Consider the following 664,592-nt stretch of genomic DNA (forward strand, 5'->3'; position numbering starts at 1 on the left):
CACGGTCACCACCGCGGTCATCGCGACGGTCACCACCACGGAAGCCGTCACGGTCGTCACGACGGAAGCCACCCGACGGGCGGTCGTCGCGGCGGAAACCACCGGAGCGGTTGTCATCACGACGGTCGTCACGGCGGAAGCCGCCACGGTCACCACCGCGGTCATCGCGACGGTCACCACCACGGAAGCCGTCACGGTCGTCACGACGGAAGCCACCCGACGGGCGGTCGTCGCGGCGGAAACCACCGGAGCGGTTGTCATCACGACGGTCATCGCGGCGGAAGCCGCCACGGTCACCACCGCGGTCGCCGCCACGGTCGCCACGGCGGTCGAAGTTGCCCCGGTCGTCGCGGCGCTCGTGGGCCGGAGCGGCCTGCGCCGGGACGGACGCGGCAGCGGTCTCCGCGGCCTCGGCGGCGACGGCCTCGGCCTGGGCCTGCTCGGCGGCGGCCGCGACGGCGGCCTCCGGGTCCTCACCGCGCTCGCGGGCGGCGCGCGCCAGCAGGCGGTCGGCCTCCTCGCGGAGCTCGGTGGCGCGGCGCTGCGCGCGCTCCAGCTGGCGGGTCAGGTCGGCGAGGTCGCGCTCGGCCTGCTTGGCGGCGTTGGCCGCGGAGTCGGCCTGGACCTCGGTGAGGGAGCGGGCGCCGGTGATCTTGGCGACCTCCTCGTCGAAGGCGCCGGAGCCGCCGACGATGTGGCGCGAGGCGTCGACGCCCGCGTCCTCCATCAGACGGAAGATCTGCTTGCGCTGGTGCGGCAGGGCCAGGGAGACGACCGTGCCGGACTGGCCGGCGCGGGCCGTACGGCCGGAGCGGTGCAGGTAGTCCTTGTGGTCACCGGCGGGGTCGACGTTGAGGACCAGGTCGATGCCGTCGACGTGGATGCCGCGGGCGGCGACGTCGGTGGCGACCAGGCAGTTCACGTAGCCGGCCTTGAAGTCCTCCAGGACGCGGCTGCGGGCGCCCTGGGTCATGCCGCCGTGCAGGGCGTCGGCGCGGACGCCGGCGTCCAGCAGCTGCTCGGCGACGCGGTCGGCGCCCAGCTGGGTGCGGACGAAGATGATGGTGCGGCCCTTGCGGGCGGCGATGGCGGCGGTGACCGGCGCCTTGTCCTTCGGCTTCACGACGAGGACGTGGTGGGTCATGGTGGTGACCGCACCGGCGGAGGGGTCGACCTCGTGCGTGATCGGGTTGACCAGGTAGCGCTTGACGAGGGTGTCGATCTCGTTCTCCAGCGTGGCGGAGAACAGCAGGCGCTGGCCGCCGGCCGGCACCAGGTCGAGGATCTCGGTGACCTCGGGCAGGAAGCCCATGTCGGCCATCTGGTCGGCCTCGTCGAGGACGGCGACCTGGACCTTGTCGAGCGAGGCGGCGCCGCGGTTGATGATGTCGCGCAGGCGGCCCGGGGTGGCGACGAGGATGTCGACGCCGCGCTCCAGGGCGTAGATCTGGTTGCCCATGGACGTACCGCCGCAGACGACCTTCATCTTGAGGCCGAGCACGTCGCCGTACGGCTGGAGGGCGTCCGCGACCTGCATCGCGAGCTCACGGGTCGGGGTGAGGATCAGGCCGCGGGGGCGCTTCTTCTCGGTGGAGCCGCCGGCCAGGGTGGACAGCAGCGGCAGGCCGAAGGAGAGGGTCTTGCCGGAGCCGGTGCGGCCGCGGCCGAGGATGTCCTTGCCGGCCAGGGCGTCCGGGATGGTCGCGGCCTGGATCGGGAAGGGGGTGGTCACGCCGTTCTGCGCGAGCTTGCGGACGATGCCCGCGTCCAGACCGAGGTCACCGAAGGTGATCGTCGGCTCGGCGGGCTCGGCGGCGGCCTCGGCGGCGTCGGCCGCGGTGTCGTCGGCGGGGGTGGTGAGGTCCGCGGTGGTCTCCGCGGTGGCGTCAGCCTCGGCAACGATCTCGACGATCTCGTCGCTTACGGGCATGACGGTCTGCTCAGTGGAAATGGACATGCGAAATGCGAAACCTTCCGGAGTTTCGGCACGCGCCCAAGCTCCGTGTCGGCTTCACAAATGACCGCCTCGATGCGGTCAGCCACGGCAAGGTAAGGAACGCGCCACACGGCGCGCTTCTGTTAGGCGCCGGGCAAATGGGATCAAACGATCTACCACCATACGCACTCGCACCCCCCGGACGCAACCCGCCGCCCCCGCCCGGCGGCATGGCCTGCGCCACAGGACCCCGGTGCGACCTACGCCACGGGGCCCGCGGCCTGCGGCCCGGGCTGCGGCGAAGGAGGCGCCGAGGACGCGGGCGGCTGCGTGGGCGGCGGTGGAGCGGGGGTGCTCGGCTGGGGGGCCGGCTGGCTGGACGCGGGCGGGTGGGGCGTGGGGGCCGTGCCGCCGCCGGACGACGGCTTCGCCTTCTTGCCCGGCTTGCCGGGGCGGGCGTCCGGCGAGGCCTCGGCGGGGCTGCCGGAGGGCGTCGCCGAGGAGGACGGGCCGGCCGTGCTCCTGGCCGACGGGCTGCCGCTCGCGCCCCGCGCGGAGCGCGCGTCCGCCGGCCCGGGCCGCCCGCCCGGCATCCGCACGCCGCCGTCCGGCTCCGGTCCCGCGTCGCGCTGCTTGCCCGCACCCGGCGACGGAGCGGGCCGCTCCGGGTCGCTCACGCTCATGCACCCCCCGAGGGCCAGGGCCACGGCTGCGACGGCCGCGATCCGGGTGACGGCTGCGCGGGGTGAGGTGGGAGGCATCGGGGACCGCCTTCGGGACTTCCGGGACTGACGCGCGGGACTGAACGCATGGGACAGGCCCCCTGCCCAACTGAGACCGCCCCGCCCAGGACACGCGCGGCACGCGTTCACCTGACCGGCTCTTTACCGGCCGGCCCGTCCGTCAGCCATTACTGATCTCCCTCCGCTCCCGACCGTCAGCCGTCACGGATCCCCTCCGCTCCCGACCGTCAGCCGCAACCGGTCACCCGTAGCCGAGTGCGTGCAGCCGCTCGTCGTCGATACCGAAGTGGTGGGCCACCTCGTGAACGACCGTCACTTCGGTCTCCTCCACCACCTCTTCCCGCGAGGTGCACAGGCGCAGCGTCGGCCCGCGGTAGATCGTGATCCGGTCGGGCAGGACGCCCGCGTACCACTCGCCGCGCTCGGTCAGCGGCGTCCCCTCGTAGAGGCCGAGCAGCTCCGGGTCCTCCGCCGGGGGCTCGTCCTCGACGAACACCGCGACGTTGTCCATCAGCCGCGTCAGCTCCGGCGGGATCCGGTCCAGGGCCTCGGCGACCAGTTCCTCGAACTCCTCGCGCGTCATCTCCAGCACGCTCGCCATTGTCCGGCACGCACCCCCGCGGGGCCCCTGCGCCGCCCCCGGCCGCTCCGTCGCGCCGCCCCCCGGGAAACCGTTTTGGCGTTCCCCCTCTCCATCCCATATGCTTCTCACGTCCCCGAGGCGCTGCGAAGCGCCCAGGTGGGCCATCAGCCCTCATCGTCTAGTGGCCCAGGACGCCGCCCTTTCAAGGCGGTAGCACGGGTTCGAATCCCGTTGGGGGCACGCTTTACCGTGTGCGAGACTAGTGCTCGCACATAGCAAGGTCCTGTGGAGCAGTTTGGAGTGCTCGCCACCCTGTCAAGGTGGAGGCCGCGGGTTCAAATCCCGTCAGGACCGCTGCAGACATCTCTGGTGTCTGCGTGGCTGGGTAGCTCAGTTGGTACGAGCGTCCGCCTGAAAAGCGGAAGGTCGCCGGTTCGACCCCGGCCCCAGCCACAGTGAGCCCCTCATCTTCGGATGGGGGGCTCAGTGCATTCCCGGAAAATGGGTTCGCCGCTTCGCGGCGGCTGGTGCGATCCTGGACTCCGTATGTCTACGCAGCCTGCCGCCCCCGCCACCTTCGCCGACCTCGCCGCCCGCCTCCCCGAGCTGACGCTGCGCGACGCGCAGCGCCTGGGGCGGCGGCTCGAGGGCGCGCGCCGCATCCGCAAGCCCGAGGCCCGTACGGCCGTCCTGGCCGAGATCACGGCAGAGGTCGGCGCGGCCGAGCTGCGCGTCGCGAGCCGCCGGGCCGCCGCGCCGGCCGTCACCTACCCCGAGCAGCTCCCGGTCAGCCAGAAGAAGGACGAGATCCTGGCGGCGATCCGCGACCACCAGGTCGTGATCGTCGCGGGCGAGACCGGCTCCGGGAAGACCACGCAGATCCCCAAGATCTGCATGGAGCTCGGCCGCGGCGTCCGGGGCCTGATCGGGCACACCCAGCCGCGCCGGATCGCCGCCCGCACGGTCGCGGAGCGCGTCGCGGAGGAGCTGCGCACGCCGCTGGGCGAGGCGGTCGGCTGGAAGGTCCGCTTCACCGATCAGGTGAGCGACAGCACGCTGGTCAAGCTGATGACGGACGGCATCCTGCTGGCCGAGATCCAGACGGACCGCGAGCTGCGCCAGTACGACACGATCATCATCGACGAGGCGCACGAGCGCAGCCTCAACATCGACTTCATCCTCGGCTATCTGGCGCAGCTGCTGCCGCGCCGCCCCGACCTCAAGGTCGTCATCACCTCGGCCACGATCGACCCGGAGCGCTTCTCGCGCCATTTCGGGGAGGCGCCGATCATCGAGGTGAGCGGGCGGACGTATCCGGTGGAGGTGCGGTACCGGCCTCTACTGGAAGAGGATTCCGGCGACGCGGACCGCGATCAGATCACGGCGATCTGCGATGCGGTGGATGAGCTCCAGCGCGAGGGCGACGGCGACATATTGGTCTTCCTCTCCGGTGAGCGGGAGATCCGTGACACCGCGGATGCGCTGGAGAAGAAGAAGCTCAGGTTCACCGAGATCCTGCCGCTGTACGCCCGGCTCTCGCACGCCGAGCAGCACCGGGTCTTCCAGCGTCATACGGGCCGCCGGATCGTGCTCGCGACGAACGTCGCCGAGACGTCCCTGACGGTTCCGGGCATTCGCTATGTGATCGACCCCGGTTTCGCGCGGATCTCGCGCTACAGCCACCGCACCAAGGTGCAGCGGCTGCCGATCGAGGCGGTCTCGCAGGCCAGTGCGAACCAGCGCAAGGGCCGCTGCGGCCGTACGTCGGACGGCATCTGCATCCGGCTGTATTCGGAGGACGATTTCCTCGCCCGTCCGGAGTTCACGGACGCGGAGATCCTCCGTACGAATCTGGCGTCGGTCATCCTCCAGATGACGGCGGCCGGCCTGGGCGACATCGAGAAGTTCCCGTTCATCGATCCGCCGGACCGGCGCAACATCAAGGACGGCGTCGACCTGCTGGTCGAGCTGGGCGCGCTGGACCCTCAGCAGAAGGACCCGAAGAAGCGGCTCACGCAGTCGGGGCGGAAGCTCGCGCAGCTGCCGGTGGACCCGCGGCTGGCCCGCATGGTCCTGGAGGCCGACCGCAACGGCTGTGTCCGCGAGGTCATGGTGATCGCGGCCGCGCTGTCGATCCAGGATCCGCGCGAGCGGCCCTCGGAGAAGCAGGCGCAGGCCGATCAGCAGCACGCCCGCTTCAAGGACGAGACGAGCGATTTCCTCGCGTTCCTGAACCTGTGGCGCTATGTGCGCGAGCAGCAGAAGGCGCTGTCGTCGTCGGCGTTCCGGCGCATGTGCAAGTCGGAGTTCCTGAACTACCTGCGCATACGGGAATGGCAGGACATCTACTCGCAGCTGCGGACGGTCGCCAAGCAGATGGGCGTCCACATGGCGGAGGAGGACGCGGCCCCGGAGCGCATTCACCAGTCGCTGCTCGCGGGTCTGCTGTCTCACATCGGTCTGAAGGACACGGAGAAGAACGAGTACCTGGGTGCCCGCAGCGCGAAGTTCGCGGTGTTCCCGGGCTCGGCGCTGTTCCGCAAGCAGCCGCGCTGGGTGATGTCGGCCGAGCTGGTGGAGACGTCGCGGCTGTGGGCGCGGGTCAATGCCAAGGTCGAACCCGAGTGGATCGAGCCGCTCGCCGAGCACCTGGTGAAGCGCAATTACAGCGAGCCGCACTGGGAGCAGAAGCAGGCGGCCGTCATGGCGTACGAGCGGGTGACGCTCTACGGCGTGCCGATCGTCGCGCAGCGGAAGGTCAATTTCGGCCGGATCGATCCGGAGACGAGCCGCGAGCTGTTCATCCGCCACGCCCTGGTCGAGGGCGACTGGCGTACGCACCACCAGTTCTTCCACGACAACCGCAAGCTGCTGGGCGAGGTCGAGGAGCTGGAGCACCGCGCCCGCCGCCGGGACATCCTGGTGGACGACGAGACGCTCTTCGACTTCTACGACCAGCGGCTGCCCGAACACGTGGTGTCGGGCGCGCATTTCGACTCGTGGTGGAAGCACAAGCGGCGCGACGAGCCCGAGTTGCTGAACTTCGAGCAGTCGATGCTCATCAACGAGAACGCCGGGGCGGTCACCAAGGACGACTACCCGGATTCCTGGCGGCAGGGCCGGCTGAAGTTCAAGGTGACCTATCAGTTCGAGCCGGGTGCGGACGCGGACGGCGTGACCGTCCACATTCCGCTGCACGTGCTGAACCAGGTCTCGGCCGAGGGCTTCGACTGGCAGATCCCGGGGCTGCGCGAGGACCTGGTGACGGAGCTGATCCGGTCGCTGCCCAAGCCGATCCGCAGGAACTACGTGCCGGCGCCGAACTTCGCCAAGGCGTTCCTGGACCGTGCCGTCCCGCTCCAGGAGTCGCTGACGGTCACGCTGGCGCGCGAGCTGCACCGGATGACGGCCGTCCGGCTGGATCCGGAGGACTTCGACCCGGGCAAGGTGCCCGACCACCTGAAGATCACCTTCCGGGTCATTGACGAGCGCCGTCGCAAGATCGCCGAGGACAAGGACCTGGAGGCGCTGCGGCTGCGGCTCAAGCCGAAGACGCAGGCGGCGATCTCCAAGGCCTTCGAGCAGGCCGCGGAGGCCGCCAAGGCCGACGGCACCGGCGGCGGCGCCCCGGAGCAGCGCTCGGGGCTCACGTCCTGGACGGTGGGCACCCTGCCGCGCACCTTCGAGACGCGCCGGGCCGGCCAGCCGGTCAAGGCGTATCCCGCGCTGGTGGACGAGGGCTCCTCGGTCGCCGTGCGGCTCTTCGACACCGAGCCGGAGCAGCGCGAGGCGATGTGGCGGGGCACCCGCCGGCTGATCCTGCTGAACCTGCCCTCCAACCCGGCGAAGTTCGCCCAGGACAAGCTCGGCAACCAGCAGAAGCTCGCCCTGTCGCGCAATCCGCACGGCTCCGTCCAGGCGCTCTTCGAGGACTGCGTCTCGGGCGCGGCCGACAAGCTGATCGCGGCGCACGGCGGCCCCGTCTGGGACGAAGAATCCTTCCGCAAGCTCTTCGACGCGGTACGGGCGGACATCGTGGACGCCACGATGGACGCGATCCGCAAGGTGCAGGAGGTGCTGGCCGCCTGGCAGGCGTGCGAGCGCCGGCTGAAGGCCACCACGAGCCTGTCGCTGATGTCCTCCCTCTCGGACGTCAAGGAGCAGCTGGCGTGGCTGATCAAGCCGGGCTTCGTCACCGAGCACGGCGTCCGGCGCCTGCCCGACCTGCTGCGCTATCTGGTGGCGGTCGACCGGCGGCTCACCCAGCTGCCCGCCAACGCCGACCGGGACCGGACCCGGATGGCGAAGGTGAAGGAGATGCAGGACGAGTACGCGTGGCTGCTGGAGCAGTTCCCGAAGGGGCGCCCGGTGCCCCGGGAAGCGCTCGACGTCCGCTGGATGATCGAGGAGCTGCGGGTGAGCTACTTCGCCCACGCGCTCGGGACGGCGCACCCGGTCTCGGACAAGCGGATCGTGAAGACCATCGACCAGCTGGTGCCCTAGGGACGGGTGGTGCGGCCGGGCCTCGGCACGGCGCGGGGACCCGATCGGGGGCCCTCCCGTGATCGGGTTCGACCGCACCCCCTGACCTGCTGTAGAGTCTGTCTCGCAGCCCGCCGGAGCGGGAAGCACAGCAAGGTCCTGTGGAGCAGTTTGGAGTGCTCGCCACCCTGTCAAGGTGGAGGCCGCGGGTTCAAATCCCGTCAGGACCGCATCACAGCAAGGCCCGAGCTCTACACTGAGCGCGGGCCTTGCTTCTGTTTTCGGACCGGACGGCTCTGCCCGGAGGCCGCGCCCTCGACGGCAGCCGCCGCCGAGACGGCAAATCCCGTCAGCACCGCATCGGTTGAAGGCCCGGGTCCCCTTTCAGGGATCCGGGCCTTCTCGCGTTCGACCTTGACTGGGACACGTGCCAGGGGTACCCAGACAGTGGAGGTGCTGCGCTCCATGACGACGACCACCACCCCGGCAGAGGCGAAACGGCCCGGCACGCCCGGGACCGCGAAGCTCAGGGCCGAGAGCATCAGGCACGAGACGCGGGCGCTGCTGCGCGCCCACCTGTCCGCCGCGTCCGGCGCTTCCGGGTACCGCCACCTGACCCGGCGCTGCGCTGTGTGCCACCGGCTGCTGCGCCTCGCCCAGGAGGCGGCTGCAGGCCCTGCGGGGCCGGTGTCCGGCCCGGAGAGCGCCGAGGGGGCGCGGACCGGCTCCGGGTGACCAACGGCGCCTGTACGGGCGGCAGTCGGCCGCGGCTCCGCACCCATCCGGAGCGCGCCGGGGCTCTTTACCGCAGCGGCACAATGAGTGACAAGCCCGTCGCGCTGTGATGGGAGTCACCGAAAGAGTTTCCCGGACGAGGGAACTTACCCCTGGCCTACAACGGGTCAATTTAATATGTGCAATTGCACTCCACCCGAAAGGGTGGGCCAGGCGGGTCCGTACGGGTGCGCTCCGCCGGCCTGCGCCGCCCGGAGCCGGGCAGGGGCGCCGCGGGCCGCCCAGGGCGTCATAGGTGCTCAGCGGCGCTCAGTCGTGCTTGAAGGCGACGCCTGGCAGCCCTTGACCGCGCTTGACGGCGTTCGGGCATAAAAAAGATCGCGCTGGACCCGGCGGAGTCCAGCGCGATCGACGACTCGCCCAAGTCGGTGGGCTGCGGCGGTCCTGTTGGGGCAGGAGCCGGTCGTATGGAGCCAGATGGTGCTTCAGGGTGCTTCAGATGGAACTGGAGCAGGGCGCGAGCCGGGTTGGGGGCCCCGGAAAACGCCCGGTCATGCGGTTGTTCAGGCCTCGCTGCGCTGCTGCGGAATGCCCGCCAGCAGGGCGCGGACCTCCGCTTCGCGGTAACGGCGGTGTCCTCCGAGCGTACGGATGGACGTGAGCTTGCCAGCCTTGGCCCAACGGGTGACCGTCTTCGGGTCCACGCGGAACATCGTGGCAACCTCAGCCGGGGTCAGCAGCGGCTCGGCATCAGGGGTGCGAGCGGTCATGAGCGGCCTCCTCGGGAGAACCTGACGTGGAGTCGGTTCTTTCCTCTAAATTCTGCACCTTGACCCGCGTTGCCCGAAATGGCGGACGCGGGCCGAGTCGGTTATAGGACGAACGGCTTGTCCTCGGCACTACAACTACACCATCTGTCCAGCCACGTCGGCCAAACCGATGGAATTGCCCTCTCAGGTGTTCAACCTCGACGGAAGCCGATGGACCATGCCATAGCGGACAGTCACGCCACCGTGACGATCAGTCACAGCGGGATCAGGGGTCACCAGACCCGCCAAGGAGTGCAATACCGATCAATCCGCCCTTAGTTGGACGGAAGGAGCCCTTCCCGGACTCCTTGTCCTATTTTGCCACGCGGATGGGCGATGAGCGCAAGACCTGACGAAAGTGCGTTAGGTCACGGTTGCCGCAATGGCCCGGATCGGGACCTAGGTCCCGGCGCTCCTCGGATCAGGACATCAATTGGCGTACTGACGGTTGCGTACGGCACTCCAGCGCTCCGTCAACCGCTCGTACGCCCGCCCCGCGCGCACCCCGTCCCCCGCACGCAACGCCGCGAGCCCCTCCGCCGTGTCCCCGGCGGAATGGTCCTCGGCGAGCTGCGCCTCGGGCACCATATGCACCAGACCGCCGTAATCCAGCTCCACCAGGGAGCGCGGGTGGAATTCCTCCAGCCATCGCCCCACGTCCACCAGCCCGTCGATCAGCGGACCCTCGTCGATCGCATCCTTGAGCGTGCGCAGCCCCCGGGCCACCCGCCGCCTCGCCTGCACCATCTGCGTGCGGTAGCGGAGCACGAGCCCGTCCCGGCCCGGCTCCCCCTCGCCCGCACACTCCCCCGGCTTGCCGTACTCGCGCTCCTCGTCGGAGAAGAGGACGAACCAGCGCAGGGGCACCTGCCAGGTCGCGGTGCGGATCCACGGCCGGGCGTCGGGGTTGCGCTCCTGCCAGCGCTCGTAGTCGGCCTCCGCCTGCCGGCGCACGACCGGCGGCAGCGCCGCGTCCAGCACCGGCGCGGGCAGGCTCTCGGACAGCTCCTCCAGCGCCAGCCAGCCGCGCAGCCGCGTCCGCCACGGGCAGACGCACAGGACGCCGTCCTGGAAGGTCACGAAGGCGTCGCCGCTCTCGTGCACCGGGACCGGCACCGGCGGGGTGGGCAGCAGGTCGGCGAGCGAGCGCCGGAGCTCGTCCTGGGCGCAGGGCAGGGCGGCGCGCCGGGCGTAGCGCTCCCAGTGCGTGCGCTCCGGCTCCGGGAATGCGCCGAGCGGCTCGTAGACCCGCAGGTACGCCGCGTACGGGACGGTCACCGATGACGCCGAGCCCACACGTGCTCCCCTCAAGACGCCGGACACCCCGGGGAGTTGCCGAACCCTCCCCGTACCGCGCAAATCGTCCCATGGCGCCGCTCCCCGGAGGAGTGATCCTCCGCACGGGACCGGCCCGCCGGGCCGACAGGTCTTACCCTCTTGCCAACCGGCCCTCCACCACCCCCGGAGGGCAACCTCCGCGACATATGGAGTCACCACAGTGACTGACGTACGTCCCACCAATGACGCTGACGGCGTGCTGCACACATTGTTCCGGTCGGACCAGGGCGGCCACGAGCAGGTCGTCCTGTGCCAGGACCGCGAGAGCGGCCTCAAGGCCGTGATCGCCATCCACTCCACCGCCCTGGGCGACGCCCTCGGCGGCACGCGCTTCTACCCGTACGCCTCGGAGGAGGCGGCGGTGCAGGACGCCCTCAACCTCTCCCGCGGCATGTCCTACAAGAACGCGCTGGCGGGTCTGGATCACGGCGGCGGAAAGGCCGTGATCATCGGCGATCCCTCCCTGATCAAGACCGAGCAACTCTTGCTGGCATACGGTCGCTTTGTGGCCTCCCTCGGCGGGCGCTACGTCACCGCCTGCGACGTCGGCACCTACGTCCAGGACATGGACGTCGTCGCCCGCGAGTGCCGCTGGACCACCGGCCGCTCCCCCGAGAACGGCGGCGCCGGCGACTCCTCCGTCCTCACCGCCTTCGGCGTCTTCCAGGGCATGCGCGCCGCCGCGCAGACCCGCTGGGGCGAGCCCACCCTGCGCGGCCGCCGGGTCGGCATCGCCGGTGTCGGCAAGGTCGGCCACCACCTCGTCGAGCACCTGGTCGAGGACGGCGCGGAAGTCGTGATCACCGACGTCCGGACGGAGGCCGTGGAGCGGATCCTGGCCCGCCACCCGCAGGTCACCGCCGTGACGGACGCCGAGGTGCTGGTGCGTACGCCGCTCGACGTCTACGCCCCCTGCGCGCTCGGCGGCGCGCTGGACGACGCGACCGTGGCCGCCCTGACCGCGAGCGTGGTCTGCGGCGCGGCCAACAACCAGCTCGCCCACCCGGGCGTCGAGAAGGACCTCGCGGACCGCGACATCCTCTACGCCCCGGACTACGTGGTGAACGCCGGCGGAGTGATTCAGGTCGCCGACGAACTGCACGGTTTTGATTTCGACCGCGCGAAGGCCAAGGCGAACCAGATTTTCGACACGACGTTGGCCATATTTGATCGGGCCAAGGCCGACGGCATCCCGCCCGCCGCTGCCGCCGACCGGCTGGCCGAGCAGCGCATGGCCGAGGCGCGGGCGCGCGCGACGGGTGCGGTCGGCACGCCCGCGGCCGCGGCGAGTGCGACCGCGGTGGCTACCGCGCGGTAGAACCGTCCGGTAAGCCTGATAAGGGCGCCTTGCGCACCGTCCATGTCCCGGTGGCGGGCGCAGCGCGCCCGGGCCGGCGGTCCCGGGCCCGCCCGGAGCCGCCCCCTAGCGGTCCCTACAGGCCCGTCCGATGAGGTGGTGAGCGAGACATCTCTCACCACCCATCGGCGGGTCGGGGCACAAGACACGTTAAAATCGCAGCTGACCAGCGGGGACGGGGCTCCCCTAGGGTTGTGCTGCGTGGCACGTCATGCGGGCGACGTACCGTATGGCCGCGGAAGCAGGTACCGTTGAAGCCCTACAGGCCGGATCCCTCCACGGGGGTCCGCTCTGACTCATGAACGTGAACGCGTGTCAAGACTCTGGGGCCGTCGAGCCCCGTCATTGAGGGGGTCGAGCCATGGGGCGCGGCCGGGCCAAGGCCAAGCAGACAAAGGTCGCCCGCCAGCTGAAGTACAACAGCGGCGGGACCGACCTCTCACGTCTGGCCAATGAGCTGGGCGCATCGCCGACGAAGCAGCCGCCGAACAGCGAGCCGCTCGAAAAGGACGATGAGCTGGATGACGACCCGTACGCTCAGTACGCGAGTCGTTACAACGACGATGAGGACGAGGACGAGCAGGCCCCGTCCGACTCTCCTTACCGTCGCCGCGCTTGACGCTGTAACTCCCACTGACCCGGTTCGAGGCACGACCTCGGACCGGGTTCTGTGCTGCCCGGACGCCGTTCTTCTGTGCTGTCCGGACGCCGTGCCGGCACATCACTGAGGCCGCCGCCCCACGGGCCGCTTGCGGGCACCCGGGCCGCCGCAGCGGCACGGGTGGGCACAAGCGGCCGTTCACGTCAGCTCGCGTAGTCACCGGTCAGGGCCACGGCCTCGGCGTGATCACCGCGGTCGGTGACGCCGCCGGCGACCCACGCGTCCACTCCGCGGTCGGCGAGGGCCGTGAGGGCCACGTCCACGGACTCCTGCGGTACGACTGCGACCATGCCGACGCCCATGTTCAGCGTCTTCTCCAGCTCCAGCCGCTCGACGCCGCCGAGCCGGCCCACGGTGTCGAAGACCGCTCCCGGCGTCCACGTGGACCTGTCGACCGTCGCGTGGAGGTGGTCCGGGATCACCCGGGCCAGGTTGTTCGCCAGGCCGCCGCCCGTGACGTGCGAGAAGGCGTGCACCTCGGCCGTACGGGTGAGGGCCAGGCAGTCCAGCGAGTAGATGCGGGTGGGCTCCAGCAGCTCCTCGCCGAGGGTGCGGCCGAACTCCGGCACCTCCCGGTCCAGCTCCCAGCCGGCCCGGTCGAAGAGCACATGGCGGACCAGCGAGTACCCGTTCGAGTGAAGTCCGGACGAGGCCATCGCGATGACGACGTCACCCGTACGGATGCGATCGGCTCCCAGCACGCGGTCGGCCTCGACCACGCCGGTGCCCGCGCCGGCCACGTCGAACTCGTCCGCGCCGAGCAGGCCCGGGTGCTCGGCGGTCTCGCCGCCGACCAGCGCGCAGCCCGCGAGGACACAGCCCTCGGCGATGCCCTTCACGATCGCGGCGACCCGCTCGGGGTGGACCTTGCCGACGCAGATGTAGTCGGTCATGAACAGCGGCTCGGCGCCGCAGACGACCAGGTCGTCCACGACCATGCCGACGAGGTCGTGGCCGATGGTGTCGTAGACGCCCATGCGGCGGGCGATGTCGACCTTCGTGCCGACGCCGTCCGTGGCGGAGGCGAGGAGGGGCCGCTCGTACCGCTTGAGCGCGCTCGCGTCGAAGAGCCCGGCGAAGCCGCCGAGGCCGCCGACGACCTCGGGGCGGGTGGCCTTCTTCACCCACTTCTTCATCAGCTCGACGGCGTGATCGCCCGCCTCGATGTCGACGCCCGCGCTTGCGTAGCTGGCACCAGTGGTCTCAGACATTGCTGGGAACTTTCGTGTCGTTCGGTACTACGAGGGCGTTTTACGGACGACGGAGCGCGTCGGCGGCGTCCGCGCCACCGGCCAGCTCGGTCTCCAGGAGCTGCTTGCCGAGCAGCTCGGGGTCGGGGAGCGCCATGGGGTACTCACCGTCGAAGCAGGCGCGGCACAGGTTCGGCTTGGCGATGGTGGTCGCCTCGATCATGGCGTCGAGGGAGATGTACGCGAGCGAGTCCGCGCCCAGCGACCGGCCGATCTCCTCGACGCTCATGCCATTGGCGATGAGCTCGGCCCGGGTGGCGAAATCGATGCCGAAGAAGCACGGCCATTTCACCGGCGGGGAGGAAATCCGCACGTGCACCTCGGCGGCGCCGGCCTCGCGGAGCATCCGCACGAGCGCGCGCTGGGTGTTGCCGCGGACGATGGAATCGTCGACGACGACCAGGCGCTTGCCCTTGATGACTTCCTTGAGCGGATTCAGCTTGAGCCGGATGCCGAGCTGGCGGATGGTCTGGCTCGGCTGGATGAACGTCCGGCCGACATAGGAATTCTTGACCAGGCCGGTGCCGTACGGAATGCCGCTGGCCTCCGCATATCCGACGGCCGCCGGAGTGCCGGATTCCGGTGTCGGTATCACCAGATCGGCGTCGACCGGGGCCTCGGCGGCGAGCTTGCGGCCCATTTCCACCCGGGACAGGTAGACGTTCCGGCCCGCGATATCGGTGTCGGGACGGGCCAGGTACACGTACTCGAAGACGCAGCCCTTGGGGCGGGCCTCGGCGAAGCGGCTGGTGCGCACGCCGTGCTCATCGATGGCGATGAGCTCGCCCGGCTCGATCTCGCGGACGAACGTGGCACCGCAGATGTCCAGGGCGGCGGTCTCGGAGGCCACCACCCAGCCGCGCTCCAGGCGGCCGAGGACCAGCGGGCGGATGCCCTGCGGGTCGCGGGCGGCGTAGAGCGTGTGCTCGTTCATGAAGACGAGGCAGAAGGCGCCCTTGACGTCGGGAAGGACCTTGGCGGCCGCCTCCTCGATGGTCAGCGGCTTGCCGTCGGCGTCGGTCTGGCCCGCGAGGAGGGCCGTGACCAGGTCGGTGTCGTTGGTCGCCGCGACCTGGGTGGCCCGGCCGTTCTCCTTGGGGAGAGCGGCGACCATCTCGGCCAGCTCGGCCGTATTGACCAGGTTGCCGTTGTGACCCAGCGCGATCGAGCCGTGCGCGGTCGCCCGGAAGGTCGGCTGAGCGTTCTCCCACACCGAGGCTCCGGTGGTGGAGTAGCGGGCGTGACCGACCGCGATGTGGCCCTGAAGAGAGCCGAGGGAAGTTTCGTCGAAGACCTGGGAAACCAGTCCCATGTCCTTGAAGACGAGGATCTGGGAGCCGTTGCTCACTGCGATGCCCGCGGACTCCTGTCCACGGTGCTGCAGCGCATACAGCCCGAAATAGGTGAGTTTGGCGACCTCTTCACCCGGAGCCCAGACACCGAAGACGCCACATGCGTCCTGGGGGCCCTTCTCACCGGGGAGCAGGTCGTGGCTGAGTCGTCCGTCACCACGAGGCACACCTTGAGTCTATGGCAGGGAGGAGGTTCATCCGAACCGGGGACGACCGGTGATACCTCACACCACGCACAGCCACTCGGCGCGCACGGCGAATCACCTTTCGGGGAAAGCGAATCGCCGCTCGACGATCTTTTGTACATTCCGCCAAAGGGAGTTCGGGCGGGGGCCGCTCCGGAGACCCGATAGCCGGAGGTCACATAGAGAGCGGGAGGTATGCGGAGAGGTCCGCCCGTTCGCCGCTCGCACTGATCGCGGCGGCGTCCAGGGCAGTGGCCCAGTCCGTACGGCCGGTCGCCAGGCGGAGCCAGGTGAGCGGGTCGGTCTCGACCACGTTGGGCGGGGTGCCCCGGGTGTGCCGGGGGCCGGCCACGCACTGGACGACCGCGAACGGCGGGATGCGGACCTCCACGGAGCCGCCCGGGGCCCCGGCGGCGAGCGCGTCGGCCAGCAGACGGGTGGCATGGGCCAAGACCTGCCGGTCGTAACGGATCCCGGTGCCGAGCGCCGCCGCGAGGTCGTCGGTGCGGGCGGCCAGCTCCACGCACCGCGTGACCAGGAAGTCGTCCAGCCGCATGGCGCCCGCGGGAGTGGCGAGGAGGCGGTCCGGCGGGGTGGTGGCGGCGACGGCGGCGAAACGGTCCGCCACGGCATCCAGGAAGGCGGCGGGGGCGGTCTCCGGGGCACCGCTGCCGGCGAGCTCGGTGATCCCGGCGGTCCCCGCGGGAGCGGTCCTGGCCGGCCACTCCACGGCCGTGATCTCCCGCGCGGGCGGGGCCGGTTCCCCGATCAGGCGGGCCACGAGGTCCACGTCCAGGGCGATGCGTACGAGCAGATCGCGGACGGTCCGCTCCCCGCCCCGGGTGGGCAGCGCGAGCTGCGCCTCGTCCAGGCCCGCGGCGGCGTCCCGTACGTGGGCGAGCTGCGCGGTGACGGCTGCGCGCAGCTTGGCGGGGTCGTAGCTGCGGGGACGGGGCTTGCGCGGGGCGGGAGGCATGGCTCCGACCCTATTCGGCACCGGTCCCGGTGGCGGGTGCCGATCCGGTGGCGGCGGGTGCCCTTCCCGTGCCGGCGGGTTCCGATCCCGTGCCGGCGGATGCCGCTCCCGTGCCGGCCGGGAGCGTGGCGAAGTCCCCGAGACCGTGCTCGACCAGGTCGAAGGCGCGCTCGGCGAGGGCGACGGCGCCTGGAAGGACGGCTTCCGCCGACTCCCCCGCGACCAGACGCCGGTGGTTGTACTCGTGCACGGCGTAGCGGACGCTCATCAGCTGCGCGGCGACCACGGGGGCGAGGTCGGCGTCGGGCCCCTCCGCGGCCGCGGCCAGCTCCTCGGCCAGGAGCATCTGGGCGCGGCGGACGTATTCGTGGGCGCGGACGAGGAGGGCCGGGGTCTCCTGGATCAGCCGGCGCATCCGCAGCACGTGCGGGTCGTCGCTCATGCCGACGGACGGGTCGTACGCGTGGAGCGCGGCCAGGAACTCCCTGCGGAAGGCGGCGACGGCGGACTCGCCGGGATGCCGGTCACGCACGGAGCGGGCGGCGTCGCCGATGTGCTCGTGCATGGGGCCGAGGACCAGATCCTCCTTGGAGGACATGTAGTTGAAGACCGTCATCTTCGAGACCTCGGCGGCCAGGGCGACCTCGGCGACCGACACCTGGTCGTAGCCGCGCTCCAGGAACAGCTTCGCGGCGGTCTTCCACAGGGTGCGCCGGGTCTGGATCTTCTTGCGCTCGCGCAGGCTCAGGCCTTCGGTCATGGTCCGACTGTACCAGGATGAAGTTTTGACCGGGGCGACAAACTTACCCGATAGAAGAATTGACTCGGTACACGTTCGCGGGGCATGGTGAGGGCGCGCCGCTTCCACCGGCGTTCCACAGCCGACCCGGAGGGGGAAGAAGGGTGCGTTCATCCACAGCAGCGGGGCAGTTGGCTCCTGAGCGGGGGCCTTCGAGAGGGACTGCCGGCGCGCCGGGCACGGGTTCGGCGGCGGGCTCGGCCCCGGCCGGTCAGCCGGCCGGGGCCGGTATGACCGAGGGGCAGCGCAAGATCGCCTTCGTGGTCTGCCTGACCACGATGCTCCTGGCCGTCCTCGACCAGAACATCGTCTCGGCCGTCACCGTCCCGGTCGTCCAGGACCTCGACCCCGCGCACGGCATCGACCGCGTGCCCTGGCTGATCAGCGCCTTCGCCCTCGCCTCGACCGCCGTCCTGCCGCTCTACGGCAAGCTGTGCGACACGCTCGGCGCGCGCAGAGTGTTCCTGAGCGCCGTCGCGGCCTTCCTCGTGGGGTCGGCGCTGTGCGGGGCGGCGCAGTCCATGGAGCAGCTCATCGCGTTCCGTGCGGTCCAGGGCATCGGCGGCGGCGGGCTGATGAGCGTCACCATGGTCGTCATCGCCCAGCTCAAGGCGGGAGCGCCCGCGGACGGAAGCGACGGCGCCGGCAAGGGCGGCCGCGGAGACGGCGGCAAGGGCCGCGGCGGTAACGGCGGCGCCGGCATAGGCGGCCTCGTGGCGGGCGCGGGCATGGCGCTCGGGCCCCTGCTGGGCGGCGTCCTCGCCGATCACGCCGACTGGCGCTGGGTGTTCTACGTGAACCTGCCCATCGGCCTCGCCGTGCTCGCCGCCGCGGCCGCCGTCCTCAAGCTCCCCCGGCACCACGGCACGCGCCACCGCATCGACTTCCTCGGCGCCGGCCTCGCAGCGGCCTTCTCCACGTCCGTGCTGCTCGTCACCGAGTGGGGCGGCAAGGAGTACGCGTGGGGCTCGCCCACCGTCCTCGGGCTGATCACGGCGAGCGCGCTGCTGCTCGGCCTGTTCGTGTGGCGGCAGGCCACGGCGGCCGAGCCCGTCCTGCCCCTGTCGCTGTTCAGGATCCCCGTGCTGCGCATCTCGTTCGCACTGCAAGCGCTGATCGGGACGGCCCTGATGGGCTCGATGATCTACGTGATCATCTATCTGCAACTCGTACGCGGCATCGCCGCCACGCACGCCAGCCTGTTCCTGCTTCCTATGGCCGCGGGGATCTCCGTCATCGGCGTCGTCACCGGCAAGCTGACGGCACGCGGCTGGCCGCAGAAGACCTTTATCGTCGCCGGCACGGCGGTCAGCGCGGCGGCCATGGGGATCCTCGCCACCCTCGGCACGGACACGAGCCTGTGGATCGTCGGCACGGCGCTGCTGCTGCTCGGCCTCGGGTTCGGCCAGTTGCTCGGCCAGCTGATCCAGCTCACGCAGGAGTCGGCGCCGCCCCGCCAACTGGGCGTGGCCACCACGGGGATCCGCTTCTTCCAGTCCCTGGGCGGCGCGCTGGGCGCCTCCCTCTTCGGCACGGTGCTGGCCCGGGTGTACGAGGCGAAGGGCCCCGGCGGATCGGCGAGCCGCATCGCCGCGCTCAGCGGGGAGGCGCACACCCAGGCGATAGGGGCGTTCGTCACCTCCGTCGACACGGTGTTCGCGTGTGCTGCCGGAGCGATGGTGGTGGCGCTGCTGCTGGCGATACGCCTGCGGGTGCCGCGCCCCTGACCGGAGTCCGGAGTCCGGCGGAGATCTCCGCCGTCGCGGTGGCGGGGCGGGCCCGGGAAGGAGCCCGCCCCGCCACCGGCGACGTCAGACGGTGCCTACGCGAGCAGCGCCGGAATCGTGGCCTCGTGGGCCTCGCGCAGCTCGGCCAGCGGGATGCTGAACTGACCCTGGACGTCGATCGCTTCGCCGTCGACGACACCGATCCGGGTCGCGGGCAGGCCCCGCGCTCCGCACATGTCGGTGAACCGCAGCTCCTCGCTCCGCGGGACCGCGACGACAGCACGGCCGGCGGACTCGGAGAAGAGGAAGACGAAGGGGTCAATGCCATCGGGCACGACGATCCGCGCGCCCTTGCCGCCGCGCAGGCACGACTCGGCGAGGGCCTGGATCAGACCGCCGTCGGAGAGGTCGTGCGCGGCGTCGATCATGCCGTCGCGCGAGGCGGAGATCAGGATCTCGCCGAGCAGCTTCTCGCGGTCCAGGTCCACGGCCGGCGGCAGGCCGCCGAGGTGGTCGTGGACGACCTGGGACCAGGCCGAGCCGCCCAGCTCCTCCTTGGTGTCACCCAGCAGGTAGAGCAGCTGGCCCTCTTCGGAGAAGGCGATCGGCGTGCGGCGGTTGACGTCGTCGATGACGCCGAGCACCGCGACCACGGGGGTCGGGTGGATGGCGGTCTCGCCGGTCTGGTTGTAGAGCGAGACGTTGCCGCCGGTGACCGGGGTGCCCAGCGTCAGGCAGCCGTCGGCCAGGCCGCGCGTGGCCTCCGCGAACTGCCACATGACGGCGGGGTCCTCGGGGGAGCCGAAGTTCAGGCAGTTCGAGATGGCCAGCGGGCGGGCGCCGGAGGCGGCCACGTTGCGGTAGGACTCGGCGAGCGCGAGCTGTGCGCCCGCGTACGGGTCGAGCTTGGCGTAGCGCCCGTTGCCGTCCGTGGCGACGGCGACACCGAGGTTGGTGTCCTCGTCGATGCGGACCATGCCGGAGTCCTCCGGCTGCGCGAGGACGGTGTTGCCCTGCACGAACCGGTCGTACTGGTCGGTGATCCAGGACTTGGACGCCTGGTTCGGCGAGGAGATCACCTTCAGGACCTGCTCGCGCAGCTCCTCGGCGCTCGCCGGCCGGGCCAGCTTGTTCGCGTCGTCGGCCTGGAGGGCGTCCTGCCAGTCCGGGCGGGCGTACGGGCGCTCGTAGACCGGGCCCTCGTGGGCGACGGTGCGCGGCGGCACGTCCACGATCTGCTCGCCGTGCCAGAAGATCTCCAGCCGCTCGCCGTCGGTGACCTCACCGATGACGGTGGCGATGACGTCCCACTTCTCGCAGATCTCCAGGAAGCGGTCGACCTTGCCGGGCTCGACGATCGCGCACATGCGCTCCTGCGACTCGCTCATGAGGATCTCCTCGGGCGAGAGCGTCGCGTCGCGCAGCGGCACGCGGTCCAGCTCGACGCGCATGCCGCCGGAGCCGGCGCTGGCCAGCTCGCTGGTGGCGCAGGACAGGCCGGCGCCGCCGAGGTCCTGGATGCCGTCGACCAGGTCCTCGCGGAAGATCTCCAGGGTGCACTCGATGAGGAGCTTCTCCTGGAAGGGGTCGCCGACCTGGACGGCGGGGCGCTTGGTGGGCTTCGAGTCGTCGAAGGTCTCGGACGCGAGGACCGAGACGCCGCCGATGCCGTCGCCGCCGGTGCGGGCGCCGTAGAGGATGACCTTGTTGCCGGCGCCGGAGGCCTTGGCGAGGTGGATGTCCTCGTGCTTCATCACGCCGATGCACAGGGCGTTGACCAGCGGGTTGCCCTGGTAGCAGGCGTCGAAGACGACCTCGCCGCCGATGTTGGGCAGGCCCAGGCAGTTGCCGTAGCCGCCGATGCCCGCGACGACGCCCGGCAGGACGCGCTTGGTGTCGGGGTGGTCGGCGGCGCCGAAGCGCAGCGGGTCCATGACGGCGACCGGGCGGGCGCCCATCGCGAGGATGTCGCGGACGATGCCGCCGACACCGGTGGCCGCGCCCTGGTAGGGCTCGATGTACGAGGGGTGGTTGTGCGACTCGACCTTGAAGGTGACCGCGTAGCCCTGGCCGACGTCGACGACGCCGGCGTTCTCGCCGATGCCGACGAGGAGGGCGTCGTTCTCCGGGGCCTTCTCGCCGAACTGGCGGAGGTGGACCTTGCTGCTCTTGTAGGAGCAGTGCTCGGACCACATGACGGAGTACATCGCGAGCTCGGCGCCGGTGGGACGGCGGCCGAGGATGGTGCGGATGCGCTCGTACTCGTCCTGCTTCAGGCCCAGTTCGGCCCAGGGCTGGTCGACGTCGGGGGTCTCGTCGGCGTGCTTGACGGTGTCGAGGCTCATGAGACGGCACCCCTTTCATTCGCTTCTCCGCCCGCGCGGCGCAGAGGTGCGGCTTTCATGTTCGTCTGCGGCTGAGCGGCCGCGCGTGCGTCGCTCATGCGGAGACCAGCTTCTTGAGGATCGAAGTGAAGAACCCGAGCCCGTCCGTGCGGCCGGTGCCGACCAGGGGCTCGACGGCGTGCTCGGGGTGCGGCATCAGGCCGACGACGTTGCCGGCGGCGTTGGTGATGCCGGCGATGTCGCGGAGCGAGCCGTTCGGGTTGTAGTCGACGTAGCGGAAGACGACGCGGCCCTCCGCCTCCAGCTCGTCGAGGGTGTGCTCGTCGGCCACGTAACGGCCGTCGATGTTCTTCAGCGGGACGGAGATCTCCTGGCCCGCTTCGTAGTCGGACGTCCAGGCGGTGTCCGCGTTCTCCACGCGGAGCTTCTGGTCGCGGCAGATGAAGTGCAGGTGGTTGTTGCGCAGCATCGCGCCGGGCAGCAGGTGGGTCTCGGTGAGCACCTGGAAGCCGTTGCAGATACCGAGGACGGGCATGCCGCCCTTGGCCTGCTCGATGACGGTCTCCATGACCGGCGAGAAGCGGGAGATGGCACCCGCCCGCAGATAGTCGCCGTAGGAGAAACCGCCGGGCAGGACCACGGCGTCCACCTGCTTGAGGTCCTTGTCGCGGTGCCAGAGCGGCACGGGCTCGAGCCCGGCGATCCGGACGGCGCGCTGGGTGTCGCGGTCGTCCAGGGTGCCGGGGAAGGTGACGACTCCTACGCGAATGTTGCTGCGGCCCGAAGGGCTTCCTTGACGGGTGGCGGTGGGTGACGGGTGGGCGGTCACGAGTCGACCCGCACGGTGAAGTTCTCAATCACGGTGTTGGCGAGAAACGTTTCCGCCATCTCGTGGATTCGAGCGAGGGCGGCCTCGTCGACCGGTCCCTCCACCTCGAGTTCAAAGCGCTTGCCCTGACGGACGTCGGCGATCCCCTCAAAACCCAGGCGAGGCAGCGCGCGCTGCACCGCCTGGCCCTGCGGGTCGAGGATCTCCGGCTTGAGCATGACGTCGACTACGACGCGTGCCACTGGCACTCCCGGTGTGTGGTGCGTGAGCTGAAGCGGTACCGCCAGCGTACAGTCCCGAAAAATCTACGCGCATAGATATGCTGGGCCTCCTGTCACGTTTACGCATCGACGCCCAGGACGCCCTGGAAAAATCCCGGGAAAAACGTACGGTCCTGATTGCGAAGGGGCACCCGGACAGAATTAACTGGGCTTCACTTTGAATGTCCCTCGTTGTACAAATGAATAACCATTGACCAGGAACGGATCCGGAACATCCGGAACCAGTGCATCTGCGCAGTTCACCGCGGGGATGCCCGCCGAAAGGACCGATATTCGTGGCACAGCGCGTAGTGGTCACACTCTCCGACGACATCGACGGCGGGGAAGCCGCGGAGACGGTTACCTTCGGCCTCGACGGCAAGTCGTACGAGATCGACCTGAACACTGCCAATGCGAAGAAACTGCGGGCGGCCCTCACGCCTTACCTGGAGGCGGGCCGCAAGCAGTCCCGCTCCGGCAAGGCCTACCGCCGCACCTCCGTCGCCCCCGACCCCGCGGCGGTCCGCGCCTGGGCGCGCTCGCACGGCATGGACGTGCCGCCGCGCGGCCGCATCCCCAAGCGCGTGTACGAGGCCTTCAACTCCGCCGAGTAGGCCGCGCGCCGAGCTGCTTCCGAGTCGCTTGCGAGCCGCCCGCAGGGGCCCCGGCGGGCCGTCGCCGGACCGCCCCCGGGGCCGGCCGCCGGGCCGATTTGCCAAGCACCCCGGATGATCAGCTAGAGTCTGGATCACGCCGAGGGGCGAGGCCGGGAAACCGGGCGAAACCCCAGGTCACGCGGGTGTAGCTCAGTAGTAGAGCGCCCCCTTTCCAAGGGGGAGGCGCAGTGTGCGATTCCTGTCACCCGCTCTGAACGTCCTCTGGTCACACCTGTGACCGGTCGGGACGGATCATGCGGGTGTAGCTCAGTAGTAGAGCGCCCTCTTTCCAAGAGGGAGGCGCAGTGTGCGATTCCTGTCACCCGCTCTGATCGCTTGATGGTTCACTTCTGTGGGCCGGACCGGCGATCCTCGCGGGTGTAGCTCAGTAGTAGAGCGCCCCCTTTCCAAGGGGGAGGCGCAGTGTGCGATTCCTGTCACCCGCTCTCATCACGGTTACCGGCCACGGAAGTGGATCAGGTAGAGTGATGCACGCGCCGCTCGGTGAAAGCCGGTCGGATGCATGCGGACGTAGCTCAGTTGGTAGAGCACCACCTTGCCAAGGTGGATGTCGCGAGTTCGAGTCTCGTCGTCCGCTCCAGTACGAAGGCCCCGGTCATCACGACCGGGGCCTTCGGCGTTCCCGGGACCTTCGGTCTCCTGGGCTCCGGCGCTTCCCGGGCTCCGGCGCCGGCGTTTCCCGGGCCTCGGGCGCTGATGACATTCGTCATCCGAACCCATGACAGGTCGCACTGACCTCCGCCCGGATCCGGCGGGAGGCTTGGGGCATGGACATCGGGGACAGTGTGATCGACGTCTCGGGGCTGCGCCGCCGCTACGGCCCGGCCGGGGACAAGGGATTCGAAGCGGTGCGGGACGTCTCCTTCACCGTGGCGCGCGGCGAGTTGTTCGCCCTGCTCGGCACGAACGGCGCGGGCAAGACCTCCACGGTCGAGCTGCTGGAGGGGCTCGCGAAGCCGACCGCGGGCGAGGTGCGGGTGCTCGGGCACGATCCGTATGCGGAGCGGAGCGCCGTGCGGCCCCGGATCGGGGTGATGCTCCAGGAGGGCGGCTTCCCCGCGGACCTGACCGTCACGGAGACGGTCCGGATGTGGGCCGGCTGCACCACCGGGGCCCGGCCGGTGACGGAGGCCCTGGAGCTGGTCGATCTCCTCGGCCGCAAGAACGTCCGCATCAAGCAGCTCTCCGGCGGCGAGCGCCGCCGCCTCGATCTCGCGCTCGCCCTCCTGGGCCGCCCCGAGGTCCTCTTCCTCGACGAGCCGACGACCGGCCTCGACCCCGAGGCCCGGCACAACACCTGGGATCTGGTGCGCAGGCTGCGCGCCGAGGGCACCACGGTGCTACTCACCACGCACTATCTGGAAGAGGCGGAGTCCCTCGCCGACCACCTGGCGATCATGCGCGAGGGGCGGATCGTCACGTCCGGTACGCCGGAGACCGTCATCGGCAGCTATCCCGCGCGGATCCGCTTCGCGATGCCGGTGGGCTGGTTCGTGGGCGATCTCCCGCCCCTCGCCGAACTGGGCGTCGTGCGGCACGAGGAGGACCGCGGGCGCATAGAGCTCCAGACGCACGAGTTGCAGCGGACGCTGACCGGGCTGCTGCTCTGGGCCCGGGACAAGGACGTCGAGCTGGAGGGCCTCGACGCCCGGACCGCCTCGCTGGAGGAGGCGTTCCTGGCCATAGCGGGCGCGAACCCGGCCGGAGGGCCCGCGGAGTCGGGGGCGGGTCTCGCCGGTGCCGGCCTTGGTATGGATTCTGTCGCGGGAAGGAACGCGTGATGGCGATGGCCGTGTCGATGTCGGTGCCGCGGATGATGGCGCTGGGCCGGGCGGAGTTCACCCTCCTCGGGCGGAACAAGATGGCGCTCTACGTGGCACTGCTGATGCCCGTGATGATGGTGTGGGCCATGCGGCGCGCCATCGGTGAGATCGACCTCAGCAAGGCCGGCATATCGGCCAACGAGGTCGCGCTGACCGGCGCCTTCGGCTACATCCTGCTCTTCGCCGTCTACCAGCACCTGGTCAGCGCCTATGTGGCGCGCCGTGAGGAGCTGGTCCTCAAGCGGCTCCGGACCGGCGAGACCAGCGACGCCGAGATCCTGACCGGCACGGCGCTGCCGGCGGTGGCCGTGGCCCTGGCGCAATGCGCCCTGCTGGTCGTGGCGGGCGTGCTCTGGCTGGATCTGCGGGCGGTCGCCCGGCCCGATCTGATGGCGATCGGGCTCCTGCTCGGGCTGGCCATGTCCATAGCCCTGGCCGCGGTGACCACGAGCTGGGCGAAGACGGTGCAGGGCTCCCAGCTGGTGACCTCGCCGCTGATGCTGATATCCGTGGCGGGCTCGGGACTCATGGTGCCGCTGGAGGCCATGCCGGGCCCCATGGCGGACGTCTGCTCGGTGCTGCCGCTGACGCCGGTGATCCAGCTGGTGCGCGGCGGCTGGCTGGGCGGGATGAGCGCCCATGAGGCCGGGGGCGCGATCATCACCGGCATTGCCTGGACAATAGTGGCGTCATACGGCGCCCGGCGCTGGTTCCGGTGGGAGCCGCGGCGGTAGCCGTGGGGCCAAGGCGCCGTAGAGCGGCGGCCGCAGAGCAGAAACGAGCGCGTACAGGGGGCGGAGGCCATGGGCCTGTGGAAACGGGTGCGGGAGTGGCGGGGCCGCAGCAGGGTCGCCAAGCTCGACAGCTACATACGCTGGACCCTCTACGCACTGCCCGTCCTGCTCCCCGCGCTCAGCACGTCCGGCGTGGTCGCTGAATCCGGTCTCACGCGGCCGTGGATCCTGGCGCTGGGCGGGATCTCGACCCTCCAGGGCGTCCTGGGAATCTCCGTGTTCCGCCGCTCCCTCGACCACTATCTGTGGAAGAAGCCCGCCCCCTGGTGGCTGCTGGCCGTGCAAGTGGTGCTGTTCGTCGCGGTGATCGTCTGCATGACGATCTCGTTCGGCGCCTACGGCGACGAGCACAGCTCCACGATAGGCATGTACCTGTGGAACGGCGTCCTGTCGGTCTTCGGCCCGGTCACGCTGCTGGTCCGCAAGATCCGCAGGTTCGTGATCACGTGCGGCACCGTAGCGCTGCTGCTGGGCATCGGCGTGCTGGCGATCGGCGGCGGCTGGATGGCCGCCGTCTCCCTGACGGGGTCGCTGCTGGGCCTCACGCTGTGCTGCGTGTACGTCGTGCGGACGTCGGGCTGGATGCTGCTCGTCATGTGGGAGCTGGAAGAGGCGCGGGAGACGCAGGCGCGGCTGGCGGTCGCGGAGGAGCGGCTGCGGTTCGGCCGGGATCTGCACGACGTCCTCGGCCGGAACCTCGCGGTGATCGCGCTCAAGAGCGAGCTCGCCGTCCAGCTGGCCCGGCGGGGCTCGCCCGCCGCGGTGGACCAGATGACCGAGGTCCAGCGCATGGCGCAGGACTCGCAGCGCGAGGTCCGGGAGGTCGTCCGCGGCTACCGCGAGGCGGACCTGCACACCGAGCTGGTGGGGGCGCGGGGCGTGCTGTCCGCCGCGGACATCGAGTGCCGCATCGACGACACGGTGGGCAAGGCCCTGCCGCCCGCGGTGCAGTCGGTCCTGGCGTGGGTCGTCCGGGAGGGCACCACCAATGTGCTGCGGCACGCGGACGCCGAGCGGTGCGCCGTACGGCTGAGGGTCGCGGCGGAGGCGAAGGCCGTTCTGGTCATGGAGAACAACGGCGTGCGGGAGCCGGACCGGGATCCGGGGTCCGGGAGCGGCTCCGGGCTGGCGGGCCTGCGGGAGCGGCTCACGGTGCTGGGCGGCACGCTGACGTACGAGCACCGCGCGAACGCGACGTTCCGGCTGACGGCGGAGGTGCCGTTGGAGGGGGTGCTGCCGGCGGACGCGCCCGGTGGTGCGGCCCCGGTGGGCGGGGCGCCGCGCATGAAGGGCGGGGTTCCGGTGACGGGGGGAGCAATATGAGCGACAGCGTCAACATCACGCCGATCCGGGTCATGCTCGCGGATGACGAGCATTTGATCCGGGGCGCGCTGGCCGCGCTGCTGGGCCTGGAGGATGATCTTCAGGTGGTCGCCGAGGCGGCGTCGGGCCCGGAGGCGCTTGCGATGGCCCGGACGCACCGGCCGGACGTCGCGGTGCTGGATCTTCAAATGCCAGGGGCCGATGGTGTGATGGTGGCCACATCCCTGCGGGCCGAACTGCCGGCGTGCCGGACCATGATCGTGACGGGGCACGGCCGCCCCGGACACCTGAAGCGGGCGCTGGAAGCGGGGGTGCGGGGGTTCGTGCCGAAGACCGTCTCGGCACAGAAGCTCGCCGAGATCATCCGGACCGTGCACCGCGGAAGCCGTTACGTGGACCCGGAGTTGGCGGCCGACGCGATCAGCGCGGGCGACTCCCCGCTGAGCGCGCGCGAGGCCGAGCTGCTCGAACTGGCGGAGGGCGGGGCGCCCGTCGCGGAGATCGCGGAGCGGGCCTCACTGACGCCCGGGACGGTCCGCAATTACCTCTCCTCGGCCGCCACGAAGCTGGGCGCGGACAACCGGCATGCCGCCGCGCGCATTGCACGCTCTCAAGGTTGGCTATAGTTGTCCTCGCACCGCACGGAAACGCGCGGGGCATGCGGACGTAGCTCAGTTGGTAGAGCACCACCTTGCCAAGGTGGATGTCGCGAGTTCGAGTCTCGTCGTCCGCTCCAGTGCGAAGGCCCCGGTCATCACGACCGGGGCCTTCGGCGTTCCCGGGACCTTCGGTTTCCCGGGCTCCGGGTTTCCCGGGGCTTCTGTCACGGGGCCGGGAAGCGGAGGCGGAAGAGGGCGCCGCCCGTGGGTGCCTGTTCCGCGGTCAGCTCGGCGCCGTGGGCGCGGGCGATCTGGCGGGCCATGGCGAGGCCCAGGCCGGAGCCGGGAAGGGCCCGGGCCTGGCGGGAGCGGTAGAAGCGGTCGAAGACGTAGGGCAGGTCCTCGGCGGAGATGCCGGGGCCGTGGTCGCGGACGGTCAGGTCGAGCCGCCCGCCGCCCGTGCGGGCCAGGCGCAGCTCGACGGCGCCGCCGGGCGGGCTGAACTTGGCGGCGTTGTCGAGCAGGTTGGACAGCAGCCGGGCGAGGCGGGCCGGGACGGCCGGGACGGTGACGCCCTCCGGGCCGGCCAGGTCCGCCGTGAAGACCGTGCCGGGCCAGTGGCCGCGCGCGTCGGCGACGCAGCGCTCCGCCAGCCGGTCGAGGCGCACGTCCTCCAGGAACTGCTGCGGCTCCTCGTCGCGGGCCAGCTCGATGAGGTCGTTGACCAGACCGGTGACCTCGCGGAGCTGGCGGCCGAGCGCGCCGGCGGCCCGCTCGCGCTGGGCCGGGGTGAGGCGTTCGGCGCGGGCGAGGAGCTCGGCGTTGGTGCGCAGCGCGGTCAGCGGGGTGCGCAGCTCGTGCGAGGCGTCGGCGACGAGGCGGCGCTGAGCGGCGACGGCCTCCTCCAGTTCGCCGAGCATGGTGTTGAAGCTGGCGGCGAGGCTGGTGATCTCGTCGTCGCGGCGGGCCTCGTAGGGGGCGAGCTCGATGCGGTGGGCGGGGTCGCGGGTGGCGGCGATGTGTTCGGCGGTGGCCGTGAGCCGGGTCACGGGGCGCAGGGACGTACGGGACGCGAAGTAGCCGAGGCCGGCGGCGAGGAGCACGCCCGCGCCGCCGACCGCGCCGAGCAGCAGGCCCGCCTGGCGCACGCCCTTGTCGACGGTGTCGGAGCGGACGGCGACCTGGAGGGCGCGGTGGCCCTTGACCGGGGTGGTCAGCATCCGCATGGCGTGGCCGTCGACGGTGATGTCGCTGTAGTGCTCGCCGAGCGTCCCGGCCGCGACGCGGCGGGTGGCGCCGGTCACGGGCAGCACGAGGCCGTTCTGGTGCGGGGCGGCCGGGTCGGCCCGGACGGTCTGCGCGCAGGCCGGGGCGGCGAGCCAGGTGCACTCGCCGTAGAGGGGGCCCGCCGGTTCGCTGCGGCTCTGCTGCGAGATGAGGGTGGCCTGCTGCTTGAGCTGGAGGTCGAGCTGGCGGCCGAGTTCGTAGCGGATGACGACGTAGGCGGCGGCCAGGACGCCCAGGGCGACGAGGGCCACGGCCACGGACGTCACGAGGGCGAGCCTCGCGCGGAGCGGCCTCCGGCCCAGGAGCCTTCTGCGCAGGGCCGTCGTTCTCGCGGCGCCGCCTGTGTCGCGCGCGCTGCCTGCGCCGCCTGCTGCGTTGCCTGCGTTCCGCTCGGTCACTGCTCCGCCAAGCGGTAGCCGACGCCGTGCACGGTATGGACCAGGCGGGGCGCGCCGCCGGCCTCCAGCTTGCGGCGCAGGTAACCGACGTAGACGGCGAGGGAGTTGGAGTCCGGGCCGAAGTCGGTGCCCCACACGCGCTCCTGGATGACCTCGCGGGGCAGCACCTGGCCCGGGTGGCGCATCAGGACGTCCAGCAGGGCGAATTCAGTGCGCGTGAATTCGAGGGGCGTGCCGCCGCGGTCGCCGGTGCGGGTGGCCGGGTCGACGGTGAGGTCCGCGAAGGACAGGGTGCCGGTGTCCTGCCCGGCGGCCGGTTCCGCGGGGGCGGCGCGGCGCAGGAGGGCCCTGAGGCGGGCCAGGAGCTCGTCCAGGGCGAACGGCTTGACCAGGTAGTCGTCGGCTCCCGCGTCCAGGCCCGCGACGCGGTCGGCTACGGCGTCGCGGGCGGTGAGGACGAGCACGGGCGTACGGTCGCCCAGGGCGCGCAGCCGCCGGCAGACGGCGAGGCCGTCGAGGACAGGCATGGCCAGGTCGAGGACGACGGCGGCGGGCGGTGCGGCAGCGACGGCGGAGAGGGCCTCCAGGCCGTCGGCCGCGGCGCGGACCGCGTAGCCCTCGATGGTGAGGGCGTCGACCACGGCCGCCCGGACGTCGGGGTCGTCGTCGACGACGAGAACGGGCGTCTCGACCATGTCGCCTCCGGCGGGGTTCTGCGGCGTTCGGGGTGCCCTTCCGCTGCGCGGTGCCCACAGCGGGTCGGGGTGCCCCCCAGCTTGTCAGGGCTCTCTTAGAGAGCTCTTAGTTCGGCACCGCCGGATGCGTGGCGTGTGGCTGGGGGCCGTTGCGGCGGAGGAATGTGCCGGGCCCCGCGCGGCCGGGCACCGGCTGCCCGAGGCCGCGTGGCACCGCCGGGAGCGTTTGCCGGTGGCTGGGCGCCGTTGCGGCGGGAGGGGTGGCCCGGCTCCCGCCCCCGGTCTCAGGACCAGCTCAGGCCCGTCAGGCGTTCGTACGCCTCGACGTACTTCGCGCGGGTGCGGGTCACGATCTCCTCCGGCAGGGCCGGCGGCGGCTGGTGGCCGTGGCGGTCCCAGCCCGAGGCCGGGGAGGTCAGCCAGTCGCGGACGAACTGCTTGTCGTAGGACGGCTGCGCCCGCCCCGGCTGCCACTCCTCCGCCGGCCAGAAGCGGGACGAGTCGGGGGTGAGCACCTCGTCCGCGAGGACGAGCTCGCCGCCGGCGAAGCCGAACTCGAACTTGGTGTCGGCGAGGATGATGCCCCGGTCGCGGGCGACGTCGCGGGCCCGCCCGTAGACGGCGAGGGTGGTCTGCCGCAGCAGGGCCGCCGTCTCGGCGCCGGTCTGCCGCGCCACCTCCTCGTAGCTGACGTTCTCGTCGTGCTCGCCGACCTCCGCCTTCGTGGCGGGCGTGAAGATCGGGGAGGGCAGCTCGGAGCCGTCGGTGAGGCCCTCGGGGAGGGCGAGCCCGCACACCGTGCGCGTCTGCCGGTACTCGGCGAGCCCGGAGCCGGTCAGATAGCCGCGGGCCACGCACTCCACCGGCACCATGTCGAGCGCGCGGCAGATGAGCGTGCGGCCCTCCCAGTCGGCGGGGGCGCCGGCGGGCAGGTCCGTGGAGAGGACGTGGTTGGGGGCGAGGTCGGTGAGCTGGTCGAACCACCACAGGGACAGCTGGGTGAGGACCCGGCCCTTGTCGGGGATCTCGGTGGGCAGCACCCAGTCGTAGGCGGACAGGCGGTCGGAGGCGACCATGACCAGATTGCCGTCCGGGTCGCGGTAGAGGTCGCGGACCTTGCCGGTGTGCAGATGCACAAGGCCCGGCACCTCGATCGGCTCGGGCTTCTCTACGAATCCGGACACGCGTCCTCCTGGTGGTTTGTCCAAGCACCACGATTCTGCCGTACGGGACCGGACCTACGCGGAGGAGGGTCGGGCGAGGGTCAGCAGCGCTTGCAGATGCGGTCCAGGAGGTTGGCCGTGGCCCGCTGGATCCGGGTGTCGGTGTGGCCCGGCCGGTCCAGGGCGGGTGACCAGGCGAAGGTGCCCGCGGCGAAGACCAGGGCGCCGCTCGGGGCGCGGTAGAGGGACGTCTCCTGGTGGCGCTTGTTGCCCTCGCTGTCCAGGTACGGCGAGTGGGCCAGCAGGATGCGGCGCGTGTGCTCGGGCAGGGCCGTGCGGGGGTAGTAGCGGTCGGCCTCGCCGGCGACGAGGCCGGGGAGCTCGTCGCCCTCGCCGGCGCCGGTGGCGTCCCACAGCCAGTGGTCGGCGTTGCGCACGACCATGGGGGCGGGCTCGGGGACGCGCCCCGCGTACTGGATGCCCAGGAGCTGCTGCTCGGCGGGCGAGACGTCCCGCCAGAGCGCGGAGCGGCCGGGGCCGCGGTGCTTCCGGCAGGTCATGAGGTGGTCGGGGCCGGCCGGCGAGGGGGCGAGCTCGACCTGCCAGTACATGGTGTTGGCGGAGAGGAAGACCAGCGACGTGCCGGAGTCGCGGGCGAGCTCGGCGGCCCGGCGCATGGCCGGCGACCAGTACTCGTCGTGGCCGGGGAAGACCAGGCCGCGGTAGCGGGAGGGGTCGACGCGACCCGCGTGGAGGTCGCGGGTGTCGGCGTAGGCGAGGTCGTAGCCGTAGCGCTCGGCCCAGCGGATGAAGTCGTACGCGTGGCCCACGTGCAGCGGCAGGCCCGCGCCCGCGAAGGGGCGGTCGAAGGAGACGGTGGTGGCCGCGCCCTCCTCGCCGAGCAACCGGCCGTGCTCGTCCCAGGCGTGGTAGAGGCTCGCGCCCGTGCGGCCGTCCTCGGGGTAGAGGTTGTAGGCCTGCCAGGTGATGTCGGGCAGGACGAGCAGCAGGTCCGCCGGGTGGGTGTCGCGGACGAGGAAGGGGATGTGGCTGCGGTAGCCGTCGGCGGTGGTCAGGACGGCCACGTAGGCGCCGAGGCTCCAGTAGCTGGGGATCTGGAGGCGCCAGGAGAGCCACCAGTGGTGGCAGGAGACCGTGCGGTCGACGGTGAGCGGCGCGGGCTGGACGATGCCGGACAGCCGTGGACTGGTGGTGATCTTCGAGGCGCCGTCGCCCGCGTAGTGGCCGATGCGGTAGACGTCCACGCCGAACTGCTGCGGCGGATCCACGGTGATGCGGAAATCTATGGCCTCGCCGGGGGCGACGGAGCTGTTGGACGCGAAGCCCTTGATCTGGAGGTGGACGTCGTCGGCGGTGCGCGGGCCGCCGCCGCGGGGGGCGGGGACACGGCCCGTGCCGCGCCCGCCGCCGGATCTGCCGGTGCCTGCTCCCGGCCTTCCGCCGCCCCGGTCCGGGACGGGGTTCACGTACCAGGGGATGATCTGGCCCGTGTCGTCGAAATAGTGCTCGCTGCCGCGCAGCCAGGGCAGCGGGCCCTGACCGAAGGGATCGGACACGGCGTGCGCGAGCGCCCCCGACTCCCAGCGGCGGATCTGGTCCATCCCCATGCGTGCTCCCTCCCCTACGTCCCCCGACGCCTGCCGATTTCCCTGGCCGGATCCCGGTGCCCGGGCGTGGCTCACTGCAGTCACTGGCGCACAGCAGCCCCCAGCACATCACATACTGCGCCCGTCTCGTCACCGCTCGTCGCGAAATTCCCCGGTAAGTGACAGGGCGAAGGATCACCGAGTGTCACGGGGCTCACCGGGCGTCACACCAGGCGGACGGGCTTCTCGGGGCGGACCCCCACCTCGCCGAGCCAGGTGCGCAGCGGTGCGTCGTCGCCGTCCTCGATCAGGCTGAGGACCGTGGGGGCGAGGCCCTGGCGGCGGGCGCCGCCGACCAGCAGGGCCGGGCCGTCGAGCCAGTCCAGGCCCGGGGCGGCGCCGGCGGTGTCCACGGCGGCGCAGCAGACCATGGCCGTCACGTGGTCGGCGAGGAGCTCGCGGCCGCTGCGGGGCGGCTGGAGCGGGAAGAGGGGCGCGAGGCCGTCCACCCAGGGCTCGGCCGTGGCCGCGGCGCCGAAGGCCCGCTGCCGGGCCGTGAGCGCCTCCTGGGCGGCCTCCCGGGCCACCTCGGCGCCGAGCCGGGCGCCCAGCTCCTCCGCGATCCCGTCGGTGGACGGGCCCGTCAGCCGCTCCAGGACCCGGGCGACGGTGGGAGCCGCGGCCATGCCGGCCGGGGCCGCGGGGACGGGGGTGAGGGCCGGCAGGGCATCTACGACGTCGAGGACGCGGTGCAGGCGGGCGGCCTCCAGCCGCCATTTCCGGTCCACGACCTCCTCCGGATACTGGCTCCACGCCACCGGCAGCCAGCCCGGGCCCGTGTCCGGCGGGCCGCCGTGGAAGAGCCGGGCCGCCAGCAGGGACGCGGCCTCGTCGATCGCGCCGGGCTCCTCCAGCAGATCGCAGGCCGGGCGCTCGCCCAGCCGGGAGGCGAAGCCCTCCGCGAGGCGGTCGCGGCGGGAGAGCTCGGTGAGGGCGGAGACGACGCCCGCGTCGAGGCGGGAGGGCCAGCGGCCCATGCGCCAGGCGGGCAACGCGACCCGGTTGAGCAGCCGGTCCCAGCCGGCGTAGGCCAGGCCCACCTGCTCCTGGGCGACGATCCGCAAGCCGTAGTCCACGCTCTGGGCGCGCTCGGAAGCGGCCGCCGCGACGCCCCGCTCCATCTCGGCCGCGTGGCCCCGGCAGGAGTGCAGCAGCAGCCGGGCCGGACCGCCGACGAACGCCAGGGCGGGCCGGCCCGCCGCGACCGCCACGGCGGCGTCCAGCCCGCGGACGAAACGGCGGGCGGCGGCTATGTCGGGGTGGGCCGAGGGGCCCGTGCCCGCGACGACCGGCGCCAGCAGGGCGCGCAGCTCGGCGACGCGCATCCACCACAGGAACGGCGACCCGATCACCAGCACCGGCGCGGCCGTGGAACGGCGGCGCGGGCGCCGGGCGCGCGGGGGGCCGTTCGCCGCGCCGTGCGGCGAGGCGTGGGCCGGGTGGGTGCGGTCCTCCAGCCAGCTGTCGCAGTCGGGAGTGAGGGCCATCGCCGACGGGGCCGGGACCTCCAGCCGCTCCGCGAGGTCGCGGACCAGACGGTAGAGGTCGGGCGCCTTCTCCTCCGGGATGGGGACCGTGGGGCTCAGGGCCGGTCTCGCCCGGATGACCACGGCGGCCACGGTGGCCGCGACGGTCAGGGCGAGGACCGCGGCACCGGCGAACACCCAGCGGGCGGCGGACCAGGCGCCGCCGTCCGGGATGCGGCCCATGGCGATGCCCGCCGCCAGCACGGCGGCGGCTGCCGCGGGCAGCAGGGCGACGGCCAGCGCGGCGCTGCGGATGCGCAGCACCGCGAGGGCTTGGGCGCGTGCGACCAGCACGCCTGCTTCCGGACCTGCCACGAGACCGATCACCCCCTGTTGCCAGTTTGTGCTCCGTCGGAACGCGGACCGAGGAGTGCGACAGCGGACGCAACGCCGGGGGGCGTTGCCTTTCCCCCCACTGTGGCACCGGCCTCTGACATCGCAATGCCGGTGGGCCAGTTGCCTGATGCCGGCACCACGGCACCGGTCTCTGCCCGGCACCGTGCTTGCGCCGCACCCTAGTTGGGGGTGGGGCGCGCGTCAGCTAGTTAGCCATCCGGTCACCCGATGGAATGGCTTTGGTCAAAGCCGGGGCCCTGGCCGGGCGGGCTCGACGTATAGGGGGCGGCGCGGCGGGGCCTCCGGCGGGGGGCGGCGCCACGGGTGAGGCCGTTCGGCACCGCCGGACAGGTTGTGGGGGCTCAGCGCCGCCGCGGCGGCGATTTCTTGCCTGCGGCAAGAGGATGGCCGAAAGGGGGAGCACCGCGGTGCTCCCCCTTTCGACGAGCCCTACGCCTCTTCCGAAGCCCGCGCAGCGATGTCCGTGCGGTGGTGGGAGCCGGGCAGGCGGAGGTGGGAGAGCGACTCGTACGCACGCGCGCGGGCGGCCCGCAGGGACTCGCCCGTGGCCGTCACGGACAGGACGCGGCCGCCGGCGCTGACCACGTGCCCGTCGGCGTCCCGGGCCGTACCCGCGTGGAGGACGTACGCGCCGTCGGTTCGCGCGGCCTCTTCCAGGCCCTCGATGACGTCGCCCGTGCGCGGCGTCCCGGGGTAGTTGTGCGAGGCGACGACGACCGTGACGGCGGCGCCGTCGCTCCACCGCAGCGGCGGCAGGGACGCGAGCGTCCCCGTGGCCGCGGCGTGCAGCAGCCCGGCCAGGGGCGTCTTCAGGCGCGCGAGGACGACCTGCGTCTCGGGGTCGCCGAAGCGGGCGTTGAACTCGATCACGCGGACGCCGCGCGAGGTGATCGCGAGGCCGGCGTAGAGCAGGCCGGAGAAGAGCGTGCCGCGGCGGCGCAGCTCGTCCACGGTGGGCTGGAGGACCGTCTGGAGGACCTCGTCGACGAGCTTGGGGTCGGCCCAGGGCAGCGGGGAGTACGCGCCCATGCCGCCCGTGTTCGGCCCCTCGTCGCCGTCGAGGGCGCGCTTGAAGTCCTGGGCGGGCTGGAGGGGGACGACGGTCTCGCCGTCGGTGACGGCGAAGAGGGAGACCTCGGGGCCGTCCAGGAACTCCTCGATCACGACGCGGCCGCAGGCCAGCGCGTGCTCGCGGGCGAGGCCGAGGTCGCTGGTGACGACGACGCCCTTGCCGGCGGCCAGGCCGTCGTCCTTGACGACGTACGGCGCGCCGAAGGCGTCGAGCGCGGCGTCGATCTCCGCGGGCGTGGTGCACACGTAGGCGCGGGCCGTGGGCACGCCGGCCGCCGCCATGACGTCCTTGGCGAACGCCTTGGAGCCCTCCAGCTCCGCGGCCTGCCCCGAGGGGCCGAAGACGGCGAAACCCCGCTCGCGCAGGACGTCGGAGACGCCCGCGACCAGCGGGGCTTCGGGGCCGACGACCACCAGGTCCGCGCTCAGGGACGCGGCGAGGCCGGCGACGGCCGCGCCGTCGAGGGCGTCCACCTGGTGCACCTCGGCAACCTCGGCGATCCCGGCATTGCCGGGGGCGCAGTGCAGCGCGGTGACGTCGGGATCGAGGGAGAGTGAGCGGCACAGGGCGTGTTCGCGGGCGCCGCCGCCGATGACGAGGACCTTCACACCCGTCACCCTATTGCCTCGTCGACTGATCGCTTTCCCGGGTCCGTACGACGGTCCGTACGACAAGACGCGAGCGCGGCACAGAAACGTCACTGCACCGGCCCCGCACGGCCGGGCGGCAACCGGACGACAACGGCGTGACCATACCCCCGACCCCGCGACCCACTCTTTCGGGTGATGTCGATCCGCGGCTTATACCGGATTCCTCAGCGCTTACGGGCGGAAAAGCAGCGATCTTGTCCCCAAGACCGACCGTTCGGCGGTAGGAAGGTGGCTCGCGATCCGCATGCGGCAGAGGGAGTGCACGGGTGAGCCAGCCGGAGATGCAGCCCGAGGGGCTCCCCCGCGAGCAGAGTGGGAGGCACCGTGGCGACCTGCGCGGCCGCACGTTCCCGCTCGGCGACTGGGGGGAGCCCGCGGAGCGTCTCGATGAGCTGTACCGCTGGGTGGAGAACGGCGCCCTCTACCTGGTCGACTGGTATCTGGCGGACCGCGCCTGGAAACGCCGGTGGGCGCGCGCGCTGCGCATCGGCGCCGCGGCCTGCGCGGTGGTGGGCTCGGCCCTGCCGCTGCTCCAGCTGACGAACGTCGTCCGCACCGGCTGCGCCTGGGGCTTCCTGGTGCTGCTCGGGTCGGTCGCCTGCGTCGCCTGCGACCGCTACTTCGGCCTGACGTCCGGCTGGATGCGGGCCGTCGCCACGGCACAGGCCGTGCAGCGGCGGCTGGAGGCCCTCCAGTTCGACTGGGCGTCGGAGTGCGTCCGCGAGGTGCTCGGCCCGACGGAGGGCACGGCCAGCGAGGCGGCCGAGCGCTGCCTGAGCGTCCTGCGCCGCTTCTCCGAGGACGTCTCCGAGCTCGTGCGGGCGGAGACGGCCGACTGGATGGTGGAGTTCCGCGCGGGGCCGACGCCGCTGCTCACGCAGTCGCTGGTGTCCTGGGGCCCCCGGGGAGAGGGCGGCGGCCCGCTGCCCCGCTTCCCGCTGCCCCCCGGCACCCGGCCGAACATGCCGCGGCAGCGGCCCCCGGAGTCCCCGCGCTGACGCCCCGGACGCACCGGCGAGCGGCCTCAACCGGGCCGGCAAGCAGCCTCGGCCGGACCGGCGAGCGGCCTCAGCTGAAGACGATCATCGACCCCTGGCCCAGACTGCGCGTCGCCGCGGCGTGCAGCCCCAGCCAGACGTGCCGCTCCCGCGCGAACGGGCTGTCGTCCTCCGGCCCGGGCGCCGCCCGCTCCTCCAGCCCCGTGGGCCGCTCCGGAGCGGCGGGCGCGGCAGGGGGGTTGTCCGGGTCGATGCCCAGCACCGGTGCCACCGCGTGCAGTTCGCGCAGCAGCCCCTGACTGGACCCCAAGGGGCCGCCGCCCTCCAGGAGTTCGTCATTGGTCAGCGGGTGCGCGAAGTCCACCGGGACGTACGCGCCGGCGTGGTCGTAGTGCCACACCAGATGGGACTGCTGCGCCGTGGCCTCGAACATCTCCAGCAACTGCTCATAGTCCCCGCCCAGTTCGTCCACGGGGGTGACGGCGAGGCCGCACAGGTTGAGCATGTGGGCGCGGCGCAGGAAGTGCAGCGCGTCGTAGTCGAAGCCCGCGACGGGCGCCACGTCCCCGGAGAGCCCCGGCATGTAGCCGAAGACGGGCACGGGCGGCAGCCCGGCCTCGCCGAGCGCCTTGTCGTACGCGGCGATCTCCTCGGCGAAGGGGTTGTCGGGGCTGTGGCACAGCACGTCGACGAGGGGGACCAGCCAGAGGTCACAGGCCACGTGAACTCACTCTCGTTCGCGACGACTCAAGACGGCTGAAGACGGTTCACGTCGACTCGGCGGACGACTCGACGTGATGCGATGGTCGAGCCAGAGTAGTGCGGCCGGGCCGGTTGTCATACCGGGCGGGAGGCCTCGATCAGTGCCAGGGAGTGCTGGTTGTACGCGGTGATGATCCGCTCCACCTCCACGGCGTTCTGCCGGGCCACGGCCTCGACGAGTTCGCTGTGGCCGCTCCACAGGCGGCCCCGGAGGGTGGGCATCCGGCGCAGCAGCGGGACGGTGAAGACCCAGCCCTGCACCCGGACCGTATTGAGGAAGCCGGATATGTACGGGTTGCCGACGATTGCGGCGAGTTCGCGCCAGAAGCGGAGGTCGTAGCCGATGAGGATGTCCAGGTCGCCCGCGGCGGCGGCCCGCGAGGCCTCCTCGGCCCGGCGCCGCACGGAGGCCAGCGCGGACGGGGTGACGGCGCCCAGCGCGCGGTCCGGGGAGCGGCGGAAGATGCCCTCGACGATCAGCGAACGGGCCTCGACCATGTCCCGGAAATCGGCATACGTGAATTCGCGCACGCGGTAGCCCTTGTGCATTTCCACGCCGAGCAGCCCCTGCGCGCACAGGTCGAGCAGCGCCTCGCGCACGGGTGTGGCCGAGACGCCGTACTGCTCGGCGATCTCCTTGACCGTGAACTGGCGGCCCGCGGGGAGCCGCCCCGCTATGACCTCGTCGCGCAAGGCATCGGCGATCTGCTCGCGCAGCGTCGTGCGTCTGACAGCCTCGCTGCCGGGCATCGGTCTCCGTCTCCCCTTCCCCGGCCGCGCGCCATGGTGCGAGCGGCCCTCGCAAACGATATGCGAGGGCCGTCTTGGACAATATGGCCGTGCGCACAGGAACGGGGCACGGTACCCCATGCGGGGTTGCGCCCTTACGAGTGGGCTCGGGTGGTTCGGCGCCGCCGGTCACCTTTTGCGACGGTTGCGCACCGCCGGGGCGGGAGCGCCCGGGACCTCAGGCCGTGTACGCGTCCGCCACCGTGAGCGCCTCGTCCAGGGCCGCCAGGCCCTGCTTCGCCTCCTCCTCCGTGATCGTGCACGGGGGCACCACGTGGGTGCGGTTCATGTTCACGAACGGCCACAGGCCGTTCTTCTTGCAGGCGGCGGTGAACGCCGTCATCGCCTCGCCCGCCGCCGCGTACGGCACCAGCGGCTCGCGGGTGGCCCGGTCCCGGACCAGCTCCACGGCCCAGAAGGCGCCCAGGCCGCGCACCTCGCCGACGCTCGGGTGGCGGCCGGCGAGCTCGCGCAGGCCGGGGCCGAGGACCTGCTCGCCGATCCGGGCGGCGTTCTCCACGATGCCCTCCTCGGCCATGGCGTTGATCGTCGCCACGGCGGAGGCACAGGCCAGGGGGTGCCCGGAGTAGGTGAGCCCGCCGGGGTAGGGGCGCTCGTCGAAGGTGGCGGCGATCTCCGCGGAGATCGCGACGCCGCCGAGCGGCACGTAGCCGGAGTTGACGCCCTTGGCGAAGGTCAGCAGGTCGGGCACGACGTCGAAGTGGTCGGCGGCGAACCAGCGGCCCGTACGGCCGAAGCCCGCCATGACCTCGTCGAGGACGAACACGATGCCGTAACGGTCGCAGATCTCCCGCACTCCGGGCAGGTAGCCGGGCGGCGGGACCATGATCCCGGCCGTGCCCGGGATCGTCTCCAGGACGATCGCGGCGATCGTGGCCGGGCCCTCGAAGGCGATCGTGTCCTCAAGGTGTTGGAGCGCGCGCTCGCACTCCTGCCGCTCGCTGTCCGCGTGGAAGGGCGAGCGGTAGAGGAAGGGCGCCCAGAAGTGCACGACGCCCGCCGAGGCGGTGTCGGAAGGCCAGCGGCGCGGGTCGCCGGTGAGGTTGATGGCCGCGGCGGTCGCGCCGTGGTACGAGCGGTAGGCGCTCAGCACCTTGGGCCGGCCGGTGTGCAGGCGGGCCATCCGCACGGCGTTCTCGACCGCCTCCGCACCGCCGTTGGTGAAGAAGATCTTGTCGAGGTCGCCGGGGGTGCGCTCGGCGATCAGCCGCGCGGCCTCGGAGCGCACGTCCACCGCGAAGCCCGGCGCGATCGTGCACAGCCGCGCCGCCTGCTCCTGGATCGCGGCGACCACCTTGGGGTGCTGGTGGCCGATGTTGGTGTTGACCAGCTGGGAGGAGAAGTCGAGGTAGCGGTTGCCGTCGTAGTCCCAGAACCAGGAGCCCTCGGCGCCCGCGACGGCCAGCGGGTCGATGAGGCCCTGCGCGGACCAGGAGTGGAAGACGTGTGCTCGGTCGGCGGCCTTGACGGCGGCGCCGGCGGCGGGGTCGGCTGCGGGGTGCGGGGTGCTCACGGTCGGCTCCCTGGTGCTCTGGCCGGGCTGGGGCTTGGGACGGGCAACAGCCAGCGTAGGCAGGCCCGGACCGGCCCGACACCGGCACTGTGTATGGCTCTTGCCGCGCCCGCCGACACACTGCCGGGCCGCGCGGCACGCCGCGTCGGCCGGGGAAATTCGCAAATTCCGCGAATGGGACGAGCCGCATGCTACGGTCATTTTCCGTTGCAGTTATGGACCCGGTCATATGCGCGCCTGAAGGTCTGCGACCTTCAGGCGCTGTTGCGTTCGGCTGCGCTTTTTAGGTGCCCGGAATTCAGGCACCGCCGCCATCGAGGAGATCATCTTGGCTACCGGCATCGTGAAGTGGTTCAACTCGGAAAAGGGATTCGGCTTCATCGCCCAGGACGGCGGCGGTGCCGACGTCTTCGCCCACTACTCGAACATCGCTACCCAGGGGTTCCGGGAGCTTCAGGAGGGCCAGAAGGTCACCTTCGACGTCACCCAGGGCCAGAAGGGCCCTCAGGCGGAGAACATCATTCCGGCCTGACCCCGCTCCCCGGCCCGCGCCGGGGTCCCCAGCGGTCCGGACCGGGGCCCCGTACTTTCCGAGTGCGGGGTCCCGGTTCTTTCCTGTCCCGCTATTCTCCGCAAAGAAACACGGGGGACACGGAGGACCTGACCATGGACGGCCTGAGGCCAGACGATCCACGCACACTCGGCGCGTACCGGCTGCTCGGGCGGCTCGGAGCGGGCGGCATGGGCCGCGTCTACCTGGCCCGCTCCGACCGGGGCCGCACGGTGGCCGTCAAGCTCGTCCACCGCGAGCTGGCCGGCCAGGAGGAGTTCCGGCGGCGCTTCCGCCAGGAGGTGCGCAGCGCCCGCCAGGTCGGCGGCGAGTGGACCGCGCCCGTGCTCGACGCGGACACCGAGGCCGAAGTCCCCTGGGTCGCCACCGGTTACATCGCCGGACCGTCCCTGCGGCAGGTCGTCGACCGGGACTTCGGGCCGCTGCCCGAGCGCTCCGTGCGCATCCTGGGCGCCGGTCTCGCGCGCGCCCTCCAGGCCGTGCACGCCGCGGGCATCGTCCACCGCGACCTCAAGCCGTCCAACGTGCTCGTCACCCTCGACGGCCCGCGCGTCATCGACTTCGGCATCGCCCGCGCCCTGGAGACCGTCGCCGACGGCGACGGCCTCACCCGTACCGGCGCGGCAGTCGGCTCCCCCGGCTTCATGTCGCCCGAGCAGGTGCGCGGCGGCGCGGTCACGCCCGCCAGCGACGTCTTCTGCCTCGGCTCGGTGCTGGCCTACGCGGCCACCGGCCGGATGCCGTTCGGCACGGCCGACAGCGGCGTGCACGCCCTCATGTACCGGATCGCGGAGGAGCAGCCGGACCTGACCGAGGTCCCGGCCGGACTGCGCCCGCTCATCACGTCGTTCCTCGCCAAGGACCCGCAGGAGCGGCCGACGCCCGCGCAGGTCCTGGAGGTCACCGGCGTCGAGGAGGTGCTCGGCGACCTGCGCTCCGCGGAGCCCTGGCTGCCGGGCGGCCTCGTCGCCCAGCTCGGGCGGCACGCCGTGCAGTTGCTGAACGTGGAGGAGCCCGTACGGGGCCCGGAGCCGGCGGGCGACGGGCACGCGCCGACGGCGATATCCCCGGCGGCGGCGATATCCCCGGCAGCACCGGCCCCGCAGCCGCTGCCGCCCGCGCGGCAGGATCCGCCGACCATCACCGCGGGGAACACGCCTCCCCCGGCGGGGCACCCGTCGCATCCCGTGCCGCCGCCCGCGCCCGCCACGGTCCCTTACGGATATCCGCAGCCGGGCCCGTACGGCCCCGGCCATGCGCACGGCCACGCCCCCGGCCCGCACGACTCGGGCAGCACGTACGTCACCGGGTACGTCCCCTACGGGCCTCCCGCGCCGCGCCGTTCGCGGGTGCCGGTCATCCTCGCCGCCGTGGTGGCCGGCGGGCTGATCGCGGGAGCAGGAACGGTCTTCCTGCTCAAGCACAACGGCGGGAAGGACGAGGTTTCCGGAGCGGCGAGCTCCTCCTCGCGGGCCGCCTCCCCCGGCACCACGTCCCCATCGGCCGCCCCCGGGTCCACGCCCGCGCCCGCCACGAGCCCCGGCACGGACAGCAGCACCGGCGGGCCCCAGGCGTTCGCCGGCACCTGGCAGTCCGGTTTCGGCAACGGCGCGCGCACCAACAGCCGGGCCATCACCATCACGCGGGGCGCGGACACCGTCGTCACGATCGAGGGGAGCGGCGTCCTCGACGACGGCACGCCGTACACCTGCCAGTGGCAGACCACGGCGACCGGCGGCGGTACCGCCGGGACCCCGCTGCACCTCGGCCCCTCCCGGGTCACCCGGGCGAACCCCGCCTCCGCCTGCCAGCCCGGCTCCGCCTCGGACCTCGTCCTGCTCCCGGACGGCCGGATGCGGCGCGACTTCGTCGACTCCGGCACGAAAGACGCCTCACTGGTCTACCGGAAAACCGGCTGATACCCGAAGATCGCCTGAACGCGACGGCGCCCCGGTGGCCGAAAGCCACCGGGGCGCCGTGCGTCCGTACAGGGTGCCTACGAAAGGAACGAGTTGATCTCGATCGTCTCGTCGCGGCCCGGGCCCACGCCGATCGCGGAGATCGGCGCGCCCGACATCTCCTCCAGCGCCTTCACGTACGCCTGCGCGTTCTTCGGCAGGTCCGAGAAGGTCTTCGCCTTGGAGATGTCCTCGCTCCAGCCCGGCAGCATCTCGTAGATCGGCTTCGCGTGGTGGAAGTCGCTCTGGCTGTAGGGCAGCTCCTCGACCCGCTTGCCGTCGATCTCGTACGCGACGCAGACCGGGATCTGCTCCCAGCCGGTGAGCACGTCGAGCTTGGTGAGGAAGAAGTCCGTCAGGCCGTTGACGCGGGTGGCGTAGCGGGCGATGACCGCGTCGAACCAGCCGCAGCGGCGGTCACGGCCGGTGGTCACACCGCGCTCGCCGCCGATGGTGCGCAGCGCCTCGCCGTCCTTGTCGAACAGCTCGGTCGGGAACGGACCGGCGCCGACGCGCGTGGTGTAGGCCTTGAGGATGCCGATCACGCGGTTGATCTTCGTCGGGCCCACGCCCGTACCCGTGCAGGCGCCGCCCGCGGTCGGGTTGGAGGAGGTGACGAAGGGGTACGTGCCGTGGTCGACGTCGAGCAGCGTGCCCTGACCGCCCTCGAAGAGGACGACCTTGCCCTCGTCGATGGCGTTGTTCAGGATCAGCGTGGTGTCCGCGACGAACGGCTTGATCTGCTCGGCGTAGCCCAGCATCTCGTCGACGATCTGGGCGACGTCGATCGCGCGGCGGTTGTAGAGCTTCGCCAGGATCTGGTTCTTGAAGTCGAGGGCAGCCTCGACCTTCTGCGTCAGGATCGACTCGTCGTAGAGGTCCTGAACGCGGATGCCCACGCGGTTGATCTTGTCCGCGTAGGTCGGGCCGATGCCGCGGCCGGTGGTGCCGATCTTCCGCTTGCCGAGGAAGCGTTCCGTCACCTTGTCGACCGTCGTGTGGTACGGCGTGATCAGGTGAGCGTTACCGCTGAGCAGCAGCTTGGACGTGTCGACGCCGCGCTCGTTCAGCCCGCTCAGCTCGGAGAGCAGGACCGCCGGGTCGACGACCACACCGTTGCCGATGACCGGGGTGCACCCCGGCGAGAGGATCCCGGAAGGGAGGAGGTGCAGCGCGTATTTCTGGTCGCCGACGACCACCGTGTGGCCGGCGTTGTTGCCACCTTGGTAGCGCACCACATAGTCCACAGATCCACCGAGGAGATCGGTGGCCTTTCCCTTGCCCTCGTCACCCCACTGAGCACCGAGCAGCACAAGTGCGGGCACAGGCGTACACCCCTTCCGGGCGGGGCATGTCCAACGTGCGTGGTGGTGTCACCCCGCTTGCTCAGGGCGTACACCACCGCTAGAGCCGTCGAACCGGTGCCCCGGATAGACGAAGCCCCTGGCGCAACAGCGACAGGGGCTCTTGCACCGAGAGATTACCGAATATTTCGCTCGGGGGACGAACAGAAAGACCCAGGGCCCCGGGTCGCGACCGGGGGTCCGGGGGTCGTGCCCCGGGAAAAACAGCACCTGAGGAAGGACCGAGGTGTCGGCTCCAGACCCTGGCGAGCAGGCTCTGCTCGTGGTCATCGACCCGGTCGCCCGCCGCGTGGACGGCGAGTCCGTACGGATCGCGAGGGACGTGCTCCGCGGCGGCGCGGCGACCAAGATCTGTCTGCCGGAAGGGCCGGAGGAGGTCGAGCGCGCCCTGGCCCGGCGCGGCCGGCGGCGGCCGGTCGTCATCGGCGACGACCGCGCCCTGCTGCACGTGGTGACCGTCCTGCACCGCCGCCGCGAGCTGGCGGACGTCCCGGTGTCCGTCGTGCCTGTGGGGCCCCTGCCGGCCGTCTCCGTGGCTCGCAGGCTCGGGGTGCCCCTGGGGCCCGTCGCCGCCGCCCGGGCCGTCCTGGACGGCCTGGAGCGGCCTCTGGACGTGCTCGTGGACGACAGCGGCGGTGTGATCCTCGGCGGGCTGTGGATCCCGGGCGGCGGCGACGGGCCGGACGCGGCTGCGGGGTCGCCGGTGCCGGCTGGGCCGAACGGGTCTGCGGAGGCTGCTGAGGGCGGTGCGGAGGCTGTGGATCCGGCGGCCGCGGGCTCCGGCCCGGGTTGCGCCGGCGCGGAGGGCGTGCCCGGCGGAAGTGGCGAAGGTCACCAGCCGTGGTGGTCCCCGGCCGCGCGCACGGCCCGCTCCGCGCTCACCCTGCTGACCGGTCCGGCGGCCGCCGGCCGCGTCCCCGTGCCCGGCTGCACCCGGCTGCGGATCGAGGCCGACGGAGTGCTGATCACCGACCTCGACCGGCCCGTCACCCGCGTCTCCCTGGACACCGCCGACGACGGCCTCGCGGAGCTCGCCGTCCACACCCACGACGCCGACGCCCCCCTGCGCTCGCGCGCCCGCCGCGTCACCGTCTCCGGGCCCGCGTTCCGCTACCGCGCGGACAACGTCCTGGCGGGGCCGGTGCGGCGGCGCACGTGGACGGCGGCACCGGGGGGATGGCGGCTCACGCTGCCTCGCGTGTAGCCGTCCGGCGGGCCGCCACCGTAGCGGCCCGCCGCCGTGGTGGCCCGTCGTTGCGGGCGGCTCTCAGCCGCCCGGGGTCACCAAGCCCGCCTCGTACGCGAAGACCGCCGCCTGCGTCCGGTCGCGCAGGCCCAGCTTCACCAGGATGCGGCTGACGTGCGTCTTGACCGTGGACTCGGCGACCACGAGGTGCGCGGCGATCTCCGAGTTGGAGCGGCCCTGTGCGACCAGCACCAGCACCTCCGTCTCCCGCTCGGTCAGCTCGCCGACGCGCTCCTGCGTGGGCGGCTTGGGCGTGCCCAGCCGGGAGAACTCCTGGATGAGGCGCTTGGTGACCGTCGGCGCCAGCAGCGCCTCGCCGTCGGCGACCACGCGCACGCCGTCCGCGAGCTGCCGGGCGGAGGCGTCCTTGAGCAGGAAGCCGCTCGCCCCGGCCCGCAGCGCCTGGTAGACGTACTCGTCCAGGTCGAAGGTCGTCAGGACCAGCACCTTCGCGTCCGCGTCGGCGGCGACGATCTCCCGGGTGGCCTCCAGGCCGTTGAGCACGGGCATCCGGATGTCCATCAGGACGACGTCGGGGCGCAGAGTGGCGACCTTTTCCACAGCCTCCCTGCCGTCGACGGCCTCGCCCACGACCTCGATGTCGGGCATGGCGTTCAGCAGGACGGAGAAGCCCTCGCGGACCATCATCTGATCGTCAACGATCATCACGCGGATGGTCATGCGGCGGCCTCGCCCGGCTCCACGGGGAGGAACGCCGCGACCTCGTAGCCGCCGTCCTCCGTCGCCTCGGCCGTCATCGCGCCGCCGAGCATCGCCACGCGCTCGCGCATGCCGAGGACGCCGTGGCCGGCGCCGGGCGAGGGCTTCGCCAGCCGGTTCGGCGGGCCGTTGACGACCCGCAGGCCGAGCCCGCCCAGGACGTAGCTGACCTCGACGCGGGCCTCGGCGCCCGGCGCGTGCCGCAGGACGTTGCTGAGCGCCTCCTGGACGATCCGGTACGCCGACAGCTCCACGCCCTGCGGCAGCGGCCGCACGGCGCCCGTCGTGACGTGCTCGACGGCCAGTCCGGCCGAGCGGATGTTGCCGAACAGCGAGGGCAGCGCTTCGAGGGTGGGCTGCGGGGCCTCCGGGTCGGCGAACGCCTCGGGGTTCTCCGACCGCACGACGCCGAGGATCCGGCGCAGCTCGGTCAGCGCCGCCACGGCGTTCTCCCGGATCGTCTGGAACGCGGCCGCGAGCTCGGGCGGGGTGTCCTGGACGCGGTACGGGGCGGCCTCCGCCTGGATGGCGACGACCGACATGTGGTGCGCGACGACGTCGTGCAGCTCACGGGCGATGGTGGTCCGCTCCTCCAGCACGGTGCGGCGGGAGCGCTCGACCTCGGTCACGGCGGTCTGCTCGGCGACCTGCTGCTTGGACTCGCGCAGCCCGCGCATGGAGAGCACGGCGATCATCACGACCGTGAACAGGGCGAACATCTCGAAGAGATCGGAACCCGGGTAGCCGCCGTACGGGCGGAAGGCCTGGAGGAAGAACGTCAGGAAGATGCCGGCCGCGGCGGTGAGCACCAGCATCTCGACCGCGACGCGGGGCCGCGTCCGCAGGGCCACGAACAGCACGACGATCAGGTACGTGACGAAGTTGACCGACGAGTCGCCCATTCTGTAGCCGCTGAGGAAGACGCCCGAGAACAGCATCCCCGCCAGGGAGAGCCACCAGGCGCCGACCGGCCGGAGCATCGTCATGATCAGCGGTGCGCCGACGAACAGCCCCGCGTAGCCGAGCCCGGACACGCCGCCTATGCGGTCGGCGGTCGCGAGCGTGACGAAGCACGCGAAGAGGGTGAGGGCGCTGTGCGGGAACCAGCGTGCGTACCGCCGGGCGCGCACCGGCAGCCGGCGCACCCACCCGCGCTCGGTGGGGAGCGGCAGCAGCGGGCGGAACGCGAAGGCGTCGGTGAAGAGGTCCTCGCGCAGCCTGTGGAGGGCAGTCTTCGCCATGCGCAGCTCGTTGCCCGGGTGGGTGTCATGGGTGTCGGTCACACCATCAACGGTAGGCAAACCGATGTCGTAGGGCGTCCCCATGAATGGGGATCTCCGGGGGTCCTCCTTAAGTCGGACGGGCCTCCCCCCGGGAGGGAGAGAGCAGCGCGGTCAGCAGGTCTCCGTAGGCCGCCGTGCCCGGCGTGACCGCGGCGTAGTGGCCGGTGCCCGGGAGGGTGTGCAGGGTGACGTCCGCGCCCGCCGCCGTGGCGGACGTCACGTAGGACCGGGACAGCTCCAGCGGTACGTCCGGGTCGTCGGTTCCGTGCAGGACGGTGACGGGGACGCGCGCGGGCGGGCGCAGGACGGGGTCGGCGTCCGCGGGCCGCTCGCCGCCCAGGAACTCCTCCACCGCTCCCCCGCTCAGCCCCAGCTCGCGCGCCCGGGCGAGGTCGGCGACCGGGGCGATGGCGACGACGTCTGTGACAGCGTCCGCGACCGTGGCGTCGCTCGCCGCGCACAGGGCGAGGTGGCCGCCGGCGGAGTGGCCTACCAGGACGTGTCTTCGCCGAGGCGGCCGGCTGCGGATCGCCGCGGCGCGGACGACGTCCTCGTACGTCCGCGGCCAGCCTCCGCCGCCGCCCGGCCCGACGCGGCGGTACTCCGCGAGGGCCACCTCCACGCCCTGCGCGGCCAGGGCCGCCGCGAGGGGCGCGAGGTGGCGGCGGTCGTAGGCCTCGCGCCAGAACCCGCCGTGCAGCAGGGTCACGCGGACGCCGGCCGCCGGCCCGGCCGGCAGGTGGAGGTCGACGACCTGGCTGGGGTGCGGGCCGTAGGGCACGGTCGCGTCGGGCGGCACGTAGGGCAGGCCGAACAGGGCGTCCTCCTCGGCCGTCACCGCCGGGCCTCCGCCACCACCTCGCCGAGCACGCGCGCGGCCCGTTCCGCATCCGCGAAGCGCGTGTACAGCGGCGTGAAACCGAACCGGAGGACGTCCGGGCGCCGGAAGTCGCCGACGACACCGCGGCGGATGAGCTCCGCCATGACCTCGCCGGCTCCGGGCCCGTACCGCAGCGACACCTGGCTGCCCCGCTCGCCGTGCGCCCGCGGCGTCACGGACTCGACGCCGCCTTGCGGGACGTACGCCTCGACGCAGCGCAGGAAGAAGTCCGTGAGGGCGAGGCTCTTGGCGCGGACGGCCGCGAGGTCCACGCCGTCCCAGACGTCGAGCGCGGCGTCGAGGGCGAGGAGGGAGAGGATCTCCGGGGTGCCGACGCGGCCGCGGACGGCGCCGCCGGCGGGCGCGTAGGCGGGGTCCATGGCGAAGGGGTCGGCGTGGGAGTTCCAGCCGGGGAGCGGTGAGTCGAACCGGTCTTGCAGGGCGCGGCGCACGTAGAGGAAGGCGGGCGCGCCGGGGCCGCCGTTGAGGTACTTGTACGTGCAGCCGACCGCGAAGTCCGCCCCGTCGGCGTCGAGACGGACGGGCAGGGCGCCCGCGCTGTGGCACAGGTCCCACACGGTGCGCGCGCCGGCGGCGCGGAGGGCGGCCGTGGTGCCGGGCAGGTCGTGGAGGCGGCCCGTGCGGTAGTCGACGTGGTTGACGAGGGCGACGGCCGTGCGGGGGCCGGCCTCGCGGGCCATGTCCGCCGCGTCGACGGCGCGGATCCGGCAGCCGGTCATGCGGGCGGCGGAGCTGGCGATGTAGCCGTCGGTGGGGAAGGTGGCGGCGTCCACGAGCACTTCGTCCCGCAGGGGGGCCTCCCCCTCCCCTCCCCCCTCCCCCGCCCCCCGTGTCATGCGGATGGCCGCGACCACGGCCTTGAAGACGTTGACGCTCGTGGAGTCGCCGGCGACGACCTGGCCCGGGGCGGCGCCGACCAGCCGGCCGAGGCGGTCGCCGACGCGCTCCGGGGCCGTCCACCAGCCGGACTCCTCCCAGGAGCGGATGCCCAGCCGCCCCCACTCGCGCCCGACCACGTCGGCGAGGCGGCCGGCGACGCCGCGCGGCGGGGCGCCGAGCGAATTCCCGTCGAGGTAGACGACGGCGTCGTCAAGGTCGAACTCGGCGCGCTTCGCGGCCAGTCCGTCGGCGGCGTCGAGCGCGGCGGCTTCCCCGGCCCGGACCGCCTCAGACACGGCTGCGCGCCGTCCACAACTCGGGGAACACGTGCTTCGTCGCCCGCTTCTCCAGCCAGGCGACGCCCGGCGAGCCGCCCGTGCCCACCTTCGCGCCCATGGCCCGGCGCGTGGCCACCAAGTGATCGTTGCGCCAGCGCCAGACGAGCTCCGCGACCTCCGTCAGCGCCTCCCCCAGCCGGCACTCCTCACTGCCCTGGTCCCCGGCGTATATCCGCTCCCAGACCGCCTCGACCGCCGGATCCGCCGCATACCGCTCGGAGACGTCACGGCCGAGGACGGTCACGGGTATCTCATGGCCGCGGCGCGCGAGATGGCGCAGCACCTCGTCGTACAGGCTGGGTGCGTACAGCGCCTTCTCCAGCTCTGCGTGGATCTGCGGCGCGCCCTGGTGCGGCACGAGCATGGCCGCGGACTTGTCGCCGAGGAGGAACTCCAGCCGCCGGTGCATCGCCGACTGGAAGCCGGACGCGTCCCCGAGGGCGGAGCGGAAGGCGTTGAACTGCGCCGGGGTCAGGTGCGCCAGCGGCTCCCAACTGGCGTTGAGGGACTGCAACTCGTACGTGGAGCGCTTCAGGGCGGCCATCGCCACCGGCAGGTCGTCCTCGCGCAGGGCGCGCGCGGCGGTCTCCCATTCGTGCACGATGACTCTGAACCAGAGCTCCATCACCTGCGTGGTAACGAGGAAAGCCATCTCCCCGGGGTCCTCGGAGAGCGGCTCCTGAAGGCTGCTGAGCTCGGACGCCCGCACATAGTCCTCGTACGGGGTGGTGCCGGTGAAGTGAAGGTTGGCTGCCGTGTCCTGCGGATCGGAAGAAGTCACGTCGTCTCCCCTGCCGTTGCTCCCGGGTTCGCCGGGCCACTGACGCGATCATGCGGGCGGGGAGCCGGTCACGGCAAGGGCTGTGGATAACCCGGGGATAGCCCGGCGGACAGCCGGAACAGACAGCGGAAGGGACACCGGACGGACAGCCGGACGGACACCGGACGGGCAGTCGGGGCAGACAGCCGGAACGCCCCGCACGAGGCAGGGCGTTCCGGCCGTGCGTCACAGGTCAGCCCAGGGTGTTGGCCGCCGTGGGCGAGCTGTCGCGCAGGAAGGTGGAGCAGCGCTCGTACTCCTCCTGCTCGCCGATGGCCTGCGCGGCGCGCGCGAGGGCGTGCAGGGCGCGCAGGAAGCCGCGGTTCGGCTCGTGCTCGAAGGGCACGGGGCCGTGGCCCTTCCAGCCGCTGCGGCGCAGTGCGTCGAGGCCGCGGTGGTAGCCGGTGCGGGCGTAGGCGTAGGACTCGACGACCCGGCCGCCCTCGAACGCCTCGTCGGCGAGCTGGGCCCAGGCCAGCGACGACGCGGGGTACTTCGCGGCGACCTCGGAGGGGGCCGCTCCGGAGGCGAGCAGCTCGCGCGGCTCCGGGTCGTCGGGCAGGTGGGTCGGGGGCGGTCCCCCGAGCAGGTTCTCGTGAATGGACATGAGCTCCAGTTTGCCCTGTCGCCCCGCCGCCTGGGCAGGTGCCGGAGCCACCGGCCGCCGATTGCGGTCAGCGCGCCGGGCCGCGTACGGGCGCTGCATCCCGTACGGCTGTGCCACGTACGGGCTCTGCACCCCGCACGACTGCGCCGCGTACGGCCGCCGCATACGGCCGCTCAGGCGTCGCCCGGGTCCAGCGGCGGGGACGCCGCCCCGCAGTGGTACGTGCTCTCCGGGTGGCTGGGCTCCTCGCCGGTGGGCTTGCGGGCGCGCAGGCACGCCGCCCCGACCGTGAACCAGGCCAGGGCCGAGCCCAGCGCCAGGGAGCCTGCGCACCAGTACATCGCGCTGCGGAAGGCGCGCGCGAACACCGCGGGCTCGCGGTAGGCGTCCGGGCCCATGCCGACCAGCAGCGGCAGCGCGGCCACGGCGACCAGGCCGGCGGCGCGGGCGGCCGCGTTGTTGATGCCGCTGGCCAGGCCGGCGCGGGCGACGTCCACGGAGGCGAGGACGGTCGCGGTGAGCGGGGCGACGAGGGCCGTCATGCCCAGGCCCAGGACCACGAGCGCGGGCAGCACGTCCGCCCAGTACGAGGCGCCGTGGCCGACGCGGGCCATCAGCAGCATGCCCGCGGCGCACAGCAGCGGCCCGATGGTGAGGGGCCAGCGCGGGCCGATGCGCTGGGCGATCTCCCCGGAGCGGGCCGACAGCAGCAGCATCAGCACCGTCGTGGGCAGCAGGGCCGTGCCGGCCTGGAGCGCCGACCAGCCCAGCACGACCTGCAATTGCAGCACCGACAGGAAGAAGAAGCCGCTGAAGGCCGCGTAGACGCACACCGTCACCGCGTTGATCGAGGAGAACAGGCGGTTGGAGAAGATGTGCAGCGGCAGCATGGGGTCGCGCCTGCGGGCCTCCACCCGGCAGAAGGCGATGCCCAGCAGGACGCCCGCGACGGCGGGGCCGATCACCCACGGCGAGGCGCCCTTGTCGGGGGCGGCGATCAGCGCGTACGTCACAGCGCCCAGGGCGAGCGCGCCCAGGGCCGCGCCGAGGGCGTCGAAGCGCCCGCCCGCGCCGGGGTCGCGCGTCTCCGGGACGTACTTCAGGGCCACCGGGACGCACACCGCCGCCAGCGGCAGGTTGATCAGGAACACCCAGCGCCAGCCGGGCCCGTCCACCAGCCAGCCGCCCACGAACGGGCCGACCGCCGTGGCCACCCCGCCCAGGCCGGACCACGCGCCGACGGCCGCGGCCCGGTCCTGCTGGCGGAAGACGGCCTGGATGAGGGCGAGCGAGCCGGGCGTGAGCAGGGCCCCGCCGATGCCCTGGAGGGCCCGCGCGCCGACGAGCACGCCGGCGCTGGGGGCGATCCCGCACAGCAGCGAGGCGAGCGCGAACCACACCACGCCGATCACGAAGACCCGCCGCCGCCCGTAGCGGTCGCCGAGGGCGCCGCCCAGCAGGATCAGGCCCGCGAGGGTGAGCATGTACGCGTTGACGGTCCACTGGAGGACCGGCAGGTCGGCGTCGAGGTCCCGGCCGATGTGCGGCAGGGCGACGTTGACGACGGTGCTGTCGAGCATCGCCATGCCCGAGCCCAGCACGGCGGTCAGCAGCACCGCGCGCCCCGTGGCGGTGCCCATGCGCACCGCGGGCCCTCCGACGGGCGCCTGCTGCCCCGCCTCCGTGGCCCGCGCCGGCGGGGGCGGCTCGGGGCCGGGCCCGGGCGCGGGTTCCGGTGCGGAGTCGCTCATGGCGCGATCATCCCCCGGACGGGCGCGCGCGGCCATACGGAAGGGGCCCGGTGCCGCTCGCGCGCGGCACCGGGCCCCTTCCCCGGCCGTAGGGCCGTTGCTTCGGCTACTTCAGCTTCGTGCCCGTGGCGCGCAGGTCCGCGCACGCCTTGGTGACGCGCTCGGCCATGCTCGCCTCGGCCAGCTTGCCCCAGGTGCGCGGGTCGTAGGTCTTCTTGTCGCCGACCTCGCCGTCGACCTTCAGGACGCCGTCGTAGTTCTTGAACATGTGGGCCGCCACCGGACGGGTGAAGGCGTACTGGGTGTCGGTGTCGAGGTTCATCTTCACGACGCCGTTCTCCAGCGCGGTGCGGATCTCCTCCTCCGTGGAGCCGGAGCCGCCGTGGAAGACGAAGTCGAACGGGTCGGCCTTGCCGTGCTTGGCGGCGATGCCGTCCTGGAGGTCGCGCAGGAGCTCCGGGCGCAGCACGACGTTGCCCGGCTTGTAGACGCCGTGGACGTTGCCGAAGGAGGCGGCCAGCAGGTAGCGGCCCTTCTCGCCCAGGCCCAGCGCCTCGGCGGTGCGCTCGACGTCCGCGACGGTGGTGTAGAGGTCGTCGTTGATCTCGTGGGAGACGCCGTCCTCCTCGCCGCCGGTCGGGGTGATCTCGACCTCGAGGATGATCTTCGCCTTCACGGCCTCGGCGAGGAGCTCCTTCGCGATGGCGAGGTTCTCGTCGAGCTTCTCGGCGGAGCCGTCCCACATGTGGGACTGGAAGAGGGGGTTGCGGCCGGCGGCGACGCGCTCCTGGGAGATCGCGAGCAGCGGGCGGACGTAGCCGTCCAGCTTGTCCTTGGGGCAGTGGTCGGTGTGCAGCGCGATGTTCACCGGGTACTTCTCGGCGACGACGTGCGCGAACTCGGCGAGCGCGACCGCACCCGAGACCATGTCCTTGCTGTACTGACCGCCCAGGAACTCCGCACCGCCGGTGGAGATCTGGATGATGCCGTCGCTCTCCGCCTCGGCGAAGCCGCGCAGCGCGGCGTGGAGGGTCTGCGTCGAGGTGACGTTGATGGCCGGGTAGGCGAACTTGCCTGCCTTCGCCCGGTCGAGCATCTCGTTGTAGACCTCGGGGGTTGCGATGGGCATCTGTCCGCTCCTTGTGATGTGCGGGTACGGGCGTAGTGGTACGGGGCCCTGACCTAGGGGGCGACGGTCATCGTCGCCCCCATCTTCCCAGACTCCCCTGATTACTCCACATGAGGCCCGGCGTGCTCATATGAGCCGAGGTGTGCGCAAGGGGCGTGGTTTCACGTGAAACCACGCCCCTTGCGGCGCCGCACTCATGGAAAGGGCAGGTCAGGACAGGCCCAGGTCCCCCAGCGAGTAGCCCGTGACATAGCGCAGGCCCGCGCCCTCGATCGCGGAGGCGGCACCGCGGTCGACGATCGTCGCGACCGCGACGACCTCCGCGCCGGCCTCGCGCGCCGCCTCGACGGCGGTCAGCGGGGAGCCGCCGGTGGTCGAGGTGTCCTCGACCACCAGGACGCGGCGGCCCTTGATGTCCGGGCCCTCGATGCGGCGCTGCATGCCGTGGGTCTTCTGCGCCTTGCGGACGACGAACGCGTCCAGCTTGCGGCCGCGCGCGGCGGCGGCGTGCAGCATCGACGTGGCGACGGGGTCGGCGCCGAGGGTCAGGCCGCCCACGGCGTCGAAGTCCAGGTCCGCGGTGGCGTCCAGCATCACCTGGCCGACCAGCGGCGCGGCCTCGGCGTCCAGGGTGATCCGGCGCAGGTCGATGTAGTAGTCGGCCTCCTTGCCGGAGGAGAGGGTCACCTTGCCGTGGACCACGGCCTTGTCCTTGATCTGCTCTAGCAGGGCGTCACGCGTGCTCATGCCCATGAGCTTAGGCCAGCGCCCGCCGGGCCGGGCCCGTCCGGCGAGCGCGCGCCGAGCGAGCGCCGGGCGGTCGTCCGTCAGTCGAGCGAGCGCTGGGCGGTCGTCCGTCAGCCCAGCGTCCGCCAGGTCCACGTCGTGGAGATCTCCAGCGGGTCGATCGGCGTGACGAGGCGGGGCAGGGTGTTCAGGCCGTTGGGCGGGCCGGACTGCGGCTCGACGCAGACGGCCGCCTCCTGCTCGTCGTAGACCACGACCCATTCGGCGCGGCTGGCCACCTTCAGCTCCAGGGCACCGGGCCAGGTCAGGGTCACGTCGACGCCGTCGGGCATGCCGAAGCAGTCGTCCCAGGGGCCGGGGAGGGGGTCGATGCGGCGGCCGGTGGGGATGTGGTCGGCGCCGCGCTCCTCCTGCCAGCCGGGGGTGAAGTCGAGCCGTACGTCCTCGCCGGTGCCGAGGTTCCGCAGGAACCAGGGGTGCCAGCCGGCCTGCGCCGGGAACGAGTCGCTCGCCGCCTCCACGCCCATGGTGAGGGTGAGGGCGTCCGGGGCCAGTTCGACCAGCTGGGTGACGCGGCCGGGGTACGGCCACGGGTCGGCGAGGTCATAGGTGAACGCGGCGGAGGAGCCGTCCACCCGGACCGTGTGCCACGCCGTGTCCCGGCCGGTGCCGTGAATGGCGTGCGGCGGATGGTTGACGGGCATCTGGTGCCGCTCGCCGCCGTTGCGGAACTGCCCGAGCTCGATGCGGCCGCACCAGGGCACCATGGGGAAGCAGCCGTACTTGTCGCCCTGGCGCAGGAGTTCGGTCCCGCCGATGCGGAGGCCGGTCAGCCGGCAGCCGTGCCCGGGGTCGACGGTGAGCTCGGCGTCCCCGGCCTTGAGGTGCACGAGCCGGCCCGGCCGTGCGGGCTGCCCGGGGTCAACGGGCCCGCCGCTTGCGTCATCTGTGCGTACGTCATTCGTCACGGTTACGACCCTATGGGCATCCGGCCGCCGCCGCGGGCATCCCTCAGCGGCGGCGGCGCAGCACGCGTCCCACGACGACCGCCGAGGCGATCGCGACGGCCGCGGCGGGTGCCGCCCAGCGCAGGGCGGTCGCCGTCGCCGAGCCGGCTTCGGGGGCCGGTACGGGGGCGTAGCGGCCGCGGGGAGGGGCGTGGTCGACCTCCTCCGCGCTGCGGCCGATCATCGTGCGGCGGGCGTGCGCGGCCTCGGCCGGCGGCTCGTCGTCCACGTCGTCCTCGTCGAGGTCGTCGTCGGCCAGGTCGTCCGCGAGGTCGTCGTCGGCCGACGGGTCGAGGGCGGAGGGCGGGACGGCCGTGTCGAAGACGCTGCCGCCCTCCAGGCGGGGGCCGTCCCCGGCCTCCTCCTCGGCGTCCTCGTGCAACTCCTCCACCAGTGCGGCGGCGAAACGGTCCAGCAGGCGGCGGGCGGTGGCCTCCGTGGTCTTCTCGTCGAACTCCGCCAGCCGGCCGCCGGTGGCCACCGTCCCGGCGCAGGTCAGCCGCGCGCCGCCGGGCGCCTCCGTCAGCAGCCCGCGCAGCGACAGCGTCACCGTGCCGGTGCCCCGCACCTCGGTGCCCTCGCCGGAGAGCTCGTACGCGCCGTCCCGCTCGGTCAGGCGCAGCTCGCCGCGGTAGGTGATGGTCGAGCCGCCTATGCGCAGCCGCAGCCGCCCGGCGACGGTCTCTCCCGAGGCGTCGGCGCTGTCCTGTTGCAGGCCGGGGACGCACCGGGCCACCCGCGCCGGGTCGGCGAGGACCCGGCGCACGGCCTCGACGGGAAACGGGACGAACACCTCATGCTCCATAGTCAGCGAGCCTACCCACCGGGCCCCTCACCAGGGCCTCTCCGGACGGATTTTCGTGGCTCCCGGCCCCGTACGCGGGGCCGGGAGGGCGTCGGCCGGGCGAGCGATCGAGCGCCCGGCCGGACTTCAGCCGCGCGCCGGCCGGAGTTCAGCCGCGCGCCGATCGGACTTCGGCCGCGCGCCGACCGGGTCTCAGTCGCCGACCGTGAAGCGCTCGCCGATGTGGTTGGCCTCCTCGATCTCGTCGACGAGGGCCACCGCGTAGTCCTCGGCGGAGATCCGCGACTTGCCGCTGCCGTCCACGACGAGGTCCTCCAGGGCCGTGCGGTACGTGCCCGTGCGCTCGCCCGGCTCGATGAGGCCGGCGGGGCTGAGGTTGGTCCAGCGCACGTCGGTGACCGTGCGGTAGTAGTCGAGGGCGTCGCCGTGCGCGTGCATGATCTGGAGCAGGAACTCGGGGAGCCCCTCCGCGTCCCAGACCTGCTTGCCGTCCGGCGTGCGCAGCGAGCCCGCACCGCCGACCGTGATCAGCCGCGGCGCCTTCTCGCCGAGCGCCCGCACCCCGGCCACCAGCGACTTCGCGGCGGGCTCGATGGTCGCGACGTGCCCGGGGCCGTCGCCGCCGCCGACCGCGCTGACCACGACGTCCTGGCCCGCGGCGACGGCCTCGACGGACTTCGGGTCGAGGACGTCACCGGTGACGACGGTCAGGTTCTCGTGGGTCTCGGTGAGCTTCTTGGGGTCGCGGACGACGGCCGTGACCTGGTGGCCGCGGTCCAGGGCCTCGCGCAGGACGCGGCTGCCGATGGTGCCGTTGGCGCCGAAGAGGGCGATCTTCGCCATGGGGTTCTTCTCCTCAGAAATGTGGTGCAAAGCCTGCTGAAGTGGGGTGATCAGGAGGAAGTGGGGTGACCACTGAAGTGGTCAGTGCTGGTCGAGGGCGCGGGTGAGCCCGCGTGCGCTGGTCGTCGGGCCGCCGAGCCGCCGCAGCCCGCCGGGCGTGTGCAGCAGCAGGGTCGGGAAGGCGTCGACGCCCAGCCGCCGGACCTCCCGGAACTCCGCCTCCGCCGCGCGCCGCGTGGCCGGGTCGGCGAAGGCGGCGACGGCCGCGCCGGCGTCCACGCCGCCGAGCCCGGCCGCGACCGTCCGCACCGTCTCCGGGGCGGACAGGCTCCGCCCGTCCACGTACCAGGCGCGTTGCAGTGCACCCGCGAACTCCAGTGTCCGCTCGGGGGCCTGTGCGCGCAGCGCGGCGAGGGCCGTCGCGGCGGCGGCCGAGTCCAGGACGGCGGTGCCGTCGGCGAACGCCCTCGCGTAGCCCGGGCCGAAGACCGCGCCGGTCAGCTCGCCGATACGGGCATCCGCCTGGGGGATGTAGGGGTAGGCGGACACAGGCTGGGCCCGCGGGCCGGTGAACAGTCCGCCGCTGAGCACCGTGAGTTCGATGCGGTCGGCATTCGCCTCCGCGAATTCCCGGATGGTGGGGCCGAAGCCGTAGCACCAGCCGCAGTAAGCGTCGAAGGCGTACGTGAGTTTGTGCCGCGCGGCGCCTGCGGTGCTTGCGGTGTCTGCGGTGTCTGCGGTGTCTTTCTGCCGTGCCATGTCCGTCCCCGTATCTCCCTGCATTCCCGCATTTCCCTTGCCCGCACTGTCTTGTGCGTTACGACCACGCTAAAGGCGTTTTTCACCCATAAACAGGTAAGCTCGCGTCTCACCATGGTGAAAAAGCGACACGACGCGACCGGCCCCGGCGGCGGCATCATCGATCTCGCCTACCGGGCCCCGGCCGGCACGCCCGCCGGCGTCGAGGTGATGCCGGTGGCCGAGCTGCGCGCCCGCGCCCCCGAGGGCCTGCTGGTCAGCCCGCAGCGGCTGGACTTCCACCAGATCGTCGCGGTCCGCTCCGGTTCCTCCGCCCACACCGTCGACTTCACCGGCCACTGGCTGGAGGAGGGCTCGGTGCTGTGGGTGCGCCCGGGTCAGGTGCAGCAGTTCGGCGACCCGGAGGCGATCGAGGGCACGGTCGTCCTCGTCCAGCCGGGTTTCCTGCCGTCCGGCAGCCCCGTCGCCGCCGTGGCGGACGACCCCTTCCGGCCGGTGGTGTGGCAGCCGGCCGGCCAGGACCGGGAGGCCGTGTTCTGCGCGGTGGGCCATCTGGAGGCGGACTTCCGTACGGGCGCGGGCCTGCCGGCCGACGTGCACGCCGACGTCCTGCGCCACCTGCTGTCGGTCCTCGTGCTGCGGCTCGCGCACCTCACCGCCCCCGTCGGCAGCAGGGTGCCCGCACCGGGCGGCGCCTTCCTGCGCTTCCGGGCCGCGGTCGAGCGGGAGTTCGGCACGAGCCACCGGGTCGCCGACTACGCCCGCTCGCTCGGCTACTCCTCGCGGACGCTGTCGCGCGCGACCACCGCCGCGGCCGGGGTGGGCGCCAAGGAGTTCATCGACCGGCGGGTGATGCTGGAGGCCAAGCGGCTGCTCGCGCACAGCGGGCTGTCCGCGGCCCGGATCGCGGGCCGGGTCGGCTTCGACGACGCGGCGAACTTCTCCAAGTTCTTCCAGCACCGGGAGGGTTGCTCACCGGGCGCCTTCCGCGCGCGGATGCATCAAGGGCACTAGGGGCGACAAGGACACCAGGGGCACCAAAACGCCATGGCCACGCCGTGAAGAGAAACGGTCATTCGGCATAGCGCGGATGCATCAGCGTCGACGGCAGCAGCCCCGGCTCCCGGCTGTGCTCGGCCTCCCGCCCGGCCGCCGCGAGCCGGCCGCCGGTGAGGGACAGCAGGCAGGGCCGCGCCCGGGGCAGCTCCAGCGGCAGCCGTTCCCGCGAGACGAGCAGGAAGCTCCAGTCCTCGCCGTGGCCGCTGTGCACCGGAACCCGGTCCGGGCCGCCGGAGAAGCCGCTGCCGTCCACGCGGTACGGCGTGGAGTAGAGGCCGAGCGAGCGGACGGTGGCGTCGACCGTCCAGAACACGTGCGGGCGAGCGCCGAGCGTGCCCGCGTGGACGGCCAGCCGCCCGCCGGGGGCCAGCCGCCGCTCGACCAGCCCGTAGAACTCCTGCGAATAGAACTTGGTGCTCGTGGTGATGCCGGGGTCGGGGAGGTCGGAGATGACCACGTCGAACGGGCCCTCGGCGGCGGAGCGGGAGCGCAGCCACTCGAAGGGGTCGGCCGCCACCAGCCGCACGCGCGGATCGCGGAAGGCCCCGTGGTTGAGGGCGGCCAGATCGGGATCCGTGCTGGCCAGGCGCAGGACGGCCGCGTCGACGTCGACGACGGTCACCGAGGAGAGGTCGCCGTAGCGCAGCAGTTCGCGGACGGCGAGGCCGTCGCCGCCGCCGAGGACGAGGGCCCTGCGGTGCGGGCCGTCCATCGCGGGGTGGACCAGGGCTTCGTGGAACCGGTACTCGTCGTCGCCGTTGACGCGGAGCCGGCCGTCGAGGAAGAGGGAGAGCGGCTTGCCGCTGCCGCCGCCGCCCGTGAGGACGACCTCCTGGACGTCGGACTGGACGGCCACGCGGACGTCGTCGCCGTAGACGGCGTGGCGGGCGGCCTTCTCGAAGGGCCCGCTGAGGGCGGAGCAGGTGGCGAGGAGGGCGAGGACGAGACCGTTGGCGGCTATGAGGAGCCGGCGCGTGCGGACCGAGAGGTCGCCGCGGAAGAGCCACAGGACGAGCGCGCCGCCGGCGACGGCGTTGACCGCGCCGGTCAGCAGGGCGCCCGTCAGCTGGCCGAGCACGGGCAGGAGGAGGAAGGGGAAGGCGAGGCCGCCGACCAGGGCGCCCACGTAGTCGGCGGCGAAGAGGTCGGCGACGGCGCCGCCCGCGTCCTGGCGGCGGATGCGCTGGATGAGCGTCATCAGCAGGGGCACTTCGGCGCCGATCAGCACGCCGATGGCGAGGGAGAAGCCGACCAGAGCCGGCCGCGCCTGGCCGAACCAGGCGAAGCAGGCGTAGAGCGCTATGGCCGACAAGCCGCCTATGAGTGCCAGTAAGGCCTCGACCGCGGCGAACCCCAGGGCGGCGCGCCTGCGCAGCCGCTTGGCGAGCAGCGAGCCGATGCCCATCGCGAAGACCATGACGGACAGCACGACGGAGGCCTGGGTGACGGAGTCGCCGATCAGATACGAGGCCAGGGCGACCAGCTCCAGCTCGTACACCAGCCCGCAGGCGGCGCAGATGAAGACGGTGGTCAGCACCACGAGGCGACCGAGCCCGGCCGGTACGGGCAGCCGCGCCGATACCGGGCGGTAGATCATGTTGGGAACGCTACGTTACGAAACGGCAACCCTTTGTCACCCACAAGGGTTTATTACGAGAGAGCCGCCGCCGTCCGTGCCCCCACTCTCGTGCGGGTGGCGACCAGCCGTCCCTCCTGGGGATAGGCGTGCCAGGTGCGCCAGCTGATCCGGCCGTCGCACCGCTGGGCGAGCAGTGCGGTGAAGGCGTGCGGGCTGCCCGGGAAGGTGCCCGCCAGGCCGTAGGGGTGTTCGGCGACCAGGGCGAGGAGCTCCTGCGCGCGGCCCGCGAACGAGCCGTGCGAGAGCGTTTCTATCCGGGCCGCGAACTCGTACTCCCAGGCGCCGATGCGCTTGGCGACGCCCAGCGGCAGCGGGGTGGCGCTGCCGGGCAGGCAGGCGACCGTCTCCGAGCAGACGCCGTCGCCCTCCTCCAGCAGCACCTGGTGGGAGGCGCCGAGGAGGCGCAGCTGGACCTGGGAGCCGGCGAGCTGGAGGTCGAGGACGGCCAGCGCCGGCAGCGGGTCCTTGCCCAGGCACCAGGCGAGGTCGGCGGCGCGGGTGTCGGTGTAGGTGGTCTTGAGGGTGGTGAGCATGGGTCGGCTCCGCAAGCACGCAGTGGAGGGTGGGCCGGCCCGCCGGGGAGGACCAGAGTCTTCGGGTGAGGACCAGAGGTCTTCGAGTGCGCCGGCTCATGCCCACATATGAGCTGTTTCCGTGGGTCCGAGGACGTCCGAGGACAGTGATTACGGGATTCCCCGGAGCCTTAATGAGAGGGAATCATGAATGAGCAGCGCCCACAGCGTTTTTACCCATCTCATCGTGCTTTCCATCCACGCGAGGGCCGGACAGTTCAACTGTTCAGAATCTTTGCGGACCGGCGGCCGGTCCGGCGGGCGGCCGAATGTGCGGCCGGCGGGCCGGGGGAACCCGCCGGATGCATATGCGATCAAGCACGGGACCGCCGCAAATCCCCGTCAGGCAGCGTTCACCAGCTTCTCCACAGCCGAAATCACGGACTCTTCACGCTTGCAGAACGAGAAACGCACGAAATAGGGCGGCGCATCGGGGCGCAGATTGAAGGCGGCCGTCGGAATGGCCACCACCCCGGCGCGCGAGGGGAGTTCACGGCAGAATCGCACGCCGTCCGAGTACCCCCACGCGCGGATGTCCGCCTGGAGGAAATACCCCGCCTCCGCGCGGTAGGGGCGCAGACCGGCGCTCGCGAGCCCCCGGCTCAGCAGGTCGCGATTGCGCTGCAACGTGCTCCGCAGCTCCGCCGCCCACTCCTCCACGCCGTCCAGCATCCGCGCGAGCGCCTCCTGGTACGGCGCGCCCGAGGCGTAGGTGAGGAACTGCTTCGCGGCCCCGACCGCCCGCACGAGCTCGGCGGGCCCGCACACCCAGCCGACCTTCCAGCCGGTCACGTTGAACGTCTTGCCTGCCGACGAGATGGTCAGCGTACGCTCGCGCATCCCCTCCAGTGCCGCGATCGTCGCGTGCCGCCCGCCGTCGTAGACGAGGTGCTCGTACACCTCGTCCGTCACCACCGTCAGGCCGTGCTCCCGGCACAGCGCGGCGATCTCGGCGAGCTCCTGCGCCGTGAAGACCTTGCCCGTCGGGTTGTGCGGGGTGTTGAGCATGAGCACCCGGGTGCGCGGGGTGACCGCCGCCCGCAGCGCGGCCGCGTCCAGCACGAAGACGTCGCCGTCCTCCGCGAGCGGCACGCCCACCACGCGCGCACCGGCGAAGCGGGCGCCCGCCGGGTAGGCGTCGTAGCAGGGGTCAAAGGCCAGCACCTCGTCGCCCGGGTCGCACAGCGCGAGCAGCGCCGCGGCGAGGGCCTCGGTCGCGCCCGTCGTCACCAGCACCTCGTCCTGCGGGTCGTACTCCAGTCCGTAGCGCCGGGACTGGTGAGCGGCGACCGCCTCGCGCAGCGCGGGGAAGCCCGCGGCGGGCGGGTACTGGTTGCTGCCCGCGAGGACCGCCGCCGAGACGTCCTTCAGCAGCACGGGCGGAGCGTCCAGTTCCGGCACGCCCTGGCCGAGGTTGACCGCGCCCGTGCGGCGGGCGAGCTCCGTCATCTCCGTGAAGACCGAGGTGCCGAGGCCCTGCACGCGGGCGGCGGGGCTCCAGTCCTTGTTCATGCGAACCCACTTCTGTCGGTGTTCCGAGGCTGCCTCGTCTGTCGGTTTCTGAGGCTGCCTCACCCTAGGCACGCGGCTGCGCGCGGGCACAGCACACCGTCCGCCGCGCACCGCGCAGACACTCCGCGGTGCCCGCCGAGCGGGTGGAAGGCGCACCGCTTACGGGCGCTCCCGCTCGCGCGCGCGTGAGCTGCGCCGCAAGGTCGAAGGTGCAGTGGAGGCGCCCGCACCGGCGCCGAACAGGCCCAGAGGCCGAGGCCGAGAGGCCGAGGATGCCGGAGGTCCCCCCGTGTCAGCCGACACCGCCGTGCCCGTCCGGGCGCCGGAGCCGCGCCCCGCGTCCGGCAACGCCCGCGTCCGCCGCGTCGAGCGCGCGCGGGACGCCCTGCGCCGGGCGGCCCCCGCCCTCGCGTTCTACGCGGCGGCCCGGCTGACCGGCATGGCGATGATGGCCGCCTGGGCGTGGTGGATCGGCCGCCACCCGCGCACGCTGCTCGGCCACTCCTGGGACGGCATCTGGTACGCGGGGATCGCCCGGCACGGCTACGGGCTGGTGCTGCCCTCGCCGACCACGCGCGGCGTCGTCTTCAACGACCTGGCGTTCTTCCCGCTCTTCCCCGGCCTCGTGCACGCCGTCTCCACCGTCACGCCGCTGACCGTCGTCAGCTCCGGCCTGGTCGTCGCCTGGCTGTCCGCCGGCGCCGCCGCATGGGGCATCTACGCGCTCGGGGAGCGGCTGTACGGGCAGCTGTACGGGCGCAGGGCCGCGACGCTGCTCGTGGTGCTGTGGGGGCTGCTGCCGCACGCGATCGTGCAGTCCATGGCGTACACCGAGCCGCTGATGACCGCCCTCGCGGTGTGGGCCCTGTACGCGCTGGTCACCGGCCGCCCGGTGTGGGCCGGGGCGCTCTCCCTGCTCGCCGGCGTCTCCCGGCCGAACGCGGTCGCCGTCGCCGCGGCCGTCGTCTGCTCCTGCGCGCTCCTGCTCCTGCGCGACCGGGACGCCCGTACGAACTGGCGCGTGTGGGCGGGCGCCGCGCTCGCCCCGCTGGGCTGGACCGGCTACGTCGTCTGGGCCGGATTCCGCTCCGGCGGCGGCCTGTTCGGCTACTTCGAGGTGCAGCGGCTGTGGGGCTCGCGGTTCGACTTCGGGAAGGACGCGCTGCGGTTCGTACGGCACCTGATCGTCGGGCGGGACGCGATGGCGTACTACGTGACGGTCGCGATCATCGCCGTCGCGCTCGTGTCGCTGGTCCTGCTGGCCCTGGAACGGCCGCGGCCGCCGCTGCCGGTGCTCGTGTACGCGGTCGTGCTCGTCGTCATCGCGGTCGGCGGGTCGAGCTACTTCGCCTCGAAGCCGCGGTTTCTGCTGCCGGCGTTCCCGCTGCTGGTGCCGGCGGCGCTGGCGCTGGCCCGCGCGCGGCCGGGCACGGCCCTGACGGCTGTCACGGCACTGGCCGGGATGTCGTTCTTCTACGGAACGTATCTGCTGACCGTGGCGCGTATGCCGATGTAGTACGGCACTGCCCGGATACCCCGGTGGGGGTTGAGCGCCGTGGCAGCGCTCAACCCCCACCGCGGGTGCCCGGCCGGCCCGGGCCGACCGGGCACCCCGAAGCGCCGCGCCGGAGGCGTTACGCGTCCTCGTCCGGCTTGCCCTCGTCCGACTCCGCGTCCGCCTCGAGGCCCAGCTGCTCGACGAGCCACTTGTCGAACTCGATGGACGCCCGCACCCAGCTGACCGTGCTGGAGACGAAGTGCTCCAGGGACACGCCGACGCCGATCAGCATCTGCGCCTCGCCGATCAGGCGGACCGTGCCGTCGTCGTTCGTGTGGGTGTAGACCTTCGGCCACAGGGTGCGGCGGTTCCAGTCGTCGATGGCCTCCAGGAGGCGGGCCTTCTCGTCGATCGCGTGCGGGCGGTCGTAGAACGTCCGCACCGAGAAGACCTGCTGCTCCTCCTCGCCGCGGAACATGAAGTACGTGCGGAACTGCTCCCACGGCGCGGCGAGGTCTCCCTCGTCGTCCACGACGTACTTCAGCTCCATCTGGTCGAGGAGCTGCTTGACCAGGTCCTGGTCGGGGATGACGGGGCCGGTCGGGCCCGCCTCAGGCTGCGGTTCGGGCTGTCCCCCGAAATTCGGGATCGAGGACGGGTCGATGCTCACCGTTTAATTCCCTTCGTACGGTCTCCCGCCATCCTCCCTCACACCCGCCCCCGTGCCGCAACCCCTACCCCCCGGCACCCGCGGCGGAAGCGGGTCAGGCCGCCGCCACGGGCTCGCCCCTCGTCACCGACAGGCCCGCGCCGTGGCCGGGTGCGCGGTCCACGCGGATGGTGTCGCCGTCGCGGATCTCGCCGCCGATGATCGCCTTGGCGAGCTGGTCGCCGATGGCGGTCTGGACCAGGCGGCGCAGCGGGCGGGCGCCGTAGGCGAGGTCGGGGGCCGCGGGGGCGGTGCCGTCCACGGTTTCCGCCGGTTCCTGGCCGAGTGCGGCCAGCCAGTGGAGCGCCTCCGGGGAGACGTCGAGGGTGAGGCGGCGGTCGGCGAGGCGTCGCTGCAAGTGACCGAGCTGGATGCGGGCGATCTCTTCCAGCTGCTCCGTGCCGAGGGGGTGGAAGACGACGATGTCGTCGAGGCGGTTGAGGAACTCGGGACGGAAGGAGGCCCGCACCGTCTCCAGGACCTTCTCCTTCTTCTGCTCCTCCTTGAGGAGGGGGTCCACCAGATAGGTGGATCCCAGGTTGGAGGTGAGGATGAGGATGGTGTTGCGGAAGTCGACGGTGCGGCCCTGGCCGTCGGTGAGGCGGCCGTCGTCGAGGACCTGGAGCAGGATGTCGAAGGCCTCGTGGTGGGCCTTCTCGACCTCGTCCAGCAGGACGACGCTGTACGGGCGCCGGCGCACGGCTTCCGTCAGCTGGCCGCCCTCCTCGTAGCCGACGTAGCCGGGGGGCGCGCCGACGAGGCGGGCCACGGCGTGCTTCTCGCTGTACTCGCTCATGTCGATGCGGACCATGGCCCGCTCGTCGTCGAAGAGGAAGTCGGCGAGGGCCTTGGCCAGCTCGGTCTTGCCGACGCCGGTCGGGCCGAGGAAGAGGAACGAGCCGGTCGGCCGGTCGGGGTCGGCGATGCCGGCCCGTGAGCGGCGCACGGCGTCGGAGACGGCGCGGACGGCCTCGCTCTGGCCGATCAGCCGCTTGCCGATCTCGTCCTCCATGCGCAGCAGCTTGCGGGTCTCGCCCTCCAGCAGGCGGCCGGCGGGGATGCCGGTCCAGGAGGCGACGACGTCGGCGATGTCGTCCGGGCCGACCTCCTCCTTGACCATGAGGTCCTTCGCTTCGGCCTCCTGCTCGGCCTCCGCCTCGGCCTCGGCGGCCGCCTCCAGCTCGCGCTCCAGGCCGGGGATCTCGCCGTAGAGGAGCTTGGAGGCGGTGTCGAAGTCGCCGTCGCGCTGGGCGCGCTCGGCCTGCCCGCGCAGCTCGTCCAGGCGCTCCTTGAGCTCGCCCACCCGGTTGAGGGACTGCTTCTCGCGCTCCCAGCGGGCGGTCAGGCCGCGCAGCTCCTCCTCCTTGTCGGCGAGGTCGCGGCGCAGCTTCTCCAGGCGCTGCTTGCTCGCCTCGTCCGACTCCTTGGAGAGGGCGAGCTCCTCCATCTTCAGCCGGTCGACGGCGCGCTGGAGCTCGTCGATCTCGACGGGCGAGGAGTCGATCTCCATGCGCAGCCGGGACGCGGACTCGTCGACGAGGTCGATGGCCTTGTCGGGGAGGAAGCGGGAGGTGATGTAGCGGTCGGAGAGGGTGGCGGCGGCGACGAGGGCGCTGTCGGCGATCTGGACCTTGTGGTGGGCCTCGTAGCGGCCCTTGAGGCCGCGCAGGATCGCGATCGTGTCCTCGACGGACGGCTCGGCGACCAGGACCTGCTGGAAGCGGCGCTCCAGGGCGGGGTCCTTCTCGATCCGCTCGCGGTACTCGTCGAGGGTGGTGGCGCCGACCATGCGGAGCTCGCCGCGGGCGAGCATGGGCTTGAGCATGTTGCCGGCGTCCATGGCGGAGTCGCCGCCGGCGCCCGCGCCCACGACGGTGTGCAGCTCGTCGATGAAGGTGATGATCTGGCCCTCGCTGGCCTTGATCTCGGCCAGGACGGTCTTGAGCCGCTCCTCGAACTCGCCGCGGTACTTCGCGCCGGCGACCATCGCGCCCAGGTCGAGGGCGACCAGGCGCTTGTTGCGCAGCGACTCGGGGACGTCGCCCTTCACTATCCGCTGCGCGAGCCCCTCCACGACGGCGGTCTTGCCGACGCCCGGCTCGCCGATGAGGACGGGGTTGTTCTTCGTACGGCGGGAGAGGACCTGGACGACGCGGCGGATCTCGGTGTCCCGTCCGATGACGGGGTCGAGCCGGCCCTCGCGGGCGGCGGCGGTCAGGTCCGCGCCGAACTTCTCCAGGGCCTTGTAGGTGCCCTCCGGATCGGCAGTGGTCACTCGCTGCCCGCCCCTCGCGGTCTCGAACGCATCCAGCAGGCGCTTCGCGGAAGCGCCCTGCTGCTGCAACAGCTCACCCGTGCGGCCGCCCTTGGCGGCGAGGCCGATCAGCAGGTGTTCGGTGGAAATGTAGGTGTCGCCCAGCTCGCGGGCCCGCTGCGACGCGTCGGCGATCACGGCGAGCAGCTCGCGGCTGGGCTGCGGCGGCGCGACCGTCGATCCCTGCACGCTGGGCTCGGCCGCCAGCTGCCGCTCGGCGCCGTTCCGCAGCGCGGCGGCGTCGGCCTCCACGGCGGCCAGCAGATCCATGACGTTCTCGTTGTCCTGCCCGGCGAGCAGCGCCAGCAGCAGGTGCGCGGGCGTCATATCGGCATGCCCGGCCGACACGGCCCGCTCACTGGCCCCGCTCAGCGCCTCCCGGCTCCTGTTGGTCAGCTCGGCATCCACGACGGCGTTCTCCTCCTTCTTCCCGCGGGATCCTTGGTCTCGATGGACCCATCATGCCTAGGGCAACGTGCGATAAGTTGAGCCTATTCCACTCAACCTTGGGTTGGCCACCCCGCACCACCGAGATGATCATCTGCGCCATCGGCGGGGTACGAGTCCATCGTCCGGCTTCCGGGGGTGCGCCGCCTCCGCGACGGGGCGGCGGCCGACGCCGCACGCATCGCACTGACGCACAACGCACGCCCTTACGCGTGAACGGCTCTTGTCCGCCGGCCGCCGTCGCGGCCGGCGGACAAGACTCACGGCCGTGGAGAACGCCATCCTGCTGGAGCTCTTCCTGGAACTCGACGCGAGCACGCCGGAAGGTCTCAGGTCCGAGCTCATCGACGGCGAGATCGTCGTGTCACCACCCCCCGAGGGCTACCACGCGCACTGCCTCAGCGAGATCTGGCGCCAGGTCACGCTGCTGTCGGCCACGCGCATGTCCCTCTCGGGCCACAAAGGGCTGGCCGTGCCGCGCGAAGGGGGCCGCCCGCCGGACCACGTCATCCCTGACGCCACGATCGCTCCCAGGGAAGGGAGACCCTTCCGCGGTGCTCCAGCGTGGATGCCGTGCGACGACGTAGCCATGGTCGTCGAGGTGACCAGCAGCAGGGCGGACATCGACCGCATCACCAAGCGGCACTGCTACGCCCGGGCGGGTGTTCCCCTCTACCTCCTCGTAGACCGCGAGCACGAAACAGTCACGCTGTTCAGCGAACCCGCGGACGAAGACTACGGCGATGCCCACACGACCGCCTTCGGCAAAACCCTTCCCCTTCCCGAGCCCTTCGCCTTCGTTCTGGAGACGTCCGAACTCGGCTGAGGACGTCACGGTTACCCTTCCCGCATGGCTCACGATCTGCGCGACCTTGACCCCGCCTACGTCGCATTCTGGCGGGAGCGGCACATCTGCACCCTCACCACCACCCGGCCCGACGGCAGCCCGCACCTCGTGCCCGTGGGGGTGACCTTCGATGCCGAGGCCGGGGTCGCGCGCGTCATCACCAACAAGAACAGCCGCAAGATCGCCAACATCCTGGCCGCCGGCCCGGACGGCGCGCGCGTCGCCGTCTGCCAGATCGGCGAGCGGAAGTGGGCCACGCTGGAGGGCCGCGCAGTCGTGCGCACGGAGGCCGAGGCCATCGCCGACGCGGTCAACCGCTACGCCGAGCGGTACGGGCGGATGCCCGCGCCCAACCCCGACCGCGTCCTGGTCGAGATCACGGTCACGAAGGCCCTCGGGCTGGTCTGAACCTCCGGCATCCCCTCCCGGCCATTACGGCAACTGCCCACGCCGTCCGCAGAACAGGCATACCGTGTCAACATGCCTCAGTTCACCGTGCAGTTGAACGTCAACGGCCCCGCGTCCGCCGTCTGGGCACTGCTCACGGACGACGCCTTCCTCGAAGACCTGTACCGGAACCGGCTCCAGTACGTGCAGTGGTCCGTCACCGCACGCCGCACCGCCCCCGAGGGGGACCTCATACGCGAGGTCGCCCTGATCCCGCCCATGAACGCGCCCGCGCCCGTGCGCAAGCTCCTCGGCTCCGGCTTCCGGGAGACCGAGGAGAGCCGGTTCGACCCGCAGCAGCTGACGTGGACCTGGCGCAGGATCCCGTCGACCATGGCGGACAAGATCACGGAGGAGGGGCGGGTGCGGGTCGAGGAGGCGGCGGACGGCAGCAGCCGGCTCATCGCCGAGACCACCATCGAGTGCAAGGTCTTCGGCGTCGGAGGTCTCATGGAGTCCACGGCGGAGAAGCACAGCCGGCACGACTGGGAGACCCTCGGCGAAGCCCTCGGTCAGCGGCTGGCCGAGGGCACGTCCTGACCGCCGCCGCCGGCTACGGGCGCCGCACCTCGAACTGGAAGCAGCCGTACTCCAGAGCCCGTACGTGCACCAGCGCCGCCTCCGGCCCGGCGAACGCCTCCCCCAGGGCCCGGGCGAACCCGGCCTCCCTGTCCTCCGGGACCTCGAAGAGACGCCCTCCGACGATGCGCCCCCGGGCGTCATAGCGACGCAGGACGCGCAACGCCCCCGGCCGCGCGAGCCGGAAGCCCTGCGCCTCCTCCCGCGGCCCTCCGCACTCCTCGGCGTGGATGAACACCGGCCCCGCCTCGTCGTACGCGCCGGGCTCGGCCCCCGACGCCGCGGCCCAGCGGCGCAGCGGCGCGTACGACACGAGCGCGACGCGCTCACCCGGCTCGGCCGCGCGCAGACAGCAACGCAGCGGGCTGCCCACGGAGTCGTACGGAATGCCGTCCTCACGGGCGGTGTACGGCTGCATGGGCCGCCCGGAGTCATCCGTGCGACGGAGCTCCGCGAGAGCGGCGGGAGGGATCGGGAGGGCTGTGTACGTGGATACGGATGTGGCTGTGGATGCGGTCATGCCTCCAGCGTCCGCCTCCGCCCCCTCCGCCCGCCGGCGGAAATCAGCCGCGGAGCTCCGCGAGGGTGTGCGCGACGAGGGCGTTGGCGTGCCCGTGCCCCATCCCGTGCCCGGCCTTCAGCCACCCGACCAGCTCCATGTGCTTCGTCAGCGACGACGCACGGATCAGGTCCTTCCACTCGGCTATCGGCCGGCCGTACTTCTTCTCGATCGACGGGAAGTAACTGGCGGGCCCCTTCACGGTTTCAGTCATGCGCGCAGTCTGGCAGCCACCACTGACAACGCCACGGAATCTCCGGCATAGGCTCCCCCTGGAAGGAGTCTTCATGACCGACGAGGTCCCCCGCACGATCCGCGCCGTCAGCACGGAGCAGCTGCTGCTCCTGGAGGAGGAGGCCGCCGCGCTCGGCTTCAGCCGCCGGCTCTCCGTCGGCTGGGTCCGCGAACACGCCGCGGCGTCCGCGACGCACTACCTGCTCCCGCTGTTCGCCCACGACCTCCGGCACCGGCCCGAGGTCTCGCCCCAGTGGCGGTGTTACACGCTCCTCACGGTCGTGACCGGCGAGGAGGTCCGGAGCCTGCTCGACGTCCGCCCGGACACGTTCCGGGCCCTGCCGGAGTCCCTGACGCCGGCGGACAAGACCGGGATCCACAGACGCATGGAGCGCGCCCGCTCTCAGGTCGGCTACGACGGCGCGGAGTAGCTCGGGTGGGGCCCGCCGCCCCGCCTTACCGCGTCGCGATGCGCGACACCAGGGCCCACACCCCCGTCGACGGGTTCGTCACGTGTTCGCGGCCCTCCGTTGCCAGGCGGCGGGCTCGGCGGCCCGCTTCCCCCCAGCCGTGTTCGAAGTCGCGGAAGTCCAGGCGGGCCTTCTCGTACGCGGGGACGTGGCGTTTCAGGTACGGGAGCAGCTCGCGGTACGTGCGGACCGGGGCCGTGTGGCCGCTGAAGTGGAGGATGAGCCAGAGTTCGAAGCACGGGTTCGAGACCGCGACCCGGATGCCCTCGCGGCGGGCGCGGTCGATCGCGCAGGCCACCTCGAAGTGGTCGACGTCGAAGACGCACCACACCTGGTCGAAGTCGTCGCCGATGCGGTCGCGCTCTCCTGCCGCGTAGGTGATCAGCTGGGCGGGGGAGCAGGACTTCGTCCTGATGCGGACGGTGACGGCGGGGTTGGCGACGTGGTCGACGAGCCCCAGGAGATAGTCCTTCTCGGTGGCCTTGGCGCCGCAGACGACCAGCAGGCGGTCCCGGGCGCGGCGGCCGCCGGGTATGCGGAGGACGTTCGACTCGAAGGAGGGGCCGGGCGCGCAGCGTCCGTTACTTCTCGCCTTCGGCGTCCTCGCCATCCGCCGCTGCCTTCCCCCTGGCGGCCAGGGCCGCCTCGAACCGCTCGTCACTGAGGACCGGGACCGCACCATAGCTGCCGCCGAGGTAGCGCCGCTCGCGGTTCTCGCCGTCCCGCGGTTCGAAGTCGGAGAGGGGGTAGAGTGCGCTCTCCCCGTGCCGGTCCTTCTCCACGAACCAGATCTGGTCGCGTCGCAGGATCTCCTCGCCGCCGCAGCGGCCCAGCAGGCTCACGTCATGGGTGGTGAGGAGGAGCTGGGCCCCGTGCGGGTTCGTCGCCGGCTCCTGGAAGAGCCGGATCAGGTGCGCTGTCAGGCGCGGGTGCAGGCTCGCGTCGACCTCGTCGACGATGAGCACGCCGCCCTGCTCCAGGGTGTCGAGGACGGGGCCCGCGTAGTCGAAGAACATGCGGGTGCCCTGGGACTGGTCCTCCAGGCCGAGGCGGATGCTGCCTCCGCGGCCCTTCTGCCGGACCCAGACCCGGGCGGTCGTGGTCGTGAACAGGCAGGTGGAGAGCTCGGTGCGGCGCAGCTCGCGCAGGAGCCGGTCGGCGAAGCCGCGCGCGGAGAGCCGTTCGCCCGCCTCGGCCGCGTCGAAGTCCTCGATGCCCATGTCCTCGATGCCGAGGTCGGCGGCGCGCAGCAGCGCGACGACGGACGCGGCCCGCCGCGGGTCCTGGAGCCGCAGCAGGCTTCCCGGATCGGGTGAACCGTGCGCCCCGCCCGCCCGGAAGCGGACGTTCATGAACCATGCGTAGACGGGCTGGACCCCGGCCTGCCGGGAGCGCGCCGCGACCGTCAGGAACAGGGCGTTCGGCTCGGTGATGCTCCGGACGAGATCCAGCTCGGGCCGGGGCGCCGCGTCACCGGAGCGGTTGCCGTCGCCATCACCATCGCCATCGCCGAAGCGGATGTCGTCGCCTGTGCGTTGGAAGACGGTCTGCCGGTCGCCGTCCGGATAGCGGTACAGCCATTCGTCGCGGATCCGCTCGTCGTCGAGGCCGAAGCCGTACGTGTGGCGCACGCCGTCGAGGACGAGGTCCACCACGTACCAGGACGGGGCCGCGGCGCTCTCCTCGTCCAGCAGGAACGGGCACCGCACGAGGCCCGCGCCCGGCTCGGCGTCCCGGTGGGACGTGCGCACCAGGCCCGCCATGAAGTGCAGGGCGTCCACGACGTTCGACTTGCCGGCCGCGTTCGCGCCGAAGAGGGCGGCGACGCGGACGGCCTCGGCGCCGGTGCCGAACGCGGAAGCGTCGCCCGCAGCGCCCGCGTCGCCCACCCGGGCCAGGAGCAACTGCTGCTCCTCCCTGATCGAGCGGTGATTCGAGACCCGGAAGCTCAGCAGCACCCCTCCACCGTACGGCCCGTGGGCGGGCGGCGACAGGTACGCCACCCGAGTGGGTGGCGGTCGCGGGCGCCCCGCTCAGCCGCACGCCGCGATGATCTCCTCCACGTCCTCCACCGCTGCCCGGACGCCCTCGGTGAGCATGACCCCCGCCGGGTTCAGCATGACCTCGTCGACGCCGCTCGCGCGATACTCGGCCAGGCGCTCGGCGATCTCGTGCGGGGTGCCGGTGACGACCACGGAGTGGTCCAGGAGGGCCGTGGCGGTGGCCGTCGACGACGGGTCGTGGGCGTCGGCCGGGACGCCCGCGCGGCGGAGCATGTCGGCGTAGTGCGGCCCCTTGAGGTGTTCGCCCGCCCCGGCGAGGGCGGTCCGGCGCAGGTCGCGGCCGGGGCGCGCGACCGCGACGTGCACGGCCGTGGCGACGCGCGGGCGCGCCGGGCGGCCCGCGGCCCGCGCGCCCTCCTCCAGGGCGGGCACGAGGACGTCGCGGACGTACGCGGGCGGCGTCATCCACGTGATCGCGACGTCGGCGACCTCCCCGGCCGTACGTGCCATGCCCGGCCGGAGCACGCCGGCCCCGACCTCCACCGGCGCGTGGTCCAGGGGCAATAGCCGCGCGTCGAGGTGGTGGTACGGGCCTGCGTGGTCGACGGCCTTGCCGTCCAGGAGGTCCCGTACGGAGGTGAGGTAGTCGCGGACGGCCGTGCGGGGGCTCTTGTACGGCTCACCCGTCAGCGCGGCCACGAAGTCGGGCGTGCCGATGCCGTAACCGGCCACGACCGGCTGCCCGGTCAGCAGCGCCAGGGAACGGGCTTGCAGGGCCGCCTCGTACGGGTGGCGCAGCGGCATGACGCTGACGCTCGTTCCGACGGGCACGTCGTAGCCGGCGCCGGAGAGGTGGGCCAGGACCTGGTGCGGCTCGGCCTTGAAGGACTGGCACAGCCACAGGCGGCGGGCGCCGGAGCGCTGCACGAGCCCGGCGAAGGGAGCCACCAGCTCCGGGTGGTCCGGCTGGAGGGGGTAGAGGACCGCCGGGGTGGTGGTCGCGGGCGTGCTCACTGCGTTCTTCCTTCCTCGGCGCCGGCGTCCGCGCCGTCGGCCGTTGCCAGCAGGGTCTTCTCCGGCCGCAGGAACTCGCGGCACGCCGCCGTCACTTCGGCGTGCGTGACGCCCCCCACGGCCTCCGCGTACGCCGGGAGCCAGTCCACGTCCACGCCGCGCGCCGCGAAGCCGGCGAGGGCGCTCGCCTCCTCCGCGCGCGTGGCGAGCGCGAAGCGCGTGAACCCGGCGGCGTAGCGGCGGGCGCGCTCGGCTTCCTGGGGCGTGGGGCCGTCCTCGGCGAGTTCGCGCAGGACGTCCGCGGCCTCGGCGGCCAGGCGGCCCGCCGTGCCGGGGGCACCGGCGCACTCGATCTCCAGCCAGGTGCCCGCGGCGTTCTCGCGGAGGGCGGCGGAGACCGCGTAGGCGAGGGCGTGCCGCTCCCGCAGCCGCCGGGTGAGCCGGGAGGAGGCCTGGCCGCCGAGGACCAGCTGGGCGAGGTGGAGCGCGGCGTGGCCGGGGTCGGTGGACGGGACGGCCGGGCCCGCCGTCAGGAGGAGGGCCTGGTCCGCGCCGGGGTGCCGCAGCGCCAGGCGGCCCGGCGCGGGGGCCGTCCGCCCGAAGGGCGGCAGGGTCAGGCCGGAGGGGCCGCCGCTCCACGGGCCGAGGTGCTCGGCGACGAGCCGCAGGACGCGGGCCGGCTCCGCACCCGTCATCACCAGGAGCACCGAACCGGCCGGGACGACGGCCCGGCGGTGGAAGGCGTACAGGTCGTCCGGCGTCACGGGGCCGGGCGCCGGCTCGGCGGCGGGCGGACGCGCCAGGGGGTGCAGGCCGAAGGCGTGGGCGAGGACGGCGCGGCGCAGGGCGGTGCGGGGCCCGGCCGGGCGCGCGGGCGGGGGCGGGGAGGTGGGGAGGTCGCGGTAGGCCGGGCGGCTCAGCAGGTCACCCAGGAGCTCCAGCGTCCCCTCCAGGCCCTCGGACAGCACGCTCACCGACAGCAGCAACTGCTCCACCGTGACGACCGTGGACAGCTCCGCGCCGAGGTCCGCGGTCCGGTCGGCGACGGCCCGGCGGTCGCGGGTCGTGCTGCCGGTGCCGAGCCGGGCGGCGAGCAGCTCGCGCGTGGCGGCCTCGCGGGGCTCCGTCAGGGCGTACGGGACGACCAGCCGGAGCTCGGCCAGGGGCGCGCCGGGGGCCTCTACGACGACGACCTGGAGGCCGTTGCCGAGCGTGCGGCGGACCCAGGGGCGCTTCATGAGGGGTGCCTCCCTTACGAGTTCACGGGTTCACGAGTTCACGAGTTCGGTCACGCCGTACGGTGCGGCGAGGAGCCTGCCGGCGGCGGCCGACACGTCCGCCGGTGTGACCCGGGCCAGCTGCCCGGCGAGCGCTCCGGGGCCGTTGTCGCCGGGAAGGCGGCCGGGGAAGAGCAGGGCCGCGCGCCCGTGGGCGACCGCCCGGGCGGCGAGGGAGTCCGCCTGGCGGTGGCAGTTCACCAGGAGGGCGTTGAGGGCGCGGCGGTGTTCCGCGTCCGGGGGCGGGGCGGCCGCCGCGTCGCGCAGGACGTCCTCCCAGGCCGCGACCGCCTCGCCCGTGCCCACGCCCTCGGGCCGCCCCAGCAGCACCAGCGCGAGGTCGGGCGCCGCCGACGCGAGCCACTGCCCGTAGTACCCGCAGATGACGCTCGCCGACGCGAGCCGGGCGTCCGTGCGGACGGCGCGGGGCAGCCGGGCCCGCCCCAGCAGTTCCGCGAGGACCACGTGCGCGAGGTAGGCGTGCCGCTCGCCCGCCGCGTCCGGGAGGGGGTGGGCGAGGGCGGTGCCGGAGGCGCCGTACGGGATGCTGCCCGCGGGCCCCGGCGCGGGTGCGACGGCCGGTCCGGCCGTACGCGCGGGCCCCGCGGCCACCGCTCCGAAGAGCTCTTCCGCCCGCTCCGCGACCCACGCGGGGTCAACGTCCCCCACGACCGTCAGGGCCGTCGCCCCGGCCGTGTAGTGCGCGCGCTGGAAGGCGAGCGCCTCGGCGGCCGTGGCGCGGCGGAGTTCGGCGACCGTGCCGTAGCTGTCGCGGCTGCCGGGGTGGAGCGAGGCGTACGCCGTGTCCCACAGCCGGCCGCCGCCGACCGCGCCCCGGATCTCCGCGCCGATGACCTCCGTCTCCGTACGGACGGCCGCGTCGTCCGGCGCGAAGCCGAGCAGGCGGCGCGCCTCCCACTCCAGGATCCCGGGGAGGGCGTCCGCGGGGGCGACCGTGTGGAAGACGGTGTGGTCGCGGTGGGTCTCGGCGTTGCACGTGCCGCCCGCGCCCTCGACGCGGCCGACGTGCCCGTCCGGATCGGCGGCCGTCCCCCGGGGGAACATCAGGTGCTCCACGAGGTGCGCCATGCCGTGCCGGCCCGCGGGGTCGTGGGCGCCGCCCGCGGCCACGGTGAGCGCGACGGCGACGAGCCCGCGGCCGGGCGCGGGCGCGGGCTCGACGGTCAGCCGGAGGCCGTTCCCGAGCCGGTCGGTCAGAACGCTCACAGCGGGCGGTAGACGGAGACGACCATCTTCCGGCTGTCGCCGCCGTCGAACGGCTGCTTCTGCCAGCCCGTGTACCGCTCGGCGAGCTCCAGCCGGGCGAGCCCCGCCAGCAGGTCGAGCTCGCTGGGCCACAGGTAACGCATCACCGTCGTCGCGGACTTGGGCGCCTCGCCGTCCAGGAAGAGGGTGTTCTGCATCATCATGTTCTGCGAGGCGGGCAGCACGCCCACGGACTCGATCATGGCGCCGCGGGTGCCGATCGGGTACGTGTTGACCTCGTTCTTCTTCTGCACGTGGTAGTCGCTGGGGTCGAACGTCTCGATCACCACGTGCCCGTCCGGCGCCGTGTGGCGGGCGACGGCGTGGATGAGGGCGATCTGCTCGGCCGGGGTGACGGCGCAGCACAGGGCGTTGAACGGGGCGAGCACGACGTCGAAGGTGCGGCCGAGGTCGAGGGTCGCGAAGTCGCCGAGGACGGGCGTGACGCGCCCCTCGGGGTCCTTCTCGGCGAGGCGCGCGAGCATGCCCTCGGAGGCGTCGACGCCGTGGACCCGGAACCCCTTGTCGGCGAGGGGGAGCGCCACGCGGCCCGTGCCGACGCCGAGTTCGAGGACGCTCGCGCCGGGGCGGGTGAGGGTGAGGAGGAAGTCGGCGATGTCCTCCAGGTCGGGGGTGCCGGGGTAGATGTCGTCGTAGACCTCGGCGAGGGCGTCGCTGTAGGCGGCGGTGATGGAGACGGCGAAGCCGCTCATTCCGGGCTCGGCGGCGGCTTCGCCGGACACGGCCTCGTCGGTCACGGCGGCGACGGTCTCAGTGGCGGTGGTGGTCATGGGGCTCAACTCCCGGAAGCGGTCGGGTCGGTGGGCGGAGTCAGGTTGCGGTCGGGCCGCCACGGGTCGATGCCGGCCTCGCGGAAGCACCGCACGACGTGCTCCTCGCGCGTCCCGGACCCCTCCGGGGCGAGGGCGTGGTCGATCAGGGCGGTGGCCAGGGCGAACGCGCGGTGCTGGCCGAAGCTCATGCCGTCCTGGCCGGGGCGCGGGTCCTCGGGGTCCCAGGAGGCGGCGATGCCCGGCGCGAGGCGCTCGGTGAAGACGGAGGTCTCCGCGCCCTTCCCGGGGAGCGGCGCCACCGCCCGTACGACGGCTTCTTCGCCCGGTACGTAGTCGCCGTGCAGGTAGACGACGATGCCGTCGCGGCGCGGGAAGTCCTGCGGGTCGGAGAGGACCTTGGCGTGGTAGCGGGCCTCCGCGCGCTCCAGGGCGGCGAGGGTGGCGCCCCACAGGGTAACGGCGCTGTCCGCGTCGGCCGCGTGCACGAAGATCCGGCGGACGGAGCCCGTGGGGCGGGGCAGCGCGCGCGAGCCCATGACGTAGAAGAAGCCGGGGGAGAGCGCGGGCCGGGCGGCCTCCAGGGAGAGCTCGACGAGCTCGCCGGGAGCGGGGGTTCCCGGCCCGATCAGCCGGTCGGCGGGGACGCGGGCGGTGACCTCGGGGAGGCGGACGATCAGCTGGTCGCCGCCGGGCCGCCGCAGGATCTCGATCAGCCGGCCGCGTACGGGCGTGCGGTCGTGCGGGACGGCGGCGGCCAGGCGGCGCTCCAGCTCCGGGTCGCGCAGGCTGCGCCGCGGCGGGGTGCCGGTGTCGCGTGCGGCGCCGTCGCGGCCCGCGTGCAGCTCCTCGTAGAGGGCGTTGGTGAGTCGTCCTCGCAAGTCACGGGGGCTGTCGGCGGAGAGGGAGCGCCCGGCGACGGTGGCCTGGCAGCCGTCGCCCCGGACCGAGACGGTCGCGAGGGCGGCGGCGAGCCCGGGGGTGAGGCCCCGCGCCGGGACATCTGCGGGAGAGAGGGTGGCAGTCATCGGGGGCTCCCGGAGGGCTGGGCCGGCCGGGCCGGCTGGGCGAGACCGATCGTGGCGACGGAGCCCGACGGGTTGAGGAGCAGCGTCCGGCCGATGCCGGCGGCCGCGCGGGCGACCGGGTTGAGGGTCGCGTGCAGCTCGGCCGTGGCGAGGAGCCGGTCGAACATGTGCCATCCCGCGAAGCCCGCGGCCCGCTCGGCGAGCCCGGGGTCGGGCGCGTGCCCCGCGAGGGAGAGCTGGTCGAGGTAGCCCTGCCAGAAGGCGGTGATCCGGGGGGTGTGGCGGCGCAGGCTGGCCGCGCCGCGCTCGACGATCTCGGCGTGGTCGAGGCCGAAGCCGGCGGCGGGCTCCTCCTCCCGGCCGGCTCCGGGCGCGAACACCGCGTACGTGGCGTGGAAGAGCCACTCGCCGGCGAAGGCGCCGACGTCGCGGGCCGGGTCGGCCAGCCGGAACTCCTCCCAGTCGCAGAGGTAGAGCTTTCCGTCGTGCCGCAGGAACTGGTCGAAGCGCAGGTCGCAGTGGACGGGCGTGTGCGGCGCGGCGCGCTCGGCGGCGCGCAGGGCGTGCAGCGCGGCGATGACGTGCTCGTCGTCCTGGACCAGCCGCCAGGCGGCGATCTGGCCCATGCTGCGCTCCTGCACGGTGCTCCACGGGAGCGCCTCCAGCCACGGCATGGGCGGCAGCGGGGCCTCCTCCGTGTCGAGGGCCGGGCCCTCCTCCGCATCCCGGACAGGAAGAGAGTGGAGCGCCCCGACGGCACGCCCCGCCTCGCGGCAGAGGTCGTCGTCGAACTCCTCGTCCAGGGCGAGTTCGGATCCGGAGCGGGCGCCGGGCAGCAGCTCGTAGACGCCGACGGCGGCCGTACGGTCCGAGCCGAGGTGCGCGGGCGTGCGCAGCGGGGAGCCGGCCGGGCGCAGGGCGGCGAGGTGCTCGAAAGCGAGGGCGCGGTCCAGCTGGGGGCTGCCGTCCTCGGCGGTGCGGGCCACGGTCTTCACGAACACCTGCCGGCCGCCGCTCGTGCGGCCGGCCCAGTTGTCGTTGCGGCCGCCGAAGGAGGCGAGGCCCTCCTGGCCGAGCCGGCCGAGGCCGAGCCGCTCCAGCAGGGCGTTGACCTCGGGGGCCGCGTCCAGGTCGGTGGGCTGGAACCGTTGCAGCGTGGGCTGTTCGGCGGTGGCGGTGGTGATGGTGGTCATGGCGTTCCTCCGGGGCCGGGGAGCGCCCGGCGGCCCTCCTCGTCGATCAGCTCGGCAGTGAAGGCGATGTAGTCGTGCAGTTCTTCGGTCCAGTCGCAGTACGCGGCGAAGTCCTGCATGTGGGTGACGACCCGCAGGACGGCGGCCCGGCCGAGGCCGGCGAGGTCGCGGCCGGCCGGATCGAGGCCGGCCGCGTCGAGACCCCGGCTCCCGTAGGCGGTGAGCAGGACGTGGCGCAGGTCGGGGCCTTCCGCGGACTCCGGTCCGCCGTTCCGCCGCTCCGACCAGGCGAGTTCGGCGAGGTCGCCGAGCAGCCAGCCGAGGTCGAGCGCGGGGCTGCCCGCGGCGAGGTCCTCCCCGGTGAGCAGCGCGGTCCGGCCCCGGTGCAGGGGTGGTACGAGCGCTCCGAGCGAGGCCCCGCCGTGGATCAGGGACGGTGCGGCCGGTGCGACGGCCGCCTCCCACCACGTACGGACCCGGTCCAGCCGGTCCGTTCCCCACACGGCGAGGGTCTCCTCGCGCAGGCGCGCCGCGCCGGGCAGGAGCCCGTCCCGGCCGTCCGCCCACGCGCGCATCCGGCGCAGCGCGGCGGGCGGGCCCGCGGGGAGGCCGGGCGGCAGAGGGGTGTCGTGCAGGGCGCGCAGGGCGCGCCCCGCCGCGGCGAGGGCGTGCGCGGCCAGCCGCCGGGCCCCCGGGCGGGGGTCGGCGAGCCAGGTGACCACGGAGACGGCGCCCGGCGCGCGGTGGAGCAGGCCGCCGCCCGCGGGGACGGGGGTGACGAGCAGGGCGGCTCCGGGCACGCCGGACAGGTCGGGGACGGCCGCGGCGGCGGGCGCGGTGAGCGGGCCGGGGTGCAGGGCGCCGGGCCGGTGCCACCACAGGAAGCCGCCGGAGGCGCCGGAGCCGTCGGAGGCGTCGCGTGCCGAGCGGTGCACGCGGGTGTGCTGGAGGCCGGTGACGTACTCGGCGACGAGCTCGCCCGCGTCGTCGGGAAGCGTCACGTCCCCTCCTGTTGCAGCTGTTTGTACGTGGCGCACAGCGCGAACAGCTCCGGCATGGGCGCCGCGCCGCCGTCCTCCCGCTCGCCCGTGGAGGCGCTCTCCGCGGGCACGGTCGGGGCGACGACGACGCCGGGGCGGGCGCGCAGCGCCGCCAAGTGCCCCTGGACCACCGGGCTGTGCTGAGCGGCCGGCGGGAGCGCGGGGGCGACCCCCACCACGGCCCGGGTGGTCTGGAGGGCCAGCAGCACGGGGGTGTCGGCGAGGCCGAGTGCGTACCGGCTCAGGAAGTGCACCGTGGCGGGGTGCACGAGGACGAGGTCGGGCCAGGCGGCGAGTTCGACGTGGGGCGCGGTGCCGGGCGGGGCGCCGTCCCAGTCGTCGGTGAAGACGTCGTGGGGTGAGCGGGCGAGCGCGGCGACGGCGTCGGGCGAGACGAAGCGGCGGGCGGAACGGGTCAGCGCGACCCGCTTCTCCAGCGCCGGAAAGGAATCGTGCAGCCAGTTCATCCAGAACGGCAGGAAGGACACGCTGAGCGCTCCCGTGCCCACCACGAGCACGCGCCGGAATCCGGCGCCGGGGATATCCATGACAGCTGCTTCCTTTGCTTCCTTCTGCTTCCTTCTCACCGGATTCCGGGGCTCACCGGACTCCTGCGGGGCTCACCGGATTCCTACGGGGCCGGGGGCCGGCCGGTGCGGTGTGCACGCGACCGGCCGGCCCCCGCGGCTCACCGGATGATCAGCACTTGCTCTCGATCGTGCGGGCGGTGAAGGAACCGATCGCCGCGGCGCACTGCTGCGAGGAGCGGGCGGTGATGAGGGTGGCGCGGATCGCCCACGGGATGGTGGGGCTGAAGGCCGGGGCGGCGTCCTTGCCGTCGTACAGGCCCAGCTCCTCGGCGGAGGTGTAGGCGGTGTAGCCGTCGAACAGGTCCTTCTCGGTGACGTTCTGCATGATGAATGTTCTCCACATTCTCAATCGGGTTTCCGGAGGCGGTAGTCGGCCCCGCCGTCCGGTGTCCGCTGCGGACAGACAGATATTCACCCGGCCCGGCGGAACTCCGCTATTGCCACTACCGTCCATGCCTCAATGGGCATTGCCCCGCCGGGCATTGCCGCCCCCGGCATTGCCGCAACCGCCAATTTCGCGCGCCCGCGTAAGAGAGCTAGAACTACGAGGGTGAAATCACCTGACTCGGACACGCACGACACCACACCCGCCCCGCGGCCGCCGCTGCGGGCCCTGCTCGCGTACGCGCGCCCGCACCGCCGCGTCCTCGCGCTGGTGCTGCTGCTGACACTGGGGGGCAGCGCCGCCGGACTCGCCCAGCCCATGGTCATCGAGTCGGCGATGACGGCGCTCATGACCGGCGGCAGCCTGCGCAACACCCTGCTCCTGCTGCTCGGCCTGCTCGTCGTCTCGCTCGGGTTCACCTGGGCCCAGTCCTGGCTGAGCGAGCGGACGGCGGAGCGGGTGGTCCTGCACGTGCGGCGCGGCCTGATCACCCGTCTGATCCGGCTGCGCACCGCCGAGCTGGACCGCGTCGAGCCCGGCGGCCTGACGACCCGCGTCACCTCCGACAGCACGCTCGTGCAGCACGCCGCCACCAACGGCGTGATCCAGCTCGTGGACGGCGGCGTCCACCTGCTCGCCACGATCGTGCTGATGGGCATCACCAGCCTGCCGCTGCTCGGCATCACCTCGGCCGTCCTGGTCCTCGCCGGCATCGCCGTCGGCGTCGTCATGCCGCGCATCCGCCGCGTCACCACCCGCTCGCAGGAGTCGGTCGGCGACATCGGCGCCGCCCTCGACCGCGCGCTCGGCGCCGCCCGCACCGTCAAGGCCAACGGCGGTGAGGCGACGGAGACCGCGCGGGCCGTGGCCGCCGCCGAGGACGCCTACCGCGCCGGGCTCGTCGGCGCCCGCTACCAGGCCGCCATCGCCGTGATCACCGGCATGGTCGTGCAGGCGTCCTTCCTGGCCGTGATCGGCTTCGGCGGCGCCCTCGTCGCCACCGGGACGCTCGACCTGGCCGCCCTGATCGCCTTCCTGCTCTACCTCTTCAACCTCGGCGGGCCGATCCTCTCCCTCGTCGGCGGCACCACCTCGCTTCAGCAGGGCCTCGGCGCCCTCGCCCGGATCGAGGAGGTCGACCGCATGGAGACCGAGGACGACGTCGACACCGTCCCGCCGCGGCCCACCGGCCCGCCGCCGCGCGTCGTCCTGGACGACGTCACCTTCGCCTACCGGGACCGGGCCCCGGTCCTGGAGGGCGCGTCCTTCACCGCGCCGGCCGGCAAGGTCACCGCCGTCATAGGCCCCTCAGGCACCGGCAAGACCACCGTCTTCTCCCTCCTCCAGCGCTTCTACGACGTCGACGGCGGCCGCATCCTCCTCGGCGACACCGACATCTCCGAGCTCAGCCGCGCCGAGGTGCGCCGCCGCATCGCCTACGTCGAGCAGGACTCCCCCATGCTCGCCGGCACGATCCGCGAGAACCTGCTGTACGCGGCGCCCGGCGCCACCGACGAGGAGATCGCGGACGTCCTGCGGCAGACCCTGCTCGACACATACGTCGACGGCCTGCCCGACGGCCTGGACACCAACGTCGGCGCCCGCGGCCTCGCCCTCTCCGGCGGGCAGCGGCAGCGGCTGGCCATCGCCCGCGCCCTGCTGCGGCGCCCGCAGGTGCTGCTGCTCGACGAGGTCACCGCGCACCTCGACGGCCTCAGCGAGACCGCGCTGCGGCAGACCGTCGAGCGGGCGGCCGAGCACTGCACGGTCCTGCTCATCGCGCACCGGCTCTCGACCGTGACCTCGGCGGACCGGCTCATCCTTTTGGAGGGCGGCCGCGTCCGTGACCATGGGAAGCACGAAGAACTGCTGGACCGGGACGAGCTGTACCGGGACCTGGCGGCGACGCAGCTCGCCGTCTCACACTGATCGTCAGACCGTCAGTACTGACCACACTGAAGGAAGCCCCGCATGACGCACGTGACGCTCGACAAAGACTCCGGCAACCAGGCCGACGCCGCCGCCGAGACGGAGACGGAGGAGGAAGCCCCCACCGGCCCCGTCCAGGACGACCGCTTCGGCGACATCACCGTCCTCCTGAACGACGAGGAGGGCTGGGTCGAAGTCCTCGGCGACGCGATACCCCCGGCCGCCGTGGACCGCGCCCCCGAGGCCGAGACCGAGAGCCACATCCCCATCGGCACCCGCAACGGCGACCACCTGAGCATGACGGTGGACGGCGAGCCCGTCGCCCTCGCCCCCGCCAAGGGCAAGCTGTCGCGCCGCTCGTACGCCGTGGACGTCACCCGCGACGGCGTCGCCTACCGCCTCGTGCCCGACTCCATCGCCGGCAGCCGGCTGCTGAAGGACGGCAAGCACCTCGGGGACTTCTCCTCCGACGGCGACGGCCGGGTCCTCGCCGAGTGGAAGGAGGGGGCGGAGGTCTCCCCCGCGGACGCCTCCGTCGGCTACGCGCTCGCCGCGGCCTTCGGCACCGGCGGGCAGCCGATGTGGATGGTGGCGATCGAGGCCGCCGCCGAACTGCTCCCGGGGTGAGCGGCGCGCCCCGCCGCCCGCCCGCGCCATCGTGAAAGGCCCCGCCGGAACGCTCCGACGGGGCCTGATGAACGGTGTGGATGAACGGTGTGTGCGCTACACGGCTACGCAGCCACGCGGCCGGCCGTCCGGCGCCGACGCCCTGATGGCGTCCGCGTACACGTGCGAGACGATCGCCGCCTCGAACCGCGACCGCAGGTCGAGCTTGCGCACGATGTTCGCGGTGTGGGCCCGTACGGTGCGCTCCGCGATGCCCAGCCGCCGCGCGAGCCGTCTGTTCTGTTCTCCCGAGGCCAGCAGGAGCAGGACTTCCACCTCACGCTCGGTGAGCGTGGTGAAGTCGTGCCGGGCCTCGGCCGTCGTCGTACTCATCCGGATTCCCCTCGTAGGTCCAAGCCTTTCCGGCACGGCCCAGACTGCCAAGGCCCCCCGGGCCGGGACCCGTTCTCCGGAGGCAGCTTCCTGCAACCGCCGCTACAGCTTGCTGCGTCGTCGCGGAAGGAACGCCATGGCCAGCCCCTTTACCTCTGCATTACTCTTTGGGTGATGTACCGGCGGTACGCAGGGCGCGCTCGTCACTGACCAGTCGAGCCGAGCCGCCGGCCGATCGCACACGGGGGAAGCCATGAGCAAGTCAGGCATGGGGACAGGAATGGGCCTTCTGGGGCTCAGTACGGCAGAAGAGGATATTTACCGGCACTTTCTGCGCAATCCCGAGACGTCCGCCGACGACATCCACCTGAGGATCCACAGCGCGAAGGACAAGGACACCGTCCGCGCCGCCCTGGCCCGGCTGTACGGGCTCGGCCTGCTGCGCCGCAGCGACACCGGGGACGTCGTCCCGGCCGATCCGGAGACCGCCGTGGACCGCCTCACCGACCTGCGGCTGCGCGAGCTCCACGACGAGCTCCAGCAAGTCACCCAGTCCCGCCGGCTGGTCGCGGAACTGCGCGCCGAGCAGGGGCAGCGCACCCCCGCCCCCAAGGGCGTGGAGCGCATGGAGGACCTGGCCCAGATCCGGGACCGCATCGACGACCTGGCCTTCTTCGCCCGCGAGGAGATCCTCTCCGTAGAGCCGTACACGGCCCTCACGCAGGAGAACATCGACCACGCGCGGCCGCTGGACGCCCGCTGCCTGCGCCGCGGCGTGACGATCCGCAACGTCGTCCTCAAGGCGGCGCTCGACCACCCGCCCACCGTCGCCTACCTGCGCGAACTCACCGCCCAGGGCGCCCGGATACGCGTCGCCCCCGACATATCCGAGCGGATCCTCGTCTACGACCGGCACACCGCGCTGGTGCCCGCCGACCCCGACGACACCTCGCGCGGCGCCCTGGTCGCCCGGGAGGCCGGCCTGGTGGCCAACATCCTGGCCCTCTTCGAGAAGATCTGGGACCAGGCCACCGACCTCGCCGCGCTGATCGAGGAGCCGGCCGAGGGGGCGGCCGGGCTCTCCGCCGTGGAACAGCGCGTCCTGGAGTCGATGTGCCGCGTCGGCAAGGACGAGACCGGCGCCCGCGACCTGGGCGTCTCGGTGCGTACGTACCGCCGCCACGTCGCCGATCTGCTGCGCGTCCTGAACGCGTCCAGCCGTGCGCACGCCGCGCTGCTGGCGCGGGAGCGCGGCTGGATCTAGCGGCCGGGGCCGGTCGCCGGGCCGGCGGCCGGGGCTAGCGGCCCCGCCGCCACCCGCGCAGCACGCCGCCGTCCACGAGCACTCCGGCCAGCCACTCGTGCACGGCGGCGAGACCAGCAGGACCGGCGGGCTCCACTCGGAGCCGGATCCGGTCCTCCTCCAGCCGCCAGGTGCAGTCCCAGCCCTCGGGCAGCGCCGACACCAGCCTGACCACGGCCGTCTCGGGAGGAGCGGCGGTGGGCGCAGCGCGCTCCACCACCGCTTCCGTGAACTCTGTCCTCGCCACGCCTTCTCCTCCGGTTCCTGTCGGGTGTCGGGGGCATACGGCAAAGCCCCGGCCTGCCGCATCGCAGGCCGGGGCTCCAGAGCCGACGTCGTTGTCACTGCCACCCGTTGACACGATGACAGACGGGCAGCCGGTCGACGAGCTTGACCGGTATGCCGCACAGGCCGTGCACGGCGCTCACGGCGTGCACGTCCGCCGCAACAGGCGCGGCGGGAGCGGCCATCGCCGTGCCCGGCAGCGCGAAGGCTCCCAGGAACGCTCCCGGTACGAGCACTGCGGCGGCCTTCTTGGCGAACTTCCCGGTCATCGCGTTTCCCCCAACGTCGTTCGTTCCGTGGGGAAAACTCTGCCAGCGGGGCCGGGCCCCGCCGCCGGGAAAGCCTGTCAGGTTGTTGCAGTGGGAACACAGCTTCATGCCAGCGGGGCCGGGCGAGCGGAATGCTCACCCGGCCCCGCCGGATCGGTGCTTACTGGTCGCGCCGCGGGCGCCACACCACCAGTGCGCTCGTCTGCTGGACCTCCTGGTACGGGACCAGGTCGCGGCGGTACGAGGCGTGGACCGCCGCTTCCGCCTGCTGGCGGGCCGCGGCGGCGCCCTCGACGAGGCCCTGCAGTTCGGCGACGCGCGCCTTGAGCGCGGCCACCTGGTTCTCCAGCTCGATGATGCGCTTGATGCCGGCGAGGTTGATGCCCTCGTCCTGGCTGAGCTGCTGCACCTGCCGGAGCTGTTCGATGTCCCGCGCGGAGTAGCGCCGGCCGCGCCCGGCGGCGCGGTCGGGTGAGACCAGGCCGAGCCGGTCGTACTGCCGGAGGGTCTGCGGATGCAGGCCCGACAGCTGCGCGGCGACCGAGATGACATAGACCGGCGACTCGTCGGTCAGCTCGTACGGATTGCGCCGTCGGCCGGTCCCCTCCATGGGGTCACGCTCCCTTCGCGGCCTGGAACAGCTCTGCACGCGGGTCGTGGTCCGCGGTGGCCTCACGGTAGGTCTGCAGGGCTTCCCGGGCCTTGTCGCCGAGATCCTTGGGCACGGTCACCTCCACCGTGACGAGCAGGTCGCCGCGGGTGCCGTCCTTGCGCACCGCGCCCTTGCCGCGGGCGCGCATCGTGCGGCCGTTGGGCGTGCCGGGCGGCAGCTTGAGGGTGACCGGGGGGCCGCCGAGGGTCGGCACCTTGATCTCGCCGCCGAGGACCGCCTCCGGGAAGGAGACGGGCACGGTGACGGTGAGGTTGTCGTCCTTGCGGCCGAAGACCGGGTGGGTGCCGACGTGCACGACGACGTAGAGGTCGCCGTTGGGGCCGCCGCGCTCGCCCGGGGCGCCCTTGCCGCGCAGGCGGATCCGCTGGCCGTCGGAGACGCCGGCGGGGATGCGGACCTGCATCGTCCGGGAGGACTTGGCGCGGCCGCTGCCGTGGCAGACGTCGCAGGGGTTCTCCGGGATGAGGCCGCGGCCCTTGCAGTCGGGGCAGGGGTCGGTCATGGAGAATCCGCCGCCGGAGCCGTGCGACACCTGGCCGGTGCCGACACAGGTGGGGCAGACGCGAGGAGTACCGTTTTTGTCGCCGGTGCCGGAGCAGGCCTTGCAGGCCGCCGAGGAGGACATCCGCAGGGGCACGGTGGCCCCGTCGACCGCCTCGGTGAAGTTCAGCGAGACCTCGGACTCGATGTCCTGGCCGCGGCGCGGCTGGGTGCGCGTGGCGCCGCGGTTGAACAGGCCGCCGAAGACGTCGCCGAGCCCGCCGCCGAAGCCGCCGGTGCCGCCTCCGCCCCCGCCCTGGGCGCCCCCGAAGAGGTCGCCCAGGTCGAAGTTGAAGGAGCCGCCGCCCGCGCCGCCCGCCCCCGGGCGGAAGCCGCCGTTGGCGAAGAGGGCGCGGGCGTCGTCGTACTCCTTGCGCCGCTTGGGGTCGGCCAGGACGTCATTGGCCTCGGAGATCTCCTTGAAGCGCTCCTCGGCCTTGGCGTCGCCCTTGTTGGCGTCCGGGTGGTTCTCGCGGGCGAGCTTCCGGTACGCCTTCTTGATCTCGGCCTCGGTGGCGTCCTTGGGGACGCCGAGGACCTTGTAGTAGTCCTTCTCCAGGAAGTCCTTCGTGCTCATCCCCGGCGTCCCTCCTTCCGTTCCCTGCGGTGATTCATCGGGTCAGCGTCAGCCCTTGTCCGGGCCACCGCTCTCCTCTTCGGAACCGGCGTCCTCGCCCTCGCCCTTGGCGCCCTGGGCGCCCGGCTGGGGCTCGGCGACGGCGACCCGCGCGGGGCGGATCGTCCGCTCGCCGATCCGATACCCCGGCTGCAGAATCTGCACGCACGTGGTCTCGGTGACGTCCGGCGCGTACGAGTGCATCAGCGCCTCGTGCACCAGCGGGTCGAAGGGCTCGCCCTCCTTGCCGAACTGCTGGAGCCCCATCTTGGCGACGATCGTCTCCAGGGACTCGGCGACGGACTTGAAGCCGCCGACGAGCTCGCCGTGGTCACGGGCGCGGCCGATGTCGTCGAGCGTGGGCAGGAGCTCGGACAGGAGGTTCGCGACGGCGACCTCCTTGACCGTGACCCGGTCCCGCTCTACGCGGCGGCGGTAGTTCTGGTACTCGGCCTGGAGACGCTGGAGGTCCGCGGTGCGCTCGGTGAGCGCGGCCTGGGACTGGTCCAGCTGAGCCTGGAGACCTGCTTCCACCAGCTCCTCGCCGGAGGGGGCAGCGCCCGGAGCCGCCTTGTCGGCGGCCCCGGCGCCCTGCGCCGCTTCTTCGGAGCCGGCGGCGTCGGAGGGGCCTTCAGGCTTCTTGTCGTCAAAGCCCGGGGTCTCCTCCGTCACGCCGCACCGCCCTTGGCGTCCTTGGGCTTCTCGTCGTCGACGATCTCGGCGTCGACGACGTCGTCCTCGGCCTTGGTCGGACCGCCGGTCGCGCCGGCGTCACCGGCGGCGCCCTGCGCGGCCTGGGCGTCGGCGTACATGGCCTGGCCCAGCTTCTGGCTGACCGCGGCGACCTTCTCGGTCGCGGTGCGGATCTCGGCCGTGTCCTCGCCCTTGAGCTTCTCCTTCAGCTCGGTGAGCGCGGTCTCGACCTCGGTCTTCACCTCGGCCGGAACCTTGTCCTCGTTGTCCTTGAGGAACTTCTCCGTCTGGTAGACGAGCTGCTCGCCCTGGTTGCGGGACTCGGCGGCCTCACGGCGCGCGTGGTCCTCCTCGGCGTACTTCTCGGCCTCTTCGCGCATCCGGTTGACCTCGTCCTTCGGCAGCGAGGAGCCACCGGTGACGGTCATCTTCTGCTCCTTGCCCGTGCCGAGGTCCTTCGCGGTCACGTGCATGATGCCGTTGGCGTCGATGTCGAAGGCGACCTCGATCTGCGGGACGCCGCGCGGGGCCGGCGGCAGACCGGTCAGCTCGAACATGCCGAGCTTCTTGTTGTACGCCGCGATCTCGCGCTCGCCCTGGTAGACCTGGATCTGCACGGACGGCTGATTGTCCTCGGCCGTCGTGAAGATCTCGGACCGCTTGGTCGGGATCGTGGTGTTGCGCTCGATGAGCTTGGTCATGATGCCGCCCTTGGTCTCGATGCCGAGGGACAGCGGGGTGACGTCGAGGAGCAGGACGTCCTTGACCTCGCCCTTGAGGACACCGGCCTGGAGGGCGGCGCCGATGGCGACGACCTCGTCCGGGTTGACGCCCTTGTTGGCCTCGTTGCCGCCGGTCAGCTCCTTGACGAGCTCGGCGACGGCGGGCATACGGGTGGAGCCGCCGACCAGGACCACGTGGTCGATCTCGGAGAGGGCGATGCCCGCGTCCTTGATGACGTTGTGGAACGGGGTCTTGCAGCGCTCCAGCAGGTCCGCGGTGAGCTGCTGGAACTGGGCGCGCGTGAGCTTCTCGTCCAGGTGCAGCGGGCCCTCGGCGGAGGCCGTGATGTAGGGCAGGTTGATCGTGGTCTCGGTGGACGAGGACAGCTCGATCTTCGCCTTCTCCGCGGCCTCGCGGAGACGCTGGAGCGCCATCTTGTCCTTGGACAGGTCCACGCCGTGACCGTTGGCGAACTGCTTGACCAGGTAGTCGACGACGCGCTGGTCCCAGTCGTCACCACCGAGGTGGTTGTCACCGTTGGTGGCCTTGACCTCGACCACGCCGTCGCCGATCTCGAGGAGCGAGACGTCGAAGGTGCCGCCACCGAGGTCGAAGACCAGAATGGTCTGGTCGTCCTTGTCGAGACCGTAGGCCAGGGCGGCCGCGGTGGGCTCGTTGACGATGCGCAGGACGTTGAGGCCCGCGATCTCACCGGCCTCCTTGGTCGCCTGACGCTCGGAGTCGTTGAAGTACGCCGGGACGGTGATGACCGCGTCCGTGACCTTCTCGCCCAGGTACGCCTCGGCGTCCCGCTTCAGCTTCTGCAGGATGAAGGCGCTCATCTGCTGCGGGTTGAAGTCCTTGCCGTCCAGGTTGATCTTCCAGTCAGTGCCCATGTGGCGCTTGACGGAGCGGATCGTCCGGTCGACGTTGGTGACAGCCTGGCGCTTGGCGACCTCGCCGACGAGCACCTCGCCGTTCTTCGCGAAGGCGACGACGGACGGCGTGGTCCTGGCGCCCTCGGCGTTGGTGATGACGGTGGGCTCACCGCCCTCGAGAACACTGACGACGGAGTTCGTCGTACCCAGGTCGATGCCGACCGCACGTGCCATGTCGATTCCTCCAGCTGACTTGAGTGGAACAGACTCAAGGGTGCAATGCGGATTCCAACCTGTCAACCGAGCTGAGTCGAGGGGACTCAAGTCTTATGCTGGCCTTATGCGCAGCCGGAAGGCGGACGCCCGGTAACCACGGGCTTGGGCGGCGCGGGTGAGGGTGGCCTGAGCGACACAGATCACCGGCGGTGCGCCTATATCGCGCGCGGGAGAGTGAGTAGTCTCGTACGGACTGGATAAGTTACTAGGCAGTAATCCCGCAATCCCCGCTCTCGCAGGTTCGAGGAGCCGTTCCCATGCAACTCGCCGCGATCATCGTGTCGCTGGTCCTAATCGCGGTCGGCGTAGCGCTGTTCGGCCGTGCCCTCGTCCAGATCTACCGCTTCATGCGACTGGGTCAGCCCGTGCCCGCCGGCACCCGGACCGGCGACCCCGCGCAGCGCACCGTCACCGTGGCCAAGGAGTTCCTGGGCCACACCCGGATGAACCGCTGGGGCATCGTCGGTGTGGCGCACTGGTTCGTGGCGGTGGGCTTCTTCTCGCTGCTGCTGACGATCGTCAACGCCATCGGGCAGCTCTTCAAGGCCGACTGGCTCCTGCCGGTCATCGGCGACTGGGCCCCGTACAACGTCTTCGTCGAGTTCCTCGGCACGATGACCGCGCTCGGCATCCTGACGCTCATCGTCATCCGGCAGCTGAACCGGCCGGGCGACCCGGGCCGCAAGTCCCGCTTCGCCGGCTCCAACACCGGCCAGGCGTACTTCGTCGAGGCCGTCATCCTCATCGTCGGCGTCTGCATCTTCATGCTGCACGCCCTCGAAGGCGCCCAGCACCACGTCGACGGCTACGAGGCCTCGTTCTTCGTCTCGTACCCGGTCGTCTCGTGGCTGGAGGGGATGGACGTCTCGACGCTCCAGAACCTCACCTACTTCTTCGCGGGCCTGAAGATCGCGACGTCCTTCATCTGGATGATCACGGTCGCCCTGAAGACCGACATGGGCGTGGCCTGGCACCGCTTCCTCGCCTTCCCGAACATCTGGTTCAAGCGCGAGGCGTCCGGCGACGTGGCGCTCGGCGCGCTGCTGCCCATGACGAGCGCCGGCAAGCCGATCGACTTCGAGGACCCGGGCGAGGACGACACGTTCGGCGTCTCGAAGGTCGAGGAGTTCTCCTGGAAGGGCCTGCTCGACTTCTCCACCTGCACCGAGTGCGGCCGCTGCCAGTCGCAGTGCCCCGCCTGGAACACCGGTAAGCCCCTCTCCCCCAAGCTCCTGATCATGGCGCTGCGCGACCACGCGCACGCCAAGGCGCCGTATCTGCTCGCGGGCGGCGGCAAGGACGCCGAGGGCGAGGAGAAGGGCACCGAGGAGCAGCTGAAGGACGTCCCGGCGGCGGCGCTGGCCGAGGCCGAGCGCCCGCTGATCGGCACCCTCGAGGAGAACGGCGTCATCGACCCCGACGTGCTGTGGTCCTGCACCACGTGCGGCGCGTGCGTCGAGCAGTGCCCGGTCGACATCGAGCACGTCGACCACATCGTCGACATGCGCCGCTACCAGGTGATGATCGAGAGCTCCTTCCCGTCCGAGGCGGGCACGATGCTCAAGAACCTGGAGAAGAAGGGCAACCCCTGGGGCCTGGCGAAGAAGCAGCGCCTGGCGTGGACCAAGGAGGTCGACTTCGAGGTCCCGGTCGTCGGCAAGGACGTCGAGGACCTCACCGAGGTCGACTACCTCTACTGGGTCGGCTGCGCCGGCGCCCTGGAGGACCGCGCCAAGAAGACCACGAAGGCCTTCGCGGAGCTGCTGCACATGGCGGGCGTGAAGTTCGCGATCATGGGCGGCGAGGAGAACTGCACGGGCGACTCGGCCCGCCGCCTGGGCAACGAGTTCCTGTTCCAGCAGCTCGGCCAGCAGAACGTCGAGATGCTGAACATGGCGTTCGGCGAGGACGCGGACGAGGGCGTCAAGGTCGAGAAGGCCAAGAAGAAGATCGTCGCGACCTGCCCGCACTGCTTCAACACGATCGCGAACGAGTACCCGCAGCTCGGCGGCGAGTACGAGGTCATCCACCACACGCAGCTGCTCCAGCACCTGATCGACGAGGGCAAGCTCGTCCCGGTCACCCCGGTCGAGGGCCTGATCACGTACCACGACCCGTGCTACCTGGGCCGCCACAACAAGGTCTACACGCCGCCGCGCGAGATCATCGCCAAGGTGCCGGGCCTGCGCAACGAGGAGATGCACCGCCACAAGGAGCGGGGCTTCTGCTGCGGTGCGGGCGGTGCGCGCATGTGGATGGAGGAGCGGATCGGCAAGCGCATCAACAACGAGCGCGTCGACGAGGCCCTGTCCCTCAACCCGGACATCGTCTCCACCGCCTGCCCCTTCTGCCTCGTCATGCTGACCGACTCGGTCAACGGCAAGAAGAACGATGGCAAGGCCAAGGAGTCCATCCAGGTCGTCGACGTCGCCCAGCTCCTGCTGGAGTCGGTGAAGACCCCGGTGACCCCGGAGGACGGCGGCGAGGACGGCGGCGACGGCGGCGACGGGGAGCCCGCGGACACCCCGAAGCCGGACCCGGCTCCGGCCCCGGAGCCGGTGAAGTAACCGCTTCCGAAGCGCACGCACGGCCGGGCCCCGCGATTGATCGCGGGGCCCGGCCGTTGTCATGGGTGCGTGGGACGATGAACGCGTTCGCGCTTGCAGCCCGTATTCAGCAGGAGCCACGTCATGGATTACGCCCGGATGCGCGCCATCGCCGAGGAACTGATGGAGCACGCTCCCGAACCGGTCAGGGGCTTCGAGATCAACGGCGAAGGAATCTTCATGATGATGTCGCCGTCCAGGTTCCACGACTTCAACGCTATGCGCCTCAGCCGTCAACTGGACCGCCAGCTGCCCGACGGGGTCGTGGCCTTCCCGGGCGGCGACATCGAAGACGCAACGCTCGGCAAGCTCCGCCGCCCGGACCTGATCGTCGTGTCGGACGAGGTCTTCGGCGAAGAGAACGAACCGTTCAACCCACGCGACCTCTCCCTGGTCGCCGAGATCGTCTCCCCCTCCAACCACAGCAACGACTACACGGACAAGATGGACGAGTACCCGGCCATGGGCATCCCGCTGTATCTCCTGATCGATCCCCGCAAGGGGTCGGTAGCGGTAATGTCCGACCCCGGGCCTGGTCCGGACGGGCGCCCCTGCTACCGGACACGCCACGACGGCGTCTTCGGCGACAAAGTCTCCGTCGGCCCCTGGACCGTCGACACCTCCGAGTTCCGCACGTACCCCTCCTGACGCGGGGCCTCCGCAGCCCCAACCCCCGGTATTTCCCTTAGGGGATGTCACAGCTCGGCCGCAATGGCGGGCCCGTTCTCACCGCGCCGACTCGGCATCGTCACGGAGCGGGTACGTTCGAACCGTGGCTGGATTCAGGATGGGACGCGGACAGGGCTCGAACGACCCCGGGCCCGCGCAGCAAGGACAGCGCCCGGGGCAGTACCAGGCCCCGTACGGCGGCCAGGGCGGCCAGGGGGGCCACGGTGGTCAGTGGCAGCAGCAGCCCCCGCCGTACGGCGAGCCGGAGTACTTCGGCGGGAGCGGGCAGCCGCAGCAGGGTTACGGCGGGCAGCAGCCGTACGGGCAGGGACAGGGCCCGGGCCAGGACCCGTACTACGGCCACGGACAGCCCGGGCACGGACAGCCCGGTCCCGGCGGCGGTCACCCCGGTCAGACCCAGCAGTTCAGCCTCGGCGAGGCCCCGGACGCGTACGGCGGGGATCCGTACGGCCAGGGCGACCCGTACGGCGGCCAGGACCCGTACAACAACGCGCCCGCGCCGCCCCCGGGCCCGCGCCTGCCGTGGAAGCAGTTGCTGACCGGCATAGTCATGCGCCCTTCCGCGACCTTCTGGCAGATGCGTGACCACGCCGTGTGGGCGCCGGCTCTGATCGTCACGTTCGTCTACGGCCTGCTCGCCGTCTTCGGCTTCGACAAGGCCCGCGAGGACGTGCTGAACGCCTCGCTCTCCAACAGCCTGCCGTCGGTGCTGATCACCGGCGTGGTCATGGTGCTCGCCGGGCTCCTCCTGGGCGCGGTCACGCACACGCTCGCCCGGCAGCTCGGCGGCGACGGCCTCTGGCAGCCGACGGTCGGCCTGTCGATGCTGATCATGGCGATCACGGACGCGCCCCGGCTGCTGTTCGCCATGTTCCTCGGCGGCGACAACGTCGTGGTCCAGGTGCTGGGCTGGGCGACGTGGCTCCTGGCGGGCTACCTGTTCACGTCCATGGTCAGCAAATCGCACGACATCCCGTGGCCGAGGGCGCTGGGCGCCTCCGCGATCCAGCTGATCGCCCTGCTGTCGATCGTCAAGCTGGGCACGCTGTAGCGGCGGCCGGCAGACATGCGTGAGGGCCCCCGCCTTGATGAACACGGCGGGGGCCCTCACGCATGTCTGCGGCCTGCGCGGTTACGCGTCGAGGACCTGGCCCTCGCGGCGCACGACCGGCGGCTCGACCGACCACGGGAAGTTGATCCAGTCCTCGGTGCGCTTCCACACGTACTCGCACTTCACGAGGCTCTGGGACTTCTCGTAGATCACCGCGGAGCGGACCTCGGCCACGTGGTCCTTGCAGAAGTCGTGCACGAGCTTGAGGGTCTTGCCGGTGTCCGCCACGTCGTCGGCGATCAGGACCTTCTTGTTCGTGAAGTCGATCTGGTCCGGGACGGGGGCCAGCATGACCGGCATCTCCATCGTCTCGCCGACGCCCGAGTAGAACTCCACGTTCACGAGGTGGATGTTCTTGCAGTCCAGCGCGTACGCCAGCCCGCCGGCGACGAAGACGCCGCCGCGCGCGATGGACAGGATGATGTCCGGCTCGTAGCCGTCGTCCGCGATGGTCTGTGCCAGCTCACGGATGGCCTCCCCGAAGATCGGGTAGGTCAGGTTCTCGCGGATCTCACTCACTGTTGCTCTTCGCCTTTTGCTCTGCTCAGACCTGGGTGCGATGGAAATTCTGGAAGGAGCGCGAGGGCGTGGGCCCACGCTGCCCCTGGTAGCGGGAGCCGTGCTTCGCGGACCCGTACGGATGCTCGACGGGCGAGGTCAGGCGGAACATGCACAGCTGCCCGATCTTCATCCCCGGCCACAGCTTGATCGGCAGCGTGGCCATGTTCGACAGCTCCAGCGTCACGTGCCCGGAGAAACCGGGGTCGATGAAGCCGGCGGTCGAGTGCGTCAGCAGGCCGAGGCGGCCGAGGCTGGACTTGCCCTCCAGGCGGGAGGCCACATCGTCGGGAAGCGTGATGACCTCGTACGTCGAGGCGAGCACGAACTCACCGGGGTGCAGGATGAACGCCTCGTCGCCCTCCGGCACCACCTCACGCGTGAGGTCCGCCTGCTCGACCGCGGGGTCGATGTGCGGGTACCGGTGGTTCTCGAACACCCGGAAGTAGCGGTCGAGGCGCACATCGATGCTCGACGGCTGCACCATGGATTCGTCGAACGGGTCGATACGCACCCGGCCGGCGTCGATCTCGGTCCGGATGTCCTTGTCTGAGAGAAGCACGGGTCGAGGATACGCGGAGAAGACGGACAACGCGGGCCCGGTCCGAGCGGACGGGCCCGCGCCGCTTGATCAGTACCGCCTCAGCGCTCGCTCAGCGCCCGCTCGGCGCTTGATCAGCGCTTCTGCCCGACCGGTACGGAATGCCGCAGCCGGGCGCAGCGCGGGCAGCGCAGGAGCCGTCCGGGGCCGATCCGGTCGGGACCGAGGTGCTGCATCGGGAACGAAGCGGTGCTGAAGACGTGCCCCTCGGCACAACGAACGACGGTGCGCTCCATAGAGCTGCCCCTTTCCCCATTCACGTGAAAGACAAAAGCCACATTAGGGGATGTATAGGACTCGCTCCTAAGCGGCACTCCCGGCAGTCCCCCGGGAGCCCGTCACCGGCATCCGGCGTCCCAACCGTACGCCCCAACTCCCGGACCCCGCGGCCGCATCCTCACCTGCCCCACACTCTCCACACACGACAGGAAGGCCCGTACGGTGAGTGCACCGGGGGCCTTCGATGGGGTAGAGTGTGCGACGATGAGGCGCTCCCAAAACGGGCGCTCTCGCGGGTGTAGTTTAATGGTAGAACATGAGCTTCCCAAGCTCAGAGCGCGAGTTCGATTCTCGTCACCCGCTCCATAGTGAACCCCCAGGTCAACGACCTGGGGGTTGTTTGTTGTCCAGACCTGCCGCGAGGCGCCGCGCCCTCCGCATGTCCTAACTCCGCCCGAGCCGGCCCCACATGGCGCCGCCGCACCGCTTGCGCGCAGCACGGCGGCACGAGCTCCTCCATATCTATGCCCGCGGTCTAAGAATTTCAGGGACCCCGCGAGGAGACTTTTTGCCACCGCACATAGGGTAGAAATATTTAGCGCACACAAGCCACCGCGGCATGCTACTGTCGATCTCGGTTGCAGTTTTGGTACCCAAAATCTTCAAGCGTCTCCAGTCGCCCTCCGCGTCACTGAGGGGCGCTTTACGTTTCCCGGCCACCTTCCGGGCGGGGCATCATCGCGGCGACACGGTGTCCGCACGGTGCGGATTCCGGTGTACTGCCCCAAGGAGATACGACATGGCTACTGGCACCGTGAAGTGGTTCAATGCGGCAAAGGGCTTCGGCTTCATCGAGCAGGACGGTGGCGGCGCCGACGTGTTCGCCCACTTCTCGAACATCGCCGCCGAAGGCTTCCGTGAGCTGCTCGAAGGCCAGAAGGTGACCTTCGACATCGTGCAGGGCCAGAAGGGCCCGACGGCCGAGAACATCGTTCCCGCCTGACACTGACGCGCATGGTGCAGCTGGGGCCCACATCCCTCGGGGCGCGGACCTCAGTTGCACGCATTTCCCCGCAGTGATTTCTCCTGCGGGACGCAGGATTTCAGCTCGCACCCTCCCCGCAGTCGCACCCATCGACCGCGGTCCTGGATTTTACATTCACCGGGCGCCGCCTATTTCAGCGCCTGGGCCTGTACGGATTCCCCGTAGACCAGATGCGCTTTCGCATTCCATTCGGCCCGGTCTCGAAATTCCCGGCGCTGCTTTTCTGCTACGCGAGTTCCTTGATGCGTGCCGTATCAAGGAGGTTCATCGAGGAAGATTCTGAATGAACCCCGAACGCAGGAACGAGCGCTCCTCGACCAGGAACTCGACCAGGAAACTGACCCACCTCTTCGGGAGGCACGTTGTGACGTTGATCCAGACGCAGGACCGCTCGGCACATGGCAACGCCGTGCGGCGAATGGTGGCCGAAGGCATGGAGCCGGACGTCCCGCGAGTCTGTGACGACATGACTGTCGAAGTGGCCTTGTCTGTCATGGCCGCCGCCCGCACGGGCCACCTGCTCGTCTGCGACGAGGACGACCTGTGCACCGGGGTGGTCACCCGGGCCCGGCTCGCCGCCGTCCATGAGGGCGACACGTACACGGACCGGCTCCGGCTGCGCGATGTCCTCGGCGAACGCGAGCCGTTCGCCTCGCCCCTCACCACGACGGTCGAGGCCGAGCACGTGATGCGCCCTCGCCGGCCGGAGTCGGCCCTGCCCGTTGCCGGCGAACAAGGCTGCCCTTCGGTCATCCCCGCCCTCGCACGCTGAACCGCCTCACGACCGCAGTTCCGACGTGACCGTCCCCTTCCTCCTGTGAGGCATCATGCGCTGTGTCATCGCCCGTTTCCCGTTCGACCTGACCAAGAGCGGTGTCCTGGAATCGATGAAGGGCGTCAAGCCCGAGCAGGTCACCGGCGAGTCCGTGACCATCGGCCGCCGCACCTACCCCGCCAAGCAGGTCGGCCAGATCATCACCCGCCAGGACCGGCGCGACTTCAGCGCCGGCGAAGTTCTCCGAGCCATGGCGAAGCTCGGCTTCACCTGCCGCGTCCTGCCCGGGGCCACCGTGCCGACGCGCCCCCTCACCCCGCTCCAGCAGGCGTCCGCGATGCTCGGCGTGCCGGCGACCGCCTGACCGCCTGAGCGAGGGGCACGGCACCGGCTGCCGCCCGAGCAGCGAGGAGGGCCCGACCGGCACATGCCGGTCGGGCCCTCCTGCGCGTCCCGATGGGACCTTCTGCACGCCGCCGGATCAGTGGTCGGAGTAGCTGAAGTCGCCCACCGTCCAGGCGCTTACATCGGCGATCGAGACGCGATACATCCCACCCGTCTCCGGGATCCCCACCTGTCCCTGAAGGATGCGGGCCATGTGAAAGTGCAGATGTGTGGGCGGACCCTCCCGGCGCGTTGTGGTGGTGAAGATGGCGGCGAACTCACCCAAGCGGGCGGAGTCCGTCAGGACCTCTGACACCCGCTGCCTCCACACGGCTTCGGGAGCCAGCCGGCCGGTGATGACAGCACCGCCGGTGACCACGGTCAGGGACATCTGATTGCTCTGCCCGGACTCCACCAGGGTGGCGACGTCAGCGAGCAGCTCGTCAGGCTTCGGCATGAGAGCCGATTCTATTCGCCGGCCGTCCCACCCCCCGCCCGCGTTCGGCTGTCCCCCGCCCGCGTTCGGCTGCCGCCCGCCCGTGGGCCTGACCAGCAGCGATGGTCGTCCTGCATACCTAGGCCCGCCATGGGCGGCTAGCTCAGCCCGAGACATATGAAAATCTATGATCGCCGCAGTAGACATTAGGCAGTGGCGTGGTTATGATTTCTCTCGTAGCCCAGAGAGACCGAAGGGCTCGGCAGAGACGAACTGCCGGGCAGCAGTACATGCAGTTGCAGTTCGCAGGGCGGTGCGGTGGCGGAGTTCCGAAGCCAGGGTTGTTGCAGGACGGCGACGGGACTGGCGGCCGGACCGGGTGGCCCGCAGTCATCAGGGGCCGCCAAGAGCAGTACCGCAGTTCACGCAGTGGCAGTACCCGCAGTTCGCAGTAGAGCAGCACCAGCAGTACAGAGTTCCCCGCTTCACCAGTAGTTGATCAATGAGGAAGAACGGAGGAGCCAGGCGCCATCAGGATCGCCCGGGCCGAAGGCTGAGCCCGGGTACCGCAGGACATCGATAGTGAGGTGGTCTCCGGTCAAGCAACCGCGATCCCCGCACTCCCGGCAGCAACTCGGCCGGGGCGGCGGAAACAGGAGGTCGGCGCAGTATCAGGGCCGACAGATGGTGTAGTAGTTCCTTCGGGGCCCTGGTGCCGTACGGCACCAGGGCCCCTCCATGCGTTCCATGAGAGAGGTGCAATGACAGCAGACGACTCGTTCGGCCGCCTTGACGACGACGACTACCCCGCCTACACGATGGGCCGTGCCGCCGCCATGCTCGGCACCACCCAGGGCTTCCTGCGCGCCATCGGCGAGGCGCGCCTGATCACTCCGCTGCGCTCCGAGGGCGGACATCGTCGCTACTCCCGCTACCAACTGCGCATCGCGGCACGCGCCCGGGAACTCGTCGACCAGGGCACCCCCATCGAGGCCGCCTGCCGCATCATCATCCTTGAGGACCAGCTCGAAGAAGCCCAGCGCATCAACGCCGAATACCGCCGCGCCGCCGAGTCGTCGTCCCCGCCGCCGGCCTCGGACTGAGGTGACCTCGCCGCCCGGCTGGAGCACTGCCCGGTTCCTTCCGCGCCCCGGGCCCCGACGCCCTGGACGACCCGGCCCATCGGCCCCTCGATGGGCGCCGATTACGCCGTAGACCCGCCCTCGCCTGGGAGCGTCCTCAAAGCCGGGAGCCCGTCGTCCTCACCCGGTGGGCCCTGGCGCCCACCCCCGCTCTTCAGCTCTTCACGAAGGCCCAGGTCGCAGACCTGGGCCTTCGTCGTTACCCCGGGGCGGCTCCGGGGGGCCGCGGCCCTCACAGCGCCTGCCTCTACTCTGGGGGCCGCGCAAGGGCGAACGACGAACGACGAACGACGAACGAACAGTGCCAGGACGGACGGAGCATGCGGTGACAGCGGGGGAAGCGAACGGCGACGAGCTGATAGGCAAACTCCTCGGGGGCCGTTACCGGGTCACCGCGACGATCGGACGCGGCGGCATGGGCGTGGTCGCCCGGGCCGTGGACGAGCTCCTGAACCGCGAGGTCGCCGTCAAGGTGCTGCGGGCCTTCACCGACGCCTCCGCCGCCGAACTGGCCGACCTGCGGATCCGGATGCAGCGGGAGGCGCAGGCCGCCGCCCGCATCCGGCACGGCGGCGTGGTCACCGTGCACGACGTGACCGAGGAGCAGGGCCTGCCGGTCATCGTCATGGAACTCGTCGACGGGCCCTCGCTCGACGACGTCTTGGAGGAGCGCGGCGCCCTGGAGCCGCACGAGGCCGCGGCGATCGGCGCCGAGCTGATGGACGCGCTCGACGCCGCGCACCGGGCCGGCGTGCTGCACCGCGACGTCAAGCCGGCGAACGTGCTGCTGGAGCGCGGTGGGCGAAGTGAGACGGGGGTCCCCCAGGCCGGAGGCTGGGGGAGGGTCGTACTCACCGACTTCGGCATCGCCAGCATGGAGGCCGCCGGCGACGACGCCATGGCCAAGCTGACCCAGAGCGGCCAGATCATCGGCTCCCTCGACTACCTGCCGCCGGAGCGCGCGCAGGGCAAGGAGCCGGGCCCGGCGTCGGACATCTGGTCGCTCGGCATGACGCTGTACGCGGCGGTGGAGGGCACGTCGCCGTTCCGCCGGACGTCGGTGTGGTCCACGCTGTCGGCGATCGTCAGCGAGCCGCTGCCGGCGCCCCGGCAGGCGGGGCCGCTCGCTCCGGTGCTGCAAGCGCTGATGGCGAAGGAGCCGGAGCACCGGCCGGCGGCGGACGAGGCGCGCGAGATGCTGGAGCGGGTGGCCGCGGGCGGGACGGCGGCGCACTACGCACCGGGGCCGGTGGCTCCGGGGCCCGGCGCATCGCCTGTGCCGGCACCTCCGCACACGCCCATGCCGACGCAGGTCGTAGCCCCGGTGCCGCCGCCCGGGTTCGGCGCGGCACCGCCGCTGTTCCAGCAGCCGCCGCTGTTCCAGCAGCCGCCGCTGTCCCCGCAGCCCCCGCACGCCGGCTACCCTCAGCCCGGCCCGCCGCACCTCGGAGTACCGGCCGCGGCGCCTGCCCCCGCCCCCGCTCCCGCTCCTGCCCCCGGCCGCAAGCGGCGCCGCAGCCGTAGCGTCATCGCGGCAGCGGCCGCAGCCGTCGTGCTGGCCGGAGGCGGCGTCACCTACGCCCTGACAGGCAATCACAGCGACAGCACGAAGGGCGACGAGGCGTTGTCGGCGCAGCCCGCGGTCAGCTCCCCGGCGGGCGGCGAGCAGCCGGGCGGAGGCGAAGCGACCGCCGGAACGAACTCCCCGGGCCCCTCCTCCGGAGGCTCCGCGAAGCCGTCCGGCGCGGCCACGCCGTCGTCCTCCGCGCCGGCCAAGCCCGGCGCGACGCCGAGCACGTCCCCTTCCCCGTCGACCAAGCTGAACGTGCCGACCACGTGCAGCGGCTGGAGCCACCAGGACCCGAAGCCGGGCACGTACGGCTACGTCTCCGGCGACCGCCACGTGCTGAACGGCCCGTACCAGGTCTGCGGCTCCGTGGCCCCGGCCAAGTCCGGCACGAAGGTCTGGTTCCACTGCGCCGTCGAGAACGCTTACGGCCACAAGTGGCTCTACGTCCGCATCGAGGGAACGAAGAGCGCCGGCTGGCTGTCCGCCGACACCATCATCCGCCAAACCGGCCAGCCGACCCGCTGCTGAGCCGCCCGGAACGCTGCTGACGGCACTTCAGGGGTTTTGCCCGACCGTGCCCGTCCGGCCCGTCTGCCCTACCTGAAATTCCGATAAGTTGCCGTGCCAAACGATCTACGTCACCGGTACGGAGTACGACATGAGCACTTATCCGGGCGGCAGCGCCGCACCGGCCGGCTGGGCGGCATCGGGAGCCACGGGCCCCAACGGCTCCTACCGGAACCAGACCCTGAAGTACCAGCAGATCGAGCTGGGCTTCGACGAGACGGTCCCGCTCAGGACGGTCATCGGCCTCTGGGCGTCCGCGGCCCTCATCTCGGTCCTGGTGTTCGTGACCTGCGTGCTGTTCGCCCTGCTGACGAACGGCTGGGACTTCGACTCGCTCGACACCAGCTTGACCGTGGGCGGAATCCTGGGCTTCATCGTCTTCTGGCTGGCCCTGCTCGCCTCCCTCACCGAGCCCGTCTCGGAATGGCGGACCCTGCTGGAGGACAAGGCGGAGGCGTCCTCCTCCGCCTATGCCGCGATCTACGGAGCGCTGTCCCAGCGCCGCATCCCGGTGACGGCCGTGCCGTCCCGGATCCGCAGCGACGTCTTTCAGCCGGAGGTGGTCGACAACCGTCTCGTCATCACCAGCGGCCGGTACGTGGTCTACATATCCGTCTTCGAGTACGGCACCAGCCTCTACCTCGGCTGGACGATGTGGCGCAGCCGCTCCGGCCTGGTGCTCATCGGCACGTACTTCAAGGACGTCATCGGCGGGTTCCTGCACCGCACCGGTGACGTCAACCAGATGCTCCGCACCGAGCGGCCGCGGGCCATGCGGGAGGCCGTGCACTCGGCGGTCCGGGAAGGCGTGGAGATCGCGGTCCAGGGCATCGAGGTGCCCATCGCCTCGACCTTCGGGCAGGACCTGCCCATCATGAACGCGCCCGGACAGGGCCCGGCCGGCCCGCCGGCGCCGCCCGCGCCGCCCGTCATGCCCGCCACGCCGCCGGCCCAGCCCGCACCGCAGGCCGCTCCGCCGGTTCCGCCCATGCCGGGCGGGCCCGCAGGACCGCCCGCGCCCCCTGCCGCGCCCGGCGGCCACAACCCCGCCGCCCCGTGGACCAGCTGAGCGACATGGACCAGCAGACCGACAGGACGCCCCCGCCGGGCGTCCTGACCGTCGGTGACGGCACGTCGGTGTGGGCCTGGGCGGCCGTCCGCATCGAGGCCGCCGCCGACCTCACCGAGACCAGGGAGTACGCCGAGCTCCCCGAGGAAGAGCGCCGGATCAAGGCGGTCGCGGCGGAGGCCGCCTGGCTGGCGGGCCAGTGGGACATCCGCCACGACACCCGCATCGAGCTGCGCTACCTCACGGACCCAGCCGAGCGGCGGATCTCGTGCGCCTTGCTGGTCCGGGTGCGCAGTGACGGCGCGGCCGGCACGCCCGGCCCGGCCTCGGCGGAGGAATCCGCCGTGGCCGAGGTGCTCGCGCTCCGCGACCGGCTGGGGCAGCTCCCCCACCACGTGCACAGCGCGCCGGTCGAGGACGCGGCCGAAGTGGCCCGGTGGCTCACGCCGTTCACGCCCGACCCGGCCGGCCTGGCCGAGATCCGCAAGCGCTACCGGACGGGCCTGCCGAACCGGCCCGACGCGGGCGTGCAGTACTACCTCTCCCCGCAGCCGTTCACCGCCGCGGCGCCGCCGTGGGACGCGCTGTGGCAGGCGTTCGCGGCACACCCGTACCCGCTCATGCTGACGGTCGGCCTCGAGCCGTACCGCGTGCCCGACGACCTCGGCCCGATACTCCACCAGATCGCGACCCACTACGGGCGGCTGGGGACGCCGGGGCAGCTTCCGGAGGGCCTGTGGGGCCCGGCGTCGCAGCTCGCCCCGGACGCCTTCGCCGTGGACGCCGCGAAGGTGTACGCGGACGCCGCGCGCCGCTACACCGACCGCGCCTTCCGCATCCGCATCGCTCTCGCCTCCCCGAACCCGCTCCCCGAGTCCCTCGCCGAGCTGGTCGGCGCCACGGTCTCCCCGCAGGAACGGCCCGGCCAGGGCGGCGTGCTGACCGAGACCTTCTCCGGACCGGCCCACGTCACCGTACGGCCGGCGCCGCCGGAGCTGGCGGCGGCCTGGACCGGGATCACGACGCTGGAGCACGCCCGCTGGGGCGGCGATCAGCGCTGGCAGCTGCCCGAGCCGCTGTCGCCGGCGCTGCGCCTGCTGCCCGAGCTGGTCGACGCGCGGGAGGCGGGCGCCGCGCTGCGGCTTCCCCTCGCCGTGCACGGGCACATGCCGGGCTTCCCCGTACGCAGGCCCGACATGGCTCTGGAGACCGACTACCGGCCGAACGGGCCCGCCATCGAACTCGGCCGGCAGCTGGTGCACGGCGCGCCGGCCGGGCCGCTCGGCGTGGAGCTGGGGTCCCTCTCCCGGCACGCGCTGTTCGTCGGAACGACCGGTTCGGGCAAGACCAACACGACCCTGGCCTTCTGCCAGCAGCTCTGGCGGGACCACAAGGTGCCGTTCCTCGTGCTGGAGCCGGTCAACTCCGAGCTCGACGACTACCGCTGGCTCGCCACCCGCCCCGGCTTCGAGGACCTCCTCGTCCTCACCGTCGGCGACGAGACCACGGCGCCGTTCCGGCTCAACCCCTTCGAGGTGCCGCACGGGGTCCGGATCAGCACCCACACCGCCGGTCTGCTCGCCTGCTTCGACGCGGCGTTCGGCCTCTGGGACCCCCTCCCGGCCATCTACAACAAGGCCCTGCGCAACACGTACGCGCGGAAGGGCATCGTCCCCACCGACGTCGCCACGCCCGCCCACGCCGGGTCGTGGCCCACCCTGCGCGACTTCATCGCCGAGATGCGCAGGGAGTGCGACCAGCTCGGGTACTCGGGCGAGGTCAAGGACAACATCATCGCCGCGTCCCGGCTGCGGGCCGAGTCGCTGGCGGAGGGCGCCTGCGGCAGCACGCTGGACTGCGCGCGCTCCTACCCCGTCGAGGAGCTCCTCAGCCGCCCCGTCGTCATCGAACTGGCCGGCGTCGGCGACAACGAGAAGGAACAGTCCCTCGTCACCGCGCTGATCCTGCAAACCATGACCGAGCACTACAAGGCGACCCGGCGGGGAGACGGCCTCTCCCACATCACCGTCATCGAGGAGGCCCACCGGCTGCTCGGACGCCCCGCCGGCTCCGGCGGGGACGCCAAGGAGGGCAACGCGCAGGCCCGCGCGGCCCAGGCCTTCGCCAACACGCTCGCCGAGAACCGTAAGTACGGGGAAGGCCTGGTGATCGTCGAGCAGGTGCCGGAGAAGCTCGTCGAGGACGCGTACAAGAACACGAACCTCAAGATCATGCACCGGCTGCCGTCCGCCACGGACCGGGAGCTGATCGGCGGCACGATGCGGTTCGCCCCCGACCAGGAGCGCTACGCGTCGTCCCTGGAACCCTTCCAGGCCTTCGCCCACCACGACGGCATCGACCGGCCGGCCCTCATCCGGGTGCCGAACGTACGGGCCGAGGCGGCCGCGGAGACCGGGGTCGCCCGGGCGCCGCTCGCCGGCAACGCGGAACTGGCCGACCGCTTCCGCGCCTTCGCCGCGGCGACCCCGGAGGTCGACGCGGCCCTCGCCCCCTTCGCCGACTGCGAGGGCTGCCGGCACCGCTGCACGTTCCGCTCGCGGGCGGCGACGGCGGTGTGGCCGGAGCACGGCACCGAGCTGAAGAAGCGCGTCGCCGACTATCCCAAGACGTCGGCCGCCCAGGCCGAATGGTGGTCCCGCACGGCGGAGTGGGTTGCCGACATCGCCGACGCCGTCGCCCCTCCGGGGGCGGACGCGGAAGCGGTCGAGGACTACCGCGCCTGCGTCTTCATCCACCTTGCGCAGGCGGCGTGGAAGCGGAAGACGCTGCCGTGGGTGCGGCTGTACCGCAGGAACGCCGCATCCGATGCCGGGCTTGATTCATGAGCGACCGCTCCAGCGAGGAAGGACCGCCTCCCGAGCAACCGCCCCCAGCGGAATCCGGAGCGGACGAGGCCCCGGAACCTACGGAAGCGGAGGACGCACAGGAGGCTCAGGAGGCGCCCGAGCCGACGGAGGCGGAGGAAGCACCGGAGCCGGCGGAGGCCGAGGACGCCGAGAAGACAGAGGACGCACCCGAGCCGGCGGAAGCAGAGGACGCCTCCGACCGCCCGGAAGCCTCCGCTGACTCCGAGGACGGGGGCGAGTCTTCCGACGAAGGCGAGTCCTCCGACGAGGGCGAGCATCCCGACGGGGATGAGACGTCCGACGCTGCGCCGGAACCGGCGGAAACCGAGGAGCCGGAGGAAGCGGAAGAACCGGCGGAAGCCGAGGAGGCTGAAGAAACCGAAGAAGCCGAGGGCACGGAGGAGCCGGAGGAGGCCGAGGGGCCCGAAGAAGCGGAAGAGCCGGGGGAAGCCGAGGGCACGGAGGAGCCCGAGGAGGCGGAAGAGCCGGAGGACGCCGAGGACGCCGAGGACGCCGAGGACGCCGAGGACGCCGAGGACGCCGAGGACGCCGAGCGTACGGGAGGGAGCGAGGGCGCCGACAAGTCCTCGGAAGACGCCGCCCCGGAGTCTCCGGACGCGCTCGACACGGACGAGGCGCCCGAGCCTGCTGAACCAGCTGACCCGGCTGAATCAGCCGACCTCACTGAACCGGCTGAACCGGCTGAACCAGTCACGTCATCGGAAGGCTCGCGGAACACCCACGAGTCCTCGGAAGACGCCCCGGAACCGGCCGACGCCACGGAGGCCCACCCCGCGGCCGACGACGCACCGGAGCCGGCGGCAGAAGCGGCGGAAACGCCCTCGCGCGCTGAGACCGCGGACCACCCGGAGGAAGCCCCCGAACCTGCCGAGGCTCAGGACGCCGACGCGAGGCGGGCACCAGAACCCCGGCAGGAGACGGCCCCCGAGGCGCCCCAGGACTCGAAGCCCGAGGCGCCCTCACCGGCCGAACCTCAGGACGATCCGAAGACCGGGCCTGATCCGGACGATGAGTCAGAGAACCCGGAGGACGGACACTCCTCCGGCGGCCGCCGCTCGGGTGATGCGCCGGATGATCAGGAGCAGACAGACCCGGTGCACGACGCCTACGGCGAGTCCGGGTTCGATTCGGATTCCGAGGCCGACGACACATGGATCAGGCTGCGCTCCGGGAACGTCCGGCGGAACGGCGTGGCCTTGAACGGAGGCGGCGCCGGCGCGGATGGTGACAGGTAACCGTGGGGCCCGGGTCGGCGACCCGGGCCCCACCGCCTCACGAAGCGCGCGTCACTTCCGGCCGGCGGCCGCGGCCTCCTTCGGCTCCGTCGCCGAAGGAGCCGTGTCCGTGCCCGTCCCCGTCTCCGGCCGGCGGTCCCTGGGGATGAGGGCCAGGACCAGGCCCACCGCCAGCAGGGTGCCGCTCACCAGGAAGACCGTCTGCATCGCGTCGGCCATGCCCTCCAGGAACGGGTGGGCGAGGCGGGCGTCGGCGTGGGTCAGGAAGGAGCTGTCGTCCAGGGAGACAGCGCCGTTCCGGCCGGCGAGGAGCGTCTGGTTGGCCGGCTGGGAGGTGACGGCCGGGTCGGCGAGGGCGGCCTTGAAGCCCGGGTCGTTCGCGGCGTCGGCGTAGGCGTCGGCGATCCGGCCGCCGACCGTGCCGAAGAAGAGCGAGAAGAAGACGCTGATGCCGACGGTGCCGCCGATGGAGCGGAAGAAGGCGAAGGATCCGATGCCGGCGCCCATGTACCGCGGCTCCAGGCCCCGCTGGATGGCGACCAGCATGACCTGCCAGCACATTCCGATGCCGCTGCCCATGACGCCGGCGGCGACCCCGGCCTGCCACAGCTCCGTGTCCGCGCCGAACGACCCGAACCAGAACGTGCCCGCCATCATCAGCACGATGCCGGCCAGCATGGAGCCCTTGAACTTGCCGGTACGCGTCACGTACGCGCTGCACATCCGGCCGGCGACGATGATCCCGAGCGTCTGCGGCAGCAGCATCAGGCCCGCCTCGGTCGGCGACAGCCCCTTGACGATCTGGAGGTAGAGCGGCAGGACGGCGAGCGAACCGAAGACGGCGGCGCCGACGATCGTGTTGACGCCGTTGTAGAGCGAGAAGACGGGGTTGCGGAACATCGGGGTGGGGAGCAGCGCGGCGCCGCCCGCCCGCCGCTGCGCCATCAGGAAGAGCACGAGCCCCACGGCCCCCACGGCGAACAGCCCCAGCGTGCCGGCCGAGCCCCAGCCCCACTTCGGTCCTTCCTCGACGGCGAAGAGGACGGGCACCAGAAAGAGGACGAGGGTGATGACGCCGGCGATGTCGGGCTTGTCCGTCGAGCGGTTCGCCTGGACCCGTACCTGGCTGAGGATCAGCAGCACGGCGGCGATGCCGACCGGCACGTTGATGAAGAAGGCCCAGCGCCAGCCGTCCGCCCCGGCGAAGGCGTCCAGCCCGGCGAAGAACCCGCCGACGACCGGCCCGACCACGGCCGCGACCCCGAAGACCGCCCCGAACCAGGCCTGGTAGCGGCTGCGCTCGGTGGGCGGCAGCAGATCGGCCAGGATGGCGAACGCGAGGCTCATCAGGCCGCCCGCGCCGAGCCCCTGGACGCCCCGGAAGACCGACAGCATCACCATGGACGAGGCGAGCCCGCACAGCACCGAACCGGCGACGAAGAGGGCCACGGCGATGACGTAGAGCGGCCGGCGTCCGTAGATGTCGGAGAGCTTGCCGTAGAGGGCCGTGGTGACCACCGAGGTGATCATGTACGAGGTGTTGGCCCAGGCCTGCTGCGAGAGGCCGTTGAGGTCGTCGGCGATGGTGCGGAGCGCCGCGGAGATGATGGTCTGGTCGAGCGCCGACATGAACAGGCCGAGCATCAGCCCGGCCATGACGAGTCTCATGCGGCGCCGGTCGATCACCGGCACCGGTGTGTCCGCGGGGGAAGCTGTGTCCGTCATCGTCGTTCCGTCCATCTCTTGACCGAGGCCTGCTGAGGCGATGGATCAAGCATGAAATCTCAAGCGGACTTGAGGTCAAGACGTAAAGCGCAAGACGGAAGACGGAAGATCAATCCTCTTCGTCCTCGTACGGGGTCTCCTCCATCAGCCGCTCCGCGATGTCGTCGACCCAGGCCTCGGCCCAGCGCAGGAGCTCGGTGCGGTCGGTCTCGTCGAGCCCGCAGGCGGCGAACTCGGAGTCGGCGATCCACTCGGCGCCGGCGAGCCGGGCCTGGAGGTCGGTGAGGTCGAGCCCGCTTTCGCCGGCGTGCCGGCGGCCGAGCTCCTCCAGCTCGACGTGCGACCAGGCGCCGGACGCGGCCCGTACGTCGACGAGGTCGCGGGCGAGGCCGAGGTCCGCGAGGTCGCGCACGGCCATGCCGACCACGTCCTCGACGGCGGGCACGGGCCCGTACGGACCGAGCTCCGGCGGCCGCCGCAGGGTCTCCGTGCGGATGCCGACGGTGCAGTGCTCGCCGGTCGCGGCGTCGGTGACGACGAGCCGGGCTTCGAGCGGTTCGGCTTCCCAGCCGCGCTCCTCCAGGCCGTCGCGGAGGGCGGACACGACGTCGGCCACGGGGTCCGGGGCCTCGGTGACCAGCTCCAGGCCGGCGTCCCGGCGGGCGGCGCCGGGGGCGAGGAGGCCGTGCGCCTCCAGTGCGTACGAACCGCTGAGGAGGAGCGGATACGCCGAGCCGGCCGCCATCACGTCCGGCAGCAGCCGGTGCAGGCCGCGCGGCCCGCTTTCGTACGGAACCGGGACCCCTTCGTACGCGCTCCCGTCGTACGGGGTGGCCTCGTACGGGCCGGGTGGCGGCGTGGACGGCGACATGCCCGTGATTATTCCGGAAGCACGCCCTCGACCAGGTCGGATACGCGCTGCAGCTCCGGCTGGATCTCGTCCGCCTCGGCCCGGTCGACGGCCGCGAGCCGCCACCACACGGCGCGGGCGTTGCGCAGCACGCGCCGGGTCTCGTCGACGGGCGCCTGCGCGTTGTGCCGCCGCTCGGCGGTCCGCAGGTGCAGCCTCATGATCGCGGCCCAGTCCTCCTGCAACAGCAGCGCCAGCCAGGCCCGCGTCCCGAGCACGCCGACGGTGTGCGGATGCAACGCCCCGTACTCCCGGTCGAGCGCCCCCTCCATCTCCCGCGCGGCAAGCGCGGCCCCGACGAGGTCCCCGCGCAGCTCAGCGGCCACGATCCGCCCGAAACGGTCGGCGTGGTGCGGGGGGAGGGGGGTGTGCCAGTCGGGAGAGGTCTGTACGGGGGCGGGGGGTGCCTGTACAGGGGCGGGCGCGGGCGCGGGTGCGGGTGCAGGAATGGGCGCGGGCGCGACGGGGGCGGGCGGCATCGGCGCCGGTGCCGGCACCGGCTGCGGAGCCACGGGCACCACGGGAGCCACAGGCGCGGGCGCCACAAACGCCGGCGGCGGCGTCGGATGCGGCCCCGGCATCGGCGTCACGGCCCCGTCGTGGTCGACGATCAGCGGCCATGCCGACCCGTCGGGCTCCTTGGCGATGATGCGTATGGGGTGGCCGCGCCGGGCGGCCCGCACCCGTATGTCCGCGAGCGCGGACGTCCGCCCGTCCTGCCCGGGCAGCGGCTCTACGGGTTCCCCCTCGATCGTCGCTTCACCCGCTGCGCTGATCACGATGGTGTAGACGGGAGTCAGGGGGACCGAGTCGAGGTCCGTCACAACAGGCATGGTCAATCCTTACGTACCGCCGCCGCCAGCAGGCCAACGGGGCCACGGCAACGCATATGCCGCGGCCCCGGGCTAATGATGACCCGAATCACCCGCCATTCGGGTAGTAGGGGGGCGACCAGCCCAGATACTCCGCGCCCCACTTGGACTCGATGTCCGTGGCGGGGACGATCGATATCTCGCCGGGGGTCACGATGTCGTTGGACGCGACCTTGCCGTCACCGACGTAAATGGCGACGTGACCGGCCCGGTGGTGGGTGTCCCAGAACATCAGGGCGCCCGGCGGAGGGTTGCGGTCCTTGTCGTGACGCATGTTCTGCGGCATCACGTCCGTGTAGTGGTCAATGGCGTAGTTGGTGCCTGAAGACCCCCGGCCGTAGGCGATGGCCGTAAAGGCCAGGCACCGCTGGTACCACTCGCTGTTGTGGCTTTCGGCCTGCTTCTTGGCGTAGGCGATCGCCCCCGCGGTGTCGCGGGGGTTCTTCACGATGTCCGGCCAGTTGGCCTGGCTGTCGTGGAAGGGCTCACCGGGCGTACCGGGGTTGTTGGTGCCCGACGTGTTGCAGCGATCCGCCTTCTTCTTGTCGGGATTGTTGTCGGGCTTGTCGTCGGGCTTCTTGCTGGACTTGTCGCCGTCCTTCTTTCCCGGCTTGTCGGGGTGGTTCTCGCCCGTCCGCTCCAGGTCGATACCGGCTTCCTTGGCGATGCTCCGCGCCTGGGCCTCCTTGGGCGCGTAGGCGTCGGGAAAGCCGGAGCGCTGCACCTTCTGGGCGGCGTCGTTGAGCGACATGCTTTCCCAGGCGACGTCTTCGAGCCCCGGCGGGTCTCCGCTGTCCCCGCCGAAGAGGAACATGTGGGCCGCGTACTTGGGGTCCAGGATCTGCTCCTTGGTGCCCCATCCCGAGGACGGGCGCTGCTGGAAGATGCCGAGGGAATCGCGGTCGCCGTAGCTGATGTTCGACAGCTGCGACTCGGCGAGCCCCGTCATCAGGGCGATGAGCGTGGCCCTGCCGGGCAGCTTTCCGTCCTTGGCGACCTGGTCGATGATCTTCGCGTTCGCAACCTGCTCGTCGCGGAGCTTCTTGCTCGCGCCGCCCGTGGTGTCACCGGTCTGCCCGTTTCCGGAAGGCCCGTCGTTCCCGGGCGAGCCGGGCTGGGAGCAGCCGGCGGCGACGGCCGAGGGGCCGCCGCCGATCCCGGCCAGCATGCCCACGATCAGCAGGAGCCCCATGAGGAGGCCGATCCCGGGTATGCCGAGCTTGAACGCGAGCCCCTTGCGCAGCCCGCCCGAGGCCAGGGCGAGGGCCTGACGTGAAACCACTCGCTCAGACCCCCAGGACCCGGCCCACGCGCCAGCCGTCGGAGGTCAGCATGATCTCCGTCAGGTAGACCCTCGTCTCGGTGTACGTCCGGTAGCCCTTGACCGTGATGTCGACGCTGGTCTTGCGCCAGACCCGTGCCTCGGTGTCCGCCTGCTTCCGCACGCGGTCGTCGTCGGCGGGGCCGACCGTCACCTTGTCCACCTTGGAGACGCCGCCGTTGGAGACGAGCTCGGCCCACGCCTTGTCGTCGAACTGCTTCAGGTTCACCACCAGTGCGTCGGTCATCCACGGCGCGGCCCGGTCGACGGACGCGGTGTGCGTCTTGTCCACCGGGGGGTTGCGCGTGAGGTAGGCGCGGGCCCAGCCCTCGGCCGATTTCTCCGGCTTGCTGCGGTCGGCCTTCGCGGACGGGGAGGGCTGGGGCGGCTTGGGGGCGGGGGGTGTGGACGGCTGTTCGCCGTCCTGCCCGCCCCCGGTCTGCACACGGGTGGTGTCCCCCGCGTGCCCCACTGTCGACGGGGCCCCGGTGCGGTCCGGCCACCAGTGCGTGGCGGCGGCGCCGATGGCGAGGACGACGACCATGACCAGGATCGCCCCGCCCGCCGTGATCGGCTCACGGCGGCGCTCGTCCGCCAGGCGGCGCTTGTACTCCTCGCGCTGCTCCTGCCGGTAGGCCTTGCGGGCCTTCCGGCGGACGCGGCGCTTGCCGGCCTTCTCGATCTCCTCGGGGTAGTCGTAGTCCGCCTTGAGCAGTTCCCGCCACTCGGAGGACGGGCGCTGGTTCTTGTCCTTGCTCACCTGTCCTCTTCCTTACCGACGGCCACGGGGCGCGGGAGGCCGCACGGATGTGCGCCTCTTCGGCCGGGAGGTGCCTTGGCCGGCCGCGGAGGCCCCACTGCGGGCCGCTGCCTTGCGGGCCTCCGCCACGCGACGCTGGGCTCCACCGCTGCCCGGCTTCGGGGCGTTCCGGAACCCGCCGTCGCCGCCTCCGGCCTGACGTGCGGCCGAGGTTGCGGCGCGTGCCGCCCGGGCGGGGGCACCTCTCTTGTCTTCGGGCCGGGGTTCGTCCCGGCCCAGTCGGGCCTGGGCCGCTGCCGAAACGCTCTGCAACTCGCCCACACGGAGCGAGCGGCTGTTCAACTGGCCCGGGCGGCCGGAGTTGCTGACCCGAAGGGGCCCGGAGCTGCCTGTCTTCGCCGCGCGACCGGCGGCACTCACCTGAGCGGACGTGCTGGGCGAATCCATACCGCCACCACTGACGTATTGCGCCCGCATCGGGGAGCCCTTGGCCACGCCGGCGGCGTCCATGTCCGCGTTCCTGTCGCTGAGCTGCTTGACGGCTTGCGCCGCTCGGAAGGGCCGCTGGATGAGGCGTTCGTCAGCAGCGTCAAGGGCCTTCTTGCCCGCACGGCCGGCGCTCGCCGTGGTCTTCTTCGCGCCCGCCCAAGCGCCCTTCCCACCGAACTTGCCGGCTGCCAGGGCGGCACCCCCGGCCTTCCGGGCCATGAGGGAACCGGCTCCCTGCGCGAGCCTCATCGCACCGGCGTTGAAGGATGAGTTGGTCGCGCCGGTCACGCCGACGATGCTCTCCATGATCCCGCGGAACTTGAACGCGACGATCGCGGCGGTGATGCTCACACCCGCCGAGGCGAACCAGCCGTAGGAACCGACCAGGGACACGCTCGCCGTGTTCAGCACGAGCACGCATCCCAGCACCATCGTGCTGACGAAGGACTGCAGGGTGAACCCGAGGAGGGTGTCGAACCAGCGGACGCCCCACTGACGCGGCCTGCCGGGGATGACCCACAGACAGGCGAAGACGACGCCGGCCAGCAGCAGCATGAGCGCGCCGATCAGCGAGGCGAGGGAGGCGAAGGCCAGGGCCACCGCAAGGATGGCGAACAGTCCCGCGCAGACAGCCGAGGCCATGGTGACCATGACACGCGCGTGGCCCACGTGGCCCTGGCGGTACTTGACCGCCTCCTTGCCCACGGTGTCGTCGCTGACGTTCGGCTTCAGCCAGTCCTCACGCTTGCCGGTGTCAGAGCCCTGGTCCAGCAGATCCTTGCCGTGCTCCTTGCACGTGTTCAGGTTTCCGAACTCGGCGACGCACCAGGGCGTGACGACGTAGGACCGCCAGATCGCGTCCGCGGACTTGCGCAGCATGTTGTCTTGCTGGTTTTTGCTGTATTGGGGCTGCTCGCCGGTGTCGAAGGGTTCCTTCGTCTCGTTCCCCATGCCGGCCGACGCGGCCTCCATGGCCGTGTTGCTGCCGATGGTCCGGATCGAGTCGATGCCGTCGATCCACACCTTCGGAGTGGTCAGCAAGGATATGGAAAGGATCGCTGTTGCCGCCACCCACCCCAATTGGCTGATGGACGAGCCGTTTCTTCGATGGTTCGCGTAGGCGATCACCGCGCCGATGGCCATCGCCGACGGAAGCAAGGTCGTCGACACCGTGCTCGCCGCACCGGAGATGGCGTGCGTGATGGAGTCCTCGAGCTTGTCGATGGACGTGAACTTGAACGTCCACTGCACGACGACGATGGCGGCCAGGGCCAGTACGACGGTCAGTCCCATGAAGATCTGGGAGACGAACTGAAGCGCCCAGTCACCGAACTCGTCCCAGCCCAGCTGGACGTCCAGGTTGTAGAGCATGGGGTCGCCGTACTGCTCGTACAGCGTGCCCGGACCGGAGTACGAGGTGTGCGGGGCCGGGAGGAGGCTGCCGATTCCGGCCGGCTTGTACTTCGCGAACTTGTCGTCCGCCGCGGCCGCGGACGCGGTCACCATCAAGGTGGTGAAAGCGCCCATGAGCGGGACGGCGAGATTGCGGAGCCGTGGGATCCTCAATGCGACCTCATCAGGGCACTGAACGCCGGGCTCGAATTCTTCATCTCCGAGTCGTAGACGTCTTCGTCCTGGTCCACCAGCCAGGTCCCCTTGACCTTCACCATGCGCAGGGCGGTCCGGTGGTAGCTGGTGTGCCCGTCGGGCTTGGACTCCTCGGTCACCATGACACCGGTGCCCGCCGGATGGTCGCCCACCGCAGGCACCGCGACCGGCTCCCCCGTGACGCTGAACGAAGCCGCTTCCGCCACGGCGCGAACCTCCGCGTCCAGCGGCTTGAGGAACTTCACGCACGACTCGAACGAGGAGTCCTTGCCGGGCCTGCCCTCGTCCGTCATCAGACGGCAGGACGCCTCACCGTCGTGAAGGGCGGTCGCCTTGCCGTAGGCGAGCGCGACCTCAAGCATCTTCGCCCGGTCCTTCTTCGCCGCCTCCCGGTATTCCCGGGCCTGCCGGTCCGCCGCCGACTCCGTCTTCTTCGCGCCGGGCTTGTCGCCGTCCTTGCCCCCGCCCGAGGACGACGAGCACCCCGCAACCACCAGCACCGCCGTAGCCGTCGCCGCGGTCACCGCCGCGATCCGCCTCTTCACGCGTTCGCCTCCTCGTAAGCCGGCTTGCTCATGGACACCGGGCCCTCGCCCGCACCGCCCCCGCTGTCCGTCTTCGGCGTCGTGTTCAGCAGCCGCAGCATCTCCACCGACGGCACGTCGAACTGGACCGTGGCGCTGCTGAAGCGGCGGTCGCGCATGATGCAGTGGCCGTGCCGGATCTCCTGCGTCACGTCGACGCCGATGGCCTGGATCAGCTGGCGCGTGTGGGCGCTCTTCGGCAGGTCGAGCAGGGCCGCCATCGCGTCCTGCTGTTCGCTCGTCGTCAGCTGGAAGCCGAAGACCGTCGTCATCTGCTCCACGAGGCCCGTCAGGCTCGCCAGCGACTCCGGGTCCTGCGTGTCCACGACGAGCGCGGTGTGCAGGGCGCGGCCGACTCGGGCGATGTACTGGAGGAACGAGCTGCCCTCGCGCGTGGCCGTGAGGACGTGCACCTCCGGCACCGCCACGACCTTGCGCAGGCCGCGCAGGTCCTTCCGGCCGGCCATGCTGATGCCGTACGCGAGCAGCGAGTGGACCAGCGCCACGGAGAGCCGCTGGTGGACGGACCAGTCGTCGCGGGAGTCGTCGGGCGCCGGCAGCGTGATGCCCGGGACCTGAACGACCCAGATGCCCGGCGTCGGCGTGATCAGGGCCGTGCCGGACGGCTTGCCCATGAACGGCGCGCCCAGGCCCGTCAGGGACAGCTCGTACAGCGCGTCGCCCGTCTCGCGCGTCAGCTCGTCCGGCGAGCGCCGCAGCCGCTCGATGACCTTCCACGTCGCCGGGTCGCCCTCGGCGATGGTCTCGTTGACCGCGCTCTGGATCGGGGTCTCCGCACCGCGCATCCGCAGGTGCTGCGGCAGCGCGATGCCCAGCTGCGCCGGCACCTCGGTCTGGGCGCGCTCGGCGCTCTCGCCGCTGAGCAGGGTGAAGAGGTCGGCGACGCCCGCGAACTGCGAGCCCGTCTCGATCAGGTGGGCGTTCAGCCCGTAGCGCTGGCCGGCCGAGACCAGGCCGCCCATGTCGCCCTTGAAGTCCAGGGCGAGCACGAACGAGCCGCGGAAGCCGGAGTCCAGCAGGGACAGCATCATCGCGGTCGTCTTGCCGCGGCCGCTTCGGCCGATGAAGGCCGTGGTCGTGGCGTCACCGCGCTCGGAGCCGCCGGTGAGGTCGTTGCGGACGACGCCGGGGGTCGAGCCGGTCAGGTAGCCGATGACCGGGCCGGTGTCGTCACCGACCGAGGCCCCGCCCCAGAACCACGAGCCGGCGAAGGCGCCGACCGTACGGGTGTGGACCAGGTCCGGCACGCGCAGCATGTCGCCGGGCTGGGCCTCCAGCCACAGCTCCCGCTGTTCTTCGGCGGCGACGCTGACCTCGATGCCGATGCCGCCGTAGAAGCCGATGACGGCGTCGCAGCGGCTGCGCAGGTCGTCCAGAGAGATGTCGCTGCTGACGATCAGGCGCGGGTGGTCCTCCAGCAGCGTGACGTCCTCGCGCTTCATGTCGCGCGAGAGGGACGTCATCGTCTCCTCGGTCTCCTCGATCTCCTGGGCGGTCTCACCGGCGGAGTGCTTGGCCGCGCTCTGCCGCTGTTCCTTCGCCAGGCGCCGGACCTCGTCGATCTGCTTGAGGGCGTCGCGCTTGTGGAGGACCTTGAAGCGGACGGACGGCTCGGGGTTGACCGGCAGGGCCGTGATGTCGCCGGCGTCGTAGTCGTCCGTGAGCTCGGGGACGTACGTGATCTCCGCGACGGATCGCAGCCATTCGCCCGGCCCCGGCGACTCCATCTCCTCCGGGAAGCCGTCCATCGTGAGGATCGCGCTCCAGCCGACCGTTTCGCCGCGCTGGTCGAGGACCCGGACGTGGTCGGGATAGGGCAGCACGCGCCCCCGCGTGAGCTGGGCCAGCTTGGCGCCGGTGATCATTCCCTGGTCGTCCGGGGAGGGCAGCGGGGTGCTGCGGCGCTGCTCGCGCGCGATCATCCAGGCCAGCAGCTCCACGGTGGCCGTCTGCGCCTTCCACGGCGTGGTCTCCAGCTGGCGGCCGAGGCGCCGTGCGAGGGCGTCGAGGCGGGCGATCTCCTTCTGCGACACCGAGGTCGAGCCGATGCCCAGGGCGTCCTGGACGCCCCGGCTGCCGCGCGCCTTCGCCTGGTTGGCGCGCTCGGATATCCGCACGCCGAGCAGGAGCATCCGGGTGGGGAGCTCCAGCTCCTCCAGCCGCCCGACGCGCAGGTCGGCCCATGCGGCGTAGTCGCCCGCCGAGAACAGGGTCTCCGCCTCGGTCCGGTAGTCCTCGGCGTTCAGCGGCGACCAGAGAATCTTGAGGTGGCAGTCGTAGCCGGCGAGGGTACGGGCCAGGGCACTGCTCGCCTGGTCCTGCTCGGCGTCCCGGGCCGCCTCCGACATCAGGTCGGTGTTGGAGCTCCCCAGCAGGTACCACGCCTCGGCGTGGGTCTCGGTGATGACCAGCCCGTCCGCCAGGCCCACGTAGCGGGGCGGCGGGGCGGAGCGGTCGCCGTCGACGCCGAGGAAGCGGGCGATGCCCTTCATGATCTTCATTGCGTACCTTTACGTACCTTTCCGGCCTTTGCGGCCGCCGCCCGGCACCTTCGGCGCTGTCTGCGCCTGCTGTTTCTGCTGCGCCTTCTGCGACGAGTGGTTGCGCGACCTCGCCCGGTAGACGTGGTCCGGCCCGTACAGCCGGGGGCGGGCCTCGAGCGTGATGGCCCGGCCGGACGTACGCTGCGGCTCCTCTGCGCCCAGGAACCCCTCGAAGGCGCCCATGCCGGGAAGGGCCAGGACGTCCTCGGACTTCTCCCCGAGGCGCGCCCGCAGCGGGAGCCACTCGGAGCGGGCCGCCGCCCGGCGGCCGCCGTTGATGACCGGCCGGTGGCCCACCGTCAGGTAGCGGACGGTGAGGGCCCACTGGGTGAGGTTCCAGCGCCGCTCATTGCGCCGGGACCGCTGGGATCCGTAGAAGGTGATGAGGGCCGGCGGCGCGAAGTAGAGGGTGAAGAACATCTGTGAGGGCCACCCGAAGATCAGGAAGAGCGCGCCCATCCACACCGCGTAGACGACCGCGCCCGTGGTGAGGACCCGTCGTGACGGGCCCTCGCCGAGGTCCATGCCCAGCAGCTCGTGCTGCCGGGTCTCCAGGTCGAAATGGCGGGTGAAGGTGTGCCCTACCCTCATGAGCCCGCCACTTTGTTCCAGATCGCGGTGAGCATGCCCTTGGCGCTGTCCGACGCGTAGACGAAACCGGCCACGACGACGCCCGCTATGAAGTGGGCGAGCAGCTCGCCCCATTCGCGCTTGGCGTAGTGGCCGATCGCCCGGACGGCCAGGACGATCAGGAAGATGTTGCCGGCGACGGCAATAACCCAGGTCTTGAGCTCGTCACCGTTGGACAGCGCGATTTCCATCGTTTTCCCTTTACTTGAGATAAGAAGAGCGGGCAGATCCGGAATGCGGCACCGGGTCGGCCGGGTCAGGAGGACATGCCGCCGTGGACTTCCGAGACCTGCCAGCGTTCGGCCTTGGCCGAGGCGACCCGGGTCAGCTTGACCCGGTACGTCTGCTCGAGTTCGGCTCCGCCCATCAGCCACGTGACGGTCGCGACACCGGTGCGGTCGCTCCCGCTGCCTTCGTCGACCGACCAATTGCGGAGCGAGCCGAAGGCCACGCCGGGCGGCAAGGCCGCGATGGAGGCTCCGGGCGCGGCCACGGACTCGGCCTCGCCCGTGGCGTACTTGCCGAAGAACTCCTCGACGACGCCACGGGACTTGTCACTGAAGTCGTTGTCCGCGGTCTTCGTGGTGAGCGCGGGGGCGGCCGGGGCGTTCTGCGGCACGCCCACCAGGCCGGGCTGGCCCGTGACGACGATCCGGCCGGACGTGTAGACGACCGGAATCTCCAGGCCGATCCACCGGGGGCCGGTGACCTGCCGGGAGTCGTCGGCCTTGGACGCGTCGTCCTTCTTCGCTTCGTCCTTCTTGTCCTTGGACTTGTCGTCCTTGGACTTATCGTCCTTAGGCTTGTCGGACGACTTGTTCTTGTCGTCGGAAGCGGGGCCCTTCACCAGGACGTCGACCCGCACGCGGGCCCGCTTGTCCTTCTCTTCGGCGACGGGACCGGGCTGGGCCACGAGGACCTCCTGGTGGCCGCGCGTGTTCCAACCCGCGGCCGTGTCCATCCCCTTGGCCATGTCGCGGGCCAGGGCCTCTGCACGCGGCTTGGGGTCGTTCTCGTCCCAGGCCAGGTAGGCGCGCGCGAAGCGGGCGGCGACGGCCTGGGCCTCCTGTACGGGGTAGGTCGGCCCGTTGTTGACCTGAACCGGATCGGACTTCGGCGGCGCCGGCGCCCAGAACCAGGAGCGGATACCGGTGATCGCGGCCAGCGCGACGACGCCCCAGAGCGCACCGCGGCCGACCTTGACCAGGAACTTGGTGCCGCTGTTCTCGTCCTCGAGCTGCCAGGGGACGTCGCGACCCTTGCCCTGGCCCGGGCTCGGGGCGCCCTGGCCGGTGGCAGCGGACTGCGGCGCACCCGGAGCCTGCGCTTGCAGGCGGGCAGCCGCATCGGTCCACTGCTGAAGCCCGGCGGCGGCCGGCGGGGCCTGAGCGGGCACGGGGGACGGCGCCGGGGCGGAGTGCTGCGGAAGGGGTGCGACTGCGGGCTGCCCGGCCGGATCACCCGCCGGCCCATTCGCCGCGTTCTTGTCCCCCTGCGGCTCCGGCAGATTCAGAATCCGCCGCATGACCGTCTTGAACGTGCTCAACCCTGGTGACCCTTCCCCCGTGCTAGGCCTGAGTGGCAGGACAGTACGTCGACCGTTACTGATCGTCAAATTACTTCGGACGAACAGTTTCTGTTCTGATGTGAACGATCTTGATCGAGCTGACGTCCTTATTTTCCCGACAAGACGGACGCATCCAGCTGACGCCTCAACGATTTCGTGGCACCGGTCACGTCAACGACAGGTCACAGCCGTGCGACTGCGCCGACAGCGGCTCGACGCGCATCGCAGAGCCATCTGTCAGGGCTGCCGCTAGCCACGTCTTGTAGCGAACTTGTTGCCCAACCTTCTGTTTCCTGGACCCCCTTTATGAGGCCGCCCAAACGACCGCGGACTGCTGACGACCAGCCCTGTCAGCCCGTCGGGGTGCAACCGGGCGGCTCATGCAAGGCCCATCACTTCAGTGAAGGCCCACGCCCACGAGCCTGAGTCGGCACAGGAGCCATGGACAGCGCTTCCGGGTCTTGGCGGCGTTCCTGAGAAGCCGGCTTCGTGGCCAGCCTGTTCTTCAAGTCCGGTGACTCCGCTTGGAGCGGATCGTCCATGGCCAGCCCGACCGACTTCGCCTCCGCCTCGCCGCGGGCGCGTTCAGCAGCCTCTGCGGCGTGCGTCGCCTTAAGGTCTGCCTCCATCTGGCGGACTTCGGCAACGATTTCCGGAGAGACCTGCGGATTGAGGGTCGCCCGTACCTTCACTTTTCCGAGCTCATCGACGCCTTCGGGGGTCCTTACGTTCGCGTACCGTTCGTTCTGCAGCAGGTCCGACGCCTGGTAATAAGCAGTCGCACGGTTCGGCTCCTTTTCGGTGCTCTTCTCGTCAAAGGAACCGCCGCGGGCAAGTTCGTAAAGCTCGTGATTCTCGCTCTTCGCTGCAAAGCTCTCCGGCGTGTGGAACTGGAGCTCAAACCGCTCCTCGCGCTCCTTGTGCTGCCAGGTGGTGTTCAAGCCCTTGTAGACGGGGTCCTGCCACGTATTCTGCTCGGATAGCGGTTCGTACCCCTGCTCACGCAGTCGCTCGTACGTCTCCTTCGTGCCCTGGACGTAGTTGTCCGTCTCGAAGGTGAGGGTGTAGCGATTGAGGTCGTCGATGCCTGCGCACACGTCCTCAGCGCGGTCACCACGTTTGCCCACAGGAACGGCTACCTTGCGGCGGAGAGAGTCCAGGCCTTTGAGGGAGTACCCCAGGCCCTCGAGCCTTCCGCCACGAGCAGCTGACTGCTCCTCCAAGCCCTTCATCGTACTGTCGAGCTCGCCACGCGCCGCGGCCGCCCGCTCCCAGAACTGCGTGACCGTCCGGTTGTCCTCAGCACTCAGCTTGAGGTGTTGTTCGGATTTGGCCTCGTCGCCCTGCCAGCCCCCGTCTGCCAGATCGGTCACAGCTCAGTGGCTCCCGTCACCCCGCGGAGCTCCTGAAGGAGCTGCTCTGCTTCGTCGGGGCTGATCTCGATCAAGTGCGGAGGGTTGCTCGCCCGCGCATCGAAGAATTCGAAGACAGCCGAGTCACGTTCCCATACATCATTTCGCATGAAGGTCTCATCGAGCAGATCTTCAGGGCTGCGTCGGCGACGCACGACGGTCGTCGGTCCATTTCCGGCACGCCACGTGCGCTCGTTCGTGTGATAGGCCCAGTAACGCACCCACCCCTGGCGGTCGCCCACCAGCTCTGCGGCCCGCTCCGCGGTAACCGGGTGGAGCGCCTCCCTTGCGGGGGCGTACTTGACGTTGGTGTCCTTCACATTGTGCCAGGACCAGTCGATGAGAGACAGGTACTCCCATTGCTCACCCGCGCTCCGCCACATGCTCGACGGACGCTCGACTGTGTACTGGTCGTCGACTGTCGGAGCCGCTTCCACAAAGTATTCGTAGTTTTCGCTCATCACTTGCTCTCCTTCGCAGGAATCTCGCTGTACCGCTGATGCTGGATGATTTTCGCAGCGTCCTCGTGGGATTCGGCCATCGTGTCCGTCTCGTCGCCAAGCAGGCGGAGGTGGTTCGAGCGGTACAGATCGTAGAGAAGCTGATTCTCCGTTTTGGCCCAATGGCTGTCCGCCGTGTGGAAGACGATCTCGAATCGCACAGGGCCGTCCGGCTGCTGCCACACCGCGCGGAAGGCCTTGTGGACCGGGTCTTCCCAGGTGTTCTGTTCCGAGCCGGGGACGATGGCGTAGCCGCGTTCGTGGAGGAGGGCGTAGGTGTGGCGGACGCCTTCGGTGTAGGTGTTGGGGGCGAAGGTCAGGGTGTAGCGGTTCAGGTCGCGGACCGTGCGGAGGATCTTTTCCAGCGGGACGCGGTCCTCCAGTTGCAGGGCGACCTTGCGGCGGAAGGCCTTGAGGCCCATCAGACGGTGCGGTTTGCCCTCCAGCTTCGCGCCGTGCGTGTCGCGCAGCGCCTGCTCGACGGCTTCCACCGCGGCGTCCAGGCCCTTGTGGGCCGTTCGTGCCGCTTCCCAGCGGTCCGTCACCGCCCGGTTCTGGTCCGCTGTCAGTTCTACGCGGCGGCCCGGGCCCGAAGCGTCGTCTTTCCAGGCCGTGACCGGCTTCTTCTCCGTCACAGTTCCGTCGCCCCCGTCGCGCCGTGGAGTTCGGTCAGCAGTCGCTCCGCCTCCGCCGCGTCGATCTCCACCAGGTGCGGCGGGTTCGACGGGCGGGCGTCGAAGAAGTCGTAGACGGCCTGCGTCGGGCCCCACTCGTTCCAGGTCTTGAACGCCTCGTCGTAGATGCGCTCGGGGCTGCGGCGCCGGCGGACCACCGACACCGGTCGCTCCCCTGCCCGCCAGTCCTCTTCGTCCACGTACCGGGCCCAGTAGCGGAGCCAGCCCTGGCGGTCCGCCCGGAGTTCCTCGGCCCGGTCGGCCGTCACCTCATGCAGGGCCGCACGCGCGGGCGGCAGCTCCACGTTCGTGTCCGCCGCCCGGTGCCACTGCCAGTCCAGCAGCGACCAGTACTCCCACTCCTCGTCGCGCCCGGCCGCGCAGCGCCACAGGCTCGACGGGCGCTCTGCCGGGTAGCCGTTCGGCGAAGTCTTGACGAAATAGTCGTACTTGGCGTGCTCCAGGCGGCGCCGCTCGGCCTCCGCCTCCGCCATGCGCTTGTGCAGCGCCGCCGCGTCCGTCGGGCGGCCCGGGCGGTCGGGCGAGTGGTCGTCCTCGCACTCGCTGAACATGTAGTGCCGGCGGATGCGCTCGATCGTCGGCCACAGCCACATCTGGTGCCAGTACGCGAGGTCGCTGCCCTCGCGCGACGGGTCCGCGTCCGCTTCCGTGGCCGCCCGCCAGGAGGCGTGCAGGGCGGCCAGCTCTTCGGTGACTCCGCCGTGCAGCGGCCAGCACGGCCAGATGCGCAGGTGCAGTTGCGGGGCGTAGTGCTTGCCCAGCCAGTCCAGCCAGTCGGACAGCTTCCGCCAGTCGTCCTCCGTGGCGCGGAGGGACCACGGCTGGTGCTCGCTTCCGAAAGCGGCGGAAGCGGCTGAAGCGGCGGCCGCCGCTGACGTCGCCGTCGCCGCCTCCACCGCGTGCAACCGGTCGATGACCTCCGTCACGACCTCCGTGACCTCGGCCTGGTTCGCCTTGGTCCCCGACGCGAAGTTCTTGACCGCCGCCTCGAACTGGGTGCGCCACTCCCGGAGGGTTTCGATCTCCTCGCGGAGGGCCTTCAGTTCTTCCAGCAGTTGTTTGTCTTCCATGGCTTCCCGCCCCTCCTTACTTACGCGACCGGGTTCTCCACCGGCGGCGGCCCGATCCGCGACGCCCGCGTCGCGTGCTCGGCCGCCCGCAGCGCCGCCCCGTCCCGCCGCTGGTCCCACGGCAGCAGCTCGGCGATGACGCCCGGCGCGCCGCGGAAGAGGAGGAGTGCCCGGCCGTGCGGCAGCTGGCGGATCTCCTCGGGGCGCAGGATGCGGCGTTCGCGCTCGACCTCGTTGGTGCCGTAGCCGAAGAGGCGCTGGCTGTCGCGGGAGGTCGAGATCTCCGTGATCTCGGCCTCGCCGACGAGTTCGGAGAAGCGGCGCAGCGCCTCGACGTCCTTCAGGCCGCCCATGACGAGCGTCGCCGCCGCGTTGTCGAGCAGCGTGTCGGCCTCGTGCTGGCCCCACCGGAGCACGGCCTGGGCCAGGGACTGGAGCGCGTAGACGATGTGGATGCCGTAGCCGCGCGCGTCGGAGGCGAGCGACGGCAGCTTCGGCAGCGGGGCGACGTTCGCGACCTCATCGAGGACGAGGCGCAGGAACGGGTCCAGCCGGCCGGACGGCAGGCGCGGGGCGCGCCGCTTCGCCGCGTCGACGACCTCGCCGAGCAGCATCGTCGTCAGCGGCGAGACGTTCGTCGACGCGTTGGAGTCACTGATGAGGACGAGGGTGTCGCGGGAGGCGACGAACGCGTCCGGGCTGAAGGTGGGCACGCCTTCCTGCGGGGTGACGCAGCGCAGCACCTTGCGCAGGGCGAGGGGCTCGATCTGGGCGGCGAGGGTCTGGCGGGTCGAGGCGACGGTCTCGTCGGCGCCGGTCGACACGGAGCGCAGCAGGACGTCCCAGCCGGGCTCGGCGTTGGGGTGGTCGGTGAGGATGGCCCGCGGTTCGCTGGCCTTCTCCAGGTTGGTGGCCCAGCGCATGACGTGCTCGATGGTCTTGCCCTCCAGCGCCGCGGCGTGCAGGAGCCGCGTCAGCGCGGAGGACGCCGTCTGCTGGAAGAAGCTGCCGTTGCTGGAGGAGCTGTCGTCCGCGCCCATGCCGACGGAGAACGACAGGGCGCGCGACGTCGCCGTCTCGCCCTCCTGGCAGCCGGCCACCGGGTCCCACACCATCTTGTGCGGCCAGCCCACGGTGTCGAGCGGGTCGAAGACCCACACCCGGCCGAGCCGCGAGCGCGGTTCGGCGATGACGTCGAGGACGTCGGCGCGGGTGGAGGTGACGACGAGCGGGCCGGGGGCGTCGAGGCAGGCGGGGATGACGACGTTGCGGGACTTGCCGCCGCCGGACGGGGCGATGACCGCGACCGAGTCCTCCGGCGTGGCCACCAGCGGCTGCCCGCTGCCGACCTGCGTGCCGAGCATCCAGCCGACCTCGCGGAGCTCCGCGCGGGCGGCGGCCTTGGCGTCGTAGCGGCCGTCCTTGTCGGTGAACGACGTCGCGCGCGTCATCTTGGCGGCGGAGCGGGCGCGCTTCTCGCCGAGCATGTGGCGGGCCTCGGTCGCGGAGGCGAGGCCCTCGCCGCCCGCGCCGCGGGTACGGCGGTGCCGGGCCCGTACCGCCAGCACGACCAGGACGACCGGACCGAGCAGGATGCCGAGCCAGGCGGCGACGGTGACGGGGGCGGAGGCCGGTTCGATGCCGTCGCCGAGTCCCGCGAGGGGCTTGTGCGCGGCGAGGGCGCCGGCCGTGGCCAGGACGTTCGAGAGGGCCATGTGGTCGGCCGTGGCCCACACCGCCAGGTGCCAGCTGACGACCACGGCGATGAGCACGCCTGCGCCCTTGGCCAGGGCGATCTCGCCCTTGGGTCCGCCGCTCTCGTGCTTGCGTCCCACTTCGCGCGCGCCTGCCACGCCGTGGACCCCCGTCCCTTGCTTGATGTGATCCCTTCAGATCGCTGCGACGTTAACACCTCCGTGCGACAGCTCGGGTGTTCGAGGCGCGGGGTGGGGACGTGTGCAGCGAAGGTGTTACGGAACGGGGAGGGCGCTACGGGGCCGGGGTACGGAGTGAGGGGGCGGGCCGCGTGGTTACGCGGCGGCTGCTCGGACGGCGCGGGTTACGCGGCGGCTGCGCGGGCGGCGCGCCAGGTCGGGCTGTCGACGTAGTGGTTGTCGAAGCGCTCCGACGACTCCTTGATCTCCTCGACGCTCGCCTCGCCCCGGGCCACGCGGTCCAGCAGGCGGTAGTAGTCGAAGCGGGCCATGCCCGGCGTGAAGACGACCAGGGCTTCGGCGGAGTGGCCGGCCGCGGGGGCGAACGCGTGCGGCGTGCCCGGCGGTACGGCGAGGAAGTCGTTCTTGTGCAGGGTCAGGATGTCCTCCCCGACCAGCACCTCCAGCGCGCCGTCGAGGACGAGGAAGAACTCCGTGGCCCGGGTGTGGAAGTGGGCCGGGGCGCCGGCGGTGCCCTCGGCGAGCGTGGCGCGGTTGGTCGTGAACGCCCCGCCGGTGGTGTCCGAGTCGGCGAGGAGGGTGATCAGCGAGCCGGGGGCGTCGCTGAGGACGGTGGCCTCGGTGGAGCGGACGAGGAGGGGGGCGGCGGGCTTCTGCGTGCTGTTCATGTTGATCACTCTAGGCGGGGCAGTGTCCGGCCGTCTGGTCCATTTTTCGGCTGTGATCGTGGGCCACTTGAGGGTGCAGGCAGGGGCGGGCCGGGGCTGCTGCCCGGGTTTCCTTCTTTTTGTTTCGCCTCACCTGACGGAGTGAGAAAACCCCGCTTCACCTGCCATCCAGTTTTGCTGAAAATTGTTCACGGACGTGCCATGAACTCCCGGGTATGGAGGTTTACAGATGGAAGGAAAAGTCGCTCTCGTCACCGGGGCGGCAGGCGGGATAGGGGAATCGGTCGTCCGGACGCTCGCCGAAAGGGGGGTCACCGTCGCAGCGGTCGACAAGGACGCGGTCCGGCTGCGGGCCTGCGTCGAGAAATTCACCGCGGACGGTCTGCCCGTGGCCGCGTTTCCCGGTGACGTCACCTCCAGTCCGGACGTGGAGTCCTTCGTCGACGCGGTCGAGCGGACGCTCGGTCCGCTGGACTACCTGGTCAACGCGGCCGGCGTGCTACGGCTCTCCGAAGCGCGGCGGCTGACCGACGAGGACTGGAAGTTCACCTTCGCCGTCAACACCAGCGGCGTCTTCTTCGTCTCCCGCGCCGTCGTCAACCGCATGGTGCCGCGGGGCAGCGGGGCCGTGGTGACGGTCGCCTCCAACGCGGCCGGTACGGCACGGGTGGAGATGGCCGCCTATTCGGCGTCGAAGGCCGCCGCCACGATGTTCACCAAGTGCCTCGGCTTGGAGGTCGCCAAATACGGGATCCGGTGCAATCTGGTGGCGCCGGGCTCCACGGAAACGCCGATGCTCAGTGATATGTGGAAGGACGAGGCCGCGGCACGAAAGGCTTCGATCGAAGGGGTCGCCAGTTCCTTCCGGGTGGGAATTCCGCTACGGAAGCTGGCCCGTCCGGAGAACGTCGCCCAGGCGGTGGTGTTCCTCCTCTCGGACGCGGCGTCCCACATCACGATGCACGACCTGACGGTGGACGGGGGTGCGGCGCTGGGTGTCTGACCGTACGCCGGCTGAGCCGAGCGCCGTCGCGGGGCAGTTCCTGCCGCGACGGCGCGCTCGTTTTTGTGCGGGGATCCAGAGTCCACCGTTGCCCCGCAACAACCCCCGCCGCAACGGCGGGCCACCACAACGGCGCAGACCGGCGGTGCCGTACGAGCCGAGGCCCGGGACGGCACCGCCGGATACCGCCGCGGTGGCTGAGCACCGCTGCGACGGAAAGAAGGGGGCGAGCCCCCTTCAGAAGAAACGGCCTACGCCTCCGTGCCCCCCGTTCGGGCCGTTGCCCTTGCCGGGGCCGGAGTCGGGGCCGTCGCACCGCCCCGCCGCAAAGAGGCCCCCGTGCGCCGCCGCAGTGCCAGCGCCGAGACCACCGCGCTCGCCGCGAAGGCCGCCGCCGCCAGGAGGAGGGCGAAGGCGTAGCCGGCGGACGTGGACGCCGCGGCCGTCTCGCCCGCCGACCGGAGGTCATTCGCGTGGGCCGTCGCCAAAGAGACGAGGATGGCGAGGCCGACCGTCGGGCCGACCTCCATCGCCGTGTTGACGACACCGCCCGCCAGCCCCGCCCGCGAGTCCTCAACGCCCTCCAGGGCGACAACCGTCGACCCGGAGAACACGCACGCGATCCCGACCGGGAAGACGATCAGCCCGGCCAGCATGGCCCCCGCGTAAGGACTGGACGCGCCCAGCATCCCGATGAGCACCAGCCCGCCCGCCGCGACCACCAGCCCGCCCACCATGACCGTGCGCCCGCCGAACCGCCCGATCAGCCGCCCCGCCAGCATCCCCGTCACGACCTGGGCCGCACTGAACGGCAGGAACGCCGCCGACGTGAGCAGCGGGGACGCGTCCCGCACCTCTTGGAAGTACAGGGACAGCAGGAAGAAGATCGTGGACATGCCGGCGGAGCCGATGAAGACGGCCCACAGCGCCGTCGCCCGGTGCCGCCGCGCCAGGAACCCCAGCGGCACCAGCGGATCCGCCACCCTCAGCTCCACCACCACGAACGCGGCCAGCAGCAGCACCCCGGCCACCACCGGCCCCCACACCACACCCGCGCCCCAGGGCCGTTCGCCCGCCTGCACGAGCCCGTAGCTCATGACGGTCAGCCCGGCGGTGACCAGCACCGCACCAGGGACATCCAGCTTCACCCGGACCGGATCCGGCCCGGAGGGCAGCACGCGCCGCGCCGCGGCGACCGCGACCAGCGACACCACCACCGGCACCACGAACGCCCACCGCCACGACACCCACGTCGAGACCGTCCCGGACAGCAGCATCCCCGCCGTCGCCCCGAACCCGGCCAGCCCGCCCCACACCGCGAGCGCCCGCGCGTGCCGCGCGTCGTCGGGGTAGAGGGAGCGGACGAGGGACATCGCCGCGGGCGCCGCCAGCGCCGCCCCGACGCCCTGCACGAAGCGGCCCCCGAGCAGGAACGCGAACCCCGGCCCCAGACCCGCCGCGGCCGACGCCAGGCCGAAGACCGCGGCCCCGGCCACCAGCGCCCGCCGCCGCCCGAGCAGGTCCCCCAGCCGCCCGCCCAGCATCAGCAGGCCGCTGAACGACAGCCCGTACGCCGCGCTGACCAGCGTCAGCTGCGCGCCGGACAGCCCGAGGTCGCTCTGGATCGCCGGCAGTGCCGGCGACAGCATCGTGATGGCCAGGATCAGGACGACCTGTACGGCGCCCAGCAGGGCGAACCCGCGTCCGGTACGCGCGCCCACAGCGGATGACGCGGACGGACCGGAAGGACCGGTCGGCATCGCGACGGATGGCATGATTCCTTCTTCCCCACGCTTCCTCGGAATTCCTAATTCCTTAGGCCCGCATTCCTCAGGCCCCGGATTCCTCAAGCCCCGCCCGGCAGCCGCACCGACTGCGCATGCCGGAACACGTCCCTCGGGTCCCACCGCGCCTTCGCCGCCTGCAACCTGCGGTAATTCCCCTTGAAATACAGCTCGTTCCACGGCACCCCGGACCCGTTCCACCGCGCCTCGTTCAGATCCGCGTCCGCGTAATTGACGAAGCACCCGTCCGTGACGTCACCCGGCCTCGGCACGCCCCCGGACGCCGCGTAGACGTCCTGGTAGAACTCGCGGATCCACGCCAGATGCCGTGCGTCGTCGGCCGCTTCCTGCCAGAAGGTCACGTAGTGCAGCTTCATGACGGAGTCCCGCTGCGGCACAGCGGTGTCCCCCGCGCCCACCGCATTCACCCGCCCCCCGTACGCGCTGATCATCACCAGCGACATCGGACCGGCGTAGTCGCCCCGGCTCAGGTGCCGGTAGAAGGCCTTGAGCTGGTCCTCGGGAAAGCCCTTCCGCATGTACGCGGACTTGGCCTTGAACCGCATCGTGGTGTCGGGCGCGGTGAAGCCCGGCCAGGACGTGGTGGCGTGCAGCCAGGGGATCGTCCGCCGGTCGTCCACGCGGTACGCGATCCCCGCGCCCCGCCCGACCTCCGCCAGGAACGCGTCCAGCAGCCCGGCCGCACCCGGCACCGACGCGTCGATCTGCGTCGTCATCGAGAACGCCCCGGCCGACCGGTGCGCCGGCTTCAGCTGGCTGAACAGGCTCGCGTACGGGGATCCGGGCGCGCTGTTGCGCTCGCACCACCGCCCGTAGTTCCGCAGGATCGTGCAGAACGCCGCCTCCGTCATGCCCTCCCACGGCCACGAGACCGTGGAGACGAGCAGCTCGGAGGGCGGCTGCGGCAGCAGCCCCGCCGGATCGGCCCCGCCCGCGCCCCCGCCTGCACCAGCACCAGCACCCGGCGAGCGCATCCAGTACCGCGTCACGACCCCGAGCGATCCGCCGCCCGCACCCGTGTGCGCCCACAGCAGCTCGCGCAGCGGGTCGTTCTCCTCCCGCGTGGCGAACACTTTCCTGGCGGTCCCGTTCGCGTCGACGACGACGGCCTCGATCCCGTACAGGTGGTCCACGACGAGCCCGTGCAGCCGGGACAGCGCGCCGTAGCCGCCGCCCACGATGTGCCCGCCCGCACCCACCGTGGGGCACGTCCCGCCGGGCACCGTGACGCCCCAGCCCTTGTACAGGGCGCGGTACGCGTCCCCCAGCCGGGCGCCCGGCTCGATGTAGAAGGCGCGCCGGGCCGGGTCGTAGCCGACCCCGTCCAGGAAGCTGGTGTCGATGACGAGCCGTACGTCGTCCGAGGTCACGAAGTCCTCGTAGCAGTGCCCTCCGCTGCGCACGGCCGGCTTGCGGCCCGTGTCGACCGCCTCTTGGACGGCCGCGAGCACCTGGTCGGCCGAGCCCACCAGGCGTACGGCGTCGGGCGTGCCGGTCCAGCGGCGGTTGGCGCCGCGGGCGAGGTCGGCGTAGCGCCGGTCGGAGGGACGGACGGTGAGCGGGCCGAAGACACCCGGCGCGCCCGCACCCGTACCTGTACCCGCGCCCGTACCCGTGCCCCCGTCGGCCACCGCACGCCCCACCGGCCCCGCCGGCACCGCCCCGGCGCCCACGGCCGCCGCACCCGCGACGACCTGCCGCCGCGTGAACCGCCGCCCGACCCCGCCTGCCCCCGTTGCCTTGCTCTCCCCCGTTGCCCTGCTCTCACGCATCGCTGGCAACTCCAGCAACTTCGGTAACTTCGACAACTCCGGCATCGCCGAGCCCCTGGAGCGCGTGCTGCCGCAGCACCGTCGTCATGGCGTCGAGGGTCGCGGCGAAGTCCGCGTCGAGCTCGTGGAGGTAGACGTTCTCGCGGAGCACGGCCGACGACGGGGCATCGGTGAGGGTGATGCTGAGGGTGAGCGTGAGGCTGCCGTGCTCGTCCTCGCCCATCTGGTTGGTGATGACGGCGATGTCGGAGGAGTCCGCGTGCCGGAAGGTGATGCGGCCGGCCGCCTCGTCCGGAGTGACGCGCTGGACGAGCAGCCGCGAACCGCGCCGGGCCTCGCGCAGAAAACCGTCCTCGTAGCGCTCCAGGATCCGGCAGTCGCTGATCGCCGGCACATAGCCGACGGGATGTTCCGCCTTGTGCAGCAGTACGCGCCACAGCCGCTCGCGCGTGGTGCACGGTGCGTCGGATGCGTCATCGACTTTACGGGTCCACGAGAGCGTAATCATGCAGGGAAGTCTTCGCCGCATTCCCCGGCCCGGTCGAAGCTCTTTCCCTTACTACGTCAGGTACTCCGCCAGGTGCCGCACCACCTGACGTAGTCAAACGCATATGCAGCCACCACGCCGCGATTCCCCTGATGCTGAAGGAAGTTGAGACGCCAGTCGGCACAGGTCGGATCAGGCCGGAACAGGGGAGACGCGATGTCCAAGCGATTCGCAGGCAAGGTTGTCCTGGTCACCGGGGGTGGCGAGGGCATCGGCCGGGCCGCCGCCTTCGCCTTCGCACGCGAGGGGGCCGACGTCGTGGTCGCCGGCCGGCACCCGGAAATGCTGCACGACACCGTTGAAGAGATCAAGGCCTTGGGCGGCAGCGCCAGTTGCGGAATTGCCGACGTGACCCGGCACGGCGAAAACGGTGAGGCGTCCGACGCCGAAGCCGTCGTGGCCGCGGTCGTCGAACGGCACGGCCGCATCGACGTCGCTTTCAACAATGTCACCGAACTCGGCCCCAACCAGCCGGTGGCGGAGATCTGCGAGAGCGTGTGGGGCGAGACCCTGGCCGCCAATCTGACCGGGGTCTGGCTTTCCATGAAGCACGAGATCGCCCACATGGAGCGCAACGGCGGCGGCGTGATCGTGAATACGGCCAGCAACATCGGCAGCCAGGGCATGCTGCCGGGCCTCGGCGCGTACGCGGCGTCGAAGGCGGCGGTGAGCACGCTCACGCAGACCGCCGCCCGCGAATACATCGACAAGGGCATCCGCATCAACGCGATCAGCCCCTGCCCGCTGGGCCGCGGCGCGAAGGTCGAGGAGATCGCCGACACCGTGCTGTGGCTGGCCTCCGACGAGGCGTCCTACGTCGTCGGCCACGACCTGGTCCTGGACCGCAAGACCGCCGTCTGAGCTGACCGCCGTCTGAGGCCTGAGCCACTACTGCGGCCCACGCCCCCACCCCAAGTCCGACCGCCGCCTGACCGTTCGATCACCCCTTTCCCCCGCCCGAGAGGACTGCGAGAGACGACATGGCCAACATCCTTATCGCCGGGGGCGGGATCGGCGGTCTCGCGGCCGCCCTGTCCGTCGCCCGGCAGGGTCACCGGGCGACCGTGCTGGAGCGCAGCGACGTCTTCGGCGAGGTCGGGGCCGGCATCCAGCTCGGCCCGAACGCCTTCCACGCCCTCGACGGCCTGGGCGTCGGCGACGCGGTCCGCGCGCGGGCCGTGCTGATCGACGAACTGCAATTCATGGACGGCACGACGGGCGAGCGGATCGCCCGCATGCCGCTGACCGGCGCCTACCGCGAGCGCTTCGGCAATCCGTACGCCGTCGTGCACCGCGGCGACCTCTACCAGGCGCTCCTCGACGCCTGCCGCGCTCACCCCGCCGTCACCCTCCTCGGCGGCCATTTCGTCGTGCGCTACGAGCAGGACGCGACGGGCGTCACCGCCGTCACCTGCACCGGGCGTTCCTTCCGCGGCGACGTGCTGATCGGTGCGGACGGGATCCGCTCGGCCGTACGCCGCCAGCTCGTCGGCGACGGCGACCCTCGTGTGTCGGGCCACACCATCTACCGCTCGGTGATCCCCATGGATCAGGTGCCGCGGGAGCTGCGCTGGAACAGCGTGACGCTGTGGGCCGGGCCCAAGTGGCACTTCGTGCACTACCCCATAGCCGGCGGCAAGTGCCTGAACCTGGCGGCGACCCGCGACGACGCCGCCTCGGAGGCGGTGGCGGGGCTGCCGGTGCCCGCCGAGGCGGTCGTCTCGGAGTTCCCGGAGCTGGGGCACGCCGCGCGGCGGCTGCTGGAGCTCGGCAAGGGCTGGCGGGCGTGGGTGCTGTGCGACCGCGACCCGGTGCCGGGCTGGACGGACGGCCGGGTGACGCTGCTGGGCGACGCCGCGCACCCGATGCTCCAGTACGCGGCGCAGGGCGCGTGCATGGCGCTGGAGGACGCGGTGCTGCTCGGCGAGCTGCTACGGGGCGCGGAGCCGGACGAACCGGCCCTGGAGCGGCGGCTGGAGAAGTACAACGCGGCGCGCGGCGAGCGCACGGCGCGGACGCAGCTGGTGGCGCGCGAGATGGGCAAGCAGCTGTACCACCCGGAGGGGGAGGCGGCCTTGGCCCGCAACCGGATGCTGTGTTCCCTGACGGCGGACGAGCTGTACGACAAGGTGGCGTGGCTGCACGCGGGAGCGCGCTGAGAACACAGCCGCATACGAGACCACAGCCGCATACGCGCACGGAATACGCACCCGCAATACGCACACGAACGCCCCCGGGATTGCCGGGGGCGTTCGTGGTGTGGGGGCGGGCTGCCGTCAGTGGCCGTGCCCGTGGTGCCAGCCGCCGTGATCGTCGTCATCGTCGTGGCCGCCGCGGTGGTCGTCACCGCGGTGGTGGCCGAAGCCGCCGTGGTGGTGGCGACCGCCCTCGTGGTCCTCGTGGTTCCAGGAACCGTTGCCCGAGATGATCGGGATCTCGTCCAGGATGTGCGACAGCGGGTCGTCCCCGTCGCTGATCGTGGAGTTCTCGGTGCAGGACTGCTGCTGCTGCGAGGACAGGATCGGGATGTCCTGGAGGCCGACGTTGATCGCGGAGAGCAGCGACTGGGCGCCGAGCTTGCCGATGCCGATGCACGGCTTGTTCAGCGAGCCGTTGATCAGGCCCATCTGCGGGCTCATGTAGCCGCCCGTCCAGGTGTTTCCGTACATCTGGCCCGCGCCGTTGGCGTTCGCAACGTCGTGGCCGTTGCCGACGGCCATCGCGGGGGTCGCCGACACGCCGGCCGCGGAAGCCACGAGTGCGGTCGTGGCCACTACTTTCTTGATCACGCTTGGTTCCTCGTTCTGGCTCGACGATTACGGGATCTCTGAGCTCTCTGCCTAACTCGGGAAATTCCGAGAGGTTATTACCGGATACGGCCCTTCACTCATTCGGCCCTGGACCCGGACCCGGCCACCCGGTACCGGACGCCGGGAAAATGAATGGGAAATCCCCCTGCCGCGGGGCCCGCACACCCGCCGCAGGGGGAATTTCCGTCCGACTACCGCGATGCTCAGTGCCCGCCGAAGCCCGAGTGGCCGCCGAAGCCGTGGTGGCCGTGACCGCCCTCGCTCTTGTTGCCGGAGCCGTTGCCCGAGATGATCGGGATCTCCGAGAGGATGTGCGACAGCTGGTCGTCGCCGTCGCTGATCGTGGAGTTGTCGGTGCACTGCTGCTGCTGCTGCGACGTGAGGATCGGCACGTCCTGGACGCCGATGTTGGCGAGGAGCGCCAGCACGGACTGGACACCGATCTTCCCGATGCCCAGGCACGGCTTGTTCAGCGTGCCCTGGATCAGGCTCATCTGCGGGCTTTCCTTGCCGCCGGTGTGCGTGTTGCCGTAACCGGTCACCGCGGCGTTGCCGTTCGCGACGTCCTGGTCGTTACCGATGGCCATCGCCGGGCCGGCCATGGTGCCGACCGCGGACGCCGTCATGGCTGCCGTGGCAATTACCTTGTTGAGCACGTCCTAAGCCTTTCGATCGTGTAGCGCCCCCACTGGGAAAGCGTTCTGAATAACTCCGCCCCTATACGGAAGTTCCGGCCTTTCACTCATTCGAGCCAGTGGGATCGCGGCACGTAGGACTGGCCGACAAATGTAAATAGGCGGGGAAGTGATATGGAAATAAGCGGGCGCGGTCAGGGCGTGGCGTTGCCGGTTATCCGGGCAGCGGACGACGCCCGTGCCATCGCCTCGTACAAAGCGCCCTCGGTCTGTACGCCCAGCAGGACGGGGCCGTCGGCGATCCGGAAGAGGGGGGCGCCCGTGACGCCGTGGTGCCGCAGCCGGTGCAACGCGCCGCGGAGTTCCTCCGCTTCGGGCGAGGTCCGTGCCAGCACGCCGGGTCCGTACGGGGTGAGGTCCACGCCGCACTCCTCGGCCAGGTCCCGCAGCACCTCTTCGGCGGCGATGTGCTCGCCCTCGGCGAAGTGCGCGCGGAACAGCCGCTCGACCACGGCCTCGGCGCGGCCCTGCTCGGCGGCGCGGGCGATCAGCAGGTGGGCGCGGAAGGTGCCGGTGGCGACGGCCCGGTCGTAGCGCAGCTCCAGCCCGTCGCGGGCGGCCTGCCAGGTGAACAGCTCGGTCTGCTGTGCGGCGTACGGGCCGAGCGCGCGTTCCAGCAGGGGCATCAGGGGCTGGGGGCTGTCGGAGGCGGCCGGGGCGATCTCGTACGGGCGGAAGGTGATCGCGACGGGGGTGCCGCGGGCGCGGAGGCGGTCCGCGGCGCGGACGAGGCGGGTGTAGCCGATGTAGGAGTGGACGCAGATGACGTCCAGCACCATGTCCGCCTTGACCATCCGGATCCCCCCTCCGTACCGCCGCCCGCCGGCTCGCTTGCTTGCTCACTTGCTCGCTTGCCGGGCGGCTGGCCAGCCAGGACGGAACGTAAGACATGGCTTGTGGGGCGTCAAGCAGGAATGTCAAGGATTGGGTGGCGATGCACGCCTCATGAGGTGACGGGTTTGCTGCGGTTCCGCGCCCCATGTCGGCCGCCTCTATGGCCACTTGGCCACCACGCGACCATTCTGACCACGACAATGTATGTATTGCGTGTCGGTGATGTCGCGGTCGGCCGCTGCGAGCCCGCCGGGGGTCTTTTCTGCGGCATGATCTCCACTCCCCCTGGCATGTGCGGCGGCGGCCCGGCACGTCCACTTGCTTGCAGGCGCGGCCAGTTGGGAGCGGCGGGAAGGCGGGCTGCCAGCTGACCAGGCGTCAAGCAGGAGTGCCTGGGGGGCGACAGGTTCACGACAACGGCAGGAGAGACCCATGGGCAGCACCCCTCAGGCGCGCAGGAGCGACACCCGGGAGCGCATCCAGAAAACGGCCCTGGACCTCTTCGTCTCGCGTGGTTACGAGAAGACGTCGCTACGGGAGATCGCCGAGGAGCTCGGCGTTACGAAGGCGGCGCTGTACTACCACTTCAAGACGAAGGAGGACATCCTCAGCGCGCTCTCCAAGGACCTGGGGAGGCCGGTCGACGAACTCATCGCGTGGGCGGAGGAACAACCGCCCACGATGGAGACGAAGCGGGAGCTGTTGCGGCGGTACAGCGCCGCGCTCGCCTCGGCGATGCCGATCTACCACATCCTCCAGGAGAACCAGGCGACGCTGCGCGACCTCGCGGTCGGGCGGGAGCTCAGCGACCGGGTGACCGCGATCTCGCGGCTCATGCACGCGGGTGAGCTGGAGTTCGGCTGTCGCATGCGGGTGGCGAGCGCGGTGCTCACGGTCCACTTCGGCGCGTTCGTGCCGGACGCGGGCGCGTCCGGCACGGCGGAGCAGCGCCGCGAGGCGCTCCTGGACGTGGCCCTGGACGTCCTCTCAGGCGCAGCAGCCCCCACGGTCTGACCCCGGCGGTGCGGCGGAAGGGAGCCGCCCGAGCCCCGGACCCCTCGCCGGGCGCGGCCCCTCACCCTGCCGAACCGGCAGACCACCTCCCGGCGGTGCCGAACCGCCCCCAGGCCGCACGGCACCGCCGGACACCACCGTCGTGGCACTTCACCGCCGCGGCGGAAGAAAGACGCCCGGCCCTCGGGGGCGGCCGGCGCCGGAGCCCTGCCGGGCAGCACCGCTCACCCCACCGAAACAGCCCCCACGTTCCGCCGAACCGGCAGAACATCTCCCGCCGCCACGGCGCGCAACCACCACCCACGCCCCCGGCGGTGCCCAACCGCCCCCAGGCCGCACGGCACCGCCGAACACCACCATCGTGGCACTTCACCGCCGCGGCGGAAGGGAGCGCCCGAGCCCCGAACCCCTCGCCGGGCGCGGCCCCTCACCCGGACGGCCCCGCCGCAGGGCCGCCCCGCGGCCATCGGCGCACCCCCCGCCGGAGGCGCCGCGCGCCGCGCTCTACGCCGCCCCCACCGGCTCCAGCGTCGCCAGCGCGAGCGCCCTCGCTCCGCGCCCCGGGGCCATGTCCAGGCGGGCCAGGACCGCGGGGACGGCGATGGACGGCATGAGGTGCTCGTAGAGCACGATCGCCCGCCGTTCGAGGTCGGCCCGGTCGGAGACCGACTGCGACAGCGCGTTGATCCCCCCGAACGCCCCCACGAGTAGCTCCGCGACTTCCACCGGCACGACGTCCGGTAACACTTCCCCCCGTTCCTTGCCCTCCGCCAGCAGCCGCGTGTGGAGCTCGATCCACCCGGTGAACGGCCCGCTCCGGTGCAGGAGCGCCGCCGACCCGTGTTCCATCGTCAGCCGCACGCTCCCCCGCAGCACGGGATCGACCAGCAGCTGGTGCGCGAAGACCATGCCGAGGTCGACGAGCCGCTGCATCCGGCACCCCCCGGGCAGGTCCAGGAGCGCGGACGTCGCCTCGGCCTGCGCGTCGATGACGGCGAGTGCGAGGTCCTCTTTCGAGGGGAAATGGAAGTACAGCGCACCTTTGGTGACCTCCGCCCGCGCGAGGATCTCGTTGATCGTGGCGGCGTCGTAGCCCCGTTCGTCGAACACCACCGCGGCCGCCTCCAGGATGGTCTGTCGAGTCCTGATCGCACGGTCCTGCTTGGCCACGGCACGCCTCCGAATCGATGGGCCCGCTCACCGCCTTCGCGGCGGTGGGGGGCTGGGCATCCAGCGGCCGCAGCCGGTACCGGGCGCGCCCGCGGCGTCGAGCGTATGCAGCACACCCGCGTCAAGGGAGGAGAGCGAACCAGCCAACGTGTATCTATGGGATATCTATGGGAGCGATGAGTCTCACCGGAACCGCGTTCTTCGCCGCGCTGGCCGCGGCGACGGTGTGTGCCGTGCTGGCCACCCTCCTCCTCTGGTCGAGGATCCCCGGCCCGGCCCCCGCCCGCTGGCTCGCGCGCGTGCTGCTGATCGGGCTGTGCCAGGTGACGGCCATCTGCGTGGTGGCCGCGTGGATCAACACGAGTTACGGGCTGTACGCCTCGTGGGACGATCTGCTGGGCCGCGCCGGCGGCAGCGGCCCGGTGGCGATGCCGGGCCCGCCGCCCGACCGCGCCCGCTTCCTGCGCGGGGACGCGGGGATACAGCAGACGTACGTACGGGGCCCCCGTTCGGCCCTGTCCGGTCAGGTGATGGTGTGGACGCCGCCGCAGTACGACGAGCCGCGCTACCGCCGCACGCCGTTCCCCGTGGTGATCCTGCTGCACGGCATCCCCGGTTCGCCGCAGTCCTGGCTGGACCAGGGCCACATGCCGGCGGCCTTCAAGAAGCTGCTGCGGGCGGGGGCGACCCACCCGTTCATCCTGGCCGTGCCGGTGATCAACCCCGGCGGCCTGGACACGGACTGCGCCGACATCCCCGGCCACAAGATCGCCACCTGGCTCTCGGCGGACGTCCCGGAGGTGATCCGGCAGCACTTCCGTACGGGGAAGGGCCCGCGCTCGTGGGGCCTGCTGGGCATCTCGACCGGCGGCTACTGCGCGGCGAAGCTGCCCTTGCAGTACCCGCGGGTCTTCGGCGCGGGCGCGGCCCTCGACCCCGACCCGCTCAACGGCGAGCAGGGCGCCCTGACCGACCCCGTCCTGCGGGAGCACAACAGCCCCACATGGCTGGTGTCGCACACGAAGCCGCCGGCCGCGCCCGGCGTCGGGCTGTTCCTGGCGACGTCGCGGCAGGACCGCTCCAGCCCGCCGTCCCTCATCGAACATTTTGAGGAGGCCGCGGCCGGCAGCGGCGTCCGGCTGCGGACGATGCTGGCTCCGGCGGGCGGCCACAACTACCACACGTGGATCTCGATGTACCCGGCCGCGTTCGCCTGGCTGAGCGAGGAGCTGGAGGGGCCGGGAGGACAGGTTCCGAATCCGAGCGGGCGGGTCCCGGGCGGTCAGGTCCCGGGGACCACGGCGGATGCTGAAGCCCCCCAGCCCGAGGAGCAGACCGAAGAACAGCCGGAGCAGCCCGAGCCGTAACAGCCCGAGCCATAGCGCAGCAGCCCTAATTGTTGACGTCCTGCGGGAACGTCATCTGCTTCCCCATCCACTCCAGCGTCGGCCCGACCTCCCGCCGCCACGTCGTGAAGTTATGGCTCCCCGACGGAAGAATGATCTTCGCCGCCGTCATCGGCTCCTTGACGGCCTTGAGGAATTTCTCCGTCTCCTTGTAGTTCTTCTCGCCTTCCTTGCTGCTCGTCACGAGAACCGAGACGCGCGGCGCGGGCAAATTCGCCAGCCGCCAGAGCAGATCGTGCTCACGCTTGTTCTTCTCGCCCGCCTCTCCGTCGCCGAAGAGATTTCCCGTGGTCAGATCATTCTTGATCTTGTAGTCGGCGGAGAGGGCGCCCGCCACCGGATACGTACCGGGCTGCCGCATCGCGAGTTCGAGCGCGCACGTGCCGCCCGAGGAGTAGCCCATGACGCCCCAGGCGCTGGCCTCGTGGCCGACGCGGTAGGCGCTCTTGATCGCCTCGGGCAGGTCCTTGGTGAAGTACGTCTCCGACTGCGGTCCCCCGGGCACGTCCACGCACTCCGTGTCGCGGGGCGGGGCTATGGTCGGCCGCACCATCACGATCACGGTCGGCTGCATCTTGCGCTCGCCGATCAGGTCGCTCGCCGTCTTCGGCACCTTCAGGAAGTGGGCGAGGTTGGTGATCCCGCCGGGGTAGCCGCTGATGGCGACGATGACGGGGAAGCGCTGGCGCTTGTACTGCTCTTGGTAGTACTGCGGCGGGAGGTAGACGAACGCGGGCTCCATGACCCCGGCCCGGCGGGCGACCAGGCGCACCGACTCCAGCGTGCCGACCTTGTCCTTCGGCCCCTGCGGGATGTCGCTCTTGTCGATGCCCTCCGTGCCCGTGTTCCGTACGAGCCCGCCCTTGCCCGCGTCCACCGGCGCGGCGTTCGCGCCGCCGTTCTCGGTGATCTGGGTGACCTCGCCCGGCGACCGGTCGTACTTGCCGATCAGCTCGCCCCACGAGCCGTAGAAACTATTGGCGGAATTCACCGCGAGCAGCACCGAGGACATGATCGTCAGCTGGGTGACGACGATCGCGCCGAGCCGGCCGAGCACGGGCAGCACGCCGCGCCCGGAAAGCCGCGGCCAGAGCCAGAGAGTGAGACCCACACACACCACGGCGACGAACACCACCGTGTAGAAGAGTGACCTGCTGGTCAGGCCCATGCGCCCCTCAACTCCCTGCCCCCGCGGTGGGTACTCATGTTCGGTAAAGCGATACTCACCGATGAAGAGGCCGGAATGGGTGGACAGGGTTGCCCTGGACCCATTTCTTACCCCGCTCTTGTCCTGCGCGTGTCCTGTCGGCCGCCTGCCGTTATCGCGCCGGAAACCGGGCCCGGCGGCGGGTGGGTGGGGGTTCCGCTGGGCAAGAAGGGCGCATGGGTGACGTCTTCCTTCGCAGGCTGAGCCGCTGGCAGGCCGACCAGTACCGCGACCAGCTCGCGGACCTGCACGCCGCGGCGTACGGCGCTACGGCACGCGGTGCTACGGAGCGTGGTGCTACCGAGCGCGGCGCCGCGGCGCCCGCGGAACCGCACGGCCACGGGGAACCGTACGTCGAGCCCTTCCACAGCCGCAGCCGTTTCCGGGAACGCCTCGCGGAACACTCGGCGCGGCCGGGCTTCGACCTGGTCGTCGCGGACTCCGGCGGGCGCCCGGTCGGCTGCGCGTACGGCTATCCCCTGCCGCGCGACAGCGCCCGGTGGGAGGGCTTCGCCGGGCCCGTGCCGGGGCAGCTGGAGGAGCTGACCGCGGCGGGCCGGGTGTTCGCGGTCGCCGAGCTGGTGGTCGCGCCGGGCGAGCGCCGCCAGGGCATCGGGCGGCGGCTGCACGACCGGCTGCTGTCCGGCAGCGGCGCGGCGCTCGCGGCACTGCTCCTCTCCCCCGCCGACGCGCACACCGCGGCGGCGGAGGCGGCCCGCCGGTCCTGGGGCTGGCAGCAGGCCGGCCGGCTGCGGCTGCCGGCCGCGGGGGACGTCGGGGACGCCCTGGAGGTGTTCGTACGGCCGTTGCGCCGCTGAATCCGCCGGCCGACGCTCCGGAGCGGCTGCGAAGCGGGCTGCGAAGCGGGTTACGAAGCGGGCTACGACGAGAGCTGCGATGTGGCGGGAAATCGCCGCCCGCCACGCCCCGGTCTGACGGAGTGTGAACTTCCGTGGCCCCAAGTGGGCGTAGCGGCCGTCCCCCGTGCGTGGGGCGGCCGGGAGTGCCTCGCGAGGGTCTGAGCATGCGGGGAATAGGGGGGCGGCTAGCCTTACGTCACCGTCCCCCAGGGGGATGTATACCCGCAACACGGACATTTCATAGCTCCCGAGACACGTGAAGGACTACTCCACATGGGCATTCGGAGTCTGCTGCGGAACGCGTTCGGCCGGTCCAGGACAGCGACGGCCGAACGAGACGAAGCGAGCCCGCGCCAGAGCGCGCCGCCGTCCGTGCCCGCGCCCGCCCAGGAGCCGGACCCGGAGCCGCGCGCCGAACCGCGCACCGAGCCGCGGAGCGATTCCGGTACCGGTACCGGCCCGCTGAGCGCATCCGGCAGCGCGCCGCGCACTGAGTCACGTACTGAGCCGCGTACGGAGCCGCTCGTGGCCCGGCCGCGCACCTCTACGGAAGAGACCGCCGCCGAGCCGGCCCCCGCGCCCGAGCCCGTCCGCGCCCCGGTGCCGCCGCAGCAGGGCGGCGGGAGCACCGCGCGGCTGGCCGAGCCGCTCGACGCCCCCCTCGACGAGCCGGACGGCGACCGCATCCCCGACCCCGGCCCGCTGGAGCCGACGCCGCAGCCGGGGCCCACCCCCGGTCCGCGCCCCGGCCCCGGGCCCGTGCCGCCGGAGCCGAGCCCCGAGCCCGAGCCGCAGCCGACGCCCGTCCCGACGCCCACGCCCGTTCCGCAGCCGGAGCCCGTGCCGCCGGTCGACCCCGAGCCGGTGCCCGAGCCCGCCCCCGGCCCGGACCCGGTCCGCAAGCCGGAGCCCGCGCCGGGCCCCCCGATGCCGGAGCCGTCCCCGGCGATGCCGCCGCGCGAGGAAGCGCCTGTACAAGAGGCAGCACCTGTACAGGAGGCAGCACCTGTGCAGGAAGAAGCGCCTGCGCAGTCCGCCGCGCAGACCGCCGCACCCGCCGCCGTCAGCCCTGCGCAGTCCCCCGCCATCAGCCTCCAGAAGCTGGAAACGCGCGCCCCCGGCCTGATCAGCCTCTACAAGGAGGCCGGTGCCTCCCTGGAGAAGCAGGGCCTGACGGGGCAGCGCGCGGCGGTCTACCTCGTCCTCGACCGTTCCGGCTCCATGCGCGAGTTCTACAAGAACGGCACGGTCCAGCACCTCGCCGAGCAGGCCCTCGGCCTGTCCGCCCATCTGGACGACGACGGCACGGTGCCGGTCGTCTTCTTCTCGACGGACGTCGACGGCGTCGCCGAGGTCGACCTCGGCAACTACGAGGGCCGCATCGAGGAACTCCACTCCTCCATGGGCCACATGGGCCGCACCAACTACCACTGGGCGATGGAAGCGGTGATCGGCCACTACAAGAAGTCCGGCTCGACCGCCCCCGCGTTCGTCATCTTCCAGACGGACGGCGGCCCGTACAGCAAGCCGGCCGCGGAGCGGGCCCTCTGCGAGAGCTCGAACCTGCCGATCTTCTGGCAGTTCGTCGCCTTCGGCGACCCGGAGGGCAAGGGCTTCGACTTCCTGCGGAAGCTGGACGACCTGCCGGTCCCGGAGAAGCGCGTCGTGGACAACGCAGGCTTCTTCCACGCGGGCCGCGACCCGAAGTCGCTCACGGACGCGCAGCTCTACGCGGAGCTGATGGTGGAGTTCCCGGACTGGCTGAAGGAGGCCAGGGCGGCGGGCATCGTCGAAGGCTGAGCCCGGAAGCCGGCGCCGGGGCGGGCGTCATTCCCGCCCCGGCGCCGGAATCTCCACCGTCACCCGCAGCCCGCCGCCCCGGTTCGGCGCGGCGCTCGCCCGCCCCCCGTGGGCCCGTGCGATCGACTGGACGATGGACAGGCCCAGGCCCGTGCCGCCGCAGAGCCGTTCCTTGCCCTGCCCCCGCCGGAACGGCTCGAACAGGGCCGGGATGTCGGCCGCCGCCACCACCGGCCCGGAGTTGCGGACCACCAGCCGGCCCGGCTCGACGATCACGTCGACTTCGCCGCCCCGGTGGTTGTACTCGACCGCGTTGCGCAGCAGGTTCCCGGCGAGCTGCCCGAGCAGGACGCGGTTGCCCCGCAGCGGCGCCCGTTCGCTGCGGACGGAGACCCGTACCCCCGCCCGCTCCGCGCGCCCCGCGATGGCCGCGGTCTCCTCGGAGACGACGTCGGCGAGGTCGAGGGAGTCGCGCCGCTCCAGGCCGCGGTCGCTGCGGGCGAGCAGGAGCAGGCCGTCGATGAGGCGCTCGGAGCGGCGGTTGGCCTCCAGGAGCGTGGTCCGTACGTGCGCGAGCTCCTCCGGGGACGGGTCCCCGTCCAGCCCGACCTGGATGGCCGTGCGCTGCACGGCGAGCGGCGTCCGCAGCTCGTGCGAGGCGTTGGAGATGAAGCGCCGCTGGCTCTCGAACGCGCCCTGGACGGGGCGCAGGCAGCGGCCCGCCGTCCACCAGCCCACCCCGACGGCCAGCAGCGCCGTCACGAACAGCGCCACCGCCGACCACATGATCATCTGCTGGGAGGCGGCGGCGCTGACGTCGCCCGAGATCCGGTACGCCGTCCACGCGCTCACCCTCTCCCCCGGCCGCACGAGCTCGACGGGCACCGCGTTCCGCGCGATCGTCGTCGCCCGCTCCTGCGTACCGGCGCGCGAGAGCAGGTTCACGGTGAGCAGGAGAGCCGTGCCGAGCACGAGAAAGATCCCGCCGAAGGCCACGGCGATACGGGTACGGGCCGTGAGGAACGGCCGCCTGACGGGTTTCACAGCGCGTATCCCACGCCCTGCACCGTACGGATCAGCGCCGGCTCCCCGAGCTTGCCGCGCAGCTTGCTCATCGCCACCCGCACCGCGCCGGTGAACGGGTCGGCATGCGCGTCCCAGGCCCGCTCCAGGAGCTCCTCCGCGCTGACGACCGCCCCGTCCGCCTCCAGCAGCAGTTGCAGGATGGCGAACTCCTTGGGCGAGAGGTCCAGGGCCCGCCCCTCCCGGTCGGCGGTCCGGCGCACCGTGTCCAGCCGCAGGCCCGCCCGCTCCAGCAGCGGCGGGGCCGGGCGCGCGCTGCGCCGCCGCAGGGCGCGCACCCGCGAGATCAGCTCGGGGAACTCGAACGGCTTCGGGAGGTAGTCGTCCGCGCCCAGGTCCAGTCCGGCCACCCGGTCCTCCATCGACCCGGCGGCGGTGAGCATCAGGATGCGGGTGCGGGAGCCGCCCGCGACCAGGTGCCGGGCGACGTCGTCGCCGTGCACGCGCGGCAGGTCGCGGTCGAGGACGACGACGTCGTAGTCGTGCAGGGAGAGATAGGCGATGGCCGCGTCGCCGCTGTAGACGGTGTCCACCGCGAACCCGGCCCTGCGCAGGCCCGTCGCGACCAGCTCGGCCAGTATCTCTTCGTCCTCGGCGACCAGTACCCGCATGGCTTCACCCGTCTCCTCTGGAGGCCGTCTCCTCCGGCAGCAATACGTCTCCCCTCCCAGGATGCGGTGTACAGCAGGACATGTTTCGCAAACCTCTCCAACGCGCTGCCCGCGCCCCCGGGGAGCCTCCGCGCGCCCCGTGCACGCGGTTACGGAGAGCCGATCGAACAACTACTGTTGGTAATCACAGAGTCACTCTGCGGATACAGTCGGATCCATCGGATCCATTCGGATGCACCGGATACAGGAGCTCTCTCATGGCCGTTCCCGGCGAGGTCGTCCCCAGCGAGGAGGGCGAAGCGCGGACGTCGTCCCACGCAGGCACGTTCGCCTCCCTCCAGGACGCCGTCGACTTCGTCACCCAGCCCCCGGGACAGGGCAGCGGAGAAGCCGGCTTCTCCTACCGGGCGGACGGCCAGGTCGACGTCGTGTACTTCCACTGAGGCGCCGTCCGGAGCATCCACCGAGACTTCCTCCGGAGCGTCCGCCGAGGTTTCCTCCGGTGCTCCTGTGAGAGGGAGGGGGAACCGGGTGGCGGGAGGGGCAGCCCCCGCCACCCGGTCACAATGCGGGCCGGGACGACTCCGGCTTCCATCTTCCATGAGCGGGCCGGGACGGCTTCCATCAGCGGGCCGGAGCTACGGCGCGGGCGGGAGCTCCCCCAGGGCGGCCCCGGCCCGTTCCTGCCGGGCGGCGAGCTCGGCCTTGACCGCGGCGAGCTCCTTCGCGTTCCGGTCGATCTCCTGCCGCTGATAGGCCGCGTCGACCGCGAACCACACGCCCACCACGTTGTGCGCCTTCTTGCACTGCGCATCGGCCGTCGCCGCCTCCCGCTCCTTCACGGACGGCTGCTCCGTACGCCATGCGGGGTCGCCGCTCGCCTGGAGCGGATCGGCGTACGAGGGGAAGCCGCGCTGCTTCATGCAGGCCGCCCACTCGGCAAGGACGCCGGTCACGCGGGGATCGCGCTGCGCCTTCTCGAAACTCTCGGCGTTGATCCGGTCGGCGACGGCCGCGTCGCCACCGGCCTCGGCCCCGTCCGTACGCAGCGCCGCACGCGCCTCGCCCAGGCAGCCGCCGGCGGGCACGGTGCGCCCGCCCACCCGCTGCCCGCCCTTCGCGGCGCCGCTGCCCGGCTTGGCCTTGGGATCGTCCGTGCCGGTCAGCACGATGCCCGCCTCGGCGGAGAGGGACGGCGGCGGCGCGGGCGGCGGCACGGTCGTCCGCGGGCTGCCGGGCGGCGCGAAGCCGTAGCGGGCGGCCTCGGCGGGATCGGTGACGCCGTAGCGGTACTGCGTACGGGTCGCGGGGCGGAAGGGGGTGGCGGGGTCGGGCGGCCGGTAGGTGACGCCGAAGCGGTTCATGCAGCGTTCGACGAGGGTGCGCTGGGCGGCGTCGAGACGGTCGGCTTGGGCGTTGGTGAGGAGGTAGGGGTCGATGGGGAGGGGGTGGGAGGCGGCGGACTCCATCGAAGGAAAGGCGGAAGCCTGCGGGACGTCGGCGCGGGCGTCGGCCCCGGAACCGGAAGACGAGCCGGAACACCCGCCAACCGCCAGCAGAACGCCCACGACCGCGGCAGCAAAGGCGCCCCGCCCGTGTCGACAGGCGGGGCACGTGGTGCGCGGAGGCAGCTCGGTCACCCGAACTTGCCGGACGCGTTGTTGTTCCGCAGCGCGGGAATGAGGTTCGCCGCGCCGCCGGCCGCGATGCGCTGGTGCACGCCCGTGTAGTTCGGGCTGTAGTAGATCGTGATCGCGTTGCTGAAGTCCCAGTTGTCGACCGACGCCGCGTTGTTCCGGACGACCAGGCCGGAGCCGGAGTCGCCGCGCGTGGAACTGCTCGTCACGAAGTGGTTGTTCCCGTAGTTCGCGTCGTTGTTGTACTGCTTGTAGATCGCACCCGTGTAGTTCTGGTGGTAGAACAGGCACGCGTAGCCGCTTGAGCAGCTCTCCGTGAACTGGTCCGTCGACGCGGATGCCGGCGTGGTGGCGGCCAGAAGGCCCGAACCCGCGGCCGCAATGGCGATCGCTCCGGCCACGGCCAGACGCTTGAATCGCATACGAAAACCCTCCTGTTCGGCTCTTTCGGCTGTTCCAGCTCTTTCGGCTCTTTGCAGGAAGCGTTCCGTTTTCAGGCGCCATCCTGTCGAGTCGGCGGGGAGAAGAACAGCGCCTTCGAATCTCGTCGAAACGCGCAGCTCACTCACCCACTCGCATCACTCACAGCTCGAATGCACGAGCGCGGAACCGGTGCGGGTGCGCACGTGCAGCGCGGTGGTGCCGTGCGGCACGGTCCTGAGCAGGCCCGCGTCCCGCAGAGCGGAGAGGTGGTGGCTCACCGTGGGCGCGGAGACGCCGACGCGGCGGGCCAGTTCGCCGGCGGTGCAGGCAGTCCCGGCGGCGATGAGGATTCCGGCGCGGGTGGCGCCCATGAGGCGGGCGAGGACCTTGTCCCCGGCGGGATCGGACTGCGGCTGGGCGGCCGGGTGCACGAGGACGGGCGGCTCGTCCGGATCCTCGGGCAGATGCCCGGTGCCGTGGCAGAAGTAGGACGGCTGGAGCAGCAGCCCGCGCCCGCGGAGATCACAGTCGCGGTTCACGGCGCTGCGGACGTGGAGCGTCGGCGGCAGCCACCGCATGGTGGGCGCGTAGCTGCGGAGCAGCCCGTTCACCCCGCCGTCCAGCAGCGCGCGGATCCGCAGGGCGCGGTCGCCGTCGACGCTCGTACGGATGTCCTCCCAGTACGGGTCGACGGCCACTTCGCGGTAGGCGTCCGGCGGGCCCGGGTGCGCGGCGGGTGCCGGGTGCGGCATCCTCGCGACGACGTCACGCCGCCAGGCCATATAGCGCGGCGGCACGACCCGTCTTCGTAAGTGCCGCAGGCTCAGCACAAGTTCCCACCGGAGGTCGGGGGCGGTCGCCACGCGGGTGTTGAGCAGATCCGTGTCCGTGAAGTGAATTCGCAGCACCGCGGAAGAGTGTCAAGGACGGTACGGGGGCACCAGTCGAAATGCGGCTGATGTGGACTATGGCTGGTTCGGGGCCGGGCCCGTGCCGGGTCCAGCGGTGCGGGGGTTGGTGCGGGCGATGGTGCGGAGGCGGGAGACGCGGGCGCGCACCTCGGCCTTCGCCGCGTCGGACAGGTCCGTGGACGGTTCGACGCCGCGGCAGGCGCGGCAGAGGCCGTCGGGCAGGGCTTCAGCCGGGCCGGGAATGCCGCAGACGGTGCACTCCATCATCCAGAGGGGCGCTGCCTGCGCGGCGGGCGAGAGCTGAGGAGGTAGGTGGAGAGGTAGCTGGGGAGGCACCCTGTCGACGAGCCTCCTGCGGGTGAAAGCACCCGGACACTGGATGACGTCGGGGAGGTCGTGCGTGAGGATCCGCGCGAAGTCCAAGGGCGTGATGCCCCGCGCGAACCACTCGGCGGCGAGGCCTTCGAGGGCCGCACAATCTGCCGCGGACAGCGTCAGCCGGGAGTCCGAGCAGCCGAGGGTGGCGAGGGCGATGTAGGCCTGGGAGCAGGTGGATTGCGGCTGGTCTCGGGGCTGGGGCTGCTCCCGGGGCGTGGCTGCCGAGGGAACGGGCGGCCCCTCGCCGTCTGCCAGGAACGCGTTCCACCAGGCGTTGTCGCGAGGCGTCCGGGAGAAGAACCAGCGCGAGACCCACTGCGTACGGCCCTCGCCGACCACGCGCCGGACGCGGCGCAGGTGACCGGCGTCGTTGAGGGCCTTGAGCGCGGTGGCGACGGCCTGCTGCCCGTAGGCGGGAAGCTCCTTGGCCAGGGTCTTGATGTCGACGGCGGCACCGTCGGGAAGCCGGTCGATGTGGGCCGCGATGTACGCCTCGCGGGTGGGCAGATGCGCGAAGTCGTCGCGGCGGCGGGGTGCTTGGTCGGGCGCGGAACGCTTGCCGTAGCCGGGCGCGGCCATGGGGGGAGCGGTAAGGTTGGCGACAGCCATGAGATCAAAGTTCCTTGATCTTGTTGGTCAGACCCTGGCCTGGTGCTCTAACACCGAGCCAGGGTCGCTTTGTTGTGGCGCACGCTACACGGCGACAGCGAGGCGTGGCGACTCGCTTGCGGAAAGTCATACGGGTGTGCTTACGCGCGTGCTTGCGTGCGTGCTTACGCGTGTCCGCGCGAGGCTCGGGTGGGAGGGTGGGGAGAGTCCTCCCACCCATTCCGTGTATGGATCGCTCGGGTCCCGGCCCCCGAATCCCGAAGCTCAGCGGGCGGAGAGGCGACGGGCGACGCAGGCCGTAATGGCGGGTGCAACCGTGACCATCTCCGGGCGCCAGCCGGGGACGGCGTTCACCTCGCAGACGGTGAAGGTGCCCTCGGAGGCGAACAGCAGGTCCACCCCCGCGATGTCCAGGCCCAGGGCGCGGGCCGCGCGGGCGGCGAGCTCTTCCGCCTCGGGATAGCGGCCCGCACACAGGGTCGCGGTGCCGCCCTGGGCGATGTTGGCGGCGAGGGCGCCGTTGCCGGAGGTGTGCAGGACGGCGTCCACCGGTTCGCCGTCGATCACGACCACGCGGAGCGTACGGCCGTGCGAGTGGGCGACGTGCTCCTGGAAGAGGAACGGCGTGTCCTGCGTGAGGCTGCCGGCCACCTCTTGCAGCAGGCCCGGGTCCCGGGCGAGGAAGACCCGCCCGCCCTTGGCGCCGTTCACGGACTTCACCACGCAGGGCGTGTCCAGGTGCGGGCTCCGGACGACGCCCTCCAAGGGGGCAGTGGCGTAGGAGAGCGTGTCGGGCACCGGCAGCCCGGCCAGGGCGAGCTCCTGCAACTGAAGGATCTTGTTACGGGCCTTGAGCTGGGCGTCCACCGTGTTGATGAGGGTGCTGCCCATGCGTTCCAGGTGCCGCAGCAACGTGACCTCGCGGTCGCTGCGCATGGGGCCGGGCATCTGCCGTACGCACACGACGGCGGGGGCGGGCAGGTCCGCGCCGCCGCCGAGGGTGCGCAGCACCAGCTTGCCGCCCTGCACGCCGAAGAGCAGCTCATCGGTATGCCAGACCGCGAAGCGGGGGCCGTACGCGTCGGCGAGCGCCGCGGCCAGCTCGCGGGTGGCCCGGTGCAGCGTGGCGGGGTGCTCGCGCACCAGCATCCACACATCGGCAAGCGCGGGGTCGTCTTTGACCATGCCGCCGAGTCTCGCAGCTCGGCGAATGTGGTGTCACGGGGCGCGGGGCGGGGTGCCCGCGGGGCGGGGCGCGCCCGCGGGGCTCCGGGGCGGGGTGCGTTTACGCTGCGGCGATGTATGCGATGAACCCCGCCCAGGCGGGGGCCTCTACGGCGAGCTGCGGCCCGCACTTTCTCTTGGAGTCACGTATACGTATCGCATCCGGTCCGGCGGATATCTCGACGCACTCGCTGCCCTGGGCGTCGCTGTAGCTGGATTTGAACCACGTCTGCTCATTGCTCATAGCTCGTCCGCCATTCGTTCGAGGAAACGCCTGGTTTCCTCCGATGGGAGGGCCTGCGCGCGGATTACGCCATAGCGCTGCGACAGAGTGCCGACTTCCTCGGAGGAAAAGTGACTCAGCTCCTGACCTTCCGCCAGGACATAACGATGGCCATGCTGGGTCTCCAGCAGCACCATAGGACCGTTCAGGGCATCAGGCACGACCCTGTCGAACGGAAGCACCTGCAAGCAGACGTGCCGCAGACGCGAAACCTCCAGCAATCGCATGAGCTGTCGCTTATGCGCCTCGGGACCACCCATCGGCGTCCGCAGCGCGGCTTCGTGGACGACGAAACTGAAATCCACCAGGCGGTCACGAGAGAGCAACTGCTGTCGTTCGAGTCGGGCCACGACCCGCTCTTCCACGGTCTTCTCGTCCAGCAGCGGACGTCCGCCACTGAGCAGCGCCCGCGCGTACTCCTCAGTCTGTAGGAGCCCGGGGATCAGCATGGTCTGGTACGACCACAGCACGACGGCTTCTGCTTCGAGCGCGAAGAACTCCTTGGACCGCTCGGGGAACTTCTCCCTCGTGAGATACGAGAGCCCCGCCTTCAACTTCCCTCGCGCTCCGAAAAGCTCATCAGCAATCTCTGCCATTCTCGGCGGGCACGCGCGGCGCCCCTGTTCCACAGATCGGACCATTTCCGCGGAATAGCCGACTGCCTCAGCCACCTCCTCCCGTGACATCTCCGCTTCCTGCCGCCACATCATGAACTGGTTCCCGAGATACCGATGGTTGCCCGGCAGAAATACCTCGCCCATGGTCGAACACCCTCCCCTGTTACAGATGGCATACCCTCTGGCCAAAGATTCCGCACATCACCGACCGTATCCATCTCGTGACCGATCAGGCTAGCCATCCGTGGGCATCAATATGGCGTGAGCAGAGAAAATCCCCCTCCCCTTCCTCTCAGCTACGCCGTGGACACCCGTACCAACCGCCTCGGGCAGGTCATGGACCTCGACCTCCCCGCCGGTCGCGTACACCTGCGCCCGCCCCAGGGCGGCCTGCCGTGGCACTGTCCGCCCGAGCACGCCCGCCCCGCGTCCGAAGCGGAAGCGCTCCGCGCGCGCGTGGCGCGGCTCAATGCCGTGAGCAGGTGGGGTGTGTGAGGTGATCACCCGGCCCTCGCGGGCCTGGATGGCCGAAAGAAACGCCGCGCGGGCGTACCCGGTCGCTCGGATACGCTAAAGGTCTCCATATACGCCCGCGACCAGGGAGCAGCCGGAAATGGCTCGACACCTCATCACCAGCGCCCTTCCGTACATCAACGGGATCAAGCACCTGGGCAACATGGTGGGGTCCATGCTCCCGGCGGACGTGTACGCCAGGTACCTCCGCCAGACCGGTCGCGAGACGCTGTACATCTGTGCCACCGACGAGCACGGCACCCCGGCTGAGCTGGGCGCCAAGGAGCTCGGGCTGCCCGTGGCCGAGTTCTGCGCGAAGCAGCACGACGCGCAGAAGGCGATCTACGACGGCTTCGCCCTGTCCTTCGACTACTTCGGCCGCAGCTCGTCGCCGGAGAACCGGGAGATCACGCAGCACTTCGCGCGGCAGCTCCAGAAGAACGGGTTCATCGAGGAGCGCTCGATCCGGCAGGTGTACTCGCTGGCCGACGGCCGCTTCCTGCCCGACCGCTACATCGTCGGCACGTGCCCGCACTGCGGTTACGACAAGGCCCGCGGCGACCAGTGCGAGAACTGCACGCGCGTCCTGGACCCGACGGACCTGATCGACGCCCGTTCGGCGATCAGCGGCAGCAGCGAGCTGGAGGTGCGGGAGACCAAGCACCTGTTCCTGCTCCAGTCGAAGCTTCAGGGCGAGGTCGAGGCGTGGATCGACGAGCACGGCAAGGACTGGCCGGTCCTGGCGTCCTCGATCGCCCGCAAGTGGCTGACCGAGGGGCTGAACGACCGGGCGATCACGCGTGACCTGGACTGGGGCGTGCCGGTCCCGGCCGACACGTGGCCGGAGCTGGCGGCGGAGGGCAAGGTCTTCTACGTCTGGTTCGACGCTCCGATCGAGTACATCGGCGCGACGAAGGAGTGGGCGGCCCAGGACCCGGAGAACCGGGACTGGAAGTCCTGGTGGTACGAGGCGTCGGACGTGCGCTACACGCAGTTCATGGGCAAGGACAACGTCCCGTTCCACACGGTGATGTTCCCGGCGACGCAGCTCGGCGTCCGCGAGCCGTGGAAGAAGGTCGACTACGTCAAGGCCTTCAACTGGCTGAACTACTACGGCGGCAAGTTCTCCACGTCGCAGAAGCGCGGCGTGTTCACGCATGACGCGCTGGAGCTGCTGCCCGCCGACTACTGGCGCTACTTCATGATGGCGAACGCCCCCGAGTCGGACGACACGTCGTTCACGTGGGAGCTGTTCTCGGCCACCGTGAACAAGGACCTCGCCGACGTCCTGGGCAACTTCGTGAACCGCGTGCTGTCCTTCTCGAAGAAGCGCTTCGGCGACACGGTCCCGGCCGGCGCCGAGGCGGGCGAGGCGGAGACCGCGCTGGGCCGCGAGATCGCCCAGCTGCTCCAGGAGTACGAGGAGCACATGGAGGCCATGCAGTTCCGCAAGGCCGCCCAGGCGCTGCGCGCACTGTGGAGCGCGGGCAACTCGTACCTGGAGACGAAGGCCCCCTGGCTGGAGATCAAGACCGACCCGGAGGCCGCGGCGCTGACGCTGCGCACGGCGATGAACCTGATCCACCTGTACTCGGTGATCTCGGAGCCGTTCATTCCGCAGTCGGCGTCGGCGATGCGCCTCGCGTTCGGCCTGGCGGACGACACGAAGACGTGGGTCACGGCGGACGAGGCCCGGTCGCTGTCGTTCGTCCCGGCCGGTACGTCCTTCGAGGTCCCGCCGGTGCTCTTCGCGAAGATCACCGAGGATGACCTGGCGGCCTACCGCGAGCGCTTCGGCGGCGGCGAGGAGCCGGCGGCCTAGCCTCCCCGCACAGCAGCCGCAGAGGGCCCGGAACCGCATGGTTCCGGGCCCTCCGTCCTGCCCGTTGATGGAACGGTAATCGTCCGTTGAGGCCGTCCGGCCAGTCTGGGACCACACCGCACGGGGGAAGCCGGGAAGACGAGGAAGAGCTGTGTTCAAGAAGCCGATCACCATCAGCGTGCACGCCACCGACGAGCTGGCGCGGGCCCGGTTCGCCCGCGAGGTGCGGGCGGTGCTGCCGGAGGTGAAGGTGGTCCGGCGGGACGAGGAGGGGGACGTCGACTTCGTCCTCATGGGCGCCGACGACCACGCCGCGGCGGCCACCGTGCGGCGGCTGACCCGCGCGGGTGAGGCGCCCGTGGTGCTGGTCGCGGACGAGCTCGGGGAGAGCGAGCTGATGGCCGTCTCGGAGTACGGCGTGGAGTCCGTGCTGTGGCGCCCCGCGATCACGCGCCGCCGGCTCTCGCAGGCCGTCCACAGCGCCGCGGGATGCTGCCCAAAGGCCCCCATGCTGACAGCCCTCGTTTGAATCCTCTCCTCCCTTCAGGGGAGGAGATTCCTGGCTCACGCTGCCTGACGGACCGGCGGTCCCTCAAGTCTTACGCGATCAGCACCAGCCGGGTCGAGACCAGCCCGGACGAGCATCACGCGCGCGGAGTTCTTGTCCCTGGAGGACACGGCTCCGCACACAGTGCAGGTGTAGGTACGTTCCGACAGCGGTAGCGCGTGCTTGGTTCTCGCTCCGCAGCATCCGCAGTCCATCGTGGTGTACGCGGGATGCACCAGATGGATCGTGCGCTGGTGCTTGCGCGCCATGTTGACCAGTTCGTACTTGGTAGCCGAGATAGCCGCGTCGGCCGCCTTTCGGGCCATGGTCGACTGGGCGAGAAACTTCGGCCTGAAGTCCTCCACGGCGATGCTGTCGAAGTCGGCTACCACGCGTTTGGCCCATTTGCGAGCAGTGTCCTGACGTTGGCGAACGATCTTCTTGTGCACCTTCGCGACCTGACGCCGTGCCTGCCGGTAGCCCTTGGACATCACGTGCCCGCGCTTCGGCTTCCTGCGGGCCATCATCCGCTGATAGCAGGCCAGTCGGCCAGAAGCCTTCTCCCCATGTCCGGGGTGGGGCAGGTCATGGGTGTCGCTGGTGGTGGTTGCGGTCTCTTTCACGCCCCAGTCGATGCCGATGCAGCGGCCTGTCCGGGAAAGGGGCTGCGCCCCGGTGGAAACGACGAAGGAGGCGTACCAGTGCCCCATGCTGTCGCGATAGATACGAACGCTGGACGGCTCGGCAGGAAGATCCCGGGACCACACCACCGTCACGACGATTCCTCCCGCGAGGTGAAGGCGGCCGTCTTTGAGACGGAAGCCGCGCCGGGTGTAGTTGAGCGTTGGCCCTGACCGGTCTTTCTTCTTGAAGCGGGGCATCCCTGCCCGTTGCTTGAGCGGCAGCCGGTTCTTAATGTCCTTGAGCGCCTTGGCGCGGGACCTGGAGAAATCCCGGATGGCCTGCTGCTGCGGCACCGAACTACCGGTACGCAGCCACTCATGACCGGCACGCCAGCCGGTCAGCATCTTGTCGAGGCGGGCCGGGCCGCACTCCTCCCTGACCGCGTGTGCCGTCCTGGACTGGGCAACGCATTGGTTCCACACCCAGCGGCACCGATCCCACTCCGAGATCAGAGCCGGCCCAGCGGTGGACGACACGCGTAAGCGGTAGGCGTACCGGGCGTACCCGGCACCGCCGTTCACTTGCGATGTCGCCATGGTGTCACCGTAGCGTCTAGCGCCTACTCTGAGGGCATGAATCAGGAAGTACGCACCACCATTCGGCTCCCCGCCGACCTTCATGCCCACTGGGCCGCCCACGCTCGGCGCGAACGGCGATCGCTCAACGCCGATCTCATCTACCTGCTGGAAGGCATCTTCGGCTCAGTGGAATCACATACTGACCTGCCCAGCAGCCAATCCGCTTCTCCAGCCCCGCTGCACGGGAAGCCGGGAGCCCCTCCGGCCTGAAGGCCGGGACATCGTCCAGCTTGCCGGGTAAGACTGTGAACATGGTGACGACAGAGCGTGCCATCCCACCCCTGACGGCCGATGAGCGCACCACACTGGAGAGTTGGCTGGACTTCCAGCGCGCCACCCTCGCGCGCAAAGTCGCCGGCCTGACCGACGAACAGGCACGGGAGGCGGCAGCGCCCCCGTCCACGCTGAGCCTGCTGGGACTCGTGCAGCACATGGGCGAGGTGGAGCGGCAGTGGTTCCGCCGGGTGTTGCGGCGGGAGGCCGCGCCGCCGCTGTTCGGGCCGGGCGCGGGCGGCGAGCCGAGATCCGCCGAGGCGCTCGACCCGTCCGACGCGGGCCTCGACGTCGCCGCGGGCGCGCGGCTCGTGGACGCCGTGGCCGTGTGGCAGGAGGAGGTCACGCGGGCCCGTGCCACGTGCGCGCCCCTGTCGCTGGACGCGATGGGCAGCGTGAAGGGCCAGGAGGTGTCCCTGCGGTGGATCTTCCTCCACATGATCGAGGAGTACGCGCGGCACAACGGGCACGCGGACCTGCTGCGCGAGCGGACGGACGGCGAGACGGGCTACTGACGGCGCCCCCGGAACCCGGGTCCCGGGTCCCGGCCGATCTTGACCTCAAGTCAGCTTGATCTTTTAGCGTCTTCGGCATGACGACGGAACGCGCAAGCATCGCCCCCGCCCCTCCCACAGACGCCCCGCTCGACTCCGCCGCCCTGGCGGCCCAGCCCGTCGGCTACTGGACCTGGGCCGCCTCGCAGGCGCTGCTCGCCCACATCCGCGGCTCGATGGCCCGCGAGGACGTCAACCAGCCGCAGTGGTGGACGCTCAACCACGTCGACGCCGCGGAGAACGGCCTCACGCGCGCAGAGGTCTCCGCCCGGCTGGACGCGTTCCGCAACGACGAGAGCGCCGGAACGATGGACCACGCCGTCGACAGCCTCCTCCACCGCGGCTGGCTCGTGGCCGACGGAGCCGGCCGGCTGACCCTCACCGACGCCGGGCGGGAGGCCAAGGCCAGGATCAAGGCTCTGGTCACGCGGGTGCGCGCGGAGATGCACGAGGGCGTCTCGGACGAGGAGTACGCGGCCGCGCTCACCGTCCTCCAGCGCATGATCCGCAACGTCGGCGGCGACGCCACCCCGCGCACGGGACCGGGCACCGGGCGCCGGCAGCCCTGACAGCACGGCAGCCCTGACAGCACGCGTGAGCCCCCGCGCCGAAAACGGCGCGGGGGCTCAGCACGTACAGGTGCGTACTACTTGACGACCGGCTTGCGGATCGACAGGTGGAGCTCCTTCAGGCGGGACTCGTCGACCTCGCTCGGGGCGCCCATCAGCAGGTCCTGGGCGTTGCCGTTGAGCGGGAAGGCGATCGTCTCGCGGATGTTCGGCTCGTCGGCCAGCAGCATCACGATGCGGTCGACGCCCGGGGCGATGCCGCCGTGCGGCGGGGCGCCGAACTTGAAGGCGCGCAGCATGCCGCCGAACTCGCGCTCCACGTCCTCGTTGGAGTAGCCCGCGATCTCGAACGCGCGGTACATGACCTCGGGCTCGTGGTTACGGATGGCGCCGGAGGACAGCTCGATGCCGTTGCAGACGATGTCGTACTGCCAGGCCAGGATGTCCAGCGGGTCCATCGTGTTCAGCGCCTCCAGGCCGCCCTGCGGCATGGAGAACGGGTTGTGCGAGAACTCGATCCGGCCGGTGTCCTCGTTCTTCTCGAACATCGGGAAGTCGACGATCCAGCAGAAGCGGAAGACGTCCTCCACGAACTGGCCGGCGCGCTTGGCGGCCTCGACGCGCACGGCGCCCATGATCTTGGAGACCTCGTCGAACTCGCCCGCGCCGAAGAAGATCGCGTGGCCGGGCTCCAGGCCCAGACGCTCCACGAGCGCCTTGACGTTCTCCTCGGTGAGGAACTTGGCGATCGGGCCGGTCAGCGCGTTCTCCTCGCCGACGCGGACCCAGGCCAGGCCCTTCGCGCCCTGCTCGACGGCGTAGTCGCCGAGGCCGTCGAAGAACTTGCGCGGCTGGTCACCGGTGGCCGGGACGGCCAGCGCGCGGACGTGCTTGCCGGCGAAGGCCTTGAACTCCGAGCCCTCGAAGACGTCGGAGACGTCGGTGAGCTCCAGCTCGGCGCGCAGGTCCGGCTTGTCGGAGCCGTACTTGAGCATGGCCTCGCGGAAGGGGATCCGCAGGAACGGCGAGGTGACGTGGCGGCCGTTGCCGAACTCCTCGAAGAGGTCGGTCATGACCTTCTCGATGACCTGGAAGACGTCCTCCTGCTCGACGAAGGACATCTCCACGTCGAGCTGGTAGAACTCGCCCGGCGAGCGGTCGGCGCGGGCGTCCTCGTCGCGGAAGCAGGGCGCGATCTGGAAGTAGCGGTCGAAGCCCGCGATCATCAGCAGCTGCTTGAACTGCTGCGGCGCCTGCGGCAGGGCGTAGAACTTGCCGGCGTGCAGACGGGACGGCACCAGGAAGTCGCGCGCGCCCTCGGGGGAGGTGGCGGACAGGATCGGGGTGGCCATCTCGTTGAAGCCGAGGTTCGTCATCTTCTCGCGCATGGAGGCGATGACAGCGGAGCGCAGCATGATGTTGCTGTGCATGCGCTCGCGGCGCAGGTCGAGGAAGCGGTACTCCAGGCGGCGCTCCTCGTTCACCCCGTCCTCGGTGTTGATGGTGAAGGGCAGCGGCTCGGCGGCGCCCAGCACCTCGACGGCGTTGACCTCGACCTCGATCTCGCCGGTGGGGAGCTCGGGGTTGATGTTGTCGGCACCACGGCTGACGACCTTGCCGTCGATGCGGACGACGGTCTCCTTGGTGAGGTGGCTCAGGGCCTCGTTGGCGGGGGTGCCGGGACGGGCCACGAGCTGCACCAGGCCGTGGTGGTCGCGGAGGTCGATGAAGAGGATGCCGCCCAGGTCACGCCGATTGTGCAGCCAGCCGCTCAGTCGCACGTCGGTGTCGACGTCAGCCGCACGGAGCTCGCCGCAGGTGTGGGACCGGTACCGATGCATCGTTCATCCAAGTCGTGATCGAGGGCGTGGGCTAGCGTGCCGGCAAGCACAGGGCTCGTGCGTGCGACACAGGGCTAGCGTGCATACAACACGGGAGCAAGCGTACTGCGCGCTTGTGAAGATCCGCCCACCGTACCTTCGGTGGTACCCGCCGCGCGGACCTGCATAAAGTAGGGCAATGCGCACCGAGGACGTACTGGCCGCCACCGCGACCGGCCTGTGGCACTGGGACAACGCCACGCGCATCGCCACCTTCGACGCCGAGGCCGCCCGGCTGCTGGGCCTCCCCGCCACCCGTACGGAGCTGACCGAGTCCGCCACGAGGGCGCGCTTCCACGCCGTGGACTGGGTGGAGGTCTCGGGCGTGATCAGCCTGGCCGTGGCCGAGGGCACGCTCACCGAGGCGCGGCTGCGGGTGGTCGACGACAAGGGCCGGGTGCTGCGGACGGTGCGCAGCCGGATGCGGCCGCAGCTGCGGGCCGCGGCCGGGGGCCGGGTGGACTTCGTGCTCGTCGGCACGGTGCAGGAGGTGCCGGAGCCGCAGCCGGGCACGACCGCGGCCCGTAAGCCAATGGTCACGGGCGACTGGCGGCGCAACAGAGAAGCGTTTCTGCTGGATGCGGGGCGGGCGCTCGCGGAGGCCCGCTCGACGGCCGAGGTGCTGCGGGTGGCGGCGGGGCTGTCGATGCCCGGCTTCGAGCCGTCGGGGCTCGCGGTCTTCAGCTCCGAGGGCGGCCGGGTGCGGGTGATCGGGCACCACGGGTACACGCCGGGAAGCGCGGACCCGTTCCTCGACCTGCCCATGGAAGCGGCCTACCCGGCGGCCGAGGTCATCCGCACGGGCCGGGCCGTCTACCTGCCGTCGCCCGAGGAGTACCAGCGCCGATTCCCCGTCGCCTGGCAGGACGTCGCGCACTTCGGGCGGCAGTCGTGGGCGTTCCTGCCGCTGATCAACGCGGGGCAGGTCATCGGGGCGTGGATGGCCGGCTTCGGCGTGCCGGTGTCGTTCACACCCGACGAGCGGTCCGTGCTCACGACGGTGGCCCGCATGCTCGCCCAGGCGCTGGGCCGGGCCAGCGTGCACGAGTCCGAGCGGGAGCTGACCGTCGGCTTGCAGCGCTCCATGATGCCGACGCTGCAACAGGACATCCCCGGCATGGCCGTCGCCGCGCGGTACGTGCCGACCGGCGGCGGACTGGAGGTCGGCGGCGACTGGTACGACATGATCCCGCTGCCCCTCGGCAGGATCGCGCTCGTCATCGGCGACGTGCAGGGCCACGACGTGCGGGCCGCGGGGCTCATGGGCCAGCTGCGGATCGCCCTGCGCGCGTACGCCGCCGAGGGGCACCACCCCGACGCCGTCCTCTCCCGCGCCTCCCACTTCCTCGCCGGGATCAACGCCTCCGAGACCGAGGGCGAGGAGGGCGAACCGCGCTTCGCGACGTGCCTGTACATCGAGGTCGACCCGGCGAACGGGCGGCTCGTCATCGCCCGGGCCGGCCACCCGAACCCGGCGATCCGGCTGAGCGACGGCACGATGCTCGTCCGCAACACGGCGGGCGGGCTGCCGCTCGGCATCGACCCCGACACGGACTACCCCACCACGCGGCTCGTCCTCGAACCCGGCGAGACGATGCTCGTCTGCACGGACGGGCTGATCGAGACGGGCGGGCACGACCTGGACAGCGGCTGGAACCGGCTGCGCGAGGTGGTCGAGGGCACGCCGCTGGACCTGACGGGGGTCGGCGGGTCCGACGGCGACCTGGAGGCGCTCGCCGACGCGCTCGTCAAGGCCGTCCACGGGCCGTCCTCCCACTACACGACCGGGCCGCTGCTGGACCGGCGCGAGGACGACATCGCCGTCCTGCTCCTCGCCCGCCGCGACGGCGCGGCGGGCGCCGAGCCCACGACCGTGCCGGGGCCGGTGCGGCGCACGGTCCTCAGCATCGCCCAGGCCGAGCCGGAGCGGATCGCCGAGGCGCGGCAGCAAGTGCGCTATCTGATGCACGACTGGCCCGACGGGGACCAGGTCGACTCCGCCGTCCTGATGGTCTCCGAGATGGTCACCAACGTCCTCGTCCACACGGACGGGGACGCGGTGCTCATCGCCCGCATCAGCGGCGAGCGGGGAGAACGGTGCGTCCGCGTCGACGTCTCGGACAGCAGCGACGAACTGCCTCACCGGCGGCACCCGGGAGAAATGGCCTCTTCAGGCCGCGGCCTGGTGCTGATGGAAATCCTCGCGGGGGCGTGGGGAGTGGACCCGCGGGGAGAAGGCAAGAACATCTGGTTCGAGCTGTACGAGAAGGATGCGGCGGAGGCCGACGACTGAGCCCGGGCAGGGCCCCACTCTTGCCGGGCCGGCAACCCACTCCCGCCGCGATGGCGAGCAACCACCGACGAGGTGTCCGGCGGTGCCGAACCGGCCTGAGGCGCGTACGGCACCGCCGAAATCCGCCGCGGGGGCTGAGCGCCGCCGCGGCGGATTCATGGGTGCGCGGCACCCATGAGCCCGGGCGGGCGACCGGTGCGTACGGCACCGCCGGAAACCCGGGCTCGCCCCCCGCAGGGGTCACGTCGGGATGACTCCCAGCCGTCCCGCCTGGTAGTCGTCGAAGGCCTGGGCCAGTTCGGCGTGGGTGTTCATGACGAACGGGCCGTAGTGCTGCATCGGCTCGCGGATCGGGCGGCCGCCCAGCAGGACGACCTCGAACCGCTCGCTCCGCGAGTCCTGCTTCTCCGCGGCGCGGATCGTCACGGAGTCGCCGTCGCCGAAGACGACCGTCTGCCCCGCCCCGAAGGGACGCCCCTCCGTGCCGGCCGCGCCGTACCCGGCGAGCCCGTACGCGAGGGCGTTGAAGTCGGAGCGCCACGGCAGCGTGACCTCCGCCCCGGGCGTCACGGAGGCGTGGATCATCGTGATCGGGGTGTGCGTCGCACCGGGGCCCGCGTGGCCCGCGACGTCGCCCGCGATGACCCGCAGCAGCGCGCCGCCGTCCTCCGACGCCAGCAGCTTCACGCTGCCGCCGCGGATGTCCTGGTACTTCGGCGCGATCATCTTGTCCTCGGCCGGCAGGTTCACCCACAGCTGGAGGCCGTGGAAGAGGCCGCCGCTCATGACGAGCTCCTCCGGCGGCGTCTCGATGTGCAGCAGGCCGGAGCCGGCCGTCATCCACTGCGTGTCGCCGTCGGTGATGACGCCACCGCCGCCGTGCGAGTCGCGGTGCACGAACGTGCCGTCGATGATGTACGTGACCGTCTCGAACCCGCGGTGCGGGTGCCAGGGCGTGCCCTTCGGCTCGCCGGCCGCGTAGTCCACCTCGCCCATCTGGTCCATCATGATGAACGGGTCCAGGTACTTGTAATTGATCCCCGCGAAGGCCCTGCGCACGGGGAATCCCTCGCCCTCGAACCCCGACGGTGCCGTGCCGACGTACAGCACCGGCCGCTGCGGGGCGCCCGCCGGTGCGGTGACGCGCGGCAGGGTCAGCGGGTTCTCGACGGTCACTGCTGGCATGACGACCTCCTCGGTTCGTTCAACGCCTAATTTAGTTGAAGGGTTAACAACCCGCAAGGGCCGCGCATTCCCCGGGCGGGACCGCCCGCCCGGCAGGAGCACCGGATCATGGACACTGGATCAATGCGCCAGAACGCCGGCGGGCCGCGCCCGGCCGCCCTCACAGCCCTCGTCGCCGCCGTCCTGGCGCTGGCCGCGGCCGGGCTGATCGTGGCGAACCGGGGCCTGGCGACGGACTCCCCCGTGGCCGACGGCGACGCCTCGGGGCACTACGCCCAGCCGGCGGCGCAGGGCGACGAGACGGCGGACGCGATGCGCGACGCCGTCCGCAGCGAGAACGGCACGGCGCCCCTCAAGCCCGCGGCCGACAGCAAAACGGACCCCCTCCCCACCTCCGACCCGCTGCGCGCCGCCGCGTCCGCGCCCTCACCGGCCGTCGGGCCGCTGTTCTACACGGGCCAGGGCACGCCGGGGCACGGTTGCAGCGCGAGCGTCGTGCACAGCCCGAAGGGCGATCTGATCGTCACCGCGGCGCACTGCGTGTACCAGGACGGCTTCCGCACGGACATCGCATTCGTCCCCGGTTACCGCGACGGCGTCGCCCCGTACGGGGTGTGGGTGCCGGCGTCGATAGACATCGACCCGGAGTGGGCGGCCGACCGCGACCCGGACCACGACGTGGCGTTCCTGCGGGTGCGCCGGCCGGGCGCGGACACGAGGGCGATAGAGCAGGTCACCGGCGCGGAGCGGATCCGCTTCCGCCCGCAGACCGGGCGGCAGGCGCGGGTGACGGGCTACCCGGTGACCGAGGAGCGCCCGGTCTCCTGCCAGAACGCCGCGCAGTCCTTCAGCCCCACCCAGCTCCGGTTCGACTGCGCGGACCTGCCCAACGGCACGAGCGGCGGCCCCTTCCTGACGGACGTCGACCCCGCGACCGGCCTGGGCACGGTCATCGGGGTCGTGGGCGGCCATGACGAGGGCGGCGACGAGCAGACGTCGTACAGCTCGTACTTCGGCGAGGAGACCGAGACGCTCTACCGCCGCGCGACGACGGCGGCGGCGTAAAACGGCCCTCGGCCGTAACGACCCTCAGCCGTAAAGCCTCCGCATAGTGAAGTCCACCATCTGCTCGACCGCCTTGGCGTCGAACACCATCCGGTGGTCCCCCTCGATGTCGAGCACGAAGCCGTAGCCCGTCGGCAGGAGGTCGATCACCTCCGCGCCCGTGATGACGAAGTACTTCGACTCCTTCCCCGCGTACCGCCGCAGCTCCTTCAGCGACGTGAACATGGGGATCACCGGCTGCTGGGTGTTGTGCAGCGCGAGGAAGCCGGGGTTGTCGCCGCGGGGGCAGTAGACCTTCGACGTGGAGAAGACCGTCTGAAAGTCCTCCGCGGACATCGAGCCCGTGGTGAAGGCCCGCACCGCGTCCGCAAGCGATGGAGGAGACGGCTCCGGATAGAGCGGCTGTTCGCCGTAGACACCGGGACCGCCGTGCTGCTGAGGCGGCGGTGGCGGCGGCGCGTAACCCTGCGTGCCCGCGTTCTGGTCGTAGCCGTACATGCGCCAAAGCGTAAAGGGTCACAGTAGGCCGAACAGGGGTTGCGTCTTATTACCGGTGGGTAGCATCATGCAGATTACTGCCCGGTACGTATTTGAGGGTTCATCCTCCCAGTCCTACGGAGCCGTTGTCATGGGCCACTACAAGTCGAATCTCCGCGACATCGAGTTCAACCTCTTCGAGGTCCTCGGCCGCGACAAGCTGTACGGCACCGGCCCGTTCGCGGAGATGGACGTCGAGACCGCCAAGGACATCCTGTCGGAGATCACGCGCCTCTCGGAGAACGAGCTGGCCGATTCCTTCGCCGACACGGACCGCAACCCCCCGGTCTTCGACCCGGACACCAACACCGCCCCGGTTCCGGACACCTTCAAGAAGAGCTACCAGGCGTACATGGACGCCGAGTGGTGGCGCCTCGGCATCCCGGAGGAGATCGGCGGCACCACCGCGCCGCGCTCCCTGATCTGGGCCTACGCCGAGTCGATCCTGGGCGCCAACCCGGCCATCTGGATGTACTCCTCGGGCCCGGCCTTCGCCGGCATCCTCTTCGACGAGGGCACCGAGCAGCAGAAGCACATCGCGAAGATCGCGGTGGAGAAGCAGTGGGGCTCCACCATGGTGCTGACCGAGCCGGACGCCGGCTCGGACGTGGGCGCCGGCCGCACCAAGGCCGTCCAGCAGGAGGACGGCTCCTGGCACATCGAGGGCGTGAAGCGCTTCATCACCTCGGGTGAGCACGACATGGCCGAGAACATCCTCCACTACGTCCTCGCCCGCCCCGAGGGCGCCGGCCCCGGCACCAAGGGCCTCTCCCTCTTCCTCGTCCCGAAGTACGAGTTCGACTTCGAGACCGGCGAGCTGGGCGAGCGCAACGGCGTCTACGCGACCAACGTCGAGCACAAGATGGGCCTCAAGGCCTCCAACACGTGCGAGATGACCTTCGGCGACAAGCACCCCGCCAAGGGCTGGCTCATCGGCGAGAAGCACGACGGCATCCGCCAGATGTTCATGATCATCGAGTTCGCCCGGATGATGGTCGGCACGAAGGCCATCGCCACCCTCTCCACCGGCTACCTCAACGCGCTGGAGTACGCCAAGGAGCGTGTGCAGGGCCCGGACCTGGCCAACTTCATGGACAAGACCGCGCCCAAGGTCACCATCACGCACCACCCCGACGTGCGCCGCTCGCTGATGACGCAGAAGGCGTACGCCGAGGGCATGCGCGCCCTGGTCCTCTACACCGCCTCCGTCCAGGACGAGATCATGGTCAAGGAGGCCGCGGGCGAGGACGCCAAGGCGCTGCACGGCCTCAACGACCTGCTCCTGCCGATCGTCAAGGGCTACGGCTCCGAGAAGTCCTACGAGCAGCTCGCCCAGTCCCTCCAGACCTTCGGCGGCTCCGGGTACCTCCAGGAGTACCCGATCGAGCAGTACATCCGGGACTCGAAGATCGACACCCTCTACGAGGGCACCACGGCGATCCAGGGCCAGGACTTCTTCTTCCGGAAGATCGTCCGCGACCAGGGCCAGGCCCTGAACACCCTGTCCGAGGAGATCAAGAAGTTCCTGGCCTCCGAGGCCGGCGGCGAGGACCTGTCCGCCGCGCGCGGCGCGCTGGCCAAGGCCGCGGTGGACCTGGAGGCGATCGTCGGCAAGATGATCACCGACCTCACCGCGACCGGCGAGGATGTCAAGAACATCTACAAGGTCGGCCTGAACACGACCCGCCTGCTGCTCGCCTCCGGCGACGTCGTCATCTCCTACCTGCTCCTCAAGGGCGCGGCCGTGGCCGCCGAGAAGCTGGAGGGCGCCGCGGCCAAGGACAAGGCGTTCTACACGGGCAAGATCGCGGCGGCGAAGTTCTTCGCCTCCACGGTCCTGCCGGCCGTCTCCGTCGAGCGCGCGCTCGCCGAGGCCGTCGACAACTCCCTCATGGAGCTGGACGAGGCCGCCTTCTAAGGCTGTTGAGGCTCAAGTGACAAATGGGGCAAGAGCCCGGGCGGAAACCACCGCCCGGCTCTTGCCCTGATCCTTATCCTGAGGCCATGAGCTCTGCGCACCGCTTCGACCGCGGCCACACCGACGACCTGATGACGTTCCTCGCCGCCAGCCCCTCCCCCTACCACGCGGTGGCCAACACCGCCGAGCGGCTGGAGAAGGCGGGCTTCCGCCAGGTCGCGGAGACCGACGCGTGGGACGCCACGACCGGCGGCAAGTACGTGACGCGCGGCGGCGCGATCATCGCCTGGTACGTGCCGGAGGGCGCGACGCCCGCCAGCCCCTTCCGGATCGTCGGTGCGCACACCGACTCCCCCAACCTGCGCGTGAAGCCCCTGCCGGACACCGGCTCCGCGGGCTGGCGCCAGGTGGCCGTGGAGCTCTACGGCGGCACCCTGCTGAACACGTGGCTGGACCGCGACCTGGGCCTGTCCGGCCGGGTCACCCTGCGGGACGGCAGCCACCGCCTGGTGAACGTGGACCGCCCGCTGCTGCGGGTGCCGCAGCTGGCCATCCACCTGGACCGCGGGGTGAACCAGGACGGCCTCAAGCTGGACAAGCAGAAGCACATGACGCCGATCTGGGGCCTGGGCGAACCGCGAGAGGGCGACCTGATCAGGTTCGTGGCGCAGGAAATCAGCGTCCCGGCCGAGGAGATCACGGGCTGGGACCTGATGGTCCACAGCGTAGAACCCCCGGCCTACCTGGGCCGCGACCAGGAACTCCTGGCGGGCCCCCGCATGGACAACCTCCTGTCCGTCCACGCGGGCACGGCGGCCCTGACGGCGGCGGTGGCCTCCGAGGGCCTGCCGTCCATCCCGGTGCTGGCGGCGTTCGACCACGAGGAGAACGGCAGCCAGTCCGACACGGGCGCGGAGGGCCCCCTCCTGGGCAACGTGCTGGAACGATCCGTCTTCGCCCGCGGCGGCACGTACGAGGACAAGGCCCGCGCCTTCGCCGGCACGATCTGCCTGTCCTCGGACACGGGCCACGCGGTCCACCCCAACTACGCGGAGCGCCACGAGCCGGGCCACCACCCCGTGCCGAACGGCGGCCCGATCCTCAAGGTGAACGTCAACCAGCGCTACGCGACGGACGGCAGCGGCCGGGCGGTGTTCGCGGCGGCATGTGAGCGCGCGGGCGTGCCGTGGCAGCACTTCGTGTCCAACAACGCCATGCCCTGCGGCACGACGATCGGCCCGATCACGGCGGCGCGGCACGGCATCGCGACGGTGGACATCGGCGTGGCGTGCCTGTCGATGCACTCGGCGCGGGAGCTGTGCGGGGCGGACGACCCGCACCTGCTGGCGTCGGCGCTGACGGCGTTCCTGGAAGGCTGAGCGTTGAAGCACCACCACATCGCGGCGGCGTTGGCGCTGACAGCAGCCTTCGCACTGACGGCATGCGGAAGCGACACGGAAAAGCCAAAGCAGACCGCATCCCCCTCCACCGAAGCGACGGACCCGAACGAGGAGCCGGAGGACAACAAACCCCAGGCCAAGGGCGACGCCTGCGCCCCGTCCGACATGAAGGTCGAGGCCAGGTCCCAGGCGGGCAAGCTCCTGCTGGTGGCGACGAACACCGCCAGGCAGCCGTGCACGGCCTACGGGTTCCCGTACGTGCGCTTCGACCAGGACCAGGCGACGACGGGCGTGGGCGAGGAATCGAAGCCCAAGGAACCGACGAAGGTGGCGCCGGGCAAGTCGGCCTACGCGGCGATCACACCGACCGCGGCGGACGGCTCGGGCGGACCGGGCCGGGACGCGAAGAAGATCTCCGTGACGTTCCAGACCCCCACCGGCGACCCCATGCAACGCACGCCGGCGACACCCGCCCTCCCCGGCAACACCCTCCACGTCGACGACCAGGCACGCGCCACGTACTGGCTGCCCGATGAGGGCGCGGCACTCAAGGGCTGACGGGTTCCCTCCGATTGGCGGTTCCGGTCCGGGGTACGCGATGCGTGCCGGCACCGGAACAGCCAATCGGATACGGAGGCTTCAGCCATGGGCATGGGATGGTGCATCGGACTGATCGCGATCGGCGCGATCCTCACCTTTGCGGTGGACTGGCGCGTGGACGGCATGAACGTCCCGCTGGTGGGCCTGATCCTGATGGCGGTGGGCATCATCGGCACGACCGCGTACGTGAGCATCTACAAACGCCGCCGGACCCAGCCCCCGCCGCCGGCAGCGCCGGTAGTAGAAGAGGACCACCGGTTCATCCGCTGAGGGGTGAATTCATCCGCTGAAGGGCAAACGACGCGGACCCGCAGGCGGAAACGCGCAGGAGGGCCGGGGGCGCAGGGGCAGGGTCCCTGGACGCTGACGTGTATTTGTGGCGCCAAGTGCGGGGCAGGAAAGCGCAGGGGCGAGGGGCGCCGTAAATATACGGTCCAGGGACCCTGCCCCGGAGGCCCCGGCCCGGCCTCCGCACCCCGCGCCGCCCCGCAACGACGGTCAGCCGTCCAGCCCCGCAAGCACGAGCGGCAACCGACCAGCACCACCGGCCACAACCCGCACCGGCACCCCCCAGTCGTTCTGATGCATATGACACGCCGGGTACTCGTTAGCCGGATCGTCGTCGCACGAAGCCGCCATCGCCGAGACGTGCAGCGTCCCCTCCGTCACACCTTCCGCCAGCACCACGTCGCGCCCCAGGTCCGTGCCCGTCCCCGCGCCCTCCGCCAGGAGCTCCGGCGGTGTGGAGCTGATGATCAGCCGCGTGGACGGCCCGTACCGCGTGTCCAGCTTCTGCCCGGCCGGCGCCGAGAAGACGACGTCCACCCGCAGCCGCCCGGGCGCCACCTCCGTAGCCGCCCGCTGCGTACGGTGCGCCACGGCCTCGACCCGTACCGCCGACTCGGGCAGCCGCAGCCGCGTCAGCCGGTGCCGAGCGGACTCGACAACAACAACATCGTCCCCGACGAGGACCGCGTCGGACGGCTCCCGAAGATCCGTAGCGAGGGTCGTCACCTCACCACTAGCAGGGTCGTACCGCCGCAACGCGTGGTTGTACGTGTCGGCAATGGCGACGGACCCGTCCGGCAGAGCGGTGACCCCGAGAGGATGCTGGAGGAGCGCCTGCGCGGCGTCCCCGTCCCGGTGCCCGAAGTCGAACAGCCCCGTGCCCACGGCGGTGTGCACGTACCCGTCCAGGTCGACCCACCGCAGGGCCGACGCTTCGGAGTCGGCGACCCACAGCCGCGAGCCGTCGGCCGAAACAGCAAGCCCGGAAGGCTGGGAGAACCAAGCCTCTCGCGCCGGCCCGTCGACGATGCCTTCGTTGGTCGTACCGGCGGCGGCTTCGACCGTCCCGGTCTCCGGGTCGTACGTCCACAGCTGGTGGACGCCGGCCATGGCGATCCACAGCCGCCCGCCGAACCAGGCGACGTCCCAGGGCGATGACAGCGAGACCTCAAGCGCGGCCCCGGACGTGGGCTGCCCCTGCATCCACTGCCGTCCGGTACCGGCAATCGTGACCACGGCACCGGTCTCGGGGTCGTAAGTCCGCAGCGCGTGATTGACGGTGTCGGCGACGACGACCAGCCCGTCCGGCAGCAGAGCAAGCCCCTGCGGCTCGCTGAAAGACCCCTCGCTGAAAGACCCCGCCGCGAACCCCCGCTCACCACTGCCGATCCGCCGCACGACGGTCTCCCCGTCCGCGGCGAGCTCCACGAGCTGGTGCCGGGTGGAGTCGGAGACGAGGAACCCGCCACCGGGCAGCAAAAGAGCCTTCCCGGGGAACCTCAGATCCGTGGCCACGGGCTCAGGAGCGACGTACGGCCCGTCCCCCCGCCGCAGCGTCCCCTTCGCGCCGTGCTCGGCCTCCAGCTCGGCGACGAGGGCCTCCAGGGCATGGGCGTGCCCCTCACCCGCGTGCTGGGCGACGACGTACCCCTCGGGGTCGATGACGACGAGCGTGGGCCAGGCGCGCACGGCGTACTGCTTCCACGTGGCGAGCTCGGGGTCGTCGAGGACGGGGTGCTCGACGCCGTACCGCTCGACGGCGTCGACGACGGCCTGATGCTCGGCTTCGTGGGCGAACTTCGGCGAGTGGACACCGATGATCACCACGGTGTCGCGGTGCTTCTCCTCCAGCTCGCGCAGCTCGTCGAGAACGTGCAGGCAGTTCACACAGCAGAAGGTCCAGAAGTCGAGAATGACAATGCGTCCTCGCAGGTCAGCGAGGGAGAGGTCGACATTGCCGGTGTTGAGCCAGCCGCCCTTGCCGATGAGTTCGGGAGCGCGGACACGTACGCGAGGAGCCATACACGCATCCAACAACACGGGAGGCGGGACTCATTCCCCAGGCCAGGAAACGCGCACAACTGTCACAAACCGTTAATAACGGGAATCCCGGGAACCCCGAGAACCCGGTCCTTGAGCGCGGGAAACTCGTCACGAACGCGGGCGACGCGCGCCAGGTCGAGATCGACGGCGAGCACTTCCTCGCCCGCCCCCGCCTCCCCGACCACGTCCCCCCAGGGATCGACCACGACGCTGTGCCCGGCCTGCTCCACCCCCGCGTGCGTGCCGGCCGTGCCGCAGGCCAGCACGTACGCCTGGTTCTCGACCGCCCGCGCGCGGGCGAGCAGCGACCAGTGCGCGCGGCGCCGCTCGGGCCAGCCGGCCGGTACGACGAACATCTGGGCGCCGGCATCAACAAGGGCACGGAACAACTCGGGGAACCGGAGGTCGTAGCAAGTAGCGAGGCCCGCCACGGCACCCGGCAGCGCCACCGTCACCGGCTCCGTCCCCGCAGCCATCAGCACGGCCTCGCCCTTGTCGAAGCCGAAGCGGTGGATCTTCCGATAGGTACGCACGAGTTCGCCGCCGGGCGAGAACACCAGAGAGGTGTTGAACAGGTCGCCCCCGGCGCCCCGCTCAACGATCGACCCGGCATGCAACCAGACCCCGGCATCAAGCGCGGCAGAAGACATCACCCGAGCCGTAGGCCCGTCCAGCGGTTCCGCCTCAACGGCGAACGATTCAAAGGCAAAAGCCCCCACGTGCCACAGCTCAGGCAGGACAACCAGATCGCTGCCCGCCTGCTCGCGCACCAGCGCCGCCGCGCGGTCACGCCGCTCGGCGACCGGCTCCGCCGGATCGACGTTTATCTGAATCAGGGAAGCACGCACAGTACCCACCACTCTCAGCACACGAAACCTCTGCCGGGTCGCCCGCGCGCAGCGTAACTTAACTAACGCACCCGACAACGCACTCCGCACCAGCCTGCCGCACCAGCCCGCCGCACCACCATCAGGAACGCCCACGCCCACGCACCCGCCGCACCGCCCGAGGGATCACGTGACCGTCCACCCGAATCTTCAGCCGGCCATCGACGCCTGGACCCACTCCATCGAAGCGATCAACGACTTGGTGAAACCGCTCGCAGAGAGCGACTGGAACCGGGCCACCGAGTGCCCCGGTTGGTCGGTGCGCGACGTCGTCTCGCACGTCATCGGCGTGGAGACGGAGATGATGGGTGAGCCACGGCCGATCCACTCGCTGCCGCGCGACCTCTACCACGTCACCGACGAGTTCTCCCGGTACAACGAGGTGCAGGTGGACGTGCGGCGCTGTCACACCGCGCTGGAGATGACCTCGGAGCTGGAGCTCGTGATCATCCGCCGCTCGCGCCAGCTGCGCAACGAGACCCGCGGCCCGCAGACGGCGATCCGCTGGCCGCTCGGCTCGGGCAACGAGCAGCCGCTCGAACGCGCTTTGACGGTACGGGCCTTCGACGTGTGGACGCACGAGCAGGACCTGCGCCGCGCGCTCGGCATGCCGGGCAACCTGGACTCGCCGGCCGCGGCGATCTGCCGGGACTTCCTGCTCGGGGCGCTGCCGAAGGTGGTGGCCAAGGACGCGGGCGCGCCGCCGGGATCGGCGGTCGTCTTCGACGTGCACGGCCCGCTGGAGTTCCTGCGGACCGTGCGCGTCGACGCGCAGGGGCGGGGGTCGATCGACAGCAGCGTGTCGCTGGGGCCGACGGTCACGCTCGGGATGGACTGGGAGACGTACGCGCGGCTGGCGTGCGGGCGGGTGCAGCCGGAGGCGGCGCTGGGGCGGATCAAGGTGGAGGGGGAGCCGGAGCTGGCGGACGCGGTGCTCCGCGAGTTCGCGATCACGCCGTAGAACGACCCGCAGAACGACCCGCACCCGCGATCAGGCCGTAAACCAACCCGCACCGGCAATCAGGCCGTGGACCCCGGCGAAACCGCCGGCACATGCACCGTCTCCACCCGGGAGGCCACCACCCGCTCCTGCTCCCGCCGCTGCGCCCGCGTCCGCAGCCGCAGGATCTGGGAGAGGCCCAGCGCCTCCAGGACGAAGACGGAGCAGAAGGCGAGCCGGTAGTCGTCGCCGGTGGCGTCGAGCAGGAGGCCCACGGCGAGCAGCGTGGTGATGGAGGCGATGAAGCCGCCCATGTTGACGATGCCGGAGGCGGTGCCCTGGCGCTCGGGCGGGTTCGCGGGGCGGGCGAAGTCGAAGCCGATCATCGAGGCGGGGCCGCACGCGCCGAGCACGACGCATTCGGTGACCAGCAGCCACATGGGCGCGTGCGCGCCGGGCCAGCCGGCCACGGCCGCCCACAGGAGCGCGGTCGCGCCGACCGTGCCGAGCGCGAGGGGCAGCCGGGCCGCGTGGTGGCGGGCGATGATCTGCCCGTAGACGAGCCCGACGGCCATGTTGGAGAGCACGACGACGGTCAGCAGGAGGCCCGCGGTCTCCTGCGGGAGGCCCTCCGCCTCGACGAGGAACGGCATGCCCCACAGCAGCAGGAAGACCATCGCTGGGAACTGCGTCGTGAAGTGCACCCACATGCCGAGCCGGGTGCCGGGCTCGCGCCACGCGCGGGCGACCTGGCGCCGGACGAAGCCCTTGCCGCCGGCGGCGTGCGCGGTGGGCGGCGGCTCGTGGCCCTCGGGGTGGTCCTTCAGGAACAGCAGCGTCAGGAGGAGGACGAGCACGCCCGCCGCCGCGCTGCCGCCGAACGTGGCGGTCCAGCCGGCGCCGTGCAGCAGCCGGGCGAGGACCATCGTGGAGACGAGGTTGCCCGCCATCCCGAAGAGCGCCGCGACCTGCGCGATCATCGGTCCGCGGCGGGCGGGGAACCAGCGGGCGCCGAGCCGCAGCACGCTGATGAACGTCATCGCGTCGCCGCAGCCGAGCAGGGCGCGGCTGGCGAGGGCCGTGCCGTACGCGTGGGAGAGCGCGAAGGCGAGCTGGCCGGCGGTGAACAGGACGGCGCCGAGCGCCAGCACCTTCTTCGTGCCCAGCCGGTCGATCATCAGGCCGACGGGTATCTGCATGCCGGCGTAGACGAGCAGTTGGAGTATGGAGAACGTCGACAGCGCGGACGCGTTGATGTGGAAGCGCTCGGCGGCGTCGATGCCGGCGACGCCGAGGCTCGTACGGAAGATGATGGCGACGAAGTAGACCCCGACGCCCAGCCCCCAGACGGCGACCGCGCGCCGCCCGCCGGGTGGGTCGCCGGGCAGCGCTGCGGCCCCCTGGCTCATCGGTGTTCCCCCCACTCGTTCATCGGGTCCCGCCCTGCGCGTTCATCGGATCTCGCCCTGCGCGAGGTTGCGCACCCAGCTCACGTGCTGGTCGATGACGGCGACGGCGGCCTCGGCGTCGCCGGCGCGCAGCGCTTCGAGGATCTCGGTGTGCTCGCTGTGGTTCTTGGCGATGCGGTCGGGGTGGGCGTGCATCACAGCCACTCCCATCCGCAGCTGGCGGTCGCGCAGCTGGTCGTAGAGCCGGGAGAGGATCTCGTTGCCCGCGCTGCGGACGATCTCGGCGTGGAAGGCGCGGTCGCTGTCGGAGACCGCGGCGAGGTCGCCTTCGGCGGCCCGGCGTCTCATGTCGTCGAGCAGCTCTTCCAGGCGGGCGATGAGCAGCGGGGAGGCGGGGACGGCCTTGGCCGCCGCGTACTTCTCGACGAGCAGCCGGGTCTCGACGACGTCGGCGATCTCCTGTGCGGAGACGGGCAGGACGAGAGCGCCTTTCTTCGGGTAGAGCTTGATCAGCCCTTCGGCCTCCAGCCGGAGCAGGGCTTCGCGCACGGGGGTGCGGGACACCCCGACGGCCTCGGCCAGATCCCCCTCGGTGAGCAGCGTGCCGCCTTCGTAGCGGCGGTGCAGGACGGCTTCCTTGATGTGCGTGTAGACGCGCTCGGCGGCCGGCGGCTGCTTGAGCGACTTGACCTGCTTGATCGCGACGGGGGGAGCGGTTGGCATGCGCACAGCTTAGATACAACATACATACGCAGAAAGAGGGAGTCCGAGGTCCGGACAGGAAGCGTCTCGCGCTACGGCGCCGTCCAGCCGTCCACGGGCGTGATGAAGACGAACCTCAGGTCAGGGCGCTGTATGGGCAGCAGCACATGGCTCGTCACCCGTATCTCCCGTCCGCCGTGGAACGGCAGGCGCAGCCGGAACACGTCGCCGTCGCGGTGCTCGACCACGTCGTGCTCCTCGGCCCAGATGCGCCGGCAGTCGGCGTCCGCGTCGAGGATGTCGCGGACGAGCGTGCGCAGTTCGGCGTTGGCCGGGTCGCTGTTGGCGGCGACGCGCAGCATGGCGAGGTACGTGCGGGCGCAGGCGTTCTCCCAGTCGAGCATCTGCTCGCGGGCCTCGGGGTCGAGCAGCGCCCAGCGCATCAGATTGGCGCCGGGCCGCAGCACCCAGGGAAACCACTCGCTCATGAGGGAATTCGCCGCGACGATATTCCAGGCCACGTCGGAGAGATAGGCGGGATAGGACGTCTGCTGTTCCAGCAGGGCTTTGACGCCGTGCGGGAGATCGCCGCGTCCGGCGCCGGCTTCCCGGGAGAGTTCACCGGGCGGGCGGCGGCCGCTCACGGCGAGAAAGAGGGTGAGCGTCTCGGCGTCGCTCAGGCGCAGCGCGCGGGCGACGCGGAGGAGGAATTGCTCGGAGAAGTCCTGCCGGCGGCCGGCTTCCAGCGCGCGGTACCAGCCCTCGCTCACCTCGGTCATCCGGGCCACGTGGGCCTGGGAGAGGCGGCGTCCGGGGCGGGGGAAGACGCCGCGCAGCTCGGGGACGGTGCGCGCGTCCACGCGGGCCCGCCAGGCGCGGAGAAGACGGCTGATGGATTCACCGTCCACGTGGTCGGCGCCGTCCACGCGTCCTCCAATTCCGACAGTGCAAGTGTCGGTCAATCTTAAGTAAATTGCCCCGCACGGGCTATTCAGCCGCTGACCTGGCGGGATTCCCGAGGCCGCTCCGCATCACGACGAGGGCCCGGACGCAACGCTCTCTCCTCGCTGGAGGGGGGTGAGGAGAGAAGCGTCCGGGCCTTTCGTCGTTTATGTCGTTCTGAATTCAACCAATCATTACGGGATCAGCCCCTCCGACGATCGCCCCGGGCCGTCAAACAGCCCGGGCCGTCATCCCCGGATCGTCATCCCCAGGTGATCAGCCGCTGGGGATTCTCCAGCACGGCCGCCGTGTCGGCGAGCACCTTCGAGCCCAGCTCGCCGTCGACCAGGCGGTGGTCGAAGGACAGCGCCAGCGTCGTCACCTGCCGCGGCTTGACCTTGCCCTTGTGGACCCAGGGCTGGAGCTTGATCGCGCCGACGGCCAGGATCGCGGACTCGCCCGGGTTGAGGATGGGCGTGCCGGTGTCGACGCCGAAGACGCCCACGTTGGTGATGGTCACGGTGCCGCCGGACATGTCCGCCGGGCTGGTCCTGCCGTCGCGGGCGGTCGCCACCAGCTCGGACAGCGCCGTGGACAGCTCGGGGAGCGTCTTGGCGCCGGCGTCCTTGATGTTCGGCACGAGCAGCCCGCGCGGCGTGGCCGCCGCGATGCCCAGGTTCACATAGCCCTTGCGGACGATCTCCTGGTTCTCCTCGTCCCACGACGCGTTGACGTCCGGGTTCCGCTTGATCGCGACGAGGAACGCCTTCGCGACGAGCAGGAGCGGGTTGACGCGCAGGCCGGCCATGTCGGGGTCGGCCTTGAGCTTCTGGACGAGCTTCATCGTGCGGGAGACGTCGACGGTGACGAACTCCGTGACGTGCGGCGCGGTGAAGGCGCTCGCGACCATCGCCTGGGCGGTCGCCTTGCGGACGCCCTTGACCGGGATCCGCGTCTCGCGCGCGGCGAAGTCCGTCACCGCACCGGCCGCGGGAGCGCCCGCGACGGCCACCGGCTCCTCCGCGACCGGGGCAGTCGCGGCCGAGGCGGCGGCGTGGACGTCCTCGCGCGTCACGATGCCGTCGGCACCGGACGGGACGACGGAGGCGAGATCGACCCCGAGATCCTTGGCGAGCTTGCGCACGGGGGGTTTGGCGAGCGGGCGGCCGCTAATAGATGCCTGACCCGTTCCGGGTACCGGCGAAATCTTCTCGGCCGCGGTTCCGGGCGCTATGGGCGCCGCCTCTGCGGCCGCAGGGACTCCGGCCACCCCCGGAGCCGTGTGCCCGTTGAGCTCGCCCTGGACGGCGGCGGCGACAGAGGACGCCTGCTGTGCGGGCTGCTTGCGCGCGCGCCGCTTCGTCGAAGACGGCGCCGCCCCGTAACCCACGAGCACGGCCTGCCGCCCCTGCGGCTCCTCGGGCTCCTCCGGAGCCGCGGCCTGCTCCGGCGCAGCCGGCCCCGCACCCGGCTGCGTATCCACCGAGATGATCACCTGGCCGACGTCGACCGTCGTCCCCTCGGGGAACCGCAGCTCGTGCACGACCCCGTCGAAGGGGATCGGCAGTTCGACGGCCGCCTTGGCCGTCTCGACCTCGCACACCACCTGCCCGTCGGCGACGGTGTCGCCGGCGGCCACGTACCACTTGAGGATCTCCGCCTCGGTGAGTCCCTCGCCCACGTCGGGCATCTTGAACTCGCGGAAGCGCTGGTCGTTCGCGGTCCTTGCAGTCATGGTCACGACTCTCCTCAAACCCCTCAGTACGCCAGCGCGCGGTCGACGGCGTCGAGCACCCGGTCCAGTCCCGGAAGGTACTCGTCCTCCAGCCGGGACGGCGGGTAGGGCGCGTGATATCCGCCGACCCGCAGGACCGGGGCCTCCAGGTGGTAGAAGCACCGCTCGGTGATCCGGGCGGCGATCTCCGCACCGGTGCCCAGGAAGACCGGGGCCTCGTGGACGACGACCAGCCGGCGGGTGCGCTCGACGGACGCCTGGATGCCGTCGAAGTCGATGGGCGACATCGAGCGGAGGTCGAGGACCTCCAGGGACTTGCCCTCCTCCTCGGCCGCCGCGGCGGCCTCCAGACAGGTCTTCACCATCGGCCCGTACGCGGCGAGGGTGAGGTCCGTGCCCGGGCGGGCGACGCGCGCGGCGTGCAGCGGGCCGGGGATGGCCTCCGTGTCGAGCTCGGACTTGTCGTGGTAGCGGCGCTTGGGCTCGAAGTAGATGACCGGGTCGTCGCTCTGGATGGCCTGCTGGAGCATCCAGTAGGCGTCCGAGGCGTTCGACGGGGAGACCACCTTCAGGCCCGCGACGTGCGCGAACAGCGTCTCGGGCGACTCGCTGTGGTGCTCGACGGCGCCGATGGCACCGCCGTAGGGGATGCGGATGACGACCGGCAGCTTGATCTTGCCGAGCGCGCGGGCGTGCATCTTGGCGAGCTGGGTGACGATCTGGTCGTACGCGGGGAAGACGAAGCCGTCGAACTGGATCTCGACGACGGGGCGGTAGCCGCGCAGGGCCAGGCCGATCGCCGTGCCGACGATGCCGGACTCGGCGAGCGGGGTGTCGATGACCCGGTCCTCGCCGAAGTCCTTCTGGAGGCCGTCGGTGACGCGGAAGACGCCGCCGAGCTTGCCGACGTCCTCGCCCATGACGAGGACCTTGGGGTCGTTCTCCAGGGCGGTGCGCAGCGAGGCGTTGATCGCCTTGACCACGGAGAGCTTCTGGGCGGTCATCAGTGGCTCTCCTCGGCGAACGAAGCCTGGTAGGCGGCGAACTGGGCGCGCTCCTCGTCGACGAGGGCGTGGCCGTCGGCGTAGATGTTGTCGAAGATCGCCATGTCCTCGGGATCCGGCATGGTGCGGACGCGGTCGCGCACGTGCTTGGCGAGCTCGTCGGCCTCGGTCTCCAGGGCGGCGAAGAACGCCTCGTCGGCGTGGCCCTCGCGCTCCAGGAGGGTGCGCAGACGCGCGATCGGGTCCTTGGCCTCCCACAGCTCGCGCTCCTCGTCGCGGCGGTAGCGCGTCGGGTCGTCGGAGGTGGTGTGGGCGCCCATGCGGTACGTGAAGGCCTCGATCAGCATCGGGCCTTCGCCGGTGCGGGCCCGGTCGAGGGCGGCCTTGGTGACGGCGAGGCAGGCGAGGACGTCATTGCCGTCGACGCGGACGCCGGGGAAGCCGTAGCCCTGCGCGCGCTGGTAGAGCGGGACGCGGGTCTGCTTCTCGGTGGGCTCGGAGATGGCCCACTGGTTGTTCTGGCAGAAGAACACGACCGGGGCGTTGTAGACGGCCGCGAAGGTGAACGCCTCGGCCACGTCGCCCTGGCTGGAGGCGCCGTCGCCGAAGTAGGCGATGACGGCGGAGTCGGCGCCGTCCTTGGTGATCCCCATGGCGTAGCCGGTCGCGTGCAGCGCCTGCGAGCCGATGACGATGGTGTAGAGGTGGAAGTTGTTCTCGTTGGGGTCCCAGCCGCCGTGGTTCACGCCGCGGAACATGCCGAGCAGGTTGGTGGGGTCGACCCCGCGGCACCAGGCCACGCCGTGCTCGCGGTAGGTCGGGAAGACGTAGTCGTCCGGGCGGGTGGCCCGGCCGGAGCCGATCTGAGCGGCCTCCTGGCCCAGCAGGGAGGCCCACAGGCCCAGTTCGCCCTGGCGCTGCAGGGTGGTCGCCTCCGCGTCGAACCGGCGGGTCAGCACCATGTCCCGGTACAGGCCACGCAGTTCTTCGGAAGACAGGTCGATGGAGTAGTCGGGGTGCTCGACCCGCTCGCCCTCCGGCGTCAGCAGCTGTACGAGCTCGGGTGCGCCCGCCGCCTTGGCGGTCCTGGCGCCGGCGCGCTTGCTGCCGCCGCGGCGCGGCTTGCGCGCGGCAGTGCTGTCCACAGTCACGTGTGCTCCTCCGTCAGTCCGGCCCCCGGGGTCGCCGGCGGCCAGAGGGGGTTCCCCCGCCGTGAGGCAGGAGAATGCTCGCTCGATCCCCGACGGCACACGGGGTGGGTGTGCCGAGGCCGGAACCGGGCGTGACAGGCGCCCCGGCGAAAGGCCTGCAATAAGCACGTTACCCAGAAGGCCGCATTCCTGCGAAACCCCGCCTGACCTGCAATTTTGCTTGGATTTCCAAGTAAATCGAGAAAGCGGGGCGACGCTCCTGGTCACGACCTTGTGAGCACAGCCCGTGCGGGCTGCCGGAACGACGGCACGTTATCCCGGAGGACAAGAGCAGGGGAAGACTCGGTGTGTGAGACTGGCACTGTGCCCGAACAAGGAAAAATCACGGTATTTCTGCTCGACGACCACGAGGTCGTCCGGCGCGGGGTGCACGAGATGCTGGCCGGGGAGGCCGACATCGAGGTCGTCGGCGAGGCCGGCACCGCCGCGGACGCCCTGGTGCGCATTCCGGCCACGCGGCCTGACGTGGCAGTTCTGGACGTTCGCCTTCCGGATGGCAGCGGCGTAGAAGTCTGCCGGGAAATCCGTTCACAGGACGAGCAGATCAAATGCCTGATGCTCACCTCCTTCGCCGATGACGAGGCGCTCTTCGACGCGATCATGGCCGGTGCCTCCGGTTACGTACTGAAGGCAATTCGTGGCAATGAGCTGCTCGCCGCCGTACGGGACGTGGCGGCCGGGAAATCCCTGCTCGACCCCGTGGCGACGGCCCGGGTGCTGGAGCGGCTGCGCGACGACAAGGCACCCAAGGGCGACGACCGGCTGGCGAGCCTGACCGACCAGGAGCGCCGGATCCTGGACCTGATCGGCGAGGGCCTGACCAACCGCGTGATCGGCGAACGGCTGCATCTGGCCGAAAAGACGATCAAGAACTACGTCTCCAGCCTGCTCTCCAAGCTGGGCATGGAGCGGCGCTCCCAGGCGGCGGCGTACGTGGCACGGCTACAGGCCGAGAAGCGGTGAATCTACGGTAAACCGGTGATTCGGGACCAATGGCCCGCGCCAAAGGGGCGGGTGCCCCTATAGACGCGTGGGGCGGGCGTGCACAGTGGTGCCATGCTCTCCGCGCATCCCGACCGACACCGAGCCCTCGACCTGCTCGACCGCACCCCCTACGGCCGCCTCTCGGTCAGCATGCGCGCACTCCCCTTCGTCACCGTCGCCCGCCACATCGTCTCCGGCCATAGCGTCCTGCTCCGCCTGCACGGCGACTTCGGGTACGCACAGGCCTGCGACGGCAACGTCGTCGCGTACGGAGCGGACAACCTCGGCGACCGGCGCGAGGGCGACGAGGACGTGTGGACCGTCCAATTCGTCGGCACGGCACGCCTCTTCATCCCCTCCGGGGATGACCTGGAGCGCTTCGGGCGGCCGCCCCGCACGGCGGACGCGACACCCTTCCGCCCCGAATACCTGTGCATCGAACCGCAGTTCACCACCGTGCATCACCTCGAAGGGGTTCCCGCACGACAGGCCGCCCACTCAGCGTGATCTAACATTTGGGACGTGCCACGCTCACTTGTCACCGATGCCCAGCCCGACACCGGACCTGACATCGGACCTGACACCGGCCCTGGCATCGCACCTGACACCGGCCCTGACGCGGGACCTGACACCGGCCCCGGCACCGGCACCCTGCACACACTGCTGCGCCGCTACGACCGGGCCGGCGAGCCCGTCTCCTGCATCCCCCTGACCCAGGGCCTGCTCAACCGCGGCTACCGCCTCACCACCACCCGCGGCGACTTCTTCCTCAAACACCACCTCGACGGCGACCAGGCCGCCATCGCCCGCCAGCACAGCGTCACCCTGCGCCTGGCCGCCCTCGGCCTGCCCGTCGCCCCGCCCGTCGCCCGGACCGACGGCACGACCGTCACCGTCCTCGGCGGCCGCTGCTACGCCCTGCACCCCTGGGTCGACGGCCGCCACCGCGACGGCGGAGAGCTGACCCTCGTCCAGTCCCGCAAGCTCGGCGCGCTGCTCGGCCACGTCCACACGTGCCTGGCGAAGGTCTGCCGGGAGGAGACCCCCGACGGGCCGCTCACCCCCGCAGAAGGCCCTGAGGGGCCCTCTGAGGGCCCCGGAGGCTCCGGGCGGCCCGCAGACGTCTCGGCGGACCCCCAGGACACGTACGCCCTCATCGAGGAGCTTCTCGGGCTCGTCCGCCGGGGCGGGGGCAGCCGCCCGCGCGACTCCTTCGACGAGCTCGCCGAGCACCGGCTGATCGAACGCCGCGCCCTGCTGGAGCGGCACGCCCACCGCCGCCCCGCCGACGGCACCGCGCCCGGCTGGGTGCACGGCGACTTCCACCCGCTCAACCTGCTCTACCGCGGCGGCGAACCGGCCGCGATCGTCGACTGGGACCGGCTCGGCGTGCAGCCCCGCGCCGAGGAGGCCGTCCGCGCCGCCGTCATCTTCTTCCTCCGGCCCGACGGCACGCTCGACCTCGCGAAGATACGCCCCTACGCGCGCGCGTACCGGCGTGCGAGCGGCGCCGACCCCGCCGAACTGGGCGCCGCCGTCCACCGCGTGTGGTGGGAGCGGCTGAACGACTTCTGGATGCTGCGCTGGCGCTACCAGCGGGGCGACCACCGGGCGGACCCCGGCTTCCCGGCGTCGGCGGCGCTGACGGTGTGGTGGACGCGGTCGTACGAGGCGGTACGGGACGCGTTCACGGACTGAGGGTCCACGCAACGGCTGAAGCGACCAAACGACTGAACGACCAAGGGCACCCAATGCGTCATCGGGTGCCCTCATGTATGTGTCGGTGCCGGCAAGTACTTGCCGACAAGTACTTGCCGACCGGATCAGCCGCCCGGGGTGGTGCCCGCCGGACCGCCCTGGCCCGCCGTGTTCCCCACGGTGCCGCTCTGGCCGGTCGTGGTGCCGGTGCTGCCGGACTGGCCGGTCGTGGTGCCGGCACTCGTGCCCGGCTTATCGTCGCCGCCGCTCGACGGCTTGGAGGACGGGTCGGGCTGGGTCGACGCGCCGGAGGAGGGCGTCGAACCGCCGCTCGGCGGGGGCGACGGCTGGCGCGACTGGCGGTGCCGGCCGGTGTCCTCGCCCGTGTCCGTGGTGTCGTCCTGGCTGTCCGAGTCGCGCTGGCGGCCCGTGTCGCCCGTGGTGCCGTTGTGGCCGGAAGACGGCGACTTCTGGGAATCCGGGCTCTCGGAGCCGGAGGGGCCGGGGGTGGACGGGCCGGTGGAGACCTTGTCCTTCGCCGGCTTCCCGCCCTGGCCGCCGCTCGTCTGGAACGACTTCACCGCGTAGACGACGCCGGCCACCAGCACGATCGCCACCACGGCGGCGACGAGCAGCATCTTGCCCTTGCCTCCGCCGCCGCCCCGGCCGCGGCCGCCGTTGCCGCCGTAGCCGTCGAACCCGCCGTCGTCGCCGTGGCGCGGCGGCAGGATCGGCTGCTGGGAGGTGTTGCCGTGCTGCGCGTGCGGCATGGCGGTGGTGTGCTGGCCGCCCACGGCGCCGAGCACCTGCGTGGCGCCGCCGGCGTGGCCGATGGGGCCGGTGTCCCAGGCGCCGGTGTGGGCGCCCGCGTCGTGCAGCATCTGGAGCGCGTACTGCACCAGCCCGCGCATCTCCTCGGCGCTCTGGAACCGGTCGTCCGGGTCCTTGGCGAGGGAGCGCATGACGAGCCCGTCGAGCTCCGGCGGCACGCTGCCGAGGACCTGCGACGGCGCCACCGGCATGTCCTGGACGTGCTGGTAGACGACCGAGAGCGGGGTCTCGCCGGTGAACGGCGGACGCAGCGCCAGCAGTTCGTAGAGGAGGCAGCCGGTGGCGTACAGGTCCGAGCGGGCGTCGACGGTCTTGCCGAGCGCCTGCTCCGGGGAGAGGTACTGCGGGGTGCCCATGACCATGCCGGTCTGGGTCATGGTGGAGGCCGCGCCGTGCAGGGCGCGGGCGATGCCGAAGTCCATGACCTTCACCGCGCCGCTGTTGGTGATGATCACGTTGGCGGGCTTGATGTCACGGTGGACGATGCCGTGCTGGTGGCTGTAGGCCAGCGCTTCCAGCACGCCCGAGACGATGATGAGCGCCTGCTCGGGCGGCGGGGCCTCGGCGTTGAGCAACAGGTCGCGAATGGTGCGGCCTTCAACCAACTCCATGACGATGTACGGCACGACGTTGCGGCCGACGGTGTCCTCGCCGGAGTCGTAAACGGCGACGACGGCGTGGTGGTTGAGGCCGGCGACCGACTGCGCCTCGCGGGTGAAGCGGGCCTTGGAGACGGGGTCCTCGGCGAGGTCGGCGCGGAGCAGCTTCACCGCGACCGTACGGCCGAGGCGCACGTCCTCGGCGGCGAAGACCTCGGCCATGCCGCCGCGGCCCAGCCTGTGCGTGAGGCGGTAACGGCCGTCGCCTACCAGCCCGCCATTACCCCACATTTCCGGCACATCGGGCATTCCGCCCTCGTTGGCGTCAGGGTCGGACGGACCCTGGGCGCTCTGCGTCTGTGCCATCAGTCCTCGCCGTCGTGTCTGGCCGCGTCGCGCGGAAGGCGCTGCGGTGGGAAAACGGTCTTCCGCTAAGGCACGCTACAGGTTCCACGGCGCGCGCCGGTCCGCGATGGACGCGCTATCAAACCCGCACGGCCCTGGGCAAGGCAAATCTCGTGACGTCTTGTCGCGCATCCCGTCACGGAACGGGCACGCGGCTTGACGTGCCCGCGGCCTGGGGCAGACTTGGCCGAGATATATCGACAGAGCAGAAACGTGTGCCACTGCCATCGCAGCGGCACCGCGTAGCCGGCTCGCAGCCAGGCAGTGCGCCCAAGGGGGAAGTACAACGATGAGCCAGGACGGCGCTCAGGGCCGCTACGCGGGCCGGTCTGTCGGTGGCGGCCGCTACCAGCTCCGCGATCTGCTGGGCGAGGGCGGGATGGCCTCCGTCCACCTGGCCTACGACTCCGTCCTGGACCGTCAGGTCGCAATCAAGACACTTCACACGGAGCTCGGCCGCGAGGCGTCCTTCCGCGAGCGGTTCCGGCGCGAGGCCCAGGCCGTCGCCAAGCTCACACACACCAACATCGTCTCGGTATTCGATACGGGCGAGGACGACCTGGACGGGTCGACCATGCCGTACATCGTCATGGAGTACATCGAGGGGCAGCCGCTGCGCTCCGTCCTCGACGCGGACGTGGCGCAGTACGGCGCGATGCCGGCCGAGAAGGCGCTGAAGATCACCGCCGACGTGCTGGCCGCGCTCGAGGTCAGCCACGAGATGGGCCTGGTCCACCGCGACATCAAGCCCGGCAACGTGATGATGACCAAGCGCGGCGTGGTCAAGGTGATGGACTTCGGCATCGCGCGCGCCATGCAGTCCGGCGTCACGTCGATGACGCAGACCGGCATGGTCGTCGGCACGCCGCAGTACCTCTCCCCCGAGCAGGCGCTCGGGCGCGGCGTGGACGCCCGCTCCGACCTGTATTCGGTCGGCATCATGCTCTTCGAGCTGCTGACCGGGCGGCTGCCGTTCGACGCGGACTCGCCGCTGGCCATCGCCTACGCGCACGTCCAGGAGGAGCCGGTCGCTCCCTCCACGATTAACCGCTCGATCCCGCCCGCGGTCGACGCGCTCGTCGCCCGGGCACTGAAGAAGAACCCGAACGAGCGCTTCCCCAGCGCCGAGTCCATGCGCGACGAGTGCGCCCGGGTCGCGGGCACGGCGCAGGCCGCGCCCTCGCCGATCATCATCGCGGGCGGCCCGCCGGCGCGCAGCGGCGCCGGCGTCAGCTCGGCGGTCTTCCCGCCCGTCGACCAGCAGACCCCTGCGCCGGGCCCTGGAGGCGTTCAGACGCCCTACCAGCCCCCGGCGGCCCCCGGGCCGTACAGCGGCGGCTACGGGCCCTCCTCGGGCGCTCAGCAGACCGCTCCGGGCGGTCCCGGGTACCCGACGCCGGTGCAGCCCTTCCAGGCCGGTCCCGGCGGCCCCAGCACGCCCCCGCCGTACTCGGCGGGCCCCTCCACCTCGGTCGGCTCGTCCTCGGGCGGCGGCAAGAGCAACAAGGGCGTCGTCATCGGCTCGGCGGTCGTCGCGGGCCTCGCGGTCATCGGCGTGATCGCCGCGATCGCGCTGAGCGGTGGCGGCGGCGGCGACAAGGGCGACGAGGCCGGCGGCAGCGGCGGCACCACCGGCGGGCAGAGCCAGGCCCCGGCTCCCGGCGGCGGCGGCACGACCGGCGGCACCACCACGACGAGCGGTGGCACGACGTCCGGCGGCAGCACCGGCGGCACGCAGAGCAAGCACAAAGAGGGCGACAAGTCGAAGACCATCGACCCGGCGAAGTGCACCAAGGCCTACGAGTACTACAGCGACAAGTCGAAGAAGTCGGCCCCCGACTTCCGCTACATGTACATCGACTCCGTGAAGTCGTGCCTCCAGGCCGCCGGCTGGAAGTACCGGATCGACGTGTCGTCGGAGAACACGTGGGGCAAGGGCACGGTGCTCAACCAGGTGCCGGCCGCGGGTGACCCGTTCGACCCGAAGTCGCCGTCGGACCAGTTCGTGCTGACGGTGTCGACGGGCGACCCGGCTTCGTAGCTCCGAGAGCTGTTTTTGTGCGTGTGCCCGGTACGTCCTGAGAGGACGTACCGGGCACACGCACAAGCGGGCTGACGCTTGCTCAGGGCTTTCCGGGAGGCGCTTGAAGACCGGGCCGGCCGGCTGGAGGACCGGGCGGCCGGACGCCGGACGGCTAGAGGTACGGGCCGGAGCGCGCGCCGCCGTGCTGGTGGTCGTCGCCCTCGTCGTCCCCCAGGACGCCGGCAGGCAGCGCCCTGCGCATCTGCTCCAGCTGGGCGCGGGCCGCCATCTGCTGGGCGAACAGCGTCGTCTGGATGCCGTGGAACAGGCCCTCCAGCCAGCCGACCAACTGGGCCTGCGCAATGCGCAGTTCCGCCTCGCTGGGCACGCTGTCGTCCATGAAGGGCAGCGACAGGCGCTCCAGCTCCTCGACCAGCTCGGGGGCCAGGCCGTCCTCCAGCTCCTTGACGGAGCTGTGGTGGATCTCCTTGAGCCGGACCCTGCTCGCCTCGTCGAGAGGAGCGGCCCGCACTTCCTCCAGCAGTTGCTTGATCATGCTGCCGATGCGCATGACCTTCGCAGGCTGTTCGACCATTTCCGTCACCGGGACCTCGCGCGACTCGTCGTCGCCCTCCCCGCCGCCGGGGCTGGCGCTGCCGAGAGCCATGCCGTCCGGGCCTACGACCAGGACTTTGGGGCTCTCCTCCTGCGACCGTTCATTCCTCGGCATATCCATGCCGCCATTCTCTCGCACATGTGATTTCCCCCTGTTGATGCCCCCGTACACGCCTGATCCACCGTGCCACGCGCCCTTCCGCGCGCCCCTCTTCTGCTTCGCGCGCCCTGTTTTTCACTCCATGCGCCGTATCGCTCCTTATTTCGCCGTGCGCGGCGGCTGCTCGGCCCTGCGGCAGCTATTTCGCTCTGCGCAGCCGCAGGGCGAAGAACCCGAGCCCGAGGCCGGTGAGGGCGAGGCCGGTGCCCAGGGGCAGGACGCGCAGCACGCGGTCGCCGTAGGCCGCGGTCCTGGTGTTGCGGGCGGCGGGCGAGCGCGTGGACACGGGGTCGGGGGTCACCGGTCCGGCGGGCTCCTGCGGCTGTTCGGGGACGCCGCCGGCCTCGTCCACGGCGGCCGGAGGCGCGGTGTCGGGGGCGTCCTCCCCGGGCGCGTCCTCGGCCGGTCCGGGCGTGTCCTCACCCGCCTCCGTACCGGTGTCTTCGGAGGGGTCCGCGGAGGGCGACGCGGAGGGCGACCCGGACGGCTCGTCCGACTCGTCGGAGGGGAGTGAGCCGGATATCGCGGGCGGGGCGGTGGGCCGGTGTGTCCGGCCGGGTTCGCGGCCGGGGTGGAGGCGTCCCTCGCCGGCGGACGTCCCGGCGAGCCTGCCCTCGCCGGGGGCCGGCGGGGCCGAGGCGTGACGGGTGGGGCCGGGCACCGGTTCGGGCGCGGCGGAGGCCGCGCGCGGGGGCGGGCGCCCGGGGGACGGCTCGGGGAGCGCCGGGAGCACCGGGTGCGGCGCGGCGGCGACGACCAGGGCGGAGGCAGCCAGGAGCGGCCCGGCTATCAGCCGTGTGCGCAGGCCCGCCCGCGGACGGCCCGGCAGCCTGCCGCCGTCGATGCCCACGTCGCCGCCCTCCGCTCTCCGCCCGAGCCGCTCACGCCCACCCTCACACGGGGTGGGCGGGGCGGCACGGCGGGTGGTTCAAGCGGGTGGTGCAGCGGGTGGTCCACTGCCCGGGGCTTGCTCAGGGCTCGTTCAGGGCTCGCTCAGGCAGTGGCTCGCTCAGGCCGTGAGGAGGATCTTCCCCACGTGCGCGCTCTGCTCCATGACGCGGTGCGCCTCGGCGGCCTCCGCCATCGGCATCGTGCGGTCGACGACCGGCCGCACCCGTCCGCCGGCGACGAGCGGCCACACGTGCTCCCGTACGGCCGCGATGATCGTCGCCTTCTCGGCGAGCGGGCGGCCGCGCAGGGAGGTGCCCATCACGGCGGCGCGCTTGGTCAGCAGCGTGCCGAGGTCGAGCTCCGCCTTGCGCCCGCCCTGCAAACCGATGATGACCAGGCGGCCGTTGACGGCGAGGGCGTCCACGTTCCGGGCGAGGTACTTCGCGCCGACGATGTCGAGGACGACGTCGGCGCCGACGCCGCCGGTGACCTTGTGCAGCTCCTCGACGAAGTCCTGTTCGCGGTAGTCGATGAGGATGTCCGCACCCAGCTCGCGGCAGGCCTCCAGCTTGTCCGCGCTGCCCGCGGTGACGGCGACGCGCGCCCCGACGGCCTTCGCCAGCTGGACGGCCATGGTGCCGATGCCGCTGCCGCCGCCGTGCACGAGGAACGTCTCGCCGGGGCTCAGGTGGGCGACCATGAACACGTTGGACCAGACGGTCGCGGTCACCTCGGGCAGGCAGGCCGCCGTGACGAGGTCCATGCCGTCGGGCACGGGCAGCAGCTGGCCCGCGGGGACGCACACCTTCTGCGCGTAGCCGCCGCCCGCCAGCAGCGCGCACACCTCGTCGCCGACCGCCCAGCCGCTCACCCCGGGGCCGAGCGCGGCGATCCGGCCGGAGCACTCCAGGCCGGGGTAGGGGGAGGCGCCGGGCGGCGGGTCGTAGAAGCCCTGCCGCTGGACGACGTCAGCGCGGTTGACGGCGCTGGCCACGACATCGATCAGGACCTCGCCCTCGCCGGGTACGGGATCGGGGACCTCTGACCAGACCAGGGCCTCGGGCCCGCCCGGTTCGCTAATGGTGATCGCATACATGGTCGCGAGGCTACCGCCGGGGTACGGGGGCGATCACGGAATATGGGGGCCATGGTGACGCGCAAGATGACCCGACTGTCGCTGTTCCGCACCCTGTGGAACCGCACCCGAGGAGAGGCCGGCGAGGACGCCGAGGCGGGCCGTTCGATCGTCATGCCCGCCCGACGCGTCGCGCCGCCGCTGCGGCAGGTGCTCCAGCGGCTGATCATGTCGCTGGTGGTGCTGGGAGTCACCACGCTGATCGTCTACGCGGACAGCAGCGGCTACCACGACAACGCCGGCGGCGAAGTGGGCTTCCTCGACTCCGCGTACTACGCGACCGTGACCCTGTCGACCACGGGCTACGGCGACATCACGCCCGTCGGCGACGCGGCCCGGCTGACGAATATCTTCGTGATCACGCCGCTGCGCGTGCTGTTCCTGATCATTTTGGTGGGAACGACCCTGGAAGTGTTGACCGATCGGACGCGCCAGCAGGTGCGCGTCCACCGTTGGAGGTCCCGGATGCGAGAGCACACCGTCGTCGTCGGCTACGGCACGAAGGGCCGGCACGCCGTCGAGACGCTGCTCGGACAGGGCAAGCCCAAGGACAAGATCGTCGTGGTCGACCCGCAGAAGAAGGTGGTCGACGCGGCGGCGACCGAGGGCCTCGTGGGCGTCCTGGGCGACGCCACGCGCTCCGAGACACTGCTGCGCGCGGAGCTCGCGCGCGCCTCCCAGATCGTCATCACCACGCAGCGGGACGACACGGCGGCGCTGGTCACCCTGACGGCGCGGCAGCTGAACAAGTCGGCCACGATCGTCGTCGCCGTCCGGGAGGACGAGAACGTGCCGCTGCTGCGGCAGAGCGGCGCGAACACGGTCGTGACGAGCTCCAGCTCGGCGGGCCGCCTGCTCGGCATGTCGATGATGAGCCCGAACGTCGGCACGGTGCTGGAGGACCTGCTGACGTACGGCAACGGGCTGGACGTCGCGGAACGCCCGGTGACGAAGCGGGAAGCGGGCCACTCGCCGCGGGACTGCGAGGACTTGGTGGTGGCGGTGGTACGGGGCCACCGCCTGCTGCACTTCACGGACCCGGAGGCGGCGACGCTGCAACTGGCGGACCGCCTGATCACCATCAGGGAGGCGGCGGGGGCGGCCGAGCACCGCGAGTGAGGCCCACTTTTTACAGGCCCGTTTTAGAGGCCCGCTTCTTAAGCGCCTCCGCCGTTTGAGGAGCGGGGTCCGGGGCGGAGCCCCGGGCTACGGCAGGCCCAGCACCTGCACCTCCGCGGCGCGCCCCGCCCCACCCGCCGGCACGACCGCCATGCCGTCGGCCGCGGCCAGCCCTCGCAGCATCGCGGGCCCATGAAACCGCAGAGGCCGCACGCGGCCGGCGCCGTCGTACGAGACCGGCACCAGCCGCGTGTCCGCCGGGTGCCCGGACACGGACTCCGCCAGGACGGCCCGCACGGGCTCACCCGGCACCCGCCCGGTCAGCCCGCGCAGCAACGGCTCGGCGAGCGTCAGCAGACCGGCCACCGCGGCCAGCGGGTTCCCGGGCAGCCCGACGACATGCCGCCCCGGCCCCAGCCGGGCGAGCAGCATCGGGTGACCGGGCCGCACCGCGACCCCGTCGACCAGCAGCTCGGCGCCCAGCCGCCGCAGCGTGGGGTGAACGTGGTCCACAGGGCCGGAGGCCGTACCGCCGGTGGTGACGACAACGTCCGCCGTGGACGCGGCGAGCGCCTCGTACAGGGCGTCCTCGTCGTCCCCGAGGCACAAAGCCTCACCCGGCTCCGCACCGAGCGCCCGCAGCCACGGGCCGAGCATCGGGCCGAGCGCGTCCCGGATCAGCCCGCCCTCCGGCAGGCCCTCGCGGAGCAGCTCGTCGCCGAGGACGAGCACCTCGACGCGGGGGCGCCGCACGACGGTCAGGTCGTCGTAGCCGGCGGCGGCCGCGAGCCCGAGCAGGGCGGGCGTGACGAGCGTTCCCGCGGGCACGAGTTCGTCGCCCTGCCGGCACTCGCCGCCCCGCGGCCGGATGTCCTGGCCGTGGCTGACGTGCCGGGCGGCCAGCAGCTCGCCCTTCACGGTCACTTCGCCGTGCTCGCTGCGCAGCACGGCGGTCGCCCCGGGCGGGACCGGTGCTCCGGTGGCGATCCGCACGGCGCTCCCGTCGCGCAGCGGCCGCGCGCCCGGGCGGCCCGCGAGGACGTCCTGCGCGCCGGGCGGCGGGAGCTTCCACGGGCCGGGCCCGGAGACGGCCCAGCCGTCCATGGCGGAGGTGTCGAAGGAGGGCAGGTCGGTGAGGGCGACGAGCGACTCGGCAAGTACTTGCCCGAGGGCGTCGCCGAGAGCCCGGTCCTCCGCCGGGAGGGCGTCGGCGGCCTCGGCGGCGACGGCGCGGGCCGCGGGCCAGGGGGTGGCTCCGTGAGAGGCGTGAGGGGCGTGGGGGGTGTCGTCGGCCGTCATGTCGCGGGCCCGCTTCCGGTCTTTGCCGTTCTGGACGACGCCGGTGTCGTCGGTGTCGTCAATGCCGGTGTCGTCGATGCCGGTGAACGGAAAGTCATCGTAGGCGGGGGCGGGCGCGGGAGCGGGGACGGAAGGCCCCCGCGTGGCCTGCGCGGCCCGTGCGGTGCCCATTGCGCGGCCGCCGTCGACCACGCCGCCCCCGACGGGCATCTCGTCGAACGGGAAGTACGCGAGGGGCGCTTGCCCGTCGTGCGCGGGCCCGGCACGCCGCGGCTCGGCGCCTCCGGCCCCGGAGCGGCCGGGCGCGTGCTCGCCCTCGTCCGGAAACCAGTCCTCAGCACCGGCGCGGGAGCGCGTACCGCGTCGCTGGTCCGCGAAGAGCGCCAGCGCCTCTTCCGTCGCCCGGTCGAGCGCGGAGTCCCCGTCCGCTTCCTTCATCGCGGGCTGTCGGCCTTCCCCGCGGCGCCGTCGACGCCGTCAACGCCGTCGACGCCGGGCTTGCCCGCCGCGTGGTCCTCGGCGGCGGCGGCCTCCGCGGCCCACCGCTGGGCCAGGGCGACGGCCTTGCGGGTCGCCTCGGCCACGGCTTCGGGGCCGCCTCCCAGGCGCCCCGCGGCGTAGCCGACGAGGAAGGTGGTCAGGGGCGCGGCGGGCCGGGCCACGCCGTGCGCGGCGTCGCGCGCGAGGTCCAGGAGGGCGGTGGTGTCGACGTCGAGGTCGATGCCCAGCTCGGTCTTGGCCGCGGAGATCCATTCATCCAGCACGCTCCCATCGTCCCTGATGCGCGCGCGGGCGGTGGCGACGTCCTCCCAGGTGTCACAGTCGAAGGAGGCCGTCGGGTGCGGGAACCGGCCGAGGGTCAGCTCGTCGGTGAGCAGCCGCAGCGGCAGTCCCACGAGGCTGCCGTGCTCGGTGGCGAGCAGCGCCAGCTCGCGGCGCAGCGGCTCGGTGCGGTACGCGGCGACCAGCGGCTGGTCACGGCCGTCCAGGTCGGTGAGCAGCACCCCTTCCACGTACGGGCCGCCGGTGGCGGACGCGGCGAGCAGGGCCCGTACGGTTTCGGCGCGCAGGAACGGCAGGTCGGCGGAGAGCACGAGCGTGGTGGCGGCGGCCGTGTGCCGCAGGCCCGCGGCGAGCCCGGCGAGGGGGCCGCCGCCGGGCGGCTCCTCCCGCGCCCACCGCACGGGCCGCGCGGTGGGGCGCCGGGGGCCCACGACGACGGTCTCCTCGGCGTCCGCGCACGCCTCCAGCACCCGGTCCAGCAGTGTGCGCCCGCCCACGCGCAGGGTGGGCTTGTCGGTGCCGCCCAGTCTGCGGGCGGCACCACCGGCGAGCACTACGGCGTCGTAACCAGTCACCCGTCGAGTATGGCCGTTCGCCTTGCGGCGAAGGCTCAGAGGGAGCGCAACAGGACGGCCGGCTGCTCGACGCAGTCGGCGACGTAGCGCAGGAAGCCGCCGGCCGTGCCGCCGTCGCAGACCCGGTGGTCGAAGGTGAACGACAGCTGCACCACGTGCCGTACGGCCAACTCGCCCTCGTGCACCCAGGGCTTGGGGGCTATCCGGCCGACGCCGAGCATGGCCGTCTCGGGGTGGTTGATGATCGGCGTGGAGCCGTCGACGCCGAACACTCCGTAATTGTTCAGCGTGAACGTGCCCCCCGTGAGGTCAGCGGGCGTCAGGGTGCCCGTGCGCGCGGCCTCGGTCAGCCGGGCCATCTCCGCCGAGAGGCCGGCGGCGTTGCGCAGGTGGGCGTCCCGGACGACGGGGACGACCAGCCCGCGGTCCGTCTGCGCGGCGAACCCGAGGTGGACGCCGGGCAGCCGGACGATCTCCCGGGCCTCGGTGTCGACGGTGGAGTTGAGGTCGGGATAGCGCGTGAGGGCGGCCGTGCAGATGCGGGCGAGCAGGGCCAGGAGGGATATCTTCGCGCCCCCGGCGGCGTTCATGGCCCTGCGGGCCGCCAGCAGCTCGGTCGCATCGGCGTCCACCCAGCAGGTGGCGTCGGGAATCTCCCGCCGGCTCCTGCCGAGCTTCTCGGCAACGGCGCCGCGCAGCCCCCGCAGGGGGATGCGCTCGGCACCGGGGACCCCGGCGGCCGGGGCGGGGGCCGCGACCGGAGCCGCCGCCCTGTCCGCGGCCGCCTGCACGGCGCGCTCGACATCGGCCCGCAGGATCAGCCCGTCCCGCCCGGACCCGGTCAACGCCCGCAGATCAACACCATGTTCACGCGCCATCTTCCGCACGAGGGGCGAGACGACGGCAACGGGCCCGGCCGGGGCGGAAGGCCGTGGCCCGGCCACGGCTCCGCGCCCGCCCGCACGCCGTTCCCCGGGCACGGCCCGGGACCCCCCTCGGCCGGCAAGATCACTGGGAGCCCCGGCCATCCCCTCCGCCGCAGCGGCGCCCGGCCCGTACGAACCTGCCCGGCGGCGCCCGCCCGCCTCAAGACCGTCCGTGGACACACTCCCGGACGCCCTGGCAGCCACGGGCTCGGCCCGGGAAGGCCCGGGGTCTGCCGGTCCCCCGGCGGCCTCGGCCACATCGTCCGCCGCCACGGCGCTCAGCCCATGCGGACGTGACCGGCGGTGCCCGCCTGCCTCCGGGCGGCCCGGATCCGCCGGGCCACCCGCCGAGCCGGCACCGGCGGCGCTCCCGGACGCCCCGGAAGGACCGGCCTGCGGCCGGACACGGCGGCGCCGCGCCGCGGGCGCCCCCGTGCCGTAGCCCACGAGCACGTTGCCGGATGTCTCCGCCGCGGGGCCGGGCTCGGTCTCCGCGGCCGCGCCGACGGCGACCGTCAGGAGCGGCGCCCCCACCGGCAGCTCCATGCCCTCCTCGCCGAAGCGGGCGGTCACCACTCCCCCGTAGGGGCAGGGGACTTCGACCATCGCCTTGGCCGTCTCGACCTCCACGACGGGCTGGTCGATGGCCACGACCTCGCCGACCTCCACCAGCCACCGCACGATCTCCGCCTCGGTGAGGCCCTCACCGAGATCCGGCAGCCGGAATTCCTTGACCTCGGGCATCAGCTCTCCGCCTCCCACTGCAACCGCGCGACCGCATCGAGCACCCGGTCGACCCCGGGCAGGTGGTGCCGCTCCAGCATCGGCGGCGGGTACGGGATGTCGAATCCGGCGACGCGCAGCACCGGCGCCTCCAGGTGGTGGAAGCAGCGCTCGGTGACGCGGGCCGCGATCTCCCCGCCGGGGCCGCCGAACCCGGTGGACTCGTGGACGACGACGGCGCGACCGGTGCGCCGGACGGAGGCGCAGACCGTCTCCTCGTCAAAGGGCACGAGCGAGCGCAGGTCGACCACTTCGAGGTCCCAGCCCTCGTCGGTGGCCGCCTCGGCCGCTTCCATGCAGACGGGCAGGGACGGCCCGTAGGTGATGAGCGTGGCGGAGGTGCCCCGGCGGCGGACGGCGGCGCGCCCTATGCCGGGGACGGCCTCGGGCGTCTCGGGGTCCCACTCGGCCTTGGACCAGTAGAGCCGCTTGGGCTCCAGGAAGACGACGGGGTCGTCGGAGGCGATCGCCTCGCGCAGCAGCCCGTAGGCGTCGGCGACGGTGGCGGGCGTGACCACGTGGAGGCCGGGCGTCGCCATGTAGTACGCCTCGGAGGAGTCGCTGTGGTGCTCGACGCCGCCGATGCCGCCGCCGTACGGCACGCGGATGGTGAGGGGCATGGGCAGCGCACCGCGCGTGCGGTTGCGCATGCGGGCGACGTGGCTGATGAGCTGCTCGAAGGAGGGGTAGGCGAAGGCGTCGAACTGCATCTCGACGACGGGCCGCAGCCCGTACATGGCCATGCCGACCGCCGTGCCGAGGATGCCGGCCTCGGCGAGCGGGGTGTCGGTGCAGCGGTCCTCGCCGAACTCCTTCACCAGGCCGTCGGTGACGCGGAAGACGCCGCCCAGCGCACCGACGTCCTCTCCGAGGACGTGGACGGACGGGTCCTCGGCCATGGCGTCGCGCAGGGCCCGGTTGAGGGCTTGGGCCATGGAAGCGGGCCGGGCTCCGGCCCGGACGGCGGCGGTGGTCATCGCTGCGCCCCTTCCCGGGCCGCCGGGGCGGCCTCGTCCGCCGCGTCGAGCTCGGCGCGCAGCATCCCGGCCTGCTCCCGCAGTTGGGCGGTCTGCCGGGCGTAGACGTGGGTGAAGAGGTCCATGGGATCGAGCAGGGGATCCTCGTTCATGCGGTCGCGCAGGTCGGCGGCCATGCGCTCGGCGGCTTCGCGCTCGGCGGCGACGACGGACGGGTCCAGCAGCTTGCGCTCGGTCAGCTCCTGCTCCAGCAGGGCGATGGGGTCGTGGCCACGCCAGGTGTCGACTTCGGCGTCGCTGCGGTAGCGCGTGGCGTCGTCGGCGTTGGTGTGGGCGTCCATGCGGTAGGTGACCGCTTCGACCAGGGTGGGGCCGCCGCCTTCGCGGGCATGCCGTACGGCGTCGGTGAGCACCTCGTGGACGGCGGCGACGTCGTTGCCGTCGACGAGCCGGCCGGGCATGCCGTAGCCGACGGCCTTGTGGGCCAGCGAGGGGGCCGCGGTCTGCTTGGCGAGCGGCACGGAGATGGCGAAGCCGTTGTTCTGCACGAAGAAGACGACGGGGGCCCGCCACACGGCGGCGAAGTTCAGCGCCTCGTGGAAGTCGCCCTCGCTGGTGCCGCCGTCACCGACCATGGCGAGCGCGACCACGTCGTCGCCCTTGAGGCGGGCCGCGTGCGCGAGGCCCACCGCATGCGGCAGTTGGGTGGCCAAAGGGGTGCACAGCGGTGCGATCCTGTGCTCGTGGGGGTCGTATCCGGTGTGCCAGTCGCCGCGCAGGAGCGTGAGCGCCTGGACGGGGTCGAGGCCGCGGGCGACCGCGGCGAGGGTGTCGCGGTAGCTCGGGAAGAGCCAGTCCTGCTCCTGGAGGGCGAGCGCGGCGGCGACCTCGCACGCCTCCTGCCCGGCGGAGGAGGGATAGACGGCCAGCCGGCCCTGCCGGGTCAGCGCCGTGGCCTGGCCGTTGTACCGCCGGCCGCGGACGAGGTGCCCGTACAGCCGCAGCAGCAGCCCGGCGTCGAGCCCGCCCGCCGCCTCGGTGCCCAGCACGCGGTACGGCTCCGCGTCGGGGAGCAGGGGGGCCGGGTCGGTGCGGGGCCGCCAGGCGGGCGGTGGGGTGGGCCGGTACGAGCCGGGCTGCTCCAGAACCGTCATGACGAGCACCTCCTTTGTGGGGACGGGCTTGACCGGACGTGCGGCTCGATGCGCCGGACGCCCTCCCTACCGATTGTTCGGTCGTCGGCACATTTTGGCTACAGGCGGCCCGAGCCTGTGGACAAACGGTTCTCCACAGCCTGAGATATGGCCAGGACGTCCAAGAGGGGGAGGCGGGACGCCATGCCGGACGAACAGATGGCCCTCACCGGGAGCAGGGCCCCCGCGCGGCCGCTGGACGACATAGACCGCGCCATCCTGCGCATGCTGCAAGCGGACGGGCGCGCGTCGATACGGTCCGTGGCCGAGCGGGTGCACGTCTCGCGCGCCAACGCCTACGCGCGGATCAACCGGCTGATCGACGACGGGGTCATCCGGGGCTTCAGCGCCCGGGTCGACCAGGAGCGGGCCGGGCAGAGCGCGTCCGCGTACATCACGCTGAAGATCGTGCAGAACTCCTGGCGCGCGGTCCGCGACAAGCTCCTGGAGCTGCCGGGGGCCGCGCACATCGCCCTGGTGAGCGGGGACTTCGACGTGCTCCTGCTGGTGCACACCAAAGACAACCGCGCGCTGCGCGAGCTGGTGCTGACCCGCATCCAGGCCATGGACGAGGTGCTCAGCACCCGCACGCTGCTGATCTTCGAGGAGACGGACCTCGACGAGGGAGGCCGCTAGCCCGTAGCCCGGGAAAGGCTCCGAGCCGGAAAGCCTCCGGCGGAAAGGAGGTCCTTAGCGGTCGGTCCGGAGCCCGTCGAACGCGGTGCGCACGACCGCTTCGGCGACTTCTTCGCTGGTCACCGCCCCGCCGCGGTCGGGGCGGTACCACTCCACCACGGAGTTGATCATCCCGAAAAGCAGCCGGGTGGCCAGCCGTGCGTCCACGTCCGCCCGCAGGTCGCCGTCGGCCGCCGCCTGCTTGAGCAGCTCGGCGACGCGGTGGTCGAACTCGCGGCGGCGCTCCATCGCCCAGCGCTCGGTGGCGGTGTTGCCGCGCACGCGCAGCAGCAGCGTCACGTAGGGCAGCTCGGCCATGAGCACCTCGACGGTGCGGCGGGTCACGTACTGGAGCCGGTCGACGGCCGGGCCGCCGGTCGCGCCGGGCTCGTCCAGCACGGCGAAGAGCTCGTCCAGGGCGCGGCTTATCGCGAGCCGGAGCAGCTCTTCCTTGCCCTTCACGTGGTGGTAGATGGAGGACTTGGAGATGCCGGCCGCCTTGGAGAGGTGCTCCATGGACGTGCCGTCGTAGCCCCGCTCGTTGAACACCCCGACGGCGACCGCGAGCAGCGATTCGGGCGTGTAGGTGTCGCGCTTGGCCATGGTCATGATTACAGCAGGCTCTCTTCGACGGCCGCACGGCGGCGTAGGGACAGGGAGGGGTCGTAGCGGCCGCCCGGGTAGTCCTGGGCGAGGCCCCGCAGCATGCCGCGCACGCGGTCCAGGCCGATCTCGCGGCCCCACTCCAGCGGGCCGCGCGGGTAGTTCACGCCCAGCCGCATGGCGGTGTCGATGTCCTCGCGGCTCGCCACGCCGCGCCCGGCGGCGTCCTCGGCGAAGTCGACGAGCATGGCGACCGTACGGGCGACGATCAGGCCGGGGACGTCGGCGATGACGCTGACGCTCTTGCCGAGCGCCTGGAACAGGCCCACGGCGGCCCGCACGTCCCGTGCCGAGGCCTTCTCGGAGGGGGCGAGGGCGATCCGGGTGCAGGTGCGGTAGTCGAGGGCCAGGTCGAAGTAGATGTGCGGCCCGCCGTTCGCGGGGGTGGCCGCCTCTCCCCCGGTCAGGGTGAGCACCGCGCCGTCGGGGAGGGTCATGTACCAGTCGGCCTCATGGGGCGCGCGGTCGCGCACGACCTTGACCCCGGCTTCCTCGGTCATCTCGCGCAGGGGGGCGCAGACGCGCGGGGCCTCGGCGTGCCAGCCGATCTCCGCGGGCGGCTCGCACGGCGCCGCGGTGGCCGGCTCGGGCCGCTCCGCGCCCTCCGCGTACGAGAACCATCCGCGGCCGGTCTTCCGGCCGAGCAGCCCGGCCTCCACGAGCCGCTGCTGGGCGAGGGAGGGCGTGAACCGGGGGTCATGGAAGAACGCCTCGTAGACCGAACGGGTGACGGCGTTGTTCACATCCTGGCCGATGAGGTCGGTGAGCTCGAAGGGGCCCATGCGGAAGCCGCCGCACTCCCGCAGCACGGCGTCGATGGTGGCCGGGTCGGCGCCGCCCTCCTCGTGGACGCGGAAGGCCTCCGCGTAGAAGGGCCGGGCGAGCCGGTTGACGAGGAAGCCGGGCGTGTCGGCGCAGGCCACCGGGGTCTTGCCCCACGCGGCCACGGTGGCCCGGGCGCGATCGGCCGCTTCCGGGTCCGTGGCGAAGCCCCGGACCACCTCGACCAGCGGCAGCAGCGGGGCGGGGTTGAAGAAGTGCAGGCCGACGAAGCGGCCGGGCAGCCGCAGGGCGCCGGCGACGGCGGTCACCGACAGGGACGAGGTGTTGGTGGCCAGCAGGCAGTCGTCGGGGACGACCGATTCCAGCTCGGTGAACAGCTTCTGTTTGGCGTCCAGTTGCTCGACAATCGCCTCGATGACGAGGGCGGAGTCGGCGAGTTCGGCGAGCCGCGCGGCGGGCAGCAGACGGGTGAGGGACGCGTCCCGGCCCGCCGCGTCGAGCCTGCCCTTGTCCACCAGGCGGCCGAGCCGGGCGGCGATCGCCCGCGCCGCCTCCTCCGCACGGCCGGACGCGGCGTCGTACAGCCGCACGGCGTGGCCCGCCGCCAGGGCGACCTGGGCGATGCCCTGGCCCATGGTGCCGGCGCCGACGACGGCGACGGTCCCGGCGGGGTCGATTGGGGTCATGGCAGTGATCCTCCCCGAAGAGTTGTCCACAGGTTCGCCGGGCCCCCTTGTCCCGACCGATCGTTCGGTTACTGTATCCACCGGGGGTGCGTCTGGTCCCCCGTATCGGAGCCCCGCTCGACAAGGAGTTGGTCAGCCGTGACCGCCGGACTCACCACCGCTCAGTTGGCCGAGAAGCACCGCCCCACCCTCGATCAGGCGCTGGAAGCCATCCGCACGCGCGCCTATTGGTCCCCGTTCCCCGAGCACCCCAAGGCGTACGGCGCGGAGGGATCCGTGCCCGGCAGCCTGAGCGCCGCCGAGGGTCAGGCCGCCTTCGAGGCGCTCCGGGGCAAGCGCTTCGAGCTGGACCAGCCGGGCACCGACGGCTGGGCGGGCGCCGAGGTGTCGCCGTTCGGCATCGAGCTCGGCATCGAATATCCGCACCCGGCCACCGGCGAGCTGCTGCCGGCACTGCGCGCGGCGATGCCGCAGTGGCGCGAGGCGGGTCCGGAGGCGCGGGCCGCGGTCTGCCTGGAGATCCTCGCCCGGATCAACGCCCGCTCGCACGAGTTCGCGCACGCCGTCATGCACACCAGCGGCCAGGCCTTCATGATGGCCTTCCAGGCCGGCGGCCCGCACGCCCAGGACCGTGGCCTGGAGGCCGTGGCCTACGCGTATGCGGAGCAGGTCCGCACCCCCGGCTCGGCCGACTGGTCCAAGCCGCAGGGCAAGCGCGATCCGCTGGAGCTGCGCAAGGAGTTCACGGCCGTGCCGCGGGGCGTCTCCCTGCTCATCGGCTGCAACACCTTCCCCACGTGGAACGGCTTCCCCGGCCTCTTCGCCTCCCTCGCCACGGGCAACGCCGTCCTGGTCAAGCCGCACCCGCGCGCGGTGCTGCCGCTGGCCCTGACGGTGCGGATCGCGCGCGAAGTGCTGCGCGAGACGGGCTTCTCGCCCGACCTGGTGGCCCTGGCCGCCGAGCGGGACGGCGAGGGCATCGCCAAGGTCCTGGCCGTGCGCCCCGAGATCCGCATCATCGACTACACCGGCTCCACCGCCTTCGGCGACTGGCTGGAGACCAACGCCCGCCAGGCGCAGGTCTTCACGGAGAAGGCCGGCGTCAACACGGTCGTCATCGACTCCACGGACGACTACAAGGGCCTCCTCGGCAACCTGGCCTTCTCGCTGTCCCTCTACAGCGGCCAGATGTGCACCACCCCGCAGAACTTCCTGATCCCCCGCGGCGGCATCACCACCGACGCCGGGCCCAAGTCCTACGACGAGGTGGTGGCGGATCTGGCCGCCGCGGTCCAGGGCCTGCTGGGCGACGACGCCCGGGCGAACGGCCTGCTCGGCGCCATCGTCAACGACCAGGTCAAGGAGCGGATCGACGCCGCGGGCCGGCTCGGCGAGATCGCCCTGGCCTCCCGCGCGGTGGAGAATCCCGACTTCCCCGGCGCCACGGTCCGCACCCCGGTGATCGTGAAGCTGGACGGCGCCAAGCCCGACGCCGAAGCGGCCTATTTCTCGGAGTGCTTCGGGCCGGTGTCCTTCGCCGTCGCCGTCGACTCCGCGGCGGACGCCGTGGAGCTGCTGAGCCGCACGGTGCGCGAGAAGGGCGCGATGACCGTCGGGGCGTACACGACGTCGCCCGAGGTCGAGCGGCTGGTGGAGGAGGCGTGCCTGGAGGAGTGCGCCCAGCTCTCCCTCAACCTGACGGGCGGGGTCTTCGTGAACCAGACGGCCGCGTTCTCCGACTTCCACGGCTCCGGCGGCAACCCCGCCGCGAACGCGGCCCTGTGCGACGGCGCGTTCGTCGCGAACCGCTTCCGCACGGTCGAGGTGCGCCGCCCGGCCTAGTCCAGGCCCGGGCCCGGGCCTCCCCAGTGGAACAGCGCCATGGCCACGCTCGTGGCGAGGTTGTAGCTGGAGACCTGGGGGCGCATGGGGAGGGCGACCAGCCGGGTCGCCCTCTCGCGCAGCTCGGGCGAGATGCCGTGGCGCTCGGAGCCGAAGGCGATCAGCGCGTCGTCGGGCAGGGTGAGGGAGCGGATGTCGTCGCCCTCGGGGTCCAGGGCGTAGAGCGGCCCGGGCGGGAGCTCGGGCAGGGGCAGCCGCTCGACGGCGGTGGCGTAGTGCAGGCCCGCCCCGGCCCGTACGGCGTTGGGGTGCCAGGGGTCCACGTCCCCGGTGGTGACGACGCCCGTGGCGCCGAAGCCGGCGGCCAGCCGGATCACGGCGCCCACGTTGCCGAGGTTGCGCGGGTTGTCGAGGACGACGACGGGAGCCTTGCGGGGCGCCCGCGAGAGCACGTCGAGGTTCGCCCTGCGCCCGCGCCGCACGGCGAGGGCGGCCACGCCCGTGGGGTGGATCCTGGGCACCAGCTCACGCAGGGCCTCGGCGGGGATCTCGACCAGGCGCTCGGCGAGCGTCCCGGTGAGGTCATCTGCCAGGGCTTCGGCGAGCGCCAGTGCCGCCGCCTTGTCGCTGGTGACCGCGAGCGGCACGTCCGCGCCGAAGCGCAGCGCGTGCTTCAGGGCGTGGAAGCCGTCGAGCAGTACGGCGTCGGGGGCGCGCTCGCCCCACTGCCGGAGTGCGGCAGCGGCTTCGTCCTCGGTCATGCCCTCAGCCTACGAGAGTCCTGGTGGCCGCCTCGTCGCTCTCGCGCTGCACCGGGAGCTGCTGCGCCCGGGCCGGGAGCAGCCGGTCGCGGGCGCGGCCGACGGCGGCGCCCAGGCGGCGCAGGAAGGAGGTGGGCAGGAAGACCGCGTCGGCCACGATCATCGCCAGGGAGAAGAACGGCAGCCCGAGCAGGAGGGCGATGCCGAGGTGCTCCAGCATCATCACGGCGAGCAGGACGTTCTTCACCCGCCGGTTCAGCAGGGTGAAGGGGAAGGCGACCTGCACGGCCACGGTGCCGTAGCTGAGCAGCAGGACGAGCAGCCCGCTGCCGGCGAGGGCGTGCGAGAGCTCGGGCCAGGGCGAGAAGTAGTCGAGGTGCAGCGGGTAGTAGAGCGCGGTGCCGTCCTGCCAGCGGGAACCCTGGATCTTGTACCAGCCGGCCGTGGCGTAGATCAGGCAGACCTCCGCCATGATCACCAGCAGTCCGGCGTTGTGCAGCAGGTTGGCCAGCACGTCGAGGACGGCGCGGGGCTCGCCCGGGCCGTACCGCTTCGCGAGCCACCACAGGCCCTGGACCAGCCAGAGGGCCCACAGGGCGGTGGCCCAGCCGATGCCGGGGAGCGGGCCGTGCTCGGTCCACGACATCCGGGTGTCGCCGAGGACCATCGCCGCGGCCAGGGCCGCCCCGCAGCAGGCCCACAGCACGATGCCCGTGAGGTCGGGACCGGCGGGCTGCCCGGCCCGCTTCGCCGCGCGGCGGGCGTCGAGGGACCAGACGCGGCCGCAGCGCATGAGGATCAGGTAGAGCGCCATCAGGTGGATGACGTTGTCGCCGCCGTCGCCGAGGAAGACGCTGCGGTTCTGGAGCGACAGCACGCCGACCATGGAGAGCACGGTCATGGTCCGGGTGCGCCACCCGAGGGCGAGCAGGGCGGCGGTGACGACGGCGAAGGCGTAGACGGCCTCGAACCACAGGCCGCCGTCGGACCAGAGCAGGGCGGTGAAGGCGTGGTTGTCGGCCGTCAGCCGACGGGCCATCTCCCAGCTCCACGGCCCGTCGGGGCCGTACATCTCGTGCCGGTTCGGCCACTCGCGCAGCAGGAAGACCAGCCACGTGAAGGACAGGCCTATCCGGATCACGGCCGTCTGGTGGGCGCCGAGCGCCGCGCCGGTGACGCGGTCGATCCCGCGCGAGAGGCGGGCGCCCAGCGGAAGGGACGTGCTCATCGGTTCTTCGCCTCCGTACGGTCGGCGGCGGTGACCGGCCACCAGCCCAGCACCCGGTAGGCGGGCTTGGGCTCGTTCTTCTCGTCGCTCCAGGACGGCGGCGCGACCAGGGTGGTCACGGCGCGCACCTGGACGCGCTGGACGGTGCGCCCGTCCTGCCCGCCGCCGAGCCGGCCGACGACGATGCGCCGGATGTACTGCTCGGAGAGGGCCCCGCGCAGCCCGTTGGGGACTTCCTTGACGTCGTGGGAGTTGGTGTAGAAGTCCCAGGCGCGGCGCAGCTCGTTCTGCTGCGTGTGGCTGGGGATGAGGTTGTGGCGGATCTCGGCGCCGTCCTGTGCGGTGAAGTCGGTCCAGCCGGTGACGGTGGTCCGGCCGTCGGGGCCGCGGAGCTCGGCGCGGGCCTGGACGGCGACGTTCTGCTGGAGCGGGTTGGGAGCGAAGAACTTCCAGTTCTGCTCGTACTCCGGGTAGATGTAGTCGTCTATCGCCGCGGCGTTCTGCTTGGTGACCGTGTTCGACGGCGCCACGTGCAGGAACACCATCCCCAGGTGGACGGCGGCCGTCACCGCGATCACCGCTGCGCCCGCCGCGACGACGAGGCGCGCGGGCAGGGACAGCCCCGCGAGAGCGCCGGCCCGCTCGTGCCCGTCATCCGACTCCATACCCGCCCCGTTCCTGCGTCCGCCCTGTGCTGTGCACCCGAACGGTACCGATGTCGCCTCACGGGGCACAGCGCCCGGGGGTTATCCACAGGCTTGACACCCCCCGGCGACCGCACCACCATTGAACCGAACGATCGGTCGGTCGGGCCGGTCGCGCAGCGGGCGGAGAGGCAGGGGGCAATGCCATGACGACGATGGCGGCGGACGCAGGAGCCCAGGACACCACGGCCCACGAGGCGGATTTCGACGCCGCCGTGGCCGCGGACGAGCGCATCGAGCCGCGGGACTGGATGCCCGACGCCTACCGCGCCACGCTCGTCCGGCAGATAGCGCAGCACGCCCACTCCGAGATCATCGGCATGCAGCCCGAGGCCAACTGGATCACGCGCGCGCCCTCGCTGCGGCGCAAGGCGATCCTCATGGCCAAGGTGCAGGACGAGGCCGGCCACGGCCTCTACCTCTACAGCGCCGCCGAGACCCTGGGCACCGGGCGCGACGAGCTGCTCGACAAGCTCCACTCGGGCCGCCAGAAGTACTCCTCGATCTTCAACTACCCCACCCTGACCTGGGCCGATGTCGGCGCCATCGGCTGGCTGGTGGACGGCGCCGCGATCACCAACCAGGTCCCGCTGTGCCGCTGCTCCTACGGGCCCTACGCCCGCGCCATGGTCCGCATCTGCAAGGAGGAGTCCTTCCACCAGCGCCAGGGCTACGAGCTCCTGCTGGCCCTCAGCCGCGGCACGGAGGCCCAGCACGCGATGGCGCAGGACGCCGTGGACCGCTGGTGGTGGCCCTCCCTGATGATGTTCGGCCCGCCGGACGCGGAGTCGGCCCACTCGGCCCAGTCCATGGCCTGGAAGATCAAGCGGCACTCCAACGACGAGCTGCGCCAGCGCTTCGTGGACATCTGCGTCCCCCAGGCCGCCTCCCTCGGCCTGACCCTCCCCGACCCCGGCCTGCGGTGGAACGAGGAGCGCGGCCGGCACGACTTCGGCGCGATCGACTGGACGGAGTTCCAGGAAGTGCTCCGCGGCAACGGCCCCTGCAACGACCAGCGGATCGGTCAGCGCCGGCGCGCCCATGAAGAGGGCGCGTGGGTGCGCGAAGCGGCCGCCGCGTATGCGGCCAAGCACGGAAAGGCGACGGCATGACGAACGCTGACTGGCCGCTGTGGGAGGTCTTCGTGCGCAGCAGGCGCGGCCTCTCCCACACCCACGCGGGCAGCCTCCACGCCCCGGATGCGGAGATGGCCCTGCGCAATGCGCGCGACCTCTACACCCGCCGTTCCGAGGGAGTCTCGATCTGGGTGGTGCCCTCCGCCGCGGTCACCGCTTCCTCGCCCGACGAGAAGGACCCCTTCTTCGAGCCGGCCGCCGACAAGCCCTACCGCCACCCGACCTTCTACGAGATCCCGGAAGGGGTGCGGCACCTATGAACGGCGCATCTGTGACCGTCGGGGAAGCCCCCCTGGCCACGGCCGCCCTGGCGCTCGGCGACGACGCCCTGGTGCTCTCGCACCGGCTGGGGGAGTGGGCCGGGCACGCGCCCGTCCTGGAGGAGGAGGTCGCTCTCGCCAACATCGCGCTCGACCTGCTCGGCCAGGCCCGCACCCTGCTCTCCCTCGCCGGTGACGAGGACGAGTTGGCCTATCTGCGGGAGGAGCGCTCCTTCCGCAACGCCCAGCTCGTCGAGCAGCCCAACGGCGACTTCGCCCGCACGATCGCCCGCCAGCTGTTCTTCTCCGTCCACCAGCACCTGCTGTACGGGCAGCTGGCCGCGGGCGACGGCCCGTTCGCGCCCCTGGCCGGCAAGGCCGTCAAGGAGGTCGCCTACCACCGCGACCACGCCGAGCAATGGACGCTGCGGCTCGGCGACGGCACGGAGGAGAGCCACGCCCGCATGCAGAGCGCCCTGGACGGCCTCTGGCGGTATACGGGCGAGCTGTTCGAGCCCGTCGAGGGCCTGGCCGTCGACCGGGCCGCCCTGCGCGAGGGCTGGCTGGCCGCGGTGACCGAGGTCGTCGAGCGCGCCACGCTGCGGATGCCGGACGGCCCGCAGACCGGGGCGTGGACGGCCGGCGCGGGCCGCCAGGGGATCCACACCGAGTCGTTCGGACGGATGCTCGCCGAGATGCAGCACCTGCACCGCAGCCACCCGGGGGCGTCATGGTGACCACCTCCGCCCGCCGCGAATCCGCCCGCCCCGGAGCCACCCGCCTCGAAGAGGAGCTCCGTGCGCTGGCCGGGGCCGTCCCCGACCCCGAGCTGCCCGTGCTCACCCTGGCCGAGCTGGGCGTGCTGCGCGGCCTGCACGTCACCGGCCCCGGCCGGGTCGAGGTGGAGCTGACCCCCACGTACACCGGTTGTCCCGCGGTCGAGGCGATGTCCGCGGACATCGAGCGCGTGCTGCACGAGCACGGACAGGCCGAGGTGTCCGTCCGCACGGTCCTCTCCCCCGCCTGGTCCACCGACGACATCACGGCCGAAGGGCGCCGCAAGCTGGAGGAGTTCGGCATAGCGCCGCCCCGGCCCACGGGGCCGGCCGGGCCCGTCATGGTCGGCCTGGCCATTCGCTGCCCCCACTGCGGATCCACCGAGACGACGCTGCTCAGCCGCTTCTCGTCCACGGCCTGCAAGGCCCTGCGCCGCTGCGAGGCGTGCCGCGAACCCTTCGACCACTTCAAGGAGTTGTAGATGGCCGCGGCCCGCCACGGCGCCTTCCACCCCCTGCGGGTGGCGGCAGTCGACCGCCTCACCGACGACTCGGTCGCCGTGACCTTCGCCGTACCGCCCGAGCTGCGCGAGGCCTACCGCTGGACGCCGGGCCAGCACATCGCCGTCCGCCGCACCGCCCACGACGGCACCGAGATCCGCCGTACGTACTCGGTGTGCGTCCCCGCACCCGCCCCGGAGGCGCCCGGGCCCGCCGAGCTGAGGGTGGGGGTCCGGCTGGTGGACGGCGGCGAGTTCTCGACGTACGCCCTCAAGGAGCTGGCCGCCGGGGACACGGTGGAGGTGATGGCGCCGATCGGGCGGTTCGTCCTGGAGCCGCGGGCCGGGCACTTCGCGGCCATCGTGGGCGGCAGCGGCATCACCCCCGTGCTGTCCATCGCCTCGACGCTGCTGGCGCGGGAGCCCGGGGCCCGGTTCTGCCTCATACGCAGCGACCGGACCACGGCCTCCACGATGTTCCTGGAGGAGGTCGCCGACCTCAAAGACCGCTTCCCCGACCGCTTCCAGCTGGTGCAGACCCTCTCCCGCGAGGAGCAGCAGGCCGGGCTGCCGTCCGGGCGGCTGGACGAGGAGCGGCTGACCCGGCTGCTGCCCGCCCTGGTGCCGGTGGAGGAGATAGGCGGCTGGTTCCTGTGCGGGCCCTACGGGCTGGTGCGGGGCGCGGAGCGGGCGCTGCGCGCCCTGGGGATCGGGCGGGACCGCATCCACCAGGAGATCTTCCACGTGGAGGACTCCGGTGCGGAGGCCCGCCGGCCGGCCCCCGCCGGTGCCCCCGCGCGCAGCACGGTGACGGCGAAGCTCGACGGGCGCGGCGGCAGCTGGCCGGTGCGGGAGGGGGAGACGCTGCTGGAGGCGGTCCTGCGGAACCGGCCCGATGCGCCCTACGCCTGCAAGGGCGGGGTGTGCGGGACGTGCCGGGCGTTCCTGGTCAGGGGCGAGGTGCGGATGGACCGGAACTTCGCCCTGGAGCCGGAGGAGATCGAGAGCGGCCATGTGCTGGCGTGCCAGTCGCACCCGGTGACGGCGGAGGTGGAGCTCGACTTCGATCGCTGAGCATTCCCAAATGCCCCCGACCCGCCTACATTGACGGACCGTCAGATAGTGAGTGGAGTTGGCGGACGGGCAGCGGGGCGGGAAGGCGGCGGCAGTGGACTTCACCTTCAGCGAAGAGCAGCAGGCGGCCGCCGAGGCGGCGCGGGCCGTGTTCTCCGGGGTTTCCCCCGACGGCGTGCCCAGCCCCGTGCTGTCCCGGGGCCCGGTCGCGGAGGACTTCGACCGCGCGCTGTGGCGCAGGCTGGCCGCGGCGGATCTGCTGAGCCTGACCGCCGGCACCCGGCACGGCGGGGCGGGGCTCGGCCCGGTCGCCCTGTGCCTGGTGCTGCGCGAGGCCGGGCAGGTCCTCGCGCGGGTGCCCCTGCTGGAGGCCGGGGCCACGGCGCTCGCGCTGACCACGCACGGCGGTGCGGCAGGGGCCCGGATCCTGCCGGCGCTCGGGCGCGGGGAGCTGGTCGTCACGGTCGCCTCCAACGGGCGGACCGGGCACGACGCGGCGGAACTCTCGGTCGCCGCCCGGCCCGCGGCCGGGGAGGGCGGCGGCCGCGTGCTCGACGGCGTGCAGACGGCCGTGCCGTGGGCGCCCAGTGCCGACCTGATCGTTGTCCCCGCGTGCGACGCGGACGGCCGCACCGTGCTCGGGCTCGTCCCCCGCGATCACCCCGGCGTCGCCCTGGAACGGCAGGTGTCCACCAACGGCGAGCGGTACGCGGAGGTGCGGCTCGACGCCGTACGGCTCGACGGCACGCGGATCGTCGACGCCGAAGGAGTCTGGCCGCGGCTGCGCGCGCTGCTCACGGCCGGGACGTGCGCGCTCGCGCTCGGGGTGGGAACGGCCGTGTGCCGCATGACCAGCGCGTACACGAGCAAGCGGGAGCAGTTCGGCTTCCCGCTGGCCACGTTCCAGGCGGTGGCCGTCCAGGCCGCGGACCGCTATGTCGACCTGCGGGCCATGGAGGCCACGCTCTGGCAGGCCGCGTGGCGGCTGGAGACCGGCGCGGGCGGGGCCCTCCCGGCCGACGCGGACCTCGCCGTCGCGAAGGTGTGGGCCTCGGAAGGGGTGCGGCGCGCGGTGCAGACCGCGCAGCACCTCCACGGCGGATTCGGCGCCGACACCGGCTACGCCCTGCACCGGTACCACGCCTGGGCCAAGCAGCTGGAGCTGTCGCTGGGCCCAGCCGCGGCGCACGAGGAGGCGCTGGGCGACCTGCTGGCCGCCCACGCGCCCGAGGGCTACTAGACCGGGGCTGCTGGGACCGGAACCGCTAGATCACGGTCCCGGGGGCGCCGTTGCCGTCCACGACAGGGCGGCCGGCGGCCTCCCAGACCTGCATGCCGCCCTCGACGTTCACCGCGTCCATGCCCTGCTGCACCAGATAGGCGGTGACCTGCGCGGAACGGCCGCCCGAGCGGCAGATGACGTTGATCCGGCCGCCGTCCGGCGCCTTCTCCGTCAACTCGCCGAAGCGGGCCACGAAGTCGCTCATCGGGATGTGCAGAGCGCCCTCGGCGTGGCCGGCCGCCCACTCGTCGGCCTCGCGCACATCCAGCAGAAAGTCGTCGGACGAGACGGCGTCGACGCCGACCGTGGGAATTCCGGAACCAAAGCTCATGCCCACGACGCTACCCGACCAGTTCCCGCAGCTGTGCCTCGCGCTCGGAGACCTGGGCGCGCAGCCCCTCGGCGATCTCCTCCAGCAGGCCGTCCGGGTCCTCCGGCGCCATCCGCAGCATCGCGCCGATCGCCGACCCCTCCAGCTCGGCGGCCAGCCCCGACAGCATCTCCTTGCGCTGCGCCAGCCACTCCAGGCGGGCGTAGAGCTCCTCCGCGCGGTCCAGGGGCCGCGGCTCCGGCGCCGGGCCCGCGGCCCACTCCGCGGCCAGGGCGCCCAGGAGGTCCTCGTCACCGTCCGCGTACGCGGCGTTGACGCGCACGATGAACTCCTCGCGCCGCAGCCGCTCGGCCTCGTCCCGCGCCAGGTCCGGGTGGGCCTTGCGGACCAGCTCCCGGAAGGCCCGGCGGGCCTCGTCGCTCGCACGGACCCGGCGGGGCGGGCGGACCTGCTTCTCCGTGAGCATCGCCATGCCCTCCGGGGACAGCCCGTCCGAGTCCAGCCAGCCGCCGAACAGCTCCTCCACGCCGGGCAGCGGCTGCACCAGCGCGCGGGCCTCGCGGGCCTTGCGCTGGTCCTCCGGATCGCCGCTGCGGGCCGCGACGGCCTCGGCGATCTGTGCGTCCAGCTCTTCAAGGCGGGCGTAGACCGGGCCGAGGCGCTGGTGGTGCAGGCGGGAGAAGTTCTCCACCTCCACGCGGAACGTCTCCACGGCGATCTCGAACTCGATCAGCGCGGTCTCGGCCGTGCGGACGGCTTGCTCCAGGCGGGAAGTGTCTGCTTCCGGATTCATCACCCGCCCAGCGTAGTTCCCTCCCGGAGGGTTCCCCGGGGCACGTCGGTGCGCCCCACGATCCTCCGCCGAGACAGCGGCCGGCGGCGCCGGACGGCCTGAAGCCGGCCGGGCACCGCCGGACTGCGCCGTCGTGGCTTTTCGCCGTCGCGGCGGATTTTTCTTGCCTGCGGCAAGGGGGCTGAAGACAGGCGCCGCCCCCTAGACGCCCGTCTCCGCCGCTACCCGGCCCGCTCTGATCGCGCGGGTCAGGGAGTCGTGGTCGGCTTCTGTGCGGTTCGCGTAGGTCCGGGCGAACGTGGCCACCGCCTCGTCCAGGGCGTCGGACTTGCCGCAGTAGGCCGCTATCAGGCGCGGGTCCGTCGTGTGGGAGTGGGCGCGGGCGAGGAGCGCGCCGGTGAGGCGGGCGTAGTCGTCCAGTTCGGCGGGGGCGAGGGCCGCCGGGTCGACGCTGCCCTTGCGGTTGCGGAACTGCCGCACCTGGTACGGACGCCCCTCGACCGTGGCCCAGCCGAGCAGCACGTCGCTCACGACCTGCATCCGCTTCTGGCCGAGCACGACCCGCCGCCCCTCGTGCCCGTCCGGCGGCAGCGCGAAGCCGGCCTTCTCCGCGTACGGCAGCAGGACCGAGGGCCGGGCCTCCTTCACCTGGAGGACCAGCGGCTCCCCGCGGTGGTCCAGGAGCAGCACCACGTACGAGCGCAGCCCCACGCTCCCGGTGCCGACGATGCGGAACGCCACGTCCTGCACCTCGTACCGGGCGAGCAGCGGCAGCAGGTCCTCCGGGAGGGTGCCGAGGTAGCCGCCCAGCGCCGAGGCGACCGCGCCCGCCTCGGCGTCCGGCAGGCGCCGCAGCACCGGCGGGGCGTCCACGAAACGCCGCCCGCCGCCCGCCTTCTCCGTGGCCTTGGCGGCGAAGCGGGCGCTCGTGTTCCGCCGGGCCTTCTCGGAGACGCGCTCCAGCGTGCCGGTCAGGTCGCGGGCGTCCGCGTGGGAGACGAGCCGCTCGTCGGCGATGGCGTTCCAGGCGTCCGCGACGGGCATGCCGGCGAGCAGCCGCACCGTGTGCCGGTAGGAGCCGGCCGCGTCCCGCGCCGCGTCCCGGCAGGTGGCCTCGTCCGCGCCCGCCTCCCGCCCGGCCAGCACCAGCGAGGCGGCGAGCCGCTTCACGTCCCACTCCCAGGGCCCGTGCAGGGTCTCGTCGAAGTCGTTGAGGTCGATGACGAGTCCGCCGCGCGCGTCGCCGTAGAGCCCGAAGTTGGCGGCGTGGGCGTCCCCGCAGATCTGGGCGCCGGCCCCGGTCACGGCGGTGTCCACCAGGTCGTACGCCATGAGCCCGGCGGACCCGCGCAGGAAGGCGAACGGGGAGGCGGCCATCCGGCCGACCCGTATCGGCGTGAGCTCGGGCAGCCGGCCCGCGTTCGAGGCCTCGACGGCGGCGACCGCGTCCGGCCGGTCCGGACTCGCGTCCCAGCGCGCGTGCGCGGACCGCGGCACCCGCTCCCGCAGCGCCTTGCCCTCCGCCTTCGGCGACCCGGCCGCCCCCTTGGGCCCGGCGGGCCGGGCGAACCCCGGCACGTACGGCAGTCGCGACATCGCGCCCACCTCCCCCTTCGTCCTTGCTCTTACGGCTCTTACGTCGCGCATCCGGCGCACCGGACGCCGCGCACCGCACGCCGCGCGTCGATCGGATGGCGAGAACCTACCGGCGGAGCTCCGGCGTGAGACAGGGGGGACTCGGGCGGACTCGGGGGCGCGAACCGCTCAGGCGCACAGGGGCGTGACGGACCCCGCAGCGCGCCGCCGCCGCGCCGGGAACCCGCGCGCCCCCGCCCGCGCGGCGACGAGGTGGGCGACCGAGGCCAGCGTGATGTGGCGGTGCCAGCCCTGGAACGAGCGGCCCGCGAAGTCCCGGACGCCGGTCTGCTCGGAGATCTCCGCGAAGTCGCGCTCGACGACGTCCGTGAGCCGGGTCAGCCGCAGCAGGGTGGTCAGCGGCAGCCGCCGGGAGTCGGTGAGCCACAGCCGCGACGGCCACCGGTCGGAGGAGCGCCAGTCGCCCATGAGCAGCATCGGCCGGTGGTGGACGGCGCCGGAGCCGCCGCCGGGCACCCGGCACGCCAGCAGCACGGGAATGGCGCTCACCACGCCGAGGTGCAGGCGGCCCCCCACCGCGTCCGACCACTCCACCTGGCGGCGCATCCGCTTCATCGAGGAGATCAGGTTCAGGGCGGGCACCTCCTTGTCGCTGTACCCCTGGAGCAGGGAGCCGTCGACCCGCAGCGGCGTCGCGCCGTCGATGCGCAGGATCAGGGAGGCGCCCGCGCGGGCGAAGCGCCCCGCGGTCGCGCCCGCGTCGAGCCCCTCCACGTCCACGACGACGGGGCGCCGGCGCAGGCCCCAGGCCTCGGCCGCCTCCAGGGCGACGGATCCGGCGTGCTCCTCCAGGGAGGCGACGCGACTGGCGGCGGGTATGTTGGCGCGGCTGCGCCGGGCCGGGTCCTCCAGCCAGCTCCTGGAGAGCACCAGGCTCCAGTTGAAGGGCACACTGATCCGCTCCGAGGCGCTCCACGCGCCGAACGCCCGCTGCCCGTTGACGGTCTGGCCCAGGTGGGGGAGGAACTGCTGGTCGACGCCGACCGAGTGGATGCCCGCCTTGGGGATGACCGTGGAGTTGACCACCCACGCCTGGGGGCGCACCGCCTCGTCCGCGAGCCGCGCCAGCGCGCTCCGGACGGGCGCCCAGTTCCAGGACGACGCGGTGATGAAGTGGTGGACGCTCTGCTGGAGCGCCTTCCCGCCGATCTGTTCCGCGACGTTGCGCAGGGTCTTGCGGCCCTCCGCCGCCAGCAGGCCGCGTACGTACTGCTCGGCCATCCGGCGCTGGTCGTGCCGCGCGAGGGAGGCGAACAGCTCCGGCTCCACGTCCCAGCCGTCGGCAAGGGACGCCGTCCCGCCGGGCCCGCGCCCGGCCGCCGTGCGGCCGGGCACACGACCGGCCGCCGTCCCGCCGGGAGCACGGCCGGATTGCGCGGATCTGACTGCCATCGGATCTCCCCACGAGGTGGCTACCGGTGGTGGCTACCGGACTGGCGCCCGACCGTACCAAACCGACCGCGTGGTTTCTATTGATGCTTGAACCTTGTAACACCTAAGGCATCCCGGCCGCCCGGCTACGAAGAGTGGCGTGAACCTTGGCCGAATTCGACCGATTGCCTCATCACGCCTGGTCACAGATTGATCAAAAAGTGAACTCGCCCCCGTTGCGGCAATCTTTAGCCGGATGCGGGCTTTTAGTTAGCCCTAAAGGTGGCATCCTCTTAGGGGAAGGCGCCTAAGGGCGCCGTGAGTTCTTGGTTCCAGGGGGTAACGATGACGTGGCGCGACAGACGTGATCATGGATCGACGGCCGACGAGGCCGGAGGCCGGCTGGCACGCCACGCGACGGCATCCCTTGCGGGCCTCCTCGCCGAACGCGGCATGACGCGCAAGGACTTGGCGGAGAGCATGGGCGTCTCCCCGGGCAGGGTGAGCCAAATCCTCTCCGGTGACGAGAATCTGACCATGCGTTCGCTGGCCGCCGTGGCCGATGCGCTCGACGTGAAGATGGAGATCTCGTTCTCCGAGCCCGCCGCCGCAGGCTGCCAGGAATCGCCCGCACACAGAGCGTTGGCCAAGACGTACCGCTGAGCTGACGGCCTGTGACCTGGCTGTCCGTAAGCCGGAAGCCCGTAAGCCGGTCTCCCGAACCGGCGGCCCAGGACCCACCGCTCACCGCATCACCGCCCCGGCGGCTCCGCGGCGGCCGCGTACAAAGGCTGCCGCCGCAGTTCGAGGATCTTCCGGTCGTCGCTGCGCTTGCCGTGCGCGTGCGCCAGCTCCAGCAGGCGCGCGCACAGGTGCTCGGCCTCACCGAAGGCCCGCAGCGTCCGGCCGATCTCCTCGCGCGTCCGCCGGCGCTGCTCGACCGAACAGGCCTTCTCGATCTCGGCCTCCAGCGTGTCCGCCTTCTGCACCGCGGCCCGCACCTCTTCGTACCGCGCCTCGATCGAGACGGCAGGGCTGCTCTTGCCCCTGGCCGGGCGCCCGGGCACCTCGACCCGCGACTTCAGGTGCCGCGTGACCCGGTCCGCGAAGACGTCGAGCTCCCAGTGGTTGTCGAAGCCGTCGGCCAGGCGGGCGCACCAGTCGGCCCGGTCCGTCTGCAAGCGGTCCATCAGACTGTTGATCAGCAGGGAATGGCCGAGTGTGAGAATCGCCATCACCGGATGCTCGGCCTGCTCGGTCCGCCGCTTGGGCACCAGCCCCGCTCCCGCGACGATCCCGACCGCCGCCGGCGGCACGGCGGAGGCGTGCGGTAACAGCAGGCCGCTGGCGAGCGCCGCCATCGCGGACGTCCACAGCACGACGGCCAGCGCCGAGGCGGCCGAGCGCACCGTCCCCAGCAGCCGCCCCTGCCCCCGGAAGCGGTGCACGAGACACACCCAGGTCACGGGCGCGCAGACGGCAGCGGGCAATATCCACACCGAAAAAACGGACGTCTGGTCACCAGCCACCCCGCGTCCCCCATTCCGGATCACACAGCGCCCCGGTACGACTACGGAATGATGTTCCCACTCCAGCCACTACGGCGCGCCACGTTCCGGCCAAGCTCTTGAGGCCGCAAGGGCCACAAGGGCCCCTCGACGCCAAGGACATGGAAGGACGGATGAAAGGCGGACGAAAGGGCGAACAAGAGGACGGACAAAGGGCGGACAGAACACCAAAACGAGACAGACCCCCCGGAGTGACCGAAGTCACTTCGAGAGGTCTGTCCTCACTGTGCGCGAGGGGGGAGTTGAACCCCCACGCCCTTTCGGGCACTGGAACCTGAATCCAGCGCGTCTGCCTATTCCGCCACCCGCGCATGGGTGTCGTCCTCGGGCTTCCGGGCTTCTTCCGGCGGGGCCTTGGCCCTTCCGGTGTCTGCGCCGTGCGCCTTCCGACATCGAGAACATTAGCACGCCCTGGCGGGTGCCTTCACACTCGTTCTTCCCTGACCGGCGCAGGCGGGGGCCGTGGAGGCCCGCCCGGGCCGCCGGGACCGGTGGGGACCCCGCCGGTTGCGGGACACTGGCTCCCGGCCGCCTCTACGATCCCTATGTAGGGGTCCCGGTGAAGGGATCCCCGTGAAGGGGACAGGGAGGGTCGCGCCGGAGGGCCGGGGCGACACTCGTCACTCCTGGCCCCGAAGGGGAACCGGCCGTTTCCCCAACGCGTGGATACGATCAGTAAGCAGTATCAGGAACGACACCGAGCATCAGGAACGTCACTGAGGGAAGGAGGTGCCCCGTGGGAGTACTGAAGCGCTTCGAGCAGCGTCTCGAGGGTCTCGTGAACGGCACCTTCGCCAAGGTGTTCAAGTCCGAGGTGCAGCCGGTCGAGATCGCCGGTGCGCTCCAGCGCGAGTGCGACAACAACGCCACCATCTGGAACCGTGACCGCACCGTCGTCCCGAACGACTTCATCGTGGAGCTGAGCACCCCGGACTTCGAGCGGCTCAGCCCGTACTCCGGCCAGCTCGGCGACGAGCTGTCCGGCATGGTCCGCGACTACGCCAAGCAGCAGCGGTACACCTTCATGGGGACCATCAAGGTCCACCTGGAGAAGGCGGACGACCTCGACACCGGCCTGTACCGGGTGCGCAGCCGCACCCTCGCCTCCAGCGAGTCGCAGGACCACCAAGGCGGGCCGGGCCAGCGTCCCGGCGGCAGCCCGCGCCCGGGCAGCCCCGTCACGCACGGTGCGGGCTATCCGGCACCCCCGTCGGGGCTGCCGCCCATGCCCGCGTCCCCGCCGCCCTCCGCACCCCCCGGGCGGCCCGCGCCGCGCGCGGGCGGCAGCGGCTCCGCGGCGGGCGCGCCCGGCGCCCAGACCCGGCGCTGGATCGAGATCAACGGCACCCGCCACCAGATCTCCCGGCCCACCCTCGTGCTGGGCCGCAGCACCGAGGCGGACGTACGGATCGACGACCCCGGCGTCTCCCGCCGGCACTGCGAAATCCGGGTCGGCACCCCCGCCACCATCCAGGACCTGGGGTCGACCAACGGCATCGTGGTGGACGGACAGCACACCACTCGCGCTACGCTCCGCGACGGCTCACGGATCGTCGTGGGCAGCACCACCATCGTTTATCGGCAAGCCGAAGGGTGAAGCGGGGGCAATGTCAGAGCTGACCCTCACGGTCATGCGGTTGGGTTTCCTCGCCGTACTGTGGCTGTTCGTGATCGTGGCCGTTCAGGTCATCCGCAGTGACCTCTTCGGCACCCGGGTCACCCAGCGTGGCTCCCGCCGCGGCGGTGGCGAGAACCGGCCGCAGCGCGCGCAGGCCCAGGCCGCGCCTCCGCAGCAGCGCCAGCAGCAGCAGACGGGCGGCCGCAGGGCCGACCGGCGCGCGGACCGGGGCCGCCGCGGCGCCCCCACCAAGCTCGTGGTCTCCGAGGGCTCCCTCGCGGGCACCACGGTGGCACTGCAAGGCCAGACCATCTCGCTGGGCCGCGCCCACGACTCCACGATCGTGCTGGACGACGACTACGCCTCCAGCCGGCATGCCAGGATCTACCCGGACCGCGACGGCCAGTGGATCGTCGAGGACCTCGGCTCGACCAACGGCACGTATCTCGACCGCACCCGGCTGACCACCCCGACCCCGATCCCGCTCGGCGCGCCGATCCGCATCGGCAAGACCGTCATCGAGCTGCGGAAGTAGTAGGACCATGACGACCGGAGGGTGGGCAGCGTGGCTGGGAAGGGGCTGTACCCGGAGCCGACGGGCGAGGTGCGCATGAGTCTGTCTCTGCGCTTCGCCGCCGGATCGCACAAGGGCATGATCCGGGAGGGCAACGAGGACTCCGGTTACGCCGGCCCGCGCCTGCTCGCCATCGCCGACGGCATGGGCGGCCAGGCCGCGGGCGAGGTCGCCAGCTCCGAGGTGATCTCCACCCTCGTCCAGCTCGACGACGACGTCCCCGGCTCGGACCTCCTGACCTCGCTGGGCACCGCCGTGCAGCGCGCCAACGACCAGTTGCGCGTCATGGTCGAGGAGGACCCCCAGCTGGAGGGCATGGGCACGACCCTGACCGCCCTGCTGTGGACCGGCCAGCGCCTCGGCCTCGTGCACGTCGGCGACTCCCGCGCGTACCTGCTGCGCGACGGCGTCCTCACCCAGATCACCCAGGACCACACCTGGGTGCAGCGGCTGGTGGACGAGGGCCGGATCACCGAGGAGGAGGCCACCACCCACCCGCAGCGCTCCCTGCTGATGCGCGCGCTGGGCAGCGGCGACCACGTCGAGCCGGACCTGTCCATCCGCGAGGTCCGCGCCGGCGACCGCTATCTGATCTGCTCCGACGGCCTCTCCGGCGTCGTCAGCCACCAGACGATGGAGGAGACGCTCGCCAGCTACCAGGGCCCGCACGAGACGGTCCAGGAGCTGATCCAGCTCGCCCTGCGCGGCGGCGGCCCCGACAACATCACCTGCATCGTCGCCGACGTCCTCGACGTCGACGGCGGCGACACCCTCGCCCAGCAGCTCAACGACACGCCGGTGATCGTCGGCGCGGTCGCCGAGAACCAGCTCCAGCTGGGCGTCGACGGCGCCATGCAGACCCCGGCCGGCCGTGCCGCCGAGCACGCCCGCGCCAACCGGCCGGTGCCCCCGCAGGCTCCCGGCGGCGGCTTCGGCCCGCCCGGCAGCGGAGACGACGGCACCCCGGACGGCTCGTTCGGCGCCTTCATGGACGAGGACTTCGTCAAGGAGCCCCGGCGCGGCCGGTGGCTCAAGCGGACGCTCATCCTCGCCGTCGCCCTCGGCGTCGTCGCGGGCGGCCTCTACGGCGGCTACAGCTGGACCCAGACGCAGTACTACGTGGGCGCCAAGGACAACAACCACGTGGCGGTCTACCAGGGCATCAACCAGGACCTGGCGTGGGTGAGCCTCAGCAAGCTCTACCAGGACCACCCCGAGATCGAACTCAAGTACCTGCCCGTCGACCAGCGCAGCCGCGTCGAGGACACCATCGCGCTCGACAGCCGCGAGAAGGCGGAGCAGAAGGCCAAGGACCTCGGCCTGCTCGCCGGCGCCTGCAAGAAGGAAGACGAGCGGCGCAAGGCCGAGCAGGCGCAGCGGGACAAGGAGAAGCAGAACGGCGACCGGGTCGGCTCCGTCGGCGAACTGCCCAAGGACCCGAAGGACCCGAAGGACCCCAAGGCGGGCGACGCCAAGCCGGGGGCCGCCGGCCTCTCCGCCCAAGCCACCCCGGTGCCCAGCCCGGGCCCCACCCTCACCGAGGAAGAGCAGAAGTTGGTCCCGCAGTGCAGCGCTCAGCAGTAAAGCCGTAGGGGGCCATCAACTCATGTCAGCCATGCCATCCATGCCATCCAGCGCGGGCAGCAACACGACCGCGACGACCACGATCAGCACCGTGGGCCCGCCCAGCCGGCGCAACACCGAGCTGGCGCTGCTCGCGTTCGCGGTGATCCTGCCCTGCTTCGCGTACGCCAACGTCGGCCTCGCGCTCAACGGCGAGATGCCGTCGGGCATGCTCGGCTACGGGCTCGGCCTCGGCCTGCTCGGCGGCGTCGGGCACCTGGTGGTGCGCAAGTTCGCGAAGTACGCCGACCCGCTGCTGCTGCCGCTGGCCACCCTGCTCAACGGCCTCGGGCTCGTGATGATCTGGCGGCTCGACCAGTCGGAGCGGCTGGCGCGCCTGGCCAAGGCGCAGGGCTTCACGTTCCAGGCGTCGGCGCCCAACCAGCTGCTGTTCTCGGCGCTCGGCATCGCGCTCTTCGTGGCCGTGGTGATCTTCCTCAAGGACCACCGCATCCTCCAGCGCTACACCTACATCTCCATGGTGGTCGCGCTGATCCTGCTGGTCGCCCCGGTGTTCTTCCCCGGCAAGTTCGGCGCCAAGATCTGGATCACCGTCCCGGGCCTCGGTTCCATCCAGCCCGGTGAGTTCGCGAAGATCATCCTGGCGATCTTCTTCGCCGGCTACCTGATGGTGAAGCGCGACGCCCTGGCCCTGGCCAGCCGCCGCTTCATGGGGCTGTACCTGCCGCGCGGCCGCGACCTCGGCCCGATCCTCGCCGTCTGGGCGCTGAGCCTCGTCATCCTCGTCTTCGAGACCGACCTGGGCTCGTCGCTGCTGTTCTTCGGCATGTTCGTCGTCATGCTGTACGTCGCCACCGAGCGCACCAGCTGGATCGTCTTCGGTCTGCTGATGTCGGCGGGCGGCGCGGCCGTCGTCGGCTCCGTCGAGCCGCACGTCAAGGTCCGTGTGATGGCCTGGCTGCACCCCTTCGCGGTCTACGACAACCCGCGCCCGTCCTGGGCCACCACCGAGCAGATCGCCCAGGCCCTGTTCGCCTTCGGCTCCGGCGGCGTCTTCGGCACCGGCTGGGGCCAGGGCGCCTCCGACCTGATCCAGTTCGCCGCCAACTCCGACTTCATCTTCGCCTCCTACGGCGAGGAGCTCGGCCTGGCCGGCGCCATGGCGATCCTGCTGATCTACGGGCTGATCGTGGAGCGCGGCGTGCGGACGGCGCTCGCCGCCCGCGACCCCTTCGGCAAGCTCCTCGCCACCGGCCTCGCCGCGGCCTTCGGCATCCAGGTCTTCGTCGTGGCGGGCGGCGTCATGGGCCTCATTCCACTGACCGGCATGACCATGCCGTTCCTCGCCCAGGGCGGCTCGTCCGTGATCGCCAACTGGGCGCTGATCGCCATCCTGATAAAGATCAGCGACACGGCACGGCGCCCGGCTCCGGCCCCCGCTCCGTCCCCAGACGCCGAGATGACCCAGGTGGTCCGCCCGTGAACAAGCCCGTACGCAGGATCGCGATCTTCTGCGGCCTCCTCGTCCTGGCCCTGCTCCTGCGGGACAACTGGCTCCAGTTCGTCCAGGCCGACGAGCTGAAGACGCACAAGAACAACCGCCGCGTCGACATCGCCCGCTACAGCCAGCCCCGCGGCAACATCATCGTGGACGGCCAGGCCATCACGGGCTCCGTCGAGACCGGCGGCGTGGACTTCAAGTACAAGCGGACGTACACGGACGGCCCCATGTGGGCGCCGGTCACCGGCCGCTCCTCGCAGGTCTACGGCGCCACCCAGCTGGAGAACCTCTACGACCGCGTCCTCATCGGCGACGACGACCGCCTGTTCTTCAACCGCACCGTCGACATGATCACGGGCAAGGGGAAGAAGGGCGGTGACGTGATCACCACCCTGAACGGCAAGGCCCAGAAGGCCGCCTTCGAGGGCCTGGGCGACAAGAAGGGCGCGGTCGCGGCCATCGACCCGCGCACCGGCAAGATCCTCGCCCTGGCGTCCACCCCGTCGTACGACCCGTCCAAGATCGCGGGTGCCAACGACGGCAAGGAGTGGACGTCGCTGGACAAGGACAAGAACAAGCCCATGCTCAACCGGGCGCTGCGCGAGACCTACCCGCCGGGTTCGACGTTCAAGGTCGTGACGGCGGCCGCGGCCCTGGAGAACGGGCTGTACAAGGACGTCGACTCCAAGACCGACTCGCCGCTGCCGTGGACGCTGCCGGACACGGTCACCCCGCTGAAGAACGAGGGCGACATCCCCTGCAAGGACGCCTCGCTGCGGGTGGCCCTGCAGTGGTCCTGCAACACCGTCTTCGGCAAGGTCAGCGCCGACCTCGGCAACAAGAAGATGATGGACGAGGCGCAGAAGTTCGGCTTCAACAACGACAAGCTCGACACGCCCGTGCGCGCCGCCCAGAGCATCTACCCCAAGGACAACCGTCCGCAGAACGCCATGGACGGCATCGGCCAGGCCTCCAACCGCGCCACGCCGCTCCAGATGGCCATGGTGGCCGCCGCGGTCGCCAATGACGGCAAGCTCATGGAGCCGTACATGGTCGACAAGGTGCGCGCCCCCAACCTGAACGTGATCGAGACGCACCAGCCGAAGGAAATGTCCCAGCCGATGTCGCGGGACAACGCCCGGAAGATCCAGTCGATGATGGAGACCGTCGTCAACGAGGGCACCGGCAAGAACGGCCGCATCTCCGGCGTCACGGTCGGCGGCAAGACCGGAACCGCCCAGCACGGCGTGGCCAACAGCGAGAACCCCTACGCGTGGTTCATCTCCTACGCCAAGGGCTCCAACGGCTCGCCCGTCGCCGTCGCCGTGGTGATCGAGGGCTCGGACACGATGCGCGACGACATCGCCGGTGGCGCTCTCGCCGCGCCGATCGCCAAGAAGGTCATGGAGGCGGTGCTCAGCACGGCGAAGTGACGCCGCTCACCTCCGCCGTCCGGCGCCGCGCGCGACGGTACCGGTCGTGTATCAGGTGGCCGTCGCGGCCGGAAGGGGCGTGAGGTGCCGGGTACCGTATGCCGGACAGCACACCGCCGGACGTAGTGAAGGTGCGGTCAGGAAAACGGAAGGGCTGGAGCTATGGAAGAGCCGCGTCGCCTCGGCGGCCGGTACGAACTGGGCTCGGTGCTCGGCCGCGGTGGCATGGCCGAGGTCTACCTCGCCCACGACACCCGGCTCGGCCGCACCGTCGCCGTGAAGACGCTGCGGGTGGATCTTGCCCGCGACCCGTCCTTCCAGGCCCGGTTCCGCCGTGAGGCCCAGTCGGCCGCCTCGCTCAACCACCCGTCGATCGTCGCCGTGTACGACACGGGCGAGGACTACGTCGACGGCGTGTCGATCCCGTACATCGTCATGGAGTACGTGGACGGGTCGACCCTGCGCGAGCTGCTGCACTCCGGCCGCAAGCTGCTGCCCGAGCGGTCGCTGGAGATGACCATCGGCGTCCTCCAGGCGCTGGAGTACTCCCACCGGGCCGGCATCGTCCACCGCGACATCAAGCCGGCCAACGTCATGCTGACGCGCACCGGCCAGGTCAAGGTCATGGACTTCGGCATCGCCCGCGCGATGGGCGACTCCGGCATGACGATGACGCAGACCGCGGCCGTGATCGGCACCGCCCAGTACCTCTCCCCGGAGCAGGCCAAGGGCGAGCAGGTCGACGCGCGCTCGGACCTCTATTCGACCGGCTGCCTGCTGTACGAGCTGCTGGCCGTGCGCCCGCCGTTCGTGGGCGACTCGCCGGTGGCGGTCGCCTACCAGCACGTGCGGGAGGAGCCGAACCCGCCGAGCGTCCACGACCCCGAGATCACGCCCGAGATGGACGCCATCGTCCTCAAGGCGCTGGCCAAGGACCCGGACTACCGCTACCAGTCGGCCGACGAGATGCGCGCCGACATCGAGGCGGCCCTGGAGGGCCAGCCCGTCGCCGCCACGGCCACCATGGGCGCCGTCGGCTACGGCGCGGACGCCCCGACGGCCATGCTCCGCCCCCAGGCCCCCGCAGGCCAGGGGCAGACGTCCATGCTCCCGCCCGTACGGGACGACGACGGCGGGTACGGCGGCTACGACGACGGCCACGGCCGGCGGCGCGGCGGGGGCGGCGGCCGCAAGAGCAACCTGTCGACGATCCTGCTGATCCTCGCGGGCGTCCTGGTGCTGGTCGGTGCGATCTTCATCGGGAAGTCGCTCTTCAACGGCAGCGACAACGCCTCCAAGGTGTCCGTGCCGAACCTCGTCGGGCAGACGCTGAAGGACGCTCAGCAGCAGGGCGTCAACGGCGATTTCAAGGTCGTGCAGAACGGCACCGAGACCTGCGAGCAGGACAAGGGCAAGATCTGCAGCCAGGACCCGACGGGCGGCGGCAAGATCGACCGCGGCGGCGAGGTCAAGGTCAAGGTGTCCGCGGGCGCGGCCAAGGTCAGCGTCCCCGACGTCACCGAGAAGCAACTGGAGAACGCCCGGCGGATCCTGGAGAAGGCGGGCTTCCAGGTCAACACCAAGGGCAAGCAGGTCGACGGCGTCGCGGCCGACACGGTTCTTGAGCAGAACCCCAAGGGCGACACGCAGGCCGAGAAGGGCTCCGAGGTCACCCTCACCGTCGCCACGGCCAAGCCGACCAAGACGGTGCCGTCCGTGGTGGGCCAGAACGTGGACGCCGCGAAGAAGCAGCTGACCGACAACGGCTTCCAGGTGTCGGTGACGGAGGAGGACTCCACGCAGCCTCCGGGCACCGTCACCAAGCAGAGCCCCGACGGCAACACCCAGGCCGCCCAGGGCTCCATGGTCACCCTGACCGTGGCCAAGGGCGCGCAGAACGTCGTCGTGCCTCCCGTCCTGACGCACAAGCTCAAGGACGCCAAGAAGGACATCGAGGCCGCGGGCCTGAAGGTCGGCAACGTCATCGGCCCGCAGGACGACAACGCGGTCGTGCAGACCACGAACCCGCTCCCGGGCAACCAGGTCGCCAAGGGTTCCGCGGTCGACGTGACGACCACGGCGGGCCTTCCCGGCTCCGACACGGGCAACCCCGGCACCCCGGGCGGCGACCAGGGCGCCACGGGCAACACGGGCTTCATCGGAGGCGGCTTCATAGGGGGCCGTCGCCACTGACGCCGTAAGAACGGTGAACGCCGGGTGGGCTTCTTGAAACCCACCCGGCGTTCGGCGTTCCGAGCCGGCTTCCGGGGCTAGCGCAGTTCCTTCGGGGGCGTACGGTCCGCGTCGACCTTCTCCGTGCGCTCCAGCTCCGCCCAGACGATGTAGCGGTAGTCCGAGGTGTAGACCGGCGTGCAGGTCGTCAGGGTCAGGTAGCGGCCCGGCTTCGTCTTCCCCGATTCCTTCGGGACGGGGTCGATGACGGCGACGTTGTACTTCGAGGTCTGCTTCAGCTCGGCGTAGACCTTGTAGACGTACCAGACGTCGCGCGTCTCGAAGACGACCCGGTCGCCGGTCTTCACCTTGTCGATGTTGTGGAACTTCGCGCCGTGCCCGTCGCGGTGGGCCGCCAGGGTGAAGTTGCCCTGCTGCTCCCACGGCATCGCGGCCTTGGCCGGGGAGGTGTAGAAGCCGGCCACGCCCTCGTTGAGGACGTCGGTCCCCGTACCGCGCTTGACCAGGACCTCGCCGTTCTTCATGGCGGGCACGTGCAGGAAGCCGATGCCGTCCTTGGTGTCGAGCGCGCCGGGGCCCGACGGGCCCTGCGCCCAGCGGTCGCGCACGTGGTTGCCCTGCCGCTTCGCCTCGCGATCGGCGAGGACGTTCGTCCACCACAGGGAGTAGACGACGAAGAGGGCCAGGATCACGCCCGCTGTGATCAGCAGTTCGCCGATGACGCCCACGGCGGCGGCGAGGCGCCCCCGTCCCCGGTCAGTACGTGCCACTGACGTTCGTACCCCGCTCACTGTTCCCCGCGTGTCTCAGTTGACGAGCGCGTCCGGCTTTCCCTTGCTCCGGGGCCGCTCGTCGACCATCTTGCCCCACACGATCAGGCGGTAGGTACTGGTGAACTCGGGGGTGCAGGTGGTGAGGGTGATGTAGCGGCCGGGGCCACGGAAGCCCGAACCGGCCGGCACGGGGGCGATGACCGTGACATTCGCCGGTGACGTCTGGTCCAGACGGCTCGTCATCTCATACGTGTAGAAGGCGCTCCGCGTCTCCACGACGATCTTGTCGCCGGGCTTCAGGCGGTTGACGTAGCGGAACGGTTCGCCATGGGTGTTGCGGTGGCCGGCGAGGGCGAAGTTGCCTTGCTTGTCCCACGGCATCGCGGTCTTGAGGCCGGCATCCCCGTAATGGCCCACCATGCCGCGGTCGAGGACCTTCTGCTTGCCGACGCCCTCGGCGATGGGCGCCTTCACATCCAGCGACGGGATGTAGAGGATCGCGAAGCCCTCGCCCGGCGAGAACGCGCCCGCGTCCCGGTCGGCGGCGCCCTGGCCGTCCTCGTCCCAGCGGCTCTGCAAGTGATGGGCGGCCCCGCCGGCCTGCTGGAGGGCGCGGATGTTCGTCCACCACAGCTGGTAGGCGACGAAGAGCAGCATCACGAGGCCGGCCGTGATGAACAGCTCGCCCGTCAGCCGGCACAGCAGCACGCCCAGGCTGCCCCTGCGCGCCCGCCGGGCCGCGTGCCTCCGCGCAGCACGCCCCCCGGTCCGTACGGGCCTGTGCGCCGCCTGAGCCGGCACCTCCACCCTGCGCAGCTCCATCGTCGCCCGGTCCTCGGGCGGCAGCGGCTGCGATACGACCCGCGGGGGCGTGGTCACGCCCCGGCCGCCCCGGTCTTGCCCACCACCGGGGCCAGTCCCGCCGACCGCTCCACCGCCGTGGCGTCGCCGCAGGCGACCAGCCAGTTGGCGAGCATCCGGTGGCCCCACTCGGTGAGCACGGACTCGGGGTGGAACTGCACGCCCTCGACCGGCAGGTCGCGGTGGCGCAGGCCCATCGCGATGCCCGACTCCGTCCAGGCGGTGATCTCCAGCTCGTCCGGCCAGTTCTCCCGCTCGACGGCCAGCGAGTGGTAGCGGGTGGCCGTGAAGGGCGACGGGAGGCCCTGGAAGACGCCCGCGCCCTCGTGCGTCACCAGCGACGTCTTGCCGTGCAGCAACTCGGGCGCCCGCCCGACCACGCCGCCGTACGCGACGGCCATCGACTGCATGCCCAGGCAGACGCCGAAGACGGGGATGCCGTGCTGCGCACAGTGCCGCACCATGTCGATGCACACACCGGCCTGCTCGGGCGCCCCCGGCCCGGGCGAGAGCAGGACCCCGTCGAAGCCGTCCTGCGCGTGGGCGAGCTCGACCTCGTCGTTGCGCCGTACCTCGCACTCGGCGCCGAGCTGGTAGAGGTACTGGACGAGGTTGAAGACGAAGCTGTCGTAGTTGTCCACGACGAGGATGCGCGCACTCACTGGTTGACCGCCATTCCGTTGTCGACCGTCACGTCGTTGAACGGCAGCAGCGGTTCCGCCCAGGGGAAGACGTACTGGAAGAGCACGTAGACGACCGCCAGTACGAGCAGCAGCGAGATCAGTGCCCGCACCCATGCGTTGCCCGGCAGACGCCGCCAGATCCAGCCGTACATGCTGTCCCCACTTGCCGATGACGTAGTCGAAATTGCAGCACCAGACTAAGGGTCGGGCGCCCGCCGAGGGGGTCAGGCGGACAAAGCCCCGGGCCGGCCCCGCGAGACGGGCGAAGTGGCGTCCAGGTGCGCCCACACGATCAGCCGGTGGCTGTGGCCCCACTCCGGCTCGCAGGTGGTGAGGGTCAGGTAGCGGCCCGGGGTGCGGTAGCCGGACGCGGCGGGCACGGGGTCGATGACGCCCGTGTCGTCGGGGCGCGTGCGGTACGGGCGGCCGTCCACGCGGTACGTGAACCAGGTCGTGCCGTCGCTGATCACCACCGCGTCGCCCGCGCGCAGCTCGTCGAGGTCCTTGAAGGGGTCGCCGTAGGTGCGGCGGTGGCCGGCGACCGCGAAGTTGCCCTGCGCGCCGGGGCGGGCGGTCCGCTCGTAGTGGCCGAGGCCCCGCTTGAGGAGGTCGGTGCCGGTTCCTTCGAGGACGGGCTTGGCCCAGCCGGCGCCGAAGCGGGGGATGTACATGACGGCGAAGGCTCGGCCGGCCCGCGGCGCCGTGCCCGCGGGGGGCGCCTGGCCGGCGGTGCCCGCGCGGGGCGGGGTGCGGGAGGGTGCGTCGGGGCGTGCCGGACCGGACGGGTCTCCCGGCCGGGCTCCCGGCTGGTCCCCTGATCCGCCCCCTGATTGGCCGTCTGATCGGCCTCCCGATGGGGCGGACGGATCGTCAGGCAGGCCGCCGGCCTCGGGCTGCGCGCCCTCCGGCTGCTGCTGCCCCGCCTGCTCCCCTGCCTGCTCCCCCGGCGCGGCCGCCGCACCCACGGCCCCGCTCGACCAGCGGTCCTGGAGCCGGCCGAGCTCCTCGTCCATGGCGCTGTCGGCGCGCACGCCCGTCCAGTAGAGGACGTAGACGACGAAGAGGACGAGCAGAGTGCCGATGGTGACGCACAGTTCGCTGAAGGTGCGGACGACGGTCCTCGACCTCACCGCGGGCCTCCTCCCGCTCGTGCTCCCCGCTCACGTCCTCACGTCACGGGCTCACGTCACGGCTCATGTCACGGGCTCGGCGTAGTGGAGGTCCACTGTGCCCGAGTAGCCCGGAAGAGTCACCGCCTCGTGCTGGTCGACTTTCCAGCCGAGCCCGTACGCGTTGACGTACTGGAGGTAGTTCTGGATCGACGGGGAGGCGTCGATCGCCTTGCGGAGCGCGCCGCGGTCGCCGACGGCCGTCACCTTGTACGGCGGGGAGTAGACGCGGCCCTGGAGGATCAGGGTGTTGCCGACGCAGCGGACCGCGCTGGTGGAGATCAGCCGCTGGTCCATGACCTGGATGCCCTTGGCGCCGCCCTGCCAGAGGGCGTTGACGACGGCTTGCAGGTCCTGCTGATGGATGACCAGGTCGTTGGGCTGCGGCTGCGGGACGCCGGGGATCTTGGCCGTGGCGTTCGGCGGGGCGTCGGTGAGGGTGACGGTCAGGCCCGGGCCGCTGAGCTTCTCGGTGCCCGCGGCCGCCGCGAGGTCGGCCAGCTTCTTGTTCTGGGCGGCGGTGTTGCCGTCGCCGCGCCGGGCGAGGGCGTCGACCTGGGAACGGACGGCCGCGGCGCTCTCGTCCAGGCCGGCGTTCTTGCGGCTGCGCTCCTGGATGAGGTCGGAGAGCCGGAGCATGGAGTCGTCGGTGCGGATGTTGGTGCCGTGCGCGGTGTTGAAGCTCGTCCAGAAGATGAGGCCGGCCAGCGCGAACACGCCCCCGGTGAGCAGCCGGACGGGCTTGAAGCGCCGGGAGGGCCTGCTGGTGGAGTCCGCAGAATTACTCAACGTACCCTTATCCTCTCCGGCGCCACGGAAGCACTACGCTAACGGACGCCCGGGGCAAGGTGGCGTTCCCGCCGCCCACCGCCCCGGGGCCGGCCCTTTGTCCCGCCCCATGCAGCCCCAGCGCGGTCACGCAGCGCATCGACAGGAGAGTTCCTCGTGCCGAAGTCACGGATCCGCAAGAAGGACGACTTCACGCCGCCGCCGGCGAAGCAGCAGACCATCAAGCTGAGCTCCGGACGGGGCTGGGTGGCGCCGCTGATGCTGGCGATGTTCCTGATCGGGCTGGCCTGGATCGTCATGTTCTACGTGACCAGTGGCGACATGCCCGTCGAGTCGCTCCACAACTGGAACATCGTGGTCGGTTTCGGCTTCATCGCGGCGGGGTTCGTAGTCTCCACACAGTGGAAGTAGCAAGCCCTCCGGGGAGCCTTCCGGGGAGTTATCCACACCCTCGTCCACAGTGGGGAAAAACTCAGAAGATCTGTGGATAACTTCCTCACCGTTGACGCCGGTGTGACTGATCACAAGCGCGGTGGGCCGCTTGGCGGCCCCGCCCACCAGCGGAAACGTAGCTCTGTACGAGCACGGACACGCGTTCCCCACAGCGTGCACAAGATTCTGTACGCGCTGTGGACAAACGCACGGGTCAGCCGGGGCCGGGTGCCCCGGCCGGCCTGAGACCCTGAGCCCACAGCGCCCGGGTCTCAGCGTCCGGATCAGCCGGAGAAGCCGACGAGCTCCGGCAGCGTCGCCGTCCGTACGATCACCGCCGCGACGATCACCGCCAGCGTCACGCCGCAGGTGAGCCCCTGGACGAGCGCCCGCTTCTCCCGGGGCGCGTGCACCATCCCGTACGCGACGACCGCGCCCACGACCAGCCCGCCGATGTGGGCCTCCCAGGCGATGTTGTGCCACGTGAACGTGAAGATCAGGTTGAGCACCAGCAGCGCCGCGACGGGCCGCATGTCGTAGTTGAGGCGGCGCATGATCACCGCCGTGGCGCCCAGCAGGCCGAAGATCGCGCCGGACGCGCCGAGCGAGGGCTGGCGCGGGTCCGCGACGACGAAGGTGAGCGCGGAGCCGCCGAGGCCGGCCAGCAGGTACAGCGTGAGGTAGCGGGCGCGGCCCAGGGCCGCCTCCAGCGGCGGGCCGATCCACCACAGCGACAGCATGTTGAAGGCGATGTGCATCGGCGCCTGGTGCAGGAACATCGAGGTCAGCAGGCGGTACCACTGGCCCTCGGCGACGCCCTGCGGCTCGCCGCCGAGCACGGCGCGGCCGAACAGCTCCAGCTCGTCGAGCAGGCCGTCGCCGGTGGCCATCACCGCGACCCACAGGGCCACGTTGACCGCGAGCAGGATCTTGGTCACCAGCCGGGGGTCGGCGGCCTGCGTGCCGCCCGCGATGGTGCGCGGCGCGGTGGCCTGCGGCCGGTGTCCCGTACCGGAGTCGCCGGCGACGCAAGCCGGGCACTGGAACCCGACGGATGCGCTCACCATGCACTCCGGGCAGATCGGCCGCTCGCAGCGGGTGCAGCGGATGCCGGTCTCCCGCTCGGGATGCCGGTAGCAGCCGACGGCCTGGTCGTTCATGCGTTCCCCTTGCGCCGGGTGGTGGGCGGGCCTGTCCGGGACGCGCGGCCCCGCCCGTCATACGGACGAGCGGGGCGCCGGGTTCCCTCGGGCGGGCGAGGGCGGGTGAGGGAGGAGGAGGGCGGGGAAGGCGGCCTCCCGCCGTCAGCGGGTCTCGACGACGACCGACTCGATGACCACGTCGTTGACCGGGCGGTCGGTGCGCGGGTTGGTCTGGGCGGTGGCGATGGCGTCGACGACCTTCTTGGAGGCGTCGCTCGTGACCTCGCCGAAGATGGTGTGCTTGCGGGTCAGCCACGTGGTGGGCGAGACGGTGATGAAGAACTGCGAGCCGTTGGTGCCCGGGCCGGCGTTGGCCATGGCCAGCAGGTAGGGCTTGGTGAAGGCCAGGTCCGGGTGGAACTCGTCCGCGAACTTGTAGCCCGGGCCGCCGGTGCCGTTGCCCAGCGGGTCGCCGCCCTGGATCATGAAGCCCTCGATGACGCGGTGGAAGACCGTGCCGTCGTACAGCTTGTCCGTGGTCTTCTGGCCCGTCTCCGGGTTGATCCACGCGCGCTCGCCCTTCGCGAGCTCCACGAAGTTCTTGACGGTCTTCGGGGCGTGGTCCGGGAAGAGCCGGATCTCGATGTCGCCCTGGTTGGTCTTCAGGGTGGCGTAAAGCTGCTCGGCCACGGTCTGCCTTCCCTCGTCTGCACTGTCGGCTAACGATCCTCGCACGTACGGGTTGGCGGCGAGTAGCGGACAAACACCCGCGCGCCGCGCGAAACCGTGGCATGGTCGAGCGGGGCTCACCGCCCCTTCACCTCACGCTCACTTCCCCGATGACCCGGATGCACGCTCGCACATGCCGGACCGCCCGTCCCCAGGCATGATTTTTCACTGGGTGGAAAGGCGACAAAACACACGCCACCGAGGAGGAGGATCTCGTGACCCGCAAGGACAGCGTGCGCGCCGCGACCAGCACGGCGAAGGACAGTGTCCGGCACGCCGCGGAAGTGGTGGCGCCGTACGCCGGCACGGCCAAGGACGCGGCCGTGCACTACGCGCATGAGGCCCGGACACGGCTGGCGCCCAAGGTCGCGGAGGCCGCGCACCAGGCCGCGCACCAGGCCCGCTCCCAGTACGACGCACATCTCCATCCCCGGATCGAGCACGCCCGCGGCGCCCTGCCCCCGAAGATCGACCAGGCCGCCGTGCGCGCCCGCACGGCCGTCGAGCCGGTCCGGGACGAGGCCGTCGCCCGGAGCGCCGCCGCCCTCGCGGCACTGCGCGGGCAGGTGACCCCGAAAGAGATCGAGAAGCTGGTCGCCCGGCGCGACCGGCGGTGCCGGGCGGGACGGGCGCTCCGCCGCTTCGCGGTGATCGGCCTGCTCGCCGGCGGGGCGTACGCGGCCTGGAAGTGGTGGGACAAGCAGGCCAATCCGGACTGGCTCGTCGAGCCGCCCGAGGCCACGGAGGTCCGGGACCGGCCCCCGCTGACGTCGGTCGACGGCACGGGCCCGGAGAGCGCGTCCTCGCCGCTCGACCCGGAGGTCCAGGCCAAGCAGGCCGAGGCGGAGTCCTCCCCGGAGAACAACGACGGCCCGGGCGAGCGCCCGTACTGACCGCCCGCACCGTCCGCACCATCCGTACAGACCGCCTGTACTGACCATCCGTACCGACCCTTCGTAACCCCGCTCCGAACGTCCGCGCCGAGGCCTCCGGGCCCCGGCGCGGACGTATTTGTTTCCGGAAGCGGAATCCATCACTCAAATAACGGCATCGGTTACCCGCGGGATATCGCCATTCCTTTTCGGAAAAACCGACGGTAGAGTCTGTGAGGGGCGATTGACGGGGTCATGCCCCGCCCTCACCTTCGTTTCCACGGGCGGCCGCCCGCCCCTGGCCCGCTGCCCCAGGGCCTGAGATCCGGCTGCCCAGGGCGTGCGGCGCCCGACAACAAAGAAATACGAACTTTAAATCAATGTGAAATCCCCCCGGTTATGCGGCGGCGAATCAGGCACCCCCCACCAAGCCGACGACGGAGAAGAAAATGGATAAAACCGCTACGGAGGTGCCGCAGCTGTCGCCTCTCAGCGACCTCCATGTGCTGCTCTACCGCATGGCGCTCGAGCAGGGCAGGCTCCGGCCGAAGGCGGCCGCCCACCGCTTGGACGTGCCGCGCGCCGTCGTCCGCGCCGCCGTGGACGACCTCTCCCGGCTGCACCTGCTGCGCCCCGCCGAGGAGGCGCCCGACGCCGCCCGGCCCACCGGGGAGCTCGCCGGCGGTGCCGGCCGCGACACCGAGTACGCCGCCCGCAACCCCGACGTCGCCGTCACCCACGTGACCGGCCCCATCGAGGCGCGGATCCAGCAGCTGCACCGCGAATCCGAGCGGATGAGCAGTCATGTGCTGGCCATGAAGCCGGTGTTCGAGGAGTCCTGGCACGGCCACTTCACCCGGACCCCCATCGAGTACCTGACCCTCCCGGACGCCATCCGCTCCGCCCTCGAACGCCTCTCCGCCACCGCCCGTACGGAGGTCGCCGCCGCCCACCCCGACGTGCCGGACCCCGCGGCCCTGGAGGAGGGGCTGCAACGCACCACCGAGCTGACCGCCCGCGGCGTGCTCGTGCGGACCCTCTACCCCCACTCCGTCCTCACCCACGCCCACGTGCAGCAGCACCTGGGCCGGATGGCGGAGCTCGGCGCCCGGGTCCGCACCACCGCCCACGTGCCCGACCGGGTCCTCATCTTCGACGCCGGCACCGCCGTCCTCGCCGACCACGGCAGCTCCCCCGGCGACGGCAAGGGCGCCCTCGCCGTCCGCGACCCCTCGCTCGTGCGCTTCCTCTACCGGTCCTGGGAGAGCGCCTGGGAGTCCGCGCGGCCCTTCACCGGATCCGGCGACGACGGATCGGCCAAGGACGAACTGCGCCGGTCGATCCTCGAACTCCTGGAGTCCGGCATGAAGGACGGCATGGCGGCCCGCCGGCTCGCCATGTCCGTCACCACCTACCGGCGCCACGTCACCGAACTGCTCGCCGAGCTCGGCGCCCAAAGCCGTTTCCAGGCGGGAAGCTACGCCCGCCGCGCGGGCTTACTGGACGACTGACGCGCACGGCCCCACGGGCCGCACGAGCACGCCACCACACCACGAAAAATCCCCTCCGCCTTGCGTTTCCGCAGGTCAAAGGGGATTTCTTGTGGAGCCTAGGGGAGTCGAACCCCTGACATCTGCCATGCAAAGACAGCGCTCTACCAACTGAGCTAAGGCCCCGTCGCCGACCAGACTACCCGGTGCCCGCGGTGTTTTCCGACCGGGTATCGCCGGGGCCCAGCACTCTCCGTAGGATGCACCGCAAGATTCGCTGAAGCGAAGCGAAGGGGAGAGCGAGATGGACGCAGCACAGCAGGAAGCCACCGCCCGCGCGCGGGAGCTGCAGCGTAGCTGGTACGGAGAGCCGCTGGGGGCGCTCTTCCGGCGGCTCATCGACGACCTCGGCCTCAACCAGGCCCGGCTCGCCTCCGTGCTCGGCCTGTCGGCGCCCATGCTCTCCCAGCTGATGAGCGGCCAGCGCGCGAAGATCGGCAACCCCGCGGTCGTCCAACGAGTCCAGGCGCTTCAGGAGCTCTCCCGCCAGGTCGCCGACGGCACCGTGAGCGCCGCCGAGGCGGCCGACCGGATGGAGGAGGTCAAGAAGAGCTCGGGCGGCTCCGTCCTCAACTCCACGCAGACGACGGCCAGCAGTGGTGCGCCGACCGTGCGCCGGGTGGTCCGCGAGATCCAGTCGCTGCTGCGCTCCGTCGCCGGCGCGGGCGACATCATCGAGGCCGCGCAGAGCCTGGCTCCCACGCATCCCGAACTCGCCGAGTTCCTGCGGGTGTACGGCGCGGGGCGGACCGCCGAGGCGGTCGCGCACTACGAGGCCCACCAGAGCTGACCGCGCGCACGCGATGGGTGAGCTCTTCGCCGGGCGCTACGAGCTGGTGGACCCGATCGGCCGGGGCGGGGTGGGGGCCGTCTGGCGTGCCTGGGACCGGCGCCGGCGCCGCTACGTGGCGGCCAAGGTCCTCCAGCAGAGCGACGCCCACACCCTGCTGAGGTTCGTCCGCGAGCAGGGCTTACGGATCGACCACCCGCACGTGGTCGCGCCGATGAGCTGGGCCGCCGACGACGACAAGGTGCTGTTCACCATGGACGTGGTGAGCGGCGGCTCCCTCGCCCATCTCATCGGCGACTACGGGCCCTTGCCGCCGTCCTACGTGTGCGTCCTGCTGGACCAGCTGCTGTCCGGCCTCGCGGCGGTGCACGCCGAAGGCGTGGTCCACCGGGACATCAAGCCCGCGAACGTCCTCCTGGAAGCGACCGGCACCGGCCGGCCCCACGTCCGCCTCTCCGACTTCGGCATCGCCATGCGGAAGGGGGAGCCCCGCCTCACGGACGCCAACTACGTCATGGGCACCCCCGGTTATTTCGCGCCGGAGCAAATGCTGGGCGACGAGCCCGATTTCCCCGCCGACCTCTACGCCGTCGGCCTCACCGCGCTGTATCTCCTCACCGGCCGCAAACCCGACGCCGAGGCGCTCGTGGAGCGCTTCACCGAGCACGGCACGCCCGGAGCTCCGGAAGAGGTCCCCGAGCCCCTCTGGCACGTGATTGCGGGCCTCCTGCAACCCGATCCGGGGCTGCGCTTCCGTACGGCCACGGGCGCGCGCAAGGCCCTTGCGGCGGCCGTGGAGATGCTGGGCGCCCCCGCCGCGGACGAGGAGCCCATCGAGGTCTTCGACCAGCTCGGGCCGCTGCCCGCGGGGTTCGGCCCGGACGGCCCGCAGCACCCTGCCGCGCCGGTACCGCCGCCCCTGCCGGCCTATCCGCCGCACCCGGCGCCGCAAGCCCCGCACCCGGGGCCGCAAGCCCCGCAAATCCTGCAAGCCCCGCAACCGCCCGCCCCACCGGCTCCTCCGGCCTATCCGGCTCCCCCGGCCCATCCGTTCACGCGCGTCTACACGGCCCCCCAGCCCGTACGGAACCCCGCTCCTGAACGGCAGCCCGGCCCGCCCGCCAAGGTGGCCGTCCCCGTGCTGATCGTCGCGCTGATCTGCCTGGGAATCGGCTTCTGGGCGCTCACCTCCGCCTAGCCTGCCACCCAGGTTGCTCCCGCAAATAAATCATTTGCGTATGAAAACAGCAGGGCCCCGGCCGTGTCGGCCGGGGCCCTGCTCAGGACTCGTTTGTCTCACACACCCGAACCTGCGGGCACGGAGTCGGTCGCCTCCGTCCACAGGTCCTGCTCGGCGCGATCCGCCTGGATCTGGCGGTACACGAGGAGCCCGCCGATGGCGGCCAGTGCGACCAGGAGGAGCTTCTTCACCGCGCGACCTCGTCTTTCCTTGACGTAAGGGGACCTCTGGTGGCCGATGATACACACCGGCCGATACCGATCGGTGACCTGTGCGGCGCCCGCTTCCGCCGGGCGGCCGCGGACCCAACTCCCCACCTGGGGAAAACAGATCGGCCCGGGCGGAGAAAATCTCCGTCCGGGCCGATCGTGCGGTGGGGCTAACAGGACTTGAACCTGTGGCCTCTTCCTTATCAGGGAAGCGCTCTAACCGTCTGAGCTATAGCCCCGCGCGACACCGAAAGATTAGCGCACTTGGGGCCCAGTCCCAAAATCCGGTCCGCCGGGCCCCTGCGCACGGCTATTCGTCCTCGGCGAGGGTCAGCTCCACGCCGCCCACGAAGCCCGCCGAGAGGTTGTAGACGAAGGCCCCCAGGGTGGCCAGCGCGGTCGCCAGGACCACGTTGATCACCGCGATGACCGAGGTGAAGAGCAGCACCCGGGGAAGCGACAGGAACGACTGGAGGTCGAAGCCGCCGCCGTCGCTGGAGGTCGTGGCGTCGCTGATCGTCCCGCCGACGGTCGAGAAGACGCCCATGGCGTCCATGACCGTCCACAGCACGGCCGCCGCGACGATCGTGCAGATGCCCAGCGCGATCGACAGCAGGAAGCTGACCTTCATCACCGACCACGGGTCGGCCTTGGCCACCCGCAGCCGTGCGGTGCGCGTACGGGGCGCGGGGCGCCCTGCCGGGCGGGGCGCGGCAGCGGAGGCCCCGCCGTCCTGCACGGGCTCCTGGCGGGCCGCGGGGCGCGGCACGGCAGCGCCCGCCCCGGCGGCCTTCTGAGGCTCCTGGCGGGGCGCCTGGGCGCCACCGGAGCCCTTGCCCGCGGCACCCTTCTTGAGGGCACCCGCGGCGGCCTTGGGGCCGTCCTGGCCGGGGATGCGGGGCGGCGCCTTGACGGCGTTCCGCGGATCGGCCGAGGAGGCCTTCGCCGAACCCTTCGCCGGGCCGCTCGCAACGGGCTTGCCCCCGTTGCTCCCGGCGCTGCCGCTCCCGCTGCCGTTCCCCGTCTCGTCAGCCACGCTTGCAGCCTTCCCCGCCCCGGCCGCCTTCACCTCGGCGGAAGGCTCAGTCTTGGAGGTCGCGGCCTTCGCCGCCTTGCCGGACTTCCCGGCGCCGGCGGTGCTCCCGGCCTCGGCCTCGCCCTTGCCGGACGTCTCCGCCGGCTCGGAGCCGGCCGAACCGGCCGAACCGGCCGCGCCCGCCGAACCCGCCGGAGGCTCGTACGCCTGCGGCGGGTGGTAGGGCTCCGGCTTGGGCTCCGGCTTCCGGGAGTCCGTCAACGTCCCCCCTCGGGAGCCCGCGTCCGCGGCGGAGCCACGGGCGCCCGCCTCATCGGTAGCAGGTGCGGCGGAAGTACTGCGCTCGGCACCTGCACCGCTTGCCGCGGCGCCCGTGGCTCGACTCACGACTTACTCCTCGGTGTTTCCTGCCGGGGCGGATGCGCCCTCGGCACCCTGGGCCCCGTCGCCCTCGGCTGCATCGGCCAACTCCTCGACCTCTTCAGCCTCGCGACCGGCCTCGGCGTTCCGTGCGATGCCCACAACGGCATCGCGCTTGCCCAAGTTGATCAGCTGGACGCCCATGGTGTCACGGCCCGTCTCCCTGACCTCGCTGACCCGTGTGCGGATCACGCCGCCGCCGAGCGTAATGGCAAGGATCTCGTCGGTCTCCTCGACCACCAGCGCACCGACCAGCGAGCCACGATCCTCCACGATCTTGGCCGCCTTGATACCGAGGCCGCCGCGGCCCTGAACGCGGTACTCGTCCACGTTCGACCGCTTCGCGTAGCCGCCGTCGGTCGCCGTGAAGACGAACGTCCCCGGGCGCACGACGCTCATGGAGAGCAGCTCGTCGCCCTCGCGGAAGCTCATGCCCTTGACGCCGGAGGTGGCCCGGCCCATCGGGCGGAGGGCTTCATCCGTAGCGGTGAACCGGATGGACTGCGCCTTCTTGCTGATCAGCAGCAGGTCGTCCGCGGCGGAGACCAGCTCGGCACCGATCAGCTCGTCCTCGGCACCGCTCTCGGTCTCGCGCAGGTTGATGGCGATGACGCCGCCGGAGCGCGGGGAGTCGTAGTCCTTGAGCGAGGTCTTCTTCACCAGACCGGACTTGGTGGCGAGCACCAGGTACGGCGCGACGTCGTAGTCGCGGACGGCGAGGATCTGGGCGATCTTCTCGTCCGGCTGGAAGGCCAGCAGGTTGGCCACGTGCTGGCCGCGGGCGTCGCGCCCGGCGTCCGGCAGCTCGTAGGCCTTGGCGCGGTAGACGCGGCCCTTGTTCGTGAAGAACAGCAGCCAGTGGTGGGTGGTGGAGACGAAGAAGTGGTCGACGATGTCGTCTTCCTTGAGCTTCGTGCCCCGCACGCCCTTGCCGCCGCGCTTCTGCGAGCGGTAGTCGTCGGTCTTCGTGCGCTTGACGTAGCCGCCACGGGTGATCGTGACGACGATGTCCTCCTCGGCGATCAGGTCCTCGATGGACATGTCGCCGTCGAAGGGCACCAGCGCCGAGCGCCGGTCCTCGCCGAACTTCTCGACGATCGCCGTGAGTTCCTCGCTGATGATCTGACGCTGGCGCTCGGGCGAGGCGAGGATCGCGTTGTACTCGTTGATCTTCGCCTGGAGCTCGTCGTGCTCCGCCACGATCTTCTGGCGCTCCAGGGCGGCCAGCCGGCGCAGCTGCATCTCCAGGATCGCGTTGGCCTGGATCTCGTCGATCTGGAGCAGACCCATCAGGCCCTCGCGGGCCACGTCGACGGTGTCGCTGCGCCGGATGAGCGCGATGACCTCGTCGATGGCGTCCAGGGCCTTGAGCAGACCGCGCAGGATGTGGGCGCGCTCCTCGGCCTTGCGCAGCCGGAAGCGGGTGCGCCGGACGATGACCTCGATCTGGTGCGTCACCCAGTTGCGGATGAAGGCGTCCAGGGAGAGGGTGCGCGGCACGCCGTCGACCAGGGCCAGCATGTTGGCGCCGAAGTTGGTCTGGAGGTCGGTGTGCTTGTAGAGGTTGTTGAGGACGACCTTGGCGACCGCGTCCCGCTTGAGGACGATCACCAGGCGCTGGCCCGTACGGGACGAGGTCTCGTCGCGTACGTCGGCGATGCCGCCGATCCTGCCGTCCTTCACCAGGTCGGCGATCTTCTGCGCGAGGTTGTCCGGGTTGGTCTGGTACGGGAGCTCGGTGACCACCAGGCACTGGCGGTTCTGGATCTCCTCGACCTCGACCACGGCGCGCATGGTGATCGAGCCGCGGCCCGTGCGGTAGGCCTCCTCGATGCCCTTGCGGCCCACCACGAGGGCGCCGGTCGGGAAGTCGGGGCCCTTGATGCGCTCGATGAGCGCGTCGAGCAGCTCCTCGGAGCTCGCCTCCGGGTTCGCCAGGAACCACTGGGCGCCCTCGGCGACCTCGCGGAGGTTGTGCGGCGGGATGTTGGTGGCCATGCCGACCGCGATGCCGGCGGAGCCGTTGACCAGCAGGTTGGGGATGCGCGACGGCAGGACCGTCGGCTCCTGGTTGCGGCCGTCGTAGTTGTCCTGGAAGTCGACGGTCTCCTCGTCGATGTCCCGGACCATCTCCATGGACAGCGGCGCCATCTTGCACTCGGTGTACCGCATGGCGGCGGCCGGGTCGTTGCCCGGGGAACCGAAGTTGCCGTTGGAGTCCACCAGCGGCATCCGCATGGCCCAGGGCTGGGCGAGGCGGACCAGGGCGTCGTAGATGGAGGCGTCACCGTGCGGGTGGTACGTACCCATCACGTCACCGACGACGCGGGCGCACTTGTAGAAGCCCTTCTCGGGCCGGTAGCCGCCGTCGTACATCGCGTAGAGCACGCGGCGGTGCACCGGCTTGAGGCCGTCGCGCACGTCGGGCAGCGCACGCGAGACGATCACGCTCATCGCGTAGTCGAGGTAGGAGCGCTGCATCTCCGTCTCGAGCCCGACGGGCTCGACGCGCATGCCCACGCCCTCCAGCGGGGCGGGCGCGCCCTCGGGGGTCACCTCGGGCACGGGGGCGGTGGGGGTCTCAGGGGTTTCGTCGGCCATGGGTGTTCAAAGTCCTTTCGCGCTGCGGCTGTCTCGGGGTGGGCCGACAGGCTCAGATATCGAGGAAGCGGACGTCCTTGGCGTTGCGCTGGATGAAGGAGCGCCGGGCCTCGACGTCCTCGCCCATGAGCACCGAGAACAGGTCGTCCGCCTGCGCGGCGTCGTCCAGGGTGACCTGGCCCAGGACGCGGTGGTCGACGTCCATGGTGGTCACGCGCAGCTCCTCGGCGTTCATCTCACCGAGACCCTTGAAGCGCTGGACCGAGTCGTCCTTGATCCGCTTGCCGTTTTCGCGGCCGAGCTGGATCAGGGCGTCGCGCTCGCGGTCGGAGTACGCGTACTCGAAGTCGTCCCGGCCCCACTTGATCTTGTAGAGCGGGGGACGGGAGAGGTAGACGTGACCGGCCTCGACCAGGGGGCGCATAAAGCGGAAGAGGAAGGTGAGCAGCAGGGTGTTGATGTGCTGACCGTCGACGTCGGCGTCCGCCATCAGGATGATCTTGTGATAGCGGAGCTTCGCGATGTCGAAGTCCTCGTGCACGCCGGTGCCGAAGGCGGAGATCAGCGCCTGGATCTCCTGGTTCTGGAGGATCTTGTCGATCCGGGCCTTCTCGACGTTGAGGATCTTGCCGCGGATCGGGAGGATCGCCTGGTACTGCGGGTTGCGGCCGGACTTGGCCGAGCCGCCGGCGGAGTCACCCTCGACGATGAAGATCTCGCACTTGGCCGGCTCGTTCGACTGGCAGTCCGAGAGCTTGCCCGGCAGCGACGCCGTCTCCAGCAGGCCCTTGCGGCGCGTGAGGTCACGGGCCTTGCGGGCCGCGACGCGCGCGGTGGCGGCCTGGATGGACTTGCGGATGATGTCCGCGGCCTCGTTGGGGTTGCGGTCCAGCCAGTCCGTCAGCTGCTCGTGGACGACCTTCTGCACGAAGGTCTTGGCCTCGGTGTTGCCCAGCTTGGTCTTGGTCTGGCCCTCGAACTGCGGCTCGCCCAGCTTGACGGAGATGATCGCCGTCAGACCCTCGCGGATGTCGTCGCCCGTGAGGTTGTCGTCCTTCTCGCGGAGCAGCTTCTTGTCGCGCGCATAGCGGTTGATCAGACCGGTGAGCGCCGCGCGGAAGCCTTCCTCGTGCGTACCGCCCTCGTGGGTGTGGATGGTGTTCGCGAAGCTGTAGACACCCTCGGTGTACTGGGTGTTCCACTGCATCGCGACCTCGAGGGAGAGCATCCGCTCCTTGTCCTCGGCCTCGAAGTCGATCACCGTGGGGTGAATGACCTCGCCCTTGCGCGAGTTGAGGTAGCGGACGAAGTCGGAGATGCCGCCCTCGTAGTGGTAGCGGACGGTGAGGGGCTTGCCCTCCTCGTCCACGTGGGCCGGGCGCTCGTCCGTCAGCGAGATGGTGAGGCCCTTGTTGAGGAACGCCATCTCCTGGAAGCGCCGCGAGAGCGTCTCGAAGGAGTACTCGGTGGTCTCGAAGATGTCGCCGTCGGCCCAGAAGGTGACCGAGGTGCCGTGCTCGTCGGTCGCCTCGTTCTGCTGGAGCGGGGCGGTCGGGACGCCGAGCTTGTAGTCCTGGGTCCAGCGGAAGCCGTCGGTCTTCACCTCGACCGCGACGCGCGTCGACAGCGCGTTGACGACCGAGACGCCGACGCCGTGCAGACCGCCGGAGACGGCGTAGCCGCCGCCGCCGAACTTGCCGCCCGCGTGCAGGACGGTCAGGACGACCTCGACCGCGGGCTTGCCCTCGGAGGGCACGATGCCGACCGGGATGCCACGGCCGTTGTCCACGACGCGCACGCCGCCGTCGGAGAGGATCGTGACGTCGATGGTGTCCGCGTGGCCCGCGAGGGCCTCGTCGACGGAGTTGTCCACGACCTCGTAGACGAGGTGGTGCAGGCCGCGCTCACCGGTCGAGCCGATGTACATGCCGGGCCGCTTGCGGACGGCGTCCAGACCCTCCAGGACGGTGATCGCGCTGGCGTCGTAGGACACCGCTTCGGGCGCGCCCGCGGGTGCGGCCTCGGCCGTCTCGTTGGAAGGGGTGGTGTTCTCGTTGGGGTTGCCGGAATCGGCCACGAAGCGCCCTTTCTGGCACAGCACAGGCCATCCCCGACTGCGGCGGGGAGACCCCACCCGAGGCAGGCAGGAGCGGCTGCGTCGTTCTGCGTTGGTCGACGAGTCCCGCGAGCCGGCGGGATTGCCACCAGTCTACCGGTAGCGCTGACATGAATGGGGGTTTGGCGGTGCCTGAGCCTGCACGTGCCGCCCTGAACCGGCATCAGCCGACTCCCTATATGCGCCCCCGGGCTCCGAGAGGCTCACAGCGGCACTCAGCGCTTCGGGCTGTCAACCGCCCGCTACCGTGAGCGGGGTCTCAGCGCCGGCTCACGCGCCACGCCGGTCAACCCGTGGCATCACCGGCCTCCGTGGCCGCTTTCGCTTCCGCCGTCGGCCCCGCTGCCAGCCGTCTCTTCCGTGTCAGCCTTCTCAGCCGTACGTGTCGCCCGGGCCCGTGCTGCCGGGGGCGCGCAGCGAGCCGTAGCGGCGGGCGGGGCCGCCCGGGCCCAGCACCTTGATCGTCCGTACGGTGCCCTGCCCGAGGTCGTCGTTGAGCCGGGCCACCAGCTGCGGCGCCAGCAGGCGCAGCTGCGTCGCCCACGCCGTCGAGTCGCACTGCACCGTCAGGACGTGCGAGTCCTCGTCGAAGGTCTGCGGGGTGCAGTGCAGGGCCAGCGCGTCGCCCACGATCTGCGGCCAGCGGCCCATCACCCCGCCCACCGCCGCGGGCTTCTCCCAGCCCCGCTCGGTGATCAGCCGGTTGATGGCGGCGCCCAGCGGCAGCGGGTCGCGGCCGTCGGCGCGCGCCCCGGAGCGCAGCCCACCGCCGCGGCGCACCTGCTTCTTCTGCTGGGCCGCAGCGCCCCGCGCCCGCGCCTGCTCCTTGGCCGCGCGCAGCGCGACCCGCGCCAGGTCCACGCCGGAGGACTCGGGCGGCTTCGGGTGCTCGGAGGACGAGCCGGGGTGCGTGCTCATACGCGCTCGACCTTGCCGTCCGAGACCGCGTACCGGGCGCCGGTGAGGACCTCCGGCACGTCGTCGTCGACCGCGGCGGTGACCAGCACCTGCTCGCCGTGGGCCACCAGCTCCGCCAGCCGCTCCCGGCGCCGGGCGTCCAGCTCGGCGAAGACGTCGTCCAGGACGAGCACCGGCTCGTTGCCCTCGGAGCGCAGCAGCTCGTACGAGGCCAGGCGCAGCGCCAGCGCGTACGACCAGGACTCGCCGTGGCTCGCGTACCCCTTGGCCGGCAGCTGGCCGAGCCGCAGGAGGAGGTCGTCGCGGTGCGGGCCGACCAGCGTCACGCCCCGCTCGATCTCCTGCTTGCGGGCCTCGGCGAGCGCCGCGAGCAGCGCCTCGTACAGCTCCTCACGGGTGTGGGCGCCCTCGATGCCGGCCGGGCCGCGGTAGTCGAAGGCGACCGGGCCGCCGCCGGGCGCCAGCTGCTCGTAGGCCTTGTCGGCGAGCGGGCGCAGGGTCGCGATCAGGTCGAGCCGCTGGGCCAGCAGCTCGGCGCCGGCGCGGGCCAGGTGCTGGTCCCAGATGTCGAGCGTGGACAGATCCAGGCCGCGACCGCCGTGGCGGCGCGCCATGGCCGCGCTCTTGAGGAGGGTGTTGCGCTGCTTGAGGACCCGCTCGTAGTCGGAGCGGACGCCCGCCATGCGCGGGGTGCGCGCGGTGATCAGCTCGTCCAGGAAGCGGCGGCGCTCGCCGGGGTCGCCCTTGACCAGGGCGAGGTCCTCGGGGGCGAACAGCACGGTGCGCACGATGCCGAGCACGTCGCGCGGTCTGACCTGGGACGATCTATTGATCCGGGCCCGGTTGGCGCGGCCCGGGTTGAGCTCCAGCTCGATCAGCTGCTGCCGCTCGTCCTGGACCACCGCGGCCCGTATGACGGCGCGCTCGGCGCCCATCCGGACCAGCGGGGCGTCGGAGGAGACCCGGTGGCTGCCGAGGGTGGCCAGATAGCCGACCGCCTCGACGAGATTGGTCTTGCCCTGGCCGTTCGGGCCCACGAACGCCGTGACGCCCGGGTCGAGGGAGACCTCGGCCCGGGCGTACGAGCGGAAGTCGGCCAGCGACAGATGCGTGACATGCATGGTGCGCCGACCTCTTCCGCTGTGTACTACTCGTCCTGCTGGTGATGCAGTTACTGCTGTGGTGCCTGTTACTACTTGCTCTCGACGGCGTGGCCGCCGAACTGGTTGCGCAGCGCGGCGATCATCTTCATCTGCGGCGAGTCGTCCTGACGGGAGGCGAAGCGCGCGAAGAGCGACGCGGTGATCGCGGGCAGCGGCACGGCGTTGTCGATCGCGGCCTCGACCGTCCAGCGGCCCTCGCCGGAGTCGGCGGCGTAACCGCGCAGCTTGTCGAGGTGCTCGTCGTCGTCCAGGGCGTTGACGGCCAGGTCGAGCAGCCAGGAGCGGATGACCGTGCCCTCCTGCCAGGAGCGGAAGACCTCGCGCACGTCGGTGACGGAGTCGACCTTCTCCAGCAGCTCCCAGCCCTCGGCGAAGGCCTGCATCATGGCGTACTCGATGCCGTTGTGGACCATCTTGGCGAAGTGGCCGGCACCGACCTTGCCCGCGTGCACCGCGCCGAAGTCACCCTCGGGCTTGAGCGCGTCGAAGATCGGCTGCACGCGCGCGACGTTCGCCGCGTCGCCGCCGTACATCAGGGCGTAGCCGTTCTCCAGGCCCCAGACGCCGCCTGAGACGCCGCAGTCCACGAAGCCGATGCCCTTGTGGCCCAGCTCCTCGGCGTGCTTCTCGTCATCGGTCCAGCGGGAGTTGCCGCCGTCGACGACGATGTCGCCCGGGGAGAGCAGCTCGCCGAGCTCGTCGATGGTGGACTGGGTGGCGGCACCGGCCGGAACCATGACCCACACGACGCGCGGGCCCTGGAGGGAGCCGACCAGGTCCTTGAGGCTGCTGACATCCGCGAGGTCAGGGTTGCGGTCGTATCCGATGACGGTGTGACCTGCGCGGCGGATGCGCTCGCGCATGTTGCCGCCCATCTTGCCGAGACCGACGAGACCGAGCTCCATGGGTGATCCTCTATGCCTTGAGTGGGTTCGTACCTGGGTCCGAGCCTACGCCGGGCAGGCGCTGCACACCTGTGGGGCGGGGGCGCTCAAAAGGCTGTGTGCCCCCGCCGCGGCCGATCCCGTCAGCTGCGTCAGCCGGACAGGCGAACCGGCATGATCAGGTACTTGTACGCGTCGTCCGCCTCGGCGTCGACGGCGGGCTTGCCGCTCAGCAGCGCCGGCTTCGTCGACGTCGTGAAGGACAGCTGCGCGACCGGGGAGTCGATCGCCGACAGGCCCTCCAGCAGGAAGCCGGGGTTGAACGCGATCGAGATGTCGTCGCCGTCGAGCTGGGCGTCGACGCGCTCCACAGCCTGTGCATCGTCGCTGGAGCCGGCCTCCAGGATCAGCACGCCCTGCTCGAAGCTCAGCCGCACCGGGGTGTTCCGCTCGGCAACCAGCGCCACGCGCTTGACGGCCTCGACGAACGGCGCGGTCTCGATGACGGCGACCGAGTTGAACTCGGTGGGGAAGAGCGTGCGGTACTTCGGCAGGTCGCCCTCGAGCAGCCGCGTGGTGGTGCGGCGGCCGGCGCCCTCGAAGCCGATCAGGCCCTCGCCCGCACCGGAGCCGGACAGGGCGATCGAGACGGAGTCGCCGCCGCTGAGGGACTTGGCGGTGTCCAGCAGGGTCTTGGCGGGGACCAGGGCGACCGCGGAGATGTCCGGGGTCTCGGGCTTCCACATGAACTCGCGGACCGCGAAGCGGTAGCGGTCGGTGGAGGCCAGGGTGACGGTGTCGCCCTCGATCTCGATGCGGACACCGGTGAGCACCGGCAGCGTGTCGTCACGGCCGGCGGCGATGGCGACCTGCGCGGCGGCGGCGGCGAAGACCTCGGCGGGGACGGTGCCCGTGGCGGTGGGCATCTGCGGCAGCGCCGGGTACTCCTCCACAGGCAGGGTGTGGAGTGTGAATCGCGAAGAGCCGCAGACCACGGTGACGCGCACACCATCGGTGGAGATTTCCACAGGCCTGTTGGGAAGTGCGCGGCAGATGTCGGCGAGGAGGCGGCCGGAGACGAGGACGGTGCCGTCCTCCTCCACATCGGCGTCGACCGAGACGCGGGCGGAGACCTCGTAGTCGAAGCCGGACAGGCTCAGGGAGCCGTCCTCGGCCTTCAGCAGCAGGCCCGCGAGGACGGGCACCGGCGGACGGGCCGGGAGGCTGCGGGCCGCCCAGGCCACTGCCTCCGCGAGTACATCGCGCTCCACCCGGATCTTCACCGGAACCGCCTCCTGCTTGTTGCTGGCTCGCCCTGCTGGCTTCTTCGTCGGCTGCTTGCCGGAGACCAGTCTGACGTACGCCGCTGACAGCTGGTGCGTCTCGGGGTCAAGTCGGGTCGGAGGGCGTGGCGAGGCCCGCGGCCGAGTTGTGCACAGGACCCACTTCGAAACGAGTTCCCCGCTAGATCTCTGTGGTCGTAGTAGTAGGGCCTGTGGAAACGGTGGAAAACCCTCTTTGCCCAGGTCAACGCCGCTTTTTTGTCCACCGGGCCTGTGGGCGGGGGCAGTGGATAAGCGGGGTGCGCTGTGGACCGCGGAAAGTTCTGCACAACCGGTGCACAGGCGGGGCGCACTTCTCCCCAGGGCTGTCCCCAGTTTTACCCAGGTTCCCCACAGCCCAATCCGGCACCTTGGTGTGACGCCTTTCACTCGGTGCGGTGAGGTCGGGCGTTTCGTTGCCGAACAGTGGACAGAGGTGTGGAAAGACTGTGTACAACATCCACTCTCCTGTGGGCGGCCGGTGGACAACGCCGAGGGGTCCTTGTGGGTGATTAATCTGTCCACAGGCTGTGGAAGACCGTCAGCCACAAATCCACACGCCCTTGACCTCGCCTGATGGGCTATCAACAGCCTGCGCTGTGGACGGCGTATGGACAACTTCGCAGCCCACAGGGTGTGGACAGCCGGTCGGCAAGGAAACTGTGGAGAACCCCGGGTCCGGCGCACGTATTCGAACAGAGCTGTGCGCGGCTGTGGACACCGGAGGCCCTCGGGACGCCCGGTTGATGGCCCGCCGATGCCTCCGCGGCGCCTTCCGGCGCCTCTGTGAGGCGCCTTGAGACGTCCCTGTGAGGTGCCTGCGACGTCCCCAAGACCGCGAAAAGGGCGCTCCGGGAAGCCTCCCGGAGCGCCCTCGGACGTCCTGTGCGGTGTCCTCAGCCGTTCTTGATGCGGTTGGTCAGCTCGGTCACCTGGTTGTAGATGGAGCGCCGTTCGGCCATCAGCGCGCGGATCTTCCGGTCCGCGTGCATGACGGTCGTGTGGTCCCGCCCGCCGAACTGCGCACCGATCTTCGGCAGCGACAGGTCCGTGAGCTCGCGGCACAGGTACATGGCGATCTGCCGGGCCGTCACCAGCACGCGGCTGCGCGAGGCCCCGCACAGGTCCTCGACGGTGTGCCCGAAGTAGTCGGCGGTCGCGGCCATGATGGCCGGCGCCGTGATCTCCGGCGAGGCGTCCTCGCCGCCCGGGATCAGGTCCTTGAGGACGATCTCGGTCAGGCCCAGGTCGACGGGCTGCCGGTTCAGGCTCGCGAAGGCCGTCACCCGGATCAGCGCGCCCTCCAGCTCGCGGATGTTGCGCGAGATGCGGGAGGCGATGAACTCCAGGACCTCCGGCGGGGCGTTCAGCTGCTCCTGCACGGCCTTCTTGCGCAGGATCGCGATGCGGGTCTCCAGCTCGGGCGGCTGGACGTCCGTGATGAGGCCCCACTCGAAGCGGTTGCGCAGCCGGTCCTCCAGCGTCACCAGCTGCTTGGGCGGCCGGTCCGAGGACAGCACGATCTGCTTGTTCGCGTTGTGGAGGGTGTTGAAGGTGTGGAAGAACTCCTCCTGCGTCGACTCCTTGCTCGCCAGGAACTGGATGTCGTCGACCAGGAGGATGTCCATGTCGCGGTAGCGCTTGCGGAACGCGTCCGCCTTGCCGTCGCGGATGGAGTTGATGAACTCGTTGGTGAACTCCTCGGAGCTCACGTAGCGCACGCGGGTGCCCGGGTAGAGGCTGCGCGCGTAGTGCCCGATGGCGTGCAGCAGGTGGGTCTTCCCCAGGCCCGACTCGCCGTAGATGAAGAGGGGGTTGTACGCCTTCGCCGGCGCCTCGGCCACCGCGACGGCGGCGGCGTGCGCGAAGCGGTTGGACGCGCCGATCACGAACGTGTCGAAGAGGTACTTCGGGTTCAGGCGGGCGGTCGGCTCGCCGGGGCCGGGGGCCGGGGACGGCTTCGCCGCGAGCGGGCCGGGGGCGCCGCCGGAGACGGGACGGTCGGACCGGTCGCCGCCGCGCGGGCCGCTCTCCGGCCGGTCCCGGCCGGGGATCTCGCGGCCCTGCATGTCACGGCCGGGCATGTCGTGGCGCTGCTGCTCGTACGGCATGCGCTCGGACGGCTGCGTCCGGTAGTCGGAACCCTGCGGTTCGTAGCCGCCGCCGGAGTGCTGCGAGGCGTACGGATCGCGTTCGCCCTCGGCGAAGCCGCCGAGTCGCTGCTGCTGCCAGCCGTAGTCGTTCCTGTCGCCCCTGTCACCGGGGGGCGGCACCGAGGGGGCCGAGTGGCGCGGCCAGGCGCCGGGCTCGGGGCGCTGCTGCTGGTAGTCCGGGTAGGCGGGGCGCACGGACGGCAGGTCGTCGGCCGGGGCCTGGCGGCCGTAGCTCTCGCGGCCCTCGTAGGCGCCGTTGTCGAAGCTCTCATAGCCGTCCCGGGACTCGTAGGCGTCGCGGCCCCGGCCGTCGCCGCCGCGGCCCGCGGGCTCCTCGTAGCGGGACTGCTGCGGGGCCTGGGGGCGCTCGGCGGGCTCGCCCGCGGAGTCGTCCACGGTGATCGCGATCCGGATGGGGCGGCCGCACTCGCGGCTGAGCGCCTCGCTGACGAGCGGCGCGAGCCGGCCCTCGAGCACGCCCTTGGCGAATTCGTTGGGCACGGCCAGCAGGGCGGTGTCCGCGACGAGGGCCAGCGGCTGGCACCGCTTGATCCAGTGCTCGTCCTTGGTCTCGACGCCCTGGCCGCGCTTGTCCCGGCCCTCGCCCAGGAGCTGGTCGAGCACGCGCGGCCACACTGCGGCAAGATCGGCAGGCAGGTCAGCCACAGGGCACGCTCTCTCAGTCACTGGGGGCGCCCCGTCAGTCCCACGAATGTGTGGTTCTCGGGACGGGCGGGAAGGATTCGGAGTTCAGCCACGGTAGTCAGCCCGCGGTGCGTGGTTCAAGTCGTTGTCCACAGGGTGTGTACAAATGTGCCATGACGCGAGCCGTGTCGTCCCACCGGGCCACGGCGGGCTACGGTGTATCCCTGGTGCGCTGCCGGTTTGACCGAATGGCGTAGCCGCGCGTACCGTGACCAGGTCGAGTTGTCGATGGCTGCTGCCGCCTGCCTCCGATGGGCAAAGATCGCGTCGAATCTGTGCGTGGTTATGAAGCGGTGCACTCGGGCGTTGCGAGCTTCTCGTGGGCGCACGGTGACAGCCAGGCGATGTCCCGCCACCACCGAATCATTTCTGGAGCCCCCGAGTGAGCAAGCGCACCTTCCAGCCGAACAACCGCCGTCGCGCGAAGACCCACGGCTTCCGCCTGCGCATGCGCACCCGTGCCGGCCGCGCGATTCTCGCGTCCCGCCGTGGCAAGGGTCGCGCCCGCCTGTCGGCCTGAGCAGCCTGACGACCAATAGGTCCATGCCGTGCTGCCTACCGACAATCGTCTGAGGCGGCGCGAGGACTTTGCGACCGCGGTGCGCCGGGGACGCAGGGCAGGCCGCCCGCTCCTCGTCGTCCACCTCCGTAGCGGTACAACGGACCCGCACACACCTGGGGAGAACGTTCCCCCGGTGCGTGCGGGTTTCGTCGTCAGCAAGGCCGTCGGCGTCGCCGTTGTCCGCAATCTGGTGAAGCGCAGGCTTCGCCACCTGATGCGTGACCGGCTCGATCAGCTGCCCGCCGGTAGCCTGGTGGTGGTACGGGCCCTGCCCGGCTCGGGCGAGGCGGACCACGATGAGCTGGCCCGTGATCTTGACACCGCACTGCAGCGGCTGTTGGGAGGGGCGCCGCGCCGTTCCGATTCCCCCAGGGAGACCCCCGGGGACCTTGGCCGAAGCCAGGGAGGGAGCGCACGGTGAAGTATCCGCTGCTGTGGTTGATCAAGCTCTATCAGTGGACCATCAGCCCGCTCCTGGGCCCGGTCTGCAAGTACTACCCGTCGTGCTCGCACTACGGCTACACAGCCATTGACGTGCACGGTGCGGTCAAAGGAACGGCGCTGACGGCCTGGCGCGTCCTGCGCTGCAATCCGTGGTCGCTCGGTGGCGTCGACCACGTTCCTCCCCGGAAGCGTCCGGTCTGGCACCAGCGGCTGAGGAGCCGACTGGGTGGGCACCCCGCCTCGGGGCCTGCCGCACAGCCCGAGACTCAGCCCAACGCCCAAGGAGCCTGATTCGTGGACACGATCCTCGGTCCCCTCTATTACGCAGTTTCCTGGATCATCGTCCAGTTTCATTCGCTGTACAGCCTTGTCTTCGACAAGAACAGCGGCTGGGCGTGGGGGCTGTCCATCGTCTCCCTCGTGGTCCTGATCCGCATCTGCCTGATCCCGCTCTTCGTGAAGCAGATCAAGGCGACGCGGAACATGCAGGCGCTCCAGCCGAAGATGAAGGCGATCCAGGAGCGCTACAAGAGCGACAAGCAGCGCCAATCCGAAGAGATGATGAAGCTCTACAAGGAGACGGGCACCAACCCTCTCTCGAGCTGTCTCCCGATCCTGGCCCAGTCGCCCTTCTTCATCTCGCTGTACCAGGTCCTGAACCACATCGCCCAGGGCAAGACCGTCGGCTTCATCGACAAGGAGCTGCTGGACAGCGCCCGCCAGGCGCACATCTTCGGCGCCCCGCTGTCGGTGAAGTTCCTCGACTCCGCCTCCAAGGTGGAGAGCCTCGGCGCCACGCTGACCGACGTCCGCGTCGTCACGATCATCATGATCGTCCTGATGTCGCTGTCGCAGTTCTACACCCAGCGCCAGCTGATGACGAAGAACGTCGACCTCTCGGTGAAGACGCCGTTCATGCAGCAGCAGAAGATGCTGATGTACGTCTTCCCCGTGATCTTCGCGGTCATCGGCATCAACGTCCCCGCGGGTGTGCTCCTGTACTGGCTGACCACCAACGTGTGGACCATGGGCCAGCAGATGTTTGTCATCCGCCGCAACCCCACCCCGGGCAGCCTCGCCTTCAAGCAGCGCCAGGACCGCCTGCGGGCCAAGGGCAAGCTCAAGGAGGACCCGGCCGAGGTCGAGGCGCGCAAGGCCGTCGAGGCCGCCCGTGCCAAGCGTCAGCAGCCCAAGCGCCAGACCAAGGCCAAGCGCCAGGTCGCGGGCACGACCCCGGCCGCTTCCGACGCCGCCTCCACCGATTCCACCACCTCCGCCGCGGACGAGCAGAAGCCGTCGCTGGAGAAGAAGCAGGGTGAGTCCGGGACGGACGCCAAGGCCGCCGGCGGCGCCAAGGACGCCAAGGCGGGCGGCAAGCCCGGGCAGCGCAAGAGCGGCCCGCAGCGGCCCAAGCACCCCTCCAAGAAGTGATGAAGGAGTCCACTGTGACGGACACGCAGCGCCAGACCAGCGGTGTCGCCGCTGAGGGCACCGACACCCTGTCCCGCCTCGAGCAGGAGGGCGAGATCGCGGCCGACTACCTCGAGGGTCTGCTCGACATCGCCGACCTCGACGGCGACATCGACATGGACGTCGAGGCCGACCGCGCCGCGGTGTCGATCATCAGCGACTCGACCAGCCGTGACCTCCAGAAGCTCGTCGGCCGTGACGGCGAGGTGCTGGAGGCGCTCCAGGAGCTCACCCGGCTGGCCGTGAACCGGGAGACCGGCGACCGCAGCCGGCTCATGCTGGACATCGCCGGCTTCCGCGCCCGCAAGCGCGAGGAGCTGGCGAAGGTCGGCGCCCAGGCGGCTGCCGAGGCCCGCAGCACCGGCGGCCCGGTCAAGCTGGACCCGATGACGCCCTTCGAGCGCAAGGTCGTCCACGACGCCGTGGCCGCCGCGGGCCTGCGCAGCGAGTCCGAGGGCGAGGAGCCGCAGCGCTTCGTCGTCGTCCTCCCGGCCTGACCGTCCCGGGCGGATCCCCGCCCGGTTCCCCCCGGCTTTCCCGATCCCACTTCTAGGTGTGTCCGGCCCCGTCTGCTCGCAGGCGGGGCCGATCCTTGTCAGCCTGATATGCAGACTCTGAATCCCAGTGATGCTCAGAGAGACGTCGTACGGAAGGACGGTTTCCCGTGGATGAGGCAGCGGAGCTCCCCCCGGCGCCCCCCGAGGCCCGGGAGGTTTTCGGTGACCGCCTGCCGGAAGCCGTTCGGTACGCCGAAGTGCTCGCGGACGCGGGCGTACGGCGTGGTCTCATCGGTCCCCGTGAGGTTCCGCGGCTGTGGGAGCGGCACCTGCTGAACTGCGCGGTGCTCTCCGAGGCCGTCCCGGACGGCGTCTCCGTGTGCGACGTGGGCTCCGGCGCCGGGCTGCCCGGCATCCCGCTGGCCCTGGTCCGGCCGGACCTCCAGATCACCCTCCTGGAGCCCCTGCTGCGCCGTACGACGTTCCTCCAGGAGGTCGTGGAGCTGCTGGGCCTGGATCACGTCACGGTCGTGCGCGGCCGCGCCGAGGAGATGCTCGGCAAGGTGCAGCCGGTGCACGTCGTCACCGCGCGGGCCGTGGCTCCGCTGGACCGGCTCGCGGGCTGGGGCGTGCCCCTGCTGCGGCCGTACGGCGAGATGCTCGCCCTCAAGGGCGACACCGCGGAGGAGGAGCTGAAGGGCGCTCGTGCGGCGCTCAGCAAGCTCGGCGTGGTCCGGACCTCGATCCTCCAGGTCGGCCAGGGCGTCGTGGACCCGCCGTCCACGGTGGTCCGGGTCGAGGTGGGGGAGAGCCCGGGCGGTGTGCGCTTCGCCGCCAAGCGGGCCAAGGCCGCGGGACGCTCGCGCCGCCGTCGCTGAGATCACCCTTCCGGGTCACCCCGGTGGAGCAGGGCAATGCTCCATACAACCTGCCAAACCTATCCATAGCGGAGTGTCGTCGCCGCGGCGCAGAGCGTGCGCTGCATCGTGTTTCACGTGAAACGACGCTCCTTGCTACAGGGAATCATCGACCGGGGCCGCGCGGCCGTGCCGCGCGGCCAGCGGACGGCCGAGCGCGCCGGTGGCACCGGCGACGCTGGTGTATCCACAGGAATGCTGGATTCATCCACAGGAGAACGGGCCTCGCTGGTTCACAACCCCGAAAGCATGGCAGGCTCTGTCCATTGCGAGCCTGATGTCGAGGAGAGTGAATCCTTGCGGTCCGACGCCAATATCGCGGGGCCGATGGCCGATCCGGTCCCCGGTCCCCGCCCCGCCGACTCCGCGCCGTCGGCTGATCCCGGGGTACTGCCCGTGGCTGATGCCGGGGTGCTGCCCGTGAATGAGCTCGTCGGCTCGGTTTCACGTGAAACACCGCCGCCGATGCCCCGGCCGGAGCAGACCCGGGTCATGGTGGTCGCCAACCAGAAGGGCGGCGTGGGCAAGACCACCACGACCGTGAACCTGGCGGCCTCACTGGCCCTGCACGGCAACCGTGTCCTGGTCATCGACCTCGACCCCCAGGGCAATGCCTCCACCGCGCTGGGCATCGACCACCACGCAGAGGTTCCGTCGATCTACGACGTCCTGGTGGACAGCAAGAAGCTCGCCGACGTGGTGCAGCCGGTCGTCGATGTGGAGGGCCTCTTCTGCGCGCCCGCCACGATCGACCTGGCGGGCGCCGAGATCGAGCTGGTCTCCCTCGTCGCCCGTGAGAGCCGGCTCGACCGTGCGATCAAGGCCTATGAGCAGCCGCTGGACTACATCCTCATCGACTGCCCGCCCTCGCTCGGCCTGCTGACGGTCAACGCCCTGGTCGCCGGCGCCGAGGTGCTGATCCCCATCCAGTGCGAGTACTACGCCCTGGAGGGCCTCGGCCAGCTGCTGCGCAATGTGGAGCTGGTGCGGGGGCACCTCAACCCCAAGCTCCACGTCTCGACGATCCTCCTGACGATGTACGACGGCCGGACCCGGCTGGCCTCCCAGGTGGCCGATGAGGTGCGCACCCACTTCGGCCATGAGGTGCTGCGGACCAGCATTCCCCGGTCCGTCCGCATCTCCGAGGCGCCCAGCTACGGGCAGACGGTCTTGACGTACGACCCGGGTTCCACTGGAGCGCTTTCCTACCTGGAGGCAGCCCGGGAGATCGCGCTGCGGGGCGTGGGCGTACGTTACGACGGCAGTAGGGCTCACCTGGTGGGCCGTCAACAACAGCAAGACCAGCACAGCATGTCGGAGGGGCTGCAGTGAGCGATCGACGTAGAGGACTGGGCCGTGGGCTCGGTGCCCTGATTCCAGCGGCGCCGAAGGCATCGGAGAGCGCCGGCTCGGCCGTGGGGCCGGGCGCGACGTCCCCCGCCGCGGTGCCGGTTCTCACGCCGGAGCGGGGGGTGGCGACGGCCAAGGTGACCCCGCTGCCGGTGATGGACGTCGCCGTTTCACGTGAAACGGATGCGGAGGAGGCCCAGGGAACGGGAGCGCAGTTCGCAGAGCTGCCGCTGGACGCCATCACGCCCAATCCGCGGCAGCCGAGGGAGGTCTTCGACGAGGACGCCCTTGCCGAGCTGGTCCACTCCATCCGCGAGGTCGGGCTGCTCCAGCCGGTGGTCGTACGCCGGACCGCCCCGGAGCGCTATGAACTGATCATGGGTGAGCGCCGCTGGCGGGCCTGCCGGGAGGCCGGCCTGGACAGCATCCCGGCCATCATCCGCGCGACGGAGGACGACAAGCTCCTCCTCGACGCCCTCCTGGAGAACCTGCACCGGGCGCAGCTGAACCCGCTGGAAGAGGCTGCCGCCTACGACCAGCTGCTCAAGGACTTCAACTGCACCCATGACGAGCTGGCGGACCGGATCGGACGGTCGCGTCCCCAGGTCTCCAACACGCTGCGGCTGCTCAAGCTCTCCCCGGAGGTGCAGAGGAAGGTCGCGGCCGGCGTGCTCCTGGCCGGACACGCCCGTGCCCTGCTCTCGATCGACGACACCGAGGAGCAGATCCGGCTCGCGGGGCGCATCGTGGCCGAGGGGCTGTCGGTGCGTTCCGTGGAAGAGATCGTGACCCTGCTGAAGCGGGAGACGAAGGGCTTGGTCAAGCCCAAGGGCCCCCGCGCGGGCACCCGGGTCTCCCCGGCGCTCACCGATCTGGCCACCCGGCTGTCGGACCGCTTCGAGACCCGGGTGAAGGTCGACCTGGGCCAGAAGAAGGGCAAGATCGTCGTCGAGTTCGCCTCGATGGAGGACCTGGAGCGCATCCTGGGCACGCTCGCCCCGGGCGAGGGCCGGGTCATGGAGCAGAAGCTCTCCGCCGACGACGAGGACTAGGACGAGGGCTGAGCCCGAAGGCAAAGGGCGGGTGGTGTTTCACGTGAAACACCACCCGCCCTTTGCCTTGCCGCGCTGTTCGCTCAACCCCTCCCCGGATACGATGCGTTGGGGTATGGCGCAACCACGTTGACACAGTTCGCGGAGGGGCGGGGCCATGCGATGGGTGGGCCGGACCGGACTGGTGGCAACAGGCTTCGGCCTGGGAGCAGTCGGCGGATTCGTCGGCAGCCTTCTCTGGGAACGGAGCGTGCTGAGCGCCGCCCGGGGTATGGCACGCGACGGAAGTGAGGAATTGGCTCCATGGGGCGTCGGCTCGTACCGCTCACGCTGGACAATCTCCCGGACCTCCCCCAGCGCTGTCGCTCCTGCGTCTTCTGGGAACTCGACCCTGTCAGCGGCGAAGCCGCGCTGAAGGCGGGCCGGCCCGAGCTGGAGAAGGAGGCCTGGATCTCCGGCGTCCTGCTGGAGTGGGGATCCTGCGGCCGTGTGGTGTACGTCGACGAGGTGCCGGTGGGCTTTGTGCTCTACGCACCGCCCGCCTATGTTCCCCGGTCGGCCACCTTTTCCACGAGCCCCGTCGCCGCGGACGCGGTTCAGCTGATCACGGCGTGGCTGTCACCCGGCTTCCAGGGGCAGGGCCTCGGCCGGGTCATGGTGCAGACCGCTGCCAAGGACGTCCTGCGGCGGGGGTTCAAGGCCATCGAGGCCTTCGCCGACGCGCGCTGGAAGGAGCCGGCCTGTGTGCTGCCGGCCGACCACCTCCTGGCCGTCGGCTTCAAGACCGTGCGACCGCATCCGCGGTATCCGCGGCTGAGGCTGGAGCTCAGGACGGCGCTCTCCTGGAAGGAGGACGTCGAGCTTGCGCTGGACCGTCTGCTGGGGGCGGTCCAGAAGGAGCCCGCGTTGCGGCCGCTGTAGCGACTGCCTTCTGCACAAACGCCGGACGGCCGGGTGCGGTTTCACGTGAAACCGCACCCGGCCGTCCGGGCGAGTGATGCTTACGCGTGGATGAAGGTGCTCAGCTCGCGCTCCAGAGCGGCCTTCGGCTTGGCACCGACGATCGTCTGGACGACCTCGCCACCCTTGTAGACGTTCAGGGTCGGAATCGACATCACGCCGTACTTCGCGGCGGTGCCGGGGTTCTGGTCGATGTTGAGCTTGACGATCTCGATCTTGTCGCCGTACTCGGCCGCGATCGCCTCCAGGGAGGGGGCGATCTGACGGCACGGGCCGCACCAGTCGGCCCAGAAGTCCACCAGAACGGGCTTGTCGCTCTTGAGGACGTCCTCGTCGAAGGTCTTGTCGGTCACAGCCTTGAGAGCCACGGAGGTCTCCTTAAATTCTTTGCGTGGGGAGGGTTGGCGGGGGGTGGGGTCAGGCGGTCTTCTCGGGCTCGCGGACGTGCTCGCTGTCCGAGAGGTGGGCGAGGAAGCGCTCGGCGTCCAGCGCCGCGGAGCAGCCCGTACCGGCGGCGGTGATCGCCTGGCGGTAGGTGTGGTCCACGACGTCACCGGCGGCGAAGACACCGGTCAGGTTGGTGCGGGTCGAGGGGGCGTCCACCTTGAGGTAGCCCTCGTCGTCCAGCTCCAGCTGGCCCTTGAAGAGCTCCGTGCGCGGGTCGTGGCCGATCGCGATGAACAGACCGGTCACCGGCAGCTCGGAGGTCTCGCCGGTCTTGACGTTGCGCAGGGTCAGGCCCGACAGCTTGCCCTCCCCGTGGATCTCCGCGATCTCGCTGTCCCACACGAAGGAGATCTTCGGGTCGGCGAAGGCGCGCTCCTGCATGGCCTTGCTGGCGCGCAGGGTGTCACGGCGGTGGACGACGGTGACGGACTTGGCGAAGCGCGAGAGGAAGGTGGCCTCCTCCATCGCGGTGTCGCCACCACCGATGACGGCGATGTCCTGGTCCTTGAAGAAGAAGCCGTCGCAGGTGGCGCACCACGAGACACCGCGGCCCGACAGCTCGTCCTCGCGGGGCAGACCGAGCTTGCGGTGCTGCGAGCCGGTCGTGACGATCACGGCCTTGGCGCGGTGGACGGTGCCGGCGGAGTCCGTGACGGTCTTGATCTCCTCGCTGAGGTCGACCGCGACGACGTCGTCCGGGATCAGCTCGGCGCCGAAGCGCTCGGCCTGCGCGCGCATGTTGTCCATGAGGTCCGGCCCCATGATCCCGTCACGGAAGCCGGGGAAGTTCTCGACATCGGTGGTGTTCATCAGGGCACCACCGGCGGTCACGGCGCCCTCGAAGACCAGCGGCTTCAGCGAGGCGCGGGCGGTGTAGAGCGCGGCCGTGTAGCCCGCGGGCCCGGAGCCGATGATGATCACGTTGCGGACGTCGCTCACGGGAGTCTTCCTTGTCTGCCGACTGCTGTCTCGGGTCCTTGAGGGGGTTCACCCCACCCAACGGATCCTACGGGTCGGGCATTCCCGTGGGCGCCTGCTGCGGCCGGTACGGCTCAGGACCGTGGCAGCGTCTCGTTCAGCAGCACCTTGCCCGGAGCGGTGCCGCCGGCGTCGACGCAGGTGGCGGAGACCACAAAGGCGTCGACGAGCGTGCCGTCCCCGGGGTGCGGCAGGACGATGAGATAGGCGTCCTCACCCTGATAGGTCTCCGGCTCGGAGATCAGCTCCTGCTCCGAGCGCCCGATGCCCTGCCGCACGCAGAGCGGAGCCGTGCCGCCCGGGGCGTTGAGCGTCTTGCTGGGCGGGCTCTCCGGGCTCTCGGCGGTCTTCCCATGGGACTCGGTGGCGCTGAACGGCGACGGCCTCAAAAGCTCCTGCACCCGTGCCGTGAGATCGCCGGAGGCGAGGGCATGCGCTGCCGCATGGCTCTCACCGCTCTTGGCGGGCGTCCGGGTGGGGGCATCCGTCCCACCGGACTGCCAGAAGATTCCGCCCACGCTGATCGCGGCGGCGACGCAGGCACTCCCGAGCAGCACTGCGGGCCAGCGCCGCCGGGCGCGCCTGCCCCCGGGCTTGCCGGGCGGCGGCCCCTGGCGGCCGGGGCCGGTGGCGGGACGAGGCCGGGCGGTTTCGCGCGCTGGAGTCTTCCGGGGGGCGGCCCCTGTTTCACGTGAAACGGCGCCGTGGGCGGAGGGCTCTGTTTCACGTGAAACGGCACCGTGGGGCAGGGGCTCTGTTTCCCGCGTCCCTGTTTCCCGCGCCCCCGTCTCGCGCGTTCCTGTTTCACGCGTTCCCGTTTCACGTGAAACAAGGAAAGGCACACGCACACCCGACGGCGGCGTGGTCGAGTCCAGCAATGCCTCGGCGGCGAGAGCGGCGTCGATCCGGCCGGCGATGTCCGCCGGCATCCGCGGCGGACCGGGGAGCGTGCCGAGCGCGCCGCGGATCTCGTCCAGGGAGCTGCGGACGTCCTCGCAGAGCTCGCAGCCCGCCAGGTGCTCCCGGACGTCCGCGGTACGCGACGGCGAGAGCACCCCCTCGGTGAGCGCGGAGATCTCCCCGACCTCCGGGTGCCCATCCGTGCCGGTCATCGAAGTCACGCTCGCCCACCTCCACCCTTCACTGGATCTGCGTCGCTCTGTCCTGCCGGTGGTGGGACGGACGCCCCTTGCGTCCGGTTCCTTCCCCCGTCGGACGGTGGGCTACCCCCGCCACCGGGGCGCAGATGGGTGAGGATCGGCAGCAGCCGGGCCCTTCCCCGTGCGCAACGGCTCTTCACCGTGCCCACGGGAACGTCGAGCACCTCTGCGGCTTCGGCCACGGGATACCCCTGCATGTCGACCAGGACGAGGGCCGCGCGCTGATCGGGAGGCAGCGTGGACAGCGCCTGGAGCAGTTCCCGGTGCAGATCCCCGCGCTCCGCGGGTGCGGCAGCAGACTCGTGGGGCTCGATGAGCTGTTCAAGCCGTTCGGTTTCGGCGAGAGGAGCCGTACGCCGGGACGCGGCCTTGCGGGCGCGGTCCAGGCAGGCGTTGACGGTGATGCGGTGCAGCCATGTGGTGACGGCGGACTGCCCGCGAAAGGTGTGCGCGGCGCGGTAGGCGGAGACCAGGGCGTCCTGCACGGCGTCCGCGGCCTCTTCCCGGTCGCCGAGCGTCCGCAGGGCGACGGCCCAGAGGCGGTCACGGTGCCGGCGCACGATCTCGCCGAAGGCGTCGGGGTCGCCGGCGACGTGCCGGGCGAGGAGATCGGCGTCGCTCAGGCCGTCACGCATGACGTCGTCCACCGTCGAGCCCTCCCCCTGAGGTCCGTCCTGCGCGTCAGCCGGTGAACTTCACGTTGTTGATGCCCTGCTTGTAGCCGGCTCCGGCGAAGGTCTGTCCGTCAGCGCCAGAGTAAGGCGCCGCGGTGATCCAGAGGAGGACGTACTGGGTCTCGCGGGGCTTCTTGAGGGAGAGGCTTATCGAATCGGTCGACGTCTTCTTGGTCGCCAGCTTCTTCATCGACTTGAGCGACTCGGTGCCGTCGAGGGACTTCGCCGCGTAGAGCGACACCTCGGTGTATTCGCCGCCGTAGAGCAGCTTGATGTCCGCGGAGCTGAGCTGCTGCTTGCCGCCGAGGTCGTAGATGATCCCGACGCCGCCCTTGTACTGCTTCAGGGAGGGGCCTTCGTTGTAGGTGCGCGAGCGCCAGACTTCCTTGGGATCGTCGTTCTTGGTGTAGGTGTTCTTCACCCGGTCCGCGCCCTGCGGAGATCCGTCCGGGGCGTACTCCTGGGCGTCGACGATCTTTATCGGGTCGCCGGTCGGCTTCTGGTCGCCGTCGCCCGTCGACTCGGAGATCTGCGGGCGGTCCTCCTGCCCGTCCTTGAGGAGGGTGTCCGCGAGCTGCCAGCTGGCCAGGCCCAGGGCGGCGATCAGCAGGGCGGCGACGCTCCACTTGAGCGCCCGGCCCGTGCGGCCTTGCAGCGGAGGCGGCGGGGGCACCGGCATGGGGCCCGTGGCGCTGCCGCCGTGCGGCGGCAGCTGGCCGTAGGCGTGCGGGCGCGGGTAGCCGCCCGGCGGCGGGGTGAAGGACGGCTCCGGGGGCCGGATGCGCGGCATGGCGGCGACGGCCTTGGACAGCTCCTCCGGCGTCGTGCACGGCTTCTCCTGCCGTGACGCGGTGGAGCCGTCGTTGACGAGCGCGCGCATGGCGAGCTCGGACAGGCCGCGGTGGACGCCGGCGCGGACCTGGTCGGGGGCGATCAGGCCGACCCCCTTGGGCAGGCCCGGCAGGCCGTGGGCGCTGTCCTCGTACGGCCAGCGCTGGGTGAGCGCGGCGTAGAGGAGCGCGCCGATGGCCTCGGTGTCGGTCTGCTGGGGGTGGTCGGACGTGATGCCCCGGAGGGCGGCCATGACCGCGAGGCCGCGGATGCGGTACTGCCCGGTGCCCGTGCGCAGCACGGAACCGGGGTGGAGGCGCAGGTGCGCGAGGCCCTCGCGGTGGGCGGCGGCCATGGCCTGGGACACCTGGCTCACGAGCTGGTAGGCGTCGTGCGGCTCCATGGGGCCGGAGGCGAGGACGTTGGTGAGCTCGGTGGCGTCGGGCAGCCACTCGTGGACGACGTAGACCAGGTCGTTCTCCTCGACGGCGTCGAGGACCTGGACGAAGCGCGGGTCGCCGAGGAGGGCGGCGGAGCGGGCGGCGGCGAGGACGGGGCGGGCGCGCGGGTGGTCGGCGGGCAGCAGGTGGACGCCCACGGCGCGGCGGAGCTTCTCGTCCACGGCACGCCAGCTGCTGAATCCCTCCAGACGGGTGACGCACTCCTCCAGGCGGTACCTTCTGGCGAGCTTGTGGCCGCTGTGCAGCTCGGGGGCCCGGTCCTCGCGCGCGGGCTTCCCGGCGTCCGTCTTCTTGCCGTCCGCGCGCCCGGTGTCCTTCTGGGTGCCGGCCTTGATCGCGGCCTCCGCCCCGTCGGCCGTGGCCTTGCCCGCCTTGGCGGTCAGCGGCTCACCGCCGCTGTTGCCTGCCACGTCGACGGCAGCTGTGCTCCGTTCTGCCACCGTCGTTCCTGCCTCCCCATCCGTTGCACGCTGTCCACAGCCATGACAATTGTGCCCACAGTCCGGCGCTATGCACGACACACGGCGGCGGGCGAAGGTTGTGCTCCCGTCAGCGTCCGAGACGCCCGCGGACCATACCGACCATGGCCGTCAGCTCCTCGATCCGCATCCGCTTCGCGGCGACGTAGAAGACGGCGATCAGGATGAGACCACCACCGGTCAGAGAGGCGAGCGAACCGAGCACGCCCTTGCCGAGAACCTCGCTGATTCCGTAGGACACGGCTCCGCCGATCAGCGCTGCGGGCACGCACGCGCCGGCCAGGCGGGCATACGTCCGGATGACGCGCGAGCCGTCCAGGTCGCCGCCGAGCCGCGTACGCAGCCTGCGCCACGCCACACCGACGCCGACGGCGTAGCCGAGGCCGTAGGAGAAGGCCATGCCGGCGACGGCCCAGCGGGCGGGGAGAAGGACGTAGCTCAAGAAGGCGGAGGCCGCGAAAGCCGCCGAGACGATCAGCGTGTTGTAGAAGGGCGTACGGGTGTCCTCGTAGGCGTAGAAGCCACGGAGGATGACGTACTGCGCGGAGTACGGGATCAGACCGAGACCGAAGGCCATGAGGATGAAGCCGATGTTGGTGGCGCCCTCGGTGCCCGAGCCGCCCGAGAACATCAGCGTGGCCATGGGGACGCCCAGCGCCAGGAAGGCGAAGGCGCACGGCACGATGGCGACGGCCGAGGTGCGCAGACCGTGGGAGAGGTCGTCGCGGACGGCGGAGGCGTCGCCGTCGTGGGCGGCGCGGGAGATCCGGGGGAGCACCGCGGTCATCACCGAGACGGTGATGATGGCCTGCGGCATCTGCCAGAGCTGTAGGGCGAAGTTGTAAGCGGTGATGCCTGTACCGGTGTGTCCGCCCTTCTCCGCCAGCGCGCCCGCCTTGGTGGCGAGCTGCGTGACCACGACCATGCTGAGCTGGTTCGCGAGGACGAAGAAGAAGGTCCACTTGGCGAGACCCGCGGCCTTGCCCAGGCCCTGGCCGCGCCAGTCGAAGCGGGGCCGGAGGCGGAATCCCGCTTCGCGCAGGTAGGGGAGCATGGCCAGCGCCTGGACGACGAGGCCCAGCAGTGTGCCGATGCCGATCAGCCGTACGCCCTCGGCCGGGATGCTGGCCGCGTTGACGTTGCTGTCCGTGAAGGGACCGAAGGCCCAGATGAAGGAGCCGAAGGTGGCGATGATGATGATGTTGTTGAGGACCGGGGTCCACATCATCGCGCCGAACTTTCCGCGCGCGTTGAGGATCTGGCCGAGCACCACGTGCACACCCATGAAGAACATCGTGGGCAGGCAGTAGCGGGCGAACGCGACGGCCACGTCCATCCGGTGCGGGTCGGCGGCGATGGTGGGTGACATCGCCTGGATGAAGAGCGGCGCCCCCAGGACACAGACGGTGGTGACACCCGCCAGCAGCACGATCACGAGGGTGAGCAGGCGGTTGGCGTAGGCCTCGCCGCCGTCCTCGTCGTTCTTCATCGCCCGCACGAGCTGGGGGATGAAGACGGCGTTCAGCGCGCCGCCGCCCACCAGGATGTAGATCATCGTCGGCAGGACGTTGGCGACCTGGTAGTCGTCGTTGAGCGTGCCGACGCCGATCGCCGCCGCCATGACGAGGTTGCGGCCGAAGCCCAGGAGGCGGGAGACCATCGTGCCCGCCGCCATCAGGGCGCTCGACTTCAGCAGGCTCGCCGCCTTGCCGCCCTTGGCTTGCGGAGCGGGCTCCGGCTCCTCGGCGGGCTCGGGGGCAGGGATCTTCGGCGGGGGCACGGGGGAGCCGTACTGCCCCGGCGCCGGGATCTGCTGCCCCGGCGTCCGCGGCGGCTCGTAGGGCTGCTGCTGGTCGCGGTAGAGGTGGGCGAACGCGTCCCGCTGGGGGCCGTCCTCCCCCGGCGGGTCGGCGAAGCCGTCCACGGCCGCGAACTGCTTCGTGGCGTCGTCGTCACCCGGGGCCGGGGGCCACGGGTGGGAGCCGGTGCCGGGGCCCTGCTGCGATCCGGGGCCCTGCTGCAACGGGTAGGTGTTGCGGTACGTGCCGGGCGGCGCCGGGGGCGTGGCGCGGTCGTACAGCGCGTCGCTCACCGGGTCCTGGGCGGCCGGGTCGTGCCCGGGGTACGGCTCGGAGGCGTAGGCGTCCCGCAGGTACGGGTCCCGGGCGTACGGGCCCTGGCGGGGCGTGCCGGGGGCAGGCGGTGGCGGCGGGTACTGGCCCCGCTGGTCACCACCCGCGCCCTGCCCGCGGTCACCGTCGTACGGCGCGTTCATCGCTACCCCACCTCATCGTCCGCGGCCGGCCGGCCCCACTACGCGTCAACGTTCCACTTTCTCACCCGAGCCGGACGGCTCCGTGTCATGCGATCCGGTGTCCGGGGCCGGGTCACCCGGCCGCCGCCCCGGCCGGTCGTCGTCCGGGCCACCGTTGCCGGGCCCGTCGCCGTCCGCGCCGGGCCCGCCACCGTCGGCCGCACGGGCGGCGGACCGCTTCCGCTTGATGTAGATGCGGAGCCCCGCGAGGACCAGGAGGAGCACCCCTCCGGCGATGACGAGGAGAACCATAGGGGTGATGGACGTGACATGCACAGTAAAGGTGACCGGGTCGCCGTAGGGCTGGCCCTCGTCCGTGTACAGCCGGGCCGTCACCCGCACCGGGCCGTTGGCATTGGCCCGCGTCTCGAACTTCACCGACTGGTTCTGGCCACCGTTGATCTTCACCGGCTGGGACCGGTCGATCTGGAGGCGGTTCGTCTGGCTGGACTCCAGCACCAGGTGGAGCCCCTCGATCCCCTGCAACAGACCGTTGTGGACCGTCATGGGGATCGTCGCGCTGCGCCCGGACAGGGTCACGTCCGACTTCTTGATCAGCTCCACCCGGCGGGTGAGCCCGTACAGGTACGACTGCACGGCGTCGCGGAACTCGGCGGCCCCCTTGGGGTTGCCGCGCCAGGACGTCGACATCTCCCGCATGATCGCGCTGCCGAAGGGGGTCACCACGCGGTCCTGCGAGGTCAGGATGACCTTGAAGCCGTCCAGGGTCGCCTGGGTCTTCTGGATCTCCTGGAAGGCCTTGGTGGAGAGCTCCTGCTCGCGCAGCCCCTCGGGGTACGAGCCGGAGCCGGGCACCTGCTGGTTCGCGTCCGGGTCCGGCTTGGCGGCGGCAGCGTCGCCCAGGTTCCGCGGCTGCGTCCAGCGGCCGTCCGAGAGGCCCGCGATCGCCGCGGCCATCGCCTGGGCCTGGCTCGCCGTCGGCATGCGCTGCGGCGCCACGACGATGCTGCGCTCGTTGTCCGGCGCCTGCCGGTTCACCAGCAGGCTCTGGGCGGCGAACCGCTGCACGGCGAGCGAGTACTCGCCGGCGCGGACCAGGTCGCCCTCGAAGCCGGTGGACATCCGGGCGTCCGCCACGACGGCCGTGTTGCCGCTGCCGATCTGGCGGGCCGCGGTGGGCGTGTAGGACGTGTGGTCGCGGAAGCTGTCGCTGCGGGCGATCACGTTGTGGGCACCGGCCGAGGTGGCGACGTCGATGACCGACGAGTCGACGGCGCCGTCGACGGGCCACGCGAAGTCCGTGCGCGGCTTCACGCCGAGGATCGTGTCGACGGTCGTCGAGGCGAGCTCCGTGGCCGACTGGAGGTGGCTCAGGGAGCCCGAGACGTCCTTGCCGTGGTGGGCCAGCGACGCGATGTCGGGGTCGCCGAACGGCAGCGCCACCACCTGGTCGCCCGCGACGGCGTTCTGGAGCTGGCTGAGCCACTGCTTGGCGACCGCCTGGCCCCGGCCCGCGGTGGTCTTCCCGTCCGGCGCGTCCACCCGGTACGCCTTCGTCATGGCCTCGACCGTGGCCAGCAGATCGGGGTCGATCACCCAGGTGATGTGCAGGCCCTTGCCCAGGGCGACCAGTTGCTGGAGCCGCCCGCCCGGCGCCAGCTCCGCGGCCAGGTGGTCATTGGGGAAGATCGGCGTCTGCTGCTGGTCGGACTCGGTGCGGGCCGTCAGGTGGGTCGCGGAGATCAGCGGCCACAGGAAGGTGAGCTGCGTCTTCTTGCCCTCGATCGAGGAGGGCTGCCAGGGCAGCAGGGTCCGGCCGATGCCCAGCACCCGCTCGGACCCCTGGTCCGCGGTGTGCCCGGACAGGGAGACGCCCAGCTGGTACACCCCGTCCTTGCCGAGGTCCAGGTCCTTCGCCGGCAGCGAGATGCTGAACTCGCGGCTGCCCCCCGGAGGGAGCTTGTCGATCTTCTGGGTGTGCTTGCCGATCTCGGAGCCGTCGCTGCCGGGCGAGAAGGCGGCACGGCTGCCGGTCTCGTCGGCGTCGACCCGGCTGTTGAGCTGGCCGCCCACCCGCAGGCCGACGTGCGCGTCGGAGACGGTCGAGCCGCCGTTGTTGGTGACGGTGCCCGAGACGGTGAGCGTGTCGTCCTGCTTCGGCGCGACGGGGGTCAGCGTGTTGATCGAGACGCCGACCGCGCGGGAGCCGGGGGACTCGGCGCGGGCCGGCTGCGCGCCCGGCAGCTGCACCAGGCCGAGCAGCAGCGCCGCGCCCATCAGCAGCGTCGTGAGGAGCCGGGACCACCGGCAGGCAGAAGCGGAGGGGGTCTCCTGGGTCTCTGCCGCCTCGGCCACGCGCTCGCCCGTCCCTCGTCGTCGTCAGTGGTCGTCGGTTGTGCGTCCACGAATGGTAACGAGGCCCGCTGTGACGAAGTGCTGCGGACCGCTCCGCAAGATCGCGCAGCCGGCCCGATGTCCCGGCTGCGCCCGCTTTGTGCGGCCTGCGCCATGCGTCCGTAACCGGGAGGCCCCGGGGCGCGCAGCCACGTACCCTCTTCTGTTGTGCCGAATGCCAACAATGACAGCCTGACCCAGTCGCCGACCAACGAGCTCAGCCAGGTGCAGCGCCGTGCCGTGAGCGAGCTCCTGAGGGTCTCCCCCGTGGCCGACGACCTCGCCCGCCGATTCCGGGAGGCCGGGTTCACGCTTGCCCTGGTCGGCGGATCGGTACGGGACGCGCTGCTCGGCCGGCTCGGCAACGACCTGGACTTCACGACGGACGCTCGCCCGGAAGACGTCCTGAAGATCGTCCGTCCCTGGGCGGACGCCGTCTGGGAGGTCGGCATCGCCTTCGGCACCGTGGGCTGCCGCAAAGCCGACTTCGACATCGAGGTCACGACATATCGGTCGGAAGCCTACGACCGGACCTCCCGCAAGCCGGAGGTCTCCTACGGCGACTCCATCGAGCAAGACCTCGTCCGCCGCGACTTCACGGTCAACGCCATGGCCGTCGCGCTGCCGGAGAAGGAGTTCATCGACCCGCACAACGGCCTGGAGGACCTCGCCGCGCGCGTCCTGCGCACTCCCGGCACCCCGGAGGAGTCCTTCTCCGACGACCCGCTGCGCATGATGCGGGCCGCCCGCTTCGCCGCACAGCTCGACTTCGAGGTCGCCCCCGAGGTCGTCACCGCGATGACCGAGATGTGCGGCCGGCTGGAGATCGTCTCCGCCGAGCGGATCCGGGACGAGCTCAACAAGCTCATCCTCTCCGACCACCCGCGCAAGGGCCTGAAGCTGCTCGTCGACACCGGGCTCGCCGCCCTGGTCCTGCCCGAGCTCCCCGCCCTGCGCCTGGAGCGCGACGAGCACCACCGCCACAAGGACGTCTACGAGCACACGCTCACCGTCCTGGAGCAGGCCGTCGCCCTGGAGGCCCCGCGCGACCAGCCCGGCGGTGGCCCCGACCTGGTGCTGCGCCTCGCGGCCCTGCTGCACGACATCGGCAAGCCGCGGACGCGCCGCTTCGAGAAGGACGGCCGCGTCTCCTTCCACCACCACGAGGTGGTGGGCGCCAAGATGACCAAGGCGCGCATGACCAAGCTCAAGTACTCCAACGAGCTGGTGAAGGACGTCTCCAAGCTGGTGGAGCTGCACCTGCGCTTCCACGGCTACGGCACCGGCGAGTGGACCGACTCCGCCGTGCGCCGGTACGTACGGGACGCGGGCCCCATGCTGGAGCGGCTCCACAAGCTGACCCGTTCCGACTGCACGACGCGCAACAAGCGCAAGGCCAATGCGCTCTCGCGGGCGTACGACGGCCTGGAGGAGCGCATCGCCCGCCTCCAGGAGCAGGAGGAGCTGGACGCGATCCGGCCGGATCTCGACGGCAACCAGATCATGGAGATCCTGGGCGTGGGCCCCGGCCCGCAGGTCGGCAAGGCGTACAAGCAGATGCTGGAGCTGCGGCTGGAGAACGGCCCGATGTCCCACGACGAGGCCGTCGCCGCGCTCAAGGAGTGGTGGGCGGCCCAGAGCTGACCCGGCCCGGCCGGCGCCCTCGTTGTTTCACGTGAAACAACGAGGGCGCCGCTGTTTGACGAGGGCGTCGCTGTTTCACGTGAAACAGCGCTTATGCGTGCTCGCGCCGCCGGAAGGCCGCCAGGGCGACGGCGACCACCGCATAGAGCACGGCGACGGCGGACACCAGCAGGCCCGAGCGGCCGTCGGGCGGCAGCATCAGGGCCGCCACCCCCGCCGCCCCCACGAAGGCGACGTTGAAGAGGACGTCGTAGATGGAGAACACCCGGCCCCGGAAGGGGTCGGCCACCGCGGCCTGGACGACCGTGTCCGTGGCGATCTTCGCGCCCTGGGTGACGAGGCCGAGGACGAAGGCGGCGATCAGCATGGGCACGCGCTCGAAGGGCAGCCCGAGCGCGGGCTCCAGCACCGCCGCGGCGGACGCGCAGGCGAGCATCCAGCCGAGGGGGCCCAGCCGGGACACCGCCCAGGGAGTGATGAGGGCCGCCACGAAGAATCCCGCTCCCGAGACCGCGACGGCGAGCCCCAGCAGGGCCAGACCGGCGGACTCGTCGCCGGCCCACGCGTAGCGGCAGAGCATCAGCACGGTGACGGTGAGGGCGCCGTAGCAGAAGCGCATCAGCGTCATGGCACCGAGCGCGTAGGCGGCCGTGCGGCGCTCGGCGAGGTGACGCAGGCCCGCGGCCAGACCGCGGGCGGTGCCGGCCAGGGCCGTGCCCAGCCGGCGAGCGACCGGCGTGTCCGGGCCGAGCAGGCCGATGGGCATCAGCAGCGAGGACATGGCGGCGCACAGGTAGAGGGCCGCGCCGAGCAGGACGACCAGGGCATCGGCCCCCGTGCCCCCGGGGACGGCCATGCGCACGGCGAAGGCGAGGCCGCCACCCGCCGTGGCCGCCAGCGTCCCGGCGGTGGGGGAGAGCGCGTTGGCCATGACCAGGCGTTCGCGCGAGTCCACCACGCGCGGCAGGGAGGCGGAGAGCCCGGCGAGCACGAAGCGGTTGACCGCGGTGACCGACAGGGCGGAGACGTAGAAGAGCCAGTCGGGGACGCGCGCGACGATGAACACGGCGGTGACGGTGGCCAGGGCCGTGCGCAGCAGGTTGCCGTGGAGCAGCACCTGGCGGCGGCGCCGGCGGTCCAGGAGCACTCCGGCGAAGGGGCCCAGCAGCGAGTACGGCAGGAGGAGCACGGCCATGGCCGAGGCGATGGCCGTGGGGGAAGCCTGCTTCTCCGGGGAGAAGACCACGTAGGTGGCGAGCGCGACCTGATAGATCCCGTCGGCCGTCTGGGAGAGGAGCCGGACGGCCAGCAGACGGCGGAAATCGCGTAGGCGGAGCAGGACGCGAAGATCACGCACAACGGGCATGGTCACAGCCTCACACAACGCACAGGTCCCCGGGCGGACAACCCGGGGACCTGTGCGAGGGAACGGCAGGGAGCGGAACGCTTAGCGCTCGACCTCGCCCTTGATGAACTTCTCGACGTTCTCCCGCGCCTCGTCGTCGAAGTACTGCACCGGCGGCGACTTCATGAAGTAGGAGGAGGCGGAGAGGATCGGGCCGCCGATACCGCGGTCCTTGGCGATCTTCGCGGCGCGCACGGCGTCGATGATGACACCGGCGGAGTTCGGGGAGTCCCAGACCTCGAGCTTGTACTCCAGGTTCAGCGGGACGTCGCCGAACGCGCGGCCCTCGAGGCGGACGTACGCCCACTTGCGGTCGTCGAGCCACGCCACGTAGTCCGACGGGCCGATGTGGACGTTGTCCTCGCCCAGCTCGCGGTCGCGGATCTGGGAGGTGACGGCCTGCGTCTTGGAGATCTTCTTGGACTCCAGGCGCTCGCGCTCGAGCATGTTCTTGAAGTCCATGTTGCCGCCGACGTTCAGCTGCATCGTGCGGTCCAGGATGACGCCCCGGTCCTCGAACAGCTTGGCCATCACGCGGTGCGTGATGGTGGCGCCGACCTGCGACTTGATGTCGTCACCGACGATCGGCACACCGGCCTCGGTGAACTTGTCGGCCCACTCCTTGGTGCCGGCGATGAAGACCGGGAGGGCGTTGACGAACGCGACCTTGGCGTCGATGGCGCACTGCGCGTAGAACTTGGCGGCGTCCTCGGAGCCCACGGGGAGGTAGCAGACGAGCACGTCGACCTGCTTGTCCTTGAGGACCTGGACGATGTCGACGGGGGCCTCGGAGGACTCCTCGATGGTCTGGCGGTAGTACTTGCCCAGGCCGTCGTGGGTGTGGCCGCGCTGCACGGTGACGCCGGTCGACGGCACGTCGCAGATCTTGATGGTGTTGTTCTCGCTGGCGCCGATGGCGTCGGCGAGGTCGAGGCCGACCTTCTTCGCGTCGACGTCGAACGCGGCCACGAACTCCACATCACGCACGTGGTAGTCGCCGAACTGCACGTGCATCAGACCCGGCACGCGACCGTTCGGGTCGGCGTCCTTGTAGTACTCGACGCCCTGCACCAGCGAGGCGGCGCAGTTGCCCACGCCGACGATGGCTACGCGAACCGAACCCATTCCGGTTGCTCCCTGTTAGTACTCGACGAAGCCCTGCGGAGTGCAGGGCTCACTGGTCCGGACCGGGGCGCTTGTCACGCCCGGCCCGCTCGCTCTCGATCAGCTCGTTCAGCCAGCGGACCTCGCGCTCCACGGACTCCATGCCGTGCCGCTGAAGCTCGAGGGTGTAGTCGTCCAGCCGTTCCCGGGTGCGGGCCAGGGAGGCTCGCATCTTCTCCAGGCGCTCCTCCAGACGGCTGCGGCGGCCTTCCAGCACGCGCATCCGTACGTCCCGGGAGGTCTGTCCGAAGAACGCGAAGCGGGCGGCGAAGTGCTCGTCCTCCCACGTGTCCGGACCGGTGTGGGCGAGGAGCTCCTCGAAGTGCTCCTTGCCCTCTGCCGTCAGGCGGTAGACGATCTTCGCTCGTCGTCCGGCCAGGGACGCCGCTCGGGCGTCCTCCGGAGCGCTCCCGGGCTCCTCGACCAGCCAGCCGTTCGCCACGAGGGCCTTCAGGCAGGGGTAGAGGGTGCCGTAGCTGAACGCACGGAACACCCCGAGCGAGGTGTTCAAGCGTTTCCGCAGCTCGTAGCCGTGCATCGGGGACTCGCGGAGCAGGCCGAGGACGGCGAACTCGAGGATGCCGGAGCGTCTGCTCATGTTTCGCCTCCTTGTCGCACACAGCCTAGTCCTTGTGATCCCTAGTCCCTTTTTGGTCCCTTATGCCGGTCCGAGCCGACGTTTATGCCGAGCTGATGTATCGACTCGATACATCCAGACGATAGAACGACCCCTTCCATGCGACAAGAGGGGGCACGGTGAACGAGGTCACATCACCGATTCGTGGGACACAACCTGCCTGAATTGGAGTGAACATCCGCAGTAGACGCGTTTTGGCCGTGCGTAGTCTGTGCGCCATGCAGACCAGCGGGAACCGAGTGACGACGACAGGCGTCCTCGTCCCGTATGCAATGCGCCCGGTTGCCTCAGGCAGCCGTCCGGCGCATCGGGGGGAACGCAAGCCACCTGCCGCTTCCAGGCGTTAGCGCCTGCCCGAGGAGTAGTCGTTCGATGAGCGAGCACCGCCGCAAGCCGCCGCCGCAGCCTCAGGGCGGCGGACGAGCCGCGGCCAGGCGCGCGGCACAGCAGCCGGGTCCCGGCCGCCGTTCCGCGCCGACCAGCAGTTCCGCCGCGCGGTCCGGCCGCGGCGAGTCAGACCGGCACGGCAGCCGGGCCGAGTCCCGCCGCGCGAGCCAGCGCGGCCCGGCGGCCGGCGGCCGCAGACGCGGCGCCGATCCGGGCCCGGGCGGCCGCGGCCGCCCGGCGAAGAAGCGCTTCATCGACTATCCGCGAGCGGGGAAACAGGGCGTCAAGCGCTGGCTGCCCTCCTGGCGGCTGGTCCTGGGCGCCGCCTTCACCTTCCTCGTGCTGATCCTCGGCACCGTCGGCATCGCCCTGGCCGTGGTGCAGGTGCCGTCGGCGCAGAAGACCGCCCAGGTGCAGAAGAACGTCTATTACTGGGCCGACGGCAAGCAGATGGTCGTCGCCGGCGGTGGTGCGCTCAACCGCCAGATCGTGCCGATCTCCAAGATCCCGCTGTCGATGCAGCGGGCCGTGATCTCGGCCGAGAACGCGAGCTTCTACAAGGACTGGGGCGTCGACCCCATGGGCATCCTGCGCGCCGTCGTCAAGATGGCGCAGGGCGGTGAGACCCAGAGCGGTTCGACCATCACGCAGCAGTTCGTGAAGAACACCTACCTGAGCCAGGAGCAGACGCTCAAGCGCAAGGCCACCGAGCTGCTGATCTCCATAAAGGTGGGCGCCACCAAGGACAAGGACGACATCCTCGCCGGCTACCTCAACACCGCCTACTACGGGCGGGGCGCCTACGGGATCCAGGCCGCGGCACGGGCCTACTTCGACAAGGACGCCAAGGACCTCACGCCGAGCGAGGGCGCCTTCCTCGCGGCCACGCTCAACGGCCCGAACCTCTACGACCCGTACGGCGGCCAGGGCCCGGCGGCGACCCCGGAGAAGAACACCAAGCGCGCCACCGACCGCTGGAAGTGGACCCTGGACCGCGAGGTCGAGACGGGCAACATGCAGGCGGCCGAGCGCGACAAGTGGGTCGGCAAGGGCTTCCCCACCCCCCAGAAGCCCAAGCCCGCGACGAACCGCGCCGGCCAGATCGGCTACCTCACCGACCTCGCCGACAACTACGTCGTCGCCCACTCCGGCATCAGCAAGACCCAGCTGGACCGCGGCGGCTACCAGATCTACACGACCTTCGACCGGGAGCGGGTCGAGGCCCTCTCCAAGTCGGTCGAGGAGGTCCGCAAGGCGAACATCAAGCCGGACGTGCGCGAGCGCGACAAGTTCGTGCAGTTCGGCGGGGCGTCGGTCGACCCCAAGACGGGCAAGATCGTCGCCATCTACGGCGGCGAGAACGCCCTGGAGCACTACACCAACAACGCCGACTACACCGGTGTGCAGGTGGGCTCGACGTTCAAGCCCTTCGTGCTCGCGGCGGCCATGGCGCACGGCAAGCGCAACCCGGCCCTCGGCGAGACGCAGAGCGACAGCCAGCGCACCCTGGTCTCCCCCGAGAGCATCTACAACGGCGACAACAAGGTGACGCTCCGGAAGTACAACGGCCAGGTCTGGCACGACAACGACGGCAGCGAGTGGCACCAGAAGAACGACGGTGAAGAGGACAAGGGCCCCGTCACCCTGCGCACCGCCATGCAGTTCTCGGTGAACACCCCCTTCATCCAGCTCGGCATGGACGTGGGCACGGACCTGGTCAAGGAGGCCGCCCTGCGGGCCGGCCTGGACAAGGACCAGCTCGCCGCGGCCACGCCCACCTTCTCGCTCGGCACATCGGCGCCCAGCGCGATCCGGCTGGCGGGGGCCTACGCGACCTTCGCCGCCAGCGGCAAGCAGATCGACCCGTACTCCGTCGAGAAGGTGGAGCGGGACGGCAAGCCCGCCTTCATGCACGAGATCAAGTCCGACCAGGCCTTCTCCCCGAACGTGGCGAACAACGTCACCGACGTGCTCAAGACCGTCGTCGAGGCGGGCACGGGCACGTCCGCGAAGCTGGCGGGCGGCCGCCCGGCCGCGGGCAAGACCGGTACGACGGACGAGAACCGCTCCGCCTGGTTCGCCGGCTACACCCCGCAGCTGTCCACGGCGATCGGCATGTACCGGGTCGACCCCAACGCCAAGAAGCAGGAGTTCCTCTCCATGCGCGGCGTGGGCGGCAAGGAGAGCATCCACGGTGCCTCGTTCCCGGCGGAGATCTGGGCCGACTACATGAACGCCGCGCTCAAGGGCCAGCCGATCGAGCAGTTCGAGCCGGCGCAGCCGCTCGGCGAGAAGATCTACGGGGACGGCGCCAGCCCCTCCCCCAGCGCGGTGCCCTCCGCACCCCCGTCGGCGATGCCGTCCGCCAGCCCGTCCGGCACCCCGTCGAAGTCCGCCTCGCCGAGCCCGTCGGCGAGCCGCTCGTGCTCGATCTTCGACTTCAAGTGCAAGCACGGCGGCGGCAACGGCAATGGCAACGGGGGCCCCGGAGGCGGCCCGGGCGGCGGCAACGGCGGACCGGGCGGCGACCCGGGCACGTCTCCCTCGCCCGATCCCAGCCGGCGCCCCGGCGGCGGTGGTCTCTTCGGCGGCATGAACGGCTGACCAGCGCCGATCCGCCCGGAGCCGACTGCTTCCGGCAAACGTTTCGAGGGCCGTCCCGCGTTCGCGTGAGACGGCCCTCGGCGTTATCCACAGGCTCCGGCGGCTGACAGGCTCGTACGGCAGGATGGCCCCCATGAGGAGCGCGCGGGACGACGACCGACAGGTACGGCCCACCGACGAGGATGAGGTGGCCGCCGCAGGAAGCGAGCTCATCGGGGGGCCGGCGGGCAAGCGGGCCCTGCCCGGTGCGGGATGGTGGACGCCGGTCCGCGTGATCGTGCTGGTGGCGATCGGGATGTTCGCCCTGGGCATGGTCCAGAAGCTGCCCTGCTACGAGTACGGGTGGTTCTTCGGCGCCACCACGCAGTACACCCACGCCTGCTATTCGGACATCCCGCACCTCTACAGCGGCCGCGGCTTCGACGCGGGCCTCGTCCCGTACTTCGACCGCATCCCGCAGACCCTCTCCGGCGGCATGGACTACCTGGAATATCCGGTCCTCACCGGCCTGTTCATGCAGATCGCCGCCTGGCTCACCCCCGGCGGCGGCACCATCCAGCACCGCGAGCAGATCAACTGGCTGGTCAACGCCGGAATGCTGATGGCCTGCACGGCCGTCATCGCCGTCTGCTCGGCCCGTACGCACCGGCGCCGGCCCTGGGACGCCCTGCTGATCGCGCTGGCTCCCGCCTTCGCCCTCACCGCCACCGTCAACTGGGACCTGTTCGCCGTCGCCCTCACCGCCGCCGCGATGCTGATGTGGTCGCGCGGCAGGCCGGCCCTCGCGGGCGTCCTCATCGGCCTGGCCGCCGCCGCGAAGCTCTATCCGCTGCTGCTCCTCGGGCCGCTGTTCGTGCTGTGCCTGCGGGCCGGGCGCATGCGGGCCTTCGCCGTGAGCACCGCCTCCGCCGTCGCCGCCTGGCTGGTGGTGAACCTGCCGGTGATGCTCACGCACGACGCCACGGGATTCCACATCCGGGAGGGCTGGGCGAAGTTCTACACGTTCAGCCAGGAGCGCCCGATCGACTTCGGCTCGATCTGGCTGCTGATCTCCCAGCGCACGGGCAATCCCCTGGAGGGCGCCAACACGTACGTCAGCCTGCTGATGATCCTGGGCTGCCTGGCCCTCGTGGCCCTCGGCCTCTACGCACCGCGGCGCCCGCGCTTCGCCCAGCTGGCCTTCCTGGTGGTGGCGCTCTTCATCCTCACCAACAAGGTCTACTCACCGCAGTACGTCCTGTGGCTCATCCCGCTCGCGGTCCTGGCGCGGCCCAAGTGGCGCGACTTCCTCATCTGGCAGGCCTGCGAGGTGCTCTACTTCCTGGGCATCTGGTCGTACCTCGCCTACACCGGCAGCGGCGACAAGCACCAGGGCCTGCCCACGGAGGGCTATCAGCTGGCCATCGCCCTGCACCTGCTGGGCACGCTCTACCTCTGCGCGGTCGTCGTGCGCGACATCCTCATGCCCGAGCGGGACGTTGTCCGCCGCGACGGCTCCGACGACCCCTCGGGCGGCGTCCTCGACGGCGCCCCGGACGTGATCGCCCTCGGCTCCGCGCACCGGCCGCGGTACGCGGAGCGCTCCGCCGTCACGAGCGTCCGGTGGGGCACCGGGAGCCGCTCGTGACACCGCCCTTGAGTCGCGGAGGGGGCTGCGAAGGGGACTGCCCGGGCCGGTTACTTGTCGACGATCCGGTCGAACGTGGTGGTGGTGTGCCGCAGCTGGGCCTTCAGCTCGTCGCCGACCTGAGGGGTCCTCGCGTCGTCCGGCACGAAGAGGATCGACACCTGCATGTGCGGCGGCTCCGCGAACCAGAGCTGCTTGTTGTCCCAGTAGAACGGCGACTGGTTGCGGTTCATGGTCGCGAGGCCCGCACGGGCGACGCCCTTGGCGCGCGGCATCATGCCGTGCAGCGCCTTCGGCGCCTCCAGGCCCACGCCGTGCGAGGTGCCGCCCGCGACGACGACGAGGTGGCCGTCACCGCCGACCTTCTGCTGGCGGTAGCCGAAGCGGTCGCCCTTGGACACGGGCGTCACGTCCAGGACCGCGCCCGTGTAGTGGGTCGCGCCGTGGTCGCCCAGCCACAGCCGGGTGCCGATGCGCGCCCGGAAGCGGGTGTGCGGGAACTGCTGCTGGAGCCGCGCGAGCTCCTCGGACTTCAGGTGGCTGACGAACATGGTGCGCAGCGGCAGGCCGGCGTTGCGCAGCCGGTTCATCCAGTCGGCCACCTCCTGGACGGCGTCGGAGCCGTCCGTGCGGTCCAGCGGCAGGTGGATCGCGAAGCCCTCCAGGCGCACGTCCTCGATGGCCGCGGACAGCTTGGAGAGGTCCTCCTCGCTGATGCCGTGCCGCTTCATCGAGCTCATGACCTCGATGACGACGCGGGCGCCGACCAGGCCGCGCACGCCCTCCACCGAGGAGACGGACCGGATCGCGCGGTCCGGCAGCGGCACGGGCTCCTCACCCAGCCGGAAGGGGGTGAGCACCAGCAGGTCACCGCTGAAGAAGTCCTTGATCCGGGCCGCTTCGTAGGTGGTGCCGACGGCCAGGATGTCCGAGCCGAAGCGGGCGGCCTCGTCGGCCAGCCGCTCGTGGCCGAAGCCGTAGCCATTGCCCTTGCACACCGGGACGATGCCCGGGAACTGCTGGACGACGGTCTGCTGGTGCGCCCGCCAGCGCGCGGTTTCGACGTGGAGCGTGAGCGCCATGGCCGGTCCGGAACCTTTCCCTGTGCCTGCTGGATGCTGTTGCGTGCCGGATGCCCGGGGCCGTGCGGCCCCGGAGGGACATCAGCGACGCGACATGTACATGTCGAGGGCCTTGTGGAGCAGCTTGTTGAGCGGGAAGTCCCACTCGCCCAGGTACTCCGCGGCCTGGCCGCCCGTGCCGACCTTGAACTGGATGAGGCCGAAGAGGTGGTCGCTCTCGTCCAGGGAGTCGCCGATGCCGCGCAGGTCGTAGACGCTGGCGCCCAGGGCGTAGGCGTCGCGCAGCATCCGCCACTGCATGGCGTTGGAGGGCCGGACCTCGCGCTTGTGGTTGGCCGAGGCGCCGTAGGAGTACCAGACGTGGCCGCCCACGATCAGCATCGTGGCCGCGGCGACGGCCTCGCCCTCGTGCACCGCGAAGTACAGCCGCATGCGGTTGGGGTCCTCGGTGTTGAGGGCCGTCCACATGCGCTGGAAGTAGCTCAGCGGGCGCGGGCGGAACTTGTCCCGCTCGGCGGTGATCTCGTACAGGTGCTGCCAGGTGGGCAGGTCCTCGTAGCCGCCCTGGACGACCTCGACGCCGGCCTTCTCGGCCTTCTTGATGTTGCGGCGCCACAGCTGGTTGAAGTTCTTGTGGACGTCCTCCAGCGAGCGGTTCGCCAGGGGCACCTGGAAGACGTACCGCGGCTGGACGTCGCCGAAGCCGGCGCCGCCGTCCTCGCCCTGCTGCCAGCCCATCCGGCGCAGCTGGTCGGCGACCTCGAAGGCGCGCGGCTCGATGAAGGTGGCCTCGACGTCGCGCAGCCGCTTGACGTCCGGGTCGGAGATGCCGCCCTTGATCGCGTTCGCGTCCCAGCGGCGGATGACGACCGGCGGGCCCATCTTCACCGAGAAGGCGCCCTGCTGCTTGAGGTGCGCGAGCATCGGGTCGAGCCAGTCCTTGAGGTTCGGCGCGAACCAGTTGATGACCGGGCCCTCGGGCAGGTAGGCGAGGTAGCGCTTGATCTTGGGCAGCTGGCGGTAGAGCACCAGGCCCGCGCCCACGATCTGCCCGGTCTTGTCGAACCAGCCCAGGCTCTCCGAGCGCCACTCCGCCTTGACATCGGCCCACGCCGGCACCTGCATGTGACTGGCCGCGGGCAGGCTCTGGATATAAGCCAGATGCTGCTCTCGGCTGATTGTCCTCAGGGTCAGGCTCATGCGGGGCGCTCCTCGGCAGGTGTGTCCCCAGGGTCGGGGCTCCGGCTCTCGCGGCGAAGCCTACTGCGACAGGGACGCACACCGTTGGGGCGCCCGTTCGGGTGTACGGCCGGGCAGGCCCCGCGCTAGCCGATGACACCCCCGAAGAGGCCCCCGTGGGCCATGCCGAGGAAGAAGCCGAAGGCGGCCGCGCCCAGCCCGATGATCAGCAGGAAGCGCTCGCCCGTCGTGACCGAGATGTACTGGCCGTAGGCACCCGAGAAGATGCCGGCCAGTCCGCTCCACGAGCTCAGCAGATGCAGGTTGTTGAAGGCCGAGGAAACGAAGGCCAGCAGTCCGAGCACCACCGTCACGGCGACGAAGGTGTTCTCGAGGGGATGGGGCTTTCCGTCGCTGTTGAGTACCGCACCGATGAGCGTGCGGGGACGGCGTACTGCCTGTGTCATGGGGGCTACCTCCTCCTGAAGGCGACCGGCGCATTGTTGCGCCGGTCACACCCGGTCCGTCCAGATTGCGGGCCCGGACGGCTGGATTTCAACCGGAAGCCGGAGTGCGGGTACTCTGTACGGTCTGCACCGGTGTCTGCCCTGAACCAGCTTCGGTCCTCGGGGGCAACCCAGGGACTTTCCGCTGATTGTCAGTGTCGGCCGATACCGTTGTTAACGCATCACGACCCTCCTGCCACGGAACGACCGTGGCCGCTGAGTCCAAAGGAGGTGGGTTCCACATGCGTCACTACGAGGTGATGGTCATCCTCGACCCCGATCTCGAGGAGCGCGCTGTCTCCCCGCTGATCGAGAACTTCCTCTCCGTCGTCCGTGAGGGCAACGGAAAGGTTGAGAAGGTCGACACCTGGGGCCGTCGTCGTCTCGCGTACGAGATCAAGAAGAAGCCCGAGGGCATCTACTCGGTCATCGACCTGCAGGCCACGCCTGCGGTCGTCAAGGAGCTCGACCGCCAGATGAACCTGAACGAGTCGGTCCTCCGGACCAAGGTCCTCCGTCCCGAGACCCACTGAACCCCAGCGGTTCAGAGGTAATCGGGCTGTAGCTCAACGAGCAGCAAGCAGCCAGCAGCACACCCGCCGAGAGGTTCACCCATGGCAGGCGAGACCGTCATCACGGTCGTCGGCAATCTCGTCGACGACCCCGAGCTGCGCTTCACCCCGTCCGGTGCGGCGGTCGCGAAGTTCCGCGTCGCGTCCACTCCCCGCACCTTCGACCGCCAGACCAACGAGTGGAAGGACGGCGAGAGCCTCTTCCTCACGTGCTCGGTCTGGCGGCAGGCGGCGGAGAACGTCGCCGAGTCGCTTCAGCGCGGCATGCGCGTCATCGTGCAGGGCCGTCTGAAGCAGCGGTCCTACGAGGACCGCGAGGGCGTCAAGCGCACGGTCTACGAGCTCGACGTCGAAGAGGTCGGCGCCAGCCTGAAGAACGCCACGGCGAAGGTCACCAAGACCGCGGGTCGCGGTGGCCAGGGTGGCTACGGCGGTGGCCAGCAGCAGGGCGGCTGGGGCGGTGGCTCCGGCGGTCAGCAGCAGCAGGGCGGCGGCGGTGCTCCCGCCGACGACCCCTGGGCCACCAGCGCGCCGTCCGGCGGCCAGCAGGGCGGCGGCGGAGGCGGCTGGGGCGGCGGCCCCGGCAACTCCGGCGGCTACTCGGACGAGCCGCCCTTCTAAGGGCGAGCAGCACACAAACTTCTTGATCACACAGGAGAGAAACGATGGCGAAGCCCCCGCCGCGCAAGCCTAAGAAGAAGGTCTGCGCTTTCTGCAAGGACAAGACCGCTTACGTGGACTACAAGGACACGAACATGCTGCGGAAGTTCATTTCCGACCGCGGCAAGATCCGTGCCCGTCGCGTGACCGGCAACTGCACCCAGCACCAGCGTGACGTCGCCACGGCCGTGAAGAACAGCCGTGAGATGGCGCTGCTGCCCTACACCTCGTCCGCGCGATAAGGGAAGGGTGACCAACTAATGAAGATCATCCTCACCCACGAGGTCTCCGGCCTCGGCACTGCCGGTGACGTCGTTGACGTCAAGGACGGCTACGCCCGCAACTACCTGGTCCCGCGCGGTTTCGCGATCCGCTGGACCAAGGGTGGCGAGCAGGACGTCGCTCAGATCCGCCGCGCTCGCAAGATCCGCGAGATCGCCACGATCGAGCAGGCCAACGAGGTCAAGGGTCAGCTGGAGGGCCTCAAGGTCCGCCTGGCCACCCGCTCCGGCGAGGCCGGCCGCCTGTTCGGCTCCGTCACCCAGGCCGACGTCGCTGCGGCGATCAAGGCTGCCGGTGGCCCGGACGTCGACAAGCGCCGCGTCGAGGTGGGCTCGCCCATCAAGACCCTGGGCGCCCACCAGGTCTCCGTGCGTCTGCACGCCGACGTCGTTGCCAAGCTCGGCATCGAGGTCGTCGCTGCCTGATCACCTGACGGTGATCGGTAGAGCCTGAAGGAGGGCCGTACCCCTGCGGGGGTGCGGCCCTTCTGCTTGTTTCCGCTGTGACCGGCGTTCGCCGATACGTTTCTTCAGCGCGTCGCCCCGGTGACTATCCAGCGCCCCGACCGCGCCCGGAGCCACACGGTCACCATCCGGACGGTCATCATCAGCGTCATCGCCCACCACAGGGCCGTCACGCCGCCGCCGAGCGCGGGGACCAGCAGGGCGGCGGGGGCGAAGGCGGCGAGCACCAGGACCATCGCCCAGGCCAGGTAGGTGCCGTCACCGGCGCCCATCAGGACCCCGTCCAGGACGAAGACCACCCCGGCGACCGGCTGGGACAGGGCGACCACCAGCAGGGCCGGCAGCAGGGCGTCCCGGACGGTGCCGTCGGCGGTGAAGAGCGGGATGAACAGCGGCCGCGCGGCCACCACCAGCGCCCCCAGCACCACGCCGGAGGCGATGCCCCACTGCACCATGCGCCGGCAGGCCGCCCGGGCCCCGTCCGCGTCGCCGGCGCCCAGGTAGCGCCCGATGATCGCCTGGCCGGCGATGGCTATGGCGTCGAGGGCGAAGGCCAGCAGGCTCCACAGGCTGAGCACGATCTGGTGCGCGGCGATCTGGGTGTCGCCGAGCCGGGCCGCGACGGCCGTGGCGATCACGAGGACCGCGCGCAGCGAGAGCGTGCGGACGAGCAGCGGGACGCCGGCCCGGGCGCAGGCCCGGATGCCGGCGGCGTCGGGCCGCAGGGAGGCGTCGTGGCGGCGGGCGCCCCGGAGGACCACGGCGAGGTAGACGGCGGTCATGGCCCACTGGGCGATGACCGTGCCCCAGGCGGAGCCGGCGATGCCGAGGCCCGTGCCGTAGACGAGGGCGGCGTTGAGGGCGCCGTTGAGGGCGAAGCCGCCCACGGCCACGTAGAGCGGCGTACGGGTGTCCTGAAGGCCGCGCAGGACGCCGGTGGCGGCGAGGAGGATGAGCATGGCCGGCATGCCGAGCGCGCTGATCCGCAGGTACGTCGTGGCGTGCGGGGCGGCGGTCGGGGAGGCGCCGAGGAGCTCGACGACCGCGGGGGCGGCGGGCAGGACGGCTGCCACGAGGGCCGCGCCGAGGAGCGCGGCGAGCCATATGCCGTCCATGCCCTGGCGTATCGCGCCCTTGAGGTCGCCCGCGCCCACGCGCCGGGAGACGGCCGCGGTGGTGGCGTAGGCGAGGAAGACGAAGACGCCGGCGGCGGTGGTGAGCAGGGCGGCGGCGATGCCGAGCCCGGCGAGCTCGGGCGTGCCGAGGTGGCCGACGATGGCGCTGTCGGCCATGACGAAGAGGGGCTCCGCGACGAGGGCGCCGAAGGCGGGCACGGCCAGTGAGAGGATCTCGCGGTCGTGCCGGCGGGCGGTGCGCGGTGCGCGCGCGGGAGCCAGGGTCATGCCTCCAACCTAATCTTCCACAGGTAATCGGTGCAACTGCATTGGACCCCTTACATTGCGTTGCTCGGTCCGATCTTCTCTGCGCCGTTTGTCGTGATCTCCGGCTGAGGGTGAAAGTTTTTCTCCTCAACAGCCGGTGGATGGTGAAACCGCAGGTCAGAGGCGTAAGGCGGGAAGGGGTGTGGGTTTGTCCACAGCGGTTTCCCCCGCCCCGTACACAGGATCCACGGAGTTCTCCACAGGATGGGGCCCGTCATCCACACGGCCTGTGGATAACCAGATTGGCTGACGGTGCCCGCGGGCCTACCGTGGACCGGCGGCCGCCGCCTGTTCCGGAGCCCGAAGGGCCCGGCGGACCTGAACGGGGCCGCCCTGAACTCGACGCGCCGGAACCGGAGTCGGGCGGCCTGTTTGTCAGAGCCGTGCCGTAAGAAAGAACAGCACGGCAAGGTCCGCTTCGCGGACGGGAGGAGGTGGCGGGATGAGCATCCCCGAGCCCATGGACGACCCCTGGGCGGATGCGGGTCCCAGCGACCGACTCCCCGTCTCCCGCCCCCGCCGGGGCGACGGCCCGGGGCGCGGTGAGCGCCACGACCGCGGCCCGGAGGACGGCTCCTGGTCCCGGGGCGACGGCGGCCAGGGCCGGCCGGAGTCCGCGGGCTTCGAGCGCGTCCCGCCGCAGGACCTGGACGCCGAGCAGTCCGTCCTCGGCGGCATGCTGCTGTCCAAGGACGCCATCGCCGACGTCGTCGAGGTCCTCAAGGGCCACGACTTCTACCGCCCGGCGCACGAGACGATCTACCAGGCCATCCTCGACCTCTACGCCAAGGGCGAGCCGGCCGACCCGATCACCGTCGCCGCCGAGCTCACCAAGCGCGGCGAGATCACCCGCGTCGGCGGTGCGCCGTACCTGCACTCCCTGGTGCAGACGGTCCCCACCGCGGCCAACGCCGAGTACTACGCCGAGATCGTCCACGAGCGCGCCGTCCTGCGCCGCCTGGTCGAGGCCGGCACCCGCATCACCCAGATGGGATACGCGGCCGACGGCGACGTGGACGACATCGTCAACAAGGCCCAGGCCGAGGTCTACGCCGTCACCGAGCAGCGCACCAGCGAGGACTACCTCCCCCTGGGCGACATCATGGAGGGCGCGCTCGACGAGATCGAGGCGATCGGCTCGCGCAGCGGCGAGATGACCGGCGTCCCGACCGGCTTCACCGACCTCGACGCCCTGACGAACGGCCTGCACCCCGGCCAGATGATCGTCATCGCGGCCCGTCCCGCCATGGGTAAGTCCACCCTGGCCCTGGACTTCGCGCGGGCCTGCTCGATCAAGCACAACATGGCCAGCGTGATCTTCTCGCTCGAAATGGGGCGCAACGAGATCGCGATGCGCCTGCTGTCGGCCGAGGCCCGCGTGGCCCTGCACCACATGCGCTCGGGCTCCATGACGGACGAGGACTGGACGCGCCTCGCGCGCCGCATGCCGGATGTCTCCCAGGCCCCGCTGTTCATCGACGACTCGCCGAACCTGTCGATGATGGAGATCCGCGCCAAGTGCCGCCGCCTGAAGCAGCGCAGCGACATTAAGCTCGTCATCATCGACTACCTCCAGCTGATGCAGGCCGGCGGCTCCAAGCGCGCCGAGAGCCGCCAGCAGGAGGTCTCGGACATGTCCCGAAACCTCAAGCTGCTGGCCAAGGAGCTGGAGCTGCCGGTCATCGCGCTGTCGCAGCTGAACCGTGGCCCGGAGCAGCGCACGGACAAGAAGCCGATGGTCTCCGACCTGCGTGAATCCGGCTCCATCGAGCAGGACGCGGACATGGTCATCCTGCTCCACCGCGAGGACGCCTACGAGAAGGAGTCGCCCCGCGCGGGCGAGGCGGACATCATCGTCGGCAAGCACCGTAACGGCCCGACGGCCACGATCACGGTCGCCTTCCAGGGCCACTACTCACGCTTCGTGGACATGGCCCAGACCTGACCGGTCGGAGCGGAAAGTCCGATCGGCCGACCTGATCGGCCGACCTGATCGGTCGGCCGGATCGGCGGGCCGGCGGGGGCTCAGACCAGTTCCGGCTGTGGTTCCGGTTGCTGTGCCGGTGCGGCCTTCGGTTCCCACATTCTGGTGGTTCGTACGTAGCCGAGGATCACCGAGACCATCGCCAGAATGAGAAGCGGTCCGAACACCCAGGGGGTTTCGGCCATTTCCGTCGGCAGGAAGCGGTAGGAGACCAGGAGCGCGGTGAAGACCGTCGCGCCGTAAGCGACCAGCTGGATTCCCGACCGGTCCCAGCCGCGTACCTGCGCGCGCAGAGCCGCCTCGATCGTGAGGGTGAACACCACGCCGGCGATGATGTCCGCGCCGTAGTGGTAGCCGAAGCCCAGCGTCGCGCCGAGGGTGGCGATCAGCCAGAACGCGCCCGCGAATTGCAGAATGCGGGGCCCCTTGCGGGAGTGAATGAAGATTGCCGTGGCCCACGCTGTGTGCAGGCTGGGCATGCAGTTGCGCGGGGTGATGTCGTTGAACGGCATGTGGTGCGGCGCATCGAGCGGCGGCGGCGTGTTCGGCCACAGGTCGGCCACGGCCCAGTGCCCGCCGTCGGCGCCGTAGGCGAAGATCGGCCCGACCACCGGGAAGATCATGTAGATGCCCGGCCCGAGGAGGCCGATCACCAGGAACGTGCGCACCAGGTGATGGCGCGGGAAGCGGCGCTCGGCCGCCACGTTGCGCAGCTGGTAGAGCGCGACGATGACCGCGGCCACAGCGAGCTGAATGTAGACGTAATCGAGAATGTGGTCGCCGACCGGACCGGTGGCTTTCACGAGCCGGCCCACGAGCCATGACGGGTTGCCCAGCGCGTGATCGGCGGTGGCCACGTATTGATCGAGCACCGTCGGGCGGGTCTTTGACGTGATGAGCAGCCAGGTATCGCCGGTTTTACGGCCGGCCACCAGCAGCAGGCCCAGCCCGATGCCCTTCAGCAGCAGGGCGCGTTCCTTGCCGGTGCGGCGCGTGACGGCGATGACCGCATAGCCGATGATCACCCACAGCGCGCCGTTGCCGAACATCATCTTGGCGTCGACGGCCCAGCGCACCAGAAAGAAGACGATGTCGATGCCGACCGCGACGCCGGCCGCGATGAATCGCTCCCGCCAGGTGAGCACCACCATCATCAACGCCATGCTGGCGTAGAGCAGCGGCCCCGATTTGGGAGCGAAAATCACCTCCCGGGCCTGATTGGTCATCGGCCCCGGCAGGCCGTAGCGGCGTGCAGCGATCTCCAGCGCGATGAGGAATCCGAGGGCCACGACACCCACCGTGGCCCACAGTATCGCCCGTGGCTGACGCCACGCGGAGAACTTAATTCTGCTATTTATTCGCGAAAACACCCGCAGCGCTGTGGATATCAATTGTTCGGCCGATTTGCTAGGTTTTGGCTAAATTGGTCACTCATCGTGCTGGATAGCATGGTCGAACATGCTATCGGAGCGGTGCGGGTGGGTTTCGCTGGTCGTGGGGGGTACGAGGGTTCTGGCTGGTCAGCGGCTCTTTTTTTAGTTCAGGGCCGGTTCGGGGCCGGTTCAGGATCAGTTCAGGGCGTCGCCGAGATCACGGAGCAGGCGGACCTTGGAGCGGGCACCGACGAGGGTCGTCACGCGCTCGCCCGCGCGGAAGAGGATGAGGGTCGGCATGGACAGGACCCCGTAGGCGGCCTGCGTCCGCGGGTTGGCGTCCACGTCCAGCCGGACGATCTTGAGGCGTCCCGCCTCCTCCGCCGCCAGTTCGGCGAGTACGGGCTCGATCATGCGGCAGGGCGGGCACCAGGAGGCGGTGAAGTCGACGAGGACGGGCAGCCGCTCGTCGAGGACCTCGGCGGCGAAGGTGGCGTCGGTGACGGTCACGACAGACGTGGCCGAGGCGTTCGCGGCCGAGGCGTTCGTGGCGGTGGTCGTGGCGGTGGTCATGGCGGTGGTCATGGCGGTGGTCATGGCGTTCCGGGTTCCCTTTCGTGTTCGAACGGTGGGGCGAAAGCGCACAGCGGCGGCGGGCCGCCGGGGACGTCGGCCGCCGCTTCCAGTTCGGCGCGGGCGAGCTGGGTGCCCACTTCAGCCCGGATCCGCTGCAAGTCCGCGATGCAGTCGTCCAGCTCCGCGAGCTTGCGGCGGTAGACGTCGAGGGAGGCGGGGCAGGCGTCGCCGGCCGGGTGCCCTGCGCGCAGGCAGTCCACGAACGGGCGGGTCTCCTCCAGGCCGAAGCCGAAGTCCTGGAGCGTGCGGATCTGCTGGAGCAGCCGCAGGTCGCCGTCGTCGTAGGTGCGGTATCCGTTGCCCGTGCGGCGCGCGGGCAGGAGCCCGAGTTCCTCGTAGTGCCGCAGCGTGCGGGTGGTGGTGCCCGCCTGCCGGGCCAGTTCCCCGATGCGCATGGCCATGACCGTAAACCTTCACGCTGACGTCAACGCCAGAGGCGGAAGGCCGGCGAGAACACCAGAGGCGGAAGCCGGCGACGGCGCGGACACGGCTGGTTAGGGTGCGGACATGATCGACGCTCCGTACGAAGACGCCGAGCTGCTGCCGGCCACCCGCCGCGCGCTCCTTCACCGCCTCGCCACCGGCCAGTCCGAGGGGCGCGCGCCGTCGATGACGGGGGCGGTGATGCGGGACGGGCACCTGGTGTGGAGCTCGGCCCGCGGTGAACTCCCCGGAGGGGCACAGGCCGAGGACGTCCAGTACCGCATCGGTTCGATCACCAAGACCTTCGTCGCAGTGCTGGTGATGCGGCTGCGTGACGAGGGACTGCTGAAGCTGGAGGACCGGATCGGTGCGTACCTCGACACCCCGGCGGGTGGCGACGCGACCGTCGCCCAGCTCCTCTCGCACACCTCGGGGCTCGCGGCGGAGGCGCGCGGGCCGTGGTGGGAGCGCACGGACGGCGCGCTGCGCCCCGGGCTCGCCGACCTCTTCGGCGACCACCCCCAGCTCCACACTCCCGGGCGGTTGCACCACTACTCCAACCCCGGTTACGCGCTGCTCGGCGCCCTGGTCGAGCGGATCCGAGGGGAGAGCTGGTACGACGTGCTGCGCCGCGAGGTCCTCGAACCGCTCGGCATGGACCGGACGACCCTCACCCCCGGCGCGCCCCATGCGGACGGCTGGGCCGTGCACCCCTGGGCCGACGTCCTCCTTCCCGAGCCCGCGGTGGACACCGGGCGGATGGCGCCCGCCGGGCAGCTCTGGTCCACGACCGCCGACCTGTGCCGCTTCGCGGCCTTCCTGATGGGTGGTTCGTACGGGACGGGCAGGGGCGATTCGTACGGGACGGGCAGGGGCGGGCAGGTGCTGTCCGCGGCGACGCTCGCCGAGATGCGGACACCGGAGGGCGGCTCGCGTGCGCCGGGGCAGTCCGGCTACGGGCTGGGCCTCCAGGTGATGCAGAACGACGGCCGGACGCTCGTGGGCCACATCGGCACCATGCCGGGCTTCGTGGCGGCGCTGCTGGTGAGCCCGCGGGACGGGATCGCGGGCGTCGCCCTGGCCAACCGCACCTCCTGCTTCGAGGCCGTGGGCGTCGCGGCGGACCTGCTGGCGACGGTCGCCGACCTCGAACCGCGGATCCCCGCGCCCTGGCGCCCCCTCTCCGAGGTGAAGGACGAGCACCTGGAGCTGACCGGCTCCTGGTACTGGGGTGCGGCCCCGTTCACGCTGCGGCTGTGCGCAGGCGGGGCCCTGGAGCTGGCGCCGTCGGGCTCGGGCGGACGCGGTTCGCGCTTCCGCCCGGAGGAGGACGGCACGTGGACGGGGCTTGACGAGTACTACGCGGGGGAGACGCTGACCGCGGTGCGGACGGCGGAGGGCGCGGTGAGCCACCTCGACCTCGGCACGTTCGTCTTCACCCGCGAGCCGTACGGGGCGGGGGACGCGGTGCCGGGCGGCGTGGACGCGGCCGGCTGGCGCGCGGCGGAGGGAGTCCGGCAGCAGGTGTCCGAGGGCAGTGATCAGAGGTGATCGGAGGCAGGCAGGAGTAATCGGATTGTCCGTCCGGTCCTGTGGACGACGGTCGGCGCGGAACCGGGTGCGGACGTAGGGTCATGGGGAGATTGGCGGGCGCCGGACACCCGGCGCGACACCCGGAAGGCACTGGCACCGTGACTGCGAACATCGCACCGGACGCACCGGACCTGCTCGACCTCGCGCCCCTGGGCGCCGGTCACTTCGCGCGCATCGAGGACAAGATCGCGTCGCTGATGCGCACGCGCGAGACGGTCGTCACGATGCAGGGAGAGGCGCTGCTGCCGCTGGAGGCCGCGATTCGCTCGGCCGTCCGGCCCGGCAGCACCGCGCTCAACATCATCACCGGTCCGTACGGCGAGACGTTCGGCGGCTGGCTGCGCTCCTGCGGCGCCGAGGTGATCACCATCTCGGCGCCGTTCAGCGGTGCGGTCGGCGCCGAGCAGGTCGCGGAGGCGCTGCGCGCGCACCCCGAGATCGACTTCGTCAGCCTGGTGCACGCCGAGGCGGCGACGGGCAACACCAACCCCGTGGCAGCGATCGGCGAGGCCGTGCGCGCGCACGGCGCGCTGCTGATGCTGGACGCGGTCGCGTCCGTCGGCGCCGAGCCGCTCCTCACCGACGAGTGGGGCGTCGACCTGTGCGTCATCGGCGGCCAGAAGGCCATGGCGGGCCCGGCCGGCGTGTCCGTCGTCTCGGTCAGCGCCCGTGCTTGGGAGCGCATCGCCGCCAACGAGCAGGCGCCGCGCCGCTCGTACCTCTCCCTGCTGGACTGGAAGGAGCGCTGGATCGACGGCGGCCGCACGGCCCTGCCGCACGCGCCCGCACAGCTGGAGATGCTGGCCCTGGAGCAGGCCGCCGACCGCATCGAGGCGGACGGCCTGGAGGCCGTCATGGCCCGTCACCGCGCCGCTGCCGCCGCCATGCGCGCCGGCGTCCGGGCCCTGGGCGGCCTGTCCCCGTACGTCGTCCGGGACGAGGACGCCGCCCCCGTCGCCACGACCCTGCGCGCCCCTGACGGCAAGGACGCCCGCGATGTGGTGGCCGCCGCCCTGGCGGCCGATGCCTCGGTGCCCGTCCAGGCGGCGGCCGGGCCGCTGGCCAAGGAGATGATCCGCGTCAACCACTACGGCCTCGACGCGGACCGCGAGGTCGTCCTGGCCTCGCTGGCGGCGCTCGGCGAGGGGTTGCGCGCGCTGGGCGTGCCGGTCGCGGATGCCGCGGCGGCGTCGGCCGCGGCGGGGGAGGCATGGGATGCGGTGATCCCGGGCTGACCCCCGGTTCTCCGGCGTGCCAAGGGCCGCCGTCGGTGCTGCGTGCACCGGCGGCGGCCCTTTTTTGAGTTCTCTCTCCTGCTCGTCTTTTCCCACTTCTTTTGATTTGCCCCGGTATGGCGTGTCGGGACCCTCGTTCATACGCCCGGATAAAATCGGAACCAGCAACCCGTTTCGTTTCCCGGCCTCCGGAGGCGTACTCGCATGGCAGAGCGCAGCCACTCACTGCTGCCTTCTCAGGCCTCCGCATCCCTGCGCGCGGACGCCCGGCGCAACCGTGCGCTGGTCCTCCAAGCGGCCCGATCGGCCTTCGAGGAAGGCGGGTTGGGGGTGCCGCTCGGGGAGATCGCGCGCCGCGCAGGCGTCGGTACGGGCACCGTCTACCGTCATTTCCCTTCCAAGGAAGCCCTGTTCAGGGCGGCGGTGAGCGACAGGATCGTGCTTTTCACGGACACGGCACGGGAGTTGGCGCATACCGAAGACGCCGGGACGGTCTTCTACCGCTACCTTTCGGCGGTCATACGGCTGACCGTGCGGAACAAGGCACTGTGCGACGCTCTGGAGGGGCGTTTCGAGCCCTCTCCCGGTGTCGAGGAGGCGTTCCGGGAAGCCCTCGGCGTCCTGCTGCGGCGTGCCCAACAGGCCGATGCCGTACGGAAGGACGTGACCATCGACGACCTGATGGCCCTGCTCATGGGCTGTCTGTCGATGGAGCAGCGGCGCGCTCCGGGCGTGCCGCAAGGGCGGATGACGGCGCTGGCGTGCGACAGCCTCCGTCCGGGCCGTCGCGTAACGAAACTGCCCGCCATTCCGTCCGCCCGACGTAACGAAACGCAATGCGAGGTGTGCGGAGGCCCGGTGGCCCCGGCGCGTACGGGCCGGCCGGCCCGCTACTGCGGCGCGGCCTGCCGGCAGAAGGCGCACCGGGAGCGGGCCAGGGCCCGCTCGTAGACCCGAGGCCGGGCGCTGTTACGTAGCGGGCGCGAGGGATCCCATCAGCTACGGAGCGGGCGCGAGGTATTCCGCAGCTACGAGGGTTCCTCAGCTATGAGGCGGGCGCGAGGGACTTCACGGCCGTGACCAGCGGGGCCAGCTCCTCGCGCTTAGACGCCTCGTCGAGGGCCTCGCGCAGCGCCGTGTCGTTCGTCGGCCGGGCCTGGTCGAGGAGGGCGAGGCCCGCCTCCGTGACGTCGGTGTAGATGCCCCGGCGGTCGGTGAGGCAGAGGTAGCGGGTCAGCAGTCCGCGGTCCTCCAGGCGGTTGACCAGGCGCGTCGTCGCGCTCTGGCTGAGCACGACCGCCTCGGCGACCTCGTTCATGCGCAGGTGGCCGCCCTCGCCGCTGTGCTGCCTGCTGAGCACGTCGAGCACGGAGAACTCGCGCACGCTCAGGCCGTGCGCGGCCTGAAGCGCCCGCTCGATGTGCGCTTCGATCCGGCCGTGCAGGGCGGACAGTGCGCACCAGCCCTGTGCCAGGCCGAGCAGAGCGGGATCCGGGGTGCGGGACATGGGTGGCCCTCCTTCTGACACCGCACACGCGTGTCGTCACCGACCAGGATATCTCCCATCCGCAATAGCCCGCGCTTGCAAGTATCGGCGCAGGCAATTATTGTCTACGCCGGTAAGGGTCGATCGCAACGAGATCGCCCACGGGATTCCCGCCATCCGTCCGCCCCTCCATCCCTCCGCCGGACCGGACCGCGGGCCGGATCCCCCCTCCCCCTCCCCGAAGGACCCCTGTCATGCCCCTCGCACTGCTGGCGCTCGCCATCGGCGCCTTCGGTATCGGCACCACCGAATTCGTCACCTCGGGCCTGCTCCCGGAGATCGCGGACGACTTCGGCGTCTCCATCCCGACCGCCGGCTACCTGACGACCGGCTACGCGCTCGGCGTCCTGATCGGGGCCCCGATCCTCGCGATCCTCGGCAGCCGGGTGCCGCGCAAGGCGATGCTGATGGGCCTGATGGGCCTGTTCGTCGCCGGCAACGCGATCTCCGCCGCCGCCCCCGTCTTCTCGGTGATGCTGGCCGGGCGCGTGGTCGCCTCGTTCGCGCACGGCGCGTTCTTCGGCATCGGCGCGATCGTCGCCGCCGGGCTCGTCGCCCCGGAGAAGAAGGCGGCCGCGCTCTCGATGCTGTTCTCGGGGCTGACGGTGGCCAACGTGGTGGGTGTGCCGATGGGCACGATGGTCGGCCAGAGCGCCGGCTGGCGGATCACGTTCTTCCTCATCGCCGGACTGGGCGTGCTCGCCGTCCTCGGCATCGCCGCGCTCGTCCCGCGCCAGCCCCGCCCCGAACGGGCCCGGATCGGCGGCGAACTGGCCGCCTTCCGCAACCCCCAGGTCCTGCTCGCGATGGCGATGACCGTCCTCGGCTTCGGCGGCGTCTTCACCATGACCACCTACTTCACGCCGACGATGACCGAGGCCGCGGGCTTCGCCGCCTCCTCCGTCACCTGGCTCCTCGTCCTCTTCGGCCTGGGCATGGTGGCCGGCAACCTCATCGGCGGCCGGTACGCCGACCGCGCGCTGATGCCCATGCTGCTCACGGCCCTCGCCGGCCTCGCGATCGTCCTCGCGCTGCTGCCGCTCGCGACCCACAGCAAGATCGCCACGGTGATCGCCGTCCCGCTGATCGGGGCGATGGGCTTCGCGACGGTCCCGCCGTTGCAGAAGCGCGTCCTGGACCAGGCGGCGGAAGCCCCCACCCTCGCCTCCGCCGCCAACATCGGCGCCTTCAACCTGGGCAACGCGATCGCCGCCTGGCTCGGCGGCCTCGTGATCTCCGCCGGCTTCGGCTACACGGCGCCCAACTGGGTCGGCGCGGCCATGGCCGGCTCCGCGCTCCTCCTGGCCCTCCTCTCCATGGCGCTGGAGCGCCGCACGGGAGCCCGGGACGGGATGCGGGGCGGGCGCATCGTGGCGCGGCAGGAGCCCGCGCCGGAACGGCAGTACTCGTAACTCCGCAGGGGCCGCACCGGCACCTCTCCCCGTACCTCATCCCCCCGTGCCTCTTCACCGCAACACCAAGCACGACAGCACCAAGCACGACAGCACCACGCACCACTAGGAGAACTCCGTGACCACGTCCGCCACTGCCACCCCCGTCCTCCCCCTCACCACGGACGACGGCGATGCGCTCGTCGCCGCCGCCCGCCGGGCCGCGGACGAGCAGGGCGTACGGATCGCCGTGACCGTCCTCGACGCCGGCGGTCACCTGCTGGCCTTCCGCCGGGACGACCGCGCCGTGCTGATCGCGGGGGAGACCAGCACGCGCAAGGCCTTCACCGCGCTCCAGCTGGACGCGCCGACGCGTGACCTCGTCGACGCCGTCCGCCCCGACGGGCTCTTCCACACCCTGCCCACGGCCCTGGACCGCCCGCTGCTGTTCATCGCCGGGGGAGTGCCGCTGCACCGTGACGGCCGGCTCGTCGGCGCGATCGGCGTGGGCGGCGGGGCGCCCGACCAGGACCACGGCATCGCCCTGACCGCGATCGAGGCCGTACTGGGCGGCTGACGCCCCGCATCGCCCTGCATCGTCTTGTACCGCCCCGCACCGGCCGGTGCACCGTAAGCGCAGGCCGGCGCACCGGCCCGGCACCGGCCGCGCACTATTCGCGTGTCCTCCGGTGCCGGGCCGCTTACGCTCGGGGACCGTGAGCAGACTGCATTTGTTCGACATGGACGGGACCCTCATGCACGGGTCCGCGGCGGCGATCGAGATATCCCGGCAGCTCGGGGTCGAGCCGGAGATCGCCGAACTGGAGCGGGCCTTCGCGGCCCGCGAGCTCGACCCGCCGCGCTTCGCCGAACTCGCCTGCGAGCTGTGGCGGGAACTCACCGAGGAACACATCACCGCGGCCTTCGACGGGGCTCCCTGGATGGCCGGGATCCGCGACGTATGGGCGGAGATCCGGGCCCGCGGCGAGCGGTGCGCCGTGATTTCACTGTCCCCCGGCTTCTTCGTGGAGCGCCTGCTGACCTGGGGCGCCGACGCGGCCCACGGCTCGCTCTGGCCGACGGTGCCGTTCCGGGATCCGGTGGACCCGGCGGGGATCCTCGACGCGGGGGCGAAGGTGAGGATCGCGGACGAGCTCTGTGCGGAATTCGGCCTGACCCGCGCCGACTGCGTGGCCTACGGGGACTCGATGTCGGATTCTCAGCTGTTCTCCGCGGTCCCGGTCTCCGTGGCGGTGAACGCGGACCACCACGTACGGGACATCGCGGTCCACGCGTATACGGGCCGGGACCTCAGAGAGGCGTACGAACTCGTCGGCGCCGCCTCGTAGCCCGCCCCTGAGGTCGGTCTCCGTGGGCAGGGGAGTGGTCGATGGGCAGGAGAGTCGTCGATCCTAGCCCCAACACCGCCTGCATCACTCGTACTTCCCGCGATTCGCGCGAAGCCCGCACAGAAGATGGCAAGCTGCGCAGCCTGAACAGCGACCCATGAGCAGAGCGGGGAATCGCGCGCGCTTTCCGGCTAGGACGGAAGCGCGAGGACGGACCGAGAGATGTTCGAGGCGAGACGATGATGGACGCTCCCACCAGGTCGGCCGACGGCGGCCCGCACGGCAGAGGAAGCGACCGGGGCTGGTTCACCCCCACGCAGCCGCCGGACGGAACCGGGGCCCATGCCCCGGCCGTTCCCCCGGCTCTTCCCCCCGCCCCCGCCCCTCCCCCTCCTCCCCCGCACGACCGGCAGCGGGCGCACGAACAGCAACAGGCGCACGAACACCGACAGGCGCACGTACAGAAACGGGCGCAGGTACAGCGACAGGCGCACGAACACCAGCGCCCGGCCGAGCCGCCGCCCGACCAGGGGTTCCGCCCCGCTCCGGACCCCGTCCCCGCGACCGGAGCGGCGCCGTCCCCCGACGCGTACGCCCTCCGCCGCACCCTGGCGGAGCTGGAACCCGTGGCTGACAAGGCCACTTCGTACTTCTACGCGCTGCTGTTCATACAGAACCCCGATCTTCGCGCCCTCTTCCCCGTGGCCATGGACGCCCAGCGCGACCGCCTCTTCAAGGCGTTGCTGACCGCCGCCCGGCACGCGGACGACCCCGCCACCCTCACCGCCTACCTCTCCCGGCTCGGCCGCGGGCACAGGAAGTACGGCACCCGGCCCGAGCACTACCCCGCCGTCGGCGAGTGCCTGCTCGCCGCCTTAAGCCGCTACGCCCCGGATACCTGGAACGAGGCCACCGAAGCCGCCTGGGTGCGCACCTACACGGCGATCTCCCAGATCATGATCGACGCGGCCGCCGAGGACGAGGAGCAGTCCCCCGCCTGGTGGCAGGGCGAGATCGTCCGCCATGAGTTACGCACGCCGGACATCGCCGTCGTGACCGTACGGCCCGACCAGCCGTACCCCTTCCTCGCGGGTCAGTACACGACCCTAGAAACCCCCTGGTGGCCGCGCGTGTGGCGGCACTACTCCTTCTCCGCCGCGCCCCGTCCGGACGGGCTGCTCTCCTTCCACGTCAAGGCCGTGCCCGCCGGCTGGGTGTCCGGCGCCCTCGTCCACCGCGCCCGCCCGGGCGATGTCCTGCGGCTCGGTCCCCCCGCCGGTTCCATGATTGTGGACCACAGCACTGACAACGGCCTGCTGTGCCTGGGCGGCGGCACCGGCATCGCCCCGATCAAGGCGCTGGTGGAGGACGTCGCCGAGCACGGCCGCTGCCGCCCCGTCGAGGTCTTCTACGGTGCGCGCCACGCCGGCGACCTCTACGACATCGACACCATGCTGCGGTTGCAGCGGGCGCACAACTGGCTGTCGGTGCGGCCGGTCGTCTCCGACGGCCCCACCCGCGGCCTGTGCGGCGAACTCCCCGCCATCGTGCGCCAGTACGGGCCCTGGCCCGCCTACGACGCCTACCTCTCCGGCCCGCCCGGGATGATCCGCAGCGGTGTGGACACGCTGGTGGGCATCGGCATCCCCTCCCACCGCATCCGCCACGACGAGATCGGCGGCCTCATGGCGGCGGCACCGCGCTGAGAGGGCTGTGAAGGAAGAGGGACCAGTTGTGAAGGAAGAGGACTTAGGGACTTAGACGCCGTTTCTGATGGCCAGTAGGGCAGGTCAAGGTACAGGCTCGGCCCAGTGAGCGCCTGTTGGGAACTGTGGTGCCAGCCCGGGGCGTTGGCCGGTCATGGTGATGATGGCGGGTCTGCTGTTCATGACTGTGCTGGTGATCGTGCCGTTCATGTTCGCCTCGGTCCGGTACGTGCTCCTGCGATCGGGGCGTCCGTCCTGGCTGTGCCGCCGGCTGGCTGCGCGCGCTCCGCACGGCGGTGTCGGCCTGGGGGCCACGGTGACCGAGGAGCTGCACGCGTTCATGAATGCCAACAAGCGGGTGCAGATCGAGCAGCGGCAGGTGGAGCTGGTGCTGAGGGATGACGTGCACGGTGGCGCGCCGCCGCGCACGGGTGTCGACCTGGACGCGGGGACTGCTGTGATCCGGCGACGCGGGTAGCTCCCGGCTTCACGAGGTGAGCCGGCGGTAGCCGATGAGGGCTGCCGCTATGCCGACGAAGGCCAGGAAGTGCTCCGGTTTGCGCTCGTAGCGGCGGTGCAGACGTCGGCAGCCCGCCAGCCACGACACGGTTCTCTCCACGACCCACCGGTGCCGGCCCAGCCGGTGAGAGGGTTCAATGCCCTTGCGTGCGATGCGGTGCGTGATGCCGCGCGAGCGGAGCCATCTGCGCAGGTGGCGGTAGTCGTATCCCTTGTCGGCATAGAGTTTGCCGGGCCGGCGCCGTCGTGGGCCGCGCCGGGAGCGGATCGGCGGGATACCGCGAACGAGCGGCATGAGCGCCTGGCTGTCGTGCAGATTAGCGGCTGAGATTCCGAGCGATAGAGGTAGCCCCTTCCGGTCCGTGAGCAGGTGGACCTTCGATCCGTTCTTGCCGCGATCGGTCGGATTCGGTCCGGTCAGCGGCCCCCTTTTGCGGCCCGGATACTCACCGAGTCGATCGCACAGCGAGACCAATCCAGCTCACCGCGGGCGCCCAGCTCATCGAGGATGACGCGATGGAGCCGGGCCCATACCCGCTCCCGGCTCCACTGGGCGAAGCGCCGGTAGACCGTGGGCCAGCACGGGCCGAACACCGGCGGCAGCTGCCGCCAGGTGCAGCCCGAAGTTGCAACAAAGATGATCGCCGTCAGCACCTCACGGTCCTCGGCCCGCCGTTTACCCCCGCCCTGCGGGCGGATCACCTCCGTCGGCGGCACCACCCGCCGGAACAGCTCCCACAACTCGTCCGGCACCAGCCGCTCGGCAAGGCTCACCACGCATGAACCAACGAGCGCGAACAGCCATCAGAAACGGTGTCTTAGGGGCTACCCCAGGTCGTCCGCCAGCAGCGCCCGTACGCCCTCGATGTTCGCGTCGAGGTAGGCGCGCAGCGACGGGGGCACCAGCTCCACCGACGCGATTCCGGCCCGCGTGAAGGGGATCCGCACCACCTCGTACGTCCCGCGAGGCTCGTCCACTTCGGGGCCGTGGCGCATCGAGAGGTCCATGGAGGCCAGCCGGCAGACGAAGAAGTGCTGCACTTTGACGCCGTGGGCGGCGTGGTGCAGCGAGTGCGTGACGGTGTCGACGAAGGCGGGGACGACGTCGACGACCTTGGCGCCGAGCTCCTCGTCGACCTCGCGGTGGAGCGCGGCGACGACCGTGGTGTCCTCCGGCTCCATGCCGCCGCCGGGCGTGATCCAGTACGGCGCCTGTCCGGGCTTGGTGCGCTTGATCAGGATCATCTCCAGGGCGGCGTGGGGCCCGGGATCGCCGCCGCTGTCGAGGAGGATGGCGCGGGCGGTGCGCTTGACCACTGGACGTTCGGTCATAGGGGACATCTGCCGCGTAGGGCGGTCGGTGAAACCCCTGGCGGCAACCCTTTCTCACCAGGAAACGGCAGCGCGCAGCAGCCACTCGTGTGCCCGGGCGAGGTGCGGGTGGGCCAGTGTGCCGGTCCGTACGACGAGGAAATAGGTGCGCAGCGGGGGGACGGGCGGGTCGAGGAGGGCGACGAGCTCGCCGGTGTCGAGGGCGTCCGCGCACAGGTAGCGGGGCAGCACGCCGATCCCGGCGCCCGCGGCGACGCAGGAGAGGACGGCCCGCAGGTCGGGGACGACGACGCTGCCCGAGGCGACGGGTTCGGTGTCGAAGACGGCGGCCCAGTAGCGGGTGACGAGCGGCAGGGTCTCGTGGACCTCGACCACGGGCAGGTGCTCCAGGGCCCGTACGCCCTTGTCGCGCACGACGGCCGGCCCGCCCAGCCGCGCCGCCCAGCGCGGCGCCGCGACGAGGACGTGCTCCTCGTCGCAGAGCGGGGTGGCGGTCAGCAGCCGCCCGCGCGGGCGCGCGGTGGTGATCGCGAGGTCGTGGTGGCCGGCGGACAGGCTCTCGAAGAGCTCGTCGGAGGTGCCGTGGGCGGCGCGCACGGTCAGGCCCTGCGCGATGAGGGGGGTGAGCGCGGGGAGGGCGCGCAGGCCGGTGAACTCGGGAGGGCCGGCGAGGTGGAGCGTCCGGTTCGGCGTCCCCTCCACCTCGTCGATGCCCGCCTCGGTGATCTCCAGGAGTGCGTCGACGTGCGGCGCGATCTTGTGGGCCAGTTCCTCGCCGGTGGTGGTGGGGCGCACGCCGCGGGCCAGACGGAGGAAGAGGGGGCGGCCCAACTGCGTCTCCAGCGTGCGGATCTGGCCGGTGACGGCGGGCTGGGAGAGACCGAGGAGGGCCGCGGCGCGGGTGAAGGACCCGGCCCGGTGCACCGTGACGAACGTGCGCAGCAGGGCCAGATCCATGCCGTCTCCCCTGACTCGGTGCTTGCCGGCCGTAGGGGAACTATAAATAAGTCGATAGGGCTGTGTCGCCGGTGTGATTGGACACTGACGCAGAGTCAACTAGCCTTGACCGGGTGGTCATTCGTGCGGGGGGTCGCACGTCCGGCCACGACGGCTCGAGTCAAGAGGGGGGAGACTCGAGCCGTCCTTACGGGGACGGGCCGTTCCGTCTGCGGGTCGCTTCGCCTTACGGACGGGCCGCTTCATCCAGCGCCGCGAGCACGTCCGCGACGAGGTCCGCCGTGTCCTCGACGCCCACCGAGAAGCGGATGAACCCCTCCGGCACGGCGTCGCCGCCCCACCGCCCGCGCCGCTCCGCCGTCGACCGCACGCCGCCGAAGCTTGTCGCTTCGTCGACGAGCCGCAGGGCGGTCAGGAAGCGCTCGGCGTGCACCCGGCCGGGCAGGACGAACGAAACCACGCAGCCGAAGCGCCCGCCGCGCATCTGCCGCAGGGCGAGCGCGTGGGCGGGGTCGGTGGGCAGCCCGGGGTGGCGCAGGCCGGTCACTTCGGGCCGGTTGCGCAGGGCTTCGGCGAGGGCGAGCGCGGTGGCCGCCTGCCGGTCCACGCGCAGGTGCAGTGTCGCCAGGGAGCGGTGCGCCAGCCAGGCCTCCATCGGGCCGGGGATCGCGCCGGCGACCTTGCGCCAGTCCCGTACGGCCGCGGTGAGCCGTGGGTCGCGTGCGGCGACGTAGCCCAGGAGGAGATCGCCGTGGCCGGTGAGGGCCTTGGTGCCGCTGGCTACGGAGAAGTCGGCGCCCAGTTCGAGGGGCCGCTGGCCGAGCGGGGTGGGGAGGGTGTTGTCGACGGCGACGAGCGCGCCGTGGCGGTGGGCGGCGTCGGCGAGGCGGCGGATGTCGCACACGTCGAGGCCGGGGTTGGAGGGCGATTCGAGCCACAGCAGCCGCGCCCCGTCCAGCGCGGCGAGCTGTGCGTCCCCGGCGGTCGGGGCGGTGCGCACGGCGACGCCGAACGCCTCCAGGCGGTCGCGCAGCGCGGGCAGCAGCTGATAGCCGTCCGAGGGGAGGACCGCCGTGTCGCCGGGCCGCAGCTGGGAGAAGAGCACGGCGGAGATCGCGGCCATCCCGGAGGGGAAGGCGACCGCCTCCGCCGCCGGGCCGGGGCCGTCCGGGGTCTCCAGCGCGGCGATGGCCCTCTCCAGGGCGGCCCAGGTGGGGTTGGCCTCCCGGCCGTACGTGTACGGGCCGGAGACCTCGCCCGGGAGGTGGTAGTGGGCGGCGAAGGCCGGGCCGGGGAGCGCGGGCTCGTTCGCCCGCGGTTCCGGCAGGCCCGCTCGTACGGCCCGGGTGCCGTCGCCTGTCATCGGCTGCTCCTTCTTCGTCCTCGTCCGTTCGTTCCGGTCGTAACGGTTGTTCCGTTCGTTCGGTCCGTCGTCCGCCGCGTCGTCTGTCGCGCTGTCCGCTGCGTCGTCGGCCGAGACGTCCGCCGAGTCGTCCGTCGCCGGGTCAGTCCTTCTCGTCCGGCAGGATCACGTGCATCGCCCACGCCACGATCGAGATGATCACGCCGCCGATCAGGGCGTTCCAGAACCCGTCGACATGGAAGGCGAGCCCCAGCTCCTTGGCGATCCACGAGGTCAGCAACAGCATCAGCGCGTTGATCACGAGCGTGATGAGGCCGAGGGTAAGGATGAACAGCGGGAAGGACAGCAGCTTCACCACGGGCTTGACGATGAAGTTGACCACGCCGAAGACGAGCGCGACGAGGATCAGCGTGAGCACCTTGCGCGCGGTGTTCTCACCGGAGAGCGTGATGCCCTTGAGCAGCCAGATGGCGACCGCCAGGGCCGCCGCGTTGGCGATCGTCTTGACTACGAAATTCTTCATGGTGAGATCGTTGCAGACGCGCCCGGTCCGGCGCGGATCAGCACAGTCGGCGGCCGGCGCACGGACCGGTCACGGACGAGGAGCGGCAAGAGGTGGACGGTAGATGAAGGCCTTCCGGCTGGATGAACTGGAGGGTGAGCGCCTCGCGAACGACGGTGCGTACCTCCAGTTCCTGCGCGAGCGGAACATGTCGGTCGGGCTCTACGCGCTCGACGCGGGGCAGATGGACCCGCAGACCCCGCACGCCCAGGACGAGGTGTACGTGGTGATGAGCGGCCGGGCGTCGATCACCGTGGGGGAGGAGACGACGCAGGTGGGGCGGGGGAGCGTGGTGTACGTACCGGCCGGGGAGACGCACCGCTTCCACCACGTCAGCGAGCCTCTGAGGGTTCTGGTGGTCTTCTCTCCCCCCGAGAGCTGAGGGTCCGCCCCGGGAACCCGTAGGGGGACGTTCAGGGGTCGGCAGGGGCTGCGGGGCCCCGTCCGGGCCCCTGCCCGTCCTAGCATCGAATCAAGGCCGGAGCAGTCGGGCTCCGGAACCACGAAGCGGAAAGCAGGGGACGAACGACATGGCCGAGAAGGGGATTTTCGCAGGACTGCCCTGGTGGGTGAAGTGGATCGCCGTGCCGGCGCTCGTCCTCGTGGTGTTCGGCAGCCTGATCATGAGCGTGCTGGGCTTCGTCATAGCGCTGGTCTTCAAGGCGCTGCTGCTGGTCGCGCTCGTCGGCGGGCTGATCTTCGTCGTCAAGAAGTTCACGTCGTCGTCCTCGTCGAAGAGCGACTGGTAGCCGGTCAGCGCCCGGCCCTCCGAGAGCCGTCCTTCCGGTCGCCGCCCGGACCGGTGTTGACGGCTCTGGCAATTTCTCTGCCCTGAATCCCGTGGAACGACTCCGCCCCGTAGTCGAGTCGCTACGCTCCAGAGTCATAGAGCTCGTAAGCTCAGTCTCGATCTCTATCGGTAGCTGAAGACTCACTCCTCGTGATCTGTGGATGCCGTCGAGCGATGGCGTTCAGGGATGCGAGGAGCCAATCCCGGCCAAAACGACGAATACGGGGCATTGGGCGATGCGTGAAACGGTGCAGGCAGAAGTGATCATGACCTTCCTCGTCTCCGAGGAGCTGTCCTTCCGGATCCCGGTGGGACTGGACTACGACAGCAGTGATCCCTACGCGGTGAAGTTCACCTTCCACCTTCCCGGCGACGCGCCCGTGACCTGGGCATTCGCACGGGAGCTGTTGCTTGACGGGCTCAGTCAGCCGTCCGGCGAGGGCGATGTGCACATCGCCCCCGCCTCCGCCGAGCACCTCTCGGACGTCTTCATCCGGCTGCAAGTGGGCTCCGAAGGGGCCCTGTTCCGGGCCGGCGCGGCGCCCCTCGTGGCGTTCCTCGACCGGACCGACCGCATCGCCCCGCTCGGCGAGGAGCGGTCGGTCGCCGACTTCGACTACGACCTCGCCGCGGCGCTCGACAACATCCTCGCCGGCAACACCGAGGGGCAGAACGCCGGTTAGCGGCCCGGCATGCCTCCGCCGGCACCGCCCTCGTCCCGGACCGGCACCCGCTCAGCGCGCGGGGGTGCGCCCTTCGGCGCCGTCCCGGCCCCCAGCGCCCCTGAGCTGCCGTTTTCCCCCGGGCCGCCGTTCCCGCCGGCCTGTCCGGCACCGGGCACACCGAGGCCGTTCCCCCCGGGCGCGCCCGATCCGTCCGCCGCGCCCGCCGCTCCTGCCGTGCCCATGGAGCCGAGCAGCTGCCGCGCCAGGCCCAGCCCCGTACCGCCCATCGTCAGAGCCTTCGCGAACATCTCCGACATCCCGTCGGCCCCGTTGAGCAGCACCATGTGGTCAACGTTTCCGAAGGCTTCAGCCCCCGCACGTACGATCTCGGGCCACTTTTCGGCCAGTTGTTGCGCGACCACCGCCTCCTGGTTCTCCGCCAGGGCCGCCGCCCGTGCCTTGATCGCATCCGCCTCCGCCAGGCCGCGCGCCTTGGCGGCCTCGGCCGTCGCCAGACCCTTCGCCCGCGCGGCCGCCGCCTCGGCCTCACCCGTCGCCCGGGTCGCATCCGCCGCCGCGGCACCGCGCGCCTTGGTGGCCTCGGCCTCGGCGCCGGCGGCCGCCTTCACGCGCGTCGCCTCGGCGGCCGCGGCCAGCTCCGTCTCCCGGGCCTTCGCCTGGGCCGCGGAGATACGGGCATCGCGCTCCGCCTCCGCCAGGGTGCGCTTCTCGTAGGCCGCCGCGTCCGCGGGCTTGCGCACGTCCGCCTGGAGCTGCTGCTCCCGCCGGTGCGCCGCCAGCTCGGCGACCCGCGTCTCCTGGACCACGACCTCCTGCTGGGCCGCGGCGTCCGCCAGCGGCCCGGCCTGCCGCGCCTTCGCCGCCGCGCTGTCCCGCTCGGCCTGATAGCCGGCCTGGAGGATCTCGGAGTCGCGCTGGGCCTGCGCCATCCGGGCCGCGGCCTGCTGCTCCGCCTCCGTGGCCAGCCGGTCGGCCTCGGCCTGGGCGATCCGGGCGTCCCGCTGCACGGCCGCGGCGTGCGGCGCGGACAGGTTCTTGATGTAGCCCGTGGGGTCCTGGATCTCGTGGATCTGCAACGAGTCGATGATCAGCCCGAGCTTCTCCATCTCCGTGCCCGAGGCCGCGCGGGTCTCGCCCGTCAGCCGCTCCCGGTCGCGGATCATGTCCTCCACGGTCAGGCCGCCGACGATCGAGCGCAGATGGCCCGCGAAGACGTTGTGCACCCGCTCGCCCATGAACTTCTGCTGGTCGAGGAAGCGCCGGGCGGCGTTGGCGATCGAGACGAAGTCGTCGCCCACCTTGAATATGACCACACCGTGGACCTTGAGGGGGATGCCCTGCTTGGTCACGCAATCCACGTGGAGATCGGCCTCGTTGAGGTCGAGCGACAGCTTCCGGACCACCTGGACCCCGGGCAGCACGAGGGTCCCCCGCCCCGTGACGATCCGGAACCCCATCCCCTCCTCCAGCCCCTCGGTGCGGTGCTTAGAACCGGAGATGACGAGCGCCTCATTGGGCTCGGCAACCCGCCACATCAGTTTGAACAGCCCGACCACGATGGCCACAGCGACGAGGACAACCCCCGCCACGACGCCGATGAGCATGCGTCCAGCCCCCCTTATGGGCCCCGCGACGGGGCCCGAGCTCGAAAGTGTGCTCCCGCGCGAGCCGGTGGTGAAGACCCGGACACGGCTTGGCACGGTCCTGATACGAGAGGTGTGCACGGGCGTGACACGGCACCGTTATGGGGCCGGCGCAACGCCCCTCATGCCCCTTCTGCCCCGGCTGCCCCACCCGTAAGCAGGCTCCCCGTCATCACCCGTAGACGGACGCCACATAGACCGTGCGCGGCGGCTGGTACTCCATGATCACCACCACCGTGCCGCGCTCGATCCGCTCCCCCGGCTCCGCCGCGTAGGCCAGGAAGGCCTCGGCCCCGCCGCGCACCCGCACCATCACCTCGCCGACCAGCCCCGGCCCGACCGTGCCGGTCACCCTGCCCTGTTCCCCGATCACCTGCGGCTCCCCCCTCGTGCGATGCGCCCCGCCCGGCGCCGCGCGGTCACTTGGCGCGGCGGCGCCTGCCCCCCTTCGACCTGCCGCGCCCGCCCGCCCGCGCGCCGGTACCCGTGCCGGTGCCCGTGCGGGCACCTGTCCCCGTACTCGCATTGTGCCGGTCGGCACTGACAACGAGGGCTGCCAGCAAGGTCGTCACCGGCACCGAGGCGACCAACCCGATGCTGCCGACGAGCGTCCGCACGATCTCCTCGGACACGATCTCGCTGGTCGCGACCGTTCCGACCCCGCTGTCGGCGATCGAGAACAGCAGCAGGAGCGGCAGCGAGGCGCCCGCGTACGCCAGCACGAGCGTGTTCACGACCGACGCGATGTGGTCCCGGCCGATGCGCATGGCCGCCCCGTAGAGCTTGCGCCAACTCGCGCTCGGGTCGGCGTCCTTCAGCTCCCACACCGCGGAGGTCTGCGTCACCGTCACGTCGTCGAGCACGCCGAGCGAGCCGATGATGATCCCTGCGAGCAGCAGGCCGCGGATCTCGATCTCCGGGTAGAGGCCGTGCACGAGCCCGGTCTGGTCGTCGGTGTTGCCCGTCAGATGGGCCCAGCTGGTGAAGAGCGAGCCCAGCAGGCCGATGAGCATCAGCGAGGTGAGCGTCCCGAGCACGGCCACGGACGTCCGGGCGGTCAGGCCGTGGCACATGTAGAGCGCGATCAGCATGATCGCGCTGCCGCCGATGACGGCGACCACCAGCGGATCCGACCCCTGGAGGATCGCCGGGAGGATGAACAGCGTGAGCACCCCGAAGCTGATCACCAGCGCGATCAGTGCGAAGACCCCGCGCAGCCGGCCCACGACCACGACGGCCAGGGCGAACACCGCGGCGAGTATCGCCATGGGCAGCGTCCGGTTCACGTCGGTGACCGAGTACTGGAGGTTCTTCGGCGCCTTGGGGGCGTACGCGAGGATGACTTCCTGGCCGACCGTGTAGTGCCGGGAGGCGCTGGGCTGGACGAGCTCGGTGAACGTCCGGCCCTTGTCGGGGCCCGAGGTGACCTCGATCTCCGATTTCTCGCACGGCCCCTTCGCCTGCGGCGGTCCCCCCGGGCCGCCCTGCGCACCCGGCGGCGGCTGCTGCGGCTGCGCGCCCGCCTTCGCGCAGTCGAGCTCCTCGATCTTCACGACACGGCCCGACTCCGTCTTCTGGTCGAGGCCGAGCCCGGAGTGCTCGTGCGGAGGCGCGCCGCCGGGCCACAGCACGAACAGGCCGGTGAGCACCGCGGCGGCGAAGGGGATGAGGATCGCGCCGATCACCTTGCGCAGGTGGGCGGAGACGGGGGAGGCGGGGCCGTGACCGTGGCTGTGGCCATGGCCATGGCCATGGCCATGGCTGTGTGCGTGAGCGTGGCCGTGGCCGTGCGCCGGGGAGGGCGGGTGCTCGTGCGCGGCCTGGGGGCCGGGCTCGTGGGGATGCGCGGGGGAATGCTGGTCCGTGGGGGTCACGCCCGCATCATCGCAAGCCCCCCTGGCCCTCCGGACGGGAGAGGCGCTAGCGTGGTGGCACCTTTGCAATCGCGGGAGCTCGGAGCACCGGGCTGAGAGGGCGCTGACCTCCGTACGGAGAGCCGTACGGAAGACCGCTGCGTCGACCGCCGAACCTGTTACCGGGTAATGCCGGCGTAGGGAGTTCTGGTCTCATGACCTCGCAGGATGCACGCACGTCCGAATCCGGCCGGGAGATCGGCTGGCACAAGGACTACGTGACCGGCTCGCGTCCGGACCTTCGGGTTCCGGTTCGGCGGGTCCACCTCACCAACGGGCAGGACGTGCAGCTGTACGACACCTCCGGCCCATACACCGACCCGGCGATCGAGACGGACGTCCGGCGCGGCCTCCAGCCGCTCCGGGAGAACTGGATCATCGGCCGTGGTGACACCGAGGAGTACGCCGGGCGCCCGATGCGCCCGGAGGACGACGGCATCAAGCACACGTCGCCGCGCGGGGGTCTGAAGAACCTCGACGCGGTCTTCCCGGGCCGCCCGCGCCAGCCCCGCCGGGGGCGCGGCGGACAGGCCGTCACCCAGCTCGCGTACGCCCGCCGCGGTGAGATCACCGAGGAGATGGAGTACGTGGCCCTCCGGGAGAACGTTTCTCCCGAGACCGTCCGCGAGGAGATCGCGGCCGGCCGGGCGGTCCTCCCGGCCAATGTGAACCACCCGGAGATCGAGCCGATGATCATCGGCAAGAAGTTCCTGGTGAAGGTCAACGCCAACATCGGCAACTCCGCGGTCACCTCCTCCATCGAGGAGGAGGTGGAGAAGATGACGTGGGCCACCCGCTGGGGCGCCGACACCGTCATGGACCTCTCCACCGGCCGTAACATCCACACCACGCGCGAGTGGGTGCTGCGCAACTCCCCCGTGCCGATCGGCACCGTGCCGCTCTACCAGGCCCTGGAGAAGGTCGACGGCAAGGCCGAGGAGCTCACCTGGGAGATCTACAAGGACACGGTCATCGAACAGGCCGAACAGGGCGTCGACTACATGACCGTGCACGCCGGCGTGCTGCTGCGGTACGTCCCGCTCACCGCCCGCCGCAAGACCGGCATCGTCTCCCGCGGCGGTTCGATCATGGCCGCGTGGTGCCTGGCCCACCACAAGGAATCGTTCCTCTACGAGAACTTCGAGGAGCTCTGCGAGATCCTCGCGGCCTACGACGTGACGTACTCGCTCGGCGACGGCCTGCGCCCCGGCTCCATCGCGGACGCCAACGACGAGGCGCAGTTCGCCGAGCTGAAGACGCTCGGCGAGCTCAACACCATCGCCAAGCGGCACAACGTCCAGACGATGATCGAGGGCCCGGGCCACGTCCCGATGCACAAGATCAAGGAGAACATCGACCTCCAGCAGGAGATCTGCGAGGAGGCGCCGTTCTACACGCTCGGCCCGCTGACGACGGACGTCGCACCCGCGTACGACCACATCACCTCCGGCATCGGCGCCGCGATGATCGCGTGGTGGGGCACGGCGATGCTCTGCTACGTCACGCCCAAGGAGCACCTGGGGCTGCCGGACCGGGACGACGTCAAGACCGGTGTGATCACCTACAAGATCGCCGCGCACGCCGCGGACCTCGCCAAGGGGCACCCGGGCGCGCAGGAGTGGGACGACGCGCTGTCGGACGCCCGCTTCGAATTCCGCTGGGAGGACCAGTTCAACCTGGCCCTCGACCCGGAGACGGCGCGGGCCTTCCACGACGAGACGCTGCCCGCCGAGCCGGCGAAGACCGCGCATTTCTGTTCGATGTGCGGGCCGAAATTCTGTTCGATGAAGATCTCTCAGGACATCCGGCGCGAGCACGGCGGCGACCTGGCCCTCGACCCCGAGGCGGGCATGGCGGAGAAGTCGAAGGAGTTCGCGGCGGCGGGCAACCGCGTTTATCTGCCGATCGCTGACTGACCGCGACCGCTATCTGACCGCGGTCGTTATCCGACCGCGGGGTCCCCGGAGCTCCCGGACCACCGCCCGGACCCTCACTCCGGGCGGTGGTCCGGGCCGCCGTAGTCGGGGCTGGTGAAATCAGGGCTCGTGAAGCCGGCACGGCTGCCCGGGGACGAATCGCCGTCGGGGCTGGTGAAGCCGGGCCGGGAGTACCCCAGCTGCGGCGTACGGCCATTGCCCTCCCGGCGCCCGGGGACGAAGGAGGCGGACGGATCCTTTCCGCCGCCCGGCCCCGGGCGCGAGCCCGGGATCACGGGAGCATTGGCCAGGGCATCGCGCACAAAGGGCAGCAGGCCGCGGTGGATCAGGGCCTGCCGCCAGGCCTCTCTGGCGCGATCGGCGTCCTCCTGGACGTGCACCCCTCGCGCATCACTCCCCTCGGAGGAGCCGTTGCGCACCGCCGTGAGGACGATGCCGACCATGGCGATGAACACGCCGGCGGCCGTGAGCCCGGCGAACCACCAGCCCACGCTGATCATCGGATCCGCGATGGTGGTCTCCGACCCGATGGACCGCAGGACGTAGCCGATCGCCAGGAAGATCAGCGCGGCGATCCCGGCGAGAACCGGCGCCAGCACGGCGAGCACCGCTCCGGCACCCGCGCCCGAGGATTCCTCCGGCTCGTCGTCCGGTGCGGCGGGGGCGGCCGCACCGGAGGGAGCGCTTTCCTCGTCCGGCGCGCCCCCGGCGCCTACGGTCTGAGGGCGTGCCGTGGCGGAGAGCGCGCGCAGTTCATCGCGCGCCCTTACGTAGTTCTGGTATTCGACCGCCGCGCACGCCGTGATGGCGGACATGGAGCCGAGCGCCATCTCGCGCAGCTGTTCTGTATTGAGCCGCTGTCCTATCGCTGCGGCAAGTTCCGGGTCATGGTTCGCGGTACGCAGCGCCTGGTCGAGAACCCGCTCGAATTCCGGGTGGTCCTCGGCCAGCAGATGCGGAGCGCTGTTCATGTGCATCCCCCGATGCTCCGTAGGGCCGTGTAGCCGGCTTACACCGGGCAGTGGGCGGAAACGGAGGAGAGCCTGCTACGGATAAGCCGATGGTAGAGCCGTACCGGCGCGGGGTGACAGCGTGTTTCGCGAATTACCCCCGCGGCGGTGGAACTCCCTACCTGCCCGTCCGTCTACCCGCTGAACCCTCAGTCAGCCAGCGGAAGTTGCACGACCAGCAGTTTTCCGGCCATCGTGACCCCGCCGTCCATGGCGAGCGCGAGCCCGTCCGCGTACAGGTGCGGGCCGTCCACCAGCGGCGCTCCGTCGTCCTCGGCGTCCGCTTCCTCCGTGCCGACCTCACCCAGGAGGTACGGGATGGGGCTGTGACCGTGCACGATCCGGCCACCGCCGTAGGTGCCCAGCAGCTCCCGCACGGCCAGGGGGCCGGCGTCCTCGTCGCGGAAGGCGAAGCGCTTGGTGAACTTCCGGAAGAGGTCCCAGACCTCGTCCGGGTCGTTGCGTTGCAGGGCCTCGGTGATCGCGTCGTTGACGTCCTCGATGGAGTCGCCGAAGTCCAGGTAGGCGGTGGTGTCGGAGTGCACCAGCAGGTGCCCGTCCTCCTCCGCCATGGCGTCGAGCCGGGACATCCACTGCAAGTGGTGGTCCTCCAGGCGCTCCATGTCGGAGCGCTGGCCGCCGTTGAGCAGCCAGGCCGCCTGGAAGGAGGCCGTGCCGGCGCCGGAGTTGACCGGCGTGTCGGCGAACCGCTTCGCGCCGATGATCAGCAGCTCGTGGTTGCCCATGAGGGCCTTGCAGTAGCCGCCGGCGGCCGCGGCCTCGGCCGACAGCCGCATGACGAGGTCGATCACGCCGACGCCGTCCGGGCCGCGGTCGGTGAAGTCACCGAGGAACCACAGGCGGGCGTTGCCGGCCGCCCAGTGCCCGGTCTTGTCGATCAGCCCCTCGGCCTGGAGGGCCTCGTAGAGCTCGTCCAGATAGCCGTGGACGTCGCCCACGACGTAGAGCGGGCCCAGGGCGGGGTGCTGCGGGGCCGGCGCGTGCGGCTCGGTGAGCGGGGTCAGCTCGACCGTCGGGACGTCCTGGGGGACCGCCTGGCGGGCGCCACGGCCGATCACCGGCAGGTCGCGCGCGGTGGGGGTGTAGCCGTCGGGAGCGTCCATGGGCGGCTGCACGGGGGGCGCGGACTGGGCGTACGGCGCCACGGGGCCAGGGGCCGCGGGAGGCGCGGCGTAGCCGGGGAAGGGCGGGATGCCCGCCGTGTGCCGTGCCGCGGGTCCTTGACCGGCCCCCTGAGTCATCGACCCCTCCACCATCGCGCCGCCGTGCACCTTGTGGACCTTGCCTGGTCGACGGCGGTCCGTGGTGTCGTGCGCCCATCATAGGAATGACCGTCGCGGCTTGTGACGCACCAGGGGCCGCGAATCGGGGCAGGAGAGTGCGCACGGCAGGTTTTTCTCCCCAATTGAGCTATTCGCCCGGGGGCTGTGCGCCCCCCGAGCGCCCTCCCGGCTGCCGGGTGAAGGCGGTGGAGGCGGCGAACGGCGCGTTGACCGCCCGGGAGCGGGCACGCTCGTCCGCCGGCGGCCCCGCCGTGTCGCGCCCCGCCGCCGCGGCACCGGAATCTCCGGTCCCGGGCGTGCCGGGACCGGACGGCGGGGCCGCGGCGGCGGGCTCGGACGGTGAGGTCGCCGACGGGGTCGGACGGTGAGGCTCAGACGGCCGGGCCGCGCGGCGGGCTGACCGTGGTGCGCGGCGGGCGGCGCTGCGAGGAGGTCCGGACGATCAGTTCGGTCGGTATCACCTGCTCGACCGGCCGGCCGCTGTCCAGCCCCTCGATGGCGTCGATGAGCAGCTGGACGACCGCGGTGCCGATGCGCCGCGGCTTGAGGGAGAGCGTGGTGATGGGCGGCTCGGTCGTGGCGTAGACCGTGGACTCGCTGCAGCACACGAGCAGCAGGTCGTCCGGGACGCGCAGCCCGTAGCGCCGGGCGGCGGCCAGCAGGTCGGTGCCGTTGGGGTCGAAGAGGCCGTAGACGGCGTCGGGACGGTCGGGGCGGGCGAGCAGCCGGTCGGCGGCCACGGCGCCGGCGCAGGGGTCGTGGGCGGGGTACTTCTCGTAGACCGGGTCCTGGCCGACCCGCTCGCACCAGTGCAGGTAGGCGTGGGTGGACAGGCGGGTGTACGTGTCGGTGCTGGTCCCGGTCAGCAGGCCGATCCGGCGGGCGCCGGCGGCGGCGAGGTGGTCGAGGATGCCGAGGACGGCGGCCTCGTGGTCGTTGTCCACCCAGGCGGTGACGGGCAGCGTGCCGGCGGGGCGGCCGTCGGAGACGACGGGGATGCCCTGGCGGACGAGGTCGGAGACCACGGGGTCGTGGTCGGAGGGGTCGATGACGACGGTGCCGTCGAGCGCCACGTTGGACCACACGTCGTGGCGGGAGGTGGCGGGGAGGATGACCAGGGCGTAGCCGCGGGCCAGTGCGGCGGAGGTGGCGGCCCGCGCCATTTCGGCGAAGTAGGCGAACTCGGTGAAGGTGAAAGGTTCATCCCCGTACGTGGTCACGGTCAGGCCGATGAGCCCCGACTTGCCCGTACGGAGGGTGCGGGCCGCGGCGGACGGGCGATAGCCCAGCCGGTCGGCGACCTCGCGGACATGGCGGCGGGTCGCGTCCGGTAGCCGGCCCTTGCCGTTGAGCGCGTCGGAGACGGTCGTGATCGAAACCCCGGCGGCGGCGGCCACGTCGCGGATGCCCGCGCGTCCATGCCGGCTGCCCCTGCGGGATGGTTCCGCCCGGCTCACCTGATGCTTCCCTGCTGCTGTCATGGCGAGCCGATAGTAGGGCTCGGGTGGTCCGTTGGCAGGGCGGCACATTTGACTGTTGACAGAGACGTTTCTGCAAGTGGAATTTCCTTCAATGACCATGGAAACGCAGTCAGTTGTGGGTGCTGACGGTAGGCCGTTGGCCTGTGGCATATCCGCACCTGGTGAATGGTCCAGGTCTCGAAGAGGTCTCAACTCACCTTCACGGGGGATGCGCGCCACGGCGCCCGCCACCAGCGCGCGGCATTTATGCAAGCGCCCCCACCGGGTGGCCGGGCTCACTCCCGGCTCTGGACGCGGGCCCGGTGAATCCTCTTAAGGTGTGCAGTATTCATGTCCGCTATTCGTGGAGGACCTGCGGTGACCGAGAACACCCCGAAGCTGCGCGCCGCGCTGGACGACGTGCCCACCTACAAGCCGGGCAAGCCCGCCGCCGCCGACGGCCCGGTCGCGTACAAGCTGTCCTCCAACGAGAACCCGTATCCGCCGCTGCCGGGCGTGCTGGAGCGGGCCGTCACCGCGGCGGGCGTGCTCAACCGCTACCCCGACATGGCGTGCGCCGGGCTGATGGCCGAGCTGGCCGAGCGCTTCTCCGTGCCCCTGGCGCACCTGGCCACCGGCACCGGCTCGGTGGGCGTGGCCCAGCAGCTGGTGCAGGCCACGGCCGGCCCCGGCGACGAGGTGATCTACGCCTGGCGGTCCTTCGAGGCGTACCCGATCATCACCCAGGTCTCCGGCGCCACCCCGGTGCAGATCCCGCTGACCGGCGACGAGGTCCACGACCTGGAGGCGATGCTGGCGGCGATCACCGACCGGACCCGGCTGATCTTCGTCTGCAACCCCAACAACCCCACGGGCACCGTGGTGCACCGGGCGGAGCTGGAGTCCTTCCTGGACCGCGTGCCCTCCGACATCCTGGTGGTGCTCGACGAGGCGTACATCGAGTTCGTCCGCGACGCCGAGTTCCCCAACGGGCTCGAGCTCTACCGCGACCGGCCCAACGTCTGCGTGCTGCGCACGTTCTCCAAGGCGTACGGCCTGGCGGGGCTCCGGGTGGGCTTCGCCGTGGCGCACGAGCCGGTGGCCGCGGCGCTGCGCAAGACGGCCGTGCCGTTCGGTGTGAGCCACATCGCGCAGGAGGCGGCGATCGCGTCGCTGCGCAGCGAGGACGCCCTGCGCGAGCGGGTCGACGCGCTGGTGGAGGAGCGGGCGCGGATCGTGGCGGAGCTGGCGGGCCAGGGCTGGACGCCGGCGGCGACCCAGGCGAACTTCGTGTGGCTGCGGCTGGGCGACCGGACGCTCGACTTCGCGGGGGCGTGCGAGCGGGCCGGGGTGATCGTGCGGCCGTTCGCGGGCGAGGGCGTGCGGGTGACGATCGGCGAGACCGAGGCGAACGACATCTTCCTGCGGGTGGCGGAGGAGTTCCGCAAGGAGCTCTGACCGGCCGGCCGGCCGACTGAAACGCCGCGCACCCCGCCCGGGGTGCGCGGCGTTCGTGCGTCAGGGCACGGGCCCGAGGGGCCGGGGCCGCACTAGGGCCGAAGGGGGTACCCCCCTGAGTTGTCCGAAAAGCTGGTGCGCCATAATGCTTGTGAATGTGAACGCGTTCACAAGCGCGCCCTATTGTCCTGCTTCACCTGGGGCATACAGGTGCATAACGCCGGGGACCCGTGTTGCCGGCGATGCGACAGGCAAGGAGAGACCGAGTGAATCTGGCTTTGGCTCCTGAGACGCTGGCCCGCTGGCAGTTCGGCATCACGACCGTCTACCACTTCCTCTTCGTCCCGCTCACGATCAGCCTTGCCGCGATCACTGCCGGACTGGAGACCGCCTGGGTCCGCACGGGCAAGGACAAGTACTTCCACGCGACGAAGTTCTGGGGAAAGCTCTTCCTGATCAACATCGCGATGGGCGTGGTCACCGGCATCGTGCAGGAGTTCCAGTTCGGCATGAACTGGTCGGACTACTCACGCTTCGTCGGTGACGTCTTCGGCGCCCCGCTCGCGATGGAGGCCCTGCTCGCCTTCTTCTTCGAGTCGACCTTCATCGGCCTGTGGATCTTCGGCTGGGACAAGCTGCCGAAGAAGATCCACTGCGCGTGCATCTGGATCGTCGCCGTCGGCACGCTGCTGTCCTCGTACTTCATCCTGGCCGCGAACTCCTGGATGCAGCACCCCATCGGCTACGCCGTCGACAAGGCGACCGGCAAGGCGCAGCTCACCGACATCTGGGCCGTGCTCACCCAGAACACCACGCTCGTCGTCGCCTTCCACACCCTGACCGCCGCCTTCCTCACCGGCGGCGCCTTCATCGTCGGCATTGCCTCCTTCCACCTGTGGCGCGCCAAGCGCAAGCAACTGCGCGGCGAGGAGCTCGGCGAGAAGCAGCGCAGCCAGGTCGGCGCGATGCGGACCTCGCTGCGCACCGGCCTCGTCGTCGCGGTGATCGCCGGTCTGGGCACCGCGGTCAGCGGCGACGAACTCGGCAAGGTGATGTTCGAGCAGCAGCCGATGAAGATGGCCGCGGCCGAGGCGCTGTGGGAGACCAAGGCGCCGGCGCCGTTCTCGGTCTTCGCGGTCGGCGACGTCTCCAAGGGCCACAACAGCGTCGAGATAGAGATCCCGGGCCTGCTCTCCTTCCTCGCCCACAACAACTTCACCGAGGCCGTCCCCGGCATCAACGACATCGCCGCCCGCGAGGCCGCCCGGTTCGGCGGCAAGCCGGAGGACTACATCCCCAGCATCTTCATGACCTTCTGGGGCTTCCGGCTCATGATCGGCTTCGGGATGACCTCCTTCGTCGCCGCGCTGATCGGCCTGTGGACGACCCGCAAGAAGTTCTGGCTCGCGCCCGAGTACCGCACGGGCGAGAACGAGGTCCCGCGGCTGATGCTGACGAAGTCCCGCGAGATGAGCCCGTTCTTCACCACCTGGTCGTGGCGGATCGGCATCCTGACCATGGGCTTCCCGCTGATCGCCAACTCCTTCGGCTGGATCTTCACCGAGATGGGCCGCCAGCCCTGGGGCGTCTACGGCCTGATGAAGACCGCCGACGCGGTGTCGCCCGGCGTCAGCCAGGGCGAGGTGCTCACCTCCATGGGCGTCTTCACCCTGCTGTACGGGGTGCTGGCCGTGGTCGAGGTCAAGCTGCTCGTGAAGTACGGCAAGGCCGGCCCGGACACCGACGAGAAGCCGCCCGCGAAGGACCCCCGGCTGCGGCTGCCCTCCGGCGGCGCGGCCGAGCGCCCCGAGGACGCCGACAAGCCGATGACCTTCGCCTACTGAAGCGCCGACCGGCCTACTGAGCGCCGCCCCGGATTACTGACGCGCCGACCGACGATTTCGTCCGACGCCCTCGTCGGACGACGCGGCGGAACGGAACGGAGAACCGACCATGCACCTCCACGACTTCTGGTTCCTGCTGATCGCCGTCCTGTGGACCGGCTACTTCTTCCTCGAAGGGTTCGACTTCGGCATAGGCGTCCTGACCAAGCTGCTGGCCCGGGACCGCACCGAGCGCCGGGTGCTGATCAACACGATCGGCCCCGTCTGGGACGGCAACGAGGTCTGGCTCATCACGGCGGCCGGCGCGACCTTCGCGGCGTTCCCCGACTGGTACGCGACCCTGTTCAGCGGCTTCTACCTGCCCTTCCTGGCCATCCTGGTCTGCCTGATCGTGCGCGGCGTCGCCTTCGAGTACCGCCACAAGCGCAGCGGTGAGCGCTGGCAGCGCAACTGGGAACACGCGATCTTCTGGTGCTCGCTGCTGCCCGCCTTCCTGTGGGGCGTCGTCTTCGCGGACATCGTGCGCGGCGTGCCGATCGGCCCGGACAAGAACTTCACCGGCACCCTCGCCGACCTCTTCGGCCCGTACGCGCTCCTGGGCGGCCTCCTGACGCTCGTGCTGTTCACCTTCCACGGCGCGGTCTTCGCGGCGCTGAAGACGGTGGGCGACATCCGCGACCGGGCGCGCTCCCGCGCCACTGTGCTGGGGATGACCTCGGGCGTGCTCGCCGTGGCCTTCCTCGGCTGGACGCAGGTCGCCTCCGGCAACGGACGCAGCCTGCCCGCCCTGATCGTCTCCGTGGCGGCGCTGGCCGCCGCGCTGGTCATGAACCACTACGGGCGCGAGGGCTGGGCCTTCGCGTGCTCCGGCGTGGCGGTCGCCGCGGCCTTCGCGCTGGTCTTCCTCGCGCTCTTCCCGGACGTCATGCCCTCCTCGTCGAACCCGGCCTGGAGCCTGACCGCCGCCGGCGCCGCCTCCAGCCCGTACACGCTCAAGATCATGACCTGGGTGGCGGTGCCCATGACGCCCCTGATCATCGGCTACCAGGCCTGGACGTACTGGGTCTTCCGCAAGCGCATCGGCACGCAGCACATCCCGGCACCCGCCGCCCACTAGGGCGCACGGACCACCAGCGACGACGGACGGAGGACAGGTCGCCATGAAGCCCGTCGACCCCCGACTGCTCAGGTACGCCACGGCGACGCGCTTCTTCCTGGCCGCCTCCGTCGCGCTGGGGCTGGCGGGCGCCGGCCTCGTCATCGCCCAGGCGATGCTCGTCGCGGAGATCGTCACCGGCGCTTTCCAGCACGGACGGAGCGCGGGCGACCTGGGCACGGCGCTGGCGTTGCTGGCCGCCGTGGCCGCCGGACGCGCCGCCGTGTCCTGGCTCACCGAGCTCGCCGCGCACCGCGCGAGCGCGGCGGTCAAGTCCGAGCTGCGCGACCGCCTGCTGACCCGCGCGACCCGGCTCGGCCCCGGCTGGCTGGACGCGCGCCGGACCGGTGAGCTCACCACGCTCGCCACCCGCGGCGTCGACGCGCTCGACGACTACTTCGCCCGCTACCTGCCCCAGCTGGGCCTCGCGGTCGTCGTCCCCGTCGCCGTCCTCGCCCGTATCGTCTCCGCGGACTGGGTCTCCGCGCTGATCATCGTCCTCACGCTGCCGCTCATCCCCCTCTTCATGATCCTCATCGGCTGGGCCACCCAGTCGCGGATGGACCGCCAATGGCGGCTGCTGTCACGGCTGTCCGGGCACTTCCTCGACGTCGTCTCCGGACTGCCCACCCTCAAGGTCTTCGGCCGGGCCAAGGCGCAGGCCGAGTCGATCCGCGCGATCACCGCCGACTACCGGCGGGCCACCCTGCGGACCCTGCGCATCGCCTTCCTCTCCTCCTTCGCCCTCGAACTCCTCGCGACGGTGTCGGTGGCGCTCGTCGCCGTCGGCATCGGCATGCGGCTCGTGCACGGTGAACTCGACTTGTACACCGGGCTGATGGTGCTGGTGCTCGCGCCCGAGGCCTACCTGCCGCTGCGGCAGGTGGGCGCGCAGTACCACGCGGCGGCCGAAGGCCTGGCGGCCGCCGACGAGGTCTTCGCCGTCCTGGAGACCGAGCCGGCCCCGGCGGGCACGGCCCCGGCCCCCGACGCCCGGCGGGCGGACCTGACCGTCGACCGGCTGGTGGTGCGCCACGCGGGGCGGGCCGAACCCTCCCTGCCCGAGACGTCGTTCGAGGTTCGGGCCGGGGAGACGGTCGCGCTCGTGGGCCCCAGCGGCTCCGGGAAGACCACCCTGCTGAACGTGCTGCTCGGCTTCGCCCGCCCGGACGCCGGCCGGGTGCTCGTGGGCGGTACGGATCTGGCATCGCTCTCCCCCGAAAGCTGGCGGGACCAAGTGGCCTGGGTCCCGCAACGACCCCGTCTCTTCGCCGGGACGGTCGCCGAGAACGTACGGCTGGCACGGCCCGGCGCCACGGACGCACAGGTGCGGGAAGCACTGCGTGCGGCCGGTGCGCTCGACTTCGTGTCCATGCTGCACCACGGCACTGACACTCGCCTCGGCGAGAACGGAGCCGGGCTCTCCGCCGGGCAGCGCCAACGCCTCGCGCTGGCACGGGCGTTCCTCGCCGACCGGCCGGTCCTGCTGCTGGACGAGCCGACGGCGAACCTGGACGGGGAGACCGAGGCCTCGATCGTCGAGGCGATCGGGCGGCTGGCCGCCGGACGCACCGTGATCATGGTCGTGCACCGGCCGGCGCTGCTCGCCGTGGCCGACCGGACGGTACGGCTGGGCGGCCCGGCCGCCGGGTCGGGCGGGGCGGGTCTCGGACCGGACGTGGCGGGCCGAGGGCCCGAAGAGGCGGGCCGCGGGCCGCTGCCCGGCCAGCGGTCGGGTGATCTGGAAGTCCAGGCCCCGGCGCCGCTTGACCTGGAAGTCCAGGTCCCGGAGCCGCTGGATCCGGACCTGCGGAGCCCGGCGCCCGAGGGCCTGCCGCCCGGCGGATCCGCTGCCGATCCGGCAGGAGCCCCGCGCGACGCACGCACTCCGTACGCCTCGGACGCCACGCGCACCGCACACGCCCCGCGGACTCCCCGCGTCCTCAGGCGCGTGCGCGCCGCGGCGCGCCCCCTGCGGGCGCGGTTCGCCCTCGCCCTGCTGCTGGGCGCCCTCGCCCTCGGCAGCGCCGTGGGGCTGATGGCCGTGTCCGGCTGGCTCATCTCGCGCGCCTCGCAGCAGCCGCCCGTGCTCTACCTGATGGTCGCCGTCACCGCGACCCGCGCGTTCGGCATCGGGCGCGCCGTCTTCCGCTACGCCGAGCGCCTGGTCTCCCACGACGCCGTCCTGCGGGCCCTGGCCGGGCTGCGCGTCGGGGTGTACCGGCGGCTGGAGCGCCTGGCGCCCGCCGGGCTGCGCGACACCCACCGCGGCGACCTGCTGTCCCGCCTCGTGGCGGACGTGGACGCCCTCCAGGACTACTTCCTGCGCTGGCTGCTGCCGCTCGGCTCAGCCGTCCTCGTGGGCGGCGCGGCAGTCGGCTTCACCGCCTGGCTGCTCCCGGAGGCCGGGCTCGTGCTCGCCCTCGGGCTGCTGGTCGCGGGCGTTGCCGTGCCGCTGCTGTCCGGGGCGGTCGCCCGGCGCGCGGAGCGGCAGTCCGCGCCCGCACGGGGCGAGCTGTCCGTCCGGGTGGTCGATGTCCTCGCCGGTACGGACGAGTTGACCGTCGCCGGTGCCCTGCCGGAGCGGCTGGCCGGACTGCGGGCGGCCGACGGCCGGCTCACCCGTCTCGCCCGGCGCGCCGCGGCGGCCACGGCGCTCGGTTCGGGCCTCTCCGCCCTCGCGTGCGGCCTGACGGTGGCTGCTGCTGCCTGGACGGGAGTGACGGCCGTACACACAGGCCGCCTGGGCGGCCTGTGGCTGGCCGTGGTGGTGCTGACCCCGCTGGCCGCGTTCGAGGCGGTGGCCGGCCTGCCGCTCGCCGTGCAGTACCGGCAGCGCGTGCGACGCTCCGCGGAGCGTGTGTACGAGGTGCTGGACGCGCCTGCGCCCGTACGGGAAGGGACGGCCGACGCGCCCGGAACGCCCTTCCCGCTGCGGCTGACCGGCCTGACGGTGCGCTACCCGGGGCAGCCGGCCCCCGCTCTGGCGGACTTCTCCCTGGAGCTCGGAGCGGGCCGCAGGGTGGCTGTGGTGGGCCGGTCCGGAGCCGGCAAGACGACGCTCGCGCAGGTGCTGCTGCGCTTCCTGGACGCGGAATCCGGCGCGTACACTCTGGCGGGCGGGGACACGGCTCCCATGGCGGGTGACGCGGTGCGCCGGCTGGTGGGGCTGTGCGCGCAGGACGCGCACATCTTCGACAGCTCTCTGCGCGAAAACCTGCGCCTTGCCCGGCCGGACGCGAGTGAGGCCGATCTGTGCGAAGCCCTGCGGTCGGCGCGTCTCCTGGACTGGGTCGGCGGCCTCCCGCAGGGGCTGGACACGCTGGTCGGGGAGCACGGGGCACGTCTGTCCGGCGGGCAGAGGCAGCGGCTCGCGCTCGCCCGCGCGCTGCTCGCGGACTTCCCCGTGCTGGTGCTCGACGAGCCGGCCGAGCACCTCGACCTGCCGACCGCGGACGCGCTGACCGCCGATCTGCTGGCGGCCACGGAAGGCCGCACGACCGTACTCATCACGCACCGGCTGACGGGCCTGGAGGCGGTCGACGAGGTGATCGTGCTGGACGGGGGGCGGACGGTCCAGCGGGGCCCGTACGAGGCGCTGGCGGGCGTGGACGGGCCGTTCCGCCGGATGCTGGAGCGCGAGGCCATGGCGGAGGCCGGGGCCGATGCCGGTGCGGATGCCGGTGCAGACACCCGCCCGGAATCGCTTTCCCTGACAAATGGGGCTTACTAGGCTCTTGGGTATGGCAGCCACGGCAGACGACCCCCGCCCGCGGGACGCCGCCGGCCCCCGACGGGCCGGCGCTCCTCAGAGCGGGCCGGGCCCGATGGACCCCCTGGCCATCGCCACGGAGGCCACCCGCAGCCTCCAGGGCATGTCCACGGAGCTCACCGCGCGCATCCCGCAGCTGCTGGAGGCCATGCGCTCGGTCGGCACGGGTCTGGGGCTGCACACCACCCTCGACCGCATCACACGGACCGCGGCCGAGCTCGCCGACGCCCGCTACGCCGCCATCGGCGTCATCGACTCCAGCGGCGAGGGCCTGGCCGACTTCATCACGTACGGCGTGACCAAGGAGCAGCACGAGCGCATCGGCGCGCTTCCCGACGGTCACCACGGGCTGCTCGGGGCGCTCATCCACCAGCCCGCGCCCGTGATGCTCACCGACCTCTCCTCGGACCCGCGCTCGGCCGGCTTCCCGCCGGGTCACCCGCCGATGCGCACCTTCCTGGGCGTCCCGATCCGCGTCGGAGCCGAGATCTTCGGCAACCTCTACCTCACCGAGAAGCGGGACGGCCGCGAGTTCAGCCTCGCCGACCTGAACATGGTGAAGATCCTGGCGACGGAGGCCGGCATCGCGATCGGCAACGCGCGCGTGCACGACGAGGAGCGCCAGCGCAGGCGCTGGATCGACGGTTCGGTCGCCGTCACGACGGCCCTGCTGTCGCGCGGTGACGCCGAGGACGCCCTGTCGGTCGTCGCCGAGCAGGCGCGCCGCCTCGCGGACTCGGCCGCGGGCATCGTGCTGCTGCCGGACGGCGACGGCGGCCTGGAGATAGTGGCCGTCTCCGCCGACGACCCGTCCGGCCTGCTGGGGACGGTGATACCGCCCCACAGCCCGGTCGTCTCGCACCTGCTCGCCGGCGAACCGGTCTTCATCGACGACTCCGCCACCGACCCCCGCATGATCACGGAGGTGGCGCCCCGCTTCGGCCCGAGCATGCTGCTGCCGCTCAAGAGCGGCGACCGGGTGCTGGGGACGCTCGCGACGCCGCGGGCGCGCGGCGCCCGCAGGTTCACGCCCGCCGAGCGCACGCTGGCCGCCCAGTTCGCCGCCCAGGCCGCCCTCGCGCTCGTCATGGCCGAGGCGCAGCGCGACCGCGAGCGGCTGGCCGTCTACGAGGACCGCGACCGGATCGCCCGCGACCTGCACGACCTGGTCATCCAGCGGCTGTTCGCCACCGGGCTGATGCTGGAGAGCGCCCAGCGCAACGCCGTCGTCCCCGATGTGAAGGTGAAGGTCGGGCAGGCCGTCGACGAGCTGGACGTGACCATCCAGGAGATCCGTACGGCCATCTTCGCCCTCCAGCAAGGGCCCACCGAGGCGCCCGCGGGGCTCCGTACGCGCGTCCTGCGCGAGCTGGGAACGGCGGCGGTGCCGCTGGGCTTCCAGCCCTCCGCGAGCTTCGTCGGCCCTGTCGACGCGAAGGTCGGGGAGCTCACCGGCAAGAACCTCATCGCGGCGCTGCGCGAGGCCCTCTCCAACGCGTTCCGGCACGCCCGCGCGTCCCGGATGGAGGTGGTCGTCGACGCCACGGTCTCCCTTCCGGACGGCAGGCCGGCGGTTCGGCTGACCGTTGCGGACGACGGAGTCGGCATCCCGGAGGGCGGGCGGCGCAGCGGGCTGAGGAACCTCGCCAAGCGCGCCGAGTCGCTGGGCGGCTCCAGCTCGTACGGACCGGGGCTCGGGGAGGACGGGGGCGGCACCCGGGTGGTGTGGGAAGCGCCCCTGTAGCGCCCGTGCAGGGGCCCCGGTCGCCCGTCCGGCCGCAGCAGGTCCACCGAACGGACCTCAGCGAGCGCGCACGCCCGGGACACGCGACAAGATCGCGTCCATGCGACGTCTGCGCCTACCGATACGCGGGCCACGCCTGCTGCCGAAGGCCGGCGCCGTGGTCTTCTCCGTCCTGTGCGTGCTGTGCAGCGTGTGCGCCCTCGGATTTCCGTCACTCCGCTCCGCACCGCCGGAAGCCGTGCGCACGCCGGACCGCGCGAGCCGGATCACCTCCGAGGTGCTCCGGCTGACCGATGAGGTCGAGGAGACGCGCCACCAGTACGAGCAGGCGCAGCATGCTGCCACGGCGCACAAGGCGCGGGCCCAGGAGATAGGGCGCCGGTTGCAGGGCCGCAGGGCCGTCTCGGACACGCTGCGCGAGGACCTGGGGTCGGCCGCCCGGGCGCAGTACCGCACGGGAGGCTTCACCACCGTCCCTGACGACTATTCGGAGGCCGACGACCCCTTCGACCTGATGGCTCTGCAACTGCCCGACGCGCGCCGTCGCGCCCGGCTGGCGCGGATGCTCGACGAGGACGACCGCAAGAGCCGGAGCCTGTTCGCGGAGGAGCAGGCGCTGGCCGCCGAACAGGCCGGTGCCGACAGGGACAGGGAGGAGTTGCAGGCGCGCGTACGGGTCTCCGAGGCCCGTCTCACGGCGGCCCGGGAGGACCTCGACGCCATGGCGCAGGGGGCGCTCGACAGCGGCCGCTGCTCTCCGCTCCGGCTCGACCGCGCGGCCGCCGGCGGAGGGACGGCCAAGGACCAGGCCGTGGCGCAGGCGAACGGGCGCTGGACGCGCCCGGTGACCTCGTACCAGCTGACCGCGGGCTTCGGCGGCGTGGGCGCCAACTGGGCGAGCACGCACAGCGGTCAGGACTTCGCCGTGCCGTCCGGAACCCCTGTCCGGGCGATCGGCGCGGGGACGGTGGTCGCGACCGGCTGCGGAGGGGCGTTCGGCATCAGCCTGGTCGTGCAGCACGACGACGGCTGGTACTCGCAGTACGCGCACCTGGCGGCGATGTTCGTGACTCCCGGGCAGCAGGTGCGCGCCGGCCAGTGGATCGGGCTGTCGGGGACGACCGGCAACTCCACGGGGCCGCATCTGCACTTCGAGATCCGCACCTCGCCCGAGTTCGGGTCGGCGGTCGATCCGGTGCCGTGGCTGAACGCGCGCGGGGTGCGGCTGTAGGCCGTCGCCGGAGGCCGGCCCGGAGTGCCCGTGCTAGGCGAGCTCTCCTGCGGAGCGGGCCTCCAGGATCTGCTCGATGACGGCGGCGACGCCGTCCTCGGTGTTGGCCGCGGTGCGGTGCGCGGTGAGCGCCAGCACGTCGGGGTGTGCGTTCGCCATGGCGAACGCGGTGCCTGCCCAGTCGAGCATTTCCAGGTCGTTGGGCATGTCCCCGAACGCCACGACCTCCTCCGGGGAGATGCCGCGCTCCGCGCAGCACCGCGCCAGGGTGCTGGCCTTGCTGACGCCCGGGCCGCTGATCTCCAGCAGGGCGGTCGGGCTGGACCGGGTGAACGAGCCGTGCTCCCCCGCCGCGGTGCGGGCGATCTTGAGGAACTCGTCCGGGGCGAGGTCGGGGTGGTGGGCCAGCAGCTTGATGATCGGCTCGGTGTAGCCGCTGTCCTCGGCCAGGAGCTTCTCCGCGGGCGCGATGACGGCGTCCGGGTCGAGGAAGAACGGCGGGTACGCGGGCTCGTAGTGGAAGCCCGCGGTGCGCTCCACTGCGAACGAGGAGCCCGGAGCGGCGTCGCGTACGGCGTGCACCACAGCGAGGGCGTCCGTGCGCTCCAGGGGGCGGATGTCGACGAAGCGGGCGCCGTCGCGCAGGTCGACGACCGCGGCGCCGTTGGCGCATATCGCCAGGCCGTGACCGTGGACGTGGTCGCTGACCACGCCCATCCAGCGCGCCGGGCGGCCGGTGACGAAGAAGACCTCGATGCCCGCCGCCTCGGCGGCGGCGAGGGCCGCCACCGTGCGCTCGGAGACCGTCTTGTCGTCCCGCAGCAGGGTGCCGTCCAGGTCGGTGGCGATCAGGCGGGGCACAGCGGCGGGCCGCCACGCGGCGGAGGTCTCGGGCTGCTCGATAGCTGAAGTCACGGATTCCATTGTGGGCCACGGGCATATGCGGTGCACAGGTGTGCACGACGCCACACATGTGTTCAAGCCGGGTGTGTGTCCGTTGTCACGGAGGGCCCGCAGGTCCCACGGCCTAGGCTCGGTGTCATGCGACTGAGCACCGTGATCCTTCCCGACCGCCGCTGGTCCGAGGGCGGCCGGGCCGCCTGGCAGCGTGCGGAGGAACTGGGCTTCCACACCGCCTACACCTACGACCACCTGTCCTGGCGGACCTTCCGGGACGGGCCGTGGTTCGGCGCGATCCCCACGCTGACGGCGGCCGCGGCGGCCACCTCCCGGATGCGCCTGGGCACGCTCGTGACCTCTCCCAACTTCCGGCATCCCGTCACTCTGGCCAAGGAGCTCATCTCCCTGGACGACATCTCGGGCGGCCGCATCACGCTCGGCATAGGGGCCGGCGGCTCCGGTTTCGACGCGACCGCGCTGCTGAAGGACGGCCAGGAGCCGTGGACGCCGCGGGAGCGCGCCGACCGGTTCGGCGAGTTCGTGCCGCTGCTGGACCGCCTGCTCACCGAGGACGTCGTCACGCACGAGGGCGAGCACTACTCCGCTTTCGAGGTGCGCAACATCCCCGGCTGCGTGCAGCGCCCCCGGCTGCCCTTCGCCGTGGCGGCCACGGGCCCGCGCGGCATGAAGATCGCCGCCCGGTACGGGCAGGCGTGGGTGACCACGGGCGACCCGAAGCTGTTCGAGACCGGCACCCCGGAGCAGTCCCGGGCAGCCGTGGCGGGCCAGATCCAGCGGCTGGGCGCGGCCTGTGAGGAGCTGGGCAGGGACGTCTCGGAGCTGGGGAAGACGATGCTGACGGGCTTCAGCCCGGACCGCCCGCTGGACTCCGTGGACGCCTTCGTCGACTTCGCCGGTTCGCACGCGGAGCTCGGCATCGACGAGATCGTGGTGCACTGGCCCATCGCCGACTCGGTCTTCGCCGCGGACGTCCCGGTCTTCGAGAAGATCGCCACGGACGGGCTCGCCCAGCTCTCCGCCTGAGCGGTGCGGTGATCGCGCGGGGATCCCCGGCCCGCGGGGACTCCCTCGCGACCGACGATTCCCCGCGCGATCGGTGAAGAGGGAGAATCGGGGCATAGGCATCCACCAAGGCGCGTTCCCAGGAGAGCCGCCCGGGAGGTTTCCCATGCACTCCTCGAAGAGCACCCGATTCGCCCCGGACCGCGGGCTGACCACCCGCATGGTGAGCACGATGTTCTTCATCGGCCTGCTCTACGTGGTCTTCGTGGGGGTGCTCCTGGCGCTGCTGCGCGGCGCCTGGCCCCTCATCCTGCTCTTCGCAGGAGGCATGTTCATCGCGCAGTTCTGGTTCAGCGACAGGATCGCCGCCTTCAGCATGGGGGCGCGGGAAGTCACCCCCGAGCAGGCGCCCGAGCTGCACGGCGCCGTCGACCGCCTGTGCGCGCTCGCTGACATGCCCAAGCCGCGCGTGGCGATCGCCGACAGCGACGTGCCGAACGCCTTCGCCACCGGGCGCAACCGGAAGAACGCCCTGGTGTGCGCGACCACGGGACTGCTGCGCAGGCTGGAGCCCGAGGAACTGGAGGGCGTGCTCGCCCACGAGCTCTCGCACGTGGCCCACCGCGACGTCGCCGTCATGACCATCGCCTCCTTCCTGGGCGTGCTGGCCGGGATCATCACGCGCGTCGGCCTGTGGGGCGGCCTCCGCCGCGTGGGCGGGCGCGACAGCAACACCGCCGTCCTGGTCGTCCTGATCCCGCTGATCAGCGCCGTCGTCTACGCCATCAGCTTCCTGCTCACCCGCCTGCTCTCCCGCTACCGGGAACTGTCCGCCGATCGTGCGGGAGCCCTGCTCACCGGTCGGCCGTCCGCACTGGCGGCCGCCCTGACCAAGGTCACCGGTGAGATGGCCCGGATCCCCACCCGCGACCTCCGGCAGGCCGAGCCGTTCAACGCCTTCTACTTCGCGCCCGCGTTCTCCAAGGAGAGCTTCAGCCGCCTGCTGTCCTCCCACCCGCCGCTGGAACAGCGGCTGGAGCAGCTCGGCCGGATCTCGGCCCAGCTGGGCCGTCCCTGACGGCTCTCCGCCGGTCTCCCGATCGTCTCCCGATCGCCCTCACCGCCCGGAAGGAGCGCGTGCCCGTGGGCTTCCTGGACGTCATCCTCGGCCGCAGCAAGCCGGTCCGCCCGGACCTCGATCAGCTCTTCGCCCTGCCGTCCGCCGCGATCACCCTCCAGGCGGGCGCCGGCCTCACCCCGACCGGGCTGGGCTCGGTCTGCTTCGCCAGCGTGGAGGGCGGCGCCTTCGCACAGCTCCAGCAGGACGTACGGGCCCTGCTGGACGCGGACACGGAGCGCGGCGGCGAGCCCGTCGCCTTCAGCCAGGACGCGTACGGCTATACGTGGCTGCTCGCACGGCAGCCGCCCGAGGACACGGCCGCGCTGGTCAACGACCTGCACGCGGTCAACACCCTGCTCCAGGACGGTGGTTTCGGGCCGCAGCTGCTCTGCTCCCTGATGGGCTTCCGCGGCGCGGACGGGCGCTCCCTGGCGCTGGTCTACCTCTACAAGCGCGGCACCTTCTACCCCTTCGCGCCCGTGGCGGGCGCGGGGGAGAAGCGGGACAACGGCCTGGAACTACAGGCGCGGGCGCTGCTGGCGGACGACCTGCGGATCGAGGAGGACCTGGCGCGCTGGTTCCCGGTGTGGGGCGCGCCCGGCCTGTGAGCGGCGCGGGGCGCGTCCGTACCCCGTACCGGCCGGTGCCGGGCCGGTCGCCGCGAAGGGCCCGGCCCGGGAGCCGGCTCAGCCGGGGAGCCGCAGGAACTCGGCCGGAACGCGCTCCACCAGCCACACCCCGTTCTCGCTCACGCGGAAGACGTGGCCCGCCTGGTGCATCCCGTACGCGTCCACGGTCAGCACCACCGGCTTGCCACGGCGGGCGCCCACGCGCATCGCCGTCTCGCGGTCGGCCGACAGGTGGACGGCGTGCCGGGTCATGGGGCGCAGGCCCTCGGCCCGGATGGCGGCGACGGAGCGTGCCACCGTGCCGTGGAAGACCACGGCGGGCGGCTCGGCGGCCGGAAGGGCGAGGTCGACCGGCACGGAATGGCCCTGGTTGGCCCGGATGAGCTCGCCGTCGAGGGTGTAGCGCTGCTTGTCGTTCGAGGCGACGACCTCCTCCAGCTCGGCCCGGCTGAAGGGGAGACCGTGCGCGGCGCTCGCCTCCAGCAGGGCGGCGACGGACGTCCAGCCCTGGGCGTCCAGGGCGATGCCGATCCGGCCGGGGTCGTGCCGCAGGTGCCTGGCCAGGTGCTTCGAGATGCGGGTCGCGCGCTGGACGTCCATCACCGGCGCGTCCTGCCGAGCTCCTCGACGGCCCAGCGGGCCCATTCCTCGCGCATGGCCATGAAGCGCAGCCCGTACTCCAGGGCCAGCCGGCCGTTCACGGACAGCGGGTCGTCGCCCCAGTCCACGTTCCGCTCCACTTCCTCCAGCGCCTGGTGCTGGCCCGCGGCGCGCTCGGCCTCGCCCATGAGGTAGGCCGTGGCCTCCACGGGCGTGAGGTGGTTGAGGAAGAAGACCCGCAGCAGCACGTCGCTGCGGCGCACCGGGTCGGGCGCGGCCTCGGTGAGCCAGCGGCGCAGCTCTTCGCGGCCCTCGTCGGTGATCGCGTACTCCTTGCGGCCGCGCGGGCCCTCCGCCGCGACCTCCAGCAGGCCGGCCTTGGTGAGCTTGCCCAGCTCGCCGTAGACCTGGCTCTGCGTCGCCGGCCAGACATTGCTGAGCGAGGTCTCGAACCGCTTCATCAGGTCGTACCCGCTGGCCGGCCGGTCGGCCAGCAGGCCCAGCATCGCGTGTCTCAGGCTCATGCCGTCCACCCTACCTTCCACTGTTGACATGTCGGGTGGCGACCTTCTACTTTTGACATGTCAGAGTTGGAATGTCGGCGGGAAGGCCGGCACCCCGCCCGAGGAGACCTTCGATGAACTACGTGCGCGGCTTCATTCCCTGGATCGCCTTCGCGGTCGTCTCCTCCGCCGGCTGGCAGTGGGGCGCCCTGGCCGGGCTCGTCACCGGCGTCGCTCTGCTGGTCAAGGAGTGCAAGGCCGGGGTCGCGGCGGAGTCGCTGATCCTGGAGGGCAGCACGGTCTGCTACTTCGTCGTGCTCACGGCTGTGGCCTTCGCCCTTCCGCACAGCGAGCTGCGGCACTACGGCGGGACCATGTCCCTGGGCTGGCTCGCGCTCACCGCCTGGGCCACGCTGGCCGTCGGCCGTCCGTTCACGACCGGCATCGCCAAGCGGCAGGCGCCTGCCGCCGTGTGGGGAACCCCGCTCTTCCGCCGCATCAACGTCGTGATCACTTCCGTCTGGGCCGTCTCCTTCACCGTGACCGCCGCGGTGCTGGCCCTGGTGACCGCCGAAGGCCTCGGCAACGAGGTGTCGGTTCCGGTCCAGGTCGCGGGCTTCGTCCTGCCCGCCCTCTTCACCGCCCGCTACCCCGAGCGCGCCCGCGCCCGCTTCCTTCAGGCAGCTCCGTAAGAGCCCCGCCGCCCGGCGAATTCCACGGGCCTTCACGGCAGCCACCGCAGCAACCGCAGTCATCGCAGCCGCCCGCAGCCACCGCAGAGGAGATACCGCGCTATGACGACGGCCCCGCCCGCCCATCTCGCCGGCAACTACGCGCCCGTGACGGAGGAGCTCACCGCGTACGACCTCCCGGTCACCGGAGCGATCCCGCCGGAGCTCACCGGCTGGTATCTGCGCAACGGCCCCAACCCGCAGGACGCCGCCTCCAGCCACTGGTTCTTCGGGGACGGCATGATCCACGGAGTGCGCCTCGAAGGCGGCCGGGCCACCTCCTACCGCAACCGCTGGGTGCGCACCTCCACCTTCACCGACGGCGCCCGCGTCTACGACGAGCGCGGCAGGCGCGACCTGACCGCCGGAGCCGCGAACACCCACGTCGTGCGGCACGCGGGCCGCACCCTCGCCCTGGTCGAGTCCTCCTACCCGTACGAGCTGGACGCCCGGCCCGGGCGCGAGCTGGAGACCGTCGGCCCGTACGACTTCGGCGGCCGGCTCAGCACACCGATGACCGCCCATCCCAAGACCTGCCCGGAGACCGGAGAGCTGCACTTCTTCGGCTACGGAGGGCTCTCCGCGCCCTACCTGACCTACCACCGGGCCGATGCGGGCGGCGAGTTGACGGTCAGCCGGCCCGTCGAGGTGCCCGCGCACACGATGATGCACGACTTCCACCTCACCCGCTCCCACGTCGTCTTCATGGACCTGCCCGTCGTCTTCGACCTCGACCGCGCCCGAGCCGCCGGCGGCGGCATGCCGTACGCGTGGGACCCCGGCTACGGCGCCCGGCTGGGCGTGCTGCGGCGCGACGACCCCCACGGCGAGGTGCGCTGGTTCACCATCGGCCCCTGCTACGTCTTCCACGCCCTCAACGCCCACGACGAGCAGCACGCCGACGGCGAGCGCATCGTCCTGTACGTGGCGCGCTATCCGCACTACGGCAGCGAGGACGGCCGGAGCCGCGCCCACGCCACCCTCTGGCGCTGGACCCTCGACCTGACGGCCGGGACGGTGACCGAAGACCAGCTGGACGACCGGCCTTGTGAGTTCCCCCGGGTGGACGACCGGCTCGCCGGGCTCGCGGCCCGGTACGGCCACGTCACCTCCACCTCACTGCCCGGCAGACCCCTCGACCGCGGCTCCCTGCTCCGTTACGGCCTGTGGTCGGGGTCCGTCGCCCGCCACGACTTCGGGCCCGGGAGGACCCCGGCCGAGGCGGCGTTCGCCCCCGCCGACGACCGGCCCGGCGGTCCCGGATGGCTGCTGACCTACGTCCACGACGCCGCCACCGACCGCAGTGACCTCGTCATACTCGACGCCGACGACCTCGCCGCGGAGCCGGTCGCCACCGTCCACCTGCCGCAGCGCGTGCCCTACGGTTTCCACGGCAACTGGCTCGCGGACCGCTGAGCCGGCGGAGCTATCGGGCCTCGGGCTCGATGACCAGCGCGTCCATCGTGCGGGCCTGCACCTCGCGCTCCACCGCGGCGGCGACGAAGGCGGCGACGTTCTCCTGCCCGACCAGCGCTTCCACGGCCCGGAAGGTCCGGTCGGGAAGCCGGACGGTTCCGGGGAGGGGGAGGGAGCCGGAGGAAGCGGCCGGCGGACCGGTCTCCTCCGCGGCCGGGGCTACGGCGCCGGAGACCTCGGCGTCCTCGGCAGCCTCGGAGGTCTCGGCCTCCAGGTGCCGGCGGAGGTGGCGCGTGGCCATCGCACGCATGGCGCGGGCGAGTTCGACGTCGATGGTCTGCTGGGCCAGCGGCCGCAGCCGGCGCACCAGCGAGGCGGCCTCGGCGGCCTCCTCCTCGGTGGGCGGGTGATCGAGGTACTGCCGGAAGACGTATTCGGTGGTGAAGTCCAGGAACCGGCCCGCTATGTGCTCGACCCTCGTGCGCAGTTCGCGCAGGTGGCCGGTGATGGCGAGCAGCGGCACCCCGGCGGCGTGGAGCTCCACGGCGACGGTCAGTTCCTGCGGGCTCGGCACGAGGAACTCCTCGGGCGCGTCCGGCACGCGCACGAGGACGCCGAGTTTCACCGCATCCTCGACGGCGTCGTCGTCCTGGGCGCCGCCGAAGCGCTCGCCGAGCTCCGCCCGGGTGATCCGGCCCGCCTCCTCGTCCGACCACGGCCCGGCCACCTCGGCGACCAGCCCGAGGACCCCGCCCAGGCCGCGGCCGGTGTCCCAGGCGTCCAGGAGCTCCTTGATGCTCGCCAGGGTGTAGCCGCGGTCGAGGAGCCCGGCGATCTGGTGCAGGCGCTCCAGATGGGTGTCCCGGTAGACGTTGGCGCGCCCGCGCCGCTCCGGCTTGGGGAGCAGCCCCCGGTCCTGGTAGGCGCGGATCGTGCGGACCGTGGCGCCGCTGTGGTGGGCGAGGGCCTCGATGCGGTATTCGCGGTCGCGGCCGGGCCGGCCGGTCTCGCCGTGCCGGCCGGGGAGACCGGGACGACCGGGCTGCTCGGACAAGAGTGTCGCTCCTTACGAAAGGGCCGCGCGGCCTATCGCGCCCGCCGCGGTCCGTGCCGCGGGTGAGGTCGCCAGATAGTCGACGGCTCTGCGCAGCGACCCCTCCTTCGAGGGATGGTACGACCGCCGGAGGTAGCGCGGGACGGCCGAGCCCAGCTCGCGCCAGCTCGGCAGCAGGCCCATGGCCACGGCCCGGTTGTGCTCGCGTAGCGAGTAGCGCATCCGCTTCGCGAGCCGCGGGTCGTTGCGGATCAGGAAGCGCGTCCCCCGGTTCCAGAGGTGGAAGAGCACGGGCGCCGTCACGGCCATGCCGAGGACACGGCGGGCATAGCGGCCGGGGTCCTCGCCGCCGCAGTGCTCGTACATGTCGAAGGCGACGGAGCGGTGCTCGACCTCCTCGGCGCCGTGCCAGCGCAGCAGGTCCAGCATCACCGGGTCCGGGGCGGCCCGGTCCAGGCCCTCCGCCTCCAGCACCCAGTTGCCCAGGACGGCCGTGAACTGCTCGATGGCGGCGATCAGCGAGAGGCGGAAGCGCAGCCACTCCCGCGCCGTCACCGGCATGCCGAACGGCGGCTTCTCGCCCAGCAGGACGTCGAAGAGGTAGTCGACGTGGCGGGTGTACGGGGTGGTGTCCAGGTCCTGCGCGGCGAGGTGGCCGAGCACGTACGCGTGCTGGACGCTGTGCGTGGCCTCCTGGCCCATGAACCCCTTGACGTCCTTGAGCAGCACGGGGTCCTGCACCAGCGGCAGGGCCTCCTTGAACACCTTGACGAACCACCGCTCCCCGGCCGGCAGCAGCAGGTGCAGGACGTTGATGACGTGGGTGGCGGTGGGCTCTTCCGGTATCCAGTGCAGGGGTGTCGCGTCCCAGTCGAAGGAGACGCGGCGGGGGGCTATCGCGTAAGCGCCCCGGTGTCCGTCGGTCATTTCTGCTTCTCCTCCGCCGTCCGCTAGAGCGGCGGCTCGATCCTGGCGAGGGCGCGCTGCGCCCACGGTGTGAAGCGGGACATGAAGCGGAGGCCGTGGGCCTCGGGGGTGACGGGCACGACCGCCTGGTTGCGCACCACGGCCCGCAGGACCGCCTCGGCGACCTTCTCCGGCGGGTAGTTCCGCCGGCCGTAGGCCCGGCTCGCCTTGGTGCGCCGCCGCCGCTGCTCCTCCTCGGAGACCCCGGCGAAGTGCGTGGCCCCGGTGATGGGGGTGTTGACGATGCCGGGGCAGATCGCGGAGACGCCGATCCCCCGCCCGGCCAGCTCCGCGCGCAGGCACTCGCTGAGCATCAGCACCGCCGCCTTGGACGTGCTGTAGGCGGGGAGGCCCCTGGAGGGCTGGAAGGCGGCGGCGGAGGCGGTGTTGACGATGTGGCCGCCCTGGCCGCGCTCCGCCATCTGCTTGCCGAAGAGGCGGCAGCCGTGGATCACGCCCCACAGATTGACGTCGAGGGTCTTGCGCCAGTCCTCCGCGGTGGTGTCCATGAAGGACCCGGCGACGCCGATGCCGGCGTTGTTGACCAGCACGTCCACCACGCCGTACTCGGCGGCGACCTTGGCGGCCAGCTTCTCCATCGCCTGCTCGTCCGAGACGTCCGTGCACTCGCCCCAGGCCTCGGGAGCGCCGATCAGCCGGGCCATGTCGGCTGTACGGGCCGCGCCCTCGGGGTCGCGGTCCACGGCGACGACCCGGGCGCCCGCCTCCGCGAAGGCGAACGCCGTGGCCCGGCCGATGCCGCTGGCCGCGCCCGTCACCAGCACCAGCCGGCCGGCGAACCAGCGCGCGTACGGGTTGGCGGGCGCCGTCTCGCGCGGCCTCGCCCCCTCCTGATGGGAGGCCGCGAACTCGGCGATCCACGCGGCGACTTGATCGGGCCGGGTGCGCGGCACCCAGTGCTTGGCGGCGAGGTTGCGCCGCACCAGGCCGGGGGCCCACTGCTCCACGTCGTCGTACAGCCGCTCGGAGAGAAAGGCGTCGCCGGTCGGCGTGATGAGCTGGACGGGCACGTGTGCGTACGCGTCGGTGCGCGGCCGGCGCAGCCGGGCGAGGACGTTGTCGCGGTAGAGCCAGGCGCCGTGCGCGGCGTCGTCCGGCAGCGACGCCGTCGGATAGCCGGAGACCGGAAGCTTCTCCGCCCGCGCGAGCATCTTGGGCCATTGCTTGCCCAGCGGGCCGCGCCAGGCCGCCTCCGGCAGCCCGGGGGTGTGCAGCAGGTACACGTACCAGGACCGGGCGCTCTGGCCCAGCAGCTGGGCCATCCGCCGCGGGGTGGGGCGGGCGGCCCGCTTGCGGAGCCACAGCGCGAGATGGTCGAGGGACGGGCCGGAGATCGACGTGAAGGAGGCGATGCGCCCCTCGGTGCGCGCGACGGTGGCGAACTCCCACGCCTGCACCGACCCCCAGTCGTGACCGACCAGGTGCACCGGAGCGTCCGGGCTCACCGCATCGGCGACGGCCAGGAAGTCGTCGGTGAGTTTCTCCAGGGTGAAGCCTCCCCGCAGCGGCTTGGGCGCCGTGGACCGGCCGCAGCCGCGCACGTCGTACAGCACCACGTGGAAGCGGTCGCTCAGCCGCTCCGCGACCTCCGACCAGACCTCCTTGCTGTCCGGGTAGCCGTGCACCAGCACCACGGTGGGCAGGGCGGCGTCACCCAGCTCGGCCACGCACAACTCGATCCCGCCCGTACGGATCCGGCGCTCGCGCGCGCCCTCCGGACCGGCGCCGTTCCCGGCGTGCTCGCTCATGCAGCCCTCTCCTCCTGCCTGCGCCGCACGTGCGGCAGATCGTCGTCCAGCCAGAACGCGCTCTCCTCGGGGTCCCGGGAGTCGGTGACCACGAGGAGCTCCTCGAACTTCGCGCCCGTGCCCCGGAAGCCGAGGTGGGGCTCGACCGCCCACAGGCCCGGCCGGGGCGGGTGGTCGGAGAACCGGTACGGGCTCCACAGCGGCGACCAGCCCTCGCGGTGCCCGCGGACGGCGTCGGACGCGAGCCCCTTGAGCGCCTGGGTGCCGAACCCGAAGACGTTCGGTGACCAGCGGCGCTCGCGGATCCGGCCCACCTTGTGCGCGATCACGCCGAACGGATAGGCGCGGTGCCGGTTCGCGTAGCCCTGGCGGACCATGAGCCGGTCCACGTCCTCGTAGATCTCGCGCAGGGAGCGGCGCTCGCGGACCTCGCGCAGCACCAGCTCCCGGTGCTCGCCGAGATCGGCGAGCAGGCGGTCGTGCAGCGGGTTCGGGCCGAGGCAGCCGGAGTAGCCGATGTCGGCCGTGAAGCCGCGGTGGACCGGCGCCATGTCGAGGATGAAGGGCATCCCCGGCTCCAGCCGCCGGCCGGTGGGGAAGAACTGCGAGGGCACCCGGAAGCCCGCGAAGGCCGTGCGGTCCCCGAACCAGGCGAACGGCAGGTGGAACCAGTCCCGCACGCCGCGGTCGCGCAGCCACTCCCGCTGCATCCGGGCCGCCTCGCGCTCGGTGACGCCGGGTCTGAGCTGGGCGGCGACGGCCTCCGCGCAGTCGTACGCCAGGCGCTGGACCTCCCTGAAGCCCCGCAACTCGCTGTCCGGTCCCCGGGGCGTCGATCCCCGCGGCACTGCTGAGGTCATGGCCATTCGTCCGTCCCGTGAGCCGGCTCCGGTACGCGTCCGTAACTTGACACTGATGAATGTGACAATGCCCGGCGGCTGCGTCAAGGGTCGTGCACCGCCTGTGGAAAACCTTCTTCTCCTTGCGCACCCATTCCCGGCCGCCCCGCCCGTCTCCTTCCTGCGGGCCGGTTCCCCTACGGGAACGTCAGACCTGAGGAGTACACGGAATCAGTCATCCGGTCTGACGCCCGCTGTGGCACGCACCACTACCGTCGAAGGTGTGACTGTGATCGCTACCGAAAGCCTCAGCAAGCGGTTCCCCCGGGTGACCGCTCTTGACCGGCTGTCCGTCGACATCACGCCGGGCGTGACCGGCCTGGTGGGCGCCAATGGAGCCGGCAAGTCCACGCTGATCAAGATTCTTCTCGGGCTGTCCCCCGCCACCGAGGGCCGCGCCACCGTGCTCGGCCTCGACGTGGCGACCGAGGGCGCCGCCATCCGCGAGCGCGTCGGCTACATGCCCGAGCACGACTGCCTGCCGCCCGACGTGTCGGCCACCGAGTTCGTCGTCCACATGGCGCGGATGTCCGGCCTGCCCGTCACCGCCGCCCGCGAGCGCACCGCCGACACGCTGCGGCACGTCGGCCTCTACGAAGAGCGCTACCGCCCCATGGGCGGCTACTCCACGGGCATGAAGCAGCGGGTCAAGCTCGCCCAGGCCCTCGTCCACGACCCCCGGCTGGTCCTGCTGGACGAGCCCACCAACGGCCTCGACCCCGTCGGCCGCGACGAGATGCTCGGCCTGATCCGCCGCATCCACACCGACTTCGGCATCTCGGTGCTGGTCACGTCACACCTGCTCGGCGAGCTGGAGCGCACCTGCGACCACGTCGTCGTCATCGACGGCGGCAAGCTGCTGCGCTCCTCCTCCACCAGCGACTTCACGCAGGCCACGGCCTCCCTCGCGGTCGAGGTCACCGACTCCGACGACCACCCGGACGGTGCCGCGGCCCTCGCCACCGCGCTCACCGCGGCCGGCCTCACCGTCCAGCCCGCCGGCCGGACCGCCGAGTTCGCGGCGGCGGGCTCGGGCCACGTCCTCCTCGTCGACGTCACCGGCGACGACACCTACGACACCGTGCGCGACGCGGTCGCCGGCCTCGGCCTCGGCCTCGTCCGCATGGAGCAGCGCCGCCACCGCATCGCGGAGGTCTTCCAGAGCGCACACGAAAGGGGCAGCGCCCATGCCGCCTGAGACCACCTCCGCGCCCGCGCAGGACGTCATCCACAACATCGGCTACCGCAACTACTCCGGCGCCCGCCTCGGCCGCTCCTACGCCCGCCGCTCGCTCTTCTCGCAGAGCCTGCGCGGCGCGTACGGCCTCGGCCGGTCGGCGAAGTCCAAGGTGCTGCCGATGATCCTGTTCGGCGTGATGTGCCTGCCCGCCGCCATCATGGTGGCCGTCACGGTCGCCACCAAGCTCAACAAGCTGCCGGTGGAGTACACGCGTTACGCGATCATCATGCAGGTCGTCATCGGCCTCTTCCTCGCGGCACAGGCCCCGCAGTCCGTCTCGCGCGACCTGCGCTTCAGGACCGTGCCCCTGTACTTCTCGCGCCCCATCGAGCGCGTCGACTACGTGACGGCGAAGTTCGCCGCCATGGTCTCCGCCCTGTTCCTCCTCACCGCAACGCCCCTGCTGATCCTGTACGTCGGCGCCCTGCTCGCGAAGCTCGACTTCGCGGACCAGACGAAGGGGTTCGCACAAGGACTGGTCTCCGTGGCACTGCTGTCCCTGCTCTTCGCCGGCATCGGCCTGGTGGTCGCCGCGCTCACCCCGCGCCGCGGTTTCGGCGTCGCCGCCGTCATCGGCGTGCTGACCATCTCCTACGGCGTCGTGACCACCATCCAGAGCATCGCCTTCCAGCGCGACAGCTTCGACGCGATCGGCTGGATGGGCCTCTTCTCGCCCATCACCCTCATCGACGGCGTCCAGACGGCGTTCCTCTCCGCGAGCACCGCGTTCCCCGAAGGCCACGGCCCCAGCACCGCGGCGGGATACGTCTACCTGCTCGTGCTCCTCGCCCTGATCGCCGGCTCCTACGGGCTGCTGATGCGCCGCTACCGAAAGGTCGGGCTGTGACCTCAATCCGCATCGACAACGTCTCCCGCTGGTTCGGCAACGTCGTCGCCGTGAACGACGTCTCCATGACCGTCGGACCGGGCGTCACCGGCCTCCTCGGCCCCAACGGCGCGGGCAAGTCCACCCTCATCAACATGATGGGCGGCTTCCTCGCCCCCTCGACCGGCACCGTCACCCTCGACGGCGCCGCCATCTGGCGCAACGAGCAGATCTACCGCCACATCGGCATCGTCCCCGAGCGGGAGGCGATGTACGACTTCCTCACCGGACTGGAGTTCGTCCGCGCCAACGCCGAACTGCACGGCCTGGGCGCGGCCGAGGCGCAGCGGGCGCTCGCCACCGTCGAGATGGAGTACGCCCAGGACCGCGCGATCAGCACGTACAGCAAGGGCATGCGGCAGCGCGTGAAGATGGCCTCCGCGCTCGTCCACGAGCCCTCCGTGCTCCTCCTCGACGAGCCCTTCAACGGCATGGATCCGCGCCAGCGCATGCAGCTGATGGACCTGCTCCGCAGGATGGGCGCCGAGGGCCGCACCGTGCTCTTCTCCTCGCACATCCTGGAGGAGGTCGAGCAGCTCGCCACCCACATCGAGGTCGTCGTCGCCGGCCGGCACGCCGCCTCCGGCGACTTCCGCAAGATCCGCCGGCTGATGACGGACCGCCCGCACCGCTACCTGGTCCGCTCCAGCGACGACCGCGCCCTGGCCGCCGCCCTGATCGCCGACCCGTCGACGGCGGGCATCGAAGTGGACGTCCAGGAAGGCGCCCTGCGCGTCCAGGCCGTCGACTTCGGCCGCTTCACCGCACTGCTGCCCCGGGTCGCCCGGGAGCACGGCATCCGGCTCTTCACGGTCTCGCCCTCGGACGAGTCCCTGGAATCGGTCTTCTCCTACCTCGTCGCGGCCTGAAAGGAGCCCAGCGCCATGTACAACGCCACCGTCGCACGGCTCACCTACCGGGGCCTCCTGGGCCGCCGCCGTGCCTTCATCCTCTTCGGGCTGCCCGCCCTGCTGCTCACCGTCTCGGCCGTCGTCCGCGTGCTCGTCGGCGCGGACGACGGCACCGCGAGCAGCGTCCTGGGCGGTCTCGCACTGGCCACCATGGTCCCGCTGATCGGCGTCGTCGCCGGCACGGGTGCGATCGGCCCGGAGATCGATGACGGCTCGGTCGTCTACCTGCTCTCCAAGCCGGTCAAACGGCCCACGATCATCTTCACCAAGCTGATCGTGGCGATCGGCGTCACCGTCGTCTTCTCGGCCGTTCCCACGCTCATCGCGGGCTTCATCCTCAACGGCAACAGCCAGCAGATCGCGGTGGCCTACGCCGCCGCGGCGGCCGCCGCCTCCGTCGCGTACAGCGCGGTGTTCCTGCTGCTGGGCACGGTCACCCGGCACGCCGTCGTGGCCGGCCTGGTCTACGCCCTGGTGTGGGAGTCGCTCTTCGGCAGCCTCGTCCCCGGCGCGCGCACCCTGAGCGTTCAGCAGTGGGCGCTCGCCCTCGCCCAGCGCATCGGCGCGGACGGCGCCATCTCGTCGGACGTGGGTCTGCCGCTGGCCCTCGTCCTGCTGGCCGGTGTGACGGCGGGCGCGACGTGGTTCGCGGGCCGGAAGCTGCGCTCCCTCACGCTCGCAGGGGAAGAGTGAGCCTCATCCCGTAGGACTCATTCGTGAGGCTCACTCCGTAGGGCTCACTCTGCGGGATTCACTCCGTGGGCCTCATCCCCGAATGACACGCCGCCGCAGCGCCCGGGCAATCTCCACCTGCTCGGGCGCTAGCGCGTCCTCGCCGTCCTCGACGTCCCACAGGGCGTTCTGAAGCACCCTGCCCAGCGTCCAGCGGGCCGCCCGCTGCCGGTCCAGGCCCAGCACTTCGGTCATCAGGTCGAAGCGCCGCAGCACGGCCCGTTCCACGTCCCCGGTCGCGGTGATGTCGTCCCACCGGTCGTGCAGCGCGGGCAGCAGCTCGAAACCGGCGTCGCCCACCAGCGGCTTGGGGTCGATGGCGAGCCACGGCTCGCGTGCGGAGCCCGGCACGGGAGCGAGGACGTTGTCGTAGTGAAGGTCCCAGTGCAGCAGTTGGTGACCGGGCTCGCCGATGACCTCCCGTACGGCCGCGGCGCACGTCTCCACGAGCCTGCGCTCCGAGGCGTCCCGCAGCTCCGGCAGGGCCGCGGGCACGTCCTTGAGCATGGCCCCCGCGACGTCCGCGAGGGGCCGCAGCCCCGCGGGCACGGGGGCCGTCAGCAGCCGGGCCAGCAGCTCGGAGAGCGTCCGCAGCGATGCTTCGGCATCGCGTATGGACAAGAGTGAACGGTTTGCGTCCAACCGCTCCAGCAGCATCGTGCCGGTCGCCTCGTCGTGGTCGAGGAGCGCGACCGCACCGTCGCCGTCCCAGGCCCGCAGCGCCGCCGGCTCACCGACGCTCTCGTCGGTGACGGGCTGGAGCTTAAGCGCCGCCGGGGTGCCGTCCTCGCGCAGCACGGGCAGGACGAGGGCCACCATCCCGTGCGAGGCCGGCCCGTCGAGCCGCAGGCCCCAGCGGTCGAGGAACCGGGAGGCCAGCTCCGGCAGCGCGGCGATCCAGGAGCGGCCCTCCTCCCCGTCGAAATCCTCGTGGAAGCCGACGAGTTCGGCCGGGACGGTGATGCGGTGAGCGGCGTGCATGGGCAGCGGTCTCCTCACGACGGGTGGGGAGGCCCCGGAGGGCCCCCTGCCCACCCAACGTCTCAGATCTTCCGATCGCGCCCGGCGCCCATCGCGAGCAGCAGCAGCGCCGCACAGGCGACGAGCAGCAGGGCGATCGGAAGCGTCCAGCTGTCCGTCGCCTGGTGGACCGCACCGATCGCGAACGGGCCGACGGAGGCGAGCAGATAGCCCCACGTCTGCGCCATGCCCGACAGCCGGGACGCCGTGTGGGCGTCCCGCGTGCGCAGCACCATCAGTGTCAGGGCGAGCCCCAGCAGACCGCCCTGCGCCACGCCCATCAGCGTCGCCCAGACCCATGCGCCCTCCACGGGCGCGGTGAGCAGACCGGTCACACCGGCCGCCATGAGGACGACGACGCCGGCGCCGATCGCCCGCTGGTCGCGCATCCGCCCGGCCACCATCGGCACCACGAACGAACCGGCCATCTGCACCAGCGTGTAGAAGGCGTAGACCATGCCGGCCTCGCTCTTGCTCATGCCGTGGTCGGTGAACACGGTCGGCATCCAGGCGATGCACACGTACGCGACCAGCGACTGGGTGCCCATCATCAGCGTGACCTGCCAGGCGATGGGCGACCGGGTCAGCTTCGGCCCGTCCTGCGCCGACCGTACGGGGGCGGCGGCCGCCTGGCCGTGCCGGGTGCCGCGGCGCGCGATGACGGCCTGCGGGATCCAGGCGACGGCCGCCACGGCGGCGAGCAGCGCCCAGGAGGCCAGGGAGCCCCGCCAGCCGCCCAGGGCGTTCTCCAGGGGCACGGACAGGGCGGCCGAGCCGGTGGCGCCGAGGATCAGCGTGGTCGAGTACAGCGCGGTCATGCTCGCGGCGCGGTCCGGGAAGTCCCGCTTCACGAGGCCGGGCATCAGGACGTTGAGCAGGGCGATGGCCGTGCCGACGAGCGCGCAGCCGGCGAACAGGGCCACGACCGGGGGCGCGACGCGCAGCAGGATGCCGCCGCACAGCAGCAGCAGGGCGCCGCACAGGACGGCCTCCGTGCCCCAGCGGCGGGCGAGCTTCGGCGCGACGATCGAGCCCAGGCCCATGAAGAGCAGCGGGATGGTGGTGACGAGGCTGCTCGCCGCCGCGGCCAGGTGGAAGTGGTCGCTGATCTCGCCCATCAGGGGCGAGACCCCGGCGAGGGCGGCCCGCATGTTGAGCGAGGCGAGGACGATGCCCGCCATGACGAGCGCCGGGTGGGCGCGCAGGGTGCGGCGCGCGGCGGCAACGGCGGGCGCGGGGGCGAGGTCTGCTTCCGCGTCTATCAGGGGGTCGCGTGTGTCCGGCCTCGTTTCCGACATGGGGTGCCTTTCCAAGGGGTGGTGCAGATGTGAGGGGGGTGGGGTGGGGGAGCGGAAGCCCGGGCGCTGTGCGCGTCAGCTCTCGCCGAGCAAGGTCTCCACGGCCTGCTTGGGGCGCTCGAGGAGGGCCCTGGCGGCCCGCGCGGCGGCCTCCGGGTCGCCGGAGGCGATGGCGTCCATGAGGGCGTGGTGGTCGCCGTGGATGATGCGCGGCATGTCGTGGTCGCCGAGCGCGGTGACCAGCGCCTCGCGGACGGAGCTGCTGAACCAGGCGTACGTGGCCGTCAGGGCGCTGTTGTGCGCGGCCTCCACGACGGCGCGGTGGAACTCCACGTCGTGGTCGGCGTAGAGCTCCAGGTTGCCGGAGTCCGGCTGGCCCTCGGGGTCCTCGAAGGCCGTCTGGGCGTCCAGCGCGGCCCGCATCCGCTCCAGGTCGGCGGGCTCGTGCCGGAGCGCCGCGAGCCGGGCGGCCTCGGCCTCCAGCGCGATGCGGAGCTCCAGGACGTCGCGCACGCCCGCGCGTTGCAGGCCGCGCATGATCTCGCCCGGGTCGGCGGTGGAGACGACGAAGGTGCCCTCCCCCTGCCGCGAGCGCAGCATCCCGGCGTGGACCAGGACGCGGATGGCCTCGCGCACCGTGTTGCGGCCGACCTCCATCTGCTCGGCGAGCGCGTGCTCGGTCGGGATGCGGGCGCCGACCGGCCACTCTCCGGCCGCGACCTGTGTGCGCAACTGATCCACGACGGTGTCCACGAGGGACTGCCGTCCCGCCGCCCGCAGTGCCATACGTCCTCCGGTTCCGAGTGCCTGAGCCGCTGTGTCCGCTGCTGCCGCCGAGCGTGATTCACCCGGTTGCCCAGTCATCCTACAACTCCTTTCGAGGGCGCCCCCGGAAAGGAGCGGCTACCGTCGAAGGGTGCGTGGACGGGACGAGCGCCGCGGCTCCGGTGCGCACGGCCGGTGGCCGGCCGTCGCCGCCCGGGCCGCTTCCCTGGCGCGGTCCGCAGTGCGCTCCTGGATCGCCTCCTCGCCCGGGACGCACATCTGGCTGCTCGTCATCGGCATCACCAGCCTCGTGATCGCCGCGGCCAGCCAGGACCTGGAGATGTTCCTGCTGCACCGCAACAGCAGCAACATCCACCAGCTCACCAAGCACCCGCTACGGGCGCTGCTGATCAGCGGGTTCTGGATCGAGAACCCCTCGTCGTTCCTGCTCTACGCGGCCCTCTTCGAGCTCCTGCACGCGAACGTCGAGCGCTGGACCGGCACCGCCCGCTGGCTGTTCACCGTGGGCTTCGCGCACATCGCCGCCACTCTCGTCAGCCAGGAGGTCGTGCTGCTCTCCATAGAGGACCACTCACTGCCGCGGTCGATGAAGAGAGTGGTCGACATAGGCGTCTCGTACGGGCTCGCGGCGGCCGCCGGGATCCTCACGTACCGGATGCCGCGGCCCTGGCGGTGGGTCTACCTCGCCGGTCTGGTGCTGTTCTTCGCCGTCCCGCTGGCCACGGGAGGCACCTTCACCGACGTGGGGCACGCGGTGGCCGCGGCGATCGGGCTGGGCTGCCGGCAGTTCACACAGGGCCGCCCGCCGTGGGACTTCGGGTGCGTTCCCGGAGTCCTGCGGCGGGCGGTGGGCGCCGTCCGGCAGGGCATCCCCGGCCTGGACGGCCGGTCCGGCCGGTCCGGGCAGGACGACCGGAGCGGCCTCAGCCGTACAGACGCTCCAGGACCGTAGCGATCCCGTCGTCCTCGTTCGACCCGGTGACCTCGTCGGCGACGGCCCGCAGCTCCGTGTGGGCGTTGGCCATGGCCACGCCGTGGGCGGCCCAGCCGAACATCGGTATGTCGTTGGGCATGTCGCCGAAGGCGATGGTCCCGGCGGCCTTCATCCCGAGCCGGCGCGCGGCCAGGGACAGCCCGGTGGCCTTGCTCAGGCCCAGCGGCAGCAGCTCCACTATGCCCTCGCCCGCCATCGTCACCCCGACCAGGTCGCCCGCGACCGTGCGGGCGACGTGGGCCAGGGCGTCGTCGTCGAGCTCAGGGTGCTGGAGGTAGAGCTTGTTGAGCGGCTCGGCCAGGAGCTCGTCCCGGTCGTGGGCCACGACGGCCGGGAGCGGGCCCTCCTGGACGCGGTAGCCCGGGGTGACCAGCACCTCGCCGTCGAGGCCGTCGCGGCCCGCGGCGAGGTGCAGCGGGCCGGCCTCGGCCTCGATCTTGGCGACGGCCTGCCCGGCGAGGCGCCGGTCCAGCGTCACCGACGTCAGCAGCCGGTGCTCACCGGCGTGGTAGACCTGCGCGCCCTGGCCGCACACCGCCAGGCCCTGGTAGTCCAGCTCCTGCAAGATGTGCCGCGTCCACGGGACGGCCCGCCCGGTCACGACGATGTGCGCGGCACCCGCCTCCGTGGCCAGCTTGAGGGCGGCCCGGGTGCGCTCCGAGACGCTTTCGTCGGAGCGCAGCAGGGTGCCGTCCAGGTCGGTCGCGACAAGGCGATACTGCGGTCCGGCCGCGGCGGGGCTCACTTGGCGACCGGCTCCAGCACCTCGCGCCCGCCCAGGTACGGACGGAGCACCTCGGGCACGCGCACCGAGCCGTCGGCCTGCTGGTGGTTCTCCAGCAGCGCCACGATCGTGCGCGGCACCGCGCACAGCGTGCCGTTGAGCGTCGCCAGCGGGCGGACGTTCTTGCCGTCGCGCATGCGGACGGACAGGCGGCGGGCCTGGAACTCGTTGCAGTTGGACGTGGACGTCAGCTCGCGGTACTTGCCCTGGGTGGGGATCCACGCCTCGCAGTCGAACTTGCGCGAGGCCGAGGAGCCGAGGTCACCCGTGGCGGTGTCGATGACCTGGAAGGGCAGCTCCAGGCTCGTCAGCCACTGCTTCTCCCACTCCAGCAGGCGCGCGTGCTCCGCCTCGGCGTCCTCCGGCGCGATGTAGGAGAACATCTCGACCTTGTCGAACTGGTGGACGCGGAAGATGCCGCGGGTGTCCTTGCCGTACGTGCCGGCCTCGCGGCGGAAGCACGGCGAGAAGCCGGCGTAGCGCAGCGGCAGCTGGTCGGCGTCGATGATCTCGTCCATGTGGTACGCCGCGAGCGGCACCTCGGACGTGCCCACCAGGTAGAAGTCGTCCTTCTCCAGGTGGTAGACGTCCTGGGCGGCCTGGCCGAGGAAGCCCGTGCCCTCCATGGCGCGCGGCTTGACCAGCGCGGGCGTCAGCATCGGGGTGAAGCCGGCGGCCGTGGCCTGGGCGATGGCGGCGTTGACGAGCGCGAGCTCCAGCAGCGCGCCGACACCCGTCAGGTAATAGAAGCGCGAGCCGGAGACCTTGGCGCCGCGCTCGACGTCGATCGCGCCGAGCAGCTGGCCGAGCTCCAGGTGGTCCTTGGGCTCGAAGCCCTCGGCGGCGAAGTCGCGCGGGGAGCCGGCGGTCTCCAGGACGACGAAGTCGTCCTCGCCGCCGAGCGGCACGTCGGGGTGGACCAGATTGCCGATCCGGAGCAGCAGGTGCTGCGCCTCGGCGGCGGCCTCGTCCTGCTCGGCGTCGGCGGCCTTCACGGCGGCGGACAGCTCGCCGGCCTTCTTCAGCAGCGCGGCCTTCTCGTCGCCGGCGGCCTTGGGGATGAGCTTGCCGAGCGCCTTCTGCTCGGAGCGGAGTTCATCGAAGCGGACGCTGGACGACCTGCGCCGTTCGTCGGCGGAGAGAAGTGCGTCGACGACGTCGACGTCCTCTCCACGGGCGCGCTGGGAGGCGCGCACACGGTCGGGGTCCTCACGAAGCAGGCGAAGGTCAATCACCCCTCCAGGCTACCGTTGCCCACGCGATCACTCGACGGCATATTCCTCTTGGTGGTGGTTTGCCCTATTTTGGGTGATCGGAAAAGGCTGTGCATAATCAGCAGCCCGGGCGATCGCGAAGCGCCGGAAAGCCTTCCGGTGGAGTGGCGGCGGGAATGGGTGCGCTTTTGCTGAAAAACGGGCATAGCGGCGCCGCCGGCCGCTGATCCGCTTGCGGGCGGCCGGAGTTGGCGGACTTCTTGTCCACAGGAGGAGATTCCTCCGCTTTCTTTGTCCACAGGCTGTGCGTGAAATCTGTGGACGCCGGAATCGAACGTTCCGTCCGCTTCTGTCCCGCGCCCTGTATTCCTTGGTCAAACCTCGCGCGGCCACTCATTCGGGTGGTATTGCCTCGCTCCAAAGGGTTATTCGCAGACATTCCGCTGACGAATGGCGAGGACGCAGCCCGATCGGGTGGACCTAGGTGCTGTGGATGACGACCCTGTGGCTAGAGCGATTTGTCGACCTTGACCGATTCGGGGAGCCGGTGCCCCGCCTCGATCTGTCGACTTATCCCCAGCCTGGGAATCCCCTGTGGATAACTCTGGGGATGCCGGCGCCGGCCGCTACCGTCGACGCGTGGACAACAAAGCCCCGACCGCTTCAGGCGCGGCCGTCCTGGCAGCGCGCCAGCCAGTCCGCCGCCGTCACGAACTCCTCGTCCGACGTGCCGTAGCGCGTGGGACCCACCTCCGCCGGAGTCACGTCCGCCCGGGGATACGAGCCGAGGAACCGCACCTGCGGGCAGATCCGGTTCAGGCCCATCAGCGCCTCGCCGACGCGCCGGTCGGCGATGTGCCCCTCCGCGTCGATCGCGAAGCAGTAGTTGCCGATGCCCTCGCCCGTCGGCCGCGACTGGATGAGCATCAGGTTCACCCCCCGCGTCGCGAACTCCTGAAGCAGCTCCAGCAGGGCGCCCGGATGGTCCTCGCGCAGCCACACCACGACCGACGTCTTGTCCGCGCCCGTCCGCGCCGCGGGCCGGGCCGGGCGGCCCACCAGCACGAAGCGGGTCTGCGCGTTCCGCGCGTCGTGGATGTCGGTGACCAGCGGCTCCAGACCGTACGTCGCCGCCGCGAACTCCCCCGCGAAGGCGGCGTCGAAGCGCCCCTCCTGCACCAGGCGCGCGCCGTCCGCGTTGGAGGCCGCCGACTCCCACAGCGCGTCCGGCAGGTGCGCCGCGAGCCACTTGCGCACCTGCGGCTGCGCCACGGGGTGCCCGGTCACCGTCTTGATGTCCGACAGCCGCGTCCCCGGCCGCACGAGCAGCGCGAACGTGATCTGGAGCAGCACCTCGCGATAGATCATCAGCGGGGAGCCCGTCGTGAGCTGGTCGAGGGTGGCGGTCACACCGCCCTCCACCGAATTCTCGATCGGCACGAGGGCGGCCGCCGCCTCGCCGCTGCGCACGGCGTCCAGCGCCGCGGGCACGGACACCATCGGCACCAGCTCCCGCGTCGCCGCCTCCGGCAGCGTCCGCAGGGCGGCCTCGGTGAACGTGCCCTCGGGGCCGAGATAGGTGTAGCGGCTGGCCGACATCACGCTGGCTCCTCGATCGTCCGGTGTCTCGCCACGATACCGAGCGCCCGAGGGCGGGCCGTCAGCCCTCCAGCAGCCGCTGCCCCACGTACTCGCCCGGCTTGCAGCCGCCCGGCACCGCGAAGAGGCCGCTCGCCTCGTGCCGCAGGAAGCGGGAGAGGCCGTCCCCGCGGTCCAGCTTCCGCTGCACCGGCACGAACCCCTTCAGCGGGTCCGCCTGCCAGGCGACGAACAGCAGACCCGCGTCCGGAGCCCCGTCGTCGAGGAAGCCGTCATGGTAGGAGAACGCCCGCCGCAGCATCGACGCACCACGGTTCGACGCCGGCGACGCCACGCGGATGTGCGCGTCACCGGCGATCGCCAGCGCCCCGTCCGAGTTGACCTTGTTGAGGTCCGGCCGGGTCGTCTCCGTGCCGCCGGACAGCGGCGCCCCGTCCGACTTGCGGCGCCCGATCACCTTCTCCTGGCGCTCCAGGGAGAGGTGCTCCCAGGTGTCGAGCAGCATGCGGATGCGCCGGACCACGGCGTACGAGCCGCCCGCCATCCACTCGTCCGTGCCGCTGCGGTCCTCCGGCACGTAGATCTTGGCCGGGAAGCCCGGGTCCGACGTCTTGGGGTTGTTCGTGCCGTCGATCTGGCCCATCAGGTTCCGGCCGGTCATCGGCTGGGCGGTGGCGCCGGGCGTCCGGTTGAAGCCGCTCATCTGCCAGCGCAGCCGCGCGGTGTTCCCGGCCTGCTGCTGGATCAGCCGCAGCGCGTGGAAGGCGACGAGCGCGTCATCGGAGCCGATCTGCACCCACAGGTCGCCGTTGCTGCGCTTGGAGTCGAGCGCGTCGGCGCTGAAGTCGGGCAGCGGCTCCAGCGCGTCGGGCCGCTTGGACGTGAGGTCCGTCCGGTCGAAGAACGTCCGGCCGAAGCCGAAGGTGACGGTCAGCGAGGAGGGGCCCGCGTCGAGCGCCACCCCGGTCTCGTCCCCCTTGGGCGTCTTCCCGGCCATGAGATCGGCAGCGGTGTTCGACCACCTGCGCATCAGCGCGGCGGCGGCCTTGCGGCCGGCGTCGGGCGCGAGGTCGAAGGCGAGGAAGTGCCCGCAAGTCTGCGCGGGATCGGCGATCCCCGCCTGGTGCACGCCGTAGAAGGGTCTGCTCGCGGCGCCGACGCCGGTCAGCGGCGCCGGGTCCTTGCGGACGGTCTCGGTGGCGAAGGCCCCGGCCGCGCCGCCCGCGACGAGCCCGGCCGCGCCCGCGGCGCCGGCCGTGCCGAGCAGCCGGCGGCGGCTGACGCCGCCCGCCTTCCGGGGCTGCTCCGCGTCCTGCTGTGTGTCCTGGGAATCCTGGGATCGTTCAGCCATCAGTTGATCTTCACGTTCCTGATCTCCGTGATCTGGTCGATGTCGGAGGTCCGTACGGTCAGGGTGAGCTGCCACGTGCCGGCCATGGGCAGCTGGAAGCCGGTGGCCTGCCAGCGGCCGGCGGATGTGCGCTTGAGGGCCGTGCGCAGCGGGCCGATGTTCTTCTGCTTCTCGGTGAAGGACACCTCCAGCTCCGGTACGTCCACGGCCTTGCCGGTCGGGTCGGTCACGGAGACGTCGAGGGAGTTGTTGCCCGTGCGGGCCGGGTCGATACGTACGAGGGCCGTGCCTCGCCCGTTCGTGCCACCCGTGTCGTACGGGATACGGGTCTCGGCCGGGCCCGAAGCGGCCGGTGCCGTGGTGCGGGCTCCGCCGGATGCCGCCGATTGGCGCTGTTCGGTCTCGGCCCGGCCCGGCTGGGTGCCGGTGAGCAGGGTGGTGACGGCGAGCAGGACGACGGCGACCCCGGCCTCGGCCAGAACGGCGCGGCGCAGTCCGCTGCGGGGTTCGTCGGCGTCGCGCTGCCGCCGTCCGGCGGCCTTCTCCAGGGCCTCGCGCTGGCGCGCGAGCTGGGCGGCCCGCTCGGGGGAGGCGTCCTTCTCCTTCCGGGAGGGGCCCGCCGCCTTGGCCGCTCCCTTGACCGCCCCCGTGGCCGCACGGACGGTCCTGACCGCCGAGGCCGCCTTCTTCGACGCCGGGCGGCCGTCGGTGAGACGGCCCGTCCAGCGCCGGGAGAAGGAAGCCAGGGCGACCATGCCCGCCACGAGCGCGACCTTGAGGAGGAGCCAGCGGCCGTACTCCGTGCCGGTGAGCGCGCCCCACGAGCCGACCTGCCGCCAGGACTGGTAGAGGCCGGTCGCCACCAGCACGCACACCGAGGTGAAGGCGAGCCGGGAGAAGCGCTGCACCTCCGCGCGGCGTACGGGCTCTCCCGACCACAGCGCGGCGAGCAGCGCGGCGAGGCCGCCGAGCCACACCGCGACGCCCAGCAGGTGCAGGACGTCGACCGGCATGGCGAGCCACGGCTGGAGGCCCGCCGAGGCGTGCTCGGCCATCGCCCAGGTCGCCGCGAGCCCGACGGCGACGACGGTGCCGCCGATCGCGAGCCCGTAGGCGACGTCGCGGCGCTCCATGCGGGTGCGGTCGCCGTCCTCGCGGGCGTACGAGCCGAACAGCACGGCCAGGAACACCGCCGCGGCGCTCAGCAGCAGCAGGCGCGACAGCAGTGCCGCGCCCGGTTTGGTGGCCAGCACGTCACCGAGGAGGCTGAGATCGAAGGACGAACCGAAGCCCTTGCCACTGGTGTAGGGGCCGCGCAGCAGCAGGAGCACCGACGTCGCGGCGAAGAGGGCGATCCAGCCGCCGACGGCGATCCGCTGCACGGGCCGCGAGGAGCGGCACACGCCGGCGAACACACAGCCGCCGACGAGCAGGAGGTAGCCGGCGTAGGCCGCGTACCGCCCGGTGGTGTAGAGCGCGTCGACGACCGGGTCTATCTCGGCCGCCGACACTTTGGCGGCCGTCTTCGACGGCGCGCCTATCGAGAAGGTGAAGGCCCCGGCCACCGGGTGGCTGTCGGCGGAGACGGCCTGCCAGGCGACCGTATAGGTGCCGTCGGCGAGCCCTCCGGCGAGCCCGACGGCGGCCGTGTCGGACTTGCCGTCGACGTGGGCGGGCTTGCCCTCGTCGACGCGCTTGCCCTGCGGATCGAGGACCCGCACCGAGTCCGCGCTCAGCAGGACGCCTTCGGAGAAGGTGAGCTTCACCTGCCGGGGTGCGGTCGGCACCACGGAGCCGGAGGCCGGGTCGGTCGAGGTCAGCGCGGCGTGTGCCGAGGCGCTGCCCGCGCCGGGCCCGAGCGCGCACAGCAGCGCGGCGAGCAGCGTGCCGAGGACCGGCAGCAGCCGCCCGGCGGTCAGGGTCTTCATCGCACGTCAGTCCTTCGTCAGTCCTTGGGACGGAACGTCGTGGACTCCACGGGCACCTGGACCTTGACCGGCCCGGCGGTGGCGAAGTGCAGCGTGAACTCGATCTTCTCGCCGACGGCCGGCTTGTGGTCGAGCTTGCCGAGCATCAGGTGCGTGCCACCGCGGGTGAGCTTCAGCTCGCCCTCGGCCGGCACGTCGAGCGAGGTCGCGTGCTTCATCTGCGAGCCCTCGGTGGTGTGCATGGTGATGTCGCCGGAGAGCGGGCTGGTGACCTTGGTGAGCCGGTCGGCCTTGCCGCCGTCGTTGGTGACGGTGAGGTAGGCCGCGGCCATGTCGGTCATCGCGGGCTGCGGCAGGTAGGCGCCGCTGACCGACAGCTCGGGCTTGCCGGAGGACAGGGCGTCCTTCTCGGACTGGCAGCCGGTGAGCAGCAGGAGCCCTCCGGCGAGGACGAGCGGCAGGGCGGCGGCGGTGGCGGCGGTGGTCTTGCGCATTACGGGTTCTCCCCCTTGATGATCTTCGGGAGATCCTTGGAGTACTGGTCCTTGGTGGTTTCGGTCGTGTATATCCAGTGGCCGCCGTCGTCCTTCGGCGAGAAGCCGACGACCTCGGCCCCGTGGCTGACGGTGATGGAGCCGTCCTTCTCCTTCTTCGGCTTCTCCACGAAGATGCCGATGCCCTTCGCCGCCGCCTGGATGGTGGCGAAGTCGCCGGTGAGCCCGACTATGTCCTGGCCGCCCTGGGCGTCCAGCCACTCGCGCATCCGCTTGGGCGTGTCGCGCTCCGGGTCGGTGGTGACGAAGACGACCTGGAGCTTCTCCTGGTCCTCCTTCGGCAGGGTCTTCTCGGCCGCGGCGACGTCGGAGATGACGGTGGAGCAGACGTCGGGGCAGTAGGTGTAGCCGAAGTAGAGCAGGAGCGGCTTGCCCTTGGTCTCCTTGACCAGCTCGTACTTCTTGTCGTTCGTGTCCGTGAGGACCAGGTCCGGCTTGGCCTTCGGGCTGTCCAGGGTGATCGCGGCCTTCTTGGGCGTGGCCGAGACGTCGGCGACGGGCTTGTCGCCGCCGTCGTCCGAGCCGCCGCCGCAGGCGGTCAGCGTGAGCGCGGCGGCCGTGGCCAGGGCCGCGCCCAGGATCTTGGTGCGCATGGAGCTCTTCTCCAGGGATGGGTCAGTGGTGCGGGGCGGGGTGCGGGCCTCGCCCGATGGCGGGCCCGCACCCGGCCGGTCCGTGCGTGAGCCGCTCGTGCGCCGGGGGTCCGTGCGCGAGCCGGCTGTGCGCCGGGCGGCTCTGTGTCAGCCGGCTCTCTGCCTGACGGCTCTGTGTCAGGCGGCCGAGCGGCGGCGCCCGGCGATCAGGCCGAAGGCGACGCCCGCCGCGCCGACGACGATGCCGACGACGCCGAGCACGCGGGCGGTGGTGTCGCTGCCGCCGTCCTTGTCGTCCGACGTCCCGGACGCGCTCTCGGTCTTGCCGTCCGCGCCCTTGCCGTTCGTCTTGTCGTCGTGGTCGTCACCCTTGCCGGCGGCGGCGCCCTTGGCGACGAGCTTCAGCGTGGGAGCCGGGTGCTCGGCCTCGGCGCCGCCCGGCTTGGACGGGTCGATCCAGCGGACGACGTCGTCGTCGGAGTACGTCTGGAGCGCCTTGAAGACCAGCTCGTCGGCGTCCGTCGGCAGCTGGCCGACGGACAGCGGGAACTGCTGGAACTGGCCCGGGTCGATCTTTCCGCCGGTCCAGGTGATCTTGCTGACGGCCTCGTCGATGGTCTTGCCGTGCATCTGGAGCGGCTTGTCCAGCTTGGCCTTCTCGACCTTCACCTCCCAGCCGGGGACCGGCTGCGGCATCACCGAGGCGAGCGGGTGCTTGGGGTCGAGGGTGACTTCCAGCTTCACCGTCGAGGCGTTGTCCTTCTCGTTCGGCACCTTGAAGGCGATGGTGCTGTAGCCGCCCTTCTCGGCGGTGCCGGGCTGCACGCTGACGTGCGCGGAGGCGGGGCCGGCGAGCAGCAGGACGGCGCTGGCGGCGACGGCGCCGATGACGGGGAGGCGGCGCAGGCGAGCGGACTTGGCGTTCATGGGGACACTCCAGGGGCAGGAGGGGATCACGGGGAGGGGTGGGGGTGGCACGCGTGCGGTGGTGACGACGACGGTGCGCCCGCCCTCCTGCCCGGGCCGCCTCCCCCGCCCCGGCCCGCCGGAATGCGGGCAGGCACGGCCGTGCGCGAGCGCGCGCAGGGAGCGGGGCGCTCAAGGCTCGGGAAAGGAACTCAGGGAAGGGAATGCCGGGGACGCCGGAGATTCGGCGGTGGAACGTCGTCAGGCCGCGAGGGCGAGGACCGGCGGACCCCGCCTGATCACGGAGTGCTGGAGCGCCGGTTCCGCCGCGGGGCGCTCCTCGGCCGCTTCCGTACGCGGAAGGGCGGCCACCGGCTTCCCGGCGGACAGCTCCTGGAAGGCGCCGACGAGCGCGAAGGCCGTGCGCAGGGCCTGGACGAGCGTGGTCTCCGCGGCCTCGCGCGCCGACTGCTCCGAGAGCGCGACCACTCGCCACAGCGCCACTTCGCCGCGGCGCAGCAGCCAGCCCGCGGCCAGCGCCGCGAGGAGGTGGCCGAGGAGCATCGGCAGCGAGAGGGGGAGCGCGTCGAGCAGCGAGCCGGAGGACGTGCCGCCGTGCATCCCCATGGCCGGGCCGGCGGCCGGGGCCGCGGCACCCGGCTGAAGGGGGTGGACGGCCGGGTCGAGCCCCGCGTCGGTGATGACCCGGCGGGCGGCGGAGGCCGACATCATCTGCGGCTGGTTGCAGACCAGCTTCGCGGCGAAGTCGATCAGCCGGCCTTCGGTGGTCGTCTGCCGCGGCGCCATGCCGGCGTTCTGCTGGCCGACGGCGAAGAGCGTGTGCAGCGCGAGCTGACCGGCCGCCAGGCCGGCCGCGATCGACGGCAGCGAGCGCTCCCGCCCCGCCAGCGGCACGGCCGCGGCGAGAACAGCGAGGAAACCGGCCGCGAGGGTCCACAGCGGCACCCGCGCGCAGGAGGCCAGCACATGCCCGCCCGCGGACAGCAGAACGCAGACCGCGGTGAACACCGCGGCCCGGATCAGTCGCAGATCGGCGCCGACACGCCCGACGGGGTGAGACATGGCTGCGCCATCATCCCACCGGGCTTACTCCTCCCCTACGGCAGGGGGCGCTCGATCTCCACCCGGAGGGGGCGCACCGGCGCACTCCCGTACGCCGCCATACACCGATGCATCCACCGGGCGCGTCGTCCGAATGAGCGGTCTCACACACTCGGGAGGCTTACGGGGCGTCAGTGCTGGCTATACGTATCGGTATGTCGAGCCGCGGCCAGGAGGCTGAGCATGAGCATTTGGTGGTCACTCCATCTGCGGCGGGAGGCCGCGAGCGTTCCGCTCGCGCGGCGGTTGCTGGTAGGCGCCATGGAGACGGCCGGGGTCGACCCGGATATTTCGTATGATCTTTCGCTCGCCCTGAGCGAGGCGTGTGCGAACGCCGTCGAGCACGGCGGCGATTCCTCGACCGGTTACCTCGTCACGGCGTTCATCGACGGCGACACCTGCCGGATCGAGGTCACCGACTCGGGCCCCGGCTTCCCGGAGCAGCCCCGCCCGCACGGACGCCGCAGCCGGCTCCCGCAGCCGCCCCGGCCCCCCGCCCCCGCCGAGGACGAGCACGGCAGGGGCCTCTTCCTCATCGAGTCGCTCACCGACCACGTCCGCGTCCGGAACCGCCCGGGCCGGCAGGGAGCCGTCGTCACGTTCGACAAGATCCTCAAGTGGAGAGAGGACGCGGCACTGCTCCGGGCGTCGTGAGCTCCACGGGCCCCGCGGCCGTATTCGAGGTCGGCATGCGGGTCAGGTGACCGTCAGCGACACTTCGTGGACCTCCGTGACCGGATGGCCGGCCTGGGAGTGGACCCGCTTGACCGCGTCCGCCGACGGCGCGTCGGACAGGCAGTAGACCGTGCCCGACTTCGGGTCCGCCCACGCCTGCTCGAAGTGCACGCCCTCCTCGGCCTGGATGGCCAGGTCCCGGCTGTGCGCTTCCTTGAGCTGATCGGCCGTGATGCCCTGCATGCCGTGATGGACGTCCATGAACTTGCCCATGGCTCCTCACACCTCCTGGGGTCCCCCCGGGTGCGCCTTCCTGTGGCCATGATGCGCTCACGGGTCCCCGGCCCACCACCGCAGAAACACGGTGAGCCGCAGCCCCGCGGGAAGCAGGGGCTACGGCTCACACACGCACCGTAACGGCATCGGGCGTCAGCTCTTCAGGGACGCCATCCACGCCTCGACGTCCGACGCCGCCCGCGGCAGCGCGGCGGACAGGTTCCGGTTGCCGTCCTCGGTGACCAGGATGTCGTCCTCGATGCGGACGCCGATGCCGCGGTACTCCGCGGGTACGGTCGTGTCGTCCGCCTGGAAGTACAGCCCGGGCTCCACGGTGAGCACCATGCCCGGCTCCAGGACGCCGTCCACGTACGTCTCGGTGCGGGCGACCGCGCAGTCGTGGACGTCCAGGCCGAGCATGTGGCCGGTGCCGTGCAGGGTCCAGCGGCGCTGGAGACCGAGCTCCAGGACGCGCTCCGCCGGGCCCTCCACCAGGCCCCACTCGACGAGCTTCCCGGCGAGGACCCGCTGGGCGGCGTCGTGGAAGTCGCGGTACTTGGCGCCCGGCTTCACCGCCGCGATGCCGGCCTCCTGGGCCTCGTGCACCGCGTCGTAGATCTTGCGCTGGAGCTCGGTGTACGTGCCGTTGATCGGCAGCGTGCGGGTGACGTCGGCCGTGTAGAGGCTGTTCGTCTCGACGCCCGCGTCCAGCAGGAGCAGGTCGCCGGAGCGGACCGCACCGTCGTTGCGCACCCAGTGCAGGGTCGTGGCGTGCGGGCCGGCGGCGCAGATCGAGCCGTAGCCGACGTCGTTGCCCTCGACGCGGGCGCGCAGGAAGAACGTGCCCTCGATGTAGCGCTCGGAGGTCGCCTCGGCCTTGTCGAGGACCTTCACGACGTCCTCGAAGCCGCGCACCGTGGAGTCGACGGCCTTCTGGAGCTCGCCGACCTCGAAGGCGTCCTTCACGAGCCGCTGCGCGCTGATGAAGACGCGCAGCTCCTCGTCGCGCTCGGCGGTGACCTTGTCGGTCAGGGCCTCCTCGACGCCGGCGTCGTGGCCGCGGACCACGCGCACCGGGCCGCTCGCCGCGCCCAGCGCGTCCGCGAGCTCGCGGACGTCCGCGGCGGGCAGGCCCAGCAGCTGCTCGGCCTCGGAGAGGCTGTGGCGGCGGCCGACCCACAGCTCGCCCTGGCCGTCGAGCCAGAACTCGCCGTTCTCGCGGTTGGAGCGGGGCAGGAGGTGGATCGTCGCCCGGTGGCCCTCGGCGCCGGTGGGCTCCAGGACGAGGACGCCGTCCTGGCTCTGGTCACCGGTGAGGTACACGTACTCCGTGGAGGCGCGGAAGCCGTACTCGGTGTCGTTCGAGCGGGTCTTCAGGTTTCCGGCGGGGATCACCAGGCGCTCCCCGGGGAAGCGCGCGGAGAGCTCGGCGCGGCGGCGGGCCGTGTGCGGGGCCTGCTCGATGGGCTGCACGTCGTGCAGCTCGGTGTCGGCCCAGCCGCTCTTCATGTTGGCCGCCAGCTCGTCGGAGACGGCCGGGTAGAGGCCGTTCTTCCGCTGCTTGATCGGCTCGTCGCCTTCGGGGTTCTCGGGCGCGGGCTGCTGCTCGGTCACTGCTTTCCTCCTCGGACGGTGCGCTTTCCATCGTAGGTGCGACCGAAATGCGAGGAAACTGTGGGGAAAATCAGAGGAAGGGGAGAAACCCGGGGCGAGGCCTTAAGGCGGAAGATCATTCGAAGTGGGCCGCGAGCAGGACGACGTCCTCGCTTCCCTCCCACTCGCCGTGGTCCTCCTGCGGCAGCTGCGGCAGTACGGTGCGCAGCACGTGCTCCACGACGGCCTCCGGATCCCTGCGCGCCGCCTTCGGCACGCCGGCGGCGGCCGTGCGCAGCCGCGCGAAGGCGCGGTCCATCGGCTTGCCCGTCCGGTGCAGCAGTCCGTCGCTGTAGAAGAGGAGCGTTTCTCCGGGCGCCGGTTCGATCTCCACGCTGGGCGCTTCCCAGCAGGCCAGCATCCCGAGCGGCGCGGACAGCGAGGTCTCGACGAACTCGGCGCGGTGGTCACCGATGATCAGCGGCGGGCAGTGGCCCGCGCCCGCCAGGACGACCTTGCGCTCGGCCGGCTCGCAGTACGCGAAGATCGCCGTCGCGGCGCGGGACGGCTCGGTGAGCCGCAGCAGGAGTTCGAGGTCGGAGAGGACCGCGACCGGATCTTCCCCTTCCATGACGGCGTACGCGCGGAGGGAGGCCCGCAGCCGCCCCATGGCGGCCACGGCACCCGGACCGGAACCGCTCACTCCGCCCACGGCCAGGCCGAGCGCACCCTCGGGCAGCGGCAGCGCGTCGTACCAGTCGCCGCCGCCGAGCGGACCGGTGCGGTGCCGGACGGCCAGCCGGACGCCCGGCGTCCGCGGCAGGCGGCTCGGCAGCAGCTCCTCGCGGAGGGTCGCCACGGTCCGCCGGGCCTCGGCCAGTTCGAGCTGGCGGGCGAGGTGCTCGGTGGCGTGGTCGCGGTAGAGGCCGACGAGGTGGCGCTGCCGCTCGGTGGGCTCGGCCGGCTCGTCGTAGAGCCAGACGGCGGCCCCGATCCGGCCCGCGTGCTCGGTCTCCAGCGGTACGGCGTAGCTCGCGCCGTAGCCGAGGCGGGCGGCGACCTCGCGGTGGCGGGGGTCGAGCTCCTCGTCGGCGGCGATGTCGGGGTGGGCGGTGCCGCTGCGGGAGCCGGCCGGGGGGAGGTCGTCGAACAGCCGGCCGTAGGCGGTCTGCGGACGGGCGCCTTCCAGGACGGTGTCCTCCGGGACGGCGGAGTCCGGGATGGTTTCGGAGCCGGCCGAGGGGACAGCCGCAGGGATGGTCTCGGGGATGGTTTCGATGTGGCCGAGGTCCGCGTGGTCCAGGCCGAACCCGATGGTGACGGGGTGCTCGCGGCCGGGGCCCGTGGCCGGGTGCAGGGTGACCAGGCCGCGGCGGGCGCCGACGAGCGACGCGCCCGCCCGCAGCGCTTCGTGCAGGGCGGCGTCGAGGCCGGCGGTACGGGTCAGCCGCTCGGTGAGGTCCTGGAGCGTGGTCAGGTCGGAGATCCAGCCCGCCAGGCGGTCCTGGACGACGGCGTTGGGGGCGGGGAGGGACGGCCCGGGCAGGGCGGTGGTGCCGGAGGAGGCGGTTGCGTCGGACGGGTCGGCAGGGTCACCGGTGCCGGCCGGTGCGCCTGAACCGTACGGACCCTCCGGCCCTCCTGGTCCTCTTGGGCCTTCCGGGCCCTCCGGTCCTTCTGCTCCGGGCGCGCCGGGAGCGGCAGGGGAGAGGGGATCTGCGCATGAGGCTGCGGATGTGGGGGCCGGAGTCTGCGCGGGGGACGGGACCGGAGGATTGATTCCGGCCACTTTCGGCAGGTGGGGCGTGGTCATGGTCGGCTACCCGGACCGGCCGGTGGCGCGGTGTTCGGGGCGCCCGTGCGCACCAGGGCCCGCGGCACTTCGCCGCTCCCTCTTGACCACCGTCTTGACCTGTGTTTTCTCATGAATAGCATCGCAAACCCCCTGTCGCGTTGCGCGCTATCGGTGCTCCACATGTACACGCCCGGGCAAGGAGATGTCCAGCATTGAACCGGTGGGATTGGTGGTGTCTATGGGGTTTCAAACTTGGCCGGAAAATGGTCCCGAGGCCATGGATTTGCGGTCGACTGACGTTGCTCGACAGCGCGTCATATCCACCCCGGTGGGTACGTACACGGAGAAGGGCAGGGGCAGTTGGGGCCGCCCCGGAACCCGGCGGCGGGCCCGAGCGTCTTAACCGGCGACGGCCGCGCCCGCACCCGAGGGCGATGGGGAGACCCGTGCCGCCGGCGAGGGGCGACAGGCTCAGCACGAAGCGCCATACGCGCGCCACCCCCCGCCATGTTTCACGCTCGGCCCGTGGCGTGATGCGCTGCGTTGTACAAGCAGTGACTTGTGATCGACCACGTGGTGTGCCGGCTTGGTGAGAGCCACGGCGTGTTGAGCGGCGCGCCATGTCGGGCCGTAGTGCCATGGAGTCCGGACGCGGCCCGGAAGCAGTTCAGGTGCAGTTCCAGCAGGCAGTCCCGGGACCGCCGCACAGCCCTGCGCACGGCACCAGCAGTTCGGTCGGTACGGCCTCCGCTCCATCGCACAGCTCGCACAGCACGGCCCGCTCCATCCGCACTACCCGTACGGCTCACTCCGTACGCAGCTCGGATCACCATCAGCGCGATACGGCCCTTGCCACCGGCAGGGGTCCCCGACACTTCGGCGTTCACGGAAAGGAACGAGCGCTCATGCGCGAGATCCTCGGAAGGCGACGCAAGCTCTCGCTCAGGCGAGGCGACCGGTCCGCGGTCCTCTCCGCGGCCTTGGCCTATGCCACCGAATGGCAGTGGCCCGTACTGCCCGGCGTGGGCCTGAGGGCCGACGGCGGGCGCGTGCGCCGGTGCAACTGCCCGCAGCCCGACTGCGCGGCCCCCGGCGCCCACCCCTTCGACCCGGGGCTGCTGGCGGCCACCACGGACGCCAAGATGGTCCGCTGGTGGTGGACCAACCGGCCCGACGCGCCGGTGGTGCTCGCCACGGGCGGCCGCGCGCCGTGCGCCGTGAGCCTGCCCGCGGTGGCCGGCGCCCGCGCCCTCGCCGCGTTCGACCGCGCGGGCATCCGCCTCGGGCCCGTGGTCGCCACCCCCACCCGGTGGGCCCTGCTCGTGGCCCCGTACTCCCTGGAGGTCCTCGGCGAGCTGCTCCACCGCCAGGACTGGGTGCCCGGATCGCTGCTCTTCCACGGGGAGGGCGGCTTCGTGGCGCTTCCCCCGTCGCCCACGGGGGCGGGCCGGGTGCGCTGGGAGCGCGCTCCGCAGCCGGCCGGCACCGACGGAAGCCCCGGCGGTGCCGCCGAATCTGTCAAGGGCGCCTTCGGTGGCGGAATCCGTACGCTCCGCGCTGATCGCGCGGGGCGCGGGGAGCGTAAGGAACGTACGGCCGGTGTCGCGCAGCCCTGGCTGCCGGACGTGTCTTCTCTGGTCGACGTCCTCGTCGAGGAGAGCGCCGGCACGGGGACGCCGGGCGGCGGCAGCAGGCTCGCGTTCTGACCTCGGCCTCGGCCACTGCCCTCACGGGGAACCCCGCGCGCAGGCGCGGGAGACGGGCACCACGGCGAGCGCGGGCGCGACGGCGGGCGCGGCGCCGAGCATGACAAGTACGAACGAGCACATGGAGAGCGCGTACGGACGGGAGACGCACGCGCTCTCACTCGTACGGGTGTAAGCCCGTCCGAGTTCTGCGGGATTCCACCGCGCGGCCCCGAGGACAGCCCTGTTCTGACCGCTATGTTCGGGTGAGGACCTGGACCGGGTTGGTGCCGGCCGGGTCCCGTCGATCAGGCCGGGGCGTTCCGCGGGGCGGGGTGGTCCGAGCCGTCCCAGCCGTCCCCGCGATGCGTATCAGCGTCCGCGCGGCGAGTCTCAGGTGGTCCCCATGGAGCGAGCGTCTGCATCCGGTGTGCCCGGAACACCCGGCGGGTCGAGGGTGCCCGCGGAGTCCGGCGATGCGCGGGGGGCCAACCTCCGTATGGTCGCGCTCGCGAGTGCGGTGGCGCTGGCCGTCGTGCTGCCGCTGGCGGCCGCCACGGCCGGGCCCGTGGGTCTGTCCGGCCCTGAGGCCGCCCGGGGTGAGAGCTCCGGGAAACGGTCGGGCGCCGACAGCGGACTACGCCTGGGTCCGGGTAAAGACTCGGGCAAGAACGCCGATACGGGCTTGGGCAGGGAGGCCGGCAGGGACGCCGGTACGGAGCTCGGCCGGGACCTGGGCAAGGACCTCGGCAAGGGCCTGGGCAAGATCCCGGGCGGTGGCGCGGACGGCTCGGCCCCCGGCTGGCCGGCGGCATCACCGCCGCTGGCGGGGTCCGCGGCGGGCCCGTCCGGCCCGGCGTCCGCGCGGTGCGGTCCCGAACTCACGTCGCCGGAGGGCGTGGAGGCCCAGACGTGCGTCCTGGAGCAGGGGAACGAGACCTGGGCCCGTACGTACTTCCGCAACGCGACAGGCGCCCCTCTGCGGGCCGTTCTGACCCTCATGGGCCCCGACGGCCGGACCGTACAGGTGCACTGCCGCACGACCGCCTCGGACGACCCCGACGGGTGCGAGACGCCCCGCGCGCGGACGGTCCGGGGCGCGGAGGCGGCGCGGGCGGGGGCGCGCGGGGAGGACCCGTACACGGCCGTTGCGGAGATCGCCTCGGACGACGCCTCGGAAGGTGCTTCGGGCGGCGCTTCAAACGGCGCTTCAAGCGGCTCTTCGGGGGACGCTTCGGAGGGCGGGAAGCTGCTGCTGCGCTCGGGGAGCAACTCGGCGGAGGAACCGGGCTGATGGCGGAGCCGGTCGCCGCGTGAGTCTTCCGGAGCGGCGGCCGCCTCGGGCCTGCCGTCTCCGGGCATGGAAACGCCCGGTCGCTGGCGACGGGGGATGCACCAGCGACCGGGCTCCTAGAACGGTAACAAGAGATTGGCCGTTCGCAAATTCGATCGTGGATTTCCGGACGCGTATTTCCGGGCTGACAGCGGGAGTTGTGACAGGAGTCACGTGAATGGCGCCTGATTAGCCCCCGGAATCAACTACTCCGCCGCCTGGAAGGCGGCGGTTCGCGCCCGGTCGCGGCGTCCGCCGGAGCCCGCTCCGGCGGACCGGCGTCAGTTCAGGGTGATCTGACGGCTGGTGAGCCCGCTGCGCGCCCGGCGCTCGTCGCCCGAGAGCGGAGAGGTGTCGGCGAGGGCCGTGGCCAGCCGCTCCGCGAACGCGGCGGCCGGCTTCTCGATGTCCTCCGCGCTCATCGTGCTCGGCAGGTCCCACACGGGCACGGTCAGCCCGTGCGCCCGGAACGAGCCGACCAGACGGGTGTCTTCCCCGAGCGAGGAGGTGCCCGCGGCGTGCAGCCGGGCCAGAGCGTCCAGAAGCTGCTCCTCGGGGTGGGTCATCACCCAGCGGAGGTGATTCTTCTCCGGGGTCTCGCACCAGTACGCGGCGTCGACGCCCGAGAGGCGGACCGTCGGGATGGCGGCGGCGTTGGCCCGGTCCAGGGAGGCGGCGACCTCGCCGGTGGCGTTCTCGGCGTTCTCGACCCAGAACTCGAAGCCCGAGTGCACGTTCGGCTCGAAGGGGCCCTCGGGGTCCAGCAGATCCTGGAGGCGCGGCCCGTCGCCGGCGGCGCGGCCGGCGGTCACCGGGCTGCCCGGAGCGGCGGTCAGGGCGCGCTGGAGGGTGTCCGCGAGGTCGCGGCTGAGGTCACCGGAGGCGGTGTCGTTCTGGAGGCCCAGGAGGACGGCGCCGTTGTCGCGGCGCAGGGCGGGCCAGGCCATCGGCAGCACGGTGGCCAGCGTCACCGACGGGACGCCCTCCGGCAGCCCGCCCTTGAGGGTGAGCTCGACCGTCGCGGCGGGCACGAGCTCGCGCAGCGCGACCCAGTCGGCCTCGCCGGGCAGGCCCTCGAAGGGCCGGTGGACGAGCTCGGTGGCGGCGTGCGCGGCGGCACGGCCGTGGCAGGCCTTGTAGCGCCGGCCCGAACCGCACGGGCAGGACTCACGGGCGCCGACGACGGGGATCGGACCGTCGACGGCCTGCGGCGTTGCGGCCTTGGTCTGGGGGCGGCGCTTCTTGGCCATGGCGTGCGTGTCTCCCGATCGGTGCAACAGGTGCGTACGGCTCGGCGCGTACGGCTCGGTGCCGTACGGCATGCGTACGGCTCGTCCGGGCAATGGCTCGTACAAGCTCGTACGGGCGCGAGCCTAGCGCTCGCCACGGCGGCCGGAACGGGCACGCGCGCGGGGCGTCGGGAGGTCGGTCGCACGGCCGGCCGGTGGTGGGGTGCCGCTCGCCCGCGGAGACACGGCTCCGCGGCAGGGGGCCCACCGGCCGAGGTCAGGGCGGTACGCGGGCGCGGTCCCGTCTTGCGTGGGATCTACGCGCGTCACGCCGCCGTTATGTCAGCTCGTCCGTCATGTCAGCTTGTCGATGTCGGCGAATGCCAGCCTGGGGCCCGCACCCGATTTCGCGCCCGTCGGCGCGCTTGTCGTGGCGCCTGTCGTAGCGCCTGCTGTCCCGCCCGGGTGTGCGTCCGGCTCCGCCTCAACGCGCGTAGCGAAGCTGTCGTGAGCCGAGAGCGCGGCCCATACCGTCACCTCGCCGGACGCGTCACGGACGCCCCAGTCCTGGGAGAGGGCGCTGATGATGTTGAGCCCGCGGCCTCCGCGGGCGGTTACCGAAGGCGTGGCCGGAACCGGGCGGGTCGGGCCCCCGCCGTCCGTCACCTCGACCGTGAGCCGGCCGTGGGCGTCCACCCTCCACGCGGCACGTATTCCCCCGTCGCTCTCCCCCTCGTCCTCGTCTCTGCGGATGCCTCCCGCGGCGCTCAGCGGGCGTCCGTGCCGGTACGCATTGCTGAGCAGCTCCGAGAGGATCAGAACGGCGTCGTCGATGACCGAATCCGGTACCCCGATGATGCGCAGATCCTTGCGCATCCGGTGTCTTGCCTGGCCCACACCGGTTGGACCATGGGGTACGGCCATGATCGACGACGTGGGCACCTCCTGTGCCACCACCAACGCCACCCCCGAGACCTCCTTTGCCCCACGTCAGGGGATGGATGCCCCAATGGACTGGACCGGAAACCGGCCATCCCGCACCCGCCGGGGGCACTCGGACGACTCGAACACGCACCGAACGCGCCGGTGCACTCCATGTAATGGGGCGGGGGGTGAGATTCGGCTACGGCATTTGGCTACGGCGTTCGGCTGCGGCTTGCAGTCACGGCTTTCGGCTATGACATCCGGCTATGGCATCCGGCTGCGGCATTCCGCTACGGGCGGCCGAGCTGGGTGAGCACGCGCTTGGGCCGGTTCGTGATCAGGGCGTCGACGCCGAGGCGGGCGCAGAGTTCGACGTCCTCGGGCTCGTTCACCGTCCAGACGTGCACTTCGTTGCCCGCCTCGTGCAGCCGGGCGACGTAACCGGGGTCCTTGCGGATGATGCGGATGCTCGGGCCGGCGATGCGGACGCCCGCGGGCAGGCGCCCGTCCCGGTGGCGCGGCGACACGAACTGCATCAGATAGACGGTCGGGAGAGCCGGGGCGGCGAGCTGGACGCGGTGCAGGGAGCGGGCGGAGAAGCTCATGACCCGTACGGGCGAGGGGGCGCCGGCCGGGGGATCGGCGAGGCCGAAGCGGCCCAGCAGCTCCAGCAGCTTCTCCTCCACCTGACCGGCCCAGCGGGTCGGGTGCTTGGTCTCGATGGCGAGCTCGACGCGGCGCCCCGCGTCGGCGACGAGCTCCAGCAGGCGCTCCAGGGTGAGCACCGACGTCGCGTCGAGGTCCGGGGCCTCCGTGGCCGAGACGTCGGCCTTCCAGGAGCCGAAGTCGAGGGTGGCGAGGTCGGCGAGCTCCAGGGCGGAGACGGCGCCGCGGCCGTTGGAGGTGCGGTTGACGCGGCGGTCGTGCACGCAGACGAGGTGACCGTCGGCAGTGAGCCGTACGTCGCACTCCAGCGCGTCGGCGCCGTCCTCGATCGCCTTCCGGTAGGCGGCCAGGGTGTGCTCCGGAGCGTCCTCGGAGGCCCCGCGGTGGGCGACGACGGAGAGCGAGTGGCGCTCGGGGCCGAGGTCCCGGGCCTGGTGCGCATAGGTCACCGCGTTATCGTGCCATCGCCCGGCACCCTCACGCATGCGGTCCTTTTTGGCGGGGAGTGCCCGGAGTAAAGGTCTGCTGCCGTGGGGCACAGGGTCCGCTTACGGTGGTCTGACGCGTGTTGGGAAAAGCTGGTCGTGGGGCGACGCGGACTCCACCACACCGAACTGATGTGCACCTGATGAGGAGAGAGCTGTGAGCACCGAGAACGAGGGCGCAGCGGGCGCGCCTGCGGAGGGCGTTCCGGATGTTCCGGGCGGCTCGTCGGGAGGTCCGTCGGACGGTTCGTCCGGCATCTCTATGGAGAAGGGTGGCCGGGCGGCGGCGCCGGAGGCCGGTGAGCAGCGGCCCGTCGGCGAGGACGCGCAGGCTGCGCCGCCCGCCGCGGCTGCCCCTGCGGCTCCTGCGGCTCCGGCCGCTCCTGCCGTACCTCCTGCGGCACCTCCGGCTCCGGCGCACGCTCCGGAGCAGCCGGTGGCTCCGTCCCAGCCTCAGCCGGCTCAGCCGGAGTACGCCCATGCGGGTGCACCGCAGGCGGGCGTGCAGGGTCAGGCCGGAGTGCAGGGTCAGCAGCCGGGCATGCAGGGTCAGCCGGGCGTGCAGGGTCACCCCGGCGGCGGCTGGTACGACGGCCAGGCCCAGCAGCACCCGGCGCCGCCCGCGCCCCCGCCCGGACAGCCGCAGCCGTACCCGTACGGCGCACCGGCAGGCGGCGGCCCGGTGGGCCCGGTCGGTCCGACCGGCGTGTGGGCCGGCGGCCCGGACGCGTACCCGCCGGCCCGTAAGCGCGCCGGTGGCCTCGTGGCGATGGCGCTGGCGGCGACGCTCGTCGCGGGCGGCATCGGCGGCGGGATCGGCTACTGGGCGGCCAGCCGGGACGACAGCGGCAATTCCACGACGGTCTCCTCCTCCGGCGACCCGAAGACGGAGAGCCGCACCCCCGGTTCCGTGGCCGACATCGCCGGCAAGGCGCTGCCGAGCGTCGTCACCATCGAGGCGCAGAGCGGCGGCGGGGAAGGCGGCACGGGCACCGGCTTCGTCTACGACAAGCAGGGCCACATCCTCACCAACAACCACGTCGTCGCGTCGGCCGCGCAGGGCGGCGGCAAGCTGATGGCCACGTTCTCGGACGGCAAGCAGTACGACGCCGAGGTCGTGGGCCGGGCGCAGGGCTACGACGTCGCGGTCATAAAGCTGAAGAACCCCTCGGGCGCGAAGCTCAACCCGATCCCCCTCGGGGACTCGGACAAGGCGGCGGTGGGCGACGCGACGATCGCCATCGGCGCGCCGTTCGGCCTGTCGGGCACGGTCACCACGGGCATCGTCAGCGCCAAGAAGCGGCCGGTGGCTTCCAGCGACGGCGGCGGCATGGGCAAGGCCTCGTACATGAGCGCCCTCCAGACGGACGCGTCCATCAACCCGGGCAACTCCGGCGGGCCGCTCCTCAACGCCCAGGGCGCGGTCATCGGCATCAACTCGGCCATCCAGTCGGCGAACAACGGCGGCGGCTTCGGCGGCGCCCAGCAGCAGGCCGGCAGCATCGGCCTCGGCTTCGCCATCCCGATCAACCAGGCCAAGAACGTCGCCGACCAGCTCATCAGGACCGGCCAGCCGGTCTACCCGGTCATCTCCGCGTCGGTGAACATGAAGGACGCCGGCAGCGGCGCCCGGATCGCCCCCAACGGCGACAACAACAGCCCGGCCGTGACCCCGGGCGGCCCGGCCGACAAGGCCGGCCTCAAGCCCGGCGACGTCATCACCAAGCTCGACGACACCACCGTCGACAGCGGGCCCACCCTCATCAGCGAGATCTGGACCCACAAGCCGGGCGACAAGGTCACCGTGACCTACACCCGCGACGGCAAGCAGTCCACGGCGGAGATCACCTTGGGCGAACGCAAGGGCGACAGCTGACGCGTCCGGAAGACCGGAAACCGGAAGGGGCGCCCCCGAGTTGGGGGCGCCCCTTCCGTATGTCGGTTCCCCCGGCCCGGACAGCGGGGGCAGCAGCCTGGTCAGGCGGCCGGCACGACCTCCTTCTCCGGGGCGGCGGCCTCCTCGGCCGGGGCCCCGTCCTTGCCGCCGCGCATGACCACCACGGCGAGCAGTGCGGCGGCCAGGACGCCGATCGCGCTGACGGTGAGAGTGGTGGACATCGAGGCGATGAAGGCGTCCTTGGCGGCCCGGACCAGGCCCGCGTCGCCCTGGGCGACGGCCAGCGCGCCGCTGATCGACTGCTTGGCCTGCTCGGGGGCGCCGGCCGGCATCTCCGCGGAGAAGGTGCTGGTGAGCAGTGAGCCGAGGATGGCGATGCCGAGGGCGGTGCCGGCCTGCTGGATGGTGTCGTTCAGAGCGGAGCCGACGCCCGCCTTGTCGGCCGGGATGGTTCCCATCAGGGCGCCCACCGCGGCCGGCATGGCCGTACCGGCGCCGAGGCCGAGCAGGACGAGGGCGACCGCCGGGACGGCGAAGCCGCTGCCGGCGCTGACGGTGGTCAGCAGGCCGAAGGAGGCCGCCATCAGGAGCATGCCGGCCAGGATCAGCCGGCGGTGGCCGGCCTTGGCGGCGAGCTTGGCGCCGACGCCGTTGCCGATCAGCGCGGCGACGGCCAGCGGGGTGAACGCCAGGCCCGCCTTGACCGGGGAGTAGCCGAGGACCGACTGGAGGTACTGGGTGAGGACCAGGAGCAGACCGCCGTTGCCGATCTGGACCAGAGCCAGCGAGATCGAACCGCCCGTGAAGTTGCGGTGCTTGAAGAGGACCAGCGGGACCATCGGCGAGGCGGTGGTGTTCTCCCAGATCACGAAGCCGGCCAGGGAGGCAATGGCGACGGCGAGGGTGATCAGCCCGCGGCCCTCGAAGGCGCCGTGCTGCGGGATCTCGACGATCCACCAGACCAGGGCGGTCATGCCGACGGCGGAGAGGACGGCGCCCAGCGGGTCGGGCTTCTGCCAGGGGCCCTTGGACTCGGGCATCAGCAGCAGACCGGCCACCACGGCCAGGACGACGACCGGGACGTTGATGAAGAAGATCGAGTGCCAGGAGAAGCGGTCGATCAGGACACCGCCGAGGACCGGACTGCCGACCAGGCCGAGCATCGACACCGAGCCCCAGGCCGCCATCGCCTTCGGGCGCTCCTCCTCGTCGAAGACCGTGATCAGGATCGACAGCGTGGACGGCATGATCAGCGCGCCGCCGACGCCCATGGCCGTGCGGACGGCTATGACCTCACCCGGGGTGGTGCAGAACACCGCGGCCAGCGACGCCGCTCCGAAGAGGAGCAGGCCGATGATCATCACCTTCCGGCGGCCGAACCGGTCTCCGAGGCTTCCCGAGGTCAGCAGCAGACCGGCGAAGACCAGCACGTAGGAGTCGAGGATCCACTGGATCTGCTGGGGGCTCGCCCCGGTGTCCTCGGTCATGGCCGGCACGGCGACGGTCAGCGCCATGCTGTCGACCACCAGGACCAGCGTGCTGAGGCACAGCACGATGAGGATCCACCAGCGACGCGGACTGCGGGTCTCGGTACGGGCCCCTGCGACTGCGGCTGTCATCGGGCTCTCCTTTCGGGCTTGCGCACGGCGTTCCGGCGATGCGCACACTGTTCCTGGTGTGGCGAACAATGTACGCGTCTGCGCACGCTGTGCGCAACCCCTTAAGCCTGTACGCTGAATGCGCACAACGTACGCAAAGGAGCGAGCCGATGGCCGCCGACAAGACGCCGCAGCCCATTCCCTCCGTCTGGACCCGCCGGTCGCGCGACGCGGAACAGCGCGGGCTGTCCCAGGACGCGATCGTCCGGGAAGCGATCGTGATGCTGGACGCCGAGGGCATCGAAGCCCTCAGCATGCGGAAGCTGGCCGCTCGGCTGAACGCCGGAGCGACCTCCCTGTACCGCCACGTCGCCACCAAGGACGAGCTCATGGAGCTCGCCGTGGATCAGGTCTTCGGAGAGATGGCCGTACCGGCCGCCGACTCCGCGGACTGGCGGACGACGGCCTCTCAGGCCGCCGCGTCCTTCCGCGCGACGGCCCTGCGCCACCCCTGGCTGTCCTCGGTGCTGGGCCAGGCCGGCCTGGCCTACCTCGGCCCCAACCTGATGTCCTTCTCCGACCGGCTGGGGGCCCTGTTCATCAAGGCGGGCTTCCCCGATCCCACCCGCGCGATCGACTCCCTCATCGCGTACGTGATGGGCATGAGCAGCGCCGAGGCGGCCTGGCTGACCACGGTGGCCCGGACCGGCGAGACGGAGGCCGACTTCGTCGCCCGCCTCATGCCCGCCGCCCAGCAAGCCGCCGCGGGTCACGAGAACCTGACCGAGGCTTACGCCGCCGCCGCGACCGACGCCCTCGACCCGGCCGAAGCGCGTGAGGCCAAGTTCGCCTACGGCCTGGAGGCCATGCTCGACGGCCTGGCCCTACGCCTCCCGCCCGGCCCGCCGCCCGCGGAGTAACCACCCTCCGGGAATCCGTGGCCCATGCGTGGCCCGGCACCCCCGTCCGTTCGGCCCAGACGGTAGGCTGTCCCCGCGTCGTTGCTGGTAAGCACGGCGCGGGGAGAGTTGCCCGAGCGGCCTAAGGGAACGGTCTTGAAAACCGTCGTGGCAGCGATGTCACCGTGGGTTCAAATCCCACACTCTCCGCCAGCCCTGCGTCCGCGCAGGTCACAAGGGGTGCCCCTGGGTAGGGGTACCCCTTCTTTGTGGGCCGCTTTTTTGCGGGCGCCGTCAGCCCGTCTTTCCCACCGGTAGCTCCCCGGCCGACAGGATCGCGCGGATTCCGTCCTTCTCCACCCTCACGTCCCGCAGTTGCAGGTCGCGCGCCTGCTTGGGGAGGGCGAACGAGAAGGAGAGGCGGTCCGTGAGTTCCGGGGGGCGGACGTGGGTGAGGGCGGTGATCAGGTGGGGGTCGATGCCGAGCTTTTCCAGGAGCCAGGGGTGGTCGACGACGGCGTCGATCAGGTTGAGGCGGGTGAGCTTCTCCACGAAGCGGGGTGCGCCCGTCAGCTGGTGCAGTTTCTCCTCGCTCCGCAGCGCCGCCGCGACGTCGGCGGGGGAGACGCCCAGCCGCTCCGCCAGGGCCGGCACCGAGAGCAGGGCCTTTGCGCGGGCCGCGTCGCGGCTGATGCGTTCGGCGGTCTCGTGGTGGAGGGTGAGGCCCTTGCCCTTGCCGGGGCGGTAGGTGGCGATGCCGGGCAGGTCCAGGCTCATGTCGTCGATGTTCGTCGACAGACTCCGGTCCCCCGAGAGCTGGAGGCGGGCCTGGGCCCGTAGGCGCACTTCCTGGCCCGCGATCGTCAGTTTTCCGTCGGCGTCGACCGCGTGGTCGTCGTGACGGCTGAAGCGGACCTGGGAGGCGGCGAGTTCCCGGTTCATGTCGTCGAAGGAGAGCCGGACCTCGCCGTCGAGGTTCTCCACGACGGCTCCGCGGATGGCGTTCGGGAGGCTGCCGGTGAGCCGGATGTCGTGCGCGCTCGCCCGGACCTCCGCGAGGGACACGCGGTCGGCGGCCACGTGCGGAACGGTGACGTCCACGCGTTGCAGCCGCTTCTCCAGGACCTGGGTGAGGAACGGGAAGCCGTGGATGTCCACCTGGGGAGCGGCCGCCAGGTGGAGCTCCTGCTGGAGCTTCTGCTGTGCCTTCTTCTCCGCGTACATTTGAGCGCAGCGGTCCGCCAGGACCAGGATTCCGCCGCAGAGGGCCAGTGCGACCAGCAGCTTCAGCGTGCGGGGCACGGCCGCGAACGGGCTGCGGCGACGGCGGTGGCCGCGCTTGCCGCGGCGGTGGTTCGGCGGCGACCAGGCGTCGTCGTCCGATTCCGCATCAGATTCCGCTTCCGGGTACGTGAGGCGGAGGGGAATGAGCGGGAGCGGCTCGGCGTGGGGGTCCGGGTCGGCCAGCTCTGCCAGTTCTTCGTACGGGTTGTGGGGGCGGGAGGGTATGCGTATGGGGGGTCGCATCGCCATATCCCACCACGCGCGCGCCCCTCGAACGCAAGGGCTACCGGCAGTACGTCCGAAAACGGCACCGGTATTGACGTCCGTTCCGTTTTGTCGTGGACCTGCTCAACCGGGCGGTGATCATGTACTGTTGCTCCCGGCCAGCTGGCAGAAAACCGTCCCAGGAGGTGAGACCCATTACCGCAGTGGCAGTCCGGGTGCTCTCATCCTACGGTTGTACGGTCGCCTCTTTCCTGTAGCCGACCCGCGAGAGCGCCCTTCGGTGATCCGGAAGGCTCTCTCATGGTTGATTCGCTTTCGCTCCCCTCGCTTTTCCCTTCTTCTTCCTCCCTCTTTCCCCGCGTCGTTTCCGCGCTCCGGGCCGCCGGCTGCGTCTTCGCCGAGGACGAGGCCCGGCTCATCCTCTCCGCGGCGCGTACGGCCGGCGAGGCCGGGGACATGGTCGCGCGGCGCGCCGCCGGACTCCCGCTCGAACACGTCGTCGGCTGGGCCGAGTTCTGCGGACTGCGCATAGCCGTCGACGCGGGTGTCTTCGTACCGCGGCGGCGTACGGAATTCCTCGTCGGACAGGCGGCAGCGCTCGCCCTCGCCCTCCCCTCCCCCCGCGCCGTCGTCGTCGACCTGTGCTGCGGCTCCGGGGCGGTGGGCGCCGCACTGGCCGCGGTGCTCGGCGACGCCGAGTTGCACGCGGCCGACATCGACCCCGCCGCGGTGCGCTGCGCCCGGCGGAACATCGGCGCGGACGGCGCCGTGTACGAAGGGGACCTCTACGAGCCGCTGCCCCGGGAACTCCAGGGGCGCATAGACATACTCGTGGCCAATGCGCCCTACGTGCCCACCGAAGCGATTGCCCTTCTGCCCGGCGAGGCCCGCGACCACGAGGCGCGGGTGGCCCTGGACGGCGGGTCGGACGGGCTCGACGTGCAGCGCAGGGTCGCCGCGGCGGCAGCGGACTGGCTCGCGCCCGGCGGGCACCTGCTGGTCGAGACGAGCGAGCGCCAGGCGGCGCGCACGGTCGGCACGTTCCTGGCGGCCGGGCTGAGCGCGCAGGTCGTCGAGTGCGATGAGCTGGATGCGACCGTGGTGGTGGGGACTGCGCCGGGCGTAGGGACGGCTCCGGGCGTGGGGACGGCTCAGCGTGTGGGGGCGACCCCGGGCGTCGGAGCGGCCCCAGGAGCCGGGACTGCGCCGTCCGTGGACGAGGCTTCATCCGTTCCCGCCCCCGCTTCAGCCTGTGCCGCAGGGCCCCGGTCCCGCCGCGCCTGAACGTTTATGCCCGCTCCTGCCGCCCCGTTCTCGGCCACGTTTACGGAATTGGCCGAAATTTCGCCGGAACGGTTCTGCCCTTGTGGCCCTTGGTCTTCAAGGGCTCTCTGGGGGCCACGGGTCGGCGGTCCGGCGAAGTGACGGGGTTTATTCCGGAGTGGTCATGCTTGCGAGGGAATGGCGAGCGACGGGTGGTTCGCCGGGGATTCGGCGGGCAATCTTGAGGTGCGACGTCGAAACCGCGCCGGGTGGTCGGCCAACTCCCCGGCTCTGCCGAGTAGTTATCTCTATTGGGCAGTAGTTCCGCTCAGCGTTCCGGAGGAATTGAAATGGCAAGCACCCGCACTGCTCGCGTCCTCACCACCGCCGCCGCCGTCCCCGTAGCCGCCGTTCTCCTCTCAGGCGTCGCCCACGCCTCCGACGACGGCAATGGCAACCAGGTGGCCAACCGCGGGTCGAACGCCGCTGCGGCGGCCGTCGTCGGGAGCGGCGTCGGGGGAAGCAACCACGGGAACTCCACCACGACGCAGCAGCAGGCGACCGGCAACGGCGCGCACAACGCGGCCAACACGGCGAGTGTCAACGGCCCGGGCCACACGGCCATCCGTCAGGACAACGTCACGATCATCTTCACCGACGACCGCTGGTAGGCCGGGGCGGCCGGGGCCGGATCCGGGGGTGGCACGGCCGGGGGTGGCCTATGTGACCAGGTGACTGGGACAGAGGGTCTGGTGATGGTGCGCGGCGGCACTCCGGTGCCGCCGCGCAGCCGTATCCGGCGGCGTGCGGTCCTTGACCGCTCTCCTGAATCTGACGGATAGTCAGATTCATAGAGAGAGGGGGTCCCCGTGCGTCCGCCCAGCGACGTCCACCGCCTGCTCGACGTCCACCACCTGCTCAAGGCCTTCGAGGGCCGGCCCGCCGCCGTCTCCGCGCCCGCTCCCGACCCCGTCAACCTCCCCATGATCAGGCACTGGTGCGAGGTCATGGGTGACGCCGGCCCCGCCTACACCGGCGACGACGCGATCGCCCCGCCCACCATGCTCCAGGCCTGGACGATGCCCGGGCTCTCCGGCGCCTCCTCCGCCCGCACCCCGGCCTACGACGAGCTCTTCGCCCTGCTCGACGGCGCCGGGTACGCCGCGGTCGTCGCGACCGACTGCGAACAGGAGTACGTGCGCCCGCTCCGCCCCGGCGACCGGCTCACCTTCGACACGGTCATCGAGACCGTCTCGCCCCGCAAGACCACCAAGCTCGGGGCCGGCTACTTCATCACCACGATGATGCGCGTGCGGGCCGCCGGCGAGCTCGTCGGCACCCACCGCTTCCGCATCCTCAAATACGCACCTGCTCCCGTGCAGCCCCAAGCCCCCGTGCAGCCCCCGGCCCCCGTGCAGCCCCCGGAGCCCGACCGCCCCACGCACCCCACCCGCCCCCGCCCCGTAATCAACCGCGACAACGCCCCCTTCTGGGAAGGCGTCGCCGCGCACAAGCTGCTCATCCAGCGCTGCACGGCCTGCGGCACCCTCCGCTTCCCATGGCTGCCGGGCTGCGGCCGCTGCGGCTCGCCCGCGTGGGGGACCGTCGAGGCCTGCGGCTCCGGCACCGTCCACTCGTACGTCGTCATGCATCACCCGCCCTTCCCGGCCTTCGACCCGCCGTACGCCGTCGCGCTCGTCGAACTCGCCGAAGGCGTACGGATGATCAGCAACATCACCGGCGTTCCGTACGACGGCGTGCGCATCGGAATGTCCGTCGAGCTGGAATTCATACGAGTGGACGGCGAGTGGGAACTCCCGGTGTTCCGCGCCCAGTCGGCCGGGCCGGAAGGGGCAGCCGAATGAAGCCCGGCGAAGAACTCCCGTCCCTCACCGTCCCCATCACCCGTACGCTCATCATCGCGGGCGCCATCGCCTCCCGTGACTACCAGGACGTGCACCACGACGCCGAGGCCGCCCGCGCAAAAGGCACTCCTGACATCTTCATGAACATCCTCACCACCAATGGTCTGGTCGGCCGTTACGTCACTGACTATGTGAACGGTCGGCTCGGCAGGAACGCCATCCTCCGCAGGGTTTCCATCCGGCTCGGAGTGCCCAGCTATCCAGGCGACGTTCTGGTGCTGACCGGAAGGATCCTTTCCGTGGACGAGCGCGCCATCGAGAACGAATGCGTCATCGAGATCTCCGTCGCCGGTACGAACCGCCTCGGCCGCCACGTCACGGCTACGGTCGCGGTCGCCTCACCCGCTCCTCCCGCTCCTCCCGCCTCCCGGACCGCCCCGTGATCGCCGGCACCGCGGCCGTCGCCGGCATCGGCGCCACCGCCTTCACCAAGGACTCCGGCCGCAGCGAGCTCGCCCTGGCCGCCGAGGCCGTCCGCGCGGCCCTCGACGACGCCGGGCTCGGCCCCCGCGACGTCGACGGCATGGTCACCTTCACCATGGACACCAGCCCCGAGATCACCGTCGCCCAGGCGGCCGGCATCGGCGAGCTGACCTTCTTCTCCCGCGTCCACTACGGCGGCGGCGCGGCCTGCGCCACCGTCCAGCAGGCCGCCCTCGCCGTCGCGGCCGGCCTCGCCGAGGTGGTGGTCTGCTACCGGGCCTTCAACGAGCGCTCCGGCCGCCGCTTCGGCGCCGGGGTGCAATCGCGCGAACCCTCGGCGGAGGGCGCGGCGCTCGGCTGGGGACTCCCGTACGGGCTGCTCACGCCGGCGTCCTGGGTCGCCATGGCCGCCCGCCGCTACCTGCACACGTACGGCCTGGAGCCCGGGGTCTTCGGGCACGTCGCCGTCACCGACCGCCGCCACGCCGCGACGAACCCGGCCGCGTACTTCCACGGCCGCCCGATCACCCTCGCCGACCACGCCGCCTCCCGGTGGATCGCCGAGCCGCTGCGGCTGCTCGACTGCTGCCAGGAGACGGACGGCGGGCAGGCCCTGGTCGTCACGTCCGTCGAGCGGGCCCGCACGCTCGCCCGCCCGCCCGCGGTGATCATCGCGGCGGCGCAGGGCGCCGGCCGCGCGCAGGAGCAGATGACCAGTTACTACCGGGACGGCATCGACGGTCTCCCCGAGATGGGCGTCGTCGCACGGCAGTTGTGGGGCAGCAGCGGCCTGGGCCCCGCGGACGTCGATGTGGCGGTCCTCTACGACCACTTCACGCCGTACGTGTTGATGCAGCTGGAGGAGTTCGGCTTCTGCGGGCCCGGCGAAGGGGGCGCGTTCGTGGAGTCGGACGTCCTGCCGCTGAACACGCACGGGGGCCAGCTGGGGGAGGCGTACCTCCACGGCATGAACGGCATCGCGGAGGCGGTGCGGCAGGTGCGCGGCACCGCCGTGAACCAGGTGCCGGGCGCCGCCCGGGCGCTTGTCACCGCCGGGACCGGAGTTCCCACGTCCGGGCTGCTTCTCGGAGCAGACGGATGAACGGAGGGCGTGTCACGGAACGGCGCCGGGCTCCAGCGCCTTTGACTCCGGTTATGGACCGACGAAGGAAGATCATCGGATATCTCCTCGCCCTTATGGCGGTGGTCACCCAGTTGATCTTCGCCGAGCCCGCGGGCGCCGGCGACCGGGGAGACCCGCGGAGCGAGGGGGCGTCCGTCTTCAAGGGCTGGGGCATCGACACCTGCCAGGCCCCCGCGCTGACCACGCTGAGCGCGTGGAAGTCGTCGGACTACCGCGCCGTCGGTGTCTACTTCGCCGGCCGCGCCCGCGCCTGCCCGCGCCAGACGTATCTGAGCGAGCGCTGGCTGGAGGGCGCCGACGACCTCGGCTGGCGCATCCTGCCGATCTACGTGGGCTCCCAGTCGCCCTGCGTGCGCGCGTCGAACAAGAAGGGCTACCCGATCGGCTCCTACCCCTTCGACCAGGGCCAGAGCGAGGGCGAGGAGGCCGTGTCCAAGGCCTCCGGCCTCGGCATCGACATCCACAGCCCGCTCTACCTCGACATGGAGGCGTACAACGACAAGGACGACGACTGCGCCCGTACGACGCTGTCCTTCATCCGCGGCTGGGCGACGGCCGTGCGCAGCGCCGGCTACCTGCCGGGCTTCTACAGCAGCGCCGAGTCCGGGGTGCGGCACATGGACCGGGCCCGCCGCGCGGGTGCGACGTCGCTGCCCGACGTGCTGTGGTTCGCCCGCTGGCGGGTGGAGCCCACGACGGACGGCGAGCCGTCGATCGGGCACGGCGCGTGGCAGCCGCACCGCCGCATCCACCAGTACAAGGGGAACATCACCGAGTCCCACGGCGGACGGAAGCTGACCGTCGACCGCAACCTGGTGGACGCGCCGGTCGCGATCATCGAATAAGGGACCGGTCGCGATCACCGGCTGAGAGGATCGGGGGGACGGGGCCGGGCCGCTCCTCCTCCCCCCGACCCGTCCCCGATGCCTCTCCCCCTCCGGGAGGTGGGGGTAGCCCCAGCAGTACGACCTGAGGGGGATCGCGCTTCGGCACTTGCGGGCGATCCGCCCGGACAGGTGCGCTCCTAGCGTTGAGGCATGACAGCAACCACGACGCCTGTGTGCACCAGCGCATCCACCGCCGTGTACCCGTCGTTCTCCTCCTACGTACGGGCACGTGGTCCGGTGTTGCAGCGCACCGCGCGCTCCCTGACCTCGAACCCGTGCGACGCGGAGGACCTGCTGCAAACCGCGCTCACCAAGACCTACCTGGCCTGGGAGCGGATCGAGGACCACCGGGCCCTGGACGGCTACGTGCGCCGCGCCCTGGTGAACACCCGCACCTCGCAGTGGCGCAAGCGCAAGGTCGAGGAGTTCCCCTGCGACGAGCTGCCCGAGCCCGACGCGGCCCCCTCGGTGGACCCGGCCGAGCAGCAGGCGCTGCGCGACGCGATGTGGCGGGCCGTGCTGCGGCTGCCGGCGCGGCAGCGGGCCATGGTCGTCCTCAGGTATTACGAGGACCTCACCGAGGTGCAGACGGCCGAGCTGCTCGGCGTCTCCGTCGGCACGGTCAAGAGCGCGGTCTCCCGGGCGCTCGGGAAGCTGCGCGAGGACCCGGAGCTGGCCTGCGCGGCGTAATTTCCCATAAAGCGCTATATCGCACAAAGCATCCGGCGCGGCTGAGTACGGGCCAAGGGCATGGCGCGGGGGTAGCGAAGGGGGCGGCTGAGTACGGGCCAAGGGCATGGCGCAGCATGGCGCGGGGTAGCGAAGGGTGGCGAAGTCCGGCCCGCTTCCCTCGAACGGGTGGTTACTCGCTCGCGCGCCGCTGCTTTTACTGCCACCATGTCGTTCACCCGGCGGGATACTCCATAATTGCGACTTCATATTTGCGCACGGATGCGCCCCCGTTCGAGCCGGACCGGATGCCCGGATCGAACGGAGGCGACGACGATATGATCAATAGGGAGGGCGGCTAGCTGGTGATTGCGCTCAGCAATTGCTTGACCTTCGTTCCGCCGTTCCGCATGGCGGAGCCGGCGGAGTGGATCAGGCAAATGCCGGCGACGATCTCCAGGGTCAGCAGGCCCGCCGCACGGGGTTCCATCCTGGATCCGTGGATCAGCGCGACGAAGATGACGGTGGCGGCGAGCTTCGTCACCGCCTTGTCGAGGCCCTCACCGCTGGGCAGGCGCCTCGGCTCCCGGGTGTGCGCGACGGTGGCACCCGGCCCCCCAGCAGGGGGGCCATCGTTCGTGGTCATGTCAATCTCCTGTGTGAGGGGTCCGGATTCCCCGCGAGTTTTTGAAGAGGCCGCGGGGCGTTCAGGCTATGACCGAAACAGCGGTGGCCCCCCGCCGTACCGAGGCCGCTCCCGGCGTCGTTGACGGGGTTTCCGCAGGGGCTCACGGGCCGTTTTCCGGGCCTGCGTCAGTAGGTTTTCCACTCATCAGCTCATCGAGGAATTCACTCGTTCGTGGGCATGCTTTAAAAGTTCCCGTTGTTGACGCTGGGGGACGTACGAGCAGGAAATACGACTAATTGCTCGGTAGTGAGTTCTGTGCTCACCCGTCTCCCGGATCCGTGCCGGATCCGTGCCGGGGCCTGCTGCGGGCTGTCCCGATCATGCTGTCCGGGTGTCCCGGGGTAGTGACTTACCGCGAGATACCCCAGCACAATCAGCGGACGACACCCGCCGTACCAGGTCTTACGGGAGGACCCCGGTGCAGAGCACGATGCAGGACGTACCGCTCACAGTCACGCGAATCCTCGCCCATGGCGCGCTCGTGCACGGCGGCGCCACGGTGACCACGTGGACCGGGGACGGCGAGCCACTGCGGCGCAGTTTCCGGGAGGTCGCGGAGCGGTCCGTCCAGCTGGCCCACGCGCTGCGCGACGAGCTGGGGGTGACCGGCGACCAGCGGATCGCGACCCTCATGTGGAACAACAGCGACCACCTGGAGGCGTATCTCGCGATCCCCTCCATGGGCGCCGTCCTGCACACGCTGAACCTGCGGCTGCCCGTCGAGCAGCTCGTCTTCATCGTCAACCACGCCGCGGACCGCGTGGTCCTCGTCAACGGCTCGCTGCTGCCGCTGCTCGCGCCGCTCCTGCCGCACCTCCCCACCGTCGAGCACGTGATCGTCTCGGGCCCCGGCGACCGCTCCGCGCTGGAGGGCTGCCGGCCCCGCGTGCACGAGTACGAGGAGCTGATCGCGGGCCGCCCCGTCTCCGGCTTCGACTGGCCGCAGCTCGACGAGCGGCAGGCCGCCGCCCTCTGCTACACCTCCGGCACCACCGGCGAGCCCAAGGGCGTGCTCTACAGCCACCGTTCGGTGTACCTCCACGCGATGGAGGTCAACGCGGCCTCGGCGTTCGGCCTGACGCCCGCCGACACCTGTCTCCCCGTCGTGCCGATGTTCCACGTGAACGCCTGGGGCCTGCCGCACGCCGCCTTCATGGCCGGCACGTCCCTGCTGATGCCCGACCGCTTCCTCCAGCCCGCCCCGCTCGCCGACATGATCGCCACCGAGCGGCCCACGGTCTCCGCCGGCGTCCCCACCATCTGGGCCGGCCTGCTCGCCGAGCTCGACGCCCGGCCGCGGGACCTGTCCTCGCTGCGCACGGTCATCAGCGGCGGCTCGGCCGCGCCGCCCGCGATGATGCGGGGCTTCCACGAGCGCCACGGCGTGCGGATCGTGCAGGCCTGGGGCATGACGGAGACCTCGCCGCTGGGCTCCGTCGCCTACCCGCCGGCCGGTCTGAGCGAGGAGGAGGAGTGGCCCTACCGCGTCACCCAGGGCCGGCTGCCCTCCTCCGTGGAGGCCCGGCTCGCCGGTCCCGGCGGGGAGATCCTGCCCTGGGACGGCACGTCGGCCGGTGAACTGGAGGTGCGCGGGCCGTGGATCGCGGGCGCGTACTACGGCGGCGCGGCCGGCGAACCGGTCCGGCCCGAGGACAAGTTCAGCCCGGACGGCTGGCTGCGCACGGGCGACGTCGGCACGATCACCGCCGACGGCTTCCTCACCCTCACCGACCGCGCCAAGGACGTGATCAAGTCCGGTGGCGAGTGGATCTCCTCCGTCGAGCTGGAGAACCACCTGATGGCCCACCCGGACGTCGCCGAGGCGGCCGTCGTGGCCGTCCCCGACGAGAAGTGGGGCGAGCGCCCCCTCGCCACGGTCGTCCTCAAGGACGGCAAGGACGCGGACTACGCCGCCCTGCGGGCCTTCCTCGGCGAGCGGGTGGCCCGCTGGCAGCTGCCCGAGCGGTGGGCGGTGGTCGTGACCGTGCCGAAGACGTCGGTGGGCAAGTTCGACAAGAAGGTGCTGCGCAAGCAGTACGCGGACGGGGAGCTGGAGGTCACCGTCCTGGCGTAGGGGAGCGGGCGGTTTCCTGAATACGGGCGGTCTCCTGTGTGAGGAGACCGCCCGGTGAGTCAGTTCTTCAGTTGCTCTTCAACGGCTCTTCGACGGCTCCTCAGCGGTTCTTGCGCGCCACCGCCGCGCTGCCCGCCCAGCCGATGGCGATCGCGGCGGCCGCGATGGCGCACACGCCGTTCCAGCCCCAGTGGGCGTACGCGGGGCCCGCGAGCGCCGACGCGCTCGCGCCGCCGATGAACGCCGCGACGACGTAGGCCGTGTTGGCCGCCGCGGGCGTGCCGGTCGAGGCCAGCGCGCGGGTCTGGTTGGCGACCTGGCCTGCCATCAGGCCCGCGTGGATGAACACCGCACCCGCGCACAGCGCCCACAGCTGGTGCCCGCCCAGCCAGAACAGCGGCAGCGAGACGGCCGCGAGGACGTACGCCGTGGTGACGACCCGGGACGCGCCGAAGCGGTCGATGAGCGAGCCCGACACCGGGGCGACGGCCGTCGAGACGAGGCCGAACAGGCCGAAGAGGCCCGCGGACGCGGTGGACAGGTGGAACGGTTCGTCCGCGGTGAGCAGCAGGACGAGCGTCGTCCAGAGGGAGCTCCAGGCGCCGAACAGGCCGCCCTGGCGCAGGCACGCGGCCCGCAGTTCGGCGGACCCGCGCAGCAGGCCCGGCAGCGCGGCGATGGCCTTCAGCGGCCGGGAGGCGCGGCGCGGGCGGGTCTCGGCCGGCAGGATCAGCGCGGTCAGCAGGCCGATGGCGACGGTCAGCGCGGCGGAGCCGAGGAAGACGGCGCGCCAGCCGTACGCCTGACCGGCGAGCGAGCCGAGGACGCGGGCCGCGACGATGCCGGTGAACAGCCCGGCCACGACCGCGGCCACGTGCCGGCCGCGCCGCTCGGCGGGCGCCCGCTCGGCGACGAGCGGCACGAGCAGCTGCGGGACGACCGTCGCGGCGCAGGCCACCAGGACGGCCGCGGCCAGCGCGGGCAGGCCGGGCGCGACCGTCGCCGCGACGAGGGCCGCGCCGGCCACGGCGGACAGCACGGCCACGAGCCGGCGCCGGTCGGCGGTGTCGCCGAGCGGGGCGAAGACCAGCAGGCCGATGGCGTAACCGAGCTGGGCGACGGAGGCGATCCAGCCCGCCCCGGAGGGGGAGACGCCGAAGTCGCGGGCGATGAGGCCGAGGAGCGGGGCCGCGAGGTAGATGTTCGCGGCGGTGACGGCCGTGCAGAGGGAGATGACGGCGAGGAGGACGGCGTTGCTGGTGCGGGCGGGTGCGGCCACGGGGGCCGGTGCTGGTGTGGGCGCTGGTGCGGGGGTGTCTGTGCTTACGGGAGCGTCTATGGGTGCGGGCGTGGACATGAGCGGTGGGTCCCCCTGGGCCGTGCTGGGTCTGGCGTGGCGTGGCGTGGCGTGTGGCTATAACCAACTGGTTGGTTATAAGTTTCACGTGAAACAGAACGTGCTGTCAACCAAATAGTTGGTTACGCTGGGTGCATGGCAGCAGTGAGGGATCCCGAGGCCACCAAGGCGCGCATCTTCGCCGCGGCGACCGCCGAGTTCGCCGCCCACGGCATCGCCGGTGCGCGCGTCGACCGCATCGCCCGCGAGGCGAAGGCGAACAAGCAGCTCATCTACGCGTACTTCGGCGACAAGGCCGAGCTGTTCGCCCAGGTTCTCGAACACGCGCTGCTGGAGCTCGCCTCCGCCGTGCCCGTCGACGCGGACGACCCCGACTGCTACGTCGACCGCCTCATGGCGTACCACCGCGCCAACCCCGAGCTGGTGCGGCTGCTGCTGTGGGAGGGCCTGGAGTACGGGAACGGGGAGATTCCGCACGAGGCGGCCCGGCGCGCCCGCTACGACGCCAAGGCCGAGGCCTTCGCCGCCGCGCAGGAGAAGGGGCGGGTCGACGCGGCCCTGCCGCCGCGGCACCTGCTCTTCATGCTCAGCGCGCTGGCCGGGTGGGCCACGGCCGTGCCCCAGTTCCGCCGGCTGCTCGTGGGCGGGACGGAGGACGACCTGGCCGGGCTGCGCGAGTCCGTACGGACGGCCGCGGGGCGGATCACCCGGCCGGCGGGGGAGCGGGAGTCCGAGCCCGAGCCGGGCGCGGCGGGCTGACCGAGCCCGTCCGGCGGCAGGCGAAGGCCCAGGCTCAAACCCAGACCCAGACCCAGACCCAGGTCAGTCCGTGCCGACCTTCGACAGCAGGTCCACGATCCGGCCCTGCACCTCCGCGCTGGTCGACCGCTCCGCCAGGAACAGCACCGTCTCGCCCGCCGCCAGCCGCGGCAGCTGCGCCGGGTCGATCGCGGCCGAGGTGTAGACGACCAGCGGCGTGCGCTTGAGCAGGCCGTTGCCGCGGAGCCAGTCGACGATGCCCGCGCGGCGGCGGCGCACCTGCATCAGGTCCATCACCACCAGGTTCGGGCGCATCTGCTCGGCGAGCGTCACCGCCTCCGCGTCCGTCGCCGCCCCGGCCACCTGCATGCCGCGGATCTCCAGGGTCGCCGTCAGCGCGCTCGCGATCGGCTCGTGCTCCTCGATCAGCAGCACGCGCGGCGGGTGCATCTCGCTGTCGCGCGGCGCCAGCGCCTTCAGCAGCACCGCCGGGTCCGCCCCGTAGGCCGCGTCCCGCGTCGCCTGCCCCAGGCCGGCCGTCACCAGCACCGGGACCTCGGCCGCGACGGCCGCCTCGCGCAGCGACTGCAGCGCGGTGCGGGTGATCGGGCCGGTCAGCGGGTCCACGAACAGCGCCGCCGGGTAGGCCGCCGTCTGCGCGTCGACCTCCTCGCGCGAGTGCACGAGCACCGGGCGGTAGCCGCGCTCGGTCAGCGCCGCCTCCGTGGACGGGTCCGGGGCCGGCCATACGAGGAGCCGGCGCGGGTTGTCGAGCGGCTCGGGGGGCAGCTCGTCGTCCATCGGCGGCCGCGGCGCGTTCATCACTTCGACCGCGCCGTTGGGGCCGTCGAGGGGCTCCGGCCCCTCCGAGCCCTCGTCCGGTGCTCCTATGGCGAACGCCCGCCCTTCCTGGGCGTCCAGCAGCGGCGGGCGCTGCGGCGCGGCGGTGGCGCGGGGCGCCTGCCCCTGTCCCTGCTCCGGCTCGGGTGCGCGCTCGCGGTCGCCCTCGGCCGGGTTGCCGAGCCGCCGGCGACGGCCCGAACCGCCGCCGGGCACCGGCTCTTGGCCGGGCTGGGCGAACGGCGCGGACTGGCCCAGCGCGCGCACGCTGATCGGCCGCCCGGAAGTGTCCGGACCGCCCTGAGCCGCCGCTGCCGCGCCCGGCTCTTCGGCGAGGGGACGCCGTGCCCGGCGACGCCCCGTCGGAGCGGGGGCGCCGTCAGGCGCGGGGGCGGGCACGGGGCTGTTCGGGCCGCCGGACGCCGGGCTGTTCGGGCTGCCGGGCGCGGGAGCCGCGGGGGTGCCGGCGGCTGCCGGGGCGCCCTGACCGAGGAAGGCGGAGGTGCCGCCGCCGGGACCGGGGTGGCCGTTCTCCGCGCCTACGGGCGCGGGGCCGCCGCCGGGGCCGGGGAAAGGCGCAGGCGTTGCCCCGCGCTGAGGGCTGCCCGTGCCGGGGCCCGGTACGGGGTCGGGCCGGCTGTTGCCCGCATCGGCGGGTGCGGGACCGCTCCGGCCCGGGAAGGGGGCCGGGCCGTGGGGGATTCCGGCGCGCGCGGGGCCGTTGCCCTGGCCGGGGAAGGGCGCGGCTGCACCGGCAGCCGCGGGGGCGTCCTGCCCGAAGAAGGCGGACGTGCCGCCGCCGGGACCGGGGTGGGGGGCTCCAGCGCTCGCGGGTGCGGGGCTGTTGGCCTGGCCGCCCGGGAAGGGCGCGGGACCGTGGGCGATCCCTGCACCCGCGGGGGCGGGGGCGTTGCCCTGGGCGGGGAAGGGGCGCCCTCGGTCGTGGCCCGCGTCGGCGGGTGCCCGGGTGTCCTGTCCGAGGAAGGCGGAGGTGCCGCCGCCCTGGCCGGGGTTTGCGGCTCCGGCGGGCGCGGGGCCGGCGTCCTGGCCGGGGAAGGCCGGAGCGCCGCCCTGACCGCCCTGACCCGGGTGACCTTCGCGCGCGCCTACGGGCGCGGGGCCGTTGGCGTCCTGCGCGAGGAAGGCGGAAGTGCCGCCGCCCTGGGCGGGGTTTCCGGCTCCGGCGGGCGCGGGGCCGCCGCCCTGGCCCGGGAAGGCCGACGCGCTGCTGCCCTGCCCCGGGTGGCTGTTCCCCGTTCGCGCGGGCGCGGGGCCGTTGTCCGGGCCTGCGGGCGCGGGGCCGCTCCCGCCCGGGAAGGGGGCCGGGCCGTGAGGGACTCCTGCGCCTGCGGGCGTTGCCGTGCCGTGCGTGCCCTCCGTCGGCGCGGGGCCGCTCCGGGCCGGGCCCGTTCCCGTCTCCTCGGCGCCCAGGAACGACGCCGTACCGCCGCGGCCGTTCTGGGCCGGGCCCGCGAAGCGGCCCGCTTCGCCCCGCTCGGGGTGGGAGCCTCCGGGGCCGCGGTCGTCGTCCGCGGGCTTGCGGGGGGCGCCGGGCAGGCCGCCGCCCGCGCCCTGCGGGCGGTCCGCTTCGGCCGGCGGCAGGGCGAACGCCGCCCGCGGCGCCGCGGGCTCACCCGTGGACTGGCCCGGGATCGGACGCTCCGGGGACTCGGTGACGGCCCGCCGGGCGCGGCGGCCCGTCGGGGCCGCGGCCGCGGCGGACTCCGGGGTGCGGTCCGCCTCGGCGGGCGGCAGGGCGAACGCCGTCCGCGGCGCCCCCTCCGCCTGCTGCTGTTGCGGCTGCTCACGGCGCGCCCGCCGCCCCGTGGGCCCCTGCGGCGGTACGAGCCCGCTCGCGTCGCCCGACGGCGCGGGCTCCTCGTCCGTGCGCGGCTTGGCGCGCCGCCGCCCCGTGGGCGGAGTGTCGTCGTCCCGCGCGGGCTGCTGGGCGGCCGCAGCGCCGTCGCCCGGCGCGTCGCCGTCCGCCCCGCGGCGCGCCCGCCGCCCGCCGCCCTGCGTCCCGGCATCGGCAGCAGCCGGGGCCGGGGCCGGGGACGGAGCCGGAGCGGGCGACGGAGCCGCGGAAGCCTCCGGCGTCTCCGCCGTGCCGCGCGCCCGCTGGGACGGCACCGGCATGACGGTCGTGGCGTTCATCGTGTCCGTGGCGGAGCGCCGCTCCGTGGCGGCGGGGCTCACCGGCCCGGCCTTCGCGGAGACGGGCACCTCCAGGACGTACGCGCTGCCGCCCGCCGCGCCCGGCACGTCGTGGGTCTGGAGCACCCCGCCGTGCGCCCGCACGATGCCGCGCACGATCGGCCCGTGGACGGGGTCGCCGCCCGCGTAGGGCCCCCGCACCTCGATCCGTACGACCTCGCCGCGCTGCGCCGCCGCCACGACGATCGTGGAGTCGCCGGACGGCGCGCCGCCCGCGGGGGCGTTGCCCGTGGCGTCGACGCCCGCGACGTCCGCGATCAGGTGCGCCAGCGCCTGCGCGAACCGCTCCGCGTCGACCTCGGCCTCGATCGCCGGCGCGTGCACCGCGAACTGCGCCCGCCCGGGCCCGATCAGCTCGATCGCGCCCTCGACGCCCGCGGCGACGACCTCGTCGAGCGCGGCCGTCTCCCGCTCCAGCTTGGTCTCGCCGGCGTCCAGCTGCTGGTAGGCGAGGACGTTGTCGACGAGGGCGGTCATCCGGGCGTACCCGGCGGAGAGGTGGTGCAGGATCTGGTTGGCCTCGGGCCACAGCTGCCCGGCCGGGTCGGCGGCCAGGGTGCCGAGCTCGGCGCGCAGTTGCTCCAGGGGGCCGCGCAGCGATTCGTTCAGGACGGCTTGCAGCTGCGCGTGGCGCGCGGCGAGCGCGTCGTACGGGCGGCGGTCCGTGAAGGTCATCACCGCGCCGACGAGCTGGTCGCCGTCGCGCACGGGCGCCGTCGTGAGGTCGACCGGGACGGCCCGGCCGTCCTTGGCCCACAGCGCCTGCCCGCGCACCCGGTGCTTGCGCCCCGAGCGCAGCGTGTCGGCGACCGGGGACTCCTCGTACGGGAACGGGGTGCCGTCCGGCCGGGAGTGGTGGATCAGCGGGTGCAGCTCCTTGCCGCCGAGGTCGCTGGCGCGGTAGCCGAGGATCTGCGCGGCGGAGGGGTTGAGCAGCACGATCTTGCCGGCGGTGTCGACGCCGACGACGCCCTCCGCGGCGGCGCGCAGGATCATCTCGGTCTGCCGCTGCTGCCGGGCGAGTTCCGCCTCGGTGTCGAGCGTGCCGGTCAGGTCGCGGACGACGAGCATGAGGAGCTCGTCGCCGGTGTAGGGCTGGTGGTCGGCGTACGGGGTGCGGCCGTCCTCCAGGTTCGCGCTCGTCACCTCGACGGGGAACTGGGAGCCGTCCGTGCGCCGGGCGACCATGCGCGTCGGCTTGGTGCGGCCGTCGTCGCTGTCGGGCAGCCGCATCGAGCCGGGGATGCGGCGCGAGTCGAAGTCGGGCAGCAGGGAGAGCAGTCCGCGGCCGACCAGCCCGGTGCCGGGAACCTCGAAGGTCTCCAGCGCTATGTGGTTGGCGTTGACGACCGTGCCGTTGCAGTTGACGAGCAACAGGGCGTCGGGGAGGGCGTCGAGTATGGCTGCGAGGCGAGCAGCGCCTCGGGATGGCCTGCTGCTCACGACGACGCTTCCTCCCTGGTTACCGCACCTTGCAGACCGCGCCGGGCGGGCTGTCCGCCGCGCCGTGGCGTGTCACTGGAGCGCAGTCTACGGGCTGCCGGGGCGGGCGCGGCGGCGGACGAGGCGTGCGGCGAGGCGCGCCGTACGGGCGCCGTGGGGCGTCTGCCGCAGGCCCGACATGTCTTATGTGTCAGACCTTGTGGTTGACATTGCGGTCGGCCGGCAAGGCGCCGGCCGCGTGCGCCGGGCGGCGCTCAGCGGATTCCCGGCCAGCCCTTCTCGGGCGTGCCGAGCAGGCGGGAGAACTTCTCCCAGCGCTCGATCTCGCAGCCGTTCGTCCGCTTGAAGTCCGCCCGCACGGGGCGGCCGGCCCACTGGCCGACGACCCGGGCCCGCTGCGGGCCGCCGTAGATCATCGTGCAGACGGTGCCGTCGGGCACGGGGGCGAACGGGTCCTTGCCCCAGGTGGTCTGGCCGTCGATCTGGTGGCAGGCCTCACGGGCGCGCGGGTGGGTGCCGCCGTCCGGATGGCAGTAGAGGTACGTGGAGGTCTGGCTGCCGTCGAATCTGCCGTTGTCGCTGATGATCACGGTGAGGTGGTCGAGGCCCTCGGGGTTCGCCGGGGGCATGGGGAGCCCGGCCGCCGGGGCGGCGGACGCGGAGGGGACGGCGAGCAGGGCCACCGGGGCGAGAGCGGCGGCGGCGAGGGCGATACGGCGGAGCAGCATGCGGGACTCCCGGGGGCAGGCGAGGCGGACCGGGGGGGGCGTGCGGGGCCCGGCCGGTCCCTTCACCCTTCTAACGCGCCGGGCGGCAACGCGTTGCGCTCCGGAAAACGTCTTTGCCCCGCCCGGTGAAAGCCCGGTACCGTAGGGGTGCGATTGGTGAGCGGCCGCGAGGTTGTGCCATCATCTGCATCGCACCACCCGTGCACGCACGGGTGGGCTGGAGGCGTCGCCTAGTCCGGTCTATGGCGCCGCACTGCTAATGCGGTTTGGGTCTTAAAGCCCATCGAGGGTTCAAATCCCTCCGCCTCCGCACCACCGGCAAGCCCCGGTCGTCCTTGAGACGGCCGGGGCTTCCGCGTTGCCGGGCGGTGTTGCCGGGAGGTCCTTGCCCCGGACCTCTTGTCCCGGATCCCTTCTCCCGGGCCCTCGGAGGGCTTCCCTCCGGGGCTCCACGGGCTTCCCTCCGGAGGCCCTCCGAGCGGCGTTTTCGCAGGTCGGAGGGGATGCGGGGAATGGATTTCGCGTCGCGGCGGAGTTCATGTAATGTTGTCCACGCAACGCCGACCGGCAAGAAAACGCCGGGAAGCCGAGCGCTCGTAGCTTAACGGATAGAGCACTTGACTACGGATCAAGAGGTTGCAGGTTCGAATCCTGCCGAGCGCACAGCCGGAAGTCCTCGGACTTTCGACCGTCGCGGGGTGGAGCAGCTCGGTAGCTCGCTGGGCTCATAACCCAGAGGTCGCAGGTTCAAATCCTGTCCCCGCTACTAATCCGCAGGCCCGGTACCTCAGGTACCGGGCCTGCGGCGTATCTGCGTACCAGTGCGACGGCGTAGTGGTGCACCGACCCTATGCGGAGTCCTCCGTCCCGGTTGAGTGCGTGATTCTCAGGAGAATCACAGAGAGCCGAAAGCTCCCTCTCACGCGCCGCTCGCACCCTCGTCCCCATGACGGCCGACCCCTTCCTCCCTCCAGCCCCTCCCGCCACCGCCCCCGCACCCCTTCTGCGGGAGGACGGCACGCCCGTCCGCGTCCTGGTCGTGGACGACGAGGCGTCGCTGGCCGAGCTCCTCTGCCTCGCCCTGCGCTACGAGGGCTGGGACGTGCGGTCCGCCGCGGACGGCGCCGAGGCCGTACGGGTCGCGCGGGACTTCGGGCCGGACGCCGTCGTGCTGGACGTGATGCTGCCCGACCTGGACGGGCTGACCGTGCTGGGCCGGCTGCGCCGCGAACGCGCCGACGTCCCCGTGCTCTTCCTCACCGCCAAGGACTCCGTCGAGGACCGCATCGCCGGGCTCACCGCCGGCGGCGACGACTACGTGACCAAGCCGTTCAGCCTGGAGGAGGTCGTCGCCCGGCTGCGCGGGCTGCTGCGCCGGGCCCGCGCCGTCGCGCCGCGCCCCGGCTCCGTCCTCACCGTGGGCGACCTGGTCCTGGACGAGGACAGCCACGAGGTCTCGCGCGGCGGCACCGACATCCACCTCACCGCGACCGAGTTCGAGCTGCTGCGCTTCCTCATGCGCAACCCGCGGCGGGTGCTCAGCAAGCCGCAGATCCTCGACCGCGTCTGGTCGTACGACTTCGGCGGGCAGGCCAACGTCGTCGAGCTCTACATCTCGTACCTGCGGCGGAAGATCGACGCCGGGCGCGAGCCGATGATCCACACGCGGCGGGGCGTCGGCTACCTCATCAAGCCGGCCGCTCCGGCGTGAGCCCGGCGCTGCCCGCCCGGCCGCGCCCGCGTTCGCGTCCCCGCACGCTGCGCACGCGGCTCGTGCTGTCGACCGGCATGCTGGTCGCCGTCGTGTGCGCGGTGATCGGCACGGTCACGGCCATCGTGCTGCGCAGCTACCTGTACGGGCAGCTCGACGGGCAACTGGGGGAAGTGGTGCGGCGGGCCGCGGCGCCCCGGCCGCCGGACCTGCGGCGCGGCGGCCCGCTGAGCTTCGTGCAGGGCGGGGGCCAGCCCATCGGCACCGTCGGTGCGCTGACCGGGGACGACGGGCGGGTCACCGACTCCGCCGTCAGCACGTCCCCGCGCACCTGGCACGGCGACGGCGACCCCCTGCGCGAGCCGCTGACCGCCGCCCAGAGCGACGCCCTCGCGCGGCTGCCCCGCGACGGGCGGCCCCACGACGTCGGCCTGCCCGGGCGGGGGGACTACCGCGCCCGGTCCGTCACCGCGCCGGACGGCACGACGTACCTGGTCGGCATCCCGACCACGAGCGTCCAGGAGACCCTCGACACGCTGATCGTGGTGGAGGTGTGCGTCACCGCCGCCGGCCTCGTGGCGGCCGGGATCGCCGCCGCCGCGACCGTACGGCTCGCGCTGGGGCCGCTGCGGCGGGTCGCGGCGACCGCGACCCGGGTCTCCGAACTCCCCCTGCACCAGGGTGAAGTGGCGCTGCACGAGCGCGTACCGGAGGCGGAGGCCGATCCGCGGACCGAGGTGGGGCAGGTCGGCGCGGCGCTCAACCGCATGCTGGGGCACGTGGGTTCGGCGCTGACGGTACGTCAGGAGAGTGAGACGCGGGTGCGACAGTTCGTCGCGGACGCCAGTCACGAGCTGCGGACGCCGCTGGCGTCCATCCTGGGATACGCGGAGCTCACGCGGCGGACGGGGGCGGGTGCGGGGACGGGTTCGGGCGACGGTGGTGAGGCGATCGGGCCGCGTACGCGGCACGCGCTCGGCCGCATCGAGTCCGAGGCGCGCCGCATGACCGGCCTGGTGGAGGACCTGCTGCTGCTCGCCCGCCTGGACACCGGCCGCCGCCCGCAGGCGTTCGCGGACCTCGACCTCTCTCCGCTCGTGGTCGACGCCGTGAGCGACGCGCGGGCGGCCGGGCCGGGGCACGTGTGGCGGATGGACCTGCCGGCCGAGCCGGTGGCCGTACGGGGCGATGCCGCCCGGCTGCACCAGGTGCTCGTCAACCTGCTGGCCAACGCGCGGACGCACACGCCGGCGGGGACGACGGTGACGGCGCGGGCTGCCTCCCGCGAGGGGTGGGCGGTGGTGTCGGTCGAGGACGACGGGCCGGGCATTCCCGCGGAGTTGCTGCCGCATGTGTTCGAGCGGTTCGCGCGGGGGGACGCGTCCCGGTCCAGGGCGGCGGGGGGATCCGGGCTGGGGCTGGCGATCGTGCGGGCGGTTGTGGCGGCGCATGGGGGTGAGGTGGGCGTGCAGAGTGCGGCTGGGCGGACCGTTTTCACGGTCAGGCTGCCGGTTCGGCACCGCCGGGTTGCGCCGCCGGGGCTGAGCGCCGTTGCGGCGGGGGAGATTCCCCTGACCCGCCCCTTCCCGTAACCGGGGGCAAGCCCCCGGACCCCCCAGGGGCGTTGGGGGCCGGGTGGCCGGGGGTCCGTGCCGGCATTCACAGGCGGTGCACAGGGCTTCCACACGTCCGCGACAGCGGGCCCGGCGAGGGTCGGCGGCATGACTGAGGCCACTCGGCAACCACTCCCGGCCCGCGCACCCCTGCCCCCGCAGGGGATCGTGCTCGACGTCGTGATCCCCGTCCACAACGAGGAGGACGACCTGGAGGCGTGCGTGCGCCGGCTGCACGCGCACCTCACGGCGACGTTCCCGTACGGGTTCCGGATCACCGTCGCGGACAACGCGAGCACCGACCGCACCCCCGAGGTCTCCGCCCTGCTGGACGACGCCCTCGACGAGGTGACCGCCGTCCGGCTGGAGGAGAAGGGCCGCGGGCGGGCGCTGCGCACCGTCTGGTCGATGTCCGAGGCGCCCGTGCTCGCCTACATGGACGTCGACCTGTCCACCGACCTCAACGCCTTGCTCCCGCTGGTCGCCCCGCTCATCTCCGGCCACTCCGACCTGGCCATAGGGACGCGGCTCGCGGGCGGTTCGCGCGTCGTGCGCGGGCCGAAGCGGGAGTTCATCTCGCGCGCGTACAACGTCCTGCTGCGGACGGGGCTCGCGGCGCGGTTCTCGGACGCGCAGTGCGGGTTCAAGGCGGTGCGCCAGGACGTCGCCGAGCGGCTGCTGCCGCTGGTCGAGGACTCGGGGTGGTTCTTCGACACGGAGCTGCTGGTGCTGGCCGAGCGGGCGGGGCTGCGGATCCACGAGGTGCCGGTGGACTGGGTCGACGACCCGGACAGCTCCGTGCACATCGTCCGCACGGCGACCGAGGACCTGCGCGGCGTGTGGCGCGTGGGGCGGGCGCTCGCCACGGGGGCGCTGCCGCTGGACCGGCTGCGCCGCCCCTTCGGCGACGACCCGCGCGACCGGGCCGTGGCGGGGGTGCCGCGGGGGCTGGCCCGGCAGGTGCTGGGCTTCTGCGCCGTGGGCGTGCTCAGTACGGGCTTCTACCTCGCGCTGTACTCGCTGCTGCGGGCGGTCACGGGCCCGCAGGAGGCGAACGCGGCCGCGCTGCTGCTGTCCGCCCTCGCCAACACCGCGGCCAACCGGCGCCTGACCTTCGGGGTGCGGGGCCGGGACCGGGCGGTCCGGCAGCAGGCGCAGGGCCTGGTGGTCTTCGCCATCGGCCTGGCCCTCACCAGCGGTTCGCTCGCCGCACTGCACGCGGCGGGCGGCTCCCCCACCCACGGCGCGGAACTCTCCGTTCTCATCACGGCCAACCTGGCGGCGACGGTGCTGCGGTTCCTGCTGCTGCGGGCGTGGGTCTTCCCGGCGGACCGGACGACGGCGCAGGCGCCCTCCGCGACGGCGACACCTTCTGCGGCAGCCCCGGCTCCGGCCCCCGCCCCTGCGACAAGGAACGATCGATGACCATCACCACGACGAAGGCCGCGCGGCTACGGATCGCGGCGCTGCTCGCCGTCACCGGCGCGCTCTACCTCTGGGACCTGGGCGCGTCCGGCTACGCGAACCAGTTCTACGCCGCCGCCGCGCAGGCGGGCGGCGCGAGCTGGAAGGCGTTCTTCTTCGGCGCGTCCGACGCCGCCGGGGCGATCACCGTCGACAAGCCGCCCGCCGCGCTCTGGCCGATGGGCCTGTCCGTACGGCTCTTCGGGCTCGGCTCGTGGGCGGTCCTCGTGCCCGAGGCGCTGATGGGCGTGGCGGCGGTGGGGGTGCTGTACGCGGCGGTGCGACGGCACTTCGGCGAGGCGGCCGGGCTGCTGGCGGGGGCGGCGTTCGCGCTGACACCCGTTGCCGCGCTGATGTTCCGCTTCGACAACCCCGACGCGCTGCTGTGCCTGCTGATGGTGTGCGCCGTGGCGTGCGTCCTGCGCGCGCTGGAGGCGGGCCGGACGGCGTGGCTGCTCCTGGCGGGGCTCTGCTTCGGCCTGGCGTTCCTCACCAAGACGCTGCAAGCGTGGCTGATCCTGCCGCCGCTCGCCGTGCTGTACGCGGTCTGCGCGCCGGGCAGGCCGCTGCGGCGCGTGGGGCAGCTGCTGCTCGCCGGGCTGGTGACCGTCGTCTCCGGCGGCTGGTGGGTCGCCGTGGTCGAGCTGTGGCCGGCGGGCTCGCGCCCGTACATCGGCGGCTCGCAGCACAACAGCTTCCTCGAACTCACCTTCGGCTACAACGGACTCGGCCGCATCAACGGCAACGAGACCGGGAGCGTGGGCGGCGGCGGGCACGGGCCCGGCGGGGGCGGCGGCGGTCGCTGGGGCGACACCGGCATCCTGCGGCTGTTCGGCTCCGACATGGGCGGTCAGATCGCCTGGCTGCTGCCGGCGGCGTTCGCGCTGCTGGTGGCCGGGCTGGTGCTGACCCGGCGCGCGGGCCGTACGGACATCCGCCGGGCGGCGTTCCTGGCGTGGGGCGGGGCGATGCTGATGACCTTCGGGGTCTTCAGCTTCATGTCCGGGATCTTCCACCAGTACTACAACATCGCGCTCGCGCCCTATGTGGCCGCGCTGATCGGCATGGGGGCCGTACTGCTGTGGGAGCGGCGGGCGTTCGCCGTGCTGGCGGCGGTGGTGGCGGGGACGGGCGGCTGGGCGTACGTGCTCCTGGACCGTACGCCGCAGTGGCTGCCGTGGCTGAAGTGGGCGGTGCTGCTGGGCGGGGTCGTGGCGGGGTGCGCGTTGCTGGGGGCAAGGCGGGGTCCTGTTGCGCGTGTTGCTGTTGCGCTGTCCGTGACGAGTGCGCTCGCGGCGCCGCTGGCGTACACGCTGAACACGGTGCGGACGCCGCACGGTGGATCCATCGTGACGGCGGGGCCGGCCGTGAAGGGCGCGGGGCGCTTCGGTGGCGGTGGCGCGCGGATGGCGGGGCGGGACGAGCGGTTCGGCGGGCAGAAGGGGGCGCCCGGGGGGCGTGGTGCGTGGGGCGTGCCCGGGGGGCGTGGGCCCGGCGGGCCTGGTGGGCCTGCGGGACCTGGTGGGCCTGCCGGGCCGATGGGGAAGCAGCCACGGGGTGAGCGTGCTTCCGGCGCTCCGGGCGGTCCCGGCGGCCCCGGTGGAGGCATGGGCGGGCTCCTCGGCGGTTCGCGGGTGAGTGCCGCCGCGGCGGCCGCGGTGAAGAAGGACGCGTCGGAGTACCGGTGGGCGGCGGCCGCGGTCGGCTCGCAGAACGCGGCGAGCTACCAGCTCGCCACCCAGGTGCCGGTGATGGCGGTCGGCGGCTTCAACGGGAGCGATCCGTCGCCGACGCTGCGGCAGTTCGAGGCGTACGTGAAGGCGGGCAAGGTGCACTACTTCATCGCCGCGGGGAGCGGGGAGATGCGCGGCGGCGGGCGCGGAGGGACGGAGTCCGCCTCGGCCGGGATCGCGGCGTGGGCGGCGGCGCACTTCACGAAGGTCACGGTCGGCGGGGCGGTGCTCTACGACCTGACGCGGCCGGTGGAGGGCCCGGCGGGAGGCTCGTAGGAAAACTTGCTTGTACGGCGTAGAGGAGTCCTTGTACGGTGTACGCCGACACCGAGTCGTACACCGTACAAGGGGGATCTCACATGACCGCGCCGACCAAGGAATCACCAAGCGCCGCGGAGGAGGCGCCGCAGCGCAACCCCACGCGCTGGCTGGTGCTCGGCGTGATCTGCCTCGCCCAGCTCACCGTGCTGCTGGACAACACGGTGCTCACCGTCGCCATCCCGTCCCTCACCGAGGAGATGGGTGCCGCGACGTCCGACGTCCAGTGGATGATCAACGCGTACTCGCTGGTCCAGGCCGGGCTGCTGCTCACCGCGGGCAGCGCCGCCGACCGCTACGGGCGCAAGAAGCTGCTCGCCGTCGGGCTCGCGCTCTTCGGGATCGGCTCGCTCGGCGGGGCCCTGTCCGAGACGACCGGGCAGCTGATCGCCGCGCGGGCCGGCATGGGCATCGGCGGTGCGCTGCTGATGACCACGACCCTCGCCGTCATCGTCCAGGTCTTCGACGAGGCCGAGCGGACGAAGGCGATCGGGCTGTGGGGCGCGGTGAGCTCGCTCGGCTTCGCCGCCGGGCCGCTGATCGGCGGGGCGCTCCTCAACCACTTCTGGTGGGGCTCGATCTTCCTGATCAACTTGCCGGTGGCGCTGCTCGGCCTGCTGGCCGTCCTCAAGTGGGTGCCGGAGTCCAAGAACCCGGCCGGTGAGCGGCCCGACCTGCTCGGTGCGCTGCTGTCCACGATCGGCATGACCGGGGTGACCTTCGCGATCATCTCGGGGCCGGGGCACGGCTGGACGTCCGGGCGGGTGCTGGTCTCCGCGGGGGTGGGCGTGGTCGTGCTGGCCGCGTTCGCGGTGTGGGAGCGGCGGGCACCCTACCCGATGCTCGACATGTCGTTCTTCCGCAACCGGCGCTTCGTGGGCGCGGTCTCCGGCTCCATCCTCGTCGCCTTCGGCATGGGCGGGTCCTTCTTCCTGCTCACGCAGCACCTCCAGCTCGTGCTCGGCTACGACCCGCTGGAGACCGGTCTGCGGATGTCGCCGCTCGCGCTCGTCATCGTCGTCCTCAACCTCACCGGGGTCGGGGCGCGGCTCCTGCCGAAGGTCGGCACGCCCGTCTCCATCGCCGGCGGCATGGGGCTGCTCGCGGCGGGGCTCGCGGCGATCGCGGTGCTGGGCGCCGACGGGTACGGCGGGATGCTCTTCGGGCTCGTGCTGATGGGTGTCGGCATCGCGCTGTCCATGCCCGCCATGGCCACGGCGATCATGTCCGCGATCCCGCCGGAGAAGGCGGGCGTCGGCGCCGGCGTCAACGGCACGCTCCAGGAGTGCGGCAACGGGCTGGGCGTCGCGGTGCTGGGCGCCGTCCTCAACTCGCGCTTCGCGGCGCTGGTCCCCGCGGTGGCCGCGGGGGCGGGGTCGCTGCCGGCGGCGCTGGCCTCCGCGCGGACGGACGCGCAGCGGGACGCGATCGCGGACGCGTTCGCCACGGGCGTCCACACCAGCCAGCTGGTCGGCGCCGCGGCGGTCCTCGCGGGCGGCCTCACCGCGGCGCTCCTCCTGCGGCGAGCGGAACGCGCGGAGTAGCCACGCGAGCGCCCCCTCAGCACCGCCGGGCCCTCACGGGGGCGGGCCCGGCGACGCCGATCGTCTCGGCGGCGGGTATCGGGGCCCGGCCCTGGTGTGAGACCGGCACCGCCGGTCAGGGGGTGTGTGGTTGCTCGCCGCTGCGGCGGGAGTGGTTCGGGCGGTCCGCCCGGGAGGGCGTGCCCGGCGGCGCCGGTCGCCTGCCGGCGGGGTATCAGGGCCCGGCCCTGTTGAATCCGCCGCGGCGGTGATCGGCCACTGCGGCGGCGGTCGGCAGTGCCGATCCGCCGGCTGTGGGAGCGGCACCGCCGGTCAGGTTGGGGCGTGGTTGCGCGCCGTGGCGGCGGGAGTGGTTCGGGCGGTCCGCCCGAACAGGGCTGGTCCGGCGGTGCCGGGGTCGCCCCGGGCGGGGGCGCCGTCGGGTAGGCGGGTTCGGCGCAGGGCCTAGCATTCGGGCGTAGGGTCGTGGACAGGGAGGCGCAGGGCGATGGCGGGCGGCGGTAGGCAGACGAGCGGTCCGCGGACCAGTGTGTGGCTGGCCGGGAAGCCGGCATCCGCATCCGCCCCGCGCCGCGGGGACGACCAGGGCAACCTCGACCGCGACAGGATCGTCGCGGCGACCATCCGCCTCCTCGACGCCGAGGGCCTGGAGAAGTTCTCCATGCGGCGCCTCGCCACCGAGCTCGGCGTGACCGCCATGTCGGTCTACTGGTACGTCGACAACAAGGACGACCTCCTCGAGTACGCCCTCGACGAGATCTGCGGCGAGATGGCGCTCCCGGACCTGTCCGACGAGCGCGCCGACTGGCGCGACCAGCTCCGCGGCCTGGCCGAGGCGTACCGCCGGACCCTCGCCGCCCACCCGTGGGCCCCGAGTCTCCTCGGCCGTTTCCTCAACCTCGGCCCCCGCTCGATGGCGTTCTCGAACGCCACGCTGGCGGTGATGCGCCGCAGCGGCGTCCCCCACGACCGGCTCACCGGCGCGCTCGGCGCCGTCTTCCAGTTCGTCTACGGCTTCTGCACGATCGAGAACCTGTACAAGGAGCGCTGCCGGGCCGCGGGCGTCAGCGAGGACGAGTACTTCCGCGAGGTCATCGGCGTCGTCCACGACAGCCCGGAGTGGACGGAGACCTACCCGGAGGCCGCCGAGGTCACCGCGGACTGGGGCGAGCAGGGAAGCGTCGCGGAGATGCGGCACCGCGACTTCGAGTACGCCCTCGACACGGTGATCGCCGGCATCGAGGCCATGCGCGACCGCCCGAACTGAGCATCTGCGTACGGGGACACAACGAAGCCCCGGCGGTGGCGCGCAGGCCGTCCCCTGCCTTTGCGCGCGCCACCACCGGGGCCCGTCCCCGGGACCGTCATGCCGTTCGGGTCCCGGTTTCCGCCTGACCGGGGGCGCGTCTCCGCTCGATTCCGCGCCCCGGCCGACGGGGTCTGTCAGCCGCCCTGCCGGGCGGTCTCCTTCTCTTCGGAGGAGGAGCCGGCCGCGGCGGCCGCTCCCGGCCGCCCCTGAAGCGCGACCTCCTTGATGAAGAGCGTCAGGACGAAGGCCAGCAGCGCGCACGGCGCCGCGTAGAGGAACACGTCGCCCACACCGTGCCCGTAGGCGCTCTCGACGACCGTGCGCAGCGGCGCGGGCATCGCGTCCAGCTTGGGGATGCCGCCGCCGGAGCCGCCGCCCTTGGCCGCGGCGGCCGCGCCCTGCGGGCCGAGCGCGGCGAGGCCGTCCTTGACGTAGTCCGTGACCCGGTTCCCGAGGACCGCGCCGAGCGCCGAGACGCCCACCGCGCCGCCGAGGGAGCGGAAGAAGGTGACGACGGAGCTCGCGGAGCCGAGGTCCTTCGGCGCGACCTGGTTCTGCGTGCAGAGCACCAGGTTCTGCATCATCATGCCCATGCCGAGGCCGACGAGCGCCATGAAGACGGCGAGGTGCCAGTACGGGGTGTCGTAGCGCATCGTGCCGAGCAGGCCGAGGCCCGCCGTGAGCAGCACGCCACCGGTGACCAGCCAGGCCTTCCAGCGGCCGGTCTTGGTGATGATCTGGCCGGAGATCGTCGACGACAGGAACAGGCCGGTGATCATCGGGATGGTCATCACGCCGGACATCGTCGGTGACTTGCCGCGCGCCAGCTGGAAGTACTGCGAGAAGAAGACCGTGCCGCTGAACATCGCGACGCCGACGAAGAGGCTCGCCGCCGACGACAGGGTGATCGTCTTGTTGCGGAACAGCCGCAGCGGAATGATCGGTTCGGAGGCCTTGGACTCGACGAAGACGAAGATCGCGCCGAGCGCGATCGAGCCGCCGACCATGGCGTACGTCTGCCAGGAGATCCAGTCGTAGTTCTTGCCCGCGAGGGTGACCCACACCAGCAGCAGCGTGACCGAGGCGCTGATGAAGAACGCGCCCAGCCAGTCGACCTTCACGTTCCGCTTCACGACGGGGAGCTTCAGCGTCTTCTGGAGCACGATCAGCGCGATCACGGCGAACGGCACGCCGACGTAGAAGCACCAGCGCCAGCCGAGCCAGTCGGTGTCGGTGATGACGCCGCCGAGCAGCGGGCCGCCGACGGTGGCGACGGCGAAGGTCGCGCCGAGGTAGCCGCTGTAACGGCCGCGCTCGCGCGGGGAGATCATCGCCGCCATGATGATCTGGGCCAGGGCGGACAGGCCGCCCACGCCTATGCCCTGCACGGCGCGGCACGCGATGAGCGTGGCGGTGTTCTGCGAGAGGCCGGCCACGACCGAGCCCGCGACGTAGACGATCAGGGCTATCTGGACCAGCAGCTTCTTGCTGAAGAGATCGGAGAGCTTGCCCCAGAGCGGGGTGGACGCGGTCATCGCCAGGAGCGAGGCCGTGACGACCCAGGTGTAGGAGGACTGGCTCCCGTGCAGATCGGAGATGATCTCCGGCAGCGCGTTGGAGACGATCGTCGAGGACAGGATGGCGACGAACATGCCGAGCAGCAGCCCGGACAGCGCCTCCATGATCTGCCGGTGAGTCATGGGGGAGCCGGCGTCCTGGCCGCCGTGCTTGGCGTGGCCGCCCCCCACACCGGCCGGTGTGGTCGTAGCCATGAAGTTCCTTTGCGGTGAGAGTGCGAATTGCGAAGGTGAGTGCGGGTCGTGGTGCGTGTCTCGGTGCGACGCGTGCGGGTGTGTGCGTCCGCGGGGGTCCGTACGGGCCTACGTACGGGGCCGGCAGCCGTCGAAGCTGTCGCGGAACCGGCCGAGCAGCTCGATCAGCCGGCCGACGTCCTCCGCCGGCCAGTCCCGCAGGCAGGTTGCGAGCGCCTGGGTGTAGCGCCCGGAGACCTGCCGGAGCAGGGCTTCGCCGCCGGGGCTGATGCGCAGCAGCCGGGACCGCCGGTCCGCGGGGTCGGGGTGCCGTTCGAGCCAGCCCCGGGCCTCCGCGTACGCGACGTGCCGGCTGGTCACCGACATGTCGATCAGCAGGAGCTCGGCCAGCTTGCCCATGCGCATCTCGCCGTACTGCCGCAGCACCGTCAGCACGAAGGCCGCGGCCGGCGAGCAGTCCGCCGGGAGTACGCGGGCGAGGTCGCGCCGGACGGCGGCGACGGCGCTGAGCTGCCGGGCGAGCTCTTCGTACTGCTCCTGCTCGGCCATGCGCCCCCCACCCACTTCAGTTGCTTAGGGCAACGATGTAACCAGAATTTGGTTGCTATAGGCAAGTGAAAAGTGGTTTCCGTGGGTAAAGGTAGGGCCAAGGATCCCCAGGGGGCTGTAAAGCCGCAGGTCGGGAGCGAAGTGGACGGAGTGCCTCAGTGGGTCGGTGTGCTGGGCGGGGCGCTGCGCACCGCCCGCCCCTCCTTCGCTAGGGTCCTGGCCTATGGCCAACCCCCATCAGCAGAACCCCGAGAGCTACGACCCCGCGGGCAGCACGCAGATGTTCCGCGCCTTCGTCGACGAGGGGCAGGGCGGCCCCGCGAGCCCCGCGGGCAGCAGGCGCGCGGCGCCGGCGCCCACCCGGTCCTCCGGCCCCCGCGCCGGAGTGGTCGTCGGAGTGATCGCGGCCGTCGCCGTCGTCGCGGCGGTGGTCTGGCTCGCGCTGGGCTAGCGCTGGGCCGGCCCCACTGCCCTTACGCGTCCACCTTTACGTCTCACCTTTACGTTCCTACCTCTACGTCTCCACCTTCACGTCGCGCGTCTCGACGTGCATGCCCCACGGCACGCGCCACGCGTCGACGCACACGGCCCACGTCCCCTCGACCGCCGCGCCCGCCTCGATCGGCACCGGGAGCGGCTGCGACGAGGTGAGGGTGGCCCAGTCGATGCCGAACAGGTCGATCACGTGCGTGCCGAAGGTGACGGTGCCCGTGGTGACGGGGCTGCCGCCGGAGTTGGTGAGCGGCACCGTGACCTTCTCGCACCAGCGCCGGGCCTCGTCGTCCGCCGACCGGCGCGGTGTGCCGGCGTCGATCCGGGCCGGCGCGGGCGGCCGGCCGCCGTCGCCGGGCGGTCGCGAAGGCTGAGAGGGCTGCGAAGGCCGTGAAGGCTGTGAGGGCCTTCCGGGAGACGACGGGGTGGTCGCGGGCGCCGAGGGGCGCACGGGGCCGGTGCGTGAGGGGGACGACGGGTCCCGAGCGCCGGTACGGGGATCGGTGCCGTGACCGGAGGACGGTGCACCGCCGTCGTGCGGCCCTGCTGACGAAGGCGGCGAGGGTGGCGCGGCGGGTGAAGAGGGCGCGGACGGCGCGGAGGCCGGGGGCCTGGAGCGGCCCGGGCCGGGAGAGCCCGATGTGCGGCCGGGTGGTGCCGCGGGCAAGGAGTAGAGCTCGACGCCCTGATCGGGCGGAACGGCTCCGCCCACCGGGTGGGAGGACGAGCCGGGGCCTGCCGCCTCGGAGGCGACGTAGGCGTCGCGGTCGGTGCCGCCGCAACCTGCGAGAACGGCTCCCAGGGCGAGTGCGGCCGCCGCGGCTGAGGCGGATGCGGAGACGATCGTCTTCCGTCGCATCGGCCCAGTGTGGCTGACGGTCAGTCAGGAGTACAGGGTCGGGTGGTGCGGAGCGGCGATCCCCCGTGCGGCTCGCCGTGGGGTGGGTAGTGGTCGTGAGCGGGGCAGTGGTCGTTGGCGGTCGGTGGTGAGTGATCCCCCGTGAAGATCCCCCGTGGCAGTGGGCCTAGTCCGCGATGAGTCCTTCGCGGAGCTGCGACAGCGTCCTGGTCAGGAGCCGGGACACGTGCATCTGGGAGATGCCGACCTCCTCGCCGATCTGCGACTGCGTCATATTGGCGAAGAAGCGCAGCATGATGATCTGCCGCTCCCGCGGTGGCAGTTTGGCCAGCAGGGGTTTGAGCGACTCGCGGTACTCGACGCCCTCCAGCGCGCTGTCCTCGTAGCCGAGCCGGTCCGCCAGGGAGCCCTCGCCGCCGTCGTCCTCGGGGGAGGGCGAGTCGAGCGAGCTGGCGGTGTAGGCGTTGCCCACGGCCAGGCCGTCGACGACGTCGTCCTCGGAGACGCCCAGGCACAGGGCCAGTTCGGGGACGGTCGGCGAGCGGTCGAGCTTCTGTGCGAGCTCGTCGCTGGCCTTGGTGAGCGCGAGGCGCAGCTCCTGGAGCCGGCGCGGCACGCGCACCGACCAACTCGTGTCCCGGAAGAACCGCTTGATCTCGCCCACGACCGTCGGCATGGCGAAGGTGGGGAACTCCACCCCCCGTTCGCAGTCGAACCGGTCGATCGCCTTGATCAGGCCGATCGTGCCGACCTGGACGATGTCCTCCATGGGCTCGTTGCGGCTGCGGAAGCGGGCGGCCGCGTAGCGCACGAGGGGGAGGTTGAGCTCGATCAGGGTGTCGCGGACGTAGGCGCGCTCCGCGCTGTCCCGGTCGAGCGTGGCCAGGCGCAAGAAGAGGGAACGGGAGAGGGTGCGGGTGTCGATGGATTCGCAGTCGTCGAGCACGGCGTGCGGTGCGTCGGTGGCGAGCACCTTCGCGCTGCCCAGGTCTACGGACATGCCACCCCCTTGAGGTCGCGGACGGGTCACAGCGGGCCCCTCGCACGAGGGGTTGGCCCCCACCTGAATACCGGAGGCCGAGCTGTGGCAAACGCAGTTCCAGCAGAATGTCACATGTCGGCAACGCGCTGTAGCGTCAAGTCGACATATCTGCCGCCTCGTATGGGGAGGGGGTCACCCATGAGGGTTAGGCTTCGATTCGATTTGCGGACCGCAGCCGCGCGAAGCTCCGCGAGAGCAGCCGGGATACGTGCATCTGCGAGACGCCCAGCTCCGCGCTGATCTGGGACTGCGTCAGATTGCTGTAATAGCGGAGCAGCAGAATGCGCTGCTCGCGCTCCGGCAGCTGTACGAGCAGGTGGCGCACGAGGTCCCGGTGTTCGACCCCGGCGAGGGCGGGGTCCTCGTAGCCGAGCCGGTCCAGCAGGCCGGGCAGCCCGTCGCCCTCCTGCGCGGCCTCCAGCGAGGTGGCGTGGTACGAGCGGCCGGCCTCGATGCAGGCCAGCACCTCGTCCTCGGGGATCCGCAGCCGCTCGGCGATCTCGGCGGTGGTGGGCGTGCGGCCGTGCAGCACCGTCAGGTCCTCGCTGGCGCCGTTGACCTGCACCCACAGCTCGTGCAGCCGGCGCGGCACGTGCACGGTGCGGACGTTGTCGCGGAAGTAGCGCTTGATCTCGCCGACCACGGTCGGCATCGCGAAGGTCGGGAACTGCACCCCGCGGTCCGGGTCGAACCGGTCGATGGCGTTGATCAGGCCGATCGTGCCGACCTGAATCACGTCCTCCATGGGTTCGTTGCGGCTGCGGAAGCGGGCGGCGGCGTAGCGGACGAGGGGGAGGTTGGCCTCGATGAGCGCGGCCCGCACCCGGGCGTGCTCGGGCGTGCCGGGCTCCAGGCCGATGAACTCCTTGAAGAGCACCTGGGTGAGCGCCCTGGCGTCCGCGCCGCGGCTCCTGGGGTGATCGGGGTCGGCGGCCTCGGGGGAGCCGGAGGTGCCGGGAGCGTCGGGGGCATCGGAGGCATCGGGCGCATCGGGGGCGCGGGAAGGGGGCTCAAGAGAGCCGGGTCCGGGGTCCGGGCGCTGAGCAGGGGTTTCCTGGAAGGGGGCTTCGGGGACGGTTCGGGCCGACACGGTTCTGCCACCCTTCATGGTCAACTCATCCGGCAAAAGCGGTCATAGCATCACAAGACATGTGCACTGTGTGCAAGAACCCCATAACATCGTGTTGACCATAAAAACGGCCCCTCGCCAAGGTGGCGAGGGGCCGTGCGCTGCGGGCGCTCAGAAGGGGTAGTCGGCGATCACCCAAGTGGCGAATTCGCGCCACTGCGCGACGCCCGCCTGATGCGCCGGGTGGTCCAGGTAGCGCTGGAGCGCCTCGGCGTCGTCGACGGCCGAGTTGATGGCGAAGTCGTAGGCGATCGGCCGGTCGGAGATGTTCCAGGCGCACTCCCAGAAGCGGAGCTCCGGGATCGCCTTCTCCAGCTCCTCGAACGCCTGTACCCCGGCGACGACGCGCGGGTCGTCGCGCCGGACGCCCTCGTTGAGCTTGAACAGGACGAGATGACGAATCACGGCACTGCCTCCACGCCGGGTCTGTCAGCTGATCAGCTGGGTCATGAACTCGCCGACGCTCTTGGCGGCGTCCGAGATGCCCTCGAACCCTATCTGGACGATCTCGGCCGACCGCTTGGGGGAGTGGATGATGGTGTAGGCCACGAAAATCCCGAGCGCCCAGAGCGTGATCTTCTTCGCCTTCTCCACGGCGCACTCCCTCCCCGGTGATCCCCGTGATCCCCTTCTCCGGTGGCGGAGTCTAACCGTACGTTTGCCCGAATGCCGGGAACGTGCCCGCTTCCTCACATGGCTTTTAAGGACCAAAGGCCCGCCAAGCAGGGCCCTTCGCCGTACGGGAGCGGACGGGGCGGGGCGGAGGATGGGGGGTGCCCGTACCGGATCTGGCAGGAATCCGCCGGGCAGGGACATGGCCTCACTGCGGGGTCCGGGCCGCGCGATTCCCCCCGACTGCGGCCCGTACTTGGAGGCCGTGACCCCGCCGGGGGAAGCGGCTGTCCCCCCGATGCCGCTTCCCCCGACCTGCACTTCTCCCTCTGCTCTCCCCCGTGCCTTCTCCTTCGAGCGCCCGCGCCCGCGTGCGCCCCGTGCGGCGCGCCTGTACGCGAGATGACAGCTTTGCGTCGAAGGTGAGATCCGCCTACTGCGGGGGCACCAGAAAGGTATCCGGCAACCGGCGGATGCACGGTGCCGGAAGTGAGGGGCAGAGGGAGGTCGGTGAGGGGCGACATGGGCGCGCAAGAGCCCGCCTTCGCCATGCGGGAGCGTGTGGCGTGCGGCGCGATCATCATTGAACTGCACGGTGAGCTGGACATCTTGGCGGAGCAGGAGCTCGGGCCGCGCGTGGACGCGCTGACCGAGCGGGGCCGCGCCGATATCGTGATCGACCTCCGCCGGGTGACCTTCCTGGACGCGAGCGGGCTCCGCCTGCTGCTCAGAGCCCGGCACCGCATGCTCTGCCGGGGCGGGCGGCTGCGGGTGGTGCGGGGAGTGCCGCGCGTGTCCCGGGTGATGCGGGTGTCGGGGGTGGACGCGGCCTTCGACATCGTGGACGCCTTCCCGCCGCCCGCTCCGGCCGCCCCGGCGGTCCCGTCCGTACAGCTCGTACAGACGGAGTTCGCGGCGGCGGAGGAGCCCGGCCCGCGGGACGGGAGCGTCGCCTGAGGAGGCACTGAGGGGTCAGGGCCCTGCGGGATCAGGGTGCCGCGAGGTCGGGGCCCCGCGAGGCCAGGGCGCCGCGAGGTCAGAGCCCCGCGATCCCCTTCGCCGCCTCGGCCAGCACCCGGGCCGTGGTCCGGCCGCCCTCCAGGGCGTGCCCGGCGCTGCTCGGGCGGAGGCGGCCGAGTTCCGGGTCGTAGGCGCTCATGATGACCCCGGCGTGGTCCGTCGCCGGTTCCTCCAGCCGTACGGGCAGGCCGTGCGCGCGGAGGGCGGCGGCGAACTCCCTGCTGCTGCGGACGTCCACCTGGTCGTCCTCGGTGCCGTGCACCAGCAGCACCGGCACGGGCGCCGCGTGCGCGAGGTCCTCCAGCGGAGCCGACCCCGTGGTCCGGGCGGGGACGTCGTAACGGCCCGCTATGCCCACCACTGCCGCCGGCGGCAGCCCGCCGAAGAGGTCCGGCCGCAGCGCCGTCCCGACGGCTGCTCCCGCGCCCGCCGACCAGCCCGCCACCACGATCCCGCCGGGGTCCCCGCCGAAGTCCGTCACCCGCTCCCGTACGAACGTCAGGGAGTCCAGGAGGTGCGCAGCCCCGCGGTCGGGCGCGTCGGAGCGCCAGTCCGGGACGACGACCACGACGCCTTGTGCCGCGGCCGCCTCCGCGACGGGCCGCATGATGTCCCGCTCGTCCGGCCCCATGCCGTGCCAGAGCAGGACGGTGGGCATGGGCGCGGTGCCGCCGCCGGGTGGCCCGTATACGTCCACGGCCTTGCCCGCAGGGGTGCGAGTGAGGGTTTTGTTCACTTGTCCGCCGTCCGCATCACATAGTCGTTCACGAGTGCCGCCGCCTCCGCCGCGTCGTCGACCGTGACGACGAAGAACTTCCCGGACGCGAGCTCCAGCCACAGGGCGTCACCGGCACGCAGCGACACCGCGGTCTGTCCCGGCAGCCAGCGGTACCCCCAGCCGCCGAGCTCCTGCGGGCGGGACTGCTTCGCCGACGCCTCCCGTATGCGGGAGTGCGGTATCCGGCGGCGGACGAGCGGGAGCACGACCGAGTGCACGGTCACGCTCCGGTCCGTCACGGTGACCCGCACCGCCCCGCTGATCACCAGGGCCGCCGAGGCCACCAGCAGCCCCAGGAACAGCGCCGGCTGACCGGCCACCAGCACGCTCGCCACAACGAACCCCACGGCGGACACCGCCCCCAGAGCGACCATCCAGCCCGCCACGACCGTACGGCTCCAGACCGCCATGCCGCCCACCCCCTGGATCACATTGTTTGCATCACGCTAGAACAATCGACCGACGGGGACAAGGGTGTGCGGATCACGGGACCCGTTGCAGCACCGTGTACCCCAGCTGTACGTCCGGGTTGTCGGTCAGGACCGCCCCGTGCAGCTCGGTCCACGAGTGGAACGCGTTCGCCGGCGTGGACAGGGCGCGGCCCCGGGCCACCGTCATCCGGGCGGGCAGCCCGAGCGCGCACAGGTACACGGTCAGGGCCAACGACCGCGGCAGGCAGAGCCCGTTGGGCACCATCGCGCGCAGCACCAGCTGGGCGGCGAGGATCTCCCGGCGGGCCAGCCGGACCGCGGTCGCGGGCGGCAGCCCGGACAGCGCCGCCGAGCCCCGCACGGGCCGGACCCGGCACACGTACGGGTGCGCCCCGCGCCAGCCGCGCCGCCGGTAGAGCCACAGCGCCCGGGCCGTGCGCAGCAGGGCGGCGGCCCGCAGCCGGTGCGGGACGGCGGGGACCGGCGCGCCCTCGCCGGGGTCGTCCAGGAAGAACGCCCAGTCCGCGCTCGTGCTCACCGGACCCCCCTCCGGCGGCCCCACCGGCGCGGAGCGGGCGCGCCGCCGCCGTCCTCCGCCAGCAGTGCGTGCTCGCCCAGCCGGGCGGCGAGACCGGCCAGCCCGGCGGCCAGCGTCTCCTCGTCCGTGTCGAAGTCCTCGCGCAGGCGGGCGACGGCCGCCGCCACGGAGTCGCACGCCAGCGCGGTGCACAGCATGCGGGTGGCGGTGGCGTTGAGGGACAGGTAGACGCCGCGGCGGGTGTCGAGGATGACGCCCGCGCCGTCCGTGTCGTCGAAGACGACGTGTCCTGCCAGTCCGATCAGGGGCATGCGGTCCGCCCCCTCAGGCCGCCCGGCGGCGTCCGGCGCGCGTCGCTGCGCAGGAACAGCTCGGTCATGGCGGTGCCGATCAGGCTCTCCGCGTTCAGGCGCAGCCGCGCCGGCTCGGCCAGCACGTGCGCGAGCCGCCGGGGGTCGACGACGCCCAGGCGGACGAGGTGGGCGTCCGGGCCGCCGAGCAGGCCGGCGAACACGTGGGGGTGGCGCAGGACGTAGTCCTTGTGCGGGGAGCCCAGCCACAGCCGGCCGTGGCGGCGCCACACGGTGTCGGGGAACCGCCCGGAGAGCATCAGGCGGAGCACCGGTTTGGTGATCAGCCGGCCCTGGTGCGGCAGGAGGCGGTACGCGTGCGGCAGGCGTGCGGCCAGGCTCCGCAGCCCCTTGCTCCCGAGGGGGTTGCACAGCTGGATGCCGCGGGGGCGCCAGACGGTGAGGTTCGCGCAGTGCTCCTGCGGCGCGTGGCCGGCGTCGAAGGCGTCCGCCGGTGCGCCGGGGAGGGGAGTGAGGAAGTCCGCGGGGCGCACGGCGCCGCCGGCGGGCACGAGGTCGTCGAGCAGGGAGGTGCGGGGCGAGGCGCTGCGCAGGATGCGGGGGAGCTCCCAGCGCGAGGTCAGCAGGCCGCGGCAGAGCGTCGCCTTCTCCCGCGCGGGCAGGTCGCCGGTGAGGACGTCGTGCAGGCCGTAGCGCGCGGGGCCGAAGATCCGGTCGCCCTCGCGGCCCCAGGCCAGGAAGGTGACGCCGTCCGCGGCGACGCGCTCGGCCATCTGCTCCAGCCACCGGTAGGCCAGGTGGTTGTACGGGTGGGGGAACTGCCAGCGCTCGTCCAGGTATCCGGCGCCGTGGTCCGTGGGGACGGGCACGAACGGCACCCCCAGGTGGTCGCAGACGGCCCGGGCGTACGCTGATTCGTCGGCCAGCGGGTCGCGCGTGGCGTAGTGGTAGGCGACCGCGTCCGCGCCGCACTCCACGAGCGCCGCGAGCACGGCCGCGGAGTCCAGGCCGCCGCTGAGCAGGATGCCGGTCCGGCCGCGGCCCGCGTACGGGCGGGCGGCCTCCACCACGAGCTCCCAGGCGGCCTCCGCGAACTCCGTCATCGTCGTGCGCGGGGGCAGGTCCAGCGGCGTCACCGGGTCGTAGGCGGCCGTGGTCGCGCAGTCGCGTTCGAGGGTGACGACCGTGCCGGGCGGGACGCGCGCGATGCCGGGGTAGACGAAGACCATGTCGCCGCGGCAGGCGCGCCACAGCTCCTCGCGGCCGTACTCGCCGGGTCCGTCGAGGAGGTCGGTGGGGTCGGTGGAGAAGCGCAGCAGGTCCCGGGAGCGGCGGTAGTGCAGGGCCTCCTCGCTGGTGGCGCTGCGGAAGAGGAACACCCTGTGGTCGGCGACCAGCGCGCCGGACAGCGCGCCGGGCATGCGGGCCAGGTCGGCGTGGCGGCCCTCCTTGAGGGCCTTGGCGAGGCGGTCCACCCACGCGGGCGTCACCGGGCCCCGGACGACGCCGGTCAGCAGCAGCCTCTCTCGCTCGGAGGGGTACGGGATCCGGGGCGTCCCCGGGACCGCCCACTGGACGAGGTGGCGGCCGGGGTCCGACCAGGCGGGGCGGCGGCCGAAGGGCGCGCTGACGTACGAGATGCGGGGCGCCTGGCCGCCGAACGGGACGCGTCCGTAGCAGCCCAGGTAGTCGCCGACGGGAGAGGCGCCGCCGGGGCGGGCTCCGTCGGGCACGGGCACGGTCTCCATGACTTCCCTTCCGGCATCGCTCGCGCGGGCACCGGGCGCCGGTCGCGGTCCGGTGCCGCCCCGGCGCGGGCCGGGGCGGTGGGCGCGCGCGTCAGACGAGCGCACGCGTGTTCGGCGAGTCGGGTGGGAGGGGGCCGTTGTGGGCAGTGAGCCGTTCGACGGTGCCGAGCTCGTCGATCTGCGGTTCCACGTACGGGCGCTTGAGGGTGCGGGGGTGCTGGACGGTGCGGGAGCGCTGGACGGTCGCTGAGGTGTCGGTCGCCGGCGTGATCGGGTCGTGCGTGCTCTCCATTGCGGTCCCCCTGTTCCGCTGGGCACGGCTGGGCACTACAGGGCACTGAGTCCCGCCCACTCCACGGTCGTGCACTTCCGCCGCTCCCGCACAGAGGGGGACGACGCGCTGGAGCGGCGCCCCGGAGCAGGTGGCGGGGCACGCGGCGCGCGGACGCTCACGTACCGGTGTGCACGCCCGGACGGGCCTCACGCGGTGTCACGCGGCGGCGCTCCCGTCACACCGCGGCGATGAACTCCCGCACCATCTCCGCATACGTCTCCGGATGCGACACCTGCGGCACGTGCCCCGCGCCCTCCAGCCCCCTGAGCTCCGCCTGCCGCACGCTCCGGGAGAGCTCGACCGTCACCGGCGGGAGCCACGGCAGGCTCTCCGTCCCGTACGTCAGCAGCGCCGGCGCGGAGAAGCCGGAGAGCCGGGTGAGGTCGAGGCTCGCCCAGCCGGGGTCGCACTGCTCGTGCACGAAGGCGCGGCTGTTGGCGACGAGGACCGCGCGCACGCGCGCGGGCAGGGCCGCCCAGGAGCCCGGCCCGAGGGCCACCTCCTCCATGAAGCGGCGAACTCCCTCACTCTCCTCCCCGGCGAGGATGAGGGCCACCGCCGTGTCGATGCCCTCCTGCGCGGCCCGCACCAGCACGTGCGCCGGGTCGTCGCCGCGGATCACGCCCAGCAGCGGCGGCTCGTGCGCGATGAGGCTGCGGAACAGGCCGGGCCGGCGGACGGCCAGGCCCAGCGCCGTCGACGCGCCGAAGGAGTTGCCCGCGACGTGTGCCGGGGCGAAGCCCAGCGTCTCCATCAGGGCGGCCAGATCGTCCTCGTGGTCCCTGCGGACGCCGTTGCCGAGGGTGCGCGTGCTGCCGCTGTGGCCGCGCCGGTCGTAGACGAGGACCCGGAAGGACGCGGCGAGGGCCGGGACGACCGCCTGCCACGTGTAGTGGTCGGTCAGCCCGCCGTGGACCAGCACCAGCGGCTCGCCTTCGCCCACGACCTCGTGGAAGAGCTCCGCGCCGCGCACCCGGACTCGCGCCATGCCGGGCCTCCCTCGCTCGGACGTCCATGACAGCCGCGCGCCGCCGCGCCCGCAAGAGCACCGCCCCCGGGTTCACCCGTTCGCACACGGGCCCGCGCGGAGCCGCCCGCGGGTGACACCCGGGCTCCGGCTCCCTCCCGCACGCGCCCCGCGGGGCGATCATCGAGGCATGGACATCACCCTGCACCTCGCACAGCAGCCCGAGGCCGACGCCCTGCTCGGCCGCAGCCCGCTCGCCGCGCTGGTCGGGATGCTGCTGGACCAGCAGATCCCCATGGAGTGGGCGTTCTCCGGCCCGTACGCCATCGCGCAGCGGATGGGCCGCGACGACCTCGACGCGTACGAGATCGCCGCCTACGACCCCGACGCGTTCGCCGGGCTGCTGTCCGAGAAGCCGGCCGTGCACCGCTACCCCGGCTCGATGGCCAAGCGCGTCCAGCAGCTCTGCCAGTACCTCGTGGAGCACTACGGCGGCGAGGCGAGCGCGGTGTGGGACGGCGCCGGGACCGGGGCGGAGCTGCTCGCGCGGCTCAAGGAGCTGCCCGGCTTCGGCGAGCAGAAGGCCCGGATCTTCCTCGCGCTGCTGGGCAAGCAGCTCCAGGTCGCGCCGGAGGGCTGGCGCGAGGCGGCCGGCGCGTACGGGGAGGAGGGCTCCTACCGCTCGGTTGCGGACATCACCGGGCCCGAGTCGCTGGCGAAGGTGCGGGAGCACAAGCAGGAGGTCAAGCGCGCGGCCAAGCAGGCGGCGGCCGCCAAGGCCACGATCCGGCCGGCGAAGCCGGCGAAGAAGAAGTCCTGACGTCCCCAGCCTGTGGATGACGGATTTCCCGCACGGTCCGCCCCGTATTTCCGTACCGGAGACCGCCCCCGCTGCTCCTGGTATGCGGCCGATTGTCGCCTTCGCGCTGCCGTGCCGTGGCTGCGCCGGGAGCCTGTCGCCCGGTAGGCTTTCCGTGTGATCTTCAAGCGCATCGGAAACGGGCGGCCGTACCCCGACCACGGCCGGGAGAGCACCCGGCAGTGGGCGGACGTCGCCCCGCGCCCGGTGCGGCTCGACCAGTTGGTGACCACCAAGCAGCAGCTCGACCTGGAAACCCTGCTGGCCGAGGACTCGACCTTCTACGGCGACCTCTTCGCCCACGTCGTCAAGTGGCACGGCGACCTCTACCTCGAGGACGGCCTGCACCGCGCCGTGCGCGCCGCGCTCCAGCAGCGCCAGGTGCTGCACGCACGCGTGCTCGAACTGGGCTGACCGGAGGCTCTTTCCGGCCGTTGTTCGGCCTTTCGGGTAGGGCCGCGCGAACCCATTGATCATTTAGTAGGCAGCGGCCCCGCCCCGCACTACGCTGCGCCCATGAGCATGCTCACCCCTCCCGGCATGGGCGGCAGATACCGCATTACGGGCAAGCGATTCCCGCACATGCGCCGCCCCAGAAACCGCCGCAGGATCGTGCTCGCCGCAGTCACCTCGTCCGCCGCGCTCGCCCTGGCCGGATGGGGGACCTTCCAGCTCGTCGACGTCTTCACCGGGGGCCCGAGCGAGACACAGGCCCACGGTGCGGGAGCGAAGGGCGGGAAAGGGGCGAGGGACGGCGACTGCAAGGCGGCCGCGGACGAGGAAGCGGAGACGAAGCCGCTGCCCCGCCCGTCCGACATCACCGTCAACGTCTACAACGCGACTCCGCAGGGCGGACTCGCCAAGATCACCGCGGATGAGCTCAAGAGCCGCGGCTTCAGGATCGGCAAGGTGGGCAACGCCCCCGCCCTCTACGACAAGAAGGTCGAGCGGACCGGCCTGCTGATCGGTGCGCCGGAGGCCGCGGAGGGGGCGCTGCGGGTCGTCGGCACGCAGATGGCCGGGGCCGAGATCAAGAACGACCAGCGCGACACCGACGAGGACGTCGATCTGGTCATCGGCAATGAGTTCAAGGAGCTCACGGCGCGGAAGGACGCCGACCGGGCTCTGACCGACATGGGTGTCGAACCGGGAGAGGGCCCGGCGCCCTCGGGGTCCCCGTCCTCGGCACCGCCGTCGAAGGCGGCGTCCCCGGCACCGAAGAGGTGCTGAGGCAGCCCTCGACGGGCTGAGGGGGTAGAAGGGCTGCGGCCCGGCGGAACGTAGGGCCGCCGGGCCGTCGCGTTCGTCGTGAGCCTGGCGGCTAGCCCGCCGTGCCGTACATGCGGTCGCCCGCGTCGCCCAGGCCCGGGACGATGTAGCCGTTCTCGTTGAGGCGCTCGTCGACGGAGGCGGTGACGACGGTCACCGGCGCGCCGGCCAGCTCGCGCTCCATGACCTCGACGCCCTCCGGCGCGGCCAGCAGGCAGATCGCGGTGACGTCGTCCGCGCCGCGCTCGATCAGCTCGTTGATCGCCGCGACCAGCGTGCCGCCGGTGGCCAGCATCGGGTCCAGGACGTAGACCTGGCGGCCCGAGAGGTCGTCGGGCATGCGCGTGGCGTACGTCTCCGCCTTGAGGGTCTCCTCATTGCGGATCATGCCCAGGAAACCCACCTCGGCGGTCGGCAGCAGCCGGACCATGCCGTCCAGCATGCCGAGGCCGGCGCGCAGGATCGGCACGACCAGCGGGCGCGGGTGGGAGAGCTTGACGCCGGTGGTCGCCGTGACCGGGGACTCGATGTCCACCTGCTCCGTGCGCACATCGCGCGTGGCCTCGTAGGCGAGCAGGGTGACCAGCTCGTCGGCGAGACGCCGGAAGGTGGGGGAGTCGGTGCGCTTGTCGCGCAGGGTGGTGAGCTTGTGCGCCACCAGGGGGTGGTCGACGACGTGGATCCGCATGACATCGACATTAACCGAGCTTTCGGCCCCCGGCGGCCGCCGTGCGGCGTTCGACGCCCCGCCGCCGGTCTGCGACGGTCTGTCGCCGCACTGGCATCAAACCACCACTTAGGGGGAAAGTGGGCACGTACGCCCGGTCTGTCGCTCCGGGCGTGGCCGGCGAAGCACTCGGCACGAGGTGGTCCTGCCATGGCTGAAGACGCCCCCGAGAAGCCCCACACCAAGTCCGACACGATGTCCGACATCAAGTCCGGCACGAAGCCCGACACGATGTCCGAACCCGGAACCGCCCCCGAAGCCGGGGACGAGGCGGACCGCCGCCGCAGACGCGCGCAGTTCCTGCGCGAGCTGAACGAGGCGAAGGAGCTCCGCGACCGCGTGCAGCCGCGCCGGGCCCGGGCGGCCCGGATGCGCCAGCAGATGCGGATGCGGACCTTCCGCTGGTGATCCGTACGGCGGCCCCGCGGCGCCACGTGAGGCACATCTCTTCGGACTGCTGCACGACGCAGGGCGGAAGACCTCTCGCAACGGCGAGGTTTCTGCCACGATTCCGAATGGGCGGGGTGGTCCCCGTCCGGCCCGGCACCGCCTATGACCAGTGGGAGAGTCACGGTGTACTTCGCCGCACTGCTCGCGCGCACCGAAGACGGATGGCAAGCGAGCGATACAGAACTCGACAACGTGGAAACCCTGGCCGACCTCGCCGACCTGGCCCGTGAGTCCGCGGTGGACGACGACACGGTCCTGGCGTTCATCGAGCAGGAGGACTCCTGGTTCGGGATCGTCCGCGTGGACGGCGAGGACGACCCGCGCGTCTTCGTCTCGAACGCGGTCGTCGCGGGCCGCAGCTCGTACGGCGCCATGCTCGTGGACGAGCTGATCGGCCGCGACGAGGACGACGGCACCGACGACCTCGACGACCTCGACCTGGACGGGACGGAGGACGGTGAGCCCGACGCCGTGGAGGACGAGGCCGAGGAGGCGGGCGACGCCGCCGAGCCGCGGCCGGCCGGCCCGCTCGGCGACGCCGAGATCCTCTCCGACCTCGGTGTGGGCGCGAAGGAGCTGCTCGCCCTCGAAAGGGAGGCGCTCAGCGAGATCGCCGACGCCCTCGGCTGCACGGACGTCCTGGAGGCCGTCCGCTGACGGCCGCCGGGCCCGGTTCGCTCACACTGGTGCCATGAACGAAGCCGTCCGCGAGCCGACAGACCACGACCCCGTGCGCGCCCCGTGGCTCGCCCCCATGCGGGCCGCCCTGGACGAGGCCGTACGGGCCCCCGCCACCGGCGACGTGCCGGTCGGCGCCGTGGTGCTGGGCCCGGACGGCTCCGTCATCGGCCGCGGCCGCAACGAACGCGAGGCCACCGGCGACCCGACCGGCCACGCCGAGGTCCTCGCCCTGCGCGAGGCGGCGCGGGCCGTCGGCGAGTGGCGCCTCGCGGGCTGCACACTGGTCGTGACGCTGGAGCCGTGCACGATGTGTGCGGGCGCGATCGTCCTCTCCCGGGTCGACCGCGTCGTCTACGGCGCCGTGGACGAGAAGGCGGGGGCGGCCGGCTCCCTCTGGGACGTCCTGCGCGACCGCCGGCTCAACCACCGGCCCGAGGTGATCCAGGGCGTCCTCGCCGGGGAGTGCGCGGCGCTCCTCACCGAGTTCTTCCGCTCCCGGTGAGCTCCCGGTGAGCCCCTGGTGAGCGCCCGGTGAGCGCCTCATGAGGAGCGTCACACCGGTCCGGCCCGGTATCGATTTCAGACCACGGCCCACCGTCCGCTAAGCTCTCTCTCGGTAGCGTGTCCGAGCGGCCTAAGGAGCACGCCTCGAAAGCGTGTGTGGGGGCAACTCCACCGTGGGTTCAAATCCCACCGCTACCGCCAGCGACACCCCTTCGTCCGTGGAAACGCGGACGGAGGGGTGTTCTGCATGTCCGGGGCGAGTGTTCCGCATGTCCGGGGCGACCGGGGGTGTCCTTTGCTCCCGGCATTGCTCTGCCGCTTCCGGCATCGCTCTACGGATTGCTCTACGCATCGCCCTGCGCATTGCTTTACGCATTGCTCTGCGAAAATCATGCGACGCACCGTCAGCTTCCTTGACTCGTAAGGTCTTTCCGCCGAGGATGCCGCGGCGTGCGTCGAGCGGAGGGGCGCTCGCATGGACAGGGCAAGGGGAGTGACGAGGTGTGCGGCGCGGGCATCATCAGCCTGCTGGCGGACCAGGGCGTGTCGCGCTGGCTGGACGGCGCCGAGTGGCAGGAGCCCAATCCGCGGCGGCTGGCCCGGCTCGTCGACGACGGGCTGATCAGCGGGCTGGCCCTCGGGCCCGAGCCCCTCACGCGGTCCCTGCTCCGGCGCGGCCGGCCCGTGCGCGGGACCGGGGGGCCGGTGACGGCCGGGGCCCTGCGCGCCGCGGAGGGGCTGCTCGCGGCCGAGGGGCGGCGCGCGTGCGACGTGCTGCTGCCCGTGCACGAGCGGACCGGCGGCCGGGACGGGCACGTCGCCCTGGAGGCCGGCCCCGTCGCGGACACGGCCACGGCGCGGCGGCTGGCGCGGGCCGTCGACCGCCCCAATGTGCTGGTCGCCCTGCCCGCCGGGCCCGACGGGCTCGCCGCGGCCGCGGACTGCCTCGCCGAGGGCATCGGCGTGGACCTCGGGCCCGTGCTGTCGCCCGCCCACTACGGCAAGGCGGCCGCCGCCTGGCTGGACGGCCTGCGCCGCGCGCACCGCGCGGGGCGCGACCTCTCCGCGATCCGGGCCGTCGTCTCCGTGCCGCTGGCGCCCGTGGACGCCGCCTTCGACGAGCGGCTGCGCTCCTCCTCGTCCGAGGCGGCCCGGATGATGCGCGGCGAGGCGGCCCTCGCCTCCGCGCGGCTCGTCTTCCACAGCCACGAGCGGCTGCTGGCCGGGCCGGACTGGCGCGAGCTCGCCGCGCTCGGGGCGCGGCCGCACCGGGTGCGCTGGACGGACACCGCCGTGCGCGCGCCGGGCGGGCCCGGCACGCGCTACGTGGACGAGCTCGTCGTCCGCGGCGCGATCACCACGCTGGGGCCCGCGACCCTGGAGGCCGTCGCCGAGCGCGGCAATCCGCGCGGTGACGCCGTCACCGGCCGGGGCCGCGCCGCCGCGCGCGTCCTGGACTCCCTGGAAATCCTGGGCGCCCCGTACGCCCCCACGGTCCGCGCCCTGGCCTCCCGGGCGGCGGCGCTGCGCTCCGCGCGCTGGAACGCCTTGCTGGCGGCGGTCAGTGGCGTGCTGGGCGCGGCTGGTGCGGCGGGCGGCCGGATCGGCTGAGCGGCTGGATGGCTGAACGGTTCGTGGTTCGTGGTTCGCGGCTCGACGGCTGAACGGTTCGACGGCCGGAAGGCGTAAATCCGCCCGCGTACCCGTGGCGTAAACATCGGAGTGCGGCGGAACTGGCCGGAATTCATAGCCGGTGAGGCGTCCCTATTTCTGCGGCCCGGCTTTGCAACTCCCCTCTCCGTAGCGGAAGTTGTGCGTCCGATTCATATTCCCACCTGGTCGGATGCCGATCCTCCGGGGGAGGTAATAAGTCATCTTCGCCGTGAAGATGTGACGGCAATCACATTCCCCGCTGTTGTGAACATCTCTTCACCTAGGGTGATCGCGCTGCCTTTGAACGTGCATGTGAACGTGTAAATGGCTCAGGGAGGCTGACGGTGTATCAGGCCGGAAACGACGCGAATTCCTCTTACCCCGCCCCCCGCCCCGAACCACTCGAAGCCCCCTACCCACCCGGCAGTCTGGACCCGGTCCGCGCCGCGGTGGACACCGCCGCGGTGGCGGAACGGCACCCGGCGTACGAGAAGTTCGGCCAGGAGCTCGGCAACACCTCGCTCATCGAGGTGCCGGGCCCCCGCGGCGGCGCCGCCGTGCTGGCCAAGTGCGAGTGGGAGAACCCAGCCGGCTCCGTCAAGGACCGCGTCGCCCACGCCCTGCTCGGCAGCGCCCTCCAGCGGCACGGCGACCGCCCGCTCGACGAGCTCCGCATCCTGGAGTACTCCGGCGGCAGCCTCGCCAACGCCCTCTCCCGCCTCTGCGCCGACCTGGGCATCCGCTCCCGCTTCGTCCTCTCCTCGGCGAGCCCCGGCAGCCTCCTCGGCACCCTCGCCGAGCGCGGCGCCCGCGTCGACCTGGTCGACAAGGAGCGCGGCTTCCTCGAAGTCGTCCGCGAGGCCCTGCGCATCGCCGCCGCCGAACCCGAGTGGACCCTGCTCTACCAGCACCGCAACCCCGCCAACGTGCTGCTCCAGGAGCGCACCACCGGCGCCGAGCTCGTCGCGCAGCTCGGCGGCCGCGTCCCCGACGCCTGGGTGGCCTCGATCGGCACCGGCGGCACGCTGATCGGCGTGCTGCGCGCTCTGCGCGCCCGGTTCCCCGCCGTGCGGGCCGTCGGCGTCACGCCCGCCGAGCTGCCCTACGGCAGCGAGGAGCCGCCCAACGGGCAGCGGAAGTACGCCGGGTCGGGCGGCATGGGCCACGGCATCAGGCAGCCGTTCGTGACGCTGTACGACGACGAGACCGAGCACCGCACCGTCTCGTACCCGCGCGCCTTCGCCGCCATGGGGGAGTTCCGCGACCTCACCGGCCTCCGGATCGGCAGCTCCGCCGCCGCCAACTGGCTGGCAGCCAAGGAGATAGCCGCCGGTCTGCCGGCTTCGGCGACGGTCGTCACCGTCTTCCCCGACGCCGGGACGCCCGAGGAGTGGGAGCAGCTCGGACGATGACGACGACGCCTTCTTCTTCCTCCTCTTCCCCCTCTTCCTCTCCTTCTCCTTCTTCTCCTTCGCACCTGGTGCTGGTGGAGACGACCCCGACCGCCGGATTCAAGATCGTGTCGGAGGCTCTCGCGCTCGGCCACGAAGTGACCTTCGTGGCCCACTCCCTCGATCCGTACCTCGCCGCGGAGGGCGGCGAGGAGGCGCTGCGGACGCCGACCCGGCTGCTGACCGGGGTCCCCACCACGGACCCGGGCGGCCTCCTCGACGTCATCGGCACGCTGCACCGCAAGCATCCTGTGCACGGCCTGCTCGCCCTCAGCGAGGGCCACCTGCCGGCCACGGCCGAGGTCGCCGAGGCGCTCGGCCTGCCCTTCGAGAGCGCGGCGGTGATGCGGCGGCTGCGCGACAAGCACGCCGTGCGCGAACGCCTGGCCGCCGCGGGCGTGCCGCAGCCCGCGTTCCGGCAGGCCCGGACGCCCGAGGAGGCCGTGGCCGCGGCCGCGGAGATCGGCTACCCCGTCGTGGTCAAGCCGGCCGACGGCTTCGGCTCCCTCCACGTCGGCGTCGCGAACGACGCGGCCGAAGTGGCCGAGCTGGCCGGGGCCGTCGCCGGGGCGCGCTCGTACGGGCGCGGGGTCGCCGGCAGCGGCGTGGCCCTGCTGGAGGCGTACGTGCCGGGCCCGGTCGTCAGCTGCGAGATGGTGACCGTCGACGGCACCAGCACCCCGTACGGCTGCGTGGACCGCTTGCTCGCCCCCGCGCCGCACCCGGTCGAACTGGGCGGCTGCTTCCCCGCCGAGCTGGACGACGACGTCCGCGAGGCCGTCGAGCGCGTCGTCGCCGACGCGCTCGACGCCGCCGGCATCCGGCGCGCGCACACCCACACCGAGGTCGTCCTCGGGCCGGACGGCCCGCAGATCATCGAAATCAACGGCCGGCTCATCGGCGGCTACGTCCCCACGATGATCAATTACGTGCTGGGCCGGAACATCTACCACGACGTCATCGAACTCGCCCTGGGCGGCAGCCCGTCGCCCTCCCCGGCGCAGGGCGTCGGCTGCATCCGGGCGATCACCGCCCCGGCGCCCGGCGTGCTCGCCGGCATCGACGCAGAGGCGGCACGGAGCGCCCCCGGGACGGCCGAAGTGATGCTGCACGCGCGCCCCGGGCAGCCGGTGCGCCCTGCGCGCAACAACTTCGACCGGCTCGGCTTCCTCATCACGACGGCTGACACGGCGGCCGAGGCGAGGAAGGCGGCGGAGGACGCGCACGCCCTTGTACGGGTGACGGTTGAGGACGCCGCGGATGCCGCGGATGCCACGGGCGCTGTGGGCTCTGCGGATGCCGCGGGCGTCGCGGATGCCACGGACGCTGCGGAGGGGGCCGCGTGAACCGTTTCCGCACGCTGTGCGTGGCCGGGAGCCCGAGCCGCGGATCCCACACCCGGGCGCTGGTCGCCCACATCGGCGGCCTGCTGGAGCGGCGCGGCTCCGAGACCGTCCTGGCGGACCTCGCCGAGCTCGGCCTGCCGCCCAGCCACCCCGACCACTACTGGAGCCCCGAGCCCCACCCCGTCGCGCGGGCACGCGAGTTCATCGAGGCGGTGCGCGCGAGCGACGCCCTGGTCCTGGGGACGCCCGTCTACCACTCGGGCTACTCCGGACTGCTCAAGAGCGCTGTCGACCTGCTGCCGCGCGACGCCTTCGAGGGCAAGGCCGTAGCCCTGGTCTCGCACGCGAGCGGGCCGCGCGGGTCGGCCGCCGCCTGCGAACAGCTGCGGCAGGTGGTGAAGGCGCTCGGCGGGTGGGCGGTGCCGATGCAGGTCAGCACGGTGACCGCGGATTTCGCGGATGTCGTGGACCTTACGGACTCCACGGGTGGCGGGCGGCGGACGCTGGACGAGGCGGGGCCGGTGCACGCGCGGTGCGCGGAACTGGCCGATCAGCTCGCGGTGTTCACGCGCGCGATGCGGGGAGCGGACGGCCGTACGGACAGCCGTGTGGACGTCCGTGTGGATGGCTGTGCGGACGGCCGTATGGACGACCCGGCAGACGGCACGCGGGCGGGGGTGGCGGCTTGAGAATCACCGGAATCGCCTCCCGTCTGAGCTCCCTGAGCTCCCTGAGCCCTCTGAGCCGCTTGAGCTCCCTGAGCCGCCTGCGCGAGGACCTGAAGGTCGTCGCCGAGCGCGACCCCGCCGTCCGCAGCCGGGCCGAGGCGCTCCTGTCCCCCTTCCTGCCCGCCCTGTGGCTGCACCGGCCCGCGAGCAGGCTGCACGCGCGGGGCCACCGGGTCGCGGCCCGCGTGCTGTCGCTCGCCGGCCGCTTCCTGTCCGGCGGCGTCGACATCCACCCGGGCGCACGCGTGGGGCGGCGGCTGTTCATCGACCACGCCGCGGCCGTCGTCATCGGCGAGGACGCCGTGATCGGCGACGACGTCACCCTCTACCACCAGGTCACCATCGGCGCCGTCGGCTGGTGGCGCGACCGCCACCGGCTGCCCGGCGAGCGGCGGCATCCCACCCTCGGCGACCGCGTCGTGGTGGGCGCGGGCGCCTCCGTCCTCGGCCCGGTGCGCATCGGCGACGACAGCCTCATCGGCGCGCACGCGCTGGTGACGACGGACGTCCCGGCCGGGAGCCGGGTGGGCGCCCCCAAGAGCGAGATCCACCCGAAGGGCAGGCCGGCCCTGGCACGGGCCGGCGGCACCGAAGCGACGAGGAAGAGGAGCGGCCTTTGAACCCTCCCCCGGCTGAAGCAGGGGGATTCCTGGCTCAGGAAGCCCCGCAGGTCAGCGACCCGCAAGGTCTTACTCCCTCAACACCAGCCGGGACGGAACCTGCCCGGTTGTGTACGGCAAAGCCGGGGTTGCGCTTTCTTGGCTCTCGATCAACGCGCGTACGGAGCTTGGTTCTTGCAACGCACAGCGTGCAGCCTACCGGCTCCCTGCCCTGCTCCGCAGGGCTTCGATTCCTCCCCTGCCTGAAGGCAGGGGCATCCTTGAAGGAGACCAGGTGACCACGACGAACCCGGGCATCGACACGGACGGCGGCACCAGTGGTGCCGACCCCTACCGCCGGGTCCTCCGCGACGCCTTCGTCCGGCGCTACGAGGACGGCGCGGACTCCTGGAGCGAGGAACCGGCCATGCGCGAGCTGGTGCCCCTGCTCTGCACGGAGCTGGCGGCGGGCAGCAGCGTCATCGACATCGGCGCGGGCCGCGGCCGCGACATGGAGCTCCTGCTGGCCGCCGGCCACCGCGTCACCGCGGTCGACCTCGTCCGCCTCCCCGACTGGGACGACATAGCCCGCCGCTACGGCGCCGCCGCGTCCTTCGAGGTCGGTGACTTCGCGGACATGGCCGACGCCGCCCACATCTACGACGCGGCTGTCGACAACGGCGTCCTCCACCACCAGGCCCCCGCCGCCTACGCGCAGTACCTCGCGAACGTACGGCGGCGGCTGCGCCCCGGCGGGCTGCTGGCCGTCAGCCTCTTCACCACGGCCGAGGAGCTCGCCGAGGGCGTTCTCAACCGCGCCGATGACGGCCGTCTGTCGCGCTGGTTCAACGAGCGGGAGGCGACGGAGCTGCTGGCCGGCGCCGGGTTCACCGTGACCGCCGTCCGCACCGTCCGCAGGGAGCTGCCGGGCCTCGCCTACCTGCTGGTCCTCGCGCGCCGCGACGCGTAAGCCGTACAGCCGCGCGAGCCGTACGGGCACGTAGGCCGTCCCGTACAGCCGCGCGAGCCGCACGGCCGTCGCCCGGCAAGCCGTACAGCCGCACAGCCGTACAGACGTCAAGGGTTTGGTACTGACTGATGACCGCTCCGTCCCCGAGGGGGCCCGCCGCGGCAGGCCCCGCCCCCGCCTCCGCGCCCGCCGCCAAGCCGGGCAGCCGCATGTTCGCGTCGCTCGCCGTGCGCAACTACCGCTACTTCTTCTTCGGGCAGTTCATCTCGAACTCCGGCACGTGGATGCAGTTCGTCGCCCAGGACTGGCTGGTCTTCCACCTCACCGGCAGCACGTTCGCGGTGGGCGTCACCACGGCGCTGCAATTCCTGCCGGTGCTGCTGTTCGGCCTGTTCGGCGGGGTCGTCGCCGACCGGTACCCGAAGCGGCGGATCCTGCTCACCACGCAGGGCGCGATGGGCCTGTTCGCGGCGGCCCTGGCCGTGCTCACGCTGACCGGCACCGTCGAGGTCGCGCACGTCTACGTCTTCGCGTTCCTGCTCGGCCTCATGAACGTGTTCGCCAACCCGGCGATCCAGACGTTCGTCCCCGAGATGGTCGGTCCCGAGCGCATCGCCAACGCGGTCAGCCTGGGCGCCGTCAACTTCCAGAGCGCCCGCCTGCTCGGCCCGGCCGTGGCGGGACCGCTGATCGTCGTGATCGGCAGCGGCTGGGCGTTCGCCCTCAACGCCCTCTCCTACCTCGCGGTGATCGCCTCCCTGCTGGCCGTGCGGGCCGCCGAGCTGCTCCCGTCGAAGCCCGCGCCGCGCGAGAAGGGCCAGGTCCGGGCGGGCCTGCGGCACGTGCGCGAGCATCCGCAGCTGATGCTGCCGATCGTGCTGGTCGGGTTCGTCTGCACCTTCGGCTTCAACTTCCCGACGCTGCTGTCGGGCTTCGCGTACAACGTCTTCGACGGCGGCGCGAAGGAATTCGGCTTCCTGACGACGGCGGTCGGGCTGGGGGCCCTGGCGGGGGCGCTGCTGTCGGCGCGCCGGCGGAGCGGCAGCGCGGTGGTCATGGTGGTCACGGCGGCGGCCTTCGGCGTGCTGGAGGCGCTGACGTCGGCGGCGCCGGGCATCTGGTGGTTCGGCGCACTGATGGTGCTGGTGGGGCTGCTGAACGTGACGTTCGCGACCACGGCCAATGCGCTGGTGCAGCTGAACACGGACCCGTCGATGCGGGGCCGCGTGATGGGCCTGTACATGCTCGTCTACACGGGCGGGACGCCCATCGGCGGCCCGGTGGTGGGCTGGGCGGTCCAGCACTACGGGGCGCGGGCCGGGATCCTGGCGTGCGGGCTGGTGGCGGTGGCCGCGGCGGCGGTCGTGGGGCTCGTGGCCCTGCGCGCTCCCCGTGCGGGCGCGGTCCCGGGTGATTAGCGTGGCTACGGGGGCGCCAGGGACGTAGCAGCCCGGAAGGAGCCGGAACCATGGCCGCGCAAGCAGAGGGCATGCCGTGCTGGGCCGACGCGATGTTCACGGACGTCGAGGCGGCCAAGGATTTCTACGGTGACGTCCTGGGATGGACCTTCGGCGAGAGCGCGTCGGAGTTCGGCGACTACACGGAGGCGTACGACGCGGACGGCAAGGCCGTGGCCGCCGTGGTGCCTCCCATGCCGGGCCAGGAGGGCCACTCCGCCTGGAACCTCTACTTCGCCTCGCCCGACGCGGCAGCCACCGCCGCGAAGATCCGCGCGAGTGGCGGCGAGCTGCTGATGGACCCGATGACCGTCGGCGACTTCGGCACGATGGTCCTCGCCCGCGACCCCTCGGGCGTCACCTTCGGCGTCTGGCAGGCCGGCACCCACGAGGGCTTCGGCAAGCGCGGGGAGGCCGGCGCGTACTGCTGGGCCGAGGTCTTCACCCGCGATCCGCGCAAGACCGACGCCTTCTTCCCGGCCGTCTTCCCGTACGGGGTGCAGCGCATCAAGGGCGACGCGGACACCGACGACGAGGAAATCGACTTCAAGCTGTTCACGCTCGGCGGCGACGCGGTGCTCGGCCGCATGGTGATGGGCGAGGAATTCCCCCCGGAGGTCCCGCCGCACATTCAGGTCTTCTTCGCCGTCGGCGACTGCGACGCCACGGTCGCCAAGGCGACGGAACGCGGCGGCGACCTCAAATTCGGCCCGATGGACAGCCCCTTCGGCCGCTTCGCCGCATTGACCGACCCCCAGGGCGCGTCGTTCGCCGTCATCGACCTGAGCGCGACGACGGGAAAGATGCCGGAGCTGACGGTCGAGAAGTGAGCCGAAGGGGAAAGTGAGGCAGGGCGTCGCCGGACGGGCCGGAGCGCGCGGACCCGCAGCCGTGGAGAAGGCTGCCGGGTTCCGCGGGACCGGCCCGTCCCGGTGACAGGGGCCGCGGCCGCGATCAGGCGATCGCGCCGCCGCCTTCGATGAACAGCGTGGTGCCCGTGCTGTACGGATTGCCCGCCACGTAGAGGATCGCGTCGGCGATGTCCTCGGGCTCGCCCACGCGGCCGACGGGGAGCCGCTCGGCAGCGGCCTCGTACATGGCCTCGCGGTCCTCCGCGGGGAGGCCGTCCCACAGCGGCGTCCTGATCAGGCCGGGGGAGACGGCGTTGACGCGCAGCGGTGCGTATTCCAGGGCCAGCCCGCGGACGAGGGCCTCCAGCGCGGCGTTGATCGCGCTCTGTAGCGCGGCGGCCTTTCCGGGCCGTACGGACAGGTAGCCGGTGACGATGGTCAGCGAGCCGGCGGGGCTGATCCGCAGCGCGCGGGCCAGGCGGTAGGCGCCCCAGAACTTGCTGTCCATCGCGGCGCGGGCGGCGTCGAGCGGCAAGGTGTCGACGCGGCCCATCGGCGTGTCGGCCGCCGTGATGACGACGTGGTCGAACGCGCCCGCAGTGCCGGCGAATTCCTCGACCGAGGCGTCGTCGGTGATGTCCAGGACCCGGCCGGTCGCGGGTGCGCCGATGCTGCCCACCGCGGCGTCGATCTTCTCCTTGGAGCGGGAGGCGATGGTGACGTGTGCGCCCTGTGCGGTGAACTGCCGGGCAGTGGCCAGGCCGACGCCTGAGCTCCCTCCGACGACGAGGACGCGCTTTCCTTGGTAATCGGTCATGGTGTGGTGCTCTCCTGTAGGACGAGGGGAAGGACGGGGGCCTGGGAGGCCAGGTCCTCGGAACGGGTGCGGGAATAGCTCTCACGGTTCAGCTCGGTGATCTGAACCGATATGTCGCAGGAGGTCTCCGTCATCGTCCGCCGGAAGTGCCGGCCCAGGACGCGCAGGGCTTCCTGGCTGATGCGGCTCTTGGCGTCCGCGGACTTGCCCGCGAAGGTGCGGATGTCGAGATTGACGAACGCCTGCTCGTACGTGCCGTCGCCGATGTAGGCGTTCAGCCGGACGACCCTGCTCTTGAAGTCCTGGACACGGAAGCCGCCGACTTCCGAGAGCGCAGCATGCAGTTCCCTGAACAGGCCGGCTTCGTCGACCGATTCACGGATGTTGCCCGAGTGCTCGAGCATGAGGTGGGGCATGCCGATTCCTTTCTCTGTTTCACGTGGTGATGCCGGCGTATACCTCCTCCTCTGCGTTCTGCCTTGCAGGCATCTACCGACGGCGGATACGCCGGCATGACGGAACCGCCGGCACGGGGCCGGCGGTTCCGGGTCTGTGGGTGTTTCTGCGGGTGCTCCTGCGAGCGTTTCCTGTGGGGGCTCCTGCGGGTGGGCTACTTCGCCGGGACGGCGGCCTTGGCGGCCGCCGGGGCGGTGGCGGCGGCAGGGGCGGCCGCGGCCTTGGCCTTGGCGGCGCGGTGGATGCCGAAGGCGCTCAGCAGCGCGCACCCGACCAGCGCCGCCACCGCCCACCCCAGGGCCGTCTGCAAGCCCGACGTGAACGTGTCCGACTTCGCGTCGCCCACGATCAGGCCCATGATCGCGACGCCGATCAGGCCGCCCAGCTGGCGCGACGCGTTCAGGACGCCGGAGGCGATGCCGATGTTGCCGGAGTCGACCGCGGAGAGCATGGCGTTCGTCATGGCCGGGACGACCAGGCCGATGCCGAAGCCCGCCACCAGGAACTGGGCGACGATGGCGAAGTACGAGCCGGAGTGCACGGCCGGGAGCGTGCCGAGGTAGCCGAGGGCGGCCAGCGAGCTGCCGGTGATGAGGACGGCACGGGCGCCGTACCGCTTGGCGAGCGGGCCGCAGGACAGGTTGGCGGTCATGATCGCGGCGGTCATCGGGAGGAACGCGAGGCCGGCGACGATCGGCGAGTAGTCCCAGACGGACTGGAAGAACAGGCTGAAGACGAAGATCAGGCCGTAGAAGGCGAAGTTGACGAGGACGCCGATCAGCGAGGTCGAGGTGAACGCCTTGCGGCCGAAGAGGTGCAGCGGCAGCATCGGGTCGCTGCTGCGCTTCTCGGCGGCGACGAAGGCGATGGTCGCGACGGCGAAGGCCACGAGGCAGCCGATGACGAACGCCGAGCCCCAGCCCCGGCCGTTGGCCTCGATGATGGCGGCGGTGAAGGTGCCCAGCGCGACCACGGCCAGCACCTGGCCGAGCAGGTCGAAGGAGCGGCGCGGGGCGTCGGCGGCGCGGACGGTGGCCGGGGCGTTGGCCTGGGTCAGCCAGATGCCGGCGACAGCGATCGGGACGTTCACGAAGAAGATCGACCGCCAGCCGAGCTGGTCGATGAGGACGCCGCCGACCACCGGGCCGAGGGCGAGGGCGAGGCCGCCCGCCGCGGCCCACAGGCTCACGGCCTTGGCGCGCTCGCCGGCGTCGGGGAACGACTTGTTCACGATCGACAGCGAGGACGGGACGATCATCGCCGCGCCCAGGCCCTGGACCACCCGGGAGACGATCAGCGCGACGAGCGTGGTGGAGGCGCCGCAGGCGAAGGACGCCACGGCGAAGAGCGCGAAGCCCACCTGGTAGATCCGCTTCGGGTCGAAGCGGTCGCCCAGCGAACCGGTGGACAGCAGGAACGCGGCGAAGGTGAGGGTGTAGCCGTTGATCACCCACTCCAGCCCGGAGAGGCTGCCGCCGAAGTCCTTGCTCAGCGCGTCGGTGGCGACGTTGACGACGCTGACGTCGAGGATGACGACGACGAACCCGAGGCAGGCCGCGAGCAGCGACAGCTTCCTTTTCGCAGTACTGGGTTCACTCTGGGACATGCCTATTCCTAAAGGTCGGTCGGACGGGGCGGGGGTGAAGGGCGTACGACGCGAATAGACTGTTCGATGCGACGCGAACACGTAGACTGTACGCAGATCATCGAACACTTTGCAATCGTTCGTCAGGAAGGCCGTTATGACCAAGGGAAACGTCGCGGCTCCGGCGTCGGCATCGGCGTCGCACCGCACGCCACCGGAGCACGTCCATCCCCGGGACGTGCTCCTGGAGACCGCCATGGCCGCGCTCAGCGACCCCGTACGGCTCGCGCTTGTACGGGAGTTGGCGGCCAGTGAGGACTGGGAGCGCACCTGCGGCAGCTTCGACGTGCCGGTCCGCAAGGCCGCGCTGAGTCATCACTTCGCGGTGCTGCGCTCCGCGGGGCTCATCGAGCAGCGCGACGCGGGCGCCAAGCGCATCAACCGGCTGCGCCGTGCCGAATTCGATGAGCACTTCCCGGGGCTGCTGGACCTCGTCCTGCGGCGGCGGTAGGAAGCGGGCGCAGGGCCGGGGCGGTCCTTAACGGTCCTTCATGGCCGCGGCCGGCCGGAGTGGTTCCGGTGCGGGCTTTCGGCTCAGTCGTCCACTGCCAGTCTGTAGCCGCGTTTCGGCACCGTGCGGATCAGGATCGCGTGCGTGCCCAGTGCGCTGCGCAGCCGGCCCACCGCCGCTTCCACCGCGTGTTCGTCCGCCCGGGCGCCCGCCCACACCCGCTGGAGCAGTTCGCTGCGGCTGAGGACCCGGCCCGGGCGGGCGGCCAGGGCGTGCAGGACCGCGGCCGGGACCGGGGGCAGCCAGATGGCTTCCGCGCCCGCGAGGAGGGCGCTGCCCTGGAGGACGAGGGGGCGCTCGCCGGTGCGCAGGACGCGGCGTTCGCGGGCCGGGAGGGTGTCCGTGAGGGTGCGGACGAGGGCGCCGAGGCGGCCGCGCTCCGGCCAGGTCGCCGGGACGCCGACGTCCTGGAGCGGGCGGGCGCACAGCGGGCCGACGCAGACCGGCAGGACGTCGTCCCGCAGCGCGGCGAGGACCTCCGCGTACAGGCCGGCCGCGTGCGCGGACTCCAGGAAGAAGACGATGGCGGGCGCGCTGGTGAAGGTGAGGGCGTGGACCTCGCGCCGTACGGTCTGCCCGACCAGGCGCCGTACCGCGTCGGTGTCCTCCGGCGGCGTCCACCGGTAGACCGGCACGCCGATGACCTCGGCGCCGCGCTCCCGCAGCGCGTCGGAGAAGCCGTCGAGGGGCACGCCGTGCTCCTGGACGGCGATGCGGCGGCCGGTCAGGTCGCGGGCGAGGAGCCAGGTCAGGAGCTCGTCGGTGGCCTCGGAGCCGGGCGAGTACGCCTCCTCCAGGCCGCTGGCCCGCACCGCGCCCGTCGCCTTGGGCCCGCGGCTGAGCACCTCCGCGCCCCGGCACGCCCCCGCGAGCCCCGCCCCGTGCCCCCAGCCCTCCGCGGCGCTCATCCACCCCCGCCAGCCGACGCCCGTCGTGGCGACGACGTAGTCGAGCGGGGCGGCGAGGCAGCGCTCGGTGGCGCGGCGCAGCGCCACGTCGTCGTCGAGCGGCAGGATCCGCATCGTGGGCGCCTCGATCACCCGGGCGCCCCTGCGCCGGATCAGGGCCGTCAGCTCGTCGCGCCGCCGGTCCGCGGTCACCCCGACGACGAAGCCGGTGAGCGGGCCTGTCTCGGGCCCGGGGCCCGGCCCTATGTCCGGCCCTATGCCCGGCCCCGGGCCCGGTCCGGGGTCAGGTCCTGTGCCCGGGCCGGTGTCAGCGCTGGTCGTTGCCATGCGCGCATGGTCCGTCGGCGGGGTTTCGGCGCCGTTGCGCCGCAGTCACACAAGCGTTAGGGAAAGCTTGCGGCAGGTTACGGCAGATGTCGTACGGCCCGCGCCGCCCGCCCGGCCGTGTGAAGGGCTTGTTCCGGGCAGGCAACACCGCCGACGCCGGCACGTAACGGCGCGGCGTGAACCTCAGTGACATGACGACCTCCGGCCCAGGCCCCGGCACCGCCACCGACACCCATTGCCCGTACTGCGCCTTGCAGTGCGGCATGCGGCTGCGTCCGGGCGCCGGGCCGGAGCCCGTGGAGGTCCTGGAGCGCCCCGGCTTCCCCGTCAACCGGGGCGCCCTGTGCGGCAAGGGGCGGACCGCCGCCGCCGTGCTGCGCCCCGGCGTGCGGCTCACCGAGCCCCTCGTCCGCGACTCGCGGGACGCCCCGCTGCGCCCGGCCTCCTGGGACGAGGCCCTCGACCGGGTGGCCGCCGGCCTCATGGCGGTGCGGCGCCGCTACGGCAACGACGCCGTCGGCGTCTTCGGCGGCGGCGGGCTCACGAACGAGAAGGCGTACCTGCTGGGGAAGTTCGCGCGCGTCGCGCTCCGCACCCCGAACATCGACTACAACGGCCGTTTCTGCATGTCGTCCGCGGCGGCCGCGCACCGCCGCGCGTTCGGCATCGACCGCGGCCTGCCCTTCCCGCTCGCGGACGTCGCCGGCACGGACTGCGTGATCCTGGTCGGCGCCAACCCGGCCGAGACGATGCCCCCGGCGCTGCGCTACTTCCGCGAACTGCGCGAGAACGGCGGCCGGCTGATCGTCGTCGACCCGCGCCGCACGCGCACCGCCGACCAGGCCGACCTGCACCTCCAGCCCCTCCCCGGCACCGACCTCGCCCTCGCGCTCGGGCTGCTGCACCTGCTGATCGCCGACGGCCGGGCCGACAAGGACTTCATCGCCCGCCGCACGACCGGTTTCGCGCAGGCGCGGGCCGCCGCGATGGCGCACTGGCCGGGGCGCGTGGAGCGGATCACGGGCGTGCCGGTGACGCAACTAGCCGCCGCGGCCGCCATGTTCGGGGAGGCTCCGCGCGGCATGGTGCTGACCGCGCGCGGGCCCGAGCAGCAGAGCAAGGGCACGGACACCGTCAGCGCGTGGATCAACCTGTGCCTGGCGGCCGGCAAGGCGGGCCGCCCCGGCTCCGGCTACGGCTGCCTGACCGGCCAGGGCAACGGCCAGGGCGGCCGCGAACACGGCCAGAAGGCCGACCAGCTCCCCGGCTACCGCTCGATCACCGACCCCGCGGCCCGCCGCCACGTCGCCGCCGTCTGGGGCATCGACCCCGACGACCTGCCCGGACCCGGCCGCAGCGCGTACGAACTCCTCGACTCGCTCGGGGGTGATGGGGGCGACGGCAGCGGCGGCGGTATCGGCGGTAACAACAGCGACGGCCGCGTCCGCGCGCTCCTGCTCATGGGCTCCAACCCGGCCGTCTCCGCCCCCCGCGCCGCCCACGTCACCGAGCGGCTGCGCGCGCTGGACCTCCTCGCCGTCGGCGACGTCGTCCTCTCCGAGACGGCCCGGCTCGCCGACGTGGTCCTGCCGGTCACCCAGTGGGCGGAGGAGACCGGTACGACCACGAACCTCGAAGGCCGCGTCATCCTGCGGCGTAAAGCCGTCGACGCCCCCGAGGGCGTACGCAGCGACCTCGCCGTCCTGCACGGGCTCGCCGCCCGGCTGGGCGTGCCCGAAGGGTTCCCCGAGGACCCCGAGGAGGTCTTCGAGGAGCTGCGGCGCGCCTCGGCCGGCGGCCAGGCCGACTACGCGGGCATCAGCTACGGCCGCATCCGCGCCGAGGACGGCGTCTTCTGGCCCTGCCCGGCCCCGGACCACCCCGGCACGCCCCGCCTCTTCCTGGACCGCTTCGCCACCCCCGACGGGCGGGCGCGGTTCGCCGCCGTGACGCACCGGCCCGCCGCGGAGGAGCCCGACGGCCCCGACGGCGACTATCCGCTGTTCCTGACGACGGGCCGCGTCGTCGGCCAGTACCAGAGCGGCGCCCAGACGCGGCGCGTCGACGAGCTCAACCGCTCCGCGCCCGGCCCGTTCGTGGAGGTCCACCCGGTCCTCGCCCGGCGCCTCGGCGTCGCGGAGGGCGAGCTGCTGGCGGTCAGCAGCAGGCGCGGCCGGGCGGTCGCCCCCGCCCGCGTCACCGACACCATCCGGCCGGACACCGTCTTCATGCCCTTCCACTGGGGCGGGAAGGGACGCGCCAACTCCCTCACGAACCCCGCCCTCGACCCGGTCTCGCGGATGCCCGAGTTCAAGGTGTGCGCGGTACGGGTGGAGAAGGCCGAGGCTTCTGCTGTTACGGATGCGGCATCGTGACCCGGCGCATCGCCGTCGTCGGCGCGGGCATGGCCGCCGCCCGCTTCGCGGAGCGCTTCCAGGCCTTCGGCGGGGACGCGGAGGTCACGCTGTACGGGGCCGAGCCGCGCGCCCCGTACAACCGGGTGCTGCTCGCCGACGTCCTCACGGGCCGCTACGCCGCGGACGACCTCACGCTGCCGGCCGGCGAGGCGCGGCTGCGGACGGGCTGCGAGGTGACGGGGCTCGACACTGTGGCCCACACGCTGGAGCTGGCGGACGGGGAGCGCGTCCCGTACGACGAACTGGTCCTGGCCACGGGCGCGGAGCCGGTCGCCTGCGGCGAGCTCGGGCGGGGCCGGGTGCACGTGGTGCGGACCGCCGACGACGGCGAGGCGCTGGCCGGCGCGGCCGCCCGCGCCCGCCGGGCGGTGGTGATCGGCGGCGGCGTCCTCGGGGTGAGCGTGGCCCGGGCGCTGGCGTCCTGCGGGCTGCCGGTGACGATCGTCCACCGGGCCCCGTACCTCGTCGAGCGCGACCTGGACGGCCCGGCGGGCGAGCTCCTGCGCCGGGGCCTGGCGGGCCTGGGGGTGGAGGTGCGCACGGGGGTCACGGTGCGGGAGGCGGAGCCGGGGGCGGGGGAAGGGGAAGGGGCGTACGGGGCCGTCCGCGTCGAACTCTCCGACGGTCACACCCTCGACGCCGACCTCGTCGTCGCCGCCTGCGGCGTCACGCCCCGTACAGCCCTCGCCCGCGCCGCCGGCCTCCCCGTCCGTACCGGCGTCGTGGTCGACGACAGCCTCTCCTGCGCCCCCGGCGTGTACGCGATCGGCGACTGCGCCGAGCACGCCGGCCGTACGCACGGCACGGCCGGCCCCGCCTGGGAGCAGGCCGACGTGCTGGCCGCGCGCCTCTCCGGTGCCTCGCCGGACGCCGTGTACGAGGGCTCGCGCCCGTACGCCCGGCTGTCGGCCGGGCCCCTGGAGTACGCGGCGTTCGGCGACGCGGCAGCCGCCGGCGAGGACGGCCTCGACGTCCTCCGCATCGCCGACGCCACCCGCGGCTCGTACAAGAAGCTCGTCCTGCGCGGCGACCGGATCGCCGGGGCCGTCCTCCTCGGCGACCTGGCGACGGTCGGCGCCCTCGCCCGCGCCTACGAACGGGGCGAACCCGTACCCAGTGACCCCTTCCACCTGCTGACCTCGCCCACCTCGCCCACCTCGCAAGGAGCCTCCTGATGACGGCTGCACGACGCCTGGTTCTCGTCGGCCACGGCATGGTCGGACAACGCTTCCTGGAAGCCCTGTTCGAGCAGGCCCCGGCCGGGCCGGCCACCGAATGGCAGGTCACCGTCCTCGCCGAGGAGCCGCGCCCCGCCTACGACCGCGTCCACCTCACCTCCTGGTTCTCCGGCACCTCCGCCGAGGAGCTCTCCCTCTGCCCGGACGGCTTCCTGGAGAAGTACGGCATCGAGCTGCGCCTCGGCGACCGCGCCACCGCCGTCGACCGCGCCGCCCGCACCGTCACCACCGCCTCCGGGCGGCAACTCCCGTACGACGCGCTCGTCCTGGCCACCGGCTCGTACCCGTTCGTGCCGCCCGTCCCCGGCCACGACGCCCCCGGCTGCCACGTCTACCGCACCATCGAGGACCTGGAGGGCATCCGCGACGCCGCCGCCACGGCCGGCGCGGGCGCGGTCATCGGCGGCGGGCTGCTCGGCCTGGAGGCGGCGGGCGCGCTCAAGGCCATGGGAGTGCCGACCCACGTCGTGGAGTTCGCGCCCCGCCTCATGGCGATCCAGGTGGACGACGGAGGCGGCGCCGTCCTGCGCCGCAGGATCGAGGACCTGGGCGTCACCGTCCACACGGGCGCCGGAGCCCGGCGCATCGAAACCGGCGCGGACGGCGCGGCGCGGGCCCTCACCCTCTCCGACGGCCGGCAACTCCCCACCGACCTGGTGATCTTCGCGGCCGGCGTGCGCCCGCGCGACGAACTGGCCCGTGCCTGCGGACTCCCCGTGGGCGAGCGCGGCGGCATCGTCATCGACGAGCACTGCCGTACGGCCGACCCCGCCGTCCTCGCCATCGGCGAGTGCGCCCTCGCCGCCGACGGCCGCGTCTACGGCCTCGTCGCCCCCGGCTACGCCATGGCCGAGACCGCCGCGCGGGCCGTCACCGCGACCGCTCGCGACTCCCACCACACCGCTCGCGGCTCCCTCACCGACGGCGGCACCTTCACCGGCGCCGACACCTCCACCAAGCTCAAGCTCCTCGGCGTCGACGTCGCGAGCTTCGGCGACGCGCACGGCGCCGCCGACGGCGCCCTCGACGTCACGTACTCCAACAGTCGGGACGGCGTCTACAAGAAGCTGGTCATCGGCGCGGACGGTGCCCTCCTCGGCGGTGTCCTCGTCGGCGACACCGAGGCGTACGGCATCCTGCGCCCCCTCGCCCTCAGCGGCACGCCGCTGCCCGCCCCGCCCGAACAGCTGGTGCTGCCCGCCTCCGCCGGGGTTCCGGCCGGGCCCGTGACCCTGCCCGACGAGGCGGTCGTGTGCTCGTGCCACCACGTCACCAAGGGCGCCGTCAGGGCGGCGGTGAACGACAAGGGCTGTACGAGCGTCCCCGAGATCAAGCAGTGCACCAGGGCCGGCACGGGCTGCGGCAGCTGCGTGAAGCTCCTCGGCACGCTCGTGACCGACGAGCTCGCCGCCGCGGGCGTCGAGACCGCGCGCGGCCTGTGCGAACACTTCGAGCACACCCGCGCCGAGCTCTACGAGATCATCCGCGTCAAGGGCATCGACGGCTTCGCCCGCCTCGCCGACGAGCACGGGACGGCAGCGGGCAACGGCGTGGAGGCCGGCAAAGGCGCGGACGGCTGCGACGTCTGCAAGCCCGTCGTCGGTTCCATCCTCGCGAGCCTCGGCAACGGCCACATCCTCGACGGCGAGCAGGCCGCCCTCCAGGACACGAACGACCACTTCCTCGCCAACCTCCAGCGCAACGGCTCGTACTCGGTCGTCCCGCGCGTCCCCGGCGGCGAGATCACCCCCGCCGGCCTCATCGTCATCGGCGAGATCGCCCGCGACTACGGCCTCTACACGAAGATCACCGGCGGGCAGCGCATCGACCTCTTCGGCGCCACCGTCGATGCGCTCCCGCACATCTGGCGGCGGCTCGTCGACGCCGGCTTCGAGTCCGGCCACGCCTACGGCAAGGCCCTGCGCACGGTGAAGTCGTGCGTGGGGGAGACCTGGTGCCGCTACGGCGTGCAGGACTCCGTCGGTCTCGCCATCGAACTGGAGCTGCGCTACCGCGGGCTGCGCGCCCCGCACAAGCTCAAGTCGGCCGTCTCCGGCTGCGCCCGCGAGTGCGCCGAGGCGCAGAGCAAGGACTTCGGCGTCATCGCCACCTCCACCGGCTGGAACCTCTACGTCGGCGGCAATGGCGGCATGACCCCGCGCCACGCCGACCTGCTCGCCTCCGACCTCGACCGCCCCGCGCTCCTCCGCACCATCGACCGGTTCCTGATGTTCTACATCCGCACCGCCGACCGCCTGGAACGCACCGCCCCCTGGCTCGAACGCCTCGACGGCGGCCTCGACCACCTGCGGGCCGTCGTCATGGACGACTCCCTCGGCATCTGCGCCGACCTGGACGCGCTCATGGCCCGCCACATCGCCACGTACGAGGACGAGTGGGCGGCCACCCTCGCCGACCCCGTCCGGCTGCGCCGCTTCGCCTCCTTCGCCAACGCCCCCGGCACCCCCGACCCGACCGTCCGCTTCGTCCCCGAACGGGGCCAGATCCGCCCTGCCCTGCCGCACGAGGACGGGCAGGTCCTCACCGCGCCGCTGATCGCCGGCGCTCAGCTGGAGGTGCGTACAGGATGACCGAGACGGTTGAGTCGAACGCGTCGAACGTGTCGGCCGATACGACTGCGTCGACCGTGGAGATCTACGACGGAACGGGCTGGCAGCCCGTGTGCGAGTGGGACGGGCTCGTCCCCGGGCGCGGGGTCGCGGTGCTGGTCGGCGACCAGCAGGTGGCGGTCTTCCGCGACCGGGCCGGGGAGGTGTACGCCGTCGGCAACCGCGACCCGTTCAGCGGCGCGCACGTCCTCTCGCGCGGCATCCTCGGCAGCCGCGACGGCGCGCCGGTGGTGGCCTCGCCCATGTACAAGCAGGCGTTCTGCCTGCGGACGGGCGCCTGCCTGGACGAGCCGCTGGCGCCGGACGGCAGCGAGGCGGCGGTACGGGTGTGGCCGGTGCGGCGGGGGGTGGCCCCGGAGCCCGTGGTGTCGTACGAGCCCCCTGAGCCCGTCGCAGGCGCACCTCGTCGTGCTGGTCACGCCGGTCATGCCGGTCACGCCCGCCACGACATCGCCGACTGGCGCCCCGAGGACCCCGTCTTCTGGAAGGAGACCGGCGCCCGGACCGCCCGCCGCAACCTCCTCTTCTCCGTCCTCTCCGAGCACATCGGCTTCTCCGTCTGGAGCCTGTGGTCCGTCCTGGTCCTCTTCCTCGGCCCCGAGTACGGCATCGACCCGGCCGGAAAGTTCCTGCTCACCGCCCTGCCGACGGCCCTCGGCGCCGTGCTGCGGCTGCCGTACACCGTCGCCGTAGCGGCCTTCGGCGGCCGCAACTGGACGGTGATCAGCGCACTCCTGCTGCTCGTCCCGACCGTCCTGGCCGGAGTCCTCCTCGAACCCGGCGTCTCCTACGGGACGCTGCTCGCCGTCGCGTGCGCCGCCGGCGTCGGAGGCGGCAACTTCGCCTCCTCCATGGCCAACATCAACGCTTTCTACCCGCAGCGGCTCAAGGGGTGGGCCCTCGGCGTCAACGCGGGCGGCGGCAACCTCGGCGTCGCCGCCGTCCAGCTCCTCGGCCTGCTGGTCCTGGCCACCGCGGGCAGCGGCAACCCGCGCCTGCTGCCGCTGCTCTACCTCCCCCTCATCGCGCTCGCGGCCCTCGGCGCCGCCCTGCGCATGGACAACCTGACCGGCCTGCGCAACCACAAGCGCGCCCTGCGCGAGATCTGCCGCGAGCCGCACACCTGGGTGATGTCGGTGCTCTACATCGGCACCTTCGGCTCCTTCATCGGCTTCGGCTTCGCCTTCGGGCAGGTGCTTCAGGTGCAGTTCCACGGCGACTTCGACACCCCGGTCAAGGCCGCGGGCCTCACCTTCCTCGGCCCGCTCCTCGGCTCGCTCGTGCGCCCCGTCGGCGGGCTGCTCGCCGACCGCTGGGGCGGGGCCCGCGTGACCCTGGTGAACTACGGGGCGATGGCGGCGGGCGCGGTGACCGTCCTGGTCGCGTCCCGGGAGGGCTCGCTGCCGCTGTTCGTCACCGGCTTCGTGGCCCTGTTCGTCTTCAGCGGCATCGGCAACGGCTCGACGTACAAGATGATCCCGGCGATCTTCCGGGCCCGGGCCCGGACCGCGGTGGAGGCGCACGGCGCCGACCCGGCCGCGGCCGAGGAGACCTCGCGGCGCCGCGCCTCGGCCCTGATCGGCGTCGCCGGCGCGGTGGGGGCCTTCGGCGGCGTCCTGGTCAACCTCGCCTTCCGGCAGTCCTTCCTCGGCTCGCACAACGGCGACGCTGCCTATCTCGCCTTCCTGGCCACGTACGCCCTGTGCGCCGCCCTGACGTGGGCGGTCTACCTGCGGCCCGGCCGCGGTCCGGTGGGGGTGTAGACCGTGCCCGCTCTCGTCCTGGCCGCCCACGGCACCCGGAACCCGGCCGGAGCCGCCGTCACCGAGGCGCTCGCCGGGCGCGTACGGGCGCTGAGGCCGGACCTCGACGTCCGGGCCGGCTACCTCGGACTGGTGGCGCCCGCCCTGGATGACGTCCTGGCCGGACTGCGGGGCGAGGCGGTGCTCGTGCCGCTGCTGCTCGGGACCGGTCACCACGTACGGGTCGACATTCCGGCCGCGGCGGCGTCCGCGGGGCCCCGGCTGCTGTGCCGTACGGCCCCCGCGCTGGGGCCGCACCCGCTGCTCGCGGAGGCTCTCGCGGACCGGCTGGCGGAGGCGGGGCGGGAGCCCGGCTCGCCGGCGCCCGTCGTCCTCGCCGCCGCCGGGTCCTCCGACCCCGCCGCCCGGGCGGACACCACCCGCATGGCACGGTTGCTCGCCCTGCGGCTCGGGGTCCGCGTGGAACCGTCGTACGTGTCGGGCCGCGGGCCGCGCCCCGGGGAGGCCGTGGCGGCGCTACGGGAGGAGGGGCACGCGGAGGTGTCCGTCGCCACGTATCTGACGGGGCCGGGGCACTTCAGCGAGTCTGTACGTGCGTCCGTGCGTGCGTCCGTACGTGAGCCCGTGCATGAGCCCATGCATGCGTCCGTAAGCGCGTCCGTACGGAGGAGAGTGAGAGATATTTCCGTGTCCGCTCCGCTGGGCCCGCACGAGGCCGTGGCCCGGCTGGTCGTCCGCCGGTATCAGCAGGCCGCGACGGGCGGATGCGGGCACCCGGGGATCAGTCGGACACCCGTCACGAGCGACGGGCGGATCCGTACCGCGTAGTCCATCCGCTCGTCCCACCAGGGCGTCAGGAGCGCGGCACAGCGGGCGAGTTCGTCCGGGTCGGTGACCGGCGTGCAGTAGCCGGTGACGACGACGCTCCAGCCGAGGTGGGTGACGGGGTCGATGGCGTCGGCCTCGTACGCGACGACGACGCGGCGGGCGGCCGCCCCGGGCTGTTGTGCGGGTGCCGCCGCGGTTGCCGCTGGTGCCGCGAGTCCGGCCAGGGAGGAGCCCTCGTGGGTGCGGATGACGATGTGGCCGCCGTCCACGACGTGGTTGACCGGGCGGATGGCCGGCAGCGCGCGCCGGGTGAAGACGACCCGGCCCAGGGAGACGGTGCGCAGGAGCCGGAGGGACTCGGCGCGGGTCAGCTCGACGCGGCGGCGGGGCGGTGCGGTGGTGTCGCTCACCCCTCCAGTAGAGGCGGCCGGGTCACGGGACACCAGGGGCCGAACGGCCCCGGTGACGGACGGCCCCGGTGACGGCTACAGCTCCGGCTCCGGCCGCCCGCGGTGCCGGGACCACTCCGGCGCGAGGATCGACATCACCACGGCGTCGACCTGCTCGCCCTCCCACAGCAGCGCGCCCCGCAGCACGCCCTCCGGTACGAAGCCGGCCTTCTCGTAGACGCGCCGGGCGCGCGGGTTGAAGGCGTACACCTCCAGCGAGATGCGGTGCAGGCCCAGCGTCTCGAACCCGTAGCCGACGATCAGCCGGGTCGCCTCGGTCCCCAGCCCGCGTCCGGGTGCGCCGGGCACGGAGCAGATGCGGAAGCTACAGCTCTCGTTGCCCGGATCCCACTCGTTGAGGACCGCCTCCCCGACGACCTGCCCGGTCGCCCGCTCCACGATCGCGAGGTCCAGACGGTCGTCCTGGGCGCCGCGCGAGGAGTACCAGGCCCGCAGCCCGGCCTCGTCGTATGCGGCGTGGTAACCGGTCAGCCGCGACGTCTCCTCGTCCCGGAACATGGGAAGGAGCGCGGGCACGTCGTCCACGGTGACCGGTCACAGCAGGGCGAGCTCGCCGGTGAGCGTGGGCTTGAAGGCGAAGCCGGGGGCGGCCGGAACGCCTTTGTCGTGATCATCCATGGGCGCAGTGTGCGACGGCGGGGGACGCGCTGTCGTCCGGATATCCGCTGCCGGCCGGGCGATTCGCCGGCTCTAAGCCCCGCGCCCGCTCAGTCCCGCCCGCTCTCGGGCCTGGTCCGTCCTCAGCCCCGCCCGCTCTCAGACTCGCCCGCTCTCTGTCCCGCCCGCCCTCAGGCCCGGTCCGGCAGCGGATCGTGCCGGACGCGCGGGGCAGGCACGCCCTCTGCGGTCAGCCGTGCCACGAGCGGTCCGGCCATGTCCGGCGGGCCGCTCACGAAGGCGAGGTGCCGGGACCAGTCGCCGTGCCCCGCGACGACGTCGGCCAGCGCGCCGTACTCGCCCGGGCCGGGCCCCTCGCCGATCACCTGCGTGACCCGCAGCCACGGGTAGCGGCGGCGCAACTCCGCCGGCGCCTCCGTGTCGTACAGCGCCGAAGGGTGCCGCACCCCGAGGAAGAGGTGCACGCCGCGCTGCGCGACCCTGTGCGCGGCCAGCTCCTGGAGCAGTGCCTTGACCGCGGCCCAGCCGGTGTCGGCCGCGACGAGCAGCAGGTCGTGCGCGGCGTCCTCGTTGTCCAGCGTCATCGTGCCGCCCGGCGGACCGAGCCGCAGGACGTCGCCGACACGGGTGCGCGCCACGAGGGCCTCGCTGACGCCTCCGCGGCCGGTCAGTTTCACGTGGAACTCCAGCTCGCCGTCCGGGCGGGGCGCGCAGGCGACGGAGTACTGCCGCCACGCCTGCGGCAGGGCCGGCGAGGCCACGGAGGCGAACTGCCCGGCCCGGTACGGGTACGGCTCGTGCGGCCGTACGCGCAGGACGGCGAGGTCCGCGCGCCGCAGGTCGTGGTCCGTGACCGTGGCCTGCCAGGCCGCGGGCTCGCCCAGGGCGGCCTCCGCGCCCTCGACCATGGCCGCCACCGCGAACCGCAGCATGCGCACCCACGCCCGCTCCATGCCCTCGCTCCAGCGCGGGCCCGCCGTGCGGCGCAGCGCCTCGCACAGCGCGGCTTCGAACGCCCGGTAGTGCGCGGGCCGTACGCCCAGCTTGCGGTGGTCGCGCCCGAGGCGGGTGAAGGTGGCCGCGACGGCGTCGGGGTCGTGGAGGTTCTCGATCAGGTACCAGAAGATCGCTTCGAGGTGCTTGCGCTGGAACTCCATCGACTCCGGGAAGAGCCGCCGCAGGTAGGGCCGGTGCGCGAACATCGCGTCGTAGAGGTGGGCGATCAAGTCCTCGAAGGGCGTGACGAGTTCGAGGTGGTCGGTGATGACGCGCTGGTCGGCGGCGCCGTCGTACGGCTGCTGCGCCGCCGCCGTGCCCGTCGTCTCTCCGGCACCCTCCGCCCCCTGGCGCCCGGTACCCGCGGGGGAGAGCAGCCGCCTGCGGAGCCGCATCGCGTCGTGCCTGGCGAGCAGGGAGTGGTAGGTGTCGTTGACGGCGTTCACGGGTGGGCAGCTCCTCGAAGGCTCCTCGCACACGGGCTGGGGCGCGCGCCAGTATGGCAACGGGCCCGGGGGACCGCCCGGCCCTGGTCAGCAGGGCCGTTCGGCCCTATCGGCGGGGTGCGCACAGGGTGTGGGCTGGGCCTGCGGTTCGTTGCGCCCGGACCCGGCAGCGGTGCCCGCACCCTGGTGCGCGGTGCCCCTGCCGGGCCCGGACATACTGCGCGTATGGACCGAACCGATCCGGAAAAAGCGGTAGCAATGGAACCGGAAGAAGCGGGCGCAATGGAAACAGCCGCGCCCTTGCGCGTGTTCATCCTCGACGACCACGAGGTGGTCCGCCGCGGAGTCCGCGACCTCCTCGAAGCGGAGCCGGACGTCGAGGTCGTGGGGGAGGCGGCCACGGGCCGGGAGGCCCTCGCACGCGTCCCGGCGACCCGCCCGCACGTGGCCGTCCTCGACGTACGGCTCGGGGAGAGCGGCACGGAGGGCGGCGACCACGGCGGCATCGAGGTGTGCCGCGAACTCCGCGCCCGCATGCCGGGGCTGGCCTGCCTGATGCTGACGTCCTTCGACGACGACGAGGCCCTCTTCGACGCCATCATGGCGGGCGCCGCGGGCTACGTCCTCAAGCAGATCAACGGCTCGGAGCTGGTAACGGCGGTACGGACGGTGGCCACGGGAAAGTCGACACTCGACCCCCGCACGGCATCCCGGGTCATGGACCGGCTGCGCACCCCGCGGGAACCGGAGGTGCTCGAGACGTCGGAACTGGACCGCCTCTCGCCCCGCGAACGGGAGATCCTCGACCTCATAGGCGAGGGCCTGACGAACCGCCAGATCGCCGACCGTCTCTTCCTTGCGGAGAAGACGGTGAAGAACCGCATCTCATCGATCCTGGCGAAGCTGGGGGTGGGGCGGCGGGTCCAGGCGGCGGTCATAGCGGGCAGGACGAAGAGGTCGTAGGGGTCGTAGCGGCCGTAGAGGTCGTAGGAGCCGTAGGGGCATAGGGCATGTGGAGGCGTAGGGGCGTAGGGGCCGCCCGCGTGGGAGCTCCGTGACTCAGTCGGGCAGCGGCACGCTCCATACGATCCGCGTGCCCCCGCCCTCGGGTATCTCCACGGCCAGCCGGCCGTCGTGGAGCTCGGCCCGGGACCGCATGTTGGCCAGGCCGCCGCGCCGCGGGGCGGACCCGACGCCCACGCCGTCGTCCGTCACCGTCAGCGTGGCCCGCTCGGCCACCGTCAGCATGACCTCCACGCGGCGGGCCGCGGCATGCCGGGCCGCGTTGCTGAGCGCCTCCGCCGCCACGGCGAGGATCTGCTCGGCCAGTTCGGCGGGGACGTCGGTGTCGGCCGGCCCCTCGATCCGCAGTGCGGGCGCGAAGCCCAGCGTCCGCGTGGCCGCCTGCACGGCCTCGGCCATGCCGCGCCGCAGGCTCGGCCCGCCGCCGCGGCCGTCCCCGGCCGTCCGCAGGCCGAAGATGGTCGACCGGATGATCTGAATCGTCGTGTCCAGGTCGTCGACCGCCCGGCCGACGCGCTCGGCGGCCTCCGGCCGGTCGATCAGGCGCGTGGCGCTCTGGAGCGTCATGCCGGTGGCGAAGAGCCGCTGGATGGCCAGGTCGTGCAGGTCACGGGCGATGCGGTCACGGTCGTGGAGGACGGCGAGCTCCTCGGACTCGGCGCGGCGCTGGGCCAGTTCGAGGGCGATGGCCGCCTGGTCGGCGAAGCCGGAAATCAGCTTCACCTCGGTCTCGTCGAACGGCGCACGCCCGGCCCGGCGGCGCAGCAGCAGCGCACAGCGGGCACCGTCGCCGGCCTGGAGGGGAACGGAAAGGGTGGGGCCGGAACCGGGCCGGCCGTCGGGCGCTTCCGCGGCCTCCGCGTCGCCGCACCCCACGACGACGGCGCTGTCGGCGTCCGCGACCTCCATCGCCCGCTCGGCGATGAGCTTCAGGGCGGCGTCCGCATCCGTGCCCGACAGCAGGCTGCGGGTGATCTCTCCGAGCGCTTGCAGCCAGCGCTCGCGGCGGCGGCTCTCGTGGTACATGCGGGCGTTGTCGATGGCGACGCCCGCGGCGATGGACAGCGTGGCCAGGACGGCCTCGTCGTCCGCGTCGAACGCGGCGCCGCCCCGCTTCTCGGTGAGGTAGAGGTTGCCGAAGACCTCGTCACGCACACGGACGGGCACACCCAGGAACGTGCGCATGGGCGGATGGTGCTCGGGGAATCCGTAGCTGCGCGGATGGCGCGTGAGGTCGGTGAGCCGCAGCGGGGCGGGGTTGTGGATGAGCTCGCCGAGGATCCCGCGCCCGCAGGGCGTACGCCCGATGCGCGCCGTGAGCTCCTCGGACATGCCGACCGGCAGGAACTCCGACAGCGTCTGCCCGTCCCCGACGATGCCGAGGGCGCCGTACTCCGCATCGGTGAGGGTGACGGCCGCCTCGACGATGCCGTGAAGCACCTGCGGAAGTTCGAGCCCGTGCCCGACGCTCATGACGGCGTCGAGCAGACCGCGCATGCGATCAGCGGACGGTAAATCCGCGGACTGCTGCCCGGCGAACTGCCGCCTGCCGGCGTGCCGATCAGCGGCTTGATCTGCGATTTCCGTCATGACTACTCCCCGGCCCGAATCCCTGCTCAGCAGCGTACGACACCTGCCCGACAGGCCTCGGGGGGCTGTGGATAACTGCCCGTTCCCGCACCCGCGCCCGTTCCCGCATCTGTTCCCGGCCCGGGCCTCACGCACCGCGGGTGGTGCCGAGGGTGAACTCGTCCACCAGCCTCCGGAACTCCTCCGGCTGCTCGAAGAAGGCGACGTGCCCGGTGTCGAGCTCGGCGTACGTGCTGCCGGGGATCGCTGCGTGCAGGTTGCGGCTGTGCTCGACCGGCACGGTGGCGTCCTGGAGGCAACCGATCACGAGCGTCTCGGCCTGGACGCGGGGCAGCAAGGCGCGGATGTCGACGCGCGCGTCGAGGTCGGCGTGGCGGAGGGTGCCCGGGGTGGGTGGCATGTTGGCGGCCATGGCGTCGACCTGCTCCCGCCCGATGGCGTTGAGGAAGCCGCGGCTGAAGCCCGTCATCAGGACGAACCGGCCGAAGGCCACGGGGTCGGACGTGCCGAGCCGGTTCCACAGGCCGAAGGTGCTGCGGAGGAACTCGTCGCCCTCCGTGTGCGCCCAGCCCGCCACCAGGACCAGCCGCCGTACGAGGTCGGGCCGGAGCGCGGCGACGGCCGCGGCGACGGGCGAGCCCATGGAGAAGCCCAGCAGGTCGACGGGCCCGGTCCCGGCGTCCTCGATGACGGCGATGACCTGGGCGGCGAGGCCCTCGACGCTGAGCGGGCCGCCGCCGTCGGTGGTGCGGTCGGTGCCGGAGAGGTCGGGGGTGATGACCGTACGGTCCTCGGCGAACCGCGGGGCGATCTGCCCCCAGGTCAGGGCCGCGCCGGTGGACCCGGTGCCGTGGACGAGGACGAGGGGCGTGCGGGTGCCGTCGGAGGAGCCGAAGCGGTCGTAGTGGACGAGGGCGTCGGCGACGGCGAGGGTGGTGGTGACGGGGGCGGTGGTGACGGGGGCTGTGGTGATGGCGGTAGTGACGGTGGTCGTAGTCGTGGTCATGGGGAGAACTCCTGTTGTGAATGTGTGCCGATAGGGACAGCCCTACCGGTGGGGGACGCCCCCGACGGGCGGCGGAGGCCCTGACCGGTAGGGACGCCCCCGACCGGTGGGGACGTCCCCCACACTCCCGTCGTCCGCAGCCCCGCGGGAGAGCCCTGCCGACCCTGGGACTGCCGGTCCCTGGTTCGCGGCGGACGCGTCGGCGAGGATGATCCGCATGACGACCGCCCGCCCGGACCGCCCGGAGCTCGCCGACTTCCTCCGCCGCTCCCGCGATCGGATCCGCCCCCAGGACGCGGGCCTGCCCGCGGGCCCCCGGCGTCGCACGCCCGGACTGCGCCGCGAGGAGGTCGCCCAGCTCGCGGGCATGTCGGCCGACTACTACATCCGCCTGGAACAGGCCCGCGGCCCGCAGCCCTCCCCGCAGATGCTCGCCTCCCTCGCCCGCGCCCTGCGCCTGGACACCGACGAACGCGACCACCTGTACCTGCTCGCGGGCCACCGCCCGCCCGCGGGCCGCACGGCGGGCGACCACGTGGCCCCCGGCCTGCTCCATCTCCTCGACCAGCTGCCTGCGACACCGGCCCAGGTCCTCAGCGACCTGGGCGACGTCCTGGCCCAGAACGCCATGGCCCGCGCCCTCCTCGGCGGCGTCTGCACCGTCTCCGAACACGGCCGCAACGTCGTCTGGCGCTGGTTCACCGACCCGGCCGTCCGCGCCGCCTACCCGCCCGAGGAACACGAGCACTACGGCCGCCTGCACACGGCCGACCTGCGTGCCGCCGTGGCCCGCCGCGCCGGCGATCAGGCGGCGACCCGCCTGGTCGACCGCCTCCGCGAGGCCAGCGACGAGTTCCGCACCCTCTGGGAACGCCACGAGGTGGCCGTCCGCCGCCGCACCCGCATGCGCGTCCTGCACCACCTGGTGGGCCCCGTCGACCTGGACTGCCAGGTCCTCCTCTCCCCTGACTGCGACCAGCGCCTGATCCTCCTCACCCCGCCCCCCGGCACGGACACCCAGGACCGCCTGGCCCTCCTGGGAGCGGTGGGCACACCGCAGTTCGAGGAAGCGGCGGCAGGGTAGGAGGCGAACAGGGCGCGAAACGGAGCGCAAGAGGAGGCCGATGCTGATGAAGGCCGTGATCTGCGGCGCCGGAATCGCCGGACTGGGCCTCGCCCGCTGCCTCGGCGCCGCCGGCTGGGACGTGGTGGTCCTGGAGAAGGCCCCCGCCCTCCGCACCCAGGGCTACATGATCGACTTCTTCGGCCCGGGCTACACGGCCGCCGAGGAACTGGGCCTCCTGCCTCGGCTGCAAGAGCTCGGCTACGCGGTGCACGAACTCCGCTACGTGGACGAGGACGGCCGCCGGCGCGCGGGCATGACGTACGCGACGCTGGGCCGCGCCATCGGCGGCCGGCTGATCAGCATCATGCGGCCGGACCTCGAACGCGCCCTGTACGAGAGCCTGCCCGCGGGCGTCGACGTACGGTTCGGGACCACCGTCACGGCGGTCGGCGGCCGCGGAGGCAGTGACACCGGCGGCGCGACCGTCACGCTGAACGACGGCACGCACCTCGATGCCGACGTCGTCGTAGGCGCGGACGGCGTCCACTCGGCCGTACGGCGCCTCGCCTTCTGCGAAGCAGAAGGTGATGATGACGACGACCGTCATGTGCGCCATCTGGGCTTCCACACCGCGGCGTTCGTCTTCGAGGACCCCGAGATCCACGCCGCCTGCCGGGACAGCTTCGTCCTCACCGACACAATCGACCGGCAGATGGGCTTCTACGGCCTGCGCGACGGCCGCGTGGCGGCGTTCGCCGTCCACCGGTCGGCCGATCCAGGCCTGCCCGGCGACCCGCGGGAGGCGCTGCGCAAGGAGTACGCGGGGCTCGGCTGGGCCGTCCCGCAGGCACTGCGCGCGTGCCCGCCCGGCGACGAGGTGTACTACGACCAAGTCGCCCAGACCGAAGTGCCGTGCTGGAGCCGGGGGAGGGTGACCCTCGTCGGCGACGCCTGCTACGCGGTCTCACTCCTCGCCGGCCAGGGCGCCTCCCTAGGCCTCGCCGGCGCCCGCCTCCTCGCGGAACAGCTGTCCGAGGCACCGTCGATCGTGACGGCACTGCGGCGGTACGAGGAACAGTGGCGACCCGTGGTCACGGAAAAACAGCGCGCAGCACGCAAGGGTGTCCGCTGGTTCCTCCCCCACTCACAAGCCGAACTACGCGCCCGCCGCCTCGCCCTGCGCGCCGCCAAGCTACCGGGAGCGGGCCGCTACCTGGCCGCGTCCCTGACGGGAAAGTCACGGGGCTTCTTCGGCAAGATGCACGGCTCATAGGCTCATGCGTTCTACATGCTCTCCGGCCGGATGCTTTCCACGTTGCCGGTCATCCGCTCCAGGACACTGACGGCGATCCGGTACTCCTCGTCGGAGATGCCGGCCGCCGACAGGTCGCGGAAGGCGTGAACGCGTGCGGCGACCTCGGTGAGGCGGGCGCGGCCGTCGTCGGTCAGGACGAGCCGGGCGGGTGCCGGGCGTGCCGCCCAGCCGCCGGCGACGACCGCCTCGACGGTGGCGTTCAGGGTGGCGGGGTCGGCGTTGTAGGCGAGGGCCGTTTGCACGGTCGGCATGTCTGTTCCTGTGCCGGGTGGATGGTCCTTGATGACGTTGAGGACCTGCCACGCGAGCCGGGTGAGGCCGAATTCGGCCAGCATGGAGTCCATGGAGCGGGTGAGGGCTTTGTCGGTGCGGTTGAGCCAGTAGCCGATGGGCTTCAAGACGTACTCCCTAGAGGGCTGGTGATGTCATTTCAGCGGCGCAGCGGTTCAGTGATGCCGGGCGCGGGCGCGAGGGTCAGCGCTGGATGAACGCGGCGGCGTTCTCACGGGCCCACTGCCGGAAGGTACGGGCGGGGCGGCCGAGGAGGGTGTGGGTGGTGTCGGCGATGGCGGCCGGACCGCGGTCGGCGGCCTCCCACAGATTGAGCAGGGAGTAAATCATCGGGCCGGGCATGTAGTCCGCCATCTGCCGCTCGGCTTCGGCGCGGCTGATCTTCTCGACCGGGATCTCGCGGCCGAGGGTCTCGGCGAGGACGGCGAGCTGCTCGCGGAAGCTGAGCGACTCGGGACCGGTCAGGGTGACCGAGCGGCCGGTGAGGGACGTGCCGGTCAGGGCCTCGACGGCGATGTCGGCGATGTCCTCGGGGTGGATGGGCGCGATGTGCGCTTCCGGGTAGGCGAGCCGGATCGGCATCGACCGGCTGATGGGGCGGGCCCAGCCGAGGGAGTTGCTGGCGAAGGCGTCCGGGCGCAGGAACGTACAGGTGAGGCCGGAGCAGGCCAGGGCGCGTTCGACCTGGAGGCTGTGGCCGGCGAGCGGGTCGTTCTCGGCGTCCGGGCCGAGCACCGAGGAGGACGAGAGCAGGACGACGTGCTCGACGCCCGCGGCCTCGGCGGCCTTGACCAGCTCGTGGATGCCGGCGGGCTCGGGGTAGAGGAAGACCTGGCGGACGCCGCGGAGCGCGGCGCCGAAGCCCTCGGGCCGGCCGAGGGCGAGCTCGGCGACCTCGATGCCGTCGGGGACGGTCAGCGCGGCGGGGTCGGCGCTGGCGGCGCGGACGGTGAGACCGGCGGAGTGCAGGCGGCCGATGACGGCTCGGCCGACTTTGCCGCGGGCGCCGGTGACGAGGATGGACATGAAGGTACTCCGTTCATGCAAACATGAAATCTGCATATGCATGCTCGCATGCACACATCTGTGGGTCAACACATGTCTGTACGCTGAAGGACATGACCGAGCGCGAGGGGAAGAGAGTGGATGGGATGGACGAGGTGAACGAGGTGAACGAGGCGAACGAGAAGACGGCGGACGAGCTGCTGGATGCCGTGGGCCCGGCTTTCGGAAAGCTGCGGCGTTCCTCGCTCCTGGAGGTCGAGAACCCCATCTCCCAGAAGGACCTGAGCCGCACGCTGGTGCTCAGGATCGTCCTGGAGGCCGAACAGGAGGCGCCGGAGGGCCCGCCGGAGATCACTGTCGGGGCGGTGGCCCGCCACCTGGGCGTGGACCCGTCGGTGGCCAGCCGCATGGTCTCCGACTGCATCTCGGCCGGCTATCTGATCCGGGCGGCCTCCCAGCAGGACGGGCGCCGCACCGTCCTCAACCTCAGCCCCGAAGGCCGCGAGCTGATGGCTCGCTTCACCCGCCACCAGCGCTCGGCCTTCGAATGCATCACCGCCGACTGGACCGAGCACGAGCGCCTGGAGTTCGCCCGCCTCATGCTCAAATACGTCGCCTCCCAGGACGCCCTCCGCCACCGCCCCGCGGCCCAGGACCTCCCGCGCTGACGTCAGGCGGCGGGGCGGGGAACGCCGTGGAAGACCTGGCTGGCGTGCCAGGAGCGGTGGGCCGCGGCGACGGGGCGTGCACCCTGCTGAGGACCGATGAGCGGCCGCCCCGAGAGGGCTATGACGTGTTCGCGAGCGGCAGGGCTGTGGCCGATGAAGCTCTGTGACACGAGAACGCGGTGGCCGTCACCGATGCCGAGGACACCCTTGTCGAAGAGCTTGTGGTGCAGCGAGCACAGGCACAGCCCGTTGTCGACGTCGTCGGGCCCGCCGAACGCCCACCAGCGCACGTGCGCCGCCTCCAGCCCGACCGGCACCGCGCCGATCCTGCCGTCGTAGCCGCAGAAGGCGCACCGGTACTCGTAGGCGGTCAGCACCGCCTCCCGCATCCGCCGGTCCCGTTGCCGCCGCCCGGCCGCAAGCGGCCCGGCCTCCACCACCGGCTCAGGCTCCAGGCCGACGGCCTCGCACAGTTCGTCGTGGAGAGAGGGCGGGAAATTCTGGTCGAGCAGCACCCGGGCCATCCGCCCGAGCAGCGACGGCTCCCGCCCCAGCGCCGCCCGCAACTCCGGCACCAGCCGCCCGGCGGCCCCCGCCGCCCGCAGCACCTGCACCCCGCTGCCGGGACTGCCCGGCCCGCGATCGGTACGCACCTCCCACACCCCGTCGCTGACCAAGTGGTGGAAGGGGTACGCGGGTGTGGTCTTGTTCGCCGGCCCGTACTCGGCCAGCAGCCGCTTCAAGTCCGCCTCCACGGCGCTGTACTTCAGCACCGACCCGGCGTCCTGCTGATACCGGCCGAGCGCATAGAGAAACAGCAACGGCTTGTGCGGCGCCCGAACCCCGCCTTGCCTCCACTGCCGCAGATTCGACGTCCGCTCAACCCAGTCCACGGCGGGCAATCGTATCCCCACACCCCCGAGCCCAACAGAAAAGCAATAGGCCCCCGGAGGCCACCACCGGTCAACAGGCCCGGGGCTTTCACAACGCTGCAAACGTGGCGCTGCGAGATGCCGTTCGGCGCGGTGTGGCCCGCTCCTCCCACAGTGACATCCCCGGCACCACGCAACGTGGTCGTGCCTGCGGAAAACCGCGGCGAAAGTGTCAAGAGCGCTCTACGCGGACACGGCGGACGTGCGATCCGCCATGGTCTACGGAGCCTTGTGCGGACTGGCCACGGCCGGCGCTGGCGACGGCGCCCGCGAAGGTCTCGTGCGAGCACCCAACAGCGCCGGATGGGTGTTCGAACCGGCCGCCCCGGCGGAACGCACCACAGATCCTCACGCTCTCGTCGACCGTAAGCGCGCGGCGGCCTTTCCGGGCATGCTGGAGGTGCCTGTTCATGAGTGATGCCTCATCGGCGCCAGCGCCGACGCCCGGGTAGGTCGTCGCCGATATCTTCTTTGATGGCCGCCCCGCTTTGCGTGGCGGCCATCGCTTTTATTCGCCCTTGTCGTACGGTCCGAGGAAACGCTCGCCGTTGAAGTGCACCATGTGTGTTTCTTCTTCCGCGACCCAGACTTCCGTTTCCCAGGCGATGTCGGCAGCGAACTGGCGGAACTTCTTCCTCGTCTGGAAGGCAGTAACGAAGACCAGGCCTGGGCGGGCTCCCGCGAAGATTTCCTTCAGCTGGGCGACCCGCAGGCCGTTCACCGGTCCGGTAGAGGTGACTGCCTCCACCAGCACAAGCCAGTCCCGCTCGGTGTAGTGGATCACTACGTCGGGCATCTTGCCATGGGCGTCCACCACCACGCCGAGCTCAGCGAGGTACTCGGGTTTGTTCACGATCCACTTGGAGCCTGTGTCGCCTAGGTAGACGACGGTGCCCCCGGGCGTGAACTGTGATGCGAAGCGCTCGACGACAGCTCCGATGAGTTCGCTGTGCTCTCCCGGGCTGAGCTTGACCTCGGTTCCGTCGGGAAGCTCGACCGGAACTCGATGAACCGACCTCTCGGCGGCCCACACCTCGGTCAGCTTTTTCCACTCGGCGTGGAATTCCTCCAGGGACTTTTCCCACGCTGACGTGCCGTACGCCGCCAGCGCCTTTACCGCTAGATCGCTGGGGCGATATCGATTGTTCTTGTCGTTTGTGGCCCGGCCCGGCGCATCGGAGTTCTTGACGAGGATACCGGCATCGATGAGCTGGTGGACCGACTCCTTACGCACGGACTCGCGACTGTTCGGGGCGTACCGGGTCGGGTCTTTTGTGCCCTTGGGGATGTCCGGGTAGCGGTCGGCCATCCAAGCCATGCACTCGGTGATTCCGAGGGTGTTCGAGCTTACGGCCGCCCATTCCTGCGTCGGGCCAAGGTTGAACATCGAGAGCAGGACGAGCGCGGTCCGGGTGTTCTGCTGCTTTAGGGGCATCCCTATTGCGGCGAGAACTTCCTTCGCCTCGTCGAGCTTCTTCTCTTGCTGCGCTTTCGTCACTCGCTGACCCTTCCCAGCCATGCTGACACGGTGAGTGAAGGTCAGGCTACAAGGTGTCCGAGCGGGTGCTGCTGACTGTTGGGGTTACATGCTTCGAGCAGGTGCTGCGCTCTCGCCAGGACGCCCATTACCAGCCAATCGGGAGCGGTGTGCTGGAGCTACACCTCGCTGAGAGAGGCGGGTTCGGTCGGCTCCAGATGGCGTTCCACTAGGTCATCCAGCTTCTCCTGGTCGGGCCATCCGCCCTCTATCCATTCGCTGCCAATGGCCCGAAGTTGTGCATTGCTTGGGTAGCGCAGGTTCCGCAGGTCGGTAGCGTTGACCTGTGTGTGGCCGCTGAACCGTCGAATGAGTCGGTCCAGCAGCGTGGAGTTGAGCCAGAGACAGAGGCCGCGTGCGACTTCCTTGGGGAGTCCGGCACCCGCGCTGTGGAACACGTTCACGTGGTTTTCGAAGCCGATTCTCGCGCAAGGCGTCACATCGGGATCGAAAACGGTGGCAACCACGCGACGCTTCTCCTCCTTGGAGGACAATCGCTTCACCACGACGTAATACCCGGACGGGAAGGTCATCTTCTCCGTGTCGGAGTTAAGCATGATTGCGTTGTTCTTCTTAGCGCCAGGTACGGGCCAGCGGATTCCGCCATCGCGCATGTGTAGCGGGTAGATGAGCGGAACCGTACCTTCCTCTGGGTCGGGGCGGAGGTGCTCCTTGGAGCGGAAGTCCACCACGCGACCAGTTGAAACCTGGCATTCGATCCCGGCGAGGTTTTCGGCAAGCCCCGCATGGGTCGCGGCGAGCTGGGCGTCTTCCTCGTCTGCGCTGATGTGGATGAAATGCTCACTGTCCTCGGGCTGGACCATCTCCCGGTATTCCATGACGCGGCTGCGAATTTCGCCGCCGTAGCTATGGCTGGAGGATACGACGATGGGGCCTCGGTCGGGCGCATCGGTGCGCGTTGCCGAGAAGATCACGTTCTCCTGGAGCACGTCTGTGTCGGCGAATACCTTGTTCCGCGCCTCGAACAGGTGTATGCGGTCAATGTGTATCCGGTCGAGAAGGTACTTGCGGAACGGTCGGAAGTAAGGGCCGTTCGCGAAACTTCTCGGGGTGATAGCCACGAGCTGGCCACCGGGGGCGAGGAGGTGGATCCCGAGGGCCAGGAACGCAGAGTAGAGGTTCGAAGTTTCTGTGCAAGCCGCTGTGACTGCCATGCGCTCGCGCGAGTTGGCGGCCAGCTTCTTGTACGGAGGGTTCATCACCACGAGGTCGAACGGGCCGCGATCTTCACCGAAGAGGCCTTCAGCCTGTGTAGTCCAGGCGATGAAGTCGTCGGTTACCAGGGTGGTCTCAACCCGCCCGCCGGATGCCCGGGCCGTGCTCGCGCAGTCCTCCAGAGTCGCCAGCAGGGTCGCGTGGAGCTGTGGGTCGTTCTCGCAGGCCGTCACGCTGAGCTGGGCTTCTGGCTGCTCCTGGAGGATGCGCGACACGAGAGAGGCGGTTAGAGAGCCGGCCCCAGCGCCGGGGTCCAGGATCCGGATCGGGCCTGTGTGGTCCAGCCTGGCCAGCGAGGCAATGAAGTCTGCGGCAGGGGCGGGTGTGAAGTACTGGCCGCGCTTCGCGCGCTCTTTCGGATCAAGAGCCGAAGAGGACTCCTGCCGCCGAACCTCCGTACGGGCTACAAGATCCGTTGTCGCTGCTGCTGCCTCTGCTGCCATGGGCACAGCGTAGCCAGATTGCGCTCACGTCGATGAGCCTGTGGAAAACGCTCCCGGCGCACTCTTCCACCGACTTATCAGCTCGCGCCGTGGGCCGTGAGGTGCAAATGCGAAGCCTTCCGTCAAACTGGCGAGTACGGCCTTCCCCTTGTCTGCGGTGCTGAGAGCCGGAAAGCCAATCACGCCGGATTCGATGTAGGCCCCCATTCCTGGACCAAGAGAAAAGGCCGTGGACGGCCGTCGTGGTCTGCCTCGGTGCAGCCGTCGTGGACCAGCTCGAGGGCCGCGTCACCGCTCTGGCCCTCGGCCTCCGCCAGGGTGCGGTGCTCGGTCTTCAGTGGACGGACGTCGACTGTGAGGCAGGGGTGATCCGCGTCAGCCGTGGGCGGCTCCGCCCCCGGTACAAGCACGGCTGCGGCAACCGCTGCGGACGTAAGCCCGGCTACTGCCCTCAGAAGATCAACATGCGCCGCGAGGCCAAGGACGCGAAGTTCCGCGCGGGCAAGGGCCCTGCGACGTTCCGCAGGAGCTGATGGAGCTGCCCTCGTTGGGCGGGTGTTCCAGGACACTGCCGACAAGATCGGCGGGCTCCTCTGGCCTGTCCGCGCCCAGGCATTCCAAGGGAGCTGAGCCACAGCCCGTTTCAAGGGCCCCGCTTGGGGGCGCAATTCGGGGATCATCTCCATTGATTCCACGGCCTGTTGAGTGTCAGTGCCCGCTTCTATCGTGGAGGGATGGCGAATGGGGTGTGGCACACCGGATACGGCATAGAGGTCAATCTGTCGCTGCCTGACCTCGGTCATCCGGGGCGTCCCGATCTGTTGCGGGAGATCACCGCGAGCGTCGCCGAGCGCGATCCGCAGCTGCTCGAATGCCTCGCGCATCACGACGGCCGCGAGTGTGTGTCCGAGTCGGGCGGGAAGTCGCCGTGGATGTTCATCCGCCGAGGGCGTGTCGGGGGCCGCCGGCCCCTGGTCGCTTCCCACCTGCCGATCACGCACAGGGCGACACCGGCTGAGAGCGAGCAGCACAAGGCCACCAAGGAGCGGATCGTGGAGACCGCCTCGCGCTACGGCCTGGAGGCCGGCGTCGAGGTGCCCACCACGAACCGCCGGAGCATCTCGGACGCGCTGGTCACCGGTCCCGGAGGAATCCGGATCGGCTGGGAGATCCAGTACCACCACCTCAGCCCCAGCAGCGTGCACCGCCGGTCGGTCAATGCGGTGCAGAACCGGATCACGCCCTTGTGGGTGGCGAAGGACCGCACGGCTTCCCTGATCGACCGCGCGCCCTGGGCAAGGGTGGACGACATGCCGTGGAAGGAGATCGCGGGCGGTAGGGAGATGGTGATCCGCGGTGGGTATCGGTACCTCCAGGTCTGGAAGTGCGTCCCCAGCAGCCCCCGCGTCTGTCCTATCACCGACGGCGCCGGTCATTGTGAGCAGCTTCACTCCGAATGGTTCCTGCCCGCTCTCTGTCACCCGGAGAAGAAAGCGGTGCAGTTGGAAGACCTCGTGCTGTCGAGCGCGACGGGGGACAGCGTTCCGGTCTACGTGCCGAACCGTGGCGGCGGCCGGGCCGGGCGTCACATGTGGGTGCCGGCAGCCGACTGTCGGCTCTGGCGGGAGATGACCGGCCAGACGGATCCCTTGCCCACGGCGGAGTCCCAGGATCAGGACGATGAGATCACCTTCGCCGAGCAGGAGATCGACCGGAAATGCAGGGCGGGCGAGGAGGGCTGGTTCGCCAGCGATGCACGGCCCGTCCGCGACATGGGGCAGCCGACCGGAGGCTTCACCTTGGCCCGGATGCCGGCGCAGCGGATTATGAGTCCGCTGCTGATCACGCCGGTCGAGCGCGCCGCGGCCTCCGCCGCGCTGGGCTGCCCGCCGTGGGAGCTGGGGACCGTGTGCCGAGTGCGGACAGCTGATGCGGCGGTACGGGCGTGACGCGGCCATGTTCTGCATCGCCTGCCGTGCCGTCCTGAACGGCCGGTAGCGGTAACTGCAACCAAAACTGCAACCACAGAACGCCGAAGGCCCCGGCCGGTTTCCCGGTCGGGGCCTTCGGTTCGTGCCCGGTGAGGCACTGGCGGAGGATACGAGATTCGAACTCGTGAGGGGTTGCCCCCAACACGCTTTCCAAGCGTGCGCCCTAGGCCTCTAGGCGAATCCTCCGCCGCAAACAATACAAGACGCGGAGGGGTGCTCGCGAACACGTGGTCGCGGGGTGGGGGTGGGGCGGGGGAGCGGGCACGGGCACCGGGTGGGATCCGCTAGGCTGGGGGGCAAGCCCCTCACGTGGCGCTATCTGACTGAACTCCCCCAGGGCCGGAAGGCAGCAAGGGTAGGTCGGCTCTGGCGGGTGCGTGGGGGGCCCTTGTGTTTCCGGGGCCCGCGACCCGGGGCCGCGGGGGCCTGCGGATGTGAGCGAGGCCACTTGTCAGTGGGGCCCGATATCGTCGTAGGTGTGTCGTCCCTCGCGCTCTACCGCCGCTACCGCCCCGAGTCCTTCGCCGAGGTCATCGGGCAGGAGCATGTCACCACCCCGTTGCAGCAGGCGCTGCGCAACAACAGGGTCAATCACGCGTATCTGTTCAGCGGGCCGCGAGGCTGCGGAAAGACGACGAGCGCGCGCATCCTCGCCCGCTGTCTGAACTGCGAGCAGGGCCCGACGCCCACCCCGTGCGGGGAGTGCCAGTCGTGTCAGGACCTCGCGCGCAACGGGCGCGGTTCGATCGACGTCATCGAGATCGACGCCGCCTCCCACGGTGGCGTGGACGACGCCCGTGAGCTGCGGGAGAAGGCCTTCTTCGGGCCCGCCTCCAGCCGCTACAAGATCTACATCATCGACGAAGCCCACATGGTCACCTCGGCGGGCTTCAACGCCCTGCTGAAGGTGGTCGAGGAGCCGCCGGAGCACCTCAAGTTCATCTTCGCGACCACGGAGCCCGAGAAGGTCATCGGGACCATCCGGTCGCGTACGCACCACTACCCCTTCCGGCTGGTCCCCCCGGGCACGCTGCGTGAGTATCTGGGTGAGGTGTGCGACCGCGAGGCCATTCCCGTCGAGGACGGGGTGCTGCCGCTGGTCGTGCGGGCGGGTGCCGGATCCGTACGTGACTCGATGTCCGTCATGGACCAGCTCCTCGCCGGCGCGGCCGAGGACGGTGTGACATACGCCATGGCGACGTCCCTCCTCGGGTACACGGACGGGTCGCTGCTCGACGCCGTGGTGGACGCCTTCGCGGCGAACGACGGCGCCGCGGCCTTCGAGGTCGTCGACCGCGTCATCGAGGGCGGCAACGACCCCCGCCGCTTCGTCGCCGACCTCTTGGAGCGCCTGCGCGACCTGGTGATCCTCGCCGCCGTGCCCGACGCGGCCGAGAAGGGCCTCATCGACGCGCCCGCTGACGTCGTGGAGCGCATGCAGGCCCAGGCCGGCGTCTTCGGCCCGGGCGAGCTCAGCCGCGCCGCCGACCTCGTCAACGAGGGCCTGACGGAGATGCGGGGCGCGACCTCGCCGCGGCTGCAGCTGGAGCTGATCTGCGCGCGCGTCCTGCTCCCCGCGGCCTACGACGACGAGCGGTCCGTACGGGCCCGGCTCGAGAAGCTGGAGCGCGGCGCGGCCTCGCTCGTGTCCGCGCCCATGGTTCCCGCCACCGGCTACGTCCCCGGGCCCGGCGCGCACGCCCCTGACCAGGCCTACGGGCAGCCCGCGCAGGCCGCCGGGCTGTCCGGCCCCGCCGCGGCGCGCGCGGCGGTCTCCGGGGCTCCTGCGCCAGCTGCCGCCGCTCCCGTCCAGGCTGCCGCCCCGGCCCCGGCGGCTCCTGCCCCGGCCGCCCCCGTGGCACCGCAGACGCCCCCCGCACCTCAGGCCCCGGCCCCCGAAGCCCCCGCGGCGCGCCCCGCAGGCGCCTGGCCGGCCGCGGCCGCGCCCGGCCAGGGCGGCGGTGGAGCCTCCCGCCCCGGCGCCTGGCCTTCCGCCGTGGCCCCCGGCCAGGGCCAGCCCGCCCCGGCCTCCGCCCCTGCCGCCCCCGCCCCGGCGCCCGCCCCCGCAGCTGCCGGCACAGGCGCAGGTGCAGGTGCGGGCGCGGGATCCCAGGCCGGCCCCGTGGGCGACCCCAACCAGGTCCGCCAGATGTGGCCCGCCATCCTGGACGCGGTCAAGAACCGCCGCCGCTTCACCTGGATCGTCCTCAGCCAGAACGCCGAGGTCGTCGGCTTCGACGGCACGACCTTGCAGATCGGCTTCGCCAACGCCGGCGCGCGCGACAGCTTCGCCAACAGCGGCAGCGAGGAGGTCCTCCGCCAGGCGATCGGCGACGCCTACCAGGGCCAGGTCCAGTGGAAGATCGAGCTCGTCGTCGGTGCGGGCCCGGCGCCGGGGGCAGGCGCCCCCGCGGGCGGCTTCGGCGGCGGCTACGCCCCGCAGGCCCCCGCACCCGCCGCTCCCCGCCCGGCCCCGGCCGCCCCGCAGCCCCAGGCGAGCCCGAGCCCGGCAAGCCGGCAGCAGCACCAGTCCCCCTACCAGGCACCCGCCTCCCCCACGCCTCCGCCGCCCCCGCCGGCCCAGGCCTACCGCGAGCCCGAGCCGCCGCCCGTCGCCCCCGAGGACGACATGCCCGCCGAGGACGACCCGGACCTCGACGAGACCGCCCTGACCGGCCACGACCTCATCGTCCGCGAGCTGGGCGCGACCGTCATCGAAGAGATCGCGAACGAGTAGGGCAACTAGTCCGGACACACCGGACACAGGGGCCCGCAGCGACACCGCCGGAACCCCCCGGGTGCGCTGCATGCGCCCCCAGGCGCCCCCTGTTCTTCTTCGCCCGGCATGGGGCGCCGGAGGCGGCGACCACGTAGGCTCGGGCTACCGAGACAAACGTCGTCGAAAGCCAGGAGCGAACCCGTGATTCCCGGTGGTGGCCAGCCCAACATGCAGCAGCTCCTCCAGCAGGCGCAGAAGATGCAGCAGGATCTCGCCGCAGCGCAGGAAGAGCTCGCCCGTACGCCCGTCGAGGGCTCGTCGGGCGGCGGCCTGGTGAAGGCGACGGTCACCGGCGCCGGCGAGCTCCAGGCCCTGGCGATCGACCCCAAGGCCGTCGACCCCGAGGACACCGAGACCCTCGCCGATCTCATCCTCGCCGCCGTCCGCGACGCCAACAACGCGGCCCAGCAGCTCCAGCAGCAGAAGCTCGGCCCGCTCGCCCAGGGCCTGGGCGGCGGCAGCGGCATCCCCGGCCTGCCGTTCTGACCTGACCCGTTCTGACCTGCCCTTTTGAGCAGACGGAACAGCACGTAACCAAGAGCGCACAAGCGAAGAGCGAAGAAGGAGTATTCGATCCGTGTATGAAGGCGTGGTCCAGGACCTCATCGACGAGCTGGGCAGGCTGCCCGGCGTCGGTCCCAAGAGCGCGCAGCGGATCGCCTTCCACATCCTTCAGGCCGAGCCGGCCGACGTCCGCCGGCTCGCCCATGCCCTGACCGAGGTCAAGGCCAAGGTCCGCTTCTGCGCTGTCTGCGGCAATGTCGCCCAGGAGGAGCGCTGCCGGGTCTGCCAGGACCCGCGCCGCGATCCCGCGGTGATCTGCGTCGTGGAGGAGTCCAAGGACGTCGTCGCCATCGAGCGGACGAGGGAGTTCCGCGGCCGCTACCACGTCCTCGGCGGGGCCATCAGCCCCATCGAGGGCGTCGGGCCCGACGATCTGCGCATCCGCGAGCTGCTCGCACGGCTCGCGGACGGCACCGTCACCGAGCTGATTCTGGCCACCGACCCCAATCTGGAAGGTGAGGCCACCGCCACGTACCTCGCCCGTATGGTGAAGCCCATGGGGCTCAAGGTCACGCGGCTGGCCAGCGGCCTTCCCGTAGGGGGAGACCTTGAATACGCCGACGAGGTCACGCTCGGGCGTGCCTTCGAAGGGAGACGACTTCTCGATGTCTGACGCAACGCTGCATGACGCCAAGCGCGACCCCGACGACTTCGCGGTCTCGGTCGCGGACTCCATCGAGAGCTTCATCGTCGCCGTCGCCGAGGTGTCGCGCGGCGATGAGCCCGACAGCGCCGTGCCCTTCCTGCTGCTGGAGATCTCCCAGCTGCTCCTCACCGGCGGCAGGCTCGGCGCGCACGAGGACTTCCTCCCCGACGAGCGCTACGAGCCCGACGTCGGCCCCGAGCCGGACGTCGACGAGCTGCGGGAGCGCTTCGCCCGGCTCCTGGACCCCGTGGACGTCTACTCGGAGGTCTTCGACCCGTACGTGCCGCGTACGGCCCCCGTCGCCTGCCGCATCTCCGACGACCTCGCCGACATCATCACCGACCTGCGGCACGGCATGGCCCACTACCGGGACGGCCGGGTCAGCGAGGCCCTGTGGTGGTGGCAGTTCTCGTACCTGTCCAACTGGGGCCCGACGGCCTCGGCCGCCCTCCGCGCGCTCCAGTCGCTGGTCGCCCACGTACGCCTCGACCAGCCCCTGGACGAGCTCGGCGGCCTGGACACCGACTCCGTGGCGACGGAGGAGCGGCTCGCCGAGGAGGCGGGGCGCGTGATGGAGGCGGAGATCGCGGGGCCACTGGGGCTGCGCGGGGCCTGAGGGACGCTGCGCGGGACTCGACGGACGCGGCGGCGAGGGCTGACGCGGCCCGGCCCGGTCCCAACCCGCCCGGTCCGCCGCCCCGCCCGTACCCGCCTGACATGACCCTGCCCGGACCGCTCCTGCCACCCACCCGCCAACTTCGGCCATCGTTGAGCATTCGACGTCCCCGGCCTCCCTCCCCCTCGTAGCCTGCGAGACGAGCGCCCCTGACGAGGGGGCTCCGTCGCCTCTGACGAGGGGACTACGAGGGGAGAGACATGGACGCCACTTCCGGCACCGGTCGGTCCGACGAAAACCCCGCCATCTCGACCGAGTTGGGCGATGCCGCCTTCGGTTACTTCTACGCCTCCGCACTGCGCGCCGTCGCCGTCCACCGCGTCGCCGACCACCTCGCCGACGGCCCCCTGGAGCCCGGCGAGCTCGCCCGCCGCGCGGGCCTGCACGGGTCTACGCTGCGCCGCGTGCTGCGGCTGCTCGCCACGCGCGGCATCTTCCAGGAGGACGAGCAGGGCGCCTTCGGCCTCACCCCGGCCGCCGACCTGCTCCGTACGGACGCGCCCCACTCGGCGCGCACCGGCATGGTCTGGCTCACCGACGAGGTCTTCCGGCGCTCGGCGGCGGGCCTGGAGGACGCGCTCCGCACGGGCGCCGTCCCGTTCCAGACGGCGTACGGCATGCCTTTCTTCGACTACCTGATGACGGACGCCGACGCCCAGCGCCAGTTCGACACGGGCATGGCGAACATGTCCGGCCCGGAGGACGAACTCATCGCCGACGCGTACGAGTTCCCGGCCGGCGGTACGGTCGTGGACGTCGGCGGCGGCCGCGGCGGGCTGGTCCGGGCCGTGCTCAGCCGCAACCCCGGGCTGTCCGGCATCCTGTTCGACCAGGAGCAGACGGTGGCCGCGCACCTCCTGGAGGAGGGCACGGAAGCCAAGGCGATCGCCGGCCGCTGGCGCACGGACGGCGGCAACTTCTTCGAGGCCGTGACGCCCGGCGGCGACATCTACCTCCTCAAGCACATCCTCCACGACTGGAACGACGAGGAGTGCCTGCGCATCCTGCGCGCGATCCGCGCCGCGATCGCCCCCGGCGGCAAGCTGCTGGCCGTGGACGCGGTCCTCCCGCAGGGCAACGAACCGCACATGGCCAAGGTCCTGGACATCACCATGCTGGCCCTCGTGACGGGCCGGGAGCGTACGGAGCGGGAGTTCCGCGACCTGCTCGGCGAGGCGGGCTTCAGGGTGGACCGGATCATCCCCACGCCCGGCTTCAGCTCGATCATCGAGGCGCTGCCGGTCTGACGGTCTATCCCTGCCCCCCTGATCACCCCTGACCTCTGACGCGGCGGCGGGCTGAGCTCCGGGCGTCGGAGGTCGGGGACGGACTCCGCGTGGGTCACTCCTGATCGGCCTCCTCCGTGCGATCGAGGGCTTCAAGGACCCGTTCTTTGAGTGCCTTTACTCTGCGCAGGACCCGTTCGTCCGCGGGGAGCGGCAGCAGAATGGCCAAGGTCTGATCGATTGCGGCGAGCGAGTCTTCGGTACTGCCCGTGAGCGCAATGCGTTCGGCGTGGCGGAGATAGGCCCTGGCTCGCTCGTACGGGTCCTCATCGTCCAGGTTTTCAACGCCCGGGTCCTCAATGCCCGGGTCCTCACCGTCGGCGAGCATCCCGCACGTCACCCCGGCACTTATCGCGGCGAAGCTCACGCAGCCGGCGAAGCCCGGGAGCGGATTCGGCACCCTGATCCGTTGCAGGACGCTGGTGGGGAGAGTCGCGAGCACTGTGAGGCCCAGACGGACGGCATCGTCGTCGTGCGATTCGAGCACGAGTTCCAACTGTGTGAGGTACAGCGGCGCGAGCTCGTGCTCGGCCAGGTGAGGCCACCGTGCCGAGGCGGAGGCGAGCGCGTAGAAGGCGTGCCGGGGCCACCCCGGCAACCCGCCTTTGCCGGCCAGGAGCCGGCGGGCCGCACCCGTGGCCCACGGATCCGGCGCGTAGTCCTCCACCTCGTGCCCGGGCGTGGTCAACGCGATGAAGTCCTCGGCGAGGACGTCCGGATAGAGGGGCTCCAGCACGGTCCCGGCGTGCGGGGTGGAGGACGGATACGGCGCCGCATGGTCCGTGAAGAGCCGGGCCGCGTCCCCGTCCCGGCAGGCGTCGATCGCTGTCAGGGCCGCCCGGCCGTCCTGATACGTCATGGCACCCGTAAGAGCCGCCGTATAGACGGCTCTGCCGAGCGTGTCCGGGGGCGTCGTGACCCGGCCGTTGGCGTGCAGCGTCTGCCAGTGGTCACGCTCACGGTTCAGGAGATAGGCGGAGAACTGCGCCGGAGTGTCCAGGCCGGCCGGCGCCTGCGCCGGGCTGCGGCGTACGCGGTCGACCGCTGCCAGCGCCGCCATGTGGATGGCGAGGACCGACCGGAAGCCGGAGTCCTTGGACAGTACGACGGACGGCGGGGTGACGCCGTGCGCCTCGGGCGCCTCCAGAGCGGCGGCAAACTGCTCCCGGGCCGCCGCGAAAAGGTCCCCCGCGCTCGTGATCGGGTCATCCGCCAGCGTTGACAGCCGCAATTGCTGCGCCTCCAGGCCCATCCGGTCCAGCCGATTGGCGAGCGGCTGCCACCACGCACCGGCCGGCCGGGCCACCAGCAGCACCCGTGCCGGGCGGCCCTCCTGGCGTGCTGCGTCCCGTATGAGCTCCAGCAGGTCGGCTACGGGCCACCGTTCGGCGTAGTCGGCCACCATCAGCACGCCGGTTCCGGTCTTATCCGCCCGGCGCGCCGCGGGCCCCACCGCCGTAGGTCGCAGTGCTGCGGGTTCCACCGCCGCGGGTCCCACCAGCGCGGGCCCTACCGGCGCCGGATCGCTCGCATGCCGTGCCTGTAGTACGTCCCAGCCCGCCTCCCGGCTCCGCGCCGCGAACCGCGCCGCCAACCGCGTCTTGCCCTGGCCGCCCGACCCGTGCAGCAGCAGCACCGACACGGGCGGCGCGCCATCGCGCCACCGCGTGAGGCGCGCCAGCTCGGCGGCCCGCCCGGTAAAGGGGACGACTCCCTGCCGGGCCAGCAGCAGGCGGGCCGGCTGGGCGCGGGCCTCCTCGACGGTCAGTCGGGTGCGGGCCTGCGGGAACACCTCCACCCGGTACAGCGGGGGCTCCCCACCAGCGACGGACACATCGCCCGTCACACCCGACACCTGCACCACGGACCCGTACACGACCGACCTCGCCACCCACGAGCCGCGGCTCCGCGCGACCGGCCCGGCGGCTCGGCGGCGCTTGGGCCACTTCACGGGCCCTGCTCGATGTCGACATCTCCGCCCGTCTCACGGACCTGGTCGACCGGCCCGCCGACCGCGCTACCGGAGACGGTCTGACCGTTCCCCGGGGGCGCGGCAGGGCCCGGCGCGGGCGGTGTAACCGGCGCCGTCCCCGGCCCACCCGTATGCCGGATCCGTACGTTCCCGCACGTCCCGTCGACCATCGCCACCCCGCCCCCGACGGAGCTGCCGACCACCCCCTGACCACCCGCCGCGTCCCGCCGCCCGCGGCGTAATCCGGCCACCGCGATCCACAGCCCCGCCAGCCCCACGAACAGCCCCAGCACCGTGGCCCACCGCTGCGCCGCATCCCACCCCACCAGCGAGAAGTACACCGCGAGCCCCACCACAGCCACTGCCGCGGCGGCCCCGCCCCAACGCGCCTGCATCTGTCCGGTCATGTACGGCATCGTCCACGTGGTCTGGAGGAGACCGGTTCGCCAAGTGCTGTTTGTGGCAGGGACGTTACCGTTCCGGCGCCGGTCTGCCGTCGCGTGCGCCCGGGCCGTATGCCCAGCCGTATGCCCGGACTGTGCGCGCGGACCTGCCCGTAGTGAAACAAGGGGCGAGCGATTCCCGGTCTGATCATCTACCTGGGAAGCCATGTCACTATCGGCCGACGCTCCTGACCGTAAGGAGCTGCCGAGAAGTGGGGGAATGAAGTGCTCCTGGGCTGTTTGGGAGTCACTGCGGAAGAAGAGCGGATCTACCGGTTTCTCTTGAAGGGGGGGAAGGGAACCGTCGAGGAGATCCGCCAGGCGCTGGGGCTGGCCGGACCGGACGTCCGCTCCACGCTGGAACGGCTGGTCGGCCTCGGTCTGGTGCACACCCGCGGCGGTGGGGTCACGGCCGTCGACCCCGCCATCGGCGTCGAGCGGCTCGTCGAGGACGTCATGGCCGGTCTGCGGGCGCGGATGCAGCAGGCGGACGCGGCCAGGGCGGCGATCTCCGAGCTGGGGCAGGAGTTCCGGCGCGGGGAGGGCGTACGGGCAGCCCCGGCGCCGGACATCGAGCACGTCACCGGCCGCCAGGAGGTCTGGGACCGGCTCGACGAACTGACCTTCTTCGCGTACCGCGAGGTCATGGCGATCCACCCCGGCGCGCCGTGGCGGCCCTGGAACATCGAGGCGGCCCGCCCCCTCGACATGCGCTGCCTGCGCCGCGGCCTGACGTACCGGCTGATCGTCGTACGCGAAGCCCTCCAGGACCCCCTGACCAGGGCATATCTGGAAGAGCTCCGTTCAGCCGGAGCGCAGGTCCGCTGCGTCGAGGAACCGGTTCAGCGGATGGCCGTCTACGACCGGAGCCGGGCCGTCGTGCCGCTCGACCCGGAGGAGAAGCGGCGCGGCGCCGTCGTCGTGCGCCAGCCGGGGCTGGTCGCCGGCTTCGTGGACCTCTTCGAGCAGACCTGGCAGTCGGCCGCGGACCCGGCCACGGTGGACGGCGGCGAGGAATGCCCGCTGCCCGAGCTCGACAGGCAGGTGCTGGAGGCTCTCGTACGGGCCGACAAGGACGAGGTCGCGGCGCGCGAACTGGGCGTCTCGCTGCGTACGTTCCAGCGGTACGTCGCCCACCTCATGGCCCGTCTGGACGCCGGCAGCCGCTTCCAGGCGGCCGTACGGGCGAAGGAGCGTGGCTGGCTCTAGCTCGTTACGCGGCGGAGGCGGACTCCTCGAAGGCGCGATAGCCGTCCTCCACGCCGATCCTGATGTCGGTGAAGGCGAGGTACCCGTCGCCGATCAGCGGCGTGTCGCGGAGCTCTTCGACCAGGTGGTAGTACGCCCGCAGGTCCGCGGTCTCCAGCAGCGCGAAGTCGGTGTGCTGCGCGTGGAACGCCTCGGCGTCGAAGAACCGCGCGGAGACGCGGTCGGCGTATTTGGCGAGCACGGGCTGGATGCACCGCTCCCGCATGTCATTCCGCTCGTCGCGGGAGAGGCTGAGCCAGGCGGGGCTGAAGGCGTAGCTGAGAACGATGGTGTAGCGCATGCCCCGAATCTGCCGGACCCACGGGCCCCGTGGGGCGCCGAACGCTGCCGGGAACGCGCCAGGGCGTGGCGGCTTCACGACACTCACGACGCGGCATGGCACGGCCACTCACGACACTCACGACGCGGCATGGCACGGCCACTCACGACACGGCGCGGCACGGCGCGACACGACGCCGGTCGGCGACACGACACGACACGACGCCGATCGGTGGCGCGGATCCGGGGAGTGTCGCGGCTCACAAAGTGAGTGGCGTCGCTCCGGTAGGGCAGGAGTGATCACGGGCGGTCCGACGGCGTACCGTTCACGATCATGACGCGGGCGACACGTCTCAGCATGCGGTATCGGCATGGCTGAATCCGGCCGCTCGTTAGACTGAGCCGACCGCATTACACAGAGCTGCGAGGAGCGCACGTGGGCCTTGTCGTGCAGAAGTACGGAGGCTCCTCCGTTGCCGATGCCGAAGGCATCAAGCGGGTTGCCAAGCGAATCGTGGAAGCCAAGAAGAACGGCCACCAGGTGGTCGTCGTGGTTTCCGCGATGGGTGACACGACGGACGAGTTGATCGATCTCGCCGAGCAGGTTTCGCCGATGCCTGCCGGGCGTGAGTTCGACATGCTGCTGACCGCCGGAGAGCGGATCTCCATGGCCCTGCTGGCGATGGCGATCAAAAACCTCGGCCACGCGGCGCAGTCGTTCACCGGCAGCCAGGCCGGTGTCATCACGGACGCGGTCCACGGCAAGGCGCGCATCATCGACGTCACGCCGGGCCGCATCCAGCAGTCGGTGGACTCCGGCAACATCGCGATCGTGGCCGGCTTCCAGGGCGTGTCCCAGGACAGCAAGGACATCACGACCCTGGGCCGCGGCGGATCCGACACCACCGCCGTCGCCCTGGCCGCCGCGCTGAACGCCGAGGTCTGCGAGATCTACACCGACGTCGACGGCGTCTTCACGGCCGACCCGCGGGTGGTGAAGAAGGCCCGCAAGATCGATTGGATCTCGTTCGAGGACATGCTCGAGCTGGCCGCGTCCGGCTCGAAGGTGCTGCTGCACCGCTGCGTCGAGTACGCACGTCGTTACAACATCCCGATCCACGTCCGCTCGTCCTTCTCCGGGCTGCGCGGCACCTGGGTCAGCAACGAACCGCAAGGGGACCAGCCGATGGAGCAGGCGATCATCTCGGGCGTCGCGCACGACACGTCCGAGGCGAAGGTCACGGTCGTCGGGGTGCCGGACAAGCCGGGCGAGGCCGCGACGATCTTCCGGGCGATCTCGGACGCCGAGATCAACATCGACATGATCGTGCAGAACGTCTCGGCGGCCTCCACGGGCCTGACGGACATCTCCTTCACGCTGCCCAAGACCGAGGGCCGCAAGGCGATCGAGGCGCTGGAGAAGACGAAGCCCCGCGTGGGCTTCGACTCGCTGCGCTACGACGACCAGATCGCCAAGATCTCGCTGGTCGGCGCGGGCATGAAGACCAACCCGGGCGTCACCGCGACGTTCTTCGAGGCCCTGTCGAACGCCGGCGTGAACATCGAGCTGATCTCGACCTCTGAGATCCGCATCTCGGTCGTCACCCGCGCCGACGACGTGAACGAGGCCGTCCGCGCGGTGCACTCCGCCTTCGGCCTGGACAGCGAGAGCGACGAGGCCGTCGTCTACGGAGGCACCGGGCGATGACCTCCGGCCCCGCGGCCCGTACCGGCACCTTCACGGGTGCCGGTACGGGCCGTAAGCCGGTGCTCGCCGTCGTCGGCGCCACCGGCGCCGTCGGCACGGTCATGCTGGAGATCCTTTCGCAGCGCCAGGACGTGTGGGGCGAGATCCGGCTCGTCGCCTCCCCGCGCTCGGCGGGGCGCCGGCTCGCCGTGCGCGGCGAGGAGACCGAGGTCGTCGCGCTGAGCGAGGAGGCGTTCGACGGCGTCGACGTCGCCATGTTCGACGTGCCGGACGAGGTCTCCGCGCAGTGGGCGCCGATCGCCGCCGCCAAGGGCACGGTCGTCGTGGACAACTCCGCGGCCTTCCGGATGGACCCGGACGTGCCGCTGGTGGTGCCCGAGGTGAACGCGCACGCCGCGCGCGTACGCCCGCGCGGCATCATCGCCAACCCCAACTGCACGACACTGTCGATGATCGTCGCGGTGGCTGCGCTGCACGCCGAATTCGGGCTCAGCGAGCTGGTCGTCTCCTCGTACCAGGCGGCTTCCGGGGCGGGCAAGGCCGGCGTCGACACGCTGCGGGCGCAGCTCGCCGCGGTGGCCGGCTCGTCGCTGGGGACGCAGCCCGGGGACGTGCGCCGGGCGGTCGGCGACGGGCTCGGCCCCTTCCCCGCGCCCCTCGCGCTGAACGTGGTGCCGTGGGCGGGCTCGCTCCGGGAGGACGGCTGGTCCTCCGAGGAGCTGAAGATCCGGGACGAGTCCCGCAAGATCCTGGGGCTGCCGTCGCTGCGGGTCGCGGCGACGTGCGTACGGGTCCCCGTGATCACCACGCACTCGCTGGCCGTGCACGCGCGGTTCGAGAACGAGGTCACGGTGGAGCAGGCCCACGAGATCCTGGCGAGCGCGCCGGGGGTCGTGCTCGTGGACGATCCCGCCGAGGGGGAGTTCCCCACGCCCGCCGACGCGGTGGGCACCGATCCGACGTGGGTGGGCCGGGTGCGCCGTTCCCTGGACGACCCACGGGCGCTCGACCTCTTCGTCTGCGGCGACAATCTGCGCAAGGGAGCGGCACTGAACACAGCTCAGGTCGCCGAATGCGTGGCGGCGGAGCTGACCACTCCCTAATCTGGAGAAGTGGTGAAGGTCTTGCAGGTCCTGTGATCAAGTCGTTGGTCCAGACCTCTTGAACTGGGTAGATGAAGTGTTCGACGATGCGCTCCCCGCCCACTGCAACCGACAGCGGGCCGGGAGCGTCTTTGCTGCCGTCTCTCAGGGCGGTAGCAAAACCGGGGCATTGAGGAAGAGCTGGTACGCATGAGGGCATATGACGCATCGTCACGCGGCGCATCGTCAGACGCGGCGCCTCGCGTGTACAACCCTGACGGGGGGAAGCGTGTCCAACAGGCGTGGCAGAGGTCATCAGCATCGCAACCGCCCCGAGGCGCGGCGGCAGTGCACTGCGTCCGCGTTCCTACCCGTCGGGCGGCATGCCGGTGATCGCTCCCTGGCCGACCGCCCGGCCCGCCGCCCAGATCCCGCCCCAGCGGGGGGACGCTGACGAAGCAATGGCAGCGGGCACCACAGTCGACCACCTCACCGAGACCTACAGGGCCCACTACCGGTCCCTGCTCGGCCTTGCCGCGCTGCTCCTCGACGACACCGCCTCGTGTGAGGACGTGGTCCAGGAGGCATTCATACGAGTGCACTCCGCGCGCGGCCGGGTCCGGGAGCCGGAGAAGACACTCGCCTATCTGAGGCAGACTGTCGTCAATCTGTCCCGTTCCGCGCTCCGCCGCCGGATCCTCGGGCTGAAGCTGCTCTCCAAGCCGATGCCCGACATGGCGAGCGCCGAAGAGGGTGCGTACGAACAGCTGGAGCGCGACCAATTGATCAAAGCGATGCGTGGACTGCAACGCCGCCAGCGGGAAGTCCTCGTCCTCCGCTACTTCGCCGATATGACCGAGGCCCAGGTCGCCGAGACCCTGGGCCTCTCCCTCGGCTCGGTCAAGGCGTACGGGTCGCGCGGCATCGCGGCGCTCCGCATCGCCATGGAGGCTCCGGCATGACCCGCCCCCCTTATGACGGGCTCGGTCCCGCCGGCGAGCGCGACGGGGGCACGCACGACGGCGGTATGCACGACGACGGTGTGCGTGACATCGGCATGCACGGCACCGGCACGGACAGCACGAGCACGCACGGCACCGGCATGGACGAGCAGACGCTCCGGCAGCTGCTTCAGGGTGCCGTCGGGGACATCGAGCCCGCGCCCGACTCGCTGGACCAGATCCGGCGCGCCGTGCCGGCCCGGCGCACCCGCCGCAGGCAGGCCCTCGTGGGCGCCGCGGCCGCGCTGATCCTCGGCGGCACGGCCCTGCCCGCGGTCGTCCACGTCGCCACCACCGGTGACGCGGTCGAGGAACGCCACGCCAACACGGCCAGCAGTCAGCACACCCCCGAGGATCCGGTCGCCGAGCCCGACGGGGTGGGCGACGGTGCCGGGCGGCCCGATGAGGGCGAGGCCCGGAACCACGACGAAAAGCGGGAGGAACACAAGGACGAGGGGAAAAAGGGCAATGAGCCCAAGCCCGCCGGTTCCTCCCCCGCAGGCATCCCCCCCGCGCCCACGAACACCTTCGCCGCCGTCTCCCCGACCTGCGACCGCGACCAGCTCGGCAAGGGCAGCGGGACGGTCGGCCCTGCCGACCGCGACGGGCGGATCTACGGCGCCTTCCGCGTGGTCAACGTCTCCCGCGCCGTCTGTACGGTGGGCGGGCCGGGGACCGTCGCGGCGAGCCCGCGGGGCAGCGCCGAGAGCGGGCGCGTCTCCGTCGTGGACCACACGCCGGGCGACGCCGCGACCGGCCTGCCCGACCCGGCGACCGAGCCCAGCGAGGTCATCCTTCAGCCCGGCCAGGCCTACGAGGTGAAGTTCGCCTGGATCCCGGCCTCCGACGGCGGGCGCAGCAGCTGCGGCAAGACCGGCGGCGGCGCCTCCCCGGCGCCTTCCGCCGGCGGGGGTGCCAGCGCCTCCCCGGCCGGCTCCGCCACGGCGAGCCAGCAGCAGCCGAGCGTCCCGGATTCGCCGCCGCCCACGCCCCAGCCGAGCGTCGTCCTCAGCCACACCCCGGACGTGGGCGAGCCGGCGATAGCGGACGCCAAGATCGCCGATGCGTGCGCGGGCACGGTCTATCGCACCGGGCCGATCGTCACGACGAACTGACCCCGCCGCGCGGGTCCCCGGCAGGGGGCGGTGACCGGCCCCGCGGCCGTGCCCGTACCGTGGTGGTGTGTATCGGTTCCTGCTGACTCCCCGCTGGTGGGCGATCAACGTCTTCACCGTGGTGGCCATCCCCTTCTGTCTCTTCATGGGCAGCTGGCAGCTCGGCCGCTTCGAAACGCGCGTCGACTCGCACCGCGAGCAGCAGACGCAGGCCGACGACGCCCGTGAGGCCGCGGCCGAGCCGCTGCGCGACCTCCTCCCCGTGACGACCGAGACCTCCGGCCGCCGGGCGACCGCCTCCGGCCGCTACGACACCGAGCACCAGCTGCTCGTGCCGGAGCGGACGCTGGACGACCGCCAGGGCTTCTACGTGCTGACCCTCCTGCGCACGGACGAGGGCAAGGCCCTTCCCGTCGTCCGCGGCTGGCTGCCCGGCGACGCGGACTCCAGGGCCGACACCGCCAAGGTCCCGGCCCCGCCGGCCGGCCACGTGACCGTCACCGGCGCCCTCCAGTCCTCGGAGAGCCCCGGCTCCAAGGGCGTACGGTCCGGCGGCGGCCTGCCCGCCGGCCAGCTCGGCGTGATCAGCGCCGCCTCACTGGTCAACCTCGTCCCGTACGGGGTCCAGGACGCGTGGATCACCGCCACCGAGGCGGACGGGGCCATGACCCCGGTGCCCCCGGCCGCCGCCCCGAACAGCGGCCTGGACCTCAAGGCCTTCCAGAACCTCGGCTACACCGGGGAGTGGTTCGTCTTCGCCGGCTTCGTGCTGTTCATGTGGGCCAGGCTCTTCCGCCGCGAGGCGGAGGCCGCACGGGACCTGGCCCTCGGCATCACTCCGGAGACGGCTCCGGACGCTCCGGGTCCGGACGGCCCAGATGACGCTCCGCAAAAGCGATCTCCAGCCGGAGCTGCTTGATCCGCTCCTCCACCACCAGGGAGCCGTGGCCCGCGTCGTAGCGGTACACCTCCAGGGGGTGGCCGCGTCCCTCCAGCCGCTCCACGTAGTTCTCGATCTGGCGGATCGGGCACCGCGGGTCGTTCATGCCCGCGGAGATGTAGACCGGCGCGCGCACCTGGTCGACGTACGTCAGCGGCGACGACGCCTCGTAGCGCTCCGGCACCTCCTCCGGGGTGCCGCCCAGCAGCGTGCGGTCCAGGGCCTTCAGGGCCTCCATCTCGTCGTGATAGGCCGTCACGTAGTCCGCGACGGGCACGCCGGCCAGGCCCAGCGCCCAGGCCTCCGGCTGGGTGCCCAGGCCGAGCAGCGTCAGATAGCCGCCCCACGACCCGCCCGCCAGCACCAGCCGCCCGGGGTCGGCGATCCCCGCGGAGACCGTCCAGTCCCGGACCGCCGCGATGTCCTCCAGTTCGATGAGGCCCACCCGGTGCTTGAGCGCGTCCGTCCACGCCCGGCCGTAGCCCGTCGAGCCCCGGTAGTTGACGCGGACGACCGCGTAGCCGTGGTCCACCCAGGCCGCGGGGCCCGCGGCGAACGCGTCGCTGTCGTGCCAGGTCGGGCCGCCGTGGATGTCGAAGACCGCCGGGAAGGGGCCGTCGCCCTCCGGCTTCTGGATCAGGGCGTGCACCTTGCCGCCGGGACCCTCCACCCACACGTCCTCGACCGGCACGGAGCCCGGCGCCCGGCCGACCCCGCCCGGCAGCGCCGGCGGATCCAGCACGACCTGCCCGGTCGTGGACCGCACCGCCGACGGCTCGGCGGCCGAGGACCACAGGAACTCCACGCTGCCGTCCGGCCGCGGCAGGGCGCCCGACACCGTGCCCGCCGGAGTGTCCAGGCGGGTCAGCGAGCCCCCGGCCAGCTCGTAGCGGAACAGCTCGCTGCGGGCCTGGAAGCTGTGCTCGATCAGCAGCGCCGAACCGTCCGGATACCAGCCGGCGTCCAGGTCGCCCGGCAGGTCGACGGCCAGGGCCGTCTCCTCGCCCGTCGCGGCGTCCCACAGCATCGGCTCCCAGCGGCCGCGCCGCTGGTGCCCCACGAGCAGCCGGGAGTCCCCGGCCACCGGCGCGAAGCCCATCACGGCCAGGCCCAGCTCCTCCGTGCCGCCCCGCGTGTCGTCCAGCTCGGCGACGGTGCTGCCGTCCGGTCGCACGATCCGGACGGCCGAGTGCATCGCGTCGCCGTGCTCGGTGTGCTCGATCGCGATCAGGGCGCCGTCGTGCGACATGCCGCCGACCCCCGCCGATTCCGTGTGACGGTAGATCTCCACGGGCGCCGCGCCGGGCCGCGCCACGTGGACTGTGGACCCGCCCTTGTCCGTGGAGCGGCCGACCACGGCCGTGCCGTCCCGGCCCAGGGCCAGGCCGGCCGGGTAGGAGGGCTCGAGGCCGGGCGCGGCGGGCTCGTCGGGCCCGCCGTGGAAGGGCTGGCGCATCCACACGCCGAACTCGTCCCCGTCCGTGTCGGAGAACCACCAGATCCATTCGCCGTCGGGCGACAGCACCCCGCCCGTCGTGCCGTTCGGCCGGTCGGTCGCCTGCCGCTGCCCGCCCGTCGCCCGGTCCCAGGCGTACACCTCGAAGGTGCCCGTCACGTTGGACACGAACAGTGCGCGGTCGGGGGCGTCCTGCGCCCATCTCGGCAGCCCGACCCGCGGCGCCCGGAAGCGCTTCTCCCAGTCCGGCACGGCCGTACCGGGCCGCTCGTCGTTCAACTCGGCCCCGTTGCTCTCAGTCATGGACCCATTCTGCGCCGGAGCACGGCCGGGGCGTCCAGGCGAGCCCCAGCCTGTGGATAACCGTCATTCCGCTTAGTGGTTGCCGGGTCTGCTGGGGCTGCCGGGTCAGCCAGGTCTGTTAGGGCTGATGGGGTTGCTGGGGCTGCGGGGGAGGGGGGGCTGAGGTCATGACCGGTCGCCCGGCACCGGGCGCAGGCCCAGCCGGTCGCCCGTGTCGTCGTCGAAGTCCGCCAGGAAACCGGCCAGCGAGTCCGTGAGGTGGTTCAGGCACCGCGCGCTGAACAGCACCGGCTGGTAACCCGAAACCCGGTAAGGAGTCGCCACGACCGCGTGCACGTCCAGCTCGCGGACCTCGCAGCGGTCCAGCCGCGCGAGCTCGCCGTACGAGGACAGCAGCGCCGCCCCGTAGGCCTTGGGCGGGCCTTCGGTCCGTCCCGCCGATCCGGCCTCCGCCATCACGCCGAACTCGAGCGTGAACCAGTAGACGCGGCTGAGGAGATCGAGCGCCTCGGGCGTATCGAGACGCATCGCCGTACGGCCGAACAAGCGGTACAGCTCCGCGAACCGGGGCGACGCGAGGTGAATGCCGTGGCCGAACACGTCGTGGATCACGTCCGGTTCGGGCGTGTACAGCGGCACCGACGGATGGCGGACGAACTGCACGGCATGGAAGTAACCGTTCTCCATCGCTCCCAGGAAGCGCCGGTTCTCCACGAAACCACCCGCGAGCGTGAATTCGAACCCGGCCAGCGGCTTCAGACGCTCACTGACCTCGGCGTGCTGCGGTACGTGATCGGCCGGGATCGGGGCCGCCTCCGCGGCGTCCAGGACCTCCCGGCACGCGTACGCCCGGTGCGCCCCGGCCAGCGCGCCGTGGACCGTGCGCCACGTCGCGTGTTCGGCCTCGGTGTACTCCACGGCCGGGGAGGGCTCGCCCACGCGGTGCCCGCGGGCGAGCCGCGCTATGGCGTTCCGCCGCTTCAGGTACAGGCTGTCGTTCCGCCCCGGGTGCTGCGCCGCCGTGCCGAGCCGGCCCTCGCGGGTCACCGGGGTCCGTGACCAGACATGACTCATGACACACAAGGTGCCCAGGGGGCCGCGGAGAGTAACTCTCCAGTCGTTGATCCGTTCCGCCGTTCCGCCCCGTCGACCGGCCCCGTCGATCCGCCCGAAGTCCCGTAGAACCGCGTCTTGAGATGCGCTCGGCCGGTACCGGTGCCAGCGTGGAAAGTGGGCCCAGGTGTGCGCTCTGCGCTCGACGTGCTCGACGTCCTGGTGCCCCGGGTGCCCCGGTAGGTACAGGAGGTTTGCCATGACGACCAAGACGGCGTGGAACGCCCAGATCGACATCACGGAAGAGGGCCGCAAGGTCACCGCCGACGCCATGCTGATCGGCAAGGGCGGGGAACGGCGAATGGTGGGGCACGGCGTCGCCCGGTGCAATCCGGCCGACCAGAACGACCCCGCCATAGGCGACGAACTAGCGGCGGCCCGCGCTCTCGCGGACCTCACCAACAAGCTGCTCGACAACGCCGCGCACGACATCGAGTCGCACACGCACCAACCGGTCAAGGGGTCCCTCTCCTCCTGAGGCGGAAATGGGGCCTGTGCCTTCCCGTCGGCCGGACACCCGGTCGGCGGGAAGGGCTCTTTTATGAATAACGTCGGCACCGATCTCGGCGTGGCGACCGGCCCGGATCCCGCCTTTCCCAGGCTTTACTACAAAGGGAACTCCGCCCGGCCGCAGGAGGCGAAGAAGCACTGGGATCCGACGAAGCATTTCCGTCACACGCGGTCGAACCGGGGCCGGAACGGGGCGGCTCCGGGCGGCGTCGGCTGCTGGCGGGGCTCGCCGGACTCGCCGCGAGTGCCGCGCTCGGGGCCGGACGGCCTTCAGCCGCCGATCCGGCACCGCCCCGGCCTCGGCTTCAGCCGCCGTCGAAGCCGCATCCGTACCCGCACCCGAAGCCTCAGCCGCACCCGAAGCGGCAGTCCCAGACGAAGCCACATCCGAAGCCCCAGCCCCATCCCGCGCCCACGCCTGTATCCGCATCCGCACCCACGCCCGGATCTCCAGGCCTCATCTTCCTCGGCGCGTACACATCCGTCCCGGGCGGCGGCGCCGGCATCGGCCTCGCCTCGTACGACCGGAAGACAGGGCGGATGACCGGGGCGGGGGTGATCGAGGGGGTGGCCGACCCGTCCTACCTGGCGCTGCACCCGCGCGGGCACACCCTCTACGCCGTCAACGAGCAGCAGGACGGCAGTGTGACGGCCGTTCGGCTGGCCGACCGCCGGACCCTGGGGACGTGGAGCACCGGCGGCGCCCTGCCGTGCCACGTCTCGGTCCACCCGAGCGGCCGCTGGCTGCTGACGGCCAACTATCTCTCCGGCAGCGTGGCCGTTCACCCGATCGACGGAACGGGCACCTTGGCCGAGCCGTCCGACGTGGTCGCCCACCTCGTCCCCCCGCCCGGCCCGGGCCAGGAGAGCGCGCACGCCCACCAGATCATCACCAGCCCCGACGGGCGCTTCGTCCTCGCCGTGGATCTCGGCAACGATACGGTGTACACGTATCGCCTCGACACAACCACCGGACGCCTTAAGCGAATTGCCTATGTGACCCTCGCTCCGGGCGCGGGTCCGCGCCATTTGACGTTCCACCCCCGCGGCCGGTTCGCGTATGTGGCGAACGAACTCGACAACACGGTCGTCGTCTGCGCCTATGACCCGGCGACGGGTGACCTCAGCCCGGGACCGGCGCTGCGTACCGGTGCCGGCACAGGCCCCAGTTCCAGCCCGGGCCTCAGCTCCGGCATCGGCGGTGCCAAGAACTATCCGGCGCAGATCCTGGTCGGAAAGTCGGGCCGTTTCGCGTATCTCGCCAACCGGGGGCACAACAGCATCGCCCGCTATGCCGTCGAGGCGTCCGGCGCGCGGCTGCGCCTGCTGGACACCGTGCTGGTACGCGGCGACTTCCCGCGCCACATCGCTTTCTCCCCCGACGAGCGCCTGCTCTTCGCGGCGAACCAGGGGTCGGGTTCCGTGACGGTATTCCGGGCCGACCCGGGCACCGGTCGGCTCTCTCCTTCCGGTGCCCCCTACGCCGCCCCCGGTGCCGCCTGTGCAATGGTTCGCATTTGACATTGTTTATCCCCTTCTCGGCGGGTGACGAGAACTCGACTGACGACTTGTCGTCATGAGTTCTCATGGACCGGCGAGACGTCTCCGGGCCAGAGTTGATCAACAGGGAGTGGCGGCCCGGCCTGCCGCCGCGCAACGGGGGGATCCGATGTGGAGTATGCGTTTCCTACAGCCTCTTTCGCTGACGCGCTCGTAGCAGCAGGCCGGTGGAACAGAGCAGGTCGGTGACCTTCCCACCTGCCGCAGCCCGCCGCCACGCCGGCCCGCCCGGGACACGGGGAAACCCGGGGTACGCGGAAATGCGAGGCGATCAATGATCTATCAGAGCACTCACGAAATGATTCTGGACGACGTGTTTCTCGACCTGTCCGGCTTCATATCAGGAGTCAATCTCCTGCTCAAGGTCGAAGGATTCAACCCGGCCGGTTCCATCAAGATGAAAGCCGCTGTCGGCCTGCTGGAGGATGCGGAGGACCGGGGGCTCCTGGGGCCGGGCGGGCACGTCATCGAATCCTCCTCCGGCAATCTCGGCATCGCGCTGAGCTCGGTGTGCGCCGCCCGCGGCTACCGCTTCACCTGCGTGGTCGACCCCAATACGTCCGCCCACAGCATTGCGCTGATGCGGGCCTACGGGGCGGAGGTCGTGTCCGTCGACCGGCGGGACAGCAACGGGGGATACCTGCAATCCCGTATCGACTACATCCACCGGCGCATCGCCGGCGATCCCGAACTCGTCTGGCCCAACCAGTACGCGAACCCGGCCAATCCCAGGGCGCATTACGAGCGCACGGCGGCCGCCATCGTCAAGCAAGGGCTCGACGTCGACTACCTCTTCGTCGGCGCCGGAACCACCGGGACGCTGATGGGCTGCGTCGCGTACTTCCGGGAGAACTCTCCGCAGACAAAGGTGATCGCCGTCGACACCGTCGGTTCCGTCACCTTCGGAAACCCGCCCGGAAGGCGCCACATACCGGGGCTGGGCACCAGCAGGCGGCCCGAAATCCTCGACCCGGAACAGATCGGGAACGTGGTCATGGTCCCCGAGATCGAAGCCGTGCACATGTGCCGCCTGCTCGCCGCGAAGCGCGGCATCGCGGCCGGCGGATCGACCGGGTCCGTACTGGCCGCCGTCGAGCGACGGCGCGCGGAAATCCCTTCCGGCGCCCGGGTCGTGGCGATCGCACCCGACCTCGGCGACCGCTATCTCAGCACCATCTACGACGACGCGTGGGTGCGGGAACGGTTCGGGGCGGAAGCGGCAGCGCCGTCGTCCGGCAGTTTCCCGCCACGCGCGCAGCCAAGGGTCCCGGCGCAGTCATGCCGGTCATGAACGCGCGCGCCGGTCATGAACGCATGCCGAGTGCGAATACGTGCCGAGCATGAGTGCGTGCTGGTCATGAACACGTGCCGGTCATGAGTGCCATGCAGACCACAGCGTTTGAAGCCCGCACACCTCCGATCTCCAGTCCGTGATCCGAAGTCCCCGAAGGGAAAGCAATGTTCGAGTTCAGCGTCATCGGCGGAAAGACCGCACGAGACATCATCGGCCGCACACGGCAGCAGATCGTGTCGGAGGTGCGCGACACCTATCTGACCCACCACGCGGGCGAGTCGGTCAACCCCAACAGCTATTTCCTGCGCTTCCCCGACAAGCCCGACAGCCGCATCATCGCCCTGCCCGCCTACCTGGGTGGCAACGCCGATGTCGCAGGCATCAAGTGGATCAGCAGCTTCCCGGGCAACATCACCAAGGGGTTCCCGCGCGCCTCCGCGGCCCTCCTGCTCAACGATTACGAGACGGGCTACCCCTTCGCCTGCCTGGAGGCCTCCCAGATCAGCGCGGCCCGTACCGCCGCTTCCGCCGTCCTGGCCGCGGAACAGCTGACCGGCGGGCGCACCGCCCGGCGGCTGACCATCGTCGGCGCGGGCATCATCGCCCGCAACATCCTGGAGTTCTTCACCGCCCAGGAGTGGTCCGTGGACGAGCTGGTCATTCACGACCGGCTGCCCGAGTACAGCAAGGCCTTTGCCGAGTACGCCACTTCCTCGCTGGGCCACCGGGCCACCACCGAGGATGACCTGACGGCCGCCCTGACCGGCTCCGACCTCGTGGTCCTGGCCACCACGGCCGGCGAGCCGTACATCACGGACCCCGCCACCTTCGCCGCCGGCCAGGTCGTGCTGAACGTCTCGCTGCGCGACATCGGGCCGGAGATCATCCTGGGTGCGCAGAACATCCTCGACGACATCGACCACTGCCTGACCGCCAACACCTCGCCCCACCTGGCCGAGCAGAAGTACGGCCACCGCGACTTCATCGACGGCACGCTCGCGGACGTCATCCGCGGCGACGTCCAGCCCGTCAAGGACCGTCCGGTGATCTTCTCCCCGTTCGGGCTGGGCGTCCTCGACCTCGCCGTGGGCATGCACGTCTACCGCACGGCGCGCGAGAGCGGCGAGTCGGTCGACGTACCGGACTTCTTCGGCGAGACCCGGCGGTGGTGACGATGACTTCTTCCTCCACCACACCCTTTTCTCCACCTCTGCCCACTAACCCTTTGTCTTCCTCGTCTCCTCTTTCTCCTCGGTCTTCTCTGTCTGCGGAACCCGGCGTCTGCATCATCGGTTTCGGCTCCCGGGGCCTCGGCGTCCTGGAACGGATCGTCACCCTGACCTCGGCCCCCGAATGGGGTGACAGGCCCTTCACCGTCGACATCGTCGATCCGCGGTGCGACGCCATCGGCATTCACGACCCGGCTCAGCCGGATTACCTGTTGCTCAACACCACGTGCAGCCAGGTCTCGCCGTTCCCCGAGGAGGCCACGGTCGGCGACACGGTCGGCGACCGCGGGCCCAACCTGTACGAATGGGTCCGTGAACGCGGCCTCCGGCTGGCGGAGGACGGCTACACGCTCGTCCCGGCCGACGCCGCAGGCTCCGAGGGCCCCGCAACCCGCGAGATACGCGAGGACGACTACCTTCCGCGCCGCATCCTCGGCGAGTACCTCTCGTGGTTCCTTCAGCGGGTCCTGGACCGCGCGCTCGGCCACCTGGTGATCCGGTTCCACCGGACCGAGGCCGCGGAACTCACGGTCCTGCCCGACGGCAACCGCCGTATCGTCCTCGACGACGGCGGTGTCCTGACCGCCCCGTTCGTCTTCCTCACCACCGGACACACCCCGCCGGCCGCCCTGCCCGAACAGGAGCGGCCGCTGGGGGAGCACCGCAGGGTCCGGGAGATCTACCCGCCGGTGAGCCGGTTCGCCGCCATCCAGCCCGGCCAGACGGTCGCCCTCGCGGGCACCGGACTGTCCGGCATGGACGCCCTCGCAGCGCTCACCCTCGGCCGCGGCGGCAAGTACACCACCGCTGCTGACGGGACGCTGCACTACGTCCCGAGCGGAGACGAGCCCCGCATCCTCCTGTACTCCCGTACGGGGCTGCCGTTCAGGGCCCGCCCCCGGGCCAACCGCGAGGGCCGGCTGTACGAGCCGCTGGCGTTCACGGCGGAGGCCGTCGACCGCTTGCGGGCCGACGCCCCCGAGGACGGCCTGAGCCTCCACGGCGACCTGCTGCCGCTCCTCCGCACCGAGATGCGCATCGCATTCCACCTCCGGTGTGCCGCACTCCTCGGCGATGGCGGGGTGAGGGAGAAGCGTACGACTGAGGACCGTACAACCGAGGACCGTACAACCGAGGACCGTACGGCCGAGGAACGTATGGCGGACGCCCTACGTGACGCCGCCGCGTCCGGCCGCCTGGACTCCGAGCTGGCCGGGCTGGACGACAAGCACCGCACGGCCTTCGGGACCCTGAACCCGGAGGAACTGCTCTTCCCCGAGACGGGCGGCCTCTCCGGCAGCCGCGCCTACCAGGACTGGTACGGCGGCCGCCTCGCGGAGGACCTGGAACAGGCGGAGCTGGGCCTGGCCGGCAGCCCGCTCAAGGCCGCGCTGGAGGTCCTCCGCGACCGCCGTGAGCTGATACGCAGGGCCGTCGACTTCGCGGGGCTCGACGAGAAGTCCCACGACGAGTTCTACGGATCCTTCACCGCCGTACTGAACCGGTCCGTGACCGGCCCCCAGCTGGACCGGCATCAGGAGCTGCTCGCCCTGCTGCGGGCCGGGGTCGTCGCCGTCCCGTTCGGCCCCGCGCCGGAGGTGGCCTGGGACGAGGCGAGAGCCTGCTGGCGGCTGTCCTCCACCCGGCTGGCCGAGCCGTACTCCGCCACCGCCGACTGGCTGTGCCACGCCACGTCCGGCCAGCCGGACGTCGACCGCACGGGCAGCCGGCTGCTCGCCGGCCTGGTCCGTACCGGCACCATCCGCCGCCACCGGTCTGCCGTGGCGAACAGCCGGGGCGTGGACCTCACACGCGGCCTGCATCCGGTCGGCAGCGACGGTGCGGCGGACGAGCGCATGTGGGTGCTAGGCCCGCTGTCCGAAGGCACCACGTTCTACAACCACTACGTGCCGTCGCCGGGCGGGTTCTCGCGGGCGTTGAGCGATGCGCACCGAAGCGTGGTGGAGATGCTCGCGGCGGCAGGAACTGCGGCACAGCTGTCCGAAAAGGAGTCACCCACAGAGACATCATCCGCAAAGGTGGCTCTGTGAACGCTGCTCTCGCAACCCTCCCCATCCTCGTCACGCTGGGACTCCTCGCCCTCGGCGTGCGCGCGCTCTACGCGGCCCTGTCGGCACTGGCCACCGCGATCGTCATCACGGCCACGTCCTTCCGTACCCCGCTCGCTGAACTCGGCCATGCCGAACAGCACATGCTGCCGACGATCGTCGAACTGGCCGCCATCCTCTTCGGTGGCATCCTGCTCAGCGAGCTGATGACCCGTACGGGCGCGCAGTCCCGTCTGGGCAACTGGATAGGCAGTGCCTGTAGTTCGCCCAGTCGTGCGGTTCTGCTCGTCATGCTTGGAGTGACGCCTTTCGCCGAATCGCTCACCGGCTTCGGCATCGGCGTCATCGTGGCCATCCCCCTGCTGCGTCAGTTGGGCCTGCCGCCCGCGAGGGCCGCAGTGGTCGGTCTGCTGGGTCTGGTCACGGTGCCGTGGGGGTCTCTGGCGCCGGGCAGCCTGGTCGCGGCGGAGCTCGGAGGGGTCGATTTCCAGCAACTGGGCATCGACTCCGCCCTGCTCTCCGCGCCGGTCTTCCTCATCACCGGATCGGCCACGCTGATCGTCGCGCTCGGCGTGCGCCGCGCGGTGGCCTCGGCCGGTGACCTGTTGCTCGCCGTGGCGGCCCTCTGGGGCACCGTCTGGGCCGTCAACACCTTCATCGGCGTGCCGCTGGCCGGCGTCCTCGGCGGCCTCGTCACGATGGTCGTTCTGCTGCTGGTCTCGCGGCTGCTGGAGAAGAGTGGCGCGGGCGCGCAGCGGGAGCCCATTGCCCGCACCCTCTCCCCGTACGGCTTCCTCGTCGCCGGCCTCCTGGTGAGCCGGCTGATCCTGGAGTCGGCGGGCGTCAAGGAAGGGTGGTGGACGGTCGTCGCCGGGCCCGGCGGCTGGCTGCTGCTGACCGCCGCCCTCACGCCGAAGCTGCTGGGGGCGGGCGAGCCCGTGCTGGGCACGGCCGCTCGCGCCGCGCTCGGCCGCTGGTGGCAGGTGACCCTGACGACGGTCGTGTTCCTGACCCTGGGCACCCTGCTCACCGTGACGGGCATGAGCCGCGAACTCGCCGAGGCCTGCGCCTCGATCGGCTCCTCCTACCTCGTGCTCGCGCCGTGGATCGGTGCCATCGGCGGCTTCCTCGCCGGCTCCAACACCGGGGCCAACGCGATGTTCGCCGCCAGCCAGGCGAACACCGCCGAAGCGCTCGGCTACTCCACCGGCCACCTCGTGGCCGTGCAGAACGTGAGCGCGGCGCTCGCCTCGGGCGCCTCCAGCGCCCGTGTCGTCCTGGCGGCACAGCTGGCGGAGAACGCGCCGGGACCGGAAGCCGCGGCGGTCGTGCCGGCGCGGGAGTCCGTATCCGCATCCACGTCCACGTCCGCATCCGCATCGGGCGGCCGAACGGCGACGCCGGTGCTGCAAGCCCCGGCGGAAGCGGAAGCGGAGACGTCGACGGCCCGCCTGGTCGACACCCGATGGGTGCTGCGCACCGTGCTCTCGGTGCACGCGCTCGTGTTCCTCACGACGGGAGGGATAGCGGTCCTATGGCAGTGACACAGGCAACCGACAGGAAGAACGGTAGAACGGTAATGAAGCACCCCGTAGTGCTGATAGCCGACCCACTCTCGCCCGCTGCGGTCGACGCCCTGGGTGAGGACGTCGAGATCCGCCACGTCGACGGGACGGACCGGACCGCGCTGCTGGCGGCCGTCCGGGACGCCGACGCCCTGCTCGTCCGCAGTGGCACCCGCGCCGACGCCGAGGTCATCGACGCCGCACCCCGCCTCAAGGTCATCGGCCGGGCGGGCGTCGGCCTCGACAACGTCGACGTCGCCGCGGCCACCCGCGCCGGCGTCCTCGTGGCCAACACCCCCACGGCCAACATCGTCAGCGCCGCCGAGATGACCTGCGCCCTGCTGCTGGCAGCGGCCCGCAACGTCCCGCAGGCCGGCCACGCCCTGAAACAGGGCTCCTGGGAACGCAGCCGCTTCACGGGCGTGGAGCTCGCGGGCAAGGTGCTCGGCATCGTGGGCCTCGGCCGCATCGGTGTCCTGGTGGCCGAGCGGATGACCGCCTTCGGCATGAAGGTCATCGCCTACGACCCGTACGTGGTGGGTGATCGCGCCACGGAGCTCGGCATCGAGATGACCGGCCTCGACGACCTCCTCACCCGCGCCGACTTCGTGACGGTCCACCTCCCGCGGACCCCCGAGACGATCGGCCTCATCGGCGCCGACGCCCTCCGGAAGGCCAAGCCCACCGCGTACTTCGTCAACGTCGCCCGCGGCGGCATCATCGACGAGGCCGCCCTGGCAGACGCCCTGCGCGCCGGCGACATAGCGGGCGCGGCCCTGGACGTCTTCGAGACCGAGCCGCCCTCCGGCTCCCCTCTCCTCACCCTGGACAACGTGGTGGTCACCCCTCACCTGGGCGCTTCCACCTACGAGGCCCAGGAAAAGGCAGGAACCCAGGTAGCCGAATCAGTAGCCCTGGCTCTGAAGGGCGCCCCGGTCCCCAACGCAGTAAACGCCCCGAGCCCCTACGCCGAGTCCATGGCCTAGCCCCTTGCCGGCCCGGCTCCCCCAGAGCCGGGCCCGCGCCCACCGAGCAACCACCCCCGAACCAGCTTCCGGTTCCCTTGCCCCACTCCAGGCCCGCCCTCCAGGGCGGTGCTCCCAAAGCCCAAAGACCAAAGGCCACAAAAACGAGTCAGGGCCTTGATCCACTGAGTGGATCAAGGCCCTGACCTGGTGTTTCAGCTGTCGGGGTGGCGGGATTTGAACCCACGACCTCTTCGTCCCGAACGAGGTGCGGGGACGGCTGTGGCCTGGGAGTTTGGCTGCGCCGCAGGTCAGGGCGTCGGCCTGCATTGGTCAGGGTTGGTGCGGCGAGGGGTGACTTACAAGATCGACTCCCCGCATACTCCACTCCGATCCCCCAAGCGCCACCCGTAGCACCATAGATATGGCTGAAACATGGGAGGGATAGGCATGGCCAGGCAGAAGTCTGACGGCAGTGACGGCCCGGAAGTCTCAGCAGTTGAGCTGTGGAGCGGTGCGGCGGCGGACTCGTTCCGTGAGGCCCGAGCAATATGCTGCCCACTGTAGGCGCATGAGGGGGAGGGCATGACCACAGAGGCCGAAGTGGCGATCCGTCCGGAGACCAGCAGGTTCGATCCGGATGATCAACCCTGGCACGACCAGGTTGCGGCTTTGCATGCGGCGTTGCGCGAAGAGGCAGGACCGATTGTCCACCGTGGTGTGCCCAGGCCGGGCCACAAGGGTGCCGTCGAGGCAACGGTTCTCGTATTGGGGTCTTCCGGCGGGCTGACTGCCGCCGTGGCGTGCTTTCGAGCCTGGTTGGCCCGGGACAAGACCAGAACGTTGACTGTGACCTGGACCGATGCCGCAGGAGGGGAACGGAGCATCCGGGTCGTTGGCGACAACATCGACCAGACGTCTTTCCAGGCGCTCACTGAGGGTCTCGGGAGCCGATTGGGGGATGGCTGATGACAGACAGCCGGCGCTACCGGGGGCTATTGATCGGTAACGCAACCTACCCCCGCGACCCGCACTGCCTCCCGGCCCTCAACGGCCCTCTCGCTGACATCACGCACCTGAAGCAGGTATTAACTGATCGTCAAGTCGGGCTCTTTGACTCTCCTGACGTCGAAACCTTGTCCGACTACGGCATTCAGGACTTAAGGGAGAAGGTCGACGAGTTCTTTACCACCGCAGCCCGCGGGGACGTGCTGCTGCTTTACTACAGTGGCCACGGCCAACTCGATGAGCGTGGCACTCTCTACCTCTGCGCCCAGGACACCAGAACCGCTGGCCTGCGTGCCACTGCCTTGAGCGCCATCGAGATCAACAACATCATCGAAGGCTCACCGGCAGCCACCACGGTCATTATTCTCGACTGCTGCTATAGCGGAGCCTTCAAGGGGATCACCCCTTCGGCTTCTGTAGCAGGCAGAGGCCGCTACGTCCTCACCAGCAGCAGATCCACCCAACTCGCCCGAGCGGCCACTCGTCCCGGCCAGCCCAGCCCGTTCACCCGCCAACTCGTCCGGGCCTTGCGTAGCGCCCAACCTGGCAAGGACGCAGGGTACGTGACCGTAGTGGATGTTTACCGACAGGTGCATCATGGGATGACCCTGGACGCTGTCATCGCTCCGCAACTGAAGTTCGTGGGGGAAGGCGACGTGGCAATCGCCCGCCGTCCGGTCCCGCACCAACCTATGTCTCTCAAGGAGACCGAGCCACCCAGCACACCGCGTGCCCACTCATCCCCTCAGGAGCTGCCGCCTCCTGACGGGTCTCCCGCAATGGCCTCTGCCTCCTCATTAGCCGTTCAGCAGATGCCTCTCTCGTCGACACAACTGGTCGAAGCGCAAACACGGGAAAGCGTCCACAGTGAGAGTCTGAAGGATTACGCGAGATCCGTTGAAGAGGGGTTTGGGAAAGCGGGTCAGCGTAGAGGTCAAAAAATCTTAGCTTGGATGGGATCCATTTATACGGTTGCCATCATTCTGGGGTCCTGCTGGCTCATGTGGCAGTCGGTGGACGGTGTCGAGGGGCGTTTCGACCAGGCAGCGATGACCGCCATGCCTCCTCTAGTGTTTCTCTCGATGATAGCATTTGATGCCTATTCTCGGATTCACGGTTTTGATCTCCCCTGGTATGCGTACCCGTTTGTCTCGTTAATAGTCTCTATTGGTCCAATGGGCTACACCTTGAATTCGATGGGTGATCGTGGTGTTTCGGCGAAGATTGCCGGGATCTGCTTCGTATTGGCGCCCTTCGTGTTTGCCCCCTATCTCTTTCGTGCAGCGGTTATGGATGCTTGCTTTCCGGAGCTCCATTCGGATATTAAGGAAAGGTTACGTCTAGAGCGGGCGGAAGCTGCTGACTCCCAAAGAAAGAGGGCCGACTCGATTCTCTTGGCGGATAGCATCCGTCGCTATTACAGGTTGAAGGGTGAGCCCGAGGAGTAAGCCCACTTTGATTTTGCGACCTTCTCGTTCCGAATGAAGTGCGGCGGGGCTGTGGCCCTGGCACGCAGCAACGCCGCAGGTAAGGGTGGTTTTTGTGCTGGTCTGGGTTGGTGCGGCAGCGAGGGGCGGGGTGCTTCTCCCGAGATCTCTCTCAGAATGCTGTGACGCTGTGGCGGCAGCGATACCGAATGGTTCAGCTTTCCTCTGATTTCTTTATGTCTCACAGGATCGCCATTGGGTATCGCCGACTGCGCCTCTCCTTTTCGTTTTGCGGGTAGAGGCGTTCGCGGAGATAGGAGGGGATCGGGGTGAACTCGCCGACGGCGAGAGGCTGGAGCGTGCCGTCGGGCCCGTCGCTGTGCTGTGGGGGGCGGGGGGAGACGTATCGGTCTTTGAGCTCCTCTCTTTTAGTAGCAGCCTGTTCGCGTTCGCGCTCTTCTCTTTTTGCGGTCAGCAGTGTCGATGCGCTGATTGATTCTGTATTACGTGCCACGATGGCCTGGGCGGTGTCGAAGGGTAGAGAGGGGAACCATTCGCTTGTCTTGGTAAACGAGGGACTGATCGCTCGCGCCTCCTGAAGGCTTAGTGTCTCCGTGACCCCGTAGTTGAGGTGGACAGGAGAGACCCATACCCTGGTCAGGCGATCGCCGATGTTCTGGGCATCCCTCCGGAAGTCCGATATCCGCCGTCGGGGGCCGGTTGTGCAGCCGATCTTGAGGCGCCGACGCGCGCCCTCGACTTCTACGACGTATACGTACCCTTGTTTCGACTTGCCTGGGTAATTCCGGAATCCGTCCAGGTAGGTGTCGATGGATTCCCAGGCAGGGTCTGTCTTGGGTATTTCGAGCGGGGGCACATGTACCTCGGGGGTCTTGCTGATGATCTCGGAGAGGGTACGCGGCCCCACTGACAAACGGCCCCGCCGTGTGATGCCCAAGAGCCCGCGAGTTGCCCCTTGGCTGCACTAGGGGCCGTCCTCGGGCCACGCTGCGATCGGGCTCGGGGCCACGGCCGAATTTGATCAGCCAAGTACGGCGAGGCTTGACCTGGCATCGATCTCGCACAACAGTGCAGAGGACTGAGAGTTGGTGCTGTAGAGCACGTGGTCAGTGTTGGCCGGTGGTACGTCCGCTACGTTCCTGGCGCACTGGCGTCGCGGCCCTCTCGGCACGGTGGCTGAATCCGCGGCTGCGTGATCATCCTCGCCGGATCGTCACCCGCTCGCGAGTCGGTGTGAGTTTCGCGGTCGACCCCGAGACCTCATCCAGCGCGACGTCTACATGTTCGGCGTGTGGGAGTAGACACTCACCCAGGATGCGCCCCAGCGCTAGAAGATGCGGGAAGGCCGTGGCGGGTCAGGCTGACCCGCCCTCCTGCTACCGTTCCCGGCCGTCGATCGGCGGTTCTGTCCGTAGCCGTTGTCGGCAGGCGCACAGTAGGCCGCACCGCCAGATGGGTGTCCTCTCAGCAGCGTCACAGAACGGCCACATCGCCTGATGCAGCCCAGGCTCCACGGCATGATGCCCTGCGTACACCACCGTAGGGGGGAACTGATGGCCAGCTACAGCGAAGTGCAGAAGGCCGTCCGGGTTGAGAAGTTCCGAATCTGGTTCGCTTGGGTATCCGGTGGGATCATCATGGCGATCACCGCGAATGCCACGCGAAACGTCGCGGTCGTCAGTGTTATCACTGAGGTTCTGTTCTTTGGCCTCGGCATCCTGGCCACCATTGCCGCCGTGGGGATGACCAATGCCCTCAACCGAAAGGCCGAGGCAGCTCGTAGAGAAGTCCTTAGCGACACCTGACGAGGCGGCCAGCTGTCCACCTGGGCGGAGTGCGAGACTGGGCTCGCCAGAGCTTCATGGGGCGCCAGAAGCAGTCTTGGGGTGTTGGATGAGCAACTGCACCGCAGAGTTATTGGCCTCGGCCGGCCGTCAGTACGTGCGGCACTGTCCTGGTTCGCTCGGGAAGCCGTGGTTGGCTGCGAAGTGCCTTAATCCGTATCTGCGTGATCGGCCTCGGCGGCGTGTCGCGCAGACGCGGTTCGGGGCTGCTGTCCCGGTCGACACGCAGGACCTCATACAGCGGTACATCTACATGTTCGGGACGTGGGAGCCCCACATGACGCGCTGGCTAGGCCAGCGGCTACGGCCTGGGGATACGTTCGTCGATGTCGGGGCGAACATTGGGTACTTCAGCCTGTTGGCGGCCCATCTGGTCGGGCCCTCGGGGAGGGTCGTCGCTATCGAGGCCTCTCCTGCGTTTCACCGGAGTGTGCTGGCGAACGCGCGGCGTAACGCCTGTCGCAACGTGCGGGCGGTCAATACGGCAGTGTCTGACGCCAGGGGGGCCTTGAGGTTTACGCTCGCCAGTTCTCGGAATCTGGGGGCGAACAGCATCGTCCCGTATGACGGGCCGGCGGAGTCCTGCTTTGAGGCGCAGGCCCTTCCGCTCACTGAGGTACTCACCGCCTCCGAGGTGGCCGGCGCTCGCGTGATCAAAGTCGACGTGGAGGGGGCCGAGGGGAGCGTAGTCCGGGGCATGGCCCCCTTACTTGATCAGCTTCGTCCCGATGCCGAGGTCACCGTTGAGGTGACCCCCGAGCGCATGTCTCGGTTAGGGGACTCCGTGGACGAGCTGCTGGCCACCATGCGCGAGCATGGATTCCAGGCTTACCGCCAACCCAATGACTACGCCCCGGAGAGTTATCCGGCCGCTATTCGTTGCGCCAACGCTCCTCTCGCCCGCCTCCGGGGGCCCGTCGTGGAGGAGTGCGATCTCGTGTTCTCCCGTGTGGATGCCGACGCGTTGCCCTGAACACGAAACAGTCCGGCCCCTCAGGGCCGGACCGTTCACCGGGAAGGAAGTCAGCTCGTCGGTCGGGGCGGCTCGTTTCCCTTAGCCCCCAGCCGCCACTCATCTTCATTCGGCTCGCGCAGCCGTGCGCCCCTGCTCTCCGCCACCCGTAGGACGTCGCCCAGCGACTTGGCCGTCTGGTGGAGCGCGATCCGGAGGTCATGACGGCATGCCTCCGGGTTGGAGAGGAGCTTCTCCGCGTCCGCCAGTACGTCGGCCCCGATGTTCATCTGTGCCGCCTCTACGGTGTCGGCGTATCGGGACAGCCTCCCCTGACCGTCGGACGGGCTCAGGAAGCAGGGTTTGTCGTCCGGTGAGTTCCACGGGAGGAGTCGCAGGCCGTGACCGGGGTTCCTGACTTCTGGTCGGGGAGTTCTTCCGCCGCCGATGGATCTCATCCGGATTCCTCCCGTCCTTCGACGCGTGTACGTGTGGTGAAGACGGCCTCTGCGCGATCGCCGGGGAGGGTCAGGAGCGCCCCCTCCACGACCTGCCCGGTGATGTCCATCGATGCCCGCTCCACTGCCAGGACGGGTGCGGGGCTGCGGAAAATCTCCCTCTCCTCGGCGCTCGGCAATCGGGAGGTGACACGCTCGATCGTGGACGCCACGTGTACTCCGGCCGCGGTGAGCAGCTCCCGGACGTTGTCGCCCCACGGCGACAGGACCCCTTCCGGGCGTTCGAGCTTGGCCACTTTGAGGGGGACGTACAGGCGGGCCACGCTCCGTACCGAGGTGCCGGCAATGCTGACGTATTCCTGCTCCGTCAGCAGGGAGCCGGCGCGGATCTTCAGGAGCGACGCCACATCACCGGATGCCTTTACCCTGCGAACCTCGACAGTGACCCGCAACGCTGAGCCGGAGGGAGGCGGCCGGTCCGAGGTGTGCCGTGCGCTGTCGTAGACAGTGCGGTCGCCGGGGCGCCGCACGAAGTTGCCTCGCCCGTGGAACTTCTCCACCAGCCCTTCGGCCTGGAGCAGGTCTAGGGCGCCCCGTAACGTAGGGAGGCTGGACCTGTACAGCGAAGCGAGTTCCGTCTCCGACGGGAGCTGTTCGCCTGCCCGCCAGTTTCCGGCGGCGATGAGCTGGCGGAGGTCCTCGGCGATGGTCTGGTAGCGGCCTGCCACGGCGGGTTTCACCGCCTCTCGATGGCCCGCACAGCGGACAGTTCGTCAGCCGAATCGACGATCAGTGCTTCCCCCGTGTCGAAGCGCAGGCCCTTCCTGCCGCCGGAGAAGTCCACTACCTCGACCACCGTGTACCCCCAGCCCCCGAAGTCGATGACGTCTCCGGGCCGGACGGTCTCCCCGGTGACCTGAAGGCGGATGTGGTGGTGTGTCATGAGGGATGTGGCGGTCTCTACGTACATCAGTGCACCTCCGCCGCGGTCCAGGGCAGGCCGACCGCGAGGGGCTGCCAGCGATGCTCAAGCCGCCGGCGTACGCGCTCGCCATCGCCCACCACGTAGAGGCGGACGAGAGCCGTCTGCTCGACGTCGCGCAGTTCTGCGTACCACTGCGGCTGACGCATGGGCGGGGCCGGCGGGGTCGTCTTTTCGGCGGGCCGGGGCTCGGCCGGCGCGCTGCGGCGTTCCGGCTCGATGACGGGAACGAACTGTCGCCTAGCCCACTCAAGGGCCCGGCGGATAAGGTCAATCACGCTGATCAGCTCCTCATAGCTGATGGCCGTGCCCCCGGGCAGCGCCCGCTGTCGCGGGGGTGTCCTTGCTGATGGCGGCCCAGGCGATGCGGCCGCTTCCGCTGGTGATCAGCCCGAACGAGTCGGCCGTCCCCAGCACCTTTAAGAGCTCTCGCCACGCCTCGGCCGAGACCGGATCCGGAACTTCCGTCTCGACGCAGATGCAGCCCTTCCGATGCCTCACGCGTGGAGTGAAACCAGCAGCTGACAGGCGTGCCGCGATGTGGTCGGCCCGGTTGCTGCGTGCGGCCACAAGGTGTTCCTCCGTCGCCACGGGATCACAGTACGTGAAGCTAGTTAACTAGAATAGGGCTAGTGGACTAGATTTTCCACATGCGTGAGCAGCCGCCTTATCTCCGCGTCGCTGACCTGCTGAGACAGCGCATCGCGGACCAGGAGTGGGCGCCGGGCGACCGGCTGCCGTCGCGTACGCAGCTTGCGCAGGAGTGCGGCGGCGTGGGCGAGAACGTCATCCGCCGAGCGCAGGAACTCCTGATCTCGCAAGGCGTCTTGGAAGGGCGTGCAGGGTCGGGAACGTACGTCGCCGAGCCTCGCGCACGCCTGCGCATGGTCCGCTCACAGAGCCGCGAACAGAGCGGAGGGTCGCCCTTCGCCGCGGACATGTCCGCCCTCGGCAAGCACGGCACCTGGGAGAGCAGCACGGAGGCCAAGCTCCCCGCGCCGGCAGACGTCGCCACCCGCCTCGGCATCGCCGAGGGGGACCTGTGCGTCCGGACCGTCTACGAGTTCCTGTCGGACGGCAAGCCCGTACAGCTATCCACCAGTTGGGAGCCGTACGACCTCACAGGCAACACGCTGGTCGTGCTCCCGGAGGGCGGGCCCTACGCCGGTAAGGGCGTGGTGGACCGCATGGCGGAAATCGGCATTACGGTCACGCGCGCGGTCGAGCAGCCCGAACCCGGACACGCGACCGCCGAGGAAGCCACCCTCCTCGGCGTGCAGCGGGGAGCACTCGTCACGCGCATCCAGCGGACGTACTACAGCGACGACGGGCGAGCCGTCGAGACGGCGGACATCGTGGTGCCCGCCTCCCTCGGCGTGATCGTCTACGAAGTGCCGGTCAGCTCGTAGCCGGGTAGAGCCAGCGGTTGTACGCGAGCGCCTGCGCGCGGGCCTGGACGACGGCCATGCGCGCATCGCGCTCCGCGGCATCGGTGTGAGCCGCCTGCCCGGTCGCCTGACCGGGCCACTTCCGGTAGAGGAGCCCTACCTCGCGGGTGAAGTACCCGCGGCTGACCGCATCAAGGGCGAGCAGAAGCCCGGTGTCCTCCGACGCCGGAAGCGCCATCCAGCCGCCCAGCGCGACCAGCAGGTTGCGACGTACGCAGAGGGTCGCGGGGTGGACCTGTGCCCGGAAGTTGTGCGCCTGCCAGTGCGCAAGTACGGCGCCCAGCTCTATCGGTCCCTCGTCCGGGTCCTGGTCGAAACCGACCGTCGTCCCGTCGGGCAGCAGGTCCAGGACGCGTGACGTCGTCCAGCCGATGCTGGGGTCGCGTTCAAGGACGGAGATGTCGCGGGCCAGTGCGCCGGGCGGAAGCTGGTCGTCGGCGTCCAGGATCTTTACGTACTCGCCGTCGGCGTGCGCCAGGGCCATGGTCCGGGCGACCCCAGGGCCGCCGCGTCGCCCCTGCCGGAAGGTCACGCGCTCGTCATCGGGGACGTGGGGGGCGACGTCGTCCGTCTGCCCGTCCTCCTGGATCAGCCAGTGCCACTCCCAGCCTTCGGGGAGCTCCTGAGCGCAGAGCGACTTGTAGGCGTCGTGGAGGTGGTGGGCGGAGGGTCCGTGCACTGCGGTGACGATGATGATGCGCCGGCGCACGGCACTCACCACCTTTCCAGGGGAGTGGTGAAGAGCATCTCCGTCCGGTCGCCGGGCAGCGCGATGTCGGAGAGCTCCACAACGCGGTCGTTGGTGTCGTACGAGGTCTTGCGCAGCAGGATCACGGCGGTGCCGGGCGGGAGTTCCAGTTCCTCCGCCTCTTCCGGCGTGGGCGGCCGGGCGGTGACGTGCTCCTCGATGCGGTCGAGCTCGATGCCGATCGTGAAGAGCTGGTTCTGGGTGCCTCCGGGCCACGGTTCGTTGGACTCGTCCAAGAGGTCCGGGTTCGACGCGACCATGTCGCGGACGAGGTAGGAGGTGACCAGCGCGAACGGGGCTCGCTCCGCCGCATAGCGCGTCCGGTAGGTGCGCTCCAGGAGCACTTCGCCTTCCGGGACCTCGAAGGCCTTCGCGAGAGCCTTGCCCGCCTTGACCTCGCGGTAGGACGCGCGGAAGACGAGATCGTTGAGCGTCAGGCCGGTGTCATGCTCGGTGGCTCCGGTCTGCGCCCGCTGCTCCTCGGGCTGCCGGACGCGGTCCTTCTCCCACTGGTGCCTGACGTTCGTTCGGAGGACGGTCGCCCGGGGTTGACGGACGAAGTTGCCGCGGCCGTGCTGCTTCTCGATCAGCCCCTCGTCGCGCAGAAGGCGCAGTGCTTCGCGGATCGTGGGAAGGCTGCGGCCGTACTCCTCGGCGAGTGCCGTCTCAGAGGGGAGACGGTCCCCGGCGCTCAGCTGACCTGCGCGGATGGCTTCTCGCAAGCCGTCCGCAATCCGCTCGTACGCCTTCGCCATCGGTGCTCACCCGCCTGTCGTGTCGACGGGGCTCAGCATACGACTCCTCAAGAGGACTTGACGAGTTAGTGAGACCCGCGTCATAGTCCCAGTCTGAACTCCTCAAGTCCTCATGAGGACTTGACCTCTTGATGAGTCATCAGCGTCCGATGCGCTCGCCGCGGACGCGCTCGTTCCCTGCTGCCTGCACTGCTCTCAACCACAGAGGTGGATCACATGCAGCTCACCCTCGGCGACGTCGCCCGCAGCCGCGAGGACATCACCCTCGGCACCGTGGCCGGCATCGCGGACCACGGCGAAGGCAAGCTCGTCGTCTTACGGCTCCCGAACGGGGGGCTCAGTTTCGTCGAACCGCGGGCCCTGGTCGTCGTGGGGCGTTACGTCCCGCCGGCCTCGGCCGGCCGCAGCTTCGTGGCCCTGCTCTTCTTGGGCCTCGCGCTCCTCGTGTCCTACATCAGTTGCCGGTCGGCCGAGAGCATCGGTGCGGACTGGCTGCTGACGTTCTTCGCCGGGCTGGGCGGGTTCAAGGTCGTGGCGATCGCGTACCAGTGCTGGGCACGTCTCACCGGGCCGCGGCGCTTTCGCGTCTGAACGCATCGCTTGAACGCATCACTCCCGTTCTCCCGTCCCGCCCAGGATTTGGAGGAGTCACGTGAACGACCAACTGGCGGAGAGCATCGCGTTAGATCAGGGCCACCCTGCCGGACCGGCCGTCTCCGGTCTTTCCGAATCCGCCATCCCCGGAAATGAGACCGTTGCTGTCGACAGCCCGGAAGGACCATCGGGCCCCGGCTTGGCGGACCGGGCGCAGAGCGCCAAGCGCCGCCCGGTCATCCCGGCCTGGGCGAAGTCGCGTAAAGAGTTCCTCGCGGCCGGCAAAGGCGTCGCCGCGTACGCCTGGCACGTATCCGCGTATCACGCGGTACGTACGCCCTGGTACACGATCCGTCTCGCGTTACAGGCCCCGAGCGGTGCCGCACGGTTCGTCGGCGGCAGGCTGCGATGGGTCGCGGATGTCGAAGGCGAGCCGTTCCGGCAGTACGCGGCGGCCACCGATGACATCGCCAAATACCTGCAACTCTCGCGACAGCGGGATCGCCGCGTCCGCTGGCGGGCGGCGGTCGCCCTCGTAGCCTCGATCGCGGGAACCGCCGCGGCGCTCGTGCTCTACGTCATGGCCCCGCAGTGGCTGCTTTCGCTGTGCGGCTTCGCTCTGACGATGGCCCTGGGATGGCTGGGGCAACCCGCTGACGCACCGGTGATCCACCGGGCGGTGGAAATCCCGAGGGCGACGAGGCTCACCAGCGACATCGTCCTCCGTGCTCTCGGCTCCCTCGGCATTCAGGGCATCAATCAGGCTCAGTCGAAGGGCGGGGACGGGTTCGCCTTCACCGCCCCCATCACGCGGGACGGCCCCGGTTGGCTCGCCGAGGGCGATCTTCCTCATGGCGTGACCGTCACGGACATCATGGACCGCCGGGAGAGGCTGGCCTCCGGTCTCCGGCGGCCGCTGGGAACGGTCTGGCCCGAAGCGGTACGGAACGAGCACACCGGCCGCCTGCGGCTGTGGGTCGGCGATCAGGACATGTCCCAGACCTCGCAGCCGGCGTGGCCCCTCGCGAAGTCGGGCACGGTGGATCTCTTCAAGCCCGTCGCGTGGGGAACCGACCAGCGCGGACGCTGGGTGGAGATCACCCTCATGTACTTGGCAGGCGTGATCGGCGCCATCCCGAGAATGGGCAAGACCTACCTCTTGCGTCTCCTCCTGCTCATCGCCGCGCTCGACCCGCGCGCCGAGGTGCACAGCTATGACCTGAAGGGAACGGGCGACCTCGACCCTGTCGGCGATGCCATCGGCTTTCGCCACCGGGCGGGCAATCGCGACGAGGACATCCTCTACGGGCTGACCTCTCTCCGTGAGCTCCAGGCCGAGTTGCGACGCCGTACGGACGTCATCCGCGGCCTGCCCCGGGATATCTGCCCCGAGTCGAAGGTGACGACGGAGCTCGCTTCGAAGCGGTCCCTAGGCCTGCACCCGATTGTGGTCGGGGTGGACGAGTGCCAGAAGTGGTTCGAGCACCCGAAGTACGGCAAGGAACTTGAGGAGATCTGCACGGACCTCGTCAAGCTCGGTCCGGCCACGGGAATCGTGCTGCTGCTGGCCACTCAGCGGCCGGACGAAATCAGTCTGCCGAAGGGGATTTCCGCAAACGCGTCGGCCCGTTGGTGCCTCAAGGTCATGAGTCACGTCGAGAACAACATGGTTCTCGGCACCGGTGCCTATAAGCGGGGCGTACGGGCAACGATGTTCGCCTGGGAGGACAAGGGCATCTGCTACTTCCTCGGCGAAGGCGCGGATGCGCAGATCGTCCGCGCGGCCGAGGTCAATGCCGTGCAGGCCGAAGTCATCGCCCTGCGGGCCCGGAAGATGCGCGAGCGCCTCGGCACTCTGGCTGGCCACGCGCTGGGGGAGCAACCCGCGGCCGCGTCCGGCCCGTCCTACGACCTGCTCTCGGATCTCCTCACGACGCTGCCCGTCGGCAAGGAAAAGCTCTGGAACGAGGCGATCGTCGCCGCCCTCGCGGAACTCCGACCCACCGTGTACGGCACGTGGACCGCGGAACAGCTCACCGCAGCCCTGAAGCCGTACGGCATCCGCACCGCGCAGGTGTGGGGCACCACGGACGACGGTACGGGCGCCAACCGGCGCGGAATTAAGCGCGCCGACGTCCTAGGAGCGATCGCGGAACGTGACAGCAGCGGCGCCGTGGCATAGCTGCCGCCGCCGCTAGGCCTAGCAGGACGGCCGCTAGGTCTAGCACCCCCGCTAGCAGCACATCACGCACCTGACCTGCGCACTAGCACCTAGCGGCGCTCGCCGAGCGACCCCCGAATTCCTACCCGGAGAGGGTTCTGATGAGTTCCCTGCTCGACGCTATGCCCGGCCTCATATTCCTCACGCTCTGCTACGCAGTCATCTGCGCCCTCAGCCCGTTCGGTGCGTGCCGCAAATGCGGGGGATGGGGCGCGAAGATCCGCCAGACCCGCAGCGGCCGGATCAAGCGCGGCCGCGAATGCCGCCGTTGCGAGGGGCAGGGCCTGCGCCTGCGCGTCGGCCGGCGCCTCTACAACTCCGTCGCCGAGCTTTACCGCGACGGCACCGGCAAGGCTCGACGCTGACTTCCCCGAGGAGCCCTGCGATGTCCTTCTCCATCTCCGCGCTCGTACTGTTCGGCCTCCTCCTGGCCATGCTCCTCCGCTCGAAGGCTGTCGGCATCGGCGGTGCCACGGTCGCCATCCTCTTCGGCTACTACCTCAGCCGCACCGGTATCGCCGCGCCGATTGATCAGGTCATGGGCGCCATCGCCCACGCCGTCCCCGCCCTCGACAAGTGATCAGGTGAAGGAGTCCCTTCCATGAACAAGATTTCCCTCATGGCCTCCGGCGAGCTGCGTGATGCGCTCACGGCCATCGGAGAAGGAAAAGGGCCGGCCGCTATCGCCGCCCTCATGGCCATCGACCCCACTTCGTGGCAGGCGATCGAGCACCGTCTCAAGGCGGTCGTCGGCACGGATCTGCGCTCGCTCTTACTCCACACCGTGGAAAGCGCGGCGGCGCCGGCCATCGACTGACGGCTCCCTGTGCGGGTCCAACTCCCCTGGAGGTGGGGCCGTGCAGAGGGCCGGACAACCCGGCTCGGCAATTCCGTCAGCGGAGAGGACGCCCATGTCCAACATCACCACCATCGCGTGGTTCGACAGCTTAACCGCGAGCGTGTTCGCGCTCGGGGCCGCGGCCCGGGAGATGCGGCTCGCCCACCAGGCGGCCCAGGTCGCTTCGTGGCAGATCGAGCCGGCCCGCCTGCGGCTGGTGATCGGCGACGTGAACATCCGCGGGGAGTACAAGATCAGCCCCTGCGACATCGCCCTGAGCCAGGTCCGCGGCCTGTCCCGCGCCTACCAGCGCATGACCACCGACCTGTACGAGAACCTCGCCCTCACGTACGCCCACGGCACGGCAGCAGCGCTCCTCGCGGTCATCAAGGGATACCGGCCGCGGTACGTCGAGCTCCAGCGCGACCAGACCGACCACTACATCGTGCCGAGCGACCCGCTGCCCGACTTCCGCGGAGACCTCGGCGACTGGAACGGCCAGAGGCGCCTGACCCTGCTCCGCTCCATCGTCGCGGCCCGCATGCTCGACCACTCCGGAGAACTGAGCCACGGCTCGATGGCCGGCCTCGCGGACGCCGCCTACGCGTACGGCGAGCAGGCCGAGACGGCCCTCCACCACCTGCTCCTCACCTCCCGCACGGACCACGGCCCGGAGGAGGAGCAGTGACAGACGCAGCGCACAGCACTGATCCCGCCGCCGAGTACGCCGAGTACGCAGGCGCTCCCCGCATCGTCTCGGAGATCCTCTGGGTGCTCAGGCAGGTAAGGGCGACCCGTTCCCTCGGCACGGAGCAGGGCCGGGAGTTCTGGCTCCGCAAAGCCGCTGTCCTCGATCGGATCGCGATCGAGGAGGTGGCGACGTACGCCCCGCAGGCCGCGGCCAAGGCGGTTGACACCGCGGAAGCGGCGGCGAGGCGGCTGGTCGAGTACGACGCCACGCACACCGGGCTGAGCCTCAGGGGCTCCGACGTGGTCACCGACGAGGACTGCCGCACGTACGTCCGCCGCGAGTACCACTCCTGGAACCGCACTCAGCCGTTCTGATTTCGCCCGGGGCAGCGGTCTACCGGCAAAGTACCCCGCTGCCCCGGCCTCCCCATCCCTTGCAGGAAATCAGGAGGTGCCCACAGCATGCCCTACAACGACACCGGCCCGCAGCCGCGGGCCGGCGGGGCGGACGGGTCAGGCCGCACTCCCCACGGCACAGCAGACAGCGGCTTGCCGCGTCTCTTCACAGCCGCCGAGGTCGCCACGGCAATCGGCTGCTCGGAGTGGTGGGTGAAGGAGCAGGCCCGGCAGCATCGCATCCCGTTCACCCGGCTCGGCGGGGCCTACCGCTTCACTGCCGACCACTTCGCGGAGATCATCCGTCTCTTCGAGGAGCGGCCTCCCACCCTCCGGGCCGCAGTCTCGGTGCAGATGGCTCCCGCTCGGCCGGCTCGCTGCGAGCGCACGGTGCCGGCGTCCGTCCTGCTCCGGCCCAAGCGCCCTCGCCGAGCGGTCGAACCGCCGCACGGCGACGCTGCTGCGTGAGCGGTGGTGGCAGAAGTGGGATACGGAGAGAAGCTCAAAGGCTCTTATCGCGCTCGATATTGGGAAGCACCTGGCATCCTGCGCACCCTCGTGGATGCCGAGGGGCGAACGATGCGGTTCAGCAGCAAGCGGGCAGCAGCGAAGGCAGCCAACGATCACGAGGCCTTGATCCGGAGAGTTGTTCAGAGCGCACCATCCCCCGAGACAGACACGCCGCTTGCGGAAGAGCAAGTGGCCGGTGTCGGTCCCCAGAGCGCGGCACCTGAAGAACCTGATGTTCAGCCCGCGATGACCTTCGGCGAGTACGTGAACCAGTGGTACGCGGGGCTGGAGCTCGCTGCCTCGACCATGCAGAACTACAAGCGGCACGTTGAGAATCACCTTCTTCCCGAATTCGGGGCCAAGGCGCTGGCCGACATCACGCGTGCCGATGTCGGCGCGTGGGAGAAGAAGGAGCAGGCCTCGTACGCGAGCACAAGCGTGCAGACGTGGCACGGCACCCTCCACGTCATCTTCGAGGACGCCATCGAAGAGGAGCTCCTGAGTGTGAACCCGGCTGCCAGGAGGCGAGGCCGGGGGAAGCGTGCTGGGCGTTCCCGGAAACGTGGGCCGGAGAAGGTGGTGACAGATGCACTGGGCATCCTGCTCGTCTCCGAACGAATGGCCCTCTTATCCGGTCGCGACGACGAGTTCGTCGGGGGCGTCACCAAGGGATACACCGGAGTGCGTTGGGGCGAGATGGTGGGCTTGGAGACAGAGTTCATTCGTCCCAAGTCCATTCGAGTGGAGTGGCAGCTGTACGAGCTGGACAACGGCGAGCTGGTTCGCTGCCCGCCGAAGGACGACTCGTACCGGACCATCGACAGCATGGACTGGCTGTCTGCCCTGATCACCGGCCAAGTTGCCCGAGCAGATCCGCAGCCCTGCCTGTGCCACGGTCGTCGGTACGTCTTCCGCGGCTATGGCGAAGCTAATGATGCTGCTCGCTCCCCGGGCGTGAAGCTGGCCGACGTCGCCCGCCATGCCGGAGTCTCCGTCGGGACGGCTTCGAACGTGTTGAACCGGCCTGAGGTGGTGCGGGAGGAAAAGCGGGCCAGGGTCGAGCTCGCGATGGCGGAGCTCGGCTACCTCCGGGGCAGTGCTCCGGGGGAGCCTGCGGCGCATTGGCGTCGGTCCGGGTTCGCGACCTGGTTGTTCCAGCCGGCTGCTACGGGCTGGTATCCGAAGAAGGCGCCGCAGGCGGCGCGCCCTGTTCCTCTCCTCGCGGGGCCTTGGCCCGGTGTACCTGCTCGTGGGCGGAACGCTTCCGAGCGGGCCGAGGCGTGCTGGGTGCCTATCGCTCAGGGGCTCACGCCCCATGGGCTCCGGCATACCCATAAATCGATCATGGAGGACATGGGGACACCGCCCAAGCTCATGGATGAGCGGCTCGGCCACCTGGACGGCTCGGTCCAGGCTCGCTACTCGCACATCACCTCCGGCATGCGCCGCCGACTGATGGAGGGCCTGACCGAAGTGTGGGAGGCGTCTCTGGAGGCAAGGCGTGCGATGTGTCTGGGATCACAGGTCGCTGTCCTCGATGCGCTGCTGCGGGGGCGCACTCCCTAGCCTCTGGAGTGGTGGATTCCGGTTCCGCTTTCCTTGATCCACTCCAGCGCCACTCCAGATCCGCGAGCACGCCAAGAAACACGTCAGCCCTGGTTCTCTCAGTGAGAGAACCAGGGCTGACGTGCTGTTTCAGCTGTCGGGGTGGCGGGATTTGAACCCACGACCTCTTCGTCCCGAACGAAGCGCGCTGCCAAGCTGCGCTACACCCCGATGTTCTCCGAGTTCCTGATTTCGCAGGTCCCCGGCGCAACGAGCTCTACTTTAGCGGACTGGAGCCCGTAGGCGAAATCCGGTTTCGAGGGGCGCGCAGGTGGGGGCGTATGCGGTCGAGGAGGGTCAGGGTGAGGGCCAGGGCGTAGAAGGCCAGACCGAAGGTGACGGCGTTGACGGCGATGCCGTCGTAGCCGTGGAGGTCGACGTCCAGGAAGGGGTACGGGTAGCGGCCCTCGGTGCCGGGGTCGAGGAGGGCGCCGCGGGCCAGGGCGAAGGGGAGGTAGAAGAGGGGGTAGGCCAGCCACTGCCAGGCGTGGCGCAGCAGGAAGCCGCCGGGCGCGGTGAGCACGAGCCAGTCGAGGGCGGCCGTGAGCGGGGTCACGGTGTGGAGGAGCTGGTTGGCGACCGATTCCAGGGGCGTGCGCTCGCTGGTCATGGCGAACCCGCTGGAGTCGTTCGAGAGCACGAAGTGGAAGACCAGGCCCGTGATGGAGATGTAGAGCAGCGCGGCACCCGTGATCCGCGGGGAGAGGGCGGGGCGCCCGGTCCAGGCGCGCTGGGCGGACCAGGCGAAGGTGACCGCCACCAGCAGGTTGGACTGGACCGTGAAGTAGCTGAAGAGCCTGCCCAGGTCGTCGGAGTCGATCGTGTCGAGGACGATGCCGGTGAGCGCGGCCAGGGCCACGAGCGCGCGGAAGACCGCCGCGAAGGGGCGGCGGCCGGCCGGGACGACTGCGGAAGCGGGCACGCCCGCGGCATCGGTCGTGCCGCGCCGCGTGGTGGAGGGTATGGGGTCGATCATCCCTACACGGTACGGCGAGCGCCGGGAACCTCCCCGGCGCTCTCACGGCTCAGTCGCGGGGGACGAGGGTGAGGAGGGTGGCCTCCGGGGGGCAGGCGAAGCGGACGGGGGTGTAGCGATTGGTGCCGCAGCCTGCGGAAACGTGCAGGTAGGAGCGGTGGCCGCCGGCCTTGTGGGTGGAGAGGCCCTTGACCCGCTCGGGGTCGATGTCGCAGTTGGTGACCAGCGCCCCGTAGAAGGGGATGCACAGCTGGCCGCCGTGCGTGTGACCGGCGAGGATCAGCGGGTAGCGGTCGGCGGCGAAGGCATCCAGGACCCGGAGGTACGGGGCGTGGACGACGGCCATGGAGAAGTCCGCGTCCTCGCGGGGGCCGCCGGTGACCTCCGCGTACCGGTCGCGCTTGATGTGCGGGTCGTCGAGGCCGGTGAGGGCGATGTCGTAGCCCGCGACCTTGAGGGCGCCGCGCGTGTTGGTGAGGTTGACCCAGCCCGCCGTGTCGAAGCCGTCGCGCAGCTCCTCCCAGGGGTTGTGGATCGCGCCGACTACCGGGGCGTTGCCGTTGAGGCCGTGCCGGCCGCTGGCCCGCTCCAGCAGGTAGCGAGCGGGGTTGCGCAGCTTGGGCCCGTAGTAGTCGTTCGAGCCGAAGACGTAGGCGCCGGGGAACTCCATCAGCGGGCCCAGCGCGTCGAGCGTCTCGGGCACGCCCTCCGGGTCGGAGAGGTTGTCCCCCGTGTTGATCACGAAGTCCGGGCGCAGCCCCGCGAGCGACTGCAGCCAGCGCTGCTTCTTGCGCTGTCCGGAGACCATGTGGATGTCGGAGACCTGGAGCACCCGCAGCGGCCGCATGCCGGGCGGCAGCACGGGCACGGTCACCCGCCGCAGCCGGAAGGACCGGACCTCGAAGCCGGCGGCGTAGGCGATGCCGGCCGCGCCGACTGCCGCGATTCCCAGGGGTACTCCGTATCGAGCGCGCATGGGATACATGGTCGCAGACCGCCGGCCTCGCCCCGTCACGGGCTGTGGATATCTTCCGGCTGTCGCGGGCAGGGTGCCGGCGCGATGTCGCGGGCGCACCGCGGGAGTTGCCGCCGCCCCGCCGCCCCACGGCGTTAATGCGGGGCGTCATCCGCTGCCGAATGCGAAGATTGCGGCATGACCACGCTCAAGGCCAAGCTGCACGACGACCTCACTGCCGCCATCAAGGCGCGTGACGAGCTGCGCTCCTCCACCCTCCGGCTCACCCTCTCCGCCATCGCCTACGAGGAGACCGCGGGCAAGTCCGCCCGTGAGCTCTCCGACGACGAGGTGCTGAAGGTGATCGCCCGCGAGGCGAAGAAGCGCCGCGAGGCCGCGGAGGCGTTCGACACGGGCGACCGCCCCGAGCAGGCCGAGCGGGAGCGCGCCGAGGGCGAGCTGCTCGCCGCCTACCTGCCGAAGCAGCTGTCGGACGAGGAGCTCACCGCGATCGTCGCCGACGCCGTGGCCGTGGCCAAGGCCGGCGGCGCCGAGGGGCCGAAGGCCATGGGTGCCGTCATGAAGATCGTGAAGCCCAAGGTCGACGGCCTCGCCGAGGGCAGCCGCGTCGCCAACGAGGTCAAGCGGCTCCTCGCGGGCTGACCCGCACACATACGAAGAAGGGGCGCCCGGACCGTTTCGGTCCGGGCGCCCCTTCTTCGTATGTGCTTGCCGGCTGTGCCTCGGACGGCTCAGCGGCCGCCGTCCTGGCCCGTCCCCGGCTGGTTGTGACGCCCGCCGTTGCCGCTGCCGCCGGTCTTGCCGTTGCTGCCGCCGTTACCCGGCTTGTTGCCACTGCCGCCCGGCTTGTTCCTGCCGTGCCCGTTGCCGGCCGTGCCGCCCTTGTCGGTGTCGCCCTTGTCGGCGTCACCGCGCTCGCCGCCGCCGACCGCCACGGTGTCGAAGGTCGGGGCCTCCTTGCCCTCCAGGGCACCGGCCATCGCGTCGCGCCAGATCGGGCCGGGGGTGTCGCCGCCGTAGACCTTGTCGTGGTACTGGCCGCCGATGGTGATGCCCTCCATCTCGACGTCCTTGCCCGGGCCGCCGACCCAGACCGCACCGGCCATGTTCGGGGTGTAGCCGACGAACCAGGCGGCCTTGCGGCCGTCCGTCGTACCGGTCTTGCCCGCGCTGTCGCGCCCGGACAGGCCCGCCTCCTTGCCCGTACCGTCCTCGACGACGCCCTTGAGGAGCGTGTTCACCGTATCGGCGGTCTGCTCGGACATGGCCCGCGAGCACTTCGTCTTCGGCACGGGCAGGCTCTTGCCGTTCGGGCCGGTGGCCGAGGTGATCAGGACCGGCGTGCAGTACGTACCGCCGTTGGCGAAGGCGGCGTAGGCGGCGGCCATGGTCAGCGGGGACATGCCCTGCGTGCCGAGCGCGATCGACGGGACCTGGTCCATGTCGGAACCGGAGGCCGGCTGGAGGCCGAGCTTCGACGCCATCTTCGTCACCGGGCAGGTGCCGATGTCACCGATCATCTGGATGAAGTAGGTGTTGACCGACTTGGCGGTCGCCTCCCGCATCCCGTACGGGCCGACCTCGCTCCGGTTCTCGTTGCTGACCGTCTCGCCGCCGGAGTTCTTCCACGTGCCGGTGCACGTGTCCACGGCGTCCGGGTAGGCCATCTGGTAGGGCGACGAGTACGTCTTGTTGGGCGAGATGCCCTCCTCCAGGGCGGCCGCCGCGAGGATCGGCTTGAAGGTGGAGCCGGTCTGGAAGCCGTAGTTCGACCCGCCCCGGTTCTTGTCGGCCGAGAGGTTGATCTGCGTCTGGTGGTCGCCGAAGCCGTACGGGCGCGACTGGCCCATGCCGAGCACCTTGCCGGTGCCGGGCTGCACGATCGAGATCGCGGTGGCCACCGGGTCGGACTGGTAGACGTGGTCGGTGATCGACTTCTGGACGGACTTCTGCGTCTGCGGGTCGAGGGTGGTGCGGATCGTCATGCCGCCCTCGTTCCAGCGCTTGGCCCGCGCCTCCTTTGTCTTGCCGAAGACCGGGTCCTTGAGGAAGACCTCGCGGACGTAGTCGCAGAAGAAGCCCGCGCCGCTGACGGCGGTGATGCAGCCGCTCTTGGGGCGGGTCACCTTCAGCTTGAGGGGCTCGGCCTTGGCGGCCGCGGCCTCCTCCGGGGTGACGGCCTTGAGCTCGGTCATGCGCTGCAACACGGTGTTGCGGCGCTTGACGGCCTCGTTCGGGGCGTTGACGGGGTCGTAGCGGCTCGGCGACTGGACGATGCCGGCCAGCATCGCCGACTCGGCCAGGGTGAGGTCCTTGGCGCGCTTGCTGAAGTACCGCTGGGAGGCGGCCTCGACGCCGTAGGACTGCTGCCCGAAGAAGGTGATGTTCAGGTAGTTGTTGAGGATCCGGTCCTTACCGAGCTCCTTCTCCACCTGAATGGCGTACTTCAGCTCCTTGACCTTGCGGCCGATGGTCTGCTGGGTGGCGACGGCGACCTTGTCGGGATCGTCGCCGGCCTCCTCGACGAAGATGTTCTTGATGTACTGCTGGGTGAGGGTGGAAGCGCCCTCGGAGACGCCGCCGGACTGAGCGTTCTTGTTGACCGCACGGAGCACGCCCTTGAGGTCGATCGCGCCGTGCTCGTAGAAGCGCGCGTCCTCGATGGCGACGATCGCCTTCCGCATGTACGGGGAGATCTCGTTCAGCGGTACGACCGTACGGTCCCGCGAGTAGACCTTGGCTATTTCGCCGCCCTCGGCATCCAGGATTGTGGTGCGCTGGCTGAGCGGTGGGGTCTTCATACTGGCCGGGATCTCATCGAACCCCTCGACGGACCCCTTGGCCACCAGGCCGAAGGCCCCGACGGCAGGCAGGGCCAGGCCCGCCAGAACCGCCCCGGAGAGCACGCTGACACCTAGGAACTTGGCGGCCATCCGGGTCCTGCTGGACCCCTCGCCCGAGCGCTTCTTACCCATGGAGGGAAGCCTACGTTCTCATTCGGCGGACAGACGCCCGTGTGTTCGCCTACGCTGTTTCACGCCAGTCACTGCGGTGTGATTCAGCATCATCTCTGCCTTCACTCTTGTGGGTGATGAGATGTGTCCGTATTGCCGTCCGTGTCACTCTCTGGGGTTTGCGACCCGGGTGACTCGCGGGTGATCTGCTCCAATATGGCGGATTAGCCGGTAATGTCGTTCGCTCACTCCGTTGGGTGATCTGCCGCGTACGCATAGTCCGTTCGGGCCATCCAAGATTGGGCCCGAAGGGGGTGTTGCCCCCTGCCCGCCTTCCGTAACGTCCTCAACTGGCAACGGTGAATATGCCGCTGCCGCCGTGGGGGAGCCCCGATTCGGGAGAGGACGGCGCCAGCATGGGCTGGGTAACCGACTGGAGTGCGCAGGCAGCCTGTCGCACTACCGATCCGGATGAACTATTCGTTCAGGGCGCTGCACAGAACAGGGCCAAGGCGGTCTGCACGGGGTGCCCGGTGCGCACCGAGTGTCTGGCCGATGCGCTGGACAACCGCGTCGAGTTCGGCGTGTGGGGCGGGATGACCGAGCGCGAGCGCAGGGCGCTGCTGCGGCGCAGGCCGACGGTCACCTCGTGGCGCAGGCTCCTGGAGACCGCCCGTACGGAATACGAGCGCGGGGCGGGGATCCTGCCGCTGGGCGACGAGGAGTACGGCGAGTACGCGGCTGTCGGGTAGCCGGATACGGTTCCAGGGTCACTCAGTTCGCTCGGCGGCGTGCGGCTGGTCCGCCGACGGAGCGGGTGAAGCGGTCGAGGCAGCCTTGGGAGCCGGGGCAGCGGGCCGGGCGGCGAGGAGCTCGCCGATCTCCCGCAGCCCCGCCAAGTCGTGCACATCGCCGGGCAAGGCGGCCACTTCCGCCACCGCCACCTCCGGGTGCAGAGAGGTGAAGCGGTCGCGCGTACGACGCTCGCGGTCGAGCACCTGCATACGCTCGGCGTGCAGCCGCAGCAGCCCTGCTGCCGTCCTGGACGCGTCACTCTCCGACCTGGACGCATCGTTGTCCGAGGCCGAAGCGTCGCTCGATTCTCCCGAAGATGCCGGCTGGGGGAGGCCGCTCTCGGGGGAGGACGGAGAGGACGGGGCTGTGGGAGCGTCGGTGCCTGCGACGCGGGCGGTACGTGACCCAGCTTGCCCGCTGTCACGATCCACAATGCCGTCGGCGGCAAGATTTTCCGATGTTCCTGCCGGGGTCGCCTCTGGAGCCTTCTCCGAAGCCGTCTCCGGGGCCCCCGCCGAGTCGTCCGCCGGCGCGTTCGCCGCTCCGTCCACCGACCCGTCCGTGAGCCCCTCGGACAGGGCCTCCGCCGCGGCCAGCGCCCGCTCCGCCGTCAGCTGGTCGGCCGCGCTTCCGTGCACCCGGTTGAGGACGAGGCCCGCCAGCGGCATGCGCTCCGCGGCCAGCCGCTCCACGAAGTACGCCGCCTCCCGCAGCGCGTCCCGCTCGGGCGCCGCGACGACCAGGAAGGCCGTCCCGGGGGCCTGAAGCAGCCGGTACGTGGCATCCGCGCGGGTGCGGAATCCGCCGAACATGGTGTCCATGGCGGCCACGAACGTCTGGACGTCCCGCAGGAGCTGGGCGCCCATCAGCTTGTTCAGCGGCCCGCTCATCACGGACATGCCGACGCCCAGGAACTTCATCCCGGCCCGCCCGCCGAGCTTCGCCGGCGCGACCAGCAGCTTGATCAGCTTGCCGTCCAGGAACGACCCCAGCCGCCCGGGAGCGTCCAGGAAGTCGAGCGCGGAGCGGCTCGGCGGGGTGTCCACGACGATCAGGTCCCACTCGTCGCGGGAGCGGAGCTGGCCGAGCTTCTCCATGGCCATGTACTCCTGCGTGCCGGCGAAGCCGGCCGACAGGGACTGGTAGAAGGGGTTCTCCAGGATCGCCCGGGCGCGCTCCTTGTCGGAGTGCGCCTCCACGATCTCGTCGAAGGTCCGCTTCATGTCGAGCATCATGGCGTGCAGCTCGCCACCGGCGGACGAGTCGATGCCGGGCACCCGGCGGGGCACGTTGTCGAGCTCCTCGATGCCCATCGACTGCGCCAGCCTGCGCGCCGGGTCGATCGTCAGGACGACGACCTTCCGGCCGCGCTCCGCGGCCCGCACGCCGAGGGCCGCCGCGGTCGTCGTCTTGCCGACGCCGCCGGAGCCGCAGCACACCACGATGCGGGTGCGGGGGTTGTCCAGGACGGGGTCGATGGCGAGGACGGAGGCGGTGTCGAGGCCCTTCCGCTGGGCGGGCACCTGGGCGGGTGCCTGGGCCGGCACTTCTGCTGTCAACGCGCCACTCCTTGCTTCCGCAGTTCGCGTGCCATGCGGTAGAGCCCCGCCAGGTCAACGCCGTCGCCGAGCAGTTCCAGTTCGTACGTGGGCAGGCCGAGCGCCGCAATGCCGGCGCGCCCGCGCTCCTCCAGGGCGAGCCGCTCGATGTGCTCACGGGCCTCGGTCAGCAGGGGGTCGACGAGCTGCTCGGCGAGGCCGGGGCTGCGCGCGCCGCCGAAACCGGTGCGCTCCAGGGCGTGCGACAGGGCGTGTGCGACGGCGGTCCGCCGGCCGTTCGCGGCAGCCTCCACGTCCGCCGCGTCCAATATCTCCGGCCGCACCATATTGATGACGACACCGCCCACGGGCAGGCCCGCCGCACGGAGCTCCGCAACGCCGTCACTCGTCTCCTGGACGGGCATCTCCTCCAGCAGCGTCACGAAGTGCACGGCCGTCTCCGGCGACTTGAGCACCCGCATGACGGCCTGCGCCTGGTTGTGGATCGGGCCGATCCGGGCGAGCCCGGCCACCTCGTCGTTCACGTTGAGGAAGCGGGTGATGCGGCCGGTGGGCGGGGCGTCCATGACCACGTGGTCGTAGACGAAGCGGCCCGTGCGGTCCTTGCGGCGCACCGCCTCGCAGGCTTTGCCGGTCAGCAGGACATCGCGCAGCCCGGGCGCGATGGTTGTCGCAAAATCGATGGCGCCGATCTTCCGCAGCGCCCGCCCCGCACTGCCGAGCTTGTAGAACATGTGCAGGTAATCGAGGAGCGCCCGCTCGGCGTCGATGGCCAGAGCGAAGACCTCGCCCCCGCCCGGCGCCACCGCGATCTTGCGCTCCTCGTACGGCAGCGCCTCCGTCTCGAACAGCTGGGCTATGCCCTGACGGCCTTCCACCTCCACCAGGAGAGTGCGCTTGCCCTCGGCGGCGAGGGCAAGCGCGAGTGCCGCGGCGACCGTGGTCTTGCCGGTTCCGCCCTTGCCGCTGACGACATGGAGCCTGCTCATGAATTGGAGCCTAATTCGTCGGCAACGCCCTTGTGGCGCCAGGTGGCGACATGAGGTCATTCGCTGTCGGCGGGAGGCATTACAGTCGGCCTATGACCAAATGGGAATACGCCACCGTGCCGCTGCTCGTGCACGCGACCAAGCAGATCCTGGACACCTGGGGCGAGGACGGCTGGGAGCTCGTCCAGGTCGTCCCGGGGCCGAACAACCCCGAGCAGCTGGTGGCCTACCTCAAGCGGCCGAAGCCGTGAGCGCCGTCGAGAGCCGGCTCGCCGAGCTCGGGCTGACCCTTCCCGACGTCGTGCCGCCGCTGGCCGCGTACCAGCCGGCCGTGCGCTCCGGCGCGTACGTCTACACCGCCGGTCAGCTGCCCATGGTCAAGGGCTCCATCCCGGTGACGGGCAAGGTCGGCGCCGAGGTCAGCGCCGAGCAGGCCAAGGAGCTCGCGGCCACGTGCGCGCTGAACGCCCTGGCGGCGGTCAAGTCGGTCATCGGCGACCTGGACAAGATCGTCCGCGTGGTGAAGGTCGTCGGCTTCGTCGCCTCCGCCCCCGACTTCACCGGCCAGCCGGGCGTCCTCAACGGCGCCAGCGAGCTGCTCGGCGAGGTGCTCGGCGAGAAGGGCGTGCACGCCCGCTCGGCCGTGGGCGTCGCGGTGCTGCCGCTGGACGCGCCGGTCGAGGTCGAGATCATCGTCGAGGTCCAGGCCTGAACGCAGGTCCGGGCCCGAGTCGGGGCCCGGCCTGAGTCGGCTCCGGGGCCGGAGAGGGTCCGGGCAGGGCCTGAGCCCGGCCCGGGCCGTCAGCGCTGCCGTGCAGCTGCTTGCCCCTTCGAAGCAGCTCCTGGTCCTCTCGAACATCCGCCCGTGAGCGCATAGCATCCGGCCATGTCGACTTCGAACGGCCAGTGGTATCCGCCGGAGTGGCCGGACCGGATCAGAGCGCTCACGCGGGGCGAGCTCGACCCCGTACGCCCCCGCCGCGCCGCGACCGTCCTGCTGCTGCGCGACGGAGCCGGCGGCCCCGCCGTCCACATGCTGCGCAGACGCGCCTCCATGGCCTTCGCCGGAGGCGCGTACGCGTATCCGGGCGGCTCCGTCGACCCGCGCGACGAGCGGGACGTGCCCTGGGCCGGCCCCGCCCCCGCCGACTGGGCCCGCCGCCTGGGCGTCGACGCGGCCTCCGCACAGGCCATCGTGTGCGCCGCCGTCCGGGAGACCTTCGAGGAGGCGGGGGTGCTGCTCGCGGGCCCCACCCCCGGCACGGTCGTCGCGGACACCACCGGGCCCGAGTGGGAGGCCGAGCGGGCCGCCCTCGTCAGCCGCGAGCTGGCGTTCGCCGACTTCCTCGTACGGCGCGGCCTGCTCCTGCGCAGCGACCTCCTGGGCGGCTGGGCGCGCTGGATCACGCCCGAGTTCGAACCGCGCCGCTACGACACCTGGTTCTTCGTCGCCGCCCTCCCCGAGGGACAGCGCACGCGCAACGCCTCCACGGAAGCGGACCGGACCGTGTGGATCCGTCCCGCCGAGGCGGCCGACGGCTTCGACCGCGGCGAGCTGCTGATGATGCCGCCCACCATCTCCACGCTGCGCCAGCTGCGCCCGTACGGCAGTGCCGCCGCTGCCCTGGCCGCCGCGCGTGACAGGGATCTCACCCCCGTCCTGGCCAGAGCGCGGCTCGAAGACGGGGAGATCGTGCTGAGCTGGCCCGGACACGACGAATTCACCCGGCACGTCGCCATGAAACCCTCGGGACCTTCGGAGGCCGACTCATGACATCCGCGACCGAACTCCCCGGCCGGCCCCGCGCAGGGGCCCTCGGCGGCCCCGCGACCGCCCGTGCGACCTGTGTCCTCGCGCCCAACCCGTCCCCGATGACGCTCGACGGCACCAACACCTGGATCGTCGCCGAACCGGACTCCGACCTCGCCGTCGTCATCGACCCCGGGCCGCTGGACGAGACCCACCTACAGGCCGTCATCTCGACCGCCGAGGCGGCCGGAAAGCGCATCGCCCTCACTCTGCTCACGCACGGCCACCCCGACCACTCCGGCGGGGCGGCCCGCTTCGCCGAGCTGACCGGCACGCACGTACGGGCCCTCGATCCGGCGCTGCGCCTGGGCGGCGAGGGCCTCGGCATCGGTGACGTGGTCACCACCGGCGGGCTGGAGCTGCATGTGCTCTCCACGCCCGGCCACACCGCCGACTCGCTCTGCTTCCACCTGCCCGCCGACGGGGCGCTGTTCACCGGCGACACGGTGCTGGGCCGCGGCACGACCGTCGTCGCCCATCCCGAGGGCCGGCTCGGCGACTACCTCGACTCGCTGCGCCGCCTGCGCGCGCTGACCGTGGACGAGGGCGTGGGGACGGTGCTGCCGGGCCACGGCCCGGTGCTCGACGACGCGTGCGGCGCCGTCGACTTCTACCTCGTGCACCGGGCGAAGCGGCTCGCGCAGGTGGAGACCGCCGTGGAGAACGGTTTCCGCACGCCGGCGGAGGTGGTCGCCCACGTCTACGCGGACGTCGATCAGTCGCTGTGGCCGGCCGCGGAGCTGTCCGTACGGGCGCAGCTGGAGTACCTGGGGGAGCACGGGCTGATCCAGTGAGCGGAGGCGCCCCGTGCCGCCCCCTCCGTACCGCCCGTGTCGAGCACATGAGGCGGGCATGCCGAAGGCCCCTGCCGTTCCCGGCAGGGGCCTTCCGAGCTTGTGGGCGCGCCTGAGGGCGCTCCCGTCATGCCGCGCGCCCCGGGCGTGCGGCGCGCACGCCCGGCACGGCAGACGTCAGCGGGAGCGCTTCGCGAGCCGCTCCACGTCGAGGAGGATCACCGCACGGGCCTCCAGGCGCAGCCAGCCGCGGCCGGCGAAGTCGGCGAGGGCCTTGTTGACCGTCTCGCGGGAGGCGCCGACGAGCTGGGCCAGCTCCTCCTGGGTGAGGTCGTGCACCACGTGGATGCCTTCCTCGGACTGCACGCCGAAGCGGCGCGACAGGTCCAGCAGGGCCTTGGCGACGCGGCCGGGGACGTCCGAGAAGACGAGGTCCGACATCGAGTCGTTGGTGCGGCGCAGCCGGCGGGCGACGGCGCGCAGCAGCGCGGTGGCCACCTCGGGCCGGGCGTTGAGCCAGGGCTGGAGGTCGCCGTGGCCGAGGCCGAGCAGCTTGACCTCGGTGAGGGCGGTGGCGGTGGCGGTGCGCGGCCCGGGGTCGAAGAGCGACAGCTCTCCGATGAGCTCACCCGGACCCAGGACGGCCAGCATGTTCTCGCGGCCGTCGGGGGAGGTGCGGTGGAGCTTCACCTTGCCCTCGGTCACCACGTAGAGGCGGTCGCCGGGGTCCCCTTCGTGGAACAGGGCGTCGCCCCTCGCGAGGGTAGCCTCGCCCATGGAGGCGCGCAGCTCAGCGGCCTGCTCGTCATCGAGCGCCGCGAAAAGCGGGGCGCGCCGCAGAACGTCGTCCACGAGTTCTCTCCTTGTCGACATGCACAGAGGACCGTGGTCCCCATGATGCCCGTCGGTAAAACTGTGTGATCAAACACAAGTGTCGCGCATCGTCGCCCGAAGCCCTACGGCAGGGGTCCGATTGGGCTGTGGTTTTTCTGCGCGAGGGCCGGATGTCAGTGGTGGGCCTTAGTCTGGCCGGGTGTCCAATACGCCGGTGAGAGCACAGGGCAAGGGGGCCGGAAGGGTGACTCCGCCTCGTAATTCCGCTGTGGGCGAACGCGCGCCTGCGGGGGCGGCGAAAGCCGCAAATAAGGCCAAAAAGGAAAGCGGAAGCCCATCTTCCGTAAAGGCGGCAAAGCAGGAGTCCCGCACCGCCCTCGTCCGTCGCGCCCGCCGCATCAACCGCGAGCTCGCCGAGGTCTATCCGTACGCCCACCCCGAGCTCGACTTCGAGAATCCCTTCGAGCTCCTGGTCGCCACGGTCCTCTCCGCCCAGACGACGGACCTGCGCGTCAACCAGACCACTCCCGCCCTCTTCGCCGCCTACCCCACGCCCGAGGACATGGCGGCGGCCGATCCCGAGGCGCTGGAGCAGATCATCCGGCCCACGGGCTTCTTCCGCGCCAAGGCCAAGTCGCTCATCGGCCTGTCCACCGCGATCCGCGACCGCTTCGGCGGCGAGGTGCCCGGCCGCATAGAGGACCTCGTCTCCCTGCCCGGCGTCGGCCGCAAGACCGCCCACGTCGTCCTCGGCAATGCCTTCGGCAGGCCTGGGATCACTGTGGACACCCACTTCGGGCGGCTCGTGCGGCGCTGGAAGTGGACCGAGGCCACCGACCCGGAGAAGGTCGAGGCGGAGATCTGCGCGCTCTTCCCCAAGAGCGAGTGGACCATGCTCTCGCACCGCGTCATCTTCCACGGCCGCCGCATCTGCCACTCTCGCAAGCCCGCCTGCGGCGCCTGCCCGATCGCCCCGCTCTGCCCCTCGTACGGCGAGGGGGAGACCGATCCCGAGAAGGCCAAGAAGCTCCTGAAGTACGAGAAGGGCGGCAAGCCCGGCCAGCGGCTCAAGCCCCCGCCCGACTACCCGGGCCTGCCGGCCCCGCCGCTGGGAGGCGACGCATGACGAGCACGTACGGCCGAGGGGCCGCGGTCACCGCCGAGGGCCTGCCCGGGTGGCTGGAGCCGGTGGCGCGCGCCTCGGAGACGATCGAGCCCCACCAGCTCAGCCGCTTCCTGCCGCCGGAGACCGGCGGCCGGCAGTCCGCCGTGCTCGTCCTCTTCGGCGACGGCCCCAAGGGCCCGGAGCTGCTCCTCCTGGAGCGGGCCGGGACGCTGCGCTCGCACGCCGGGCAGCCGTCCTTCCCCGGCGGCGCCCTCGACCCGGAGGACGGCGACCCCGCCTCCGGCGGGCTCGTGCGCGCCGCGCTGCGCGAGGCGGAGGAGGAGACCGGCCTCGACCCCGCGGGCGTCCAGATCTTCGGCGTCCTGCCGCAGCTGTACATCCCGGTGAGCAAATTCGTCGTCACGCCCGTGCTCGGCTGGTGGCGCGAGCCCACCCCCGTGAAGCCGGTCGACAAGGCCGAGACCGCCCGCGTCTTCACCGTGCCCGTCGCCGACCTGACCGACCCGGAGAACCGGGCGACCGCGATACATCCGAGCGGCCACACCGGCCCCGCCTTCAAGGTCGAGAACGCCCTCGTGTGGGGGTTCACCGCCGGTGTGATCGACCGGATCCTGCACTACGCGGGCTGGGAGCGCCCCTGGGACCGCGATCGGCAGGTACCGCTGGACCAGCGGGCCTGACGGGCATGAGACGGTGATCCCGGCTCCCGCCGTCCCCCGGGCCGGCGACACCGCAGACGACATCATTGCGAGGCATTCCCGGTGAACGTGCTGGACATCGTGCTGCTGATCGCCGCCGTGTGGTTCGCCGTTGTCGGCTACCGCCAGGGCTTCGTGGTCGGCGTGCTGTCGGTGATCGGATTCATCGGCGGCGGCCTCGTAGCGGTGTACCTCCTGCCCGTCATCTGGGACAGCGCCACCGGAGACGCCACCCCCGGCATGGCCGCCGCCATAGCGGCCGTCGTCATCGTCATCGTGTGCGCCTCCGTGGGCCAGGCCGCCACCACCCACCTGGGCAACAAGCTCCGCCGGCACATCACCTGGTCACCGGCCCGCGCCCTGGACGCCACGGGCGGCGCGCTCGTCAACGTCCTGGCGATGCTGCTGGTGGCCTGGCTGATCGGCTCCGCCCTCGCCGGCACGTCCCTGCCGACGCTCGGCAAGGAGGTCCGCAACTCCAAGGTGCTGCTCGGCGTCGCCCGGGTCGTGCCCCCGCAGGCCAACACCTGGTTCGCCGACTTCAGCACGGTCCTCGCGCAGAACGGCTTCCCGCAGGTCTTCGCGCCCTTCTCCACCGAGCCGATCACCAACGTGCCCGCCCCCGACCCCGCGCTCGCGGGCAGCCCCGTCGCCACCGACGCCCAGCGCAGCATCGTCAAGGTCGTCGGCACCGCACCCAGCTGCGGCAAGGTCCTGGAGGGCACCGGCTTCGTCTTCGCCCCGCAGCGCGTGATGACCAACGCCCACGTCGTCGGCGGCGTCGACGAGCCGACCGTGCAGGTCGGCGGCCAGGGCAGGCAGTACGAGGCGAAGGTCGTCCTCTACGACTGGAAGCGCGACATCGCCGTGCTGGAGGTGCCGGACCTGGAGGCGCCCGAGCTGCGCTTCGCCGAGGCCGACGCCGAGAGCGGCAAGGGCGCCATCGTGGCCGGATTCCCGGAGAACGGCTCCTACGACGTGCGCGCCGCGCGGGTCCGCAGCCGCGTCCAGGCGAACGGCCCGGACATCTACCGCCGCGGCAACGTCCGCCGCGACGTCTACTCGCTCTACACGATCGTCCGCCAGGGCAACTCCGGCGGGCCCCTGCTCACGCCGGACGGCCGGGTCTACGGAGTGGTCTTCGCCAAGTCCCTCGACGATGCCGAGACGGGCTACGCCCTGACCGCGGACGAGGTGCGCGGCGACGCCGTCAGCGGCCGCAGGGCTACCGAGCGGGTCAACACCCAGGGCTGCGCCCTCTGAGCCTTCCCTCAGGCCCTTCCAGGGGCCTGCCGGGATCCTTGCTGGGGCCCGGCCGTGCGCCGCACGGGCCGGCCGGACGCCGAGCCCGGCGGGTCAGGGGGCGCTGCGCCGGGCAAGTCAGCGGGCGCTGTTCCGGTCGCGTCAGCGGCTGCGCGGGTGATGGCGCAGCCGCGCCGACACCCATCGGGCGCGGCGCCGGATGATGCGCGGAATGCCGATGCGCGGATCGTGCCCGGCGGATGGCCGGTGCTCGCCCCTCCCGGCCCTCTCCGGCATCTCGCTCACGATCAGCGCGGCGTCGCCCTCGGCGCCCCGCTCCTGAGTCACGTCACGGTAGTCGTGCGTCCAGCCCATACCGTGCTCTGTGCCCGGGCCGAAAGGTCGGTAATCGCCCGGGGGTCGCTCAATCGGCCTATGCGCCGGGCAATTGGCCGTTCGAAGAACGGACGTTCCCCTTCGGTTTACGGAGCGTGGCCCGTCCGCCGCCCGCCCGGCCCGTAGGCTTTCAGCCGGGTCCCGGCGGCTCGTTCCGGACCCTAGCGGTCCGGTTCCGGATCCTTGAGCCAATTGATCAGCTCGGTCGAGAACGCCGCCGGGTCCTCCTCATGGGGGAAGTGGCCCAGACCGTCGAACAGCCGCCAGCGGTACGGCGCCTCCACGTACTCACCGGAGCCCGCGGCGCTCCGCGTGCGCATCACCGGATCGAGGGAACCGTGCAGGTGCAGCGTGGGCACCCGTACGGGCCGCTTCATGCGCCGGTTGAACTGGATGCCGTCCGGCCGCGCCATCGACCGCACCATCCAGCGGTACGGCTCGATCGAACAGTGCGCCGTCGACGGGATGGACATCGCCCGGCGGTACGTCTCCACGGCCTCGTCGTCCGGCTGCCGCGGCCCCGACCACTCGCGCACCAGCCGCCCGGCCAGCGCCGCGTCGTCGGCGACCAGCCGGCGCTCCGGGATCCACGGCCGCTGGAAGCCCCAGATGTGGCTGCTCGCCGAGCTCTGCCGGGGGTCGGCGAGCATCGCCGAACGCCAGCGGCGCGGGTGCGGCATGGAGGACACCGCGAGCCTGCGCACCAGCTTGGGCCGCATCACGGCCGCCGTCCACGCCAGGTAGCCGCCGAGGTCGTGGCCGACCAGGGCCGCGTCCGGCTCGCCCAGGGAACGGATCACGCCGGTGATGTCGAGGGCCAGGTTGGCCGGGTCGTAGCCCCGCGGCGTGCGGTCACTGCCGCCCACCCCGCGCAGATCCATGGCCACGGCCCGGAACCCCGCCCCGGCGAGCGCCGGCAGCTGGTGCCGCCACGTCCACCAGAACTGCGGGAAGCCGTGCAGCAGCAGCACCAGCGGCCCGTCGCCCATCTCGGCGATGTGGAACCGCGCGCCGTTCGCCGCGACGTCCCGGTGGACCCAGGGACCCTCGGGCCGGACGACCGACGTGGCGGGACCGCCCGGGGTGCCCGTCGGGACGGGCCCCGGCACGGCGGCCGGAACGGCGGGATCGGGCGGCGAGGTCGCTGCGGAGGTATCGGGCACCGTCATACGGTCGAGCGTGTCACAGATGCGTCCGCGGGGCTCGTGTCGGTCAGCGGGCGCGGGTGCGGCTTGACGGTGCCCAGCACGGCCGCCGTCTGCTTCGCCGACGCGATGCTCTTCTCCGGCTTGCTGACCTTCTTGAACTTGGCCACCGCCAGCAGCCCGAGCAGCGCCGCGATCAGCAGGAACGCACCGCCGACGATCAGGAACGACCAGGCGAGCCCGAGGCCGAGGTTGTGGATGCCGAACGCGGCCGCGAAGCTCAGCACGGGCAGCGAGAAAAGCGCGAGCGTGCCGGCCGCGGCGATCGCGCCACCGCCGATGCCGACGCGCTTGGCGTCCTGCCGCAGCTCGGCCTTGGCCAGTGCGATCTCGTCGTGCACCAGCGCGGACAGCTCGGTGGTGGCCGTAGCCACCAGCTGGCCGAGAGTGCGGTTGGCACCGTTCGCACCGTCGTCGGCTGCGCTCATCGGCTGCTCCCTCATCTTCGTCGCCACGTCATCCGCGGGCTTTCGGCGGATGTAAAGACTCTCAGATCATGCCGGACCATCGTCGCCGGTGGTGCCCCTGGAGACGACTTCGGCCAGCCTGCGGTGCTCGGCGGCCTTCGCCTCGAGGATCGCCGCCATCCGCAGGTGGTAGTCCGGGTTGCCCTGCTCGTAGATGTCGGGGATGCCGTCGTCGTCCTCGTCGCGGTCCTCGTCCGCGCACAGCTTCTTGTACTTGTTGTCGCGCAGTTTGAGCAGCACGCTCGCGCAGACCGCGGCGATCAGCGAGCCGACGAGCACGGCCGCCTTGACTTCGTCCGCCAGCAGCAGGTCGGTGCCGAAGGCCAGCTCGCCGATGAGCAGCGACACCGTGAAGCCGATGCCCGCGAGCGAGGCGACGGCGAGCACGTCGGGCCACTTCAGGTCGGGGTTGAGCTCGGCCCGGGTGAACCGGGCGGCGAGCCACGTCCCGCCGAACACGCCGATCGTCTTGCCGACCACCAGGCCGAGGACGACGCCCAGCGTCTCGGGCTTGGTGAAGACGTCCGACAGGGCACCGCCGGAGACCACCACGCCCGCCGAGAACAGGGCGAAGAGCGGCACCGCCAGCCCCGCCGAGAGGGGGCGCACGAGGTGCTCGATGTGCTCCCCGGGAGAGTGCCGCTCGCCCTCGCGGCGGTGGCAGCGCAGCATCAGGCCCATGGCCACGCCCGCGATGGTCGCGTGGACGCCGCTGTTGTACATCAGCGCCCAGTTGACGACGGCCAGCGGCACGTACACGTACCAGCCGCGGACGCCCTTGCGGAGCAGCAGCCAGAAGACGACCAGGCCCAGCACGGCGAAGCCCAGGGCGGCGAAGTTCAGGTTCTGGGTGAAGAAGACCGCGATGATCAGGATCGCGAACAGGTCGTCGACGACGGCCAGGGTGAGCAGGAACGCGCGCAGCGCCGACGGCAGCGCCGTGCCGATGACGGCCAGGACGGCCAGGGCGAAGGCGATGTCGGTGGCGGTGGGCACCGCCCAGCCGGCCGTCGAGCCGTTGCCGCTCGTCACGACGGTGAAGTAGACGAGCGCGGGCACGGCCATGCCGCAGATCGCGGCGATGACGGGCAGCAGCGCCGCCTTGGGGTCGCGCAGCTCACCGGCGACCAGCTCGCGCTTGAGTTCGATGCCCGCGACGAAGAAGAAGACGGCGAGCAGGCCGTCGGCCGCCCAGTGCTGGACGGAGAGGTCCAGCCCCAGCGAGCCCGGCCCGAAGTGGAAGTCGCGCACGGCCTCGTAGCTGTCGCGCAGCGGGGTGTTCGCCCAGATCAGGGCGGCGACGGCGGCGACCAGCAGAAGCACACCGCCCACGGTCTCGGTACGCAGGGCGTCGGCGAGGAAGTTCCGCTCGGGCAGCGGCAACCGGCCGAGGAAGACGGAGCGGCGGTTCTTGGGCGCGGCCACGGCGGGGGACCTCCAGGGTCATCGGATACACGTGTGCTGTGTGCCGACCAGACTTCCCGGCGCGCCCTTGATTCTTGTCGCATTTTTTACGCGACCACTCCTTACCTTAACCGGAACGAGTGAAGCGCAACGAGCGGAAGGGCGCCCGGCCGCTGCCGGACGCCCTTCCGCTCGGGGTTACTGCTGCCGCGGTCAGCCCTCGCTGGAGGCTGCGGGGAGCTGGGACTGGATGAGGTCCATGACCGAGGAGTCGGTCAGGGTGGTGACGTCGCCGAGGGTGCGGTGCTCGGCGACGTCGCGCAGGAGGCGGCGCATGATCTTGCCGGAGCGGGTCTTGGGCAGCTCGGCCACGGGGAGGATCCGCTTGGGCTTGGCGATCGGGCCCAGCTGCTTGGCGACGTGCGCCCGCAGCTCCTCGACCAGGCCCTCCTCCGTGGCGTCGGCGCCGCCGCGCAGGATGACGAAGGCGCAGATCGCCTGGGTGGTCTGCGGGTCCGTCGCGCCGACGACCGCCGCCTCGGCGACCTTCGGGTGCGAGACCAGCGCGGACTCGACCTCGGTGGTGGAGATGTTGTGGCCCGAGACGAGCATGACGTCGTCCACCCGGCCGAGCAGCCAGATGTCGCCGTCGTCGTCCTTCTTGGCGCCGTCGCCCGCGAAGTACTTGCCCTCGAAGCGGGACCAGTACGTGTCGAGGTAGCGCTGGTCGTCGCCCCAGATGGTGCGGAGCATCGACGGCCACGGCTCGGTCAGGACGAGATAGCCGCCGGCGCCGTCGGGCACCTCGCGGGCCTCGTCGTCCACGACCGTGGCCGCGATGCCGGGGAGCGGAACCTGGGCCGAGCCGGGCTTGGTCTCGGTGACCCCGGGCAGCGGGCTGATCATCATGCCGCCCGTCTCGGTCTGCCACCAGGTGTCGACCACCGGGGTGCGGTCGCCGCCGATGTGCTTGCGGTACCAGACCCAGGCCTCGGGGTTGATGGGCTCGCCGACCGAGCCGAGGATGCGCAGGCTGCTCAGGTCGAACTTGGCCGGGATGTCGTCGCCCCACTTCATGGCGGCGCGGATCGCGGTCGGCGCGGTGTAGAGGATGGTGACGCCGTACTTCTGCACGATCTCCCACCAGCGCCCCTGGTGGGGGCTGTCGGGGGTGCCCTCGTAGAGCACTTCGGTGGCGCCGTTGCTGAGGGGGCCGTAGACGATGTACGAGTGGCCGGTCACCCAGCCGACGTCGGCGGTGCACCAGAACACGTCCGACTCGGGCTTGAGGTCGAAGACGGCGTGGTGGGTGTACGACACCTGGGTCAGATAGCCGCCCGTGGTGTGCAGGATGCCCTTCGGCTTCCCCGTGGTGCCCGAGGTGTAGAGGATGAAGAGCGGGTGCTCGGCGTCGAACGCCTGCGGTGTGTGCTCCTCGGGCTGGCGCTCGACGAGCTCGTGCCACCACACGTCACGGCCCTCGGTCCAGCCGATGCCCTCCTGGCCCGTGCGGCGGACGACGAGGACGCTGCGGACGCTCGAAGTGCCGGGGCGGGTGAGGGCCTCGTCCACGGCGGGCTTCAGGGCGGAGGGCTTGCCGCGGCGGTAGCCGCCGTCGGCGGTGATGACGACGCGGGCGTCGGCGTCGTTGATGCGCGTGGCGAGGGCGTCGGCGGAGAAGCCGCCGAAGACCAGCGAGTGCGGCGCGCCGAGCCGGGCGCAGGCGAGCATCGCCACGACGGCCTCGGGGATCATCGGCAGGTAGATGGCGACGCGGTCGCCCGCCTGTACGCCCAGCTCGGTCAGGGCGTGGGCCGCCTTGGAGACCTCGCGCTGGAGCTCGGCGTAGGTGATGGTGCGGGTGTCGCCCGGCTCGCCCTCGAAGTGGATGGCCACCCGGTCGCCCAGGCCGTTCTCCACATGGCGGTCGACGCAGTTGTACGCGACGTTGAGCCGGCCGTCGGCGAACCACTTCGCGAACGGCGGGTTCGACCAGTCGAGGACTTCGGTGGGCTCGGTCTCCCAGGTCAGGCGGCGGGCCTGCGCGGCCCAGAAGCCCAGCCGGTCAGCCTTCGCCTGCTCGTACGCCTCCGCGGTGACATTGGCGCTCGCGGCCAGTGCGGCAGGCGGTGCGAAGCGGCGCTCCTCCTTCAGGAGGTTGGCCAGGCTCTCGTTACTCACGACATCTCCCTTTCTCAGGGTGCCCGTTGGGTGACCGTGCTGTGCCCGTGGGTGCCCGTAGTGTCCCGGGGCATAGCTCACCAGCCCGGGGCACACCCTGACAAGGGCTGTTGATAAAAAATGGTTTAGACCTGTAGAAGAGGGGTCAGACGGCGTCGAGGACCTCGGGGCGCACGGCCGTGAAGGTGCGCGAGGGCGGGTCCAGGACGTAGGCCTGCGCCTCGCCCACATGGAAGTACATGCCGTGCAGCTGGAGCGATCCCTCGGCCACGCGGCGGGCGACACAGGCGTGGGCCATCAGGTGATCGAGCTGCTGCATCACGTTGACGAGCGCGAGCCGTTCGAGGGCGTCCGCGACGGGCCGGTCGGCCACCGCCACCTCGCCGCGGCCGAGCCGCCCGATCCGCTGCATCCGGGCGAGGCTCGGCCGGCCGTGGCGCAGCCAGCGCGTGAGCGTGGTCTGCGGCGCGCCGGGCTCCCCGGCCCCGGAGTCGAGCAGTGCCTGCATCGCGCCGCACCCCGAATGCCCGCACACGGTGATGCTGCTGACCTTCAGTACCTCCACGGCGTACTCCACGGCGGCACCGACGGAGTCGCACGAGCCGTCCGTGGCGGGCGGCGGGATGAGATTGCCGACGTTCCGCACGGTGAAGAGGTCGCCCGGGCCGCTGGAGGTGATCATGCTGGTGACGAGCCGGGAGTCGGCGCAGGTGAGGAAGAGCTGCGTCGGGCACTGACCCTCGCGGGCGAGCCGCGCCAGCTCGGCCCGTACGAGCGGGGCCGTATTGCGCTGGAAGGCGCTGACACCGCCGAGCAGTTGCTGCCCGCCGCGCGGGGTGAGGGCGTCGGCCGGGGCGGTGGGCCGGGTGCAGTGGTGGTTGCGCCAGGGTGTCCAGGGGCGGCAGGCGTGCGTGCTGGCCGGCTCGGCGATCGGCCGCCCGCCGCGGCCTCGCAGCGTGACCCAGCCGCCCCGCGCGCGATGGGCGTTCGTCCATGACTGGAGGGTGTCGTACGCGGTGTGGTCCATGAACGAGCCGCCCAGCTCCACGACCGCGGGCGCCTCCGGCGGCACCTGGGCGAGCGCCCGGCTCAGCTTGGGGACCGCCAGGAACGTCAACTGGCCGCTGACGCGGACCAGGTGGTTGCCGCCCTCCTCGTCCACGGTGATGCGCGTGTGGGCGAGGCGCCGCAGGGAGAGGAACGCCGTGACCACGATGCCGACGGCGACACCCTGGAGGACGCCGAAGAGCACGACGGCGCCGAGCGTGGACGCGTACATGGGGAACTCGCGGTGCCGCTGTACGTGCTTGATGTGCGCGAAGCTCACCATCTTCACCCCGACCACCATCACCAGTGCGGCCAGGGCCGCCAGCGGGATCAGCTCCAGGACCGTCGTGAGCAGGCCGGCGCAGAGCAGCACCCACAGCCCGTGCAGCACGGTGGACTTGCGGGAGGCGGCCCCCGCCGCCACGTTCGCCGACCCGCGGATCGCGCCGCCGGCGACCGGCAGGCCGCCGAGGAGCCCGGACACCAGATTGGCGGCCCCCTGGCCGGCCAGCTCGCGGTCGAGCCGGGCCTGCTCCTGCGGCAGGCCCGCGCGCTCGGCACGCAGCCGGTCCACCGCCACTGCGGACAGCAGCGACTCCATGCTCGCCACGAGCGTGACCGTGAGCACCGCCGCGAAGACGCCCAGCACCGGCCCGTCCGGCAGGGCGGGTAGCGCTTGGAGCTGCCATTGGGGGAGGGAGACGCGGGGCACGGGCATGCCGGTGCTGGCGCCGGTGGCGAGTGCCACGGCGGCCAGCGGGGCGGGGACCGTGCGCAGCCACTGACCGGCCCTCCCGGGCAACCGCGGCCAGCCCACCAGAACGGCCGCTGTGACGGCCCCGACCAGCAGGGCCGAAGGGTGCGGATGGCTCAGCTCCGCGGGGAGGGCGGCCAGATTCTCCAGGGCGGAGCTGTTCGGGGTGTCGCCCAGGACGACGTGGAGCTGGCCGAGGGCGATCGTGACGCCGATGCCGGCGAGCACGCCGTGCACGATCGCCGGGCTGACGGCCAGCGCACCGCGGGCCACCCGGGCCGTGCCGAGGGCGAGTTGGGTCAGTCCGGCGAGCGCGGTGATCGCGCAGGTGGCCCGCCAGCCGTACTGCTGGACCAGCTCGGCCGTCACCACGACCAGGCCCGTGGCCGCGCCGCTGACCTGGAGCGGCGCGCCGCCCAGCAGCCCCGCGACGATCCCGCCGACCGCCGCCGCCACCAGCCCGGCCTGGAGCGGCGCTCCGGTGGCCAGCGCGATGCCGAGGGAGAGCGGCACGGCGATGAGGAAGATGACGAAGGAGGCGGCGAGATCTCCGCGCCAGGTGGACCGGCCGGCGGGGCTCGGCCCGCCGGTGGCTGCCTGCGGGCGGTGCGTCGAAGGCGACTGAGGCTGCATGGGCGTTCCCGTCTTCGTCGGGGCGGCGCGGACGCGCTGAAGAAGCGGCCGTGGTCACGGCGCGCAGCGGCGGGAGCGGCTGCGGTGGCGGGGATTAACTCAACTCTGGGTAAACGGATCGTAATGGAGGGTAAAGATCCCGGGGAAGGGTGGAAGGTCGAATAAAGGCGCGGTTCCACCTAATGAGTGAATTTGTCATTTTATCTATCTGTAATACCGGCTTAGGGGGTCGGGCGTGCGACGTTGAAGCGCCGGATCGGGCAGGCAGCGAAGGCAGAGGTGGCTGATGGCCGCTGGATGGAAAGTGGCGCTGGGCGGCCTCACGGCCCTTGCGCTGGCGACGGGTTCGGCGGGCTGCTCGGGCGGAGCCGACCCCGGCGCGCCGCGCGCCGCGGCCGATCCCGAGGCCGGGCGGCGTCCGGTCCGCCTCATCGGCGACGGTTCCACCGCCGATACGGGCCCCCAGCCCGGGCAGCCCACCCCTGACCGGCTGCAGCCCGGGCACAGGCCGCCGCAGTTCGTCGTCTTCTCCTGGGACGGCTCGGGCGAGGACGGGCAGCACCTGTTCTCCCGCTTCCGCGCCATCGGCAGGAAGCACCACGCGACGATGACCTACTTCCTCAGCGGCGTGTACATGCTCCCCGCGGGCAAACGGCGCCTCTACAAACCGCCCCGGCACCGGCCCGGCGCCTCGGACATCGGCTTCAACACCGTCAAAGGCGTCAGGGACACCGTGGAGCAGCTCCGCGGCGCCTGGCTGGACGGGAACGAGATCGGAACGCACTTCAACGGCCACTTCTGCGGCCCCGACCGGGGGGTCGGCACCTGGTCGCCCAAGGACTGGAAGAGCGAGATCCGGCAGGCGCGGTCCCTGGTGCGGAACTGGCGGACCAACGCCGGCCTGAAGGAAGAGGATCCGCTTCCGTTCGACTACGGCAAGGAGCTCGTCGGCGGCCGCGCCCCCTGCCTCGAAGGCCAGCGCAACCTCGTGCGGGCCGCCAAGACCATGGGCTTCCGCTACGACGCGAGCTCCATCGGCGGCCGCCAGGTGTGGCCCCGCAGGCTCAACGGCCTCTGGGACTTCCCGCTACAGGACATCCCGGTGCCCGGCCGGGACTTCGAAACCCTGTCGATGGACTACAACTTCCTCGCCAACCAGTCCGGCACGACCCGGGGCAGCCGCGCTCTGCACCGCGCCTGGGGCAAGCAGATGCGCGACGGCCTCCTCGCGGGATTCCGCCGCGCTTACCGTGGCAACAGGGCGCCCTTCTTCATCGGCGACCACTTCGAGTCCTGGAACGGCGGCACCTACATGCGGGCGGTCGAGCACGTCATCAAGACCATCTGCACCAAGGAAGAGGTGCGCTGCGTGTCCTTCAAGCAACTGGCCGACTGGCTCGACGCGCAGGACAACAGGCTCCTCGCCGCACTGCGTGAGCTCGACGTCGGACAAGCCCCCAAGGGCGGCTGGGAGCGCTTCCCCGCCGCCCGGCGCGTCAAGCGGGCTGCGGAGTAGACGCCCAGCTCTCGTCGAGCACGAAGGAGGGGTCGACCTGGGCCGCCAGGTCGGCGCCCGTCTTGGCGTTGCCCCAGCTCTCCGCGTTCTTCAGGTGGAAGTGCACCATCTGGCGGGTGTAGCGCTGCCAGTCCCGCAGCTCGTACGAGCCGTCCGCCGTCTCGCGCAGGGCGCGCAGCGCCTGGTGGTTGTGCTCCTCCAGCAGGCCGAAGCGGGGCGGCCGGCCCTTCTCCATCGCCCGCACCCAGTCGGAGTGGCCGAAGGTCACCAGGAGGTCCTCGCCGACCTCGTCGCGCAGGAAGTCGATGTCGTCCTGGCCCTGGACCTTGTTGCCCACGACCTTGAGGCAGACGCCGAAGTCGCGGGCGTACTCCTTGTACTGGCGGTAGACGGACACGCCCTTGCGGGTGGGCTCGGCCACCAGGAAGGTCATGTCGAACCGGGTGAACATGCCCGAGGCGAAGGAGTCACTGCCGGCCGTCATGTCGACGACGACGTACTCCCCGGGGCCGTCCACCAGGTGGTTGAGGCACAGCTCGACGGCTCCGACCTTGGAGTGGTAGCAGGCGACCCCGAGGTCGGACTCGGTGAACGGGCCCGTGACCATCAGCCGTACGGGCCCGCCGTCGAGCTCGACGGGGCGGGCGCAGGCGTCGTAGACCGGGTTGTCCTCGGCGATCCGCAGCAGCCGCGAGCCCTCGCCCGGCGGCGTCGTCTTGATCATCGTCTCGGCGGAGGTGATCCGGGGGTTGCTGCCGCGCAGGTAGTTCTTGATCAGGGGGAGCTGAGCGCCCATCGCGGGCAGTACGGACGTCTCCTCCTCGTCCAGCCCGAGCGCCGCGCCGAGGTGCTGGTTGATGTCGGCGTCCACCGCGACGACGGGTGCGCGGTCCGCGGCGAGGTGGCGGATGAACAGCGAGGACAGCGTGGTCTTCCCGCTGCCGCCCTTCCCTACGAAAGCGATCTTCATGTTCACCAAGCGTAGGTGTGAGGGTGCACGGAGTGAGAGCAGTGCGTGAAGAAGACCACTCGTTCGAGGGGTGTAGACCCGAAGTGCGTACTGTCTTACGCATGAGTACGACTGCCGACCCGCTCGCCGCCCTGGCCTCCCTCCCCGGCGTGGCCGACTCCGTGGACTCCGTGCGCAAGGCGGTGGACCGCGTCTACGGGCACCGGGTGATGCGCCGCCGCAGCAACGAGATCACTTCCGAGGCCGCGCTGCGCGGCGCACGCGGCTCGGCCGCACTGTCCGGTGCCGACTGGGCGCTCGAAGAGGTGCGCCGCCGCACCGACTTCGGCGTGGAGGCGGAGGCCGGGACGGTGGGCGCCGCCCTGCGGCTGACCGCCGAGGCGGGGCAGCTGCTGAGCGTGTGGCGGCAGTCGCCGCTGCGGGTGCTGGCCAGGCTGCACCTGGTGGCCGCGGGCGGGACCCGGCCCGACGAGACGGTCGGCCGGCCCCGGCTGGAGGGCGAGCCCGTTGACGAACCGCTGGTCCGGCTGGCGGTGCCCAGCGCGTCGGAGGTGGCCGGACGGCTCGAAGGCCTGGCGGGGCTGCTCCTCGCGGGGACGGAGGCGCCCGCGCTGGTGACGGCGGCCGTGGTGCACGGCGAACTGCTCGCCCTGCGCCCCTTCGGCTCGCACAACGGCCTGGTCGCGCGGGCGGCGGAGCGGATCGTGCTGGTGGGCAGCGGACTCGACCCCAAGTCGGTCTGCCCGGCCGAGGCCGGCCACGCCGAGCTGGGTGCGGAGGCCTATCTGGCGGCGCTCGACGGCTACGCGTCGGGCACGCCGGAGGGCGTCGGCGCCTGGATCGCGCACTGCGGCCGTGCGGTCGAGCTGGGTGTGCGGGAGAGCACCGCGGTGTGCGAGGCGCTCCAGCGCGGAGCCGCCTGAGTTTGCGCCCGCGGGGCTTCCTGCGGCGGGCTGCCCGGCGGCTTCGCGTGCCGCCCGGGGCGGCGTGAGTGCCCGACAGGGTTGCGGCGGTACCGGTCAATTCCGGTACCGCCGCTGGCATGTTCGCCGGGTTACCATGCGTGCACGAGATTTGCCCATCAGGCCGGGGACTTTGCCCGTCACCTGGTGCGGCTGGCCCGTAATCGACGGGTCGGCGTCGCGTGGGTGCCCGACGTTCATGCTTCGGTCCGTGGGGCCTTGGTGCGTGAAGGGCGTCCTCCCGGATGTCCCTGGTCTCGCGGGCCGTTAAGTCCTTTCTACTCCTGTCGCCGCCGAAGCGGAAGGCTGGGCCGCAGTTCTTTGTGTTTAGCGTTAAACCGGGGCAATGCGGGCACCCGGCTCGCGGCGCCGCCCGGCCAGCCAGACCAGGCCCGCGGTCGCGGCGGCGGCGCCGACCGCGGCCGCCGCCACGAGGGCGGGGCGCGAGGGCATCGACAGGGCGGGCACCCGCTGCTTGAGCCGGACGGGGCGGTTGAAGGAGAGAACCGGCCAGTCGCGGGCCGCCGCCTCCCGGCGCAGCGCCCGGTCGGGATTGACCGCGTGCGGGTGGCCGACGGTTTCGAGCATGGGGATGTCGGTGACGGAGTCGCTGTAGGCGTAGCACCGGGAGAGGTCGTACCCCTCCGACTCGGCGAGCTCCTTGATGGCTTCGGCCTTGGTGGGCCCGTAGGCGTAGTACTCGACTTCGCCGGTGAAGGCGCCGTCCTCCACGACCATGCGGGTGGCCACCACGCGGTCCGCGCCCAGCAGTTCGCCGATGGGCTCGACGACCTCGGCGCCCGAGGTGCTGACAATCACCACGTCGCGCCCGGCGGTGTGGTGTGCTTCGATGAGGGAGGCGGCTTCGTCGTAAATGATCGGGTCGATGAGTTCGTGCAGGGTCTCGGCGACGATCTCGCGGACCTGCTGGACATTCCAGCCCCTGCAGAGCGCCGAGAGATACTCGCGCATCCGCTCCATCTGATCGTGGTCGGCTCCGCCGGCGAGGAAGACGAACTGTGCGTACGCGGTGCGCAGCACGGCCCGCCGGTTGATCAAGCCACCTTGGTAGAACGACTTGCTGAAGGTGAGCGTGCTCGACTTCGCAATGACCGTCTTGTCCAGATCAAAGAACGCGGCTGTCCGGGGCAACGAGTGGTTTTCCACGATGCCGAGCATAGGCGCCCTCCATTCGGCGTAAGCTGAGGCGTGTGGGTTTGCCTGAGAAGGCTCTCGGGTACACCATGGAAGTCACGGATCGTTCGCGACCGTGTCTAACCCGGTCCGACTCCTCCCCCCCCGAGTCGGCCGTGGGGACGACCCCCGCTCTCCCCCCCGGCGGGGGTCGTCGCATGTCCGGATGCATTTCGTGGACCCCCACCCGGCATTCCTCCCTCCCGCGCCGCCCGCTCGGTGGCTGCCTCCCTCCCTTCATACACGCTACGCAGCGTAATCGGTGGGCTGCTCTGTGGAAGTCACCGGTATAGGTGACCGGGATATTCACAGCGACTGAGTTGTCCACAGTTTTTAACCAAGATCCACATTATTTTCCAGTTCGCTGCACGGTGATTCCCCGCGCTCTTCCGCGATGTCCGCGGATGCGAGAGCGCGCAGTTGAGACGGGGAGGACGCCGTGGCCGGATCCAGCGCATCCGAATGGCCGCCCGCCGCCGGTGAGAGGCAGCGCGGACCACTGATCATCGCCGAGGACGAGGAGCTGCTCGACGACCTGCTGCGCCTGTGCGCGGCGGCCGGCGCCATGCCCGAAGTGGCACACGGCGCCCCGGCGCGCCGCGGCGCCGGTCTCGATCCACCGCTGATCCTGGTCGGGGAGGACTGCGCGCGCCGCCTGCGCGGCTCGCGCCTCGCAGCCCACGGGGATGCGGTCGTGCTCGTCGGCCGGGACCGCGGCGACGACGGGGTGTGGCGGCTGGCCATGGAGGTCGGCGCGCGGGACGTGGTGCTGCTGCCCGGCTGCGAGGGCCGGCTCGTCGAGCGGATCGCCGATGCCGTCGAAGGCGCCGGGCGGCCCGCCCTCACCGTCGGGGTGATCGGCGGATGCGGCGGCGCGGGCGCGAGCACGCTGGCGTGCGCCCTCGCCGTCAGCGCTGCCGCCGCCGGGCGGCGCACCATGCTCATCGACGGCGATCCACTGGGCGGCGGCCTCGACGTTCTGCTCGGTGGCGAGAGAGCGGAAGGGCTGCGTTGGCCGGCCTTCGCCGACTCCCGGGGCCGCGTGGCGTGCCGGGCGCTGGAAGAGGCCCTGCCCGAGCTCCACTCGATGCGCCTGCTCAGCTGGGACCGGAGCCCCTGCACGGCTGTGCCGCCCGAAGCGGTGAAGGCCGTGCTGACCGCGGCCCGCCGCCGCGGCGGCGCGGTGGTCGTCGATCTCCCGCGCCGGCTCGACGAAGCGGCCCTCGAAGCGCTCGGACAGCTCGACGCGGGCCTGCTGGTGGTGCCCGCGGAGCTGAGGGCCGTGGCCGCGGCGCACCGCGTCGCCGCCACCGCCGGAGCGGTCCTGGGCGACCTGCGGATCGTCGTCCGCACTCCGCGCGCCGCCGGTCTCAACGGCGAGCAGGTCTCCCGCCTCCTCGGCCTCCCTCTCGCGGGCGAGCTCCCTCCGGAGACGGGCCTGGCGGCCGCGCTCGCAGCGGGCAGACCGCCGGGCGCCGAGCGCGGCCCGCTCGCCCGGTACTGCACCGACTTCTGGGCCTGCTTCGAGGCCCTCCAGGGAGTGCTGTCGTGAGCGCCGGACTGCTGGAGGCCGTGCGGCTGAGGCTGGCCGAGAGCGGCGCCGAACCCACGCCCGCCAAGGTCGCGGAGGCGCTGCGCCAGGAAGGGCGGCTGTTGGGGGACGCCGAGATCCTCGGCGTCGCGGCCCGGCTGCGTTCCGAGCTGATCGGTGCCGGCCCGCTGGAACGGCTGCTGGCCGAGCCCGACGTCACCGACGTCCTCGTCACGGCGCCCGACCAGGTCTGGGTCGACCGGGGCGCCGGCTTGCAGCGCACGGACGTCGTTTTCCCGGATGCCACGGCCGTGCGCAGGCTCGCCCAGCGGCTCGCCGCCATCGCCGGCCGGCGGCTGGACGACGCCCGCCCCTGGGTCGACGCCCGGCTTCCCGACGGCACGCGGCTGCATGCGGTGCTGCCCCCGATCGCCGTCGGCTCCACCTGCCTCTCACTGCGCGTCGTGCGCCCCCGCGCCTTCACCCTGGATGACCTGATGGCCGCCGGCACCGTGCCGCCCGGCGGCGACCGGCTGCTGCGGGCGGTGCTGGAAGCGAGGCTCTCGTTCGTCATCAGCGGCGGCACGGGCAGCGGCAAGACCACGTTGCTGACCACCTTGCTCGGGCTGGTGGCGCCGGACGAGCGGATCGTCCTCGCCGAGGACTCCGCCGAACTGCGCCCCGACCACCCGCACGTGGTCCGGCTGGAGAGCCGCCCGGCGAACCAGGAGGGCATGGGCCTGGTCACCTTGCGGGACCTGGTCCGGCAGGCCCTGCGCATGAGGCCGGACCGGCTGGTGGTGGGCGAGGTCCGCGGTGCGGAGGTCACGGACCTGCTGGCCGCCCTCAATACGGGGCATGAAGGAGGCTGCGGGACGGTCCATGCGAACGCCGCGGCGGACGTTCCCGCCCGGCTCGAAGCGCTGGGCTCGGCCGCCGGCCTCGACCGGGCCGCGCTGCACAGCCAATTGGCGGCCGGCCTGTCGGTCGTCATCCATCTCGTACGGGAGCGGGGCGGGCGGCGGCGGGTCGCCGAGGTGCACGTGCTCGACCGGGATCCTGCCGGGTTCGTCACCACGGTGCCGGCCGTCGCCTGGGGAGCCGAGGGCTTTCAGCGGGCGCGCGGGTGGGCCCGGCTGGCCGGGCTGTGCGAGCGGGGCGGAGCGACGCCATGACCGCCGCCGGGACGATGCCGCCCGCCACGCTCACGGGCGTCGCCGCGCTGAGCGCGCTGTTCATGGCCTGGCCGCTGACCGGCCCCGGCCGGGAACTGCGCCGCGCCCGGCTGCTGTTCGCGGGCGGCGGGTCCACCACGCCCGCCGGATCGTGGCCGCCCGCCTGGGCGGGGGAGTGGGGCGCCCGGCTGGGCCGGTGGGCGCGGGCACGGCGGGAGCTGATGTGCCTTCCGGTCGGCGGTGCGGTGGCCTTGTTGGGGGCGTCGCTGCTGCCACTGCTGGCAGCGCTCGTCGCGATCCCGCTCGTACGGAAGTGGCTGGCCGCGCGGCGCGAGCAGAGGGAAGGGGAACGGCGGGAGGCGGCCGTGATCGAGCTGTGCGGGGCGGTCGCGGGCGAGCTGCGGGCGGGCAGGCAGCCCGGCCAGGCGCTGGCCGGCGTGCCCGCGGGGGACTTGGGCCCGCAGTGGGCGGCCGTCGCGGCCGCGGCGAGGTTCGGCGGCGATGTGCCGGAGGCCCTGCGGGCCGTGGCCGGACGCCCCGGGGCCGAGGGGCTGCATGGTGTCGCCGCTTGCTGGCGCGTGGCCGTGGACGGGGGTGCGGGGCTCGCGTCGGGGCTCGAACGGGTGGCGGCCGCGCTGAGTGCCGAGCGGGATCAACGGGAGGAGCTGCGGTCGCAATTGGCGGGCGCACGGTCCACCGCCGTGATGCTGGCCCTGCTGCCCGTACTCGCCCTGCTGATGGGCAGTGCGCTGGGAGCGGCGCCGCTGAAGGTGCTGCTGCACACCCCGGCCGGGCTCGGCTGCCTCGTTCTCGGCGGGCTCCTGGAGGGCGCCGGCATCGCCTGGACCGGGCGGATCGTGCGGACGGCGGCGGGGGAGCCCGAGGGGCGCGGCGGTGAGTGCGGCAGGCCCGGACTCTCGGCGGAAGGGAAAGTCTCGTGAGCGCAAATGTTATCCACAGCCTGTGGATGGAAATCCTTGCCGGGATCGCGACGGCTTGCGCGGTGCGCATAGCGGTCCGGATCCGCAAGGGGCGGGCGGCGCGCCGCCGGGCGGCTGCTCTGCTCGGGTACGAACCCGCCACGAGCACGAGGGTGCAGGGGCTGCGGGCCCGTGCCGGCCGGCTGCCGGGGGTCCGGGACTGGCTCCCCCCGGCGGGGGCCGGAGCCGCCGGGATCATCCTCGTCGGCGGAGTGGCCGGCTGCGCGGTGGGACTCGCCGCCGCGTACGGCATGTGGCGGTGGCGACAGCGCCGGAAGAGGGCCGACGCTGCGGCGGAGCCCTCGGCACAGGCCCCGTCGGGGGAAGCCGAGAGGCAACTTCCGCTGGCCGCCGATCTCATGGCGGCGTGCCTGGCGGCGGGCGCCGGGCCCAGGGAGGCGGCCGAAGCGGTCGGCCTGTCGCTGGGCGGCCCGGTGGGCGAACGGCTCGCCCGGGCCGCGGCCGAAGTCCGGCTCGGCGGCGACCCCGCCACGGCCTGGAGCCGCTTGGGCGGCCTTCCGGGCGCCCGGGGGCTCGCCCGCTGTCTGGAGCGGGCGCAGGCGACGGGAGTGCCCGCCGTGGAGCCCATGTCGCGGCTCGCCGGCCGTTTGCGGGCCGAGCGCGGCAGGGCGGCGGGCATACGGGCCCGGCGTGCGGGCGTCCTGGCGACGGCCCCGCTCGGGCTGTGCTTCCTGCCCGCGTTCCTGACGGTCGGGGTGGTGCCCGTGGTGATCGGTCTGGCGAGTGGTCTGACGAAAGGACATTGACGGTGAGTGGGATGCAGGTCATGGCAGCGATGACGGGGGCGACGGCGATGGCGGGGAAGACGACGACGGTGCGGAGGGCACCGGTGCGCCGGGGCTGGTGCGGGGCGCATGCGGCACGGCCGGTCCGGGTGAGGAGCCGCTCGCAGGGCCGGGAACGGGGCCGGTGGTGGCCCGGCGGCCGGAGCAGGCAGTGGCGTTGGCCGGTGCCGTGGGAGCGGGCGGGCAGGCCGTGGGCCTTCGCGGCCGGCGACGCGGGCATGTCGACGGCCGAGTACGCCGTCGGCACCTTGGCCGCCTGTGCACTTGCCGCCGTGCTCTACAAGGTGGTCACCAGCGGGGCGGTCAATGCGGCTCTGCAAGGGCTCATCGGGCGGGCACTCAATGCGCCGTTCTGACAGGGCGTCCGGTGAGCCGTCCGGGGCCGGGTGGCCGGGGCTGCGGGCCAGCCCGGGCCGGTGTTCTGACGGAGGGTCCGGCGAGGTCGTCCTCGCCGGCCCTGCCCGCGGACCGGGCCGCCGCCTTCCGGCCGCCCCGGCGGCGGGCGGCCACCGGGGGCGTCCCCGGTGCTGCGGCGGCTGTGCGGACGGCGGCTATGTGACCGCCGAGGCGGCGATGGTGCTCCCGGCGCTGATTCTGTTCGGCATGGCCCTGATCTGGGGGCTGATGGCCGCCGCCGCGCAGATCCAGTGTGTGGACGCCGCCAGGGCGGGCGCCCGGGCGGCGGCGCGGTCGGACCCGGCATCGGCGGCGGTCGCGGCGGCCCGGTCCGCCGCGCCGCAGGGGGCCCGCATCGCCGTGGCGCGGGAGGGCGACCTCGTACGGGTACGGGTCGAGGCGCGTGCGGCGGGCCCGCTCGCCGTGCGGCTGGGCGGAGAGGCGGTGGCCCTTGCGGAGGAGACGGTGCGGTGACCGTGGGACGGCCACGGTGTGGGTGGCGGTCGCGGCCACGGCGCTCTGCGCGGTGTTCGCGGCGCTGCTGGCCATGGGGCAGGCCGTGGTGGCCCGTCACCGGGCGGGCGGCGCGGCGGATCTGGCGGCGCTGGCCGCGGCGGACCACGCCCTCGAAGGGCAGGACGCCGCGTGCGGCCTCGCCCGGCGGGTGGCCGCCGCGCAGGGGACGAGAGTGGTGCGCTGTGCCGTGAGCGGTGAGATCGCCGAGGTCGCGGCCGAGGCCCGGGCGGGGCCGTATGCCGTCCGGGTGCGGTCGCGGGCGGGGCCCGCGGAGGCGGTGGGGTTCACCCCTGTGGCCGTATCGGCCGCCGCTTTCTTCCCGGGCTCCGATCTCGGAGGCCCTGACCTCCGGAACCCCGGCCTCCGGAAGCCTGGTCTCCCAGGCCCTGGTCTCCGGAACCCCGGCCTCCCAGGCCCTGGTCCTCAGGGGTGTGCCTCCCCGGGACTCAGTCGCCAGGCGGCCCGGGCGGGGCCTGCGGGGGTTCGTCCTGCGGGGGCTCCTCCTGTGGGGTCTCGTCCTTCGGGGCGTCCCTGAGGAGCCGGGTGAGGAGGCGGATCGCGGCCCGCTTGTCGAGGGGGTCGTTGCCGTTGCCGCACTTGGGGGACTGCACGCAGGAAGGGCAGCCCGTGTCGCACTCGCAGGCGGCGATCGCCTCGCGGGTGGCGGTGAGCCAGCGGGCGGCGGTGTGGAAGGCCCGCTCGGCGAAGCCGGCGCCGCCGGGGTGGCCGTCATAGACGAACACGGTCGGCAGGAGCGTGTCGGGGTGCAGGGGGACGGAGACGCCGCCGATGTCCCGGCGGTCGCAGGTGGCGAAGAGGGGGAGCATGCCGATGGAGGCGTGTTCCGCGGCGTGCAGGGCACCGCCGAGGGCCTCGGGGTCGATGCGGGCCTCGTCGAGCTGGTCCTCGGTGACGGTCCACCACACGGCGCGGGTCCGCAGCGTACGGGGCGGGAGGTCCAGTTTGGACTCGCCCAGGATCTCGCCGGTGATCAGCCGGCGACGCAGGAAGGAGACGACCTGGTTGGTGACCTCGACCGAGCCGAAGCACAGCCGCGCCTCCCCCCAGGGGATCTCGGCGGCGGTCTCCAGGACGGCGATGGAGGTCGTGTCGCGGGCGGTGGTCGAGTACGGCGGGTCGGCCTGCTCGACGAGGGCGACGGAGTCCTCCAGGTCGAGGCGGCGGACGAGGTAGGTGCGGCCCTGGTGGAGGTGGACCGCGCCCTCGTGGACGGAGGCGTGGGCCGCGGCCGCGTCCACGGTGCCCAGCAGGCGCCCGGTGCCCTCCTCCACGACCTGGACGGGCCGGCCGCCGCCGCCCCGGATGTCGGTCAGGTCGGCGGCGCGCTCGCGGCGGGTCCAGTGCCAGGCGGCGCCGCGGCGGCGGAGCAGCTTGCGGGCCTCGAGCTGGGCGAGCACGCCCGGGGCCGCGGGCCCGAACAGGGACAGGTCGGCCTCGGTGAGCGGAAGCTCGGCGGCCGCGGCGCACAGATGGGGGGCGAGGACGTAGGGGTTGTCGGGATCGAGGACGGTGGATTCCACGGGGCGGCGGAAGAGCGCCTCCGGGTGGTGGACGAGGTAGGTGTCCAGGGGGTCGTCGCGGGCGACCAGGACGGCCAGGGCTCCCCGGCCCGTACGGCCCGCGCGGCCGGCCTGCTGCCACAGGGAGGCCCGGGTGCCCGGATAGCCGGTCAGGAGGACGGCGTCGAGGCCCGCGACGTCGACGCCGAGCTCCAGGGCCGTCGTGGCGGACAGGCCGAGCAGTTCGCCGCTGTGCAGGGCGCGCTCGATGGCGCGGCGCTCCTCGGGGAGGTAGCCGCCGCGGTAGGCGGCGACACGCCCGGGGAGCGAGCGGTCCACGGCGGCGAGGCGTTCCTGGGCGATCAGGGCGATGAGCTCGGCGCCGCGCCGTGAGCGCACGAAGGCGACCGTGCGGACGCCCTGGACGACGAGGTCGGTGAGGAGGTCGGCGCTCTCGGCGGTGGCGGTGCGGCGCACGGGGGCGCCCCGCTCGCCGTGGAGCTCGGTGAGCGGGGGCTCCCACAGGGCGAAGACGAGTTCGCCGCGCGGGGAGGCGTCCTCAGTGATCTCCGCCACCCGGACGCCCGTGAGCCGGGTGGCCGCGGTGGCCGGGTCGGAGGCCGTGGCCGAGGCGAGGAGGAAGACCGGATCGGCGCCGTAGCGGGCGCAGACGCGCCGGAGGCGGCGCAGCACCTGGGCGACGTGCGAGCCGAAGACGCCCCGGTAGGTGTGGCACTCGTCGATGACGACGTAGCGCAGGGCGCGCAGGAAGGAGGACCACTTGGGGTGGGCGGGCAGGATCGAGCGGTGGAGCATGTCGGGGTTGGTGAGCGCGTAATTGGCGTACTGGCGCACCCACTCCCGCTCCTCGACCGGCGTGTCCCCGTCGTACACGGCGGGCCGGATGCCCTTGCCCAGGGGCTCGGCGAGGGCCCGTACGGCGCGCCGCTGGTCGGCGGCCAGGGCCTTGGTGGGGGCGAGGTACAGGGCGGTGGCGCCGCGGCCGTTCGGGGCCTCCGAGCCGTCCAGCAGGGCGCTGAGGACCGGCGCCAGGTACGCGAGGGACTTCCCGGAGGCGGTGCCGGTGGCCACGACCACCGACTCGCCGCGCAGCGCGTGCGCGGCGGTGAGCGCCTGGTGAGCCCAGGGCCGCTCGATGCCGGCGGCCCGGACGGCCTCGACCACTTCCGGCCGGATCTGCTCAGGCCAGGGGGCATGACGTCCCGGACGCGGGGGCAAGTGCTCCGTATGAGTGATGCGTGCAGCCCGGTCGGCCCCGGTGGTCAGTCGGTCGAGGACTGTCCGGGGAAGGGGATGTACGCCCGCCTCCGGCGGGAGTTGATCGTTGGCCATCGGCACCGAGTGTGTCACTGGCGTGACGGACAATGGCGTCAAGGCGTCGTGCGCGCCTGCCGGTAAGTGATTGAATGCCATCGCGGCTGCCGATCCATGGGGGGCGACCGCTCGATGCAAGGTGCTGGAGGATCCGTGGACCTGTCCCTGTCGACCGAGACCGTAGGCGACCGTACGGTTGTCCGGGTCGGTGGCGAGATTGATGTGTACACCGCGCCCAAGCTGCGTGAGCAGCTGGTCGAGCTTGTCAACGACGGCAGCTATCACCTCGTCGTGGACATGGAGGGCGTCGACTTCCTCGACTCCACCGGGCTCGGCGTCCTGGTCGGCGGGCTGAAGCGAGTGCGTGCCCATGAGGGCTCGCTGCGCCTGGTCTGCAACCAGGAGCGCATTCTCAAGATTTTCCGTATCACCGGTCTCACCAAGGTGTTCCCCATCCACACCTCGGTGGAGGATGCGGTGCAGGCGACCGACTGAGGTCGCCGGGGAAGACTGTCACGCGGGGGGAACCCGGGCCCGTGGGCCCGGCCCCCTCGTGAGTCCGCCCTTTTCCGGATGAGGGGGAGAGGGCACGTACGACCGAGGGGGATGGCATGGCCACCGTCGAACTGCTCTTCAGTGCCCTTCCCGAGCATGTCCGGACCGCCCGGCTGGTGGCGGCCGCGGTGGCGCGCCGTGCCGGCGTGGACGAGGCCGTGCTGGACGAGGTCCGGCTCGCCGTGGGCGAGGCCTGTTCGCGTGCGGTGGGCCTGCACATCACCAATGAGGTGCCCACTCCCGTGCGGGTGACGCTGATCGAGGAGGAGAAGAAGTTCTCCATCGAGGTGGGGGACGACGCCCCTCGCCCCGCGCCCCTCGAGCTCACCTCTGCGAACGGCTCGGAGCGCCCCGCGGCCGGGTACGAGGACGCCGGCGCCGACAGCGAGGACGACATGGGCCTCGCCGTCATCAGCGGCCTGGTCGATGACGTCGAGGTGACCGCGGACGAGCACGGCGGCCTGATCCGTATGAGCTGGCCGATCGTCCCCGCGGCCGTGCTGCCGTAGTCCGTCCGGGCGCATTGACGTAGTCCGCCCTCATCGGACGGGCGTAACTCCCGGCCGCACCGGGATCGCATCGCGCCGACGTCTTGTCGACGTCCTTTCGCCGAGCCCCTGCCGATTCCCCGCCGAGCCGTAGTCGATCTTCGCCCGCCTCTCCGCGCCCTCTGCGGCCGCCTCCGGCTTTCCGGGAATTGATCAGCAGTAATTCCGCGATCTTTTCGCTGATCGTTTCCCCGCGCCCTTCCCTGCCCCGTAATGGATCTCCATTCCGATCTCCATTGCCGATCTCCGTCCGAGATCGTTTATCCGGCGGATCATTCATCCGATCTTCACTTGCACAGGCCAATTCCCTTTGCCGCGCTCTGTTTTGATCTCGCCGGGCTCCCTACAATCCGTCCATCTTGAGCTCAGGACGCCTGAGCGTGGCTGCTGTTCCGTGCGCGCGTGGATCAATGGCGCGGAGGAGCTGCGCGCCCATGTGCCAAACGTCTAGGGAGGACGAATGGCGGGGCCCTTCACCCCTCGACAGGTGGACTTCACTCAGCATCTCGCAGCCGAACTCACCCAGGGCAACCGCACCATGGTGTACGTGATCGCAGCCGTCGCGCTCGCGGCGCTCGTGGTCGCCGTCGCCCTGGTGCGGCAGGTCCTCGCGGCGGGCGAGGGCACCGACAGCATGAGAAAGATCGCAGCGGCGGTGCAGGAAGGCGCGAACGCCTATCTCGCCCGGCAGTTGCGCACGCTCGGCGTATTCGCCGTGGCGGTGTTCTTCCTCCTGATGCTCCTGCCGGCCGACAACTGGTCGCAGCGCATCGGGCGTTCCGTCTTCTTCCTGATCGGAGCGCTGTTCTCGGCGGCCACCGGCTATATCGGCATGTGGCTCGCCGTACGCAGCAATGTGCGGGTCGCCGCGGCGGCGCGCGAGGCCACTCCGGCGCCGGGCGATCCGGAGAAGGATCTGACGGCCGTGTCCCACAAGGCCATGAAGATTGCGTTTCGCACGGGTGGCGTCGTCGGGATGTTCACCGTGGGCCTCGGCCTGCTGGGCGCCTCCTGCGTCGTCCTCGTCTACGCCGCCGACGCGCCCAAGGTGCTGGAGGGCTTCGGGTTCGGAGCGGCGCTGCTGGCCATGTTCATGAGGGTCGGCGGCGGCATCTTCACCAAGGCGGCCGACGTCGGCGCCGACCTCGTCGGCAAGGTCGAGCAGGGCATCCCCGAGGACGACCCGCGCAACGCCGCCACCATCGCGGACAACGTGGGCGACAACGTGGGCGACTGCGCCGGCATGGCGGCCGACCTCTTCGAGTCGTACGCCGTGACGCTGGTGGCCGCGCTGATCCTCGGCAAGGCCGCGTTCGGCGACGCGGGTCTCGCCTTCCCCCTGCTCGTCCCCGCGATCGGCGTGCTCACGGCGATGATCGGCATCTTCGCGGTCGCGCCGCGCCGCGCCGACCGCAGCGGGATGACCGCGATCAACCGCGGGTTCTTCATCTCGGCCGTCATCTCGCTGGTCCTGGTGGCCGTCGCGGTCTACTCGTACCTGCCCTCCAGCTACGCCGATTTGAAGGGCATCGGGGACGACGCCATCCGCGCCCACTCCGGCGATCCCAGGGTCCTGGCCCTCGTGGCCGTGGCCATCGGCATCGTCCTCGCCGCGCTCATCCAGCAGCTGACGGGGTACTTCACGGAGACCAGCCGGCGGCCCGTGCGCGACATCGGCAAGACGTCCCTGACCGGCCCGGCGACGGTGGTCCTCGCCGGCATCTCCATCGGCCTGGAGTCCGCCGTCTACTCGGCCGTGCTCATCGCGCTGGGCGTCTACGGGGCGTTCCTGCTCGGCGGCACGTCCATCATGCTGGCCCTGTTCGCCGTCGCCCTCGCCGGCACCGGCCTGCTGACCACGGTCGGCGTCATCGTCGCCATGGACACCTTCGGCCCGGTCTCGGACAACGCCCAGGGCATCGCCGAGATGTCCGGTGACGTCGAGGGCGCCGGAGCGCAGGTGCTCACCGACCTCGACGCCGTCGGCAACACCACCAAGGCCATCACCAAGGGCATCGCCATCGCCACGGCGGTCCTCGCGGCGTCGGCGCTCTTCGGCTCGTACCGCGACGCGATCGCCACCGCCGTGCGGGACGTGCACGCGAAGTCCGGGGAGCTGGGCCTGAGTCTGGACATCTCGCAGCCCAACAACCTCGTGGGGCTGATCCTCGGGGCCGCGGTCGTCTTCCTCTTCTCCGGGCTGGCCATCAACGCCGTGTCCCGGTCGGCGGGCGCGGTCGTCTACGAGGTGCGGCGGCAGTTCCGCGAGCACCCCGGGATCATGGACTACACCGAGCAGCCGGAGTACGGGCGCGTGGTGGACATCTGCACCAAGGACGCGCTGCGCGAACTCGCCACGCCCGGCCTGCTGGCCGTCATGGCGCCGATCGCCGTCGGCTTCTCGCTCGGCGTCGGCGCGCTCGGCTCGTATCTCGCGGGCGCCATCGGCACCGGCACCCTGATGGCCGTCTTCCTCGCCAACTCCGGTGGCGCCTGGGACAACGCCAAGAAGCTGGTGGAGGACGGCAAGCACGGCGGCAAGGGCAGCGAGGCCCACGCGGCGACGGTCATCGGCGACACGGTCGGCGACCCCTTCAAGGACACCGCCGGGCCGGCCATCAACCCGCTGCTGAAGGTCATGAACCTGGTGGCGCTGCTGATCGCGCCCGCGGTGGTCAAGTTCTCCTACGGCGCCGACGCCAGCAAGGGACTGCGGATCGGGGTCTCGGTGCTGGCGATCGTCGTCATCGTCGTCGCGGTGTACGTCTCGAAGCGGCGCGGTGTCGCGGTGGGGGACGACGAGAACGCCGAACGGGCCGCGAAGTCGGCCGATCCGGCGGTGGTGTCGTAAGAAGCGGTGGTGTCGTGAGGAACTGACGCTCCGGCACTTCGGACCCCGGGCCGGCGGCGGTGCCGGCGGCGTGCAGTCCGCCGCTCCGCCGCCGGCCCGGGAACAGGTGCGGTGAATGACACGCTGCGCTTGGTGCAAATGGCTTCAAAAGGGGGCGTACGGGGCTCTCGCCTCCTGGGCGGTCCCGCTCGGACGTGTAAGTTCCGGGCCGAGAGCCATCGAAGGGACCGATCCGGTGAACAAGAAGCTTGCGGCCGTACTGTCCGGCGGTACGGCGCTTCTGCTGGCGCTGACCGGCTGCAGCAGCGACGACGAAGGCAACAAGAAGCTGGACGACTGGGCCAAGAAGGTCTGCGACCAGATGCAGCCCCAGGTGAAGAAGATCCTGGAGGCCAACCAGTCGATCGCGAGCGTCCAGACGGAGGAGGACTCCAAGAAGGTCCAGCAGACCGACTCCGCCGCCTTCCAGGTCAGCGTCGACGCGTACAAGTCGCTCGCCAACGCGGTCCAGGACGCGGGCGCCCCGCCGGTCAAGGACGGCGAGAGCAGCCAGAAGAACGCCGTCAAGGCGCTCAACGACCTCTCCACGGCGTATGCGAACCTGAAGAAGCGCAGCGACAGCCTCGACACCGGCGACAAGAACAAGTTCGGCGAGGGGCTCAGGAGCATCGGCGGGGACGTCGCCAAGCTCAGCGGCCAGAGCTCCGAGGCGCTCAAGAAGCTCCAGGCGGGCGACGTCGGCAAGGCCATGGCCAAGCAGCCGGGCTGCCAGAAGAACTCGCTCTCGCCGACGCCGTCGAAGGGCTGAGCGCGGCACTGCCGGAGGGCTGATCCCGGTGCCGTCGGAGGGCTGAGCGCGGCACCTGCCGAAGGCTGAGCCCGGCGCCGGGAGCCGGCGTTCCCGGCGGCCGGCTCCCCGGGCTGACGGCGGGGTACGGCGCGGCCGCGTCCGGCGGGCGCGGCGCCGCACCCCGCCGCTTTCGGCGTTTGCCGGTGCCGCCCCCGACAATGGTCCCGTGAGTACGCTCCTTCCCGCCGCCGACCGCGCGCGCAGCTCCCGGCTGCGCGACGCCCTGCTCGCCGCCGCCTTCACCGCCGACGGCCTCCTCGACCTGCTGGGCGCCCCCGCCTACGCCGCCCTCGCCCGCAGCGAGACCGTCCCGGCCCTGCGCGCCACCCGCGGCGACGGACCGCTGGAGACGCTGGTCCGCCTCTTCCTGTTGCAGATGCCCGCCCCTTCCGCGCGGGCCGCGGTCGCGCTGCCCGTCGAGGACTGCCTCGCCGGCGGCTGGCTCGTCCGCGACGGGGACGCCGTCCGCGCCACCGTGGACGTGCGCCCCTACGGCGGTCCCGACGGGCAGGACTGGTGGATCGTCTCCGACCTGGGCTGCGCGGTCGGCGGTGCCGGCGGCATCGCCGGGGGCGGAACCGGCCCCTCGGGGGTCGACCGCGCGCAGCTCGTCCTCGGTGTCGGCGGCGCCTCGACCACGCTCGCTGGCATCACCGTCCGCACGCCCGTCGAGAGCGCCCTCGACCTGGGCACGGGCTCCGGCATCCAGGCCCTGCACGCCACCCAGCACGCCACGCGCGTCACCGCCACCGACCTCAACCCGCGCGCCCTGCACATCGCGCGGCTCACGCTGGAGCTCTCCGGCGTCGCCGAGGCGGACCTGCGCGAGGGCTCGCTCTTTGAGCCGGTCGCCGGCGACACGTTCGACCTGATCGTCTCCAACCCGCCGTTCGTCATCTCGCCCGGCGCCCGCCTGACCTACCGCGACGGCGGCATGGGCGGCGACGACCTGTGCCGCACCCTCGTCCAGCAGTCGGCCGACCGGCTGAACGACGGCGGCTACTGCCAGCTGCTCGCCAACTGGCAGCACGTCGAGGGCGAGGACTGGCGCGAGCGGCTCTCCTCCTGGGTGCCGCGCGGCTGCGACGCCTGGATCGTCCAGCGCGAGGTGCAGGACGTCGCCCAGTACGCCGAGCTGTGGCTGCGCGACGCGGGCGACCACCGCACCGGTCCGGCCGAGTACGCGGCCCGCTATGACGCGTGGCTGGAGGAGTTCGAGGCCCGCAGGACCAAGGGCATCGGATTTGGCTGGATCACGCTGCGCAAGTCGGGCGCCGACCGGCCGTCCGTAGTCGCCGAGGAGTGGCCGCACCCCGTCGAGCAGCCGCTCGGCCCCACCATCCGCTCCCACTTCGAGCGGCAGGACTTCCTGCGCACGCACGACGACGCCGCGCTGCTCGCCTCGCGCTTCGTCCTGGCCGACGAGGTCGTGCAGGAGCAGGTCGGCCTGCCGGGCGCGGAGGACCCCGAGCACGTGGTGCTGCGCCACAACCGCGGCATGCGGCGGGCCACCAAGGTGGACACCGTCGGCGCGGGCTTCGCCGGCGTGTGCGACGGCTCCCTCACCGCCGGCCGGATCCTCGACGCGATCGCCCAGCTGGTCGGCGAGGACCCGGTCCTGCTCCGGGACCGGACGCCGGAAGCGATCAGGACCCTCGTCGAGCAGGGCTTCCTGACGCCGGCGGGGGAGTAGGCGCGGCTCCTCGCGCCACGGTGGGGGCGGCGCACTCGTGGTCGAAGCCGTACAGGAATGTGCCCTCGTACTCATTGAAGTGCCCGCCACTGACAATGCCGCTCCGTCCACGTGACGGTCCCCACGCCCCCGCTGTGTTTGCGGATGGCAATTCCGGACATCGTTTTCAGGACAACCTGCTGACCGCGGCCCGGCCGGACGCTTATGCGCCGGGCGGGTCGGGCAGGGCCATGCCAAGGATCGTCCGGGGCTCCGGTGACTCTTTCGGGTCCAAGGGTGCGCTCCTGCGGCGCGCGGGCGGCCGTCCGCCCCTCCGTCGGTGGACCCTTGGCCAGGGCAGTCAGGGTCCGGCGAAGCGCGGCGCCGGGGGCGGAGTGGACGTAGCCTTCATTACGACCCTAAGAGTGTGATGTTGGATACCGTGCTGGTTAGAACGTACATCGGGTTACCGTTCGAGTGGCGTTGCGGACTTTTTCCGTTTGACACGGGGGCGGGATGTACCGTCACACTCCGCAGCGTCACCGCAGCGCCCACACCGAGTGCCGACCGGAAGAAGAGCGAAGTTGTCCCCGACCAGCGAGACCGCAAAGGGCGGCCGCCGACTCGTCATCGTCGAGTCGCCTGCCAAGGCGAAGACGATCAAGGGCTACCTCGGCCCCGGATACGTCGTCGAGGCGAGCGTCGGGCACATCCGTGACCTGCCGAACGGGGCCGCCGAGGTCCCGGCGAAGTACAAGGGCGAGTCCTGGGCCCGCCTCGGCGTCAACGTCGAGAAGGACTTCCAGCCGATCTACGTCGTGAACCACGACAAGAAGGACCAGGTCAAGAAGCTCAAGGAGCTGCTGGCCGAGTCCGACGAGCTCTTCCTCGCCACCGATGAGGACCGCGAGGGCGAGGCCATCGCCTGGCACCTGCAAGAGGTCCTCAAGCCCAAGGTCCCCGTCCGCCGGATGGTCTTCCACGAGATCACCAAGGACGCGATCCAGGCCGCCGTCGCCAGCCCGCGCGAGCTGAACAAGAAGCTCGTCGATGCCCAGGAGACCCGCCGCATCCTCGACCGCCTCTACGGCTACGAGGTCTCGCCGGTCCTGTGGAAGAAGGTCATGCCGCGGCTGTCGGCCGGCCGTGTGCAGTCCGTGGCCACCCGCCTCGTCGTCGAGCGGGAGCGCGAGCGCATCGCCTTCCGCTCCGCCGAGTACTGGGACCTCACGGGCATCTTCGACACCGGCCGCCCCGGCGACAACAGCGACCCGTCGACGCTGACCGCCCGGCTGGCCTCGGTCGACGGAAAGCGCGTGGCCCAGGGCCGCGACTTCGGGTCGAACGGCCGGCTGAAGGACGCCGCCCAGGTCCTCCACCTGGACGAGGCGAACGCCCGCGCGCTGGCCGCCGCCCTGGCGGACGCGTCGTTCGCCGTGCGCTCGGTCGAGTCCAAGCCGTACCGCCGCTCGCCGTACGCCCCGTTCCGTACGACCACGCTCCAGCAGGAGGCCTCGCGCAAGCTCGGCTTCGGCGCGAAGGCCACCATGCAGGTGGCCCAGAAGCTGTACGAGAACGGCTTCATCACCTATATGCGTACGGACTCCACGACGCTGTCGGACACGGCGGTGAACGCGGCCCGTGCGCAGGTCACGCAGCTCTACGGCGCCAATTACCTGCCGGAGAAGCCGCGCACGTACGCCGGCAAGGTCAAGAACGCCCAGGAGGCGCACGAGGCGATCCGGCCTTCGGGTGATCGTTTCCGCACGCCTGCCGAGACCGGCCTGAGCGGCGACCAGTTCCGTCTCTACGAGCTGATCTGGAAGCGGACCGTCGCCTCCCAGATGAAGGACGCGACCGGCAACTCCGTCACCGTCCGGATCGCCGGCCGGGCGAGCGACGGCCGGGACGCCGAGTTCACCGCCTCCGGCAAGACCATCACCTTCCACGGCTTCATGAAGGCCTACGTGGAGGGCGCGGACGACCCGAACGCCGAGCTCGACGACCGCGAGCGCCGCCTGCCGCAGGTCACCGAGGGCGACCCGCTGGCCGCCCGGGAGATCACGGCCGACGGCCACGCCACCAAGCCCCCCGCCCGCTACACCGAGGCCTCGCTGGTCAAGGAGCTGGAGGAGCGGGAGATCGGCCGCCCGTCGACGTACGCGTCGATCATCGGCACCATCCTCGACCGCGGCTACGTCTTCAAGAAGGGCACGGCGCTCGTCCCGTCCTTCCTGAGCTTCGCCGTCGTCAACCTGCTGGAGAAGCACTTCGGCCGGCTCGTCGACTACGACTTCACCGCCTCCATGGAGGAGGACCTCGACCGCATCGCCCGCGGCGAGGCCCAGGCCGTGCCGTGGCTGCGCCGCTTCTACTTCGGCGAGGGCACCGAAGGTGCCGCGGGCGGCGCCGCCGAGGCCGGCAACGGCGACGGCGACCACCTCGGCGGCCTCAAGGAGCTCGTCACCGACCTGGGCGCGATCGACGCCCGCGAGGTGTCCTCCTTCCCCGTCGGCGAGGGCATCGTGCTGCGCGTCGGCCGCTACGGCCCGTACGTCGAGCGCGGCGAGAAGGACTCCGAGGGCCACCAGCGGGCGGACGTCCCCGACGACCTCGCGCCCGACGAGCTGACCGTCGAGTACGCCGAGGAGCTGCTCGCCAAGCCGAGCGGCGACTTCGAGCTGGGCACCGACCCCGGCACCGGTCACCAGATCGTCGCCAAGGACGGCCGCTACGGCCCGTACGTCACCGAGATCCTCCCCGAGGGCACTCCGAAGACCGGCAAGAACGCGGTCAAGCCGCGCACGGCCTCGCTCTTCAAGTCCATGTCCCTCGACACGGTCACGCTGGAGGACGCGCTCAAGCTCATGGAGCTGCCGCGCACCGTCGGCACGGACGCCGAAGGCGTCGAGATCACCGCGCAGAACGGCCGCTACGGCCCGTATCTGAAGAAGGGCACCGACTCGCGCTCCCTGGAGACCGAGGAGCAGCTCTTCACGATCACGCTGGACGAGGCCCTCGCGATCTACGCCCAGCCCAAGCAGCGCGGGCGCGCCGCGGCCAAGCCGCCGCTGAAGGAGCTGGGCACCGACCCGGTCAGCGAGCGCCCCGTCGTCGTCAAGGACGGCCGCTTCGGCCCGTACGTGACGGACGGCGAGACCAACGCGACGCTGCGCCGTGACGACGACGTCGAGACGATCACGCCGGAGCGCGGCTACGAGCTCCTGGCGGAGAAGCGCGCCAAGGGCCCGGCGAAGAAGACCGCGAAGAAGGCCGCGGCCAAGAAGGCGCCGGCGAAGAAGACCGCCGCCAAGAAGACGGCGGCCAAGAAGACCGCGGCGAAGAAGACGACGACCGCGAAGAAGACCACGGCCGCCAAGAAGACGACCGCGGCGAAGACGACGGCCAAGAAGACGACGGCGAAGAAGGTGGCCGCGGCCGCCGAGTCCGCCGCCGAGTGACCTGCCCGCCTCCTTCCCCGGCCCGGCTCATGCCGGAGGGGAGGGAGGCGGGGCCGGTTCCGGGACCGGGGCCGCCGGTTCCGTCAGCTCCCGTGCGACATCCATTCGTTCGGGCGTATGTTCGGGCAAAAACGCGGAAGCCGTGCGCAGCCGGATAGGCTGGCAGGATGACGCGAGCCGAGCAGCCAACCGTGGTGACCTCCACTTCCGGCGCCCTAGCCGCGGACTCCCGCGAGCGTGCCGTCCGGTCCCTGCTGCGTTTCCCCCCGCTGCGGCGGCTGTGGAACGCCCAGTTCGCCGGCGGTGTCGGAGACTCCCTCGCCCTCCTCGTGCTCCTGCTGCTGTCGCTGCAGGCCGCCGTCGCGGAGGGCTCCTTCGGCGGTGGCTACCGGGGCGCGGCCCTCGCCGTCGCCGCGGTCATCGCGGCCAGGCTGCTGGCGACCCTGCTCTTCGGCGCGGTCCTGCTCGGGCCGGTCACCTCGCTCATCGCCCCGGCCGGTCCCCTCGACCGCCGGTGGACCATGCTCGGCGCGGACGGGGTCCGGGCCGGCCTGCTGGTCGTCGCGCCCCTGTGGCTCGGCTGGACGGGGAACCGCGCGCTCGCCTTCCTGCTGATCTCGGCCTTCCTGATCGGCGTCGCCGAACGGGTGTGGACCGCCGTCAAGGACAGCACGGCCCCCGCGCTCCTGCCCGCGCCCGCCCTGGAGGGCTCCGCCGTACGGCCGCTGCCCGATCACTACGACGCGCTGCGGCGCCTCTCGCTGCGGACCAGCTTCGTCTCGCTGCCGTTCGCCGCGGCCGCGCTCCTCGCCATCACGCTGATCGGCAATCTGCTCGGGGCCGGCATCGACTGGTTCCACCAGCACCAGGCGGCCCTCGGCTCGTTCCTCGCGGCAGCGCTGTTCGCCGGCTCGGCCACCATCCTGTGGTTCCTGGAGCTGCCCGGCGCGAAGTCGCCGCGCGTGCGCTCCCCGCTGGAGGGCCTGCGTCGGCCCCGCGGCGCCGACGGCGGCCCGGACACCGGCCGTACGGGCGCCATCCCGGTGCTCGTCCTGGCCTGCGCCGCCGTCGCCGGGGCGGTCGCCGCGGCCGTCGGCGTCGCCGCCCTCCAGGCCGTCGACCTCGGCGGCGGGCCCGTGGCCTTCGGGCTGCTCGTGCTCGCGCTCAGCGGCGGCCCCGTCATCGGCATCCGCGCCGCCGTCAAGGTGCTCCCCGGCTTCTCCCGGCGCCGGCTGCTCGCGCTGTCCATCGCGCTCACCGGCCTGGCGCTGCTCGCGGCCGGCCTCGTGCCCGACCCCACGACGGTGCTCCTGCTCGTGCTGCTCGCCGGCGTCTGCGCCGGCATCGCCGCCAACACCGGCCACTCCCTCCTGGACCAGGAGACGGAGGAGGCCCGCCGGCCCCGTACGACCGACCACCTCCACGCCGTCGTGCGCGTCACCGCGGCCCTGGGCGCGGTCGCCGCACCGCTGCTCGCCGCCGGCATCGGACCGCACCGGCTGGAGGGCGGCGGCTTCGTCTTCGCGCACGGCGGCGCGGCCTTCACGCTGATGCTCGTCGGCGCGCTGCTGCTGCCCGTGGGCGCCATCGTGCTCGGCAAGACCGACGACCGCCACGGCGTGCCGTTCCGGCGCGACCTGATGGACGTGCTGCGCGGCGGCGACCCCGAGCAGGCGCCCGCCGCCACGGGCTTCTTCATCGCCTTCGAGGGCGGCGACGGCGCCGGCAAGTCCACCCAGGTGCGGGCCGTCGCCGAATGGATCCGCTCCAAGGGCCACGAGGTCGTGGTCACCCGCGAGCCCGGCGCCACGCCGATCGGGCAGCGGCTGCGCGCGATCCTGCTGGACGTCTCCTCCGCCGGCCTGTCGGACCGCGCCGAGGCGCTGCTCTACGCCGCCGACCGTGCCGAGCACGTCGACTCCGTCGTCCAGCCCGCCCTCGCGCGGGGCGCCGTCGTCATCACCGACCGCTACATCGACTCGTCCGTCGCCTACCAGGGCGCCGGGCGCGACCTGTCGCCGACCGAGATCGCCCGCATCAACCGGTGGGCCACGGGCGGGCTCGTGCCCCACCTGACCGTGCTGCTCGACGTCTCGCCGGAGACCGCGCGAGAACGTTTCACCGAGGCGCCCGACCGGCTCGAGTCCGAGCCCATGGAGTTCCACAACCGCGTCCGGACCGGGTTCCTCACCCTGGCCGCCGCCGACCCCTCGCGCTACCTCGTCGTGGACGCCGGGCAGGCGCCCGAGGACATCACCACCGTCGTGCGCCACCGCCTCGACCAGGTCCTGCCGCTCTCCGCCAGCGAGATCGAGGCCCGCGAGCAGGCCCGCAAGGCCGCCGAGGAGGAGGCTCGCCGCAAGGCCGAGGAAGAGGCCGCGCGCAAGGCGGAGGAGGCGCGGCTGGAGCGCGAGCGCCAGGAGCAGCTCGCCAAGCTCCGGGCCGAGGAGGAGGAGCGCAAGCGGCGCGAGGCCGAGGAGGCCCGCATCCGCGAGGAGGCGCGCCTCGCCGAAGAGGCCCGGCAGCGTGCCGAGGAGGCCCGCCGGCAGGCGGAGGAGGAGCGCAAGCGCCGCGAGGCGGAGGAGCGGACCCGCGCCGCCGAGCAGGAGCGGCTCCGCAAGCAGGCCGAGGAAGAGGCCCGGCTGCGGGCCGAGGCCGAGGAGCGGCGGCTGGAGAAGCAGCGCAAGGCGGAAGAGGCGCTGCTGAAGGCGGAGCAGGCGCGGGTGGCTAAGGAGGCTGCGGCGGCTGCTGCGGCTGCGGCTGCGGCTTCGGCAGCGACGGAGGCTGATGCGGCTTCCGCTTCCGCTTCCGCTTCTGCTTCCGCTTCGACTTCGGCTTCCGAGGCGCCGACGGTTGAGCGGCCTTCGCTCCGGCCTTCGCTCCGTAAGGAGTCTCCTAAGGAGTCCCCTGAGGAGCGGCGGACCGCGGTCCCGGCGGGGAGCTCCGAGGAGACGCAGACGGTGCAGACGCCGTCCGTCCACCGGCCGGACCCGCGAACGGTGGACCACACCACCGGAGTCAGCCCGGTCAGCCCGGACAGCTCGGACACGACGCCTACGGTGGAGCGGCCTCGCGTCGACCCGCGGGTGTCGGATGAGACGGAGGTGCTGCCGCCGGTGTGGCCCGTCGCGCCGCCTGCCGCGCCGCAGCGGGTGACGTGGGGCGTGGAGCCGTCGGCACAGGGGCCGCAGGAGCGGGAGGAACCGCAGGGGCCGCAGGAGCCTTCGCGGGAGTCCGAGGAGACGGCCGTCCTGCCGCAGCCGCCCGTTGCGGACGCCGCCACCGCTGTGACGGAGATTCTGCCTCCGGTACGGCCGGAGGAGCGCTCCGAAGACCCTGCGGACCGGGTGCCCGACTGGATGTTCCGGCCGGAGGAGGCGGAGGAGCACGCGGACGCCGAGAAGACGCGGGAGATGCCGCGGGTGGTCGACGAGGGCGCGGCGGCGAAGGGCCGTCGCCGTCCGGGCTGGGCGGAGGAGGCCTCCCCGGCCGCCGCGTCCGACGAGGACGGCCCCACCCTGGCGGACGAACTCCTGGGCCCCCGCCCGGCCCGCAAGCCCCGCCGCGGCGACGACGAGAACGACCGCCGAGGCCGAGGCCGCGGCGGTCGCTGAGGCGAGGCCTTCCGGGGCAACACGTGTCCCCGGCACCGCCGGACTGCACCGCTGGGGCTGAGCGCCGCTGCGGCGGGGTGGAGAGGCGTGGCCTCTCACTCGGCAGGAGGGTCCCGCCGCGATGCCGGGCGGCCGTGGAGCGGCGGGGCGCCGTCGGCCGCGGTCCGGCCGCCAGGTGAGACGCCTGCCGAGGGCCCCGGCGCTTCCGCCGGACGTCCCTTCCGCCGGACGTCCCTTCCGCTTCGGCGGGTGGCTCTCCCCGCCGCCAGGCGAAAAGTCTCCGCCGCGGCGGCGCTCAGCCACAGCGGTGCAGTCCGGCGGTGCCGTACACGGTGTCGTACAAGGACGCCCCCGTGCCCCGCGCCGTTCTCGTCCCGCGCGGCACTGTCAGCGGCGTGGCCCACAATGGGTAGGCGCAGGACCAGCAGCTCGGAGGGCAGTCATGGCGGTGTGGGACGACCTGGTCGGGCAGGACCGGGTGACGGAGCAGCTCTCCGCGGCCGCGCGGGACGCGGACGCGCTGGTCGCCGCCGCGGCGTCGGCGGCCGGGGAGGTGCCCCCCGGCGGGTCGATGACGCACGCCTGGCTCTTCACCGGCCCTCCCGGCTCCGGCCGGGCCACCGCCGCCCGTGCGTTCGCCGCCGCCTTGCAGTGCGTGAGCCCGGACCGGGCCGTCGGCGGGACGCCCGGCTGCGGTTTCTGCGAGGGCTGTCACACCACGCTGGTGGGCACGCACGCGGACGTGGAGATCGTCCGCACCGACCAGCTGTCGATCGGCGTCAAGGAGACCCGTGACCTGGTCCGCCGCGCCCAGCTCTCCCCGGCCGGAGGGCGCTGGCAGGTGATCGTCATGGAGGACGCGGACCGGCTGACCGAGGGCGCGGGCAACGTCCTGCTGAAGGCCGTCGAGGAGCCCGCGCCCCGTACGGTCTGGCTGCTGTGCACGCCGTCCCTGGAGGACGTGCTGCCGACCATCCGTTCCCGCTGCCGCCTGCTCACCCTGCGCACGCCGCCGGTGGCCGCCGTGGCCGACATCCTCGCCCGCCGCGACGGCATCGAGCCCGAGCTGGCCGCGCGCGTGGCCCGCGCCACGCAGGGCCACATCGGCCGCGCCCGCCGCCTGGCCACCGACGAGCGGGCCCGCGCCCGCCGCGCGGCCGTGCTCAAGATGCCGCTGCGCGTGGACGACGTCGGCGGCTGCCTGAAGGCGGCCCAGGAGCTCATCGACGCCGCCGCGGAGGACGCCAAGCAGGTCGCCGAAGAGGTCGACACGAAGGAGACCGAGGAGCTGCGGGCGGCGCTCGGCGCCGCGGCCGGTACGGGCAGCCGCCTGCCGCGCGGCACGGCGGGCGCCATGAAGGATCTCCAGGACCGCCAGAAGCGCCGCAGCACGCGCACCCAGCGCGACAGCCTGGACCTGGCCCTGGTCGACCTGACGGGCTTCTACCGCGACGTCCTGGCGATGCAGCTCGGCTCGCGCGTCGAGATCGCCAACGCGGACATGCAGGACGCCCTGGAGCGCGTCGCCGGAGCCTCGGGCCCGGAGGGCACGCTGCGCCGCATCGAGGCGATCATCGACTGCCGCCGCGCCCTCGACCGGAACGTGGCCCCGCTGCTGGCGGTCGAGGCGATGACGATGGCGCTGCGCGCCGGCTGAGCGACAGCGGCGGCGACAGCGGCGGCGGCGAAAAAGCCGGCGAACAGCGAGGGGTACGGCCGCAGGCGCGAAGAGCGAGCACACGTCCGGTTACGCACTCTCACTCATATGAGGCCTCCTGGGCCCGGCGACTGGCGGCAGTCCGCAGGGGTGTCGATACGCTCCGTCGGGGCACAGCGGTTCTCGTAACGCTGCGTAATGCCCGGCTCTTTGCTGCCCTGCACCTCCTGCATCCGCGCAGCTCCACGCCTTCTCGCAGAGGGACCGCCGATGGATTCCAGCCGCCTGTTCCGTACGTCCGGCACCGCCATCGCGACCGCGGCGATGCTGATCTCGGGCTGCGCGCTCGGGAGCGCCTCGCCGCGGGCGACGGCGGCGGCGAGAGCGTACGACACGGGCGACGGCCGGAGCAGCGGCTTCCCCGGCTTCGAGAGCTTCGGCGCGGGCAGCGCGGAAGGGGCGGAAGGGCCGGAGAGCCCGCCCGCCGCCCGCCACGACAACGCCCGCACGCTCGCCCCTCTCCCGGCCGCCCTCCCCCCGGCCCTGCGCCGCTACTACGCCCAGAAGCTCACCTGGCACTCCTGCGGCACCAGCGGCACCAGCGGCTTCGAGTGCGCCACCCTCATGGCCCCGCTGGACTACGACCACCCCCGCGAGGCGGACGACCTCAAGCTCGCCGTCTCCCGCAAGAAGGCCACCGGCGCCGGTCACGCCAAGCGCCTCGGCTCCCTTATGGTCAACCCGGGCGGGCCGGGCGGCTCGGCGGTCGGCTACCTCCAGCACTACGCGGGCATCGGCTATCCCGCCGCCGTCCGCGCCCACTACGACATGGTCGCCATGGACCCCCGCGGCGTCGCCGGCAGCGAACCGGTCACCTGCCTCTCCGACACCGAGATGGACCGCTACACCGAGGTCGACCAGACCCCCGACAACGCCACCGAGACCGCGGAACTCGTCGACGCGTACACGAAATTCGCCGACGGCTGCGCCGCCCGCGCCGGCAAGCTCCTGGGCCACGTCTCCACCATCGAGGCCGCCCGCGACATGGACGTCCTGCGCGCGGCCCTGGACGACGACAAGCTGACGTACGTGGGCGCCTCGTACGGCACCTTCCTCGGCGCCACCTACGCCGGCCTCTTCCCCTCCCGCGTCGGCCGCCTCGTCCTCGACGGGGCCCTCGACCCGTCCCTCGGCTCGGAGCAGATCAACCGCGACCAGACGGCCGGCTTCCAGACGGCCTTCGCGTCCTTCGCCGAGGACTGCACCCGGCGCAAGGACTGCCCGCTCGGCCCGTCCGCCGACCGGGCGGGCGACCGCCTCGCCGAGTTCTTCGCGAAGACGGACGCGACCCCACTGGCCACCGGCAAGTCCCGCAAGCTCACCGAGAGTCTCGCGACCACAGGTGTGATCTCCGCCATGTACGACGAGGCGGCGTGGGGCCTGCTGCGCAACGCGCTCAAGGCGGCCTTCGCGGGCGACGGCGCTCCCCTGCTGAAGCTGTCCGACGCCTACTACGAGCGCGACCGCCACGGCTCCTACCAGAACCTGATGTACGCCAACGCGGCCGTGAACTGCCTGGACCTGCCCCCGGCCTTCCGCTCCCCGAGCGAGGTCCGGGAGGCGGTCCCCGCCTTCCGCAAGGCCTCGCCGGTCTTCGGCACCGCCCTCGCCTGGGCGGCCCTGACCTGCGGATACTGGTCGGTCCCCGCCACCGGCGCCCCGCACCGCATCCCCGCCGCGGGCGCCGCGCCCATCCTCGTCGTCGGCACCACCCGCGACCCCGCCACCCCCTACGGCTGGGCCCGCTCCCTGGCCTCGCAGCTCTCCTCGGGCCGCCTCCTCACCTACGAGGGCGACGGCCACACCGCCTACACCCGCGGCAGCACCTGCATCGACAAGGCCATCAACACCTACCTGCTGACCTCGACCCCGCCCCCGGCCGGACAGCGCTGCTCAAGCTGAAACCAGGACTGCGCGGGGAAGCCCAAGCGGAGAAACCCGAGCGGAGAAACCCAAAAGGCCCAGGTCACAAAAAGTGACCTGGGCCTCATCGGAGCCGCCTTCGGGATTCGAACCCGAGACCTACGCATTACGAGTGCGTTGCTCTGGCCAACTGAGCTAAGGCGGCAGTGCTGCCTGTTGCCTCACCGGCTTCAGCAGCGCGGCCAAGTCTACACACTTCCGAGGGGTGCTCCGTACACGAGCGCCGACGAGATGATCTTGGCGATCTCCTGCTGGTGGTCGTTGAGGTAGAAGTGGCCGCCGGGGAAGACGCTGATCGTGAAGGCGCCGGTGGTGTGGTGCTGCCAGTCCTGGACCTCGTCCGGGGTGGCCCTGGGGTCGGCGTCGCCGGTCAGGGCGTGGACGGGGCAGCCGACGCGCAGGCCCGGGCGGGCGCGGTGGGTCTCGATGGCGCGGTAGTCGGCGCGGAGGGCCGGCAGGACCAGCTCGAGGATGTCCGGGTCGTCCAGCATCTGGGCGTCCGTGCCGCTCAGCCTGCGGAGCTCCTCGACGAGGCCCTCGTCGGTGCGCTCGTGCACGGTCTCCTCGCGGTGCCGGGAGGGGGCGCGGCGGCCGGAGACGAAGAGGGCGACGGGGGTCGTGCCCCGCTCCTCCAGGCGCAGGGCGACCTCGTAGGCGAGCGTCGCGCCCATGCTGTGGCCGAAGAGGGCCAGGGGGCGGTCGGTCGCGGGGGCCAGGGCCTCGGCGGTGCGGTCGGCGAGCTCGGCGAGGTTCTCGATGCAGGGGTCCGCGCGGCGGTCCTGGCGGCCGGGGTACTGGACCGCGAGGACCTCGACCGAGGGGGAGAGCGCCTTCGACACCGGGAAGAAGTAGCTCGCGGCCCCTCCGGCGTGCGGCAGGCAGGCCAGCCGTACCGGAGCTTCGTCCGCCGGATGGAATCGGCGGATCCACTTCTTGTCGTCCACAACCATCGTGCCGTTTCCCTTCGGGCTTCGGGTTCTGGGCAGCATACGTCGGAAGGAGCCCGCCGCAGCCGGGGGTTCCTTCCGGTGCCCCGCGCGTATTAGGTTCCTTTGCAGGGTGCAGACATGCGTGGTGCCGGCTCGAAGTGCGCTGGAACACACGGCTGTTCCGGTTTGAACGGGGGATTCCAGGGGAGCCCGGGGAATTCCAGGGGAATCGGCGAGAAGGACACACAGTGCCCAACACACTGCCCGGCACGGCCGCCGGCGGAAACGACGACGGAAACGACGGCGGGAACAACGGCAGGAACACCGACGGAAACAACGGCCGGAACACCAGCGGGAACACCGGCAGTAACTCCGGCGGAAAGCTGCTGGCCGTCAGCGACCTGCACGTCGCGTACAAAGAGAATCGCGCGCTCGCGGAAACGCTGCGGCCGCGGAGCGACGCCGACTGGCTCATCGTGGCCGGCGACGTCGGCGAGCAGTACGCGGACATCGAATGGACGCTGCGGATGCTCGCCGAGCGCTTCGCCAAGGTGATCTGGGCGCCCGGGAACCACGAGCTGTGGACCCACCCCAGCGACCCGGTCGACCTGCGCGGCGAGAAGCGCTACCTGCACCTCGTGGAGCTGTGCCGCAGCCTCGGCGTCGCCACCCCCGAGGACCCGTACCCCGTGTGGCACGGCGAGGGCGGACCGGTCGCCGTGGCCCCGCTCTTCGTGCTCTACGACTACACCTTCCGCGTGCCCGGAGCGCACACCAAGGAGGAGTCGCTGCGCCGCGCCTACGACGCGGGCATCGTCTGTGCCGACGAGCACTTCCTGCACCCCGACCCGTTCCCGGGCCGCGACGCGTGGTGCCACGCCCGCGTGGAGTACACCGAGCGCCGTCTCGCCGCCGTCGACCCCGCGCACCGGACCGTGCTGGTCAACCACTTCCCGCTGGTCCGCGAGCCCACCAGGATCCTGCGGTACCCCGACTTCGCGCAGTGGTGCGGCACGGAGCTGACCGCCGACTGGCACACCCGCTTCCGCGCGGCCGCCGCCGTCTACGGCCACCTGCACATCCCCCGCGTCACCTGGCACGACGGGGTGCGGTTCGAGGAGGTCTCCGTGGGCTATCCGCGCGAGTGGCAGCCCCGGCCGCCGCGCGAGCCGCTGCGGCAGATCCTGCCGCGGCCGGCCGCCGAGGGCCCGGGGGGTCGGGCGTCGTGATCGAGCGGATCCTGCCCGCGGAGGCCGTCGCGGAGGAGGGCTTCGGCAGCGCCGCGGCGTCGGCGGGCGCCTTCCTCCACCCCGAGGAGGCCGCGGTCGTCGCCCGCGCCGTGCCCAAGCGGAAGGACGAGTTCGCGGCCGTACGGGTCTGCGCGCGCACGGCGCTGGGCCGGCTGGGGCTGCCGCCCGTCCCCCTCGTGCCCAACCGCCGCGGGGCCCCGCAGTGGCCCGCGGGGGTCGTCGGCAGCATGACGCACTGCGACGGCTACCGGGCGGCCGTCGTGGCCCGCTCCGGCGCCCTCGCCTCGGTCGGCATCGACGCCGAGCCGAACGGGCCGCTCCCGGACGGCGTCCTCGACGTCGTGTCGCTGCCCGGCGAGCGCGCCCGGATCCGCTCGCTGACCGCGCTGCGCCCCGATGTGCACTGGGACCGCCTGCTGTTCAGCGCCAAGGAGAGCGTCTTCAAGACCTGGTATCCGCTGACCGGGCAGGAGCTGGACTTCGAGGAGGCGGAGCTGGAGTTCGACCCGGACGCCGGTGCGTTCTCCGCCCGGCTGCTGGTGCCCGGCCCGGTCGTGGGAGGCGTCCGCCTGGACGGGTTCACCGGCCGGTGGACCGTGGGCAGCGGCTTCGTCCTCTCGGCCATCGCGCTCCCCGCCGTCGCCGCCACCGCCGGGGACGGCCCACCGGCAGCATCCGTCACCAGGTCCGCGGCATCCCCCGCCTGAACGCGGCGAAGTCCTCCGGCAGCTCGCGCGCGTACCGGGTGTTGAGCCACAGGCGCAGCAGGTCGCGGCGGCGGCCCGGTTCGTCGCGGAAGGCGGAGCGGCCGTGGATGACGACGTTGTTGTTCAGCAGCTGGAGGTCGCCGGCGCGCAGGGTCATCTCGACGCGGTGCTCGTCCATTCCCGCGATGTCCTGGAAGAGCCGCAGCGCGTGCCGCTCGATCCCGCTCAGCGGGATTCCGGACTTCGGCACGGCCGAATCGATGTAGTGGGTCATGTAGAAGCGGCAGCTCAACTGGTCGTGGAAATAGCCGTACACCGCGTTCCGGTAGTACGGGAGCTCGTCCGAGCCCTCTTCCAGGCGCCGGTCGTAGACGAATCCCCGGTAGTACAGGCCGAGCAGCTCGCGGTGGTGGGCGAGCAGGTGGTTGTGGACGGTCATGGAGCTGGCGAGGGTGCTGACGCCGCCCTCGCCCGCCTGGCGCAGGCAGAGCAGGCCCACGATGTCGGAGCTGTCGGTGTGGAAGGGCAGCTCGGAGCGGGTCCGGTAGGCGCGGGTGGCGGATTCGGTGACCTCGCCCTCGCCGTAGTCCTTGACGTGGGCGATCAGTTCCCCGGCGGCGTTTTGGGAGACGGGGGTGCCCAGGTGCAGCGCGATGCCCCAGTAGGCCAGGCGGGCCTCCTCCAGGCTCCACCGCTCCACCGGGAGGCCGCGCAGGAGCGTGAATCCGCGCCCGAACTCCAGTTCCTGGACGGCGGCTTCGAAGGTCTTGCCGAGGACGGGCAGCGGAAAGTCTTCGACGGTGAGTTGTTCGAACGGGATTCCGCGTGCTTTCGCCGCCGCGAGCGCGGTTTCCAGGTCGTCGATCTCCTCGGGGGTGAGGACGACCACCCAGTCGCTTTCGCCGGTGAAATCGGCGGCCGTCCAGGCGGACGGTCCGGTGACGGGCTCGGTGAGGACGGTGTCGGCGGGCGCTGCGGGCATACGGACTCCACTCGGGATTCGCTGAGCGTGCGGCGGTCGCGCGGCACGAGTGGCGCCGGCAATGAGCGGCACGGCGGTTCAGCGGCACAGCTGTCAGTGGCTCGGCGGCACTGGTGACACGACACATCGATCATGATTCGAAGTGCGCGCACGGTCAATGGAGTTGGTGACGGTGCGACGGAAGAGGCGGAGTGTCGTGATTGTGCGTGAACTCGATCACCTTCGTTACCGCTTCCATGGTGTGGGGCGCGCACCGGTGGTTAGTTTCCGGGAAGACACGGTGACACCGGCACGCAGAGACGCAGACGCAGCGCAGACGACGCAGGCGTAGAAACGCCGACGCAGAGACACGGAGACACAGTGGCCAAGTCAACCGCCAGGTCAGGGCCGGCGTTGCGGCGTTCCGCCCGCGCGGCCGGCTGCGCCGTCTTAGCGGGGACCCTCGCGGCCGCGTGCGGCTCCGGCGGAGGTGGCGGTTCCGCCTCCGGCTCCGCCGACTCCCTCTCCGTGGGCCTCATCGCCGAGCCCGCGAGCCTCGACTTCACCACCACCGACGGCGCGGCCGTCCCCCAGGCCACCCTGGGCAGCATCTACGAGGGCCTGGTCCGCGTCGACCAGCAGGGGAAGATCCAGCCCCTGCTCGCCGAGCGCTACGAGCGCTCCGACGACGGCAAGACGTACACCTTCCACCTCCGTAAGGGCGTGAAGTTCACCAACGGCGCCGAGTTCACCGCCGACGACGCGGTGTTCTCCATCGACCGGGTGAAGAAGGACTGGAAGCTGAAGACGGCCCGGCAGATGGACGTGGTCGACAAGGCGGAGAAGACCGACGACCGCACGGTCAAGATCACCCTGAACCGTCCGAGCAACGGCTGGCTCTACGCCATGACCACCCGCATCGGCGCCATGTTCAGCCGTACGGGCGTGAGCGACCTCGCCAACCACCCCGTCGGCACCGGCCCCTTCACCCTGGGCGAGCGCCGCCGCGGCGACCGCATCGTCCTCGACCGCAACGCCTCCTACTGGGGCACCGAGCCCGCCCTGTCCAAGGTCACCTTGAAGTACTTCAAGGACGCCGGGGCGATGAACAACGCCATGCTCACCGGCGGCATCGACGTCGTCGGCACGGTCCAGGCCCCGGAGTCGCTCTCCCGCTTCTCCGACAAGAACCGGTTCCAGGTCATCGAGGGCTCCTCCACGGGCGAGGTCGTCCTGTCGATGAACAACTCCCGCGAGCCGTTCAAGGACAAGCGCGTCCGCCAGGCCGTGCGGTACGCCATCGACCACAAGGCGCTGGTCGAGACCTCCCGCGCCGGGTACGGCAAGCTGATCGGCACCATGGCCAGCCCCACCGACCCCTGGTACGAGGACCTCACCGGCCGCTATCCGTACGACCCGGCGAAGGCCAAGCAGCTGCTGAAGGACGCGGGCGCCGAGGGCCGGACCGTGAAGTTCCGGGTGCCCAACATGCCGTACGCGATGTCCGCCGCCCAGGTCGTGAAGTCCCAGCTCGAACAGGTCGGGCTGAAGGCGGACATCGAGCCCCTGGAATTCCCCGCGCGCTGGCTGTCCGAGGTCTACAACAAGGCCGACTACGACCTCTCCGTCATCGCCCACACCGAACCGCGCGACCTGTGGACGTTCGCCGACCCCGGCTACTACTTCCGCTACGACAACCCCGAGTACGCGAAGCTCCTCAAGGAGGCCGACTCCGGCAAGGCCGAGGACGAGACCGCCCGCTACCGCGACGCCGCCCGCCTGCTCTCCGACGACGCCGCGGCCGACTGGCTCTACCTCATGCCCAACCTGATGGTGGCCGACAAGAACATCACCGGCCTGCCGGTCAACCAGGTCGGCGAGGGCTTCGACCTGACGAACGTCCGCTGGGCGAAGAAGAAGTAGGCGCGGTCCCAGCATGCGGGTGTTCCTGCGCAGGACGGCGTCGCTGCTGGTCAGCGCCGTGATCGCCAGCTTCGTCGTGTTCGCGTTCCTGTCCGTCCTGCCCGGCGACCCGGCCGAGGTCGTCCTCGGGACGAACGCCGGCACGCAGGAGCTGGCCGCGCTGCGCCACTCCTTCGGCACCGACCGGCCGCTCGTCGTGCAGTACGCCGACTGGGCGCAGGGCCTGCTGCACGGCGACTTCGGCATCTCGTACATCAGCCACGACCCCATCGGCCCGCGGATCAGCGACCGGCTCGGCGTCACCTGCTGGCTGGCGCTCGGCGGCATGGCCGTGGCCGTCCTCTTCGCGCTGCCCGCCGGGGTGCTCGCGGCCGCCTGGCACCGCAGGCCCGCGGGCGCCCTGCTGTCGGCCGTCAGCCAGGCCGGGATCGCCGTCCCGGCCTTCCTCGCCGGCATCCTGCTCGTCTACGTCTTCGCGGTCCGGGCGGGGGCGCTGCCCGCGGGCGGCTACACCCCGCTCGCCGAGGACCCCGCCGCCTGGGCGCGGCAGCTCGTGCTGCCGTGCCTGTCCCTCGGCCTCGTCCAAGGGGCGGTCCTCACGCGCTACGTGCGCTCCGCCGTCCTCACCGTCCTCCATCAGGACTTCCTGCGTACCGCCCGCGCCAAGGGGCGCAGGCAGTGGCCGGCCCTGTGGCGGCACGGGCTGCCCAACGCCGCGGTGCCCGTGCTGACCGTCCTGGGGTTGCAGCTGTCCACCGTGCTCGTCGGCGCGGTCGTCGTCGAGCGGGTCTTCGTCATCCCCGGCCTCGGCGACCTGCTGTTGCAGTCCGTGGCCGACCGCGACCTGCTGGTCGTCCAGGGCGTGGTGATCGTCCTGGTGGTGGCCGTGCTCGTCGTCAACGTGGTCACCGACCTGCTCTACCACCTGCTCGACCCGCGCCTGCGGAGCCGTTGATGCCGTCGAAGCCCTTGATGCCGTCGAAGCCGTCGAAGCCGTCGGCCCGTACCCTCGCCCGGCACCCCGCCCTCACCGCCGGCGGAATTCTCGTCACTCTCGTCCTTGCGCTCGCCCTGCTGTCCCTCCTCTGGACGCCCTACGACCCCACGCACGTGGACGCGGCGCAGCGCCTGCTGCCGCCCGGCGGCGGACACGTGCTGGGCACCGACCAGTTCGGCCGGGACGTCGCCAGCCGGCTGATGACCGGCGCCCGCACGACCGTCTTCGTCGGCGTCGTGGCCGTCGGGTTCGCCGTCGTCATCGGCGTGCCCATGGGGATCGCCGCGGGCATGTCCGGAGGGCCGCTCAGCGCGCTGCTGATGAGAGTGAGCGATTTCCTGCTGGCCTTCCCCGCCCTGCTGCTCGCCATCATGCTGGCGGCGGTCTACGGCACGAGCACGCTCACCGCCATGGTGGCCATCGGCATCGCCTCCGCCCCCGGCTTCGCGCGCGTGGCCCGCGCCGCGACGCTGCGCGTCATGGCGGCCGAGTACGTCGACGCCGCGCGGCTCGCCCGGCGCACCCGCGCGGCCATCGCGGTGCGGCACGTCCTGCCGAACATCCGCGACGTGGTCATCGTGCAGGTGTCGGTGGCCTTCGCGACGGCCGTGCTCGCCGAGGCCGCCCTGTCGTACCTGGGCCTCGGCACGCCGCCGCCCACCCCGTCCTGGGGCCGCATGCTGCTCGACTCCCAGGAGCTGCTGTTCTCGCGGCCCGAGCTGTGCCTGTGGCCGGGCCTCGCCGTCGCCGCCGCCGTCATGGGCCTCAACCTGCTCGGCGACGGCCTGCGGGACCGCTTCGACCCCACGCTGGAAGGTGTCCGGTGAGCCCGGTGGATCCGGTGACTTCTGTGGATCCGGTGGACCCGGAGCGTTCAGCGGGCTCCGAGAGCGGCGCGCTGCTGGAGGTCGAGGGCCTCACCGTCGACGCGGGCGGCAAGCCGCTCGTGCAGGGCGTGGGCTTCACCGTCGGCCGGGGCGAACGCGTCGGCATCATCGGCGAGTCCGGCTCCGGCAAGACCCTCACCGCGCTCGCCCTGCTGGGCCTCCTCGGCGAGGGCCTGCGGGCCGCCGGCAGCGCCCGCCTGGCCGGTGTCCCGTTCGACCTGCTGGGCGCGGGTGACCGCGAGCTGTCGACCGTACGGGGGCGGCTCGCGGGCATGGTCTTCCAGGAGCCCATGACGGCCCTCAACCCCGTGATGAGGACGGGCTCCCAGGTCGCCGAGGCGCTGCGGCTGCACGGCCCCCGCGGCGAGCGCCCCGGCCGGGCCGCCGCCCGCGACGCCGCCGTGGAGCTCCTGGGCCGGCTGCGGCTGCCCGACCCGGCCCGCGCCGCCCGCGCCTACCCCCACCAGCTCTCCGGCGGCCAGCGCCAGCGCGCCGTCCTCGCCGGGGCCCTCGCCAACGACCCCGCCCTGCTGATCTGCGACGAGCCGACCACCGCCCTGGACGTCACCGTCCAGAAGGAGATCGTCGACCTGATCACGGGCGTGTCCGACGAGCGCGGCACGGCCGTCCTCTACATCAGCCACGACCTCGCGCTCGTCGCGTCCGTCTGCCACCGCGTCCTGGTCATGCACGACGGGGAGATCGTCGAGAGCGGGCCGGTGGAACGGGTGCTGCGGCAGCCCGAGCACCCGTACACGCAGGCCCTGCTGAGCGCCTCCGACCTGTCGGTTCCGGCCCCGCGGCCCCCCGCGCCCGCCGAACCCAGGACGCTGCTGCGAGCCCGCGGCCTGACCCGCCGCTACGCCCGCCCGCGCCGCGGCCTCCTCGGCCCGCGGACGCACTTCACGGCACTGGAGGGCCTGGACCTGGAGCTGCGCGCGGGCGCCCGGGTCGGGGTGGTCGGCGAGTCGGGATCGGGGAAGACCACGCTCCTGCGGCTGCTGTCCGGGCTGGACCGGCCGACGTCGGGGACGGTCGAGAACGCGGCCGGCGGTGATCCGCGGAGCGGGCCGGGCGGCGGCCTCCAAGTGGTCTTCCAGGACCCCATGGGCTCCCTCGACCCCCGGATGCGCGTGCGGGACGTCATCGCCGAGCCGCTCCCGGACCGCCGCTCGCCCGCGGCCGCGGACCGCGTGGCGGAGCTCCTTGCCGACGTGGGCCTGCCGGCGGAGGCGGCCGGGCGCTACCCGCACCAGTTCTCCGGCGGGCAGCGGCAGCGCATCGCCATCGCGCGGGCCCTGGCCCCCCGCCCGTCCGTGCTCCTCGCCGACGAGCCGGTCAGCGCCCTGGACGTGTCCGTACGGGCCCAGGTCCTCGACGTCCTGAGCAGGGTCACGGCCGAGCGGGACATGGCGCTGTGCGTCGTCACCCACGACCTGGGCGTCGTGCGCTACCTGTGCGACGAGGTGGTGGTGATGCGGGAGGGAAGAGTCGTGGAGCGGGGGCCGGTCGAGCGCGTGTGGGAGGAGCCCGCGCACCCGTACACGCGGCAGCTGCTGGAAGCCGTGCCGGTCCTGCGGTGAGCACCGGATGCATACCGGATCCGTACCGGATGAGCGCCGAGTGAGTACAGGGGTGAGTACCGGGTGAGGCTCGGGACCGGCCCCGCGGGGCCCTGGTCGACACCTGTCCGCAGCGACGCCTCGGCCCGCTGCTGTGCATGCGCAGCAACGGAACGCTCTGTGCTGCGGTGTGAAGCCACGGACAGGTTGCCGCCGCTTTTCAGGTAGATCATGGCGGCACTCCATCCACCAAGTCAATCCTATGACTTGACTCGATCGGTCAAAGGCTGAGCTTGTATCTTGGCCGGGTGACGCTAGATGACCTGAAGGTGTTCGTCATGGTGTGCGAGGCCCGCAACCTCAGTGCCGTGGCCCGCGAGATGAATTGCAGTCAGTCCGCCGTCAGCCAGCACGTCCGGCGCCTGGAGAAGGAGGTCGGGCTGCCGCTGATGGAGCGCCAGCCGCGCGGCGTGGTGCCCACGGAGGCGGGGCGGATCCTCCAGCGGGCCGCGTCCGACGGGCTCACCGCCCTCGGCGAGGGCCTGCGCACGCTGGAGGAGCTGCGCACCGGCCGGGGCGGTGGCGTCGTCATCGCCACCGGCGCGACCACCATCCGGCACCTGATGGGCGCGGCCATCGAGGAGTACAGCAGGCAGTACCCGGACGTCGGCCTGGAGTTCCACACCGAGCGCTCCAGCCACCGCTGCATCGACGCCCTGCGTTCGGGGGCGGTCGACCTCGCCTGGGTGACCGTCACCTCCGACGCCCAGGGCGTCGAACTGCGGCCGGTCAAAAGCCTGGAGTGGGTGCTGGCCGTCCACCCCGGCGACCCGCTCGCCGCCGAGAGCACGCTCGGCGCGGCCGACCTCGCCCGTACGCGCCTCATCCGCCCGCCCGCCGGGACGAGCTCCGGCCGGCAGGTCGAAGACGTGCTCGGCGCGGTCGCCCTCTCCTCGCGCGCGACCACCCGGGCCACGGACTGGGACACGGCCCTGCTGCTGGCCGAACTGGGCCTGGGGCACGCCCTGATACCGGCCATGCCGGGCCTGGTGAGCCCGTCGGGCGCGGTACGGCTGATCCCGGTCGCGGGCATCCCGCCCCTGGAGGTGGGCTGGGCCGCCCGCCAGTGGTCGGCCCTGTCCCCCGCGGCCCGGGAGTTCGCGGCGTCGGTCACCCGGCACGTGGCGGGCGGCTGACGCTCCCGGACGCCCTACCGCCGCAGGCCCTGCCTCAGGACGTCGAGCCCCGGGCCGTCATCCCCCAGCCCGCACAGCGTCCCGTACGCCGCCTGGATGAAGGCGCCCGCCGGTGCCGGGGAGGTGTCCGCCAGGGCTACGAGGCCGGTGCGCGAGCCGGGTGCGAAGCCGGCGAAGGCCGTGCAGCCCCGGGTGCCCCCGGAGTGGTGCAGGAGCGGCCCGCCGGGCCGCATGCGCTGGTTCCAGACGAGGCACAGGCGGCGCCCCGAGCGCCGCAGCGCCAGCCGGGGCCGCTGCACCTCCGTAAGGGCGACGCGCAGGCTCGGCGGGGCGGCCGCCTCGGGCGCGAGCAGGGCCGTCAGACAGCGCAGCAGGTCCCGCGCGCTGGAGCGCAGTGCGCCCGCGCCGGGCAGCCCGGGGACGAGCCAGGGCGGCCGGGGCCGGCCGTGCCAGTGGCCCACGACCTGCGGGCGGGCGGGGTCGCAGTCGGTGTCGGCCAGGCCGAGCGGGTCCAGGATGCGCTCGCCGAGCAGCGCCGGGTAGTCGCCGGGCCGGCCGCCGGCCGCGCGCGCCAGGGCGAGGCCGAGCAGGCCCACGCCGTAGTTGGAGTAGCGCACGTGGGTGCCGGGGCGGTGGTGCAGCCGGGTCCGGGGCAGCGCCGCCAGCAGGTCGTCCGTGGTGAAGGCGGCGTATGGGTTGCGGAACCATCCCGCGCGGGCGGAGCGGGCGAGCATTCCAGGGGGCAGCCGGGGCAGGCCCGCGGTATGCGTGGCGAGGTGGAGGAGGGTGAGCGGCGGGCCGGGGATGCGGCGGGCGCCGGGCGGCAGGTAGCGGTCGAGGGGGTCGTCGTAGCGGACCTCGCCGCGGGCGGCCAGCTCGGCGAGCAGCAGCGCGGTGAACGTCTTGGTGAGCGAACCGGTTTCGAAGCGGGTGTCCTCCTCGGCGGGTCCGCGGCAGACGATGATCTGCTCGTCGCCGCGCACCGCGGCGACCGCGACGGCGCTCGCGCCGCGGGCCGCGTCGGGCAGGGGCAGCAGCAGGGCGTTCAGCGGTGGCGCGGTGACGCCCTCCGCTGCCGCTTCCGCCGCGGCCGCCGCTTCCGCCGCCGCGGCGGACAGCGCCGGCGTCTCCAGGTGGGCCGGAGTCTCCAGGGGCTCCGTCACCGGGCTCGCGCCGCCCGGGCCAGGGCGATGGAGCCCGCCACGGCGGTCACGACGGTGGTGTGATGGTGCTCCTTGTACCGGCGGACGGGGTCCTCGTCGACGGGGTCGCCGTCGGCGGGCATCAGGCCGTCCTCGTGCTGCAAGGCGGCCATGGCCTCCCAGTCCTCCGGCCGGCAGTAGGGCTCGGACAAGCAGGCGCCCACGATGAGGAGTTCCGCCACGAGGTCCCACTGCCGCACCTCGCGCCAGATGTCGATCCACACGGGCAGCCAGGTGCGCACGTACGCGGTGAGGTCGGCGGGGAGGCCCTCGGGGCGGCCGCCCCAGTCGGTCAGGTGGAAGACGGTGTGGGTCATCGCGTAGGCGGTGATCCAGTTGATCGCCCAGGGCTCGGGAGTGGCGCCCAGCCACGTGGTGCGGGCGAGCGCCTCGAAGTCCTCGCCGTGGTCGAGGCCGGTGATGCGGGCGGCGTTGGCCACGGCGAGGCGGCGGTTGGGCAGCAGCTCGCTGCTGTGCACCGAGCGCAGCCGGACGCGGTGGTCCAGCAGCCGGTCCATGTCCGCGTGCCGGTAACCGCAGCGCACGAAGTGCGCGTACATCTCCAGCGGGTCCGTCATCAGGGTGTGGCGCAGCTGGCGCTCGTAGAGCAAGTCGCCCTTGCGCAGCTGGAGCCAGTTGAAGTCCATGAGGCTCTGCGCGGCGGCCAGTTGGCCGGGGCCGGCCATGCCGTCGCGCAGGATGATGGAGGCGGCCAGCGTGGTCTCGCCCAGGGGCTTGTAGACGCCGTCGGGGTCGGTGAGCTCCTCGGTGGTGCCGGGCGGGAGCGCGCCGAGCGCGCGGTGGGCGTGCAGCCAGGACAGCGCGCGGTCGGCCATGGCGCGCGCGGCCGCCGTCACGGGCGCGGGGATCGCGACGGGGGCGGAGGCGGGGGCGGGGGCGGAAGAGGTCATGCCGGCGCCTCCGAGGGCTCGTTGCGTACGTCTTCGGTCCGGCCGTTCAGCAGGTGGGCGGCGACCGCCAGGTCGAGCGCCGTCCGCGGGCCCGCGCCGCCGAGCAGCCGGATGTGGTCGAGGACGGGTTCCGGCTCCAGGGGCAGGGCGATGCCGTCGTGGCGGAGCAGGGCGAGCCAGCGCAGCAGGCGCACGGCCGTGGGGAAGTCGCGGCGCAGCACGGAGCGGGTCAGGCCGCGGCTCAGGGGGAGGGCGGCGTCGCGGGCGGCGTCCCGTACGGGGCCCTCCAGGGCGGGAGTGGCGAGCGGCGCGAGCTGGGCCATCCGGACGGACCAGCGCTGCCAGTCGGTGGTGTCCGTCAGGTCGTCGCGGGTTTCGGGCAGCGTGGCGGGCACCGGGTTGCCCGCGTAGCCGCGCGTACGGGCCAGGAGCTGCGCGGTCGCCCAGTCGCGCCAGGCGGCGGTGCGCTCGTCGGGCGGGGCGGAGGGGCCGTGGCCGGGCACGGGGAACGCCTCGAAGGCGCGCGCCACGGCAGCCGCGTCGGAGGCGTGGAAGGGGGCGCCGGTGAGGACGTGCGGCGTGAAGGTGTCGGCGCCGATCACCCGGACGGCGGCAAGGGCCGCCAGCGATCCGGGGGAGTCGAGGGAGTCGGGGAAGTCCGGGGAGCCGGAGGCGCCGGGGGCGCTGTCGAGGTGCGGGGTGACGAGGGCCGCACCCCCCGCGTCCTCCGTGCCCCGGAGGGCGCGGAGGACGCGGGAGGCCAGCTCGTCGGCCGCCGCGGCGTAGGCCGAACGGGAACTCACTTGCGGGACTCCTGCGTGAGCATGTGCGGCGCCTCCTGAGGCGATGCAGGTAAATTCATCACTTAATCAGTGATGTCGGACAAATGAGGCTAAGCACGCTCTGTGTGAAGTCCGCCCCGGGACACGCCGGTCGGCCGGGGGATTCAGGGCGCGCGGAAGGGCGCCGGAGCGGAGCCTGGGGGAGTGGTGAGAAAGAAGGGAAAAGTGGGGGATGCGACGGGTGATTCTCCGAAATTTCCACCATTCGGGTGAACTGCGAAGGCTGGGGTGTGGCGGAGTCACTGGTGCGGCATGGTCTGAAAATAAGCTGGCGCGCCCACCGGGGCGGGGCCCTTGGGATGGGAGTCTTCGATGACCACCTCCGAGTCGGTGTGGACCTGTCCGTTCCGCCACGATGAGGCCCTGGAGTTCGATCCCTTCCTGGCCCGGCTGCGGAGCGAGCCGCCGATCACCCGCATCCCCATGCCCCGCGGGGACGGCGCGGGCGATGCCACGGAGGACGGCCCGGCGGCTTCCGGAGGCTCCGCTCCCGCTTCCGGTTCCGCCTCCGGTCCGGCTTCCGCTCCGGCCCCCCATTCAGCCGCAGGAGCGGCTCCCGGCCCGGCCCCCGGCCCTGACCCCGCGTCCGGCCCCGGCCCCGGCTCCGGATCCCCCTCAGGCGCCCCCGCCGCCGGCGCCGCCTGGCTCGTGACCCGGCACGAGCACGTCCGCGCGGTCACCTCCGACCCCCGCTTCAGCCGCGCCGCCCTGATCGGCCGCGACCTCCCGCGCGTCACGCCCGACCTCGTCGACCACGCCGAGTCGATCAACCTCATGGATCCGCCGGCCCACAGCCGCCTGCGCGGCCTGGTGGCCGCCGCGTTCGGCGAGCGCCGCGTCGAGGAGCTTCGCCCGCACACCCGGCGCACCGTCGACGGCCTGCTCGACGCCATGGCCGACCACGGCTCCCCGGCCGACGTCTCCGACTGGCTGGCCGCCCCCCTCCCGCTCGACACCGTCTTCGAGCTGCTGGGCGTCCCCGGCCCCGACCGCGCCCCGCTGCGCCGCTGGGCGACGGCGATGATGGCGCCCGGCACCCCCGACGGCGCCGCGGCCGCCGAGGGCAAGGCCGGACTCCGCGCGTATTTCGCCGAGTTGACCGCCGCCCGCCGCCGGCACCCCGGAAATGACCTGCTCAGCGCCCTGGCCGCGGTCCGCGAGGACGGCGAGCTCCTGGACGCCCGCGAGGTCGCGGTGATGGGCATGCTCCTGCTCGTCACCGGCCACAACACCAGCGCCCACCAGATCAGCAACATCGTCTACACCCTGCTCACCCACCCCGCGCAGCTGGAGCTGCTGCGGGCCCGGCCCGAGCTGTTGCCCTCCGCGATCGAGGAGCTCCTGCGCTTCATCCCGTACCGGCAGGGCGTGGGCATCCCCCGCCAGGCCACGGAGGACGTGGAGCTGGACGGCGTCACGATCCGCGCGGGCGAGACCGTCCACGTCTCCTACCTCGCCGCCAACCGCGACGAGCGCGTCTACGACCGCCCCGACGAGCTGGACCTGGCGCGGCAGGACGCCCCCGCCCACCTCACGTTCGGCCACGGCACGCACCACTGCCTGGGGGCCCGGCTGGCCCGCATGGAGCTCCAGGTCGCCATCGGCACGCTGCTCACCCGCTTTCCCGCACTGCGCCTGGCCGTCCCGGCGGAGGAAGTGCGGTGGAACACCGGCTCCATCTGGCGTTTCCCGCTCGCCCTCCCCGTGGCCTGGTAGCGCGACGGGCCTCCGGAGCCCCGACGGGGGCGCCGGGGCCCGCCGCTCGCACGAGGGCGACGCCCCGTCGCCCGGTAAGTCCCCCGGTCAGTCCCCTGGACCGGTAAGTCCCTGGTAAGGAGGCAGTCATGGCAACGCTCTGCCGACCGGCCATCGCCGTACCCGAGCACGTCATCACGATGGAGGAGACCCTGCACCTGGCCCGGACGCTGCACGCCGACCACCCCCAGCTGCCGCTGGCGCTGCGTCTGATCGGCAACACCGGAGTGCAGACCCGGCACATCCTCCAGCCCATCGAGGACACCCTCAAACACCCCGGGTTCACCTGGCGCAACAACCTCTACGAGACCGAGGCCAAGGCCCGCGTCCCCGGCGTCGTCCGGCGGGCCCTGGAGAACGCCCAGCTGACGTCACGTGACATCGATCTGATCGTCTACGCCTCGTGCACCGGATTCATGATGCCGTCCATGACGGCCTGGCTGATCAACAACATGGACTTCCCGGTCACCACGAGACAGCTGCCGATCGCCCAGCTCGGCTGCGCGGCCGGCGGCGCGGCCATCAACCGCGCGCACGACTTCTGCACCGCCTATCCCGGCGCCAACGCCCTCATCGTCTGCTGCGAGTTCTGCTCGCTGCTCTACCAGCCCACCGACCTCGGCGTCGGCAATCTCCTGTCCAACGGCCTCTTCGGCGACGCCCTCGCCGCGGCCGTGGTGCGCGGCGAGGGCGGCGAGGGCGTGCACCTGGAGCGCAACGGCTCCCACCTCGTGCCCGACACCGAGAGCTGGATCTCCTACGCGGTCCGCGACACCGGATTCCACTTCTTGCTGGACAAGCGGGTGCCGGGCACGATGGCCATGCTCGCCCCGGCCATGCGCGACATGGCCGAGCCCCACGACTGGGACGTCTCCGGCCTGGGCTTCTACATCGTCCACGCGGGCGGGCCGAGGATCCTCGACGACCTGTGCAAATACCTCGACCTCGCGCCCGAGTGGTTCCGCTACAGCCGTGCCACGCTCACCGAGCGGGGCAACATCGCCAGCGCCGTCATCTTCGACGCCCTGGAGCGCCTCTGGGCCGACGGCGGCGCGCCGCACAACGCCCGGGGCATCATCGCCGGCTTCGGCCCCGGCATCACCGCGGAGATCTCGCTGGGGACGTGGACCACGGCGGGCCGGGGAGAGGACGACGGGCGGCGGACGCCGCCCGTGCGCCCGATGCCGCAGCCCGCGTGAGCGGGCTCCGGAGGACTGCCGGAGGCCCGGCCGTCAGAGGTCGAACTCGGCCGGGTTGATGCCCAGCGCGAAGCACGCCTCGCGGACGACGGCCTGCTCGGTCTTGTCGAAGTCGCCGTCGGCGCCGCCGATGACGATGCCGATCTGGATGACCGCACGGGCCTCGGTCGGCTTCTTCTGCACCTTGCCGATGGTCTGCATCACGCTGACCTTGCCGAAGTCGAAGTCGGCCGTGAGCTTCTGGCAGTAGTCGTTGAAGCGGGCCTGGAGGTCGTCGGCCGGGAAGTTCTTCAGCACCTCGTTGGTGGCGATCAGCGAGGCGACGCGCTGCCGCTCCGAGGCGTCGATCGAACCGTCGGCGGCCGCCACCAGGGCGCACATGGCCATGCTCGCGTCCCGGAACGCGCCGCTCTTCAGCTCGTTCTTCTTCGCCACCAGCTGACCCTGCATCGTCGTCGCGGAGTCCTTGAGCCGGTCCCAGAGCGCCATTTGCTGTTTCTCCTCATACATAACAACGGGGGTGTACGGGGAGAACGGGGGAGAGGGGTACGGAAGTTCCCAAAGCGACAAAGCGGCGCGCGGCGATGTGAGTTGCTACTGCGTTAGCTACGGGGTCTGCTACGGCGTTTGCTACGAGGTTTGCTACGGGGTTTGCTACGACGTTTGTTACGAGGCCAGCGGATCCAGGTGCAGCGGCTGCACCTTGCCCTCCATCATCGCGCCGAGCCCGAGCACGGAGCACACGTCGGCGTGGGCGGCGATCCGCACGATCATCCCCGTGGCGTCCTCGATCATCCGGTCCAGGCCGGGCAGCACCGCGCTGCCGCCCGCGAGCATCACGCCGCGGTCGACCAGGTCCGCCACGAGGTCCGGTGGGCAGGCGCGCAGCACGCGGCCGATCGCGTCCAGGACGGCGGTCAGCGGCGTGTGCATGACCTCGCGGACGTCGCTGGTGTTCACCAGGACCGTACGGGACAGGCCCGTCGCCACGTCCCGGCCGCGGACCTCGGCGCTCTCCTGCACGGGCTCCGCGGCCAGCGCGAGGCGCAGCGGGCGCAGGCCCTGCGTCGGCAGCATCAGCTCGTGGCGGCTGCGCAGGTACTCCACGACCGCGTAGTCCATGGCGTCGCCGCCGACCAGCACCTTCTCCGCCGCCACGATCGCCCCCAGCGACAGGACGGCGACCTGCGTGGACGCCGCCCCGCACACCACGATCATCGTCGCCTCGGGCTGCTCGACGGGCAGCCCGCAGCCCACGGCCGCGGCGATGAGGGTGTCGACCAGCTCCACGCGCCGCGTCCCCAGGCCCATCAGGGTCTCGACGGCGGCGCGGCGGGCGAGCGGGTCCGCGTCGTGCGGGATGCACACCGCGGCGCGCAGCATCGGCTTGCGCCGCCAGGCGCGGCGCACCTTGTCGCTGACGAGGCTGCGGAGCATCCGCTGGGCCATCTCGATGTCGACGACGGTGCCGCCGGAGATCGGCCGGACGACGCTGATGTGCGCGGGAGTGCGCCCCGCCATGCCTTCGGCGAGCTGTCCGACCGCGATCAGCGAGCCCGTACGGGTATTGATGGCGGCGATGCTCGGCTCGTCCACGATCAGGCCGTTGTCGCGCAGGTAGACCCGGGTGCGGGCGGCGCCGAGGTCCACGGCGACGGTGCACCGGCGCAGCTGCTCAAGGCTGAAGGACGTCATGGCAGGGCCTCCCCTGAGCGGCGGTCGGGGATCACGGTCGGGCCGCCGCCGCCGGGCGCCCCTGGGCTCATCGTGCGCGGCGGGAGGCCCCGCTGCGCGCTGGACTGGGCCGCCCGGGGGTTCGTGTCCGGCCGGGGTCACGCCGGGGTCACTTCGCGTCGCCGTAGCACTCCACCACGGCCGTCGTGAACGGGAACAGCACCGGGGTGTCCCCGAAGACGACGCGCGCGGCGCGGGCCGAGGCGGTGCGGATCGCCTCGCTGACGGCGGCCGCCTCGGCTTCGGGGCAGTGCACGATGACCTCGTCGTGCTGGAAGAAGACGAGCTCGGCGCGGAGCCCCGCGAGCTCCTGGCGCAGGGCCGCGAGCAGGGCCAGGGCCCAGTCGGCGGCGCTGCCCTGCACGACGAAGTTCCGCGTGAAACGGCCGCGGGCCCGGCCGGCCGGGGTGCTGCCGTAGCCGGGCGGGGCGTCCTCCTCGGCGGCCTGCGGGATGCCGGCCTCGTCGGGCAGGGCGGTGGAGGCCGGCGGGCACGTACGCCCCAGCCAGGTGCGGACGAGACGGCCCTCCTCGCCCGCGCGCGCCGCGTCGTCCACGAGGGCGACGGCCGCGGGGAAGCGGCGGCGCAGGTCGGCGAGGTGCTTCAGGCCGTCGCCGGAGGTCTGGCCGTAGATCGCGCCGAGCAGCGCGAGCTTGGCCCGCTCGCGGTCGCCGGCGAAGGCCCGGTCGGACAGCGCCGCGTACAGGTCGCGCTCGCCGCTCGCGGCCTCCATCAGGCCCGGGTCGCGGGAGACGGCGGCCAGGACGCGCGGCTCCAGCTGATCGGCGTCGGCGACCACCAGCCGCCAGCCGGGGTCGGCGACGACGGCGCGCCGCACGACGCGCGGGATCTGCAAGGCGCCCCCGCCGTTGGTGGTCCAGCGGCCGGAGACGGAGCCGCTCGGCACGTACTCGGCGCGGAAGCGGCCGTCGCGCACCCACGTCTGCAGCCAGGAGCGGCCGTGCGCGGTGTGCAGCCGGTAGAGCTTCTTGTACTCCAGCAGGGGCTCCACGGCCGGGTGGTCGAGCGCCTTGAGCTCCCACGCGCGCGTGGAGGACAGGGCGATGCCCTGGCGCGCGAAGGCCCGGACGATGTCGGCGGGCAGATCGGGCCGTACGCGGACCTCCTCGCCGCCCTCGCTGAAGGCGCGGGAGACGGCCTCCGCCAGCCCGGCCAGCCGCCGGGGCTCCAGACCGCCCGGGAAGTGCTCGCCGAGCAGCTCGTCCAGGAGCGCGCGGTGGGCGTCGGCGCGCCACGGCAGGCCGGCGCGGTTCAGCTCGGCGGCGACCAAGGTGCCCGCGGACTCCAGGGCGAGGAGCAGCAGGAGACGGCCGGGGTGCTCGGCCGCCCGCGCCCGCGCGAGCTGGGCGGCGTGGACCTCGATCAGGGCGTCGAGCGGATCCGTGCCCGGCGGCAGCGGCACGGGCCCCGGCTCGAACAGCGACGGCTGCCCGCCGGCCGCGCGCGGCGGCGGATCGGCGGGCACGGGCAGCCCGCGCAGCCGCGCCCACGCCGCGGCGAGCGACCGCGGCTGCCCGGACTGCCCTTCCTCGTGCCCGGCGAGCAGGCTCTCGGCCGCCTCCACGTCGTAACACCGCTCGACGCGCAGCCCCGCCGCGAGCAGCTGCGGGTAGTGCTGCGCGGTGGACCGCCACACCCACCGCTCGACCCCCGGCCGCGCCCGCACCGCCTCGGCCAGGCTGCCGGCCGACTCGACCGGCCCGGCGGGCTCCCCCGTGAGGTCGACGGCGCGGAGACGGACACCCCCGTCACCCGTCTCCGCCACCGCCAGCCTCACGGAAAAGATCCTGCCAGCAGGCACTGACAATCGCCCTGACCTGCGCGGTTGCCGTTGCGTGCCGAGCTGTCGCGGGCCGCGCGGCCGCGGGCTACGTTGGGGACATGACCGGAACCTGGCAGGTGTCAGCGGACGTCGAGGGCCGCCCGACCCGGCGGGACTGCGCCCACCTCGACGAGGCGGCGGCCGACGTCACCCCGAGCACGACGGAGGGCTGCGAGGACTGCCTGCGCACGGGCGGCACGTGGGTGCACCTGCGCGAGTGCCTGGTCTGCGGCCACGTCGCCTGCTGCGACAGCTCCCCGAACCGGCACGCCAGCGCCCATGCGCACACCGTGCCCGGACACGACCTCGCCCGGTCGTTCGAACCGGGCGAGGACTGGGCGTGGTGCTACGCGGACGAACTGCTGCTGGTGCCGGGCGCGTAGACGGCCGTGTAGCCGGCCGCTGCCGGGGCGTGTGCTCAGGCCGTTGCGGGTGAGCCCGGCCGGGCCGTCCCCGCGAGCTCGGCCAGCAGATGCCCGGCGAACTCCTCCGGGCGTTCGGTGACGCCCAGGTGACCGCCCGGGAACTCCGCCAGCGGGCTGCCGGTCAGCTCCGCCAGCCGGGCGGCGGGCCCGTAGAGCGGCAGGCCGCGCGACTCGCCGCCCGCCGCCGGGACCAGCCGGTGAGCGACGGCGCGGAGGGCGGCGACATCCGGGGCCCACGAGGAGAACGGGCCCAGGACGTGCTCCAGGAAGACCGGGAGGTTGGCGAAGATCCGGGGCGCCATCTCCTGGACCGCGGGCGGCAGTTCGGCCGGCTGATCCGGCGGCTCGTCCCCGCCGAGCCCCTCGCTGAACCGGGCCATCGCCGCGCCGAGGCCCTCCGCGCGGAGCGTCTCTCGCACCTCGGCGAAGAGGGCGCGGTACGTGGCCGGGTCCGCCATGAGCTCCACGAGCGGCGGTTCGTGGGCGATGACGCGGCGCAGCCGCTCCGGGTGCCGGGCCAGCAGGTCGAGCGCGACGATCGCGCCCGCGCTGCACCCGAACACGTCGGCGGGCTCGTCCGGCGAGAACAGTTCGAGCATCCGGTACGCGTCGTCGCTCCACACCTCCACCCGCTGGTCGGCGAGGGGGCCGTGCAGCGGGCTGCGCGACATGCTGCGCGAATCGAAGGAGACCACGGTGCGGCGCGTGGCCAGGGCGGGCGCCATGGCCGTGAACATCCCGGCGTCAGCGCCGCCGCCGGGGATCAGCAGCAGGAGCGGGCCGCTGCCGCGCTTCTCGTAGTGGAGGGTGGCGCCGGGGACGTCGAGGGTGCCGGTCTTCGGCTCGGTCATCACTTGCTCCCGGTCTCGCGGGCGGGCCAGTTCTCCAGCGTCCGGTGGAGCGCGTCGAGCGAGCGCGCCCAGGACTCCCCGACGTCGCGCGAGTGGCCGAAGCCGCCGCCGAGTTCGAGGTGGATGTAGCCGTGGAACGTGCTCCGCAGCAGGCGCCCCGCGTCGGTCAGGTCCGGTTCGGCGAGGTCGTAGGCGCGCAGCATGCCGTAGGTCAGCTCGATGCTGCGGCGGAAGCCGACGGAGCCGGCGACCTCCTCCGGCTCGAACCGCATCTGCGTCGCGGCGTAGCGGCCGGGGTGGCCGAGGGCGTAGCCCCGGTAGGCGTCGGCGAAGGCGACGAGCGCGTCCTTGCCGGCGCGCCCCGCGACCGCCGCGCCGATGCGGTCGGTCATCTCCTCGGAGCCCAGCAGCCCGATGCGGACGCGCAGGTCGCGCAGGTTCTTCACGTGCGAGTACAGGCTCGCGTCCTTCACGCCGAGCCGGCGCGCGAGCGCGGACACGGTGACGCTGTCGAGCCCGGCCTCGTCGGCCATCTCGGCGGCGGCGGCGGTCACTTTGGCGGCGGTGAGTCCTGCGCGGACCATGGGTGCATCCCTTCTTTCCTAGGGCTTCTAGGAAAGAAGCTAGCACCTCTAGATCGCTTCGTGAACCTGTGTCGCTAGCACACGTGCTCTGCTCGCGACATGAGGAAACGGTCGGTCCTCACCCATAGGGAGGGCACTACCGTCGTAGGCAGGAGAAGTGACCGCGATGTCGCACACCATTTCGCCCATGGGAGCAGTGATGGCCGCAGAAGCCAGGCATGAGCAGCAGGAGCGGGCCACCCCGGAGAACTGGATGTACCCGCCGGCGGACGGCTGGACGTACGACCAGGTGAAGGAACTGGTCCTGCCGTTCGACTGGGAACTTCTGGATGGGAACATCGTGGTACGAGGAGCAACCAAGTGGTGGCACAACCGCGTTCGGGACCGACTGTACTTCTGTTTGGAGAGCGTCAGGCGCGAGCCTTTTGCCGTTAATCTGGAGCAGCCGGTCTTCATTGACGAGCACAACGTGCCGAAGCCGGATGCCGTGGTCTTCGACAAGATCGGGCTCGATATCCGCACTCTGGATTGCATCCCTGTCGAGAAGGTCGCCCTCGCCATTGAGGTCGTGTCCCCGGGATCACGCAGGGAAGACCGCTTCTCGAAGCCGGGTATGTACGCCGAGGCCTGTATCAACTACTACTGGCGCGTCGAACGAGGGGAGGACGACATCCCCAGGGTGCACGAGTTCTGGCTGCACCCCGAAGCCGGTGTCTATGCACCTGCCCCCGACCGCCCCACCCACACCCACATCCTCAAGACCGACGTCCCCTTCCCCATCGAGATCGACCTGCGCAGCCTCATCGAGGTGTGACCCGCTCGTCCGCCATCTCGTACGCCCCCGCCTCCAGCCGCTCGACCAGGCCGCGGGTCCACGCGTCGCCCGTTTCCGCCGTGTGGATCCACAGGCCCATGATTTCGGAGATGTGGCCCCAGTCCTCGCCCTCCGCCGGGGTCCAGTGGCGGCGGATCTCCTCGCGCCACTCCTCCAGGGCCGCGATCCGCTGCCGCAGCAGGGCGACGGCCTCGGCGCGCGGCAGGTCGGTGAGGAAGCCCACCCCGGCCGTGAGGACGTCGGTCTTCTCGTCGTGGGCGGAGAGGGCGTGCCGCAGCAGGCGGAAGTACTCCGCCTCGCCGTCCGGCGTCACTTCGTACTCCGTACGGGGAGGGCCGCCGGCCTCGCTCGGGGCCGTGTCGTGGGCGATGAGCAGGCCTTGCTTCGCCATCGCCTTGAGCGCGTGGTAGATCGAGCCGGGCTTGGCGTTGGACCACTCGTGCGCGCCCCACAGCTCCAGGTCGCCGCGGACCTGGTAGCCGTGCGCCCGCCCGTGCCGGCGCACGGAGCCCAGGACCAGCAGCCGGATCGCGGACATCGCGCCCTCAGCTCCCCTCGTTCCACCTGCTCCGTTGTCTCCGCTTGACAGAGTAGGTGGAACGTGGCCGGGGGGCCGATCAGACCTTTTCCGTCAGAATCCGTCGGATCCCGTCAGACCTCTTCGTCCCCGGACGCGAGCGCCACCAGCTCGAACGCCGTCTTCCCGTCGAGCGACTCGCGGATGACGTCGGCGTGCCCCGCGTGCCGCGCGAACTCCTCGATCAGGTGCAGGAGCAGCCACCGCATCGACACCCGGCTGTCCGCCGGGAACCACGGCGCGGCGGGCAGCGGGAACGTGTCCTCCAGGCTGGGCACGGAGCGGATGAACTCCTCCGTCTCCGCGGCGACCTTCTCCCAGTGGGCGAGCGCCCCCGCGACCGTCTCGCCCTCCAGGAGGCGGAAGCCGTCGGCCCACTTCGACTCGTCGTGCCCGGTCTCCTCGCCCCGGCCCTGTGCCAGCAGCAGCCAGTTCCGCTCGGCCTGCGCCGCGTGCTTGACGAGCCCGCCGAGGGACAGCTCGCTCGCGCTCGGCTTGAGCGCCGCCTGCTCGTCGGTCAGCCCGAGCAGTGCTCTGCGCAGCCCGCCCCGCTGAGCCTCCACGAAGGCCAGCAGCGTGCCGCGCTCGTCGGTGACGTTCTTCTCGACCACGTGAGTGGGCATGGTGTTCCCCCATCGTTTTCGGTCCGTCGTGAGGGAATCAGGCTAGGACTGAATGAGGTCGGATTCTGTCCTACAACACCCCTCAGAACTCAGAACTCAGAACTCAGAACGGGAACCTCGTCCGCCCGTGCTGGATCGAGATCCACTTCGTCGTCGTGAACGCGTCCACCATCGCGTCCCCGTTCAGCCGCCCGACCCCCGACGCCTTCTCCCCGCCGAAGGGCACGATCGGCTCGTCGTGGACGGTCCCGTCGTTCACGTGGATCATCCCGGAGTCGATGCGCTTGGCCACCCGCACGCCGCGCTCGACGTCCCCCGTGTGGACGGCCCCGCTCAGCCCGTACGGGGTGGCGTTCGCCAGCCGGATCGCCTCCTCCTCCCCGTCGAAGGGGATGATCAGCGCGACCGGGCCGAAGATCTCCTGGCCGAGAATGGCCGCGTCGGCCTTCAGGCCGGTCAGCACGGACGGCGAGACGAGCGTACCCTCGGCCCCGCCCCGTACGAGCGCGGTCGCGCCGTCCGCGACGGCCTGTTCGACGAGCGCGCCGATGGCCTCCGCCTGCCCGGCGTGGATGAGGGGGCCGATGTGGGTGGCGGGGTCGCCGGGGTCGCCGACCTTGAGGCTCCTGACCTTGGCGACGAACTTCTCGGTGAACTCCTGCTCCACCGAGCGGTCCACGAGCACCCGGTTGGCGGCCATGCAGACCTGCCCCTGGTGGATGAAACGGCTGAAGACCGCCGCGTCGACCGCGTAGTCGAGGTCGGCGTCTTCGAGGACGATCAGCGCGCTGTTCCCGCCGAGCTCCAGGATCGTGCGCTTGAAGTGGCCGGCGGCGACCGTGGCCACGTGGCGCCCGACCTTGTCGGAGCCCGTGAAGGAGATGACCTTCGGGACCGGGTGCTCGATGAGCGCGTCGCCGATCTCCGCGATGTCGGTGACGACGACGTTGAGGACGCCGGCCGGCAGCCCCGCCTCCTCGAAGACCTTGGCGACCAGCCCGCCGCCGCATATCGGCGTGTTCTGGTGGGGCTTGAGGACGACCGTGTTGCCGAGCGCGAGCGCCGGCGCGACGGACTTGAGCGACAGCAGGAAGGGGAAGTTGAACGGGCTGATCACCCCGACGACCCCGACCGGCACCCGGTAGAGCCGGTTCTCCTTGGTGTCGTCGGGCGACGGCAGGATCCGGCCCTCCGCCCGCAGCGCGAGGTGGATCGCCTCGCGCAGGAACTCGCGCACCAGGTGCAGCTCGAACGCCGCCTTCAGCGCCGTGCCGCCGCACTCCGCGGTGATCGCGGCGGTAAGCGAAGCCTCCCGGTCGTCGATGATGCGCAGCGCGCGCTCGAAGACCAGCCGGCGGCGGTACGGATTGGTGGCGCCCCACGCGGGCTGGGCGCGCTCGGCGGCCCGGTAGGCCTGGTCGATCTCGGCGACGCCGGCGACGGTGATGGAGGCGAGCTTCTCCCCGTTGTACGGGTTGAAGTCGACGATGTCCCAGGAGCCGGTGCCCGACCGCCACTCGCCGTCGATGTACTGGAAGGCCAATTCTTCGAAGTAGGACATGTGCCATCCCTGCCTGGAGATACGGGGGCGCACGCGTGCGCCCGAACCGGAACGCGCTCCTGATGGGACGTCATCGTACTGATGTGTCACATGAGTTGGAGCAGCCGCCTCAGCAGGTCGCGGGTGGCCAGTGGCGAGAGGCTGTCCTCGTGCAGCCGCTCCATCACCCTTCCGTACTGCGCCACTTCGTCGGGCTTGTCGAGGTAGAGCGCGCTCGTGAGCTGCTCCAGGTAGACCACGTCCGACAGGTCCGACTCGGGGAAGCGGAGCATGGTGAAGGCGCCGCTCTCGCCCGCGTGCCCGCCGTGCGCGAAGGGCATCACTTGCAGCGTGACATTGGCCTGCTCGGAGATGTCCATGAGGTGCTGGAGCTGGCCGCGCATGACGGCCTCGCCGCCGTACGGGCGGTGCAGCGCGGCCTCGTCGAGGACGGCGTGAAAGTGCGGGGCGCGCTCCGAGAACAGCAGCTTCTGGCGCTCCATGCGCAGCGAGACGCGCCGCTCGACCTCCGCCTCGTCGGCCGCGGGCTGGCCGCGCACGACGACGGCCTGGGCGTACCCCTCCGTCTGGAGCAGCCCGTGCACGAACTGCACCTCGTAGATCCCGATGTGCGAGGCGGCGCCCTCCAGCCCGACGTACGTCTGGAACCAGCCCGGCAGCACGTCGCCGTAGCTGTGCCACCAGCCGGCGACGTTGGCCTCGCGGGCGAGCCCGAGCAGCGCCTCGCGCTCCAGCTCGTCGGTGACTCCGTAGAGCGTCAGGAGGTCTTCCACGTCGCGCGCTTTGAAGCTCACCCGGCCCAGCTCCATACGGCTGATCTTCGACTCGGAGGCGCGGATCGAGTAACCGGCTGCCTCGCGGGTGATGCCCCGCGACTCACGCAGCCGCCTGAGCTGTGAGCCCAGGAGTATGCGGCGCACCACAGAACCGCTCGACTCGCTCGTGGCCATCTTTGCGACTCCTCCTCTTCCGGTTCCGTTCCCGGCTTGTCGCTCTCGCCGCTCTCGCCCTCTCCGGGGGCGACCCCCGCAACCCCCGGCGGTGAAGTCTGCCATCTCCGGGCCTCGTTGAGTGTGCATTGAGTGTGCATCCGGCTACCCGGAGGGGAGTAGGTCGGAGGCCGTACGGAAGAGGGCGTAGGAAGAATTGCGGACGGACGCGAACGTGCGCCCCCAAACCCCCCATGTGCACGTGCATCTGCCCTTGCATCCGCCACGCGCATTGGGAACGATGGGGAACGCACACGTGCGTGTCACGTCCACGATTGCCAGGAGTGCCTCGGATGGGTACCGAAGGATCGACTGTGCTCTCTCCCCTGTGGCGAGGGCTGCCACCGATCGCCCCATCGGCCGTCTCCAACTCGGCATCCTGCGCGCTCCCGCCCCGCTTCGAAGCGGTCCGGACGGCCCGCACGTTCACCAGAACGACCCTTCAGGGGTGGGGCCTGGGCGGCCTTTTCGACGACGTGGCGCTGGTCGTCTCGGAGCTGGTGACCAACTCCCTGCGCTATGCCCTGCCCCCCGAGCCGATATCCGGCGGCGCCTACGAGCCCCCGGTGCGGCTGCATCTCATGCGGTGGACGTCGCGGCTCGTGTGCGCCGTGCGCGACCCGAGCGAGCAGAGCCCGACGGCGGGCGAGGCGGACGCGTCGGCGGAGTGCGGGCGGGGGCTCTTCCTCGTGGAGTCCTTCAGCGATACGTGGGGCTGGCATCCGCTGGCGGGGGCGCTGCACGGGAAGGTCGTATGGGCGCTGTTCCGGCTGCCGCGGGAGCAGCACGCGTAGGGCCTTTCTGCCAGGGCCGGCGGGAGCAGCACGCGTAGGGCTTTTCCGCCGGGGCGCGCTGGAGCCCTGCTGCCGGATCGGCTACCGGATCCGACTACCGGATCAGTCGGTCACCAGATAGTCGAATTCGCCGTCCTTGATCCCGCGCAGCATCGCATCGATCTCCGCCGGGGTGTAGACGAGCGCCGGTCCGTCCGGGTGACGGGAATTGCGTACGGCGACTCCACCGCCCGGCAGCTTGGCGAACTCCACGCACGAGCCCTGGGAGTTGGAGTGCCGGCTCTTCCGCCAGACGACGCCGTCGAGGTCCGCGGCGGCCATGCCGTTGTACGCGCGGCCGTTGTACGCGTGAGGCACAGGACTCTCCCGGAGAATTGCAGGGCACCCCGTACCGCCCGGCGGCGAATGGTGGGGTTGACAACTACTCCCGGATCATAGCTGCGTTCACATGCTTCTGCATGAGCGAATGCACGTGCACTTACGGTGTTCCCGTACTTCTTCAGCGTGACTACACCATCGTGACCAGGCGTTTCAATGAATGTGTCGGCTACTTGCCCCTCGCGGCATACGGCAGGAGTGCCATCTCGCGGGCATTCTTGATCGCCCGGGCCAGGGCGCGCTGCTGCTGGACGGTGACGCGAGTCACCCGCCGGCTGCGGATCTTCCCCCGGTCCGAAATGAACTTCCGCAGGAGATCGGTGTCCTTGTAGTCGATATACGTGATGCCCGCCGTTTCCAGGGGATTGGGACGGGGCTTGAGGTTCTTGCGGCGGTCGGGGTGGCGGGTCATGGAAAGTCCTTGAAGTGCTTGCGTGTGCGCCGGTTCTTGCGGGGCGTCAGGAAACGGGATCGAGCAGTGCGTCGAATGCGGCCGGGAGCCGCCGCCAGGCGCCGGGCCCGCCCGCGTATTCGGCGTCGGTGAGCAGGCAGGACGCCAGCAGCTCGCGCAGCCCGGCGCCGTCGAGCCCGGGGGAGGTGAAGGTGAGGTGCTGGAGGCGGTCGCCGTGCTCGGGGTCCCAGTCGAGGGAGGCGGCCACGCGCCGGTCCGGCGGCGCCATGTCCCAGGCGGCGTCCGGCAGTGCGGCGAGCCACGGCCCGGCGCTCTCGACGCACAGCGCACCGCCCGCGGCGTCCCACGCGAGCAGCGTGTCCGGCCGGTCGGCGAGCCAGAACCGGCCGCGGCTGCGCGCGGCGGCGCAGCACAGGTCCTCCAGCGCGGCGTACAAGCGGCCCGGGTGGAAGGGGCGGCGGGCGCGCCACACGAGCGTGGTGACGCCGTCCGTGTCGGCTTCCTGCGGCAGCAGCGCGCAGGCGGGGTGCTGGCGGGCCGCGGCGGCCTCCACGTCGAAGCCGGCGACCGCGGCGGCCGCGAGCTCGACGGAGTCGGCGGGGATGCGGCGTGCGGTGGGGGCGAGTTGGGCGAGGAGGGCGTGGTCGGCGGCGTCGGCGGGGGCGACGGGCTCGCCGAAGGCGGTGCGCCTGTCGTCTTCTTCGGCCGTCGTTTCCGCCAGTGCCAGCACCGTCGGGTACTCCAGCTGCCGGGCGAAGGTGTCGGCCACGGTGCGCTGGTCGCCGGCCGCGGCGGCCAGCCCGGCCTCGGCGAGGTCGTCGCCGCAGCCGAGGGCGGGCAGGACGAGGGCGGGGTCGACGGCGGTGATCACGCCGGTGAGGCGCAGGTCCTCGCCCGCGTGGGCGGCCACGACCTCGGCCATGGCCTTGGGTTCGACGGAGTCCCACAGTTCGACGACGGCGAGCCGGCAGGTGCCGGCCGCGGCGAGCCGCTCCAGCTCGGGCATGAGGTCCTCGCGCAGGGCGCAGCAGGCGCAGTCGTTGGCGAGCGGGGCCTCTCCCTCGTCGAGGACGCCGGTGCGGTCCCGTACGGTCCGGCGGACCGTTCCGGTGGCGGCGGTGGCCAGGTCGTGGTGGAGGGCGACGCTGCCGGGGACGGTGCCGAGGAGGTGCTCGACCGCGGCCCGGCGGGCGTCCGCGTGCAGACCGCCCACCAGGGCTACGGACAGGGGGTGCGGCGCGGTCACCGCGGGCCTCCACGCTTGCCGTTGCTGCTGCCGTTGTTGCTGTTGCCGTCGCTGCGGCCGTAACGGCGCTCGAAGCGCTCGACGCGTCCGGCCGTGTCCAGGACCCGGGCCGTACCGGTGTAGAAGGGGTGGCTCGCCGAGGAGATCTCGACGTCGATGACGGGGTACGTCCTGCCGTCCTCCCACTCGACGGTCTTCTCGCTGGTGGCGGTCGAGCGGGTGAGGAAGGCGAATCCGGCCGCGCGGTCGCGGAAGACGACGGGGCCGTAGGGCGGGTGGATTCCGGGCTTCATGGCGGGTCAGCGCTCCTCTCGGAAGGTGACGTGGCGGCGGGCGACGGGGTCGTACTTCCGCAGCTGCATGCGATCGGGGTCGTTACGGCGGTTCTTGCGGGTGACGTAGGTGAATCCGGTGCCGGCGGTGGACCGGAGCTTGATGACGGGGCGTAGCTCGTTGCGGGCCATGGGGGCTACTATACAGAAATGGTTTCCATTTTCATTAGGAGGTTCCGCGGATGTCCGCGCACTGCCAGCTGACCGGCCGCAAGCCCGGCTTCGGCAACGCCATCTCGCACTCGCACCGCCGTACGTCCCGGCGCTTCGACCCCAACATCCAGACCAAGCGCTACTGGCTCCCCGGCGAGGGCCGCCACGTACGGCTGCGGCTCAGCGCGAAGGGCATCCGGACGGTCGACGCGATCGGCATCGAGGCCGCGGTCGCCCGCATCCGGGCGCGCGGCGAGAAGGTCTGAAGGGACGGAAGGTCACAGCCTGATGGCGAAGAAGAGCAAGATCGCAAAGAACGAGCAGCGCCGCCTGACAGTGGCCCGCTACGCGGCCCGGCGCGCCCTCCTCAAGGCCGTCATCCGCAACCCGCAGACCCCGGAGGAGGAACGGCAGGCCGCCGCCCGCGAACTGCACCGCCAGCCGCGCGACGCGAGCGCCACGCGCGTCCGCAACCGCGACTCGGCGGACGGCCGCCCGCGCGGCTACTTCCGCACGTTCGGCCTGAGCCGCGTCAACCTCCGCAAGGAGGCCCACGCGGGTCACCTCCCGGGCGTACGAAAGTCGAGCTGGTAGGAGGCAGAGGGGGAGGCGGTGCGCGGAGCCGGGGCCGGCGGGCTTGAGGGGGCCGCCGGGCCCGGTTGCTGCCGTCGACCGGATCCCGGAGCCAGGTCAGGCCTTGTGCCACTGCTGGTGGGCGGCTCCGCCGGCGACGCAGTCACGGACCGTGACCGAGGCGCCCTGCCACCAGTTCGCGTCCGTGATGGTCAGGCAGCGGTGGTTGAGGTCGGTGTGGATCTCGTTGCCGCTCCAGTGCCAGCCCTGCTGCTTGAGCCCGACGCAGTCGTACATCTGGACCGTGGCGCCGTTGTCGCCGTTGCCGATGGCCAGGTCGAGGCACTTGCTGCTGAGGTCGCTGCGGATCTCGCTGCCGTTCTCGGTCCAGCGTTCACTGGGGTTGCCGTTGCAGTCGTACGTCTGCACGGAGGCGCCGTTCCCCGTGTTGAAGTGGGCGACGTTGAGGCATCTGTTGTTGAGGTTCGACATGATCTCGAACCCGGCGGCCGCGGCGGCCGGTCTGGCCCGGGGCTGCGCTTCCCGGGCGTTGTCGGCGGCTGCCGACGAGGTGGCGAAGAACGCGCCGGTCACGAGCACGAGGGCGCTCAGTGGGCGGAGCGCACGATGGATGGTTCCCGTTCCCATGGCTGTTCCTCTCGGATGCAGCCGGCTCCTCGGACGGAGCCGGTTCCGGTGGTGCGCGCGAGGACGTGAGGACGTGGGGCGCGCATGAGGATGCCCGGGAAGGGGTGAAGGGGGAAGGCCCGCGGCACGGCGGGCCTTCGGAACCCGGCTCCGCCGGCCGCCGCCCACCGGTCGGTGGTGGGCAGCGGCCGGAACGGAGCGCGCGGGCTTACAGCTGGCCGGACTCGGCGATGGTGATCTTCGCGGCGGTCTTGCCGCTCTGGGAGCCGAGCGACTCGATCTTCTTGACGAGCTGCATGCTCGCCTCGTCGGCGACCTCGCCGAAGACGACGTGCTTGCCGTCCAGCCAGCCCGTCACGATGGTCGTCACGAAGAACTGGGAGCCGTTGGTGTTCGGCCCCGCGTTGGCCATCGACAGCAGGCCCGGGCGGTCGTGCTTGAGCTTGAAGTTCTCGTCGGCGAACTTCTCGCCGTAGATGCTCTTGCCGCCCGTGCCGTTGCCGGCGGTGAAGTCGCCGCCCTGGAGCATGAAGTCCGGGATGACGCGGTGGAAGGAGGAGCCGGCGTAGCCGAAGCCCTTCTCGCCGGTGCAGAGGGCGCGGAAGTTCTCCGCGGTCTTCGGGACGACGTCCTCGAAGAGGTTGAAGGTGATGCGCCCGGCGGGCTCGTCGTTGATGGTGATGTCGAAGTAAACCTTGGTCGTCATGCCCTCATCCTGACACTTCGCCCCGCGTAGTCGCTGCTCAGGCACCCCGAACGGACCTATAGAGGTGAGCTGCGGCACAGCCGGTGCCATGGTGATGTTGTGACGACGACGATGCAGCCGCCCCTGGTCGTGGGCGTCGACGGGTCCCCGGGCAGCATGCAGGCCCTGGACTGGGCCGTGGACGCCGCCGGCCGCCACGGCGTGCGGCTGCGCATCGTCTACGCCTCCCGCTGGGAGCGCTACGAGACCCGCCTGCCGTCCGGCGACGAGCCCTCCCCGGAGGCGGTCGCCGAGGAGCGCGTCATCGCCGTGGCCGAGCTGCGCGCCCGGAAGCGCGACCCGGGCCTCGTGGCCGAGGCGGACGTGCTCCCGGAGGAGCCGCTGAACGCCCTGCTGGACGAGTCCCGCCGGGCCGTCGCGCTCGTCACCGGCCCGTCGGGCCGCGGCACGCTGACCGGCCTGCTCCTCGGCTCGGTCAGCCTCTCGGTCGCGGCCCGCGCCCACTGCCCGGTGGTCGTCGTACGGGGCGGCGAGCGGAACGTCCGCGGCGAGTACGGCCGGATCGTCGTCGGCGTCGGCGACCCCGAGGAGGCCCCGGCGGCCCTCCGCTTCGCCCTCCGCGAGGCCGCCGCGCGCGGCTGCGGCGTCGAGGCCGTACGGGCCTGGCGGCATCCCGCCCACCAGTCGGCGGACCACTACCCGCTGCCCAGCGACGACGCCATCGCGCACGAGGAGCTCGCCGGGCGCGAGCTGACCGAGGCCCTGCGCGAGCCGCAGCGCGCGTACCCGGACGTCACCGTGCACAGCACCGTCTACGAGGGGCACGCCCGCAAGGCGCTCATCGACGCGTCGGGGACGGCGGACCTGCTGGTCGTCGGCTCCGTACGCCGCCGCCGCGGCTTCGGCCTCCAGCTCGGCCGCGTCAGCCACACGGCGCTGCACCACGCGGCGTGCCCGGTGGCGGTGGCACCGCAGGAGTGACTCGCCGGTGCACTTCCGGCAGCCGCGCTCAGATTCCGCCCGGAACGAAGCCGCCGCCCGCGCCCGCCTGCTTCGCGCCGGCGGCCCTGTTCACGACGGCGTCGCGATAGTGCTCCGCCGCAGTGCCCGAGCCGTTGTACGCCTTGATGGCATCGGGCCAGCTCATCCCTGACCGGTGCTTCTTGAAGAGCCAGAACACGGCGATGTGGATCCAGAAGTCGTAGTCCTCGTTGCGCGGGGTGCCGCCGGCGGCAGGGGCGAAGAAGGCGGCGATCGCATCGGCGAATCCGGTGGAGGCACCCGCGGCCTTGTACCCCCAGATGAACGGTTCCCAGTTCTGCCTGGACAGCCCTTGCAGGGTCGCCAGCCGGGTGTTTTCGGCCGCGGTTCTGTTCGTCTTCCCGGTCAGTTGGACGAGCTCGCGTTGTGCGGCGGCCAGGTCCGTGCGCAGCCCGCCGAGCGAGAAGCTGGCGACCACGGCGGGATGTTCGGCCTCCAAGAGGGTGAGCAGTGCCAGACCGGAGGAGTCGATGACCTGGGCCAGGTTGAAGCGGGTCTTCGTCGGATGGCTCGGGGGTACTTCGAGGTGGACTCCTGCTGTGCCGAGCTGGGTCTCCTGAAAGAACATCGACTTGACCAGATTGGGGTCGAGCGCATCCCGGCCCGTGAGCCCGTGCGCTGCGTTCGCCGCGTCGACCTCTTCCTTGATCTTCTTGTCGAAGCGGTTGAACATCGTCTCCTGAATGAGTCTGCGGTTGAGTACCTTGCGCCGCTTGGCGAGCATGTCCTCACGGCGCAGGCGCTCCTTCTCGAACGTCTCCACAGCCTTGGGGGTCTTGAACTGCCCCTTCTTCGCCTCCCAGTCCGCGAGTTCGGTCTCGCTCTTCTCCACCGTGGCCGCCTGGGCCGCTACGCCGCTGCTGTAGGGGTCCATCCCGGGGACCGCCGTCCGGCTCGGCGCGAGGAGTCGCTTGGGAACGTCGAAAGCGCCCGGTACTCCCGCGGCAGTGGCCACGACTGTCTCCGTGAGGTTGAACCAGGTGACCACCGTCACTGCGGTCCCCGCGGGCAGCGGCACCCCGTTGGCGGAGAAGGCCTGGGTGAGCTGGAAACGCCGTCCGGCCATCTCGGCGGACACGTCCTCCGGCGTGATGGCCCGCTGGATCGCGAGCCCTTGCCGGGTCAAGGAGGCGACGGCATCGGCACGGCCGTCGCCGGGGGCGGCTGATCGTGAGTAGCCGGGGTGCGTGACCGCTTCCGCGGCGCGCTCGGCCGCCCGCTCGCCGGTGTCATCCGCCCTGCTCACCTCCAAGGCCGGCAGGGACGTGGCGGTCTGCGCGCCCTGCTGGATCACATGTGCGAGCTCGTGCGCCAGCAGCCGGCGGCCGGCGTCGGTGCCCGGCTGGTACCGGCCGGGGGCGAACACGATGTCCCTGCCGAACGTGTACGCCGAGGCGTCCAGGGTCACGGCTGATTCCGCCTCTTCCTGCCGGCTGTGAACCCTTACCCGGCTGAAGTCGTAGCGGAAGCGCGACTCGAACAGCTGTCGGGTGTTGCTGTCGAGGGCTTGGCCCGATGAGCCGCGGGGCCTGCCCCGGGACCTCAGGGAAGCTCGTGCGGTGGCCCGTCGCTCCTGTGTCGCCGGGGTGCTCCGGTGCGGTGCCGGTCCGAAAGTTCTGCTGCTCATGCGGCTTCCCTGGGGGCGGGATGCGCCAGTGCATCCGGTGGAGGTGTGACTCCCGGTCCCAGCATGGCATTGCGCGTGGTGTGCGGCACTCGGCCGGTTCCAGCCGGGGCAGGGGTGCTTCCGGCTGAGGGCCGACTGCTTCCGGCTTCGGCTTGAACGTGTTCAAAAACAGGTCTACAGTCACGGGCACCAAAGCTTTTGAACACGTTCAAGAAGGGGTGGGGAACGTGGATCTCACCGTTGTCTCGTACGCCGTCTACCTGGTGATCAGCCTCGGCCTCACGGTCTGGGTCGCGCGCACGCTCAGCCGCAACGGCCGCGTCTTCCTCGCCGACGTCCTGCACGGCAACGAGAAGCTCGCGGACGCCGTGAACCACCTGCTGGTGGTCGGCTTCTACCTGGTGAACCTCGGCTTCATCGCCCTCTACCTGAGGGACGACACCACGGTCGCCGACGCCCGCGGCGTCTTCGAGGTGCTGTCGCGCAACCTCGGCGTCGTCCTCCTCGTGCTCGGCGCGATGCACCTCGGCAACGTCTACGTCCTGAACCGGTTCCGCCGCCGCGGCCTGATGGACCGGGAGCAGGTCCCGCCGGTCGCGCCGCAGGGTTACGCGGGGCAGCAGGGCCCGTGGACCGCGCCGGCTTCGCCGGCCGGCGGGCGCTGAGCCCGATGGCCACCGCCACCGCCGTAGCCGACGACCGGGGCGCCGCCGCTCTCCGGAGCGCCCCGGTCCGCCGGTTCACCGTCCTCTACGACGCGCAGTGCGCCCTCTGCGTCTTCGTCCGCAACTGGCTGGCGAAGCAGCGGCAGCTCGTGCCGCTCGACCTCGTACCGGTCGGGTCGGCCGAGGCCCGGCGCCGCTTCCCCGAGCTCGACCACGCCGCCGCGTACGAGGAGATCACCGTCGTCGGCGACGGCGGGCAGGTCTACCGGGGCGCCTCCGCCTGGGTCGTCTGCCTGTGGGCGCTCTCCGCGTACCGCCCGCTCGCCCACAGGATCAGCACCCCGTCCGGCCTCCGCTTCGCGCGCGGGGCGGTGCTGGCCGCGGCCAAGTACCGGGGTACGCGGTGGCAGGCGCCCGCGCCCGGGGCGAGCGGCTGGGTGTACCAGCCGGTCGGCGGCTGGACGTACGTCTCTCCTCCGGTGTGCGACGGAGGGGGCTGCGATGCTCAGGATGCGTAGCGTCGTCGGCCTCGCCGCCTTCGGCGCCGTGGCCGCGCTGGCCGCCCTGGTCGTCCTCCTCAGCCCGCCCGCCGGCTCGGCGGAGCGCGCGGACGTGATCGGCTCGTGGCGCAGCCGCGAGGGAGCCGAACTGACCCTGCGCGAGGACGGCACGCTCACCGCCGCCCGCCTCCCCACCTCCTTCGCGGAGGACGACGACGAGCGGGCCACCGCCTGGTTCACCGGCAGCGGCACCTGGTCCCTGAAGAGCAAACCCAAGCTCGGCCACCAGCGGATCCGGATCGAGAACGAGGCCGGGGAGACGTACGAGGTGTCGATCGCGGGCGAGCGCGCCCGCGACGGCCTGTTCATCAAGCCGTCCGGGGACACGGCCACCCAGTTCCGCTTCAAGAAGACCCTTTAGGCTCTCCACCGTGCCAGCAGCAGAGAACGAGCCCCGGCCTGCGAAGAGCGAGCAGACTCGCACCCTGATCCTGGAGACCGCGCTGCGGCTCTTCCAGGAGCGCGGCTACGACAAGACCACCATGCGGGCCATCGCCCAGGAGGCCGGGGTCTCCGTCGGCAACGCGTACTACTACTTCGCCGGCAAGGAACACCTGATCCAGGGGTTCTACGACCGGATCGCCGCCGAGCACCAGGCGGCGGCCCGCGCGGTGCTGGACCGGGAGACCGACCTGGAGGCGCGGCTCGCCGGCGTGCTGCAAGCCTGGCTGGACGTGGCCGCGCCGTACCACGAGTTCGCGGCCCAGTTCTTCAAGAACGCCGCAGACCCGGACTCCCCGCTCAGCCCGTTCTCCGCCGAGTCCGAGCACGCGCGGGAAGCGGCCATCGACGTCCACCGCGAGGTGCTCGCCGGCGCCAAGGCCAAGGTCCCGGCCGAGCTGCGCGAGGTCCTCCCCGAGCTGATGTGGCTCTCCCAGATGGGCCTCGTCCTCTACTGGGTCTTCGACCGCTCGCCCGACCGCGAACGCACCCGCCGCCTCGCCGGCCGCGGCGCCCGCCTGACCACCCGCGGCATCTCCCTGGCCCGCTTCCGGGTCCTCCGCCCGCTCGTCCTCGAAATCCACGAACTGTTCACGGACTTCCTGCCGGGCATGGCACAGACGGCGGTCGCGCGGAAGTCCTGACGGGAGTCCTGACGGGAGTCCTGAGGGGCGGCGGCGGTTCGTCTCGTATCAGGTCGGTCTAGTACAGGGCCTCGCCCATCGGGGAGCTGTCGCCGACGATGTAGGCGCGGATCGACGCCAGGTACGCGTCGCGGCCGACCCGGCCGTCGCCGTCGGCATCCAGCGCGTCGAACGCGGCGGCGGCGTTTCCGGGCGGATTGTTCAGCGCGGTGCGCAGGAGCGTGAATTCGGTCTTGCCGAGGGCGCCGTCCCCGTCGGCGTCGGCGAGGTCGAAGAGCGCGCCGAGGGCGAACCGGCAGACGTTGTCGAACTTGTCGGCGCCCACCCATGCGTTGTACTCGTCGAAGGTCAGCTTCCCGTCGCCGTCGGCGTCCATCGCCCCCCACGCCTTGTGGGCTTCGGCGCGGGCGGCGACGACGAGCGGATCGTCCTCTGTGCGCTCCGTCGCCCGGACGGCCCGGTCGACCCGGGAGAGGTAGTCGTGCGCCGCGATGACCCCGTCCCCGTCCGCGTCCATCATGGCGAAGACGCGTCCTCGCGCGGCGGTCGCGGCTTCGGTTTCGGCTTCGGCTGCGGCGGGCGTAGGGCTCACGGAAGATCTCCTCTTGATCGCGTGCCGGCGTCCTGGTCGTGTCTGATCGCTTCTTGATCGCGTCGTGCCCGGCGGTGACTCGCCGTCGGCGCTTCCTACCCGGCGCCTCCCGGGACCCATGCGACCGGGGCCGACGGGACCGGACGGGCGGGGGGAAAGGTGCGCGCGACCGCGCGCCGGACGGGCCGTGCGCGGGCGGGGCGCTTCGAGGCGCCGGGGCAGCGGATGAGTCTCCGGGTAGCCAAGGGCCGGTAGCCGAGAGCGGTACAGGACGTGCTGGAGGGCATGTGTTCGGTAAGCGCGGTGCGGCAGTGACGCTGGGTTCCCTGCTTCTGGTGGGCTCGTCGCTGGTGTGGGCACCCATGGGCCGGGCCGGGACGGACAGACATGAGGGCGGTTTCCTCTGCACGGGCAGCAGCCGGAGCCACTACGACCCACCGCTCACCCTCGAACCCCGGTCGACCCGTGTCCACGCGGACGTCACGTACACCTCCTGCGCCGTCGGACCCGGCCGTACGGTCCCGGCCACCGGCTCCTTCGACGGGGTCTCGCCGGCGGCGGCCTGCCTCACGCTGTCCGGCGGACGCGGAGAGGAGACCGTCCAGTACGCCGACGGTCGCCGGTCGCTGATCGTCTACGACAGCGCCACCATCCTTCGTGCCGCCGGCGTTCTGGCCCTCGTCCAGACGGGCCGGGTCACCGAAGGACGCGGCAAGGGGCATCCCGCACGGCGAACCGTCACCGGGCCGACCCGTGAACTGTCCACGGGCTGCCTCACCTCCGGCCTCCGAGAAGGCGGCAACGCGGTCCAGTTGGAGGTCCTGCCCTGACAACGGACGTCCTCCCGGGCATGGGCCGGCGGAGTCATCCGTAGGCTGGTGGACGGGGCGGTCCCGCGGTGCGACCGGGACCGGACGACGACTTCGGGGTGAGGGAACATGAGCGAGCCGGGTGGCGCTTCAGGCATACGTGGTGGGGGCGGGCGGAGGGTCTCGCTGCTTCTCGCCGTGGCGGGGCTCTCCTACCTGATCGACCTGTGCAGCAAACTGGCCGTGGTCGCCGAGCTGGAGAACCGCCCCGCCGTCCAGGTGATCGGCACGTGGCTGGAGCTGCGGGTGATGCGCAACTCCGGTGCGGCGTTCGGCATCGGCGAGACGACGACCATCGTGTTCACGCTGGTCGCCGCGGGCGTGGCCGTGGCGATCGCCCGCCTCGCGCGCAAGCTCTACAGCGTCCCGTGGGCGATGGCCCTGGGCCTGCTTCTCGGCGGCGCACTCGGCAATCTGACGGACCGGCTCTTCCGCGCGCCCGGCGGCCTGGAGGGCGCGGTCGTCGACTTCATCTCCGTCCGCGGCTTCAGCGTGATGAACCTGGCCGACTGGGCGCTCTTCTGCGGGAGCGTCCTGATCGTGTTCTGCACCATCCGCGGCTGGGAGCTGGACGGCACCGGGGGAGAGTCCGGCGAGCCCCGGAGCGCCGGTGCCGCCTGAGCGCTTGCGGTGGTGGGGCGGTGCGGCACCCGGGGGCCCGGGTGCCGCACCGCTGTCACTCGCCCGTCACTGGTCCCCTTCGTGGCAGAGGAGCAGGCTGAGGTCGCTGTTGGGCCCGGTGCCGGCCCCGAACCCCGGGCCCTGCCTCGCGGCCGTGGCGGACTCCATGAGCTGCATGTCGAGAAGTACCATCTGGCTCACCTTCCGTCCCACTCCCTGAACGACCCGCCGAACCGGGCCCGCAGAGGCTCTGCCCAGCGGCGAGCGGGGGCAACCGGTTTCGGGCCCCTACCGGGGGCGCAGCGCGATGACGGAAGAGAGCGCACGCCCACCACCTGGGCTGCGGGCTGACCTGCTCAAGCGGAGCGGCTTCATGCACGTCACGCACGTCACGCACGTCGATGCCCGCATCGTGGCCGCCCCCGCCGTCGGACGGCGCTCCTCTGGGCACCTTGCCCGTACAGGCCGAGATGGCCTGAGCGGTCAGTCGAGCGGCTCGGGAGTGGTGGTTGCGGCCGCGGCGAAGGACTCCCGCGCGGCGAGGATCTGTCCTACGTGGGAGAGCGCCCACTCGCCGATCGCCACGGACAACAGGGCCGCCTCGCAGCCGAGCGGCGTCAGGCCGTACTCCACGCGCGGCGGAACCGTCGGGTAGACCTTCCGTGAGACCAGGCCGTCGCGCTCCAGTGTCCGGAGTGTCTGCGTCAGCATTTTTTGCGTGACGCCGGGCAGGGCGCGGCCCAGCTGGTTGAACCGCATCGGCCCGGCGTGCTCCCGCAGCGAACCGAGCACGTACAGCACCCACTTGTTGGCCAGCACCTCGACCACCGTCCGGGACGGGCAGTCAGTATCCATCAGGTACCTACCTTCCTGGAAAGTGCCTACTTTACGGTGGATACCAGCCGTTTAAAGATGAACGCATGCGAGTCATCACCCAACGTTCCCTCGGCGGCCCGGAAGTCCTGGAGGTCGCGGAGGCCGGCCGGCCTGTCCCCGGCTCCGGCGAAATCCTGGTGCGGGTACGTGCCACAGCCGTCAATCCGGCGGACTGGAAGGTCCGCTCCGGCCACGTACGGTGGTTCGGCGACCCGCCTTTCGTCCTCGGCCACGATTTCAGCGGCGTAGTGGCCGAAGCCGGCGGATCCGGGGGCCGAGTCCGGCCCGGCGACGAGGTGTTCGGATGGGCGGCCATGCCGAACGGCGCCAACGCCGACTACGTACTCGTCCCCGAGGACGCCGTCACCGCCAAGCCGGCCGCCATCGACCACGTCCACGCCGCCGCGCTCCCCATCGCCGGGCTGACCGCCTGGCAGACGCTGGTGAACATCGCCCAGGTGCGCCCCGGGCAGCGCGTCCTCGTCCACGGCGCCGCGGGCGGCGTCGGCCACCTCGCCGTACAGGTCGCCAAGGCGCGCGGCGCGCACGTGATCGGCACGTCGCGCGCGGTCAACCACGAGTTCCTGCGGGGCCTCGGCGCGGACGAACTCATCGACTACACGGCGACCGACTTCACGACCGTACGGAAGGTGAACGTCGTCATCGACACGATCAGCTACGACTACGGTCCGAGGTCGCTGACCACGCTCGCCCCGGGCGGCATCCTCATCGACGTCGTGGGCGTCGGAGTCGACCGCACGGCGGTGAAGGCGCAGGCGGAGGCGGCCGGCCTGCGGTTCGTCGAGTACTACCTCGAACCGACCCGGGCCGATCTGGAGGGCCTCGCCGGCCTGGTGGAACAGGGATCCCTGCGTCCGGTCGTGCAGGAGGTACTGCCCCTGAGCGATGCGGCCAAGGCGCACGAACTCAGCGAGACCGGCCGCGTCCGCGGCAAGGTCGTGCTTGTGCCTTGACCGGCTGCGGTGCGTGCGGTGCGGGCGGGAAGAACGCGGACCGGGCCGGGTCCTCTGCAGGGCCCGGCCCGGTGGAGGCGGCTAGCCGGGACTGCCGGAGCCGACCTGTAGCTCATCGATGCTGACCAACTTGGACCGGTCGCCGACGGTGGCGCAGGCAGTGCTCGGGACACCGGCGTGAGTCTGGACGCAGGCCGGACCCGTGGTGCCGATACCTTCCATCGCGACGGTGGCGACGCCTGCGGCGCTGATGGTGTCGATGCCCAGGGCGAGGGCCCAGCGCGGAATGACATCGAACATCATCGGTTGGGCAGTGGTCCTACCCGTGGTGCCACCCGTGCGAACGCCGGTGTCCGCCCCCGCGGCGTGTGCGGGAGCGGCGAGTCCGGTGGTGAGCAGGGTCAGCAGGGCAGTGGCGGTGAAGGCGCGGGCAATACGTGGCAAGGCAGACCCCTTCTGACGGCACGCGGACAGCGGCGGCACGCGCACGTGACCACATGACCACGTGATTTCTTGTCGGGCGCACTGGGGGTGTAGCGGATCCGCCGAGAGGCTTTCCGTCCGCCGAACGGGCTAAGCGTCGGCCCGCCCAAACGGGTCCGCTCCGGTGCTCACGTTCGCCTCGCGGTGCAGCGCGCCTCCAAGAGGGATTCGAGGAGGGACGCGTACTGGCTGCCCGTGTCGAACGGTTCGTAGCGGGGCGGGTCGGTTTCGCTGACGAACGGTTCGAGGGGCGCGCCCACCGTGCTGTAGGCAGGGCGGTGCTTGTACTGGATGGACACCCTGTCGACGGGCACCGGGCCGACGCGGTGCAGTGCCGCCCGGTAGGTGCCGTTCGTCCACCTCTGCAAATAGTCGCCGAGGAAGACGAAGAACGCGTCATAGATCACCGGGACGGGTATCCATCCGCCGTCCGCCGGAAGGGCTCGTGGTAGACGTCGGTCGGCCGGCCCGACGCGAGGGTGCCGGTCGTCCGCCCGATCCTGTACTGCTCGCAAGCCTCGCCGCCCGCGTGCGAGGTGCTCCTCTCCTGGCCCACGCTCCGGTAGCCCAGGAACTGCGAGCGTACGTCAGCGGCCAGGCTCTTCTTCTCGTGGGCCGGTCGCGCATAGAACCGCAGCGTTTCCTCGAACGCGGGCGATACCAGGCCGGTTGGTACGCCGTGATGGAACGCGAAGAAGAATCCGTCGCGCCGGCACGCTTCGCCTATCTCGGCGACCGCGGAGTCCGAGGCCAGGTCCACTGACGCGATGGTCGGTTCCGATGCTTTTGGGGAAACCACCCCTGTGCCACCTCCGAAAGATCTTCGATGTCTTCCGTACGAACGGGATCTCCGGTGGTCCAGTATTCCAACCGGGCGCCAACCGGGCATCCACTCAAGATGGCCCCCTCCGTACGCCAGTTTGCGGAGGAGTTTTCGGTCAAGTGGAAGTGCGAGGAAGGACGTTGACGGCCCGTTCCGCTCCCACTAATTTCCTCGCTGGCCGAGGAGAGGTACCCGAGTGCGGTTGCCGGGAATGCCCTTCGCGAACCTCCGCGCCGACCGGCGCGTCAGCGTCACCGTCTCCGCTTCCGCCCCCGCGCGCATCCCGCAACGCCCCGCAGCCCGTCACTCCACCGGGTGGGCGCTGGCCATGCTGGGCGTCACGGCCCTGTGGGGATGGACCTATGTCGTCGTCCAGGACGCCGTCGCTCTTCTCCCCGTACCGGCGTTCCTCGCCTACCGCTTCCTCGGCGCGGCAGCCTTCGTCGCTCTCTTCCAGTACCGCGGCCTTGCACGGATGACGGCTCGTGAAGTGGCGGGCGGCGCCGTCGCCGGGGGCGTGCTCTTCGCCGTGTACGCGCTGCAGACCGCCGGCCTTCAGGACACCACCGTCTCGAACGCCGCCTTCATCACCGGACTCGCCGTCGTCTTCACCCCGCTCCTCTGGGCCCTCGCCTACCGGACGCCGCCGCGCCCGCGCCAGACCGCCGGCGCCGTCCTGGCCCTCGCCGGACTGGCCCTCCTCACGCTCAAGGGCCTGTCGGTCAACCGCGGCGACGCACTGATGCTGGGCTGCGCCCTCGCGTTCACCGTGCAGAACGTCGTCCTCGCCCGCATCGGCCCGGGCGCCCGCACCGGGCTCCTCACCGTCGTACAGCTGACGACAGTGGGCCTGTGCGGGCTGCTGTGGTCTCTCGTCACCGGAACCCTCGCCGCGCCCGCCACGGGTGGTGTCTGGACGGCCTTGGTCGTCACCGCGCTGCCGAGCTCCGCGCTCGCCTTCTTCATCAAGACCAAGGCGTTCGCGACCTCATCGCCCAGCCGCATCGCCCTGATCATGGCGATGGAACCGGTCTTCGCCGGCTTCTCCGGCTACTGGCTCGCCGAGAGACCTTCACCGCGGTCAATCTGACGGGCGCCGCGCTGGCCATCTCCGCGATCCTCCTCGCGGAGACGGGGAGGCGTCCGGACGCCGCGGGTTGAACTCGGTTCGTACCGAGCCCGAGTGTGACTGGGGATCGGTAACAGTGCCCGAACTCATGCGAGTTACCCGGCTCAGGCGATAGAGTCGCCTCCGTTGCGTCATCTGCTGACCCCTTTGGGTCAGCCCGCCGCGGTCGGGGCCCCATCCAGGGGTCTCGGGCGGGGCCGGTTCTCTCTGCCGCGTCCGAGGGCCCTTCTGGGGCCTCGCAACCGGTGAGGCTCCGACCCAAGGAAAGGCGCGCAGATGCCGCTTCACAGGAGGCCGAAACCGCCGATCGACTGGGACCGGGTCAGGGACGTGGCCCGAGCAGTAACACCATGGGTGGAACTGCTCGCGGCCTTGATCGTCCTGACACTGGTGATGATCGGTAAGGGCTGACCGGCGGGGCGTATATCCAGTACGCCCCGTACGGCCAACTCTCGGCTCGCCCGTCGCAGGCTCCAGCCCCTGCGGCGGGCGTCTTTGCGTAGTCCGGTACCTCAGGTGCCGTACCACACGGCATCTACCGTAGCGCACTACTCAGTTCGCCGCCCGGACCTTGCGGCAAACGGGCGTTGCCCAGGGCTGATGCGCCGCCGTTCGGCCCTAGTTCTTCGGCGGCTGGGCGGCGACGAAGGAGCCCATGCCGTGGGTGGTGATGATGAGGCCCTCTTCGCGCAGTGCGCGGGTGACCTTGCGGACGGTCACCCGCGCAACGCCGAACTCCTGCTCCAGCTTGGTCTCGGAGAGTAGGTAGTTCACCGGGTACTCGCCAGTGCTGATGCGTTTACGGATGACGTCGGCGATCTGCGTCCACTTGGGACGAGTGGGGTCGAATTCCATCACGGTCAGGTGTCGCGCAGGTCCGCATCGTCCGTCGATAGCTGCTCCGGCACGAAGGTTCCCTTGGCGGGCAGGGTGACCAGGAGGCCGCGGTCCCGGAGTTCCTGGATGGCTCGACGGATCGTTCCGATGGCTACGCCGTACTGCTCGGCCAGGTCCCTCTCGCCCGCCAGTCGGGCGCCCGGGCGCAGGGTTCCGGCCTCGATCTGGGCGGCGACGTGGTCTGCGACCTGCATGTAGACGTAGGCAACCCGCGTCGGGTCGACGGGTGGGACGCCCTGCTCCTCTGCCATGGGCGTCAACCTAGCGCAGCGTCACACAACACGTAAGGGTGGATAGCGTCGTACTGCTCCACTCTGCTTCATGCCGCGTCCTACGTTCAGGGGTATGTAAAACCCCGGCGGCCGCGCAAACGGCCCCGGGGCGTGACCAACGCTTATGGGAGCGTCGACATGCATGACTTTATCGCCGGGTGGGCCGGGCGCGTGAGGGCACTTTTCAACCGCCACGGGGACGCGAAGGGGACGCAGACCGCGCCTGAGTCCCCGCCGGAGACGCCCGCCCCCGCCCCCGCGCCCACCCCCGAACCCTTCCGACCCCACTGCGGGATCTACGTCTGGGCCACCGCTCATGGGATCGACATCCAGTCCAGCAGCAAGCTCCGCGCCTGCACCTGTTCCGCGAAGTCGCATGACCACCCCGCCGACAACGACGACCTCCGCGCCAAGGTCCGCGAGGTCAATGCCCGGAGCACCTGGGGGAAGTGAGCCCGCCTCAGTGGTGGAACGCCGTCGCCACCGTTTCCGGGCGGCCTAGTGGGTGGGGCTGGCGGCGGAGTTCCGGCAAGAGGGCGTGGAGGTCGTTCATGAAGAGGTCGGCCAGGTCGTGGGAGAAGCCGTTGCGGCAGACGACGCGGAGGACCGAGAGGTCCTCGCGGTCGGGCGGGAAGGTGTACGCGGGGACGAGCCAGCCGCGCTCGCGGAGGCGGCGGGAGACGTCGAAGACGTCGTACGCGTCGATGCCGTCCGCGACCGTGAAGGCGAAGACGGGGAGTTCGTCGCCGCGGGTGAGGAGGCGGAAGTCGCCCGTCTCCTCGATCAGCCCGGACAGCCGGCAGGCCACGTCGCGCGCGTTCTGCTGCACCGCGCGGTAGCCCTCGCGGCCCAGCCGCAGGAACGTGTAGTACTGGGCGGCCACCTGCGCGCCGGGGCGGGAGAAGTTGAGGGCGAAGGTCGGCATGTCGCCGCCGAGGTAGTTGACGCGGAAGACCAGGTCCTCGGGGAGGGCGGACCGGTCGCGCCACAGGGCCCAGCCGACGCCCGGGTAGACGAGCCCGTACTTGTGGCCGGAGGTGTTGATGGAGGCGACGCGCGGCAGCCGGAAGTCCCAGACCAGCTCCGGGTCCAGGAAGGGGGCGATCATGCCGCCGGACGCGCCGTCCACGTGGACCGGCACGTTCAGGCCCGTGCGCTGCTCCAGCTCGTCGAGGGCCGCGCAGAGGTCCGCCACCGGTTCGTAGGAGCCGTCGAACGTCGACCCCATGACGGCGACGACCCCGATCGTGTTCTCGTCGCAGAGGGCGGCCGCGGCGCCGGGGTCGATGTGGAAGCGGTCGCCGGCCAGCGGCACCTGGCGGGCCTCGGCCTCCCAGAAGTTGCAGAACTTGTCCCAGCAGACCTGGACGTTGGCGCCCATGACCAGGTTCGGCCGGGCGCCGCCGCCCGGGTAGCGGTGGGCGTTGCGGGCGGCCCAGTGCCGCTTGAAGGCCAGGCCGGCCAGCATGCACGCCTCGCTCGACCCGGTGGTGGAGCAGCCGACGGCCGCGGCCGGGTCCGGGGCGTGCCACAGGTCGGCGAGGATGGCCACGCAGCGCCGCTCCAGCTCGGCCGTGCGCGGGTACTCGTCCTTGTCGATCATGTTCTTGTCGCGGCACTCGGACATGAGGACGGCCGCCTGAGGCTCCATCCACGTGGTGACGAAGGTCGCCAGGTTGAGCCGGGAGTTGCCGTCGAGCATCAGTTCGTCGTGGACGACCTGGTACGCGGCGTGCGGGGCCATCGGCCCGTCCGGCAGCCGGTGGCGCGGCGGCTCGGCCGCCATCCCGCCGACCGGATCGGCCTCGCCGTACAGGAACGGGTTCACTGCCACGCCGCGGCGGCGTGCGGAGCGGCCGCCGCGTACGTCCTCGCCTCGGTGCAGGGCCATGATCGTGACGATACGGACTTGCACCTCACGTAGCGGGAGGACGCACCGTGGTGGCCGTAAGCGAAAGAAGGAAGCGGACATGAGCTATTCCGTGGGGCAGGTCGCCGCCTTCGCCGGGGTGACCGTGCGGACGCTGCACCACTACGACGAGATCGGGCTGCTGTCGCCCGGGGACCGCAGCCACGCGGGCCACCGGCGCTACGACGACGCCGACCTCGACCGGTTGCAGCAGATCCTGTTCTACCGGGAGCTCGGCTTTCCGCTGGACGAGGTGGCGGTGCTGCTGGACGACCCGGGCGTCGACCCGGCCGAGCACCTGCGCCGCCAGCACGGCCTGCTCACCGAGCGGATCGAGCAGCTCCAGCGCATGGCCACCGCCGTCGAGCAAGCCATGGAGGCGAAGAAGATGGGAATCCAGCTCACGCCGGAGGAGAAGTTCGAGGTGTTCGGGGACTTCGACCCCGACGACCACAAGGAGGAGGTCGAGCGGCGGTGGGGCGACACGGAGGCCTACCGCGAATCGCAGCGCCGGACCGCCTCGTACACGAAGGAGGACTGGCTGCGGATCCAGGCCGAGGCGAACGGGCTCAACGAGCGCATCGCCGCCCTCATGGCCTCCGGCGCGGCCGAGGACTCCCCGGAGGCCATGGACCTCGCCGAGGAGCACCGGCAGCAGATCGTGCGCCACTACTACGACTGCACGTACGACGTTCACACCTGCCTCGCCGAGATGTACGTCACGGACGAGCGGTTCACCGCCACCTATGAGGCCATCCGGCCCGGCATGGCGACCTTCCTGCGGGGTGCGATTCTCGCCAATGCGGCGCGGAACGCGTAAACGGCTGTGATGCGCTAACAGTGGACAGCGGCAACAACAGGGCGGCCCCGGCATCAGCCGGGGCCGCCCTGCCGTCCGTCCGCCGCTCTCACGGACGCGGCGAGATCACCACCGCGGTGCCGTACGCGCACACCTCCGTGCCCACGTCCGCCGCCTCCGTCACGTCGAAGCGGAACATCAGCACCGCGTTCGCGCCGCGCGCCCGCGCCTGCTCGATCAGTCGCTCCATGGCCTGGTTACGGGTCTCCACCAGCGTCTTCGTCAGGCCCTTGAGCTCGCCGCCGACCAGGGACTTCAGCCCCGCCCCGATCTGGCTGCCGATGTGGCGGGAGCGCACGGTGAGGCCGAAGACCTCGCCGATGACACGGTCGACCTTGTAGCCCGGCACGTCGTTCGTCGTCACGACCAGGACGTCGGACTGGGACTGCCCGCCGCCGTACTCCTCGATGCCCATCGCATCCACCTCCGTGTGTGCAGTGTGTGCAGTTTTGCGGGTGCCTGACCAGGACGCATGCGGGGGCCGCGGGGTTGCGCCGACCGGGCGTACGGCGGACCGGGCGCTCCTCCCGCACACTGGTAATCACACTGGAACGCGGCGGTACCCCGTCGCGTTGGTAACTTGGGGCCGCACACCGGCCCACCCCGCCTGTGCCCGGGCCTCGCACGAGCCTGCGCCCTCGACCCAGGAGCCTGTCACCCGTGACCCCCATGACCACTCTCGCGCTCGGCCCCCAGTGGCTGGATGCGAACTATCTGATCGAGCAATTCGGTCTGATCGGCGTCCTGGCCATCGTCTTCGCGGAGTCCGGCCTTCTGATCGGCTTCTTCCTCCCCGGCGACTCGCTGCTCTTCACCACGGGCCTGCTGGTCACCACGGGCCAGATCAGCAAGCCGCTGTGGCTCGTGTGCACGCTGGTGGCGGTCGCGGCGATCCTCGGCGACCAGGCGGGCTACCTCTTCGGCCGCAAGGTCGGCCCCTCGCTGTTCCGGCGCCCCGACTCCAAGCTCTTCAAGCAGGAGAACGTGGAGAAGGCGCACGAGTTCTTCGAGAAGTACGGGCCGAAGTCGCTGGTGCTGGCCCGCTTCGTGCCCGTGATCCGTACGTTCACGCCGATCATCGCCGGCGTGAGCCGCATGAACTACCGCTCGTTCCTCATCTTCAACATCATCGGCGGCATCCTCTGGGGCGTCGGCGTGACACTGCTGGGCGCGGCGCTCGGCAAGATCGAGTTCGTCAACAAGAACATCGAGCTGATGCTGGTCGCGATCGTGCTGATCTCGGTCGTGCCGATCATCATCGAGTTCCTGCGGGCGCGCGCGAAGAACAAGAAGGAGGCGGCACGGGCGGCGGAGGCGCCGCGGACGCCGCAGGCGCCGCAGTTCCCGTACGCACCGCAGGCGCCGTACGACGGCGGATACGCGGGCCAGGGTCAGAGCCCGTACGCCGCCCCGGGCCGGAGCCCGTACCCCGGCGCGGGTCAGGAGCAGTACCCGGACCAGAGCCCGTACCCCGACCAGAACCAGAACCCGTACCCGGACCAGAGCCCGTACCCGGACCAGAGCCCGTACCCGGGCCAGAGCCCCTACGCGGGCCCCGGCCAGGGTCCGCACCCGGGCGGCGGTCAGGGCCCCGCGGGCGGCCCCCGCCCGCCGGCCCAGCGCGGCCGCCACGCGCGGCGCTGAGGCCGCACTCCCACCCCGCTTCCGCCCCGTACTTCCGCCCCGTCCCGCGCCCCCTGCCCCGCGCCGCCGCAGCCCGCATTCCGCATAGTGCCGGCCCCACTGGGCACACGCCCCTCTGATCAGGCATGGTGACCCTAGAGCTACGGCTCTGCGGGACGTTCCGGCGAGACGGCCGGTCCGGTGCCGCCGGCAGCCGGCGGTGAGGGACCGGCCGCGGCCTCTGCGGAACGCCCCGATGACCGGCGGGCAGGGCGTATGAGGAGCGCGAGGTGGCTGAGCGGCAGCGGGGCGGCGGAGGGGCGGCCGGTGAGGCTCCGGAGGATCGCAAACCCCAGTCCGACGAGGCGCGCAGCGCCTTCACCCCACCGCTCGGCGTCCCCCTCCCGCCCCCGCCCGAGGACGAGCACCCGACCTCCGAGTTCGCGGTCCCCGAGGGCATCGCCCCCGAGCCGCCCGGCGAACCCGAGGGCTCGGCCTTCACCCTCCCCGCGGGCGCCGTCGCCCCGGACTCCAGCACCACGCAGAGCACCCTGCTGCCCGGCTACACGCCGCCGTACGGCATGCCCAAGGTCAGCCTGACCAAGGACACGCCCTGGCAGGACCGCATGCGCACGATGCTGCGCATGCCGGTGGGGGAGCGGCCCGCGCCCGAGCGGGCCGCGAAGCAGGACGAGCCGGGCCCGCCCGTCCCCCGCGTCCTCGACCTGACCCTGCGCATCGGCGAGCTGCTCCTCGCGGGCGGCGAGGGGGCCGAGGACGTGGAAGCGGCGATGTTCGGCGTCGCGCACGCGTACGGGCTCGACCGCTGCGAGCCGACGGTCACGTTCACGCTGCTGACCGTCAGCTACCAGCCGTCCCTCGTCGACGACCCCGTCACCGCCAACCGCACGGTGCGGCGGCGCGGCACCGACTACACGCGGCTCGACGCCGTCTTCCGGCTCGTCCACGACATCACGTCGCAGGGGCTGACGCTGGAGGAGGCGTACCGCCGCCTCGCCGAGATACGCCGCAACCGCCACCCGTACCCGGGCTGGGGCCTGACCGCCGCCTCCGGGCTGCTCGCCGGCGCGGCGAGCATGCTCGTGGGCGGCGGCGTCGTGGTGTTCGTCGCGGCCGCGCTCGGGGCGATGCTGGGCGACCGGCTGGCGTGGCTCGCGTCGGGGCGCGGGCTGCCGGAGTTCTACCAGTTCGTGGCGGCCGGGCTGCCGCCCGCGGCGGTGGGCGTGACGCTCAGCGCGCTCCACGGCTACGTGGACGTCCAGGCGTCCGCGGTGATCACCGGTGGGCTGTTCGCCCTGATCCCCGGGCGGGCGCTCGTGGCGGGCGTCCAGGACGGCCTGACGGGCTACTACATCACCGCCGCGGCCCGGCTGCTGGAAGTCGGCTATCTGGTCGCCGGCATCGTCTGCGGCGTGCTGATCGTCCTCTACGGGGGCGTGCACATCGGCGGGGCCACGCTCAATCCGGAGGCGGCGCTGGAGCGCGTGGAGCGGCCGGTGATCCAGATCATCGCCGCGATGCTGCTGTCCTTCGCCTTCGCGGTGCTGCTCCAGCAGGAACGTCACTCTGTCTGGGTGGCCACCCTCAACGGCGGGGTCGCCTGGGTGGTCTACGGCGCGCTCGCCGACACCGCCGGGCTGGACCCCGTGCCCGCCACGGCCATCGCCGCCGGGCTCGTCGGCCTCTTCGGGCAGCTGCTCTCGCGCTACCGGTACGCGTCCGCGCTGCCGTACGTGACGGCGGCGATCGGGCCGCTGCTGCCCGGTAGCGCGGTCTACTTCGCGCTGCTGAACTTCGCGAAGAACGAGCTGAACACCGGCATCGCCAGCCTCACGAAGGCCGCTGCGCTGGCCCTGGCGATCGCCATCGGCGTGAACCTCGGCTCCGAGATGGCCCGGATGTTCCTCAAGGTCCCGGGAGAGGCGGCGGGCCGCCGCGCCGCGAAGCGGACGCGAGGCTTCTAGCGCAAGCCTTACGCGGGGCGCGGCCTGGAACCCGGGGCACCCCGGAAGCCACGCTCCGCGGTCCCGGGCACCCCGGAGGCCTTTGCCGCCGCGGCGGCGATCCGACACAGCGGACGCCCTCGGCGGTGCCGAGCCCACCTGGGCTCGTACGGCACCGCCGGATTCCACCGCGGTGGTTGCGCGCCGCTGCGGCGGGAGGAGAGGTGCTTGGCCCGGCCCTTGCCCTCCGCCGCGGCGGTGATCCGCCACAGCGGACGTTCTCGGCGGTGCCGAGCCCGGCTCGGCCCGTGCGCCGGGGAGCAAGCGGGGCCGGGGTGCCGTACGTCGCGTACGGCACCCCGGCCCCGGTGCAAAGCGAGCCGCAGGCTCAGTGGTGGGCGCCGCCCGCCGCCTCGAGGCGCTTGTAGGAGGCCTCGATCTCCGCCTCGGCCTCCGCGCGGCCGACCCAGTCCGCACCCTCGACCGACTTGCCCGGCTCCAGGTCCTTGTAGACCTCGAAGAAGTGCTGGATCTCCAGGCGGTCGAACTCCGACACGTGGTGGATGTCGCGCAGGTGCTCCATGCGCGGGTCGTTCGCCGGGACGCACAGCAGCTTGTCGTCGCCGCCGGCCTCGTCGGTCATGCGGAACATGCCGATGGCGCGGCACTTGATGAGGCAGCCCGGGAAGGTGGGCTCGTCCAGGATGACGAGGGCGTCCAGCGGGTCGCCGTCCTCACCGAGGGTGTTCTCGACGAAGCCGTAGTCCGCCGGGTAGCTGGTCGAGGTGAAGAGTCGGCGGTCCAGGCGGATGCGACCGGTCTCGTGGTCCACCTCGTACTTGTTCCGCGAACCCTTCGGGATCTCGATGGTGACGTCGAACTCCACGGGTGGCTCCTCCATGATCAACACATACGTCTGGTGATTAAGTGTCTCTCACGTGGGTGTGTGCTGGCGAAAGGGGCTGGTCCGTGGTGTCGGAGACCAGGTCGTGGCGGCTTCGGCCGCAGCTCCGGCCTTCCCTGCCGCCGTTGCGGGGCGGCACGCCGCGGGCCCGGACGGTGCGCTTCGTCGCGGTGTCCGCGCTCGCCGGATGCGTCGTGGCGGCGGGCGCCGTGGGCGCGGCCGGCCCCTGGGAGGGCGGCCAGCGCAGGGCCGAGCGCGCCCGGGCCGCCGCGGGCACGGCGGCGGACCAGGACGAGCGCGGCGGCGGCCCCGTACGCCCGGCGGCCCCGCCCGTGCTCGCCGGCCTCGGCGGGCGGGCCACGGCGCCGCTGCCGGCCCGGGAGGGCCTCGCGGGCGCGCTGGAGGGCCTGCTGAAGGACGGCGCGCTGGGCGCGCAGACGTCGGCGGCCGTCGTCGACGTCGCCACCGGGCAGCAGCTGTACGGGGCCGGCCAGGACACGCCGTACACCCCCGCCTCCACGATCAAGACGGCCACGGCCGCGGCGGCGCTCGCCGCGCTGGGCCCGGATCACCGGATCGAGACCACCGCCGTCGCCGACGGCGACACCGTCGTGCTCGTCGGCGGGGGAGACCCGACGCTGACCGCCCGCCCCGCGAAGGAGGGCGCTCCGGCCGCCGCGAGCCTGAAGGAGCTGGCCGACGCCACCGCCCGCGGCCTCAAGGCGCGCGGCAAGGGCCGCGTGAAGGTCGCCTACGACGCCTCCCGCTACTCCGGGCCCGCCCTCCACCCCATCGGGCCCAACGAGAACATCGCGCCGGTCAGCGCCCTGATGGTGGACGAGGGCCGGCTCGACGACTCCGACCACGGCCCCGCCGACCGCACGACGGACCCGGCCGGGGACGCGGCGCGGAAGTTCGCCGGGATGCTGCGCGACGCGGGCGTGGACGTCGACGGCGACCCGGCCGCGGGGACGCCGGCCGCGGGGGGCAAGGCGGAACGTCTCGCCTCCGTCTCCTCGCCGCCGCTGTCCGCGCTCGTCGAACGCACGCTCACCAACAGCGACAACGACATCGCCGAGGCGCTGGCCCGGCAGACCGCGCTGGCGTCCGGGCGGCCCGCGGACTTCGAGGGCGCGGCCGGGGCGGTGACCGCGCGCCTGGAGAAGCTCGGCCTGCCGCTGTCCGGGGCCCGGATCGCCGACGGCAGCGGGCTCGACCGCGCGGACCACGTCTCGGCGGCGTTCCTGGCCGGGCTCCTCGCCCGGGCGGCGGATCCGGCCCGGCCGGAGTTGCGGCCCGTCCTGACGGGACTGCCCGTCGCGGGCTTCAGCGGGACGCTCAGCGGGCGGTACGGAGCGGACGCGGCGGGCCGCGGCCTCGTCCGCGCCAAGACCGGCACGCTCACGGGCGTGAACACGCTCTCCGGCACGGTCGTGGACGCGGACGGACGGTTGCTGTCCTTCGCCTTCATGACGATGGACGCCTCGTCGGGCCCGAGCGCCCAGGAGGCGCTGGACCGCATGGCGACGGCGCTGGCGGGCTGCGGGTGCCGCTAGCGCGGCCCGGCCTCCGGCGGTGCCGTACGGGCTTTCCGCCGCACCGCCGGTGCCGCCCGCCCCGTTATCCACAGCCCCACCACTTCGCTACCCCGATCAGGGCCGTCCACGTACGGTGAAGCCATGACGAGCATCGGTGGTGCGGAGATGGTCGACTGGAAGCTCGCGGTCGCGACCGCGACCCGGTTCGTGCGGCCCGGACCGGAGATCAGCCGGGAGGAGGCGCGGGCGGTCGTCGCGGAGCTGCGGCGGCACGCGGCGACGTCCGAGGAGCACGTCAGGGAGTTCACCCGGATGTGGCCCGGCAAGGGCGACGGCGCCGGGAGCGACACCCCGGTCCTCGTCGTGGACAGGGCGGGGTGGATCAAGGCGAACGTGGCCGGCTTCCGCGCGATCCTCGGCCCGCTGCTGGAGAAGATGCAGGACCGCCGCGCGAACGTCCCCGGCGGGGCGGTGTTCGGCGCGGTGGGCGGCAAGGTGACCGGCGTGGAGCTGGGGATGCTGCTGTCGTTCCTGGCCTCCCGCGTCCTCGGCCAGTACGAGACGTTCGCCCCGTCGAGCAGGGACCTGCCGGGCTCGGCGGCGGGCGGCGGCCGCCTGCTGCTGGTCGCGCCGAACATCGTCCACGTCGAGCGCGAGCTCGAGGTGGATCCGCACGACTTCCGCCTGTGGGTGTGCCTGCACGAGGAGACGCACCGGACGCAGTTCACGGCCGTGCCCTGGCTGCGCGACCACGTCGAAGGCGAGATCCAGGCGTTCCTGGCGGAGACGGACGTGGACCCCGCCACCCTGCTGGAGCGCATCCGGGAGGCGGCCCAGTCGCTGGCGGGCGGCCGTCCTCCGGAGGAGGACGGCGCGGACGAGGGCGGGCGCAGCATCGTGGATCTGGTGCAGACGCCCGCGCAGCGGGAGATTCTGGGCCGGCTGACGGCGGTGATGTCGCTGCTGGAGGGCCATGCGGACTATGTGATGGACGGCGTGGGCCCGGAGGTCGTGCCGTCGGTGGCGGAGATCCGGGAGAAGTTCCAGCAGCGGCGGGCGAAGGGCGCGGGCCGGCTGGACGCGGCGCTGCGGAAGCTGCTGGGGCTGGATGCGAAGCTGCGCCAGTACCGTGATGGTGAGCGCTTCGTGCGGGCCGTGGTCGGAGAGGTCGGCATGGACGGTTTCAACAGGGTGTGGACGTCCCCGAACACCTTGCCCACCAAGGCGGAGATCGCCAAACCGGCGGACTGGGTCGCGAGGGTGCACCGCCGTACAGAGCCGTGAACCGGAAGCTCCACCTCCGGGTAGAACGCCTCCGTAATCACCCGTCCGAGGGACCGTGAGCCAGGGGTGGGCGTGCGATGCTCGGGTAATGGCTCGCTTCTGTCACCATCGACGCACACAGCGTGACTGAGGCTTCGAAGCTCGCGCAGCTCCGAACGATCTCCATATGGAACGATTGGACACACGGACATGGGTCCACATCCCGCGGTCGCCGCGATACGCCTGGCGGTCCGCCGCGTACTTCACGACGTCCTCACCCCCACCACACCCGAATCCGTCCCCCCCGCCCCCGCAGGTGAGAAGCCGCTCGTCCTCGTAGCCTGCTCCGGCGGTGCGGACTCGATGGCGCTCGCCTCCGCGCTGGCCTTCGAGGCGCCCCGGCTCGGCATCCGGGCCGGCGGAGTCACCGTCGACCACGGCCTCCAGCACGGCTCCGATCTGCGCGCCGCAGAGGTGGCGAGCCGCCTCGCCGCCTTCGACCTCGACCCCGTCGAGGCGCTGACCGTCACCGTCGGCCGGGACGGCGGGCCCGAAGCCGCCGCCCGCGACGCGCGCTACGCCGCCCTCGACGCCGCCGCCGAGCGGCACGGCGCCGCGGCCGTCCTCCTCGGCCACACCCGGGACGACCAGGCCGAGACGGTCCTCCTCGGGCTCGCCCGCGGCTCGGGCACCCGCTCCCTCGCCGGCATGGCCGTGACCTCCGGCATCGGCGGCCGCTACCGCAGGCCCTTCCTCGGCCTCGACCGGCAGACCGCCCGCAAGGCCTGCATGGTCCAGTCCCTCCCCGTCTGGGACGACCCGCACAACGCCGACCCGGCCTACACCCGCTCCCGGGTCCGCCACGAAGCCCTCCCCGTCCTGGAGAAGGCCCTCGGCAAGGGCGTGATCGAGGCACTCGCCCGCACGGCCCAGCTCTCCCGCGACGACGCCGACGCGCTGGACGACTGGGCCGCCGCCGTGGAGCCCTCCGTCCGGGACGACAGCGGCGCCCTGGAGACCGCCAAGCTCTACGCCCTGCCGCCCGCGGTGCGCCGCCGCGTGCTGCGCCGGGCGGCCATCTCGGCGGGCTCACCGGCCGGTTCGCTCTTCGCCCGGCACATCGAGGAAGTCGACCGGCTGATCACCGGATGGCGCGGCCAAGGAGCCATCAATCTGCCCGGGCGGGTCGCGGTCCGCAGGCAGGGTGGCAGACTGGTCCTCCGGCAGGGCTGATTCGAACGGGCACGAACGTCTCGAACGGGCCTCAGCTCGCCGCGGAAATGCCGGACGATCCGTAGACAAGCGAGAGTGGCGCGGGTGGACGACAAGGACATGGGCACCGACCTCAAGTCGGTGCTCATCACCAAGGAAGAGATCGACGCGAAGCTGGCTGAGCTGGCGGCGAAGATCGACGCGGAGTACGCGGGCAAGGACCTGCTGATCGTCGGTGTCCTCAAGGGCGCCGTGATGGTGATGGCCGACCTGGCGCGCGCCCTCTCCAACCCCGTCACGATGGACTGGATGGCCGTGTCCTCGTACGGCGCGGGCACCCAGTCCTCCGGCGTGGTCCGCATCCTCAAGGACCTCGACACCGACATCAAGGGCAAGGACGTCCTGATCGTCGAGGACATCATCGACTCCGGCCTGACTCTTTCGTGGCTGCTGTCGAACCTCGGCTCGCGCGAGCCCGCCTCGCTCAACGTCGTCACCCTCCTGCGCAAGCCGGAGGCGGCCAAGGTCGCGATCGACGTCAAGTGGGTCGGCTTCGACATCCCCAACGAGTTCGTCGTCGGCTATGGTCTCGACTTCGCCGAGAAGTACCGCAACCTGCCCTTCGTGGGCACGCTCGCGCCGCACGTCTACGGCGGCTGAGCCGGCGGGCCCTCGGAGCGGGCCACCCCGTCCGCCGCGCGGGAACCGAATGACGGTTCCCGCCGTTGGAGCAGGGTAAGGCGGGTTGGTTGACCGTCTGCAGCGGCGTCGGGAGACAATGCTGGGGTACCGTCCGAAGGTCAGTCTTTTTCAGACTTTCAAGTCAAGCTTTCAAGGTCGAGCAGGACACCGTACGCACAGGCACCCCGACCAGGGGCTGGCCGTGCCTCACTGTGGCAGGAGGGACGGGGCGCTTGCGCCCCGTATGGATGGACGTGAAGCGCTACTTCCGTGGGCCGGTCATGTGGATCGTGCTGGCCGTCCTCGCCGTGGTCGTGTTGATGCAGGTCGTCGGCTCCGGCGGCGGCTACAAGTCGGTGGACACCAGCCAGGTCGTTAACGCGATCAACAAGGACCTGGTGAAATCGGCCGAGCTGACGACCGGTGACGAGAACAAGATCAAGGTCGAGCTCAAGGACGGCCAGAAGGTCAAGGGCTCCAGCAAGATCCAGGCGAACTACATCGGCGAGCAGGGCGTTGACATCGCCAAGTCCCTGCAGGCCAACGCCGAGAAGAACATGATCCCGGAGGGGTACAACGTCTCGACGTCCAAGCAGAACCCGTTCATCGGCGTTCTGCTGTCGTTGCTGCCGTTCGTCCTCATCGTCGTGGTCTTCCTGTTCCTGATGAACCAGATGCAGGGCGGCGGCTCCCGGGTCATGAACTTCGGGAAGTCCAAGGCCAAGCTCATCACCAAGGACACCCCCAAGACGACCTTCTCCGACGTCGCAGGCGCGGACGAGGCCGTCGAGGAGCTCCACGAGATCAAGGAGTTCCTCCAGGAGCCGGCGAAGTTCCAGGCCGTCGGCGCCAAGATCCCCAAGGGCGTGCTGCTCTACGGCCCGCCCGGTACGGGCAAGACCCTGCTCGCGCGCGCCGTCGCCGGCGAGGCGGGCGTGCCCTTCTACTCGATCTCGGGCTCCGACTTCGTCGAGATGTTCGTGGGTGTCGGCGCCTCGCGCGTCCGTGACCTCTTCGAGCAGGCCAAGGCCAACGCCCCGGCCATCGTCTTCGTCGACGAGATCGACGCGGTCGGCCGCCACCGCGGCGCCGGCCTCGGCGGCGGTCACGACGAGCGCGAGCAGACCCTGAACCAGCTCCTCGTCGAGATGGACGGCTTCGACGTGAAGGGCGGCGTCATCCTGATCGCCGCCACGAACCGGCCCGACATCCTCGACCCGGCGCTGCTGCGCCCCGGCCGCTTCGACCGGCAGATCGCCGTCGACCGCCCGGACATGCAGGGCCGTCTGGAGATCCTCAAGGTCCACCAGAAGGGCAAGCCGGTCGCCCCGGACGTCGACCTGTCGGCCGTCGCCCGCCGCACCCCCGGCTTCACCGGTGCCGATCTCTCCAACGTGCTGAACGAGGCCGCCCTGCTGACGGCCCGCAGCGACCGGAAGCTGATCGACAACCACATGCTGGACGAGGCGATCGACCGCGTCGTGGCCGGCCCGCAGAAGCGGACCCGGATCATGAGCGACAAGGAGAAGAAGATCACCGCGTACCACGAGGGCGGACACGCCCTGGTCGCGGCGGCTTCCCCGAACTCCGACCCGGTGCACAAGATCACGATCCTGTCCCGCGGCCGCGCCCTCGGCTACACCATGGTCCTGCCGGACGAGGACAAGTACTCCACCACGCGCAATGAAATGCTCGACCAGCTGGCGTACATGCTGGGCGGCCGCGCCGCGGAGGAGCTCGTCTTCCACGACCCGACCACCGGTGCCGCCAACGACATCGAGAAGGCCACGGCCACGGCCCGCGCGATGGTCACGCAGTACGGCATGACCGAGCGCCTCGGCGCGATCAAGTTCGGCTCCGACAATTCCGAGCCGTTCCTGGGCCGCGAGATGTCGCACCAGCGCGACTACTCGGAAGAGGTCGCCGCCCTGGTCGACGAAGAGGTCAAGAAGCTCATCGAGACCGCGCACAACGAGGCGTGGGAGATCCTCGTCGAGAACCGCGACGTCCTCGACAACCTGGTTCTGGCCCTCCTGGAGAAGGAGACGCTGAACAAGGAGGAGATCGCCGAGGTCTTCAAGCACATCGTGAAGCGCCCGGCCCGCCCGGCGTGGACCGGCTCCTCGCGCCGTACGCCCTCCACCCGCCCGCCGGTGCTCTCCCCCAAGGAGCTCGCCCCGAGCAATGGTGGCCAGGCCGTCGAGCAGGCCGGCCTCCCGGACGACACCCGGCCGGAGAGCTGATTCCGGCCGGTTCGGACGGATAGCCCGCAAGGCTCACGGGCCCCGCACCGCAGGGCCCGGAATGGATGCCGCGTTCCCCAGGTTTTAGCCTGGGGAACGCGGCATCCCGTTTATCCGGGCGGTGCCGGTTGGCACGTACGTACGAGAGAACGAGGCACTCCATGACCGACCCGGTGACGCTGGACGCCGAGCGGAGCGTCGGCGCATTCGACGAGAAGCGCGCCGAGAACGCGGTGCGGGAGCTGTTGCTCGCCGTGGGCGAGGACCCGGACCGGGAGGGCCTGCGGGAGACGCCGGCGCGGGTGGCGCGCGCGTACAAGGAGATATTCGCGGGCCTCTGGCAGGAGCCGGAGGACGTGCTGACCACGACGTTCGACCTCGGTCACGACGAGATGGTGCTCGTGCGCGACATCGAGGTCTACAGCACGTGCGAGCACCACCTGGTGCCGTTCCACGGCGTGGCGCACGTCGGGTACATCCCGTCGACCAGCGGGAAGATCACCGGCCTGTCGAAGCTGGCCCGCCTCGTGGACGTCTACGCCCGCCGGCCGCAGGTCCAGGAGCGGCTCACCACGCAGATCGCGGACTCGCTGATGGAGATCCTGGAGCCGCGGGGCGTGGTCGTGGTCATCGAGTGCGAGCACATGTGCATGTCGATGCGGGGCATCCGCAAGCCCGGCGCGAAGACGCTGACCTCGGCGGTCCGGGGCCAGCTGCGGGATCCCGCGACGCGCGCGGAGGCGATGAGCCTCATCATGGCGCGCTGACCTTCCGGGCCGACGAAAAGGGCCCGCCCTGAGGCGGGCCCGCAAGGGGCCCGCGCCCCATAAGGGGCGCGGGGAACTGCGCGCTCAGCCGAAGGCGACCCGCAGTCGGGTCACCCGGCGAGCCGGCGGCAAGCCACTACGCGCTCAGCCGGCTGCCCATCCACTTCAGCGTCGGGTTCAGCTCACGACGCCACGTGTTGAAGTTGTGACCGCCCGTGTCCAGGATGATCGACGAGACCCGGGCCGGAGCCTTGATGCTGTCGATGAACTTCAGGGTGTCCTTGTAGTTGTGCTCGCCCTGCTTGCTGGTGGTCACCAGCAGCGAGACGGGCGGCATGCCCTTGTTCTTCAGCCGCCACAGCAGGTCGTTCTCGTTCTCCAGCTTCTTGCTGCCGCCGAAGAGCGAGCCCGTCGTCGGGTCCTGCGGGGCCTTGTAGTAGCCGGAGAGCGCGGCCGCGGCGCTGTACGCGTCCGGGTGGCGCATGGCGATCTTCAGCGCGCAGTAGCCGCCGGTGGAGTCGCCGATCATGCCCCAGTTCGCGGCCTTGTCGCCGACGCGGTAGTGCTGGGCGACGGCGTTGCGCAGGTCCTTGGTGAAGAAGGTCTCGGCCTGCGGGCCGTTCGGTATGTCCATGCACTCGGTGTCGCGCTGGCCGACGATGGACGGACGCATCATCACCAGGACGGTGGGCTGCATCTTCTTGTCCTTGCTCAGCTTGTGCGCGCGGACGGGGTAGTCGAGCCCTTTGATGAGCGCCTCGGCGGTGCCCGGATAGCCGGTCAGGACGACGGAGGCGGGAAACTTGCGGTTCGCGTACTCCGGCTGGAAGTACTCCGGCGGCAGGTAGACGTACGCCGGGCCGTTGATCTTGGATTCGACGCCCGCGACCTGGATCTTCTCGATCTTTCCGCCGACGCGCGGGACGTTGCCGCGGGGCACCTTGACGGCCTGGGTGTTCACGACCTGCAGCCGCTTGCCGCTGGCGGCGTGGTCGACGACCACGCCCTCCTCCTTGACCTGACCGAAGAGGTCGGCCCAGGAGCCGTAGAAGCCGAAGGACTGGTTGGCCCAGAGACCGATCGCTGCGAACAGGGTGAGCTGCGTGGCCAGCATCATGCCCACCCTGCCGAGTATGGAGCCCACGCTCCGTTTGCCCAGGCGTGGCCAGAGCCAGATGGTCAACGCGAAGAGCACTATCGCAGCCGCGATGGCAAGCAGCAGAACTGCCATGCTGGTGAGACCCATGAGGTGCTTTCTGCCGAGGCGACCCGGCGCCGAGTCGCGGAATGGTTACGTCTTTCCGGGCTCGGCCCCCCGCGGAACCTCAACCCCGAAACCGTCGTCCTACAGGGCGCACATTGTCCGGGCGCTGCCGCCGCATGGCGCAGGTCCACTCGACAGGACGACGGGAAGAGATGTCTGTCAGGGTAGATGGCAAAAAGTCCGATGGGGTTCCCGAGGGAACCAAGCGACTGTCGAGGCTTGCGCGTATCGTCAGAGGGCCCAAGCCCGAGAACGTGCCTGCCGTCGTGGGAACGGTCGCCGCTCTCATCGGCCTGGTGGACGTCCTTGCCGGGGTGGTTCCGCGGTTCCGCTGGAGCAAGGTCCACAGCCTCGCCGAGGTGCTGCCCGGCTCGGTGACGCAGCTCGCCGCCGCCGGCTCGATCATCGTCGGCGTCCTCCTGCTGCTGCTGGCCCACGCCCTCAAGCGGGCCAAGCAGCGCGCCTGGCTCGCCGCCGTGGTGCTGCTGCCCATCGGCGCGGCCGCGCAGCTCGTCTACCGCCACTCCTACATCGGCGCGATCCTGTCGCTGCTGCTCTTCATCTACCTCGTGTGGCACAAGAGCTCCTTCTACGCGCTCCCGGACCCGCGCAGCCGCTGGAAGGTCGCGGCCAACTTCGTGCTGATGGGCGCGTTCAGCTTCGGCCTCGGCTGGGTGATCGTCGGCTCGCACCCGGACCAGATGATCGGCGACCCGCCGGTGATCGAGCAGATCGAGCACGTGATCTGGGGCCTCTTCGGCTTCGAGGGCTCGATCCGCTACACCGATCACGTCGACTACACCGTCGGCTACTCCCTGGGCGCCCTCGGCCTGCTGACCGTCGCCACCACCGCCTACCTGGCCTTCATGCCGGCGTACCCGGCGGCCGTCCTCACCGAGGAGGACGAGGACAAGCTGCGCGAGCTGCTCGCCAAGCACGGCGCCCGCGACTCGCTGGGCCACTTCGCGCTGCGCCGCGACAAGAGCGCCGTCTTCTCGCCCTCCGGCAAGGCGGCCGTCTCCTACCGCGTCGTCTCCGGCGTCATGCTCGCGAGCGGTGACCCGATCGGTGACGTCGAGGCCTGGCCGGGCGCGATCGAGCAGTTCATGTCGCTGGCCAAGCGCCACTCCTGGACGCCCGCCGTCGCCGGGTGCAGCGAGACCGGCGGCGAGGTGTGGACCCGCGAGACCGGGCTCGACGCCCTGGAGATGGGTGACGAGGCCATCGTGGAGGTGGCCGACTTCTCCCTGACCGGCCGGTCCATGCGCAACGTCCGCCAGATGGTCAAGCGCATCGAGCGCAACGGCTACAGCACCAAGGTGCGCCGCGTCGGCGACCTCTCCCCGGAGGAGCTGGAGGCCGTCCAGAAGGCGGCCAACGCCTGGCGCGACACCGAGGACGAGCGCGGCTTCTCGATGGCCCTGGGCCGCATCGGCGACCCGAAGGACCTGGACGCCATCATCGCGACGGCCCACAAGGACCCGGAGGAGGGCGAGGACTGCCCGTTCGGCGACCTCCGCGCCATGCAGCACTACGTGCCGTGGGGCCCGGACGGCAGCTCGCTGGAGCTCATGCGCCGCGACCGCAGCGCGGACCCGGGCATGAACGAGCTCCTGATCGTCGCCTTCCTCCAGGCCGCGCCCGAGCTCAAGGTCAAGCGCCTGTCGCTGAACTTCGCGTTCTTCCGCTCCGCCCTGGAGCGCGGCGGCAAGCTGGGCGCCGGCCCGGTCGTGCGCATCCAGCGCTCGGTGCTGGTCTTCCTCTCGCGCTGGTTCCAGATCGAGTCGCTCTACAAGTTCAACGAGAAGTTCCGGCCGCGCTGGGAGCCCCGCTTCATCGTCTTCCCGAACAGCCGCGACCTGCCCCGCATCGGCTTCGCCATGATGCAGGCGGAGGGCTTCCTGGAGCTGCCGCGCCTGCTGCGCCGCCGCCCCGCCCCGCCGAAGGACGTCCTGGACGACGCGGACGAGCAGGTTTCGGCCACGGAGGTCACGCGCGCGGCGTGAGCGCCCCGCGAGCGCGCCGTGGTGATCCCGCTGAACGCACGTGCGGCAGTGCCCCCGACCGGCTTCCGGTCGGGGGCACTCCTCTTTACGGCACGCCCTAGGCTGGACCCATGAGTACCTTGCGCGGTCGTCCCGGGCCCGTCGGTCTGCCGGAGTGGAATCGCTGTGCGGTGATGGGCGTCGTCAACGTCACGCCGGACTCGTTCTCCGACGGCGGGCGCTGGTTCGACACCGAACTCGCGGTCAAGCGCGGGCTGGACCTCATCGCGGGCGGCGCGGACCTGGTCGACGTGGGCGGCGAGTCCACCCGGCCCGGCGCCTCGCGGGTCGACGAGGGCGAGGAGCTGCGCCGGGTCGTGCCGGTGGTCCGCGAGCTGGTGGCCGAGGGGGCCGTGGTGTCGGTGGACACCATGCGGGCCTCGGTCGCGGAGGCGGCCGTGGAGGCCGGGGCGACGCTGGTCAACGACGTGAGCGGCGGCCTCGCCGACCCGGCGATGGTGCCCGTCGTGGCCACGGCCCGGGTGCCCTTCGTGGTGATGCACTGGCGCGGCTTCAGCGCCGACATGAACAACCGGGCCGTCTACGGCGACGTGGTCGGCGAGGTCCTCGCCGAGCTGCGGCAGCGGCTGGACGCCGTGGTCGAGGGCGGCGTCGACCCGGACCGGCTCGTCGTGGACCCGGGCCTGGGCTTCGCGAAGACCGCCGCGCACGACCTCGCGCTGGTCGCGGGCCTGGGCCGGCTGCGCCGGGAGCTGGGACTGCCGATGCTGGTGGCGGCCTCCCGCAAGCGCTTCCTCGGCCGGGTGCTGGCCGGGCCGGAGGGCGAGCCGCCGCCGGCCCGGGAGCGGGACGCCGCGACGGCCGCGGTCTCGGCGCTCGCGGCGCGCGAGGGCGCGTGGGCGGTGCGGGTGCACGAGGTGCGGGCCAGCGCGGATGCGGTGCGCGTGGTGCGGGCGGTGCAGGAGGCCGCGGAGTCCTCGGAGTCCTCGGAGTCCGAGGAGATGGCCGAGGTCGCGGAGGCGGCGCGGGTGGCGGGTGCGGCGGGCGCGTCGGGCGCCGAGGGGGGCATGTGAGCACTGCCCGTACGGACAGCGAGCAGGTCGAGCTGGCGAACACCGCGCTGTACGAGGCGGTGGAGCGCGGCGACACGGCCGCGATGGGCCGGCTGTGGCTGGACGACCCGGACGCCGAGGTGTCGTGCGTCCACCCGGGGTGGCCGGTGCTGCGCGGGCGCAGCGAGGTGCTCCGCTCGTACGCGCTGATCATGGCGAGTACGGACTACATCCAGTTCTTCCTGACCGATGTCGAGGTGGCGGTCGCCGGTGACACGGCCCTCGTGACCTGCACGGAGAACATCCTCAGCGGCGGCCCGGCCGAGGAGGAGGGCGAGCTGGGGCCGCTCGTCGGCCAGCTGGTCGTGGCGACGAACGCGTTCCGGCGCGTCGGCGAGGAGTGGAAGGTGTGGTCGCACCACGGCTCGCCGGTGCTCGCCGGGCGCGACGAGGAGGACGACGACGAGGACGGCGCTACCGGCGGGAACGGCGGGGCGGACGGCATTCCGGGGGCGTGACGTATCTCGCGTTGCGCCGTGCTTCGCGTGGGGCTGCCGGGCGTCAGCGCGGCGGGCCCTCACCACTCGTTCGGGCTGCTGGGCGGGCGGGTAGGGGTGGGGCACCGGGTGTGCGGGTAAGCGCGGCGGAAGTCGTGGCCGGCCGGGCACGGCGGGTGCCCGAATGGGCCGGAAGTATGCAGAAGTATCCGTAAATGTGTGCAGGAATCCCTAGCGTCCGTGTGCGAGCGCTGTCGGTGCTCGCAGGTAGATTCGACGTGGGTACCGGGCATCGGAGGTGCCCCCGTCCGACGACCAGCAGGAGTGATTCGTGTGGATCGTGTCGCGCTGCGCGGCCTGAAGGCCCGTGGGCACCACGGCGTGTTCCCCCGGGAGCGCGAGGAGGGCCAGACCTTCATCGTGGACCTCGTCCTGAGCCTGGACACCCGGCCCGCCGCCGCCTCCGACGACCTCACGAAGACCGTGCACTACGGCGTCGTCGCGGAGGAAGTGGTCGATATCGTCCAGGGTGAGCCCGTCGATCTCATCGAGACCCTGGCCGAGCGAATCGCCCAGAACTGCCTCAAGCACGATGCGGTGCGCGAGGTGGAGGTGACCGTCCACAAGCCGGACGCCCCCATCACCGTGCCCTTTGACGATGTGACGATCACTATTACGCGGAGCCGAGTATGAGCAGCAGCGACCCGACCGTGCAGCCGGTGCCCGCCTCCGTGGTGGAGCAGGTGGACGCGGCGGACGTGACCCTGAGCAATCCCAAACGAGCCGTGATCTCCCTCGGCAGCAATCTCGGCAACCGCCTGGAGACCCTCCAGGGTGCGATCGACGCCCTGGAAGACACGCCCGGCCTCCGGGTCAAGGCCGTCTCCCCGGTCTACGAGACGGAGCCGTGGGGCGTCGAGCCCGGCACCCAGCCCTCGTATTTCAACGCCGTCGTGCTCGTGAAGACCACCCTCCCGCCGGACTCCCTGCTTGAGCGCGGTCACGCCATCGAGGAGGCCTTCGAGCGGGTGCGGGACGAGCGCTGGGGGCCGCGCACGCTCGATGTCGACATCGTCGCCTACCAGGACGTCGTCTCCGCCGACCCCGTGCTGACCCTGCCGCACCCGCGCGCCCATGAGCGCGCCTTCGTCCTCGCGCCCTGGCACGATGTGGACCCGGAGGCCGTCGTCCCGGGCCGCGGCGCGGTCGTCGAGCTGCTCGCCGCGGTCGGCACGGAAGGCGTGCAGCCCCGGGTCGACCTGGAACTCCGGCTGCCCGAGTAGTCGTTTAGTTGTTGGACTGCTGAGAACGCGATCGAGATGAGGAGCGACGGCTCGGTGAGGCAACTGCGGATCGGGGTGCTGGCCGGGCTGTTCGCCGTGGCCGGCCTCCTCTCCTGGGCGGGCGCCCGGCTGTGGGACTCGGTCGGCACGCTGCCGCGGGTGCCGGTGGCCGCGCCCATCGTGCTGGCGGTCATCGCCGTCGTCCTCGCGGCCACGGCGCTCTCCCTGCGCGCCCGGCTGCGGGCGCAGCGCGAGCGGCGGCCCGGCGCGAAGGGCGTCGATCCGCTGGTGGCCGCCCGCGCGGTCGTCTTCGGCCAGGCCAGCGCGCTGGTCGCGGCGCTCGTGGCCGGCATGTACGGCGGCGTCGGCGTCTTCCTCGGCCTCGACGGCCTGGACGTCGAGCCCCGCCGCGACCAGGTGATCTACGCGGGCGCGTCCGTCGTCGCCGGCATCGCGGTAATCGCCGCGGCGTTCTTCCTGGAACGCGTCTGCAAACTCCCGGAGGACGACGAAGAGGGCCCGGGGGGCACGGGAACGGTGCGGGGCTAGCGGGACGGCCTCCGGCCACGGGCCAGGGGTGCCGCGCACCCTTGATCCCGCCGCGGGTCACGGGTGCCGCGCACCCTTGAATCCGCCGCAATGGCGCGTCACCACAACGGTGGATCCCGGCGGTGCCGAGCCCGCCTGAGGCGCGTACGGCACCGCCGGACACCGCCGCTGTGGCTGCGCGCCGCCGCGGCGGACAGAGGGGGTGAGGCCGGCACGGCCGCTCGGCAGGAGAGCAGCCCCGGGCTACGCCCCAGGGATGCTCTCCAGATTTACGTCGCTGCGCGCAGCGCCCCGCGCGTCCGCGTCAATCGAGCGTCGCAGCGCCTCATGCAGCCGCGCCGGGGTCAGGACCCCGACGAAGCGGTCCGTCGCGTCGCCGTCGAGGACGGCGATCCAGCCCGCGTCGTGCTGGAGCATCGTGCTGAAGGCCTGCTTGAGGGAGGCGCCGACGGGGAGCCACGCGTCCATGCGGCGGGCCCGGTCCCGTACGGTGCCGCCGCCCGCGAGGGCCTCCGCCGAGACCCAGCCGTGCAGCCGCCCGGCCTCGCCGAGGACCACGGCCCACTGGGCGCCGTCCGAGGCGAGGGCGGCCGCCGCCGCGGCGGCCGTGTCGTCCAGCCGCACGACCGGCGGCTGTTCGAGGTCGCCCTCCTCGATCGGGGTGACCGAGAGCCGCTTGAGCCCCCGGTCGGCCCCGACGAAGTCGGCGACGTACGGCGTGGCGGGCGCGCCCAGCACCGTGGCCGGCGCGTCGAACTGTTCGATGCGGCCCTGCCCGTAGACGGCGATGCGGTCGCCGAGCCGGACCGCCTCCTCGATGTCGTGCGTGACGAACAGCACGGTCTTGCGCACCTGCGACTGGAGCCGCAGGAACTCGTTCTGGAGCCGCTCCCGCACCACGGGGTCGACCGCCCCGAACGGCTCGTCCATGAGCAGGACGGGCGGGTCGGCGGCGAGGGCCCGGGCGACCCCGACCCGCTGCCGCTGCCCGCCGGAGAGCTGGTGCGGATAGCGGGCGCCGTGGACGGCGGGGTCGAGGCCGACGAGGTCGAGGAGCTCGGCCGCGCGGTCGCGGGCCTTCTTGCGCTGCCAGCCCAGCAGGTGGGGGACGGTCGCGGTGTTCTCCAGCACGGTCTTGTGCGGGAAGAGGCCGACCTGCTGGATGACGTAGCCGATGCGGCGCCGCAGTTCGACGGGGTCGACGCCGGAGATGTCCTCGCCGTCGAGGAGGATCCGGCCGGACGTGGGCTCGGTGAGCCGGTTGACCATCTTCATCGTGGTGGTCTTGCCGCAGCCCGAGGGCCCCACGAGCGTGACGAGCTCGCCCTCCGCCACTTCGAAGGACAGGTCGTCCACGGCTGTCGTGCCGTCGGCGTAGCGCTTGGTGACGTGCTCGAAGCGGATCATGGTTCCCCATTCTGGCCGTACTCGCTGGGGACATTGTTGCCGTTGTGTGGCGGCCGGCTCGAATGTCAGTGCCCCGGGTTAGGGTCGCAGGTGACCGGAAAACCGTGGGTCTACGGCCAGGGGGAGGTGGGAGCGCATGGCGGGGCAGTCCTGCCTGATCAGCAATGACTGGATCTGCGGCGAGTATCTGCGGACCCGGGGCCAGGAGCTGACGGACGCCACGCTCCAGCACGTCGGCATCACGCTCGCGTCGGTGGCCATAGGCCTGCTCGTGGCCTTCCCGCTCGCGTTGCTGGCCCGCCGGTGGCGCGCCGCTGCGGGCCCGGTCCTCGGCCTGACCACCGTGCTCTACACGGTGCCGTCGCTGGCGATGTTCTCGCTGCTGGTGCCGTTCTTCGGGCTGTCCGTGTCGGTGGTGGTCACGGGCCTCGTGCTGTATTCGCTGACGATCCTCGTGCGGAACATCCTCGCGGGGCTCGCGTCGGTGCCGGAGGAGGCGAGGGAGGCGGCGCGCGGCATGGGCTACGGCCCGGTGCGCCTGCTCTTCGGGGTCGAACTGCCGCTGGCGCTGCCCGCCCTGATGGCGGGCCTGCGGATCACCACGGTGTCCACGATCTCGCTCACCACGGTCGGCGCGATCCTGCACTACGGCGGCCTGGGCAACCTCGTCTACGACGGCATGCACAGCTATTTCAAGGCGCAGGTGCTCACCGCGTCGGTGCTGTGCGTCGCGCTGGCCGTCGCGGCGGACCTGCTCCTGCTGCTCGTCCAGCGGCTGCTGACGCCGTGGACGCGCGCGGGCAAGGGGGCGGTCTGATGGGCGTCGTGGAGCGCACGTGGTCCTGGCTGGCTACCGGAGCGCACTGGTCGGGCCCGGACGGCGTGTGGCACCGGCTCGGTGAGCACCTCTTCCTGACCGCGGTGTGCCTGGCGATCTCCTGCGCGATAGCGCTGCCGGTGGCCGTGCTGCTGGGCCACCTGGGCAAGGGCGGCGCCCTCGCGGTCAACATCTCCAACGCGGGCCGCGCCGTGCCCACTTTCGCGGTGCTGGTGCTGTTGCTGCTCAGCCCGCTGGGCACGCACGGCTCCTGGCCCACCGTCATCGCGCTGGTGCTGTTCGCGATACCGCCGCTGCTGACCAACGCCTACGTGGGCATGCGCGAGGTGGACCGCGATGTGGTCGAGGCGGCCCGCGGCATGGGAATGACGGGCCGTCAGCTCATAGCGCGCGTGGAGCTCCCGCTGGCGTTCCCGCTGATCGTGACGGGCGTGCGGACCGCCGCCGTGCAGGTCGTCGCGACGACCACGCTCGCCGCCCTGCCCGGTGGCGGCGGCCTGGGCCGCATCATCACGGCGGGCTTCCGGCTCACCGACACCGCCCAGGTGGTGGCCGGCGCCGTGCTGGTGGCGGCGCTCGCGCTGCTCGTCGAAGGCGTGCTGATGCTGGCGGAGCGGCTGTTCGACCCGGTGCGCCGGCGTACGGGGCCGGTGCCGGGGTAGGCGCGGCGCCGGTCAGCGAAGCGACGGCGGCCGGAGAGCCCGCCGACGGAACCGAAGGGCAGATTTCCCATGTTTCCCATGTCTCCCATGAGCAGCACCCCGCGCCGGGCGCGGACCTCCCGCGCCCTGCTGGCGACGGCCGCCGTCGGCGTCCTCGCGGCCGGCCTCGCCGCGTGCGGCGGCGACAGCCTGGAGAAGTCCGGCACCGGAGGAGGCGGCGGATCGGCGAAACCGGGTGAGAACGCGCTGGTCATCGGCTCGGCCGGGTTCACCGAGTCCAGAGTGCTGGCCGAGATATACGCGGGCCTGCTGAAGGACGCCGGATATTCCCCGACGATCAAGACCACCGAAGCCCGCGAGCTCTATGAACCGGAGCTGGAGAAGGGCCGGATCGACGTCGTCCCGGAGTATGCGGCGACGCTCGCCGAATTCCTGAACAAGAAGCAGAACGGCAAGGACGCACCCACCGTCGCGTCCGCCGACGCCGGTGCCACGGTGACGGCCCTGCGGAAACTCGCGGAGCCGCGCGGACTGAAGGTGCTCGACCCCGGCCGCGCGGTCGATCAGAACGCCTTCGCCGTAACCACGGAGTTCGCGGAGAAACACCAGCTCAAGACGCTTTCCGACCTGGGGAAGTCCGGTCAGGAGGTCAAGCTCGCGGCCGGTGACGAATGCCCGCAGCGGCCCTTCTGCCAGCCCGGTCTGGAGAAGACGTACGGCATCCGCGTCACGGGCATCGCCCCGCTGGAGGTGGGCAGCGTCCAGGCCAAGCAGGCGGTCAAGGACGGCAAGGCCCAGCTGCTCCTGACCACGACCACGGACGCCACGCTCGAACAGTTCGGACTGGTCCTGCTCAAGGACGACAAGAAGCTCCAGAACTCCGACAACGTGCTGCCCGTGGTGAATGCACAGAAGGCGGGTTCGCAGAAGGTCGCGGACGCCCTCGCGAAGCTCACCAGGGTGCTGACCACGGAAGATCTCACCGAACTCAACAAGAAGGTGGATGCGCAGCGGCTCAAGCCCGCCGATGTCGCCGCGCAGTACCTCAAGGAGAAGCGGCTCCTGACGAAGTGAGAGGTGTAGGAGACAAGTAAGATTAGGGGAACAGTTTCGTGGTGGAGTCACACTCCCGAGGCGACGCACGGTAAGTTTCAGGCCATGCCACGAGGACGCCACCGCCATTCGCCATCCCTGCACAGGCTCCTTCCCCCATCGGCCGTCGCCGCGACATCGGTCGCCTGCGCCGCCGGTGCATGGGTGGTAGGTGAAACGGTCGTCATCCGGGGTCTCGCCGCGGCGGCTGCCGCCGCCGCGGTGGTCGGCGCCGTGCTGATGCGCCGTTGGGACCGCTCCGCCGGGAGGCGGGTCGCCCAGCTCACCGCCGCCCGCACCCGCGACGAGTGGAAGACCGAGGAGCGCATAGCCGAGCTGGAGACGGACCTGGAGGACACCCGGGCGGCCAAGACCCGCCTGGAGTCCAAGCTGCGCGGTAAGCGCGCCGAGCTGGCCCGCCTCCGCACGGAGCACGCCGACCTGCTGCGCCGCTACGCCGCCGCCGAGACCGGGCGGGCCAGCGCGCTGGAGAGCCGCCGCGTCGCCCGCGGCGGCGCGGCGGCGCTGGAGTCCGGCGCCCCGCTCAAGGTGCCCGGCCCCGCCGTCGATCCGGCCGCGTTCCGCAAGGCCGCGGAGGTGCTGCGCGGCCTCGCCGGCGGCGAGGCGGCCGCCGGGGCGGAGTCCCGGCCCGGCCTGAAGCCCGTGACGGCGCCTCAGGCGGCGCCCAAGGCCGTGCCCCAGCCGCGTACGGAGACCCGCAAGGGCGGCCCGCGCGGTGCCCGGCGGACGGACGGCGGGAGCAAGGCGGACGGCCCGGCCGCCGCCCCCGCGCCCCAGGCCGCCGACGGCGCCGAGACCGTCGCGCCGGGGCCCGCCGCCGCGAAGCCCGCCGTGCCGCAGTCCCCGGCCCGGCGCCCCGCCTCCCGCACCACGGGCGGCTTCGACTTCTTCGGCACCCAGGGCTCCGCCCCGGCCCCGCGCCCCGTCGAGGAGACGGACCTCGCGGACGTCGTCGGCGAGGAGGCGCTCGCCGAGGCCAAGGCCGAAGCGGACGGCGAGCCGGCCGGTGACGACGTCATCGACCTGACCGCGCACGACGAGACCGAGCAGATAGACGTGGCCGAGCTGCGGACGGCCGTCTCGTAGGCGGTCACGAAGCCCGGCCCGCATGCAGAAACGAAACCCCCGGCGGGGACTCCCGCCGGGGGTTTCGTCGACCAGCCGGCCTGCTTGCCGGTTCGGCCTACTTGTCGATGTCGCCCACGACGAAGAACAGCGACCCCAGGATCGCCACCATGTCGGCGACCAGCGTCCCCGGCAGCAGCTCCGTCAGGGCCTGGATGTTGTTGAAGGACGCGGAGCGCAGCTTCAGCCGGTACGGGGTCTTCTCGCCCTTCGAGACGAGGTAGTAGCCGTTGAGGCCGAGCGGGTTCTCGGTCCACGCGTACGTCGCGCCCTCGGGCGCCTTCAGCACCTTCGGCAGCCGCTGGTTGATCGGCCCCGGCGGCAGCTCGGCGATCCGGTCGAGGCAGGCCTCCGCGAGCTCCAGCGCGTTGTGCGTCTGCTCCAGCAGGCACTCGAAGCGGGCCAGGCAGTCGCCGTCCTCGCGGGTGACGACCTTGAGCACGTCCTGGAGTTCCCCGTAGGCGAGGTACGGCTCGTCGCGCCGCAGGTCGAAGTCGACGCCGGACGCGCGGGCGATCGGCCCGCTCACCCCGTACGCGTGCACCGTCTCCGGCGCGAGGACGCCGACGCCGCGCGTGCGGCCCCGGAAGATCTCGTTGCCGAGGACGAGCCGGTCGTAGACGTCCATCCGGGAGCGGACCTGGGCCACGGCGTGCCGCGCCCGGCCGAGCCAGCCGGCCGGCAGGTCCTCCTTCAGGCCGCCGACGCGGTTGAACATGTAGTGCATCCGGCCGCCGGAGACCTCCTCCATCACCGTCTGGAGCTCCTCGCGCTCGTGGAAGGCGTGGAAGACGGGGGTGATGCCGCCGAGCTCCAGGGGGTAGGAGCCGAGGAACATCAGGTGGTTGAGGACCCGGTTCAGCTCGGCGAGCAGCGTACGGGTCCACACGGCGCGCTCGGGGACCTCCATGCCGAGCATCCGCTCCACGGCCAGGACGACGCCCAGCTCGTTGGAGAACGCCGACAGCCAGTCGTGGCGGTTGGCGAGCACGATGATCTGCCGGTAGTCGCGGGCCTCGAACAGCTTCTCCGCGCCGCGGTGCATGTAGCCGATGATCGGCTCGGCCTCCCGGACCCGCTCGCCGTCGAGGACGAGCCGCAGGCGCAGCACGCCGTGCGTGGACGGGTGCTGGGGTCCGATGTTGAGCACCATGTCGGTGCTCTCCGCCGCACCGCCGATGCCGACTGTCGTCTCCGTCATGGGGGTCATGGGGATAAGTCTGTCAGCCTTCTCCGCAAGGCCGGTCCCGGTGCCGCTTCCAGGCGGTCCGGGCGCCGCTCTCAGGCCCGCTCCGGGCCGTCCGGGAGCAGCCCCCGGCAGGCGTCGCCCACCGGGTGCACCAGCCAGCCGAAGGCCCCCAGCCCGGCCGGCGAGGTGAGCTCGGCGGCCTCGCCCGCCCGCCCCAGCGCCCGGACGTAGGCGGCCGGGTCGGTCGAGGCGAGCGACAGCGGCGGGCGGCCGCCGTCCAGGCCGAGCGCCCGCAGTGCCTCGCGCTGGGTCAGCACGGTGCTGCCCGGCCGCGCGCACGCGTCCATGGCGACGTGCGCGGTGATGTCGCACGAGCCGTCCGGCACCGGCCGCACCTCGCGGCCCTCCCGGAAGCCGGCCAGCGTGCCGAAGGGCGGACGGCCGGCGCGCTCGTGGGCGTAGTCGACGGCCACGGCGAGGCCCGCGCGCAGGCTGCCCACGGCTCGCGCCCAGGCGGCGTCGCGCGGCCGGCCGATCTCGGCGCGGGTGCCGGGCGGCGCGCCCGCGACGGGCCACCAGCGGGCGAGCCACGCGGCGTCCTCGCCCGCGACCGGCTCCCCGAGCAGCTCCTCGCCGTCCTCCTGGACGAGCACCTGGCGCGCGACGCCCTCCGCGTCCGTCTCGACGACGTCCACGGGCACGTTGTCGAGCCACTCGTTGGCGAACAGCAGGCCCTCGACGCCTTCCGGGACCTCGCCCACCCAGGTGATGCGCCCGTCCAGCCCGGCCGGGCGGGCGGCGCGCTCGACGGCGTACGGGCGCAGCCGCGCGGCCACGTCCGCCGGCAGCTTCCCGAGGACGCCGGTGAGCAGTTCGCCGCGCCCGGCGCCGACGTCCGTGAAGGCGAGCTCCGCCGGCTGCCCGAGCGCCTTGTCGACCCGGCACAGCAGTTCGGCGACGGCACCGGCGTACAGCGGCGAGGCGTGCACGGAGGTGCGGAAGTGCCCGGCGGGGCCCTCGGGGCGCCGGTAGAAGCCGCTCGGGCCGTAGAGCGCGGCCTCGGTCGCGGCGCTCCATGTTCTCGTTCCGCTTGCCATACGCACACGCTATGCGTCCTTCGCGGGTACGCCGCCTCCACCTTGCGGAGTAGAAGGAGTGTCACCGGATCGATCGCCGGGCTGACCCCGGCACGTACGCGGCATGCCTACGCTGGGTGACGTGCACCGCCTCTACGACTTTCTCCGCAGGCACCCGACCGGTGTGGACAGCTTCTGGGCCGTCCTCCTGCTCGGGATCAGCCTGCTGGTCGCCGCCGAAGAGCACGGCACGACGGCGACCCAGTCGGCCGTGAACGTCGTCACGGTGCTGACCCTCAGCCTGGTGGTCGCCCTGCGCCGCCGCGCCCCCGTGCCGATGCTGTTCCTCGCGATCGCGAGCGGCCTGGCCCAGATCGTGGCCGACGTGCAGGGCGGCCTCGCCGACATCGCGATGCTCGCGATCGTCTACACCGTCGCCTCCGGCCACGTCCGCTGGGCGTCGAGGGTGGCCCTGGCCGGCGGGCTGGCCGCGCCGGTGCTCTTCCTGATCCGGTGGCCGGTCGTTAACCGCGGGCTCGGCGGGACGCTCATCTCGCTGGCCTTCCTCACCGCCCCCTTCGTCCTCGCCTGGGTGCTGGGCGACTCCATGCGCACCCGCCGCGCGTACTGGGCCCAGCTGGAGGAGCGTGCGGCCCGCCTGGAGAAGGACCGCGAGCAGCAGGCGCGGATGGCCGTGACGGCCGAGCGGGCGCGCATCGCCCGCGAGCTGCACGACGTCGTCGCGCACAACGTCTCGGTGATGGTCGTCCAGGCCGACGGCGCGGCGTACGTCCTGGACGCCTCGCCCGAGCAGGCCAAGCAGGCCCTGGAGACGATCTCCGGCACGGGCCGCCAGGCGCTCGCCGAGATGCGCCGCCTGCTGGGCGTCCTGCGCACGGAGGAGGGCACCACCGAGGGCGGGGACTACGTGCCGCAGCCCGACGTCGAGCAGATCGGCGACCTGGTCGAGCAGGTGCGGGGCGCGGGCCTGCCCGTGGAGTACGAGGTCGAGGGTGCGCCGCGGCCGCTGCCGAGCGGCGTGGAGCTGACCGCGTACCGCATCGTGCAGGAAGCCCTGACCAACACGCGCAAGCACGGCGGCCCGGAGGCCGGGGCGAGCGTGCGCCTCACGTACTTCGACGACGGGCTCGGCCTGCTCGTCGAGGACGACGGCCGGGGCGCGCAGCACGAGCTGTACGAGGCGGGCGGCGCGGACGGCATGGGCCACGGCCTGATCGGCATGCGCGAGCGGGTCGGCATGGTCGGGGGCACGCTGGACGCGGGGCCGCGGCCGGGCGGCGGCTTCCGGATCAGCGTGCTGCTGCCGGTGAAGCCGGGCGGCCGCTGACGATGAGTTCGTTGACAGATCAGTTCTTCGGCAGATGAGCTCTTTGACAACTGCCCGATCGAGGAAAGGGGCATCTGCATGTCCATCCGGGTGATGCTCGTGGACGACCAGGTACTTCTCCGTACCGGTTTCCGCATGGTGCTGGCCGCCCAGCCCGACATGGAGGTCGTCGCCGAGGCCGGGGACGGCGCGGAGGCCGTGGAGGTGCTGGCCGGCACCGAGGTGGACGTCGTCCTGATGGACGTCCGCATGCCCCGGCTGGACGGCGTGGAGGCGACGCGCCGCATCTGCGCGCAGGACGACCCGCCGAAGGTGCTGATCCTGACCACGTTCGACCTGGACGAGTACGCGTTCTCGGCGCTGAAGGTCGGCGCGAGCGGGTTCATGCTCAAGGACGTGCCGCCGGCCGAGCTGCTGGGGGCGATCCGGGCCGTGCACAGCGGTGACGCGGTGGTCGCGCCGAGCACGACGCGGCGGCTGCTGGATCGTTTCACCCCCATGCTGCCGAGCATGAGCAAGGAGCCGGTCAGCGCCGAGCTGGGGCGGCTCACCGAGCGCGAGCGCGAGGTCATGCTGCTCGTGGCGCAGGGCCTGTCCAACGGGGAGATCGCGGCGCGGCTGGTGCTGTCCGAGGCCACGGTCAAGACGCACGTGGGGCGCATCCTCACCAAGCTGGGGCTGCGCGACCGGGTGCAGGTCGTGGTGCTCGCCTACGAGAGCGGGCTCGTACGGGCCGGGGGCGGGCCGGCGCAGCAGTAGCGCCGCGCGCTCCTCACCCGCTGACGGCCTCGCGCACCGCCGCCATGAACTCCTCCGTGCGGGGGTGCGTGGGGTGGGCGGGGCCGGCGAGGTAGACCGTCGCGGCGGGGGCGTCCTCGACCGGGACGAAGCGGACGCCGGGGTGGCCGTGGCTCTCCCCGGTGCCGGCGGCCGCGATGCCGAACGCGTCGCCCGTCGCGATGATGTTCAGCCACTCGTCGACGTTGTGCACCTCGACGGTGCGGGACGGGCGCTGCACCGGGGGCCACAGGTCCGGCGAGCCGGTGCCCGTTTCCGGCCACACCGCGAGGGGCAGGCGCGGGTTCTCGGTGAGCTCGGCGAGGCGCACGCGGGTGCGGCCGGCGAGCGGGTGGTCGTCGGGGAGGGCGGCGATGCGGTCCTCGGTGTAGAGGGCCTCGGTGCGGATGCGCGGGTCACGGGGGCGGGTGCGCAGCACGGCCACGTCGGTGTCGCCCGTGGCCAGGCCCGCGGTGTGGTTGTCCTGGCGGACGACTTCGAGCGGCACGTGCGGGTGCGAGCGGCGCCAGGAGCGCAGGAGCGGGACGGTCTGCTGTCCCAGGACCGCGCAGGTGTAGCCCAGGCGGAGGGGGCGGGAGAGCGCCCTGGTGTCCGCGAGCGCGGCGTCGAGGTGGGCCAGGATGGCCCGGCCGTGCCCGAGCAGGGTGGCCCCGGCCGGGGTGAGGTCCAGGTGCCGCGACGACCGGTCGACCAGCCGCACGCCGACGCGGGCCTCCAGCTGGGCGAGCGTCCGGGAGAGGGCGGGCTGCGTGACGTGCAGCCGGGCCGCGGCGGCGGTGACGGTGCCGGCCTCGGCGATGGCGGCCAAGGCCTTGAGGTGACGCAGCTCCACATCCATGCGCGGGAAGCATAGCTGCTGCGCAGAAGGCATTTCCGGGGGTGGGGAAGAGTCCGTAGCGTTGGCTTCGCAGGGGATTCCGAGATCTGAGGGATTCCGAGATCTGATGTACGGGATGGGACGGGCCGGTTATGAAGATTCTTCTGGTGGGTGCGGGCGGAACGCTCGGCGGCGCGGTGCGGAAGGCGCTGGCGGAGCGGGGCCACGAGGTGATCGGCGTGGGGCGCACCGGCGGGGACGTGATCTGCGACGTCACCGACCCGGAGGCGGTCGGGCGGCTGTACGCGCGGGTGGAGGGGCTGGACGCGGTGGCGGTCGCGGCCGGTGACGCGGTCTTCAAACCGTTCGGCGAGCTGACGGCGGACGACTTCGCGGCGACGTTCCGCGGCAAGGCGCTCAGCCAGGTGGAGCTGGTCCGGCAGGGGGCGCGGCACGTGGCCCCCACCGGGTCGTTCACGCTGATCAGCGGGGTACTCACGGACGAGCCGATCGTGGCCGGGGCGGCGGCTTCCGCGGCGAACGGTGCGGTGGAGGCGTTCGTACGGGCCGCGGCGATCGAGCTCGCGCCGCAGCGGATCAATGCGGTGAGCCCGACGGTGGTCGAGGAGTCCCTCCCGGGCTACGCCCCGTTCTTCCCGGGCATGGAAGCGGTCCCGGCGTCCCGGGTGGCGACGGCGTACGTCCGCGCGATCGAGGGCGCTCAGACGGCCCGCGTCTACGCGGTCCGCTGACCGCCCCCGCCCCCTTACCCGGGCACCGTTTACCTGAGCACCGTCTCCAGGAAGTCGCTGCCCAGGCGGGCCACTATCGGGAGGTCCAGTTGGTGGAGGACGTAGCGGCCGCGGCGGCGGGTGGTCAGGAGACCCGCCTTCTTCATCACGGCCACGTGCCGGGACACCTCCGGCGGCGTCAGGTCGAAGGCCGTCGCCAGCTCGCCCGTGGTGTGCGGGCCGCGGGCCAGCGTGCGGCACAGCCGCATGCGCACCGGGTGCGCGAGGGCTTCCATCCGCTGCTGGACCAGCTGCAGGGCGGGCCCGCGCGGCAGCTCCGGCGCGGCCACCGGGTACTGGACCATCGGCCGCCAGCCCGGCCGGTGCAGCACGATCAGGTGCGGCCACCCGAAGGCGGTGGGGACGAACGTGATGCCGTCCCGGGGCGCCGCACCCCGCCCGTTCGACAGCTTGTCGAAGACGAGCCGCGTGCCGTCCTCGCTGACGGAGACGGCCGTGGAGACGGCGGCCAGGGCCTCCGCGAGACCGTGGCGCCGCAGCAGCTCCGCCTTGTGCCGGGCGTCGGCGGCCAGCTGCACCCGCACCCGCTGCCAGTTGTCGGCGAAGAAGGCCTCGTCGCAGTCCTCCAGGAGCCGCCGCAGCCATGCCCGCAGCGCGCCGGGGTTCTCCAGCATGCGGTCGGTGAACTGCGCCTGCCGCGGCCCCCGCGCCGCGGACAGCTCGCGCACGCGTGCCCGCTGCTCCGCGTCGACGAGGGGCGAGGGAACGGGCCGCTCGTAGGACGAGCTGCACGTGACCTCGAAGGCGGCGGACACGAACTGCTCGTCGTCCATGCGGTCGAGGTCGTCCAGGTCCTCGGCGAGCGTGGCGCGGGGCACGGCCGGCAGGAGCAGGTCGGAGCGCGCCGAGCGCCACAGGAAGTCGGCCTCGGTGAGCCGGTCGGCGAGGTCGGGCCGCAGCCCGGCGGCGGTGGCCGTCGCCCAGCCGTGCAGCCCGGGATGGTGGCCGGGCTCCGCCAGGACGTGCAGCATCGCGCCGAGCTCGGCCAGCGGCGACGGCCCGAACACGATGCGCTCGGGCGGCAGCCCGGCGATGTCGATCTCCACGCTCATGCGCCCATCCTGCCTCCCTTGCCAAGGGCCCCCGCGTCACTTGACGGTCCTCGTCAATCGACGCGGCAGGTCGGCGCGGACCGGAGCACCGTGGAAGGCATGAACGCAGCTCAGCAGCACATGCTCGACGTCTACCGCTCCGCCCAGCTCGGCACTCCGGCCCCGCCGGCCCCCGGCACCGGGGACGTGGAGGCCTACCGTTCCTTCCGCACCTGGCGCGCCTTCCAGGGCGTCGTCGACGAGCGGGTCGCGGCCCGCCGCGCCCGCCGGGCGGCGCTGCTCCGCCCCCTCCGCGCCGTCTTCTTCCGGCGGCCCGCAGCCGCCGCCGTCCGCCCGTACACGGCGCAGGACACCACCCGCCGCGTCCCGGACACCTGCGGCCGCCCGGCCGAGTGCTGACGCACACCGGAAGACGCTGCCCGGCGATATCCACAGGCCTGGGGACGTCCGGGGACTGCCCCTCCCGCCTCACGTAGCATGACGATGGAATCGTCCGGTACCCCCCGCGGACTGGAACGGAAGGCCATCGCCGCGTGAACGCACACACTTTCCCGGAGCACCCGAGCCCCCAGGACCGGCCCGCCCGGCTCACCGTCGGCGTCGTCGGCGCGGGTCGCGTCGGCCCGGCGCTCGCCGCCGCGCTCCGGCTCGCCGGGCACCGCCCGGTCGCCGTCTCCGGAGTCTCCGACGCCTCGGTGCGCAGGGCCGCGGCCCTGCTGCCGGAAGTCCCGCTCGTGCCGCCCGCCGAAGTCCTGGCGCGCGCCGAGCTGGTCCTGCTCACCGTGCCCGACGACGCCCTGCCGGGCCTGGTCAGCGGCCTCGCCGAGACGGGCGCCGTGCGCCCGGGCCAGCTCCTCGTGCACACCTCGGGCCGGCACGGCACCGCTGTCCTCGACCCCGCCCGCCGCGCCGGGGCCCTTCCGCTCGCCCTGCACCCGGCCATGACCTTCACCGGCACCCCGGTCGACGTCGACCGCCTGGCCGGCTGCTCCTTCGGCGTCACCGCGCCCGAGGAGCTGCGGCTCGCCGCGGAGGCCCTGGTCATCGAGATGGGCGGCGAGCCCGAGTGGATAGCGGAAGAGGCCCGCCCGCTCTACCACGCGGCCCTCGCCATGGGCTCGAACCACCTGGTCACCCTGGTCGCCCAGGCCATGGACCTGCTGCGGACCGCCGGCGTCGCCGCTCCCGACCGCATGCTCGGCCCGCTCCTCGGCGCCGCGCTCGACAACGTCCTGCGCAGCGGCGACGCGGCCCTGACGGGCCCCGTGGCCCGCGGCGACGCCGGCACGGTCGCCGCGCACGTCGCCGAGCTGCGTGTCCACGCACCCCAGGCCGTCGCCGGCTATCTGGCGATGGCCCGCACCACCGCCGACCGCGCGCTCGCGGCCGGCCTGCTCAAGCCGGAACTGGCGGAGGACCTGCTCGGCGTCCTCGCGGACGGAGGCACCGCATGACCATCCAGCTCACCCGTGACGCCGAGGAGCTGCACGCCCTCCCGCACGAAGGCCGCCGCGCCGTCGTGATGACGATGGGCGCCCTGCACGAGGGCCACGCCACCCTCGTCCGCGAGGCGCGCCGCCTGGCCGGCCCGGAGGGCCAGGTCGTCGTCACGGTCTTCGTCAACCCGCTGCAATTCGGCGCGGGTGAGGATCTCGACCGCTACCCGCGCACCCTCGACGCCGACATCGACATAGCCGAGCAGGCCGGCGCCGACGTCGTCTTCGCCCCTTCCGTGGACGAGGTCTACCCCGGCGGCGAGCCCCAGGTCCGCATCACCGCCGGCCCCATGGGCGAGCGCCTCGAAGGCGCCTCCCGCCCCGGCCACTTCGACGGCATGCTCACCGTCGTCGCCAAGCTCCTGCACCTCACCGCGCCGGACCTCGCGCTGTTCGGCCAGAAGGACGCCCAGCAGCTCGCCCTGATCCGCCGCATGGTGCGTGACCTCAACTTCCCCGTGGAGGTCGTGGGCGTGGAGACGGTCCGCGAGGGCGACAACCTCGCGCTGTCGAGCCGCAACCGCTATCTCTCCGTGGCCGACCGGGCTACGGCGCTGGAGATCTCGCGCGCCCTGCTGACCGCAGAGGCCGCCGCCGAACTCGGGGCAGGGCCCGTCCGGCGCTCCGCCCGGGTCGTGCTCGACGCCGCGGCGCAGATGGAGCCCCCGCTCCACCTCGACTACGTCGCCCTCGTCGACCCCGCCGACTTCACCGACGTCCCCGACGACTACGAGGGCGAGGCCGTCCTCGCCGTCGCCGCCAAGGTCGGCACCACCCGCCTGATCGACAACGTCCCCCTCACCGTCGGCCCGGCCACGGGAGCGCAGCGATGACCGGCATACGGCTCCACGCGCCCCGCCCCGGCTGGTCCGTCGACGCCGACGTCGTCGTCGTGGGCTCCGGCGTGGCCGGGCTCACCGTCGCGCTGCGCTGCGCCGCCGCCGGCGCGAAGGTCACCGTCGTCACCAAGGCGCTCCTGGACGACGGCTCCACCCGCTGGGCCCAGGGCGGGATAGCGGCAGCGCTCGGCGAGGGCGACACCCCCGAGCAGCACCTGGACGACACGCTCGTCGCCGGTGCGGGCCTCTGCGACGAGGAGGCCGTGCGGGCCCTGGTCACCGAGGGCCCCGACGCCGTGCGCCGGCTCATCGCCACGGGCGCCCGGTTCGACACCGACGCCGACACGGGCGCCGTCCTGCTCACCCGTGAGGGCGGCCACCACCGCCGCCGCATCGCCCATGCGGGCGGTGACGCGACCGGCGCCGAGATCTCCCGCGCCCTCGTCGAGGCCGTCCGCGCGGCCGGCATCGAGACCATCGAGCACGCCCTCGTCCTCGACCTCCTCAAGGACGCGGACGGCCGGGCCGCCGGCGTCACCCTGCACGTCATGGGCGAGGGCGAGCGCGACGGCGTCGGCGCCGTACGGGCCCGGGCCGTCGTCCTCGCGACCGGCGGCATGGGCCAGGTCTTCTCCGCGACCACGAACCCGGCGGTCTCCACCGGCGACGGCGTCGCCCTCGCCCTGCGGGCCGGGGCCGAGGTCTCCGACCTGGAGTTCGTCCAGTTCCACCCCACCGTGCTGTGGCTCGGCCCGGACGCCGAAGGACAGCAGCCGCTCGTGTCGGAGGCGGTGCGCGGCGAGGGCGCCCACCTCGTCGACGCGAACGGCCACCGCTTCATGGTCGGTGCCCACGAGCTCGCCGAGCTGGCCCCGCGCGACATCGTCGCCAAGGGCATCATGCGGCGCATGCAGGAGCTCGGCGCTCCGCACATGTACCTCGACGCCCGCCACTTCGGCGCGCGGATGTGGGAGCAGCGCTTCCCCACGATCCTCGCCGCCTGCCGCGCGCACGGCATCGACCCGGTCACCGAGCCGATCCCGGTCGCGCCCGCCGCGCACTACGCCTCCGGCGGCGTCCGTACGGACCTGGCGGGCCGTTCGTCCGTGCCGGGCCTCTACGCGTGCGGCGAGGTCGCCTGCACGGGCGTGCACGGCGCGAACCGCCTCGCGTCGAACTCGCTGCTGGAAGGGCTCGTCTTCGCGGAGCGCATCGCCGCGGACGTCACGGAGGTCCTCCGGGAGGCCGGCGCGCCCCCGCGGCCCGCGGCCACCGGCACGGACACCGGCGCCGGCACGGTGCTCGCCGGTCCGAAGGCCCGGCTGGAGATCCAGCGCATCATGTCCGAGGGCGCCGGGGTCCTGCGGTCCAGGGAGAGCCTCGACCGGGCGGCCGCGGAGCTCGCGCGCATCGACGACGACGCCGCGGCCGCGCTGGAAGCGCCCGGCACCGAGAGCTGGGAGGCCACCAACCTCCTGCTCGTCGCCCGCGTCCTCGTCGCCGCCGCCCTGCGACGCGAGGAGACCCGCGGCTGCCACTGGCGCGAGGACGCCCCCGACCGGGACGATGCCTGGCGTCGCCACCTCTTGGTGACCCTGCGCCCGGACCGTACGCTCGCGGTCTCCACCACCGAGACGGCCGCCTTCCCGCCCGCGGCCGCCCCGACGCCCCACCCGCCCACGAACGGCGCCCACCCGAGGAGCACCACGTGACCACCCCGAACGACCTCCCCCTCCACCAGATCGGCCAGGACATCCAGGTGAACCTCGAAACGGCCACCGGCGGCTGCGGTGACGGCTGCGGCTGCGGCGAGACGTTCGCGGAGGACGCCATGGAGTGCGGGCTCGACCCCGACCTCGCCCGCCTCCTCGCCGACGCCGGCCTCGACCCCCTCCAGGTCGAGGACATCGCCCACGTCGCCATCGAGGAGGACCTCGACGGCGGCGAGGACGTCACCACCCTGGCCACCATCCCCGCGGACGCCGTCGCCACCGGCGACTTCACCGCCCGCACCGACGGCACCGTCGCCGGCCTGCACATCGCCGAGGCGATCCTCTCGGTCGTCTGCACCGAGGAGTTCGAGGTCGAGCGGCACGTCGAGGACGGCGACCGGGTGACCGCCGGCCAGAAGCTGCTCACCGTCCGCACCCGCACCCGCGACCTGCTCACCGCCGAGCGCAGCGCGCTCAACATCCTGTGCCGCCTGTCGGGCATCGCCACCGCGACCCGCGAGTGGGCCGACCTGCTGGACGGCACCAAGGCCGCCGTCCGCGACACCCGCAAGACCACGGTCGGCCTGCGCGCCCTGGAGAAGTACGCGGTCCGCTGCGGCGGCGGCGTCAACCACCGCATGTCCCTGTCGGACGCGGCCCTCATCAAGGACAACCACGTGGTCGCGGCCGGCGGCGTCGCCGAGGCCTTCAAGGCCGTCCGGGACGCCTGCCCGGGCCTGGCCATCGAGGTCGAGGTCGACCGGATCGACCAGATCGAGCCGGTCCTCGCCGAGGGCGCCGACCTCGTCATGCTGGACAACTTCACCCCCGAGCAGACCCGCGAGGCCGTCGAACTGGTCGCGGGCCGCGCCCTGCTGGAGTCCTCCGGCCGCCTCACCCTGGTCAACGCCCACGCCTACGCCGAGACCGGCGTGGACTACCTGGCGGTCGGCGCGCTGACGCACTCCTCCCCGATCCTCGACATCGGCCTGGACCTGCGCGAGGGCGACGGCGACGAGCCGCAGGGGGAAACCGCCTGATGCTGCTCACCATCGATGTCGGCAACACCCATACGGTCCTCGGCCTGTTCGACGGCGAGGAGATCGTCGAGCACTGGCGGGTGTCGACCGACCCCCGCCGGACGGCCGACGAACTGGCCGTCCTCCTCCAGGGCCTGATGGGCATGCACCCGCTGCTCGGCGAGGAGCTCGGCGACGGCATCGACGGCATCGCCATCTGCTCCACGGTCCCCGCGGTCCTGCACGAGCTGCGCGAGGTCACCCGCCGCTATTACGGCGACGTGCCCGCGGTCCTGGTCGAGCCGGGCGTGAAGACCGGGGTGCCGATCCTGATGGACAACCCCAAGGAGGTCGGCGCCGACCGGATCGTCAACGCCGTCGCGGCCGTCGAGCTCTACGGCGGCCCGTGCATCGTCGTCGACTTCGGCACGGCCACGACCTTCGACGCGGTCAGCGCCCGCGGCGAGTACGCGGGCGGGGTGATCGCCCCGGGCATCGAGATCTCGGTGGAGGCGCTGGGCGTTAAGGGCGCGCAGCTCCGCAAGATCGAGCTGGCCCGCCCGCGCGGCGTCATCGGGAAGAACACGGTCGAGGCCATGCAGTCCGGCATCCTCTACGGCTTCGCCGGGCAGGTCGACGGCGTCGTCGAGCGGATGGCCCGCGAGCTCGCCGACGATCCGGACGAGGTCACCGTCATCGCCACCGGCGGGCTCTCGCCCCTGGTGCTCGGCGAGGCGTCGGTCATCGACGAACACGAGCCGTGGCTCACGCTGATCGGCCTGCGGCTGGTGTACGAGCGGAACGTCTCCCGCACGTAGGGCGCGGGTCGCGGCCCGCGCGCAACCAACCGTCCGTTTCAACTGTCCTGTCAGCTGCGGAACCTGATCCTGTATCCGACGGGCGTGGAGCGTATGGGAATGAAGCGGACAATGCGGTGGGCGGCGGTGCCCGCCGCGGCGCTGGCGGCCGGGCTGGGGCTGTGCGCCGCCGCGGCGCAGGCCGCTCCGGCGCAGGACGGGCCGGCCTCCCGCGCCGACTACCAGGCCGTCGCCCATCCGGTCGTGGGCCGGGTCGGCGAGACCGTCGAGGTCGAGCTGGGCGTCAGGAACGGCGGCCCCGGCCCGGGCGGCGGGCGGCCCGGGCACGGCGCCGGCCTGTACGAGGTGACGCCGCCGCCGGGCACGGCGATCGTCGCGGCCCCGCGCAGCGGCGCCCGGCAGCCGTGTGTGGCGGCGGTGAGCCCGGGCGCGGCGCCCAGCTCGTACATCTGCTCCATCGAGGAGAGCTTCTCCGCGGGCGAGCGGGACACGCTCAGCTTCCGGGTCCGCATCGACGAGAAGGTCGACGGAGCGGAGGGCCTGGTCCGGATCCTCGACCGCGACGGCGCGCCGGCCTCCGACCCGGACCCCGGCAACGACACGGCGCCGATCCGCGTCGAGGTCATGGACCGCGCGCCCGAGCCGGTCGCCTCGCCGGCGGCGAACGGCACGCTCCTGCTCGCGACGACGTCGGGGACGGCGGTTTCGGCCGGGGCGATCGCGTTCGGGGTCAAGCGGCGCAGGCGGTAGCCCCGCGGGCCGCGCGCGGTCACCGCACCCGGCGCGTTCGTCGTGAAGCGGCCGGCAAGGCCCGGGGCCACGCCGTAAAAGTTCGGCCTATGCGAAAATTGTCCGTTTAGCACTTAAAGTCGGCGCATGCCCACGCCATACGGATCCCGCGGCGGCATGGCGTTCAGCGCGGACGAACTGCGCGTGCTGCGCCGAGCCCTCGCCATCGCCCTCCACCCCCATGCCGTCCCCGGGCGCCCCGGCCCCGAGCGCGCCGCGGAGGTGCGCGACTGCTTCCGGCTCGCCGAGGCCGTGGACGAGGCGGTGCTGGAGAGCGGACGGCTGCGCGCCTTCCTCCGCGCCGACCTCGCCCGCTACCGCGCCGCCCTGCCCGGCGCCGCCTCCGGCTACGCCGAGCGCCTCCAGGACGCCCTGGCGGCGGGCTACCGGCCGCGCGAGGAGGACCTCGACGCGCTCCGCGCCCTGAGCGCCACCCCCACCGCCGGGCCTGCCGCGGCCGCCTACCGGGCCCTGCTGCGCCGCTGCGAGCTCGCGGCGGGCCCGCCCGGCCGGGGTGCGGCCGCCGACCGCACGGCCTGCGCGGTGCCCGCCGCGCGCATCCGGCTGCGCCGCACCCCGCTGCTCGCCCTGCCCGGCGGCCGCCCGCCGACCGCCGGGGCCTCCGCGCCGCGGCCCGGGCAGAAGCCGGTCAGGAAACCGGCCGAGAAACCCGCGGAGAAGCCCGGCGGCGAGCCCGGCAAGCCGTCCGCGCCGAGCCCGGGCCGGCCCATCCCCACGCCCGGCGAGGTCTTCCCGCCCCGCCGCAAGCCCGCCCCGCCCGCGGGCGCCGAGGCGCCGCACGCCCGACCCGCCTGAAAGGCGGCCGGGCGCGCGCGTAATCTGGACGGGCCTCTGACAAACCGTGCTTTCCCGATCCAGAAGGAGCCGGCCATGGACTATGTCGCCGCACTGGTGCCGCCCGTCGTGATGGCGATCGCCTTCACCGCCCTGGTCGTGACGATCATCAAGAGCCAGGGTGGCGCGAACAAGGGCAAGGAAGACGCCGCGGTCGACGCCGCGCTGGCCCGCGCGGAAGCCGCGCAGCAGCCCGCCGAGGGCAGCGCGGCCTGACGCGGGCGCGCCCGTCGCGGGCGCGGTCGCTCACGGGGCGTACGGCAAGGGACCACAATTCCCGCCGTGCGCCCTTTTTGCTGCCCCTTTGCAGCTCCGATAAAGCGTCATTCCAGACATCTCCCACTATTATTCGCGTGTGGTCAGACGCCTGGGTGATCTGGAAGACGCCGTCATGACGCGCGTGTGGGACTGGAACCGGCCGGTCACTGTTCGAGAAGTGCTGGAAGACCTTCAACAGGAACGGTCCATCGCCTACACCACGGTCATGACCGTAATGGACAACCTGTATCAGAAGGGCTGGCTGCGACGGGAAGCGGAAGGCCGGGCCTATCGATATGAGGCGGTCTCCAACCGGGCCGCCTACTCGGCCGCACTGATGAACGAAGCGTGGTCCGTGAGCGACAACCCCGCGGCCGCTCTCGTCGCCTTCTTCGGCATGATGTCGGCCGAACAACGCGAAGCCCTGCGGGACGCGATCCGGGTCGTGCAACTCGACGGGCCCGGGGACGGCCCGGGCACCCCGGGACGATAGCGTCCGGGCATGCCCGCGCTATCAAAAGTCGTCACCGTCCGCCGTGCCCGGACCAGCGATGTGGCGGCGCTGCGCCGCCTCATCAACACGTACGTTCGTGACCGCATCCTGCTCGACAAAGCCACCGTCACTCTTTACGAGGACATCCAGGAGTTCTGGGTGGCCGAGCGGGACGAGGACGGCGCCGTCGTCGGCTGCGGGGCCCTGCACGTGATGTGGGAAGACCTCGCGGAGGTACGCACTCTCGCGGTGGACCCGGACGTCAAGGGCGGCGGCGTCGGGCACGCCGTACTGGACAAGCTGCTCCAGACGGCGCGCTGGCTCGGCGTGCGGCGTATTTTCTGCCTCACCTTCGAAGTCGACTTCTTCGCGAAGCACGGCTTCGTGGAGATCGGTGAGACACCCGTGGACGGTGATGTCTACAGCGAGCTGCTGCGTTCCTATGACGAGGGCGTCGCCGAGTTCCTGGGTCTCGAACGGGTGAAGCCGAACACCCTTGGCAACAGCCGGATGCTTCTGCATCTGTGATCGCGGTCCCTATGTCCGAATCGCGCCCCTATCACATGCCTCCGGAAGGGATGCTTCCCACGCGGAAGGCGGGCTGAACCTTCCCGGGGGGTTTGTGTTTTTCCGGGAAAGGCGGTTTGCTATTCCTCCGTAATCCCATTTTCCACTGAAAGGATTCCCCGTGGCGCAGAAGGTTCAGGTCCTTCTTGTCGATGACCTCGACGGTGGCGAGGCCGACGAGACCGTGACGTTCGCCCTGGACGGGAAGACGTACGAGATCGACCTCACCACGGCCAACGCCGACAAGCTCCGCCAGGCGCTCGCGGACTACGTGAAGTCCGCCCGCCGCACCGGTGGCCGCGCCGCCGGCGCCCGCGGCAAGGCGCGCACGGCCGCGGTCTCGGGCGGCAGCCCGGACACCGCGAAGATCCGCGCCTGGGCCAAGAAGAACGGCTACAACGTCAACGACCGCGGCCGCGTGCCCGCCGACATCCGCGAGGCGTACGAGAAGGCCAACGCCTGACCTTTCCCCGGCAGGCGGCGGCGCGCTCTGCGGGCGCGCAGCAGCCGGGCCCGGTGCGCCTCCGTGGCGGCCGCGCCCACCAGCCGTGCGAGATCGGGGGCGTTTCCCTCGCCCCCGAGGCCGGTCACCGGCAGCGGCGGCTCGACCCCGCCCCCGCCCCCGTACTTCCCCGGCCGGGGAGGCCGTACCCACACGGCCCGCTCCGGCCCGGCGGGCACGGGCGCGGCGATCCGCCCGCCCGGCCCCAGGACGGCCAGGTCCAGGGCCACCTCGCCCCACTCCAGCCAGTCGAGCAGCACCGGCAGCTCGTCGGCGCTGCCCGCGGCCAGCAGGAACCACAGCCTCCGGGCCCGGGTGTCGAGCACGACCGGCCCGGTGCGCACCGGGCGGCCGAGCAGCGCCGCGCCCGCGTCCAGGGGCAGGCCCAGGGCGTCGAAGCGGACGCCGGTCAGCAGCTCCAGGGGCGCCTTTCCGGAGGTGGGCCAGCCGAGCGCGCGCTCGTACCACCACCGCGCCTGGCACCATGGAGCTGCGGGACCTCCGGGGCGCGGGTGGCAGGCGGTCATGTGCGGTGCAACTGCGAAACGCCCAAGAGGTTACTCTGGGTGGGTAGTTGGGCACACTCCGTATAAGGAGTGGGGGGCGCACAGGCGCTCCGGGCGGAGCGAGGGTGTTCGCCCGTAGCGGATGGACGGTGCCCGCGCCGCATGGATTGTCAATCCTTGCGGGTAAGAGGTTCCCCATGGGAAGAGGCGGTGCGACACCGCGCGGAGCGCGTCACCGAGGGTGGCGGCGGGCGATGGGCGGGCGTGTCGGGCCGGGCCCGCGTTCGCCGTCGGCGTAGTGACGGCGAGCGTATATGCCTGGCCTGCGGGAACATCGTCTCCCACCATCGGGTTGGAGGAGATGTCGGCTGTTCGGCAGCAGGTTTCCCCGCCGACGCGGGGTGATCCGGACGGATGTCGGCAGTTGGAATGAGCTGTCCCGTCCCGCGGGACTAGCATGCGGAAGGACAGGGAGGGGACCGACCCCTACTTGCCTGACCGCTCTGAGGAGCGATTAACGATGTTCGAGAGGTTCACCGACCGTGCGCGGCGGGTTGTCGTCCTGGCTCAGGAAGAAGCCCGGATGCTCAACCACAACTACATCGGCACCGAGCACATCCTCCTGGGCCTGATCCACGAGGGTGAGGGTGTCGCCGCTAAGGCCCTGGAGAGCCTCGGGATTTCGCTCGAGGCGGTCCGCCAGCAGGTGGAGGAGATCATCGGCCAGGGCCAGCAGGCCCCGTCCGGGCACATCCCCTTCACCCCCCGTGCGAAGAAGGTCCTGGAGCTTTCCCTCCGCGAGGCCCTTCAGCTCGGCCACAACTACATCGGCACGGAGCACATCCTGCTCGGCCTGATCCGCGAGGGCGAGGGCGTCGCCGCCCAGGTCCTCGTGAAGCTGGGCGCCGATCTCAACCGGGTCCGTCAGCAGGTCATCCAGCTGCTCTCGGGCTACCAGGGCAAGGAGGCCGCCACCGCCGGCGGCCCGGCCGAGGGCACCCCCTCGACCTCGCTCGTCCTGGACCAGTTCGGCCGCAATCTGACGCAGGCCGCCCGCGAGTCCAAGCTCGACCCGGTCATCGGGCGCGAGAAGGAGATCGAGCGGGTCATGCAGGTGCTGTCCCGCCGCACCAAGAACAACCCGGTCCTCATCGGCGAGCCCGGCGTCGGCAAGACCGCCGTCGTCGAGGGCCTGGCCCAGGCCATCGTCAAGGGCGAGGTGCCCGAGACCCTCAAGGACAAGCACCTCTACACCCTCGACCTCGGCGCCCTGGTCGCCGGCTCCCGCTACCGCGGTGACTTCGAGGAGCGCCTGAAGAAGGTCCTCAAGGAGATCCGCACCCGCGGCGACATCATCCTGTTCATCGACGAGCTCCACACCCTGGTGGGTGCGGGCGCCGCCGAGGGCGCGATCGACGCCGCCAGCATCCTCAAGCCGATGCTGGCCCGCGGTGAGCTCCAGACCATCGGTGCCACCACGCTCGACGAGTACCGCAAGCACCTGGAGAAGGACGCCGCCCTCGAGCGCCGCTTCCAGCCCATCCAGGTCGCCGAGCCGTCGCTGCCGCACACCATCGAGATCCTCAAGGGTCTGCGCGACCGCTACGAGGCCCACCACCGCGTCTCCATCACGGACGAGGCGCTGGTCCAGGCCGCCACGCTCGCCGACCGCTACATCTCCGACCGCTTCCTGCCGGACAAGGCGATCGACCTGATCGACGAGGCCGGCTCCCGGATGCGCATCCGCCGGATGACCGCGCCGCCGGACCTCCGCGAGTTCGACGAGAAGATCGCCGACGTGCGCCGGGAGAAGGAGTCCGCGATCGACTCGCAGGACTTCGAGAAGGCCGCCTCCCTGCGCGACAAGGAGAAGCAGCTCCTCGCCGCCAAGGCCAAGCGCGAGAAGGAGTGGAAGGCCGGCGACATGGACGTCGTCGCCGAGGTCGACGGCGAGCTGATCGCCGAGGTCCTCGCCACGGCCACCGGCATCCCGGTCTTCAAGCTGACGGAGGAGGAGTCCTCCCGCCTGCTGCGCATGGAGGACGAGCTGCACAAGCGCGTCATCGGCCAGAAGGACGCCATCAAGGCGCTCTCCCAGGCCATCCGGCGCACCCGTGCGGGCCTCAAGGACCCCAAGCGCCCGGGCGGATCGTTCATCTTCGCCGGCCCCTCCGGTGTCGGTAAGACCGAGCTGTCCAAGACGCTCGCCGAGTTCCTCTTCGGCGACGAGGACGCCCTGATCTCCCTCGACATGTCGGAGTTCAGCGAGAAGCACACCGTCTCGCGCCTCTTCGGCTCGCCCCCCGGCTACGTGGGCTACGAAGAGGGCGGCCAGCTGACGGAGAAGGTCCGCCGCAAGCCGTTCTCGGTGGTCCTGTTCGACGAGGTCGAGAAGGCCCACCCGGACATCTTCAACTCGCTGCTCCAGATCCTGGAGGACGGTCGCCTGACCGACTCCCAGGGCCGGGTCGTGGACTTCAAGAACACCGTCATCATCATGACGACCAACCTCGGCACCCGGGACATCTCCAAGGGCTTCAACCTGGGCTTCGCCGCCCAGGGTGACGTCAAGACCGGCTACGAGCGGATGAAGGCCAAGGTCAACGAGGAGCTCAAGCAGCACTTCCGGCCCGAGTTCCTCAACCGTGTCGATGACACGGTGGTCTTCCACCAGCTCTCCCAGGAAGACATCATCCAGATCGTCGACCTGATGGTCGCCAAGGTGGACGAGCGGCTGAAGGACCGCGACATGGGCATCGAGCTCAGCGCGGACGCCAAGCAGCTGCTGGCCAAGAAGGGCTACGACCCGATCCTGGGCGCCCGTCCGCTGCGCCGCACCATCCAGCGCGAGATCGAGGACATCCTCTCCGAGAAGATCCTCTTCGGCGAACTGCGCCCCGGCCACATCGTGGTCGTCGGCACGGACGGCGAGGGCGAGGAGAAGAAGTTCACCTTCCGCGGCGAGGAGAAGTCGGCCCTGCCGGACACGCCGCCGATCGAGTCGGCCGCGGGCGGGGCGGGTCCCAACCTGTCCAAGGACGCGTAAGGCGCGTCGGCGCTCCGCTCATTCCACGACGCGGGCCGGCCCCGGAACCTGTGAGGGTTCCGGGGCCGGCCCGCGTCTTTTGGTGAATGGCGGCTTCAGCGAACTGCCGCCATGACTTCCTGGCCGAGGGAGTGCAGCTCCCTCTGGTCGCGGGCCGGCAGCAGCCTTTTCAGGCCCGCCCACACCTGCCGGTACTGGTCGTCCTCGATGTACTTCGCATGGAGCGCGCAGTGGGCCGCCAGCCCCCGCAAGGGCCACTCCGTCTCCCGGTCCGGGGCCGCGTCCGCCGCCGCCGTCAGACCGGCGATGAGGCGCTTCTCCTCACTGCGCCCGCAGTGCCCGACGGCCAGCCGCAGGACGTCCTGCCACTGCTCCTCCGCCGCATGGAGCAGCAATTCGTCCAGGCAATCGCTCTCCTGGAACTCCTTCGCCGCCAGATAGTCCTGGAAGGTGCGGTGGATGAACTGGATCGAATCCGGGGCCTGCTCCTGGAGCAGCCCGCTGCGATTGAGCAGATACGCCAGCACCACGGGCGTCGCGCCCTGGGCCCGTACGCGGCGGAGCCCGCGCAGCGCCAGATCGAGCTGGCGGACCGCCTGCTCCCGGCTGAGCTCGGCACGGCCGTTGCGCACCAGCCAGACCGCGATTCTTTGCAGCAGCTGCCGGCTCTCGTCCGCGGTGAGTTCTATGCCCTCCGGCTTGAGAATGCGGCGGTGCGCGTCGCGCCTCGCCAGCATCAGGTTCAGCGCGGCGCTGTAGAGGTCCCAGCGGGTCTTCGGAAGGAGACCGTTCCACTGCCGGTGCAGGGCGCAGATGACCGCGCAGAGCAGCGGCGTACGGGCCAGGTCACGTAGAACGGAATTGCGTTCGAATTCCTGGGTGAGCTCGGGTTCGAGTTTGTCGAGCCGGTCGCGCTGCCGTTTCGCCCAGTGCTCGTCGGCATATCTGTCGCATTCCAGCCGGGCGGCCCGGTGCCACGCACCGACGAACGACCGGATGTCCTCGTCGCCCAGCGGAAGCAGCCGGAGTTCCTCGAACCCCTCCTGTTCCAGCCAGTCGCTGCCGACGGCCAGCGGGCGCACGGTGACCAGGCAGCGCGTCCGCGGGTACATCCGCAGGAGCCCGGCGAGCCATTTGCGGGCCAGCTCGCGGTCCGCCTGCGGAATCTCGTCCATTCCGTCGACCAGGAGCAGGCCGCGGCCGGCCTCCAGCACGCGCCCCGCCCAGCCGTCGGGGGGCTTGTCGACCGGCAGCCGCGCGATCTTGGGGAGCTGGGACGGGGTGGGGGAGGTGATGCCCCGCGCGGCCAGGCTGCGCATGGGGACCACGAAAGGGATCATTCCGTCGAGCTCGGACAGCTGCTCGGGCAAGGTGCGGTACACGGTGTGGGAGGCCAGCCACCACACGAGCGTCGTCTTGCCCGCACCCGCCTCGCCCCGCAGGACCGTCCGCGGCCGGGAGCCGAGGAGGTCCTCGATGCGCCGGGGCCCGGAGCCGGTGCGCCCCGAGGACGACTGCGCCTCCAGGCTCAGATAGGCCGTGTCCAGATCCCAGTCGCCCGAGCTCAGCTCGTCCAGGCCGAAGATCTCCAACCGGCTGTAGGCGGCCTTGACGGCCTTCGCGTACGCGGGCTCGTAGGACAGGTCCTCGGGGTAGGCGGAGGTCACCTCCTCGAACTCCGGGGCCTCCGGCCAATGCTTCAGCAGCGCTTTCCCGAAGCCGTCGTCACCGATGACCGCGGACAGCGGCACCGACTCGATGGAGGCGTGCTGCCAGCCCGTCGGGTCCCCGCTCGCGATGCCGATCAGCAGCGGGCCCGCGAACACCGGCCCGCCCGACAGGCCCGCCCAGGGTGATCCGTCCGGGACGGGCGCCGGCGGGTGGTGGTCCGCGTGCAGCACGTACCGGCCGCGCATCCGCCCCGCCAGGGGCATCAGCGTGCCCGGGATCTGCACGGCCTCCAGCTCCTCGCCCGCGTACCGCTGGACCCTCGGGAAGCCCAGGACCTGGCAGCGCGGCATCGGCTGCCAGCCGGCGCACTTGCCCCAGCGCAGCGGCGACGCGTGCCGGAAGGACAGCACGGGCCTGCGGGCCACGAGGAGCGCCACGTCGCACGTCTCCGGATCGCCCGACCACGCGACGTCACAGGGGACGCGCCCGTCGCCGTCCGGGGCGACGATCTCCACCGTGTCGCCCTTCTCGAACAGATGTGCACTTGTCAGCACCAGCTCCGGTCTCAGCAGTACCCCGCTGCCCTGCCGCGCCCCCAGGACCGCCACCAGCCGGTCCTCCACGGCCCGCACCGACGCTCTCGCCCGGACCACCGTTACTGCCCTGAGGACCCGAACCGCGACACCCCGCCCGGCCGCTCGTTGCCCACGCGCCAGCTGCCGCCCGTGCGCGCGTCCTTCGGGGTCAGGGTGAACGCGACCTTGTGCGTACGGGTCGAGCCGCGGGACGCCTCCGCGTCCGCGCTGATCACCCAGGCCTTCACCCCGCCCGAGCCCTTGAGGTCCTTGCGGATCTCGACGGTGAACTCCATGGCGATCTCGCCCACCTCGAAGGCCAGGTCCTGCCCCGCGCCCCGGGCCGCCGCCGAGGTCAGGCCCTCCCGGACCGCCTGTACGGCATCCGCCAGCTCGATGTCCTCGAACTCGCTGCTCATCGTCCACCCCCAGCCCCTGTGGGGCCGCACGCTCCGTGCGCACCCGCTGACGGGGAGCGTACCGCCGCGACCGGGCCTTTGGTCCCGGAACAGGGGAGGCCGAATGTCCTTCGGCGGTGACACCCGCCATAGGACGTGCATCACGTACTAAGGGAAATAGCAGATGGCGGGTGCCGGATTTCCCTCAAAAGCCGTACGGAACCCCCGCCGGAAAGGGGCGAATATCCACTCGGCCGCTACGGCATTCGTTAGTAGTGGCCGTCCTTGGCAGCAGGGCGGATGCGGGTTACCAAGGTAGGGCGATCCCGGTCCGCAGCCGGGACCTGTTTATGCCTGGAGGTTTATCCGTATGTCGAAGCGCACCGCTTTCCGTAACTCGAGCAAGACCGTTCTCCGTACCCGCGCCGCCTTCGTGGTGGCCGGCCTGGGAGCCTCGGTCGCGCTGGGTTCCGGGGTCGCGCTCGCAGCCGACACCACCGCCACGGTGAGCGGGTTCCCGGCGTTCGCGTCGGTCGCGGGCCTGGAGTCGGCGCTGAACAAGCAGGCCGAGACGCAGCTGAAGGCGGCGGAGAAGGAGAAGCAGGCCGCCGAGCAGGCGAAGCGGGACGCGGGTAAGCGTGCCGAGGACGCCCGCAAGCAGGCCGAGGCCTCGCGCAACCGCGCCGACGCCTGGGTCGCCCCCGTCGCCGGCTACCAGATCGGCCAGCCCTTCGGTAAGGCCGGCAAGATGTGGGCCGCCAAGCACAGCGGCCAGGACCTGGTCGTGGGCACCGGCACGCCCGTCATGTCCGTCCACGGCGGCACCGTCGTCAAGGCCGGCCCGAACGGCGGCGGCGACGGCCCCGCGTACGGCAACGCCATCGTGATCAAGCACGCCGACAACACGTACTCGCAGTACGCCCACCTCTCGCAGGTGAAGGTCTCCGTCGGCCAGACCGTCACGACCGGCCAGGTCATCGGCCTGTCGGGCTCCACCGGCAACTCGTCCGGCCCCCACCTGCACTTCGAGATCCGCACCACCCCGAACTACGGCACCGCCGTCGAGCCGGTCGGCTTCCTGAAGGCCCACGGCGAGAGCCTCTGATCCGTCTGATCCACCGGACCGATCCGTCGGATCCGCACCGGAGCCGGTGCACCGCGACACGCGGTGCACCGGCTCCTGCTTTTACGGTGGTAATGCAGCGCACAATCCGGCGATCGGAGCGCGTCATGATCAAGGGAATTGCCATCACCACCGTCTGGGTCCTGGACCAGGACCGGGCGAAGGATTTCTACACGAACAAGCTCGGCATGGAAGTCCGCACCGATATGACCATGGGCGGCGACGAGGGAATGCGCTGGCTCACGGTCGGCGCGAAGTACCAGCCGGACGTCGAAATCACGCTGATGGTCCCCGGCCCGCCCGGGCTCGACCCGCAATCCGCGGAGGCCGTGAAGGAACTGGTCGCCAAGGGCGCCCTGGGCGCGGGGGTGCTCAGCACCGACGACATCCACCGCGACTACGAGGCGTTCAAGGCCAAGGGCGTGGAGTTCTTGCAGGAGCCCCAGGAGCGGCCGTACGGCACCGAGGCGATCCTGCGCGACGACTCCGGCAACTGGTTCTCGCTGACGCAGCGCAACGAGCGGATGGACATGGACAAGGCCTGGGGCGAGTGCGTCGACCCGATGTGACGCCGCGGGCCGCCCCCCCCCGCGCACCGGTCAGTCCGGCACCTGGATGACCGGGAACGTGCCCGTGCTCGTCGGCGCCGACTCCGGCAGCCACAGCACCGCGATCGCCCCCGTGCCGCCCTCGACCTCCGGATCGGCGTTGCGGAAGGTCAGGCGCGCGCCCAGGACGCGGGCCTGGCCGACGGCGATGGTCAGGCCCAGGCCGTGGCCCTTGCCCGCGCGGTCCTTGCTGCCCGTGCGGAACCGGCTGGGCCCCTCTTGCAGCAGCTCCTCGGGGAAGCCGGGCCCGTGGTCGCGCACCCGCAGCACGCGCCCCTCGACGGTCACGTCGAACGGCGGCTTGCCGTGCTTGGCGGCGTTGGCCAGGAGGTTGCCGATGATGCGCTCCAGGCGGCGCGGGTCGGTGGAGACGTAGGCGTCCCGGGCGACCCGTACACGGGCCTCCGGCTCGGCGACGCGGACGCGGCGCTCGACGAACTCGCCCAGCAGGAGCTCCTGCATCTCGGCGCGCTCGGCGAAGCCGTCCAGCCGGGCCACCTCCAGGACGTCCTCGACGAGGGTGCGCATGGCCTGCGCCCGGTCGCGCACCAGCTCGGTGGGCCGGCCGGGCGGCAGCAGCTCGGCGGCGGTGAGCAGGCCGGTGACGGGGGTGCGCAGCTCGTGGGCGATGTCGGCGGTGACGCGCCGCTCGGCCTCCAGCCGGCGCTGGAGCGCCTCGGCCATGCCGTCGACGGCGCGGGCCAGGTCGTCGGTCTCGTCGCGCACGCGGCCGCCGATGGCCTCGCGGACCCGCACCTCCGAGTCGCCGTCGGCGAGCTTGCGGGCGGCCGCCGAGGCCTTGCGCAGCCGGCGGGAGAGCTGGTCGCCGATGAGGATGCCGAGGGCGCAGCCGCCGAGGACGACGGAGACCGAGCCGATGATCAGCGCCTTGTCGAGGGCGTCGATGATCGAGAACCGGTCCTTGAACCGGGTGTGGATCGAGAGGATCTTGCCGTTGCGGACCGGCACCGAGGCCCAGACCTCGGGGGAGTCCCCGCCGCCGGAGTCCTGGAGGAAGGTGGCGCGCTGGCCGATCGCGGCGGCGTCGCGCAGGGGCTTGGGCAGCGTGGGGTCGTCGATCTTGGCGTGCAGCATCAGCCGGCCGGTGTTCTCGTAGTACCGCTGGGCGATCTGCACGCGCTCGTCCATGACGTCGCGGCTGTTGTCGAGCATCGACAGGCGGGCGGCGTTGTGCACGACGAGGCTGAGCGCCACCGCGACGAGCGCGCCGACGCCCGCGATGGCGAGGCTGACCTTCCAGCGCAGACCGGAGCGGAGGGCGAGCTTCACCACGAGCCGGTCACCGTGGAACGGGCAGCCGCGAAGAGCTGTACGGCCGAGCGGATCACCATGGGGTGGTCACCCGTGTCACCCTCTGAGCTTGTAGCCGAAGCCGCGGACCGTCTCGATGCGGTCCTGGCCGATCTTGCCGCGCAGCCGCTGCACGTGGACGTCGACGACCCGGGTGTCGCCGCCCCAGCCGTAGTCCCATACGCGCTCCAGCAGCCGGTCGCGGGAGAGCACCGTGCCGGGCGCCGCGGAGAACTCCAGCAGCAGCCGCATCTCGGTCGGGGTCAGCGCGACGGGCACGCCGCCCTTGCGGACCTCCATGCCGTCCGTGTCGACCTCCAGGTCGCCGAAGCGCAGCACGCCGCACTCCAGCTCCTCGGGGGCGTCGGCACCGGCGGCGCCGCCCGGCCCGCTGGCGTGCCCGAAGCGGCGCAGCACGGCCCGTATGCGGGCGACGAGCACGGCCCCGTCGAAGGGCTTGGTGACGTAGTCGTCGGCCCCGGCCTCCAGGCCCAGGACGACGTCGATGGAGTCCGCGCGCGCCGACAGCATGATCACGGGAACGGTCGACTCGTCGCGGATCCGGCGGCAGAGGCTGACGCCGTCCAGGCCCGGGACCATGACGTCGAGCAGCGCGATGTCGGGCCGGCGGGCGCGGAACCTCTCCAGCCCCAGCAGCCCGTCCGGCACCGCGGTCACCTCGAAGCCGTCGCGCTCCAGCGCCAGCTGGGTCGCCTCACGGATGACGTCGTCGTCCTCTACGAAGAGCACATGCGTATCGGCCACGCTGCTCTCAGCCCTCCGTTCCCACGCTCGGGAAATCGCCCTTGTCGTTGTTGCCGGCCTTGCTGTAGTCGGTGTGCGTGCGCCCGGTCTCCCGGAACTCCGAACCCGACCAGTGGTACGTCATGACATCCTCGCCCGACGCGCAGCAGACCGCGTCACCGGGGCCGTAGACCTGCTTGGTGACCCGGAGGTCGCGGCGGTCGATCTCGGCGTACACCGGCGCCTGCTCGATCATGAACACGTTCTCGTAGGAGCCGTCGCCCTTCGCACGGTACACATACGAGCCCACGCCCACGGAATCGCCACAGGTCAGGATGTTGACCACGATGTCGTCGCGGGAGCCGTCGGTCAGCTTCCCGTAGATCACGTCCAGCGGGTACTGGTTCTTCACGCAGGGCTTGAGGTCCTTCTTGACCTGGGCGCCGATCTTCGGATCGCCCTTGATCAGCTTGACCGCGTCGACCTTCTCCTGCGGTTGCCCCGCCGTCGCCGAGGCCGAGGGCAGCCGGGTGGGCTTCGCCGCGGACTGCGTCTGCGCGGTGCCCTCCTTGCGCACGCCCTCGCTGCCCGCATTGCATCCGGCAAGCAGAAGACCGGCGGCAGCGGCCAGTGCGGTGACCGTGCCGCCGGTGATCAGAACCGGCCTGGGGGGAGCCGCCTTTTTCAGGCTGCGCACCGTTCCTGCCCCCGCTCGTTGCGCTCGAGGGCGTGGAAGTCCAGGTCGCGGCTCTCCAGCTCCTGGCGCAGCCGGGCCAGGGCCCGGTGCAGCGTGCTCTTGACCGTTCCGGTCGACATGCCGAGCGCCTCCGCGGTCTCCTCGGTGCTCATCTGCTCCCAGTGTCGCAGCACGACGACGCTGCGCTGCTTGGGCGCAAGGACACCCAGGACGTCCATCAGCAGGGCGCGGTCGGCGTGCTGCTCCGTGCCGTCCTCGACGCTGGCGTCGGGGAGCTGCTCGGTGGGCACCTCGTCGAGCTTGCGGGCGCGCCACCACTCCGTACGAGTGTTGATCATGACACGGCGGAGGTAGGCGTCGGCAAGCGACTTGTCCGCTATGCCCTCCCAGCGGCCGTAAGTGCGCACGAGAGCGGTCTGGAGGAGGTCCTGCGCGTCGATCGGGTCCGGCACGAGACGGCGGGCGCTGCGCAGGAGCGCGTCCTGACGGTTGCGCACGTACTCCTCGAAGTCCAGAACCTTGCCGCTGCTGGCCATCTCGCAGCCTCCATTCCGCTTGCATCCCCGCGTCACGCTGGTGGTCTCCCAGCACGAGATGGACGCTACGGAGGCGCTGTTGCGACGTGATGTGCGGCAGCACTGCGGCTGGTGCACAGCTATCCATAGGTTGTGTAACAGCGGTGCGGGAGCAGGGGCGGTAGGGCGTGAAAAGGGGGCTCTGTCCTGTTCGGGAGGGCCTTTCGGCCGTTCTCGGAGGGACTTTTGTGACGGCCTTTGTGACGGCTGACGGACGGTCTTTGTGACGGCCTGCGCGGCAGCCTTCGTGACGGCCTTTGTGACAGTCCCCGGCTACGCCAGCGGCAGCCGGTACGTCCCGTTCTCCAGCGGCTCCACCAGACCGTCCGCCACCAGCCCGTCCAGCGCCCTGGCCCGCTGCACCGGCTCGTCCCAGACGGCGTCCAGCGCCACCTGCGGCACCGGCTCCAGCGCCTCCCGCAGCACCGCCAGCAGCTTTCCGCGCACCTGCCGGTCCGTCCCCGCGTAGGTCTGGCCGCGGCGCGGCGGGCCGTCGTGGGCCGGGGAGCCCGCGGCGCGCCACGCGCACCGGTCGGCGATCGGGCAGCGCCCGCAGACCGGCGTGCGCGCCGTGCACACCAGCGCGCCCAGCTCCATCGTCGCGGCGGCCCAGCGGGCGGCGACCGGCTCGCTCTCCGGCAGCAGCGCGCGGGCCAGCTTGCGCTCGGCCGCCGTCGTCGCGTTCGGCGGGTACTGCGCGCCGCTCACGGCGCGTGCGAACACCCTGCGTACGTTGGTGTCGAGGACCGCGTGCCGCTGCCCGTACGCGAACGAGGCCACCGCCGCCGCCGTGTACTCGCCGACGCCCGGCAGCGCCAGCAGCCGGGCGTGGTCGCTCGGCACCTCGCCGCCGTGCACCTCCGTGATCGCCGTCGCGGCGGCGTGCAGCCGCAGCGCCCGCCGCGGGTAGCCGAGCCGGCCCCAGGCGCGCACCGCCTCGCCGGGCGGCTGGGCCGCCAGGTCCGCCGGGCGCGGCCAGCGCGCGAGCCACTGCTCGTACACCGGCAGGACGCGGCTGACCGGCGTCTGCTGGAGCATGAACTCGCTGACCATCACGCCCCACGCGCCGGCTTCCGGGCGCCGCCAGGGCAGGTCGCGGGCGTGCGCGTCGAACCAGTCGATGACCGGTCCGTGGAGCGCGCCGGAGAGGGGCTCGGAGAGGATCCCGGGGGAGGTCTCGGAGGAGGGCTCGGGCAGGGCGGCGGTGGTGCGGTCTGTCACAGTCATGGCGCTTCCGATCCTGGCACGGCCGCGGACGGCGGAGAAACGCGCCGGGCCCCGTTCACCTGACTTTCGTCTGACTTTCGTCAGGGGCGCGCGGCTGCTCCCGGCTTGTACCGTCGTGCTGGTGAGCCGCCGCACGACCACCGCCCTGACAAGGGCCCTGAGCAGGGCCGGGACCGGGCTTCCGGCCGGGACCCGGACCGGGTTTCCGGCCAGGGCCCTGCCCGACGTCCTGCTGTGGGCGGCGCTCACCGTGCCCGGCGTCGCCGCGGACCTGCTCGGCCTGAACGCGCCCCGGCCCTGGTGGCAGACCGCGGCCGGAGCGGCCGTCCTCGCCGCCGCCGTGGCCGCCTCCCGCGCCCGGCCCGTCCTCGCGCTCGGCCTCGCCGCCGGGCTGGGCCTGGCCGCGTCGCCCTCGCTCTTCACGCTCTCCTACGGGCCCGCGCTCTCCGTCCTCGCCTACCTGCTGGGCCGCCGCTCGGCCCGGACGCGCCCCGCGCTGTACGCCTTCCCGGCCGTCGCGGCCGGCGGCACGGCGCTGATCCTCGCCCGCCACACCGACCCCGTCATCGAATGGCTGGTTCTGATCGGCACGCTGCTGTTCGGCGCGGTCTTCCCCTGGCTGGCCGGCCGGTACCGGCGCCAGGCGCGCGAGCTCGTCGCCGCGGGCTGGAGCCGGGCGGCGCAGCTGGAGCGCGAGCAGGAGATCGTCGCGGACCGGGCCCGGCTGCGCGAGCGCGCCCGCATCGCCCAGGACATGCACGACTCCCTCGGCCACGAACTGAGCCTGATCGCGCTGCGCGCCGGGGCCTTGCAGGTCGCGCCGGGCCTCGACGCGGCGCACCGGGCGGCCGCCGCCGATCTGCGCGGGGCCGCCGCGGCGGCGACGGACCGGCTGCGCGACATCATCGGCGTCCTGCGCGACGCCGCCCCGCCCGCACCCGCGCCGCTGGCCCCGCCGGACGACTCGCTGCCCGCCCTCGTGGACCGCGCGGCGGCCTCCGGCCTGCCCGTGCGCGCCCGGCTGCCGCGCGAGACGGCACTGCCGCCGCTCGTGGAGCGGGCCGCGTACCGCGTCGTGCAGGAGGCGCTGACGAACGCGGCCAAGCACGCGCCGGGGGCGGAGGTGAGCGTCACGGTGGACACCGGGGCGCGGGAGACGCTGGTGACGGTGGTGAGCGGGCCGTCCCCGGAGGGCGGCGCGCCGTCCGCGTCCGGCTCCGGCGGCGGTACGGGGCTGCTGGGGCTGCGGGAGCGGGTGGCGCTCGCGGGAGGCGAGTTCACGGCGGGGGCGGACGGGGACGGCGGGGGGTTCCGGGTGCGGGCGCGGCTGCCGCACGAGCCGGGGCCCCGCGCGGCGCCGGGACACCGGTCCGCTCCGGAGGGCCGCACGGACCGGAGCACCGACTTCGAAGCCCTCGCGCGCGCCCAGCGCACCGCCCGGCGGCGGTTCGCCGTCCCCTTCGCCGTCGCGGCCGCCGGCGGGGCCGTCTTCGTCGCCGTGGCCTTCGGCTGGTACGCCTACGTCAAGGCCCACTCGGTGCTGAGGCCCGCCGACTACGCGGCCTTGCGCGTCGGCGCGCCGTACGCCGACGTCGCGCCGCTCCTCCCGGACCGGCAGGTCACCGACCCGCCGTCCGACCGGGACCCGGGCACCCCGCCCGCCGGGGCGGAGTGCCGCTACTACCGGGCGAGCGGCGAACTCTTCGTCAGCGTCGAACACTTCCGGCTCTGCTTCCGCGACGGGCACCTCGTCGCGAAGAGCCGCATCCCGCGGGCCGGCACCGCCGGCGTCGTGGAACAGGAGGAGAAGGAATGGCTGCGGTGAACACGGGGCCGGGCGGCGGCGCCGTCGTCAGGGTCCTCGTCGCCGACGACGAGGCGATGATCCGCGCCGGCGTCTGCGCGATCCTGTCCGCCGACCCCGGCATCGAGGTCGTCGCGGAGGCGGCGGACGGCCGCGAAGCCGTCGAGGCGGCCCGCGCCCACCGGCCGGACGTCGCGCTGCTCGACATCCGCATGCCCCGCATGGACGGCCTCGCCGCGTGCGAGGAGATCCGCCGGACCGCGCCCGGCACGGCGGTCGCTATCCTCACCACCTTCTCCGAAGACGCCTACATCTCCCGCGCCCTGGGCGGCGGGGCCACCGGCTTCCTCCTCAAGTCCGGCGACCCCTACGAACTGATGACCGGCGTCCGCGCGGTCGCGGACGGCGGCGCGTACCTCTCCCCGAAGGTCGCCCGGCACGTCATCGCCGAACTGGGCGGCGAACGGCTCACCCGCGGCGCCGCCGCCCGCGCCCGCATCGCCGCCCTGACCGCCCGCGAACGCGAAGTCCTCGCCCTGCTGGGCGAGGGCCTGCCCAACGCGGCCATCGGCCGCCGGCTGCATCTGGTCGAAGGCACGGTGAAGGGCTACGTGAGCGCGGTCCTGGACCGCCTGGAGGTCGGCAACCGCGTCCAGGCCGCGATCATCGCGTACGAGGCGGGTCTGGTGGCGAGCACGCCCACCGGCGCGTAGGAATGGGGCCATGAACGAGAGCGAAACGCAGCCGCGGCCGCCGCTGGACATCCGGGCGGCCCTCGACGCGCACTCGACCCTGACCCTGGCCTACGCCGACGAGGACGGCCCGCAGGCGTGCGCCGTGCTCTACGCCCTCGCCGACGGCGACGACACCGCACTGCTGTTCGTCACCTCGGCCACCACCCGCCACGGCCGCGCCCTCACCGAAGGCGCCGGCACCGTCGCCTTCACCGCTCAGCGCGACGGCCAGGTGTGGACGGCCCTGACGGGCATTCAAGGGCGCGGCACGTGCCGCCGCCTGGAGGGCGCCGAACGCGAGGCCGCCTGGCGCGCGTACAGCGAGCGCTTCCCGTACGTCGACCACAACGACCGCCTCCGGCAGGCGATGGAGCGCACCGACCTGTGGGAGCTGCGCCCCGGCTGGCTGCGCCTGATCGACAACGGGCAGGGCTTCGGCCACAAGTCGGAGTGGACCCGCCCCGCGGCCTGACCCCATCTCCCCGGGGGGCTACGCCTTCACGAGCACCCGCAGCCGTCCCCGCTCGGCCCGTTCCACCAGCCCCGTGGCGGGCCGTACGAGCAGCAGCCCGCCGAGCAGCGCCACGACCACGCCGAGCAGCAGGCCCGCGGCCACGTCGTGCGGGTAGTGCACGCCGAGGAAGACCCGCGAGAACGCGACGAGCAGCGCCAGGGGCAGCACGGCCCACACGAGCGCCCGCCGCGCGAGGACGATCCCCGTCGCGAGGGCCGCGGCGAGCGTGGCGTGGTTGCTGGGGAACGACCAGTCGCCGTGCGGCGGGCACGCCGCGAGCGAGGTCACCGCGCCGTGCACCGCCCGGCACGGCCGCTCCTCGTCCACCAGGCTCTTGACCACCTCGCTGATGCCGTACGCGATGGCCGTGGTGACCGGCACGAGCAGCGCGAGCGCGACTTTGCGCGCCCCCGTGCGCCGGTTGCCCCACCACACGGCGACGGCCACGGCCATCAGCAGCAACAGCCCGGCCTCGGTGCCGATTTCCGCAAGGGTGTGCACCCACTCCGGTGTGGAGCGGGCGAATTCGGTGACGTCGCGATAGAGGTCGTTGTCCACGGTGTCCATGGTTCCCGGAGCTTACGGACCGTCACTTGTACGCCACACCGGGCTATCGGCATGCACACCGTCCGACTTTCGTCAGATGGCAGCAATGGAAAATCGGCCCGCGGCGGACCGATGATGAGAAAATCCGGCACCCACCCGGCGGGTATGGGCCGGTGCCCCCGCCGTTGTCTCGTAGAGTCTTCGCGTGGGATCACTGCGCAATCCGATCGGGCCGCTTCCCTCCTCCATCTATTGGCGGCGGAGGGCAGTTGCGCTTGGCCTGCTCGGCCTTCTCGTTCTGCTGGGGCTCTGGTTCGTCACCCTCGGGGGTGACGGCGGCTCCGGCGACAACCAGAGCAAGGGCACGGACGGGAAGAACCCGGGCGACAGCACCACCATCACCCCCGGCCCGGTGCCCTCCGGCCCGCACTACAGCCAACGCCCCGGCGGGCGCGGCGAGTCGGGCAGTGCCGGCTCGGGCGGCTCCGCGGGCAGCGGCGGCAGCGGCACGGGCGCGTCCGGGACCGGCGGCGCCGGCACGGGCGGCGGCGGCACGACGGGCACCGGCGGCGGTGGCGCCCTCGGCACCGGCGACGGCAAGGCCGTGCCGATCGGCTCGTCCCTGCCCGACTGCTCGCCGGGCGCGGTGCGGATCGCGGTTCGCAGCGTCAAGGACGCCTACCGGCCCGACGAGAAGCCGAAGTTCGAGATCGTGGTGAAGAACTCCGGCGGCAGTGCCTGCAAGCTCAACTTCGGTGCCACCGCCGCGATTATGAAGATCACGCAAATCGACGGTGACGACCACGTGTGGGCCTCCGACGACTGCCCCCGCGCCACGGGCCCGGCGCTCGTCGAGCTCCCCGGTTCGGGTGAGACCAAGCGCACCGTGGAATGGGACCGCAAGCGCAGCGCCCCGCACTGCGCGACGCCTTCCGGCGACGGAGCGGCGGGCACCGGCAAGTACCGGGCCGAGGTCAGAATTGCGGGCGTCACCGAAAAGGTGGAATTCGCCCTGGAGAAGGACTGACGGCCGGGCGTACGACAGGACACCCGGCCGGGGGTAAGACTCCGGCTGGACGCGTCGTGCCTAGACGTACCGCTCCAGGATCGAGGACTCCGCCAGTCGCGACAGGCCCTCGCGGACCGAGCGGGCGCGGGCCTCGCCGACCCCGTCGACGGTCTGGAGGTCGTCCACGCTGGCGGCCAGCAGTTTCTGCAAGCCTCCGAAGTGGTCGACCAGCCGCTCTATGATCGCGCCGGGCAGGCGCGGCACCTTCGCCAGCAGGCGGTAGCCGCGCGGCGAGACCGCGGAGTCCAGCGTCTCGGGGGAGCCGCTGTAGCCCAGGGCGCGCGCCACGATGGGCAGTTCGAGCAGCTCGGGGTGGGTGAGGGCGTCCAGCTCGGACAGGGCCTCGGGGACGGTGCGGGTGCGCTTGGCGGTCGGCTCGGGGACATAGTCCCGCACGACCAGATCGCGCTCGGGCTCGACGCCCGCGATGAGCTCGTCCAGCTGGAGGGAGAGCAGGCGGCCGTCGGTGCCCAGCTCGACCACGTACTCCGCGATCTCCGTGGCGATGCGGCGCACCAGCTCCAGGCGCTGGCAGACCGCGGTCACATCGCGGACGGTGACCAGGTCCTCGATCTCCAGGGCGGAGAGGGTGCCGGCGACCTCGTCCAGCCGGAGCTTGTAGCGCTCCAGGGTGGCCAGGGCCTGGTTGGCCCGGGAGAGGATCGCCCCGGACTCCTCCAGGGTGCGTCGCTCACCGTCCACGTACAGGGCGATCAGGCGCATCGACTGGCTGACCGACACCACGGGGAAGCCGCACTGGATGGAGACGCGCTGCGCCGTGCGGTGCCGGGTGCCGGTCTCCTCGGTGGGGATCGACGCGTCCGGCAGGAGCTGCACGCCCGCCCGCACGATCTTGGTGATGTCCTTGTCGAGGATCAGGGCGCCGTCCAGCTTGCACAGCTCGCGCAGGCGCGTGGCACTGAACTCCACGTCCAGCACGAAACCGCCCGTGCACATGGACTCCACCGTCTTGTCCATGCCCAGGACGATCAGGCCGCCCGTATTACCGCGGAGGACGCGCTCCAGGCCGTCGCGCAAGGCCGTGCCGGGCGCGACGGCGCTCAGCGAGGCGCGCATCAGACCGTCGGCACCGGAGGAACCCCCGGCCTTGCCGGGGCCCGATGCCCGGTCGTTGGCTGCCACTGCACTCCTCCGGTCGCAAGGTCAACGGTGCCGCAGCCCGCCCTGTTTTCCGTACGTACGGGCGAGACCAGGGCAAAGTCTACTGGCGTGTTCGGGCCTCCAGCCTATTAAAGAGGGCCCCCTCACGCTTGAACAGGGCCGACAGGGCTCTCCCCGGCCGGGGCGTCCGACCCGGCTCGGCGCCGGTTCTCCCGGGGTACCCGCTTGGGGAGCACTCGAAGCGCCTCGCCTATGTCCGCGACTTCGAGGACGCGCATGCCGCTCGGCACCTTCCCCGGATCGCTCGGCACCAGCGCGTGCGTGAAGCCCAGCCGGGCCGCTTCCGCCAGCCGCCGCTGCACTCCGGTGACCCGCCGGACCTCGCCGGCCAGGCCCACCTCGCCGATCGCCACCAGGTTCTTCGGCAGGGGGGTGTCGCTGGCGGCACTGGCCAGAGCCAGCGCGACCGCCAGGTCCGCCGCGGGCTCCGACAGCTTCACGCCGCCCACCGTGGCGCTGTAGATGTCCCGCTTGCCGAGCGCGCTGATCCTGCCCCGCTGCTCCAGCACCGCCAGCATCATCGACACCCGCGACGTCTCCAGGCCGGACGTCGTGCGGCGGGGCGAGGGGATCTGCGAATCGACCGTCAGCGCCTGCACCTCGGCCACCAGCGGCCGGCGGCCCTCCAGCGTCACCGTCAGACACGTGCCCGGGACGGGCTCGGCGCGGCGGGTGAGGAACAGGCCGCTCGGATCGGCCAGACCGGTGATGCCCTCGTCGTGCAGCTCGAAGCAGCCGACCTCGTCCGTCGCCCCGTAGCGGTTCTTCACGCCGCGCACCAGCCGCAGGCGCGCGTGCCGGTCGCCCTCGAAGCTCAGCACCACGTCGACCAGGTGCTCCAGCAAGCGCGGGCCCGCGATCGCCCCGTCCTTGGTGACGTGACCGACCAGGAGCGTGGCCATGCCCCGCTCCTTGGAGGCCCGGATCAGGGCGCCCGCCACCTCGCGCACCTGCGCCATGCCGCCCGGCGCGCCGTCGATCTCCGGCGAGGCCACCGTCTGCACCGAGTCCAGGACCAGCAGGGACGGCTTGACGGAGTCGAGGTGGCCGAGCACGGCCGCCAGATCCGTCTCGGCCGCCAGATACAGATGGTCGTCGATCGCCCCGATGCGGTCCGCCCGCAGGCGCACCTGGCTTGCCGACTCCTCACCCGTCACGTACAGCGTGCGGTGCTCCTCCGAGGCGGCCTTCGCCGCCACGTCCAGCAGGAGCGTCGACTTGCCGACGCCCGGCTCGCCCGCGATCAGCACCACCGCACCCGGCACGAGCCCGCCGCCCAGGACGCGGTCCAGCTCGTCCACCCCCGTGCTGCGCGCGGTGGCCTGCCGGCCGTCAACCTGGCCGATGGGCAGCGCGGCGGTGGACACGCGGCCGGGCGCGGTCGTCCGCACCGCGGGCGTGCCGAACTCCTCGACCGTGCCCCACGCCTGGCACTCGGGGCAGCGGCCGAGCCACTTCACCGTGGTCCAGCCGCACTCGGTGCAGCGGTAAGAGGGCCGGTCCTTGGCGGACGAGCGTGCGGTACGGGCAGCCATGCGAGCCACCGTAGCGGGCACCACTGACAACGCCGCCCACCCGGCCACCGCCCGGCTCCCCGCGACGGCCCGCGGTCCCACGGCCCTTTACCAGAACCGGGACGCCGCCCGTTCTTGCAAGTTCCTGCTGTCCGGAGCACCTCTCCCGGAAACACGGGAGGGACGGCGCAGCAGTGTCCCCATTTTGTGGGAGAACATCACCCGAATGGGTTAAACCTGGGTCGGCAGCGGCAGCAACGGCCCGTCACCCGCCTACCGTCGCCGGGATGATGACCAGGAGGCCAGAGCACCGCCCGCCCGCCCCCGGCGCGCATCGCGCACACCGCGGTGCGCCGCGCGAGGCCCGCGCGCCTCGGGACAATCAGACCGCTCAGCCGGGACACGACGCGGAGGCGCGGCCGGGGACGCGGACGGTCCGCGAGACGGACGCCGTCCGCGGCCCCGCAGCCCCGGCAGCCGCCGCCGCTCCCGTCGCGCCCGGCCCGCACGCGACCCTCGCGCAGCAGCCGCCCCTGAAGTACGACCCCCACCTCGACGGGCTCTTCACCTACTGCCTGTCGGTCCTGTGCGAGCACGACGCCGCGACCGCCGCCCTCGGCGAGGTCCTCGCCCTCGCCGAGAAGCGCGCCGACCGCGCCCCCGCCGACGAGGAATCGCGCCGCCCCTGGCTCTACGCCCTCGCCCGCTGGGCCTGCCTGCGCCGCCTCGTCGCCCCGGACGCCCCCGGCCCCGCCGCGGGGGATGCGCCCGCCCCGCCCGACCCGCGGCGGCGCGCCGAGCTGGCCCTGCTCGCCTGGCCCGAGGCCGCCGGGACCACCGCCGAGCAGCGCGAAGCGCTCGAACTGGCCGTCCGGCACGGCCTGACCGCCTCCGAGGTCGCCGCCGTCCTCGGCGTGGAGGGCGACGCCGCGCGGGCCCTGCTGTCCTCCGCGGCCTGCGAGGTCGAGCGCACGCGCACGGCCCTGGCCGTCGTGGAAGCGGGCCGCTGCCCCGTCGTCGCCCGCTTCGCGGGCGACACCCAGGTGCTGCTCGGCGCGGCCCTGCGGCGCGAGCTCGTCCGGCACGTCGACGACTGCGCCGACTGCCGCCGCACCGCCGAGCGGGCCACCGCGGGCGAGCCCTGGCCCGGTACGGCCGCGTCCTCCGCGCCGCTGCCCGTCCTCGAAGCCCCCAGAGCCGACGCGTACGCCGCGATGCTGTCCGCGGCGGGCACGGGCGGGCGGCAGCGCGGCGCCCACGCGCCCGCCGTGCCGCGCTTCGACCGGCGCGGCTATCCCGTCGACCCCAAGGACCGCACGGCGCGGCGCGGGCGGCTGCGCAGCCGGGCCGTCACCACGGCCGTCGTCGTCACCGTCGTCGCCGCGCCCGTGCTCGCCCTGTGGGCCGCGTGGCACGGCGCGCCGGAGACCGGGGAGTCGCGCCCGGACGCCGCGGCCGTCTCCGCGAAGGAGACCGGCGCCGCCCGCGAACGCCCCTACCGGGGGCCCGGCCCCGCCCCGCGGCCCGTCGGCAGCAGTGGCAGCGCGCCCGGGCGCCTGGTCACCGAGGTGTCGGTCGCCGTCATCGGCCCCGACGGCCGGCCCGTACCGCCCCCGCAGGCCGGCAGCGCCGCCCCGCCGTCCCCGGCCGGCGGCGACGCCGGGCCGCCCGCCCCGGGCGCCCCCGCGCCCGCCCCCGGCCGGCTGACGGTCAGCGCCCAGCCCAGCGGCACCGCCACGATCGTCACGCTCACGGCGAGCGGCGGCCAGGCAGTGGTGTGGTCCATGACGGCCGACGCGCCCTGGCTACGGCTCAGCAAACCGGGCGGCGTCCTCCAGCCCGGGCAGACCACGACCGTCGTGGTCGGGATCGACGCGGAACGCGAGCCGGTGGGGCCGTGGCGGGCCCGCGTCGTCATCGCCCCGGGCGGTACGACGGTGACGATCGAGGGCCGCGGCCGCCCGGTCGTCTCCACCCCGGCCGCCACCCAGTCCCCACCACCGCCGGCGTCTCCGACCGCGGCGCCCCCGTCGCCGTCGGCGGGTTGAGCCCATGGGCGGCGCGGCGCCCAGGAAACCGGGGCGAGGTGCGTACGGCACCGCCGGTCACCACCGTTGTGGCTGATCACCGCTGCGGCGGCTGTTCGGGTGCGGGCCGCACAATCTTTTCCGCCGCGACGGCGCGCGACCACAACGCCGCAGCCCGGCGGTGCCAGGCCGGCCTTGAAGTGCGTACGGCACCGCCGGAACCCGCCGCGCGGGCTGATCACCGCTGCGGCGGCTTCAGGGGCGCGTCGTCGCGCCCGGCTTCGGGTCCGCCGGGTGCGGGGCCATCGGGAGCAGCGTGGCCAGCCGGTCCTCGCAGAGTTCGGCGAGGCGGTCGTAGGCCTCCTTGCCCATCATCTCCGTGAGCTCGGGCCGGTACGTGACATAGACCGGATCCCCGGCCCCGTGCGCGGACGTGGCCGACGTGCACCACCAGTGCAGGTCGTGGCCGCCCGGGCCCCAGCCCCGGCGGTCGTACTCCCCGATGGAGATCTGGAGCACGCGCGTGTCGTCCGGCCTGTCGATCCAGTCGTACGTGCGCCGCACCGGCAGCTGCCAGCAGACGTCCGGCTTGGTCTCCAGCGGCTCGCGGCCCTCCTTGAGGGCCAGGATGTGCAGGGAGCACCCCGCGCCGCCCGCGAAGCCGGGCCGGTTCTGGAAGATGCAGGAGCCCTTCCAGCGGCGCGTCTGCCGCTCGCCGTCCTCGTCGAGCTGCGTCCAGCCGGAGTCCGTGCCCACGTCGTGGAACTGCCACATCTCCGGCGTGAGCCGCGCCACGTGCCCGGCGACCCGCTTCTCGTCGTCCTCGTCGGAGAAGTGCGCGCCCAGGGTGCAGCAGCCGTCGTCGGCACGCCCCGCCTGGATGCCCTGGCAGCCGCTGCCGAAGATGCACGTCCAGCGCGAGGTCAGCCAGGTCAGGTCGCAGCGGAAGACCTGCTCGTCGTCCGCGGGGTCGGGGAACTCGACCCAGGCGCGGGCGAAGTCCAGCCCGACCTCGTCAGAGGTCTGCTGTTCGCGCTTTTTGCCCGGCTTGGCCTTCTTCGTCTTTGCCACCCCTCCAGCCTATGCGCCCCCGGCGGCCGCAGTAGCGTTCAGGCCATGAGACTCGGTGTCCTCGACGTGGGTTCGAATACGGTGCATCTGCTCGTGGTGGACGCGCACCCGGGCGCGCGCCCCCTGCCCGCCCACTCCCACAAGACCGAGCTGCGCCTCGCCCAGCTCCTCGACGACGACGGCGCGATCAGCGACGCCGGGATAGACCGGCTGGTCGCCGTCCTCCAGGACGCCCTGCAAGCGGCCGAGGACAAGGGCTGCGAGGACGTCCTGCCGTTCGCGACGTCCGCCGTCCGCGAGGCCGCCAACGCGGACGCCGTCCTGGCCCGGGTGCAGAAGGAGACGGGTCTCACACTGCCGGTCCTGACCGGCGAGGAGGAGGCCCGCCTGACCTTCCTGGCCGCCCGCCGCTGGTTCGGCTGGTCGGCCGGAAAGCTGCTGGTGCTCGACATCGGCGGCGGCTCCCTGGAGATCGCTTTCGGCCTGGACGAGGACCCGGACGCCGCCGCCTCCCTCCCCCTAGGCGCCGGCCGCCTCACCTCCGCGTGGCTGCCCGGCGACCCGCCCGACCCCACGGACGTCCGCGCCCTGCGCCGCCACGTCCGCGCCCAGATCGCCCGCATCGTCGGCGACTTCGCGCGGCTCGGCGCGCCGGACCACGTCGTGGCCACCTCCAAGACCTTCAAGCAGCTCGCCCGCATCGCGGGCGCCGCCCGCTCCACCGACGGCCTGTACGTGCAGCGCGCCCTGACCCGCCGCGCCCTGGAGGACTGGGTGCCGCGGCTCGCCGCGATGACCGCCGACCGCCGCTCCCAGCTGCCCGGCGTGTCGGAGGGCCGGGCGCACCAGCTGCTCGCGGGCGCGCTGGTCGCGGAGGGCGCGATGGACCTGTTCGGCGTGGACGAGCTGGAGATCTGCCCGTGGGCGCTGCGCGAGGGCGTCATCCTGCGCAGGCTGGACCACCTGCCGGCGGCGGCCGGAAGCTGAACCCGTAGCCGTAGCCGTAGCCGTAGCCGTAGCCGTAGCCGTAGCCGAAGCCGAAGGTGAACCCGAACCCGTAGCGCGGTGAGGCCGTCCGGGGGCGGACCCGCCACATGGGAGGTACCCGCCCGCCGTACGAGAGGCGGTCGTACGCTGTCCTTCGTGACAGAGCCAGTGGTGCGCATCCCGGATGCGAAGGTCGCGCTGTCCACGGCCTCGGTCTATCCCGAGTCGACGGCGACGGCCTTCGAGATCGCCGCCCGCCTGGGCTACGACGGCGTCGAGGTCATGGTGTGGACCGACCCGGTCAGCCAGGACATCGAGGCGCTCCGCCGCCTGTCCGACTATCACCAGGTGCCCATCCTCGCGGTGCACGCACCCTGCCTGCTGATCACCCAGCGCGTCTGGTCGACCGATCCCTGGGTCAAGCTCCAGCGCGCCCGGGCGGCCGCCGAGAAGCTCGGCGCGAGCACCGTCGTCGTCCACCCGCCGTTCCGCTGGCAGCGCGGATACGCCCGCGACTTCGTCCGCGGCATCTGGCGGATGGCCGAGGAGACCGACGTCCGCTTTGCGGTCGAGAACATGTATCCGTGGCGCTACCGCGACCGCGAGATGCTCGCCTACGCGCCCGACTGGGACGTCACCAAGGACGACTACCGCCACTTCACGGTCGACCTCTCCCACACCTCCACCGCCCGTACGGACGCCCTCGCGATGGTCGACCGGATGGGCGATCGGCTCGCGCACATCCACCTCGCCGACGGCAACGGCTCCGCCAAGGACGAGCACCTCGTGCCCGGCCGCGGCAAGCAGCCCTGCGCCGAGGTGCTGGAGCGCCTGGCGACCCGCGGCTTCGACGGGCACGTGGTCATCGAGGTCAACACCCGCCGCGCGATGTCCGCAGCCGAGCGCGAGGCCGACCTGGCCGAGGCCCTCGCCTTCACCCGGCTCCACCTGGCCTCGCCCACCGGCGTGCCCCGGCCATGACCGCGGCAGCCCCCGGCGGCGCCGGAACCCCCCGCAGGCGCGGCCGCCCCGCCCGTACGGACGCGGGCAGCGGCCCCGGCGCCCGCGAGCGCATCCTCGCCGCCGCGCGCGCCGAATTCGCCGCCCGCGGCTACGACCGCGCCTCCATCCGCGCCATCGCCAAGGGCGCGGACGTCGACCCGGCGCTCGTGCACCACTACTACGGCCCCAAGGAACAGATCTTCGCCGCCGCGATCGAGACGGACTTCGCACCCGCACTCGAAGCGCCGGACGTCATCCAGGCCGGCGGCCCGGACACCCTGGGGGAGCGGCTCACCCGCTTCATCCTCGGCGTCTGGGAGGACCCGGCCACCCGCGAACAGCTCCTGGCGATCGTCCGCTCGGCCGTCGCCAACGAGACCGCCGCCGCGGTCTTCCGCGACCTCGTCACCAGCAGGCTCATGACCCGCATCGCGGGCGAGCTCGGCGTCCCCGACGCCCGGCTGCGCTCGGAGCTGGCCGCCGCCAACCTCGTCGGCGTCGCCATGCTGCGCTACGTGATCAAGGTCGAGCCGCTGGCGTCGGCGGACGTCGAGCAGGTGGTGGCGATGGTGGCCCCGGCGGTGCAGCGGCACCTGGCGGGGGACGCGTAGACACACGTAGGCGCGCGTGGACACACGTAGGCACGTGTAGGCGCACGTAGACACGCTTACGGCTCGCCGCGGACGCGCGTCTCACATGGCGGAGAACCTGTCCGCACCCTGGAGTACGGGCGTAGGCTCGAAAGACGCCGGTACGGCGGAGGAGAGGCGCCCGCCCCACGCGGCGGCGCCCACGCAACTGCGAGGAGTGGAGCAGGATGCCCGAGCTGAGGTCCCGCACCGTCACCCACGGCCGCAACATGGCGGGCGCCCGCGCCCTCATGCGAGCCTCGGGCGTAGCGAGCGAGGACATCGGCAAGCCGATCATCGCGGTGGCCAACTCCTTCACCGAGTTCGTCCCGGGCCACACCCACCTCGCCCCGGTCGGCCGGATCGTCTCCGAGGCGATCAAGGCGGCCGGCGCCGTGCCCCGCGAGTTCAACACCATCGCCGTCGACGACGGCATCGCCATGGGCCACGCCGGCATGCTCTACTCGCTGCCCTCCCGCGACCTGATCGCCGACTCCGTCGAGTACATGGTCGAGGCCCACTGCGCCGACGCCCTGATCTGCATCTCCAACTGCGACAAGATCACCCCGGGCATGCTGATGGCCGCCATGCGCCTCAACATCCCCGTCGTCTTCGTCTCCGGCGGCCCCATGGAGGCCGGCCAGGCCACCCTCGTCGACGGCACGGTCCGCAAGCTCGACCTCATCAACGCCATCGTCGACGCGGTCAACGAGAACGTCTCCGACGAGGACGTGCTGCGCATCGAGGAGAACGCCTGCCCGACCTGCGGCTCCTGTTCCGGCATGTTCACCGCCAACTCGATGAACTGCCTCACCGAGGCCATCGGCCTCTCCCTGCCGGGCAACGGCTCCGTCCTCGCCACGCACACCGCCCGCAAGGCCCTCTACGAGAACGCCGCCCGCACGGTCGTCGAGATCACCAAGCGCTACTACGAGGACGGCGACGAGTCCGTCCTGCCGCGCAACATCGCCACCCGCGCCGCCTTCGACAACGCCATGGCCCTCGACATCGCCATGGGCGGCTCCACCAACACGATCCTCCACCTCCTCGCCGCCGCGCAGGAGGCCGGGCTCGACTACGACCTGAGCGACATCGACGCCGTCTCGCGCCGCGTCCCCTGCCTGGCCAAGGTCGCCCCGAACGTCGCCCCCGGCGGCACCTACTACATGGAGGACATCCACCGGGCCGGCGGCATCCCCGCCATCCTCGGCGAGCTCTACCGCGCGGGCCTCCTCAACGAGGACGTGCACACCGTCCACTCGCGCGGCATCAAGGAGTGGCTGGAGGCCTGGGACGTCCGCGGCGGCTCGCCGACCCCCGAGGCCGTCGAGCTCTGGCACGCCGCCCCCGGCTGCGTCCGCTCCGCCACCGCCTTCTCCCAGTCCGAGCGGTGGGAGTCCCTTGACGTGGACGCCGCGGGCGGCTGCATCCGCGACGCCGCCCATGCCTACTCCAAGGACGGCGGGCTGGCCGTCCTGAAGGGCAACCTCGCCGTCGACGGGTGCGTCGTGAAGACGGCGGGCGTCGACGAGTCGATCTGGACGTTCGAGGGCCCGGCCGTCGTCTGCGAGTCGCAGGAAGAGGCCGTCGACAAGATCCTGACCAAGTCGATCAAGGAGGGCGACGTCGTCGTCATCCGCTACGAGGGCCCGCGCGGCGGCCCCGGCATGCAGGAGATGCTCTACCCCACGTCCTTCCTCAAGGGCCGCGGCCTCGGCAAGGCCTGCGCCCTCGTGACGGACGGCCGCTTCTCCGGCGGCACATCAGGCCTGTCGATCGGCCACGCCTCGCCGGAGGCCGCTTCGGGCGGCACGATCGCGCTCGTGCGGGACGGCGACCGCATCCGCATCGACATCCCGAACCGCTCCATCGAACTCCTCGTGGAGGAGACCGAGCTCGACGCGCGGCGCGCGGCACTGGGCGGCACGTACGCCCCGAAGAACCGCGAACGCAAGGTCTCGGCGGCGCTGCGCGCGTACGCGGCCATGGCCACGAGCGCGGACCGCGGCGCGGTGCGGGACGTCAGCCTTCTGGAGGGGTGACGGGGCCTGACAGCAGGTCGGTAGGTCGGTAGGTCGGTAGGTCGGCGGGGCGCGGGGCTGAGGCTCCGGCTCCGGCACCACCGGCTTCAGCGCCAGCGCCCCGGATCCCGTGCGCTCACCGCGAAGACCGTCCCGTCGGGCGCCGTGCCGAAGACCTTTCCGTCCGCCGCGACGGGCGCGGGCGGCAGGTCGAGGTAGCCGCGCCCGCCGCGGGCCGGCCGCGGGGACGTCTGACCGAGGAGTGCCCCCTTCGCGGTGTCGACGGCCAGCAGCCGCCCGTCCGCCGCGGAGAAGTACACGCGGTCGTCACCGGCGGCGACCAGCGCGGACGCGTTCGCCACGGACGTGTCCAGGCGCCACAGCTGCCGCTTCTCACCCACGGCAGTGAGCCCACCGTCCGTGGACAGCAAATACACCGCGTCGCCCCGCGCCACCGCACTCGCCACGTTGAGCGGCGCACCGAGCGGCACACGCGTCTCCCGCCGCGCCCCCGGGTCGTAGCGGACGACGGCCGACACCCGGTTGTCCCGGTCGGGGGCCGTCAGGAACAGCGCACCGTCCGTCCCCGCGCCGACAGCCGTCAGATCGCCGTCGGCCGTCCGCTCCCACAGCGTCGTCCCGCGCTCCGGATCGAGCGCGAGGATCCGCGTCCGGTGCTGCCCCTGACCGGCCGGGGCCACGGCGTACACCGGCTGACCCGACCTGCCCTCGCCGGCAGCCGTGCCGCGGCCGTGACCGTCGTGACCGTAGCTATAGAAGGAGAACACCGGCTTGGAGTGCCCCGGCAGCCCGAGCCCGTGCCGCCAGCGCTCCTTGTTCGTGCCGCCGTCGACCGCCGTCACCGTCCCGTCCCCGGCGACCAGCAGCACGGTGTCGCCCGCGTGGTAGACCCGCCCGGGGTACGCGGAGACGTCCCGCGTCCAGCGCGGCTCACCCGTCGACGGCTCCAGCGCCGACAGCTTCCGTCCGTCCGGCGACAGGACGTGGACGAGACCGCCGGAGACGACGGGAGCGGGCACGGGCCCGGCATCACCGCCGCTGCCACCGGCATGGGCCGTCTTCTGCCAGGCGACCTTCCCGCCCGAGGCCTCGATGCGCGCCGCCTGCACACCCCGCGCGGAGCAGTACAGCGCCTCCCCTCCGTACGCGCACGCCCCCGTCGCACCATCCGGCACCGGCACCTCCCACGGCCGCCAGTCCGCGGAGGCGGCGGTCGGCCGCGTCTGCAACGGCTGCTCCGCGCCACCGCCACGGCTCAGCACCCACGTCCCACCCGCCACCAGCGCCGCGGTCACGACAGCGGCGGAAATGAGCCACGGCATACGCCGCCGCCTGCGCGGCGGTACGGAGCCGGGAGCGAGGGGATCCGGGGACTCCTCGGCGTCGTCCCGGGGCCAGGGGACGCGCACATGCGTGGGAACCGAGGAGTCCAGGACGGCGGCCTCGACCCGGCGGGCCCCGCCCTGCCGCAGCTCGCGCGGCAGCCGAGCCATGATCGCGTCCGGCGTCGGCCGCCGCTCCGGGTCCTTGGCCAGGCAGTCCTGGATCAGCGGTACGAGATCGGCCGGCACCCCCGTCAGATCGGGATCGGTGTGCACGACCTGGTACGCCACGATGTACGGGCTCTCGGACTCGAACGGCCCCCGCCCGGTCGCCGCGTGCACGAGCAGCGACGCCAGCGCGAACACGTCCGCCGCCGGCCCCACCTCCCGCGGCCGCTGGAACTGCTCGGGCGCCATGAACGGCGGCGTCCCGATCAGCTTCCCCGTCTCGGTCCGCAGCTCGCTGTCGTACGGGCGCGAGATCCCGAAGTCGATGACCTTCGGGCCGTCCTCGGCCAGCAGCACGTTGCTCGGCTTGAGATCGCGGTGCACGACCCCGGCCCGGTGGATGTCCCGCAGCGCCTCCGCCAGCCCGGCCGCCAGGCGCCGCACTTCCTCCGGAGCAAGAGGACCGTTCCGTTTCACCCGCTCGGAAAGCGTGGGACCGGGAATGTAGAGCGTCGCCATCCAAGGGCGCTCGCCGTCGGGATCCGCGTCCACGACGGGTGCGGTGAATGCCCCGCTCACCCGCCGGGCGGCCGCCACCTCCTGCCGGAACCGTGCCCTGAACTCCGGGTCCTCCGCATATTCGGCGTGTACGACCTTGACCGCGAGCCGCAGTCCCGAAGCGGAACGCGCCAGATGCACCACGCCCATGCCGCCGGACCCGAGGCGTCCTTCCAGCAGGTACTCCCCGGCGTAACCCGGATCCTCCGCTTCCGGCCCCGTTCCGGCACTGCGCAGCGGTGGCATTCCCCCACCCCCGTTGTCTGTCGGCCGCCAAAAGCGCGGCGTCCGGAGCCTAATCGATGGCTTCCGGCAATCCCGGGAGGCGTGCCGCGCCTTGCTAGCCTGCACATGACATCGCATGTCATTGATCTACACAGCAGCGATCAACGCATCATTGATCGACGGTGAACGCGCATAACGGGGGAGGGCCGCATGGCCACCAGCGAGATCAACGAGAACGCGAGCGAGAGCGTGAACGAGAGCGTGAGCGGGGACGTGAACGCGAGCGGGGCCTCGAATCTGTCGGCCAGGTCGGCCGCCGCCACCGTCTACTACCCGGTGGCCCCCGGCCAGCAGGTCAATGTGCGCCGCGGCCCGAACACCGGCAGCCAGATCGTCCGGGTCCTCCCCGAGGACTCCCGCATCGCCATCCGCTGCCAGACCCGCGGTGAAACGATCACCGGTCCGTACGGCACCACCGACATCTGGGACAGCATCGCCCCCGGCCAGTACGTGTCGGACGCCTACGTGAAGACCGGCAGCGACGGCTTCGTGACGATCCGCTGCTCATAATCGAGTGCTCATAATCGAGATATGAGCGACCAGGCGGGACCCCGGCCGGAACCGATCAGGTTCTACGGCACCACGTGGCTGAATCACGACGGTGGATACGGGCTGCGGCGAGCGGGCACATGCCTCAGCGCGCTGGCCGCGGCAGCAGCGGGAGCCCTGGTCCTGCGCTTCGGCTACGAGGGCCTGGCCATCGCCAAGGTCGGCGGCCTGGTCAACACGATGGTGGTCGTCGCCTTCGCGGTGTGCAGCGCCCTGGCCTTCCGGCGCACCTGGGAACGCTTCGGCCGCCGGCCCGATCCCGCGGCCGACCCGCACGCCGAGCGGTCGATGCAGAGCCTGATGATGATCGGCTTCATCGGCGCCCTCCTGGCCTACGCCCTCCGCACACTCAAGGAGGCGCCGGGCGAGGAGCTCCACCGCCGGGAGTACGAGGAGGCCGTCGCGCGGTACGAGCGGCGGACCGAGCGGAAGGGCAAGGGCAGGCGCAAGCGGTAGGCGCCGGCACCGGGTCAGGGCGGGACGGGGACGGGGCGAGGGGGTGGCAACAGGGCCCCGGAACCTCGTGTAGTGTTCTCCGAGTTGCCACGGGGTCCGCAAGGACAACGGGGCGGCGATCGAGCCGCACCGGCGGCACTCACTACTGCACGGCCCCTGAACGGGATGAATTTCGGCGTGCCGGAATTCGGATCGTGAAGGCCTCGGACTCCGATTAGGAGTCACCGGGGAAATCCGCTAAAGTAG

General features: G+C 71.7%; 614 protein-coding genes, 21 tRNA genes, 1 other RNA gene and 7 pseudogenes. 322 read left to right on the top strand and 321 right to left on the bottom strand.

Annotated features, from left to right (window positions below; genetic code table 11):
- The 3 genes from D7231_RS10000 to D7231_RS10010 all read right to left on the bottom strand — a co-directional run.
- Positions 1-1,957 (bottom strand): DEAD/DEAH box helicase (locus D7231_RS10000; RefSeq protein ID WP_147449699.1); only part of this gene is annotated, 1,957 nt, incomplete at its 3' end.
- A 239-nt stretch (positions 1,958-2,196) separates the two neighbouring features.
- Positions 2,197-2,697, bottom strand: coding sequence for a hypothetical protein (locus tag D7231_RS36460; protein WP_158673730.1), 501 nt, complete (start codon positions 2,695-2,697; stop codon positions 2,197-2,199).
- Between the two features lie 223 nt (positions 2,698-2,920).
- A complete protein-coding gene (locus tag D7231_RS10010; RefSeq protein WP_106677607.1) occupies positions 2,921-3,271 on the bottom strand; it encodes a metallopeptidase family protein in 351 nt (116 codons plus the stop codon).
- A gap of 158 nt (positions 3,272-3,429) precedes the next feature.
- Between D7231_RS10010 and D7231_RS10015 the strand changes: the two genes are divergently transcribed.
- The 6 genes from D7231_RS10015 (at position 3,430) to D7231_RS10040 (ending at position 8,479) form a co-directional block, all read left to right on the top strand.
- Positions 3,430-3,502, top strand: a tRNA-Glu gene (locus tag D7231_RS10015).
- A 39-nt stretch (positions 3,503-3,541) separates the two neighbouring features.
- Positions 3,542-3,616, top strand: a tRNA-Asp gene (locus tag D7231_RS10020).
- A 25-nt stretch (positions 3,617-3,641) separates the two neighbouring features.
- Positions 3,642-3,715, top strand: a tRNA-Phe gene (locus D7231_RS10025).
- Between the two features lie 93 nt (positions 3,716-3,808).
- On the top strand, positions 3,809-7,765 hold the full coding sequence (gene hrpA, locus D7231_RS10030) for an ATP-dependent RNA helicase HrpA (RefSeq protein WP_120754637.1): 3,957 nt from the start codon (positions 3,809-3,811) through the stop codon (positions 7,763-7,765).
- A 134-nt stretch (positions 7,766-7,899) separates the two neighbouring features.
- Positions 7,900-7,974, top strand: a tRNA-Asp gene (locus D7231_RS10035).
- A 235-nt stretch (positions 7,975-8,209) separates the two neighbouring features.
- Positions 8,210-8,479 carry a DUF6274 family protein gene (locus D7231_RS10040; RefSeq protein WP_228774975.1) on the top strand — a complete coding sequence of 90 codons (270 nt, stop codon included), beginning with the start codon at positions 8,210-8,212 and terminating at the stop codon, positions 8,477-8,479.
- A gap of 563 nt (positions 8,480-9,042) precedes the next feature.
- Here D7231_RS10040 and bldC read toward each other — a convergent pair.
- Positions 9,043-9,249 carry a developmental transcriptional regulator BldC gene (gene bldC / locus D7231_RS10045; protein WP_003949541.1) on the bottom strand — a complete coding sequence of 69 codons (207 nt, stop codon included), beginning with the start codon at positions 9,247-9,249 and terminating at the stop codon, positions 9,043-9,045.
- Between the two features lie 468 nt (positions 9,250-9,717).
- Positions 9,718-10,584, bottom strand: coding sequence for a DUF8083 family protein (locus D7231_RS10050; RefSeq protein WP_120754638.1), 867 nt, complete (start codon positions 10,582-10,584; stop codon positions 9,718-9,720).
- A 202-nt stretch (positions 10,585-10,786) separates the two neighbouring features.
- Here D7231_RS10050 and D7231_RS10055 point away from each other — a divergent pair, with 202 nt between their 5' ends.
- Both D7231_RS10055 and D7231_RS10060 read left to right on the top strand, forming a co-directional pair.
- Entirely contained in the window at positions 10,787-11,944 is a 1,158-nt protein-coding gene (locus D7231_RS10055) for a Leu/Phe/Val dehydrogenase (RefSeq protein WP_120754639.1), read from the top strand.
- Positions 11,945-12,344: 400 nt separating this feature from the next.
- Positions 12,345-12,602 carry a DUF3073 domain-containing protein gene (locus D7231_RS10060; protein ID WP_058047541.1) on the top strand — a complete coding sequence of 86 codons (258 nt, stop codon included), beginning with the start codon at positions 12,345-12,347 and terminating at the stop codon, positions 12,600-12,602.
- A 185-nt stretch (positions 12,603-12,787) separates the two neighbouring features.
- On the opposite strand, the gene purM is transcribed toward D7231_RS10060, so the two are convergent.
- The 4 genes from purM to D7231_RS10080 form a co-directional block, all read right to left on the bottom strand.
- Positions 12,788-13,855 carry a phosphoribosylformylglycinamidine cyclo-ligase gene (purM, locus tag D7231_RS10065; RefSeq protein WP_120754640.1) on the bottom strand — a complete coding sequence of 356 codons (1,068 nt, stop codon included), beginning with the start codon at positions 13,853-13,855 and terminating at the stop codon, positions 12,788-12,790.
- Positions 13,856-13,895: 40 nt separating this feature from the next.
- Positions 13,896-15,413: an amidophosphoribosyltransferase gene (gene purF, locus D7231_RS10070; RefSeq protein ID WP_120754641.1), complete on the bottom strand. Its 1,518-nt coding sequence runs from the start codon at positions 15,411-15,413 to the stop codon at positions 13,896-13,898.
- A gap of 193 nt (positions 15,414-15,606) precedes the next feature.
- On the bottom strand, positions 15,607-16,407 hold the full coding sequence (locus tag D7231_RS10075) for a sterol carrier family protein (protein ID WP_120754642.1): 801 nt from the start codon (positions 16,405-16,407) through the stop codon (positions 15,607-15,609).
- A gap of 10 nt (positions 16,408-16,417) precedes the next feature.
- Complete coding sequence (locus D7231_RS10080) at positions 16,418-17,167, bottom strand: TetR/AcrR family transcriptional regulator (RefSeq protein WP_120754643.1); 750 nt, start codon at positions 17,165-17,167, stop codon at positions 16,418-16,420.
- A 269-nt stretch (positions 17,168-17,436) separates the two neighbouring features.
- Here D7231_RS10080 and D7231_RS10085 point away from each other — a divergent pair, with 269 nt between their 5' ends.
- On the top strand, positions 17,437-18,933 hold the full coding sequence (locus tag D7231_RS10085) for an MFS transporter (RefSeq protein WP_120754644.1): 1,497 nt from the start codon (positions 17,437-17,439) through the stop codon (positions 18,931-18,933).
- A 95-nt stretch (positions 18,934-19,028) separates the two neighbouring features.
- On the opposite strand, the gene purL is transcribed toward D7231_RS10085, so the two are convergent.
- The 3 genes from purL to purS all read right to left on the bottom strand — a co-directional run bounded on the left by purL (position 19,029) and on the right by purS (position 22,349).
- The gene (gene purL, locus D7231_RS10090) at positions 19,029-21,278 is read right to left on the bottom strand and encodes a phosphoribosylformylglycinamidine synthase subunit PurL (RefSeq protein ID WP_120754645.1); all 2,250 of its coding nucleotides are present in this window, start codon (positions 21,276-21,278) and stop codon (positions 19,029-19,031) included.
- Between the two features lie 94 nt (positions 21,279-21,372).
- Entirely contained in the window at positions 21,373-22,047 is a 675-nt protein-coding gene (gene purQ, locus D7231_RS10095; protein WP_120755550.1) for a phosphoribosylformylglycinamidine synthase subunit PurQ, read from the bottom strand.
- Between the two features lie 56 nt (positions 22,048-22,103).
- The gene (purS, locus tag D7231_RS10100; RefSeq protein WP_120754646.1) at positions 22,104-22,349 is read right to left on the bottom strand and encodes a phosphoribosylformylglycinamidine synthase subunit PurS; all 246 of its coding nucleotides are present in this window, start codon (positions 22,347-22,349) and stop codon (positions 22,104-22,106) included.
- A 314-nt stretch (positions 22,350-22,663) separates the two neighbouring features.
- Between purS and D7231_RS10105 the strand changes: the two genes are divergently transcribed.
- The 10 genes from D7231_RS10105 to D7231_RS10150 all read left to right on the top strand — a co-directional run bounded on the left by D7231_RS10105 (position 22,664) and on the right by D7231_RS10150 (position 27,720).
- Positions 22,664-22,981 (top strand): histone-like nucleoid-structuring protein Lsr2, encoded by a 318-nt coding sequence (locus D7231_RS10105; RefSeq protein WP_120754647.1) that lies wholly within the window; start codon positions 22,664-22,666, stop codon positions 22,979-22,981.
- 181 nt (positions 22,982-23,162) lie between these two features.
- A tRNA-Gly gene (locus D7231_RS10110) sits at positions 23,163-23,234 on the top strand.
- 45 nt (positions 23,235-23,279) lie between these two features.
- Positions 23,280-23,351 (top strand) — tRNA-Gly (locus tag D7231_RS10115).
- Between the two features lie 46 nt (positions 23,352-23,397).
- Positions 23,398-23,469 (top strand) — tRNA-Gly (locus tag D7231_RS10120).
- Positions 23,470-23,548: 79 nt separating this feature from the next.
- A tRNA-Gly gene (locus D7231_RS10125) sits at positions 23,549-23,624 on the top strand.
- Between the two features lie 187 nt (positions 23,625-23,811).
- Positions 23,812-24,825, top strand: coding sequence for an ABC transporter ATP-binding protein (locus tag D7231_RS10130; protein ID WP_120754648.1), 1,014 nt, complete (start codon positions 23,812-23,814; stop codon positions 24,823-24,825).
- Positions 24,825-25,601, top strand: a complete 777-nt coding sequence (locus D7231_RS10135) for an ABC transporter permease (protein WP_120754649.1) — start codon at positions 24,825-24,827, stop codon at positions 25,599-25,601. The genes D7231_RS10130 and D7231_RS10135 overlap by 1 nt, the downstream gene beginning before the upstream one ends.
- Positions 25,602-25,670: 69 nt before the next feature.
- Positions 25,671-26,984, top strand: coding sequence for a sensor histidine kinase (locus tag D7231_RS10140; protein WP_120754650.1), 1,314 nt, complete (start codon positions 25,671-25,673; stop codon positions 26,982-26,984).
- Positions 26,981-27,610: a response regulator transcription factor gene (locus D7231_RS10145; protein ID WP_120754651.1), complete on the top strand. Its 630-nt coding sequence runs from the start codon at positions 26,981-26,983 to the stop codon at positions 27,608-27,610. The genes D7231_RS10140 and D7231_RS10145 overlap by 4 nt, the downstream gene beginning before the upstream one ends.
- A gap of 34 nt (positions 27,611-27,644) precedes the next feature.
- Positions 27,645-27,720: transfer RNA gene (locus D7231_RS10150), tRNA-Gly, on the top strand.
- Between the two features lie 87 nt (positions 27,721-27,807).
- Here the strand turns inward: D7231_RS10150 and D7231_RS10155 are convergent.
- From D7231_RS10155 to purD, 6 genes are all read right to left on the bottom strand, one after another.
- Complete coding sequence (locus tag D7231_RS10155; protein ID WP_241999641.1) at positions 27,808-29,136, bottom strand: sensor histidine kinase; 1,329 nt, start codon at positions 29,134-29,136, stop codon at positions 27,808-27,810.
- A 128-nt stretch (positions 29,137-29,264) separates the two neighbouring features.
- On the bottom strand, positions 29,265-29,963 hold the full coding sequence (locus D7231_RS10160; protein WP_120754652.1) for a response regulator transcription factor: 699 nt from the start codon (positions 29,961-29,963) through the stop codon (positions 29,265-29,267).
- A gap of 284 nt (positions 29,964-30,247) precedes the next feature.
- Positions 30,248-31,147: a phosphoribosylaminoimidazolesuccinocarboxamide synthase gene (locus D7231_RS10165; RefSeq protein ID WP_120754653.1), complete on the bottom strand. Its 900-nt coding sequence runs from the start codon at positions 31,145-31,147 to the stop codon at positions 30,248-30,250.
- Positions 31,148-31,227: 80 nt separating this feature from the next.
- Complete coding sequence (locus tag D7231_RS10170; RefSeq protein WP_120754654.1) at positions 31,228-32,754, bottom strand: N,N-dimethylformamidase beta subunit family domain-containing protein; 1,527 nt, start codon at positions 32,752-32,754, stop codon at positions 31,228-31,230.
- Between the two features lie 203 nt (positions 32,755-32,957).
- Entirely contained in the window at positions 32,958-34,646 is a 1,689-nt protein-coding gene (locus D7231_RS10175; RefSeq protein ID WP_120754655.1) for a hypothetical protein, read from the bottom strand.
- A 459-nt stretch (positions 34,647-35,105) separates the two neighbouring features.
- A complete protein-coding gene (purD, locus tag D7231_RS10180; RefSeq protein ID WP_120754656.1) occupies positions 35,106-36,356 on the bottom strand; it encodes a phosphoribosylamine--glycine ligase in 1,251 nt (416 codons plus the stop codon).
- Between the two features lie 308 nt (positions 36,357-36,664).
- Here purD and D7231_RS10185 point away from each other — a divergent pair, with 308 nt between their 5' ends.
- Positions 36,665-37,396, top strand: coding sequence for an SLATT domain-containing protein (locus D7231_RS10185; RefSeq protein ID WP_030367034.1), 732 nt, complete (start codon positions 36,665-36,667; stop codon positions 37,394-37,396).
- A 70-nt stretch (positions 37,397-37,466) separates the two neighbouring features.
- Here the strand turns inward: D7231_RS10185 and D7231_RS10190 are convergent, their stop codons facing one another.
- From D7231_RS10190 to D7231_RS10200, 3 genes are all read right to left on the bottom strand, one after another.
- Positions 37,467-38,117, bottom strand: coding sequence for a hypothetical protein (locus D7231_RS10190; protein WP_106677582.1), 651 nt, complete (start codon positions 38,115-38,117; stop codon positions 37,467-37,469).
- 116 nt (positions 38,118-38,233) lie between these two features.
- Positions 38,234-38,908: a GntR family transcriptional regulator gene (locus tag D7231_RS10195; protein WP_120754657.1), complete on the bottom strand. Its 675-nt coding sequence runs from the start codon at positions 38,906-38,908 to the stop codon at positions 38,234-38,236.
- Positions 38,909-39,125: 217 nt separating this feature from the next.
- A complete protein-coding gene (locus D7231_RS10200) occupies positions 39,126-40,481 on the bottom strand; it encodes an aspartate aminotransferase family protein (RefSeq protein ID WP_120754658.1) in 1,356 nt (451 codons plus the stop codon).
- A 328-nt stretch (positions 40,482-40,809) separates the two neighbouring features.
- On the opposite strand from D7231_RS10200, the gene D7231_RS10205 reads away from it, so the two are divergent.
- Both D7231_RS10205 and D7231_RS10210 read left to right on the top strand, forming a co-directional pair.
- Positions 40,810-41,013, top strand: a complete 204-nt coding sequence (locus D7231_RS10205) for a cold-shock protein (protein WP_030367030.1) — start codon at positions 40,810-40,812, stop codon at positions 41,011-41,013.
- A 134-nt stretch (positions 41,014-41,147) separates the two neighbouring features.
- Positions 41,148-42,971 carry a serine/threonine-protein kinase gene (locus D7231_RS10210; RefSeq protein WP_120754659.1) on the top strand — a complete coding sequence of 608 codons (1,824 nt, stop codon included), beginning with the start codon at positions 41,148-41,150 and terminating at the stop codon, positions 42,969-42,971.
- A gap of 77 nt (positions 42,972-43,048) precedes the next feature.
- Here the strand turns inward: D7231_RS10210 and D7231_RS10215 are convergent, their stop codons facing one another.
- The gene (locus tag D7231_RS10215) at positions 43,049-44,335 is read right to left on the bottom strand and encodes an adenylosuccinate synthase (RefSeq protein ID WP_120754660.1); all 1,287 of its coding nucleotides are present in this window, start codon (positions 44,333-44,335) and stop codon (positions 43,049-43,051) included.
- 265 nt (positions 44,336-44,600) lie between these two features.
- On the opposite strand from D7231_RS10215, the gene D7231_RS10220 reads away from it, so the two are divergent.
- On the top strand, positions 44,601-45,578 hold the full coding sequence (locus D7231_RS10220; protein ID WP_241999642.1) for a diacylglycerol kinase: 978 nt from the start codon (positions 44,601-44,603) through the stop codon (positions 45,576-45,578).
- 63 nt (positions 45,579-45,641) lie between these two features.
- Here the strand turns inward: D7231_RS10220 and D7231_RS10225 are convergent, their stop codons facing one another.
- The 13 genes from D7231_RS10225 to D7231_RS10285 form a co-directional block, all read right to left on the bottom strand.
- Positions 45,642-46,301: a response regulator gene (locus D7231_RS10225; RefSeq protein WP_120754662.1), complete on the bottom strand. Its 660-nt coding sequence runs from the start codon at positions 46,299-46,301 to the stop codon at positions 45,642-45,644.
- The gene (locus D7231_RS10230) at positions 46,298-47,581 is read right to left on the bottom strand and encodes a sensor histidine kinase (protein WP_120755552.1); all 1,284 of its coding nucleotides are present in this window, start codon (positions 47,579-47,581) and stop codon (positions 46,298-46,300) included. Before D7231_RS10230 ends, D7231_RS10225 begins: the two co-directional genes overlap by 4 nt.
- A gap of 109 nt (positions 47,582-47,690) precedes the next feature.
- Positions 47,691-48,461 (bottom strand): alpha/beta hydrolase, encoded by a 771-nt coding sequence (locus tag D7231_RS10235; protein WP_120754663.1) that lies wholly within the window; start codon positions 48,459-48,461, stop codon positions 47,691-47,693.
- Positions 48,458-49,699 (bottom strand): kynureninase, encoded by a 1,242-nt coding sequence (kynU, locus tag D7231_RS10240; protein WP_120754664.1) that lies wholly within the window; start codon positions 49,697-49,699, stop codon positions 48,458-48,460. Before kynU ends, D7231_RS10235 begins: the two co-directional genes overlap by 4 nt.
- Positions 49,692-50,522, bottom strand: a complete 831-nt coding sequence (locus tag D7231_RS10245) for a tryptophan 2,3-dioxygenase (protein WP_120754665.1) — start codon at positions 50,520-50,522, stop codon at positions 49,692-49,694. Before D7231_RS10245 ends, kynU begins: the two co-directional genes overlap by 8 nt.
- Before the next feature lie 232 nt (positions 50,523-50,754).
- On the bottom strand, positions 50,755-51,168 hold the full coding sequence (locus D7231_RS10250; RefSeq protein WP_120754667.1) for a DUF3151 domain-containing protein: 414 nt from the start codon (positions 51,166-51,168) through the stop codon (positions 50,755-50,757).
- Positions 51,169-51,341: 173 nt separating this feature from the next.
- Positions 51,342-52,808 (bottom strand): MFS transporter, encoded by a 1,467-nt coding sequence (locus tag D7231_RS10255; protein ID WP_241999682.1) that lies wholly within the window; start codon positions 52,806-52,808, stop codon positions 51,342-51,344.
- Positions 52,809-53,025: 217 nt separating this feature from the next.
- On the bottom strand, positions 53,026-54,048 hold the full coding sequence (fbaA, locus tag D7231_RS10260) for a class II fructose-bisphosphate aldolase (protein WP_120754671.1): 1,023 nt from the start codon (positions 54,046-54,048) through the stop codon (positions 53,026-53,028).
- 210 nt (positions 54,049-54,258) lie between these two features.
- A complete protein-coding gene (gene pyrE, locus D7231_RS10265) occupies positions 54,259-54,801 on the bottom strand; it encodes an orotate phosphoribosyltransferase (RefSeq protein WP_120754673.1) in 543 nt (180 codons plus the stop codon).
- A gap of 104 nt (positions 54,802-54,905) precedes the next feature.
- The gene (locus D7231_RS10270) at positions 54,906-55,685 is read right to left on the bottom strand and encodes an aldose epimerase family protein (RefSeq protein ID WP_120754675.1); all 780 of its coding nucleotides are present in this window, start codon (positions 55,683-55,685) and stop codon (positions 54,906-54,908) included.
- Between the two features lie 121 nt (positions 55,686-55,806).
- A complete protein-coding gene (locus tag D7231_RS10275; protein ID WP_120754677.1) occupies positions 55,807-56,607 on the bottom strand; it encodes an SRPBCC domain-containing protein in 801 nt (266 codons plus the stop codon).
- A 192-nt stretch (positions 56,608-56,799) separates the two neighbouring features.
- Positions 56,800-57,450: an NAD(P)-dependent oxidoreductase gene (locus D7231_RS10280; RefSeq protein WP_120754679.1), complete on the bottom strand. Its 651-nt coding sequence runs from the start codon at positions 57,448-57,450 to the stop codon at positions 56,800-56,802.
- 81 nt (positions 57,451-57,531) lie between these two features.
- A complete protein-coding gene (locus tag D7231_RS10285; protein WP_120754681.1) occupies positions 57,532-58,209 on the bottom strand; it encodes a DsbA family protein in 678 nt (225 codons plus the stop codon).
- A 114-nt stretch (positions 58,210-58,323) separates the two neighbouring features.
- Here D7231_RS10285 and D7231_RS10290 point away from each other — a divergent pair, with 114 nt between their 5' ends.
- Positions 58,324-59,223: a helix-turn-helix domain-containing protein gene (locus D7231_RS10290; RefSeq protein ID WP_120754683.1), complete on the top strand. Its 900-nt coding sequence runs from the start codon at positions 58,324-58,326 to the stop codon at positions 59,221-59,223.
- A gap of 58 nt (positions 59,224-59,281) precedes the next feature.
- On the opposite strand, the gene D7231_RS10295 is transcribed toward D7231_RS10290, so the two are convergent.
- The 3 genes from D7231_RS10295 to D7231_RS10305 form a co-directional block, all read right to left on the bottom strand.
- Positions 59,282-60,865 (bottom strand): polyamine aminopropyltransferase, encoded by a 1,584-nt coding sequence (locus D7231_RS10295; protein WP_120754685.1) that lies wholly within the window; start codon positions 60,863-60,865, stop codon positions 59,282-59,284.
- A 53-nt stretch (positions 60,866-60,918) separates the two neighbouring features.
- Positions 60,919-61,440, bottom strand: a complete 522-nt coding sequence (locus D7231_RS10300) for a DUF2617 family protein (protein WP_120754687.1) — start codon at positions 61,438-61,440, stop codon at positions 60,919-60,921.
- A gap of 381 nt (positions 61,441-61,821) precedes the next feature.
- Positions 61,822-62,991 carry an aminotransferase class I/II-fold pyridoxal phosphate-dependent enzyme gene (locus D7231_RS10305; RefSeq protein WP_120754689.1) on the bottom strand — a complete coding sequence of 390 codons (1,170 nt, stop codon included), beginning with the start codon at positions 62,989-62,991 and terminating at the stop codon, positions 61,822-61,824.
- Between the two features lie 289 nt (positions 62,992-63,280).
- Here D7231_RS10305 and D7231_RS10310 point away from each other — a divergent pair, with 289 nt between their 5' ends.
- The gene (locus tag D7231_RS10310) at positions 63,281-64,507 is read left to right on the top strand and encodes a hypothetical protein (RefSeq protein WP_194961489.1); all 1,227 of its coding nucleotides are present in this window, start codon (positions 63,281-63,283) and stop codon (positions 64,505-64,507) included.
- Positions 64,508-64,625: 118 nt separating this feature from the next.
- On the opposite strand, the gene D7231_RS10315 is transcribed toward D7231_RS10310, so the two are convergent.
- Positions 64,626-65,159 (bottom strand): YbjN domain-containing protein, encoded by a 534-nt coding sequence (locus D7231_RS10315; RefSeq protein WP_120754691.1) that lies wholly within the window; start codon positions 65,157-65,159, stop codon positions 64,626-64,628.
- A 94-nt stretch (positions 65,160-65,253) separates the two neighbouring features.
- The gene (clpB, locus tag D7231_RS10320) at positions 65,254-67,920 is read right to left on the bottom strand and encodes an ATP-dependent chaperone ClpB (protein WP_120754693.1); all 2,667 of its coding nucleotides are present in this window, start codon (positions 67,918-67,920) and stop codon (positions 65,254-65,256) included.
- A gap of 307 nt (positions 67,921-68,227) precedes the next feature.
- On the opposite strand from clpB, the gene D7231_RS10325 reads away from it, so the two are divergent.
- From D7231_RS10325 to D7231_RS10335, 3 genes are all read left to right on the top strand, one after another.
- Complete coding sequence (locus D7231_RS10325) at positions 68,228-68,785, top strand: Uma2 family endonuclease (protein WP_120754695.1); 558 nt, start codon at positions 68,228-68,230, stop codon at positions 68,783-68,785.
- A 24-nt stretch (positions 68,786-68,809) separates the two neighbouring features.
- Positions 68,810-69,214 (top strand): pyridoxamine 5'-phosphate oxidase family protein, encoded by a 405-nt coding sequence (locus D7231_RS10330; RefSeq protein ID WP_120754697.1) that lies wholly within the window; start codon positions 68,810-68,812, stop codon positions 69,212-69,214.
- Positions 69,215-69,286: 72 nt separating this feature from the next.
- Entirely contained in the window at positions 69,287-69,793 is a 507-nt protein-coding gene (locus tag D7231_RS10335) for a DUF2505 family protein (protein ID WP_120754699.1), read from the top strand.
- Positions 69,794-69,806: 13 nt separating this feature from the next.
- Here D7231_RS10335 and D7231_RS10340 read toward each other — a convergent pair whose 3' ends face one another.
- Positions 69,807-70,352: a DUF1203 domain-containing protein gene (locus D7231_RS10340; protein WP_120754701.1), complete on the bottom strand. Its 546-nt coding sequence runs from the start codon at positions 70,350-70,352 to the stop codon at positions 69,807-69,809.
- Positions 70,353-70,395: 43 nt separating this feature from the next.
- On the bottom strand, positions 70,396-70,605 hold the full coding sequence (locus D7231_RS10345; RefSeq protein ID WP_120754703.1) for a DUF4287 domain-containing protein: 210 nt from the start codon (positions 70,603-70,605) through the stop codon (positions 70,396-70,398).
- A 73-nt stretch (positions 70,606-70,678) separates the two neighbouring features.
- Here D7231_RS10345 and D7231_RS10350 point away from each other — a divergent pair, with 73 nt between their 5' ends.
- A complete protein-coding gene (locus tag D7231_RS10350; protein ID WP_120754705.1) occupies positions 70,679-71,056 on the top strand; it encodes a hypothetical protein in 378 nt (125 codons plus the stop codon).
- Between the two features lie 25 nt (positions 71,057-71,081).
- On the opposite strand, the gene D7231_RS10355 is transcribed toward D7231_RS10350, so the two are convergent.
- The 11 genes from D7231_RS10355 to lxmA all read right to left on the bottom strand — a co-directional run bounded on the left by D7231_RS10355 (position 71,082) and on the right by lxmA (position 81,622).
- Positions 71,082-71,705, bottom strand: a complete 624-nt coding sequence (locus D7231_RS10355) for an RloB family protein (protein ID WP_120754707.1) — start codon at positions 71,703-71,705, stop codon at positions 71,082-71,084.
- Positions 71,677-73,053 (bottom strand): AAA family ATPase, encoded by a 1,377-nt coding sequence (locus D7231_RS10360; protein ID WP_120754709.1) that lies wholly within the window; start codon positions 73,051-73,053, stop codon positions 71,677-71,679. The genes D7231_RS10355 and D7231_RS10360 overlap by 29 nt, the downstream gene beginning before the upstream one ends.
- Positions 73,054-73,128: 75 nt before the next feature.
- Positions 73,129-74,112, bottom strand: coding sequence for a F420-dependent peptide dehydroalanine reductase LxmJ (gene lxmJ / locus D7231_RS10365; protein ID WP_120754711.1), 984 nt, complete (start codon positions 74,110-74,112; stop codon positions 73,129-73,131).
- Positions 74,109-75,350 (bottom strand): M16 family metallopeptidase, encoded by a 1,242-nt coding sequence (locus tag D7231_RS10370; RefSeq protein WP_120754713.1) that lies wholly within the window; start codon positions 75,348-75,350, stop codon positions 74,109-74,111. The genes lxmJ and D7231_RS10370 overlap by 4 nt, the downstream gene beginning before the upstream one ends.
- Before the next feature lie 30 nt (positions 75,351-75,380).
- Complete coding sequence (locus D7231_RS10375; RefSeq protein ID WP_158673731.1) at positions 75,381-76,616, bottom strand: M16 family metallopeptidase; 1,236 nt, start codon at positions 76,614-76,616, stop codon at positions 75,381-75,383.
- Positions 76,613-77,446, bottom strand: a complete 834-nt coding sequence (locus tag D7231_RS10380) for a class I SAM-dependent methyltransferase (RefSeq protein ID WP_120754716.1) — start codon at positions 77,444-77,446, stop codon at positions 76,613-76,615. Before D7231_RS10380 ends, D7231_RS10375 begins: the two co-directional genes overlap by 4 nt.
- Before the next feature lie 5 nt (positions 77,447-77,451).
- Positions 77,452-78,474 carry a T3SS effector HopA1 family protein gene (locus tag D7231_RS10385; protein ID WP_120754718.1) on the bottom strand — a complete coding sequence of 341 codons (1,023 nt, stop codon included), beginning with the start codon at positions 78,472-78,474 and terminating at the stop codon, positions 77,452-77,454.
- Complete coding sequence (gene lxmK, locus D7231_RS10390) at positions 78,471-79,667, bottom strand: class V lanthionine synthetase subunit LxmK (protein WP_241999643.1); 1,197 nt, start codon at positions 79,665-79,667, stop codon at positions 78,471-78,473. The genes D7231_RS10385 and lxmK overlap by 4 nt, the downstream gene beginning before the upstream one ends.
- Entirely contained in the window at positions 79,664-80,668 is a 1,005-nt protein-coding gene (locus tag D7231_RS10395; RefSeq protein WP_120754720.1) for a hypothetical protein, read from the bottom strand. The genes lxmK and D7231_RS10395 overlap by 4 nt, the downstream gene beginning before the upstream one ends.
- Complete coding sequence (locus D7231_RS10400; protein ID WP_120754722.1) at positions 80,665-81,255, bottom strand: flavoprotein; 591 nt, start codon at positions 81,253-81,255, stop codon at positions 80,665-80,667. The genes D7231_RS10395 and D7231_RS10400 overlap by 4 nt, the downstream gene beginning before the upstream one ends.
- Before the next feature lie 151 nt (positions 81,256-81,406).
- A complete protein-coding gene (lxmA, locus tag D7231_RS10405) occupies positions 81,407-81,622 on the bottom strand; it encodes a lexapeptide family class V lantibiotic (RefSeq protein WP_120754724.1) in 216 nt (71 codons plus the stop codon).
- Positions 81,623-81,847: 225 nt separating this feature from the next.
- Between lxmA and D7231_RS10410 the strand changes: the two genes are divergently transcribed.
- Together D7231_RS10410 and D7231_RS10415 are read left to right on the top strand one after the other, a co-directional pair.
- Positions 81,848-83,611, top strand: coding sequence for an ABC transporter ATP-binding protein (locus D7231_RS10410; RefSeq protein ID WP_241999644.1), 1,764 nt, complete (start codon positions 81,848-81,850; stop codon positions 83,609-83,611).
- Between the two features lie 42 nt (positions 83,612-83,653).
- Positions 83,654-84,238 carry a hypothetical protein gene (locus D7231_RS10415; protein ID WP_241999645.1) on the top strand — a complete coding sequence of 195 codons (585 nt, stop codon included), beginning with the start codon at positions 83,654-83,656 and terminating at the stop codon, positions 84,236-84,238.
- A 96-nt stretch (positions 84,239-84,334) separates the two neighbouring features.
- On the opposite strand, the gene D7231_RS10420 is transcribed toward D7231_RS10415, so the two are convergent.
- Positions 84,335-84,610 carry a helix-turn-helix domain-containing protein gene (locus tag D7231_RS10420; protein ID WP_120754728.1) on the bottom strand — a complete coding sequence of 92 codons (276 nt, stop codon included), beginning with the start codon at positions 84,608-84,610 and terminating at the stop codon, positions 84,335-84,337.
- Positions 84,611-84,878: 268 nt separating this feature from the next.
- Here D7231_RS10420 and D7231_RS10425 point away from each other — a divergent pair, with 268 nt between their 5' ends.
- Positions 84,879-85,874 carry a helix-turn-helix transcriptional regulator gene (locus D7231_RS10425; protein WP_120754730.1) on the top strand — a complete coding sequence of 332 codons (996 nt, stop codon included), beginning with the start codon at positions 84,879-84,881 and terminating at the stop codon, positions 85,872-85,874.
- A 34-nt stretch (positions 85,875-85,908) separates the two neighbouring features.
- On the opposite strand, the gene D7231_RS10430 is transcribed toward D7231_RS10425, so the two are convergent.
- From D7231_RS10430 to dnaK, 6 genes are all read right to left on the bottom strand, one after another.
- On the bottom strand, positions 85,909-86,160 hold the full coding sequence (locus D7231_RS10430; RefSeq protein ID WP_120754731.1) for a hypothetical protein: 252 nt from the start codon (positions 86,158-86,160) through the stop codon (positions 85,909-85,911).
- Positions 86,161-86,254: 94 nt separating this feature from the next.
- A complete protein-coding gene (locus D7231_RS10435; protein ID WP_120754734.1) occupies positions 86,255-86,467 on the bottom strand; it encodes a hypothetical protein in 213 nt (70 codons plus the stop codon).
- 160 nt (positions 86,468-86,627) lie between these two features.
- The gene (locus D7231_RS10440) at positions 86,628-87,077 is read right to left on the bottom strand and encodes a heat shock protein transcriptional repressor HspR (RefSeq protein ID WP_120754736.1); all 450 of its coding nucleotides are present in this window, start codon (positions 87,075-87,077) and stop codon (positions 86,628-86,630) included.
- Positions 87,078-87,081: 4 nt separating this feature from the next.
- Positions 87,082-88,257 (bottom strand): molecular chaperone DnaJ, encoded by a 1,176-nt coding sequence (gene dnaJ / locus D7231_RS10445; RefSeq protein ID WP_120754738.1) that lies wholly within the window; start codon positions 88,255-88,257, stop codon positions 87,082-87,084.
- Between the two features lie 48 nt (positions 88,258-88,305).
- On the bottom strand, positions 88,306-88,968 hold the full coding sequence (grpE, locus tag D7231_RS10450) for a nucleotide exchange factor GrpE (RefSeq protein WP_120754740.1): 663 nt from the start codon (positions 88,966-88,968) through the stop codon (positions 88,306-88,308).
- Positions 88,965-90,824, bottom strand: a complete 1,860-nt coding sequence (gene dnaK, locus D7231_RS10455; protein ID WP_120754742.1) for a molecular chaperone DnaK — start codon at positions 90,822-90,824, stop codon at positions 88,965-88,967. Before dnaK ends, grpE begins: the two co-directional genes overlap by 4 nt.
- Positions 90,825-91,123: 299 nt before the next feature.
- On the opposite strand from dnaK, the gene D7231_RS10460 reads away from it, so the two are divergent.
- The 3 genes from D7231_RS10460 (at position 91,124) to D7231_RS10470 (ending at position 95,213) form a co-directional block, all read left to right on the top strand.
- Complete coding sequence (locus tag D7231_RS10460) at positions 91,124-93,433, top strand: (Fe-S)-binding protein (RefSeq protein WP_120754744.1); 2,310 nt, start codon at positions 91,124-91,126, stop codon at positions 93,431-93,433.
- Between the two features lie 123 nt (positions 93,434-93,556).
- Complete coding sequence (locus tag D7231_RS10465; protein ID WP_120754746.1) at positions 93,557-94,120, top strand: Uma2 family endonuclease; 564 nt, start codon at positions 93,557-93,559, stop codon at positions 94,118-94,120.
- 139 nt (positions 94,121-94,259) lie between these two features.
- Positions 94,260-95,213, top strand: coding sequence for a Yip1 family protein (locus D7231_RS10470; RefSeq protein ID WP_120754748.1), 954 nt, complete (start codon positions 94,260-94,262; stop codon positions 95,211-95,213).
- An 81-nt stretch (positions 95,214-95,294) separates the two neighbouring features.
- On the opposite strand, the gene D7231_RS10475 is transcribed toward D7231_RS10470, so the two are convergent.
- From D7231_RS10475 to D7231_RS36990, 3 genes are all read right to left on the bottom strand, one after another.
- Positions 95,295-95,792 carry a phosphoribosyltransferase gene (locus D7231_RS10475; protein WP_120754750.1) on the bottom strand — a complete coding sequence of 166 codons (498 nt, stop codon included), beginning with the start codon at positions 95,790-95,792 and terminating at the stop codon, positions 95,295-95,297.
- A gap of 25 nt (positions 95,793-95,817) precedes the next feature.
- Positions 95,818-96,393: a dCTP deaminase gene (gene dcd / locus D7231_RS10480; RefSeq protein WP_030366976.1), complete on the bottom strand. Its 576-nt coding sequence runs from the start codon at positions 96,391-96,393 to the stop codon at positions 95,818-95,820.
- 113 nt (positions 96,394-96,506) lie between these two features.
- Positions 96,507-96,668 (bottom strand): hypothetical protein, encoded by a 162-nt coding sequence (locus tag D7231_RS36990; RefSeq protein ID WP_194962135.1) that lies wholly within the window; start codon positions 96,666-96,668, stop codon positions 96,507-96,509.
- A gap of 275 nt (positions 96,669-96,943) precedes the next feature.
- Here D7231_RS36990 and D7231_RS10485 point away from each other — a divergent pair.
- The 4 genes from D7231_RS10485 (at position 96,944) to D7231_RS10500 (ending at position 98,835) form a co-directional block, all read left to right on the top strand.
- Positions 96,944-97,017: transfer RNA gene (locus D7231_RS10485), tRNA-Gly, on the top strand.
- A gap of 433 nt (positions 97,018-97,450) precedes the next feature.
- Entirely contained in the window at positions 97,451-97,654 is a 204-nt protein-coding gene (locus D7231_RS10490) for a cold-shock protein (protein ID WP_120754752.1), read from the top strand.
- A 406-nt stretch (positions 97,655-98,060) separates the two neighbouring features.
- Entirely contained in the window at positions 98,061-98,468 is a 408-nt protein-coding gene (locus tag D7231_RS10495) for a CBS domain-containing protein (RefSeq protein ID WP_120755556.1), read from the top strand.
- Positions 98,469-98,523: 55 nt separating this feature from the next.
- The gene (locus tag D7231_RS10500; protein ID WP_120754754.1) at positions 98,524-98,835 is read left to right on the top strand and encodes an SCO5918 family protein; all 312 of its coding nucleotides are present in this window, start codon (positions 98,524-98,526) and stop codon (positions 98,833-98,835) included.
- Positions 98,836-98,952: 117 nt separating this feature from the next.
- Here the strand turns inward: D7231_RS10500 and D7231_RS10505 are convergent, their stop codons facing one another.
- Positions 98,953-99,312, bottom strand: a complete 360-nt coding sequence (locus D7231_RS10505; protein WP_120754755.1) for a hypothetical protein — start codon at positions 99,310-99,312, stop codon at positions 98,953-98,955.
- Between the two features lie 740 nt (positions 99,313-100,052).
- On the opposite strand from D7231_RS10505, the gene D7231_RS10510 reads away from it, so the two are divergent.
- The 5 genes from D7231_RS10510 to D7231_RS10530 all read left to right on the top strand — a co-directional run bounded on the left by D7231_RS10510 (position 100,053) and on the right by D7231_RS10530 (position 107,762).
- Positions 100,053-100,394, top strand: a complete 342-nt coding sequence (locus D7231_RS10510) for a MerR family transcriptional regulator (protein WP_120754757.1) — start codon at positions 100,053-100,055, stop codon at positions 100,392-100,394.
- Between the two features lie 364 nt (positions 100,395-100,758).
- Positions 100,759-102,531 carry a serine/threonine-protein kinase gene (locus D7231_RS10515; RefSeq protein WP_120754759.1) on the top strand — a complete coding sequence of 591 codons (1,773 nt, stop codon included), beginning with the start codon at positions 100,759-100,761 and terminating at the stop codon, positions 102,529-102,531.
- 130 nt (positions 102,532-102,661) lie between these two features.
- On the top strand, positions 102,662-103,639 hold the full coding sequence (locus D7231_RS36465) for an adhesin (RefSeq protein WP_158673732.1): 978 nt from the start codon (positions 102,662-102,664) through the stop codon (positions 103,637-103,639).
- Positions 103,627-106,485: an ATP-binding protein gene (locus D7231_RS10525; protein ID WP_147449700.1), complete on the top strand. Its 2,859-nt coding sequence runs from the start codon at positions 103,627-103,629 to the stop codon at positions 106,483-106,485. Before D7231_RS36465 ends, D7231_RS10525 begins: the two co-directional genes overlap by 13 nt.
- Positions 106,482-107,762, top strand: a complete 1,281-nt coding sequence (locus D7231_RS10530; RefSeq protein ID WP_120754764.1) for a hypothetical protein — start codon at positions 106,482-106,484, stop codon at positions 107,760-107,762. The genes D7231_RS10525 and D7231_RS10530 overlap by 4 nt, the downstream gene beginning before the upstream one ends.
- A 51-nt stretch (positions 107,763-107,813) precedes the next feature.
- On the opposite strand, the gene D7231_RS10535 is transcribed toward D7231_RS10530, so the two are convergent.
- The 17 genes from D7231_RS10535 to D7231_RS10615 all read right to left on the bottom strand — a co-directional run bounded on the left by D7231_RS10535 (position 107,814) and on the right by D7231_RS10615 (position 127,032).
- Positions 107,814-109,487, bottom strand: coding sequence for an MDR family MFS transporter (locus D7231_RS10535; protein WP_120754766.1), 1,674 nt, complete (start codon positions 109,485-109,487; stop codon positions 107,814-107,816).
- Between the two features lie 109 nt (positions 109,488-109,596).
- Positions 109,597-110,232, bottom strand: a complete 636-nt coding sequence (locus D7231_RS10540) for a hypothetical protein (protein WP_120755557.1) — start codon at positions 110,230-110,232, stop codon at positions 109,597-109,599.
- 134 nt (positions 110,233-110,366) lie between these two features.
- Positions 110,367-111,230 (bottom strand): hypothetical protein, encoded by an 864-nt coding sequence (locus tag D7231_RS36995; protein WP_199739339.1) that lies wholly within the window; start codon positions 111,228-111,230, stop codon positions 110,367-110,369.
- A gap of 88 nt (positions 111,231-111,318) precedes the next feature.
- Positions 111,319-112,551 (bottom strand): NlpC/P60 family protein, encoded by a 1,233-nt coding sequence (locus tag D7231_RS10550; protein ID WP_120754768.1) that lies wholly within the window; start codon positions 112,549-112,551, stop codon positions 111,319-111,321.
- 4 nt (positions 112,552-112,555) lie between these two features.
- Entirely contained in the window at positions 112,556-113,350 is a 795-nt protein-coding gene (locus D7231_RS10555; protein WP_120754770.1) for a hypothetical protein, read from the bottom strand.
- A gap of 12 nt (positions 113,351-113,362) precedes the next feature.
- On the bottom strand, positions 113,363-115,210 hold the full coding sequence (locus D7231_RS10560) for a type IV secretion system protein (protein ID WP_147449701.1): 1,848 nt from the start codon (positions 115,208-115,210) through the stop codon (positions 113,363-113,365).
- A gap of 191 nt (positions 115,211-115,401) precedes the next feature.
- Positions 115,402-115,992, bottom strand: a complete 591-nt coding sequence (locus D7231_RS10565) for a hypothetical protein (RefSeq protein WP_120754774.1) — start codon at positions 115,990-115,992, stop codon at positions 115,402-115,404.
- Positions 115,989-118,553 carry an ATP-binding protein gene (locus D7231_RS10570; RefSeq protein ID WP_120754775.1) on the bottom strand — a complete coding sequence of 855 codons (2,565 nt, stop codon included), beginning with the start codon at positions 118,551-118,553 and terminating at the stop codon, positions 115,989-115,991. The genes D7231_RS10565 and D7231_RS10570 overlap by 4 nt, the downstream gene beginning before the upstream one ends.
- A gap of 9 nt (positions 118,554-118,562) precedes the next feature.
- Positions 118,563-119,186 (bottom strand): hypothetical protein, encoded by a 624-nt coding sequence (locus tag D7231_RS10575; RefSeq protein WP_120754777.1) that lies wholly within the window; start codon positions 119,184-119,186, stop codon positions 118,563-118,565.
- Positions 119,183-119,416 carry a hypothetical protein gene (locus D7231_RS10580; RefSeq protein ID WP_120754779.1) on the bottom strand — a complete coding sequence of 78 codons (234 nt, stop codon included), beginning with the start codon at positions 119,414-119,416 and terminating at the stop codon, positions 119,183-119,185. Before D7231_RS10580 ends, D7231_RS10575 begins: the two co-directional genes overlap by 4 nt.
- 65 nt (positions 119,417-119,481) lie before the next feature.
- Positions 119,482-120,621 (bottom strand): conjugal transfer protein, encoded by a 1,140-nt coding sequence (locus D7231_RS10585; protein WP_158673733.1) that lies wholly within the window; start codon positions 120,619-120,621, stop codon positions 119,482-119,484.
- Between the two features lie 563 nt (positions 120,622-121,184).
- Positions 121,185-122,165, bottom strand: a complete 981-nt coding sequence (locus D7231_RS10590; RefSeq protein ID WP_120754783.1) for a hypothetical protein — start codon at positions 122,163-122,165, stop codon at positions 121,185-121,187.
- Positions 122,162-122,665: a hypothetical protein gene (locus tag D7231_RS10595; RefSeq protein WP_120754785.1), complete on the bottom strand. Its 504-nt coding sequence runs from the start codon at positions 122,663-122,665 to the stop codon at positions 122,162-122,164. The genes D7231_RS10590 and D7231_RS10595 overlap by 4 nt, the downstream gene beginning before the upstream one ends.
- Positions 122,665-123,339 carry a hypothetical protein gene (locus D7231_RS10600; RefSeq protein WP_120754787.1) on the bottom strand — a complete coding sequence of 225 codons (675 nt, stop codon included), beginning with the start codon at positions 123,337-123,339 and terminating at the stop codon, positions 122,665-122,667. The genes D7231_RS10595 and D7231_RS10600 overlap by 1 nt, the downstream gene beginning before the upstream one ends.
- The gene (locus tag D7231_RS10605; protein WP_120754789.1) at positions 123,336-124,469 is read right to left on the bottom strand and encodes a hypothetical protein; all 1,134 of its coding nucleotides are present in this window, start codon (positions 124,467-124,469) and stop codon (positions 123,336-123,338) included. The genes D7231_RS10600 and D7231_RS10605 overlap by 4 nt, the downstream gene beginning before the upstream one ends.
- A gap of 20 nt (positions 124,470-124,489) precedes the next feature.
- Positions 124,490-126,304, bottom strand: a complete 1,815-nt coding sequence (locus D7231_RS10610) for a type IV secretory system conjugative DNA transfer family protein (RefSeq protein ID WP_120754791.1) — start codon at positions 126,302-126,304, stop codon at positions 124,490-124,492.
- Positions 126,305-126,528: 224 nt separating this feature from the next.
- Positions 126,529-127,032 (bottom strand): cupin domain-containing protein, encoded by a 504-nt coding sequence (locus D7231_RS10615; protein ID WP_120755558.1) that lies wholly within the window; start codon positions 127,030-127,032, stop codon positions 126,529-126,531.
- 229 nt (positions 127,033-127,261) lie between these two features.
- Between D7231_RS10615 and D7231_RS10620 the strand changes: the two genes are divergently transcribed.
- Complete coding sequence (locus tag D7231_RS10620) at positions 127,262-128,035, top strand: 2,3-dihydro-2,3-dihydroxybenzoate dehydrogenase (RefSeq protein WP_120754793.1); 774 nt, start codon at positions 127,262-127,264, stop codon at positions 128,033-128,035.
- Positions 128,036-128,286: 251 nt separating this feature from the next.
- Here the strand turns inward: D7231_RS10620 and D7231_RS10625 are convergent, their stop codons facing one another.
- From D7231_RS10625 to D7231_RS10635, 3 genes are all read right to left on the bottom strand, one after another.
- Positions 128,287-129,810, bottom strand: a complete 1,524-nt coding sequence (locus tag D7231_RS10625; protein WP_228775336.1) for an MFS transporter — start codon at positions 129,808-129,810, stop codon at positions 128,287-128,289.
- A gap of 71 nt (positions 129,811-129,881) precedes the next feature.
- The gene (locus D7231_RS10630; RefSeq protein ID WP_120754794.1) at positions 129,882-131,612 is read right to left on the bottom strand and encodes an FAD-binding oxidoreductase; all 1,731 of its coding nucleotides are present in this window, start codon (positions 131,610-131,612) and stop codon (positions 129,882-129,884) included.
- Positions 131,605-132,120, bottom strand: a complete 516-nt coding sequence (locus tag D7231_RS10635) for an AtaL-like protein (RefSeq protein ID WP_158673734.1) — start codon at positions 132,118-132,120, stop codon at positions 131,605-131,607. Before D7231_RS10635 ends, D7231_RS10630 begins: the two co-directional genes overlap by 8 nt.
- 195 nt (positions 132,121-132,315) lie before the next feature.
- Here D7231_RS10635 and D7231_RS10640 point away from each other — a divergent pair, with 195 nt between their 5' ends.
- Positions 132,316-133,020, top strand: a complete 705-nt coding sequence (locus tag D7231_RS10640; RefSeq protein WP_120754798.1) for an SDR family NAD(P)-dependent oxidoreductase — start codon at positions 132,316-132,318, stop codon at positions 133,018-133,020.
- A 119-nt stretch (positions 133,021-133,139) separates the two neighbouring features.
- Complete coding sequence (locus D7231_RS10645; protein WP_120754800.1) at positions 133,140-134,318, top strand: 3-hydroxybenzoate 6-monooxygenase; 1,179 nt, start codon at positions 133,140-133,142, stop codon at positions 134,316-134,318.
- Between the two features lie 117 nt (positions 134,319-134,435).
- On the opposite strand, the gene D7231_RS10650 is transcribed toward D7231_RS10645, so the two are convergent.
- The 3 genes from D7231_RS10650 to D7231_RS10660 form a co-directional block, all read right to left on the bottom strand.
- Positions 134,436-134,948 carry a rodlin gene (locus tag D7231_RS10650; protein ID WP_338419850.1) on the bottom strand — a complete coding sequence of 171 codons (513 nt, stop codon included), beginning with the start codon at positions 134,946-134,948 and terminating at the stop codon, positions 134,436-134,438.
- Positions 134,949-135,172: 224 nt separating this feature from the next.
- Positions 135,173-135,625: a rodlin gene (locus D7231_RS10655; protein WP_241999646.1), complete on the bottom strand. Its 453-nt coding sequence runs from the start codon at positions 135,623-135,625 to the stop codon at positions 135,173-135,175.
- Between the two features lie 173 nt (positions 135,626-135,798).
- The gene (locus D7231_RS10660) at positions 135,799-136,458 is read right to left on the bottom strand and encodes a DsbA family oxidoreductase (RefSeq protein WP_120754802.1); all 660 of its coding nucleotides are present in this window, start codon (positions 136,456-136,458) and stop codon (positions 135,799-135,801) included.
- 472 nt (positions 136,459-136,930) lie between these two features.
- Here D7231_RS10660 and D7231_RS10665 point away from each other — a divergent pair, with 472 nt between their 5' ends.
- On the top strand, positions 136,931-137,512 hold the full coding sequence (locus tag D7231_RS10665; RefSeq protein ID WP_120754804.1) for a TetR/AcrR family transcriptional regulator: 582 nt from the start codon (positions 136,931-136,933) through the stop codon (positions 137,510-137,512).
- 504 nt (positions 137,513-138,016) lie between these two features.
- Here the strand turns inward: D7231_RS10665 and D7231_RS10670 are convergent.
- Positions 138,017-138,682: a ScbR family autoregulator-binding transcription factor gene (locus D7231_RS10670; RefSeq protein WP_120754806.1), complete on the bottom strand. Its 666-nt coding sequence runs from the start codon at positions 138,680-138,682 to the stop codon at positions 138,017-138,019.
- A 176-nt stretch (positions 138,683-138,858) separates the two neighbouring features.
- On the opposite strand from D7231_RS10670, the gene D7231_RS10675 reads away from it, so the two are divergent.
- Positions 138,859-140,049 (top strand): alpha/beta hydrolase, encoded by a 1,191-nt coding sequence (locus tag D7231_RS10675; RefSeq protein ID WP_120755560.1) that lies wholly within the window; start codon positions 138,859-138,861, stop codon positions 140,047-140,049.
- Between the two features lie 25 nt (positions 140,050-140,074).
- Here the strand turns inward: D7231_RS10675 and D7231_RS10680 are convergent, their stop codons facing one another.
- Positions 140,075-141,256: an alpha/beta hydrolase gene (locus D7231_RS10680; RefSeq protein ID WP_120754808.1), complete on the bottom strand. Its 1,182-nt coding sequence runs from the start codon at positions 141,254-141,256 to the stop codon at positions 140,075-140,077.
- Between the two features lie 215 nt (positions 141,257-141,471).
- Here D7231_RS10680 and D7231_RS10685 point away from each other — a divergent pair, with 215 nt between their 5' ends.
- Together D7231_RS10685 and D7231_RS10690 are read left to right on the top strand one after the other, a co-directional pair.
- The gene (locus tag D7231_RS10685) at positions 141,472-142,113 is read left to right on the top strand and encodes a GNAT family N-acetyltransferase (protein ID WP_120754810.1); all 642 of its coding nucleotides are present in this window, start codon (positions 141,472-141,474) and stop codon (positions 142,111-142,113) included.
- A gap of 315 nt (positions 142,114-142,428) precedes the next feature.
- Positions 142,429-143,955, top strand: coding sequence for a VWA domain-containing protein (locus tag D7231_RS10690; protein ID WP_120754812.1), 1,527 nt, complete (start codon positions 142,429-142,431; stop codon positions 143,953-143,955).
- A gap of 27 nt (positions 143,956-143,982) precedes the next feature.
- Here the strand turns inward: D7231_RS10690 and D7231_RS10695 are convergent, their stop codons facing one another.
- Together D7231_RS10695 and D7231_RS10700 are read right to left on the bottom strand one after the other, a co-directional pair.
- Positions 143,983-144,999 (bottom strand): sensor histidine kinase, encoded by a 1,017-nt coding sequence (locus D7231_RS10695; RefSeq protein WP_120754814.1) that lies wholly within the window; start codon positions 144,997-144,999, stop codon positions 143,983-143,985.
- Positions 144,996-145,649 carry a response regulator transcription factor gene (locus D7231_RS10700; protein ID WP_120754816.1) on the bottom strand — a complete coding sequence of 218 codons (654 nt, stop codon included), beginning with the start codon at positions 145,647-145,649 and terminating at the stop codon, positions 144,996-144,998. The genes D7231_RS10695 and D7231_RS10700 overlap by 4 nt, the downstream gene beginning before the upstream one ends.
- A 257-nt stretch (positions 145,650-145,906) precedes the next feature.
- Here D7231_RS10700 and D7231_RS10705 point away from each other — a divergent pair, with 257 nt between their 5' ends.
- Positions 145,907-146,092: a hypothetical protein gene (locus D7231_RS10705; RefSeq protein ID WP_120754817.1), complete on the top strand. Its 186-nt coding sequence runs from the start codon at positions 145,907-145,909 to the stop codon at positions 146,090-146,092.
- 195 nt (positions 146,093-146,287) lie between these two features.
- Here the strand turns inward: D7231_RS10705 and D7231_RS10710 are convergent, their stop codons facing one another.
- The 7 genes from D7231_RS10710 to D7231_RS10740 all read right to left on the bottom strand — a co-directional run bounded on the left by D7231_RS10710 (position 146,288) and on the right by D7231_RS10740 (position 151,875).
- Positions 146,288-147,118, bottom strand: coding sequence for a hypothetical protein (locus tag D7231_RS10710; protein ID WP_120754819.1), 831 nt, complete (start codon positions 147,116-147,118; stop codon positions 146,288-146,290).
- A 167-nt stretch (positions 147,119-147,285) separates the two neighbouring features.
- On the bottom strand, positions 147,286-147,708 hold the full coding sequence (locus D7231_RS10715) for a peptidase inhibitor family I36 protein (RefSeq protein ID WP_120754821.1): 423 nt from the start codon (positions 147,706-147,708) through the stop codon (positions 147,286-147,288).
- 156 nt (positions 147,709-147,864) lie between these two features.
- Positions 147,865-148,617, bottom strand: coding sequence for an ArsR/SmtB family transcription factor (locus tag D7231_RS10720; protein WP_120754823.1), 753 nt, complete (start codon positions 148,615-148,617; stop codon positions 147,865-147,867).
- 57 nt (positions 148,618-148,674) lie between these two features.
- Positions 148,675-149,607: a MarR family transcriptional regulator gene (locus D7231_RS10725; protein WP_241999647.1), complete on the bottom strand. Its 933-nt coding sequence runs from the start codon at positions 149,605-149,607 to the stop codon at positions 148,675-148,677.
- 264 nt (positions 149,608-149,871) lie between these two features.
- Positions 149,872-150,792 carry an ATP-grasp domain-containing protein gene (locus D7231_RS10730; protein WP_120754825.1) on the bottom strand — a complete coding sequence of 307 codons (921 nt, stop codon included), beginning with the start codon at positions 150,790-150,792 and terminating at the stop codon, positions 149,872-149,874.
- Positions 150,793-150,892: 100 nt separating this feature from the next.
- A complete protein-coding gene (locus D7231_RS10735; RefSeq protein ID WP_120754827.1) occupies positions 150,893-151,075 on the bottom strand; it encodes a DUF397 domain-containing protein in 183 nt (60 codons plus the stop codon).
- Complete coding sequence (locus tag D7231_RS10740; protein WP_120754829.1) at positions 151,072-151,875, bottom strand: helix-turn-helix domain-containing protein; 804 nt, start codon at positions 151,873-151,875, stop codon at positions 151,072-151,074. Before D7231_RS10740 ends, D7231_RS10735 begins: the two co-directional genes overlap by 4 nt.
- Before the next feature lie 159 nt (positions 151,876-152,034).
- Here D7231_RS10740 and D7231_RS10745 point away from each other — a divergent pair, with 159 nt between their 5' ends.
- From D7231_RS10745 to D7231_RS10755, 3 genes are all read left to right on the top strand, one after another.
- Positions 152,035-152,226: a hypothetical protein gene (locus D7231_RS10745; RefSeq protein ID WP_120754831.1), complete on the top strand. Its 192-nt coding sequence runs from the start codon at positions 152,035-152,037 to the stop codon at positions 152,224-152,226.
- A gap of 118 nt (positions 152,227-152,344) precedes the next feature.
- Positions 152,345-154,066 (top strand): methionine--tRNA ligase, encoded by a 1,722-nt coding sequence (gene metG, locus D7231_RS10750; protein WP_120754832.1) that lies wholly within the window; start codon positions 152,345-152,347, stop codon positions 154,064-154,066.
- A 151-nt stretch (positions 154,067-154,217) separates the two neighbouring features.
- Positions 154,218-154,595 carry a DNA-binding response regulator gene (locus D7231_RS10755; protein ID WP_120754834.1) on the top strand — a complete coding sequence of 126 codons (378 nt, stop codon included), beginning with the start codon at positions 154,218-154,220 and terminating at the stop codon, positions 154,593-154,595.
- 35 nt (positions 154,596-154,630) lie between these two features.
- Here D7231_RS10755 and D7231_RS10760 read toward each other — a convergent pair whose 3' ends face one another.
- Positions 154,631-155,833, bottom strand: a complete 1,203-nt coding sequence (locus D7231_RS10760; RefSeq protein WP_120754836.1) for an RNA-guided endonuclease InsQ/TnpB family protein — start codon at positions 155,831-155,833, stop codon at positions 154,631-154,633.
- Positions 155,834-155,869: 36 nt separating this feature from the next.
- Here D7231_RS10760 and D7231_RS37000 point away from each other — a divergent pair, with 36 nt between their 5' ends.
- From D7231_RS37000 to D7231_RS10775, 3 genes are all read left to right on the top strand, one after another.
- Positions 155,870-156,085: a hypothetical protein gene (locus tag D7231_RS37000; RefSeq protein ID WP_194962166.1), complete on the top strand. Its 216-nt coding sequence runs from the start codon at positions 155,870-155,872 to the stop codon at positions 156,083-156,085.
- Positions 156,086-156,126: 41 nt separating this feature from the next.
- Complete coding sequence (locus tag D7231_RS10770) at positions 156,127-156,663, top strand: DinB family protein (protein WP_120755562.1); 537 nt, start codon at positions 156,127-156,129, stop codon at positions 156,661-156,663.
- Between the two features lie 77 nt (positions 156,664-156,740).
- On the top strand, positions 156,741-157,271 hold the full coding sequence (locus D7231_RS10775) for a MarR family winged helix-turn-helix transcriptional regulator (protein ID WP_199739340.1): 531 nt from the start codon (positions 156,741-156,743) through the stop codon (positions 157,269-157,271).
- A gap of 77 nt (positions 157,272-157,348) precedes the next feature.
- Here the strand turns inward: D7231_RS10775 and aspS are convergent, their stop codons facing one another.
- Positions 157,349-159,112, bottom strand: coding sequence for an aspartate--tRNA ligase (gene aspS, locus D7231_RS10780; RefSeq protein WP_120754838.1), 1,764 nt, complete (start codon positions 159,110-159,112; stop codon positions 157,349-157,351).
- A gap of 178 nt (positions 159,113-159,290) precedes the next feature.
- Between aspS and D7231_RS10785 the strand changes: the two genes are divergently transcribed.
- Entirely contained in the window at positions 159,291-161,444 is a 2,154-nt protein-coding gene (locus D7231_RS10785) for an ATP-binding SpoIIE family protein phosphatase (RefSeq protein WP_120754840.1), read from the top strand.
- Positions 161,445-161,684: 240 nt separating this feature from the next.
- Here D7231_RS10785 and D7231_RS10790 read toward each other — a convergent pair whose 3' ends face one another.
- Positions 161,685-162,629: a pirin family protein gene (locus D7231_RS10790; RefSeq protein ID WP_120754842.1), complete on the bottom strand. Its 945-nt coding sequence runs from the start codon at positions 162,627-162,629 to the stop codon at positions 161,685-161,687.
- Positions 162,630-162,737: 108 nt separating this feature from the next.
- Here D7231_RS10790 and D7231_RS10795 point away from each other — a divergent pair, with 108 nt between their 5' ends.
- On the top strand, positions 162,738-163,694 hold the full coding sequence (locus tag D7231_RS10795) for a trypsin-like serine peptidase (protein WP_228775338.1): 957 nt from the start codon (positions 162,738-162,740) through the stop codon (positions 163,692-163,694).
- A gap of 24 nt (positions 163,695-163,718) precedes the next feature.
- On the opposite strand, the gene D7231_RS10800 is transcribed toward D7231_RS10795, so the two are convergent.
- Complete coding sequence (locus D7231_RS10800) at positions 163,719-164,192, bottom strand: SseB family protein (RefSeq protein WP_106675595.1); 474 nt, start codon at positions 164,190-164,192, stop codon at positions 163,719-163,721.
- A 130-nt stretch (positions 164,193-164,322) separates the two neighbouring features.
- Here D7231_RS10800 and D7231_RS10805 point away from each other — a divergent pair, with 130 nt between their 5' ends.
- The 4 genes from D7231_RS10805 to D7231_RS10820 all read left to right on the top strand — a co-directional run bounded on the left by D7231_RS10805 (position 164,323) and on the right by D7231_RS10820 (position 168,419).
- Complete coding sequence (locus tag D7231_RS10805; RefSeq protein WP_120754846.1) at positions 164,323-166,149, top strand: acyl-CoA dehydrogenase; 1,827 nt, start codon at positions 164,323-164,325, stop codon at positions 166,147-166,149.
- An 86-nt stretch (positions 166,150-166,235) separates the two neighbouring features.
- On the top strand, positions 166,236-167,528 hold the full coding sequence (locus tag D7231_RS10810; RefSeq protein WP_120754848.1) for a M18 family aminopeptidase: 1,293 nt from the start codon (positions 166,236-166,238) through the stop codon (positions 167,526-167,528).
- A gap of 3 nt (positions 167,529-167,531) precedes the next feature.
- Positions 167,532-168,107: a DUF4232 domain-containing protein gene (locus tag D7231_RS10815; protein WP_120754849.1), complete on the top strand. Its 576-nt coding sequence runs from the start codon at positions 167,532-167,534 to the stop codon at positions 168,105-168,107.
- Between the two features lie 87 nt (positions 168,108-168,194).
- On the top strand, positions 168,195-168,419 hold the full coding sequence (locus D7231_RS10820; RefSeq protein WP_120754851.1) for a DUF6458 family protein: 225 nt from the start codon (positions 168,195-168,197) through the stop codon (positions 168,417-168,419).
- Positions 168,420-168,647: 228 nt separating this feature from the next.
- On the opposite strand, the gene D7231_RS10825 is transcribed toward D7231_RS10820, so the two are convergent.
- Positions 168,648-170,459, bottom strand: coding sequence for an NHL domain-containing thioredoxin family protein (locus D7231_RS10825; RefSeq protein WP_120755564.1), 1,812 nt, complete (start codon positions 170,457-170,459; stop codon positions 168,648-168,650).
- 62 nt (positions 170,460-170,521) lie between these two features.
- Positions 170,522-171,328, bottom strand: a complete 807-nt coding sequence (locus D7231_RS10830; RefSeq protein WP_120754853.1) for a carbon-nitrogen family hydrolase — start codon at positions 171,326-171,328, stop codon at positions 170,522-170,524.
- Between the two features lie 169 nt (positions 171,329-171,497).
- Between D7231_RS10830 and D7231_RS10835 the strand changes: the two genes are divergently transcribed.
- Positions 171,498-172,328 (top strand): maleylpyruvate isomerase family mycothiol-dependent enzyme, encoded by an 831-nt coding sequence (locus D7231_RS10835; RefSeq protein ID WP_120754855.1) that lies wholly within the window; start codon positions 171,498-171,500, stop codon positions 172,326-172,328.
- Positions 172,329-172,387: 59 nt separating this feature from the next.
- On the opposite strand, the gene D7231_RS10840 is transcribed toward D7231_RS10835, so the two are convergent.
- The 6 genes from D7231_RS10840 to pdhA (D7231_RS10865) all read right to left on the bottom strand — a co-directional run bounded on the left by D7231_RS10840 (position 172,388) and on the right by pdhA (D7231_RS10865) (position 179,250).
- The gene (locus D7231_RS10840) at positions 172,388-173,716 is read right to left on the bottom strand and encodes an MFS transporter (protein WP_120754857.1); all 1,329 of its coding nucleotides are present in this window, start codon (positions 173,714-173,716) and stop codon (positions 172,388-172,390) included.
- Positions 173,717-173,758: 42 nt separating this feature from the next.
- Positions 173,759-174,439, bottom strand: coding sequence for a GntR family transcriptional regulator (locus tag D7231_RS10845; protein WP_120755565.1), 681 nt, complete (start codon positions 174,437-174,439; stop codon positions 173,759-173,761).
- Positions 174,440-174,510: 71 nt separating this feature from the next.
- The gene (locus D7231_RS10850; protein WP_158673735.1) at positions 174,511-175,344 is read right to left on the bottom strand and encodes a helix-turn-helix transcriptional regulator; all 834 of its coding nucleotides are present in this window, start codon (positions 175,342-175,344) and stop codon (positions 174,511-174,513) included.
- A gap of 278 nt (positions 175,345-175,622) precedes the next feature.
- Positions 175,623-177,095 (bottom strand): dihydrolipoamide acetyltransferase family protein, encoded by a 1,473-nt coding sequence (locus D7231_RS10855; protein ID WP_120754861.1) that lies wholly within the window; start codon positions 177,093-177,095, stop codon positions 175,623-175,625.
- 23 nt (positions 177,096-177,118) lie between these two features.
- Complete coding sequence (locus tag D7231_RS10860; protein WP_120754863.1) at positions 177,119-178,099, bottom strand: alpha-ketoacid dehydrogenase subunit beta; 981 nt, start codon at positions 178,097-178,099, stop codon at positions 177,119-177,121.
- The gene (gene pdhA / locus D7231_RS10865) at positions 178,099-179,250 is read right to left on the bottom strand and encodes a pyruvate dehydrogenase (acetyl-transferring) E1 component subunit alpha (RefSeq protein WP_120754865.1); all 1,152 of its coding nucleotides are present in this window, start codon (positions 179,248-179,250) and stop codon (positions 178,099-178,101) included. The genes D7231_RS10860 and pdhA (D7231_RS10865) overlap by 1 nt, the downstream gene beginning before the upstream one ends.
- 363 nt (positions 179,251-179,613) lie before the next feature.
- On the opposite strand from pdhA (D7231_RS10865), the gene D7231_RS10870 reads away from it, so the two are divergent.
- The 3 genes from D7231_RS10870 to D7231_RS10880 all read left to right on the top strand — a co-directional run bounded on the left by D7231_RS10870 (position 179,614) and on the right by D7231_RS10880 (position 181,992).
- Positions 179,614-180,273, top strand: a complete 660-nt coding sequence (locus D7231_RS10870; RefSeq protein ID WP_120754867.1) for a response regulator — start codon at positions 179,614-179,616, stop codon at positions 180,271-180,273.
- Between the two features lie 93 nt (positions 180,274-180,366).
- On the top strand, positions 180,367-180,801 hold the full coding sequence (locus D7231_RS10875) for a pyridoxamine 5'-phosphate oxidase family protein (protein ID WP_120754869.1): 435 nt from the start codon (positions 180,367-180,369) through the stop codon (positions 180,799-180,801).
- A 144-nt stretch (positions 180,802-180,945) separates the two neighbouring features.
- A complete protein-coding gene (locus D7231_RS10880) occupies positions 180,946-181,992 on the top strand; it encodes a phosphotransferase (RefSeq protein ID WP_241999683.1) in 1,047 nt (348 codons plus the stop codon).
- Positions 181,993-182,117: 125 nt separating this feature from the next.
- On the opposite strand, the gene D7231_RS10885 is transcribed toward D7231_RS10880, so the two are convergent.
- Entirely contained in the window at positions 182,118-183,788 is a 1,671-nt protein-coding gene (locus D7231_RS10885; RefSeq protein ID WP_120754871.1) for a protein kinase domain-containing protein, read from the bottom strand.
- 328 nt (positions 183,789-184,116) lie between these two features.
- On the opposite strand from D7231_RS10885, the gene D7231_RS10890 reads away from it, so the two are divergent.
- Positions 184,117-185,868, top strand: coding sequence for a protein kinase domain-containing protein (locus D7231_RS10890; protein ID WP_120754873.1), 1,752 nt, complete (start codon positions 184,117-184,119; stop codon positions 185,866-185,868).
- 154 nt (positions 185,869-186,022) lie between these two features.
- Here the strand turns inward: D7231_RS10890 and D7231_RS10895 are convergent, their stop codons facing one another.
- From D7231_RS10895 to D7231_RS10905, 3 genes are all read right to left on the bottom strand, one after another.
- Positions 186,023-186,586: a bacterial proteasome activator family protein gene (locus D7231_RS10895; protein WP_120754875.1), complete on the bottom strand. Its 564-nt coding sequence runs from the start codon at positions 186,584-186,586 to the stop codon at positions 186,023-186,025.
- Positions 186,587-186,764: 178 nt separating this feature from the next.
- On the bottom strand, positions 186,765-187,475 hold the full coding sequence (locus tag D7231_RS10900) for a hypothetical protein (RefSeq protein WP_120754876.1): 711 nt from the start codon (positions 187,473-187,475) through the stop codon (positions 186,765-186,767).
- 159 nt (positions 187,476-187,634) lie between these two features.
- Entirely contained in the window at positions 187,635-188,612 is a 978-nt protein-coding gene (locus D7231_RS10905) for an NAD(P)H-quinone oxidoreductase (RefSeq protein ID WP_120754878.1), read from the bottom strand.
- 51 nt (positions 188,613-188,663) lie between these two features.
- Between D7231_RS10905 and D7231_RS10910 the strand changes: the two genes are divergently transcribed.
- Entirely contained in the window at positions 188,664-189,770 is a 1,107-nt protein-coding gene (locus D7231_RS10910) for a potassium channel family protein (RefSeq protein ID WP_228774559.1), read from the top strand.
- Between the two features lie 87 nt (positions 189,771-189,857).
- Here D7231_RS10910 and D7231_RS10915 read toward each other — a convergent pair whose 3' ends face one another.
- Genes D7231_RS10915 through pdhA (D7231_RS10935) form a run of 5 tightly spaced genes read right to left on the bottom strand, consistent with a single transcriptional unit; the run spans position 189,858 to position 196,267 of the window.
- Entirely contained in the window at positions 189,858-191,507 is a 1,650-nt protein-coding gene (locus D7231_RS10915) for a molybdopterin molybdotransferase MoeA (RefSeq protein ID WP_241999648.1), read from the bottom strand.
- The gene (locus tag D7231_RS10920; RefSeq protein ID WP_120754880.1) at positions 191,504-192,427 is read right to left on the bottom strand and encodes an NTP transferase domain-containing protein; all 924 of its coding nucleotides are present in this window, start codon (positions 192,425-192,427) and stop codon (positions 191,504-191,506) included. The genes D7231_RS10915 and D7231_RS10920 overlap by 4 nt, the downstream gene beginning before the upstream one ends.
- Before the next feature lie 35 nt (positions 192,428-192,462).
- Positions 192,463-194,097, bottom strand: coding sequence for a dihydrolipoamide acetyltransferase family protein (locus D7231_RS10925; RefSeq protein WP_120754882.1), 1,635 nt, complete (start codon positions 194,095-194,097; stop codon positions 192,463-192,465).
- Positions 194,097-195,113 carry an alpha-ketoacid dehydrogenase subunit beta gene (locus tag D7231_RS10930; protein WP_120754884.1) on the bottom strand — a complete coding sequence of 339 codons (1,017 nt, stop codon included), beginning with the start codon at positions 195,111-195,113 and terminating at the stop codon, positions 194,097-194,099. Before D7231_RS10930 ends, D7231_RS10925 begins: the two co-directional genes overlap by 1 nt.
- Positions 195,110-196,267: a pyruvate dehydrogenase (acetyl-transferring) E1 component subunit alpha gene (gene pdhA, locus D7231_RS10935; RefSeq protein WP_120754885.1), complete on the bottom strand. Its 1,158-nt coding sequence runs from the start codon at positions 196,265-196,267 to the stop codon at positions 195,110-195,112. Before pdhA (D7231_RS10935) ends, D7231_RS10930 begins: the two co-directional genes overlap by 4 nt.
- Positions 196,268-196,450: 183 nt before the next feature.
- On the opposite strand from pdhA (D7231_RS10935), the gene D7231_RS10940 reads away from it, so the two are divergent.
- Positions 196,451-196,942, top strand: a complete 492-nt coding sequence (locus tag D7231_RS10940) for an Lrp/AsnC family transcriptional regulator (protein ID WP_120754887.1) — start codon at positions 196,451-196,453, stop codon at positions 196,940-196,942.
- Between the two features lie 54 nt (positions 196,943-196,996).
- Here the strand turns inward: D7231_RS10940 and D7231_RS10945 are convergent, their stop codons facing one another.
- Both D7231_RS10945 and D7231_RS10950 read right to left on the bottom strand, forming a co-directional pair.
- On the bottom strand, positions 196,997-197,590 hold the full coding sequence (locus tag D7231_RS10945) for a TetR/AcrR family transcriptional regulator (RefSeq protein ID WP_120754889.1): 594 nt from the start codon (positions 197,588-197,590) through the stop codon (positions 196,997-196,999).
- A 2-nt stretch (positions 197,591-197,592) separates the two neighbouring features.
- The gene (locus D7231_RS10950) at positions 197,593-199,113 is read right to left on the bottom strand and encodes a 3-hydroxyacyl-CoA dehydrogenase (protein WP_120754891.1); all 1,521 of its coding nucleotides are present in this window, start codon (positions 199,111-199,113) and stop codon (positions 197,593-197,595) included.
- 138 nt (positions 199,114-199,251) lie between these two features.
- On the opposite strand from D7231_RS10950, the gene paaN reads away from it, so the two are divergent.
- A complete protein-coding gene (gene paaN / locus D7231_RS10955) occupies positions 199,252-200,955 on the top strand; it encodes a phenylacetic acid degradation protein PaaN (protein WP_120754893.1) in 1,704 nt (567 codons plus the stop codon).
- Here paaN and D7231_RS10960 read toward each other — a convergent pair.
- Genes D7231_RS10960 through D7231_RS10970 form a run of 3 tightly spaced genes read right to left on the bottom strand, consistent with a single transcriptional unit; the run spans position 200,952 to position 203,609 of the window.
- Positions 200,952-201,716, bottom strand: a complete 765-nt coding sequence (locus D7231_RS10960) for a TrmH family RNA methyltransferase (RefSeq protein ID WP_120754895.1) — start codon at positions 201,714-201,716, stop codon at positions 200,952-200,954. The genes paaN and D7231_RS10960 overlap by 4 nt on opposite strands.
- Positions 201,717-201,720: 4 nt before the next feature.
- A complete protein-coding gene (locus D7231_RS10965; protein ID WP_120754897.1) occupies positions 201,721-202,944 on the bottom strand; it encodes an HTTM domain-containing protein in 1,224 nt (407 codons plus the stop codon).
- The gene (locus tag D7231_RS10970; RefSeq protein ID WP_120754899.1) at positions 202,941-203,609 is read right to left on the bottom strand and encodes a DUF5819 family protein; all 669 of its coding nucleotides are present in this window, start codon (positions 203,607-203,609) and stop codon (positions 202,941-202,943) included. Before D7231_RS10970 ends, D7231_RS10965 begins: the two co-directional genes overlap by 4 nt.
- A gap of 185 nt (positions 203,610-203,794) precedes the next feature.
- Between D7231_RS10970 and paaA the strand changes: the two genes are divergently transcribed.
- The 6 genes from paaA (at position 203,795) to D7231_RS11000 (ending at position 208,634) form a co-directional block, all read left to right on the top strand.
- Positions 203,795-204,760, top strand: a complete 966-nt coding sequence (gene paaA / locus D7231_RS10975) for a 1,2-phenylacetyl-CoA epoxidase subunit PaaA (protein WP_120754901.1) — start codon at positions 203,795-203,797, stop codon at positions 204,758-204,760.
- The gene (gene paaB, locus D7231_RS10980) at positions 204,757-205,044 is read left to right on the top strand and encodes a 1,2-phenylacetyl-CoA epoxidase subunit PaaB (RefSeq protein ID WP_120754903.1); all 288 of its coding nucleotides are present in this window, start codon (positions 204,757-204,759) and stop codon (positions 205,042-205,044) included. The genes paaA and paaB overlap by 4 nt, the downstream gene beginning before the upstream one ends.
- The gene (paaC, locus tag D7231_RS10985) at positions 205,041-205,781 is read left to right on the top strand and encodes a 1,2-phenylacetyl-CoA epoxidase subunit PaaC (RefSeq protein ID WP_120754911.1); all 741 of its coding nucleotides are present in this window, start codon (positions 205,041-205,043) and stop codon (positions 205,779-205,781) included. Before paaB ends, paaC begins: the two co-directional genes overlap by 4 nt.
- The gene (gene paaD, locus D7231_RS10990) at positions 205,775-206,302 is read left to right on the top strand and encodes a 1,2-phenylacetyl-CoA epoxidase subunit PaaD (protein ID WP_120754913.1); all 528 of its coding nucleotides are present in this window, start codon (positions 205,775-205,777) and stop codon (positions 206,300-206,302) included. The genes paaC and paaD overlap by 7 nt, the downstream gene beginning before the upstream one ends.
- Entirely contained in the window at positions 206,303-207,394 is a 1,092-nt protein-coding gene (locus D7231_RS10995) for a 2Fe-2S iron-sulfur cluster-binding protein (RefSeq protein WP_120754915.1), read from the top strand.
- A gap of 94 nt (positions 207,395-207,488) precedes the next feature.
- Positions 207,489-208,634: an acyl-CoA dehydrogenase family protein gene (locus D7231_RS11000; RefSeq protein ID WP_120754917.1), complete on the top strand. Its 1,146-nt coding sequence runs from the start codon at positions 207,489-207,491 to the stop codon at positions 208,632-208,634.
- 25 nt (positions 208,635-208,659) lie between these two features.
- On the opposite strand, the gene D7231_RS11005 is transcribed toward D7231_RS11000, so the two are convergent.
- The 4 genes from D7231_RS11005 to D7231_RS11020 all read right to left on the bottom strand — a co-directional run bounded on the left by D7231_RS11005 (position 208,660) and on the right by D7231_RS11020 (position 212,848).
- Complete coding sequence (locus D7231_RS11005; protein WP_120755569.1) at positions 208,660-209,007, bottom strand: rhodanese-like domain-containing protein; 348 nt, start codon at positions 209,005-209,007, stop codon at positions 208,660-208,662.
- 10 nt (positions 209,008-209,017) lie between these two features.
- The gene (locus D7231_RS11010; RefSeq protein WP_120754919.1) at positions 209,018-209,800 is read right to left on the bottom strand and encodes a J domain-containing protein; all 783 of its coding nucleotides are present in this window, start codon (positions 209,798-209,800) and stop codon (positions 209,018-209,020) included.
- Between the two features lie 201 nt (positions 209,801-210,001).
- The gene (locus D7231_RS11015) at positions 210,002-211,447 is read right to left on the bottom strand and encodes a DUF2252 domain-containing protein (RefSeq protein ID WP_120754921.1); all 1,446 of its coding nucleotides are present in this window, start codon (positions 211,445-211,447) and stop codon (positions 210,002-210,004) included.
- Positions 211,448-211,564: 117 nt separating this feature from the next.
- Positions 211,565-212,848 carry an IS701 family transposase gene (locus D7231_RS11020; RefSeq protein WP_120754923.1) on the bottom strand — a complete coding sequence of 428 codons (1,284 nt, stop codon included), beginning with the start codon at positions 212,846-212,848 and terminating at the stop codon, positions 211,565-211,567.
- A 324-nt stretch (positions 212,849-213,172) separates the two neighbouring features.
- Here D7231_RS11020 and D7231_RS11025 point away from each other — a divergent pair, with 324 nt between their 5' ends.
- On the top strand, positions 213,173-213,490 hold the full coding sequence (locus D7231_RS11025) for a helix-turn-helix domain-containing protein (RefSeq protein WP_120755570.1): 318 nt from the start codon (positions 213,173-213,175) through the stop codon (positions 213,488-213,490).
- Between the two features lie 89 nt (positions 213,491-213,579).
- On the opposite strand, the gene D7231_RS11030 is transcribed toward D7231_RS11025, so the two are convergent.
- On the bottom strand, positions 213,580-214,275 hold the full coding sequence (locus tag D7231_RS11030) for a hypothetical protein (RefSeq protein WP_147449702.1): 696 nt from the start codon (positions 214,273-214,275) through the stop codon (positions 213,580-213,582).
- 347 nt (positions 214,276-214,622) lie between these two features.
- A tRNA-Leu gene (locus D7231_RS11035) sits at positions 214,623-214,706 on the bottom strand.
- A gap of 425 nt (positions 214,707-215,131) precedes the next feature.
- Between D7231_RS11035 and D7231_RS11040 the strand changes: the two genes are divergently transcribed.
- The 6 genes from D7231_RS11040 to pknB all read left to right on the top strand — a co-directional run bounded on the left by D7231_RS11040 (position 215,132) and on the right by pknB (position 223,298).
- A complete protein-coding gene (locus tag D7231_RS11040; protein WP_120754927.1) occupies positions 215,132-215,992 on the top strand; it encodes an FhaA domain-containing protein in 861 nt (286 codons plus the stop codon).
- 10 nt (positions 215,993-216,002) lie between these two features.
- Positions 216,003-216,548 carry an FHA domain-containing protein FhaB/FipA gene (locus D7231_RS11045; protein ID WP_120754929.1) on the top strand — a complete coding sequence of 182 codons (546 nt, stop codon included), beginning with the start codon at positions 216,003-216,005 and terminating at the stop codon, positions 216,546-216,548.
- Positions 216,549-216,623: 75 nt separating this feature from the next.
- Positions 216,624-218,171: a PP2C family protein-serine/threonine phosphatase gene (locus D7231_RS11050; RefSeq protein WP_199739341.1), complete on the top strand. Its 1,548-nt coding sequence runs from the start codon at positions 216,624-216,626 to the stop codon at positions 218,169-218,171.
- A 40-nt stretch (positions 218,172-218,211) separates the two neighbouring features.
- Entirely contained in the window at positions 218,212-219,654 is a 1,443-nt protein-coding gene (locus tag D7231_RS11055; RefSeq protein WP_120754931.1) for an FtsW/RodA/SpoVE family cell cycle protein, read from the top strand.
- On the top strand, positions 219,651-221,105 hold the full coding sequence (locus tag D7231_RS11060; protein ID WP_120754933.1) for a penicillin-binding transpeptidase domain-containing protein: 1,455 nt from the start codon (positions 219,651-219,653) through the stop codon (positions 221,103-221,105). The genes D7231_RS11055 and D7231_RS11060 overlap by 4 nt, the downstream gene beginning before the upstream one ends.
- A gap of 162 nt (positions 221,106-221,267) precedes the next feature.
- Positions 221,268-223,298 (top strand): Stk1 family PASTA domain-containing Ser/Thr kinase, encoded by a 2,031-nt coding sequence (gene pknB / locus D7231_RS11070; protein WP_120754935.1) that lies wholly within the window; start codon positions 221,268-221,270, stop codon positions 223,296-223,298.
- 77 nt (positions 223,299-223,375) lie between these two features.
- Here pknB and D7231_RS11075 read toward each other — a convergent pair whose 3' ends face one another.
- From D7231_RS11075 to D7231_RS11100, 6 genes and pseudogenes are all read right to left on the bottom strand, one after another.
- A complete protein-coding gene (locus D7231_RS11075; protein ID WP_241999650.1) occupies positions 223,376-224,068 on the bottom strand; it encodes a class E sortase in 693 nt (230 codons plus the stop codon).
- A 36-nt stretch (positions 224,069-224,104) separates the two neighbouring features.
- A pseudogene (locus D7231_RS11080) lies at positions 224,105-225,031 on the bottom strand (class E sortase); the annotation flags it as partial.
- Positions 224,947-225,594, bottom strand: a complete 648-nt coding sequence (locus D7231_RS11085) for an aminodeoxychorismate/anthranilate synthase component II (protein WP_120754940.1) — start codon at positions 225,592-225,594, stop codon at positions 224,947-224,949. The gene D7231_RS11085 and the pseudogene D7231_RS11080, both read right to left, overlap by 85 nt.
- Positions 225,591-225,767 (bottom strand): hypothetical protein, encoded by a 177-nt coding sequence (locus D7231_RS11090; RefSeq protein ID WP_120754941.1) that lies wholly within the window; start codon positions 225,765-225,767, stop codon positions 225,591-225,593. The genes D7231_RS11085 and D7231_RS11090 overlap by 4 nt, the downstream gene beginning before the upstream one ends.
- Positions 225,768-225,839: 72 nt before the next feature.
- Positions 225,840-226,745, bottom strand: coding sequence for a class E sortase (locus D7231_RS11095; RefSeq protein WP_241999651.1), 906 nt, complete (start codon positions 226,743-226,745; stop codon positions 225,840-225,842).
- A gap of 63 nt (positions 226,746-226,808) precedes the next feature.
- Complete coding sequence (locus D7231_RS11100; protein ID WP_120754943.1) at positions 226,809-227,573, bottom strand: DUF881 domain-containing protein; 765 nt, start codon at positions 227,571-227,573, stop codon at positions 226,809-226,811.
- Between the two features lie 156 nt (positions 227,574-227,729).
- Between D7231_RS11100 and crgA the strand changes: the two genes are divergently transcribed.
- Positions 227,730-227,984 (top strand): cell division protein CrgA, encoded by a 255-nt coding sequence (gene crgA, locus D7231_RS11105; protein ID WP_120754945.1) that lies wholly within the window; start codon positions 227,730-227,732, stop codon positions 227,982-227,984.
- Between the two features lie 305 nt (positions 227,985-228,289).
- Here crgA and D7231_RS11110 read toward each other — a convergent pair whose 3' ends face one another.
- A complete protein-coding gene (locus tag D7231_RS11110; protein ID WP_120754947.1) occupies positions 228,290-229,165 on the bottom strand; it encodes a rhomboid family intramembrane serine protease in 876 nt (291 codons plus the stop codon).
- 144 nt (positions 229,166-229,309) lie between these two features.
- Positions 229,310-229,837, bottom strand: coding sequence for a peptidylprolyl isomerase (locus D7231_RS11115; RefSeq protein WP_120754949.1), 528 nt, complete (start codon positions 229,835-229,837; stop codon positions 229,310-229,312).
- A 254-nt stretch (positions 229,838-230,091) separates the two neighbouring features.
- Between D7231_RS11115 and D7231_RS11120 the strand changes: the two genes are divergently transcribed.
- Complete coding sequence (locus tag D7231_RS11120; RefSeq protein ID WP_120754951.1) at positions 230,092-230,769, top strand: DUF5324 family protein; 678 nt, start codon at positions 230,092-230,094, stop codon at positions 230,767-230,769.
- Between the two features lie 428 nt (positions 230,770-231,197).
- Positions 231,198-232,259 carry a helix-turn-helix domain-containing protein gene (locus tag D7231_RS11125; protein WP_147449703.1) on the top strand — a complete coding sequence of 354 codons (1,062 nt, stop codon included), beginning with the start codon at positions 231,198-231,200 and terminating at the stop codon, positions 232,257-232,259.
- Positions 232,260-232,351: 92 nt separating this feature from the next.
- Here D7231_RS11125 and D7231_RS11130 read toward each other — a convergent pair.
- Positions 232,352-232,424: transfer RNA gene (locus D7231_RS11130), tRNA-Ala, on the bottom strand.
- A gap of 118 nt (positions 232,425-232,542) precedes the next feature.
- Here D7231_RS11130 and D7231_RS11135 point away from each other — a divergent pair.
- Complete coding sequence (locus D7231_RS11135; protein ID WP_030366854.1) at positions 232,543-233,088, top strand: helix-turn-helix domain-containing protein; 546 nt, start codon at positions 232,543-232,545, stop codon at positions 233,086-233,088.
- A gap of 13 nt (positions 233,089-233,101) precedes the next feature.
- Positions 233,102-234,286, top strand: a complete 1,185-nt coding sequence (locus D7231_RS11140) for a serine/threonine-protein kinase (protein WP_120754955.1) — start codon at positions 233,102-233,104, stop codon at positions 234,284-234,286.
- 98 nt (positions 234,287-234,384) lie between these two features.
- Here the strand turns inward: D7231_RS11140 and D7231_RS37430 are convergent, their stop codons facing one another.
- The 10 genes from D7231_RS37430 to dnaA all read right to left on the bottom strand — a co-directional run bounded on the left by D7231_RS37430 (position 234,385) and on the right by dnaA (position 247,816).
- Positions 234,385-234,519: a DLW-39 family protein gene (locus D7231_RS37430; RefSeq protein WP_003958712.1), complete on the bottom strand. Its 135-nt coding sequence runs from the start codon at positions 234,517-234,519 to the stop codon at positions 234,385-234,387.
- A gap of 183 nt (positions 234,520-234,702) precedes the next feature.
- A tRNA-Ile gene (locus tag D7231_RS11150) sits at positions 234,703-234,776 on the bottom strand.
- Between the two features lie 71 nt (positions 234,777-234,847).
- The gene (locus D7231_RS11155; protein WP_120755574.1) at positions 234,848-235,573 is read right to left on the bottom strand and encodes a DUF3566 domain-containing protein; all 726 of its coding nucleotides are present in this window, start codon (positions 235,571-235,573) and stop codon (positions 234,848-234,850) included.
- A 390-nt stretch (positions 235,574-235,963) separates the two neighbouring features.
- Positions 235,964-238,594, bottom strand: a complete 2,631-nt coding sequence (gyrA, locus tag D7231_RS11160) for a DNA gyrase subunit A (protein ID WP_120754957.1) — start codon at positions 238,592-238,594, stop codon at positions 235,964-235,966.
- Positions 238,595-238,646: 52 nt separating this feature from the next.
- Positions 238,647-240,695 carry a DNA topoisomerase (ATP-hydrolyzing) subunit B gene (gyrB, locus tag D7231_RS11165; RefSeq protein WP_120754959.1) on the bottom strand — a complete coding sequence of 683 codons (2,049 nt, stop codon included), beginning with the start codon at positions 240,693-240,695 and terminating at the stop codon, positions 238,647-238,649.
- A gap of 387 nt (positions 240,696-241,082) precedes the next feature.
- Positions 241,083-241,628, bottom strand: coding sequence for a DciA family protein (locus tag D7231_RS11170; RefSeq protein WP_120754960.1), 546 nt, complete (start codon positions 241,626-241,628; stop codon positions 241,083-241,085).
- Positions 241,625-242,749: a DNA replication/repair protein RecF gene (gene recF / locus D7231_RS11175; RefSeq protein WP_120754962.1), complete on the bottom strand. Its 1,125-nt coding sequence runs from the start codon at positions 242,747-242,749 to the stop codon at positions 241,625-241,627. The genes D7231_RS11170 and recF overlap by 4 nt, the downstream gene beginning before the upstream one ends.
- A gap of 71 nt (positions 242,750-242,820) precedes the next feature.
- A complete protein-coding gene (gnd, locus tag D7231_RS11180) occupies positions 242,821-243,696 on the bottom strand; it encodes a phosphogluconate dehydrogenase (NAD(+)-dependent, decarboxylating) (protein WP_120754964.1) in 876 nt (291 codons plus the stop codon).
- 131 nt (positions 243,697-243,827) lie between these two features.
- Positions 243,828-244,958: a DNA polymerase III subunit beta gene (gene dnaN, locus D7231_RS11185; protein ID WP_120754966.1), complete on the bottom strand. Its 1,131-nt coding sequence runs from the start codon at positions 244,956-244,958 to the stop codon at positions 243,828-243,830.
- A gap of 935 nt (positions 244,959-245,893) precedes the next feature.
- Positions 245,894-247,816: a chromosomal replication initiator protein DnaA gene (dnaA, locus tag D7231_RS11195; RefSeq protein ID WP_120754968.1), complete on the bottom strand. Its 1,923-nt coding sequence runs from the start codon at positions 247,814-247,816 to the stop codon at positions 245,894-245,896.
- A 421-nt stretch (positions 247,817-248,237) separates the two neighbouring features.
- Between dnaA and rpmH the strand changes: the two genes are divergently transcribed.
- The 9 genes and pseudogenes from rpmH to D7231_RS11240 all read left to right on the top strand — a co-directional run bounded on the left by rpmH (position 248,238) and on the right by D7231_RS11240 (position 255,068).
- A complete protein-coding gene (gene rpmH / locus D7231_RS11200) occupies positions 248,238-248,375 on the top strand; it encodes a 50S ribosomal protein L34 (protein WP_003949374.1) in 138 nt (45 codons plus the stop codon).
- Positions 248,376-248,403: 28 nt separating this feature from the next.
- Positions 248,404-248,772 (top strand): annotated as a pseudogene (gene rnpA / locus D7231_RS11205) (ribonuclease P protein component); the annotation flags it as partial.
- 62 nt (positions 248,773-248,834) lie between these two features.
- Positions 248,835-249,152, top strand: coding sequence for a membrane protein insertion efficiency factor YidD (yidD, locus tag D7231_RS11210; protein ID WP_120754972.1), 318 nt, complete (start codon positions 248,835-248,837; stop codon positions 249,150-249,152).
- Between the two features lie 3 nt (positions 249,153-249,155).
- Positions 249,156-250,292, top strand: a complete 1,137-nt coding sequence (yidC, locus tag D7231_RS11215) for a membrane protein insertase YidC (RefSeq protein ID WP_120754974.1) — start codon at positions 249,156-249,158, stop codon at positions 250,290-250,292.
- Between the two features lie 14 nt (positions 250,293-250,306).
- Positions 250,307-250,828 carry a Jag family protein gene (locus tag D7231_RS11220; RefSeq protein ID WP_241999652.1) on the top strand — a complete coding sequence of 174 codons (522 nt, stop codon included), beginning with the start codon at positions 250,307-250,309 and terminating at the stop codon, positions 250,826-250,828.
- Between the two features lie 167 nt (positions 250,829-250,995).
- Positions 250,996-251,706, top strand: coding sequence for a 16S rRNA (guanine(527)-N(7))-methyltransferase RsmG (gene rsmG / locus D7231_RS11225; protein WP_120754978.1), 711 nt, complete (start codon positions 250,996-250,998; stop codon positions 251,704-251,706).
- 288 nt (positions 251,707-251,994) lie between these two features.
- Positions 251,995-253,077 carry a ParA family protein gene (locus D7231_RS11230; RefSeq protein WP_120754980.1) on the top strand — a complete coding sequence of 361 codons (1,083 nt, stop codon included), beginning with the start codon at positions 251,995-251,997 and terminating at the stop codon, positions 253,075-253,077.
- Positions 253,074-254,147, top strand: coding sequence for a ParB/RepB/Spo0J family partition protein (locus D7231_RS11235; protein ID WP_120754982.1), 1,074 nt, complete (start codon positions 253,074-253,076; stop codon positions 254,145-254,147). Before D7231_RS11230 ends, D7231_RS11235 begins: the two co-directional genes overlap by 4 nt.
- Before the next feature lie 303 nt (positions 254,148-254,450).
- Positions 254,451-255,068: a GNAT family N-acetyltransferase gene (locus D7231_RS11240; RefSeq protein ID WP_120754984.1), complete on the top strand. Its 618-nt coding sequence runs from the start codon at positions 254,451-254,453 to the stop codon at positions 255,066-255,068.
- 80 nt (positions 255,069-255,148) lie between these two features.
- Here the strand turns inward: D7231_RS11240 and trxA (D7231_RS11245) are convergent, their stop codons facing one another.
- From trxA (D7231_RS11245) to D7231_RS11275, 7 genes are all read right to left on the bottom strand, one after another.
- Entirely contained in the window at positions 255,149-255,475 is a 327-nt protein-coding gene (trxA, locus tag D7231_RS11245) for a thioredoxin (protein ID WP_120754986.1), read from the bottom strand.
- Positions 255,476-255,524: 49 nt separating this feature from the next.
- Positions 255,525-256,493 (bottom strand): thioredoxin-disulfide reductase, encoded by a 969-nt coding sequence (gene trxB / locus D7231_RS11250; RefSeq protein WP_120754988.1) that lies wholly within the window; start codon positions 256,491-256,493, stop codon positions 255,525-255,527.
- A 113-nt stretch (positions 256,494-256,606) separates the two neighbouring features.
- Positions 256,607-257,089 carry a hypothetical protein gene (locus tag D7231_RS38315; RefSeq protein ID WP_338419851.1) on the bottom strand — a complete coding sequence of 161 codons (483 nt, stop codon included), beginning with the start codon at positions 257,087-257,089 and terminating at the stop codon, positions 256,607-256,609.
- A 560-nt stretch (positions 257,090-257,649) separates the two neighbouring features.
- On the bottom strand, positions 257,650-258,327 hold the full coding sequence (sigM, locus tag D7231_RS11260) for an RNA polymerase sigma factor SigM (protein WP_120755575.1): 678 nt from the start codon (positions 258,325-258,327) through the stop codon (positions 257,650-257,652).
- A 46-nt stretch (positions 258,328-258,373) separates the two neighbouring features.
- Positions 258,374-260,098 (bottom strand): protein kinase family protein, encoded by a 1,725-nt coding sequence (locus tag D7231_RS11265; protein ID WP_120754992.1) that lies wholly within the window; start codon positions 260,096-260,098, stop codon positions 258,374-258,376.
- A 109-nt stretch (positions 260,099-260,207) separates the two neighbouring features.
- Positions 260,208-262,412, bottom strand: coding sequence for a murein biosynthesis integral membrane protein MurJ (murJ, locus tag D7231_RS11270; protein WP_120754994.1), 2,205 nt, complete (start codon positions 262,410-262,412; stop codon positions 260,208-260,210).
- A 45-nt stretch (positions 262,413-262,457) separates the two neighbouring features.
- Entirely contained in the window at positions 262,458-264,767 is a 2,310-nt protein-coding gene (locus D7231_RS11275) for a DUF6049 family protein (protein ID WP_120754996.1), read from the bottom strand.
- A gap of 207 nt (positions 264,768-264,974) precedes the next feature.
- On the opposite strand from D7231_RS11275, the gene D7231_RS11280 reads away from it, so the two are divergent.
- Positions 264,975-266,450: a CCA tRNA nucleotidyltransferase gene (locus D7231_RS11280; RefSeq protein ID WP_120754998.1), complete on the top strand. Its 1,476-nt coding sequence runs from the start codon at positions 264,975-264,977 to the stop codon at positions 266,448-266,450.
- 91 nt (positions 266,451-266,541) lie between these two features.
- On the opposite strand, the gene D7231_RS11285 is transcribed toward D7231_RS11280, so the two are convergent.
- The 3 genes from D7231_RS11285 to D7231_RS11295 all read right to left on the bottom strand — a co-directional run bounded on the left by D7231_RS11285 (position 266,542) and on the right by D7231_RS11295 (position 269,617).
- Entirely contained in the window at positions 266,542-267,816 is a 1,275-nt protein-coding gene (locus D7231_RS11285) for an MFS transporter (RefSeq protein WP_120755000.1), read from the bottom strand.
- Between the two features lie 81 nt (positions 267,817-267,897).
- Positions 267,898-268,980 (bottom strand): inositol-3-phosphate synthase, encoded by a 1,083-nt coding sequence (locus tag D7231_RS11290; RefSeq protein ID WP_120755002.1) that lies wholly within the window; start codon positions 268,978-268,980, stop codon positions 267,898-267,900.
- 49 nt (positions 268,981-269,029) lie between these two features.
- A complete protein-coding gene (locus D7231_RS11295; RefSeq protein ID WP_120755004.1) occupies positions 269,030-269,617 on the bottom strand; it encodes a PadR family transcriptional regulator in 588 nt (195 codons plus the stop codon).
- A gap of 411 nt (positions 269,618-270,028) precedes the next feature.
- Here D7231_RS11295 and D7231_RS11300 point away from each other — a divergent pair, with 411 nt between their 5' ends.
- Positions 270,029-272,647, top strand: a complete 2,619-nt coding sequence (locus D7231_RS11300; RefSeq protein ID WP_120755006.1) for a transglycosylase domain-containing protein — start codon at positions 270,029-270,031, stop codon at positions 272,645-272,647.
- A gap of 133 nt (positions 272,648-272,780) precedes the next feature.
- On the top strand, positions 272,781-274,274 hold the full coding sequence (locus tag D7231_RS11305; protein ID WP_120755008.1) for a glycosyltransferase family 87 protein: 1,494 nt from the start codon (positions 272,781-272,783) through the stop codon (positions 274,272-274,274).
- A gap of 50 nt (positions 274,275-274,324) precedes the next feature.
- Here the strand turns inward: D7231_RS11305 and D7231_RS11310 are convergent, their stop codons facing one another.
- The 3 genes from D7231_RS11310 to D7231_RS11320 form a co-directional block, all read right to left on the bottom strand.
- Positions 274,325-275,356: an alanine racemase gene (locus D7231_RS11310; RefSeq protein WP_120755010.1), complete on the bottom strand. Its 1,032-nt coding sequence runs from the start codon at positions 275,354-275,356 to the stop codon at positions 274,325-274,327.
- Positions 275,357-275,437: 81 nt separating this feature from the next.
- Positions 275,438-276,556, bottom strand: a complete 1,119-nt coding sequence (locus D7231_RS11315; protein ID WP_120755012.1) for a lipid II:glycine glycyltransferase FemX — start codon at positions 276,554-276,556, stop codon at positions 275,438-275,440.
- Between the two features lie 125 nt (positions 276,557-276,681).
- Positions 276,682-277,002, bottom strand: coding sequence for a hypothetical protein (locus D7231_RS11320; RefSeq protein ID WP_120755014.1), 321 nt, complete (start codon positions 277,000-277,002; stop codon positions 276,682-276,684).
- Between the two features lie 281 nt (positions 277,003-277,283).
- Here D7231_RS11320 and rpsF point away from each other — a divergent pair, with 281 nt between their 5' ends.
- The 4 genes from rpsF to rplI all read left to right on the top strand — a co-directional run bounded on the left by rpsF (position 277,284) and on the right by rplI (position 278,980).
- A complete protein-coding gene (gene rpsF, locus D7231_RS11325; protein WP_030366820.1) occupies positions 277,284-277,574 on the top strand; it encodes a 30S ribosomal protein S6 in 291 nt (96 codons plus the stop codon).
- Between the two features lie 81 nt (positions 277,575-277,655).
- Entirely contained in the window at positions 277,656-278,234 is a 579-nt protein-coding gene (locus D7231_RS11330) for a single-stranded DNA-binding protein (protein ID WP_120755016.1), read from the top strand.
- A 44-nt stretch (positions 278,235-278,278) separates the two neighbouring features.
- A complete protein-coding gene (gene rpsR / locus D7231_RS11335) occupies positions 278,279-278,515 on the top strand; it encodes a 30S ribosomal protein S18 (RefSeq protein ID WP_004950692.1) in 237 nt (78 codons plus the stop codon).
- A gap of 18 nt (positions 278,516-278,533) precedes the next feature.
- Positions 278,534-278,980 carry a 50S ribosomal protein L9 gene (gene rplI, locus D7231_RS11340; RefSeq protein ID WP_106681030.1) on the top strand — a complete coding sequence of 149 codons (447 nt, stop codon included), beginning with the start codon at positions 278,534-278,536 and terminating at the stop codon, positions 278,978-278,980.
- Positions 278,981-279,084: 104 nt separating this feature from the next.
- Here rplI and D7231_RS11345 read toward each other — a convergent pair whose 3' ends face one another.
- Positions 279,085-280,422: an MATE family efflux transporter gene (locus tag D7231_RS11345; RefSeq protein ID WP_120755018.1), complete on the bottom strand. Its 1,338-nt coding sequence runs from the start codon at positions 280,420-280,422 to the stop codon at positions 279,085-279,087.
- 481 nt (positions 280,423-280,903) lie between these two features.
- Between D7231_RS11345 and dnaB the strand changes: the two genes are divergently transcribed.
- Entirely contained in the window at positions 280,904-282,406 is a 1,503-nt protein-coding gene (gene dnaB, locus D7231_RS11355; protein WP_120755020.1) for a replicative DNA helicase, read from the top strand.
- A gap of 80 nt (positions 282,407-282,486) precedes the next feature.
- Here the strand turns inward: dnaB and D7231_RS11360 are convergent, their stop codons facing one another.
- The 3 genes from D7231_RS11360 to D7231_RS11370 form a co-directional block, all read right to left on the bottom strand.
- Complete coding sequence (locus D7231_RS11360; protein ID WP_422396701.1) at positions 282,487-283,791, bottom strand: phosphatase PAP2 family protein; 1,305 nt, start codon at positions 283,789-283,791, stop codon at positions 282,487-282,489.
- A 222-nt stretch (positions 283,792-284,013) separates the two neighbouring features.
- Positions 284,014-284,391 carry a thioredoxin gene (trxA, locus tag D7231_RS11365; RefSeq protein ID WP_120755578.1) on the bottom strand — a complete coding sequence of 126 codons (378 nt, stop codon included), beginning with the start codon at positions 284,389-284,391 and terminating at the stop codon, positions 284,014-284,016.
- A 20-nt stretch (positions 284,392-284,411) separates the two neighbouring features.
- A complete protein-coding gene (locus tag D7231_RS11370) occupies positions 284,412-284,849 on the bottom strand; it encodes a MerR family transcriptional regulator (protein ID WP_120755579.1) in 438 nt (145 codons plus the stop codon).
- Between the two features lie 112 nt (positions 284,850-284,961).
- Between D7231_RS11370 and D7231_RS11375 the strand changes: the two genes are divergently transcribed.
- The 3 genes from D7231_RS11375 (at position 284,962) to D7231_RS11385 (ending at position 288,656) form a co-directional block, all read left to right on the top strand.
- Positions 284,962-286,428 carry a serine hydrolase domain-containing protein gene (locus tag D7231_RS11375; RefSeq protein WP_120755022.1) on the top strand — a complete coding sequence of 489 codons (1,467 nt, stop codon included), beginning with the start codon at positions 284,962-284,964 and terminating at the stop codon, positions 286,426-286,428.
- A 140-nt stretch (positions 286,429-286,568) separates the two neighbouring features.
- Positions 286,569-287,705, top strand: a complete 1,137-nt coding sequence (locus tag D7231_RS11380) for a pyridoxal-phosphate-dependent aminotransferase family protein (protein WP_241999654.1) — start codon at positions 286,569-286,571, stop codon at positions 287,703-287,705.
- Positions 287,706-287,909: 204 nt separating this feature from the next.
- The gene (locus D7231_RS11385) at positions 287,910-288,656 is read left to right on the top strand and encodes a TetR/AcrR family transcriptional regulator (RefSeq protein ID WP_120755026.1); all 747 of its coding nucleotides are present in this window, start codon (positions 287,910-287,912) and stop codon (positions 288,654-288,656) included.
- Between the two features lie 94 nt (positions 288,657-288,750).
- Here D7231_RS11385 and D7231_RS11390 read toward each other — a convergent pair whose 3' ends face one another.
- Positions 288,751-289,212, bottom strand: a complete 462-nt coding sequence (locus D7231_RS11390; protein WP_120755028.1) for a MarR family winged helix-turn-helix transcriptional regulator — start codon at positions 289,210-289,212, stop codon at positions 288,751-288,753.
- A gap of 233 nt (positions 289,213-289,445) precedes the next feature.
- Between D7231_RS11390 and D7231_RS11395 the strand changes: the two genes are divergently transcribed.
- From D7231_RS11395 to D7231_RS11415, 5 genes are all read left to right on the top strand, one after another.
- Positions 289,446-290,663, top strand: coding sequence for an MFS transporter (locus D7231_RS11395; protein ID WP_120755030.1), 1,218 nt, complete (start codon positions 289,446-289,448; stop codon positions 290,661-290,663).
- 118 nt (positions 290,664-290,781) lie between these two features.
- Positions 290,782-291,219, top strand: a complete 438-nt coding sequence (locus D7231_RS11400; protein WP_120755032.1) for a GlcG/HbpS family heme-binding protein — start codon at positions 290,782-290,784, stop codon at positions 291,217-291,219.
- 139 nt (positions 291,220-291,358) lie between these two features.
- On the top strand, positions 291,359-291,991 hold the full coding sequence (locus D7231_RS11405; RefSeq protein WP_120755034.1) for an HAD family hydrolase: 633 nt from the start codon (positions 291,359-291,361) through the stop codon (positions 291,989-291,991).
- Positions 291,992-292,233: 242 nt separating this feature from the next.
- Positions 292,234-293,697 (top strand): globin domain-containing protein, encoded by a 1,464-nt coding sequence (locus D7231_RS11410; protein ID WP_120755580.1) that lies wholly within the window; start codon positions 292,234-292,236, stop codon positions 293,695-293,697.
- 154 nt (positions 293,698-293,851) lie between these two features.
- Positions 293,852-294,175 carry a DUF6191 domain-containing protein gene (locus tag D7231_RS11415; protein WP_120755036.1) on the top strand — a complete coding sequence of 108 codons (324 nt, stop codon included), beginning with the start codon at positions 293,852-293,854 and terminating at the stop codon, positions 294,173-294,175.
- A gap of 9 nt (positions 294,176-294,184) precedes the next feature.
- Here the strand turns inward: D7231_RS11415 and D7231_RS11420 are convergent.
- The 5 genes from D7231_RS11420 to D7231_RS11440 all read right to left on the bottom strand — a co-directional run bounded on the left by D7231_RS11420 (position 294,185) and on the right by D7231_RS11440 (position 298,391).
- Positions 294,185-294,993, bottom strand: a protein-coding gene (locus D7231_RS11420; protein WP_416385427.1) for an IS5 family transposase whose coding sequence is annotated in 2 segments (ribosomal slippage) — positions 294,185-294,639 and positions 294,639-294,993 — 810 coding nt in all. Because the reading frame shifts where the segments join, the coding sequence is not laid out codon by codon here.
- A 48-nt stretch (positions 294,994-295,041) separates the two neighbouring features.
- A complete protein-coding gene (locus tag D7231_RS11425) occupies positions 295,042-295,548 on the bottom strand; it encodes an NUDIX hydrolase (protein ID WP_120755038.1) in 507 nt (168 codons plus the stop codon).
- 54 nt (positions 295,549-295,602) lie between these two features.
- Positions 295,603-296,505: a LysR family transcriptional regulator gene (locus D7231_RS11430; RefSeq protein ID WP_120755040.1), complete on the bottom strand. Its 903-nt coding sequence runs from the start codon at positions 296,503-296,505 to the stop codon at positions 295,603-295,605.
- A 226-nt stretch (positions 296,506-296,731) separates the two neighbouring features.
- Positions 296,732-297,868, bottom strand: coding sequence for a cystathionine gamma-lyase (locus tag D7231_RS11435; RefSeq protein ID WP_120755042.1), 1,137 nt, complete (start codon positions 297,866-297,868; stop codon positions 296,732-296,734).
- Between the two features lie 142 nt (positions 297,869-298,010).
- The gene (locus D7231_RS11440) at positions 298,011-298,391 is read right to left on the bottom strand and encodes a phage holin family protein (protein WP_120755044.1); all 381 of its coding nucleotides are present in this window, start codon (positions 298,389-298,391) and stop codon (positions 298,011-298,013) included.
- Between the two features lie 103 nt (positions 298,392-298,494).
- On the opposite strand from D7231_RS11440, the gene D7231_RS11445 reads away from it, so the two are divergent.
- The 3 genes from D7231_RS11445 (at position 298,495) to D7231_RS11455 (ending at position 299,903) form a co-directional block, all read left to right on the top strand.
- Positions 298,495-298,812, top strand: coding sequence for a cupin domain-containing protein (locus D7231_RS11445; RefSeq protein WP_120755045.1), 318 nt, complete (start codon positions 298,495-298,497; stop codon positions 298,810-298,812).
- A gap of 148 nt (positions 298,813-298,960) precedes the next feature.
- Positions 298,961-299,179 carry a DUF5326 family protein gene (locus D7231_RS11450; RefSeq protein ID WP_120755047.1) on the top strand — a complete coding sequence of 73 codons (219 nt, stop codon included), beginning with the start codon at positions 298,961-298,963 and terminating at the stop codon, positions 299,177-299,179.
- A gap of 277 nt (positions 299,180-299,456) precedes the next feature.
- On the top strand, positions 299,457-299,903 hold the full coding sequence (locus D7231_RS11455) for an SsgA family sporulation/cell division regulator (RefSeq protein WP_030366799.1): 447 nt from the start codon (positions 299,457-299,459) through the stop codon (positions 299,901-299,903).
- Here D7231_RS11455 and D7231_RS11460 read toward each other — a convergent pair.
- The 3 genes from D7231_RS11460 to D7231_RS11470 form a co-directional block, all read right to left on the bottom strand.
- Positions 299,900-301,510: an SPFH domain-containing protein gene (locus D7231_RS11460; RefSeq protein ID WP_120755049.1), complete on the bottom strand. Its 1,611-nt coding sequence runs from the start codon at positions 301,508-301,510 to the stop codon at positions 299,900-299,902. The two genes, D7231_RS11455 and D7231_RS11460, sit on opposite strands and share 4 nt — an antisense overlap.
- Positions 301,511-301,721: 211 nt before the next feature.
- A complete protein-coding gene (locus D7231_RS11465; RefSeq protein ID WP_120755051.1) occupies positions 301,722-301,922 on the bottom strand; it encodes a hypothetical protein in 201 nt (66 codons plus the stop codon).
- A gap of 46 nt (positions 301,923-301,968) precedes the next feature.
- On the bottom strand, positions 301,969-303,423 hold the full coding sequence (locus D7231_RS11470) for a YibE/F family protein (protein ID WP_120755053.1): 1,455 nt from the start codon (positions 303,421-303,423) through the stop codon (positions 301,969-301,971).
- 194 nt (positions 303,424-303,617) lie between these two features.
- On the opposite strand from D7231_RS11470, the gene thiC reads away from it, so the two are divergent.
- Positions 303,618-305,378 carry a phosphomethylpyrimidine synthase ThiC gene (thiC, locus tag D7231_RS11475; protein WP_120755055.1) on the top strand — a complete coding sequence of 587 codons (1,761 nt, stop codon included), beginning with the start codon at positions 303,618-303,620 and terminating at the stop codon, positions 305,376-305,378.
- A gap of 74 nt (positions 305,379-305,452) precedes the next feature.
- On the opposite strand, the gene D7231_RS11480 is transcribed toward thiC, so the two are convergent.
- The 3 genes from D7231_RS11480 to D7231_RS11495 all read right to left on the bottom strand — a co-directional run bounded on the left by D7231_RS11480 (position 305,453) and on the right by D7231_RS11495 (position 309,194).
- Positions 305,453-306,376: a hypothetical protein gene (locus tag D7231_RS11480; protein ID WP_120755057.1), complete on the bottom strand. Its 924-nt coding sequence runs from the start codon at positions 306,374-306,376 to the stop codon at positions 305,453-305,455.
- A 182-nt stretch (positions 306,377-306,558) separates the two neighbouring features.
- On the bottom strand, positions 306,559-307,686 hold the full coding sequence (locus D7231_RS11485) for a metallophosphoesterase (protein ID WP_120755582.1): 1,128 nt from the start codon (positions 307,684-307,686) through the stop codon (positions 306,559-306,561).
- Positions 307,687-308,084: 398 nt separating this feature from the next.
- Positions 308,085-309,194 carry a LacI family DNA-binding transcriptional regulator gene (locus D7231_RS11495; RefSeq protein WP_120755061.1) on the bottom strand — a complete coding sequence of 370 codons (1,110 nt, stop codon included), beginning with the start codon at positions 309,192-309,194 and terminating at the stop codon, positions 308,085-308,087.
- A gap of 357 nt (positions 309,195-309,551) precedes the next feature.
- Between D7231_RS11495 and hisC the strand changes: the two genes are divergently transcribed.
- The 6 genes from hisC (at position 309,552) to D7231_RS11525 (ending at position 320,378) form a co-directional block, all read left to right on the top strand.
- Complete coding sequence (hisC, locus tag D7231_RS11500; protein WP_120755063.1) at positions 309,552-310,631, top strand: histidinol-phosphate transaminase; 1,080 nt, start codon at positions 309,552-309,554, stop codon at positions 310,629-310,631.
- 266 nt (positions 310,632-310,897) lie between these two features.
- On the top strand, positions 310,898-312,475 hold the full coding sequence (locus D7231_RS11505; protein ID WP_120755065.1) for a cytochrome ubiquinol oxidase subunit I: 1,578 nt from the start codon (positions 310,898-310,900) through the stop codon (positions 312,473-312,475).
- 109 nt (positions 312,476-312,584) lie between these two features.
- On the top strand, positions 312,585-313,592 hold the full coding sequence (cydB, locus tag D7231_RS11510) for a cytochrome d ubiquinol oxidase subunit II (protein ID WP_120755067.1): 1,008 nt from the start codon (positions 312,585-312,587) through the stop codon (positions 313,590-313,592).
- A gap of 43 nt (positions 313,593-313,635) precedes the next feature.
- Positions 313,636-317,364, top strand: a complete 3,729-nt coding sequence (gene cydD, locus D7231_RS11515) for a thiol reductant ABC exporter subunit CydD (RefSeq protein WP_120755069.1) — start codon at positions 313,636-313,638, stop codon at positions 317,362-317,364.
- Positions 317,365-317,458: 94 nt separating this feature from the next.
- Positions 317,459-319,147: a GAF domain-containing sensor histidine kinase gene (locus D7231_RS11520; RefSeq protein WP_120755071.1), complete on the top strand. Its 1,689-nt coding sequence runs from the start codon at positions 317,459-317,461 to the stop codon at positions 319,145-319,147.
- Between the two features lie 100 nt (positions 319,148-319,247).
- The gene (locus D7231_RS11525; RefSeq protein ID WP_147449704.1) at positions 319,248-320,378 is read left to right on the top strand and encodes a M23 family metallopeptidase; all 1,131 of its coding nucleotides are present in this window, start codon (positions 319,248-319,250) and stop codon (positions 320,376-320,378) included.
- Between the two features lie 33 nt (positions 320,379-320,411).
- Here D7231_RS11525 and D7231_RS11530 read toward each other — a convergent pair whose 3' ends face one another.
- Positions 320,412-321,302, bottom strand: a complete 891-nt coding sequence (locus D7231_RS11530) for a Cof-type HAD-IIB family hydrolase (RefSeq protein ID WP_120755075.1) — start codon at positions 321,300-321,302, stop codon at positions 320,412-320,414.
- Positions 321,303-321,419: 117 nt separating this feature from the next.
- Between D7231_RS11530 and D7231_RS11535 the strand changes: the two genes are divergently transcribed.
- The 3 genes from D7231_RS11535 to pspAB all read left to right on the top strand — a co-directional run bounded on the left by D7231_RS11535 (position 321,420) and on the right by pspAB (position 324,029).
- Positions 321,420-322,322, top strand: coding sequence for an LLM class flavin-dependent oxidoreductase (locus tag D7231_RS11535; RefSeq protein ID WP_120755077.1), 903 nt, complete (start codon positions 321,420-321,422; stop codon positions 322,320-322,322).
- A gap of 145 nt (positions 322,323-322,467) precedes the next feature.
- The gene (gene htpX, locus D7231_RS11540; RefSeq protein WP_120755079.1) at positions 322,468-323,379 is read left to right on the top strand and encodes a zinc metalloprotease HtpX; all 912 of its coding nucleotides are present in this window, start codon (positions 322,468-322,470) and stop codon (positions 323,377-323,379) included.
- A 65-nt stretch (positions 323,380-323,444) separates the two neighbouring features.
- The gene (gene pspAB / locus D7231_RS11545) at positions 323,445-324,029 is read left to right on the top strand and encodes a PspA-associated protein PspAB (RefSeq protein WP_120755081.1); all 585 of its coding nucleotides are present in this window, start codon (positions 323,445-323,447) and stop codon (positions 324,027-324,029) included.
- Positions 324,030-324,107: 78 nt separating this feature from the next.
- Here pspAB and D7231_RS11550 read toward each other — a convergent pair whose 3' ends face one another.
- On the bottom strand, positions 324,108-324,650 hold the full coding sequence (locus D7231_RS11550) for an RNA 2'-phosphotransferase (protein ID WP_120755083.1): 543 nt from the start codon (positions 324,648-324,650) through the stop codon (positions 324,108-324,110).
- Positions 324,650-325,174, bottom strand: a complete 525-nt coding sequence (locus D7231_RS11555; RefSeq protein WP_120755583.1) for a PadR family transcriptional regulator — start codon at positions 325,172-325,174, stop codon at positions 324,650-324,652. The genes D7231_RS11550 and D7231_RS11555 overlap by 1 nt, the downstream gene beginning before the upstream one ends.
- Positions 325,175-325,287: 113 nt before the next feature.
- Here D7231_RS11555 and D7231_RS11560 point away from each other — a divergent pair, with 113 nt between their 5' ends.
- Entirely contained in the window at positions 325,288-325,845 is a 558-nt protein-coding gene (locus tag D7231_RS11560) for a hypothetical protein (protein ID WP_120755085.1), read from the top strand.
- Positions 325,846-325,947: 102 nt separating this feature from the next.
- On the top strand, positions 325,948-327,300 hold the full coding sequence (locus tag D7231_RS11565; protein WP_120755087.1) for a carotenoid oxygenase family protein: 1,353 nt from the start codon (positions 325,948-325,950) through the stop codon (positions 327,298-327,300).
- 10 nt (positions 327,301-327,310) lie between these two features.
- Here D7231_RS11565 and D7231_RS11570 read toward each other — a convergent pair whose 3' ends face one another.
- From D7231_RS11570 to D7231_RS11585, 4 genes are all read right to left on the bottom strand, one after another.
- Positions 327,311-328,273: a MerR family transcriptional regulator gene (locus tag D7231_RS11570; RefSeq protein ID WP_241999687.1), complete on the bottom strand. Its 963-nt coding sequence runs from the start codon at positions 328,271-328,273 to the stop codon at positions 327,311-327,313.
- A 93-nt stretch (positions 328,274-328,366) separates the two neighbouring features.
- The gene (locus D7231_RS11575) at positions 328,367-329,281 is read right to left on the bottom strand and encodes a metal-dependent hydrolase (protein ID WP_120755091.1); all 915 of its coding nucleotides are present in this window, start codon (positions 329,279-329,281) and stop codon (positions 328,367-328,369) included.
- 23 nt (positions 329,282-329,304) lie between these two features.
- Complete coding sequence (locus D7231_RS11580) at positions 329,305-331,089, bottom strand: SDR family oxidoreductase (protein ID WP_120755093.1); 1,785 nt, start codon at positions 331,087-331,089, stop codon at positions 329,305-329,307.
- The gene (locus D7231_RS11585) at positions 331,086-331,949 is read right to left on the bottom strand and encodes a M24 family metallopeptidase (protein WP_120755584.1); all 864 of its coding nucleotides are present in this window, start codon (positions 331,947-331,949) and stop codon (positions 331,086-331,088) included. Before D7231_RS11585 ends, D7231_RS11580 begins: the two co-directional genes overlap by 4 nt.
- 235 nt (positions 331,950-332,184) lie before the next feature.
- Between D7231_RS11585 and D7231_RS11590 the strand changes: the two genes are divergently transcribed.
- From D7231_RS11590 to D7231_RS11605, 4 genes are read left to right on the top strand one after another with little or no spacing between them, the layout of a single operon-like run.
- Entirely contained in the window at positions 332,185-333,186 is a 1,002-nt protein-coding gene (locus D7231_RS11590; protein ID WP_120755095.1) for an ABC transporter ATP-binding protein, read from the top strand.
- Positions 333,176-334,075, top strand: a complete 900-nt coding sequence (locus tag D7231_RS11595) for an ABC transporter permease subunit (protein ID WP_120755097.1) — start codon at positions 333,176-333,178, stop codon at positions 334,073-334,075. Before D7231_RS11590 ends, D7231_RS11595 begins: the two co-directional genes overlap by 11 nt.
- Positions 334,072-334,983 carry an ABC transporter ATP-binding protein gene (locus D7231_RS11600; protein ID WP_120755099.1) on the top strand — a complete coding sequence of 304 codons (912 nt, stop codon included), beginning with the start codon at positions 334,072-334,074 and terminating at the stop codon, positions 334,981-334,983. The genes D7231_RS11595 and D7231_RS11600 overlap by 4 nt, the downstream gene beginning before the upstream one ends.
- Before the next feature lie 15 nt (positions 334,984-334,998).
- Entirely contained in the window at positions 334,999-335,718 is a 720-nt protein-coding gene (locus D7231_RS11605; protein WP_120755101.1) for an ABC transporter permease subunit, read from the top strand.
- A 72-nt stretch (positions 335,719-335,790) separates the two neighbouring features.
- On the opposite strand, the gene D7231_RS11610 is transcribed toward D7231_RS11605, so the two are convergent.
- From D7231_RS11610 to D7231_RS11620, 3 genes are all read right to left on the bottom strand, one after another.
- The gene (locus D7231_RS11610) at positions 335,791-336,738 is read right to left on the bottom strand and encodes an aminoglycoside phosphotransferase family protein (protein WP_120755103.1); all 948 of its coding nucleotides are present in this window, start codon (positions 336,736-336,738) and stop codon (positions 335,791-335,793) included.
- Positions 336,739-336,800: 62 nt separating this feature from the next.
- Positions 336,801-338,075 (bottom strand): CynX/NimT family MFS transporter, encoded by a 1,275-nt coding sequence (locus D7231_RS11615; protein ID WP_120755105.1) that lies wholly within the window; start codon positions 338,073-338,075, stop codon positions 336,801-336,803.
- A 75-nt stretch (positions 338,076-338,150) separates the two neighbouring features.
- Positions 338,151-338,861, bottom strand: coding sequence for a FadR/GntR family transcriptional regulator (locus D7231_RS11620; protein WP_120755107.1), 711 nt, complete (start codon positions 338,859-338,861; stop codon positions 338,151-338,153).
- A gap of 130 nt (positions 338,862-338,991) precedes the next feature.
- Between D7231_RS11620 and D7231_RS11625 the strand changes: the two genes are divergently transcribed.
- A complete protein-coding gene (locus D7231_RS11625; RefSeq protein WP_391474220.1) occupies positions 338,992-339,813 on the top strand; it encodes a rhomboid-like protein in 822 nt (273 codons plus the stop codon).
- Here D7231_RS11625 and D7231_RS11630 read toward each other — a convergent pair.
- The 9 genes from D7231_RS11630 to D7231_RS11670 form a co-directional block, all read right to left on the bottom strand.
- On the bottom strand, positions 339,785-340,600 hold the full coding sequence (locus D7231_RS11630) for an HAD family hydrolase (protein WP_120755109.1): 816 nt from the start codon (positions 340,598-340,600) through the stop codon (positions 339,785-339,787). The two genes, D7231_RS11625 and D7231_RS11630, sit on opposite strands and share 29 nt — an antisense overlap.
- Complete coding sequence (serS, locus tag D7231_RS11635) at positions 340,597-341,874, bottom strand: serine--tRNA ligase (RefSeq protein ID WP_120755111.1); 1,278 nt, start codon at positions 341,872-341,874, stop codon at positions 340,597-340,599. Before serS ends, D7231_RS11630 begins: the two co-directional genes overlap by 4 nt.
- A gap of 642 nt (positions 341,875-342,516) precedes the next feature.
- Positions 342,517-343,452: a prephenate dehydratase gene (pheA, locus tag D7231_RS11640; RefSeq protein WP_120755112.1), complete on the bottom strand. Its 936-nt coding sequence runs from the start codon at positions 343,450-343,452 to the stop codon at positions 342,517-342,519.
- 61 nt (positions 343,453-343,513) lie between these two features.
- Positions 343,514-344,803: an iron uptake transporter deferrochelatase/peroxidase subunit gene (gene efeB / locus D7231_RS11645; protein ID WP_120755114.1), complete on the bottom strand. Its 1,290-nt coding sequence runs from the start codon at positions 344,801-344,803 to the stop codon at positions 343,514-343,516.
- A complete protein-coding gene (locus D7231_RS11650) occupies positions 344,803-346,731 on the bottom strand; it encodes a copper resistance protein CopC (RefSeq protein WP_120755116.1) in 1,929 nt (642 codons plus the stop codon). The genes efeB and D7231_RS11650 overlap by 1 nt, the downstream gene beginning before the upstream one ends.
- Positions 346,732-346,748: 17 nt before the next feature.
- Positions 346,749-347,225 (bottom strand): copper chaperone PCu(A)C, encoded by a 477-nt coding sequence (locus D7231_RS11655; RefSeq protein WP_120755118.1) that lies wholly within the window; start codon positions 347,223-347,225, stop codon positions 346,749-346,751.
- Positions 347,225-347,878 (bottom strand): SCO family protein, encoded by a 654-nt coding sequence (locus D7231_RS11660; protein ID WP_120755120.1) that lies wholly within the window; start codon positions 347,876-347,878, stop codon positions 347,225-347,227. The genes D7231_RS11655 and D7231_RS11660 overlap by 1 nt, the downstream gene beginning before the upstream one ends.
- Before the next feature lie 177 nt (positions 347,879-348,055).
- Positions 348,056-348,805 carry a YcnI family copper-binding membrane protein gene (locus D7231_RS11665; protein WP_120755122.1) on the bottom strand — a complete coding sequence of 250 codons (750 nt, stop codon included), beginning with the start codon at positions 348,803-348,805 and terminating at the stop codon, positions 348,056-348,058.
- Positions 348,806-349,045: 240 nt separating this feature from the next.
- A complete protein-coding gene (locus D7231_RS11670; protein WP_199739343.1) occupies positions 349,046-349,867 on the bottom strand; it encodes a hypothetical protein in 822 nt (273 codons plus the stop codon).
- A 222-nt stretch (positions 349,868-350,089) separates the two neighbouring features.
- Here D7231_RS11670 and D7231_RS11675 point away from each other — a divergent pair, with 222 nt between their 5' ends.
- The gene (locus tag D7231_RS11675; protein WP_120755124.1) at positions 350,090-350,560 is read left to right on the top strand and encodes an ATP-binding protein; all 471 of its coding nucleotides are present in this window, start codon (positions 350,090-350,092) and stop codon (positions 350,558-350,560) included.
- Positions 350,561-350,602: 42 nt separating this feature from the next.
- Here the strand turns inward: D7231_RS11675 and D7231_RS11680 are convergent, their stop codons facing one another.
- The 3 genes from D7231_RS11680 to D7231_RS11690 all read right to left on the bottom strand — a co-directional run bounded on the left by D7231_RS11680 (position 350,603) and on the right by D7231_RS11690 (position 354,263).
- On the bottom strand, positions 350,603-350,854 hold the full coding sequence (locus tag D7231_RS11680; protein ID WP_120755126.1) for an SCO4226 family nickel-binding protein: 252 nt from the start codon (positions 350,852-350,854) through the stop codon (positions 350,603-350,605).
- 156 nt (positions 350,855-351,010) lie between these two features.
- Complete coding sequence (locus D7231_RS11685) at positions 351,011-352,471, bottom strand: aminopeptidase P family protein (RefSeq protein WP_120755128.1); 1,461 nt, start codon at positions 352,469-352,471, stop codon at positions 351,011-351,013.
- Between the two features lie 115 nt (positions 352,472-352,586).
- A complete protein-coding gene (locus D7231_RS11690; RefSeq protein WP_120755130.1) occupies positions 352,587-354,263 on the bottom strand; it encodes a PP2C family protein-serine/threonine phosphatase in 1,677 nt (558 codons plus the stop codon).
- An 887-nt stretch (positions 354,264-355,150) separates the two neighbouring features.
- Between D7231_RS11690 and D7231_RS11695 the strand changes: the two genes are divergently transcribed.
- Both D7231_RS11695 and D7231_RS37005 read left to right on the top strand, forming a co-directional pair.
- Positions 355,151-355,951, top strand: a complete 801-nt coding sequence (locus tag D7231_RS11695) for a bifunctional DNA primase/polymerase (protein ID WP_120755132.1) — start codon at positions 355,151-355,153, stop codon at positions 355,949-355,951.
- Positions 355,952-356,429: 478 nt separating this feature from the next.
- Positions 356,430-357,224: a hypothetical protein gene (locus D7231_RS37005; RefSeq protein WP_199739344.1), complete on the top strand. Its 795-nt coding sequence runs from the start codon at positions 356,430-356,432 to the stop codon at positions 357,222-357,224.
- Between the two features lie 320 nt (positions 357,225-357,544).
- Here D7231_RS37005 and D7231_RS11705 read toward each other — a convergent pair whose 3' ends face one another.
- From D7231_RS11705 to D7231_RS11715, 3 genes are all read right to left on the bottom strand, one after another.
- A complete protein-coding gene (locus tag D7231_RS11705) occupies positions 357,545-358,513 on the bottom strand; it encodes a DUF5926 family protein (protein ID WP_120755586.1) in 969 nt (322 codons plus the stop codon).
- A 333-nt stretch (positions 358,514-358,846) separates the two neighbouring features.
- Complete coding sequence (locus tag D7231_RS11710; RefSeq protein WP_120755134.1) at positions 358,847-359,458, bottom strand: ATP-binding protein; 612 nt, start codon at positions 359,456-359,458, stop codon at positions 358,847-358,849.
- Positions 359,459-359,706: 248 nt separating this feature from the next.
- Complete coding sequence (locus D7231_RS11715; protein WP_241999655.1) at positions 359,707-360,531, bottom strand: glycerophosphodiester phosphodiesterase; 825 nt, start codon at positions 360,529-360,531, stop codon at positions 359,707-359,709.
- Positions 360,532-360,724: 193 nt separating this feature from the next.
- Between D7231_RS11715 and D7231_RS11720 the strand changes: the two genes are divergently transcribed.
- The gene (locus D7231_RS11720; RefSeq protein WP_120755138.1) at positions 360,725-362,443 is read left to right on the top strand and encodes a S1C family serine protease; all 1,719 of its coding nucleotides are present in this window, start codon (positions 360,725-360,727) and stop codon (positions 362,441-362,443) included.
- A 101-nt stretch (positions 362,444-362,544) separates the two neighbouring features.
- Here D7231_RS11720 and D7231_RS11725 read toward each other — a convergent pair whose 3' ends face one another.
- Positions 362,545-364,083, bottom strand: a complete 1,539-nt coding sequence (locus D7231_RS11725) for an MFS transporter (protein ID WP_120755140.1) — start codon at positions 364,081-364,083, stop codon at positions 362,545-362,547.
- A gap of 149 nt (positions 364,084-364,232) precedes the next feature.
- Between D7231_RS11725 and D7231_RS11730 the strand changes: the two genes are divergently transcribed.
- Both D7231_RS11730 and D7231_RS11735 read left to right on the top strand, forming a co-directional pair.
- The gene (locus D7231_RS11730) at positions 364,233-364,982 is read left to right on the top strand and encodes a TetR/AcrR family transcriptional regulator C-terminal domain-containing protein (RefSeq protein WP_120755142.1); all 750 of its coding nucleotides are present in this window, start codon (positions 364,233-364,235) and stop codon (positions 364,980-364,982) included.
- A gap of 102 nt (positions 364,983-365,084) precedes the next feature.
- A tRNA-Ser gene (locus tag D7231_RS11735) sits at positions 365,085-365,174 on the top strand.
- Between the two features lie 81 nt (positions 365,175-365,255).
- On the opposite strand, the gene D7231_RS11740 is transcribed toward D7231_RS11735, so the two are convergent.
- Complete coding sequence (locus D7231_RS11740) at positions 365,256-366,488, bottom strand: LmeA family phospholipid-binding protein (protein ID WP_241999656.1); 1,233 nt, start codon at positions 366,486-366,488, stop codon at positions 365,256-365,258.
- Positions 366,489-366,770: 282 nt separating this feature from the next.
- Between D7231_RS11740 and D7231_RS11745 the strand changes: the two are divergent.
- The 7 genes and pseudogenes from D7231_RS11745 to D7231_RS11775 all read left to right on the top strand — a co-directional run.
- Positions 366,771-367,589, top strand: a pseudogene (locus D7231_RS11745) (putative protein N(5)-glutamine methyltransferase); the annotation flags it as partial.
- A 494-nt stretch (positions 367,590-368,083) separates the two neighbouring features.
- Positions 368,084-368,404, top strand: a complete 321-nt coding sequence (locus D7231_RS11750; RefSeq protein ID WP_120755148.1) for a hypothetical protein — start codon at positions 368,084-368,086, stop codon at positions 368,402-368,404.
- Positions 368,405-368,602: 198 nt separating this feature from the next.
- A complete protein-coding gene (locus D7231_RS11755; RefSeq protein WP_241999657.1) occupies positions 368,603-369,598 on the top strand; it encodes a bifunctional MaoC family dehydratase N-terminal/OB-fold nucleic acid binding domain-containing protein in 996 nt (331 codons plus the stop codon).
- Positions 369,595-370,041, top strand: coding sequence for a hotdog family protein (locus D7231_RS11760; RefSeq protein ID WP_120755150.1), 447 nt, complete (start codon positions 369,595-369,597; stop codon positions 370,039-370,041). The genes D7231_RS11755 and D7231_RS11760 overlap by 4 nt, the downstream gene beginning before the upstream one ends.
- Positions 370,038-371,183, top strand: coding sequence for a lipid-transfer protein (locus D7231_RS11765; protein ID WP_241999658.1), 1,146 nt, complete (start codon positions 370,038-370,040; stop codon positions 371,181-371,183). The genes D7231_RS11760 and D7231_RS11765 overlap by 4 nt, the downstream gene beginning before the upstream one ends.
- Before the next feature lie 53 nt (positions 371,184-371,236).
- On the top strand, positions 371,237-372,070 hold the full coding sequence (locus tag D7231_RS11770; protein ID WP_120755154.1) for a DUF1906 domain-containing protein: 834 nt from the start codon (positions 371,237-371,239) through the stop codon (positions 372,068-372,070).
- 192 nt (positions 372,071-372,262) lie between these two features.
- Complete coding sequence (locus D7231_RS11775; RefSeq protein WP_120755156.1) at positions 372,263-372,802, top strand: SigE family RNA polymerase sigma factor; 540 nt, start codon at positions 372,263-372,265, stop codon at positions 372,800-372,802.
- A 337-nt stretch (positions 372,803-373,139) separates the two neighbouring features.
- Here the strand turns inward: D7231_RS11775 and D7231_RS11780 are convergent, their stop codons facing one another.
- A complete protein-coding gene (locus tag D7231_RS11780) occupies positions 373,140-373,427 on the bottom strand; it encodes a hypothetical protein (RefSeq protein ID WP_120755158.1) in 288 nt (95 codons plus the stop codon).
- 460 nt (positions 373,428-373,887) lie between these two features.
- On the opposite strand from D7231_RS11780, the gene D7231_RS11785 reads away from it, so the two are divergent.
- Positions 373,888-375,543, top strand: coding sequence for a long-chain fatty acid--CoA ligase (locus D7231_RS11785; protein WP_120755160.1), 1,656 nt, complete (start codon positions 373,888-373,890; stop codon positions 375,541-375,543).
- Between the two features lie 100 nt (positions 375,544-375,643).
- On the opposite strand, the gene D7231_RS11790 is transcribed toward D7231_RS11785, so the two are convergent.
- On the bottom strand, positions 375,644-376,900 hold the full coding sequence (locus D7231_RS11790) for an MFS transporter (RefSeq protein WP_120755162.1): 1,257 nt from the start codon (positions 376,898-376,900) through the stop codon (positions 375,644-375,646).
- 135 nt (positions 376,901-377,035) lie between these two features.
- Between D7231_RS11790 and D7231_RS11795 the strand changes: the two genes are divergently transcribed.
- On the top strand, positions 377,036-377,659 hold the full coding sequence (locus tag D7231_RS11795) for a TetR/AcrR family transcriptional regulator (RefSeq protein WP_120755164.1): 624 nt from the start codon (positions 377,036-377,038) through the stop codon (positions 377,657-377,659).
- Between the two features lie 63 nt (positions 377,660-377,722).
- Here the strand turns inward: D7231_RS11795 and D7231_RS11800 are convergent, their stop codons facing one another.
- Positions 377,723-382,156, bottom strand: coding sequence for a PAS domain-containing protein (locus D7231_RS11800; protein WP_120755166.1), 4,434 nt, complete (start codon positions 382,154-382,156; stop codon positions 377,723-377,725).
- A gap of 254 nt (positions 382,157-382,410) precedes the next feature.
- Positions 382,411-382,884 carry an SSI family serine proteinase inhibitor gene (locus D7231_RS11805; RefSeq protein ID WP_120755168.1) on the bottom strand — a complete coding sequence of 158 codons (474 nt, stop codon included), beginning with the start codon at positions 382,882-382,884 and terminating at the stop codon, positions 382,411-382,413.
- Between the two features lie 219 nt (positions 382,885-383,103).
- On the opposite strand from D7231_RS11805, the gene D7231_RS11810 reads away from it, so the two are divergent.
- The 9 genes from D7231_RS11810 (at position 383,104) to D7231_RS11850 (ending at position 392,534) form a co-directional block, all read left to right on the top strand.
- A tRNA-Ser gene (locus D7231_RS11810) sits at positions 383,104-383,194 on the top strand.
- 280 nt (positions 383,195-383,474) lie between these two features.
- Positions 383,475-383,547: transfer RNA gene (locus D7231_RS11815), tRNA-Arg, on the top strand.
- Between the two features lie 29 nt (positions 383,548-383,576).
- Positions 383,577-383,650, top strand: a tRNA-Met gene (locus tag D7231_RS11820).
- A gap of 180 nt (positions 383,651-383,830) precedes the next feature.
- Entirely contained in the window at positions 383,831-384,595 is a 765-nt protein-coding gene (locus D7231_RS11825) for a response regulator transcription factor (protein ID WP_120755170.1), read from the top strand.
- Entirely contained in the window at positions 384,592-386,187 is a 1,596-nt protein-coding gene (locus D7231_RS11830; protein ID WP_120755172.1) for a sensor histidine kinase, read from the top strand. The genes D7231_RS11825 and D7231_RS11830 overlap by 4 nt, the downstream gene beginning before the upstream one ends.
- A 129-nt stretch (positions 386,188-386,316) precedes the next feature.
- Entirely contained in the window at positions 386,317-387,633 is a 1,317-nt protein-coding gene (locus tag D7231_RS11835) for a bifunctional glycosyltransferase family 2/GtrA family protein (RefSeq protein ID WP_120755174.1), read from the top strand.
- Entirely contained in the window at positions 387,630-389,681 is a 2,052-nt protein-coding gene (locus tag D7231_RS11840; RefSeq protein WP_120755176.1) for a glycosyltransferase family 39 protein, read from the top strand. The genes D7231_RS11835 and D7231_RS11840 overlap by 4 nt, the downstream gene beginning before the upstream one ends.
- A gap of 83 nt (positions 389,682-389,764) precedes the next feature.
- Complete coding sequence (locus tag D7231_RS11845; RefSeq protein WP_120755178.1) at positions 389,765-391,267, top strand: MFS transporter; 1,503 nt, start codon at positions 389,765-389,767, stop codon at positions 391,265-391,267.
- Positions 391,268-391,754: 487 nt separating this feature from the next.
- Positions 391,755-392,534: a TetR/AcrR family transcriptional regulator gene (locus tag D7231_RS11850; RefSeq protein WP_120755180.1), complete on the top strand. Its 780-nt coding sequence runs from the start codon at positions 391,755-391,757 to the stop codon at positions 392,532-392,534.
- 194 nt (positions 392,535-392,728) lie between these two features.
- On the opposite strand, the pseudogene D7231_RS11855 reads toward D7231_RS11850, so the two are convergent.
- Positions 392,729-394,276, bottom strand: a pseudogene (locus D7231_RS11855) (MDR family MFS transporter); the annotation flags it as partial.
- Positions 394,277-394,456: 180 nt separating this feature from the next.
- The gene (locus tag D7231_RS11860; protein WP_120755184.1) at positions 394,457-394,897 is read right to left on the bottom strand and encodes a MarR family winged helix-turn-helix transcriptional regulator; all 441 of its coding nucleotides are present in this window, start codon (positions 394,895-394,897) and stop codon (positions 394,457-394,459) included.
- Between the two features lie 223 nt (positions 394,898-395,120).
- On the opposite strand from D7231_RS11860, the gene D7231_RS11865 reads away from it, so the two are divergent.
- Positions 395,121-395,348: a hypothetical protein gene (locus D7231_RS11865; protein ID WP_120755186.1), complete on the top strand. Its 228-nt coding sequence runs from the start codon at positions 395,121-395,123 to the stop codon at positions 395,346-395,348.
- A gap of 63 nt (positions 395,349-395,411) precedes the next feature.
- Here the strand turns inward: D7231_RS11865 and D7231_RS37435 are convergent, their stop codons facing one another.
- The 5 genes from D7231_RS37435 to D7231_RS37010 form a co-directional block, all read right to left on the bottom strand.
- The gene (locus D7231_RS37435; protein ID WP_241999660.1) at positions 395,412-395,645 is read right to left on the bottom strand and encodes a hypothetical protein; all 234 of its coding nucleotides are present in this window, start codon (positions 395,643-395,645) and stop codon (positions 395,412-395,414) included.
- 769 nt (positions 395,646-396,414) lie between these two features.
- Positions 396,415-397,248: an RNA polymerase sigma factor SigF gene (locus D7231_RS11875; protein WP_120755190.1), complete on the bottom strand. Its 834-nt coding sequence runs from the start codon at positions 397,246-397,248 to the stop codon at positions 396,415-396,417.
- A gap of 187 nt (positions 397,249-397,435) precedes the next feature.
- Positions 397,436-398,380: an RNA polymerase sigma factor SigF gene (locus D7231_RS11880; protein ID WP_241999661.1), complete on the bottom strand. Its 945-nt coding sequence runs from the start codon at positions 398,378-398,380 to the stop codon at positions 397,436-397,438.
- A 150-nt stretch (positions 398,381-398,530) separates the two neighbouring features.
- The gene (locus tag D7231_RS11885; protein ID WP_120755194.1) at positions 398,531-398,824 is read right to left on the bottom strand and encodes a Dabb family protein; all 294 of its coding nucleotides are present in this window, start codon (positions 398,822-398,824) and stop codon (positions 398,531-398,533) included.
- 24 nt (positions 398,825-398,848) lie between these two features.
- Positions 398,849-399,013 (bottom strand): hypothetical protein, encoded by a 165-nt coding sequence (locus D7231_RS37010; protein ID WP_194960660.1) that lies wholly within the window; start codon positions 399,011-399,013, stop codon positions 398,849-398,851.
- A gap of 540 nt (positions 399,014-399,553) precedes the next feature.
- Between D7231_RS37010 and D7231_RS11890 the strand changes: the two genes are divergently transcribed.
- Entirely contained in the window at positions 399,554-399,988 is a 435-nt protein-coding gene (locus D7231_RS11890) for an STAS domain-containing protein (protein ID WP_147449705.1), read from the top strand.
- Between the two features lie 79 nt (positions 399,989-400,067).
- On the opposite strand, the gene D7231_RS11895 is transcribed toward D7231_RS11890, so the two are convergent.
- The 7 genes from D7231_RS11895 to D7231_RS11925 all read right to left on the bottom strand — a co-directional run bounded on the left by D7231_RS11895 (position 400,068) and on the right by D7231_RS11925 (position 405,179).
- Complete coding sequence (locus tag D7231_RS11895; RefSeq protein ID WP_241999662.1) at positions 400,068-400,787, bottom strand: prolyl oligopeptidase family serine peptidase; 720 nt, start codon at positions 400,785-400,787, stop codon at positions 400,068-400,070.
- Positions 400,784-401,239, bottom strand: coding sequence for a hypothetical protein (locus D7231_RS11900; protein WP_147449706.1), 456 nt, complete (start codon positions 401,237-401,239; stop codon positions 400,784-400,786). Before D7231_RS11900 ends, D7231_RS11895 begins: the two co-directional genes overlap by 4 nt.
- 73 nt (positions 401,240-401,312) lie before the next feature.
- On the bottom strand, positions 401,313-401,798 hold the full coding sequence (locus D7231_RS11905; protein WP_158673736.1) for a lasso peptide biosynthesis protein: 486 nt from the start codon (positions 401,796-401,798) through the stop codon (positions 401,313-401,315).
- Positions 401,795-402,109: a PqqD family protein gene (locus D7231_RS11910; protein ID WP_120755202.1), complete on the bottom strand. Its 315-nt coding sequence runs from the start codon at positions 402,107-402,109 to the stop codon at positions 401,795-401,797. Before D7231_RS11910 ends, D7231_RS11905 begins: the two co-directional genes overlap by 4 nt.
- A complete protein-coding gene (locus D7231_RS11915) occupies positions 402,100-403,857 on the bottom strand; it encodes an asparagine synthase-related protein (RefSeq protein ID WP_120755204.1) in 1,758 nt (585 codons plus the stop codon). Before D7231_RS11915 ends, D7231_RS11910 begins: the two co-directional genes overlap by 10 nt.
- A 91-nt stretch (positions 403,858-403,948) precedes the next feature.
- On the bottom strand, positions 403,949-404,149 hold the full coding sequence (locus D7231_RS11920; RefSeq protein WP_120755206.1) for a hypothetical protein: 201 nt from the start codon (positions 404,147-404,149) through the stop codon (positions 403,949-403,951).
- A 217-nt stretch (positions 404,150-404,366) separates the two neighbouring features.
- The gene (locus D7231_RS11925) at positions 404,367-405,179 is read right to left on the bottom strand and encodes an alpha/beta fold hydrolase (RefSeq protein ID WP_120755208.1); all 813 of its coding nucleotides are present in this window, start codon (positions 405,177-405,179) and stop codon (positions 404,367-404,369) included.
- 169 nt (positions 405,180-405,348) lie between these two features.
- Here D7231_RS11925 and D7231_RS11930 point away from each other — a divergent pair, with 169 nt between their 5' ends.
- The 3 genes from D7231_RS11930 (at position 405,349) to D7231_RS11940 (ending at position 407,247) form a co-directional block, all read left to right on the top strand.
- Positions 405,349-405,978 carry an HhH-GPD-type base excision DNA repair protein gene (locus tag D7231_RS11930; protein ID WP_120755210.1) on the top strand — a complete coding sequence of 210 codons (630 nt, stop codon included), beginning with the start codon at positions 405,349-405,351 and terminating at the stop codon, positions 405,976-405,978.
- Between the two features lie 156 nt (positions 405,979-406,134).
- Positions 406,135-406,431 carry a type II toxin-antitoxin system VapB family antitoxin gene (locus tag D7231_RS11935; protein WP_030368795.1) on the top strand — a complete coding sequence of 99 codons (297 nt, stop codon included), beginning with the start codon at positions 406,135-406,137 and terminating at the stop codon, positions 406,429-406,431.
- 102 nt (positions 406,432-406,533) lie between these two features.
- Positions 406,534-407,247 (top strand): LytR C-terminal domain-containing protein, encoded by a 714-nt coding sequence (locus D7231_RS11940; protein WP_120755212.1) that lies wholly within the window; start codon positions 406,534-406,536, stop codon positions 407,245-407,247.
- Positions 407,248-407,338: 91 nt separating this feature from the next.
- Here the strand turns inward: D7231_RS11940 and upp are convergent, their stop codons facing one another.
- A complete protein-coding gene (upp, locus tag D7231_RS11945; RefSeq protein WP_058045443.1) occupies positions 407,339-407,974 on the bottom strand; it encodes a uracil phosphoribosyltransferase in 636 nt (211 codons plus the stop codon).
- Between the two features lie 189 nt (positions 407,975-408,163).
- On the opposite strand from upp, the gene D7231_RS11950 reads away from it, so the two are divergent.
- The 12 genes from D7231_RS11950 (at position 408,164) to D7231_RS12005 (ending at position 418,682) form a co-directional block, all read left to right on the top strand.
- Positions 408,164-408,421, top strand: a complete 258-nt coding sequence (locus D7231_RS11950) for a hypothetical protein (protein ID WP_120755213.1) — start codon at positions 408,164-408,166, stop codon at positions 408,419-408,421.
- Positions 408,422-408,586: 165 nt separating this feature from the next.
- Positions 408,587-409,120 carry a tRNA adenosine deaminase-associated protein gene (locus D7231_RS11955; RefSeq protein WP_120755215.1) on the top strand — a complete coding sequence of 178 codons (534 nt, stop codon included), beginning with the start codon at positions 408,587-408,589 and terminating at the stop codon, positions 409,118-409,120.
- Between the two features lie 34 nt (positions 409,121-409,154).
- Positions 409,155-409,646 (top strand): tRNA adenosine(34) deaminase TadA, encoded by a 492-nt coding sequence (tadA, locus tag D7231_RS11960; protein WP_120755217.1) that lies wholly within the window; start codon positions 409,155-409,157, stop codon positions 409,644-409,646.
- A 113-nt stretch (positions 409,647-409,759) separates the two neighbouring features.
- A tRNA-Ser gene (locus D7231_RS11965) sits at positions 409,760-409,849 on the top strand.
- 249 nt (positions 409,850-410,098) lie between these two features.
- A complete protein-coding gene (locus D7231_RS11970) occupies positions 410,099-411,259 on the top strand; it encodes a transaldolase family protein (protein ID WP_120755219.1) in 1,161 nt (386 codons plus the stop codon).
- A gap of 386 nt (positions 411,260-411,645) precedes the next feature.
- Positions 411,646-412,713: a PLP-dependent cysteine synthase family protein gene (locus D7231_RS11975; RefSeq protein WP_199739345.1), complete on the top strand. Its 1,068-nt coding sequence runs from the start codon at positions 411,646-411,648 to the stop codon at positions 412,711-412,713.
- Between the two features lie 74 nt (positions 412,714-412,787).
- A complete protein-coding gene (locus tag D7231_RS11980) occupies positions 412,788-414,098 on the top strand; it encodes an ATP-grasp domain-containing protein (RefSeq protein WP_120755220.1) in 1,311 nt (436 codons plus the stop codon).
- On the top strand, positions 414,095-414,787 hold the full coding sequence (locus D7231_RS11985) for an NADPH-dependent FMN reductase (protein ID WP_120755223.1): 693 nt from the start codon (positions 414,095-414,097) through the stop codon (positions 414,785-414,787). Before D7231_RS11980 ends, D7231_RS11985 begins: the two co-directional genes overlap by 4 nt.
- Before the next feature lie 59 nt (positions 414,788-414,846).
- Positions 414,847-415,446 (top strand): serine O-acetyltransferase EpsC, encoded by a 600-nt coding sequence (gene epsC, locus D7231_RS11990; protein ID WP_241999663.1) that lies wholly within the window; start codon positions 414,847-414,849, stop codon positions 415,444-415,446.
- Between the two features lie 274 nt (positions 415,447-415,720).
- Positions 415,721-416,395: a class I SAM-dependent methyltransferase gene (locus D7231_RS11995; RefSeq protein ID WP_120755225.1), complete on the top strand. Its 675-nt coding sequence runs from the start codon at positions 415,721-415,723 to the stop codon at positions 416,393-416,395.
- Positions 416,396-416,523: 128 nt separating this feature from the next.
- Entirely contained in the window at positions 416,524-417,813 is a 1,290-nt protein-coding gene (locus D7231_RS12000) for an MFS transporter (protein ID WP_120755227.1), read from the top strand.
- Positions 417,814-417,863: 50 nt separating this feature from the next.
- Entirely contained in the window at positions 417,864-418,682 is an 819-nt protein-coding gene (locus D7231_RS12005; RefSeq protein WP_120755229.1) for a VOC family protein, read from the top strand.
- Between the two features lie 124 nt (positions 418,683-418,806).
- Here D7231_RS12005 and D7231_RS12010 read toward each other — a convergent pair whose 3' ends face one another.
- The 3 genes from D7231_RS12010 to D7231_RS12020 all read right to left on the bottom strand — a co-directional run bounded on the left by D7231_RS12010 (position 418,807) and on the right by D7231_RS12020 (position 421,582).
- Positions 418,807-419,520, bottom strand: coding sequence for an SDR family oxidoreductase (locus D7231_RS12010; protein WP_120755231.1), 714 nt, complete (start codon positions 419,518-419,520; stop codon positions 418,807-418,809).
- Positions 419,517-419,936 carry a 5-carboxymethyl-2-hydroxymuconate Delta-isomerase gene (locus D7231_RS12015; protein ID WP_120755233.1) on the bottom strand — a complete coding sequence of 140 codons (420 nt, stop codon included), beginning with the start codon at positions 419,934-419,936 and terminating at the stop codon, positions 419,517-419,519. Before D7231_RS12015 ends, D7231_RS12010 begins: the two co-directional genes overlap by 4 nt.
- 194 nt (positions 419,937-420,130) lie before the next feature.
- Complete coding sequence (locus D7231_RS12020) at positions 420,131-421,582, bottom strand: MFS transporter (RefSeq protein ID WP_120755235.1); 1,452 nt, start codon at positions 421,580-421,582, stop codon at positions 420,131-420,133.
- A 136-nt stretch (positions 421,583-421,718) separates the two neighbouring features.
- Here D7231_RS12020 and D7231_RS12025 point away from each other — a divergent pair, with 136 nt between their 5' ends.
- Positions 421,719-422,072 carry an ArsR/SmtB family transcription factor gene (locus D7231_RS12025; RefSeq protein ID WP_120755237.1) on the top strand — a complete coding sequence of 118 codons (354 nt, stop codon included), beginning with the start codon at positions 421,719-421,721 and terminating at the stop codon, positions 422,070-422,072.
- 83 nt (positions 422,073-422,155) lie between these two features.
- On the opposite strand, the gene D7231_RS12030 is transcribed toward D7231_RS12025, so the two are convergent.
- On the bottom strand, positions 422,156-423,367 hold the full coding sequence (locus D7231_RS12030; protein WP_120755239.1) for a uroporphyrinogen-III synthase: 1,212 nt from the start codon (positions 423,365-423,367) through the stop codon (positions 422,156-422,158).
- 191 nt (positions 423,368-423,558) lie between these two features.
- Here D7231_RS12030 and D7231_RS12035 point away from each other — a divergent pair, with 191 nt between their 5' ends.
- From D7231_RS12035 to D7231_RS12055, 6 genes and pseudogenes are all read left to right on the top strand, one after another.
- Positions 423,559-425,742 carry a molybdopterin oxidoreductase family protein gene (locus D7231_RS12035; RefSeq protein WP_120755241.1) on the top strand — a complete coding sequence of 728 codons (2,184 nt, stop codon included), beginning with the start codon at positions 423,559-423,561 and terminating at the stop codon, positions 425,740-425,742.
- Positions 425,739-426,959 carry an NAD(P)/FAD-dependent oxidoreductase gene (locus tag D7231_RS12040; RefSeq protein ID WP_120755243.1) on the top strand — a complete coding sequence of 407 codons (1,221 nt, stop codon included), beginning with the start codon at positions 425,739-425,741 and terminating at the stop codon, positions 426,957-426,959. Before D7231_RS12035 ends, D7231_RS12040 begins: the two co-directional genes overlap by 4 nt.
- A complete protein-coding gene (gene nirB, locus D7231_RS12045) occupies positions 426,959-429,613 on the top strand; it encodes a nitrite reductase large subunit NirB (RefSeq protein WP_120755245.1) in 2,655 nt (884 codons plus the stop codon). The genes D7231_RS12040 and nirB overlap by 1 nt, the downstream gene beginning before the upstream one ends.
- A pseudogene (gene nirD / locus D7231_RS37440) lies at positions 429,610-429,981 on the top strand (nitrite reductase small subunit NirD); the annotation flags it as partial. The gene nirB and the pseudogene nirD, both read left to right, overlap by 4 nt.
- A 120-nt stretch (positions 429,982-430,101) precedes the next feature.
- Complete coding sequence (locus D7231_RS12050; protein ID WP_241999688.1) at positions 430,102-431,415, top strand: nitrate/nitrite transporter; 1,314 nt, start codon at positions 430,102-430,104, stop codon at positions 431,413-431,415.
- A gap of 3 nt (positions 431,416-431,418) precedes the next feature.
- Positions 431,419-432,243, top strand: coding sequence for a sirohydrochlorin chelatase (locus tag D7231_RS12055; protein WP_120755249.1), 825 nt, complete (start codon positions 431,419-431,421; stop codon positions 432,241-432,243).
- Here D7231_RS12055 and D7231_RS12060 read toward each other — a convergent pair.
- The 3 genes from D7231_RS12060 to D7231_RS12070 all read right to left on the bottom strand — a co-directional run bounded on the left by D7231_RS12060 (position 432,159) and on the right by D7231_RS12070 (position 434,773).
- On the bottom strand, positions 432,159-432,653 hold the full coding sequence (locus D7231_RS12060; RefSeq protein WP_194960676.1) for a pyridoxamine 5'-phosphate oxidase family protein: 495 nt from the start codon (positions 432,651-432,653) through the stop codon (positions 432,159-432,161). The two genes, D7231_RS12055 and D7231_RS12060, sit on opposite strands and share 85 nt — an antisense overlap.
- Positions 432,654-432,728: 75 nt before the next feature.
- Complete coding sequence (locus tag D7231_RS12065; protein ID WP_277875577.1) at positions 432,729-433,238, bottom strand: GNAT family N-acetyltransferase; 510 nt, start codon at positions 433,236-433,238, stop codon at positions 432,729-432,731.
- Between the two features lie 263 nt (positions 433,239-433,501).
- Positions 433,502-434,773 (bottom strand): globin domain-containing protein, encoded by a 1,272-nt coding sequence (locus tag D7231_RS12070; protein ID WP_241999664.1) that lies wholly within the window; start codon positions 434,771-434,773, stop codon positions 433,502-433,504.
- A gap of 282 nt (positions 434,774-435,055) precedes the next feature.
- On the opposite strand from D7231_RS12070, the gene D7231_RS12075 reads away from it, so the two are divergent.
- Positions 435,056-435,736: a response regulator transcription factor gene (locus D7231_RS12075; protein ID WP_120755253.1), complete on the top strand. Its 681-nt coding sequence runs from the start codon at positions 435,056-435,058 to the stop codon at positions 435,734-435,736.
- Between the two features lie 96 nt (positions 435,737-435,832).
- Here D7231_RS12075 and D7231_RS12080 read toward each other — a convergent pair whose 3' ends face one another.
- Together D7231_RS12080 and D7231_RS12085 are read right to left on the bottom strand one after the other, a co-directional pair.
- Positions 435,833-437,293 carry a sensor histidine kinase gene (locus tag D7231_RS12080; protein WP_120755255.1) on the bottom strand — a complete coding sequence of 487 codons (1,461 nt, stop codon included), beginning with the start codon at positions 437,291-437,293 and terminating at the stop codon, positions 435,833-435,835.
- Positions 437,294-437,513: 220 nt separating this feature from the next.
- Positions 437,514-438,392 (bottom strand): alpha/beta fold hydrolase, encoded by an 879-nt coding sequence (locus D7231_RS12085; RefSeq protein ID WP_120755256.1) that lies wholly within the window; start codon positions 438,390-438,392, stop codon positions 437,514-437,516.
- A gap of 208 nt (positions 438,393-438,600) precedes the next feature.
- Between D7231_RS12085 and D7231_RS12090 the strand changes: the two genes are divergently transcribed.
- Positions 438,601-439,476, top strand: coding sequence for a helix-turn-helix transcriptional regulator (locus D7231_RS12090; protein WP_391474184.1), 876 nt, complete (start codon positions 438,601-438,603; stop codon positions 439,474-439,476).
- A gap of 40 nt (positions 439,477-439,516) precedes the next feature.
- Positions 439,517-440,731 carry an FAD-dependent oxidoreductase gene (locus D7231_RS12095; RefSeq protein ID WP_241999665.1) on the top strand — a complete coding sequence of 405 codons (1,215 nt, stop codon included), beginning with the start codon at positions 439,517-439,519 and terminating at the stop codon, positions 440,729-440,731.
- Positions 440,732-440,742: 11 nt separating this feature from the next.
- Here D7231_RS12095 and D7231_RS12100 read toward each other — a convergent pair whose 3' ends face one another.
- Positions 440,743-441,171 carry a MarR family winged helix-turn-helix transcriptional regulator gene (locus D7231_RS12100; RefSeq protein WP_120755260.1) on the bottom strand — a complete coding sequence of 143 codons (429 nt, stop codon included), beginning with the start codon at positions 441,169-441,171 and terminating at the stop codon, positions 440,743-440,745.
- 76 nt (positions 441,172-441,247) lie between these two features.
- Positions 441,248-442,090 (bottom strand): NAD(P)H-binding protein, encoded by an 843-nt coding sequence (locus D7231_RS12105; RefSeq protein ID WP_120755262.1) that lies wholly within the window; start codon positions 442,088-442,090, stop codon positions 441,248-441,250.
- Positions 442,091-442,182: 92 nt separating this feature from the next.
- Here D7231_RS12105 and D7231_RS12110 point away from each other — a divergent pair, with 92 nt between their 5' ends.
- Entirely contained in the window at positions 442,183-442,737 is a 555-nt protein-coding gene (locus D7231_RS12110) for a MarR family winged helix-turn-helix transcriptional regulator (RefSeq protein ID WP_241999666.1), read from the top strand.
- Positions 442,738-442,739: 2 nt separating this feature from the next.
- Here the strand turns inward: D7231_RS12110 and D7231_RS12115 are convergent, their stop codons facing one another.
- The 3 genes from D7231_RS12115 to D7231_RS12125 form a co-directional block, all read right to left on the bottom strand.
- Entirely contained in the window at positions 442,740-443,630 is an 891-nt protein-coding gene (locus D7231_RS12115; protein WP_120755266.1) for a phosphorothioated DNA-binding restriction endonuclease, read from the bottom strand.
- 547 nt (positions 443,631-444,177) lie between these two features.
- A complete protein-coding gene (locus D7231_RS12120; RefSeq protein ID WP_120755267.1) occupies positions 444,178-445,167 on the bottom strand; it encodes a BsuBI/PstI family type II restriction endonuclease in 990 nt (329 codons plus the stop codon).
- A gap of 158 nt (positions 445,168-445,325) precedes the next feature.
- Positions 445,326-446,885, bottom strand: a complete 1,560-nt coding sequence (locus tag D7231_RS12125) for an Eco57I restriction-modification methylase domain-containing protein (protein ID WP_120755269.1) — start codon at positions 446,883-446,885, stop codon at positions 445,326-445,328.
- A gap of 287 nt (positions 446,886-447,172) precedes the next feature.
- On the opposite strand from D7231_RS12125, the pseudogene D7231_RS12130 reads away from it, so the two are divergent.
- Together D7231_RS12130 and D7231_RS12135 are read left to right on the top strand one after the other, a co-directional pair.
- A pseudogene (locus tag D7231_RS12130) lies at positions 447,173-447,426 on the top strand (tyrosine-type recombinase/integrase); the annotation flags it as partial.
- A gap of 193 nt (positions 447,427-447,619) precedes the next feature.
- On the top strand, positions 447,620-448,834 hold the full coding sequence (locus D7231_RS12135; protein WP_241999667.1) for a competence protein CoiA family protein: 1,215 nt from the start codon (positions 447,620-447,622) through the stop codon (positions 448,832-448,834).
- 140 nt (positions 448,835-448,974) lie between these two features.
- Here the strand turns inward: D7231_RS12135 and D7231_RS12140 are convergent.
- Positions 448,975-449,062 (bottom strand) — tRNA-Ser (locus D7231_RS12140).
- 111 nt (positions 449,063-449,173) lie between these two features.
- Here D7231_RS12140 and ffs point away from each other — a divergent pair.
- From ffs to D7231_RS12170, 6 genes are all read left to right on the top strand, one after another.
- Positions 449,174-449,268, top strand: an RNA gene (ffs, locus tag D7231_RS12145) — signal recognition particle sRNA small type.
- Between the two features lie 86 nt (positions 449,269-449,354).
- Positions 449,355-451,613, top strand: a complete 2,259-nt coding sequence (locus D7231_RS12150) for a DNA polymerase III subunit gamma and tau (RefSeq protein WP_120755271.1) — start codon at positions 449,355-449,357, stop codon at positions 451,611-451,613.
- A gap of 183 nt (positions 451,614-451,796) precedes the next feature.
- Positions 451,797-452,141: a YbaB/EbfC family nucleoid-associated protein gene (locus tag D7231_RS12155; RefSeq protein WP_120755273.1), complete on the top strand. Its 345-nt coding sequence runs from the start codon at positions 451,797-451,799 to the stop codon at positions 452,139-452,141.
- 91 nt (positions 452,142-452,232) lie between these two features.
- Positions 452,233-452,832, top strand: a complete 600-nt coding sequence (gene recR, locus D7231_RS12160) for a recombination mediator RecR (RefSeq protein ID WP_030367243.1) — start codon at positions 452,233-452,235, stop codon at positions 452,830-452,832.
- Positions 452,825-453,481, top strand: a complete 657-nt coding sequence (locus tag D7231_RS12165) for a DUF5063 domain-containing protein (protein ID WP_106674364.1) — start codon at positions 452,825-452,827, stop codon at positions 453,479-453,481. The genes recR and D7231_RS12165 overlap by 8 nt, the downstream gene beginning before the upstream one ends.
- Positions 453,482-453,741: 260 nt before the next feature.
- Entirely contained in the window at positions 453,742-454,788 is a 1,047-nt protein-coding gene (locus D7231_RS12170; RefSeq protein WP_120755275.1) for a methyltransferase, read from the top strand.
- A gap of 94 nt (positions 454,789-454,882) precedes the next feature.
- Here D7231_RS12170 and D7231_RS12175 read toward each other — a convergent pair whose 3' ends face one another.
- The gene (locus D7231_RS12175) at positions 454,883-456,778 is read right to left on the bottom strand and encodes an ATP-binding protein (protein ID WP_147449708.1); all 1,896 of its coding nucleotides are present in this window, start codon (positions 456,776-456,778) and stop codon (positions 454,883-454,885) included.
- Positions 456,775-457,206, bottom strand: a complete 432-nt coding sequence (locus D7231_RS12180) for a hypothetical protein (protein ID WP_199739346.1) — start codon at positions 457,204-457,206, stop codon at positions 456,775-456,777. The genes D7231_RS12175 and D7231_RS12180 overlap by 4 nt, the downstream gene beginning before the upstream one ends.
- 261 nt (positions 457,207-457,467) lie before the next feature.
- Here D7231_RS12180 and D7231_RS12185 point away from each other — a divergent pair, with 261 nt between their 5' ends.
- Positions 457,468-458,451: a helix-turn-helix domain-containing protein gene (locus D7231_RS12185; protein WP_120755279.1), complete on the top strand. Its 984-nt coding sequence runs from the start codon at positions 457,468-457,470 to the stop codon at positions 458,449-458,451.
- Between the two features lie 4 nt (positions 458,452-458,455).
- Here the strand turns inward: D7231_RS12185 and D7231_RS12190 are convergent, their stop codons facing one another.
- Positions 458,456-458,791, bottom strand: coding sequence for a darcynin family protein (locus tag D7231_RS12190; RefSeq protein ID WP_120755281.1), 336 nt, complete (start codon positions 458,789-458,791; stop codon positions 458,456-458,458).
- A 414-nt stretch (positions 458,792-459,205) separates the two neighbouring features.
- Between D7231_RS12190 and D7231_RS12195 the strand changes: the two genes are divergently transcribed.
- The 5 genes from D7231_RS12195 to D7231_RS12215 all read left to right on the top strand — a co-directional run bounded on the left by D7231_RS12195 (position 459,206) and on the right by D7231_RS12215 (position 464,594).
- Positions 459,206-460,477, top strand: a complete 1,272-nt coding sequence (locus tag D7231_RS12195) for an aspartate kinase (RefSeq protein WP_120755283.1) — start codon at positions 459,206-459,208, stop codon at positions 460,475-460,477.
- The gene (locus D7231_RS12200; RefSeq protein ID WP_120755285.1) at positions 460,474-461,580 is read left to right on the top strand and encodes an aspartate-semialdehyde dehydrogenase; all 1,107 of its coding nucleotides are present in this window, start codon (positions 460,474-460,476) and stop codon (positions 461,578-461,580) included. The genes D7231_RS12195 and D7231_RS12200 overlap by 4 nt, the downstream gene beginning before the upstream one ends.
- 362 nt (positions 461,581-461,942) lie before the next feature.
- On the top strand, positions 461,943-462,521 hold the full coding sequence (locus tag D7231_RS12205) for a SigE family RNA polymerase sigma factor (protein WP_194960694.1): 579 nt from the start codon (positions 461,943-461,945) through the stop codon (positions 462,519-462,521).
- On the top strand, positions 462,518-463,675 hold the full coding sequence (locus D7231_RS12210; protein ID WP_241999669.1) for an anti-sigma factor: 1,158 nt from the start codon (positions 462,518-462,520) through the stop codon (positions 463,673-463,675). Before D7231_RS12205 ends, D7231_RS12210 begins: the two co-directional genes overlap by 4 nt.
- Before the next feature lie 67 nt (positions 463,676-463,742).
- Positions 463,743-464,594: an SURF1 family protein gene (locus tag D7231_RS12215; RefSeq protein ID WP_120755287.1), complete on the top strand. Its 852-nt coding sequence runs from the start codon at positions 463,743-463,745 to the stop codon at positions 464,592-464,594.
- Here the strand turns inward: D7231_RS12215 and D7231_RS12220 are convergent.
- Together D7231_RS12220 and D7231_RS12225 are read right to left on the bottom strand one after the other, a co-directional pair.
- Complete coding sequence (locus tag D7231_RS12220; protein WP_120755289.1) at positions 464,509-466,374, bottom strand: S9 family peptidase; 1,866 nt, start codon at positions 466,372-466,374, stop codon at positions 464,509-464,511. The two genes, D7231_RS12215 and D7231_RS12220, sit on opposite strands and share 86 nt — an antisense overlap.
- Before the next feature lie 165 nt (positions 466,375-466,539).
- Positions 466,540-467,448 carry a phenylalanine 4-monooxygenase gene (locus tag D7231_RS12225; RefSeq protein WP_120755290.1) on the bottom strand — a complete coding sequence of 303 codons (909 nt, stop codon included), beginning with the start codon at positions 467,446-467,448 and terminating at the stop codon, positions 466,540-466,542.
- 238 nt (positions 467,449-467,686) lie between these two features.
- On the opposite strand from D7231_RS12225, the gene D7231_RS12230 reads away from it, so the two are divergent.
- The 10 genes and pseudogenes from D7231_RS12230 (at position 467,687) to D7231_RS12275 (ending at position 479,135) form a co-directional block, all read left to right on the top strand.
- Entirely contained in the window at positions 467,687-467,965 is a 279-nt protein-coding gene (locus D7231_RS12230) for a dsRBD fold-containing protein (protein ID WP_120755292.1), read from the top strand.
- Between the two features lie 63 nt (positions 467,966-468,028).
- On the top strand, positions 468,029-468,541 hold the full coding sequence (locus D7231_RS38455) for a BBE domain-containing protein (protein ID WP_120755294.1): 513 nt from the start codon (positions 468,029-468,031) through the stop codon (positions 468,539-468,541).
- Complete coding sequence (locus tag D7231_RS12240; protein WP_422396703.1) at positions 468,502-469,518, top strand: lactonase family protein; 1,017 nt, start codon at positions 468,502-468,504, stop codon at positions 469,516-469,518. The genes D7231_RS38455 and D7231_RS12240 overlap by 40 nt, the downstream gene beginning before the upstream one ends.
- Before the next feature lie 337 nt (positions 469,519-469,855).
- Entirely contained in the window at positions 469,856-470,848 is a 993-nt protein-coding gene (sbnA, locus tag D7231_RS12245; RefSeq protein ID WP_228774578.1) for a 2,3-diaminopropionate biosynthesis protein SbnA, read from the top strand.
- Between the two features lie 167 nt (positions 470,849-471,015).
- Positions 471,016-472,023 (top strand): 2,3-diaminopropionate biosynthesis protein SbnB, encoded by a 1,008-nt coding sequence (gene sbnB, locus D7231_RS12250; RefSeq protein WP_120755300.1) that lies wholly within the window; start codon positions 471,016-471,018, stop codon positions 472,021-472,023.
- A gap of 2 nt (positions 472,024-472,025) precedes the next feature.
- A complete protein-coding gene (locus D7231_RS12255) occupies positions 472,026-474,131 on the top strand; it encodes an FAD/NAD(P)-binding protein (RefSeq protein ID WP_120755301.1) in 2,106 nt (701 codons plus the stop codon).
- The gene (locus tag D7231_RS12260) at positions 474,128-475,693 is read left to right on the top strand and encodes an L-lactate permease (RefSeq protein ID WP_147449709.1); all 1,566 of its coding nucleotides are present in this window, start codon (positions 474,128-474,130) and stop codon (positions 475,691-475,693) included. The genes D7231_RS12255 and D7231_RS12260 overlap by 4 nt, the downstream gene beginning before the upstream one ends.
- A gap of 35 nt (positions 475,694-475,728) precedes the next feature.
- Positions 475,729-476,667, top strand: a pseudogene (locus D7231_RS12265) (hydroxyacid dehydrogenase); the annotation flags it as partial.
- A 597-nt stretch (positions 476,668-477,264) separates the two neighbouring features.
- Positions 477,265-477,648 (top strand): effector-associated constant component EACC1, encoded by a 384-nt coding sequence (locus D7231_RS12270; RefSeq protein WP_120755308.1) that lies wholly within the window; start codon positions 477,265-477,267, stop codon positions 477,646-477,648.
- Positions 477,648-479,135, top strand: coding sequence for a caspase family protein (locus D7231_RS12275; protein WP_120755310.1), 1,488 nt, complete (start codon positions 477,648-477,650; stop codon positions 479,133-479,135). The genes D7231_RS12270 and D7231_RS12275 overlap by 1 nt, the downstream gene beginning before the upstream one ends.
- A gap of 220 nt (positions 479,136-479,355) precedes the next feature.
- Here the strand turns inward: D7231_RS12275 and D7231_RS12280 are convergent, their stop codons facing one another.
- Complete coding sequence (locus D7231_RS12280; protein WP_158673739.1) at positions 479,356-480,042, bottom strand: GIY-YIG nuclease family protein; 687 nt, start codon at positions 480,040-480,042, stop codon at positions 479,356-479,358.
- A gap of 646 nt (positions 480,043-480,688) precedes the next feature.
- Between D7231_RS12280 and D7231_RS12285 the strand changes: the two genes are divergently transcribed.
- Positions 480,689-480,940 carry a hypothetical protein gene (locus D7231_RS12285; RefSeq protein ID WP_120755596.1) on the top strand — a complete coding sequence of 84 codons (252 nt, stop codon included), beginning with the start codon at positions 480,689-480,691 and terminating at the stop codon, positions 480,938-480,940.
- Between the two features lie 88 nt (positions 480,941-481,028).
- A complete protein-coding gene (locus D7231_RS12290) occupies positions 481,029-481,952 on the top strand; it encodes an FkbM family methyltransferase (protein WP_120755314.1) in 924 nt (307 codons plus the stop codon).
- 50 nt (positions 481,953-482,002) lie between these two features.
- Here the strand turns inward: D7231_RS12290 and D7231_RS12295 are convergent, their stop codons facing one another.
- From D7231_RS12295 to D7231_RS12315, 5 genes are all read right to left on the bottom strand, one after another.
- Entirely contained in the window at positions 482,003-482,389 is a 387-nt protein-coding gene (locus tag D7231_RS12295) for a hypothetical protein (RefSeq protein ID WP_120755316.1), read from the bottom strand.
- Complete coding sequence (locus D7231_RS12300) at positions 482,386-483,129, bottom strand: GntR family transcriptional regulator (protein WP_120755318.1); 744 nt, start codon at positions 483,127-483,129, stop codon at positions 482,386-482,388. The genes D7231_RS12295 and D7231_RS12300 overlap by 4 nt, the downstream gene beginning before the upstream one ends.
- A complete protein-coding gene (locus tag D7231_RS12305) occupies positions 483,126-483,359 on the bottom strand; it encodes a hypothetical protein (RefSeq protein WP_120755320.1) in 234 nt (77 codons plus the stop codon). The genes D7231_RS12300 and D7231_RS12305 overlap by 4 nt, the downstream gene beginning before the upstream one ends.
- Positions 483,359-483,520 (bottom strand): hypothetical protein, encoded by a 162-nt coding sequence (locus D7231_RS36470; RefSeq protein WP_158673740.1) that lies wholly within the window; start codon positions 483,518-483,520, stop codon positions 483,359-483,361. Before D7231_RS36470 ends, D7231_RS12305 begins: the two co-directional genes overlap by 1 nt.
- Positions 483,521-483,662: 142 nt before the next feature.
- On the bottom strand, positions 483,663-483,962 hold the full coding sequence (locus tag D7231_RS12315; RefSeq protein WP_241999670.1) for a hypothetical protein: 300 nt from the start codon (positions 483,960-483,962) through the stop codon (positions 483,663-483,665).
- Between the two features lie 59 nt (positions 483,963-484,021).
- Here D7231_RS12315 and D7231_RS12320 point away from each other — a divergent pair, with 59 nt between their 5' ends.
- Positions 484,022-484,780, top strand: coding sequence for a GntR family transcriptional regulator (locus D7231_RS12320; RefSeq protein ID WP_120755326.1), 759 nt, complete (start codon positions 484,022-484,024; stop codon positions 484,778-484,780).
- On the opposite strand, the gene D7231_RS12325 is transcribed toward D7231_RS12320, so the two are convergent.
- Both D7231_RS12325 and D7231_RS12330 read right to left on the bottom strand, forming a co-directional pair.
- Positions 484,770-485,540 carry a glycosyltransferase family 2 protein gene (locus D7231_RS12325; RefSeq protein WP_120755328.1) on the bottom strand — a complete coding sequence of 257 codons (771 nt, stop codon included), beginning with the start codon at positions 485,538-485,540 and terminating at the stop codon, positions 484,770-484,772. The genes D7231_RS12320 and D7231_RS12325 overlap by 11 nt on opposite strands.
- Positions 485,534-486,322 carry a GntR family transcriptional regulator gene (locus D7231_RS12330; protein WP_120755330.1) on the bottom strand — a complete coding sequence of 263 codons (789 nt, stop codon included), beginning with the start codon at positions 486,320-486,322 and terminating at the stop codon, positions 485,534-485,536. The genes D7231_RS12325 and D7231_RS12330 overlap by 7 nt, the downstream gene beginning before the upstream one ends.
- A gap of 216 nt (positions 486,323-486,538) precedes the next feature.
- Here D7231_RS12330 and D7231_RS12335 point away from each other — a divergent pair, with 216 nt between their 5' ends.
- The 9 genes from D7231_RS12335 (at position 486,539) to D7231_RS12375 (ending at position 493,137) form a co-directional block, all read left to right on the top strand.
- Entirely contained in the window at positions 486,539-486,913 is a 375-nt protein-coding gene (locus D7231_RS12335) for a hypothetical protein (protein ID WP_120755332.1), read from the top strand.
- A 61-nt stretch (positions 486,914-486,974) separates the two neighbouring features.
- The gene (locus tag D7231_RS12340; RefSeq protein ID WP_422396698.1) at positions 486,975-489,098 is read left to right on the top strand and encodes a cell division protein FtsK; all 2,124 of its coding nucleotides are present in this window, start codon (positions 486,975-486,977) and stop codon (positions 489,096-489,098) included.
- A 140-nt stretch (positions 489,099-489,238) separates the two neighbouring features.
- Positions 489,239-489,502 carry a hypothetical protein gene (locus tag D7231_RS12345; protein ID WP_120755334.1) on the top strand — a complete coding sequence of 88 codons (264 nt, stop codon included), beginning with the start codon at positions 489,239-489,241 and terminating at the stop codon, positions 489,500-489,502.
- A 20-nt stretch (positions 489,503-489,522) separates the two neighbouring features.
- Positions 489,523-489,717, top strand: a complete 195-nt coding sequence (locus D7231_RS12350; protein ID WP_120755336.1) for a hypothetical protein — start codon at positions 489,523-489,525, stop codon at positions 489,715-489,717.
- A 21-nt stretch (positions 489,718-489,738) separates the two neighbouring features.
- Positions 489,739-489,954, top strand: coding sequence for a hypothetical protein (locus D7231_RS12355; RefSeq protein WP_120755338.1), 216 nt, complete (start codon positions 489,739-489,741; stop codon positions 489,952-489,954).
- Between the two features lie 94 nt (positions 489,955-490,048).
- Positions 490,049-490,663: a hypothetical protein gene (locus D7231_RS12360; RefSeq protein ID WP_120755340.1), complete on the top strand. Its 615-nt coding sequence runs from the start codon at positions 490,049-490,051 to the stop codon at positions 490,661-490,663.
- Positions 490,660-491,040, top strand: a complete 381-nt coding sequence (locus D7231_RS12365) for a hypothetical protein (protein ID WP_120755342.1) — start codon at positions 490,660-490,662, stop codon at positions 491,038-491,040. The genes D7231_RS12360 and D7231_RS12365 overlap by 4 nt, the downstream gene beginning before the upstream one ends.
- 87 nt (positions 491,041-491,127) lie before the next feature.
- Positions 491,128-491,529, top strand: a complete 402-nt coding sequence (locus D7231_RS12370; protein ID WP_241999671.1) for a helix-turn-helix domain-containing protein — start codon at positions 491,128-491,130, stop codon at positions 491,527-491,529.
- 15 nt (positions 491,530-491,544) lie between these two features.
- Positions 491,545-493,137: a LacI family DNA-binding transcriptional regulator gene (locus D7231_RS12375; protein WP_120755344.1), complete on the top strand. Its 1,593-nt coding sequence runs from the start codon at positions 491,545-491,547 to the stop codon at positions 493,135-493,137.
- A gap of 136 nt (positions 493,138-493,273) precedes the next feature.
- Here the strand turns inward: D7231_RS12375 and D7231_RS12380 are convergent.
- The 3 genes from D7231_RS12380 to D7231_RS12390 all read right to left on the bottom strand — a co-directional run bounded on the left by D7231_RS12380 (position 493,274) and on the right by D7231_RS12390 (position 495,128).
- Positions 493,274-493,347, bottom strand: a tRNA-Pro gene (locus D7231_RS12380).
- 46 nt (positions 493,348-493,393) lie between these two features.
- The gene (locus tag D7231_RS12385) at positions 493,394-494,152 is read right to left on the bottom strand and encodes a Pr6Pr family membrane protein (protein WP_120755346.1); all 759 of its coding nucleotides are present in this window, start codon (positions 494,150-494,152) and stop codon (positions 493,394-493,396) included.
- A 49-nt stretch (positions 494,153-494,201) separates the two neighbouring features.
- Positions 494,202-495,128: a metallophosphoesterase gene (locus tag D7231_RS12390; protein WP_120755348.1), complete on the bottom strand. Its 927-nt coding sequence runs from the start codon at positions 495,126-495,128 to the stop codon at positions 494,202-494,204.
- Positions 495,129-495,305: 177 nt separating this feature from the next.
- On the opposite strand from D7231_RS12390, the gene D7231_RS12395 reads away from it, so the two are divergent.
- Positions 495,306-495,770, top strand: a complete 465-nt coding sequence (locus tag D7231_RS12395) for a GatB/YqeY domain-containing protein (RefSeq protein ID WP_120755350.1) — start codon at positions 495,306-495,308, stop codon at positions 495,768-495,770.
- Positions 495,771-495,859: 89 nt separating this feature from the next.
- Here the strand turns inward: D7231_RS12395 and D7231_RS12400 are convergent, their stop codons facing one another.
- Positions 495,860-498,103: a transglycosylase domain-containing protein gene (locus tag D7231_RS12400; protein ID WP_120755352.1), complete on the bottom strand. Its 2,244-nt coding sequence runs from the start codon at positions 498,101-498,103 to the stop codon at positions 495,860-495,862.
- Positions 498,104-498,498: 395 nt separating this feature from the next.
- Here D7231_RS12400 and D7231_RS12410 point away from each other — a divergent pair, with 395 nt between their 5' ends.
- Complete coding sequence (locus D7231_RS12410; RefSeq protein WP_189382430.1) at positions 498,499-498,834, top strand: WhiB family transcriptional regulator; 336 nt, start codon at positions 498,499-498,501, stop codon at positions 498,832-498,834.
- An 18-nt stretch (positions 498,835-498,852) separates the two neighbouring features.
- On the opposite strand, the gene bagB is transcribed toward D7231_RS12410, so the two are convergent.
- Positions 498,853-500,400 (bottom strand): ATPase BagB, encoded by a 1,548-nt coding sequence (gene bagB, locus D7231_RS12415; protein WP_120755598.1) that lies wholly within the window; start codon positions 500,398-500,400, stop codon positions 498,853-498,855.
- Positions 500,401-500,432: 32 nt separating this feature from the next.
- Positions 500,433-501,425, bottom strand: a complete 993-nt coding sequence (bagA, locus tag D7231_RS12420) for an ATPase BagA (RefSeq protein WP_120755356.1) — start codon at positions 501,423-501,425, stop codon at positions 500,433-500,435.
- 92 nt (positions 501,426-501,517) lie between these two features.
- On the opposite strand from bagA, the gene D7231_RS12425 reads away from it, so the two are divergent.
- The 4 genes from D7231_RS12425 (at position 501,518) to D7231_RS12440 (ending at position 504,029) form a co-directional block, all read left to right on the top strand.
- Positions 501,518-501,676 (top strand): Sp36 family protein, encoded by a 159-nt coding sequence (locus tag D7231_RS12425; RefSeq protein WP_086785308.1) that lies wholly within the window; start codon positions 501,518-501,520, stop codon positions 501,674-501,676.
- Positions 501,673-502,137: a RidA family protein gene (locus D7231_RS12430; RefSeq protein ID WP_120755358.1), complete on the top strand. Its 465-nt coding sequence runs from the start codon at positions 501,673-501,675 to the stop codon at positions 502,135-502,137. The genes D7231_RS12425 and D7231_RS12430 overlap by 4 nt, the downstream gene beginning before the upstream one ends.
- Positions 502,138-502,311: 174 nt before the next feature.
- The gene (locus D7231_RS12435; protein WP_120755360.1) at positions 502,312-503,199 is read left to right on the top strand and encodes an NUDIX hydrolase; all 888 of its coding nucleotides are present in this window, start codon (positions 502,312-502,314) and stop codon (positions 503,197-503,199) included.
- Entirely contained in the window at positions 503,196-504,029 is an 834-nt protein-coding gene (locus tag D7231_RS12440; protein ID WP_120755362.1) for an MBL fold metallo-hydrolase, read from the top strand. The genes D7231_RS12435 and D7231_RS12440 overlap by 4 nt, the downstream gene beginning before the upstream one ends.
- Positions 504,030-504,206: 177 nt before the next feature.
- Here D7231_RS12440 and D7231_RS12445 read toward each other — a convergent pair whose 3' ends face one another.
- Positions 504,207-504,881: a Crp/Fnr family transcriptional regulator gene (locus D7231_RS12445; protein ID WP_030367278.1), complete on the bottom strand. Its 675-nt coding sequence runs from the start codon at positions 504,879-504,881 to the stop codon at positions 504,207-504,209.
- Positions 504,882-505,107: 226 nt separating this feature from the next.
- On the opposite strand from D7231_RS12445, the gene nth reads away from it, so the two are divergent.
- From nth to D7231_RS12460, 3 genes are all read left to right on the top strand, one after another.
- A complete protein-coding gene (gene nth, locus D7231_RS12450; protein WP_391474123.1) occupies positions 505,108-505,989 on the top strand; it encodes an endonuclease III in 882 nt (293 codons plus the stop codon).
- The gene (locus D7231_RS12455) at positions 505,986-506,669 is read left to right on the top strand and encodes an NUDIX hydrolase (RefSeq protein WP_120755366.1); all 684 of its coding nucleotides are present in this window, start codon (positions 505,986-505,988) and stop codon (positions 506,667-506,669) included. Before nth ends, D7231_RS12455 begins: the two co-directional genes overlap by 4 nt.
- 81 nt (positions 506,670-506,750) lie before the next feature.
- Positions 506,751-507,950, top strand: coding sequence for a MarP family serine protease (locus tag D7231_RS12460; RefSeq protein WP_120755368.1), 1,200 nt, complete (start codon positions 506,751-506,753; stop codon positions 507,948-507,950).
- Between the two features lie 141 nt (positions 507,951-508,091).
- On the opposite strand, the gene D7231_RS12465 is transcribed toward D7231_RS12460, so the two are convergent.
- From D7231_RS12465 to D7231_RS12490, 6 genes are all read right to left on the bottom strand, one after another.
- On the bottom strand, positions 508,092-508,304 hold the full coding sequence (locus D7231_RS12465; protein WP_120755370.1) for a hypothetical protein: 213 nt from the start codon (positions 508,302-508,304) through the stop codon (positions 508,092-508,094).
- 182 nt (positions 508,305-508,486) lie between these two features.
- Complete coding sequence (locus tag D7231_RS12470) at positions 508,487-509,494, bottom strand: alpha/beta fold hydrolase (RefSeq protein ID WP_228774583.1); 1,008 nt, start codon at positions 509,492-509,494, stop codon at positions 508,487-508,489.
- On the bottom strand, positions 509,491-509,958 hold the full coding sequence (locus D7231_RS12475; RefSeq protein ID WP_120755372.1) for a phage holin family protein: 468 nt from the start codon (positions 509,956-509,958) through the stop codon (positions 509,491-509,493). The genes D7231_RS12470 and D7231_RS12475 overlap by 4 nt, the downstream gene beginning before the upstream one ends.
- 66 nt (positions 509,959-510,024) lie before the next feature.
- Positions 510,025-511,422 carry a Na+/H+ antiporter NhaA gene (gene nhaA, locus D7231_RS12480; RefSeq protein WP_120755373.1) on the bottom strand — a complete coding sequence of 466 codons (1,398 nt, stop codon included), beginning with the start codon at positions 511,420-511,422 and terminating at the stop codon, positions 510,025-510,027.
- Positions 511,423-511,614: 192 nt separating this feature from the next.
- On the bottom strand, positions 511,615-513,582 hold the full coding sequence (gene acs / locus D7231_RS12485) for an acetate--CoA ligase (RefSeq protein ID WP_120755375.1): 1,968 nt from the start codon (positions 513,580-513,582) through the stop codon (positions 511,615-511,617).
- Positions 513,583-513,727: 145 nt separating this feature from the next.
- The gene (locus tag D7231_RS12490; protein WP_120755377.1) at positions 513,728-516,016 is read right to left on the bottom strand and encodes a SulP family inorganic anion transporter; all 2,289 of its coding nucleotides are present in this window, start codon (positions 516,014-516,016) and stop codon (positions 513,728-513,730) included.
- Positions 516,017-516,302: 286 nt separating this feature from the next.
- Here D7231_RS12490 and D7231_RS12495 point away from each other — a divergent pair, with 286 nt between their 5' ends.
- Complete coding sequence (locus D7231_RS12495) at positions 516,303-517,532, top strand: polysaccharide deacetylase family protein (RefSeq protein WP_120755379.1); 1,230 nt, start codon at positions 516,303-516,305, stop codon at positions 517,530-517,532.
- Here D7231_RS12495 and D7231_RS12500 read toward each other — a convergent pair.
- Complete coding sequence (locus D7231_RS12500) at positions 517,513-518,502, bottom strand: ATP-binding protein (protein ID WP_120755381.1); 990 nt, start codon at positions 518,500-518,502, stop codon at positions 517,513-517,515. The two genes, D7231_RS12495 and D7231_RS12500, sit on opposite strands and share 20 nt — an antisense overlap.
- Before the next feature lie 101 nt (positions 518,503-518,603).
- Here D7231_RS12500 and D7231_RS12505 point away from each other — a divergent pair, with 101 nt between their 5' ends.
- Positions 518,604-519,425, top strand: coding sequence for a Fic family protein (locus tag D7231_RS12505; protein WP_120755383.1), 822 nt, complete (start codon positions 518,604-518,606; stop codon positions 519,423-519,425).
- A 372-nt stretch (positions 519,426-519,797) separates the two neighbouring features.
- Here the strand turns inward: D7231_RS12505 and D7231_RS12510 are convergent, their stop codons facing one another.
- A complete protein-coding gene (locus D7231_RS12510; RefSeq protein WP_120755385.1) occupies positions 519,798-520,643 on the bottom strand; it encodes an HAD family hydrolase in 846 nt (281 codons plus the stop codon).
- A 454-nt stretch (positions 520,644-521,097) separates the two neighbouring features.
- On the opposite strand from D7231_RS12510, the gene ssd reads away from it, so the two are divergent.
- The 7 genes from ssd (at position 521,098) to D7231_RS38465 (ending at position 526,597) form a co-directional block, all read left to right on the top strand.
- The gene (ssd, locus tag D7231_RS12515; protein WP_120755387.1) at positions 521,098-522,210 is read left to right on the top strand and encodes a septum site-determining protein Ssd; all 1,113 of its coding nucleotides are present in this window, start codon (positions 521,098-521,100) and stop codon (positions 522,208-522,210) included.
- Positions 522,207-523,364, top strand: a complete 1,158-nt coding sequence (locus D7231_RS12520) for a TadA family conjugal transfer-associated ATPase (protein ID WP_120755389.1) — start codon at positions 522,207-522,209, stop codon at positions 523,362-523,364. Before ssd ends, D7231_RS12520 begins: the two co-directional genes overlap by 4 nt.
- Positions 523,361-524,305, top strand: coding sequence for a type II secretion system F family protein (locus D7231_RS12525; protein ID WP_422396699.1), 945 nt, complete (start codon positions 523,361-523,363; stop codon positions 524,303-524,305). The genes D7231_RS12520 and D7231_RS12525 overlap by 4 nt, the downstream gene beginning before the upstream one ends.
- Positions 524,302-525,111, top strand: a complete 810-nt coding sequence (locus D7231_RS12530; RefSeq protein ID WP_241999672.1) for a type II secretion system F family protein — start codon at positions 524,302-524,304, stop codon at positions 525,109-525,111. Before D7231_RS12525 ends, D7231_RS12530 begins: the two co-directional genes overlap by 4 nt.
- A 203-nt stretch (positions 525,112-525,314) precedes the next feature.
- Positions 525,315-525,506, top strand: a complete 192-nt coding sequence (locus D7231_RS38460; protein WP_241999692.1) for a DUF4244 domain-containing protein — start codon at positions 525,315-525,317, stop codon at positions 525,504-525,506.
- A gap of 199 nt (positions 525,507-525,705) precedes the next feature.
- Positions 525,706-526,020, top strand: coding sequence for a TadE family type IV pilus minor pilin (locus D7231_RS37445; RefSeq protein ID WP_277875578.1), 315 nt, complete (start codon positions 525,706-525,708; stop codon positions 526,018-526,020).
- A gap of 52 nt (positions 526,021-526,072) precedes the next feature.
- Complete coding sequence (locus D7231_RS38465; protein WP_416385379.1) at positions 526,073-526,597, top strand: Rv3654c family TadE-like protein; 525 nt, start codon at positions 526,073-526,075, stop codon at positions 526,595-526,597.
- On the opposite strand, the gene D7231_RS12550 is transcribed toward D7231_RS38465, so the two are convergent.
- The gene (locus D7231_RS12550; RefSeq protein WP_120755392.1) at positions 526,509-529,016 is read right to left on the bottom strand and encodes a DEAD/DEAH box helicase; all 2,508 of its coding nucleotides are present in this window, start codon (positions 529,014-529,016) and stop codon (positions 526,509-526,511) included. The two genes, D7231_RS38465 and D7231_RS12550, sit on opposite strands and share 89 nt — an antisense overlap.
- 54 nt (positions 529,017-529,070) lie before the next feature.
- On the opposite strand from D7231_RS12550, the gene bldG reads away from it, so the two are divergent.
- The 9 genes from bldG (at position 529,071) to D7231_RS12595 (ending at position 546,087) form a co-directional block, all read left to right on the top strand.
- A complete protein-coding gene (bldG, locus tag D7231_RS12555; protein ID WP_030367299.1) occupies positions 529,071-529,412 on the top strand; it encodes an anti-sigma factor antagonist BldG in 342 nt (113 codons plus the stop codon).
- Between the two features lie 116 nt (positions 529,413-529,528).
- Positions 529,529-529,981 carry an ATP-binding protein gene (locus tag D7231_RS12560; protein ID WP_120755394.1) on the top strand — a complete coding sequence of 151 codons (453 nt, stop codon included), beginning with the start codon at positions 529,529-529,531 and terminating at the stop codon, positions 529,979-529,981.
- 499 nt (positions 529,982-530,480) lie between these two features.
- Entirely contained in the window at positions 530,481-532,871 is a 2,391-nt protein-coding gene (locus D7231_RS12565; protein ID WP_120755396.1) for a sodium-translocating pyrophosphatase, read from the top strand.
- Between the two features lie 235 nt (positions 532,872-533,106).
- Entirely contained in the window at positions 533,107-533,679 is a 573-nt protein-coding gene (locus tag D7231_RS12570; protein WP_120755398.1) for a small secreted protein, read from the top strand.
- A gap of 208 nt (positions 533,680-533,887) precedes the next feature.
- Positions 533,888-535,414: a DUF7059 domain-containing protein gene (locus tag D7231_RS12575; RefSeq protein WP_120755401.1), complete on the top strand. Its 1,527-nt coding sequence runs from the start codon at positions 533,888-533,890 to the stop codon at positions 535,412-535,414.
- 563 nt (positions 535,415-535,977) lie between these two features.
- Complete coding sequence (gene topA, locus D7231_RS12580; RefSeq protein WP_120755403.1) at positions 535,978-538,854, top strand: type I DNA topoisomerase; 2,877 nt, start codon at positions 535,978-535,980, stop codon at positions 538,852-538,854.
- A gap of 167 nt (positions 538,855-539,021) precedes the next feature.
- Positions 539,022-542,468 (top strand): dTMP kinase, encoded by a 3,447-nt coding sequence (gene tmk / locus D7231_RS12585; protein WP_120755405.1) that lies wholly within the window; start codon positions 539,022-539,024, stop codon positions 542,466-542,468.
- 442 nt (positions 542,469-542,910) lie between these two features.
- The gene (locus tag D7231_RS12590) at positions 542,911-544,125 is read left to right on the top strand and encodes a DNA polymerase III subunit delta' (protein ID WP_120755407.1); all 1,215 of its coding nucleotides are present in this window, start codon (positions 542,911-542,913) and stop codon (positions 544,123-544,125) included.
- A gap of 270 nt (positions 544,126-544,395) precedes the next feature.
- Complete coding sequence (locus tag D7231_RS12595; RefSeq protein WP_120755409.1) at positions 544,396-546,087, top strand: alpha/beta hydrolase; 1,692 nt, start codon at positions 544,396-544,398, stop codon at positions 546,085-546,087.
- A gap of 92 nt (positions 546,088-546,179) precedes the next feature.
- On the opposite strand, the gene D7231_RS12600 is transcribed toward D7231_RS12595, so the two are convergent.
- A tRNA-Thr gene (locus D7231_RS12600) sits at positions 546,180-546,253 on the bottom strand.
- Positions 546,254-546,296: 43 nt separating this feature from the next.
- Positions 546,297-547,058, bottom strand: coding sequence for a thioesterase II family protein (locus D7231_RS12605; protein WP_120755411.1), 762 nt, complete (start codon positions 547,056-547,058; stop codon positions 546,297-546,299).
- A 365-nt stretch (positions 547,059-547,423) separates the two neighbouring features.
- Here D7231_RS12605 and D7231_RS12610 point away from each other — a divergent pair, with 365 nt between their 5' ends.
- Positions 547,424-548,266, top strand: a complete 843-nt coding sequence (locus tag D7231_RS12610; protein ID WP_120755604.1) for a metallophosphoesterase family protein — start codon at positions 547,424-547,426, stop codon at positions 548,264-548,266.
- Positions 548,263-548,994, top strand: a complete 732-nt coding sequence (locus D7231_RS12615; RefSeq protein WP_194960754.1) for a 4'-phosphopantetheinyl transferase family protein — start codon at positions 548,263-548,265, stop codon at positions 548,992-548,994. Before D7231_RS12610 ends, D7231_RS12615 begins: the two co-directional genes overlap by 4 nt.
- Here D7231_RS12615 and D7231_RS12620 read toward each other — a convergent pair.
- A complete protein-coding gene (locus D7231_RS12620) occupies positions 548,966-549,976 on the bottom strand; it encodes a TauD/TfdA family dioxygenase (RefSeq protein ID WP_120755415.1) in 1,011 nt (336 codons plus the stop codon). The genes D7231_RS12615 and D7231_RS12620 overlap by 29 nt on opposite strands.
- Before the next feature lie 360 nt (positions 549,977-550,336).
- On the opposite strand from D7231_RS12620, the gene D7231_RS12625 reads away from it, so the two are divergent.
- The 5 genes from D7231_RS12625 (at position 550,337) to D7231_RS12645 (ending at position 556,520) form a co-directional block, all read left to right on the top strand.
- On the top strand, positions 550,337-551,878 hold the full coding sequence (locus D7231_RS12625; protein WP_241999673.1) for an ABC transporter substrate-binding protein: 1,542 nt from the start codon (positions 550,337-550,339) through the stop codon (positions 551,876-551,878).
- A 13-nt stretch (positions 551,879-551,891) separates the two neighbouring features.
- Positions 551,892-552,833 carry an ABC transporter permease gene (locus tag D7231_RS12630; RefSeq protein WP_120755418.1) on the top strand — a complete coding sequence of 314 codons (942 nt, stop codon included), beginning with the start codon at positions 551,892-551,894 and terminating at the stop codon, positions 552,831-552,833.
- Positions 552,833-553,702 (top strand): ABC transporter permease, encoded by an 870-nt coding sequence (locus D7231_RS12635; RefSeq protein WP_241999674.1) that lies wholly within the window; start codon positions 552,833-552,835, stop codon positions 553,700-553,702. The genes D7231_RS12630 and D7231_RS12635 overlap by 1 nt, the downstream gene beginning before the upstream one ends.
- Before the next feature lie 14 nt (positions 553,703-553,716).
- Positions 553,717-555,345: a dipeptide ABC transporter ATP-binding protein gene (locus D7231_RS12640; RefSeq protein ID WP_241999675.1), complete on the top strand. Its 1,629-nt coding sequence runs from the start codon at positions 553,717-553,719 to the stop codon at positions 555,343-555,345.
- A 287-nt stretch (positions 555,346-555,632) separates the two neighbouring features.
- A complete protein-coding gene (locus tag D7231_RS12645) occupies positions 555,633-556,520 on the top strand; it encodes a LysR family transcriptional regulator (RefSeq protein ID WP_120755423.1) in 888 nt (295 codons plus the stop codon).
- 14 nt (positions 556,521-556,534) lie between these two features.
- On the opposite strand, the gene D7231_RS12650 is transcribed toward D7231_RS12645, so the two are convergent.
- Genes D7231_RS12650 through D7231_RS12660 form a run of 3 tightly spaced genes read right to left on the bottom strand, consistent with a single transcriptional unit; the run spans position 556,535 to position 559,436 of the window.
- Positions 556,535-557,683, bottom strand: a complete 1,149-nt coding sequence (locus tag D7231_RS12650; RefSeq protein ID WP_241999676.1) for a serine hydrolase domain-containing protein — start codon at positions 557,681-557,683, stop codon at positions 556,535-556,537.
- On the bottom strand, positions 557,680-558,633 hold the full coding sequence (locus tag D7231_RS12655; protein ID WP_228774584.1) for a DUF6895 family protein: 954 nt from the start codon (positions 558,631-558,633) through the stop codon (positions 557,680-557,682). Before D7231_RS12655 ends, D7231_RS12650 begins: the two co-directional genes overlap by 4 nt.
- Entirely contained in the window at positions 558,630-559,436 is an 807-nt protein-coding gene (locus D7231_RS12660; protein ID WP_120755425.1) for a hypothetical protein, read from the bottom strand. Before D7231_RS12660 ends, D7231_RS12655 begins: the two co-directional genes overlap by 4 nt.
- Positions 559,437-559,787: 351 nt before the next feature.
- On the opposite strand from D7231_RS12660, the gene D7231_RS12665 reads away from it, so the two are divergent.
- Together D7231_RS12665 and D7231_RS12670 are read left to right on the top strand one after the other, a co-directional pair.
- Positions 559,788-561,191 carry a cytochrome P450 gene (locus D7231_RS12665; RefSeq protein WP_241999677.1) on the top strand — a complete coding sequence of 468 codons (1,404 nt, stop codon included), beginning with the start codon at positions 559,788-559,790 and terminating at the stop codon, positions 561,189-561,191.
- A 128-nt stretch (positions 561,192-561,319) separates the two neighbouring features.
- Positions 561,320-562,429 carry a type III polyketide synthase gene (locus D7231_RS12670; RefSeq protein WP_120755427.1) on the top strand — a complete coding sequence of 370 codons (1,110 nt, stop codon included), beginning with the start codon at positions 561,320-561,322 and terminating at the stop codon, positions 562,427-562,429.
- Between the two features lie 33 nt (positions 562,430-562,462).
- Here the strand turns inward: D7231_RS12670 and D7231_RS12675 are convergent, their stop codons facing one another.
- From D7231_RS12675 to D7231_RS12685, 3 genes are all read right to left on the bottom strand, one after another.
- Positions 562,463-562,918: a tellurite resistance TerB family protein gene (locus D7231_RS12675; RefSeq protein WP_120755429.1), complete on the bottom strand. Its 456-nt coding sequence runs from the start codon at positions 562,916-562,918 to the stop codon at positions 562,463-562,465.
- A gap of 177 nt (positions 562,919-563,095) precedes the next feature.
- Positions 563,096-564,124: a rod shape-determining protein gene (locus tag D7231_RS12680; RefSeq protein ID WP_120755431.1), complete on the bottom strand. Its 1,029-nt coding sequence runs from the start codon at positions 564,122-564,124 to the stop codon at positions 563,096-563,098.
- Positions 564,125-564,272: 148 nt separating this feature from the next.
- Positions 564,273-565,961 (bottom strand): bifunctional 3'-5' exonuclease/DNA polymerase, encoded by a 1,689-nt coding sequence (locus tag D7231_RS12685; protein WP_120755433.1) that lies wholly within the window; start codon positions 565,959-565,961, stop codon positions 564,273-564,275.
- 104 nt (positions 565,962-566,065) lie between these two features.
- Here D7231_RS12685 and D7231_RS12690 point away from each other — a divergent pair, with 104 nt between their 5' ends.
- A complete protein-coding gene (locus D7231_RS12690) occupies positions 566,066-566,389 on the top strand; it encodes a UBP-type zinc finger domain-containing protein (protein ID WP_120755435.1) in 324 nt (107 codons plus the stop codon).
- 35 nt (positions 566,390-566,424) lie between these two features.
- Here the strand turns inward: D7231_RS12690 and D7231_RS12695 are convergent, their stop codons facing one another.
- Together D7231_RS12695 and D7231_RS12700 are read right to left on the bottom strand one after the other, a co-directional pair.
- Positions 566,425-567,282, bottom strand: coding sequence for an alpha/beta fold hydrolase (locus D7231_RS12695; RefSeq protein ID WP_120755437.1), 858 nt, complete (start codon positions 567,280-567,282; stop codon positions 566,425-566,427).
- Positions 567,282-567,866: a TetR-like C-terminal domain-containing protein gene (locus D7231_RS12700; RefSeq protein WP_120755439.1), complete on the bottom strand. Its 585-nt coding sequence runs from the start codon at positions 567,864-567,866 to the stop codon at positions 567,282-567,284. The genes D7231_RS12695 and D7231_RS12700 overlap by 1 nt, the downstream gene beginning before the upstream one ends.
- Before the next feature lie 166 nt (positions 567,867-568,032).
- Here D7231_RS12700 and D7231_RS12705 point away from each other — a divergent pair, with 166 nt between their 5' ends.
- Positions 568,033-568,680, top strand: coding sequence for a Uma2 family endonuclease (locus tag D7231_RS12705; RefSeq protein ID WP_241999694.1), 648 nt, complete (start codon positions 568,033-568,035; stop codon positions 568,678-568,680).
- On the opposite strand, the gene D7231_RS12710 is transcribed toward D7231_RS12705, so the two are convergent.
- The 4 genes from D7231_RS12710 to D7231_RS12725 form a co-directional block, all read right to left on the bottom strand.
- Positions 568,667-569,239, bottom strand: a complete 573-nt coding sequence (locus tag D7231_RS12710; RefSeq protein ID WP_120755441.1) for a PadR family transcriptional regulator — start codon at positions 569,237-569,239, stop codon at positions 568,667-568,669. The two genes, D7231_RS12705 and D7231_RS12710, sit on opposite strands and share 14 nt — an antisense overlap.
- Before the next feature lie 113 nt (positions 569,240-569,352).
- Positions 569,353-569,901, bottom strand: coding sequence for a DinB family protein (locus D7231_RS12715; protein WP_120755443.1), 549 nt, complete (start codon positions 569,899-569,901; stop codon positions 569,353-569,355).
- 103 nt (positions 569,902-570,004) lie between these two features.
- Entirely contained in the window at positions 570,005-571,462 is a 1,458-nt protein-coding gene (locus D7231_RS12720) for an aldehyde dehydrogenase family protein (protein ID WP_120755445.1), read from the bottom strand.
- An 86-nt stretch (positions 571,463-571,548) separates the two neighbouring features.
- Positions 571,549-572,412, bottom strand: a complete 864-nt coding sequence (locus D7231_RS12725; protein ID WP_106674434.1) for a helix-turn-helix domain-containing protein — start codon at positions 572,410-572,412, stop codon at positions 571,549-571,551.
- A 332-nt stretch (positions 572,413-572,744) separates the two neighbouring features.
- Between D7231_RS12725 and D7231_RS12730 the strand changes: the two genes are divergently transcribed.
- Positions 572,745-573,245 (top strand): ATP-binding protein, encoded by a 501-nt coding sequence (locus D7231_RS12730; protein ID WP_120755447.1) that lies wholly within the window; start codon positions 572,745-572,747, stop codon positions 573,243-573,245.
- A gap of 102 nt (positions 573,246-573,347) precedes the next feature.
- On the opposite strand, the gene D7231_RS12735 is transcribed toward D7231_RS12730, so the two are convergent.
- From D7231_RS12735 to rpmG, 5 genes are all read right to left on the bottom strand, one after another.
- Entirely contained in the window at positions 573,348-573,566 is a 219-nt protein-coding gene (locus D7231_RS12735; protein ID WP_194960818.1) for a DUF397 domain-containing protein, read from the bottom strand.
- 226 nt (positions 573,567-573,792) lie between these two features.
- Positions 573,793-574,035, bottom strand: coding sequence for a 30S ribosomal protein S18 (gene rpsR / locus D7231_RS12740; RefSeq protein WP_120755451.1), 243 nt, complete (start codon positions 574,033-574,035; stop codon positions 573,793-573,795).
- Positions 574,036-574,081: 46 nt separating this feature from the next.
- Positions 574,082-575,281 carry a CobW family GTP-binding protein gene (locus D7231_RS12745; protein WP_241999678.1) on the bottom strand — a complete coding sequence of 400 codons (1,200 nt, stop codon included), beginning with the start codon at positions 575,279-575,281 and terminating at the stop codon, positions 574,082-574,084.
- A complete protein-coding gene (locus D7231_RS12750; protein ID WP_120755453.1) occupies positions 575,278-575,574 on the bottom strand; it encodes a type B 50S ribosomal protein L31 in 297 nt (98 codons plus the stop codon). The genes D7231_RS12745 and D7231_RS12750 overlap by 4 nt, the downstream gene beginning before the upstream one ends.
- 6 nt (positions 575,575-575,580) lie before the next feature.
- Positions 575,581-575,745: a 50S ribosomal protein L33 gene (gene rpmG, locus D7231_RS12755; RefSeq protein ID WP_120755455.1), complete on the bottom strand. Its 165-nt coding sequence runs from the start codon at positions 575,743-575,745 to the stop codon at positions 575,581-575,583.
- A gap of 50 nt (positions 575,746-575,795) precedes the next feature.
- On the opposite strand from rpmG, the gene rpmB reads away from it, so the two are divergent.
- Together rpmB and rpsN are read left to right on the top strand one after the other, a co-directional pair.
- Complete coding sequence (gene rpmB / locus D7231_RS12760; protein WP_120755457.1) at positions 575,796-576,032, top strand: 50S ribosomal protein L28; 237 nt, start codon at positions 575,796-575,798, stop codon at positions 576,030-576,032.
- A gap of 22 nt (positions 576,033-576,054) precedes the next feature.
- Positions 576,055-576,360, top strand: a complete 306-nt coding sequence (gene rpsN / locus D7231_RS12765) for a 30S ribosomal protein S14 (protein WP_120755459.1) — start codon at positions 576,055-576,057, stop codon at positions 576,358-576,360.
- 96 nt (positions 576,361-576,456) lie between these two features.
- Here the strand turns inward: rpsN and D7231_RS12770 are convergent, their stop codons facing one another.
- Together D7231_RS12770 and D7231_RS12775 are read right to left on the bottom strand one after the other, a co-directional pair.
- Positions 576,457-576,987 carry an RICIN domain-containing protein gene (locus D7231_RS12770; RefSeq protein WP_120755461.1) on the bottom strand — a complete coding sequence of 177 codons (531 nt, stop codon included), beginning with the start codon at positions 576,985-576,987 and terminating at the stop codon, positions 576,457-576,459.
- Between the two features lie 208 nt (positions 576,988-577,195).
- Positions 577,196-577,693, bottom strand: coding sequence for a peptidylprolyl isomerase (locus D7231_RS12775; RefSeq protein ID WP_120755463.1), 498 nt, complete (start codon positions 577,691-577,693; stop codon positions 577,196-577,198).
- Between the two features lie 99 nt (positions 577,694-577,792).
- Here D7231_RS12775 and D7231_RS12780 point away from each other — a divergent pair, with 99 nt between their 5' ends.
- Positions 577,793-578,674: a universal stress protein gene (locus D7231_RS12780; RefSeq protein ID WP_324196876.1), complete on the top strand. Its 882-nt coding sequence runs from the start codon at positions 577,793-577,795 to the stop codon at positions 578,672-578,674.
- A 28-nt stretch (positions 578,675-578,702) separates the two neighbouring features.
- Here D7231_RS12780 and D7231_RS12785 read toward each other — a convergent pair whose 3' ends face one another.
- On the bottom strand, positions 578,703-580,361 hold the full coding sequence (locus D7231_RS12785; protein ID WP_120755465.1) for an eCIS core domain-containing protein: 1,659 nt from the start codon (positions 580,359-580,361) through the stop codon (positions 578,703-578,705).
- A gap of 227 nt (positions 580,362-580,588) precedes the next feature.
- On the opposite strand from D7231_RS12785, the gene D7231_RS12790 reads away from it, so the two are divergent.
- Genes D7231_RS12790 through D7231_RS12805 form a run of 4 tightly spaced genes read left to right on the top strand, consistent with a single transcriptional unit; the run spans position 580,589 to position 582,671 of the window.
- Positions 580,589-581,026, top strand: a complete 438-nt coding sequence (locus tag D7231_RS12790) for a hypothetical protein (RefSeq protein ID WP_120755612.1) — start codon at positions 580,589-580,591, stop codon at positions 581,024-581,026.
- Positions 581,027-581,031: 5 nt separating this feature from the next.
- Positions 581,032-581,544 (top strand): thiol-disulfide oxidoreductase DCC family protein, encoded by a 513-nt coding sequence (locus D7231_RS12795; protein ID WP_120755613.1) that lies wholly within the window; start codon positions 581,032-581,034, stop codon positions 581,542-581,544.
- The gene (locus D7231_RS12800; RefSeq protein WP_120755467.1) at positions 581,537-581,947 is read left to right on the top strand and encodes a hypothetical protein; all 411 of its coding nucleotides are present in this window, start codon (positions 581,537-581,539) and stop codon (positions 581,945-581,947) included. The genes D7231_RS12795 and D7231_RS12800 overlap by 8 nt, the downstream gene beginning before the upstream one ends.
- Before the next feature lie 10 nt (positions 581,948-581,957).
- Positions 581,958-582,671 (top strand): TetR/AcrR family transcriptional regulator, encoded by a 714-nt coding sequence (locus tag D7231_RS12805; protein WP_120755469.1) that lies wholly within the window; start codon positions 581,958-581,960, stop codon positions 582,669-582,671.
- A 58-nt stretch (positions 582,672-582,729) separates the two neighbouring features.
- Here the strand turns inward: D7231_RS12805 and D7231_RS12810 are convergent, their stop codons facing one another.
- Positions 582,730-583,263 (bottom strand): EF-hand domain-containing protein, encoded by a 534-nt coding sequence (locus tag D7231_RS12810; RefSeq protein WP_338419853.1) that lies wholly within the window; start codon positions 583,261-583,263, stop codon positions 582,730-582,732.
- Positions 583,264-583,574: 311 nt separating this feature from the next.
- Between D7231_RS12810 and D7231_RS12815 the strand changes: the two genes are divergently transcribed.
- Positions 583,575-584,093: a hypothetical protein gene (locus tag D7231_RS12815; protein WP_120755471.1), complete on the top strand. Its 519-nt coding sequence runs from the start codon at positions 583,575-583,577 to the stop codon at positions 584,091-584,093.
- 108 nt (positions 584,094-584,201) lie between these two features.
- On the top strand, positions 584,202-584,753 hold the full coding sequence (locus tag D7231_RS12820; RefSeq protein WP_120755472.1) for a signal peptidase II: 552 nt from the start codon (positions 584,202-584,204) through the stop codon (positions 584,751-584,753).
- A gap of 66 nt (positions 584,754-584,819) precedes the next feature.
- Here D7231_RS12820 and D7231_RS12825 read toward each other — a convergent pair whose 3' ends face one another.
- Together D7231_RS12825 and D7231_RS12830 are read right to left on the bottom strand one after the other, a co-directional pair.
- Entirely contained in the window at positions 584,820-584,945 is a 126-nt protein-coding gene (locus D7231_RS12825) for a SapB/AmfS family lanthipeptide (protein WP_147449710.1), read from the bottom strand.
- Between the two features lie 291 nt (positions 584,946-585,236).
- The gene (locus D7231_RS12830) at positions 585,237-585,608 is read right to left on the bottom strand and encodes a winged helix-turn-helix transcriptional regulator (RefSeq protein WP_120755476.1); all 372 of its coding nucleotides are present in this window, start codon (positions 585,606-585,608) and stop codon (positions 585,237-585,239) included.
- A 65-nt stretch (positions 585,609-585,673) separates the two neighbouring features.
- Between D7231_RS12830 and D7231_RS12835 the strand changes: the two genes are divergently transcribed.
- Complete coding sequence (locus D7231_RS12835; RefSeq protein WP_120755478.1) at positions 585,674-586,603, top strand: NADP-dependent oxidoreductase; 930 nt, start codon at positions 585,674-585,676, stop codon at positions 586,601-586,603.
- An 81-nt stretch (positions 586,604-586,684) separates the two neighbouring features.
- On the opposite strand, the gene D7231_RS12840 is transcribed toward D7231_RS12835, so the two are convergent.
- The 3 genes from D7231_RS12840 to D7231_RS12850 form a co-directional block, all read right to left on the bottom strand.
- Positions 586,685-587,047, bottom strand: coding sequence for a hypothetical protein (locus D7231_RS12840; RefSeq protein WP_147449711.1), 363 nt, complete (start codon positions 587,045-587,047; stop codon positions 586,685-586,687).
- Positions 587,048-587,214: 167 nt separating this feature from the next.
- Positions 587,215-587,493 (bottom strand): 2OG-Fe(II) oxygenase family protein, encoded by a 279-nt coding sequence (locus D7231_RS12845; protein ID WP_158673741.1) that lies wholly within the window; start codon positions 587,491-587,493, stop codon positions 587,215-587,217.
- The gene (locus tag D7231_RS12850; protein WP_158673742.1) at positions 587,490-587,846 is read right to left on the bottom strand and encodes a 2-oxoglutarate and iron-dependent oxygenase domain-containing protein; all 357 of its coding nucleotides are present in this window, start codon (positions 587,844-587,846) and stop codon (positions 587,490-587,492) included. Before D7231_RS12850 ends, D7231_RS12845 begins: the two co-directional genes overlap by 4 nt.
- A 274-nt stretch (positions 587,847-588,120) precedes the next feature.
- On the opposite strand from D7231_RS12850, the gene D7231_RS12855 reads away from it, so the two are divergent.
- Positions 588,121-588,999 carry a DMT family transporter gene (locus D7231_RS12855; RefSeq protein WP_120755484.1) on the top strand — a complete coding sequence of 293 codons (879 nt, stop codon included), beginning with the start codon at positions 588,121-588,123 and terminating at the stop codon, positions 588,997-588,999.
- 657 nt (positions 589,000-589,656) lie between these two features.
- Here the strand turns inward: D7231_RS12855 and D7231_RS12860 are convergent.
- Positions 589,657-589,893: a GntR family transcriptional regulator gene (locus D7231_RS12860; protein ID WP_228774588.1), complete on the bottom strand. Its 237-nt coding sequence runs from the start codon at positions 589,891-589,893 to the stop codon at positions 589,657-589,659.
- Between the two features lie 5 nt (positions 589,894-589,898).
- Positions 589,899-590,186, bottom strand: coding sequence for a winged helix-turn-helix domain-containing protein (locus D7231_RS12865; RefSeq protein WP_120755486.1), 288 nt, complete (start codon positions 590,184-590,186; stop codon positions 589,899-589,901).
- Positions 590,187-590,378: 192 nt separating this feature from the next.
- Here D7231_RS12865 and D7231_RS12870 point away from each other — a divergent pair, with 192 nt between their 5' ends.
- Positions 590,379-590,660, top strand: coding sequence for a hypothetical protein (locus D7231_RS12870; protein ID WP_147449712.1), 282 nt, complete (start codon positions 590,379-590,381; stop codon positions 590,658-590,660).
- A gap of 7 nt (positions 590,661-590,667) precedes the next feature.
- Here the strand turns inward: D7231_RS12870 and gad are convergent, their stop codons facing one another.
- Positions 590,668-592,098 carry a glutamate decarboxylase gene (gene gad / locus D7231_RS12875; RefSeq protein ID WP_120755488.1) on the bottom strand — a complete coding sequence of 477 codons (1,431 nt, stop codon included), beginning with the start codon at positions 592,096-592,098 and terminating at the stop codon, positions 590,668-590,670.
- A gap of 79 nt (positions 592,099-592,177) precedes the next feature.
- Here gad and D7231_RS12880 point away from each other — a divergent pair, with 79 nt between their 5' ends.
- Entirely contained in the window at positions 592,178-592,936 is a 759-nt protein-coding gene (locus D7231_RS12880; protein WP_120755489.1) for a MerR family transcriptional regulator, read from the top strand.
- 88 nt (positions 592,937-593,024) lie between these two features.
- On the opposite strand, the gene D7231_RS12885 is transcribed toward D7231_RS12880, so the two are convergent.
- Complete coding sequence (locus tag D7231_RS12885) at positions 593,025-593,390, bottom strand: YbjQ family protein (protein WP_106674457.1); 366 nt, start codon at positions 593,388-593,390, stop codon at positions 593,025-593,027.
- A gap of 254 nt (positions 593,391-593,644) precedes the next feature.
- Here D7231_RS12885 and D7231_RS12890 point away from each other — a divergent pair, with 254 nt between their 5' ends.
- Entirely contained in the window at positions 593,645-594,619 is a 975-nt protein-coding gene (locus D7231_RS12890) for a DedA family protein (protein WP_120755490.1), read from the top strand.
- A gap of 269 nt (positions 594,620-594,888) precedes the next feature.
- The gene (locus tag D7231_RS12895) at positions 594,889-596,583 is read left to right on the top strand and encodes a threonine/serine exporter family protein (RefSeq protein ID WP_120755491.1); all 1,695 of its coding nucleotides are present in this window, start codon (positions 594,889-594,891) and stop codon (positions 596,581-596,583) included.
- A gap of 367 nt (positions 596,584-596,950) precedes the next feature.
- Here the strand turns inward: D7231_RS12895 and D7231_RS12900 are convergent, their stop codons facing one another.
- The gene (locus tag D7231_RS12900; protein ID WP_030367366.1) at positions 596,951-597,448 is read right to left on the bottom strand and encodes an inorganic diphosphatase; all 498 of its coding nucleotides are present in this window, start codon (positions 597,446-597,448) and stop codon (positions 596,951-596,953) included.
- Between the two features lie 134 nt (positions 597,449-597,582).
- Between D7231_RS12900 and dacB the strand changes: the two genes are divergently transcribed.
- The 6 genes from dacB (at position 597,583) to folE (ending at position 605,170) form a co-directional block, all read left to right on the top strand.
- Positions 597,583-599,022 carry a D-alanyl-D-alanine carboxypeptidase/D-alanyl-D-alanine endopeptidase gene (gene dacB, locus D7231_RS12905; RefSeq protein WP_241999695.1) on the top strand — a complete coding sequence of 480 codons (1,440 nt, stop codon included), beginning with the start codon at positions 597,583-597,585 and terminating at the stop codon, positions 599,020-599,022.
- A gap of 123 nt (positions 599,023-599,145) precedes the next feature.
- On the top strand, positions 599,146-600,288 hold the full coding sequence (locus D7231_RS12910) for a zinc-dependent metalloprotease (protein WP_120755493.1): 1,143 nt from the start codon (positions 599,146-599,148) through the stop codon (positions 600,286-600,288).
- A 189-nt stretch (positions 600,289-600,477) separates the two neighbouring features.
- Positions 600,478-601,500: a tRNA lysidine(34) synthetase TilS gene (gene tilS, locus D7231_RS12915; RefSeq protein ID WP_120755494.1), complete on the top strand. Its 1,023-nt coding sequence runs from the start codon at positions 600,478-600,480 to the stop codon at positions 601,498-601,500.
- A gap of 99 nt (positions 601,501-601,599) precedes the next feature.
- On the top strand, positions 601,600-602,139 hold the full coding sequence (gene hpt / locus D7231_RS12920) for a hypoxanthine phosphoribosyltransferase (protein ID WP_058047052.1): 540 nt from the start codon (positions 601,600-601,602) through the stop codon (positions 602,137-602,139).
- Positions 602,140-602,408: 269 nt separating this feature from the next.
- On the top strand, positions 602,409-604,403 hold the full coding sequence (gene ftsH / locus D7231_RS12925; protein WP_120755495.1) for an ATP-dependent zinc metalloprotease FtsH: 1,995 nt from the start codon (positions 602,409-602,411) through the stop codon (positions 604,401-604,403).
- A gap of 161 nt (positions 604,404-604,564) precedes the next feature.
- Positions 604,565-605,170 (top strand): GTP cyclohydrolase I FolE, encoded by a 606-nt coding sequence (gene folE / locus D7231_RS12930; RefSeq protein ID WP_120755496.1) that lies wholly within the window; start codon positions 604,565-604,567, stop codon positions 605,168-605,170.
- Positions 605,171-605,306: 136 nt separating this feature from the next.
- On the opposite strand, the gene D7231_RS12935 is transcribed toward folE, so the two are convergent.
- Positions 605,307-606,416, bottom strand: coding sequence for an alpha/beta hydrolase (locus D7231_RS12935; RefSeq protein WP_120755497.1), 1,110 nt, complete (start codon positions 606,414-606,416; stop codon positions 605,307-605,309).
- Positions 606,417-606,586: 170 nt separating this feature from the next.
- Here D7231_RS12935 and D7231_RS12940 point away from each other — a divergent pair, with 170 nt between their 5' ends.
- The 6 genes from D7231_RS12940 (at position 606,587) to D7231_RS12965 (ending at position 611,821) form a co-directional block, all read left to right on the top strand.
- Positions 606,587-608,440 (top strand): phosphatidylglycerol lysyltransferase domain-containing protein, encoded by a 1,854-nt coding sequence (locus D7231_RS12940; protein ID WP_120755498.1) that lies wholly within the window; start codon positions 606,587-606,589, stop codon positions 608,438-608,440.
- A gap of 110 nt (positions 608,441-608,550) precedes the next feature.
- Positions 608,551-609,513, top strand: coding sequence for a dihydropteroate synthase (gene folP, locus D7231_RS12945; protein ID WP_199739347.1), 963 nt, complete (start codon positions 608,551-608,553; stop codon positions 609,511-609,513).
- Positions 609,510-610,010 (top strand): nuclear transport factor 2 family protein, encoded by a 501-nt coding sequence (locus tag D7231_RS12950; RefSeq protein WP_120755500.1) that lies wholly within the window; start codon positions 609,510-609,512, stop codon positions 610,008-610,010. The genes folP and D7231_RS12950 overlap by 4 nt, the downstream gene beginning before the upstream one ends.
- 312 nt (positions 610,011-610,322) lie before the next feature.
- On the top strand, positions 610,323-610,682 hold the full coding sequence (gene folB / locus D7231_RS12955) for a dihydroneopterin aldolase (RefSeq protein WP_359595213.1): 360 nt from the start codon (positions 610,323-610,325) through the stop codon (positions 610,680-610,682).
- Positions 610,679-611,272 carry a 2-amino-4-hydroxy-6-hydroxymethyldihydropteridine diphosphokinase gene (gene folK / locus D7231_RS12960; protein WP_106681264.1) on the top strand — a complete coding sequence of 198 codons (594 nt, stop codon included), beginning with the start codon at positions 610,679-610,681 and terminating at the stop codon, positions 611,270-611,272. Before folB ends, folK begins: the two co-directional genes overlap by 4 nt.
- Before the next feature lie 54 nt (positions 611,273-611,326).
- Positions 611,327-611,821 (top strand): DUF3180 domain-containing protein, encoded by a 495-nt coding sequence (locus D7231_RS12965; protein WP_120755502.1) that lies wholly within the window; start codon positions 611,327-611,329, stop codon positions 611,819-611,821.
- A gap of 243 nt (positions 611,822-612,064) precedes the next feature.
- Here the strand turns inward: D7231_RS12965 and D7231_RS12970 are convergent, their stop codons facing one another.
- The gene (locus D7231_RS12970) at positions 612,065-613,228 is read right to left on the bottom strand and encodes an ABC transporter ATP-binding protein (RefSeq protein WP_120755503.1); all 1,164 of its coding nucleotides are present in this window, start codon (positions 613,226-613,228) and stop codon (positions 612,065-612,067) included.
- A 136-nt stretch (positions 613,229-613,364) separates the two neighbouring features.
- Here D7231_RS12970 and D7231_RS12975 point away from each other — a divergent pair, with 136 nt between their 5' ends.
- The 4 genes from D7231_RS12975 (at position 613,365) to D7231_RS12990 (ending at position 616,927) form a co-directional block, all read left to right on the top strand.
- A complete protein-coding gene (locus tag D7231_RS12975; protein WP_120755504.1) occupies positions 613,365-614,045 on the top strand; it encodes an ABC transporter permease in 681 nt (226 codons plus the stop codon).
- On the top strand, positions 614,045-614,728 hold the full coding sequence (locus D7231_RS12980; RefSeq protein WP_120755505.1) for an ABC transporter permease: 684 nt from the start codon (positions 614,045-614,047) through the stop codon (positions 614,726-614,728). Before D7231_RS12975 ends, D7231_RS12980 begins: the two co-directional genes overlap by 1 nt.
- Positions 614,729-614,815: 87 nt before the next feature.
- The gene (locus tag D7231_RS12985; RefSeq protein ID WP_120755615.1) at positions 614,816-615,802 is read left to right on the top strand and encodes an ABC transporter substrate-binding protein; all 987 of its coding nucleotides are present in this window, start codon (positions 614,816-614,818) and stop codon (positions 615,800-615,802) included.
- 183 nt (positions 615,803-615,985) lie between these two features.
- Positions 615,986-616,927, top strand: coding sequence for a hypothetical protein (locus tag D7231_RS12990; protein WP_338419854.1), 942 nt, complete (start codon positions 615,986-615,988; stop codon positions 616,925-616,927).
- Positions 616,928-617,024: 97 nt separating this feature from the next.
- On the opposite strand, the gene D7231_RS12995 is transcribed toward D7231_RS12990, so the two are convergent.
- Together D7231_RS12995 and D7231_RS13000 are read right to left on the bottom strand one after the other, a co-directional pair.
- Complete coding sequence (locus D7231_RS12995) at positions 617,025-618,167, bottom strand: NADH-quinone oxidoreductase subunit D (RefSeq protein ID WP_120755507.1); 1,143 nt, start codon at positions 618,165-618,167, stop codon at positions 617,025-617,027.
- An 80-nt stretch (positions 618,168-618,247) separates the two neighbouring features.
- On the bottom strand, positions 618,248-619,252 hold the full coding sequence (locus D7231_RS13000) for an SAM-dependent methyltransferase (protein ID WP_120755508.1): 1,005 nt from the start codon (positions 619,250-619,252) through the stop codon (positions 618,248-618,250).
- A 121-nt stretch (positions 619,253-619,373) separates the two neighbouring features.
- Here D7231_RS13000 and D7231_RS13005 point away from each other — a divergent pair, with 121 nt between their 5' ends.
- Complete coding sequence (locus tag D7231_RS13005; RefSeq protein WP_120755616.1) at positions 619,374-620,579, top strand: sensor histidine kinase; 1,206 nt, start codon at positions 619,374-619,376, stop codon at positions 620,577-620,579.
- Positions 620,580-620,657: 78 nt separating this feature from the next.
- Positions 620,658-621,338, top strand: coding sequence for a response regulator transcription factor (locus D7231_RS13010; RefSeq protein ID WP_120755509.1), 681 nt, complete (start codon positions 620,658-620,660; stop codon positions 621,336-621,338).
- 13 nt (positions 621,339-621,351) lie between these two features.
- On the opposite strand, the gene D7231_RS13015 is transcribed toward D7231_RS13010, so the two are convergent.
- Positions 621,352-622,215, bottom strand: coding sequence for a LysR family transcriptional regulator (locus D7231_RS13015; RefSeq protein ID WP_120755510.1), 864 nt, complete (start codon positions 622,213-622,215; stop codon positions 621,352-621,354).
- 131 nt (positions 622,216-622,346) lie between these two features.
- Between D7231_RS13015 and D7231_RS13020 the strand changes: the two genes are divergently transcribed.
- A complete protein-coding gene (locus tag D7231_RS13020) occupies positions 622,347-622,946 on the top strand; it encodes a short chain dehydrogenase (protein WP_120755511.1) in 600 nt (199 codons plus the stop codon).
- Positions 622,947-622,975: 29 nt separating this feature from the next.
- Here the strand turns inward: D7231_RS13020 and D7231_RS13025 are convergent, their stop codons facing one another.
- Positions 622,976-624,058 (bottom strand): DUF5937 family protein, encoded by a 1,083-nt coding sequence (locus tag D7231_RS13025; RefSeq protein ID WP_120755512.1) that lies wholly within the window; start codon positions 624,056-624,058, stop codon positions 622,976-622,978.
- A gap of 99 nt (positions 624,059-624,157) precedes the next feature.
- Here D7231_RS13025 and D7231_RS13030 point away from each other — a divergent pair, with 99 nt between their 5' ends.
- The 12 genes from D7231_RS13030 (at position 624,158) to D7231_RS13085 (ending at position 633,367) form a co-directional block, all read left to right on the top strand.
- Positions 624,158-624,457 (top strand): hypothetical protein, encoded by a 300-nt coding sequence (locus D7231_RS13030; protein WP_120755513.1) that lies wholly within the window; start codon positions 624,158-624,160, stop codon positions 624,455-624,457.
- A 134-nt stretch (positions 624,458-624,591) separates the two neighbouring features.
- The gene (locus D7231_RS13035) at positions 624,592-625,512 is read left to right on the top strand and encodes a Rossmann-like and DUF2520 domain-containing protein (RefSeq protein WP_120755514.1); all 921 of its coding nucleotides are present in this window, start codon (positions 624,592-624,594) and stop codon (positions 625,510-625,512) included.
- On the top strand, positions 625,509-626,387 hold the full coding sequence (gene panC / locus D7231_RS13040; RefSeq protein WP_120755515.1) for a pantoate--beta-alanine ligase: 879 nt from the start codon (positions 625,509-625,511) through the stop codon (positions 626,385-626,387). Before D7231_RS13035 ends, panC begins: the two co-directional genes overlap by 4 nt.
- Positions 626,384-628,105, top strand: a complete 1,722-nt coding sequence (locus tag D7231_RS13045; RefSeq protein WP_120755516.1) for an L-aspartate oxidase — start codon at positions 626,384-626,386, stop codon at positions 628,103-628,105. The genes panC and D7231_RS13045 overlap by 4 nt, the downstream gene beginning before the upstream one ends.
- Positions 628,102-629,145 (top strand): carboxylating nicotinate-nucleotide diphosphorylase, encoded by a 1,044-nt coding sequence (gene nadC / locus D7231_RS13050; protein ID WP_120755517.1) that lies wholly within the window; start codon positions 628,102-628,104, stop codon positions 629,143-629,145. The genes D7231_RS13045 and nadC overlap by 4 nt, the downstream gene beginning before the upstream one ends.
- Positions 629,145-629,942: a type III pantothenate kinase gene (locus D7231_RS13055; protein ID WP_120755518.1), complete on the top strand. Its 798-nt coding sequence runs from the start codon at positions 629,145-629,147 to the stop codon at positions 629,940-629,942. The genes nadC and D7231_RS13055 overlap by 1 nt, the downstream gene beginning before the upstream one ends.
- A gap of 99 nt (positions 629,943-630,041) precedes the next feature.
- Complete coding sequence (locus D7231_RS13060; protein ID WP_147449713.1) at positions 630,042-630,692, top strand: hypothetical protein; 651 nt, start codon at positions 630,042-630,044, stop codon at positions 630,690-630,692.
- A 126-nt stretch (positions 630,693-630,818) separates the two neighbouring features.
- Complete coding sequence (locus D7231_RS13065; protein WP_120755520.1) at positions 630,819-631,547, top strand: hypothetical protein; 729 nt, start codon at positions 630,819-630,821, stop codon at positions 631,545-631,547.
- A 75-nt stretch (positions 631,548-631,622) separates the two neighbouring features.
- Positions 631,623-631,802 carry a hypothetical protein gene (locus tag D7231_RS13070; RefSeq protein WP_120755521.1) on the top strand — a complete coding sequence of 60 codons (180 nt, stop codon included), beginning with the start codon at positions 631,623-631,625 and terminating at the stop codon, positions 631,800-631,802.
- Positions 631,803-631,941: 139 nt separating this feature from the next.
- Positions 631,942-632,337 carry a BlaI/MecI/CopY family transcriptional regulator gene (locus D7231_RS13075; protein WP_120755522.1) on the top strand — a complete coding sequence of 132 codons (396 nt, stop codon included), beginning with the start codon at positions 631,942-631,944 and terminating at the stop codon, positions 632,335-632,337.
- 9 nt (positions 632,338-632,346) lie between these two features.
- Positions 632,347-632,865 carry an amino-acid N-acetyltransferase gene (locus D7231_RS13080; protein WP_120755523.1) on the top strand — a complete coding sequence of 173 codons (519 nt, stop codon included), beginning with the start codon at positions 632,347-632,349 and terminating at the stop codon, positions 632,863-632,865.
- Positions 632,866-633,025: 160 nt separating this feature from the next.
- Entirely contained in the window at positions 633,026-633,367 is a 342-nt protein-coding gene (locus D7231_RS13085) for a histone-like nucleoid-structuring protein Lsr2 (RefSeq protein WP_120755524.1), read from the top strand.
- On the opposite strand, the gene D7231_RS13090 is transcribed toward D7231_RS13085, so the two are convergent.
- Positions 633,298-633,933, bottom strand: coding sequence for an SCO3374 family protein (locus D7231_RS13090; protein ID WP_120755525.1), 636 nt, complete (start codon positions 633,931-633,933; stop codon positions 633,298-633,300). The two genes, D7231_RS13085 and D7231_RS13090, sit on opposite strands and share 70 nt — an antisense overlap.
- Positions 633,934-634,432: 499 nt before the next feature.
- On the opposite strand from D7231_RS13090, the gene D7231_RS13100 reads away from it, so the two are divergent.
- Positions 634,433-636,958, top strand: coding sequence for an ATP-dependent Clp protease ATP-binding subunit (locus D7231_RS13100; protein ID WP_120755526.1), 2,526 nt, complete (start codon positions 634,433-634,435; stop codon positions 636,956-636,958).
- A gap of 95 nt (positions 636,959-637,053) precedes the next feature.
- On the opposite strand, the gene D7231_RS13105 is transcribed toward D7231_RS13100, so the two are convergent.
- The gene (locus tag D7231_RS13105) at positions 637,054-639,282 is read right to left on the bottom strand and encodes a serine protease (RefSeq protein WP_147449714.1); all 2,229 of its coding nucleotides are present in this window, start codon (positions 639,280-639,282) and stop codon (positions 637,054-637,056) included.
- A gap of 2 nt (positions 639,283-639,284) precedes the next feature.
- Positions 639,285-639,623 (bottom strand): trypco2 family protein, encoded by a 339-nt coding sequence (locus D7231_RS13110; RefSeq protein ID WP_120755528.1) that lies wholly within the window; start codon positions 639,621-639,623, stop codon positions 639,285-639,287.
- A 349-nt stretch (positions 639,624-639,972) separates the two neighbouring features.
- On the opposite strand from D7231_RS13110, the gene D7231_RS13115 reads away from it, so the two are divergent.
- Together D7231_RS13115 and D7231_RS13120 are read left to right on the top strand one after the other, a co-directional pair.
- Positions 639,973-640,707: a M23 family metallopeptidase gene (locus D7231_RS13115; protein WP_120755529.1), complete on the top strand. Its 735-nt coding sequence runs from the start codon at positions 639,973-639,975 to the stop codon at positions 640,705-640,707.
- Between the two features lie 125 nt (positions 640,708-640,832).
- Entirely contained in the window at positions 640,833-641,294 is a 462-nt protein-coding gene (locus D7231_RS13120) for a VOC family protein (protein WP_120755530.1), read from the top strand.
- Positions 641,295-641,324: 30 nt separating this feature from the next.
- On the opposite strand, the gene cseC is transcribed toward D7231_RS13120, so the two are convergent.
- The 5 genes from cseC to D7231_RS13145 all read right to left on the bottom strand — a co-directional run bounded on the left by cseC (position 641,325) and on the right by D7231_RS13145 (position 645,887).
- The gene (cseC, locus tag D7231_RS13125; protein WP_120755531.1) at positions 641,325-642,626 is read right to left on the bottom strand and encodes a two-component system sensor histidine kinase CseC; all 1,302 of its coding nucleotides are present in this window, start codon (positions 642,624-642,626) and stop codon (positions 641,325-641,327) included.
- Positions 642,627-642,701: 75 nt separating this feature from the next.
- Entirely contained in the window at positions 642,702-643,409 is a 708-nt protein-coding gene (gene cseB, locus D7231_RS13130) for a two-component system response regulator CseB (RefSeq protein ID WP_120755532.1), read from the bottom strand.
- 7 nt (positions 643,410-643,416) lie between these two features.
- Positions 643,417-644,085, bottom strand: a complete 669-nt coding sequence (locus D7231_RS13135; RefSeq protein WP_241999679.1) for an LppP/LprE family lipoprotein — start codon at positions 644,083-644,085, stop codon at positions 643,417-643,419.
- Complete coding sequence (locus D7231_RS13140) at positions 644,073-644,621, bottom strand: SigE family RNA polymerase sigma factor (protein ID WP_120755533.1); 549 nt, start codon at positions 644,619-644,621, stop codon at positions 644,073-644,075. The genes D7231_RS13135 and D7231_RS13140 overlap by 13 nt, the downstream gene beginning before the upstream one ends.
- 312 nt (positions 644,622-644,933) lie before the next feature.
- Positions 644,934-645,887 carry an HhH-GPD family protein gene (locus D7231_RS13145; RefSeq protein ID WP_228774590.1) on the bottom strand — a complete coding sequence of 318 codons (954 nt, stop codon included), beginning with the start codon at positions 645,885-645,887 and terminating at the stop codon, positions 644,934-644,936.
- A 121-nt stretch (positions 645,888-646,008) separates the two neighbouring features.
- Here D7231_RS13145 and D7231_RS13150 point away from each other — a divergent pair, with 121 nt between their 5' ends.
- Genes D7231_RS13150 through D7231_RS13160 form a run of 3 tightly spaced genes read left to right on the top strand, consistent with a single transcriptional unit; the run spans position 646,009 to position 648,897 of the window.
- Positions 646,009-647,712 (top strand): sensor histidine kinase, encoded by a 1,704-nt coding sequence (locus D7231_RS13150; RefSeq protein WP_241999680.1) that lies wholly within the window; start codon positions 646,009-646,011, stop codon positions 647,710-647,712.
- Positions 647,700-648,404 (top strand): response regulator transcription factor, encoded by a 705-nt coding sequence (locus tag D7231_RS13155; protein ID WP_120755535.1) that lies wholly within the window; start codon positions 647,700-647,702, stop codon positions 648,402-648,404. Before D7231_RS13150 ends, D7231_RS13155 begins: the two co-directional genes overlap by 13 nt.
- A gap of 10 nt (positions 648,405-648,414) precedes the next feature.
- A complete protein-coding gene (locus D7231_RS13160; RefSeq protein ID WP_120755536.1) occupies positions 648,415-648,897 on the top strand; it encodes a pyridoxamine 5'-phosphate oxidase family protein in 483 nt (160 codons plus the stop codon).
- 18 nt (positions 648,898-648,915) lie between these two features.
- Here D7231_RS13160 and D7231_RS13165 read toward each other — a convergent pair whose 3' ends face one another.
- Positions 648,916-649,506, bottom strand: a complete 591-nt coding sequence (locus D7231_RS13165; RefSeq protein WP_120755537.1) for a phosphatase PAP2 family protein — start codon at positions 649,504-649,506, stop codon at positions 648,916-648,918.
- 184 nt (positions 649,507-649,690) lie between these two features.
- On the opposite strand from D7231_RS13165, the gene D7231_RS13170 reads away from it, so the two are divergent.
- Positions 649,691-650,512: a hypothetical protein gene (locus D7231_RS13170; RefSeq protein WP_120755538.1), complete on the top strand. Its 822-nt coding sequence runs from the start codon at positions 649,691-649,693 to the stop codon at positions 650,510-650,512.
- A 60-nt stretch (positions 650,513-650,572) separates the two neighbouring features.
- Here the strand turns inward: D7231_RS13170 and disA are convergent, their stop codons facing one another.
- Together disA and radA are read right to left on the bottom strand one after the other, a co-directional pair.
- Complete coding sequence (gene disA / locus D7231_RS13175) at positions 650,573-651,697, bottom strand: DNA integrity scanning diadenylate cyclase DisA (protein WP_120755539.1); 1,125 nt, start codon at positions 651,695-651,697, stop codon at positions 650,573-650,575.
- Positions 651,698-651,819: 122 nt separating this feature from the next.
- A complete protein-coding gene (gene radA / locus D7231_RS13180; RefSeq protein ID WP_120755540.1) occupies positions 651,820-653,271 on the bottom strand; it encodes a DNA repair protein RadA in 1,452 nt (483 codons plus the stop codon).
- 266 nt (positions 653,272-653,537) lie between these two features.
- Here radA and D7231_RS13185 point away from each other — a divergent pair, with 266 nt between their 5' ends.
- On the top strand, positions 653,538-655,298 hold the full coding sequence (locus D7231_RS13185) for a BACON domain-containing protein (RefSeq protein ID WP_241999681.1): 1,761 nt from the start codon (positions 653,538-653,540) through the stop codon (positions 655,296-655,298).
- 234 nt (positions 655,299-655,532) lie between these two features.
- On the opposite strand, the gene D7231_RS13190 is transcribed toward D7231_RS13185, so the two are convergent.
- A complete protein-coding gene (locus D7231_RS13190; protein ID WP_120755541.1) occupies positions 655,533-656,348 on the bottom strand; it encodes a DUF3109 family protein in 816 nt (271 codons plus the stop codon).
- A 45-nt stretch (positions 656,349-656,393) separates the two neighbouring features.
- Here D7231_RS13190 and D7231_RS13195 point away from each other — a divergent pair, with 45 nt between their 5' ends.
- The 4 genes from D7231_RS13195 (at position 656,394) to ilvD (ending at position 661,008) form a co-directional block, all read left to right on the top strand.
- The gene (locus D7231_RS13195; RefSeq protein WP_120755542.1) at positions 656,394-657,335 is read left to right on the top strand and encodes a Ppx/GppA family phosphatase; all 942 of its coding nucleotides are present in this window, start codon (positions 656,394-656,396) and stop codon (positions 657,333-657,335) included.
- A gap of 156 nt (positions 657,336-657,491) precedes the next feature.
- Positions 657,492-658,316, top strand: a complete 825-nt coding sequence (locus D7231_RS13200) for a sugar phosphate isomerase/epimerase family protein (RefSeq protein WP_194960785.1) — start codon at positions 657,492-657,494, stop codon at positions 658,314-658,316.
- Complete coding sequence (locus tag D7231_RS13205) at positions 658,313-658,948, top strand: TetR/AcrR family transcriptional regulator (protein WP_120755544.1); 636 nt, start codon at positions 658,313-658,315, stop codon at positions 658,946-658,948. The genes D7231_RS13200 and D7231_RS13205 overlap by 4 nt, the downstream gene beginning before the upstream one ends.
- 206 nt (positions 658,949-659,154) lie before the next feature.
- Positions 659,155-661,008, top strand: coding sequence for a dihydroxy-acid dehydratase (ilvD, locus tag D7231_RS13210; protein ID WP_120755545.1), 1,854 nt, complete (start codon positions 659,155-659,157; stop codon positions 661,006-661,008).
- An 86-nt stretch (positions 661,009-661,094) separates the two neighbouring features.
- Here the strand turns inward: ilvD and D7231_RS13215 are convergent, their stop codons facing one another.
- Positions 661,095-663,302: a protein kinase domain-containing protein gene (locus D7231_RS13215; RefSeq protein WP_120755546.1), complete on the bottom strand. Its 2,208-nt coding sequence runs from the start codon at positions 663,300-663,302 to the stop codon at positions 661,095-661,097.
- 189 nt (positions 663,303-663,491) lie between these two features.
- On the opposite strand from D7231_RS13215, the gene D7231_RS13220 reads away from it, so the two are divergent.
- Both D7231_RS13220 and D7231_RS13225 read left to right on the top strand, forming a co-directional pair.
- Positions 663,492-663,851, top strand: coding sequence for an SH3 domain-containing protein (locus tag D7231_RS13220; RefSeq protein WP_120755547.1), 360 nt, complete (start codon positions 663,492-663,494; stop codon positions 663,849-663,851).
- Positions 663,852-663,872: 21 nt separating this feature from the next.
- Positions 663,873-664,346, top strand: a complete 474-nt coding sequence (locus tag D7231_RS13225) for a hypothetical protein (RefSeq protein ID WP_120755548.1) — start codon at positions 663,873-663,875, stop codon at positions 664,344-664,346.
- The last annotated feature ends 246 nt before the right edge of the window (positions 664,347-664,592 follow it).

The sequence above is a fragment of the Streptomyces klenkii genome, assembly GCF_003626645.1.
In the GTDB taxonomy this organism is placed as follows: Bacteria; Actinomycetota; Actinomycetes; order Streptomycetales; family Streptomycetaceae; genus Streptomyces; species Streptomyces klenkii.

Coding starts and splice junctions, on each gene's coding strand:
- D7231_RS11705 (WP_120755586.1), bottom strand. CDS start 358,513: ATGGCCAAGAAGCGCCGCCCCCAGACCAAGGCCGCAACGCCGCAGGCC.
- D7231_RS10335 (WP_120754699.1), top strand. CDS start 69,287: ATGCCTCAGTTCACCGTGCAGTTGAACGTCAACGGCCCCGCGTCCGCC.
- D7231_RS10725 (WP_241999647.1), bottom strand. CDS start 149,607: ATGGCTGTCGCCAACCTTACCGCTCCCCCCATGGCCGCGCCCGGCTAC.
- rpmB (WP_120755457.1), top strand. CDS start 575,796: ATGTCCGCGCACTGCCAGCTGACCGGCCGCAAGCCCGGCTTCGGCAAC.
- D7231_RS11655 (WP_120755118.1), bottom strand. CDS start 347,225: ATGCGCAAGACCACCGCCGCCACCGCCGCCGCCCTGCCGCTCGTCCTC.
- D7231_RS10295 (WP_120754685.1), bottom strand. CDS start 60,865: ATGATCTACCGCCCGGTATCGGCGCGGCTGCCCGTACCGGCCGGGCTC.
- D7231_RS11760 (WP_120755150.1), top strand. CDS start 369,595: ATGAAGCCCGGCGAAGAACTCCCGTCCCTCACCGTCCCCATCACCCGT.
- D7231_RS11295 (WP_120755004.1), bottom strand. CDS start 269,617: ATGAGCAGACGCTCCGGCATCCTCGAGTTCGCCGTCCTCGGCCTGCTC.
- D7231_RS12910 (WP_120755493.1), top strand. CDS start 599,146: ATGACGAGCATCGGTGGTGCGGAGATGGTCGACTGGAAGCTCGCGGTC.
- D7231_RS10905 (WP_120754878.1), bottom strand. CDS start 188,612: ATGTATGCGATCACCATTAGCGAACCGGGCGGGCCCGAGGCCCTGGTC.
- D7231_RS10620 (WP_120754793.1), top strand. CDS start 127,262: ATGGAAGGAAAAGTCGCTCTCGTCACCGGGGCGGCAGGCGGGATAGGG.
- pknB (WP_120754935.1), top strand. CDS start 221,268: ATGGAAGAGCCGCGTCGCCTCGGCGGCCGGTACGAACTGGGCTCGGTG.
- D7231_RS12835 (WP_120755478.1), top strand. CDS start 585,674: ATGCGAGTCATCACCCAACGTTCCCTCGGCGGCCCGGAAGTCCTGGAG.
- D7231_RS12205 (WP_194960694.1), top strand. CDS start 461,943: ATGCCGGTGATCGCTCCCTGGCCGACCGCCCGGCCCGCCGCCCAGATC.
- D7231_RS12860 (WP_228774588.1), bottom strand. CDS start 589,893: ATGGAATTCGACCCCACTCGTCCCAAGTGGACGCAGATCGCCGACGTC.
- D7231_RS11930 (WP_120755210.1), top strand. CDS start 405,349: ATGGACATCACCCTGCACCTCGCACAGCAGCCCGAGGCCGACGCCCTG.
- D7231_RS11300 (WP_120755006.1), top strand. CDS start 270,029: ATGAGCGAGCACCGCCGCAAGCCGCCGCCGCAGCCTCAGGGCGGCGGA.
- D7231_RS10380 (WP_120754716.1), bottom strand. CDS start 77,446: ATGACCACCACCGCCACTGAGACCGTCGCCGCCGTGACCGACGAGGCC.
- D7231_RS13140 (WP_120755533.1), bottom strand. CDS start 644,621: ATGGCCAGCAGCGGCAAGGTTCTGGACTTCGAGGAGTACGTGCGCAAC.
- D7231_RS11805 (WP_120755168.1), bottom strand. CDS start 382,884: ATGCTGCTCCGCCGTATCGCCCTCGCCGCCGCCGCTCTCGCCCCGGTG.
- D7231_RS11050 (WP_199739341.1), top strand. CDS start 216,624: ATGAGTCTGTCTCTGCGCTTCGCCGCCGGATCGCACAAGGGCATGATC.
- aspS (WP_120754838.1), bottom strand. CDS start 159,112: ATGCATCGGTACCGGTCCCACACCTGCGGCGAGCTCCGTGCGGCTGAC.
- D7231_RS10355 (WP_120754707.1), bottom strand. CDS start 71,705: ATGGCGAGGACGCCGAAGGCGAGAAGTAACGGACGCTGCGCGCCCGGC.
- D7231_RS12885 (WP_106674457.1), bottom strand. CDS start 593,390: ATGGGCATCGAGGAGTACGGCGGCGGGCAGTCCCAGTCCGACGTCCTG.
- D7231_RS12030 (WP_120755239.1), bottom strand. CDS start 423,367: ATGGCAACGACCAGCGCTGACACCGGCCCGGGCACAGGACCTGACCCC.
- folP (WP_199739347.1), top strand. CDS start 608,551: ATGAGTACCTTGCGCGGTCGTCCCGGGCCCGTCGGTCTGCCGGAGTGG.
- D7231_RS11425 (WP_120755038.1), bottom strand. CDS start 295,548: ATGACCGAACGTCCAGTGGTCAAGCGCACCGCCCGCGCCATCCTCCTC.
- D7231_RS12075 (WP_120755253.1), top strand. CDS start 435,056: ATGGAAACAGCCGCGCCCTTGCGCGTGTTCATCCTCGACGACCACGAG.
- D7231_RS11660 (WP_120755120.1), bottom strand. CDS start 347,878: ATGCGCACCAAGATCCTGGGCGCGGCCCTGGCCACGGCCGCCGCGCTC.
- D7231_RS11020 (WP_120754923.1), bottom strand. CDS start 212,848: ATGGCAGTCAGATCCGCGCAATCCGGCCGTGCTCCCGGCGGGACGGCG.
- D7231_RS13045 (WP_120755516.1), top strand. CDS start 626,384: ATGACCGGCATACGGCTCCACGCGCCCCGCCCCGGCTGGTCCGTCGAC.
- D7231_RS10735 (WP_120754827.1), bottom strand. CDS start 151,075: ATGAGCAATGAGCAGACGTGGTTCAAATCCAGCTACAGCGACGCCCAG.
- D7231_RS12410 (WP_189382430.1), top strand. CDS start 498,499: ATGGGCTGGGTAACCGACTGGAGTGCGCAGGCAGCCTGTCGCACTACC.
- sbnA (WP_228774578.1), top strand. CDS start 469,856: ATGATTCTGGACGACGTGTTTCTCGACCTGTCCGGCTTCATATCAGGA.
- D7231_RS12995 (WP_120755507.1), bottom strand. CDS start 618,167: ATGACGGAGACGACAGTCGGCATCGGCGGTGCGGCGGAGAGCACCGAC.
- trxA (WP_120755578.1), bottom strand. CDS start 284,391: ATGACCACCGCCACGACCACCGCCACGAACGCCTCGGCCGCGAACGCC.
- D7231_RS11415 (WP_120755036.1), top strand. CDS start 293,852: ATGGTGATGATGGCGGGTCTGCTGTTCATGACTGTGCTGGTGATCGTG.
- D7231_RS12255 (WP_120755301.1), top strand. CDS start 472,026: ATGACTTCTTCCTCCACCACACCCTTTTCTCCACCTCTGCCCACTAAC.
- D7231_RS12090 (WP_391474184.1), top strand. CDS start 438,601: ATGATCCGCATGACGACCGCCCGCCCGGACCGCCCGGAGCTCGCCGAC.
- D7231_RS12345 (WP_120755334.1), top strand. CDS start 489,239: ATGAGTTCCCTGCTCGACGCTATGCCCGGCCTCATATTCCTCACGCTC.
- D7231_RS12940 (WP_120755498.1), top strand. CDS start 606,587: ATGTCTGTCAGGGTAGATGGCAAAAAGTCCGATGGGGTTCCCGAGGGA.
- D7231_RS12665 (WP_241999677.1), top strand. CDS start 559,788: ATGACCACCTCCGAGTCGGTGTGGACCTGTCCGTTCCGCCACGATGAG.
- D7231_RS11610 (WP_120755103.1), bottom strand. CDS start 336,738: ATGCACGCCGCTCACCGCATCACCGTCCCGGCCGAACTCGTCGGCTTC.
- D7231_RS12085 (WP_120755256.1), bottom strand. CDS start 438,392: ATGACCACGACTACGACCACCGTCACTACCGCCATCACCACAGCCCCC.
- dnaK (WP_120754742.1), bottom strand. CDS start 90,824: ATGGCACGTGCGGTCGGCATCGACCTGGGTACGACGAACTCCGTCGTC.
- D7231_RS11595 (WP_120755097.1), top strand. CDS start 333,176: ATGCCGCCTGAGACCACCTCCGCGCCCGCGCAGGACGTCATCCACAAC.
- D7231_RS12440 (WP_120755362.1), top strand. CDS start 503,196: ATGACATCCGCGACCGAACTCCCCGGCCGGCCCCGCGCAGGGGCCCTC.
- D7231_RS10080 (WP_120754643.1), bottom strand. CDS start 17,167: ATGACCGAAGGCCTGAGCCTGCGCGAGCGCAAGAAGATCCAGACCCGG.
- D7231_RS12395 (WP_120755350.1), top strand. CDS start 495,306: ATGACCACGCTCAAGGCCAAGCTGCACGACGACCTCACTGCCGCCATC.
- rpsF (WP_030366820.1), top strand. CDS start 277,284: ATGCGTCACTACGAGGTGATGGTCATCCTCGACCCCGATCTCGAGGAG.
- D7231_RS11690 (WP_120755130.1), bottom strand. CDS start 354,263: ATGACCACGCCCCACCTGCCGAAAGTGGCCGGAATCAATCCTCCGGTC.
- D7231_RS10665 (WP_120754804.1), top strand. CDS start 136,931: ATGGGCAGCACCCCTCAGGCGCGCAGGAGCGACACCCGGGAGCGCATC.
- D7231_RS10680 (WP_120754808.1), bottom strand. CDS start 141,256: ATGGGCCTGACCAGCAGGTCACTCTTCTACACGGTGGTGTTCGTCGCC.
- D7231_RS10575 (WP_120754777.1), bottom strand. CDS start 119,186: ATGAGGGTAGGGCACACCTTCACCCGCCATTTCGACCTGGAGACCCGG.
- D7231_RS13115 (WP_120755529.1), top strand. CDS start 639,973: ATGTCGAAGCGCACCGCTTTCCGTAACTCGAGCAAGACCGTTCTCCGT.
- D7231_RS12080 (WP_120755255.1), bottom strand. CDS start 437,293: ATGCGCGGTCTGCTCGACGCCGTCATGAGCGTCGGGCACGGGCTCGAA.
- D7231_RS13090 (WP_120755525.1), bottom strand. CDS start 633,933: ATGACCGCCTGCCACCCGCGCCCCGGAGGTCCCGCAGCTCCATGGTGC.
- paaD (WP_120754913.1), top strand. CDS start 205,775: ATGGTGACCACCTCCGCCCGCCGCGAATCCGCCCGCCCCGGAGCCACC.
- nirB (WP_120755245.1), top strand. CDS start 426,959: ATGACGGCTGCACGACGCCTGGTTCTCGTCGGCCACGGCATGGTCGGA.
- D7231_RS12335 (WP_120755332.1), top strand. CDS start 486,539: ATGCAGCTCACCCTCGGCGACGTCGCCCGCAGCCGCGAGGACATCACC.
- D7231_RS10140 (WP_120754650.1), top strand. CDS start 25,671: ATGGGCCTGTGGAAACGGGTGCGGGAGTGGCGGGGCCGCAGCAGGGTC.
- bldC (WP_003949541.1), bottom strand. CDS start 9,249: ATGACCGCTCGCACCCCTGATGCCGAGCCGCTGCTGACCCCGGCTGAG.
- D7231_RS10540 (WP_120755557.1), bottom strand. CDS start 110,232: ATGGCGGCCGGCTCGGCGTATCCGCTCCTCCTCAGCGGTTCGTACGCA.
- paaC (WP_120754911.1), top strand. CDS start 205,041: ATGAACGGCGCATCTGTGACCGTCGGGGAAGCCCCCCTGGCCACGGCC.
- D7231_RS11345 (WP_120755018.1), bottom strand. CDS start 280,422: ATGACCCTGGCTCCCGCGCGCGCACCGCGCACCGCCCGCCGGCACGAC.
- D7231_RS11740 (WP_241999656.1), bottom strand. CDS start 366,488: ATGCGACCCCCCATACGCATACCCTCCCGCCCCCACAACCCGTACGAA.
- D7231_RS12630 (WP_120755418.1), top strand. CDS start 551,892: ATGCGGGTGTTCCTGCGCAGGACGGCGTCGCTGCTGGTCAGCGCCGTG.
- D7231_RS11525 (WP_147449704.1), top strand. CDS start 319,248: ATGCGACGTCTGCGCCTACCGATACGCGGGCCACGCCTGCTGCCGAAG.
- cydD (WP_120755069.1), top strand. CDS start 313,636: ATGAAGCCCGTCGACCCCCGACTGCTCAGGTACGCCACGGCGACGCGC.
- D7231_RS11585 (WP_120755584.1), bottom strand. CDS start 331,949: ATGACCTCAGCAGTGCCGCGGGGATCGACGCCCCGGGGACCGGACAGC.
- D7231_RS12285 (WP_120755596.1), top strand. CDS start 480,689: ATGGCCAGCTACAGCGAAGTGCAGAAGGCCGTCCGGGTTGAGAAGTTC.
- D7231_RS11795 (WP_120755164.1), top strand. CDS start 377,036: ATGGCAGCAGTGAGGGATCCCGAGGCCACCAAGGCGCGCATCTTCGCC.
- gyrA (WP_120754957.1), bottom strand. CDS start 238,594: ATGGCCGACGAAACCCCTGAGACCCCCACCGCCCCCGTGCCCGAGGTG.
- tmk (WP_120755405.1), top strand. CDS start 539,022: ATGACGCGAGCCGAGCAGCCAACCGTGGTGACCTCCACTTCCGGCGCC.
- D7231_RS12005 (WP_120755229.1), top strand. CDS start 417,864: ATGGCCGCGCAAGCAGAGGGCATGCCGTGCTGGGCCGACGCGATGTTC.
- D7231_RS11825 (WP_120755170.1), top strand. CDS start 383,831: ATGACGGCCGACCCCTTCCTCCCTCCAGCCCCTCCCGCCACCGCCCCC.
- D7231_RS11665 (WP_120755122.1), bottom strand. CDS start 348,805: ATGAACGCCAAGTCCGCTCGCCTGCGCCGCCTCCCCGTCATCGGCGCC.
- D7231_RS11290 (WP_120755002.1), bottom strand. CDS start 268,980: ATGGGTTCGGTTCGCGTAGCCATCGTCGGCGTGGGCAACTGCGCCGCC.
- D7231_RS12830 (WP_120755476.1), bottom strand. CDS start 585,608: ATGGATACTGACTGCCCGTCCCGGACGGTGGTCGAGGTGCTGGCCAAC.
- D7231_RS11835 (WP_120755174.1), top strand. CDS start 386,317: ATGACTGAGGCCACTCGGCAACCACTCCCGGCCCGCGCACCCCTGCCC.
- D7231_RS11675 (WP_120755124.1), top strand. CDS start 350,090: ATGAGCATTTGGTGGTCACTCCATCTGCGGCGGGAGGCCGCGAGCGTT.
- D7231_RS12360 (WP_120755340.1), top strand. CDS start 490,049: ATGTCCAACATCACCACCATCGCGTGGTTCGACAGCTTAACCGCGAGC.
- tilS (WP_120755494.1), top strand. CDS start 600,478: ATGGGTCCACATCCCGCGGTCGCCGCGATACGCCTGGCGGTCCGCCGC.
- D7231_RS10075 (WP_120754642.1), bottom strand. CDS start 16,407: ATGCCTCCCGCCCCGCGCAAGCCCCGTCCCCGCAGCTACGACCCCGCC.
- D7231_RS12735 (WP_194960818.1), bottom strand. CDS start 573,566: ATGGCCGCCGCGGACCTCGACGGCGTCGTCTGGCGGAAGAGCCGGCAC.
- D7231_RS11230 (WP_120754980.1), top strand. CDS start 251,995: ATGGCAGGCTCTGTCCATTGCGAGCCTGATGTCGAGGAGAGTGAATCC.
- D7231_RS11440 (WP_120755044.1), bottom strand. CDS start 298,391: ATGAAGAATTTCGTAGTCAAGACGATCGCCAACGCGGCGGCCCTGGCG.
- D7231_RS11055 (WP_120754931.1), top strand. CDS start 218,212: ATGCCATCCAGCGCGGGCAGCAACACGACCGCGACGACCACGATCAGC.
- D7231_RS12855 (WP_120755484.1), top strand. CDS start 588,121: ATGCCCTTCGCGAACCTCCGCGCCGACCGGCGCGTCAGCGTCACCGTC.
- lxmA (WP_120754724.1), bottom strand. CDS start 81,622: ATGCAGAACGTCACCGAGAAGGACCTGTTCGACGGCTACACCGCCTAC.
- paaA (WP_120754901.1), top strand. CDS start 203,795: ATGACGACGATGGCGGCGGACGCAGGAGCCCAGGACACCACGGCCCAC.
- D7231_RS11530 (WP_120755075.1), bottom strand. CDS start 321,302: ATGGAATCCGTGACTTCAGCTATCGAGCAGCCCGAGACCTCCGCCGCG.
- D7231_RS10060 (WP_058047541.1), top strand. CDS start 12,345: ATGGGGCGCGGCCGGGCCAAGGCCAAGCAGACAAAGGTCGCCCGCCAG.
- metG (WP_120754832.1), top strand. CDS start 152,345: ATGGCTCGACACCTCATCACCAGCGCCCTTCCGTACATCAACGGGATC.
- D7231_RS11725 (WP_120755140.1), bottom strand. CDS start 364,083: ATGACAGCCGCAGTCGCAGGGGCCCGTACCGAGACCCGCAGTCCGCGT.
- D7231_RS36990 (WP_194962135.1), bottom strand. CDS start 96,668: ATGGAGCGCACCGTCGTTCGTTGTGCCGAGGGGCACGTCTTCAGCACC.
- D7231_RS13010 (WP_120755509.1), top strand. CDS start 620,658: ATGTCCATCCGGGTGATGCTCGTGGACGACCAGGTACTTCTCCGTACC.
- D7231_RS11010 (WP_120754919.1), bottom strand. CDS start 209,800: ATGAATCCGGAAGCAGACACTTCCCGCCTGGAGCAAGCCGTCCGCACG.
- D7231_RS10135 (WP_120754649.1), top strand. CDS start 24,825: ATGGCGATGGCCGTGTCGATGTCGGTGCCGCGGATGATGGCGCTGGGC.
- D7231_RS12770 (WP_120755461.1), bottom strand. CDS start 576,987: ATGGGAACGGGAACCATCCATCGTGCGCTCCGCCCACTGAGCGCCCTC.
- gnd (WP_120754964.1), bottom strand. CDS start 243,696: ATGGAGCTCGGTCTCGTCGGTCTCGGCAAGATGGGCGGCAACATGCGC.
- rpsR (WP_004950692.1), top strand. CDS start 278,279: ATGGCGAAGCCCCCGCCGCGCAAGCCTAAGAAGAAGGTCTGCGCTTTC.
- D7231_RS13220 (WP_120755547.1), top strand. CDS start 663,492: ATGGCCACCAGCGAGATCAACGAGAACGCGAGCGAGAGCGTGAACGAG.
- D7231_RS11005 (WP_120755569.1), bottom strand. CDS start 209,007: ATGAGCTTTGGTTCCGGAATTCCCACGGTCGGCGTCGACGCCGTCTCG.
- D7231_RS10535 (WP_120754766.1), bottom strand. CDS start 109,487: ATGACGGACACAGCTTCCCCCGCGGACACACCGGTGCCGGTGATCGAC.
- pdhA (WP_120754885.1), bottom strand. CDS start 196,267: ATGACGGTTCTGGAGCAGCCCGGCTCGTACCGGCCCACCCCACCGCCC.
- D7231_RS10855 (WP_120754861.1), bottom strand. CDS start 177,095: ATGACTGCAAGGACCGCGAACGACCAGCGCTTCCGCGAGTTCAAGATG.
- D7231_RS12865 (WP_120755486.1), bottom strand. CDS start 590,186: ATGGCAGAGGAGCAGGGCGTCCCACCCGTCGACCCGACGCGGGTTGCC.
- D7231_RS13155 (WP_120755535.1), top strand. CDS start 647,700: ATGGCTGCGGTGAACACGGGGCCGGGCGGCGGCGCCGTCGTCAGGGTC.
- hpt (WP_058047052.1), top strand. CDS start 601,600: ATGGGCACCGACCTCAAGTCGGTGCTCATCACCAAGGAAGAGATCGAC.
- D7231_RS12705 (WP_241999694.1), top strand. CDS start 568,033: ATGTCGCACACCATTTCGCCCATGGGAGCAGTGATGGCCGCAGAAGCC.
- D7231_RS12025 (WP_120755237.1), top strand. CDS start 421,719: ATGACCAAGGGAAACGTCGCGGCTCCGGCGTCGGCATCGGCGTCGCAC.
- D7231_RS12715 (WP_120755443.1), bottom strand. CDS start 569,901: ATGCCCACTCACGTGGTCGAGAAGAACGTCACCGACGAGCGCGGCACG.
- D7231_RS11890 (WP_147449705.1), top strand. CDS start 399,554: ATGGGCGCGCAAGAGCCCGCCTTCGCCATGCGGGAGCGTGTGGCGTGC.
- D7231_RS37000 (WP_194962166.1), top strand. CDS start 155,870: ATGAATCAGGAAGTACGCACCACCATTCGGCTCCCCGCCGACCTTCAT.
- D7231_RS12470 (WP_228774583.1), bottom strand. CDS start 509,494: ATGACGGTGCCCGATACCTCCGCAGCGACCTCGCCGCCCGATCCCGCC.
- D7231_RS12020 (WP_120755235.1), bottom strand. CDS start 421,582: ATGTCCCAGAGTGAACCCAGTACTGCGAAAAGGAAGCTGTCGCTGCTC.
- D7231_RS12935 (WP_120755497.1), bottom strand. CDS start 606,416: ATGGGTCTCACCAGCATGGCAGTTCTGCTGCTTGCCATCGCGGCTGCG.
- D7231_RS13080 (WP_120755523.1), top strand. CDS start 632,347: ATGCCCGCGCTATCAAAAGTCGTCACCGTCCGCCGTGCCCGGACCAGC.
- D7231_RS11045 (WP_120754929.1), top strand. CDS start 216,003: ATGTCAGAGCTGACCCTCACGGTCATGCGGTTGGGTTTCCTCGCCGTA.
- D7231_RS13120 (WP_120755530.1), top strand. CDS start 640,833: ATGATCAAGGGAATTGCCATCACCACCGTCTGGGTCCTGGACCAGGAC.
- D7231_RS12655 (WP_228774584.1), bottom strand. CDS start 558,633: ATGACCTCTTCCGCCCCCGCCCCCGCCTCCGCCCCCGTCGCGATCCCC.
- D7231_RS38455 (WP_120755294.1), top strand. CDS start 468,029: ATGAATAACGTCGGCACCGATCTCGGCGTGGCGACCGGCCCGGATCCC.
- D7231_RS10385 (WP_120754718.1), bottom strand. CDS start 78,474: ATGACTGCCACCCTCTCTCCCGCAGATGTCCCGGCGCGGGGCCTCACC.
- D7231_RS12775 (WP_120755463.1), bottom strand. CDS start 577,693: ATGACGACCAAGGTTTACTTCGACATCACCATCAACGACGAGCCCGCC.
- D7231_RS10350 (WP_120754705.1), top strand. CDS start 70,679: ATGACCGACGAGGTCCCCCGCACGATCCGCGCCGTCAGCACGGAGCAG.
- D7231_RS12095 (WP_241999665.1), top strand. CDS start 439,517: ATGCTGATGAAGGCCGTGATCTGCGGCGCCGGAATCGCCGGACTGGGC.
- D7231_RS10785 (WP_120754840.1), top strand. CDS start 159,291: ATGCGCACCGAGGACGTACTGGCCGCCACCGCGACCGGCCTGTGGCAC.
- D7231_RS10940 (WP_120754887.1), top strand. CDS start 196,451: ATGCCGGACGAACAGATGGCCCTCACCGGGAGCAGGGCCCCCGCGCGG.
- D7231_RS12695 (WP_120755437.1), bottom strand. CDS start 567,282: ATGACCGAGCCGAAGACCGGCACCCTCGACGTCCCCGGCGCCACCCTC.
- D7231_RS12465 (WP_120755370.1), bottom strand. CDS start 508,304: ATGGGCTGGACGCACGACTACCGTGACGTGACTCAGGAGCGGGGCGCC.
- D7231_RS12355 (WP_120755338.1), top strand. CDS start 489,739: ATGAACAAGATTTCCCTCATGGCCTCCGGCGAGCTGCGTGATGCGCTC.
- D7231_RS13160 (WP_120755536.1), top strand. CDS start 648,415: ATGAACGAGAGCGAAACGCAGCCGCGGCCGCCGCTGGACATCCGGGCG.
- D7231_RS12425 (WP_086785308.1), top strand. CDS start 501,518: ATGACCAAATGGGAATACGCCACCGTGCCGCTGCTCGTGCACGCGACC.
- D7231_RS11555 (WP_120755583.1), bottom strand. CDS start 325,174: ATGAGCCTGAGACACGCGATGCTGGGCCTGCTGGCCGACCGGCCGGCC.
- D7231_RS12785 (WP_120755465.1), bottom strand. CDS start 580,361: ATGAGCAGCAGAACTTTCGGACCGGCACCGCACCGGAGCACCCCGGCG.
- D7231_RS10040 (WP_228774975.1), top strand. CDS start 8,210: ATGACGACGACCACCACCCCGGCAGAGGCGAAACGGCCCGGCACGCCC.
- D7231_RS11940 (WP_120755212.1), top strand. CDS start 406,534: ATGAGCATGCTCACCCCTCCCGGCATGGGCGGCAGATACCGCATTACG.
- D7231_RS11650 (WP_120755116.1), bottom strand. CDS start 346,731: ATGAAGACCCTGACCGCCGGGCGGCTGCTGCCGGTCCTCGGCACGCTG.
- D7231_RS10595 (WP_120754785.1), bottom strand. CDS start 122,665: ATGAGCGAAAACTACGAATACTTTGTGGAAGCGGCTCCGACAGTCGAC.
- D7231_RS10660 (WP_120754802.1), bottom strand. CDS start 136,458: ATGGTCAAGGCGGACATGGTGCTGGACGTCATCTGCGTCCACTCCTAC.
- D7231_RS36470 (WP_158673740.1), bottom strand. CDS start 483,520: ATGCGTCAGCCGCAGTGGTACGCAGAACTGCGCGACGTCGAGCAGACG.
- D7231_RS11580 (WP_120755093.1), bottom strand. CDS start 331,089: ATGAGCGAGCACGCCGGGAACGGCGCCGGTCCGGAGGGCGCGCGCGAG.
- bagA (WP_120755356.1), bottom strand. CDS start 501,425: ATGAGCAGGCTCCATGTCGTCAGCGGCAAGGGCGGAACCGGCAAGACC.
- D7231_RS10800 (WP_106675595.1), bottom strand. CDS start 164,192: ATGTACGGCTACGACCAGAACGCGGGCACGCAGGGTTACGCGCCGCCG.
- D7231_RS12550 (WP_120755392.1), bottom strand. CDS start 529,016: ATGGCATTCAATCACTTACCGGCAGGCGCGCACGACGCCTTGACGCCA.
- D7231_RS12710 (WP_120755441.1), bottom strand. CDS start 569,239: ATGTCCGCGATCCGGCTGCTGGTCCTGGGCTCCGTGCGCCGGCACGGG.
- pheA (WP_120755112.1), bottom strand. CDS start 343,452: ATGTCGGCCAGCCGCTACACCTATCTCGGCCCCGAGGGCACGTTCACC.
- D7231_RS10705 (WP_120754817.1), top strand. CDS start 145,907: ATGGCCGTTCCCGGCGAGGTCGTCCCCAGCGAGGAGGGCGAAGCGCGG.
- D7231_RS10250 (WP_120754667.1), bottom strand. CDS start 51,168: ATGTCCATTCACGAGAACCTGCTCGGGGGACCGCCCCCGACCCACCTG.
- D7231_RS12590 (WP_120755407.1), top strand. CDS start 542,911: ATGGCGGTGTGGGACGACCTGGTCGGGCAGGACCGGGTGACGGAGCAG.
- D7231_RS10740 (WP_120754829.1), bottom strand. CDS start 151,875: ATGGGCGAGGTATTTCTGCCGGGCAACCATCGGTATCTCGGGAACCAG.
- D7231_RS12225 (WP_120755290.1), bottom strand. CDS start 467,448: ATGAGTCATGTCTGGTCACGGACCCCGGTGACCCGCGAGGGCCGGCTC.
- D7231_RS10960 (WP_120754895.1), bottom strand. CDS start 201,716: ATGACCGAGGACGAAGCCGCTGCCGCACTCCGGCAGTGGGGCGAGCGC.
- D7231_RS10965 (WP_120754897.1), bottom strand. CDS start 202,944: ATGAGCACGTCCCTTCCGCTGGGCGCCCGCCTCTCGCGCGGGATCGAC.
- D7231_RS12800 (WP_120755467.1), top strand. CDS start 581,537: ATGCGTAGCGTCGTCGGCCTCGCCGCCTTCGGCGCCGTGGCCGCGCTG.
- D7231_RS10305 (WP_120754689.1), bottom strand. CDS start 62,991: ATGAACAAGGACTGGAGCCCCGCCGCCCGCGTGCAGGGCCTCGGCACC.
- D7231_RS11455 (WP_030366799.1), top strand. CDS start 299,457: ATGCGTGAAACGGTGCAGGCAGAAGTGATCATGACCTTCCTCGTCTCC.
- D7231_RS13185 (WP_241999681.1), top strand. CDS start 653,538: ATGATGACCAGGAGGCCAGAGCACCGCCCGCCCGCCCCCGGCGCGCAT.
- D7231_RS12000 (WP_120755227.1), top strand. CDS start 416,524: ATGACCGCTCCGTCCCCGAGGGGGCCCGCCGCGGCAGGCCCCGCCCCC.
- lxmK (WP_241999643.1), bottom strand. CDS start 79,667: ATGACCACCATCACCACCGCCACCGCCGAACAGCCCACGCTGCAACGG.
- D7231_RS11485 (WP_120755582.1), bottom strand. CDS start 307,686: ATGGTGGAGGGGTCGATGACTCAGGGGGCCGGTCAAGGACCCGCGGCA.
- purM (WP_120754640.1), bottom strand. CDS start 13,855: ATGTCTGAGACCACTGGTGCCAGCTACGCAAGCGCGGGCGTCGACATC.
- D7231_RS12180 (WP_199739346.1), bottom strand. CDS start 457,206: ATGACCGGACAGATGCAGGCGCGTTGGGGCGGGGCCGCCGCGGCAGTG.
- D7231_RS10770 (WP_120755562.1), top strand. CDS start 156,127: ATGGTGACGACAGAGCGTGCCATCCCACCCCTGACGGCCGATGAGCGC.
- D7231_RS12125 (WP_120755269.1), bottom strand. CDS start 446,885: ATGGCAGCAGAGGCAGCAGCAGCGACAACGGATCTTGTAGCCCGTACG.
- D7231_RS11430 (WP_120755040.1), bottom strand. CDS start 296,505: ATGGATCTGGCCCTGCTGCGCACGTTCGTCACGGTGCACCGGGCCGGG.
- D7231_RS12110 (WP_241999666.1), top strand. CDS start 442,183: ATGACCGAGCGCGAGGGGAAGAGAGTGGATGGGATGGACGAGGTGAAC.
- D7231_RS11025 (WP_120755570.1), top strand. CDS start 213,173: ATGACGTGGCGCGACAGACGTGATCATGGATCGACGGCCGACGAGGCC.
- D7231_RS10710 (WP_120754819.1), bottom strand. CDS start 147,118: ATGGAGTCCGCCGCCTCCCACCCCCTCCCCATCGACCCCTACCTCCTC.
- D7231_RS10580 (WP_120754779.1), bottom strand. CDS start 119,416: ATGGAAATCGCGCTGTCCAACGGTGACGAGCTCAAGACCTGGGTTATT.
- D7231_RS12495 (WP_120755379.1), top strand. CDS start 516,303: ATGGCCGCTGGATGGAAAGTGGCGCTGGGCGGCCTCACGGCCCTTGCG.
- D7231_RS12385 (WP_120755346.1), bottom strand. CDS start 494,152: ATGATCGACCCCATACCCTCCACCACGCGGCGCGGCACGACCGATGCC.
- D7231_RS12565 (WP_120755396.1), top strand. CDS start 530,481: ATGGCGGGGCCCTTCACCCCTCGACAGGTGGACTTCACTCAGCATCTC.
- D7231_RS12210 (WP_241999669.1), top strand. CDS start 462,518: ATGACCCGCCCCCCTTATGACGGGCTCGGTCCCGCCGGCGAGCGCGAC.
- D7231_RS11790 (WP_120755162.1), bottom strand. CDS start 376,900: ATGTCCACGCCCGCACCCATAGACGCTCCCGTAAGCACAGACACCCCC.
- D7231_RS10615 (WP_120755558.1), bottom strand. CDS start 127,032: ATGAACAGCACGCAGAAGCCCGCCGCCCCCCTCCTCGTCCGCTCCACC.
- D7231_RS11330 (WP_120755016.1), top strand. CDS start 277,656: ATGGCAGGCGAGACCGTCATCACGGTCGTCGGCAATCTCGTCGACGAC.
- D7231_RS12035 (WP_120755241.1), top strand. CDS start 423,559: ATGACGACCTCCGGCCCAGGCCCCGGCACCGCCACCGACACCCATTGC.
- D7231_RS12010 (WP_120755231.1), bottom strand. CDS start 419,520: ATGACCGATTACCAAGGAAAGCGCGTCCTCGTCGTCGGAGGGAGCTCA.
- rpmG (WP_120755455.1), bottom strand. CDS start 575,745: ATGGCCCGCAACGAGCTACGCCCCGTCATCAAGCTCCGGTCCACCGCC.
- D7231_RS10510 (WP_120754757.1), top strand. CDS start 100,053: ATGACAGCAGACGACTCGTTCGGCCGCCTTGACGACGACGACTACCCC.
- D7231_RS11390 (WP_120755028.1), bottom strand. CDS start 289,212: ATGTCCCGCACCCCGGATCCCGCTCTGCTCGGCCTGGCACAGGGCTGG.
- D7231_RS10805 (WP_120754846.1), top strand. CDS start 164,323: ATGGGCCACTACAAGTCGAATCTCCGCGACATCGAGTTCAACCTCTTC.
- D7231_RS11565 (WP_120755087.1), top strand. CDS start 325,948: ATGACGACGGCCCCGCCCGCCCATCTCGCCGGCAACTACGCGCCCGTG.
- tadA (WP_120755217.1), top strand. CDS start 409,155: ATGAACGAAGCCGTCCGCGAGCCGACAGACCACGACCCCGTGCGCGCC.
- D7231_RS12350 (WP_120755336.1), top strand. CDS start 489,523: ATGTCCTTCTCCATCTCCGCGCTCGTACTGTTCGGCCTCCTCCTGGCC.
- D7231_RS10400 (WP_120754722.1), bottom strand. CDS start 81,255: ATGGATATCCCCGGCGCCGGATTCCGGCGCGTGCTCGTGGTGGGCACG.
- D7231_RS12170 (WP_120755275.1), top strand. CDS start 453,742: ATGGACGCCACTTCCGGCACCGGTCGGTCCGACGAAAACCCCGCCATC.
- D7231_RS12390 (WP_120755348.1), bottom strand. CDS start 495,128: ATGCGCGCTCGATACGGAGTACCCCTGGGAATCGCGGCAGTCGGCGCG.
- D7231_RS10425 (WP_120754730.1), top strand. CDS start 84,879: ATGGGGACAGGAATGGGCCTTCTGGGGCTCAGTACGGCAGAAGAGGAT.
- D7231_RS11860 (WP_120755184.1), bottom strand. CDS start 394,897: ATGGCCGAGCAGGAGCAGTACGAAGAGCTCGCCCGGCAGCTCAGCGCC.
- D7231_RS11925 (WP_120755208.1), bottom strand. CDS start 405,179: ATGGCGCGAGTCCGGGTGCGCGGCGCGGAGCTCTTCCACGAGGTCGTG.
- D7231_RS10130 (WP_120754648.1), top strand. CDS start 23,812: ATGGACATCGGGGACAGTGTGATCGACGTCTCGGGGCTGCGCCGCCGC.
- D7231_RS10470 (WP_120754748.1), top strand. CDS start 94,260: ATGGGACGCGGACAGGGCTCGAACGACCCCGGGCCCGCGCAGCAAGGA.
- D7231_RS12275 (WP_120755310.1), top strand. CDS start 477,648: ATGACAGACAGCCGGCGCTACCGGGGGCTATTGATCGGTAACGCAACC.
- D7231_RS10685 (WP_120754810.1), top strand. CDS start 141,472: ATGGGTGACGTCTTCCTTCGCAGGCTGAGCCGCTGGCAGGCCGACCAG.
- D7231_RS10690 (WP_120754812.1), top strand. CDS start 142,429: ATGGGCATTCGGAGTCTGCTGCGGAACGCGTTCGGCCGGTCCAGGACA.
- D7231_RS13060 (WP_147449713.1), top strand. CDS start 630,042: ATGAAGCGGACAATGCGGTGGGCGGCGGTGCCCGCCGCGGCGCTGGCG.
- D7231_RS12320 (WP_120755326.1), top strand. CDS start 484,022: ATGCGTGAGCAGCCGCCTTATCTCCGCGTCGCTGACCTGCTGAGACAG.
- murJ (WP_120754994.1), bottom strand. CDS start 262,412: ATGAACGCGCCGTACGACGGTGACCGCGGGCAGGGCGCGGGTGGTGAC.
- ftsH (WP_120755495.1), top strand. CDS start 602,409: ATGGACGTGAAGCGCTACTTCCGTGGGCCGGTCATGTGGATCGTGCTG.
- D7231_RS10910 (WP_228774559.1), top strand. CDS start 188,664: ATGGTGACGCGCAAGATGACCCGACTGTCGCTGTTCCGCACCCTGTGG.
- D7231_RS10995 (WP_120754915.1), top strand. CDS start 206,303: ATGGCCGCGGCCCGCCACGGCGCCTTCCACCCCCTGCGGGTGGCGGCA.
- D7231_RS12400 (WP_120755352.1), bottom strand. CDS start 498,103: ATGGGTAAGAAGCGCTCGGGCGAGGGGTCCAGCAGGACCCGGATGGCC.
- D7231_RS10700 (WP_120754816.1), bottom strand. CDS start 145,649: ATGCGGGTACTGGTCGCCGAGGACGAAGAGATACTGGCCGAGCTGGTC.
- D7231_RS10420 (WP_120754728.1), bottom strand. CDS start 84,610: ATGAGTACGACGACGGCCGAGGCCCGGCACGACTTCACCACGCTCACC.
- D7231_RS10145 (WP_120754651.1), top strand. CDS start 26,981: ATGAGCGACAGCGTCAACATCACGCCGATCCGGGTCATGCTCGCGGAT.
- recF (WP_120754962.1), bottom strand. CDS start 242,749: ATGCATGTCACGCATCTGTCGCTGGCCGACTTCCGCTCGTACGCCCGG.
- D7231_RS12270 (WP_120755308.1), top strand. CDS start 477,265: ATGACCACAGAGGCCGAAGTGGCGATCCGTCCGGAGACCAGCAGGTTC.
- D7231_RS10230 (WP_120755552.1), bottom strand. CDS start 47,581: ATGGCGAAGACTGCCCTCCACAGGCTGCGCGAGGACCTCTTCACCGAC.
- D7231_RS10415 (WP_241999645.1), top strand. CDS start 83,654: ATGACGCACGTGACGCTCGACAAAGACTCCGGCAACCAGGCCGACGCC.
- D7231_RS10085 (WP_120754644.1), top strand. CDS start 17,437: ATGACCGAGGGGCAGCGCAAGATCGCCTTCGTGGTCTGCCTGACCACG.
- D7231_RS12500 (WP_120755381.1), bottom strand. CDS start 518,502: ATGAAGATCGCTTTCGTAGGGAAGGGCGGCAGCGGGAAGACCACGCTG.
- D7231_RS11285 (WP_120755000.1), bottom strand. CDS start 267,816: ATGCCCGTTGTGCGTGATCTTCGCGTCCTGCTCCGCCTACGCGATTTC.
- D7231_RS11370 (WP_120755579.1), bottom strand. CDS start 284,849: ATGCGCATCGGGGAACTGGCCCGGCAGGCGGGCACCACCACCCGCACG.
- D7231_RS10970 (WP_120754899.1), bottom strand. CDS start 203,609: ATGGAGTCGGATGACGGGCACGAGCGGGCCGGCGCTCTCGCGGGGCTG.
- D7231_RS10465 (WP_120754746.1), top strand. CDS start 93,557: ATGGATTACGCCCGGATGCGCGCCATCGCCGAGGAACTGATGGAGCAC.
- D7231_RS13000 (WP_120755508.1), bottom strand. CDS start 619,252: ATGGCAAGCGGAACGAGAACATGGAGCGCCGCGACCGAGGCCGCGCTC.
- D7231_RS11680 (WP_120755126.1), bottom strand. CDS start 350,854: ATGGGCAAGTTCATGGACGTCCATCACGGCATGCAGGGCATCACGGCC.
- D7231_RS11385 (WP_120755026.1), top strand. CDS start 287,910: ATGGCAGAGCGCAGCCACTCACTGCTGCCTTCTCAGGCCTCCGCATCC.
- D7231_RS13065 (WP_120755520.1), top strand. CDS start 630,819: ATGCCCACGCCATACGGATCCCGCGGCGGCATGGCGTTCAGCGCGGAC.
- rplI (WP_106681030.1), top strand. CDS start 278,534: ATGAAGATCATCCTCACCCACGAGGTCTCCGGCCTCGGCACTGCCGGT.
- D7231_RS36995 (WP_199739339.1), bottom strand. CDS start 111,230: ATGCCTGTTGTGACGGACCTCGACTCGGTCCCCCTGACTCCCGTCTAC.
- D7231_RS12595 (WP_120755409.1), top strand. CDS start 544,396: ATGGATTCCAGCCGCCTGTTCCGTACGTCCGGCACCGCCATCGCGACC.
- D7231_RS12510 (WP_120755385.1), bottom strand. CDS start 520,643: ATGCTCGGCATCGTGGAAAACCACTCGTTGCCCCGGACAGCCGCGTTC.
- D7231_RS10790 (WP_120754842.1), bottom strand. CDS start 162,629: ATGCCAGCAGTGACCGTCGAGAACCCGCTGACCCTGCCGCGCGTCACC.
- D7231_RS11320 (WP_120755014.1), bottom strand. CDS start 277,002: ATGACACAGGCAGTACGCCGTCCCCGCACGCTCATCGGTGCGGTACTC.
- D7231_RS11730 (WP_120755142.1), top strand. CDS start 364,233: ATGGCCGCCGACAAGACGCCGCAGCCCATTCCCTCCGTCTGGACCCGC.
- D7231_RS13165 (WP_120755537.1), bottom strand. CDS start 649,506: ATGGACACCGTGGACAACGACCTCTATCGCGACGTCACCGAATTCGCC.
- D7231_RS10530 (WP_120754764.1), top strand. CDS start 106,482: ATGAGCGACCGCTCCAGCGAGGAAGGACCGCCTCCCGAGCAACCGCCC.
- D7231_RS11305 (WP_120755008.1), top strand. CDS start 272,781: ATGAGGAGCGCGCGGGACGACGACCGACAGGTACGGCCCACCGACGAG.
- D7231_RS12295 (WP_120755316.1), bottom strand. CDS start 482,389: ATGAGATCCATCGGCGGCGGAAGAACTCCCCGACCAGAAGTCAGGAAC.
- D7231_RS10645 (WP_120754800.1), top strand. CDS start 133,140: ATGGCCAACATCCTTATCGCCGGGGGCGGGATCGGCGGTCTCGCGGCC.
- D7231_RS11480 (WP_120755057.1), bottom strand. CDS start 306,376: ATGCACATGAACAGCGCTCCGCATCTGCTGGCCGAGGACCACCCGGAA.
- D7231_RS11495 (WP_120755061.1), bottom strand. CDS start 309,194: ATGACAGCAGCAGGGAAGCATCAGGTGAGCCGGGCGGAACCATCCCGC.
- D7231_RS11395 (WP_120755030.1), top strand. CDS start 289,446: ATGCCCCTCGCACTGCTGGCGCTCGCCATCGGCGCCTTCGGTATCGGC.
- folK (WP_106681264.1), top strand. CDS start 610,679: ATGAGCAGCAGCGACCCGACCGTGCAGCCGGTGCCCGCCTCCGTGGTG.
- D7231_RS13020 (WP_120755511.1), top strand. CDS start 622,347: ATGAAGATTCTTCTGGTGGGTGCGGGCGGAACGCTCGGCGGCGCGGTG.
- D7231_RS10560 (WP_147449701.1), bottom strand. CDS start 115,210: ATGCTCTACAACCTGGACGTCCAGCTGGGCTGGGACGAGTTCGGTGAC.
- D7231_RS12290 (WP_120755314.1), top strand. CDS start 481,029: ATGAGCAACTGCACCGCAGAGTTATTGGCCTCGGCCGGCCGTCAGTAC.
- D7231_RS12700 (WP_120755439.1), bottom strand. CDS start 567,866: ATGGTCCGCGCAGGACTCACCGCCGCCAAAGTGACCGCCGCCGCCGCC.
- D7231_RS11750 (WP_120755148.1), top strand. CDS start 368,084: ATGGCAAGCACCCGCACTGCTCGCGTCCTCACCACCGCCGCCGCCGTC.
- D7231_RS12725 (WP_106674434.1), bottom strand. CDS start 572,412: ATGGCCACGAGCGAGTCGAGCGGTTCTGTGGTGCGCCGCATACTCCTG.
- D7231_RS12750 (WP_120755453.1), bottom strand. CDS start 575,574: ATGAAGCCCGGAATCCACCCGCCCTACGGCCCCGTCGTCTTCCGCGAC.
- efeB (WP_120755114.1), bottom strand. CDS start 344,803: ATGGCTGAACGATCCCAGGATTCCCAGGACACACAGCAGGACGCGGAG.
- D7231_RS13015 (WP_120755510.1), bottom strand. CDS start 622,215: ATGGATGTGGAGCTGCGTCACCTCAAGGCCTTGGCCGCCATCGCCGAG.
- D7231_RS10500 (WP_120754754.1), top strand. CDS start 98,524: ATGCGCTGTGTCATCGCCCGTTTCCCGTTCGACCTGACCAAGAGCGGT.
- D7231_RS12370 (WP_241999671.1), top strand. CDS start 491,128: ATGCCCTACAACGACACCGGCCCGCAGCCGCGGGCCGGCGGGGCGGAC.
- D7231_RS12505 (WP_120755383.1), top strand. CDS start 518,604: ATGAGTACGACTGCCGACCCGCTCGCCGCCCTGGCCTCCCTCCCCGGC.
- D7231_RS12490 (WP_120755377.1), bottom strand. CDS start 516,016: ATGCAGCCTCAGTCGCCTTCGACGCACCGCCCGCAGGCAGCCACCGGC.
- D7231_RS13205 (WP_120755544.1), top strand. CDS start 658,313: ATGACCGCGGCAGCCCCCGGCGGCGCCGGAACCCCCCGCAGGCGCGGC.
- D7231_RS12435 (WP_120755360.1), top strand. CDS start 502,312: ATGTCGACTTCGAACGGCCAGTGGTATCCGCCGGAGTGGCCGGACCGG.
- dnaB (WP_120755020.1), top strand. CDS start 280,904: ATGAGCATCCCCGAGCCCATGGACGACCCCTGGGCGGATGCGGGTCCC.
- D7231_RS11950 (WP_120755213.1), top strand. CDS start 408,164: ATGGCTGAAGACGCCCCCGAGAAGCCCCACACCAAGTCCGACACGATG.
- D7231_RS11375 (WP_120755022.1), top strand. CDS start 284,962: ATGATCGACGCTCCGTACGAAGACGCCGAGCTGCTGCCGGCCACCCGC.
- D7231_RS10345 (WP_120754703.1), bottom strand. CDS start 70,605: ATGACTGAAACCGTGAAGGGGCCCGCCAGTTACTTCCCGTCGATCGAG.
- D7231_RS10895 (WP_120754875.1), bottom strand. CDS start 186,586: ATGGATATGCCGAGGAATGAACGGTCGCAGGAGGAGAGCCCCAAAGTC.
- D7231_RS10490 (WP_120754752.1), top strand. CDS start 97,451: ATGGCTACTGGCACCGTGAAGTGGTTCAATGCGGCAAAGGGCTTCGGC.
- rpsN (WP_120755459.1), top strand. CDS start 576,055: ATGGCGAAGAAGAGCAAGATCGCAAAGAACGAGCAGCGCCGCCTGACA.
- htpX (WP_120755079.1), top strand. CDS start 322,468: ATGCACTCCTCGAAGAGCACCCGATTCGCCCCGGACCGCGGGCTGACC.
- upp (WP_058045443.1), bottom strand. CDS start 407,974: ATGCGGATCCACGTCGTCGACCACCCCCTGGTGGCGCACAAGCTCACC.
- radA (WP_120755540.1), bottom strand. CDS start 653,271: ATGGCTGCCCGTACCGCACGCTCGTCCGCCAAGGACCGGCCCTCTTAC.
- D7231_RS13055 (WP_120755518.1), top strand. CDS start 629,145: ATGCTGCTCACCATCGATGTCGGCAACACCCATACGGTCCTCGGCCTG.
- D7231_RS10715 (WP_120754821.1), bottom strand. CDS start 147,708: ATGCGATTCAAGCGTCTGGCCGTGGCCGGAGCGATCGCCATTGCGGCC.
- D7231_RS10440 (WP_120754736.1), bottom strand. CDS start 87,077: ATGGAGGGGACCGGCCGACGGCGCAATCCGTACGAGCTGACCGACGAG.
- D7231_RS10775 (WP_199739340.1), top strand. CDS start 156,741: ATGACGACGGAACGCGCAAGCATCGCCCCCGCCCCTCCCACAGACGCC.
- D7231_RS10845 (WP_120755565.1), bottom strand. CDS start 174,439: ATGCCAACCGCTCCCCCCGTCGCGATCAAGCAGGTCAAGTCGCTCAAG.
- D7231_RS36460 (WP_158673730.1), bottom strand. CDS start 2,697: ATGCCTCCCACCTCACCCCGCGCAGCCGTCACCCGGATCGCGGCCGTC.
- gad (WP_120755488.1), bottom strand. CDS start 592,098: ATGGCCCTGCACCGAGGCGAGGACGTACGCGGCGGCCGCTCCGCACGC.
- D7231_RS36465 (WP_158673732.1), top strand. CDS start 102,662: ATGAGCACTTATCCGGGCGGCAGCGCCGCACCGGCCGGCTGGGCGGCA.
- D7231_RS12475 (WP_120755372.1), bottom strand. CDS start 509,958: ATGAGCGCAGCCGACGACGGTGCGAACGGTGCCAACCGCACTCTCGGC.
- D7231_RS11445 (WP_120755045.1), top strand. CDS start 298,495: ATGAAGGCCTTCCGGCTGGATGAACTGGAGGGTGAGCGCCTCGCGAAC.
- panC (WP_120755515.1), top strand. CDS start 625,509: ATGACCATCCAGCTCACCCGTGACGCCGAGGAGCTGCACGCCCTCCCG.
- rpsR (WP_120755451.1), bottom strand. CDS start 574,035: ATGACCCGCCACCCCGACCGCCGCAAGAACCTCAAGCCCCGTCCCAAT.
- D7231_RS12825 (WP_147449710.1), bottom strand. CDS start 584,945: ATGGTACTTCTCGACATGCAGCTCATGGAGTCCGCCACGGCCGCGAGG.
- D7231_RS10460 (WP_120754744.1), top strand. CDS start 91,124: ATGCAACTCGCCGCGATCATCGTGTCGCTGGTCCTAATCGCGGTCGGC.
- D7231_RS11770 (WP_120755154.1), top strand. CDS start 371,237: ATGGACCGACGAAGGAAGATCATCGGATATCTCCTCGCCCTTATGGCG.
- D7231_RS10210 (WP_120754659.1), top strand. CDS start 41,148: ATGGACGGCCTGAGGCCAGACGATCCACGCACACTCGGCGCGTACCGG.
- D7231_RS10810 (WP_120754848.1), top strand. CDS start 166,236: ATGAGCTCTGCGCACCGCTTCGACCGCGGCCACACCGACGACCTGATG.
- D7231_RS11520 (WP_120755071.1), top strand. CDS start 317,459: ATGGACCCCCTGGCCATCGCCACGGAGGCCACCCGCAGCCTCCAGGGC.
- D7231_RS12635 (WP_241999674.1), top strand. CDS start 552,833: ATGCCGTCGAAGCCCTTGATGCCGTCGAAGCCGTCGAAGCCGTCGGCC.
- D7231_RS10825 (WP_120755564.1), bottom strand. CDS start 170,459: ATGGCTCCTCGCGTACGTGTCCGCGCTCCCGAACTCATCGGCAAGGGC.
- D7231_RS10675 (WP_120755560.1), top strand. CDS start 138,859: ATGAGTCTCACCGGAACCGCGTTCTTCGCCGCGCTGGCCGCGGCGACG.
- D7231_RS12675 (WP_120755429.1), bottom strand. CDS start 562,918: ATGGCGCTCTGGGACCGGCTCAAGGACTCCGCGACGACGATGCAGGGT.
- folE (WP_120755496.1), top strand. CDS start 604,565: ATGACCGACCCGGTGACGCTGGACGCCGAGCGGAGCGTCGGCGCATTC.
- D7231_RS11670 (WP_199739343.1), bottom strand. CDS start 349,867: ATGTCTCACCCCGTCGGGCGTGTCGGCGCCGATCTGCGACTGATCCGG.
- D7231_RS11535 (WP_120755077.1), top strand. CDS start 321,420: ATGCGACTGAGCACCGTGATCCTTCCCGACCGCCGCTGGTCCGAGGGC.
- D7231_RS12015 (WP_120755233.1), bottom strand. CDS start 419,936: ATGCCCCACCTCATGCTCGAGCACTCGGGCAACATCCGTGAATCGGTC.
- D7231_RS13100 (WP_120755526.1), top strand. CDS start 634,433: ATGTTCGAGAGGTTCACCGACCGTGCGCGGCGGGTTGTCGTCCTGGCT.
- D7231_RS10840 (WP_120754857.1), bottom strand. CDS start 173,716: ATGAGCCAGGGGGCCGCAGCGCTGCCCGGCGACCCACCCGGCGGGCGG.
- D7231_RS11410 (WP_120755580.1), top strand. CDS start 292,234: ATGGACGCTCCCACCAGGTCGGCCGACGGCGGCCCGCACGGCAGAGGA.
- D7231_RS11135 (WP_030366854.1), top strand. CDS start 232,543: ATGGACGCAGCACAGCAGGAAGCCACCGCCCGCGCGCGGGAGCTGCAG.
- D7231_RS10930 (WP_120754884.1), bottom strand. CDS start 195,113: ATGACCACCGCCGCCGTCCGGGCCGGAGCCCGGCCCGCTTCCATGGCC.
- D7231_RS11170 (WP_120754960.1), bottom strand. CDS start 241,628: ATGAGCACGCACCCCGGCTCGTCCTCCGAGCACCCGAAGCCGCCCGAG.
- D7231_RS10195 (WP_120754657.1), bottom strand. CDS start 38,908: ATGCCCGGCAGCGAGGCTGTCAGACGCACGACGCTGCGCGAGCAGATC.
- pyrE (WP_120754673.1), bottom strand. CDS start 54,801: ATGGGCATGAGCACGCGTGACGCCCTGCTAGAGCAGATCAAGGACAAG.
- cydB (WP_120755067.1), top strand. CDS start 312,585: ATGCACCTCCACGACTTCTGGTTCCTGCTGATCGCCGTCCTGTGGACC.
- D7231_RS13025 (WP_120755512.1), bottom strand. CDS start 624,058: ATGAGCGTGGAGATCGACATCGCCGGGCTGCCGCCCGAGCGCATCGTG.
- D7231_RS12220 (WP_120755289.1), bottom strand. CDS start 466,374: ATGACTGAGAGCAACGGGGCCGAGTTGAACGACGAGCGGCCCGGTACG.
- D7231_RS12720 (WP_120755445.1), bottom strand. CDS start 571,462: ATGTCCTACTTCGAAGAATTGGCCTTCCAGTACATCGACGGCGAGTGG.
- D7231_RS10300 (WP_120754687.1), bottom strand. CDS start 61,440: ATGCTCACCACCCTCAAGACCACCTACACCGACACCCGCGCCGCCGAC.
- D7231_RS11310 (WP_120755010.1), bottom strand. CDS start 275,356: ATGGCGCTCACGCTCCACGTCGAAACCGCGCGCTGGCGGGCGCACCAG.
- D7231_RS11915 (WP_120755204.1), bottom strand. CDS start 403,857: ATGGAGACCGTGCCCGTGCCCGACGGAGCCCGCCCCGGCGGCGCCTCT.
- D7231_RS12970 (WP_120755503.1), bottom strand. CDS start 613,228: ATGATCCGCTTCGAGCACGTCACCAAGCGCTACGCCGACGGCACGACA.
- D7231_RS10570 (WP_120754775.1), bottom strand. CDS start 118,553: ATGAAGATCATGAAGGGCATCGCCCGCTTCCTCGGCGTCGACGGCGAC.
- D7231_RS10730 (WP_120754825.1), bottom strand. CDS start 150,792: ATGGTCAAAGACGACCCCGCGCTTGCCGATGTGTGGATGCTGGTGCGC.
- D7231_RS11615 (WP_120755105.1), bottom strand. CDS start 338,075: ATGTCGGAAACGAGGCCGGACACACGCGACCCCCTGATAGACGCGGAA.
- D7231_RS10225 (WP_120754662.1), bottom strand. CDS start 46,301: ATGACCATCCGCGTGATGATCGTTGACGATCAGATGATGGTCCGCGAG.
- D7231_RS10885 (WP_120754871.1), bottom strand. CDS start 183,788: ATGGCACAGACGCAGAGCGCCCAGGGTCCGTCCGACCCTGACGCCAAC.
- D7231_RS10760 (WP_120754836.1), bottom strand. CDS start 155,833: ATGGCGACATCGCAAGTGAACGGCGGTGCCGGGTACGCCCGGTACGCC.
- D7231_RS12980 (WP_120755505.1), top strand. CDS start 614,045: ATGGGCGTCGTGGAGCGCACGTGGTCCTGGCTGGCTACCGGAGCGCAC.
- D7231_RS11695 (WP_120755132.1), top strand. CDS start 355,151: ATGCGCGAGATCCTCGGAAGGCGACGCAAGCTCTCGCTCAGGCGAGGC.
- D7231_RS12730 (WP_120755447.1), top strand. CDS start 572,745: ATGGGTACCGAAGGATCGACTGTGCTCTCTCCCCTGTGGCGAGGGCTG.
- D7231_RS10505 (WP_120754755.1), bottom strand. CDS start 99,312: ATGCCGAAGCCTGACGAGCTGCTCGCTGACGTCGCCACCCTGGTGGAG.
- D7231_RS12200 (WP_120755285.1), top strand. CDS start 460,474: ATGACCTCCGGCCCCGCGGCCCGTACCGGCACCTTCACGGGTGCCGGT.
- D7231_RS13030 (WP_120755513.1), top strand. CDS start 624,158: ATGAACGCAGCTCAGCAGCACATGCTCGACGTCTACCGCTCCGCCCAG.
- D7231_RS12190 (WP_120755281.1), bottom strand. CDS start 458,791: ATGCGCTACACCATCGTTCTCAGCTACGCCTTCAGCCCCGCCTGGCTC.
- D7231_RS12985 (WP_120755615.1), top strand. CDS start 614,816: ATGAGCAGCACCCCGCGCCGGGCGCGGACCTCCCGCGCCCTGCTGGCG.
- sbnB (WP_120755300.1), top strand. CDS start 471,016: ATGTTCGAGTTCAGCGTCATCGGCGGAAAGACCGCACGAGACATCATC.
- D7231_RS12680 (WP_120755431.1), bottom strand. CDS start 564,124: ATGACGTCCTTCAGCCTTGAGCAGCTGCGCCGGTGCACCGTCGCCGTG.
- D7231_RS13215 (WP_120755546.1), bottom strand. CDS start 663,302: ATGCCACCGCTGCGCAGTGCCGGAACGGGGCCGGAAGCGGAGGATCCG.
- D7231_RS11910 (WP_120755202.1), bottom strand. CDS start 402,109: ATGCCCCTGATCGGACTGGCAGGACACGTCGTCTTCGACGACACGGAC.
- D7231_RS12670 (WP_120755427.1), top strand. CDS start 561,320: ATGGCAACGCTCTGCCGACCGGCCATCGCCGTACCCGAGCACGTCATC.
- D7231_RS10330 (WP_120754697.1), top strand. CDS start 68,810: ATGGCTCACGATCTGCGCGACCTTGACCCCGCCTACGTCGCATTCTGG.
- D7231_RS12525 (WP_422396699.1), top strand. CDS start 523,361: ATGACCGCCGCCGGGACGATGCCGCCCGCCACGCTCACGGGCGTCGCC.
- D7231_RS10950 (WP_120754891.1), bottom strand. CDS start 199,113: ATGACCCCAATCGACCCCGCCGGGACCGTCGCCGTCGTCGGCGCCGGC.
- thiC (WP_120755055.1), top strand. CDS start 303,618: ATGACCTCGCAGGATGCACGCACGTCCGAATCCGGCCGGGAGATCGGC.
- sigM (WP_120755575.1), bottom strand. CDS start 258,327: ATGCGTGACGGCCTGAGCGACGCCGATCTCCTCGCCCGGCACGTCGCC.
- D7231_RS12305 (WP_120755320.1), bottom strand. CDS start 483,359: ATGTACGTAGAGACCGCCACATCCCTCATGACACACCACCACATCCGC.
- D7231_RS12330 (WP_120755330.1), bottom strand. CDS start 486,322: ATGGCGAAGGCGTACGAGCGGATTGCGGACGGCTTGCGAGAAGCCATC.
- D7231_RS10640 (WP_120754798.1), top strand. CDS start 132,316: ATGTCCAAGCGATTCGCAGGCAAGGTTGTCCTGGTCACCGGGGGTGGC.
- D7231_RS10630 (WP_120754794.1), bottom strand. CDS start 131,612: ATGCGTGAGAGCAGGGCAACGGGGGAGAGCAAGGCAACGGGGGCAGGC.
- D7231_RS12105 (WP_120755262.1), bottom strand. CDS start 442,090: ATGTCCATCCTCGTCACCGGCGCCCGCGGCAAAGTCGGCCGAGCCGTC.
- D7231_RS10275 (WP_120754677.1), bottom strand. CDS start 56,607: ATGGAGCATGAGGTGTTCGTCCCGTTTCCCGTCGAGGCCGTGCGCCGG.
- D7231_RS13070 (WP_120755521.1), top strand. CDS start 631,623: ATGGACTATGTCGCCGCACTGGTGCCGCCCGTCGTGATGGCGATCGCC.
- D7231_RS10605 (WP_120754789.1), bottom strand. CDS start 124,469: ATGGAAGACAAACAACTGCTGGAAGAACTGAAGGCCCTCCGCGAGGAG.
- D7231_RS11110 (WP_120754947.1), bottom strand. CDS start 229,165: ATGAACGACCAGGCCGTCGGCTGCTACCGGCATCCCGAGCGGGAGACC.
- D7231_RS10925 (WP_120754882.1), bottom strand. CDS start 194,097: ATGCCCGAGGTCAAGGAATTCCGGCTGCCGGATCTCGGTGAGGGCCTC.
- D7231_RS11125 (WP_147449703.1), top strand. CDS start 231,198: ATGGATAAAACCGCTACGGAGGTGCCGCAGCTGTCGCCTCTCAGCGAC.
- D7231_RS11315 (WP_120755012.1), bottom strand. CDS start 276,556: ATGAGCCTGACCCTGAGGACAATCAGCCGAGAGCAGCATCTGGCTTAT.
- D7231_RS11780 (WP_120755158.1), bottom strand. CDS start 373,427: ATGACCACGAACGATGGCCCCCCTGCTGGGGGGCCGGGTGCCACCGTC.
- dnaJ (WP_120754738.1), bottom strand. CDS start 88,257: ATGAGCACGAAGGACTTCCTGGAGAAGGACTACTACAAGGTCCTCGGC.
- D7231_RS11450 (WP_120755047.1), top strand. CDS start 298,961: ATGGCCGAGAAGGGGATTTTCGCAGGACTGCCCTGGTGGGTGAAGTGG.
- D7231_RS11140 (WP_120754955.1), top strand. CDS start 233,102: ATGGGTGAGCTCTTCGCCGGGCGCTACGAGCTGGTGGACCCGATCGGC.
- D7231_RS10625 (WP_228775336.1), bottom strand. CDS start 129,810: ATGCCATCCGTCGCGATGCCGACCGGTCCTTCCGGTCCGTCCGCGTCA.
- D7231_RS11900 (WP_147449706.1), bottom strand. CDS start 401,239: ATGGCGGTCTGGAGCCGTACGGTCGTGGCGGGCTGGATGGTCGCTCTG.
- D7231_RS10875 (WP_120754869.1), top strand. CDS start 180,367: ATGCTCTCCGCGCATCCCGACCGACACCGAGCCCTCGACCTGCTCGAC.
- D7231_RS11865 (WP_120755186.1), top strand. CDS start 395,121: ATGGCCAACCCCCATCAGCAGAACCCCGAGAGCTACGACCCCGCGGGC.
- hrpA (WP_120754637.1), top strand. CDS start 3,809: ATGTCTACGCAGCCTGCCGCCCCCGCCACCTTCGCCGACCTCGCCGCC.
- D7231_RS10945 (WP_120754889.1), bottom strand. CDS start 197,590: ATGACCATGGCCAAGCGCGACACCTACACGCCCGAATCGCTGCTCGCG.
- D7231_RS12890 (WP_120755490.1), top strand. CDS start 593,645: ATGACCACTCTCGCGCTCGGCCCCCAGTGGCTGGATGCGAACTATCTG.
- D7231_RS11560 (WP_120755085.1), top strand. CDS start 325,288: ATGAACTACGTGCGCGGCTTCATTCCCTGGATCGCCTTCGCGGTCGTC.
- D7231_RS10860 (WP_120754863.1), bottom strand. CDS start 178,099: ATGACCGCCCAGAAGCTCTCCGTGGTCAAGGCGATCAACGCCTCGCTG.
- ilvD (WP_120755545.1), top strand. CDS start 659,155: ATGCCCGAGCTGAGGTCCCGCACCGTCACCCACGGCCGCAACATGGCG.
- D7231_RS10280 (WP_120754679.1), bottom strand. CDS start 57,450: ATGGCGAAGATCGCCCTCTTCGGCGCCAACGGCACCATCGGCAGCCGC.
- D7231_RS11460 (WP_120755049.1), bottom strand. CDS start 301,510: ATGCTCATCGGCGTCGTGGCGGGGGTTGTCCTCGTCGCTGTGGCCATC.
- D7231_RS12795 (WP_120755613.1), top strand. CDS start 581,032: ATGGCCACCGCCACCGCCGTAGCCGACGACCGGGGCGCCGCCGCTCTC.
- D7231_RS11240 (WP_120754984.1), top strand. CDS start 254,451: ATGGGGCGTCGGCTCGTACCGCTCACGCTGGACAATCTCCCGGACCTC.
- purL (WP_120754645.1), bottom strand. CDS start 21,278: ATGAGCCTCGACACCGTCAAGCACGCCGACGAGACCCCCGACGTCGAC.
- D7231_RS10635 (WP_158673734.1), bottom strand. CDS start 132,120: ATGATTACGCTCTCGTGGACCCGTAAAGTCGATGACGCATCCGACGCA.
- D7231_RS10370 (WP_120754713.1), bottom strand. CDS start 75,350: ATGAAGCGCCCCTGGGTCCGCCGCACGCTCGGCAACGGCCTCCAGGTC.
- D7231_RS11090 (WP_120754941.1), bottom strand. CDS start 225,767: ATGTACGGCTGGATCTGGCGGCGTCTGCCGGGCAACGCATGGGTGCGG.
- D7231_RS10795 (WP_228775338.1), top strand. CDS start 162,738: ATGGACACTGGATCAATGCGCCAGAACGCCGGCGGGCCGCGCCCGGCC.
- D7231_RS12880 (WP_120755489.1), top strand. CDS start 592,178: ATGAGCTATTCCGTGGGGCAGGTCGCCGCCTTCGCCGGGGTGACCGTG.
- D7231_RS12620 (WP_120755415.1), bottom strand. CDS start 549,976: ATGCCCGCAGCGCCCGCCGACACCGTCCTCACCGAGCCCGTCACCGGA.
- D7231_RS11850 (WP_120755180.1), top strand. CDS start 391,755: ATGGCGGGCGGCGGTAGGCAGACGAGCGGTCCGCGGACCAGTGTGTGG.
- D7231_RS12605 (WP_120755411.1), bottom strand. CDS start 547,058: ATGGTTGTGGACGACAAGAAGTGGATCCGCCGATTCCATCCGGCGGAC.
- D7231_RS13195 (WP_120755542.1), top strand. CDS start 656,394: ATGAGACTCGGTGTCCTCGACGTGGGTTCGAATACGGTGCATCTGCTC.
- D7231_RS37005 (WP_199739344.1), top strand. CDS start 356,430: ATGGTCGCGCTCGCGAGTGCGGTGGCGCTGGCCGTCGTGCTGCCGCTG.
- D7231_RS12690 (WP_120755435.1), top strand. CDS start 566,066: ATGACCGGAACCTGGCAGGTGTCAGCGGACGTCGAGGGCCGCCCGACC.
- D7231_RS12135 (WP_241999667.1), top strand. CDS start 447,620: ATGGCGAATGGGGTGTGGCACACCGGATACGGCATAGAGGTCAATCTG.
- D7231_RS10890 (WP_120754873.1), top strand. CDS start 184,117: ATGAGCCAGGACGGCGCTCAGGGCCGCTACGCGGGCCGGTCTGTCGGT.
- D7231_RS12165 (WP_106674364.1), top strand. CDS start 452,825: ATGTCTGACGCAACGCTGCATGACGCCAAGCGCGACCCCGACGACTTC.
- D7231_RS11620 (WP_120755107.1), bottom strand. CDS start 338,861: ATGGCACTGCGGGCGGCGGGACGGCAGTCCCTCGTGGACACCGTCGTG.
- D7231_RS11920 (WP_120755206.1), bottom strand. CDS start 404,149: ATGGAGAGCACGCACGACCCGATCACGCCGGCGACCGACACCTCAGCG.
- D7231_RS10290 (WP_120754683.1), top strand. CDS start 58,324: ATGGTGAAAAAGCGACACGACGCGACCGGCCCCGGCGGCGGCATCATC.
- D7231_RS11575 (WP_120755091.1), bottom strand. CDS start 329,281: ATGACCGACGGACACCGGGGCGCTTACGCGATAGCCCCCCGCCGCGTC.
- D7231_RS11550 (WP_120755083.1), bottom strand. CDS start 324,650: ATGGACGTCCAGCGCGCGACCCGCATCTCGAAGCACCTGGCCAGGCAC.
- fbaA (WP_120754671.1), bottom strand. CDS start 54,048: ATGCCCATCGCAACCCCCGAGGTCTACAACGAGATGCTCGACCGGGCG.
- D7231_RS10255 (WP_241999682.1), bottom strand. CDS start 52,808: ATGGGCACCGCCACGGGGCGCGCGGTGCTGCTGACCGCCGTGCTGGGC.
- D7231_RS11775 (WP_120755156.1), top strand. CDS start 372,263: ATGACAGCAACCACGACGCCTGTGTGCACCAGCGCATCCACCGCCGTG.
- D7231_RS13145 (WP_228774590.1), bottom strand. CDS start 645,887: ATGACTGTGACAGACCGCACCACCGCCGCCCTGCCCGAGCCCTCCTCC.
- D7231_RS13225 (WP_120755548.1), top strand. CDS start 663,873: ATGAGCGACCAGGCGGGACCCCGGCCGGAACCGATCAGGTTCTACGGC.
- D7231_RS11435 (WP_120755042.1), bottom strand. CDS start 297,868: ATGACAGGCGACGGCACCCGGGCCGTACGAGCGGGCCTGCCGGAACCG.
- D7231_RS11845 (WP_120755178.1), top strand. CDS start 389,765: ATGACCGCGCCGACCAAGGAATCACCAAGCGCCGCGGAGGAGGCGCCG.
- D7231_RS10340 (WP_120754701.1), bottom strand. CDS start 70,352: ATGACCGCATCCACAGCCACATCCGTATCCACGTACACAGCCCTCCCG.
- D7231_RS10170 (WP_120754654.1), bottom strand. CDS start 32,754: ATGGGGATGGACCAGATCCGCCGCTGGGAGTCGGGGGCGCTCGCGCAC.
- D7231_RS12975 (WP_120755504.1), top strand. CDS start 613,365: ATGGCGGGGCAGTCCTGCCTGATCAGCAATGACTGGATCTGCGGCGAG.
- D7231_RS11015 (WP_120754921.1), bottom strand. CDS start 211,447: ATGCGCGACGTAAGAGCCGTAAGAGCAAGGACGAAGGGGGAGGTGGGC.
- paaB (WP_120754903.1), top strand. CDS start 204,757: ATGACGAACGCTGACTGGCCGCTGTGGGAGGTCTTCGTGCGCAGCAGG.
- D7231_RS11840 (WP_120755176.1), top strand. CDS start 387,630: ATGACCATCACCACGACGAAGGCCGCGCGGCTACGGATCGCGGCGCTG.
- D7231_RS12560 (WP_120755394.1), top strand. CDS start 529,529: ATGGCCACCGTCGAACTGCTCTTCAGTGCCCTTCCCGAGCATGTCCGG.
- D7231_RS11875 (WP_120755190.1), bottom strand. CDS start 397,248: ATGTCCGTAGACCTGGGCAGCGCGAAGGTGCTCGCCACCGACGCACCG.
- D7231_RS10285 (WP_120754681.1), bottom strand. CDS start 58,209: ATGGCACGGCAGAAAGACACCGCAGACACCGCAGACACCGCAAGCACC.
- D7231_RS10435 (WP_120754734.1), bottom strand. CDS start 86,467: ATGACCGGGAAGTTCGCCAAGAAGGCCGCCGCAGTGCTCGTACCGGGA.
- D7231_RS10915 (WP_241999648.1), bottom strand. CDS start 191,507: ATGAAGGAAGCGGACGGGGACTCCGCGCTCGACCGGGCGACGGAAGAG.
- D7231_RS12820 (WP_120755472.1), top strand. CDS start 584,202: ATGAGCGAGCCGGGTGGCGCTTCAGGCATACGTGGTGGGGGCGGGCGG.
- D7231_RS10160 (WP_120754652.1), bottom strand. CDS start 29,963: ATGGTCGAGACGCCCGTTCTCGTCGTCGACGACGACCCCGACGTCCGG.
- D7231_RS10820 (WP_120754851.1), top strand. CDS start 168,195: ATGGGCATGGGATGGTGCATCGGACTGATCGCGATCGGCGCGATCCTC.
- D7231_RS12230 (WP_120755292.1), top strand. CDS start 467,687: ATGACGACCAAGACGGCGTGGAACGCCCAGATCGACATCACGGAAGAG.
- D7231_RS12455 (WP_120755366.1), top strand. CDS start 505,986: ATGACGAGCACGTACGGCCGAGGGGCCGCGGTCACCGCCGAGGGCCTG.
- D7231_RS11605 (WP_120755101.1), top strand. CDS start 334,999: ATGTACAACGCCACCGTCGCACGGCTCACCTACCGGGGCCTCCTGGGC.
- D7231_RS13110 (WP_120755528.1), bottom strand. CDS start 639,623: ATGAGCAGCGAGTTCGAGGACATCGAGCTGGCGGATGCCGTACAGGCG.